General features: G+C 28.2%; 772 protein-coding genes, 2 tRNA genes, 2 rRNA genes, 1 other RNA gene, 5 pseudogenes, 9 riboswitches and 7 other annotated features (2 of these 798 cut by a window edge). Of the genes and pseudogenes, 639 read left to right on the top strand and 143 right to left on the bottom strand.

What is annotated here, in order from left to right; genetic code table 11:
- The 7 genes from ACTG46_RS15150 to ACTG46_RS15120 all read left to right on the top strand — a co-directional run.
- Window positions 1-385, top strand: partial view of a putative bifunctional diguanylate cyclase/phosphodiesterase gene (locus tag ACTG46_RS15150; protein WP_479923094.1) — the 3' end only. Its footprint begins 1,169 nt before the window's first position; the window shows 385 of its 1,554 coding nt (coding positions 1,170-1,554); the start codon falls outside the window, past its left edge; its stop codon occupies window positions 383-385.
- Window positions 382-780, top strand: a complete 399-nt coding sequence (locus ACTG46_RS15145) for an RrF2 family transcriptional regulator (RefSeq protein ID WP_054271333.1) — start codon at window positions 382-384, stop codon at window positions 778-780. The genes ACTG46_RS15150 and ACTG46_RS15145 overlap by 4 nt, the downstream gene beginning before the upstream one ends.
- A gap of 39 nt (window positions 781-819) precedes the next feature.
- Entirely contained in the window at window positions 820-2,553 is a 1,734-nt protein-coding gene (locus tag ACTG46_RS15140) for an Eco57I restriction-modification methylase domain-containing protein (RefSeq protein ID WP_479923093.1), read from the top strand.
- A gap of 231 nt (window positions 2,554-2,784) precedes the next feature.
- A complete protein-coding gene (locus ACTG46_RS15135) occupies window positions 2,785-3,996 on the top strand; it encodes a patatin-like phospholipase family protein (protein WP_479923092.1) in 1,212 nt (403 codons plus the stop codon).
- 191 nt (window positions 3,997-4,187) lie between these two features.
- Window positions 4,188-4,448 carry an HPr family phosphocarrier protein gene (locus ACTG46_RS15130; RefSeq protein ID WP_054271330.1) on the top strand — a complete coding sequence of 87 codons (261 nt, stop codon included), beginning with the start codon at window positions 4,188-4,190 and terminating at the stop codon, window positions 4,446-4,448.
- A 258-nt stretch (window positions 4,449-4,706) separates the two neighbouring features.
- Entirely contained in the window at window positions 4,707-6,419 is a 1,713-nt protein-coding gene (gene ptsP, locus ACTG46_RS15125; protein WP_479923091.1) for a phosphoenolpyruvate--protein phosphotransferase, read from the top strand.
- 198 nt (window positions 6,420-6,617) lie between these two features.
- Window positions 6,618-7,883: a DUF4830 domain-containing protein gene (locus ACTG46_RS15120; RefSeq protein ID WP_407814487.1), complete on the top strand. Its 1,266-nt coding sequence runs from the start codon at window positions 6,618-6,620 to the stop codon at window positions 7,881-7,883.
- 425 nt (window positions 7,884-8,308) lie between these two features.
- Here ACTG46_RS15120 and ACTG46_RS15115 read toward each other — a convergent pair whose 3' ends face one another.
- Window positions 8,309-8,974 carry a hypothetical protein gene (locus tag ACTG46_RS15115; RefSeq protein ID WP_054271327.1) on the bottom strand — a complete coding sequence of 222 codons (666 nt, stop codon included), beginning with the start codon at window positions 8,972-8,974 and terminating at the stop codon, window positions 8,309-8,311.
- Window positions 8,975-9,318: 344 nt separating this feature from the next.
- Between ACTG46_RS15115 and ACTG46_RS15110 the strand changes: the two genes are divergently transcribed.
- The 14 genes from ACTG46_RS15110 to aspS all read left to right on the top strand — a co-directional run bounded on the left by ACTG46_RS15110 (window position 9,319) and on the right by aspS (window position 27,042).
- On the top strand, window positions 9,319-10,749 hold the full coding sequence (locus ACTG46_RS15110; RefSeq protein ID WP_479923090.1) for a DUF4116 domain-containing protein: 1,431 nt from the start codon (window positions 9,319-9,321) through the stop codon (window positions 10,747-10,749).
- Window positions 10,750-10,992: 243 nt separating this feature from the next.
- Window positions 10,993-11,598 carry an accessory gene regulator ArgB-like protein gene (locus ACTG46_RS15105; RefSeq protein ID WP_054271325.1) on the top strand — a complete coding sequence of 202 codons (606 nt, stop codon included), beginning with the start codon at window positions 10,993-10,995 and terminating at the stop codon, window positions 11,596-11,598.
- 3 nt (window positions 11,599-11,601) lie between these two features.
- Window positions 11,602-11,748, top strand: a complete 147-nt coding sequence (locus tag ACTG46_RS15100) for a cyclic lactone autoinducer peptide (protein WP_054271324.1) — start codon at window positions 11,602-11,604, stop codon at window positions 11,746-11,748.
- A gap of 289 nt (window positions 11,749-12,037) precedes the next feature.
- Window positions 12,038-13,417, top strand: coding sequence for a thioether cross-link-forming SCIFF peptide maturase (scfB, locus tag ACTG46_RS15095; RefSeq protein ID WP_479923089.1), 1,380 nt, complete (start codon window positions 12,038-12,040; stop codon window positions 13,415-13,417).
- Window positions 13,418-13,445: 28 nt separating this feature from the next.
- Window positions 13,446-13,943, top strand: coding sequence for a gamma carbonic anhydrase family protein (locus ACTG46_RS15090; protein WP_054271322.1), 498 nt, complete (start codon window positions 13,446-13,448; stop codon window positions 13,941-13,943).
- 299 nt (window positions 13,944-14,242) lie between these two features.
- A complete protein-coding gene (locus ACTG46_RS15085; protein ID WP_479923088.1) occupies window positions 14,243-15,907 on the top strand; it encodes an ABC1 kinase family protein in 1,665 nt (554 codons plus the stop codon).
- A 12-nt stretch (window positions 15,908-15,919) separates the two neighbouring features.
- Window positions 15,920-18,370, top strand: coding sequence for a single-stranded-DNA-specific exonuclease RecJ (recJ, locus tag ACTG46_RS15080; RefSeq protein ID WP_479923087.1), 2,451 nt, complete (start codon window positions 15,920-15,922; stop codon window positions 18,368-18,370).
- Window positions 18,371-18,382: 12 nt separating this feature from the next.
- Window positions 18,383-18,895, top strand: coding sequence for an adenine phosphoribosyltransferase (locus tag ACTG46_RS15075; RefSeq protein WP_284182274.1), 513 nt, complete (start codon window positions 18,383-18,385; stop codon window positions 18,893-18,895).
- A gap of 73 nt (window positions 18,896-18,968) precedes the next feature.
- A complete protein-coding gene (locus ACTG46_RS15070) occupies window positions 18,969-21,176 on the top strand; it encodes a RelA/SpoT family protein (protein ID WP_054271318.1) in 2,208 nt (735 codons plus the stop codon).
- Window positions 21,177-21,200: 24 nt separating this feature from the next.
- Entirely contained in the window at window positions 21,201-21,650 is a 450-nt protein-coding gene (dtd, locus tag ACTG46_RS15065) for a D-aminoacyl-tRNA deacylase (RefSeq protein ID WP_021385652.1), read from the top strand.
- A gap of 14 nt (window positions 21,651-21,664) precedes the next feature.
- The gene (locus ACTG46_RS15060; RefSeq protein WP_054271316.1) at window positions 21,665-22,279 is read left to right on the top strand and encodes an MBL fold metallo-hydrolase; all 615 of its coding nucleotides are present in this window, start codon (window positions 21,665-21,667) and stop codon (window positions 22,277-22,279) included.
- A 90-nt stretch (window positions 22,280-22,369) separates the two neighbouring features.
- A complete protein-coding gene (locus tag ACTG46_RS15055; RefSeq protein WP_479923086.1) occupies window positions 22,370-23,929 on the top strand; it encodes a coproporphyrinogen III oxidase in 1,560 nt (519 codons plus the stop codon).
- A complete protein-coding gene (gene hisS / locus ACTG46_RS15050; protein WP_074178822.1) occupies window positions 23,919-25,181 on the top strand; it encodes a histidine--tRNA ligase in 1,263 nt (420 codons plus the stop codon). Before ACTG46_RS15055 ends, hisS begins: the two co-directional genes overlap by 11 nt.
- A 73-nt stretch (window positions 25,182-25,254) precedes the next feature.
- Window positions 25,255-27,042, top strand: a complete 1,788-nt coding sequence (aspS, locus tag ACTG46_RS15045) for an aspartate--tRNA ligase (protein WP_054271313.1) — start codon at window positions 25,255-25,257, stop codon at window positions 27,040-27,042.
- Window positions 27,043-27,234: 192 nt separating this feature from the next.
- On the opposite strand, the gene ACTG46_RS15040 is transcribed toward aspS, so the two are convergent.
- Window positions 27,235-28,104: a LysR family transcriptional regulator gene (locus ACTG46_RS15040; RefSeq protein WP_479923085.1), complete on the bottom strand. Its 870-nt coding sequence runs from the start codon at window positions 28,102-28,104 to the stop codon at window positions 27,235-27,237.
- Window positions 28,105-28,507: 403 nt separating this feature from the next.
- Between ACTG46_RS15040 and ACTG46_RS15035 the strand changes: the two genes are divergently transcribed.
- Entirely contained in the window at window positions 28,508-29,935 is a 1,428-nt protein-coding gene (locus ACTG46_RS15035) for a cell wall-binding protein Cwp14 (protein ID WP_074178824.1), read from the top strand.
- Between the two features lie 80 nt (window positions 29,936-30,015).
- On the opposite strand, the gene ACTG46_RS15030 is transcribed toward ACTG46_RS15035, so the two are convergent.
- The 4 genes from ACTG46_RS15030 to ACTG46_RS15015 form a co-directional block, all read right to left on the bottom strand.
- Window positions 30,016-30,285 (bottom strand): hypothetical protein, encoded by a 270-nt coding sequence (locus tag ACTG46_RS15030; RefSeq protein WP_479923084.1) that lies wholly within the window; start codon window positions 30,283-30,285, stop codon window positions 30,016-30,018.
- A 2-nt stretch (window positions 30,286-30,287) separates the two neighbouring features.
- Window positions 30,288-31,730 carry a Na+/H+ antiporter NhaC gene (nhaC, locus tag ACTG46_RS15025; protein WP_479923083.1) on the bottom strand — a complete coding sequence of 481 codons (1,443 nt, stop codon included), beginning with the start codon at window positions 31,728-31,730 and terminating at the stop codon, window positions 30,288-30,290.
- A 23-nt stretch (window positions 31,731-31,753) separates the two neighbouring features.
- Window positions 31,754-32,920: a MalY/PatB family protein gene (locus ACTG46_RS15020; protein ID WP_054271307.1), complete on the bottom strand. Its 1,167-nt coding sequence runs from the start codon at window positions 32,918-32,920 to the stop codon at window positions 31,754-31,756.
- 241 nt (window positions 32,921-33,161) lie between these two features.
- The gene (locus ACTG46_RS15015) at window positions 33,162-35,267 is read right to left on the bottom strand and encodes a sigma-54 interaction domain-containing protein (protein ID WP_223152571.1); all 2,106 of its coding nucleotides are present in this window, start codon (window positions 35,265-35,267) and stop codon (window positions 33,162-33,164) included.
- Window positions 35,268-35,502: 235 nt separating this feature from the next.
- Here ACTG46_RS15015 and ACTG46_RS15010 point away from each other — a divergent pair, with 235 nt between their 5' ends.
- From ACTG46_RS15010 to ACTG46_RS15000, 3 genes are read left to right on the top strand one after another with little or no spacing between them, the layout of a single operon-like run.
- Complete coding sequence (locus tag ACTG46_RS15010; RefSeq protein ID WP_054271306.1) at window positions 35,503-35,904, top strand: hypothetical protein; 402 nt, start codon at window positions 35,503-35,505, stop codon at window positions 35,902-35,904.
- A 42-nt stretch (window positions 35,905-35,946) separates the two neighbouring features.
- The gene (locus ACTG46_RS15005) at window positions 35,947-36,240 is read left to right on the top strand and encodes a metal-sensitive transcriptional regulator (protein WP_021385716.1); all 294 of its coding nucleotides are present in this window, start codon (window positions 35,947-35,949) and stop codon (window positions 36,238-36,240) included.
- Between the two features lie 14 nt (window positions 36,241-36,254).
- Window positions 36,255-36,695: a SoxR reducing system RseC family protein gene (locus tag ACTG46_RS15000; protein ID WP_054271305.1), complete on the top strand. Its 441-nt coding sequence runs from the start codon at window positions 36,255-36,257 to the stop codon at window positions 36,693-36,695.
- An 84-nt stretch (window positions 36,696-36,779) separates the two neighbouring features.
- Here ACTG46_RS15000 and ACTG46_RS14995 read toward each other — a convergent pair whose 3' ends face one another.
- Both ACTG46_RS14995 and ACTG46_RS14990 read right to left on the bottom strand, forming a co-directional pair.
- Entirely contained in the window at window positions 36,780-37,253 is a 474-nt protein-coding gene (locus ACTG46_RS14995) for a threonine/serine exporter family protein (protein WP_054271304.1), read from the bottom strand.
- Window positions 37,253-38,041, bottom strand: a complete 789-nt coding sequence (locus ACTG46_RS14990; protein WP_054271303.1) for a threonine/serine exporter family protein — start codon at window positions 38,039-38,041, stop codon at window positions 37,253-37,255. Before ACTG46_RS14990 ends, ACTG46_RS14995 begins: the two co-directional genes overlap by 1 nt.
- A gap of 327 nt (window positions 38,042-38,368) precedes the next feature.
- Here ACTG46_RS14990 and ACTG46_RS14985 point away from each other — a divergent pair, with 327 nt between their 5' ends.
- The 7 genes from ACTG46_RS14985 (at window position 38,369) to ACTG46_RS14955 (ending at window position 46,399) form a co-directional block, all read left to right on the top strand.
- Window positions 38,369-39,613 carry a serine hydroxymethyltransferase gene (locus ACTG46_RS14985; protein WP_054277337.1) on the top strand — a complete coding sequence of 415 codons (1,245 nt, stop codon included), beginning with the start codon at window positions 38,369-38,371 and terminating at the stop codon, window positions 39,611-39,613.
- A gap of 245 nt (window positions 39,614-39,858) precedes the next feature.
- Window positions 39,859-40,956: a monogalactosyldiacylglycerol synthase HexS gene (gene hexS / locus ACTG46_RS14980; protein WP_054277336.1), complete on the top strand. Its 1,098-nt coding sequence runs from the start codon at window positions 39,859-39,861 to the stop codon at window positions 40,954-40,956.
- Window positions 40,947-41,645, top strand: a complete 699-nt coding sequence (gene hexD / locus ACTG46_RS14975) for a polysaccharide deacetylase HexD (RefSeq protein ID WP_479923082.1) — start codon at window positions 40,947-40,949, stop codon at window positions 41,643-41,645. The genes hexS and hexD overlap by 10 nt, the downstream gene beginning before the upstream one ends.
- Before the next feature lie 2 nt (window positions 41,646-41,647).
- Complete coding sequence (gene hexF / locus ACTG46_RS14970; RefSeq protein ID WP_054277334.1) at window positions 41,648-42,712, top strand: aminohexosyl-hexosyldiradylglycerol biosynthesis protein HexF; 1,065 nt, start codon at window positions 41,648-41,650, stop codon at window positions 42,710-42,712.
- Between the two features lie 182 nt (window positions 42,713-42,894).
- The gene (gene hexR, locus ACTG46_RS14965) at window positions 42,895-43,599 is read left to right on the top strand and encodes a response regulator transcription factor HexR (protein ID WP_054271298.1); all 705 of its coding nucleotides are present in this window, start codon (window positions 42,895-42,897) and stop codon (window positions 43,597-43,599) included.
- Window positions 43,592-44,914, top strand: coding sequence for a sensor histidine kinase HexK (hexK, locus tag ACTG46_RS14960; protein ID WP_074178830.1), 1,323 nt, complete (start codon window positions 43,592-43,594; stop codon window positions 44,912-44,914). Before hexR ends, hexK begins: the two co-directional genes overlap by 8 nt.
- Window positions 44,915-45,025: 111 nt before the next feature.
- Window positions 45,026-46,399, top strand: a complete 1,374-nt coding sequence (locus tag ACTG46_RS14955) for a hypothetical protein (RefSeq protein ID WP_479923081.1) — start codon at window positions 45,026-45,028, stop codon at window positions 46,397-46,399.
- A 241-nt stretch (window positions 46,400-46,640) separates the two neighbouring features.
- Here the strand turns inward: ACTG46_RS14955 and pdaA are convergent, their stop codons facing one another.
- Complete coding sequence (gene pdaA / locus ACTG46_RS14950; RefSeq protein ID WP_479923080.1) at window positions 46,641-47,582, bottom strand: delta-lactam-biosynthetic de-N-acetylase; 942 nt, start codon at window positions 47,580-47,582, stop codon at window positions 46,641-46,643.
- Between the two features lie 343 nt (window positions 47,583-47,925).
- On the opposite strand from pdaA, the gene ACTG46_RS14945 reads away from it, so the two are divergent.
- From ACTG46_RS14945 to ACTG46_RS14935, 3 genes are all read left to right on the top strand, one after another.
- Window positions 47,926-49,428 (top strand): 16S ribosomal RNA (locus ACTG46_RS14945).
- A 282-nt stretch (window positions 49,429-49,710) separates the two neighbouring features.
- Window positions 49,711-52,607: ribosomal RNA gene (locus ACTG46_RS14940) — 23S ribosomal RNA — on the top strand.
- Together the 16S and 23S rRNA genes with 1 tRNA gene alongside form the textbook arrangement of a ribosomal RNA operon.
- Window positions 52,608-52,675: 68 nt before the next feature.
- Window positions 52,676-52,750: transfer RNA gene (locus ACTG46_RS14935), tRNA-Thr, on the top strand.
- A gap of 153 nt (window positions 52,751-52,903) precedes the next feature.
- On the opposite strand, the gene srtB is transcribed toward ACTG46_RS14935, so the two are convergent.
- The gene (srtB, locus tag ACTG46_RS14930; RefSeq protein ID WP_054271282.1) at window positions 52,904-53,587 is read right to left on the bottom strand and encodes a class B sortase; all 684 of its coding nucleotides are present in this window, start codon (window positions 53,585-53,587) and stop codon (window positions 52,904-52,906) included.
- A 130-nt stretch (window positions 53,588-53,717) separates the two neighbouring features.
- On the opposite strand from srtB, the gene rnpB reads away from it, so the two are divergent.
- The 8 genes from rnpB to ACTG46_RS14890 all read left to right on the top strand — a co-directional run bounded on the left by rnpB (window position 53,718) and on the right by ACTG46_RS14890 (window position 64,495).
- Window positions 53,718-54,054, top strand: an RNA gene (gene rnpB, locus ACTG46_RS14925) — RNase P RNA component class A.
- 276 nt (window positions 54,055-54,330) lie between these two features.
- Window positions 54,331-56,901: an SPOR domain-containing protein gene (locus ACTG46_RS14920; RefSeq protein WP_479923079.1), complete on the top strand. Its 2,571-nt coding sequence runs from the start codon at window positions 54,331-54,333 to the stop codon at window positions 56,899-56,901.
- A gap of 123 nt (window positions 56,902-57,024) precedes the next feature.
- Window positions 57,025-59,016, top strand: a complete 1,992-nt coding sequence (locus ACTG46_RS14915; protein WP_479923078.1) for a hypothetical protein — start codon at window positions 57,025-57,027, stop codon at window positions 59,014-59,016.
- Window positions 59,006-59,326 carry a hypothetical protein gene (locus tag ACTG46_RS14910; RefSeq protein WP_054271279.1) on the top strand — a complete coding sequence of 107 codons (321 nt, stop codon included), beginning with the start codon at window positions 59,006-59,008 and terminating at the stop codon, window positions 59,324-59,326. Before ACTG46_RS14915 ends, ACTG46_RS14910 begins: the two co-directional genes overlap by 11 nt.
- Before the next feature lie 192 nt (window positions 59,327-59,518).
- Window positions 59,519-60,394, top strand: a complete 876-nt coding sequence (galU, locus tag ACTG46_RS14905) for a UTP--glucose-1-phosphate uridylyltransferase GalU (RefSeq protein WP_479923077.1) — start codon at window positions 59,519-59,521, stop codon at window positions 60,392-60,394.
- Between the two features lie 23 nt (window positions 60,395-60,417).
- The gene (gene galE, locus ACTG46_RS14900) at window positions 60,418-61,431 is read left to right on the top strand and encodes a UDP-glucose 4-epimerase GalE (protein ID WP_054271277.1); all 1,014 of its coding nucleotides are present in this window, start codon (window positions 60,418-60,420) and stop codon (window positions 61,429-61,431) included.
- A 109-nt stretch (window positions 61,432-61,540) separates the two neighbouring features.
- Window positions 61,541-63,475: a cell wall-binding repeat-containing protein gene (locus ACTG46_RS14895; RefSeq protein WP_479923076.1), complete on the top strand. Its 1,935-nt coding sequence runs from the start codon at window positions 61,541-61,543 to the stop codon at window positions 63,473-63,475.
- A gap of 156 nt (window positions 63,476-63,631) precedes the next feature.
- Window positions 63,632-64,495 (top strand): DUF3800 domain-containing protein, encoded by an 864-nt coding sequence (locus ACTG46_RS14890; RefSeq protein WP_479923075.1) that lies wholly within the window; start codon window positions 63,632-63,634, stop codon window positions 64,493-64,495.
- A gap of 208 nt (window positions 64,496-64,703) precedes the next feature.
- Here the strand turns inward: ACTG46_RS14890 and ACTG46_RS14885 are convergent, their stop codons facing one another.
- Window positions 64,704-65,585: a LysR family transcriptional regulator gene (locus ACTG46_RS14885; protein ID WP_021385590.1), complete on the bottom strand. Its 882-nt coding sequence runs from the start codon at window positions 65,583-65,585 to the stop codon at window positions 64,704-64,706.
- A gap of 412 nt (window positions 65,586-65,997) precedes the next feature.
- Between ACTG46_RS14885 and ACTG46_RS14880 the strand changes: the two genes are divergently transcribed.
- From ACTG46_RS14880 to ACTG46_RS14850, 7 genes are all read left to right on the top strand, one after another.
- Complete coding sequence (locus ACTG46_RS14880) at window positions 65,998-66,846, top strand: sugar phosphate isomerase/epimerase family protein (RefSeq protein WP_054271275.1); 849 nt, start codon at window positions 65,998-66,000, stop codon at window positions 66,844-66,846.
- Window positions 66,847-66,922: 76 nt separating this feature from the next.
- Window positions 66,923-68,845 (top strand): oxidoreductase, encoded by a 1,923-nt coding sequence (locus ACTG46_RS14875; RefSeq protein WP_054277317.1) that lies wholly within the window; start codon window positions 66,923-66,925, stop codon window positions 68,843-68,845.
- Between the two features lie 81 nt (window positions 68,846-68,926).
- Entirely contained in the window at window positions 68,927-69,790 is an 864-nt protein-coding gene (gene aroE, locus ACTG46_RS14870; RefSeq protein ID WP_054271273.1) for a shikimate dehydrogenase, read from the top strand.
- 139 nt (window positions 69,791-69,929) lie between these two features.
- Window positions 69,930-71,147, top strand: a complete 1,218-nt coding sequence (locus ACTG46_RS14865; protein WP_074178539.1) for an MFS transporter — start codon at window positions 69,930-69,932, stop codon at window positions 71,145-71,147.
- 63 nt (window positions 71,148-71,210) lie between these two features.
- The gene (locus ACTG46_RS14860; protein WP_054277315.1) at window positions 71,211-71,993 is read left to right on the top strand and encodes a shikimate kinase; all 783 of its coding nucleotides are present in this window, start codon (window positions 71,211-71,213) and stop codon (window positions 71,991-71,993) included.
- A gap of 214 nt (window positions 71,994-72,207) precedes the next feature.
- Window positions 72,208-74,073 carry an HIRAN domain-containing protein gene (locus tag ACTG46_RS14855; RefSeq protein ID WP_479923074.1) on the top strand — a complete coding sequence of 622 codons (1,866 nt, stop codon included), beginning with the start codon at window positions 72,208-72,210 and terminating at the stop codon, window positions 74,071-74,073.
- A 236-nt stretch (window positions 74,074-74,309) separates the two neighbouring features.
- Window positions 74,310-77,654: a diguanylate cyclase domain-containing protein gene (locus ACTG46_RS14850; RefSeq protein WP_479923073.1), complete on the top strand. Its 3,345-nt coding sequence runs from the start codon at window positions 74,310-74,312 to the stop codon at window positions 77,652-77,654.
- Between the two features lie 139 nt (window positions 77,655-77,793).
- Here ACTG46_RS14850 and ACTG46_RS14845 read toward each other — a convergent pair whose 3' ends face one another.
- Both ACTG46_RS14845 and ACTG46_RS14840 read right to left on the bottom strand, forming a co-directional pair.
- Window positions 77,794-79,158: an amidohydrolase gene (locus ACTG46_RS14845; RefSeq protein WP_479923072.1), complete on the bottom strand. Its 1,365-nt coding sequence runs from the start codon at window positions 79,156-79,158 to the stop codon at window positions 77,794-77,796.
- Between the two features lie 156 nt (window positions 79,159-79,314).
- A complete protein-coding gene (locus ACTG46_RS14840; RefSeq protein WP_054277311.1) occupies window positions 79,315-80,658 on the bottom strand; it encodes an NCS2 family permease in 1,344 nt (447 codons plus the stop codon).
- Between the two features lie 72 nt (window positions 80,659-80,730).
- A riboswitch (purine riboswitch) is annotated at window positions 80,731-80,832 on the bottom strand.
- A gap of 328 nt (window positions 80,833-81,160) precedes the next feature.
- Between ACTG46_RS14840 and ACTG46_RS14835 the strand changes: the two genes are divergently transcribed.
- From ACTG46_RS14835 to ACTG46_RS14825, 3 genes are all read left to right on the top strand, one after another.
- Window positions 81,161-81,814 carry a pentapeptide repeat-containing protein gene (locus tag ACTG46_RS14835; RefSeq protein WP_054271266.1) on the top strand — a complete coding sequence of 218 codons (654 nt, stop codon included), beginning with the start codon at window positions 81,161-81,163 and terminating at the stop codon, window positions 81,812-81,814.
- 140 nt (window positions 81,815-81,954) lie between these two features.
- Window positions 81,955-83,226 carry a branched-chain amino acid transport system II carrier protein gene (gene brnQ / locus ACTG46_RS14830; protein ID WP_054277330.1) on the top strand — a complete coding sequence of 424 codons (1,272 nt, stop codon included), beginning with the start codon at window positions 81,955-81,957 and terminating at the stop codon, window positions 83,224-83,226.
- A gap of 202 nt (window positions 83,227-83,428) precedes the next feature.
- Window positions 83,429-84,616 carry a DUF3798 domain-containing protein gene (locus tag ACTG46_RS14825; protein WP_479923071.1) on the top strand — a complete coding sequence of 396 codons (1,188 nt, stop codon included), beginning with the start codon at window positions 83,429-83,431 and terminating at the stop codon, window positions 84,614-84,616.
- Window positions 84,617-84,767: 151 nt separating this feature from the next.
- Here the strand turns inward: ACTG46_RS14825 and ACTG46_RS14820 are convergent, their stop codons facing one another.
- The gene (locus tag ACTG46_RS14820) at window positions 84,768-86,792 is read right to left on the bottom strand and encodes a sigma-54 interaction domain-containing protein (RefSeq protein ID WP_074178534.1); all 2,025 of its coding nucleotides are present in this window, start codon (window positions 86,790-86,792) and stop codon (window positions 84,768-84,770) included.
- A 384-nt stretch (window positions 86,793-87,176) separates the two neighbouring features.
- Between ACTG46_RS14820 and ACTG46_RS14815 the strand changes: the two genes are divergently transcribed.
- The 7 genes from ACTG46_RS14815 (at window position 87,177) to ACTG46_RS14785 (ending at window position 94,291) form a co-directional block, all read left to right on the top strand.
- Window positions 87,177-87,845, top strand: a complete 669-nt coding sequence (locus tag ACTG46_RS14815) for a nucleoside recognition domain-containing protein (RefSeq protein ID WP_054271263.1) — start codon at window positions 87,177-87,179, stop codon at window positions 87,843-87,845.
- A gap of 1 nt (window position 87,846) precedes the next feature.
- On the top strand, window positions 87,847-88,332 hold the full coding sequence (locus tag ACTG46_RS14810) for a YjiG family protein (RefSeq protein WP_479923070.1): 486 nt from the start codon (window positions 87,847-87,849) through the stop codon (window positions 88,330-88,332).
- A gap of 62 nt (window positions 88,333-88,394) precedes the next feature.
- Window positions 88,395-89,522, top strand: coding sequence for a M20 peptidase aminoacylase family protein (locus ACTG46_RS14805; RefSeq protein WP_074178533.1), 1,128 nt, complete (start codon window positions 88,395-88,397; stop codon window positions 89,520-89,522).
- Window positions 89,523-89,791: 269 nt separating this feature from the next.
- On the top strand, window positions 89,792-90,982 hold the full coding sequence (locus tag ACTG46_RS14800; RefSeq protein WP_479923069.1) for a MalY/PatB family protein: 1,191 nt from the start codon (window positions 89,792-89,794) through the stop codon (window positions 90,980-90,982).
- 131 nt (window positions 90,983-91,113) lie between these two features.
- Window positions 91,114-91,369: a binding site (T-box leader), on the top strand.
- A 58-nt stretch (window positions 91,370-91,427) separates the two neighbouring features.
- A complete protein-coding gene (asnA, locus tag ACTG46_RS14795) occupies window positions 91,428-92,429 on the top strand; it encodes an aspartate--ammonia ligase (RefSeq protein ID WP_054271259.1) in 1,002 nt (333 codons plus the stop codon).
- A 103-nt stretch (window positions 92,430-92,532) separates the two neighbouring features.
- Complete coding sequence (locus ACTG46_RS14790) at window positions 92,533-92,922, top strand: YkvA family protein (RefSeq protein ID WP_479923068.1); 390 nt, start codon at window positions 92,533-92,535, stop codon at window positions 92,920-92,922.
- A gap of 160 nt (window positions 92,923-93,082) precedes the next feature.
- Window positions 93,083-94,291: a dicarboxylate/amino acid:cation symporter gene (locus ACTG46_RS14785; protein ID WP_054277304.1), complete on the top strand. Its 1,209-nt coding sequence runs from the start codon at window positions 93,083-93,085 to the stop codon at window positions 94,289-94,291.
- Window positions 94,292-94,375: 84 nt separating this feature from the next.
- Here ACTG46_RS14785 and ACTG46_RS14780 read toward each other — a convergent pair whose 3' ends face one another.
- Complete coding sequence (locus tag ACTG46_RS14780; RefSeq protein WP_479923067.1) at window positions 94,376-95,452, bottom strand: pyridoxal phosphate-dependent aminotransferase; 1,077 nt, start codon at window positions 95,450-95,452, stop codon at window positions 94,376-94,378.
- A 228-nt stretch (window positions 95,453-95,680) separates the two neighbouring features.
- On the opposite strand from ACTG46_RS14780, the gene hpt reads away from it, so the two are divergent.
- The 5 genes from hpt to ACTG46_RS14755 all read left to right on the top strand — a co-directional run bounded on the left by hpt (window position 95,681) and on the right by ACTG46_RS14755 (window position 99,181).
- The gene (gene hpt / locus ACTG46_RS14775) at window positions 95,681-96,208 is read left to right on the top strand and encodes a hypoxanthine phosphoribosyltransferase (RefSeq protein ID WP_044213776.1); all 528 of its coding nucleotides are present in this window, start codon (window positions 95,681-95,683) and stop codon (window positions 96,206-96,208) included.
- An 89-nt stretch (window positions 96,209-96,297) separates the two neighbouring features.
- Entirely contained in the window at window positions 96,298-97,230 is a 933-nt protein-coding gene (locus ACTG46_RS14770) for a phosphatase PAP2 family protein (RefSeq protein ID WP_479923066.1), read from the top strand.
- Window positions 97,231-97,289: 59 nt separating this feature from the next.
- Window positions 97,290-98,516, top strand: a complete 1,227-nt coding sequence (locus ACTG46_RS14765; protein WP_074178528.1) for a BaiN/RdsA family NAD(P)/FAD-dependent oxidoreductase — start codon at window positions 97,290-97,292, stop codon at window positions 98,514-98,516.
- 83 nt (window positions 98,517-98,599) lie between these two features.
- Window positions 98,600-98,821, top strand: coding sequence for an alpha/beta-type small acid-soluble spore protein (locus ACTG46_RS14760; protein ID WP_003416009.1), 222 nt, complete (start codon window positions 98,600-98,602; stop codon window positions 98,819-98,821).
- Between the two features lie 189 nt (window positions 98,822-99,010).
- Window positions 99,011-99,181: a hypothetical protein gene (locus ACTG46_RS14755; RefSeq protein ID WP_003416012.1), complete on the top strand. Its 171-nt coding sequence runs from the start codon at window positions 99,011-99,013 to the stop codon at window positions 99,179-99,181.
- A gap of 92 nt (window positions 99,182-99,273) precedes the next feature.
- Here the strand turns inward: ACTG46_RS14755 and ACTG46_RS14750 are convergent, their stop codons facing one another.
- Window positions 99,274-99,735 (bottom strand): hypothetical protein, encoded by a 462-nt coding sequence (locus tag ACTG46_RS14750; RefSeq protein ID WP_054271253.1) that lies wholly within the window; start codon window positions 99,733-99,735, stop codon window positions 99,274-99,276.
- Between the two features lie 191 nt (window positions 99,736-99,926).
- Here ACTG46_RS14750 and ACTG46_RS14745 point away from each other — a divergent pair, with 191 nt between their 5' ends.
- The 6 genes from ACTG46_RS14745 (at window position 99,927) to ACTG46_RS14720 (ending at window position 107,908) form a co-directional block, all read left to right on the top strand.
- Entirely contained in the window at window positions 99,927-100,388 is a 462-nt protein-coding gene (locus tag ACTG46_RS14745) for a hypothetical protein (RefSeq protein ID WP_054271252.1), read from the top strand.
- Between the two features lie 42 nt (window positions 100,389-100,430).
- A complete protein-coding gene (locus tag ACTG46_RS14740; RefSeq protein ID WP_479923065.1) occupies window positions 100,431-102,194 on the top strand; it encodes a GAF domain-containing SpoIIE family protein phosphatase in 1,764 nt (587 codons plus the stop codon).
- A 7-nt stretch (window positions 102,195-102,201) separates the two neighbouring features.
- On the top strand, window positions 102,202-102,810 hold the full coding sequence (locus ACTG46_RS14735; protein ID WP_176702460.1) for a flavodoxin family protein: 609 nt from the start codon (window positions 102,202-102,204) through the stop codon (window positions 102,808-102,810).
- 72 nt (window positions 102,811-102,882) lie between these two features.
- Window positions 102,883-103,452, top strand: coding sequence for a phosphate propanoyltransferase (gene pduL / locus ACTG46_RS14730; RefSeq protein ID WP_021385571.1), 570 nt, complete (start codon window positions 102,883-102,885; stop codon window positions 103,450-103,452).
- Window positions 103,453-103,969: 517 nt separating this feature from the next.
- Window positions 103,970-107,509, top strand: coding sequence for a pyruvate:ferredoxin (flavodoxin) oxidoreductase (gene nifJ, locus ACTG46_RS14725; RefSeq protein ID WP_479923064.1), 3,540 nt, complete (start codon window positions 103,970-103,972; stop codon window positions 107,507-107,509).
- Between the two features lie 300 nt (window positions 107,510-107,809).
- Window positions 107,810-107,908: a hypothetical protein gene (locus ACTG46_RS14720; RefSeq protein ID WP_479924074.1), complete on the top strand. Its 99-nt coding sequence runs from the start codon at window positions 107,810-107,812 to the stop codon at window positions 107,906-107,908.
- A 243-nt stretch (window positions 107,909-108,151) separates the two neighbouring features.
- Here the strand turns inward: ACTG46_RS14720 and ACTG46_RS14715 are convergent, their stop codons facing one another.
- From ACTG46_RS14715 to ACTG46_RS14690, 6 genes are all read right to left on the bottom strand, one after another.
- The gene (locus ACTG46_RS14715) at window positions 108,152-109,012 is read right to left on the bottom strand and encodes a CAP domain-containing protein (RefSeq protein WP_407964122.1); all 861 of its coding nucleotides are present in this window, start codon (window positions 109,010-109,012) and stop codon (window positions 108,152-108,154) included.
- Window positions 109,013-109,419: 407 nt separating this feature from the next.
- Window positions 109,420-110,754 carry a GntP family permease gene (locus ACTG46_RS14710; RefSeq protein ID WP_054271246.1) on the bottom strand — a complete coding sequence of 445 codons (1,335 nt, stop codon included), beginning with the start codon at window positions 110,752-110,754 and terminating at the stop codon, window positions 109,420-109,422.
- A gap of 63 nt (window positions 110,755-110,817) precedes the next feature.
- The gene (locus tag ACTG46_RS14705) at window positions 110,818-111,594 is read right to left on the bottom strand and encodes a 3-hydroxybutyrate dehydrogenase (protein WP_074178521.1); all 777 of its coding nucleotides are present in this window, start codon (window positions 111,592-111,594) and stop codon (window positions 110,818-110,820) included.
- Window positions 111,595-111,682: 88 nt separating this feature from the next.
- Window positions 111,683-112,348, bottom strand: coding sequence for a 3-oxoacid CoA-transferase subunit B (locus ACTG46_RS14700; RefSeq protein ID WP_054271244.1), 666 nt, complete (start codon window positions 112,346-112,348; stop codon window positions 111,683-111,685).
- Window positions 112,348-113,004, bottom strand: coding sequence for a CoA transferase subunit A (locus ACTG46_RS14695; protein WP_054271243.1), 657 nt, complete (start codon window positions 113,002-113,004; stop codon window positions 112,348-112,350). The genes ACTG46_RS14700 and ACTG46_RS14695 overlap by 1 nt, the downstream gene beginning before the upstream one ends.
- A gap of 8 nt (window positions 113,005-113,012) precedes the next feature.
- Entirely contained in the window at window positions 113,013-113,213 is a 201-nt protein-coding gene (locus ACTG46_RS14690; protein ID WP_479924073.1) for a hypothetical protein, read from the bottom strand.
- A gap of 335 nt (window positions 113,214-113,548) precedes the next feature.
- On the opposite strand from ACTG46_RS14690, the gene ACTG46_RS14685 reads away from it, so the two are divergent.
- Window positions 113,549-114,451, top strand: coding sequence for a LysR family transcriptional regulator (locus ACTG46_RS14685; RefSeq protein ID WP_054277291.1), 903 nt, complete (start codon window positions 113,549-113,551; stop codon window positions 114,449-114,451).
- Window positions 114,452-114,673: 222 nt separating this feature from the next.
- On the opposite strand, the gene ACTG46_RS14680 is transcribed toward ACTG46_RS14685, so the two are convergent.
- The 3 genes from ACTG46_RS14680 to ACTG46_RS14670 form a co-directional block, all read right to left on the bottom strand.
- Complete coding sequence (locus ACTG46_RS14680; protein WP_054277290.1) at window positions 114,674-115,486, bottom strand: ABC transporter permease; 813 nt, start codon at window positions 115,484-115,486, stop codon at window positions 114,674-114,676.
- A 2-nt stretch (window positions 115,487-115,488) separates the two neighbouring features.
- Complete coding sequence (locus tag ACTG46_RS14675) at window positions 115,489-116,448, bottom strand: ABC transporter permease (protein WP_054277289.1); 960 nt, start codon at window positions 116,446-116,448, stop codon at window positions 115,489-115,491.
- 134 nt (window positions 116,449-116,582) lie between these two features.
- Window positions 116,583-118,151: an ABC transporter substrate-binding protein gene (locus ACTG46_RS14670; RefSeq protein WP_074178518.1), complete on the bottom strand. Its 1,569-nt coding sequence runs from the start codon at window positions 118,149-118,151 to the stop codon at window positions 116,583-116,585.
- A gap of 218 nt (window positions 118,152-118,369) precedes the next feature.
- Between ACTG46_RS14670 and ACTG46_RS14665 the strand changes: the two genes are divergently transcribed.
- The 5 genes from ACTG46_RS14665 (at window position 118,370) to ptsG (ending at window position 125,976) form a co-directional block, all read left to right on the top strand.
- Entirely contained in the window at window positions 118,370-119,347 is a 978-nt protein-coding gene (locus ACTG46_RS14665; protein WP_479923063.1) for an ABC transporter ATP-binding protein, read from the top strand.
- Entirely contained in the window at window positions 119,348-120,319 is a 972-nt protein-coding gene (locus ACTG46_RS14660) for an ABC transporter ATP-binding protein (RefSeq protein ID WP_167639633.1), read from the top strand. It begins immediately after the preceding gene.
- Window positions 120,320-120,466: 147 nt separating this feature from the next.
- On the top strand, window positions 120,467-122,509 hold the full coding sequence (locus tag ACTG46_RS14655) for a cation:proton antiporter (RefSeq protein WP_479923062.1): 2,043 nt from the start codon (window positions 120,467-120,469) through the stop codon (window positions 122,507-122,509).
- A gap of 264 nt (window positions 122,510-122,773) precedes the next feature.
- Window positions 122,774-123,616 (top strand): BglG family transcription antiterminator LicT, encoded by an 843-nt coding sequence (licT, locus tag ACTG46_RS14650; protein WP_407964114.1) that lies wholly within the window; start codon window positions 122,774-122,776, stop codon window positions 123,614-123,616.
- 281 nt (window positions 123,617-123,897) lie between these two features.
- On the top strand, window positions 123,898-125,976 hold the full coding sequence (ptsG, locus tag ACTG46_RS14645) for a glucose-specific PTS transporter subunit IIBC (protein ID WP_479923061.1): 2,079 nt from the start codon (window positions 123,898-123,900) through the stop codon (window positions 125,974-125,976).
- Window positions 125,977-126,085: 109 nt separating this feature from the next.
- On the opposite strand, the gene ACTG46_RS14640 is transcribed toward ptsG, so the two are convergent.
- Window positions 126,086-127,024, bottom strand: coding sequence for an AraC family transcriptional regulator (locus ACTG46_RS14640; protein WP_479923060.1), 939 nt, complete (start codon window positions 127,022-127,024; stop codon window positions 126,086-126,088).
- A 94-nt stretch (window positions 127,025-127,118) separates the two neighbouring features.
- Between ACTG46_RS14640 and ACTG46_RS14635 the strand changes: the two genes are divergently transcribed.
- The 3 genes from ACTG46_RS14635 to ACTG46_RS14625 all read left to right on the top strand — a co-directional run bounded on the left by ACTG46_RS14635 (window position 127,119) and on the right by ACTG46_RS14625 (window position 132,389).
- A complete protein-coding gene (locus ACTG46_RS14635) occupies window positions 127,119-128,573 on the top strand; it encodes a UDP-N-acetylmuramoyl-L-alanyl-D-glutamate--2,6-diaminopimelate ligase (protein ID WP_054271233.1) in 1,455 nt (484 codons plus the stop codon).
- 274 nt (window positions 128,574-128,847) lie between these two features.
- Entirely contained in the window at window positions 128,848-131,127 is a 2,280-nt protein-coding gene (locus ACTG46_RS14630) for a bifunctional diguanylate cyclase/phosphodiesterase (RefSeq protein WP_054277283.1), read from the top strand.
- Between the two features lie 224 nt (window positions 131,128-131,351).
- The gene (locus ACTG46_RS14625) at window positions 131,352-132,389 is read left to right on the top strand and encodes an N-acetyltransferase family protein (protein ID WP_479923059.1); all 1,038 of its coding nucleotides are present in this window, start codon (window positions 131,352-131,354) and stop codon (window positions 132,387-132,389) included.
- 270 nt (window positions 132,390-132,659) lie between these two features.
- Here ACTG46_RS14625 and ychF read toward each other — a convergent pair whose 3' ends face one another.
- Entirely contained in the window at window positions 132,660-133,757 is a 1,098-nt protein-coding gene (gene ychF, locus ACTG46_RS14620) for a redox-regulated ATPase YchF (RefSeq protein WP_054271231.1), read from the bottom strand.
- A gap of 315 nt (window positions 133,758-134,072) precedes the next feature.
- Here ychF and yfmF point away from each other — a divergent pair, with 315 nt between their 5' ends.
- From yfmF to ACTG46_RS14430, 38 genes are all read left to right on the top strand, one after another.
- Window positions 134,073-135,338, top strand: a complete 1,266-nt coding sequence (gene yfmF, locus ACTG46_RS14615; protein ID WP_219673173.1) for an EF-P 5-aminopentanol modification-associated protein YfmF — start codon at window positions 134,073-134,075, stop codon at window positions 135,336-135,338.
- A gap of 14 nt (window positions 135,339-135,352) precedes the next feature.
- Window positions 135,353-136,639, top strand: a complete 1,287-nt coding sequence (gene yfmH, locus ACTG46_RS14610) for an EF-P 5-aminopentanol modification-associated protein YfmH (protein WP_054271229.1) — start codon at window positions 135,353-135,355, stop codon at window positions 136,637-136,639.
- 369 nt (window positions 136,640-137,008) lie between these two features.
- Complete coding sequence (gene lgt, locus ACTG46_RS14605) at window positions 137,009-137,752, top strand: prolipoprotein diacylglyceryl transferase (protein WP_054271228.1); 744 nt, start codon at window positions 137,009-137,011, stop codon at window positions 137,750-137,752.
- Window positions 137,753-137,784: 32 nt separating this feature from the next.
- Window positions 137,785-138,720 (top strand): 16S rRNA (cytosine(1402)-N(4))-methyltransferase RsmH, encoded by a 936-nt coding sequence (rsmH, locus tag ACTG46_RS14600; RefSeq protein WP_054271227.1) that lies wholly within the window; start codon window positions 137,785-137,787, stop codon window positions 138,718-138,720.
- 478 nt (window positions 138,721-139,198) lie between these two features.
- Entirely contained in the window at window positions 139,199-139,546 is a 348-nt protein-coding gene (locus ACTG46_RS14595; protein ID WP_479923058.1) for a hypothetical protein, read from the top strand.
- Between the two features lie 11 nt (window positions 139,547-139,557).
- Entirely contained in the window at window positions 139,558-141,537 is a 1,980-nt protein-coding gene (locus ACTG46_RS14590) for a stage V sporulation protein D (protein WP_054277280.1), read from the top strand.
- A 167-nt stretch (window positions 141,538-141,704) separates the two neighbouring features.
- The gene (locus ACTG46_RS14585; protein WP_054271224.1) at window positions 141,705-143,078 is read left to right on the top strand and encodes a UDP-N-acetylmuramoyl-tripeptide--D-alanyl-D-alanine ligase; all 1,374 of its coding nucleotides are present in this window, start codon (window positions 141,705-141,707) and stop codon (window positions 143,076-143,078) included.
- A gap of 43 nt (window positions 143,079-143,121) precedes the next feature.
- Window positions 143,122-144,087, top strand: a complete 966-nt coding sequence (mraY, locus tag ACTG46_RS14580) for a phospho-N-acetylmuramoyl-pentapeptide-transferase (RefSeq protein WP_021385460.1) — start codon at window positions 143,122-143,124, stop codon at window positions 144,085-144,087.
- A 20-nt stretch (window positions 144,088-144,107) separates the two neighbouring features.
- On the top strand, window positions 144,108-145,463 hold the full coding sequence (murD, locus tag ACTG46_RS14575) for a UDP-N-acetylmuramoyl-L-alanine--D-glutamate ligase (RefSeq protein ID WP_479923057.1): 1,356 nt from the start codon (window positions 144,108-144,110) through the stop codon (window positions 145,461-145,463).
- A 51-nt stretch (window positions 145,464-145,514) separates the two neighbouring features.
- Window positions 145,515-146,645, top strand: coding sequence for a stage V sporulation protein E (gene spoVE, locus ACTG46_RS14570; protein ID WP_021385452.1), 1,131 nt, complete (start codon window positions 145,515-145,517; stop codon window positions 146,643-146,645).
- Between the two features lie 17 nt (window positions 146,646-146,662).
- On the top strand, window positions 146,663-147,889 hold the full coding sequence (gene murG / locus ACTG46_RS14565) for an undecaprenyldiphospho-muramoylpentapeptide beta-N-acetylglucosaminyltransferase (RefSeq protein WP_479923056.1): 1,227 nt from the start codon (window positions 146,663-146,665) through the stop codon (window positions 147,887-147,889).
- A gap of 269 nt (window positions 147,890-148,158) precedes the next feature.
- A complete protein-coding gene (locus ACTG46_RS14560; RefSeq protein WP_054271221.1) occupies window positions 148,159-148,899 on the top strand; it encodes a cell division protein FtsQ/DivIB in 741 nt (246 codons plus the stop codon).
- 22 nt (window positions 148,900-148,921) lie between these two features.
- Window positions 148,922-149,620, top strand: coding sequence for a DUF881 domain-containing protein (locus tag ACTG46_RS14555; protein WP_054271220.1), 699 nt, complete (start codon window positions 148,922-148,924; stop codon window positions 149,618-149,620).
- 4 nt (window positions 149,621-149,624) lie between these two features.
- Window positions 149,625-150,299, top strand: coding sequence for a DUF881 domain-containing protein (locus ACTG46_RS14550; protein WP_054271219.1), 675 nt, complete (start codon window positions 149,625-149,627; stop codon window positions 150,297-150,299).
- A 98-nt stretch (window positions 150,300-150,397) separates the two neighbouring features.
- A complete protein-coding gene (locus tag ACTG46_RS14545) occupies window positions 150,398-150,751 on the top strand; it encodes a small basic family protein (RefSeq protein ID WP_054271218.1) in 354 nt (117 codons plus the stop codon).
- A 188-nt stretch (window positions 150,752-150,939) separates the two neighbouring features.
- Entirely contained in the window at window positions 150,940-152,097 is a 1,158-nt protein-coding gene (gene ftsZ, locus ACTG46_RS14540) for a cell division protein FtsZ (protein WP_054271217.1), read from the top strand.
- Between the two features lie 273 nt (window positions 152,098-152,370).
- Complete coding sequence (locus ACTG46_RS14535) at window positions 152,371-153,645, top strand: ABC transporter substrate-binding protein (protein WP_054271216.1); 1,275 nt, start codon at window positions 152,371-152,373, stop codon at window positions 153,643-153,645.
- A 318-nt stretch (window positions 153,646-153,963) separates the two neighbouring features.
- Window positions 153,964-154,809, top strand: coding sequence for a sigma-E processing peptidase SpoIIGA (locus ACTG46_RS14530; RefSeq protein ID WP_079740395.1), 846 nt, complete (start codon window positions 153,964-153,966; stop codon window positions 154,807-154,809).
- 24 nt (window positions 154,810-154,833) lie between these two features.
- Window positions 154,834-155,556, top strand: a complete 723-nt coding sequence (gene sigE, locus ACTG46_RS14525; protein ID WP_054271215.1) for an RNA polymerase sporulation sigma factor SigE — start codon at window positions 154,834-154,836, stop codon at window positions 155,554-155,556.
- 91 nt (window positions 155,557-155,647) lie between these two features.
- Window positions 155,648-156,421, top strand: a complete 774-nt coding sequence (gene sigG, locus ACTG46_RS14520) for an RNA polymerase sporulation sigma factor SigG (RefSeq protein WP_054271214.1) — start codon at window positions 155,648-155,650, stop codon at window positions 156,419-156,421.
- Window positions 156,422-156,525: 104 nt separating this feature from the next.
- Entirely contained in the window at window positions 156,526-156,789 is a 264-nt protein-coding gene (locus ACTG46_RS14515; protein WP_054271213.1) for a YlmC/YmxH family sporulation protein, read from the top strand.
- Window positions 156,790-156,814: 25 nt separating this feature from the next.
- Entirely contained in the window at window positions 156,815-157,276 is a 462-nt protein-coding gene (nrdR, locus tag ACTG46_RS14510; RefSeq protein WP_054271212.1) for a transcriptional regulator NrdR, read from the top strand.
- Window positions 157,273-158,034 carry a peptidoglycan editing factor PgeF gene (gene pgeF, locus ACTG46_RS14505; RefSeq protein WP_079739773.1) on the top strand — a complete coding sequence of 254 codons (762 nt, stop codon included), beginning with the start codon at window positions 157,273-157,275 and terminating at the stop codon, window positions 158,032-158,034. Before nrdR ends, pgeF begins: the two co-directional genes overlap by 4 nt.
- Window positions 158,035-158,048: 14 nt before the next feature.
- The gene (locus ACTG46_RS14500; protein ID WP_003416112.1) at window positions 158,049-158,741 is read left to right on the top strand and encodes a winged helix-turn-helix domain-containing protein; all 693 of its coding nucleotides are present in this window, start codon (window positions 158,049-158,051) and stop codon (window positions 158,739-158,741) included.
- A 28-nt stretch (window positions 158,742-158,769) separates the two neighbouring features.
- The gene (locus tag ACTG46_RS14495; RefSeq protein WP_054271210.1) at window positions 158,770-160,059 is read left to right on the top strand and encodes a HAMP domain-containing sensor histidine kinase; all 1,290 of its coding nucleotides are present in this window, start codon (window positions 158,770-158,772) and stop codon (window positions 160,057-160,059) included.
- A 54-nt stretch (window positions 160,060-160,113) separates the two neighbouring features.
- Window positions 160,114-161,046 (top strand): YIEGIA family protein, encoded by a 933-nt coding sequence (locus ACTG46_RS14490; protein ID WP_054271209.1) that lies wholly within the window; start codon window positions 160,114-160,116, stop codon window positions 161,044-161,046.
- A gap of 44 nt (window positions 161,047-161,090) precedes the next feature.
- Window positions 161,091-162,023 carry a YIEGIA family protein gene (locus tag ACTG46_RS14485; RefSeq protein WP_054271208.1) on the top strand — a complete coding sequence of 311 codons (933 nt, stop codon included), beginning with the start codon at window positions 161,091-161,093 and terminating at the stop codon, window positions 162,021-162,023.
- Window position 162,024: 1 nt separating this feature from the next.
- On the top strand, window positions 162,025-162,225 hold the full coding sequence (locus ACTG46_RS14480) for a capping complex subunit for YIEGIA (protein ID WP_021385530.1): 201 nt from the start codon (window positions 162,025-162,027) through the stop codon (window positions 162,223-162,225).
- A 237-nt stretch (window positions 162,226-162,462) separates the two neighbouring features.
- The gene (locus tag ACTG46_RS14475; RefSeq protein WP_479923055.1) at window positions 162,463-163,791 is read left to right on the top strand and encodes a DUF512 domain-containing protein; all 1,329 of its coding nucleotides are present in this window, start codon (window positions 162,463-162,465) and stop codon (window positions 163,789-163,791) included.
- A gap of 27 nt (window positions 163,792-163,818) precedes the next feature.
- Window positions 163,819-165,144, top strand: coding sequence for a ribosome biogenesis GTPase Der (der, locus tag ACTG46_RS14470; RefSeq protein WP_054271206.1), 1,326 nt, complete (start codon window positions 163,819-163,821; stop codon window positions 165,142-165,144).
- Between the two features lie 33 nt (window positions 165,145-165,177).
- Entirely contained in the window at window positions 165,178-165,792 is a 615-nt protein-coding gene (gene plsY, locus ACTG46_RS14465) for a glycerol-3-phosphate 1-O-acyltransferase PlsY (RefSeq protein WP_021385546.1), read from the top strand.
- A gap of 30 nt (window positions 165,793-165,822) precedes the next feature.
- Entirely contained in the window at window positions 165,823-166,842 is a 1,020-nt protein-coding gene (locus ACTG46_RS14460; RefSeq protein WP_054271205.1) for an NAD(P)H-dependent glycerol-3-phosphate dehydrogenase, read from the top strand.
- A 317-nt stretch (window positions 166,843-167,159) separates the two neighbouring features.
- Window positions 167,160-168,635: a stage IV sporulation protein A gene (gene spoIVA, locus ACTG46_RS14455; protein WP_054271204.1), complete on the top strand. Its 1,476-nt coding sequence runs from the start codon at window positions 167,160-167,162 to the stop codon at window positions 168,633-168,635.
- A 152-nt stretch (window positions 168,636-168,787) separates the two neighbouring features.
- Window positions 168,788-170,716, top strand: a complete 1,929-nt coding sequence (locus tag ACTG46_RS14450; protein ID WP_479923054.1) for a hypothetical protein — start codon at window positions 168,788-168,790, stop codon at window positions 170,714-170,716.
- Window positions 170,717-170,769: 53 nt separating this feature from the next.
- Window positions 170,770-172,725, top strand: a complete 1,956-nt coding sequence (locus ACTG46_RS14445; RefSeq protein WP_479923053.1) for a hypothetical protein — start codon at window positions 170,770-170,772, stop codon at window positions 172,723-172,725.
- A 55-nt stretch (window positions 172,726-172,780) separates the two neighbouring features.
- Entirely contained in the window at window positions 172,781-174,697 is a 1,917-nt protein-coding gene (locus ACTG46_RS14440; protein ID WP_479923052.1) for a hypothetical protein, read from the top strand.
- Between the two features lie 290 nt (window positions 174,698-174,987).
- Window positions 174,988-175,257 (top strand): ACT domain-containing protein, encoded by a 270-nt coding sequence (locus ACTG46_RS14435; RefSeq protein ID WP_054271200.1) that lies wholly within the window; start codon window positions 174,988-174,990, stop codon window positions 175,255-175,257.
- Between the two features lie 26 nt (window positions 175,258-175,283).
- Window positions 175,284-176,639, top strand: a complete 1,356-nt coding sequence (locus ACTG46_RS14430; protein WP_021385371.1) for a PFL family protein — start codon at window positions 175,284-175,286, stop codon at window positions 176,637-176,639.
- A 468-nt stretch (window positions 176,640-177,107) separates the two neighbouring features.
- Here ACTG46_RS14430 and ACTG46_RS14425 read toward each other — a convergent pair whose 3' ends face one another.
- Window positions 177,108-178,148, bottom strand: a complete 1,041-nt coding sequence (locus tag ACTG46_RS14425) for a PTS sugar transporter subunit IIC (RefSeq protein WP_054271198.1) — start codon at window positions 178,146-178,148, stop codon at window positions 177,108-177,110.
- A 380-nt stretch (window positions 178,149-178,528) separates the two neighbouring features.
- Between ACTG46_RS14425 and ACTG46_RS14420 the strand changes: the two genes are divergently transcribed.
- From ACTG46_RS14420 to ACTG46_RS14380, 9 genes are all read left to right on the top strand, one after another.
- Window positions 178,529-179,164, top strand: a complete 636-nt coding sequence (locus ACTG46_RS14420) for a biotin/lipoyl attachment domain-containing protein (protein WP_167640899.1) — start codon at window positions 178,529-178,531, stop codon at window positions 179,162-179,164.
- A gap of 9 nt (window positions 179,165-179,173) precedes the next feature.
- Entirely contained in the window at window positions 179,174-179,878 is a 705-nt protein-coding gene (locus tag ACTG46_RS14415; protein WP_054271196.1) for a YggS family pyridoxal phosphate-dependent enzyme, read from the top strand.
- Window positions 179,879-179,917: 39 nt separating this feature from the next.
- Complete coding sequence (locus ACTG46_RS14410) at window positions 179,918-180,376, top strand: cell division protein SepF (protein WP_021385412.1); 459 nt, start codon at window positions 179,918-179,920, stop codon at window positions 180,374-180,376.
- 18 nt (window positions 180,377-180,394) lie between these two features.
- Window positions 180,395-180,652, top strand: a complete 258-nt coding sequence (locus tag ACTG46_RS14405; RefSeq protein WP_021385428.1) for a YggT family protein — start codon at window positions 180,395-180,397, stop codon at window positions 180,650-180,652.
- Window positions 180,653-180,661: 9 nt separating this feature from the next.
- Entirely contained in the window at window positions 180,662-181,447 is a 786-nt protein-coding gene (locus ACTG46_RS14400) for a YlmH family RNA-binding protein (protein ID WP_054271195.1), read from the top strand.
- 34 nt (window positions 181,448-181,481) lie between these two features.
- Window positions 181,482-182,009, top strand: coding sequence for a DivIVA domain-containing protein (locus tag ACTG46_RS14395; protein WP_003426928.1), 528 nt, complete (start codon window positions 181,482-181,484; stop codon window positions 182,007-182,009).
- A 174-nt stretch (window positions 182,010-182,183) separates the two neighbouring features.
- Window positions 182,184-182,416: a binding site (T-box leader), on the top strand.
- Between the two features lie 90 nt (window positions 182,417-182,506).
- Window positions 182,507-185,614 carry an isoleucine--tRNA ligase gene (gene ileS / locus ACTG46_RS14390; protein ID WP_479923051.1) on the top strand — a complete coding sequence of 1,036 codons (3,108 nt, stop codon included), beginning with the start codon at window positions 182,507-182,509 and terminating at the stop codon, window positions 185,612-185,614.
- 297 nt (window positions 185,615-185,911) lie between these two features.
- Window positions 185,912-186,784, top strand: a complete 873-nt coding sequence (locus ACTG46_RS14385) for a YitT family protein (RefSeq protein ID WP_074178493.1) — start codon at window positions 185,912-185,914, stop codon at window positions 186,782-186,784.
- 111 nt (window positions 186,785-186,895) lie between these two features.
- Window positions 186,896-187,168, top strand: a complete 273-nt coding sequence (locus ACTG46_RS14380) for a hypothetical protein (RefSeq protein WP_479923050.1) — start codon at window positions 186,896-186,898, stop codon at window positions 187,166-187,168.
- Window positions 187,169-187,328: 160 nt separating this feature from the next.
- Here ACTG46_RS14380 and ACTG46_RS14375 read toward each other — a convergent pair whose 3' ends face one another.
- Window positions 187,329-187,901 (bottom strand): TetR/AcrR family transcriptional regulator, encoded by a 573-nt coding sequence (locus tag ACTG46_RS14375; RefSeq protein ID WP_479923049.1) that lies wholly within the window; start codon window positions 187,899-187,901, stop codon window positions 187,329-187,331.
- 184 nt (window positions 187,902-188,085) lie between these two features.
- Between ACTG46_RS14375 and ACTG46_RS14370 the strand changes: the two genes are divergently transcribed.
- Window positions 188,086-188,928 (top strand): DegV family protein, encoded by an 843-nt coding sequence (locus tag ACTG46_RS14370; RefSeq protein ID WP_054271190.1) that lies wholly within the window; start codon window positions 188,086-188,088, stop codon window positions 188,926-188,928.
- 87 nt (window positions 188,929-189,015) lie between these two features.
- Here the strand turns inward: ACTG46_RS14370 and ACTG46_RS14365 are convergent, their stop codons facing one another.
- Complete coding sequence (locus ACTG46_RS14365; protein WP_054271189.1) at window positions 189,016-190,092, bottom strand: M24 family metallopeptidase; 1,077 nt, start codon at window positions 190,090-190,092, stop codon at window positions 189,016-189,018.
- 494 nt (window positions 190,093-190,586) lie between these two features.
- Between ACTG46_RS14365 and ACTG46_RS14360 the strand changes: the two genes are divergently transcribed.
- From ACTG46_RS14360 to trpS, 3 genes are all read left to right on the top strand, one after another.
- Window positions 190,587-191,990 (top strand): APC family permease, encoded by a 1,404-nt coding sequence (locus ACTG46_RS14360; RefSeq protein WP_054271188.1) that lies wholly within the window; start codon window positions 190,587-190,589, stop codon window positions 191,988-191,990.
- 91 nt (window positions 191,991-192,081) lie between these two features.
- Window positions 192,082-192,322 (top strand) — a binding site (T-box leader).
- A gap of 42 nt (window positions 192,323-192,364) precedes the next feature.
- Window positions 192,365-193,063 carry a 5'-methylthioadenosine/adenosylhomocysteine nucleosidase gene (locus tag ACTG46_RS14355; protein ID WP_054277265.1) on the top strand — a complete coding sequence of 233 codons (699 nt, stop codon included), beginning with the start codon at window positions 192,365-192,367 and terminating at the stop codon, window positions 193,061-193,063.
- A 21-nt stretch (window positions 193,064-193,084) separates the two neighbouring features.
- Window positions 193,085-194,086, top strand: coding sequence for a tryptophan--tRNA ligase (gene trpS, locus ACTG46_RS14350; RefSeq protein WP_054271186.1), 1,002 nt, complete (start codon window positions 193,085-193,087; stop codon window positions 194,084-194,086).
- 160 nt (window positions 194,087-194,246) lie between these two features.
- On the opposite strand, the gene ACTG46_RS14345 is transcribed toward trpS, so the two are convergent.
- On the bottom strand, window positions 194,247-196,208 hold the full coding sequence (locus ACTG46_RS14345; RefSeq protein ID WP_479923048.1) for a sigma 54-interacting transcriptional regulator: 1,962 nt from the start codon (window positions 196,206-196,208) through the stop codon (window positions 194,247-194,249).
- 303 nt (window positions 196,209-196,511) lie between these two features.
- Between ACTG46_RS14345 and ACTG46_RS14340 the strand changes: the two genes are divergently transcribed.
- The 13 genes from ACTG46_RS14340 (at window position 196,512) to cplR (ending at window position 211,596) form a co-directional block, all read left to right on the top strand.
- The gene (locus ACTG46_RS14340; protein WP_054271184.1) at window positions 196,512-197,549 is read left to right on the top strand and encodes a threonine aldolase family protein; all 1,038 of its coding nucleotides are present in this window, start codon (window positions 196,512-196,514) and stop codon (window positions 197,547-197,549) included.
- A gap of 66 nt (window positions 197,550-197,615) precedes the next feature.
- Window positions 197,616-198,842, top strand: a complete 1,227-nt coding sequence (locus tag ACTG46_RS14335) for an MFS transporter (RefSeq protein ID WP_054271183.1) — start codon at window positions 197,616-197,618, stop codon at window positions 198,840-198,842.
- A 56-nt stretch (window positions 198,843-198,898) separates the two neighbouring features.
- On the top strand, window positions 198,899-200,209 hold the full coding sequence (locus tag ACTG46_RS14330; RefSeq protein WP_479923047.1) for an amidohydrolase: 1,311 nt from the start codon (window positions 198,899-198,901) through the stop codon (window positions 200,207-200,209).
- A gap of 508 nt (window positions 200,210-200,717) precedes the next feature.
- Window positions 200,718-201,920: a sensor histidine kinase gene (locus ACTG46_RS14325; protein ID WP_054277260.1), complete on the top strand. Its 1,203-nt coding sequence runs from the start codon at window positions 200,718-200,720 to the stop codon at window positions 201,918-201,920.
- Window positions 201,921-201,924: 4 nt separating this feature from the next.
- A complete protein-coding gene (locus ACTG46_RS14320; RefSeq protein WP_479923046.1) occupies window positions 201,925-202,695 on the top strand; it encodes a LytR/AlgR family response regulator transcription factor in 771 nt (256 codons plus the stop codon).
- Window positions 202,696-202,841: 146 nt separating this feature from the next.
- Entirely contained in the window at window positions 202,842-204,263 is a 1,422-nt protein-coding gene (locus ACTG46_RS14315; RefSeq protein WP_479923045.1) for a carbon starvation CstA family protein, read from the top strand.
- A gap of 177 nt (window positions 204,264-204,440) precedes the next feature.
- Window positions 204,441-204,923: a TraR/DksA C4-type zinc finger protein gene (locus ACTG46_RS14310; RefSeq protein WP_054271178.1), complete on the top strand. Its 483-nt coding sequence runs from the start codon at window positions 204,441-204,443 to the stop codon at window positions 204,921-204,923.
- 48 nt (window positions 204,924-204,971) lie between these two features.
- On the top strand, window positions 204,972-205,742 hold the full coding sequence (locus ACTG46_RS14305) for a polysaccharide deacetylase family protein (protein ID WP_054271177.1): 771 nt from the start codon (window positions 204,972-204,974) through the stop codon (window positions 205,740-205,742).
- A 158-nt stretch (window positions 205,743-205,900) separates the two neighbouring features.
- The gene (gene lspA / locus ACTG46_RS14300) at window positions 205,901-206,347 is read left to right on the top strand and encodes a signal peptidase II (RefSeq protein WP_054271176.1); all 447 of its coding nucleotides are present in this window, start codon (window positions 205,901-205,903) and stop codon (window positions 206,345-206,347) included.
- Complete coding sequence (locus ACTG46_RS14295) at window positions 206,316-207,263, top strand: RluA family pseudouridine synthase (RefSeq protein WP_479923044.1); 948 nt, start codon at window positions 206,316-206,318, stop codon at window positions 207,261-207,263. The genes lspA and ACTG46_RS14295 overlap by 32 nt, the downstream gene beginning before the upstream one ends.
- 356 nt (window positions 207,264-207,619) lie before the next feature.
- A complete protein-coding gene (gene pyrR / locus ACTG46_RS14290) occupies window positions 207,620-208,153 on the top strand; it encodes a bifunctional pyr operon transcriptional regulator/uracil phosphoribosyltransferase PyrR (RefSeq protein WP_054277257.1) in 534 nt (177 codons plus the stop codon).
- A gap of 282 nt (window positions 208,154-208,435) precedes the next feature.
- Complete coding sequence (locus tag ACTG46_RS14285) at window positions 208,436-209,644, top strand: uracil-xanthine permease family protein (protein ID WP_054271173.1); 1,209 nt, start codon at window positions 208,436-208,438, stop codon at window positions 209,642-209,644.
- A 290-nt stretch (window positions 209,645-209,934) separates the two neighbouring features.
- A complete protein-coding gene (gene cplR / locus ACTG46_RS14280; protein ID WP_479923043.1) occupies window positions 209,935-211,596 on the top strand; it encodes an ABC-F type ribosomal protection protein CplR in 1,662 nt (553 codons plus the stop codon).
- 118 nt (window positions 211,597-211,714) lie between these two features.
- Here the strand turns inward: cplR and ACTG46_RS14275 are convergent, their stop codons facing one another.
- The gene (locus ACTG46_RS14275; protein ID WP_479923042.1) at window positions 211,715-213,490 is read right to left on the bottom strand and encodes an Rqc2 family fibronectin-binding protein; all 1,776 of its coding nucleotides are present in this window, start codon (window positions 213,488-213,490) and stop codon (window positions 211,715-211,717) included.
- 292 nt (window positions 213,491-213,782) lie between these two features.
- Between ACTG46_RS14275 and ltaE the strand changes: the two genes are divergently transcribed.
- From ltaE to ACTG46_RS14160, 23 genes are all read left to right on the top strand, one after another.
- Window positions 213,783-214,817 (top strand): low-specificity L-threonine aldolase, encoded by a 1,035-nt coding sequence (ltaE, locus tag ACTG46_RS14270; RefSeq protein ID WP_054277255.1) that lies wholly within the window; start codon window positions 213,783-213,785, stop codon window positions 214,815-214,817.
- A 288-nt stretch (window positions 214,818-215,105) separates the two neighbouring features.
- A complete protein-coding gene (gene dapF / locus ACTG46_RS14265) occupies window positions 215,106-215,936 on the top strand; it encodes a diaminopimelate epimerase (protein ID WP_479923041.1) in 831 nt (276 codons plus the stop codon).
- 3 nt (window positions 215,937-215,939) lie between these two features.
- Window positions 215,940-216,821, top strand: coding sequence for a YicC/YloC family endoribonuclease (locus ACTG46_RS14260; RefSeq protein ID WP_054277253.1), 882 nt, complete (start codon window positions 215,940-215,942; stop codon window positions 216,819-216,821).
- A gap of 29 nt (window positions 216,822-216,850) precedes the next feature.
- The gene (gene gmk, locus ACTG46_RS14255) at window positions 216,851-217,468 is read left to right on the top strand and encodes a guanylate kinase (protein ID WP_479923040.1); all 618 of its coding nucleotides are present in this window, start codon (window positions 216,851-216,853) and stop codon (window positions 217,466-217,468) included.
- A gap of 2 nt (window positions 217,469-217,470) precedes the next feature.
- Window positions 217,471-217,737: a DNA-directed RNA polymerase subunit omega gene (rpoZ, locus tag ACTG46_RS14250; RefSeq protein WP_021385513.1), complete on the top strand. Its 267-nt coding sequence runs from the start codon at window positions 217,471-217,473 to the stop codon at window positions 217,735-217,737.
- A gap of 4 nt (window positions 217,738-217,741) precedes the next feature.
- On the top strand, window positions 217,742-218,941 hold the full coding sequence (gene coaBC / locus ACTG46_RS14245) for a bifunctional phosphopantothenoylcysteine decarboxylase/phosphopantothenate--cysteine ligase CoaBC (RefSeq protein ID WP_479923039.1): 1,200 nt from the start codon (window positions 217,742-217,744) through the stop codon (window positions 218,939-218,941).
- Between the two features lie 278 nt (window positions 218,942-219,219).
- Complete coding sequence (priA, locus tag ACTG46_RS14240) at window positions 219,220-221,709, top strand: primosomal protein N' (protein ID WP_479923038.1); 2,490 nt, start codon at window positions 219,220-219,222, stop codon at window positions 221,707-221,709.
- A gap of 17 nt (window positions 221,710-221,726) precedes the next feature.
- Entirely contained in the window at window positions 221,727-222,167 is a 441-nt protein-coding gene (gene def / locus ACTG46_RS14235; RefSeq protein ID WP_054271164.1) for a peptide deformylase, read from the top strand.
- 14 nt (window positions 222,168-222,181) lie between these two features.
- Window positions 222,182-223,111 carry a methionyl-tRNA formyltransferase gene (gene fmt / locus ACTG46_RS14230; RefSeq protein WP_167639611.1) on the top strand — a complete coding sequence of 310 codons (930 nt, stop codon included), beginning with the start codon at window positions 222,182-222,184 and terminating at the stop codon, window positions 223,109-223,111.
- 9 nt (window positions 223,112-223,120) lie between these two features.
- Window positions 223,121-223,855, top strand: a complete 735-nt coding sequence (locus ACTG46_RS14225; protein ID WP_054271162.1) for a DUF116 domain-containing protein — start codon at window positions 223,121-223,123, stop codon at window positions 223,853-223,855.
- An 81-nt stretch (window positions 223,856-223,936) separates the two neighbouring features.
- The gene (locus ACTG46_RS14220) at window positions 223,937-224,638 is read left to right on the top strand and encodes a zinc metallopeptidase (RefSeq protein ID WP_054271161.1); all 702 of its coding nucleotides are present in this window, start codon (window positions 223,937-223,939) and stop codon (window positions 224,636-224,638) included.
- A 61-nt stretch (window positions 224,639-224,699) separates the two neighbouring features.
- On the top strand, window positions 224,700-226,025 hold the full coding sequence (gene rsmB, locus ACTG46_RS14215) for a 16S rRNA (cytosine(967)-C(5))-methyltransferase RsmB (protein ID WP_167639610.1): 1,326 nt from the start codon (window positions 224,700-224,702) through the stop codon (window positions 226,023-226,025).
- Between the two features lie 8 nt (window positions 226,026-226,033).
- Window positions 226,034-227,065, top strand: a complete 1,032-nt coding sequence (rlmN, locus tag ACTG46_RS14210) for a dual-specificity RNA methyltransferase RlmN (protein ID WP_054271289.1) — start codon at window positions 226,034-226,036, stop codon at window positions 227,063-227,065.
- Between the two features lie 19 nt (window positions 227,066-227,084).
- Window positions 227,085-227,837, top strand: coding sequence for a Stp1/IreP family PP2C-type Ser/Thr phosphatase (locus ACTG46_RS14205; RefSeq protein WP_054271159.1), 753 nt, complete (start codon window positions 227,085-227,087; stop codon window positions 227,835-227,837).
- 16 nt (window positions 227,838-227,853) lie between these two features.
- Entirely contained in the window at window positions 227,854-229,872 is a 2,019-nt protein-coding gene (prkC, locus tag ACTG46_RS14200; RefSeq protein WP_054271158.1) for a PASTA domain-containing Ser/Thr kinase PrkC, read from the top strand.
- Window positions 229,873-229,979: 107 nt separating this feature from the next.
- Window positions 229,980-230,717 (top strand): elongation factor P 5-aminopentanone reductase, encoded by a 738-nt coding sequence (ymfI, locus tag ACTG46_RS14195; RefSeq protein ID WP_479923037.1) that lies wholly within the window; start codon window positions 229,980-229,982, stop codon window positions 230,715-230,717.
- 97 nt (window positions 230,718-230,814) lie between these two features.
- Entirely contained in the window at window positions 230,815-231,699 is an 885-nt protein-coding gene (rsgA, locus tag ACTG46_RS14190; protein WP_219673206.1) for a ribosome small subunit-dependent GTPase A, read from the top strand.
- A 4-nt stretch (window positions 231,700-231,703) separates the two neighbouring features.
- A complete protein-coding gene (gene rpe, locus ACTG46_RS14185) occupies window positions 231,704-232,375 on the top strand; it encodes a ribulose-phosphate 3-epimerase (protein ID WP_054271155.1) in 672 nt (223 codons plus the stop codon).
- Between the two features lie 8 nt (window positions 232,376-232,383).
- Window positions 232,384-233,025, top strand: a complete 642-nt coding sequence (locus ACTG46_RS14180; RefSeq protein WP_407814761.1) for a thiamine diphosphokinase — start codon at window positions 232,384-232,386, stop codon at window positions 233,023-233,025.
- A 131-nt stretch (window positions 233,026-233,156) separates the two neighbouring features.
- Window positions 233,157-233,786 (top strand): HAD family hydrolase, encoded by a 630-nt coding sequence (locus ACTG46_RS14175; RefSeq protein WP_074178477.1) that lies wholly within the window; start codon window positions 233,157-233,159, stop codon window positions 233,784-233,786.
- Window positions 233,787-233,840: 54 nt separating this feature from the next.
- Window positions 233,841-234,497 carry a nitroreductase family protein gene (locus tag ACTG46_RS14170; protein WP_054271153.1) on the top strand — a complete coding sequence of 219 codons (657 nt, stop codon included), beginning with the start codon at window positions 233,841-233,843 and terminating at the stop codon, window positions 234,495-234,497.
- Between the two features lie 394 nt (window positions 234,498-234,891).
- On the top strand, window positions 234,892-235,608 hold the full coding sequence (locus ACTG46_RS14165) for a response regulator transcription factor (RefSeq protein ID WP_054277247.1): 717 nt from the start codon (window positions 234,892-234,894) through the stop codon (window positions 235,606-235,608).
- Window positions 235,580-237,916, top strand: a complete 2,337-nt coding sequence (locus ACTG46_RS14160) for a sensor histidine kinase (RefSeq protein WP_479923036.1) — start codon at window positions 235,580-235,582, stop codon at window positions 237,914-237,916. The genes ACTG46_RS14165 and ACTG46_RS14160 overlap by 29 nt, the downstream gene beginning before the upstream one ends.
- 113 nt (window positions 237,917-238,029) lie before the next feature.
- On the opposite strand, the gene ACTG46_RS14155 is transcribed toward ACTG46_RS14160, so the two are convergent.
- Entirely contained in the window at window positions 238,030-238,791 is a 762-nt protein-coding gene (locus ACTG46_RS14155) for a MerR family transcriptional regulator (RefSeq protein WP_054271150.1), read from the bottom strand.
- Window positions 238,792-239,010: 219 nt separating this feature from the next.
- Between ACTG46_RS14155 and ACTG46_RS14150 the strand changes: the two genes are divergently transcribed.
- The 3 genes from ACTG46_RS14150 to ACTG46_RS14140 all read left to right on the top strand — a co-directional run bounded on the left by ACTG46_RS14150 (window position 239,011) and on the right by ACTG46_RS14140 (window position 239,737).
- The gene (locus ACTG46_RS14150; protein ID WP_479923035.1) at window positions 239,011-239,145 is read left to right on the top strand and encodes a hypothetical protein; all 135 of its coding nucleotides are present in this window, start codon (window positions 239,011-239,013) and stop codon (window positions 239,143-239,145) included.
- A 15-nt stretch (window positions 239,146-239,160) separates the two neighbouring features.
- On the top strand, window positions 239,161-239,487 hold the full coding sequence (locus ACTG46_RS14145) for an Rpn family recombination-promoting nuclease/putative transposase (RefSeq protein WP_479924072.1): 327 nt from the start codon (window positions 239,161-239,163) through the stop codon (window positions 239,485-239,487).
- Window positions 239,488-239,584: 97 nt separating this feature from the next.
- A complete protein-coding gene (locus tag ACTG46_RS14140; protein WP_009893656.1) occupies window positions 239,585-239,737 on the top strand; it encodes a hypothetical protein in 153 nt (50 codons plus the stop codon).
- Window positions 239,738-239,896: 159 nt separating this feature from the next.
- Here the strand turns inward: ACTG46_RS14140 and rpmB are convergent, their stop codons facing one another.
- The gene (gene rpmB, locus ACTG46_RS14135; protein WP_003416297.1) at window positions 239,897-240,085 is read right to left on the bottom strand and encodes a 50S ribosomal protein L28; all 189 of its coding nucleotides are present in this window, start codon (window positions 240,083-240,085) and stop codon (window positions 239,897-239,899) included.
- Window positions 240,086-240,445: 360 nt separating this feature from the next.
- On the opposite strand from rpmB, the gene ACTG46_RS14130 reads away from it, so the two are divergent.
- The 14 genes from ACTG46_RS14130 (at window position 240,446) to ACTG46_RS14065 (ending at window position 256,005) form a co-directional block, all read left to right on the top strand.
- Window positions 240,446-240,796 carry an Asp23/Gls24 family envelope stress response protein gene (locus ACTG46_RS14130; protein ID WP_021385398.1) on the top strand — a complete coding sequence of 117 codons (351 nt, stop codon included), beginning with the start codon at window positions 240,446-240,448 and terminating at the stop codon, window positions 240,794-240,796.
- Between the two features lie 18 nt (window positions 240,797-240,814).
- Window positions 240,815-242,458: a DAK2 domain-containing protein gene (locus ACTG46_RS14125; RefSeq protein ID WP_054271148.1), complete on the top strand. Its 1,644-nt coding sequence runs from the start codon at window positions 240,815-240,817 to the stop codon at window positions 242,456-242,458.
- Between the two features lie 80 nt (window positions 242,459-242,538).
- The gene (gene recG, locus ACTG46_RS14120) at window positions 242,539-244,596 is read left to right on the top strand and encodes an ATP-dependent DNA helicase RecG (RefSeq protein ID WP_161803442.1); all 2,058 of its coding nucleotides are present in this window, start codon (window positions 242,539-242,541) and stop codon (window positions 244,594-244,596) included.
- A 58-nt stretch (window positions 244,597-244,654) separates the two neighbouring features.
- Window positions 244,655-245,209, top strand: coding sequence for a 16S rRNA (guanine(966)-N(2))-methyltransferase RsmD (gene rsmD / locus ACTG46_RS14115; RefSeq protein WP_054271147.1), 555 nt, complete (start codon window positions 244,655-244,657; stop codon window positions 245,207-245,209).
- Window position 245,210: 1 nt separating this feature from the next.
- Entirely contained in the window at window positions 245,211-245,708 is a 498-nt protein-coding gene (coaD, locus tag ACTG46_RS14110; RefSeq protein ID WP_054271146.1) for a pantetheine-phosphate adenylyltransferase, read from the top strand.
- Between the two features lie 3 nt (window positions 245,709-245,711).
- Window positions 245,712-246,236 carry a hypothetical protein gene (locus ACTG46_RS14105; protein ID WP_054271145.1) on the top strand — a complete coding sequence of 175 codons (525 nt, stop codon included), beginning with the start codon at window positions 245,712-245,714 and terminating at the stop codon, window positions 246,234-246,236.
- A 181-nt stretch (window positions 246,237-246,417) separates the two neighbouring features.
- A complete protein-coding gene (locus ACTG46_RS14100) occupies window positions 246,418-248,337 on the top strand; it encodes a BglG family transcription antiterminator (protein ID WP_054271144.1) in 1,920 nt (639 codons plus the stop codon).
- Between the two features lie 12 nt (window positions 248,338-248,349).
- Window positions 248,350-248,628: a PTS sugar transporter subunit IIB gene (locus ACTG46_RS14095; RefSeq protein WP_054271143.1), complete on the top strand. Its 279-nt coding sequence runs from the start codon at window positions 248,350-248,352 to the stop codon at window positions 248,626-248,628.
- 133 nt (window positions 248,629-248,761) lie between these two features.
- Window positions 248,762-250,021: a PTS ascorbate transporter subunit IIC gene (locus ACTG46_RS14090; RefSeq protein WP_479923034.1), complete on the top strand. Its 1,260-nt coding sequence runs from the start codon at window positions 248,762-248,764 to the stop codon at window positions 250,019-250,021.
- Between the two features lie 2 nt (window positions 250,022-250,023).
- Window positions 250,024-250,764: an SIS domain-containing protein gene (locus ACTG46_RS14085; RefSeq protein WP_054277243.1), complete on the top strand. Its 741-nt coding sequence runs from the start codon at window positions 250,024-250,026 to the stop codon at window positions 250,762-250,764.
- Between the two features lie 306 nt (window positions 250,765-251,070).
- Window positions 251,071-252,363, top strand: coding sequence for an ABC transporter substrate-binding protein (locus ACTG46_RS14080; protein WP_161803382.1), 1,293 nt, complete (start codon window positions 251,071-251,073; stop codon window positions 252,361-252,363).
- A gap of 95 nt (window positions 252,364-252,458) precedes the next feature.
- Complete coding sequence (locus ACTG46_RS14075; RefSeq protein ID WP_054271140.1) at window positions 252,459-253,376, top strand: carbohydrate ABC transporter permease; 918 nt, start codon at window positions 252,459-252,461, stop codon at window positions 253,374-253,376.
- A 15-nt stretch (window positions 253,377-253,391) separates the two neighbouring features.
- Window positions 253,392-254,201 carry a carbohydrate ABC transporter permease gene (locus ACTG46_RS14070; protein ID WP_054271139.1) on the top strand — a complete coding sequence of 270 codons (810 nt, stop codon included), beginning with the start codon at window positions 253,392-253,394 and terminating at the stop codon, window positions 254,199-254,201.
- 55 nt (window positions 254,202-254,256) lie between these two features.
- Complete coding sequence (locus tag ACTG46_RS14065; protein ID WP_479923033.1) at window positions 254,257-256,005, top strand: DUF4091 domain-containing protein; 1,749 nt, start codon at window positions 254,257-254,259, stop codon at window positions 256,003-256,005.
- A 186-nt stretch (window positions 256,006-256,191) separates the two neighbouring features.
- Here the strand turns inward: ACTG46_RS14065 and ACTG46_RS14060 are convergent, their stop codons facing one another.
- Window positions 256,192-257,820 carry an IS1182 family transposase gene (locus ACTG46_RS14060; protein ID WP_167641160.1) on the bottom strand — a complete coding sequence of 543 codons (1,629 nt, stop codon included), beginning with the start codon at window positions 257,818-257,820 and terminating at the stop codon, window positions 256,192-256,194.
- A 405-nt stretch (window positions 257,821-258,225) separates the two neighbouring features.
- Here ACTG46_RS14060 and ACTG46_RS14055 point away from each other — a divergent pair, with 405 nt between their 5' ends.
- From ACTG46_RS14055 to ACTG46_RS14035, 5 genes are all read left to right on the top strand, one after another.
- The gene (locus tag ACTG46_RS14055; RefSeq protein WP_223152800.1) at window positions 258,226-259,071 is read left to right on the top strand and encodes a glycoside hydrolase family 5 protein; all 846 of its coding nucleotides are present in this window, start codon (window positions 258,226-258,228) and stop codon (window positions 259,069-259,071) included.
- 89 nt (window positions 259,072-259,160) lie between these two features.
- Window positions 259,161-261,383: a glycosyltransferase gene (locus ACTG46_RS14050; protein ID WP_479923032.1), complete on the top strand. Its 2,223-nt coding sequence runs from the start codon at window positions 259,161-259,163 to the stop codon at window positions 261,381-261,383.
- A gap of 10 nt (window positions 261,384-261,393) precedes the next feature.
- A complete protein-coding gene (locus ACTG46_RS14045; protein ID WP_236877168.1) occupies window positions 261,394-262,470 on the top strand; it encodes a hypothetical protein in 1,077 nt (358 codons plus the stop codon).
- 17 nt (window positions 262,471-262,487) lie between these two features.
- On the top strand, window positions 262,488-263,906 hold the full coding sequence (locus ACTG46_RS14040) for an MBOAT family O-acyltransferase (RefSeq protein ID WP_054277238.1): 1,419 nt from the start codon (window positions 262,488-262,490) through the stop codon (window positions 263,904-263,906).
- A gap of 15 nt (window positions 263,907-263,921) precedes the next feature.
- Window positions 263,922-265,130 (top strand): alginate O-acetyltransferase AlgX-related protein, encoded by a 1,209-nt coding sequence (locus ACTG46_RS14035; RefSeq protein WP_054271134.1) that lies wholly within the window; start codon window positions 263,922-263,924, stop codon window positions 265,128-265,130.
- A 160-nt stretch (window positions 265,131-265,290) separates the two neighbouring features.
- Here ACTG46_RS14035 and ACTG46_RS14030 read toward each other — a convergent pair whose 3' ends face one another.
- Window positions 265,291-266,679: a cation:dicarboxylate symporter family transporter gene (locus tag ACTG46_RS14030; protein ID WP_054271133.1), complete on the bottom strand. Its 1,389-nt coding sequence runs from the start codon at window positions 266,677-266,679 to the stop codon at window positions 265,291-265,293.
- Window positions 266,680-267,018: 339 nt separating this feature from the next.
- On the opposite strand from ACTG46_RS14030, the gene ACTG46_RS14025 reads away from it, so the two are divergent.
- Window positions 267,019-268,353, top strand: a complete 1,335-nt coding sequence (locus ACTG46_RS14025) for a CoA-disulfide reductase (protein WP_479923031.1) — start codon at window positions 267,019-267,021, stop codon at window positions 268,351-268,353.
- A 111-nt stretch (window positions 268,354-268,464) separates the two neighbouring features.
- Here the strand turns inward: ACTG46_RS14025 and ACTG46_RS14020 are convergent, their stop codons facing one another.
- A complete protein-coding gene (locus tag ACTG46_RS14020; RefSeq protein ID WP_479923030.1) occupies window positions 268,465-269,382 on the bottom strand; it encodes a ribonuclease Z in 918 nt (305 codons plus the stop codon).
- A 206-nt stretch (window positions 269,383-269,588) separates the two neighbouring features.
- Here ACTG46_RS14020 and ACTG46_RS14015 point away from each other — a divergent pair, with 206 nt between their 5' ends.
- The 10 genes from ACTG46_RS14015 (at window position 269,589) to ACTG46_RS13970 (ending at window position 281,213) form a co-directional block, all read left to right on the top strand.
- Entirely contained in the window at window positions 269,589-270,473 is an 885-nt protein-coding gene (locus tag ACTG46_RS14015; protein ID WP_054271130.1) for a DUF4846 domain-containing protein, read from the top strand.
- A gap of 234 nt (window positions 270,474-270,707) precedes the next feature.
- Window positions 270,708-272,528, top strand: coding sequence for a bifunctional metallophosphatase/5'-nucleotidase (locus ACTG46_RS14010; RefSeq protein WP_479923029.1), 1,821 nt, complete (start codon window positions 270,708-270,710; stop codon window positions 272,526-272,528).
- A 231-nt stretch (window positions 272,529-272,759) separates the two neighbouring features.
- Complete coding sequence (locus tag ACTG46_RS14005; protein WP_054271128.1) at window positions 272,760-273,467, top strand: response regulator transcription factor; 708 nt, start codon at window positions 272,760-272,762, stop codon at window positions 273,465-273,467.
- Window positions 273,461-274,771, top strand: coding sequence for a sensor histidine kinase (locus ACTG46_RS14000; RefSeq protein WP_176702456.1), 1,311 nt, complete (start codon window positions 273,461-273,463; stop codon window positions 274,769-274,771). The genes ACTG46_RS14005 and ACTG46_RS14000 overlap by 7 nt, the downstream gene beginning before the upstream one ends.
- Before the next feature lie 115 nt (window positions 274,772-274,886).
- Entirely contained in the window at window positions 274,887-275,570 is a 684-nt protein-coding gene (locus ACTG46_RS13995) for an ABC transporter ATP-binding protein (protein ID WP_054271126.1), read from the top strand.
- Complete coding sequence (locus ACTG46_RS13990) at window positions 275,563-277,950, top strand: ABC transporter permease (protein ID WP_479923028.1); 2,388 nt, start codon at window positions 275,563-275,565, stop codon at window positions 277,948-277,950. The genes ACTG46_RS13995 and ACTG46_RS13990 overlap by 8 nt, the downstream gene beginning before the upstream one ends.
- 260 nt (window positions 277,951-278,210) lie before the next feature.
- Window positions 278,211-279,353 (top strand): pyridoxal-phosphate-dependent aminotransferase family protein, encoded by a 1,143-nt coding sequence (locus ACTG46_RS13985; protein WP_407964067.1) that lies wholly within the window; start codon window positions 278,211-278,213, stop codon window positions 279,351-279,353.
- A gap of 23 nt (window positions 279,354-279,376) precedes the next feature.
- The gene (locus tag ACTG46_RS13980; protein WP_054271123.1) at window positions 279,377-279,901 is read left to right on the top strand and encodes an ECF transporter S component; all 525 of its coding nucleotides are present in this window, start codon (window positions 279,377-279,379) and stop codon (window positions 279,899-279,901) included.
- 103 nt (window positions 279,902-280,004) lie between these two features.
- Window positions 280,005-280,823 (top strand): helix-turn-helix domain-containing protein, encoded by an 819-nt coding sequence (locus ACTG46_RS13975; protein WP_054277228.1) that lies wholly within the window; start codon window positions 280,005-280,007, stop codon window positions 280,821-280,823.
- 78 nt (window positions 280,824-280,901) lie between these two features.
- Window positions 280,902-281,213, top strand: coding sequence for an antibiotic biosynthesis monooxygenase family protein (locus tag ACTG46_RS13970; RefSeq protein WP_219673232.1), 312 nt, complete (start codon window positions 280,902-280,904; stop codon window positions 281,211-281,213).
- Window positions 281,214-281,312: 99 nt separating this feature from the next.
- On the opposite strand, the gene ACTG46_RS13965 is transcribed toward ACTG46_RS13970, so the two are convergent.
- Window positions 281,313-283,316, bottom strand: coding sequence for an alpha-amylase family glycosyl hydrolase (locus tag ACTG46_RS13965; RefSeq protein ID WP_219673234.1), 2,004 nt, complete (start codon window positions 283,314-283,316; stop codon window positions 281,313-281,315).
- 152 nt (window positions 283,317-283,468) lie between these two features.
- Window positions 283,469-284,107, bottom strand: a complete 639-nt coding sequence (recX, locus tag ACTG46_RS13960) for a recombination regulator RecX (protein WP_167639594.1) — start codon at window positions 284,105-284,107, stop codon at window positions 283,469-283,471.
- Between the two features lie 275 nt (window positions 284,108-284,382).
- On the opposite strand from recX, the gene nadD reads away from it, so the two are divergent.
- The 4 genes from nadD (at window position 284,383) to leuS (ending at window position 288,882) form a co-directional block, all read left to right on the top strand.
- On the top strand, window positions 284,383-285,072 hold the full coding sequence (gene nadD / locus ACTG46_RS13955) for a nicotinate-nucleotide adenylyltransferase (protein WP_054271118.1): 690 nt from the start codon (window positions 284,383-284,385) through the stop codon (window positions 285,070-285,072).
- A complete protein-coding gene (gene yqeK, locus ACTG46_RS13950) occupies window positions 285,073-285,645 on the top strand; it encodes a bis(5'-nucleosyl)-tetraphosphatase (symmetrical) YqeK (RefSeq protein WP_054277225.1) in 573 nt (190 codons plus the stop codon).
- 115 nt (window positions 285,646-285,760) lie between these two features.
- Window positions 285,761-286,111: a ribosome silencing factor gene (gene rsfS / locus ACTG46_RS13945; RefSeq protein WP_054271116.1), complete on the top strand. Its 351-nt coding sequence runs from the start codon at window positions 285,761-285,763 to the stop codon at window positions 286,109-286,111.
- 52 nt (window positions 286,112-286,163) lie between these two features.
- Window positions 286,164-286,354: a binding site (T-box leader), on the top strand.
- A gap of 107 nt (window positions 286,355-286,461) precedes the next feature.
- Window positions 286,462-288,882 (top strand): leucine--tRNA ligase, encoded by a 2,421-nt coding sequence (gene leuS / locus ACTG46_RS13940; protein ID WP_054277224.1) that lies wholly within the window; start codon window positions 286,462-286,464, stop codon window positions 288,880-288,882.
- Between the two features lie 86 nt (window positions 288,883-288,968).
- Here the strand turns inward: leuS and ACTG46_RS13935 are convergent, their stop codons facing one another.
- Together ACTG46_RS13935 and aspD are read right to left on the bottom strand one after the other, a co-directional pair.
- Entirely contained in the window at window positions 288,969-289,964 is a 996-nt protein-coding gene (locus tag ACTG46_RS13935) for an asparaginase (protein ID WP_054271114.1), read from the bottom strand.
- A gap of 120 nt (window positions 289,965-290,084) precedes the next feature.
- Complete coding sequence (aspD, locus tag ACTG46_RS13930; protein WP_167639592.1) at window positions 290,085-291,713, bottom strand: aspartate 4-decarboxylase; 1,629 nt, start codon at window positions 291,711-291,713, stop codon at window positions 290,085-290,087.
- A 658-nt stretch (window positions 291,714-292,371) separates the two neighbouring features.
- Here aspD and ilvA point away from each other — a divergent pair.
- The 4 genes from ilvA (at window position 292,372) to ACTG46_RS13910 (ending at window position 295,757) form a co-directional block, all read left to right on the top strand.
- The gene (ilvA, locus tag ACTG46_RS13925; protein ID WP_054271112.1) at window positions 292,372-293,589 is read left to right on the top strand and encodes a threonine ammonia-lyase; all 1,218 of its coding nucleotides are present in this window, start codon (window positions 292,372-292,374) and stop codon (window positions 293,587-293,589) included.
- A 94-nt stretch (window positions 293,590-293,683) separates the two neighbouring features.
- A complete protein-coding gene (locus tag ACTG46_RS13920) occupies window positions 293,684-294,064 on the top strand; it encodes a RidA family protein (protein ID WP_003416451.1) in 381 nt (126 codons plus the stop codon).
- 168 nt (window positions 294,065-294,232) lie between these two features.
- The gene (locus tag ACTG46_RS13915; protein WP_479923027.1) at window positions 294,233-294,991 is read left to right on the top strand and encodes a helix-turn-helix transcriptional regulator; all 759 of its coding nucleotides are present in this window, start codon (window positions 294,233-294,235) and stop codon (window positions 294,989-294,991) included.
- A gap of 46 nt (window positions 294,992-295,037) precedes the next feature.
- Window positions 295,038-295,757, top strand: a complete 720-nt coding sequence (locus tag ACTG46_RS13910; RefSeq protein ID WP_074178457.1) for a transglutaminase-like domain-containing protein — start codon at window positions 295,038-295,040, stop codon at window positions 295,755-295,757.
- 137 nt (window positions 295,758-295,894) lie between these two features.
- On the opposite strand, the gene ACTG46_RS13905 is transcribed toward ACTG46_RS13910, so the two are convergent.
- Window positions 295,895-297,295, bottom strand: a complete 1,401-nt coding sequence (locus ACTG46_RS13905) for an MDR family MFS transporter (protein WP_054271109.1) — start codon at window positions 297,293-297,295, stop codon at window positions 295,895-295,897.
- A 3-nt stretch (window positions 297,296-297,298) separates the two neighbouring features.
- Window positions 297,299-298,189 (bottom strand): TetR/AcrR family transcriptional regulator, encoded by an 891-nt coding sequence (locus tag ACTG46_RS13900; protein ID WP_479923026.1) that lies wholly within the window; start codon window positions 298,187-298,189, stop codon window positions 297,299-297,301.
- A gap of 278 nt (window positions 298,190-298,467) precedes the next feature.
- Between ACTG46_RS13900 and ACTG46_RS13895 the strand changes: the two genes are divergently transcribed.
- Together ACTG46_RS13895 and ACTG46_RS13890 are read left to right on the top strand one after the other, a co-directional pair.
- Window positions 298,468-299,115, top strand: coding sequence for a M15 family metallopeptidase (locus tag ACTG46_RS13895; RefSeq protein ID WP_479923025.1), 648 nt, complete (start codon window positions 298,468-298,470; stop codon window positions 299,113-299,115).
- Window positions 299,116-299,439: 324 nt separating this feature from the next.
- The gene (locus ACTG46_RS13890) at window positions 299,440-302,079 is read left to right on the top strand and encodes a cation-translocating P-type ATPase (protein WP_407813789.1); all 2,640 of its coding nucleotides are present in this window, start codon (window positions 299,440-299,442) and stop codon (window positions 302,077-302,079) included.
- Between the two features lie 51 nt (window positions 302,080-302,130).
- Here the strand turns inward: ACTG46_RS13890 and ACTG46_RS13885 are convergent, their stop codons facing one another.
- Window positions 302,131-303,234, bottom strand: a complete 1,104-nt coding sequence (locus tag ACTG46_RS13885) for a pyridoxal phosphate-dependent aminotransferase (RefSeq protein ID WP_054277220.1) — start codon at window positions 303,232-303,234, stop codon at window positions 302,131-302,133.
- A 360-nt stretch (window positions 303,235-303,594) separates the two neighbouring features.
- Between ACTG46_RS13885 and ACTG46_RS13880 the strand changes: the two genes are divergently transcribed.
- The 3 genes from ACTG46_RS13880 (at window position 303,595) to ACTG46_RS13870 (ending at window position 306,700) form a co-directional block, all read left to right on the top strand.
- Window positions 303,595-304,416 (top strand): Cof-type HAD-IIB family hydrolase, encoded by an 822-nt coding sequence (locus tag ACTG46_RS13880; protein ID WP_054277219.1) that lies wholly within the window; start codon window positions 303,595-303,597, stop codon window positions 304,414-304,416.
- A 79-nt stretch (window positions 304,417-304,495) separates the two neighbouring features.
- Window positions 304,496-304,706, top strand: a binding site (T-box leader).
- 87 nt (window positions 304,707-304,793) lie between these two features.
- Window positions 304,794-306,110, top strand: coding sequence for an argininosuccinate lyase (gene argH / locus ACTG46_RS13875; RefSeq protein WP_054271103.1), 1,317 nt, complete (start codon window positions 304,794-304,796; stop codon window positions 306,108-306,110).
- A 251-nt stretch (window positions 306,111-306,361) separates the two neighbouring features.
- On the top strand, window positions 306,362-306,700 hold the full coding sequence (locus ACTG46_RS13870) for a DUF2325 domain-containing protein (protein WP_021385441.1): 339 nt from the start codon (window positions 306,362-306,364) through the stop codon (window positions 306,698-306,700).
- Window positions 306,701-306,835: 135 nt separating this feature from the next.
- On the opposite strand, the gene ACTG46_RS13865 is transcribed toward ACTG46_RS13870, so the two are convergent.
- Complete coding sequence (locus tag ACTG46_RS13865) at window positions 306,836-308,131, bottom strand: D-alanyl-D-alanine carboxypeptidase family protein (protein WP_054271102.1); 1,296 nt, start codon at window positions 308,129-308,131, stop codon at window positions 306,836-306,838.
- A 79-nt stretch (window positions 308,132-308,210) separates the two neighbouring features.
- Here ACTG46_RS13865 and ACTG46_RS13860 point away from each other — a divergent pair, with 79 nt between their 5' ends.
- The 5 genes from ACTG46_RS13860 to ACTG46_RS13840 all read left to right on the top strand — a co-directional run bounded on the left by ACTG46_RS13860 (window position 308,211) and on the right by ACTG46_RS13840 (window position 316,285).
- The gene (locus tag ACTG46_RS13860; protein ID WP_223195703.1) at window positions 308,211-308,915 is read left to right on the top strand and encodes a helix-hairpin-helix domain-containing protein; all 705 of its coding nucleotides are present in this window, start codon (window positions 308,211-308,213) and stop codon (window positions 308,913-308,915) included.
- 91 nt (window positions 308,916-309,006) lie between these two features.
- Entirely contained in the window at window positions 309,007-310,053 is a 1,047-nt protein-coding gene (gene selD, locus ACTG46_RS13855) for a selenide, water dikinase SelD (RefSeq protein ID WP_479923024.1), read from the top strand.
- 50 nt (window positions 310,054-310,103) lie between these two features.
- Window positions 310,104-311,483 carry an L-seryl-tRNA(Sec) selenium transferase gene (gene selA, locus ACTG46_RS13850; RefSeq protein WP_054271284.1) on the top strand — a complete coding sequence of 460 codons (1,380 nt, stop codon included), beginning with the start codon at window positions 310,104-310,106 and terminating at the stop codon, window positions 311,481-311,483.
- Window positions 311,484-311,557: 74 nt separating this feature from the next.
- Window positions 311,558-313,441, top strand: a complete 1,884-nt coding sequence (gene selB, locus ACTG46_RS13845) for a selenocysteine-specific translation elongation factor (protein ID WP_223195702.1) — start codon at window positions 311,558-311,560, stop codon at window positions 313,439-313,441.
- 105 nt (window positions 313,442-313,546) lie between these two features.
- Window positions 313,547-316,285, top strand: a complete 2,739-nt coding sequence (locus ACTG46_RS13840; RefSeq protein ID WP_479923023.1) for a sensor histidine kinase — start codon at window positions 313,547-313,549, stop codon at window positions 316,283-316,285.
- 118 nt (window positions 316,286-316,403) lie between these two features.
- On the opposite strand, the gene manA is transcribed toward ACTG46_RS13840, so the two are convergent.
- A complete protein-coding gene (manA, locus tag ACTG46_RS13835; protein ID WP_479923022.1) occupies window positions 316,404-317,348 on the bottom strand; it encodes a mannose-6-phosphate isomerase, class I in 945 nt (314 codons plus the stop codon).
- Between the two features lie 172 nt (window positions 317,349-317,520).
- On the opposite strand from manA, the gene ACTG46_RS13830 reads away from it, so the two are divergent.
- The 7 genes from ACTG46_RS13830 to ACTG46_RS13800 all read left to right on the top strand — a co-directional run bounded on the left by ACTG46_RS13830 (window position 317,521) and on the right by ACTG46_RS13800 (window position 325,396).
- On the top strand, window positions 317,521-318,882 hold the full coding sequence (locus tag ACTG46_RS13830) for a Sapep family Mn(2+)-dependent dipeptidase (RefSeq protein WP_479923021.1): 1,362 nt from the start codon (window positions 317,521-317,523) through the stop codon (window positions 318,880-318,882).
- An 87-nt stretch (window positions 318,883-318,969) separates the two neighbouring features.
- Window positions 318,970-320,859, top strand: coding sequence for a BglG family transcription antiterminator (locus tag ACTG46_RS13825; protein WP_054271095.1), 1,890 nt, complete (start codon window positions 318,970-318,972; stop codon window positions 320,857-320,859).
- A gap of 14 nt (window positions 320,860-320,873) precedes the next feature.
- Window positions 320,874-321,329, top strand: a complete 456-nt coding sequence (locus ACTG46_RS13820) for a PTS sugar transporter subunit IIA (RefSeq protein ID WP_479923020.1) — start codon at window positions 320,874-320,876, stop codon at window positions 321,327-321,329.
- Window positions 321,330-321,387: 58 nt separating this feature from the next.
- Complete coding sequence (locus ACTG46_RS13815; protein WP_003416512.1) at window positions 321,388-321,705, top strand: PTS fructose transporter subunit IIB; 318 nt, start codon at window positions 321,388-321,390, stop codon at window positions 321,703-321,705.
- A gap of 24 nt (window positions 321,706-321,729) precedes the next feature.
- Window positions 321,730-322,992, top strand: coding sequence for a PTS fructose transporter subunit IIC (locus ACTG46_RS13810; RefSeq protein ID WP_054271093.1), 1,263 nt, complete (start codon window positions 321,730-321,732; stop codon window positions 322,990-322,992).
- A gap of 98 nt (window positions 322,993-323,090) precedes the next feature.
- The gene (locus ACTG46_RS13805) at window positions 323,091-324,155 is read left to right on the top strand and encodes a M24 family metallopeptidase (RefSeq protein ID WP_284182144.1); all 1,065 of its coding nucleotides are present in this window, start codon (window positions 323,091-323,093) and stop codon (window positions 324,153-324,155) included.
- A gap of 62 nt (window positions 324,156-324,217) precedes the next feature.
- Window positions 324,218-325,396 (top strand): MalY/PatB family protein, encoded by a 1,179-nt coding sequence (locus tag ACTG46_RS13800; RefSeq protein WP_074178442.1) that lies wholly within the window; start codon window positions 324,218-324,220, stop codon window positions 325,394-325,396.
- Window positions 325,397-325,691: 295 nt separating this feature from the next.
- Here ACTG46_RS13800 and ACTG46_RS13795 read toward each other — a convergent pair whose 3' ends face one another.
- Window positions 325,692-326,747, bottom strand: coding sequence for an FAD:protein FMN transferase (locus tag ACTG46_RS13795; RefSeq protein ID WP_054277206.1), 1,056 nt, complete (start codon window positions 326,745-326,747; stop codon window positions 325,692-325,694).
- A gap of 66 nt (window positions 326,748-326,813) precedes the next feature.
- Between ACTG46_RS13795 and ACTG46_RS13790 the strand changes: the two genes are divergently transcribed.
- The 5 genes from ACTG46_RS13790 (at window position 326,814) to ACTG46_RS13770 (ending at window position 330,183) form a co-directional block, all read left to right on the top strand.
- Complete coding sequence (locus ACTG46_RS13790) at window positions 326,814-327,185, top strand: NusG domain II-containing protein (protein WP_054271089.1); 372 nt, start codon at window positions 326,814-326,816, stop codon at window positions 327,183-327,185.
- 36 nt (window positions 327,186-327,221) lie between these two features.
- Complete coding sequence (locus ACTG46_RS13785; protein ID WP_021385356.1) at window positions 327,222-327,896, top strand: uracil-DNA glycosylase; 675 nt, start codon at window positions 327,222-327,224, stop codon at window positions 327,894-327,896.
- Window positions 327,897-328,145: 249 nt separating this feature from the next.
- Window positions 328,146-328,985 (top strand): G5 domain-containing protein, encoded by an 840-nt coding sequence (locus ACTG46_RS13780; RefSeq protein WP_054277205.1) that lies wholly within the window; start codon window positions 328,146-328,148, stop codon window positions 328,983-328,985.
- Window positions 328,986-329,226: 241 nt separating this feature from the next.
- Window positions 329,227-329,323, top strand: a tRNA-Sec gene (locus ACTG46_RS13775).
- Window positions 329,324-329,475: 152 nt separating this feature from the next.
- Window positions 329,476-330,183, top strand: coding sequence for a tRNA threonylcarbamoyladenosine dehydratase (locus tag ACTG46_RS13770; protein ID WP_219673254.1), 708 nt, complete (start codon window positions 329,476-329,478; stop codon window positions 330,181-330,183).
- A gap of 122 nt (window positions 330,184-330,305) precedes the next feature.
- Here the strand turns inward: ACTG46_RS13770 and ACTG46_RS13765 are convergent, their stop codons facing one another.
- A complete protein-coding gene (locus ACTG46_RS13765) occupies window positions 330,306-331,142 on the bottom strand; it encodes a ComEC/Rec2 family competence protein (protein ID WP_479923019.1) in 837 nt (278 codons plus the stop codon).
- A 183-nt stretch (window positions 331,143-331,325) separates the two neighbouring features.
- On the opposite strand from ACTG46_RS13765, the gene ACTG46_RS13760 reads away from it, so the two are divergent.
- The 4 genes from ACTG46_RS13760 to holA all read left to right on the top strand — a co-directional run bounded on the left by ACTG46_RS13760 (window position 331,326) and on the right by holA (window position 335,834).
- Window positions 331,326-332,231, top strand: a complete 906-nt coding sequence (locus ACTG46_RS13760) for a DUF2156 domain-containing protein (protein ID WP_479923018.1) — start codon at window positions 331,326-331,328, stop codon at window positions 332,229-332,231.
- Window positions 332,232-332,239: 8 nt separating this feature from the next.
- Window positions 332,240-333,424: a GNAT family N-acetyltransferase gene (locus ACTG46_RS13755; protein WP_479923017.1), complete on the top strand. Its 1,185-nt coding sequence runs from the start codon at window positions 332,240-332,242 to the stop codon at window positions 333,422-333,424.
- Window positions 333,425-333,535: 111 nt separating this feature from the next.
- Window positions 333,536-334,831: a ComEC/Rec2 family competence protein gene (locus tag ACTG46_RS13750; RefSeq protein ID WP_479924071.1), complete on the top strand. Its 1,296-nt coding sequence runs from the start codon at window positions 333,536-333,538 to the stop codon at window positions 334,829-334,831.
- Window positions 334,791-335,834, top strand: a complete 1,044-nt coding sequence (holA, locus tag ACTG46_RS13745) for a DNA polymerase III subunit delta (protein WP_479923016.1) — start codon at window positions 334,791-334,793, stop codon at window positions 335,832-335,834. Before ACTG46_RS13750 ends, holA begins: the two co-directional genes overlap by 41 nt.
- Before the next feature lie 131 nt (window positions 335,835-335,965).
- On the opposite strand, the gene rpsT is transcribed toward holA, so the two are convergent.
- Window positions 335,966-336,232, bottom strand: coding sequence for a 30S ribosomal protein S20 (gene rpsT, locus ACTG46_RS13740; RefSeq protein WP_021385419.1), 267 nt, complete (start codon window positions 336,230-336,232; stop codon window positions 335,966-335,968).
- A gap of 624 nt (window positions 336,233-336,856) precedes the next feature.
- Between rpsT and ACTG46_RS13735 the strand changes: the two genes are divergently transcribed.
- The 19 genes from ACTG46_RS13735 (at window position 336,857) to ACTG46_RS13645 (ending at window position 361,231) form a co-directional block, all read left to right on the top strand.
- Window positions 336,857-337,477 (top strand): TetR family transcriptional regulator, encoded by a 621-nt coding sequence (locus ACTG46_RS13735; protein ID WP_284182137.1) that lies wholly within the window; start codon window positions 336,857-336,859, stop codon window positions 337,475-337,477.
- Window positions 337,478-337,481: 4 nt separating this feature from the next.
- Entirely contained in the window at window positions 337,482-338,180 is a 699-nt protein-coding gene (locus tag ACTG46_RS13730; protein WP_054271081.1) for an ABC transporter ATP-binding protein, read from the top strand.
- Window positions 338,180-340,414 (top strand): ABC transporter permease, encoded by a 2,235-nt coding sequence (locus ACTG46_RS13725; RefSeq protein ID WP_479923015.1) that lies wholly within the window; start codon window positions 338,180-338,182, stop codon window positions 340,412-340,414. The genes ACTG46_RS13730 and ACTG46_RS13725 overlap by 1 nt, the downstream gene beginning before the upstream one ends.
- 231 nt (window positions 340,415-340,645) lie before the next feature.
- Window positions 340,646-341,164, top strand: coding sequence for a helix-turn-helix domain-containing protein (locus ACTG46_RS13720; protein WP_479923014.1), 519 nt, complete (start codon window positions 340,646-340,648; stop codon window positions 341,162-341,164).
- Window positions 341,165-341,197: 33 nt separating this feature from the next.
- The gene (locus ACTG46_RS13715) at window positions 341,198-341,974 is read left to right on the top strand and encodes an alpha/beta fold hydrolase (RefSeq protein WP_167640912.1); all 777 of its coding nucleotides are present in this window, start codon (window positions 341,198-341,200) and stop codon (window positions 341,972-341,974) included.
- Window positions 341,975-342,258: 284 nt separating this feature from the next.
- A complete protein-coding gene (gene gpr / locus ACTG46_RS13710) occupies window positions 342,259-343,212 on the top strand; it encodes a GPR endopeptidase (protein WP_479923013.1) in 954 nt (317 codons plus the stop codon).
- A 17-nt stretch (window positions 343,213-343,229) separates the two neighbouring features.
- A complete protein-coding gene (gene spoIIP / locus ACTG46_RS13705; RefSeq protein WP_054271076.1) occupies window positions 343,230-344,237 on the top strand; it encodes a stage II sporulation protein P in 1,008 nt (335 codons plus the stop codon).
- 29 nt (window positions 344,238-344,266) lie between these two features.
- Window positions 344,267-344,518, top strand: a complete 252-nt coding sequence (locus ACTG46_RS13700) for a hypothetical protein (protein ID WP_054277194.1) — start codon at window positions 344,267-344,269, stop codon at window positions 344,516-344,518.
- 887 nt (window positions 344,519-345,405) lie between these two features.
- A complete protein-coding gene (gene tnpB, locus ACTG46_RS13695) occupies window positions 345,406-346,515 on the top strand; it encodes an IS200/IS605 family element RNA-guided endonuclease TnpB (protein WP_479923012.1) in 1,110 nt (369 codons plus the stop codon).
- Between the two features lie 193 nt (window positions 346,516-346,708).
- Window positions 346,709-348,514 carry a translation elongation factor 4 gene (lepA, locus tag ACTG46_RS13690; RefSeq protein WP_054271068.1) on the top strand — a complete coding sequence of 602 codons (1,806 nt, stop codon included), beginning with the start codon at window positions 346,709-346,711 and terminating at the stop codon, window positions 348,512-348,514.
- A 150-nt stretch (window positions 348,515-348,664) separates the two neighbouring features.
- Window positions 348,665-350,002 carry a CCA tRNA nucleotidyltransferase gene (locus tag ACTG46_RS13685; protein WP_161803379.1) on the top strand — a complete coding sequence of 446 codons (1,338 nt, stop codon included), beginning with the start codon at window positions 348,665-348,667 and terminating at the stop codon, window positions 350,000-350,002.
- Between the two features lie 236 nt (window positions 350,003-350,238).
- Complete coding sequence (locus ACTG46_RS13680; protein WP_054271067.1) at window positions 350,239-351,552, top strand: APC family permease; 1,314 nt, start codon at window positions 350,239-350,241, stop codon at window positions 351,550-351,552.
- A gap of 173 nt (window positions 351,553-351,725) precedes the next feature.
- Window positions 351,726-352,901, top strand: a complete 1,176-nt coding sequence (hemW, locus tag ACTG46_RS13675; protein WP_074178432.1) for a radical SAM family heme chaperone HemW — start codon at window positions 351,726-351,728, stop codon at window positions 352,899-352,901.
- 102 nt (window positions 352,902-353,003) lie between these two features.
- Entirely contained in the window at window positions 353,004-354,023 is a 1,020-nt protein-coding gene (gene hrcA, locus ACTG46_RS13670; RefSeq protein WP_004454754.1) for a heat-inducible transcriptional repressor HrcA, read from the top strand.
- 29 nt (window positions 354,024-354,052) lie between these two features.
- The gene (gene grpE, locus ACTG46_RS13665; protein WP_054277192.1) at window positions 354,053-354,673 is read left to right on the top strand and encodes a nucleotide exchange factor GrpE; all 621 of its coding nucleotides are present in this window, start codon (window positions 354,053-354,055) and stop codon (window positions 354,671-354,673) included.
- Between the two features lie 90 nt (window positions 354,674-354,763).
- Window positions 354,764-356,614 carry a molecular chaperone DnaK gene (dnaK, locus tag ACTG46_RS13660; RefSeq protein WP_054277191.1) on the top strand — a complete coding sequence of 617 codons (1,851 nt, stop codon included), beginning with the start codon at window positions 354,764-354,766 and terminating at the stop codon, window positions 356,612-356,614.
- A 210-nt stretch (window positions 356,615-356,824) separates the two neighbouring features.
- Entirely contained in the window at window positions 356,825-357,979 is a 1,155-nt protein-coding gene (gene dnaJ, locus ACTG46_RS13655) for a molecular chaperone DnaJ (protein WP_054271063.1), read from the top strand.
- Window positions 357,980-358,889: 910 nt separating this feature from the next.
- Window positions 358,890-359,825, top strand: a complete 936-nt coding sequence (locus tag ACTG46_RS13650) for an ROK family protein (RefSeq protein WP_479923011.1) — start codon at window positions 358,890-358,892, stop codon at window positions 359,823-359,825.
- Window positions 359,826-359,857: 32 nt separating this feature from the next.
- The gene (locus ACTG46_RS13645) at window positions 359,858-361,231 is read left to right on the top strand and encodes an MFS transporter (RefSeq protein WP_479923010.1); all 1,374 of its coding nucleotides are present in this window, start codon (window positions 359,858-359,860) and stop codon (window positions 361,229-361,231) included.
- Window positions 361,232-361,417: 186 nt separating this feature from the next.
- Here the strand turns inward: ACTG46_RS13645 and ACTG46_RS13640 are convergent, their stop codons facing one another.
- Together ACTG46_RS13640 and ACTG46_RS13635 are read right to left on the bottom strand one after the other, a co-directional pair.
- Window positions 361,418-362,185 (bottom strand): PucR family transcriptional regulator, encoded by a 768-nt coding sequence (locus ACTG46_RS13640; RefSeq protein WP_479923009.1) that lies wholly within the window; start codon window positions 362,183-362,185, stop codon window positions 361,418-361,420.
- A gap of 29 nt (window positions 362,186-362,214) precedes the next feature.
- Window positions 362,215-363,324, bottom strand: coding sequence for an ABC transporter ATP-binding protein (locus ACTG46_RS13635; RefSeq protein ID WP_479923008.1), 1,110 nt, complete (start codon window positions 363,322-363,324; stop codon window positions 362,215-362,217).
- Window positions 363,325-363,677: 353 nt separating this feature from the next.
- Between ACTG46_RS13635 and prmA the strand changes: the two genes are divergently transcribed.
- From prmA to glyS, 21 genes are all read left to right on the top strand, one after another.
- Complete coding sequence (prmA, locus tag ACTG46_RS13630) at window positions 363,678-364,625, top strand: 50S ribosomal protein L11 methyltransferase (RefSeq protein ID WP_054277181.1); 948 nt, start codon at window positions 363,678-363,680, stop codon at window positions 364,623-364,625.
- Between the two features lie 18 nt (window positions 364,626-364,643).
- The gene (locus ACTG46_RS13625; protein ID WP_479923007.1) at window positions 364,644-365,402 is read left to right on the top strand and encodes an RsmE family RNA methyltransferase; all 759 of its coding nucleotides are present in this window, start codon (window positions 364,644-364,646) and stop codon (window positions 365,400-365,402) included.
- Window position 365,403: 1 nt separating this feature from the next.
- Window positions 365,404-366,702 (top strand): tRNA (N(6)-L-threonylcarbamoyladenosine(37)-C(2))-methylthiotransferase MtaB, encoded by a 1,299-nt coding sequence (gene mtaB / locus ACTG46_RS13620; RefSeq protein ID WP_479923006.1) that lies wholly within the window; start codon window positions 365,404-365,406, stop codon window positions 366,700-366,702.
- A gap of 42 nt (window positions 366,703-366,744) precedes the next feature.
- Window positions 366,745-367,095 carry a histidine triad nucleotide-binding protein gene (locus ACTG46_RS13615; protein WP_054271054.1) on the top strand — a complete coding sequence of 117 codons (351 nt, stop codon included), beginning with the start codon at window positions 366,745-366,747 and terminating at the stop codon, window positions 367,093-367,095.
- Window positions 367,096-367,257: 162 nt separating this feature from the next.
- Window positions 367,258-367,437, top strand: coding sequence for a 30S ribosomal protein S21 (rpsU, locus tag ACTG46_RS13610; RefSeq protein ID WP_003416618.1), 180 nt, complete (start codon window positions 367,258-367,260; stop codon window positions 367,435-367,437).
- Window positions 367,438-367,466: 29 nt separating this feature from the next.
- A complete protein-coding gene (locus tag ACTG46_RS13605) occupies window positions 367,467-367,910 on the top strand; it encodes a GatB/YqeY domain-containing protein (RefSeq protein WP_054271053.1) in 444 nt (147 codons plus the stop codon).
- Window positions 367,911-368,020: 110 nt separating this feature from the next.
- Window positions 368,021-368,518, top strand: a complete 498-nt coding sequence (locus ACTG46_RS13600) for a TspO/MBR family protein (RefSeq protein WP_054271052.1) — start codon at window positions 368,021-368,023, stop codon at window positions 368,516-368,518.
- 192 nt (window positions 368,519-368,710) lie between these two features.
- Complete coding sequence (hpf, locus tag ACTG46_RS13595; RefSeq protein ID WP_054271051.1) at window positions 368,711-369,274, top strand: ribosome hibernation-promoting factor, HPF/YfiA family; 564 nt, start codon at window positions 368,711-368,713, stop codon at window positions 369,272-369,274.
- A 215-nt stretch (window positions 369,275-369,489) separates the two neighbouring features.
- On the top strand, window positions 369,490-369,726 hold the full coding sequence (locus ACTG46_RS13590) for a YabP/YqfC family sporulation protein (protein ID WP_021385288.1): 237 nt from the start codon (window positions 369,490-369,492) through the stop codon (window positions 369,724-369,726).
- Between the two features lie 12 nt (window positions 369,727-369,738).
- The gene (yqfD, locus tag ACTG46_RS13585; protein ID WP_054271050.1) at window positions 369,739-371,079 is read left to right on the top strand and encodes a sporulation protein YqfD; all 1,341 of its coding nucleotides are present in this window, start codon (window positions 369,739-369,741) and stop codon (window positions 371,077-371,079) included.
- A gap of 37 nt (window positions 371,080-371,116) precedes the next feature.
- Window positions 371,117-372,133: a PhoH family protein gene (locus ACTG46_RS13580; RefSeq protein WP_054271049.1), complete on the top strand. Its 1,017-nt coding sequence runs from the start codon at window positions 371,117-371,119 to the stop codon at window positions 372,131-372,133.
- Between the two features lie 56 nt (window positions 372,134-372,189).
- The gene (gene ybeY / locus ACTG46_RS13575) at window positions 372,190-372,651 is read left to right on the top strand and encodes an rRNA maturation RNase YbeY (RefSeq protein ID WP_479923005.1); all 462 of its coding nucleotides are present in this window, start codon (window positions 372,190-372,192) and stop codon (window positions 372,649-372,651) included.
- Between the two features lie 5 nt (window positions 372,652-372,656).
- Complete coding sequence (locus ACTG46_RS13570; RefSeq protein ID WP_021385290.1) at window positions 372,657-373,376, top strand: diacylglycerol kinase; 720 nt, start codon at window positions 372,657-372,659, stop codon at window positions 373,374-373,376.
- 118 nt (window positions 373,377-373,494) lie between these two features.
- Window positions 373,495-373,896 carry a cytidine deaminase gene (locus ACTG46_RS13565; RefSeq protein ID WP_054271048.1) on the top strand — a complete coding sequence of 134 codons (402 nt, stop codon included), beginning with the start codon at window positions 373,495-373,497 and terminating at the stop codon, window positions 373,894-373,896.
- A 56-nt stretch (window positions 373,897-373,952) separates the two neighbouring features.
- On the top strand, window positions 373,953-374,846 hold the full coding sequence (gene era, locus ACTG46_RS13560) for a GTPase Era (RefSeq protein ID WP_227832377.1): 894 nt from the start codon (window positions 373,953-373,955) through the stop codon (window positions 374,844-374,846).
- Window positions 374,847-374,857: 11 nt separating this feature from the next.
- Complete coding sequence (mgtE, locus tag ACTG46_RS13555) at window positions 374,858-376,237, top strand: magnesium transporter (protein WP_054271046.1); 1,380 nt, start codon at window positions 374,858-374,860, stop codon at window positions 376,235-376,237.
- A 72-nt stretch (window positions 376,238-376,309) separates the two neighbouring features.
- On the top strand, window positions 376,310-376,465 hold the full coding sequence (locus ACTG46_RS13550; protein ID WP_003416649.1) for a YqzL family protein: 156 nt from the start codon (window positions 376,310-376,312) through the stop codon (window positions 376,463-376,465).
- Entirely contained in the window at window positions 376,431-377,204 is a 774-nt protein-coding gene (gene recO / locus ACTG46_RS13545; protein WP_054271045.1) for a DNA repair protein RecO, read from the top strand. The genes ACTG46_RS13550 and recO overlap by 35 nt, the downstream gene beginning before the upstream one ends.
- Window positions 377,197-377,796: a DUF4342 domain-containing protein gene (locus ACTG46_RS13540; protein WP_021385335.1), complete on the top strand. Its 600-nt coding sequence runs from the start codon at window positions 377,197-377,199 to the stop codon at window positions 377,794-377,796. Before recO ends, ACTG46_RS13540 begins: the two co-directional genes overlap by 8 nt.
- 159 nt (window positions 377,797-377,955) lie before the next feature.
- Window positions 377,956-378,834 carry a glycine--tRNA ligase subunit alpha gene (glyQ, locus tag ACTG46_RS13535; protein ID WP_479923004.1) on the top strand — a complete coding sequence of 293 codons (879 nt, stop codon included), beginning with the start codon at window positions 377,956-377,958 and terminating at the stop codon, window positions 378,832-378,834.
- Complete coding sequence (gene glyS / locus ACTG46_RS13530) at window positions 378,834-380,900, top strand: glycine--tRNA ligase subunit beta (protein WP_479923003.1); 2,067 nt, start codon at window positions 378,834-378,836, stop codon at window positions 380,898-380,900. The genes glyQ and glyS overlap by 1 nt, the downstream gene beginning before the upstream one ends.
- A gap of 72 nt (window positions 380,901-380,972) precedes the next feature.
- On the opposite strand, the gene ACTG46_RS13525 is transcribed toward glyS, so the two are convergent.
- The gene (locus tag ACTG46_RS13525; RefSeq protein WP_479923002.1) at window positions 380,973-382,520 is read right to left on the bottom strand and encodes a nitrite/sulfite reductase; all 1,548 of its coding nucleotides are present in this window, start codon (window positions 382,518-382,520) and stop codon (window positions 380,973-380,975) included.
- A 282-nt stretch (window positions 382,521-382,802) separates the two neighbouring features.
- On the opposite strand from ACTG46_RS13525, the gene ACTG46_RS13520 reads away from it, so the two are divergent.
- From ACTG46_RS13520 to ACTG46_RS13385, 28 genes are all read left to right on the top strand, one after another.
- A complete protein-coding gene (locus ACTG46_RS13520; RefSeq protein WP_054271042.1) occupies window positions 382,803-383,570 on the top strand; it encodes an IclR family transcriptional regulator in 768 nt (255 codons plus the stop codon).
- A 286-nt stretch (window positions 383,571-383,856) separates the two neighbouring features.
- The gene (locus ACTG46_RS13515) at window positions 383,857-384,054 is read left to right on the top strand and encodes a 4Fe-4S binding protein (RefSeq protein WP_003416663.1); all 198 of its coding nucleotides are present in this window, start codon (window positions 383,857-383,859) and stop codon (window positions 384,052-384,054) included.
- A gap of 29 nt (window positions 384,055-384,083) precedes the next feature.
- The gene (vorB, locus tag ACTG46_RS13510; RefSeq protein WP_054271041.1) at window positions 384,084-385,160 is read left to right on the top strand and encodes a 3-methyl-2-oxobutanoate dehydrogenase subunit VorB; all 1,077 of its coding nucleotides are present in this window, start codon (window positions 384,084-384,086) and stop codon (window positions 385,158-385,160) included.
- A gap of 2 nt (window positions 385,161-385,162) precedes the next feature.
- On the top strand, window positions 385,163-385,882 hold the full coding sequence (locus tag ACTG46_RS13505; RefSeq protein ID WP_054271040.1) for a thiamine pyrophosphate-dependent enzyme: 720 nt from the start codon (window positions 385,163-385,165) through the stop codon (window positions 385,880-385,882).
- A gap of 12 nt (window positions 385,883-385,894) precedes the next feature.
- Window positions 385,895-386,434: a 2-oxoacid:acceptor oxidoreductase family protein gene (locus ACTG46_RS13500; RefSeq protein ID WP_054271039.1), complete on the top strand. Its 540-nt coding sequence runs from the start codon at window positions 385,895-385,897 to the stop codon at window positions 386,432-386,434.
- Between the two features lie 156 nt (window positions 386,435-386,590).
- Window positions 386,591-387,649: a butyrate kinase gene (buk, locus tag ACTG46_RS13495; RefSeq protein ID WP_054271038.1), complete on the top strand. Its 1,059-nt coding sequence runs from the start codon at window positions 386,591-386,593 to the stop codon at window positions 387,647-387,649.
- Between the two features lie 17 nt (window positions 387,650-387,666).
- Window positions 387,667-388,560 carry a bifunctional enoyl-CoA hydratase/phosphate acetyltransferase gene (locus ACTG46_RS13490; protein ID WP_054271037.1) on the top strand — a complete coding sequence of 298 codons (894 nt, stop codon included), beginning with the start codon at window positions 387,667-387,669 and terminating at the stop codon, window positions 388,558-388,560.
- Window positions 388,561-388,589: 29 nt separating this feature from the next.
- Entirely contained in the window at window positions 388,590-389,798 is a 1,209-nt protein-coding gene (locus tag ACTG46_RS13485) for an aminotransferase-like domain-containing protein (RefSeq protein ID WP_054277173.1), read from the top strand.
- Window positions 389,799-389,821: 23 nt separating this feature from the next.
- Window positions 389,822-391,084 carry an MFS transporter gene (locus tag ACTG46_RS13480; RefSeq protein ID WP_054271035.1) on the top strand — a complete coding sequence of 421 codons (1,263 nt, stop codon included), beginning with the start codon at window positions 389,822-389,824 and terminating at the stop codon, window positions 391,082-391,084.
- A gap of 575 nt (window positions 391,085-391,659) precedes the next feature.
- On the top strand, window positions 391,660-393,123 hold the full coding sequence (locus tag ACTG46_RS13475; protein ID WP_479923001.1) for an alanine/glycine:cation symporter family protein: 1,464 nt from the start codon (window positions 391,660-391,662) through the stop codon (window positions 393,121-393,123).
- Between the two features lie 401 nt (window positions 393,124-393,524).
- Window positions 393,525-394,664 (top strand): M20 family metallopeptidase, encoded by a 1,140-nt coding sequence (locus tag ACTG46_RS13470; protein WP_223152818.1) that lies wholly within the window; start codon window positions 393,525-393,527, stop codon window positions 394,662-394,664.
- A 24-nt stretch (window positions 394,665-394,688) separates the two neighbouring features.
- A complete protein-coding gene (locus ACTG46_RS13465) occupies window positions 394,689-396,107 on the top strand; it encodes a YfcC family protein (RefSeq protein ID WP_407811533.1) in 1,419 nt (472 codons plus the stop codon).
- Between the two features lie 245 nt (window positions 396,108-396,352).
- Window positions 396,353-396,760 (top strand): MerR family transcriptional regulator, encoded by a 408-nt coding sequence (locus tag ACTG46_RS13460; protein ID WP_054271031.1) that lies wholly within the window; start codon window positions 396,353-396,355, stop codon window positions 396,758-396,760.
- Between the two features lie 66 nt (window positions 396,761-396,826).
- On the top strand, window positions 396,827-397,378 hold the full coding sequence (locus tag ACTG46_RS13455) for a flavin reductase family protein (protein ID WP_223152819.1): 552 nt from the start codon (window positions 396,827-396,829) through the stop codon (window positions 397,376-397,378).
- Window positions 397,379-397,380: 2 nt separating this feature from the next.
- Window positions 397,381-397,872 carry a flavodoxin gene (locus ACTG46_RS13450; RefSeq protein WP_479923000.1) on the top strand — a complete coding sequence of 164 codons (492 nt, stop codon included), beginning with the start codon at window positions 397,381-397,383 and terminating at the stop codon, window positions 397,870-397,872.
- Window positions 397,873-398,043: 171 nt separating this feature from the next.
- Window positions 398,044-399,162 carry a C45 family autoproteolytic acyltransferase/hydolase gene (locus ACTG46_RS13445; RefSeq protein WP_479922999.1) on the top strand — a complete coding sequence of 373 codons (1,119 nt, stop codon included), beginning with the start codon at window positions 398,044-398,046 and terminating at the stop codon, window positions 399,160-399,162.
- A 37-nt stretch (window positions 399,163-399,199) separates the two neighbouring features.
- Window positions 399,200-400,051 (top strand): aldo/keto reductase, encoded by an 852-nt coding sequence (locus tag ACTG46_RS13440; protein ID WP_054271027.1) that lies wholly within the window; start codon window positions 399,200-399,202, stop codon window positions 400,049-400,051.
- 257 nt (window positions 400,052-400,308) lie between these two features.
- Window positions 400,309-401,178 (top strand): AraC family transcriptional regulator, encoded by an 870-nt coding sequence (locus ACTG46_RS13435; RefSeq protein WP_479922998.1) that lies wholly within the window; start codon window positions 400,309-400,311, stop codon window positions 401,176-401,178.
- A gap of 377 nt (window positions 401,179-401,555) precedes the next feature.
- On the top strand, window positions 401,556-402,101 hold the full coding sequence (srlA, locus tag ACTG46_RS13430; RefSeq protein ID WP_054271025.1) for a PTS glucitol/sorbitol transporter subunit IIC: 546 nt from the start codon (window positions 401,556-401,558) through the stop codon (window positions 402,099-402,101).
- A 12-nt stretch (window positions 402,102-402,113) separates the two neighbouring features.
- On the top strand, window positions 402,114-403,127 hold the full coding sequence (gene srlE, locus ACTG46_RS13425) for a PTS glucitol/sorbitol transporter subunit IIB (protein WP_054271024.1): 1,014 nt from the start codon (window positions 402,114-402,116) through the stop codon (window positions 403,125-403,127).
- Between the two features lie 220 nt (window positions 403,128-403,347).
- Entirely contained in the window at window positions 403,348-405,321 is a 1,974-nt protein-coding gene (locus ACTG46_RS13420; RefSeq protein WP_407814166.1) for a BglG family transcription antiterminator, read from the top strand.
- A gap of 48 nt (window positions 405,322-405,369) precedes the next feature.
- Window positions 405,370-405,729, top strand: a complete 360-nt coding sequence (locus ACTG46_RS13415) for a transcriptional regulator GutM (RefSeq protein ID WP_054277165.1) — start codon at window positions 405,370-405,372, stop codon at window positions 405,727-405,729.
- 34 nt (window positions 405,730-405,763) lie between these two features.
- Complete coding sequence (locus ACTG46_RS13410; protein WP_054271021.1) at window positions 405,764-406,120, top strand: PTS glucitol/sorbitol transporter subunit IIA; 357 nt, start codon at window positions 405,764-405,766, stop codon at window positions 406,118-406,120.
- Between the two features lie 37 nt (window positions 406,121-406,157).
- The gene (locus tag ACTG46_RS13405; RefSeq protein WP_054271020.1) at window positions 406,158-407,450 is read left to right on the top strand and encodes an NAD(P)H-dependent oxidoreductase; all 1,293 of its coding nucleotides are present in this window, start codon (window positions 406,158-406,160) and stop codon (window positions 407,448-407,450) included.
- A gap of 450 nt (window positions 407,451-407,900) precedes the next feature.
- On the top strand, window positions 407,901-408,539 hold the full coding sequence (gene ccpN / locus ACTG46_RS13400; RefSeq protein WP_054271019.1) for a transcriptional regulator CcpN: 639 nt from the start codon (window positions 407,901-407,903) through the stop codon (window positions 408,537-408,539).
- A 6-nt stretch (window positions 408,540-408,545) separates the two neighbouring features.
- The gene (locus tag ACTG46_RS13395; RefSeq protein WP_044213707.1) at window positions 408,546-409,388 is read left to right on the top strand and encodes a pyruvate, water dikinase regulatory protein; all 843 of its coding nucleotides are present in this window, start codon (window positions 408,546-408,548) and stop codon (window positions 409,386-409,388) included.
- 60 nt (window positions 409,389-409,448) lie between these two features.
- Window positions 409,449-412,076, top strand: coding sequence for a pyruvate, phosphate dikinase (gene ppdK / locus ACTG46_RS13390; RefSeq protein WP_479922997.1), 2,628 nt, complete (start codon window positions 409,449-409,451; stop codon window positions 412,074-412,076).
- A 216-nt stretch (window positions 412,077-412,292) separates the two neighbouring features.
- A complete protein-coding gene (locus ACTG46_RS13385; protein WP_054271017.1) occupies window positions 412,293-412,538 on the top strand; it encodes a hypothetical protein in 246 nt (81 codons plus the stop codon).
- 66 nt (window positions 412,539-412,604) lie between these two features.
- Here ACTG46_RS13385 and ACTG46_RS13380 read toward each other — a convergent pair whose 3' ends face one another.
- On the bottom strand, window positions 412,605-413,870 hold the full coding sequence (locus tag ACTG46_RS13380) for an ROK family protein (RefSeq protein WP_479922996.1): 1,266 nt from the start codon (window positions 413,868-413,870) through the stop codon (window positions 412,605-412,607).
- 167 nt (window positions 413,871-414,037) lie between these two features.
- Here ACTG46_RS13380 and ACTG46_RS13375 point away from each other — a divergent pair, with 167 nt between their 5' ends.
- Complete coding sequence (locus ACTG46_RS13375; protein WP_479922995.1) at window positions 414,038-415,069, top strand: proline racemase family protein; 1,032 nt, start codon at window positions 414,038-414,040, stop codon at window positions 415,067-415,069.
- A 315-nt stretch (window positions 415,070-415,384) separates the two neighbouring features.
- Here ACTG46_RS13375 and ACTG46_RS13370 read toward each other — a convergent pair whose 3' ends face one another.
- From ACTG46_RS13370 to ACTG46_RS13360, 3 genes are read right to left on the bottom strand one after another with little or no spacing between them, the layout of a single operon-like run.
- Window positions 415,385-416,728 carry a TolC family protein gene (locus ACTG46_RS13370; RefSeq protein ID WP_479922994.1) on the bottom strand — a complete coding sequence of 448 codons (1,344 nt, stop codon included), beginning with the start codon at window positions 416,726-416,728 and terminating at the stop codon, window positions 415,385-415,387.
- Window positions 416,729-416,749: 21 nt separating this feature from the next.
- Window positions 416,750-419,884 (bottom strand): efflux RND transporter permease subunit, encoded by a 3,135-nt coding sequence (locus ACTG46_RS13365; RefSeq protein ID WP_479922993.1) that lies wholly within the window; start codon window positions 419,882-419,884, stop codon window positions 416,750-416,752.
- Window positions 419,885-419,888: 4 nt separating this feature from the next.
- Complete coding sequence (locus ACTG46_RS13360; RefSeq protein ID WP_223152826.1) at window positions 419,889-421,112, bottom strand: efflux RND transporter periplasmic adaptor subunit; 1,224 nt, start codon at window positions 421,110-421,112, stop codon at window positions 419,889-419,891.
- A 249-nt stretch (window positions 421,113-421,361) separates the two neighbouring features.
- Between ACTG46_RS13360 and ACTG46_RS13355 the strand changes: the two genes are divergently transcribed.
- Window positions 421,362-421,847, top strand: a complete 486-nt coding sequence (locus ACTG46_RS13355) for a MarR family winged helix-turn-helix transcriptional regulator (protein WP_054271011.1) — start codon at window positions 421,362-421,364, stop codon at window positions 421,845-421,847.
- 111 nt (window positions 421,848-421,958) lie between these two features.
- Here the strand turns inward: ACTG46_RS13355 and ACTG46_RS13350 are convergent, their stop codons facing one another.
- Entirely contained in the window at window positions 421,959-424,187 is a 2,229-nt protein-coding gene (locus ACTG46_RS13350) for a type IA DNA topoisomerase (protein ID WP_167640564.1), read from the bottom strand.
- A 112-nt stretch (window positions 424,188-424,299) separates the two neighbouring features.
- Here ACTG46_RS13350 and dut point away from each other — a divergent pair, with 112 nt between their 5' ends.
- Both dut and ACTG46_RS13340 read left to right on the top strand, forming a co-directional pair.
- Window positions 424,300-424,731 (top strand): dUTP diphosphatase, encoded by a 432-nt coding sequence (dut, locus tag ACTG46_RS13345; protein ID WP_054271009.1) that lies wholly within the window; start codon window positions 424,300-424,302, stop codon window positions 424,729-424,731.
- 261 nt (window positions 424,732-424,992) lie between these two features.
- Window positions 424,993-426,183 carry a C40 family peptidase gene (locus ACTG46_RS13340; RefSeq protein WP_479922992.1) on the top strand — a complete coding sequence of 397 codons (1,191 nt, stop codon included), beginning with the start codon at window positions 424,993-424,995 and terminating at the stop codon, window positions 426,181-426,183.
- A 240-nt stretch (window positions 426,184-426,423) separates the two neighbouring features.
- Here the strand turns inward: ACTG46_RS13340 and ACTG46_RS13335 are convergent, their stop codons facing one another.
- The 3 genes from ACTG46_RS13335 to ACTG46_RS13325 are packed head-to-tail and all read right to left on the bottom strand — an operon-like array spanning window position 426,424 to window position 427,500.
- Window positions 426,424-426,996 (bottom strand): manganese catalase family protein, encoded by a 573-nt coding sequence (locus ACTG46_RS13335; RefSeq protein ID WP_054277158.1) that lies wholly within the window; start codon window positions 426,994-426,996, stop codon window positions 426,424-426,426.
- Window positions 426,997-427,024: 28 nt separating this feature from the next.
- Window positions 427,025-427,291 (bottom strand): spore coat protein CotJB, encoded by a 267-nt coding sequence (locus ACTG46_RS13330; protein ID WP_003416729.1) that lies wholly within the window; start codon window positions 427,289-427,291, stop codon window positions 427,025-427,027.
- Window positions 427,291-427,500 (bottom strand): spore coat associated protein CotJA, encoded by a 210-nt coding sequence (locus ACTG46_RS13325; RefSeq protein ID WP_054270993.1) that lies wholly within the window; start codon window positions 427,498-427,500, stop codon window positions 427,291-427,293. Before ACTG46_RS13325 ends, ACTG46_RS13330 begins: the two co-directional genes overlap by 1 nt.
- A gap of 268 nt (window positions 427,501-427,768) precedes the next feature.
- On the opposite strand from ACTG46_RS13325, the gene ACTG46_RS13320 reads away from it, so the two are divergent.
- The 8 genes from ACTG46_RS13320 (at window position 427,769) to ACTG46_RS13285 (ending at window position 435,075) form a co-directional block, all read left to right on the top strand.
- The gene (locus ACTG46_RS13320) at window positions 427,769-428,629 is read left to right on the top strand and encodes a tRNA 2-thiocytidine biosynthesis TtcA family protein (RefSeq protein WP_479922991.1); all 861 of its coding nucleotides are present in this window, start codon (window positions 427,769-427,771) and stop codon (window positions 428,627-428,629) included.
- A gap of 47 nt (window positions 428,630-428,676) precedes the next feature.
- Complete coding sequence (locus ACTG46_RS13315; RefSeq protein ID WP_479922990.1) at window positions 428,677-429,705, top strand: 3'-5' exonuclease; 1,029 nt, start codon at window positions 428,677-428,679, stop codon at window positions 429,703-429,705.
- A gap of 355 nt (window positions 429,706-430,060) precedes the next feature.
- Entirely contained in the window at window positions 430,061-430,567 is a 507-nt protein-coding gene (locus tag ACTG46_RS13310; protein WP_054277156.1) for a flavin reductase, read from the top strand.
- A 245-nt stretch (window positions 430,568-430,812) separates the two neighbouring features.
- Window positions 430,813-431,487 (top strand): MORN repeat-containing protein, encoded by a 675-nt coding sequence (locus ACTG46_RS13305; protein WP_479922989.1) that lies wholly within the window; start codon window positions 430,813-430,815, stop codon window positions 431,485-431,487.
- 157 nt (window positions 431,488-431,644) lie between these two features.
- Window positions 431,645-432,151, top strand: a complete 507-nt coding sequence (locus ACTG46_RS13300; RefSeq protein ID WP_074178409.1) for a 3'-5' exonuclease — start codon at window positions 431,645-431,647, stop codon at window positions 432,149-432,151.
- Between the two features lie 128 nt (window positions 432,152-432,279).
- Window positions 432,280-433,296 carry a transglycosylase domain-containing protein gene (locus ACTG46_RS13295; protein ID WP_479922988.1) on the top strand — a complete coding sequence of 339 codons (1,017 nt, stop codon included), beginning with the start codon at window positions 432,280-432,282 and terminating at the stop codon, window positions 433,294-433,296.
- A 191-nt stretch (window positions 433,297-433,487) separates the two neighbouring features.
- Window positions 433,488-433,582, top strand: a riboswitch (guanidine-I (ykkC/yxkD leader).
- Between the two features lie 62 nt (window positions 433,583-433,644).
- Window positions 433,645-434,349, top strand: coding sequence for a B3/B4 domain-containing protein (locus ACTG46_RS13290; RefSeq protein WP_479922987.1), 705 nt, complete (start codon window positions 433,645-433,647; stop codon window positions 434,347-434,349).
- Window positions 434,350-434,367: 18 nt separating this feature from the next.
- Window positions 434,368-435,075 (top strand): radical SAM protein, encoded by a 708-nt coding sequence (locus ACTG46_RS13285; protein WP_479922986.1) that lies wholly within the window; start codon window positions 434,368-434,370, stop codon window positions 435,073-435,075.
- Between the two features lie 306 nt (window positions 435,076-435,381).
- Here the strand turns inward: ACTG46_RS13285 and ACTG46_RS13280 are convergent, their stop codons facing one another.
- Window positions 435,382-435,681: a hypothetical protein gene (locus ACTG46_RS13280; RefSeq protein WP_479922985.1), complete on the bottom strand. Its 300-nt coding sequence runs from the start codon at window positions 435,679-435,681 to the stop codon at window positions 435,382-435,384.
- Window positions 435,682-436,209: 528 nt separating this feature from the next.
- On the opposite strand from ACTG46_RS13280, the gene ACTG46_RS13275 reads away from it, so the two are divergent.
- The 3 genes from ACTG46_RS13275 to ACTG46_RS13265 all read left to right on the top strand — a co-directional run bounded on the left by ACTG46_RS13275 (window position 436,210) and on the right by ACTG46_RS13265 (window position 438,262).
- On the top strand, window positions 436,210-436,584 hold the full coding sequence (locus ACTG46_RS13275) for a BlaI/MecI/CopY family transcriptional regulator (RefSeq protein ID WP_079770229.1): 375 nt from the start codon (window positions 436,210-436,212) through the stop codon (window positions 436,582-436,584).
- Window positions 436,577-437,599 (top strand): M56 family metallopeptidase, encoded by a 1,023-nt coding sequence (locus ACTG46_RS13270; RefSeq protein WP_479922984.1) that lies wholly within the window; start codon window positions 436,577-436,579, stop codon window positions 437,597-437,599. The genes ACTG46_RS13275 and ACTG46_RS13270 overlap by 8 nt, the downstream gene beginning before the upstream one ends.
- 63 nt (window positions 437,600-437,662) lie before the next feature.
- Window positions 437,663-438,262 carry a peptidoglycan-binding domain-containing protein gene (locus tag ACTG46_RS13265; RefSeq protein WP_479922983.1) on the top strand — a complete coding sequence of 200 codons (600 nt, stop codon included), beginning with the start codon at window positions 437,663-437,665 and terminating at the stop codon, window positions 438,260-438,262.
- A 175-nt stretch (window positions 438,263-438,437) separates the two neighbouring features.
- Here ACTG46_RS13265 and ACTG46_RS13260 read toward each other — a convergent pair whose 3' ends face one another.
- Both ACTG46_RS13260 and ACTG46_RS13255 read right to left on the bottom strand, forming a co-directional pair.
- Window positions 438,438-439,454, bottom strand: coding sequence for an alpha-hydroxy-acid oxidizing protein (locus ACTG46_RS13260; RefSeq protein WP_479922982.1), 1,017 nt, complete (start codon window positions 439,452-439,454; stop codon window positions 438,438-438,440).
- A 335-nt stretch (window positions 439,455-439,789) separates the two neighbouring features.
- A complete protein-coding gene (locus tag ACTG46_RS13255) occupies window positions 439,790-439,972 on the bottom strand; it encodes a hypothetical protein (RefSeq protein ID WP_021385205.1) in 183 nt (60 codons plus the stop codon).
- A gap of 318 nt (window positions 439,973-440,290) precedes the next feature.
- Here ACTG46_RS13255 and ACTG46_RS13250 point away from each other — a divergent pair, with 318 nt between their 5' ends.
- From ACTG46_RS13250 to ACTG46_RS13200, 11 genes are all read left to right on the top strand, one after another.
- Entirely contained in the window at window positions 440,291-440,710 is a 420-nt protein-coding gene (locus ACTG46_RS13250; RefSeq protein WP_167640591.1) for a DUF3785 domain-containing protein, read from the top strand.
- A gap of 193 nt (window positions 440,711-440,903) precedes the next feature.
- Window positions 440,904-442,682 carry a diguanylate cyclase gene (locus ACTG46_RS13245; RefSeq protein ID WP_479922981.1) on the top strand — a complete coding sequence of 593 codons (1,779 nt, stop codon included), beginning with the start codon at window positions 440,904-440,906 and terminating at the stop codon, window positions 442,680-442,682.
- An 83-nt stretch (window positions 442,683-442,765) separates the two neighbouring features.
- On the top strand, window positions 442,766-444,595 hold the full coding sequence (locus ACTG46_RS13240; protein ID WP_479924070.1) for a diguanylate cyclase: 1,830 nt from the start codon (window positions 442,766-442,768) through the stop codon (window positions 444,593-444,595).
- Window positions 444,596-444,602: 7 nt separating this feature from the next.
- The gene (locus ACTG46_RS13235) at window positions 444,603-446,603 is read left to right on the top strand and encodes a sigma 54-interacting transcriptional regulator (protein WP_187130395.1); all 2,001 of its coding nucleotides are present in this window, start codon (window positions 444,603-444,605) and stop codon (window positions 446,601-446,603) included.
- A gap of 262 nt (window positions 446,604-446,865) precedes the next feature.
- Window positions 446,866-448,125: a pyridoxal phosphate-dependent aminotransferase gene (locus tag ACTG46_RS13230; protein ID WP_479922980.1), complete on the top strand. Its 1,260-nt coding sequence runs from the start codon at window positions 446,866-446,868 to the stop codon at window positions 448,123-448,125.
- Window positions 448,126-448,184: 59 nt separating this feature from the next.
- Window positions 448,185-449,972 carry an indolepyruvate ferredoxin oxidoreductase subunit alpha gene (iorA, locus tag ACTG46_RS13225; protein ID WP_479922979.1) on the top strand — a complete coding sequence of 596 codons (1,788 nt, stop codon included), beginning with the start codon at window positions 448,185-448,187 and terminating at the stop codon, window positions 449,970-449,972.
- Window position 449,973: 1 nt separating this feature from the next.
- The gene (locus tag ACTG46_RS13220; protein ID WP_054270977.1) at window positions 449,974-450,549 is read left to right on the top strand and encodes an indolepyruvate oxidoreductase subunit beta; all 576 of its coding nucleotides are present in this window, start codon (window positions 449,974-449,976) and stop codon (window positions 450,547-450,549) included.
- A 52-nt stretch (window positions 450,550-450,601) separates the two neighbouring features.
- Window positions 450,602-451,672, top strand: coding sequence for a butyrate kinase (buk, locus tag ACTG46_RS13215; RefSeq protein WP_054270976.1), 1,071 nt, complete (start codon window positions 450,602-450,604; stop codon window positions 451,670-451,672).
- A gap of 217 nt (window positions 451,673-451,889) precedes the next feature.
- A complete protein-coding gene (locus ACTG46_RS13210) occupies window positions 451,890-452,591 on the top strand; it encodes a YczE/YyaS/YitT family protein (RefSeq protein WP_054277140.1) in 702 nt (233 codons plus the stop codon).
- Window positions 452,592-452,649: 58 nt separating this feature from the next.
- Entirely contained in the window at window positions 452,650-453,156 is a 507-nt protein-coding gene (locus ACTG46_RS13205) for an NUDIX hydrolase (RefSeq protein WP_479922978.1), read from the top strand.
- A 172-nt stretch (window positions 453,157-453,328) separates the two neighbouring features.
- Complete coding sequence (locus ACTG46_RS13200; RefSeq protein WP_074178397.1) at window positions 453,329-454,351, top strand: AI-2E family transporter; 1,023 nt, start codon at window positions 453,329-453,331, stop codon at window positions 454,349-454,351.
- A 147-nt stretch (window positions 454,352-454,498) separates the two neighbouring features.
- Here the strand turns inward: ACTG46_RS13200 and ACTG46_RS13195 are convergent, their stop codons facing one another.
- From ACTG46_RS13195 to ACTG46_RS13185, 3 genes are all read right to left on the bottom strand, one after another.
- Window positions 454,499-454,807, bottom strand: coding sequence for a DUF1540 domain-containing protein (locus ACTG46_RS13195; protein ID WP_021385244.1), 309 nt, complete (start codon window positions 454,805-454,807; stop codon window positions 454,499-454,501).
- A 60-nt stretch (window positions 454,808-454,867) separates the two neighbouring features.
- Window positions 454,868-455,296, bottom strand: a complete 429-nt coding sequence (locus ACTG46_RS13190) for a hypothetical protein (RefSeq protein ID WP_054270973.1) — start codon at window positions 455,294-455,296, stop codon at window positions 454,868-454,870.
- 220 nt (window positions 455,297-455,516) lie between these two features.
- Complete coding sequence (locus ACTG46_RS13185) at window positions 455,517-456,974, bottom strand: carbon starvation CstA family protein (protein WP_074178396.1); 1,458 nt, start codon at window positions 456,972-456,974, stop codon at window positions 455,517-455,519.
- Window positions 456,975-457,356: 382 nt separating this feature from the next.
- Here ACTG46_RS13185 and nadA point away from each other — a divergent pair, with 382 nt between their 5' ends.
- The 13 genes from nadA to saoL all read left to right on the top strand — a co-directional run bounded on the left by nadA (window position 457,357) and on the right by saoL (window position 468,916).
- Window positions 457,357-458,271 (top strand): quinolinate synthase NadA, encoded by a 915-nt coding sequence (gene nadA, locus ACTG46_RS13180; RefSeq protein WP_479922977.1) that lies wholly within the window; start codon window positions 457,357-457,359, stop codon window positions 458,269-458,271.
- A gap of 12 nt (window positions 458,272-458,283) precedes the next feature.
- The gene (locus ACTG46_RS13175) at window positions 458,284-459,582 is read left to right on the top strand and encodes an L-aspartate oxidase (protein WP_479922976.1); all 1,299 of its coding nucleotides are present in this window, start codon (window positions 458,284-458,286) and stop codon (window positions 459,580-459,582) included.
- A gap of 670 nt (window positions 459,583-460,252) precedes the next feature.
- On the top strand, window positions 460,253-461,362 hold the full coding sequence (tnpB, locus tag ACTG46_RS13170) for an IS200/IS605 family element RNA-guided endonuclease TnpB (protein ID WP_479922975.1): 1,110 nt from the start codon (window positions 460,253-460,255) through the stop codon (window positions 461,360-461,362).
- Between the two features lie 136 nt (window positions 461,363-461,498).
- Window positions 461,499-462,311, top strand: a complete 813-nt coding sequence (gene nadC, locus ACTG46_RS13165) for a carboxylating nicotinate-nucleotide diphosphorylase (protein WP_479924069.1) — start codon at window positions 461,499-461,501, stop codon at window positions 462,309-462,311.
- A 263-nt stretch (window positions 462,312-462,574) separates the two neighbouring features.
- The gene (saoD, locus tag ACTG46_RS13160; protein WP_054270968.1) at window positions 462,575-462,907 is read left to right on the top strand and encodes a DsrE-related protein SaoD; all 333 of its coding nucleotides are present in this window, start codon (window positions 462,575-462,577) and stop codon (window positions 462,905-462,907) included.
- Between the two features lie 88 nt (window positions 462,908-462,995).
- Window positions 462,996-463,253 carry a thioredoxin-like (seleno)protein SaoT gene (gene saoT / locus ACTG46_RS13155; protein ID WP_243192668.1) on the top strand — a complete coding sequence of 86 codons (258 nt, stop codon included), beginning with the start codon at window positions 462,996-462,998 and terminating at the stop codon, window positions 463,251-463,253.
- A gap of 25 nt (window positions 463,254-463,278) precedes the next feature.
- The gene (saoE, locus tag ACTG46_RS13150; RefSeq protein ID WP_054270967.1) at window positions 463,279-464,364 is read left to right on the top strand and encodes an efflux transporter SaoE; all 1,086 of its coding nucleotides are present in this window, start codon (window positions 463,279-463,281) and stop codon (window positions 464,362-464,364) included.
- A complete protein-coding gene (gene saoC, locus ACTG46_RS13145) occupies window positions 464,357-464,815 on the top strand; it encodes a Cys-Cys-COOH (seleno)protein SaoC (protein ID WP_284182112.1) in 459 nt (152 codons plus the stop codon). The genes saoE and saoC overlap by 8 nt, the downstream gene beginning before the upstream one ends.
- A gap of 34 nt (window positions 464,816-464,849) precedes the next feature.
- Window positions 464,850-465,941: an ABC transporter substrate-binding subunit SaoX gene (gene saoX, locus ACTG46_RS13140; protein ID WP_054277130.1), complete on the top strand. Its 1,092-nt coding sequence runs from the start codon at window positions 464,850-464,852 to the stop codon at window positions 465,939-465,941.
- A 13-nt stretch (window positions 465,942-465,954) separates the two neighbouring features.
- The gene (gene saoB, locus ACTG46_RS13135; RefSeq protein ID WP_243192749.1) at window positions 465,955-466,743 is read left to right on the top strand and encodes an ABC transporter substrate-binding (seleno)protein SaoB; all 789 of its coding nucleotides are present in this window, start codon (window positions 465,955-465,957) and stop codon (window positions 466,741-466,743) included.
- Window positions 466,704-467,510 (top strand): ABC transporter permease subunit SaoP, encoded by an 807-nt coding sequence (gene saoP / locus ACTG46_RS13130; protein ID WP_243192666.1) that lies wholly within the window; start codon window positions 466,704-466,706, stop codon window positions 467,508-467,510. The genes saoB and saoP overlap by 40 nt, the downstream gene beginning before the upstream one ends.
- Entirely contained in the window at window positions 467,510-468,262 is a 753-nt protein-coding gene (gene saoA / locus ACTG46_RS13125) for an ABC transporter ATP-binding protein SaoA (protein WP_054270961.1), read from the top strand. The genes saoP and saoA overlap by 1 nt, the downstream gene beginning before the upstream one ends.
- A 12-nt stretch (window positions 468,263-468,274) precedes the next feature.
- Window positions 468,275-468,916, top strand: a complete 642-nt coding sequence (gene saoL, locus ACTG46_RS13120) for a MerB-like organometallic lyase SaoL (RefSeq protein ID WP_479922974.1) — start codon at window positions 468,275-468,277, stop codon at window positions 468,914-468,916.
- A gap of 135 nt (window positions 468,917-469,051) precedes the next feature.
- On the opposite strand, the gene yidA is transcribed toward saoL, so the two are convergent.
- A complete protein-coding gene (gene yidA, locus ACTG46_RS13115; RefSeq protein ID WP_054270958.1) occupies window positions 469,052-469,873 on the bottom strand; it encodes a sugar-phosphatase in 822 nt (273 codons plus the stop codon).
- Between the two features lie 512 nt (window positions 469,874-470,385).
- On the opposite strand from yidA, the gene ACTG46_RS13110 reads away from it, so the two are divergent.
- The 16 genes from ACTG46_RS13110 to ACTG46_RS13035 all read left to right on the top strand — a co-directional run bounded on the left by ACTG46_RS13110 (window position 470,386) and on the right by ACTG46_RS13035 (window position 486,510).
- Window positions 470,386-472,080, top strand: coding sequence for a M3 family oligoendopeptidase (locus tag ACTG46_RS13110; protein ID WP_479922973.1), 1,695 nt, complete (start codon window positions 470,386-470,388; stop codon window positions 472,078-472,080).
- Window positions 472,081-472,409: 329 nt separating this feature from the next.
- Window positions 472,410-472,520, top strand: a riboswitch (glycine riboswitch).
- A 103-nt stretch (window positions 472,521-472,623) separates the two neighbouring features.
- Window positions 472,624-472,995 carry a GrdX family protein gene (locus tag ACTG46_RS13105; RefSeq protein WP_054270956.1) on the top strand — a complete coding sequence of 124 codons (372 nt, stop codon included), beginning with the start codon at window positions 472,624-472,626 and terminating at the stop codon, window positions 472,993-472,995.
- A gap of 95 nt (window positions 472,996-473,090) precedes the next feature.
- A complete protein-coding gene (gene trxB / locus ACTG46_RS13100) occupies window positions 473,091-474,038 on the top strand; it encodes a thioredoxin-disulfide reductase (protein WP_021385149.1) in 948 nt (315 codons plus the stop codon).
- Between the two features lie 68 nt (window positions 474,039-474,106).
- Window positions 474,107-474,424 (top strand): thioredoxin TrxA, encoded by a 318-nt coding sequence (gene trxA, locus ACTG46_RS13095; protein WP_021385220.1) that lies wholly within the window; start codon window positions 474,107-474,109, stop codon window positions 474,422-474,424.
- A gap of 268 nt (window positions 474,425-474,692) precedes the next feature.
- Window positions 474,693-475,979 (top strand): glycine/sarcosine/betaine reductase component B subunit, encoded by a 1,287-nt coding sequence (locus tag ACTG46_RS13090; protein ID WP_054270955.1) that lies wholly within the window; start codon window positions 474,693-474,695, stop codon window positions 475,977-475,979.
- Between the two features lie 112 nt (window positions 475,980-476,091).
- Window positions 476,092-476,565 (top strand): glycine/sarcosine/betaine reductase complex selenoprotein A, encoded by a 474-nt coding sequence (grdA, locus tag ACTG46_RS13085; protein WP_079739759.1) that lies wholly within the window; start codon window positions 476,092-476,094, stop codon window positions 476,563-476,565.
- A 31-nt stretch (window positions 476,566-476,596) separates the two neighbouring features.
- Window positions 476,597-477,907, top strand: a complete 1,311-nt coding sequence (gene grdB / locus ACTG46_RS13080; RefSeq protein ID WP_079739758.1) for a glycine reductase complex selenoprotein B — start codon at window positions 476,597-476,599, stop codon at window positions 477,905-477,907.
- Window positions 477,908-478,160: 253 nt separating this feature from the next.
- On the top strand, window positions 478,161-479,693 hold the full coding sequence (grdC, locus tag ACTG46_RS13075) for a glycine/sarcosine/betaine reductase complex component C subunit beta (RefSeq protein ID WP_054270953.1): 1,533 nt from the start codon (window positions 478,161-478,163) through the stop codon (window positions 479,691-479,693).
- Between the two features lie 10 nt (window positions 479,694-479,703).
- Window positions 479,704-480,849 carry a glycine/sarcosine/betaine reductase complex component C subunit alpha gene (grdD, locus tag ACTG46_RS13070; protein ID WP_167639962.1) on the top strand — a complete coding sequence of 382 codons (1,146 nt, stop codon included), beginning with the start codon at window positions 479,704-479,706 and terminating at the stop codon, window positions 480,847-480,849.
- 451 nt (window positions 480,850-481,300) lie between these two features.
- The gene (locus tag ACTG46_RS13065; RefSeq protein ID WP_407811546.1) at window positions 481,301-481,603 is read left to right on the top strand and encodes an ArsR/SmtB family transcription factor; all 303 of its coding nucleotides are present in this window, start codon (window positions 481,301-481,303) and stop codon (window positions 481,601-481,603) included.
- Window positions 481,604-481,681: 78 nt separating this feature from the next.
- On the top strand, window positions 481,682-482,698 hold the full coding sequence (locus tag ACTG46_RS13060) for a permease (RefSeq protein ID WP_479922972.1): 1,017 nt from the start codon (window positions 481,682-481,684) through the stop codon (window positions 482,696-482,698).
- 19 nt (window positions 482,699-482,717) lie between these two features.
- Entirely contained in the window at window positions 482,718-483,068 is a 351-nt protein-coding gene (locus ACTG46_RS13055) for a thioredoxin family protein (RefSeq protein ID WP_479922971.1), read from the top strand.
- Entirely contained in the window at window positions 483,055-483,471 is a 417-nt protein-coding gene (locus tag ACTG46_RS13050) for an arsenate reductase ArsC (protein WP_479922970.1), read from the top strand. The genes ACTG46_RS13055 and ACTG46_RS13050 overlap by 14 nt, the downstream gene beginning before the upstream one ends.
- Window positions 483,472-483,724: 253 nt before the next feature.
- Window positions 483,725-484,300, top strand: a complete 576-nt coding sequence (locus ACTG46_RS13045; protein WP_054270948.1) for a flavodoxin family protein — start codon at window positions 483,725-483,727, stop codon at window positions 484,298-484,300.
- Window positions 484,301-484,718: 418 nt separating this feature from the next.
- Entirely contained in the window at window positions 484,719-485,798 is a 1,080-nt protein-coding gene (locus ACTG46_RS13040; protein ID WP_054270947.1) for a M24 family metallopeptidase, read from the top strand.
- A gap of 112 nt (window positions 485,799-485,910) precedes the next feature.
- Window positions 485,911-486,510 carry a hypothetical protein gene (locus tag ACTG46_RS13035; RefSeq protein WP_479922969.1) on the top strand — a complete coding sequence of 200 codons (600 nt, stop codon included), beginning with the start codon at window positions 485,911-485,913 and terminating at the stop codon, window positions 486,508-486,510.
- 176 nt (window positions 486,511-486,686) lie between these two features.
- Here the strand turns inward: ACTG46_RS13035 and ACTG46_RS13030 are convergent, their stop codons facing one another.
- Window positions 486,687-487,559 (bottom strand): LysR family transcriptional regulator, encoded by an 873-nt coding sequence (locus tag ACTG46_RS13030; RefSeq protein ID WP_054270945.1) that lies wholly within the window; start codon window positions 487,557-487,559, stop codon window positions 486,687-486,689.
- Window positions 487,560-487,991: 432 nt separating this feature from the next.
- Here ACTG46_RS13030 and ACTG46_RS13025 point away from each other — a divergent pair, with 432 nt between their 5' ends.
- From ACTG46_RS13025 to ACTG46_RS12985, 9 genes are all read left to right on the top strand, one after another.
- Entirely contained in the window at window positions 487,992-489,377 is a 1,386-nt protein-coding gene (locus tag ACTG46_RS13025) for an aspartate-alanine antiporter-like transporter (protein WP_479922968.1), read from the top strand.
- A gap of 26 nt (window positions 489,378-489,403) precedes the next feature.
- Entirely contained in the window at window positions 489,404-490,948 is a 1,545-nt protein-coding gene (locus ACTG46_RS13020) for an acetyl-CoA hydrolase/transferase family protein (protein ID WP_054270943.1), read from the top strand.
- Between the two features lie 31 nt (window positions 490,949-490,979).
- Window positions 490,980-492,371 carry an aldehyde dehydrogenase family protein gene (locus ACTG46_RS13015; RefSeq protein WP_054277115.1) on the top strand — a complete coding sequence of 464 codons (1,392 nt, stop codon included), beginning with the start codon at window positions 490,980-490,982 and terminating at the stop codon, window positions 492,369-492,371.
- A 93-nt stretch (window positions 492,372-492,464) separates the two neighbouring features.
- Window positions 492,465-493,961 (top strand): 4-hydroxybutyryl-CoA dehydratase/vinylacetyl-CoA-Delta-isomerase, encoded by a 1,497-nt coding sequence (gene abfD, locus ACTG46_RS13010; RefSeq protein ID WP_479922967.1) that lies wholly within the window; start codon window positions 492,465-492,467, stop codon window positions 493,959-493,961.
- 135 nt (window positions 493,962-494,096) lie between these two features.
- Entirely contained in the window at window positions 494,097-494,372 is a 276-nt protein-coding gene (locus ACTG46_RS13005) for a hypothetical protein (RefSeq protein WP_054277114.1), read from the top strand.
- 25 nt (window positions 494,373-494,397) lie between these two features.
- A complete protein-coding gene (locus ACTG46_RS13000) occupies window positions 494,398-495,705 on the top strand; it encodes an acetyl-CoA hydrolase/transferase family protein (protein WP_479922966.1) in 1,308 nt (435 codons plus the stop codon).
- Between the two features lie 19 nt (window positions 495,706-495,724).
- The gene (locus ACTG46_RS12995) at window positions 495,725-496,843 is read left to right on the top strand and encodes a 4-hydroxybutyrate dehydrogenase (RefSeq protein ID WP_479922965.1); all 1,119 of its coding nucleotides are present in this window, start codon (window positions 495,725-495,727) and stop codon (window positions 496,841-496,843) included.
- A gap of 284 nt (window positions 496,844-497,127) precedes the next feature.
- The gene (locus tag ACTG46_RS12990; RefSeq protein ID WP_479922964.1) at window positions 497,128-498,048 is read left to right on the top strand and encodes a 5-bromo-4-chloroindolyl phosphate hydrolysis family protein; all 921 of its coding nucleotides are present in this window, start codon (window positions 497,128-497,130) and stop codon (window positions 498,046-498,048) included.
- Window positions 498,049-498,162: 114 nt separating this feature from the next.
- Window positions 498,163-499,320, top strand: coding sequence for a toxic anion resistance protein (locus ACTG46_RS12985; RefSeq protein ID WP_054270937.1), 1,158 nt, complete (start codon window positions 498,163-498,165; stop codon window positions 499,318-499,320).
- Between the two features lie 61 nt (window positions 499,321-499,381).
- On the opposite strand, the gene ACTG46_RS12980 is transcribed toward ACTG46_RS12985, so the two are convergent.
- Window positions 499,382-500,881 (bottom strand): IMP dehydrogenase, encoded by a 1,500-nt coding sequence (locus ACTG46_RS12980; protein WP_054270936.1) that lies wholly within the window; start codon window positions 500,879-500,881, stop codon window positions 499,382-499,384.
- 594 nt (window positions 500,882-501,475) lie between these two features.
- Between ACTG46_RS12980 and ACTG46_RS12975 the strand changes: the two genes are divergently transcribed.
- From ACTG46_RS12975 to ACTG46_RS12935, 9 genes are all read left to right on the top strand, one after another.
- Window positions 501,476-502,897 (top strand): PTS mannitol transporter subunit IIBC, encoded by a 1,422-nt coding sequence (locus ACTG46_RS12975; RefSeq protein WP_479922963.1) that lies wholly within the window; start codon window positions 501,476-501,478, stop codon window positions 502,895-502,897.
- Window positions 502,898-502,922: 25 nt separating this feature from the next.
- Window positions 502,923-505,061 carry a BglG family transcription antiterminator gene (locus ACTG46_RS12970; protein WP_479922962.1) on the top strand — a complete coding sequence of 713 codons (2,139 nt, stop codon included), beginning with the start codon at window positions 502,923-502,925 and terminating at the stop codon, window positions 505,059-505,061.
- Between the two features lie 30 nt (window positions 505,062-505,091).
- Window positions 505,092-505,514: a PTS mannitol transporter subunit IIA gene (locus tag ACTG46_RS12965; protein WP_021385085.1), complete on the top strand. Its 423-nt coding sequence runs from the start codon at window positions 505,092-505,094 to the stop codon at window positions 505,512-505,514.
- A gap of 18 nt (window positions 505,515-505,532) precedes the next feature.
- Complete coding sequence (locus ACTG46_RS12960; RefSeq protein ID WP_054277110.1) at window positions 505,533-506,681, top strand: mannitol-1-phosphate 5-dehydrogenase; 1,149 nt, start codon at window positions 505,533-505,535, stop codon at window positions 506,679-506,681.
- A 105-nt stretch (window positions 506,682-506,786) separates the two neighbouring features.
- A riboswitch (purine riboswitch) is annotated at window positions 506,787-506,888 on the top strand.
- Between the two features lie 185 nt (window positions 506,889-507,073).
- Window positions 507,074-507,646, top strand: a complete 573-nt coding sequence (locus ACTG46_RS12955) for a xanthine phosphoribosyltransferase (protein WP_054270932.1) — start codon at window positions 507,074-507,076, stop codon at window positions 507,644-507,646.
- A gap of 64 nt (window positions 507,647-507,710) precedes the next feature.
- Window positions 507,711-508,361 (top strand): fructose-6-phosphate aldolase, encoded by a 651-nt coding sequence (gene fsa, locus ACTG46_RS12950; protein ID WP_003423115.1) that lies wholly within the window; start codon window positions 507,711-507,713, stop codon window positions 508,359-508,361.
- A gap of 137 nt (window positions 508,362-508,498) precedes the next feature.
- Window positions 508,499-511,423, top strand: a complete 2,925-nt coding sequence (locus ACTG46_RS12945) for a sigma 54-interacting transcriptional regulator (RefSeq protein ID WP_054270931.1) — start codon at window positions 508,499-508,501, stop codon at window positions 511,421-511,423.
- Between the two features lie 710 nt (window positions 511,424-512,133).
- Window positions 512,134-514,419, top strand: a complete 2,286-nt coding sequence (locus ACTG46_RS12940) for a bifunctional diguanylate cyclase/phosphodiesterase (RefSeq protein ID WP_479922961.1) — start codon at window positions 512,134-512,136, stop codon at window positions 514,417-514,419.
- Window positions 514,420-514,425: 6 nt separating this feature from the next.
- Window positions 514,426-516,345 carry an extracellular solute-binding protein gene (locus tag ACTG46_RS12935; protein ID WP_479922960.1) on the top strand — a complete coding sequence of 640 codons (1,920 nt, stop codon included), beginning with the start codon at window positions 514,426-514,428 and terminating at the stop codon, window positions 516,343-516,345.
- A 296-nt stretch (window positions 516,346-516,641) separates the two neighbouring features.
- Here the strand turns inward: ACTG46_RS12935 and ACTG46_RS12930 are convergent, their stop codons facing one another.
- Window positions 516,642-518,120 (bottom strand): arylsulfotransferase family protein, encoded by a 1,479-nt coding sequence (locus ACTG46_RS12930; protein WP_479922959.1) that lies wholly within the window; start codon window positions 518,118-518,120, stop codon window positions 516,642-516,644.
- 493 nt (window positions 518,121-518,613) lie between these two features.
- On the opposite strand from ACTG46_RS12930, the gene ACTG46_RS12925 reads away from it, so the two are divergent.
- The 11 genes from ACTG46_RS12925 to ACTG46_RS12875 all read left to right on the top strand — a co-directional run bounded on the left by ACTG46_RS12925 (window position 518,614) and on the right by ACTG46_RS12875 (window position 529,026).
- Window positions 518,614-519,072, top strand: coding sequence for a PTS sugar transporter subunit IIA (locus tag ACTG46_RS12925; protein WP_021385161.1), 459 nt, complete (start codon window positions 518,614-518,616; stop codon window positions 519,070-519,072).
- Window positions 519,073-519,136: 64 nt separating this feature from the next.
- Window positions 519,137-519,412 carry a PTS sugar transporter subunit IIB gene (locus ACTG46_RS12920; protein ID WP_021385190.1) on the top strand — a complete coding sequence of 92 codons (276 nt, stop codon included), beginning with the start codon at window positions 519,137-519,139 and terminating at the stop codon, window positions 519,410-519,412.
- A 58-nt stretch (window positions 519,413-519,470) separates the two neighbouring features.
- Window positions 519,471-520,745, top strand: a complete 1,275-nt coding sequence (locus tag ACTG46_RS12915; RefSeq protein WP_054270927.1) for a PTS galactitol transporter subunit IIC — start codon at window positions 519,471-519,473, stop codon at window positions 520,743-520,745.
- A gap of 130 nt (window positions 520,746-520,875) precedes the next feature.
- The gene (locus ACTG46_RS12910) at window positions 520,876-521,928 is read left to right on the top strand and encodes a galactitol-1-phosphate 5-dehydrogenase (protein WP_054270926.1); all 1,053 of its coding nucleotides are present in this window, start codon (window positions 520,876-520,878) and stop codon (window positions 521,926-521,928) included.
- Window positions 521,928-522,959, top strand: a complete 1,032-nt coding sequence (locus tag ACTG46_RS12905) for a zinc-binding dehydrogenase (protein ID WP_054277103.1) — start codon at window positions 521,928-521,930, stop codon at window positions 522,957-522,959. The genes ACTG46_RS12910 and ACTG46_RS12905 overlap by 1 nt, the downstream gene beginning before the upstream one ends.
- 90 nt (window positions 522,960-523,049) lie before the next feature.
- Window positions 523,050-523,862: a transketolase gene (locus tag ACTG46_RS12900; RefSeq protein ID WP_054270924.1), complete on the top strand. Its 813-nt coding sequence runs from the start codon at window positions 523,050-523,052 to the stop codon at window positions 523,860-523,862.
- A gap of 2 nt (window positions 523,863-523,864) precedes the next feature.
- On the top strand, window positions 523,865-524,785 hold the full coding sequence (locus ACTG46_RS12895) for a transketolase family protein (RefSeq protein ID WP_479922958.1): 921 nt from the start codon (window positions 523,865-523,867) through the stop codon (window positions 524,783-524,785).
- Between the two features lie 150 nt (window positions 524,786-524,935).
- Window positions 524,936-525,382: a ribose 5-phosphate isomerase B gene (gene rpiB, locus ACTG46_RS12890; protein WP_054277101.1), complete on the top strand. Its 447-nt coding sequence runs from the start codon at window positions 524,936-524,938 to the stop codon at window positions 525,380-525,382.
- A gap of 31 nt (window positions 525,383-525,413) precedes the next feature.
- Window positions 525,414-526,079, top strand: a complete 666-nt coding sequence (locus tag ACTG46_RS12885) for a ribulose-phosphate 3-epimerase (protein WP_054277100.1) — start codon at window positions 525,414-525,416, stop codon at window positions 526,077-526,079.
- 107 nt (window positions 526,080-526,186) lie between these two features.
- Entirely contained in the window at window positions 526,187-527,689 is a 1,503-nt protein-coding gene (locus ACTG46_RS12880) for a phosphohexomutase domain-containing protein (RefSeq protein WP_479922957.1), read from the top strand.
- A 341-nt stretch (window positions 527,690-528,030) separates the two neighbouring features.
- Entirely contained in the window at window positions 528,031-529,026 is a 996-nt protein-coding gene (locus ACTG46_RS12875) for a GGDEF domain-containing protein (RefSeq protein WP_479922956.1), read from the top strand.
- Window positions 529,027-529,131: 105 nt separating this feature from the next.
- Here the strand turns inward: ACTG46_RS12875 and ACTG46_RS12870 are convergent, their stop codons facing one another.
- From ACTG46_RS12870 to modA, 7 genes are all read right to left on the bottom strand, one after another.
- Entirely contained in the window at window positions 529,132-530,724 is a 1,593-nt protein-coding gene (locus tag ACTG46_RS12870; protein WP_479922955.1) for a HAMP domain-containing sensor histidine kinase, read from the bottom strand.
- The gene (locus tag ACTG46_RS12865; RefSeq protein WP_074178379.1) at window positions 530,693-531,409 is read right to left on the bottom strand and encodes a response regulator transcription factor; all 717 of its coding nucleotides are present in this window, start codon (window positions 531,407-531,409) and stop codon (window positions 530,693-530,695) included. The genes ACTG46_RS12870 and ACTG46_RS12865 overlap by 32 nt, the downstream gene beginning before the upstream one ends.
- A gap of 548 nt (window positions 531,410-531,957) precedes the next feature.
- Complete coding sequence (locus tag ACTG46_RS12860) at window positions 531,958-532,758, bottom strand: PIG-L family deacetylase (RefSeq protein WP_479922954.1); 801 nt, start codon at window positions 532,756-532,758, stop codon at window positions 531,958-531,960.
- A 226-nt stretch (window positions 532,759-532,984) separates the two neighbouring features.
- Window positions 532,985-533,716, bottom strand: coding sequence for a Rossmann-like domain-containing protein (locus tag ACTG46_RS12855; protein ID WP_479922953.1), 732 nt, complete (start codon window positions 533,714-533,716; stop codon window positions 532,985-532,987).
- A complete protein-coding gene (locus ACTG46_RS12850; protein ID WP_167639970.1) occupies window positions 533,703-534,398 on the bottom strand; it encodes an ATP-binding cassette domain-containing protein in 696 nt (231 codons plus the stop codon). Before ACTG46_RS12850 ends, ACTG46_RS12855 begins: the two co-directional genes overlap by 14 nt.
- Window position 534,399: 1 nt before the next feature.
- Window positions 534,400-535,191, bottom strand: coding sequence for an ABC transporter permease (locus ACTG46_RS12845; protein ID WP_479922952.1), 792 nt, complete (start codon window positions 535,189-535,191; stop codon window positions 534,400-534,402).
- Between the two features lie 9 nt (window positions 535,192-535,200).
- Window positions 535,201-536,013, bottom strand: coding sequence for a molybdate ABC transporter substrate-binding protein (gene modA / locus ACTG46_RS12840; protein WP_479922951.1), 813 nt, complete (start codon window positions 536,011-536,013; stop codon window positions 535,201-535,203).
- Between the two features lie 401 nt (window positions 536,014-536,414).
- Between modA and ACTG46_RS12835 the strand changes: the two genes are divergently transcribed.
- Complete coding sequence (locus ACTG46_RS12835; protein ID WP_167649777.1) at window positions 536,415-537,482, top strand: GGDEF domain-containing protein; 1,068 nt, start codon at window positions 536,415-536,417, stop codon at window positions 537,480-537,482.
- An 857-nt stretch (window positions 537,483-538,339) separates the two neighbouring features.
- A riboswitch (cyclic di-GMP riboswitch) is annotated at window positions 538,340-538,435 on the bottom strand.
- Between the two features lie 417 nt (window positions 538,436-538,852).
- Here the strand turns inward: ACTG46_RS12835 and ACTG46_RS12830 are convergent.
- Together ACTG46_RS12830 and ACTG46_RS12825 are read right to left on the bottom strand one after the other, a co-directional pair.
- Window positions 538,853-539,053 carry a cold-shock protein gene (locus ACTG46_RS12830; RefSeq protein WP_021385087.1) on the bottom strand — a complete coding sequence of 67 codons (201 nt, stop codon included), beginning with the start codon at window positions 539,051-539,053 and terminating at the stop codon, window positions 538,853-538,855.
- A 224-nt stretch (window positions 539,054-539,277) separates the two neighbouring features.
- Complete coding sequence (locus tag ACTG46_RS12825) at window positions 539,278-539,454, bottom strand: hypothetical protein (protein ID WP_054270912.1); 177 nt, start codon at window positions 539,452-539,454, stop codon at window positions 539,278-539,280.
- 49 nt (window positions 539,455-539,503) lie between these two features.
- Window positions 539,504-539,599: riboswitch (cyclic di-GMP riboswitch) on the bottom strand.
- Between the two features lie 1,397 nt (window positions 539,600-540,996).
- Between ACTG46_RS12825 and ACTG46_RS12820 the strand changes: the two genes are divergently transcribed.
- Window positions 540,997-541,677, top strand: coding sequence for a response regulator transcription factor (locus ACTG46_RS12820; RefSeq protein ID WP_054277089.1), 681 nt, complete (start codon window positions 540,997-540,999; stop codon window positions 541,675-541,677).
- A 166-nt stretch (window positions 541,678-541,843) separates the two neighbouring features.
- Entirely contained in the window at window positions 541,844-542,131 is a 288-nt protein-coding gene (locus ACTG46_RS12815) for a hypothetical protein (RefSeq protein WP_054270910.1), read from the top strand.
- A gap of 390 nt (window positions 542,132-542,521) precedes the next feature.
- Here the strand turns inward: ACTG46_RS12815 and ACTG46_RS12810 are convergent, their stop codons facing one another.
- Window positions 542,522-543,334, bottom strand: a complete 813-nt coding sequence (locus tag ACTG46_RS12810; protein ID WP_479922950.1) for an SDR family NAD(P)-dependent oxidoreductase — start codon at window positions 543,332-543,334, stop codon at window positions 542,522-542,524.
- Between the two features lie 653 nt (window positions 543,335-543,987).
- On the opposite strand from ACTG46_RS12810, the pseudogene ACTG46_RS12805 reads away from it, so the two are divergent.
- Window positions 543,988-544,134 (top strand): annotated as a pseudogene (locus tag ACTG46_RS12805) (N-acetylmuramoyl-L-alanine amidase); the annotation flags it as partial.
- A gap of 964 nt (window positions 544,135-545,098) precedes the next feature.
- Window positions 545,099-546,715, top strand: a complete 1,617-nt coding sequence (locus ACTG46_RS12800; protein ID WP_479922949.1) for a DUF6765 family protein — start codon at window positions 545,099-545,101, stop codon at window positions 546,713-546,715.
- A gap of 664 nt (window positions 546,716-547,379) precedes the next feature.
- On the opposite strand, the gene ACTG46_RS12795 is transcribed toward ACTG46_RS12800, so the two are convergent.
- On the bottom strand, window positions 547,380-547,793 hold the full coding sequence (locus tag ACTG46_RS12795; RefSeq protein ID WP_235626772.1) for a hypothetical protein: 414 nt from the start codon (window positions 547,791-547,793) through the stop codon (window positions 547,380-547,382).
- Between the two features lie 604 nt (window positions 547,794-548,397).
- Window positions 548,398-548,598 carry a cold-shock protein gene (locus ACTG46_RS12790; protein ID WP_021384215.1) on the bottom strand — a complete coding sequence of 67 codons (201 nt, stop codon included), beginning with the start codon at window positions 548,596-548,598 and terminating at the stop codon, window positions 548,398-548,400.
- A gap of 677 nt (window positions 548,599-549,275) precedes the next feature.
- On the opposite strand from ACTG46_RS12790, the gene ACTG46_RS12785 reads away from it, so the two are divergent.
- From ACTG46_RS12785 to ACTG46_RS12770, 4 genes and pseudogenes are all read left to right on the top strand, one after another.
- Window positions 549,276-549,653 carry a BlaI/MecI/CopY family transcriptional regulator gene (locus ACTG46_RS12785; RefSeq protein WP_479922948.1) on the top strand — a complete coding sequence of 126 codons (378 nt, stop codon included), beginning with the start codon at window positions 549,276-549,278 and terminating at the stop codon, window positions 549,651-549,653.
- Window positions 549,654-549,756: 103 nt separating this feature from the next.
- Window positions 549,757-550,146, top strand: a pseudogene (locus tag ACTG46_RS12780) (BlaI/MecI/CopY family transcriptional regulator).
- 595 nt (window positions 550,147-550,741) lie between these two features.
- A complete protein-coding gene (locus ACTG46_RS12775) occupies window positions 550,742-551,434 on the top strand; it encodes a response regulator transcription factor (RefSeq protein WP_054270844.1) in 693 nt (230 codons plus the stop codon).
- A 195-nt stretch (window positions 551,435-551,629) separates the two neighbouring features.
- Entirely contained in the window at window positions 551,630-553,699 is a 2,070-nt protein-coding gene (locus ACTG46_RS12770; RefSeq protein ID WP_479922947.1) for a HAMP domain-containing sensor histidine kinase, read from the top strand.
- 187 nt (window positions 553,700-553,886) lie between these two features.
- Here ACTG46_RS12770 and ACTG46_RS12765 read toward each other — a convergent pair whose 3' ends face one another.
- The 4 genes from ACTG46_RS12765 to ACTG46_RS12750 form a co-directional block, all read right to left on the bottom strand.
- The gene (locus ACTG46_RS12765) at window positions 553,887-554,213 is read right to left on the bottom strand and encodes an AzlD domain-containing protein (RefSeq protein ID WP_054270841.1); all 327 of its coding nucleotides are present in this window, start codon (window positions 554,211-554,213) and stop codon (window positions 553,887-553,889) included.
- Window positions 554,206-554,907 carry an AzlC family ABC transporter permease gene (locus ACTG46_RS12760; protein WP_479922946.1) on the bottom strand — a complete coding sequence of 234 codons (702 nt, stop codon included), beginning with the start codon at window positions 554,905-554,907 and terminating at the stop codon, window positions 554,206-554,208. Before ACTG46_RS12760 ends, ACTG46_RS12765 begins: the two co-directional genes overlap by 8 nt.
- Window positions 554,908-555,172: 265 nt before the next feature.
- Window positions 555,173-556,558: an aminotransferase-like domain-containing protein gene (locus tag ACTG46_RS12755; RefSeq protein ID WP_479922945.1), complete on the bottom strand. Its 1,386-nt coding sequence runs from the start codon at window positions 556,556-556,558 to the stop codon at window positions 555,173-555,175.
- 63 nt (window positions 556,559-556,621) lie between these two features.
- Window positions 556,622-557,038 (bottom strand): DUF3284 domain-containing protein, encoded by a 417-nt coding sequence (locus tag ACTG46_RS12750; RefSeq protein ID WP_054270838.1) that lies wholly within the window; start codon window positions 557,036-557,038, stop codon window positions 556,622-556,624.
- Between the two features lie 477 nt (window positions 557,039-557,515).
- Here ACTG46_RS12750 and ACTG46_RS12745 point away from each other — a divergent pair, with 477 nt between their 5' ends.
- From ACTG46_RS12745 to ACTG46_RS12715, 7 genes are all read left to right on the top strand, one after another.
- Window positions 557,516-560,419: a sigma 54-interacting transcriptional regulator gene (locus ACTG46_RS12745; RefSeq protein ID WP_223153148.1), complete on the top strand. Its 2,904-nt coding sequence runs from the start codon at window positions 557,516-557,518 to the stop codon at window positions 560,417-560,419.
- A gap of 31 nt (window positions 560,420-560,450) precedes the next feature.
- Window positions 560,451-560,897 (top strand): PTS sugar transporter subunit IIA, encoded by a 447-nt coding sequence (locus ACTG46_RS12740; RefSeq protein ID WP_054270836.1) that lies wholly within the window; start codon window positions 560,451-560,453, stop codon window positions 560,895-560,897.
- Window positions 560,898-560,992: 95 nt separating this feature from the next.
- On the top strand, window positions 560,993-561,295 hold the full coding sequence (locus ACTG46_RS12735) for a PTS sugar transporter subunit IIB (RefSeq protein ID WP_479922944.1): 303 nt from the start codon (window positions 560,993-560,995) through the stop codon (window positions 561,293-561,295).
- A 95-nt stretch (window positions 561,296-561,390) separates the two neighbouring features.
- Window positions 561,391-562,797: a PTS galactitol transporter subunit IIC gene (locus ACTG46_RS12730; protein WP_054270834.1), complete on the top strand. Its 1,407-nt coding sequence runs from the start codon at window positions 561,391-561,393 to the stop codon at window positions 562,795-562,797.
- Between the two features lie 344 nt (window positions 562,798-563,141).
- On the top strand, window positions 563,142-564,200 hold the full coding sequence (locus ACTG46_RS12725; RefSeq protein WP_479922943.1) for a galactitol-1-phosphate 5-dehydrogenase: 1,059 nt from the start codon (window positions 563,142-563,144) through the stop codon (window positions 564,198-564,200).
- A gap of 74 nt (window positions 564,201-564,274) precedes the next feature.
- Window positions 564,275-564,961: an L-ribulose-5-phosphate 4-epimerase gene (gene araD, locus ACTG46_RS12720; RefSeq protein WP_054270832.1), complete on the top strand. Its 687-nt coding sequence runs from the start codon at window positions 564,275-564,277 to the stop codon at window positions 564,959-564,961.
- A gap of 17 nt (window positions 564,962-564,978) precedes the next feature.
- The gene (locus ACTG46_RS12715; RefSeq protein WP_054270831.1) at window positions 564,979-565,626 is read left to right on the top strand and encodes a class II aldolase/adducin family protein; all 648 of its coding nucleotides are present in this window, start codon (window positions 564,979-564,981) and stop codon (window positions 565,624-565,626) included.
- A 150-nt stretch (window positions 565,627-565,776) separates the two neighbouring features.
- On the opposite strand, the gene ACTG46_RS12710 is transcribed toward ACTG46_RS12715, so the two are convergent.
- Window positions 565,777-567,144, bottom strand: a complete 1,368-nt coding sequence (locus tag ACTG46_RS12710; RefSeq protein ID WP_054270830.1) for an alanine/glycine:cation symporter family protein — start codon at window positions 567,142-567,144, stop codon at window positions 565,777-565,779.
- Between the two features lie 189 nt (window positions 567,145-567,333).
- A riboswitch (glycine riboswitch) is annotated at window positions 567,334-567,422 on the bottom strand.
- Window positions 567,423-567,850: 428 nt separating this feature from the next.
- Here ACTG46_RS12710 and ACTG46_RS12705 point away from each other — a divergent pair.
- Together ACTG46_RS12705 and ACTG46_RS12700 are read left to right on the top strand one after the other, a co-directional pair.
- A complete protein-coding gene (locus ACTG46_RS12705; protein WP_479922942.1) occupies window positions 567,851-569,971 on the top strand; it encodes a DNA topoisomerase III in 2,121 nt (706 codons plus the stop codon).
- Window positions 569,972-570,074: 103 nt separating this feature from the next.
- A complete protein-coding gene (locus ACTG46_RS12700) occupies window positions 570,075-571,316 on the top strand; it encodes a flagellar protein FliS (RefSeq protein WP_479922941.1) in 1,242 nt (413 codons plus the stop codon).
- Window positions 571,317-571,380: 64 nt separating this feature from the next.
- Here ACTG46_RS12700 and ytvI read toward each other — a convergent pair whose 3' ends face one another.
- The gene (gene ytvI / locus ACTG46_RS12695; RefSeq protein ID WP_074178357.1) at window positions 571,381-572,442 is read right to left on the bottom strand and encodes a sporulation integral membrane protein YtvI; all 1,062 of its coding nucleotides are present in this window, start codon (window positions 572,440-572,442) and stop codon (window positions 571,381-571,383) included.
- 277 nt (window positions 572,443-572,719) lie between these two features.
- Here ytvI and ACTG46_RS12690 point away from each other — a divergent pair, with 277 nt between their 5' ends.
- The 56 genes from ACTG46_RS12690 (at window position 572,720) to ACTG46_RS12415 (ending at window position 646,851) form a co-directional block, all read left to right on the top strand.
- A complete protein-coding gene (locus ACTG46_RS12690) occupies window positions 572,720-573,460 on the top strand; it encodes a tyrosine-protein phosphatase (protein WP_479922940.1) in 741 nt (246 codons plus the stop codon).
- Window positions 573,461-573,471: 11 nt separating this feature from the next.
- Window positions 573,472-575,250 carry a BglG family transcription antiterminator gene (locus ACTG46_RS12685; RefSeq protein ID WP_479922939.1) on the top strand — a complete coding sequence of 593 codons (1,779 nt, stop codon included), beginning with the start codon at window positions 573,472-573,474 and terminating at the stop codon, window positions 575,248-575,250.
- 172 nt (window positions 575,251-575,422) lie between these two features.
- Entirely contained in the window at window positions 575,423-576,340 is a 918-nt protein-coding gene (pfkB, locus tag ACTG46_RS12680; protein ID WP_479922938.1) for a 1-phosphofructokinase, read from the top strand.
- Window positions 576,341-576,376: 36 nt separating this feature from the next.
- Window positions 576,377-578,296 carry a PTS fructose transporter subunit IIABC gene (locus ACTG46_RS12675; protein WP_479922937.1) on the top strand — a complete coding sequence of 640 codons (1,920 nt, stop codon included), beginning with the start codon at window positions 576,377-576,379 and terminating at the stop codon, window positions 578,294-578,296.
- 369 nt (window positions 578,297-578,665) lie between these two features.
- Window positions 578,666-579,487: a transporter substrate-binding domain-containing protein gene (locus ACTG46_RS12670; protein ID WP_479922936.1), complete on the top strand. Its 822-nt coding sequence runs from the start codon at window positions 578,666-578,668 to the stop codon at window positions 579,485-579,487.
- Between the two features lie 13 nt (window positions 579,488-579,500).
- Window positions 579,501-580,169 (top strand): amino acid ABC transporter permease, encoded by a 669-nt coding sequence (locus ACTG46_RS12665; RefSeq protein ID WP_167640607.1) that lies wholly within the window; start codon window positions 579,501-579,503, stop codon window positions 580,167-580,169.
- Window positions 580,170-580,499: 330 nt separating this feature from the next.
- Window positions 580,500-582,026 carry an FAD-dependent oxidoreductase gene (locus ACTG46_RS12660; protein ID WP_479922935.1) on the top strand — a complete coding sequence of 509 codons (1,527 nt, stop codon included), beginning with the start codon at window positions 580,500-580,502 and terminating at the stop codon, window positions 582,024-582,026.
- A 26-nt stretch (window positions 582,027-582,052) separates the two neighbouring features.
- Entirely contained in the window at window positions 582,053-582,610 is a 558-nt protein-coding gene (locus ACTG46_RS12655) for a DUF2238 domain-containing protein (RefSeq protein ID WP_054270820.1), read from the top strand.
- A gap of 474 nt (window positions 582,611-583,084) precedes the next feature.
- A complete protein-coding gene (locus ACTG46_RS12650; RefSeq protein ID WP_054270819.1) occupies window positions 583,085-583,354 on the top strand; it encodes a hypothetical protein in 270 nt (89 codons plus the stop codon).
- 201 nt (window positions 583,355-583,555) lie between these two features.
- On the top strand, window positions 583,556-584,542 hold the full coding sequence (locus ACTG46_RS12645; RefSeq protein WP_054277068.1) for a hypothetical protein: 987 nt from the start codon (window positions 583,556-583,558) through the stop codon (window positions 584,540-584,542).
- 66 nt (window positions 584,543-584,608) lie between these two features.
- On the top strand, window positions 584,609-584,815 hold the full coding sequence (locus tag ACTG46_RS12640) for a hypothetical protein (protein ID WP_054270817.1): 207 nt from the start codon (window positions 584,609-584,611) through the stop codon (window positions 584,813-584,815).
- Window positions 584,816-584,831: 16 nt separating this feature from the next.
- Window positions 584,832-585,044, top strand: a complete 213-nt coding sequence (locus ACTG46_RS12635) for a phage holin (protein WP_243192633.1) — start codon at window positions 584,832-584,834, stop codon at window positions 585,042-585,044.
- Window positions 585,045-585,127: 83 nt separating this feature from the next.
- Entirely contained in the window at window positions 585,128-586,126 is a 999-nt protein-coding gene (locus tag ACTG46_RS12630; protein WP_479922934.1) for an immunoglobulin-like domain-containing protein, read from the top strand.
- A 25-nt stretch (window positions 586,127-586,151) separates the two neighbouring features.
- Window positions 586,152-586,772 (top strand): glutamate-rich protein 5, encoded by a 621-nt coding sequence (locus tag ACTG46_RS12625; protein WP_223153159.1) that lies wholly within the window; start codon window positions 586,152-586,154, stop codon window positions 586,770-586,772.
- 21 nt (window positions 586,773-586,793) lie between these two features.
- On the top strand, window positions 586,794-589,385 hold the full coding sequence (locus ACTG46_RS12620; protein ID WP_479922933.1) for an Ig-like domain-containing protein: 2,592 nt from the start codon (window positions 586,794-586,796) through the stop codon (window positions 589,383-589,385).
- 32 nt (window positions 589,386-589,417) lie between these two features.
- Window positions 589,418-590,476 carry an immunoglobulin-like domain-containing protein gene (locus tag ACTG46_RS12615; protein WP_479922932.1) on the top strand — a complete coding sequence of 353 codons (1,059 nt, stop codon included), beginning with the start codon at window positions 589,418-589,420 and terminating at the stop codon, window positions 590,474-590,476.
- Window positions 590,477-593,371, top strand: coding sequence for a hypothetical protein (locus ACTG46_RS12610; protein WP_479922931.1), 2,895 nt, complete (start codon window positions 590,477-590,479; stop codon window positions 593,369-593,371).
- Between the two features lie 52 nt (window positions 593,372-593,423).
- On the top strand, window positions 593,424-593,639 hold the full coding sequence (locus ACTG46_RS12605) for a hypothetical protein (RefSeq protein ID WP_054270811.1): 216 nt from the start codon (window positions 593,424-593,426) through the stop codon (window positions 593,637-593,639).
- Window positions 593,629-594,708 carry a hypothetical protein gene (locus tag ACTG46_RS12600; RefSeq protein WP_479922930.1) on the top strand — a complete coding sequence of 360 codons (1,080 nt, stop codon included), beginning with the start codon at window positions 593,629-593,631 and terminating at the stop codon, window positions 594,706-594,708. Before ACTG46_RS12605 ends, ACTG46_RS12600 begins: the two co-directional genes overlap by 11 nt.
- Window positions 594,709-594,721: 13 nt before the next feature.
- A complete protein-coding gene (locus tag ACTG46_RS12595; protein WP_141668732.1) occupies window positions 594,722-595,243 on the top strand; it encodes a hypothetical protein in 522 nt (173 codons plus the stop codon).
- 14 nt (window positions 595,244-595,257) lie between these two features.
- Window positions 595,258-599,004: a LamG-like jellyroll fold domain-containing protein gene (locus ACTG46_RS12590; RefSeq protein ID WP_479922929.1), complete on the top strand. Its 3,747-nt coding sequence runs from the start codon at window positions 595,258-595,260 to the stop codon at window positions 599,002-599,004.
- Window positions 599,005-599,019: 15 nt separating this feature from the next.
- Complete coding sequence (locus tag ACTG46_RS12585; RefSeq protein ID WP_479922928.1) at window positions 599,020-601,257, top strand: LamG-like jellyroll fold domain-containing protein; 2,238 nt, start codon at window positions 599,020-599,022, stop codon at window positions 601,255-601,257.
- Window position 601,258: 1 nt separating this feature from the next.
- On the top strand, window positions 601,259-602,629 hold the full coding sequence (locus tag ACTG46_RS12580; RefSeq protein WP_479922927.1) for a hypothetical protein: 1,371 nt from the start codon (window positions 601,259-601,261) through the stop codon (window positions 602,627-602,629).
- 1 nt (window position 602,630) lies between these two features.
- Entirely contained in the window at window positions 602,631-604,643 is a 2,013-nt protein-coding gene (locus ACTG46_RS12575) for a discoidin domain-containing protein (RefSeq protein WP_479922926.1), read from the top strand.
- Complete coding sequence (locus ACTG46_RS12570) at window positions 604,643-606,136, top strand: hypothetical protein (protein WP_479922925.1); 1,494 nt, start codon at window positions 604,643-604,645, stop codon at window positions 606,134-606,136. Before ACTG46_RS12575 ends, ACTG46_RS12570 begins: the two co-directional genes overlap by 1 nt.
- Window positions 606,137-606,331: 195 nt before the next feature.
- Window positions 606,332-607,843: a hypothetical protein gene (locus ACTG46_RS12565; protein WP_284182079.1), complete on the top strand. Its 1,512-nt coding sequence runs from the start codon at window positions 606,332-606,334 to the stop codon at window positions 607,841-607,843.
- Between the two features lie 4 nt (window positions 607,844-607,847).
- On the top strand, window positions 607,848-608,453 hold the full coding sequence (locus ACTG46_RS12560) for a hypothetical protein (protein ID WP_479922924.1): 606 nt from the start codon (window positions 607,848-607,850) through the stop codon (window positions 608,451-608,453).
- A 71-nt stretch (window positions 608,454-608,524) separates the two neighbouring features.
- Window positions 608,525-610,831 carry a hypothetical protein gene (locus tag ACTG46_RS12555; protein WP_479922923.1) on the top strand — a complete coding sequence of 769 codons (2,307 nt, stop codon included), beginning with the start codon at window positions 608,525-608,527 and terminating at the stop codon, window positions 610,829-610,831.
- A 47-nt stretch (window positions 610,832-610,878) separates the two neighbouring features.
- Entirely contained in the window at window positions 610,879-611,559 is a 681-nt protein-coding gene (locus ACTG46_RS12550) for a hypothetical protein (RefSeq protein WP_054270800.1), read from the top strand.
- Between the two features lie 114 nt (window positions 611,560-611,673).
- Complete coding sequence (locus ACTG46_RS12545; RefSeq protein WP_054270799.1) at window positions 611,674-612,291, top strand: hypothetical protein; 618 nt, start codon at window positions 611,674-611,676, stop codon at window positions 612,289-612,291.
- Window positions 612,272-613,396 (top strand): hypothetical protein, encoded by a 1,125-nt coding sequence (locus ACTG46_RS12540; RefSeq protein WP_479922922.1) that lies wholly within the window; start codon window positions 612,272-612,274, stop codon window positions 613,394-613,396. The genes ACTG46_RS12545 and ACTG46_RS12540 overlap by 20 nt, the downstream gene beginning before the upstream one ends.
- A gap of 21 nt (window positions 613,397-613,417) precedes the next feature.
- The gene (locus ACTG46_RS12535; protein ID WP_169469963.1) at window positions 613,418-613,900 is read left to right on the top strand and encodes a hypothetical protein; all 483 of its coding nucleotides are present in this window, start codon (window positions 613,418-613,420) and stop codon (window positions 613,898-613,900) included.
- A gap of 1 nt (window position 613,901) precedes the next feature.
- Complete coding sequence (locus ACTG46_RS12530; protein ID WP_479922921.1) at window positions 613,902-614,969, top strand: hypothetical protein; 1,068 nt, start codon at window positions 613,902-613,904, stop codon at window positions 614,967-614,969.
- Window positions 614,962-615,327 (top strand): hypothetical protein, encoded by a 366-nt coding sequence (locus tag ACTG46_RS12525; RefSeq protein WP_054270795.1) that lies wholly within the window; start codon window positions 614,962-614,964, stop codon window positions 615,325-615,327. The genes ACTG46_RS12530 and ACTG46_RS12525 overlap by 8 nt, the downstream gene beginning before the upstream one ends.
- A 38-nt stretch (window positions 615,328-615,365) precedes the next feature.
- Window positions 615,366-619,007, top strand: coding sequence for a hypothetical protein (locus ACTG46_RS12520; protein ID WP_479922920.1), 3,642 nt, complete (start codon window positions 615,366-615,368; stop codon window positions 619,005-619,007).
- Window positions 619,008-619,045: 38 nt separating this feature from the next.
- A complete protein-coding gene (locus ACTG46_RS12515) occupies window positions 619,046-619,822 on the top strand; it encodes a hypothetical protein (protein WP_054277047.1) in 777 nt (258 codons plus the stop codon).
- The gene (locus ACTG46_RS12510; RefSeq protein WP_054270754.1) at window positions 619,815-620,228 is read left to right on the top strand and encodes a hypothetical protein; all 414 of its coding nucleotides are present in this window, start codon (window positions 619,815-619,817) and stop codon (window positions 620,226-620,228) included. The genes ACTG46_RS12515 and ACTG46_RS12510 overlap by 8 nt, the downstream gene beginning before the upstream one ends.
- Entirely contained in the window at window positions 620,209-621,024 is an 816-nt protein-coding gene (locus tag ACTG46_RS12505) for a baseplate J/gp47 family protein (protein ID WP_169469966.1), read from the top strand. Before ACTG46_RS12510 ends, ACTG46_RS12505 begins: the two co-directional genes overlap by 20 nt.
- Before the next feature lie 8 nt (window positions 621,025-621,032).
- Window positions 621,033-621,707 carry a hypothetical protein gene (locus ACTG46_RS12500; RefSeq protein ID WP_054277045.1) on the top strand — a complete coding sequence of 225 codons (675 nt, stop codon included), beginning with the start codon at window positions 621,033-621,035 and terminating at the stop codon, window positions 621,705-621,707.
- Window positions 621,708-622,826 carry a hypothetical protein gene (locus ACTG46_RS12495; RefSeq protein ID WP_479922919.1) on the top strand — a complete coding sequence of 373 codons (1,119 nt, stop codon included), beginning with the start codon at window positions 621,708-621,710 and terminating at the stop codon, window positions 622,824-622,826.
- A 15-nt stretch (window positions 622,827-622,841) separates the two neighbouring features.
- Window positions 622,842-626,213, top strand: coding sequence for an Ig-like domain-containing protein (locus ACTG46_RS12490; RefSeq protein WP_479922918.1), 3,372 nt, complete (start codon window positions 622,842-622,844; stop codon window positions 626,211-626,213).
- A 25-nt stretch (window positions 626,214-626,238) separates the two neighbouring features.
- On the top strand, window positions 626,239-629,916 hold the full coding sequence (locus ACTG46_RS12485) for a hypothetical protein (protein ID WP_479922917.1): 3,678 nt from the start codon (window positions 626,239-626,241) through the stop codon (window positions 629,914-629,916).
- Window positions 629,917-630,034: 118 nt separating this feature from the next.
- Window positions 630,035-632,266, top strand: a complete 2,232-nt coding sequence (locus ACTG46_RS12480; RefSeq protein WP_479922916.1) for a hypothetical protein — start codon at window positions 630,035-630,037, stop codon at window positions 632,264-632,266.
- A gap of 218 nt (window positions 632,267-632,484) precedes the next feature.
- Entirely contained in the window at window positions 632,485-633,852 is a 1,368-nt protein-coding gene (locus ACTG46_RS12475; RefSeq protein ID WP_479922915.1) for a hypothetical protein, read from the top strand.
- Between the two features lie 8 nt (window positions 633,853-633,860).
- Window positions 633,861-634,346: a hypothetical protein gene (locus ACTG46_RS12470; protein WP_054270746.1), complete on the top strand. Its 486-nt coding sequence runs from the start codon at window positions 633,861-633,863 to the stop codon at window positions 634,344-634,346.
- Between the two features lie 7 nt (window positions 634,347-634,353).
- Window positions 634,354-635,232, top strand: a complete 879-nt coding sequence (locus ACTG46_RS12465; RefSeq protein ID WP_054270745.1) for a hypothetical protein — start codon at window positions 634,354-634,356, stop codon at window positions 635,230-635,232.
- A gap of 35 nt (window positions 635,233-635,267) precedes the next feature.
- Window positions 635,268-635,558 carry a hypothetical protein gene (locus tag ACTG46_RS12460; RefSeq protein WP_479922914.1) on the top strand — a complete coding sequence of 97 codons (291 nt, stop codon included), beginning with the start codon at window positions 635,268-635,270 and terminating at the stop codon, window positions 635,556-635,558.
- A gap of 54 nt (window positions 635,559-635,612) precedes the next feature.
- Window positions 635,613-635,942: a hypothetical protein gene (locus ACTG46_RS12455; RefSeq protein ID WP_169469974.1), complete on the top strand. Its 330-nt coding sequence runs from the start codon at window positions 635,613-635,615 to the stop codon at window positions 635,940-635,942.
- A gap of 1 nt (window position 635,943) precedes the next feature.
- Window positions 635,944-638,124, top strand: coding sequence for a hypothetical protein (locus ACTG46_RS12450; protein WP_479922913.1), 2,181 nt, complete (start codon window positions 635,944-635,946; stop codon window positions 638,122-638,124).
- A gap of 10 nt (window positions 638,125-638,134) precedes the next feature.
- The gene (locus ACTG46_RS12445; RefSeq protein ID WP_223153180.1) at window positions 638,135-639,898 is read left to right on the top strand and encodes a virion structural protein; all 1,764 of its coding nucleotides are present in this window, start codon (window positions 638,135-638,137) and stop codon (window positions 639,896-639,898) included.
- A complete protein-coding gene (locus tag ACTG46_RS12440; protein WP_479922912.1) occupies window positions 639,895-642,021 on the top strand; it encodes a hypothetical protein in 2,127 nt (708 codons plus the stop codon). Before ACTG46_RS12445 ends, ACTG46_RS12440 begins: the two co-directional genes overlap by 4 nt.
- Complete coding sequence (locus tag ACTG46_RS12435; RefSeq protein WP_479922911.1) at window positions 642,021-643,730, top strand: hypothetical protein; 1,710 nt, start codon at window positions 642,021-642,023, stop codon at window positions 643,728-643,730. The genes ACTG46_RS12440 and ACTG46_RS12435 overlap by 1 nt, the downstream gene beginning before the upstream one ends.
- Complete coding sequence (locus tag ACTG46_RS12430) at window positions 643,731-644,969, top strand: hypothetical protein (protein ID WP_479922910.1); 1,239 nt, start codon at window positions 643,731-643,733, stop codon at window positions 644,967-644,969.
- A gap of 242 nt (window positions 644,970-645,211) precedes the next feature.
- The gene (locus tag ACTG46_RS12425) at window positions 645,212-645,574 is read left to right on the top strand and encodes a hypothetical protein (protein WP_479922909.1); all 363 of its coding nucleotides are present in this window, start codon (window positions 645,212-645,214) and stop codon (window positions 645,572-645,574) included.
- 26 nt (window positions 645,575-645,600) lie between these two features.
- The gene (locus tag ACTG46_RS12420; RefSeq protein WP_054270736.1) at window positions 645,601-645,861 is read left to right on the top strand and encodes a hypothetical protein; all 261 of its coding nucleotides are present in this window, start codon (window positions 645,601-645,603) and stop codon (window positions 645,859-645,861) included.
- 78 nt (window positions 645,862-645,939) lie between these two features.
- Complete coding sequence (locus ACTG46_RS12415) at window positions 645,940-646,851, top strand: sigma-70 RNA polymerase sigma factor region 4 domain-containing protein (RefSeq protein ID WP_054270735.1); 912 nt, start codon at window positions 645,940-645,942, stop codon at window positions 646,849-646,851.
- Between the two features lie 59 nt (window positions 646,852-646,910).
- On the opposite strand, the gene ACTG46_RS12410 is transcribed toward ACTG46_RS12415, so the two are convergent.
- Entirely contained in the window at window positions 646,911-647,288 is a 378-nt protein-coding gene (locus tag ACTG46_RS12410) for a PadR family transcriptional regulator (RefSeq protein ID WP_479922908.1), read from the bottom strand.
- A 265-nt stretch (window positions 647,289-647,553) separates the two neighbouring features.
- Between ACTG46_RS12410 and ACTG46_RS12405 the strand changes: the two genes are divergently transcribed.
- The 5 genes from ACTG46_RS12405 to ACTG46_RS12385 all read left to right on the top strand — a co-directional run bounded on the left by ACTG46_RS12405 (window position 647,554) and on the right by ACTG46_RS12385 (window position 654,307).
- Window positions 647,554-647,988 carry a hypothetical protein gene (locus ACTG46_RS12405; RefSeq protein ID WP_407811642.1) on the top strand — a complete coding sequence of 145 codons (435 nt, stop codon included), beginning with the start codon at window positions 647,554-647,556 and terminating at the stop codon, window positions 647,986-647,988.
- Window positions 647,989-648,070: 82 nt separating this feature from the next.
- Window positions 648,071-649,177, top strand: coding sequence for a hypothetical protein (locus ACTG46_RS12400; RefSeq protein ID WP_479922907.1), 1,107 nt, complete (start codon window positions 648,071-648,073; stop codon window positions 649,175-649,177).
- Between the two features lie 110 nt (window positions 649,178-649,287).
- Window positions 649,288-650,430 carry a peptidylprolyl isomerase gene (locus ACTG46_RS12395; RefSeq protein WP_479922906.1) on the top strand — a complete coding sequence of 381 codons (1,143 nt, stop codon included), beginning with the start codon at window positions 649,288-649,290 and terminating at the stop codon, window positions 650,428-650,430.
- A 456-nt stretch (window positions 650,431-650,886) separates the two neighbouring features.
- Entirely contained in the window at window positions 650,887-652,278 is a 1,392-nt protein-coding gene (locus tag ACTG46_RS12390; RefSeq protein ID WP_054270730.1) for a peptide MFS transporter, read from the top strand.
- A gap of 235 nt (window positions 652,279-652,513) precedes the next feature.
- Window positions 652,514-654,307 (top strand): aminopeptidase P family protein, encoded by a 1,794-nt coding sequence (locus ACTG46_RS12385; protein ID WP_054270729.1) that lies wholly within the window; start codon window positions 652,514-652,516, stop codon window positions 654,305-654,307.
- Window positions 654,308-654,390: 83 nt separating this feature from the next.
- Here the strand turns inward: ACTG46_RS12385 and ACTG46_RS12380 are convergent, their stop codons facing one another.
- Window positions 654,391-655,773: a peptide MFS transporter gene (locus tag ACTG46_RS12380; protein WP_479922905.1), complete on the bottom strand. Its 1,383-nt coding sequence runs from the start codon at window positions 655,771-655,773 to the stop codon at window positions 654,391-654,393.
- Window positions 655,774-656,028: 255 nt separating this feature from the next.
- Here ACTG46_RS12380 and ACTG46_RS12375 point away from each other — a divergent pair, with 255 nt between their 5' ends.
- Both ACTG46_RS12375 and ACTG46_RS12370 read left to right on the top strand, forming a co-directional pair.
- Window positions 656,029-656,376, top strand: a complete 348-nt coding sequence (locus tag ACTG46_RS12375) for a cupin domain-containing protein (RefSeq protein WP_054270727.1) — start codon at window positions 656,029-656,031, stop codon at window positions 656,374-656,376.
- A gap of 17 nt (window positions 656,377-656,393) precedes the next feature.
- Window positions 656,394-657,428: a DUF6398 domain-containing protein gene (locus tag ACTG46_RS12370; RefSeq protein ID WP_074179686.1), complete on the top strand. Its 1,035-nt coding sequence runs from the start codon at window positions 656,394-656,396 to the stop codon at window positions 657,426-657,428.
- 48 nt (window positions 657,429-657,476) lie between these two features.
- On the opposite strand, the gene ACTG46_RS12365 is transcribed toward ACTG46_RS12370, so the two are convergent.
- Window positions 657,477-658,526 (bottom strand): PTS sugar transporter subunit IIC, encoded by a 1,050-nt coding sequence (locus ACTG46_RS12365; protein ID WP_054270725.1) that lies wholly within the window; start codon window positions 658,524-658,526, stop codon window positions 657,477-657,479.
- A gap of 274 nt (window positions 658,527-658,800) precedes the next feature.
- Here ACTG46_RS12365 and ACTG46_RS12360 point away from each other — a divergent pair, with 274 nt between their 5' ends.
- Window positions 658,801-660,336, top strand: a complete 1,536-nt coding sequence (locus tag ACTG46_RS12360; RefSeq protein ID WP_479922904.1) for a hypothetical protein — start codon at window positions 658,801-658,803, stop codon at window positions 660,334-660,336.
- A gap of 320 nt (window positions 660,337-660,656) precedes the next feature.
- Here the strand turns inward: ACTG46_RS12360 and tnpB (ACTG46_RS12355) are convergent, their stop codons facing one another.
- The 3 genes from tnpB (ACTG46_RS12355) to ACTG46_RS12345 all read right to left on the bottom strand — a co-directional run bounded on the left by tnpB (ACTG46_RS12355) (window position 660,657) and on the right by ACTG46_RS12345 (window position 663,072).
- Window positions 660,657-661,766, bottom strand: a complete 1,110-nt coding sequence (gene tnpB / locus ACTG46_RS12355) for an IS200/IS605 family element RNA-guided endonuclease TnpB (protein ID WP_479922903.1) — start codon at window positions 661,764-661,766, stop codon at window positions 660,657-660,659.
- A 1-nt stretch (window position 661,767) separates the two neighbouring features.
- The gene (locus tag ACTG46_RS12350) at window positions 661,768-661,845 is read right to left on the bottom strand and encodes a transposase (RefSeq protein ID WP_141668768.1); all 78 of its coding nucleotides are present in this window, start codon (window positions 661,843-661,845) and stop codon (window positions 661,768-661,770) included.
- 582 nt (window positions 661,846-662,427) lie between these two features.
- The gene (locus ACTG46_RS12345) at window positions 662,428-663,072 is read right to left on the bottom strand and encodes an aspartate/glutamate racemase family protein (protein ID WP_479922902.1); all 645 of its coding nucleotides are present in this window, start codon (window positions 663,070-663,072) and stop codon (window positions 662,428-662,430) included.
- Window positions 663,073-663,197: 125 nt separating this feature from the next.
- Here ACTG46_RS12345 and ACTG46_RS12340 point away from each other — a divergent pair, with 125 nt between their 5' ends.
- Window positions 663,198-664,601, top strand: a complete 1,404-nt coding sequence (locus ACTG46_RS12340) for an aminotransferase-like domain-containing protein (RefSeq protein ID WP_479922901.1) — start codon at window positions 663,198-663,200, stop codon at window positions 664,599-664,601.
- Window positions 664,602-664,980: 379 nt separating this feature from the next.
- On the top strand, window positions 664,981-666,249 hold the full coding sequence (eam, locus tag ACTG46_RS12335) for a glutamate 2,3-aminomutase (protein ID WP_021385198.1): 1,269 nt from the start codon (window positions 664,981-664,983) through the stop codon (window positions 666,247-666,249).
- A gap of 92 nt (window positions 666,250-666,341) precedes the next feature.
- Here eam and ACTG46_RS12330 read toward each other — a convergent pair whose 3' ends face one another.
- Together ACTG46_RS12330 and ACTG46_RS12325 are read right to left on the bottom strand one after the other, a co-directional pair.
- Window positions 666,342-666,698, bottom strand: a complete 357-nt coding sequence (locus ACTG46_RS12330; protein ID WP_054270721.1) for a hypothetical protein — start codon at window positions 666,696-666,698, stop codon at window positions 666,342-666,344.
- A gap of 150 nt (window positions 666,699-666,848) precedes the next feature.
- Window positions 666,849-667,943: an AI-2E family transporter gene (locus ACTG46_RS12325; RefSeq protein ID WP_054270720.1), complete on the bottom strand. Its 1,095-nt coding sequence runs from the start codon at window positions 667,941-667,943 to the stop codon at window positions 666,849-666,851.
- Between the two features lie 469 nt (window positions 667,944-668,412).
- Between ACTG46_RS12325 and ACTG46_RS12320 the strand changes: the two genes are divergently transcribed.
- The 4 genes from ACTG46_RS12320 (at window position 668,413) to cspC (ending at window position 675,771) form a co-directional block, all read left to right on the top strand.
- Window positions 668,413-669,234, top strand: a complete 822-nt coding sequence (locus ACTG46_RS12320) for an AAA family ATPase (protein WP_407815009.1) — start codon at window positions 668,413-668,415, stop codon at window positions 669,232-669,234.
- A gap of 20 nt (window positions 669,235-669,254) precedes the next feature.
- Window positions 669,255-670,451 (top strand): vWA domain-containing protein, encoded by a 1,197-nt coding sequence (locus ACTG46_RS12315; RefSeq protein WP_054270718.1) that lies wholly within the window; start codon window positions 669,255-669,257, stop codon window positions 670,449-670,451.
- A gap of 241 nt (window positions 670,452-670,692) precedes the next feature.
- Window positions 670,693-674,088 carry a bifunctional germination protease/germinant receptor pseudoprotease CspBA gene (gene cspBA / locus ACTG46_RS12310; protein WP_479922900.1) on the top strand — a complete coding sequence of 1,132 codons (3,396 nt, stop codon included), beginning with the start codon at window positions 670,693-670,695 and terminating at the stop codon, window positions 674,086-674,088.
- A gap of 9 nt (window positions 674,089-674,097) precedes the next feature.
- Entirely contained in the window at window positions 674,098-675,771 is a 1,674-nt protein-coding gene (gene cspC / locus ACTG46_RS12305) for a bile acid germinant receptor pseudoprotease CspC (RefSeq protein ID WP_479922899.1), read from the top strand.
- 115 nt (window positions 675,772-675,886) lie between these two features.
- Here cspC and ACTG46_RS12300 read toward each other — a convergent pair.
- From ACTG46_RS12300 to ACTG46_RS12270, 7 genes and pseudogenes are all read right to left on the bottom strand, one after another.
- Window positions 675,887-676,126: pseudogene (locus tag ACTG46_RS12300) on the bottom strand (GNAT family N-acetyltransferase); the annotation flags it as partial.
- Window positions 676,127-676,138: 12 nt separating this feature from the next.
- Window positions 676,139-676,405, bottom strand: coding sequence for a hypothetical protein (locus ACTG46_RS12295; protein ID WP_479922898.1), 267 nt, complete (start codon window positions 676,403-676,405; stop codon window positions 676,139-676,141).
- A gap of 13 nt (window positions 676,406-676,418) precedes the next feature.
- On the bottom strand, window positions 676,419-677,345 hold the full coding sequence (locus ACTG46_RS12290) for a hypothetical protein (protein ID WP_054277017.1): 927 nt from the start codon (window positions 677,343-677,345) through the stop codon (window positions 676,419-676,421).
- A gap of 58 nt (window positions 677,346-677,403) precedes the next feature.
- Complete coding sequence (locus ACTG46_RS12285; protein WP_479922897.1) at window positions 677,404-678,186, bottom strand: aminoglycoside 6-adenylyltransferase; 783 nt, start codon at window positions 678,184-678,186, stop codon at window positions 677,404-677,406.
- 155 nt (window positions 678,187-678,341) lie between these two features.
- Window positions 678,342-678,962, bottom strand: a complete 621-nt coding sequence (locus ACTG46_RS12280) for a Crp/Fnr family transcriptional regulator (RefSeq protein WP_479922896.1) — start codon at window positions 678,960-678,962, stop codon at window positions 678,342-678,344.
- A gap of 87 nt (window positions 678,963-679,049) precedes the next feature.
- On the bottom strand, window positions 679,050-679,946 hold the full coding sequence (locus tag ACTG46_RS12275) for a conjugal transfer protein (RefSeq protein WP_479922895.1): 897 nt from the start codon (window positions 679,944-679,946) through the stop codon (window positions 679,050-679,052).
- Complete coding sequence (locus tag ACTG46_RS12270; protein ID WP_407963406.1) at window positions 679,943-680,113, bottom strand: prealbumin-like fold domain-containing protein; 171 nt, start codon at window positions 680,111-680,113, stop codon at window positions 679,943-679,945. The genes ACTG46_RS12275 and ACTG46_RS12270 overlap by 4 nt, the downstream gene beginning before the upstream one ends.
- On the opposite strand from ACTG46_RS12270, the pseudogene ACTG46_RS12265 reads away from it, so the two are divergent.
- The 5 genes and pseudogenes from ACTG46_RS12265 to ACTG46_RS12245 form a co-directional block, all read left to right on the top strand.
- Window positions 680,104-680,205 (top strand): annotated as a pseudogene (locus ACTG46_RS12265) (zinc ribbon domain-containing protein); the annotation flags it as partial. The gene ACTG46_RS12270 and the pseudogene ACTG46_RS12265 sit on opposite strands and share 10 nt — an antisense overlap.
- Before the next feature lie 502 nt (window positions 680,206-680,707).
- Complete coding sequence (locus ACTG46_RS12260) at window positions 680,708-680,902, top strand: CDIF630_02480 family spore surface protein (protein ID WP_021385202.1); 195 nt, start codon at window positions 680,708-680,710, stop codon at window positions 680,900-680,902.
- A 201-nt stretch (window positions 680,903-681,103) separates the two neighbouring features.
- Window positions 681,104-681,338: a binding site (T-box leader), on the top strand.
- A gap of 77 nt (window positions 681,339-681,415) precedes the next feature.
- Window positions 681,416-682,813: an asparagine--tRNA ligase gene (gene asnS, locus ACTG46_RS12255; protein ID WP_219673327.1), complete on the top strand. Its 1,398-nt coding sequence runs from the start codon at window positions 681,416-681,418 to the stop codon at window positions 682,811-682,813.
- A gap of 176 nt (window positions 682,814-682,989) precedes the next feature.
- Window positions 682,990-683,451 (top strand): hypothetical protein, encoded by a 462-nt coding sequence (locus ACTG46_RS12250; RefSeq protein ID WP_479922894.1) that lies wholly within the window; start codon window positions 682,990-682,992, stop codon window positions 683,449-683,451.
- A 199-nt stretch (window positions 683,452-683,650) separates the two neighbouring features.
- Window positions 683,651-685,573, top strand: a complete 1,923-nt coding sequence (locus ACTG46_RS12245) for a YARHG domain-containing protein (protein ID WP_479922893.1) — start codon at window positions 683,651-683,653, stop codon at window positions 685,571-685,573.
- A 223-nt stretch (window positions 685,574-685,796) separates the two neighbouring features.
- On the opposite strand, the gene ACTG46_RS12240 is transcribed toward ACTG46_RS12245, so the two are convergent.
- The 3 genes from ACTG46_RS12240 to ACTG46_RS12230 all read right to left on the bottom strand — a co-directional run bounded on the left by ACTG46_RS12240 (window position 685,797) and on the right by ACTG46_RS12230 (window position 688,289).
- Window positions 685,797-686,972, bottom strand: a complete 1,176-nt coding sequence (locus ACTG46_RS12240; protein WP_479922892.1) for a GGDEF domain-containing protein — start codon at window positions 686,970-686,972, stop codon at window positions 685,797-685,799.
- 392 nt (window positions 686,973-687,364) lie between these two features.
- Window positions 687,365-687,871, bottom strand: a complete 507-nt coding sequence (locus ACTG46_RS12235; RefSeq protein ID WP_054276988.1) for an ImmA/IrrE family metallo-endopeptidase — start codon at window positions 687,869-687,871, stop codon at window positions 687,365-687,367.
- Window positions 687,872-687,947: 76 nt separating this feature from the next.
- On the bottom strand, window positions 687,948-688,289 hold the full coding sequence (locus tag ACTG46_RS12230) for a helix-turn-helix domain-containing protein (RefSeq protein WP_054270708.1): 342 nt from the start codon (window positions 688,287-688,289) through the stop codon (window positions 687,948-687,950).
- Window positions 688,290-688,733: 444 nt separating this feature from the next.
- Between ACTG46_RS12230 and ACTG46_RS12225 the strand changes: the two genes are divergently transcribed.
- The 20 genes from ACTG46_RS12225 (at window position 688,734) to ACTG46_RS12130 (ending at window position 714,352) form a co-directional block, all read left to right on the top strand.
- On the top strand, window positions 688,734-690,098 hold the full coding sequence (locus ACTG46_RS12225) for a hypothetical protein (RefSeq protein WP_479922891.1): 1,365 nt from the start codon (window positions 688,734-688,736) through the stop codon (window positions 690,096-690,098).
- A gap of 21 nt (window positions 690,099-690,119) precedes the next feature.
- Entirely contained in the window at window positions 690,120-690,611 is a 492-nt protein-coding gene (locus ACTG46_RS12220; RefSeq protein WP_479922890.1) for a zinc ribbon domain-containing protein, read from the top strand.
- A 275-nt stretch (window positions 690,612-690,886) separates the two neighbouring features.
- On the top strand, window positions 690,887-691,558 hold the full coding sequence (locus ACTG46_RS12215) for an N-acetylmannosamine-6-phosphate 2-epimerase (protein ID WP_054270705.1): 672 nt from the start codon (window positions 690,887-690,889) through the stop codon (window positions 691,556-691,558).
- 69 nt (window positions 691,559-691,627) lie between these two features.
- Window positions 691,628-692,509, top strand: a complete 882-nt coding sequence (locus ACTG46_RS12210) for an N-acetylneuraminate lyase (RefSeq protein WP_054270704.1) — start codon at window positions 691,628-691,630, stop codon at window positions 692,507-692,509.
- A gap of 32 nt (window positions 692,510-692,541) precedes the next feature.
- Entirely contained in the window at window positions 692,542-694,044 is a 1,503-nt protein-coding gene (locus ACTG46_RS12205; protein ID WP_054270703.1) for a sodium:solute symporter family protein, read from the top strand.
- Window positions 694,045-694,179: 135 nt separating this feature from the next.
- Complete coding sequence (locus ACTG46_RS12200) at window positions 694,180-694,632, top strand: NanQ anomerase/TabA/YiaL family protein (protein ID WP_479922889.1); 453 nt, start codon at window positions 694,180-694,182, stop codon at window positions 694,630-694,632.
- Window positions 694,633-694,792: 160 nt separating this feature from the next.
- On the top strand, window positions 694,793-695,596 hold the full coding sequence (locus tag ACTG46_RS12195) for a sialate O-acetylesterase (RefSeq protein ID WP_054270701.1): 804 nt from the start codon (window positions 694,793-694,795) through the stop codon (window positions 695,594-695,596).
- 57 nt (window positions 695,597-695,653) lie between these two features.
- Window positions 695,654-696,541 carry an ROK family protein gene (locus ACTG46_RS12190; RefSeq protein WP_054270700.1) on the top strand — a complete coding sequence of 296 codons (888 nt, stop codon included), beginning with the start codon at window positions 695,654-695,656 and terminating at the stop codon, window positions 696,539-696,541.
- An 18-nt stretch (window positions 696,542-696,559) separates the two neighbouring features.
- Window positions 696,560-697,405 (top strand): MurR/RpiR family transcriptional regulator, encoded by an 846-nt coding sequence (locus ACTG46_RS12185; protein WP_054270699.1) that lies wholly within the window; start codon window positions 696,560-696,562, stop codon window positions 697,403-697,405.
- 66 nt (window positions 697,406-697,471) lie between these two features.
- Entirely contained in the window at window positions 697,472-698,161 is a 690-nt protein-coding gene (locus ACTG46_RS12180) for a Crp/Fnr family transcriptional regulator (protein WP_479922888.1), read from the top strand.
- Window positions 698,162-698,341: 180 nt separating this feature from the next.
- A complete protein-coding gene (locus tag ACTG46_RS12175; RefSeq protein ID WP_219673332.1) occupies window positions 698,342-700,981 on the top strand; it encodes a diguanylate cyclase domain-containing protein in 2,640 nt (879 codons plus the stop codon).
- A gap of 109 nt (window positions 700,982-701,090) precedes the next feature.
- Complete coding sequence (locus ACTG46_RS12170; RefSeq protein ID WP_054270696.1) at window positions 701,091-703,955, top strand: EAL domain-containing protein; 2,865 nt, start codon at window positions 701,091-701,093, stop codon at window positions 703,953-703,955.
- Between the two features lie 182 nt (window positions 703,956-704,137).
- The gene (asrA, locus tag ACTG46_RS12165; RefSeq protein WP_479922887.1) at window positions 704,138-705,145 is read left to right on the top strand and encodes an anaerobic sulfite reductase subunit AsrA; all 1,008 of its coding nucleotides are present in this window, start codon (window positions 704,138-704,140) and stop codon (window positions 705,143-705,145) included.
- Complete coding sequence (gene asrB, locus ACTG46_RS12160) at window positions 705,146-705,937, top strand: anaerobic sulfite reductase subunit AsrB (RefSeq protein WP_054270694.1); 792 nt, start codon at window positions 705,146-705,148, stop codon at window positions 705,935-705,937.
- 12 nt (window positions 705,938-705,949) lie between these two features.
- Window positions 705,950-706,918: a sulfite reductase subunit C gene (gene asrC / locus ACTG46_RS12155; RefSeq protein WP_479922886.1), complete on the top strand. Its 969-nt coding sequence runs from the start codon at window positions 705,950-705,952 to the stop codon at window positions 706,916-706,918.
- A 60-nt stretch (window positions 706,919-706,978) separates the two neighbouring features.
- Window positions 706,979-707,755, top strand: a complete 777-nt coding sequence (locus tag ACTG46_RS12150; RefSeq protein WP_054270692.1) for a formate/nitrite transporter family protein — start codon at window positions 706,979-706,981, stop codon at window positions 707,753-707,755.
- A gap of 272 nt (window positions 707,756-708,027) precedes the next feature.
- Window positions 708,028-710,046 carry an FUSC family protein gene (locus tag ACTG46_RS12145; protein ID WP_479922885.1) on the top strand — a complete coding sequence of 673 codons (2,019 nt, stop codon included), beginning with the start codon at window positions 708,028-708,030 and terminating at the stop codon, window positions 710,044-710,046.
- A 221-nt stretch (window positions 710,047-710,267) separates the two neighbouring features.
- Window positions 710,268-711,128: an alpha/beta hydrolase gene (locus ACTG46_RS12140; RefSeq protein ID WP_054270690.1), complete on the top strand. Its 861-nt coding sequence runs from the start codon at window positions 710,268-710,270 to the stop codon at window positions 711,126-711,128.
- Window positions 711,129-711,224: 96 nt separating this feature from the next.
- Complete coding sequence (locus tag ACTG46_RS12135) at window positions 711,225-712,094, top strand: radical SAM protein (RefSeq protein WP_479922884.1); 870 nt, start codon at window positions 711,225-711,227, stop codon at window positions 712,092-712,094.
- 257 nt (window positions 712,095-712,351) lie between these two features.
- A complete protein-coding gene (locus ACTG46_RS12130) occupies window positions 712,352-714,352 on the top strand; it encodes an oxidoreductase (protein WP_219673337.1) in 2,001 nt (666 codons plus the stop codon).
- A gap of 164 nt (window positions 714,353-714,516) precedes the next feature.
- Here ACTG46_RS12130 and ACTG46_RS12125 read toward each other — a convergent pair whose 3' ends face one another.
- Entirely contained in the window at window positions 714,517-715,149 is a 633-nt protein-coding gene (locus ACTG46_RS12125; protein WP_479922883.1) for a CatB-related O-acetyltransferase, read from the bottom strand.
- Between the two features lie 416 nt (window positions 715,150-715,565).
- Between ACTG46_RS12125 and ACTG46_RS12120 the strand changes: the two genes are divergently transcribed.
- A complete protein-coding gene (locus ACTG46_RS12120; protein ID WP_074179743.1) occupies window positions 715,566-716,777 on the top strand; it encodes a GNAT family N-acetyltransferase in 1,212 nt (403 codons plus the stop codon).
- Between the two features lie 66 nt (window positions 716,778-716,843).
- Here the strand turns inward: ACTG46_RS12120 and ACTG46_RS12115 are convergent, their stop codons facing one another.
- Window positions 716,844-717,749 (bottom strand): LysR family transcriptional regulator, encoded by a 906-nt coding sequence (locus ACTG46_RS12115; RefSeq protein ID WP_479922882.1) that lies wholly within the window; start codon window positions 717,747-717,749, stop codon window positions 716,844-716,846.
- Window positions 717,750-718,031: 282 nt separating this feature from the next.
- Between ACTG46_RS12115 and aroD the strand changes: the two genes are divergently transcribed.
- A complete protein-coding gene (gene aroD, locus ACTG46_RS12110; protein ID WP_074179745.1) occupies window positions 718,032-718,799 on the top strand; it encodes a type I 3-dehydroquinate dehydratase in 768 nt (255 codons plus the stop codon).
- A 67-nt stretch (window positions 718,800-718,866) separates the two neighbouring features.
- Here aroD and ACTG46_RS12105 read toward each other — a convergent pair whose 3' ends face one another.
- From ACTG46_RS12105 to ACTG46_RS12095, 3 genes are all read right to left on the bottom strand, one after another.
- Window positions 718,867-719,544, bottom strand: coding sequence for a hypothetical protein (locus ACTG46_RS12105; protein ID WP_054270683.1), 678 nt, complete (start codon window positions 719,542-719,544; stop codon window positions 718,867-718,869).
- 150 nt (window positions 719,545-719,694) lie between these two features.
- Complete coding sequence (locus tag ACTG46_RS12100) at window positions 719,695-720,021, bottom strand: helix-turn-helix domain-containing protein (RefSeq protein WP_223195593.1); 327 nt, start codon at window positions 720,019-720,021, stop codon at window positions 719,695-719,697.
- 12 nt (window positions 720,022-720,033) lie between these two features.
- Complete coding sequence (locus ACTG46_RS12095; RefSeq protein ID WP_054270682.1) at window positions 720,034-720,372, bottom strand: helix-turn-helix domain-containing protein; 339 nt, start codon at window positions 720,370-720,372, stop codon at window positions 720,034-720,036.
- Window positions 720,373-721,086: 714 nt separating this feature from the next.
- On the opposite strand from ACTG46_RS12095, the gene ACTG46_RS12090 reads away from it, so the two are divergent.
- The 10 genes from ACTG46_RS12090 (at window position 721,087) to ACTG46_RS12045 (ending at window position 734,093) form a co-directional block, all read left to right on the top strand.
- Window positions 721,087-721,653 carry a beta-class carbonic anhydrase gene (locus ACTG46_RS12090; RefSeq protein ID WP_054270681.1) on the top strand — a complete coding sequence of 189 codons (567 nt, stop codon included), beginning with the start codon at window positions 721,087-721,089 and terminating at the stop codon, window positions 721,651-721,653.
- Window positions 721,654-721,961: 308 nt separating this feature from the next.
- On the top strand, window positions 721,962-722,423 hold the full coding sequence (locus ACTG46_RS12085; protein WP_054270680.1) for a MarR family winged helix-turn-helix transcriptional regulator: 462 nt from the start codon (window positions 721,962-721,964) through the stop codon (window positions 722,421-722,423).
- Window positions 722,424-722,490: 67 nt separating this feature from the next.
- Entirely contained in the window at window positions 722,491-724,737 is a 2,247-nt protein-coding gene (locus ACTG46_RS12080) for an ABC transporter ATP-binding protein (RefSeq protein WP_074179746.1), read from the top strand.
- Window positions 724,730-726,562 carry an ABC transporter ATP-binding protein gene (locus tag ACTG46_RS12075; protein WP_479922881.1) on the top strand — a complete coding sequence of 611 codons (1,833 nt, stop codon included), beginning with the start codon at window positions 724,730-724,732 and terminating at the stop codon, window positions 726,560-726,562. Before ACTG46_RS12080 ends, ACTG46_RS12075 begins: the two co-directional genes overlap by 8 nt.
- Window positions 726,563-727,200: 638 nt before the next feature.
- Window positions 727,201-728,466, top strand: coding sequence for a GTPase HflX (hflX, locus tag ACTG46_RS12070; protein ID WP_054276967.1), 1,266 nt, complete (start codon window positions 727,201-727,203; stop codon window positions 728,464-728,466).
- 673 nt (window positions 728,467-729,139) lie between these two features.
- The gene (locus ACTG46_RS12065; protein WP_479922880.1) at window positions 729,140-729,631 is read left to right on the top strand and encodes a MarR family winged helix-turn-helix transcriptional regulator; all 492 of its coding nucleotides are present in this window, start codon (window positions 729,140-729,142) and stop codon (window positions 729,629-729,631) included.
- 50 nt (window positions 729,632-729,681) lie between these two features.
- On the top strand, window positions 729,682-730,221 hold the full coding sequence (locus tag ACTG46_RS12060) for a flavodoxin domain-containing protein (RefSeq protein WP_479922879.1): 540 nt from the start codon (window positions 729,682-729,684) through the stop codon (window positions 730,219-730,221).
- A 290-nt stretch (window positions 730,222-730,511) separates the two neighbouring features.
- Complete coding sequence (locus tag ACTG46_RS12055) at window positions 730,512-731,876, top strand: aldehyde dehydrogenase (RefSeq protein ID WP_479922878.1); 1,365 nt, start codon at window positions 730,512-730,514, stop codon at window positions 731,874-731,876.
- Between the two features lie 149 nt (window positions 731,877-732,025).
- On the top strand, window positions 732,026-733,192 hold the full coding sequence (locus tag ACTG46_RS12050) for an AI-2E family transporter (RefSeq protein ID WP_054270673.1): 1,167 nt from the start codon (window positions 732,026-732,028) through the stop codon (window positions 733,190-733,192).
- A 118-nt stretch (window positions 733,193-733,310) separates the two neighbouring features.
- A complete protein-coding gene (locus ACTG46_RS12045; protein WP_054270672.1) occupies window positions 733,311-734,093 on the top strand; it encodes an alpha/beta hydrolase in 783 nt (260 codons plus the stop codon).
- 118 nt (window positions 734,094-734,211) lie between these two features.
- On the opposite strand, the gene ACTG46_RS12040 is transcribed toward ACTG46_RS12045, so the two are convergent.
- Together ACTG46_RS12040 and ACTG46_RS12035 are read right to left on the bottom strand one after the other, a co-directional pair.
- On the bottom strand, window positions 734,212-734,865 hold the full coding sequence (locus tag ACTG46_RS12040; protein WP_054270671.1) for a TetR/AcrR family transcriptional regulator: 654 nt from the start codon (window positions 734,863-734,865) through the stop codon (window positions 734,212-734,214).
- A 23-nt stretch (window positions 734,866-734,888) separates the two neighbouring features.
- The gene (locus ACTG46_RS12035) at window positions 734,889-736,253 is read right to left on the bottom strand and encodes a sodium:solute symporter family protein (RefSeq protein WP_054276963.1); all 1,365 of its coding nucleotides are present in this window, start codon (window positions 736,251-736,253) and stop codon (window positions 734,889-734,891) included.
- Window positions 736,254-736,910: 657 nt separating this feature from the next.
- Here ACTG46_RS12035 and ACTG46_RS12030 point away from each other — a divergent pair.
- The 7 genes from ACTG46_RS12030 (at window position 736,911) to ACTG46_RS12000 (ending at window position 744,372) form a co-directional block, all read left to right on the top strand.
- Window positions 736,911-738,341 (top strand): MFS transporter, encoded by a 1,431-nt coding sequence (locus ACTG46_RS12030; protein WP_054270669.1) that lies wholly within the window; start codon window positions 736,911-736,913, stop codon window positions 738,339-738,341.
- A gap of 104 nt (window positions 738,342-738,445) precedes the next feature.
- Window positions 738,446-739,549 carry a histidinol-phosphate transaminase gene (hisC, locus tag ACTG46_RS12025; protein ID WP_479922877.1) on the top strand — a complete coding sequence of 368 codons (1,104 nt, stop codon included), beginning with the start codon at window positions 738,446-738,448 and terminating at the stop codon, window positions 739,547-739,549.
- A gap of 32 nt (window positions 739,550-739,581) precedes the next feature.
- Window positions 739,582-739,800: an indolepyruvate ferredoxin oxidoreductase subunit alpha gene (locus ACTG46_RS12020; protein WP_021385063.1), complete on the top strand. Its 219-nt coding sequence runs from the start codon at window positions 739,582-739,584 to the stop codon at window positions 739,798-739,800.
- Window positions 739,801-739,816: 16 nt separating this feature from the next.
- Window positions 739,817-740,866, top strand: coding sequence for a 3-methyl-2-oxobutanoate dehydrogenase subunit VorB (vorB, locus tag ACTG46_RS12015; RefSeq protein WP_021385064.1), 1,050 nt, complete (start codon window positions 739,817-739,819; stop codon window positions 740,864-740,866).
- A 1-nt stretch (window position 740,867) separates the two neighbouring features.
- Window positions 740,868-741,608, top strand: coding sequence for a thiamine pyrophosphate-dependent enzyme (locus tag ACTG46_RS12010; RefSeq protein ID WP_054270667.1), 741 nt, complete (start codon window positions 740,868-740,870; stop codon window positions 741,606-741,608).
- Window positions 741,609-741,610: 2 nt separating this feature from the next.
- Complete coding sequence (locus tag ACTG46_RS12005) at window positions 741,611-742,150, top strand: 2-oxoacid:acceptor oxidoreductase family protein (RefSeq protein WP_054270666.1); 540 nt, start codon at window positions 741,611-741,613, stop codon at window positions 742,148-742,150.
- A 122-nt stretch (window positions 742,151-742,272) separates the two neighbouring features.
- Window positions 742,273-744,372 (top strand): acetate--CoA ligase family protein, encoded by a 2,100-nt coding sequence (locus ACTG46_RS12000; RefSeq protein ID WP_074179606.1) that lies wholly within the window; start codon window positions 742,273-742,275, stop codon window positions 744,370-744,372.
- 262 nt (window positions 744,373-744,634) lie between these two features.
- Here the strand turns inward: ACTG46_RS12000 and ACTG46_RS11995 are convergent, their stop codons facing one another.
- Window positions 744,635-745,150: a ferritin gene (locus ACTG46_RS11995; RefSeq protein WP_021385062.1), complete on the bottom strand. Its 516-nt coding sequence runs from the start codon at window positions 745,148-745,150 to the stop codon at window positions 744,635-744,637.
- A 91-nt stretch (window positions 745,151-745,241) separates the two neighbouring features.
- The gene (locus ACTG46_RS11990; RefSeq protein ID WP_167639876.1) at window positions 745,242-746,453 is read right to left on the bottom strand and encodes an ROK family protein; all 1,212 of its coding nucleotides are present in this window, start codon (window positions 746,451-746,453) and stop codon (window positions 745,242-745,244) included.
- Window positions 746,454-747,059: 606 nt separating this feature from the next.
- Here ACTG46_RS11990 and ACTG46_RS11985 point away from each other — a divergent pair.
- The 9 genes from ACTG46_RS11985 to ACTG46_RS11945 all read left to right on the top strand — a co-directional run bounded on the left by ACTG46_RS11985 (window position 747,060) and on the right by ACTG46_RS11945 (window position 759,669).
- On the top strand, window positions 747,060-748,502 hold the full coding sequence (locus ACTG46_RS11985; protein ID WP_479922876.1) for a cell wall-binding repeat-containing protein: 1,443 nt from the start codon (window positions 747,060-747,062) through the stop codon (window positions 748,500-748,502).
- Between the two features lie 68 nt (window positions 748,503-748,570).
- Window positions 748,571-748,924 (top strand): hypothetical protein, encoded by a 354-nt coding sequence (locus ACTG46_RS11980; RefSeq protein ID WP_054270662.1) that lies wholly within the window; start codon window positions 748,571-748,573, stop codon window positions 748,922-748,924.
- A 175-nt stretch (window positions 748,925-749,099) separates the two neighbouring features.
- Entirely contained in the window at window positions 749,100-749,921 is an 822-nt protein-coding gene (locus tag ACTG46_RS11975) for a histidinol-phosphatase HisJ family protein (RefSeq protein WP_219673342.1), read from the top strand.
- Window positions 749,922-750,177: 256 nt separating this feature from the next.
- Window positions 750,178-752,061 (top strand): glycoside hydrolase family 13 protein, encoded by a 1,884-nt coding sequence (locus ACTG46_RS11970; protein WP_479922875.1) that lies wholly within the window; start codon window positions 750,178-750,180, stop codon window positions 752,059-752,061.
- Window positions 752,062-752,253: 192 nt separating this feature from the next.
- Window positions 752,254-753,138 carry a hypothetical protein gene (locus ACTG46_RS11965; protein WP_054270660.1) on the top strand — a complete coding sequence of 295 codons (885 nt, stop codon included), beginning with the start codon at window positions 752,254-752,256 and terminating at the stop codon, window positions 753,136-753,138.
- A gap of 94 nt (window positions 753,139-753,232) precedes the next feature.
- On the top strand, window positions 753,233-753,913 hold the full coding sequence (gene pgmB, locus ACTG46_RS11960; RefSeq protein ID WP_284182047.1) for a beta-phosphoglucomutase: 681 nt from the start codon (window positions 753,233-753,235) through the stop codon (window positions 753,911-753,913).
- On the top strand, window positions 753,910-756,207 hold the full coding sequence (locus ACTG46_RS11955; protein WP_479922874.1) for a glycoside hydrolase family 65 protein: 2,298 nt from the start codon (window positions 753,910-753,912) through the stop codon (window positions 756,205-756,207). The genes pgmB and ACTG46_RS11955 overlap by 4 nt, the downstream gene beginning before the upstream one ends.
- A 217-nt stretch (window positions 756,208-756,424) precedes the next feature.
- Window positions 756,425-757,318, top strand: a complete 894-nt coding sequence (locus ACTG46_RS11950; protein ID WP_054270657.1) for a glycoside hydrolase family 73 protein — start codon at window positions 756,425-756,427, stop codon at window positions 757,316-757,318.
- A 47-nt stretch (window positions 757,319-757,365) separates the two neighbouring features.
- Window positions 757,366-759,669: a glycoside hydrolase gene (locus ACTG46_RS11945; RefSeq protein ID WP_479922873.1), complete on the top strand. Its 2,304-nt coding sequence runs from the start codon at window positions 757,366-757,368 to the stop codon at window positions 759,667-759,669.
- Between the two features lie 127 nt (window positions 759,670-759,796).
- On the opposite strand, the gene ACTG46_RS11940 is transcribed toward ACTG46_RS11945, so the two are convergent.
- Window positions 759,797-761,050 (bottom strand): MFS transporter, encoded by a 1,254-nt coding sequence (locus ACTG46_RS11940; protein WP_407813876.1) that lies wholly within the window; start codon window positions 761,048-761,050, stop codon window positions 759,797-759,799.
- Between the two features lie 259 nt (window positions 761,051-761,309).
- Here ACTG46_RS11940 and ACTG46_RS11935 point away from each other — a divergent pair, with 259 nt between their 5' ends.
- The 5 genes from ACTG46_RS11935 (at window position 761,310) to ACTG46_RS11915 (ending at window position 766,383) form a co-directional block, all read left to right on the top strand.
- Window positions 761,310-761,804: a hypothetical protein gene (locus ACTG46_RS11935; RefSeq protein ID WP_054270654.1), complete on the top strand. Its 495-nt coding sequence runs from the start codon at window positions 761,310-761,312 to the stop codon at window positions 761,802-761,804.
- A 27-nt stretch (window positions 761,805-761,831) separates the two neighbouring features.
- Complete coding sequence (locus ACTG46_RS11930; protein ID WP_479922872.1) at window positions 761,832-762,779, top strand: DUF11 domain-containing protein; 948 nt, start codon at window positions 761,832-761,834, stop codon at window positions 762,777-762,779.
- Window positions 762,780-763,084: 305 nt separating this feature from the next.
- Entirely contained in the window at window positions 763,085-763,627 is a 543-nt protein-coding gene (locus tag ACTG46_RS11925) for an N-acetylmuramoyl-L-alanine amidase (RefSeq protein ID WP_479922871.1), read from the top strand.
- Window positions 763,628-763,951: 324 nt separating this feature from the next.
- Window positions 763,952-765,445: a DEAD/DEAH box helicase gene (locus ACTG46_RS11920; protein ID WP_479922870.1), complete on the top strand. Its 1,494-nt coding sequence runs from the start codon at window positions 763,952-763,954 to the stop codon at window positions 765,443-765,445.
- Between the two features lie 173 nt (window positions 765,446-765,618).
- Window positions 765,619-766,383, top strand: coding sequence for an alpha/beta fold hydrolase (locus ACTG46_RS11915; RefSeq protein WP_479922869.1), 765 nt, complete (start codon window positions 765,619-765,621; stop codon window positions 766,381-766,383).
- Window positions 766,384-766,487: 104 nt separating this feature from the next.
- Here the strand turns inward: ACTG46_RS11915 and ACTG46_RS11910 are convergent, their stop codons facing one another.
- A complete protein-coding gene (locus ACTG46_RS11910) occupies window positions 766,488-769,673 on the bottom strand; it encodes a DEAD/DEAH box helicase (RefSeq protein ID WP_176702524.1) in 3,186 nt (1,061 codons plus the stop codon).
- Between the two features lie 328 nt (window positions 769,674-770,001).
- On the opposite strand from ACTG46_RS11910, the gene ACTG46_RS11905 reads away from it, so the two are divergent.
- The 6 genes from ACTG46_RS11905 (at window position 770,002) to ACTG46_RS11880 (ending at window position 776,452) form a co-directional block, all read left to right on the top strand.
- Complete coding sequence (locus tag ACTG46_RS11905; RefSeq protein ID WP_479922868.1) at window positions 770,002-772,125, top strand: molybdopterin-containing oxidoreductase family protein; 2,124 nt, start codon at window positions 770,002-770,004, stop codon at window positions 772,123-772,125.
- Window positions 772,126-772,138: 13 nt separating this feature from the next.
- Window positions 772,139-772,561 (top strand): 4Fe-4S dicluster domain-containing protein, encoded by a 423-nt coding sequence (locus tag ACTG46_RS11900; protein ID WP_054270647.1) that lies wholly within the window; start codon window positions 772,139-772,141, stop codon window positions 772,559-772,561.
- Window positions 772,562-772,845: 284 nt separating this feature from the next.
- Window positions 772,846-773,508 (top strand): amino acid ABC transporter permease, encoded by a 663-nt coding sequence (locus tag ACTG46_RS11895; protein WP_479922867.1) that lies wholly within the window; start codon window positions 772,846-772,848, stop codon window positions 773,506-773,508.
- Between the two features lie 59 nt (window positions 773,509-773,567).
- A complete protein-coding gene (locus tag ACTG46_RS11890) occupies window positions 773,568-774,365 on the top strand; it encodes an amino acid ABC transporter substrate-binding protein (protein ID WP_479922866.1) in 798 nt (265 codons plus the stop codon).
- Window positions 774,366-774,497: 132 nt separating this feature from the next.
- Entirely contained in the window at window positions 774,498-775,673 is a 1,176-nt protein-coding gene (locus ACTG46_RS11885) for a M20 metallopeptidase family protein (RefSeq protein ID WP_479922865.1), read from the top strand.
- 29 nt (window positions 775,674-775,702) lie between these two features.
- Window positions 775,703-776,452, top strand: a complete 750-nt coding sequence (locus tag ACTG46_RS11880) for an amino acid ABC transporter ATP-binding protein (protein ID WP_054270629.1) — start codon at window positions 775,703-775,705, stop codon at window positions 776,450-776,452.
- A gap of 354 nt (window positions 776,453-776,806) precedes the next feature.
- On the opposite strand, the gene ACTG46_RS11875 is transcribed toward ACTG46_RS11880, so the two are convergent.
- The gene (locus tag ACTG46_RS11875; RefSeq protein ID WP_054276943.1) at window positions 776,807-777,511 is read right to left on the bottom strand and encodes a Crp/Fnr family transcriptional regulator; all 705 of its coding nucleotides are present in this window, start codon (window positions 777,509-777,511) and stop codon (window positions 776,807-776,809) included.
- Window positions 777,512-777,675: 164 nt separating this feature from the next.
- On the opposite strand from ACTG46_RS11875, the gene ACTG46_RS11870 reads away from it, so the two are divergent.
- The 5 genes from ACTG46_RS11870 (at window position 777,676) to ACTG46_RS11850 (ending at window position 783,656) form a co-directional block, all read left to right on the top strand.
- Window positions 777,676-778,404, top strand: coding sequence for a 4Fe-4S binding protein (locus tag ACTG46_RS11870; RefSeq protein WP_054270627.1), 729 nt, complete (start codon window positions 777,676-777,678; stop codon window positions 778,402-778,404).
- A gap of 57 nt (window positions 778,405-778,461) precedes the next feature.
- Window positions 778,462-780,054, top strand: coding sequence for a hydroxylamine reductase (gene hcp, locus ACTG46_RS11865; RefSeq protein ID WP_074179628.1), 1,593 nt, complete (start codon window positions 778,462-778,464; stop codon window positions 780,052-780,054).
- 333 nt (window positions 780,055-780,387) lie between these two features.
- A complete protein-coding gene (locus ACTG46_RS11860; protein WP_074179629.1) occupies window positions 780,388-781,293 on the top strand; it encodes a patatin-like phospholipase family protein in 906 nt (301 codons plus the stop codon).
- Window positions 781,294-781,417: 124 nt separating this feature from the next.
- Entirely contained in the window at window positions 781,418-782,371 is a 954-nt protein-coding gene (gene msrA, locus ACTG46_RS11855) for a peptide-methionine (S)-S-oxide reductase MsrA (RefSeq protein WP_479922864.1), read from the top strand.
- Between the two features lie 154 nt (window positions 782,372-782,525).
- Entirely contained in the window at window positions 782,526-783,656 is a 1,131-nt protein-coding gene (locus ACTG46_RS11850; RefSeq protein WP_479922863.1) for a helix-turn-helix domain-containing protein, read from the top strand.
- 127 nt (window positions 783,657-783,783) lie between these two features.
- On the opposite strand, the gene ACTG46_RS11845 is transcribed toward ACTG46_RS11850, so the two are convergent.
- Together ACTG46_RS11845 and ACTG46_RS11840 are read right to left on the bottom strand one after the other, a co-directional pair.
- The gene (locus tag ACTG46_RS11845; RefSeq protein WP_231300717.1) at window positions 783,784-783,939 is read right to left on the bottom strand and encodes a hypothetical protein; all 156 of its coding nucleotides are present in this window, start codon (window positions 783,937-783,939) and stop codon (window positions 783,784-783,786) included.
- Between the two features lie 68 nt (window positions 783,940-784,007).
- The gene (locus ACTG46_RS11840) at window positions 784,008-784,976 is read right to left on the bottom strand and encodes an L-lactate dehydrogenase (RefSeq protein ID WP_479922862.1); all 969 of its coding nucleotides are present in this window, start codon (window positions 784,974-784,976) and stop codon (window positions 784,008-784,010) included.
- A 348-nt stretch (window positions 784,977-785,324) separates the two neighbouring features.
- Between ACTG46_RS11840 and ACTG46_RS11835 the strand changes: the two genes are divergently transcribed.
- The 7 genes from ACTG46_RS11835 (at window position 785,325) to ACTG46_RS11805 (ending at window position 791,747) form a co-directional block, all read left to right on the top strand.
- Window positions 785,325-785,690, top strand: coding sequence for a hypothetical protein (locus tag ACTG46_RS11835; protein ID WP_284182032.1), 366 nt, complete (start codon window positions 785,325-785,327; stop codon window positions 785,688-785,690).
- Window positions 785,691-785,949: 259 nt separating this feature from the next.
- Window positions 785,950-787,149 (top strand): DHHA1 domain-containing protein, encoded by a 1,200-nt coding sequence (locus tag ACTG46_RS11830; protein WP_479922861.1) that lies wholly within the window; start codon window positions 785,950-785,952, stop codon window positions 787,147-787,149.
- A 52-nt stretch (window positions 787,150-787,201) separates the two neighbouring features.
- Window positions 787,202-787,702 carry a GNAT family N-acetyltransferase gene (locus ACTG46_RS11825; RefSeq protein WP_054270619.1) on the top strand — a complete coding sequence of 167 codons (501 nt, stop codon included), beginning with the start codon at window positions 787,202-787,204 and terminating at the stop codon, window positions 787,700-787,702.
- Between the two features lie 97 nt (window positions 787,703-787,799).
- Window positions 787,800-788,117: a hypothetical protein gene (locus ACTG46_RS11820; protein ID WP_054270618.1), complete on the top strand. Its 318-nt coding sequence runs from the start codon at window positions 787,800-787,802 to the stop codon at window positions 788,115-788,117.
- 154 nt (window positions 788,118-788,271) lie between these two features.
- Window positions 788,272-789,231, top strand: coding sequence for a VanZ family protein (locus ACTG46_RS11815; protein WP_243192575.1), 960 nt, complete (start codon window positions 788,272-788,274; stop codon window positions 789,229-789,231).
- Window positions 789,232-789,346: 115 nt separating this feature from the next.
- Entirely contained in the window at window positions 789,347-790,135 is a 789-nt protein-coding gene (locus tag ACTG46_RS11810) for a putative ABC transporter permease (protein WP_219673365.1), read from the top strand.
- Between the two features lie 292 nt (window positions 790,136-790,427).
- Window positions 790,428-791,747 (top strand): aminotransferase class III-fold pyridoxal phosphate-dependent enzyme, encoded by a 1,320-nt coding sequence (locus tag ACTG46_RS11805; RefSeq protein ID WP_054270615.1) that lies wholly within the window; start codon window positions 790,428-790,430, stop codon window positions 791,745-791,747.
- Window positions 791,748-791,820: 73 nt separating this feature from the next.
- Here the strand turns inward: ACTG46_RS11805 and ACTG46_RS11800 are convergent, their stop codons facing one another.
- The 6 genes from ACTG46_RS11800 to ACTG46_RS11775 all read right to left on the bottom strand — a co-directional run bounded on the left by ACTG46_RS11800 (window position 791,821) and on the right by ACTG46_RS11775 (window position 797,737).
- Window positions 791,821-792,255: a hypothetical protein gene (locus ACTG46_RS11800; RefSeq protein ID WP_479922860.1), complete on the bottom strand. Its 435-nt coding sequence runs from the start codon at window positions 792,253-792,255 to the stop codon at window positions 791,821-791,823.
- Window positions 792,256-792,345: 90 nt separating this feature from the next.
- Window positions 792,346-793,722, bottom strand: a complete 1,377-nt coding sequence (hydG, locus tag ACTG46_RS11795; RefSeq protein WP_054276932.1) for a [FeFe] hydrogenase H-cluster radical SAM maturase HydG — start codon at window positions 793,720-793,722, stop codon at window positions 792,346-792,348.
- Window positions 793,723-794,808 carry a [FeFe] hydrogenase H-cluster radical SAM maturase HydE gene (gene hydE / locus ACTG46_RS11790; RefSeq protein ID WP_231300711.1) on the bottom strand — a complete coding sequence of 362 codons (1,086 nt, stop codon included), beginning with the start codon at window positions 794,806-794,808 and terminating at the stop codon, window positions 793,723-793,725.
- Between the two features lie 35 nt (window positions 794,809-794,843).
- The gene (gene hydF, locus ACTG46_RS11785; RefSeq protein WP_479922859.1) at window positions 794,844-796,052 is read right to left on the bottom strand and encodes a [FeFe] hydrogenase H-cluster maturation GTPase HydF; all 1,209 of its coding nucleotides are present in this window, start codon (window positions 796,050-796,052) and stop codon (window positions 794,844-794,846) included.
- A 14-nt stretch (window positions 796,053-796,066) separates the two neighbouring features.
- Window positions 796,067-796,318, bottom strand: a complete 252-nt coding sequence (locus tag ACTG46_RS11780; protein ID WP_003430584.1) for a TM1266 family iron-only hydrogenase system putative regulator — start codon at window positions 796,316-796,318, stop codon at window positions 796,067-796,069.
- A 378-nt stretch (window positions 796,319-796,696) separates the two neighbouring features.
- Window positions 796,697-797,737, bottom strand: a complete 1,041-nt coding sequence (locus ACTG46_RS11775) for a M42 family metallopeptidase (protein ID WP_054270610.1) — start codon at window positions 797,735-797,737, stop codon at window positions 796,697-796,699.
- 475 nt (window positions 797,738-798,212) lie between these two features.
- On the opposite strand from ACTG46_RS11775, the gene ACTG46_RS11770 reads away from it, so the two are divergent.
- The 7 genes from ACTG46_RS11770 (at window position 798,213) to ACTG46_RS11740 (ending at window position 807,123) form a co-directional block, all read left to right on the top strand.
- On the top strand, window positions 798,213-799,373 hold the full coding sequence (locus ACTG46_RS11770) for a DUF819 family protein (protein WP_479922858.1): 1,161 nt from the start codon (window positions 798,213-798,215) through the stop codon (window positions 799,371-799,373).
- Window positions 799,374-799,713: 340 nt separating this feature from the next.
- A complete protein-coding gene (locus ACTG46_RS11765; RefSeq protein WP_003424559.1) occupies window positions 799,714-799,875 on the top strand; it encodes a hypothetical protein in 162 nt (53 codons plus the stop codon).
- A gap of 204 nt (window positions 799,876-800,079) precedes the next feature.
- Window positions 800,080-800,709, top strand: coding sequence for an endonuclease/exonuclease/phosphatase family protein (locus ACTG46_RS11760; protein WP_479922857.1), 630 nt, complete (start codon window positions 800,080-800,082; stop codon window positions 800,707-800,709).
- 239 nt (window positions 800,710-800,948) lie between these two features.
- Window positions 800,949-802,208 carry a VanW family protein gene (locus ACTG46_RS11755; RefSeq protein ID WP_054270607.1) on the top strand — a complete coding sequence of 420 codons (1,260 nt, stop codon included), beginning with the start codon at window positions 800,949-800,951 and terminating at the stop codon, window positions 802,206-802,208.
- A 181-nt stretch (window positions 802,209-802,389) separates the two neighbouring features.
- Window positions 802,390-803,370: a protein kinase domain-containing protein gene (locus ACTG46_RS11750; protein ID WP_223152915.1), complete on the top strand. Its 981-nt coding sequence runs from the start codon at window positions 802,390-802,392 to the stop codon at window positions 803,368-803,370.
- A 249-nt stretch (window positions 803,371-803,619) separates the two neighbouring features.
- Window positions 803,620-804,687, top strand: a complete 1,068-nt coding sequence (locus tag ACTG46_RS11745; RefSeq protein WP_074179641.1) for an RNA ligase RtcB family protein — start codon at window positions 803,620-803,622, stop codon at window positions 804,685-804,687.
- Between the two features lie 519 nt (window positions 804,688-805,206).
- Window positions 805,207-807,123 (top strand): endonuclease MutS2, encoded by a 1,917-nt coding sequence (locus tag ACTG46_RS11740; RefSeq protein WP_479922856.1) that lies wholly within the window; start codon window positions 805,207-805,209, stop codon window positions 807,121-807,123.
- Between the two features lie 54 nt (window positions 807,124-807,177).
- Here the strand turns inward: ACTG46_RS11740 and ytaF are convergent, their stop codons facing one another.
- A complete protein-coding gene (ytaF, locus tag ACTG46_RS11735; protein WP_074179643.1) occupies window positions 807,178-807,801 on the bottom strand; it encodes a sporulation membrane protein YtaF in 624 nt (207 codons plus the stop codon).
- A 183-nt stretch (window positions 807,802-807,984) separates the two neighbouring features.
- Between ytaF and ACTG46_RS11730 the strand changes: the two genes are divergently transcribed.
- The 12 genes from ACTG46_RS11730 to ACTG46_RS11675 all read left to right on the top strand — a co-directional run bounded on the left by ACTG46_RS11730 (window position 807,985) and on the right by ACTG46_RS11675 (window position 821,955).
- Window positions 807,985-808,629 carry a helix-turn-helix domain-containing protein gene (locus ACTG46_RS11730; protein ID WP_054270602.1) on the top strand — a complete coding sequence of 215 codons (645 nt, stop codon included), beginning with the start codon at window positions 807,985-807,987 and terminating at the stop codon, window positions 808,627-808,629.
- A gap of 192 nt (window positions 808,630-808,821) precedes the next feature.
- Complete coding sequence (locus ACTG46_RS11725) at window positions 808,822-809,880, top strand: potassium channel family protein (RefSeq protein WP_054270601.1); 1,059 nt, start codon at window positions 808,822-808,824, stop codon at window positions 809,878-809,880.
- Window positions 809,881-809,983: 103 nt separating this feature from the next.
- The gene (locus ACTG46_RS11720) at window positions 809,984-811,168 is read left to right on the top strand and encodes a D-alanyl-D-alanine carboxypeptidase family protein (protein WP_176702528.1); all 1,185 of its coding nucleotides are present in this window, start codon (window positions 809,984-809,986) and stop codon (window positions 811,166-811,168) included.
- 207 nt (window positions 811,169-811,375) lie between these two features.
- Window positions 811,376-812,089 (top strand): 30S ribosomal protein S2, encoded by a 714-nt coding sequence (rpsB, locus tag ACTG46_RS11715; RefSeq protein ID WP_003424537.1) that lies wholly within the window; start codon window positions 811,376-811,378, stop codon window positions 812,087-812,089.
- A 78-nt stretch (window positions 812,090-812,167) separates the two neighbouring features.
- Window positions 812,168-813,079 (top strand): translation elongation factor Ts, encoded by a 912-nt coding sequence (tsf, locus tag ACTG46_RS11710; protein ID WP_054276922.1) that lies wholly within the window; start codon window positions 812,168-812,170, stop codon window positions 813,077-813,079.
- An 84-nt stretch (window positions 813,080-813,163) separates the two neighbouring features.
- A complete protein-coding gene (gene pyrH, locus ACTG46_RS11705; protein WP_021384989.1) occupies window positions 813,164-813,868 on the top strand; it encodes a UMP kinase in 705 nt (234 codons plus the stop codon).
- A 25-nt stretch (window positions 813,869-813,893) separates the two neighbouring features.
- A complete protein-coding gene (gene frr, locus ACTG46_RS11700; RefSeq protein WP_021384992.1) occupies window positions 813,894-814,451 on the top strand; it encodes a ribosome recycling factor in 558 nt (185 codons plus the stop codon).
- A gap of 2 nt (window positions 814,452-814,453) precedes the next feature.
- Window positions 814,454-814,657 carry a hypothetical protein gene (locus ACTG46_RS11695; RefSeq protein ID WP_231300705.1) on the top strand — a complete coding sequence of 68 codons (204 nt, stop codon included), beginning with the start codon at window positions 814,454-814,456 and terminating at the stop codon, window positions 814,655-814,657.
- 28 nt (window positions 814,658-814,685) lie between these two features.
- Entirely contained in the window at window positions 814,686-815,420 is a 735-nt protein-coding gene (locus ACTG46_RS11690) for an isoprenyl transferase (protein WP_054270597.1), read from the top strand.
- 12 nt (window positions 815,421-815,432) lie between these two features.
- On the top strand, window positions 815,433-816,212 hold the full coding sequence (locus ACTG46_RS11685; protein ID WP_054270596.1) for a phosphatidate cytidylyltransferase: 780 nt from the start codon (window positions 815,433-815,435) through the stop codon (window positions 816,210-816,212).
- Between the two features lie 685 nt (window positions 816,213-816,897).
- Window positions 816,898-819,939, top strand: coding sequence for a diguanylate cyclase domain-containing protein (locus ACTG46_RS11680; protein ID WP_479922855.1), 3,042 nt, complete (start codon window positions 816,898-816,900; stop codon window positions 819,937-819,939).
- 198 nt (window positions 819,940-820,137) lie between these two features.
- Window positions 820,138-821,955 (top strand): putative bifunctional diguanylate cyclase/phosphodiesterase, encoded by a 1,818-nt coding sequence (locus ACTG46_RS11675; RefSeq protein WP_054276918.1) that lies wholly within the window; start codon window positions 820,138-820,140, stop codon window positions 821,953-821,955.
- Window positions 821,956-822,040: 85 nt separating this feature from the next.
- Here the strand turns inward: ACTG46_RS11675 and ACTG46_RS11670 are convergent, their stop codons facing one another.
- Both ACTG46_RS11670 and ACTG46_RS11665 read right to left on the bottom strand, forming a co-directional pair.
- Window positions 822,041-822,622: a hypothetical protein gene (locus tag ACTG46_RS11670; protein WP_479922854.1), complete on the bottom strand. Its 582-nt coding sequence runs from the start codon at window positions 822,620-822,622 to the stop codon at window positions 822,041-822,043.
- A 130-nt stretch (window positions 822,623-822,752) separates the two neighbouring features.
- On the bottom strand, window positions 822,753-823,478 hold the full coding sequence (locus ACTG46_RS11665) for a hypothetical protein (protein WP_407963548.1): 726 nt from the start codon (window positions 823,476-823,478) through the stop codon (window positions 822,753-822,755).
- Window positions 823,479-823,654: 176 nt separating this feature from the next.
- On the opposite strand from ACTG46_RS11665, the gene ACTG46_RS11660 reads away from it, so the two are divergent.
- From ACTG46_RS11660 to ispG, 4 genes are all read left to right on the top strand, one after another.
- Window positions 823,655-823,858 carry a helix-turn-helix domain-containing protein gene (locus ACTG46_RS11660; protein ID WP_021384994.1) on the top strand — a complete coding sequence of 68 codons (204 nt, stop codon included), beginning with the start codon at window positions 823,655-823,657 and terminating at the stop codon, window positions 823,856-823,858.
- Window positions 823,859-824,023: 165 nt separating this feature from the next.
- The gene (locus ACTG46_RS11655) at window positions 824,024-825,178 is read left to right on the top strand and encodes a 1-deoxy-D-xylulose-5-phosphate reductoisomerase (RefSeq protein WP_479922853.1); all 1,155 of its coding nucleotides are present in this window, start codon (window positions 824,024-824,026) and stop codon (window positions 825,176-825,178) included.
- A gap of 12 nt (window positions 825,179-825,190) precedes the next feature.
- Window positions 825,191-826,195: an RIP metalloprotease RseP gene (gene rseP / locus ACTG46_RS11650; RefSeq protein WP_074179647.1), complete on the top strand. Its 1,005-nt coding sequence runs from the start codon at window positions 825,191-825,193 to the stop codon at window positions 826,193-826,195.
- A gap of 186 nt (window positions 826,196-826,381) precedes the next feature.
- The gene (ispG, locus tag ACTG46_RS11645; protein ID WP_054270590.1) at window positions 826,382-827,437 is read left to right on the top strand and encodes a flavodoxin-dependent (E)-4-hydroxy-3-methylbut-2-enyl-diphosphate synthase; all 1,056 of its coding nucleotides are present in this window, start codon (window positions 826,382-826,384) and stop codon (window positions 827,435-827,437) included.
- A 196-nt stretch (window positions 827,438-827,633) separates the two neighbouring features.
- Here ispG and ACTG46_RS11640 read toward each other — a convergent pair whose 3' ends face one another.
- Window positions 827,634-828,758, bottom strand: a complete 1,125-nt coding sequence (locus ACTG46_RS11640; protein ID WP_054276913.1) for a DUF3810 domain-containing protein — start codon at window positions 828,756-828,758, stop codon at window positions 827,634-827,636.
- 195 nt (window positions 828,759-828,953) lie between these two features.
- Here ACTG46_RS11640 and ACTG46_RS11635 point away from each other — a divergent pair, with 195 nt between their 5' ends.
- Both ACTG46_RS11635 and ACTG46_RS11630 read left to right on the top strand, forming a co-directional pair.
- Complete coding sequence (locus ACTG46_RS11635) at window positions 828,954-829,178, top strand: hypothetical protein (protein WP_479922852.1); 225 nt, start codon at window positions 828,954-828,956, stop codon at window positions 829,176-829,178.
- Window positions 829,179-829,224: 46 nt separating this feature from the next.
- Window positions 829,225-829,749: a GNAT family N-acetyltransferase gene (locus ACTG46_RS11630; protein WP_054276912.1), complete on the top strand. Its 525-nt coding sequence runs from the start codon at window positions 829,225-829,227 to the stop codon at window positions 829,747-829,749.
- A gap of 109 nt (window positions 829,750-829,858) precedes the next feature.
- Here ACTG46_RS11630 and ACTG46_RS11625 read toward each other — a convergent pair whose 3' ends face one another.
- Both ACTG46_RS11625 and ACTG46_RS11620 read right to left on the bottom strand, forming a co-directional pair.
- Window positions 829,859-830,005, bottom strand: a complete 147-nt coding sequence (locus tag ACTG46_RS11625; protein WP_167640550.1) for a hypothetical protein — start codon at window positions 830,003-830,005, stop codon at window positions 829,859-829,861.
- A 138-nt stretch (window positions 830,006-830,143) separates the two neighbouring features.
- Window positions 830,144-831,070, bottom strand: coding sequence for an AEC family transporter (locus ACTG46_RS11620; RefSeq protein ID WP_479922851.1), 927 nt, complete (start codon window positions 831,068-831,070; stop codon window positions 830,144-830,146).
- Between the two features lie 191 nt (window positions 831,071-831,261).
- Here ACTG46_RS11620 and ACTG46_RS11615 point away from each other — a divergent pair, with 191 nt between their 5' ends.
- Window positions 831,262-833,133 carry a tetratricopeptide repeat protein gene (locus ACTG46_RS11615; RefSeq protein WP_479922850.1) on the top strand — a complete coding sequence of 624 codons (1,872 nt, stop codon included), beginning with the start codon at window positions 831,262-831,264 and terminating at the stop codon, window positions 833,131-833,133.
- A 91-nt stretch (window positions 833,134-833,224) separates the two neighbouring features.
- Here the strand turns inward: ACTG46_RS11615 and ACTG46_RS11610 are convergent, their stop codons facing one another.
- Window positions 833,225-834,160, bottom strand: coding sequence for a magnesium transporter CorA family protein (locus tag ACTG46_RS11610; RefSeq protein WP_021384983.1), 936 nt, complete (start codon window positions 834,158-834,160; stop codon window positions 833,225-833,227).
- A 519-nt stretch (window positions 834,161-834,679) separates the two neighbouring features.
- Between ACTG46_RS11610 and ACTG46_RS11605 the strand changes: the two genes are divergently transcribed.
- Window positions 834,680-835,192, top strand: coding sequence for a flavin reductase family protein (locus ACTG46_RS11605; protein ID WP_054270585.1), 513 nt, complete (start codon window positions 834,680-834,682; stop codon window positions 835,190-835,192).
- 165 nt (window positions 835,193-835,357) lie between these two features.
- Here the strand turns inward: ACTG46_RS11605 and ACTG46_RS11600 are convergent, their stop codons facing one another.
- The 3 genes from ACTG46_RS11600 to thrC all read right to left on the bottom strand — a co-directional run bounded on the left by ACTG46_RS11600 (window position 835,358) and on the right by thrC (window position 838,927).
- Complete coding sequence (locus ACTG46_RS11600; protein WP_079740360.1) at window positions 835,358-836,416, bottom strand: NAD(P)H-dependent flavin oxidoreductase; 1,059 nt, start codon at window positions 836,414-836,416, stop codon at window positions 835,358-835,360.
- 126 nt (window positions 836,417-836,542) lie between these two features.
- On the bottom strand, window positions 836,543-837,436 hold the full coding sequence (gene thrB / locus ACTG46_RS11595) for a homoserine kinase (RefSeq protein ID WP_054276908.1): 894 nt from the start codon (window positions 837,434-837,436) through the stop codon (window positions 836,543-836,545).
- A gap of 9 nt (window positions 837,437-837,445) precedes the next feature.
- A complete protein-coding gene (gene thrC, locus ACTG46_RS11590; protein WP_407815001.1) occupies window positions 837,446-838,927 on the bottom strand; it encodes a threonine synthase in 1,482 nt (493 codons plus the stop codon).
- Window positions 838,928-839,033: 106 nt separating this feature from the next.
- Window positions 839,034-839,265 (bottom strand) — a binding site (T-box leader).
- Window positions 839,266-840,121: 856 nt separating this feature from the next.
- On the opposite strand from thrC, the gene trxB (ACTG46_RS11585) reads away from it, so the two are divergent.
- Complete coding sequence (gene trxB, locus ACTG46_RS11585; protein WP_054276906.1) at window positions 840,122-841,030, top strand: thioredoxin-disulfide reductase; 909 nt, start codon at window positions 840,122-840,124, stop codon at window positions 841,028-841,030.
- A gap of 87 nt (window positions 841,031-841,117) precedes the next feature.
- On the opposite strand, the gene typA is transcribed toward trxB (ACTG46_RS11585), so the two are convergent.
- Complete coding sequence (gene typA / locus ACTG46_RS11580; protein WP_054270580.1) at window positions 841,118-842,941, bottom strand: translational GTPase TypA; 1,824 nt, start codon at window positions 842,939-842,941, stop codon at window positions 841,118-841,120.
- Between the two features lie 210 nt (window positions 842,942-843,151).
- Between typA and ACTG46_RS11575 the strand changes: the two genes are divergently transcribed.
- The 6 genes from ACTG46_RS11575 (at window position 843,152) to ACTG46_RS11550 (ending at window position 849,249) form a co-directional block, all read left to right on the top strand.
- Window positions 843,152-843,394, top strand: coding sequence for a hypothetical protein (locus ACTG46_RS11575; protein WP_479922849.1), 243 nt, complete (start codon window positions 843,152-843,154; stop codon window positions 843,392-843,394).
- Window positions 843,395-843,539: 145 nt separating this feature from the next.
- Window positions 843,540-843,731, top strand: coding sequence for a hypothetical protein (locus ACTG46_RS11570; RefSeq protein WP_003424459.1), 192 nt, complete (start codon window positions 843,540-843,542; stop codon window positions 843,729-843,731).
- Window positions 843,732-844,030: 299 nt separating this feature from the next.
- Window positions 844,031-846,529 carry a heavy metal translocating P-type ATPase gene (locus tag ACTG46_RS11565; RefSeq protein WP_223152924.1) on the top strand — a complete coding sequence of 833 codons (2,499 nt, stop codon included), beginning with the start codon at window positions 844,031-844,033 and terminating at the stop codon, window positions 846,527-846,529.
- A 159-nt stretch (window positions 846,530-846,688) separates the two neighbouring features.
- A complete protein-coding gene (locus ACTG46_RS11560) occupies window positions 846,689-847,357 on the top strand; it encodes a response regulator transcription factor (RefSeq protein WP_003424455.1) in 669 nt (222 codons plus the stop codon).
- Window positions 847,341-848,618: a sensor histidine kinase gene (locus ACTG46_RS11555; protein ID WP_054270578.1), complete on the top strand. Its 1,278-nt coding sequence runs from the start codon at window positions 847,341-847,343 to the stop codon at window positions 848,616-848,618. The genes ACTG46_RS11560 and ACTG46_RS11555 overlap by 17 nt, the downstream gene beginning before the upstream one ends.
- A gap of 409 nt (window positions 848,619-849,027) precedes the next feature.
- The gene (locus ACTG46_RS11550) at window positions 849,028-849,249 is read left to right on the top strand and encodes a hypothetical protein (RefSeq protein ID WP_054270577.1); all 222 of its coding nucleotides are present in this window, start codon (window positions 849,028-849,030) and stop codon (window positions 849,247-849,249) included.
- Between the two features lie 212 nt (window positions 849,250-849,461).
- Here ACTG46_RS11550 and ACTG46_RS11545 read toward each other — a convergent pair whose 3' ends face one another.
- Window positions 849,462-850,226, bottom strand: coding sequence for a DeoR/GlpR family DNA-binding transcription regulator (locus ACTG46_RS11545; protein WP_054270576.1), 765 nt, complete (start codon window positions 850,224-850,226; stop codon window positions 849,462-849,464).
- A gap of 272 nt (window positions 850,227-850,498) precedes the next feature.
- On the opposite strand from ACTG46_RS11545, the gene fsa (ACTG46_RS11540) reads away from it, so the two are divergent.
- Window positions 850,499-851,173 carry a fructose-6-phosphate aldolase gene (fsa, locus tag ACTG46_RS11540; RefSeq protein WP_054276903.1) on the top strand — a complete coding sequence of 225 codons (675 nt, stop codon included), beginning with the start codon at window positions 850,499-850,501 and terminating at the stop codon, window positions 851,171-851,173.
- Between the two features lie 123 nt (window positions 851,174-851,296).
- On the opposite strand, the gene ACTG46_RS11535 is transcribed toward fsa (ACTG46_RS11540), so the two are convergent.
- Entirely contained in the window at window positions 851,297-852,691 is a 1,395-nt protein-coding gene (locus ACTG46_RS11535; RefSeq protein ID WP_479922848.1) for an SLC13 family permease, read from the bottom strand.
- 387 nt (window positions 852,692-853,078) lie between these two features.
- Window positions 853,079-853,181, top strand: a riboswitch (purine riboswitch).
- Window positions 853,182-853,274: 93 nt separating this feature from the next.
- Here ACTG46_RS11535 and ACTG46_RS11530 point away from each other — a divergent pair.
- Window positions 853,275-854,651: an NCS2 family permease gene (locus tag ACTG46_RS11530; protein WP_054270573.1), complete on the top strand. Its 1,377-nt coding sequence runs from the start codon at window positions 853,275-853,277 to the stop codon at window positions 854,649-854,651.
- A 94-nt stretch (window positions 854,652-854,745) separates the two neighbouring features.
- Here ACTG46_RS11530 and ACTG46_RS11525 read toward each other — a convergent pair whose 3' ends face one another.
- Window positions 854,746-855,891 carry a DEAD/DEAH box helicase gene (locus tag ACTG46_RS11525; RefSeq protein WP_054270572.1) on the bottom strand — a complete coding sequence of 382 codons (1,146 nt, stop codon included), beginning with the start codon at window positions 855,889-855,891 and terminating at the stop codon, window positions 854,746-854,748.
- A 254-nt stretch (window positions 855,892-856,145) separates the two neighbouring features.
- Between ACTG46_RS11525 and ACTG46_RS11520 the strand changes: the two genes are divergently transcribed.
- The 43 genes and pseudogenes from ACTG46_RS11520 to ACTG46_RS11310 all read left to right on the top strand — a co-directional run bounded on the left by ACTG46_RS11520 (window position 856,146) and on the right by ACTG46_RS11310 (window position 908,888).
- Window positions 856,146-856,853, top strand: a complete 708-nt coding sequence (locus tag ACTG46_RS11520; protein ID WP_054270571.1) for an ABC transporter ATP-binding protein — start codon at window positions 856,146-856,148, stop codon at window positions 856,851-856,853.
- 46 nt (window positions 856,854-856,899) lie between these two features.
- Window positions 856,900-858,495 carry a putative ABC transporter permease subunit gene (locus ACTG46_RS11515; protein WP_479922847.1) on the top strand — a complete coding sequence of 532 codons (1,596 nt, stop codon included), beginning with the start codon at window positions 856,900-856,902 and terminating at the stop codon, window positions 858,493-858,495.
- Window positions 858,496-858,598: 103 nt separating this feature from the next.
- On the top strand, window positions 858,599-859,681 hold the full coding sequence (locus tag ACTG46_RS11510; protein ID WP_479922846.1) for a lysylphosphatidylglycerol synthase transmembrane domain-containing protein: 1,083 nt from the start codon (window positions 858,599-858,601) through the stop codon (window positions 859,679-859,681).
- 148 nt (window positions 859,682-859,829) lie between these two features.
- Window positions 859,830-859,991, top strand: coding sequence for a hypothetical protein (locus tag ACTG46_RS11505; protein WP_054270568.1), 162 nt, complete (start codon window positions 859,830-859,832; stop codon window positions 859,989-859,991).
- Between the two features lie 346 nt (window positions 859,992-860,337).
- Window positions 860,338-861,606 carry a cation:proton antiporter gene (locus tag ACTG46_RS11500; RefSeq protein WP_054270567.1) on the top strand — a complete coding sequence of 423 codons (1,269 nt, stop codon included), beginning with the start codon at window positions 860,338-860,340 and terminating at the stop codon, window positions 861,604-861,606.
- A 192-nt stretch (window positions 861,607-861,798) separates the two neighbouring features.
- Window positions 861,799-862,587 (top strand): FAD binding domain-containing protein, encoded by a 789-nt coding sequence (locus tag ACTG46_RS11495; RefSeq protein WP_223195792.1) that lies wholly within the window; start codon window positions 861,799-861,801, stop codon window positions 862,585-862,587.
- Window positions 862,587-863,036, top strand: coding sequence for a (2Fe-2S)-binding protein (locus ACTG46_RS11490; protein WP_054270565.1), 450 nt, complete (start codon window positions 862,587-862,589; stop codon window positions 863,034-863,036). The genes ACTG46_RS11495 and ACTG46_RS11490 overlap by 1 nt, the downstream gene beginning before the upstream one ends.
- 3 nt (window positions 863,037-863,039) lie before the next feature.
- Window positions 863,040-865,304, top strand: a complete 2,265-nt coding sequence (locus tag ACTG46_RS11485) for a xanthine dehydrogenase family protein molybdopterin-binding subunit (RefSeq protein ID WP_407815017.1) — start codon at window positions 863,040-863,042, stop codon at window positions 865,302-865,304.
- Between the two features lie 140 nt (window positions 865,305-865,444).
- Window positions 865,445-865,753, top strand: coding sequence for a hypothetical protein (locus ACTG46_RS11480; RefSeq protein WP_054270563.1), 309 nt, complete (start codon window positions 865,445-865,447; stop codon window positions 865,751-865,753).
- A 283-nt stretch (window positions 865,754-866,036) separates the two neighbouring features.
- Window positions 866,037-866,537 carry a QueT transporter family protein gene (locus ACTG46_RS11475; protein WP_054276895.1) on the top strand — a complete coding sequence of 167 codons (501 nt, stop codon included), beginning with the start codon at window positions 866,037-866,039 and terminating at the stop codon, window positions 866,535-866,537.
- 57 nt (window positions 866,538-866,594) lie between these two features.
- On the top strand, window positions 866,595-867,572 hold the full coding sequence (locus ACTG46_RS11470; RefSeq protein WP_284182024.1) for a helix-turn-helix transcriptional regulator: 978 nt from the start codon (window positions 866,595-866,597) through the stop codon (window positions 867,570-867,572).
- 49 nt (window positions 867,573-867,621) lie between these two features.
- Window positions 867,622-868,344 (top strand): FtsZ/tubulin family protein, encoded by a 723-nt coding sequence (locus tag ACTG46_RS11465; protein ID WP_407815018.1) that lies wholly within the window; start codon window positions 867,622-867,624, stop codon window positions 868,342-868,344.
- 27 nt (window positions 868,345-868,371) lie between these two features.
- Window positions 868,372-870,306 (top strand): McrB family protein, encoded by a 1,935-nt coding sequence (locus ACTG46_RS11460; RefSeq protein ID WP_479922845.1) that lies wholly within the window; start codon window positions 868,372-868,374, stop codon window positions 870,304-870,306.
- Window positions 870,299-871,303 carry a 5-methylcytosine restriction system specificity protein McrC gene (locus tag ACTG46_RS11455; RefSeq protein WP_479922844.1) on the top strand — a complete coding sequence of 335 codons (1,005 nt, stop codon included), beginning with the start codon at window positions 870,299-870,301 and terminating at the stop codon, window positions 871,301-871,303. The genes ACTG46_RS11460 and ACTG46_RS11455 overlap by 8 nt, the downstream gene beginning before the upstream one ends.
- Window positions 871,304-871,974: 671 nt before the next feature.
- Window positions 871,975-873,084: an IS200/IS605 family element RNA-guided endonuclease TnpB gene (tnpB, locus tag ACTG46_RS11450; protein WP_479922843.1), complete on the top strand. Its 1,110-nt coding sequence runs from the start codon at window positions 871,975-871,977 to the stop codon at window positions 873,082-873,084.
- Window positions 873,085-873,225: 141 nt separating this feature from the next.
- A pseudogene (locus tag ACTG46_RS11445) lies at window positions 873,226-873,270 on the top strand (hypothetical protein); the annotation flags it as partial.
- 3 nt (window positions 873,271-873,273) lie between these two features.
- Window positions 873,274-873,477, top strand: coding sequence for a hypothetical protein (locus ACTG46_RS11440; RefSeq protein WP_479922842.1), 204 nt, complete (start codon window positions 873,274-873,276; stop codon window positions 873,475-873,477).
- Between the two features lie 352 nt (window positions 873,478-873,829).
- Entirely contained in the window at window positions 873,830-874,870 is a 1,041-nt protein-coding gene (locus ACTG46_RS11435) for a sigma-54 interaction domain-containing protein (RefSeq protein ID WP_054276890.1), read from the top strand.
- A 355-nt stretch (window positions 874,871-875,225) separates the two neighbouring features.
- Complete coding sequence (locus ACTG46_RS11430) at window positions 875,226-876,548, top strand: uracil-xanthine permease family protein (protein ID WP_176702529.1); 1,323 nt, start codon at window positions 875,226-875,228, stop codon at window positions 876,546-876,548.
- A gap of 296 nt (window positions 876,549-876,844) precedes the next feature.
- Window positions 876,845-878,206: a uracil-xanthine permease family protein gene (locus ACTG46_RS11425; RefSeq protein ID WP_054276888.1), complete on the top strand. Its 1,362-nt coding sequence runs from the start codon at window positions 876,845-876,847 to the stop codon at window positions 878,204-878,206.
- A 73-nt stretch (window positions 878,207-878,279) separates the two neighbouring features.
- Window positions 878,280-879,674: an amidohydrolase family protein gene (locus ACTG46_RS11420; protein WP_054270554.1), complete on the top strand. Its 1,395-nt coding sequence runs from the start codon at window positions 878,280-878,282 to the stop codon at window positions 879,672-879,674.
- Between the two features lie 61 nt (window positions 879,675-879,735).
- Window positions 879,736-880,206 carry a (2Fe-2S)-binding protein gene (locus tag ACTG46_RS11415; protein ID WP_054270553.1) on the top strand — a complete coding sequence of 157 codons (471 nt, stop codon included), beginning with the start codon at window positions 879,736-879,738 and terminating at the stop codon, window positions 880,204-880,206.
- 2 nt (window positions 880,207-880,208) lie between these two features.
- Window positions 880,209-882,425, top strand: coding sequence for a xanthine dehydrogenase family protein molybdopterin-binding subunit (locus ACTG46_RS11410; protein WP_054270552.1), 2,217 nt, complete (start codon window positions 880,209-880,211; stop codon window positions 882,423-882,425).
- Window positions 882,426-882,507: 82 nt separating this feature from the next.
- Window positions 882,508-883,179, top strand: a complete 672-nt coding sequence (locus ACTG46_RS11405) for a flavodoxin family protein (protein WP_054270551.1) — start codon at window positions 882,508-882,510, stop codon at window positions 883,177-883,179.
- Window positions 883,180-883,537: 358 nt separating this feature from the next.
- The gene (dpaL, locus tag ACTG46_RS11400) at window positions 883,538-884,752 is read left to right on the top strand and encodes a diaminopropionate ammonia-lyase (protein WP_054270550.1); all 1,215 of its coding nucleotides are present in this window, start codon (window positions 883,538-883,540) and stop codon (window positions 884,750-884,752) included.
- A 123-nt stretch (window positions 884,753-884,875) separates the two neighbouring features.
- Window positions 884,876-886,063 (top strand): YgeY family selenium metabolism-linked hydrolase, encoded by a 1,188-nt coding sequence (locus ACTG46_RS11395; protein WP_284182022.1) that lies wholly within the window; start codon window positions 884,876-884,878, stop codon window positions 886,061-886,063.
- A gap of 96 nt (window positions 886,064-886,159) precedes the next feature.
- Window positions 886,160-887,530, top strand: coding sequence for a dihydropyrimidinase (gene hydA / locus ACTG46_RS11390; protein WP_074178240.1), 1,371 nt, complete (start codon window positions 886,160-886,162; stop codon window positions 887,528-887,530).
- 17 nt (window positions 887,531-887,547) lie between these two features.
- On the top strand, window positions 887,548-888,954 hold the full coding sequence (locus tag ACTG46_RS11385; RefSeq protein ID WP_054270537.1) for an amidohydrolase family protein: 1,407 nt from the start codon (window positions 887,548-887,550) through the stop codon (window positions 888,952-888,954).
- A gap of 73 nt (window positions 888,955-889,027) precedes the next feature.
- A complete protein-coding gene (locus tag ACTG46_RS11380) occupies window positions 889,028-889,474 on the top strand; it encodes a (2Fe-2S)-binding protein (protein WP_009890210.1) in 447 nt (148 codons plus the stop codon).
- 38 nt (window positions 889,475-889,512) lie between these two features.
- Window positions 889,513-890,307 carry an FAD binding domain-containing protein gene (locus ACTG46_RS11375; protein WP_054270535.1) on the top strand — a complete coding sequence of 265 codons (795 nt, stop codon included), beginning with the start codon at window positions 889,513-889,515 and terminating at the stop codon, window positions 890,305-890,307.
- Window positions 890,297-892,588: a xanthine dehydrogenase family protein molybdopterin-binding subunit gene (locus ACTG46_RS11370; protein ID WP_479922841.1), complete on the top strand. Its 2,292-nt coding sequence runs from the start codon at window positions 890,297-890,299 to the stop codon at window positions 892,586-892,588. The genes ACTG46_RS11375 and ACTG46_RS11370 overlap by 11 nt, the downstream gene beginning before the upstream one ends.
- The gene (locus ACTG46_RS11365; RefSeq protein WP_479922840.1) at window positions 892,589-893,902 is read left to right on the top strand and encodes an amidohydrolase family protein; all 1,314 of its coding nucleotides are present in this window, start codon (window positions 892,589-892,591) and stop codon (window positions 893,900-893,902) included.
- Between the two features lie 51 nt (window positions 893,903-893,953).
- Entirely contained in the window at window positions 893,954-895,039 is a 1,086-nt protein-coding gene (locus ACTG46_RS11360; protein WP_479922839.1) for a dihydroorotate dehydrogenase, read from the top strand.
- Between the two features lie 258 nt (window positions 895,040-895,297).
- Window positions 895,298-896,209 carry a coiled-coil domain-containing protein gene (locus tag ACTG46_RS11355; protein ID WP_479922838.1) on the top strand — a complete coding sequence of 304 codons (912 nt, stop codon included), beginning with the start codon at window positions 895,298-895,300 and terminating at the stop codon, window positions 896,207-896,209.
- 1,354 nt (window positions 896,210-897,563) lie between these two features.
- On the top strand, window positions 897,564-898,922 hold the full coding sequence (locus ACTG46_RS11350; protein WP_054270530.1) for a uracil-xanthine permease family protein: 1,359 nt from the start codon (window positions 897,564-897,566) through the stop codon (window positions 898,920-898,922).
- A gap of 108 nt (window positions 898,923-899,030) precedes the next feature.
- Window positions 899,031-899,816 (top strand): FAD binding domain-containing protein, encoded by a 786-nt coding sequence (locus tag ACTG46_RS11345; protein WP_167640948.1) that lies wholly within the window; start codon window positions 899,031-899,033, stop codon window positions 899,814-899,816.
- 2 nt (window positions 899,817-899,818) lie between these two features.
- Window positions 899,819-902,125, top strand: a complete 2,307-nt coding sequence (locus tag ACTG46_RS11340; protein ID WP_479922837.1) for a xanthine dehydrogenase family protein molybdopterin-binding subunit — start codon at window positions 899,819-899,821, stop codon at window positions 902,123-902,125.
- Between the two features lie 138 nt (window positions 902,126-902,263).
- On the top strand, window positions 902,264-903,541 hold the full coding sequence (locus ACTG46_RS11335) for an RNA-guided endonuclease InsQ/TnpB family protein (protein WP_054270527.1): 1,278 nt from the start codon (window positions 902,264-902,266) through the stop codon (window positions 903,539-903,541).
- A 183-nt stretch (window positions 903,542-903,724) separates the two neighbouring features.
- Window positions 903,725-904,447, top strand: coding sequence for a selenium cofactor biosynthesis protein YqeC (gene yqeC / locus ACTG46_RS11330; RefSeq protein WP_479922836.1), 723 nt, complete (start codon window positions 903,725-903,727; stop codon window positions 904,445-904,447).
- Window positions 904,448-904,552: 105 nt separating this feature from the next.
- Complete coding sequence (mocA, locus tag ACTG46_RS11325; protein WP_479922835.1) at window positions 904,553-905,122, top strand: molybdenum cofactor cytidylyltransferase; 570 nt, start codon at window positions 904,553-904,555, stop codon at window positions 905,120-905,122.
- On the top strand, window positions 905,119-906,138 hold the full coding sequence (locus ACTG46_RS11320; RefSeq protein ID WP_479922834.1) for a molybdopterin-binding protein: 1,020 nt from the start codon (window positions 905,119-905,121) through the stop codon (window positions 906,136-906,138). The genes mocA and ACTG46_RS11320 overlap by 4 nt, the downstream gene beginning before the upstream one ends.
- A 336-nt stretch (window positions 906,139-906,474) precedes the next feature.
- Window positions 906,475-908,100, top strand: coding sequence for an ABC-F family ATP-binding cassette domain-containing protein (locus ACTG46_RS11315; RefSeq protein ID WP_074178233.1), 1,626 nt, complete (start codon window positions 906,475-906,477; stop codon window positions 908,098-908,100).
- A 311-nt stretch (window positions 908,101-908,411) separates the two neighbouring features.
- Window positions 908,412-908,888 carry a hypothetical protein gene (locus tag ACTG46_RS11310; RefSeq protein WP_054270522.1) on the top strand — a complete coding sequence of 159 codons (477 nt, stop codon included), beginning with the start codon at window positions 908,412-908,414 and terminating at the stop codon, window positions 908,886-908,888.
- A gap of 241 nt (window positions 908,889-909,129) precedes the next feature.
- Here the strand turns inward: ACTG46_RS11310 and ACTG46_RS11305 are convergent, their stop codons facing one another.
- Window positions 909,130-910,242 (bottom strand): tyrosine-type recombinase/integrase, encoded by a 1,113-nt coding sequence (locus tag ACTG46_RS11305; protein ID WP_479922833.1) that lies wholly within the window; start codon window positions 910,240-910,242, stop codon window positions 909,130-909,132.
- 343 nt (window positions 910,243-910,585) lie between these two features.
- Between ACTG46_RS11305 and ACTG46_RS11300 the strand changes: the two genes are divergently transcribed.
- The gene (locus ACTG46_RS11300; protein ID WP_054270520.1) at window positions 910,586-910,963 is read left to right on the top strand and encodes a BlaI/MecI/CopY family transcriptional regulator; all 378 of its coding nucleotides are present in this window, start codon (window positions 910,586-910,588) and stop codon (window positions 910,961-910,963) included.
- A 593-nt stretch (window positions 910,964-911,556) separates the two neighbouring features.
- Here the strand turns inward: ACTG46_RS11300 and ACTG46_RS11295 are convergent.
- Window positions 911,557-911,820, bottom strand: coding sequence for a hypothetical protein (locus ACTG46_RS11295; RefSeq protein ID WP_054270519.1), 264 nt, complete (start codon window positions 911,818-911,820; stop codon window positions 911,557-911,559).
- A 317-nt stretch (window positions 911,821-912,137) separates the two neighbouring features.
- Between ACTG46_RS11295 and ACTG46_RS11290 the strand changes: the two genes are divergently transcribed.
- From ACTG46_RS11290 to ACTG46_RS11275, 4 genes are all read left to right on the top strand, one after another.
- Window positions 912,138-912,713, top strand: coding sequence for an RlpA-like double-psi beta-barrel domain-containing protein (locus ACTG46_RS11290; protein ID WP_054270518.1), 576 nt, complete (start codon window positions 912,138-912,140; stop codon window positions 912,711-912,713).
- A gap of 97 nt (window positions 912,714-912,810) precedes the next feature.
- The gene (locus tag ACTG46_RS11285) at window positions 912,811-913,809 is read left to right on the top strand and encodes a DUF4003 domain-containing protein (protein ID WP_479922832.1); all 999 of its coding nucleotides are present in this window, start codon (window positions 912,811-912,813) and stop codon (window positions 913,807-913,809) included.
- A 334-nt stretch (window positions 913,810-914,143) separates the two neighbouring features.
- Entirely contained in the window at window positions 914,144-914,782 is a 639-nt protein-coding gene (locus ACTG46_RS11280; RefSeq protein WP_054270516.1) for a lactate utilization protein, read from the top strand.
- A 26-nt stretch (window positions 914,783-914,808) separates the two neighbouring features.
- Window positions 914,809-915,708, top strand: coding sequence for a YegS/Rv2252/BmrU family lipid kinase (locus ACTG46_RS11275; RefSeq protein WP_054270515.1), 900 nt, complete (start codon window positions 914,809-914,811; stop codon window positions 915,706-915,708).
- A 106-nt stretch (window positions 915,709-915,814) separates the two neighbouring features.
- Here the strand turns inward: ACTG46_RS11275 and ACTG46_RS11270 are convergent, their stop codons facing one another.
- Entirely contained in the window at window positions 915,815-917,479 is a 1,665-nt protein-coding gene (locus tag ACTG46_RS11270) for a glutamine--tRNA ligase/YqeY domain fusion protein (RefSeq protein ID WP_479922831.1), read from the bottom strand.
- A gap of 291 nt (window positions 917,480-917,770) precedes the next feature.
- Between ACTG46_RS11270 and ACTG46_RS11265 the strand changes: the two genes are divergently transcribed.
- From ACTG46_RS11265 to ACTG46_RS11245, 5 genes are all read left to right on the top strand, one after another.
- Window positions 917,771-918,484: a DUF2140 domain-containing protein gene (locus ACTG46_RS11265; protein ID WP_074178230.1), complete on the top strand. Its 714-nt coding sequence runs from the start codon at window positions 917,771-917,773 to the stop codon at window positions 918,482-918,484.
- A 160-nt stretch (window positions 918,485-918,644) separates the two neighbouring features.
- Window positions 918,645-919,208 carry a hypothetical protein gene (locus tag ACTG46_RS11260; protein WP_219673928.1) on the top strand — a complete coding sequence of 188 codons (564 nt, stop codon included), beginning with the start codon at window positions 918,645-918,647 and terminating at the stop codon, window positions 919,206-919,208.
- A gap of 307 nt (window positions 919,209-919,515) precedes the next feature.
- Window positions 919,516-921,216 carry a hypothetical protein gene (locus tag ACTG46_RS11255; RefSeq protein ID WP_054270511.1) on the top strand — a complete coding sequence of 567 codons (1,701 nt, stop codon included), beginning with the start codon at window positions 919,516-919,518 and terminating at the stop codon, window positions 921,214-921,216.
- Between the two features lie 170 nt (window positions 921,217-921,386).
- A complete protein-coding gene (locus tag ACTG46_RS11250) occupies window positions 921,387-922,004 on the top strand; it encodes a hypothetical protein (protein WP_054270510.1) in 618 nt (205 codons plus the stop codon).
- 110 nt (window positions 922,005-922,114) lie between these two features.
- Window positions 922,115-922,283: riboswitch (Lysine riboswitch) on the top strand.
- Between the two features lie 81 nt (window positions 922,284-922,364).
- Window positions 922,365-922,746: the 5' end (the start) of an aspartate kinase gene (locus ACTG46_RS11245; protein WP_054270508.1), read on the top strand. The gene runs 812 nt beyond the window's last position; the window shows 382 of its 1,194 coding nt (coding positions 1-382); the start codon lies at window positions 922,365-922,367; its stop codon lies off the right edge, out of view.

The following is a 922,746-nucleotide window of genomic DNA, read 5'->3' as shown; positions in this document are numbered from 1 at the left end:
ATCTCTAGGTATAGATATATCATTAGATGATTTTGGAGTAGGCAACTCGAATTTTATTAATCTTAAGGGGATACCACTAGATGTTATAAAAATTGATAGGTCGCTTATAATGGATATAGTTACAAATACAAAGACAAAGTTTATGGTAAAAGCAATTGTTAATCTTTCACAAGATTTGAACTTAACTGTTATATGTGAAGGTGTAGAGGATATGGAGCAGGTTAAAGTTTTAAACGAAATGGGATGCAATTTAATACAAGGTTACATATATTTTAAACCTTTAGATGAGATTAGTTATAAAAGAATTCTTACTGACAGAAATTATGTAAATCTAGAAGATACTCATTTAGATAGATACATGGCAGTTGAGGAGGCGGAAGAATGATTTCAGAAGATGTAGATTATTCAATAAGAATTATAAGAGCTATATTTAATAATGGAGAAGATAATCCAATAGATGTTAAAACAATATTAAAAAGTGAAGATATACCAATACTAACACTGTATAAACTTCTTAGAAAACTTTGTGCAAATAATGTACTTACTCTTAATAAAGAAGATGGCAAGAAATACATGTTAAATGTATCATTGGATACAATAAGTTTAAGAACTATTGTAGAATTAATTGATGGAAAAATATATATAAATAAATGTACGAGATATGTATCCAATTGCAGTAATTGCTTAAAAGGTTGCAAAGTAAATCGCGAGTTACTAGAAATAGAAAAAGAAATCTATAAACTTTTATCAAGAAAATCTATAAGACAAATACTAGAATAATAAATTTTCAGCTATGATAATAATTGGAGGTTTTCAGCTATGGATGATATATCTCAAGATAATTTTCTACTGTCTAAAGAGTATGAGAATAGTTTAGATGTAGATACTAAAAAAGCAAGTGGAATATACTATACTCCTAAAATCATTGTCGATTATATTGTAAAAAAAACTTTAAAAAATCACGATATAATTAAAAATCCATACCCACGAATACTCGATATTTCTTGTGGGTGTGGAAATTTTCTTTTGGAAGTATACGATATTTTATATGACTTATTCGAGGAAAATATCTATGAATTAAAAGAGAAGTATGATGAGGCTTATTGGACTGTTGATAATATACACAGTCATATATTAAATTATTGTATATATGGTGCTGATATTGATGAGAAAGCTATAAATATATTAAAAGACAGCTTAATAAACAAAAAGGCAATAAATGACTTAGAGGAATCTAATATAAAGATTAATCTATTTTGTTGTGATAGCCTTAAAAAGAACTGGCGATATAAGTTTGATTATATAATTGGTAATCCGCCATATATTGGTCATAAAAAACTTGAAAAGAAATATAAAAAATTTCTCCTAGAAAAATACAGTGAAGTTTATAAAGATAAAGCTGATTTGTATTTTTGTTTCTATAAAAAGATTATAGACATTTTGAAACAAGGAGGAACTGGTAGTGTTATAACTCCAAGATATTTTTTAGAAAGTCTATCAGGTAAAGATTTAAGAGAATATATTAAATCAAATGTTAGAGTTAAAGAAGTAGTAGATTTTTTAGGTGCAAATATATTTAAAAATATAGGGGTATCTAGTTGTATACTTACTTTTGATAAGAAAAAATCAAAAGATAAATCAATAGATGTATTTAAAATAAAAAATGAGGATATATGTATAAATAAATTTGAAACACTAGAAGAACTTTTAAATAGTAGTAACTTTGATTATTTTAGTATAAATCAAAGTTTGTTGTCTGATGAATGGATACTTGTAAATAAAGCTGATGGAATTTTTTATAATAAGATACAAGAAAAATGCAACTATAGTTTGGAAGATATAGCAATAAGTTTTCAAGGAATAATCACAGGTTGTGATAAGGCATTTATTTTAAGTAAAAATGATGTAAAATTGAACCTTGTGGATGATAAATTTTTAAAGTGTTGGATAAAAAGTAAAAATATAAATAAATATATAGTAGATAAAAGTGAATATAGGTTAATATATTCAAATGATATAGAAGATGAAGAAAAAAATAAGAAAATACTTGATGAGATTATAGGAATATACAAGTCAAAGCTAGAAAACAGAAGAGAATGTAAAAATGGAATAAGGAAATGGTATGAACTTCAATGGGGAAGAGAAAAGCTTTTCTTCGAAAGAAAAAAAATAATGTATCCTTATAAATCAAAAGAAAATAGATTTGCTATAGATTATGATAATAACTTTTCAAGTGCAGATGTATATTCTTTTTTCATAAAAGAAGAATATTTAGATAAATTTTCATATGAATATCTAGTTGGAATCTTAAATTCTAGCATTTATGATAAATACTTTAAAATAACTGCTAAAAAGATGAGTAAAAACATATACGATTACTATCCTAATAAGGTTATGAAGATAAGAATTTTTAGAGATAATAATTATGAAGAGATAGAAAGTTTGTCAAAGGAAATAATATCAATTTTATTAAACAACTCTGTGGATAAAGAAAAGGTAGAAAGATTGCAGATAAAAATGGATAACTTAATAATGAATTCTTTGGGTATATAAGCATCTGTAGATATAAAGAAAATCACGGTATGTTAATTATTTATCTAAATTTTGAATAAAAAGTTAACCATATAAAAAACATTAAAGATATATACTTTTAAATGGTTTTTTGATAAAATAAAAATAAATTTGTACAATTTTATTTTTCTCCAATAACTAAAAATAGTTTTTTGAATTAATATTTGCTGAGAAATAGAAATCAGAAACGTTTTTAATATAGTAGGTGATAATATGAAAGGATTAGTTTTAGAAGGTGGAGGAACAAAAGGTGCCTATCAAATAGGGGCATATAAGGCTTTAAGAGAGCTTGGAATAGAATTCCAAGGAGTAACTGGGACATCAATTGGTGCTTTAAATGGAGCATATATAATTCAAAATGATATTGAAGTAATGGAAGATATTTGGTTAAACTACGATTATACTCACTTTATGAATATGGATAAAGATACTTATGAGAAATTTAAAAATGTAGATTTCACTACTAAAAATATCAATGCACTTATTGAACTTATAAATAAGGCTAGAAAAAATGAAGGCATAGATATAAGCCCTATGAGACAACTAATGGAAACTACGTTAAATGAAGATATAATACGAAAATCAAAAAAAGACTTTGGACTTGTTACAGTGTGGTGGGATAAAAAGATTAATCCACATCCAATGTATATAGAAGATATGCCACAAGGGAGATTGATTGATTATTTAATTGCTAGTTCTAGCTTGCCTATTTTTCAATCAAATATGATGGATGATAAATTATATCTTGATGGAATGTTTTGTGACAATATGCCAATAGGACTTTTAGAAGACAAAGGGTATGAAGATGTTGTTGTAATTAGGCTGATTGATGATTTTCTTGGAAAAATGAATTTAAATAAACATCAGAATATAAATATAAAAACTATAATACCATCAGAGTATTTGGGAGGTTCTCTAAATAAAGACAGAGACAATGTAGAAAAAAATATTCGATTGGGTTACTTAGATACTATGAAAGCGTATGAAAGATGTAATGGGATTAAATATTATTTTGATGTAGAATATAAATACAATGAAGAATATTGTTTTGATAAGTTTAGAAGTATGAGTAATGAAACTGTGCAATTTATTTGTAATTTATTAAATATAAAGAGAGATGTTTCTTTAAGAACTATTATGGAAAGTGTAATACCAAAACTTGGTGAAGTACTTGGCTTACCCAAAAATTTTTCATACAAAGATTTATTTTACTGTATATATGAAAAAAAACTTGAAGAAAATAGCATAAATAGAATAAAATTATATGATTTTAACAAAGTTATATATGTTGTAAATACAAATATTGATTCTAATAAAAATTTAGCTTCTAATTTTGAAATTAGACCTAAAATTAGTATTAAAAAGAACAAAAATATAAAATTATTGACAAATTGTATTATAAAAGACTTAAAAAATCAAAGTTAAATAAAAAACAAAAAAAAATTTGTAATTATACTCGAAAAAAGTGTATATTAGTAGTATAATATTTTTGTAGCACTAGTGGGAACAAAAAATGACCATAGGACAAAAAAGTACCACTAAGTACCATTAAAGTAAAAAATAGGAAAACAATTTTAAAAAATATAAAATGTAAAGTCTATAGGAGGATTTAAAAAATGGAAAAAGTAGTTAGTATCAAAAATGCAAGTGGATTACATGCTAGACCAGCAGGAATGTTTGTTAAGAAGGCTGCTGAGTTCAAATCAACAGTAGAGGTTGTAGCAAAAGACAAGACTGTAAATGCAAAATCAATAATGGGAATAATGAGTTTAGGTTTAGCTCAAGGAGAAGAATTAAAGTTAGTTGTAAATGGAGACGATGAAGAAGTAGCTTTAGCTGCAATGGTTGAATTAGTTGAAAGTGGATTTGGAGAGTAGATATAATAATTTTTTTAAGTTTGATATTTATAATCTAATCATTACTTAAAGTAAAAGTAACAGAGAAGCATTAAACATATACAGATTGACATTTGTAGATATTTAATTTCTTTGTTACTTTCATGTTTATTTAATCAGAAGATTAAGACTATTGTTAACTGGGTATGAAAATACAAATATTTTAGAATATGAAATAAGATATTTTTAATCATAAATTTAGTATGAAAATACAGAAGATATTTTTTAGGAGGTAGGGTTATGGCTTACAAAGGAATAGGTGCTTCTCCAGGTGTTGCTTTAGGGAAAGCGTTAGTAGTTGAGCATAGTGAATTAGTAATTGAAAAAAAATCTATAGATAATGTTGAAGCGGAAATTGCTAAATTAGAAAATGCAGTTGCAGTTTCTAAAGAAGAATTAATAAAGGTTAAGGAAAAGGCTTCTGAAGAATTAGGAGCAGAAGAGGCAGAAATATTTGAAGCACATTTATTAGTTTTAGAAGACCCAGAATTAATTGGTTCTGCAATAGACAAGATTAAAACTGAAAATGTAAATGCAGAGTATGCTTTAAATGAAATAAAAGAGATGTTTGTTAGTATGTTTGAGTCTATGGACAATGAATATATGAAAGAAAGAGCAGCAGATATAAAAGATGTTACAAATAGAATACTTAGACATATATTAGGAATTAAAGTTGTTGATTTATCTGCTTTAAGTGAAGAAGTAGTATTAATAGCACATGATTTAACTCCATCAGATACAGCAACTATGAATAAAAAAATGGTTTTAGGATTTTTAACTGATATAGGTGGAAGAACTTCTCATACAGCTATTATGTCTAGAACTTTAGAAATAGCTGCAATCGTTGGATTAAGTGATATAACTTCAAATGTTAAGGATGGAGATTTTGTAGTCTTCAATGGAGATACTGGTGAAGTAATCGTTAATCCAGATGAAGAGACTATAAATAAATATACTGAGTTAAAAGCTAAATATGAAGAAGAGAGAAAAGCATTACAGTTATTAAAAGGAAAAGCATCTGTGACTTTAGATGGAAAGCATGTAGAATTAGCTGGTAATATAGGAACTCCGAATGATATAGAAGGTCTAATAAAGAATGATGCAGAAGGTGTTGGTCTTTATAGAACAGAATTCTTATACATGGACAGAGATTCTTTCCCAACTGAAGAAATACAATATGAAGCTTACAAAGCTGTACTAGAAGGAATGGATGGAAAACCTATAGTTATAAGAACATTGGATATAGGTGGAGATAAAGAATTAAGTTATTTAAGCATGGAACCTGAAATGAATCCATTCTTAGGTTATAGAGCAATAAGACTTTGCTTAGACAGAAAAGATATATTTAAGACTCAATTAAGAGCTTTATACAGAGCAAGTGTTCATGGAAAACTAAGAATCATGTTCCCTATGATTTCCTCTTTAGAAGAATTATTACAAGCTAAAGAAGTTGTAAAAGAAGTTTTAGCAGAGCTTGATTCTGAAGGTATAACTTACGCTAAAGATGTAGAAATTGGTATGATGATAGAAGTGCCATCTGCTGCTGTAATATCTGATGTACTAGCTAAACATGTAGACTTCTTCTCTATAGGAACTAATGACTTAATTCAATATACTTGTGCAGTTGATAGAATGAATCAAAAAATAAGCTATCTTTATAATCAATTTAATCCAGCTGTTTTAAGACTTATAAAGACTGTTATAGACAATGCACATAAAGAAGGTAAATGGGCAGGTATGTGTGGAGAATCTGCTGGAGACCAAAAAATGATACCAATACTTTTAGGTATGGGATTAGATGAGTTCTCTATGTCTCCAATATCAATACTTCCTGCTAGAAAATTAATAACTTCAGTTAAAGAAGCCGATATGAAAAAATTAGCTGATGAGGTACTTAATATGGGTACTGCTGAAGAAATAAAGAAATATATTGAAACTAGTTTTAATATGTAATTATTAAATTATATCTATATAAATACTTATTTATGTAGATTATAGATAGTAAAAAATTATTTAATGAATAAGTAAAAGCCATAGTTTGTTCTATATACTATGGCTTTTTTATTGTATAATTTAAGATATTATAATATTTATGGTTTGGTATTAATAATATAGTCTGCATCTAATAAATATTTAATGGAGGTATACAATTTGAAAAGTAAAAACACAAAGGTATTTATCATAGCTATACTCATTTTGAGTTCTATAATATTATATTTAAATACACAAAACAACCTAATAAGTAACAAACATGATAAAAAAGTATATTTAGATTTAAAAGATACAAAAAAAATAGAAATTTACAATAAGATTAGCCAAGAAAAAGAGCATAAGCCAATTTTAATTTCAGATAAACATTTAATAAATGAAATATTAAACTATTTAAATAATGTAGAGTATTATGATGGTGAAGATAGGAATGAGATTATATTAAAAAGTCAGAGTATAAATTTTTATAATGGTGATGGAGAACAAAAAATTATAAATTACTCATATGATAGTATACATAATATTGGAAAGATTGAATATGATAATGAAAAATTTAATGTACCACATGATTTTTTTAGATTAATATCATCACTTGAAGAATTTAGACCTCAATATTCAAAAGTACCTAATGATGTAAATGAACTTTTTAAAAAGTATAACTGGACACCAAGTTTTCTAATATCATCTCAACAAAAAACAATTCCAAATAATTTTAAGTATTCATCAGAAGATACAGTAGAGATGATGTACTGGGCATATAATATAGAGCTATCTAAAGATATAGGGTTAGATTTTTCAAACTTAAAATCAAAAGAGATTACTGCTGAGATATATAATTTAAATGAACCGCTATCAGATGAACTTGAAGATACTCTATTAAGTACTAGAGGTATAATAATAAGGTATGAAGGAAAAATTGTAGGTGCGTATATTGATTCTGGAAGGCATGAAGGGAATGCTATTAGCTTAAAAAGACATAGTTTTAAGGAAGTGACAAAAGAAGACTTAAATACATGGGTAGATGATAATTGTATAGATAAGTCAAATTCTTTATATATAGAGGTATCAAAGTTAAGTAATGAGGATTTAATAAAAATGTATATAAAGGCTATAAAAGAAAATAATACAAAGGTTTTATTAACTACTATGGATGTAGAAAGTAAGATAAGTACTCTCTTCATTAATTTGGATAATCATAAGCTTTTTAATGATACTAAGTTTGGGATGAATTTACCAGATTATATTAATAATGATAAAATTGTATATATGGAAAAGATTGATTTAAAAGAAAATGATAAGAGATGTTATAATGTTATATTTGGGGGTAATGATATAATGAGTGACACTGGAAGAGGAACTTTCTCAGATATTAATATTGATATTGTAAATGAAAAGGGAGTGTGGAAAGTGTCTGGCTTTACAAAATAAATCTAAAATAAATATTGTTAAAAATTAATATTGTATTGAAAAATAATTAAAAGTATTTAATAATAGAATTAAGGGAAGACTAAGTTTATAAATAAAGGATAATTAAATAAAAGTTAATAAAATAAATGTGATATCCAAATAAATCCTGAATCTAATTTGAGTTTTAATATAGATAGTCTAAAGTTTGATTATTAAAGATTTAATTGTAAGTGGTTACAGTTGATGATATTGATATAGAGATTAAAGTTTAGAATAGAAAGTTACCTTAAATTTAAAAATGCAAGATAACACAATCTAAAAATTATAATCACTCAATGGGTTTATGGATTTATTTGTTTATTATAAATAAATGGGAGTAGAATTATCTACTCCCATTTTGTATACTATTATTAATTTAATTGGTAATATGAGCTAAACTTGTAATTCTAGTTAAGACTTGCTGCATTAGTAGTAAATAATTCTTTAATAGCATTATTTCTAGCAGTTAAATCATTATTAGAATTATTTGTTTTTTTCATAATTACTGAGTAACGCTTTTTATTTATAAAAAATATTAAAATCTTATCATCGTCAAAATTGTATTCTTTGTATCTATCAATAGACTCATAACCTAAGTTTAAAATGTTCTTATCCTTTATACTATCTACATCTAAAATATATGATGGGTCAGCCTTTAGTAATATATTGATTAAACATTTTTCTTCACCAGCACAGAATAACTCCATCTTATTTGATATGGATTTAGATTGTTCTGAAGTTATTTTTGCAGGAATAAGGTCATTATTATCATCTCTTAAAAGATAACCATGTGTGTCTTGTTGATAAACTAAATTAACCTTTTTCTTAGGGACATTGATTATTTTATCTAAATGCACATAATGATGATTTTCAACAAATCCTTCATTTAATATTTCAACAAAGTTGTCAATCTTACCTAGACAAAAAGATTCTATAGATTCTTTACAGAATTTATTTGTAAATGGGATTATGCTTACGTTTTCCTCGTCTGTATTCCATGCTATGGCATAATCTAACGAATATACTTCTTCCTCTATATCTGCAAAATTAAATTGTACTATGTTTCCTTTCAAAATTACTCGACCTCCATCTTTATAATATATTTAATATACTTTATAAAACTTATATTATATTTAAATAATATCATAAATTGGATAATTATGATATAGTAAATAATAAAAAATTTGAAAAAAATCACTATAAATGAGTAATAAATATAAATAGTGTATACTAATGGGATGGAAAATGTCCACTATTAACTTTATTACCCCACATATGTAAAATAAATTTATTAATGTAAAATATAATCTGTCGACAATGAATAGACTTTTAAAGGAACTTAATATAAAATTAATTAAATAAATACTTAAAAACGATTTACTTTAATGATAAAATCGTATTAAAGGAGGTTAATTTTATGGATATAAAAAATAAAATTAAATCTATATTTTTACCAGAAAAAGATGACTATTTAGATGATGAAGAATTTGAGGATGATATAGAGGATAATGAGGAGAGTTTAAAGCAAGACAATAAAGTACATTTAAATGACTTAAGCAGAGTAAAAAATGATTACAGAGAATTAAAAGACATAGAAAATCAGACAGTAGAAATGTGTTTACTAGCAGTAAAACAGGATGGGACTATAATTGAGTTTGTAAAAAATAAGACTTATAGGGTATGTATGGAAGCCGTTAAACAGACATACAAAGCTCTTAAGTATATAACAAATCAGTCTGAGGATATTTGTATAGAAGCCGTTAAACAGAACTACAGAGCTTTATATTACATAAATGATAAGACTGATAATGTACTAATTGAGGCTATAAAACATGCATCTACTCATGATGTTATGGAAGTTTTTAAATTTGTAGAAGAGCAGACTGAAGATGTATGTCTAGCATTTATAGAAATGGCATCAAAAAATGATGTTGCAGAAATACTTAAAGACATAAAAGAGCAAACTCCAACTATATGTTTGGAAGCAGTAAAAAAAGATGGAAAATCTTTAGCTTATGTTAAAGAACAAACTTCAACTATATGTTTAGAAGCAGTAAAAGAAAACTATAGTGCTCTACCTTGTGTGGAAGAACAAACCGAAGAAATATGTATAGAAGCAGTAAAACAGAATGATTTTGCATTGTATTATGTAAATGAACAGACAGAAAAAATATGTATAGAAGCAGTTAGAAGAAGTTATATGGCACTACAATATGTAAAAAAACAGACAGAAGATATATGTATGGAAGCAGTTAGAAATGATGGAAGAGCACTACAATATGTAAAAGAACAGACAGAAGATATATGTATAGAAGCAGTTAGACAAAATGGGAAAGTCTTGCAATATGTAAAAAAACAGACAGAAGATATATGTATAGAGGCAATAAAAGATTCATTTGAAGAACTTCAAATAAAAGAAATATTAAGCTATGTAAAAGTTCCAACAGAAAGAGTTTTTGTAGAAGCAGTAAAACAAAATGGAAAGGCTCTTAAATATATAGAAAATCAGACAGAATTAATGTGTATAGAGGCAGTAAGAGAAAATTATAATGCTTTACAGTATGTAAAGAAACAAACAGAAAAAGTTTGCTTAGAAGCAGTAAATCAAAGTTATGAAGCTCTTAAATATGTGAAAGAGCAGACAGAAGAAATTTGTTTAAAAGCAGTGAAGCAAGATTACAGAATGTTGAAATATGTAAAGAAACAAACAGAAGAAGTATGTTTAGAAGCAGTAAGACAAAACTATAGAGCTTTGGAATTTGTTGATAATCAAACAGAAAAAATTTGCTTGGAAGCAGTAAAACAGAATAGAAAAGCACTACAATATGTAAAACAAAAACAAAGTTGAAATATATAGAAAAATATATGTAAAGGCACCTAGCTTATAGTAATAAGTTAGGTGTTTTTATGTATATAAAAAATAGTAAAAGTATTTTATTATAATTATTTTGTTATATAAAGAATATCTAAAGACTTATATAGGTCTTTTTTTGACCAGTTTTACAATTTTAGCAACTAGTTTTGTAAAGTATATTGAATTTTCTCAAAAAAGAAGGTATTCTATGTATGTAAAATTTTTTTGGAGGTAAAAATGTTTAAGAAATCTGCTGATAAAATGACATCTGTTTTAATTTGTAATAATATGATAGATAATAATGAATCAAAAGTTTATTCTTATGGATTTGAAATATTGATAGCTTTTATAGTTAATGTAACGACCATGCTGCTCATAGGTTTTTTATTTGGCAAATTTACATATATATTGTTTTTTTTAATGTGTTACTGTCCAATAAGACAGTTTTCAGGTGGGTATCATGCAGACAATTATTTTAGGTGCCTATTGACTTTTGTTTTTATAATTTTGTCTACAATATTAATTATAGAAAATCTAAATTTATACTTATTTAAAAATATCATTATGGTTACTGCAAGCATTAGTTGGGTTGGGATTTGTATTCTCTGTCCAATAGAACATAGAAGTAATCCTATAAGTGATAGAGAAAAGTTAACTTACAAAAAAGTTGCTGTATTTGTATCTACAATAATATTATTAATGACAGTTTTAAGCTTTTTATTGAATGTATTTGTAGATTATTTCATATATAGCGCATTTGCTATGTTTTGGATTTTTATAATGTTGGTATTAGGGAAATTAAAAGCTAAGAATTTAAGTAAAATATGTGTGAGGGAGAATTAAGTTATGAAGAAGTTTTTTGTAAAATTTATGAAGTTTGCTAGTTCATTAGCACTTAGCACTGCCATCTTGTCAGCTAATAGTACTTGTCCATGGATTATACATCAACCTAAAGTTCCTAAAGAAATTAAGAATTTAAAGAAGATAAATTAAATAGAAGCAATTATATAAAATTATTATAAAAAGAAATTATTATATTTTAATAAGGTTAAAACTATATAAAGATTAGATATAAATTTTATTTTAAGGCATATAATATATATTTGATGGTGTATTATTGTGCCAATTTAGGGGGATGTAGTGTATCCAATGAAATGACTTACGAGTAGTAAGTCATTTTTGTATTGTATGTATTTTAGATAAACTTATGATATAATGAAGGGTAAAGTTTAATTAAAACAATAAAAAACTTTAGTATAGATAGTAATTTAGGAGGTAGGTTATGAGTATGATACATAAATTTTCTATGAATGGATATAATATCGTTTTAGATGTGAATGGTGGAGCTGTTCATGTATTAGATGATGTTGCATACGACTTATTAGACTTTTATAAAGAAAAAAGTAAAGAAGAAGTATTAGATATATTAAAATCTAAATATCAAGAAGAAAAAATAAATGAAGCATATGAAGAAATATCAAACTTAGAAAAAGAAGGTCTTTTATATACAGAAGATACATATCAATATCATCCAAGTTTTGTACATAGAGAACCTGTGGTAAAAGCTTTATGTTTGAATGTAGCCCATGATTGTAATTTAAAATGTAAATATTGTTTTGCAGCTCAAGGTGACTTTGGAGGAGAAAAAGAACTTATGAGCTTTGAGGTAGGTAAGGCAGCAATAGACTATTTGATTGCTAACTCAGGCACTAGAAAAAATTTAGAGATAGATTTCTTTGGTGGAGAGCCTTTGATGAATTTTGAAGTTGTAAAACAGTTAGTTGATTATGGTAGAAGTATTGAAAAAGATTATAATAAAAATATAAGATTTACAATAACTACAAATGGTGTACTATTAAATGATGAGATTATAGACTATATAAATGAAAATATGCACAATGTAGTTTTGAGTTTAGATGGAAGAAAAGAAATTAATGATAATATGAGACCAACTTTAAATGACAAAGGAAGTTATGATATTACATTGCCAAGATTTAAAAAACTTGTGGAAAAAAGAGCAAAAGATAAATATTACTATATAAGAGGAACATTTACAAGAGATAATCTGGATTTTGCTAAGGATGTTATGCATTTTGCAGATTTAGGATTTAAATTAACATCTGTAGAGCCAGTTGTTGGAGATGAAAGTAATCCATATGCACTTAGAGAAGAGGATTTATCTAAGATATTTGAAGAGTACGAAAAGTTTGCTGTAGAGTATGCAGATAGACAATTACAAGGCGATGGATTTAAGTTTTTCCATTTTATGATAGATTTAAATCAAGGACCATGTGTAATAAAAAGAATAACTGGATGTGGAGCTGGAAATGAATATCTTTCTGTAACTCCAAATGGAGATATATATCCATGTCATCAATTTGTTGGAAATGAAGAATTTAAAATGGCAAATATATTTGATAAAGAAATTGTACTTCCAGAAAGTTTAAAAAATATGTTTAGAGAAGCTCATGTATATACTAAAGAAGATTGTAAACAATGTTGGAATAAGTTTTACTGTTCAGGTGGATGTCATGCAAATGCAATAAACTTTAATAATGACATATCAAAGCCATATGAATTAGGATGTGAAATGCAAAGAAAACGTACAGAGTGCTCTATAATGATACAAGCAAAGTTAATGTTAGAAGGAGCAACTAACTAAATTTATATTTTAAAGGAGTTGTTTATATATGATTAGAGATTATTTGGAAGATAAACCTTTAATTGATGAAAGTGTATTTGTGGCAAAATCAGCAGACATAATTGGAAATGTCAAAATAGGTAAGGATTCAAGTGTATGGTATAATGCAGTAGTTAGAGGAGATGAAGGTCCAATAACTATTGGAGAAAATACTAATATACAAGACTGTTCTATAGTACATGGAGATGCAGATACTATAATTGGTAACAATGTAACAGTTGGACATAGGTCAATAGTTCATGGTTGTAAAATTAGTGACAATGTTTTGATTGGTATGGGTTCAATAATATTGGATAATGCTGAAATAGGAGAATATACTTTGATAGGAGCAGGTACATTAATTACATCTAATAAGAAGTTCCCACCAGGTGTTTTAATAATGGGCTCTCCTGGTAAGGTTGTTAGAGAACTTACAGAGGAAGATAAAAGATATATTGATGAATCATATAAATGGTATCTAGAAGCAGCACAAAATCAAAAATATTAAATTAAAGAGTGGTTGTTTCAAAACATACTTAAATCTGTTTTGAGGCAACCACTAATTTATTTTATTAAAGTTAGCTGATATTTTAGTTTTCAAAAAGTATTTGATTAAGATAGGTATAAAATGTCAAAAATAAAAATTAACTGAGTTAAATAATTTTAATAAAATTACTAGTATATGTGATAAAATTAAATATTAAAGAGGATATAAGACATTAGTATATAAATTGGTAAAATAATGTCTTATATAAGATAAATTAAGGTGTAAGTTTTCGGGTATACCTATTTTAGGAGTGAAAATATTTGAGAATAAGTTATAGAAACTTAAAAAGATATAGAGAAATTGGATATGTTTTAATAAAGTATGGTTTTAGTTTTATTGTAGAAAGATTAAATATAGAAGGAATAGCTTATAAAATACCACTGTTTGACCCTCCAGAAGAAATAAAAAATATGACAACTGGTGAGAGAATAAAAAGAGTTTTAGAAGAGCTAGGGCCTACATATATAAAAATAGGACAGATATTAAGTACAAGAAAAGATTTATTAGACCAAGATATAATTGATGAAATATCAAAACTTAGAGATGATGTAGAGAAATTTGATTCAAATATAGCTATTGAGATATTTAAAGAAGAAGTAGGATTAAGTATAGAAGAAATATTTTTAGAGTTTAAAGAAGAACCAATTGCAGCAGCTTCGATTGGCCAAGTTTATGAGGGTGTTCTTAGAACTGGAGAAGAAGTAATTGTAAAAATTCAAAGACCAAATATAGAGAAAATAATAAAATCTGATTTAGAAATTCTTAGAACGATTGCAAATACTCTAAAGGATTTAAAAAAGGATTTTAATTTAGACTTAGTACAAATGATTGAAGAATTTCAAACTCAATTAATGAGAGAGCTTGACTATACTTTTGAAGCTATAAATGCAACTAAATTCTCTAGAATATTTAAAAATAGTGATGAGGTATATATACCTAAAATATATCCAGAATATAATACTAAGAAAATTTTAGTAATGGAGAAGGTCAATGGTACAAAATTAAGTGATGTAGAAAAAATAAATAGGTTAGGTTATAATACAAAAACTATTGTTGAAATAGGAGTAAGGTCTTTTTTTACACAAGTATTGTCTCATGGATTTTTTCATGCAGACCCACATCCAGGTAATATATTTGTAGTTGCTAAAAACAAGATAGCATATATAGATTTTGGAATGATTGGAATTATTGACAATAAAACACTGAATCAATTAAATGAAATTGCATTAGCAGGAGTGGAAAAGAATGTCGACAAGATAATATACTTGTTAATAGAAATGGATGCGTTAAATGGAGAGGCAGATATTAAAGGTCTTAGACAGGATTTACTTTATCTAATACATTATTACTATGATATTTCTATAGAAAAAATAAATGTAACAGATATATTAAATGAACTGTTTAGATTTTTTAGGCAGTATAAGATAGTCATGCCTGCACAGTTTGTGACACTTGCTAAGACTGTTATAACATTAGAAGGAACAAGTAGAACTTTAAATTCAGAGTTTTCTTTTGGTTCTATGGGAAAAGAGTTTATGAAACATCATTATAAGAGTAAATTTAATCCTAAAAATGTCGTTTTAAGTTCAAGACAAAATGTAGAAGAAATATTACTCGATATAAAAACTATTCCAAAACAGCTAAAAGCAATCTTAAAGAATGTAGAAAGAAATAATATAAAAATGCAAATTGAAGACGTAAAAATGACAAAATTAGAAAATTGCATATTAGAGTTAACGTCTCAAATATCACTAAGTTTAGTGTTAGCATCAATTATAGTGGGTTCTTCCCTTATAATTGCATCTCCAAATATAGAAAATAATATTTGGATAAAGTTTACTGCTATAGGAGGTTTCTTTATATCTTTTATAATAGGACTTTGTCTAGTTATAAGGAGTGTTAGGTCAAAATATAAAAAGGATTAGGGGGAGTTGAATTTGAAAAAATGGATATTGAAATATAAAGGTAAGATAGAGGAAAGTGAATTTAGCAAAAAAATTAATATTTCCCCGGAAATCTGCCAAATTTTAAAAAATAGAGGAATATATACTGAAAAAGATTCAGAAATATTTATGAATCCATCTTTAGATTATTTAAGGGACCCTTTCTTAATGAAAGATATGCAGAAAGCTGTTGATAGGATAAAATCAGCTATTGAAAATAACGAAAAAATTTGGATTTATGGAGATTATGATGTTGATGGTGTGTCATCTACTTCTATTTTATGTATATATTTTAAAAGTATAGGGTATCATGTGGATTACTATATCCCAAATAGATTAGAAGAAGGATATGGTATAAATGAAGAAGCTATTAAGCTTATAAGCTCTAGAGGTTGTGACCTGATTATAAGTGTTGACTGTGGGATTACATCGGTATCTGAGGTTAATATAGCGAATGATTTGGGTATAGATGTTATAATAACAGACCATCATGAATGTCAAAACGAGATTCCACCAGCTTTTGCAGTAATAAATCCAAAACAAGAAGATTGTAATTATCCATTCGATTCATTATGTGGATGTGGTGTAGCATTTAAAATGATTCAAGCATTAACTCCAAAAGAAGAATTTAAAACTAGTATGTATGATTATTTAGAAATAGTAACATTGGCAACTATTTGTGATATTGTACCACTTATAGACGAAAATAGAATAATTGTAAAAAATGGTTTAAAATCAATGAAAGAAGGCAAAAATATTGGATTAAGAGAGCTTATAAAAGTTTGTGGTGTAGAAAGTGATAAAATAGGTTCTTCTCATATAGGTTTTGCAATAGGACCTAGAATAAATGCTTCAGGTAGATTAGGATATTCTTATTTAGGTGTTGAGTTGTTTACCACTCAATCTAAAGAAGAAGCTATAGAAATAGCCAATATATTAGAAGAGAAAAATAATGAAAGACAGATGATAGAGGCTAAGATGTATCATGAAGCTGAAGAAATGTTAAAGTCTAATAGCAGATATAATGATGATAAAGTTTTAGTTTTAGCTAAAGAAGGTTGGCAACATGGAATAATAGGAATTGTAGCATCTAAGCTAACTGAAAAATACTATAAACCTACAATTCTTTTAGGCATAGAAAATGGAGAAGCTACTGGTTCAGCAAGGTCTATAAAAGGATTTAATGTATTTGAAGCTCTTGTAAAGTGTAAGGACTTAATGACTAAGTTTGGTGGTCATGAGCAAGCAGCAGGGCTATCTTTAAATTCAGATAATGTGGAAGCTTTAGCAAATGAAATAAACAAATTTGCAAATTATAATTTAACTGAAGATGATATGATAGAGAATGTGAATGTTGAATTTGAACTACAAGAAAATGTAATAAATCTAAATCTTGTAGAAGAATTACATAAGTTAGAGCCTTTTGGATTAAATAATCCAAATCCTAGATTTATAGTTAGAAATTATATTTTAAAAGATTTAAAGGTTATAGGAAAAAACCAACAACATCTAAAATTAAGTATAGAAAAAGAAAAAAGCTATGAATGTATAGGATTTAACATGAGTCATTTAAATTCATTGTATAAAGTAGGAGATAAAGTAGATGTATTGTTTCAGTTAGATGAAAATAACTATATGGGAAATAGAAAAGTACAGTTTTTACTTAAAGATATAAGATTAGCTCGACCTAAAAGTGCAAGTAGTGACAAACTTTCACTGAAATTAATGTCAAAAATAATACCAAAAGATACACAAAGCTTGTATAATATATCTGTATCTGATTTTGATTTATTCGATGGAAATACTGATATAAATATATTTGATTATTTTGAAAAAGGTACATTAATAATATCGAATTCCATAAATGGATTTTATAGAGCAGTTTCGGATATATCACTTGTAGATTTAGATTTTAAGATAAATTACAATATTATTGAAGATATTAGCAAAAATACTGATAAATTAGAGCTTATATTTTCTCCTAATATTGATAAAATAGACTTAAAAAGATATAATAATATTATTCTTTATGATTATTTATACAATAAAGGCGAATATTCGTATATATATGAGAATAAAAGAGAAGAAAGTGAAATTATAAAATATTATAATAAAACAGACCTATTATATTTAAAGAATGTAGTTAGTAATATAGTTCCATCAAGAGATGAATTTATAACAATTTATAAGCAAGCACTCACAAAAAAAGAAATTGATTTGGATATGGTAAATATAAAGGGAACTTTTAATGTAATTCCATTAAAGTTTTTTACGATATTGAATGTGTTTAGAGAATTAAATTTACTTGACTTTAATTTAAATTATGAAAAAAATTCTGTACTCATAAGAATATTGCCAAAACCACAGAAAAAATTAGATTTAAATGAGAGTTTAATACTCAATAATCTAAAAAATTTAGAAAAACAATATAATAGCAGTTATTAGGAGGCGTTTCCCATGGATTTAAAAAACTTTATAAGGAATATTGATGATTTCCCAAAACCAGGTATAGATTTTAAAGATGTTACTACTCTATTTAAAGATGGAGAGGCATTTAGATATGCAGTAGACTCTATAGTTGAAGAACTAAAAAATAAAGGTGTAGATTTAGTAATAGGGCCAGAAGCAAGAGGTTTTTTGATGGGTACACCTGTAGCGTATGCTTTAGAAGTAGGATTTGTTCCAATTAGAAAACCTGGAAAGTTACCAGGAGAAGTTGAAAGTTATGAGTATGGCTTAGAGTATGGTACGGATACTTTAGAAATACATAAAGATGCAATTAAAAAAGGTCAAAAAGTAGCAATAGTAGACGATTTATTGGCTACTGGTGGAACTATGGAAGCTGCTGCTAAGCTTGTAGAAAAATTAGGTGGAGAAGTAGTTTCTATGCAATTTTTAATTGAGCTAGAATTCTTAAATGGGAGAGAAAAATTATCTAACTATAATGTTAATTCTCTTATAAAATACTAGTACTTTTACAATAGTTGGTATAGCACCAACTATTTTCATATATATTAAAATTTTATACAAAATAGGTGGTTATATGCATGATAAAGAATTACAAGAAATAATTGAAAAAATAAAAGTTTATGCACCTAATGCAAATTTTGAGATGGTTGAAAAAGCCTATAATCTTGCAAAAAAAGCGCATGAAGGACAATATAGAAAATCTGGGGAACCATACTTTATTCATCCATTAGCAGTAGCAAATATTTTGATAGAGATGGAATTAGATATTGAAACTATAACAGCTGGTTTACTTCATGATGTTGTAGAAGATACGGAATATACCTATGAAGACATAACAAAAGAATTTGGCAAAGAAGTAGCGGATTTAGTTGATGGAGTAACAAAACTTGGTCAAATAAAATATCGTTCAAAAGAAGAAACTCAATCTGAAAACCTAAGAAAAATGTTTTTGGCAATGGCGAAAGATATAAGGGTTATACTTATAAAACTTGCTGATAGATTGCACAATATGAGAACCTTAAAATATATGCCTCCAGAGAAAGCTAAATATAAGGCAAAAGAGACACTTGAAATTTATGGAGGGATAGCTCATAGATTAGGGATTTCTAAGATAAAGTGGGAATTAGAAGACAGAGCACTGAGATTTATGGACCCAGAAGGGTATTATGATTTAGTTGATAGAGTATCAATGAAGAGAAGTCAAAGAGAAGATTATATACATGGAATTGTTGAACTTCTTAAAGATAAGTTTAAAGATTTAAGTATACCATGTGATGTATATGGTAGACCGAAGCATTTTTATAGTATTTATAGAAAGATGCAAAAAAAACACAAGACTTTTGAAGAAATTTTTGATTTAACAGCTGTAAGAATACTAGTAGATAATGTAAAGGATTGTTATGCAGTTCTTGGTATAGTTCACACATTATGGAGACCTATTCCAGGCAGATTTAAGGACTATATAGCAATGCCAAAGCCAAATCTCTACCAATCGTTGCATACTACTGTTGTAGGTCCTGATGGAGAGCCTTTAGAGATACAGATAAGGACTCATGAAATGCATAACATAGCTGAAAATGGTATCGCGGCCCATTGGAAATACAAAGAAGGTATTTCTAGTAAAGAATCAAAAGTTGAAGAGAAACTTCAGTGGTTGAGACAAATGATGGAGTGGGAAAAAGACTTGAAAGACCCACAAGAGTTTATGGATGCACTTAAAGAAGATGTATTTAATAGTCAAGTTTACGTATTTACTCCAAAAGGAGATGTAATTGAATTACCAGCAGAATCAACACCTATAGATTTTGCATATAGAGTTCATACAAATGTAGGGAATAAGTGTGTAGGAGCTAAAATTGATGGAAGAATAGTTCCTATTGATTATAAGCTTCAAAATGGTAATATTGTAGAGGTACTTACATCATCTAATTCTAATGGGCCAAGTAGAGATTGGCTTAATATAGTAAAGACACCAAATGCTAAAAGTAGAATTAGACAATTTTTCAAGAAAGAAAGAAGAGAAGAAAATGTCGACCGTGGAAATACAATATTAGAAAGAGAATTTAAGAAGCATGATATACCACAGAAAGACCCTCTTGTTGAAAAATATATGGCATTAGTTGCTAAGAAATTTAATCAGCCAAGTGTTGAGGATTTAGTTGCTACTGTAGGTTATGGTGGTATAATGTCATCTCAAGTTGTATCTAAAGTAAAAGACTTATATTTAAAAGAAGTTAAAAAAGTTAAAAAAGAACAACAAATACAAGAAGAAGATTTAAATAAACACAATATAAGTGAAACAGAATACAGTAAAAAGAGAAAGAAAAACGCATCACAAGGAATTATAGTAAAAGGGCTTGATAATATCTTAGTAAGATTTGCTAAGTGTTGTAATCCTCTTCCAGGAGATGAAATTGTAGGATATATTACTAAGGGTAGGGGAGTAGCTATACACAGAGCTGATTGCCCAAATGCAAACAATAATGGGGATTTCTTCCAAAATAGATTGGTAGAAGTTTCATGGAGTTCAGCAGGCAAAGGTAAGTTTGAAGCAGAGATTCAAATAAAGGCTGTTGACAGAAGAGGAATTGTTAATGAAATAACTCATATTGTTGCAATGGATAAACTTAGTTTAAATGGAATAAATGCAAGAAAAGGTAAAGATAGCATTGTAAGTATAAACTTACTTGTAGAAGTTAATGACACAGAGGAATTAAAAATTCTAATGAAAAAATTAAAAGCAATTCCTGGTGTAGAAAGTATTTATAGAATGACAAATTAGAGTTAAAATAATAGGGAGGAAACTATGAGAGCAGTAGTACAAAGAGTATCTTCATCTAAAGTTACAGTAGATGAAAACACTATAGGTCAAATAAATAAAGGGTTACTAGTATTATTAGGAGTGACTCATGATGATAAATCAAGTGATGTAGATTATATGATTGACAAAATATTGAATCTGAGAATTTTTGAAGATGAAGATGATAAAATGAATTTATCTCTAATGGATATAGGTGGAGAGCTTTTAGTAGTATCTCAATTTACTTTATATGGAGATTGTAGAAAAGGAAGAAGACCTGGATTTAGTAATGCGGCCAAACCAGAACTTGCAAATAATCTGTATGAAGAGTTTATAAAAAAAGCAAAAGATAAAGGTGTAACAGTTGGTACAGGTCAATTTGCGGCTCATATGATGGTAGAATTAACTAATGATGGTCCAGTAACAATACTATTAGACTCAAGTAAATCTTTTTAAGGGGGAAAACTTTAATGGTTATAAAAAAATTTGTAGATAGTTATTTTGGAGTAAATACTTATGTATTAGGTGATGAAAAAACTAAAAAATGTGCAGTTATAGACCCAGGTGGAAGTTTAGTAGATACTCTAAGTTTTGTAAAAGAAAATGAATTAAATATCGAATATATAATTCTTACTCATGGACATGGAGACCATATAGGATATGTTAAAGATATTAAAGATAAAACTGGTGCTAAGGTAGTTGCACATATTGATGAAAAAGAATTATTAAATGATAAAAATAAAAATCTAAGTTATACAATGAGATGTGGAGCACAAGAGTTTGATGCAGATATATATGTAAATGATAAAGACAAGCTTGAACTTGGTGAATTAAAAATGACTTTCTTACACACTCCAGGACACACACAAGGGTGTATGTGTATAAGAGTTGAAGATGAATTGTTTACAGGAGATACTTTATTTGCTGGAAGTATTGGTAGAACTGATTTGTATAGTGGAGATTTTCATCAAATGGAAAAATCGCTTAAGAAATTATGTAAATATGAAGATGCTGTTAGAGTATATCCTGGTCATGGACCAGCTAGTACTCTAGGGGTTGAGAAGAAGACAAATCCTTATATGTAATTTTATATTAGTATTAAATAATGTATCAAATATTTAATAACTGTATTAGAGATGGGGTTCTTCTACTGTTAAATAGAAGGAGTTAAGTTGATGTTATATGTTTTTTTAAAAGGACATGATTATAAGTATGAAGTAGCAGAACTTATAAAATTGTTTACTAATGAATTTAAATTTAATGACTCTGATAAATGTGGTAATAACATGGAGTCAATGTATTTAATAAATAGGTTGATTTATGAAAATGGAGTCTTGTTTTCAAGTACTGAGTATTATGAAGATGAAAACTTGAAGTATGAATCAATACAAAATATAGAAAATATAAATCTTGAATTTTTAAATGGATTTGATAATAGCAAATCAATTGAAGAGTTTTTGAATAAGTTAGATAATGAAAGTAAGAGAAACTTTAAAAAACTATGTAAAGAAAGCATCAAAAAAAGCATGTTTATAGTGCTTAAGCAAATATTTAATTCTTATGTTCCATGGGGAATTTTGACTGGTATTAGACCAGTCAAAATTGTCCACAATCTAATGGATAAAAACCTAGATGGTAATAGCATAAGAACCATTCTAAAAGATAATTATTTTATAATAGATGAGAAAATAGATTTAGCTCTTGAAATAGCCAAAAGAGAGCGAGTATTTATGTATCCTATAGATAAAAATAAAATTTCTCTTTATGTAAGTATTCCATTTTGTCCAACTAGATGTGTATATTGTTCATTTCCTTCAAACTCATTAAAGCAATTTGGGCATTTGAAAAGAGAATATGTTTATAAATTGATTGAAGAAATCAAGGGATTTGCCAAGCTTATTAAGGATACTAATAAAGAAATTGAAACTTTATATATTGGTGGGGGAACTCCTACTACATTGGATGAGGAAGAGTTAGATTTGCTTATAAATTCATTGTTTAGTGAATTAGATTTAACTAAAATCAAGGAATTCACTGTAGAAGCGGGTAGACCAGATACCATTACAGAGCAAAAATTAAAAGTATTAAAAAAACACAATGTAAGTAGAATTAGCATAAATCCTCAGACTATGAATGATGAGACTTTAGTTAAAATTGGAAGAGAACACAAGGTTTCTGACTTAGTAGACTGCTTTAATATGGCTCGTAGAATGGGATTTGATAATATAAACATGGATATAATTTTAGGTCTTATAGATGAGGACTTAAATATGGTAAGGAATACATTGGAAGAAATAAAAAAACTTTCTCCTGAAAGTCTTACAGTTCACACATTAGCTATAAAGAGAGCATCTAACTTGAATATAAATATGGATATGTATAAAGAACACCTAACACAGTATGAAGAAATGGTAAAAATGATAGATTTATCAATGAAGTATGCAAAAGATATGGGATTAAACCCATATTATATGTACAGACAAAAACATATGTTAGGCAATTTAGAAAATATAGGTTATGCTAAAGAAGGATATGAGTGCATTTACAATATACAAATTATGGAGGAAAAGCAAAGTAACTATGCATTAGGTGCAGGTGCTATATCAAAATTTGTTTATGTAGATGAAGATAGAATTGAAAGAGTAGAAAATGTAAAAAACGTTGAACAATACATTGCAAGAGTAGATGAAATGATAAAAAGGAAGAAAGAAGAGGTATATAAAAATGTTGACTAAAGCTCCTAGAGGAACTAAAGACATAACTCCAAAAGAGGCTTATAAATGGAGTTATGTAGAAAATAAATTTAGAGAAATATGTGCTTTATATGGATATGAAGAAATGGTAACACCTATATTTGAACATACAGAACTTTTTAAAAGAAGTGTTGGAGATACTACAGATATAGTTCAAAAAGAAATGTATTCTTTTAAAGATAAAGGAGACAGAGAAATTACATTAAAGCCAGAGGGAACAGCAGGTGTAGTAAGGGCATTTATAGAAAATAAATTGTATGCAGATACTCAGCCAACTAAGTTATTTTATGTTACACCTTGTTTTAGATACGAAAGACCTCAAGCTGGAAGACAAAGACAATTTCATCAATTTGGTATAGAAGCACTTGGAAGTGACACTCCTTCAATGGATGCTGAAATAATAGCATTAGCTGTTCAATTTTTTAATGAAGTTGGGCTAAAGGATTTAATAGTAAGCATAAATTCAGTTGGTTGTCCAGTTTGTAGAAAAGAATACAATGCTTTATTAAAAGAATATCTTGATTCAAAAGCAGATGTATTATGCGAAACTTGTAATGAAAGAAGAGAAAAAAATCCAATGAGGGTTATAGATTGCAAAAATCCTACATGTAAGGAAAATATTAAGGATATACCATTTATTGCAGACCATTTATGTGATGATTGCAAGACTCACTTTGCGAAATTACAAGAATATTTAAATGAAATGGATATAAACTTTGTAGTTGATAAAACAATAGTTAGAGGACTAGACTATTACAGAAAAACTGCCTTTGAAATTATATCTAATGATATAGGAGCGCAAAGTACTGTATGTGGTGGAGGTAGATATGATGGTCTTGTTGAGCAACTAGGAGGACCAAAAGGTATAAGTGGGATTGGATTTGGATTAGGAATTGAAAGACTTTTACTTACACTTGAAAACAATGGTATTGAAATAGAAAATCCACAGTCTACAGACATATTTATAGTAACAATAGGAGAAGAAGCAAATACAAAAAGCTTTAACCTATTAAAAGAATTGAGAAAAAATCATATAAGTGCAGATAAAGACCATATAGAGAGAAGTGTCAAAGCACAATTTAAATATTCAGATAAGATAAATTCTAAATTTACAATAGTAATTGGCGATGATGAGCTTAAAAATGATACTGCAACATTAAAAAATATGAAAACATCAGAGCAAATTACTGTAAAATTAAGTACATTAGTTGAAGAATTAAAACAAAAGCTGTAAAATAAGAAAGTATGATGTTTTGCATATTAGATAATAATATAGCATTAAAATTAAATAAAATGGAGGTAGTATCTTGGAAACTTTAAAGGGTCTAAAGAGAACTCACTACTGTGGAGAGTTGAGAGAAAAGAACATAAATGAAGAAGTTGTACTTATGGGATGGGTACAGAAAAAAAGAAACTTAGGTGGTCTTGTATTTGTTGATTTAAGAGATACAAGTGGATTATGTCAAATAGTTTTTGATACAGATGTAGATAAAGAAGCTTTTGAAAAAGCTGAAAAATTAGGAGCTGAATTTGTAATAGCTGCAAAAGGAAAAGTATGCGAAAGACAATCTAAAAATCCTAATATGCCAACTGGAGATATAGAAATATTTGCCACTGAACTTAGAATCTTAAACAAGTCAGAAACTCCACCTATTTATATAAAAGATGATGATGATGTTTCAGAAGCATTAAGATTAAAATATAGATACTTAGATTTAAGAAAAGCATCTATGCAAAGAAACTTAAAATTAAGACATAAAGTAATGAATATTACAAGAAATTACTTATCGAATAATAGATTTTGCGAAATAGAAACACCATTTTTAATTGCACCAACTCCAGAAGGAGCAAGAGATTACCTTGTACCAAGTAGAGTTAATCCAGGTAAATTTTATGCATTACCACAATCACCACAATTATATAAACAGTTATTAATGGTAAGTGGTATGGATAGATATTTCCAAATAGTTAAATGTTTTAGAGATGAAGATTTAAGAGCAGATAGACAGCCAGAGTTTACACAAATAGACTGTGAAATGTCTTTTGTTGAGCAAGAAGATGTTATGAATATGATTGAAGGATTGCTTGAAGCTATATTTAAAGAAGTTTTAGATGTAGAATTAACACTTCCACTTCCTAAGATGACTTATGCAGAAGCTATGTCTAGATATGGTTCAGATAAGCCAGATACTAGATTTGGATATGAATTAACAGATATATCTGATGTTGTTTGTAACTGTGGGTTCAAAGTGTTTGCGGATGCTACACAGCCAGGAAAAAGTGTTAGAGGTATAAATGTAAAGGGTAAAGCTGATGATTTTACTAGAAAGCAAATATCATCATTAGAGGAACATGCTAAAACATATAGAGCAAAAGGTCTTGCTTGGATGAAAGTAGGACAAGAAGGAGTAACTTCTCCAATAGCAAAATTCTTTAATGAAGAAGAAATGAATGCTATACTTACAAGAATGAATGCTGAAGCAGGAGATTTGCTTTTATTTGTAGCTGATAAAAACTCAGTAGTATTTGATGCTTTAGGACAAGTTAGACTTGAAGTAGCTAATAGACTTAACATGTTAGATAAAAATGTATATAATCTATTATGGGTAACTGAATTCCCTGTTTTTGAAGAAGATGAAGAAACAGGAAAATTCTCAGCAATGCATCACCCATTTACATCACCTATGGATGAAGACTTAGACAAGTTAGAAGAAGGTGATAAAGCATCTTTAAGAGCTAAAGCTTATGACATCGTATTGAATGGTTATGAGATAGGTGGAGGAAGTGTTAGAATATCAAATTCTGATGTACAATCAAAAATGTTTAAAGCACTTGGTTTTACAGAAGAAAGAGCTAATGAGAAGTTTGGATACTTATTAGAAGCATTTAAATATGGAACTCCTCCTCATGCTGGTTTAGCTTTTGGTCTTGATAGACTTGTTATGTTACTTGCAGGAGCTGACAATATAAGAGAGGTTATTGCATTCCCTAAAAATCAAAATGCTGTTTGTCCTATGACAAATGCTCCAACATTAGCAGAAGATGAGCAATTAGAAGAATTAAGTATAAAAGTTGATATAAAAGACAACGAATAATATATAGTTATAAGAAATTAAAATGTAAAAAGTCTGGATATAAAGCATATTTATATTCAGACTTTTTTAGTTAATCTATTTTTTCTTTTTTATCTATTAAGGTTATCTTTATCTTTGGTCTTTTAGCCATATTTTTATACATCCCCCTTGTATTTTTATTTAATATAAAAAGACTATAATTATAGCTTTTATTTAAAGATTTTTAAAATAGTTAATAAGAAAGTCTTTAAATAATAACACAGCTTTAGATGTGTAATTTTCATTAAACCATGATAGATTTAAGTATCTTTTAAATTCAATATCTTTTATATGTAATAGTTTAATTTCTGGGTCTTTAGATAATCCCCATGATTTTCCACATATAAATCCAACACCTTGAAGTGATTTTATGAGTGCATAGATTGTATATGGTGAATCGCATTCAAAGGCTATTTTTGGTTTAAAATTAGCAGATTCACATAGTATATCTATTATTTCTCTATAGTTCTCACCCTTAGTTATAACTATGAAGTTTTCATCAGAAACTTCACTTAGGTAGACTTCATCTTTTAAAGATAAGTTGTGGTTAATTGAAATACCTAGTAATATCTCTTCACAAGTTAAGGTTATATTATTTTCTGAATTTATTTTTGTAAATGAAGAAGATATATACAAATCAAAATCACTTTTCTTGTAAGAAGATGGCAGAGTATGTGAGACATTAAAAGTAATGTTAGGATATAGTTTTCTAAAATTACTTAAAAGTGAAGGTAGTACATTAGCTGCTGCAGTAGCTAATATTTTTACTTCTCCTGAGTTCTCTAAAGAAGTATCTTGTAATTCCTTTTTTGACATTTCTACCAAATCTAAAATACTATCCACTCTTTTTAAAAATAATTTTCCATATTCATTTAATACAATATATCTTCCTTTTCTATCAAACAACTTGACTCCAAGTTCTCTTTCTAAAGAAGATATGGTCTTACTTAAAGCTGGTTGTGCTATATTTAGTTTTTGTGATGCTTTTGTTATGTGTTCCATTCTAGCAACTGTTTGAAAGTACTTAAGATGCAATAAATCCATAATATAAAATACACCTCTTTTAATATGACTTGAGTTATATCAATTTGATAATTAACTATATATTATACATTATAATATAAAGCTTGTATAATAAACTATAGTATATCAAAAAGTTAATCACATAGTTAATTATGTATTATACATAATCTAATTAAAAAAAATGAGTCCAATATATAATTAATTAAAGAAATAATGCTGAAAATTTTAATTATATAAAAATATATCTGAGAAATAAATTGTATATCAAGCAAGGTAAAAAATTATTATAGAAGTTAAGATATACTAAAAATAAAATTTTATTTATATTATTTAATATCTTAGAGTAATGATATTAGCTAAATTATTATGTTATACTATTTTAAATAGGAAAAATTTAGATACTATAATTTTAGGGGGAGTTAAGATGAAATTAACTAAATCAATATCATCCGTATTGTGTTTATCTCTAGTTTTAAGCTTATCACCAGTGTCACATGCAAATGAAATAAGTAGAACAACATTGGAAAATACTTTAGTAGGTCAGGATAGATACCAAACTGCTATTGAAGTAAGTAAAAAAGGATGGAGTAGTGCAAATGAGGCTGTAGTTGTAAATAGTGAATCTATTGTAGATGCATTGTCTGTAACACCATTTGCAAAATTAAAAAATGCTCCTATACTATTGACAGAAAAAAACAATCTAAATTCACAAACTGAGAAAGAATTAAAGAGATTAGGAGTTAAAAAAGTTTATATAATTGGACTATCTAGTTCTGTATCAAATGATGTACAAAAACAGTTAGAATCTAATAATCTAACTACTGATAGAGTTGGTGGTAGTGATAGATATCAAACAGCCTTGAGTATAGCTAAAAAGATAGAGGAATTAAAAGATATATCAGAAATAGCTATAGTAAATGGATATACAGGTCTTGCTGATGCAGTTAGTATAGCTTCTGTAGCTGCGACTAATGGAATGGTTATACTTCCAGTGTCTGATTCATCTGGAATATCTAGCTTTAAAGATTTTATAGAATCTAAGAATATAAGTAAATCATACATAATAGGCTCTACTAATGCTGTATCAGATAAAATAAAACAAAGCTTACCTAATTCTGAAAGAATAGGTGGAGCAGATAGAAATGAAACTAATGGTAAAGTAATAGAAAAGTTTTATACATCCAATAAATTAAATAATGTATTTGTAGCCAAAGATGGAATGAAAAAGCAAAATCAACTTATAGATGCTCTAGCAGTAGGAGTGCTGGCATCAAAAGAAGATTCTCCTGTACTTATAGTAGGGGAACAATTAAGTACAACACAAAAGAGTGTATTTTCAAATAAAAGTGCTACCTCTATAACTCAAGTTGGTAGTGGAGGGAATGAGAGTGCATTTAAAGAATTAAAAGAGTTACAAACAAATAGTACTAATAAGAAAGTAATGTATGTAACTAATACAGATAAGGTGAATATAAGAAGTGATGCTACAATAGAAGCTTCTGTTATAGGATATTTAAATAATGGTGATGAAGTAGAAGTTTTAGAAGTATTAAAAACAGGATGGGTAAAAATAAAATACAATGAAGATATTGGGTATGTTAGTGGGTCTTATCTGACAAATAATAAGCCTGATAGTAGTAATGAAAATGTAAAAATAAAGTATGTAAAAGAAAAAGACGGTCTTAATGTTAGAAAAGGACCAAGTACAGAAGATGAAAAAATAGGACATCTTTCATATGGAAGTAAAGTGGAAACAATAGAAATGTTTGCTACAGGATGGGTAAAAATAAAATATAGTGGTGGATATGGTTATGTAAGTAATGATTATTTATCTGATACACCAGTTATTTAATTATAAATAATAGTAAAAGAAACTGCTTTAATATATGAAGCAGTTTCTTTTTTATAAAATTTTAAGCTTTGTGGTTATTTCTATTTGGATACCTTAATTCTAGGATTAATTATTATGGATATTGCTATCATACAAATACTTAAAATCCAGTGAATAATTCCAAACTTAGATATCAATAAATTCAATCCTGCTATAGTAAATAAACAATATTTAATTAGAATTAAAAGCGAATTTATAGAAATACCTTTTATTGAAAGTATTCTAAATCCTAGGAAAGACATTCTAAGCCCTACAAATACCAATAATATACCTGTAATATCTTGAATTAAGTAATAGTATTCAAAGTTCATACTTAATCAACTCTTCTCTGGGCAATGTCAAATATCTCTAACTCTTCAATTTCATCATCTGTATATGTAAGCATAGTAAAGCCAGTTACACCATAAATAAATGAAATTATAGGAGTAATCCAACTTAAGAAACAGTATGGTATAAATTCTAGTGGACTTACACCAAGAGTTTGGGCACAGAAAACAGCATTTGAATTCCAAGGTATTAATGGTCCACCAAGTGTGGCTGTATCTTCTATAATTCTAGATAGATTCTGTGGTTTTAATCTAAACTCTTTGTATATTGGTGACATTAAAGTTCCAACAAATACTGAAGTAAACATCATTGATGAGCTAAATGCATTTGCAAAGTAACTTACTATAAAGGTAGACCCAACCAATTTAGTTCTAGATTTTCCTATTTTAGTTATCATAGGCTGAAGTAGTACCTCTAAGAAACCAGTTTTTTGGAGAATACCAGCAATAACAAAAACTACAAAGACTAGTAAAACGGTTTCAGCCATGCTCATGATTCCCCCACGATTTAATAGCTTGTCAGCATAGGCAAATCCAGTATCGATAGTAAAACCTGATAGCATATAATTTAAAATATCGCCTATTTTTTCTCCTTCTTGAAATACAGCTATGATAAGCCCCATTATAGCTGAACTTAATATAGATATAATAGGAGGTTTTTGTAACAATAGAAGTAATAATAAAAACATTATTGGAATCATTGCTACTAAACCAATATGAAAGTTTGAATTTAATACATCTTTAATTTGGTTTATTTGAATATAGTCAATAGTGTTATTTGAATATTTTAAGCCAATTACTGTATATAGAACTATACATATTACGTATGCAGGTCCTGTTGTGTAAACCATGTGTTTCATATGTGTAATCACATCTGTCTTACAAACTGCTGCAGCTAAGTTTGTAGAATCTGATAGGGGAGACATCTTATCTCCAAAGAAAGCGCCAGAAATGACTGCACCAGCTGTTAAACCAAGAGGAATACCCATGCTAGTACCAATACTCATCATTGCTATACCAGAAGTTCCAAGAGTTCCCCAAGATGTACCTGTAGCAACAGAAGTAAGTGAACAGACTATTAATGTTGTAAGTAAAAAATATTTGGGTGTTATTATTGTTAGACCGCTATACACTACTGTTGGTATCGTACCAGCAGCTATCCAAGCTGCTATTAGTACGCCAACAGAAAGTATAATTAAATTTGATTGAAAGGCATCCTTACCAACCTCAAATCCGAAAGCCTCTATTTCATCATTAGTGTAACCAAGCTTCATAGCAGCAGGAACTACTATAAGCCATGAAAGTAAAAACATTATAGTTATAGAGGCATTAAATACAACTATACCAATTGATGTTAAAGCTATTATTGCAAGCATTACTAACAAGGAATATCTAAATGAAGGTCTTTTTCTTTCTGTATCTATTTTCATAGTGCAAATTCTCCTTAAATATTTTAGTTGATTGCATTTTTTATTCTTATAAGAGCTTCTTCAAGCATACTTTTTGGACACGCTAAGTTTATCCTTTGATACCCTTTTCCTCCAATGCCAAAACTATTTCCTTGATTTAAGGCAATCTTACCTTTTTTAACAAGTATACTTTCTAGTTCATCATCACTCAATCCAAGTTCACTAAAGTCTACCCATAATAAATAAGTTCCCTCTGGTTTTCTAACTTTAAGTTTTGGCATATTTTCATTTATATATTTTATAGCAAAATCTATATTGGATTCTAAATATTCCAAGAATGATTCTAACCAAGGTTCACCATTATTATATGAGGCCTCTGTTGCAACTAAGCTGAAGCAGTTATTTCTTTTTATATCAATTCTAGTGAAGGCATTATCTAACAACTTATAGTCTTTTTCATCAGGTAGTATCACATAAGATGATTGAAGACCAGCTATATTAAAAGTTTTAGTTGGAGCCATACAAGTAATTGTATTTTTTTCATATTCTTTAGAAATAGATGCCATAGGGATATGTTTATGTTTTTTTAATATAATATCACTATGTATTTCATCAGATATTACTTTTACATTATGTTTAAGGCAAATGTCTCCTAGTTTTTTTAATTCTTCTTTTGTCCATACTCTACCAACTGGATTATGAGGATTGCAAAGTATAAACAATTTTACATCTTTAATCTTGCTTTCAATGTCTTCATAATTCATTACATAATTTCCATCTTCTAGTTTTTGTAATGGGCTTATAACCAGTTCTCTATTATTATTTTTCACAACGCTATTAAAAGGACTATAAACTGGTTCTTGTATCATTATTTTGTCGTTTTCTTTTGTAAGTTCGTTTATTAAAAGACTTATAGCTGGTATAACACCTGGGCTATAAACTAACCATTCACTTTTAATTTTCCAGTTATGTCTTCTATCTAGCCAATTTACTATCGATTCATTGTAAGAATCTGTTCTTGTTGTGTAACCATAAATCTCTTGCTCTAGTCGATTTTTTAAAGCATCAATTATACAAGGGGCAGCTTTAAAATCCATGTCAGCTACCCACATAGGAAGTAAATCATTGGTTCCATATTTTTTATCCATTTCTGACCATTTAGACGAAAAATTATTACTTCTATCAACAACTTCATTAAAATTATAATTCATTATAAAAACCTCCAGTAATTTTAAAATTTATGTTAATAATATTAAGCAAACAACATGCCAAGATGGATAATAAAAAGTAATTAACAATAAGTTAATATTTGATATTAAGTAATTTCAAAGTATAGAGCAATTAAAAATATTAATTATATTTAGAACTTTGTGGAAAAGCTTATTTCGAATAAAGTTTCATATGTATGAAAATATAAATAAATGGGGTTAAGCGGTTTAACAGTTTAACTTATTAGACCTGTTTATATTTTTTTATAAATTCAACCCCTTTTGATGTTATAACTGAACCACCACGACCAACAAGTATGTCTACAAGTCCAAAGTCTTGTAATTCTAGAAGTATATTTCTAATCTGTTGTTCTGTCAGAAATCTATTTTCATTTAAAGCTATTTTGTACAGACTTTTTCTGCCAATTCTTTCTTTTAAATCATAAGCCTTCTTTAAATTGTCCAATATGAATAGGTATTCCTCTAAAGGTCTTTTAAAGTTATAATCATGTTTTATTAAGTTTTTGTCTTTGTTAATGTTTAATTGATATTTTACTGTTTTATCTGTTACTTTGTTACAGACAGTCCTACTATAATTTGAATCTATAGTATCCAATATATATTCAGGTAAGTCACAAATTTCTATAACATCTTTTCCTAAGTAGCAGAAGTATTCTCCTAAATTTCTTAATTCCCTTACATTTCCTTCCCATTTATACACTTTAAAGATTTCTTTTACTTCTTCACTTAGAATAAAATTACATGGAATATCATACTTTAGAGAATTGAAAATCTCAAATATATCAGTAGGTCTTTCTCTAAGAGGGTGTATTTTAAGAGGAAGAACGTTTAATCTAAAGTATAAATCTCTTCTAAACATGTCTTTAGATACAAGTTCTTTTAAATTTCTATTAGTAGCTGCAATTATTCTTACATCAATATCAATGACATTGTTTGAACCAATACGCCTTACTTGTTTTTCTTGTATAACTCTAAGTAATTTAGATTGAGAATTTAAATCCATTTCTCCAATTTCATCCAAAAATATAGTTCCATTGTTAGCTAATTCAAATAAACCAATCTTTCCACCTTTTTTAGCACCAGTAAAAGCACCTTCATCATAGCCAAATAGTTCGCTTTGTAATAAATTTTCTTGAAAAGTACTACAATTTACTGCTACGAAAGGACCATCTTTTCTTCTAGAGGCGCTGTGAATAGATTGAGCAAATAATTCCTTGCCAGTACCACTTTCACCAATTATTAAAATAGAGGAGTTTGATTGAGCCATGCTATTGGCAATTTTTTTTGTATTAATGGTTTGTATACTAGAGCCTAATATATCATCAAATGTATATTTACTGACATTACCTGAATTGACTAATTGTGCTCTTAACTTGGCTTGCTTTTTTTCTAGCTGAGAGAATTTGGTCATTTTCAATATAAATCCATCAAATACATTTAATTGTATATGTTTAATCTCTAAATTTATATCTACATGATTTATTTTAATTAATTTTTCATAAAATGGAGCTTTATTGGTTAATATGTTTTGAAAATTTATTTCTCTTATACAATCACCAATAAATTCATAAATCATTTCATTTGCATTTATAGATAAAATTTTTCTAGCCATATGATTGTAAAATTGAATTATCCCATCATTATTGGTGCATATAATTCCATCATCAATTATAGATAATAATAAATCAAATTGCCTTTCAAATTTATTTGCATCTAATAGTAACTCACCTGTACTATAGCTTGTAGGTATTATTTTCTCTACATATTTTTTTATTAAGTCATCTTTTATTAGATGTTTTAGTTTAGTTTTTGTAGCAATTTCAACTATACAACTTAAATCTATTATTCTATATTTCAAGTCTATAACTTCACAATTTTTAACTTTAGGTAAGATTTTTTCGCCAGGAGTTAGTATTATAGCATCTGTAGGAGTAAATTCTATCTCTGGATAACAAGGTAGGATATTGATATTGTCTATTCCTAGTCTATGTATTAAAGATATTGTCTCTATTGCCATATCCTTACTTAGATTATATACATAAATAATTTTATCTTTTTCTAATCTTGATATCATATCTATACTGTTCTTTTCAAATGTTAACTTAGGTACAATAATTTGAGCATCATGATGGGATAATTTTGCTATTTCATCATATTTTAAATAAGCAGACAATAGTATCAGACTTTCTTTAAAAAATCTTAAATTTCCTTCTTCAAATGAGTATAAATTTATTTTTATATTGTTACCTAAAAATTGTCTTATTTGGTCTTCATAAATTTCTCCAGCATCTTTTTTTAAACTTACAATAGCTAATTCCATTTGTTTCATTTTAACCTCTCATACAAATTTGACTTATTTTAGATTATATAACAATTAAACTAGATATAAATAATTTTGTTTAATTGTTATTATAAATTTATTATAGATTATATATGGAAGTAAAAGAAATCGCTAAAATTATTCCTTTTATTTTTGTTTTTTGTATCTATTTGGTATAATAGTATTAAAGCGTATAATAATTTAGGCAAAATTTTTTAAGAGGAATATTAGAGGAGAATATAATATGAAAAAATGTCTTTACTGTAATAGGGATATAAAGTCACCAAATAATAAATTAGCTATACAATATGATGACAATACAAATATATATCCATGTCGTGCAGAATGTAAGGAAAAAATTGAAGAATATATAGCGAAAAAACCTACATATAAATTTATAAATATATTAGAGGTTCTTTTAGGTGTGGGTGGAATATTTTGTTTTTTGAGTAAATGGACTATTGCAGCCCAAGTTGTACTTGGAATTGATGCATTGGTTATATTTTTATTTCCATTAGCAGGATTTAAGATGAATGGAAAGTTAAGTATGGAACAAACTAAGAATCAAAGTAGGTCTATTGCAATATCAATTTTAGCATTTATAGTAGTAATAACTGTATTGTATTTTAAACAAATTGGTAAGTAGAGCATAATTGAATAAGACATCATTAGAGTATGAGGTGAGTTTATGGAAGAAAGAAAATTAGCGCCAAACAATGAGAGAGAAGCTCTTATAAAAAGATTAAAGAGAATAGAAGGTCAAGTAAAAGGGATACAAAAGATGGTAGAGCAAGAACGTTATTGTGTTGATATACTGGTTCAAATATCTGCTATAAGGTCTGCTATAAACAGAGTGGGCACGATTATACTGGAAAATCATATAAAAGGATGTGTAGCAGAAAGCATCAAACATGATGATGGTGAGCAAACTGAAGAGATGATAAAAGAACTTATGGATACTATAAATAAATTTACAAAATAAGGAGGCGGTTAGTTATGAATCAACAAGGATTTATTATGGAAATTGTTGATGATAGAACTGCAAAATTAAAAATGCAAAGACATTCAGCTTGTGCTGCTTGTGGAAAGTGTGCTACTACAGATTCGGCAGAGTCGAAGGAAATATTAGTAGAAGTAGATAACACAATTGGTGCAAAAGTTGGTGACCATGTAGAAGTAAGTATGGATAATATGAATGTATTAAAAGCAGCTGTAATGGCTTATATAATACCACTTATAGCACTTCTTGTGGGAACAATAGGGACTTACTATATATTAGGTGCAATAGGAGTAACATCTGGTGTTGAAGCCATAAGTGGATTGGTTGGAATCTGTCTTACAATACTTTGTTATCTGTACTTAAAGAAGAATGACAAAAAATTCAGAGATAGTAGAGAGTTTATACCAGTAATAACAAGAATATTAATTGACCTTTAAAATAATTAAAAAAAAGCAATGTACTTTTTGAATAAATACCCAGTGTGTATTTGCAAAACTTTAGTACATTGCTATTTTTGTGTTTTATTTCGATTTTCTGTATGGAATAAAGTTTTTTCTGATTTTTAAAAGATTCAATGTTCTTACAAAAGAAGTTACAACTAATACACCTAATGCTATTGCAGCACTTAAAAATAATGCATCTGTACCTTTTGACATGGCCAAAGAATAATTTTTTTGAATCAAAGATAACATTGTATTGTACAATCCAATACCTGGTATTAAAGGAAGTATACCTGGTATTACGAACACAATAGCTGGTTGCTTTAATTTTCTAGCTAAAGTCTCACTACATGCTGAAACTAAAGCAGCAGCTATAAATCCTGCAAAAACTGCATTTGTAGTAAAATTAAATAAATAAACATACACAATCCAGCCAATTCCACCAGTTATTCCAGCTGGAAGAAGTAGATAAAGTGGAGCATTAAAGAAAACAGCAAATCCAGCAGTTGCAATGCCTGAAAATAAAAAATGTAAAATCATTGACATATCAGTCATTAGAAAGGACCTCCTATTCTATACCATGTATCAAGAACAAAACCAACTCCAGAAGCAATTGCAATAATAATCATAGCTGCATCAAAAGCACGAGAAATTCCTGATATTAAATTACCTGATATTAAATCTCTAATAGCTTTTATAAAGGCAACTCCTGGGAGTAGTGGCATTATAGCACCAACTATAAGCATCTTAGGGTCATTTAAAATGCCTATTTCAACTAACAGAACTCCTGAAAGTGCAATTAAAAAAGAGGATACTAAACAGGAAAATGCAGATATTGCACTTATCTTCATAGTTTTATCATAAGTAATCGCGGCAAAGATTGCTATTATAAATGTAAGTATAAAATTTAATACATAATTCCCTCCAAGCAAACAAGCAAAACAAGCAGATGCAATTCCTGTACAAGAGTAAAATAACCACAAAGGATAAGGTTTTACATCTTGGATTTCATAAAGACGTGCAATGGCATTATCAATATCATATTCTTTGTCGCTTACAAATTCTCGAGAAAAACTATTTAATAAAGAAATCTTATTTAAGTTTATACCTCTTGATTGAATCGTTTTCATAAATGAAAAGCCATCAAATTTTTCATCAGAAATAATTATTACTGTAGGAGTTGTAAAAATATTTACATGATAAAATCCTCTTGACCTGCATATCCTAAGGACACTGTCTTCAACCCTAGATGTTTCAGCTCCATTTTTTATCATAAGTTCCCCTACAAATAGAGCTAATTTTAGAATATTTTTCTTATATTCAAGCTCCTCATTTTGATTCATAAATACACCTCCAAATTAAAAACCGTAATATTGAAATTATACCAAATTTCTAAGCAATATTCCTTAATATATATATAAATTATATTATCTTTTTTTATTTAAAAATAGTCACATTTAAATTATATCCAATTAAAAGAATTAGACAATATTATTTATTATATTTTAACTTAAAAATAAAGAAAGTAACTATGTTAAATATAGAAAAATAGCAAAACACTTGACTATTAATTTGTAAAGGACTATAATAATAAATTATCATATTGATAAAAACGAAAATTATGAAATGTCTGTAAAAATAAAAATTAAATAATAACTAGGAGGAGTAATATGTTTGAGAACTTGAAAAAAGCGGACCCTGAGATTTATGAAAGTATGAAAAGAGAGTTAAAAAGACAACAAAGAAATATTGAATTGATAGCATCTGAAAACATAGTATCAGTTCCAGTGATGGAGACTATGGGAAGCCATCTTACAAATAAGTATGCAGAAGGTTACTCAGGAAAAAGATATTATGGTGGATGTGAGTACATAGATGAAGTTGAAACTCTTGCAATAGATAGAATCAAAAAAATATTTGGAGCAGAGCATGCTAATGTTCAACCTCACTCTGGAGCAAATGCAAATATTGGTGTATATTTTGCTATGTTAAAACCAGGTGATGTTGTTATGGGAATGAATTTATCTCAAGGTGGACATTTAACTCATGGTGCTCCAGTTAATATTTCTGGTCAGTATTATAAATTTTATGAATATGGCATAGACAAAAATAGTGGACTTATAGATTTTGATGAAGTTAGAAAAATAGCGCATGAAGTAAAACCTAAAATGATAGTTGCAGGAGCAAGTGCATATCCTAGAGAAATAGATTTTAAAAAATTTAGAGAGATAGCTGATGAAGTTGGAGCATTGCTTATGGTAGATATGGCTCACATAGCAGGTCTTGTTGCAGCTGGTCTTCACCAAAATCCATGTGAAGTGGCTGATTTTGTTACAACAACAACTCACAAAACTTTAAGAGGGCCTCGTGGAGGAGTTATTCTTTGCAAAGAAAAGTATGCTAAAGCTATAGACAAAGCAATATTCCCTGGAATTCAAGGTGGGCCTCTTGAGCATATAATTGCATCTAAAGCAGTTTGTTTTAAAGAAGCTTTAAGTGATGAATTTAAAGAGTATCAAGTACAAGTTGCTAAAAATGCAAAAGCTCTAGCTGAAGAACTTATTAAAAGAGATTTTAAATTAATTTCTGGAGGTACAGATAATCATTTAATATTATTAGACTTAACTAATAAAAATATAACTGGTAAAGCTGCAGAAAAAAGATTGGATGATGCTTATATAACAGCTAATAAAAATACAATTCCATTTGACCCAAATGGTGCTCTTGTTACAAGTGGGATAAGACTTGGTACTCCAGCTGTAACTACTAGAGGTATGAAAGAAGAAGATATGGCGATAATTGCTGAGGCCATAGACCTATGTTTAACTTATGATGAAGAATCTAAGGCTAGAACATTAGTTGTTGGATTAACTGAAAAATATCCTTTATATGAAGAATATAATATTATGGATTAATTATAAAGAATAATTAAATAAAGTATGTTTAAATAATTATAATGATTGTGTATGTATTTGAATATATAGATATAAAACCCAATTGGTATAGGAGATAATCTTCTATATTAATTGGGTTTTATACTTTTTAATTAAAACTTTAAGATTTCTTAAGAATTATACTAGGTTTTTCTAAAGATTTAAAGTCTATACTTATAAATATAGTAATTAGAGGAAAAGAAAGACTTTAATGAGGAGGGAATCTTATGAAAGTATTAATTCTTACAGGAAAATTTGGTATGGGTCATTACTCAGCATCAAATTCTTTAAGTGAAGATATAAAAACAAAATTTAATAATTCAGAAATAATAATTAAAGATATATTTGAATATATTATGCCTAACTATTCTGATAAAATGTACAAGACTTTTTCTATTCTTGTAAATCGGGGAAGTAGTCTTTATAATTTATTTTATAAATGTACAGAAAATGGAAAGAAAGATATAAAATTTACTTTTTCAGATTATTTTTTAACTAAATTAGACAAGTTACTTAATGAAATACAACCAACAGTAGTTATTTCAACTTTTCCATTTTGTTCACAATTAGTATCAAGATATAAGGAAAAGTATAATTCAAATCTTCCTTTGATAACATGTATAACAGATATAAGTAGTCACTCAGAATGGATTAGTAAAAATACAGATTGTTACTTAGTAGCTAGTAAATCTACGAAGGAAGAACTTGTTTTTAAGGGAATAGATGAAGAAAAAGTTAAAGTTAATGGTATTCCAGTAAAAAAAGAATTTAAAAAAATAGAACATATAAATCACTCAAATAAAAAAAATATACTTATAATGGGTGGAGGTTTAGGGTTACTGCCTAAGTCAGAACAGTTTTACAGTGAATTAAATAGTTTAGAAGGAGTAAAAACCACTGTAATAACTGGTAATAATAAAAAAATGTACTATAAGTTATCTGATAGATATGAAAATATAGAGGTAGTAGGCTATACGAATGAAGTATATAAATATATGAAAAATGCTGACCTTATTATTTCTAAACCAGGTGGAATAACTCTATTTGAAACTATTTATTCAGAACTTCCAATATTAGCATTTAATCCATTTTTACAACAAGAGATAAATAATGCTGATTTTATATTGAATAATAAGATTGGAAGAATACTTGATAAAAATAAAAAATACTATGTAGATGAAATAAAAGATTTAATTTATGATGATGCCACTCTTCAAGAGATGAGTAGAAATATGAAAGAATTAAAAAAACAGTTTGATAACAATACATTAGAAAATATTTTATTTTCATTTGATGAACAAGGAGAGTGTATAGAATGTATGTAGTAGGTTTAATTATAGTTGTTGCATTGATTTTTTTGGTACATTCAATTATACCTACATATTATAACAAACTATTAAATAAAGATGTATTAAAAATTATGACTAGAGAAAATGAAATTGCACTAACATTCGATGATGGTCCAGATAAGAGATATACAGAAAAATTATTAGATGTTTTAAAAGAAAATGATATAAAAGCCATGTTTTTTGTAGTTGCAAAGAATGCTGAAAAAGAGTCTGAAATTATAAAAAGGATGTTAAGAGAAAATCACATAGTTGGTCTACATTCATTGGAACATAAGAATGCATGGCTTTACAGTTATAATTATGTTAAAAAAGATTTTATGGAAAGTGTAAATATAATGAAAAATTTAGGTGTAGATATAAACTATTATCGTCCACCATGGGGTCATACTAATATATTTTCAAATTCATTTGTTAAAAAATATAATCTAAAAATGACATTATGGGATGTAATGGCAGAAGATTGGAGCAAAGATAGTACTGTAGAGATTATTATAAACAAATTAATGAGTAGGACAAAAGAAAATTCTATAATTTGTTTGCATGATGCGGGTGAAAATTCAGGTGGTGCAGTAGGTGCACCTGAGCGTACTATTGAAGCTTTGAAGATAGCCATTCCAAAACTTAAAGATAGTGGTTTTAAATTTGTAGCACCAGAAAGGATGTAGCTATGATAAGTAAAACTGAAAAGAAAAATAAATGCCTAGGTAGTGTTGCTTTTTTAGTTTTACTAATGGGCATAACAGGATACTTTGTTTTTAGAGGGCAATCAATTGAATCATTAATAAAATCATTAAAAGGCGCAAGCCCTATGTTTATACTAATTGGATTTATGATGATGATTATATATGTTGCTTGTGAAGGTATAAACATATATTTAGGTGTAAAAGCCTTAAAACAAAAAACTACTCTTTTAAAATGTATGGGATATGCTTTTATTGGATTTTATTTTAGTTCAATTACACCTTCAGCCTCAGGTGGTCAACCAGCACAAGTTTATTATATGAAAAAAGATGATATAAATATATCTTACTCTTCACTTATATTATTAGTTATTGTTGTTATTCATCAAGTGGTTATATTAGCATATAGTGGAATAATGTTCATTATGGAACGTGAATTTATACTAAACAACGTAAGTGGTATGAATATTTTACTAATATATGGTGTAATAACAAATGTAGCTCTTGTAGTTGGAGTAATCGCAATTATATTTTCAAAGAGACTGGTAAATAATTTTATAATATCAATAACAAACTTATTAGGAAAGTTAAGAATAATAAAAGATGTTGAAGGTTCAAGAAAAGTTATAACTTCTCAAATTGAAGAATATGTTAAAGGTGCCCAATATATAAAACAGAATCCAAAGCTTGTAATACAAATTTTAGCTATAACGATTATACAAATAACAGCTATGTTTTTAGTACCATTCTTTGTATACAAAGCTTTTCATCTATCAACATATACTGTATTTGAGATATTGGCAATACAATCACTACTAAATATTGCTGTTTCATCATTGCCATTACCAGGAGCTGTTGGAGCTTCTGAAAACAGTTTTATGACATTGTTTAAAATATTTTTCCCAGGTCATTTACTAGTTCCAGCAATGTTACTTAGTAGAGGAATAAGTTTCTATGCATTTGTAGCTATAAGTGGTTTGATATGTATTATAGTACATGTAAAATCTTCTGAAAAAGTTAAATCAGTAAAAAAAGTCATTTATGCAAGATAATATTATATAGATTATTTTTATAAGTATGTCAATTTATGTATACATGTTAATTGAATAGTAAATGTATTTACAATAGTAGAAAGTATTAAAACGTGTGACATTGCTAAGCTTTTGCTAATAAAGTATAATATTTTATATAGTTTGAAATATTTAAGAAATATAGCAAAGAAAGGAGCTTAGTGATGAATAAAGAGATTCCAAAAAAAATTTTAGTAGCTGATGATAATCCTGAGATTAGAGAAATTGTAGAGATACTTTTAACTGGTGAAGGTTATGAAGTTGTTATGGCTACAAACGGGGAAGAAGCTGTAAACTTAGTAGATAGTACGATTGACTTGATTATTTTGGATGTTGTCATGCCTGTAAAGACTGGGTTTGTTGCATGTAATGAAATTAGAGAAAAAACAACAGCCCCAATCTTATTTTTGACTGCAAAAACTCAAGATTCTGATAAAGTTATTGGATTTTCAGCAGGAGGAGATGACTATTTGTCAAAGCCTTTTTCATATTCTGAATTAATTTCAAGAGTTAAGTCACTACTTAGACGTTATTATATATATCAGGGAAAGGAAAAGGAAAGAGAGCCAAACATATTACATACAAAAGAATTATATGTCAATTTAGATACTCAAGATGTTACATTGAATGGAGAACCTGTATTTTTAACAACCATAGAATATAGTATTTTAGTACTTATGTTAAAAAATAGAAAGAAGGTTTTTTCATCTGAAAATCTATATGAAACTATTTGGGATGAACAATATTTTTATACAGCAAATAATACCATAATGGTTCATATTAGAAATTTAAGAAAAAAATTAGAAAAAGACCAAAAAAATCCACAATACATAAAAACTGCATGGGGGAAGGGGTATTATATTGATTAGCAAAATTAAGCCATCAAAGTTGGGTGTTATACTATTGATATATGTAGTAATCTCAGCTGCAGTGGCTTTTATTTTAAATATACCACTTTACTATACTGTTGAATCTATAGTAAAAGACGTGTCAGAAGGAAAGGTATATTTTAAAAGAGAAGTAGACCAACTTATGGATGATTTTCAACTTTATGTTACTGAGAATAATGTAAGTTCAAATGATGGAGATAATATAGCAAAATGGAATGGTGATAACTGGTTTGTTTCTATGAAGATATACAAAGGAAATAAGGTTTTTTATGATACATTATACTATCCTAATGAAGTACCAGATAAAAGTGAGGAAAATGAATTTTATAGTAGTTCTATGGCTAGAAATTATGAAATACAATTTTCTAATGTTAAAGCTGATATAGTTGTAATAGCATTATTTAGATTCAGATTTCAAAATTTTATAGATGCAATCTCTATTACATTTATGGCACTTACATTTATTATAACATTCCTGCTATTATTAAGTAGAAAGATAAAATACCTAAGGAAAATAGAGATGGGTATAAAGATAGTGGAGAGTGGTAGTTTAAAGTATAGAATTCCAGTCAAAGGGAATGACGAATTATCATCACTTGCATCTAGTATTAATGAGATGAGTCAAACATTAGAGCATCAACTTATAAAAGAAAGAGAAATGAAGAATAAAAATAAAGATATAGTAACTTCAATATCACATGATGTTAGGACTCCATTAACATCAGTAATATGTTACTTAGATTTAATTAAAGACCATAAATATAATAGTCCTGAGCAACTAGAACAGTATATAAAAAATGTAAGGTCTAAAGCATATCAAATAAAAGATTTAACTGATGACCTTTTTACCCATTTTGTCAATTCAGGAGAGGAAGTTTCCAAAGAATATGAAAAGATAAATGCAAATGAATTTATTTTTCAATTGCTTTTAGATAGTTCATATACATTGGAGGAAAAAGGCTTTCATATAACCATAGAGAATGAACTTTATAATCAGTATCATATTTATGTAGATGTAACACAATTTAGGAGAATATTTGATAACTTATGTTCTAATATAATAAAATACGCTAGAAAAGATAAACCAGTAGTATTTTTAATTAAAGTTGAAGATTCTAAATTATTAATTATACAAAAAAATAGAGTGAGTAATTTTTCAAAAAATGTAGAAAGTTTTGGAATAGGTATAAAAAATTGCGAAAAAGTAGTTGCACATCATAATGGGAGTATAAATGTAAACTCAGATGATGAAGAGTTTTCTATTGAAATATCTATCCCAGTAAAGAAATTATAAAAATTTAAATTTTATATTGTACAGTTAATAATTGTGTATCTATGAGCAAGTAACAAGTTAACTTACAAGACCATATAATATTATTATCTTAAAAAAAGGGGACATAATAATATGGTTTTGACAGGAGCACATTATATTTACATTGTATTTATGGTAATTATATTAATTACTATGATTATGAAAAAGGATACAATAGTACCATGTATATTGGGTGTTTTTTTCATGGGATTATTCTTTGAGAAAAATATATTTGGGGCTATAACAGCAGTATTCAACTCATTTATTATATCTTTAAATGAGTTGGGACCAATTATTTTAATTATAGCTATTATGGTTGCTTTATCTAAAGCATTAGAAGCCAATAATGCTATACAGTATATGGTAAGGCCATTTTCAAAAGTTATAAAAAATTCTAATACTGCATTTTTTGTAACTGGATTTGTCATGTTAATTCTTTCATGGTTTTTCTGGCCAACTCCAGCTGTTGCTTTAGTTGGAGCTGTTTTTTTACCTGTTGCTATGAGAGCTGGATTACCAGCAATTGGTGTTGCAGTGGCATTAAATTTATTTGGTCATGGTCTTGCTTTATCTACAGACTTTGTCATTCAAGGGGCTCCAAGTATAACAGCTGGTGCAGCAGGAGTTGCAGTATCATATGTTATAAATGACGGTATGATTCTATTCTGGGTAATGGGAATTGTAACGATATCTATGGCACTTTATACATTGAAAAGAGACATTAATAAGGGAATGTTTAGAGAAGAACTCAAAGATTTTGAAAGTGAAGAAGTGGAAGAGTTTAATGGAAAATCTAAAATAGCAACTATTTTAGTAGCTTTAGGATTTCTTGCTGATATAATTGCAATGTATGCATTTGACCTAAAAGGAGGAGATGCTTCAGCACTTTTAGGTGGTACAGCAGTGTTTTTAATAATCATTATAAATACCATAAATTTTGGAAAAGATAGTCTTGAAAATGTCTGTGAGAATATAATTGATGGTTTTGTATTTGGTATAAAAATATTTGGAGCAATTATACCAATAGCAGCATTCTTCTATATGGGTGAAGTTGCACCTTTAACAGGCGTATTTGGAAAAGTATTAGCACCAGGCTCACAGGGCTTATTATCAGATATAGGCATAGCTCTTTCTCAAACAATACCGCTTAATAAGTTTGCTGTATCAGGTATAGAAACTATAGTAGGAGCAATAACTGGACTTGATGGTTCTGGTTTTTCTGGAATTTCATTAGTAGGCTCACTTGCTTCTGTGTTTGGAACAGCTATCAATGCAAGTGTTGGTGCATTAGCTGCATTAGGACAAATCAGTGGTATTTGGGTAGGGGGAGGCTGTTTAGTTCCTTGGGGACTTATCTCAGCAGCAGCAATTTGTGGAGTCAGCCCAATAGAGTTAGCAAAACGAAATTTTGTCCCAGTTATAACTGGGTTGATTGTAACAACTATAGTAGCAATGTTTATTATTTAGTTGAGTAAATAAGCATTAATTATATGCAAGTTTAAATAAACCTTGATTATATACAAATAAAAAATAGAGGTATAGCTGTAATTTATAGTAATGATTTTACTAACATTAAGCTATACATCTATTTTTTATTGATATTCTTCTATTAAATGATTTATATAGAAGATATTTTTATATTGTACTTTATAATGCTTAATAGACTATGTCAATTTGTAGATTTTAGATACAATTTAAAGTATTAATATTAATACTTTAAAAGTTCAAACTCATATCCTAGCTTTCTTGAATCTGATATAATATTATTTAAAATTTCTGTACTAGTTTTGGAAACTGCATGTAATAGCAAAATAGAGCCATCATGTAAATTATCCATTATTTTCTTATTTGCTTCTTCATGTGATGGTTGTTTTTCAGTATCCCAATCCCTGTATGCAAAACTCCAAAACACAGTCTTATATCCTAAGTTTTTAGTCATTGCTAAACTTTTCTCTGAGTACTTGCCCATAGGAGGTCTGAAAAATTTAACCATATCTTTTCCAGTTGCATCCTTATAGAGTTTTTCAACATCAGAGAATTCACCATTAAAGCTTTTTAAATTACTTGTTTTTGTTGGCATAGATGGATGAGATTTACTGTGATTTCCAACTATATGTCCTTCAGACACCATTCTTTTAACTAAGTCTTTATTTTCCTTTATGTATGGAGATGTAACAAAAAAAACTACTTTAACCTGATTTTGTTTTAAAATATCTAGTATCTTTGATGTATATCCATTTTCATAGCCCTCATCAAATGTAAGGTATAAAGTTTTCTGGCTATCTTTTTTAGGTCCATTATATATGGCATCATAGTCAGAAAATTTAAAATCAATGTCAGTATTTACCTCTGGGGTCTTATGTTTAGTGTTTGGTATGTAAAACCAATCAAGAGTGGTGTTATCTAAAGAGGATACATCTAGTTTGTCACTATCATTATTAATAGTATCTTGTTTTGATGGTTTATCTGTTCCATCTGAAACGACAACATTGGAAGTATCCTTATCGCTATCTAATTCTTTATTATCTTCTTGTGACTGTGTTTCTTTATTTTGGTTTGTATTTTGTTTGCTCTGTGAATTTGAACATCCAACAATAAAAAAAACAGATAGACAAATTAATGCTAAAAAATATAATATCTTTCTAAACATTTTGAAGCTCCTTTCTAAATTAATAACAATTGTACATAGTATCATTATAATTGTAAATTCTTACTAATAATAGTTACATCTTTGAAAATAAAGTCATGATAGTATTACAAATAGATGAATAATCGATAAATTTAAGAAAAAATGAAAAAAGTAGTTGACCATACTAGAATAAGATGTTATTATAATAAATGTGCTCAACAAGAAGTAAAAAAATAACAAGCACAAAGAAGCAAATTAAATGAAATGAACTTTGAAAATTAAACAGTAGGTTAATTTATAAAACAAGAAACAAACCATAAAGCCAGATATTTTGATAACAATAGTATCTGAGCCTGATAAACTTTTATTTGAGAGTTTGATCCTGGCTCAGGATGAACGCTGGCGGCGTGCCTAACACATGCAAGTTGAGCGATTTACTTCGGTAAAGAGCGGCGGACGGGTGAGTAACGCGTGGGTAACCTACCCTGTACACACGGATAACATACCGAAAGGTATGCTAATACGGGATAACATATTTGAGAGGCATCTCTTAAATATCAAAGGTGAGCCAGTACAGGATGGACCCGCGTCTGATTAGCTAGTTGGTAAGGTAACGGCTTACCAAGGCGACGATCAGTAGCCGACCTGAGAGGGTGATCGGCCACATTGGAACTGAGACACGGTCCAAACTCCTACGGGAGGCAGCAGTGGGGAATATTGCACAATGGGCGAAAGCCTGATGCAGCAACGCCGCGTGAGTGATGAAGGCCTTCGGGTCGTAAAACTCTGTCCTCAAGGAAGATAATGACGGTACTTGAGGAGGAAGCCCCGGCTAACTACGTGCCAGCAGCCGCGGTAATACGTAGGGGGCTAGCGTTATCCGGATTTACTGGGCGTAAAGGGTGCGTAGGCGGTCTTTCAAGTCAGGAGTGAAAGGCTACGGCTCAACCGTAGTAAGCTCTTGAAACTGGGAGACTTGAGTGCAGGAGAGGAGAGTGGAATTCCTAGTGTAGCGGTGAAATGCGTAGATATTAGGAGGAACACCAGTTGCGAAGGCGGCTCTCTGGACTGTAACTGACGCTGAGGCACGAAAGCGTGGGGAGCAAACAGGATTAGATACCCTGGTAGTCCACGCTGTAAACGATGAGTACTAGGTGTCGGGGGTTACCCCCCTCGGTGCCGCAGCTAACGCATTAAGTACTCCGCCTGGGAAGTACGCTCGCAAGAGTGAAACTCAAAGGAATTGACGGGGACCCGCACAAGTAGCGGAGCATGTGGTTTAATTCGAAGCAACGCGAAGAACCTTACCTAAGCTTGACATCCCAATGACATCTCCTTAATCGGAGAGTTCCCTTCGGGGACATTGGTGACAGGTGGTGCATGGTTGTCGTCAGCTCGTGTCGTGAGATGTTGGGTTAAGTCCCGCAACGAGCGCAACCCTTGTCTTTAGTTGCCATCATTAAGTTGGGCACTCTAGAGAGACTGCCAGGGATAACCTGGAGGAAGGTGGGGATGACGTCAAATCATCATGCCCCTTATGCTTAGGGCTACACACGTGCTACAATGGGTAGTACAGAGGGTTGCCAAGCCGTAAGGTGGAGCTAATCCCTTAAAGCTACTCTCAGTTCGGATTGTAGGCTGAAACTCGCCTACATGAAGCTGGAGTTACTAGTAATCGCAGATCAGAATGCTGCGGTGAATGCGTTCCCGGGTCTTGTACACACCGCCCGTCACACCACGGGAGTTGGAGACGCCCGAAGCCGATTATCTAACCTTTTGGAAGAAGTCGTCGAAGGTGGAATCAATAACTGGGGTGAAGTCGTAACAAGGTAGCCGTATCGGAAGGTGCGGCTGGATCACCTCCTTTCTAAGGAGAATTACCTACTGTTTAATTTTGAGGGTTCGTTTTTACGAATACTCAAAATTAGCACTTTAAGCAACATAATAAACTGAACGAATGTTAAGTTTGTTTGTTGGCACTGTGCATTAGCACTTTAAGCAACGGGATTTATCCGTTGGCGACGTGCGTTAGCACTTTGAAAACTGCATATATATTTAGTGATATGACATCTAATTTGTAATATATAAAGCTGATAACTTTTAAAAATTATCAAGTTGATAGACTTTAATCTATCAAACCTTTTTAACTGGTCAAGTTATTAAGGGTGCAGGGCGGATGCCTTGGCACTAGGAGCCGATGAAGGACGTGATAAGCTGCGATAAGCTTCGGGGAGTTGCACGTAAACTTTGATCCGAAGATTTCCGAATGAGGAAACTCACTTAGAGTAATGTCTAAGTATCATTAAGTGAATACATAGCTTAATGAGGGGAACTCAGGGAACTGAAACATCTAAGTACCTGAAGGAAGAGAAAGAAATTCGATTCCGTAAGTAGCGGCGAGCGAACGCGGAAGAGCCCAAACCATTAAAGTTTTCTTTATTGGGGTTGCGGACATATCATAACGAAGAGGTATCGTAATTGAAGAGGTTTGGAAAGACCCACCACAGAAGGTAATAGTCCTGTATGTTAAACGAGAAGACTTTAGATATGATCCAGAGTACCACGGGACACGTGAAACCCTGTGGGAAGCAGGAGGGACCACCCTCCAAGGCTAAATACTACCTAGTGACCGATAGCGTATAGTACCGTGAGGGAAAGGTGAAAAGAACCCCGGGAGGGGAGTGAAATAGAACCTGAAACCCTGCACTTACAAGCTGTGGAAGCACATTTCTTGTGTGACCGCGTACTTTTTGTAGAACGGGCCAACGAGTTACGTTAAGTAGCAAGGTTAAGCACTTAAGGTGTGGAGCCGTAGCGAAAGCGAGTTTTAACTGAGCGTTCAGTTACTTGACGTAGACCCGAAACCGGGCGACCTACCCATGAGCAGGATGAAGCGAAAGTAAAATTTCGTGGAGGTCCGAACCCACGAGCGTTGAAAAGCTCGGGGATGACTTGTGGGTAGCGGTGAAATTCCAATCGAGCCCGGAGATAGCTGGTTCTCCCCGAAATAGCTTTAGGGCTAGCCTCAAGGTGAGAGATACGGAGGTAGAGCACTGAATGTCCTAGGGGGTATTGCACCTACCGAAGACTATCAAACTCCGAATGCCGTCATCTTATACTTGGGAGTCAGACTGTGGGTGATAAGATTCATAGTCGAAAGGGCAACAGCCCAGATCGTCAGCTAAGGTCCCTAAATGTAAGTTAAGTGGTAAAGGATGTGGGATTGCACAGACAACCAGGATGTTGGCTTAGAAGCAGCCACTCATTCAAAGAGTGCGTAATAGCTCACTGGTCGAGTGATCCTGCGCCGAAGATTTCCGGGGCTAAAACTTACTACCGAAGCTACGGCATCATTATGATGGGTAGGGGAGCTTCCCATACGGGTTGAAGCATGACCGTAAGGACATGTGGACAGTATGGGAGTGAGAATGTTGGCATGAGTAGCGAGATGTGGGTGAGAATCCCACAGGCCGTAAACCCAAGGTTTCCAGGGGAAGGTTCGTCCGCCCTGGGTTAGTCGGGACCTAAGCTGAGGCCGAAAGGCGTAGGTGATGGACAACAGGTTGATATTCCTGTACTACCGATAACCGTTTGAGAGATGGGATGACACAGTAGGATAAGCTAAGCACACTGTTGGTTATGTGTGCCCAAGCATTGAGGCAGTCAGAGTAGGTAAATCCGCTTTGATAATGCTGGGATGTGATGGGGAGCGAAATTTAGTAGCGAAGTAGCTGATTTCACACTGTCAAGAAAAGTCTCTATCGAGGTTAAAGGTACCCGTACCGCAAACCGACACAGGTGGGTGAGGAGAGTATCCTAAGGCCCGCGAGAGAACTGTTGTTAAGGAACTCGGCAAAATGACCCCGTAACTTAGGGATAAGGGGTGCCACCATCCGGTGGCCGCAGAGAATAGGCCCAAGCGACTGTTTACCAAAAACATAGGTTTCTGCTAAGTCGCAAGACGATGTATAGGAGCTGACGCCTGCCCGGTGCTGGAAGGTTAAGGGGATCTGTTAGAGCAATCGAAGCAGTGAACTTAAGCCCCAGTAAACGGCGGCCGTAACTATAACGGTCCTAAGGTAGCGAAATTCCTTGTCGGGTAAGTTCCGACCCGCACGAAAGGCGTAACGATTTGGGCACTGTCTCAACAACAGACTCGGTGAAATTGTAATTCCGGTGAAGATGCCGGATACCTGCGACAGGACGGAAAGACCCCATGGAGCTTTACTGTAGCTTGACATTGGGTCTTGGTACTACATGTACAGGATAGGTGGGAGGCTTTGAAACCAGGACGCCAGTTTTGGCGGAGCCATCCTTGGGATACCACCCTTGTAGTACTGGGACTCTAACCATAGGCCATGAATCTGGTCTTGGGACACTGTCAGGTGGGCAGTTTGACTGGGGCGGTCGCCTCCCAAAAGGTAACGGAGGCGCTCAAAGGTTCTCTCAGTACGGTCGGAAATCGTACGTAGAGTGTAAAGGCAAAAGAGAGCTTGATTGCAAGACATACAGGTCGAGCAAGGATGAAAATCGGACTTAGTGATCCGGTGGTTCTGCGTGGAAGGGCCATCGCTCAACGGATAAAAGCTACCCTGGGGATAACAGGCTTATCTCCCCCAAGAGTCCACATCGACGGGGAGGTTTGGCACCTCGATGTCGGCTCATCACATCCTGGGGCTGTAGTAGGTCCCAAGGGTTGGGCTGTTCGCCCATTAAAGTGGTACGCGAGCTGGGTTCAGAACGTCGTGAGACAGTTCGGTCCCTATCCGTCGCAGGCGTAGGAAATTTGAGAAGACCTGTCCTTAGTACGAGAGGACCGGGATGGACGTACCTCTGGTGTACCAGTTGTTCTGCCAAGGGCATGGCTGGGTAGCTATGTACGGAATGGATAAGCGCTGAAAGCATCTAAGCGCGAAGCCAACTTCAAGATAAGATTTCCCACCGCAAGGGTAAGACCCCAGAAAGACTATCTGGTTGATAGGTCGAAGGTGTAAGTGCAGCAATGTATTTAGCTTATCGATACTAATAGGTCGAGGACTTGACCAAATTATTTGATGTTCATTCAGTAAAATATATGTGTAGTTTTTAGAGTGTTAATTTAAAAAAATAAGTTTGCTGGTGTGGCTCAACGGTAGAGCAGCTGACTTGTAATCAGCAGGTTGTAGGTTCGATTCCTATCACCAGCTCCAGTAAAGACTATGTTTTTGGCATAGTCTTTTTTTATTGTCTAATATATATTATTTTATAGTACATATTTTTAGTAATTTATGAGTTATTTACATAGAAAATAACACAGTCTAAAATACTTATTTTAGACTGTGTCTAGAAGTTTTGAAATATCTCTAATTTGAAACTAATTTACCATGAATCACCATTCTAGCATCGTCAAATTCGTAAGTACAAGTAGAAAGTGTGACTATTTTATCATTAACATTTACTTTAATAGGTGATTTATGCAATGATTTAGAAGTAATATCTTTTATGTAATTTTGGTAATCTGATTCACTGTTAAAACTTGTTTTTAAATAGTCATAATCTGATTCTACAATGTAAGCAGAAAAGACATCATATAAAAATTCTTTTCCATTAATGATAATTTTTATTTGATTATTTTCTTTAAAAAATGTTTCATCTTTAAAATTATTTAGATTGTTAAACATAGTTTTATTTTTCATATTATGTCCATATATTATGACATTTTGGTCCTCAAGAGATTTATTTCTATAATCCATAAATAATGTACCTGAAATAGAATCTTTTTTATAAAAATCTTTATCTAGATAATAAGAATTATCTTTAGATTGTACAACTGGATAATTTATATTTGTATTCTTAACAGAAAGCCAAAACTTAAAATCACTGTTTATTTTTGATAAATCCTCTTTTTTATCTTCTTTTTTTTGAAGTTCAGAGGATATTTTAGTGTCATGATTATATTTGGTAAGTTTTGAGTATATATTAAATCCGCTGTAAATTATTACTAATATTAGTATGATGTTAATTATTATTTTATATGATTTTTTCAATATTTCACCTCAAGTCAAAATAGTTTATATACTTATATTACACTATTTTTGAAGAAATTTAAATTTTTAGTATAATATGTCTTTGACATATTGAAAAATTTATGTTAACATAACTAAGTAAAATGAATATTAAGTAAGCCAGATAATCGCATGTAGTCTTACATGAGGAAAGTCGGAGCTCCATAGAGCAGGGTGCTAGGTAACGCCTAGTGGGAGCGATCCTAAGGATAGTGCAACAGAAATAAACCGCCACTTTTATGTGGTAAGGATGGAAAGGCGAGGTAAGAGCTCACCAGCAGCTAGGAGACTAGTTGGCTATGTAAACCCCACCTGGAGCAAGACCAAGATAGGAATGAAGAGTGCTGCTCGTACTCTCCGGTAGGTAGGTCGCTTGAGCTTATTGGTGACAATAAGCCTAGAAAGATGATTATCTAATACAGAACTCCGCTTATAGACTTGCTTAATTCTTTTGATAGTCAAAACATCAGTTTAAACTGATGTTTTTTTATTTGTAAATTTGTCTAATCTACTTTTAAAATTTTGAGGAATATTGTAATATAAGTTAGTACAGATATTAAAAATGGTATAATATAAGATAGATGTAAAAAGAAAAAGTAAAATGATGTAAATAATATGATATGATATAAGATGTAGCAAATTTAATAGATAATTATTTAAATATCATAATCAAATTAGCGATTTTGTACAATGTGAATATTACAATAAAATAATTGATTTAAGGAGTGAAGGTTTTGAGTGAAAATAATATAATAAGAAACACTGTTTTAAATGTCACAGCAAGTTTTTTAAAACAAGAGTCTAAGATAAATGAAAAATTAGATGGTGTTTTGGAAAAGAAATTTGAAAAAGTAGAATTTAATGAAGCAAAATATGCTGAACTTTTAAAATTTAATATATTGTTTTATAAGACATTAGCAAGAAATACAGAACCACTTATTGGAAAATGGATAGTAGATAAGTACATACCTGAGATAGATGAATTAGAAAAAGATTTAGAATTAACTACAGCTAAATGTAGAAAGTATGTAAATAAGGCGATGAAAGAAGGTTTAGACTCTCTAAAAGCCAATGATTTAAATAGTTTTTTAGCATATGATAAAATGGAACTATCAGAGAGAAGAAGACGTTTAGAAAAGGATTATAAGGTTTTAAACTTATATAAAGACCTTCTTAACATATCACTTAGGAAGATAAGTTTAGAAAAGAAAGAATGTGGAAGTTTATTTCTTAAAAATCAAGCTGATGCCAAAAGAGAATTAAAAAGAGAGATTATATTCTGTGTAAATAAGATATTAGCTAGTAATAAAGATGTAGTATCTAAGAATGAGCAAGAAAATAGTGGACAAGATAGAGTGGAAATAAAAGCAACAGAAATTGAAGATTTACAATTAGGTAAAGATAATTCAGAAAATGATACATTATTAAATGAAGTTAAAAAATCAAGTGTAGAACAGGAATCAAATACAAATGATATAAACTTAAAGTTTATGGATAAGTTAAATAGTTTAAATAATGAGAGTATATCTCAAACTATAAACAATGAATATAAGAAGTTGTGTGGTTTAGAAGAGCTTCATTCTGTTGAAGGATATGGCTTTGGTAAAGATACTATTAAAGATTTTGCTTGTGCAACAATTGCGTTAGAATTTTTAAAGAGAAGAAATAGAGACCTTATAGAAGGTGCAATGAGATTAACTATAATTGGAGAATTTGGTGCTGAGAATTTTAAGCAATTTGTAGACTATGTAATTAAAAATAAAACAGAAATTAGTGACGATGTATGGAATGAAGCCCATAATCTAATAAAAGACAGCTACAATGAATTAGAAAATCATGAGATTGCATCAAAAAGGACTAGAAAAAATAAAGATATCGACATTGAAGAATATATTTATATGATAAAAAATGCAGATAAAGATATTTGTTTTAGAAGTAGTATTTCTATAGAAGATGATGTTAAAGATGAGACTAAAGAAGAAGTAGATAATCGTGATGAAAATATAATTGATGTTGTAGAAGAAAAAGAAAATGCAGATAAAGAAGATAATATTGATAAAGAAGATAATATTGATAAAGAAGATATAACTGAATCAGCAAATAAAAAGAGCAAAAAGAAATCTAAATTATTTGGATTCATGAAAAAAGAAAATAAAGAAGAAAAAATTGAACAAGAAGTTGAGCAGGAAGAAAATAATTTAGATAACATTTCTTCTGATGTAATTTTAGATAAACCTATTGAAAATAATCAAGAAGAGTCAAAAGAAATGAAGCAAGAAGAATCAGAAGAAGTAAAACAAGAACTAGAAGAAGAACGTAGTGTAAAAATAGAAAAACCGATAGATAATGACTTAGATGAAAAAGTATCTTTAAATAGTGAATCTAAACTTGAAAAAGAAAGTAAAGACTCAGAAGAGAAAATAGTAAAAGAAGAAAAATTAGAAAATGAAAAGTCAGAGAGTGAAAAGTCAGTAATAATACCTATTAATAAGAAAGAAAGAGGTAATAAAAAATCAAAACATTCCTCTAATAATAAATCTAAAGATAATAAGGTAGAAATTAAAAATCATGAATCAAATAAAGATGATTTTGTAGATGAAGAAGAAGTAGGTTCTAAGAAGAGTAGAGTAAAAGAAACTATTATAGCAGTAGTTATAGTAGCGATTGTTGGTGTGGGTTACTTTATAACAGTAGGTAATAACAAGAAAAATGAGAAAGCTGTTACTCCAAAAACATCAACTCAGCAACAGGCTAACAACAAACTAACAGAGGAAGAGAAAAAAGCAAAAGCTGAGCAAGAGAAAAAGGAAGCAGAAGAGAAGGCAAAAGCTGAAAAAGAAGCAGAAGAGAAGGCAAAAGCTGAAAAGAAAGCAGCAGAAATGGAAGCATATAAAGATGGTAAAGGTGTGTATTATACTGTTTATGCTGGTTCACTTAAAGTTGAGAAAACAGCAAAAGAAACAGCAAAAGAATATGAAGCTAAAGGTATCTCTTCAACAATAATTCAAGAAAATGGATATTATAAAATAAAAATAGGTGATTATTCTCAATATGGAGAAGCACAAGAAAAATGTAATGAGTTAGCTAAGAAATCTATTGATACATATATAGCGATGTATGATAAGTATTATGATTATAAATTAGAAGATTTGAAAGAATCAGCTCCTTCATTGAGTGCTGAAGAACTTAGACAAAAATATGAAGATTTAAGAAGTGAGTTAAGAAATAAATCTGGATATCGTGAATATGTTAAACATTTAGATAAACTTTATGAAGAAATAGTTGAAGGTGCTTAGGATATTATAAAAAATAAGGAGAAATTATGTCTCAAAATAAAGAGTATTAAAGGATATTATTTATTTTGAGGCATTTTGTTCACCTTTAGAGAATACTTATAATTTTGTTTAGGTGGTGAAGGTATGTTGAAATTAGGAGAAAAAATCATATATGAGCTTTCAGATGGCTTTGAGCTTAATGGTATCAGTAGATACTCAAAAGAATATAAAAAACTTCATATAACAAATTTAGGTAATATAATAATTAGCAAAGCAGATGAAGTTAATGATGATACAGGAGTAAAATACATATATAGTTTTTCAGATAATAAAGAAAAATTAGAAGCAGTTTTAGAAGGTTCTAACATAATTGTTTATGGAAATAACTTACCTTTTTATATAAAAAGTGAAAATTCAAGTAAGAATGTTACAGCAAATCTGACTATGAAAATAACTGTGGATGAATACGATTTAATTTGTAAGAGTCAAAGAGAATTTATATTTTATCTAAAGGATAATATGACTATATTAAGTTTAGATGACAATAAGTTTTATATGGGTGGAATAAATAAGGATAATGAGAAGTTCATATTTATTAGTGGCAAAAATAGATTTGAAATAAACTTTGATGATATAGAAAGATATATTTTAGAAGATAAAAGGGTATCTTTAAAAGGCTATTTTCATATGGAAAGAGAAGGGCTTATAGTAAGGTCTGTATCTATATTCAATAACAATATAGAGAATATAGTTCCATCTGATTTAAATGAAAAGGTTAGAGATAATAAAAAAATAGGAAACCTACCTAAAGATTGTGATATAGTATTTTGTAAGATATCAGGAAATATAGATGGATTTGATTACAAAAACACAAATATGCTTTTAGTAAAATATCAAGAACAATTAATTTTTATAAATAAGAAGTCTAAAAAGACTATTGTAAAGTCAGCAAGAGATAACTGTTCAAAGTTGAATTTTGGAGAAGATATTATATTATACGACAATAAGAATGTCTTCAACTTACACATAAATGATAAAAATAAAGAACTCATGGAAATAGATGATTTAAATGATATAGAAAATGAAATAGTAGGATATACATTAAAACATGCTCCATTTTTTATTCAAGAAGATTTCGATAGTTTGACTATTCTAAAGTCTTTTCAAAAAGAAATTATATCTATAAAAAATAGTGATGTAAAAGATATTGTAATTAATAAAGAGCTTGAAAGTGAAAATTCTAATTTTGTAGAAACAGAAATAAAATTTAATAATCAAAAACTAACTTTGAATCTAAGTAAAAATATGGTTCAAAAACTTATGCAAGATGTATTTATATACGCAAAACAACCTCTACTTAAAGATACATCCATTGAAGTGTTATATAAAAACTGGTCTAAAGCTATGAATGATATGATAATATTTAATTTCTTTGGAAATATTTATTATATGAAGTATGAGTTTGATAAAGTTCTCAAAAAAGAATTAAATGATGAAATAAGAATAGATGTTATAAATGAACTTTATAAGCAAGTACAAGAACAAAGAAACAATTTAGACTTATTATCAGCTTATATGCCAAGGATTTTAGAAAATCAAGAAATAGAGTTATTTGAACAATATAATGTTAAGCTTGATATGCAGGTATTTAAGCAGATTAAAAATTTATTATTTGATTTATCATACAACATCAGTAGTTATTTAGATGAAGTTGAGAAAAGCTTAGACAACATTATATTTGTAATATCAGGAGAGGATAAGAAGAAATATAATTATAGAATGCTAAAGGAAAGTGAAAGTGCAAGTATTGATGTATTTTTAAAACAAGCTATATCTAGATTAAATCATTTGGTGGAAAATATGTATCCTTATTATGTGGATGAAACTAGTAGGGAAATGTTTAAGTTATTTGAAGTTTTATGGAAAAGCTACAAAAATATCAATGATGATAGTATAAAAGAAATATTATTCGAAAGAATAACAAATACATATGTATTTAGACAATTGACATTAAATAATGGAACAAATGAAAGAAGAAAAGACATAATTAAAAAAATATATAATTCTGTTGATTATGGAGCAAATAAACTAGATGAAAATATGTTTTTCACAGGAGGAATAAAGTATGTCAAGTAAATACAATGTTTGGAATTTTAACTATGAGTTTTTAGGATTAAACTCAGGAGATGAAAAAAATAATGAAGTTTATTATGAGATTGATTTAGACGAAATTTTAAATGAAAATTATATAGGTGAAGATATAGATGGAGATTTAGATACTGATGGAAATAGTATTTTAGGAGAATTGATATCTGAAATGGATATAGATGAAGATGTAAGTGTTGATATGACATATCAAGAACTAGAAGTTGATTTAGAAGATTTAGATTCTTATTTGGATGATGATATAGATAGTGATATTAAAGGTATCTTAGATGAAATTTAGTGCCTATATAAGTTTTTGATAAAAATATAAACAATAATATATTAACTCATAAAATTAAAGGTAGATGAAATTTCATCTACCTTATATGGTCTTAAGATATTAATTATTGGGATAATATAGAATTTGAAGAAAAAGTATAAATATGGTATATTAATTTGGTACAAGAGAAAATTTACAAAGAAGGGTGAAAAAATGAAGATGACAGTTAAAAAAGCGATAATACCAGCAGCAGGTTTAGGGACTAGGTTTTTACCAGCAACAAAATCACAGCCCAAAGAAATGCTTCCTATAGTAGATAAGCCAACTTTACAGTATATAATAGAAGAAGCTATAGAATCAGGGATTGAAGAAATTCTTATAATAACAGGTAGAAATAAAAAATCTATAGAAGACCATTTTGATAAATCAGTTGAATTAGAATTAGAATTAGAACAAAAAGGTAAGACTGAGATGTTAGAAATGGTAAGAGATATATCAAATATGGTAAATATTCATTATATAAGACAAAAAGAGCCAAAAGGTCTTGGGCATGCAATTCACTGTGCAAAAAGCTTTATAGGTGATGAACCATTTGCTGTATTATTAGGTGATGATATAGTAGACTCAAAAGTTCCTTGCCTAAAACAATTAATAGATACTTATAATGAGTATAAAACAACTGTTCTAGGTGTACAAAAGATATCTAAAGAAGATACTAATAAATATGGTATATTAGATGTGAAACATATAGAAGAGAGAGTATACAAAGTTAAGGATATGGTTGAAAAACCTGCAATTGAAGAAGCACCATCAGATATAGCTATACTTGGAAGATATATAATAACGCCTGCAATCTTTGATATATTAGAGAAGCAAGCACCTGGTAAGGGTGGAGAAATACAACTGACAGATGCGCTTCAGACTCTAGGGAAGCAAGAGGCTATTTACGCATATAACTTTGAAGGAAAAAGATATGATGTAGGAGATAAGATTGGTTTTTTAGAGGCGACAATAGACTTTGCATTAAAAAGAGAAAATCTAAAAGATGATTTAATGGATTATATGAGAAAAAAAGTAAGTGAAAAATAAATATTAGAAAAGAGGTAATTACTATGGCAGTTTTAGTAGCTGGGGGAGCAGGGTATATAGGAAGCCACACAGCAATAGAACTTTTAGAATCAGGTTATGAAGTTGTTATAGTTGATAACTTAAGCAATAGCAATTCAATAGTCGTTGATAGAATTAAAGAGTTATCTGGAAAACCAATAAAATTTTATAATATTGATATCAGAAATAAAAATGAAATGCATGTTGTATTTAAAGAAAATAATATTGAGTCAATTATACATTTTGCAGCTTTAAAGGCTGTTGGTGAATCAGTAGAAAAACCAATTGAATATTATAGCAATAATCTAATAAGTACTTTAAATTTATTTGAATTAATGAGAGAATATGATGTTAAAAAATTTGTATTTAGTTCTTCAGCCACTGTATATGGAGACCCACATACTTGTCCTATATTAGAGGATTTCCCACTTTCTGTAACTAATCCATATGGAAGAACTAAGCTTATGATAGAGCAGATGTTAGTAGATATATCGAAGGCAGACGATTCATTAGATATAGCACTTCTAAGATACTTTAATCCAGTAGGTGCTCATAAGAGTGGTAGAATAGGTGAAGAGCCAAATGGAGTTCCAAGTAATTTAATGCCTTATATAACAAAAATAGCAGTAGGTAAATTAAAAGAATTAAGTGTGTATGGGAATGATTATCCAACACATGATGGGACAGGGGTTAGAGATTATATACATGTATTAGACTTAGCTGCTGGTCATGTAAAAGCATTACAAAAATTAGAAGAAAATCCAGGTCTTGTTGTTTATAATTTAGGAACTGGGAAGGGCTATAGTGTTCTCGATTTAGTCAAAGCATTTTCTAAAGCAAGTGGAAAAGAAATACCATACAAGATTGTAGGAAGAAGAGCTGGAGATGTAGCTATGTGTTATGCAGATTCTTCTAAGGCAGAAAAAGAGCTTGGATGGAAAGCTAAATATGAACTTGAAGAAATGTGTCAAGATTCGTGGAGATGGCAAAGTATGAATCCAAATGGATATGAGGAATAGAATAGTATTAAATGTATAAATGTAACAAATTTGTAAATATAAGGGATTGGTAATTTTATGTTATAATTAGACACATGTAGTAATGTTTCTAAAAGAGGGGGAAGTTATAGTGAAAAAAAGTCTAAAAAAGTATTTAGTACTAGCACTGACTTTAGTTTTAGTATTTGCATGTGGTGTACCAGAATCAAGTGCAGCTAGTAAGCATGTAATTATAGTAAACTCAAGAAAAAATACTCTAGGATACTTTGTAAATAGTAAACTTGTAAAAGAGTTTAAAATTGCAACAGGGAAAAAAGGTTCAGAGACACCAACAGGGAAGACCAAAGTAGTTAATAAGATAAAAAATAGACCATATTATAAAGGTAATATACCTGGAGGAAGTCCAAGAAATCCATTAGGAGATAGATGGATGGGACTAGCGTTAAAAGGAACTTATGGAGATACATATGGAATACATGGAAATAATGATGAGAGTTCTATAGGAAAGCATATTTCTGGTGGATGTATAAGAATGCATAATAAAGAAGTTAGATGGTTATTTGACCAAGTTCCAGTGGGTTCAGATGTAATTATAGATTATAGTAATGATAGTTATATAAAAATAGCAGCAAAATATAAGATAAATTTAAACCAAACAGGATGGAAAACAGAGAATGGTAAGAAGTATTATGTAAAATCTGATGGAACATACCAAAAAAATAGTTGGTTAAAAATAAATGGAAAAATGTATTATTTTGATGCTTCAGGAGTAATGCAAACAGGATGGAAAACAATTAACAACAAAAAATATTACTTGGGAACTGATGGAGTAAGAGTATCTGGATGGAAAGTAATTGATGGAAAGACTTATTACTTTAATGCAGATGGGGTAATGCAAACAGGATGGCAAGAAAAAGATGGAAAGAAATACTATCTAGATGCTGATGGATTAGCAGTTATAGGATGGAAAGAAATAGATGGTAACAAATATTACTTTGACAAAACAGGAGTAATGCAGACAGGATGGCAACAAATAGAAGGAAAATCTTACTATTTAGATAAAGATGGTAAAATGCTAACTGGCACTCAACAAATAGAAGGAAAAGATTATACTTTCAATGAAGATGGAACTATAAATCCTACATGGGACACAGTTATAGGAGCAAATAGATTTGATACAGCTAAGAAGATAAGTTCAGTTGGAAATTGGAATGCTGAGAGTTCAGATACTGTTGTATTAGTAAATGGTAATGCAATAGCTGATGGTATAACAGCTACTCCTTTGGCAAGTAGTTATAACTCAACAATACTTCTTACTAATACAGATAAATTACCATCTGAGACTATTGAACAAATGAAGTTATTAGCACCTAAAACAGTAATATTGATAGGTGGAGAAAATGCAATAAGCTCTAAATTAGAACAAGAAATAAAAACTACTTTTAATACAGAAACAAAGAGAATAGCAGGTCAAGATAGATACCAGACTGCTACAAAAATAGCTACAGAACTTGGAAGTAGGGAAGAAATAAAAACAGCTTATATGGTTTCTGGAAGTGGAGAAGCAGACGCGCTATCTATAGCTTCTAAAGCTGGAGAAGAAAAGCAACCTATAATATTAGTTAAAAAAGATGGAATAACTGAAGAATCTTATGCATGGCTAACAGAAAGAAAATTAGAAAATGCATACTTTATAGGTGGACCAAGTGCAATTAATGATTCAACAATAGCAAAAATGAACGAGATAACTACTGAAGATGTTTCAGGAAATAGAATATATGGAAATAGCAGAGTAGATACTAATGCGAAAGTAATAGAGAAATTCTATGGAGATGTTGATTTACAGGCTATATTAGTTAGTAAATCAGATACTTTAGTTGATGCTTTATCAGCTGGACCATTAGCTGTAAAACTACATTCACCAATAGTTTTAATGGATAATTCAGGATTATCATCAGAACAACAAAGAGTATTTGCAAATAAAAAAGTTGAAACTCCTTATCAAATTGGAGGAGGAGTATCTTATATAGTAATGGATAAATTAATGGATATTATTGGAAAATAATAGAACTATACATTGAGAAATAACTATAATTGAGATGTGAAATCCAATCGCCAAAGGCGTTGATTGTTTTTACATCTCAATTTTTTAGTTTAAATTTAAATTTAAGTTATATAAAAATCTTGGAATATTTTTAAAACTCATATAAAATGGATATAGATGCTATCATCATATGTTAAGAGGGTGAGTGAGATTACAAAGAAAAAATATATAATGTTTATCGATGAAAGTGGAAGGGCAGATATAAATCATGAAGACCCATTTACATTAACAGGAGTAATTTTTGAATATAAATATGCAGTGAGTCAAGGAGATTATGTCTGTTCCTTAAGGAAGGAAATGGATGTATTTAAAGAACAGTGCTTTGGGACTAGTAATATAGGAATACATTTGACGGATATATCGAGAAAATCAAGAGCTTTTGAGAAGTTTGATGATTCACAGATTAAGTTTTTTTATGATGAGTTGCCCTTATTTCTATCTAGATTAGAGTGTATTATAATATCAGTAACAGTAGATAAAGCTAGATTAAAAAAATATTATGCGCCTTCAAAAGAACCTTATGTAGTGGCTTTTATACATGTACTTCAGAACTTTTATTCGTTTGTAAATAATGAAACTGTGGAATCTGCAAGAATAGTTATCGAATCAAGGGATGATGTATCAAATTTAAAAGTACAAAAGGCATTTTTCGATGTTTTTAATAATGGAACAATATATTTAGACATAGATGAAGAATTAAGAGATAAGGTTAAAGGGTTTATAATTGCTAAAAAGGAAGATGTAGATTATAGAGAAGGTTTGGAGATAGCAGATATTTTATGTAATCCTCTTAGTAGAGCAAGAAGAGGATTAATAGAAGCTAATCCAAAGTGTATGCAATATGGAGAAAAAAATAAAATATTTAAATCTATAAGAAATAAGATATATACTCCGACTAGTGTGAATGACATAAGAAATTGGGGATTCAAAGAGGTTCCTATTATAGAGCCTGTTGGACCATGGCTTGAAAAAATGAGATAAACAGTATTGACAAGTATTACAAAGTCTGTTATAATGTAAATAACTTAGTTATTCAGGAACTGGAACTCAGTTGCTGTTGTATAACGATAATTACTGAGACTCGGATGCCGACTGTCAGTTAGGAATCTATACTTTTAAAAGTATAGATTTTTTTATTTTATAAAAATAATAAAAGAGGATATTTGAAAATAACCCCTTTATCAATAAATTATAGCTGAGCGTTTTTAATGACAAAATTTTTAAAGTTTTTAATTGCAGGAGGTAAATATCTATCTTTTATAACCGCTAAATAGAAATTTCTTTCCCAACTTGGGTGAACAATCTGAATTACTTTCACTTTTGTAAAGCTGAGCATATTCATATTTGGGACTACTGCAATTCCAAAATTTTTTGCAACTAATCCAGCAATGACTTGGTCTTCTTCTACTTCATAGACTATGTTAGGTTGTTGATTTATTTTTTTAAACATATCATCAATTATATATCTAAGCCCACTTCTCTGATTAAATACTATTTGAGGATAAGGTATGGTTTCTTTTAAGTCTATAGTATCCTTTGCAGCTAATGGGTGGCTATATGGTACAATTAATACTAAATCTTGTTTAGCAACAGGTATAAATTCAATTCCCTTTTCTTTTTCAAGTTTAGAACAAAATGCAATATCATATTTTCTTTCTTTAAGACCTTGAATAATGTCTGTAGTTACACCAGTATGGAATTTAAAATCTATTGATTTATCAGGATTAGATTTTAAAAACTTATGTACTATATCAGGGATAAAGTCAGTACCAAGTGTTCTAAGGAAGGCTAAGTCGATTTGCCCTTCACCAGTGCCAGTTATTTTTAATGATTTTACACTTGAATCTAAAATTTCTAATGATTTTTCCACATCTTTTAAAAATATTTTTCCATATTTAGTAAGGACTATATTTCTACCTTCCTTTTCAAATAGAGCCACTCCAAGTTCACTTTCTAGCAAAGATATAGCATGACTTAAGCTTGGTTGTGTTATAGATAAATTTTCTGCTGCTTTTGTATAATGTTCTAAATGTGCCAGTGTAACAAAATAGCGTAGGTGGTATAAATTCAATTTTTGTTCATCCTTTCCTGAGTATTTTTATTTATATATTTGGAGAAGTTGACCTTTAAGATATTTTCACATTTTTATTATATATGATTATGTAGTAAGAATAAAAGCTTTTAAAGAAATTTATCGTTTTTTGTCTGAAATATATGATAAAGATATTTATATCATGCGCTAGAAAAGTAAAATAATTATCCTGTAAATAAAATCTATAAACAAAATCTATGAATTGATAGGAAATTATCAATTTGTTATTAATAAAGTCTCATGGTACAATAAATTTATAAAATCTAGATAAAGATAAATCAAAAAACACTTTTGTTTTTAAAGTTAAATAATACTACTAGTAGGATAATTAAAAATATAAAATCAAAAACACTATTGTTTTTAAAGAAAATAAAGGGGGCAAATTTAACTCATGAATAATCAAAAAAATCTTAATATTCCAATTACAATTAGTTCTTATACATTAGGTACAGAAGTTTCATTCCGTGATAGAGTACGTATTGCGAAAGAAGCTGGTTTTGATGGTATTGGATTACGAGCTGAAAATTATGTAGATGCAAAACATGCTGGCGTTACAGATGAAGAAATGCTTGCGATTCTTGATGAATATAATATGAAGGTTACAGAAGTAGAATATATAACTCAATGGGGAACAGAAGAAGATAGAACAGAGGCTCAAAGAGAAAAAGAACAAAATGTTTATCATATGGCTCGTTTATTTAATGTTAAACATATAAATTGTGGTTTATTAGAAATGATACCAGAAGAACAAATTATAAAAGCACTAGGAGAATTATGTGATAGAGCAGGAGAGCTTATTATAGGTCTTGAGTTTATGCCATATAGTGGTGTACCAGACTTAGCTACTGCATGGCGTGTTGTTAAGGGATGTAATCGTGAAAATGCAATGCTTATATTAGATACTTGGCACTGGGCTAGAGCAAAACAGACAGCAAAAGACCTTGCACCTGTTCCAGCAGACAAGATAGTATCAATTCAAGTATGTGATGTTTTAGAAACTCCTTATGAAAAACTTAGAGATGAATCACTACATGACCGTTTGGCTCCAGGTGAGGGATATGGAAACACAGAAGAATTTGTGAAAATAATAAAAGAACACAATATATCACCAAGAGTTATAGGGGCAGAAGTAATATCTGATTCTTTAATATCTAAGGGATTATCAACTGCTGCTGAAACTGTGTTTAATGCAACTAAGAACGTTTTAGATAAAGCATGGCCTGAAGTATCTCCAAAATAAATCTATACAATAGAAAAATATACAAGTATTATAATATGAAAATTTTAAATTGAAACTTGAAAGGAAGGAAAACCTTATGAAGATTAGTTCTATGTTTACACCTATAAAAATTGGTTCGATGACAGTTCCAAATCGTTTTGTAGTTCCTCCGATGGGAAATAATTTTGCAAATACAGATGGGACTTTAAGTGAAACCTCTAAGGCTTATTATCTTGAACGTGCTTTAGGTGGTTTTGGATTGATAACAATAGAATCCAGTGTTGTAGACAAAAAAGCAAAAGGAGGTCCCCGTAAACCTTGCTTATATGATGATAGTACAATAGATAGTTTTAAAAATGTAATAGATGCTTGCCATAATGCAGGTTCAAAGGTATCTATACAATTACAACATGCTGGTTCTGAGGGAAATGAAAAAATAGCAGGTCATCCATTAAAAGCTGCATCTGCAATACCTGCATCGAATGGTCGTAACACACCATTAGCAATAACGACTGAAGAAATATATGAGCTTATAGAATCTTATGGAAATGCTGCATTACGTGCACAAAAAGCTGGTGCAGATGCTGTTGAGGTTCACTGCGCTCATGGATATTTAGTTAGTAGTTTTATATCACCAAGAACAAATAAGCGTGTAGATGAGTTTGGGGGATGTTTTGAAAATAGAATGAGATTAGCTCGTCTTATTATTGAAAATATACGTAAAAAGGTAGGAGATTCTCTAGCAATATTATGCCGTATAAATAGTACAGATGATATCTTAGGTGGAATTGATGTACATGACAGTTCAGTAATAGCAGCATATCTAGAAGATTGTGGAGTAGATGGACTTCATGTATCTCGTAGTATACATATACATGATGAATATATGTGGGCTCCTACAGTTTTACATGCTGGATTCAGTGCAGAATTAGTCACAGAAATAAAAAAAGCTGTTAGTATACCTGTAATAACAGTTGGACGTTATACAGAACCACAATTTGCTGAATTAATGGTTAGACAAGGTAGATGTGATTTAGTAGCATTTGGTAGACAAAGTTTAGCTGACCCAGGAATGCCTAATAAGGCTAAAAATGGAAAGCTAGATGAAATGATACCATGTATAGCATGCTTGCAAGGATGTGTACCAAATATGTTCCAAGGGAAACCTATAGCCTGTCTTGCAAATCCTATATTAGGTCATGAAGCAGAACTTAAACCAGCTGAGATTAGTAAAGAAGTACTTGTTGTTGGTGGAGGCGTTGGAGGTATGCTTGCAGCATGGATATGTGCTAAAAGAGGACATAATGTAACTTTGGTTGAAAAATCTGAAATGCTTGGTGGTCAAATGCGTTTAGCTGCATATCCTCCAGGTAAGGGAGATATCACTAATTTAGTTAGAAGTTACATTTCAAAATGTAATCAATATGGTGTAAAAATATGTACTAACACAGAAGCTACAGTAGAACTTATAAAAGAAAAATCACCTGATGCAGTTATTATAGCTACTGGAGCAACTCCACTTGTACTTCCTATACCAGGAATTAATGACTCAGGATTAATACATGCTGTAGATCTTCTTGATGGTAAGAAAACTTGTGGTAAAAAAGTACTTGTTGTCGGTGGTGGAATGGTTGGTTGCGAAGTAGCAGCTTTCCTTGGAGAACAAGAGCATGAGGTTACTGTCATTGAGCTTAGAGAAGAAGTTGGTGCAGATGTAATTTCAGAGCACCGCAAGTTCCTTATGAATGATTTTGAAAATTATAATATACATACTGTTACTGGAGCAAAAGTCGCTAAATTCTATGATGATGGTGTTGATTATTTACTTGCAGATAGTACAGAACATGATTTAAAAGGATTTGACTCAGTAGTACTTGCTATGGGTTCTCGTAATTATGACCCATTAAGCGAGGTTGTAAAACAATTTGTAAAAGAAACTCATGTTGTTGGAGATGCAGTAAAAGCACGTAGAGCATTAGATGCAACAAAAGAAGCATTTGAGGTAGCATTAAATATATAAATAATAAATAAATTTTTCTTTGCAAATAGTTGAATAGATTATTTGCAAAGAAAATGATAATATTGGGAGGAAAAGATAGTTATGGAAATTTCAGGTAGAACAGGATTGTTTGCATTAATAGGTACACCAGTTGGTCATTCTAAATCACCAGTGATGTATAACTATAGTTTTGAAAAATTAGATTTAGATTATAGATATTTAGCTTTTGATATTACAGTAGATAAGGTAAAAGATGCACTTTCGGCAATAAAAACTTTTAATATAAAGGGTGCTAATGTAACTATGCCATGTAAATCTGCTGTTACAGAATATATGGACGAACTTTCTCCAGCAGCTCGTATAATTGGAGCATGTAATACAATTGTAAATGAAGATGGAAAGTTAGTTGGTCATATAACAGATGGGGTAGGTTATGTTCGTAATTTAAAAGAAAATGGAGTAGAAGTTAAAGATAAAAAGATTACAATTATGGGTGCTGGTGGTGCAGCAACTGCTATACAGGTACAATGTGCATTAGATGGTGCAAGAGAAATATCTATTTTCAATGCTAAGGATGATTTTTATAAAAGAGCAGAAAAAACAGTTGAGAATATAAAAAAAGAAGTACCAGAATGTGTTGTTAACCTATATGACTTGGATGATATAGAAAAGCTTTATGAAGAGATAGAATCAAGTGATATATTGACAAATGCAACTCTTATTGGTATGAAACCTTATGATAATGAAACTAATATAAAAGATGTTAGTGTTTTAAGAAAAGAATTGGTAGTAACAGATGTTGTTTATAATCCAAAGAAAACAAAAATGATTGAAGATGCAGAAGCTAATGGATGTAAAGCTATTGGCGGATTAGGAATGTTATTATATCAAGGAGCAGAAGCCTTTAATCTATACACTGGATTAGAAATGCCTGTAGAAGAGATTAAGGAATTGTGTTTTAAATAGTAATTTACAAATTGTCATAGTGGGTTATATATCACAGTCTAGTCAGGTTTAAAGGTTTGACTATACTTTAAACCCATTATGGTGATGAGTTTATTGTACACAAAAATGTTAATAAATTAACAAGAATAGGAGAAGAACTATGAACAATAAAAAGTATTATCCTACTGCCATAGCATTGTATTTTTCATATTTTTTACTTGGTATCGGAATTTCAATTTTAGGACAATATAAACCAGAATTTTCATCAATGTGGGGGGCTAAAACATTATCAGATGGTACATTAGATGTAAGTATTGTTTTAGCTGTTATTGCCGCATTAGGATTGGGTAGACTTATATCATATCCATTTGCAGGGCCTATTTCAGATAAGTATGGAAGAAAAGTAAGTGGACTTATAGGAAATTTTCTACATGCAATTTTCTTTGTTGGAATTGTATTTTCACCAAATTTTTATGTAGCATATGTATTTGCAATAATTGGGGGAGCAGCAAATTCATTTTTAGATACTTGTGTAACTCCTTCTTGTATGGAGATATTTGCTAGTTTGGGAACAATAGCTAATATGTTTACTAAATTTACAATAGCTTTAGCACAATTTTTACTTCCTTTTATAATTGGATTTGTCGCAGCAAATTCAATATCATTTAAAGTTATTTTTATAGTGACAGCGATTCTTATTGTTATAGATGCAATTTTGATAGCGATATTACCATTTCCACCAGCTAATAATGTTACTGATAATAAAGGAAAAACAGTTAAATCAGAAAAGATGAAATTTACACCAACAAGTATAGCTCTTGTTTGCATTGGTTTTACATGTACATCAACATTTGTACTATGGTTAAATTGCAATCAGGAATTGGGAAAATTATATGGCATGGCCGACCCTACAAAAATTCAGTCTTTCTACTCAATGGGAGTAATATGTGCAGTATTAATAACTTCTGTACTTATTAAAAAATATATTAAGCCAATAAGAATACTAGTTATATATCCTATAATAGCCTTATTTATGTTATTAATAGTATATTTTGTTCAAACACCAACTATTTGTATGCTAGGAGGATTTGTAATTGGTTATTCAGCAGCAGGTGGTGTTCTTCAATTAACCACATCAACAGCAAATGAAATGTTTCCAACTAATAAAGGAAAAATAACGTCTATAGTTATGATTGCATCGAGTATAGCAAACTATGTTATATTAAACATAGCAGGTATTATTACAAAATCAGGTGGAGTAAATGGACCAAAATATGTTGTATTATTTAATGTGGCTATAACTTTTGTTGGAATTTTACTTGCCTTATTTGTAAATATGAGATATGGAAAAGAAAAAGTGTATGATTATGATGTTTAATATTAGTATAATATAATTGTAAGGATTTTTAATTTTATCCAGTTTGAAAGCTGAGGTGTCACTATGGAAAATATAGAAAAGATAAGAGAAAAAATAGATTTATATGATGATGAGTTTATAAATTTGCTTGAGAAAAGAATGGAATGTATAAAGGATATTATAGATATTAAAAAAGAAAACGGTCTGCCTATTTTACAATCAGAGTATGAAAATAAAAAAGAAGTGGCATTAATTAATAAATTAAAGGGTAATAAATTTGAAAATGAAATTATAGATGTTTTTAGATATATGGTTAAAACAAGTAAGAGGATACAGGCTAAAAATTTATTTTCTTATAATATAATGCTTGTTGGATTTATGGGTGTAGGTAAGAGCACTATATCATCATACTTGAGTCATTTATTAGAGATGGAAAGAGTAGAAACCGATTTATATATAGTAGAGCAACAAGGTATGAGTATTTCTGAAATATTTGAGAAGCTAGGGGAGGAGTATTTTAGAAATCTTGAAAGCCAAACTCTAATAAATTTGCAACAAAAGAAAGGTCTTGTTGTTTCTTGTGGGGGAGGGATTGTACTCCGAGATAAAAATGTAGAATATATGAAAAAAAATGGAAGGGTTGTCTTATTGACAGCAAGCCCAGAAACTATTCTTCAACGTGTTAAACATAGTGATGAAAGACCGATACTTAATAATAATATGAATGTAGAATTTATATCTGACCTAATGAAAAAACGAGAATCAAAATATATGGCATCTGCAGATATTATTATCAATACAGATAATAAGACAATAAAAGAGATTTGTGAAGAGATGATTGTAAAGTTAACTGAATTTGATAGATAAATTTAACATTATAATAGTCTTATATTAAAAAAATTAGCATTTAAACAAATAAGGGTATTATTTACTGCTAGAATATAAGGTATTTACATAATAAATCTTACTAATATTACTAGAATTTCAAATTCTAGTAATATTTTTTTGTGTAGAAATGTAAACTTGTTGAAATAAGTAGTATAATCAATATAAATTACATCATGTAAAGGAGGATAATTTAATGGGCAGTATTTTTAAACAATTGCAAGAAGTTGAGGGTTATGATGGATACAAAGAATACTTTGAAATGAATTACTTATGTATATATGAAAATATACCTTTAAGAGAACAAGTAGAGCTTGCAAATAATCTAGTAGATGGAATTTTAAGTATGTATAAAAGTGAATCTAATGAAATCTATTTATTGGAGAATAATAATTTTAAACCTCTAATTTGCTATTTTGAAATTTTTATAAAAAAGATAAACACTTTGGTAAAAGAAATGATGATTGATAAGAAATGGTTATGTAAGCTAACTAAAGAATTAATATATAAAAGTGAAAAGGCTGAGTATGTAAAACTTGGATTAGTTTTAAGTGAGAAATATTTAGAAGTGGAAAATATAAGAGAAGTTGTAGATACATTTTCTAAATCTGGAGAATATGTATTTTATTTGAGTAATACTATTAAGAAACTAGAATTCTACAATACATATTTATTTAATTTATCTAAAAAAGCTACCGGCTCAATAAAAGTATTTGCTATTGTTAACATGGAGATTTTGGATTCTAAAATAAATTCCTATTTGATTGAGGAAGGTTACAAAGATACAAAATATGAACGATTATTGATTAATTATATTGTTTCTATTATTGATTTATATGAATATCTTGAAAGAAGAGATTTAGATAGAGAAAAAATAAATAACTTAGCACATCTGATATGTAACTATCTATTAAGTGTAGAGTTTAAATACATAGGAAATAAAGTTATATTAGTAAATCAATTTTTACCAATTGTAGTGACATATGGAACTACCTTTAAAAGTTTATATTCAATTTTTTTAATAGCTATAAATGTCTTGAAAGATGAAAATATAGAATGTGATAAAGTCGAATTCGAGAAAGAAATGAATGCTGTCTTACTTAGTGAAAAGTGGAAGGACATATATTTTGAAGCATTAAAAAATGCAAATGGAAAAACAGAAGACATGATAAAAATGTCAGAAATTTATGCTATAAATCTATCCTTTGATGATTTGTTGCCGTATTTGGATAGAGATATTAGAGATTTTGAAGTATATTGGTATATATCTAAAAAAGGAGAGACGAGTTCTAAATTAAAATTATTAAACTTTTTTGAAAAGAAATTTAACCTAGATGATTTAACTGGGAAAATGGAAGATATAGAAAAAGATAGATTAACACAAGAATATTATGATGATATGTTATTTTTTATTGTAATTAAAGGTAGTAATTCACTATATCCACAAGGGAAAAATATATCTTTAAAAGGTATATTTGGAAATATAAATGAAGTAAGAAAAGAATCTATAAATATTTTAAAAAGATACAGAGAAAAATTATCTCTTGAAGAGTTGAAAATAGTTAAAGAAGCTTACGAAAAAGAAAGAAATATAAGACTGAAGGATGAACTTAGAAGATTATTATATGAAAGCAATAATTTGAAGAAAGAATTTGTAAATATTGAAAAAATAAAAGTGGATGAACATGGTAAGGATATATACTTAACTTCAGTAGCCGTTGCTGGTTCAAGGTTTAGAAATAGAGAATGTCTTGAAAAAGAATTAGAAAAGAGTAAGATATATTATCTAAATAGAGAGAAAGATAATTTGTATGATGAAAATGCTATTAAAATAGTTGGGGAAACTGGGTATGTAATAGGCTATGTTCCAAGAAAAGATAATTATATTTTAAGTAACTTAATAGATGGAGGCAAGTTATTGTATTGTAGAGTAACTGAATACAATTTATATGAAGATTATATCTATGCAAATGTGTATTTAAGTTATAAGGATGTAATTGAAACAGTTGAAAATTCTCTGAAAATGGTATTAGATAAGAGAAAAGTAAAAGTTATAAACTAATAATCCTATATATTGCTTAAGAATTATATTATAAACAGTAACATTTGATATTATCTAGTTGAAATATAGAAAAATTTAAAATACAATGAATATATAAATAATTTTAATTTGCAATCTGTAAATATGGTTTTAATTTGGGGGAATAAATACATAAGTTTTATAAGTAAAATAAATGAATAGTAAATATTTAAAGAATTTTATATTTATATTGTTTATTAAAAATAGGGGGAGAACTTATGAAGATACAAAAAAAAATATTTATTATTCTTATATTGGTTTCAATAATTCCATCAATAATTATTGCTGGAATTTGTATACACAAGTTTACTAAAAATTCTAATGAATTGATGAAAAATAACATTAAAACAGCTACAATAATACAATCAAAACGTTTAAAGAGTTTTTTTAGTCAAAAAGGGATTACATTAAAAACGACTTCTCAAATTGCTGAAATTCAAGAGTATTTATCCAATGAAAATAAGAAAATTATAGTTGATGGAGTAAAACAAGAAAATATAAATAGTATACTAAAAGATATTAATAATAAAGAAAAATTTTTGCTTAGAATGTCACTTATTGATAAAAATGATGTAGTAGTAGCATCAAGTGATGAAAATATTATTAATAAAAAAGCACTAATGTCAGGTTCAGGATTTAAAGGCTTACCACAAGATAGTTTAAAGATTTCTAACATAAATAATAAGAAGAGTTTTTATATAAGTAAAAGAAACTTTGTAATAGGGTATCCAATTTGGATTAATAATGAATATCAAGGTTTTGTATCCTTTATTGTAGATACAGACTATATTAAAAATATAATAAATGATATACCTTCTTTTAATGCTGGTAAAATGATTGTAATCGACCCTATAGGAAATGTAGTAGCCAATGATGGTAAATATAAATATGAAAATATAATAGATGATGAAAGTTTTTTTAAAGAATGGGATTCTAAAAATTTTAAAAATAATCCAGATGGATTTATAAGTTACTCTGAAGACCATATCAAAAATATTGGATATTATTCTGAGGTATCAGATGGATGGTTTATATTAAGTACTGTAGAGGCATCAGAGATAATGAAGCCAATTGACAAGGCAATAATTGCTGTATTACTTTTTATGATTTTAATTATATTTTTTATATGTATAATTTCTGTATATGTAAAAAAACACTTTTTAAATCCTATGGGTAAATTACTTGAGGGGATAGAAAAAATAAAAGATGGAGATATGAGTATAAGATTTAATCTTGATACGAATAACGAGTATGCTAAAATTACTACTGCTTTCAATAGTCTGATTGATACTATGGTCAATAATTCTGAAGAACTAAAAAGAATAAATGATGATTTAAAGGTGCTTACTGCAAATATTCCTGGAGGAGTATATAAATACAGTTGTGATGGAAACTACATATTTAATTTTGTTAATGAAGGATATCAAAACCTATTGGGATATACAAAAGAAGAGCTTGAATTATTTTTTGATAACAAGTTGTTAAATGTAATATATGAAGATGACCGTGAAATAGTGAAAGATAAATTAGAAAGGCAACTAAAAAGTGGTAATATACTTGAAGTTGAGTATAGAGTAGTTCATTCAGATGGAGAGATACGCTGGTTATTAGATAAAGGACAAATAGTAAAAGATAAGCATGAACATTCGTGGGTATATTGTGTTGTGATTGATATTACATCAAGTAAGTCGGCACAAGAACGATTAGATGTAAGTGAAGAGTGTTATAGAATTGTTATGGACCAAGAGAATAACATTGTATTTGAGTGGAACTTAAATACAGATACAGTAAATATTTCTGATAAATGGGAAAAGAAATTTGGATACAAACCAGTAAGAAATAATCTAATTGAGAATATGCTAGAAAAGGAAATGATATACAAAGATGATATAGAAAAGTGTATAGAACTTTTTACTAGAGCTATGGATGGTGACAATTCATATAATGAAACAGAACTTAGGTTTAGAAAAGGAAAAAATGAATATATTTGGTGTAAAGTTAGATTATCTAGTATTATTGATAAGTATAATCAATGTACACGTGTTATAGGTGTTGTTGCAGATATAGATAAAGAAAAAAGGAAAAACGATGAATTTAAAAATAAAGCACAGAGAGATTTACTTACAGGATTATATAATAAAATTACAACAGAAGATTTAGTTAGAACTTATTTAGAAAATGAAGGTAAGGAATGTCGTAGTGCATTGTTTATAATAGACATTGATGACTTCAAGGGGATTAATGATAATCTAGGGCATTTATTTGGAGATGCAGTTTTAAATGATATAGCATCTAAATTTGTAAATATTTTTAGAGACAGTGATATTATCGGACGTATAGGAGGAGATGAGTTTTTAATTCTTCTAAAAAACTTGAATTCAGAAGAAATACTAAAGCAAAAAGCAGATGAATTAATGAGTTTATTTAGACGTTCATTTACAGGTAAAAATAAAGATTATAAAATTTCTGGAAGTATAGGGATTGCTATTTATCCTCAGCATGGTAAAAATTTTAATGAACTTTTTAGAAGTGCAGACAATTCATTATATGTAGCAAAAGACAAAGGTAAGGATTGCTATTGGATATGTGAAAGTAATAGTCAAACTATGGATAGTGAAATAATAAGAACCAAAAGCTTTACTTCTGTATTAGGTGGAGAAGAAGATATTGATGAGGCATATAAAACAAAATCTACATCTAAACAAAATCTTTCTGAGTATATATTTAGAATTTTATATGAATCCAAAGATGTTGATACTGCAGTAAATTTTATCTTGGAGCTGGTTGGTAGGTCATATAATGTAAGTCGTGCATATGTGTTTGAAAATTCGGATGACAATACTTATTGTAGCAATACATTTGAATGGTGTAATGATGGTATTGAACCAGAAATAGAGAATCTCAAAGAAGTGTCATATAGTCTAATTGGAGATTATAAGCAATATTTTAATGAGAGAGGAATTTTTTATTGTAAAGATATATCTACACTTAATGGTGGATTATATGAAATATTGGAAGCACAAGGGATTGTTTCTATGTTGCAGTGTGCAATCTTAGATGAAGGAGAATTCAGTGGATATGTAGGGTTTGATGACTGTAATGGAAATAGATTTTGGACAAAGGATGAAATAGAATCCTTGACCTTTATATCAGAAATATTAAGTGTATTTTTGATTAACAAACATAAACAAGATAAATTAATAAAATCTTATGAGACTACAAAGGTAATTATGGACAATTTGAATTCATGGACTTATGTAATAAATAAAAATACTTATGAACTATTATTCATAAATCAAAAGACATTGAGTATTGCCCCAAATGCAAAGATAAATCAATTGTGTTACAAGGCATTTTGGGGGAGAGATGAGCCTTGTGATATTTGTCCAATGAATGGACTTAATGAAGAAAAAAGGTCCTGTACAATTGAGATGTATAATGATAATCTTAATGTCTGGAGTAGTGCAAATGCTTCATATATAGAATGGAATGAAGAAAAAGGAGCTTGTCTAATGTGTTGTAATGATATAACTAAGTATAAAGTTAATGAATATAAAGTTTAATATATAACCTTTTCTTGTTGCTATGTAAGAAAAATATATAGCTAAATTATTTTTGAAGCAGATAAAAAACAATTGTTTTGTATATATGATGTATAATCAAAGTTATATATTCATATTTACAAAACAATTGAAATTTGTATTATTTTATAATTTTAAATTTAGAAGGAATTTTAACTTCTGCTTTTTCTTTTATTTTAGAAGCTTGTTCTTTAACCTTATTTAACAATTCAGACTCATTTACAACCAATACGTTTCTTTCTTTCATTAGCCATTTACCATCACAAATTGTAGAATCTACATTTTCACTAGTCATAGAATAAACTATATTTCCAATTGGATTATGCATTGGTAAGGAATGAATTGTATCTGGATTTAGAATAATCATATCTGCTTTTTTTCCTACTTCAAGGCTACCAATTTCTTTTTCCAATAGAGCACATTTTGCTCCATTTATAGTAGCCATTTCTAATACTTCTTCAGCAGGAATGACTGTTGGATTTAAAGTTCTACCTTTATGTATTAATGAAGTTAAATACATATCCCTCATAAGGTCCATTCTATTATTTGAAGGTGCTCCATCAGTACCAATTGAAACTGGTATTCCTTTTTCTAACATTTCAGGAATTGATGCAAATCCTAGAACTACTTTCATAGCTGCAGCTGGATTATGAGAAACTTTTACATCGTGTAATCTAAATAAATCAATTTCTTTATGAGTAAGCCAAACTGTGTGAGCAGCTAAAAGATTTGGACCTAATATACCTAATTTATCAAGATACTCAACTGTTCCAACTCCATTCTTCTGTTTTACAAATGAAATCTCATCAGCTATTTCAGCAATATGCATATGTATACCTGTATTGTACTTGTCAGCTAGTTGTTTAGTCTTAATAAGTAATTCGTCTGTTGTATTAAAAATAGTTCTTAATGCAAACCATATTTTGATTCTTTCATTAGATGTATTATTAAATTTATGGAATAGGTCTAATTGAGTATTGATTTCTTCATCTGTAGTTTTTTGCCATGCTTCGGGAAGTCCATCTCCTGTATCCATAACTGATTTAGCTAAACATGCTCTAAGTCCAGTTTTGTCAACAGCTTCAACCATAGCATCTACATATTGACCACCAGATTCCAAAAATGTAGTAACACCAGATTTTATCAACTCAATACAACATGCAGTGGATGAGATTAATGAATCTTCATAATTAAAGCTACTTTCAAATGGCCAGATTCTTTCTCTAAGCCAAGTTAAAAGTACAACATCGTCTGCAAGACCACGTTCTAATTGTTGAGATAAATGAACGTGTGTATTTACTAATCCTGGCATTAATATTTTTCCTTTAGCATCGTATATCTCAGCATCTTTATCAGCAATGTTGCTATCAAATTTGCCAACCTTTTTTATAATGTTGTTTTCAATAAGTATACTTCCATTCTCGTATACTTCTCTATCCGCATTCATAGTAATTAGATATGCATTTTTTATAAGTAATTGTGACATAAGTATCCTTCCTTTTTTATATATTTTTGTATCCACATATTATGATAATAAATTTTCTATACAAAGTTAATAGCAAAATCATTTTTATATGTAAAATTGATTTTGCTATTCATAAATTAAAAATAAATAAGATTTTATTTTATATATTTTAAAATATTAACTTAGAACTAAATTTACAACTGCAAGTAAACCTATAACCCAAAGTGTAATACTGATTTTATTAGTTTCTTTAGCTACAACATGCATTATTATGTATGAAATAAATCCAAAGCATAAACCAATACTTATACTATAAGTTAGAGGCATCAATAAAACTGTAACAAAAGCAGGTACTGCTATTTTGCTATCAGCAAAATCAATTTGCTTTATACTTTCGAACATGAACACACCAACCATAACAAGTGCAGGTGCTGCGGCGTAAGTAGGAACTATACCAAGCAATGGTGTAAATATAAGTGTGGCTAAGAATAAAGCTGCTGTTACTACAGAAGCAAGTCCAGTTCTTGCACCTGCTGCTATACCAGAAGCAGATTCTCCAAATGTTGTAACTGTACTAGTTCCTAAGAATGAACCTATTAAAGTAGAAGAAACATCTGCATATAACATTTTTCCTAAATCTTTTATTTCACCATTCTCATCTTCAAGACCCATTTGTTTACAACAAGTAATAAGAAATGCTAATGAATCAAACATATCTATAAACATGAAAGAGAATATAGGTCCAATTAATGAGAATTTCAATGCTCCTATAATATCTAATTTAAAAGCAATTGGTGCTATACTAGGTGGTTTTGAAATTATTGCTGTTGGTAATTCTACAAATCCAAATATAATAGATATTATTGTTGCAACAACTATACTTATTAATATCCCACCTTTAACCTTCTTATATTCTAATATTGCCATTAATATAAGAGCAAAAAGAGCTATTAAAACTGTTGGTGTAAAATCGGCAAGTGAAACTATAGTATCTGGGTTTGCTATTATAACACCCATGTTTTTTAAACCAACAAAAGCAAGGAAAAGACCTATACCTGCTGAAGAAGCTACTGCTAATTCTCTAGGAATAGCGTCTGCAATGGTCTTTCGAAGACCCGTTACTGCGAGTGTAAAGAATACACAGCCAGATAAAAAGACTACTCCAAGACCTGTTTGCCACGGGATTCCTGCTCCTATAACCAAAGAGTATGTGAAAAATGCATTTAATCCCATACCAGGTGCTAGAGCGAATGGAGCATTTCCTAAAAGTGCAAATATTAGTGTACCAATGGCTGTAGCTAATATAGTAACAGTTATAAGTGCGGCTTTATCCATACCAGCTTCAGATAATATTGCTGGATTTACAAAAACTATATATGCCATTGTTAAGAATGTAGTAACTCCACCTATCACTTCTGTTTTAAGGTTAGAGCCACGTTCGCTAAATTTAAACATTTTGTCTAAAAAGCTCAATGATGAATTATTTCCATCTGGTTGTACATTGTTAGTATTTGGTACCATTTTTACCTCCAAAAAACTTTAAGATATAAACAAAAAAATATATATTCATATAGATAGAATAGAATATATATTCAAAGTTGACATTCTATTCATAGAAAACTCATTTAAGGTGAGTTTGTAGAAACTATTAGACCATATTACTAATATTATATGAACATTTTCTATTTGTTTTTCTGTTGTATTATATCGTAATATTGTATTATTTACAATAAATTTAATAAAATTATTCGTTTTTTTGTCGATTTTATAAAAAATTAAGGTTATTTATTATTAGAAATTATTCTTTTTAATAATAAAATATGTATGGACATAATATGAGCCATGTTCATATGCCTTATACTATTAATGGAAGTTTATTATAGATAAGTTTGTGATATAATTATAAATGTACTGAATACAAGAATATTTCGTAAAAACTTTTTAATATATCAAATATATATATTAAGTTAATATATTAAATAAAATGGTGATAAAAAGAATATAATTTATAGTGGAGGGGAAAATGACTAAAGTTATTAAAGTACAAAAGCCTAAATTTACAGAGGAATTAGAATCTATTGAAAATCTTGAAAATATGCTTGATGATATACTTAATGATGAAAAAATATTTAATAAAATTATAGAAAATGAAATTATAAGTGATTTAGATGCTATAAGAGTTAGTTTTGAGTCTTGTATATTTAGAAATGTATCTTTTGAGAATTGTAATCTAAAAAAGATTGATTTGCTGGATGTAGTATTTGAAAACTGTAATTTATCAAATACATTTTTTGATGAAGGAAGTATATATAGAGTTGAATTTAAAGACAGCAAATTGATAGGAGTTAGATTTGATGATTGTATACTTAAAAACGTTCTTTTCAAAGATGTTTTAGGTAAGTATTCTAACTTTTCATTCTCTAAATTTAAGGTGGTTTCTATTTTGGATTCAAATTTTGAGAATTCTGTATTTCAAGAAGTAAAAAGTGATAATCTGGTATTCGAGTATACAAATCTTAAAAAAGCCAATTTTAATGGAAGTAAACTTTCTGGTGTAGATTTTACTACTAATAATATTGAAGGAATTGAGGTTGGAATAAACGATATTAGAGGAGCTATTTTTGATGTATCACAAGCAATTGATTTAACAAAATTGATGGGAATTATAATAAAATGAAAAAAATATTCATAAAATAAATTGGGAAAACGTTAACAATATGTGAATTTTTACCAGATTGACATTTTTCTGAAAATAAAGTAAGATTATCTTAATATTCAAAATATTTTCAAAGGGGGTAGTTTGGTGTGAGTAAGCAGATGAGAGATATTTTTGTGGTTGGTTTTGCTTTATTTTCTATGTTCTTTGGCGCAGGAAATCTTATGTTCCCTCCATTTTTAGGAATGGAATCCGGCAAAGACTGGTTAATTCCTCTTATTGGCTTTGTTGTTGCAGATGCTGGTATAGCAATGCTTGTTATTATAGCAACAGCAAGATGTAAGGGAAGCATGGATGATGTACTTAGGAGAGCTGGTAAAGGATTAGCAAGAGTAATGAGTGTAGCCGCTCTAGCATGTTTAGCACTTCTTGTTATACCAAGAACTTGTGCAACAACATATGAGATGGGTATTATACCTATATTTGGAGACCATGGACCAGCAGCTAAAGCGATATTTTCAGTGATTTTCTTTGGATTAACTTTAGCATTTACAATTAGGTCTTCTAAGGTTATAGACATAATAGGTAAGTATTTAACTCCAGCGTTATTATTAGTATTATTTGTTTTAATAGTAAAAGGTATAATTTCACCAGCAGGACCTATGAGTCCAGAACATATGATAGATAGAAATCTATTTGGTGAAGGTATATCACAAGGTTACCAGACAATGGATGCTCTAGGTGCAGCCTCTATGGCAACTATAATGTTAATGTCTATAGTGGGTAAAGGATATACATCAGATAAGGACCAAATTGGAATGACTATTAAAGCTGGTTTTGTAGCTTGTGTATTTTTAGCATTAGTATATGGTGGTCTTACTTATTTAGGTGCAACAGTTTCAACAATATATGATACTAGTGTACCTCAGGCATCTTTATTAGTTGAAATAACTAGTATACTACTGTATGGTCAGGTAGGAAAGATAATTTTAGGTATAATTGTAGCACTTGCCTGTCTTACTACTTCTACAGGTTTAACAGCATCAATATCAACTTATTTTGAAGGAATAAGTAAGGCAACTTACAAACAACTAGTTATAGGTATATGTGTGGCTAGTATGCTTATATCAAATTTAGGTGTTGACTCTATAATAGCTATATCAGTTCCAATCCTACAAACTATATATCCTGTTTTATTAGCAATAGTTATCATGGAGTTGGCTGGTAAAAATATAAAAAATGATAATGCATTTAAAGGTGCAGCATATGTTACGTTAGTGGTTAGTGTATTATCAGCTGTAAATGGAATGACAGGAGCTGTTCCATTTATACAAAGCTTACCACTTGCAGGTTTGGGCTTTAACTGGGTAATACCAGCTATATTGGGTGGAATAGTTGGTAACTTCATAAAAAGCAACAAACAAGTAGCATAATAATTTGTAATTAATTTAATTTTATAATATATAATTTTTTTAGTACTATGGGTAGGTTTAATCAAAACCTAATCTACCCATAGTACTTTTTAGATTGAAGTATAATAATATGTATATAATTTTTTATAATATAATTTTTCTTTGAAGTATGATAAAATTAGTAATAGTGATAAGAAAGTACAAATTTAGGAGGTTTTAACTAATGCTTAGAAAAATAACAGCATTTATGCTATCCATATGTTTAATTATTGGACTTACAGGCTGTAGTTTGATTGCAGGCAAGCAAGATAAAAAGGAAATTATAGATGACTTTAAAGTTGCAGTAGTAACTCAACCATTATCTGAGAACAAAGTACAGTATAATATAGTAGAAAGCTTGGCAAAAGAGTATGAAGAAGAGAATAAAATTGATAAAGACAAAGATGGTAAAGCTAAAGTTAAGCAAACTATAAAGCATGTTGTATTACCAGAAAACTTTACTTCTAATATAGATAACGCTATAAATCAAATAGTAAAATTGGCTGATGATAAAGAAATTCAGGCAATTGTAGTATCTACAAATCAAGCAGGTCTTTTACCAGCTTTACAAAAGGTAAAGGAAAAGCGTTCAGAAATAATAACTATTTCTGCACCTATGGGAGATGACAAGAATCAATTAAGCCAGTATGTTGATGTGAATTTAGGGGCTAATATAGAGGAAAGAGGAAAGTTATTAGCAGAACATTCAAAAGAAATGGGAGCAAAGGCTTTTATTCATTACGCTTCTAAAGATGATTTAAAAGATGCTAATATAACCAAAAGGCTAGAGAAGATTAAAGAGACTTGTAAAAATATAGGACTACAATTTGTACAAGTGGATACACCAAATATCAATAATGAAGAAGATAAAAATAAGGTTAAGCAGTTTTTAAATGAAGACATTGAAAAACAAGTTAAAAAATATGGAAAAGATATAAATGTATTTGGTGTAAATGAGATTATGGATGAAGTTATTTTAACTAAGGCTTTAGAGTTAAAGTATATAGTTGCAGAACAAAGTAATCCATCACCAACACAAACATATCCTGAGGTTATGGGACTAAAAATATCTAAAAAAGATGCTCAAAATTATAATAAAATAAATGATATGATAAGTGAAAAAGCTAAGGCTGCTGGTATGTCAAATAGGCTTGGAGGATATCCTATGCCAATGGATGCTTTTATACCAGCATTAGCAATCCATCTTGCTACTGAAATGGTAAAGGGAGACTTAACACAAGAAGATGTAAGTGCTCAAGATTATTTAGAGGGATTTGTAGAATTAAAATTTGGTATTGGTTCAGAATTTACACCTTTAACAGAGGTACTTTATAATTATCAATTAGTAGTCTTAAATCAATTAATCTATTAATATTAAAAGCTATGTTATTAGTAATAAAATACTAATTTCATAGCTTTTTCTGATAATAAATAAGTTTTATTATTTTATATAAAACTCTATATAAAAATAAAATCTTAGGATTATATAAAACATGATAAAGTAAATATGAATTACTATAGATTTAAATTATATTATTTTCTATTATTTTTGTGCCTTTCTCAGTTAAAGTGGAACCTTTTCTTCCTTTGCCAGAAAATAAGTATCCATTGAGTGTTAAATATTCTAGCATACTTCTTACTTCATATTCTGTGACATTATATTCCATAAATTTCATTAGTTTTGTTCTACCCATAGGTTTTATATATAATGACTTTAAAATAGAAATACATATGTTTTTGTCATATTGACTTAAATCATGAAATATAGAGACATTATTTGATACAGGATGATTATTTAATTTTGAAGATATATTTTGAGGTAAATCATTTATTGTAAGATAATTAGAACCCATGTAAGCCATATATTCAATACAATTTCTCAATTCTCTAATATTACCCATCCAAGTGTAGGAATTTAGAGTCTCTAAAAGATACTTATCCAGTTTAACATTTTTATAGGGAAGCTCTTTTAAAAATGACTCTAAAAGAAGTGGAATATCTTCTAATCTATTTCTAAGAGGAGGTAAGTCTAAAGTAAACATACTTATTCTATAAAATAAGTCCATCCTAAATTTATTTTCTATAATTAATTTTTCTAAGTCTTTATTTGTGGCAGCTAATATTCTTACATCAATTGGAATGATACTTGTACCACCAATTTTTCTAATTTCTTTTTCTTGTAAAACTCTTAGAAGTTTAACTTGTAAGTTGTGTGGCATATCTCCTATTTCATCTAAAAATATAGTTCCAGTATGAGCTAATTCAAATAATCCTTTTTTTCCGCCTTTTTTAGCACCAGTAAAAGAACCATCTTCATATCCAAATAGTTCACTTTCAAGTAGTTCACTTGGTAATGAAGCACAATTTATAGCTACAAAAGGTTTATTTTTTCTATTTGAATGATTGTGTATTGATTGAATGAAGGCCTCTTTACCTGTACCTGTCTCACCTGTTATTAATATAGGATTATCTGTAAGAGCCATTTTTTTTGCTTTTTCAATACAATCTTTTATAACAGAGCTATTTCCAATAATATTATTAAATTTATATTTAGCTACATAACCTCTTTTAACAGAATCACTTCTTATTTTTTGTTCTAATATCTCGATGTTATTTACATCTTTTAATGTAATTAAACAACCTTCTATATTTTTATAAAGATAAAATGGTTTTTTAGAAAGTATGAATTTTTTATCTATTTCATCGATGTATATAATCATATTGTCTATATTTAAATTTTTCGTAATTTTATGTAAAAAACTCTTTGGTAGATAATCCATTAAAGATGGAGATTTTATGAGTTTTTCATCTAGTTCAAGCATACTAAGTAAAGATTTATTTACAAAAGTAACTTTATTGAAAGTATTAAAAAATATTAAACCATCTCCTATTTCATCAATAGTCATGTAAAGTATTGTTTTTAGCTTAGATATATTATCCAATGATGTATTTAAAAAGTCATGACTGAGTGTTTCCTTAGATAATTTATATAATTTTTCTATAAATTTTTCATTTTTTAATTTTAATACCACTAGTAATGACATATATGTATCTAATGAAATTTTTCTCCATCCTAAGTCAACTATGTTTTTTATGTATTTTGGTATAAATCTAATTTGCCCTGGTGTTATAGCTGTATCCAAATCATATATTTCATCACAATCTGGATAGGTTGGTACAAAATCTATATGATTTATCCCGATTTTATATAGGTAGGTAGCCATTTCAAACGCTGATGTTTTATTAGTGGTCATAAGTAATGATTTTGTACCAGGAGGTAGTTGCATCATTTTTTCATAACCAAGCTTTGAAAGTGCTTTTGTTCCATGAATAATTTCAATATCTTCTTTAAAATGTTTTATTAAAAAATTACTAGTTAAAGGTGATAAAGAAAGTACAACATCTCCTTCTAAATTTTCTTTTATGCCATCGAGTATATTTTGTGTTTCTATGATTATCTCATCTCCAAAAAAGTTTATTAACTCTTCTTTGTAATGATTACTATTCAATTTATCGTATGTTATAAGGATTAATTTCTTTTTATCCATGCTATTTCTCCTAACAAAGTAATATTTATTTTATTTTTTTAAGTACAAGGTAAGTTATATTATACATCAAATAATATGATAAATTTAGAAATTCGATTTAAAAAAGGTTTTTATAGGTTTTTATCCTATAAAAACCTATTTATAAATATTTTTTGATAAATAACTAAGGCATATTTTTATATTAAGAAGTGTATTTTAATAAGTAATAAAAAAATAATGTATTTAAATACTTTAGAAGTTAGCAATTATAAGCAATTTATTATATGGGATAAATTTACAATAAAAAAATGGATATAAAACCCTTATCATTAAATTGTTGGCACAAATTTTGCTTATTAAAGAGATATACTAATAAATCTTAATTAAACAGGAGGGAGAATTTAAATGAGCAAATTGGAATCAGCAACAGAAAAAGTAGAAGTAAAATGGTATGGGTATGTAGCATTAATTTTGGGTGCATTATTCTTTTCAGGAATATTTAAGGATGCGTCAGGGCCATTAAAAGTATTGGATTTTAATAATGTACTGGGTTCTTTTGGAACATTAGGAACTGTTAATGATGGTGTGGGTACATTAGCTGCAAATTTTAGAGGTGATGGAGGTACTGGTCCTAGAGATGGATGGCTATATGCATTGACACTAATACCATCTGTTATGTTTGCACTTGGAATAGTTAGAGTTATAGACCATTTAGATGGGATGAAGGCAGCTCAGAAGCTTCTTAGTCCACTATTAAAACCGTTATTAGGATTACCTGGATTTGCAGGATTGACTTTGATAGCTAGTTTACAATCTACTGATGCAGCTGCATCTATGACTAAAGAACTTAAAGATGATGGATATATAGACGAGAAACAAAAGGCTGTATTTTGTGCATTTCAATTTTCAGGTGCATCTGCAATCACAAACTTCTTTGCTTCTGGAGCAGCATTGTTTCCATTTATCGGAGATGTTCCAATCTTTATACCACTTGCTTTAATATTAATTATGAAATTTGTTGGAGCAAACTTACTTAGACTATATTTAAATAAATTTGACAAGGGGGAAGCTTAATATGAGTGAAGTAGCAAAAAAAGAAGTAAGGGCTAAAAAAGGGAATGTGATAGACGCATTTATTGGAGGAGCTAGAAATGGATTTCAAATAAGCACAAATTCAATGGCTCCAAATGTTATCTTTGGTTTTGCTATAATTTCTATATTTAATTTAACAGGTCTTTTGGATGTGATAGGAACAATATTTACACCTGTAATGAGCATATTTGGACTTCCAGGTGTTGCAGCAACTGCAATAATGACAATATTTATATCAATGGGAGGAGCATCTGGAGTAATAGCAGGTCTATTTACAGCAGGTCAGATAAGCCAAGCACATGTTGCAATTCTTTTACCAATGTTATTGCTTTCAGGTGCTCAGATACAATTTATGAGTAGACTTTTAGGAACTGCTGAATTAAAGACAAAATATTATCCACATATGTTTGTGATAGCAACTTTAAATGGTTGTATTGCAATGCTTATAATGAATTATTTCGTAGTATAGGTAAGTATAATAAAAGTTTTATATAAATATAAGGTTTACATTTTAAGGAGGAGTTTTATACTATGGAAACTAATAAAGATTATATTGAGTACGTACATAGGGTGTATGATTATTTACATACTATACCAGAAAAAGGGTTTGAAGAATATAAGACATCTGAGTTTGTTTTAAAGGAACTTGAAAAAATGGGTTTTGAAGATATTAATAAAGGCATTGCAGGAACTGGTATTATAGTAACTATAGATTCTAAAAAAGAAGGACCAGTATTTGCTATAAGGGCAGACATGGATGCGTTGGAATTTATAATAGATGGAGAAAAGAAAATGATACATGCTTGTGGACATGATGGTCACACTTCCATGCTTTTAACAGCTGCAAAACTAATAAGAGAAAGAAATCTAGTAAAGAGAGGTACTTTAAAAATACTTTTTCAACCAGGAGAAGAAAAACTATATGGTGCATTAAGAGTAATCGATTCTGGCTTATTGGATGATGTGGAAGAAATGGTAGGTATGCATTTAAGACCTGGTCAAGATTGTAGACTTGGAAAGGCAATACCTGCAATGTATCATTGTGCTAGTTGCATAATGGAGTTTACGATTAAAGGTGTTACTTGTCATGGGTCTAAACCACACTTAGGAGTAAATGCAGTAGATGCTGTTTGTTTGGCAGTGAGTGCAATAAATGCAATAAGAGTAAATCCAGCTGTACCAAACTCCATAAAAGTGACAAATATATCAGTTAAAGGAGAAACATATAATAATATACCAGATGAAGCATTTATGGCTTTAGATATAAGAGCAGAAAGTAATGAGATAATAGAAGAATTAAAAGAAAAAGCAATACATGCTGTAAAAACTGCTGCAAATTCTATAAATGCAGAGGCTATGTTACTTTCAAAGGATGGAGTGCCAGCAGCAGAGTTTGATGAAGGGCTTGTGAAATTGGCTGAAGAAACTATAAAAGATATATTGGGAGAAGATGCGTCTATAGGTACATTTAAGAATTCTGGTGGAGAGGATTTTCACTACTACACACAAAAACTAAAATGTAAAACTACATATATTGGATTGGGAGCTGATGCTACACCAGGATTTCACAATCCAAATGTGACATTTGATACAAAGGCTTTGGAATATGGAGTTGATATATGGTGTAGATTAGTTGAAAAGAGATTGGGTAATATCTAAACTAATGATTCTACATTTACAAATTTAGAAGTTATAGAAAAGATTGCTTATGTCAGTTGAAATATAATTAATATAAGCAATCTTGTTTTGATATATTGAAACTATTTTTACAACATTGAAAAAAACTATAACCATAAAAACAAGTATATTTTAAATCTATTGGACAAAAAAGTGTTACTATTATAATATGTAGAATTGTAAAATAACACCAAATTACATCCAGTTATATACTAAATAATTATAAAATTTGTATTTTTAGGAGGGGTAAAATGAGTAAATATAATTTTGACCAAGTAATAGATAGAGTAGGGACAGATTGTGTAAAATGGGATTTTAGAACTAATTGTTCACCAAAAGCACAAAAAGATGGTTTACCTTTTTGGATTGCAGATATGGATTTTGAATGTGCAGAGCCAATAATAGAAGCATTACATAAAAAAGTTGACCATAAAATATTTGGATATAGTTCTAATGATAGTGAAGAATACTTTAATGCAGTTTGTAGCTGGTACAAAAGAAGATTTAACTGGGAAATAAATAGAGAAAATATTGTATTTAGTCCAGGAGTTGTACCAGCTGTTGCTATTTTAGTAAGAATATTAACTGATTCTAATGAAGGTGTAATAGTTCAAAAACCAGTGTATTACCCATTTGAAGCAAAGATAAAAAGTAATAATAGAGAAGTTGTAAACAATCCTCTGATATATGAGAATGGCACATATAGAATGGATTATGCTGATTTAGAAGAAAAGGCTAAGTGTAGCAATAATAAAGTACTTATACTTTGTAGCCCTCACAATCCAGTTGGTAGAGTATGGAGAGAAGATGAATTAAAAAAAGTTGTAGAAATATGTAAAAAATATGACTTATGGATAATAGCTGATGAAATACATTCTGATTTAATTAGAAAAGGATTTAAACATACTCCTTTACAATCATTATGCCCAGAGTACAAAGATAAAATAGTTACATGTATAGCACCAAGTAAAACGTTTAATCTAGCTGGAATGCAATTATCTAATATAATAGTGAATAACAATGATTTAAAAAAGAAATATCAAGAAGAGGTCACAGCTGTTGGAGTTGGAACTTCACCAAATCCTTTTGCTATTGTAGCTACTATAGCAGCATATAATGAAAGTGAAGATTGGGTTAATGAATTGAATGAATATTTAGATAATAATATAAGGTTTATTGATGAATACTTAAAAGAAAATTTACCAAAAGTAAAACTTGTTTATCCAGAAGGAACGTATTTAGCATGGTTAGATTTTACTGACTATGGATTAAATGAAATAGAACTTGAAGATTTAATGTTTAAGAAAGCTAATGTATTATTTGATGAAGGCTATATATTTGGAAAACAAGGAATAGGATTTGAAAGAATAAATGTAGCATGCCCACAGTCTTTATTAAAAGAATGTATGGATAGATTAAAGGCTACATTTGAAAATTTATAAGTATAGGTAAAAATTTATAGGATGCATAGAAATAAAAAATATTAAACTTGACAAATTTTAACTAATCACTTATCATACTATTATGAATAAATAGAAAACATAAGAGAGTTAAATTTTATTAGATTAAATTCTTAAAGACTTTGAAAGGAAGAGTAGTTATAGAATGTAGTTAAAGCGAGTTGGTGATGGTGTGAGACCAATATGAAGTCTATAATGAAGAACATCCTGGAGTTGCTAACCGAAATTTTAAAATAGTAGGCTTAGTCGGAACCAAACCGTTATCATATTGGGATGTATCGAGTAATATCTGTACATTATGAGCTGGGTTTAAATTTATTTTAAACTAATCAGGGTGGTACCGCGGAAAGACAACCTTTCGTCCCTTTTATATAGGGATGAAAGGTTTTTTTAATGGAAAAATATATAAATATAGGGAGTGAATAATATGAGTACAATAATACCAAAGGATTATAACAGTAGTTTGAATGTAATTGATACACAAGTAGCTATAAAAAAATTAAAAGATTTTTTTGAAATGAGATTGAGCAATGAACTAAATCTAATAAGAGTTTCTTCTCCATTATTTGTATTGCCTGAAACTGGTGCAAATGATAATTTAAATGGAGAAAAGGCTGTAAGTTTTGATATACCATTTATGAATAAAAATGCAGAAATTGTTCAATCACTTGCAAAATGGAAGAGATTAGCCCTTAAAAAATATGGTTTTGAAGTTGGCAGTGGTTTATATACAGATATGAATGCGATAAGAAAAAATGAAGAGTTAGATAACATACATTCTCTTTATGTAGACCAATGGGATTGGGAATTGGTAATAGATAAAAGTAGTAGAAATGAAAATACTTTAAAAGATGTTGTAAAAAGACTATATGGAGTATTTAAGGATACAGAGATATTTGTATGTAGCATGTATGAAGGAATAAAAGAAATCTTACCAGAAGAAATAACTTTTATAACATCACAAGAGTTAGAAGATATGTATCCAGAATTATCTCCAAAGGAAAGAGAAGATAAAATTGTAAAAGATAAGAAAGCTGTATTTATAACTCAAATAGGAAAGACACTAACATCAGGAGAAAAACATGATGGAAGAAGCCCTGATTATGATGATTGGGAATTAAATGGAGATATACTATTTTATAACCCTGTTTTAGATTCTGCATTAGAGCTATCTTCAATGGGAATTAGAGTTGATGAAGAATCTCTTGATAGACAACTTAAACTTGCTGGATGTGAAGATAGAAAAGAGTTTGATTATCATAAGATGCTTTTAAATGGTGAACTTCCATATACAATTGGTGGAGGTATTGGTCAGTCAAGAATATGTATGTATTTCTTACAAAAGGCTCATATAGGAGAAGTACAGGTTGGAGTATGGCCACAAGATATGATTAAAAATTGTAGTAGTGCAGGAATTGAATTGTTATAATTTGAATATATACTAGTTGATAAAATTTATATATAATATACTCATCAAATTAATTATATCGGTTATAATGTAGAATAACCTATAATTATAAGAGGTGATAAATATGGAATTTCTAAAAAGAATGGTTAATATAATTTTAGATTTTTTAAAAAAAATTTTAGTGAGATTTAAAAATGCTAAATTTGGTTTGCTTTTTATATTTGATTTACTTAAACTACCTGATTTTATGACGGATAAAAGAATCAATATAGTCTATAAAGTAAAAGTAGTTTCCGTTTTAATTTTTACTATATCTTACTTTGTATCTGGAGTTGATATAATTCCTGAGATGCTTACTGGAGCATTTGGATTTATAGATGATATTATAGTATTAATTTGGAGCATAGGTATTGTGAATGAAGAAATTAATAGATATAGAAATATAACAAAAAAAGATAAACATTCAAATATAATTGAAAATGTAGAATTTTCTATAAAAGATGAAGAAGAATAACAATTTATATATGTTATTCTTTTTTTTATTAACAAAAAATGGCTAAATTGTTGACGGAGAGGTAAAACTCTATTATCATAATAAGTGGATATCCAATATTTAACTAAGTATTCAATGTACAAGAATGCTTAATTTAAAAAATTATGGAGGGTAAAATATTATGAAGAAGAAAATAGGTTTAGTGCCCAAGCTAATCATCGGTATCATAGTCGGTATTTTAATCGGAAGTTATGCACCAGAAATAATAGTACAAATACTAGTAACAGTTAGTACATTATTCTCAGCATTCTTAAAGTTTGTAATACCATTTATAATTATAGGGTTTGTAACAGCAGGTATAGCAGATTTAGCAACAGGTGCAGGAAAATTATTAGGAATAACTACAGCAATAGCATATGGTTCTACTCTAATTGCAGGATTATTATCATTTGCAGTATCTATGCTAATTTTCCCAAATTTTATTGATGCAAGTGTAGCAGGACAAATTGGAGACCCAGAAGCAGGAATGTTAGCTCCAATCTTTACAATTCCATTAGAGCCTATGGTAGATGTAACAGCAGCAATTGTGTTTGCATTTGTAATGGGACTTGGAATATCAGCTTTAAGAAATCATGGAAAAGGAGAAGTCTTATTTAAATTCTTCCAAGAATTCCAAGAAATTGTAACGAAAACGTTGTCAACAGTAATTATACCTTTATTACCTTTATACATAGCAGGGACTTTCGCAAATATAACTATAGCAGGACAAGTATGGACAATATTAGGTGTATTCTGGAAAGTTTACTTAGTGGTAATACCTTTACATTTTGTATATATGGCATGTCAATTTACCGCAGCAGGAGCATTTTCAGGAAAAAATCCAGTAAGAATGTTAAAAAATCAAGTACCTGGATATTTAACAGCTATAGGTACTCAATCTTCAGCAGCAACTATACCAGTTAATGTTGGTTGTGCAGAAAAAAATGGAGTAAGTAAGCAAATCAGAGAATTTGTTGTGCCTCTTTGTGCAACAATACATTTATCAGGTAGTATGATATCAATAACAGGGTTTACAACAGCAGTTTTAATGATGAATGGTATGCCACATGGAATAGGTGTATTATTCCCTTATATTGCAATGTTAGGTATAGCAATGGTTGCAGCACCAGGGGCACCAGGTGGGGCTATAATGAGTGCACTTCCTTTCTTACCAATGGTTGGAATACCATCAGATGGAGGTCTTGCAAGTTTAATGATAGCTTTATACTTAACTCAAGACAGTTTTGGTACAGCATGTAATGTATCAGGAGATAATGCAATAGCAGCAGTTGTAGATAAAATAAATGATGGAATGAGTAAAAAAGGAAACAAAGAAGAACAAAGTGCTTAGTTTGTTAATAAACAAAAATGAGTTATCTCAAATAGAGATAACTCATTTTTTATACTTATAGAATTATATAATAAAGTAATTTTTTTATTTGAAAATTGATTTAAGAGATGATATTAATAATTTATTTTCATTAGGTTTTAATATACATACCCTGAAGAAATATTCATCTAGCCCATCAAATGAATAACAATCTCTTATTATTATTTTTTGTGGAATTAGTTTATCACGAAGAGCTTTAGCAGTAAATTCCTTTGTTTTAATTTTACATAATATAAAATTACCTTTAGTATCATATACGTTTAAATTTTTTATGCTTTTAAGTTCCTTAATTAAATAATCTCTTTCAGTATTCATTAAAGAAATCGTACTTGATATAAAATTCAAATCACTAAACATGATTTCTCCCATTTTTGAAGCGATTATATTTATATTCCATAAGTCTAGGTTTTTATTTATTTCATTTTTAACCTTAATGTCAGATATAAGACCATATCCAAGTCTTATACCAGGTGTCGAAAAAAACTTTGATGTACCCCTTATAACAAATAAATTAGAATAATCATCAACTAACTGAGTACAAGAATATATGTTTGTATCAGTAAATTCTACATAAGTCTCATCAATCATTAAAAAAGAGTCTGTGTTTTTTAAAATTTCTCTTACTTGTATTTTAGTAAATGCAAATCCAGTAGGATTACTAGGGTTGCAGATGATAACCAAATCATAATTTTTAGCGTTAATAGTTTCTATAAGATTTTCTAAATTTATGTTAAAATTATCTTCTTCTTTGGCGAAGTATTTATCTATAGAACAATTAACTTTAGATAGCTCTTTTTCATACTCTGAATATGCAGGGGAAAGTAAAAGAGCTTGTTTAGGGTTGATTGTATGTATGAATGATGAGATTAATTCTGTAGCTCCACTTCCAAGGACTATATTATCTATAGAACATTTGCAGTAACTTGATATAGAAGTTTTTAAGTCTATGTAATCAGGGTCAGGATACATAGATACCATATCTATATTGTTTACAATGTATTGTTTGGCTAAACTTGATGTACCAAAAGGATTTATATTTGAACTAAAATCCATAAATTCTTCTTTTGAAAAGCCATACTTACTAGATAAACTATATAAATTAGCTCCATGATTTGTGCTCATAAAAGTACCTCCAAAAATAAAATTATATAATTGATAAAAATAACTGATTAATACATGTACATATAGATTATAATACAAAGGAATGTTTATTCCAAATTTTTAAGATAAAAAGCAAAAAAGTATGGATAAGCTGTTACTTTACGTTTAAAAATGATGAAAAATATTTTAATTGATATTTTGGTATGCTATAATATATAGGTTAATAGATGGAAAGCGGGAGGGTATAAGATGTACAAAATTACAGGAAAAATGTTGACAGAAGAACAAATAAAAGAAAAAGTTTATGAATTAGGAAAAAAAATAGAAGAAGATTTTAAAGGTGAAGATTTACTAGTAGTAGGTATCCTTAAAGGAGCTAGTGTATTTGTTTCAGATTTAATAAGATGTATAGACTTAGATGTAAATATAGATTTTATGAGCGTTACAAGCTATGGCAGTTCAACAGAATCTTCTGGAACAGTTAAAATATTAAAAGATTTAGATGTAGACATTGAAGGAAAAAATGTATTAATTGTGGAGGATATAATAGACTCTGGATTGACATTAAGTAACCTAGTCGCAGCTTTGAAGACTAGAAGCCCAAAATGCCTAAAGCTATGTACTTTACTTGATAAACCTCAAAGAAGAAAAGCTAATATACCTGTAGACTATGTGGGATTTGTTATTGAAGATAAATTTATTGTTGGATATGGAATAGATTATGCTGAGAAGTATAGAAATTTACCTTATATAGGTATAGTTGAGGATGTAGAATAAGACTTAAATGTGAATTAAAAGCACTAATCTCTAAGGGATTTAGTGCTTTTTAATTAAGTATATAAAATATTAGTAAAGGAGACCTCTATATGGATATTCAATTAAGTATATTATTATTTTTCCAAAATTTAAGAAATCCAATTTTGAACTTTATATTTCTTGTATTCACAATAAGTACAGAAGCACCACTATTAATATTAATTACAACAATCATTTACTGGTGTATAAATAAAAAATGTGGGCAGAAAATATTGTTTGCTATAATTGGAAATTTTGTTGTGAATTTAGGAATCAAAGAATTTGTAAAAGCTCCTAGACCAATAGGAATAAAAGGTCTTGAGTCACTGAGAGTTTCTACTGCTGGTGGTTACTCTTTTCCAAGTGCTCATACTCAAACTGCAACTACATTTTGGGTTAGTATTATGACTATATTTAAAAAGAGATATATTCATTTAATAGGTGCATTAATGGTATTAGGTGTTGGTTTATCTAGACTATATTTGGCAGTTCATTGGCCTATAGATGTAATAGCTGGGTGGACCTTAGGTATATTTTTTACAGTTATATTTGTAAAAATATTTGACTATATTGACGATAGTAAAAATTATATTTTTCTTGTGGTTTTACTTATACCATTTGTTATAATAGCTATATTTTTAAATAGCCCTGACTATTTTGAAAAATTTGGTATCATAGTAGGGTTTATATTTGGATATATAGTTGAAGATAAATTTGTTAGATTTAATACAGACAATAATAACAAAAAAATTAATTTTAGTAGTAAAAATAAAAATAGTAAAAATATAATATTTTCAAGAATATGTAGGTTTTTGGTTGGGATAGTAACAATAGGCATGTTATATATGGGGATTAAAGTATTTATTTCAATGTTAATTGTTACTTTAAATCTAAGTGATTCTAATAGGAGTATAATTTTTATGAACTTTATTAAGAATACTGTAGTTGTTTTTTATGGTGTGGCAGGAGCTCCTGCATTATTTAAACTTTTGAAGCTAAATTAAGCTAAACTACTTTATTAATAGTTTAACTTAAAAAATTAAGGGAAGAAAAGAGTGATTATTTGAAGAAGGTAGTAGTAATAGGTGGCGGACCAGCAGGGATGATAGCAGCATCAACTGCATGTGAAAGAGGATTTGATGTAACATTGATTGAGAAAAATCATAAATTAGGTAAAAAACTTGCAATAACAGGAAAAGGTAGATGTAATATAACTAATGCTTGTGATATAGAAGAATTAATAGAAAATGTTCCTACAAATGGAAAATTTTTATATAGTGCTTTTTATACTTTTACAAATGATGATGTAATAAGCATGTTTAATAATCTTGGTGTAAAAACTAAAACAGAAAGAGGAAAAAGAGTATTCCCAGAAAGTGATAAAGCATTTGATGTTGTAAAGGCTCTTGAAAAACAACTCAAAAACAAAAAAGTAGATATATTATTAAATTCGAAAGTGGAAAAAATAATATCTAAAAATAATAAAATTGAAAAAGTAGTTTTATCCAATAAAAAAGAAATTAAGTGTGACTCGGTTATAGTAGCAACTGGAGGATTAAGTTATCCACTTACTGGTTCTACTGGTGATGGATATAAATTTGCTGCTTCACAAGGTCACACCATTGTAGATACAAAACCATCCTTAATTGGTATTGAAGTGCAAGAAGGCTTTATAAAAGATTTGGAAAAGTTATCATTAAGAAATGTTGAGATAAAAGTATTTAATAGCAAACAAAAGAAAGTTTACAGTGATTTTGGAGAACTTGAATTTACTAAGTTTGGCTTAGATGGACCTATAATTAAGTCTGCAAGTTGTAGAATGAAAGATACAACTAAAGAAAATTACACTATATTCTTAGATTTAAAACCAGCACTAGATGAAGAAAAGTTGGATAAAAGAGTTCAAAAAGATTTTGCAAAGTATACAAATAAAAAATTTGAAAAAGCATTGGATGATTTACTTCCAAAAAAACTTATACCTATAATAATAGATTTGAGTGAGATTAATCCAGATACAGTTGTTCACCAAATTTCTAGAGAACAGAGAAAACACTTAGTGCATTTACTAAAGAATTTAAAGTTTACTGTAAAAAGGTACAGACCTATTGATGAAGCTATAATAACTTCTGGTGGTGTAAAAGTAAATGAGATAAATGCGAGTACAATGGAGTCAAAGCTAATAGAAGGTCTATTTTTTGCTGGAGAGATAATAGATATAGATGCATATACAGGAGGATTCAATTTACAAATAGCTTTTTCTACTGGATATTTGGCAGGTTTTAATTGCTAAAAATTACCTGAATTAAAAATGTTTAAAATCACATAATATTATCAGCAACACAAAATAAATTAAACAGAAGGAAGGTAATCAACATGGCAAGTAACAATAACAACAACAGAACAGTAGTACCAGGAGCAAAAGAGGCTTTAAACCAAATGAAATTAGAAATAGCTAACGAACTTGGTATGAGTAATTATCAACAAGTTGATAAAGGAAACCTTACTGCAAGAGAAAATGGTTATGTAGGTGGATACATGACTAAAAAATTAGTTGAAATGGCTGAACAACAAATGGCTGGAAAAAGCAACAGATAGTTAATAAATAATTATTTATAACTATTAGGCTATTAGTTTAGCTAAAGCTATCTCAAATATAGAAAGTAATTTCTAAATTGAGATAGCTTTTTTTTATTAAATTTTACACAGGTGCATTTTTATGTAATAAATTTTAGTAATTTGGATAAAATAATACAAACGAATATGTTACATAAGGAGTGATGTAAAATGAGTAGTGTAAATTTTGAGGATTTAAAAAACAAATTTATTAATAGTGATTTAGATGAAAAAATAAGAATATACACAACAACAGAAGGTTTATCAGTAGAACAATTTAAAGAGCTATTAAAATATTATCCAATACAACATTTATCTAAATTAGAAAAAGCTCTTGGATAATAATCTTTAATTAAAAAATTAAAAAGGCAATTTATTTAATATTAAAATAATTCTTATTAAATAAATTGCCTTTTTATAATAGCTTTATATTATCATACTTTTGATATATAATTATAGATTCTCTCATTTCCAAGCTCAATAGACCCAGTATTAATTAGAGTAACGATTCCTTCTATATCCTTAGGAGTTAAGTATTTATATGGAATCAATAAATTATAACCTGTATCATTTAGTAAGTTTTTTAATTGGATTATTTGAGAGATATTGAAACACTTTACAGTCTTAGTAGATTTTTTTCTAGAGTTAGATAAATTTTCATTTTGTATTTTTATCAAAGTTTCTATATAGTCTATATAAGATAACTTAAAGTCGTATTCCTTAATTATTTTTTCATCAAGTATACTACTAATGAAACCTTGAGATAATATATTATCTGCAAATTTATCTGCCGTTAATTTACCAGATGTTATACCTTTTTGGTATTTTCTAAGTATTTTTTTAGTGTAGCAGTATATTTTATTTCTTGTTTCTAAATCAAGTTGTTCTATTTGCACACAACCACTTCCTTTTAATTGTAAAAATATTTATTTTTAGAAATCTATACTTAGTCTATAAAGTTTAACTAACTTATTTACAATAAATACTAAATTATAAAATATTTGTTATTTTTTATTATTACCAAGTATAAAAAATATTATAATTGTAAAACTTACAAATATATGTAAAATATTTAGGAGTGATGAAAATGTTAAATGGGATAATAAAGCTTTTTTATTCTGAAATTGTAAAAACAAAGATTAATAATTTAGATTCAAGTGGATATTCTTTAAGAGATGAATGTAAAGAAATCAGAAATATAACTTTAAAAATAGACAGTGTATTTTTTAAACTTTTAAAGTTAGTTTTTGGTTCAATATTACTTATGGTAGCTTTTAATTTAAACTTGATTTTGGGCATGGGTGTATTTTTAGTAGGTGTAGTTTATATTTTATATAAAAGAAATATGGAAGAACAAGTAAAAGAGCATATAAATAATGTAAAGAACAATATAGACATATCTAAAATTACTTTTATGGATGAAAAAGGAAGAACAGGTCTAAATGCATTAATTACATTGCTTCTTATAGGATTATTGACAGGATTTAACTGGATATTAGTTGCTAGTTTTGTCGTTGTTTTTGTTTTTACTATGAAGAATGTATGTTAAAATACTAATAAATAGTTTAATATATAGGGGGAGAAATTGAGTATGACTAATGGCAGTTATAAAATGAAGAATTTAGTGGAGATATCCGCTATGGTGACGGAATCTACGGATTTTTTTAATATAAAAGATGACATAATAGAAAAGATGTTAGAGGTTGTTCACCCTACAAAGGCATGTGTAAATCTATTCTATAAAAATGATTCTAAACATGCCTACTTAGTATGTTCACAAACCTTAGAATATGTACCTCAAATTTTTCCAATTAATAGTCTTAAAGGTGCAAAAATTGATTTTGACACATATCCAGAATATATACATGAAGCTGTAAATGAAAAGAAGATAATATATGTAAAAAATGTATTTGAAGATTCTAGAGCTGAAGGTGAACGAGATTTAGCAAAATCTGAAGGTTATATTGGGAGAATAGTTTTTCCTTTTATAATAAACAATTTAGTTGTTGGATTTATGACTTGTTTTTTAAAAGAGGAGGATTATTTAACAGAACAAGATATAGACTTTATATCTTCTGTTGCATCACTTCTGAGTTTATCAATAGAAATAACTAATAAAAATAATAATGTACAAATTTTAATTGACAAGTTAAGAGGTTCGATAAGTGCTATAAATGAAGCCACTAAAAAATTATACCTTAATAAGAGTATAGATGGATTTTTAGAAAATTTAAGTAAACAAGCTTGCAACATTACTAATAGTAAAGAAGCTTTAATAATTATAACTGGCCATGATAATAAGGATAAAATATTTAGCTGTTATAATACTGAGCAAAAAAAGAAAACTAATTTATACCCTATGCTTGACACATTTTTGAAGAAAGAGTCATTAGGAGGATATCTAAATAACTTAAAACCATGTTCAAAAAAAGGAATAAACTTGGAAAGTTATATATATTATAAACTTCAGGATAAGAATGAGACTATAGGATGTATAGTTTGTGCAAATAGCAAAAACTATACTAGTGATGATTTAAATATTCTTAGTATATTATCCAAACAAGTTTCTGTTGGGATGCAATTATATGAGCATAATGAAAAAGAAGTGAAACATAAGGTTCTTGAAAATGAGTTGAATATATTAAATAAACAGCAACAACTTATTATGGACAAAGGAAAAATGGATTGTAATGAAGATAAAGAACTGTATTTTTATCATAAACCAGCGAGAGTAGTAGGAGGAGATTTTTATTATGCCACAAAAGTAGATGATGAACATATAGTCTATATTGTTGCTGATGTAATGGGACATGGAATGGTATCAAATTATGTTGTTGCGATGATAAAAGGTGCTTTTAAAGTCTTATGTAATCAATATAATACACCAAAAGAAATAATGACACATTTAAATAGCATGTTATATGATGAGTTTGATAAAATGGGTGTATTTACAACGTGTTTGATAGGTATTATAGATACTAAAGAAAATATTATTACAATATCTAATGCTGGTCATTATAGCCCTGTATTCGTGAAGAAGAATGGGACAATAGAAAATAATTTGAATTGTAAAAAGGGGATACCTATTGGAATAATGGAAGATGCTACCTATGAAAATAATACTCTTTCAATGGAAAATTATGCAATGGTATGTATGTATACTGACGGAATTTTAGAGATAAAAAATACGTCAAAAGAAGAATATGGTATAAATAGATTAGAAAACTTTCTAAAAGAAAACTTTAGATTAAATCAGCAGTTAATAGTAGAAAATTTAAAATTAGATTTAAAGAATTTCTCATCAAAAGATAATTATGATGATGATATTTTAATAGTTATGTTAAAGGATAGGTAGATTGATTATGGATTTAAATGATAAAAAAGAACTTAAAAGTCCAGAGATTATTATAATAAATGGAAGCCCAAGAAATAATAAAAATTGCAGTTTTATAGCAAATGAAGTGAAGGTTAAGTTAGAAGAGAGTGGATTGAGTAGCAAAATATTTAATATATATGATATGGATATTGAATATTGTACAGCATGTGGATTTTGTGAGAAAACAGGTTTTTGTAAGTTTAATGATGACATGAAACCATTATATAAAATGTTTGATGAGTCAAAAGGAACTATAGTCATAAGCCCTGTGCATTTTGATTCAATCTCAGCTAAATTAAAAACTGTTGTTGATAGAACTCAAGCTATATATGCAAGTAAATATGTGTTAAAGAAGCCTTCAATTGATAGGAATAAGAAGCGTGTTGGTATGTATATTGCAATAGGAGGTAGTAAATCCTATGATTCACAATTTAAAGGTGGACAGATTGTCATGGATTTTTTCTTTAAGAGTATAAATACTAAACTTTTACACAATATATATTTAAATAATACAGACAATATACCCTATATGGATAATCAAGAATTTAAAGATATAATATATAAAAATTTAAAGATATATATTGATTTAATATAATTTGATTTTGTAGGTAATATTATGTATAATTGTATTGCAATAATTTAAAATAATTAAAAGGAGGGAATTTCAATGAAATTACCAATAGCATTATCTAATAAACATGTTCATTTAAGTCAAGCTGATATAGACGTATTATTTGGGGCAGGTCATGAATTAACTAAATTTAAACCATTATCTCAACCAGGACAATATGCCTGTGAAGAAAAAGTAGATTTAGTAGGCCCAAAAGGAACTTTAAAAGGAGTTAGAGTATTAGGACCAGCTAGAGCTCATACTCAAGTTGAAATATCTTTAGCAGATGGTTTCCCATTAGGAGTAAAAGCACCAATAAAAGAATCTGGTGATATAGCTGGAACTCCAGGTGTTAAATTAGTAGGACCTGCTGGAGAAGTAGAAATGAAAGAAGGAGTTATAGTTGCTTCTAGACATATACATATGAGCAATGAAGACGCTGCTAAATTTGGTGTAGCTGATAAGCAAATAGTAAAAGTTAAAACTTCTGGACCAAGAGCATTAGTATTTGAAAATGTATTAGTAAGAGCTAGTGATAGCTTCAATCTAGAAATGCATGTTGATATGGAAGAAGGAAATGCAGCTGGTGTTAAAAATGGAGAGTTAGTAGAATTAATAGTTGACTAATATTATAAATGAAGTTTATGCTAGTGGATGTTCTATTTGCTAGCATATTTTTTTAAATGTAATAAATTTCTATCTGATAAGTTTAATCTATTAGATTAATTTATAAAATAAAGGGGTATTATGAAAAATATAATAAAAACTTACAAAAATATGATGTAATATGGTAAAATTATATATATAAAAATTTACATATAATAAAGATAAATATTTTGACTTTGTACTAATATATACAAATAGATGAAAAAGTTTGAAAAATCTAACTTAATTTATTATATATTGTATACAAAATTATGAAAAAAACTTAACATATTTAATTTAAAAAAAAATCTACTTAAATATGTAATTAATTTACAATTTTCAAAGGAATTTTATCTAATCTGTAGTATTATATTAGAAGATAGAGTATTTGCGCGACTATATGTGTGTTTATATTTTTGTTGTGTAAATTATATGTAAATATAAAAAATAGACTTGTTATAAACAAGTACAATTGTAGCTATCAAGGAGGATACATATTATGGCTAAGTTTATGAAAACACTTGATGGAAATACAGCTGCAGCTCACGTTGCCTATGCGTTTACAGATGTAGCAGCTATATATCCAATCACACCATCTTCAACTATGGCTGAAGTAGTTGATGAGTGGGCATCACAAGGAAGAAAAAATGTATTTGGACAAGAAGTTAATGTTGTTGAAATGCAGTCAGAAGCAGGAGCAGCAGGAGCATTCCATGGTTCTTTACAAGGAGGAGCTTTAACTTCTACTTTTACAGCATCTCAAGGTTTATTATTAATGATACCAAACATGTATAAAGTTGCAGGTGAGTTATTACCAGGAGTATTCCATGTAAGTGCTCGTGCTTTAGCATCTCAAGCTTTATCAATATTTGGGGATCATCAAGACGTTATGGCTGCTAGACAAACTGGATGTGTATTATTAGCTTCTGGTTCAGTTCAAGAAGTAGCTGATATAGCACCAGTTGCACATTTAGCTGCAATAGAAGGTAGATTACCATTTATACATTTCTTTGATGGATTCAGAACTTCACATGAAATCCAAAAAGTTGAATTATTAGAAAACGAAGATTACGCAAGTTTATTAAATTTTGAAGCAGTTCAAGCATTTAGAGATAATGCATTATCTCCAAATCATCCAGTTACTCGCGGTACTGCTCAAAATCCAGATATATATTTCCAAACTAGAGAAGCTTCTAACAAATACTATCAAAATATAGTAGGTATAGTTGAAAAATACATGGAAAAAATGAGTAATTTAACAGGTAGAAAACATAGTTTATTTGATTATTATGGAGCAGAAGATGCTAAGTATGTATTAATAGCTATGGGTTCTGTAACAGAGACAATAGAAGAAACTATAGATTACTTAAATGCTAAAGGAGAAAAATACGGTTTAGTTAAAGTTCATTTATATAGACCATTCTCAATGAAACATTTCTTAGATGCTATGCCATCTACTGTTGAAAGAATATGTGTACTTGATAGAACTAAAGAGCCAGGTGCAACTGGTGAACCATTATACTTAGATGTACGTGATGTATTCTATGGAAAAGAAAATGCTCCTATGATAATAGGTGGAAGATATGGATTAGGTTCAAAAGACACTACTCCTTCAGATATAAAAACTGTTTTTGATAACTTAGTTTCAGAACAACCTAAGAATGGATTTACAGTAGGTATAGTTGATGATGTAACTAATACTTCTTTAGCTCCTGCTGAGCCAATTAAAATAGCTTCTAAAGGAACTATAAGATGTAAGTTCTGGGGATTAGGTTCTGATGGTACTGTTGGAGCTAATAAACAAGCTATAAAAATAATCGGTGACCACACTGAAAAATATGCTCAAGCTTACTTTGATTACGACTCTAAAAAATCTGGTGGTATAACTATGTCTCACTTAAGATTTGGTGATACTCCAATAAGAGCAACTTATTTAATAGATGAAGCTGACTATATTGCCTGTCATAAACAATCATATGTTTATCAATATGATTTATTAAAAGGTCTTAAAAAAGGTGGTACATTTGTACTTAACACTATATGGGACCAAGCTGGAATTGAAGAAAACTTACCAGCTCATATGAAACAATATATAGCTAAAAATGATATAAAATTCTATACAGTTAATGCTGTTAAACTAGGACAAGAAATAGGTCTTGGAAATAGAATAAACATGATAATGCAATCTGCATTCTTTAAATTAGCTGAAATAATACCAGAAGAAGATGCTGTTAAATACTTAAAAGATTCTATAGTTAAAGCTTATGGTAAAAAAGGTGAAAAAATAGTTAACATGAACTATGCTGCTGTTGATGCAGGAATAAATGCTTTAGTTAAAGTTGAAGTTCCAGCTGCTTGGACAAATGCTGTTGATGCAGATAAAGAAGAAGTAAAAGAGCCAGAATTTATAAGAAATATATTAAGACCAATGACTGCACAAGAAGGAAATAACTTACCAGTAAGTACATTCAATGGTATAGAAGATGGAACATTCCCTTGTGGTACTTCAGCTTACGAAAAACGTGGTATAGCTGTTGATGTTCCTGAATGGATAACAGATAACTGTATCCAATGTAACCAATGTTCTTTTATATGTCCTCATGCATGTATAAGACCAGTATTAGTTACTGAAGAAGAATTAGCTAATGCTCCAAAAGGATTTGAAACTAAAAAAGCATTAGGTAAAGGATTAGAAGGATTAAAATATAGAATTCAAGTTAGTCCACTTGACTGTACAGGATGTGGAAACTGTGCTGACATATGTCCAGCTAAAGAAAAAGCTTTAGTTATGAAGCCAATAGATACTCAACTTGATACAGAGTTAGATAATTGGGCATTTGCAGTAAATCCTGAAAAAGTTGCTCCAAAAGTAGATGTTATGCCTGCAAATACTGTTAAAGGAAGTCAATTTAGACAACCATTAATGGAATTCTCAGGAGCATGTGCTGGATGTGGAGAAACTGCATACATCAAGTTAGTTACACAATTATATGGAGATAGAATGATGATAGCTAATGCTACTGGATGTTCTTCTATATGGGGAGCTTCTGCACCATCAACTCCTTATACTTGTAACCATGAAGGTAAAGGTCCATCTTGGGCAAACTCTTTATTTGAAGACAATGCTGAATACGGATTTGGTATGTACACAGCTGTTAAACAAATAAGAGCAAAAATAGTAGATGCTATGACAGAATTAGTTTCTATGGATATCTGTGAAGATGCTAAAGCAGTATTTACAGAATGGTTAGATTCTAGAAATGATGGAGAAGCTTCTAAAGTAGCAAGTGCTAAAGTTGTTGAATTATTAGCAAAACCATCTTGTGATTGTACAGATGCAAAAGCTAAAGAATTAGTAAAAGCTATAGAAGATAGAAAAGATTATCTAGTTAAGAGATCTCAATGGATACTAGGTGGAGATGGTTGGGCATATGACATCGGTTACGGTGGATTAGACCATGTTCTTGCATCTGGTGAAAATGTAAATGTACTTGTATTTGATACAGAAGTATATTCAAATACAGGAGGTCAAGCTTCTAAAGCTACTCCAGCTGCTGCTATGGCTAAGTTTGCTGCAGCAGGTAAGCAATCTAGAAAGAAAGATTTAGGAATGATGGCTATGACTTACGGAAACGTATATGTAGCTCAGGTTGCTATGGGTGCTGATAAAAACCAATTTATCAAAGCTGTTCTAGAAGCTGAAAAACATGATGGACCATCTTTAATAATAGCTTATGCTCCATGTATAAACCACGGATTAAAAGAAGGTATGGGAAGAACTGTAGCTAATGAAGCACAAGCTGTTGCTTGCGGATACTGGCATTTATACAGATTCAATCCAGAAGTAAAAGCTGAAGGTAAAAACCCATTCACTTTAGACTCTAAAGAACCAACTGCAAGCTTCAGAGATTTCATACTTGCACAAGTAAGATACTCTGCTATAGCTAAGCAATTCCCAGAGCAAGCTGAAGGATTATTTACTAAAGCTGAAGCTGATGCTAAAGAAAGATATGAAGGATATAAAAAATTAGCTGAATAATATTAAAATGTTATAAGCTTATGTAAAATATAGATTTGATAAAAAGAGGCTGTCTTGAAATAGAGATAAGCCTCTTTTTTATTGTTGAAATGATAAAAATATATTTGATTTCATACAAAAAAGAGTGCCTCATGAACTAAAAAGTTAATTTGATACACCTCCTTTTCAATTCTCATATCTCCAATATTTTTCGACCGATGGTCAGATTTTCTTTATTGTATCATGTTTTCGACCAGTGGTCACTTTTTGAGCCTATGTTATAATACAATATGAAGGGAATGAGTATGTGGATAAGAAGGAATTGAAGAAGGTATATTCAAGTGTGAATATACTTTAGAAGTTTCAGAAATAGTTTTATCTATTTTCACGTTTTTACTTGACCCAGGTATTTTTACTTGAGATAAAGAAGAAAGAAATCGTAAATTAAAAGCATTAAGTTTAATTTTAGAAAGAATTTTAATGGCACCTAAAGGGAGTTTTGATTTTTTTACGAATGATTTTTGAAGTACATATTAGTAAATGATGTTTATACTGTATTTATTTGTATTTAATAGTTTTGAATATAGATACAAAAGAGTATCTCATTTGTGATTTTATTTAATCATTTAGAGATACTCTTTTGATATATGGGAAAAGAGCATTTTATCCTACAAAGATTTGTGTCCAATAAAGTGAACCACCACTTTTTTGAGCTACTCCAACACCTATTTTACTAAAATTTGGATTTAATATATTTTTTCTGTGACCTTCAGAATTCATCCACGCATTTACAACTTCTTTTGGAGTTTTTTGACCCATAGCTATATTTTCACCAGCTGTTTTATAGCTTATCCCAAACTTTTTCAACATATCGAATGGAGAACCATAAGTTGGAGAATTGTGTGAAAAATAATTGTTATCAATCATATCTTGAGACTTCTTAGTAGCAACATTTGATACAGAAGAATCAAGAGTAAGAGGATTTAATCCAGCTTTAGATCTTTCTATATTTACTAAATCAACGACTTCTTTTTGGTAAGCTGAAAAATTTCCATTTGTAGAACCTGAATTATTATTATCTTCAGGCTTATTAGATTCTGAGTTGTTGTTATCCTCAGGTTTATTAGTAGAGCCTGAATTATTATCTTCAGGTTTGTTAGATTCTGAGTTATTATTGTCTTCAGGTTTATCAGTAGAGCCTGAGTTATTATCATCTTCAGGTTTATTAGTAGAGCCTGAGTTATTATTGTCCTCAGGTTTATTAGTGTTATTGCAATTCTTGTCATTATGGTTCTTATCTTTACAAGAATTATCTTTATCAGGTTTAAGCTCTGGTTTTACAGAACAATTTGGTTTTGCTGAAAATTTGTATTTAGTATTACTGTATACTAAACTTTTGTTACTTAGATTTACATTGTTTTCAAGCGATGAAGCACTTGCAGTAACAGCACTAGATGCTGTAGCTAAGGTTAACACTCCCAATGCTAACATAGTTTTTAATTTTGTTGGTATATTTTTTTTCATTATAAACACCTCTCAATCTAAAAATTCTAAAAATGTTACTAATTTGTAACCTTTAGTGTAGGGGGTACCCGTGCATTTATACTAACATAAGAATAAGCATTTTTTCACTGTAAAGATATGTAAAAAGAGTATACATGGAATAAACAGGCATATTTAAGAAAGTTTAATAATTTGTCTCATAAAGCTACATAGTATGAAATCACTAGCTTTGAGAAAAATATATTTTTATAATGATTTTATGATGTAAATTTATGGTTACGAAAAAAAAATTATATAGCTATTGAAATTTATTTAATATACATTTTAATGCAAATAGTAAATTTTCATTATTGAAATCTTTGAAAAATAAGAAAGTCATCTGTTCCAATAGATGACTTTTTATATGGTAAATTATAATATACTTTAGTTTAATACATCAGTAATCCTAACGTAATTACGATAATTTCTGCTATTAATGAACCAACTGCAACTACAATGAAAGTTTCTTTAAATCCGGTTTTATGTGTTAACTTAGATAAACTTAAGAATGTAAGAAAAACACCACTTTGTGGAACTATAGTAAGTATATTTGAAGCTATTGTAGCAACACGATGAATTAATTCTGGATTCAGACCAGTGCTTAAATAATAATTTGCGAAGTTTGGCATTACTATTCCTAATGCACCAGAAGATGAACCTGTTATTGCTGACATTGTTGAAGTTAATACAGTAAGACTTATAAGTGGGCTACCTGGTATTGACATAATAAGTTTGCTGAATACATTAAAACCTGGTGCAGTCATTATTACTGCTCCAAATGCAACAGCAGAAGATGTTGCAAATATAGGTCCAATAGAACCACTAGCTCCTATACTCAATGTCTGTATTTTGGATGATAAAAATTTACGGAATAAAAATGCAGATAAAAGGATTGCAACTATTAAAGCTATGTAAATTACATTTTTTTTCAGAAATTCTGAGCCAAAAGTACTTCCTACTATTGCTATAATTACAAGTGCTAATAGAGGAAAGATGCTTGCAAAAAATCCTGGTAATTCTCTATCTAGAGATTCTTCTTCTGATTCTGAAGTATAAGTTGCATACGTTTCACCCTTTTTAATACTTTTATTCAGAGCGTATTTCATGTAGATAAGACCAAACACAGCACAACCTATACTGCCTGCAATACTTGGTATAATAGCTGCAGTAAGAGAAGTATTTAGATATTGAATAGGAATAACATTTTGAATGGCTGGTGTCCCAGGAATCATAGTCATTGTAATTGTAGCAATTCCAAGCCAAAGAGGAATTTGAATAAGATTCCAAGAAATATCAAGTTTTTTAAATAGAGTTCTTGCAAGTGGAATGACTGCAAACATAACTACAAACAGACTTATACCACCATATGTCAATATAAAGCTTACTATAAATATCGCAACTAAAACTCTATAAGGATGTTTAGAGCCAAACTTGTTTAAGATAAAATCTGCTATAGATACAGTGGCTCCACTTTCCTCCATAAATTTAGCAAGTATTGAGCCTAATAAAAATATTGCAAAATAGCTCATTATATAATTGCCAAGTGCTCCCATGTAATTATTTTTGCCAGCACCTAGCATTGATGTTACAACATCCATTTTATTTAAGAGAACAACTATTAAGGTTGCTATTGGAGCAGCTATAGTTATATGAATTTCTTTAACTGAAAAATATATAATAGCTATTATACCAATAATTATACCAATTGGTGCTATAATACTCATAAACATTCCTCCTTATTAGAGGGACTTGAAGAACAGTTTCTTCAAGCCCTAAATATAAAATAACTACTGTGCAGTATATCCTCCATCTAGTATGCACGCTTGTCCTGTAATTCCTTTAGCTTTATCACTTGCTAAGAACATAGCATAATCTGCAATTTCTTGAACATCTAATAGACGTTTTTGTGGCACAAGTGGATATAAAACTTCTTCTAATACATTTTCTAATGGGATGTTACGAGTTTTTGAAAGGTCATTAAACTGACCTCTAACAAGTGGAGTATCCACATATCCAGGGCATAAAGCATTAACTGTTATACCAGAATCAGCAGCTTCAAGGGCAGCAACCTTTGTTAATCCTATAAGTCCATGTTTTGCTGAGTTATAAGCAGCCTTACCAGCAAATCCTATTACACCATTGATTGAAGCCATATTTATTATACGACCAAATCCTTGTTTTTTCATTATAGGGAATACTTTTTTAGTAGCTATAAAAGGTGCTGTTAGCATTATTTTTATCATAAATTCAAATTTATCAGTTGGGAAATCTTCTATCATAGAAACATGTTGAAGTCCAGCATTGTTTATTAATATATCTAATTTACCGTACTTTTCAACAGTTTTGTCTATAGCATGGTTAATTTCTTCTTCTTTAGTTACATCACACTTTACATTCATGCAATCATAGCCTTCTTTTTTTAGCTCTGTTGTAACTTTGTCTAAAGCTTCTTGATTTATGTCAGAGAACATTACTTTAGCACCATTTTTTAAGAATGATTCAGCAATTTGTTTACCTATTCCACTTGCAGCTCCTGTTACGAATACAACTTTGTCTTTAACCATTTTCATTTCCTCCAATTTTATTTTATTTTTATATTAATATTTTGAATAATATAAATTTACATCTAATACATTTGTATTTTTAATCACTTTAAACAGCTGATATGCTTCCATTTAATGAGTCTGATAATATTAAAGGTGCTTCAGTAGCAGAAATAACATCATCCAAAGTGAAAGCAGGGTTTATTTCTTTAAGTAAAATTCCATCTGGTGTCACTTCCATAACGCCCATTTCGGTAACTATCAAATCTACAGCATTAGTTGCAGTAAGTGGAAGAGTACAATTATTTAATATTTTTGCAGAACCTTTTGAAGTATGTTCCATTGCTACAATGACTTTCTTAGCACCAGTTACTAAATCCATAGCTCCACCCATACCTGGAACCATCTTGCCTGGAATCATATAGTTTGCTATGTTGCCACATTTATCAACTTGAAGTGCACCAAGAACTGTTATATCTACATGACCACCTCTGATTATTCCAAAAGAGGTAGCGCTATCAAAGAAACACCCTCCAGGAAGTATCGTAACTGGTTGGCCTCCAGCATTTACAATGGTTTCATCACTTAGATTTCCATCTTCAGCTACTCCTAAACCTAGAAAACCATTCTCAGATTGCAAGATAACGTTTACATCATCTGGAATATAATTTGCTACTTTAGTTGGTAGGCCTATACCAAGGTTTACAACAGTTCCATCTTTTAATTCTTTAGAAACTCTATTTGCAATATATTCTTGCATTTCTAATTTATCCATTATAAATTACCTCCTTCAATGATGTAATTCACAAAAATACCTGGTGTAGTAACTTCATTTGGGTTAATATCACCAATTTCAACGATTTCATCTACTTCAACTATTGTAATCTTGGCAGCCGAAGCCATTAAATTATTAAAATTGTTCATAGAACCTTTATAAACTAGATTACCTGCTTTATCAGCCTTTGATGCAAAGAGAAGAGCAATATCTGCATGGATTGGTTTTTCAAGAAGGTATTCTTTATCATCTATGACAATTTTTTGTTTTCCTTCTTCAACAAGAGTACCAATCCCAGTAGGTGTTAATATACCTCCCAAACCATAACCAGCTGCACGTATTTGTTCAGCAAGAGTTCCTTGAGGAACCAATTCGACATCTGTTTCATTATTATTCATTTGTCTACCAGTTTCTTTATTTAATCCTATATGAGAAGCAATTATCTTTTTGAATTGCTTATTCACAACCATTTTTCCAACACCTTTGTCAATAAAGCCAGTATCATTACAAATTAGTGTTAAATCTTTTATATTTTTATTACACAAATAATCAATCAAATTTTCTGGTGAACCATTAGCCATGAATCCACCTACCATTATTGTATCTCCATCTTTTACATGAGATAGAGCTTCATTGATGTTAACTATTTTATTCATATTTCCTCCTATCGTAAAACTACCATTGATATTCCTTGGCCACCACTGATACAAAGTGTTGCAAGACTAGTCTCAGTTTTACGTTTTTGTATTTCATAAAGTAGCGTAACGAGTATTCTAGCGACATTTGACTCTATTGGATGTCCTAATGCTATTGCACCACTATTAACATTTAATTTTGATGAATCTATTTGAAGTTCATGTCGAATAGCTATCTTTCTTGAATGATAATTAAAAATTTTCTGAATAAAAAAATTATAATAAAGTACTTTTAATACAAGCTTGCTTTTAAGTATTTCAATTATTTTTATCCCTAATGCTTTATGTTTTCCTGTCTCTAATTATAGATTACGGCGAAAAAAGCATTTTGTCTAAGTCTAATTTTTTATATAGTGTATAAGAAAAATTTATAGGACAGAAATTTCTGCCATGTTTAGAAAAATATTTTGTTAAAATATTAATGAAATTATGTTGATTTTCCTATAGAATATTACTATAAGAAAAAATATAATCTAAACTATATTTTTAAGAAAGGGGGTTTAAAATGGATATAAAACAGTTAAAATATTTTGTTGAGATAGTAAAATCTGGTTTTAATCTATCAATAGCATCTAAGACACTTCACATATCTCAACCAGCGTTAAGTCAAATCATAAAAAATTTTGAAGAGAGTGAAGATGTATACTTATTTGAGAGGTACAAAGGCAGGTTAAATGGCTTAACACCAGCAGGAGAGAGATTTTATGTAAATGCAGAACATATTATAAATGAATACAAAAACATGATGGAAGATTTAAGGGAAGATTCAGTTCAATTTAAAGGTAAAGTTAGAATAGGAATACCGCCACTTATACTTGGAATAGCCTTTTCAGATGTAGTTGCACAGTTAGTTGCAAACAATCCAGATATAGAATTTGATATAGTAGAGAAGGGAGCATATGATTTAAGCAGAATGCTTATATTACAAGAATTAGATTATGCGGTATTATTACATCCACATAAAATCGATAAAAGTGTAGTGACTGAACATGTACTTCAAGAAGATGAGCTTACAGCTTTTTTAAATGTAAATCATCCACTTGCTAAAAAAAATAAGATAGACTGGAACGATTTGAATGAGCAGTTACTTGCAATATTTAATCCTGCTTTTATGATACATCATAAGCTAATGCAAAAATTTACTGATGAAAATGTTAAGTTAAAAAGATATATAATGTCTGGTTCATGGGATTTTCTATTGTTATCAACTACAAACTCTGATTTTATAACCATTCTACCATCACCAGTCCACAATTTCTTTGAGAATAGTAAAATTATAGAAAGACCATTTAATCATCCTATTACATGGAAAGTTGTATTATGCAGACCTAAGAAAGAACGTTATAGTCATGTAGATGAACATGTATTTAAATTTATTATAGATTTTTTTAGTAAAAAAAATTCGTGAGAGTGTTATTAAAATAACAATAAAAAGCAAACAAATTTTAAAAAATTACAATAAACTATTAGTTTTTTATTTATATATTTAATAGACAATAATAGGTTTTACATATCAGAATAAATTAGTATTGAAAATTATAATATACAAAATATATTTTCTAAAAATAAAAAATAAAAACAGTGAGTATCTGTAGATAGTCATTGTTTTTATTTTTCTATATAAAAGTTATTAAGTATTACTAGAAAACTTTTTACTTATTATAGTCAAGCTCATAACTGTTAAAAATATAAGTAGACCTGGAAATACAGCTAAATATAACTTATCAAAAATATGTCTTTGAGCATCTTGAAGCATATTACCCCATGATGCAAGAGGTAATTGTATTCCAAGACCTAAAAAACTAAGAGCGGATTCAGTTAAGATAGCATTAGCAATATTTAATGAGCCTGCAACTACAATAGTTTCTTTTAAGTTTAAAACTATGTGTCTTAATAGGATATTTCTAGTTTTAATACCTGTAGCTTTAGCAGCTATACAGTATTCATTTTCCTTTATTTTTAATGTTTCTCCACGGACGATTCTTGAGACTTCCATCCAACTTAAAAATCCAATAATTAGTATAATAGTGGAAACTTTAGGTGTCAAATAAGTATTTAACACAATCAAAACTAAGAAGCTAGGGATACTCATAAGCATATCTACTATTCTCATTAAGAATTGGTCCAACTTACCTCCAATATATCCACTAATAACACCTACAGCAGTACCAAATACTATAGAAATAACCATGGATAAAATACCAACACTAAGTGAAATTCTTCCACCATAAAGAGCTCTAGAGAAATAATCCCTCCCAAGTTCATCTGTACCAAAAATATGCTTTAAACTAGGTTCTTGAAGTTTGGAAGTAGTGTCAATTGCATTAGAGTCTATATTTAATATAAAAGAAGCTATGATTAATATGATTATTATACTAAGAGTAATGCATGCAAAAGCAAAGGATTTGTCTTTTTTTAATTCTTTTAGAATATTTGTAAACATAATCAGAAGCCTCCTTTACTAGATTTAATTTTAGGGTCAATTAATAGATATAATATATCAGCTACTAAATTTCCTAAAATTAAAAAGAGTGCTGATAACATAGTTATTGCCATAATTATGGTATAATCTCTTGAAAAAATTGAATCAATCATTAATCTACCCATACCTGGCCAAGAGAAAACTACTTCTGTAACAAATGCACCAGTAACTAATTTTTGTATACTCATACCAAGAATTGTAACTAATGATGTCAGTGAATTTTTCAAGACATGTTTGAAGAGTATGATTTTTTCTGATAATCCTTTTGCTCTTGCTGTAACAACATACTGTTTTTTTAATTGTTCACTTACACTAGCTTCTACATAATTTGTGAAAATAGCTGTATTATATAAACCTAAAGTTATTACAGGTAGAATTAAATGTTTTACTAAATCTCCAAAACTATCATTTCCAATAGTATGCATACCTCCTGATGGAAAAATATTAAACTTAACTGAAAAAATTGAGATGAGTATCATGCCTATCCAAAATGAAGGAATAGAAACACCTATATAATTAAAAATAGATGATATTTTACTAGTTATTGAATTTTTATTTACAGCTAAAAATATTCCGAGAGGTATAGCTACTAATATTGAAAATATTAAAGAAGTTCCCATAAGAATAAATGTATTTCCCATCTTTTCCATAATTTGTTCTGTAACAGGCATATGGTTTATATAAGAAATACCTAGATTTCCACTTAAAGTGTTTTTTAACCAACTTAAGTATCTTATGTATACTGGTTTATCAAGTCCCATGTTAACTCTTATATTTTCAATATCTTGTGCAGACATTAAAGGATTTATATAAGCATCTGCTGGGTCACCAGGAGCTAATTCTAAAAGCCCAAATGATAATATAGATATTAAGATTAACATAGGTATTAAAACTTTTACTCTATTTAATATTAATTTCAACATAAATGAATTCTCCTAATTAAAGGAGATGTCTCGTTTTAGAATAATAAAACAATGCAATGGACACTAAGTTCAAAGTTGCCATATTATTTTTAGACATCTCCCTTTTTAATTAATAATATAAAATTTTACATAAATTATTCTACATATAGTTTAGACCAGTCTTCAAATAATATTGCAGGAGATGGTTTAGCATCTTCTATTCCTTTTAAACTTTTTTGAGCTGCCATTAAATTCTGTTCATAATCTATAGTATAAATAGGTGCATCTTTAGATATATCCTGTTGTATTTGTTTGTATATTTCTTTACGTTTTTCTTTGTCTAATTCAGTAAATCCTTTTTCCCATAAAGCATCTATTTCAGTATTAGAATATTTAGTTTGGTTACAATATTGACCAGTTTCAAACATACCTCTATATGGATTTGGCTCTAATCCCCAAGCATATCCATTTACATACATATCACATTCAGTACCATTGCTAAATAATATATTGAAGAAAGCTTTACTTTCATAAGGAACTATTTCAGCTTCTATACCAATTTTTTTCAACTCTTGTTGAGCTACTAAAGCATAGTTTTTATGTCCAAATCTGCCTGTGTTATAACCTATTTTTAATTTATCAATTTTAACACCACTCTTAGCTAATAGGTCTTTAGCTTTATTTGTATCTTGCTTATATTCTTCAACACCTTCTTCAGTGTAGAAGTCTGCTTCTGGAACTAATATAGATTTAGCAGGTACAGAACCCTCTTTTCCATATGCTGATTCTATCATTTCATTTCTATTCAAAGCATATGATAATGCTTGTCTTACTTCTTTATTAGCCATATTTGCTATATTTTGGTTAAATACAATATAATTTAATCTTTCTTCACTGTAAGTGTAAGTCTGTAAGTTTGAATTTGATTTTGCTTTTTCATATCCTTCAGCAGATGTCTTCATAAGTGAAATTTCACCATTATTTAAAGCTGCTTCTTGAGATGCTTCATTAGGTATTATTTTTAATGCTATAGAGTCTGCTTTAGGTTCTCCACCGAAATAATCTGCATTTTTTTCAAATACTATGCTTTCACCTTTTTTCCATTCTTTAAACTTGAATGCCCCAGAACCAACTGGATTATTGTTTTTTTCTGACTTAGCTATATTTGATTCTCCTTCAAAGATGTGTTTAGGTATTGGAGCTATTTTAGATATACCATACAAGAAAGATTCACTTGCAGTTGGTAAGGTAATCTTAACAGTTAAATCATCAACTTTCTCTACTTTAACTGGTTTTTCGCCTATCAATAAGTATTGTCTTGATGGTGAATTTTGTTTTTCATCTAAAACTGTATTAAATGTGAATAAGACATCTTCAGCAGTTATTGGTTTCCCATCATGCCATTTTAAATCAGATTTTAATTTTATAGTTAATTCTTTACTATCTTTAAAATCTACTTTTTCTGCTAGATAATTTACTAAATTTCCTTTTTCATAAGTATAAAGAGGAGCATAAACTATATTTGACGCAAGAGAATCTTCTTTAACATTTGCAAAAGCTCCATTGATTATGTCAGGGTCACTTGCCATAGGGATTACAACAGTTCCACCAGATTTACTTTCTCCTCCTCCACTAGACTTGTCTTTATCATTAGAACTACAAGCTGTGAATGTAAACATTAATGCCGAAACTAAGATTAATGATGCCAATTTTTTAAATTTCATATTCTTATAAAACCTCCATAAAATAATATTTGACGCATATTTTTCATTTTATAATAAGAATCATTATTAAATCAACACATATAGAAATTAACTATCATACTGTTTTAATTGATAGAAAAAAAGAATAAAATGTAATAAAATGTTGTAATTTAAAATTTTATAAAATACAATCAAAAAGTGTATGTTATTTTAAGCAATTTCACTGAGAGGAGAAAATAATGAATAAAACACTAATTGAGGTTAGAGACTTAAAGGTCTATTTTCATACAGATAAAGGCATTGTAAAGAGTGTAAATGGAGTAAGTTTTAATATAAATGAAGGTGAAACTATTGGAATAGTTGGAGAATCAGGATGTGGTAAATCTGTAACAGCTATGTCTTTGATGAAGCTACTTCCAACATCAAAAATAGAAGGTGGAGAAATAATATTTCAAGGTAAAGACATTTTAAAGATGAATGAAAATGAACTTATGGGAATAAGAGGCAATGAGATATCGATGATTTTTCAAGAGCCAATGACATCTTTAAATCCAGCATTTACTGTGGGAAATCAAATTATTGAAGGAATTATGTTGCATCAAGATTTATCAAAAGAAGAGGCTAAAAAAAAGGTAATAGATATGATAAAGCTAGTAGAAATACCAAGAGCTGAAGAAATATATAATTCATATCCACACGAGTTATCTGGTGGTATGAGACAAAGAATAATGATAGCTATGGCTTTATCCTGTAATCCAAAATTACTTATAGCTGATGAACCAACAACAGCTTTAGATGTTACTATTCAAGCTCAAGTTCTAGATATAATGAAAAATATAAAAGAAAAATTAAACACATCTATAATGATGATTACCCATGATTTGGGGGTAGTTGCAGAAATGTGTGATAAAGTAATAGTAATGTATGCGGGCAAAGTTGTAGAAGTAGCAGATGTTGTTGAATTATTTAAAAATCCAAAACACCCTTACACTATTGGACTTTTAAAGTCAAAGCCTATTCTTGGAGAAAATAAAGAAAAAAGATTGTATTCAATTCCAGGACAAGTACCAAATCCAATTGGAATACCAGATTCATGTTACTTTAGTGATAGATGTGAAAAAGTATGTGATAAGTGTAGGACTCAGATACCTCCTTTAATAGAATTGAATAGTGGTCATAGTATTGCATGTTGGTTATATAAACAGGAGGAGATATAAATGAAAAAAGAAGAAAGTTTATTAAAAGTAGAAGGGCTTAAAAAGTACTTTGAAGTTAAATCTGGATTGTTTAATAAGGAAGTCAAATATGTAAAGGCAGTTGATGGAGTCTCTTTTGATTTGAAAAAGGGAGAAACTTTGGCTATAGTTGGAGAATCAGGATGTGGAAAATCAACTGCTGGAAGAACAATTCTTAGATTAATTGAAAAAACTGAAGGAAAAGTTGAATTTAATGGTATAGATATATATAAGTTAGAGAAGGAAGAACTTAGAAGATTAAGACCAAAAATGCAAATGATATTTCAAGACCCATATAGCTCATTAAACCCAAGATTAAATGTAGAGCAAATAATATCTGAGGCAGTTATAGAACATAATTTAGTACCAAAAAATGAAATAAAAGATAATATATTAAATGTTGTAGAAAATTGTGGTCTTTCTAAGTATCATTTAAACAGGAAACCAGGCGAGTTTTCTGGAGGTCAAAGACAGAGAATCGGTATAGCAAGGGCATTAGCATTAAATCCAGAATTTATAGTTTGTGATGAACCTGTTTCTGCATTAGATGTTTCTATTCAATCTCAAATTATAAATTTACTTATGGATTTACAAGATAAATATAAACTTTCATATTTGTTTATATCTCATGATTTAAGTGTAGTGAATCATATTGCACATAGAGTATGTGTCATGTATCTAGGTTCTATAATAGAGATTGCAACGAAAGAAGAACTTTACTTGCATTCTCAACATCCATACACAAAAGCACTTATGAGTGCAGTACCAATACAAGACCCTACAATTAAGAAAAATAGAATTATATTAAAAGGGGATATACCATCTCCAACAAACCCACCAAGTGGATGTAAGTTTCATACAAGATGCCCTTATTGTAAAGAAGTATGTAAAATAGAAGTTCCAGTTTTAAAAGAAATATCAAAGAATCATTTTGTCGCATGTCATCTAGTATAGATATTTTCAAAATTAAATCTGAGATATATAATAAGAAAAATAGGATAAATTGAAAATTTTTTGATGCTAAAATTATATGCTATTAATATTAAGTTAGTTGATATATAAGTTTAATCTATAATGTAATTATTGAAAAGAGGGGTAGACATGTCAATTTTAGTAACATTGTTAGGGTTATTGGTTTGCACAACAATTTCAACTGTACTTAGTAAAAAGTGGAACAGTATTCCTCTTGCAATATATCAAATTGTATTAGGAGTTATATTGTCTATTTTGCCATTTAAATTTTCATTTTCATTTAACCCAGAAATATTTGTAATATGTATAATAGCTCCATTATTATTTAGTGAAGGTCAAAATGTATCGAGAAAAGAGCTGTTAGAACTTAGAAAGCCTATTTTACTTCTTGCATTTGGTCTAGTTTTGACAACAGTATTTGCAGGTGGAATCTTTATACATTTTCTTATTCCTGAGATGCCTCTGTCAGTTTCATTTGCTCTAGCAGCAGTAATATCTCCAACTGATTTAGTGGCAGTAAAATCAATCACACAAGGATTAGATTTCCCTAAAAATATGATGAGTATACTTGAAGGTGAATCTCTATTAAATGATGCTGCTGGAGTAGTAGCATTTAAAGTTGCAGTGCTTGCAACAGTTACAGGAGCATTTTCAATAAAAGAAGCAGGGATTCAATTTATAATTACTGCTTTTGGAGGAATAATATTAGGATGCCTTTTAGGATATATAATTATAAAAATAAGACTTAGTTTACATAAGTGGAATCTGGAAGAAATTCCAATGGTAATAGTTATACAAATAATGACTCCACTTTTTGTGTATTTTGTGGCAGAAGAAGTAGGAGTATCTGGAATTCTAGCTGTTGTAATGGCAGGAATAGCCCATGGAATTGAAAAAGAGCATTTACAAAATACAACTACTAAACTAAGAATAATATCAGACAATACATGGTATGTTTTAGAGTATGTATTGAATGGATTTGTATTTACATTGCTTGGTTTTTTATTACCAAGCATATATATAGGTCTTAGCACTAAAAATGAAAATATGGCATTGAAATTGACTTTTATTGCTGTTTTAATTGTACTTATTTTATTTGTAATAAGATTTATATGTGTATATTTATGGCATGATTCTTTTATAAAAACTAAAAAGAATCCATTAAATAATTTCTTTATAGGATTTTTAGGTTTTAAGAATGAAGAAGTTGTAAAAGACAGTATTTCTAGATGTAAATACTCATTAATAGTTGCTACTTGTGGTGTTCATGGTACCTTTACACTAGCAACTGCATTATCCATACCATTTTATTTAGCTAATAAAGATATATTTCCGATGAGAGATACTGTTTTATTTATATCATCAGAAGTTATTCTTATAAGTTTAATATTGGCTACAATTTTATTGCCAAGATTATTAAAAAATAATATACAAGAATCAGAACATTTACTATCTGATAAAGAGGCATATCAATTAATTTTGAAAGAAGCTATTTTAAAACTTAGTAATGAAAAGGCACAAGAAGTACAACCAGTTATACATGATTTAAATGAACAGTTGGTAGACTCTGAAAAGGGAATATTAAATACTCCAGATAACAAACTTATAAGTATGATGATTGCACAAGCAGACCATCAAGGTTTGTTGGCTGTTCAAAAACTATTAGAAGTTGGAAAAATTTCTGATAGAGCTTTTAAATTGTATAGGTTTTATATTACAAAATCAAGAAAATCTATTCAGAAGTCTATATTTAAGATTGCAAGGCTAAAAATAAGTATGTGGATTATAGATAGAAAAGTAAAACTAGAAGTAAAAGAAAAAATTACAAAAATAATATCCGAAAATAAAGAAATAATTAAAGAATTTCACCATGCATATGCACTTTCTACTAAAACTGCTATATCTTTTATAAATGGAAATACTGATGAAAACAACAGACATGAGTCCATAATAGTAATCAGATTTTATAATCGTTACTTGAATTGGCTGACTAGAAAGATTCAAAATGATGATAAGTTTGAAGCAAAAGTAGAATACTACAGGCTAATGGCAATCCAAAGTGAAAGAGATAGTGTTCAACAATTAGTTGAAACTAAACAAATATCAAGAGAAGTCGCTAAGGAGTTATTGGAGAATATTCTTTATGATGAGATGATGATGATAGAATCATAAAAACAATGCGATATAGTGTGTGTTCTTTGATATTAAAATTAATGTTAAAAAATAGGAAATAGTTTTCAATAATTTGCTTGACAGATATATTTATTTATAATAGAATAAAACCATAAATTGAATACAATATTTATTAGCATTAACAAATTGGATTGTTACTGGAAAGCAGGCAATACCTAAGTTAAGATATACAGGTGAATTGTATCTTAATTTAGGTGTTTTTTTATGAATAAGTGAATTTGTATTTTGGGAGATATATTGATTATGATTATTCAACAAATTTATAATAATAATGTTGTATTGGTTCTAGATGAAAATATAAAAAAAGAATTGATATTAACAGGATGTGGGATTGGATTTCAGAAAAAGAAAGGTCAAGAAGTAGACAAAAGTAAAATTGAAAGAACCTTTGTTATACAGGATGAAAGTTTTGTAGATAAAATTGGAAAACTGGCAAGCCAGGTTGATGAAAAATTTTTTGAGATTAGCACAGATATAATTGCTTATGCAGAGGGAATCTTGAATACTGAACTTTATGAATATATTTATGTAGCGCTTACTGACCATATTGCATTTGCTATTAAAAGGTATAATGAAAATATAACTATAAAGAATGATTTACTACATGAAATAAAAAGAATACATAAAAAAGAATATGAGATTGGTAAATGGGCTGTAGATTATATAAATAAAGAATTTAATGTACAATTTCCACTTGATGAAGCTGGTTTTATAGCCATGCATATAGTAAATTCAAATTATAAAGGAAGTTCAAAGGAATCTCTATTAATTACTAAAATAGTAAAAGACATACTCAATATTATAAGATACTACTATAGAGTTGAATTTAGAGAAGATGATATAAATTATGATAGGCTTCTTACTCATTTGAAGTTCTTTGCAAATCGCTTGGTAAAAAGAGAAGAAATAAATGATGCAAATAATGAAATTATAGATATAATAAAAATAAAGTATGAAAAAGATTATAACTGTGCATATAAAATAAAAACTCATGTAGAAAAGAATTACGATTACTATGTAAGTCAAGATGAATTACTGTATTTAACATTACATATCAAAAGAGTTATATCTGTATTAAACTCATAATAAAAGGGAACTCGATACAAAATATATAGGTTAAATATATTATTTAAAAGTTAATACAAAATAATAATTTTAAAACATTAAGATTGTTACTGATGATGCAGGCAAGACTTAGGTTTATAAAAAAATTATAATAGTTTATTTTTAATTCTGAAATTAGGTTAATATAGATTTATTTATATTAGCATAAGTTGGATTTTGGAATTAGGTGTACTAATGTAATTTTTTATAAACTTAAGTCTTTTTTATTTAAAAAATATAAAATAATAAGGAGAGAAGAGTATATGAAAAAAATATTTGGTATTTTACAGAAAGTAGGGAAATCTTTGATGCTACCAGTTGCATTACTTCCAGCAGCAGGTATATTACTTGGTATAAGCAATGCTTTAGCAGGAGATGCATTATTAGCTCATTTTCCAGCTTTAGCTAATCCTACATTTCAACTTATAATAAGTATAATGGAAAGTTCAGGTCAAATTATATTTAATAACTTACCACTTATATTTGCAGTTGGTGTAGCTGTAGGTTTGACTGAAGGAGAAGGTGTTGCAGCATTGGCAGCCATAGTAGGTTTTTTAATTCTCAATACATCTATGGGGGTTATGACAGGTGTTACAGAAGGTATGATAGATAATTCTATGTATGCAAGTATTGTTGGAATACCAACGATTCAAACAGGTGTATTTGGTGGTATCATAATAGGGATAGTGGCTGCTTATCTTTATAAGAAGTTCTATAAAATTGAGTTACCTCAATATTTAGGTTTTTTTGCAGGTAAAAGATTTGTTCCAATTGTTACTTCATTAGCAGCCATAGCAATAGGAATCATATTGTCTTTTGTTTGGCCTCCAATACAAGAGGGATTGCTTAGTTTCTCAAAAAATGTCATAGAGACAAATCAAACACTAGCAGCGTTTATGGAAGGTTCTTTAGAAAGACTATTAATACCTTTTGGTTTACATCACGTTTTTCATAATCCATTTTGGTATCAATTTGGAGAATACATAAATAAAGCTGGTGAACTTGTAATGGGTGACCAAAAGATATTCTTTGCCCAACTTAAAGATGGAGTAACCTTCACATCAGGTACTTTTATGACAGGAGCATTTCCTTTTATGATGTTTGGTCTTCCAGCAGCAGCGCTTGCTATGGTACATGAAGCAAAGCCTGAAAAGAAAAAATTTGTAGCAGGTATAATGGCATCAGCAGCATTGACTTCTTTTTTAACAGGAATAACTGAACCAATAGAGTTTGCATTTTTATTTGTAGCACCAGCATTATTTGCAATACACTGTTTATTTTCAGGTTTATCATATGCAGTGATGCAATTATTGGGAGTTAAAATTGGTTTTACATTTTCAGGAGGACTAATAGATTTCTTGTTATTTGGTGTACTCCCTAATAGAACTCCATGGTATTTAGCTATTTTAGTAGGTCTTGGGTTTGCAGTATTATACTATAGTGTATTTAGATTTATGATAAGAAAGTTCAATTTAAAGACACCAGGAAGAGAAGATGAGTCAGAAACCAATGTAGGTACTGTTGAAATGTCTAAAAATGAATTAGCATCAGAGATTTTAGTTGCCCTAGGGAATAAAGAAAATCTAAAGAGTCTAGATGCTTGTATAACAAGACTTAGATTAGTTGTAAATGATATAGATAAAGTAGATAAAGAAAAGCTAAAATCACTTGGAGCAGCAGGTGTTATGGTTATTGGAAATAATGTTCAAGCTATATTTGGACCTAAATCAGATGTAATAAAGTCTGACATAAAGGATATAATAGAAGGAAAAATAAAAGTTGAAGACAAGAATATTAAAGATACATATAAAAATAAAGTGGGAAAAAACAATACAGAAATCGTCAACATGGGAGATTCTTTATTAGAAGAAGAGGTTTATGCCCTTACAAATGGAGAGTTACTAGACATAGAAGATGTGCCAGACTCTGTATTTTCAAGCAGATTGATGGGCGATGGATTTGCAATTAAATCTGATGATGGATTAATATATTCACCAGTTGATGGAACTATTGGAGTTGTATTTCCAACTAAGCATGCGATAATAATAAAATCTAAGAAAAGTGGAGTAGAAATACTTATACATTTAGGAATAGAAACTGTAAACTTAGAAGGTAATGGATTTGAAGTATTTGTGAATGTAGGAGATGAAGTCAAAGCAGGGGATAAGTTAGTGAAAATGGACTTAGAGTATATTGAGAAAAACGGTCTATCAGTAATAAGCCCTGTAGTATTTACTAATTTAGAGCAAAATCAGAAATTAAGCATTAAAAAAGGAAGAATCATAGCAAAAGAGAAGAATCGTGTAAGCATAGTAAGAGATAATGTTGAAAAGATTGGATAGATATATAATATTTTAATTTATTTTAAAATATTAGCAACCATGAGATATTAGTAAGATGAATAGACTAATATCTCATGTGTTTATTAAGACAACATTTATAACAAATAATTTACTCATCTAAAAGAGTAATATCTAAAGGGCTTTTATTGTTTATATAGTTTTTGGGAGATACCCCATAATACTTTTTAAATGCTCTTACAAAACTAGAATAATCGTTGAATCCACATTTACTACAAACTTCGCTCATAAGATTACCATTAATTATTAATGATTTTGCCAAAATTAATCTTTTCTGGACTATATAATTGTGTATGGATGTCCCAGTATAAGACTTAAACTTTCTCATAAGATAATATTTACTTATAAAAAATTCAGATGATATGCTATCTATGGAAAGCTTATTATCTATATTTGAATTTATATAGTTTAATATTTTTTTTATAGTTTCATCATAAAAAACATCTTCTGTTGATTCTGTATTTTCACTTTTTAAGAAAATTCTATTTAAGAATATCATAAGTTGTATAAACAATGTGTTTCTCAATAGTTCATTTCCAAATTCATTGTTAGATTCAGAAATATTTATTTGTTCAATAAAAGTCTTAATGGATTGAATATCATGTATATTTAAACGTAATCTATTACATTTATTTTCTGTGGCTATTTTAAAACATTTTTCTAAGTCACTAGTAATATTACTATTTTTTTTCATAAATTCTGGACTAATCCATATTGCAATTCTCTCATAAAATACATCTGAATCTATAACTGGTTTATGGATTTCATTATTACTGATAAAAAGTATATCCCAAGGTTTTAGTTTATAGGGAATTCCTTCAACAAAATAAGTGACATTTCCATCTATAAATATAATTATCTTATTAAAATCATGATTATGGTATTCAAATTTTATATCTTTTTTGTCTCTAATATTAAATATTTTAAAATTATCATTTAAGTACCCAATTTTTTTATCCATAGCTTTTATATGAGACCTTTCTTGAGTTATATTATAAAAAATTATAGAGCATTTTTTGCAATATTTCAAGCATTTTTAACCATTCACATAGTAAAAAATTCTTAATATAATATTATATGTAGTGTAATTTTAGCAGAAAGAGTTTAAAGGGAGGAAAGCATTTATGAAATTAAATGATATTATACAAGGTTTGGATATAGTCAATGTCAAAGGTGAATTAAATATAGATATTAATAATGTACAATATGATTCAAGAAAGGTTACAGAAGGTACATTATTTGTATGCATAAAAGGATTTGTGTCAGATGGTCATAAGTATATAAAAGATGCTATAGAAAAGGGAGCAAAAGCCTTTATTGTTGAAGAAGATGTAGAAATAAAAGGATATACATTTATAAAGGTAAAAGATACAAGAAAAGATATGGCAAAGATAGCTGACAATTTTTACAATCATCCATCTCAGAAATTTAATGTTATAGGAGTTACAGGTACTAATGGAAAAACTAGTATAACTACTATATTAAATGAGATATTAACTTTAAATAAAAATAAAGTTGGTCTTATAGGAACTATAAAAATTTTTGATGGTGAAAAAGACATTGTTTCTAGTTCAACGACTCCAGAAAGTATAGATTTACAATATCATTTTAATAATATGTTAGATAATGGATGTGATTACTGTGCGATGGAAGTTTCATCACACTCATTGGCATTAAATAGAGTTGATGAGACAGACTTCAAGGTGGGCATATTTACAAATTTAACACCAGACCATTTAGACTTTCATAAAGACTTAGAGGACTATAGAAAAGCCAAAGAAAAGTTGTTTTTTAAGACTACTATGGCAAATATAATAAATATAGATGATGAAGGTGGAAAAAAGATATATGAAAATATAAAAGATTTAAATGTACCTTGTTACACTTATGGTGTTGATACTAAAGCTGATTTTATGGCTAGAGATATAAAATCAGATTCGGATGGAGTATCTTATAGGTTGATAACACCTTCTTATGAAGAAGTTATATTTATACCTGTTCCAGGGATGTTTACAGTATATAATACATTGGCAGTTATAGCTGCTTGCTATGTACTTGGCATACCTAAGCCAGTGTATAAAGAAGGTCTTAGACTTTCTAATGGAGTATCAGGAAGGTTTGAAACAGTTCCGAATGATAAGGGAATCAGTGTAATTGTAGATTATGCTCATACTCCTGATGCACTTGAAAATGTATTGAAAACAACTCAACAATTTGCAGAAGGAAAAATAATTTCTGTGTTTGGATGTGGTGGAGATAGAGATACTGAAAAGAGACCTTTAATGGGAGCTATTGGACAAAAGTATTCTGATTTATGTATTATAACTTCTGATAATCCAAGAACTGAAGAACCAGAAGCAATAATAAAAGATATACTTGAAGGAATTGATAAGAAAAAAGAAAATTATCATGTTGTTTCGGATAGAAAACAAGCTATAGCAGAGGCTATAAGTATGGCAAAGAAAAATGATGTTGTTATCATAACAGGTAAGGGACATGAGACTTATCAAATTATAGGTAAAGTTAAGCATCATTTTGATGATAAAGAAGTTGCAAATGAATGTTTAAGTAAAATGTAATATGAGAATCTAATAAAACAAGACATCTAAAAATGTAATATCAAAATCTATTTTGATATTACATTTTTATTTTGTATATGGAAATTATTGTAAAATAAGTAATACAATAATAGGAGTTCTAATATCTACATTAATTAATTTATTATTGTAATAAAGTTTATAATTTTGTATAATTACAGTAAATATGGAAAAATAAGTATCATTATAAAATGCTTACAGTAATTGACATAAAATAATAATTATATGTAGAGATTCTAGAAAGGCAGGAAGCATAATGTTAAGTGATGCAAAAAATAATAGGCATGGTTTGTCCATAATTGCCGTAATAAGTATCTTAGTAATTACAATTTCCTGTTTGATTTATGGTTCAAGGTTGAATAAGACATTAGGTGAAGAAACGAATCAATATCTTTCAGAAATAGCAAATCAAAGCGTCAATGTGTTGAGAAAACAAATTAATGGAGATATAAAGTTATTACAATCAATTTCAATATTTGTTGAAGGAGAAGGGTCTTTTGAAGTAGATAATATCCTTTCTATACTTAAAAGAGAAGCTGTCAATAGCTCATTCAAAAGAATGGGGGTTATTTTACCAAATGGCACAGCATATACTACGGATGGTCATATAGAAGATTTCTCGAAAAGGGATTATTTCTTGAAATCAATGCAGGGAGAAGTGGCCATAACAGGTAAATTAAAAGATGTAATAAAAGATAATGAAAATGTTAATAGCGACATTAATGTATATTCTGTACCAATTTATAAAGGTAATGAGGTTAAAGGGGTCATATTTGCCACACATAACACCAAGTTGTATGAAAAGATTCTTTCTGTGCAAACCTTTAATGGAAGAGGATATTCTTATATAGCTAAGAGTAATGGAGATATTGTTTTAAATCCAAGTAGTAAAAATGCTAACACTAATAAGGAAAATTTATTTACTTATATTGGTAAAAGTGATGCCTTATCAAAGCCTACTCTTAATAACATGAAGTCAAACATAAAAAATTTTAAGTCTGGTTCATTGAGTTATAATATGTCTGGAAGAGGATATTATTTGAGTTATGCACCAATAGGAATCAATGATTGGTATCTTTTTTCTGAAGTACCTAAAACTGCTGTATCTGAGAAGTCATATGCTATTATAAAGCTTACATTATCAGCATGTGTAGTTTTGATTATAATATTTACTGCATTAACAATTTACATATTGTTTATACAAAAAAAGAGTAAGGAAAAATTAGAAGATTTTGCTTTTAAGGACAACGTTACAGGTATCGGAAATTCAAATAAATTTAATCTTGAGGGTGGCAAATTTTTATCATCTCATGAGAAGAAGAATCTAGTTTTAATTTATTTTGATGTGGATAAGTTTAAGCTAGTAAATGATAGGTTTGGATATGAAGAAGGAGATAGAGTATTAAAAGAAATAGCAGAGATAATTAAGAGTATGTTTAAAGAGCAATCTGTATTTTCAAGAATTTCAAATGATAATTTTGCAATAATATTTGAAAAGAAAAACAATAGAGAATCAGTTATTGGAATATGTGAACTTATACGTAAAAAAATGTCAATGATAAAAACTAGCCTAGGAGTAGAGCTAAATTTAATTCCATCGATAGGAGTATACTTTGTTGAAGAGGGAGAAACAAATATTTCTACCTGTCTTGATAAAGCTATGATTGCAAAAACTACAGTAAAAAGAAAATATTTAAAAGTTTATGAAATTTATGCTGAAAACTTAAAAGAGACTCTCATAGAAGAACGTGATATTGAACAAGAAATGCATGATGCTTTAAAAAATGAACAATTTAAAGTTTATTTACAACCTAAAATTGAATTATCAACTGCTAAAATTGTAGGTGCTGAAGCTCTTGTACGTTGGCAGCATCCTAAAAAAGGATTAATAAGTCCAGGTGTGTTTATTCCTATTTTTGAGAAGAATGGTTTCATAACAGAATTAGATATGTTTGTATTTACTCAAGTTTGTAAAAATTTTAAACGTTGGGAAAATGAAAGTTTTCCTACATTTCCTATATCAATAAATTTATCAAGGGTGCATCTTGAGAACCCAGATTTTATATTTGAGCTTGAAAATATAACAAAAGAATATGGGATTGAACCAGATTTAATTGAAATTGAGCTGACAGAAAGTGCAATTTTTGATAATACAAAAATATTGTTTAAAATAATGCAGGATTTAAAGTCTGTTGGATTCAAAATTTCTATGGATGATTTCGGTTCAGGTTATTCTTCCTTGAATATGCTTAAAGATATGCCAATTGATGTATTAAAATTAGATAGGGAATTTTTTATAACAGTAGGAGATATGAAAAAAAGTCAAATTGTAGTTTCAAGTATTGTTCAAATGGCAAAGCAGCTTGATATAAAAGTTGTTTCAGAAGGAGTCGAGACATTGGAGCAAGCTGAATTTTTAAGAGTTATAGGTTGTGATATGGCTCAAGGCTTTTTATTTGCTAGACCAATGCCAATCGAAAAATATGAAAAACTAATCTTAGATAGATATATTGTAAAAGGAAAAGAAACAAATTAAATAAATTATAAAACATAACATAAAAATTTATAAAAAGTGAACCTTGTTTAATCAATGCTCACTTTTTTTATATAAAAATACACTATTACAAGAATCTAAATTGTTATAGGAATTAAATGATATTTTAAAAGAAATATATGAAATATTCTGATATAAACAGTTTGATAGTATGGTTTATGCAGTTAAGTATATTAAACATTATTTGAAAAATTGGGAGGATAAATTTGGATAATATAATAATTAGAGAAATGGAAGCTGATGAAAGAAGGTTTGTGTGGGAACTTGGTAAATCAAGCTTTGGATTGGTTGAAGGCCTGGCATTCAAGAAACCAAAAGATGCTTTTCTTGCTATAGTGGATGGACATATTGTTGGGATGGCTTCTTATAGAATTTTTCATGCAAAAAATAGTCAAAAGATTGGTTACTTAGAAACAGCCTATGTAAAAAAAGGTTATGAGGGTAAAGGAATAGGAAGTAAGCTTTATAAAAAGGTAACTATGTTTTTAAAAGAGCAGGGTTGCAAAACAGTAACTGCCACTGTAAAAGATGATAATGTTGCGTCATGGAAGCTTTTTGAAAATAATGGATATAATATTATGAGTTTTACACAGATGTTACAAAATTATGGGCTAATTGGGACTGTACAATTATGGATACACAGCACGCTTTTTATTGCCTCTGGGTTTCATCTATGGAGTACTTCAGCACAAAAAAGCAATTCATCAATTCGACAATTAGGAACTTACATAATTTTGAACTTATTGATATTGTTTCCTATTTTATTGTTTGATAATAATTTAATTGATTGTAGCGTCATGGTAGGTGCATTTTTTTCTTTGTTGATTATTTCCTTAATTAGTGGAATGTTTGCAACCTTAATTTTACCCGAAAAATGGATATTTACTGTTACACGAGGTGGATTGTTTATATCATTATTGGTGACAGTATTAGGTGGTATATGGCCAATGATAGGTAGATTTTATCCAAAAGACTACAAATCAACTGCTAGCTTTAGACGCAACATGGCTATTGAAGGATTATTTGAATGGTTAGGATTATTGTGTTTTGTTTTATGGATAGCAGTTGTAGGAAAATCAGAATTTAGTGAATACATAGTTTCACTTGGAAAGACTTTGTTGATTTTACATAGTATACCTTTTTATCCATTTGAATGCTTTGGTGGAAGGCGTATTTGGGATTATAGTAAAATACTTTCAGTAGCAACAGTAGTAATTTCTATAGGTATATTAAATCTATTTTAGAAATATAATTTTATAACCAAGACTTGAGGCTAAAGTCTTATTAAAAAACAAAAAGTAACTTTTAAATTTAATTGTTATATGTAATAGATTAGATTTTATCATACAAAAAAGAGAGTTTTTCATTGTGATTATTAGAAATCATTTGGAATAACTCTCTTTTTTGCAAAGAATCTATATAATTATTGTAAGATAATAAAAAATTTCATTATTATAACTATAATATCCTAATCATAGTACTTACAATAGCCAAAGTCTACAAAGTTAATAATTTTAAACATTAAATCTAAATAATATAACATCTCCATCTTTAACTATGTATTCCTTACCTTCTAATTTAACTAATCCTTTTTCCTTAGCAGCAGCCATAGTACCATGCTCAACTAAATCATTAAAAGCTATTGTTTCAGCTCTTATAAATCCTCTTTCTATATCAGAATGTATTTTTCCTCCTGCTTGAGGTGCCTTACTTCCAACCTTTATAGTCCATGCTCTAACTTCTTTTGGACCAGCAGTTAAGAATGAAATTAAACCAAGTAAAGCATAAGAAGATTTTATAAGTTTGTCAAGTCCTGATTGTTCAAGACCTAATGTCTCTAAAAATTCTTTCTTTTCTTCAGGAGAATCAAGTTCAGAAATTTCTGCTTCTATTTGTGCACATACAACAACAACTTCAGCATCTTCTGTTTCGGCAAATGCTTTAACTTGTTGAACATACTTATTATTTTCCCCATTATCAGCCAAATCATCTTCTGATACATTTGAAGCGTATATTACAGGTTTAGATGTAAGTAAATCTAATGAATTTACGAATACCTGTTCATCTTCTGTAAATTGCATAGTTCTTACACACTTACTTTCCTCTAAAGTAGACATGATTGATTTTAGTAAATCAAGTTCAGAGCCTAAAGTCTTATCAGCTTTAGCAGCCTTTTGAGTTTTATGGATTCTTCTTTCAAGAATTTCTATATCAGAGAAAATTAATTCTAAGTTTATAGTCTCTATATCACGAAGTGGGTCTACAGAACCATCTACATGTATAACATTTTCATCTTCAAAGCATCTAACAACATGGACTATTGCATCAACTTCTCTTATATGTGATAAAAATTTATTTCCTAAACCTTCTCCCTTAGAAGCACCTCTAACTAAACCAGCTATATCACAAAATTCTATAGCAGTAGGGACTATTTTTTCAGAATTATATAATTCTTGTAGTTTGTTCAATCTTTCATCTGGAACAGATACAACTCCAACATTTGGGTCTATCGTACAAAAAGGGTAATTTGCAGATTCTGCACCTGCTTGAGTTATTGCGTTAAATAGTGTGCTTTTACCTACATTCGGTAAACCAACTATACCTAATTTCATATTAATCGTCCTCTCTCTTATTCTTTTTTATATTCTTTATATAACTTTAAACAATCAATCTATAGGATTGCAAAATTGTTTTAATTATAGACATACATATTGATTATACATCATATATATTAAGCTTGTAAACTAGACTTTAAAGCAGATTGATTTAAATAATATTTGAATTTAATTTAAATAAAAATATTGCTTTTAGAAAATAATAAAAAGGATATAATTAAATAGAAGGTTGTTATATGTTAGTATATATAATTAGAAAATAAATAAATTTCAATTTAAAAATTGATGTTTAAATAAAAATAGGAGGTACATATGGTTAATACTAAGAAAATAATAAATTTAGGTAATAATATTAATCTTACTTTGATAAAAACAGAGAAGTTTAAATCAAATCTTATAAGTTTGTATGTTCAAAGAATCCTTGATGAAAAAGAAACTACAAAAAATGCTCTAATTCCAGCAATAATAGCAAGTGGAAGTGAAAAATATCCTAGTGCAAGAGCAATATCTAATAAGCTAGATGATTTATATGGTTCATCTATGGGAGCTGATGCTGTAAAGCGTGGAGAGAGACAAGTATTGAGTTTCAAAATAATTAATATAAGTGAAAAATATTTAGATGAGAGTATATTTGAAGAAGTGGTGGAATTTTTTAATGAAGTGATAAATAACACTCTTGTTGTAGATGGTGGATTTAAAGAAGAATATTTAAATATTGAAAAAGAAAATTTAAGAGAAAAAATACAATCAGTAATAAATGATAAAAAAGAGTATGCACAAGATAAATGTATTGAATCTATGTGTAAAGGTGAAAGATACAGTATAAGTGAATTTGGTTATGAAGATGAAATAGATAGTATAACTTCAAAAGATTTATATGAACATTATAAAAATATACTTAAAACATCACCAATAGATATAGTTGTAGAAGGTGATTTTGATGAAGATAAGGTTGTAGATATAATAAGTAAGAATCTAAAATTTGAAAGAGAAGATATTATAGATATACCAAGAGCTGATTTTATAAAAAATGTAGATGAAGTAAAAATTGTAGATGAACAAATGGAAATAACTCAAGGTAAACTTGTTATGGGTTACAGAGCAAATGTTGATTATGCAGATACAGATAAATATTATGCTCTTGTTGTTGGAAGCAATGTATTAGGTGGCGGACCTCATTCTAAATTATTTGTGAATGTAAGAGAAAAAGAAAGCTTATGTTATTATGTATTTTCTTCGATAGAAAAGTATAAAAGTATTATGTTCATATCTTCTGGTATAGAAACTAAAGATTATGATAAAGCTGTGAAGTTGATAAAAGAACAAGTAGAAAGTATAAAAGCAGGAGATATATCTGATGAAGAATTAGAAAATAGCAAACTTGCTTTAGTTAACTCTATGAAATCTATAACAGATAATATAGGTGGGATGTCTGATTTTGCTTTTTCTCAGTCTATGTCAAAGACAAATTCTGAAGTAGAAGACATAATATCTAGTATAGAAAAAGTTACTAAAAAGGATATAGTCGAAGCTATAAAAGGTATAGAGCTTGATACTGTATACTTTTTAAGAAATTAATGGAGGAAATGTCTATGGAAAAAATAGTTAATGATATATTGAGAGAAGAAGTTTATTATGAAAAATTGCAAAATGGACTAGATGTATACTTTATGCCTAAAAGAGGCTTTACTAAAAAATATGCTATTTTGGCTACTAATTATGGTTCAAATGATTTGGAATTTATACCAATTGGAGAAGATAAAAAAATTAGAGTAAATGAAGGTATAGCACACTTTTTAGAGCATAAGATGTTTGAACAACCTGATGGAGGAGATGCATTTGATAAATTTTCTAAATTAGGAGTAAGTGCAAATGCATTTACTAATTTCACAATGACAGCATACTTATTTTCTGCTACTGAAAATTTTTATGAGAGTTTAGAACATTTAATTGACTATGTCCAAACACCTTATTTTACAGATGAAAATGTTGAAAAAGAAAAAGGTATAATAGCCCAAGAAATAAAAATGTACAATGATGACCCTGATTGGAATGTATACTTTAATTGCTTGAAGGCAATGTATGTAAATTATCCTGCTAGAATTGATATAGCAGGTACAGTAGATAGTATATATAAGATAACTAAAGAAGAACTGTATAAATGTTACAATACTTTCTATAATCCAGGAAATATGGCTTTATTCGTTGTTGGTGATTTGGATGTAGAAAAAGTTGTAGATGTAACTAAAAAAGCAAATAACTATGATGTAGATAAACTTTCTAAGAGTATAGAGAGATTTTATCCAGAAGAACCTAAAAGTGTAAAAGAAAAAGAAGTCATAGAAAAATTCCCTATATCTATGCCTATGTTTAATATAGGTTTTAAGGATAGTAATGTTGGTTTAAAAGGAAAAGAACTTCTACGTAAAGAGATTGTAACTGATATACTTGTAGGTATGTTATTTAAAAAAGGAAGTAAACTTTATGAAGATTTGTATATGCAAGGATTAATAAATGAAAATTTTGGAGCGGGATTTTCATCTCAAGTAGATTATGCTTTTAGTATAATAGCTGGAGATTCTAAGGAACCTAAAAAAGTAAAAGATATAATTATTGAGTATATAGAAAACTCAAAAAAAGAAGGTTTATCTAAAGAAGAATTTGAAAGAACTAAAAAGAAGAAGATTGGTTCATTTATTAAGTACTTTGATTCAATAAATTTTATAGCAAACAGTTTTATATCTTATGTATTTAAGGATATAAATATATTAGATTATTTAGATGTTGTTAAAGACATTACTTTTGATGAAGTAGAAGAAAGATTAAAAGAACACTTTAAAGAAGAGTATTGTGTTATTTCTATTGTAGAACCTAAATAAAGATTTACTTATAATAAGAATAACAAGATAAATATTAAATTGTTAGTTTGAATACTTATCTTGTTTAAATAAGAAATAAATTTATAAAATATATTTATGTAAATTAAGTTGAAAAATTTAAGAATAGTATATAAAAATGTATAAGAGGTTGGTGCATAAATGTGCCAATCTCTTTGATTTTAAAGAATTTTATAGTAATCATATTGGTATAATATATGTAATATATTATGAGTATTTGTAGAATTAGTTTTAATATTTTTTGTAGAATTAACATTAATATGTTATCATAATTTAGTATAATTACAATTAATTGTAAAGATAAGTATATTGCTTTGGAAATATTTTTAATTAATACGAAGAGGTGGAGTTATGGATAGAGTGGCATTTACACTATTTGGAATAGACATAATGTGGTATGGAATACTTATGGCATGTGGAATGATTCTAGGAACTTTAATTGCAATAAAAGAGTCAAAAAGAGTAGGAATTAAAGAAGATGATGTATTAAATATAGCTATAATAGCAATTCCAGCAGGACTAATCTGTGCAAGAATCTATTATGTAGTATTTAATTGGAGTTATTATGCTCAAAATATATCTCAAGTCTTTAATTTTAGAGGTGGTGGACTTGCTATACATGGAGGTTTAATTGGTGGAATATTAGCTGGGTATATATACACTAAAGTTAAAAACATTAACTTCTTAAAAATGGCTGATACAGTTATACTTGGAATGCCTTTAGCACAAGCTATAGGGAGATGGGGAAATTTTATTAATGGAGAAGCACATGGAGGTGTTACTAATTTACCTTGGGGAATAATGGTAGATGGAGTAAAGGTACATCCAACTTTTCTATATGAATCTATATGGGATTTTGGTATATTTATAGTTTTATTGCTGTTTAGAAAAAATAAAAAGTATGAAGGTCAAGTTATAGTTACTTATATAACTTTATATTCAATAGGAAGGTTTTTTATAGAGGGATTAAGAACTGATAGCTTAATGTTAGGACCACTTAGAATGGCACAAGTTATAAGCCTAGTTGGAGTGATTGGTGGTATAATTGCACATATTTATTTATCAAATAAAAATAAAAAAAATATTAGTGAATAATAGTTTAAATAGTGAATTTAAGGGAGGTAACTATGGAATTTCATCATGTATCAGTTCTTTTAAATGAGTGTATAGAAAATTTAAAGATAAAGCCAGATGGAGTGTATGTAGATTGTACTATGGGAGGAGCAGGTCATTCTAGAGAGATAGTAAAAAAACTATCAGATAAGGGATTATTTATAGGCTTTGACCAAGATAAAAATGCTATAAACACAGCAAGAGAGAGATTGAGCGAATATAAAGATAGAGTAAAGTTTGTTCATAGCAACTTTGAAAATATAAAAGAGGAATTAGAAAAAATAGGAGTTTACAAGATTGATGGCGTGTTGGCAGATTTAGGAGTATCATCTCATCAACTTGATGAAGCAGACAGAGGTTTTTCTTATATGCAAGATGCACCACTTGATATGAGGATGGATGTTAGATGTGAGTTTTCTGCATATGATGTTGTAAATACTTATACAGAAGATGAACTTGCTAAGATAATAAAAGATTATGGAGAAGACAACTGGGCTAAACGTATAGCTAAATTTATAGTTGAAGAAAGAGCAAATAAATCAATAGAAACTACAGGTGAATTGGTAGATGTAATTAAAAAAGCTATTCCTAAAAAAGCTAGAATAGATGGACCTCATCCAGCTAAAAGAACTTTTCAGGCTATACGAATAGAAGTAAATAATGAACTTGGAGTAATTACGAAGATGATAAATGATGCTTCTTCTATAATGAATGAAGGTGGAAGAATATGTATAATAACATTTCATTCATTAGAAGATAGAATAGTAAAGAATGCATTTAAATATCTAGCATCAGATTGTATATGTCCACAACATTTACCTATATGTCAGTGTGACAAAGAATCTGAGGTAAAAATAATAACTAGAAAACCAATATTACCTAGTGATGAAGAAATAGAAGTAAATCCACGTTCAAGAAGTGCTAAGTTAAGAGTAGCAGAAAAAATATAACTTATACAATTTAGGATTAAAAAGTAAGTTTATGTAAAGAAGAGCTATTATAAGCAATTAAAAAGTATGATAAATTGTGTAGTATTAGAAGGTAATTGTGAAACAATTGATATTATAAGGCATATTTCTGTTATTGATATAAGTGATTAAGATTGAGATATAAAAATATGGAGATATATAATATAATGAAGAGATTATTAATAAAAAATAGATAAACTAGTTACATATTGTACTTATGGAAAAGATTATCTGAATATAGTATAAGTAATAAAAATAAATAAAAATTAGTAAATAACCTATAGATTCAATATAAGAGTATAAGTGAATTTATAGGTTATTTTGTTGTGTATAGAAAAAAGTACAATTAGATTGTGTATTAGTGTATTAATTTAGCGATGGAATTTTAGAGGAAGAGATATGATTAATAACAAATATAGTATAGAGGAAAATTTAAAATCTATATTATCGGGGTGATAATTTGAAAAAAAATTATAAAATACATAATCTAAATGAATATAAAAATAAGAAAAAGAATAATTATAAAAAGAGAAATAATAAAAAAATAGGGGCTAAATATATTTTATTGATTGCAACCTTTACAGTAATAATATTGAATCTATGTGGTTATTCAAAAATCTCAGAAATGAAGTATGACATTTATTATTTACAAAAAGATTTAAGAAAAAAAGAGATAGTACTAGAAGAACTAAAGGCAAAAGAAACTGAAAAAACATCGATAAAAGAAATTGAGCTAAAGGCAAAAGAATTGCTCAATATGGACTATCCAAAAGATGGACAAATAAAGTATATAGATGTGGATAACTAGGGGGAATAGATTTGAGAAAAGTAAAGAGGATAAGTAAAAAAAGACTGGTACTCGTTCTTATTCTAGCATGTGCATTGTTTTTTTGCCTTGTTATTAGGACTGGATACCTACAACTTATGAAAGGTAACTGGTTAAGTACAAAAGCATTAGAACAACAAACAAGAGATATACCAATAGAACCTAAAAGAGGAACTATATATGATAGAAATATGAAAGAGTTAGCAGTAAGTGTAACTAAGTATACTGTCTGGTGCAAACCTGTAGAAGTAGAGGATAAAAAGGAAGCAGCACAAAAGGTAGCTGACATTTTAGATGAAGATTATAAAGACATTTACGCTTTAATAAGCAAAAAAAATATGGCTCTTGTAAAAGTCAAAAGATGGATAGATGATGATAAGGCAAGCCAAATAAGAGATGCTAAACTGGGTGGAATATGGGTAGCAGAAGATAATCAAAGATATTATCCATATGGAAACTTTGCACCATATGTACTAGGACATACTTCTTCAGATGCAACAGGTATATCTGGTATAGAGATGCAATATGATAAAAAATTAAAAGGAAAGCCTGGAAAATTGATAGTGAGTACTGATGCTTCAGGAAGAGAAATACCACAAGGAATGGAAAAGTATTATGAACCTGTTCAAGGGAATGGACTTGTTTTATCTATAGACGAGGTAATTCAACACTATACTGAAAAAGCAGTACAAAAAGCTTATGAGATAAATAATGCAAAAAAGGTTACTGCAATAGCTATGAATCCTAAAACTGGTGACATACTTGCTTTAGCATCAAAACCAGACTACGACCCTAATGATTCGAGAACACCAATATATCCATATTATCAAGAAGAACTTGAAAAATATAATGATAAAGAGAAAATAAAAGGTTATTATCAAATGTGGAGAAATCCAGCAGTAAGTGATACATATGAGCCAGGTTCTACATTTAAACTTATCACATCTTCTAGTGCACTTGAAGAAGGAGTGATTAAAGATGGTGAAAAATTCACATGTACAGGTAGTGTAACTGTTGGAGGAAGAAAGATTAAATGTTGGAGACACTATAGACCTCATGGAACACAGGAGTTTAAACAAGCAGTACAAAACTCTTGTAACCCTGTATTTGTTGAGTTAGGAAGTAGATTGGGTGTTGGAAAAATGTATGATTATATAGAATCTTTTGGTCTTATGGATAAGACTGGTATCGATTTACCAGGAGAAGCTAAAGGAATACTGTATAATGAGAAAAATGTAGGTCCAGTTGAATTGGCTACAATATCGTTTGGTCAATCTATATCAGTGACACCAATACAACTTATAACAGCTATATCATCAATAGCAAATGGCGGAGATTTAATGCAACCAAGAGTTGTAAAATCTTATACTGATAATAAAGGTAATATAACTGAAACAGTAAAGCCAAAAAAAGTAAGAAGTGTTATATCTAAAGAGACATCTAAGAAAATGTTAGAAATTGCAGAGTCAGTTGTAAGTGAAGGTGGAGGAAAGATAGCGTATATACCAGGATACAGACTTGGTGGAAAAACTGGTACAGCTCAAAAAGTTATAGATGGTAAGTATGCACAGGGAAAATATATATGTTCATTTGTTGGAATAGCACCTTGTGATGACCCACAAATTGTAGTTCTTGCTATTGTTGACGAGCCAACAGGAGTGAGTGCATTTGGTAGTACTACAGCAGGGCCAATAGTAAAAGAAATAATGAACGATTCCTTAAAATATTTAGGAGTTAAACCTGTATATAAAGAAGAAGAGAAAGCTGAATATGAAAAGAAACAGGTTCAAGTGCCAGATGTAAGAAACCTAAAAATTGGTGATGCTGTGAAGGCTTTAGAAGATGCTAAGTTAAAACCAGATTTAGATACAGATATAGAGCTTCCAGAGAATACAAAGGTAAAAGATATATTCCCAAAACCTGGAGTAAAAGTTAATGAGGATTCAAGTATAACACTATATTTTGAGAAGTAAAAAGTAACAGATAATTAACATATACCCATAAACATCTTCAAAAAAACAGAAATATAGTATATAATTATAAAGTTAAGAGTTATCGTAGGCAATGTATATATAACGGTATACATTGCCTTTTGTTGCTAAGACAATATAACTAAAGGTTTTAAAGGAGGAGTTTGATAATGGAGTGCTTAACAATAAAAGAGTTAGTACTTGCAACTAATGGGAAGTTAATATATGGAGATTATAATGACTGTGTAAGTGATATAGTTATAGATAGCAGGGAAGCAAATGCCCAAAATGCATTTGTAGCCATAGTTGGAGAAAATTTAGATGGGCATACATTTATGAAGTCTGCATATGATAGTGGATGCAAAACTTTTATAAAAAGTGAAAGTAATGGAATAAAATTAGAAAGTTCGGATATAAATTTAATAGAGGTAAAAGATACATCTTTAGCTCTAGGAGATATCTCAAGATATTATAAAGAAAAATTTAATATTCCATTTATAGGTGTTACAGGTAGTGTAGGAAAAACTACGACTAGAGATATGATATATTCTGCTATATCCGCAAAACTAAACATATTAAAAAATGAAAAGAACTTAAATAATCATTTTGGAGTTCCATTGACTTTATTTAATCTAAATAAAGAACATGAGTGTGCTGTAATAGAGATGGGAATGTCTGGATTTAATGAAATAAAATATTTAGTAGATATAGTAAATCCCAAAATTGCAGTAATATCAAACATAGGATTATCACATGTAGAAAAACTAGGTTCACAAGAAGGTATTTTAAAAGCAAAGATGGAAATCACTTCTAATTTTGATGAAACAAATACTTTAATTGTAAATGGAGATGATAAGTTTTTATCTACATTAAGAGAAAAAGAACATGTGTATAAACTAAAAACATTTGGATTCAACAAAAACAATGATATTTATTGTGAAAGTTATACTATGGAAGAAGATAGTCTTACATTTATATGCGTTATAGATGGAAAAAAAGAGGAAATATTTATACCAACAATAGGAGAACATAATATATATAATGCTATGTCTGCAATATTGGTTGGAATGTGTCTAAATATTTCTTTAGATTATATAAAAAAAGGTTTAAAAAATTTTAAAGGGACAAAAATGAGACTAGACATAATAAAGAATGAAAAATTAACAATAATTAATGATTCATATAATGCTAGTCCAGATTCTATGGATGCTGCTTTAAAGATACTTGGAAGATATAAAGGTAGAAGGGTAGCAATACTTGGAGATATATTAGAAATGGGTGAAATTTCAGAGTATGGTCATAGATTAGTAGGAAAATCATCTATGAATAATACTGATGTTATAATAACTATAGGTGAAAATTCAGTGTTTATTGGAGAAGAGGCAAAACAATTAGGATTTGATACAGCCAATATATATCACTTTGAGAATAGAGAAGAAGTACTTAACAAGTTAGATGAATTAGTAAAAACAGGAGACACTATTTTAGTAAAAGGCTCAAGAGGCATGAGATTAGAAAAAATAGTCGAATATCTAAATAAATAAGCTTAAACTAATGAGTTGATTGACAAGGGAGAGGAGTTTTACGATGTTAGGAATAACAGAGCTTACGTACACCGCATTGATTGCGTTTTTAATAGTAATTATAATAGGACCAATATTTATACCAATGCTTAGAAAATTTAAATTTGGTCAGACGGTTAGAGATGATGGACCTCAAACACATCTAGCAAAAAATGGAACACCTACTATGGGTGGAATTATAATGATAGTGGCAATTCTAATAACTGGACTTACAAGAGTAAAAGTTAGTCATGATATGGCAGTAGGTCTTATATGTATTGCAGGTTTTGGTTTTATTGGTTTTTTAGATGACTTTATAAAAATAAAGTTAAAAAGATCACTTGGATTAAAAGCATATCAAAAAATAATCCTTCAAGTTGCATTATCTTTTTATGTTGCTTTTTATCAGTATACATCATCATCAAGTGCTTCACAACTTATGATACCATTTACAGATTTTGTAATAAATGTTGGAATATTATATATACCAATAATGATGTTTATAATCGTAGCAATAGTAAATGCTGTGAATTTAACTGATGGATTAGATGGATTGGCATCAGGAGTAACTTTAATAGTTTCTGTATTTTTTATGCTATTTGCAAGTTCTATTGCTGGAAACACAGAAGTTGCAGTTTTAGCAGCAGCAACTGTTGGAGCATGTTTAGGCTTTTTAGGATTTAATTCATATCCAGCGAGGGTATTTATGGGAGATACGGGTTCAATGGCATTAGGTGGTGCAGTTGTAGCATTTTCAGTTCTAACTAATTCAGTGCTTATAATACCTATAATTGGAGGAATTTACTTTGCAGAAGCTCTATCAGTTTTGATTCAAGTTGGATATTTTAAAGCGACAAGAAAGAGATTCTTTAAGATGGCTCCAATACACCATCATTTTGAACAATGTGGTTGGCCAGAGACAAGGGTTGTATTCGTTTTTTGGATTATCACAGTTGTTTTAGCTTGGATAAGTATAATAGCAGTATTTTAGAGGTCTAGGGGGAATTAAAAATGAACTTAAAAGGAAAAAAAGTTTTATTAGTAGGACTTGCGAAAACTGGCATATCTACAATTAAACATTTAGATAAATTAGGTGCAAGTATAATAGTGAATGATATTAAAGATGAAAATAAATTGAAAAACATACTTGATGAATTGAAATCTATAAATGACATAGAATACATATTAGGACATCATCCAGAGGATGTAGATAACATAGATATGGTAGTAGTATCTCCAGGAGTACCACTAGACCTTCCATTTATCTTGAAATTAAAAAATTCAGGCAAGTATATAATTGGTGAAGTAGAATTAGCTTTTAAATTATCAAATAATCCAACTTTTATAGGGATTACAGGTACAAATGGTAAGACAACTACAACTAGCCTGGTAGGAGAAATTTTTTCGAGAGCAAAAAGAGATACATATGTAGTTGGTAATATAGGAAATCCTGTAATAGATACTATAGAAACTTCAAATGAAGAGTCTGTGCTTGTAACTGAACTAAGCAGTTTTCAACTTGAGAGCATAGATGAATTTAGACCTAAAGTAAGTGCTATATTAAATATTACAGAAGACCATTTAAACAGACATCACACTATGGAAAAATATATAGAAGCAAAAGCAAATATATTTATGAATCAAACTGCTGAGGATTTTTGCATATTAAATTATGATGATGAGATAGTAAAAGGTATGGCTGACAAATGTAATGCTAAAGTAATTTACTTTTCAAGAACTCAAAAAGTAAATGGAGGAGTATATTTAGAAAATAATGACATAATAATAGATATAGATGATAAAATCAAGTTTCTAAATAAAGATGATGTAAGTTTACCTGGAGGTCATAACTTAGAAAACTGTATGGCAGCTATAGCAATAGCGTATGTCTGTAATGTTGACTTAGAAGTCATAAAGGATGTATTGATGACATTTAAAGGAGTTGAACACAGACAGGAATTTGTAAGAAACTTAAACAATGTAATATATGTAAATGATTCAAAAGGAACTAATCCAGACTCTACTATAAAAGCTGTTCAGTCTTACAATAGACCTATAATACTTATAGCAGGAGGAATGGATAAAGGCAGTAATTTTGATGAACTTTTTGAAACTGCAAAGTCATATGTTAAATCAGTAGTCTTGTTAGGAGAAACTGCATCAAAGATAGAAAATTGTGCCAAAAATAAAGGATTTAATGACATACATATAGTAAAAGATATGGAAGAAGCAGTTAAGACTTCTCATGAGATTTCAAAAAGTGGAGATATAGTGCTTCTTTCACCAGCTTGTGCAAGTTGGGATATGTATGAAAGTTTTGAAGTAAGAGGAAAAGACTTCAAAGATAATGTAAACAATTTAAAATAATCTCTTACCTCTAAACTTACTTAAATGGAAGAATGGAGGTATATTAGTTGGATGCCTAAAGAAAATTTGAAAAAACAAATTGACATAAGGATGAAGACTGAATTTGATGGAGTAGTATTTTATACTACTATGCTTTTAGTATTTGTAGGAATAGTTATGGTGTTTAGTGCAAGTTTTATACAATCTTCATTTAAACACAATGATGCGTACTATTTTCTAAAAAAGAATGTAATATATGCTATACTTGGGTTTATAGTTATGATTATTACATCAAGGATAGATTATAGTTTTTGGAAGAAAAATGCTACAGCAATTGGAGCTATAGCAGTAGTATTATTATTGTTAGTTCTAACCCCTTTAGGGATAGAAGCAAACGGAGCAAAAAGATGGCTAGGAATAGGTGCTTTAACATTTCAGCCTGCAGAAATAGCTAAGTTTGCTACAATAATATTAACTGCAAAATTAATTGAGAAAAATTATGATAAGATAAAATCTTTGACAAAAGGTGTTGTACCACTTCTCGTAGTTCCAGGGATATTTTTTGCGTTGATAATACTTCAGCCAAATCTATCAACAGCAGGTACTGTAATTCTAGTTACATTTGTAATGATATTTGTTGCTGGGATGGATATGAAAATTGTATTTGCTATGATTGGAAGTGGGGCTGCTTTATTTGCTGCATTAGTAATTGCTGAACCTTATAGGCTTAGCCGTGTTACATCGTTTTTAGATCCTTTCCAAGACCCTCTTGGTAAGGGGTATCAGGTAATACAAGGTTTATATGCACTTGGTTCAGGTGGATTGTTTGGTCTAGGCTTAGGAAAGAGTAAACAAAAGTATTTTTATATACCAGAGCCACAAAATGACTTTATATTTGCTATAATAGGAGAAGAGTTAGGATTGATTGGTTGTATAATAGTTATTATGCTATTTGTAGCCTTAGTCTACAGATGTGTAAGAATAGCTTTGAAGACTTCTAATGTATTTGCTTGTATGGTTGTCATAGGTATAGGGGCACAAATTGGAATACAAGCAGCTTTAAATATAGCAGTTGCAACATCATCAATGCCAGCTACAGGTGTAGCACTACCATTTATAAGTTATGGGGGAACCTCGCTCACCATCTTTATGGGAGCTATAGGTATAGTGTTAAACATCTCAAAGCATGTCAAAATTAATTAACAGGAGATGATGATTTGATGAAAGTTTTATTATCAGGCGGTGGAACTGGAGGGCATGTGTATCCAGCTATAGCTATTGCTAACAAAATAAGAGATGAGCATCCAGACGCTGAGATAATTTTTGTTGGGACGGAAAAAGGAATAGAATCAGAAATAGTTCCTAAGTATGGATTTGAATTAAAGACTGTAACAGTACAAGGATTTAAGCGAAAAATAGACTTCGATAATGTAAAAAGAGTTTTTAAGCTTTTTAAAGGTTTAGAACAATCAAGAAAGATTGTTAAGAAATTTAAACCAGATGTAGTTATAGGAACTGGTGGATATGTTAGTGGACCTGTTTTATTTAATGCATCTATGGGGAAAATACCAGCCATAATACATGAGCAAAATTCTTTTCCTGGTGTAACTAATAAGATTCTATCTAAAACAGTTACAAAGGTACTTACAAGTTTTGAAGATTCACATAAAAGATTTCCAGAGACAGCAGAAGATAAATTAGTTTTTACAGGAAATCCAGTTAGAAAAGAAATTTTATTATCAAGAAAAAATATTGCAAGAAAGAATCTTGCAATAAGTGAAGAAAAAAGAATGGTTCTTTGCTATGGTGGTAGTGGAGGCTCAAGAAAAATAAATGATGCAATGAGACTTGTGATAAAGAACATGGTGAATGAAGATATAGCTTTTATATTTGCAACAGGGAAAAGCTATTATGATGAGTTTATGGAAAGTATCGGTGATGTAAATCTTAAGCCATACCAAAAGGTTGTACCTTACTTAGAAGATATGGCAAATGCACTTGCAGCAAGCGATTTAGTTATAGGTAGTGCAGGAGCAATTTCATTAGCTGAAATAACTGCTCTTGGAAAGCCATCTATAATAATACCTAAAGCATATACTGCTGAAAATCATCAAGAGTATAATGCTAAAAGTATAGAAAAGCAAGGTGCAGGAATTGCAATTTTAGAAAAAAATCTAACTCCAGAGAGCTTAAATACAGCAGTATTTAAACTTTTAGGAGATAGAGAACTTTTAGTTGATATGGCAAATGCAAGCAAAACTATAGGGAAACCAGAAGCCATAGACCTTATATACGATGAGATAATAAAAGTATATAATTCAACACAAAAGTCCTCATCTAAAAAAACAAAAAAAGAAAAAGTTGCTGAAGAAGTAAAAGAAATAAAAAAAGAAGCAACTCCAAGTATAGAAGGTCAGGCTAAAGTGATAGGAATAAAGAAAAGGTAAATCAATATTTACCCCTAATTTATAATATATTAGATTTTCTAAATTATTATAAATTAGGGGTTTATTTGTATGTACACAAATTTAAAGGTATGAAATGTATATAGTATTTTGTATTTATTTTGATGAAGTATTGATTTATTTATATTTATTTATATTTTATTTAGATGTTTTGTAATAAAATGAAAAAATTTGACTTTAAATATTATAATTTTCTTGTAGGGAAAATAAGCTCTAAAGGTGTATTTATTAACCAAAGGGGTTGATTATATTTGAAAAAGAAAAGGAAGTTAAATACGAATAATGTCATGATAGTTTTAGTATTTATACTTATGCTATCCTTTGGGATATGTATGATTGTAAAAAGTGATTTATTTGATGTAAAGAAAATAGATGTAATAGGAAATAAGAGAGTGACTAAATCAAATATAATGAAAGAACTAAATATAAATACACATGAAAACATCTTTGCATATAATTTTAAAGATATGAAAAATGAACTTATGAAAAATCCATATATAGAAAATGTAGAAATAAAAAGAAAATTTCCAAATAAAATAATTATAAGTTTAAAAGAAAAAGAAATATTTGCAGTATTAAAGAATGTAGACAATTATTGTTATATAGATAAGAAAGGTAACTTGTTAGAGGAACTTAGGGGTTCTAATGAAAGTAAAAAAGATTTAATAGTAGATGTTGATTATAGTGTTGATGATGATAAAACAATAAAATTTAAAAATTATAAAACTAAAGAGAACGTATTTAAAACTTTAAATTCTTTAAAAGAAGAAGGACTTTATAGAAAAATAAATTATGTAAACTTAAGAAAAGAAAGCAATGTAGATATGCTTACAAGAAGTAATATAAAAATCTTACTTTCTAATGATGATAACTTAGATTATAATATATCTAGGGTAAGTAAAATTCTGATTGACCTGCAAAATAAAAATACAAAAGGAGGGACTATAAATCTCAATTATGGAAAATTAGCTGTGTATAGTCCTGAAGGATAGACAATTGTAAGGAAGTGATATATTGAAAAGAAGATTTATAAATAAAAGCATAGTCATAGGAAGTATTGTATTGGGTGTTCTTGTTAGTTTACAACTTAAAATTATTAATATAGAAAATAGAGGGATGACAACTTTTAAAAGAGGAGAACAACTTACAGAAGAACTCAAATCTCTAAAAAAAGAAAAAGAGGATTTACAGTCAGAAATTAATAGTGTGAAGAAAGATATAGAGACTTATAGAGGTAAAAATGACGAAGGAGAGCAAGATATACTTAAGTCAGAAATAGAAAAATATGAGACCTTGGCTGGATATACAGATGTTGAAGGAAAAGGTATAAAAGTTGAGATAAATTCTGCAAAAGACTTGGGAAGTTCTGATAAAAACGATAGTATATTATATAATTATGATTTATTACTATCAATGATAAATAAATTAAATTCAGCACAAGCAAGTGCTATATCTATAAACGGACAGAGAATAGTTTCTAATACATACATGTATTTAAAAGAGGATAAGCTTTACATGAATGACACTGTCATAAAAGAACCAATTATAATAAAGGCAATTGGTGATTCTGATACATTAGCTTCTGCACTTAATATAAAATATGGTATTGTCTGGGAAATAGAAACGTATTATAATGCTAAGGTAAAAGTAAGTAAGGAAGAAAATGTAGAAATAGATGGCCATGGTGATATAAACAAAGTGGAGAGGAAATAATAGTATGAAAAAGAAAATGATTATATTAGGAGCGTTCATATTAGGCATTTTCATATCAACTTATATAAAGTCACTAGACCCAAATAAAGTGTATATAACATTGAGTCAGACTGAAAATATTGAAAGTGAGATAGAAAATACGAAGAAAGAAATAAAACATTTAAAAGAAGTACTTAAAAGTAACAAAAAAACTTTAAATGAATATAAGGAAGCAAAAGAGAATGGAAATGAATCTATCCAAACACTTATGAAAAAAGAGCTTGAGGAAGTTAAAGAATTAAGTGGTTATTCAACTGTTACAGGGCCAGGTATAACTGTCACTATGAAAGATAGTGATAGAGAGTTAAAAGATGGGCAGAATCCAAATGACTTGATTATACATGATATTGATATTTTAAGAGTTTTAAATGATTTAAAAAAAGCTGGTGCGAAAGCAATTTCTATAAATGGAGAAAGAGTACTATCAACTAGTAAGATAAAATGTTCAGGAGCCACTATTACAGTAAATGATACTACATATGGACAACCATTTATAATAAAAGCTATAGGAGATATAGATTTATTGAGTGCTGCTATAAATTCTCCAGAATCATATGCTAAATCTCTTAAAGAGATATATGGAATCAACATAAAAATACTGGAAAATAATGGTAATAAAGTGGATTTATTCGCAAAATAAAGCGAAAAATATAAAAAAATAAAGAAAAAATAAGAAAATTTAATAAAAAGGATTGTAATATACTTGCGTTTCAAAGTAAAATAAAGAGGTGAGGATTTATGATATGGGTTTTAGGAGGATTAGCATTTGGTGTAGTAGTAGGTTACTACATTCCATTTACATATTCTATGGATTATTCCATATATATGTCAGTAGCTATTCTTGCAATAATGGATTCTATTTTTGGAGCGATAAAATCCAGTTTTGAAGATAACTATGACAATGTAATTTTTGTTACTGGTTTCATAGGGAATGCTATATTAGCTATATTATTGACTTATATAGGAGAAAAATTAGGTGTTTCTCTTTATTATGTTGCTGTATTGGTTTTTGGTATGAGATTATTTAATAATTTATCCATAATTAGACGTTATGTTGTTAGCGATATTATGAATAAAAAACGTAGAAATTAAAGAGCATTTGATATATATGTAAATTATTTTATACTCAAGAGTAATATTTGACAATATAAGTAAGAAAATTAAAAAGGAAAATTTACGTTTTTGTGGAATATGTTACTTAAAGGTTAACAAAATAAAAGAAGAAAATGATATAATTAATACATACGATAACTTTGAATCATGAGAGAAGGGGGTTTATGATGCTAAACTTTGACGTAGAATTAGAAGAATGTGCACAAATTAAAGTAATAGGTGTAGGTGGCGGTGGAAACAATGCTGTCAATAGAATGGTAGAAGCGCAATTAAAAGGCGTTGAATTTATATCAGTAAATACAGATAAACAAGCTTTATATACATCAAAAGCTGAATATAAAGTTCAAATAGGAGAAAAATTAACTAGAGGACTTGGTGCAGGAGCAAATCCAGAAGTAGGAAAAAGGGCTGCTGAGGAGAGTAAAGACGAAATAGTAAAATTGCTTCAAGGAGCCGACATGGTCTTTGTTACAGCTGGAATGGGCGGTGGTACTGGTACAGGAGCTGCTCCAGTAGTTGCAGGCTTAGCAAAAGAAATGGGTATACTTACAGTAGGTGTAGTTACAAAACCTTTTGCATTTGAAGGTAAGATAAGAATGAAGAATGCTGAAGGTGGAATAGCAGAACTTAAGTCAAAAGTTGATACTCTTATAACAATACCAAATGATAGACTTTTACAGATAGTACAAAAAAATACTTCAATGCTAGATGCTTTTGCAGTTGCAGATGATGTATTAAAACAAGGTATACAATCAATTTCTGACCTTATAGCAGTTGAAGGTTTAATAAACTTAGACTTCGCAGACGTTACTACTATAATGAAAGATAAAGGTCTTGCTCATATGGGTATAGGTAGTGCTAGTGGTGAGACTAGAGCAATAGATGCTGCTAGACAAGCTATTCAATCTCCACTTCTAGAAACATCAATACAAGGAGCTAAGGGAGTTCTTCTTAATGTTACTGGTGGACCTAACTTAGGATTATTTGAAGTTAATGAAGCATCTACTTTAGTTATGGAATCCTGTGACCCAGAGGCGAATGTTATATTTGGTGCTTCTATAAAAGAAGATTTAGGTGATGAAATAATGATTACAGTAATTGCAACAGGATTTGAAGGATTACAAAGTGGTGTATTAGACTTAGACACTAAACCTAAGTCAAGCATACGTTCTTCATTGAACACAACAGTAAAACAAGCTGTAAAAGAAATTGAAGAAGAAGTAATTGTTGAAGAAAAAATAGAAGCTCCTAAAAAAGCAAGTATAATTGAAGAAGACGATGATGAGAGCATGGAGATACCTACATTCCTAAGAAGAAGAAGATAATATGGAAATTTATAAAGAAGTCAGTAGACTTCTTTTTATTTTGCCTAATTTAATCTCCTAAAGCATAAAAATACATTTCAATATTTTGAAATGTAAAAGAAGTTTTTTAATAAGTGAATAAAAACAACACATATAGAAAAAAATGATAGTTGTAAGAGTTAGTATAGTTTTTTATGATTAGACAAGGGTAGTCTTATTTGTTAATATTAAATCTGAATTAAATTGTAAATATTTGAGGAAAAAGACAAATTAAAGTCTGAAAGGGGATTAAGCATGATTAAGCTAAAAAAAATTCTTTCTTTAGTGATGGTAAGTGTTCTATCAGTATCAATTCTTGCTGGGTGTTCAAAAAAAGAAGATTCTAAGGGTAAAGATGGTAAAGAAAAATTAGTTGTGTGGTCTGCACCATTGACAGACCATGATGCAGATGCATGGAAACCAATATTAGAGAAATTTGAAAAGGAAAATAATTGTGAAATTGAATTCCAAATAGTTCCATGGGATAACTATGCAGAAAAATATGCAACTGCAATAAGTGCAGGTGAAGGACCAGACATAGGATACATGTATGCAGAGATGTTTCCTCAATTTATAGAAATGGGTGCAGTTGAAGATTTGACACCTTATCTAGAAAAATCAGGAACTTCAGATAATTACCTATACTTAGATAATGCAAAAATGATGGGTGGTATTTATGGATTACCTATAGAAGCTGCTAATCCAGGAGTACTATACTATAATAAAGATATACTAGAAAAATTAGGAGAGAAACCTCCAAAAACATGGGAAGATTTTAAAAGAATATGTGAAAAAGCAACAAAAGATACTGATGGAGATGGAAAAATCGACCAGTGGGGTCTTGCACAAGGTTGGGGTTCTAAAGTATTTGGAAGCTTAAACTGGAACTGGTATCCTTATTTATGGCAAGCTGGTGGAGATATATATAATGATGATTTAAAATCAGTTAAATTTAATAATGCAGAAGGTTTAAAAGCTGCAAACTTTATAAATGATATGAAAAAATATATACCAGACAATGCTTTATCAAAAGATAGTAATGAAATGGTTGAAAGTGTATTTGGACCAGGAAAAGCTGCATTTACTATAATGTTATCTTCTGCTGCTACAAGTACTTTTGATAAATCGTTTCCAGATTTAAACTGGGGATATGTAACTTCATTAGAAGACAAGACAGTTGGTAGTTTTGCTTCAGTGGATGATTTAACATTAATGTCAGCATGTAAAAATAAAGAACTTGGATTTAAACTTCTTGAGTATATGTTAAGCAAAGAATCAATGGAAGCTTTCCATAAAGAAATACCAAGAGCTCCAGTTGCAAAAGGTGAAAAATATCAAGGAGACCCAAGATTTGAAGAAATGGTAACAAAAGATAAAGATATGTATAGACCATTGACTGTTGGGCCTCATGGAGTAGAGATATATGAATACTTATGGAAACAACTTCAAATGATGATAGCTGGAGATATAACTCCAGAACAAGCACTAGATGATTCTGCAAAATATGCAAACGGATTATTAGCACAATAATATAAATTTGAATTTATAGACTATGTAATTTGATTTTATACAAGTAAAAAACTTACTTGATATATTATTAAATTACATAGTCTTTTTTTATAAAAATATACCCCAAAAAGAACTAATAACTTCTACCTAGATATATTAGATTCTACAAAAAAGCTTATTTGTTTGATACTAAAAAAATATCTTTTGGCGACATAAAGTATAAGACATATATCATTGTTACTTTTAAATAGAATTTGTTTTGGATTCGACCATCAAAAGTGACATAAAATTTTGTACATACTATCTTATAATATGTTTAAAGGTTTTAAGGGGGGATACATGGTGTATATTGAGTACTATGTTATAGAAAACCTAGTAATAAATTATATTATTATAAGTTGTACTTCTATTCTCACTAAAAAATACAATCCTAAAAAAAATAAGTTATTGGGGGCTAGTTTAGGAGGTGCCTATTCTGTTGCTTATTTGTATCCATCAATGAACATATTATTCACAGTACCATTCAAAATAATAATTATGAGTATAATAACTTTAATTTCATTTAGAAGTAAGAGTAAAAAAGATTATATTCATGTAGCATTAGTTTTTTATCTAGTAAACATTTTTATTTCTGGAAGCACTTATTTTATAATTTATTTTACAGGAATAAGTCATTTAAAAATATCTTTCTTAATTGCATGTACTTATGTAAGTTGTGAACTATTAAAGTATATTTATAAAGACTTGAAAATGCTTAAATACATCAAGGAACTTACAAAGACTATAAATATAAACTTGTTAGAAAAAAGTTTTTGTTGTAAAGCCTTAGTGGACAGTGGGAATTTATTAAAAGACCCAATAAGTCAAAGTGATGTAATAATAGTTAAGTCAAGTGTGTTAGAAGGGTTTATTCCAGAAAATCTATTAAATATTGACTATGAAGATATAGATATGAAGAAAGCACAAGAGATTATAGGGAGTCTAGATGATAAAACTTCAGGCAGGGTTAGGATAATACCTTATAAGCATGCTGGAAGTAATAAGACAAGCATCATAATAGGTTTAAAAGCTGATTATGTAGAAGTAGATGAGCAGAAGATAGGAAATATAATACTTGGTATCTCAAATTTTAATGATAGAGAATATGGAGCAATAATGAATCCAAATATATTGCCTGGATTTTAGGTGAAAATTTAAGGGGGACAAGGAATGTTACGATTGAAAGAAAGAATTATAAGCTTTATTACTATGTTAGGTATTAAATTAAAAATAATAAAGCCAAAAGGAATATATTATATGGGAGGAGCGAATATACTTCCTCCTCCATTAAAACCAGAAGAAGAAATGGAAGTTTTACAAAAACTAGAAACAGATGAAAGTGTAAAATCAATTTTGATAGAAAGAAATCTAAGATTAGTGGTCTACATATCAAGAAAATTTGAAAATACAGGTATAGATGTGGAAGACTTGATTTCTATAGGAACTATAGGTTTGATAAAAGCAGTGAATACTTTTAAACTAAACAAAAATATAAAATTGGCAACTTATGCTTCAAGATGTATAGAAAATGAAATATTAATGTACTTAAGAAAAAATAATAAAAAGAAAACAGAGGTGTCATTTGACGAACCTTTAAATATAGATTTGGATGGAAATGAACTCTTGTTATCTGATGTTTTGGGTACAGAAAATGATGAAATATACAAAATAATTGAAGAAGAAATAGATAGAGATTTATTAGTTATGGCACTTGACAGATTAAGTGACAGAGAAAAGCAAATTATGGAATTAAGATTTGGTCTTATAGATAAAGGTATCGAAAAAACACAAAAAGAAGTTGCTGGAATGCTTGGAATATCTCAGTCTTACATATCTAGACTTGAAAAGAAAATAATTTCAAGGTTACAGAAAGAAATGAAAAAATTTGTATAATGCTAAATTAATTCTTCTTAAAAAGTATAAAAAAATTGGAAATGTAAATAATTTCAATAGATGAATACTTTTGAGAGAGGACTGAAAATGTATGCAAATTAATAAGGTTGAAATATGTGGTGTTAATACATCGGAACTTCCAGTTCTTAAAAATAAGCAAATGAAGGAACTTTTATTAAAAATAAAAAGTGGCGACGAAGAAGCTAGACAACAATTTGTAAGAGGGAATTTAAGATTAGTCTTGAGTGTAATAAAAAAGTTTAACAACAGAGGAGAAAACATAGACGATTTATTTCAAATAGGTTGTATCGGTCTTATAAAAGCTATAGATAACTTTGATTTAAGTCAAAATGTAAGGTTTTCAACTTATGCTGTTCCTATGATTATAGGAGAAATTAGAAGGTATCTAAGAGACAATAACCCAATTAGAGTGAGTAGGTCATTAAAAGATATAGCATATAAGGCACTACAAGTTAGAGAAAGATTAATTAGAACAAATTCTAAAGAACCTACAGTATCAGAAATAGCAAAAGAATTAGAATTAGAAGTTGAGTCAGTTGTAATGGCACTAGATGCCATACAAGACCCTATATCTTTATTTGACCCAGTATATCAAGATAATGGAGATGCAATATTTGTTATGGACCAAGTTCAAGACAAAAAAGATACTGATGAAAATTGGTTGCAAGAAATATCACTTAAAGAAGCTATTAAAAAATTAAATAGTAGAGAGAAGTTGGTATTAGATTTAAGGTTTTATAAAGGAAGAACACAGATAGAAGTTGCTGATGAAATCGGTATATCTCAAGCACAAGTATCAAGAATTGAAAAAAATGCTTTAAAAAATATGAGAAAGTATGTATAAGTAATCCCTGGACTGTAAACATTATTTTAAATTTAAATGACCTATATAGGTCATTTTTTTTTACTCCAATACATATTTATTTTTAAAGAAAGGGTGAGTATAATATGATTAGAGTTTCTGATATAATGGAAAAAGAAATTATAAATGTAAAAAATGGAAAAAGGATGGGATTCATAATAGACATAGATATGGATATTCATGAGGGAAAGGTAGTCTCATTTACCATCTTTGGAGATGGAAGTAGAAATTTTTTTTCAAGAGGAGGGGATGAAGAAGTTATATTTTGGAATGATATACTTAAAATAGGTTGTGATACAATAATAGTAAATATAGGTTCAGAGTTAAGCTTAGATGAATTTGAGATATAGTAGTTAAAACAAAGGAGGAATATATATGCAATGTCCTTATTGTAATTATAAAGAATCAAAGGTAATAGATTCTAGACATACAGATTTAAAATCTATCAGAAGAAGACGTGAATGTGAATCGTGTAAAAAGAGATTCACTACTTATGAGAAAATAGAAACAACTCCTTTAATGGTTATTAAAAAGGATAATAGTAGAGAGTATTTTGATAGAGAAAAGATAAAGTACGGGTTATTAAAAGCATGTGAAAAAAGACCTGTATCAATAGAAGATATTGAGAGTGTAGTTGTACATATTGAAAATGAAATAAATAAATGTTTTATAGAAGAAATTGAAACCAAAAGAATTGGTGAGATGGTAATGGACAAATTGAAAGACTTAGATGAAGTAGCTTATGTAAGATTTGCTTCTGTTTATAGACAATTTAAAGATATAAATACTTTTGTAAATGAGCTTAAAAGTATACTAATAGAAAAAGGAGACAAATGATGAAAGATTATATAAATATAAAAAATGTACAAGATATTAAAGAGTATGTTGATTTAAATGGTAACTGTAAAGAACTTGACGAAAAGTTAAATTCTATAAATCTAGTTATAACATGTAAGAATATAGATGCAAAAAGTAAAGAAGATATGTTAAAAGTATGTAAAGAATGTGATTTAAAATTTGAAAACCTAACTAGTAATTCTCAAATACATTCAGATATAGTTAACATAGTAAATAAAGATACTATAGGAAAGAGAATAGATGGAGATGCACTTATAACAAACTTAGAGAGAGTACCTCTTTTATTATTTACAGCAGATTGTGTACCTATATCAATCATAGATGCTAAAAATAAAGCCATAGGACTGGCTCATGCAGGTTGGAGAGGTACTTTTAGTAATATAGGTCATAAAACAATTAAATTAATGTCTGAATGTTATAAAACCGTTCCTGAAGATTTAGTTTGTATAATTGGTCCATCAATTGGACCTTGTTGTTATGAAGTATCTGAGGATTTGGTAGAAAAATTTAACACAATTCTTACAAATAATGATGAAAAGTTCTATATAATAAAAGAAGGAAGTTACTATTTAGATTTATGGAAAATTAATGAATATATGCTGAGATGTAGTGGAGTGAAAAAGGAGAATATAATAAATTTAAATTTATGCACTAGTTGTAGAGCAGATGAATTCCACTCTTATAGAAAACATAATAAGGCATCAGAACGAATAGGAACGGTACTACAGATAAAATAGAGAGGAGCTTTTTAATGAATACTAAAGTGCTTGTTATAGACGATGAAATGCATATAGTTGAGCTATTAAAATTCAATTTGGAGGTGTCAAATTACGAGGTTAGTTATTCATATGATGGGTTTGATGGATTTATAAAAGCTAAGGAAATTAAACCAGATTTAATACTTTTAGATTGGATGCTACCAAATATAAGTGGAATAGAAGTTTTGAGAAAAATAAGAAGTGATAAAGATTTAAAAAATATTCCTGTTATAATGCTTACTGCTAAAAATATGGAAAATGACAAGGTCGAAGGACTTGAAATAGGTGCTGATGACTATATAACTAAGCCATTTAGTATAAAGGAGTTGTTAGCTAGAATTAGTTCTGTGTTAAGAAGGTATAACTTGACTAGCTTAGGTGAAGAAAATAATATACTTACTACAGGTAATTTAAAATTAGATTTATCAAAGCATGAGGTCACTAAAGGTTCTGAAAAGATAGAGTTAACACTTAAAGAATTTGAATTGTTAAAATTATTAATTCAAAATAAAGGTAAAGTACTTTCAAGAAATTATCTTTTAGATAAAATATGGGGGTATGAATACTATGGAGAAACTAGAACAGTAGATGTCCATATAAGATATTTAAGAAAAAAAATAGAAGATGAAGATAAGTCAGAAAAATATATAGAGACTATAAGAGGTGTTGGATATAAAATAGATTAAAAAGGTTATATTTTAGGAGTGTTATCTTGTGGAAGAATTAAATAGCATATATTTTTTTATTGTTATGTTATCAATAGCTATTGTGATATTATCTGTAAGATATACAATAACATTAAGAAAATATTTAAAAGAATTTATATATGTCTCAAAAAAAGTAAGTAATAATGAATACCATGCTAGACTTAACATATCAGCTAAAGGAGAGCTTGGAGAATTAGCTAGAAATTTTAATCATATGATAAAAAATATGGATAAAACATTAGAAGAAGTACAGTATAAACATCTACAGTTAAGGTCTATATTAAAGAGTATATCGCATGGAATTTTAGCTATAGATGTAAATGGAAATATACTTCTTATAAATGATGAAGCAAAAGAAATGATAAAAAGTGAACCAAATCAATTGGTAGAAGGACACAATATTAATGTTGTAATAAAAGAAGAAGAAATATTAAAGCAAATACTTAGATTTATTGGTTCTAAAGATAATGAAACTGCAAATATTACGACTAAAGACGATATAGTATATAAAATAAAAGTAGACCCAGTGTATCTTCAAAACACCAATAATGTAATAATAGGTTCTATAGTAAACATAGAAGATATTACTAAAAAAGTTAAGCTTGAAAATATGAGAAGTGATTTTGTCGCAAATGTAAGTCATGAACTTAAAACACCTCTAACATCTATAAGTGGGTTTGTTGAAACACTAAAGTCAAATGAAAACATAGATGTAAATACTAGAAATAGATTCTTGGAAATAATAGAAAGTGAATCAGATAGATTAAAAAGATTGATTGATGATATATTATTATTATCATTCGTAGAAAATAAAGATACCCTTCTTATGGAAAATGTTGTGGTATATGATGTATTTAAAGAAGTATATGAAATAACACAACATTCAGCTAGAGAAAAAAATATAGAAGTCCTATATAAATGTGATGACAAATCAATAAGCATATTATCTAATAGAGATTATATAAAACAAGTATTTTTAAACTTAGTTGACAATGCTATAAAATACACTCAGGATAATGGGATTGTACAAGTTGTAGTTTTAAAAGATGAAGAAAAAATAGTAATTAAGGTTATAGATAATGGTGTAGGTATACCAAAAGAAGATGTAGAACGTATCTTTGAGCGATTCTATAGAGTAGATAAAGCAAGAAGTAGGGATGTAGGAGGAACGGGTCTAGGATTGGCTATAACTAAGCATATAGTTAAATCGCTAAATGGATGTATAAAAGTAAAAAGTGAGCTTGGTATTGGTAGTGAATTTATTGTTACAATACTACAAAAAAATTTCCTTAAATAGAAGGAAATTTTTTTTGTTTTTTGCACAAACTATATAAGAGAAGGAGCTGAGAAAATGGAAGAAAGTTTATTGAATGCAAATTTATTTAGACACTCTTTTATAGTTGCATTAGTTGTAGGAGTATTATGTAGAGGATTAGTTTTAAGAGTTACAGACAAACAGTACCCATCAAGACCACAAGATTATTTAGAACAGATAATAATATCAGGGCTTTCAGCTTCATTAGGTGCGATAGCATTGCCTGCACTTATAGATAAAGAGTTTTCAGCATTGACTTTTTTTGCAGTAGCAATACAACAATTTCAAGGACTTGCAGAACAAGAAAGAATAACATTAAAGAATATTGATAATGAAGAATTAGTTCCAAAAGGAGATGCTTATGTTGAAGAAATAGCATCTACCTATGAATCTAGAAGTTATATAAGTCTCTTTTCTGCATTAGTATCTTCTATAGTTTACATTGTTTTTGCAAGAAAGTATGACCTTAGCTTTTTTTATTGTACAGTATTAGCTATTGTATCAGGAGCTCTTGTTGGTTTAATTTTTAGAAGGTTTTTAAGAAGGAATAGCATAGCAGACATAGCAGATATAGTTCCTGCAAAAATAAGCTTTGAAGGGCCTATTTTAACAGTAAATGGAGTAATAATAACTAATATAGGTCTAGAAAGTACAAGAGAAAAATATAAAAATGAATGCCTAGCTATAGAGGTTATACCAAGAGACTTAGGTGCATTTGGAATAGTAAATGATGTAGGGCAAAGACAAGCTATAATACATAATCTATTTATTCATATGGGTATAGATAAAGATGTAGATGAGGTTGATATTGTGGCTATATCTAAGACTAATCTAGAAAAAAGTACTGTGGTTATACCATATATGCCAATACTCAAAGATATAGATGTCATGATAGATGTAGTAAAGAGTACACCTATTATAGAAACATCAAAAGGGAAACAGAGTGATTTTTCTAGGAAGACTTTGTAGATTTACATGTAAAATTTTAGAATAAATATTTTAGGAGTGATTTAATGGATAGAGTATTTTTTGTTGCTGTTATTATTGGTATGACATCCAGAATTATAATGTTAAATTTAGACCAAAAACAGTACCCAACACAACCAAACGTTTTGCTATCTCAGCTTATATTAGCATTTGTCGCTTCTTCATTAGGAGCGTTATTAGTTCCAGCTCTTATAAATCGTTCTTATACATCTATAACATTTTTATCTCTAGCAGCAGAACAATTTAGACAAGTAAGAGCTAATAGAAGGAATACATTACAAAACTTAGAGGAAGTTCAACTTGTAAAGAGAGGCGCTGCATTTATAGAAGAGATAGCTAGAACTTATGAAGTAAGAAATTATATGTGTATAGTTACATCCTTTTTAACAATAGGATTGTATTATGTAATACTTGCAGAAACAAAGATAAGTGAAGGCGTAAGTTTGATAATAAGTTCGGTTTGTGGATTAGTATTAGCCTTTATACTAAAAAAACTCCTTACTAGAAAAAGTATTGGAGATATAGCTGATGTAATGCCTGCTGAGATTAGTTTTGTGAATGAGTCGATATTGAAGGTAGGAGATTTAAAAGGTATAACAAATATAGGTCTAAAAAGTGATAGAGAAGTATATATTAATAGAGGTGTAGGAATACAAATAATTCCTAAAAATAAAGATTATGCTAATGCTGGAATATTATTTGATTCAGGTCAAAGACAAGCAATAGTATACAATATATATTCAAGATTAGGTTTATATGGAGATTATGGAGAACCTTCATTTGTACCATTACCTAGAAGAAATAAGGATGATGAAAGTATAATGATTGCTTATTTACCAATAGATAAGAATGTAGAAAAAGTAATGGAAGCTGTAAAGTCATGTCCAATACTTTCAAGTTCTAAAGGTAAAAACTTATCCCTAAAAAATTATAAAATAGGAAAGAAAGGAAGTGCATAAGATGGGAATGGATATAGGTTTAAACGAATATACCCTAGCTATAGTTACTTTAGATAAGAATATGAAAAATGGTGGAGGTTGCCCAATATTTTATGCAAACGATGAGAAAGACTTACAAAATAAGGCAATGTTGATGTCTAAGTGTGTAGGTGGAATGGTTCATGATATGACAAATGGAACGTTAATCATAGTAAAACATTAAGGTTATAAAATATTTCTAACAACAAATAGTATTCAAATTTTTAAAATACTTAAATTTGAATATTATTTGTTTTAATCTTTTTTATAGCTAGTTACTTATATTGACTATTAGAATTAAAATGTGTTATTATGACATGAAATGCTTAAAAATGCTATTATAAAATATAATAAACTTACAAACCGTATATGAAAATATATTATAATAAGCTTTGATGAATACAAAAGAGTGGTGAAAAAATTGGAAGTAAATGTAAAAAAAATAAATAACATTATAAGTAAGGTTTACAAAGATAGTATTGCAGAAGAAATGGGTATAGAAATAGGAGATTTACTTATATCTGTGAATGAACAGCCAATACATGATATAATAGAGTATAGATTCTTACTAAGTGATGAATATCTAGAAGTAGAAATACAAAAAAAAGATGGCGAAGTCTACATATACGAGATAGAAAAAGACTATGACGAAGATTTGGGTGTTGAATTTACAAATCCAATAATTGACCAAGCTAAAAGTTGTAGAAATAAATGTATGTTTTGTTTTATAGACCAGTTGCCAGAAGGAATGAGAGAAACTCTTTATTTTAAAGATGATGATTCGAGACTATCTTTTTTGCAAGGGAATTTTGTTACACTTACAAATATGAGTGAAGAAGATATAAATAATATCATTAAATATAGAATAAGTCCTATAAATATATCTGTGCATACGACTAACCCAGAATTAAGACAAAAAATGATAAGTAATAAATTTGCAGGAAAATTATATGGTATAATGAAGAGATTGGCAGATGCTCATATAGAAATGAACTGTCAAATTGTTTTATGTCCAAGTATAAATGATGGAAAAGAATTAGAGAGAACAATAAGAGAATTAGCTCAACTTTATCCATACGTAAATAGTGTTGCTATAGTACCAGTTGGAATTACAAAACACAGAGAAAATTTAGCAAACCTAGACATATTTGATAGTGAAGGTGCAAGTAGGACGATAGAACAGATACACAATATGCAAAAAAAATATCTTAATGAAATAGGGACTCGATTTGCCTTTTTATCAGATGAATTTTATATATTATCTAATAGAGAGTTACCTACATATGAAGAATATGAAGGTTTTTTACAGTTTGAAGATGGTGTAGGAATGATACGTAAGTTAAAATCAGAAATCGAAGAATATTTAAATACATTACCAGAAAAAATTCTTAAAAAAGAGAAAAGAGTTTCAATAGCTACTGGTCATTCTGCATATGAATTCATACAGAGTATGGCAAATGCTATGATGGACAAGTTTAAAAATCTTCAGGTAGATGTGTATGAGATAAAAAATAAATTTTTTGGAGAGACAATAACTGTATCAGGTCTTTTAACAGCTAAAGATTTAAGAGAGCAACTTGAAAATAAAGAATTAGGAGAAGCTCTTTATATAACAAGAAGTATGCTAAAAGCAGATGAAGAAATTTTCTTAGATAATATTGAATTAAATCAATTAGAAGAACTTATGAAAATAAAAATTATCCCATGTTTGAATGAAGGAAAAGACTTTGTGGATAAAATTTTAAAATAGAAAACAAAAGATGGAAGGAGAAACAACATGAGTATAAGTAGGCCAGTTGTAGCTGTAGTTGGGAGACCAAACGTTGGTAAGTCTACAATATTTAATAAATTTGCAGGAAAAAGGATATCGATAGTTGAAAATACACCTGGAGTTACAAGGGATAGAATATTTGCTGAAGTAGAGTGGTTAGATAAGTATTTTACATTAGTAGATACAGGAGGAATTGAACCTGATAGCGAAGACATAATATTATCTCAAATGAGAAGTCAAGCTATGCTTGCAATGGACATGTCACATGTAATACTTTTTATAGTTGATGGTAAGGCTGGAATAACAGCAGCTGATAAGGAAATTGCACAGTTACTTAGAAAGACAAAAAAACCAGTAATATTAGTAGTTAATAAGATTGATAGTCAGAGTCAATTTGACAATATATACGATTTTTATGAATTAGGATTTGGAACTCCTTTTGCAGTTTCAGGAGCTAATAGTATGGGATTTGGAGATTTATTAGATGAGATAGTTGAAAATTTTCCAGCAGGATTAGATACAGAGTATGAAGAAGATATAATAAGAGTAGCCATAACAGGTAAACCAAATGCAGGTAAAAGTTCTATACTTAACAAAATACTTGGAGAAGAAAGAGTAATTGTAAGTCCGATTGCGGGTACTACTAGAGATGCAATTGATACTTATTTTGAGAAGAATGGACAGAAATTCCTTTTGATAGATACAGCAGGGCTTAGAAGAAAAAGTAAAATATATGAGACAATAGAAAAATACAGTGTAATAAGAGCCATGAGTGCTGTAGATAGAGCAGATGTAGTATTAATTGTAATAGATGCCTTAGAAGGTGTAACAGAACAAGATACAAAAGTTGCTGGTATAGCACATGATGAAGGTAAAGGATGTATATTTGTAATCAATAAATGGGATTTAATAGAGAAAGATAATAAGACTATGAGTAATTACACAAAAGATATAAAAGAAAAATTCCCATTTATGATGTATGCTCCAATTGTGTTTGTTTCTGCAAAGACTAATCAGAGAATGAATAAGATATTGGATACAGTTGAGTATGTATCAAATGAACATTCTAAGCGAATATCGACTTCAGCATTAAATGAGGTAATTGGAGAAGCAGTAATGTTAAATCAACCACCATCTGATAAAGGTAGAAGGTTAAAAATTTACTATGGAACTCAAACAGACATTAGACCTCCTAAGATTACATTGTTTATAAATGATAAGGACTTAACTCATTTTTCATATCAAAGGTATCTTGAAAATAAGATAAGAGAAAACTTTGGATTTGAAGGAACTTCCATAAAATTTGAGTATAGACAAAAAAATAAGAAATAAATATTTAAAATATAACTAAAAGGGGGAATTTCAGTGGAGATATTTAGTTATATAATTATCGCTGTTGTTGCATATCTTTTAGGCAATATATCGACTTCATACATAGTTGCAAAGCGAATTGCTGGAGTTGATATAAGGACTCAAGGTTCAGGTAATGCAGGTTCAACAAATGTACTTAGAACACTTGGAAAAAGAGCAGGAGCAATGACATTTTTAGGAGATGTTCTTAAAGGTGTAATGGCTGTGTTAATATCAGAGCTTGCAGCAAGATTAGTTGGTATAGATACTCTTTTAGCTGGATATCTGGCAGTTATATGTGTTGTAGCAGGTCATAATTGGCCAGCAGTTTTAGGGTTTAGAGGAGGTAAAGGTGTTGCAACTTCGTTAGGGGCAATGCTTGCTGTAAATCCAGTAATAACACTAATGTGTCTAGCAGTATTTATATTGGTGGTAGTTATAACAAAGTATGTTTCATTAGGTTCTGTCGTAGGAATCGGATGTTCACCAATATTTATGATTATAGTAAAAAATAAAGCTGGTTTAATAGTAGCTTTGTTTTTAACTGCATCAGTAATATACAATCATAGAGCAAATATAAAGCGATTATTAAATGGGACAGAGAGAAAGATTGGTCAAAAGAAAGAATAGTAAATATATTATACTCAGGTGGTGTTAAACATGGAGAAAGTATGTGTATTAGGTACTGGAAGTTGGGGAAGTGCATTAGCTTTAGGTCTTGCAAAAAAAGGTAACGATGTGAGTATGTGGACTCGAAAAGAGGAACAAGCTAAAAAAATAAATAGGACTAAAGAAAATACAGACTATTTACCAGGAGTATTATTTCCAAATAATATAACTATAAGTACTGACATAGACAAAACTATAAAAGATTGTAAAGTGATAATTTTAGCAGTTCCATCACAGGCTGTAAGGAGTACTTGCCAAAAAATAAAACCATTTATAAAAGAGGGACAAGTTATTGTTAATGTGGCAAAAGGTCTTGAAAAAGGTACTGGACTTAGATTATCTCAAGTCTGTGAAGAAGAATTACCACAAAATCCATACGTAATACTATCTGGGCCATCTCATGCTGAAGAAGTAGCAAGAGAAATCCCTACTACAGTAGTAGTAGCTTCTGAAGATTTAAAAATAGCACAGATGATACAAGACTTATTTATGAGTCCTAAACTTAGAGTTTATACGAATCCAGATATAGTTGGAGTAGAACTTGGAGGAGCATTAAAAAATATTATAGCCTTTGGAGCTGGAATATGTGATGGATTAGGATATGGTGATAATGCAAAAGCTGCTCTTATGACAAGAGGTATTAGTGAAATGAGTAGACTTGGAATTGCTATGGGAGCTAATGTGTCTACATTTGCAGGTCTTTCAGGTATAGGAGATTTAATTGTTACTTGTACAAGTATGCATAGTAGAAATAGAAGAGCTGGTATACTTATAGGTCAAGGTATGAGCCTAGAAAATACTTTAAAAGAAGTAAAGATGGTTGTAGAAGGTATAACTGCTACTGAAGTAGCACACGATGTAGCTGAAAAATTGAATATAGACATGCCAATAACTAATGCTATATATTCTGTAATAAACAAAGGTTCAGATCCTAAGGAAGTTGGAATAGAACTAATGATGAGAAGTAAAAAGCATGAAATGGAAGAAGTCGTTTTAGGTGATGAGATATAAGTCATTGTAATACAAAATAAAAAATAATAAATTTGTTTTAGCCCTCTTTAATATAAAGAGGGCTATTTTAATTTTATATAGCATAGTCTATGTATATACAGTATAATAAATTATTTTATATGCAATTTATAGTTATCATGATTGTCATTATATCTTTTTAATATAATGGATTTTAATAAATTTAATCCACCTTAAAGTTTACCAGTTTCTGTATGTAGGGGAAATTAATATTGCTAGTCTTTATTTTTCTATTTTAAGAATATTAACCCCTAACTCTAAATATAATTTAATAAGATTAGATGTATAGGAGGAATAATATGAATAATAACATATACGAAGATATATCCAAAAGGACTCAGGGGGATATATATATTGGAGTAGTGGGTCCTGTAAGAACAGGAAAATCAACTTTTATAAGAAAATTTATGGAAAAGTTGGTTATACCAAACATAGACAATGAGTTTAAGAAGGATAGAACAAGAGATGAGATACCTCAAAGTGGCTCAGGTAAAACTATAATGACAGTAGAACCAAAATTTGTACCAGCAGATGGCGTAGAAATTAAAATAAAAGACACAGTATCTCTGAAAGTAAGAATGGTAGATTGTGTTGGATACATAGTTGAAGGAGCTTTAGGGCATGAGGAAGGTGGAAAACAAAGATTGGTATCAACTCCTTGGTCACAAGAAGCTATGACATTTGAAAAAGCAGCAGAAATAGGAACTAAAAAAGTTATAAAAGACCATTCTACAATAGGGGTAGTTGTGTTGACAGATGGTTCAGTTACTGGTATTGACAGAAAAAGTTATGTAGAGCCAGAAGAAAGAGTTATACAAGAATTAAAAAGTCTTAAAAAACCATTTGCTGTTGTTTTAAATACACTAAGTCCAAAAAGTGAGGAAACAAGTATGCTTAGAAATGAATTGGAAGAAAAGTATGAAGTTCCAGTTCTTCCAATGAATGTAGTTGAAATGGAAGAAGATGATATAGAGGAAGTTATGGAAGCTGTATTGTATGATTTCCCACTTACAGAAATAAGAATTAATTTACCTAAATGGGTTGAAGGTCTAGAAAGAAATCACTGGATAAAAAGTAGCATAATAACAACATTAAAACAAAGTATCATAGATATAGGAAAAATAAGAGATATAGAAGGAATTATGCAAGGATTTTCTGAGTTAGAGTTTTTGGAGGATACAGGTGTTGATAATGTAGAGTTAGGAGAAGGCGTTATAAATATTGATTTACAGACAAAGCAAGATTTATTCTATAATGTCCTTGAAGAAAAGAGTGGATTTAAAATTGAGGGAGATTATCAATTGCTTAGTCTAATAACTAGATTATCTAAGGTTAAGAATGAGTATGATAAAATAGAAAGTGCTTTAGTAGATGCTAAGATAAAAGGATATGGAGTAGTAGCTCCTTCTCTAGAAGAACTTAGTTTAGAGGAACCAGAAATAATGAAACAAGGAAAACAATATGGTATCAAGCTAAGAGCTAATGCACCATCACTTCATATTATAAAGGCAGATATATCTACAGAAGTTTCTCCAATAGTTGGTAATCAGAATCAAGGTGAAGAGATGATAAAATATCTTATGGAGGTGTTTGAAGAGCAACCAGCAGATTTATGGGAATCAAATATGTTTGGTAAGTCACTTCATGATTTAGTGAAAGAACAATTACAGAGTAAATTGTATACTATGCCAGAAGAGATAAGAGTTAAGATGCAAAAGACTCTACAAAAAATTGTAAATGAAGGAAGCTCTAATATTATAACTATTTTATTATAAGAATATAAGCTACTTATTAAAGTTAAACGATTGTTTACTTTATTAAGTAGCTTTTTATTTATAAAAATTGACAACAAGTGCTAATTATGGAAAAATTATATATATAAGATACATTTTTCAACATTATTATATTAAAATATTAGGAGTAAAAGATGAAGAAGTCTGAAATATTTATTTTTGTAAGCATAATAATACTCTGTTTTGTAATTTATCCAAACAAGGTATTTGGACAAGAGGATAATTGTTTTGAAGATTTTGAAAGGTGGGTTCAAGAAAATAAAAATAACAAAGAAGAAATAGTTTATACTCTTCCTTGTGATATGGTAATAGATGAAGAGTTTAGATTTTATATTCCTTATGACAGTAATTTTACAATAGATACCAACAAATATAAAATACTGATAAAAAATCATGGAAGATTTATTATTGATGATAATGAACTAAATATAATAGGTGAAGGAGGAAAAGAAGGAGTAATACATGTAGAAACTGGTGGAAGTATAAGTATCGGTATAAATAACATAATTGCTACTGATGGGACAGCCTTATACGTTGAAGAAGGAGGAGACTTATATATTAAATCATCCTATGAATCTGTTGAAAAAATAAAGGCAAATGGAAAAGATGCAATAGGAATTTATACTGAAAATGATATTAGAATATTAAATAAGGATATTGAAGTGAATGGAGAGAGTGCTATAGGTGTTTATTCTAAAGGTGATGTTGAGATAGAAGAATCTTCAATAAAAGCTTATAGTAGTAGCAAAGAAAATGGATTATTAAGAGCTAATAATAAGGCTGTACAATCAATTGTATCAGAAAGCAAGAAAGTTTATATAATTGATAACTCTAATGAGCTTATGCCAGCTATATCTGAAGATTCTGGCTATAATATTATAACATGTTGCCATAGGGGAATTGATGTATTTAGTGAAGAAATAAAAGTAAGTAAAGATGATAAAATAGAAGATATAAAATTTCCGAAAGATATGGTATTAGAAACATCTAGTGGTAATCAACTTGATATAGATGTAGAATGGGATTTTACTGGTTATTATGAAAAGTTAAAAAAAGAAGAAACTTTTAGTATAACAGGAAAGTTTAAAATAGAAACATTAAATAGAGAAAAAATTGTAATAAATGATGATGTTGTTCCTATTTTGGACATATCTGTTGCAGAGAAAAAACCAATAGATAATTTGGAATTAGATTATCAAAACACAAGAGATGGATATGTAGCTGTTTTGTATTTTGATATGCCATACAATGCAAATAAAGTTTTTGTTGAATATTCAGCAGATGGAATCAATTGGACATCTGAGGAACAGGAAGATATTAGAGACCAAGCTATACTTTTTTTTGAAGATTTTAAGCTACGTTGTTTTAGAGTAAGAGTGGAAGGCGGATTAAAAGAAGGTTATTCAAATATGGTTTTTAAACCAGGATTTATAATGGGTGGTGGTGACAATCAAGAGACACCAGATGATGAAAAGGGAAATGATGATATTGATGGTGACCGTGGCGGTGGTGGTAGAGATGACCCAGATAGAGAAAATGATGAATTTGATTTAGATGATAATAAGGAAAATGATAATTCCACTGAAGAAATACCTGAAGATTCTAACAATATAACAAATTTCAATAATGAAGAAAAAGATAATATTCACCAAGAGGATGAAAAAAATGATAAGTCTAATGAAGATATTATAGAGAAAGATAAAGAAACTAATAAGACTAATATCAATAACAGAGATAATGATATTAAGAATGATGAATTAACTATTATAGACAAGTATGAGAATCGTTTAATTCAAATATTAAAAAGAGATTATGAAGAAAATCAGGAAAGTAAAAACACAACTGATAGTAAAAAAATATCAAATGAAAAAGAGACTTTTAAATTAGATAAATTTAATAATAGCTCAAACTCTACTTCTAATTCACATAGTAAAACTCAGAATTTTCAAGGTAGGAGTGTTATTTGGGGTGGAATTATAGTATCAGTTATGTCATTTTCAATAGTAGTAGTAAATCCTGGTATCATAAAATATGTAGATAAATTTATAAAACATAAAAAATAGACAGAATCGTTTAAAGCATTTTAAGCTTATTAAAAAATTAATAGGAGAACAATATGAATAAAATAAATAAAATTTTTCTTCTTATAAATTTATTAACTATAATTTTTATAATTTTACCAAGTAAGAGTTTCTCACAAGAAAATAATTGTTTAGAAGATTTTAAAAATTGGGTTGTAAAAAATGAAGATAATAAGAAAGAAATAGTTTATACTCTTCCTTGCGATATGATAGTAGATAATTATTTTGAATTTAGTATTCCATATGGAACTAATATTACAATAGATACAAATAAATATAAGATACTTATAAAAGATAAAGGACATTTTAATATTAATGGAAACAAGCTAAATATAATTGGAGAGGGTGGAAGTGAAGGAGTAATACATGTAGAAAAGGGAGGAAAATTAAATATAGGAATAGATAATATAGTTGCATTAAATGGAACTGCGTTATATGTTGAAAAAGATGCAAATTTGAGTATAGATAAATATTATGAGGAGATTGGAAATATAAAAGCAAATGGAGAAAATGCAATAGGAATTTATTCGGAAAATGATATTAGAGTAGATTCTAAAACAATTGAAGCTGATGGAGAAAATGCAATAGGAATTTATTGTAAAGGAGAAGTCGAAATAGAAGATACCTCAATAATTATACATAGTGGTAATAAGAAGCAAAATGTATTATTGGAAAATAAAAAAGTTAACTCGATTGTATCAGAAGCAAATAAGATTTATATTATTGGAGAACAGAATACAATTACTCCAGATATACCTCAGAATAAGAATTACGAGATAGTAAATTGTAACTATAGAGGGATTAGAGCTTTTGAAAAAGAAATGAACATATCAAAAGAGGATAAAGTAGAAGATATAATATTACCAGATAAAGTACGTTTAAGAACTTCTAGTATGAACTCTATAGATTTAGATGTTGAGTGGGATTTATCAAACTATTATAATGATTTAAATAATAATACAGAGTTTATTATAATAGGTAAATTTAAAGAAGAAGATTTAAATGAGAAGAACATAATTGTAAACAATGATGTTATTCCTGTTTTACATGTCTATATTGTTAATAAAAAACCTATAGATGATTTAGAAGTATCTTTCTTAAATTTTAAAAATGGTTATCTAGCTATACTAGATTATAGTATGCCATATAGTGCTAAAAAAGTATTTGTGGAATATTCAGAGGATGGTGTAAATTGGGTAAGTGAAGAATTAGAGAATATTAGTAATCAGGTTATGCTTGATTTTGAAGATTTCAAGTTACGATGTTTTAGGATAAAGGTAGAAGGTGGATTGAAAGAAGGTTATTCAAATGTGTTTTTAAAGCCTGGATTTGTAATGGGAGGAGGAGGTAATCAAATTACACCAGATGATGAACAAGAAGTCGATGATGATAGTGGAGACCGTGGAGGTGGAGGTAGAGATGACCCAGATAGAGAAGACCCAGATAGAGAAGACAATAAGATTAATTCAGGTGTAAATAATAAAAATAACAATAATACTGATGAGCAAAGACCATTAGATTCAAGTAATGTCACAGAAGATAATGGAGAAGAAAAAAATAATAATCTACAAGATGAAGAAAATAATAAGTCACATGAAAAACATACTGAAATAGATAAAGAAATACACAAAGAAAAGAGTGAAGAGAATATCAATAATAAAGTTAAAAATAATAATTTGATTGAAAAAAATAAAATTGAAAATAATTTAGAACAAGACCTAAAAGAAGGTTATAAGGAAAATAATGAATTTTCTAAAAATACACATAAAGATAAAGTAATTTTAAGTAAGACAGATGGTATTGAAGTAAATAATTCTAATGATAAACTAAAATCTATTTCAAAGCCATATGATAAGACTCAGAGTTCTAAAAGTGAGCTTATAATTAGAGTTAAAATCATAGTTTTAACCATGTTATTTTCAGTAGTAGTAATAAATAGGGATATTATAAAATATATAGATAAAATTATAAGATTAAGAATTAATAAATAAAATACATTAAAGAGACATAATTTTACTTGACAGAATAATCAAATAGGAGAAAAAAATGAATAAAAAAAATAAGATATTTCTTCTTATAACTTTATTAGTAAGTATTTTTATAATTTTACCAAAGAAGAGCTTTTCTCAAGAAGACAATTGTTTGGATGATTTTAAAAATTGGATTGTAAAAAATGAAGATAATGAGGGAGACATAGTTTATTCTCTTACATGTGATATGGTAATAGATAATTATTTTGGATTTAGTATTCCCTATGGGACTAATATCACAATAGATACAAACCAATATAAAATACTTATAAAAGATAAAGGTAATTTTAATATTAGTGGTAATAAGTTAAATATAATTGGAGAAGGAGGGAATGAAGGTGTAATACATGTAGAAAGGGGAGGCAAATTAAATATAGGAATAGATAATATAGTTGCACTGAATGGAACTGCTTTATATGTAGAGAAAGAAGCTAAATTAGTTCTAGCTACATATTATGGAAAAACTGGTAATATACGTGCAAGTGGAGATAACGCAATAGGAATTTATTCAGAAAATGATATTAAGGTAGAATCTAGAATAATTGAGGTTAATGGAAAAGATGCTGTAGGTATTTACTGTAATGGAGAAGTGGAAATAGAGAGTACATCAGTAATTGTTAATAAGAATAACCAACAAAACACAATCGCAAATAATACAAAAGGCGAATCAATTGTATCAAAAACTAAGATTGTTTATATCATCGGTGATGGGAATGTAATAATGCCAGACATACCACAAGATGAAGATTATAATATTATAAGATGTAATCTTAGAGGCATTAGTGTATTTGAAGAGGAATTGATATTAACAAAAGATGATAAAATTGAGGATGTAGAGCTCCCAAAAGAAGTAAGTCTAAAAACTTCAAGTGGAAAAATTGCAAATATAAATGTAGAGTGGGATTTATCAAATTACTATACTGATTTAAATAAAAATCTAGAGTTTATTATAAGAGGTAAATTTGATGAAAATATTCTAAATGAAAAAAATATAGTATTAAATCAAGATGTTTTTCCAGTTATAAATATCTCTATTAGAAATAAGGAGCCTATAAATAATTTAGTTGTGTATTTTAGAAACCGAGAATATGGTTATACAGCTGTCTTAGATTATGACATGCCATATAATGCAAAAAAGGTATTTGTGGAATATTCTGATGATGGTATAAGTTGGATAAGCAGTGAACTAGAGTATATTACAAATCAAGTCATAATTAATTTTAAAGATTTTAAGTTGAGATGTTTTAGAGTAAAAGTAGAAGGTGGATTAAGAGATGGGTATTCAAATATATTTTTAAAACCTGGATTTGTATTAGGAGGGGGGAATAATCAGATTACACCAGATGATGAACAAGAAAATGACGATGCTGGTGGTGACCGTGGAGGAGGAGGAAGAGATGACCCAGATAGAGAAGAAGATAATAATAGTAGTAATGATGAAAAAACTCCTAATACTCCAAATGACAACAATATAGAATCTGATTCTAGCAGTACTACAAGTAAGAATCCTCCAAAAGATAACGATGATAATAATATAACTAGTGATGAAGAAAAAGATGAGATTTTAAAAAATGAAGATGAGTTAAAAAATGAGGATAAATCTAATAAAAGTTTTATCTTAGAAAATGATAATAAAGGCCTAAAACAAAAAACTGTATTTAGCACTAATAATCAATCATATTTTTATAATGAAGATTTTTATAATGACAATTTAGATATGAATAATAATCAATCAAAAACAAATAATCAAGTAAATCACAATAATGAAAAAAAAGATGAAACTAATACTAAATTATCACCTAAAAAATATAGCATTGGAAAAGAGAGTTTCATTTTAATTGGAGTGTTAAGTTTAACTATGTTTTGCTCTATATTGATTGTAAATCCTGGCACAAGAAAAAATATAATTAGATTCATAAAAATAAAAAAATAATTTTTAGAAAGGTATTGCTTATCAAATTATGAGTTTGTTAAGTGATACCTTTCATTATTATGAAAACTATATATTGTTATCAATAAAATGTACAATACATATAATTTGACTAAATAGTATAAAAATAATAGAATATTGAAAAAAAATTGACAAATGAAGGTATAGGTATTAAAATATATTAAATATATACATAAAAAGTGATTTACTAACAAATAAATGAAATATATGCTAATAAAAAGTTCAATTTGTAAAAATGTAAGATTTATAAAAAAATAAGGGAGGATATTATCATGAGAGCAATTTTAACAGTAATTGGAAAGGACAAACCAGGTATAGTAGCAGGAATCAGTGATGAGTTATTCAAGCAAAATATTAATATAGTAGATATTTCACAAAAGATATTACAAGAGTATTTTACAATGATTATGATAGTTGATTTAGAGAAAGCATTAAATTCTTTTGAGCAAACGGTTGAAGACTTAATAAAAAGAGGAAAAGAATTATCAGTAGATGTAAAAATTCAAAGAGAAGAAATATTTAACTCAATGCATAATCTGTAAAAAACAGTAATAGGGAGGTGATAATAGTGAATGTAGGAAATATACTTGAGACAATCAAAATGATAGATGAAGAACAATTAGATATAAGAACTATAACTATGGGGATTTCTTTATTAGATTGTATAGACCCTGATGGAGATAAGGCTAGAGAGAAAATATATAACAAGATTATGAATTCTGCTAAAGACTTAGTAAAAGTTGGAAAAGAAATAGAGCGTGAATATGGTATTCCAATTGTAAATAAGAGAGTATCAGTAACTCCAATATCTATTATTGCAGGTGCAACAGATGAAAGTGACTATGTAAAGTTTGCACAGACATTAGATAAAGCTGCAGAGGATTTAGGTATAGATTTTATAGGTGGATTCTCAGCATTGGTTCAAAAAGGGTATACAAAGGGTGATAAGATATTAATTAAATCAATTCCAAAAGCCTTGGCAAGTACAAATAAGGTATGTGCTTCAGTAAATGTAGGTTCTACAAGATGTGGTATAAATATGGATGCAGTAAAAGAAATGGGAGAAATTATAAAAGAAACTGCAGAATTAACGAAAGATGCAAAGGGATTTGGTTGTGCAAAACTAGTAGTATTCTGTAACGCAGTTGAAGATAATCCATTTATGGCAGGAGCTTTCCATGGTGTTGGTGAAGCTGATAGGATAATAAATGTCGGTGTAAGTGGTCCTGGGGTTGTTAAAAGAGCCTTAGAAAAGGTAAAAGGAGAGCCATTTGATGTTGTAGCAGAGACAGTTAAGAAGACTGCCTTTAAAATTACAAGAGTTGGACAATTGGTAGCAAAAGAAGCTTCTAGTAGACTGGATGTACCATTTGGAATAATAGACCTATCATTAGCACCTACACCAGCTATTGGAGACTCAGTGGCAAATATATTAGAAGAAATGGGTCTTGAAGTTGTTGGTACTCATGGTACTACAGCAGCGTTGGCTCTTTTAAATGATGCTGTTAAAAAAGGTGGAGTTATGGCTTGCTCACATGTTGGAGGTCTAAGTGGTGCATTTATACCAGTATCAGAAGATGCGGGTATGATTGATGCTGTTATCAAAGGTGCTTTGAGTATAGATAAGCTTGAAGCAATGACTGCTATTTGTTCTGTAGGTCTTGATATGATAGCTGTTCCAGGAAGTACTACAGCAGGTACACTGGGAGCTATGATAGCTGATGAGGCAGCAATAGGTATGATTAATAATAAAACTACAGCAGTTAGAATTATACCAGCTCCAGGATGTGACGTAGGTGATATGGTGGAATTTGGAGGTCTTTTAGGGCGAGCACCAGTAATGCCTATAAATACAAATTCGTCTGAGTTATTTACTCAAAGAGGAGGAAGAATTCCAGCTCCTATACATTCATTTAAAAACTAAGTATGTTTACATATAGTAATATTTAAATAAATATTTATAAGATTGAATTAAAGATATTCATATATTATATTAAAAATTATAATTAAAACAATAATTCTAAAAATTATTTATTAAAATTATTTATTAAAATTATGATAATAATAAAGCGATATATAACCTAGTAAAATGGTCATATATCGCTTTATTTTAATACTATCTAATTAATATAAAATTTTTTATGTATTTTAAAAGTTATGCTATCTAATAGTAATTATACTAATTTTTGATGTTTGGTATATCAACTAAATAAAAAACTAAATTAAAAAATAAAAAAGTTAAAAAATAAAAATTTATCTAAATATTCAACACACATAATAATTATAAATATAAATAAAAAATAAAACGCTTGCAATAAATAAAATTGCTACAATATAAAACTCTACTATTTAAAATATTGACTTAAAATATAAATTTATAAATCTTATAAATTTAAGCAATTTCTTCTTCTACATCAGTACCACGTATTTTGTCAGCAGTAAGAACTTTAAAGGTACTGAATATTTTTGAGCCTACAAATCCTGCAATTACATTAAATAAAGCACATAGTCCAGCTGTTATAAGAACTTGATTAACTGGATTATAAGCAAACATTATAGCAAATCCAGCCACAGGTGTAGCTGTACCTGGTGTCATGTTTACAAGACCCATCAAAGCTACAATGATACCAGAAAAAGCTCCTCCAAAGAAATTAGTAGAATATATTGGTATTGGATTAGCTGAAATTATGTCTGATTGAGTCAGGGGTTCAATAGCAACAGATATAATATCTTTTTTAGAACCTAACTTTAATCTTGCGAATAGTGTTGAGTTCATAAAAGCTGAACCAAAAGCTCCTAATGCTCCTATTGCCATAGGAAGACCAGTAAGACCGATTATAGATGTAAGAGCCATTGAACTAAGTGGGGATGTTCCAACCACTGTTATCAGACCTCCTAATATAATTCCCATTATTATAGGGCTAATATTAGTAGCCTCTATTAGAACTTGTCCAATTTGTAATAGTGTACTATTAACTAATGGGTCTACATTTGATGCTATAAAACGAGATAGTGGAGCACATAAAAGTATTACAACTACTAAATCTACTCCAGGTGGTACTTTTTTCTCTATAAACTTAATTAAGAAAGAAACAAAGTATCCAGCAACGAATCCAGATAATATAGAGAAATCTAAACATGATAGTCCTATTAAAACTGCATAAACTGGGGATACTCCTAAAGCTAAAGGTACAAGTATAGCAGCAGCAACTCCACCAAGACTACCATTAGCAGCACCAACACTTCTAAAAAATTCCATACCTAGAACATCACCAAGTAAAGAAAGGTTGAATGCCTCTACTAAAAAAGTAGCACATGCAGCATTTGCTAAGGCTCCCATAGCTTTCATACCATATGGAGCTTTGTAACTAAAAATTGTGAAACAACATAGAACCAATAAAAGTAAACCTGTTCCTAATAAAATTTCTGACATAAGAAAATCCTCCTTGTATTTTTTTTAGGACATAAACCTTTGTTGTGATAACGTTATCCTAATGCATGAATGCCTAAATGAATTAATATCAACAAAACAAAAGTCATTTTAAATTTTAATTGGTTTTATATTGCATCTAAAAATAAAAATAACTATAAAAGAATATAAAGTAAGTTTGAGATGTAAAATGTAAATTAAACTTATACTTTATAATATAATTATATATAAATAATACAGTCTTGTATAGGAAGATTGATAAAAAATAAATTTAATATGAAAAAAACAATTATTAATACATAAAATATTAGTCTATAAAAAAGGAATAAACATTTTTTAGAAGAAGTACTTATAATGATAGAAATTTTATAGGGGGAGAGTTTTTGAAAAAGATTAAATATACCAGATTGATGATACTTGGTATTCTTATATATTTAGTATTTAATGTTTTAGTAATGATTATTAGCAAAAATGTAGATACATTGGTATTAAAAGTAGAAAAATTTGATGCAAAGATTCATGTAGAAGGAAATATAGAAAAAGATGCTAATGACCAAAGCAATTATCTATCAGCATACATAAGTAAAGAAGATTCTAAGAACTTTGAAAAAAATCAAAATGTAGCAATTGAATATCGTAAGAAAAAAATAGATGCAAAAGTTTACAAAATATATAAAAATAATAATAAAATAATGCTAAAATTAAAAATAAGTAACCAAATTGTTTCAAATCAGGATACAAGTGTCGAAGAATTTGATATAATATATAATCAGATGGAGTGTTTAAAAATACCTAAAACTTCTATAAAAACAAAAGACAATAAACGTGGTGTATATGTAATTGATGAACAATCACAAAGTGTAAAATTTGTCATATTAGAAGGAATAACTTATGAAAATGAATCTTCTGTATTTGTGGATTATTATAAAAATGACATAAATGGGGTGACAAGTGTTAATCTATATGACAAAATAATTTTAAGACCTAATTGTATAAACACAAATATAAGGATAAAGTAGGTGATAGTAATGGGTTCTATTAAAGATAATTTATCTGAGATAAGAAGTAAAATTGAAAAGGCTGCAAAAAAGGTAAATCGAGATAGCGAAGAAATAACCCTTTTAGCAGTCACAAAAACTGTGGATGTGGATTTAGTTAATGAGGCAATGAATGAAGGAATTACTTCTGTTGGTGAAAATAAACCACAAGAATTGGCTAGAAAGTATGATATTATAGGTGACAAATTAAACTGGCACTTGATAGGAACTTTGCAAACGAATAAAGTTAAGTACATAATAGATAAAGTTTGTATGATACATTCTTTAGATAGAATTGCATTATGTGAAGAGATTCAAAAACGTGCAGAGCAAATAAATAGAGAGATAGATTGCTTAATACAAGTGAATATATCTAAAGAAGAATCTAAGCATGGACTTGATAAAGATGAAGTTATAGATTTTGTCAAAGAAGTGTCAGAAAAATATAAAAATATAAAGATAAAAGGTCTAATGACAATGGCACCTTTTATAGAAGATGAAAATGAAATAAGAGGTGTATTCAAAGGTCTTAAAGATTTATCAACACAAATAAAAGAGCTAAATATACCTAATGTAGAAATGGATGCTTTGTCAATGGGAATGAGTCATGATTATGAGATTGCTATAGAGGAAGGGGCTACCATTGTTAGGGTTGGAACATCAATCTTTGGAGAAAGAAACTACAATAAAAAATAATTACTCAAATCTGAATAAATTCTAAGGAGGAAGTTAATAATGTCAAATGGAATAATATCTAAATTTAAGAACTGGATAGTTGATGAAGAAGAAGATTACATTGAAGAAGAATATGAAGGTGGTATGGACGATATAGTTCAAGAAGAAGAAATAAATAGTGGATTTAGTACTGCAAAAGCAAATAAAATTGTAAATTTACATACAACAAGTCAAATGAAAGTTGTAATAGTTGAACCTAAAGTTTATGATGAAGCTGCAACTATAGCAGACCATCTAAAACAAAGAAGGGCAGTTATAGTGAATTTGGAAGGGTTGACTAATTCTGAAGTTCGTAAATCTATATTTAACTTTATGAATGGAGCAGTTTATGTTTTAGATGGAAGTATACAAAAGGTTTCTAAATCAATATTTATACTAGCTCCTAACAATGTGGATATAGATGCAAATATGAAAAAAGAATTAGAAAGTAAAGCATTCTTCCCTTGGCAAAATAAATAGTAAAAAGGCGGTTAATATATGGGAACAATAAGAATTGCACTTTATTATCTTTTGGATATAATAGCATGGATGATAGTTATAAAAAGCTTGATGACTTGGTTTCCAAATGGAAGACAAAGCAAAATTTTCGAGATTTTAGAAAATCTTACAGAGCCAATAGAAGGACCAATAAGGTCAATAATGTACAGATACACAAACGGACCTATAGATTTTTCTCCTTTAATTGCAATAGTATTATTGATGTTCCTAAGACAATTAGTATTGGTTATATTCTAAGGTGATAGAATGGATAAATTAAAATTAACAAATCACATAAAGGATATAGACTTGAAAAATAAAATGTTTAAAGTAATAGACAAGGCTAATAGTTGTATAAAAAACTATGATGTTAAGTTTACTGAGTTTCTTAATCCATATGAAGTGAAAAATGCTGTAGCGATATTAAATTCTACAAATGAAATAAAATACAGTGTGGATGGAGGTTATGAACAAGCTGAAAGAAGCACTGTATTTATTTATCCATTTTACATGGAATATGAGGATATAGAAGATACTCTTAGATTTTTACAGATAGAAGGGAATTTCAAATTTAAAAATATATCTCATAAAGATTATTTAGGTGCAATTATGAGTCTAGGTATAAAAAGAGAAAAAATTGGAGATATAATTATACATGATAGCTTTTGTCAAGTAATTGTAAGTAGTGATATTTGCGATTTTATAATCGTGAATTTGGAGAAAGTTTCAAGAAATAATGTAATTGTAAAGGAAATTTCCAGAGAAAACATTGTTAATAGTTCTTCAAAATATAAGGAAGTATCATTTACAGTATCTTCAGATAGGTTAGATTGTGTCATAAGTGGTCTTTACAATATATCTAGACAAGATAGTGCAAAATACATAAATGGAGAAAAAGTCCATGTCAATTATGAAAAGATAACTTCAACCTCTAAAATAGTTAAAAATGATGATTTGATTTCTGTTAGAGGCAAAGGAAGAGCTAATGTAACACAAATAGGAGATATTACTAAAAAAGGTAAAATAAAAGTTCAAGCAAGATTAATTGTATAAGGACTAATTTAAATTATAGCTGGGAGGAAATGTAATGCTAACTCCAATTGAGATAGAAAATAAAGAGTTTAAAAAAGGTTTAAGAGGGTATAGAGATGAAGAGGTTGATGAATTTTTAGACATCATTAAAGAAGATTATGAATCTCTATGTAGAGAAAATACAGCTCTTAAAGAAAAATTAGGATTATATCAAGACCAAGTAAACAAGTATGAAAATATTGAAGAGACATTAAAAGCTACTCTAATAACTGCTCAAAGTGCAGCAGAAGACACTTGTAGCGCGGCTAATAAAAAAGCTAAAATAATTGTTGAAGAGGCAGACTTAAAAGCTAGACAAATTATAGAACAAGCCAATAATCGTGTTATAGAGATAAGAAAAGAGTATGATGCTTTAGTTAAAGAATTTAAGATATTTAGAAATAAATTTAAATCACTATTAGAAGATGAGATAAGAAGTGTTGATGAAATTTTTTATGATGTAGATGAAAAATGTGTAAATGCATTTGAAGGAACAACAGTGTATAATTATAGTAATGATGAAGCTGCTACAACTCTAGAATAAAGCTATGATTTATTGGATTTTTAGGTGAAATTATTGTAGAAGTTTGAGAAATCTATAACAAAAATTTAAAATAGGATAAAAATGTGAGAAAAATAGAAATTATTATATTTTTCAAAAATATATTGACTATTCAAATTATTTGTTATAGAATTTCATATAAACACAGATAAATTTTTAAAAGCGTTGATAGAGACAATTATCTTTAGATAATTTTACAGAGAATTGGGTATGCTGAGAACCAATGAATTTATAAAGGTAAAAATCACTCTTGAGCTGCAGGCTGAACGATTAAATTCTATTAAGCTGTGCCGGTTAGTACCGTTATACTATTAGAGTGTTATATGTGGATAGCATTAAGTTCACATATAGAATTAGGGTGGTAACGCGATTTATAACTCGTCCCTTTGTTTAAAGGGGGCGAGTTTTTTAGTATTTAAATTTATGTGAAAGAATAAAAAATTTTGGAATTATAATATTTATAGGAAAGGGTGATTTATATGGCGAAATTTAAGCCATTAGTGGACAGTTCAGTAAAACAAGCAGAAGCACAAGTTTTTGATTATTGGAAAGATATAAATATACTTGAAAAAACTTTAGAAAAAGGGGAAAATGACCCAAGTTTTGTATTCTATGAGGGACCTCCTACAGCCAATGGAAATCCTGGAGTACACCATGTTTTATCTAGAACACTTAAAGATTCAGTTTGTAGATATAAAACAATGTCTGGTTATCAAGTAAAGAGAAAAGCTGGTTGGGATACACACGGATTACCAGTTGAAATACAAGTAGAGAAAGAATTAGGTCTTACTAGTAAGCAACAAATAGAAGAGTATGGAATAGCTGAGTTCAACCAAAAATGTAGAGAATCAGTTTTCTCATTTGAAAAACAATGGAGAATAATGACTGAGAGAATGGCTTATGAAGTTGATTTAGATAATCCATATATAACTTTAGACAATAACTATATAGAGTCTGTATGGTGGATACTTAATAAATTCAACAAAGAAGGATATATCTATGAAGGGCATAAAATACTTCCTTATTGCCCAAGATGTGGAACTGGTCTTGCTAGTCATGAGGTTGCACAAGGATATAAAGAAGTAAAAACTAATACAGTTATAGCTAAATTTAAGAAAAAAGATGCTGAGGAATATTTCCTAGCATGGACAACAACTCCATGGACTTTACCATCAAATGTTTCATTAACAGTAAATGCTGATGTTGATTACTTAAAAGTTAAGAAAGGTGACGAGGTATATTATGTATCTAAACCTTTAGCTAATAAAGTACTAGGTGAAGATTATGAAGTTTTAGAAGAAATGAAGGGTAAAGACTTAGAAGGATTAGAATATGAACAATTAATGCCTTTTGTAGAAGTTGACAAAAAAGCATTTTTCATTACAGTAGGAGATTATGTAACTACTGAAGATGGTACTGGAATAGTTCATACAGCACCAGCATTTGGTGAAGATGACTATAATACAGGTAAGAGATATGATTTACCAGTTGTACAACCAGTAGATGAAACTGGTAAATTTACAGCTACTCCTTGGGAAGGTAAATTTGTAATGGAAGATGGGCTAGATGTTGAAATAATAAAATGGCTGGCTTCTGAAAATAAATTATTTAGTAAAGAAAAAGTAGTTCATAACTATCCACATTGTTGGAGATGTCAAACTCCACTAGTATACTATGCAAAACCAAGTTGGTATATAGAGATGACTAAACTTAAAGATAAATTAATAGAAAATAACAATGGTGTAAAATGGTTCCCAAGCTTTGTAGGTGAAAAGAGATTTGGAAACTGGTTAGAAAATCTAAATGACTGGGCAATATCAAGAACTAGATATTGGGGAACTCCACTTCCTATATGGAGATGTGAATGTGGTCATACAGATTCAGTAGGTTCAAGAGCTGAATTAGCTCAAAAAGCTATAGAAGATGTAAATCCAGAGACAGTTGAACTTCATAGACCATATGTAGATGATATACATTTAAAATGTGAAAAATGTGGAAAACCAATGACAAGAGTAACAGAAGTTATAGACTGTTGGTTTGATAGTGGGGCTATGCCATTTGCTCAACACCACTATCCATTTGAAAATAAAGAGAACTTTGACCAATTATTCCCAGCTGATTATATATCAGAAGGTATAGACCAGACTAGAGGTTGGTTCTACTCATTACTTGCAGTATCAACATTTGTATTAGGTAAAGCACCATATAAGAGTGTGTTAGTTCCAGACCTTGTACTTGATAAAGAAGGAAAGAAAATGAGTAAATCAAGAGGAAATACAGTAAACCCAATGGAGTTATTTGACCAATATGGAGCAGATGCATTAAGATGGTATCTACTATATGTTTCTCCACCATGGACTCCAACTAAATTTGATATGGATGGATTAAAAGAAATACAAAGTAAATTTATAGGAACTATGAAGAATGTATATAACTTCTTCACTTTATATGCAAATACAGATGATATAAATCCAACTGAATTCTTTGTAGAATATAAAGATAGACCAGAACTTGATAGATGGATACTATCTAAGTTTAATAAATTAATGAAAGATGTAGAAGAAAATTTAGCTATATTTGAATTAAATAAGACTTTAAGAATGATACAAGATTTCATAAATGATGATTTATCTAACTGGTATATCAGACGTTCAAGAAGAAGATTCTGGGCAACTGAGTTAACAGAAGATAAAAAGGCAGTATATAATACAACTTATGAATTATTACATGGTCTTTGCAGAGCTATAGCTCCATTTGCACCATATATGTCAGAAGAAATGTACAGAAATCTAACAGGAGAAGTATCTGTTCACTTAGCTGAATATCCTAAGCCTAATGAAGAATTAATGGATTCTAAATTAGAAGAAAAAATGGATTTAGCTAAAAATCTAGTTACTTTAGGTAGAGCTTCAAGAGAAGTTGAAAGAATAAAAGTTCGTCAACCATTACAAAAAGTATTAGTAGATGGTAAGTTTGAAGATACAATAAGTGATGTAGTTGATTTAATAAAAGAAGAACTTAATGTTAAAGAGGTAGTATTTGCTAAAGACTTAGATGAGTACATGAACTTTAGTCTAAAACCAAACTTTAAGGCAGCAGGACCATTACTAGGTGCTAAGATGAATTTATTTGTAGTAGCATTAAATAAATTAAATGCACATGAAGCTGTTAATAAACTTGAAAATGGTGAAAGTTTAACAGTTGATTTAGATGGTGAAGCTTTTGAGTTTAATAAGGATTTAGTGTTAATAGGTATAACTGCTAAAGAAGGATTTAATGTATCTGTTGAAAACAATCTTTTCGTTATACTAGATACTAAGTTAACTGAAGAATTGGTTGATGAAGGTTATGCTAGAGAATTTATATCTAAAGTACAGCAATTAAGAAAATCTAATAACTTTGAAGTATTAGATAATATAGTGATAGATTACTGTGGTGATGATGAAATTGCTAAGGCTGTTGACCATTTCGATGAATATATCAAGTCTGAGACTTTAGCTTTAGAAATAAACAGAGTGGATGATAAATCTTTAGAAGAACAAAACTTAAATGACCATATGACAGGTATAAAAGTTACAAAAAAATAAAAATAATAGTTAGTTAATTAAAATCCCTATAGAAATTAGTTTATAAATTTCTATAGGGATTTTTTAATACAGTATAATTATCTATTCAATAAAATGTTGAAATATTCCAAAATTTACAGTAAATAAATCTATATAAATCATATAAATTATTTATAGTATGTGATAGAATATTAGTGAATAAACGTTTAAGTGAGGATGAATAATATTTTAGAGTAAACTACTTCTGATAAATTTATTTATAAATTTATTGTGTATAATGCAGGGTGGTTTATTTATTATGCAAAGGGGTGCGTTTTGATGTATGGTGAAAGTAAAAAGCTAAGTATTGATAATAACATATTTTTACAATATGGTCTTATTATATTGGGTATGATTCTATCAACCATAGGAATAAATTTATATCTAGCACCAGCCAAGTTATTAAGTGGAGGAGTAGCTGGGATTTGTGTTATATTATATAAGTTATTTGGTATAAATCAAGGAATATCCAGTTTTTTGATGAATATACCAATATTTATTATAGCTAAAAAGTATTTTGATAATAAATTTTTGTTAATAAGCTTTGTTAATATGCTGTTATTTTCTGTTGCTCTTGGATTAACACAGGATATTGCTAAATATTTTCCAATAGATGACACTATGCTACAGTGTATTTATGGTGGTGCCTTAACTGGAATAGGTATGGGGTTGACTTTTAAAGCAAGAGCTACTGCTGGAGGTCTTGACATAATAGCAGCTATAATGAAAAGAAAGTACGATATACCTATGAAAAATACATTTTTATTTATAAATTTCTTTGTAGTATGTGCAGGTGCATTTTTATTTGGAGCTAAGTTGGTAATGTATACTTTAATTGCTATGTATATAATTTCTTTTACAATGGACATAGCAAAGGATTGTTTTGATAGAAAAAAATCTATACTTCTAATATCTAATAAATATGATGAAATATCCAAAGTAATAATGAATAAGATGGGAAGAGGAGTAACTTTTCTAGAGGCAGAAGGAGCATATACACAAAATAAGAAAAAAATGATTTATTGTATAATATCTGCAAATGAGATAGGTAAATTTAAAGATTTGATTTATGATATGGATAGTGAGGCCTTTATTTCTGTTAATAATGTGGAAGAAGTAAAAGGAGGAGGTTTTAAAGATAAGTTTCTTTAAAATGTCAATGTTAAAAAATACCATATGTATTGTGATTGCATCTAGTTAGATGTATACTATAATTAATGGGGTACATGAAGTACTCAATAATATACTAGGAGGTATAAGAATATGTTAAGAGAGAGATTTGTAGTAAGAAATCACCATAATCCACACACAAGTGGATGTTGTGGAACTGGGGGAGAAGGCTGTTGTGGAGGAGATAATCATGAGCATTCACATCAACATTCTCATAGTCATGGGCATGGACATGAACACGTAAATGGTGTAGGTCACGACCATAATCATGAGGATGGTTTCTCAGGGACTCATGAGCATAGTCATGAGCATGCGCATACACATGGGCATGAACACTCAGATGGACATATGCATGAACATAAATAGAGATATTTAAAATTTATAAAAGATTTTTATTTTGTGATTCCATGAAGGTTTAAATAAAAATTAAATGTTTTAAATAAAATTATTAATAATAAATAAGAAAGTGAACTGTTAAATTCAAAGAATTTAATAGTTCACTTTTATTACATATTAAGCATTAAATTTAAATCCAATGGTTAATTAAAAAAGAAGCTATATTTTCATAAGGTATTTTTTCTGTCCTTAATAAGCTTTGGACAACTAAACCATCTACTATAGACATAAGTAAGAAGGAAAATGATTCAGCATCTTGTTCATTTTCACTTCTACTGTATTTTTCTAAGGACTCAACAATTTCAGATTTAAGAGTAGTTCTCCATTCAATATATTTTAATCTCATTCTTTCTTTCAAATCATCATTTGAAGTAATTGCTTCACAAATAAGATACATATGTACTCTACCACGACTTTCTATAGTAGATATTTTCTCTAAGATTAAATTAACCATTTCTATTTGAGAATTTTTTGATTTGACGTTTTTTACACAGTTTAATATAGCACTGGTTATAACTTCTAAATGAGTGTCTGCAATATCATATATAATATCATTTTTAGATGCGTAGTGATAATACAAAGTACCTTTACTTATATTTACATCTTTTGCAATATCAGCAAGACTAGTATTTTGAACTCCATTTTTGGCTATTAAATTGGTTGCAGATGATAAAATAGCCTGTTTCATATTGTTTGTTTTCATAAAACCTACCTTTCTATGTATATTTATAACAAATTAATAACATTATAAGCTTATGGATATTTATTGTCAATAAAGCAAGAATCTATATCTATTGACTTTTTTTCGTTCAAAATATAAAATAGTAATTAAATCGGTCGTACGACCGACTGAATAAATAAAAACAATATCTTATAGTGAGGTTAATATGGATAAAATAAAATTGATAGTGGATAGTGCATGTGACTTACCTAATGATATAATAGAAAAATACAACATTGAAGTTGTTGGTTTAAATGTATCTTTTGGAGAAGAAAGTTATATATCTGGAAAGGAAATAGATAATGAAACTTTCTATAGAAAAATGAGTGAAAGCAAAGTACTACCAAAAACATCATGTCCTTCACCTGATAAATTTTTAGAAGCATATCATTGTCAGGAAGAAAGTATATTGGTGATTAATATAAGTTCAAGATTATCTGGTACTTATAATAGTGCACTTTTGGCAAAAGATATGTTTGAAAAGGAAGGGAACAATAAAAAAATTGAGGTTATAGACTCACTTAGTGGGTCAATTGGAATAGGACAACTTGTGTTAAAAGCAGCAATATTAATCAAAGAAGGAAAAGAAATCGAAGAAATTGTTTCAATAATAGATAAATACAAAGATAATCCACCATTTTTGGGGACTTTAGAGACATTAGAAAATGCTATCAAGGGTGGAAGAATAAACCCTATAGCAGGAAAAATTATAAATACATTGAATTTTAAGGCTATAATACAAGTTGCAGATGGCATTGTAACTCCAATAGATAAGGCAAGAGGTGAAGGGAATAGCTTGAAAAAGTTGATTAATTTGGTAGAATCCAAGATTAAAGACAGAGAAGAAAAGGTCTTATTTATAGGACATGCAAACTGTCCTGAGAAGGCTCAAAAAGTAAGGGAAGTTATGGAGAAAGATGTAAAATATAAAGATGTTGTAATCTGTGAAGTTGGCTCAGTTATGGGTACATATACTTCAAAAGGTGCAATTTTAATTACTGCTATATAAATCATGATGTGAAAAATTGAAGCCATATAAAAATGCTTAAAGCATTTTTATATGGCTTGTTTTAATTTTAGTAAGTTAATTTTATAATTAACCAACTACACATATTTCTTTATCATATTTATTTAATATCTCACAACCATCTTCAGTAACAAGTACTAAATCTTCTATTCTAACTCCAAATTCACCTGGTAAATATATACCTGGTTCTATAGAGAATATCATTCCTGGTTGTACAGTATCTGTATTTATAGAAGATACATCTCCCTTATCATGAACTTCAAGTCCTATAGAGTGACCTGTTCTATGAGTGAAGTATTGTCCATATCCTTTTTCAGTTATGTAATCACGAGCAGCAGCATCTATATCACAGAATCTAACTCCTGGTTTTACAATAGCTTCAGCTCTCTTATTAGCTTCAAGAACTATTTCAAATATCTCTCTACCTTTTTCAGGTATTTCTTTATAGAATACAGTTCTTGTCATATCAGCACAATAATTGTCTTTTATACAACCTATATCTAATATTATTGCATCCCCTGGTTTTACAAGTGCGTTTCCAGGCTCACCATGTGGGTTAGCTCCATTAGGTCCAAATCCTATAATAGGGTCAAATGAAAATCCATCAGCACCTAAATCTTCATATATTTTAGATAATTTACCAACAAGTTGTTTCTCTGTAAGTTCACCAGAAACAGTAGCTTTAAGTTGCTCCATACCCTTGTCATTTAATCTTGAAGCTATTCTCATTAATTCTTTTTCTTCTTCATCTTTACACATTCTTAAAGTATCTATTATATAAGATGAATTTACAAATTTGCTTCCTCCACCTAATTCCATTAAGCTTAATAAGAATCTAGCTGGCCAGTTTTTATCAACACCCATAGTAGCATTTTTGTCTATATGTTCAGTTATTATTTCTACTGGATTTTGAGTATCATTAAACCAAATCATTTCAACACCTAAATCTTCTGTAACAGGGAATAATTCATTTATAAATAATTTATTATTTCCATTTAAATTTAGGTATAATGCTAATAATCTTTCGCCTGGGTGGATTAGTGCTCCTGTTAGATAAAATATCGAAGTAGGGTCACTTACCAACATTTGAGAAATATCATCTTTTTTCATTTGTTCAAGTACAGCATTCAATCTTTGAGTCTTCATAATAATTTCCTCCTAATCAAAATTTAATACAAATCAATTTTAGCATTATTAAACAAAAAAGAGTATACTTTTCTTTTAGAAATATAAAAAATTTTTGTTATATATTTTTTATATTAAATTTAATCATCACTTTTACATTAAATATAGAGGTAAATTATTTTTTATTGTGAAAAATTTATAAAAATAATAAATAAAAGATATAAATTTGTGATTTTAAGTTTTTTATATCATCATGAAAAATAACAAATAAAATTTTATATTAAAATAATATTGAAACAATTTTAAAAATTTAGTATGATTAGAATTAAAGTGGCAGAGCTTTTGAGATTTACCACTTTTAATAAAATTTGATTTCAAAGTATTTAGATTTTTTTAATAAAAGACCTTAATAATTTAAAAACTCTGAATGCTATTGATTTAATGACAGTGAATCTGTTTTATCAATTTTGAAATCAACTTTTAACTAATTAATAGAGAGGAGAATTTAAATTAGGATGGAAAAGAAAAAAATAGGCCTGTGGAGTTTGGTATTTATGAATGTATCAGCTTTATATGGTATCAGATGGATAGCTAAATCTACAGCATCAAGCTTTGGTTTAGGATTAGGTGCAATACCTATGTGGTTATTATTCTCATTTATATATTTTGTACCAGGAGCTTTAATTTGTGCTGAATTAGCTTCTACATATCAAAAAGGCGATGGAGGTTTATATGATTGGGTTAAGGAAGCCTTTGGAGAAAAATATGGATTTTTAGTTTCTTGGCTAAATTGGACAGCTAAAATATTTTGGTATTCTTCATTCTTAACTTTTTTAGCAGTAAATGTTTCTTATACAATAGGAAATCCAGCACTTGCAGATAATAAGATGTTTGTACTTATATTATCTTTAGTAATATTCTGGGCATTATCTCTTATAGCAACTAAAGGAATAAGTTTTACAAAGATATTTACTAATACAGGTGCATTAGGTTCAACAATACCAAGTGCTATACTTATAATATTTTCATTTGTAGCAGTATTTGTATTGAAAAAACATGATATAGCTTCAACATATACAATAGCTTCAATGACTCCAAAGCTTAACATGGATGCATTTGTCGCTATATCAGCTATAATGTTTGGTTTAGCAGGAGCAGAAACTGCAGCTAACTTTATAACAGAGATAGATAAGCCTGAAAAGAACTTCCCTAAAGCTATATTAATATCAGCTGGGATAGTAGCTTCATTATATGTATTAGGTTCAATTGCAATAACAATGATAATACCACCAGACCAAATTACTGCTTCTAAAGGTGTATTGGATGCACTTGCAGCTGTTTGTCAATCTTTAGGAATAGGCTCTTGGTTGGTTCAATTAATAGCTTTTGGTATAGCTTTCTCAATACTAGGAGCAATAGTTCTTTACATAGCATCACCAATAAAAATGTTATTTGGTAGTGTCAAAAAAGGAGTATTCCCAGATAGCTTAGTAGAAGTAAATGAACATAAAATACCTTCTAAAGCTGTTATACTTCAAGCAATAATAGTTACTATAATATTATTAGTGACTACATTAATGCCTTCTGTTGATGCTATATATAATGTTCTTGTAACTATGACAGCATTAACTGCTTTATTCCCATATGTGTTATTATATGCTTCTTATATTAAATTAAGAAAAGAGAGACCAGATGAAATTAGACCTTATACTATGGCAAAATCAACAAGTACTTGTATAGGTTTAGCGAAAATGGTTCTAGTAGTAACTGTAGTTGGTATACTATTATCTGCAGCACCAGTTATGCCTACATTCGCTGAAAATATCATATATGAGATAGAGATGATTGGTGGAGGTCTTCTAGTTATACTATCTGGTATATGGTTGTGGAATAGATATGAAAAGAAAACAGCTAAATAAAAATGTATTTTAATAATTTCTTTTGGATATTATAATATATAGTTGACAATTTATAGTGTAAGGAATATTATAAAATAAAGAAATTAATAAATTTAATCCTGTGATAAGAAATAGTAAATAAATATACTTTTGTACAGAGAGTTAAGGGTGCTGAGAACTTAATAAAAAGTGTTTATTGAATGGGTCTTTAAGGAGTAAGGTGAAATGTAGTTTAAGGCTACAGAGTATCTGATATCGTGTGTGCACGTTACAGCATATATTGAGATATATATATTCAACTTTGAGTATATATAAATTTAGGTGGTACCACGGAAAATATATCCGTCCTATTGATTTAGGACGGATTTTTTAATATAGAAAATTTAGGAGGAAAAATGAACGTAATAGGAATTATAGGTGCAATGGATGAAGAAGTAAGTATTTTAGTTAATTTAATGGATATTAAAGAAACTGTAAAAAAAGCTAGTTTAGAGTTTCATCAAGGAACATTAGAAGGAAAAAATGTAGTATTAGTAAAATGTGGTATAGGTAAAGTTAATTCTGCTCTTTGTGCACAGATACTAATAAGTGAATTTAAAGTTGATGCTATTGTTAATACAGGTGTAGCAGGTGCTTTGAACGAAAATCTTGATGTTAATGACATAGTGATATCGACTGATGCTATACAATATGATATAGATACTACAGCATTTGGAGACCCTAAGGGAGTTATACCAAGAATGAAGACTTCTGTATTTAAAGCAGATGAAAGACTTATAGATGCTGCTTACAAATCTTCTGTAGAGGAAGTAAAGACTCACAAAGTACTGAAAGGAAGAGTCGTTACAGGAGATAAATTTATAAATTCTAAAGAATTAAAAGATGAATTAGTAAATGATTTTGGTGGGTATTGTGGAGAAATGGAAGGTGGAGCTATAGCTCATGTATGTTATCTAAATAATACTCCATTCGTAATAATAAGAGCAATGTCTGATAAGGCAGATGGAAGTGCTGATGTTACGTATGATGTATTTGTACACGATGCTGCCAACAATTCTAAGGATATAGTTTTAAATATGTTAAAATCAATATAAATATAAGGAGGTACAAGTAAAATGAGTGAAAAAAAAGTTATATTTAGTGGTGCACAACCATCAGGAAAAATGACTTTAGGAAATTATATAGGAGCTATAAAAAACTGGACTGAACTTCAAGATAATTATGATTGCTATTATAGTATAGTTGATTTACATGCAATAACAGTACCTCAAGACCCTAAAGTTTTGAGAGCTAATGCTATAGAATTGCTTGCTCAATATATAGCTTGTGGATTAGACCCAGAAAAAAATACTATATTTATTCAATCTCATGTTAAAGAGCATGTTGAACTTATGTGGGTATTAAGTACAATGACTTATATGGGAGAATTAAGCAGAATGACTCAGTTTAAGGATAAATCACAAAAAAGTGAAGCAAATCTAAATGCAGGTTTGTTTACTTATCCAGTCCTTATGGCTGCTGACATATTATTATATCAAACTGATTTGGTTCCAGTTGGAGATGACCAAAAACAACATTTAGAGTTATCTCGTGATTTAGCAAATAGATTTAATAATAGATTCTCACCTACATTTGTGGTTCCAGAAGGATACTATCCAAAAGGTGGAGCAAGAGTAATGAGTTTACAAGAGCCAACTAAGAAAATGAGTAAATCTGATTCAAATGAAAATGCCTTTATATTATTAGCAGATGATTCAGATACTATAAAGAGAAAGATAAAGAGAAGTGTTACTGATTCTTTAGGTGTTGTAAAATATACTGATGAGCAACCTGGTATTAAAAATCTACTTGATATATACTCTAATTTAAGCAAAAAGAGTGTGGAAGAGATTGTAAACATGTATGAAGGTAAAGGTTATGGAGTATTTAAAGAAGATGTGGCTGAAGTAGTAGCAGAAAGTTTAAGACCTATAAGAGAAAGATATGTGGACCTTCTTAATAATAAAGATTATTTAGAAAAAATATATAGTATGGGAGCAGAAAAGGCTGAAAAACAAGCTAGAAAGACTCTTAGAAAAGTTTATAAAAAAGTTGGTTTTATAGAAAGAAGATATTAATGGTTAACTATAGATAAACATTTATCTTTTTAGTTAAATAAATTATAATAATAAATTAAAAATAATATTTATTTATGAAAAGGTTGTAAGTAGATTTGTATAAAAATACATTTACATACAACCTTTTCTTATCAAATAAGTTTAATAATTATTAGAAGATTTACTTAGATTCTTTTAATTTTCTCCATAAAGTACTTCTGCATATCCCAAGCTTATCAGCCACTATTTGTTTATTCCATTTATATTCATTTAAATAAGATAAAATAATTTCTCTTTCCATTACTTCAAGGGTATCTCTGTGTATCTTAATAATCTCCTTACTTTCTTTTTTGTCTTCTATAACATTATTTTCCATAACATCAGTTGTATTTTCTAAACAATTATAAATCAAATTATTATTATTATTTTCTTTGCCATAAAGAAGTACAAATCTATGAATAGTATTCTCTAATTCTCTAACATTACCTGGCCAATTATAATTTGTTAATATATCCAACTCATGTTTTTCTAAATATGGAATGTTTAATTTGTATTTTTTTGAATAGTACTTTAAAAAATGAATGGATAAAATCTCAATATCTCTCTTTCTATCAGAGAGAGTAGGTAAGTTCAAATTTAATATATTTAAACGATAATACAAGTCAGTTCTGAATTTATTATTGCGAGTTAATTTATTCATATCTTGATTTGTAGCTGCTATTATTCTAACATCAACTGAAATTATAGAATCTGAACCTATTCTATTAAATTCTTTTTCTTGTATTACCCTTAACAATTTACTCTGGAGAGAAATTGGTAGAGAATTAATTTCATCTAAAAAAATTGTTCCTGTGTGAGCTAGTTCAAATAAGCCTTTTTTTCCATTTTTTTTTGCACCTGAGAATGCTCCTTCTTCATAACCAAAAAATTCACTTTCAAGAAGATTTTCAGGAATTGCTCCACAATTTATAGGTACAAAAGGTCCATTTTTTCTGTTACTTTCATTATGTATACTTTGTGCTAATAATTCTTTTCCAGTACCACTATTTCCAGATATTAGAATGCTTGCATCTGTTGAAGCATAGATGCGTGCAGAATTAATAACATTTTTAATAGCATTACTTTTTCCTATTATATCATCAAAATTATACTTTGCTACAAATCCTTTAGCATTCAATTTTGACCTAATTTTCTGTTCTTGCTCTTGAATTTTTTCAACGTTATGGAAACGTAATATCTTTTCTGCAAAACCACTTTCATTAAGATTGGATTTTTCTATCAGAAAATTTGACTTATCAATTTTGATTATTTCTTTGTCCTTACCTTCTTTATTTAAAAAATCAGCTATTGTGTTGTTTATGTCAACAATTTTTTTATTAAACACCTGAACATTTTTAATACCTAAGATATCTTCTAAGGTTGAGTTAATCAGTACCACTTTATCACCATTAATTGCCATGACACCTTCTGATATATAGTTTACAATTAATTTTAGACTTTCTAATTGTTTTCTTTCTTTTTTTCTTACTTTAATTATAGAGAGAGCTTGTTTTATAGCTTCAATTACAGAAGTTTTACTTGATTTAACAAATACTACAGGCATTTTATTTGATGTACCACTTTCTAATGCAGCTATTCCTCCGCCCACCATTGCATCCATACCATCGAATTTTCCACAAATTACTTGGTTATGAATGTCATCTATAGTTTCAAAAGCATATATTTTAAGTTTATGTAGATTAAGGATATTTTTAATTATGTCAACTTTGTCTGTTATCAATTCTATTGTTTCTGAATGCATTATAATGCCTATATTATCACCATATATCTTTGCAGAATTAACCGCATTTATAATATCAAAGTAATCAGGCTCCATTCTAATTATAACTGTATTTTTAAATATTTTACTTATGTGACTTGCCACACCACCTCTACTAATTATTACTTCAGGATATGAATACTCTGTAAAAAGATTGTTTAATTTACTTATTAAATAATCATTTATATTGTATCCCTCAATTACAGTTGGATATAAATTCATTTCATTAAGTATCTCAGATAGTTGGGATTCAAATCCCTCATAAGGAGATAAAATCACCAAATCTTTTTCTAAATTGTTTGTTTCTGAATTAGTTATTTTCAATTTAATCACCTTCAAATCGTAATAATATGTCTAAATCAAGCCTTTAAAGTGTATCTATTAACAATCATTATATATATGTTTGTTTAATTATTCAACAAAATGTTTTATAAGATTATATAAATAAACATTATTGATTTATAACTATAATAAATATTAAACATAGAATACCCATTTGAATCTATTTCAAAGAGCTGGAATAGCATTGATGAGCAAGAAAACGATTTTTTAAAAAAATATTTGGCATACTTGTTGCTTATTATACTGTTGAAAGACTTAATTACATTTAGATAGGAGAAATATAATATGATTGATTTAAGAAGTGATACACTTACACAACCATCAGAAGAAATGTTAAAAATGATTCTTTTAGCACAAACTGGAGATGCGGGTAGAGAAGATGAGTATGGTAGAGGAGAAGATAAAACAGTTAATGAATTAGAAGATTTTGCAGCACAATTAACTGGAAAAGAATCTGCTGCATTTTTTCCTTCAGGAACATTGGCAAATACTACAGCAATCCTTACATATTGTAAGCCTGGAGATAAGGTACTTGTAGATGAAAAACAACATATTTTACTTAGCGAAAAAGTGGTTTTTGATTCACGTTTTGGACAGTTGTTGCCAATTAAATTTAAATTAGCAGAAGATGGTATTCCTGATAAAAGTGATATCATTAGACTAATTAAAACAAATAATATCAAATTGATAAGTATTGAAAATACACACAATTTTGCAGGTGGTAAATGTATACCTTTGGAAGATTTAAAAGAATTAAGAAAAGTATCTATAAAACATAATATTCCTATTCATATGGATGGAGCTAGACTATTTAATGCATCTATTGCAACAGGGGTTGATGTAAAAGATATTTGTAAGAATGTGGATTCAGTTATGTTTTGTATTTCTAAAGGTTTAGGTGGACCTATAGGTTCAATTTTATCTGGGAGTAAAGATTTCATAGGTGAAGCTAGAAAACTTAGAAAGCTATTAGGTGGTAATATGAGACAAGCTGGCATAATAGCTGCTACTGGAATCTATGCTCTAAAGCATAATGTAGAAAGATTAGCTATTGACCATAAAAATGCAAAATATTTAGCCGATAATTTAAAAGATATTAAGGATATAAATATAGACCATAATGTTCAAAGTAATATTGTCATTATAAATATAGGCAAATCTAGAGTAGCTCAAGAGGAGTTTTGTAATAAATTATTACAGAATGGTTTGAAGGTCACAGTATTGCCATCTGGAGAGATTAGATTAGTATTTTATAAAGGAATTACTACTGAAAATGTAAAGCAAGCTGTGAAAATCATAAAACAAGTTTTAAATGAAATATAAAAAGTTATAAAAAAGATTAGTGTTTATAAAAGTTATTAAAAAACGTATAAAGGGGTGGCAAGTTTTATGGAAAAGGTAGATAATAATAAAAAATATATTATTTTAGGTATACTATTTATTGCTTGGTTTGTAGGGTATTGTGATAAGATGGCAATTAATGTTGCTGCAATACCAATAAGTAAAGAGTATGGTCTAAATCCAACACAAGTGGGTTTTTTAATTAGTTCATTTTCTTTTGGTATGGCCATTATGTCCCTTTTTGGAGGATACTTTGCTGATAAATATGAATCTAAAAAATTGATTATAGTAATAGTATCTATATGGGCTATATTTTCTACACTTACAGGTATGTCATGGTCATTTGTTTCTCTTATGGTGATAAGGTTTATGTATGGATGTGCAGAGGGAATATTTCCACCAGCAAGTTCAGTTACAATAGCAGAGAATTTTAAAAAAGAGCAATTTGGAAGAGCAAAGTCTTTTCTTATATCAGCAGGTCAGTTAGGGACTGCTTTTGCGGGTTTAATTATAGCGTATTTGGCATTTTCTTATGGATGGAGAAAAGCATTTTTCATTTTTGCCATAGCTGACTTAATAATTGCTTTGTCTTTGTACTTATTAAATAAAAATGAAAAAAATACAGGTAAGAGTACACAAAAAACAAAATCAAAGAAGGTTCCTCTTAAAGAAGCTTTTAAAAATCCTATTGTGTGGAAGACACCAATTATTCAATTTGGCGTAGGATTTTTAATGTGGGGATTAAACTCTTGGTTGCCACAATACTGGGTGAATGTCAAACATTTAGATATTAAAACTATGGCTACTTATTCAATGATACCAGCACTTGCATCATTTGTTTTTGTAAATATATCAGGATGGATTATTGACAAATATTTTGTTGGACGTGAGAAAATAGCTATTATTGCTTCTCTAATTATAATGTGCATTTCTGTTTTCTTAATGTATAATACTGGAAGTATTGTTTTAGGATTTATATATCAAACGATTGCTAATTTGGGAGTATGTTGTCTGAGCCCAGCATTTTATACATTAGTGTTAAAATATGTTCGAAAGGATTTAGTTGGTACAGCAACTGGATTTATAGCTTTTGGGTCATCTGTTGCTGGAATTATTGCACCATTAATAATGGGTCTTTCAATTACTCTTCTTAAAGGGTCTTATATAGCAGTTTTCGGAATGATTATAGTTATACTTATATTATGTATATTTCTTGCAGCTACAATTAATACACGTGAACAAGCTGAAAAAAACATGAATGAGCAGAATTTGTAGTGAATAAGGTTTTTTAATATTTGGAATGAATAATATTTATAAAGGGAGTGTGTATTATGTATTATAATTTTGAAAGAATTGATGAAGTAGAATTTAAGAAAGAGCTTATTAAGGTTCGCAGAGACTTACATAAATATCCAGAATCAGCATGGACTGAGTATCGTACTACTGTAAAAATAATTGAAATGTTTGAAGAATTAAAAATTCCTTATATGTATGGAACTGAAATTCATTCACCTGAACATATGCTTGGAAAGCCTGATATAGACATTCAAGAAGAGTGCATTAAACGTGCTATCAAAGAAACTGGAAGAGAAGATTTAATCAATAAAATTGCTGGAGGATTTACAGGAGTAGTTGGTATTATTGAAGGAAAACAAACTGGTCCTACTGTTGCAATTCGTTTTGATATTGATTGTAATGATTTGATAGAAAGTGACGAACCTGGACATGTTCCTGTAAAGGAAGGTTTCAATTCAGAGCATCATGGATGTATGCATGCCTGTGGTCATGATGCACATACTGCTATTGGATTTGGGACAGCAAAGATTTTATCAAAATACAAAGACAAGATTAAAGGAAAAGTTATGCTTATATTTCAACCTGCTGAAGAAGGTGGAAGAGGTGCAATTTCTTTAGTAGAAAAAGGAATTCTACATGAGGTTGATTACATATTTGGTGGTCATATTGCAAATGTAACAGGTAATTTAGGAGCAATAGCAGCTGGTAGTTATGGATATCTTGTTAGTAGTAAATTTGATGTCTGTTTTGAGGGAAAATCAGCTCATGCAGGTAATTGTCCAGAGGTTGGTCATAATGCCCTTGCTGCGGCAGCAACAGCAACACTAAATATGCTTGCTATACCTAGAACTGGAAAAGGTGCAAGTCGTATTAATATTGGAGTGTTGCAAGCAGGTACAGGGCGTAATGTTATCCCTGATAATGCTATTTTGAAAGCTGAAACAAGAGGTATTACAAATGAAATTAATGAATATATGCTTGAAAGTGCAATTAGAGTATGTGAATCTTCTGCATTAATGTATAAGTGCAAATATAGTCTAAATTTTAAAGGAAAATCTGCTGATTCTTATTGTGATAAAGATTTTGTAGAGTTTGTAGCAAAATCAGGTAAATGTATTGATGGGATTAAAGAAATAGTTGATTATGCTGATTTGGGTGCAGGAGAAGATTTTACATTTATGATGAATGATGTTCATAAGCATGGTGGAAAAGCGACATATCTTCTACTTGATGCTGAATTAACTGAAAAACATCATAATAGAAACTTTGATTATAATGAGGATATTATACCAATCTCTGCCATGTTATACTCTAAAGTTGTTTTAGATATCTCATCCAACTATTAAAGTTGTTATAAAAAATTAAGATAAATATAAAATGGGGGCATATCAAACAGAGAGTAGCCCCTATTTATATGTAAATGTTGATAAACTTAATTTTACATATATAGAAATATACATAAAAAAAGATGAGCTTCTGCTCATCTCAAAGGGGTTAGATTATTCTTACTTTGGGGAAAGTAGAATAAAGGTAAAAGTTAACTAACGTTAACTTTGTCTTTTTTGCATATCACTACTGAGCATAAAAAAATCAGAAAACCATAGCCTTCTGAACTAACTTTAAATATGTACTTTATACCCAATATGTAATTTATGAGTTAATTTTAACTCTTATAATAAAAATTGTCAATAATATATCAAAAAAACATTTTTTAAATTTATATAATTAAACAGATTTATGTTTCTATATAGATGATATGATACAATAACTATGGAATTTATTTTTATGTATTTAACTTACAGTAAAAATAATAAATTTAAAGTGTATGAATAGTTACTTTTTAAGAGGGAAAATATGAAAACATCAATTTTAATAGCATTAATAGAAAAAACAAGTCTTATTGTTGTATTATTTCTTCTGATAACAAAGTCAAAAACGTTTAAGCAAATATTTCAAAAAGAAGAATACAGTTTTAATGATTTGGTATGTATAGCATTAGTTTTTACCTTTTTGGCTATATTTGGTACTTACAATGGTATAAATTATATGGGTTCAATAGTAAATACCAGAATAATATCTATAGTATCAGGAGGTGTTTTATTTGGACCAATGGTAGGTATTACAGCAGGGGTTCTTTCTGGTATTCATAGATACTTTATGGATATTGGAGGTATAACATCTGTCCCATGTCTTTTATCAAGTATCCTAGCAGGTGTATTGTCTGGATTTCTATACAAGAGGATACCAAAACAACATAGAGTAATATATGGCATACTGGTAGGTATGGTTTCTGAAAGTTTTACTATACTACTTATATATTTAATATCGCATCCACATTCTTTAGCGATTCAAATAATTGGTGGAATATATTTGCCTTTAATTGTTGGACAGATTGGAATAGGATTTGTTATATCCATAGTTGAGGGGATTGAAAAAGATAAAAAGGATATAGAAGCAAGAAATAAAGCAGAAATAAAGGCACTTCAAAGACAGATTAATCCTCATTTTTTATTTAATTCCTTAAACACAATAGCTTCATTTATAAGATTCAGTCCAGATAAAGCCAGAGAACTAATAATAAATTTATCAACTTATTTAAGATATAATCTGGAATATAGTGATAATTTAATAGATATAAATAAAGAAGTTGAGCAGGTCAAATCTTTTGTAGAGATAGAAAAGGCTAGATTTGGAGAATTATTAACTGTATCTTATGATATAGATGATGTAAATATAAAGATTCCAAGTTTGATTATACAACCATTGGTGGAAAATGCAATAATACATGGGATTTTAGAAAGTGGTAGAGCTGGTACAGTAAAAATATCTATAAAAAAATTACAATATTCATTAGAAAATACTGTAAGAATATCAATTGAAGATGATGGTATAGGTATAAGTGAGGAAATCATAAATAATGTATATCAAGATAATATGCCTGAAAATAAGATTGGGCTTTATAATGTGCATTTAAGACTCAAATTAATGTATGGAAATGGGCTTAATATGAGAAGAACTGACAATGGGACTTTGATAGTATTTTATGTAAAGGAGTAGTAGGATGAGAGCTATAATAGTGGAAGATGAGTTTCCAGCAAGAAAGGAATTGAGATATTTTATTGAAAATAAAAGTAGCATTGAGGTAGTGAGTGAATTTACTAATGGTATAGAGGTGTTAGATTTTATTCAGGAAAATAAAATAGATGTAATTTTCTTGGATATAAATATACCTCATCTTGATGGTATATTGCTTGCAAAAACATTGAATCAATTTAAATCGAGACCTAAAATTATTTTTATAACAGCGTATGAAAATTATGCAGTTGATGCTTTTTCTTTGGGTGTATTTGATTATGTGCTTAAGCCATATTCTGAAGAGCGAATAATTTCTATGCTGAATAAGTTAGAAAAAAGTGAAATGAATAGTACTGAACTATCTAATGATAATAATAATTTATCCAATGACAGGAAAGATATAATAAATCAAAATATAGAAGAAATAACACATAAAATTAGTCTTTGGAAAGGTGACAAACTGGTTGTAATAGATATTGATGATATATATTATTGTGAAGCCAATGAAAGGCAGACATTCATATATACAGAGAAAGAAAAGTTTATATTAAAAGAAGGAATTTCAGAAGTAGAAACTATGGTAAATGATAAAGCTTTTTTTAGAACACATAGGTCTTATATCGTAAATTTAAGCAAAGTAAAAGAAATTATACCATGGTTTAATAATACATACATATTAAAATTAAAAAATAGTGATTATGAGGTAACTGTAAGTAGAAGTAAAGTAAAAGAATTTAGGTTATTGATGCATATATAAAGTCATTTCATGTACTTAAATATGCACTTAATGTAATTAACATTTATATTAGCATAAAAAAGTATTACTATTTGAACTGGAAATATTTTTCTTAAACTTATAAAAATTTATAAAGCAATTATACAAAAAACTAAGGGGATGAATTTATGGTAAGTTTTTTAGGTTCAATAGTAGTACTTATAGCAGGGTATTTTATCTATGGTACATTTGTAGAAAAGGTTTTTGGAATCAATGATAAAAATCAAACTCCAGCTATAGCTTGTAGAGATGGAGTAGATTATGTTCCAATGAAATGGAAGAGAATCTTTTTAATTCAATTTTTAAATATCGCAGGATTAGGACCTATATTTGGTGCTATACAAGGAGCATTATTTGGACCATCAGCATTTTTATGGATTGTATTTGGAACAATCTTTGCAGGTGGAGTACATGATTTTGCTTCTGGATATTTATCAATGAAGAATAAAGGTACATCTGCATCAGAGCTGGTAGGTCTTTATTTAGGTAATGGTGCAAAAATAGCAATGAGAATATTTAGTGTTATTCTTTTAGTACTGGTTGGAGTTGTGTTTGTAACAGGTCCAGCAGGATTATTAAAAACATTGACAGGTATAAATACGCAAATATGGGTTGGGGTGATAATTCTTTATTATATTATGGCTACTGTTTTACCAATAGACAAATTAATTGGTAAAATATATCCTGTATTTGGAGCTGCTTTGTTAATTATGGCAGTAGGTGTAGCAGGAGGATTAATAATAAAGGGATATAACATACCAAATATAAATTTACAAAATATGAATCCAAATGGAACACCTTTATTTCCATACTTATTTATAACAATAGCATGTGGAGCAATATCAGGTTTCCATGCAACACAATCACCACTTATGGCAAGATGTGTTGAAAAAGAGAGTGAAGCAAGACCTGTATTTTATGGGTCAATGGTTGCAGAAGGTATAATAGCTTTAGTTTGGGCAGCAGCAGCTATGTCATATTTCCATGGTATACCTCAACTTAATGTAATATTTAATGATGGTGGAGCAGCAACAGTTGTAAATACAGTGTCTGTTGGATTGATGGGTCCTATTGGAGGGGCTTTGGCTATACTTGGAGTTATAGCATGTCCTATAACTTCTGGAGATACAGCATTTAGAAGTGCTAGATTAACAATAGCAGATGCAATGAATTATAATCAAGATGCAGTTAAAAATAGATTTTTAATAGCTTTACCATTGTTTGCAGTTGGTGTTGCTCTTACATTTATAGATTTTAATATAATTTGGAGATATTTCTCTTGGGCAAATCAGACATTGGCTATGATAATGTTGTGGACTGGTTCTGCATATTTGGTTAAAGCAAATAAAAATCATTATATAACTACATTACCAGCACTTTTTATGACTGTAGTTACATTTAGTTACATAATGCAGGCAAAAGAAGGTTTTAGATTGCCAGTTAATATATCTAATGGAATAGGTATTGTTGTTGCAATAATCCTGGGACTTTTATTCTTTAAAAAGGCTAAAGATATCAAAGAACAAAATAGTCATAAATTGGCAAGTTAGAGAAATGTTTATTATAAAAAATTAAAAATTTATATTTAAATTATGTTCAAAAAATTGTAGGTAAATTTAAAATTTACCTACAATTTTTTTTATCAAATCTTATTTTTTACTGTATGTTTAATTTAGTTTTCCACATACTATTTTTATGATATAAATATGAAAATAGAGGTGTTGAAAATGGATACTAAAAAATATAAAGATAGATTATTAAAGGAAAAAGAAAAATTAACTAATTTAGTAGTAGATATGAAAGACAATACTTTATTTGGAGATACGACTAAACATACAAGCGAAAAGTATTCATCAGGAGAGCTATCTAGTTATGATAATCATATAGGAGATATGGGAACAGATGTATATATGCAAAATATGCAAAATAGCTTAATAAATCATGAAGAAGGAAGAATGTATCAAATAGATTTAGCCTTATCTAAAATAGAAGATGGAACGTATGGGATTTGTGACTTATGTCATAAAAAAATAGATTTAGAAAGATTGGATATATTACCAGATACAAATTTATGTAATAGTTGTGCTAATAAGAATGATGATTTATTAGGAGATGCAAGTGAAAATCCTGAAGTTGAAAATACTAATTTTTATTCTGAATACTTGACTGATTTGACTGATTTAAATAAAAATGAATTATTGAAAGACTAAAAACTGACATCACATATTATTCAAGTGAATTGGAAAAGAGGTAATGACATGAAAAAGGTAATATGGGGTATATGTATATGTTTATTATCACTAGTAGGTGTGTATACATATAATCATAATCAAGATAACTTAAAAGAAACTTATAGTTTGAGTGATAGTAAAATCAGTGATTATGAAGATGTGATAATAAAAAAAGGAAATGATGATGAAAAGGTTATAGCTTTGACCTTTGATGATGGTCCAGATGAGGTCTTTACACCACAAGTACTTGATATACTAAAGAAAAATGATGTGAAGGCAACTTTTTTTGTGGTTGGAGAAAAGGTAGAATATAATAAAGAATTATTAAAAAGACAGTATGATGAGGGACACGAGATAGGGAATCATACGTTCACACATATAAATGTTGCAAAAAATAGTTATGGTAAGGTAGAAAAAGAAATAACAGACACACAAAATGCTGTAAAAAATGTAATTGGAGTAGAACCCAAAATATTTAGACCTCCATATAGAGCCATGAGTAAGAGTGTTTGTGATATTATAGTTTCTAAGCGTATGAACATAATTCTATGGTCAAACTTAGACCCTAGAGATTGGTCTAATCCTGGGGTGGGAAGTATTATAAATACTATTCTTACAAAAGTTCAAAATGGTAATATAATACTTTTACATGATTATAATAATAAAAGAAATGATAAGTCACAAACTATACAAGCCTTAGAAGTAGTAATACCTAAATTAAAAGAAAAAGGATATAAATTTGTAACAATATCAGAACTTATAGCTCACTTAGATAAAAATGAACAAGTACAAAAATAAAAAATACTTATTAAAATATTAATGATGTTTGTATTGCAAATTTACAAGCATCATTAATATTTTAAGATAGTTGCTCTTTGGAGTATTTTTTTTGTATAATAGTAATAGCGTGTTTCAAATAAAATTGATTTTTAAATAATTTATAGGGGGAAAAATAATTGCTATATGTATTAATAATAATTCTACTTATAGGATTAGACCAACTGTCTAAAATATGGGTATTGAATAATTTGGTAGATGTATCAACAATACCAATAATAAATAATGTATTTCATTTAACTTATGTAGAAAATAGAGGTGCAGCATTTGGATTACTACAAAATAACCAATGGATATTTATAATAGTTGCATTACTTGCAACAGTATTTGGATTATATTATCTTAATACAAGAAAAGTACATATATTTGGTAAGCTGGGTATTATATTAATAATATCAGGAGCATTAGGAAATCTAGTTGATAGAGTTAGACTGGGTTTTGTAGTAGATTATTTCGACTTTAGGATTATATGGGAATATGTATTTAATATAGCAGATGTATTTGTAGTTGTAGGAACTGTATTTTTATGCATATATGTTTTATTTTTTGAAAGTAAAAGTAGGTGATTTAATGGATGAAGTAAAAGAGTTTTTGGTACTTGAAGAAGAAGAAGAGATTAGACTTGATGTTTATCTAGCAGAGCAACTAGGTGATATGTCACGAAGTTATATACAAAAAATTATAAAAGATGGTAAAGTAAAGGTTAATGATAAGGTAGAAAAGGCTAAGTATCTAGTTAAAGAAGACGATAATATTGTTATAGAGATACCAGAACCTAAAGTTTTAGAAGTTGTAGCTCAAGATATTCCAATAGATATTGTATATGAAGATGATGATGTTTTGATAATAAACAAACCTCAAGACATGGTTGTTCATCCGGCTCCTGGAAATTATGAAAATACATTGGTAAATGGGATTTTATACCATTGTAAAGATAAATTATCATCAATAAATGGTGTTGTTAGACCAGGTATAGTTCATAGGATAGACAAAGATACTTCTGGTCTTCTTATGATAGCTAAGAATAATTATGCACATAATTTTTTAGCAGAACAATTAAAGGAACATACTATAACTAGAGAGTATGAATTTATATGTTATGGTGTGGTTAAAGAAGATAAAATAACTGTAGACAAGCCTATAGGAAGAAACCCTAAAGATAGGCTAAAAATGGCTATAGTAAAAGATGGTAGAAATGCAACTACGCATTTTGAAGTAGTAGAAAGATTTGATAAATTTACTCATATGAGGGCTAGACTTGAAACTGGTAGAACTCATCAAATAAGAGTTCATGCTTTGTCTATAAATCACCCGCTTTTAGGTGATAGTGTATATGGTCCAAAAGAAAATAAATTTAAATTAAAAGGACAAACTTTACATGCTAAGAAGTTAGGATTTATACATCCTACTACAAAGGAGTATATTGAATTTAATTCAGAATTACCCGAGTATTTCAAGGAAGTTATTAGAAAAATTAAATAAGAGTTTGTGTGGTACTATAAATCATTTATTTGTTTTTGTATAAGTGATAAATTTAGTGAAATTTAACTAAAATATTTTATATTAAAGTATTTTGCTTAAAAAAGCTTGAAAAATTTGAAATATAAATATATAATTTGAGTTAATGGATTATAAAAATTATCTTTAAACGATACAGAGATATCGTAAGACAATTGCTAAATTAGACTGTATATTTTTATATAAGAGCTTCTTGTCTTGTGATGAGGAGTTTTTTGTTGTTTAAATTGAAATTTTAATTAAGAATAAAATTATAAAAATTAAAAGAAAGGAGTAGACTTGTCAAAAATATATATTATATATTTGACAATAATTATGATATGGTAGAAAAAGCTCAATTAATGGATGAAAAAGCAATAGTAAGAGCAATTACTAGGATAAGTCATGAAATAATTGAAAGAAATAAAGGTGTAGAAAATCTAGTTTTAGTTGGAATAAAAACCAGAGGTGTACCAATTGCAAATAGAATTTCTAAAAGAATAGAACAAATAGAAGGAACAAAAGTGGATACAGGAGATATTGATATAACCTTGTATAGAGATGATTTGGAAAAAATTGATGTGGAACCTGTAGTTAAGGGAACGTATTTAGATTTTAATGTAAATGATAAGACTGTGGTTCTAGTTGATGATGTTTTGTATACAGGAAGAACTGTGAGAGCAGCGCTGGATGCTATTATTGATATAGGAAGACCTAAGTCAATACAATTGGCAGTATTAGTGGATAGAGGACATAGAGAGTTGCCTATAAGAGCAGATTATGTAGGAAAAAATGTACCTACTTCTAGACATGAAATTATATCTGTTAGTTTACTAGAAATTGATGGAGAAGATTCAGTTACAATCAAAGAATAATAATTTTAATATATTGTATAAAAGCTTAGCATTGAATAGTCAGGGAGGAGGATAAAGCTTACATAGATTGCACAAAATAAATATTATAATTTTATGTATGTGTGTCTTAATGTAGTCTTTATTCTCCTTTATTTGAGTTTTTAATGTCGTAAAATGTAAAAAAAGATAAGTTTTATGATAAGTATATAGAGATTAAAAAATAGAATCTAGGGAATGATAATTAATTAAAAGATATTAATTAAACAGAGGATTTATTTATATATAATAATTTTGGAGGTTTTTATGAAAAAAACGATAATGTCTTTACAACATCTATTAGCCATGTTTGGAGCGACGGTATTAGTTCCCATTTTGACAGGCTTCAATCCGTCAGTTGCGATTTTCTGTGCTGGTGTTGGTACATTGATATTTCATTTTTGTACAGAAGGAAAAGTACCTGCCTTTTTAGGTTCAAGTTTTGCATTTATACCAGTTATACTGGCTGCTAAAGAGGCATATGGTGGAGACTTAGCATATGCTCAAGGTGGTATAATAGTAGCAGGATTAATTTATATTATAATGTCAATTATAGTAAAAGTAGTTGGAGTAAATAAAATTAAATTGTATTTTCCAGCACAAGTTACAGGAGCTATGATAGTAGTTATAGGATTAAATTTATTGCCAACAGCTTTTAGTATGGCTTCAGCAAATTTTGTAATAGCATTTATAACTTTAGCAATAGCAATTTTAACTAATAAATTTGGTAGAGGATTTATAAAGCAATTAGGAATATTAATAGCTGTTTTTTCTGGCTATATAATATGTTTAATATTAAATTTAGTAGATGTAACTACAATTACAGAAGCAAGTTTATTTGCAATACCTAATTTTACAATACCTAAGTTTAGCTTGGGAGCAATTGTAATTATATCTCCAGTTGTATTAGCTGTATTTATGGAACATATAGGAGATATGACTACTAATGGAGCTGTAGTTGGTAAAAACTTTATAGAAAATCCAGGTTTAAACAGAACTTTACTTGGAGATGGATTTGCAACTATAGTTGCAGGTTGTTTAGGTGGACCAGCTAATACAACCTATGGAGAAAATACAGCTGTACTTGCTATAACTAAAAACTATGACCCTTCAATACTTAGACGTACAGCAGTCTTTGCTATATTACTTGCTTGTGTAGGTAAGTTTGGAGGATTTCTTCAAAGTATACCAAGCTCAGTTATGGGTGGAATTAGTATAATGCTATTTTCAATGATAACTTATGTGGGATTAAAAACTATAAGAGATAGTTCTTGTGTAGAAAGTAAAATCAATTTGTTAATAATAGCAGTTATATTACTAATAGGTCTTGGAACAACATACCTGTCTAATAAAGGTATATCCATAGGGATACCAATAACAAGTACAGTAAAGATAACAGGTCTTAGCTTAGCTGCAATTGTTGGAATTGTATTAAATAGAATTTTAAATAATAAGGATTTTAAAGTTGAAGAATAGTAAATAATAACTTGTGTAATTTTAAATAATTAAATTTATATAGACATTTGTAATTAATGTTGATATAATGGTTAAAAATAAATGAAAGAAAGGGCAAGGTAACTGGGACAATGAGAATATAATCTATTTTTTATAATTTAAAGTATTGTAATTTTTGAAAAGCCTATTTTGGTGGCTTTATTTACGATGCTTAAATTAAGGAGAGTAGATTATAGTCTATACGTTTGTTTGTTATGCCTATTTATGTAAATCTCTCCTTATATTTAAGTGTGTTAAGGAGGGATTTTTTTATGTTGTTAGTAAAAGTAGAAAATTTAAAGAAATATTATTCTGATAGATTAATTTTAGATATAGATAAGTTTGAAGTGTCAGAAGGTGAGAAAATAGGTTTAGTTGGTTCAAATGGTCAAGGAAAAACAACTTTATTAAAGGCAATATTAGGTGAAATAGAAATAGATAAAGGTCATATTCATCTTACAGATAGCTATTCTTATATAAGCCAAAGTGAGAATAACATTGAAATGTGCAGTAATAGTAAAGAAAAGAGTATTTTAAATGCTCCAGATAGATTTGAAGAGTACTTATCAGGAGGTGAAAAAATTAAGCTAAAGATAGCAGATGCGCTAAGTGATAAGAAAAGTATATTAATAGCTGATGAACCAACTTCAAACTTAGATAAAAAAAGTATTGGTATTTTAGAAAATATGTTTAAAAGGTATGAAGGTGCATTATTATTAATATCTCATGACAGACGTTTCTTAGATGAGTTATGTACAACTATAGTGGAGTTAGAGGATGGAAAATTAAAAGCTTACAAAGGTAATTACACTGATTATTTAATGCAAAAAGATGAAGAAGTAAAAAGAGCTGATTTTGAGTATCAGGAATATGTTAAAGAGAAAAAAAGACTTGAAAAAGCTCTTTTATACAAAAAAGCTTTAAGTGATGGTGTAAGAAAAACTCCAAAACGAATGGGCAACTCAGAGGCCAGATTACACAAAATGGGTGGGCAAACTAATAAGAAAAAATTAGACTCAAATGTGAAGGCTATAAAAAGTAGAATTGATAATCTTGAGATAAAGAATAAACCTAAGGTCTCCACTGAAATGAAGATTAAGATTCAAGATGGTATGGAGATAATTAGCAAAAACTTAGTAGAGATAAAAGATATGACTTTAAATCTAGGAAATAAATGCCTACTAGAGAATGTTTCTTTTAAAATAAAAAGAGGCAAAAAAATAGCTTTATTAGGTGAGAATGGATGTGGAAAAAGTACTCTGATAAAAGAAATATTAAGTAATAAAAATGACTGTATAAAAATAAATAACAAGGTAAATATAGGTTATTTCGACCAACATCAAAATATCTTAGATGAAGAAAATAGTGTTTTATACAACGTTAAGGTTAATAGTTCATTTGATGAGTCTTTTATAAGAATAAATTTAAATTTATTTGGATTTAATGGTGATGATGTCTACAAAAAGGTAAAAGTACTAAGTGGTGGAGAAAAAGTAAAAGTAGCACTATGTAAAATAATATTGGAAGATAACAACTTTTTAGTGTTTGATGAACCAACGAACTACTTAGATATAAAATCTATGGAAGCACTAGAAAAGGCATTGATAAATACTGATAAAACTATGCTTATAGTATCTCATGATAGAATATTTACATCACATATTTGTAACTATATTATGGAAATAAAAAATAATAAAATAAGAGAGTTTGATTGTTCTTATGATGAATATATAATCAATAGAAATAAAAAAACTCCGAGTAGAGAAAGTAAAACTAAAAAAGAAAATCTTTTAGTATTAGAAAATAGACTTACAAATATTATCTCTATGTTGTCTATAGAAAAAGATAATATAAAGAAAGAACATTATGAATCAGAATATAATGAGCTGTTAAAGCAAATCAGTAAAATAAAAAATAGTTTGTTAGAAGATTAAATGTATCTTCATCATTTTAGCAATGAAAAAGAGGCTATCCCTATTTTGAGATAGCCTTTTTTCATTTGACAGACAATGTATAATTATTTGATATCAAATCTTGTATTTAATTTAAAATTTATTCTGATTTAACTTTAAGCTTGGCTACCATTTCTTCTTCAGGAGTAACATAAATAGTACTATTAGTCTCATAAATAACCATCCCTGGTTTAGAACCACTAGGTTTTTTTACATTTTTTCTTTTAGTATAGTCTATAGGTACCTGAGAAGAAAGCTTTGACTTACTAAAAAATGCTGCTAGCATTGCCCCTTCAAATATAGTGTTATCAGGAACTTCTTTACCAGCACATTTTATTATTACATGAGAGCCAGGAATATTCTTTGTGTGCATCCACAAGTCATCATTATCAGCAAGTCTTAGTGTAAGATAGTCATTCTGTTTATTATTTTTACCAACTAAAATCTTAAATCCATCAGAAGAAATAAACTCATGAGGTTTTGTAGAAGGAATAGTATCTTTTTTACTGTTCTTCTTTTGAGCCTTGATATAACCAACCTTAGCAAGCTCTTCTTTTATATCTTGTAATTCAGCTAAATTTTCGCAGTTTTCAATACTTAAAATTATATTTTCCAAGTAATCTATTTCTTCCTTATTTAATGAAATCTGATGAGATATTTCAACTTTAGCATGTTTCATTTTATTATACTTTTTAAAATATTTTTGAGCATTTTCAGATGGTGTCAGGTTTTTATTTAATTCTATAGTTACATTCTTACAATTTTCATCATAAAAATTAGCAACTTCAATACTCTCCATACCTTTTTCTACCATATAGATATATGAAGTAATCAACTCTCCTTTTACCTTGTAAATATCTGCATTTTCAGACTCTGATAATTCTTCCTCTTGTTTTTTTAGTTTATTATAAAGTCTATCGAGTTTAACTGATATACTCTTCTTTAAGTCAGATGAACGTTGATTAATTCTATCCTTAATATCTTTAGTTCTATAAAAATCTTCTAGAATACGAGACATACTATCTTTATTGATATATGATAAATCACTAAATAATGTAAGATTTACACAACTGAAATCTACTACTTTATCCACTTTTTTATCTATAACAATACAAGGTGAGTATTTGCTAGCATTTATAGCACTGAACAAACTACAAAATTCTTTGTATAAAGAATCAAACTGTTCACTAGTTACATCCTTTATAGAAGTACTTTGATTTATATTTGCTCGGCAACAGATTTCTTTTGCTATAGTAGGGCTTATGCCTAGAAATTTAGAATATATAGACTTAAAAATAGGTCCTTCAAATTCATTCAAGTTATTAATAAACAAATCTTTAGATATACTCTCAAGAGGGTTAAGTTTATCTTGTTTTGGTGGCAACGAATAGCTATGAGCAGGTAAAACCTGACGCACTCTACTTATGCTAAAAGGTACTCTTTTTATTGAATCTATAATTTTGTCATCTTCATCATGAGTTATTATTATGTTGCTGTGTCTTCCCATAATTTCAATCATAATATTTTTAGTTGTCTTTTCTTTTAGTTCATCCAAAGATTCAATACTTATCTTTATTATTCTTTCAAAACCTATTTGAGAAATTTCTACTATGTTACCACCTTGTATGTATTTTCTAAGTAACATACAAAACATAGGTGCTTTTAGAGGGTTTTCTTTTTGATAATTACTTGTAAGATAGACTCTAGGATTTGAAGCACTTGCACTTAAGACCAATCTAAAATTTTCTTTATTATTTCTTATATTAAAAATTACCTCATCGTCTTCAGGTTGATGTATTTTATCTATTTTACCACCTGTAAGTTTTGATGATAATTCATCTACTATTGAATGTATAACTAATCCATCTAATGCCATATATAGCACCCCTTTCTTTGACCAAAATAGTCAGTAAATTAATTATACACATAATATATGCTTTGTGACTAGGGGAAATTTAAACAAGATAGTAATATTTAAATTGAATAATTATTTATGCTTATTATGAAAGGAAATACTATATTTTAAAATTAATAATTTAAAGTTGATTAAATGTAAAATAAATATAGTATAATTATTGTGTAAAGTATAAGTTATTATATATAAGCTTTAAAAAATAAATCAATTTTAAAGTGTAATAGTATATAAATTATGAAAGAAGGTTGAAAAAATGAAATTTATTGATTTAAGAAGTGATACTGTTACTATGCCTACTGATGAAATGAGAGAAGCTATGGCAAAGGCTCCTGTTGGAGATTCAATCTTTAGGGATGACCCAACTGTAAATAAACTTGAAGAATTAGCAGCAGCTAAAGTTGGAAAAGAAGATGCTATTTTTCTTCCAAGTGGAACTTTTGGAAATCAACTAGCTTTATTTACTCACTGTCTAAGAGGACAAGAAATCATTATTGGTAAAGGTTATCATATTGTAACTCATGAAGTTGGAGCACCTGCTGTAATAGCTGGAGTTCAACTTAGAACTATAGATGAAGATGAAAATGGAGCTCTTAATCCTGAACTTGTTGAAAAGGCAATTAGAAGAGATGACATACATGAACCACAAACAGGTCTTATATGTGTAGAAAATGCGTATTCAGGCGGAACTGTTGTGAGCCTTGAAAATTTAAAAGAGATTAAAAAGATAGCTGAGAAACACAACTTACCAGTACATCTTGATGGAGCAAGATTATTTAATGCTGCCTTAACTTTAGGTATAGAAGCTAAAGAAATGGCAAAGTATTGTGATAGTGTTATGTTCTGTGTATCAAAAGGTTTAGCTGCACCAATGGGCTCTATACTTGCTGGAAGTAAAGAATTCATAGCAAAAGCTAGAAGAAAGCAAAAAGTTATGGGTGGGGGAATGAGACAAGTTGGTATAGTTGCAGCTGCTGGTATCATTGCCATTGAAAAAATGACATTAAGATTAAACGAAGACCACGAAAATGCAAAGTATTTAGCCTGTGAATTAAATAAAATAGATGGCATTGAAGTAAACAACATTAATCCAGATATAAGCATGGTATTCTTTAAAATGAGTGAAGATGTTATAAAAGAGGATGTTTTAATAAAAGAACTTTTTGACAGAAATATAAAAATTAATAAAATGGAAAATGGTGAGTATAGATTTGTAACTCATGTAGATATTACGAAAGAAGATTTAGACTATGTTTTAAAAACACTTAAAGAGTTAATAGGTGTATGTTAATATAAATCTACAAAAAGAGAATTATAGATAGTTATTAGACATTTAATTATAAAATTCATAGACAGTTTAAATAAAACATACATAAAATTCATATAGAAATATTATTATATAAACATAGAAAGAACTAGCTTAAAAACATAATATAATTACCCTAATTGTAATGGCAACTCTCCCTCACATCCTCAAATTATAGTTGTCATTACAAAACTTTTCCCATAAATTATAAGTTTATGGGAATTTTTTTATGTTATAATAGTTTAAGTGTTAATTTACAAAGGAGCGATACTTATGAAATTTTGGAAACTACATGGAATAGGTAATGATTTTATTGCAGTAGATGGAAGACTCGACAATATAGATTCATCAAATTATACTGCTTTAGCAAAAAAAGTATGCCATAGAAGATTTTCTGTAGGAGCGGATGGCTTATTAGTCGTAAAAGATTCAAAAGTTGCAGATGTAGAAATGGTATATTACAATTCTGATGGCTCAAGAGCAGCCATGTGTGGAAATGGTCTTAGATGTTTTTGTAAATTTGTTTATGATAATGGAATAGTAAAAAAAGAAAATTTTACAGTAGATACATTGGATGGCATTAAAGATATAAAAATAAATCTTACAAATGGTGAAATAAATTCCATAAGAGTTAATATGGGAAAAGGAAGTTTTATAGCTAAAGATGTTCCAGTATCTACAGATAGAGAACGTTTTGTACAAGAAAGTATAAAAGTTCTAGATAGGGATTTTATGCTTACTTCTATGTTGATGGGGGTTCCCCATACAGTAGTTATAGTAGATGAGCTAGATGTGGATGATGTTTGTAAATATGGAAAAGAGATTGAAAATAATAAAATATTTCCTGAAAAAACGAATGTAAATTTTGTAAAGGTAGAAGATAAGTATAATATACATGTTTACACTTGGGAGAGAGGTTGTGGATATACTTTAGGATGTGGGACTGGTATGACTGCATCAGCAATAGTATGCAATTTACTTAACATGGTAGAAAGTAGCGTAAATGTAACTTCTCAAGGAGGAACAGTTAAAATAGATGTAGGAGAGTTCTCTTATATGACAGGTCCAGCAGTAAAAATATGTGAAGGTGTTTTGGAGGATTAATTAATGGCTATAAGTATGACTGGTTTTGGAAGAGGGGAATACAAAGATGACAATTATTATTTTTTAGTGGAATGTAAAACAATAAATCATAAGTATTCAGATATAAATATACGTCTTCCAAGAAAAATTTCATTTTTAGAGGATAAAGTTAGAAATTTAGTAAAAAATTATGTAAAAAGAGGAAGAGTAGATTTATACATAAAATTTGACTTATTAGGCAAAGAAGATGTAAACTTAAACTTTGATGAAGGACTAGCTTCTCAATATATAGAGATACTAAAAGGAATAAAAAATAAATTCGATATTATAGATGATATTAGTGTTATGAATGTTGCAAGGTTTCCTGATATTGTAAAAATAGAAGAAAAAGAAGATGATGAAGATTTATTATGGTCAATGTTGAATCAAGCTGTTGAAGATGCATTAATAAAATTAAAAGAAATGAGAAGCGAAGAAGGTAAAAAATTAGCAGAAGATATTACTATGAGATGTGATTTATTAAAAACTCATATAGAAGAAATTGAAAAATATTCAAGTAGTGTTGTAGAAGATTATAGAGAAAAATTGAATTTGAGAATAAGTGAATTATTGGATGACCCAAGCATAATGGATGAGAATAGATTAGCACAAGAAGTTGCAATATATGCAGATAAAAGCAGTATAACAGAAGAAATAGTTAGATTTAAAAGTCATATAGGTCAACTTAAAAACACTATATTTAAAGATGATTCTATAGGTAGAAAAATAGATTTCTTAATACAAGAGATGAACAGAGAGACTAATACTATAGGCTCAAAGTCATCTGATATAAATATAACTAATTTAGTAGTGGAAGTAAAAAGTGAATTAGAAAAAATAAGAGAACAAATACAAAATATAGAGTAAGAATACAATATTAGAAGGGGAATGCTTAAATGTTTGCGAAAAAAGGATTATTGCTAGTTGTATCAGGACCATCAGGTGCAGGAAAAGGTACTATTTGCAAAGAACTACTTAAAGAAAATGATACAATAAAACTTTCTGTATCAGCTACTACAAGAAAACCAAGGACTGGAGAAGTTGATGGAGTAAATTATTTTTTCATAAGTAAGGAAAAATTTGAAGAAATGATAAAAAAAGGTGAGTTTTTGGAGTATGCTCAAATTTATGATAACTTTTATGGAACTCCAAAAGCAGCAATAATGGAATGTTTAGAAAAAGGGCAGGATGTGCTATTAGAGATTGAAATGCAAGGAGCAAAACAAATAAAAGAAGTTTGCCCAGAGGGAGTATTTATATTTGTACTACCACCATCACTTGAAGAACTAAAAAATAGAATTGTTGGAAGAGGTACAGAAACAGAATCTGAAATAGAAAAGAGATTTAGTTGTGCATATGAAGAGATTAAAATGATTAAGGATTATGATTATTTTATATTTAATGAAGATGTAAAAACATCTGCTAAAGAAATAGAAGGTATAATATCATCTGAAAAGAATAAAGTTAGCAGATATAAAAATATTATAATAGATAAATTCAAGGAGGAATTATAATTATGTTAAAACCATCTATCAATGAGGTACTAGAAAAAATAGACAACAGATACTATTTAGTAGGGACTGTTTCAAAGAGAGCAAGAAAATTAATTGATGGAGAAGAACCATACGTTTCAAATAAAGCTAAAGAGAAGCCTGTATGTGTAGCCACTAAGGAAGTTGCAAGTGGAAAAATAACATATAGATTGTTAACAGAAGAAGAAATCGAGATAGAAGAAGCTAGACACCATGCTGAGCAACACAAACAAATTTCAGAAGAGGAGTAAGGTCATGCTAAAAGATAAAACTGTTGTAATTGGCATAAGCGGCGGAATAGCTGCATATAAAGCTTGTGATGTTGTAAGTAAGTTAAAAAAACTAAATGCAAATATCCATGTTATAATGACAAAATCGGCAACAGAATTTGTTAAACCACTTACACTTCAATCGCTAAGTCAAAATTATGTAGTAGAAGATATGTTTGAAGAACCAAGGACTTGGGAAGTTGAGCATATATCATTAGCAAAAAAGGCAGATTTATTCTTAATAGTGCCAGCAAGTGCAAATATTATAGGAAAAATTGCAAATGGTATAGCTGATGATATGTTGACAACTACTGTTATGGCAACTAAAGCACAAGTTTTGATAGCACCAGCTATGAATACTAATATGTATGAAAATCCAATTGTCCAAAAAAATATTCAAACTTTAAAGGACTTTGGGTATAAATTTATTGAACCAGAAAGTGGAAGACTTGCATGTGGAGATATTGGAGCAGGTAAATTGGCTAATCCAGATGTAATAGTGGAAGAAGTCTTAGCTAATATGACTAAAGAACAAGATTTAAAAGGTCAAAGTATTATAGTTACAGCTGGTCCAACTGTAGAAAGTATAGACCCAGTAAGATATTTAACTAATAGGTCTTCTGGGAAAATGGGATATTCTATAGCAAGAGAAGCTATATATAGAGGCGCTGATGTAACATTAATATCAGGTCCTACAAATCTTTCTATCCCACAAAACCTTAAAAAATTTGTAAAAATAGAGTCAGCACAGGATTTGTATGAAGCAGTAGTATCAAATCTAAGTGAAAATAAAATAGTAATTCAAAGTGCAGCAGTTGCAGATTACAAACCAAAGACATATTCTGACAAAAAGATTAAAAAGAAGAATGATGATTTATCAATAGAACTAAGTAGGAATTATGATATTGCTTATGAAATAGGAAAAATAAAAGAAGACAGGATATTAGTAGGATTTGCAGCTGAAACTAACGACCTTATAGAACATGCCAAAGGAAAAATAAAAAAGAAAAATCTAGATTTTATTGTGGCAAATGATTTAACTAAAGAAGGTGCTGGTTTTAGAACTGACACTAATATTGTAAAAATAATAGATGTAGAAGGAAATATTACTGAGTATCCTAAAATGAAAAAAGAAGAAGTAGCTAATGTTATTTTAAATAAAATTAAAGCGTTACTTGAGAAATAAGAACTTTTTTAAATATGATATTTGTGTATTTTATCACAGCTAAAGTAGCTGAAAGCTGCAATTTAATTTTAGCGAGTAAAAACTCGCAAATGTCAGTTAAATTGTAGTTTTCAGCATTTATTTTGCCATAAAGTATAAAATATAATTAATAGTTAACTATTAAGATATAGTTAATATTATTAATGACTTGAAATTTTTTATAAATACTGAGATTTTTGATATTTTGTAAAATATATTAGAATATGAACAGTAGATTAAATTTAAGTAGAGGTTTTACAATGAAAAAATATGCAAAGGTAATAGTGAGAAGTAATACTATATACACAGATAATTTATTTACATATCAAATTCCTGTATTTTTATCGGAATCTATAAGAATTGGACATAGAATATTAGTGCCATTTGGAAGGGGTAATAAACCAACAGAAGCCTTTGTATTTCAATTTACAGATAATTTAGAAGAAAAAATAAAGACAAAAGAAATAATTGATGTATTAGATGAGAATCCAATATTTAGAGAAGAAGACTTGGAATTGGTTTATTGGATGAAAAATAGATATTTGTGCACTTATATAGAATGTATAAATTTAATATATCCAAAAGGATACAAATTAAATAATTATAAGGTAATATTATTAGGTGAAAATTTAATTGAGTTAAACGAAGCTCAATTAAAGGAAAAGATATTGACCTTAAGTGATAAAAATAGAGAAATAGTAGAAAAAGTAATTGATAGTAAAGGAAAAATTAAGGTTGATAAGTTAAAATATATACCAAATCTAAATAGTTCTTTGTACACGATGAATAAAAATGGAATTATAAAGTTATGTTGGGAATACAAAAATCACAAAAATGAAAAGAAAGTATGTTATATATCTTTGAGCTTGGAAAGTGATAAAATTGATGATTATATAGAACAAAATAAAATAAATGTGGGAAGCAAGCAAAAAGAGATATTAAGTTTTCTTAAAAATAATGAAAATGTAGAGATAAATGATTTATTAGACTTATTAAATGCTTCAAGACAAAGTATAACTTCTTTAAATAAAAAAAAGTTAATAACATTAGAGTTTAAGGATTATTATAGAGAACCAAAAAGTATTTACAAATCTGCATCAAAAAGTATAAAATTAAACAATGAGCAACAACAAGCGGTTGATGAGATAAAGTCGAATATGTTTGTGGATGATAAAAAACCATACTTAATTCATGGCGTAACAGGAAGTGGAAAAACTGAAGTTTATATGGAAATAATAGAATTTGCATTAAATCAAGGTTTAGATAGTATATTTTTAGTTCCTGAAATAGCATTAACTCCTCAAACAATAGATAGGTTGAAGAGTAGATTTGGTGATTTAGTAGGAGTGTTTCACAGTAAACTATCTGAAGGAGAAAAGCACGATGTCTATAAAGCTGTAAAAGCAGGTAGAATAAGAATTTTAATTGGAGCTAGGTCAGCTCTATTTGCACCTTTTAATTCTTTAGGACTTATAATAATTGATGAATTTCATGAGTCATCATATAAGTCTGAGAAGAATCCAAAATTTAATGCTATAGAGGTAGCTAGATTTATGGCATTAAAAAATAATTTAACTCTTATTTTAGGTTCAGCTACTCCTTCAATTGAAGAATATTATAAAGCAAAATCTGGAGAATACAAACTCATAAATATAAAAAATAGAGCAAATGATAAACCTCTTCCTAATATTGAAGTTGTAGACATGAAAGAAGAACTGAATAAGGGAAATAGGAGTATATTCAGTTTTAAACTACAAAAAGAAATAAGTCGTGCAATTGAAGAGCATAGTCAAGTCATACTATTCTTAAATAGAAGAGGTTATGCAAATTTTGTATCTTGTAGAAAGTGTGGGTATGTGTTCCAATGTGAAAATTGTGATATATCTTTAACTTATCATAAGAAAAGTAACACTGGAAGATGTCACTATTGTGGTTATGAGAAAGAAATCCCAAAGGAGTGTCCTGAGTGTAAAAGTCATTATGTTAAACCTTTTGGAGTTGGTACTCAAAAGATTGAGGAAGAATTAAAAAGCATTTTTCCAGATGTAAGAACATTACGAATGGATAAGGATACAACTTCAAAAAAAGGTGCTTTAGATGAAATACTAAATAAATTTAAAGATAAAGAAGCAGATGTACTTATTGGGACGCAGATGTTAAGTAAAGGGTTAGATTTTGATAATGTAACTTTAGTGGGTATTTTATCTGCAGATATGATATTAAATTTTCCAGACTTTAAAAGTTTTGAAACTACATTTCAGTTGATAACTCAAGTCTCTGGAAGAGCGGGGAGAGCTGATAAAGAGGGAAAAGTAGTACTTCAGACCTATGACACTGAACACTATGCTATTAAGCATGCTATTGAATATGATTATGAGGGTTTTTATGAAGATGAGATAAAAATAAGAAAAGCGTTTGGATATTCTCCTTTTAATAACATGTTGAGTGTAGTTGTTAGTGGGGAAGATGAAAGGTTAGTAATAAAAAATATAAAAAATATGCATGCATCATTGATTTATTTATTAGAAAAAAGGGGTATAAATGATTTAGGATTTATATTAGGTCCAAACCCATGTTCAATATCAAAAATAAATCAAAATTATCGATGGCAGATACTCTTTAAAGATGAAAATATTGAAATTAATCTGTTAAAGGGTATAATAAAATATATATGTATAACAAAACGAGATTTGATATTTGATAAAGATATCAATGTATCTATAGATATTAATCCAAACAGTGTATTATAAATTTAGGAGGAAATATAATGGCTTTAAGACAAATAGTTCAAATAGGAGAACCAGTATTAAGAAAGAAATCAAAAAAGGTTGAAAAAATTGATGAAAAAATAATACAATTATTAGATGATATGGCAGAAACTATGTATGATGCTGATGGTGTTGGATTAGCTGCACCTCAAGTTGGAATTTTAAAAAGAGTAGTAGTAATAGATATTGGAGAAGAACTTATAGAACTTATAAATCCTGAAATAATAGAAACATCTGGAGAGCAAATAGATGAGGAAGGATGTTTAAGTGTTGTTGGAGAAGCTGGAGATGTTCGAAGACCAAATTATGTAAAAGTTAGAGCTTTAAATAGAAATGGTGAAACTATAGAGCTAGAAGGGGAAGAACTTTTAGCTAGAGCATTTTGTCATGAGATAGACCATTTAGATGGAATTTTATTTGTTGACAGAATAGAAAAGTAGTAGGAGTTGATTTAATGAAAATAGTATTTATGGGGACACCTGATATAGCTGTTCCTTGTTTACAAAAAATAATAGATGAAAAGTATGATATATTAGGTGTTGTAACTCAGCCAGACAAACCAAAAGGAAGAGGTAAAAAACTGGGAATGAGTCCAGTAAAAGAGCTTGCAATTGAAAATAATATACCTGTATATCAACCAATCAAAGCTAGAGATGAAGAATTTATAGATACAATGAAATCTTTAAATCCAGATGTAGTAGTAGTTGTAGCTTTTGGACAGATACTTCCAAAAGAGATACTAGAAATTCCTAAACTTGGATGTATAAATGTTCATGTGTCTTTGCTTCCAAAATATAGAGGTGCGGCACCTATAAATTGGGTAATAATAAATGGTGAGGAAAAGACTGGTGTTACAACTATGTACATGGATGAAGGTTTAGATACTGGAGACATGATATTAAAAACAGAAGTAAATCTTGATGAAAATATAACAGCAGGAGAACTTCATGATAAAATGATGAATATAGGTGCAGAAACTTTAAAGGAAACATTAAAGTTAATTGAAGAAGGCACTGCACCAAGAGAGGTGCAAAACCATGAAGAATTTTCTTATGCCCCAATAATGAATAAATCATTAGGAAATATAGATTTTTCAAAAAATGCTATGGAAATACACAATTTAATTAGAGGTGTAAATCCATGGCCAAGTGCTTATACTACTTATAATGGTGTTACAATGAAAATTTGGAAAACTAAAGTATTAGATGAAAAAAGTACAAAAAATGCAGGTACAATAATTGATGTAAATAAAGATGGTATAAAAGTTAGTACTAAAGATAAGGTACTTTTAATTGAAGAAATTCAGATGCCAAATAAAAAGAGAATGTTGGTTGGTGAATATATAAAAGGGAATACTATAGAAACTGGTTTAGTATTGGGTTAGGTGAAAACTATGACAGATATAAGGAAGTATTTAACAAGTGTTGGGATTTTAATTTTAATATTAGGGATTTTAATAGGAGTTGTAAACTTTTTTATAATGAGTTTAACTCAAATATTTTCTTTAGCAATAAATATTATAATAATATCACTAATACTTATAATACTATGTTCAACAATAATTACTTATAGAGTAATTAAAGGTAAGAATGTTAACTCAAATATAATGAAAATAAACTTTAAGATTGCCAGTTGCTTATTTCCTATTGTATCTTTCATTGCATCATCATTTGGTATGTCAAAAAGTGAGATTAGAAGGATATATATAAAGTTAAATAATGAATATATATACAGTAATAAATATAATTTTAATCCAGAGGATATAATAATTTTAATACCTCATTGTATTCAAGAGAATAGTTGTAAATTAAAAGTTACTAATGATATAGATAATTGTAAAGAATGTGGAAGATGCAACATAGGAGAATTAACTAAGTTAAAGAAGAAAAGTAAAGTAAAAATTTTTGTAGCTACAGGTGGAACTTTAGCTAGAAAGATTATAATAGACAATAAACCTAAAGCTGTTATAGCTGTTGCATGTGAAAGAGATTTAACATCTGGAATACAAGATATAAAAAAAATTCCTGTTTTAGGTGTATTTAACAAAAGACCTAATGGACCTTGTGTAAATACTAATGTAGATATGATAGATATTGAAAAAGCTATAGATTTTTTAACAGGAAAATAAACTAACTTGTAATTAAACTGTTTTTAAGCTATATGAATATTAAGAGGATGTGTAAAAATATATTTTAGGAGAGTGTTATTTATGTACCCTGTATATGGCGGGTTTTGGGGATTTGACCCTACGATGATTATATTAATTCCAGCTATACTATTCACTGCATATGCGCAATTTAAAGTGAGTTCAACAACAAATAAGTATTTGAGAGTAAAAACACGTCGAGGATATACTGGAGAACAAACAGCAAGAAGAGTACTTGATTCAAATGGTCTATATGATGTAAGTATAGAAATGGTTAGAGGTCATTTAAGTGACCACTATGACCCAAGAAGAAAGGTAGTAAGGTTATCAGAAGATGTATATTATGGTTCTTCTATAACTTCTGTTGCAGTAGCTGCACATGAGTGTGGTCATGCAATGCAGCATGCTAAAGGTTATGCTCCTCTTCAAATAAGAAGTAGCTTAGTGCCAGTAGTAAATTTTGCATCAAGTATATCTTGGTTTCTAATATTTATAGGATTTATTATGGCTGGTCCGTTTTTAAAAATCGGGATACTATTGTTTTCAGCTTCAGTATTATTTCAGATAATAACATTACCTGTAGAATTTAATGCTTCAAGTAGAGCAATTGTTCAACTTGGAAATTTAGGGATTATAGATGAAAGTGAGTCAAGACAAAGTAGAAAAGTACTTTCAGCAGCTGCTTTAACATATGTTGCAGCAGCATTGGTTTCAATACTTCAATTACTTAGATTGTTACTAATAGCTCAAAGAAGAGATGACTAAAAGTAAAGTGGGTTGTTTAGAAACAACCCTTTTTTATGTTTAATAAAAGGGAGAAATTTATATGGACGCAAGAGAAATTGGATTTAAAGTATTATGCGATATAGAGAAAAACAATAACTATTCAAATATTGCAATAAACAAACATTTTAAAAACTTAGAAATAAGTGATATGGATAGAGGACTTGCAACAGAATTAATCTATGGAGTAATAGAAAATAAGTATTATTTAGATTACATAATCAATAAACTTTCAAAAATAAAAGTAAAAAAAATGTCAACTTATGTTAAAATCTTTTTAAGAATGGGAACATATCAAATTTTATTTTTAGATAGTATATCAGATTATGCAGCAGTTAATGAAACTGTAAAATTAGCTAAGAAATACGATAAAAAATCTTCTGGTTTCATAAATGCTATTCTTAGAAATGAAATAAGAAGTAAAGATACTATAATGGACATAACTGAGGAAGATAGTGTAAAATACCTATCTATAAAGTATTCTTATAATTCTTGGATTATAAAAAATTGGATGGATAATTTTGGACAAGAATTTACTGAAGATTTATTGGAAGCAAACAATGAAAAGCCGAGTATCTATATAAGAACAAATACACTTAAAACAAGTAGAGAAGAACTTATTGAAAAATTAAATGCAATGGGTATTGTATGTTTTAAAGTTCCTATGGTAGAAGAAGCTATTAAAGTCGAAAAAATGAAGAATATAGAAAAAAATGAATTATTTAAGGCTGGTTTATTTACAATTCAAGATATAAGTTCTATGATAGTAGGGAAAGTAATTAATCCAAAAGAAGATTCATCTGTTTTGGATGTATGTAGTGCTCCTGGTGGAAAATCTACCCACTTAGCTACTTTGATGAATAATACTGGTAAAGTAATAGCTAGAGATATTTTTGACCACAAATTAAAGCTTATAAAAGCTACTGTAAATAGGCTAGGTATTAAAAATGTATGTATAGAAAAGTTTGATGCTTCTGAAATTGATGAAAATAGTATAAGTAAATTCGATTATGTTTTGGCAGATGTTCCTTGTTCTGGCCTTGGCATAATAAGACGTAAGCCAGAAATTAAGTACAAGAAAGAAGAAGAATTAAAAGATATTACTTCTATACAAAAGCAAATTTTAGAAAATGCATCAAAGTATGTTAAAATTGGTGGAAATTTAGTATATAGTACATGTACAATTCAAGATGTGGAAAATATAAATATAATTACTTCTTTTATTGAAGACAATAATAATTTTGAATTAACTCCAATTGATACAATAAATGTAGACTTGGATAATCAAGATAAAGGATATTTAAAGATATATCCTAATATTCATGGAATAGATGGTTTTTTCATAGCAAAATTAAAGAGAATAAGGTAGTGAAGATAATGGAAAAGAAAAAGGTAGTATTAAAAAATTTTACTGAAGATGAACTTAAAGAATTTATGAAAACTATAGATGAAAAGCCTTTTAGAGGAAGTCAAATATTTGCCTGGATATATAAGGGTGCAAAAACTTTTGATGATATGAATAATATACCAAAAAGTTTGAGAAATAAATTAGAGGAAGTCTCATGTATAGGACATATAGATATAGAATTAAAATTAGAGTCTAAAGTAGATGGTACAAAAAAATATTTGTTTTTATTAGATGATGGAAATATAATAGAAACTGTGATGATGGATTATGATAGTAGGGTTACTGTCTGTGTTTCTAATCAAGTGGGTTGTAGAATGGGATGTAATTTCTGTGCATCTACAATGGATGGATTGATTAGAAATTTAGAACCTTGGGAGATTTTAGACCAAGTTATTAAAATTCAAGAAGATACTGGAAAGAGAGTATCAAATCTTGTATTGATGGGAAGTGGCGAGCCACTTGATAATTTTGAAAACACAAAACAATTTTTAAAGATAATTAATGAAAAAAATGGACTTAATATAGGGTATAGACACATAACTCTTTCAACTTGTGGGATAGTACCTAAAATGTATGAATTGGCAGACTTAAAAATAGCTATAAATTTAGCTTTATCACTTCATTCACCATATGACGAAGAAAGGCGAAAAATTATGCCTGTAGCCAATGCTTACTCCATTAAAGAAATATTGGATGCATGTAGATATTATATAAAAAAGACGAATAGAAGGGTCACATTTGAATATTCTCTTATAAAAGGAGTAAATGACTCAGAACAAGAAGCAAGGGCATTAGCTAAGCTCCTAAAAGGTATGCTTTGCCATGTGAATTTAATTCCAATAAATAAAGTTGAAGAAAGAGAATATGAAAAGCCTGATAAAGCATTTATTTATAAGTTTAGGGATAGTTTAGAGAAAAATAATATACCTGCCACAGTTAGAATGTCTATGGGTTCTGATATTAGTGGAGCTTGTGGGCAATTGAGAAGAAAATACAAGTAATTTGTAAGGAGGAAGTCGTATGGTTTATAGTTGTGCCTCCCATATAGGTAAAATAAGAAAAAACAATGAAGACTATTGTGAGGGAGAAGTTATAGATACAGAACATGGTCCAATAGGAATATTTGCCATAGCTGATGGAATGGGCGGACATAAAAAAGGTGAGGTCGCCAGTAAATTAGCAGTAGAAAATATAATTGATTTTCTAAAAGAAAACTTATTACAGCATGATAATGTAAAAATAGACTATATAGATGATATATTAAAACAGGCTTATAATAATGTAAACTCAATTGTGCACAAAAAATCTATGGAAGATATAGAATTTGAAGGAATGGGAACTACATTAGTTACAGCTATAGTGTATAATAATGTCTTATATGTGGCAAATGTTGGAGATAGCAGATGTTATTTGTTAACAGGTGAAAAATTTGATAAAATAACTATAGACCATTCCGTGGTTGAAGAACTTATGATGGCTCATGTTATTACAGAAGAGGAGGCAAGAAGACATCCACAAAGGAATAGAATAACTAGAGCAATTGGAACAGATGATATGGTTGTTGTAGATATTTTTAAGAAAGAAATTAAAAAAAGTGATATAATACTTCTTGCGACAGATGGATTAACTGGGTTTATTGACGATGAAGATATAAGAGATTTAATATTAGATTATGAATACGAGAGAATTAGTAATATAAGTGAAGAATTGATAAGTATGGCCAATGATGTTTCTGGTAAAGATAATGTTTCGGTTATAGTGATAAAAGTATAATTAGGACGGTGATATTGTGGGAGATACAATTTTAGGAAATCGATATGAAATCATCAGAAAGATTGGTGATGGAGGTATGGCCTTTGTATATGAGGCTAAAGACAGGTTATTAAATAGGACCGTTGCGCTCAAGGTACTTAGACCTGAATTTGTTGATGATGATGAATTTTTAACAAAATTTAAAAGAGAGGCAGAGGCAGTAGCGAGTCTTTCTCATCCAAATATAGTAAATGTTTATGATGTTGGTGAAGATGGAAAAGTTCACTACATTGTAATGGAGTTTGTAGATGGTAAGAACTTAAAAGAGATTATACAAGATGAAGGTACATTAGATGAATATACTGCATTAGATATAACAAAACAAATAGCTATGGCACTTAGTGCTGCGCATAAAAAGGGGATTATACATAGAGATATAAAACCTCATAATATTCTCATATCCAATGAAGGAAGAGTAGTAAAAGTAGCTGATTTTGGTATAGCTAAAGCTGTCTCAAACTCAACAATGACCAATATTGGGAGTATAATTGGTTCAGTACATTATTTTTCACCAGAACAAGCCAAAGGTAAATTTGTAACTAATAATGCTGACTTGTATTCTTTAGGTATAGTTTTATATGAAATGTTGATAGGAAAAGTTCCATTTAGAGGAGATAGTCCAATTTCTATAGCTCTTCAACATATTAATGATGATATAGATTTTACATCAGAAGAAAAGGTTAGGATTCCACAAAGTGTAAGAACTACAATAAAAAAGCTTACAGAAAAATCTAGTGCAGATAGATATCAATCTGCTGAGGAATTGATAGAAGACATTGAGTATATAGAAAAAAATATTGATTTAGATTTTATAAAAGAATATGATGATTTTGCAACTAAGAAAATTGATGAAAAGGAAATTAATAAAGTTGTAAATCCAATACTTGCAAAGCCAGCTCCCGAAAAAGTAGTCAAGCCTGTTGAAGTTGCTGATTTGGATGAAGATGATGATTACTACGATGATTTTTATGAAGACGATGATGATGAAGATGAAGATGAGGAAGAGATAATGAGAGCTAAGAAGAATCAGAAACCGAAGAATACTCCAAGTAAGAGGGCTAAGAAAAAGAAGAAAAAACAGGAAAGTCCAAAGTCTAGAAAAAGATTAAAAGTAATAGCTGCTATTTTAATAGTGATATTATGTGCTCAAGTATTCTTAGCATATAAATTTTTATTTGCAGGAGGATTTGGGAATAAGTCTTTAAGTGTTCCTAATCTTGTAAATATGACTTTAGAAGAAGCTCAAAGTACTGTTGAAAAAGAAGGATTATCCTTAAGTGTAAAAAGTGAAGAATATAGTAGTGAAGTAGATGAAAACTGTATAATATCACAGACACCTGAAGGAGGAAGTACAAATGTTAAGAAGGGTGATACCATAAATGTTGTTGTAAGTAAAGGTGCAAATCAAGCTTCTGTTCCTAATGTAGTAGGACTCACTTTGAGTAATGCAAAACAACTTATTGAAGAAAATAATTTAAAAGTGGGAACAGTTAAGTATGAGTATAGTTCAATATATAAAGAAGGTACAGTTTTAAATCAAAGTCCAGGAGCTAGTTCATCAAGAGCTCAAGAGGGTGATGAGATAAACCTATATGTGAGTAAAGGCTCAGAAAAATCAAATACACAGACACCAACAACACCAGACAAAACACCAACAACACCTGATGATGATACAAAAACACCTGGTTCAAACTCAGGAAATAATGGTAGTAACTCAGGAGGCTCAAACTCAGGAAACAGTGGAGGAAATTCAGGAAATAATGGTAGTAACTCAGGAGGCTCAAACTCAGGAAATAGTGGCGGAAACTCAGGAAATAATGGCAGTAACTCAGGAGATAATGGAGATAACTCAGGAGGTTCAAATTCGGGCGGAAATGGAGATAACTCAGGAGGCTCAAACTCAGGAAATAGTGGAGATAATTCAGGAGGTTCAAGTTCAGGAGGAAATGGAGAAACTCCATCTGGAACTGGCGGAAATATCGGTAAAACAGAATAAACATTAGCAAAATAAGAGCTGTCTTTTTATGGAAACTATTTTCTTTAAAGAGGCAGTTTGTTTTGTATAAAATATGAAATTGGTTATAATAAAGGAGAAAAGTATTTATGATAAATAAAACAGTTTTAATTACAGGAGGAGCTAGAGGTATTGGTAAAGCTATGTCTGAAGCTTTTGCAAAAGAAGGATATAATGTATTAATAAATTTTAATAAGTCAGAAGATGAAGCTAATGAGTTATATACTAAATTAAGTGAAAAAAATTCCTATGTAAAACTTTTTAAAGCAGATGTTTCAAATAGAGTAGAAGTAGAGAATATGATAGATTACTGTGTAAAAGAATTTGGTGGATTGGATGTACTTGTAAATAATGCTGGTATAAGTCAAGACAAGTTATTTACAGATATAACTGATGAAGACTGGGATAGGATGATGAATATTAACTTAAAAGGATGTTTTTATTGTTCACAAGTGGCTTTAAAATACATGATATCAGAAAAAAAAGGGAATATAATTAATATATCTTCGATTTGGGGAATATCAGGTGCTTCTTGTGAAGTGCATTATTCTATAACAAAAGCAGGTATAATAGGGATGACAAAGGCATTAGCTAAAGAAGTTGGACCATCAAATATTAGAATAAATAGTATAGCTCCAGGAGTCATTAATACTGACATGCTATTTGAATATAATAGTGAAGATATAAATGTTCTTGTAGAAGAAACTCCATTAATGAGGTTAGGTACTCCAGACGATATAGCAAATTGTGCTATTTTCTTAGCATCAGATAAATCAAATTTTATCACTGGTCAGGTAATTAGCCCAAATGGAGGATTTGTTATTTAAAAAAAATGTGGTATTATATAAAAATAGGAAATAATAACACGATATACTGCTAATGAACAGTATGTGTTTATATAAATTTTATAAAGGGAGGCATTTGATGCTAGAAGGAAAAATTATAAAGGGGATTAGTGGATTTTATTATGTAGATACAGATAATGGTATTTATGAATGCAAGGCTAGAGGAATCTTTAGAAAGAAGAAAATAACACCTTTAGTTGGTGATAGAGTAAAAATAAGTATTGTTGATGAAGAAGAAAAAAAAGGTATTTTAGAAGAAATAGATAGTAGAGATACAGAACTTATAAGACCTCCTATAGCAAACGTGGATAAGGCGTTAATAGTATTTGCAATAAAAAATCCTAAACCAAACTTGTCTCTTTTAGATAGATTTATAGTTTTGTCAGAAAAAGAAAATTTAGAAACTGTAATAATCCTTACAAAAGCAGATTTAGATGATAATGATACGTTAGAAACTGTTAAAAATATATATGAACTTAGTGGATATAAGGTTATTCCAGTAAGTAATATTACTAAGTTAAATATAGAGAAAGTAAAAGAAGAATTAAAGGAAAATGTTGTAGTATTTGCAGGCCCATCTGGAGTTGGAAAATCAAGCTTATTAAATGAAATAGATGCGAACTTTAAACTACAAACTGGAGTAGTAAGTGATAAAATAAAAAGAGGAAAGCATACTACTCGCCATGCAGAACTCTTAAAGTTGGAATTTGGTGGAATGGTTGCAGATACACCAGGTTTTAGTTCGCTTGCACTTGAAGACATAGAAGAAGTTGAGCTTAAAGATTATTTTATAGAATTTGATAAATTTAATGATTGTAAGTTTGGTTCAAAATGTATTCACGAAAATGAACCTAATTGTGCTATAAAAGAAGCTGTTGCAAATGGAGAAATATCTAAAGAAAGATATGATAGTTATATACAGCTACTAAATGAAATAAGACAAAATAACAGTAGGAGGTATTAGAAGTATGATTAAATTAGCACCATCAATATTATCAGCAGATTTTGCGAAATTATTGGAAGATGTAAGAAAGGTAGAGAGTGCAGGATGTGAGTATCTTCATATCGATGTAATGGATGGACACTTTGTACCAAACATTACATTAGGTCCACTTGTAGTTAAAAGCTTAAAAAAAGAAAATATAAATATGGTATTTGATGCTCATCTTATGATAGAAAATCCAGACCAATATATTGAAGAGTTTGTAAAAGCAGGATGTGACATAATAACTGTTCATCAGGAAGCTTGTGTGCATCTACATAGAACTATACAAAATATAAAATCACATGGAATAAAAGCTGGTGTTGTACTTAATCCAGCTACACCAATAGATACTATTAAGCATGTTCTACCTGATTTGGATATGGTATTATTAATGTCTGTTAATCCTGGATTTGGAGGTCAATCATTTATACCTTGTGTTCTAGATAAAATTAAGGAGTTAAAAGCTATTATAGATAATCAAGGCTTAAACATCGATATAGAAGTTGATGGTGGTATAAGCCCTAAAAATGTGGCTGAAGTTGTAAAAGCAGGGGCTAATGTAATAGTAGCAGGTTCTGCAATATTTGGAAGTGATGACATTCAAGAAACAGTTAATTTATTTAGAAAGAATGCTTCTCTTGAAGAATTGGTTTAAATTTAATAATGAAAATATGTATTATTTTAAATGGAGAAATTGAAGATTACGAAATTACAAGAGATATTATAACTAAAGAATGTTATGACTATATAATATGTGCAGATGGAGGGGCAAATCATGCCTACAAAATGGAAATCATGCCAGATTATATATTAGGCGATTTAGATTCAGTGGAAGAAGAAAAGGTAGATTTCTATAGAAACAAAGGTGTTAAGTTTGAAAAATTTCCATCTAAGAAAGATGAGACTGATACAGAGCTTTGTCTTTTTTTAGCTAAGACTCTTAAAGCAAATCATATTGATTTTTTTGGAGCTTTAGGTGGAAGGATTGACCATACAATTACCAATGTAAATCTATTATACTATCTAAAAGAAGATGGTATATATTCTAGAATACTATCAGATAAAGAAGAAATGTATATAGTTATGAATGAGGAAATTACCTTATATGGCAATGCAGGTGACACTATTTCTGTAATAGCTGTAAAAGGAGATGCTAAAGGGGTAACACTTACTGGTTTAGAATATCCTCTAGATAACTATTATATGAAATACTCTGTGCCTATTGGAATGTCAAATGTTATGCTAAGTGATTCTTGCAGAATTAAAGTAGAGCAAGGGTGTGCACTTGTAGTTAGAAATTTATAAAATCGATTTTGACAATTGATTTTATATTACAAAGCAGATACAATCAAGTAAAATATATTTATGATTGTATCTGTTTTTTAGTATATAATTATAAATATATGATAAATTTTGGACATAAGGGGGATTTTTTTGTGGTAGATAGTATTATTTTTGATTTAGATGGAACATTATGGGATTCAACTGAAGAAGTATGCAAGGTCTGGCAGGATGTTTTAAATAAACATGAAGATATAGACTTAAATGTCACAAGAGAGTTGTTTAGAAGTGTTATGGGTCTTTCTTTTGATGAAATAGCTAATCGTTTATTTCCAAATCTAAATGAAGAAGAAAGAAAGAATTTATTGAATGAATGTTCTTTAAAAGAATGTGACTATTTATCTGAAAATGGAGCTAAGTTATTTGACGATATAGAAGATACTCTGAAATTGTTATCCCAAAAATATAAATTATTCATAGTAAGTAATTGTCAGGCTGGATATATAGAATCTTTTTTAAAAGCACATAAATTAGAACAGTATTTTATAGATTTTGAATGTCCTGGAAATACTGGTTTGCATAAAGGTGAGAATAATAAGCTTATAATCGATAGAAATAAATTAAGTAATCCAATTTATATTGGAGACACTCAAGGTGATGCAAATAGTGCTAAGTTTGTGAATATACCTTTTATATATGCAAAATATGGATTTGGCAATGTGGATGGATATGAATATTCTATAGACTCATTTAAAGATTTATTAGAACATGATATATTAAAATAAGGTGAGTTTAAAGATTATATTAATATAATAAAAAAGTTATGGGGGGATTTAAAAATGGAATTACAAGATACTATTTTTAAAAGACAAAGTGTAAGAAAATTTAAAAATGAAGATGTTTCAGATGAAGATATTTTAAAAATGATAAAAGCAGCTGGAGCAGCTCCATCAGGGAAAAATATTCAAAACTGGCATTTTGTAGTTATAAAGAGACGTGATTTAATGGAAAAAATCGCAGATGTAATAACTAAAAAACAACAAGAAATACTTGTAGAAATGGATAAAGTATCAGTAGAAAAAGCTAATAGATTTAGAAAGTTTGTACCAAACTTTACATTATTCTACTTAAAAGCTCCAGTTTTAGTATTAGTTTTTACAAAAGTATATAATCCATCAGGATATTATGAATTAGAGCTTATAGATGCACCTAAAGAGACTATAGATAAGTTATTTATAAGAAATCCAGGTATGCAAAGTTTAGGTGCTGCAATTGAAAACTTTACATTATCAGCAATTGAATTAGGGTATGGCTCTTGTTGGTTGACAAGTCAAAACTATGCAGCAGATGAGATAGAAGCTATTTTAGAAGCAGAAACTGGATTTGAAAAGGGAGAGTATTTTTTAGGTGCAATGTTAGCTCTTGGAGTACCAGAAGACAACCTAAAGAGTCCATCTAAAAAGCCAGTAGAAGAAATATGTACATTTATAAAGTAAAAATAATGATTTTTATAAAAATAAATTAAAGTAAAAATAAGTATGTTAAAAGTTAAAAAGTAGATTTTATTGATATTATATTTCAAATCATTGATTTGATTAATACAATAAGAGCTACTTTTTTTGTGTATATTAATGCTGAACGTTTTAAATCTTTAGAAAATCTTTAGAAAAGTATGTATAATATCTTTAGTTTTTAACTTTAATATTAAGTATATAAACAAAATAAAACAATACTAAATTGTGCTAGAGGGAGGTTTTTAAAATGGGAATTAAGTTCAAATAACTGAAATCAAAAGATATAAATCTATAAAAAAATGGAAAAACTTCTATCATATTGTATAATCATAGATGTAAAGAAAACTTTCAAACTAATTAATAAAAGGAGATTAAAATGAATTCATATAATATTTTGGTGGTAGAAGATGAGAAGGAAATAGCAGATGCTATAGAAATATATCTATTAAATCAAGGATATAATGTTTTTAAGGGGTACAATGGAGTGGAAGGGCTTAAAGTTATAGAAGACCAAGAAATACATTTAGCTATAATTGATATAATGATGCCTAAAATGGATGGAATAACACTTACAATGAAACTTAGAGAAAATCATAACTTCCCAGTAATAATGTTATCTGCAAAATCAGAGGAAGTTGATAAAATAATGGGACTTAACATAGGAGCAGATGATTATGTGACAAAGCCTTTTAAACCATTAGAGTTATTGGCTAGAGTTAATTCACAACTTAGAAGATATACTAAGTATCTAAACATGATTGGAGATAAAGAGCAAAGTGTAGAAACTAGTGACAGTGTATTTGTAATAGGTGGATTAGAATTAAATGAAAACACAAAAGAAGTTAGTATTGATGGAAAATATATAAAAACAACTCCTATAGAATTTAAAATACTAAGTTTACTTATGAGAAATGCAGGAAGAGTTTTTTCTGCTGATGAAATATATGAAAGAGTTTGGAATGAGAATGCTGTAAATACAGATACAGTCATGGTGCATGTTAGGAATATAAGGGAAAAAATAGAGATAGACCCAAAAAATCCAAAATATTTGAAGGTGGTGTGGGGTGTTGGATACAAAATTGAAAAAATTTAAAGATAAATATATAGTTACTATTATAGTTTTTATACTCATGTTATCAGCATCATTAGGTATGATTAGTCAATATTCTACTATACAAGCAGGTGCTAAAGGTGGAGCTAAGAATCCATTTGAACAAGAAGGTTTTGTAGATGATATATATAAAGGTAGTTATGTTTTATATCATAATATGAAAGAAGATCAAGAAGGTAAAATGATACAACCATCAAAACTTTTTATAAATGAAGAGACTATAAACTATATAAAAAATGTAAGTAAAGAAAAAAACTTATATGATGGTTCAGAAAGCTATTATACAGATGAGAGTATTAATGCAGATTTTAATGAAAACTTTGAAAGTTGGGAGTCTTTTATTAATAATTCAGGAAAAAATTTAAAATATTATTTGATTGATAAAGAAAAAAATTTCGAACTTTTCAATGAAGATAAAGAATTAAGGGCTCTTGATACAACAAAGAATGATAGTTCAGGAGAAAATTCTGATGAAAGTCAGGCAAAAAATACAACAATGAGCAATGAAGAGAGACAAAATAAGCTTAAGGATATAAAGGATAATTATAGATTTTATGTTGCAATGAATTTTGATAAAGATGGAAAAGTAAATGTTGTCGATTCTTATGGAGTAAATCAAAAAGTTATTAACCAAATGTTGCTATCTAAAGCAAGAGAAGATTTAATGAATACCAATTTAGGTGGAAATTCAATTTCATATAAACTAACACCAATAAAAAATGTAACAGTAGTATATGCTGTGCCTAAAGTAATAAGCAAAGATGATAGTACAGAGTATGGTTATGGAAGTATTTATAACAGTGATAATATAAGTGCATATATAAACAATGTAGAAAATAATTCTTATTATAAAATTTCTGGAATGATTTTAAAAATTATATTAGCTATAGTCGTGATTGTAGCTTTGGCATTTCCATATAGAAAATCTAAGGAATTAATGGGATTTGATACATTATCAAAAATACCATTAGAGATACTTTTTATTGCTATTGTTATTGTACAGGGGATTGTAGACTTATATCCAACTGGAATAATAAGTGGTACCTTGAATGGAAATTATGTAGAGTATCTAATAAATAATGATATAAGTGCTAAAATGGCAAGTATATTGGTAAGCTTGATGAATCTAACTTATTGGTTTGTAATATTCTCAATAATATTTGTATTTATAACACTTTTAAAACATATTTTAAATGTTGGAATAAGAGAGTATTTTGTAAAGAGTACTATAACAGGAATGTTCCTTGTATGGTTTAAAAAAGTAGGAAAAAAAGCTATTAATCAAATTAGAACAATAGATTTGAAAGAAAAACCAAATAAAACTATAGTTATAATTCTTGGAGTAAACTTATTAATTATAGTTATAATGTGTAGTATGTGGTTCTTTGGGATAATACTAGCAATAATTTACTCAATAGTTTTATTTAAAGTACTATCTGATTATTCTAAAAAGACAGTATGTGAATATAATCAACTTTTAGATGTTACGAAGAAAATTTCAGATGGAAACTTAGAAGTAAATATGGAAAAAGATTTAGGATTTTTTAATCCTATAAAAGATGAACTAGGAAATATTCAAACTGGGTTTAAAAAAGCTGTTGATGAAGAAGTTAAGAGTCAAAAGATGAAAACAGAGCTTATATCAAATGTATCACATGACTTAAAAACACCTTTAACATCTATAATCACTTATATAGATTTATTAAAAGATGAAAATATAACAGAAGAAAATCGTAGATTGTACATTGATACATTGGATAGAAAATCACAAAGATTACAACATTTAATAGAAGATTTGTTTGAAGTAAGTAAGGTAAATAGTGGAGATGTACATTTGAATATAGTAAATGTGGATATTGTATCTCTAATGAAACAGACACTTTTAGAATTAGATGACAAAATTACAGATTCATCTCTAATATTAAAAAATAATTTTTCTAGTGAAAAGATAATATTACCACTGGATAGTCAGCGTACATTTAGAGTATTTGAAAATCTTATAATGAATATAAGTAAGTATGCAATGCCAAGCTCAAGAGTGTATATTGATATTTTAGAAACAGATAATAAAGTAACTGTTATGCTTAAGAATATGTCTGCAACTGAGATTGATTTTAGTGTAGATGATATAATGGAGAGATTTGTAAGAGGGGATAAGTCACGTAATACAGAAGGCTCTGGACTTGGTCTAGCAATAGCAAAAAGTTTTGTAGAGTTGCAGGGTGGAAAGATGAATATAAGTGTGGATGGTGATTTATTTAAAGTTACAATTACTTTTAATAAAAACTAAAGTAAATTTTTATAAGTACAATATTAAAATATAATTACAATTTGTTAAAATAAAAACGGTGAATCCTAATATATAGGATTCACCATTTTTGGTCTGTAGAATTGAGTAACTTACTAATTATCTCTTGTATATATTACTATAGCATCTCTCAAAAACTTTGCTAGCCCAGGCTGTTCTTTATCATAGTATGATGTAAAGCGTTCATCATATACATACATCTGCGCTAAAGAGGCATGAGCTTCCTTAGAATATGTATTCCAAGTGTAACTCAACCACTTATGATGTAATCTTGCAACTTCCTGAGAAAGTTCATTAGAAGCATCACCAGTTTTAAAAGCTTTCTTGAGTTTAGCAATTATTTCAATACTTAAGTTTTGCCAATCTTCATAATCTTGTTTAGACATATTTTTAAATTTTTTATTTGATGCATCTACTGCATCCTTACCATATTTTTCTCTAATTTCAGTTCCATAATTTTTTTCATTTTCATCAATCATTTTTTCTTTAAAACCTTCAAATTTTTCTATATCTGTCATATTGTATTTTCCCTCCCTTAAAGCTATAGTTTTATTTACATTTTCTATTAACAAGTCAATTTGTTTTCTTTTAGCTAGTAACTTGTTGTGATGTTCTTTTAATGCATTTAGACTGTCAAAAGTTGGTGAATTTATAATATTCTTTATATTTTCTAAGCTAATGCCTAACTCTCTATAAAAAAGTATTTGTTGTAGTTTATTAACTTCATTTTGACCATATATACGATAACCTGACGAATTTATTTTAAGTGGTTTAAGAAGTTCAATTTCATCATAGTATCTAAGTGTTCTAGTGCTTATACCAGCTATTTTGCTTAATTTTTGAACTGTATATTCCATGAGTAATACCTCCTATAAATTAAATATACACTTTTACGCAACGTCAATGTCAATATATTAAAATATAAAAATTCATATCTTTTAATAAAAATATAAAAAAATATCTTTACTGGATATTTTACACACAAGTGTCAATACTCACTAGTGAAAATTAAAAAAATAATATTTATAGATTTTCTTTATTGAAATATAGAGAGTCTGTAATCTAGGAGGAACTGTATGAATTTAAAAAGAAGCAACGAAAAACGAGAAGAATATATAAGAATGTATTCAGATAAAGAAAGTTTTTTAAGTTTGATTCAAAATTTTACAAGTGTCTCAATAGCAAAAGAATTAACTCTTAAAAATATATAGTTAGAAACATCTTTTATATGTGAATATAAAGGAAAGGAAGTTGATATAATATATAAGGTTTTTTCTAAAAATCATAAGGTATCACATTATATAGTACTGGAGTTTCAAACAGAAATGGATACTGATATTGTACCAAGATTAAAATCATATAGAGAGCAAATTTGGAAAAGCTTTATTATGAAAAAGAGTCTTGAAGAAATTGAAGACAAGAATTTTAAACTTCCCAAAGTTATACCAGTGGTTTTATATAGTGGACCTGAAAGATTAAGCAGAAAAAGAGGTATTTTAGATATGATAGAATCTATATCAGAGGAGAGTAATAATTCTAGTATAAAAAATTAAAATTACATATTATGTTTGTTGGTCTAAAATGGAAAACTATCGCATAAACTTGAATATGAAAATATTTATAGATACAAGTTCTATGTGGAGGTGTTCCATGAGAAATAACAAGTCTAAGGTATTGCTAGGAATACTATGTCTGGCAACAGGAATGGCTGTAATTTTGTCTATGTTGCTTCCTGGCTGGATTTGGTCAGCACTTACCGCATTAATACTTATTGGATGTGGAGCATTATTATTTTTTTGTTAAAATAATTTTAACTATAAAGTGTGGGGTGAGTATTGATGAAAGTAGTAACAATAAAGTTACCAAAATGGATTTCAAATATAGTCTTAAAATTCATGAGAAAGAGTAAAAATGATTAAATTAAAAAGCCTACTTACGGAAGTAGGCTTTTAAACGTGGTTACTAAGCTCTTTCAATCTTACCAGAACGTAAACATCTAGTACAAACTTTTACTCTCTTAGGAGCTCCATCTATAATCGCTCTTACGCTTCTTAAGTTAGCTGACCATGTTCTTTTATTATGTTTATTTGAGTGTGATACTTGGTTTCCAGAAACCTTACCTTTACCACATACGCTACATACTTTTGCCATCTACGCACACCTCCTTAAAATGATAACTATTTAAAGACTAAAAACATATTTATATTATCATAAATAACAAAAATTTGCAATAGAAATATATATTTGCCTTACACATATTGAAGAATTTCTTATTATCATATAAAATTATATATATAATTTTATATAAAGTAAATATATTTGGAAAATAATTATTATTTTTCTTTGAATATATATACTATAGAAGAAATTTTATCCAAAAACTTTTCTAGGTTTAAATTATACCATATTTATAGTATGATATGATTATAATTTTATATAATAAATAAGTAAAAATAGTAAAAAATAAATTAAGAAGTATTTTTAATAAAAATAAGCTTAAGGGGGTCAACCATGAGTGCAAAGGTAACGAATCAATATGGAAGTATAGAAATAGATAATCAAGTAATAGCTCAAGTCATATATAGAGCTGCAATGGAAAGTTATGGTTTAGTAGGTTTAGCGTATAAATCTAAAGGAATAGTAGAGTTATTAAAAGGCGAAAACGCTACTAAAGGTGTTAGAGTTGAAGAAGTTGAAGAAGATGCCATAGCAATAGAACTTTATGTTATAATACAATATGGCACAAATATATCTACTGTTGCCAATAATATAATAGATAGAGTAAAATATGTAGTTGAAAAAATGACTGGCGTAAGAGTCACTAGAATTGATATTAATGTACAAGGAATAAGAGTTAAGTAATTTCATAGGAGGAAACAAATGATTCAGTATATAGATGGTAAAAGGTTAAGAGAGATGTTTATTTCAGGTGCAAACAATCTCCAAAACAATAAAGATTTGGTTGACAAGTTAAATGTATTTCCTGTACCAGATGGAGATACAGGGACTAATATGTCATTAACTATATCTTATGCCTTAAAAGAATTAGCAAAAGTGGAAACTGATAACATATCGGACATAGGAAAGGCATTATCTAAAGGTTCTTTAATGGGAGCTAGAGGAAACTCAGGAGTTATACTTTCGCAAATAATAAGAGGTATAGCTAAGTCTATAGAAGGAAAAAGTAAATTATCAACAGATGATTTAGCAAAAGCTTTTAAAAATGGTTCAGATACAGCATATAAAGCTGTCATAAAACCAATTGAAGGAACTATACTTACTGTAGTTAGAGAAAGTGGCGAATTTGCAATAAAAGCTGCCAAAAAAGAAAAAGATATAGTAAAGTTTTTAAGTATGCTTGTAAAGGAATCTAATGCTTCATTAGAAAGAACTCCAGACCTTCTAAAAAATCTAAAAGATGCTGGTGTAGTTGACTCTGGTGGAAAAGGTCTTGTACTTATATACGAAGGAATGTTAGCTTCTATAAAGGGAAATGATATAGAAATAAAAAATGCTAACTTGGATGTTAATACTTCAGCAAGTATGGATTTTGCAAAGAGTACTACTAGTACAGATGATATAAAATATTGTTATTGTACAGAATTTATACTAGAAAGTTCTAAGGTAGAAGACACTAAAATAAGAGATATAATGATGGCTTATGGTGATAGCTTAGCAGTAGTTGGAGACGATGGAGTCATAAAGGTACATGTACACACTAATGACCCAGGAAATGTGCTTCAAGAAGCTCTAAAGTATGGTCAATTATTAACTATAAAAATAGAAAACATGAAGTTACAACATGAAAATACATTATTAGATGTAGAAGAGAAGAAAGAAAAAGAAGAGGAACCTTTAGAAGAAGAAAAAGAGTTTGGGTTTATAGCTACTTCTATGGGTGAAGGATTGGCAAATATATTTAAAGACTTTGGAGTTGACCATATAATAGAAGGTGGTCAAACTATGAATCCAAGCACAGAAGACTTTATGAATGCCATAAATAATATAAATGCTAAAAATATATTTATTTTCCCAAATAACAGCAATATAATAATGGCTGCTAATCAAGCTAAAGAATTGAGTGAGAAAAATATAATAGTTATACCTACAAAAAACACACCTCAAGGATTTGCTGCATTAGTAACATTTAATGGAGAGTTAAGTGAAGATGAGAATAAAGAAGCTATGATGGATGCTTTAAACTCAGTTAAATCAGGTCAAGTAACTTTTGCTGTTAGGGATACAGTAATGAATGAAATTGATGTTAAAGAAGGTAATATAATTGGAATTGCAGAAGGGAATTTATTATCAGCAGGAGATTATGTGGATGAAGTAACATCAAACCTTATTGAAAAGTTGGTTGATGAAGATACTGCTATAATAACATTATTCTTTGGTGAAGATGTTACAGAATCTCAAGCAAATGAACTACGTACTTCTTTAGAAGAAAAGTTTGAAGATGTAGATGTAGAATTATATTATGGAGGACAACCTCTTTATTATTACTTAATTTCAGTTGAATAATGATTATAAGAACCTGTATGACCAAGTAGCTTTTATAAAGTTGGTTGTACAGGATTTTTGTGTAGTAGGTGATATATTTGTTGGATTTATATAAAGATGTTCAATATGTTAAGGGGATAGGACCTAAAAAAGCTGATAAGCTGAACAAATTGGGAATATTTACTTTAAAAGACTTATTGTATTATTTTCCAAGACAGTTTGAAGATAGAAATAATCTAAAAAAAATAGCACAATTAGAGGATGATGAGAAAGTTACAATAAAAGCAGTCATATCAAGTATAAATACGTTTAGTCCAAAAGAAGGTATGACATTGACAAAAATTGATGTAAAAGATGAGACTGGTTCAGCTAAATTGGTGTTTTTTAACAAGAGTTATATAAAAAATACATTTCGTCCAGGTGATTCAATATTAGTTTTTGGTAAGGTTAAGAAAAAATTTAATAATTTAGAGCTTACATCATGTGAGTTAGAGTATCTTACTAATTCACCTAAGAATACGTGTAGATTTATGCCTGTGTACCAGCTTACATATGGTGTTACAAATAAAGAAATTATGAGTATAATTAGAACAGTACTTGAAGATAAAGAACTAATCATACAAGAATATATGCCAAAGAGAATTATAGAGAAGTATAGACTATGTAATATAGATTTTGCAGTTAGAAATATACATTCTCCAAGCAATAAAGAATCATTAAAAATAGCTTTATATAGAATTGTATTTGAAGAATTACTTATACTACAACTTGGATTATTTGTATTTAAAAGTGGAAGAAATAAAGAAGATGGAATAAAATTTGAAATAAGTAAAGATTTAAAAAACATAATAAGTTCTTTACCATTTAAATTGACTAAAGCTCAAAATCGAGCATTGGATGAAATTATACAAGATATGGATTCGGATAAAATAATGAATAGGTTAGTTCAAGGTGATGTAGGGAGTGGTAAGACAGTAGTAGCCCTTTTGGCACTTGCAAATTGCGTTTTAAATGGATATCAAGGCGCTTTGATGGCACCTACAGAGATATTAGCAGGACAACACTATATTTCTCTTACTGAATCTCTGAAAGATTTTGGAATAAATGTAGGCTTATTAATAGGTAGCCTTACAAAAAAACAAAAGGATACAGTATTAGAACAAATCAAAAATAATGAAATTGATATATTGATAGGAACACATGCACTAATAGAAGACAAGGTTGAATTTAACAATATTGGTTTAGTTATAACAGATGAGCAACATAGATTTGGTGTTATGCAAAGAAGTAAGCTTTCAATGAAAGGTGCAAATCCAGATATATTAGTAATGACAGCTACACCAATACCTCGAACTTTAGCACTTATACTTTATGGAGATTTAGATATTTCTATTATAGATGAACTTCCACCAGGGAGACAACCAATAGAAACACTTGCTATCGAAAAGAATAAAAGAGATAGAGCCTATAATAACCTTGTAAGAAGAGAGGTTGAAGCAGGCAGACAGGTATATATTGTATGTCCTTTGGTAGAAGAAAGTGAAGCCATAGAAGCTAAATCAGCTGTTGAACTTGTAGAGGAATTAAGAGCTGAATATTTCCAAGATTTAAGGCTTGGGTTGCTTCATGGTAAAATGAAGTCAAGTGAAAAAGACGAAGTAATGGGTCGTTTTAAAAATAAAGAAATAGATATTTTAGTATCAACAACAGTTATAGAAGTTGGTGTCAATGTGCCAAATGCAACACTAATGATAATAGAAAATGCAGAGAGATTTGGACTTGCACAATTACATCAGCTTAGAGGACGAGTTGGGAGAGGAAGTCATAAATCGTATTGTGTACTAATTTATGATTCTAAAACAGAGGTATGCAGACAACGAATGGCTATAATGGAAGAGACAAATGATGGTTTTAAGATTTCAGAGAAGGATTTAGAAATAAGAGGGCCTGGCGAGTTTTTTGGAACAAGGCAACATGGACTTCCAGAACTCAAAGTAGCAAACTTGTTTAAACATATAAAAATATTAAAGTTAGCTCAACAAGAAGCTAGATATATATTAGGTGAAGATAATAATCTACAATTGAAAGAAAATATGCCACTTAAAAAAGAAATTATAGATAAATTTAAAGATACATTGAAAGAAATTTCATTAAATTAATTTTAGATTATGTTAAAATATTATTAATGTAATAATGTGCTGAAGGGAGATTGTCATATTGAGAGTAATTTCAGGAAAAGCGAGAGGATTAAAACTAAATACTCCAAAAAATGAAGATGTAAGGCCAACTACAGATAGAGTAAAAGAATCTCTATTTAATATAATAAATTCATATATAATGGAAAGTGAAGTTCTGGATTTATTTGCTGGGACGGGTTCTTTAGGAATAGAGTGTTTATCTAGAGGAGCCAAGGCATGTACTTTTGTAGATATCAGTAAGGAAAGCATAGATATTGTTAAGTCTAATATAAAAAAGGCAAGAGTTGAAAATGAAAGCATTATTTTAAACCTAGATTTTAAAACTGCTGTAGACAAGCTTAAATCACAAAATAGTAAATTTGACATAATTTTTATGGACCCTCCATATTATAAAAATATGTTTATAGAAGCTATTGAAAAAATTGATAATTCTAATCTGTTGAATGAAGATGGAATAATAGTTGTAGAACATGATACTAATGATTTGTTTCCAGACAAAATATGTAAATTAGAAAAAACTAGAGATAAGAAATATGGAAATACTACATTAACTTTTTATAAGATGGAGGCATAATATGGAAAATAAACCTAGAAAAGCTATATTTGCAGGAAGCTTTGACCCAATTACTAATGGACATTTAGATATTATTTGCAGGGCTTCTAAGTTATTTGACGAATTACAAATAGGAGTATTAAATAATCCTAATAAAAAAGGTCTATTTAGCTTTGATGAGAGAGTAAAGCTTATAGAAAAAAGTACAAGCCATTTAAATAATATAAAAGTTGTAACTTTTGATGGTTTATTAATAAATTACTGTCAGGAAAATGGGATTGGAGCGCTAGTTAGAGGTGTGAGAAGTGGTGCTGATGTTGATTATGAACTTCAAATGGCTCATATGAATAGAGAACTTAATCCAAATATAGAGACTATAATTTTACCAAGCTGTACAAAATACTCATTTATAAGCTCATCTTTGATAAAAGAGGTTTTGCTCTTTGATGCTGATATAAAAAATTTGGTTCCAAAGATTGTTTTGGAAGAATTAAAGAAAAAAACTACTGGGGGTAATTGATATATGAAGATAGATTTAGAAATGATTGAACTATTTGATCAATTAGAGGAGATATTCAGAAGTGCCTCTACGATTCCTTTCTCACATAAATGTACGGTAGATAAAGACGAAGTTTTAGCCATAATTAACGACATAAGAACTTTGATACCAGAGGAAGTGACGCAAGCAGTATGGATTAATAGAGAAAGAAATAAAATAATAAGCCAAGCTAAGCAAGATGCTGCAAATATAGTTGAACAAGCAAAAAAAGAAGCTGAAAGAATACAACAAGAGTATCATGAGAATATAGAAGAGTTAAAGAAAAATTCTGAAGATGTGGTAAAAGCATATGTAGAATCAAGTGAACCTGTTGTTCAAGCAGACCAAAGAGCTAAGGAGATAGTTGAGAGAGCTGAAAGAATAGCAAATGAGATAAGAATTGGGTCAATTGAATATGCAGAAGATGTGCTTTCTAGTGTTGAGTATAATCTGAAAGAAATATTAGAAGAAGTAAAAAGAGATAAGAATGAACTTAGACCTAAAAAGTAAATTTTAAATGAATAAAGTGGGGCTATCATACAAATAATTTTAAATGATTTGTGATAGCTCTTTTTTATTATAGAAATTCTTTTAGATTAGAGTTAAAATGTGCAAAATTATAAAACCATGTGCAATTATTTGGTATGGAATTATATATAGAAAATATAGATAATAAAATTAAGGAGGTAGTATGAAAGAAAGGGCTAAAAAAATATTAGGTTTTATTATTAAAAATAATAATGTAACATCACAAGAATTACAAGAAAAGTTTAATGTATCAAAGAGAACTATTTATTATGATATCTTAGCTATAAATGAACAACTAGGAAAAAATGGTAATATAAAAAATGTAAAACACAAATTTACATTTGAAGGTAACTTAGTTAATGCAAGAAAAATAATTTCAACTGAAGAAGATAAGTTTTTGGATAGTGACTATAGAAGAACTTTTATATTAAACAAAATATTACTTGGTGAAAAGATATCTATAGAAAAACTAACAAATGAAATGTTACTTTCAAAAAATACAGTAGTGCAGACAATAACTGATGTAAAAAAATACCTTCAGACAATGGGATTGAAACTAGAATATAATGGAAAATACAAAATTATAGGTGATGAATATGCTATTAGAGAACTATTTTTATTACTTACACAAGAAAATGTACTAGAAATTAATTGTATAAGTGAGGAAGTCACTAAATTTGATACAAAAGGATGTATAAATCTTACAGATTATTCTTTATTAAATCTAACTAAGTTTACAGAATTTGTAAATAAAAGGATAAGAGATGGGAAAACATTATACTCATATAAATACCTAAATGAAGCTAAAAAAATTAGTTACTTTAATAATTGTAAAGACCTTCTATGTGAAGAAGCAAATGAAAATGAACAGGCTTATGTATGTACTTATGTAAGTTCACTACCTAGTTTAAATAGTGAAATTAAGGGAGATGTTGTTGAAGAATATGTAGATAAACTTATAGACAAGTTTGAAGTGAATACAGCAATAAAATTAGAAAGTAAGCATGAATTTAAGAAAAACATTTTAAGACATCTACATTCTTCTTACAACAGAATAAGATTTAAGTTCCCTATTAGCAACCCCATGCTAGATGAAACTAAGTATAAACATGAGTCACTTTATAAAATTATAAAATCAATTATAGAGAATGAAGAAGAGTTTCCTATATTTGAGGGCATAAGGGAAGAGGAAATAGGGTTTATAGCAGCATACTTTGGTGGATACCTAAGAGGGTCTAGAGATAATGGTCTAAGAAGAAATAAAGTCTTATTAGTTTGTCCTAATGGTCTTATGGTATCGAAAAGTTTGGAAATACAGCTATACAAATATATACCAACTATAGAAATAGTTGGGATAGTGTCTATTAAGCAACTGAAAGAAGTAAAAGTATACTACGATTACATAATTACGACTATCGATATACAAGATGTAAGTAATGTAATAGTTGTAAATCCTCTTTTAACAGCATCAGATATTCAATTACTTATGAATAAACTCATAAGTGTAAAGGAAAATGATAAATATTTCAATCTTGAACTAATAATGCAAGTTATAAGAAAAAATGGAGTTATTAATAATGAAGAAGCACTAAAGTCTGATTTATTAAACATAATACACAAGATAGATGAAGGAGAGATGTATCAACCAATGTTAAAGGAATTAATTAATGAAGAAAGAGTTAACATAGTAAGTAGTGTTAAAGATTGGAAAGAGGCAATAAAAATAGCCTCAGAACCCTTATTAGAAGATAATTCTATAGAAGAGTTATATGTAGAGAATATGATAAAATCAGTTGAAAAATATGGACCTTATATTGTTTTAGCTGACAGATTTGCTCTACCACATGCAAGTTCTAAAGAGGGAGTAAACAAGCTAGCGATGTCTTTACTTATAGTAGAAGAAGAAGTTGACTTATTAGGAAAGCCAGTAAACATATTCATGGTACTGGCTGCTATAGATAATACTACTCACATTAGAGCATTAGCATCACTATCAGAGATGATGTATGAAGAAGAAAATATAAAGTTAATAATTAATAGCAATAAAAGTTCAATACTAGAGCTTATAAATAAACAAAATTAGGAGGACTGAAAAATGAAGATATTAGCAGTATGCGGATTTGGTGTAGGTTCATCAATGGTGTTAAAAATGACAATACAAAAAGTTTTAAAGCAGTTAGATATAGAAGGTGAAGTAGAAAATACAGATATAAACTCAGCTAGAGGAACAGATTGTGACTGTATATTTACAAGTCAAGAATTATTAAATGAATTAAAAGGAACTTGCAATGTGCCAGTATATCCAGTTAAGAAGTATATGGATTTATCAGAAGTTAAAGAAGTTGTTCAAACTTTTTTAAATGATAAGAAATAGTATAAATTTTTAAAAATAAATTTAAGATAAGTAAAATAGAATAAAAGATTACTAAAACTGAAAATAGTAAGAGGGAGAGGAGGAATTTAGTGGTACAAAACTTAAACAGTTGACCTATCACTAAAAAAATATAATGCTTGATTTTATTTCAAATAATATTTTACGTAATCCATCTATGCTAATTGGATTAATAGCAGCATTTGGTCTTATATTGCAGAAAAAGAAAGCATCAGATGTCATAAAGGGGGCATTACTTGCAGCTTTCGGAATCATAATCATGGAGACTGGAACAGGCATGTTAGTCAGTTCAATAGCACCAATTAATGGAGCTTTCCAGAGTATAAGTGGTGGTGCAGTAACAAAAGGTTTAAGTGATGTCACTTTTACTGCAAGTTATGGGGGGATTATAGGTTTAGCCATGTTTGTAGGTCTGGCTCTTCACTTAATGATAGCGAGGTTTACACCTATTAAGACTATTTTTTTAACAGGTCACATGCTTTACTGGTTCCCATTTATATTTGTAGCATCAGGAGTTGAAGCGGGATTAAGTGGTGGAGTATTAATAGCCTTTGCAGCAGTATTATCAGCACTTTACTGGTCAATAATGCCTTGGTTATTAAGAAAGTATGTATTTGATGTTATTGGAGACGAGTCATTTACACTAGGACATCCATCAGGTTGTCTAGCGCTTATATCAGGATTTGTTGCTAAGTTAGTAGGAAATAAAGAAAAGTCTACAGAAGATATAAACATACCTCAAAGTATATCATTCTTTAGAGAAATATCTATAAGTGGAGGAATGGCAGTATTTCTAATGTTTATAGTTGTTGGAATAGTGATACCAGATGCGTTTAAAGATGCTAATGAATTTATTGGAACATATGCAATAAAACAAGGTCTTTCTTTTGGGGCAGGTCTTATAATAATGCTTCATGGTGTAAGAATGTTAATAAATCAAATAATGCCTGCATTCCAAGGTATATCAGAAAAAGTTGTGCCAAATGCGCTACCAGCTTTTGACTGTCCAATATTATTTAATTATAAGCCAAATGCTGTATTAATAGGATTTTTAGTTGCCATGTTAACATCTACAGCTATGATTTTAATATGTAACTACTTTAATGTATTTAATATGTTACTTATACCACTTGTTATAACTTCATTCTTTGAGTGTGGAGCAGCAGCTGTAATAGGAGAATCACAAGGAGGCATACGTGGAGCTATAATAGGTACAGCTGTAGCTGCAATATTTATGGTAGTTTTAGTAGGAGTATCTGCTGTAATTTACTCAGGTACTATTCAAAACTGGATACTAATATTTGGTGGTAATGACCTTTCTTTATTTGGCATAATCAGTAAATTTATGGGGTCATTATTTGGAGGAGTATTATAGACATGGAATTTAAATACATAAGTGAGATAAAGAGATTAATCGATATAATAGAAAATGAAGAAAAAGCCAATATGGAAAGAGCAGTGGAAATCCTTGTTAAAGCAATAGAAAACAAGAAAGCAATATTTTCTTTTGGAGCTTCACATGCAGGAATACTAACAGAAGAATTATTCTACAGAGCAGGTGGTTGTGTTCTTATAAATCCAGTATTTGCGAAATCTTTGATGTTAGATACAGCACCTATAACCCACACTAGCAAGATGGAAAGGTTAGAAGGATATGGTTCAGCCTTAGCTGATAAGACTCCAATTAAAGAAGGAGATGTAGTTATAATTCACTCAGTATCTGGTAGAAATCCAGTAAGTATAGAATTTGCTATAGAGGCTAAAAAAAGAAATGCAATAGTAATATGCATAACCAATTTAAGTTACTCAAAGAGTGTATCATCAAGACATTCTTTAGGGAAAAATCTTTATGAAGTATGTGATTTGGTAATAGATAATCATGGTCAAAAGGGAGATGCTTGTGTAGAAATAGATGGTCTAAATCAAAAAGTTAGCCCAACTTCTACTGTAATTGCAACTACTGTTATGAATTCTATTATAGCTCAAATTACTCAAGAACTAGTTAACAGAGGATTAAAGAATCCACCAATTTTTTATAGTGCAAATATAGATGGTGGAGATGAATTAAATAAGAAGATTTTTGAAGAGTATAAAAATGTAATTCACTACGAATATTAAGGTGAAGGATATGTTTTAATAAATTCTAAAGTATTATAACAATATAAATAAGTAGTATAAAATAAAGAGGATATCTCAAAATAGAGATAAGCCTCTTTTTAATTGTTGAAATGATGAAAATATATTTGATTTTGTACAAGAAAGAGTCCTCATGAACTAAAAAGCTCATTTTGGGAAACGTTGTCATAGAAAAAAACTATAATAAAAAAAAGTGCATAGAAAAAACTGATTAGACAATAAATACACGCTTTGATAATATTTTAAATGGAATAAAATATGTAGAATTATAATGAAAAATAAAATAAGATGGAGGGAATAAAATTGGGTATGTTGAAAAAATTATGTTCACTAGCTATGGTGGCAATTATGACTACAACTCTTATAACAGGGTGTTCAAGCGGGAATGGAAAAGATTCAAAAAAGGATGGAGAAAAAGAAAAGTTAGTTCTTTGGATGCCACCAGTAGAAGATAATATGAAGGAAGTTTGGGACCCTATTTTAGATAAATTTGAGGAAAAAAATAACTGCGAAGTAGATTTACAGATAATTCCTTGGGACAATTATTCTGAAAAATTTGCAACAGCTATAAGTGCTGATGAAGGTCCAGATGTGGGATATATGTATGCAGAAATGTATCCACAATTTATACAAAGTGGCGCAGTAGAAGATTTAACTAACTACGCAACTAAAGAAGACAAAGAACAATCTATTTATATAAAGACATCTGAAATGATGGGTGGAATGTATGGAATGCCATTCCAAGCAGCAAATCCAGGTGTACTGTACTATAACAAAGATATCTTAGAAAAAATAGGAGAAAAACCTCCTAAAACATGGGAAGATTTTAAAAGAATCTGTAAAAAAGCAACACAAGATACTGATGGTGATGGAAAGATAGACCAATGGGGATTGGCTCAAGGATGGGGAGCTAAAACTTTTGGTAATTTAAATTGGAACTGGTACCCTTACTTGTGGCAAGCTGGTGGGGATATATATAATGATGATTTAAAATCAGTTAAGTTTAATAATAAAAATGGTTTAGATGCAGCAAATTTCTTAAAAGAATTACAAGCATATGTACCTGAAGATTCTTTATCTAAAGATAGTAATGAAATAATAGAAAGTGTATTTGGTCCAGGAAAAGCAGCATTTACAGTAATGCTATCTTCTGCTGCAACAAGTGTATTTGATAAATCATTCCCAGACTTAAATTGGGGATTTGTAACTGGATTAGAAGATAAGAAAGCTGCGACTTTTGGAGCAGTAGACCATTTATCTCTAATGTCATCAGCAAAAAACAAAGAACTTGCATACAAACTAATACAACATATGTTAAGTGTTGAATCGATGACAGAATTCCATAAAGCAATACCAAGAGCACCAATAACAAAAGGTGAACCATATCAAGGTGATGAAAGATTTAAAGAAATGGTTGAAAATGACAAAGATATATATAGACCATTGGTTGTAGGTCCTCATGGTGTTGAAATATATGAATATTTATGGAAAGAACTTCAAACAATGATTTCAGGAGATAAAACTCCAAAACAAGCATTGGATGATGCTGCAAAATATTCAAATGATTTATTAGCACAATAAAAGTTTACAGCTGTAAGACGTTTTATAGTATCTTGCAGATTAAAATTAGCATTGTATCATAGTACAATGCTAATATTTATATTGGAGAGGATAAAATGGAAAACTTAGTTAGAGATTTTGAAGGAAATTCAAAAAAGAAAAGAATAAGATTGAATATTAAACCATATATCTATATATTGCCATTAGGTATAATTTTAGTGGCATTTTATGTGATACCAATAATAATGTCAATATATTTTAGCTTTACAAAGTATAACATTATTAGTCCAGCTACATTTATAGGTTTAGAAAACTATAAAAAGTTGTTTACAGATGAAACACTAAAAGTATCTATTATAAATACAATTAAATTTACTATTGTTGTAGTACCATGTCAGACTATTTTATCATTGGTTTTGGCGGTTTGGATTACTGGGAAGGGAAATAGTAAAATAGCTTCATTTGCTAAAGGTGCAATATTTATACCAGTATTATCATCTATGGTTTTGATAGGTATGGTATGGAGAGCTTTATTAAATGGTGAAGGTTCAATTGTATATCAAGTATTAGGTGTTTTTGGCATAGAGTCTTCCAAACTTTTAGGAGACAGTAAGACCGCACTACCTACACTTATGTTTATATCTATGTGGAAAAATATAGGGTATTTTATGGTGATTTACATTTCGGGAATAATGAATTTACCAAAACATTGTTATGAAGTGGCAAAGGTTGATGGAGCTACAAAACTTCAAGAATTTATGAAAATAACAGTTCCTTTATTGAAGCCAACGACAATAATGGTTGTGTTTTTAGGAACTATATGGTCACTACAGGTATTTGACTTAATCTATACTGTGACTGGTGGAGGACCAGGGATATCTACTATGAGTATAGTTATGCATGCTTTTAACTTGAACTTTAAAAATTTTAATTCTGGATATGCAATGACTGTAGCAAATGTATTATTCTTGTTGATAGCTGTAGTCTCAATTTTGCAGAATAAATTTGTAAGACGAGATAGTTCAGATATTTAGAAAGGTAGGTACAAAATGAAAGCAACAAGAAGATTATTGAGTGACGGTTTGTTATTATTTATAGCATGTGTAAGCTTGGTACCTTTTATATATATGTTGATAATATCTTTAAAGGTAACATATAATTCATATAATTTAGATATATCTTTTTCAACAGTGACACTACAAAATTATATAGATATATTTACTAAGAAAGGATTTACACAATACTTTTTAAATACAGCGATAGTATCTTTTTCAGGTGTAATATTAAACTTAGTATTTAGTACACTAGCAGGATATTCTTTTGCAAAGATGGATTTTAAAGGTAGTGATAAGTTATTTTTATTTATGATAATGACTTTAATTATACCATCTCAAGTTACAATGATACCACTTTATATAATAATGAAACATTTAGGCTGGATAAACAGTTACCTTGCACTTATTATGCCAATACCAACTGCATTTGGTGTATTTATAATGAGACAAGCTATTTTAGGAGTACCAAAAGAGCTATTAGAGTCAGCAAAAATAGATGGTTGTTCGGACCTTAGGATTTTAATACAAATAGTGCTTCCTCTAATTAAACCAGCATTAATTACATTAGCAATATTTACTTTTATGGGAGCATGGAATGAATTTATGTGGCCTCTTATAGCCACAACTAAAGATACAATGAGAACATTAACAGTTGGATTATCAACTCTTAAGACATTCCAGATAACAAACTATGGACAAATGATGGCAGGTGCAACAATAACATTTTTACCTCCATTTATTTTCTATTTGATTTTACAGAGTAAATTTGTAGAAGGTGTATCTCTGTCAGGAATAAAGGGTTAGATATTTTAATTTAAAATATAAAATAGAATTATGTAGATGTGGAGGAGTTTAAAATATGGAGATTTCATATGTATTGAAGGATTGTACATTTAAACACAATAAATATTCAGTTATAGAAGCTGATACTTGGGAACCTAAAGATTTAGATATTGTAGTAGCTAAGGGGGAGAAGTTTGCTTTTCAAATTATGCTAAAAGCGACAGAAGAATTTAATTGTACGATTGATGGAAGTAGTACTATATCATGGAAAGGTCTTGGAAATAGAGTAAGACTTAAGTTAAATGTACCTAATGAATTAGAAAATGATTTTAGTATCAATATAATGGGATATGTTCAAGATGATACAAAAGCATTTGTAAATGATGCTATTTTGAGAGATAAAGATGTATTAGTAGAACAACATTTACCTCAAATGTTTTGGATTGAAGGTCAAGTACCTGAGGACTTTACAGAAAATAACTTTAATATAGGTATTGATGTATTCAAAAGCTTTGGATATGAAGATGAAGAAAAAGTTTGTACTATTGATGTACCTGTAGAAGTAAAAAATGTTGTATTAAAATCTTTAGATGAAAGCAGATTCTTTTTGGATTTATGGCAACATCCAAGTTGTTTAGCCAGAATGTATAAGGTTGAATTATGGTCTGATGTCCATTTTGAAATAATTGATAACTATTTAAAAGAACTAGCTTCTTTAGGAGAAAAAGTTGCAACTGTGATAGTTTCTGATTATCCATGGGCAGGGCAAAGTTGTTATAAAGTTTATAAAAATCCATCAAACTTATATGAATACAATATGGTGAGTGTTTCAAAAGGTATAGATGGAAAGATTAAATGTAATTTTGAAAGTATGGACAGGTATATAAATATAGCTAATAAGCATAAAATGGCTCAGGAAATAGATTTATTTGGTTTGTTGGGCAATTGGTGTGCTGGTGAGTTTGGAAACCCTATAGAAGGCTATAAAGACCCAATAAGAGTAAGATATTATGATGAAAATGATAAGGTATTTAAGTTTATAAATAATACAGGAGATTTAAAAGAATATATAGGATTAGTTTTAAATCACTTAATAGAATGTGGGTTATGGGATAGAGTTAGAGTGATAGCTGATGAACCAAATAATCCAGAAGTAGTAAAAGAGTGTATCGAGTTTATAAACTCTACTGTAGATGAATATAAAGTTAAGTACAAATCAGCAACACATGACCAAAATTTCTTAGATAGAGCTAAAGATGAAGTTGATGATATGTCAATAAACTTAAAACTTACTATTCAAAATTACAAAGATATAGACAAGTTAAAGAAAAAGGTTAATGATAAGGGTGGAATATTAACTTGGTTTGTATGCTGTTTTCCAGAGAAGCCAAATAGTTTTATAAGTTCTCCTTTTGTGGAAAATAGAATAATAGGATGGTATACTTATTATTTTGGTCTTGATGGATTTTTAAGATGGGATTACAATTTATGGACGGAAGACCCTTGGAGGGATGCAAGTTACAAATTCCCTATTTGGAAGGCTGGAGATATGTTCTTTGTTTATCCTGGAAAAGATTTAAAGCCAGTTAGAAGTGTTAGAATGGAGAATTTAAGATTTGGAATACAAGATTTTGAATTATTTACTATGTTGGAAAAAGATAAGGGAAGAGAATATATAGAAGTTGAACTTATGCAAGAACTATTAAATAAAAAAGAAAATGCTGAGATTAAAGGTTTTGGAAACATAGAACTAGGATATTCACTTGATAATTTTGGATATGATAAAGTTAAAAAACAAGTGTTAGATTTATTAGATAAATTGTAAAAAAATAAAAGGGGCTGTCGCATGGGCAAATTAAATTTGTTCTGTGAGAGCTCTTTTTACTTATCTTAATAGGTATATTTTTAATTATTTTATATATAGTTTATTTTCTAAGTAAAATTATGCATGACAAATATAAGGTATAAAAATACCATTTTTTCAGATAATATTTGATTATAAATAATAAATTTAGAATGCTTTTTTTAAAGTATGAAGATATATTCCACATTTATTTTTTACTATTTTATTGTGTAGCCTAGAAATGTTATGAGCTATCGCTACAATAATACACTCTGATAGAACATTTTCTTTACCTCGGCTTAAAAATCTTCTAAATTTCATATTTTGTTTTACTTGAGCGAAAGCTCCTTCTGCTTGTATACTTCTATTCACTCTAAGTTCACACCCCTCCGGGCTCATAATTCTATTTAAGTTTTCTTTCCTTTTTTCATGAAACAACTTAGATACTTGTAAGTTTTTAGTCCTATTTTCAAGAGAAATCTTACTATTACTTCTCTTAATGCAACTACTTTTATATTGACAATCATGACATTCTTCACAAGTGTAACAAGTTATTTCGCTTTTATAACCTGTTTTTGACTTTCTATTTATTATTTTATTAGCAAGTAGTTTTTTATTGTTTTTACAAATATAATAATCATTTTTTTCATCATAATCCATGTTATCAATATGTCCAATATTATTTTTATATTTTCTAGTTTTACTAATTTCATAATTTGCAGGTTTTATGAAAGATAATTGATTATTACACTCTAAAAATGTATAGTTTTCCTCACTTTCATACCCAGAATCAGCAACTATTTTAGGATATTTGAATTTTGCATAGTCCTCAATCGATTTTAAAAACGGTATTAATGTTGTCGTATCAGTAGGTTGATGTCCTGAACTTACCCAAACTATATATTCTGAATCTACACCAAATTGTATATTATATGCTGGTTTCAATTGTCCATTTTTCATATGGTCTTCTTTCATTCTCATGAAAGTTGCGTCATTATCTGTTTTAGAATAACTATTCCGTTCACCCATTATATGAAGGTCTTTAGTATACTTTTTCAATCTATCAATATAATTATTTAATTGCTCTATAGATTTTTGAACCATAGATTTTTTCTTTCCTTTTCCATGAACAAATGTTATATTTAATTCTTTTGATATTTTTTTTAGTTTCTTTAAAAGTTTCTTCAAATGGTAGATTTTTATTTTATCTTTATAAATTACTTTAATACCAAAATCAGTTTCACATTTTAATATGAAGTCAGATATATTACTCATCATTTTAGCTATATTTTTATTTATAGCTTTTTTCCAAACAAAAGTATATCTATTTGCAGATGACTCTATTTTTGTGCCATCAATAAATAGAGTGTCCATTGAAATCTCCTTACTATCTCCAAGAAAGTTTGTAAACTGTGCAATCAAAGTTTTGCTTATTGGTGAAAAATGAATACTACGGAATCTTGCAATTGTTGAATGGTCTGGAGGTGAGGCTCCGCCTAGAAGATACATAAAGTTAATATCTCTTTTGCATGCTTTCTCTATTTCTCTTGAAGAATAAATACAGTTCATGTTTGCATATATTATAATTTTCAAAAGTTGTCTAGGGGTTACTTTATTTACTCTAACTCGAGAATAAGTCTTATATAATTTTTCTAAATTCATCTCCTCAATAATTTGACTTAATAACCTTACAGAATCATCTTTTGGAATCATGTAATCAATATTTAGTGGTAACTTAAATTGATAATTATCACCATAAGTAGTATAATCAGTTTGTATAGTATTTTGTTTTAGCATACAATTATTATACAGGAATCCCAAGCTCTTTTGAACTTGGGATTTATTTTTTTATACAAAAAAGGGCGTAGCACTATTTTATAGTGCGACAGCCCCTTTTTTTAGATGTATCAAGTATTTTTAAATTATAATCAATGTAAAGTTTATAAATGAGAATAATTATATATAACATGATGCAATTTAATTTGTTATAATAAAGATTGCATAATATTATGTAGAAAATAATATTGTTAGGGGGAGAGTAAGATAAAAAGAATAGGTGTTATTATAATATGTTTTTTAAGTATAGTGTTTGTTTGGTTTTATTTTATAATAAGAGGAAATAGTGATACAGTCACGATGCAACGAGGCATAAATATAGGTAATGCACTAGAATCACCCAAAGATTTTCCTTGGGATGTAAAAATGTCAAATAAATTTTTTGATGATATAAAAAATGCAGGTTTTGATACAGTACGTATACCTGTAAGATTTTCTGATTATACATCAACTTCTAAAGATTTTAAAATTGATGAGGAATTTTTTAAGAAAATTGATGGATATATAAACTATGCGTTGGATAAAGATTTAATAGTTGTGTTGGATTTGCATCATTTTGAGGAAATTATGAAAGAACCAGAAGTTAATAAAGATAAGTTTTTAAAAATATGGCAACAGATAGCTAATAGATACCAAAGATACGATAAAAGATTGGTATTTGAATTGTTAAATGAGCCTAAAGAAAACCTATCTTCGCAGTTATTAAATGAATACATTAAAGAAGCAGTAAATATAATTAGAAAAACTAACCCTAAAAGAACCATTATAGTTGGACCATACAATTTCTATCAAATTGATTATTTAAATGAATTAAATATTCCTAAAGATTCTAATATAGTAGTTTCTTTTCACTATTATGAGCCAAATGATTTTGCATTCCAAGGAAATATATACCACAAGGGCTTTGAACACTTGAGCAATATTACTTGGGAAGGAACCGATGAACAAATGGAGTATATAAGAAAAAGGTTTGATATTGTGGAAAATTGGGCAAATAAAAATAAAGTAAAGGTTTTTCTGGGTGAATTTGGAATAACAAAAGAAGCACCAGAAGCTTCAAGAAAAGCTTGGGTAAAAGCTGTAAGAAAAGAGGCTGAAAAAAGAAATTTTTCATGGGCTTATTGGGAGCTTGCTTCTGGATTTGGAATATATAATCAAACTGAAGGGACTTGGGATAAAGATATGTTAAATTCATTAATAGAAAAGAGATGATTTTTGTGAAAAAAAATTCAAAGAAAATACTTATAACTTTAACTATCATTACTAATATCATATATATTTTTTGGAGAATTTTTTATACAGTGCCTAAAGAAAAGGGGATGTTTGCATTAATATGCGCTATAATACTTCTTTTTGTAGAGATACTAGGAATGATGGAAATGTTTGTACATTATTATGGTATGTCAAATATTGAGTGTCCTGAAAAGCCAATTATAAGTGAAGAGCTTTATACACATGTGGATGTATTCGTTGCAACATATAACGAATCTGTTGATTTAGTGAGAAAAACTATAAATGGATGTATCCATATGCAATATCCAGATAAGAAAAAGGTACATATATACATATGTGATGATGGAAATCGTGAAGAAATGCGTATTCTAGCAGAAAAAATGGGGGTTAATTATATAACTAGAACGGAAAGAGAAGGAGCAAAAGCTGGGAATTTAAATAATGCAATGAAACATACAAACTCTCCTTTGATTGTTACATTTGATGCAGATATGATACCAATGCATGATTTCTTGATTGCTACAATACCATACTTTTTGAAAAATGAGCAAGCTAAAAAAGATGGAAAAGAAGAGGAGTATGAAAAAGTTGGTTTTGTGCAAACGCCACAAAGCTTTTATAATCCAGATTTATTTCAATTTAATCTGCACTCTGAAGGTAGAATTCCAAATGAGCAGGATTATTTTTATAGAGATATTCAGTTGGCTAGAAACAGAACAAATTCTGTAATTTATGGTGGTAGTAATACTGTTATTTCAAGAGAAGCTTTAGAAGAAGTTGATGGATTTTATACTAATTCCATTACAGAAGATTTTGCAACAGGTATATTAATTCAAAGCAAGGGGTATAGATGTTATGCTATTCCAGAAGTACATGCATCAGGTCTATCTCCTACTGACTTAAAAAGTCTTATTAAACAACGTGAAAGATGGGCACGTGGGTGTATACAAACTGGTAGACGACTAAATATTTTATTTAGGAGAGGTTTAGGTTTTTGGCAGAAAATAAGTTATATTTCTTCAATTACTTATTGGTATGCAAGTATAAAACGATTTGTATATATAATGGCACCTATATTATTTTCTGTATTTAATGTGATTGTAGTAAAATGTACACTACTTCAAGTATTGGTATTTTGGTTACCTATGTATATTCTAAGTAGTTTATCTCTTAAAATATTTTCTCAAAACATAAGAAATACTAGATGGACCAATATATATGAAACTATAATGTTTCAGTCTTTAATGCCATCAGTGATACTCGAAACGTTTGCAATATCCAAAAATAAATTTTCAGTCACAAATAAGAATAAGTTAGAAGAAAATAAAATGTATAAGTTTTTACAGGGTATCCCGTATTTTATTTATATAGTGTTATCTATAATAGGAATTTTAAAAATGTTTATATCAATATTTAAAATAGGTTCAATGACATATTCAGTCGTCTTGTTTTGGCTAATAGGAAATCTTTTCAATCTTGTTATGGCTACTTTATTTATATCAGGAAGACAACAATTAAGAAAGTCTGAGCGTTATGTTGCTGAAATTGAATTTAAGTTAAAGCAAAATTCTTATGTACTTTCTTCAAAGACAATCGATATATCAGAAAATGGATTTGCATTTTTGTTAGATAAGCCAGAATATATTTGTCCAGAAAAAGAGTTTGAAGTAGAGTTTAGAGAAAAATCAGGAAATGAGACGTATATAGCTAATATGAAAGCAAAGATTGTTAATGTTGTAGAAGTAAGTTCAAAATGGAAATATGCAGCCTATATTACACATATTGAAGATAATGAAGTAGATAACTGGATGTGTATTGTTCATGATAGAATACCTACTTTACCAATGACAATATCTAATCAACTAGGTTTCTTTGATGACTTGCAAATTAATGTAAAAAAACGTATTGAAAAAGCTAGAACATTATCACGAAGAAGTCCAAGAATCAATATGAATTTTCATATGGATGTGGAAAATATAGGCAAATTAAGAATGGTAAACTTTAATTATCAATATGTATTATTAAATTTTGAGAATAAAAATATTTATCCTAAAGAAGTAACATTGGAAATTAATGAAAATATTGTGTTAGAATGTGATTTATGTGAGGGCAAAACCGATGAAAGAGGTATTTTATATAAAGTAAATAACATTGACAGTATAATGCAAAATTTCTTTTTAAGAAATGAAATGATGGATTGGATATTACAAAATAAGACAGTTGTTGTTTCAGAACCTAGTAAAAAGAAAGAACAGAGTAATGATGAGTTTGAACCCATGGAATATATTTAGGAGAGATGAGATGAAGACTTTAAAAGTGTTTTTTTGTTCTGTGAAATATCTTATTTTGGTGTTTGTTTTTTTAATAAATGCTACTTTTATAAGTTCAGCAACGAGTGACAAAATATTAGATTTATCTTTTAAGAAGATAGATAATGACCTAAGTTCTAAGATTATACATGAAGATAGAAGTATAAAAATAGAAACAGATAGTTCTAAAAATGATAAGGAACATTATTTATATATTTATCAAAATATAAAAGAAAATTGGAGTATGTACCATAATTTTTATATTGAGATTCAAAATAAAAACAAAAGTTCTCAAAGAATAAATTTAAGTATACAAAGTAAGAATATGCTTGAGTTTAGGTTAAAAGAAGGAAGTGAAGTATTTTTTGAAGATAAAAATATAATATATTCAGATAGAATAAAAGATGGATGTATAGAAGTGCCAGGAGAGTTTGATGGTAAAATCTATGTGAATTTTAATAGTTTTATAAATGATAAGGATAATATATTACTGGATTCAAATATGCTATCAAATGTTGTCAGTTGGGGGATTACATTTATCCCATCTGATGAAGAACATAATGTTATTGCTATAAAAAAGTTATCTTTATTGGTTGAGGAGCAGTTAGAATCTTTGCATAACATTAAAATAATTGGTGATGAAGAAGTACAAATACCTGTATTGGGTCAAAGTATAAGTCAGTACGAGGTGCTAGGTCTTGAAAGTAATTCAAAAATTAAGTATTCTCTTACTGAAAAACAAGATAATGTAAATATATCTCAAACAGGTAAATTAACATTAAGTAATAAAGCTAAACCAGAACAAATTATTTTACAAGTTAATGTTGATGAGAAATTTAAAGTTGGAAAGAAAATAAAATTGACTCAGTCTTGGAGTATTAATCAAAAAGATAAAGATGGTGTTCCATATACATTAGTATCTCCTAAACAATCACCAACAGTACAAGATATGAAAAAGATAAACTTTATGAACAATATTATAATATTTATTCAAATTTTATTTATATCTTTAGTAATAATATGTTTTGGAATATATTTGTATTGGAAAAAACGCTCAAAAACTAAGTAGAGAGAGGAGGTTTGAGTGTGTTATTTTCAAGCTTAATTTTTTTATTTTATTTTCTGCCAATAACTTTAGTATTGTATTATATGTTTAGATTTAATCGAACTATACAAAATATGATATTGCTTGTTGTTAGTCTATTTTTTTATGCTTGGGGAGAACCGAAATTTGTTGTTATTATGGTAGCTTCTATAATAGTGAATTACATATTTGGTTTACTAGTAGATAGATATAGGGAAAGTAAAATAAAAGTAAAAGTTTTTTTAGTTTTAATGTGTGTATATAATATAGGTGTTTTATTTATATTTAAATACCTAGCTTTTGCACTAAGAAATATTAGTGAACTTATTAGTACTGAGTTGACTATACCTAGTATTGTTTTACCTATAGGAATTTCATTCTTCACATTTCAAGGGATGTCTTACGTTATAGATGTTTATCGTAGACATGGAGATGTTCAAAAGAATCCTTTTTATGTGGGGCTTTATATAGCTTTTTTTCCACAATTAATAGCAGGGCCTATAGTTAGATATGAAAGTGTAGCAGAACAAATTCATAATAGAAAAGAAACTTGGAACAAGTTTTCCATTGGGACTTGTAGGTTTATAACAGGTCTAGGTAAAAAAGTATTAATTTCAAATAATATGGCTATAGTAGCAGACTATATTTATACCATGAATAGTCAAGGAGAAATAGCTACATCACTTGCATGGCTTGGTTCCATAGCTTATACCCTGCAAATATTCTTTGACTTTTCTGCTTACTCAGATATGGCTATAGGTCTAGGTCTTATGTTTGGATTTAAATTTGAAGAAAACTTTAATTATCCATATATATCAAAATCAATTACTGAATTTTGGAGAAGGTGGCATATTTCTTTAGGAATGTGGTTTAAGAGTTATATCTATTTTCCGCTTGGAGGCTCTAGAGTGGCAAATAAAGATATTATGATTAGAAATATGTTTATAGTATGGTTATTTACTGGAATATGGCATGGAGCAGAATGGACATTTGTAATATGGGGAATTTTAAATTTTGTTTTCTTAATTATAGAGAGATTTATAATGCTTGAAAAAATTGAAAATCGTAATTTTATAAAGCATGTTTACACGTTATTAGTAGTTAATTTTGGGTGGGTATTATTTAGGTCACCTAATTTAAAAGAAGCATATAATTATTTTAAAGCTATGTTTGGAGGAAATGGAGCCATATGGAGTGATTATACATATATGTTTTTGAAAGAATACTGGATTTTCTTTATATTTGCATTTATTTTTAGCATGCCTATTGCGAAGAAAATCAATAAGTTTGTTGTTGAACAGGCTAAATACAGTATGCTATTTAATGTGTTTTATCCAATATCGGCAATTTTATTATTCTTTATTTCTGTGACATATTTAGTAACTGGAAGCTATAATCCATTTATTTATTTTAATTTTTAGTTAAGGGGGAAAAGTATGAATAGATTTTTTAAAGTAAGATTAATAACAGCAATCATATTCTTAATTGTTTTATTCGCTTTCTCTATCTTTAATATTTGTTATTCTGGAAAAGATATGATACAGGAAATAAAAAATTCAGTTGCTGAGAAAAGTAGTCTAAAAGATACAATATCATCTATTGATAATACCGTAAATGATAAAGTAATATATAAAAACACATTTATTGAAACTTATGGATATTTACAAAAACTAATGGGTAAAAATGAGTTTTCAAAGTTTAGTGTTGTGAAGGATACTTCTGGGAAGATGCATTATACATATTTTGCTAAAGCTCCAAATCAAGTTGGAGTACTAGCAGATAGGGTGAGAAAATTCTCTGAGGAGATGAACAAACAAAACACTAAATTAGTTTATTTAATGACTCCAGATAAATATATAAAAGGAGTGACAAAATTTCCAAAAGGGATACCTTATTCTTATAGCAATGAGACTGCAGATAATTTTTTAAATCAACTAAAAAAGTACAATGTCGACTATATTGATTTTAGGGAAAGTATTTTAAAAAGTGGCATTCCAAAAGATGATTTATTTTTTAAAACAGACCATCACTGGAAAGTAGAAACTTCTTTTTGGGCGTTTGGTGAACTAGTTGAACAACTTAATAAAAAATACAGTATGAATTTAGATGAAAATCATTATTATAGAGATAAGGATAATTATAATTCAATTGTATACCCTAAATCATTTCTTGGTTCTATGGGAAGAAAGACTGGTATTTTGTATGGTGGTATAGATGACTTTACATTGATTTATCCTAAATTTAAGACTGATTATACTTATTATACAGATTCTAAGTCACAGAAATTTGAATTAAAAGGAAGGTTTGAAGAGAGTCTGATATTGTCATATCCTTTTAATGCAGACCTTAATTTAATGGATGGTCAATCTGATAAGTATTTTACTTATTTATTGGGAAATAGACCATTAGTTAAAATAAAAAATATAGAAAATCCAGAAGGATTAAAAGTGCTATTTGTTAAAGACTCTTTAATTGTACCAACAGCCGCATTCTTTTCTTCTGTTTGTTCAACTATAGATATGATAGACCCTAGATATTATGATGGAGATATTTTGGAATATGCAAAGTCTCAAGACTATGATTTTGTTTTTATATCTGTATATCCTCAAAATCTTACAAAAGAATTCTTTCCATTTTGTGAGTAAATTTGTAAATAAAATAAAAAATAAATGGGAATGCCTCATGAACTTTTTAGTTCATGAGGCACTCTTTTTTAGATGAAATCAAATATATTTTTATTATTTCAACAATGAAAAAGAGGCTTATCTCTATTTTGAGACAGCCTCATTTATTTTCATGCTTATTTTAAGAAATATTTTTTTTACTAAATACTTCTTTATCGACTTTTCCAAGTGATTTTCCTACAGTAATTGATGATACCATAGCACCATTAACATTTATCATTGTACGTCCCATATCTAATATAGGGTCTATTGCAAGGATTCCACCAACTAATGGAAAATAAGAGCCAAGGCCAACTCCAGATATAACAACTGAAACTGCCATTGTAGCAGTTCCTGGAAGTCCTGCTATTCCAAAAGAACTAATTGTTATAACTATTAACAACATAACATAAAAGCTTATGTCCATGTTTACGCCAGCCATATTAGCAAGTGTAACAGCCATTAAAGCAGGATATATACCTGCACAACCATTCATACCCATATTTGCACCTAGACTTGCTGTAAAGCTTGATACACCCTCATCAACTCCATGATTTTGTACTAAGCTTTCTATCGTTACAGGCAATGTTCCTAAACTAGAACGCGAAGTAAATGCTAGAAGCAGAGCTTCTGTTGAATTTTTTATATAAGTAATGGGATTTAGTCCATTTAAAGTTATAAAAATTAAGTGTATAACAAATAATACCGCAACTGATATATAAAGTGCTAATATAAAATGTAAAACAGATACTATTGAGCTAATACCTTGTGAAGTTATTGTATTTGCAAGTAGGGCAACTACAGCATAAGGCATAAATTTGATAACAGTCATAGATACACTTACAATTATTTTGTAAGATGCTTCTATAAAATCTATAAATGGTTTTATCGTTTCAGAATGTTTTTTGTTTAATCTTTTTATTGATGTAGCTATAAATGTAGCAAATATTATTGTAGCTACGATATTTCCATTTGCCATAGCCATTACAGGATTTGATGGAAGTAATCCTCTTAAAGTATCCACAAGAGAATTTATTTCTTTAAGTTCTTGAGTTCCTCCTAAAGCAGGTAGATTAACTCCTACACCTAACTTCATTATATTTGCAACTACAATTCCAACAATAGCAGCTATAGCAGTAGTAGTAAGAAGCATACCTAAAGACCTAAAAGTAAGCGTCCCAAGATTATTATCTTTCATATTAATAATTACCTTTATAATTGATAAGAAAACTAAAGGTACTACTAACATTTTTAATAAGTCCATAAATCCAGAGCCAAATAGACTATACCATTTACTTACTTCTTGTAGCCAAGTAACTTGAGTTGTATCATTAGGAAAACCAGCAAAAGCTTGAATTATAATTCCTAATATAAGTCCGAGTATTGTAGCATATATTGTTCTCAATGAAAATTTGATTTTTTTCTTTTCAAATTGCCTAACAATAAAGAATGTACCTAAAAGCAAGATTATAAAAAAAATCGTTTTAAAATCTGTAATCATAAGAAATTGTGATAAGAATGAACTTTCCAATATTTTTTCTCCTTTATCTAAAAATAAATTTTTCTAAGTCTAAATAATATCAATATATTAAAAAAATGTCAATATTATATCATAATTTACTAAAATAGAATAAATTAATTTAATTTACGTAAATGTGATTAAATACAGAAAAATAGGGTATAATATGTGTTTAAAGAATTTGACTTTGGGTAAGAAAAGATAAAATAGCTTTTGTGAAATTTGATTTCAAACAAAATGATGTGAAAAAAATAACAGCAATTTATTATAAAGATGTGTACATAGAATATATATCAAATGAAAAGCTCAAAATAAGTAAAGAAATTAATTAGACATCAAAGGAGAGATAAAATGAGAGTAATAATAATTGGAGGTGTTGCAGCTGGGATGAGTGCTGCAGCTAAATTAAAAAGAATAAAACCTGAATATGAGGTTGTTGTTTACGAAAAAACAGAGATAGTATCTTTTGGTGCTTGTGGATTGCCATATTTTGTTGGTGGATATTTTGATGATGCTAATGACTTATTAGCAAGAACACCTGAAAAACTTAGAGAATCTGGAATTGATTTAAATATATTTAAAGAAGTTATTGAAGTTGATAGTGAATCTAAAAAAATAAAAGTAAAAAATATAAAAACAGGTGAAATACATGAAGATTACTATGATAAATTGATGATAGCAACTGGGGCAAGAAGTATTATGCCTCCTATAAAAAATGTAGAATTGAAGAATGTTTCTATGTTAAAAAGTTTAGATGATGGAGAATATTTAAAAAAGATTTTAAGTGACAAAGAAAATAAAAGAGTTACAATAATAGGTGCTGGATTTATAGGATTAGAAGCAGTTGAGGCATGTAAGAAGTTAGGCAAAGATGTACATGTAATTCAATTGGAAGATAGAATATTACCTCAAGTATTTGATAAGGAAATTACAGATGTTTTAGAGGAAGAAATAAGAAGACATGATGTTAAATTGCACTTGGATGAAATGGTTGTAGAGCTGTATGGAGAAGATAAAGTAGAAAAAGTTATAACAAATAAAGGAGAAATAGATACAGATGTAGTAATAATTGCTACTGGTGTTAGACCTAATACAAAGTTTTTGTCAAATACTAATATAGAAATGCTAAAAAATGGAGCTATAGTAGTTGATGAGTATGGAAGAACTTCTGTAAAAGATATATACTCTGCGGGTGACTGTTCAACCATAAAGAATATAGTAAGTAATGAAAATGTATATGTACCTTTAGCAACTGGAGCTAATAAATTAGGTAGGATAGTAGGAGAAAATCTAGGAGGAAGAGAAGTTTCTTATCAAGGTTCACTATCTTCAAGTTGTATAAAAATTATGGATATGGAAGCAGCTTCAACTGGAATTACAGAAAGACAAGCTAAAGCTTTAGGTATAAATGTTAAATCTAAATTTATTTCTGATTATAATCAAACTCATTATTATCCAGGAAGAAATAAGATATATGTAAAACTTGTTTATGATGCAGATACAAAAGTTATTTTAGGAGGACAAGTGGCTGGGTTTAAGGATGCTGTACAAAGAGCAAATGTATTGGCAGCTGCTATTTTTGGAAAAATGACCACAAATCAGCTTGGAATGTTAGACTTGTGTTATGCTCCTCCATTTGCAAGAACCTGGGATGTGTTAAATGTGGCTGGAAATGTATCTAAATAATATTATTTAGATTATAGCCAACAAGTAATTGAAGGAATGAATTTACACGAAAATATTTCTATAAATGTAAAATTCATTCCTAAGTTTTTGTTAATAAATATAAATAGATATTTATTCATCAAAATTTAAGTGTAGGCTTAGCCTATCTTCTCCAAGAATTGTATTTTCAAAAACATTAGTGGCATTTTCTAAGTACATATTAGGCATATCTAATGATGGACTAAAATGTGTTAATAAGAGTTGTTTAACATTTCCTAGTTTTGCAAGATTTGCAGCTTCTCTAAAAGTCATATGTTTGTTTTTAACAGCTTTTGATATATCTAAATCATCGCCATACATAGCTTCACATATGAATAAATCGCTATCTTTTATAAAGCTTGGTATTGATTCTATAGGTCTTGTATCAGTCGTAAGACTTATTTTAACGCCCTTTCTTGATTCTCCTAAGACCATATCTGGAGTGTATTTTTTTGAATTTAAAACTACACTTTGACCTTCTTGGAGTTTTTTCCACAATATTTTAGGAACTTCATTTCTAGTTGCCTTATCTATATCAAATTTAGGATTTCTTCTAAAATTAAAACTATACCCTAAACACTCTATGGAGTGTTCTAAATCAATTGTTGAAATTTCTACATTTCTTAAAAACTCATTATCTAAAGTAAAATTACCTTGAGGATTTTCTATGATTTTTAAAGTATATGGTATATATTCTACTAAATTTCTCATAGAACGAATACAATCAACTATTCCAACTGGGCCAATTATAGTTAAATCACTTGTACGACCACTATTTCCAATCGTTGATAAAAGTCCTAAAAGTCCAAATATATGGTCACCATGTAAATGGGTTATACAAATCAAGTCTATATCTTTAAAGCCACATTTTTTTAGCTTCATGGATACCTGAGTGCCCTCACCACAATCAATTAGTATTTTTCTACCTTTATAGTTTATGAACACAGAAGATAGAAATCTGTTTGGCATAGGGACATTTCCACCACATCCAAGTAAAGTTAAATCTATCATTTTTTCCCCTTTCTAAAATTAACACAAATCTGTTGTTTGTTTTTATTATAATATCCTATTATAATTATTTTAACATTAAATATATCAATAAATGTATATTTGAGTCAAGAAATATTGTCAAATAGTTTTTTGTATTGAAATATATAAAAACTTTACGAGAAGAAATTGAATTTTATTTTTAGAAACATTTAAAGGAGGATAAATTAATGAAAATATTAAAGAAAATAACTATTTTGTCATTGATTACATTAACTTTGGTTGGATGTAGTAATGGAGAAAGTAAAAAAACTATTGAAGGTTCTAAGAAAACTCAAAGCTCTAAAGAAGATGAACAAGCAATAATAGTACATAAAGATGCAAATATATTGAAAGATAGGTATGAGCCACCAAAAGGTTTTAAAAGAGTGGATGTAGAAAAAGGTAGTTTTGAATCATTTCTTAGAAATACTAAGTTGAAAAATTATGGAGAAAAGGTAAAGTATTATGATGGCAGAACTAAGGAATCAAAAGGCATTTATGATAGTGTATTCGATGTTGATATTGGTAATAGAGATTTACATCAATGTGCAGATGCAATTATGCTTATGAGAGCTGAATACTTATATCAGAATAAAAGGTATGACGAAATAAGTTTTGATTTTGTCGATGGTTTTAAGGCTAAGTATTCAAAGTGGGTAGAAGGATATAGAATTTCAGTAAAAGATAGTGGTTCAAGTTGGTATAAATCAACTGAATATTCAACATCTTATGAGAGCTTTAGAAAGTTTATGGATATAGTATTTGCTTATTCAGGAACTTTATCTCTTGAAAAAGAATTGAAACCTGTAGAAGTTGATGATATGAAGATAGGAGATGTTTTTATAATTGGTGGAAGCCCAGGACATGCAAGTATAATTATGGATATGGCAGAAAATGAAAAGACTGGAGAAAAAGTATTTATGATAGCTCAAAGCTATATGCCTGCACAACAAACTCAGCTTCTTATTAATCGCAAAAACGCAAACCTAAGTCCTTGGTATAGTTTAGACTTTAAAGGTGATTTAACAATACCTCAATGGACTTTTAAAAGAGACCAATTGAAAAGATTTTAAAATAATTTTATATAAAATAAAAGAAAAATACATATGAGAAAAAATGTAATTAGATTAAAACTAATTGGATATGGACAAAATTAAATTGATAGATAGATATTAAAGGTTATGTTAATTAATCTTATGTATATTTAATATTTATCTAAAAGGTTTTATGTAAAATATAAATTTTATCTAAAGCTAAAACTAATTTGAGGAGGATAATTTATATTGAAAATTAGGAGATATTTAATTTTGGTAATTATAATTCTAATTACAACAAGTCAGAGTGTTATTTCTTATGGGCTAGAGCAAATTGAAGAAATAACTATTTTTCACACTAATGACATACATGGAAGATATGCTGAAGGTAATGAACATATACAAATAGGTAATCTAGCTACATTGAAAAAAGACACTCCAAACTCAATTTTAGTAGATGCAGGAGATTGTTTACATGGACTTCCAATAGTAAATATGGACAAAGGGAAAGAAGCAATCGAATTGATTAAGTGTGCTGGGTATGACTACATTACTCCTGGTAATCATGACTTTAATTATGGAAAAGATAGATTGTTTGAATTATCTCAAATGGCTAGTTCAGGAGAGAACAATTTAAAATTTTTATCATCAAATATCCTCAAAAATGGTGAAAAAGTATTTGATAGTAATGATATAAAAGAAATAGATGGTATAAAGATAGGATTTTTTGGACTTACAACTCAAGAAACAAAGAGCAAAACAGGATTTAAAAATGTGGAAGGATTGGAGTTTACAAATCCTATAGAGAATGCAACAGAGCAAGTAAATGAGTTGAAAGGAAAAGGTGCAGATGTAATAGTTGCAATATGCCATATTGGTACTAATAATTTAAGTAAGCCAAATAGTATAGATATAGCAAATGAAGTCCAAGGTATCGATTTAATTATTGATGGGCATAGTCATACTAAGTTTGAAAATGGCAAGCAAGTTGGTGACACATTGATTGTAAGTACAGGACAATATCTAGAACATATTGGCGAAGTAAAACTAACACTTAATACTAGTGATATAGAAAATATAAAAATAGAAAATAAATCAGCTAGATTGATAGATAAGGAAGAAGCATTAAAATATGAATTGGATGATAGTATAAGTAAAAAGATTGATGAAATAAAAGAACATCAAGAAAAAATATTAGATAAAGTTATAGGCGTAACAAAAAATACTCTAGATGGCTCATATGAAAATGTAAGGACAAAAGAAACTAATTTAGGTAATTTAATAAGTGATATTTTACTTGATAAGACTAAGGCTGATATTTCTCTATTTAATGGAGGAAATATCAGAGATACAATAGAAAAAGGGAACATAACAAGAAGAGATATTGTAGATGTATTTCCTTTTAATAATACGATAGTTACCAAAGAACTTACAGGAGCACAAATTAAAGATGCATTAGAGCAAGGAGTAAAACTCTATCCAGAAAAGAATTCAGCCTTTTTACAAGTAGGAGGAATGTCATATTATTTTGACCCAAAACAAAAAGAAGGAGAAAAAATAACGGATATTTTAAAAGATGGAAAAACATTAAATTTGGATAAAAAGTATGTGGTTGCAACTAATGATTATATAGCATCAGGTGGAGATGACTTTAGTTGCTTTTCAAAAGAGCCAGTATTAAAGGATTTCGGAAATTTAGAGAGTATGGTAATTGAATATATAGAGTACAAAAAAGAAATATCACAAAATATAGATGGAAGAATTAGTATCAAATCTAAAAAAGAGATAGCAAGTAATAATCAAGAGAGTGAATTGATAGTAGGAGAAAATAAAGAAAATATTAGTGATAATGAAGGTAGTACATCTAATAATGATATAAAAAATTCTGATAGTTATAAAAGTAAAAAAACAGATAAAATAAAACCTATAGAGAGTTCTAATACAGGAGTATATAAAAGAGAAGCTAAAGAGAAATCTCCTAAAACAGGAGACTTAGGTTTTTCAAATAGTATGATTGTATTTATAGTATCAAGTACATTACTATACTTATTAAACTTTAATCAAATAGGTTTAAAAAACAAAAAGTCAAAATAAAAATTAATAAGTAAGAGTTAGCAAATAAAAATTTAATCTTAGACACTAATAAAAGTGCAAAGGTAATTAGTTGTATAAATACTAATTACCTTTGTTTTTTTGTGTTTAAGTATATTTATATCTAAGTGAAATCCAATTAATAATCTATAAATATTTATAAATTAATAAATAAAATGATTTTACTAGTATGATATAATTTAGCTAGTATGTATGATAATGGAGGATAGAAGGATGAATAATATATTACTTTTGGAAGATGATAAATCTTTAAATAGGGGAATTAGTTTTAAACTAAAAAAAGAAGGATACAATGTTTTTAATGCATTTAGCATAGAAGAAGCAAAAAATATTTTCGTAAAAGAAGAGATAAATTTAATTATTTCTGATATAGGTCTTCCTGATGGAAGTGGTTTTGATTTTTGCGAGGAGATTAGAAATAAAAGTGATGTTTACATAATAATGCTAACAGCCCTTGATGAAGAAGTAGATATTGTCACAGGATATGATTTAGGTGCAGATGATTATATCACAAAGCCATTTAGTTTGATGGTATTGATATCCAAAGTGAATGCACTTATGAAAAGGGTAAATACAGTAAAAAATTATACTTTATTAGTTTGTGATGATTTATTTTTTTATTATATAGAAAATAAGTTGATTATAAAAACAGATAATAAAGAAGAAGAGATAATTTTGAGTAAAACAGAAACTAAACTCTTAAGATATCTTATGGAAAATTCAATGCAGACGTTGACGAAAGAACAACTATTAGAATCTCTATGGGATAATAGTGGAAATTTTGTAGATGATAATACTATTGCAGTAAATATAAGAAGACTTAGACAGAAAGTAGAAAAAAATCCATCTGAACCTAAGTATATAAAGACAGTAAGAGGGGTTGGATATATGTGGGGGGAAAGGAGTATAAAAAAATGTTAAAAAGTATGAATCTCAAAGATAACTTCAGTATGAGAGATGATTATATAATGAGAAGAGTTATTGGATGTTCTGTTTTATCTGTGCTAATAATAACACTTATGTTTATACTCTTTGAATACAATAGATTACATAAATTATATGAATATCAAATAAAAAACACCCAAAGTATTGTAGGGGTATTGATTGATAAATATCCCAATGATGAAATAGATATAGTAAAATCTATTTACAATTCTGACTATAGTAAGGTAGATATTGGAGAAAAAGCATTTAAAAAATTTGGATATGGATTAGAAAATAAAATGTCAAATGATAAAAATTTTGGACTGTACTTAAAATCTTTTTTTAGAGAATCAGTTCTTGTTTTTTTAGTAATGTTTATAGTTGTTACAAGCATAATCTATTATTTTATAAGATACATAAATAAAAGATTGAGTAAAATTTACTTTATAGTAGATAAGATGTCACAAGAAAATTACTTGAAAGACACTACTGACCTAGAAGATACTGGTTATCTAGTAGAGTATAATGAGTATTTTAAAGAAGGTACATTTAGCAAAATAAATAACTGCCTATATGAGCTGAATAGAAGCTTAAAGATAAAATTTATTAAATTGGAGAAAGAAAAAGAGAGTGTGAAATCATTAGTAACAGATATCTCTCATCAACTAAAAACTCCTTTAGCATCATTAAAATTGTATAATACATTGCTTATAGAAGAAGAATTAGATGAAGACGAAGCTCAAGAATTTCTATTAACTAACAAAAATTCTATAAATAAATTAGAAAACTTGATAAACTCTTTGGTTAACATATCAAGACTAGAGATTAGTATGATAAACATAAAAAAAGAAGATAATGATATAAAAAATACCATTTTAAATGCTATAAAAAGTGTAGTGCCTAAAGCTAAGATTAAAAACATAACATTAAATATAAATGAATTCGATAGTAGAATTATACCTCATGATAAAAAATGGACTGAAGAGAGTATTTTCAATGTATTAGATAATGCTGTAAAATATACACAAATAAATGGAGAAATAAACATCTCTGTAGAAGAAACTGTTAATTATTTTAAAATTATAATAGAAGATAATGGTAGTGGGATTAAAAAGAGTGAGTTCAATAACATATTTAAACGTTTTTATAGAGGTATATCTGAGGAAGTTGAATCTATAGAAGGTAGTGGAGTAGGATTGTATCTAAGTAGAAAAATATTAGAAGAACAGGGTGGAAATATTATAGTTTCTTCTAAAGTAGGGGTAGGAAGCAAGTTTTCTCTGTTTCTTACAACTATGTAATATTAAATGAAAGGAAAATGTAAGCCTCTACATTTATTATATAAGTATAAACAGCTCCAAAAATAAAACGTAATAAAAAATGGAGTAATATAACTTAGAATGAGAGGATAATTTTATGAAAATACTATATACTGAAAACTTATCAAAACATTATGGAACAGGAGAGAGCTTAGTAAGAGCTTTAGATAATGTCAACTTAGAAATAAATGAAGGTGAATTTGTTGCAATAATAGGAAAATCAGGTTCTGGAAAAAGCACTCTTTTACATATGATTGGAGGTCTTGATATACCTACATCTGGGAATGTATATATAGATAATAAAAACATATTTACATTAAAAGAAGAAGAACTTGCTGTATTCAGAAGAAGAAAAATAGGATTTATATTTCAAAGTTATAACTTGATACCATCTCTTAATGTGTGGGAAAATGTAGTGTTACCAATTGGTCTAGATAGTAGAGAAGTAGATGAACAATTTATAAAAGAGCTTTTAAAATCATTGGGACTTGAAAATAAACACGATGTTTTGCCAAATACATTATCAGGTGGTCAACAACAAAGGGTGGCAATAGCAAGGGCATTAGCTACAAGACCAGCTATAATACTTGCAGATGAACCAACTGGAAACCTAGATTCTAAAACATCTGATGAAGTTATGAGTATTCTAAAGTCTATGTCTAAGAAATACAGTCAAACTTTAGTTATGATAACTCACGATGATAGTATAGCTCAAATGGCTGATAGAGTTATATTTATAGAAGATGGTAGGGTATCAAAGGTTGGTGATAAAAATGATTAATACTACTAAAATAGCAAAAAGTAATCTAAAGCAAAATAAATCAAAAAGTATTCTAATAATAATTACTATAATACTTTCAACTTTAATGCTTTCATCTATTGGAATTTATATTGTTGATGCAGGAACCTATCAGAAAGAAAATACTATAAAGTATTCAGGTAATTATCAAGGTATATTAGCTAATGCGGATGAAAAACAAGCTAATATATTGAGTAATCATGCAGATGTAGAGTTAACTGGTAAAATGAATGGAGTAGGTTTTGAGAGGTTAGAAGATGATTCAAATATTTCTCTAGCATACATGAATGAAGATGCTTTAAAATTAAATAATTTTGAGTTTGTCAAAGGGAAGTTACCAACAAAAGAAAATGAAATTGTGTTAGATAGAGGAGCTTTAAAAGCACTTGGTTATAGTAACAAAAACTTAGGTGAAAAGATAAAAATATCTTATAATGATTATAAAAGCGATAAAAGAATTGAAAAAGAATTCATTATAACTGGAATTTTAAAAACTAGTGAAATATCTGAAGCAGGTAAATTTTATTCAGCTATTATATCAGAAACATATATGAAAAATACTAGAGATATGTCACAAGAAGATTTTAATATATATGTGAAATTAAATGATAAAAGTAATTTATCGATAGAACAAGCAAAATCAAAATTAAATAAGGTTGCTAATGATATAGGATTGGATACTGTTAATGTAGCTGTAAATGAAAATTATATAAATGCTTTAAAACCTGATATGGAAACAATTATGGGTGGAGTATTTGTAGGGCTAGTAATTGTATTGTCTAGTATTTTAGTAATATACAATATATTCTACATTTCAATTGTTACGAAGGTTCAAGAATTTGGAAAGCTTAGAGCAATTGGTGCGACTAAAAAACAAGTAAAAAATATAGTATTTAAGGAAGGTTTTATCTTAGCAGGGATAGCAATACCAATAGGAACAATCTTAGGATATGCACTTTCAAATATTATAATAAAATCAGTTATGGATATAGATATAAAATCATCACAATTACCAGTTATATTATTGGTTATAATAATAAGCTTTATGTCTGTTGTGTTATCACTTTTAAAGCCAATGAAAGTAGCATCAAAAGTATCTATAGTTGATGCAGTAAGATATACTGGAAATAAAATAAGTAATAAAAATAAGAGAAAAGGTTATAAAAATATAAATTTAAAGAGATTATCACAAGCTAATTTAGAAAGAAATAAAAAACGTACTTACATGACATTGGTATCTCTTATATTGAGTGGAACTATATTTATAACAGTATCAACTGCTTTAGAAAGTTTTGATGCTGAAAAGATGGCAAGAGCAAATTTTCCTTATGACATAGAGGTTAGACTTGCTGGTTATGAAATGGATAGTGATAAAAATCCTAAAAATAATTTGAATATTTTGCAAATGAATAATCCTTTAAGTAAAGACTTTTTAAATCAAATAAAAGATATAGAGGGAATTAAAAAGATAGAGTCTGCAAGAAGTGTAAAGGTTGGAATGGATGATTATGATGTTGAATTTAAACATGACCTTTTACAGAGTATAGATGAAAATGATGTCAAAGCATTAAATAATAATTTAGTAGATGGAAAAATAAATTTTGAAAGACTGCAGACAGGAGATGAAATAGTAATTACTCATGTTGATACAGCAAAAGAAATGGGAGTAAAGGCAGGAGATAAAATAAAATTAACTCTATATGATGGAGATAAAATAATAAAAAAAGAATTTAAAGTTCAAGCAATAGCTATGGGGTCTCCAAGCTTTGGCATAGGAAAAGATTTTATAGATAGAACTTTGAAACATGATTCAACAAGTAGTTTAGGAATATATACAGAAGAAGGAAAGTATCAAGAAATAAAAGATAGTATAAAGAAAATCGCTAAATCTAATGGTTTTTTAGAGACAGATTTTTTAGATAGTAGAGTAGAATCAAATAAGGCTGTTATTTCATTTATAAAGATAATGGGATACACTTTAACAGGTATAATAGGTGTGATTGGATTTATGAATCTTGTAAATACAATGATAACTAGTATAGTTACTAGAAAGAAAGAACTTGGTATGCTTCAAGCTATTGGTCTTACTAATAAACAATTAGTAAAAATGCTTAACTCAGAAGCTATATATTATACTTCTAGAATGATGATAGGAAGTATTTTATCTGGAGGAATATTAGGATACATTGCTGTTATATTTCTAAAAAAGACTGGATTATCTTATGCAACATATGCTTTACCAATAGTACCAATCATATTGATGGCTGTATGTATTCTTATAGCTCAATTTATAACAACATATTTAATAGGAAAAAGTTTCAATAAAGAATCACTTATTGATAGAGTAAGATATAGTGAATAAAATATGGATATTTAATGGGTAGTTTTTAAGTAATAAAAAGAAGAATATAAAAAGTTAAGTAAATAGATTAAAATATATAGATACAGAGTAGATATTCTAAAATGATATTTGCTCTGTATTTTATTGTGCAATGTCTAATAGAGGAGATTGTTTATAGGGGAAATGTATTGGTACAATTTTAAAAAAACATAAAATTGTACCATATAAAATGAAAATTTTGTATAATAATCGTATAGAAAATAAAAAGGAGCTGAATATATATGAACAATAAAATTAATTATGCACCAGGACCAACAGAAACTAGGGAAAATGTAAGATTAGCAAGAGCAGAGAAGACAACAAACCCAGATATAGATGTTGATTTTGTTGAATTTTATAAAAAGACATGTGAAAAGTTTGGTAATATAGTTGGTACAAAAAATGATGTTTACATATTGAGTGGAGAAGGTATATTAGGGCTTGAAGCTGCCTGTGCATCACTTACAGAAAAGGGAGACAGAGTCCTTGTAATTGATAATGGGATATATGGAGAAGGTTTTAAAGATTTTGTAACAATGTATGGTGGAGAGTATGTGCTTTTTTCAAGTAAATATACTAAAAGTATAGATGTTGATGAATTAAAGGCATTTTTAGATAAAGATAGTAACTTTAAGTATGCAACAGTTGTACACTGTGATACTCCAACTGGTGTATTAAACGATGTAAGTAAAATATGCCCATTACTTAAGGCATATGGAATATTAACTGTAGTTGATTCTGTAGCAGGTATGGTTGGAGAGAGATTAAATGTAGATGAATCTAAAATAGACATAATATTAGGTGGTTCGCAAAAAGCTATCTCTGCACCAGCAGGTCTTACTATAGTTGGGATAAGTAAAGATGCAAAAAATTGTATAAAGAATAGAAAAACGAATGTAACAGGTTTTTATTGCAATTTAAATATATGGGAAGGTTATTATGAAAAAAAATACTTTCCTTATACAATGCCAATAAGCGACATAATAGGTCTTGATAAAGCTCTTGATAATATATTAGAAGAGGGAATAGAAAAAGTATTAGATAGACATGAAAAAATAGCTTATAGTGTCAGAAAATCTATTGAGGAATATGGTCTAGAATTATTTTTAGAAGAAGGGTATTCTAATACAGTCACAGCTATAAAAATTCCTGAAAGTATAGGAGCTTTAAAACTTACCAAATACATGCTTAAAAATTATAATACGCTTGTTGCAACATCATTAAATCAATACATGGACACTATTTTAAGAATAGGTCATATGGGAGAAAATGCTAATCTAAACAAAATAGAACATATACTAAATATTTTGGATAAAAGTTTAAATACATTAGGATTTAAAGGAAATGGAAGTTTATTAGATTTATTTAATAAGTATTATTTTTAATAGTTAGACAAGGGGGATGAAGCATGGAAATTATAGCTAAGCAAAAATTTACGACGAAAGACATGGTAGAAACTTCACTATTAATAGCTTTAGTGTTTATTGCAACCAAATTTATAAATATAAGATTGCCAATATCTATAAATGGTGGGCTTGTTCATTTAGGAACAGCAATGTTATTCATATCAGCGATAGTATTTGGAAGTAAGAAAGGTGCTTTATCAGGTGCTATTGGTATGTCACTTTTTGATTTAATATCTGGATGGACTCTATGGGCTCCATTTACTTTTATAGTTAGAGGTATCATGGGTTATTTACTTGGAAAGATTGTATGGGCAAATGGCAAGAATGGAAACAATTTTTTAATAAATGTAATAGGAATAGTTGTTTCATCAATTTGGATGTTGTTTGGATATTATGTAACAGAGGTTATACTTTATGGAAATTTTGTAGTACCTCTTACATCAATACCAGGTAATTTAATGCAAGTATTAATAGGTCTTATAATAGCACTTCCTATTTCTAAAATTTTGAAAAAATGCATGAAATGATAATAAAGTATACTAAAATTTTCTGATAGCATAAATTATATTGTATAATATTAAGGTGAAGTACATAATAATAAAAATATTTTAGGATAGGGGCTAACTCAATATGTTATCAGTTACAAGATATTCAGTTAGAAGTGCTCGTTTAAAGCCATGGGTAAAGTTTATTTGGTATCTTAAGACAGATGAAAATATATTGTTAAACAATAAGTTATTACCAACAGATAGTATAGATATTATTCTTAATCTTTCCGATATTATAAAATATAAAATTGGAAACCAAAACTATACAACTAGTAATATACATTTTAATGGAATAAGAGACAAGTATGGATTTATCATTCAACGTGGAAATATACGTGTTATGGGAATTTCTTTTTATCCATTTGGTCTTTATCCATTTTTAAAGGTACCAATTTCAGAATTTAATGGTCAAATTGTCAATCTAGAACAAGTATCAGATATCTTTGCAAAAAAGTTGGAAGACTCTTTAAATAAAACATCATCAGTAGAAAAGTATGTTTTATATTTAGAAGAAGTGTTATTATCTATACTAGAAGAAGGTTTGATTGAAAATAAATCTGTAAAAATTTTGGATTCATTTATATATGACAATAGGTATAGTAATATAAAATCTTTTTGTGATGATATGAATATAAATATTAAAACTTTGGAAAGAATCTGCTTAAAATATACAGGATATACACCTAAAATTTTAAAGAGAATATGTAGATTTAAAATGGCAAGTAATCAGCTTATTCGTACCTATAAAAATAATGAACTTTTTGATTTTATCTATGAAAATGAGTACTATGACCAAGCACACTTTATAAAAGAATTTAAAGAATTTTCAGGGACATCACCAATTAAATTTATTAGTGAGAATAAGACTATTAAAGAAAATATAAGGTATAGTTACTTGTAATTACACTGTCGATTTTTTACAATACCTCTAATTTAGTTTTTGATATGATATAAGAAAAATAAATTGGAGGTTTTGTATATGAAAATTATTACAGAGATAGTGGAGTTTAGTGTGGAAGAAAACTTGTCAAAAGGGGAGTTTATAGAGATTGTAAATGATTTAGAAATGAAATTTCATTCTATACAACCTGGTTTTATTGATACTGAGCTTTTACATGATGAAAAAAGCCAAAAATGGATTATGATACAACATTGGGATTCTATGGAAGACCTTAAGAATTCTTCTAGTAAGATGTTTAAGGAGTCTTCAACTGAGAAATTTAGAAAAGCTTTAAAAAGTCAAACTGTTAAAATGAACATAATACCACAAATTAAAAGCTGGAAATTATAGTTTTAAATCTAAAAAGTAATTAAACCACAAAAAAATAAATTAGCCAAATAACATTTTGTATTAAAATTGTTATTTGGCTTTTAGTATCTATTTTAATATTTAAATATTGTTATCTAAAAGAACTATTGCTGTACGAGAGGCAATAGGTAGTTTTGAAGATGGTGGGGCTGAGCTAAAATAGACATTATAGTCTAGTAAGTTTTCTTTTTTTGTGTTTCCTCCAAATTCTATCATATCAGTGCTTAGTACTGTCTTGTAGTTTGTATTTTGAAATTTTGAAATATCAACTGACTGTATTAGATTAGGGTGGAAATTAAATATAAATAAATATTTGCCTTTACTGTATACTAAAAGTTTTTTATCATTATCCATATGTATAAGTTCGTAGCCATTTTGGATAAAAACATCACTGTATTTTGTAAGTTCAAGCATAGCTTTATCAAAGTTTAATAATTGTTTATATTTTAAAGTATCATTTTCTGAAAGGCTCCATTGCCTTCTAGCATACTTATAACTCCAATTGTTTCCTTCTCGTGGAAAATCAATCCATTCAGGATGTCCAAATTCATTTCCCATAAAATTTAGATATCCTTCACCAGCTAGAGAAAAAGTTATTAATTTGATTAGCTTAATTAGAGAGATAGCTCTATTTATAATATGATTATTTGAGTTTATTTCCATGTTCCAGTACATTTCCTTATCAGCTAGCCAAAAAATAATTGTTTTGTCACCAACTAATGCTTGGTCATGAGATTCACAATAACCTATATTTTTTTCACCAGGGCGTCTAGTTGTAAGTTCATACCACATTTTACCCAAATCCCAATTTTCATCAGATAAGTTAGAAATAGTTTTTATCCAAAAATCTGGGACACCCATTGCAAGTCTATAGTCAAATCCAATTCCACCATCTTTTATAGGTATACACATACCAGGCATTCCACTCATATCTTCTGCAATACTTATTGAGCTAGGTTTAATCTCTTTTATCAATTCATTTGCAAATTGGAGATATGTTATAGCCTCAATATCTGTATTCATACTAAAATATTTTTTATAACTATCAAATGAAACTCCAAGACCATGGTTATGATATAACATTGAGGTTACACCATCAAATCTAAAACCATCAAAATGATACTCATCTAACCAAAATTTTATATTTGAAAGTAAGAAATGGATTACTTCAGGTTTACCATAGTTAAAGAGTTTTGTACCCCAAGCAGGATGATTTCCTTTTGGACCTGAGTGGAAGAATTGATGTTCACTTCCATCAAACTCATTTATTCCCTCTAGAGTATTTTTTACAGCATGAGAATGAACTAAATCTAATAAAACAGCAATTCCCATGGAATGAGCAGTATTTATAAGATTTTTTAAGTCTTCAGGAGTACCAAACCTAGAAGAGATTGCATAAAAATTTGAAACTTGATACCCAAAAGATGCGTAATATGGGTGTTCCATAATAGCCATAAGCTGAATAGTGTTATATCCAGATTTTTTTATTTTAGGAAGTATATTTTCAGTAAACTCACTATAAGTCCCAATAGATTCATTTTCAGTAGCCATACCTATATGACATTCATAGATTAGTGGAGAAGTTATGCTTTTTAAGTCAAACTCATTGTCAGTCCAAATAAATGGAGTCTCTGGCTGCCATACTTGTCCATTAAATCCACCAAAATCTTTTTGAATTACTCTTTTTATATATAGTGGTATACGGTCAAATGTTTTTCCATTTGCAATGACTTGTACTTTTACCTCTGACTTATGAGGTAAACTATCTTTGTTGGGAATAAATATTTCCCAATTACCAGAACCAATTTTTTTTAGAGGATGAGATTTTCTATTCCAATTATTAAAGTCACCAATTAATGATAAACTGTCTGCATTTGGAGCCCATTCCCTGTAAAACCATCCATCATTTGTCTGATGAAAGCCATAGTAAAGATGAGCATTTGCAAAAGAACTAAAATCTTTATAATTGGTTAATAATTTTGCTTTAACATCTTCATAATGTTTCATTCGCTTTTTTATATCAGATTCAAATGGCTGTAGGTATACATCAATATCTAAAATTTTAAATCTTTTTTGACTTTTCATTTTGTTTCTCCTCCATAATAAATATTACATCTAAAAAATAATATTTATCTCATACTATCTTCTCTATATAATTGATATATATTATATAATCCTAATAAAAAGCTTAAGCCACCAATGATTAATTTCATAATTTACCTCCTTAGTATTTACACTTATATATCATATTCATCAAAATTTAAAAGTTTGTTTAAAACTCTTTTAATAATATCATAATCAAAGCCTTTATAGGAAAGATGTTGAGAAATTTTTTGATATATTTTCTTTTTATCTTCCTTCTTTACCCTCTCAAACCTTTTCTTTGCTAGATACATAGCATTTTCAAATTCAGTATCCTTATCCAATTCAGACACAGCTTCATCAATTGTACTTCTATTGATACCTTTATTGTATAGATTTTGCTTAATTCTGTTTTTGCCACATCTATTTAAATTAACATTTGTATTAACTATTTTTTGAGCCAATACACTATCATTTACGAGATTATAATTTTTAAGAAAATCTATAACTCTATCAATTATGTTTTCATCAAATTCTGCTGATAACTTTTCTTTTATTTTTTTTTCGGACTGGTCAGCATGAGATAAAATATTTAGTGCTTTATTTTTAGCTTTTATATACATTTCATCATCCAAAATAGGTTTTAACTCCTCTTCATTTATTTCATTCCCTTTTTTTAAGTTGAATGTATAAACAAGTTCTTTAAATATAGCAATAAAAAATTTATCATCTACATAAATATTAACTCTATCATCATTTCTTTTTTGTTGTTCTATCTTAGTAATTATACCCATAAATCCTCCCTTTTTGTATGTAATTATATTAACAAAAGCAACTAATAAAATTTAATAAAAAACTTACATTTATATGTTATATTTTATCAAAATTAAGACAAAATAGTAAAAAGTTATTTTTATTAAAAAGTAAAGTAAAAACATGTTAAATAATTATTTTTTAAAGCATTTTTTATCATATAAATATAATTATATACCAAAAAAAATAAATTATAAGCTTTAAGAAATAAAAAATAATGGTACAATAGTATTATAACATTAAAAGGAGACAAAATATGAAAAGCGAAAATCTAGTTAAGAAGGCGGAGTTGAAAAATACTGAAAAACTAGAGAAATTTAATCGCCATAAAGGCAAAATCAAAATAGGTATATTGGGAGGTACTTTTGACCCTATACATTATGCTCATTTAGCAACAGCAGAGTTTATTAGAGACAAGTATGACATTGACAAAATTATCTTTATACCATCAGGAAATCCACCACATAAGTTATGTATCACTACAGACAAGTATGATAGATATAATATGACACTTCTAGCAACTGAAAGCAATGAAGATTTTTTAGTTTCAAAAGTAGAAATCGAAAGAAAAAAAAGGACTTATACAATAGATACATTAAAATACTTGAAGAAAAAATACAAAAATGCAGATATTTATTTTATAACAGGGGCAGATGCTATTTGTAGTGTTGAAGAGTGGAAAGATGTAAAGAAAAACTTTGAGTTAGCTACCTTTATAGCTGCAACTAGACCAGGAATTAGTTTATTAAGGTCACAAGAGACTATAGAAAAACTAACTAAAAAGTACGATGCTGACATTATAACAGTTTATGTTCCATCACTGGATATATCATCCACATATATAAGGGAACAGCTAAATGAAGGCAAGTCAATACGTTACTTAGTACCCGAAAATGTAGAAAATTATTTATATGAAAATAAACTATATCAATATGGAGATGATTAAATGAACTTAGAGAATATTAACCAGAGACTAAATCAAATGTTACCAGTGGGGAGGCTTAGCCACTCAAAAAATGTTGCAAAATGTGCTGAAAAATTATGTGAGATTTATGGGTGTGACAAAGAAAAAGCTTGTTTAGCAGGAATGATTCATGATTGTGCAAAGTATTTAAGTGATAAAGAAATAGAAGATTATGTAAATAAGTATGAAATATACTTAGACCCAATAGAGGATGGAAATCGCTCTCTATCTCATAGTGTAATTGGGTCATACATATGTCAGTATGAGTTTGGAATAGAAGATGAAGATATTATAAATGCAATCAAATATCATACAACAGGAAGAGAAGATATGTCTCTTTTAGAAAAAATAATTTACATAGCTGATTTAATTGAAGAAGGTAGAAAATTCCCAGTTGTAGATACATTAAGAGAGTTGGCATATGGAGGAAAGCTTGATGAAGCACTTTTAACTTCTTTTAATAATACCTTAATGTTTGTTATTAATAAAAAAGAAGAGATACATCCAAGAACAGTTATGGCAAGAAACTATCTAATTAAACAAAAGTTATTATAAAAAACATACATAAAGGCAAATATATTAATAAATTTAAAATTGACTATGTTACAAAGTCGTATTAATATGTTACAATAACTAAGTGTATTTTAATTAGGAAAGTGAGGAATTTTATATGACAGTGGAACAAATGACAAAAATAGCATATGATGCCATAGAAGATAAACTGGGTCAAGATACAGTTATAATAAATATAGGAAAAGTTTCTAGTTTGTGCGATTACTTTATTATCACTACAGCATCTTCTCAGAGACAGGTAAAAGCTATTGCTGATAATGTAGAAGATGAATTAGCAAAACTAGGACTAGAGCCAAGAGGAAAAGAAGGACAAAGCACTCAAACTTGGGTACTTCTTGATTATGGAGATGTAATGGTTCATGTATTTAATGAGGAAAACAGAGGATTTTATAATTTAGAAAAATTATGGAAAGATGCGCCTTATATAGATATTGACACATTAGCATAAACATGATAATATATGTTATTATAGTTAGAAAATTTCAAAAATTATATTAAATTGAATAGACTAGAGCAGTAAAAGATTATATTTTTTCAGAGAGTTAGTGGAAGGTGAGAACTAATATTATATAACTTTGAACTTACTAGATTGAAATCTATTCTCCATAGCTGGATTAAAAGCTATCTAAGAGAGTCTATATAATGTAGACTAATTAGGGTGGTACCGCGAAGATTTATCCTCGTCCCTAAACGTAAGTTTAGTGATGGGGATTTTTTATTTTCAAGGCATTATTTGGAAATTATAAGTAAATAATATTAAATAAGGTAGTTGAACACAACTAAAATAGGAGGCAAAATATGAGCGTATATAATTTTAAAGAAGTAGAATCGAAATGGCAAAAAATCTGGAAAGACAATAAGCAGTATAAAATGGATACAGCACAAACTGAAAAACCTAATTATTACACATTAGAAATGTTCCCTTATCCATCTGGAAAGATACACATGGGTCATGTTAGAAACTATTCTATAGGTGATGTTGTCGCAAGATTCAAAAAAATGGAAGGGTATAATGTACTTCATCCAATGGGATGGGATTCTTTTGGTTTGCCAGCTGAAAATGCTGCTATAAAACATGGTATACATCCACACAAATGGACAATGGAAAATATAGAAGAAATGAAAGAACAATTAAATTTATTAGGTCTTAGCTATGATTGGGATAAGGAAGTAGCAACTTCAACTCCAGAATACTATAGATTTACTCAAGAGATATTTTTGAAGTTTTTAGAACATGGGCTTGCATATAAGAAAAAATCTTATGTTAACTGGTGTCCTTCTTGTGAGACTGTTCTTGCAAATGAGCAAGTTGTTCAAGGAGCATGTGAGAGATGTAAAGCAACAGTATTAAAGAAAGATTTGGAGCAATGGTATTTTAAGACTACTGAATTTGCAGAAGAATTACTTAATGATTTAGATACATTAGATGGATGGCCAGAAAAGGTTAAAATAATGCAAAAAAACTGGATAGGTAAGAGTACAGGAGCAGACTTAGTTTTTGATATAGATGGAACTGATAAGTCTATGACAGTGTTTACAACTAGACCAGATACAACTTATGGAGTTACTTATATGGTACTTGCTCCAGAACATGAGTTAGTTAAAGAATTGGTTGCTGGTACTGAATATGAAGCAGAAGTTGAAGCTTTCGTTCAAAAAATGCATACAATGACAGAAATAGAAAGAACAGCTGCTGATGTAGAAAAAGAAGGAATGTTTATAGGTAGATATGTTATAAACCCTTTAAATGGTAAGAAGGTTCCTTTATGGATAGCTAATTATGTATTAGTTGAATATGGAACTGGAGCTATAATGGCAGTTCCTGCACATGATGAAAGAGATAGAGATTTTGCTGAGAAATATAATTTAGATATAATAGATGTAATAACAGAAGATAACAAAATAATAAATTCAGAAGAGTTTAATGGATTAGATGCTTCAGAAGGATTTGAAGGAATAATAGATAAATTAGAAAAAGAAGGTAGAGGAAAGAGAACTATTAACTATAGATTAAGAGACTGGTTAGTTTCAAGACAAAGATACTGGGGTTGTCCTATACCTGTAGTTTATTGTGATGAGTGTGGAATAGTTCCAGTTAAAAAAGAAGATTTACCAGTTCTTTTACCAACAGATGTTGAGTTTACTGGAAAAGGTGAATCTCCACTTACTACTTCAAAGCAATTTATGTCAACAACTTGTCCTCACTGTGGAAAACCAGCTAGAAGAGAAGTTGATACTATGGATACATTTGTAGATTCTTCTTGGTATTTCTTAAGATATGTGGATAGTAATAATGAAAGTGAGCCATTTAGTAAAGAGTTAGTTAATAGATGGCATCCAGTAGACCAATATATAGGTGGAGTGGAACATGCTATAATGCACTTATTATATGCAAGATGGTTTGTAAAAGCATTTAAGAGCATGGGTATGGTAGATTTCGATGAGCCATTTAAAAACTTACTTACTCAAGGAATGGTTCTTATGGATGGTTCTAAAATGAGTAAATCTAAAGGCAATACAGTATCACCTATGGATATAATTGATGAGTATGGAGCAGATACTGCAAGACTTTTCGTATTATTTGCAGCACCACCAGAAAGAGATTTAGACTGGTCAGAGCAAGGTGTTGATGGATGTTTTAGATTCTTAAATAGAGTTTATAGATTGGTTGATGAGTTAGCAGATGTAGTTAAAAAGGATGTAGAGTTTGGAGAATTAAATTCTCAAGATAAAGATATGAGATATACTATACATTCTACACTTAAAAAAGTTACTGCTGATTTAAGTGAAAAATTTGGATTTAATACTGCTATATCAGCTCTTATGGAATTAATAAATGATATGTATAAATATAAAGAATTAGATAATATAAATGAAGCAGTTATAAAAGAAGGTGTACAAACTATAGTAACTATAATAGCACCATTTGCACCTCATTTAGGTGAAGAATTATGGACTATGATAGGTAAAGATGGAAGTGTATTTGATATAGACTGGCCTAAGTATGATGAAAAAGCTTTGGTAAAAGATGAAATAGAAGTTGTTGTACAAGTTAATGGAAAAGTTAGAGGAAAATTAACTGTTAACTCAAATATATCTAAAGAAGAAATGGAAAAAGTAGCTTTAGAAGATGAAAAAATAAAAGGATTAGTTGAAGGTAAAACTATAGTTAAAGTTGTTGCTGTACCTAAGAAGTTAGTCAATGTAGTTGTGAAATAAATTAAAACTATAAGATAAAATAAGACCCCTATTACAAATTAATTAAAAATTGTAATAGGGGTTTATTATTTTAAGATTTATTATAATTAACAGTAGATTCCTTTTTCAAAGAAGTCTTTGATTTCATCAAGATTATCAGTTTTCCCAAGTGCTAATATAAGTTTTATTCTAGCTTTTTGACCTGGAAGGTCTCCACCAAATATACATCCAAGATTTTTTAAATCTCTACCAGAACCATAATAACCATAGCTATCAAACACTCTACCTGAGTGGCATCTAGAAACTATAACAACAGGAAGTCCTTTTTCTCTAGCATATTCAACTCCAGAAAGCATATGAGGAGGAATATTACCTCTACCCATTGCCTCAATAACTATACCTTTATATCCACTATCAACAGCAAATCTTATAAAATCTGCATTCTCTCCTACATATGCTTTAAATAAAGCAACTTTAGATTCTACCTTATCAGTATCTATAATTGTTCTATTTACAATATCTCTTGTAAGAACAAGTTCATTGCAGTCAATTATTCCTAATGGACCACTAGTTAAAGATTTAAATGTATTTAAAGAAAGAGTATTTGTCTTAGTAGCCTCAGAAGCTAATAATACTTCGTTATTTAGGACTACAAGAACACCTTTGCCCATAGCATCTTTAGATACAGCAGTACAAACTGAAGCAGATAAATTACTTGAACCATCATATCCAAGCTCAGAGCTACTTCTCATAGCACCTGTGACTATTACGGGTTTAATGTTATCAATTGTAAGGTCTAGAAAATAAGCTGTTTCTTCTAAACTATCTGTACCATGTGTTATTACAACTCCTGTAATATCTTTTCTTGCTAATAAATCATTTACATAATTTTTTAATTCCATCATTCTATAAGGCGTTATATGAGGTCCTGGAATTTCATCAAAGTTAAAGACCTCCACATCTGCGACTTTATCAATATTGGTAACCATTGATAATATTTGTTCCCCCGATAAAGTTGGTATAGCAGCTCCTACTTTATCATCCACTGTCATAGATATAGTTCCACCAGTAAAAACTATGGCAACTTTTTTCTTAATACTCATACTATTCTCTGCCTTTCATAAATAAAATTTATAATTCCGATAGGATTATATCAAAAAAAGTAGCTAAGGTCTACATAAATTCTTTTATTCATATAATTTAGATATTTCAGTGTAATATAACTATTTCTTAGTTTTTTGCCATTCAGTAATGTAACCATTTAGTATTTCTCTGATAGCTTTTCCTATCTTAGTGTAAGCCTCATCATATAAATTTGCTAGAGATATTCTGATTGACCATTCAGGACCATAAAATCCATTTCCACTAAGTAAGACTACAGAATAGTCATTAGCTAATTTATAAAGAACATCCACTGGAGCAGAAATTTTACTTATAAATTTAAATAAATCTTCTCCATAGTTTAATTTAGCCCATTCTTCAATATCAAATTGAGTATAATATGCAGCATTATTTTTACTTTCATTGATTGGAAGCTCTAAAGCTTCAAACAATAGTTTTTGACGTCTATGACAGATACTCATATTAAGTTTTTTGTAGGCATCAACTTTGTCAATTAAGGCAAATGCAGAGAAAAATGCCATTTGTACTTGCTGAGGAGTAGAAAGACCAGCAGTATGATTAAGAGCAACAAGTCTACTATCAGCAACAACTCTTTCCATAAATGAAAGGCTAGAAGGATTAAGACTCATATCACTGTAACGCTTATCTACTGATTTTTTTAATTCTCCAGTTAAATCATTTATTTTCTTATCAAAAACATTTTTTTTATGAAGTGCAAATGTACCAAGTCTCCATCCTGTAACTCCAAAATATTTTGAATAAGAATAAACCCCAACAGTGTTGTAAGGAAGTTTTGACATCAATGATGAAAAGTCTTCTACAAAAGTTCCATACACATCATCTGATATTATCATTAAATCTTTGTTATAATTCTCAATCACATCTATTAGGTTATTACAAGATGTGTCATCCATAGCTATAGATGCAGGATTATTAGGATTAACAACAAATAAAGCTTTAATAGACTTGTCACGAAGTTTTTCTAATTCTTTTTTAGTGTATTGCCATGTATGAGCACCTTTTTCATCAACTGCATTAGCATTTATATTTACAACTTTAAAATCATAACGAGGAAGATTAGGTATTTCAAGATAAGGTGTAAATATTGGAGTCATCAAAGCTATAGTATCACCTTTTTTTAGTAGTTCATTAGCCATTAATGAATCAAAAATATAACACATGGCAGCTGTAGCACCTTCAACAGCAAAAATCTCTACATCACCATATTTACCTGATATATCATATTTCATTTCTTGAACCAAGTAATCATGCACTATTTTTTCCATATGAGGTAACATTCTATCTGGAAGTGGATAGTTATCACCAATAATTCCATCAGCTAGTTCATGAACAAATTCATCTCCATCAAATCCAAGTTCATTTATACCAAAGTTTATAATATCTCTAGCTAAGTATGCTCCAGGCATATCTATATTTTCATTTATAAATTTAAAAAATCTTTCTTTTATACCTTTCTTTTGAGGCATTCCAGCCAAATGACCTAAATCCCAATTAGAACGAGTTTCAGTAATAGCAAAATGACCAAAAGTAAAAAAGGCTTCTCTAGCAGTTGAACAAATCCAATTTGGATTACCACGACCTGCATCAAGTAACTCTCTGTTATTTTCTTTTGCAGTGTATTTTGCAATATCTATTAATTTGTCCTTAAATTCAAAAGGGCTTATTTTTCCATATATGTTTTTGATTTCTTTATAAGTATTATTTTTCATGTTAAATTCCTCCTTATGTAATAAGTTTCACATTTTTATAATAAAATAAACAAGTTAGCAAAATGATTATACTTTAATTATAATAGGTTTATAGAAAAAGTAAAGTATAAAATTAAAATGATTATTCTATTTAACCTTATTAAATATATATTAAAATAAAAAACACCTTTTAATAAAAAATGATTGTTATATAAAAGAAATCTTCAATTTTATTGGTATTTTAGTTTTTTTATTATATTTTATTATTAATGTATAGTTTTCTAATTTTGAATAAAAATAAAGTAAAACTTTCTTTTAAATTGAAGTTGTTTAGTAATATATGTTTATTATTATTTTGTTAACTTTAATAAGATTAAAAAAAGCCAAAAAAATAGTTTGTAAGTAAATAAAATAATATAAAATACAAATTTTAATAAAAAAAATAAAGAATACATTGTTATTTTGATAAAATTGTAAAATATATTTTTAAATTATCATTTAATGTAATTTAAACGAATTGAAGATATGTGTTTATTGTATTCAATTGTTGTATTTTTAGTTTTTTTGTGATTAATTAAAAAATTATAAAAATCGTTTACATGTTGATTTTTAAAAAAAAAAGATATAGAATTATATAGAAAGTAATAAACAAAAATTGGATTTACGGGAGTGGAATAAAATGATAAACGTTACCTTAACAGATGTGAAAGAAGCTAGAGAGACCATCAAAAACATAGTAAAAAGAACTGACTTACTTGAAAGTGTTAAACTTAGCGAAAAAACAGGAGCAAATGTGTTCTATAAATGTGAGAATCTTCAAAAAACAGGTTCTTTTAAATTAAGAGGAGCTTGTAACAAAATAGCAAGTTTAACAGATGAAGAAAAAGCAAATGGAGTTATAGCTTCAAGTGCAGGAAATCATGCTCAAGGTGTTGCATTAGGGGCAAAAATGACTGGTATAAAATCTACAATAGTAATGCCAGCAACTGCACCTTTAGCAAAAGTTAGTGCAACTAAAGGTTATGGAGCAGAAGTAGTTTTAAATGGTGCAGTTTATGATGACGCGTATGCAAAAGCTGTTGAAATACAAAAAGAAACAGGAGCAACTTTCTTACATCCATTCAATGATAAATATGTTATAGCAGGACAAGGAACTATATCTCTTGAGATTTTCGAACAATTAGACAATAAAGTTGATACTATATTATGCCCAGTTGGTGGAGGTGGAATCATCTCTGGTGTAGCTGTAGCTGCAAAAGCATTAAATCCTAATGTGAAAATAGTTGGGGTTCAAACTGCAAATATACCTTCAATGAAAGAATCAGTTAAAAATGGAAAAGTAACAACAGCATTTAATGATACTACAATAGCTGATGGTATAGCTGTTAAAACTCCAGGAGATTTAACTTTTGAAATAATAAACGAATTAGTTGATGAAATAGTTGTGGTTGAAGAAACAGAAATTGCAGAATCAATATTATTTATGATGGAAAGTCAAAAAATAGTTTCAGAAGGTGCTGGAGCTGTATGTACAGCTGCTATATTAAGTGGTAAGTATGTACCAGCAAAAGATGAAAATGTAGTTTGTATAATATCTGGTGGTAACATAGACATAAATACATTATATAGAATAATAGGTGTTGCTTTAGCTAAAGAAGGAAGAAGATATTCATTTAGTACAATTATGGAAGACAAGCCAGGAAACTTTGCTGAATTAACTAGAATAATAAGTGAGAATGGTGGAAACATTTTAAGTGCTAATCAAGGTAAATTATCAGCAGGAGAAGCTCTAGGAAAACAAAGTGCGGAATTTATACTAGAGACAATAGATTATGACCATATAGCTAAAATAAAGAAAGCTATAGAAGACAAAGGTTTTAAAATTATAGAATTATAGTAAAAAGTGTATATAATATACAAGAAAAATAGTATAATAGTGTATGAAGATACATTTTATATGTATCAGATTAACGAATTAGGAGGATTTTAAAATGAAACATGAAGTAATACATACTAATGATGCACCAGCAGCTTTAGGACCATATTCTCAAGCTATAAAAGCTGGAAACTTATTATTTGTATCTGGACAAGTTCCTCTTGTACCAGAGACTATGGAAGTAGTTGAAGGAGATGTACAAGCTCAAACTGCTCAATCTTTAAAAAATCTTAAAGCTATATTAGCTGAAAGTGGAGCTGATTTTTCAAATGTAGTTAAAACTACAGTATTTATAAAAGATATGAATGAATTTGGAGCTATAAACGAAGTTTATGCTGAATATTTTGGAGAAAATAAACCAGCAAGAGCTTGTGTAGAAGTTGCTAGATTACCAAAAGACGTTAAAGTTGAAATAGAAGTAATAGCTGTATTATAAGAATATATAATTTGGAACATGTAGCTATTAGATTAGGCATGAATTCTTGGGTATTTTTATCCTAAGGATTCATGCTTTTTTTGCAGGTCTTTTATCAAAATGTATTCACAAATATAGGACAATCTATTAAAATAAAGAGTGATATTTTTAGAAGAAGGAAGTGATACAATGAACATTATAAATAAAATTTTTTGGCAAGAAGATAGAATTAGTATGATTACAAATCATTTAGAGGCGGATAAACATAGCCATTGGATGTTACAACTATTTATAGGAATAGAAGATAGCATTGAAATAACAGTCAATGAAAAATTAGTTAAATGTAATTGTATCGTAGTAGATAAAAATATCTCTCACTCATTTTCAACAAGAAAAAAAGTTTATTATTCTGCTCTTATTGAACCTACATCTATATTTGCAGAACAGCTTACCTCAAAAATGAATGATTTTGGATATTGGATATGTGAAAAAGATGGATTAGATGAATTACGTCAACAAGGAACTTTTTTGACATATCAATCCAGTAAAGAACAGTATTTAAAGTTTATGAAAATGCTTAACAACTATTTGAATTTCCCTGCAACTATCAAATACTATGATGATAGAATTACAGAATTGCTTCAATTATTACATACTTGTAATTGTGATAATCATACGATTTCAAACTTTGCAGATAAAGTGGCACTATCAGCAAGTAGATTATCACATTTGTTTAAAGAGCAAATTGGGATACCTTTAAAAAGCTATATTTTACTTCATCAAATGGAGTGTGCTTTTGGAGAATTGCTTTCTGGGAAAAATGTTACTGAAGCTTCTATGATTGCTGGATTCGACACTCCATCACACTTTGCAGGAACAGTTAAGCGTATGATGGGAATGCCCGTTTCTTTATCTTTAAAAGATAGCGAGTTTTTGAAAGTATATTAAATATTCTCGTTATATAATGAAGTTGTATTAAGAAAGGGGATTTATTATGAATAAAGAATATTTAGAAGAAACCAAAATGCTAAACTATAGTGACCCACAACTTAAGTTTTTGGTATCACTTAAGAAGTGGTTAGATTTAGATGATTTTCATAAAATAAAATCTATTTATGAGTTTGTCCAAAATGATATTTTATTTGGCTATAATGCTTCTGATATGTTGAAGGCAACACAGGTACTAAATGAAGGTATGGGACAATGTAATACAAAAGCTACTCTTTTAATGGCATTATTGCGTTCAGTGAATATCCCTTGTAGGCTTCATGCTTTTAATGTAACAAAAGACTTTCAACGAGGTGCTACATCTAAATTGATTTCATTATTAGCACCAAAATATATTCTTCATACTTGGGTAGAGGTATTTTATCAAGATAAATGGATTGCTCTAGAGGGAGTAATAACTGATAAAAAATATTTAGAAGCAATTCAGAAGAAATTTATTAACCAGAATGGAACATTCAAAAAGTATGCAATAGCCACAAATGATTTGAAAAACACATCTATTGATTGGGATGGTAAAGATACTTTTATTCAAAAAGAAGCTATAGCATATGATTATGGTGTTTTTTCTTCACCAGATGTATTTTTCTCTACTCATTCACAACATCTATCAAAATTAAAAAACTTCATCTATGTGCATCTTATTAGAAAAATAATGACAAAAAATGTATGTAAGATTAGAAACAATTATTTTGGCAAAAATAACTGAGTGTTCAATGTATAGAGCCTATATAGGAAAATATAGCATAATTAAAAATATGATGATTAAAATAAATAAAAAGGAGTTATCACATAGCAAACTTAAACTGTTCATGTGACAACTCCTTTTTTATTAACTTCTTTTTGTTAGCCTCTAATAATTTGACGTTCTTTTATAAAACATATAGAAATAACTAAACCAATAAATGCAAGAGTAGCAGCTGTTGAAAATGCAACATCCATTCCATGTATGTTAGACAGAATAGCTGAACTCATATGAGCTTTTTTTGTAGCAGATGTCATTATAGTAATAAGTACAGCAGAGCCTATAGCACCAGATATTTGTCTAAGTGTACTATTTATTGCTGTAGCATGAGATATAAGTTCCCTATCCAGAGTTTTAAGTCCCCAAGTAGTTAATGGCATTAGAACTAGTGAAATACCAATCATACGTATACAATACATTAATGATACATGAATTAAAGAGGTATCTTTACCTAAAAAAGCAAAAGACAAAGTTCCTAAAAATAAACAGCCAGTTCCTAATATTGATAAAGCTTGAGGTCCATATTTATCTAAATGGCGACCTGCAATTGGATTTAATGCAACCATCAGTATAGCACCTGGCATCATTAAAGAACCTGAAACTAGTGCAGAAAAACCTCTTACAGATTGTATATATAGAGGAATCATTAATGTAGCAGACATCATTGAAGCATACACAATCATAATCAATACTGTAGAAATTAGGAATGGTTTGTTTTTGAAAACTCTTAACTCTAAAAATGGTTCTTTAGATTTTAATTGGCGTAATGTAAATAATATTAATGATATAATTCCTATAATTATTGGTAAATATGTGGCAATATTAGTCCAGCCATAATTACCTTGATTAGTAAATCCAATCAATAAACCACCAAATCCTAGAGAAGATAGTATTATTGAAGGTATATCCAATTTTAGTTTTTGAGCTTCTCCAACATTTTTCAATAGAATAAATGAAAGTATAACATCTAATATAGCTATAGGTGAAAGAAGTAAAAATAAACTATGCCAACCAAATGAATCTACCAACCATCCAGATAAAGTTGGTCCTATAGCTGGAGCAAATCCTACTGTGATACCAACTAAACTCATAGCTGTACCACGTTTTTCAACAGGACATAAATAGAGTATAATGACCTGTAGTAGTGGCATTAAAGAACCAGAACCAACTGCTTGTAATACACGAGCAACTAGCATAGTTGAAAAGCTATTAGAAAAAAGTGCAATGACACATCCTAGGGAAAATATAGTCATTGATGTAATGAATAATTTTCTAGTACTAAACCTATTTATCAAGTAAGCTGTTGTAGGTACAATAATACCTGCAATAAGTAGATAAATTGTTGTTAACCACTGACCAACATCAGCAGTAATTTTAAAATCTGACATTATATTAGGTAATGCAGTTGATAATAATGTCTGGCTAAGAGAGCTTATAAAAGCACCAGTCATTACGATTGCTATTATTAAATTTCCTTTTTTGTTATTACTTTGGGTTTCCATGATTTATAACGTCTCCTTTTTTAATTGATTTTTAATACTGTTCAACAAAAGTACTTTTGGTCTCAAAATGTCTTCTTTTTCTAAGTATGTAATCATTGCATCCATGATTAAAGAATCATATTGTTGATTTTTTTCCTCAATATATAATTTTTTTGTTGCCTCTAGTAGCTTGGGGTTTTCAAGGAGTGAAGTATCCGTTTTTATTAGTTCCTCTATATCTTGTATCGTTTTAAAAAATAGCGATTTATTATGAATGGAAAAGTAGGCTTCATCTTCTTGTTCATATAAAAACATTGATTTTTCAATTAAAGGATTTAGATTATTAATATTTTCTACAACTAAATCTAAAATTTGTATAGTGAATTCAGCAATAAAGTATACATTCACTTCTCTTTTTTGTATGTGAATAATATACGTAAACTGATGAATTAGTGCATCCAATAAGAAAACTAAATCGAATATATTGTTTTCTATTTTATCCCCATAGTTATCGAATAAACTGAGTTTGTATTCATTCAATAAGTTAGCTCGAGTTTTTTTTTGTAATTTACTCGTAGTATTACGTTGCGCCTCAGAAAAGTTTTCTCTTATATAGGTGTTTATAGTAGTTCTAGAAAAAATATTTTCCCATACAGCAATTATCTTTCTTCTTAACTTCTCAGATGATGGAATATCCTTATTTTCATTAATGGAATGTATAATTTCCAAGAATTTTTCATCATAATAATTGATTATTTCGCAGATAAAGATTTCTTTAGTTTCAAAATTTTTATAAAAAGTAGCTTTAGACATTTTACATTCTTTTACAATATCTAATATCGAAGTATTTTGAAAACCTTTTTGGTCAAAAATTCTTTGTGCAATAGTTATAATGAGCCTTTGTTTATCTGTCACTTTACTATCTCCTTTCATATAAAAACATAAAGTACTAAAGAGTACTTGTGAGTTTCTATAGATATATTATACACTATTTGGAAAAAAAATCAATATATGTACCATTAACCTGAGAATTTTGAAAAATTTGTTGTTGTTTTTAGTCATATAGAGAAGAAATTAAGAATTTCGTAAGAATACTTTAAATATATTGCAATAAATTAGTGGTATGATTATACTAAGAAAGAAAATGTCTTGAAATTTTTCTGTATCAAATACTAATTATGGAGGTGTAGTATATGAAAAAGAAAACTTATATAGCCATAGTTTTTGCTCTATTTATAGTTTTTATAGGAATGTTTATTGATAGTTCTAGTGCAGGAAAGAAAATCATAACATCTGAATTAAGTAAATACAGGAAGGGCGTAAATGTATTATCAATAAATAATATTATAGTAGCAAATAAGGAGTATAGCTTACCTAAAGAATATTCTCCACAAGAAAGTAGTGAAGCAAAAGATGCTTTTTATAAAATGAATAAAGACGCTCAAAAGTCAGGTTTAAATTTAAAAGCTTTTAGTACATATAGAAGTTATGAATATCAAGATAAACTATTTAAGTCGTATGCGAAAGAACATGGTGAAAAAGAGGCAAATAGATTTTCAGCTAAGCCTGGAGAAAGTGAACATCAAACTGGACTTGCTTTTGATATTGGAGGAAATGACCAATCTAGTTGGGCAAATCAGAAGTTTAATAATACAAAAGAAGCTAAGTGGTTGTATGAAAATGCATATAAGTATGGTTTTATACTTAGATATCCAAAAGGCAAAGAGAATATAACTGGATATATGTATGAATCTTGGCATTATAGATATGTTGGAACTGAACATAGCAAAAACTTTGCAATGAATGATTTGACTTTAGAAGAATACTTACATTTAAATTAAGTTATAGTTTGTTAAATTTAGGTTAAAATAAAAAATAAGCTAGACTATTAATTACATAAGGTGATATAATGTAAATACAATTTAAGATAACTACTCGAAGGGGAGTAGCTTACACGAAAGTGGTAATTAATCGTCAAGACAGTAGAAATACTCGGTTAATTAGCAAGGAATTCCTTGATAGCAAGACCTTCAAAATAAGCATTAAGTATGTTTGTTTTGGGGTCTTTTTTTATTCAAGGAATTTTTATTTAAAAAAATTTAAATTTCAAGTATACATAAGAGCCCCCAAACATAAAATAAATTTATTAAAGAGGAGGGCAACAAATGTCTTACAAAAGTACTTATCAAGAAGTAATTAAAAATTTAGACTCAAGCTTATCTGGTTTGAGCAAAGAAAAAGCAGAAGAGCTGTTAGAAAAAAATGGAGCTAATGAATTAAAAGAAGCAGATAAAGTTCCTACGTATAAGCTTTTCTTAGAAAGTTTTAAAGACCCACTAGTAATAATTCTATTAATAGCTGCTTTAGTACAAATATTTTTAGGTGAAACTGTAGAGTCTATAATAATTTTTGCAGTTATTATCATAAACTCAGTTTTAGGTGTCGTACAAACGAAAAAAGCAGAAAGTTCATTAGAAAGTTTAAAAAATTTATCTGCACCAAATGCAAAAGTAATAAGAGACAATAAAAAAATGACAATTCCAGCAAAAGATTTAGTAGTTGGAGATATTGTATTCTTAGAAGCTGGCGATTACATACCAGCAGATGGAAGACTTATGGAAGCACAATCTCTAAAGGTGGTAGAAGGTATGTTAACTGGAGAATCAGAGCCAGTTTTAAAGCATACAGAGCAAATAAGTGAAGATGTAAGCTTAGGCGACCAGAAAAATATGGTATTTAGTGGTGCTGTAGTTGTTTATGGTAGAGGTTCTTTTGTAGTAACTGGAACAGGTATGAATACTGAAATGGGTAAAATAGCTGGCCTTTTGGAAAGTGCTGAAAATAAACTTACACCATTACAACAAAAAATAGAAGACTTTAGTAAAAAACTTGGTGTAGGTATTGTAATACTTGCTCTTTTAATATTTATAATTCAAGTGGCAAGAAATTACTTTATGGCTGGAAATGGTGAAATGACACAGATAATTCTCGATTCATTCATGTTCTCTGTAGCCGTGGCAGTAGCAGCTATACCAGAAGCTTTATCATCGATAGTAACTATCGTATTAGCTGTTGGAACAAACAGCATGGCAAAAAAACAAGCTATAATAAGAAAATTACCAGCAGTAGAAACTTTAGGTTCAACAAGTGTTATATGTACTGATAAAACAGGTACTCTTACGCAAAATAAAATGACAGTTGTTGATTATTACATGTATGGAACTAATAATGATGAGTTAAATAAAGAAAAGGTAAACTATTCTTATCATGCTAAATTATTGACTATGGTTTCCACACTTTGTAATGATTCTCATATAACTAGTGATGGTAAAGAAGTTGGTGACCCAACAGAAGTAGCATTGATAAATTATTCAAGTAAAAATGATTTAGATTATGATAAATTAAGAAGTAAGTATGTTAGAATCAATGAAATTCCATTTGACTCAGATAGAAAGCTTATGTCTACTGTAAATAGCATATATGGAGATTATATAATGTTTACAAAGGGTGCACCAGATATTGTATTTAGTAGATGTAAATATGCTTTAAAAAATGGTTCAAAAGTAGATATAACAGATGAGATAATAGAAGAATATAAGCATAAAAATGAAGAATTTTCAAATAGAGCACTTAGAGTATTAGCTTTCGCAATAAAAGATGTTCCAGAAGAAGGCTTTACACCTTCAATTGATGATGAACATGATATGACATTGGTTGGAATAATGGCAATGATAGACCCACCAAGAGAAGAAGTGATGGATGCTGTAAAAGAAGCAAAGAGTGCTGGGATAAAAACTGTTATGATAACTGGTGACCATAAAACAACAGCAGCAGCAATTGCAAAAGAAATTGGTATAATGGAAGATGGGGATTTAGCTCTTACTGGAAAAGAACTTGATGCTTTGAGTGAAGAAGAATTATATGAAAAATTGGAAAATATAAGTGTGTATGCCAGAGTATCACCAGAAAATAAAATTCGTATAGTAAAAGCGTGGCAACATAAAAACAATATAACTGCTATGACTGGTGATGGTGTAAATGATGCACCAGCATTGAAACAAGCAGATATAGGTATAGGTATGGGAAGTGGTACTGATGTAGCAAAAGATGCCTCTGCCATGGTACTAGTTGATGATAACTTTGCAAGTATAGTAAATGCTGTTGAGGTTGGTAGAACAGTATACAGCAATATAATAAAAGCAATTACTTATTTATTTGCAGGAAACTTAGGAGCTATAGTAGCTATATTGTTTGCAGTATTTGCAGGTTGGTCGAATCCATTTACAGCTTTACAACTTTTATTTATAAACTTAGTAAATGACTCTTTACCAGCAATTGCGTTGGGGTTTGAAAGGTCAGAAAAAAATATAATGGATAAACCTCCTAGACATCCAGATGAAAGTATACTAGCAGGAGGGACATTGAAGGCAGTAGCTATAAGAGGTTGTATAATAGGTGTAGTTACAATTATTGCACAGTATATAGGATTACAAGTATCTCCAGAACTTGGAGTAGCTATGGCATTCTCAACATTGATATTAGCTAGAATAATGCAGACATTACCTGCACGTTCTAATAATCAAACCGTAATAAAATTAGGTTTTTTTAGTAATAAGTATGTTATAGGAGCAGTTGTAATTTGTTTTGGGCTTTACTCTTTAACGCTAATACCAGTATTAAGAGGCATATTCTCTATACCAGAAGTGTTTGGACTATATCAATTAGGAATTTGTCTAGGTCTAGCATTGATTTCATCAATACTAATGGAGCTTAATAAGTTAATTAACAGAAATACAGTAAAATAATTTAAAAATTAAAGGGGCATATTGATTTTAACAATATGCCCCTTATATAATTTACTCTATATTATCGATTATTTGGAATGCTTTTATAACTTCAGGAAGTTCCTTTTCTTCTGGCATTCTAAATCTTATAAAATTTTTATCAAGTCCAGTGAAGTCACTACCAGATATAACTCTTATTTTTAACTTTGCAAATTCTTGTTGTAAATCTATGTCTTTGTTTTTATGTTCAACTGTCATTATTGATACAGTATCATTAGTTTCAGCTATATTAAGGTTTTTCCAAGGAATTAATAATTGATTTTTTATAGCTTGTGTTTTTTCCTTTAATTCTTCTATAAATTGAACATCATCTAGTAAATTGGCTGCAATACTACGAGATATTTCAGATACTTCGTAAGGAGTAGAAATCTTTTTAATAGGGTCAACAAGTTCTTTTGGAAGAACTGCATATCCTGCTCTTAATCCTGCTAAACCAAAACCTTTTGAAAATGTTTTTAAGACAATTACATTATCATAATTATTTAGAAGTTTTACAGCTGAATTTTCTTTTGGCATGTATTCACCATAAGCTTCATCTACCATAACTGCGATATTATATTTAGATGCTTCTTTTACTATATTTTCAATTGATGATAAAGGTATAATTTGTCCTGTAGGATTATTTGGATTGTCTATGTAAATTACTTTATATTCTGGATTTATTTTTTCAATAAATTCTTTTTCATTAAATTTGAAATTATCCTCTTTCTTTAAAAGAACATAATCATAAGTAGCACCATGCATTTTTATATCTGTTTCATATTCAGAGAACTGAGGAGAATATCCTAAAACCTTATCTCCTTTTTCAATAAATAGTCTATTTAAAAGGTAAATAACATGTATAGAACCATCTGCCAAACAGATTCTATCAATATCTAATGTTATAAAGTCTTTCCAATAATCAACTATATTGTCTTTTAAGGCAATTGAATGAGGGTATCCTCTTATCATATCAAATTCTAAAGCATTAAAAGCTTCTACAGCTTTATTTGAGTAAGAAACTGTATTTATACCTTCACCACAGTCTATCTCAAATACATCTTCTGAATGTCCAGATTCTATTGCATAACTTTTTTTCAACTGCATTTCAATAGCTTTGTTAATTTTTAATTTCATAGTTCATCACTCCTTATTTAGTCAATAATAAATGTTATAAAAGTCGCTAGATTTAAAATATTTTGAAAATATATAATAGTAAAAAATGAATATAAATATTATAATAGCTCACTTTATTTAATATGATTATATATCATATATTGTAAAATTTCTAGCATTATAAGACTATAAATTGAAAATATTCAGAAAAATACTACAAGAAACGATTTATTTTTCTCTTAAAAGGGGTTAAATGAATGTTATTAATTTTGTAAATTGAAATAGTTTAAGTAGAAAGTTATGATATAATTTAATAAGGGTAATTCTTTAGATTATATTAAGGAAATAGAGGTATACAATAAAAAGTTATGGAGTTGGATTATGGGATATAAATTAATTGTAACAGATATGGATGGAACTTTATTAGGAAATAATCATAAAGTTACAGATGAAAATAAAACTGCACTACAAGAAGTTATAGAGAGTGGTATTAATGTAACTTTAGCAACAGGAAGAGCCTTCGATTCAGCTAAATGCAATGTAGATTTTCTTAAAGAAGATATGCCAATAATAGCTTGTAATGGTTCATTGATAAGAGAGCAAAATGGAAATATAATATATTCAAATAAAATTGACACAAAAACGTGTTTAAATATATTAGATGTATTGGACAAATACGATATTTACTATCAGTGTAATAGTATAGATTCCATGCTTTCAAGAAAAATAGAGGGACGTGAGGACAAGTTAAGTATATTTTTAGGTAATGAGACAAAAGTAATTGTAAAAGACGATTTAAGAGAAGAAATCTTAAAAAATGATATACTAAAATTTGTAATCATAGAAGAAAAAAATCCGTCTATTTTAGATGATATAAGAAAAGAATTGATAAAGGTTCAAGGCATAAAGATAACTTCTTCGTGGCCAAACAATATTGAAGTTATGAATGAAGGTGTTGATAAAGGCAATGCAGTTAAATTTTTAGCTGAAAAGATGAACATAGATAGAGAAGATATAATTGCATTTGGAGATAATTATAATGATATAGAGATGATAAAATTTGCTGGTCTTGGAATAGCTATGGGAAATGCAGAAGAATTAATTAAACAAGAAGCTGATTATGTTACAGATACCAATCAAGATAGTGGAGTTGCAAAGGCAATTTATAAATTCTTAGAGTTAAAAAAAACACTTAACTCTTAAAAAATGTATATACAGGAAAAAAGAGGTTGACTATTTTATTGATAGTAATTATAATACAAATAGATAAAACATAAAAAACTTAGATTCAGTGAAGAAGAGAGTAGGTATAAAGAAAATCTCAGCGAGTTAGGAATGGTGTGAGCCTAATGATAACACTTTATATTGAAAAGAGCTTTGGAGAATACTACTTGAAATTTAGTATGGTAGTAGGTAATCTCGCCTTAAGAGAATAGAGTGGGTAAACTTTGTTTATCAACTAGAGTGGTAACACGGAATATTTCGTCTCTTGGTCTTTTTGACCAAGAGATTTTTTAATTTTAACTTAGATGTAAATATTATAATTAAAATAAAAAAATTTAAAATATGAGGTGAAAGGTATGAAATTATGGGGTGGACGCTTTAGAAAAGCGGAAAATCAACTTATGGAAGAATTTAATAAATCTTTTGGTTATGATTGTGTACTGTATAAAAAGGATATTGAAGGAAGTATAGCACATGTTCATATGCAAGTAAAATGTGGTCTTTTAACAGAGGAAGAAGGAAAGACTATAACAGAAGGCTTAAAAGGAATCTTTGAAGATATAGAAAATGGAAAGTTAGCATTAGATGGAGAATATGAAGATATACATAGTTTTACTGAGATAAATTTAATTCAAAGAATTGGCGATGTTGGTAAGAAACTTCATACAGCACGTAGTAGAAATGACCAAGTTGCAGTTGATATGAGATTGTATGCTAAAGAAAAGGCAAATGATTTGGTAGATTTAATATCTGAATTTAAAGCAACTATAAAAGATGTTGCTGATAAAAATCCAGTGATAATGCCAGGTTATACTCATCTTCAAAGAGCACAAGTAGTAACATTTAAACATCATTTGATGGCGTATTATAGTATGTTTGATAGAGATGAGAAAAGAATAAAAAATGCTATAGAAATATTAGATGAATCACCTTTAGGTTGTGGAGCTTTGGCAGGAACTACACATGATATAGATAGAAATATAACTTGTGAACAATTAGGATTTAAAAAAGTAGTAGATAATTTTATGGATGGAGTAAGTGATAGAGATTATTTATTAGAGTTAATGAGTGATTTTTCAATTATAATGATGCACTTAAGTAGATTAAGTGAAGAGTTGATACTTTGGAGTTCTCAAGAATTTGGATTTGTTGAGATAGATGATTTATATACTACAGGAAGTAGTATAATGCCTCAAAAGAAAAATCCTGATGGAGCGGAACTTATAAGAGGAAAGACTGGAAGAGTATATGGAAATCTGTTTGGTCTTTTTACAGTAATGAAGGGTATACCATTAGCATATAATAAAGATATGCAAGAAGATAAAGAAGGTTTTTTTGATAGTGTACATACTATTGAAATGTGCATACAGATAATGGATAGAATGATAGCTACATTAAAAGTAAATGAAGACAAAATGAAACAAGCAGTAAAGAATGGATTTTTAAATGCAACAGAAGTTGCTGACTACTTGGTTAAAAATAATGTTGCTTTTAGAGATGCACATGGAATAGTAGGAAGTATCGTTATATATTGTGAAGACAATAAAAAGGCAATAGAAGATTTAACATTAGAAGAATTACATAAGTTTTCAGATGCATTTAAGGAAGACATTTATGACTTTATCGACTATGAGAGTATATTAAATAAAGGAATAAAAAAGAATTTAAAATAATATATTAAATTTCAAAAAGCTGTAAATTTGGGTGATGACATTCAAATCTACAGCTTTTTTTATTTAAAAATTTATTGTATATAAAAGTAGTAAGTTTAAAAAGAGTAAGATTGGAAATAAATATAAGCAAAAAAATTATTATTGAAATGATAATTAATATCAATAAGTATTGACAAATTTATTTCAAGATACTATTATATATAATATAAATAATAATGAAAATCAATATCAAATAAATAGGAGGAAATCTAATGAACTTATTAGTGATTGGTGGTCATGAAAGAATGGAAAAAGATTATATGGTTATGGCCAAGAAAAAAGGTTATAAGACAAAGGTATATACGACTATGTCTTCTAAATTAAATAATTCTATAGGAAAACCAGATGCAGTTGTTATACTCACATCAACAGTTTCACATAAGATGTCTAGAACGGTTGAGTCTCAAGCTAAAAAACAAGATATATTAATTGTAAGACATAAGAATAGTAGTAAGGTAGCATTTAATGAATGTCTAGATATGGTCGATGAATGTCTTGGAAATTGTTCAAAATGTAAACTTAATGATAAACAAAAACAGAAAAATACATAAATTTAAATTAAAGGTACTGTCATAGTATTTTATATTTAATAATCTTGAGAGCTTGTCTAAATAAATTAAATACATATTACTATAACAGTACCTATTTTATAAGAAGAAACAGATTTAATTTTTTTCTTATAATTACTATTTTTTCATATTTCTTTTGGATTTTTTTCTGTTATTTTTTTTATTTTTCTTCTTGATGATTGAAGCTATTATAAATAAAATTAAAAGTACTAAAATTCCTGCAACAATCTTAATTAAAGTCATTAAAGTATCATTACTAGTTATAAATGGAATACTACTGTCAAGGTTGTTTTTTGCAACTAGGTCTATACTATTTTCTAGCTTATTACCATTGTATATATTTAAAGTACCAACCTTAGCTCCTTTTTTTATAGGTAAATCAATTTTGTTTAGTTCTGTTTTAACATCATAGTTACTTTGAGATTCATTTTTTCCTAAAAATATCTTATAACTATTTTTTGGTTCATAAACTAATTCATGCTGTTTTGTAAATAATACTTTTTTAGTATCAGCATATTTTTCCTTATCAACAATAGTGGCACACTTAAAATTATCAAATCCATAATCAATCAAGATTCGTGAGTCTAAATATAAATCGGCATTAGTTGAGTTAAATACAGCAGAGATAACTCTTCTTTCATCTTTTACAGCACTAGATAAAAGACATTTACCAGCAGCATCAGTAAATCCAGTTTTTATACCATCAACTATATCATATTTTATATCTATAGGTTGACCTTTATATGTAATCTTAGCATGTGATGTCAAAAACTTATTAGTGTTTACAAAATATCTTTCATAAGGGTATGCTTTTGTAGCCTCAAATTTAAGTGATTTAGTCTTTACAATTTGTCTAAAAATATCATTATGCATGGCTTCTCTAGCTATAAGAGCCATATCATGAGCTGTAGTGTAGTGATTAGGGTCAGGCAATCCATGAGGATTATTAAAGTGAGTATTATTAGCTCCAATTTTTTTTGCCTCAGAATTCATAAGGTCAACGAATTTTTGTACATCTCCACCACCCACATATCTAGCTAATACAAAAGCGGCATCATTAGCAGAATGAACTAAAAGAGCGTTTAGTAACTCTCTTACAGTAAAGGATTCTCCTTCTTTTAGATACATACTAGAACCATCTATTTGAGGTAGATTTTTAATCTCTATTACTTGATTTAAATCTTTAACCTTTTTTAGAACTATGCAAGCTGTCCATGCTTTAGTTGTTGAAGCTGGATAAAGTTTGGAATCTCCATCTTTATTGTATAATATTTTTCCAGTTTCATAGTCCATTAAAACTGCATGTTTGGCAACTATAGCTGGTTCATCATCTGCAAAAGAGATATTAGAACTTCCTAAAAATGAAGTGAATATCAATAAACAGATTAATAAAAGTGATAAATTTCTTTTCATTGTGAACCTCCAAATTTTAAATTCATCTTTTAGTATAGCATATATTTGTCAATAATTAAAAGAAAGGAGTGGTTAATATATGAAAAAAAAGGTAAAGTTTATTTCATTTTTTGTTTTCTGTTTTTTAATATTATCTTCAGTAATCGTTTATAAATCGAATATTTTTAACGATGATATTTATGTTGTAAGTAAAAAAAATTCACTTAATGAAAAAAAACATAATGTAGACAACTCAATTAAAACTGAAGAGGATGGTCACAATAAAGTAGTCAAAGACATAGATAAAAGTGTTCAAAATAAAAAAATAACTATATACATAAGTGGAGCAGTAAATAGACCAGGTATTGTAACCATAGAAACAGATAAGAGACTTTATGATGCTGTAGAATTATTAGGAGGAACAACGAGTGAAGCCGATTTGAATGGAGTTAATTTATCTATAAAGCTAGAAGATGAGCAACATTACATAATACCTAAAATAGGGGAGATGGTATCTGTGACAAGTAATAATGATTCCAATGAACCAAATCAAAACGACGAATTAAAAAAAGAATCTAAAACCAAAAATAATAAAAATGCATCTAAAGAAGAAAAAACAAATATAAATGTAGCAACAATAGAAGAACTAGATTCTCTTCCTGGAGTTGGAGAAGCTACTGCTAATAAAATTTTACAGTATAGAGAAGAAAATGGACAATTTAATTCAATCGAGGACATAAAAAATGTAAATGGTATTGGAGATAAAAAATATGAAAATATAAAAGATTTAATTTGTGTAGACTAAAATATAATACAAAACTTACTTATAGATATGGTATTATAAATATGTATGTATATGTGTGTATATGTGGAAATTTAGTAAAGGAGGCACTTTTATGAAAAAAGAACAAAAAAAACTTACAGAGATGACAACAGCAGGTGGTTGAGCCGCTAAAATAGGGCCAGAGGTTCTGGCATCAGTTTTATCTCAATTACCTAAAAATGATAATATAGAAAACCTATTAGTAGGATTAGATACAGCGGATGATGCTGCTGTTTATAAATTAAATGATGATATGGCACTTATTCAGACCTTGGATTTCTTTACACCAATGGTGGATGACCCGTATGTATTTGGACAAATTGCCGCATCAAATTCTCTATCAGATGTATATGCTATGGGAGGCAAACCTTTGGTTGCAATGAATATTGTTTGTTTCCCATCATGCCATGATATGGATGTGCTTGCAGAAATATTAAAAGGTGGATTTGATAAAGTAAAAGAAAGTGGAGCACTTTTAGTTGGAGGACATACTGTAGATGACAAGGAGCCTAAGTATGGTCTTTCAGTTTCTGGAATTGTAAATCCAGATAAAGTTTTATCAAATGCTACTGCAAAGCCTGGCGATAAGTTAATTATAACGAAACCAATTGGAGTAGGTGTATTAAATACTGCTATGAAAGAAGGTATGGTAGAACAACACATAGCAGATAAAGTAGTAGAAATAATGATACATTTAAATAAATACGCAGCAATGAGTTTTGATAAATTTGATGTAAATTCAGTTACAGATATAACAGGGTTTGGTTTACTTGGTCATACCTTAGAAATGGCTAAAGCTTCTGAAGTAAGTATTGAAATTGAATCAAACCATGTACCAATTATTGAAGGTGCAATAGAAATGGCACAAATGGGAATTATACCTGCTGGCATGTACAAAAACATGCATTATGTATCTAAAGATGTAGAAGTTGTAGGTGATGTGGAAGTAGCAGTTCAAGATATTTTATACGACCCACAAACATCAGGAGGACTATTAATTTCTGTAAAAGAAGAATTTGCAGAGGAACTTGTGAAAGATATGAAATTAAATGGAGCGATAGAAGCAAAAATTATAGGTTCTGTAGTTCCAAAAGGGGAAAAATATATTACCGTTTTATAAAATATTATAGAGAAAGAGTGATTGTTTTGAGCAAAAGAGAATTATTTGCAATGTTACCTTCAGTTGATGAAGTATTAAGTGATAATAGAATTGTAGAAATAATAAATGAATATCCAAGAAGCTTAGTTTTAGAATCTGTTAGAGAAGTAATCGATTTTAAAAGACAGTTTATATTAAGATTGAAAGAAGATGCGTCAAATTCTGTAACAATAGAGTTTGATGAAATAATAGAATCTGCGATAGACAGAGTTAAATTAAATTATTCACTATCATTAAAAAAGGTTATAAATGCAACTGGTACAGTTGTTCACACAAATTTAGGGAGGTCTTTACTTAGTGAAGATATAAAAGATGAATTATGGTGTGCCGCTTCAAGATATTCAAACTTAGAATATGATTTAGACAATGGAGAAAGAGGTTCAAGATATTCTCATTTAACTAGCACAATAAAAAGACTTACAGGTGCAGAAGATGTACTAGTTGTAAATAATAATGCAGCAGCAGTACTTCTTGTACTTAGCACAATGGCTAAAGGAGGAGAAGCAATCGTATCTCGTGGAGAATTAGTTGAGGTAGGTGGCTCATTTAGAATTCCAAGTATAATGGCTCTTAGTGGTGCAGAACTTGTTGAAGTTGGTTCAACTAATAAAACTCATTTAAAAGATTATAAAGAGGCAATTACAGAAGATACAAACGTATTAATGAAAGTTCATACAAGTAACTATAGGATTATGGGATTCACAGAGAGTGTTTCTATAGAAGAGTTAGTTAATTTAGGTAAAAAATATAAATTACCTGTAATAGAAGACTTAGGAAGTGGAGTATTTATAGACTTATCAAAATATGGGTTATCTTATGAACCAACTGTATTAGATTCTATACGACAAGGTGCAGATGTAGTAACATTTAGTGGAGATAAGATGCTTGGAGGTCCACAAGCAGGGATTATAGTTGGCAAAAAAGAATATATAGAAAAAATGAAGAAAAATCAGCTTACTAGAGCTCTTAGGGTTGATAAACTTACAATATGTGCTCTTGAAGCAACATTGAGAATGTATTTAGATGAAACAAAGGCAATAGAAAGTATACCAACTTTAAAAATGTTAACATATAAAATAGAAGAATTAGAAGCAAAAGCAAATAGGCTATTTGAAAAAATAACTGCATTAAATTTGAATGCAATTATAAATATAGAAGATGGATTTTCACAAGTGGGAGGAGGGTCTATGCCTCTTGAAACTATAAGTACAAAGGTAGTAACAATAACTCCTGAACATATGAATGTGTCAGCTTTAGAAAAGAAGTTAAGACTTAGTGAAGCTCATATAATAGCTAGAGTATATGATAATAAATATGTATTAGATGTAAGAACTATATTTGATGATGAGTTTGATGTAATAGTTGAAGAATTAAGAAAAGCCTTTAATTAAATAAATTTGAGGTAATATTGATATTAAATTTAATTTGTAATTAGAAGTATTGAAGTTTTGATAGGGGGCAAAAAATGAAAAATGTAGTAATTGGAACAGCAGGTCATATTGACCACGGAAAAACAACTCTTATAAAAGCATTGACTGGAAGAGAAACTGATACATTAGATGAAGAAAAAAAGAGAGGTATTTCAATAAATTTAGGATTTACTTATTTTGATTTACCAAATAAGAAAAGAGCTGGTATTGTAGATGTACCAGGACATGAGAAGTTTATAAAAAACATGTTGGCTGGAGCATCTGGTCTTGATATTGTATTACTTGTTGTAGCAGCAGACGAAGGAGTTATGCCACAAACAGTTGAGCATTTAGATATTTTAAGTTTTTTAAATATAAAAAATGGAATAGTGGTTCTAACTAAGTCTGATACTGTAGACGAAGAATTTAGAGAATTGGTAAAAGAAGACATTTGTGAGAAAATAAAAGGAACTTTTCTTGAAAACGCAGAAATAATTGAAGTTGATTCTGTATCTAAAAAAGGTATAGATACCCTTATTGAAAAAATAGATAAAATGAGTGATGATATAGAGGATAAAAACGAAAATTCTCCATCGAGACTTAATATAGACAGAGTATTTTCAATAAAAGGATTTGGTACTGTAATAACAGGAACTTTAATAGAAGGAAAGATAAGTATAGAAGATGATTTGGTTATATATCCACAAGTATTAAAAACAAAGATAAGAAGTATACAAGTTCATGGAGAAAATAAAGATACAGCTTATGCAGGGCAAAGAACAGCAATCAATATATCAAATGTAAAAGTTGAAGATATAAATAGAGGAGATGTTTTGGCTGCACCAAATTCATTAGAAGAATCAATGATGCTAGATGTGAAATTATCACTGGTAAATCATTTAGACAAAGGGTTAAAACATTGGGATAGATTAAGACTGTATCATGGCACTAGAGAAATACTTTGTAGAGCAGTTCCATTAGATAAAGAGTTAATCGAAAGTGGAGAGAGTGGTTATGTTCAGTTAAGACTTGAAGAAAGTATAGTGTCCAAAAAAGGTGACACCTTTGTAGTTAGACGATATTCTCCAATGGAAACTATTGGTGGAGGTGTAATAATCGACCCATCTCCTAAAAAACATAAGAGATTTGATGAAAAGGTTATAGAAGCATTAAAAATAAAAGAAAAAGGCGAACTTAAAGATATAATAGAAGAATATCTAAAAAGAAACCTAAAAAATTATCCAAATATAAAAGAAATAATGAGTTATAGTGGTGCCCATGAAGAGCATGTAAAAAAAGCTCTTGAAACACTTATATCAGAAAGTAAAGTATTTATTATAGGTAATATGTATATGCATATAAATCAATATAATAAATTAAAAGAAAATATAGTAAATCTTTTAAATGAATACCATAAGAAATATAGATTGAGAAAAGGAATATTAAAAGAAGAAGTAAGGTCTAAAATAGAAAGTAATTTTAAGACTAGAGAAATGGATATTTTGTTAGAAAGATTATCTACAGAAAATATCATAAAAATAGAAAATAATATAGTATCCCTATTTGATTTTGAGGTTGTTTTAAATGACAAACAAAAAGAAATAGCAAAAAAGATAGAAAAAAGATTAAAATCATGTGGAGTTTCTTCGATATTGACAATAGATGAAGTTTCTGAAGGAAATAATAACTATGCTGAAGTATTAGAGTCAATGATAGGTAATAAGGTAGAGAAATTAGATGATTTGTATATAATGGATAAAGGTATTTATGAAAATGCAAAGGATACCTTAATAAATTATATAAAAGAGAATAAAGAAATAACACTAGGAGAATACAGAGATTTGATTGATTCTAGTAGAAAAAATTGTATGATTATACTGGAAAATTTCGATAGAAACAAGATAACTAAGAGAGTAGAAAACAAAAGAATTTTGTTTTAGCGGAAAATGTCTGTTTTTGCTTTGAGGTATAAAGAAGGAATTATAATGTCGAGTATCGTATAAATTAATTAGTATAAAATATTAATTAAGAGGAAGTGTAAAGTATTGAAGAATATAATACCTGATGTAAATCCAGATATAAAAGAAAGAGAAGACATGAGCCTTTTATTTATAATAATGGGCTCAGTACTTTTATTATTTATTATAAAAGATATAGATAAATATGAAACTTTATTACATGCAATATATGCTACATTTTTAATAGCTACAGGAATGGTTATATTTAATACAACTAAGTTTAAAGTAGATTCATTTTCTACATTTTTAGGATTAATTTTTATAGCTACTGGGGCATTAGAATGTGTATATTTATTTAATTGCTTGGGAATTAGAACAGAGTCTGTGATTGAGACTAATATCACAATATCAGCAATAACCGACTTATTTCCTATACTTGGTGTATACTTAAGTTTTAAATTTGTTAGGGATAATAAACAAATCAACTCTAGTGTAGTTTTATTCATAGCAAGTGTTACTTTAACTGTAGCATCTTTATTCATAATATCTAGAATGTTTAATTATCTAGAAAATGATGCATTACAATATGCTTTAGGAGTTATAACATCTGTATTCATGATAATTACTGCTATTGTAAGTGGCATTGAATTAAACTCAAGTTCAAATGAAAGCAAATGGGAATACAATGAAAAAAAGTTTTTTAATAGAATAATAATAATAATAATCTTATCAAGGGCTCCAAATTTATTACATATGGTGATTGCTGATAGGCATATAGAGGAGATATTATCTCAGATAATAATAAATGTAGCCTTATATTATTTATATAATTACATAGTATCTAAGAATATTAAGAAAACAGCATTAGAATTGCATGATACAAATGAAGAGTTAACAATAAAAACGGAGAGCTTAAAAGAAAAAAACAAAAAACTAATTTATGAAACAGAAAAGATAGAGGAGCTTAAAGGGATACTTATAAAAAGAGAATCTAGACTCCAATCTACCTTGGATGTTGCAGTAAATAGCATAGTTGTGTTTAGTAAAGATGGAGTAATTACATATGCAAACAAGAGTTTTAGAAATATTTTTGGAGATTATAAAGAACAGGATAAATTAGGCGATAAAATAAAAAATTTCCACGATTTAATAGATAGTATTCATTCTGTATTTGACAATGAAAAGAATGTGGAAAAGTTTATTAATACTAGTGATAATAAGGTTTATCAAGCTATATTTGCTCCTTTAATTATTACTTCACAAATAGAAGGGGTATTATGTGTATTAAAAGATAAGACTAAGAAAAAGGAATATGAACGTAAACTTATTGAAGCCAATAAGAGAAGTAGAGATTTTTTAGAAAGTGTTGGAGATGGGATAGTAGTACTTGAAGGTAGCAATAAAATATATGTGAATAATGCATGTAGAGAAATTTTTAAAAATAATTTGGAAAGTATTGATTTTTCTTCAATATGTAAAGGCAAAGAAAGTGCAGAAAAAAGGTATTTAATAAATGGTGAGGTAAAGTATGTTGAAATGAGTTTTTCTCAGTATACTAATGCAGGTACAGATAAAACTATTATTGTGATACGTGATACTACTTCTCGAAAAATATCTCAAATAAAACTTGAAGAAAGTCAATCATCTTATTCAAGGTTTATAGATATATTACCTGATGGGATATGTTTACTAAAAGATGACTTGAGTGTAAACTATGCAAATAAGTCATTTTTAGATATGCTAGCTTTTACAAATATAGATGATATAAAAGATTCTAACATTAAGCTATTAATGAATGCAAATACTGAAGAAAAAATGAAATTTACTGATAATATGTCTAAGGTTTTAAATGAGAATAGGAGTATATCTTTACTAGAGTATGAGTTGATAAATAGTTATGATGATATAGTAGAAGTAGAATTAAGTGCATTACCTTTTGCTATATATAATACTAGATACATAATGCTTATTATAAAAGACTTGGCACATAAAAAATATTCAGAACAAGCAGAAAAAGAACTTCTTGAAAGATTTAAAACAGATAAAATAAAAACTGAGTTTTTTGCAAATATGTCTCATGAGTTAAAAACTCCACTAAATGTTATATCAAGTTCAAATCAATTAGTAGACTCTTTCTATAGAAGTGAAAAGATAAAAGATTACAATAATAATATTAAATCTCATGTAGATTTAGTGAGACAAAGCTCTTATAGGCTTCAAAGACTAATAAATAATATTATAGATTTAACAAAGATGGAGTCTGGATTCTATACATTAAAACTTGCAAAATACAATATTGTATCTGTAATAGAAGACCTATTTATGAATATAGAAGAGTATACAAGTAGAAAAGATATAAAGATTCTGTTTGATACAGAACTTGAAGAAATTAATGTCTATATAGACAAGGTTGAAATTGAGAGAATTATATTGAATCTATTGTCAAACTGCATTAAGTTTACTGACAATGGAGGATGGATATATGTAAATATTTATTATAAAATAGATAAAGTAATCATAAGTGTAAAGGATACAGGAGTTGGAATCCCTCAAGATAAACTAGAATTGATTTTTGAAGAATTTTCACAAGTTGATAAGACTTTATCTAGAAATACTGAAGGAAGTGGAATAGGGCTTGCTATAGTTAAGAATCTAGTAAGTCTTCATGGTGGAGATATAGAAGTAATAAGTGAAGTAAACAAAGGAACAGAATTCTTGATTTCACTTCCAATGAAGAGTTTTAATAGTGAACATTATACAGAAGACAAGAGAATCTATAATATTGAAGAAAAAATAAAAATAGAATTTTCTGATATATATTATTAAAGACTCTTATAAGCAAATCCTAAATCAAAATACTATATGTTTTAGTAAGTATTTTATAAAAAATAGGCTATCATAAATTAAGCTATTATGATAGCCTATTTTTAGTTATATTTTTTATCTAAATATGAGAGCATATAATCTCCAAATTACCTTCAAAGCTAAAATCTCCAAAGTTATTTGGTAATATAAAATGCATACCCTTTTTTAAATCATATTCTACCGAATTGTGTATTAGTTTTCCATTACCTTCCAATACGCTATATAAGGAAAAAGGTGTATCGTGTGTAAAATTACATTTTCCAAAGATATCTAATTTATAAACGCTAAAAAATTCATTTGATACAAATGTTGTACATTTAAAGTCTGATGTTGATACAGTTTTATAATCAGTATCAAGATTTATATGAGGAACATTCGTAACATCTATGGATTTTTGAACATGAAGTTCACGTTTGTTGCCTGAATTATCAGTTCTATCATAATCATATACTCTATAAGTAGTGTCTGAATTTTGTTGAGTTTCTAAAATTAATGTACCTTTGCATATGGCATGTATAGTACCACTAGGAACGTAGAAAAAATCTCCTTTTTTTATATTAACTTTTCTAAGCAGTTTGTCCCATTCATTATTCTTTATCATATCTACAAATTCTTTATGAGATTTTGCATTATGACCTATTATAATTTCTGCATCATCAGAACAATCTATTACATACCAACACTCTGTTTTTCCTAATTCTCCACCTTCATTTTTCTTTGCATATTCATCATTTGGATGAACTTGAACGGATAAATTATCATTTGCATCTAATATTTTTGTAAGCAAAGGAAATTTATCTCCAGGTATATTTCCAAATAATTCTCTGTTTTTGTCCCACAATTCAGATAGACTTTTGCCTTTGTATTCTCCATTTTCTATTAAGCAATCTCCATTTTTATGAGAACTTATAGCCCAACATTCACCAGTTGTTGGCGAAGTTATTTCATAATTAAATTTATCTTTAAGTGCAGTACCACCCCATATTCTATCCATAAAAATAGGTTTTAAAAATAATGGTTCCATAATTTTGTTCCTCCTATGATATTAAATTTATCCTACAAATAATTATATATAAATAGATTATAAAATCAATAGTAAAAAAGTTTTGTCCCTTGAAATGACATAAAGTATAAGGAGTTATCAAATAAGATAAACTATGATATATAATATAAAGTTCTAAATTGGAGTGATAATTATGGAATTATTTAAAGAAGAAAGTAAAAAGTATGAAAAAGAATTTTTAAAACTGTTGAAAGAATGGGTGAGCATACCGTCATTTTATGATGACAAAACTGTATCTGAAGATATGCCTTTTGGAAAAGGAGTCTATGATGCATTAAATTGGTTTGAAAATCTAGGTAGAGAAAACAATTTCAAGGTCAAAAATATAGATAATCATGCTGTTCAAATTGAATATGGAGATGGAAAAGAATTTGTAGATATATTTGGACACTGTGATGTTGTAAATCCAGGAGAAGGATGGGATAGTGAGCCATTTAAATTAAATATTATAGGAGATAAATTGGTTGCTAGAGGGGTATCAGATAATAAAGGCCCTATGATAGTAAATTTTTTAGCATTAAAAATGATAAAAAATCTAAATATTGATTTAAAAAGAAAGGTTAGATTAATTGCTGGGGGAAATGAAGAAAGTGGATTTAGATGTATAAAGCATTATTATAGCAAAGAGCCTTATGGTATATGTGGATTTACTCCAGATGCTAAGTTTCCTGTACTAAATGGAGAAAAAGGTGGGGCAACAATAAAGTTAATTTCAGAGATAGAGGATAAGTCTTTATACATAAGTGGCGGAATAGAGTTTAACACAATACCAGATAAAGTATATATAAAAAATATGAAAAATTTGGATAAAGATAATATATGCTGTGATTTTAATAATACTTCAATAAGTTATAATAATGGAGATTATGTTATACATGGCAAAGGTGGACATTCATCTAAGCCTGAGAAAGCAATCAATCCTATACTAGGTGCAATTAAATTTTTATCAGAAAATATTGATGAAGATTGGACAAAAAGTTTGGATAAGTTAATAAATCAAGATAATACAGATGGAAGATTATTTGGTTTAGATATTGAAGGAAAATGTGGAGTTTTATCGATGGTTCCAACAATAATAAACATAATAGATGGAAAATTAGAATTAATTTTAAGTGTCAGATATCCAGAAGTATTAACAGTTGAGGAAATAATAAAAAAATTTAATTTGTATATGAAGACAAATAATATTAATAAATTCGAGATTATTGGGGAAAATTTAAAGCAAGCAAATTATATAGATAGAAATTCAAAGATTGTAAAAACTTTGCATGATATATATATAAAGTACTCTGGAGATTTAAAAAATGATGTTAGGGTAACTAGTGCAGGAAGTTATGCTTCTGAAATGAATAATTCAGTAATATTTGGTTGTGAATTTCCTGATGGTAGTTTTGGAAATGTCCATAGTGCAAATGAATTTGCTAGCTTAGATAGATTTATAACTTCAATAGCCATATATGCAGAGGCGATAGTTGAATTATGCAATAATATATAAATACAAAATGTCCCTTATATAGACATATTATATATACAATTAAAATTTTACTTGATATATAATTGAAATCAAAGAGAAGGTGATACAATGATAACTAAGAAACATGCAGTAATAGTAAAAAGTTTAAGCAATAAAGACGGATATATGACATCAAATGAATTAGCTATCAAATTGGATGTGTCTACAAAAACTATTAAAAGATATATAGCAGATTTAAATAGTATTTTAAGCAAGTATGATTTGGTAATAGATTCTTCTAGAGGTATAGGATATAAGCTAAGTGGCTCTAAAAGCAATATAGCAAGAGCTGTTAAAGAAGCAAATAAATATATTGATGGTTTTTTAGATGACTCTGAAGAATCAAGAATGTCAAATATAATATGTATGCTTATTAATAGAAATTATATGAGTATAGAAGCAATGGCAGAAGAATTAAATCTAAGTATAGCTGCTATAAACAAATTGTCCAGTAAGCTTAAAAGAAAACTTGAAAAGTATGACTTAGTTATAAAATCTAAACCTTACTATGGAAGCTATATACATGGTGAAGAAATTAATATAAGACAATTGATTACTGACTATGCAATAAAACTGGATGAAAAAAGTAAAATCAAGGTGCTTTTAGATGACATTAGTGAAAACGATATACACTGTATAGAAAGTATTTTAGAAAAACATTTAAGAGAGAAAGATACAATAATTTCAGATAAAGATTTTAATCTTCTGCTTTCAAAGATAATTGTTTCTGTGTTTAGAAGTAAGAGAGGACATAGTAACAATATAAATCTAATAGATACAAGTTATAGATTTCATAATTACTCTTTTATAGAAAGCTTAATGAAAGAAATATCTGATAAGGTTGGATTTAAACTTATTGAAGATGAAGTGATTTATATTTCAAATTACTCTGGTGTAATCGCATATAAAGGTACACAAGGAAGAAAAAATACAAGTGAAATTGAGGAACGAATAAATAATGTTATAAATAGTGCACTTCAAGATATATTACTTATTTCTGGAAGTGATTATACGAAAGATGAAGAGTTTATGGTTTCAATATCTGACCATATAAAGAGATTTTTAAATAGGGCTAAAGCTAATATAAAATCTAATAATCCTCTGCTTCATCAGATAAAAGAAAAGTTCCCAATAGCTTTTAATCTAGCTGTGTTTTTATCAAACAAACTAGAAACTGAGTTTAATTTAAAACTTGATGAAGATGAACTTGGATATATAGCTATTCATTTTGCTGCTTCAAATGAAAGAATGAAAAAAAATACTAGTAAGAAGATTTGTATAGTCTGCCATTATGGGATAGGAACAGGTCAACTTATTTCTGAAAAATTAAAGCAAAATATAAGTGACTTAAACGTTGTAGGTGTTTATCCAGTTAGATATCTTGATATGGCTATAAGCCAAGATGTTGATTTAATAGTGTCTACTGTTGAATTAAAAGGTTATGAAAAACCTGTCTTGTATATCGAAAATATATTTGATGATAGCTTAATTGAAAACGTAAACAAAGCATTTTACGAAAAAGAGGAAAGAAGAAAGATAATAAGTAATATGTTTGATGAAAAAGCTTTTTTTAGTATAAAGGCTAGTACGAAAGAAGAAGTTATACTTTCTCTTTCAAACAAACTAAAAGAAAGAGATTTTATAGAAGAAAGCTCAATAGAAAGCATAATAGACAGAGAAAATATCTCATCAACTGAGATAGGAAATCTAGTAGCAATACCTCACACAATTGTGAAGGGAGATAAAAAATCTATAATAGGAGTTGGTATACTTGAAAATCCAATAGTTTGGGATAAACAAGAAGTTCAACTAGTATTTATGGTATTTTTTAACACTAAAGAAAAACATAATTTTTCAATATTTAAATACCTTTATAATTTTATAAAAGATGAAGGTGGAGTAAGAGGAATTATTAAAATATGTGACTTTAATAAATTAATGGCACTGATAGGTAATTAAGGAGGAAATTAATAATGGAAACAAACATATTTAACACAGAATATGTATTTTTAAATGTTGATACTAAGTCTAAAGTTGAGGTTTTAAAATTTATAGCAAAAAAAGCTAAAGAATTAAACTTAACAAATGACAAAAATTTAGTATATGAAGGGTTAATGGCTAGGGAAGAACAATTTACTACAAATTTAGGTGAATCTATCGCAATACCTCATACTAAAAATGATGCAATTGAAAATCCAGCAGTAGTAGTATTGAAATTTACTGATGATGTTGTTTGGAATGAAGATGAAGATAAGGTTAAATTGGCAATAAGCTTACTTATGCCAGGAAAAAGTAAAGAGAATATTCATCTTAAATTATTATCATCTCTTTCAAGAAAATTAATAAATAAAGACTTTAAAGATTCTCTTTTAAAGAGTGATAATGTTGAAGAAATATCTAAATTAATAAATGAAGCTTTGGGTTTATAATTAAACGCTAAGGCTAAAATAAAACAAATAATTAATTGAAAAGTAGGAGGAATTTAAAATGAATAAAAAATTAGTAGCATTATGTGCTTGTCCAATGGGACTAGCTCACACTTTCATGGCAGCAGAGGCAATAGAACAAGCTGCAAAGGCACTAGGTTATGAAGCTAAAGTTGAAACTCAAGGTGCAGATGGTGTACAAAATGAATTAACAAGAGATGATATATTAGGTGCAACTATGATAATACATGCAGTAGCAATAACTCCAGAAGGCATGGAAAGATTTGATGGTTGTGAAGTATATGAAGTTGAGTTACAAGAAGCTATAAAAAATGCAGAAGGTGTTATAAAAGAAATCGAAGAAGATTTAGGAATATAATAAATTTATTGTGGAGGAAATAGAATGGCAATTAAGAAAAAAGTTATAAACAGTTCAGGTGCTTCTACAACAGGAGGAAACAATGTAGGAAAACCTACTCCATCTAATCCAACTCAATCAAAGGGAAATGGAAAATGGAAGGAAATAAGTAAACATATAATGACAGGTATATCATATATGATACCAGTTTTAGTAATGGGTGGACTTATAGGAGCCTTATCTCAATTAATACCATATGCCATATTAGGACTTGACCCATCTGTAGGTATAGTTGATGCTATGAATTCAGGTGATTTTACAGGGTTTAAACTTACTCTTTTAAATATGGCACAATTAATGTCAAATTTCGGATTTACTTTGTTTGGATTTGCAATACCACTATTTGCAGCATTTTGTGCAAATTCTATAGGTGGAAAAACAGCTTTAATTGCAGGTTTTATAGGTGGATATATAGCTAATAAACCTGTAGGTGTGCCACAATTTGTGGATGGTCAATGGACTGAAGTTGTTCCAGTTGCATCAGGATTTTTAGGTGCGATATTAATAGCATTCATAATAGGATACTTTGTAAAATGGTTAAATAAATCTATAAAAGTTTCTCATAACTGGTTAGCTTTTAAGACAACATTTTTAATACCACTAATAGCATCATTAACTTGTATGATATTGATGATATTTATAATAACTCCAATTGGTGGTTTAATTAATGAAAGTATGAAAAACTTCTTAACAGCAGCAGGAGCAGCTGGAGAGTATGTATATGCAACAGCTTTAGCAGCAGCTACAGCATTTGACTTAGGTGGACCAATAAATAAAGCAGCAGGATTCGTTGCACTTGGTTTAACTACAGAGAATGTACTACCAATAACAGCAAGAACAATAGCTATAGTTGTTCCTCCAATTGGATTAGGATTAACAACTTTATTAGATAAAAGATTAGTAGGAAGAAGAGTATATGATAGACAATTCTATCAAGCAGGAAAGACTTCTATATTCCTATCATTTATGGGTATATCTGAGGGAGCAATACCATTTGCACTTGAAAGACCAGGTTTTGTTATACCTTTAAACATAGTGGGAAGTGTAATAGGAGCTATTACAGGTATAGTTCTAGGTGCAATTCAATGGTTCCCAGAGTCAGCTATATGGGCATGGCCTCTAGTTGATAACTTGTTTGGGTATATCATAGGTATAGCAGTTGGTGCTATATTCATAGCTGTAGGAAATATATTCTATAGAAATAAATTAATAAAAGATGGTAAACTTGTTGTGGATTATATAGACTAACATTTAAGTTTATTTATGATAACTTTGGCTGGTAATATTGTTTTAATTAATATTACCAGCCTTACCTATATATTAATTAAAGGTGGTAGATAAAAAATATGAGTAAAATAGAAAAAATAAGAAAGTATTTAGAAGAATATGATATAGAAGGTATTCTTATTAATAGTTCTACCAATAAATTTTACATTGGGAATCTATTTAGTTCATCAGGTTATGTTTTTATAACTAAAAGGAAACAATATATAATAGTAGATTTTAGATACTTTGAAGAAATCAAAAGAAAATCAAATTTATTTGATGTCATCTTAATGGATAAAAACAGAACCTACTTTGATATAGTCAATGAAATTTGCGAAAATCAAAATATAAAAGAAATTGGATTTGAAGGAAGTGAAGTATCTTTTGATTCATATAAGAATATGAGTCAAAGGTTAAGTGTAACTTTAAAATCGGTTGATTTATCTACTTTAAGAAAAGAAAAAGACGATGATGAAATAAAATATATAAAAAAAGCTTGTGAAATAGTCGATGCTACATTTTATCATATAATTGATTTTATAAAAGTTGGTATGACTGAAAAACAAGTGGAAAATGAAATTGTTAGATTTATAAAAGAGTTGGGTGGTCAAAAAGAGTCTTTTGATACTATAGTAGCATCTGGATTGAGAGGAGCATTGCCTCATGGAAAAGCCAGTGAAAAAATTATAGAGTATGGAGATTTTGTTACTTTTGATTTTGGTGCTAAATACAATAATTATTGTTCTGATATTACTAGAACTATATGTATGGGTACTGTAAATAAAGAGTTACAAGAAATATATAATATAGTAAAAGAAGCTAATGAAGAGTGTATAAAGGTTTTAAAACCAGGTATGACTACTGGTGAAATAGATAAAGTTGCAAGAGATATAATTGGTTCATATGGATATGCTGATAATTTTGGTCATAATTTAGGTCATGGTGTAGGTATTATGGTTCATGAATATCCTGCGTTAGCTCCTGAATCAAAAGAAGTATTAAAGGAAGGTATGATTATAACTATAGAGCCAGGCATATATATACCAAATCTTGGGGGAGTAAGAATAGAAGATGATGTACTTATAACACAAGATGGATGTATGAGGTTGACTACATCCACGAAAGATTTAATAGTTGTAAATTAAAAGTGAATTAGACAAATATTTTATAATAAGTAAGATAATTAGAAAAGAAGAGGTAAATTTAAATGTATAATTTTGATGATAGACCAGATAGAGTAAGTGAAAAGTGTAGAAAATGGGATTTAAATATTATAAGAGATAAGTTTGGAGATATTAGAGAAGATTTTGTACCAATGTGGATTGCTGATATGGATTTTAAAATACCAACAGAAATAGAAAATAAATTTATTGAAGCTGTAAAAAGAGGTGTGTTTGGATATACATACTGTTATGATGAATTTTATGATTCAGTTATCAGATGGCAAAATGATATGCATAAGGTAAAGGTAGAAAGAGAATGGATTACATTGACTTATGGAACTGTATCAACACTTCACTATGTAGTACAAGCTTTTTGTCAAAAGGGGGATAGTATAATATTAAATACACCAGTTTATGACCCTTTTGAATCATCAGCCAAAAAGCAAGGTGTAAATATAGTTTGTAATACATTAGATATTATAAATGATAGATATTATATAAACTTTGATAAATTAGAGGCTCAAATTAAAGAAAATAAACCTAAGTTAATGATGTTTTGTACACCACATAATCCATCTGGAAGAATATGGTCGATTGAGGAGATGGAAAAAGTAGCAACCATATGTAAAGAAAACAATGTTATTTTGGTTGCAGATGAAGTACATGCAGAACATATTCATTATGGTGAATTTAATTCAATACTTAAAATTGAAAAAGAGCTTTTAGAAAATGTTATTCTATTGACATCACCAAATAAAGGGTTTAATCTTGGAGGATTAAAGACTTCTTACTCAATCGTTATAAATAAGGATATAAGAGAGATATTCAGAGATAAACTAAAACAAAACTCTATAACTTCTCCAAATGTGTTTGGAATTATAGGATTGATAAGTGCTTATAATGAATGTCGTGAGTGGTTGAGTGGTGTAAACAAATATATAAAATCAAATTATGAACTTTTAGAAGCTTGGGTAGAAAAATATGATAATATAAAATTGATGAAGATGGAGTCGTCTTATTTGGCGTGGATGGATATAAGTGGGCTAGGAATAAGCGCGAGTGAATTTACTGATAAACTGGCTATTGATACAGGAGTATTATTGGAGGATGGAAGTCATTTTGTAAAAGATGGAGAGAATTATGTTAGAATAAACTTAGGAACTCAAAAAGAAAATGTGGTTGAAGCTTTAAATAGGATGGATTTATTTTTAAAGTCTTTATAAAATAATTCTAAAAAACAAGATAAGTAAGTTTTGTTTCAATAATTATAATATTGTTTGAGCGATTATGTATTAAAAAATATGATGAAGAAAATTTTATAGAGTAAAATATAAATTGTTTGTAATAATTACTAGAATGTTATGAAAAGCACCTTTAATATAATAAGGTGCTTTTTTATTGTTGTTAAAGTCTTAAGTTTATCTTTGCCAGTATAATTTATTTCTTATAACATGGTTTATGTAGATTTGTTTTAGATAAGTATATATACCGATGGTAAGAATTTAGAGTATGAGTTTACTACTTATTTAGTTTTTCAATAGAAAAAGCTTTGTCAGTAAGTTTGAAGTTATCTTTTATACCATCAGTTAAGTATACTTTTTTATCCTTAGTTATAAATATAGCATCTACATTATCAATACTATTAATTAAATTCATACCTTTTTCAAGTCCAAGTCCAAATGTAGAAGTAGATAAAGCATCACAATTAATAGATTTATCAGATATTATTGTTACACTACTTAAGCTATTTTCAAAAGGATAACCTGTAGATGGATTTAGCATGTGATGATATATTTTGCCATCCTTTTCTATAAATCTTTCATAAATTCCAGATGTAACAACAGATTTGTTTGTGGTTTCTATATTTCCTATAGATTCTCCATTTTTACTAGTTGGGTCTTGAATGCCGATTTTAAAAGGCTTATCATTTTTACCATTTTCTAAAGTAAATATATTGCCTCCTAAATTAACTAAACCTTTTTGTACACCTTCTGATTTTAAATGGGACACAATTTTATCAGCAGCATATCCTTTAGCTATTGCGCCTAAATCAATTTTCATGTTTTCTTTGGTCAATTTTATAGATTTATTTTTTTCATCTAATACAATGTTTTTATAATCAATTAGAGGCAAAAGCTCTTTTATTTCAGAATCACTTGGAACTTTAGCTTTATCTGTTCCAATTGCCCATAAGTTTGATACTGGACCAACTGTTATGTCAAAATATCCACTTGATAGTTTGGAATATTGTATTGCCTCTTTTACAACGAAAAACGTATCATCTGAAACTTTGACAAAATTCTTTCCAGCATTATCATTTATTTTAGAAACATCACTGCCTGGTATATGAGTGCTCATTTTATTATCAATATATCTTAAAATTGAATCACATTCATTTAAGATTTTATCACTTTTGGATTCTTTTATATTAAATACAGTAACTTCATTTACTGTACCAAGGTAATAGCTAGTTTTACTATATTTAGTATTCTGGCTTGAACTCCTAAAAAATGAAAATAAAATTAATGCTAAAATCAATATCACAAAAATAAATGTGATTTTTTTCTTATTCATGGTATATTCCTCCTATGAAATTGTGTTATTATTTTATTATAACATAATTTCATAGGAGGACAAAAAATGAAGAAAAAAGACATTCTTCTTATTTTAGGCATTTTAGTTGTTATTACAGCATGTTATGGAATAATAAATGTTATAAATTCTAAAAATGCTGGAAATATTGAGATTTATGTAGATAATAAATTGTATAAAACTGTTCCAATAGATGCCAAAGAAGAATTTAAAATAGAGAATAGAGGGGGGTATAATATAGTAAAGATTCATGATAAAGGGGTAGAAATAGTAGATGCTTCATGTCCTGACAAGGTTTGTGTACATACTGGTTTTATAAATAAACCAAGTCAAAGCATAGTTTGTATACCTAATAGAGTTAGCATAAAAATAAATACAAATGAAAAGGATGATAATCAAGAAGATATAATTTCTAAATAAAATAATAAAAATAATTGAAAGGAATTGGTGATAAATATGGTTAACTTAGAAAATGATTGGAATGAATTATTGAAAGAAGAATTTGAAAAAGATTACTACTTAAATTTAAGAAAATTTCTTATAGAAGAGTATAAAACACGTCAAATATTCCCGAATATGCATAATATATATGAAGCTTTGAAACATACTTCATATAAAGATACAAAAGTTTTGATACTGGGACAAGACCCCTATCATGGAGATAATCAAGCTCATGGTTTAGCTTTTTCAGTTCAACCACAAGTGAAAACTCCACCATCGTTATTAAATATGTATAAAGAATTAAAAGAAGATTTAGGGTGTTTTATACCTAACAATGGATATTTGATGCCTTGGGCAGACCAAGGAGTATTACTTTTAAATACTGCTCTTACTGTTAGAGCACATGAAGCTAATTCTCATAAAAATAAAGGATGGGAAATTTTCACAGATAGAGTAATCTCTATTTTAAGCGAACGTGAAGACCCAGTTATTTTCGTATTATGGGGAAGTAATGCACGTAAAAAAGTAGAATTGATTGATACAAGTAAGCATTATATTTTAGAAGCACCTCATCCAAGTCCATTATCAGCAAGTAAAGGTTTTTTTGGATGTAAACACTTCTCTAAGATAAATGAAATTCTTGAAAAGTTAGGAAAAGAACCTATCAATTGGCAAATAGAAAATATATAAAATTAAAAGGTAACAAAATGATAACAAAACAACAACAAACAATGACATTGTTGTAACTTATAGAAATATGTTTGAATAGTTGAAAATACTATGCATACATATTTCTATTTTTTTGTCAAGTTGACAACTCTTGAAAAAATAGTTACAATTTAGTTACACAAAAAACACAAACAAAAAAAGAAATCTACAAAGCAGAATTTTATGAAGCAAAATATATAGTGTAAAAAAATTTGAGGGAGGAAAGTTTATATGAATTTTAAAAAATTGAGTAATGCTAAAGTCTCGGTAATGGCGGTTGTTTTATCAGTTGGGATATTATCAGGGTACTCTGCACTTAATAAACAAGTAACATTAGTAGTAAAGGGAGAAGAAAGAACTATATCAACATTTAGTTCTAATGTAGGAGACCTTTTAGAATCTCAAAACATTAGCTATGATGCAAATGATATAGTTACTTTAGATGAAAACTCAAAGTTATCTAATGGAGATAAAATAGAAGTAATTGATGTAAAAGAAAAAACAGTTGTAGAAACTAAAGATATTCCATTTGAAGTTACAGTTGTTGAAGATGGTTCTTTATCAAAGGGAGACTCTGAAGTTAAAGAAGAAGGAAAATCTGGGAAAAGTGAATTAATATATAAAGAAACTTATCACAATGGAAAGAAAGTAGAAAAGGAATTTGTGAAAAAGGTTGTTAAAGCTGAGCCTGTAAACAAAGTTGTAAGCAAAGGAACAAAAGTAGAGATGCAAGTAGCTTCATCAAGGGGAGAAAACTCAAGAAGAATGGCTTCATCATCATCTAGTAATAGTAGTAGTAACAATGGTAAAAATATGAGAGTAGTAGCAACTGCATATACTGGTCATAGTATAACTGCTACAGGAACAAAGCCTAAGTGGGGAACGATAGCTGTAGACCCTAAGGTTATACCATATGGAACTAAGGTTTATATACCTCAATTTGACATGGTATTTACTGCAGAAGACTGTGGTGGAGCAATAAAAGGAAATAAAATTGATATATTTATGAATGACTCAAAGACAGTTTATAACTGGGGAAGAAAAACTATAGATATACGTATATTAAAATAATTAGATAATTTATATTTATACTGGAAATTATATTTTAATTAATATAGAGAGGAACTCTTTATATATACATAAAATATAATTTCCAGTTTTTAATTTTAAGCACATAATAAAAAGTAAATTTTAACCATGTATAGATAAAAGCTATTTAAATTATAACTTACTATCAAATAAATCTATAAAAATTGTTGCAAAGAGTCAAAATATATGATATTATAGATTTCGTTGAGAAGCATTTCACTATGGGAGTGGATGGGTGCCGGTGTGCCCTCTAGTCTTCAAAACTAGTATGAGGGGTTAAGAGCCTCTTAGGTGGGTTCGATTCCCACGCATTCCCGCCAGTATGTAAAAGGTATCTTTTAATATTAAAAGATACCTTTTTAAATTTATTTTAAGATAATTTATTTTTAATGATATATAATATCTGAGTATTATATAATGTATATTTTATAATACTATTATTGTTTAGATAAAAATCTAGGAGAGTGAAAAAATGGAAAATAATTTTACAACGAGAACTAGTTTTCTAGTTGGAGATGATGGAATAGAAAAACTTAAGAGTTCAAATGTAATAGTATTTGGAGTCGGAGGAGTTGGTAGTTTTACTGTTGAGGCTCTAGCGAGGGCTGGAGTTGGTAATCTTACTATTGTGGATTTTGATGATGTAGATATAACTAATATAAATAGACAAATACCAGCTTTACATTCAACTGTAGGAAAGTATAAAGTAGATGTAATGGAAGATAGAATCTTGGATATAAATCCTAATATCAATATAAAAAAAATAAGAAGCCTTTACAATAAAGATACTAGTGATGAAATATTGACTGAAAGATATGATTATGTTGTGGATGCAATAGATATGGTAAGCTCTAAAATACATCTAATTGAAACATGTGAAAAAAAAGGCTTAAAAATAATAAGCTCTATGGGTATGGGAAATAAATTAGACCCAACTAAAATAGTCGTTACTGATATACACAAAACAAGTACTTGTCCTTTAGCCAAAGTTATGAGGAAAGAACTTAGAGATAGAGGCATTAAAAAATTAAAAGTAGTATATTCAACTGAACAACCAATAGAACTTAAAAAGAAAGTAATGAATGGGAGAAAAGTAACACCAGGTAGTGTATCATTCGTACCATCTGTAGGAGGGCTAATAATTGCATCTGTAATAGTGAATGAATTATTAGAACAATAAGTTTAAATATTTTAATTTATAAGGTTTAAATACGTATTTTGAAGGCTAAAAGTATCAATGTAAAACTATTTTATATTGATACTTTTAGCCTAATTATATTATGCAGTTATAGTTTTATTTTTTTATGTATCTATCTCATATTTATGTTTTGTAAATATAATTTCTCCATCACTATAAAAAACAATATCACCTATTTTATCTGTTCTATAAATCGATACATGGTTTTGTTTCAAATTGTTGAGAACTTCTTTATGAGGATGACCATATTGATTTTTATATCCACATGATATAGCAGCTATATCTGGATTAATTCTTTTTATAAATTCTAAAGATGATGATGAATTACTTCCATGGTGACCTATTTTTATAAAATTAATATTGTCCAGTTCAAAAGAATGTAAGATTTCTTTTTCAATTGATTCTTCTGCATCACCCATAAATAAAAATGAGTTATTATTAAAAGTTAGTTCAAAAACTATTGAATTTAAATTTGATTCTTCTTGTATATATGATGGACTTAATACATATATATTTATATTGTTATCGATATTTAAAATATCATCCTTATAGAGATATTTAATAGAGAGGTTTTTGTCAGTACAAGAATTTATTAGATTTTGATAAGATTCACTACTTGTTGATTGTTCAGTCATATATATAGAACTTACATTAAATTTTTTTATGACATTATCAAGACTTCCTATATGGTCTGAATCTGGATGTGTCGCTATTATTATATCAATAGTTTTTATTTTTTTATGTTTCAAATAACTAGTAACTATATTTCCGCTATCTTCATCACCTCCATCAATTAATATATTTTTATTTGTGGGTGTTTGTACTAAAATACTATCACCTTGTCCCACATCTATCATATGTATAGATAGTAGAGATTTTTTGTCACAACCGCTTAAAAGTGATATTATAATAAGTATTAATAAAAAAATTTTATTTCTCAATAAAAAAATCACTCCAGTCATTACATGTTTATATAAATTTATGATGGGTAATATAAGATATATATGACTTATTATATTTTATATTTTAAACAATATAAATGAAATTAATACCAAAATAAAATTGGAGTTTTTATAGATATAAAATTTAAAAAAATTAAGCAATAAAAAAGGTAGGAGGATTTTATGTTTTTCAGAGATATTGAACTAAATTCAAAAAAGGAGCTAGACCCATATTTTGATTTAGTAGATTATGAAGCTTGTGAGTACTGTTTTAGTACTTTATATATGTGGCAACATGTTTATAAGACAGGATATTATATAGGAGAAGATTTTGCTGTTTTAGTTGGTGAATACGAAGGGGATAGTTTCTCAATATTACCACTAGCTAAAAGAGAAAAACTTCCAGAAGTTGTAGATTTTGTACTTGAATATTTTTCTAAAAATAATAAAAAGATATACTTAAGAGGTATTACTACTGAAGTAGTAGAATTTTTAAAAGAAAAGTATCCAAATAGATTTGAGTATATAGAAGAAAGAGATTTATTTGACTATATCTATGATGCAGAAAGTTTAAGAACTCTAGCTGGTAAGAAGAACCAGAAGAAGAGAAATCATATAAATTATTTCTTAAAAGAATATGCAGGTAGATATGAAGTTAAATTATTAGATAAAGAAAACTTCAATGAATGTTTAGTATTAATGAAAGAATGGGAAAGTAATAAGGAAGAAAATGATGAATTTGATGAAAGTATGGATGATGAATTGATAGGTATCAAAAAGATATTTAACTATTATGACGTACTAAAAGATAGAGTAAAAGTGTTTGGTGTTTATGTGGATGGAAAATTAGAAGCATTCAGTATAGGAGAGCTTTTAAACAAAAATATGGCACTTATTCATATAGAAAAAGCTAATCCTGATATAAGAGGTCTATATCCATTTATAAACCAACAATTTTTAGTAAATGAATTTAAAGATGTTGAATTTGTAAATAGAGAAGAAGATTTAGGTATTGAAGGTCTAAGAAAGGCTAAACTTTCTTATCATCCTTGTAGATTTGTTGAAAAGTACAGTGTTAGGGAGGCTTAGTAGGCTATATGGAGATTAGGTATGCTAAAGAGGAAGAAATAGAAAGTATAAAAGAAATTTGGAGTTATTGTTTTAATGATAGTGATAGTTTTATGAAGTTCTATTTTGAGGATAAGTATAAATATGAAAATACTGTAGTAGCTTTAGATGAAGGAAAAGTTGTTTCCTCTCTTCAGCTAAATCAGTATAAGTTAATACTAAACAATAAGGTATACAATACATCGTATGTAGTAGGGGTTTCCACACTTCCAGAAGGAAGAGGAGCTGGATATATGAGTAAAGTTATTAAATTTACTTTAAATGAATTGTATAAAAAAGGACAATTAGTTTCTATATTAATGCCAATCGATTATAGACTTTATAGAAGATTTGGGTATGAACACTGTTATGACCAGATTGAATATACACTTAATACAGATGACTTAAAAAATTTTAAGTCAAGTGGAAAGATGATAAAAGCTGATGTATCACAAATTGATGATTTAATACAAATAGATAGAGCTTTTTTAAATGAGGTTAATGGTAATGTGTTAAAAGATGAACATTATTATGAAAACTTATTTAAAGAAATTCAAAGTGAAGATGGGCTTTTATACATTCATAAAGGTAATGAAAAAGATGGATATATAGTTTATTTTCTTCAAGGAGACAAAATGTTTGTTAGAGAATTATTTTATAAGAATATAGATGCTCTTAAATCAATGCTTAAATTTATATATAATCACAATACTCAATGTAAGATAGCTACTATATCTGCTCCTATAATAGACAAAATAAGATTTATATTAGACAACCCTAAAGATTGTGAGATAAAAATAAAACCTTTTATGATGGGAAGAGTTATAAATGTAAACAAATTTATAGAGGATATAGTTGTAGATAAGGATATTAATGGTTCGATTAATTTATTAATAGAAGACAAGTTTATAGATGAAAATAATGGTTTATTTAAAGTTTCTATAAAGAATCATAAGGTATCTATAGAAAAATTAGATAAAAAAGCCATAGAAGAGTCTCAAGAAGGCTTTGATATTAAATTAGATATAAATGCCTTAACACAGCTAGCATTTTCGTATATAGATGTAGAGGAAGCTATTTTCTTAAATAATCTGGAAGGTGTTTCAAAAGAAACAATAGAAATACTTAAGTGTATTTTTTCTAAAAAAAATAACTATATAAATGAATATATATAAAAAGAATACGCCAAAAGATTTTCAAAGTCTTTTGGCGTATTCTTTTTATATAATAATTTATATTGTTTAAAAATTTACTATTTGAAAATAATCTAGATAATATGTTTTTATATAGGAGTGATTATAATTCAAATAAGAAGACCTTTATTAATTATATTAATATTTGTAATAGTTATAGCATTTATGACCACAAATAGCAAAAAGAAAGATGAAGAACTTAATGATAAGATAATAACTATACAGGGAGCTGTTAAAGGTAAAAGTGAAAAGAAAAAATACAATCAATATAAGGTAGGTGTTTTTTTAATAAATGATTATTCAAGAAATAAAAATTTGAAAATTGGACAAGAAGTTAGTATTACAGGAAAATTTAAGAGTTTAGACAAGATGAAGTATGATGATTTTGATTATGGAAGATATATAAAAAGCACTGGATATAGAGGTATAATATATATAAATAACTATAAAGTTATTGGTAAAAATAAAATATATTCTTTAGTTGGAAAAATAAAGCTTTATGTAAGTAAGATTTACAGATATTTATATAAGAAAAATTCTGATTTCATAAATTCTATATTATTAGCTGAAGTTGAAAATCTGACTGATGAACAAAAAGAAATGTTCACTAGAACAGGAACTAGTCATGTAATATCTATATCTGGTCTTCATACAGGTATACTTTGTGTAATTATATCTTTTTTATTAAGAGGTATAAATAAATTGTATAAATTATTAATATTGTCGATTTTTATAACTTTATATTGTATAATGGTAGGTGCGTCTCCATCCATAATTAGGTCTATAACATTTGTTGTAGTGTTCTATTTGTCAATATTTATTGATAGAAAAAAGGATGGTATATCAACATTGTCTCTAATAGGGATAGTTTTAATTATGAATAACCCCTATGTTATATATAATGTAAGCTTTCAATTGTCTTTTTTAGCTACACTTTCTATATTAATATTCTATAATAGAATAAATAGTATTGTAAAATTAAGTATGGTATCATTGACAATATCATCAAATATATTAACTCTACCTATAATTTATTATACATTTAAGGGCATACCATTACTTTCAATTATAGGAAATTTGATTATAGTACCATTTGTAGGTGTAATAATGTATTTGAGTATTGCAAGCTTAATAGTATTTAAAGTAAGTGTAGTTATAGCTAAAATTATATCCTTTTTTAATAGTTCGTTGATAGAAAGTATATTTTTTTTACTAGATAAGCTCAGCAACTTAAATTTTGCATATATTAATATAGAAAATCCTAAATTTTATATTGTAGTGATTTATTACATAGGAGTGTTTTTTTACATATTTTACATAGAAGGAAAAGAGATAAAGGAGCAAGAAAATGGATTACAAGGATATTATAAGGAATGTAAAAGAGAATAATTTTGAAAAAATGTATCTTTTTTATGGAAGAGAGTATTATTTAATCGAAAATGCAATAAAGGCATTTAAAGAGAGTTTAAACGAGGGAATGCTTGATTTTAATTTAGATATAATAGATGGAAAGGAAATAGTCTTAAATCAGCTTATAAGCTCTATAGAAACACTTCCATTTATGGATGATAGAAAAATAGTAATAATAAAAGATTTTGAATTACTAAAAGGAAAGAAAAAGAATTTTACTGATAGTGATGAGAAATACTTAATAGAGCATTTAGACAATACTCCAGATACTACCACTATAGTTTTTGTTGTGTATGGAGATGTTGACAAAAGAAAATCTTTAGTTAAGAAAATTGGAAGTAATGGAATTGTTTTTGATTGTGATAAACTTTCTGATATGGATTTATTTAAGTGGATAAAAAAATCTTTTGCTCTAAATGAAGTTATAATAGAAAATTCTCAAATAATGTATTTCATCGAGCAAGAAGGATACAGAGACAAGAGTAGTGAAAAGACTTTATCTGATTTGGAAAACGAGATAAATAAAATAAGTTCATTTGTTGGTAAGGGTAATAATGTAACTAACGAAGTAATTGATAAATTATCTCAAAAAAAAGTTGAGAATGATATATTTAAATTAATTGATTATATTGGAGAACAAAATGCTTCTAATGCAATGAAAATATTGAATGATATGATACAAGAAGGCGAGTCTGTTTTAGGGATATTTTCTATGATAGCAAGACAATTTAAAATAGTGATGCAAGTAAGACAATTACAACTTGATGGATATTCAACAAAACTCATAGCTGACAAACTAAAAATGCATCAATTTGTTGTAGGAAAAGCATTAAAGCAAACTAAGAATTTTTCTGATGATATAATTGTAGAAATCTTAAATTATATATTAGAAAGTGATTATAAAATAAAAACAGGTCTTATAAGAGATACTTTAGCAATAGAAATGTTGGTCAGTAGATATTGTAAAAGAAAAATTATATAAATTAATAATATATAGAAAATAAATAGTAGAGTTATTCTAACTATTTATTTTTTTATTTTTTATTGTATAAATTTACAAAATAAAAAACCCCTACATAGGGGTTATTATATATAAGAAATATAAACTGGTAATTAAGCGTTCATACCGTTTAATTTTTGAGCTAATTTAGCTACTTTTCTAGCTGCAGCATTCTTATGTATAGTTCCTTTAGAAGCTACTTGGTATATTCTTTTTTGAGCGTATTGGAACTTAGCAACAGCATCTTCTCTGTTTCCAGCTGCAACAGCATCTTCGAATCTTCTTATTGCAGTTTTTATTTGAGATTTTCTAACTCTATTTAAAGCAGTTTTCTTTTCGATAACACCTATTCTTTTCTTAGCTGATTTTATATTTGCCACCGTGTTCACCTCCCTGTATTTTTTTATCATATTCATCGTCAACATATTAGATTTTAACAGAAATAAATCTAAAAATCAAGGATTATTATTTATATATTTTAATAATGTTTTTTATTTTGATTTTTTAGATTGTAGATTGTGTATAAATAATTTGCAATATCTTGTTTTTAGATTGGGTTATGTTGTGTTTTAAATATTTTAATGTATATAAATTAATACTTCATTTTTGCAACAAATATTTTGAGATAACACAAACTATTAACATACATTTTGATAGTATTTCCAATTATTATAAGATAATACAAGAAATTGCTCATTTTTATAGATTTAGTAAAAAAATTTATAAAAATATAAAGTTATATGGTCTATTATGATAAATTTTCCATTGATTAAGATGATTTTTTATTTTATAGTCCATTATTTAAAAAGAGAAATAATATATAAGAAAGATTTATATTATTAAAATATAAAAAGAATTATTAACTGTGGAAATTTCGTTATCACTAGTATTTTCTATTTTTTCAATAATATCAAGTGTATCCATATTATTGACTAATTCAGTCATAAACAATATAATTATAATATGACTAATATAGTCATATTATTGGGTAAGGAGGTATCTAATTGAATAAGACGTTTGAAAATCTCAACAAGGAAAAAAAACTACGAATAGTAAATTCTGCAATAGAAGAATTTGCAAGCAAAGGATATAAAAATGCAACGATAGATAATATAGTATCAAAAGCAGGTATATCAAAAGGCTCTATATTTCAATATTTTAAAAATAAAGAAAGTCTATACATATACCTTTGTAATTATCAAATAAACATCATCAAAGACGAGATATTGAATCAAAAAGAAATTAATGAAACTGATTTTTTTGAACTGTACAGACATGCAGTGCATACTAAGTTTAAAATACTTAAGAAAAATCCATATGTTTTTAAATTCTTTAAAACCTTATACTTAGATGATTCAAAAATAGCAAAAAAATGGTTAAATGATATATCTATGAACAAAAATCAATTAGTATTAAGTTTTATGGGGGATTATGATAAGACAAAATTTAGAGATGATATAGATATTGATATGGCAATAAAAGCGATTGAACTTACATTTGATGGATTATCAATGAAATGGATAGAAAAACTATCATATGAGAATTATGAAAAAGATTTGAAAAGTTTATTTGATGAAGTTGAAGATTATATAAATTTTTATAAAAAATTATACTATAAGGAGTAAAATAATGTTTATTGAAATCAATAACTTATGTAAATCATATAAGAGTGAGGATATAGAAACCATAGCATTAAAAAATGCGAATATTTCGTTAAATAAAGGGGAGATAGGTGTAATATTAGGACCTTCAGGAAGTGGTAAATCTACCTTGATGAATATTCTTGGAGGATTAGACAGTGCTGATAGCGGTGAAGTGATTGTAGATGGTATTGATATTGTTAAATTATCAGATGATGAATTAGTTGAATACAGACGAGAAAAGACAGGTTTTATATTTCAGTCATACAATCTTATTCCACATTTAACAGTACTAGAAAATATAGAAATAATACAAAATATTAGTAAATCACCACTTGATATTAATGAAGTATTAGAATCAGTAGGATTAATAGATAAGAAAAATAGATTTCCAAGAGAATTATCTGGTGGACAACAACAACGTGTAGCAGTAGCAAGAGCTATAATAAAAAATCCAGCAATATTACTTTGTGACGAATTGACAGGAGCACTAGATTATGAGTCTGCTATTGATGTACTTTCTCTTGTACAAGAAATAAATAGAAAGTTTAATACTACGATTTTAATAATTACACATAATGCAGCAATAGGTGAAATGGCAAATAGAATATACAAATTTAGAAGTGGAGAAGTTAAAGACTATATTATTAATAATGACCCTATTGATGCAAAGGGAGTGGAGTGGTAATGAAGCTAAATAAAAGTATATTACGTGTAATGAAAGAAAATAGAGGGCAATACATAGGTATGTTATATATGTTGATATTATCAGTATTTCTATTTGTTGCTTTAACTATTACAGCTCAAAACTTAAAGCATAATAAGGACATGTATGTAAAAAATAATGTTCAAGAAGATTTGGAATTTTATACTAGTAACAAAATTGATAATATAAGAGAAATAGAAGATAAGTTTGATTTAAAGTTTCAAGAGACGCTTGTAAAAGAATATAAATATGGTGATAAAACATTAAGATTATTTACACCAAATAAAAAAGTGAATATTACAGCAGTATTAGAAGGTGCTATGCCAAGAGCTGGAGAAATAGCACTAGACCCTCAATTTGCTAAATCTAATAAATTAAATATTGGGGATGAATATCATATTGGAAATTCTTCTTATAGAATATCAGGATATATTGGTATACCAAATTATGCTTATATACTTGAAAAAGATGGAGATGTGATTAATAATCCAAAGAATTTTGGTATAGGTATTTTAAATAAAGAAGATATGGTAAGTGGAGATTATTTATATTCAGTAAAATATAATAAAAATAGAGAGATATATACACAGTCAAAAAATCTTAAAAACTACCTGAACATTAATGAAGTAAATATAATTGATTGGACTTATGCTAAGAATAATATGAAAATATCAATGTTAGATATCGAAGTAACAGCAATAAGTGTTTATTCAGTTATTTTACCTACAGTCATATTACTAATAACAGTTGTATTAATAAGTATTGTTTTAGGTAGAATGATGAAAAATGAGATGGCAAACATAGGTACTTTATATGCTTTAGGTTATAGAAAAAAAGAAATAATGATTCATTACATGAACTATCCTATAATACTCTCAAGCATCTCAGGAGTAATTGGTGGGATAATTGGTATTATAGTACAGAAGTATCTATTTGATTTATTCCTTACGTTTTTCCCAATACCAATAGAAAAAATATCATATAGTCCTATTTATTTTATACTGGGTATAGTTTTATGTATGGTGTTTTCAATTATTGGAAGTTATTTATCAATTAATAAAGTATTAAAATTGTCACCAGTGTTGTTAATGAAAAATGAAAATAAGAGACAAAAGGTAAATATAATTGAAAGAAAGTTGACTTTAAATAATTTAAAATTTAAAAATAAATTTGCTATAAGAGAACAATTAAGGTCAATATCTCGTTTAGCATTTTTGGTAATTGGAGTTTCTATAGCTACAGTATTTTTAATGTATGGGTTTATTGCTAAATGTTCTATGGATTATATGATAAATCAAGAAAGAAATGATGTAATTAGTTATAAGTATGAGTATATATTAAAGCAATTAAGTACAGATAAACCACCTATAGGTGGAGAAGGAGTATCAGGAGTTAAGTTCGTACTTGATAGTGAAATGAATAATGACTTTGAGTTAATAGGTGGAAATAAAAATTCACAGATGATTAGTTTAAAGGATAAAAAGGGAAATGAAATAAGTATAGATGATAACAAGTTTATTATTACATCTATAATGGCAAAAAAATATAACCTTAGTATTGGTGATAAGTTATCTTTTATTAATATAGTTGATGATAAGGAGTATTCTATAAAAATCACTGATATCGCTCAGACCAATTCGGGAGATTATGTATTTACTTCATTAAATAGCTTTAATCAGATGATGGGGTTGGAAAAAGGTTCATATAATGCGATTATGTCAAAAACACCAATTGAAATTAACAAAGATATGGTATATATGATAAATACACCAAACAATATAACTAATATGTTAGAAGACTATATGCAATTAATGTCAGCCTTTATATATGGAATAGCATTTGTAGCATTTATTATAGGTGTAATTATCATATATGTAGTTGCATCTATAAGTATAGATGAAAATAAAAATCATATAGCCCTTATGAAGGTGTTTGGATATAAAAAGAAAGAAATAAACTCAATGATGCTTAATGGCTCAAGAATATATGTAGTCCTTGGATATATTATAGGTGTTCCTATAGGTTACTCTATAATAAAAGTAATATTTAAGATATTTGAATCATTAGATATAGCTTTAGAAGCAAGACTCAATTTATCTTATGTGATAATTGGTTTTGTTATAATAATTCTTACATTTGAAGTATCCAAATTTATGTGTGCTAGAAAAATTGATAAAATATCTCTAAGTGAAGCTCTTAAAACTCAAAAAGAATAGTAGAATAAATTATTTAAATCCACAAAGGGTTGTTGCACTAAAAATTACTTTTTTTAGTGTGACAACTCTTTTCTATACTCCTATATAAATAGATTATTTGATATTTTTATATTTATAAAATGGATTGATAAAAATACAATTTAAGTTATAATTACTATTTATATCATATACTTGAATAATCTAAAAAATTAGACTATAATATTTTTATAGACTAAGGGAAGGGATGAGAAGATGGACATAGCAAAATTGATTTTAAATCCTGTTAGACTTCGTATTTTACAGTATATTAGACTTCATGGTAGTGTTCGAACATCTGACACTGTAAAATATCTAAATGATATACCTCGTGCAACAGTTTATCATCATGTAAAAATTTTAGAAGAGAACAACATGATTGAAGTGGTAAAAGAAAATCGTGTGCGTGGCACTATTGAAAAAGTTTATGCACTAAAAGAATATACAGCAGATATGGAAGGAGAAACATTTGTTGCACTTTCCACAGCATTTCATGTAGGATTGATGCAGGAAATGAATGAGTATTTTAGTAGAAAAGAGCAAGAACATAAAAAAGATAATGTATTTTTTACTTCAGCATTACTATATATGAGTGATGATGAATATGAAAATCTTCTTAAAAGTATGGCTGATTTATTGAAGCCATATGTAGAGCAGAAGCCTAAGTCAAATCTAAAACTTAGAAAACTTTCAATTATATCTTCTCCACCAGTTGATAATGATAAGACAAAATAGCATATATCTCATCTTTATAGAAGGAGGTTACGTATGAAATTTCATGAATTTGGAAATAAAAACAAACCACATATTATGTTGATTCATGGAGGAGGGAATGCTTGGTGGAACTATTTACGACAAGCAGAAGTTTTGTCCAAGAATTATTATGTGATACTTCCTACATTGAATGGTCATGGAGAAGAATATGAAACAACATACATTTCCACTGAGGATACAGCAGACAAGTTGATGGTATATATAGATGAAAAGTGTGATGGACACCTTTTTGCCCTGTGTGGGGTATCACTGGGTGGTCAAATTGTAATGGAGCTTTTATCTAGAAAATCTGATATTGCTAAAAAAGCAATTATTGATGGAAGTATCTGCTACCCAAGACCTACTATGGCACGATTTTGTATTGTTGGTATTCGATTTTTTGGAGGACTTTTATTCAGTGAGAAAGCTTGTCGTTTTCAAATTGCTATGATGCCAAAATTGTTACCTAAAAATATGCAGTATCCAGAGAAAATTAAAAAATATTATATGCAAGATATGCCACATGTCAGAAAAGAAACATTTTACAATATATATCGTACTTATATGATGAAATATACGCTTAAAGAGAGTATAAAAACAACCAAAGCAGAAGTAATGTACTGGTATGGAGAAAAAGAAATGAAATGTGTTAAAAACTCTGCAAAGATGTTTAAGTCTTTTGTTAGTACTTGCCAAATTTATGAAGCTAAGGATTATAATCATGGATATTTATCTCTTTATCTTCCAAATGAATGGTTGGAAATTGCTGAACCATTTTTTCAACAAGAATAAAGGAGTAAGGTGGTTACAGGGTAATCTATATAACGAATGAAAACTTAACAGGAAAATGATAAATAGATGAAAAGGTAGCACCTATATAAATAGTTGCTACCTTTTTACATTTGTAAATAAATGATAGATAAGAAAGTTTACTGACAAATTACTGACCAAACTCAATTTTCTTACATTGAAAGCCTTAATTTTACTTGTTTTAAATAAATTTATAGTTTTTTGTTATAAAATACTAAATTTTGTTAACAATTATAATTAGCATTTAATTTATACTGGAGGTTTATATGATTAGCGTAAGAACAGATTTAGCTTTAGAAGCTAGTGAAATGTGTGAAAAGTCTCAAGAAGGAAGTAGTATTCCTGGTGTAAAAATAGAAACGAAAGAATTAGAAAATTGTATTGTAACAAAAGTTGAAGTAATAGACAGGCAAGGCGCAGAGATAATGAATAAAGATATAGGAAAGTATATAACTCTGGAAAGTAATCTTATGAAGTTTGATGATGATGAGTCAAGAGAAGAAATGATAAATTATTTAAAAGAAGAGTTAGTAGATATATTTGGACAAGACAAAAATAAAAAAACATTGGTAATTGGTCTTGGGAATAGAAATATTACTTCTGATGCGTTAGGACCAAAGAGTGTATCAAAAACACTTGTAACTAGACATCTTTTTAAAAATTATAATAAAGACTATGATGATGATTTCACTGAGGTATCAGCTTTAAGCCCAGGAGTTATGGGTGTTACTGGAATAGAGACTAGTGAAGTAGTAAAGTCATTGGTTGAGAAGGTTAAGCCAGATAGAGTAGTAGCAATAGATGCATTGGCTTCAAGAAAAATGGAAAGAGTAAATTCTACTGTACAAATATCAACAGCAGGAATATCACCTGGTGGAGGTGTTGGAAATACTAGAAAATCTTTAACTAAGGAAACTTTAGGAGTAGAAGTTATTGCAATAGGTGTACCAACTGTGGTTGATGCAGCAACTCTTACTATAGATGTTTTAGATATGGCAATAGACAATTTAATAGCTCAATCAGAAGAAACAGAAAGTTTTTATGAAATGTTAAAAAAACTTAAAGAAGAAGAAAAATATCATCTAATAAAAGATTCATTAGACCCATATGACAAAAATTTAATAGTAACACCAAAGGATATAGATGATACAATCGAAAATCTATCTATAATAATAAGCGAAGGCTTAAATAGGTCTTTACATCCAGGTAGATTAGTATAAAATAAGGAGGAACAATTATGTTTAAAAAATGCATTAAAGTAGTAACCTTGACTTTTATATTAGCATGCATTTTACCAGGAAAATCATTGGCTTTGAATCAAGATGATTTTTTAAAGTTTCTAGTAAATTCATCTTATCCAGAAGCTAAAGTCGAAGGAAATAATACAGAAGATAAAAAGAATAATAAAAATAAAGAAGTAAATAAAGAAAGCAAAAACGAAAATGAAAAATCTGAAGATGTAAGTAAAGTTGATAATAAAAAAGAAAGTGAAAAAGAATATATAAAACTTTATGTTGGTAAAGAGAATGTACCAGATATTGAATCAAAAAATTCTGATACAACTGAAACTAACACTACATCTAGTTCAGAATACAAGGATGATTTAAGAGTAACTAAAGAAAATCCAAGGATTTTAATATATCATACTCATGGATGTGAAACTTATTCAAATTCACCTGATGGAAATTATCATTCAAGAGATAAGAAAAATTCAGTAATGGAAGTAGGAAGTGCATTGACTAGTGCTTTAGATAGTAAGGGATGGGGTGTAGTGCATACAACTAAGTACCATGACTATCCATCTTATAATAATTCTTATGCAAGTAGCTTAAAAACAATAAAAAGTATACTCCCTAAATATAATTCAGTGGACATAGCAATAGATTTACATAGAGATGCTAGGGATTTAACTAATCCAGCCACTAAAGAAAAAGACCATTTAAAATATACAACTATGATAAATGGAGAGAGAGTAGCAAAGTTTTTCTTTGTTGTAGGAGGTAAGAATACAAATAGAGCACAACTTAGAGCTTTAGCAGATGATATAACTGCTTTTGCTGAAAAGAAATACCCTGGTTTGGTGTCTCCAATAGTAGAAAAAGACTATGCTAGATTTAATCAATTTGCAGTTAAGAATCATATGCTAGTAGAAATAGGAAATAATGCAACAAGTATAGAAGAATCGAAAGCTACTACAAAGTATCTAGCTGAGATTTTAGATGAATATTTTAAACAAAAAAATTAGATTGTCAGGTATAATTAGGAGCATGTTAAATGAGCCGATTAGAAAAAAATATAGAAAGTAAAAGTAAATTAAGAAAATATAAGTATATTATGAAAATTGTGTTTTTGATTACTATGATTATAGGGACATCAGTTTGTGTCTTTATAGTAGATAGTAATGCAAAAAGTATGTTAGGTATGAAACAATATGATTTTCCAAGTATTAATTTTGATATAACAAATTTGAATTTTGATATAACAAACTTTGATATAGATGGAATCCTCAAAAAATTTAATAAGTAGTAATAAGTGAATAAGGTTTATTGATTAAAATAAGCCTTATTTTAGTTATATGTTCCTAGTGTAGAAAATAAAAATACATTAACTGTGTCTTATAGGATTTACTTTAAGTTTATGATATTATATAATATTTAGTGTTAGACTTGATAATCCACATATAATGTGGATAATTTTGTTTAATGCCAATTAGTTTATATTCAAAAATTTTAAATTTGATTAAAAAATAGCTACGCATACTCGTGACTTTAGTCGTTAGTTAGTAGCTAAAGTAGTCAGCATATAGGGAAACTTATATGTAGAGATAGGATAGAACCTATCCAATACTACTTGAATTGCTGGAAACCCCTAAAGCTAACCAAACTAAAACATAAGGATGAAATAAACCTAAGTGTGAAAGTTACGAAAGTAGAAAAAATTGGTTAGATGGTATAAGGTTAAACCCTAAGTACTTTAAAATGGGCAATCAGCAGGTAAGCTCCTAAGTAGGAGAAACTTCAACGACTATTCCTCTTGAGGGAAGTACACTACAAGCTATTGGTAGTGGGTGGGTAGACCTTAACGGATAACTCCGAAGGATAAGATATAGTCTGTGCTTACATGAAAGTGTAAGAAGTTCATAAGAGAACTGCATAGGTAGTAGCGAATTTATGTGAACGACAACCTCAAAAATGATAAAAGTTAGGACTTATGGTTCTTACATATGTTATTTAAAAATAAATATAAAAACCTTTAAAAAACTTGTTTTAAAAAATTGTACTTGTTAATATTAGAGTGGATAATGAAAAATGGAAGTGACTTGGATATGTATATTTAGTAAAATACCATATAGTATGGTGTGTAAAATATGGATATCTAGTATTAACATAAGCATAAAAAACAAGTAAAGTGAGGTGATAGTAGTGGAAAAAGCATATAAGTTTAGAATGTATCCAAATAAAAAACAGCAAGAGTTAATTAACAAAATTTTTGGATGTTGTAGATTTGTATATAATAAATATCTTGCTAAAAAAATAGAAGTTTATGAAAACAATAAAGAAACTTTTACTTATAAACAGTGTAGTTCTGATTTGACCAACTTAAAAAAAGAATTAGAGTGGCTTAAAGAACCTGACAAATTTTCACTACAAAACACCTTAAAAGATTTAGAAAACGCATATAAAAAATTCTTTAAAGAAAATGCAGGGTTTCCTAAATTTAAATCAAAGAAAACTAATAGATTTTCATATAGAACTAACTTTACAAATGGAAATATTATGTACTGTAGTCAATATATAAAATTACCTAAACTTGGTATGGTTAAAGTAAGGGATAAACAAGTACCTCAAGGAAGAATACTTAATGCTACTATATCCAAAGAACCAAGTGGTAAATATTATGTATCATTATGTTGTACTGATATAGATATTAAAGCATTTGAAAATACTAATAATCAGATAGGCTTAGATTTAGGAATTAAAGAATTTTGTATCTCAAGTTGTGGAGACTTTATAGAAAATCCTAAGTATCTTAAGAAGTCATTAAACAAACTTGCTAAATTACAAAGAGAACTATCGAGAAAAACAATTGGTAGTTTAAATAGAAATAAAGCAAGATTAAAAGTTGCAAAACTTCAAGAACATATAGCTAATTGTCGAGAGGATTTTCTACAAAAACTATCTACTAAATTAATACGAGAGAATGATATTATTTGCATAGAAGATTTACAAGTAAAGAATATGACTAGAAATCGCAAACTATCTCGCTTAATTTCTGATGTGTCATGGTCAGAATTTGTTCGTCAATTAGAATACAAGGCTAATTGGTATGGTAGACAAGTTGTAAAGGTAGGTAAATTCTTTGCAAGTTCACAAATATGCAATAAATGTGGGTACAAAAACAAGGAAGTGAAGAATTTAAGTATAAGAGAATGGATTTGTCCTTGTTGTAATGAAACTCATGATAGAGATATAAATGCAAGTATAAATATACTAAAAGAAGGATTAAGACTAATAAGAGTTTAAAATAGATAACTTATGTAAGAACCGTAGGAACTACGGGGATAGCCTGTGGAGAGTTTGTAAGACATATTTTAGTATGCAAAATTCTATGAAACAGGAACCATGTGACTTTAGTCATGTGAGGTTCAGATATAAAGAGTTTTTATATAATGTAAAATAATAACTATAAGAATAATTAAGAGGAGGGAATTTTAAGGTGGACAATAAACAAAGTAGAACTAGAAATTTTAGTATAATTGCACATATAGACCATGGAAAGTCTACCTTAGCTGATAGATTAATACAACAAACGGGGCTTGTTAGTGAAAGGGACATGAAAAGTCAATTGCTTGACAATATGGACCTTGAAAGAGAAAGAGGAATTACTATAAAGCTTCAAAACATAAGATTAATGTATAAAGCGAAGGATGGAAATGAATATTATTTAAATCTTATAGATACTCCTGGACATGTAGACTTTAACTATGAGGTATCAAGAAGTTTGGCTGCATGCGAAGGGGCATTACTGGTAGTTGATGCAGCTCAAGGTGTTGAGGCACAAACCTTAGCTAATGTTTATCTTGCTATAGACCAAGATTTAGAAATATTACCAATAATAAATAAAATAGATTTACCAAGTGCAAGACCAGAGGAAGTAAAACATGAAATAGAAGATTTAATAGGACTTGACTCAAGTGAAGCACCTCTTATTTCTGCTAAGACTGGTTTAAACATAGAAGATGTCTTAGAAGATATTGTAAAAAATGTTCCGCCACCTAAAGGAGATAATGAAGCACCATTAAAGGCATTGATATTCGATTCTTACTATGATGCTTATAAAGGTGTTGTAGCTTATGTTAGGGTATTTGAAGGAACTGCAAAAAAAGGCATGACAATAAAAATGATGAACACTAATAAAAAGTTTGAAGTAACTGAAGTTGGTGTTATGGCTCCAGGTCAAACTGAGCTTAGTGAATTATCAGCAGGTGATGTTGGTTATATTGCAGCCAGTATAAAAGATATAAGAAGTTGTCGTGTGGGAGATACAATAACAGATTCAAACAATCCTACAGATGAACCTTTACCAGGATATAAAAAAGCTACTCCAATGGTATACTGTGGTATATATCCAGGAGAAGGAGAAAAATATGAAAATGTAAGAGATGCTCTTGAAAAGCTTCAAGTAAATGATGCTGCACTTGAGTATGAAGCTGAGACTTCAGCAGCATTAGGATTTGGTTTTAGATGTGGTTTCTTAGGTCTTTTACATATGGAGATAATGCAAGAAAGACTTGAGAGAGAATTTAATCTTGATATAATTACGACAGCACCATCAGTTATATACAGAGTTACAAAAATTGATGGAGAAGTTGTAATGATACAAAATCCTGCAAACCTTCCAGAGCCATCTGAGATAAAGATGATAGAAGAACCTATAGTAAAAGGAGATATAATAGTTCCTAAAGACTATGTAGGTGTAGTTATGGAACTTTGTCAAGAGAGACGTGGAAACATGTTAAATATGGAATATATAGATGAGAGAAGAGTAATGCTTCACTATGACCTTCCTCTTAATGAGGTTGTTTACGATTTCTTTGATGCTTTGAAATCAAGAACTAGAGGTTATGGTTCTCTTGATTATGAAGTTAAAGGTTATGTGGCATCTACACTTGTAAAACTTGATGTATTAATTAATAAAGAGCAAGTTGACGCACTTAGTTTTATTGTTCATGAAACTCGAGCATTCCCTAGAGGAAAGGCAATGTGTGAGAAACTAAAAGGTGAAATTCCAAGACATCAATTTGCTATACCTATACAAGCTGCTGTTGGTAATAAGGTTATAGCAAGAGAGACAATAAGTGCGTTAAGAAAAGATGTACTTGCTAAATGTTATGGTGGGGATATATCTCGTAAGAAGAAACTTCTTGAAAAACAAAAAGAAGGTAAGAAGCGTATGAGACAAATTGGTTCTGTTGAAGTTCCTCAAAAAGCATTTATGTCTGTACTTAAATTAGATGAGTAAATTTTTATAAATTTAGATAAGGATATTTAAAAGCTAGAGTGATTTTAGAATTATTTCTAAATTAATCTAGCTTTTTTGTGGTATATTTTAAGTAAACTCATAGAAAATATAAACAAGAGTATATTAAAGAAAAATAAAAAGGTGATATTTATGATTAATATAGAAATTCCTAAAAAAGTAGATTGTATAATTAAAGAATTAGAAAAACATGGTCATGAAGCATATGTAGTTGGAGGATGTGTCAGAGATTGTTTGTTAGAAAGGATTCCAAATGACTGGGACATAACAACTAGTGCTAGACCAGAAGAAGTAGTAGAGCTATTTAAAAAAACAATTCCAACTGGTATACAACATGGCACTGTAACAGTTATGATTGAGCATGAACCATTTGAAGTGACAACTTACAGAATAGATGGAAATTATAGTGATGGTAGACATCCAGATTCAATAGAATTTACAAATAACATAATTAAGGACCTATCGAGAAGGGATTTTACTATCAATGCAATTGCATACAATGCAAAGAATGGATTGGTTGACCCATTTAATGGGTATGAAGATATACGAAATAAGTATATACGTTGTGTTGGAAATCCAGTAGATAGATTTGAAGAAGATGCACTTAGAATGCTTAGAGCAGTTAGGTTTTCAGCACAACTAAGTTTTAAAATAGCTGAGGGGACTAAGCAAAGTATCTACAAAAAATCAGACTTGATTAAAAATGTTTCTATAGAAAGAATCCAAACAGAATTAAACAAAATACTAGTATCTGATTCATCTAAATTAGAATTATTAAATTCAACAGGTTTGTTGAAATTTATAATCCCTGAAATATGTGAACTAGAAGAGGTTACACAACATAATCCATATCATATTTATGATGTACAAAAACATACTTTAATGGCCACAGAAGTAATTGAGGATGAATTATATTTAAAACTTACAATGTTGTTTCATGATTTAGGAAAAAAAGTAACTAAAACGACTGATAAAAATGGAATTGACCATTTTTATAATCATAGTAGAGAATCTGTGAAGATTGCAAAGAGGATTTTAAAGAGACTCAAGTACGATAATTATACTATTAATAAAGTTTTGTTATTAATACAATATCATGATTATAGAATAGAGCCAAAACGGAAAATAATTAAAAAGTTATTAAATAAACTTGAAGATGTTGAACTATTTGAAGATTTAATAAAGGTTAATTGGGCAGATACACTTGCTAAAAATCCAAAATATGCAAAAAGAAAGATATTAAACCTTATTGAGTGTGAAAAAGAATTTAGACATATAATAAATCAAAATGAATGCTTCAATATTAAGGATTTAGCTATTAATGGAAGAGATTTGATATCTATAGGTGTAAAACCAGGTAAAGATATGGGACATATATTAAATAAGATGCTTGAAATAGTTATAAATAATCCAGAACTAAATGAAAAAGAAATACTGAAAGAAGAAGTATTAAATATATATACATTTTAGAATAGAGTATAAAAATTTTAGTTTAATTAATTTAAAAAGCTGAAAATATGGGACTTTTTTAGAAAAATAAATGATTTTTAGAGATTGTTTTAAACATTGAGATTGTATCTTTTTTAAATGTATAGAAACTTAATCTAAAATTAGCAGATTAATATAAAAAAAAACTTTGGGAATACTAAAACCATAATTTATAAAATTAATATTTTATGCACTATAAAACAGTGAGGAGGGACAGTATGCGTACTCAACTACAAAAGACTATTGGTCTTTCAGCAGCTCTTTCTACTGTTGTAGGTATGGTTATAGGTTCGGGAGTTTTTTTTAAGCCACAAGCAATATACACTACAACTAATGGAGCTCCAGGTCTAGGTATTATAGCATGGCTTTTAGGTGGCTTTATAACAATAACTGCAGGTCTTACAGCTACAGAAATCTCAGCTGCTATACCAAAAACTGGTGGTATGATGATTTATATTGAAGAGATATATGGAGAAAAGTTAGGTTTTTTAACTGGATGGATGCAAACTGTATTATTTTTCCCAGGAACATCAGCGGCGCTAGGAGTAATCTTTGCTCAACAAGCATCTGAACTTTTGGGCATGAGTCCAAATAATATGGCTAATGTACTTCCTATAGCAATTGGAGTTATACTATTTTTAGCAGTACTAAATATAATAGGCTCATCCTTAGGAGGGAAAGTTCAGACAGTAGCAACTGTTGGAAAAATGATACCTTTAATTTTAATAATAATTTTTGGATTTATTAAAGGTCAAAGTAGTGAAGTGTTAAGTCCATTTGTAGGTGATGGTGTTAGTGTATCAAACGCACTTGGACAAGTCTTAATAGCAACGTTATTTGCATATGATGGATGGATAAATGTTGGGGCTATATCAGGAGAAATGAAGTCTCCAGAGAAAGATTTGCCAAGAGCAATAGTTGGTGGCTTATCGTTAGTTATGGCAGTTTATATTATAATAAATATAGCTTACCTTTGGGTAGTGCCAGCAAGTGAATTAGCAACAGTTACTTCCCCAGCTACATTAGTAGCAACAAGATTATTTGGAAACTTAGGTGGAAAAGTAATAACTGTTGGTATATTAATATCAGTATTTGGTACATTGAATGGGTACTTATTGACAGGTTCAAGAATACCATATACATTAGCTGAAATGGGAACTTTACCAGCATCTAAAGCTCTTTTAAAAGTAAATTCTGGAGGTTCTCCTGTAAATTCAATATTACTTATAACTGTATTAGCCTGTGTATATGCCTTATCTGGCCAATTTAATCTTCTTACAGATTTAACTATATTTTCAATATGGGTATTTTATGTACTGACTTTTATAGGAGTTATGAGGCTTAGAAGAGAAAAACCTGATTTACACAGACCATATAGAGTTCCTTTATATCCAATAATACCAATCATAGCTATACTGGGAGGTATGTTTGTAATAATAAATCAATTGTTGACTTCAACAGTAATATCTTTAGGTGGAATATTTATAACACTATTAGGTTTGCCAGTTTATTATTATATGAAGAAAAGATAAGTACTTAATTTAAGTTAGATGAATTTGGATAAGAGTAAAAATTAACTTTTATCCAAATTTTTTATAATATTACATAGTATAAGTATTTTATATGTTACTTGATGTGCTATCTTGTTTGATTTATAATTTAGTAATTGATGTTTTAAGATAATTAAAGAAACGAGGAATAAAAAATGTTGGGACTTTATATACATATTCCATTTTGTGTAAAAAAATGTAAGTATTGTGATTTTAACTCTTACAAAATGGACATAGATGCAAAAAAAAGATATATAGAAGATTTAAAAATTGAAATGGAATTGTACAGTAATAAATTATATAAGGATAACAAATACAAGAAGAAAGAAGATTACCATCTAAATAGTGACGATACAATAACGAGTATATTTGTAGGAGGAGGTACACCTAGTATATTGACATCTGATGAAATAAGAGAAATATTTACAAGTGTAAGAGCAATGTTTAATATAGATAAGAATGCAGAAATAACTATAGAGTGTAATCCTGGTACACTGACACTAGAAAAATTAAAAACTATGAAAGATATTGGTATAAATAGACTTAGTATTGGTTTACAAGCTGTTCAAGAACAACATTTGAACTTTATAGGAAGAATACATACTTATGAAGAATTTGAGAAAAACTATAAAGATGCATTAAGTGTAGGCTTTAAAAATATTAATATAGATTTAATGTACAGTCTTCCAAATCAAACGCTATGTGATTGGAAGGAAACCCTTCAAAAAGTTTCAGACCTAAATCCAACACATATATCAGCCTATTCTCTTATATTAGAAGAAGGAACAGAGTTATATAATATGTATGAGAATAATAAGTTTGAGCTCATAGATGAAAATATGGATATAGAAATGTATGAGTATACAATAAACTATCTAAAATCAAAAGGGTATAATCAATACGAAATATCAAATTACTCAAAAGATGGTTATAATTGTGAACATAATATCTTATATTGGGAATGTGAACATTACATAGGTCTAGGAGCAGGAGCTTCTGGTTATATTAATAAGAATAGATATAATAATTTAGAATCTTTAGATGACTATCATTTGAGTTTAACAAAAAGAGAGAAACCAATACAAGAAAATGAGATTCTTTCTGAAAAAGATATGATAGAAGAGAAGATATTTATGGGGCTTAGAATGAATAAAGGTATAGAATTTGAAGATTTTAAAAAAAATTTTGGGCTAGATTTTAGAGAAAAATATAATAAGCAAATAGAAATGCTATTAGATAGAAAGCTTATAAATCAGAGCTTTGAGGGAATACAACTAACTCAAAAAGGAAGAGAAATATCTAATAGTATCTTTATAGAATTTATGGAATAATTTTTAAGGTGTTGACAAAATAAATTTATAATGGTATATAATATATATAATCTTTTTAGCACTCGAACTTGGTGAGTGCTAACAGCTAGGAGGCATAATAAGATGGAATTAAATGAAAGAAAATTAAATATCCTCAAAGCTATAGTTAAAGATTATATAGAAACAGCTGAAGCTATAGGTTCTAGAACAATATCTAAAAGACATGATTTAGGTGTTAGTGCTGCTACCATAAGAAATGAAATGGCTGACCTTGAAGAATTAGGGTACTTGATTCAGCCTCATACTTCTGCGGGTAGAGTTCCGTCTGAAAAAGGCTATAAGTTATATGTAAACTCTCTTATGAGTAAAAGCGAATTGGATGATAATGATAAAATTCTTATTGAACAATGTATGAATCATAATATAAATCATATAAAAGAATTGATTCATGAAACTTCAAAGCTATTATCTCAACTAACAAACTATACAACTGTAGCAGTTACTAAGAGTTTAATAAATCAAAGTGTTATAAAGCACATACAATTGGTTGCTATGAATGACAATAATATTTTACTTATAGTTGTAACAGATAAAGGAGATTTAAAAAAAGCTAACCTTACAACTAATGTATATTTAGATCAATCTAAGTTAAACTTGATTTCTGATAATCTTACAAGGAAGCTCTTAGGTAAAAGTATAACAGATTTGGATGATAATCTAATTGCTTTTATTAAATACGAAATAAGTGAGTATTCTGGGCTTATAGATGAGCTTTTAAATGCTTTGAATTCAAATATGAAAGAAGAAGATTTTTCTCTATCATTAAATGGAGCTACTAACATATTTAGCTATCCAGAATTTAATGATGTATTAAAAGCAAAGTCATTTTTAAATATGTTGGAGAAAAAAGAGACAATAGCTGACATAATTAAATCAAAGGGAATACAAAAAGACAATCTAAATATAATAATTGGTAGTGATAATGATTGTGAATTGGCACAGGATTGTAGTATAGTTACAGCAACTTATAATGTAGATAGAGACTTGGTTGGGCGAATAAGTTTTATAGGCCCTACAAGAATGGATTATGCTAGAATTTACTCTATAATAAATTATATGAGTTTATTAATTAATAGAAAGTAAAGAAATTTTAAATTGAGAGGTGTAAAGTCTTGGATAAAAAAAATGAGCAACAGGAAGTAAAAGAAGAAAATGATACTTCTATTAACCAAGAATCTGAAACTCAAGTAGAGTTAGAAGAGGAAATTGTTAATGAAGAATGTAAGGAATCAAGTGAAACAAGTGATGAAAAAGAAGTTGATGATGAAAATGTAACAGATATAAATTCTAAATTAGCAGAAAAAAAATTGCAAGACGAATTAGATGAATCAAATGATAAATATCAAAGACTTCAAGCCGAATATGCAAACTACAGAAGAAGAACTCAACAAGAAAAAGAGACGATAGGTGTGTTTGCAAATGAAAAGATAATAACTGAGTTGATACCAGTTATAGATAGTATGGAAAGAGCCTTAGATGCATGTGAAGATAAGGAAGATACTATGTATAAGGGTATAAGCCTTGTACATAAACAGTTAATGGACACTCTAGTAAAATTTGGAGTAGAAGAAATAGAAGCAGAATCTAAGGAATTTGACCCTAATTTACACCTAGCAGTTATGCAAGAAAGTGTAGATGGAGTTGAAGCAAATCAAATAGTAATGGTACTTCAAAAAGGATATAAGCTAGGAACTAAAGTTATAAGACCTTCAATGGTTAAAGTTTCTTGCTAAGTATAAATTAAAGGTTGATTATTTAACCTAATATAAAATATTCAAATAAGTAAAACTTAATTATATAATTACTCGAGGAGGATTTTAGTCATGGGAAAAATAATAGGAATAGATTTAGGAACAACAAATTCATGTGTTGCAGTATTAGAAGGTGGAGAAGCACAAATAATAGCAAATAGTGAAGGTATGAGAACTACTCCATCAGTAGTAGCATTTACAAAAGATGGTGAAAGAATAGTTGGAGAGCCTGCAAAAAGACAAGCAGTTACAAATGCAGATAAAACAATAACTTCTATAAAAACTCATATGGGAACTGATTACAAAGTAAATATAGATGGAAAATCATATACTCCACAAGAAATATCAGCAATAATATTACAAAAATTAAAATCAGATGCAGAAAGTTACTTAGGACAAACAGTAACAGAGGCAGTTATAACAGTACCAGCTTACTTTACAGATGCTCAAAGACAAGCTACTAAAGATGCTGGTAGAATAGCAGGACTTGATGTTAAGAGAATAATAAACGAACCAACAGCAGCTGCTCTTGCTTATGGTATGGATAAATTAGACCAAGAAAAGAAAATATTAGTATTTGACTTAGGTGGAGGAACTTTTGACGTATCTATACTTGAAATAGGAGATGGAACTTTCGAAGTTTTAGCTACAGCTGGTAACAATAGATTAGGTGGAGATGATTTTGACCAAATAGTAATAGACTATTTAGCGGATGAATTCAAAAAAGCTGAAGGTGTAGACTTAAGAAATGATAATATGGCTCTTCAAAGATTAAAAGAAGCAGCAGAAAAGGCTAAGAAAGAATTATCATCAACAATGAATTCAAACATAAACTTACCTTTCATAACTGCTACAGCAGAAGGACCAAAACACTTAAATATAGACTTATCAAGAGCTAAATTTGAAGAATTAACTAGAGGTTTAGTTGAAAAAACTATGGAACCAACTAAGAGAGCTTTACAAGATGCTGGACTTTCTACAGGTGATATAGATGATGTATTATTAGTAGGTGGTTCTACAAGAATACCAGCAGTACAAGAAGCTGTTAAGAAATTTATAGGAAAAGACCCTCATAAAGGTATAAACCCAGATGAGTGTGTTGCAGCAGGAGCTTCTATACAAGCAGGAGTTTTAGCAGGAGATGTTAAAGATTTATTATTACTAGACGTTACTCCATTATCTCTTGGTATAGAAACTATGGGTAATGTAATGACTAAGATAATAGAAAGAAACACTACAATACCAACTAAGAAATCTCAAGTATTCTCAACTGCTGCTGATAATCAAACAGCTGTTGATATACATGTTCTTCAAGGTGAAAGAAGTATGGCTTATGACAATACAACTTTAGGAAGATTCCAATTAACAGATATACCACCAGCACAAAGAGGAATACCTCAAATAGAAGTTACATTTGATATAGATGCAAATGGTATAGTTAATGTTTCAGCTAAAGACTTAGGTACAGGAAAAGAACAAAAAATAACTATAACATCAAACACTAATCTATCAGAATCAGAGATAGAGCAAAAGATAAAAGAAGCAGAAATGAATGCAGAAGCAGACAAACAAAAGAAAGAAAAAATAGAAGCATTTAACCAAGCTGAATCTACTATATATCAAACTGAAAAGACTTTAAATGAACTTGGAGATAAAATAAGCTCAAGTGATAAAGAAGATATAGAAAAAGCTATAGAAAACTTAAAATCTGTAAAAGACAAACAAGATGCTACAGCAGAAGAACTTAAAAAAGCTACAGATGAAGTAATGACTAAGTTCCAAAAAGTATCTCAAGAAATGTACCAACAAGCAGCTCAAGAGCAACAAGCAGCACAAGGAGCAGAACAACAAGCTCAAGACAATGGACCTAAAGATGACAATGTAGTAGATGCTGACTTTAAAGAGGTAGATGAAGACAAATAAGATATATAATATGTAACACTAAATGATAGATGGATAATATATGATTTATGAAAATCATATAGATGTTAAAGATATATGGACAATATACATCATAAAGAATATAATATATCATAGATTATATAACTTAAAGTAGAATATAAGAATTAATGATAGCTTGTAGTTTATTATTCTACAAGCTATCGTTTTGTAAAATGAAGGTGGTGTCAATTTTTGAGTACAAAAAGGGATTATTATGAAGTCTTAGGCATCAGTAAAGGTGCAGAAGCTCAAGAGATAAAAAAAGCTTATAGAAAATTAGCAATGAAGTACCATCCAGATAGAAATCCTGGCGATAAAGAAGCAGAAGAAAAGTTTAAAGAGATAAATGAAGCTTATGAAGTACTATCAGATGATACAAAGAGAAAAACTTACGACCAGTTTGGGCATGATGGGCTAAATGGTCAAGGAGGTTTTGGTGGCCAAGGAGGATTTGGCGGTCAAGGCTTTGGTGGTTTTGAAGATATGTTTGGAGACATATTTGGAGACATGTTTGGAGGAGGCTTCGGAGGTGGAAGACAGAGAAGAAGAGGTCCTCAACGTGGTGCGGATATAAGACAAAGTGTCACTATATCTTTTGAAGAAGCTGCATTTGGTAAAAAGATGTCTATAAAAGTAAACAGAAGTGAAGAGTGTGAAGAATGTAGTGGAACTGGAGCAAAACCAGGTACATCAAAGAAAACTTGTTCAACTTGTAATGGAACTGGTCAAGTTAGAACTGTTCAAAGAACTCCATTTGGTAATATAGCAAGTTCAAGACCTTGTAGTGCTTGTAATGGAACTGGAGAAGTTATTGAATCTCCATGTAGTAAATGTCATGGAACTGGAAATACAAGAAAAGTTAAGACTATAGAAGTAGACATACCTGCAGGTATAGATGATGGTCAAATGATAAAACTTTCTGGTCAAGGTGAAGTAGGAGAAAAAGGTGCTCCAAGAGGAGACTTATATATCGTAGTTAATGTTAAGTCACATCCACTATTTACTAGGGATGGAAATGATATTTACTTTGAGATGCCAATTACATTTGTTCAAGCAACTTTAGGTGATGAGATAGAAGTACCTACTTTGGATGGAAAAGTTAAATATAGCGTGCCAGAAGGAACACAAACTGGAACTGTATTTAGACTTAAAGAAAAAGGAATCCCTAGAATTAGAGGTAATTCAAGAGGAGACCAGTATGTTAAAGTTGTAGTTGAAATTCCTAAAAAATTAAATGACAAGCAAAAAGACCTGTTAAAGGAATTTGCGAAGGAGTGTGGGTCGAACGTCCACGAAAAGAAAAAAACATTCGGACAGAAAATAGAAGATATGTTTAAGAAAAAGTAATTAAAATGGCCAATATATAATCGTATTTCTGAAATCTTATCTATTTAAGAGATTTTCAATGGATATAGTATGATTTTTATATTGGCTATTTTTATGGAAAAAATAAAAACTGAATATAAATAATTTTCTGAAAAATACTTGTCCCCAAATATATAATATGCTATAATATAATCAAACAACAGAAAGGGGTGATTCCAGTGGGAACGAATGTGGCACTGCCAAATGATGAAGAAAACTCAATTATAATATGTAAGATAAAATTAGATACTTTTAGTGCTATATTAAGTACTGGAAAAACTCACGAGCTGGGATAATTATTGTAATTACCTAGACTTAAACCTTTAATAGTAAAATAGTAATATTCTATAGACAAGGTATCTAATTTTTAAATCTTTTGTATAGTATAAATTAATATTTTTACAAAAGATTTATCTGATTATAATTCAGTTATGAAAAGCTAGTTGTAAATTGATTTTAATATGTATATGTGTAAAGAAATATGTATGTATTATTATTTATTGTACTAGATATGTATGTAAAGAAATATGTATCTAGCTAGATATATGTAAAGAAGTATGCATATGTTGTGTAGAAAGTCAAATTCTATCTACTAAAAGGCATACTTAAGATTTGTTTGATATTTAGTTATAAATAATGTTGTAGATAAAAAATAAGTAGATATAAAGACTTAAAATACTTGTTTTAGATATAGTTTGTTTTGAACGCTTAACAAATTAAAATAATTAATAAAATAGGCATCTTCTCATAGTAAAAATATACTGTGGGAAGATGTTTTTACTTTGTGTATAAGTTGTTATGAAAAATTTGCATAGTGTCACATTTTAATATACTATATATATAATAAAATATAGAGCAAAATTAAATGATTCAAAAGAGAAAGGTGAAAAGGATGTATTATATAGGTGTAGATATAGGTGGAACAGGTATACAAGCAGGTGTAGTTGATAATAATGGAAAGATACTTTTTAGGTCAGAATGTAAAACTGTTATTGAAAAAGGTTTTGAAGGAATACTTAATGACATAAAAGTAATGATTGATAAGTTGCTAGAAGAGAATGAGCTTACTATTAGCAATATAAAATCTATTGGATTTGGAGTACCTGGCTTTATAAATAAAGATGGTTTAGTAACATGTGTAAATTTAAAATGGGATGGAAAAGATTTTAATAATGAACTAAAAAGAATCTTTCCAGAGGTTGAAATTCATGGAGAAAATGATGCAACAGTAGCAGCACTTGGAGAAGCGAAATTTGGAAGTATGAAGGGTGCTAATGTTGGTGTTTTATATACTTTAGGAACTGGTGTAGGTGGAGGAATAGTAATTAATCAAAAAGTTTTTTCTGGAGCACATGGATTAGGCTCAGAAATAGGTCATCAAATTATAGGAGAAAACTATTTTGATTGTAATTGTGGAAATAATGGTTGTGTAGAAACTTTTTGTTCCGCAACTGCAATTATAAAGTATTCTCAGAAGTTGATACAAGAAGGACGAGAAAGTATGATTTTAAATTTAGCAGAAGGAAATTTAGAAAATATAAATGCAAAGATGGTGTTTGATTCATATAGGGAAAATGATGAAGTTGCAATTGAAGTAATAAATCGATTTAAGGAGTATTTAGCTAAAACTTTTGCAAATACAATAAATTCTTTAGACCCAGAAATTATATCTATCGGTGGAGGTATTTCTAAAGCTAGTGATATAATACTCGATGGAATAGAGGACTTAGTAAGAAAATTTGTATTGTACAAAAAAGAAGATATAGCTACAATTACATGTGCAACTTTAGGCTCAGACGCAGGAATTATAGGAGCTGCTTTTTTATAAGGTAAAGGAGTTGCTTACTGGAGGCATGATATATGAGTAAGATAAATGCTAGAAGAACACTTTTTTTGATAGCAATAGGTTCAGGAACTATGCTTAATCCTCTTAATTCGTCTATGATTTCACTTGCTTTACATAGTATACAAAATGATTTTCATATTAGTTTTACAACTGTATCGTGGATTGTCTCAGCGTTTTATTTGGCTAGTGCCATTGCACAACCAGTTTCAGGGAAGATAGGAGATTTAATAGGTAGGAAAGTCTTGTTTTTGAGTGGTTTGATACTTGTGATTTTGTCAGCATCTATAGTACCATTTGTTCAATCATTCTTTATATTGATTTTTATAAGAGTAATTCAGGCTATTGGAACAAGTACCCTATATCCATCTGGGGTTGCTCTTATACAAAATAACATAAAGGAAAGACAATCTTCTGCATTAGCCGTTTTAACTATCTTTGCTTCAACTACAGCAGGGTTAGGGCCAACATTAGGAGGTTTATTATTGGATTTAGGTGGATGGCATGCTATATTTCTTGTCAACATACCTATTGTTATGGTTTCTATATGTCTAGGATATTTTTTATTTCCAAAAGAAACAAAAGAGAAGAACTGTATAAAAGAGACTTTAAAAAATGTATTATCAAGATTAGATATTATTGGTATACTTATATTTTCAATTGCAATGATTTTTCTATTACTATTCTTGTTATCTATGAAGGAGTCTCTTAATTTAGAACAACTTGTATTGGGTGTAATATTGATGTGTATTTTTATTTGGCATGAGCTTAGAACAAAATTACCATTTATAGATATTAGGTTATTTGTAAATAATCCTAAGCTATCAAAGGTCTATTTACAGTTTATTATATTAAATTTCTTTAATTATATTTTGTTTTTTGGTCTTCCTAGTTACTTTCAAGATGCACTACATTATAGTGCAAAATCGACTGGGTTATTTATGTTATTTATGTCTGGTATAGGTATATTTATATCTCCATTAACTGGGAGATGGATAGACAAATCTGGTACTAGATTACCTCTGATGATGTCATCAATTTTTATGTTGATTAGTGCAGTACTTCTTTCAATAGTTTTTGTTCATATACCAGTAATAGGAAAGGGCATTATTTTATCATTGGCAGGTATTAGCTATGGAGTTGGGAATGTGGCATTACAATCCTCTATGTTTAAAGAAAGCCCTTCTGACAGTATAGGGACAGCTTCAGGTCTATTTCAAACTAGTCGTTATTTAGGTTCTATTTTAGCAACAGTTTTACTTGGAATGGTATTTGAAGCAAGTATAACATCAGCTCAATTTCAAATATTAGGTTATGTTATGGTGGTTTTAGGTACAATAAGTTTTTTATTGAATTTTGTTTTAAAGAAAGAATTAAGAACAGTAAAATAGTAGATTTATGGATTTAATAAGTCTAGTGTTTTACACACTTGAAAATATTGTTTGTAAAACATGAGTGATTGATATTTATAAACTTCAAGCTTTTAAATAAAGAATACTTAATAAGTATACAATATTATAAATTAAAATTAAGCAGAACTTTGAACTAATGTTTTGGAGTTCTGCTTAATTTAGTACTTAAATTTTTTTATATAGAAAATAAGATTTGACACTCAGATAAAAAATCATTGCATTTTCAAAATTTTTCAAATCAAATCCAAGTATCTCATTGATTTTTTCCAACCTATATACCAGTGTGTTTCTATGTAAAAACATACTAGTAGATGTCTTAGAGATATTTAAATCATTACTTATAAACTTTATTCCTGTATATAGAAGTTCTTCATCAATAGATTTAATCTTATTAAAGTCTATTAATTTATTGAGTATATTATCTTTATTAATCAAATCAAAAGTTTTATATCTAATGAGGTCAAATAAATTTAAAAATTTATTTTCAGCGTTATCTTTTACAATATAAGGCAGTAAGTCAGAACATAATTGTAATCTAAAATTAAAATCGGATTTATTATCTAACTCACCAAGATAAAAAATATAGGTACTTTGATAAGTTTCAGTTTCAATTATATTTTGTGTAGTTATATTAATATCTAAGTTGTATTTAGAATTTATAATAAAAAAACCATTGTGTTGTATTATATTTATATTATCATATAAGTTATAAAAAATATTTTTTAGATATTCAAAATCTATATGAGACTGATAAATTAAATAAAAGTTACCTTTTAGATTGTCGAGATTATTTTCAACTAGAAAATCAACAACATAAATAGTATTGTTGAAAGTAATTAAATTGCTATTAGAACTTAAACTTTGATTTTCATACGGATAGATATTTATTTTTTTATTAAGTTGTCTTTCTAAAAAACTTTTTAAATCTTCCATAAAGTCTCCTTAAAAATAAGATTATATTCTTATCTTATAGCTAAAGTAGTTTCTTTGTCAAATATGTGTATTCTACTGCTATCAACTGAAAGTGTTAAGTCATCACCAACATTAATTCTGTTTTTACTATCAAATCTAATTGTTATCGCATTTTCACCTAATTTTAAGTGAGCATAAGTTTCTGCTCCCATAAGTTCTTTTATTTCAATCTTTGATTTAAAACAAGTATCTGGGTTGGATTTAATAAAAGTATCTTCTACATGAATGTCTTCTGGTCTGATACCTATAACGACTTCATTATTAATATAATTGTCTTTTATTAAATTGTAGTGTTTTTCCTTATTCAATTTAAGTTTAATATTTTCATTTTGTGCATAGATTTCATTGTTCTCCTCTATTAATATTACATCAATAAAATTCATCTGTGGTGCTCCAATAAATCCTGCAACAAATATATTAGCTGGATAATCATATACATCTTGTGGAGTTGCAATTTGTTGAACTACTCCATCTTTCATTACAACGATTCTATCGGCCATAGTCATAGCCTCAACTTGGTCATGTGTTACATAGATAAATGTAGTTCCAAGCTGTTGGTGAAGTTTAGTTATCTCTGTTCTCATGGCAGTTCTAAGTTTTGCATCTAAGTTGGATAGGGGTTCATCCATTAAGAATACCTTAGGATTTCTAACTATTGCACGCCCTAATGCAACCCTTTGTCTCTGTCCTCCAGATAATGTTTTAGGTTTTTTATTTAAAAGAGGCGTTAAATCTAATATTTTAGCAGCTTCTTTAACTTTTTTGTCTATCTCATCTTTTGATAATTTTCTAAGTTTAAGTGCAAATGCCATATTTTCATAAACTGATAAGTGAGGATATAAAGCATAGTTTTGAAAAACCATAGCTATATCTCTATCTTTTGGTTCTATATCATTGACTAGTTTATCTCCAATGTATAATTCTCCTTCAGAGATTTCTTCAAGACCAGCAATCATTCTAAGTGTGGTTGATTTACCACAACCAGATGGACCTACTAAAACGATAAATTCTTTATCATTGATATCTATATTTATATTTTTTACTGCATTAAATCCATTAGAGTAAAGTTTTGATATATTTTTTAAGATTACTTCAGACATTGTGTTCTCCTTAATATTTAAATTTTAATTATATAGTATCAAATTTTTTTATTCTATTAAATGTGTAAAATAGCCAAACTTTTTTGTTTAATAGTTTAATTACTATTATTTTTACATATAATGTAGATTATTATGTAATCTGTAAAAGAGATTAAAAGTGATATTTATTATTTTTTTAATAAAATTTAATAATATATGGTTTCTAAATTACTGTTTATATACTTAGCTTGGTAAAAATTGAAAAGTATATGTAATTAAGATATTACTATTAAAAATTTATAAAACAAAAAAGTATGATATAATAAAAGTTATGGAAAAACAGGAAGATTACTATAAAGAAGAGAGGTAAACTTATGAATAATTGGATAGAAGTAACTATAAAAACAACAACAGAAGCAGTTGAACCTATAACAAATATACTATATGAACAAGGAGCTGGTGGGGCTGTAATAGAAGACCCAAAAGACTTTCTATTTCAGAAGAAAAATGAATTAGATTGGGACTATGTTGAAGAAGAAGTATTTAAAAAGAATGAAGAAGATGATGTACTTATAAAAACTTACGTTTCAGAAGAAAAAAATGTGATGGAATTTGTCGAAATAATAAAGCAAAAAGTTTTAGGTCTAAAAGATTTTGGTATAGATATAGGTGAAGGAAGTGTATCATTAGACCAAGTAAATGAAGCTGATTGGGCAAATGCATGGAAGGCATATTACAAACCAACAAAAGTAGGACAAAGAGTAGTAGTAAAACCTACATGGGAAGATTATACTGTGCAAGAAGGGGACTTAATAATAGAGCTTGACCCTGGTATGGCATTTGGTACAGGTACACATGAGACTACTAGTATGTGTATAAGAGAATTAGAAAAATATGTGAACAAAGATTCTAAAGTATTTGATATTGGTTGTGGTAGTGGAATACTTGCAATAGCAGCAGCCAAATTAGGGGCAAAAGAAGTTATAGCTGTAGATTTAGATGAAGTGGCAGTAAAAGTTGCAAAAGAAAATGTGATTGAAAATAAGGTAGAGGAAAATGTATCTGTAATGCATGGTAATTTAACAGATGTAATAAAAGATAAAGCTGATGTAATAGTTGCAAATATAATAGCTGATATAATAAAAATACTTGCAAAAGATGTTCAAAACTTTATGAAAGAAGATGCTATATTCATATCTTCAGGTATAATTCTGGATAAAGTAGAAGAAGTTAAAGAAAGTTTAATTGAAAATGGATTTGAAATAGTTGAAGTTCAAAAACTAGGTGAATGGTCAGCAATAGTTTCTAAGCTTAAAAAATAGAGGGTATGGTGGAGTATAATGGACAGATTTTTTGTTGAAAAAAATAATATAAATCTACAAGATAAAACTTGCACTATAGAAGGTGAAGATGTAAAACATATTTCAAAAGTTTTAAGATGTAAGTTAGGCGAGAAGCTTGAGGTATGTGACAAGAATAATAATGAGTATATTTGTGAGATAACGAATATAGATAAAAGTGTGGTTAATTTAAATATTTTAGAAAAAGTTGATATAAATAGAGAATCAGTACTTAAAATAAGATTATATCAAGGGCTTCCTAAAGCCCCAAAAATGGAGATGATACTTCAAAAGTTAACTGAAGTAGGTGTAGAAGAAATAATATTAGTTCAAACTAAGAGAAGTGTTACTAAAATTGATGACAAAAAAGAAGACAAAAAATTTGAACGTTGGGAAAGAATAATTTATGAAGCAGCAAAGCAAAGTAAAAGAGGTAAAATACCAAAACTAAGAGGTATTTTAAGTTTTAGAGAAGCTTTAGAAGATATGAAGAAAAATAATATAAATATTTGCCCTTATGAAAATGAAAGAACAGTTTCAATAAAAGATGCACTTAAAAAGTGTGATTCTAATATAGAGAGTGTTGGAATTTTTGTAGGTCCTGAAGGTGGATTTTCTGAAGAAGAGATAGAGCAAGTACAACAAGATAATTGTAGTGTTGTATCATTAGGGCCTAGAATATTGAGAACTGAGACAGCTTCTGTTGTAGCATCAACAATAACTTTGTATGAGCTAAGTGATTTAGGAGGAGAAAAATAAATTGAAAAAAGTAGCTTTTTATACACTTGGGTGTAAAGTCAATCAATATGAAACTGAGGCTATGTTAGAGCTATTTGAAAAAGATGGTTATGAACAAGTTAATAGTGAAGAATATGCTGATGTTTATGTTATAAATACATGTACAGTTACTCATATGAGTGATAGAAAATCTCGCCAATATATAAGACGAGTTAAAAAGAAGAATCCAGATGCAATAATAGCCGTGGTGGGATGCTATTCTCAGGTATCTCCAGAGGAAATTTTGGATATAGAAGAAGTAAATTTAGTTATGGGTACAAATGACAGAAGAAAGATTGTTGAAGAAATTAAAAAGATAGATGCAAGTAAGAAAGTTAGTACAGTTGATGATATAATGAAGGTTAAAGCATTTGAAGAAATAGAAATCAGTCAAGCTAACGGAAAGACTAGAGCATTTATGAAAATACAAGATGGATGTGACAGATTTTGTACCTACTGTATAATTCCTTATGCACGAGGACGCGTTAGAAGTAGAGATATTGATAGTATAGTCGATGAAGTGAAAAAATTGGCTAATAATGGCTATAAAGAGGTCGTATTAACAGGAATACATGTTGCCTCTTATGGAAAAGATTTAAAAGATAAGGATATTAAACTTCTTGATGTAATAAAACAAATAAATGAAATAGATAAAATAGAGAGAATTAGACTTAGTTCTGTTGAACCAATCTTATTTACAGATGAATTTGTGAATGAAGTTTTAAAGATGGATAAAGTTTGTCCTCATTACCATTTATCACTTCAAAGTGGATGTGATGAAACTTTAAAAAGAATGAATAGAAGATACACAACTTCAGAGTACAAAACTATTGTAGATAGATTGAGAAGTAAAATGCCAAATGTCGCAATAACTACAGATGTGATAGTAGGATTTCCAGGAGAGACAAACGATGAGTTTAAAGAAACATATGAGTTTTTAAAAGAAATAGAGCTTTCACAAATGCATATTTTTAAATACTCACCAAGAAAAGGGACTCCAGCTGCGACTATGGAAAATCAGGTTGACCCTCAAATGAAACATTTTAGAAGTGAGCAACTTTTAAATTTAAGCAAAGTAAATTTTAATAAATTTGCAAATAAATTTATTGGAAGTGAGTTAGATGTTTTATTTGAACAAAATATAGAAGGCAATAAATTTGAGGGGCTAACATCAAATTATATAAGAGTTGTTGTTGAAAGTGACAAAAATATACAAGGTCAGATATTAAAAGTGAAAATAAATGACGTAAAAGATGAATATGTAGAAGGAATTTTGATATAACATGTAGAAATTATAATATTTATAAGATAGGAGGTGGAAAAAATGGATTGTATTTTTTGTAAAATAGCGAACGGAGAAATACCTTCAACTAAAGTTTATGAAGATGATAGAGTCTTAGCATTTAACGACTTAAACCCAGTTGCTCCATACCATATATTGGTAGTACCTAAAAAACATTACGATAGTGTAATTGATATTCCTGATAAAGAGATGGATATTGTGTCACATATTCATGTTGTTATTAATAAAATAGCTAAGGAGAAAGGTTTTGACCAAACTGGATTCAGAATCATAAATAATTGTGGAAGTGATGGAGGGCAAGAAGTTAAACATTTGCACTATCATATTTTAGCTGGTAAAAAGCTTCCTAATTACGAAGCGGGACAAAACTAAACTAAATTATTGAAAAATTGAGTTCCTTCTTGATAAAAATACTTGATAAAAGTAAAAATTTAGTTTATAATAAACAAAGTGTTAGGTTGTAATGCATATTATGCAAAAAGAACATAGTTACAGTCCCAGCATAATTGCGCTATTGGAGGGAGGGAAAAAGAAATGTCAGAAGTAAGAGTTAGAGAGAATGAAACATTAGACAGCGCTTTAAGAAGATTCAAGCGTCAATGTGCAATGTCTGGCATCATGTCAGAAGTGAGAAAAAGAGAGCACTATGATAAGCCAAGCGTTAAGCGTAAGAAAAAAGCTGAAGCAGCAAGAAGAAAAAACGCTAAGAAATAGTAGTAAATAAGAATAAAGAGGTGAAGGGGATGTCCCTTAAGCAAAAGTTACAAGAGGATTTGAAATCTTCTATGAAAAACAAAGATACAGTGAGAAAATCTGTAGTAACTTTAATAAGAGCTTCCATTAAACAGTATGAGGTTGATAATAGAGTCGAACTTGATGAAGATGGAATTATCGATGTAATAGCAAAGCAATTAAAGCAACGTAGAGATGCATTAGTTGAATTTGAAAAAGCTGGAAGAGAAGACTTAATAAAAGAAACAGAAGCTGAAATTGAAGTTTTAAAAGAGTACCTACCTCAACAATTAAGCGAAGAAGAGTTAGAAGAAATTGTAAAATCTACTATATCTGAAGTAGGAGCAACTTCTATGAAGGATATGGGAAAAATAATGTCAGTTATCCAACCAAAGGTTAAAGGAAGAGCTGATGGAAAACTTATAAATAAGTTGGTAAAACAAAACTTACAATAGATTGATATAGCCTAGAGAGAAATCTCTAGGCTTTTTATATTTTTTGAGAATAACAAGTCATATTTGAGCATATCTATAATCAAAGAAAATTTTGAAAGAAGGGGAAGAATTTGATTATATCAGTAAAGGAAATTAGAAATTTTTTGATAAACATATTGATACCATTAATAATAGGTTATTTAAGTAGTGTTTTAACAATGATTATTAGTGGGACAGATATCTCAACCTACTATTTACAGCTCACAAAGCCAAGCTTTGCACCACCAGCATTTATCTTTCCGATAGTTTGGACTATATTGTACATATTGATGGGTATATCTTCATACTTAATATTAAGAAAGGGTTACAATTTACCTAAAGTAAGAGATGCAATCTTTTATTATGGGTTACAACTTGCATTAAATTTTGTTTGGACTATATTATTTTTTGGATTTGGACTTAGATTTACAGCTTTAGTAGACATAATAATAATGATTTTGGTTTCTGTAATAATGATTTCAAAGTTTTCTAAAATAGATAAGAGAGCTGGATACATAAATTTGGTTTATTTGATGTGGCTTGTTTATGCTGGATTCTTGAATTATTTTATATGGTTTATTAATAAATAGAATGTAAAGATTCTGTAAATTACCCTGTACTTTTAATAATATCATATCAAATAAAAAATGAATAGACTATTAAAAAGAATCATTTTCATATACAATAATATTAATTTAAATATAATAAATTTATCAAAATTGTATTTAAAGATTAACATATTAAAGTATTAGAATTGGAAAGGCTTGAAGGGAGAGGTTTTTATGCAAATAATAGTATCTGGGAGACAAATGAAATTAACTGACGGAATAAAAGGATACGTAGATGGAAAATTAAGTAGGTTAGAAAAATACCTTGATCCTGAATCAGAAGTGAAAGTAACAGTAAGTGCGAAAAAGGATAGACAAAAAGTTGAGGTCACAATAATTCCTATTAGTGGGCAAATAATAAGAGCAGAAGATGTAGAAGATGATTTATATGCAGCAATTGACATTGTTTGTGACAAATTAAGTAGACAAGTTGTCAAGTATAAAACTAAAGTTAAAGACAAAGGTCAAAATAATAAGAGCATAAGATTTGAAAATGTTGACTTTATAGATAACAGCAGTGAATTTAATGATTATGATTATGATGATGAAGAAGATGAAAATATAGTTATAGAAAGAAGAAAGAAATTTAATGTAAAACCTATGAGTTCAGAAGAGGCAATACTTCAAATGGAATTGGTAGGACACAATTTCTATATGTTTAGAAATCAAGATAATTTTGAAATAAACATAGTGTATAAGCGTAAAGCTGGTGGATATGGTTTAATAGAACAAGACTAATAAAAAAATTGTATACATTGTAGATTCTATATAAGAAAAATAAAAAGGTAATCATGTTGATTTTTTATCAATATGATTACCTTTTTATTGTTTAAATAATATATTAATTATTAGGGTATTTATTGTATAAAAATTTTAGAACTAATCTGTTATAACATCAATAAAGTGCATAAATACCTATTTCAAGCATAAAATTAATTAAGGGGGTAATGCTTATGTTAGAAATATCCACTGATTTACAGGTAAATCAACCAGTTGTTACTGTTACAGGTAATACGTTTATTAGTATAGAAAATTATCTATCAATACTTGAGTATGAAGTTGACTTAATAAGAATAAAGACCAAAGTTAAAACGATTAAAATATCTGGTGATAAACTTTCGCTTAAGTATATTACTGATAGTGAGATAGGTATAAAAGGAATTATCTACAATATGGAGTATGTTGATTAGGAGGAGATACACTTGATAAGCTTTATAAGGGGATACTATGTTATAGTTGTGGAAGGAGTAGGACTTGAACAATTTTTAAATCATCTTATAAGAAATGGGATAAGTGTTTACAATGTAACTAGAATAAAAAATACTAAAATTGAGTTTCATATAGATAGACAAGATATAAAAGAATTTAAGAATATTTATAGAGGCAGTAAGTTTGAGATAAAGGTAAAACAAAAAACAGGGGTTCCTTTTATTATTAAAAGAATTTATAAGCACAAAGGTATGTGGATTTGTGCTATTCTCTCTTTATTTTTATTGATGTCTACATCGCAGTTTGTGACAGATGTATATATACAATCTCCTGAAGGTATAAAAAAAGAAGCTCTCAGAAGTGAACTTTACAAGGTTGGAGTAAGGCCAGGAGTTTATAAGAAGAGTATTGATAGAAAAGAAGTTAGAGACCATATGATGTCGAAATTTAATGATGTGGCGTATTTATCTATTAATGTAAAAGGAACAAATATATTTGTTACTGTTACGAAAAAAGCAGAATCCCTAAAATCTACAGACCAATCAAATTATTGTAATGTAATTGCTTTAAAAAATGGTATAATAGAAAAGGTAATCCCTAGAAGTGGTAAATCCGTTATTAAATCTGGAGATATAGTACAAAAGGGAGATGTATTGCTAAATGGAGCTAATACAAAATCAATACCAGAAGTATGGGCAAGTACTTTTTATGAATCTGCCAAGAAGGCAAGTTATGTGGACACTGTAAATAAAAAGACAGGAGAAAAGAAAAACATATACACAATAAGCTTTTATGATAAAGAATTTACAATGAGGAAAAATATAAAATATAAAAATTATGTTGTTGAAAATAAAGAAAAAAAATTAGCAATAGGAGATTATACTTTTCCAATAAAGATAAAGACGAGTACCTTCTATGAAACAAAAAAAGTTGAGGTAAAAAGAAATAAAGAAGAGTTGAAAAAAGAATTATCTGAAAAAGCTTTAAAAGAGTTAGAATACATAATCCCAGCTTCGGCTAGAATAATAGATGTAAAACATAACTTTAAGGTTAATAAAAACATGTTAGAATATTTAATAACAGTTCAAACTAGTGAAAATATTGCTAAAATTTATCCTCTTAGTAAATCAGAAGCAGAAAGATTTATAAAGGAAGAAAGTAAACCAAAAGAAGGAGAAGAGGAAGTTCCTTCTAATCCAGAAAAAAGACCATTAAATGATATAAGAAATGACTTTGATGAAGATACTAAAGATAATAATAAAAATAACTCTAATGAAAATAATAGTAATCAAAATAGTAACAACAGTCAAAATAATAATAGTAACAATAACTAATAAAATTAAACTTAAAACTTGAGGAGGAACAATTCAATTGATAATACAAAAAAAATTTACAATAGCAGATGGGAATTTTGAAAGAGAATTATTTGGAAATTTTGATGAAAATGTAAAATTAATAGAGAAAACTTTAAATATAGATGTGATACTTAGAGAAGGCAATATAATTTTAATTGGAGAAGAAAAAAATGTAGATTCTGCACTAAAGCTTATGAATGAATTGCATCAAACTGTATCAAATGGTAAACATTTAGATAAACAGAGTATTTCTTATTCGTTATCCCTTTTACTTGAAGGTAGTGAACAAAAAATAAAAGAACTTGAGGGAACCATTGTTATAACACAAAGAGGGAAAGCTGTTCAACCTAAAACACTAGGTCAAAAAGAATATATAAAGCTTATAGAAAATAATGATATAACTTTTGGCGTTGGACCTGCTGGAACAGGAAAGACTTACCTTGCAGTAGCTATGGCAGTAAAAGCCTTTAAAAGAGATGAGGTTAGTAGAATTATACTTACAAGACCAGCTGTGGAAGCTGGGGAGAGTCTAGGTTTTTTACCAGGGGATTTAAAGGATAAAGTTGACCCATATTTAAGACCATTATATGATGCATTATTTGAAATGTTAGGTGCTGATAAATTTAATAAATATTTGGAAAGAGGCACTATTGAAGTTGCACCACTTGCTTTTATGAGAGGTAGAACACTTGATAATTCTTTTATAATATTGGATGAAGCTCAAAATACCACTTCAGAGCAAATGAAAATGTTTTTAACTAGATTAGGATTTGGCTCTAAGGCTGTAGTTACAGGTGATATAACACAAACAGATTTACCACAAAATAAGAAAAGTGGTCTAATACAAGCTACAGAGATTCTTAAAGGAGTTCCAGGGATTGGGTCTATAATGTTAACAGATAGAGATGTTGTAAGACATGAGTTAGTACAGAGGATAATAAGAGCTTATGAGAAACATGATAAAAGAGAAGAATTTAAAAAAGAAGAACGCAAAAAAATGAAAATACAGGAAAAGACTTTCAAAAGAAAGTAAAAGTGTAGTAATATAGATGTATAGCATTATTAATGAATAAAAAGTAGGTGTAATTAATGGATTTGATATTAGATGATAGACAAGATAAATTAGAAGTAAATGAAGAGCTAATTGAAAAGATAAAGGATATAATCATAGAATGTTTGGATTATGAAGGATATGATGATAATTATGAGGTGAGTCTTTCTTTTGTAGATAATAAAGAGATTCATGAGTTAAATAGAGAATATAGAGGTGTTGATAGAGCAACTGATGTTTTATCATTTCCTCTTTTAAGTGATGATTTTGAGGATGTTGAGTTAGAAGAAGAATCTCTAGGTGATATAGTAGTGTCTCTTGAAAGAGCTTTAGAACAGAGTATAGAGTATAACCATAGTTTTGAAAGAGAAGTGTGTTTTTTAATATGTCATAGTATGTTTCATCTTTTAGGTTATGACCATGATACAAATGAGAATACAAAGGAAATGAGAGAAAAAGAAGAACATATATTGAATAAGTTAAACATAACAAGGGAGTAGTTTTTATGAAACCAGGAAAAACTCGTCAAGGTATAATTAAAGCTTTTAATGCAGCTATAGAAGGGATATTGTATACATTTAAATTTGAAAGAAATATGAAAATACACTATTTAGGCTCAGTTGCTGTGCTTATAATAAGTTTGTTTTTTAATTTCTCAAAATTAGAAATGATAATGTTATTAATGTCTATATGTTTAGTTGTAGTTGCTGAGATGTTTAATACAGCTATAGAAAAGGCTGTTGATTTAGTGACTGATGAATACCATGTACTTGCTAAGATAGCAAAAGATGTTGCAGCAGGTGGTGTTCTAGTGGCAGCACTAAACTCAGTAGTGGTTGGATATATTTTATTTTATGATAAATTGACAGATATATCTGGGATATTAATTTATAAGATAAGAGAATCAGAATTACATATAACCTTGATATGTATATTATTGGTTCTTATAGCTGTAGTGGTCGTAAAAGCATTGACTTCTACAGGAACACCTCTAAAAGGAGGTATGCCAAGTGGTCATGCTGCATTAGCATTTGCTATAGCAACTGCAATTACACTTATGACTGAAAGAGTAGTTGCGTCTACTCTTGCATATATAATGGCTGTATTAGTTGCCCAAAGTAGGATTGAAGGAAAAATACATACATTTTGGGAAACTATAGCTGGAGCTTTGTTAGGTGTATTAATAGCTATACTAGTGTTTCAGCTTGGAATGTTCTACAATTAAAATAAATGTACATAAAATGTTTAAAATAAAACAAATCTGTGCTAATTAAATTTTTATGATATAATGTAGAGTATTAAATAAAAATAACTTTTAATTATTGTATACAGGAGGAGATGTTGTGGATAACATAGAATTGTTAAAGTTGGCAGAAAATGCCAGGCAACATTCTTATGCTCCTTACTCTGGTTTTAGAGTAGGTGCAGCTCTTTTAACTAAGAGTGGTAAAGTTTATACTGGGTGTAATATTGAATGTGCATCATTAGGTGGAACAAATTGCGCAGAAAGAACAGCTATTTTTAAAGCAATATCAGAAGGAGACAAAGATATATATAAAATAGCTATAGCAAGTGACAACTCAGAAAATAATGAGCAAACATATCCTTGTGGAATATGCAGACAGGTAATTATAGAGTTTGGTTCTGATATAAAAATAATAACAGGATATACTAAAGGAGAGGTTTTTGAGCAGGATATAAAGGATTTGTTGCCAAACTATTTCTCTGGAAATGATTTAAAATAGATTTAAAAAATATAAATAATTAAAACAAGAAGATAAATAAAGTTAGGAGACAGTTAATGTTCAAATCAGGTTTTGTCAGTATAGTAGGGAGACCAAATGTAGGGAAATCTACTTTAATGAATAATGTAGTTGGAGAAAAAATAGCTATAATGAGTGATAAGCCTCAAACTACAAGAAATACAATACAAGCAGTATATACAGATGAAGAGATGCAGATAGTATTTTTAGATACACCAGGCATTCACAAACCAAAAAATAAGTTAGGTGAATTTATGGTGAAGGCAGCAACAGATGCCTTCAAAAATGTAGATTTAATATTATTTGTAGTTGATGATTCTAAAAAAATAGGTCCTGGAGATAGAAAGATAATGGAGGACTTAAGAAGTGTTAAAACACCAATAATTCTAGTTGTAAATAAAATAGATCAACTAGACCAAAAAGATGAGTTATTTGATATAATCAAAATGTATGATAATGAAGGTATTTTTAAAGAAATAGTACCAATATCAGCATTAAAAGGAAAAAACACGAATACCTTAATAAAAGTTATACAAAATTATTTAGAAGAAGGTCCAAAGTATTTTCCAGATTATATGATTACAGACCAACCAGAGAGAGTATTAATAGCAGAACTTATAAGAGAAAAAGTTCTTCACTATCTTAATGATGAAATACCTCATGGTGTAGCTGTTGAAATTGAAAAAATGAAAGCAAGAAATGATAAAGAAATAGTGGATGTATCTGCTGTGATATATTGTGAAAGAGATTCACATAAAGGAATAATAATAGGAAAGAATGGTAGGAAACTAAAAGGAATAGGAAAATCAGCAAGACAAGATATAGAATTACTTTTAGGGTCACAAATAAATCTTCAATTATGGGTTAAGGTTAAAGAAAATTGGAGAAATTTACAAAATTATATAAATAATTTTGGATATAATGATAAATAAAGGTGGGTTATATGGATAGGAAACTGGATGCTTCCCAAGATTTATTATATGAAGTAAAATCATTAATTGCTAATAATAAAGTATTGGAGTTAAGAGAATTAATAGAGGAATATCATATAATTGATATATTCGATATAATGGAAAATTTAGAGGAAGACATGAAAATTCAATTATTTGAAGTACTTCCTTTAGATATGGCATCTTCTATATTAGAAGAAGGTAGTGTAGAGTTTTTTGTTAGTATTTTATCTAAGCTTGATGTAGAACACTCAAAAAATATACTTGAACTTATGTCTCTTGGAGATATGGCAGATAAATTAAGTGAGCTTGAAGAAGAAGAGAGAGAACATATAATAAATCTTTTGAATCAAGAAAATGCTGAGTATGTAAAAGAACTGTTATTCTATGATGAAGATTCTGCTGGTGGAACAATGACGACTGGATATATATCTATAAATAAAGACATGACAGCTCTTGAAGCTATAGACCATATGAGGGAAGAAGCTGAAGAAGCTGAAACTATTTATTATATATATGTGGTTGATGATGAAGAAAAACTAGTTGGAGTATTATCATTAAGAGAATTAATAATAGCAAGAGATGCAAATATAGTAGAAGAATTAATGAGTGAAAATATAATCTCTGTTTATGTAGATGAAGATAGAGAAGAAGCAGTAAGATTAGTATCTAAATACAACTTAATAGCAATTCCAGTAGTTGATAGACAAGAAAAATTAAAAGGAATAATAACAGTAGATGATATAATCGATGTAATGGAAGAAGAAGCAACAGAAGATATGTATAAATTTGCAGGAAGTTCAGAACATGAAAGAGAAGTTGCTGAAAAAGAAAATCCTACATTGAAAGAGCAAACAATATCAGCACTTAGAGGAAGATTACCTTGGTTAATTATTACATTAATAGGAGGATTATTAGCTTCCTTAATACTTTCTAACTTAGATTATATAATGAATCCTGTATATGCTCCATTAGTGTTTTTTATACCTGTAGTAATAGGTATGGGTGGAAATATTGGAACTCAATCATCATCTGTTACAGTAATAACACTATCTAATAAAGATTTAAATTTTAGTAATGTGGTAAGAGAAGGTATTGTAGGAATTATTACAGGTCTTTTATGTAGTATAATAACTGGTATTGTGATTTACTTTGTTATGAGAAAATTAGACATTGTACTAATTGTTTCAATATCATTATTTATAAATATGGTTTTAGGTGCAACAATAGGTGCATTTATGCCTGTTCTATTAAAAAAAATGGATGCAGACCCATCTACAGTTTCATCACCAATTATATCTACAGCTCTTGATATAACTGGTATAGCAGTTTACTTTATAATAACAACGGCATTATTGTCAAAAATTGTTTAATAACTTTATGTATGATTTATCCTCTTCTTACTAAAAATATAAGTATAAATGTAAGAAGGGGGTTTTTTAAAAATGAACAATATAAGTTGGGAAGTTTTTAAAAAAACAGGTAGTATAGATGCATATCTATATTTCTGTGATTGCAAAAACATACATGAAGAAATTGAAGAAGTAAGGGAGAAAAAAGAAGACGATGATAATCCTGAACACCCAGGGGATAGTACTTAAAGCTATAAGGTACAAGGAAAGTGACGTAATACTTACACTATTTACAAGAAAGCTTGGAAAAGTATCTGCAATAGCAAAAGGAGCTAAAAAAAATAAGAGCTCTTTACTTTCATCATCACAGTTATTTTCTTATAGCAATTTTACCTTAAAAAAACAAGGTAATATGTACAAGGTTACTCAAAGTGAAATAATAAAGAGTTTTTATAATATATCCTATGATATAGAAGCATTTTCTTATGCTACATATATTACAAAATTAGTTGAGAATTCTATACTTGAAAATCAGACTAATAATAGGCTATTTATATTACTTGCACAGACATTGTACTTGTATACACAGGAGAATACAGATAATAGGTTTATAACAGCAGCATTCGAGTTGAAATTTTTAGACTATATAGGATTTAAACCTATAGTAAATAAATGCATTAATTGTGAATGTAAAATTTTACAAAATTCTGTGTTTAATATCTATGAAGGTGGTATACTATGTAGTAAGTGTAGTAAACTTTTTGATAATAACATAAAATTAGACTTAACAACTATAAGTCTTATGGAATATGTATTAAAGAATGATATTTTAACATGTAGTAAAGCTAAAGTATCAAAATATATAACACATGAGCTTGAAAATATTCTAGACAAGTATTTGAAAGTTTATGTTGATAATATTAATTTTAAATCATTACACGTATTACAAAGTGTAAAAAACAATAAGGGAGTGGATAATGATGAGTAGTAATATAACTATTGAAATGGTTGATTCAGTCTTTGAAAGAGTTCCAGGAGCAACTTATGCAGAAGCAAAAGAAGCATTAGTAGTATGCAATGGAGACGTAATTGAGGCAGTAATATATTTAGAAAATAAAAAAAATACTTGTAATTGTAAAGCAAAATCTGCTAAAGAAACTATGGAAGAAGTGTTTGGTAAAGATGGAGAAAATATAAAACTTCAACTAAAAGAGCTTCTTAGAAAAAGTAGTGTAGTAAGAGTAATAGTTGAGAAAGATGGAAAAACTATGATGAACATTCCTTTAACAGTTGGAGTTGTTGGATTAGCTTTTGTTCCATTAGCTACTTTAGTAGGCTTATCAGCTGCTGTTATAAGTAAATATCGTATAAAAGTTCAAAATGAAGAAGATGGAGAAATCGTAGACTTAGGTGAGTTGAATGAAGAAAAACTTCATGTTTTGAAGAATATGATAACTAATGCTGCTAAAGATGTTAAGGATGTAGTGGTTGACAAAAAAGAAGATGATAAAGATGTAACTGCTGACCTTATGAAAGAAGAATTTGAAAAGAATAAAGAAGACGAAGACGAAAATAAATAGATATAAAGTGACTTTTAAAAAATGAAGAGAAGATAATTATAAGAATTATCACTAACATTGACAAATTTTATAGAATTTGATATTCTAAAAGTTGTAGAAGAACTATTAAAATAGCCTTTCGTGTAGACGAGAGGCTTTATTGTTATAGGAGGGATTTTTATGAATTTTCAAGAGATGATACTAGCGTTGCAAAAATACTGGTCAAAGCAAGGTTGTATCATGATGCAACCTTATGATATTGAAAAAGGTGCAGGAACTATGAATCCAAATACTTTTTTAAGATCACTAGGACCTGAGCCTTGGCAAGTATGTTATGTAGAACCTTCAAGAAGACCAGCAGATGGAAGATATGGTGAAAACCCAAACAGACTATATCAACATCATCAGTTCCAAGTTATATTAAAGCCATCTCCAGAGAATATACAAGAGTTGTATTTGGAAAGTTTAAAAGAAATTGGAATTGACCCAAGTGAGCATGATATAAGATTTGTTGAAGACAACTGGGAAGCTGCTACAGTTGGTGCATGGGGACTTGGATGGGAAGTTTGGCTAGATGGTATGGAAATAACACAATTTACGTATTTCCAACAAGTAGGTAATATTGAATGTGAGCTTGAGACAGGAGAAATTACATATGGATTAGAAAGATTAGCTATGTACATTCAAGAAGTTGATAGTGTTTATGATTTAAAATGGAATGATAAAATAACTTATGGTGAAGTATTTAATAAAGCTGAGTATGAAAACTCAATGTATGCGTTTGAATTATGTGATGCAGATATGCTTTTTAATCTGTTTGATATATATGAAAAAGAAGCATTAAGACTTATGGAAAAAGGACTTGTAATACCTTCATATGACTATGTATTAAAATGCTCTCATGCATTTAATACATTGGATGCAAGAGGCGCAATAGGTGTTAGTCAAAGAGCATCATTTATAGGTAGAGTTAGAAATATGGCAAAGACTGTTGCAGAAACTTTTGTAAAACAAAGAGAAGAAATGGGATTCCCTCTTTTAAAGGACGGTGACAAATAATGAAAAATTATCTTTTATTTGAAATCGGTGTTGAAGAAATGCCATCTAGATTTGTAGGCAGTACACTAGAACAATTAAAAAACAATCTTAACAAATTATTTGATGAAAATAGAATATCTTTTGACAAAATAAGTGCATATGGTACACCAAGAAGACTGACTTTGGTAGTTGAAGGATTGAGTGATAAACAGAGTGACTTAGAAGAAGAAATAAAAGGTCCTGCTAAAAAAATTGCTGTTGATGCGGAAAATAATTTAACAAAGCCAGCATTAGGATTTATAAAAAGCAAAGGATTAAGTGAGTCTGATATATACTTTAAACAAGTTGGTAAAGATGAATATATATTTGCAACTATAAAACAAGATGGAAAAGAGACTTCAGAAGTATTAAAAGATATATTACCAGAGACTATAAAATCTGTAGTATTCCCAAAAGCTATGCGTTGGGGAGGTAAAAATCTTAAATTTGCAAGACCTATAAGATGGATAGTTACATTGTTGAATGACAAGGTATTAGAGTTTGACTTAGAAGGAATAATATCTTCTAATATAACAAAAGGTCATAGATTCTTAGGAGAAAGTACAATAGAAGTAAATTCTATAGAAGACTATCTTGAAAAATTAGAAAAGAATTATATAGTTTTAGACCAAAATAAGAGAAAAGAAATTATAAGAAAACAATGTATAGAAGTTGCAAATTCTTTAGGTGGAGAAGTTGAATTTGATGAAGATTTACTTGAAGAAGTAACTTACTTAGTTGAGTATCCAACTGCTTTTTATGGAGAATTTGATACAGATTATATAAAATTACCAAAAGAAGTTGTTATAACTCCTATGAAACAACATCAAAGATATTTCCCAGTGCTTAAAGATGGAAAACTGCTACCTAACTTTATAGCTGTTAGAAATGGTGATTCTTACAGAATAGATAATGTTAAAGCTGGAAACGAAAAGGTTTTAGAAGCAAGACTTGCAGATGCTTTATTTTTCTATAGAGAAGATACTAAGAGAAACTTAGAAAGCTACATAGAAAAATTAAAAACTGTTGTATTCCAAGTAAAACTAGGAACTATTTATGATAAAACTTTAAGACTTGAAAAATTAAGTGCTGATATACTTGATAGTTTAGGTTTAGTAGATGAAAAGACAGACGCTATAAGAGCTGCTAAGTTATGTAAGGCAGATTTAGTTACTGGAATGGTAGGAGAATTTGACGAATTACAAGGTTTTATGGGAAAAGAATATGCAAAAGTTGGAGGAGAGAATGATGTTGTAAGCGAAGCTATTTTTGAACATTATCTTCCAAGATTTGCAGGAGATATACTTCCTAAAACTAATGCTGGGGTTGCATTATCAATAGCTGATAAGTTGGATTCAATAGCAGGTTTCTTTGCTATAGGGATACAACCGACAGGTTCTCAAGACCCATATGCTTTAAGAAGACAAGCTTTAGGTATACTTAGTATACTAATGGATAGAAAAGTTGCTGTAGATATAAAAGTGCTTATTGAACATGCTTTAGATAATTATTCTGACTTAGATTTTAATAAAGAAGAAGTTGTTGAACAAATAATGAATTTCTTCAATGAGAGAGTGAAAAATCTGTTTAAAGATTTAGGTATAAGATATGATGTTGTTGATGCTGTATTAAGTTCTGATATAAATGATGTTTCTGATATGCATATGAGAGCTTTAGAGCTTAATAATTGGTTAGAAAAAGATGAGTTAGTGGAAATGCTTACTGCATTTAATAGAGTTTCTACTTTAGCTCAAAAAGCAGATTGTGATAAAATTGACGAAATGTTATTAAAAGAAGATGCAGAAATCAAACTTTACAATGAGTTTAAACAAGTAAAAGTAAAAGTTAAGGAATTATTGAAAGATAAGAAATATGGTGTTGCTTTGGATGAATTTGCATCTTTAAGACCAGTAGTTGATAACTTATTTGATTCAGTTATGGTTATGGATAATGATGAAGCTATTAAGAATAATAGACTTGGTTTACTTAAACAAATATATGATACTATGTTAGAGATTTGTGATTTATCTAAAATAGTTTATAAATAAGAAAACTTAAATTACTTATAAAAAATGAGATAGCTTATAGCTATCTCATTTTTTATAAGCAAACATAATAAATTATATCTTATACTTATCAGTTATTTTATTTAAAATATCACTATTAGAATTTATCCACTCATAAAAATCTCCTGAAGAAACTTCAGATATTTTATAAAGTATTTCAGGAATATCACTAGCTTTAAAATCACCTATAGATTTTCCTAATTTAGTTTTGCCTATCTCAAAACTGCCTCCAACAAACAATTCAAATGCATCTGTAGATACACCATCAACACTCTTCTTTTTACCACATAAACCGATACTACCAACTTGATGAACACCACATGAATTTAAGCATCCTGATATATATAATTTAGGAGCTTTATTTAAAATTTCTTCATTATTTTGCAATCTAAAGTAATCTATGATTTCATGTAACATTTTCTGACTGTTTTGTATACCCATTTGACATATTGGAACACCTATACAGGAGATACTTTGTTCTAGTTGAGAATTACAACTAATAGTCTTACTTATTTCCAATATTTTTTTTGCTTCATTTCCATTTAAATTTAAGATGTATAATCCCTCTGTCATTCCTAGTCTAATCATAGGAGATTCAATAATGTCTAATTCTTGAAGTAAAATACTTAAATCCTTTGTCGATAAGATACCTCCAACAGGATGTATATATACAGTGTATAAACCATCTTGTTTTTGAGGTATCAATCTAGAATCCTGAATATCTATTTTAACACCAGGCTTTGAGTAATCTATTTCTTCAACATTGAGTTCAAGGTTACCTTTTTCTTTTTCTGCTTTATAATATTCTTTAAACTTCTCTAAAAATAACTTCTCACCAAGTGTTTCGACCATATATCTAACCCTAGCTTTATTTTTATTTTCATAATTACCATAAGCCATAAAAAACTTAATCATACCTTCAACACAGTATAGTGCATCTGTAGGTTTTATAAGTTCACCAAGCTCTAAAGCGACCTTAGGTTGTTTACCTAAACCTCCACCTAAGAAAACTCTAAAATATGGTTTACCATCTTTTAAAGTAGCCACAAATCCTAAATCTTGTATGCTACAATGAGCAGCATCTGTATAGCAACTAGAATAAGAAACCTTTAATTTTCTAGGTAAATTATATGTAGTAGCATTTTTGATAAAATATTTATCAGTAGCAACTGCATATGGAGTAACATCAAAGGCTTCATCAGGGTCAACTCCCGATAGTGGAGATAATCCTACATTTCTAGGATAATTACCACCACCACCTCTAGTAAAGATGTCGTTTTTTATTCCTTCTTCCATAACATCAACAATGGAGTCTATAGACAAATCATGTAGTTGTATAGCTTGTCTAGTTGTTAAGTGTATTTTATTTAAATCATTCTTAACAGCCATTTCGTAAATTTTATTAAGTTGATGTTTGGATAAAACTCCAGCAGATACTCTAAGCCTTATCATAAAAGACTTTTTGTCCCTTTGAGCATAAACTCCATATCCACCAGAAAAGCCTTTGTATTGCATTTTATTTATCTCTTCATTTAAGAACTTCAAAGAATATTCTTTAAAGTTGGGTAGTTCATTTAACAATCTTTTCTTAAAATTATCCATTGTCACACCTCGTTATTAGTCTTGTATAAAACTGAATCTATTGTATAATAGAGATATATATTATTATTATCTAGATAGGATGAAAATATAACAGTACAATATCATTAAGAGAAAAAATAAGGAAGACATAGCAAGTATTTTGTTTTTATTTTATAAAATAAGTATAATATTTTTGTTTTATAAAATATAATTAAGATAAATAGATAATTTTGTAATTTTAATATATAATATTTAGTAGAGTGTTGAAGTAGCACTTAATATTCGCAGGAGGAGTATTTGTATATGGGAGAAATAATAAATGCATTAGATAGAGCCCTAGACATAATTTTGCTATTGTATCATGAAAAGAGAGAAATGGGAATAACTGAAATAAGTAAAGCTATGGGAGTATATAAAAGTACTGTACATAGAACTTTAGTCACTCTTGAAAACAAGGGTTTTGTTATACAAAACACAGAAAATGGTAAGTATTGGCTAGGAATAAATTTATATGCAATAGGTATGGTTGTGGGAGAAAAAATGTCATTGAATGAAATAGTAAAACCATATACGAAAAAATTAAATCAAGAATTTAACGAAGTGGTTAATGTATCTATATTAGAAGAAAGAGCTCAAGATTCTCCAAGAAGTATAATAATACATAAAGAATATGGCTCAAATCAACTACTCTCAGTAAATCCATCAGTTGGCTCCAGTAGCGAATGTTATTGTTCAGCAGTTGGAAAATGTCTTATGGCATTTAATGATTCTATAGACTTTGAAAAATATAGAAAGACACCAATACACAAATACACAGAGCATACAATTGATAATTGGGATGATATGATGCTTTTTTTAGCAAAAATAAAAGAACAAGGATATGCCATAGATGATGAAGAATTAGAACATGGGCTAACTTGTATTGGAGCACCTATTTTAGATAAAGATAATAAAGCTATTGCAGCAATAAGTTTATCTGGTCCAACTATAAGAATGAGAGAAGGAGATTTTGAGTATAAAATTAAAAGAGTTATGGAAACTGCAAAAAGTATATCTGAGCTTTTTAGATAATTTTTTAATCGAAACAATAAAAAGAGGTTATATTTAAATTGTTATTTGTGAATATCAGTTTAAATGTGACCTCTTTTTATTTAATCAAAAATTAAATATTCTTAAAATTTAAAATGTTGTTGAAATATATAAGCGAATGTGTTATCTTTTAATTAAGCAATACAAAATAGAACGATGTTCTAAAGTATGGAACAATGCTGAAGCATATATAATGTCTATATAAAATATAAATATTATATATTTAAAATTAAGTAAAAAAATATTACATAAAGGGGAGATTTAAGAAATGGAAAAAGTCAAGTTGAGTGTTGAAAGATGTAAGGGGTGTTATCTTTGTATTGAAGCTTGTAAAAAAGATGCAATAAGTCTTTCTGATTACACAAATAAAAAAGGCTTTGTAACTATCAAAGTTGATGAAGAAAAATGCATTCAATGTGGCGCTTGTTATACAATGTGTCCTGATTTAGTATTTGAGATATTATAAACTATATTTTATTGGAGGGGAGAAAACGTATGCAGAGTTTATTAATTAAGGGAAATGAAGCTTTAGCAGAAGGTGCTATACGTGGTGGCTGTAGATTTTATGCAGGTTATCCAATAACACCACAATCAGAAATATTAGAAATGATGGCATGGAGACAAAAAGAAGTAGGAGGAGTATTTATTCAAGGTGAATCAGAAATAGCCAGTGTAAATATGGTTATGGGAGCAAGTGCACTTGGAGCAAGAGCTATGACTTCTTCATCTGGGCCAGGATTTTCATTAAAACAAGAAGGCATCGCATACTGGGTATCAGCTGGTTTGCCAGCAGTTGTAGCATGTGTACAAAGATATGGTATAGGTGATGGATTTATAGGAGCAGGTCAAGATAACTATTGGCAAGCTGTAAAAGGTGGAGGAAATGGAGATTATCATTTAATTGTATTGGCACCTAATAGTGTTCAAGAAAATATGGATATGGCATATGAGTCTTTTGAATTAGCTGAGAAATATATGCATCCAGTGCTTATACTTTCTGATGCTACAATAGGTCAAATGGTAGAGCCTTGTATAGCCCCACCAATGAAAGAGTATGATAAGGATAAAGCTCCATGGGCAGCAAAAGGAACTCCTGTAGGAGAAAAAAATAAAGTTATAACTGATATAACATATTTTGAAGACCAAGATACATGGCAAAAAGGTTATATAGAAAAAATGAGAAAAGTTCAAGAAAATGAACAAAGATGGGAAGAAATAGAGATAGAAGATGCTGATGTAGTATTTGTAGCATATGGGATTTCATCAAGAATAGCAGAAGGTGCAGTTAGAGATGCTAGAGCAAAAGGAATAAAATTAGGATTAATAAGACCAAAAACATTGTGGCCTTACCCAAGAAAAGCATTTAAAAAATTGAATGATTCACTAAAAGGTCTTGTAACAGTTGAAATGAACATGATGGCACAAATGAAGGAAGATGTAATTATAGCATGTGATAATAGATTCCCAGTATATTCAGTAGCAACAGCTCAATATATGGCAGAAGTAAATCAATTGATAGATTTTGCTCAACAGATTATAGATGGAAAAGCTAAGCAAGAGGAGGTATTTTAATTATGGCTAAGAAAGCACCAGCAATAATGATGTGTGAAAATATGTTCTGTGGAGGCTGTGGACACTCTATAGTCGATAGAATTATTGGAGAAGTATTAACAGAAATGGATATATGTCAAGATACAATTATATGTTCAGATATAGGTTGTAATCATATGTTTCAATTTAGTATGAATGTAGATGTTGTCGTTCCACCACATGGTAAAATGGGCGCAGCAATGGCAGCTATGAAAAGAGTTAGACCAGATAAATATATATTTACAATAGCTGGAGATGGTGGAGCTTATGCGATAGGGCTTGGGGAAACTATGTCAGCTGCTACTAGAAATGATAATGTTATATTCCTTGTTATGAACAATAATATGTTTGCAATGACAGGTGGTCAAATGGCTCCAACTACTATAGAAGGTCAATATACAGCTTCTACTCCAAATGGTAGAAATTACGCAGATCATGGTTCAACATTTGATGTTGTAAAAGTTATGGGTAATTTGGATATAGCGTATCTAGCAAGAGGAACAATAACTAACCCTAAAGAAATAAATACAACAAAAAGATACATCAAAAAAGCACTAGAAAAACAAAAAGAAAATAAAGGTTTTTGTTTAATAGAAGTACTTGTACCATGCCCAACAAACTGGGGGTTAAAGCCAGTAGATGCTATGAAGAGAATCGAAAATGAACTTGTTCCAAAGTATCCACTTGGAGAATTTATTGATTAGGGAGGAAATGATATGTTAAATGAAATCATATGTGCTGGTTTTGGAGGACAGGGAGTTCTTACAGCAGGAAAAATTATAATGTATGTTGCATATAAAGCAGATAAGAAAATTACATGGTTCCCATCTTACGGAAATGAGATGAGGGGAGGAAGTGCAAATTGTAATGTTGTTGTAAGCGACGAGAAAATTGCAAATCCTTGTGTAAAAAATCCAGATATATTATTAGGAATGAATAGTGTATCAGTAGATAAGTATGAAAGTTTAATGAAAGAAAATGGTTATATGTTTGTCAATGAATCACTAGTAAGTAAGGATAGAAAATATAGAGAAGATATAAATGTTATAAAAGCACCTGTTACTGAAATTGCACAAAATTTAGGTAATGAAAAAGCCGCTAATATTTGTATGTTAGGTGTTATGGTAAAAAATTTAGATTTATTTACAAAGGAAGAATTTGAAAAGGGTATGTGTGAATACTTTGAAAATCAAGGAAAAGGTAAGTTTAATGCCAAAAACATAGAAGCATTTGAAGCGGGGTATGATTATAAGTGAATATTTTAAATATTTAAAATAATTATTGAAATACTTATTTTTATATGTTAGTATTTAATTAATAAAATATAGAACGTCGTTCTGAGTAGTAGGACGTAACTTTTTAAAACGAAATATCAGAACGATGTTCTACATAGTGAAACTGGGGGTGTTAAATTGAAAGTTTTAGTAATAAATCCTGGTGGTACATCTACAAAGATTTCTGTTTTCCAAGATGAAAATGAAGTTTTGAAAAAAAATATAACTCATACAAGAGAGGATTTAAAAAAATTTTCTAAAGTATTTGATGAATATGACTATAGAAAACAATTAATAGTGGATATCTTAAGTAGTGAGAATCATAGTATAAATTCTTTTGATGCAGTAGTTGGACGTGGTGGACTTATGAAAGCTATAAAAGGCGGCACTTATACTGTTAGTGAAGAAATGATTGAGGATATGAGAAATGAGATAAATGGAGAACATGCCTCTAATCTAGGTGCATTATTGGCTAAGACTATAGCAGATGAAATAGGAGTACAATCATTTGTAGTAGATCCAGTTTCTGTAGATGAGTTTGATGATGTATCAAGGATTACAGGAATTTCAGACATAGAAAAAGCTAGTTGGTTACATGCATTAAACCATAAAGCTGTTTCAAGAAAAATTGCACAAAAACTAGGTGGAAAATACGAGGATTATAACTTTATTGTAGCCCATCTAGGTTCAGGGATATCAATTGTAGCACATAAACGAGGGAAAATGATTGATGGAAGTGGTGGAAGGTCTGATGGTCCATTTTCTCCAGAAAGAAGTGGTGGATTACTTGCATATCCTCTTGTAGAATTGTGTTACTCTGGAAAATATACTCATGATGAAATGGTCGCAAAAGTAAGTTCAATTGGAGGAATGTACGATTACTTAGGAACTAAGGATATGATAGAAATTGAGAATAGAATTAATGATGGTGATAAAAAGGCAAAACTTATAATGGATGCATTTATTTATCAAATAGCAAAAGAAATATCTATGTATGGAGCTTCACTTTCAGGGAATGTAGATAGAATTATTTTAACTGGGGGGATATCACATTCGGAAATGGTAGTTAAAGGAGTAATAGAAAAAGTTTCATATTTGGCACCAGTAGAAACAGTTCCAGGAGAAATGGAAATGGAAGCACTTGCTCTTGGAGCACTTAGAGTACTTAAAGGAGAAGAAATAGCAAAAACTTATTAATATTTAGGAGAGAGAGTATGTTAAAAGATTTTAATAATTTATTAGAAGAGGCTAAAAAGCTTGAACCTGTTATTGTAAGTGTTGCTGTTGCAGAAGATAAAGAAGTATTAAAGGCTGTAAAATCAGCAACAGATTTAAATATTATAAAGCCAATTCTTGTAGGAGACAAGGATAAAATAGAAAATATATCAAAAGAAATTGGATTAAAAGGTCACGAAATAATAGGATGTCAAAATCCTGATGAATCAGTTAAAAAAGCTGTAGAGATAGTTAAGAATAAAGAGGCTAAAGTTCTTATGAAGGGATTAGTTAATACGAGTGTCTATATGAGAGCTATATTAAATAAAGAAACAGGTCTTAGAACAGGGAGATTATTGAGTTTACTTGCAGTATATGAATTACCTCAATATCACAAACTTCTTTATTGCACTGATAGTGGTATAAATGTATCACCAAATTTAAATCAAAAAAAAGATATAATGATAAATGCACTTCTTACTATGAAGAGTATAGGCATGGAAAATCCTAAAACTGCTATACTTACTGCAAATGAAATGGTAGATCATAAAATACAATCTACAGTAGATGCAAACCTACTTGTAGAAATGGAAAAATCAGGAGAAATACCAAAGTGTATAGCAGAAGGTCCGATAGCATTTGATGTGGCATTTGATGCACATGCAGCAGAACATAAAGGTATTAAAAGTAATATAGCTGGTGATGTTGATTTGCTAGTATTTCCAAATATAGAAGCAGGGAATATATTAGGAAAATCATGGCTTAGATTTAATCAAGCCAAGTGGGCTGGTATAGTTTTAGGAGCAACAAATCCAATAATTTTAGGTTCACGTTCTGATACAGCTGAAATTAAAATAAATTCAATAGCATTAGCATGCTTAGCGTCACAATAAGAAATTATTATTAAGGAGGAGAAAGTATTATGAAATATGCAAAAAGAATGGATATGGTAAAAGCTTCAGCTATAAGAGCTTCTCAAAAGAAAATAGCTCAGAAGGTGGCAAGTGGTGGTACTGTTATATCTTTTGCTGCAGGACTTCCTGACCCAAACTTATTTCCAATAGAAGAGATAAGTGAAGTAACTCAAAAAGTACTTAGTGAAAGAGGCAAATTTGCTTTAGCATATGGACCTACTAAAGGTGAAGATGAGTTATTGGAGTTATTAGTAAAAAGAATGAAGGAAGAAGAAAATATTGATACAAAAGCAGAAAATATCATAATAACTACTGGCTCACAACAAGGTATATCTCTTAGTGCTATGATTTTATTAGAAAAAGGAGACATAGTAGTTACAGAAAATCCAAGTTACTTAGGTGCAATAAATGCATTTAGACCTTATGAATGTGATTTTTTAGGAGTAGATACTGATGATGAAGGAATGGTAACAGATGATTTGGATAAATTATTATCTGAAAATTCTAACATAAAGGTAATCTATGTAATACCAACATTTCAAAATCCTACAGGAAAAACATGGTCTTTACAAAGAAGAAAAGATTTTATGGAAGTCGTGAATAAATATGATGTCATAGTAATAGAAGATAATCCTTATGGAGAAATAAGATTTACACCAGAGCCTCTACCTACACTTAAATCTCTTGATACTAAAGATAAAGTATTATACTTAGGTTCATTTTCAAAAGTATTATGTCCAGGGTTTAGAGTTGCTTGGATGTGTGGTAATGTAGACATCATAGATAAAGCAGAACTTTTAAAACAAGGTATAGATTTACAATCAAATCAATTTTCTCAAGTACAAGTAATAGAATTCTTAAAGAAATATAATTTAAATGAACATATAGAAAAAATAAGAGCTGAGTACAAAAAAAGATGTTTATTGATGTTAGATGCTATGAAAAAACATTTTCCAGAAGAAGCTAAATATACAGAGCCAGATGGAGGAATGTTTATATGGGTTGAGCTTCCTGAAAACATAAATGTAGATGATTTATTAGACAAAGCTATTGATGCTGGAGTTGCATACGTTTCTGGAGAGTCATTCTTTGCAAATAATGGACCAAAGAACACTATGAGACTTAACTATACAACTATGTCAGAAGAACAAATAGTTAATGGAATTCAAATACTTGCAGAAGTTATAAAAAAAGAACTCAATTATGCTTGTGAATAAATATAAAAAGTGAGGGCTTAAATATGGGAGAAAAAGGGAACGGTATAAAGTTTGGAAAGTTAATGTTTCAACTTGTTATTATAGCAATATCTTGGGAATTAGTTTATATTATACCATTTATCCAATATACATTATATGATCCAATCTTAAAAGCATTAGAGTGTACAAATACTCAACTAGGTTTTCTACTTACGATTTATGGATTAGGGAATATATTTGGAGCTCCTATAGGGGGTTGGTTAGCAGATAGATTTGATTATAGAAAGATAATTTTAGGTTCTATATTTCTTAATGGATTAGTATCATTTGCATTTGCATTTAACATGAACTATCCGTTTGCAGTTGCAACTTGGGTAGGTTGTGCAATCACATCATTAGTTATGAACTATCCTTCTATGGTAAAAATACTTAGAGTTATAGGAAAAGATAATCAAGGTAAAGTTTATGGATTCAATGAAGCTATGGTTGGAGTTTCTGGCGTAGTAATGGGAGCAATATTCTTATATATTTATACATGCTTTTCAACTCCTGTATTGGGTATGAGATGGGTAATGATATCTTTAGGAATATTATCAATAGTAATGTGTCCAGTATTATGGTTTGTAATTAAAGATGTAGATATCAGAGAAGACAAAGAAGAAGAAGCAAGTGAAAAAATGTCTGCTGGTGATTTTATGACAGTACTAAAATCACCAAACACTTGGCTAGTAGGAATAAGCATATTCTGTGTATATTCATTCACAGTTACAATGTCTTATTTTACACCATATATAACATCAGTACTTGGAGGTTCTGTGGCATTGTCTGGGGCATTAGCAATAATAAGACAACATGGTCTAAAATTGTTTGGAGCACCATTTGGAGGATATTGTGCAGATAAAGTAAAATCACCTACAAAAGTACTACTACCAATATATGTATTTGGTATAGCAGTAATAGTTTTATTCCTAGTATTACCTGCATCTACTCCAATGACTATATTTATAGCTTTGACATTTGTAGTAGGCATATTAGGTTACATGGGAAAAGGTATATACTATGCAGTTCAAGATGAAGTAAAAGTTCCAGTTAAATATTCAGCAACTACTATAGGTATAGCTGCAGCTTTAGGATTTTCACCAGATGTATTCCAATTTGCATTAATAGGACACTGGATAGATACTTATGGTAATAAAGGTTACACATATACATTTATATTCCAGATAGCAATTCTAATAATTGGTATACTATCTTGTTTATATATATTAAAAGTTAAGAAGAAAAGAGAAAGTAAGTTAGAAGCATAAATATTGTAAAAATACCAAATTATTAAGTTTTATAGCAATACTTAAAATTTAAAGTGCAACACACCAAAATGTTATCAAGTTTTCTAGGTTTTAGTATAAAGTTACCCCTAAAGGTCTGGAATTGAGTAGCAATTATCATCTATTTATATATTTACATAAACCTATTTAATTTAAATTAAAAGAATTTCAAAAATAGGTGGTAATTGTACTCAATTTTACACCTCATAATAAATACGAAAATTTAAAATCTAACTATATACTATTCAATTATATATTAATAATTGTATATGGTACTATTTATATAGTAACAGTTTCAGGCTTTTCATTACATGTATTCCAATTTATATTGTTTGATTATTTGTCAAATACATATCGTTAAAAAGTTTATAAATTTACGTTTATATATCGATTAATATTCTTTGTTTTAGAAATAGATACTTATAGTTTTTGGATTAAAAATAATATAAATAGAAGATAGATTTTTTAGATATATTTAGTTGAAGATTATATAGAATGTTGAAACATAGCTATTTAAATTATTGTCTATAAATATAAAATGAATGGTGGTGAGTTAAGTGACCGATTTAGTTAACACCATTAATGGAATTGTTTGGTCACCTGTATTAGTTGCAATGTGTTTGTGTATAGGATTATATTTTTCAATGAAATTAAGATTTTTTCAAATAAAAGATGTAAAAGAAATGTTTACTCTTTTGCTTGAAGGAGATAGTTCTCATGTTGGAATATCTTCTTTCCAAGGTTTTGCTACATCTATGGCAGGAAGGATAGGAACTGGAAATATAGCTGGTGTAGCTGTAGCGATAGCAATGGGAGGACCAGGAGCATTAGTGTGGATGTGCATAATGGCTACATTAGGGTCGGCAACTGCATTTGTAGAATCTACTTTAGCTCAGATATATAAAGATGAGCATGATGGACAGTACAGAGGAGGTCCTCCATATTACTTTGAAAAAGGTCTTGGTTGGAAAAAATGTTCAATTTTATTTTCAGTGGTTGCAATCATAAGTTATACATTTTTTATGCCTGGCACACAATCAAATACTCTATATCTAGCAATGAATCAAGCATTTGGATTTTCAAAAATGACAATAGCAGTTACATCTTCTATTGCACTAGGTATAATAATTTTTGGAGGAATTAAAAGAATTGGTTTATTTGCTGAGAAAGTAGTACCTATAATGGGTGGAGCATATCTTATTATGACATTGGTAATAATCATAGCAAATATAAATCTAGTTCCAGGAGCTATTATTACAATGTTTAAATCTGCATTTGGATTTGGTTCGGTTTTTGGAGGGATGTTAGGTTCAGCAATATCTTGGGGAGTAAAAAGAGGTATATACTCAAATGAAGCGGGAGAAGGTTCTGGAACTTATGGTGCAGCAGCAGCAGAAGTGAGTCATCCAGCCAAACAAGGATTAGTCCAAGCTTTTTCTGTTTATGTAGACACACTATTAATATGTATGGCTACAGGTATTATGATTATAATAACAGGAATGTATAATGTTACAGATGTTTACACAACATTACCAGGTGTAGAACCAGGTCCACAATATGTACAGAGTGCAATAAATACATTACATCCTCAATTAGGTGATATTTTTATAGCAATAGTTTTACTACTATTTACATTTACAACATTATTAGCCTTCTCATACATGATGGAGACCAACGTATCTTACTTAGTGACTAGAATTAAGGCAGAAAAACATGAAAAGCACATAATTAATGTCTGTAGATTTATGCTTATAATATGTGCAGCAATGTGTTGCTTTATAGAACCACTTACAAGTTGGGCACTTGGTGATATATGTATAGGTGTATTAACATATATAAACTTAGTTGGTATATTTACACTAAAAAAACCAGCTATAAAAGCATATTACGATTATCAAAGGCAGAAAAAGATGGGAGTAAAAAGGAGCGATAGAACTTTTAATCCTATAGAATTAGATATAAAAAATGCTGAATTTTGGGAAAGTAAATACATAAAAGAAAATAAACATGAGTTAAATTAAAGATATTTTACAGAGTCCTATACATGTTTTATTTAATTATTTATAATAAAAATTAAATATGAACTTAATATTATGCATGCGAGAAAAACTGAAATTTAAAGTAAATCTATTTAAACTTTTAAATTATTGAAGATTACTTTATGAATTTGAAATATAGAGTATTTATATTTAAAACTGTTATTTTGGATAGTAGTATATAGTAAGATTATTTATTTTAATAGATAGAAAGATATTTGGATATTCATTGTGTGATTAGATTTTACAGTAGTATTATCATTAAATTTTATAAGAAATCTAATAATATTGTTACTGCAGATAGATTATAAGTTCAATATAGTAAATCAAAGTTTATAATAGGATACAAGAATTAATAAATAAATTTAGTGGGAGGTAAGATTGATATGAAAGAAAAAATAACACAAGTGGCGGATTTAAAGAAAGAAAAAATTTTAGGTCTATGTCAATCTTTATATGATGAGCCAGAGATTGCCTTACAAGAATACAAGTCTGCTAAAAAAATAGCAGAATTTCTAAGAGAAGAAGGTTTTGAGGTTGAGGAAAACTTGGCAGGTATGGCAACAGCTTTCAAAGCAACTAAGAAAAATGGCGATGGTCCAAGAATAGCATTTATAGCAGAATACGATGCTCTTCCAGGCAATGGTCATGCATGTGGCCATCATTTGATAGCTTCCATGGGAGTTGGAGCTGGAATAGCTCTTGCAAGTATACTAGATACTTACAAAGGAGAGGTAAGTATAATTGGGACACCAGCTGAAGAAACTGGAGATGGAAAACCTTACTTAATAGAACATGGAGTATTTGATGGATATGATGCAGCAATGATGATACATCCAAATTCAAAAACATGTGTAACGCCAGAAATTATAGCAATAGGGGGATTAGATTTCATATTTACTGGAAAAGCATCTCATGCAGGAGCTAAGCCATATAATGGAATAAATGCTTTGGATGCAGTAGTATTATTATATAATAATGTGAATGCATTGAGACAACAATTGGTAGATGGAACTAGAATACATGGTATCATACTAGAAGCAGGAACTGCTGCAAATGTAATACCTGACATGGGAAAAGTAAGACTAGAAATACGAGCAAAAGAGCAAGACTACTTTGATGAGGTAGTTGAAAAAGTAAAAAATTGTGCTAGAGGAGCTGCAATAGCTACTGGCTGTGAACTTGAGTTTTACCATTTTGAGCCAACTTGCCAAGGTTTAAATGCGAACAAGGTTTTGACAGGTATCTTTACAAATATTATGGAGGAATTTGGTATATATAATGACGATGAGCAAGTATTATTAGGTTCAACAGATATGGGAAATCTAAGTCAAATGATACCATGTATACACCCTTTAATGAAATTCTCAGAAAATTGCGAAGAGCTACATACAAAGGAATTTTTGAAAGCTTCTATGAATCCATATGCAAAAAACAGAGTGATTGATGGTATAAAGATATTAGCTTTAACAGGCTTTAGTTTATTTGAAAACCCAGACTTAATTAAAAAGATGAAAGAAGAGTAGACTTTAGATAAAGGGGATTTTGCTATGACTAATAAAACTGAAGGCAAAAAGAGAAAATTATCATTCCCAGATGCATATGTTTTGATGATAGGTCTCATAATATTTGCAGCTATAATGACCTATATTGTTCCTTCTGGAACATATAATAGAGTTGAAGATTTAACTACTGGAAATATGCTTGTGCAAGCAGGAAGTTTTAAATATGGAGAACAACATCCAGTCAGTATAATGGATGTATTTAGAGCTATACCAAGTGGGCTTGGGAAAAATTCTGTAACAGTTTTCTTTGTACTTATTATTGGAGGTGCATTTGGTATAGTAAATTCTACTGGCTCACTAGATGCTTTGATTGGAAGAGTTATTTCTAAAAGTCAGGGAAGCAAAAAAGGCGAGATTATAATTACATGTTTAGTATTGACTTTTGGCTTAGCTGGTGGAGTGGTAGGTATGTATGAAGAATGTATTGCATTCTTGCCTATATTAATGACTCTGTGTATTGCTTTAGGGTATGATGCTTTAGTTGCTGCAGGTATTTTACTTCTAGGGCTTGCATCGGGTTATGGTTCGGCTACTATTAATCCTTTTACTGTAGGATTGGCGCAAGGTATTTCTGGATTGCCACTTTTTTCAGGAATGTGGTTTAGATGGATATTTTGGATTTGCACCATGATTTTACTTTCAACATACATAATTTTTTATTGTAAAAAAATAAAAAAAGACCCAAGCAAAAGTTTAGTAGCAGATATTGATTATAGTCATTGGCAATTAGATAAGTCTTCCATTAAAGAAAAATTGTCTGCTGGAAATATAAGAGTATTAGTTACATTCTTTGGTGGTATACTTGCTTTGATGATATTGATTGTAAAATTTTCTTTGAGTATGTCAGACTTATCAGCTTATTTCTTTGCTTTAGGAATCTTATGTGGAGTAGTCTATGGAATTAGCCCAAATAAAATTGCTTCTGGATTCGTGAAAGGTATGCAAGAAATGGTCTATCCAGCTATTTTGATAGGATTTGCATCTAGTATAGTAGTTATATTAGAACAGGGAGTAATTTTAGATTCAATAGTTCATGGATTGTCATTGGTGTTGAATTATGTTCCTAGAATTTTTAGCGGTGGAGTAATGATGATTATGCAGTCTGTAATTAATTTCTTTATACCTTCAGGCACTGGTCAAGCTATGGTAACAATGCCCCTTATGGCTCCACTTGCAGATGTTATAGGTATACCTAGACAGGTTGCAGTGTTAGCTTACCAAATGGGTGATGGATTTGCAAATGGAATAGTTCCAACACTTGGAGTTCTTATGGCTGGAATATCTATTGCTCATGTACCTTATACAAGATGGTTTAAATTTGCATCAAAGATAATACTTATGGAGTTAGCTTTAGGGTTTATATTTTTGATGATTGCAGTGCAGATTAATTTAGGTCCTTTTTAAAAAGTTAAAAATATATTTATATAGTTTTAAACTAATATATATTATGATTAAACATATTAAATTAAATTATTTATAATATAGCAAATTACATTTAAATATAGTTTCTAAAACAAAAGGTGAACTCTGTGTAGTTCACCTTTTTAATTTAATTTTCTAATTTGTAAAAAAGTTTTAAAAAAGGCTTGACTTGAAGTTAACTTAAGGTTGTATATTAAAAAAAGATACTTATAAGGAGTGTGATGCTTATGACAATTAAAGAAGCTTCAAAACGTACTGGAATATCAGTAGATAATTTACGTTATTATGAAAGGATAGGATTAATACCACCTATTCCTAAAAATAAGTCTGGAATTCGTGATTATGATGAACGTGCTATTCACTGGATTGAGTTTGTTATGAAGTTTAAGAAAGCAGGAGCTTCTTTAGAAGCTATTATTGAATATGTACGACTTGCATGTTCTGATGATGATACAAAAGAAGTACGTAGAGAAATATTGGTAGAAGTAAAGGAAGATTTGACTACACAGATTAATAAACTTCGAGAATGTTTAGATGTTGTTGAGTATAAAATTGAAAATTACTATAACCTATGTGACCCTGTAACACAAAAAATGGTTAGGGAATGGAAAGAAAAGCACGAATATAAAAAATAATATTTGACCTTAAGTTTGCTTAAGGGAATACAATATAAGAAAATAAAAGAAAAGAGGTAATTATATATGAAAAAGGATTTAGGTTCTATAATAGGATTATATCCTACACCATTGGTAGTTGTTGGAGTAGTAATTGATGAAAGCCCTAACTGGATGTTAGTAGGACATTTAGGTATTATTGGGCATGACCATATTATGATAAGTTTAGCAAAATCACATTATACAAATAAAGGAATTAGAGAAAGTAAAGTACTCTCTGTAAATGTTGTAGATGAGTCTATGTTGTCAAAAGCAGATTATGTTGGTTGTGTAAGTGGAAGTAAAATTGATAAATCAAAAGTATTTGAATACGAAATAGGTGATGAAGGAGCTCCACTAATAAAAGAATCAAAACTAAACATGGAATGTTATGTGGATGATATTTATGAAACAAAGGGATTTGAAAGTTTTATATTAAAAATAAGCCATACATATGCAGATGAAGAAATTTTAAATGAAGAAAACAAAATTGATTATGAAAAACTAAAACCAATTTTATTTGAAATGCCTGGTTATACATATTTAAAAACAGGAAATACAGTTGCTAAATGTATGACATTGAAAAATAAGGGGGAATAGATATGAGTAAAAAAAATATTGTATTATACTTTTCAAGTTCGTCAAACACTAAAAGAATTGCAGAAATTATTCAAAAGTATACATTTGCTGATATACAAGAGATATTTACAGAAACACCATACACAAAGGATTATAATGCACTAGTGAAACAAGCTCAACAAGAGATACAGAAGGGGATTATGCCTAGTATTAAAAAAATATCATATGATTTAAGTGATTATGATACTATTTTTTTAGGGACACCTAATTGGTGGAGTACAATTGCACCACCTATAGCAACTTTACTTAACCAGAATAATTTAAGTGGAAAAAATATTATACCTTTTATTACTCATGGAGGTGGTGGAAAAGGTCATGCTGATAAAGACATAAAAAAATTATGTCCTAATTCAAAAGTTTTAGATATATTTGATATTTATGGAAATGGAGGAAATGGCGCAGAAGAAAAAATTATTTCATGGCTTAAAAGAATAAATATGCATGAACAAAAGTAATATTTTAAGTTTGGACACTTAATTTATATAATAGGCACTTAAATAATCCTATATAAATCTAGTACATATTAGATTTTTTAGATTTACAAACTTATTATAGCAAAAAATATCATGAAAGGTTGTAGCCCTAATGATAAAATCAAGTACAAGAGATATATAGGAGGAAATAATATGGAGACTTTAAAAGTAAGAACTCACGAATTATGTGGCACAAACTATGAAATAGGATATGAGTTAGGAAAATCAATTGTAAATATACCAGAGTTGATATGTGAACAAACTAATAAATCTAATGTTGTAACTAAAGAAGAAGAAAACTATATGGTAGAGTTATTTGACAAATATTGCCCAGGACTTAATGAAGAATTACAAGGTTTTGCTGATGCCATTCAAGTAGATAGTAGTCAACTTTTATACTATACTATGACCTATCTTAGACCAGGTTGCAGTCAAGTTGCTTTAACACCAGAATTAACTGAAAATGGGCATGTTCTCTTTGCTCGTAATTTTGATTTCTCACACCATATGGAAGATTTTGCTTTATGTAAAACTAAGGTGGTTGGTAAATATGTACACATTGGAACTACAGTAATGCAGTTTGGAAGAACTGAAGGTATGAATGAATGTGGTTTGGGTGTAAGTCAAACATCTTGTGGTTATCCAGTAGGAGCTCAAGAGGGTATGAGAAAACCTAAAATTGTAGGTTTACAGTTTTGGGCCGTTATTAGATATTTATTAGAAAATTGCAAAGATGTAGAGGAGGCATTAGGATATATAGAAGATATGCCTATTGCATATAACATTAATCTATTACTTGCAGATAAGTCTGGAAATATGGTACTTGTAGAAACTCTAGATGGAAAAAAAGAGATAAAGAAAATAAATGAATTTGGAAATAAGAGAGAATATTTTCTTCACTCTACAAATCATATTCATATTAATAAACTTCATAAATTAGAACCACAGTCTATGAATAATTCTATTCATAGATATAATTTAATTAAAGAATACATAGATAATTCTAAAAAAATTAGTGAGAAGGATTTAATGAATTTCTTATCCTTAAAATATCCATATGGATTATCTTGTAATTATTACAACGATTTTTTTGGAACTTTAAAAAGTATAGTTATGGACTTAAATACAGGAACGTTTAACATATTATGGGGTGGATTAGAAAGTAATATATGGAATAAATACTATCTGAATGACAATATTAAATCTACAACACAGTTAATAAATATAGATATTGAAAAAGCACCTTCTGGTTTTTTTGAATTGATTGAGTAAAAAATACCTTTAATATACCAAAGAGAGGGCAAATAATATGAAGAAAATTAAATTGAATAATAATTTAGAAATACCATTGTTAGGTTTTGGTGTATTTCAGATAACTGATTATGAAGAATGTAAAGAAAGTGTTTTAAATGCGTTGCGTACAGGGTATCGCCTAATTGATACAGCAGCTTGTTATGGAAATGAGAAAGCAGTGGGTGATGCAATTCGTGAAAGTGGTATTCCAAGAGAAGAGGTGTTTATTTGTTCTAAAGTATGGATTCAGGATGCTGGTTATGAAACAACTAGAATATCTTTTGAAAAGACACTATCTAATTTACAAATAGATTATTTAGATTTATATCTTATTCATATGCCTTATGGGGATTACCATGGAAGCTGGAAGGCAATGGAGGAACTTTACCATATGGGAAAAATCAAATCAATAGGTGTATGCAATTTCCGATCTGATCGTTTGGTAGATTTGATTTTAAGTCATGATGTTATTCCATCAGTCAATCAGATTGAATTGCATCCATTCTGTCAGCAGAAAAAATTACGCAATATTATGGAAAATTATGATATTAAGCCTATGGCATGGGCACCATTTGCAGAAGGACAAAAAAATATTTTTCAAAATAGTATGTTGACAGAGATTGGGGTATCTTATAGCAAGACACCTGCTCAAGTTATTTTAAAATGGCTTAATCAGAGTAGTATCATAGCAATTCCAAAATCTGTTCATTTAGAAAGGATACAGGAAAATTATAATATTGATGACTTTTACCTTTCTAATGTAGATATGAAGAAAATTTCTAATATGGATTTGGAAGATAGACTTATTCTTGATATTTCTGATTTAAATGAAGTCTATCGTTTGCATGGAATACGATTTGAACAATAATATTTTCGTGAGAGAAAAAGATATTTTGTATGAGTAAGTATTATGCTATCCTATAGATACTTTATTTTAAGTAATAATCAAATGTTTAGTTCCTTTTTATTTAACTTTATAAACAATTTAAAAATTGTAAAATAAATAAAGAGTATATAGAAATGTATTGAATTGTTTATTATATTTTAGTATATTAACAAAGTAGTATTAATATATATATGTATATTTACAATTTATAAGAATATCTGATTTGAGGAGGTGTCATATTGGACTACTTAAAGTATTTTGAAAAAGCTGTAGTATATATTGAGAATAATCTAAAAGAAAATATAACTGTAAATGATGTGGCAAAAGAATCAGGATATTCTTATTATCATTTGACACGCCTATTCAAGTCTATGTTTGGTGAAAGTGTAGGAAGCTACATAAAAAAAAGACGTTTGGTCAATAGCACAAAAGAACTTTTATACAGTGAAAAAAAGATAATAGATATAGCTATTGATAGTGGTTTTGAATCCTCAGAAGCATTTAGCAGAGCATTTAAGTCTATATATAAAGTTAGCCCTATGGAATATAGAAAAAATAGAATAGATGTATTTGTTGGTAAAAAGAAAAAATTAGAATTAGATTTTATGAAGCATCTTATGGAGAATATAACGATTAAACCAGTTATAAAAGAAATAGATGAAATAATGGTAATTGGTATAAGAGATAATGTGATACTAGAAGATAACTCATTACCTAATTTGTGGGAAAAGTTTAAGAAAGTGCATCATATTGTTCCAAATACTTTACCATCAAGGAGAGCTTTTGGAATTTGTGATGCAACATCTAAAATACATCTAGTTAGTGAGAATATGGAATTTAATGAGATAATAGGGTTTGAAGTTAGCAGTTATGAGTATATTCCAAATTCATTTGTTGCAAAAACTATTACAGGAGGAAAGTATGCGGTATTTACTCATATTGGTAGCTTGGAAAGTTTAGATAAAACTTATGAATATATATGGGGCACTTGGTTTTTGAGTTCAAAAGACGAAATTGATATAAGAGAGGATTTTGAAGTATATGATGAACGATTTTTAGGTCCTGATAATATGGATTCACAAATTGATATTTATATACCTATAAAATAATCTATAAAAAAACTAAAAAATAATTTAATTAAAGGATAGATGCTTATCATAAAGCATCTATTTTTTTATTTCTATAAGATTTAGATAGTATTAATAATAAAATAAATGAAAATAAGTTCTTAAATTTTTAAGAAGAATTTAAAATATAGTCGAAATAAGATTTGTATATTTCTGAAAATTCTAATTAGTACAATTTTTTCCTTCATAAAATTGAAAAAAGATGTATTTATTTATCAAAAGTATTATATTAAAATGATATTAATATAAAAAACATTTATAATAATAGCATATAGTACAGAAAAAAGAAGTAATTTGTAAAATTAATAGCGAGTAATAAAATTAAAAATTTAAAGATATTATAGGGAGGTTATAATTTTATGGAAAACGTTATTACAGGTCTAAGTAAAGGTGCAGAGTGGTTTATTGGTTTGTTTCAGAAGGGAGGAGAACAATTTGTAGGTCTTGTTTCAGGAACTCTTCCAACGCTAATCGTGTTAATGGTAGCTATTAACTCTTTGATTAAAATAATTGGTGAGGAAAGAGTTAATAATTGGGCTTCTAAGCTTGGAAGGAATTCTTTTACAAGATATATTTTACTTCCATTAGTATCAGTGTTTTTCTTAGGAAATCCTATGTGTTATACATTTGGTAGATTTTTAAAAGAAGAACATAAAGCAGGATTTTATGATGCAGCAGTTTCATTTGTACATCCAATTACAGGTCTTTTTCCACATGCAAATGCAGGAGAACTTTTTGTATGGTTAGGAATATCAGCTGGTTTGACTACTTTAGGTAAAGAAACTACTACATTAGCATTATGGTATTTTATAGTTGGTTTAATCGTGATTTTTATAAGAGGTATAATAACAGAAAAAATGTATGCTTTTTTAACAAGAAAAAATAAAGTAGCAAATAAAGCTTAGGAGGTAGTTAAAATGGATGAAAACAAGATATTAAAAATAGAAAAAGGAAGTTCAGGTTGGGGAGGCCCTTTATATATAAAAAAAGAAGGCAATAGAAATAAAATCTTATCAATGACTGCTGGTGGTATCCATGAAGTAACATTAAAAATAAAAGAACTACTGGGTTGTGAGATTGTAGATGGATTTAAAACTGGTGTTTCTGATGAAGAAGTGGCAGTAGTTATTATTGATTGTGGTGGAACTGCTAGATGTGGAGTATATCCAAAGAAAAAAATACCTACAATTAATGTAAATCCAGTTGGAAAAACAGGTCCTCTAGCAAAATTTATAACAGAGGAATATTATGTATCAGATGTTAACCCTAATTGTATAAGTGTTGTAGATGGAGAAGATATGCCACAAAAAGCTCAAGAAAATAAAAGTGAAAATAAGAGTTCCATCAGAAAGCCTGATAATTATGATGAAGTAAAATCAAAAGCACAAGGTGAATATGCTAAAAAGAACATAATACTTTCTATTGGCCAAGGCGCAGGAAAAGTAGTTTCAAAGTTTTATGATGCTGGTAGAGATACTATCCAAATGATAATGAATAATGTAATACCATTTATGGCATTCGTAAGTATGCTTATGGGAATTATTTTAGCATCTGGTTTGGGAGATTGGATTGCAAAGGTAATATCTCCACTTGCTGGTAATATTGGTGGGTTATTGATTATATCAATAATTTGTACACTTCCATTCTTATCACCAATATTAGGGCCTGGTGCAGTTATAGCACAAGTAGTAGGAACTCTTGTAGGTACTCAAATTGGTCTTGGAGCAATACCAGCATACTTAGCACTTCCTGCTTTATTTGCAATAAATGGACAAGCTGGATGCGATTTTGTCCCAGTAGGATTGAGTTTGGGAGAAGCAGAACCAGAAACCGTGGAATATGGTGTTCCAGCTCTATTTTATTCTCGTTTAATAACTGGTCCAATATCTGTTATTATTGCATATGGAGTTGCGGTATTTGCTTTAAGATAATATTTAATGTCAGTATTAGGTTTAAATTTGATTAATAAAATTTAAAATATAAATTTAAGCTAGTCAAGAGTTTTGTTAATGAAAGACTAGCTTTTATACTATTAATCAACTGTAATTATCGATTTAGATTAATACTAAATTTTCCTCTATTAAAGTGAAATTTTATGTATTAATTTGGTTTCAAGTTTGTACTAGAATGAAATCAAGGAGGAGATACAAAATGAATGTAACTGAGAAAATTCCTTCTATTGACCGCAAGATATTTAAAATATTGATTATATGTAGTAAAAAAGAGTTTGTAAGTATCAATTCAATAGCAAATGAACTAAATGTTACAACTAGAAGTGTAAGAACATATATAAAACAATTGAATAAAGATTTAGGGAGTGATATAGCAGTAATTAAATATGTAAAAGGTCAAGGATATAAACTGGAAATAAAAGATGAAAAAGTACTTAATAAGATTATTGATATGAATAGAAAAAATATATTCTCATTAAACTCAAAGGAAGATAGAGTAGAGTTTATACTAAATTATTTGATAGAGCTAGATGGATTTATTACACTTGATAGTTTGGCAGATGAGATGTGTGTAGGAAGAACTACTCTAGTAAATGATTTCCAGTATGTAGAAAAAGTTCTAGCTTCATATAATTTAAACTTAATAAAAAAACAGAATACAGGGATGAAATTACATGGAAATGAACTTGATATTAGATTACTTATATTAAATCAGTTGTATAAGAACTCAAGAAAGGATTTAAATAATTCAAAATATTTTAAAGATATTAAAAAAGAAGAACTCACAAGTTTGGAAGAGGAATTATTGACTTTGTTCAAAAATAATAATTTTTATGTTACAGATGAAATGCTAAGAGAAGTTCTTAACTATATTGTAGTTTTAATTTATAGAGTAAAAGAAAAAAATAGAGTAAAAGAGTATAATGCAAAGTTTGATTTACTCAAATCATATGATGAATACCTTATTGCTAGGGAAATAAAACAAATATTATCAAAAAGATTTGAATGTGTTTTAAATGATGAGGAAATTATTTATTTGACTATACCATTAGTAAGTGGAAATGCACCAGCATCAGAATGTGCTTTAAATAGTAGTAGAATTAATAAAAATATTGATGAGTTGATGGAAAATATATTTAACCAAATATATATTGATATGGGTATTTTTATAAATGAGGATGAATTAAGGATAGGACTAGGATATCATCTTAGTTTTACTCTAAATAGGCTATTATTTAATATAAAATTAAAGAATATATTGCTAGAAGAGATTAAACAGAACTATATACTTCCTTTTAAATTAGCTCAAATAGCAGGAAGAGTAATAGAGCAGAAATATAATTTAGAAGTTTCAGAAGATGAGATTGGATATATAGCAATTCATTTTAGTGGATATTTAGAAAGAAATAGTAGTAGATTTTATTCAATAAAGAAAATAGCAATTATATGTGGTACTGGTCTAGGGACAGCAAAGCTATTAAAAATAAGAGTTGAAAAATTAATAGGTAATAATCCACAAATTGATACTCTTTCAAGTTTTAATTTGAGAAATATTAACTTAGATGAATACGATATAGTTTTTACAACTATTGATTTAGACACATCAAATATAGGAACAATAGTGTTGAAAATAAATACAATATTTGATGAAAATAAACTAAGAGAACAATTAAAAACAGTATTGTGTTTAAGAGAAGGAAATATTGATACCACTAATTCTACAAATTTATTAATAAATAATTTGTTGGATGAAGATAAATTTATGATATTGAATGAAAAGACGATAATTGGGTCTTTGGAAAAAATGATGGACAATCTTATGGATTTAGGATGTATTGATGATAAGTTTAGAGAAAACATAATTAATAGAGAAGAAAAATCTCCTACAGTTTTTGATAAAGGTCTATTATTTCCCCATTCTGTAAATGAAAAGTCAGATAAATTTCTAATGGCAATTGGGATTTTAGAAGAACCAATACAATATGCAAATAGAAGTATAAAAATAATACTTATGACCATGTTTCCATGTGAGAATCAAATGGATTCAGACTTGTTGGTAAAAATTTATGAAGAAGTTTTAAAGATAGGACAAGATGTAAAGTTAACAAATAAGATAAGTAAATGTAGAAGTTTTTTAGAATTTAAAAAAGTGTTACTCAAAAATCTTATGTAGAATCGTACAGAATTAAAAAATAATGTGATTTGTGGAAGGTGTATAAATATGAAACTACTTGTAATTTTATTTGTTGTTTATGTTCTAAATACTATATTTATAATGAAACAGAATAAATTATATTTTAAAACTTTAAATAGAGCTAAAACAAAAGGGGAGATAGTATCTACAGGAAAAAAGAAAAGTTATTTTTCTAAAGGAAGTATAGCTATTATATCTTCAGATTCAGATGGTTTTATAAGGTTTGGAGAAATTTTGAAAGGACGCACAGTAATGGCTAAGTTTAAAGAGATTGAAGAAATAGAAGGATTAGACATATATAGTGCAGAGCAAAGATTTAAAGATGAAGAAAGTATTGTACAAGCTATAAAATTTATAAAAGAAAAAATAAATGTTTCTTTTAATTAACTTAATATAAATATAAATTATCAGGAGGAATGTCATGAAATATGAAGTTAAGATAAGTGGGATAGGCAGTTTAGTTAAAGAGTTAATGGATGAAAGCAATTGTCTTATCATATATGATGAAACCATCAATGATGAAGACTTAAAGGATATATCTGTAATTCATTCAATATCAACATTAAAAAGTGATGTTGAAATAGGAGACACACTTACAATAGGAAATAGAGATTATTGTATAGTTTCAGTTGGAGACATTGCTCAAAAGACTCTTAGAGAAATTGGTCATTGTACAATCAAATTTGATGGGGAATGTGAAGTAAATTTACCAGGAGAAATACATGTAGAAATAGGAAATCCAAATGTAACTATTGGAGATTTAATAACTATTTCTTAATTTGAAAAATAAAATTATTATAACAGGAGGAATGGATATGTTAGATTTAAACAGAAAACTTGCAAAGTTAGAAGAAGAAGGTAAGAAAATAAAAGTAGCTCTTATAGGTGCTGGTCATATGGGAAATGGAATGGTAAGCCAAATGGCAAATATGAAAGGTATTGAGGCTTCTATTGTTGTAGATATAAATTTAGAATTAGCTCATAAGGCATTTACTGATGCAGGAATAGATGAAGCAGTTATAGATAATGTAACAAATGAAAATGATGCAGAACTAAAACTACAAGAAGGAAAAGTATTGACTTGTAATGATTTTCTTGTAGCTTGTAAGACTAAGTCAATAGATGTAGTTATAGATGCAACTGGTGGTATTGCAATTGGTGCAGAAATAGCACTAAATGCTATCTTAAATAAAAAACACATAGTAATGTTAAATGCTGAGACTGATTGTGTTGTTGGACCAATACTTAAAAAATTAGCAGATGATGCTGGAGTAATCTTTACAGGTTCTGCAGGGGATGAGCCAGGAGCTGTAATGGAATTATTCGATTTTGCAGATGCAATGGGATTTGAAGTTAGAGTTATAGGAAAAGGTAAAAATAATAAATTAGATTTAGATTGTAATCCTGATACTGTTAGAGAAGAAGCAGAAAGAAAAGGAGCTTCACCTCATATGATAGCTTCTTTTAAAGAAGGAACTAAAACAATGGTAGAAATGGCCTTAATGTGTAATGCAACTGGATTTGTACCTGATGTAAGAGGTGGTCATGGTATTGAAGCTACAGTGAATGAAGTACCTAAAAAATATGCATTAAAAAGTGAAGGTGGAGTATTAGATAATTATGGTGTAGTTGATTTTGTAAATGGCATAGCACCTGGAGTATTCGTAGTGGTTGCTCATAAATTAAAAGCTGTTAATGATGAATTAAAATATTTAAGTATGGGTGATGGACCTAATTACATATTATATAGACCATATCATTTGTGTAGCTTAGAGACTCCTTTATCAGCAGCTATGGCCGTTTTAGAACATAAGGCTACAATAGTACCTAAAAATGGACTAGTTGCAGAAGTTATGACTATAGCTAAGAAAGATTTGAAAAAAGGTGAGTATATGGATGGATATGGTGCATATACATGCTATGGTACTATAGAAAAGTACGATGTTGCAAAAGCTATGAATGCTGTTCCTATTGGTCTAGTTAGCAAAAAGACTAAAGTAGTTAAAGATATTAAAAAAGGTGAAGTTATAACTTATGATATGGTTGAGATAGAAAAAGATACTACTTTATATCATTTAAGACAATTACAAGAAAAAATATTTGGGTAAGATTTGGTTATAATATAATATAGATACTATTCAAAAGGGGTGATGGTTATTTTTAAATCAGCCCTTTTAAATTTATGTATATTTTTGGTAGGATATTTTGTATGTAAATATATTATAGGTCATTTATAATTGAAAATCTCAATAGTATATTTAATTCAAATTAATTTTGCAACTTTATATTCATATTTTAAATAATATAATTAAAAATTTTAATATAAAATGAATTAAAATGACCAATTATGTATTATAATATTAACTGTAATACTAATATAGTTCTATTAATTAAAGAAATATTCCCCATTAATATATAATAAATATCTTTAAGCAAGAGGACTTAGTAAAAAAATATATCGTATTCAATAAAAAATCTGTTTACAGAATGGTATATATAGTTATATAATATACTATATAAGATGCGAAAAGATAAAAAGTATAGCACAATGAAAGAAGGTGATTATTATTCAGCTTAATGAAAGACAACTAAAAATTATAGATATAGTTAAGGAAAATGAACCAATAACGAGTGAAAGTATTGCCTCCAGCTTGAATGTGACTCGTGCTACACTTAGATCTGATTTAGCTATATTGACAATGACAGGAATACTAGACGCAAGACCAAAAGTTGGATATTTTTATTCAGGAGTTAGTGAAATTAATTTAATTGGTAAAAGCATAAAAGAAAAATCAGTAGAAGATATAATGAGCATGCCTGTACTAGCTAAGAAGGACGAAAGTATATATGATGTAATAGTCACTATGTTTTTATCTGATGTAGGGAGTATAGTTATTATAGATGAAAATGAAGAGTTATGTGGAGTTGTCTCCAGAAAAGACTTGCTAAAAGCAACAATAGGAGGTTCTGATATAAATAAGATGCCAATAGGCATGATAATGACAAGAACTCCAAATGTAGTTACTTTAACTAAAGGAGCAAGCGTTTTATTAGCTTCAAGAAAAATAATAGAACATGAAGTAGATTCGATTCCAATTGTTGAATATAAGGGAGAAGACAAAAATCATATGAGAGTTGTTGGGAGAATATCAAAAACCAACATAACTAAGCTATTCTTAGAAATAGTTGACAATTAAGGAGGTATGCTGGTGAAAAACCTAATTATATATGCAGTATCAGATTCAGTAGGGGAGACTGCACAACAAGTTGCAAAAGCATGTATGTCTCAGTTTTATGTAAATGAAACTTATGAAATAAAAAGATTCCCATACATGATTAATAAAGGAGTACTACTTGAAACATTGGAGAATGCAAAAGCTGAAAACGCTTTGATTGTATATACATTAGTTGATGAAGAGTTATGCAGTATTGTTGAAAGATATTGTGAGAGAGAAGGTCTTAGTTGTATAGACCTTATGACAGATATCTTAAGAGAAATAAGCAAGAGAACAGGAAGAAAACCTAAAAGAGAAGCTGGTATAATTAGAAAATTAGATGAATCTTATTTTAAGAGAGTTGAAGCTATAGAGTTTGCAGTAAAATATGATGATGGAAAAGACCCTAGAGGTGTTCTTCAAGCAGATATAATTTTAGTGGGAATCTCAAGAACATCTAAAACTCCTTTGAGTATGTATTTGGCTAATAAAAATATAAAAGTAGCTAATGTTCCATTAGTTCCAGAAATACCAATTCCTAAAGAGGTATTTGAGATAAATACTAAGAAGATAATAGGTCTTACTAATTCACCTGAAAAGCTTAATGAAATAAGAACTCAAAGATTAAAAGCTTTAGGTCTATCTAGTAAAGCCAACTATGCTAATCTAGAAAGAATACTTCAGGAATTAGATTATTCAGAAGAAATAATGAAAAAAATAGGATGCCCAGTAATAAATGTTTCAAATAAGGCAATAGAAGAAACAGCAGGTATAATCTTAGACATAATGAAAGAAAATGGTCTAAAGATATACAAAGAAATAGAAATTTAATAATGTCTATTAATAAAAATGATATAAATTAAAATAAAAAGATTAATGGGGGATTTAACAATGGAAACTAAGTATGTTTATAGTTTTGGTGAAGGAAGCAAAGACATGAAATCTTTACTAGGAGGTAAAGGTGCCAATTTAGCAGAAATGACTAAGATAGGCTTACCTGTCCCTCCTGGATTCACTATAACAACAGAAGCATGTAATGACTATTATGTTAACAATGAAAGTATAAGAGCAGAGATAATAAAAGAAATAGAAAATCATTTAGCTACTTTAGAAAAAGACTTAAATAAAACATTAGGATGCAATAAGAATCCATTATTAGTATCAGTTCGTTCTGGTGCAGTATTCTCTATGCCAGGAATGATGGATACAATTCTTAATCTAGGTCTTAATGATAATAGTGTTGTTGGTCTAGCAGAAGCTACACAAAATGAAAGATTTGCATATGATAGTTACAGAAGATTCATACAAATGTTTTCTGATGTTGCTATGGAAGTTCCAAAATATAAATTTGAGAATGTATTAGATAGAGTAAAAGAAGCAAAAGGATATACAGTTGACACAGAGCTTACAACTGATGATTTAAAAGAAATAGTAAAAGAGTTTAAAGCAATATATAAAAAAGAAATTAAAAGTGATTTCCCACAAGAACCAAAAGAGCAATTAATGCTTGCTATAGAGGCTGTATTTAGATCATGGAATAACCCTCGTGCAATCGTATACCGTAAATTGAATGATATAGCTCATAACTTAGGAACAGCAGTAAACATCCAATCAATGGTATTTGGTAACATGGGAGAAACTAGTGGTACAGGTGTTGCATTTACTAGAAATCCAGCTACAGGAGAAAATAAATTATTTGGTGAATTCCTAATGAATGCACAAGGTGAAGACGTTGTTGCAGGTATAAGAACTCCTCAAAATATATCAACTCTTGCTGATGTAATGCCAGCTGTATTTGATGAATTCGTAAAAATTACTCATATACTTGAAGGTCACTATAAAGATATGCAAGATATAGAGTTTACTATAGAAAATGAAAGATTATATATATTACAAACTAGAAATGGTAAGAGAACAGCAGCAGCAGCAATAGCTGTAGCAGTTGATTTAGTTGAAGATGGAATAATAGACGAAAAAGAAGCTATAATGAGAATTGAGCCTAATCAATTAGACCAATTATTACATCCAAAATTTGAAGATAAGGCATTAAAAGAAGCTAAAGTTATAGCAAAAGGTTTACCAGCATCACCAGGTGCAGCAAGTGGTAAAGTTTATTTCAATGCTGATGATGTAGTAAAAGCAAGTGAAAAAGGAGAAAAAGTAGTTTTAGTTAGACTAGAGACATCTCCAGAAGATATAGAAGGTATGGTTAAGGCTGAAGGAATCCTTACAGCTAGAGGTGGAATGACATCACATGCAGCAGTTGTTGCTAGAGGTATGGGTAAATGTTGTGTTGCTGGATGTGGAGAAATAAAAGTTGATGAATTTAACAAAGAAATAAGAGCACTTGATGATGTAGTTATAAAAGAAGGAGAATATATTTCTATAGATGGTTCTACAGGAAATGTTTACTTAGGAGATGTTAAGAAAACAGAAGTAGCTTTAACTGGTAACTTTGAGAAATTAATGAAGTGGGTAGACAAACACAAGTGTATGATGGTTAGAACTAATGCAGATAATCCTAGAGATGCTCGTGCAGCTATAGAGTTTGGTGCTGAAGGTATAGGTCTATGTAGAACTGAGCATATGTTCTTTGATGAAGATAGATTACCAGCAGTTAGAGAAATGATATTATCTAATACAGTAGAGCAAAGAGAAAAAGCACTTGAAAAAATATTACCAATGCAAAGAGAAGATTTTGTAGAGTTATTTAAAGTTATGGATGGAAAACCAGTTAATATAAGATTACTAGACCCACCACTACATGAATTCTTACCTCATGATGATGAGACTATAGAAGAGCTTGCAAAATCTATGGGTATAAAAGTAAGTGATATTAAGAAGAGAATAGTTGATTTAGATGAATTTAACCCAATGCTTGGACACAGAGGTTGTAGACTTGCAATAACTTATCCTGAAATATGTGTAATGCAATCTAAAGCTATAATACAAGGAGCTATAGAGGCAATAAGAGCAGGTGTTAAAGTTTCTCCAGAGATAATGGTTCCATTAATTGGAGAAGTAAATGAGTTAAAGATAATAAGAAAAATGATAGTAGATACTGTTGATGCTATAATAAAAGAAGAAGGTGTAGAAGTTCCTTATACTGTAGGTACTATGATAGAAATACCTAGAGCTTGTTTAACTGCTGATGAAATAGCACAAGAGGCAGACTTCTTCAGCTTTGGTACTAATGACTTAACTCAAATGGCATTTGGATATTCAAGAGATGATGCTGGTAAATTCTTAGGTCAATATGTAGATGAAGAAATATTAGAAAAAGACCCATTCCAAGTATTAGACCAAAATGGTGTTGGTAAATTAGTTAAGATGGGAGCTAAGTTAGGTAGAGAAGTTAAACCAGAATTAAAACTAGGAATATGTGGAGAGCATGGTGGAGAACCATCTTCAGTAGAGTTCTGTTATAATGTAGGACTTAACTATGTATCTTGTTCACCATTTAGAGTGCCAATTGCTAGACTTGCAGCAGCTCAGGCATCTATAAAAAATCCTAGATAGTTAATATACTGTAAAATTATATAATTAAAGTAATATCCCCTATATATTTAATGTATCAAATAAATTATTTGTAAGTTAAGTATAGGGGATTTTTATTTTATTATAAAAAGATAACTTATATAACTTAAGGTGAAACGTATTTAATTGTATTGCATATATTATTGTAGAGAGAAATTTTAACTAATAATTAAATTGAGTTTACTGGAGGGGATAAAGTTGACAAAGTGTCCTAAATGTGGAAAGGAAGTATCATCACGTCCAGGTAGTATATGCCCACGATGTGGATTTAAAGTAGCAGAGGAAAGTCTAAAAATGAGATGCCCAGAGCCTAGTTGTAGGGCTTTGGTATCTAGGAGACTAGATTATTGTCCTAAATGTGGATGCAAACTGAAAGGATATAATATTTCTGAATTTGTTAACATGGTAAGATGTAAAATAGATGAGACATTTGATAAAAGATAATTAAATTCAGAGTTAAACTTTTGAGCCATCCATTTTGGATGGCTCTATAAAATCATAAGCTTTTGATTAATCTTCATTTTCTTTAATATTACCTTCATAAAATATGGGATTTTCAAAGAATTTTTGTGTTAAGACCTGATATCCACCAGCTTTTTGGAGTTCTCTTAATGGTCGTATATCATAATATATTACAGATGCAGTTTCTTCTGGGAAGAATCGAGCTTTTTTTCGCTCTTCTTTCAATTTAATCTTAAAATAGTCTCCTGCATAAGCATATTGTCCAAGGAGGACTACAATCTCTGGGTCAAAATTGATTGCTACATTTTTCAACATTAATGAGAACATTTCTGCCAGATAACCAACCTCTATCATTGACAGTTCATCTCCATTGTCTGCCTCTTCAAACACATGTCGAATTAAATCTTTAGATTCTATCCATTGATTTATAGAAGACTTTAAAAGTTTCATTGAATTTTTCTTTAACCTATGGCGAATTCTTTCAGCACTAACCATACGTTCAAAGCATCCCTTACTTCCACAGGAACAAATCTCTTCATCACTGTAATCAACAGTCATATGTCCGATTTCTCCAATAAGAGCATTTCTACCAGTAAGTACAACATTATCAATGTAGCATGAAGAAATTCCTGCCTCTGCATACATGACAACTGTCCTTTTATTACGAAATTCTTCCTCAAGAAGAAGCGCATTTCCAGCCATTCTAACTAGGTTTTCTACTATAATCTCCTGTTTTGGATACAATTTCTCAAGCCATTCTTTTATATTGATATTTCTTCCCCAATGTGGAGCCATCATAAAAAATCTGACAATACCATATTTTTGGTCTACGAATCCAGCGATTGCAAAGCTTATGCCATATAATTCATCATGAGAGATTTCTGCATTTACTAGAATATCTTCAATATGAATTGCTAATTCTTTCTGAAATGTGTCTAATGTATTGTTGTAAGTAGCAGGAATTTCTATTTCTAAGATACATTCATTTTTCATAGTCAAAACTGCAAAATGAATATAGCTCTCTTCAAGAGAGATACACAATATCCTTTTATTACAAGAAAACGAATATAATTCTGGGCGTTTTCCACCAATATTTGTAGAACTGCCTTTACCTGCTGAGACCAAAAGCCCTATTTCTTCAAAACTCTGAATAGCTTTTTTCACTGTAGGACGACTGATTTTGGTCGCTTCACTAATATCATTGACTGATACTTCTGTTGTATTTCTGATGATATCAAGTATTCGTTTCCGATTTAAATATTTTAAGTCTGATGGCATTGAAGCATTTTTCAACTGTTTCTCTCTATTTCCCATAGATTACATTTCCTTTCTTGTTATATTCCATTAGTCGTTACTTTTGTTTAAATATACGATATCATATTTTCTTAATCTTTTCCAGTTCTCTGAGTTGACAATTTAAAAATAAATTTATAAAATAAAGTTACATAACTATATTACATAATATTAAGGGGGTTTCCAAAATGGAACTAAAACCAAATGTAAATCTTAGTATTTACGAAAAATGTTTTACTGCTGTTGATACACATACAGTTGGAGAATTTACACGTGTTGTATTATCTGGATTTCCAAAATTGCCAGGAAATACAATGATTGAAAAGAAAAAATATTTGGAAGAGAATTGTGACCAGTATCGTAAGGCATTAATGTTTGAACCTCGTGGACATCATGATATGTTTGGCTCTATTGTTACTGAGCCAATCCATTCAGAAGCAGATTATGGAGTTATATATATGGATACTGGTGGATATTTGAATATGTGTGGGCATGGAACTATTGGAACAGTTACTGCGATTATAGAAGCTAGACTTGTAGAAGCAAAAGAGCCATATACAGAAGTTGTTTTAGATGCACCTGCTGGTCTAATACGTACAAAAGCAGAAGTAAAAGATGGTAAAGTTGTAAATGTAACACTAACAAATGTACCTGCATTTTTGTATAAGGAAAACTTAACAACTAATATTGATGGAAAAGAGATTACATATGATATTTCATTTGGAGGAAGTTTCTTCGCATTGTGTGATGTTACACAATTTGGTATGGATGTAACACCTGAAAATATTCCATTTCTAACTGATTTTGGTATGAAATTAATTGAACATGCTAACCAAGAAAACGAAATACAACATCCTGAATGTGATATTACTTCTGTTGACCTTGCTGAATTGTATTGTCCTACTTCAACACCTGGATGTGACATGAGAAATGTTGTAATATTTGGTGATTATATGGCAGACCGTTCTCCATGTGGAACTGGTACTAGCGCTAAACTTGCGACTCTTTATAAAAGAGGTAAAATTGGTATTGGAGAGTCTTTTGTATATGAAAGCTTTATTGGTACTACATTTACGGGTGTAATTAAGGAAGAAGCAAAGGCTGGAGATTATTCTGCAGTAATACCTAAAATTACAGGAAGTGCTTATATAACAGGAGTATCTACTTATATTATTGACAATGATGACCCTTTAAAATATGGATTCCAGGTTTCAAAATAGTTTTATTTTTTTAACTGTCAATTATTTTATTATAATAAAGACTTACATAGGTATAAGCTCTAGGTAAAAGGACTATGTCATATGGAACTTAGAAAAGTTATAATGATTTAAAATGAAAATTATTTGATATGAAATTGAAATATTGAATATAGGGAATTAAGTAGATTTATATAAAATAAATTTATAAATTGTATACTAAGAAGACTGTAGATATATTTGTTTCTATATAAATATATCTACAGTCTTTTATTTAATAATAAATCAATTTTCTATATATTTTTATTAAACAACTTTGTGAAAGTTATTTAATACTTTCTATTTACCAGTATTATTTCCAGTACTAAGTATCCAAGGCTTTTCTATACCATTTTTTAGTGAGTTATAGTTTACAATAAGCGTGTCATAGCTATTTTTAGCATCTTCATTACTTACTACTTGTTTTTTATAATCAGTTAGAGTAATTAATCCTAAATCATATCTTAATTTAGTATTTTTTACTTGTTTTTCTGATAATTCAAGTTGTTTTTTAGTAATTTCAATTGTATCTTCTAAAGCAAGTAATTGAGCATAACTGTCAATCAAGCCTTTTTTTAGAGCTTTTTTACTGTCTTCTAATGTTACTAGACCATTTTCAGTATTGTATTTTTGTTGAAGATAATTTGCATATGTAGTAAGCCCTGTCGCATAATTAGTCTTTTCAGCATTATATTGATTAAGAGCATTAATTGCATTTTCATATTCATCAAGTTTTTTATTATACTCATCAAGTGCTTTTATATATGCCTCTTGAGTAGAAAATTTATCTAAAGATGGTTTAATTGGTTTAGGAGGTACAGTAGGTTTTTTTAGTTCAGGTCTATCTGGTAAATCTGCTTTATTCTCATCCTTATCATTAAAACTTTCTTCAGTACGTTCTAAAATCAATTGGTCATACTTTAAGTATTCATTAACCTTACCTTCCATATATGAATCAACTGAGCCACCAACTCTAAAAGATTCAAATCTATATTCTTTATCCAATTGATAATTATTTAAATCTATATTAGTCAATAACTTAAAATAATCTTGATTATTTTTTAATTCTTGAAGCTTTGCTTTTTGAGTATTTTGTAATGTCTGAAGTTCAAGTTCAGCTGACTTAGTTTCTAATGATGTTACTAAACCTAATTCTTTTTTTAATTTCATATCTTTAATTTCTTTAGTTTTTATCTCAAGATTATTTTTCATTTTATCCAACTCATTTTCTCTTGAGACTAAATCATTGTATTTATTAGTAATATCATTGGCTATTTGGTCTTCCATAAATTCTTTAGCCTGTTCACTTTGATTTTTAAGTAACCCCATTTGTTCATATGGAAATGAATTATCACTTTTAGTAAAACTATCAAGCTCATCCTGGACTTCTAGTTTTTCTTTTAACATTTTTATTTCTTCTGATTTCATCTTTAATTTATCACTATTTTTAAGTGCTGCACTGACAGCTTCTCTAGCAGTCAAAATTTCCTTTTCAGATGTTCTTTTAGTTGAGTCATTCACGATAGAGTTATCAACCTTATTTATAGAAGAAGTATTATCATTTGCATAAACTGGCATTAGATTAGCTGTTATTATACCAACACCACATCCGATTGCAACTATTTTACTAACTTTCTTATTCAATACAATCACCCTCCATTCTATTTAAACTTTAGCTTTCAATTTTGGTTTCTTTATTATTTTTCTTTTTATATCACCTATTTTATCTGTTATTTTACCAAATATTTTAGGCATTTTGTCTGAAAACTTATCTTCCCATCTATCAAATATCAAGTATATGGTAGGTATAAGTACCAAAGTTATAAGTGTAGATACAGTCAGACCTCCCATTATAACTATTGCTAGTGGTTGCATTGTTTCTCCACCTTCACCAAGAGATAGTGCTGTTGGTAACATACCTAAAATTGTTGTTGCTGTTGTCATTAGAACTGGTCTTAATCTTGCTGCACAACCAATAGAAACCAATCCAATTAAATCATTGCTACGATTTGTTTTTCTAAGTTGTTCTATGTAGTCAATAAGAACTATACCATTGTTAACAACTATACCTATAAGTAAGATTATACCTAACATACCTACAGTACTCAAACTTTGCCCACTGACTAGGAGAGAAAGTACAACTCCAACAAATGCAAATGGAACACAGAACATGATTATAAATGGTTTACTAAATGATTCAAACTGAGCTACCATTACCATATAAACTAATGCTATGGCTATAACCATTGAGAATCCAAGACTTGCCATAGATTCATTCATCATCTCTGTTTCTCCACCAACACCAATAGAGTAATCTTTAGGAATTACCATCTTGTTGGTTTTTTCTAGTGCTAGTTTAGTAGCAGTACCAGCATCTACATTATCAAGTGTAGCAGTTATATTTACAGAGAAATCTCCATCAGTCCTAGATATAGATTGTAGACCATCTGCCATTTTTATATCTGAAAAAGCACCAAGAGGAACTTCTTTTCCAGTTGCAGAGTTTACTTTTAATTGTTTTATATCTTCCAGATTGTCAATACTGTCTGCTTTAAATTTTAAATTTACATCCACTTTATAGTCATCAATAGTAGCAGTAGTGACTGAATCACCATTTATTGCTGTACGTAGTAATCCTGCAATTTCGGCAGTATTTACACCATACTCTTGAGCTTTATGTTTGTCTATGGTAAATTGAGCTTCTTGTGTTGTATCTGTAAGAGAAGTCTTAACATTTCTAAATCCTTTTATGGAGCTGAATTGTTTTTCGGCTTCTTTTCCTAATATTTTTAATACATCTAAATCAGGGCCTTTCATTTCTAATGTAAAGTCTGCCCCTGTACTTCCACCCATGACACTACTATTTTGACTTACATTTATTTTACAGTCTGGGACAGTGGCAACTCTATCAATTATTTCTTTTTCTATCTCATCGGTAGTTCTTTTTCTATTTTTTTGAGATTCTAATTCAATTGCTATATTTGCTGTATTATTATTTGAATCTGATGTTAAAGTTGTTATTAAAGTTTTAACTTCTGGGATATCTGAAACTTTTTTCTCAGTCATAGATACATAGTAATCATTAGATTCTAGACTAAGACCCTTTGGAAGTTCTATAGAAATTGCCAATGCCCCTTTGTCTGCAGCAGGCATAAAGTCCATACCTATAAAGCTCATTCCAAATAGAGAAGCTATAAAAATAAGTAAACTTGCTATTACTACTAAGCGTTGGTGTCTTAAGCATACACTTAGTAATTTTTTATACCCTTCACTTACTTTATCAAATATAGGGCTATCTTTTTCTTTCATTTTTTCGCTATTTTTACCTCTACTTAATTTTGCAAATACACTAGGAACAAGAGTAATTGCGCCTATGAAAGAGAAGGCTAGAGAAGCTATAAGTGTTTTACCTAATGCTCCAAAGGTTATTTTAGCTATACCTTCTGTAAACATAATAGGTAAAAATATTGCTATAGTAGTCAATGTTGATGCAAGTATGGCATTGGTTACAGTTCTTGTACCCTCAATAGCACAATCATCAATACCCATGCGACCACTTTTCCTATATTTAAATATATTTTCAATTACAACTGTAGCATTATCGACAACCATACCAACTGAAATTACCAAGGAACTTGCAGTGATAAGGTTTAAACTTTCTCCTGTAAAGTATAGAACTGCTATAGCTCCTATTATAGAAATTGGGATTGCTATGGCAACAACTAGTGAAGCTCTTACACTTTTTAAGAAAGCAAAGATTACCACAAAGGCAATAACAGCACTTATAAGCAAGTTGCTCATTACACTATTTATTGATTCACTTATGTACTCACTTGTATCGTTAGCAATTTTAATTTTAAATTGAGGATTTTCTTTATTTAATTCATCTACATATTTATATGCATTTTGCATAACTTTTACAGTATTGGCATCCTGTTGTTTAGAAATATCTATTACCAAACTGTCTTTTCCATTATATCTATAAATACTGTCTTTGTCTGCATATCCATAATCTACACTACAAAGGTTATCTAATCTAACTGTATTTCCACCTTTTACAGGAATTTGAAGCTGTTTTATATCATCTAAAGATTCAAGTTTATCAATTGCTCTTAAAACTATTTTATCTTCACCTTGAGTAATTGACCCATAAGGATATGTTTTATTACTAGATGATAAGATACCCTTTATAGTTGATAAACTAACTCCATAATTTGAAAGAACAGCTGGGTCAGCTATTACATTGACTTGTGCTTTTTCTCCACCTTTAAGGTCTGCTGAAGTTACACCATCTATAGACTCTATTTTAGGTTGAATCACATCCTCAGCATATTTTCTCAATGCCTGTGAACTATTTTCATTTCCTCCAGATATAACAAGCTGACCTATGGCTTGTGCATTCATATCTAATTTTAGAACTGTTGGTTTAGCTGCATCCTCTGGAAGACTAGTCTGTAATGCATCAACTTTAGACCTAACATCGTTCATTATTTCATCTAAATTAGTCCCAAACTCAAATTGAGCAACTACCATAGAAACACTTTCTTGTGAACTTGATATGGTAGTATTTACGTTTGAAACAGCTGATAAACTTTCATCAACTTTTTGACTAACTTGTTCATCAACATCTTGAGGACCAGCACCTGTCCAAGTAGTCATAACCATTACAACAGGTATTTCTATATCAGGCATCAGATTTATTGACATTTTCTTATATCCAATACCACCAAAAACTATTAATACTAAGAAGACCATTATGATTGTGAGAGGACGCTTAACAGAAGTTTGTATAAAATTCATAGTACTATTTCTCCTTTTCTACAGGAAATATCTTAGTTCCATCAGAAATAAGACTTATACCCCCAATAACCACTGTATCTTTTTCGCTTACACCACTTTTGATTTCTATTTTATCCTCTGTTACAATTCCAGTTTGAACTAATTTTTTCTTTGCTATATTATCCTTCTTTGCTATGTATACATATTTCTTTCCTTTTTCTTCGAATATTGCCTTTTTAGGTACTGTAACAGCACCATTTTCTTTTTCAACACTTAAATTTACTTGAGCAGACATTCCTGCTTTAAATTTATTGTTTGTATTATTAACAAGCACTTTAACAGGATATAAAGATGTCTGTGGGTCAACTACTGAAGGTACATAATCTACTTTTCCTAAAATTCTCTGGTCTTCAATTATAACTTCTACGTTTCCATCCTTCTTAAATTTACCTATGTCTGATTCGGCTACATTTAAGTCAACTTCTAATATGTTAGGGTTGGAAATAGTAAAAGCTGGCTGTGATTGTGTTATCATTTCTTTTGCATCAAAGTTTTTAGCCGTTATTGTACCATCTACTGGAGCTGTTAATGTTAATTTATCTAAGTTACTCATTGCCAAATTATATGATACTTGAGCTTGGTCAAGTTGTTTTTTAGCAAGAGCTTTAGCTTGAGGTATACTCTTTGAAGTTGCTGTATCGTATGATTTTTGAGCAGAATCTAGTTGTTGTTTTGATTGTTCTAAAGCAAATTCTATTTTTTTAAATTGGTCTAAACTAATTACTTCCTGCTCATAAAGAACCTTATTATTGTCATAATTTCTTTGAGATTCATCATATTGAATTTTTGCATTATCAAGAGCTGTCTTTGCTTGATTTACTTGTGATTCTAATGAACCACCAGTTGCACTTGAATAACTTGCTTTAGCCAAATCTAATGCTGCTTTACTTTGTTTTACACTATTTTCTAGATCTGGACTGCTTATACTCAATAATTCATCTCCTTTTCTTACATTTTGCCCAAGTTTTACATAAACTTCTTGAACTGTGCCAACAGTCTGTGCAGTAACAGCTGTTTCATCTTTAACCTTTGTAGTTCCTGAAAAAGCATTTGTGTTTTCAATTTCTCCTCCTACTGCTTTTTGAACAGAAACTGCTATTGGTTTCTCAGGTTCAGGTTCTTCTGTTTTTCCACATCCAACTAAAAACAGTGAACTACACATTAAGAAAACTATTAAATATCTTTTCATATCTCCTCCTATTATATATTGCACACTAGCTTGTTGTAGAATTTAAAGTGTCTTATTTTAAGTTTAGTTTTAGGCTAATAAAAAAACTTCCCTTTATTGGCAATTTATAATTCTCTAATTTGATTATAAATTTATAATTATTATGAGTCAATAACTTTTTCTTGTTTTAAATTTATTAATAGTTTATAATTTATACTATATAAATAACGAATGTTTTATTACATTATTTGTTGAAGGGATGTTACAAAGATGGATAACAATAATATACTTAAAATAGCAGACTCTTTCTTAGATTTCTTATTTGTACTTGAAAATAATATATTTAAAGAAAGTGATTTGTTAAAAAAATTTCAAAATAACTCGGATATAATGAAAGCGTATTTTGAAGAATGTCCAATGGCTCCATCGCATGCGAAGGTAATTCTTTATCTTATGACATCGAACTCATCATCAATTTCTCAAATAGCTTCTAATTTAGGAATATTAAAATCAAATATGACACCAATTATTGATAGATTGGTAGAACATGATTTAGTGAATAAATTTCCTGACCCAAAAGATAGAAGAATTCTTAGGGTGGAATTAACGGATAAGGCATTTAAATTGTTTGATGCAGTAAAAGCTATACTTAAAGAGTCTTTAGTAAAGAAACTATCAAATCTTTCTGAAGAAGAGTTAGCTTTATTGGATGAACACACACTTAAGCTATCAGAAATAGTAAAAAAATTAGGTTAGATGTAGTTGTGAAAGTCATAATTAAAAAAGAAAAATTTTTTAAAACAATAAATGTCAGTAGCATAATATTATATATTATACTACTGACATTTATTGTTTTATGAGTATTATTTAATTATCAAACTCTATTTTCCAACTAAAATAACCATTATCTGGATTCTTATTGTATTTTAATGTGGCATCAAACTTATTCCCATTTTTAGAAGTTAAAGACTTTACCTTGGTTTCACCTTTTTTTAAAATGTTTTTGACCATTGTTTTATTAACTTTCTTTTTATAAAGACTTAAGTACTTATCATTTTTCCAAATAACAAATTTACATTCTTTATGATTTTTACAAGCAAACCCTTTATCGAATTCAAGCACATCACCCTGACAAACAGGACATTTACCAAGAGATGGATTATCATCATTATTTTTACTTTCATTTTTGTCATCAGAATCTTTTGACACAGCAATTTCCTTTGTGGAATTAGCTATACCTTTTTTCTGCTTTTTTTCTTTTGTTTTAGTAAATTTTTTAGTTTTTGAATCAAAAATATATGCTTCTGTGTTTATGTTTTTTGAAGTATCGTGTTTTATAATATTGACATTTTGATATATAAAATTAATGATATTAGTAAGATATTCTTTTCTAGTGTATTTTCCTTTTTGAATATCACTCAAACTTTTTTCAAGTTTTCCAGTATAGTCTACATCAAATAAGTCTTTAACAGGGAAAATTTCAACTAAGTTTTTTCCAAGGTCTGTTATAGAGTAAGATTTTCCTTTTTTATTTACATATCCAACTTGGCTTATTTTCTTCAATACATCAGCACGTGTGGCTGATGTCCCTATAGAATATCCTGATAACACTGTTGTATCTTCTTCAGGCACGTTTTTACCACAATTTTTCATGGCTTTTAGAAGAGTGTCTTCAGTATATGGTTTAGGAGGAGTAGTCTGTTTAGTTAATGGTTTTACTTCTAAGACATCTACACTATCATCTTTATTTACAAGTGGAAGTAAATCGTTTTTTTCTTCCTTATTATATACTTCAAGATATCCTTTTGATTTAAGTACTTTACCTTTTGTTAGGAAAGTACAATTATCTACTTCTGTCTTAATTTCTGTATTCTCATATTCAGCAGGAGGCATAAAGTTTGCTATAAACCTATCTTTTATAGCATCATAAACTAGTTGTTCATCTTTAGATAAGCTTTTTGGAATTATATAAGTAGGGATTATAGCACTATGTGAATCTACTTTAGAAGAATCAAAGACTCTTTTAGTCTTGGAAAATTTAATTTTATTTTCATATTCAAGACCAACCTTTAATTTGTCTAAGGTTTGAGATACCTTTGAAGTTAAGCTTTCTTCTAAAAAAATAGAATCAGTTCTAGGATAAGTTATATATCCACCCTTACCATTACCTTCATAAAGAGATTGACAGACATTTAAAACCTTGTCAGATGTAAAATTAGAATACTTAGAAGTTATATATCCTTGAAGTGATGTCAAACTAAAAAGTTTGGGTGCATATTCTTTTGACATAGTAACTTTTTTATCTAGTATTTTACCTGTTTCAGATGTAATTGAAGCTATAATTTTATTTGCATCTTCAAGTGTATCAAATTTACTTTCTTTGCCCTTAACATACTTACCTTTATACTCACCAGCTTCAGCTTTAAAATGACCTTCGATTTCGTAATAAGTTTTAGGAACAAAATTTAGTATTTCCATATCTCTATCATAGACTAATTTAACTGTTGGAAGAATTACTCTACCTATATTTAATAATTTTCCATTTCCATATTTCAATGTAGCAACAGAAGTGAAATTTATTCCAATCAACCAATCAGTGATAAGTCTTGTATATCCAGCTGCTTGAAGATTTCTCATTTCATCTTCATCTTTTAAGTTTTTTATACCTCTTGTAATGTCTTCTGGTGTCCATTCATTTACTAAGATTCTTTTTACTGGTTTTTTATTGTTTGCAAGTAAAAATATTAGAAATGCTATGAGTTCTCCTTCTCGGTCATTATCAGTAGCATTTATTACGTATTCTACATCTTTTCTATTCAAGAGCTTTTTTACAGTATTAAATTGTTTGGTTTTAGAACTATCAATCTTAAATTTAAACTTATCTTCAGGAACAAATGGAAAATTATTCATTTTCCAAGAACCAGAATATTTATCTTTATCATAATCCTTCATATCATATAATGATACTAAGTGCCCAACTGCATAAGTAATTATATAATCATTTCCTTCAAAGTAACCATCTTGTCTAGTCTTTGCACCTAGAAAGGATGCTATAGTTTTTGCAACAGATGGTTTCTCAGCAAGTACAAGTTTCATAAAAAATCCTCCTTTAAAACACTAATAATTATATTACCACAAAAAAATAAAAAACTTCAAGAGGTCGAAATTTAAGTTATAATATTTATAGAAAGTTGAAAGGAGATATAAAATGTATAATTTGAAAGTAAAAAAATTAAATGATGATGCTATAATACCTAATTTTGCTCACAAGGGTGATGCTGGTATGGATTTGTATTCTATAGAAGAGGTTGTAATACCTTCTGGAGAGACTAAACTTATTAAAACTGGTATATGTATAGAGCTTCCTGCTATGACAGAAGCACAGGTAAGACCTAGAAGTGGACTTGCTTTAAAGCATTCTATTACTGTGTTAAACACACCAGGAACTATTGATGAAGGATATAGAGGAGAGCTTAAAATTATATTAATAAATCATGGGAAAAATGATTTTAAAGTTGAGAAACATATGAAAATTGCTCAAATGATAGTGAAACCTATCTATGATATTAACATAGAAGAAGTGAAAGAATTAAGTGATTCTGAAAGAGGAAAAGGTGGATTTGGTTCAACAGGTTTTTAAAAAGTTACAAAAAAGTTAAAAAATATAGCCATCTTTTAAAAAGGTAAAAGATGGCTATATTGCTGAATTACAGGCTGTTAATAATTAAAATTAATTTATGGTAATTTGTGGTAAATAAATATTGCTATAGACAAATAGTTACAAATTTGTAATAATATTAATATAAAAGAAATAATTGATATTTTAATAGAGTGTCAATTATTTCTTTTATATTTAAAAATTAAATAAAGTTACTAGAAAAGAGGAGATGAGTGGAAAGTTATGAATTTTAATCAAAAGAGAATAGCAGCCAGTATAATGGCAACTGCGATAATAATGCCTACAATGGGGAACTTAGCATATGCCGATGAATCTGGAGTAGAGAGTGTAAGTATAGAAAGTAGAACAATAACAGGGAATGCAGTAAATTTTAGAAAAGGACCAAGTACAAACCATGAATCAATGGGAAAACTTTACAAAGGTGATAAAGTTGAGTATGTAGGAAAAGATGGTTCTTGGGCAAAAGTTAAATATAATGGAAACACAGGTTATGTACATGCAAATTATGTAGGAATAAATAACCTTGGGAATAGTAATGAAAGTAGTGATGCTTCAGTTAAGTCAACAAAAGTTGTTACAGCCAAAGGATTAAATTTTAGAACAGGACCAAGTACAAGTAGTTCTAAAATATCTACGTTAGGATACGGAACTGAAGTTGGATACATATCTGAGTCAAATGGATGGTCAAAAATAAGTTCTAATGGTAGAGTGGGTTATGTTTCAAGCAAATATTTAGGAACTAGTGTAAATGAATCTACGAATGGAAATTCTGGAAGTAGTTCAAATGACCTTGTAAAGGACACAAAGGTTGTAACAGCAAAATCATTAAACCTTAGAACGGGGCCAGGTACAGGTCATTCTAAAGTAGCAACATTAAGCTATGGAACTGAAGTTGGAAGTATTTCTGAAGATGGAGGATGGACAAAGGTAAATCATGACAATCAAACAGGATATGTATCAAGTCAATATCTTGCTGAAAAAGGTTCTATTGATACTTCAACTCCATCTGATTCAACTAACACTCCAAGTCAGGGAGCTGATAGTGTAATAAGTTTTGCAAAGACACTACTTGGAAAACCATATGTATGGGGAGCGGAAGGTCCAAATAGTTTTGACTGTTCAGGATTCACACAATACGTTATGAAAAAATCAGCAGGTGTTAGCATACCAAGAGTATCTAGAGACCAAAGTAAGTATGGAACATATGTAAACAGAGGAGACCTTAGAAGTGGAGACTTAATATTCTTTGATACACAAGGGTCAAATAATGGTTCTGTAAGTCACGTTGGAATATACATGGGAAATGGAGATATGATACATGCATCTTCAGGTTCATCGAAAAAGGTAACAATATCTAATATAAATAGTAGTTACTATTCAAGTAGATATGTAAACGCAAGAAGAGTTTTATAATAATTTTTTATTATAGAACTTAATCAATAGATTTTTCTTTATTGCTTATAATAAAAAAGCAGGTACAATATTAATAGTGTTATAGATTACATTCTATATTACTATTTAATTAGTACCTGCTTTTTTCTTTACCTTCTTCAATTTATAGAAAATAAACTGGATTTATGTTATTTTGTAAATTTTAATAACAACAGTAAATTATAAATTATCAAATAATATTAGTTTATATAAATAAAAATTTTAGAACATTTTTTGGTTTTCTTCTAAGTCGTAAGCATCCATTAAAGCTTCACCAAATCTTTGATAGTGAATTATTTCTCTTTGACCTAAGAATTTTAGTACATCTATAACATCAACATCATCTGTTAGATTTATAAGTTGATAATAAGTCGCAAGTGCTTTTTGTTCAGCAGCCATATTTTCATGTAAATCAGTTACAGGATTTGACATAACGGCTATAGGTCTTACATCAAATGGAACACCATTTGAATCTGTTGGATAAATTCCATATCCATTTTGTGCATAGTTTGAACCAAGACCTGCAGCTTTTAATTCTTCTGGACTTGCATCAGAAGTCAACTGATAAACCATAGTACATATAAGCTCAACGTGAGCTAATTCTTCTGTACCAATGTCTGTTAAAAGTGCACGCATATTGCCAGTAGGCATTGTATATCTTTGGCTTAAATATCTTAAAGATGCAGCAAGTTCTCCATTTGGTCCCCCAAATTGAGTTATAAGAAATTTAGCCATTCTAGGGTCGCAAGTTTTTATATTAACTGGGTGTTGTATAGTTTTCTGATATATCCACATGAATTTTCAATCCTCCAATACTTGATGTCTAATAATTAAATTCTCTGTCCCAAGGCCAAGGTTGGTCAGCCCATTGCCAAGGGCATCTACTTGGAGCGTACCCAAAGTTAGTTAAAGGACCGTATTTATTTTCGTAAGCATATCTAGCTTGCGCAAATTGGTTACATAATGAATTATAAGTGTTGATAGCATTTTTATCATCGGGATGATTGTCTAAATATAAGTTCATATCAACACATGCAAAAGATGTCTCCTGAATTTTTCTCATAAGTTCAGCTCTAGATGAATCTTTCATTATCTTCTACCTCCTCTAAATTTTTTTGGCTTAGCATATAATTCTTTGTTGTACATTTCAGATTCTAATAAGTTTAGTTCTGGGAATATAGTTCCAAATTTTAATGCATCAGAAAGGCAGTACATTTCTGTGAAAATTTGATTATTAATGTATGGTCTAGCCAAAGATGGACCACAATTTTTTTTGATATCTCTAGTCTTATTTTCCAAGTTGAAAACCTCCTTGTTGTGAATAGATAGGTAAGTCTATCTAGTGTATAATATTCAGTCATTTAAAAATCGTTACTCATAATAAAATATTAAATGAGAAAAATAAAAAAGATAATAAAAGAAAGAGGTTATTTATGTTATTATAAGTTTATGTGTTATTGAAAATTATAAATTATTTGCTGAAATTAAAGTGAAAATTATAGTATTTTATAGATGAAGGTAGACTTTTTTGTAAAATATTATTAACATAAATATATGAGGTGATTAAATGAGTGAGCTATCAGGAAAAGGCTGTGAAATTATAGTTCCTTTTGAGGAAAGACTTCCAGTAAGAGATATAGAAAAAAGTATAATAAAAAAATATAGAAAAAATTTATGGTCAAAGTTTATGAAAGCAATAAGAGATTATAAATTAGTTGAAGAAGGGGATAAGATAGCTGTAGCAATTTCTGGTGGAAAAGACAGTATCCTTATGGCTAAAATGTTTCAGGAGTTAAAAAGACATGGACAAGTTAATTTCGATGTTGAGTTTATTGCTATGGACCCTGGATATCATGCAAATATAAGACAATTACTTATAGATAATTGTGAGTACCTAAATATACCAATACATTTATTTGATTCAAGAATATTTGAAATAGCAGATGAAATAGCAAAAGATTATCCATGTTATATGTGTGCAAGAATGAGAAGAGGAGCATTATATTCAAAGGCAGAAGAGTTAGGATGTAATAAGCTTGCATTAGGTCATCATTATGATGATGTAATAGAGACAACAATGCTTAACTTATTGTGTGCTGGTAACTTTAAAACAATGCTTCCTAAACTTAATTCTACTAATTTTGAAGGTATAAAAATCATAAGACCACTTTATTATGTAAGAGAAGAGCATATTATAAGATTTATTCAAAATAGTGGTATATGGCCACTAAATTGTGCATGTATGGTTGCAGCTAAAAAAACAGGAAACAAGAGATATGAAATAAAAGACTTAATAAAAAGTTTAGAGCCAAATTTTAAAAATGTAGAGAAATCTATATTTAAGGCAGCAGAAAATGTAAATCTTGATTCAATACTTGGTTGGCAACAAAATGGGGAGAAACATTCTTTCTTAGAAGATTTTGAATAAAAATAATTAAAAAGAATCACTATAAACAATTGGAAAGGGTGTTTATATTGAAAAGAGTATATGTAGACTTTGAAATGAATATGCCAAATTCTAAATCAAAGAGGGCAGTATTAAATTCTGATATAATTGCAATTGGAGCAGTTATGTATGATGAAAAGACAAAAAATATTGATAAATTTAAATCTTTAATAAAGCCAGTAAGTAATGAAGAATTGTATCCTCATATACAGGAATTAACACATATATCTTCAGAAGAATTGAAGAATGCACCAAATTATGAAGAGGTCATGAGAAAGTTTAAAAAATGGTTAGGCATATTTTCTGAAATTGAAGGAATATATACTTTTGGCAATTTAGATTTGACATGTTTTAATAATACTGATATGAGAAGTTCTAAGAAGAATAATCATCCAAGATTTGTAAATAATATTAGGGATTTATTTATAGATATAAAAGAAAAATATATAAATTGTGGTATGAGATGTATGAACTATATATCATTAAAAAACTTACTTGAATTTGCAAATTTAGAATTTAGTGGAGATGCTCATGACCCATTAAATGACGCATATAATTTATTTGTTTTGGATGAAGCAATAACAAATAATATTGATATACAAAATCTTTTGATAATACGAGATATAATAAGACCACCATTTAACGACATAAATTGTGACTTAGATACTTGTTTTAATAAATTTAAGGAGTCTCTGTATAATAAAGAAGGAAATTATAATATTGTAGATTTTTCTATCGAAATAATAAAAACTGTGAGAATGTACTTATTAACAATCATAAATATAAATATACAAAATTTAGAGGTTATGAAAGATATAAGCAAGAAATTGGATACTATAGATAAACTGAAAGATATAGAAGAAGGTTATTTTTACTTATTAGAAGATGTATATTTTGATATGAAAGATTTGCTAGAAGATTTAATGCTTTATAGAGTGCATGAAGATGAGTATAAGTATGAAGTAGAAAATATAATAAAAATGTTTGATGAAGATTTATATAATGAAAAAATATATATCAATAAAGATAATAATTTAGATGCTGTTAACAAGGTATAGGAAATTATAAATAATATAATAAAATTTGATGACTATGATAATTTTTTATAAGATTAAAGTTAGATAGAACTAAATTGATATAAAAATATATAAAATAATAAAAAATGTGGAAAGGATGTATACTTTCTACATTTTTTTAGTTTAAGAAATATAGTATCTGTTTTATAATTAATATATTTTAGTGATATTTTACTGTTATAAAATATAGAAACTATTTCTTGCGAAAGTAATTGATTTGTTGTATTATAATTTACATGAATATGTAAGACAATTAAAAAAAGTATTATAAGAGTAGATATATTCAAAAATTTAACTATTAGTTTATATATTAAAAGATGAAGGGTAGGATGAAGTCATGAGCTTTAAAGAAGTGAAAATTGAGGAATTACAGTTTAATCCATTTACTAAGATTGGTAAAGAATGGTTGCTAATAACGGCTGGTGATTCAGAAAAATTTAACACAATGACTGCTAGCTGGGGTGGTGTCGGAGTATACTGGAGTAAAAACGTTGTTACAACTTACATAAGACCACAGAGATATACAAAGGAATTTGTAGATAATAATGATACATTTACAATTGCATTTTTTGATGAAACTTATAGAGAGGCTTTAAATATCTGTGGAACTATTTCTGGTAGAGATATAAATAAAGTAGAAAAAGCAGGACTTACACCATATTTTGTAGATGATACTGTAGCTTTTGAAGAAGCTAATATGATTATGGTATGTAAGAAATTGTATCATGATACTATGCCACCAGAAAATTTCGATGCTAAAGAAAATGATAAAAAGTGGTATCCAAATAAGGATTATCACACTATGTATATTTCAGAAATTATAAAAGTTCTTGTAAAAGAATAAATATAGTAAAAAATATGAACTCTATTTGATAGGGTTCATTTTTTTATTTGCTCATAGAAAATCAGTTATCTAGATAAAAAAGTTTATTTGAAATAGTTAAATATGCTTTATAAATAGTTTTATGTTAATTAGAAGCTCAATTTATTAATTTTATTCAATATATTATTATAAAAGTATAAATATCACTTAATAAAAATATATATTGTATTAGGTATTTTAAATAAATTTTTAAAGGGTGATTTATTATGGAAAGTATAACTAGCTATTTTAGAACGATACTATGTGTATTTATATGTTTATCGTCTGCATTTATATTTATTCAACTGGCAAGAGTATTTATTAATAAGAAAAAAGTTAATCAGAAAAATAAATTGAAAAAAGGATTTAGGTATGATAGAGATTTGATTGAAACGAGAAGAGAAGATGTACATATAAAAATTAATAATATCAACAAAACTAAGAGCAACAATAGTAATAAAAAATTAAAAGAAGAAAAAGTATTCAAATATGACAATGGAGACCTGTATAAAGGTGAGTTTGTTGATGGAAAGAAAAATGGATTTGGAATATATATTTTTTCAAGTAATGAAAGATATGAAGGGTTATGGAAAGATGATAAGATGCATGGAATAGGAAAGTATACTTATAGAGATGGCTCAATATATACAGGAGAATTTAAATATGGATTAAAAAATGGTTTGGGAAAATTGACATATCCAAATAATGATATTTATAAGGGATATTTTTTAGATAATAAGAAAAATGGTAAAGGTATATTATATAAAAATGATGGAAATAAACAGGCAGGAATATGGGAAGATGATGAACAATGTAAAAATTTAGACCTTAAAGATTTAAACAATAAGGAGATAAATAATATTTATCGAAATAGATTAAATAATAATAAAGTGAAAATCTAGCGATTATAAAAAAATAATCTTTATTTATAATGGAAAAATAATATATATATGTTGTAATTTGTAAAATCTTTCTATATGGTATAAAATTAAGTATTGATTAGTCTATTACATAAATATAGAATATAAATATATCCATTTGATAATAAGGAGAAGAGATATGAATGAATATGTAGTTGTGGATTTAGAAACTACAGGCTTAGATCCATATAAAGGTTGTGAAATAATAGAAATAGGAATAACAGAAATAAAAAATGACGAAATTGTAAAAAACTACTCAAGATTGATAAAACCTAAAGGTATAATTTCTTCATTTATAACAGAATTGACACATATAAGTAATGAAATGGTAGAAAATGAAGAGCCTCTAGAATTGGTTTTACCTAGATTTAGAAAATACATAGGAAATAGAACTATAATTGCACACAATGCGAAGTTTGATTTAAAGTTTTTAAATTACTATCTTAGAATATTAGATTTAGAACCAATAAACAATTATATATGTACACTAGAATTATTAAAAAAATGTAAAAGTTATAAAGGAAAAAATAAGAAGCTTGAAACAGCTTGTGCTTATTACAATATAGAGAATATAAATGCTCATAGAGCTGACAGTGACACTTTAGCAACTGCAAAACTATTTTTGAAAATAAAAGATGAATATTAATCTTAAATATAGAGAAAATTAGTGAAAATATCCTTTATAAAATTGACCCTTAAACTTACAATTTTGTTCTTTGATTTATTTTGTAGAACAATATATAATGTACCTTAGTATAAAGAAGGGAGACTAAAATGGGTTATTATGATGATGATGATAATAATAAAATAAGACGTAAAAAAGTAAATAATAGTAAAGATAGTAATAAAAAATCTAAACATTCTTATACTTCAACAAATAAAAAAAATAAAACTTCTAAGACAAGCTCTAGTAAAAGAATGAGTGAAAAAGTAGATTCACAGAATCTTATAAAAAGAGAAAGAGATAGTTTTACAAGAGATAATGTAAGACCTTTAAATACAGATTACAATCAAAGAGAAAGAAGAAGAGTTGATTATAAGCAAAGAGAGAAAAAGCTAAAAAGTAAAAAAAGAAAAAAACAAAAAAGGATTAAGATAGCTAGAGCATTGTTATCTATTATGCTAGTTGCTCTGATTATACTTTCAGTAGCAGGTGCAATATTTACAGTTTCGGCTATAAAAGGGTCACCTGAAGTCACTAAAAAATTAATTAGGTCTAAATATATAAGTAGTGAAGTTGTAAGCATAAAGCAAATGCCAAATGACTTAAAGCATGCTATAGTTTCTATAGAAGATGAGAGATTTTACAAGCATAAAGGAGTAGATGTTATTTCTTTAACTAGGTCAGTACTCAATAATGTATTTACAGATACAACACAAGGTGGAAGTACTATAGATATGCAAGTTTCAAAAAATCTGCTTACTAGTGATGATAAAACTATGAAACGAAAAATAAGGGATATGTATAATGCTAAGCAGATGAATAAGATTATGAGTAAGGATGAAATTCTTGAAGCTTATTTAAATAATATGTATTTAGGTAAAAATGCATATGGAGCTGCAAAGGGAGCTGAAGTGTATTTTGGTAAAAAAGTTAATGAGTTAAATTTATCTGAATGTGCTATGTTGGCTGGTATGACAAATAATCCTGCGAGGTATATTGACCATGGAGAGGCTAAAAAGAGACAATTAATTGTATTGTATAAGATGCATGAGCTTGGTTATATAACTGATAAGGAATATAGAATAGCTAAAGCTGATGACACTCCTTTTAAGTCGGAAATTGATTAAGAAAATATAAAATCTAGTGATTTTAGTGTTTTCAGTCTAGTGATATATAATAAAAAACTGTTTTGCCACCATATTGCCACCAAAGTTGTAATTTGGTGGCAATTGTTTTATTGTATAAAATGTAGAATGTAGTATTGTTTTAAATATTATATTATGCTAAAATTTACTTGTATTTTATAAAACAAAAAAATATTTTAGTTTTCTAGGGTTCCGCATTTTATAATGGTCAGGTCCAAGAGAAAACGCACGATTATTGTGTACACGGAAGGATAAAAGCCTGGGAGATATTTAATAATATTTCTCTAGGCTTTTTTGTTTTATATATTTTAAATTTTAGGAGGTATTCTAGTGAAGAGATTTATTATTGAGGATGAGTTCTGGAATCTATTTCCCAGTGCTAAGATTGGAGTTGTTATTTGTAATAATATAGACAACTATATAAGAAATAAAGAATATAAAAAAATGATTTTGAAGGGAGAAGAAGAGGTATTAAAATACTTAAAAGATTCAGAGTTTAGTAATAATCAAGTAATTAAAGTATGGAGAGACGCATTTAAAAAATTTAAAACGAAAAAAGGAGCAAGGTCATCTATTGAGGCACTATTAAAAAGAGTATATAATGGAAATAACATAGGAACTATCAACCCTTTAGTGGATATTTATAATTCTATCTCACTAAAATATGCGCTACCTTGTGGAGGAGAAGATATAGACAAATTTATAGGGGATATTAGGTTAACTAAAGCAGTTGGAAATGAGGAATTTATTCCATTGGGAGCAGATGAAAATACACCTCCATATGAAGGTGAAGTAGTCTATAAAGATGATGAAGGAGCAATTTGTAGGTGTTGGAATTGGCGTGAAGCAATAAGAACAATGCTTACTGAAAGTACAAACAATGCCTTTTTATGTATTGAATTGGTGGATGAAAGTAGATTTGAAGAGTTTGAAAATGCTTTAAGTGACTTAGCTAAAACGGTTCAAGAAAATTTAGGTGGTACATGTAAAATTTCAATTTTAGATACTAATAATAAAGAAGTATTAATAAATTAATTTGGAGATGATATAGTGATGAGTAGTTTTAGCTATAAAGACATCTATATTGAGGATGGTAGAAAAATATTAGAAGTCAATATACTTCCTGAAAAGTACTGTAATTTTGATTGTATATTTTGTCCTATTGGAAGGTCATATAATAAAGTAGATACACCACAATCTTTTGAAAATATGAATGACTCATTGAAAGAATTAGAAAGTATGATAGAAAAGAATGGAGTAGAATTGGTTTTTATTAATTCAAAAGGAGAGGCTCTATTGAATGATAAAATTTACGATATTATTGAATTAATAAAGAGAAAAAAAGTGTCTGTACGATTACTTTCTAATGGGTATTTATTTGGTAAAGCTGAATATATAAAAATAGCTAATACGTGTGATGAAGTTGTTGGAGAGATAAAAACAATATCAGAAGAAGATTTTCAGAAAATTCAAAGACCAATTGTAGGATATATTCTAGATGAATATATTTCAAATATGATTTTATTTAATAGACAGTATAGAGGAACATTTATTTTAGATGTAACAGTTATCAAGGGATATAATGATGATGATAAGTCTATTGATAAGATAAAGAGTATTATTCAGGAATTATCTCCAGATAAAGTAATTGTTGAAAGAATGAATGATGAAAAGTTTAAGAAAAAGCTTGGCATATCTGATGAAAGATTTGAAGAAATTTCAAAGGAATTGTGTAATATTAAAAGTGTTAAAAAGCAATAGATAAATTAAGTATTAATATGGATAATTATGAAGCTAGGGGACATTTATGTTTATATTATGAGATAGCAAAGAAAAGTTATAAATTTAAAACACTTTATAAATAATTAGATTTTATAGATAGAAAATAAAAATTTATAATATAATAAAAGCCCTTAAAATAATAAATCAAAGTATTTTAAGGGTTTTTTACTATATCTTTTTAAATTTTACATCTTTAAAAAGATATAACTCTAAATAAATTTACTCAATGAGGTATGTAATTAATTTAAGTAGATATGTTTGAAAATCTAAATCATATATTATATTCTATAACTTTATCATTAAATCATAATCTAGACTTTTGTTAGAGAAACTTTCAATTAACCTTGACTTACACTTAGCATTTTTTAGAATATAATTATTTAGCCAATAAACAATTGCATTTCCTCTATAATTTAATCCAATTCTAAGTCCATTTTCATATTCCAAGAAAGGATGTTCTTCTTCTGTATTATCAATCCAATTATGGAATTTATCTCTAATTTCGTATTTTTTCAAATTAATGTCATTAGGTACTTTTATGTAACCAGGATTGTAATCTCCACCAAAGCTCACTTTTATAATCACTATTAACCTCCAGTTTTGTTTATTTAAAATTATATCATATTTTACAAAAGCTAAATTTTTTAATAGTATTATACTTTCAATTATTAAGGTTCATAAATAAATTGATATTGAAAAATAGTAATTATTATAAGAATTTTAAAATATAGATATCTTTTTTATTGAAAAATAATCAATATAAAACAGATATATGTATGTAATAAAGGCACAGTAAAGATATCATTAGAATTTATTCATTGATTAGTCTAGTTTATTTTTAAAAAAAGTATTATAATATCCTTTGTGTGCAAATATAGACATTCTTATGAAAAAAATTTAGTATAAAAAAATTACTATACATTATTGTAATTAAACATATAAAAAGTAAAATATTTAGAAAAGTATATTTCTAAATCTAACTTTTAATATGGTATAAAAATTAGAAAATTAACAAAAAATACAAAAATTCACATTTTTTTCATAAATTGTTTGACTAAAAAATTCACGTGTTGTAGAATTATGTTAGCGGGAGTTTTGGGGGAGGTGTAAATAATGATAAAAAAAATACCACAAGCAGAACTAAAAGTAATGAAATTTATTTGGAGAGTAGATGCTACAGTGACATCAAAAGATGTTATTGAAGCAATGGAACAAGAATATGGCTGGAAACAAACCACAACACTGACACTTTTATCAAGGCTAGTAAAAAGAGGATTCTTAGATGCTCAAAAAATAGACAGATATACACATTACACAATAGTGGTAAAACATAAAGAATATTTAAGCTTTGAGACAAAGGATTTCCTAAGCAATATACATGATGATTCTTTTACAAGTTTAATTTCAGCATTACATGAGGATGAAAATTTAGGCAGAGATAAGCTGGATTTTTTAGAAAGTTATTTTGATAATTTAAAGGATGAATAATTATATGTTGTATATCTTTGACAATCTTATACAGACAACTATTATATGTAGTCTTGGTATTTGTCTATTATTATTTTTGAAAAGATATGTGTTTAAGAAGTTTAGTAAGAGATTCAATTATTATATTTGGTTGATAATAGTTTTTAGAATGCTACTTTTTCTATTTAATTATACAATAATGTATGAAGTAAAAGAGCCTAAGAGAAATGTAATAGGTAATGGAGTTACTGACATTTCTATGGGCAATAATATTATGCTGTATTTATCTTATTTATGGATACTTGTAACCGTAGTCATTGCAGTTTATACCTTTGTAAAGTATACAAAATTTAAAAATCTTGTTGTTGATGTATCTTATGATATTGAAGATAATGATGTAAACTGTATCTATAAAAATTTGTTGAAAGAATTAAATATAAAAAAGAAAATTGAGTTAAGAGGTTCTGATGAATTGGTAAGTCCAGCAGGTATAGGACTATTTAAGTCATATATATTCTTGCCAGATTATCCTTATAGTAAGGATGAGTTGACTTGGATTTTAAAACATGAATTAATGCATTTTAAGAACAAGGATATTTTGATAAAGTTTGCAGTGTTGTCTGTCAAAATAATATATTGGTTTAATCCACTTGTTTATATAATTAGCAATAAAGTAAATCTAGATTGTGAATTATGTTGTGATGAAAGTGTTTTGAAAGATTGTTCTTTAAAAGATAAGAAAGAATATGCATTAGCACTTATAAAGTCAATTAAATTGAGTAAGAATTACCATAGTGGAGTTTTAACCACTGAATTTAATAAAACAAACTTAGAAAAGAGACTTGATAGTATTATAAATAGTAATTTAAAAAATGGTATTTTTATAGCATTAATTTTATGTTTATCATCATTAATTACATATTTAGAATTTGAACCAATTAGTTTTGTGACACCAATAAATTATATACGTAAGGAAGCACCAATTGAAAATAAATCTAATTCAGAAGCTCAATTTCATGTAAATGTTGAAATATAACTTAGTTGAAAAAATTCCTATTAAGGGATTTATATAAATGCTAAAATTATCAAGGAGGGTTTTATGTTTAAAAAAGCAAGAAAAATATTAATAATTGCATTGTGTTTGATTATGATAGGCAGTGTATCAATATTTGCGGATACAACAACTGAAAATTTACCAGAAAATAAGGCAACAGAAGAACCTATTTTTACTGTTACTGTTGAAGGTTACACATTTACATATGAAAGTGCTCCACAAGCAGTTAAGGATTCATATGAGAAGACTTGTGCAGAGCTGGGTGTAGAGCCAAAAGCAAGTGATGAAATATTTATTCCAATAGAAGGAATGTCAAAATATAATATGTATAAAGCTGAGGCTAGAAAAGATAGTTTTACAATTAGTTTTTACAATACTTTTTTTGATGTAAGTGGAGCAAAGAATTATCAAGTATATGTAACAACTTATGTTGGATATGGTCATACAACAAGCGGAAACCCAGTACACTTAGTTCAACTTATGATAAATCGTACTGGTGTATATTTAGATGTTGATAGTATTTTTGGGAATAACACATACAATAAAGTTAAATCTTTCCAAAGTAAATATGGATTAAGTTCAGATGGTGTAGTAGGGTTAGGAACATGGAAAAAATTTGCAGATGTTCTAAAATTATATGCATAGATTAAAGCGTCGTTATAAATATATAGTATAATAAAAACACGATAAGATATAATCTTATCGTGTTTTTATTATGAAGAATAATAGTAACAATTTATACTAGACATCAATTTACTTGAAGTAGTTAAAATTGTATTTTAGTTCTAAATTCAATGTTAATTTATATAATATTTTACAATCACTTCCATATAACCCTGCCATCAATATCCTTAATCTCTTGACAGCCAGTCAAAATCATAGTCTCACATAACTCATTTCTAACCTTATCTATAAAAAACTCAACACCATCAATACCACCACCAAAAGAAGCAGTAACAAAAGGTCTTCCCATCAAAACAGCATCAGCACCCAAACCAAGCATCTTAACTACATCAACACCAGTCCTAACACCACCATCAGCAAGTATTGTTATCTTTCCTTTTACAGCCTTAGCTATATCTGGAAGTACCTCACAAGTACCAGGAGTATAATCAAGTACTCTTCCTCCATGGTTTGAAACAATAATAGCACTAGCTCCGGACTCTACAGCCATCAAAGCATCATCCACAGTCATAATTCCTTTTATAATAAAAGGTAATCTAGTAGATTCAACCAATTCTCTAATCTCACTAATCGTCTTAGGAGAAAAAGGATTCTCTTGAAGTTGATTATTAATCAATCCACAAGCATCAAGGTCTACACCAACCGCAAAAGCACCTGCTTCTTCAGATAATCTAATTTTTTCTATTATCTTTGAATTTTTCCAAGGCTTTATAAATACAATTCCATTTCCATCATTATCTTTTAATACATCTAAATTATTCAATAAAAAAGTATCCACATTGGTATCACCAACCATCGCATAAATTCCAGAGTTGGAACAGCCTCTAACGACAGGTTCTATGTATTCTTTTTCAGAAACTTTACCACCCATATTTAATATAGTACCTGATACAGGTGCAGCAAATATAGGAGAACTCATTTTTCTACCAAATAATTCTATAGAAGTATCTGGGTTTGAAACATTATGTATTACTCTCATATTTATCTTTATTTTTTCTAGACTCTTTCTATTTTCAATAAAAGATGAACCACTTCCTTTGCCTCCCATGCCAGGAACATTTCCAGCACAAGCTAATCCATTACAAATTTTACAGACTTTACATGTTCCATTAAAGTTCTCTCTAGCTGATTTTAATAATTCACTATAATTCATATAAAAACTCTCCTTTTCATAATATTAAAATTGAGTAGTACTATATTGAAAATATCTTAATTGTAAGTGTAGAAATGATATTATGATGAGTTAAACTAGATAATACATATTAGATATTTTTTATTGTTGTAGATACTTAAAGTATAGCATATGAGCTAAGTTAATTATAGAAAAATAAATATCACTTGTTCAAGTATACATTTTGATAAACTTTAAAAGGGCTATAGATAGATTTTTTTGAAAATCTATCTATAGTCCTTAAATTTATGTCAATCCTTTTTTTATTAATGAATATATAATATAGAATACAATATACAAAAAAGTTTCTCAAAATGCTACGCTAATCCCCATTTACAGAGCAACATCATTATACTGTGTAAATTTGAATCAACAATATTTTCTCCATATCTAACCATAAAATCATCTAACTGTGTGTCAATAAAAGAATAATATCCACTTATACTATCAATGTAGGCAGTCATTAAGTGTATACATTCATCACTTTTATCTTTATACATATATATCTCCCCCTATATACAATATATAAATTTTAGATACTAAATCGTATCATATAAAATATTTGAGCGTGTCACATCTATGCAGTTCTATATTTATATCCTTATATTAATAGCTAAAGTAAGTTTTGACAATAGGTTTTGAAAAACTGGATATTTAAAGCGTAAACTTGGATTTTGAGACAATTGATTAATGTAAATGTATGACGATATATGTATACAAGATTTAATTAATTGGAGATATTATAAACAATTACTTTTATTAAGGTTATTTAAGTGGTAGAATAACTTGGAGATTAATAATTATAAGGAGGATATAATATGAGTTTATATAAGTTTATATATGATGATAAGGAATATTTGTTAAAAGAAGAGAATTGTAGTGCTTTAATAAATGATGAAGAAAATCCAATTCAGGGAATAACTGTTTCAAAAATAATTGATATACTTAATGAAACAGAAGAAGTTGATTTTGACATAGAATATTATCAAGAAGCATGTCCATTATGTTTGGAAGGTGTTAAAGAAAAGAAAAAGTTCTTTCCTTTCTTAGAATATCATTTTTATATTTTCAGTAAAGATGGAAAATATGTAATAAGTAACATATCTAGTGACTATAAGGGGTTATCTTTTAATAAATTATCAAGAGCAAATAAAGTTGATAATAGTTATATTGTGAGTGTGATAATTTGCGAAAATTGTCAGGATTATATAGTTCAGGTAGAAAATTGTATAGTTTAATGTAAAGTATGTCTTAATTTAGGAGAAATTTCTAAATTGAGACACTGACTTTTTTATCAAATAGTATGGAAAATTACTAATTTTATGAGATAATGTAAGTCGGAGGTGAGTTACAATATATATTAAATGTTTGGAAGAGATAGATGATACAATTTTAGATTTAATGTTTAGGTTAACCTTGAATGAAAGATTATTGAATAATAATGATTTTATTGAAAATAACATTGATGTAGTAAAGAATTCAATCGATTGCTATAAAACTGAACAAAATAGTTTGATGTTATTAAAATCAAATTTTTTGCTGGCTTTATTATATGGTGTTCAAGGGATTAGTGAAAAAATGAAAGAGTATATTTTGATTTCCTATAAATATATTGATAAATACTTACCTAAAGATTATAAATTTCTAGCGAGGTTTTATTCACAAATAGCTATTTTAAGTTTAAAAAATGAAAATATAAATAAGGCAAATTTACATATAGATAAATTTAATGTTATTTGTAACGATAATAATTGTTCGGTTGAAGAGATTATTTTCAAATCACAACTGCTTTATATTAAGGCAAGTAAGTGCATAGAATCTTCTATAATAATTAAAGAAATAGAAGATTTATATATAAAGGTAAAAGAAATTAACGATTTTAATTGTAAAAAAATATATTTTTTTATTGTTGGTAAAATATATTTTTTGTTTTTAGATGATGCTATAGTTGCTAAAGTAAATTTTTTACAGGCAAGAAAATATGCAGATTTATTAAAGGATATGGACGTATCTTCATTATGTAATATAAAAATAGGTGAATGTGAGTGTTCATTTGAAAATCATGGAGGCTCGATAGACTATTTTAATGAAGTAATAAGTAATAAAAAATATATAAATGTAGATACAATACAAAAATATAGAGCGTCAAATAATATAACTAAGATATTAATAAAAACTAAAAACTATCCTGAAGCGATAAATAATTTAGCAAAATCTGAAGTGTACTTAGAAAAAATTAAAAATAATAATTTAAAAGAAACTGAGAAGTTTGGATTATTTATAAATTTAGCTATGTATTATGCAAAAAGTAATGAAAATTCATTTGAACAGTCAATCTGTTATTTAGATAGAGCTAAAGATATCTTAAGTATTATAAAAAGTGAAGAAGAATATATACTGTATGATTTGGAAGTAGTTTATCATCAAGTAAAGATATATTATTGTTTTGGAGATTATAATAGTGCATTAGATACAAGTAAAAAACTACTTGAGAAATCTAAAAATGCTAAAAATTATAATTATGTAAGACTAGCATATAAGAATATATATATGTGTTTTGAAATGATTCAAGATTATGAAATGAGTATGAAATACTTTAAAATGTATTATGAGTTAAAAATGATGTATGTAAAAGCTAGAAATAGAAATTATATAGATTCTTTAAATTATAGGTACGAATATGTTGAAAAAGAAATAAATAACATGAGAAAAGTAAAGAATGATTTAGATAAGAAAAAATATATTGACCATTTGACAAGTGCATATAATAGAGTTTTTCTAAATAATTTTTTAGGAGGACAAGAAGTCAGCGAATATAGTACGGCATTCATGATAGATGTAGACTACTTTAAAAACTATAATGATACCTATGGACATTATAATGGAGATATTGCTCTTAAAAACATAACAACAATAATAAAAAAATATCTAAAAAAAGACATGCTTATAATAAGGTATGGTGGAGAAGAATTTTTAATACTATCTATATGTAAAGATTATAAAAAAAGTAAAATCTTTGGAAGAAAGTTATGTAGAAGTGTAAAAAAGATTTTAAACAATAATTTGACAATTAGTATTGGTATTGATACATGTAAAAATAGTAGTATAGATATAAGTGAGATAATAGGAAATGCGGATAAAGCCTTGTATAAGGCCAAACAAAGTGGCAGAAATCGATGTTTGCATTATCATGATTTTAAAAATTTTTAACTATTTAAATAGGATTGGTGATTCATTTGAAAGGGTGTTTAATAGAAGATTTAAAGAGAAATATAAAAAAGATAGAATATGATATGTTGACTAAATTCTATCTGAATTTGACAGATTTAAACTACATCTTGGATTATCACAAAGAACTTTTAAATACAAAAATAGAAGTTAAGAATAGAGTTTATGTTTTATATTTAATTAGTCTCATAAACTATATAAAAAAAGATAGAGAAGCATCATACAAATATCTGCTGGATTCATTAAAAGACATTAAAAAATTGCCATCAAAAGAGAATGCTGAGATAATATCTAAGATTTATATTTATCTTACACTATCAGCTATTTCTATAAGAAAATATGATAAGGCAAATAACTTTTATTTTTTAGCAAAAAAAAGCATAAAACAAAACCACTTAAACGAGCTATTAGTCTTGTTTAATATGAGTTTATGTGTAGAAATAAGTGCATTATATAAGACTAAAACGGATGTAATATCTTTAGTAGAGGAAGTATCTTTTTTTAAAAATTTAAAAAATAAAGTCCTTGTAAGTAGAGCAAATTATATATTTGGAAGAGTTTATCTTTATTTATTTAATAACTTTATAAAGAGCATGGAGTATCTAATTGAATGCCTAAGGTTGGCTCAAGAAAATAACTTGTATTCTATAGAAGCTTTTTGTAAATGTATAATAAGCTTGTGTTATTTAGAAAGTGGAAATAATATAGAAGCCATAAAATACATAAAAAATGTACTAGATGTTGCACACAATAATAATTCAATATCACTAACTGAAAGAGTAGCCATAAAAATAGACCTTATATGGGCCTATTTAAAGGAAGATATGAATAAAGAAGCAGAAGATATTCTAGTAAAAGCTATAAAGTTGATGAAAGCTGTTGAAGGTGTGTATAAGGATTATTTATACTCATTTATATTTTTATATTCAGCTGAAATCGAGTTAAAGAAAAGTGATTGTAATTTTGAAAAAGTAAACGCCTATTTGATTTTATCAAAAAATATATATAAAAGTTTTGGAGATGTTTTTATATATAATTCCAAACTAGATTATATATATAAATTGTATGGAGATTTATATATAAAATTTGGTAATATAGATGAAGGTATAAGCTGTTATCTAAAAGGCTTAAACTTGGTTAAAAAAAGCTCATTAAATCCTAAGAAAATGTCTATATTTTATGGTCTAATAGCAAATGGATATGAACTAAAAAAAGATTTTAAACTAGCGATAGAATACTATAAAAGTATGGATTGGTATTCTGACAAATGGGAAAAAAATAATTCCTATAAAACATCTCAAGGAATTCATAAACAATATGAACTTAGGCAAAAACAAGAAAGTTTAAGAGCACTTGTAGATAATAATAAAAAATTAGAAAATGATATATTAAAAGATGGACTTACTCAACTATATAATAGAAGATATTTAGAAGAACAATTAGATTCATTTAATGGAACTAGAGAAAAAAATATGGTCGCGATATTGGTAGATATAGATTATTTTAAGAGTTATAATGATAACTATGGTCATTTAGCAGGAGATAAAGTTATAACAAAGGTAACTGATATTATAAGAAATGTATTTATAGACATTACTGAACACATAATTAGATACGGAGGCGAAGAAATTTTAATATTAGTAGATTCTATAAAATCAGTAGATATTGAAGAAATTGATAATATAGAATTATATATTAAAAGAGTTTTTAAACTTCTAGAATTTGAAGGTATTGAACATATGTATTCTAAAGTAAAAAACTATATAACTATAAGTGCTGGAGTAAGTATAAAAAGGTGTCGTAGCAGAAAAGATGCTGAAGTATTAATTGAAGATGCAGATAAGAACCTATATAAGTCAAAAAAAGCAGGTAGAAATCAATACATTATAATTTAAAATTGAGGTGATTTTGTTGCGAAAAAAAATAGGAATTATAGCCTCTGATATTGAATTAAAAGAAAGAATAGAAGAATTATATAAAGAAGATGTAGAAAATGGAACTATAATAATTGACATACTCAATTTAGACTTAATGGAAAATCAAGGACGTATACTTGTTGAAAAAGGTGCTCAAGCTATAATTGGTAGAGGTGGAGGTTATAGTTTAGTAATAGATACAGTAAGTGTACCTGTTATACCTATGAATATGAAATCGACTGACCTCTTAAGAGCAATAGAAATAGCAAAGAGATATTCTAAAAAAGTGGTATTGATTCTTGGAGATAATGAAGTTTCTTTTGATTATGTTGGCTGGAGAAATGTAATAAGTACTGAGATAACTGAGGAATGGTTTGAATCTAAATATGAGATAAGAAGTAAAGTCGTAAAATATATAGACCAAAAAGACGAAGTTGTAATAGTAGGTGGAGGTCTAGCTTGTTCTTTTGCAAGACAATATGGCATTGATAGTGTATTTGCAACTGCTAGTGATGAATCTATAAGAGAAGCTGTTGAGTATTGTAAGAAATTATTAGATACATTAGGTGAAGAAAAATTTAATAATGAAGTTTTAAGAAATATACTTGATGGTATAAAAGATGGAGTAATCGCGATAGATAGTAATGGTAGTATAATTTTGTACAATGAAAGTGCAAAAAACATGCTTAAAGTAGAAAGAAGATGTGCACTCAATAAATATATATTAGATGTATTCCCAAAAATGGAGTGGATGTTAGACTGTTTACATGAAAAAAATGATGTAGAAGATAGAAAGATAAGGAATATAAATAATTTAATTGTTAATACTAGAACTACATTAATAAAAGTAGATAATAGCACTTATGGAGTTTTGGGAATAATACAAGATATAACTAAACTACAAAACTTAGAAAGAAAAATAAGATTTGATTTAAATCAAAAAGGTCTTTATGCTAGATATACTTTTGATGATTTTTTATTTAAAGATAAATTAACTAAAGAATTTATTGAAGAAGCTAAAAAAATTGGAAAAAGTGATTATACAACTCTACTATATGGAGAAAGTGGGTCTGGTAAAGAAATTATAGCTCATAGTATACATAATATAAGTAGAAGGAAAGACAGACCTTTCGTTGCAATAAACTGTGCTACTATAGCAGAGAATTTGCTTGAAAGTGAACTTTTTGGATATGAAGAAGGTGCATTTACTGGTGCCAGAAAAGGTGGAAAAAGAGGTCTATTTGAGCTTGCACATGGAGGAACACTTTTTTTAGATGAAATAAATAGTTTATCTTTTAATATTCAGACAAAACTATTAAGAGTAATAGAAGAACGCCAAATAATGAGGATTGGTTCTGACTATATAATACCTTTAGATATAAGAATCATAGCAGCAACAAATGAATCATTAACTGAAAAAATAGTTATGGGAACATTTAGAGCTGACTTGTTTTATAGATTAAGTAGTTTGGAGATAAATATTCCTCCTCTAAGAGATAGAAGAGAGGATATAATACCACTATTTAATAACTTTGTAAATGAAGTATTAAAGGACGATGGTCTTAATGGAATAAATAGCATAGATGAAAATTTTGTTTTAACTAAAGATGAAATTGATAAACTGTATAATTACAGTTGGCCTGGAAATGTTAGAGAATTAAAAACAATAGCCCAGAAATATGTTGTAACAGGAAAAATTAAATTGAGAAAAGAACGAGATTTTAAAACTCAAAAGGTAGCACCTAGTTCTGAAATAGACAAATTTAATTCTGAAACGACAGCCAGTGTAGAAGTTCAAGATGAAGTTGTAGATATAAGTAAGATAAACGATGGTAAGGTGTGTATAGACATAAAAGAGGTAAATAAGTATGTTGAAGAAAAAATAATAAACATGCTTTTTGCTCAAGGACTCTCTAAAAATGAAGTGGCACAAGTTCTTGGAATAAGTCGTACATCTTTATGGAAAAAGTATAACAAAAATATATAAATACAAATACATATAAAATATTTTGAAAGTAATGTTAATTTTTTAAAACAAGTGTTAAAAAAAATTAACATTACTTTTTTGTAATTTTTTGTTTTTTTAGACAAGTATATATATTTCTAAGAAAAATAACTAAAATACTTAATTTAATAATGAAAAAAATCAGAATTCTAAACAAAAGTAGTTTTACATAAAGTAAAATTTGTTGGCATGCTAATTGCTTAATATATAAAGTGAGAGTAAATACAATTTTAGGGGTGATGGTATGAGTCAAAGTATGGTTGGTAAGCATGCGATGTGGCCAAAAGAAAATGATGTTATATTTAGCATATCTGGTAGAGCTCAAGCAGCAGAGAAGGCTTTAGGCATGGATAATGTAATAAATGCAACAATAGGCGCTCTAATGGATGATTCAGGAAAATTAATAACAATGAAAACTGTATATGAAGAATATAAGGCATTAGATAACTGTGAAATAGGTGCATATGCGGCTCTTGAAGGTCAGCCAGATTACTTAGAAGCAGTTAAAAAAGTATTTTTCAGAGATTACTTACCAGAAGGACATATAAGAGTATTAGCTTCACCAGGAGGAAGTGGTGCAATAAAATTGGCTGTATGGAATTATACTAATGAAGGTGATGAGGTTTTAACATCTGATTGGTTTTGGAGTCCATATGTAAGTATAGCTGAGGAAGCCAATAGAAAAGTAGTAAACTACCAATTGTTTGATGAAAATAGAAGATTTAATTTTGAGTCATTCAAAGAAAAGTTTGTAAATATAGCACAAAAACAAGATAGAGTTTTTACAATTATAAATACGCCAGCTCACAATCCAACTGGATATAGTGTTGCAGATGATGAATGGGATAAAATATTAGATTTATCAAAAGAAATTGCAGAAGATAAAGATAAAAAGATAATATTTTTCGTAGATTCAGCATATATTGACTTTGCAGGTGATGATGATGTATGTAGAAAGTTTTTTAAGAAATTTTCAAATCTACCTGAAAACGTTCTCGTATTAGTTGGATTCAGTATGTCAAAAGGATTTACAGCTTATGGTATGAGAATGGGAGCTATAATTTGTATATCTTCAAGTGAAGATGTAGCTGAAGAGTTCCATTATTCATGTGTTCATTCATGTAGAGCAAACTGGTCAAATTGTAATAGAAGCGCTATGGCAGTATTATCTAACATTGTAAATGACCCTAAAAAATTTAAAGAATATGAAGATGAAAAAGACATATACAAAAAAATGCTAACTAGAAGAGCAGATGTATTTGTAAAAGAAGCTGAAAGAGTAGGCTTAGAAATTCTTCCATATATAGCAGGATTCTTTGTAAGTATACCATGTGATAATCCAAAAGAAGTATGTGAAGAATTGACTAAACATAATCTATTTGCAGTTCCATTAAAAATGGGATTAAGATTTGCAGTTTGTGCAGTTTCAGAAGAAAAATGTAAGAAAGCACCAAGTATTATAAAAGAAGCACTTGAAAGTTTAGAAGTAAAAATAAATAATTAATTTCATTGACAAATTGGGTGGACTATGAATTTAATAATTGTAGATGGAGGGAATTTTATATGAAACAATTGATGACAGGTAATGAAGCAATTGCACGTGGAGCCTATGAGGCTGGTGTTAAATATGCATCCGCATATCCAGGTACTCCAAGTACAGAAATATTAGAAAATATAGCAACATATAAAGATGCAATAGTTGCAGAATGGGCTCCAAACGAAAAGGTAGCACTTGAGGCTGCTATAGGGGGTTCAATTGCAGGAGCAAGAACTATGGCTTCTATGAAACATGTTGGTGTGAATGTTGCAGCTGACCCAATATTTACTTATGCATATACAGGCGTAAATGGTGGTATGGTACTTATTACAGCAGATGAACCGGGAATGCATTCATCTCAAAATGAGCAAGACAATAGGATGTATGCAAAATTTGCAAAGATACCTTTATTTGAACCATCAACTAGCCAAGAAGCTAAAGATATGATAAAAGAAGCGTTTGAAGTTAGTGAAAAATACGATACACCAGTTTTATATAGAGTTACAACAAGACTCTGTCATTCAAAAGGTTTAGTGGAATGTTATGATAGAGAAGAAGTTGAAATTAAAGAATACACTAAAAATGCTAAAAAAATGGTAACAGTTCCAGCAAACGCTCAAATAAGAAGGGGTGTTGTTGAGGAAAGAATGGAAATTCTTAAAAAATTCTCAAATGAAACTGACTTGAACTATTATGAAATAAATGATACAAAAATAGGTGTTATAGCTTCAGGTATGTGTTGCAATTTTGCTAAAGAAGTATTTGGAGAAAATGCATCATATATGAAGTTAGGATTTACAAATCCATTACCTTATGAAAAAATAAAAGAATTTGCAGATAAAGTTGACAAAATATATGTAATAGAAGAAAATGACCCATTTATAGAAGAACAAATAAAAGCATATGGAATAGACTGTATTGGAAAAGATGTAATGCCTCCATATGGTGAAATGACACCAGATGTTTTAAGAAAAGCTATATTTGGGAAAACAAATGATACTATAGAATACAAATCTGAATTAGTAACACCAAGACCACCAAGTTTCTGTGCAGGATGTCCACATAGAGGATTCTTCTATGAACTTGGAAAGAGAAAAAATTTAATAGTTGGTGGAGATATAGGATGTTATACTCTTGGATTTGCTCCTCCATATAATGGAATAGATTATGTTGTTTGTATGGGTTCTGCTTTTGGAACTGCACATGGAGCTCAAAAAGTTCTTAATATGAAAGAAGGAAATGAAAAAAGATTAGTAGGTGTACTTGGAGACTCAACTTTCTTCCATACAGGAATAAATGGTCTTTTAGACGTAGTTTACAATAGAGGAAATTCTATATCAGTTATATTAGACAATAGAATAACTGGAATGACAGGTCACCAAGAAAACCCAGGTTCAGGATATACTTTACAAGGTGCTAAAACTAAAGATGTTGATATAGAAGGATTAGTTAAAGCTTGTGGAATAGAACATGTAAGAGTTATAGACCCTAACAATCTAAAAGAAGTAAATGAAGCATTAGATTGGGCTTTAGCTATAGAAGATGAACCATCAGTAATAATTACAAGATGGCCATGTGTACTTAAAAAATTCTCTAAAGAAGATATAGAAGAATTTAATAACCCATTTAAGACTAAGTGTAAAGTGGACCATGATAAGTGTATTGGATGTAAATTATGTTTGAGAACTGGATGTCCAGCCCTATCATTTGATAAAGAAAATAAATTATCAAATATAGATAGAAATCAGTGTGTAGGATGTGGAGTATGTTCACAAGTTTGTCCAAAACAAGCAATAGTTAAGGAGGAAAAATAATATGACTAAGAGTATACTTTTGGTAGGTGTAGGAGGTCAAGGAACTATACTTGCTAGTAAATTATTAACTATGGGATTGATGGAAGCTGGATATGATGTAAAAATGAGTGAAATACATGGGATGAGTCAAAGAGGAGGTTCTGTTTCCTCACAAGTTAGATATGGAGATTGTGTGCATTCTCCAGTTATAGAAATTGGTGGAGCAGACATATTAGTATCTTTTGAAAAAATGGAAGCTTTAAGATGGTTTAATTATTTAAAACCAGAAGGAAAAGCTTTAGTAAACAATTATAGAATAGATTCTATGACTGTCTTAATCGGAGGAGCTGAATATCTAGAAGGTGATATAGATGAGGAACTAAATAGATTAAATGCAAAAGTTATAAACGCTGCTGATAAAGCTGAAGAACTAGGAAATTCAAAAATAATGAATGTTATTTTATTAGGTTGTCTAGTTAAATCTATGGAATTAGAGTCTATCGATTGGGAAAAAATTATAAGTGAAAATGTTAAACCAAAATTTGTTGAATTAAATATAAAAGCTTTCCATGAAGGTATGGAAATGGTTAACAAATAGTTTATAATATATATAAATAAACTATAGAAATTAAGGTGAAAGGAAGAAAATTATGACTTACAGAATATTAGCCATAAATCCAGGTTCTACTTCTACAAAAATAGCAGTATATGATGGAGAAGAACAAATTCTTGTGAAGACAATAGACCATCCAGCTCAAGAGATTGCAAAATATAATACAATACAAGACCAATTTGAAATGCGTAAAGAAGCTGTTTTGAATATTCTTGAAGAAAATAATATAGATTTGAAATCTCTTAGTGCAATAGTAGGAAGAGGTGGGGTTTTACCACCAGTAAAATCAGGAGCATATTTAGTAAATGAAGAAATGATTGATGTACTTAGACATAGACCAGTGCTTGAACATGCTTCAAATTTAGGAGCTGTTGTGGCACACGCAATATCAGAGCCACTTGGAATAAACTCATATATTTATGATTCTGTTGCAGTAGATGAGCTTATAGATGTAGCCAGAGTATCTGGACTTTGTGGAATGGATAGAGCAAGTACAGGGCATGCATTAAATACTAGAGCTATGGCTTTAAAATATGCTAAAGATAATGGGAAAGATTATAAGAGTTTAAATCTAATAGTAGCTCATATTGGTGGAGGAGTAAGTATTTATCTTCATGAAAATGGAAGAATGGTTGATATGTTATCTGATGATGAAGGGCCATTTTCTCCAGAAAGGTCAGGAAGAGTACCTGCTACAAAATTAGTGGCAGCTTGTTATTCAGGAAAGTACTCAGAAAGAGAAATGACTAAAAAGATAAGAGGTAAAGGTGGTATCGTTTCATATCTAAACACTGTAGATGCTAGAGAAGTTGAGAAGATGATAGCAGAAGGAAATAAAGAAGCAAAAATTATTTATGAAGCAATGGCTTATCAATTGGCAAAAGGTATTGGAGAATTAGCAACTGTAGTGGATGGAAAAGTAGATGCTATAATTATAACAGGTGGAATTGCATATTCTGAAATGTTTACGTCAATGGTTAAAAAGAAAGTGGAATTTATTGCACCAGTAGAAATTATGGCAGGAGAAAATGAGTTAGAATCACTTGCTTTTGGAACTTTAAGAGTACTAAATGGAGAAGAAGAAGCTAGAATTTATAGTGAAAATTAATAAGAACAACTAAAAATGTTTATATATTAAAAAGTGGTATATCCATTTTTATACACGAAAGCTTAGAATATAAGTGAAAGTGTATAAAATATGAATTGCCACTTTTTTTATAATTGAAATTTTATATTAAATTAATGAAGAGTTATGTAAAATTTTGTATTTATATATATATTTTATTGGTATTTATTGTTATTATTATTATGAGGAGTGATTTTTGATGGGAAAAATAAATTTAAAAAGTATGATAAGATTGTTTTCAGGTTTCTTTATATTTGCAATTTCTTCTGTATTGATGATTAATGCGCATGTTGGGCTTATGCCTTGGGATGTGCTTCATCAAGGTTTATCTATAAAATTAGGTATAACTATAGGTCAGGCATCTATAATGGTAGGGGTTATAATCGTTATATTGGATGCAGTTTTTGGTGAAAACATAGGATGGGGAACACTACTTAACATGACATTCATAGGAATATTTATTGATTTAGTAATATTCTCTGAAGTAATACCTCATGCAAGTAACACTTATGTAGGTGTATTTATGGTGGTTATAGGAATTATTTTAGCAGCTATAGCAAGTTTTCTATATTTAGGTGTTTGTCTAGGCAGTGGACCAAGAGATGGTCTTATGATTGCTCTTCAAAAGAGAACTAATAAATCAGTACGCCTTGTTAGGACTGTTCTTGAAATACTAGCTCTAGTTGTTGGTTGGTTATTAGGAGGTTCTGTAGGTATTGGTACACTTGTAAGTGCATTAGGACTAGGATATGTATTACAAATAGTGTTTAGGATGTTTAATTTTGACACAAAGTCGCTTAAACATAGATTTATTATAGATGATATAAAAGAATGGAAAGAAAAGAAAAGAGATGAACATAAGTGTAAATCAAGTATTGCAATAAAAAATGAGCAAAATTAAGTATACCAAAATAGATTTGTGTTTTGTTTAATTTATGTAAAGGTAAGGAGATTTGGAAATGGAATTATGGGATTTATATAATACTGATGGAATTAAAACAGGAAAAGTTATAGAAAGAGGTAATTCTATTGAAGAAGGTTATTACCATTTAGCAGTTGAAGTATGGATTGTAAATAGTGACTCTCAGATTTTAATTCAGAAAAGGTCTAAAAGTAAAAAGACATTACCAAATATGTGGGGAATGACAACTGGATGTATTGTTTCTGGAGAAGATAGTTTGGAAGGTGCAATTCGTGAAGCAAAGGAAGAAATAGGGATAGATATATCTAAATATGAAATGAAAGTTTTTAGAAGTATGATTCATGGTGATACTCTTTGGGATGTATACTTTGTTAAGAAGGAGTATGATATATCAAAAGCTATTTTGCAAGAAGAAGAAGTAAGTGATATAAAGTGGGTAAGTACAGACAGAATAAGACAATTGATAAAGGATGGTTTATTTTTTGAATATCCAGAAATATATGAATTACTATATGATATAGATAATAATAATTTAAACTTATAATATGGAGCAGATTTTAGTATAAACATAATTGTATAGAATTATCTTCTCTAAATTTTAATATTGTTTTATGAAGAATTAATAAGTTGTTTTGAAAGCTTTTTGATTATTTTTAGAATTAGAATAAAAAAGAGTGACACTGTAAAGTCATAAAAATTTGGGGAGGGTTTAAACTGTGAAAGATAACAAAGAATTGACACATGATGGCTCAAAATATAAAATTGTTTCTATATCTGTTGTAGTAATTATTTTAATTACGTTCTGGTACATGTTAAATATGGTGCTTTTAACATTTATAATGACTTTTATTTTCTATAACTTACTTGTAGCCATAAGAAAACGAATTAATAAAATTTCCTCTAGAATTATTCCAGATTCGTTGATAATTGTGGTGTTATACTTACTATTTGCTATATTACTGGTATTGATTAGTTATGCAGTTGTACCAATAATTATAGTCCAACTTACGGAGTTGAGCAGGATTTTTAGTGATTTTGATGTAAATCAATTTGCTCAATCTCTAGGTCCAAAACTTTATCCTGTTGTTTCAAAGTTAGATTTTAATAAATATATTTCACAGGCAGGGCTACTTATAGCATCAACAGCAACAAAGGTTGGAAGCTTTGGAGTAAATATATTGTTAGGCTTCTTACTGAGTTTGCTTCTTTTACTTGAAAAAAATGATATCAAGAAATTTGGAAATAAACTTGCAGATAGTAAGATTTCTTTCATTTATAATTCCCTTGTATTTTTCGGAAAGAGTTTTGTGAAAAATTTTGGTGAAGTAATGAAAGTACAAGTAATGATTGCATTTATAAACTCTGTTGTTTCCATGATTTTTTTAGGTTTTATGGGATTCCCTCAAATATGGGCTTTAGGATTTATGATTTTCGTGTTAGGTCTTATTCCAGTGGCAGGAGTTATAGTATCATTAATTCCACTAACTGTAATAGCCTTTAATATAGGTGGGATAACAAAAGTACTTGGAGTTTTGGCAATGATTTGTATAGTACATGCAGTAGAAACATACATATTGAATCCTAAACTGATGTCAAATAGAACAAAACTTCCAGTTTGCTTTGTGTTTATTATTTTACTTGTAGGAGAGCATTATTTGGGTGTATGGGGATTATTAATTGGAGTTCCAATATTCATGTTCCTTATGGATATTTTAGGTGTTAAATTTACTTCTAGATAATATATTACAATAATAATTTATTTTATGAATGCGACTCATAATTTAATTTAAAAAAGAACCTATAAATGGACATCATTAATAAAAGAAGTCTGTTTTATAGGTTCCATTTTGATTTTTATAAATACTATAGAATTAATAACAAGAAATTTATTTCATTTCAAAAGTTTCACAACTTGCATTTCCTGAATTTATATGAACTTTTTCAGCTTTACAAAGTTCATTTTTATTGTATTTACATTTTACAGCTTCACAATGGATATTGTCTGTATCAACTTGATTAGTATCATTAGAACGACTAGTTATTCCAGAAGTATATTTGTCTTCAAAAGAAGCACAATAAGTGTTTCCTGTAGTAGTTGCTTGCATTCCATCTACTTTTATGCTCCCAGCATAACAGTATCCACTAGTATTATAAGCACAATTAGTAGCATCGCAATTTAAATTATTATTTTTCATAAAATAACCTCCTAAGTTTTATTTAAACTTATTATGTGAAGTTATTTAAATTTTATACACCTATTTACAATTACATTTATCACATTTAACAATTACATCTTTTGAAGTTTCTCTTCCTAAATTTCTATTGACATGATATACATCTGTATTTTCAGTTGAACCACATATAGAACATTTGAAATTGTTTTCTAGTAAAGTCCTTTCTCTAAATAACTTCCAGTACATAGAATTGATGTAATCATTGTAGTTCACCTTGAGGCATGTTTCAAGAAAGTTTATGTATAGATTATCTAAATCTCCTGTATCTAATTCTGTATATTCTGGTTCAAAATATTCACAACATCCTCTAAAGTCAGGCTTAGTATCTGAAATAACACATCTAATATCATATCTATAGTCTAGGCTGGGCCCCTTGAATGAAAGATGTGTACAAAAAGAACAAGATGTCTCTGGTAGATTTTTTTCAAGTTCATGTAATTTATTATTCATAAGTATTCCTCCAAAAAAATTTATTTTAAGTATATAAATGTGTAGATTGTTTTAAAACTTTTATTTATTTATATTAGAAATTCAGGATAAATATTCCAATAAAGAGTAAATACCTAGTTATTTATGTGTTAAATAAAAAAGAGACAATCTCTAATTTGAGATAGTCTCTTTTTATGATTTTTATATTAAAAGTTTAATTTAAGTGTAACTCTGGTTAATTTTAGTCAGCTAGTTTCACATCTGCTTTGTTTTTTAACTTTCTACCATAGTATACAGTTAAAACAGCGTATAATACAGTAAATATAGCAGCTAAAATATAGGATATGTTTATACTTAGATTAAATCCAATTTGAGCATTGAATATATAACTAAATATGATAAAAGAATAAAACATACCTGGAATTAAGCTTATAATATAATTTTTTTCTTTTATTATAAGATAGACTGTAATCATCGCAAATGCAAATATAGCGATGGTTTGATTACTCCATGAGAAATATCTCCATAATATATTAAATCCAGAAGCACTGAGTTTTGCAAATATAAGGATGGCTATGACAGGGATAAATATACAGATTGATAGTATAACACGATGTTTCTTTTCCTTTTGGTCATAATGAAAATAATCAGCAAGCATTAATCTTAGAGATCTTAAAGCTGTATCTCCAGAAGTTATTGGTAAAATGATAACACCTATTATAGCTATGATTCCACCAATAGAACCAAGTAAATCTCTTGCAACTAAGCCTATTACATCAGGAGAGCCTATCAATTCCTTAGGTATACCTTTATTGTAAATACCCATAGCAGCTGCAGCCCAAATCATTGCAATTAAACCTTCTAAAATCATCATATTATAAAAAGTAGTTTTTCCTTCTTTTTCATTTGAAACTGATCTTGCTATAAGAGTGGCTTGAGTTGAGTGAAACCCAGAAACTATACCACAAGCAACTGTAACGAAGAATGTAGGGATAAGAGGAATTCCATCAGGATGAATACCTTTCCAATTTGCAAGACTTAGATTAGCTAAGTCATAACCTTGTGTAAATATTCCGATTCCAACACCAGCAGCAGATAAAAGTAGTATTGCCCCAAATATTGGATATATTTTTCCTATAATCTTATCAATTGGGAAGAGTGTTGCACATAAATAATATACAAAAATAATTCCATAAACTATCCATACAACTGGATTATTTATAGTTGACTTCATATTTAAGATTTGTGTAACAACCAAATCTCCAGGTGTGTAAATAAAAACTGCACCAACTAAAAGCATTAATAGACAAAGGAATATATTATAGACTTGAAATACTTTATTACCTAAAAATCTACTGATAAGAGAAGGCATCTGTGCTCCTTTTTCTCTTATACTAATCATTCCACTCATATAATCATGTAAAGCTCCTCCAAATACACAACCAATAGGGATTAGTATAAATGCTATTGGGCCAAACAATATACCTTGGATAGGTCCTAGAATTGGTCCTGTACCAGCTATATTAAGCAATTCAATGAGACTATTCTTCCATTTTTTCATTGGAACATAGTCTACACCATCACTCTGAGCAAGAGCAGGTGTTTTTCTGTCATCTGGGCTAAATACTTTTTCACAATAAGCACCATATAAAGCACCTCCTATTAGTAATATAGCCAATCCAATTAAGAACGTTGTCATAATATCACCCCATTTATAAAATTTTTGGATTCTGTATACGTATTGAAATAACCTACAAATTCTATAAAATACTAAAAGTAATATAATTTCAGAAATTAATACATACACATAATCATGTACTTAGTATACATGTGTTTGGTAAAATTTTCAATATTATAGCAATAAAGAATATAAACAAAATTCTGATAATATTTTACAAAAAAATTAAAAAACATAAAAAATAGTTTAAATATATAAGTAAAAAAGATAAATCAATTGATAATGTAAATGTCTATATCTTAACAATATTAAGAGGTCTAAAATTCTTGAAGAAAGAATAGTCAAGTGATATAATGAGTTTACAGGTGTATATACACTAGTACATATAGAAAGCGGTGCAATTATGGATAAAGATTTAACATATCAAATCAAAGAGCTAAAGAAAGAAAAAAATGCAATAATACTTGCCCATTTTTATCAACCACCAGAAATACAAGAATTAGCAGACGCAGTTGGAGACTCATATTACTTAAGTGAAATTGCTAGAGATTGTAACGAAGATGTGGTTGTATTTTGTGGAGTAAGATTTATGGGAGAAAGTGCTAAGATATTATCACCTGAGAAAACTGTATTAATGCCAGTAAGTAACGCTGGATGCGCTATGGCAGATATGGTAGATGAAGAAGGCGTGATAAAACTAAAACAACAGTATCCAAATGCTTTGGTTGTATGTTATATAAACTCTACAGCTAAAGTCAAGGCACATTGTGATGTTTCCGTTACATCGTCCAGTGCAATTAAAATATTAGAAAACATAGATAATAAAGAAATTATATTTCTTCCAGATAAAAACTTAGGAGGATATATTGCAGAGAAATTTCCAGATAAAGACTTTATATTTTGGGATGGATATTGCAAATACCACAATAATATAAAGACTGAAGAAATAATTGAATTAAAAGATAAGTATAAAGATGCAGAAGTGTTGGTACATCCAGAATGTAAAAAAGAAATAAGAGATTTAGGAGATTATGTAGGCAGTACATCAGGAATAATAAAATATGCTACTAATAGTGAAAATAAAGATTTTATAATAGCAACTGAAGAAGGAATATTACATGAATTAAAGAAAAAGAATCCTAATAAAAACTTTTATATCCCTGGAGGAAGAATATTATGTACTGATATGAAAAAGACAACATTAGAAAATTTATACAGTACACTTAAAAATATGGAAAATGAAGTTACTGTAGAAGATGAAATCATGGAAAAGGCTTTAAATTCACTGCTTAATATGCACAGATTAGCAGAAGGATAGAGGGATAGACTTATGAATTTAGAACAAGATGTTTTAATAGTTGGAAGTGGTATTTCAGGGTTATATTGTGCATTAAATTTAGATAAAAATTTAAATGTATTAGTAGTATCAAAATCTACAATTGAAAACAATAATACATATCTTGCACAAGGTGGAATTTCAACTGCTAGAAATATTGATGATATAGAGTCTTTTGTGGAAGATACAATGAAGGCTGGTCAGTATAAAAATAGAGTTGAAGCAGTCCAAGTTCTTGCAGATGAATCTATTGAAAATGTAGGACAAATAGTAGATTATGGTATGCCTTTAGATAGAGAAAATGGAGAAATAGATTACACTAGAGAAGGTGCTCATAGTGTAAATAGAATAGTTCATAGTAAAGATAATACTGGAGAGGTTGTTTTTAAGACTTTATTAAAAGAAGCTAAAACTAGAGAAAATATAACTCTTATAGAAGATGCGTATCTTTTAGATATATTAAAAGATGGTAATAAGTGTATAGGAGCTAGAATTTTTAAATCTCAAAGAGAAATTCATGTTTTTTCAAAAGTGGTAGTTTTGGCTACAGGTGGAATAGGTGGACTTTTCAAAAACTCTACCAACCAAAGACACCTTACAGGTGATGGAATTGCTATAGCTTTAAAAAATGATATAAAAATAGAGAACTTAGAGTATATTCAAATACATCCAACAGCTTTCTATGAAGAGAATAGTGAAGGCAGGAGAATGCTTATATCTGAATCACTAAGAGGAGAGGGAGCTAAACTTTTAAATAAAAATAAAGAAAGATTTGTCGATGAACTTCTTCCTAGGGATGTAGTTTCAAAAGCTATTTTTGAGCAAATGGAAAAAGATAATTCACCTTATGTATATCTAGATGCAACACATTTAGGTAGTGAATACTTAATTAATAGATTTTCTTTCATTTACAATGAATGTCTAGCTAGAGGAACAGATATAACTAAAGAATACATAAAAGTATCACCTGCACAACATTACTTTATGGGTGGAATACATGTGGATTTGGACTCAAAAACATCTATGGAAAATTTATATGCAGTTGGAGAGATTAGTTGCACAGGTGTTCATGGAGCAAATAGACTGGCAAGTAATTCTTTACTTGAAGGGCTTGTATTTTCAAAGAGAGCTGCCAAAAGTATAAACTCAGTCATGGATGAGATAAAAGTTGAATTTATAGATATACCAGATATGGACATAGATATAGAAAAGATAAAAAAAGAGAATAAAATATTAGTCATAAAAGAAATTGAAAGAACAAGTGAGGATTTTGGCGATGAATTATTTGATTAAAAAATAGCTACGCACACTTGTGACTTTAGTCATGAGTTAGTAGCTAAAATAGTCAGCATATAGGGAAACTTATATGTAGAGATAGGATAGAACCTATCCAATACTACCTGAATTGCTGGAAACCCCTAAAGCTAACCAAACTAAAACATAAGGCTGAAATAAACCTAAGTGTGAAAGTTACGAAAGTAGAAAAAATTGGTTAGATGGTATAAGGTTAAACCCTAAGTACTTTAAAATGGGCAATCAGCAGGTAAGCTCCGAATAGGAGAAACTTCAACGACTATTCCTCCTGAGGGAAGTACACTACAAGTTATTGGTAGTGGAAGTGGGTAGACCTTAACGGATAATGCCGAAGGATAAGATATAGTCTGTGCTTACATGAAAGTGTAAGAAGTTCATAAGAGAACTGCATAGGTAGTAGCGAACTTATGTGAACGACAACCTCAAAAATGATAAAAGTTAGAACTTACGGTTCTTACATATGTTATTTAAAAATAAATATAAAACCTTCAAAAAACTTGTTTTAAAAAATTGTACTTGTTAATATTAGAGTGGATAATGAAAAATGGAAGTTACTTGGATATGTATATTTAGTAAAATACCATATAGTATGGTGTGTAAAATATGGACATCTAGTATTAACATAATCATAAAAAACAAGTAAAGTGAGGTGATAGTAGTGGAAAAAGCTTATAAGTTTAGAATGTATCCAAATAAAAAGCAACAAGAGTTAATTAACAAAACTTTTGGATGTTGTAGATTTGTATATAATAAATATCTTGTTAAAAAAATAGAAGTTTATGAAAGCGATAAAGAAACTTTTACTTATAAACAGTGCAGTTCTGATTTGACCAATTTAAAAAGAGAATTAGAGTGGCTTAAAGAACCTGACAAATTTTCACTACAAAACACCTTAAAAGATTTAGAAAACGCATATAAAAAATTCTTTAAAGAAAATGCAGGATTTCCTAAATTTAAATCAAAGAAAACTAATAGATTTTCATATAGAACTAACTTTACAAATGGAAATATTATGTACTGTAGTCAATATATAAAATTACCTAAACTTGGAATGGTTAAAGTAAGGGATAAACAAGTACCTCAAGGTAGAATACTTAATGCTACTATATCCAAAGAACCAAGTGGTAAATATTATGTATCATTATGTTGTACTGATATAGATATTGAAGCATTTGAAAATACTAATAATCAGATAGGTTTAGATTTAGGAGTTAAAGAATTTTGTATCTCAAGTTGTGGAGACTTTATAGAAAATCCTAAGTATCTTAAGAAGTCATTAAATAGACTTGCTAAATTACAAAGAGAACTATCGAGAAAAACAATTGGTAGTTTAAATAGAAATAAAGCAAGATTAAAAGTTGCAAGACTTCAAGAACATATAGCTAATCAAAGGAAGGATTTTCTACAAAAACTATCTACTAAATTAATACAAGAGAATGATATTATTTGCATAGAGGATTTACAAGTAAAGAATATGACTAGAAATAGTAAACTATCTCGCTTAATTTCTGATGTGTCATGGTCAGAATTTGTTCGTCAATTAGAATATAAGGCTAATTGGTATGGTAGACAAATTGTAAGGGTAGGTAAATTCTTTGCAAGTTCACAAATATGCAATAAATGTGGATACAAAAACGAGGAAATGAAGAATTTAAGTATAAGAGAATGGATTTGTCCTTGTTGTAATGTAACTCACGATAGAGACACAAATGCGAGTATAAATATACTAAAAGAAGGACTAAGACTAATAACAGTTTAAAATAAATAACTTATGTAAGAACCGTAGGAACTACGGGGATAGCCTGTGGAGAATTGGTAAGACATATTTTAGTATGCGAAATTCTGTGAAACAGGAACCCTGTGACTTTAGTCATGGGAGGTTCAGTATTGATAGAATGATACAGGATGCTTTAATAGAAGATGTTCCAAGTGAAGATATAACAACTAATTCTATTGTGGATGAAAATTCTAAGTCTACTGTAGATTTAATTTGTAAGCAAGATGGTATAATAGCTGGATTAGGTGTATTTAAGAGGGTTTTTGAGATACTTGGAAATGTAGATGTAGAGTTATATAAAAATGATGGTGATAAAGTAGAAAATCGTGAAAAGATAGCTGTATTAACTGGAAATACTAGAAATTTACTTGTAGGAGAACGTGTGGCATTAAATTATTTACAAAGAATGAGTGGTATAGCCACTACTACTAGTAAATATGTTGAAAAGCTTGAAGGTACAAATACAAAGTTGTTAGATAGTAGAAAAACAATACCTAATCTTAGAATATTAGATAAATATTCTGTAAAAGTAGGTGGAGGATGTAATCATAGATTTAATTTATCTGATGGAATTTTGCTTAAAGACAATCACATTGGAGCCGCTGGTGGTGTCAAAAACGCAGTTGAACTAGCTAGAAAAAACACTTCTTTTGTTAGAAAAATAGAAGTAGAAGTGGAAACCTTAGATATGGTAAAAGAAGCTTTAGAAGCAAAAGCAGATATAATAATGTTGGATAATATGAGCTTAGAAATGGCAAAACAAGCCATAGATATTATAAATGGAAGAGCAATTGTAGAATTTTCTGGGAATGTGAATTTAGATACTATAGAATCTATAGGAAATATTGGAGTGGATGTTGTTTCTGTAGGAGCACTTACACACTCTGTCAAAGCTCTCGATATAAGTATGAAAAATCTGAGAAATATATAAATTTGATATTGATATAAATTTAATTAAGATAGACTCCATAAATTTACATAGTAAATTTATGGAGTCTATCTTTTATTTATTAAAATTAATAAAAATATAGAAAAGTTTAATTAATAATTTAATTTATATAGAAAAATACTATATACACTTTTGATGATATAGTTATTATCTATTTTACAGATAAATACAAAAGAACTTATAATATAATTGTATATGTAAAAATTTGTATAAAATTTAGGAAAGAATTGGATGGAGGAATAAAAATGAAAGTAGCATATATCTTCAATAGTACTAATGTACATAAAATTTTAGATAAAATGATAATACCACAATTAGAACAAGGAACTCATGGAGTAGATGTTCTAGGGATGTTTTTCTTTATGGATAATACATTATTCTTATCTAAAGGGAATCCAATAGGAGAAAAACTAAGTGAATTACATAAAAAAACGGATATGATAATAATGGCTTGTGACCAATGTGCTATAGAGAGAGGGATAGAGAATAACTTGGTTGATGGGGCTACGATTGGATGTTTTCCAAACTTATATGCTTGTTTAGGTAGTGCAGGTATAGACCAAGTCATAACATTATAAAACAGTGCGGTATACAATCCATGGGAAAACTTATTTTCTGTGGATTATTTTAAGTCAAGGATAAATTGTTTGAGTAGGGGATGAACAAATGTCTAAAGTTTTAGTTGAATTTATAAATACTTGACCATCTTGTGATGAGCATGGAGTGTTTATAAAAAAAATGTCAGAAAAGTATACTGATAAATTGGAAGTGAAACTGTATCAGGCAGGTAAAGATTTTTCATATGTAAAAAAATATGGAATTATAACAAAAGGAACTTTAATAATAAATCAGAAAAAAAAATATGACAGATTAAATAAAGATACAATTGAAAAGGCGATAGTAGAAGCTATAAATAATAGTTAAAAGTTTAAAATTAGGAGTATCAAAAATGAATATATTAGAAATTGTTTTAAATGGGATTAAAGAGACTATAGTAGCTTCTATAGTTACATTGAATGGAGCATCAGGATGGCTTATGATAAGTTTTATATTAGCAGGTGTACTTCACAATGTTTTAACTCCAAAAAGGTTTCAAAAACAACTTGGAAATAAGAAATTTTCTTCTTTGATTAAAAGTACTATCTCAGGAATGTTTTTACCAATATGTAGCTGTGGAGTAATCCCACTTGGTATAAGTATGTATTATTCCGGAGCATACCTAGGACCAGTGCTTGCTTTTATGACATCAACTCCAATAATAAATCCAATAGCTGTAGTTCTTTGTCTAGGTCTTTTGGGGCCTAAAGTTACAATTATTTATCTAATAGCTGGTTTTTTAGTGCCATTTTTAGTAGGATTTTTAGGAAATTGTTTTGGAAAAGAAGAATTATCTTTGCATAATGATTCAGATGAAGATGTAATAGAATTAGAAGAAGAAAAGAGAAGTTTTATAGAAAATCTGATTGATGGTCTTAAATGGTCTTTTGGAGAGTTAGCTCTTACTATTAGTAAATATGTAGTAATGGGAATGCTTTTTGCAGGTTTTATAACAACAATTTTTCCAAATAGCATAATTCAAAAATATCTAGGTAATCCAGGATTGATATCTCTTGGAAGTATAGCAATACTTGCATGTGTCATGTATGTGTGTGCAGTAGGACATATTCCATTTATAGCGGCTCTTGTTGCAAGTGGAGCTTCTCCTGGGATAGCGATAACGTTTTTAATAGCTGGAGCAGCTACAAACTTACCAGAACTTATAAGTATGTTTAAACTTATTGGGAAAAGAACTGTTATTATATATTCAGTAACTTTGACACTATCCTCAATAATAATTGGATACATAACAAATTTACTTTTAGTAAATGACAATTCAGTAAATTTAGATACAACAAATTCTTCAATACAGTTGGCAAATAAACTAATGTTAAATATACCAGATAGTTTTGAATATGTGTGTACGATTGTAATTATTTTATTTGCATTTAAATCAATAATACCAAAAATGAAAGAGGTCATAGGAAATCATGCTTAAAAAGATAGTTATAATATCCTGTATAGTAGTAGCATTAATAGTTTTATCAAAGATAGTGGATGATAACCTTGAAGAAGATGCCTCTATTCCAAATGTGAATAAAGAAACATTGGAATATTTTAGAAAAAATCATAAAGAAAATATAATAACTTGTGATGAAGAAGATTTAAATAATGATGGGAAAAAAGATTTAGTAGTTATATATAAAAAAGGTAATAATTCAAATGAAATGGTAGTGGTAGTTTCTGACAAAAACAGTCATTACATAACAAAACCAATACCAGCACCTATAGAGAATCAAACTATAAATTTTAAAAATATTGATGATGAACCACCAATAGAAGTAATTGTGTCAGGTTCTAAGAATGGTAATGTAGGGTATGCAATTTATAGGGTAGAAGGCAACAAGTTTGTTGATTTATTTGGAGAAGATATGGACAAATGTTGCTAAAAATAAAAATAATACACAAAGGTGGGAAATTTAGATGAGAGTATCTAAGAAGATTCAAGCATTAATCTTAGTTAGTGTAATGGGGGCATCTATACTAACAGGCTGTAGTAGTAAACCAAAAGAGAAAGAAGAAGCAAAAGCTGGGAAGGATGATTATACAATAACAGTAGGGTATTATAACTGCGACCATATGACTGCTGGACCAGTAGCAGAAGCAGCTGGAATATATAAAGATTTAGGTCTTAATGTAAAAACTGTTGGAAATGGTAAAGTTCCTGAAGCTATGGCAGCAGGGAAAATGGATGCCGGTTATATAGGAACAAAAGGTCTTGTGGGGGCTATACCTAAAGGTTCACCAATAACAATAGCAGCTAATAATCATACTGGCGGTTCTGAATATTTAATAGTTTCAAAAGATATAAAAGAACCTAAAGATTTACTAGGTAAAAAAATTGCAACAGATATGAGTGATTTCTTATGGACAAGTGATTATGGACCAGAAACAGGTCTACCAACTGACCCATCAAAATATGAAATTGTAAATATGGATTCAGATAAAGATAAATACTTAGCTCTTAAGACTGGAAAAATACAAGCATTTACATCTTGTGACCCTTGGGGTTCTGTAGCTGAAAATGATGGTGCAGGAAAAATAATAGCATCTACTCAATATAAAGAAAAAGCTAATGGTAAAGAATATAACTGTTGTTCATTCTCATTAAACAAAAACTTTATAAAAGAACATCCAGATTTAGCAAAAAAATTGGTTCTAGCCCATACAAAAGCAATAGAATACATATATACAAATCCAGCTGAAGCTGCTAAGATATTTGCAAAATATTATAATGTAGAAGAAGAAGTTGCACTTAGAACTATTTATAAAAAGACAGTTGGAGAAGGTAGAACACTTACTTGGAAAGTTACAGGAGAAGAATATAAAAACAATTTACAAATGTATAAAGATTTAAAAGCACTAGATGATATACCTAAATATGAAGATACAATTGATACAAGTTTATTGGATTCTTGTGGAGCAGATGATTTTGATAAATTTATAAAAGAAAAAGTTAATCCAGAGTTTCCTGAAGGTATGAGTTATGAAGATTGGAAAGCAAAGGTATTATAAATAAATGGAGAATATAAAAAATATAATAATACTTTTTATTATTGTTTTGGGAAGTATATTTATAATATTTTTTAATTTTGAAGATAAAGAAGAAATAGAAGGAAAACTAAGAATAGGGGTATCTGATGATACCTCTGGTTTTGTAATAAATTATATGGTAAATAGAGACTACTTTGAAAATATAAAAGTAAGTGATGTAATGGATACTTTTACAATTAATGATTGCTGAGCAAGTACAATGCAATGGGCTCTGAGTTCAGAGGAAATAGATATAGCAATTATATGTAAAGATGCCGCAAAACAGTATGTAAATGCAACTAGTGGATTTGAAATTGTTGGCACAGTAGTTCAAAATTCAGATGTATTCTTATTAAGTAATAGCAATCCTAAAAAAATTGGAATCATTCAAAACAGAAATTATCAGTCAGAATTAGTGAAGAAATATTATGAAAATGTAGAAATATCTCCTTTATTAGGGACTGCATTAGCATATGGATTAGAAAGCAATCTAGTAGATGGTGTTGTAATAGACTGTATAAAATCAATCGGATTAGAAGGTACAAGAAAATCTACAACTGAATTGGGAGATTATGATACTTATGTTTTAGTTGTAAGCAAAAAATTTAAAAAAAGTAAAGCATATAGTGATTTTATAAAACTTTACAATAAAAGTGTTGATGCTTTAAATAATGAATCTACATTTAAGAATACACTGAAAGAGTACAAGAATATAAGAAATATAGATATGGAGGAAATAAGAAATTGGAAATTAAAGTTTCTAAAGATAAAAGAGATAGATTAACTAAGAAAAAATCTGATAGTAGTATGGATATTCTATACAAGATAATACTCTTAGTCATTATATTTTCAGTTTGGCATTTTGCGGCAAAAGATATAGGAAGCTCTTTATTACTTCCAATGCCAGTAGATGTAATAAAAGGTTTCTTTTATTGTGTAACAGATGTAGAGACAGTTACTAATCTTTTTATAACATTACAGAGAGTACTCAAAGGGTTTATGTATGCGCTATTATTTGGGCTTCCAATAGGGTTTATCATGGGATTTTCTAAAACTTTTGAAAAAGTTTTATCTCCAGTCGTAGATTCTGTAAGACAGGTTCCTATAATGGCATGGGTGCCTCTTACTATAGTATGGTTTGGTATAGGAGATGGCCCAACAATATTTTTAATAGCTTTTTCAGGAGTTTTTCCTATAATCTTAAATACTATTCAAGGTGTAAGAGCAATATCAAAAGATTATTATAATGCAGCTAGAAGTATGGGGGCATCGCCATTTGTAATATTTACAAATGTAATAGTGCCAGCGTCTCTTCCTGATATACTAACTGGTTCAAGAATAGCTATAAGTACAGGATGGATGTCTGTTATCTGAGCGGAGTTTATAGCTACGAGTGCCGGTCTCGGTTACTCAATGGTACAAGCTCAAACATTAATGCATACAGATGTATTAATTGGGCTTATGATATTTGCAGCTTTAATAGGATTTATAATAGATAGAGTATTAAAGTTTATAAATAAAATCCTTTGTAGATGGAGGTTTGCAGATTAATGAAGTTAAGTGTAAGAGATATAAATAAAACATTTGTAAATAATAAAGTACATACAAAGGTTTTAGAAGATATAAGTATGGATATAGAAAATGGTCAATTTGTTTGTCTTTTAGGGCCATCAGGGTGTGGAAAAACGACTCTACTTACTATAATAGGTGGATTTCAAAAATCAGAAAGTGGAGATGTTTTTATAAATGATAAAAAAGTTAAAAAACCAGGTATAGATAGAGCTTTCATATTTCAAAATTATGCTTTATTTCCTTGGAAAACTATAAGAGGAAATGTTCTATTTCCTATGAAACAACAGAAAATACCAAAGGAAAAAAGAGAAGAAATGTTAGAAGAACTTTTAGTTATGTCAGATTTAAAAGGGAAAGAAAAATTGTTTCCTCATCAATTATCTGGAGGGATGAAACAAAGGGTTGCTATGATAAGAGCCTTGGCATGCAATCCAGAAGTATTATTAATGGATGAACCATTGGGAGCAGTTGACTTTCAAATGAGACAAAACTTACAAGAAGAGCTAGAAAGAATATGGACAAAAAAGAAAATAACTGCATTAATGGTAACTCATGATGTTGACGAAGCTGTATATATGAGTGATAGAGTTATTGTAATGTCAAGAGATAAAGGAAGAGTTATTGACGATATAAACATAGATATTCCAAGACCTAGAGTTAGAGGAAGTAAAAAATATGAAGAATATAAGAATAGATTAACTGATACTTTATCGAAGTGTTATGAAGTTTAAAGAGGAGTAGATATGAGTCAAATAGAAAAATACAATAGTTTGGATAACGTACAACAAAAAATAAGACTATCTATTATGGATGTAATAATAGATAAAGGTTCTAGTGTTACACTTCAGGAAGTGATTGAATATATAAGTAAAAATTTGAAGTTAGAAAAGGAATATATAGAAAATACATTACAATATTTTATTGATAAAAATATAATGGTTGTTGATGAAGATAGTATAAATTTTATATATCCTGTATCAGCATTACCAACTAATCATAAAGTAACTTTGAGCGATGGGCGAAGTTTTAGTGCAATGTGTGCTATAGATGCTATAGGAACTTCTTGCACATTTAATCAAGATGTAAGAATAAATTCTATGTGTAGTGTTACAGGGAAAGAAATAGAAATCTTTATAAAAAACGAAAAAATTGAATACGTCAATAACCCACATTTAAGAGTGCTTCATATAAATCTTGATAAATATTCAAACTGGGCAGCAAGTTGCTGAAATATAATGAATTTCTTCTGGACGAAGAATGATTTTGATGCTTGGATAAAAGAATATGGTTTATCAGATGACGATGATGTATATTGTTTAGATATTAATGAAGCAATAGTAGAATCATATAAAATATTTAAATTGAAACAAAAAGTATTATCCTAGATATACATATATGAAAAACTAAAACAACCTTTAGCTAAAAATATTAGATAATATTTAATCTATATACTTTTATTATCAAGTATATAGATTAAATAGAATTTAAAGCTAAAGATGTATTTTTAGTTTTTTATATGTTTAAATAGCTCTATTAAGTATATATTTATTTATAACCTTTGCAACTCCATTTTCGTTATTGGTATCTGTAACATAATCAGCAATTTCTTTTATACTATCACGTGCATTTCCCATAGCTACACCAAGACCTGCATACTTTATCATATGTTGGTCATTTTCTTCATCACCAACAGCAATAGCTTCTTCTATAGGAATATCTAAATTAGTACACAATGTCTTAAGTGCAGTTCCTTTATTAGTAGTTTTACCTAAAAACTCTAGATAAAAAGGAGCAGACCTTACTATAGTATATTTATTGAATAAATTTTTAGGTAGCTGTTGTATAATTTCTTCTAATCTTTCTGGTTCATCAACTATCATAATTTTACAGATTTTAATAGATTCATCAATTTTATCTTTTTGTATATATTTAACATCTATATCATTTAATTTAGCTTCATGAAGAGTATACTTACCAGGAATTTCGTTTGGTGTAATTAAATTGGTCATTGTATTTATGTGTATTTTGGTATTATATTTTTTACAAACGTTATTATATATAAAATCAAAGTCATCTAAAGTCATTTCCACATCATGTATAATTTCTTCACTCTTGACTTCTTGAATAACGGCTCCATTAAAACATATAACATAATCACCTTCATCTGTTAAGTTTAATTGATTTAGAAGTGCTTTTACACCAGGAAGAGGTCTGCCTGTTGTTATAACAACTTTGGCACCAGCCTTTTTTGCTTCTTGAATAGAATCAAAGACCTCAGGAGTAATCCTTTTTTGTGTGTTTAATATTGTTCCATCAATATCTAATGCGATTAATTTGTACATATCAACCTCCAGTAAATTATATACTCAATTTTCCTGTGAAAACGTTGACACAACTAGTGTTGAACAAAATTTCAGTGGAAAATATGATTAGTTTTGTATACTATTATACCAAGAGATAAGCAATTTAGAAAGTTTAATAGTATTAATTTTTTGATAAAAATATTATCTATATAATATGTATATTTAAAAAGTAGATTTTTAATTGTTTTGTAAGTATCAATTATAAAAATGCTATCGTTTGCATTATTATATAAATAGAAGTATTTGTTATAAAAGCTACGGTTTTTATATGAATGTTTTTCTAATAATATACATGGTAGTTGATTTTATATCACAAAATATTGTAATTATATCAATCATATGTTATTATTCAACATGATTACAATGTAAAGAATATTTAATATATATAATAATTTATAAATTAGACTTAGGCAGTATATAAAACTATGTATATCGAAGATATAAAAGTATGATATAAAGATATAAAATAAAGTTGCAAAGGAGCGTTTTAAATGAAGTTTTCACAATTTAAGTATGAAAGACCCAATTATGATAGTATAAAAAAAGAATTTTTGAAGTGTGTAGAAGGTATAAAAAAATCCTGTACCTATGAAGAACAACAAGAAAATATACATAAGATTAATTTATTGAGAAATAAAATAGAAACGTTGTCAAATATAGCATCAATAAGATACAGTATAGATACACTTAATAAATTCTATCAAGAGGAAAAAAATTACTGGGATGAATATTTGCCTTTGTATGAAGAGTTAAATTCTTATTTTTATGATGTTGTAATAAATTCAAAGTTTAAATGTGATTTAATAAAAAAATTTGGGAAACAATTTTTCACAATAATAGACTATTCTCTGAAAAGTTTTTCTAAAGATATAATAAGTGAATTGCAAGAAGAAAATAAATTGTGTTCAGAGTATACTAAACTTTTAGCATCAGCACAAATAATGTTCGATGGAGAAGAAAGAAATTTATCTAGCATGGGAAAGTTTATGTACTCTAATTGTAGGAAGACAAGAGAATTGGCCAACAAAGCATATTATAATTTTTTTGAAGAAAATGAATCAAAATTTGATGACATATTTGATAAATTAGTTAAACTTAGAGATAAGATATCTAAAAAATTAGGCTTTGAAGATTTTGTAGAGCTTGGATATATCAGAATGATGAGAAGTGACTATAGAGAAGATATGGTAGAAAATATTAGAAAGCAAGTATTAAAATATGTTGTTCCAATGGCCAATGAGCTTTATAAAAAACAAGCTAAAAGACTTGGTCTAGAAAACTTAAGTTACATAGATGAAGACGTGGAATTTTTAACAGGAAATGCAAGATTAAAAGGTGATTCAAAGTACATAATTCAGAATGGGCAAAGGATGTATAGTGAACTTTCAAAAGAAACAGAGGAATTTTTTAATTTTATGCTAGAAAATGAACTTATGGATTTAGAAACAAAGAAAGGAAAAGGAGCTGGAGGTTATTGTACCTACATACCAGACTACAAGTCACCATTCATTTTTTCTAACTTCAATCAAACTTATGATGACATAGATGTATTAACACATGAAGCAGGACATGCGTTCCAGTTATACATGTCTAGATGGATTGATATGCCAGAGATTAATTTTCCAACACTTGACAGTTGTGAAATTCATTCAATGAGTATGGAATTTATAACATGGCCATGGATGAATCTGTTTTTTAAAGAAGATACAGATAAATATAAATTTACTCACTTGTCGACAGCCGTCAAATTTATACCTTATGGAATAATTGTTGATGAATTTCAGCATTATGTTTATAAAAATCCTAATGAGGATAAAGCAAAAAGAAAAGAAAAATGGAGATATTTAGAGAAAAAATACTTACCTCATAGGAACTATGACAATAATTCTTTTTTAGATAGAGGGTGTTGGTGGTTTAAGCAAGGTCATATATTTAAAAATCCATTTTATTATATAGACTATGTACTAGCTCAACTTTGTGCATTACAATTTTGGAAAAAAATGATTCAAGATAGAGATGCAGGATGGCAAGATTATATAAATATTTGTAGAGTTGGAGGAACAAAATCATTTTTAGATATTGTAAGTGTGGGAAATCTACATTCACCATTTGATAATGACTGTGTTAAGTCTATCATAGGGGAGGTTAAATCTTGGTTTGATGAAGTAAATGATAGCAAATTATAAAAAATTATGAGAATTTTACCATATAAAAAAGAAAAATTAAAGAATATGTAAAAATCAAAGGGATGATACACAAATAGTTATATTTTTAATCAGTTTGAGAAAGTAAACCAAAAAAGGTTTGTACTTAAAAAAAAAAGAAAATACAGGAAATATGCAATATCAACACTTGGAAAAAAAGTAAAAATGTATACAAAATACATATAAAAAAACTATTGCAAATTTTATAGAATGTTTATATACTTAAGTCAACAGAGATAGAAAAAAGCTATTTATAGAAAACAAAGGATAAATTGCTTAATTTTCAATTTTCTGATAACTTAATAATCCGGATGAAGAGTATGGGAGACTGCTTTATAAAAAGCGACCGAAGGGACAAATTTAATCCTATTTACCCAAAAGATTAGATGAAATTCTCAGGTAAAAATGACTGTACTTGGACGGGGCTCTGAAAATGATTTTAACAGGGAAGACAAATTGGGAGATTTGTTTTTCCTGTTTTTTATTTATCAAGTAATAAATAAAAGATTGAAAGAGAGTAAAAAAATGATAATAATTACAAATAATCCAAAAGTAAGAGAAGAAGTTCAAGAAAGAGAAGTTTTGTTTAAAGACACAACTTATATTGGTATCTTAGAAGCAAGTAGAGATTTGATACATGAAGGATATGAACTTTTATCTCATCCACTCTATGGGAGTGTAAAACCAAATGAAACACCTTATAGAACTATTATACTAAAAAGAGGAAATCGTTTGGATATAAACTCTTTAACCTTAATTGAAGAAGCAATCATCACTGCAAGTAAATTTCAGAATAATAAAAAGACTCCAAAATGGACAGAAAGTGTTCAAGACGACTTTAGAGTAATTGATTATGATATATTTTATAATACAATACAAAGAATGCAGTATGAATAAAAAAAATTGTTAAAAAGTTATTAAAGCAGCCTAAATATTAAATCTAATTTAATATTAAATAAAATGAGAAATCTAATTGGGGAGGATAAGTCAAAATGGAAAATGTATATGACTTAGTAATAATTGGTTCAGGACCAGCAGGGCTTGCAGCAGGGCTTTATGGGGCAAGAGCAAAGTTGAATACTCTAATCCTAGAAAAAGACAAAACTGGTGGGCAAATTGTAATAACACATGAAATTGCAAATTATCCAGGGTCAGTTCCAAATGCAACAGGACCAAGTTTAATAGCTAGAATGGTTGAACAATGCAAAGAGTTTGGAGCAGAAATTCTAAGAGATAACATTGTAGATACTGAGCTAGATGGAGATATAAAAGTTTTAAAAGGCCAAAAAGCAGAGTATAGAGCTAAAGCAGTAATAATAGGAACAGGAGCAACTCCAAGAAAAATTGGTTGCCCAGGGGAAAAAGAACTTACTGGTAAAGGTGTTTCATATTGTGCAACTTGCGATGCAGATTTCTTTGAAGACTTTGAAGTGTTTGTTGTAGGTGGAGGAGATAGTGCATTAGAAGAAGCAATGTATTTAACTAAATTTGCTAGAAAAGTAACAATTGTACATAGAAGACAAGGATTTAGATGTGCTAAGAGTGTTGAAGAAAAAGCAAAAGCTAATCCAAAGATAGAATTCTTATTAGATACAGTAATAGAAGAAATCAAAGGTGATGGAATATTAGAGTCAGTAGTATTTAAAAACAAGATTACTGGAGAAACTCATGAATATTTTGCAGATGAAGAAGATGGAACAATGGGAGTATTTGTTTTCGTTGGATTAGATGCTCAAACTGATTTATTCAAAGGTAAAGTTGATATGGACGAAAAAGGTTATATAATAACTGATGAAGACATGAAAACTAACATACCAGGTGTATTTGCAGCAGGAGATTGTAGATCTAAAACTCTAAGACAGGTTGTAACGGCAACTAATGATGGAGCAATTGCATCTATAGTAGCTGAGAAATACATTGATGAAAAGTTTGGAAATTAAAAGTCTGTAAATTAAATTTAATAAATAATATTTAAAATAAAATAAAAATTTCAAGGGGGAAAAATAAAATGTTAGATTTAGATAAAGCTACATTTGAAGAAGAAGTTTTAAACGCAGAAGGTTTTGTATTTGTTGATTTCTGGAGTGAAGGTTGTGAGCCTTGTAAAGCTTTAATGCCAGATGTTCATAAATTAGCTGAGACTTATGGGGACAAAATAAAATTCTGTAAGATGGATACAACAAAAGCTAGAAGATTAGCTATAAAACAAAAAGTATTAGGTCTTCCAACTATGGCTATATACAAAGATGGGGAAAAAGTAGACGAAGTTACTAAAGATGATGCTACAGTTCCTAATATAGAAGACATGATTAAAAAATATCTTTAAGATATTGGAGAAATATTAACAATAAAGTAAAAATATGTTTTAGTCTGAAGATAATAAGATAAAAGAGGTTTTTATATCCAAGTTTGTTAAAAAAATAATTTTAAATAAAATAATTTTTTTACAGTAAATATTTTTTAATAATATAACAAATATTTAAGACATAAAAATACTATATTATAAAATTATCTTTAATAAAAGTTATAAAATGATATAATTTTGAGAAAAACTCAAATGCATATACACAAATTAAATAACAGGAGGTGCAAGTATGCGTCTTGAATTAGGGAAAATCTTTATAAAAGATATTCAATTTGGTGATGTAACAGAAGTAAAAGATGGAGTATTATTCATCAATAAGCAAGAGATGCTACAAGAGATTGGTGGAGATGAGCATATAAAATCTATAGATATAGAATTAGCTCGTCCAGGTGAAAGCGTAAGAATAACACCTGTAAAAGATGTTATCGAGCCAAGAGTAAAAGTTGAAGGTAATGGGGGAATATTCCCAGGTATAATGTCTAAAGTTGACACTGTAGGAGAAGGAAAAACTCATGCTTTAAAAGGTGTAGCTGTTGTAACTACTGGAAAAATAGTAGGTTTCCAAGAAGGTATAGTAGACATGACTGGAGAAGGAGCTAAATACACTCCATTTTCTAAATTAAATAATGTTGTAGTAATAGCTGAACCTATTGATGGTTTAAAACAATATGCTCATGAAAAAGCTGTTAGAATGATAGGATTTAAAGCAGCAATGTATTTAGGAGAAGCAGCAAGAAATCTTACTCCAGATGAAGTTTCAGTATATGAAACTAAGCCTCTTCTTGAGTCAATAAAAGAATATCCAGAACTTCCAAAAGTAGGATATGTTTACATGCTTCAAACTCAAGGATTATTACATGATACTTATGTATATGGAGTGGATGCAAAACAAATAGTACCAACTTTATTATATCCAACAGAATTAATGGACGGAGCAATTGTAAGTGGTAACTGTGTTTCTGCGTGTGACAAAAACCCAAGTTATGTTCATATAAACAATGGAGTTGTTGAAGACTTATATGCAAGACATGGTAAAGATATAAACTTTGTAGGTGTAATTATAACTAATGAAAATGTTTACCTAGCAGACAAAGAAAGATCTTCAAACTGGACTTCTAAATTATGTAAATACTTAGGATTAGATGCAGTTATAGTTTCACAAGAAGGTTTTGGAAATCCAGATACTGACCTTATAATGAACTGTAAGAAGATAGAAATGCAAGGTGTAAAAACTGTTATAGTTACAGATGAATATGCTGGACGTGATGGAGGTTCTCAATCACTTGCAGATGCAGATGTAAGAGCTGATGCTGTTGTAACAGGTGGAAATGCTAACCAAGTTGTAGTACTTCCTAAATTAGATAAAGTAATTGGTCATTTAGAAGTAGTAGATGTAATAGCTGGTGGTTCTGATGGAAGCTTAAAGGCTGATGGAACTATTGAAGTTGAAATACAAGCTATAACAGGTGCAACTAATGAAACAGGATTTGGTCATTTAACTGCTAAAGGATATTAAGAAGTATTTTATTAAACGATTGAGTAATGTTAATTAAACATATTATAGATAAATTATAATAAATGTTATAGATATAAAAAAATATATTAGAAATATAATAAGGAGGATTATTATGAGTTTACTTAGTAATAAAAAGGTTCTTATAATAGGTGACCGTGATGGTATACCAGGACCTGCGATAGAAGAATGTGTAAAAACAGTAGAAGGAGCAGAGGTTGTTTTCTCATCTACAGAATGCTTTGTCTGAACTGCTGCTGGGGCTATGGACTTAGAAAATCAAAACAGAGTTAAAGAAGCTGCTGATAAATTCGGAGCTGAAAATGTTGTGATTTTACTAGGTGCTGCTGAAGCCGAAGCTGCAGGTCTTGCAGCCGAAACAGTAACTGCTGGGGATCCAACTTTCGCTGGACCACTTGCTGGAGTTGCTTTAGGATTAAGTGTTTACCATGTTGTAGAAGAACCAATGAAAGCTTTATTTGATGAAACTGTATATGAAGATCAAATAAGTATGATGGAAATGGTTTTAGAAGTTGAAGAAATAGAAGAAGAAATGTCTGGTATAAGAGAAGAATTTTGTAAATTTTAATGCCTAAAAGCAAAAGGGGTGAAACTAAGAGATGGGAAAACTAAAAGCGGTACATTATATTAATCAGTTCTTTGCTGGTATAGGTGGAGAAGAAAAAGCTGATACTAAGCCACATGTGGCAGAAACTTTACCTCCAATAAGTTTACAACTTGATAAATTATTAGGTGAAGATATTGAAATAGTTGGAACAGTAGTATGTGGAGATAGCTACTTCAATGAAAATATAGACAGTGCAAGTGAAGAAGTTTTAGGAATGATAAAAGGTTTTGAACCACAACTTTTCATAGCTGGTCCTGCATTTAATGCTGGTAGATATGGAGTTGCTGCTGGAACAATAACTAAAGTTGTAAAAGATGCTTTAAATATACCAGCCCTAACAGGTATGTATATTGAAAATCCAGGTGCAGATATGTTCAAAAAAGAAGTTTATGTAGTAGAAACTTCTGATTCTGCAGCAGGTATGAGAAAAGCACTTCCTAAAATAGCAAAGCTTGCAGTAAAACTTGCTAATGGAGAAGAAATTGGAACTCCTAAAGATGAAGGATACATAGCTAGAGGAATAAGAGTTAATTATTTCCATGAAGACAGAGGTTCTAAGAGAGCTGTTGACATGTTAGTTAAGAAAATAAAAGGTGAACCATTTGAAACTGAATACCCAATGCCAAACTTTGATAGAGTTGACCCAAGTAACGCTGTAAAAGATTTATCAAAATGCAAAATAGCTTTAGTTACTTCAGGTGGTATAGTTCCAAAAGGAAACCCTGATAGAATAGAGTCTTCTTCAGCTTCTAAATATGGAACTTATTCTATAGCAGGAGTTATGGATTTAACAGAAGAGACTTATGAAACTGCACATGGTGGATATGACCCAGTGTATGCAAATTTAGATGCAGATAGAGTATTACCTGTTGATGTTCTTAGAGATTTAGAAAAAGAAGGTGTGATTGGAAAATTACATGAAACTTTCTACACAACTGTAGGTAATGGTACATCTGTTGCAAACTCTAAAAAATATGCTTCTGAAATTGGAGCGGCATTAGTGGCTGATGGTGTAGATGCAGTAATATTAACTTCTACATGAGGTACTTGTACTCGTTGCGGTGCAACGATGGTAAAAGAAATAGAAAAAACTGGACTTCCAGTAGTTCATATGTGTACAGTAGTACCTATTTCATTAACAGTAGGGGCTAATAGAATAGTTCCAACTATAGCAATACCTCATCCACTTGGAAATCCAGCGCTTGACCCTACAGAAGAAAAAGCCTTAAGAAGAGGCCTTGTAGAAAAAGCATTAAACGCTTTAACTACAGAAGTAGATGGTCAAACAGTATTTGAAAAATAAAAATAACACACACATATATTATATAGATAAAAATATAAACACACACTAAAAATAAAAAATAACTATACACAAAAAAATAATATAGATTTCATGAATGGGTAAATTGGAGTTATTCATTCATGAAATCTTAAAAAATGCCAAAATACATAAACAATAATAGAATCAAATATACAACAAAACAAAAATAACAACAATTAGAGTCTTTAATTAAATTAAAAAATAAGTGTTCATAAAATTTATGGAGGTGCACAAAATGACTTATCCAGTTTTAAAAGGGGCAGGCTATGTACTTATTCATACTCCAGATATGATAGTGCAAAATGGAAGTACTTGTACAGTTGAAAGAGCAACAAATCCAGATTCAGAATTTTTAAAGGAAGTAAGCAATCATATAAGAAGTTACGAAGATGTAGTTAACTACATGCCAAATCAAGTTTATATAGGAAATAGAAGACCAGAGGAATTAAGAGATTTACCAATGCCATGGTGTGAACAAAAGATTGAGGGAAATAGAAATGGTAAATTTGGAGAAATAATGCCTCAAGATGAGTTCATAGCTTTAATGCAAATAAGTGATGCATTTGATTTAGTAAAATTATCACAAGAATTTATTGATGAAGTAAAACCAAAAATCGAAAACAACTACCCTGAAATTGCTCCATTTGTAAGTAAATTAAAGGGTGATGATATAGAAGAAGGTAAAGAATTAGTAGCAACACACATAGCAGAAGGATTATACCATAATGGAAAATTCATTGGTTATGTAAAAAGAGCACATGATGTAGATGTTAACCTAAATGCTCATACAATGTTTGAAAATTTAGTAGTAAAAGCATCTGGAGTTTTATCTGCTATTCAAATGCTAAGACATAGCAAAATAGACCCTGCTGAAATAGATTATGTTATTGAGTGTTCAGAAGAAGCTTGTGGAGATATAAACCAAAGAGGTGGAGGAAACTTTGCTAAATCAATAGCTGAGATAGCAGGACTTCAAAATGCAACTGGTTCTGACACAAGAGGATTCTGTGCAGCACCAACACATGCATTAATTCAAGCTGCAGCCCTAGTAAAAGCTGGAATACACAAGAATGTAATGGTAGTAGCAGGTGGAGCAAGTGCTAAACTTGGAATGAATGCTAAAGACCATGTTAAAAAAGGACTTCCTGTACTTGAAGATGTTGTTGGAGGATTTGCAGTACTTGTATCTGAAAATGATGGAATAAATCCAGTTATAAGAACTGATTTAACAGGCAAACATACTGTTGGAACTGGTTCTTCACCTCAAGCAGTTATGACAGCACTTATAACTTCAGGTCTTGATAGAGCTAATTTAAAAATAACAGATGTCGATGTATACTCTGTTGAAATGCAAAACCCAGATATAACTAAGCCAGCAGGAGCAGGAGATGTTCCAGAAGCAAACTATAAAATGATAGGAGCACTTGCTGTTAAGCGTGGAGACTTAGAAAAGAAAGAGTTAAAAGACTTTGTTTCTAATAAAGGATTACCAGGATGGGCACCAACTCAAGGACATATACCATCAGGAGCTCCTTATATAGGATTTTTAATAGATGATTTAACTACAGGTGAGAGAAATAGAGCTATGATAGTTGGAAAAGGTAGTTTATTCTTAGGAAGAATGACTAACTTATTTGATGGAGTATCTTTTATAGCTGAAAGAAATACAGGTATTACTGAAGAGACTTCAGGAATATCTAAGGATGAAATTAAGAAGATAATAGCTGAATCTATGAAAAAACTAGCACTAGACATGTTAGAAGAATAGGGGTGAGGATATGTCAAAAAAAGTAATCGCAGATGTATTCTTAGAAGTAGCTAATGCAATAGAAAGCGGCGAATTTGGCAAAAAAGTAAAAATTGGTGTGACTACACTTGGAAGTGAGCATGGTGTAGAGAACATGGTTAATGGTGCACAATTAGCAAAATCTAATTTATTTGATATAGTACTTATTGGACCAAAAGTAGAAACTGACCTTGAAGTAGTTGAAGTTAATGATGAAAAAGAAATGCATTCAAAAATGGAAGAATTATTAGATTCAGGATACATTGATGCTTGTGTTACTATGCACTATAATTTTCCAATAGGTGTATCTACAGTAGGTAGAGTGATAACTCCAGCCAAAGGAAAAGAAATGATACTTGCAACTACAACAGGAACAAGTGCTACTAATAGAATAGAAGCAATGGTGAGAAATGCCATTTATGGTATTGCTACAGCTAAATCAATTGGGAATAAATGCCCAAAGGTTGGAATACTTAATGTAGATGGAGCAAGACAAGTTGAGAAATGTTTAAAAGAATTAAAAGATAATGGATATGACATGGAGTTTGCTGATTCAATTAGAGCAGATGGTGGCTGTGTAATGAGAGGTAATGATTTACTTGTAGGTGCACCTGATGTTATGGTTACTGATACATTATCTGGAAATATATTTATGAAAGTATTTTCTTCATATACTACAGGTGGAGATTATGAGGCTCAAGGCTTTGGATATGGTCCAGGGGTTGGAGAAGACTATGATAGAAGAGTTCTTATAGTATCAAGAGCATCAGGTTCTCCAGTAGTAGCAAATGCACTAAAATACGCCTATGATGTTGTAAAGGGCGATATAAGTAATGTTGCAAGAAGTGAATTTGAAAAAGTTAAAAAAGCAAAATTTGATGATATTATATCTTCTCTTACTAAAAAAGAAGTTAAAGCTGAAAAAGTAGAAGTTAAAATGCCAGATAAAGAGGTTGTTACTCGTCAAATAGCTGGTGTTGATATAATGGATTTAGAAGATGCAGTATCTGAGTTATGGAAAAATGGAATCTATGCTGAAAGTGGTATGGGTTGTACAGGTCCAATAGTTTTAGTAAATGAAGCTAAAGGTGATTTAGCAGTTGAAACTTTAACTAAAGCTGGATATACTGCAAAATAGGTAGGAGTATATTAAAAGATGTGATTTTCTAATTGATAAGTTGGGAAATGTTTATGTGTACTCTTTAAATATAAATTTATTTTTTAAGTGATAATTAAGTATTTATAAGGTTATGGTTTTAAAAATCATAACCTTATTTTTGTATTTTTTCTAAGAAATATATATCTATTCTTAAATTATTTTTACAAAGCCCTAATATGTCCTTTTCTGATAAATTGTTTAATTTAAACAGTTCTGTAAAAAGTAATTAGAAGTTAGACTATAAAAAGATATCTTGTTGTGGAGGATATTAATTAAGTTTTATGTATAAAGAAAAATTATTTAAGTATAGAGCATTTAGTCAAAAAAGAATCAATAAATCATATCAAATAAAATTGATGTGACTGTTGACAAAGCAATATTAATATAGTACGATAGACACATCAAAATATTTTGATATGAGAGGTGAAAAATGATGATTAACTATAAAGATGATGCAAAAATATTTAAAGCTCTTTGTGATGAAAAAAGACTTTTAATTCTCGAACTTTTAAGGAGTGGAGAAAAATGTGCTTGTGTTTTAATTGATAAAATGAATATTGGTCAATCTGCACTATCTTATCACATGAAAATATTGTGTGAATCAGGAATAGTATCACCAAGACAAGATGGAAAATGGACACATTATAGCCTTAGTAAAAAGGGCAGTGAATATGCTAGTAAGCGTTTATTAGAAATCACAACACCTAATACAGATACAGAATCTTGCAAATAAAAGTCATCTACAGATGGCTTTTATTAAAAAAAACATATCAAATAAAATTGATATGAAAAATAGAATGGAGGAATTGTTTTGGAAATATTACAAATAGCCATACTGTTTTTTCAAGACCAAATTCTTGGCATGAAATGGCTAAATAGTCTTATTGGCAACACATTATCATTTTTAGGATTAGATAATACTACACGACTAGGTGGTAGTGTTCAATTCTTTTTTTATGATGTTATAAAAATCACTATACTTTTATGTATTTTGATTTTTATTATATCTTATATACAAAGTTATTTTCCACCAGAAAGAAGTAAGAAGATTTTGGGTCGCTTTCATGGTATTGGAGCAAATATTGTTTCTGCTCTATTAGGGACAGTAACTCCATTTTGTTCATGTTCTTCTATACCACTTTTTATAGGTTTTACAAGTGCAGGGCTTCCTTTAGGAGTTACTTTTTCTTTCTTGATTTCATCCCCTATGGTAGATTTAGGTAGCCTTGTACTTCTTATGAGTATATTTGGTGCAAAAGTTGCAATTGCCTATGTGATAGTTGGACTATTAATTGCAGTTATTGGTGGTACTATTATCAAAAAATTGCACATGGAAAAATATGTTGAAGATTTTATACAAAATGCAAGTCATGTAGATATTGACTCACCATCTTTGACACGAAAAGATAGAGTTCAATATGCAAAAGAACAAGTTAGTGAAACATTTAAAAAAGTATTCCCTTATATTTTAGTAGGTGTAGGAATTGGTGCTATAATTCACAACTGGATTCCAGAAACTTGGATAGAAACAATTCTAGGTAGTGACAATCCGTTTGGTGTTATTTTAGCAACATTAGTTGGTGTTCCTATGTATGCAGATATTTTTGGAACAATACCTGTTGCAGAAGCATTGTTAATTAAGGGTGCACAATTAGGAACTGTACTTGCATTTATGATGGCTGTAACAACATTAAGTTTACCATCTATGATTATGCTTAAAAAAGCTGTAAAACCAAAATTACTGGCTTTATTTATAGCTATCTGTACAATTGGTATTATCGTGGTTGGTTATTTGTTCAATGTTTTGCATACATTTTTAATATTATAAAAACTAGGAGGAAATTAAGATGAAATTATTTGGTAAAAAAGAAGAAAAAAAATCATGTTGCTGTAGTGGAGATTGTACATCAGAAACTATGGAACATGCAGAAATGACAAAGAAAGAAGATGGAATCAAGGTTCTAGGCTCTGGTTGTGCAAAATGTATAGCTTTAGAAAATGCAACATGTACAGCAATTTCAGAAATGAATTTAGATTTAAATATTGAGCACATAACTGATTTTACTCAAATTGCTAGCTATGGAGTAATGAGCACTCCTGCACTTGTTATGAATGGCAAGGTTGTATCATATGGTAAGGTATTAACAATTGATGAAGTGAAATCAATTATAGAAAGGGAAAAACATGGTAGCCTATAAACCTAAAGTAGCTTTTATCTGTGTTCATAACTCTTGTCGAAGCCAAATAGCAGAAGCATTAGGAAAGAAACTAGGTTTAGATGTTTTTGAAAGTTATTCAGCAGGTACTGAGGTGAAATCACAAATAAATCAAGATGCTGTACGTTTAATGAAAAAAATTTATAATATAGATATGGAAAAAGAGCAATATTCAAAGTTATTAAAAGACATACCCGAAGTTGATATTGTTATTACAATGGGGTGTAATGTAGAATGTCCATATATTCCATGTATATATAGAGAAGATTGGGGAATAAATGACCCCACAGGGAAAAGTGATGAAGAATTTATCTTTGTGATAAATGAAATATTAGATAAAATATTGTTACTTTCCAAAAGAATCAAAATGAATAGTACTAATTAAAATATCAACTTCTCTTTTTTATACAATTATTAATCTTGCTTATAAGCAGTAAATTAGTAATATAATATTGAACTAGATTCGTATCAAACACTAAAAAATTAGATAATGTTATTAAAATACCTGAAAATACAATAAATAAAATAGATACGATATTTTATAATAATTTTCAAATTGAAGATATGAAGAAAAAGAAAAATATTTGGAGCAAATATTTCTTAATATAGCAAATATATATTAAATAGGAGAGTTGAAAATGTCTAAAATAGTAGCATTTGTAGGAAGCCCAAGGAAAAATGGTAATGTAGATACAATAATTAATGAAATAATTAAAGGAGCAAACAAAAATAATGTTGATGTAAAAAAGTATTACTTAAATGATATGAATATAAAAGGTTGCCAAGGATGTTTATATTGTAGAAAAAATTATTCATGTTCACTTAAAGATGATATGATTCAAGTATATGAAGATATAAAAAAAGCTGAGTATGTAATTATAGGTTCGCCAGTTTATATATGTCAGGTATCAGCTCAAACCAAGTTATTATTAGATAGACTTTATCCACTTACAACAATAGATAAAGGTAAACATATACCTAGATTTGGAAATAAAAAAATAATCATGGTTTATACTCAAGCAGCACCTTTATCAATATTTTTTAAAAGATATTTTAGATATACAAGTAAGCATCTTAAAGGAATGGGTTTAAATCATTATAAAACTATAATTGCTACTAAAGCATTTGAAAAAAATTCAATTGAAAATAATCCTAAAGTATTAAAAAAAGCTTATAACATTGGATTTAAAATATCAAAGGATATTAATATATAAAATCTACTTCAGATATTAATTGAAAAACGGTAAATATTGTAATAATTCCTTATCTTTCTTATAATTATATTTGTAACTATTTTACTTAAAATTTTCATATAAAAATTTGAATTATCAACATAAACACTCTATTTATGAGCGATTTCATAACCAAAAAACATTCATTTTCAATATAGTCATAAGGAACGAGGTTTTTGTAAGTACTAAATTTTGGTTAATCCACATATATAATGAAAAAAATTCCTCATAAGTATTGACAAAACTTATGAATATATCTTAGATAAAACTAATGAAATCTTAAAATAAAGTTAGAAAGATATGAAAAAATTTTAGAAATAAAGTATCTATTAGATAAAAAAGAACACTAATTAATGATATAATATAACTGAGGTAAAATTTATTATTTGGAGGCAAAATCATGAGCAAAGTAAAAAAAGTAGTTGAATTATTGGAATCCAAAGGTCTTGATGCACTATATTTAACAAAGAAGACTAATGTAAATTATATAAGTGGTTTTCCTGATGAGGAAGCATATGCAGTGATTTGTAAAGATGGTAATTTCTTAGTTACTGATAGTAGATATATGGAACTTGCAGAAAATGTTTGCGAAGGTTTTGAAATTATAAATTGGCATAACTTTGACAGAAGTGTGGCAAAAGCAGTAAAAAGCGTGTGTGACAAAGTAGGTATAAAGAAACTTGGATTTGAAAGAACTAATATAGTGTTTGATAAATACGAGGAACTTAAAAATCTGATTGAGAAAGATAATGGAGAATTAATACCTACAGAAAATATTGTAGAGACATTAAGATATGTAAAAGATGAAGAAGAAATCAAGAATACAAGAAAAGCATGTGAGATAGCAGATAAGGCGTTAGAAGAATTGATTCCACATATAAAAGCTGGAGTTAGTGAAATTGAATTGGCTACAAAATTGGAGTATTTTATGAAGATGAATGGAGCACAAAATATAGGTTTTGAGACTATATTGATATCAGGTGCAAAGACTTCATTACTTCATGGTAAACCTAGTGATAAGGTCATAGAAAAAGGAGATTTTGTACTTATAGACTATGGAGCTATGTATAATGGTTATATATCTGATACAACTAGAACTTTTATAGTTGGAGAAGCTTCTGAAAAGCAATTAGAGGTATATAATTTGGTTAAAGAAGCACAACATGTAGGTGTTGAAAACATGAAAGTTGGTGTACATGCTACAATTCCAGATGCTGAAATAAGAAAAGTTGTTAAAAAATATGAAGATTATTATTATCAAGGTATAGGGCATGGAGTTGGTAGAGATGTTCATGAAGAGCCTTTCATTGGTAATTATGGTGATAAAACTATAGAAGAAGGATGTATAATAACAATGGAACCAGGTATTTATTTCCCTGGATGGGGTGGAGTTAGAATAGAAGATACTGTTCTGATTACCAAAAACGGACCAGAAAGACTTACTAAATTCCCTAAAGATTTGATGATTTTAGACAAATAATTTGTTTTTTATATATATTTTTACATAAAATATAACATAATCTCACCATTAAGCTCTCTTTACATATTATAGTAAAGAGGGCTTAATTTTATTGTGAGAGGTGATAATATCCATGTATAAAAAACGTAAATTTATAAAAAATATAAAAAAAGCCTGGTATAAAATCAAACTAATTGACAGATGTCTAATAATTGTAATGGCAATACTCATGTTTCAATCTATATACACTTTATTTGTCAATGAAGTAAATTCACAAGATACTACAACCATTGATGTAGTAGTAAGAACAACTTCAGCAGCTATATTTGGATACTTTTTAAGTGCTAATTTTATAAAGAGACCTTCAAGAAAATATATAAATACTGATGTATCTTCAAATCTTTTTATAGATGATAATTCAGCTAATAAAGGTCAAGAATCAAATCAAAATAATGTGATGAATGTCAAAAATACCATTGGATTTACTTCAGAGACAGATAATTATGAAAATAAAGTATCTGCTAATAAAATTGAAGGTATTGAAGAAGGAGAAACCAGTGAATTACAAATTATTATAGCTACTGTAATTTGTGTTGTAGCATTAATAGTACTTTTTATCGTGAGGAATTTTACAACTATAGCTCCAGCTTCTTTAGGTACTATTTCACAGATGAGAGATTTTGTATCAGGATGCGTGGGTTTTTTGTTAGGTTGTCCAAGTAGACCTGATTAAAAACATGATTAACAATTAAAAAATATTGTTAGAAGTATCAGTATAATAATATTTAGATGTAAATGTATACAATTATAATTTTCTGAGATTATATATTTTATTTTTATGCTGATACTCTACAATATTTATGGTGTATTATTTAAATTAAATATTGTATTTATATAACATAAATGAAACTAATTTATATGAATAGATGCCATATATTCAATAAAAAGTCTCATACTATGAGATATGTACTGATTTCTTCTCCAAAGAACACCAATATTTGCAGTAATTGCACGCTCTAATGGAATTGAACAGAGATTTTCTGTATTTTGAAATATTTCTTTATACAATATTGTTGAAGCTAAGTTATTTTCTAATAAATAACGTATAGTAGAAAGTTGATTTGAATGCAAAATTATATTTGGTTTAGCTTTTTCAAGCCTTTTTGTTATAATTTTATAATGATAAGAACCTTCAGATAGTATGACAAAAGGTACATTTTTTAACATATAATTTGAAATAATAGGTTGTTTTGCCAATTCATTTTTTGGATTTGTAACTAAATACAATTCTGTTTTGTAGATTGTTTTTGAATCTATATCATCATAAATATCACTATCGATTATGCCAATACAAAAATCGAGTGAAGATTCTTCAATCATTTTAGCTCCAACAAATGTTGGAACTTCAAAGATTTTAAGTTCTATGTCTGGATAAATTACATTAAATCTAGGAAGTATTTTTGAAAGTAAAAAAGTACCTAAGACTGTAGGAATGCCTATTTTAAGAGAGGCCTTTCTCTTTTTTCCTAAGTCTAGTGCATCACTTTGAAAATCTTCAAATTGTCTTGTAAAGTTTTTTGATTTGTCTAAGAAAATATTTCCTTCAGGAGTTAATTCTATTTTGTTTCCTATTCTGTAAAAAAGCTCAAAACCAAGTTCTTTTTCCAATTCTTTAATAGCTAATGTTATGGATGGCTGGGAAATATGAATACTTTCAGCAGCTTTGGTCATGTTTTTATATTTACAAACTGTTTGAAAATAATATAAATAATTTATATTCATTGGATATTAATTCCTTTCATTTATGTATTAGTGACAAGTATATAATTAACGACAATATAAGTTTTGTATATTGTTGTAAAAAAATAGGATAGTTTTAAACTATCATATCATAAGTTTTTGATATTTTCAATCTATTAAGAATAGTGCTATTATTAAATTAACAAAAGAAAATAGCTGATATACTTTGATGACAATCAATTTGTAATCGAGTTATAGCAACGAATATTAAAAATTTAACTATTTAAAAATAAACAATTATTTTCGAGACTAGATTGTTAATTAAATCCTAAAGAAAAAGATTGATATTAATAAGGGAAAATTTTTTTAATTAGTAATGTTAATTTAATAACAAAATAAAGTTTTAGGGAGAAAGGAGAAATATATTTTTTAGTAATAATTGTTAATTTAATAACGATGAAAGGGAGTGATTTAGTGAAGTTTGAGTTAATGGATTTTTTAATGAATCCTTTTGTCCTTATGTTTGCTGCTGTAATTACAGGAATTTTATTTGGAAAGATTAAATTTGGGAAGTTTAATTTTGGGGTATCAGGAGCATTATTTACAGGATTATTTATTGGGTGGCTTGCATATAGCTTGGGGAATTCAGTAATAGCAAAAGGAGAAACGGCAGCAGGGTATAAGGCAGCAACTGTCATGATGGGAAATGGAATTATTTCTCCTGACTTCTTTGATTTCTTTTTGATAATATTTGTTGCAGCAGTTGGTTTATTAGCTGCAAAAGATATGAAAGCTGTATTAAAGAAGTATGGAGCACGATTTGTAGTTTTAGGAGTTCTTATAACTTTTATAGGAGGTTCTATGACTTATGCAATGACTTTACTATCAAGTAACAAAGGAAGCAGTGCTTATGAAGTTTCTGGTGTTTATACAGGGGCATTAACAAGTTCACCTGGATTAGCTGCTGCTCTAGAAACAGCTGGTAAACATGCAGAAGATGTATCAAAGGAGTTTGAAAAAGCTTCAATAGAAGATAAGAAAGAAATTTTAAAAGTTGTTGACCCAGAAGGAAAATTAGATGTAAATACAACTACATCACTAACTCAAGAGCAAATAGATAAATATATTGCGTATGCTGAAGCAGGTGTTGGTATAGGGCATGCAGTTGCATATCCTTTTGGAGTTTTAATAGTAATATTAGGTGTAAATTTCCTTCCAAAAATATTTAGGATGGACCTTAAAGAAGAAAGAAGAAAATATGAAAAAGAAATGAAAGAAGCAAGAGAGAGCGTTGCAGGTAAAACAATACCAGAAGTTCCATTTAATATAATAACATTTTTCTTAACATGTTTGGCTGGATATTTAGTAGGAGGAATACATGTATTTATGGGACCATTAGGATACTTCACATTAGGAGCTACAGGTGGTTCACTAATTGTATCTCTAGTACTTGGATATGTAGGTAAGATAGGGGCAGTAAATTTTAGAATGGAAGAAAAGGTTTTAAACATTTTAAAGCAGATAGGTCTAGTGTTTTTCTTAGCAATAGTTGGATTAAGATATGGTGGTAAAGTAGTTGATTCAATTATGACATCTGGTATGCATCTGGCTTTTGTAGCAATAGTAGTGGGTGTTACAGCTATGATGATAGGATTCTTAGTTGGTAAATATATATTTAAATTAAACTGGATTTTACTATCTGGAGCTGTCTGTGGTGGTATGACATCAACTCCAGGTCTTGGAGCAGCTGTTGATGCTCTTGACAGTGATGACCCAGCAGCAGGTTATGGAGCCACGTATCCATTTGCATTGTTAACTAAAGTTATATTGGTTATAGTTTTACACAAACTTCCAATGTAAATAAGACTTTATATGGGGGGATATTTATGAATAATGAAGGCGTATTTGAAGAATTAAGAGAAAGATTAAGAAATGAAAAGTTATGTGATTTAATTATGAATGCAGATGAAGCTGCTAAAATTGTAAATGATGGAATGGTTGTTGGACTTAGTGGATTTACACCTTCAGGTTATCCAAAAGCAGTGCCATTAGCAGTTGCAGAAAGGGCTAAAAGAGGAGAAAAGATAAAGTTAACTGTGTATTCAGGTGCATCTTTAGGCCCAGAGGTAGATGGGGCATGGTCAGAAGCAGGTATAATTGAAAGAAGGCTTCCTTATCAGACTAATTCTACACTTAGAAATAACATTAATAAAGGTGTTGTTAATTATATAGATATGCATCTAAGTCATTCTACTCAATTTTTAAACTATGGAACTATACCTAAAGTAGATGTAGCTATAGTAGAAGCACTTGCAATAACCGAAAATGGAGATATTATACCTACCAGTGGTATTGGTAATTCACCTTCTTTTATAAAAAGTGCAGATAAAGTAATAGTTGAAATAAATCTTTCAAAACCAATGGAAATGGAAGGAATGGCAGACATATATATTACAGAAAATCCTCCACATAGAAAGCCAATAGAAATAAATCATCCTAAAGATAGAATTGGAACAACATATATACCTTGTGGCTTAGATAAAATTGCAGGAATCGTAATCACTAATATGCAAGATAAGACACGTCCATTAGGTATTGTAGATGAAGCTTCAAAAAAAATATCAAATAATATTATCGCTTTTCTGAAAGAAGAAGTAAAGTCAGGTAGATTGTCAAAAAATCTACTTCCACTTCAATCTGGTGTAGGAAGTGTAGCCAATGCTGTTTTATATGGATTATGTGAATCTGAATTTGAAAATTTAACTTGCTATACAGAGGTTGTGCAGGATTCTATGTTAGATTTAATAAGAATGGGTAAGGTTACAATGGCGTCTACTACGTCTGTAAGTCCATCACCAGAAGGGTTAATAAAATTTGAAGAAGATATTGATTTATTTAAGGATAAGATTATATTGAGACCTCAAGAGATTAGTAATAATCCAGAAATAGCTAGAAGAATTGGAGTAATTGCAATGAACACTGCAATTGAAGTTGATATTTATGGAAATGTAAATTCTACTCATATTATGGGTTCAAAAATGATGAATGGAATTGGCGGTTCTGGTGATTTTGCTAGAAATGGAGCAATAACTATATTTAGTACTGAGTCAATTGCAAAAAATGGTGATATATCATCAATAGTACCTATGGTATCTCATGTAGACCACACTGAACACGATGTAATGGTAATTGTAACAGAACAGGGATATGCTGATTTAAGAGGTCTTGCGCCTAGAGAAAGAGCTATAAAAATAATAGAAAATTGTGCTCATCCAGATTATAAAGAACAACTTAGAGATTATTTAAATAGAGCCTGTCAAAATGGAGCAAAACAAACTCCTCACATATTGGATGAAGCTTTATCATGGCATAGTAAATTTATGAATACAGGTACAATGAAAAAGTCTGAAACTTTTAAAAGTGCATTATAAAAATATTTAATAAATGGGAGGCAGATTTAAAATGGAAAAAGCAATAGAAAACTTTGAAGATTTAAGTAAAGAATATATTAATGGTTATATTGAGAGAGCTAGAAAAGCTCAAAGAGAGTTTGAATGTTATACTCAAGAGCAAGTAGATAAAATAGTAAAGATAGTTGGGAAAGTAGTGTATTATAATGCTGAATACTTAGCTAAACTTGCTGTAGAAGAAACTGGAATGGGAGTATATGAAGACAAGGTAGCTAAAAATAAAAGTAAAGCAAAGGTTATATATAACAATCTAAAAGATAAAAAATCAGTTGGTATAATTGATATAGATAGAGAAACTGGAATAACAAAGGTAGCTAAACCAATTGGAGTAGTAGCGGCAATAACTCCTTGTACAAATCCAATCGTTACACCTATGAGTAATGCAATGTTTGCCCTTAAAGGAAGAAATGCAATCATTATCACACCACACCATAAAGCAATTGGATGCAGTACTAAAACTGTAGATATGATTAATGAAGAATTAGAAAAAATAGGAGCGCCAGCAAATCTAATACAAATACTTGACCAACAATCAAGAGAAAATACAAGAAATTTAATTTCATCAGCAGATGTAGTAATTGCTACTGGTGGAATGGGAATGGTGAAAGCCGCATACTCAAGTGGAAAACCAGCACTTGGAGTAGGTGCAGGAAATGTTCAATGTATTATAGATAGAGATGTAGATATTAAAGAAGCAGTACCTAAAATTATAGCAGGAAGAATATTTGACAATGGTATAATTTGTTCAGGAGAGCAATCAGTGATAGTAGCAGAAGAAATGTTTGATAAAGTAATGGATGAATTTAAAAATAATAAAGGTTTTATAGTTAGAGATAATGCACAGAAAGAAGCTTTTAGAAATGCTATGTTTATAAATAAAGCTATGAATAAAGATGCAGTAGGTCAATCTGTTCATGCAATTGCAAAAATTGCAGGTGTTGAAATTCCAGAAGATACAAAAATAATAGTAATAGAAGCTGATGGTCCAGGAGAAGAGGATATACTTGCAAAAGAAAAGATGTGTCCAGTTATATCTGCATATAAGTATAAAGATTTTGAAGAAGGTGTAGCTATTGCAAAAGCAAATCTAAATGTAGAGGGAAAAGGGCATAGTGTATCTATCCATTCAAATACAGTTAAAAATATAGAATATGCAGGAGAAAATATAGAGGTATCAAGATTCGTTATTAATCAATGTTGTGCTACTAGTGCTGGAGGAAGTTTCTTTAATGGTCTTGCACCTACTAATACTCTAGGTTGTGGCTCTTGGGGAAATAACAGTATTTCTGAAAATCTTGATTATAAGCATTTAATTAATATTTCTAGAATTGCTTATTATATGCCAGAAAATGAAGTTCCTACAGATGAAGAACTTTGGGGATAGGATTTAGAAAAAAATATTAAGAAACAGACATAAGAAGGAAGTATTATAATTAACATAAATAAAAAATTTTATAAAAAAAGGAGTGGTTTTATTATGGCATTAATGACAGGAGCTCAATATATTGAAAGTTTGAGAAAATTAAACACTAAGGTTTATATGTTTGGTGAAGAGGTTAAAAATTGGGTTGACCATCCTATGATTAGACCATCTATAAATTGTGTAGCAGCAACTTATGATTTAGCTCATGACCCAGAATATGCAGACTTAATGACAGTTACTTCAAATATTACAGGCGAAAAAATAAATAGATTTGGGCATCTTCATCAAAGTACTGATGATTTAGTGAAAAAAGTGAAAATGCAAAGACTATGTGGTCAAAAAACAGCTTCTTGTTTCCAAAGATGTGTTGGTATGGACGCATTTAATGCAGTGTATTCAACAACATTTGAATGTGATAAAGCTCATGGAACTAAGTATCATGATAATTTTGTAAAATACTTAACTTATATACAAGAAAACGATTTAGTAGTTGATGGTGCTATGACTGACCCTAAAGGAGATAGAGGATTGTCACCTAGTGCTCAACCTGACCCAGATATGTTTCTTCATATAGTAGAAAGAAGAGAAGATGGTATAGTTGTAAGAGGAGCAAAGGCACACCAAACTGGTTCAATAAATTCACATGAGCATCTTATAATGCCTACTATAAGTATGACAGAAACAGATAAAGACTATGCTGTATCATTTGCAGTTCCTTCAGATGCTGAGGGTGTGTTCATGATTTATGGAAGACAATCTTGTGATACTAGAAAATTAGAAGAAGGCGCAGATGTTGATTTAGGAAATAAAGAATTTGGTGGTCAGGAAGCTTTAGTAGTATTTGATAATGTATTTGTTCCAAATGATAGAATTTTCTTATGTGGAGAGTGGGATTTCTCTGGTATGTTAGTTGAGAGATTTGCTGGATACCACAGACAAAGTTATGGTGGTTGTAAAGTAGGTGTAGGTGATGTAATAATAGGAGCAGCAGCTTTAGTAGCTGATTATAATGGAGCAAATAAAGCTTCACATATAAAAGATAAATTAATAGAAATGACTCATCTTAATGAAAGCTTATATTGTTGTGGTATAGCATGTTCATCAGAAGGGCATAAGACAGAAGCTGGAAACTATCAAATAGATTTACTTCTTGCAAATGTATGTAAACAGAATGTAACTAGATTCCCTTATGAAATAGTAAGACTTGCAGAAGATATAGCTGGTGGTCTTATGGTTACTATGCCTTCAGAAAAAGACTTTAAATCAGACCTTAAAGTTGGAACAAGTGGAATGACTATTGGCGAAGTATGTAATAAGTACTTTAAAGCTTCTTCAGTAGCTTCAACAGAAGAAAGAATGAGAATATTAAGATTCTTAGAAAATATATGTCTTGGTTCATCTGCTGTTGGTTATAGAACTGAATCAATGCATGGAGCAGGTTCACCACAAGCCCAAAGAATAATGATTTCAAGACAAGGAAATATAGGTCAGAAAAAAGAGTTAGCTAAGACAATTGCAGGGATAAAAAAAGAGAAAGCTCTAAATTTATAGGAAATTTACAAGTTGATATATAAAAGGGAAAAGTATATCGATTTTAATTAATGAAAAAATACATGGGATAAGAAATAATTATAAAATAGTAGTGGATTGTTAGATAAAGATATTTTTAGAAGGAGAATTTACACGATGACCTGTGGAGTTAGATTTTGTGGGGGCTGTAACCCTAGATACGAAAGAGGGAAGGCTCTTACAATAATCAAAGAGCACTTCGATGGTAGAGTAGATTTTAGTATAGCACAAGAAAATGTGGAATATGATTTGTTACTTATAATTGGAGGATGCGCAACTTTATGCGCATCCTATCAACAATATAAAGTAAAAAATGAGTGTATTAAGATATGGGATTTTAGCCATATAGAAAGAGCTATAAATATAATTGAATCAGCAATTTGTGAAACTTAAAAAAGAGCTAAATGGGGGGATTTCATTGAATTGGCAAGAATTGTATCAAAGTAAATTATGTAGTGCTACAGAGGCCGTAAAGCAGATTAAAAATGGGGATACTGTAGTATTTGCACATTGTGTAGGTGAGCCTCCTGCACTAGTAGAAGCTATGATTGAAAATGCTGAGCAATATAAAGATGTTGAGATTAAACACATGGTAAGCTTAGGTAGTGGTGGATATACTTCTAAGGGGATGGAAGCTCATTTTAGAGTAAATCCAATGTTTGTAAGTGGAAATGTAAGAAAAGCAATTGAGAACGGAGATGGCGACTTTACACCTGCATTCTTCCATGAAGTACCAAAGTTAATTAGGGAAAAAAGATTAAAATGTGATGTTGTGTTAGCACAGGTAACTCCACCAGATGAACATGGATATTGTAGTTTAGGTACATCAGTTGATTATACTTATGAAGCTATTAAAACTGCTAGAACAGTAATTGTTCAAGTGAATGACCAGTTTCCTAGAACTTATGGTGAAGTAATTCATGTATCAGAGTTTGATTATATAGTGGAAAAATCACAACCTTTATATGAATTACAACCCGCAAAGATTGGAGAAGTAGAAGAAGCAATAGGTAAAAATTGTGCTTCATTAATTGAAGATGGTTCTACTTTACAACTTGGAATTGGTGGAATCCCAGATGCAGTTATGCTATTTTTAACGGATAAAAAAGATTTAGGTATTCATTCAGAAATGATTTCAGATGGAACTTTAGCTCTTTATGAAAAAGGTGTTATAAATGGCAAATATAAAAATTTTGATAAAGAGAAAATGACAGTTACATTCTTAATGGGTACTAAAAAATTATATGACTTTGCACATAATAATCCAGCAGTTGAAGTTAAACCTGTAGACTATGTCAATCATCCAGCAGTTATAATGAAACAGCATAAAATGGTTTCTATAAACTCTGCTATACAAGTTGACCTGATGGGACAAGTGGTTGCAGAAGCAATGGGACTTAGACAATTTAGTGGTGTTGGAGGTCAAGTTGATTTTATACGTGGAGTCTCTATGGGAGAAAATGGAAAAGCAATTATAGCTATGCCTTCAATAACTACAAAAAAGGATGGTACAGTGATTTCAAAAATCGTCTCTATTGTGGATGAAGGTGCACCTATAACAACATCAAGAAATGATGTTGATTACATTGTAACAGAATATGGTATAGCAGAGCTAAAAGGAAAATCTCTTAGAGAAAGAGCAAGAAATTTAATTAATATAGCTCATCCAAGTGTAAGAGAAAGTCTGGCGTTAGAATTTGAAAAAAGATTTAATGAGAAATATTAATAATAGAGGGGTGTTAATAATGGAAGCACTTAGAGTAGTTCCAAAAATATTTTATTTTGATACATTTAAAGAATTCAACGAAGAATTTAAAATAGGAAAAAATGATTTAGTAATTACTAATGAATTTATATATGAGCCATATATGAAGCCTCTTGGAATAGATACAAATCTAATTTTCCAAGAAAAGTTTGGAACAGGTGAACCATCTGATGAAATGATAGATTCTATGACAAAAGAAATGAAAAAGTATAATTTTGATAGAATTATCGCTTTTGGAGGAGGAACAATAGTTGATATATGCAAGATATTAGCACTTGATGTTCCAGAAAAGTCTATTGATTTATTTGAAGGAGACGTAGCACCTAAAAAAATAAAAGAGTTAGTAGTAGTTCCTACAACATGTGGTACAGGTAGTGAAGTAACAAATGTAGCCATTGCAGAATTAAAATCCAAGCATACTAAAAAAGGGCTTGCAGTAGAAGAAACTTATGCAGACTATGCAGTCTTAATTCCAGAGACAGTAAAGGGATTACCTTATAAATTCTTTGTTACAAGTTCAGTAGATGCTCTTATACATGCAATTGAGTCTTATCTTTCTCCAAAAGCAAGTCCATTTACAGAAATGTATTCTTTACAAGCAATAAAAATGATTATGGATGGGTATAAACAAATAGTTGAAAAAGGTGATGAGGAGAGATTTAATCATCTTAAGGATTTTGTTCTTGCATCAAATTATGCAGGAATCGCTTTTGGAAATGCTGGTTGTGCAGCAGTTCATGCTCTATCTTATTCAATTGGAGCAGCTTTCCATGTTGCTCATGGTGAAGCAAATTATCAGTTCTTTACTGAAGTATTTAAGATGTATTCTAGAAAAAATCCTGATGGAAAAATTACGAAATGTACAAAAATTTTAGCAGATGCTCTTGAATGTGACCCTAATTGTGATGTTTATGGAGAATTAGAAAAGTTTTTAAATAAATTAATAGCTAAAAAAGCCTTAAGAGAATATGGAATGGTAGAAAGTCAAATAGATGAATTTACAGATAGTACAATAGCTAATCAACAAAGATTACTTGCTAATAATTATGTAGAGCTTAGCAGAGAAGAAATAAGAGAGATATTTGCAAATCTTTATTAATATAAATTTTCATCAATATGTATAGCAAAGATAAACAATGCTAATTATATTTATATAAAAATAAAAATGAGGGAACTTAAATTTAATTAAAGTTAAGTTCTCTTATTTTTATATGGAGTTAAATATAAGTATATTTTTAATTTAAAATATACCTATATTTAAGTCTATTACTTTATTTGAAATAATTTGTAGAAATTCAAATTCCTTGACAGTAATAAGTAAGTAATTGTATAATCAAACTGCAATATATTAATAATATTAATGAAAATGAAAGGATATAAACTATGTATAAATCAGAAAATTTTTCCAAAAAATCTGTGTTGATAAATTCATTTTTAAGTAAATTTTTAAAAATAGTTGGATGGGGTTTAGTAGGTTTATTTACATTATCTGCCTTAGTACTTTCAACTATTTCTATTATAATTGGGTGGGCTGTAATACTTCCTATTCAAGTATGTGCAGTGTTTTTAATCATAGGTGGTGTTTGTATTTTTAAAGGAAAGAGATTAGGAGACCAAATTTCTCGTTATAAAAAATATTGTACAATCATAAGTAATAGGAATATTATTCCAGTAGAACTTATTGCAGAAAGTACATCTAAGTCATTAAATTTTATAATAAAAGATGTACAAAAGATGATAGACAAAAACTACTTTATAAATACTTATATTGATAAAAGAAGTAATCAAATTGTGTTGACAAATGAAGATTTTACTCCGCCAAAATATGAAGATGTAGCATATGAAGTTAAAGAAGAAGAAAAAAACGATGAAGTTAATGAAGTTGATAAAATTATAAATACTGGAATGAATTATTTAACACAAATAAAAGAAGCTAATAAAAATATTAAATCAGAATCAATGTGCAATAAAATTGTACAAGTAGAAGATGTTACAAGTAAAATATTTGATGTTGTAAAACATGACCCATCAAAACTTACTCAAATACAAAAATTTATGGACTATTATCTTCCAACTACTTTGAAGTTATTGAATTCATATCATACATTGGAAGAACAAGGTATAGATAGAGAAAATATAACAACAACTATGGAAAGTATTGAAAATACAATGAGTACAATTGTAATAGCTTTTGAAAATCAATTAGATTATCTATTTGAAGATGAAGCAATCGATATATCTACAGATATTACTGTTTTAGAAAACATGTTAGTTCAAGAAGGATTAACAAGTGGTAAATTTTAACTTCAATATAAAAAATATTCTGTTATTTTTGAACAATTAAGTAGTTATAGAGTATGGAATATGCAGTATATAAGTTAATAAGTACTTTATAAAGGAAGAGGAGAGAAAGATATAATGAATAATTTAGATGATATACCAGTTATGCCAACTTTAACACTTGACCCATTTGCAGAGGAATCAAATACAAGTGATATAAATAATTCTGACCTATTAATGAAAAAGGATGAAAAAGACCCAGAAGAAGAAAAGCTATCTGAATCTGAACGTAAGATGGTGAAGGAATTTGCAGAAAAAATAGATATTACAAATACAAATATGATTTTACAATATGGAGCTGGTGCTCAAAAAAAGGTAGCAGGGTTTTCTGAAACAGCTCTAAAGAGTGTTAAGACTAGAGATTTAGGGGAAGTTGGAGATATGCTTACAAATCTAGTTACTGATTTAAAAGCATTTTCAGCAGATGAAAAAGAACAAGGTGGTTTTTTAGGAATCTTTAAAAAGGCAAATAATAAAATCTCAAATCTAAAAACTAAGTATGATAGTGCAGAGGTAAATGTAGACAAAGTAAGTAAAGAACTTCAAAAACATCAGGTTAAAATCTTAAAAGATATAGCTATGCTTGATAAGATGTATGAGCTGAACTTAGCTTACTCAAAAGAACTTACTATGTATATTATAGCAGGAAAACAAAAGCTAAAAGATATGAAAGAATATGAAATGCCAAAATTAAGAGAAAAGGCTAGTTTATCTGGTTCAACAGAAGATGCTCAATCTGTGAATGATATGGTTTCGCTTTGTGACAGATTTGAAAAGAAGATTCACGACTTAGAATTAACTAGAATGGTATCTCTTCAAATGGCTCCACAGATAAGACTAGTTCAAAATAGTAATAATTTAATGGCAGAGAAGATTCAATCAACTATAGTAAATACAATTCCATTATGGAAAAATCAAATAGTACTTGCCCTTGGGATTTCTCACTTAAATCAAGCCATGAAAGCTCAACGTGAAGTTAGCAATATGACAAATGAGCTTTTATTAAAAAATGCAGAAACTCTAAAGATGGGTACAATAGAAACAGCAAAAGAATCAGAAAGAGGAATTGTAGATATAGATACAATTAAGAAAACTAATCAATCTTTAATATCAACTATTGATGAAGTAGTTAAGATACAACATGATGGTAGAATAAAGAGACAAGAAGCAGAAGTTGAACTATCAAAAATAGAAAATGAACTTAAAAGTAAGCTTCTTGAATTTACAGTTAAATAAAAGCTTATATTAAAATAAAAAAGTGTAGCTGATTTTATAATCAACTACACTTTTGTTTATATTATAAATTTCTATTATCTTTTAACATAACATCATGAGCTCCACCTTCAACTATACTAGTAGAAGATACAAGTGTAAGTTTAGCATTCTTTTGAAGCTCAGGTATGCTAAGAGCTCCACAGTTACACATAGTAGAACGAACTTTACTTAAAGAAAGAGTTACATTGTCCTTTAAAGAACCAGCATAAGGTACATAAGAGTCAACACCTTCTTCAAAAGAAAGTTTCTTATCTCCACCAAGGTCATATCTTTGCCAGTTTCTAGCACGTGCAGAACCTTCTCCCCAGTATTCTTTCATGTAACTACCATTTATGTTAACTTTGTTAGTTGGACTCTCATCAAAACGAGAGAAGTATCTACCAAGCATTATGAAATCTGCACCCATAGCTAAAGCTAAAGTTATATGATGGTCATAAACGATACCACCATCAGAGCAAATTGGAATATAAATACCTGTTTTTTCAAAGTACTCATCTCTAGCTTGTGCAACTTCAATTATAGAAGTGGCTTGTCCACGTCCTATACCTTTTTGCTCACGAGTAATACATATAGAACCACCACCAATACCAACTTTAACAAAGTCAGCACCAGCTTCAGCTAAGTAAAGGAATCCTTCACGGTCAACTACATTTCCAGCTCCAACCTTAACTGTATCACCATATTTTTCACGAATAAAATCAAGAGTTATTTTCTGCCATTCAGAAAAACCTTCTGAAGAATCTATACATAAAACATCAGCACCAGCTTCAACTAAAGCAGGAACACGTTCAGCAAAGTCTCTAGTATTGATACCAGCCCCAACTACATATCTTTTAGAAGAATCTAAAAGTTCAAGTGGGTTTTCTTTATGAGAAGAGTAATCTTTACGGAATACCATATAAACAAGATTACCATTGTCATCAAGTACAGGAAGAGAATTAAGTTTGTGGTCCCATATAATGTTGTTTGCTTCTTTTAAAGTAACATCTTTGTTAGCATAAACAATGGATGACATAGGAGTCATAAATTCACTAACTTTAGTATCTAAATCCATACGACTTATACGATAATCACGACTTGCGACAATACCTAATAATTTACCAGTTGAAGTTCCGTCTTCAGTAACAGCAACTGTAGAATGTCCAGTTTTTTCTTTTAATTCAAGTATGTCTTTTAGTGTATTCTCAGGTTTAATATTTGAATCACTTACAACAAAACCAGCTTTGTGAGACTTAACACGTGCTACCATAGCAGCTTCACTTTCAATACTTTGAGAACCGTATATAAATGAAATACCACCTTCTTTAGCAAGTGCAATAGCCATCTTGTCATCAGAAACAGATTGCATAATAGCAGAAGTCAAAGGGATATTCATATAAATATCTGCTTCCTCGCCTTTTTTAAATTTAGTAACAGGTGTTTTTAAACTTACATTAGCAGGTATACAATCAGTAGAAGAGAAACCTGGAACAAGAAGGTATTCACTGAAAGTATGTGATGGTGTATCAAAATAAAACGCCATTTTTTAATCACTCCTTATATTTTTATACTTTTTATAATTGATAGTATTAATTATAACTTATTCTTTAATTTTATTAAAGTATTTTGTCAAATATTGAGATTTTTGAAAAATTTAAACTATTTTAATTGAATTTGTTTAATATATATTGCTTTATAGGGTAAAATTGTATATTAAATAATGTTTAATGTTGTATGGTAGCTAATTAGAAATTAATATCTAATTAGCTATACATTGTACTTATACACTTTATGTTGACAATATTTATATAGAGCGTACAAATTTCAAAAGCACAGGTCAAATAAGTCTATATTAGTATATCCAAAAGTACCTCTAATAAAATTATTTAATTGAATTATTATTGGTTTTTATATTAAATTTAAATATTTTATAAAAATAGTATTATTTGCAACACTAGATACTCTAAAATACTACATAAATAAAGTTAAACAAAAACTAAAATGACAAATGTCATTATCTTAAGTGACATAGAAACGATTTCTTAAAGTTGTTACTAGAAAATATAAACTCTATAATAAAAGTATAACAAAAGGGAATCATATCGATATAGAATATAATTCAAATGGAGGTAAAATTATGAGCAGTTCTAATCAATCGACAATAAAGACATCTATACAGAGAATAGGAAAATTTTTAAGTGGTATGGTAATGCCAAATATAGGAGCTTTTATAGCATGGGGTCTTATAACAGCATTATTTATACCAACAGGGTGGATGCCTAATGAGAAATTAAGTACTATAGGTGATCCAATGATAAAATACCTTTTACCGCTATTGATAGCTTATACTGGTGGTAAGGCAATAGCTGGACAAAGAGGCGGAGTAATAGGTGCAGCAGCAACGATGGGTGTAATAGTTGGAGCTGATATACCAATGTTTATCGGAGCTATGATAATGGGACCATTTGCAGGATGGGTAATCAAGAAATTTGATAAATTTGTAGATGGTAAAATACCAACAGGATTTGAAATGTTAGTAAATAACTTTTCAATAGGTATAATAGGTATGCTTCTTGCAATATTAGGATTCTATGCAATAGGGCCAGCAATAGTAGCAGGTACAGCTCTTATAGAATCTGGAGTTCAATTTATAGTTAGCAAAAGTTTATTACCTTTAGTTTCAGCATTTATAGAACCTGGAAAAGTATTGTTCTTAAACAATGCAATAAATCATGGTATATTAGGACCTATAGGTATAGCTGAAGCAAAAGAAGCAGGTAAATCTATAATGTTCTTATTAGAAAGTAATCCTGGGCCAGGTCTAGGAGTTCTATTAGCATACTGGATGTTTAGTAGAGGAAGTGTAAAACAGTCAGCGCCAGGAGCTGTAATAATACATTTCTTTGGTGGTATACATGAAATCTACTTCCCATATATATTAATGAATCCAGTTCTAATATTAGCTACAATGGCAGGTGGAGCAGCAGGAATATTAACTTTCTCAATATTAGGAGCTGGGCTTGTAGCAGCACCATCACCAGGAAGTATATTTGCACTTATGGCACTAGCACCAAAGGGAGGATTACTTCCAGTATTAGCAGGGGTTGCAGTGGCAACAGCTGTATCATTCTTAGTAGCAGCACCATTTGTTAAGAAAGCTTCAGCAAATCAAAGTGAAGAAGATGGTACTTTAGAAGAAGCTAAAGCAAAAATGAGTGACATGAAATCAGCAAGTAAAAATTCTGATAAAAACATTGATGAAAAACAACTTGAAGTGAATGAAATTAAGAAGATTGTATTTGCATGTGATGCAGGGATGGGTTCTAGTGCAATGGGAGCTTCTAGATTTAAAAATAGAATAAAAAACTTAGATTTAAGTATAGAAATTACAAACTCATCTGTTGATAACCTTCCAGATGATACACAGATAGTAGTAACTCATAATACACTAGTTGAAAGAGTGGCTAAGAATAATTCAAGTGTTGAGATAGTTTCAATAAACAACTTTTTAAATGACCCAAATTTAGATGCATTATTTAAAAGATTAGAGTCTAAATAAAAATAAAAAGTACCACTGATTAGGAGTGGATAATTTGAAAAAAAAGAAGATTACATCTAGACAAAAAAAGATAATACTAATGATAGTAGAAAATTCAAAAAAAAATATTCCAATAACTATCTCTGAGATTGCAGGTGAGTTAGATTTAAGTTCAAGAACTGTGCTTAGAGATATGTCTGGAATTGAAAAATGGTTTGATGAAAATGATTTTAATTTTGTAAAAAAACCAGGAGTTGGGTTAATATTAGAAGAAAATATAGAAAATCAAAACTTTATAATTGAGTTATTAGAAGAAGAAAAAATAGAAAAAGAATATAGTAAGGAAGAAAGAAATTTAATTATATTATCAAAGCTACTGATTTCTAACGAGCCAGTAAAATCTTATTATTTTGCAAAAATATTAAAAGTATCAGAAGGGGTACTTAATAATGATTTTGCTTCAGCAAGCAAATGGCTGGAAAGATTTGATATTGAGCTTGTTAGAAAACCAGGGCTTGGTGTGTACTTAAAAGGTCAAGAAAAAAGCTTTAGAGAAGCATATGTAAATCTTATATATGATTCATTCAATGAAAAAGAAATATTAGATATGGTTAGAAATATAAGTGAGAACATACAGACGGATAAAGCAATAGAAATTTTAAGTGAAAATAGACTTTTAAACTTAATGGACAGGTGCATAATAAGAAAAGTTGAAAGTACATTAACAAAGAAGCTTTCAGATTTAGATGTAAATTTAGCTGATAGTGCATATATAGGTCTTGTAGTTCATATCTCATTGGCTTTACAGAGAATAAAAAATGGTGAAAATGTAACTATGGACCAAGAGTTTCTAAAAGAATTATCTATGACAGAAGAATTTAGATTAGCTCAAGAAATTGTAAAGGGTATGGAAATAGACTTTAATATGGACATACCATTAGATGAGGTTGGATATATAACTATGCATATCAGAGGTGCAAAGCAAAGGTCATCCTCAAATCATAAAGCTTTAAACTTAGATGATATAGAAGTAATGGATATTACAAACAAGATGATAGATTTAGCTGAAGATGAATTTAAAATAAGTCTTAAAAATGATGAAAGATTGTTTAAAGACTTGGCTAATCACTTAGGTCCTTCTATAAATAGATTAAATATGGGCTTAGAAATAAGAAATCCTCTTTTAGAAGAAATAAAAACTAAGTATTCATATGCCTATAATGGTGTTGAAAAAATTTCTAAAATTATAAAAGACAAGCTAAATGTAAATTCAATACCTGAATCTGAAATAGGATATATTGCAATGCATTTTGCATCAGCCATAGAAAAAAACCTAATGATGTATACCAATATAAATATTGTTGTAGCATGTCCAACTGGAATAGGTACTTCAAGGTTCTTATCAACTAAGATTGAAAATAAGTTTCCTAACTTAAACATACTTGAAACCATCTCAGCTATAAACATAGATGAAGAGTATTTAAGGGAAAAAGATGTAGACTTAATTGTGTCCACAGTTGAGTTAAATACAAACTTAGATTATATATGTGTAGGTACATTTATGAGTTTAGAGGATGAACAGATAATCAAGGAAAAAATAAAATCTATAGCTCAAAATAAACTAATTAATTTAAATGTAAAAACCGATACTAAAAATAAGAATAAAGTTTATGAGCAGATAACAGAAAGTATGAATATAGGAAAAGATATTCTTCAATTTTTAGAGGAAGTTCAATTTGAAAAATTTAAAAGTAAAGATTTAAGTGAGCTTATTGTAGATTCATCAAAGATATTTGCAAAGTCTAGTGAAGATATAATATCTATAAAAGAAGCATTAGAAGAAAGATTAAAAATCTCAATTCCATATATAGAAGAATCAAAAATTTTATTGTTGCATTGTATGAGTGAAAGAATAGATATTATGAAGTTAGCAATAATAAAGTTAGAAAACAAAATCATGCTAGATTCAAATGAAGAAATAGATAATGTAGTCTTTATGTTGCTTCCTAAAAATTCACCTAGCTATCAAAGACAAATAATGAGTGAAATAAGTGGTTCACTAATCGACAATATAGTTTTTACTAATAAAATAAATAAATTTTCTATAGAAGAAATGATATTAGAAGTAAAAGATATAGTTTTTAATTTTTATACAAACAGATTAAAAACATTTATAGATAAATAAAATTAATATTAAAAAAGGAAGGTTGATATTATGAGTAAAGTATTAAATGAGAATAATATATTTTTAGGATTAGATAGTGTTTCAAAGGAAGAAGCTATAACTTTAGCAGGAAGAAAATTAGTTGAAAATGGATATGTAAAAGAAGAATATATACCAGCTATGTTAGAAAGAGAAAAAGTAATGACTACATATATGGGAATGGGTGTTGCTATTCCACATGGTGTAAATGAAGCTAAAAAAGAAATTTTATCTTCAGGAATAGTCATATTACAATTTCCTAATGGCATAGATTTTGATGGAGAAAAAGCTTACTTATTAATAGGAATAGCTGGTGTTGGAGATGAACATTTAGAGATATTATCTAATATAGCAATCGTTTTGGATGATGATTTAACAGAAAGACTAAAAAATTCAAATGACAAACAAGCTTTTATGGAAGCTTTTGCCAACTAATCTTAGGAGGAACTTAAAATGAAAAAGGCAATTCAGTTTGGAGCAGGAAACATTGGAAGAGGATTTATTGGAGGTTTATTAGTTAAATCAGGTTATCATGTAGTATTTGCTGATGTAAATGAAGAAATATTAAATTCGATAAATAAAGATAAAAAATATACTATACACATAAGAGATGTGGAATGTATAGATGAAGTAATTGATAATATAAGTGCAGTTTCATCTATAAAAGAAGAAATAATAGATGAAATTGTAGAAGCTGAAATAATAACTACAGCAGTCGGACCTTTAGTTTTAACTAAAATAGCTTCTACAATTGCAAAAGGTATAAAAACTAGAAAAGAAAAAGGCTTAACAAGTAAATTAAATATAATAGCTTGTGAAAATGCAATATATGCAAGTTCTTCACTAAAAGAGGAAGTTCTTAAGTATTTAAATAAGGAAGAAGTAGACTATTTAGAAATGTATGTTGGTTTTCCAAATTGTTCAGTTGATAGAATAGTTCCTCCAGGCAAAAATGAAAATCCTCTTGATGTAACAGTTGAGAATTTCTATGAATGGAATGTTGAAAAACAAGGATTTAAAGGAGATATACCAAATATAGTTGGAATGAATTTAGCTGAGAATCTTATGGCTTATATAGAACGTAAGTTGTTTACACTAAATACAGGACATGCTATAACAGCTTATATAGGATATTTAAAAGGATATAAGACTATAGAAGAAAGTATAAAAGATGAATACATTTGTAATATAGTTAAAAACGCTATGGTAGAAAGTGGAGAAGGTTTAATTAAAAAATATAACTTTGATTCCAAAGCACACTATAAGTATATTGAAAAGATTCTAAATAGATTCAAAAATCCATATCTTAATGATGATGTAGTTAGAGTTGGAAGAGAGCCACTTAGAAAATTAAGTGACAAAGATAGATTGATTAAACCTTTAATGACAGCAAAGTCATATGGATTATCAGTTGACAATCTGATTCTTGGAATAGGTGCAGCACTTCATTATAATAATAGTGAAGATGCTCAAAGTGTTGAATTACAAGAATTGATAAAGTCTGATGGAGTAAAAAAAGCCATTGCTAAAATAGCTAATATAAATGATGATGAACTTTTAGATAATATTGAAAAAAGCTATGTATCTATGGAAAATTTGTAAATTTGCTTGAAAAAATTGAATTCTTATAAATTATTTATAGGATATTATTCTACACAGTTTGAATTATTTGTTGAATAATAGAGAATTATAATATATAATTAAAAAGAATAAATTAATATATTTACCTGTATATTTTTGATAATATGGTTCAAATGTTTCTACTAAGCTACCATTAATAGCTTGACTACAGGAGTGAAGAAGATATAGTTTATACTTATTTTAAATTATATATTAAGTTAATTACTTTGAATTTTAAGCTCCTGTCTATGATATAGACAGGAGCTTTTTTAGTATTTTAATATAAGATACTGATAATACATAGCAAAATTAAAGCAAATATAATTTTTTGTTAATATAATTTTTAATTTTAGAAAGGGTTAGGTGGGAGTCCAATGAAGGCTTTACAAGAGAAGATATTGAGAGAAGGCAGTGTTTCAGGAAATGATATACTAAAGGTTGATAGCTTTTTAAATCATCAAATTGATGTAGCTTTTTTAAATGAAATAGGAAGAGAGTTCAAAGAGAGATTTAAAGGAGAAAAGGTAGATAAAATATTTACAATAGAGGCTTCAGGAATAGCTATAGCATCAATTGTTTCACAGTATTTTGACAATGCACCTGTAGTATTTGCAAAAAAATCAGAATCTAAAAACTTGGATAAAGATGTATATGAAACTAATGTATATTCATTTACTAAGGCAAAGGAATACTCAGTTAAAGTTTCTAAAAAGTATATAAATAAAGGTGAGAAGATACTAATAGTAGATGATTTCCTTGCAAATGGAAGAGCTGCTCTTGGACTTAAAGATTTAATTGAGCAGGCAGAGGCAAGCCTAGTTGGAGTAGGAATAGTTATTGAAAAAGGCTTCCAAGCTGGAGGGGCGCTTTTAAAGGCCAATAATGTAAGACTGGAGTCTTTGGCAGTAGTTGAATCTATAGATAATGGAACTGTAAAATTTAGGTAATTTATGATATTATATACTTGTGTTTAGCACGTATTTTAATTATGTAATTATGGAGGATTTTTTAATGAGATTTTTTATAGACACAGCCAATATTGAAGAGATAAAAGAAGCAAATGATTTAGGTGTGATATGTGGAGTGACTACTAATCCATCACTAATAGCTAAAGAAGGTAGAGATTTTATAGAGGTAGTTAAAGAAATAAGCGAAATAGTAGATGGACCAATAAGTGCAGAAGTAATAAGTTTAGAGCATAAAGGAATGATAGAAGAAGCAGAAAAGTTATCTAAGATACATAAAAATATAGTTATAAAAATACCTATGACAGCAGAAGGTTTAAAAGCAGTAAAAGTACTATCAAGCAAAGGTATAAAGACTAATGTTACACTTATTTTTTCTGCTGGACAAGCTCTTTTAGCTGCTAGAGCTGGTGCTACATATGTAAGTCCTTTTGTTGGAAGATTAGATGATATATCACAAAATGGTCTTGATTTAATTGAAGAAATCGTTGATATATTTAGTGTAAATAGTATTGAGGCTCAAATAATAGTTGCTAGTGTTAGAAATCCAATACATGTTTTACAAGCTGCTAGAATGGGAGCAGATATAGCAACAGTTCCTCTTAAAGTTATAAACCAAATGATTAAGCATCCTTTGACAGACAAAGGAATAGATAGCTTTATGAAGGATTGGGAAGGTGCGTCTTTAAAATTATAATTACAAAGTGTGATTATGAGTATATTAAAGAGGTTATTATGGAAATTCTAAGTAATAAGGCTAGGCTATTTTGCCTAGTCTTATTTTGGTGTATAATATATTGAAATAGATTAATTTTTTAAGTGAGGAGGCGAAAGATGGATAAAATATTAAGAGAAATAGAAAGAGAAGACAAAAAAAATCCATATACTGACCAAGAACTTGCTGAAATGTTAGATGTAGCTAGGTCTGAAGTTATAGCAGTAAGAAAAAAAAATAATATTTTAGATTCAAGAGAAAGAAGAAAAAAAATCTTAATAAAAGATATATCAAAAATTGTAAGTGAAAACCCTCAGATGTCTGAAAGAAAAATAACCGAGATATTAATAGATAATGGATATAACATATCAAGAAGTGCAGTGTCAAAATTATTAAAAGAAGAAAATTTAAATCAGTCAAAGGGTGGTATTAAAGACAAAGACTTAGCGTCATCGGGAAAGTATGTAAAGGTAAGCAAAGTTGTAGAAGAAGATGGATTTGAAGACTTGATAGGTATAAAGGGAAGCCTAAAAGAAAAGGTAAACTTAGCTAAGTCAGCAATAATGTATCCTCCTAATGGTCTTCACACTATAATATATGGAGAAACAGGTGTAGGAAAAAGTGAACTAGCCACATGTATGTATAAATATGCTGTGAAAAATAATATCAAAGAAGAAAATAGCCCATTTATAGTATTTAACTGTGCAGATTATGCAGAAAATCCTAATTTACTGATAGCTCAACTTTTTGGAGTAGTAAAAGGTGCATATACAGGAGCAGATGCAAATAGAGAAGGTCTTGTAGAAAAGGCCGATAATGGAATTTTATTTTTAGATGAAATTCATAGATTGCCTGCTGCTGGGCAAGAGATACTATTTTCATTAATAGATAGAGGTGAATTTAGAAGATTAGGAGAAAGTAGTTCTACTAGAAAGGCAAATGTTCTCATAATAAGTGCTACAACAGAAAATCCAAATTCTAATTTACTTCAGACTTTTAGAAGACGTATACCAATGGTAATAAATTTACCTAATATGAGTGAAAGACCAAAGTCTGAAAGATATGAGATAATAATAAAGTTTTTTGAAAGAGAAGCAAAGAGAGTAAACAAGAATTTTATAATAACTAAAGAAGTTATGTGCGCACTAATGAATTATAAGTGTACTGGAAATATAGGTCAGTTAAAGAGTGATATACAAGTAACCTGTGCTAGGGCTTTTAGTAAGTCAATATTTTCTAGTGATAAGGTAATTATAGATTTAGATAGTTTAAGGGATTATATAAAAAGTGGGTATTATGATTGTAATTGTGAAAATGAAAAGTATTCTGAGTTCTCAGTTGAAGATATATATATAGATATTAGTGAATTGGTTAGTGGAAAAAATAGAATTTTATCAGATAATGAAATAAGTGAGATATACAATTATGCAGAAAAAGAACTTAAGGTTCTGGAGAGTAAATGTTTTTCTGAAGAAGAATTAAAAAATGCATTTATAGAAAAGTTGGATAAAAAGTTTAATGCTATTAAAAATAATAAAAACTTGTCTGACAGAAGAAGCAGAATAGACTGGGGTGGACAATTAAAAGAGTCTACACTTGAGATAATGGATAAGGTAATAATATTTATTAAAGAGCAGTTTAAACATGTAAATCAGGGACTATATTTAGCTCTAGCAATTCATATCGAACATGCTATAGGAAGGATAAAAGATGGAAAAACTATAATAAATCCAAGTCTAGATAAAATAAAAGCATCAATGCCAATGGAATATGAGTTATCTAGATATATAATGGGTATAGTAGAAGACTTAACACAAGTAACATTTCCAGAAGATGAACTTGGATATTTAGCTTATTATATAAATAAATTTTGTTATAATGATGAAAGTATAAAAGATAAAGTAAAAGTAGTAATAGTTACACATGGTAAAGTTGGTATTGAAATGTCTAATGTCGTAAATCATATTCTTGGTATAGAATGTACATTAGGTATAGAAATAGCACTTACAGATTCACCATCAGAAGGTATAGAACATGTATTAGAAGAACTTCAAAAGATAGAAGCTAGGAAAGGGATTCTAGTTCTAATTGATATGGGTTCTTTAGTAATTCTTGGTGATGAGGTTGAAAAAAGACTTGGAATTAGATGTAAAACTGTAAATAGAGTAGATACATTATTGGCAATGGAGGCAGGAAAACTTGCAACTATTGAAGGGAAAAGTTTAGATGGTATAATAGCAGATTTAAAGAAAAATAAAAATTATGCCATGATAAATACAAATAAGTTTAGTTATAGAAAAAATGAATATGGAAAGAAGAATGTAATTATTACATTGTGTTTGAGTGGTGTGGGTACCGCTTTAAACTTAAAGGAGCATATAGAAAAACAAATTAAGGAATATGATACTTCAATTGAAGTGAAGCCAATTGCTTTTTTAAATAATAATTTAGAAGAAGAGTTAAATGATATTGAAGCTGAATACAATATCATTGCTATCTGTGGAACTATTGATATAGATTACAAAAATGTACCTTTTATTTCTTATAATGAAGTACTTGGTAAAAATGGTATTAATAAAGTCTTAGAACACTTAAATAATAAACCGCCAGCTTTAAATAGTGACAATCAATTGAATAACTTAATACATGAAGATTTGATTTTATACAATTTTGAAGGAATTTCAAAGGAGTATATAATTGATACACTTGTTTCAAAGCTTGAAGAAGGTGGCTATGTAGACTCAAAGTATATCTTAAGTGTATATAAAAGAGAGGCTATGGGAAGTGTTGTGATGGGTTCAAAAGTAGCTGTACCACATGGACTTCCAGAAAACGTTATAAAACCTGCAATAGCCATAGCACGGTTAAATAAACCTATTGTATGGGATAATAAATTTATGGTAGATTTAGTAGTATTATTAGCCCTTAAAGAAAATAACAAAAAAGAGATACGAAGCTTGTTTTCAAAAATTAATGACCAGCATACTTTAGAAGTTCTATTAAATACTGAAGATAAAAATGAGATAAAAAAGATATTAAGTTAGCTCTTAATATAAAAATACAAAATAAAAATAATTAATTTTAGTAGGAGTTTGAAAAGAGATTATTCTATTTAATTAATTGTTCAACCTTAAAGTTAATACTATAAAATCAATTTATTTGATTTTATAGTATTAACCTTTTTTTATTTATGGATAACTTCTTATAAAATAATGTTTATTAATAGTGTTGTTATTTTATTTTTATAGTATTGTTATTATCTATTAAAAAATAAATATATTAATAAAATATAGGTAAGTTATAAGTTTTTTGGGTATGTTTAGAAATATATGGTACATAGATTTCTAAAAAAATCAAGATATTATTATATATAAATATAAAAAATATCTAAACTATTCCAAAATTAAAATATAGAAGCTATAATAAGGATAGGTTACTATATTAAGAAATTAATTTCTAATTATTTTTAATCATTAATAGAATATTAAACAATCTTTTATAAATTATAAATTAATAAAAATAGCTATTAAGCTTTTATTTTCAACAAATGATTATTATGAGATTAGTAATGAATATATTAAATTCTTGTTTTCTTAAGTAGTATAGTAGAAGATAACGGTTTTTGTATAAATGAAGGTATTTAATTATTAATCTAAACTTGTATTATACAATAAATTATTTACTAAGTTTAAGTTAAATTCGGAAGTCTTTAATTATTAATACATATTTAGATTTATTATTCAAGGGGTATTATATGAGTGTAAAAAGAAAAACGTTAAACAGCACACAAATGGTTAGGACAATAGCGATAGTATTCATAGTTGTATGTTTTTTTATGGGTGTAATATGTTTTAAATACTATTGTAAATTGAGAAACACTGTGCAAGAAGAAAGTAGCAACTATCTTCAAGAAATATCTAATAGAATAGGTAGTAATGTGAGTAAGATTATTGATGACAGCTACTCTATATTAGATACAATAGCATTAATGATAAAAAATACAAATATAGATTCTTTTCAGAAAGCGAAACCTATAATGGATTCTCAAAAAAAATATTGGAATTGCCAAGATATTATGATGATTGATGAAAATGGAGTTGCATATAATTCTGATGGCGAATCAGTTTCTCTTAGCAGTGATGCATACCTTCAAGATGCTGTCATAAATAAGAAAGAATCTATGTCTGTGTCACAAATGATAGATAATAAAGAATGTATAGTTTTTGCTGTCCCACTAGATAATGTGTCGATTGATAATAAAAATATAGTTGCGCTTGCGATAAGTTATTCTCCTGAAGCCTTTGATAAAGTGCTATCTATGACTTCATTTAACAATCAAGCATATTCACATATTATCAATAAAGATGGTACAGTGGTAGTTCGTTCATCATCTCCTATTGCTGAAAAAACAGGGTATAATATACTGAACACTATAAGCCAATCTCAGTTAGATTCTAATAGTGACTTCAGCAAGATGAAAAATGATATAAACAATAATCTTAGTGGGCAAATCGGGTTTAAATTAAATGGTTCACACGAATATATGGTATATATTCCCATTGGACAGGAAAATTGGTATTTGTTAACTTTTGTGCCAGTATCTGTAGTAAATGCAAAATCTAACTTATTGTTAAAGATTACATTATTATTATGTGGTTTTATAACATTAGCATTTGCAATTCTTACAATAGCTTTGATAATATCTTTTTATCAACATAAGAAGAACTTAGAACAGATTGCCTATGTAGATACTGTGACTAAAGGAAATACAATACAGAAATTTTATAATATCTCAGATGACTTATTAAATCAATCTTCTGAACAATATGCACTTGTATATATGAATATTGAAAAGTTTAAAATGCTAAATGACCAGTTTGGAAGAAAAGCAGGAGATTCTATATTACGAGGAGTGTATGATGGTATAACCTCTCTTTTAGCTCCTAATGAATGTATGGGAAGATTGTTTGCAGATAACTTCTGTATACTCATATCATATAGTGAGGACTCTTCTCTTACTAGAAGATTTGAAGATTGGTATGATGCTATTATGAAAAATTCTGGAAAATATGGGTTTGAGTGGGCTTCTCTTTCCATACAATTTGGTGTTTTTATAATTACAGATACTTCTATGGAATTTCCGTACATGGCTGACCGCGCAAAACTTGCACTACGTGATTCTACAAAAGATTTTAAAAATAATAAGATAAAGTATTCTATTTATAATGAAAAGGTTCGTCAACAATTAGTACGTGAAAAACAGTTAGAGGATATGATGGAAAGTGCCTTAGAAGAAGGAGAATTCCAAGTATATCTACAACCTAAATATATGACTGAAAATGAGAAAATAGGGGGAGCAGAGGCATTAGTTCGTTGGATTAGTAAATCAGAAGGTATGATTTATCCAGACGCATTTATCCCATTGTTTGAGAAAAATGGATTTATTGTAAATGTAGATTTATGGGTATTTGAAAATGTTTGTATGACTTTGCAAAGATGGCTAAATGAAGGTAAAGATTTAGTAAAAATATCTGTAAACTGTTCAAGGATTCAATTAAAAGATGAAAAGTTTTTAGATAAGTATTATGAAATTTTTTCACGTTATAGTGTGCCTTCACAGTATATTGAGATTGAGCTGACAGAAAATATGGTATATGAAGATACTGAACGTTTATCTGCCATTATTGATGAAATTCATTCAATGGGATTTGGATGTTCTATGGATGATTTTGGAAGTGGATATTCTTCACTAAATCTTATACAGGATATACCTGTAGATACATTAAAATTAGATAAGATATTTTTTAGAAATACTAAAAACAACTATGGTCGTACTAAGTCTGTAGTAAGCAGTATCATTGTTATGGCAAAATCACTTTCTATGACTACTGTGGCAGAAGGTGTTGAAGAGTATAATCAAGTAAAAATGCTAAAAGAAATAGGTTGTGACTATATTCAAGGATATGTATTTGCAAAACCAATGCCAATTTCAAATTTTGAAGAACTTTTATTTGGGTTACCAAAAAATGATGAGGAGTGATACTATATGTTACGATGTTTGAAGCTTAAATATTTAAGGCACTTTTATAAAATCAAACTATCTTTGGTATTAATTTTACTTAGTATTTTTGTAACTTTTATAATTTGTGGGTGTACAAAAAATGAAACAGAAGATATTCTAACACAAAAAGTAACCCAAGATAATCGAACTCCTATTACTATTTTGGTTAAGTATGCTTTTTCAATTAATAACTTTGAAAAAGCTGTTGAAAAAAAATTTCCTAATATTGATATTGTTCAAGTTGGGAACTACACAGCCAATACTACTTTAGCAGAGGAATATAAAGCACGTTTAGAGCATGATGATTTAACTGATATAGTTATGACTTGGCCACTAGATGTAGGAGAGGAATACTGGGATGACCGACTTATTGATTTATCTGGTATGACGTTTACCAGTAAGTATAATACATCCATGCTTAAGCCTATTACTAGAGATGGAAAGCTTTATTATTTACCAGGACCTGCAACTATACGTGCTATTGTCTATAATAAAACGTTATTTGAAGAAAATGGTTGGGATGTGCCTAAAAATTATAATGAATTCATTGAATTATGTCAAAAAATTGAGAAGACAGGTATGCGTTCCTTACAACTTAGTCTTGGAAATAAAGAAGTCTTAGATACACCATTTATTGGTTTTAACTATGCAAATAGCTTTAGTAAACCAGAAGATGCTAAATGGCTTGATAATTATAATAATGGAAGTGGAAGTTTTGGTGATCATTTCAAACCTTCTTTGGATGTTTTTCAAGAACTTATCCAAAAAGGGGTACTGAAGAAGAATGACTTAAATCTACACTATCAAGATAGCCAAAATATGTTATTTACTCGTCAATGTGCCATGACAGAAGACTCTAATTTACTGGCACGTTCAGCTTTTGAACAAACTGGGTCTACTGATGAATTTGCACTTATGCCATTTTTTAGTCCTGGTGAAGATGGAGATTGGGCTAGATTATATATGGTTTGTTACATTGGTCTTAATAAGCATTTAACTGAATCAGAAAATAAAGAAAAATATGACTTAGTAATGCAGTTGATGAATTATATTAGTACTCCTGAAGGGCAAGAAGCATTATCTAGTGATGCTGGTGGCATGTTTTCAAGTTTAAAAGGGATGCCATTACCAAGTGAACCTGAAATAGAACCATTATTACCAGCTTTAAAACATGGACGATATGCTGTTTTTCCTACTTTTAAAAATATACAAGACTCATTGCGTGAAGGTCTTGCTGGAATGATAGATGGGACATTAGATAAAAATGATGTTATAAAAATGGTTGATAAACAGAACACATCTTCTTCAAAAGCTATAAGTCCTAAAGTAATTGGAAATGCTAAAAAAGATTTTTCTATGATTGAAACAGGAAACCTTATAACAGATGCTATGTGTGCGAAAAGTGGATGTGAAATTGCATTGTTTTTAGATAATGGTAAAGATGGACGCTATAATGGTAAGGGAGTTAGCGCTAAGCTTTATAAAGGTGATGTTACAACAACAGATATACAACGAATATTTCCTGATTTAAAGCATGGAGAGACTGGAACACTATGGAAGATAAGTATGACTGGTAAAGACCTCCTTAACACTTTAGAACACTCTATAACTGTGGATAACAACAATAGTGGATGGTTTTATTATTTTTCTGGGCTTAAAATGGAGTATTCTCCAACAGATAAACCAGGTAAAAGAATTAAAAAGATTACAACAGCAGAAGGAGATTCTATAGATTTAAACAAATCATATTCAATTGCTGTTATGGATTATAGCGTTCCAGACAAATATATTAAGACGTGTGATAAGACAAATATTAAAATTACGGATATAATAACAGAATATATAGAAAAACAAAAAGGTGTTTCTCCTAGTGAAGACCAAAGATTTGTGATAGCAAATCCTTAACAACTTAACTTAATACATACGATAAATAATAATTTTTTATATTAATTTATAATATTTTAGAATTATATAGATACATATAATTATGGGTTAATAAAGGACAGTACTAGAAGAGAAAATATGTATTATAATAGTTTATGCATAGACCAAATAAATAGGATTATCTAGTGAATATAAGAAATTAAAAACTGTAGACAGGAAAATACCAATAATATGGTATTATAGTGATTTTCTAATATTTAAGCAGGTGTTACAACAACATAAGAGTTGGCACCTGCTTTTTATATTAGATAAATTTGTTATTGAATTTTATAGCATCTATACATACTTTCACCACTTTTAAAGGAGAATTTAAAATAAATTTTGTCATTAGAAAAGTCTTTTTCCATAGCTACTAAATCCTGGCTTTCTCCAGCTTTTCCTCCAGTACCAATCAAAAACACATTTTTATCACTATCTATTTCTTGAACTGACCCCATATATTTATAGTAGTCATCTATACTATATGAATTATATTCGGTAACTTTTTTATTTTCTTCATCCAATTTTATTTTAACAACTCTTGTAGCTTGATTTTTTACGCCATTATCATATAGAGTTATGTATCCATCTTCTGTAATTCTAGCATTATGTTGTCTTGAGAATTTTTGATTATCTGTTAAGTTAAACTCATCTCCCAATCCTCCTAATGTCCAAAGAATCTCTCCTGTTTTTCTATCTAATTTTATAACTTCATCTAGATTTCTAAATGAACAAATTAAGTTTCCATCATTTGGGTCAATAGCCATAGAATTAAAATGTACATAATCTAAAGCTGAGTCACTTTTTTGGCTAAAAGTATTGTTTTCAACGCTTTCTGAATATAGTTTTTGATTGTCAGTACTTTCCCACTGCCATACAACCTTTCCATCTTTTATCTCTTGTAATACACTATTTACTACATAAGGTGAATTTCCTTTACTTAAACTTGATGGAATATTTGTTGCTTTAACTTTTTGATAACTAGAAACAATATAGTGATTGTCATTTATATATATAAAATCATGATTTTCTAATTCAGTACCAGCATCTATATTTTTACTTTTTTCCATAGTAATTTTATTTATTTCATTATAGTTCTCATCTAAGATTACAAGATAAGTTGGTGAATATCCAACAGCATTTATTCTTTTTGTTGAATCTTTATCTTGTAGTAAGTACCCATATCTAATTTTACCATCCTCTGTAGTTATTTTTTTAAAGTCAAAAGGATTTGATTCAACCTCTTTATAAAAAATTATATTTCCATCATTGTTTAATTTAAATACAAAATTATGTTCTTCGTTGTGCGTAGTAAGATAATAATCACCATCATAAGGGCTATTTGCAGTAACATTATACTTTGGAAAGTTTTTTGAAAGAGAATTTATATAATAATTTCTGTATGAACTTTCATTTTTATACATAACAGATATTTTTATTTTTGAGGAACTATTTATTTCTTTCAATTCAAAAGTAGAGTTTTTAGATATATCGATTTCTTTGTCGTTTATTTTTACAATGCTTGCTTTATCATTGTTTTTTACTGCTATGCTATTTTGGGTAGTAGAATTAAGCTGCTTTACATTTTGACTATTAAAAATACCTTCTTTAGAAAGTGTTATATCATAACCATTTATAGAGATATCTAGTGTTGGTTTTGATTTGTCTTGATTTGCAAAGACTCGATTTACAAAAATTCCGAAAACGAATAATACACTGCATAAAAATACAATCTTAAATAAATTTTTTCTTTTCATAGTTTACCACCTTTTCATATTAAGTTTTCATGTTGACATCTTGATTTTATTACATTAATAAAGAAAATAGATGAATTTATTTATGCTAAAAATGAATTTTATTGGACAATTATATGAAAATTCATTCATCTAAAAATAGAATAGATGAAGAAAATATGAAAAAATAAACTATTTTTAGAATAAATAATTACATAAAAAGATTATTAAACATAAAAAACCATTAATAAAAAACAAAAAAATCATTTCTGTAACAAAAAAAACCACAAAAAATATAAAAAAGTATGGTTAGTTAAGTGATTAACAAGTAAAAATTAAAATAAAAATTAAAAAAAATTTATCAATGAAAGTTGGGTAAAATCCTATAATAGAGTAGCATTTTAGGGAAAACATTTTCTTTCATTTCACAAAAAAAGCCACTTTTTGGCACGCGGCATGCTTTATATAAAGGCAAGAAAAACAAGATATAAGACAAGTGCAATTAGGAGGTGTAAATATGGAGTTTATAAATTTTGTAAGTGATAAAGTTATAAACCTTAAAATGGAGTGTAAAACAAAAGAAGATTTCTTTAAAGAAATACATAATAAAGTTTTTGAACTAGGCTTTGTAAAAGAAGAATTTGGAGAAAAAATATTAGGAAGAGAGAATGTATTTCCAACAGGTTTAAATTTAGGTGACTATGGAGTAGCCATACCACATACAGATGCAGAATATATAAAAGAGCAATTTATAGCAGTCTGTACTTTTAATGAACCAGTAGTATTTAGTTCTATGGAAGACCAAGATGAAAAAGTGCCTGTAAATTTAGCTTTTGTATTAGGTCTTAATCAACCACATAGTCAATTATCTGTATTAACAGAGTTGATGGGAATTATGCAAAATAAAGAGTTAGTTGACAAGTTAATAAATTCTACTGACAAAGAAGAAGTTTTAAAGACAATAAAGTCTTTATAAAAATAAAAAAGAAAAGTACTAAAAATAAAAAATAGAAAAATAAAATCATTGGGAGGAAATAAAAATGAAAAAAATATTAGTAGCATGTGGAGCAGGAATAGCAACATCAACAGTAGTTTGTGACAAGGTAGAGAGATTAGTTAAGGAAAACAATATACAAGCAGAAGTTATACAATGCAAAATAGCTGAATGTGCAACAAAGCAAGATGGAGCAGACTTAATAGTGTCAACAACTATATTACCAACAACTTATAATATACCAGCAATAAAAGCAACAGCTTATATAACTGGAGTAAATACAGCAGCATTAGATAAGAAAATATTAGATGCTTTAAAATAATCCTATCATAAATACATTGAAATCATATTTTATAAAACAGAAAAAGGAGGATTTATAAATGGATAAATTATTAGCAGTAGTACAATACATTTTAAACATGGGACCAACAGTAATACTACCAATAACAATTGTAGTCTTAGGAATGATATTTAGAATTAAGTTTACAAAAGCTTTAAAGTCAGGTCTTACAATTGGTATAGGATTTGTGGGTATAAACTTAGTTGTAAACCTATTAACTTCAACACTAGGGCCAGCAGCTCAAGGAATGGTTGAAAGATTTGGACTTAACTTAACAGTAATAGATGTTGGTTGGCCAACAACAGCATCAGCAACATGGGCTTCACCAGTTGCACCAATATTAATACCAGTTTGTTTATTAGTAAACTTACTATTATTATACTTCAATAAAACAAAGATATTAAATGTTGATATATGGAACTATTGGCACTTTATAGTAGCAGGTGCAGTTGGATATATAGTAACAGGAAGTTACCTTTGGGCTATATTCTGTGCGATATTAATGGAATTATTAGTACTATTTATTGCAGAAAAAACAGCCAAAAACGTCCAGGAGTTTTATGATTTAGAAGGTATAGCACTACCAACTGGTTCAACAGCTTCATTTGCTCCACTTGGATATTTAGTAGGAAAATTTGTTGAAAAAATACCAGGAATAAATAAGATACAAGCAGACCCAGATTCTATACAGAAAAAGTTTGGTATCTTTGGAGAACCAATGATGATGGGTATTATATTAGGTATAATACTTGGAGCACTTGCTGGATATGATGTAGCAGGAATATTCAATGTAGGTATATCAATGGGTGCAGTAATGTTACTTATGCCTAGAATGGTTAGAATATTAATGGAAGGTCTAATTCCAATTTCAGAATCAATAAGAGATTTCTTACAAGCAAAATATGGAGACAGAGAACTTTATATAGGACTAGATGCAGCAGTAGCAACTGGGCATCCAGCAGTTATATCAACAGCTCTTATACTTGTTCCTATAACTCTATTCTTAGCAGTTATATTACCAGGAAATAAAGTTCTACCATTTGGAGACTTAGCGACAATACCATTCTATATGGCATTTATAGTATGCTTTAGAAAAGGTAATATAGTTCAGTCAGTTATAACAGGAACTATAGTAATAGCTATATCACTTTATATGGCTACAAACTTTGCAGATGTTCATACACAATTATTACAACAAGCAAACATGATGCCAGAAGGAACAACAATGGTTACAAGTATAGATACAGGTGGTAACTTGCTAAAATGGGGAATATTGAAATTATCTCAATTAGTTTCTTCATTTGGAATATTCTAATATGTAGTTAATAGAGATTACTCTTTTTTAGTAAAGTATGCGAAAATTTAACATTTAGCAGCTACTAGAAAAGAGTAATATTTTTTATAAAATTTTAAAAAATACAAAATACAAGAGGAGGAGATTTATCGTGAAAGCAGCAGTATTACATGGCACAAATGATATGAGATTTGAAGATATAGAAATAAAACCATGTGAAAGTGATGAAGTAAAAATAAAAGTTATGGCAGCAGGAATATGTGGGTCAGATCCTCCAAGAGTATTAAAACATTGGAAATATCCAGTTCCAGCTATACCAGGACATGAATTTTCTGGAGTAATTGCTGAAGTTGGTAAGGATGTAAAGAATGTAAAAGTTGGAGATAGAGTAGTTGCAATTCCTTTTATACCTTGTAATGAATGTGAATATTGCAAAAGAGGATTATTTTCACTATGTGATGACCATGGAATGTTAGGAGCTAAGACTTTTGGAGCTTTTGCAGAGTATGCAAATATAAAAGCTACAAATGTATTACCAATAGGAGACATGGATTTTGAAGATGCAGCTATGATAGAACCATTAGCAGTTGCTATGCATGGAGTACTTAATATAGGTGTTCAAGTTGGAGACACTGTAGCTGTAATGGGTAGTGGAACAATGGGACAATTAGTAATACAAGGACTTAAAATAGCAGGAGCAGGAAAAATTATAGCAGTTGACATATCTGAGAATAAATTAAGAGAATCAAAGGAATTAGGGGCTGATATAATAATCAATGCTAAAGATGTTAACCCAGTAGAAAAAATAAAAGAACTTACTGATGGAAAAGGTGTTGACATAGCTCTTGAATGTGCAGGTTCAAAAATAACTCAAGAACAGTGTTTACTTATAACTAAAAAGAAAAGTAAAATAGGATTTTTAGGAATAGCATACTCAGATATAACTTTATCAGAAGAAGCATTTGAAAATATATTTAGAAAAGAACTAGAATTAAAAGGTTTCTGGAACTCTTATTCTGCACCATTCCCAGGGCAAGAATGGACTAAAGGAATCAACCTAGTTAATGAAGGAAAAATAAAATTAAAAGAAATGGTATCTCATAGATTTTCACTTGAAGACACTTACAAAGCTTTTGAGATGATAAGAGATAGAAAAGAAGAATTTAATAAGATATTAATTTTACCACAAGGGGTTGAAAAATAATGAAGGCAGTAGTTAAAACTAAACCAGGCTATGATAATGTAGAAGTCTTAGATGTAGAAGAGCCAAAAGCTACAGGAGACAAGGTTAAAATAAAAGTAGAATATAGTGGTATATGTGGTTCAGATATACATTCATTTAAAGGAGAATATGCAAATATAAAAGCTCCAGTAACATTAGGGCATGAATTTTCTGGAATTGTTGTAGAAATAGGAGAAGATGTTAAAAATATAAAAGTAGGAGATAGAGTTACATCAGAAACTACTTTTGCAACTTGTGAGAGCTGTATATACTGTGCAACTAAAGATTATAACTTATGCTCAACTAGAAAAGGTATTGGGACTCAAGTAAATGGAAGTTTTGCTGAGTATGTATTATCAAGAGAGGAAAGTATACATGTTCTTCCTGAAAATGTATCTTTATTATCAGCAGCTCTTACAGAGCCACTAGCTTGTTGTGTTCATGCAGCTCTTGAAAAGACTACCATAGAAAGTAATGATACAGTTTTAATAATAGGACCAGGACCAATCGGCTTATTATTAGCTCAAGTTGTTAAATCTCAAGGTGCTACAGTTATAATGTCTGGAGTTACAAAAGATAAAGAAAGATTAGAAATAGCTAAAAATCTTGGTGTAGATAGAACAGTAAATGTAATGGAAGAAAATTTAGCAGATGTAGTAAATGAAATGACTGATGGAAATGGAGTAAGTAAAGCCTTTGATTGTTCTGGATTTATGCCAGCAGTTAATGAAGCTTTAAGATTACTTAGAAAAAAAGGTACTTTTGTTCAAGTTGGAATATTTGCTAAGAAACTAAATGAAATGGACCAAGATGCAATAGTTCAAAGAGAATTACAATATATAGGAAGTAGATCACAAAAGCCTAGTTCTTGGATTATAGCATTGGATTTAATGAATAGTGGAAAAGTAAATACAGAAGCTTTAGTTACGAGAACTGTTAGTTTAGACGAATTTAAAGAGGGTATTACAGCTTTAATGAACGGAGAAGAAATAAAAGTAGCAGTAAAATCTTAAAAAAACATTTGTATTATTTTAAAAAAAATTGTAAAATCTACTGTAGGATAAGAAATGTAAGGTCTTAAAAAATAACAGGAGGAAGAAAGTATGAGCACTCTTAGAGATCATTCTAATAACATTAGAAAAAACATAATAAAAATGGTTGCAGAAGCTAAAAGCGGACATCCAGGTGGTTCATTATCAATCGCTGACATATTGACAGTGTTGTATTTTGAGAAAATGAATGTATGTGTAGAAAATCCAAAAATGGATGATAGAGATAGATTTGTTCTATCAAAAGGTCATGCAGCACCAGCTTTATATGCCACATTAGCAGAAAAAGGATTTTTCCCAAAAGAAGAACTAATAACATTAAGAAAATTTGGTTCTAAATTACAAGGTCACCCAGACATGAAAAAAGTAGCAGGAATAGATATGTCTACTGGTTCTCTTGGTCAAGGTCTATCTGCAGCAAATGGTATGGCACTTGCAGGAAAATTAGATAACAAAGACTATACAGTGTATACTATATTAGGTGATGGCGAAATCCAAGAAGGTCAAGTATGGGAAGCTGCAATGACAGCATCACATTACAAATTAGATAATTTAATTGCATTTGTTGATTTAAATGGATTACAAATAGATGGTTCTAATGAAGAAGTAATGAATGTAAATCCAGTAGATGACAAATTCAAATCTTTTGGATGGAATGTAATGGTAGTAAATGGACATTCTTTTGAAGAAATAGGAAATGCAGTTGATGAGGCTAAAAAAGTTACAGGAAAACCAACTGTAATAATAGCTAAGACAGTAAAAGGTAAAGGTGTTTCATTTATGGAAAATAATGCTGCATGGCATGGAACAGCTCCAAATGCAGAACAAGCAGAACAAGCATTGAAAGATTTAGAAGGAGGTCTATAAGAATGGGAATAGCAACTAGAGAAGCTTACGGACAAGTGTTAAAAGAACTTGCAGAAAATAAAGATATAGTAGTATTAGATGCAGATTTAGGAAAAGCTACAAAAAGTATAACATTTAAAGAAGTTGCTCCAGATAGATTTTTTGATATGGGGATAGCAGAAGGTGACATGATTGGTACAGCAGCAGGTCTTGCTACTTGTGGTAAAATACCTTTTGCAAGTACTTTTGCAATATTTGCAGCAGGGAGAGGTTATGAACAAATAAGAAACTCTGTAGCATATCCAAATTTAAATGTTAAAATAGCAGCTACTCATGCAGGAGTAACAGTAGGAGAAGATGGTGGTAGCCATCAAGCTATAGAAGATATATCTCTAATGAGAGGTATACCAAATATGGTTGTATTAAATCCAGCAGATGCTTTAGAAGCAAGACAAACTATACTTGCATCTATTGATTATAATGGACCTGTGTATATAAGATTAGGTAGAGCTGCAACTCCTGATATAAACAGTGAAAATTACAAATTTGAAATAGGAAAAGGAACTGTTTTAAGAGCAGGTTCTGATATAACAGTAATAGCTACAGGAATAATGGTAGCAAAAGCTTTAGAAGCAGCAGAAGAACTTGCTAAAGAAGGTGTAAATGTAGAAGTTATCAATATGTCTACAATAAAACCATTAGATGAAGCATTGATAAAAGAAACTGCTAAAAAAACTGGAAAAGTAATTACAGCAGAGGAGCATAGCATAATAGGTGGTTTAGGTTCAGCTGTATGTGAAGCTTTAGCAGAAACTAAAGATGTAGTAATTAGAAGAATTGGTGTTAAAGATGTATTTGGTCAATCAGGTACACCAGCTGATTTATTAAAGCATTATGGATTAACTACAGAAGATATAGTAAAAAATATAAAAGAATTATTATAGATATAAATATATCTAATAATAAATTGATTTAATATAAATCAATTAAAGCTGTCTTAAAAATAGAAAGAAATTTCTACAATGGGACAGCTTTATTTTTACGATAATTGTATTAAAAATGGAAATGAAAAATCATGAAAGAGGTGCTGTTTAATGAAGATATCTATTGGATGCGACCATGGTGGTTATGAATTAAAAGAATTTATAAAAGAAAACTTATTAAATAAAGGTATAGAAGTTGAAGATGTAGGTACAAATTCAAAGGAAAGTGTAGATTTTCCAATATATGCAAAGAAAGTAAGTCAAAATGTTCAAAGTAAAAAATCAGATTTAGGTATACTTTGTTGTGGAACAGGTATTGGTATGTCTATTGCAGCAAATAAGTTTAAAGGAATTAGAGCTGCTGTTGTTTCAGATTGTTTCTCAGCTCAAGCCACTAGAGAGCATAACAATACAAATGTACTTTGTTTAGGTGAAAGAGTTGTTGGAAAAGGATTGGCAATGAGAATTGTTGAAGAATGGTTAAATTCAAGTTATAATGGAGAAAGACATGCAAGAAGATTACAAATGATTGATGACATAGAAAAAGAAAACTTATAAGTATCTAAAATTTATAACAAGGAGGAAAGTTATGTCTATTATTTGTGCTTCAATAATGTGTGCAGACCAAATGAATTTAAAAAAGGAATTAGAAGCTCTTGAAGAAGCAGATGTGAAATTACTTCATTGTGATGTTATGGATGGAATATTCGTTAAAAACTTGGCTATGGGTCCAGAACTATTAAAGTCAATAAGTGAAAATACAACAATACCTTTAGACATTCATTTAGCTACAGAAACTCCAGACAAGTATATCGATATGATGTCTTATATAAAGCCAAAATATATTTCTTTTCATGTAGAATCAAGTACAGATGTAAAAGCAGATATACAAAAGTTAAGAGATTATGGTATAGGGCCAGTCTTAGCAATAAGTCCTCAAACAAGTGTGGACAAAATAGAAGAATATATAGATTTAGTTGAGGGTATCTTAGTAATGACAGTAAATCCAGGATTTGCAGGTCAAAAGTTTAATCTTTCTGTATTGGATAAGTTGGATAAACTTACAGATATACTAAAAGATTATGATAATCCTCCATTTATAGAGGTTGATGGAAATATAAATAAGGATACTATCAAACTTATGAATGGTAAAAAAGTAGATATATACGTTGTTGGTACTTCAGCTTTATTTAATGACAAACCTCCAACTTCATATAAAGACAAAATAAAAGAGCTAAAGGAAAGTATAAAGTAACGATATAAATTTATAAGATGTTTCTGTTTCATAATGAAGGGCTTGAATAGAAACGATAAATTTTACAATATTTAATAAAAATTTTAGTTAAGTAAGGAGAATTTTTTATGGGAGACCTATATAAACTGCAAAATGGTACTGATATTAGAGGAATAGCATATGAAAATGATTCTAAGGAAGTTAATCTAACTGTAGAAGAAGTAAGAAAAATAGCTAAAGCGTTTCATATTTGGTTAAAAGAAAAGACTAAGAAAGAGAAAGTAACCGTTGCTATAGGAACTGATTCTAGGATAACAGGAAGTCAATTTAGAAGTACTGTTATTGAAACTTTGACTAATGACAATTGTAATGTAATTGATTGTAATATTGCTACAACTCCTGCAATGTTTATGACAACTATTATGGATGGATATAATTCTGATGGATCGATTATGATTACAGCTAGTCACTTACCATATTACTATAATGGTTTAAAGTTTTTTACAGAAAATGGAGGACTAGAAAAAACTGATATAAAAGAAATGTTGGATATAGCTATTAAGAATGTTAGTGTAGATTGTAAAGAAGTTGATAAAAAAGGTGAAGTTATAGTAAAAAATTTAATAGAAGACTATTCTAATTTATTAATAGATAAAATTAGAATAGGTGTAAATTCAAGTAAAAATTATGAAAAGCCTTTTTCTGGACTAAAGATATTAGTTGATGCAGGAAATGGAGCTGGTGGATTCTTTGCTGAAAAAGTTTTACACATACTGGGAGCAGATACAACAGGTAGTCAGTTTTTGAACCCAGATGGTATGTTCCCAAACCATATACCAAACCCTGAAAATAAAGAAGCAATGGAAAGCATATGTAAAGCTGTACTGGATAATAAGAGTGATTTAGGAATAATATTTGATACAGACGTAGATAGAGCTGCTATTGTAGGTAAAAATGGAAAACCAATAAATAAAAATGCTCTTATAGCTGTTATATCATCAATAATATTAGAAGAACATCCAAAGACAGCTATAGTAACTGATTCTATTACTTCTGAAGGTCTTGCTAAGTTCATAAATGAATTAGGAGGAAGACATCATAGATTTAAAAGAGGGTATAAAAATGTAATAAATGAAGCCATAAGATTAAATAGTGAAGGCGAAGAATGCCATTTGGCTATAGAGACATCTGGACATGCAGCATTAAAAGAAAATTATTTCTTAGATGATGGAGCATACTTAATAGCTAAAATTTTAATAAAAGTAGCAAAATTATCCTTAGAAGGAAAGACTATAGAAGAATTGATAGAAAATCTTGAAGAAGCAAAAGATGAAAAAGAAGTTAGAATAGGTATTAATAAAGAAGATTTTAGACCATATGCAGAAGATATATTAAAAGATTTAGATTCTCATGTTAAAAGTATTGATGGATGGTCTGTAGCACCAAATAATTTCGAGGGTATAAGAGTTAATTGTAATGAATCAAATGGTGATGGATGGTTTTTACTTAGAATATCACTACATGAACCATTACTGGCTTTAAATATTGAATCAAATAAGATTGGCGGAGCAGAACAAATTTATTCTAAGCTAAAAATTTTCTTAGAAAAATATGATTTAAAAGGTCTTTAGGATTAATAAAAAGCATATATTTATATTGAAGAATGGATGTAAATTTATACCTTAGATTACAAATATTACAAAATTGTAATCTAAGGTAACAGAGATGTAACTGATTATGGAAACTCTATGTGATATTATAAATACAGAGAGATGAAATACATGATGAATTATAGAGAAATATAATTTAAAATGTATTAATATCAAACCAAAAAGGTATAATCAAAAAATATGTAAATATAAACCCCAACATTTAGAAAAAGACCTCCAAGGAGGTTTTTTTCTTTTTTAAAACAAACATCAGATGTCATGATATAATAACCTTAGTAGAATGATAAGGGGATAATGATACTATGGGTAAAAGTGAATATATTAAGCGAGTTGAAGAATTTATAAATTCATATTTTGTAGAAAGAAATGTAAAAAAATGCATGTCTTTTTTTCATAAAAACATCTGTTGGTTTGGCACAGGGAAGTTTGAAGTAGGTAATAGTATAGAAGAGGTAGAACGTTTATTAGAGGCATATGTAAGACAGTCTCCAGAAGGTTTTAGCATAGAAAAATTATGGCTGGACAGTAGAGAATATTCAAAAAATTTACATATGGTATTTGGTGAATATTTGGTTGGTAAAAAAACTAAGAAAGGCTATAATTTTCAAGTAGAAATAAGAGTAACTTATTTATGTGTTGAATGTGAAGGAGAGATATTAATAAGTAGTGTTCATACTTCTGTTGCAAATGACTTACAGAAGGTAGGCGAATATTTTCCAATAAGTCTGATGGAAGCAGAAAATAATAGATTAGAAGCAATTGTTCATGAAAAAACTAAGGAAATAGAAGAACAGAAAGTTATGTTAATAGAAGCAAATAAAAAACTTCAGCAATTAGCCATCACTGATGAATTGACAGGTTTATTAAACCAGAGAGCAATTATAGGAAATATAAGAAAAATTATTAAAGAAAATTTAAAGAAATATGCAATAATGATAATAGATATAGATAATTTTAAAAGTGTAAATGATACTTATGGACATTTAGTAGGTAATGAAGTTATAAGAACAGTAGGCCACATGGTTAAATCATTTGAATCTCATTATTTATTTTCTGGAAGGTATGGTGGAGATGAGTTTATTATCTTAACAGAGAACATAGAGAAAGCATTGTATATAGAATCTAAAGTCCATAGCAATTTATTTGAATATAACTTTGAAGGTATTGGACATAAAATAACTGTAAGTATTGGAATTTCTGAATGGGAAAATTTTAACTCATTTGAAGTATTTTTAAGTGAAGCAGATAAGAAATTATATAAAGCTAAAAAATTAGGAAGAAATAGGACTATATATTAAAAATATGTGTATTGAGAGTGTTTTATAAGGTTGTAATTGGCAAGATAACTATCATCTAATGTGATATGATACTAGTCTGCAATTACAACCTTATATAGCCTTATATCAATTAACTTTTTTGAAAATAAGTACCACCTTAAACAAATCAGCATCAATAACTATTTGCATGTTTGCATTTTCTAATTCAATTATGTTTTGAGCTATTGACAAACCAAGGCCAGAGCCATCTGTTTTTCTAGCTATATCACCTCTTCTAAATCTTTCTAGTAGTTCTTCTGGTTTTAGATTTAGTTTATCATTTGAAATATTTTTAAATGTTAATATTATATTTTCTTTTTCTGTAAACATGTCTATATAAACTCTAGTGTTTGGCATAGAGTATTTTAATATATTATTAATTAGATTTTCAAAAACTCTCCAAGTTTTTTTCCCATCTATCATAGTAAATACAGAATGTTCTGGTGTTTTTATTATAAAATCTAAATTACTACTTTGAATTTTATCTTCAAACTCTACTGTACTTTGAATTAAAAGTTCTTTTATATCAGTTTTTGTTATATTAAATTCCACATCACCACTGCTGAGTTTAGAAGCTTCAAATATATCTTCTATCAATAACTTTAATCTTTGTGCTTTTTTATCTAAAATATTTATATAGTCGTTTGTAGTTTCTTTATCAAATTCATTATTTTTTAACATATCTACATAATTTAATATAGATGTAAGTGGAGTTTTTAAGTCATGAGATACATTTGTGATAAGTTCTGTCTTCATCCTTTCACTTTTTATATTAGCATCTACAGCAGCTTCAAGACCATCTGTTATAGTATTTATACTTTTGGCTAAAGTAGATATTTCATCATCTCCTATTACTTCTAGCTTGTATTTTAGATTTCCATTCTCAATATTTTTTACATTCTTTGATATATTATTTATGTAATTAAACTTAGCAGATAAAAAGTTGTATATATAAAAATGAAAAACTGTGTTTACAAGTGTAAATAAAATTACTATAGCTATTGCCTCAGCATAATATATATACATAAAGAATATCAAAACCAGATATTGAATAATAGCTTGTATAACTATAGATATTAAAAATACTATAGCTAATTTTTTGTTTATAGTCTTTCTATTATACATACTAAGTAAGTTTGAAAAGAATACATATGTTATAGACATATCTTTTAGATTATAGTTATTATATTTAATATTTTCATATATTATGTAGACTATAGATATAATGATAAAATTGTAGATTATTAAATTAGTGTTGTAAAATATTTTATTACTTGAAAATGCATGAAACCTTAAGGCTAATAGTATCAAAATTAATATAAGTATAAGTTCTATTTTTACCTTAGAAAAAAGACTTATGACATTTTCTAAGAATTTGACTTTAGTCTGTTTATTTTTTTTATATAATGCAAAACATAATATAGTCAATAAAAAACTTGATAATATAACACCTATACAGACAAACTCTAATTCTATTTTTGACAAATGCAAAGGCGCTCCGAAAAAATAAAAATAAGGTAGAGCAAACTCTCTATAATAATAATCAATATTATAAGTAAAATTATTATTCAAATCATAAACTGCTTCAAATAATATAGAACTTAATAGAAATAGAAATAATAATAAAATGAATTTTGCTTTAGAATCATTAATAATTAAGTTTTTCAATTTTGTAACCAATACCCCACACCACCTTTAAATATTTTGGTTCTTTTGGATTAATTTCAATTTTTTCTCTAATTCTTCTAATATGAACAGCAACTGTTCTTTCACAACTGTAAGCATCTTCATTCCAAACATTTTCATAAATCTCACGAGAAGAAAAAATTTTACCTTTTCTTGATAGAAGAAGTGTAAGTATTTTATATTCAATAGGAGTCATCTTAACTTCCTCGCCATCTAAAGAAACTATTTTTGTATCTGTATTTAACTCCAGACCACCACTTTTTAGAATATAATTAGTATCCTTTGAATTGTTTAAATTGCTAAAATCTCCTAGATTTATGTATCTTCTAAGTTGAGATTTTACTCGAGCAGTAAGTTCTAGTGGATTAAATGGCTTAGTTATATAGTCATCAGCACCCATATTAAGACCTATAATTTTGTCCATATCTTCTGATTTTGCAGACAAAAGGATTATAGGTATATTCTTCTTTTCCCTTATTTTAAGTGTAGTTTTAAGACCATCTAAATTTGGCATCATTACATCCATTATTATTAATTTAATATCATTTTCAATTAACATATCTAATGCTTCCAATCCATCGTATGCTTTTAAAATATTAAAGTTATCAGGTCTTAGATAGAATTCTATAGCATCAACTATTTCCTTATCATCATCCACGACCAATATGTTTTGAGTCAATTTATTAATCCCCCTTGAAATTTTATTTTAACCAATTTTTATTTTATACTAAAAATAGGTATTAGAAAACAGTGAGTATATTCATTATGAAATAAAACTAGTATTTTTATATTGTTAATGAATATAGTAAATATTGAAGTATAGATGTCTATGTTAATAATAACTTAAAAATTTATGAAAGTGTCTAGTATAATTTATCACGCTCCTTACCTTGTTTTAGATTTATTAACTTCTTGGGTATAAAAATATATTAACAAATATAAATAACAAATGAGTTTCATAATTATTAAGAATTTATAACAAATAATTATTTTGATTTAGTTTGTTATAAAAATATATAAAAGACTTAAGAATAAAACTCATAGATTTTAAGGCGAATAGGGTTATACATTTTAACAGAAATGACTTTGGATGTGTTTATATAGCAGAAGCTATAGAATCGAATACAATAAAAGAAGTAAGCGAGAGAAAGTAGTATAGCACAAGAAAGTGCTATATTACAAAATCTCGAATGAATATATTTGTTATGGATTAAGTTAAACTAAATATTATAAATTAGGTGTATGAAGTATAGCAGGAACGCTTTTATCACTAAGTAATTTATCAAACGATTTATGGTCGGATTTATAACCAATACCTTCTCTACATTCTAACTCATCAACAAGCTTATATTGTTCACAAGCCTTTTTTACTTTTTCGTAATCTTCAGAGGAATGAGCTTTGTAAATTATCTTATTATTGAAACTTATTTTATCAGCAAACTTAGGTTTTACAAAATATTTAACATCTTTTATTTGACCAGCATTATACAAATTTTGGATAACAGAACCATTTTTTAAATGTTGCAAATGGTCATCTAACTTATAAGTATGTGCTATATGAGTTACACTTTTAAAATTTTCTTCAAAAGCAAGAGCAATTTTCTCCATATAATTGAAGTCAGTATTACCATTTGTATTTTTTTCTGGTAATAATATTATATTTTCTCTTTTTACCCCAAGATTATTAAGTGAAGCTAAAAACTCTCTATTTCTGTACTCTGATTTTTGTATGTCTGTAAGGTTTTCATATTTTTTATATTTATCAAAAACAGATATACCACATCCAGTAGATACCAAAACCACAAATACATGATTTTTTCCTCTTTCTTTTATAGCATTTACAATAGCACTGCCAGCCCACAACACTTCATCATCTTGATGTTGAACATAAAAGACAACATAATCTTTAAATTTTCTATTATCATAATTCACATAACTATTGAAACCTGTTAAAATCAAGCATAAAACTAAAATGATAGATAAAATTCCATACTTATTTATAGTAAATTTTTTATTTTTGAGTGTCATTTAATCATCTCCTGAAAAGCTGTCTTAATTATATTATCAAACAAAATCCTAAAAAATATTTCTTAAATCTTAAAAAATATAGAGTGGATTAATGGAATAAAATTTTTTTATTAGTTTAAAATCAAAAAAATAGTTATATGTAAAACTAGTAAAAATAATAGGAAATTTAGGTATAAATATAAAAAGTGCACATTGATACTTGTGCACTTCTTATTAATATAATTGGTTATTTACTACAAAAACAGAGCCTTTTGAGACCTAAAATGTTTGATGCACCAGCTATCGTAGTTCCATAATAGTAAACTGGTTTATTTAATGACATAAAATTTACAATTGAGTTATTACATAATGTGCTTCCTGTACAAATAATTATATCAGACCAAGATATTACATCCTCATAATCTCTTATACCATCTTCAATCTTGACATTATACTGAATAGTGTCTATAAATTCAGGGTTTAAATCTAATACTCTAGTTTCAAAAAAATCTTTAACATTATCGATTATAGCTGGTTGATATCCTATAATTGCTACTTTGGGATTGTTAAATTTACTTTTTATAACTTTAGGAAAGTTCTTTGCACATATTTCTGGCTCATTGTTTTTACAGTGAATGGTTCTATTTGTCATACCTAAGTGCCTCATAACTGCATTTAATGATGCTATAAAAAGACTTCTATCATGAGAGCTACCATGTAAATCTAATGAGAGTATTTCTTTCAAAGAACCTTCAAATATAGCTGGAGTAGAAGTAAATGCTTGCCCTTTAGCTCCTTTAAAATCGGCTTCAAGCATTATTTCTTTACCTACTATAATTGGAAAATCTTTGCGTTTAGTATTTCCAATTGCTTCTCTAGCAGATAGAGATTTAGATACAATACTTATCATATCCATATCTAAATTATATTTGTCAACTTGTTCTAATAAGTAATCTTTTAAGGTATCAAATATATTCATAGAAAAAAGATTCTCCTTTCTGTCTTACTTGTTCATTTAATTCAAAAATATGATTTATTTTTCCATCGTTCATTATTCCTATTTTATGAGCAAAGAACATTGCTTCAGAAATATCATGAGTAACATGAATAACTGTTGGCTTGTATTTTAGATAAACTTCCTTTAGTATTTTGCTTATGTGTTTTTTTGTAATATAATCTAATGAGCTCATAGGTTCATCTAGTAGTAATATATCAGGTTCAGCTATTAATGCACGTGCAAATGCAACTCTCTGTTTTTCTCCTCCACTTAGATTTTTAGGATACCTTTTTTTTATGTTTTCTATCTGCATTAATTTGGATAAATGATTAACTTTAAACATTTGTTCATCTTTATGTATTTTTCTCAATTTAAGTGGGAACCTTATATTATCTTCAACATTCATATTTGGAAATAGTTCAAAATTTTGATATACAAACCCTATATTTCTGCTTTCTGGAGGTAAACTTGATATTAGATTTTCTTTGTATGTTACATCTCCTTTAGCAAATGAGTATCTTCCTGCTAATGTTTCTAGAAATAGAGTTTTACCTGAACCACTAGAACCTAATAAAACGAAGTATTCATGATTATTAATTTTTAAACTATTTTTTTTTAACTTAAAATTAGGCAAATCAAGCGATAAATTTTTAATTTCTAACATATTAGTTTTTATCAACCTCTCTATTAAAAAATATTTCAAAAAACATCAAGCATGCAAGTGATATAAATATCAAAATTACAGCTATACCTACTGCAATATCTATATCACCAGTAGACATATTTAAATATATCGAAGTGGGTATAATTTCAGTTTTCATACGTGTAGAGCCTGCTATCATAGCCACTGCACCAAATTCACCAAGTGCTCTTGACCAAGTCATTACAATTGCAGATATTATTCCAATTTTTAGATTTGGAAGAATTATAAATTTAAATGCTTCCCAACGGTTACATCCAAGAGTGCGTGCAACAAATACCATCTTTTCATTACCATTATTTAATGAAGTGAGGAGTATTTTAATTGTGAGTGGTAGATTTACGAATACCTGAGCCAAAACTATTCCTTGTCTTGTAAATACAAAATCAAGTTTAAGAATTTTATAAAGGGAATCTCCAATACCCATTCTACCAAACAAAAGTAAAAGAGCAATTCCTGACACTAGATGAGGAAGAGACATAGGAAGATTTATTATTTGTATAAGTAGTTTTTTAAATGGTAATTTAGTAATATGCAAAAAGTAAGCTGCTGGAATAGCTAATAAAAGACATACTATGGTAGATATTAAAGATGTCTTGATGCTAAGTACTATTGCAAATTGTACTTCCACTGAATTTAAGCATATAGGAACATAACTCAGCCCCTTAATGATTAGCATAAAAAGTGGAGATACGATAAATAAAAAGACTATAGCAAAGAATCCAGTAAGTAGCATAATAAAGATTTTATTTTTCAAATTAAACCACTACTTAACTGGTTCAAAACCATATTTTTTAAATACTTGTTTAGCTTCATCAGATGCTACATAATTTATAAATTTATTGGCTAAATCCTTTTTATCACTATAGTTCACAGTTCCTGCTAATATGATTTGGTCTATGTTTTTATCTGGAGCAATCTCTATAACTTCTACATCATTATTGCCAAAAACAGAGTCTTTTGTAGCTATTGTAGCATCTGCTTTACTTGATGTTAACTGTACAATCATTTCGTTTACAGTTGCAGCTGTAGAAACAACATTATTATTTATAGATTTCAAATTATTTTTTTCAAGTATTTTTTGAGTAGTCTTACCGATAGCATTAGACTCTTTATCTCCAAAAATAAGTTTAATACCTTCTTTATTTAGGTCTTCTAGGTTTTGAATATTAGCAGGATTTCCTTTAGGTACAACTATTGCAGGTGTATGATGTGCTACCGTTTTATGTTCACTTACAAGTTCTTTTTCAAATGCTTTTGAGTAGATTGGCTCAGAACCAACAATAAATGCATCGCCTTTGTGACTTGTCTCAATTTGAGCTATTAGTTGTGCAGAACCTGCATAACTATATTCAATTTTGACATTATTTTCTTTCTCAAATTTCTGAGCTATTTCATCCATTGGCTTTTTTAAACCTGCCCCTGAATAGACAAAAAGAGTTTCTTTTTCTTTTGAATCATTAGTTGTTGTCACTTTAGTATTAGCTTCATTATTAACTTTTTTGTCTTTAGAATTACATGCAGTAATACTTAACGAAATAATCATAGCTAAAGCCAATACCGAAAATTTTTTTAACACAATATATTCCCCCTTAGTAAATTAATGTAAATTCTTTTTCAGTATATCATACTAAGAAAACGATGTCTAAGTTTTTGTTATGTTTTGTTATGTTTTATAATGTTTTGTTATGTTTTATTATGTTAAAAAGATTTATCTGAGAGAATAGATATAATATTTTTATTATATAAATGGGATTAGAGTTTTAATATTCTATTTAATTGATATAAAATTTATCTTTATTTCTTAAAAAATTTCTTAAAAAAAAATTATGGAAGATATTTGCATATTATAATATAATAAGTCATTTTTCTAGTGTATAATATATGATATGGAATAGGTGTTATAAAGTGGCAATGATAGAAAAACTTAAGTATAGAAGTATATTTTAATTGATAATGTATATAGGAGGAGGACAAAATTTGAGTACCATTATTTATGCCTATTTGATACCATTTATAGGATTAATTTTTTTGATATTTCTTATTAAAATGAATCATTTATTTAATAAAGAGCAGAGTAGATTGTTTATAATATCAATAGTAATTAACTTAATACTTATTATAGCCACATCTACTGATTACATAATATCAAGACAGACAAATTCATCACTATGGATGATTCGTAGGATTACATCTTTTTTAAATTTTGCAATAAGTCCATTGATTCCTATTTTACTTATAAAGATATTTAAACAAAAAAAGGATACAATTATATTTTATTTGCCATTTTTGATAAATTTTATTATTTGTTTTTTTAGTATGTTTATTAAAATTATATTTTTTATAGATATAAATAATTATTATGAAAGAGGATGTCTATTTTTTATACCTTCTTTTACAGTATTATTATATATTTTAATATTTATAATCAATCCAGTTACTTCTCATGTACAAGAAAAGAAAATGGAACGTATTATTGTTACATCCATTGCTGTTACAATAATAGCAGGATTACTTTTAGAAATTTTTTATTACTATCATTTTCTAAGTTACGGATTCTCAGCATTAGGGCTTATTATTTATTATATACTACAAAATATTAATTTCTTTTCAAAAGATTCTTTGACAGGAGCATATAATCGCCAAATGTATAATTATATGCTGGATAAAATTAATAATTCTTTAAATTGTGTTATTGCTCTTTTAGATATTAACAATTTCAAATATATAAATGATAATTATGGACATGATGAAGGCGATAAAGTATTAATTTTATTTGTTAATATTATTAATAAGAATATTAAAGATATTGCATCTTTTTATCGTACAGGTGGAGATGAATTCATGTTGATATCAACTAAAGTAACTGAAGACGTACTCTTAAATGCTCTTAATAAATCTAAGATAGAGTTAGAAAAATATGACCTAAGTTTTGCGTGTGGAGTAAGTGAATATAATAAAGAAGATAATCTTGAGGAAATACTACATATGGTTGATAAAAAAATGTATATAAATAAAAATCAAATTAAAAATCAAGAAAAAGAATAATTCCAAGTAAGAAATTATTTGAAATTCTAATAATAATTAAGTGAAATATATTTTAAATAAAAGCATGTATTTTTTAGTATGATTTTTAGTTTTTATATCATTGAGTAGTGGAAGAAAAAAATATTTTATAAAAAAGTTTCAAGTATTTAATGTATTAATAGGAAGTCCAAAAAAAATTACATAAGATAAAAATGATAAAAATACTATAAAGTATATGAAAAAATAAAATAATTTTTTTTAGATGCAGATAAATCAAATTTTTTTCTTGGTTTATCACATAAATAGGATATCAGATAATAGTCTTTAATTTAATCTCCTCATAGAATCAGTATGAGTTTAGAATACTATGAGGAGGTAATTATATTAATTTAATTTGTAGTATTTTAAATAAATAGATATAAAAAAATATCACATTAGATAAGAAAAATTCATTTTTACATATCTTAAGAAATCGACTTAAGTTAAATCCAGACGATTCTAATAAATAAATTAGTAATCTAAATTATTTTAGATTTGTTATATTTTGTTAAAAAATGAAAATCTGAATAATAAGAATATATATCAATTAATTTTCATTAAGTATTTTTAAAAAGTAGAAAAAACTAAAAAGGGTTTTCTAGAAAATAAAATCTATCTAATTATGTTTACTAATAGCATAACTTGATGTAAATAATTTTCAACTATTTTTATCCGCTCTATAGTATAAAATCATTTAATTGTGTATCTATAAAATCGTAATAATCATATGCACTACCAATATAGGTAGATAATATATGAGTGTATCTATCTATATTATTTGTAAATATACTATCATATCCCCCTAAAAAACTTTCATAAAAACAAAAAGAAAACATCTTTTTGGCAACTGGCTAACATAACTTATAAAAATTTTATAAGCCTTAGTCCCTATAGCTTTGCGTCACTAAATTTCTCTAGTTTTGCCGATTTAGTTTTACTCTACAATTATATAATACAACAGAATAGAGTATTATTCAATAGATTTATTTGAAAATTGAAAAATTTATAAAAATGAAAAAAATATTTTCTAAATAAAAATCGACGATTAATTAATTTTGATATAGTATTGTAAGGTATAATTTATTGTGAGATATCGATGTATATAAATACAGTTTATGAGCAATTAAAGAATGGTGAAAAATAATGATAGATATAATAGAAATGTTAACAAATAAAAAGTGTTATTGAAATAAGAACAACCTGAAATTAATAGCATTTCATTTTTTGTATGAAATTTAAATGACAAATGGTAATTAAAAAGATAAAAGTGATAATATTAGGATGAAAAATTATATTCAAATAATCAAATAAAAAAAGACCCTTAAAAGAGTCTTTCCCGAAAAATCTATATATTATAATATAGTTATATTTTCTGCTTGAGGACCTCTAGCGCCTTTAACTATATCAAAGCTTACTTTTTGACCTTCTTCTAATGATTTAAATCCTGAAGTTTGTATAGCTGAGAAATGAGCAAATACATCATCTCCATTTTCTACTGATATAAATCCAAATCCTTTTTCGTTGTTAAACCATTTCACTATTCCATTATTCATTAAAAATACTCCTATTAACCTATATCAAGATATACTTGATTTAATTGTGTATCAACACAAATATTATTATATCATAATTTAATAGAGATGTCTACCTAATTATGATTTATAGTTAATATTTTATATTAAAAGGTTCTCAATGTTTATTTTTTAGATGTAATTATTTCTCTAGTTTATTAAATGTAGAAAAAACTAAAAAGGGTTCTCTAGAAAACAAAATCTATCTAATTATACCTACTTACCAATACCATCACCTGATGTAGACAAGATTCTACTACATTTTCTCCATACTCTAGTATAAAATCATCTAGCTGTGTATCTATAAAATTACAGTAATCATATGAACTGCCAATATAAGCAGTTAATATATGTGTACACATATCTATTTTTTCCATAAACATTTTACATCCCCCTAAAAAACTTTCATAAAAAACAAAAAGAAAATATCTTTTTGGCAACTGGCTGACATAACTTACAAGGGTTCTATAAGCCTTAGTCCCTATAGCTTTGCGTCACTAAATTTCTCTAGTTTTGCCGATTTAGTTTTATTCTACAATTAAATAATACAACAGAGTTGCTTATTATTCAATATATTTATTTGAAAATTGGATTAATTTATAGATATGAATGTTATTTTACATTAAAAAAATAGATTGAAGATGCAAAATATATGTTAAAACTTACTTGTAATTTTTGCGTTAAAAAACTTTTACTATTTATTTAAATAAATTCAATTTCAGTATAAATATTAAGAGATATTTAAATAATTTATTAACATATTAAAGAATTAAGTTACTTTTAATTTGATTTTTTTATTTTAAAAGCTATGAGGTTTCATGAATGATATATAAGAGTTGTATTATAAGATAACAGAATAAAGTTATTTAGTAATAGATAAAAAAGATTATTAACTAACAGGAAGTCTGTATGTAATCGGTGGAGTAACTTGTAATGAAATTAAAGAATTAAATAAGACTAGAGGAAAAAAATTCACTCAAATATATAGGTGAGAATATATGAACAACAAGGAATAAGGCTAAAAAGTTTATAAAATAAAAGTTATAAAAGTATTTAGACAAAGAATATTAATTTTTTTAAGTAGCCATTTTTAGGGAAAGGGAAACTTTTTTTGAAATATAATATAATTATAATAATAAAATAATGCTTTTATAAATATCAAGACACAGAATATAAAAATTTTATAATAATATATTTACCAAAATTATACAACATATCTTATATTATAACTATATAAATCATATAAATCAATACTTAGACAGGCTGATAGAGTAGTTTTTAAAAACAATAGAGTTATAATACAAAAACTATCTTAATATCCCTTTCCCTAAAATAGGAGATTTTTATTATTATTTAATAATGATTTTTAATATTAAATTTAATATTCAAGTATTATTTAAAAATATTTAAGATTTAAATCCTGATTTATAATAATATTATAAAAAGTAAATTGGTATGTACTGTAATAATTAAAACTTTAGACTTTAATTAAAATACTTTTTAGTCAAGTAGTCTAATGTATATTCATATAAAATTGTTAAAGATGTAATTATGATAGTAAAAATATAGAGTTAGATTGTGTAATTTTAGATATTTATCTTTATACAGTAAATTAAAAATCAAATGAAATACAAAATAAAATACATAGTCTAAAATAATTTATATCAAAATATAAAAATCTTGGTTTTAGTTAGTAAGTGATTTTAAATAATTTTATCAAATATATATGTGAAAATAATTTACTAGGTACATACATATCTTGTGTGAAATTTAAAGTATGCAGAAAATATATGAAAAGAATAAAGACTATGGATTTATAGTTGTTAAAGTTTCTTATAATGGTAAAGAAATACTATTGGAAAATATACTAAAGATATTTACTTAGTTATTTATAGAAAAAATAATGATATTTAGGAGTGACTATAATGCAAACTAATGTATTGATAATTGATGGAGATAAGAATAATTGCCAAGAATTGAAACAGTTTCTAGAAGAAAAAGGCATAAATGTCTATTTAGCATATAATTGTAAAGAAGCTATTGGAAAAATATTTAGTAATAAATTTGATTTGATATTTCTAGAAATAATTTTAACTGATGGTGATGGTTGGGATTTTTGTAAAAAAATTAGAAATATAACTACTTGCCCAATTATTCATATAACTTACATAAATGAAGAACAAAGTATTTTAAATGCTTTAAATTCTGGTGGAGATGACTATTTAATAAAGCCTTTAAATTTAGAAATATTATATGCGAAAGTTAAAGCTATTTTAAGAAGATTGAATTCATATACAAATAATAAGGAAAATAACATAAAATTAGAAGAATATAATAGAGCCAGTGGAGTCATAAAATTAGAAAATAAAATGATAAAATTAACTCCAACAGAAAATAGGTTATTAAATTACTTTATGGATAATGCGGAAAAGACTCTAACAATTAAAGAAATATATGAACATGTATGGATGAATGAATATTTAGAGGATAATTATAGTGTTGTAGTTGCAGTGAATGGTTTAAGAAAGAAAATAGAGAAAGATTATAAAAATCCTCAGAAGATTATAACAATAAGAGAAGTTGGATATTATTTTAATAATATATAAAGTTTTACAAATGGAATGATAAGAGGTTCTACCCAAACATAGATTTTATTAATAGATATAGTTGATACTTTATATAAAATAATTATGAAAATATGGAAAAATATGTTTAATATGATTATGATTAAGGTATAAAATTTAATAAATAGAGTGATAAGGGGTGGATAAGATGTTAATACATGATAAGTGTTTTTATCCAAATAATATTTATCCAGCGATAGACTTTCTTAAGATAAAAAAGCAATTAAAATCAATATACAAGAATGATTTATCAGATTGTGGAAATATATGTATAATAGAAAGAAAAGAATATTCTATAAGTATAAATAGTATAGGTGAGATAAATATATATTATGATTTAGAATATGAAAATAAGATACAGAGTATAGTTGATGAGATTGAACAGTTATTCAAAACTCAAGTTAAAAATTTTAGTGTATCAAAATTTAAGCATTGATGATTAAAAGGTAGCAACTATCTTCAGTTGCTACCTTTTAAAGTGTAGGTATATAAGAAACTAAGTATAGCCATTTATCAAATAGTAATGATAGTATAAAGCCTGAAAGAAATATACCTAATATGTACCATAAGAAAGTATTTAGATTTTTTTTCATAGATAATCACCAATTCATATTATATTTAATCTTCTTAATTAAAGTATAGCAATAATAAGTATAAAGAGTATATAAAATATTACAAATATTAACAGGATACATGAAACTATAGTAAAAGTTGTAATAATAAAACGAACGAAAATTATCATACTAAAAGCACTCCAATAATTTTAGGAGTGCTTTTATGATAATTTATTAAAATATAAATCATTAATAGCATTGTTTAAAAATATTTAAAATGCTGTAAAACCTCCATCAACAGGCATAAATATACCAGTTACATTGCTTGCTTCATCTGATGCTAAAAATAAAGTAACATCTCCAACTTCTTCTGCAGAAGCTACTCTATTCTGTGGAGATACTGTTTTTCCTGATACTATTCCATTCTCAGTATTTTTATTTCCTGTTTCTTTCCTTTTGTTGTTTAAAAATTCTAATGCTTCATGGTACATAGGAGTATCTGTAGTACCTGGATTAATTGCATTTACTCTTATGCCATTTTTTGCATAATCTAAGGCCATATTTTTTGTTAATCCATTTAAAGCATGTTTTGAAGTAACATATGCACTATGCCCAGGGAATCCAGTTAAGCCAGCAACTGAAGATACATTTATTACTACTCCTCCGTTGCCCAATTTTATCATTTCATTTATGCTAAAGTGTGAACAATGAAATGCTGACATAACATTACAATCAAAGACATGTCTAAACATTTCTTCTGACATTTCATGAACAGGGGCAGGTGTTCCAGTGATTCCAGCATTATTTATTAGTATATCTAATCTTCCAAATTTACTAATTGCTGTGTCGATAACTTTTTTACAATTCTGTGAAGTTTTCAAGTCCAGTATTAAGAATTCTACATTTGGAGTTATCTCTTTTATTTCCATCAAAGTTTTTTTACCCATTTCTTCTTTTTTATCTGCTAATACTAATTTTGCTCCTTCTTTGGCAGCTCTTAATGCTATTGCCTTACCTATTCCTCCTGATGCTCCTGTTACAATCATAACTTTATCCTTAAATCTATCTTTAATTATAGCTGACATAATAAATAACTCCTTTTATTATTTTAGTATTAAAATAACCTTTTTATATGAAATCTATTCTACTTGTGATTTTATTTTAGAAAGATACTTTTTTTAAAAACATACATATTATTACCCGAGTAAAAAAATTTCATAAAAACAAAAATAGTATATGTTTTTTATAAGTTGATGATATAAATGATAATTTATTTTACAAATCTTAGTTCATATATATTTATGTCACTAGAGTTCTCTAATTTTAGTGATTTAATTTCATTCTACAGTTAGAAGAGTGCAATAGAACTAGTTATTATTTAACATATATGTTTAAAAATTTGATAAATTTATAGATATGAATAATAATTTTAATATATAAAAACAAATTAAATAAGCGGGTCAAATGGTAAAGTCTACCTATAGTTTTTATGTTAAAAAGCTCCTATTATTAGTTTAAGTTATACTGAATGAGGGAGCGACATAAGATGGAAGAAGAAATAATAATAGAAAAATTATTAAGAGCAGAACTGATAATAGTGTAAAGTATATTAAAAAATATGTATCTGTGTGGATTACCAGTTCCCAAAAAACTAAAAGAGAAAATAGGAAATTTACTAGATACAATGACAGACGAATTGAATATTAAAGAAGGCAAATAAGCAATGAAAATAGCAATAGTGCCAGGTCAGACAGAAAATTTATACGTTATAGGAGGAGGAGCATGCAATAAAATAGATTCTATAACTAAAGAGAGATACACTATGATAAAAGGTAATGATAGGTTTGATACACTTTACAAATCGTTAGATTTTATTAATAGATAGATTGAAGGTAGCAACTGGAGATAGTTGCTACTTTCTTTTTTTATACTTTCTTTCTTTAAGTTTTTTATTTTCCATATTATCTAATACTTGCAGCGAACTCATATAGAATTTTTGGCGACTATCCCATTTTTGCTGAGCTTCACATATTAGATATAAATAAGCACTAAAAAAACTCCTATTACAGCACCAGCAATATAAAAATCTTTTATAATATTGTTGGCAAATAGACTAAAGAAAATTGATATAAATGCAGCAATAAGAGCAATTACAAATGGATTTGATGGATTATTTTTAGAATTTAAGATGGTTTTGATGCGTGTTTTTTATATTTTCTAGTGAAACTATCTCCTTAAGAGAATTATAAAATCTATAATTGCATTTATAATATTCTTCAGCTTCTTTTATGTCTGGCTTTTCTTCTTCTTGAATAATATTCAACTGCTCTATAGGGCTTTTTTTGTTAAATTTAATAATATCAAATATATCATTTAGAAATATATTTTATACCTCCATAAATTAATGTCTATTATACTTTAATTTATTAGCATATTTAAGAACTTATATCAGCAATTTGTCAAACTATTTTTAGAAGAAAATAGAGCAAGGACACAGGAGAAAAATTTACAGAGATTTATTCTTATGATGTGTGGTTAACAATGGATAAGGCTAGAGAATTTGTAAAAGAAAAATTATAAGTTTTAAAGTTTTATTTAAACAAGTATATAGATAAGAAAAATTTATATCAAAGTTTTTCTTATCTATTTTTTCTTATAAATATATTTATTAAATTTATAAAAAGATATATTTCTAGAAAAAATATGTTTTTTGACTATTTATGCGTTTTTGATGGCTAGTTAGACAGTAAGTGTTGAATATTTTGAATATTTAATTTATTATTTTAATAAATAATTATATATAAGTACACATATAATTATTTATTAAAATAAAATTAAGAGGTGATTTTATGAATTTAGATTTTCACTATTATGGTACATATCTTGCAGCTAAAATAGCTGGTTATAATGATTCTGATGCAAATACAATAGCTTATGCTGCTCAATATGTGGATGAATCAACTAAGAGTATGATTCTTGAAGATGTAAATTTTACACTACCTACAGTACAGACAACTTTAGAATTTGAAAAATATTATGCAGATTTTACTTCATGGGGTTATAAATGGAATCTTGATAGTTTAAATGAAATAAGAAAAGTATGGATACCATTTCATTTTTTACCTGGAAATTTGAACAACCAATATGAGTATAATGGAGTTAAAGAAAGCACAGGACTTACAACAAACTGGAAATTTAAAGATGGAGATGAGAGAAGATTTAGATTAATGTGTTTACCAAATAGTGAAACTGTTTCTTCTATTATAAATGACCTTATCTATTTTCATAGTACTGAGGAATATAAATTACAATTTATTGGAATGAGAATGCATGTACTTGCAGATACATGGGCACACATGTATTTTATTGGAAGACCTGAATGGTATATTAATGATGTTAAAGAATTTATAGCAGAAGAAAGTAAATACATAGAAGAAACTAAATGGACTAAAGCAGAAGAATATCGTAACGGTAGCTGGCATGCTATTAATGTTTCTGGTACTCCTGAGGTTGGTGGATATGAAGGAATTGCATATCTTGGACATGGAAGAATGGGTCATATACCAGACTATGGATATCTCAATTACAGATATGTTCCAAATTGGAGTTGTACTGATGATAAAGTGAAGATACAAAAAAATAATCAAGACAATTTCTTTAAAGCATTTTGTCAAATGGTATATGCACTAAAGTGTATTAAGAATGGTACTGATTTTAGCCTAAATCAATATGAGAGTTTAACAGAAAATCAAAAAATAGAAGTTATAAAAGTAATAACAACTAGAAAAGATGACCAGTCAGATGCATGGAAAAAAGCAATAAAAGCTTTAGGATATAGTTCTTTAGATAACTTTGATAAAAACAAATGGAAAAATGAATTTGAAAAATCTTCTAATAAGCAAAAAACAAACTATTATTATTTTAATCTAGTAGCCAAGAAACATATAGATTATGTAAATAATTTCTTAGAAGAAAATAAATTGAAATTAGATGAAATGTGTAGTGAATATTGTGAATTCAAGACTTTTGATGATAGCCAATTTGCTAAAAATAGAAATAGAGTAACAAAAATTATACTTAGAGGAGCTTTTATAGTTGATGCTATACAGTTTGTATATGATGGAAAATATAAAACTCAACTACATGGAGAACCTTTTGGAGGTAGCATAGTATCTATGGATTTAGATGTGGATGATTATATAATTAAAATAAGTGGTTCTATAGGATGGTTTACTGGTTTACCTATACCAGCTAGAACAATAGGTAACATAACTTTTTTAACTAAAAAAGGAAAAACTATAACAGCAGGAGAAGAAAAAGCCTTTAAGAAATATGGAAACTTTACTTTGGAACCAGAATCTGGTAAACAAATATTTGCCCTTCAGGGTTCATACTCAGTATATAAATTTAGTTCAGAGTATAGCAAAAGATATTTAGATTGTCTAGGGATTGCTTGTATGAAATAATTACATGAAAGAATGTTTAAAAGCCAAATTAGAAATTTTTATTTAATAGATAGATTAGAAGGTAGCAACTAGAGTTAGTTGTTACCTTCTTTTACTATTAATCCTATTATATTTTATATAACTATATATCTTTTCCTAATTATATAATAGGATATTATTGTTATAATAGATACTAATATTACTGATATTATCGCAGTATCAAGTCTTCTTATTAATAACCCTATTATTATGTATTCGAAGCCTATTAAATATTGAAAAAATATTTCTAGTTTAGTAGCTTTTTTTCTATCTATATTCCCATATTTTAATTCTAATTTATTTAAATACTTTTTCTTACAATAATTAGTTTTACCCACTAATAAATGATGATACAAAAGTCAGTATAAAAAATGAAACAAACAATATAATGAACTTGTGCAATTTGCTTAGTTGAAATACTTTATTAGCAAAAAATAAAATTAATACTGAGAGCAATGCAAAAAGTAAATCTTTTATAATAATCATTTTATATCCTATTGATTTCTTACAGATTGTAAGTAATATTTAGTTACATAAGCCCCGCCTTTATTATAACGTATTTTTTTAAATTTAAAGATTTTCCCAGATGTTATATTTGACCCAAGATGCATTATAATTGCTCCAACTATAGCAGCAAGATACTGACCTACACCAGGAATGGCACCGCCAAAAGACCTGCAACTCCTGTACCAGCACCAGCTAAAGTTAATGCAACTCCTTTAGAAAGATATAAATCAAAGCCTGTCTTAGTCCAAACTATTTTATTTGTCCCAGCTTTTCTATAATATAATTCATTTTCAACAAGAGTAGTGTTAACATCGTTTTCCTTAAGGTTTTTAATTAGTTTATTCATATCTATGTATGTAACTGTACCTGGTTTAGGTAATTGAGAGTCGTTGATTTTCAAGTCTTCTATTGAAGCTGGATTATTTTCCATATAATTTGGGATGTCATTTGAAAGCCCCATTGCATTGGCTGTTTGTCCAATAGGTATACCTACAAGAGCTGCTAATAATGCTACTGATAACAATTTCTTAATCCTTGGGTTTCTTAGTTTCATAAAATACATCCATTTTAAATTAGTTATATATAAAAGATATATATTATTGTTGTAGAATGTAATTCTTAAGAATTAACTATATTAAATATTAATAAAACATATAGTAAAACTTAAGAATGCATACAATAAAATTGAATATAAATTAAGTATATGAGATAAATTTCATGTAATATAAGCTTATATATTATAATTATATATAAACTTATAATATATATTGTAACAATAAAACGAACTAAAATTATCATACTAAAACATAAGACATATTAAATTGTATTAGATATATAAATTAACATACACCAAAGCACTCCTATAAAAAGAGTGCTTATTTTTTTGGAACACATTAAAGAAAAAACTATCAAGAATATTACTCAACATACCTTATAAACGATTTAAATAGGTCTTTTTAACAGCCTAGAACATATGATATAATAAAAAAATAGAAGTGTATTTGCAGTACACTTCTATATCTGTAACTAAGCATTCTCATGTCAGGGAATGATTTTTTCATTTCTCCAAACAACCTTGTTTTTTCATCAACAATTATCTTACATATACTAGCAATAAAAAAAGACCCTAAGAGAGTCTTTCCCGAAAAATCTATATATTATAATATAGTTATATTTTCTGCTTGAGGACCTCTAGCACCTTTAACTATATCAAAGCTTACTTGTTGACCTTCTTCTAATGATTTAAATCCTGAAGTTTGTATAGCTGAGAAATGAGCAAATACATCATCTCCACCTTCTATTGATATAAAACCAAATCCTTTTTCATTATTAAACCATTTCACTATTCCATTATTCATTAAAAATACTCCTATTAACCTATATCAAGATATACTTGATTTAATTGTGTATTACCACAAATACTATTATATCATAGATTAATAGAAACGTCTACTTAATTATATTTTTTAGTTAACATTTCTACTTATTCTTAATATTGAAAATACATTTAAGACCTTTGTATTACTATAAATTGGTACGAATGTAGATAAAGCTAAAAAAAATTCTCTAGAAAATAAAATCTATATAACTGTGTATCTATAAATTTATAATAACCATATGAACTATAAGTATAAGTAATCAATATATGTGTACATCCATACAATTTATTTTTAAGTATAGATATTATTACCCACCTAAAAAACTTTCACAAAACCAAAAGAGTATATGTTTTTGATAACTTACCAATATAACTTATAACTCATCTTACAAGTCTTATTTAATAAATATTTATACCACTAAATTCCTCTAGTTTTACCAATTTAGTTTTATTCGACAATTAAAACAATACAATATAACTAGTTATTACTCAACAGATATGTTTGAAAATTGAATAAATTTACAGATATGAATAATATTTTTTATATATAAAAACAAACTAAAACAGTAGAATATATGGAAAATTTTACCTGTAGTTTTTGTATTAAAAAGCTCCTATTATTAGTTTAAGTTAGACTGAATGAGGGAGCGACATAAGATGAAAGAAGAAATGTTAGTAGAAAAATTATTAAGAGCAGAATTAATAGTGATGGAATATTTATGGAAAAAAGATTCTAAAATGTCTAAAAAAGAAATTGTAAAAGATATAACACAGATGTATGGATGGCATAAAAGTACAATAAAAACACTATTAAAGGGGCTACTTGACAAAGGTTATTTGGCTAGGGATATTATAAAGTTTCAATCTCATTATAAAATAATAATAGATACTGAAGAATATTACGCTTTTAAGAAAAAGGTACTAAAATCTAGTAAGAGTAGAAAAATAATGCGCTCTCTTACTACCATGCATAAAAATGTAAGTAAAGAAAAGTTAGATTCATTAGAAGAGTATTACAGAAACTTAAAAGAGTAATATGGTAAAAATCAGATGTATATATTTGGCTAAATTCTTTTGTCTGAGGAGTTTTATTGATGTAGAATTTACATATGCATAAATCGGCAAAAGGGTGTAAACTATGAAAATTATTAAATTACCAGAAGCAGAATTAAAAGTTATGAGATATATTTGGGAAGCTAACAAAGTATTAACTTCTAGAGATTTGGTTAATGCAATGGAAGAACAAAATGGATGGAATGAATCAACTACATTTACAGTTTTAAAAAGATTAGAGCGAAGGGAATTTTTAGGTACAGAGAAAACAGGTAAACTTACACACTATAATGCAATAGTAAAAGAGGAAAAATATCTAAGGTTTGAAACAAAATAATTTTTGAAGAATATACATAAAAATTCAATTTCAAGTTTAATATCAGCATTGCATAGTAAAGATGATGAAGTGGATGAAGATAAATTAATTGAACTCGAAGAACATTTTAAGCGTTTGAAAGAAAAAAATGACAAATAGATACATAATAAATAAAATGAAGGTAGAAAAAGTTATAATTTCATACCTTTATTTTATTTAATATTCTGAACATATTAAAAAATGAAATAGGTTTGTCTTATATTTATATAAATTTTAACAGAATATGTATGGTATATAATAGATAGTATGTATAAAAATAGAATTTAAATAAGTAGCTATTATTGCAGTTAAATAAATGCTTCTAAGCCTATTTGGGTGGAAAAATGGTGGAAGAAAACTAGTAAAATATGATTATTCCAACATTCTTCCGCCTTAAAAATAAAAACTGCTCAATAAGAATTAATATACATTAATTCAGCTGAATCCAATCAAAATACTTAAATAAAAGTAATCTGAAAACAACATAATTCAAATCAATTAATTCAAATAAACCTCAATTTATCTTAAATCTTAAGAAATATTTAAGATTTAGGATAATATTTTCTTAAGATTTATATTCTATTATATATTTATAAGGTAAAGTTACAAAAATGTAAGCCAAATTAATATAACAATTTAGTCATTGTTGAGAAAGGGAGTGAAAGATATTGTATAATAGAGATGAGTATTATTATACAATAGAGGAAGTGAAAACATGTACAACATATTAGTAGTAGATGATGATAAAGAAATCGTTGATTCAATAGAAATATATCTTAAATCAGAAGGATTTAAAATATATAAAGCATATGATGGAATGAAAGCTTTGGAAGTAATAACAGAGAATGACATTCATCTAATATTAATGGATATAATGATGCCTAAATTGGATGGAATCAAGGCAACTGTGAAAATAAGAGAAGAAAGAAACATACCAATAATTTTAATTTCAGCAAAAAGTGAAGATACAGATAAAATAATGGGATTAAATATTGGAGCTGACGATTATATAACAAAGCCATTTAACTTATTAGAGCTTATAGCTAGAGTTAAATCAAACTTAAGACGTTATGTAACTTTAGGTAATTATGAAGATGCAAGTCAAGAAGTTTTAAAAAGTGGAGCTTTGGAGTTAAATACACTAACAAAAGAAGTGAAAATTGATGGTGAAAATATAAAAATGACTCCAATTGAGTACAAAATCATTAAACTTCTTTTAGAAAATAAAGGACGAGTTTTCTCAATAGATGAGATATACGAAAAAGTATGGAATGAAGAAAGTTTTAATTCAGAAAATACAGTAGCAGTACATATTAGGCGAATAAGAGAAAAGATTGAAATAAATCCAAAAGAACCAAGATTTTTAAAGGTGGTGTGGGGAGTTGGTTATAAGATTGAAAAATTTTAGTGGAAAACTTATAAAAGAAAAAAGTTTAATATTTAATTGCGTTTTGATTTTGGTCATTTTTACATTTACACAAATGTTAGGAATTCTTATATGTTTTAACTTTTTCTCTAGTAGTTTAATTTATTCTATGGGAATTATGCTTGTATTAAATTTTATATTATATAAAATACTGACAATGTAGATGAGGTGGACAAGTTGGAAAAATATAGAGCATTGAAGTTAGTCTCATTAATCATAATATCTATCTCATTTCCATTAACTATATTGTTGGTAACAATAGGACTTGCTGAACCTAAATACAATATACAAAAAACTTCTACAAATAATGGAATTTTTAATATATCTGATGATTTTTATGACAGTAATTTGTTTGATGATGAGACAATGTTGAATTTATTATACAATTTTAAGCTATCTATAGGTATTGGGTTAAGTAGTGAAGAAAAAATAAATTATGAAGATTTTTACACAAGAGGTAAGAGTCTAGATTCAAGTAGTAGCATTTCTGATTATAATAAAATCATGAAGAAGGTAGGAGCTTCTTCTGAATATTTAAATTCTCTAAAAAATATAAAAATGTATATTGTAAAGATAAATTCAGGCGAATTTTATACAAATACAGAATATAGTTCGTTAGAGGGTTTTAAGCAAAACATTAAAGGCTATTGTGACATAGAAATAGTAAATGATGGAGAAAGAAGCTCATATACTAAAAAAATAAATGGAGAAAAATTTGAATTAAATAATGTTAGTATGGAACTAAATGGAGAAGAAGACGCTTTTGAGGTCTATGCATCTTTTCCCAAAGAACCCACTGTAGATGATGGAATAGTATATACTAACTTTCAAGTATTTAAACAAGCTACAGAAAAAGTAAGATTATTTTTTGTAGCTAGTTTAAGTTTAGCAATTATATGTTTATTATCTATAATTTTATATAGTAGAATAAAATGTGAAGCTTTAAAAAGAAATAACATACTTTTACTAATATACAATAAGATACCTATGGAATTTAATGTAATATTGGTATCTATTTCAACCGTGTTTTTGATTATGTATATTTTTGATGTATCTTATGATATTTATGTCATGATGTTAGTTTCTGTATCCTTATTGGTAGTATCAAATAATATATTTTTTATACATGTTCAATTGAGTTATTTAGAAAATAAAATATGTATATTTAAGTCAAGTATTATAGTAAGAGTGATTTTATGGCTAATAAAGACTGTAAAGGAGGTCATTAACGCTATAAAAAAAGTATCTTTAGCAAGAAAAGTTATTATGATAGTGATAGCATCTTTAGTTTTAATCATGGCGATTAGCACTCAAAGTACAAGTTTTGGATTATTAGTTTCTATATGGATATTTTTAGGATTTGCAATATATATAACTAAAAGACTTTCCTATCTTAGCTATGTAATAGAAGGTACAGAAAAGATAAAACAGGGAGAGTTAGATTATAAGATAAAAATTGCAGGAAATGATAATTTTACATCTTTAGCTGAAAATATAAATAATATTGGAGAAGGTCTTGATAAAGCAATAGAAGAGCAAGTAAAGAGTGAAAGAATGAAGTCTGACCTTATAACAAATGTATCTCATGATTTGAAAACTCCACTTACTTCTATAATAAATTATGTAGACTTGATTAAAAAAGAAGAATCTATACAACCAGACTATATAAATGACTATATAAATGTGCTTGAATCAAAGTCAAAAAGATTAAAATTATTAATAGAAGATTTATTTGAAGCTAGTAAAGTAAGTAGTGGTAATATAGAATTACAGATTAGTAAAATTGATTTAGCGCAACTATTAAGACAAAGTATAGGTGAACTTGAAGAGAAGTTGTCTAAAAGTAATTTAGATATAAAATTAAACGTCCCAAATAATAAGGTATATATATGGGCAGATGGAAGAAGAATGTATAGAGTATTTGAAAATCTTTTGTCTAATATAGCTAAATATTCTTTAGAGGGAACTAGAGTATATATTGATGTATACGATTGTGATAAAAATCTAAAAGTAACTATGAAAAATATATCTTCTTATGAATTAAACTTTGACCCAAGTGAGATTATGGAAAGATTTAAAAGGGCAGACGAATCAAGAAATACTGAAGGTAGTGGATTAGGACTTGCTATTGCAAGAGATTTAGTGAACTTACAAGGTGGAAAGTTCTATATAGAAATAGATGGAGATTTATTTAAAGCAAATTTAGAGTTTCAAAAATATGAAGAAGAAGTAACAAGTGTAGATTGAGATAATATTTAAATACACACATACTTTTATAAAGAATAATAAATTTTATCATAATAAATTAAAATCTTGTTAGTAACGATTGAAATGTAAAAAACAGAGTGGTTTAAAACTACTCTGTTTTTTATTTAAAATCAAGATGATAATAAATTAAAATTGTACATATAATTTAGAAACTATTATCTAAAGATTATAGGATAATTCCAAATAAATATATAGATATCACACCTGTAACAATAGAAATCCCAATAGATTTAAACCTATAAGCTACAAGAAGTACAACTAGAAAAGATATAATTTTAGGATTAGTCATAGATAAATATAAATTATCATCATTAAAGAATACATCTTTAGCAGTTAAAGAAGTAAGTATTGCTACAGGTATAAATTTCATGATTTTTTTCAAAGGTTCAGGCATTTCTTTTTTTGAGAAAATCAACATAGGAAGAACTCTTGGAAGATATGTAACAATATACATTCCAATTATAATACAAAGTATGTAATAATTATTATTCATAAGACTCCTCCTTTTTATAGTAAGATTCCTCTATGAAGAAACCAATCAAAGATGCTAAAATTGAAGTAACTATTATCACCAAATTATTTCTAAATAATGCATATAATACAACTGAAATAATAATTGATGATATAAATACCACAATATAAATTTTATTTTTTATCTGAGAAACTATTAGAGCTATAAACATAGAGGTCAATATAAAACCAGAAATAGAACTATCTATAGATATACTTTCTCCTAAAAATGCTCCAATAAAATTAGCTAAAACTGATGAAATTAGACAGAAGAAGTTTAGATAAAGTGCATTTTTATCAGACCAATTTCCAGTAGTAAATTTTTCGTAATTAACTGCAAAAGTTTCATCTGTTATAGTATGACAAAATGGTAATATAAATTTTGGACTTTTATTTTTTATACACATATTTAAATTAGAGCTCATTAGAAAATGTCTTAAATTAACAATGAATGTAGTCAAAACAATAGATGTTATACTTGCCCCAGTAGAAATCATTGAAGCTGCAATAAATTGAGAACTTCCTCCAAATACTAGTGTTACCATTAGTGCTATTTGAAAAGGTGAAAGACCAGATTTTTGTAATAGTATTCCTCCTACTATACCTATAGGTATATAACCTAGAAATATTGGGATTGAAGCAATAAAACTTTCTCTTATTTCTTGAGATTTTCCCATAATAAAATCACTCCTTTTGTTTTAATGTATTAAAGATTAGTAAAACAGTAAAATAGATTAGTGGTATAATTGCAATCATACTTAAAAATGAATTTGGATTAATATGTAAACTACCATATAAAATCAAGATAGTTTAAAAATACTATCAAAATCAATATACTGGTAATAATCTATATTAATCTCTATAAATTAATTACTATCTGTTGTAATTTTATTGTAACAACAAAAAAAAATACACACAATTAAAAAATTGTGTGCAATACAATTATCTTTTCTCATCCAATAATCTTTTCAGTACAGTAAGACCTGATTTAAGTTCTTCTGTACTTTCTGTAGCACATACGGCTATTCTTATTGCAGAAATAGGTTTTTCCTTTCCAACAGCAAAACGCTCAGATGCATAAACCTGTACACCTTTTTTAAGTGCTTCCATTTCAAATTCTTCTGCCATTATATCATCAGGCAGAATCAACCACCTAAAGATACATTCGTCACGTCCTAAAAGATTGTATTCAGATAAATACTGATTAATAATCTTGTTTCTTCTCCTTGCAGATTTGCGACGAGCATTGATTAATTTATCAGCTTCTCCTGAACTAATCATACGATAAGCAATTTCTGTTAAAAAATAGGATTGAGATAAATTAATATTGTATAAAGCACTTGATAATGCTTCTCTATACTGTTTAGGTGTAGAGATATAGGCCAAACGTAAGCTAGGTGCAATAATTTTTGATAAACTCGTAATATAGATTGTCTGATTTGGTATATAAGAAGCCACTGGATTTAAATGTTCTTCATTAAGTAAGCTATGAATAGCATCTTCAATAACAATTAGATTGTATTTAGATGCAATATTTGCAATCATCTTTCGCCCATTTTGTGACATTATATGTGTAGTTGGATTTTGATAATCTGGTATTATGTATAGACCTTTAATATTTTCATTTTTACAAGCATATAATAGACCTTCTTCACTAATTTCCATATTTTCTTGTTTAATTGGAACTAGTTGTATTCCAAGCATTTTAGCTGCAGTCTTTATTCCAGGGTAAGTTAATGGGTCTACACCTATTTTATCTCCATGTTGAAATAAACCTGCTAAAATGGCTACAATTGCATTTTGTCCACCACTTGCAGGAAGTAGACTATCTGCTGTAGTTTCAAGTCCAGCTCTATAAATTAATTTAACAATAGCTTCTTTTTGCCACTTGGCACCATCTCTTTGGCCATACTGAAATATAGTTTTAAAATCGATTTCTTTAATTATATGCTTAAACAAGGTATTCATTTCTTCTAATGTGAAATCTGGATTCATTGTACCCATTTCAATAAATGTAATTTTATTATCACTCGACATTAAGAATAAATTTGAGCGTGTATCATAAGATACAAAAGTCCCACTTCCAGTAACTCCACTTACCAATCCTTTTTTTTCACAAATTTTAAAAGCTCTAGAGATGGTACTGACATTAACATCTAAAAAATCTGCCAATTCACGTTGTGGTGGTAATTTAGTACCTGGCAACAACAATCCATTATTGATGTCTATTTCTAACTGTTCTGCAAGAGCTTTATATAATATTTGTCCTTTTGAAGGTCGCTTTGGTTTCCAGCTCATATGATAATTTTCAAAAGAATTAATTGGCATAAATTTTCACCTCTCATTATTAGTTTAATTGCTATCTTTATCTAAAACAATGAAGCCATATTTTTAATTATTCTTATTTTCTAACTCTATTTCCAAGTTCTTTATAAATTTATTAAATTCTTCTGGATGTCTTTTTCCAAATAATATTCGTACAAGGACTGAATTAATTTTTCCAAATACATTTCTCTCACTTTCACTTTCAGTGAAAATAAGTTTTGTATTTTTTAAATCAATATGTATAAGTTCATACCTAGTGATAATACTTTCTCTGTTATTGCTTGTTTTTATCTCATATATTTTATTTTTTTCAAAATTAGTTATTTCAACCTTAAATCTTTTGTTATTTTTCTGTTGTACAAATGTCCCCACTGCTTTTTTTTCATTAAAATTAGGAAAATTTAATCTTGCAGATTTTGTAAATATATTAAATATATCTTTTGCAGAATGTTTTAATAAGATTTCAGCTTTAAATGTATTCATATCGTTTTCCTCTCTGTATGTAAATTTAATACTCGTAAATTAATTTTTAAGTTAAAATAGTATAATATGCCATATAAAAGCATGTAAAAGTCATTTGTATATCCAAAACCATATGGTATAAGTATTTATACTATTATATAAAAGTAAAATTTTAAAACAGAAAGTGTTAAAAGCATAATTTATAATAGTTTTTATTGTTGAGTAGATATGTATTATTATATCTAATTAAACAAGTTTTTCAATTATAAATTTATAAATATTATTATATTATAATTCAAATAAAGGATTAAATTATTTAAATTTATAAATAGTAAATACATTTAGTAAATTACTAAATATACAAAATGTAAATGATTATCAAATTGTATAAGTACCAATAACACCCAGTTACCTATAGGGTTTGAATAGCAAAAAATATTAAATTAAGTATGGCATGATAGTTGCTTATATAATTTATCAAGAAAGGAGTTATTAAGCATGGAGTTGAGAGATAAACTTGTAAACATCATAAATACAGAAAATAAAAAAGAACCATTAACAGATGTTCAGATAGCAAAGTTTTTAAGTACAACTAGAGAGAATATAACTAATTTAAGAAAAGAGCTTAATATAAGTAATTCAAGGCAAAGAAGATATCCTTATCTAAAGTCAGCAATTTCATCTATATTACAAAAGAATAAAAATATTTCTATATCAGAAATCACAAGAGAATTGATGGCAGAAGGTTTTAATATATCAAGAAGAGTTGTAGAGGAACTTTTGCCTAATGAAAGTTTGGAAATGAATGTAGTAGAGATACCTAAAGAAGAAGCAGAAGATTCATTTGAAACTCTAATAGGAAATAAGGGAAGTCTTAAAAATGCAGTGGAACAGGCTAAGTCAGCTATATTATACCCTCCAAAAGGATTGCCCACGTTGATTGTAGGAGAAAGTGGAGTTGGTAAAAGTTTATTTTCTAAGCATATGTATGAGTTTGCAAAGAAGAAAAAAGTAATAAAAGAAAGTTCAAATTTTGTTGTATTTAATTGTGCTGATTATAGTGACAATCCACAATTATTGTTATCTTTGTTATTTGGATATAAAAAAGGTGCATTTACAGGTGCTGAATACGATACACCAGGTCTTGTAGAGGAAGCTGATGAAGGAGTTTTATTTTTAGATGAAATACACAGATTGCCTCCAAAAGGTCAAGAAATACTATTTTCTATATTAGACAGAGGAAAGTTTAGAAGATTAGGTGAAACTAATGCTGAAAGGAAAGTAAGTATTATGTTAATTGGAGCTACTACTGAAAATGTGGAAACTAATTTATTATTGACATTTAGAAGAAGAATACCAATGCTAATAACTTTACCACCATTACATGAGAGACTACTAAAAGAGAAAATAGACCTTATATACAATATCTTTCAACAAGAGTGTAATAGAATAAATGCAAAAATATTTGTAGATAAAAATGTAATTGAAATACTTGCACTAAAAAAATTTAGTGGAAATATAGGGCAATTACAAAATATGATTCAGGTTCTTTGTGCAAGAGCTTTTATGAAGTTTATAAATTCCAAAGGTGAAGATAAAGAGTCAATAGTAGTAGTAGATATAAATGAAGTTCTAAAGCTTAAAGATTCTTTTAAAGATGCAGCTTTTCAAGAGGTTGAATACACAGAAATAAGAAAATATTTAAAAAATGCTATATTTATGCCATTTAATTCAGATGAATCATCAGTAAAAGGAAATTTTTTGAGTGACGAGTATATGTTACCAGAAGATATATACAAAACAATTGAAAAAAAATATTATGATTTAAAATCCCTTGATATTGAAGATATAGATATAGAGAATATTTTATGGACTTTTATTTTAAATAGATTTGCTGATTTAAAGTTCAATCTTAATAGTGATGAAGAGCTTTTTTCAATGAGTGATTTAAATAGTTTTGTAAGTGATGATTTAGTCAAGTTAGTAAAAGAACTTATGAATGATATAGTTGAAAAAAATATTAGCTTAGAAGTAAATAAAAACATGTTCAAATATCTGGCAATACACTTAGAAGAAGCTATAAAAAGAATTAAATTAAATCAAAAAATAATAAACGTAAATTTAGAAAAAATAAGAAGTGATTTTTCAAAAGAATATGAAATTGGTAAAAATTTTGCAATAAAAATAGAAGAATTAATTGGCATTAAGATTCCAGATGATGAGATTGGATTTATAACACTATATATAAAATCAGCTCTAAAAAATGAAGTAAAAAAAGATAAAGTAGGATTAATAATAATTTCTCATGGACGTATAGCTACTGAGACTGTAAATGTGGTTAAAGAACTTTTAGGAGTAAAGTTTCCTGTAGCTATAGACATGCCTTTAGATGAAAAACCAATAAATATATACAATAAGGCAGTAGAATTATCAAAAATAATAGACCAAGGAAAAGGAGTTTTGTTTTTGGTAGATATTGGTTCACTTACGAACATAGGTCAGATAGTAAATAAGCGAACTAATATAAATACTAAAACTATTGATAGAGTGGATTTATTAATGGCATTAGAGGCAGCTAGGAAAGTTTCTATGGGAGATGAAGAATTAGATGAAATATTTTTTTCTTTGTTAAAAGATAGGATGGGATATAATTATGAATTGGAAAAACATATGGATAAATCAAATGCAATTGTAACTTTGTGTCTTACTGGAGAAGGAACTGCCAAATACATAAGTGAAACATTGGAAGAAAAGTATAATAATACTAAATGTTATCAAATGAGTGCGTTAGATGAAAATTTATTTTGTAAAATTGAAAATTTGAAGGAGACAAACAATATATTGGCTATTGTTGGGACAATAAATCCTAAGATACCAGGTATAAATTTTATCCCATATAATAAAGAACTTTTCAAAAACCTGGATATATACTTATCAAACTCAAGAAAACAAGAAGACAAACAAATTAAAGTGTATGAAAGAATGCTTGATGAAGATTTATTTATTTTCGAACCAAATATATACTTTAAAAAGGATTTATTAGAGTATATATGTTCAATTCTTATAAATAAAGGATATGTGGAAAAAGATTACTTAGATTCTGTTTTACATAGAGAAGAAATGCTTCCAACATATTCTAAAGGAGCCATAGGTGTTCCACATGGAGATTCATCTACTGTAAATAGTACAAGGTTTGTTTTTGTTAAACTAAAGAATCCTATTGACTGGAATGTAGGTAATGTAAATTTTATATTTATGCCAGTTTTTAAGACTAATGATAAAGATATTGTTAAAAATGTTCTTGAAATATTAAAAGATGAAGAATTTATGAATAATGCTAAGCAGTGTTTTAATAAAAATGATTTCAAAAATATTATATTAGATAAATTTAAACATCTGTAGCCATAACAAAAAATTGAGAGGAGTCAAAGTAATGAATGTAGATTTAATATCATTAGGCTTAGAATCTAATGATTATGAAAGTGTTATTAAAGAATTAGGAAATAAAATGTATGAAAAAGAATATGTAAAAAACACATACATAAGTGCTGTATTAGAAAGAGAAAAGACACTACCAACAGGTCTTGATATTGGTGAAATGTGTGTTGCTATTCCGCATACAGATTCAAAACATATAAATGAATCTAATGTAGCTGTGGGTATATTGAAAAATCCTGTAAAGTTTAATTCAATGATAGACCCAACAGATAGATTGGATGTAGAACTTGTATTCTTATTAGCAGTAAAGAATCCAGATTCACAAGTAAAATTATTAAAAGATTTAATGTCAGTTTTTCAAAATATAAAATTATTAAAAAATATAAAAAATGCGTCAACAAAAGAAGAAGTAGCTCAATTATTGGATTTTATAGAGTTATAGTGAAAATCCAAACAATCAAGAGTAAGTGTTGTTTTTAAATGAATTTAATTTATATAAAATAAAAACTTAAAGTATAAAATTAGGAGGAAATTATTATGAAACAATTCAATGTATTATCAGTTTGTGGTTCAGGGACAGTTACATCATCAATGGTGGCAGGTAAATTAAAAGAAGTATTAGGAGATAAGGGAATTTCTATTACAACAACAGAAGCTAGACCAACAGAAGCACTAAATTTGGCACAATCAGGAAGGTTTGATTTTATAACATTTACTAGTCCACTTCAAACAGGTGATTATGGAATACCTACCATAAATGCATTTGCTTGTTTAACTGGAATAGGTGAAGAGGCATTTTTTGAAGAAGTATTAACTGTTATTGAGAGAATAAATAAGTAATATCTAGGTGTAAATTATAGTATTTAAATCTGTGATTTAGATACTATAATTAGTCTGAAAATTCAATTAAATATTTATAAATAGGAGGATAAAAGATGTTAGAATTTATGAAATCTATAATCGATACATTTGGTTCTGCAATTATAGTTCCAATTATAATATTCATAATAGCAAAAATATTTAAAGTGACTACAAAGAAATCATTTCTTTCTGCTGTTTATGCAGGAGTTGCTTTACAAGGTTTTACACTTATATTAAATTCTTTTACACCAATAATAACACCAGTTATTAATAGAATGGTTGAAAGTACAGGGGTAAATCTACCAGTTTTTGATGTTGGTTGGCAAGCTACATCATTGGTCGCATTTTCAACAAGTGCAGGAATGATATATTTAGGCCTTGGAATTTTATTACAAACAATTTTATTTTTAGTAAAATGGACAGACGTATTTCAACCTTCAGATTTGTGGAATAATTATTCGTATATGGTATGGGGAGCTATGGTCATAGGAGTAACAGGAAATTTCCCTTTAGGTATAGGATGTATGGTTTTATTAAACTTATATAGTTTATTAATATCAGAATTAGTTGCAAAGAGATGGTCCAGTTACTATAGATATCCTAATTGTACAATAATAGCTATGCATAACGTTGAGGCCTCTGTATTTGCAGTGTTTGCAGACCCTATATACAATAAACTTGGATTAAACAAAATTAAGTTAAATCCTAAAGAACTAGAGAAAAAACTAGGTTTCTTAGGTGAACCAATTACTTTAGGTCTTTTTCTAGGTATGTTTATTGGGATATTAGGTAATATGACAAGAATAAATACTATGGAAGCTTGGGGAGAAATAATGAAGGTAGGAATATCTACGAGTGCTGTTATGGCAATTTTCCCTAAAGTAGCAAGTATGTTTGCTCAAGCATTTGCACCTATAACAGAAGCTGCTAGGAAGATTATGCAAAAAGCTGGAAATCGTGAGTGGTATATAGCAGTAAATGATGCTGTTGGATATGGTGAACCTGCAACACTAATATCAGGTCTTATTTTAATTCCAATAATGCTTGTAGTAGCCATGATACTTCCTGGTAATAAGGTATTACCAGTTGTAGATTTATTGGCAATTCCATACATGGTGCAAGGTTTAGTTGCTATACATAATGGTAATATTCCAAAAGTATTAGTTTCAGGTATAATTTGGTTTGGACTAGGATTATATATTTGTACATCTACAGCACCATTATTTACAGATATGGCTACAGGAATAGGAGTTGCTATACCAGCAGGAGCAATGCTAATAACAAGTTTCAATATATTAGGAAAACCTTTGATGGGATTAGTTTTCTTTGCGTTTTTAAGTGCAAATCCGATTTATATAGGTCTTTCGATTGTAATTTACTTCATCTTATGGGCGTTATTTAGAAAAAATAAAGCAAGTATACTTGATTATTTAGAAAAGCAAGCACTTAAAAATGTAGCAGAGGAGTCTGTAGCAGTTTAAAGTTATAAGTGATAAAAAGAGTAATTAAAGGAGTTTATAGTTGATTTTATATAAATATCAGAGATTATTTGATAAGATTTGATAAGTATTTAAATGAAATATAGACTCCTTTTTATAATGTATATATTTATAATTTATTGTATTGTATAGTCAGTTTTTTAGGTGTCTTGTTATACAAACATACTCTTTTATGTTTATACAATAATGTAGTCTAATTTTATAAAATGTAACTCATATTGGCAAAATACCTTGTATATAACGTATTTGCATGAATAAACTATTTATCTTTTGTATGGCATAGATATTGCTATATACAAGTATATAGCATGAAAGGAGATATTTATATGTCAGATAAAATGAGAGCATCAGTATTATACAATATAGGTGATGTTAGATATGAAATGGTAGATATACCAGAAATAAAAGAGAAAGAAGTACTTGTAAATGTAAAATATGTTGGAATATGTGGTTCAGATTTACCTAGGTCTATGGTAAGTGGTTTGAGTGGAAATACAGCATATCCATTAATTTTAGGACATGAATTTTCTGGGGAAGTTGTTAAAGTTGGAGAAAAAGTAAAAAATATTAATGTAGGAGATAGAGTGACAGTTGCTCCATTAGTACCTTGTAGAGAATGTAACCATTGTAAAAAGGGTAATTTTGGTTTGTGTGATGATTACAATATAATTGGAACAAGAGTAAATGGAGCATTGGCAGAATATGTAAGAGTTCCTGAAGAACATATTTTAAAACTTCCAGATACATTGGACTATGAAACTGCTGCTGGAATTGAACCAGCAACTATAGCTTATCATGGTATTTCAAATTCAGGTATTAAAGTAGGAGATAGTGTAGTTGTATTAGGTTGTGGTCCAATAGGCCAATTTACTATACAATGGGCAAGGGTTTTTGGAGCGTCTAAAATTATAGCTATCGATATTTTTAATGAAAAATTAGAAATTTCTAAATCTCTAGGAGCAAATTATACCTTGAATTCAAAAGAAGTAAATGTAATTGAAGAAATAAGAAAAATAACCAATGGTGGTTCTGATATTGTTATAGAAACTGCTGGTAGTAGGTTTACACAAGAACAATCTTTACTAATAGCGAAAAAAAGAGGGCAGATAGTATTTGTAGGAATATCACATGCAGAACTACCGCTTAGTGTAGAAGCTACTGAGTGTATATTGCGTGGAGAACTCACTTTAAAAGGTTCTTGGAATTCATATACAAGTCCTTATCCTGGAAGAGCATGGACTGCAACTTTGGATTTTATGGAAAAAGGTGATATTGTTTTTACACCAATGATTTCACACAAAATAGGGCTTAATGAGGTAGGAGATTTTTTAAGTAAAATGAGCAAGAAAGAGATTAAATTTAATAAAATCCTAGTAGAAATATAATAATTAAATTATAAAATTTGGATATTAAACAAAATAAGAGTAATTTTTCTAAATAAAATGTAGGGGGGAGAAAGATGTTAGAAAGTTTAAAGGAAGAGGTACTAAAAGCGAATTTAGAATTACCTGCAAGAGGGCTAATTACTTATACTTGGGGAAATGTGAGTGGTATAGACAGAGAAAAAGGATTGGTAGTTATAAAACCAAGTGGTGTAGAGTATAGTAGTATGAGTGTAGAAGACATGGTAGTAGTTGATTTAGAAGGCAATGTAATTGATGGTAAATTGAAGCCATCTTCAGATACTCCAACGCATCTAGTTTTATATAAAGAGTTTGAAGAATTAGGAGGAATAGTGCATACACATTCAAGTTGGGCAACTATTTGGGCTCAAATAGGAAAATCTATACCAGCATGTGGTACTACTCATGCAGATTATTTTTACGGAAGTATACCATGCACTAGAAAAATGGTTCGAGAAGAAATTTGTAATGATTATGAAAAGGAGACTGGAAATGTGATTGTTGAAGAGTTTATGGGAAAAAATCCAATTCATTGTCCAGGAATAATTGTGAATGACCATGGACCTTTTACATGGGGCAAAAATGCGAAAGAAGCTGTACATAATGCAGTAGTTTTGGAAGAAGTCGCAAAAATGGCTTATTATACAGAATTAATGAGCCCTGAGAACATTATGGATAAAGTGCTTATGAATAAACATTTTTCGAGAAAACATGGAAAAGATGCATACTATGGTCAAAAATGATTATTTGGAGGTAAATTATGTTGGAGTCTTTGAAGGTTAAAATTGTGGAGATAGCAATTAAAGCAGAACATTATGGCTTATGTAAAGAAAAGGCTGGTAATTTTAGTATTAGAGATAAAGAGACTGGATATGTTCTCATAACACCCTCTGGTATAGGAAGAGGAGAATTAAAAACAGAACATATTTGTGTGTTAGATTTAGATGGAAATGTAATAGAAGTTAAGAAGGGAATTAAGCCTAGTAGTGAGATATTGATGCATATTGAAATATATAAAACAAGGGAAAATGTGAATGCTATATCACACACTCACTCTATATATGCAACATCTTTTTCGGTAGCAAAGAAACCCATTATACCAATTGTATATGAGTCTGTTAATTATGGCGGTTATGTGGATATTGCTCCATATGCAAGGCCAGGAACTTTAAAACTTGCTAAAAATGTTTCAAAATTATTGTTATATACAGATGCTTGTTTGTTAGAAAGACATGGATTAACAACTGTGGGTAATGATTTAGAAGAGGCATTATTAAAATCAAGGTATGTAGAAGAAGTAGCAGAAATATACTATAGGTCTTTAGTGTTAAATCAATTTAAGGAACCTGAAGCAGTAGATGTTGATGAATTTAAATCATGGAAATATCCAGAAGAAATAAAATTTTAATCTATACAAATTACATTAAGATATTAATTAAAATATAGATATACTATTTATGTGAATTATTATTTTTGTAAATGTATTTAGTATACTTTTTTAAACGAATATAGAATTCCAGAGTCGTATGAATTTGACTTGGAATTCTATATTTTTTATTTATGCATTATTTTTCAACTGATTTTCTGGAGAATTTATATATTCAAAGTATTTTTTAGTTTCAGATACTATTATAGGAGATAATGCAAGTAAAGCTATTAGGTTAGGTATTGCCATAAGTCCATTTACAATATCAGCAATTATCCAAACAACTTCTAATTTTAAGAATGCACCTAATAGTACCATGGCAACAAATACAGTTCTATATCCATTCATGCCTTTTACACCAAATAGGAACTCAAAACATCTTTCTCCATAATAACTCCAACCTAAAATTGTAGTAAATGCAAATAATGTCAAACTAATTGTAAGTAATATTGGTCCAAATGTAGGAATTGCTCCATTAAAAGCTGCCTGTGTCATAACAGCTCCATTAAGGTCTGAACACCATACTCCTGAAATAACAAGAGAGAATCCAGTAAGTGTACAGATTATAATAGTATCTATAAAAGTACCTGTCATAGATATAAGACCCTGTTCCGCTGGCCATTCAGTTTTAGCCGCAGCTGCAGCTATTGGAGCACTACCTAGACCAGATTCATTTGAAAATACACCACGAGCTATACCATTTCTAATAGCTAGTGAGATAGTTGCTCCTAGGAAACCACCAGTTGCAGCAGTAGTCGTAAAAGCACTTTTAATTATTAGCATAAAAGTTTCTGGTATCTTGTTCCAGAAAGATATTAAAATAATACCACAGATTACAATGTATATAACAGCCATAAAAGGTACTATTTTAGTAGCTACATTAGAGATACTTTTGAGACCTCCAAACACAACTAAGGCTACAAATACTGCTAATATGACACCTGTAATTCTAGGGTCTACACCAAAACTACTATTTATTGCATCTGTTATTGAATTTACTTGAGTGAAAGTACCTATTCCTAAAAGTGCAACTAATATACCACTTATAGCAAAAAATATTGCAAGAGGTCTCCATTTTTCACCCATACCATTTACTATGTAATACATAGGTCCACCAGACACTTGACCATTTTTGTCTTTAGTTCTATATTTTATTGCAAGAACACCTTCTGAATACTTAGTAGCCATTCCAAAGAATGCTGCTATCCACATCCAAAAAAGGGCACCAGGTCCACCAGCCTTAATAGCTGTAGCAACACCTACAATATTACCAGTACCAACTGTAGCAGCTAGTGCAGTACATAAAGCTGCAAAACTTGAAACATCACCACTACCTTTGTTTTCAGCAGAGAAGATTAATTTAAGAGCTCTTGGAAGTTTAGTTATTTGTATAACTCCAAGTTTAACAGTAAGTAATATACCAGTACCAACAAGTAGTACTAGTAAGGGTGGTCCCCAAATAAAAGCATCAACTTTGTTCAAAATATCAATTAGATTCATAAAAACACTCCCTCATTTTTTTTTGCTTTGCATAATCAATAGAATTTTTAATGAAGTAATTGACAGGAAATAAGTATAATTTATTAATAATTTCTAGTGTAATAAAAAAAGCTAAATCTAAAAAAGATTCAGCTCTGGATATACACTAATTAGCAACCAAAATAAAAGTATTAATAATACTGATTTTGGTAGATAATCCCTGTCCTTTTGCCTGAGAGATTGAGCATAAAAGCCTTGCCCCTTCGGCGCCCATAATGGGTCTCTCCAGAGTTCCGTAAATTTTACAGTCCTACTTTTAAAAAGTACCTGAGAGTGTTACTCCTTCGGTGTGCTAGATAGCAACTCTTCTATAAAATCTTAACCGGATATTGATTTGTCATAGCTTATTGTATTAATAATATTAATATAAGTTTTTATGTTTTGTCAACTAAAAAATTAAAAAACAGTAAGAAAATATAAAAATGTAAGTCTAATTACGAATGATAAACTTAAAAATATAAGTAATATACGTGAAATTTGATGCTATAATAAGTATACAAATTAGGTATAAAATAAGTTTTAGATAAAAAAATAAGAAAATCTTAAATAATTAATTAGATACCATTAAATTATGGTAATATTATAGTTACGATATTAAGAAAAGTTCTATTTATTTAGATTTTAAGTGCAATATGAGATTGAACATAGAGAAAGGAAGTATTTTTAGATGGGAAAAATATTAGTACTAGCAGAAAAACCTTCTGTTGGAAGAGATATAGCAAAAGTTTTGGGGTTGAAAAATGAAAAAAATGGATATATAGAGGGGCCAAAGTATGTAGTTACTTGGGCATTAGGTCATTTAGTTACACTTGCAGACCCTGAAAGTTATGGAGAAAGATATAAATCATGGAACTTAGAAGACTTACCAATTCTTCCTAAGTATCTAAAGACTGTTGTAATAAAAAAGAGTGGAAAGCAATTTAATACAGTCAAGGCTCAAATGAATAGGAATGATATAGATGAAATAGTTATAGCAACAGATGCAGGTCGTGAAGGAGAACTTGTGGCAAGATGGATAATAGAAAAATCACAAGTAAAAAAGCCTTTAAAACGTCTTTGGATTTCTTCAAGTACAGATAAAGCAATAAAAGAAGGTTTTGCAAAATTAAAAAGTGGAAAAGAATATGAAAATTTATATTATTCAGCAATAGCACGAGCAGAAGCTGATTGGATTATTGGAATAAATGCTACTAGAGCTTTGACAACAAAGTATAATGCGCAACTTTCTTGTGGAAGAGTTCAAACACCTACTCTTGCCATGTTACTAAAGAGAGAGGAAGAAATAAGAGATTTTAAACCTAAAGAGTACTATGGATTGGAGTTAATTGCTACAAAGGGAAGTTCAGACATAAAATTTATTTGGAGTGATAAGAACAACAATTCTTCAACATTCAGTAAAGAAAAGATAGATTCTACATTAAAAAAGGTGAAAAATTTAGATATAAAAATATCTGAGGTAAGTAAATCATATAAGAAAAAATATTCTCCTGCACTATATGATTTAACAGAGTTGCAAAGAGATGCAAATAAAATGTTTGGATTTTCAGCAAAAGAAACATTATCTATAATGCAAAAGTTATATGAGCATCATAAAGTGCTTACTTATCCTAGAACCGATTCTAGATATTTAACATCAGATATTGTTGGGACATTAAAAGACAGGATAAAAGCTGTAAATGTTAGTGATTATTCAAAGATTTGCAACAAATTATTAAAAAGCAATATTATAGCTAATAAATCTTTTGTTGATAATTCAAAGGTGACAGACCATCATGCAATAATACCAACAGAGCAGAAGGTATTTATGAGTGATTTTAGTGATAAAGAGCGAAAAATATATAATCTTGTAGTAAAAAGATTTTTAGCAGTATTATCTCCTCCATTTGAATATGAGCAGACAACTATAAATGCAAGTATAGAGGGAGAAACATTCAAAGCAAAGGGAAATAAAGTAATAAATTTAGGATGGAAGGAAAGCTATAAAGATATTGATGATGAAGATGAATATGAAAGTATACCAAATGTTTTAGAAAAAGACATACTTAAAGTTAAGGAATTAAAGGTAACTTCAGGTAAAACAAATCCACCACCATATTTAAATGAGGGCACATTATTAACAGCTATGGAAAAAAATGGTCTTGGAACAGTTGCTACAAGAGCAGATATAATAGAAAAATTGTTCAATTCATTTTTGATGGAAAAGAAAAATAAAGATATATATATAACATCAAAAGGGAGACAATTATTGGATTTAGTTCCAGTAGATTTGAAAACACCAGAACTTACAGCTTCATGGGAAAAAAAATTATTGGAGATTTCAAAGGGAAAACTTAATAAAAACACATTTATAAATGATATGAAAGCTTATTCAAAAGACATTGTCTTAGAAGTGAAAAATAGTGATAATAAATTTAAACATGATAATTTAACTAAAAATAGATGTCCAGAGTGTGGTAAATTCATGCTGGAGGTAAATGGTAAAAAAGGTAAAATGCTGATTTGTGAAGATAGAGAGTGTAATACTAGAAAAACTATATCACAAGTAACTAATTCAAGATGCCCTAATTGTCATAAGAAATTAGAACTTCGTGGAGAAGGTGAAGGAAGAATTTTCACTTGTAGCTGTGGATATAGAGAGAAATTGTCATCTTTCAATAAAAGAAAGCAAGAGGAAAAAAAGAAGGCATCAAAAAAAGATGTTAATCAATACTTAAAAAATCAAAACAAAACTCAAGAAACATTTAATAATCCATTTGCAGAAGCACTAGCTAAATTGAAAAATAAATAGTTTTTAAATTATTATTATACACAATTAGAAGTTTAACTATATATTAGTTATATGTACTGATATAATATAGTGTATAATTTAGGCATGAAAGTAGGGCTGTTAAATGGATTTAAATATTATATTTGAATATTATTGTAAAAAATGTGAGGATACATGGAATAATTCAAGTGTTGAATTATCTGAGAATATAGAAACATATAGTAAAAATTCACAAAAAAAGAGTGAAAAAGAATTGGATAAATTGATAGATACATTATCAACTCACTTAAAAAAATATCCAAGTGATTTTGTATTGAGAAGAATGTGGGTAAAAAAAGGTGAGGTATTTTTACAAAACACATTAGAAAAAGACAATATTTTCAAGTTAGAAAAAATGGATGTTGAAGATAGAAAAAAGTTTTTAGGTATAACAAAACAGTTTATTAGAGATGCCAGAAAATTTGATGATGATTTGCCTATAAGTGATATTATGCAGGCTATGAGGAATGTGTGGATTTCAAATGCATTACAATTATTATTTGATAAAGAAGTTTATTATTCAAAAGCAAACTTTGCATATAGCATGTTATATCCATATACAGACAACTATTTAGACAATACAAATATAAATGAAATTGATAAAGTCTTATTTAATAGCTGGTTAGAAAAAAGGCTCTTGGGAGAACAAATTAAACCTAATAACTACCATGAAAGTAAAGTATCCCAAATGATTGATTATATTGAAAGTATTTATCCTAGAGAAAAATTTAAAGAAGTCTATGAGTCACTATTATTGATATTTAAAAGTCAAGTAAAGAGCTTAAAGCAACAAGATAGAAAAAGTAATTTGTGTGAAGAAGAATTATTATCTATTTCTATTGAAAAAGGTGGTTCATCTGTTTTAGTAGATGGATACTTAATAAGTGGTTTGATGACAAAGGAAGAAATAGAGTTTTGCATTGGTTATGGATTTTTATTGCAAGTATCTGACGATTTGCAGGATATAAAAGAAGATTTAAAATTCAATCATGAAACTGTTATGACAGAAACGATAAAAAATGGAACTTTAGATAAAATCACAAATAAATTAATAAATTTTACTATTGAATTGATAGATGGTTTTAAAATTAATAATAAAAACGAATCTGTAATAACTATGATAAAGAATGATTGCTTGATGTTAATCTTATTTTCTGTAGTGTATAATGCTGAATTTTTTTCTAAGGAATATATAAAAGAAATAGAAAAATTTATTCCATATACAATATCTTACTCATTAGAAATTAAAGAAAAATTTAAAAATGTAGATGTTTTAAATAATGAAGACGAATATAAAGAAATGATTGATATTATTTGTAAAGAGTAGCAAAAATAGTGAGATGTACAATACATCTCACTATTTTAAGTTTAAATAAAATGTAAAAGCTAATCTATTTAAATGCAGTGATAATACCATTATCGTGTAGATTTTTTATGATTGTAGCTGCGATGGGAAATCCAAATAATCCAGCTATTCCAAATAGTTGAGCTCCAACAAACATACACATTAGAGTTATTAAAGGGTATAGACCAATTTGGTGTCCTACTACCTTTGGTTCTAGTATCTGTCTAACTACAGTTATAATGATATATAGTATTAGAAGCCCTATTGCTAAGTTGATATTGCCATTAATTAATGAAATAATCATCCAAGGTGTCAAAATACTTCCTGTACCTAAGACTGGTAAAATATCAACAAGTGCTATTATGACAGATATAGCAAATGCATTTTCAACTCTTAGGATATTAAGTCCAATAAGTAGCTCTATAAATGTCACTGATAGTAGTATTGCATATGCTTTTAGCAGTTTTAAAAGAGCATTAATACTACTATTTTTTATATTTATTATCATAAGCTGACTTTTTTCTGGAAATTGTTTTAAGATAAAGTTTACTATTTTTTGATAGTCAAAAGTAAAGAAAAAAGAAGCAATCAAGGTAATAATAAGTTTTAGCATAAATGCAGGCGTTTTACTTGCAATACTTGCAATAGCATTAAGTGCATTTGTTGAAACAGAGGCGACTAAAGACATCATCGATTGACTTATATTATCCCAACCAAGTATCAATGCTAGGTTAACATTAGGTGTACTAGCATCTATTTTAGAAAACAGAGTATTTAGTGTTGGTTGTATATTTGATTTATATATTTCAGGAAGTCTAAAAAATATGTCACTTACACTCGTAAATATTTTTGCACCAAAACTAATTAATAAAAATATGCATAATCCATAAAAGGCTAAAAGTACTGTTACAGAAATAAATGTACGATTTAAATTCGTATTATTTGTAATAAGTCTTATAATAGGTCTTAAGATGGATGCAATTATAAAACTGATGACAAAAGGCATCAACAATGGTAATAAGAATTTTAACGCAATATATACAATACTTCCTATTAAGACAACATATGTAAACTTAATTATAAAATTCTTTTGCTTTTGAATGTCCATAATATAAAACCTCCAATGTATTTGATATTATTGTAAATATGGTCTTTTTTACATAAAATATACTACTGTATATTGATTATAAACTATAAAGCTTCTACAAAGTAAATAAATTATGTAAAATTTAGGTTAATTTTGTATAAAGATATACTTTTATATTTTACAATTGCTAACTAAATACTAAAAAATATTTTAAATAAACAATATGAAATTGTGATAAAATTAATTTATAAATATTATTAAATATAAGTACAATAGATAGCTTTTAAGAGGTGGTAAGATGAAAAATTTTAGAGATTTAGGTGGTAATAAAACTGAAGATGGTAGGACTGTAAAGTATGGTTTATTTTATAGGTCTGCAAAATTATCAAATCTAAGTAAAAATGATATAAAAATTTTAAAAGAATTAAATATTAAATATATATTTGATTATAGAAGTGACGAAGAAGCTCGTAAACATCCATCAACAATAATATCAAATATAAAAAACATAAGAATTCCAGCTATGAGAGAGTTAGAAGAATCAGAAGGGAATTTTGGTTCTATTGAAGATATGATTGATGGTTTGTTTGAAAAAGATGGTGCATTTAATATGTTAAACAATAGTTATTATAATTTACCAATAAGAAATCCATCTTATAAAAAATTGGTAGAGCTTGTAAAGGATTATTCTAATTTACCAATATTAAATCATTGTACAGCAGGGAAAGATAGAACTGGTGTAGGGAGTGCTATAATTCTTATGATTTTAGGTGTATCAAGAGAGAACATAATGAAAGATTATTTGAAAAGCAATGAATTTGCAGATAGAGAAATAGAAAGGTTTATTGAATATAAGCCTAGATTTAAAGGAATTCCAAAAGAAAAATTAAATTATATATTTGGTGTGAATGAAGAATATATGAAGACTGCTTTTAGAAGAATTGATGAAGAATACAGTAGTGTGGAAAAATATCTATATGGAGAATTTAGTTTAGATAAAGAAGAAATAAAAAAATTGAGAAATCAATATTTAGAGTAAAAGGTGATTTTATGAGTTTAAATATAACAGCAAGACAGATAAGTATAATAAAAATCCTGTTAAATTCTGAAGATACAATTAGTGGTCTTGCCTTGAGTCAAGAAATAGGATGCTCTTCAAAAACTATACAAAATGAAATAAAAGATATTAATAAACAACTTAAAAAAAGCAAAATTCTATCAATACGAGGAGTTGGTTATAAACTAGAGGGAAGCTTTGATGAGGTGAATTTAAATAGTAATCTGTACGATGATGTAGATAGAGTAGAGTATATAATCAGAAAAGTGTTAACCTTGAGTAATGAAGAAAAAAATACCATAAGGCTTGAAGATTTAGCAGATTCCATGTATGTGAGTGTTTCAACAGTAAAAAATGACTTAAAAGAAGTAAAAAGAATATTAGAAAAGTATTCCATTTCGATTAAGTCCAAGCATAAGCAAGGTATCTGTATTTCTGAAAGTGAAGATAGAATAGTAAATTGTATAATTGATTTGAGTAATAAGAGAGATAATCAATTGACTCTAAATGATTTTTTAAATGATGATATAAGAGAAAAAAAATTAATAATAAAAAAAATCTTATTAGATGTATTAAATGAAAATGGTTTGGTATTAACTGACATAGAATTTAAAAATGTGTTGAATAATATACTAGTTATGTTAAGTCGACACAAGTGCGATGAAAAAGAATTTATAGAAAGTTTTGTAGAAAATTATAGCAATAAAAGAAGTTCGATTTTGGAAAATGAACAAAATAAAGAAATTATAATAAGCTCAATAAAAACCTTTTGTAAAAATTTAAAATTAGCTACCTCAATAGATATAAGTCATGATGAGATATTTGAAGAATTTTTATATAAGCATATTAGTAGTCTGTGTAAAAAAATAAAGCTAGGTATAAATCAATCACCTATAATAGCTCAAGACATTAAAATAAAATATCCATTTGCTTTTGAGCTAGCTAGTATAGCTAAAAAAACAATAGAAAAAGACTTAAACATAGAAATCAATGAGGATGAGGTTGCAAACATAGCTCTACATATAGGCGGAGCTGTTGAAAGGGCTTCTTATAATAATAAAGATAAGGTTTTCAAGACTATAATAGTTTGCACATCAGGTATAGGGACATCAATGTTAATAAAGGCTAAATTGGAAAATGTATTTAAAGAAAAACTAGAAATATTAAAAGTTATTCCTTCATACTTAGTTGAATATATAAAAGTTATAGATGTTGATTTTGTAATATCTACTGTTCCTATTGAAATAGCAGATATACCAGTAATAAATATATCTCCTATTTTAAGTGAAAAAGAAATCAAATTAATTGAAAAATATATAGAAACAGGAAATATATATTTAGATTTAGATATAAAAAATCTTCTTGATAATGAATTATTTTTTACTGATTTAGATTTTAAAAGGAAAGAAGATGTTATAAATTTTATGGCAAGTAAACTTGTGCAAAAAGGTTACATAGATGATGATATGAAAAAATCTTACTTTGAGAGAGAAAAAATAGCTACAACTGAAATAGGAAATATGGTAACCATACCACATGGAGCAATTGGAAAAGTTTTTGAAAACAAAATAGCAATTGGAATATTGAAGACTCCTATTGCTTGGGAAATATCAGATGTTCGTTTGATAATAATGTTAGCTCTTGATAAGGATAAAATATTGGATTATGAAGTTATATTTTCAAATATATATAAAAGAGTAGATTCTATAGCAAAAGTTATAAGTATATGTGAAAATAGCAATTTTGAAAAGTTTGTAAACTTATTTAAGTAGAGAGATATCATATAGTATTGCATATACACTTGTAAGTTTGGATAATATAAAACTAAATAAAATAAAAACGATAAATTTCTCTTTTAATTAAGAGAAATTTTTTGACTTTCAGAGATATTAATATGAAGTTAAGATATAAACATAAAGTAAATAAATAAAAAGAGGTGGCAAGATGATTTATACAGTGACATTAAATCCATCAATAGATTATATAGTTAAACTAGATAAATTAAAGACTGGAAATACAAATCGTGTAAATGAAGAATACGTTTATCCAGGAGGAAAAGGTATAAATGTGTCTCGTATACTAAAAGAACTTGGAAATGATAATACATCTTTAGGTTTTATAAGTGGCTTTACTGGAGAATATATAATAAAAACATTAGAAGAAAAGAATTTGAAGACAGATTTTATAAGGTTAAAAAGTGGTTTTACAAGAATAAATGTGAAAATAAAAGAATTTGAAGAAACTGAGATTAATGGGCAAGGACCAAATATAGCTGATGAATATATTGACTTGTTGTATAAAAAACTTGATAAATTAAATCAAGACGATATTTTAATATTGGCAGGAAGTATACCTTCTACTTTAGACGAAAAACTATATGAGAATATAATGTCTAGACTAGAAGAAAAAAATATAAGAGTTGTAGTAGATGCAACTAAAAATCTTCTTCTTAATGTTTTAAAATACAAGCCTTTTCTAATTAAACCTAATAGTGATGAATTAGAAGAATTGTTTAATGTTAAATTAAACTCAAATGAAGATATAGTAAAATATGCTAAGAAATTAAAGCAACTAGGGGCTAAAAATGTTTTAGTCTCAATGGGTAAAGATGGAGCACTGCTAGTTACAGAAGAAGATGAGGTACTTATAAGTAATGTACCTAAAGGGAAAGTTAAGAATTCTGTAGGAGCAGGTGATTCAATGGTGGCTGGATTTATATCTGGATATTTGAATACTGGCAAATATGATTATGCTCTTAAATTAGGAGCAGCATCAGGTAGTGCAACTGCTTTTTCATATGACTTAGCTAAAAGAGAATACATTGATGAGTTGGTAAATGAAATATCTGTAAATAGATTCTAAAATATCTAAAAATATATAGAAAGGAAGTTAGGAATTATGAAAATTATAGATTTACTAGATGAAAAATCAATTAAGTTGAATTTAAAGTCAAAAAACAAATCAGAAGCAATAGAAGAATTAGTTGAATTAGTTGCAAACAGTGGTAATTTAAAGGACAAAGAAACTTATAAAAAAGCTATTTTAGATCGTGAGGAAATGAGTACAACAGGAATTGGAGAAGGTGTAGCTATTCCTCATGCTAAGAACACATCAGTTACTAAAGCTTGTATAGCAGCAGCAATATCAAAAGAAGGTATAGATTATGAATCATTTGATGGAAGCTTATCAAATCTATTTTTTATGATAGCTGCACCAGAAGGAGCTAATAATACACATCTGGAAGTGCTATCAAGATTATCTACAATACTTATGGATGAAGATTTTAGAAATAAACTTATAAATTCAACTTCTGAGAAAGAATTTAAGGAAATAATAGATAAAAAAGAAAGAGAAAAGTTCAGTGAGGAATATCAAGATGAAATAATTAAAAAAGAAAATATAGTAGATACTAAGGATAAAGATATTAATAAATATCCTCAAATTTTGGCAGTAACAGCATGCCCAACTGGAATAGCGCATACATTTATGGCAGCTGAAAGTTTAAACAAAATGGCTGAAAGCAAAGGAATATCAATAAAAGTGGAAACTAATGGTTCAGCAGGCATCAAAAATAGACTTACAAAAGAAGAAATAGAAAATGCAACATGTATAATAGTGGCAGCAGATAAGAATGTTGAGATGGCTAGATTCAATGAGAAGAAAGTCATAAAGACTAAAGTTGCTGATGGTATACACAAAGCAGAGGAACTTATAGATAAAGCTGTAAATGGTGATGCTCCAGTTTATCATGGAGGAGAGGCAAATCACAACGAATCAAATGAAGAAAATGAAAGTGGATTTAGAAAAGTGTATAAACATTTAATGAATGGTGTATCTAATATGTTACCATTTGTTATTGGTGGAGGAATACTTATAGCAATAGCATTTTTACTTGATGATTATTCTATTAATCCTTCAAATTTTGGTTCAAATACTCCAACAGCAGCATTTTTTAAGGGAATAGGAGATAAAGCTTTTGGATTTATGCTACCTGTACTTGCAGGATATATAGCATACTCTATATCTGATAGACCAGCATTTGTTGTAGGTTTTGTAGGAGGAGCTCTTGCAGGTGATGGTGGTTCAGGGTTTTTAGGTGCATTACTTGCAGGTTTTATAGCAGGTTATTTAGTAGAAGGACTTAAGAAGGTATTTAGTGTATTACCAACTTCATTGGAAGGAATAAAACCCGTATTATTATATCCTTTATTTGGAACGCTTTTGATGGGGATTATAATGACATTTTTAGTAATACCTCCAGTTACAGCAATTAATAATGCAATGGTTGGATTTTTAAATGGATTAGGAGGAACTTCAAAAATAGTTTTAGGATTGGTTTTAGGTGGAATGATGGCTGTAGATATGGGTGGACCTGTAAATAAAGCAGCATATGTATTTGGGGTTGCATCACTTGAATCAGGGCAATTTGAAATAATGGCAGCGGTAATGGCTGGAGGTATGGTTCCACCTCTTGCGATAGCTCTTGCAACTACATTCTTTAAAAATAGATTTACAAAAGAAGAAAGAGATTCTGGTAAAGTTAACTATGTAATGGGATTATCTTTTGTAACTGAAGGAGCTATACCTTTTGCAGCTGGAGACCCACTTCATGTTATACCAGCATGTATAGGAGGTTCAGCAGTAGCAGGAGCACTTAGTATGTTGTTCAATGCAGCTCTTCGTGCACCTCATGGAGGAGTATTTGTTATACCAGTAGTTACTCATCCACTTGGATATATATTAGCTATAGCTATAGGTGCTGTGGTTGGAATGATGCTTTTAGCATTACTTAAAAAACCACTAAATCAAGAAGCATAGTAAATAAAGATTATTTAATAATTAAAAATACTTTATTTTATAAAAATTAATATATTACTGAATTATCCTAGGACAAGGAATTCAAAAAAGTGAACTTTGATATACAAAGTTCACTTTTTTTGTAAAGTTATTTTAAGAGCTTATAATTTTTAACATGTAAATTAAATTTTATAACTAAATTGTTAATTATTGATAGAAAATAAATATAAATTTAACAAAATAGTATTAATTTCAAAAATAAATTACAAAGAAAGTATAGAAAAAAAGAATATTAGTGTCGAATTATATAGAGAAAAGCAATAAAAAACCTTTTCAAATTATGATATTATGTTTGAGTACACAAATATATAGAAAGAGGGAGTGTTATTTTTGAAATTAAAAAGTAAAAAAGTATTATCATTATTATTGACATTAGTTTTAGGGACAACAATGTTAGTTGGCTGTTCAAGTAAAGATGGTGAAGCTACAACACAAGATGATTCTCAAAAAGATAAAGGAATTTTAAATGTAGGAGTATCGGTAGAATATGCACCATGGTGTTATAAAGAAAATGATGAAAATAAAGGTTTTGAAATTGATGTATGGAAAGAAATATCAAAAAGAACAGGTTATAAAATAGAGTTTAAAACTGCTAAATTTAGTGGACTTATGGGTATGTTAGATGCTGGTAAAGTTGATACAGTAGCACACCAAATGTCAACTACTCCTGAAAGAGTAGAAAAATATGATTTTTCGGATACTTATGCATATAGTAAATATAAATTTATAGTGCCAGAGGATAGCACTATAAGTAAGACAGAAGACATAAAAGGTAAAAAGGTAGGTTGTGTTTTAGGTGGTAATGGAGAAAAAACTATAAGAGATTTAAATGAAAAACATAACTTAGGAATTGATATAGTTACATATGATGGAGTACCTATGGAAAAAGATGTAGAGAATGGAAGAATTGATGTTGCATGGCTTTCAGAGGTTAAAGCTAAAACAACTATAGAACAAGGTAAACTTAAATTAAAAGTTGCAGATATAGATACTGGTGTATATGAAGTAAATCAATATCCATTTAGAAAAGAAGAAAAAAGTAAAGCTATAATAGAGGATGTAAATAAAGCTATAAAAGCAATGCATGAAGATGGAACATTTACAAAATTATCTGAAAAATGGTTTGGCTTAGATACAACTAAGGAAAATTAATTGGAGGTTAATGATGCAAGTATTTGATTTTGGATTTGCAGCAGGTATATTTCCGTTAATATTAAAATATTTGACAGTAACATTTAAAATGTCTCTGTTATCTTTGGTATTGGGAATTATTGTAGCTTTAATCATAGCATTAATTGTAGATGCTAAAGTTCCTATTTTAAAAACAGTATCAAGAATATACATCTCATTTTTTAGAGGTACTCCTCTTGCTGCTCAACTTTTTTTCATATACTTTGGTCTAATACAATTAGTACCAGAACTTAAAACATTGGAAGCATTTTCAGCAGCAGTAATAGTAATTGGTTTAAATTCTTCTGCCTATTTTGCAGAAAGTTTAAGAGGTGCTATAACATCTGTAGATAAAGGTCAAATAGAAGCAAGTTTGGCATTTGGAATGACGTATGTACAAACAATGAAAAGAGTTGTCTTGCCACAAGCTATAAGAGTTGCAATTCCTCCTTTTACGAATACTTTTGCAGATATTATAAAAGGAACTTCTCTTGCTTTTACTATTGGGGTTACAGAAATTATGGCAGTTGCTCAATCAGAAGCAGCAGCAAGTTATAAATATTTGGAAGCTTTTACTTGTGTAATAGCAGTATATTGGATTGTAAATCTTATATTAGGCTTTGTTCAGACTAAGCTAGAAGAAAGGCTTAGTGAGGTATATTAATTTTATAGAAAGACTTATAAATTTGTATAGATATGTTTTGTTATTAAATATTACTGGAAAATTTGATTTCTAGTAATATTTTTTTGTAACTATAAAATGCTAATCAGAGATGTATTAGTTTTTATTTTGTAAAATTTGTAGATTCTATACACTAAATTTTGGTATGTGTTATTAATTGCGTTGACTTAATTATATAGTTATTTCTATTTATACTAAGTAATATAACAGAGTATTCATTACAAAGAGATATTTATTTTTTATGCTATTTATAATAAATAAACTTGATGATGGGAAAACTACTATTATTTAATATGTAAAGGAGTATTTTATATGAACGAGTCGTATTGGTTTTCAAATTCAAATCCAAAGGAATATAAAAAATTAGGCGAAAATATAAAAGTGGAGTGTCTTATAGTAGGTGGAGGTATAACTGGATTAACAACTGCATATTTATTAGCAAAAGATGGTAAAAAAGTAGCACTTGTTGAAGCTGATAAAATAGGATATGGAACTTCAGGAAGAAATACTGGTAAAGTAACTTGTCAGCATGACATATTTTATTCTAAGATAGAGAAAAAATATGGATTAGAGAAAGCAAAATCATATTATAATGCAAATAATGAAGCTCTAAACTTAATTGAACAAATAATAACAGATAATAATATCAAATGTGATTTTAAAAGAGAACCATCTTTTGTGTTTACAGAAAAAGAAGATACTATAAAGGATATAAAGGATGAATATCGTACATGTAAAAAAATAGGAATAGAGTGTGAATATCATGAAACTATAGAAGATATTCCATTAGATATAAAGGGAGCTATTAGTTTTACAAATCAAGGTCAATTTAACCCAAAAAAATATATTGATGGATTAGCAGAAATAGCAGTACACTTAGGTCTAAAAATATATGAAGATACACCAATAGTGGATTTAGAAAAAGGGAAAATATGTAGAGTTAAGACAAGAGAAGATAATATAATAGAAGCTGAGAATGTTATAATTTCATCCCATAGTCCATGGTATGATGGATTGAATTTTTATTTTGCAAAAGAATACGCAGAACGTGCTTATTTAATGGCAGCAGTTTTAGAAAATAAATTGCCAGAAGGTATGTTTATAAGTATAGATGACCCATCCATAACTTTTAGACAATATAATGATGGAAATGAGAACTTACTAATCTTTGGAGGAGGAGACCATAAAGTTGGTCAAGGAGGAACTGAGAAAGAAATATTTAATGACTTAGAGCATTATGGAAAAAAGGTCTTTAAGGTAAAAGATTTTAAGTGTAAATGGTCAGCTCAAGATAATATGAGTTTTGATAATGTTCCTTATATAGGTTACATTAATAAAAGAGAAAACAATATTTATGTAGCTACAGGTTTCTCTAAATGGGGGATTACTAATGGTACTGTTGCAGGAATAATAATAAAGGATTTGATAGTAAATAATAATTCAGCTTATAAAGATACTTTTAATCCATCAAGATTAGGCAGTTATTTCTCAAAGGATTTTATAAAGGAAAATGCAAATGTAGCAATGAATTATGTAAGTGGAAAATTAAAAATAGGTAGTGGAGATATGCCTAAAAATAATGGAGAAGGAAAGATTGTTAATATCGATGGGAAAAGATATGGTGTGTATAAGGATGATATGGGGGAATTTTATATTGTAGATACTACATGTACTCATTTAGGATGTGAACTGAATTTTAATAGTGAAGAAAAAACATGGGACTGTCCATGTCATGGTTCTAGATTTGACTACAAGGGAAATATACTTGAAGGACCAGCTCTTAAACCACTAAATCTTTATGGTTATGGCGATAATGATGTTAATCCTAAGCTATTGTAGACTTGTTTTAGAAAGGTAAAGTGTGTATGAATAAACTTTTAAAACCAATAACTATACTATTATATATAGTTTATATTTTTTCTGCTATATTTTTTGCAATCAACAAAGAATTAGGTAACATAGGATTAGTAGCAATAAGTTTAGTTGGTACTTTTATACTGAGTTTTATAAATAAGCAAAATCAAAGGTTGTTAAGTAAAGAGCTATATATAGTTCTTGCTTTATTTATAATGTTTTCAGCATTGTTAGGTACTTGTTTTAATTTTTATGATATAAATTATTATGATGATTTTTTACATTTATGGTCAGGAATAATATCTGCTATTGTGGCATTTTCCATAATCAAATATTTCTATACACAAAGAGATATAAGCAAAATGAGTAAAATATTTTTAATCATATTTGTATTTATGTTTAGTATGGGAGTAGCTAGTTTGTGGGAGATAGGTGAATTTTTAATGGATACTTTTATTGGTACTACTACACAAGCTGGTGGACTAGAAGATACTATGATTGATATGGTAGATGCTTTAATAGGTACAATTGTAACAATTCCTTTTATAATAAAAAAATCAAATGCATAGTTTCACAATTGATGATAATGGATTTAATTTTATTCATATTAGTTTTTAAGAAATTATATGATAAATTAAATCCATTTTTTGTTAGATATATTAGTATAAGAGATTGTATAATTTCTTATATTATGAAAATTAATTTGAAATATTTAAACAAGTATATAATTATAAAGACAATATTTTGCTCTAAATACATATATTCTACAAAAAGCATAATATAAATTTTGTTTTTTTGTTACAAAATGCAGAACTGTATAGGTATATATATAGATGATAAATATTCTTTGACATTTGACGAAAATTAAGCTCTTTTACTATTGTAATGTAAAAATTATATTTAATAATGTAAATTTTAATAAATTAAATAGTATGGTAGGTAGAATATTTTTTATATAATATTAATTTTGATGATACGAAAATTAATCATTGTATACATGTATATAAATAAATATAAAAAGTTAAACATAATAGGGGGAGAAAATGTTAAAAAAAATCAATTTAGAGAGTTGTTTTAAGCATGCCATAGAAAAAGGATATAACTATTTAGGTGTAGTTGTAAAAGTAGATGAAAATCACAGGGAGTTAATAATAAATACAAATAACAACTTTCAGAGTAAGCTTAAGTATTATAAGTTAGCTTATGATGAAAATTTGAATCATAATGTAGCAAATAATATGAGCATAACTGATTTTACATATGGAAATACTTTGGCAGATATTGAAAGTAAATTAAAAAAAAATTTTATATAAAAGAAAAAATATACTTTTTAATTTAACAAAGCATATTTTATATAGGGTATATTACCAAGTGAATAGAAAATATGTCCACTCAAAAAGCCACGCAATACCAACAAGTCTAATAACCTCAAATAAGCTTGTTAGCATTATTTAAATGCTAACAAGCTTAAGTATGCAAATCTAAGATATTTAAACAAGGAAGGTTTAAGGAATATGAATAAAAGTATAAATGAAGAAGATGTATTGAGCTATAGACCTAATTTAAAAGTAGGTAGATTTGATGATTTTGAATATAAATCAACAAAGTGTACAAGTGAATCTATTACAGCTGAGAATTATAAAACTAATATTTTAAAATCATTTGAAATGTATCATCCATCAAGTGTAGTATCAAAATTAAATAAACTTATATCATTATCAAAATCATATTTGAGTTTGATAGAGAATGATACATACCAAGGTAAAATCATGAAAAATTATTGTTTTTCCATTACAGAAAATGAACAAGACATACTAAAAGACGAAAATTTTAATAATTTATATGGTGACTCTAAGTTTGAAAGTTACTTAGAAATTTTAAATATAAAAGATGAACTATTGAATATAAGAAAAGTCTTTATAAATGGAATTTATACAACTAAAAAGAATGATTATTTATTTGATGATGTAGATTATTCATTTATTGATAAATTGAATCAATATGAATATGAAGATATTAATCATAATATAAATTATTTTTCTTTATTTTATGATGTCCAAAGTGCATTTATTTTATTAGAATACTGTAATGATATAGAAAAAATAGTTAAAGAGTTATATTTGATTGAAAATAATAAAAAAAGGCAACCAATAAATTCAGAAACTTATACTATTCTAAGCAAAAAGTTTAATCTTATAAATAAAACTATGAAAAATGATTTATTTAATGACAAAAGTGTTTATGGGAATATAGAGACTTCTTTACATAATTTGTTTTTAGCTAAACATGATGTAAATACATTTATAAATGGTTTTATGAATTTAGATGTTTTGAAAGATGATTCCAATTTAGTTAATGAAATAAAGGAAGATAATTTAAACGATATAGAAATTAGAATTGACGAACTGATAAGCGCTTGTATGTTATCTGTAATTTATAAAAGAGATATTTACAATTCATTATGGAATAAATCAAAAATAAGAGAATTTTTTACTAAATAACTTACAATAGAGAAAGATAGTTGGTATATTCAGAAAATGAAAAGTATTAATAAGGAAGGTGAATATGTGGCTGTTAAACAAAAAAATATTAAAAAGAAAGATAAAGAAGAACTTTATTCAAAAGCAGTAAGAATAAAATGTTGTTATTGTATTAAAAAAGAAGGCTGTTTGTATCAAGCAAGAAAGGAGTCTAGTGAAAGTTCAGGTTATATAACTTATTGTACATTAACCCCAAACATTCCTAGAAAACAACGTAAAAAAATAAAACGCTAGTCAAAGGAGAGAATATATGAAGAACTATTTAAAAAAGAGATTAAGAAACAAAGGGTTTTGGGTTTCTCTATCGGCGATGTTAGTACTTACAATTCAATCTTTTGGATATGTCGATATACTACCAAAAAATTATTCTGATACAGTAAATTGTTTTTTAGCTTTACTCACAGCACTTGGAATATTGAATGATAATTCTACAGAGAATAAGTGGTATTTAGATGACAAGTAATAGATTTTCTTAAATAGCTAATATATTTATATTCTAAAAAACTTTTCAAAAATATTTATAATAAAAATAAAGGAGAAAATATTATGATTTTTAATGATTTGAAGATACCAAGAGGTAGTTCTTTTGACCCAATGCAAGGAGTTAGATCTATAGACAATATAGATGGAGATGTTACAGAACTTGTCACAGTTGAAGGAGAAGTCAATGTCAATGTAATAGGGCAATATACTTTGAAGTATTCAGCCCCAGATAAATCTGGAAATGTAACAACAATAAATAGAACAATAACAGTTGTAGATACAGGTGCTCCTATAATAAGTGGTGCTGATGATAAGACTATAAATTTATTGGAAGAACTAGATTTAAGAGCTGGAGTTACAGCAATGGATGATATAGATGGGGATTTAACTGATTCTATAGTTATAGATGGAACAGTAGATAATGCTATACCTGGAGAGAATAATATTGTCTATACTGTAGAAGATAAATCTAAAAATAAAAGTGTAGTAAATAGAATAATAACAGTTGTTGATAATATAGCTCCTATATTATTTGGTGTTGAAGATTGTACTGTAGAATATGGCTCAACATTTGATTCAAAGGCTGGAGTTACTGCTAATGATAATATAGATGGAGATTTAACTTCAAAGATAGTAATAGAAGGAGTAATTAATACTTCTATTTTAGGAGAACAAATATTAACATACAAAGTTACAGATGTAGCAAATAATGAAGCAAGTGATATAAGAAAAGTTACTGTTGTTGATACTGTTAAGCCAGTGTTTTCAGGTATAGATGACTTAACATTAAATTTAAATGAGAACTTTGATGCTTTAGAAGGGGTAACAGCTGTAGATGAAGTTGATGGAGATTTAACAGATTTAATAACTGTTGAAGGTGGAGATTTAGTTGATACATCTGTTGTAAAAGAATATCAAGTTACTTATAAAGTATCTGATAAATCATCAAATGAAACTATAGCAGTTAGGCTGGTATCTGTAATAGATAATATACCTCCAGTATTAACTGGTGTTGAGGACAAGACTATAGAAGTAGAACCAGTGCCTAAAGAAGAAGTTTAATAAATAGTATGATAGAGGTGAAATTATGAGTAACTTTAATGTCACTTATAGTGCTGGTGGGAATTTAGATAAAATAAAAAAAGTTGGAAATATAGAAGAAATAAATAACATAGAAAGTATAGATAAAATAGATAGCCTATCTGAAATAGAAAAAATAGAGACTCTTAAAAATATTGAAAACTTGGAGCAAGTTAAAAGCGTAGAAAAACTTGAATCTGTTTCTAATATAGATAACCTCAATGAAGTTAATGTAGTAAAAGAAATAAAAGCGATAGGGAGTATACGAGGATTTGCATCAAAAACACAACCATATAATTATATGAGGCTAATAGAAGTTCCAGCACTTAGAGGAGTATTTGAAGAAGAGATAGTTTTATCTCCATCTGAGGTTGAGATTCTTGCTATATCTGTTACATGTAGTGGATATGGAGAAAATGACCACTATAATTTATATTTTAATGGACAATTATGGTTTAAAGATTGGTATTTAGGAGAAGTAAAAGAAGGTCTTTTCTTAGGTTCATCTACATATGTATATCTAGCACCTCCAGATTCAAGAGTAGTTTTAAAATTTCATAATGATAGTGGAACTTCTAAGAAATTATGGTTTGGGATAAGAATGTTAAAAGACCCAGAACCAATTTAGGGATAGAAAGGAAAATTAAATATGTTAAGTAATGAAATAAAAGACTTTGTATTCCATGAGTTTAAAACAGATGCAGATAGTTTTGTAAAAGATTTAGCAAATGTTTTAGCCTTAGGAAATTATACTAAAGAAGTAAAAGATGTATCTGGAAATTTAATGAGAAAGTCATTGCCTTCAAAAGAAGATTGTTGGAATATAGTATATCCAAATCCAAACTTTAAACTTATAAAAGATAGAGAAGTCTCTTCTTTTGATGAGGTAAATGCAAGAGAATATGAGATAATAACTAAAGATCAAATTTCTAAAATAACTGATTCTGTTGTTGTAAGAGCTGTTACAAGACCAGTTGATAGAATTACTCAGCAAACAATAAAAGTTGGTTCTGATGAAGTTTCAAAATATGGACTTTTGGATGAAGCTATAGAAGAAAATGCAGTTATGTATATGGAAGTGTACTTTCCAAAGTATTTATGTGATACAGAATTGGATGACCCTACTCAACAACGAGATGGAAAAACTGTACCAAAAGTTGTAAATCTAAAAACTGGTGAGAAAGATGCACAAGCTAGAAACTATCATAACTGTTATATGAGAATTTTTGATAACCCAAATAAGGATTATTCTGGTCCAGCAGAAAATGTTATAGATATGGTAACTGGAGATATAGCTGAATTTAACTCTGCTTCATCTGAATGGTGTAAACTATCTTGGTTTACAGACTTTGATGAAAAATTTAAATCTGAGCTTGGTATAACTGGATCAGATGCTCTTTTAAGAATTCCTATTACATCTTCTTTAAACAATAAGACTAAGATAAGAGTACTTGCTAATATACATCCAAATAGAGTACTTATAAATGTTACAGGTAATCCAAATGTAGATTATGAGGATAATAGATATTTAGTTGGTCAAGCATATATAGGCTCTATTGACAGTTTTGATTTTGCTAAAAAGGATATAGCTGGAAATTTTGGTATATTTGCAACTTCTTCATCTGTACCTTCTATACCAAAGTTTAATATTAAGTACAGTGAGCCTTTCAATGGAGTTAATACACTTGGCACTGATGGTGGCAAAACATCAGGAAAGGCTGTTATATCAAATGCAGGTGCTAAGTCAGCGTGGGTAAATATAGGTACATTTCCTTGGTTAAATAATTCACTACTTAGTAATAGACCAGCAGATACTGTAATAAAATATACCTATAATAGAAGGGATATACCAAGAGATTTTGGATCAAACATTGCAGGTGGGAAAACGACTATATATGAACCTAGTTTACAAGTTACAATAGGTGCATCTGTAAACAATGAATTTGCATCTGAGTTTGGATTAATGAATCCAAACGTAAAATATAGTGGCGGATATGGAATATCTTATATTACACCTAATGCAAGAACATCCATATCAAGAGAAAAAATTACTTTTCCATCTGAATTGCCAATAACTATAAATAAACCAATAGTAAAGGATATGACAGTGGAAGTTCAGGTAACTTATAATGAACAAGACTTATACAACTATATAAGAAAATATGTAGCACAAAATGATGGAAAAGCTCTCTTAAATGACTTAAGTTATTATATCTATGGTTCACAAGATGGAATGGTTGAAAAACCAATTTATTTTTATCTAGGTTTTGATGAGGTAGAAGAAAGAACTACTCAAGAAGGTGGTTCAAATAGAGATAAGTATGGGAATCTTGTAGATATAAAATACCATCAGACTTATGGTGTACATACAGCAAATGGAACAACAGATTTTGCAATGTATAAGACAGATTCTGCTGACTATTTCCAAAGTCACTATTTTATGTTCTCATCAACAGAGCAATTCATGAAAAAACATATGTATGGCAAATCAGTTTATACAAACGAATACTTCGCAGATAGAATAAAAATTGTCCATAGTGCAGAAGGTGTTCGTGGAGCTTTATCAGGTATGATAGTGATAGATGCTGAATCACTCTTCCCATTTGATGAATTAATAGTAAACAAATCTTTTGAGAAATACGAAGATAAACCAGAAGAAACATATATATACCTTCCATTAACTACTCCTTATACTCCTTTTGCAAATTCTCCAAATGAAAGATACGGTGTTGGAATATTAAAAGAACTTAAATATAATGAAAGTAATGATGATTCTAAGTGCGAAGCTGCATTAAGAGAAATACAAGATATGTATAAAGATATCTATTCTTGTACAAACAATACAGAATCAGTTTATTTTGCTGATAAAACAAATAATGGATTAGAAATAATCTGGGATTCTTCTGACATGAATATAGTAAGTTTTTCTAAAGGAGCAGATGTTGAAGAACCTACATTAGAATTAAAAATATCTCCTGAAAACCCAACTATAACAGTTGGAGCAAAAAAAGCTCTTTCCCTACTTGAAGGAGAAGAAGTAGTAGTGGATGATAAAGTAATTTGGATTTCATCAAATGAAAGTATAGTTACTGTTTCTCAAAGTGGAGAATTGGCTGGAATAAAAATAGGTGGAGCCGTTATAACTGCTAGATATAAAAGCAGAAAAGTCCAAACTGAAGTAAATGTAAATTCTACAAATGAGGTGGATGAATCAGATTTACAAGAGGAACCTGTTATATAAAATATGATTAGAAATAGAAAGGATGAATATTAATGTTAGGTATAATTAATAGACCAGATTTCTATGAAGGAGATAAGGAAATATATTTATCTGCTAACGTGAAATCTGGAGAAGTCTCTAAAACTAAAAAATTTAAGGTGCTTGTAAAAGCATCAAAGCGAACTGATTTGCAAAGTATCCTAGAGGATATAGGAAACATATCTATACCAAGTATAGTTACAGAAAATCTAACATTTATACAAAAAGGTAGTTGTGGTTCAACTATAGTATGGTCATCTTCTAGTCCGAATATAATAGGACAATCAGGAAGAGTAACAAGACCTGTATTTGGAGAAGCAGATGCAAAAGTTACTATAAATGTTATTGTATCAAAGGGAAGTGTAAGTAGAAGTAAAGAATTTAAAGTTACAGTACCAGCATGGACTCAAGAAGGTGAAGTTGAATCTGCAGCTAATGCAATAACTTGGGAACTTATTAGAAATAAAAATTCTGATATAAATAAGGTTACAACTGATTTAATACTTCCAACTACTATAGGAAATGAAATAGCAATAACATGGACTACAAGTAATTCTGCTTTTCTAAGTGATAAAGGGGTAGTCACTAGACCTGCATATAAAGATGGCGATAGTATTGTATCTGTTACAGCAACTCTTACTAAGGGTGAACTTACATCTATTAAGACCATAACTAATATTAGAATACTTAAACAAGACCCTACTAATCAAGAAAAGGTTGATGATTTTGTAAAAACTTTTGATTTTGCTTCATATATTGCACCAAATAAATCATTAACAGAACTTAGCAATAATTTTACATTACCTGCTAAAGTTGAAAATATGTCATTAACTTTTTCAGCACTTGATAATGAAGGTGAAGATTTAACATCAGCAAATATAAAATTAGAACTTGATAGTCAGTCTCTTTCTTATAAAGCTATAATAGTAAGACCTAGTTCTAGCACTGGTGACTTTAGCTTTAATTTAAAAATAGAAGCTAAAATCACTGTCTTATCAGGAGAAGAAACTTCAGAAGAAATTAAGGCCTCTAAGATATATTCAGCTAAGATATTAGCTATGATTGAAGAATAGATGATTGCAACTTTTAAGTTTAGCACTGGCGTTTTCGTCAGTGCTAATTTTAAATATAATCTTTCTGGAGATGAAAACTCTATAAGTTTATTTTATAAGATAGAGTGTGAACACGCAGAAAGCAATATAGGCAATACTTTGTTGAGGTTAAAAAATGATATAAAGTCAATGAATATTAGTAAAAAGCAGAAAATTTTTATAAAAAGTAAGAAGTCTTTACAACCAATATCAGTTAAGAATATCTGTATAAATAAAATATATAAAAAGCTATATGATAAAAATAGTGATGAATGTATAAGTTTTTATAAAGGTCTTAAGGAATTTAGAAATTTTAATGATGCATTAAAGTATTTAATTAGAGAAGAGCAATATTTAGATAAATCAATTATAGAATATCTACTATTTGTAGAATATAAAGATACTAGAAATAAAATTCAAATAAATAATGATTATAATACATTTCGGACTAATCAAAACACATTATCTTTCCAAGACAATATAACAAAAGTAAGTAATATTGATAAGTATCTAAAAAATTATGATTATGAGGATATGATAGGCACACCAAGTAAACAAATTTTTGGAGACAATATAGATGTAAATATAAGTGAAACAGAAAATGATACATACATACTTGATTTTGGAAAAAATATTAGAGACTTAGACAAAAAAATAAATATAAATGATTATATAAATCTTAAAAGTTCAATAAATAATAAAATCTTTATGGAAAAACCAAAGTTGGTTGAAGGTTATACTGAAAATCTATCTATAGATTTACAAAAACTTATAAAAGATGGAGATTTGAGGAATGTTTTTATTGAAGAAAATAAAACATCTACATCAAATTCTTCATCTAATATATATGTTAATTTGCCCTATTTTATTGATATGCCAAACATGTCAGAGATTTTAATAAATGAGAATATAAAACTGAGAAATAATTTTAATAAACAAATACTTATAGAAGATAAAAAGTATTTATCAAAGGGATATTCAAGTAAAATACAAACATTTTTAGAATCTAAATATAAATTATATAAAGGTGAAGATTATATAGAGTTATATAATTTACTAGACAATATTGAAAAAAACATAGATGGTAGTCTTCATGTTGTAGATAATATTAAAATTTTTACACATGCAGGTTCAAATATTCAAATATATGAGATACTCGATAGTTATGATTTTATAAAAGGAAAGCCTACATTTAATTTATATAACCTAGGTATGAATACAAGAAAGGCTGACAATCGAAAAATTTATATTTCTAGTACAGATTTATTTTCCAAATACTACAATCCAAAGTTTGATTTTAAAAATGATGAATATAACTTATTAATATCAAAATCTAACAATAAGGAAACATCAATAACTGAGCATGAGTTGTTTGGAAAATATCAAGAGGGTAATTTGTATCTTATTGACTCAATTATATCACCAGAATATCTTTCAAAATCTTCATTGTATGTATTTGAAAACTATATATATAAGCTATTAGAAAGTAGCAAATATACACTTCTAATAAATAAAGAATTTGAAAAAGGAACAATACAAAAAAATGACTTTAAGATATTTTATGATTCAAATCTGACGAATTTTTATAAAGAGGGTAATTTATTAAGTATTCCAAGTTGTATAGACGAATTATATAAATGTAATACTAATCTCTATAATATGTATCAAATTCAATTTGGAATAATAAAAAAAATTAAAGGTGTATCATCTAATGAATCGCCAATTGAATTAAAATTTTCAAAGTTACCTACATATAAAAATAATGATGGCTTCTTTGGAGTTGCAACAGAATATTTTCCTGAATTTGTGGTTATTGATGGAAGTCAAGATGAATTGATTCTTCCTAAAAACGGTTTTGATTATAATATATATAAAGATAAGATATTTGGTGATAACCTCATAATATTAGATAAGGACAAGTATGTAAAAAAATATACACAAGCAGGAAACCAAGTAATTGAATTGCCTATAGAAAATCCAGTAGATTATTTTGCAAATATAGCAATAGATGTTATAAATATTGATGTTTCTGTTATGAAGTATGTTCTTGACACACTATACAATCAATGGAGGCATAATATTTATAGATATGCTGGTATAGAACCTGAAAAAGCTATAAAAGATTTAATAGATTCAACCATGAAATATATAGGTGAAAAATACTATTGGGATAGATGCAAAATACCACATCTTGAAAGAACATTGAAACTTTTCTTGTGGTATGCAGAAATGAGTATATTATGTAATTCAGAGTATGAAGTTGTGTATATAAGAGAAGATTGTGAGATTGATTATTCTAAAAAAACGCTGGGAAATTTAGAAAAAAATATACTATATATTGATAACTTAGTATTGACCGATGATTTTGTTTTATCAAGTCAAGAAAAAGGCGTAAACTCTGGGTTAAAATTTAAAGTTAATCAAGAATTTGATTTACAATTAAAATTTAAAGCTTATATGGAAAATAGTGGCGTGTTAGAAATACATATAGGAGAAGCAATTTATACATTTTTAGGAGATGAAAAGCCCTCTTATAATATAGATTTGACAATTCCAAAAGAAATTAAAGAAGTAGAAATTTTGTTTTTTTATGATAATGAGGAATCTTTCATAGATATAGCAGTTTTTAAAATAAAAGATATGTTCAATAAATCTGTTAATATAAAGTATCTTGGAAAGCTTGGAAAAACGAATAAAACTGTTGAATATTTGATAGATATGTTAACTATTGCAGGTGAATCTATAGAGGATACACAAGTTAAATTGGCAATTCAAAAATCAGTACAAGTTGCATATGCACTTGATACATTTAAAGATTACATGTTTAAACATCATGATAATAAAGAAAAAGGTAGACGAAGAGTAATCAGGAAATAACAAGTATAAATTACTAAGTAATTATCAAAAATGTTAGAAGGGAAGAGATATTATGGTAAATTATCAAATTCAATACAAAGAGAAAGTAAATCAAAATGTATTATCTGGACCACCAAATGAAGCAAATGAATTTTGGAGAGTAGTATGTGACATGCCAACTTTACAATCAGCAATAGCAACTACTAAATCACTAGTGAAAAAATATGGGTATGAAAATTTTCAGATATGTAAAGTAACTAGTATAAGGGTTGAAGTTCATGCAGAGTAAAAAAAAATTGAATAAAATATCTACAGGACATATATTTAGTGAGGAATTCAATGATGCAATGAATCCTCTATGGGATATATTTCCAAGTGATAATAATAGAATCACCTTTACAGGTGATTCTATTAAAATACTTGAAAATGCTGACAAAACAGAATTATTGATACCATGTCCAAAAGAGTCTGGATATGTATTTCAAACACATATAAGATATGAACCAAAAGAATCTAATAATGGTGGATGTATAGTAAAGTCTATTACAGAAAATTACATAGAATGTGAACTATCAGCAGAAATGGAATTAATATATTATTCATATTTAAAAGTAATATATTCTGAGAACTTTGTATTAAATCTTAGAGCATCAAAAGATGGATTAAATTGGGAAGATTTTGGAAGTACAAAATTACTTGATTCTAATTCTATAGGATATTATCTAAATGACAATAAAAATTCATTAGAAATATTTAATTGTGAAATGTATAAGAGTAATTTTATAACACTTATAGGAATTGATAAAACACAAAATATTAAAATATATGATGAAAATAATGAAGAAATAGTTACAAAGATAGATATGAAATATACTAAAGATTCTGTTGTAGTTGATTTATCATCAAAACTTTTTCCAATAAACAATGTAAGGATAGAAGTTGAAAGTGAAGGTAGATTATTTGACAGTGTGACTATAGATAAGTTGTATGGTGGAGATGTGTATTCATTTGAACCAGAAATTAAATTTATTGTTGATGAAGCTAATATAAATAATGGTGATTTTGATTTAGGATTAGTACAAGGTAAAGATAGAGTTTATGAGTTGAAAGTAGTAAATGAAGGAAATCTTACTAAAACTGGAATTTTAAAAATAGTAGGAGTTTCTAGTTATGATAAAGGTAATAGCATGGCTTATTTGATGCCATATGGGGATTCAAGTGGAAATTCTGATTTATTTAAAGAACTAGAGGTTAGTTTGTTGCCTGGAACTACAACTAAGTTTTTGATTAAAATAATAAAGGACTCTAGTTGCATAACAATTGATGATAAATATAGTTTTAATATTATATTCATGTAAGGTGGTAGGTGAGATGGGTGTAAAAATAAAAAGATATGGAAAAACAGAATATTTAAATGACCATAATCAATTAAAAAATACGGATATAGAAGATCAACATCCAATAAAAGCTATTACTGGATTGAATAAAAAATTAGATGATATAGACAACAATATAAATATTAATGTAAATAATATAAGAAGTAACAGAGAAGATATAGATATTATTAATAGAATGATAGAAAATGGGGAGATTGGTGGAGGTTCTGGTGGTGTAGCTGATATAACTCCCCTTATTGAAAGAGTAAAAGTGTTAGAACAAAATGTAGTTATACTAAATGGTAATAATTTGGAACTAAAAGAGTTTGTAGTTAATGTATTGGGCGAAGTGAATCGTTTAGAAGATGAACTTGCAAAAACAAAACTTATTGTAGATGAGTATCATAAAAACACCAATTTGAATAAAAATAGTTTTACTGATACTTTGATAAATGATGACTATATACAAAATCTAATTGATTGTAAGATTGATATAAATAATGACAATGTGACATAGAGTGAGGTGATAAGATGCAAGGAATTGATTTAGGATATAAGAATGTAGAAGGAAATGGAATATCTTTTCCAAATATAACCATAAATGCCAATAAGACTGGAAAGGTAAGTTCTGTTATAGAAATAAATAATGGATTTAAAAATGAATTTGAAATTGAATATGTTTCAGGTAATAAAAAAATAAATAAAAAACTTACAAATAATACTTATATGATAACAGAAGAAGATGTAACTAAGTTACAGAATGTTTTAAGAACCTTAAAAATAAAAGCAACTAATGATTTCAATGCTTCTATTTACCTATCACTTATACCAGAAGGAACAACTGCTAAAGCCGAACAGGAGAGTTATGGAAAAAATGTTGCTGGTAATGTTTTAGATAGTAACGAAGATACTTATTGGCAAGCTACATCTAACAATCAGGGTGTTGATGTGATTTTTAGAGAAAATAAACTTATAGAGTCTGTTACAGTATGTCTACAAGATGAGTTTTTAGAGGTATGGGGAGAAGATGAAACTGGAACACTTGTTAAATTAGTTGAAACAGATGGTAGTGACAGTAGTGTAAATAAAAGTATTATTGTACCTATTCCTAAAAATGAATATAAACATTTGTTTTTTAAAACAATTACATTTCCTGGAGGCTGGTCTGATATTAGAGATGTATATATAAATGAAGCAAGGGTAGATTTTAGTTTCAAATATAAAAAAGAAGAAATTAGTCTAGGTGATAAAAAGGTAGAAGAAGATAAAATTATATTTCCGAATGCATTTGCAAAATTTAATGGTAAATGTGGATTAAAAATAGAACATTTAGGTATAAATTATGATGTAATGACAGAATATGAGATAAGCAATAACAAAGTAAGTAGCAAAGATAAGGTTGTTTATATAGAAGAACATAATGAAAATGAAATAAATGAAATATTAAAAACTATAAAAATAAAAGTATATAAAAAATTTAATGTGAAGATAACACTAATTAAGAATAATGATGGTTATATACCTTCAGGAATTATGGCTACAGCTAATAGTGTTTATAGTGATAATACTCCAGATAAAGCAATAGATGGAAATATAAATACACGATGGATGTCTTCAACTTTTGAAGCAATTTTCAAACTAGAATTTAAAGAAGCTACAAATATAAATAAAGTACAAATGAAAGTAAGTGCATCTCCAGAATCACAAAATAATTATGTAATTAAGTCTGGTACAAAAATAATAGGTCAAAAAACGTTAGTAGTACCAAATAATTTAACTACTGTTGACATTGATGTCACGACTGCTAATTATAATAATATAAGTATAGAATGTAGCAGTACTAGTAGTTGGATTAACGTATTTGAAATCCTTTTAAGTGGATATACTGAAAACTTAGATTCTGATATTTGTATAATAAATGATATACAAGAAGTATATAATATACAAGGAATAGATGAACATACTTTATTATATCTAAAAGGTGATTCTTTTAATGATTTAAGTTTAAATCCAAAAACAGTAACTGCTATAGATGTATTGATTGTTGAAGATGATTTATTTGGAAAATCATTCAAATCGAATACTGGATTAATTCAAATTCCATCTGAAGAGATAGCTTTGAATGGAAGTACCAGTTTTACAATAGAATGGTTTGAGAATTTAATCTCAGTTTATGATGCAGCTATATTTAGTACTAATGAAAGACTAAAACATGGCCTACTTTTAGGATATTATGAGGGAGATGTTTCAAATCTTTATTGTAGTAGTAATGGAAGTTCTTGGGATATAATTCGTAAAGAAACTTGTGGAGGTAAAACCTTTAATAAATGGATACATAAAGCTTTTTGTTATTCAAAAGAAAATCTTACTTTATATTGTTTTGAGAATGGCATAAAAACATATGAAAAGAAATTACAACAAGAATTATCTATTTACTGTGGCAATGAACTTTTATTTTTCGACGCTTGGACAAACAAAGTTAATGCAAATATATCTAATATTAGAATTTCTGATGTGGCAAGATGGACAGAAGATTTTGAACTACCAATAGAGCAATATGATTATTCTCCTAATATTGAGATACTAGAGCAAACAGAACATCATATAATCTTTAACATTTTAGCAAATACAACTACTGTAAATAAGGTTAAAGTATATATAAACAATAAAATAGAACAAGAATACATTGATATTTTTGAAAATTTGATATTTGATATTATATATGATGAAAAATATATAATTGGGAAAAATGAAATAAAATTTATTATTGAATACAATGATGCTAAAAGTGTAGAAGAAAAGATGTATCATTATAGACAAAGACTTGATGAAAACACTGTTTTTTTTCTAAACGGCACTGATGTAGTGGATAGCAGTTATAATCCAAAAGTTATAAATAATAATGGAGTAACAATGTCTGATGGCGGTAAATTTGATAAGTTTTATAATATGAGTTATGGGTATTTGCAAATACAAAATTTTAATCCTCACTTTAGAAACTTTTCAATAGAGTTTTATTTGAAGTTTAATGATAATAGTACACAAGATATATTATTTGATACTAGAGTTTCTTCTTATAACAAAGGATATTTAATTTATACAGAATCTAAAAAATTAACATTCTACCTTAGTTCCTCTTCATATTCTTCTATAGATTATTCAAACTTCGATAAAAGTGTTTACCATCATTTCGCTTTTGAAATTAAAGACTACAAATATATAAAGATTTATCATAATGGTATACTTAAAAAAACAGATACTTTATCTGAAATACCACAAGAACATGCAAGCAATAACATATATATGTCAAAAAGATGTGATGGAGGTAATTATCGTTTTACTAATGAATTAAGCATGTTTAGAATTTCTAATGTGAATATATACAATGAAAATTTTACACCAACAAATACTCTCTATTGTTATGAACCTATATTGAAGGCAAACCAAGCATCTGAAAATCAATTAATATTATCAATAAATGATAAATCGAATGTAATGAATAAGCTCGAAATTTTTATAAATGATTCATTAAAAGAAACTATATTAGATAATTTCAATAATATTTCTTTCAATTTATTGTTAGATAATTATAATGATGGCTTTAATGAATTTGAATTATTAATGACATTTAACAATGTTAGGCGTATTATAAAAAGATTTAAAATTTATAAAGCTGATCAAAGGTTAATACTTGCAAGTAAATGTTTTGAGGTAAATAATATTTTATTTGATAAAATATATACTCATTTTAAACCTTTCTTTTTGGGTCATGGTAGTATTAATATTTTATACTCAACAGATGATAATGAATTTACCTACTGCGATATTAATACTTTTACACAAATAAATTCAAATAATATAAAATTAATGTTCTTGATGGATTCAGATGCTATAATTGATGCCTATAAAATTTATGTGAAAGATTGTATTGATACAAGTATCATTAACTTTGATGAAGTTTTACCTCCACCAAACAACATAGATAAATTCCCAATAGCTGGTGGTGGAGGACTTAGTGAAGAACTATTTGATGCAATAAAAAGTAATTTTGATATTTTAAACAATAAAATAATAGAAGAACAAAAATATATAAAAGATATAAACGATAGAATTATCTCAGTAGAAGATAAAGTATATGATATTGAATTTGATGTAGACGAATATCATAAGAATTCTGGTTTAAAATATAATCGACTAACTGATACTCTTATTGATGATAGATATATAAAACAATTAATAGATTGTGAATTAGATATTACTAATGACAGTGTTACATAGAAAGAAGGTGAATAAATGGCTACAGTTGGTGAACAATTACTGCAACCAGAAGAGGGCTGGAAAAGAATTGATAATATTAACAATAGTTTTAAATATATAGGGTTATGGAAAAAAGACACAAGTATAGGTCTTTATAATAACACAGGAATGTTCATACCAGAAAATGCTACTGTAGAAGAAGTAAATTCAAGCTATATCAAATTTGCTTTTTATGGCTCAAAAATAAGAATTTTTCATTCTAGATATCCCAGCCATTCCTCTAATATAAAATGCACTATAGATGATATTGAATATGAACTTTATTCTATTCATGGAGAAACTATAAGGCAATATCTTGCTTTTGAAAAAATGAACTTAGAAAAGAAAACTCATATAGTAAGGATTGAAAGCAATGATAGTGTTAGGTTTGATTTTGATTGTATAGATATAGATACTGATGGACACATTTCAGAGTTAATTGAAGCTAAATTAACGAAAAAATCTACATTAGAATCTATGGAAATAGGAGATATAATTCCTTGTAAATATACAGCCCCCATTTCTGGGAAAGTAGGATATTTTTCAGAACTTGGAACTTGCAATTGTGAAGGAATAGATGCAGATACTTCATCAGATACACCAGATGGAAAGTTTTATTTTATAAAAGTTGACAATAATAAATTTATTGCTGATAGAAATATTCAATCATCTATTTCATGGAATGAATTAAATAAAAGTAAATTAACTTGTAAAATGTTTTCTCCAAATGTGTTAGTATTTGATGGTAAATCATCATATGTAAGTATCCCTATAGAAAAAATTAAGACTACTAAAGAGATAACAATAAAAATAAGAGTATATTTAGAAGACTGGACAGTTGGAGAAGAACATAGGTTTTTTAGTTGTACACAACTTGGAGGTTATGCATGTTGTTATGTTCCAAAAGATAGATATCTTAGAATAGAGATTGCGACAGATCATCCTAATTCTCCAACTTTATATTTTATTTCTGGATTTAATATTGATTCATCTAACAATGGATGGAAGACTTTTTATATACTATATAATGGAGAATCAGTTAAAGTATATGACGAAATAACTTTAAAATTGGATGAAAAACGAAATGGTACTATCATATATGGAAGTACAAATCATTTGGTATTAGGTGCAGAACCGGGAAGAGGTTTTTCTATAGAATCAGGTACTCGTTTGATTGGAAAAATATCAGAGTTTGCAATATGGGATAAAGCAATAGACCCAGCAACTATAGAATATAATCTGACTGGTAGTGAAGAAAATCTAATTTGTCTACTAAAATCTACTAATGCAATTGGAGACAATCTTTATGATTTATCACCAACTAAAAATACTGCAACTATTAGTAATTGTGTAAAAGAATATGGATATATTAATGACTATTATTATACTATTCCAAATGGAGGAATAGCATATAATGACGATATAACAACATCTTTTCCTAAGAAAGCTTTAAAGTCAAATGAAGGTGATGACTACATTATAAAAGAAAGTGGAGTATTACAAGGGATATATTTTGGATATTTAGCATTTAATAAAACAACTGTAAACGCAGAGGATTGTTGGCATAGTCCTATGGATAATAATCCATATATTATGATATCATCAAAAAAAGATAAAATAATTTCAAGTGGTTTTAGATTAACGAATAGAAATTGTCCTTCATCTATTATGCCTCCAGCCTCTTGTATTGTGTATGGAAGCAATGACAATGAAGAATTTGAAAAAGTATATGAATCATCAGACTTTCCAACAACGAATAGAGCAACTTCTTATCATTATTTTGATTCACAAGTCGAATATTTATGTTATAAATTTAGCTTTATTGGTGTAGGAACTTCGGTAGCTATAGGTGAATTAGAACTTTTCAAAGAATATGAATATAAAAATACATCTTCAAGTCTAATTAATAAAAACCAAGGCGGTTGGCCAATAGAAAATGATTGGGACAAATACATAAGAAATAGTGATTTAAAAGAAAAGATAATAGCAGGTGATAATGACATATGGAACTATCACAATATAGTTTCTTTATGTAAAGAGAAAGTTATTACAGGATTAAAAGACATTAATAATGAAAACTTAGGAGTTCCAAGTGGAAATATATTGATACCAATTCGTGGGAGAACTGAAGATATTGATGATTTGTCATCAAAAAGATTTAATATATATTTATCTTCATCTGTTGCTAAAAATATAGGTTTCAGACCTATGTTAATTACAGAGGGAGGGGAATAGTATGGATAGTGTAGGAAATACTTCGCTACAATTAGAACAAAACAACTCAATCGAAAATATTCAAATTGGAGAGTATATATCTTGTGATTACACTTATGAGGATGGTTTTTCAAACTTTGGAACAGGAGAAACATTAAATTTTATTTGTGTTGAACACAGTTTAAAACAAAATATATTAATATCAGATACAATAATTCCGAATTTAAGCTTTGACGAAATAAATGATAAAGGATTTATTTATGGTAATATATTAGAAAATCAATCCTCTAAAACTTATGTCTGTATTATAAAGTCAATTACAGATAGCCCACATAGTGACAGTTACTTACATTCAGAATACGATAAATATATTTTAAATAGCACTTTAAATGACTTAATTATTGCTGGAGACAAAGATATATGGCATCATAATTTAGCATCCATAACTGACACTTTTTCTGATTCAGATAATACTAAAGTGACAATTAGAGGTGGTACAAGCTCAAATTCATATAATGTAGTAAGTACATCTACTAAAAATAATACAAGTGGGTTTAGACCAGTTTTAATTGTCAATAGCATATACTTATATCCAGAGTTTGATATTGATTATACTTTTGGAGAATGGAATGGAATTATAAGTCTAACAAATATATTACTAGATAAAACAATAGAAACACCAAAAGTGAAGATGAAAATAACAAATAAAAATAATATAGAAATATTACAGACAGATTCATTAGATGTAAATGAAGGTAATTTAAATTTAGATATAAGCAATGTTGACTTGTTAAATGGACTGAATTTACTAGAAATTATTATAGAAGATGAAAATAATTATGTCTCAAATCCTAAAACTATAAAAGTATTTAAACACAATAAAGGCATGATTCAATGTTATAAAATAATTTTAACTGATAATATATCATTTGATAAAGAATATAAAGATATGAAAGTTAAATTAAAATCTACAGGTTTAATTATTGGAATTTATACTATAGATAATATTAATTACAATGTTTTTGACATAAATTCTATTTTTAACATAAATTCAAATAACGTTAATCTACTATTATTAATGGATAAAGATACTGTTTTAAATGCATATAAATTAATCTGTGATGATATTGAACCAATTAATTTTGATAATACTGAATTAAATCCACTTCCTCCATATGGCGAAGGAGGCTCAGAGTCTGTAAACAAAGAAGAGATAGTGAAAATAGTAAATGAAATTGTAAATCCGAAAATTGATTTAATAAATAAAAATCTAAATATATCTGATTTAAAAATTCAATTAAAATATGATAAAGAATTAAATCTTTCAGCTAATTATACATCTAACTATTATATAGACACTAAGCTTGATACATTAGAAAGAGAAGGTGAATAATATGACTAGCACTCGAAATATACCTGTTCAAACAAAAACTGGTTGGAAAAGATATGACGATAATCATATAAATATATTGTATTCTAAACATTACAAGAGAACATCTTTAGGTACATGTTATGGTGGTTCATGTTCATATGTTATTGATGCACCTCATGATGAAACTAATATTAATTTTACATTTATTGGGACAGGGATAAGATTGTTTTGTGTTAAGTTTAATGATAGGTCTGATGTAGTTGATATCGATATTGATGGTGCAATTGAACAATTCAGTACAAAAGACAATAGTGGCAATATTTCTACAGTGGTATATGAAAAGTTAGGATTAGAAAATAAAATACATAATGTTAAAATTTCTATAAATAAAAAAAGTCAATCTGTTCATTTTTTATTTGATTGTGTAGATATAGACGAAGATGGATATATCTTATCACCAATAGAAGGTAGATTAACTCAACGAACTTCAATAGAAGATATGGAAATAGGAGATATAATATCTTGTAGATATACTGCTTCTACTGCTGGAAAAATAGGAGATTTTTCAGAATTAGGAAATTGTAACTGTGAGGAAATTACAAGAGATGTATCAAGTTCAACACCAGATGGAAAATTCTTTTTTGTTAAAGTAGATGACAATAAATTAATAGCAGATAGGAATATACAAAACAATATATCTTGGAATCAGATTAATGGTAATTTAGACATATTTTATAAAGAAAAAATATTTCCTCTGAATATTTGTGAAAGTGATGAAACAGATGAATATGTTTTAAAAGCTAGTAGTGTGTATAATGAGAGATATGCATACAAAGCTTTTGGGAGTAAACTAGGATGGCATAGTAAAGGTGCTGGCTACCCACACACTTTACAAGTTACTTTCAAAACTCAACCTCAAAGAATAAATTTTTATAAATTTCATTTTGGAAATAGTGAACAATACCCACAATCTGCAACTGAATGGACTATAGAAGCTAGTAATGATGAATTAAATTGGGTTGTTTTACATACAGTTAAAGAAAATCCAGCTCCAAAACATGATCAAATTAAAAATTATATATTTAAAAATGAAAATTTTTATAAACATTATCGAATAAAAATAACAAATTCAAATTCAGTTGATAAAAGTGTAGCCATAAAATGTTTAGATTTCTTTTATAAAGAATTTTCTATGTGTTTACCAGATGGAGGAGTAGCATATAATAACGATATAACAGTATCTTTCCCTAAAAAAGCTTTAAATGCAAATGAGACTGATGAATATATACTTTATGCAAGTGGGTCTCTTAGTGATGCACTTCTTACGTATAAAGCATTTAATAAAACAAACATTGACTCTAATGATTGTTGGCATAGTCCTAATGAAGCAAATCCATATATAAAAATATTTTCAAAAAAAGAAAAGATAATTTCAAATGGATTTATGTTCACTAATAGAAATAGTGATTTATTCCCTCAAGCTCCTAATTTATGTATCGTATATGGTAGCAATGATAACGAAAAGTTTGAAAAGATATATGAGTCATCAAGCTTTCCTCAAAATGCTAGAGCGGTATCTTATCATTATTTCAATTCTCAGGTAGAATATTTATATTATCAATTTAATTTTAGTGGAGCAACAGGTTATGTAGCTATAGGAGAATTAGAAATGCTTAAAGAGTACGAGTACAAAAACTCTTCTTCAAGTTTAGTTAATAAAAATCAAGGAGGTTGGCCAACTATTAATGATTGGGATACATATATATGGAAAAATAACTTAAATGGAAAGATAGATGCAGGCGATAATGACATATGGAATTATAAACATATTGCATCTTTAACAGATAACATTGCGATTTTATCAGTTGTAGGCACAAATGGACTAAGACCTTCTGGAACTGGGATTGTGGCTAGAGGGTATAAAGATGAATATATAGATGATTATAGCCCTAAAAGATTCGACATAGTTCCGCATAGCCACACATCTTCTATTTTAGGATTTAGACCAATGGTAATAATAGGTGGTGAAGAATAATGGCTATTGTAGGTGAACAATTACTTCAACCAGAAGCAGGTTGGAAAAGATATGATGAATCAGAAATACGATCTATAAACAAAAACTGTAGTTCAGAGTCTAATAGTACTTATTATGGAGGTTCAAGCACTTTACTTAAAAGTACTGATAGCAGTTATAAATTCAAATTTTATGGAAATAAGTTAAGGCTTATATCAGATAAAAATTCAAATAGGCCAAAAGACAATACCAAGATAACTATTGATGGAATTGAGTATATAGCTAATTCATATAACAGTCAACCTATTTCACAAGTGCTTGCAATTAGTTTAGAAAATCTAGAAAATTCTATACATGAAGTTGTAATATCCCCTGTTAAAGAAGGATTTGTGGTTGTTGATTGTATAGATATAAATGAAGATGGATATATTATTGATTTACCTTTAGAAAAAAATAGAATTATTAATAAAATAAACGTTGGAGAATACATTTCATGTAATTACACTTATAATAATGGTTTCACAGATTTTTATAGTGGGACAGACATGAATTTTATTTGTGTAAATCATACAGATAGAGAATCAATATTAATATCTGATAAAGTCTTTCCTAATTTGTCTTTTGATGAAATAAATCAAAAAGGATTTATATATGGTAATGAATTAGATAATCAGCCTTACAAACATAATTTATTAATAGTGCGTTCATTAACTGGTGGTTCTAACAATAATGCTTTATCTGAATATGATAAGTATATTGTAAATTTAGATTTAAATGGACTAATAACTCCAGGAGATAAAACTATTTGGAATTGGGACATTTGTAGTATAACAAGTTCTATATCAGCATCTGATAATTCTAAAATAATAACTAGAGGGTATTCTAGTTTAACAAACTATTCAACAAATAATACTTTTAATAACAAGGGACCAACATTTGGGTTTAGACCAGTATTAATTATTAAACATTCATATATATTTCCAATATTTGATATAAATTATTTTGGATATATTAATAATTGTTTTAATATAACTAATATAATTTTAGATGTCTCAATAAAAAAACCTAAAGCAATAATAGAGATAATAAATATAAATAATTCTTATACTTTAGTATCTACTGATTTAATAGATATTGTAAATGGTTCTTTAAATGTAGGCTATGTGTTTAATAAAAATGATTTTATATTAAATGAGAAAAATGAACTAAAGATTACTTTAATTGATGAAAATAATTTTAGTTCATTTATAAGAATAAATACATTCCCTACTGAAGATAAACTTTTTATATTTAATCACTCAATAACTTCTACTATTATTGAAAATAAATATAGCAAAGATAGAATGATTATTTGTGCAAATATAAAAGACAATTACAATGTTTTATATTTAAATAATGATAAATACATATCAGTAGATCTTGAAGAATTTATTGATGTAAGCAAAAGTACAAAGTTAAAATTCTTATTAGATAAAAATTCTAACTTAATTTCTTATGGAGTAGCATTTGTATAATAAGAAATGAACATTATAATGAATTAAGATTTAAATAAGAAAATAATTATTAATAGATAGTAAATAAAATTTAATCTAAAACTTACAAAATGGATATAAGTAAGAGTATATTAAATAATGTCAAGATACATAGTGTATTCAACTAATCTTAAAGAATCATAACAAATAAAGATGCTTAAAAGGAATTAAATAAATATGGACACATCAAAAAAGCTATTTAATGAACATGAATTTTATGGTAAAAATATTTATCTATTAGGAACTTCAGAATTTGGACCAGTAAACACTCCAATAAAAATAAACTCAATTTCTCATATGAATTCAAAATTTGGAAAAACAGGCTCTTTAGTTAAAGCATATAAAATTATAAAAGAATCTAAATTAGACTGTAAAGTTTATCTATGCAAAGTTACAGGAGCACATGCAGAAGTTTTTTTAGATGTAAAATGTACTAATGGTGAAGTAATAAAAAACTGTATACATATTAAATCAAAGTATGCGAATGAAATATATAATGATATAGAAATAATAGTAAATCAGGATGATTTGCAGGTAATCTATCCAAAAAGTTTAGGGGATTATGTATTAAAATATCCATATAAAAATTATCCTACACTATATGACCTATCAGAAGCTATAAATAAAGATTCTCAAAAACTAAAAGGGATGATAATTTGTAGTATTTATTGTGATTCTTATATAGAAACAAAGGAATCTATAAGTGAAGTAAATCAAAGTATATACAAACTTAGTGGAGGATATAGTGGATTAGATTGCAATAAAAATACAATGTACAATAATTTAGATAGCACATACACTATTTTGGAAGGGCTTGACATAGATATTATTATGCCTTTAGGAGTATACTATGATGATACATTTACAGATGATATAGAAAAAATAGATAAATATTATGACCTAACTAGAGAATATCTAACTCTGAAAAATGGAGAAAGATACGTAACTTTTTATGAACAATTACTTAATTTCTGCATAGTACAAATGAAAACAGGTATTATAACTCATGGTGTAATTGGTCTTAATCCAACTAATGAGATTTGGATAGATGAGAAAGAATATATTGGTAGATTAGAATATTTTAAAAAAATAAATGAAGTGTCAAAGTTTGATAAAAATTATGAACAATTGATAAGTGTAGTAGCTGGTGACATATATACCACATATGGTACTAATATTGTAAATGCAAGTATTGTATATGCTCCTCTTATAGCCAGTTTAAATATAATAGAAAATACTACAAATAAAGAAATTCCAGAGTCATTTTCATTATTTAATACTTTTGATATTTTAACAATAGAAAAAATGAATGAGCTTGGATATGTATCATTTAGATTCAGTCAGTTACTTAGAAGAGTAGTTGTATCAAACGGAATTACAATGAGTGAACATACAGAATATAAGTATCTATGTAATGTAAGAATGATTCAATTGACTATGTGCTATATAAAAAAAATGATGTATTCATACATAGGTGAAAATATGGATGCTTTGCTATCATCTGGATATTTAAAAGAAAACTTAACACAATTGTTAGATGAATTAATAGATAAAGAAATTATAAGTGAATATATAATAAATGAATTGTTTAAACATAAGTCAGGAGAATTATTTTTAGATTTAAGTTTAAAGACAGTATATATGTTAGAGTATGTTAAAACCTATAGTGGATTGAGTATAGGTAGGTGAAAAAATGGATATGGAATTTATGCAAAATAATAAAAATATACTTACAACTGAAGAATATATTGATAATTTTGAAAAAATGGAAGAAATATTAGAAGACATTTTAACTGTAGAATTAGAGGATACTTGGGGAGCAATTTCCTTTGACACAATAAAAAAAGATGAAGCAAATAAAATTATACTTCCACAAATAAATTATATTGTAAAATTAAGAGAAACATCTAAAGGAAAAAGTCATAAACCAATGTTGACTGATGTAATAGATGAATCAAATGAAAATAAAGAAAAAACAGGTAAGGTCATTAAAGTATATAGACAAAGTTTTGATTGTATATTAGAATTTAGATTTCTAACTAAAACACAAAGAGAATGTAGAAAACTCATGGAAGATTTCGAAGATATAATAGTGTCTTATACAGGATTTCTAAAGAAAAAAGGTCTTGGAGAGATTTTCTTTTTAAAGGAGATGTCGACTGAAGATAACATAGGTTTTGATAAAAATATTTCAGTCAAAATATCTGAATATTTTATACGATTAGAGAAAGTAAAGACTTTAAACGTTAATAAACTAAAAAGTATAGAAATGAAATTTTCTATACAGGATAGAATTTAACCAAGAATAATGTGAATTTTACTTGGTATAAAATCTGTAAAATCTACAAGATTTAGAGGAGGAAAACCTTTATGGCAAATTTAGGAAATTTGTATCCTAATCTTCCAGGAATGTTAGTTGAATTTAAAGATGGTGGTTCTGCACTTAGATTTAGCTCAGATGAATACAATACTGATAGCATGTTGTTACTTGGTACAGCAGTTGATGGACCAGTAATGGAGCCAGTAGCTATAGATGATTCTTCTATAGAATTACTATTTGGCTCAGATATTAATTTAAATGGAATTCCAAATGGTGCAACATTAGTTCACTCATATAAGCAAGCTAGAGAGGCTGGATGTCAAGATATAAGAGTGATGAGAATATCTGGTACATGTTCAACATCAAATATAAGTGCACCATCACAAGTGGTTGAAAGAAATAAAAAAATAGATGAGGATTTATCCATTATTCAAGGTTGTGAGAAAACTGATATAAAACTAAGTGGAAAAGGAATTGTTCCAAGTTCGATTAGAGTGTATGTAAAAGGAATTGAGCTATTATCTGGATTTACATATAATGAATCTACAAAAAGTATATTAATAGAAAAAAATGCTTGTGATGCAGGAGTACCTGTTTCAGTATCTTATAGTTATAGATATTGGGTTGAGCAGAAACCAGAATATTTAACTTTAAATAAAGATAAAAAAATTTTTCTATCCAATATACCAAATGGAGCTGCTATAGTAGCTACTTATGATGGTAAACCTATAGAGGATGACATTGAAATGAATGATAATGTTATAACAATGCCATCTTTAAGTGAAGGAGAAAAAGTAGCTGTTGGTTATAGGGTAGAAGTTGTTGGAGAAGATATAGAAACTCAATTAGATGGAAATATTTTTATGACAGCTACAACAACTCAAAAACTACTTTTAAGCAATACTCCAGTAGATGGAACACTTATATTATATGTTGGTGGAAGTAAAGTACTCGATTTGAACTCTTTTTCAATAGATAAAAAATCAAAGACTATAACTCTTAAAAAAGAATGTTTTGAAATGGGACAAGTAGTATCAGTAAGTTATTATATGCCATTTAAAGAAAATATAGAAAGAAAAATAAGATTAAAATCTAGGTTTGCTGGAGATATATATAATTTAGGTCAAGTGAAAGTAGAAGATTTGAGAGATACTTTTGGCAATTATATAGGAAAATATGTAAAAATAATTAAGCCAGAATCTAAAATGAGTATTGGTGAAGAACCATTGATATTGTCAACTCTTGACTACATAACCTTTGGAGAGTTAGTAGATGCAATAAATACTTTACAAACAACATATTTTGCAGAAACAGATACACCAGAAGTACTAACAAAAGACTTGATAAAATCAGCTACATATTTTATAGGAGGCTCTAATGGTTTAGACATGAATAAAGAAGATATGTTTAAGGCATTATCAGGAGAAAGGGATAGAAATGGATATATAGTAAAACAAGGTGCTTATCAGTTGCTTGAAAATTATAATGTAGATTGGATAGTACCCTTAGGTGTTTATGCTGATGATAAACTATTTGATAGACATCAAAATTTTGCATATGAACTTGCTTTATTTTGTGCAGTCTTATCTTATAGAAATAAATCTACATATGGCGTGATATCAATGAATCCATTAAAAGACACCTCTTTGTCAGGTGTTCAATTACACTCTAAATATTTAACACAATATAATAATGAGTTTTTAATGAAAGATGATAAAGGCTCTATAATTACTGATGGACAGGGAAATTGTATAGACCTTGGAAAGTTTATATCAGTGGTTGCAGGGCCTACACCTATAGTTGAACATAAGGTAAGTTCACTTAGAGAAGGAAATGCGGCAGTGCTTTATGCTGCTTTAAATACGAATATCTTACCATATTCATCTCCAACAAATAAGATATTAAGTGGTGTAAAATCATTAAAGTACTCTTTTTCAAATGCACAATTAAATGATATAACAGGGAATAAATTTGTTTCATTCAATTCTAAAAAATTAAATAGCAGAACTTGTTTAAATAAGGTTTTTGTAGTGGATGCTCCAACATCCGCAAAGAAAGATAGTGTATACTCAAAATTATCTACATTAAAGGTTATGAGAGCAGTAACTGATAATATAAGAGAAGTAGCAGACCCATTTATAGGGGAAGCAAATACAATAGAGCAGAGAAATGCATTAAGTGCAACAATTGCAAAGAGATTAGATACATTACTATTACAAGGAGCTATACTAGATTATAGTTTTAACCTAATAGCAACGCAACAAGATTTAATATTAGGACAGGCTAAGCTAGAAGTTGGTATAGTAGCACCACAAGAACTTAGAAAAATAACCACTATAGTAGGTTTAAAAAAATAAAATGGAAGAAAATATCCATTTAGATTTAATGGTTAGGAGATATCACTATGGCAAGCACGAATATAAACACACTAACAGCATTTTCTGGAGCTGATTTAATTGTAAGCTTTGCAAATCAAGTTATTGGAGAATTACAAAAAATATCATGGAGTATAGAACGTGAAAAAAAGCCAGTATATACATTAGGAAGTCCAGATGCACGAAGTTTTTCAAGTGGAAAAAGAGAGATTAAAGGGTCATTAGTATTTGCTATGTTTGACCAAGATTCTCTAATTAAATCTATGAAAAGCATTTTAAAATCATCAGAATCTACAGTATTTACAACTTCAGGAACTTTAGCTATAACTGAAGAGGAAAATTTTATAAATGCAGTAGAAATGTTGAAGTGGAATGTTACAGCACAAGATGCTATGAATATGAATAGTAAGTCTAAGTATAATGAAAATAATTCTAGAGTAAGTGATGAAAACTTTAAAGTACCTAATGGATTTAGTCCGATAAGAGATAATAGAATAGTTTATTTAGATTCTTTGCCACCATTTGATATAACAATGACATTTGGAAATGAACAAGGTCAATGTGCATTTCAAAAAATATATGATGTTGACATAGTAGATGAATCTAGTGAGGTATCTATTGATACAATCGTCTTAGAGAAAAAGTTAAATTATAGAGCTAGAAAAATATCACCACTTATACAAGGTGTATACTCAAAAGATGAAAAATAAAAATAAATCATAAAATTAAAAAACCCATGTAGTTAAATCTTTGTAAGTATATTTTGTGTATTTAAAAACTATATGGGTTTTTTCTAAATATAAATAAAAAGAGAGGTAAATAAAATGGATTTAGATAATACTTTTTACAAAGCATTCTCAAGTACAGATTCTCTCGCATTTATTTTATTTCCAGAATCTAAGCCAATTCTTTTAGGTAGCTTGACAAGTATATCCTACTCAATTCAAAGAAATAAAAAGCCAGTAGCATCAATAGGAAGTACACATGTATCTGGATATACTCGAGGACCTAAGATGATTTCTGGGAAAATGGATTTTACTTTAATAAATCAGAATCTAATAAGTGATTTGACAAATAAAGTTTCAATTTTATCTAATAAAAAAAAGATTAGTTCAGATGAATTGCCCTTATTTGATGTGATGATAGTATCTTTAAATGAATACAAATATGCCACACAAATGATGATATATGGAATAGATATTACCAATGATAGTCAAATTATTTCTATTGAGGATGTTTTTATAAAAAATATAATTCACTTTGTAGCAATGGATTTGAAGGATTTTGCAAATTTAGAAACTCATAAAACAGTATCAAATAATATAAGTAATTCAAATATATACTCAAATTCAGTATTCTATTATGATTTTACGATTGAAGGATATGAATATTCTAAAAAAAGCAATTTGAAAGGCGTTAAATATGACAAATTTAAACTTTGATGATGTAAATAAAAAAAGGAGAGATTATAGTACATATAAAGAAGAGTTTTATGGTAGTTCGGATGTATTGATTTATATAAATGGAAAACATAATAAACAAATATCTGCAATAAAATTTTATGTCAAAGAACAAAGTAAACCTATTTATGGATATACATCTAATACATTTGATAATATAGCTATTGGAAATAGGATAGTATTAGGTTATATAAAAATCCCTGTCAGCAATGCTTTAAAAAATTTCTCTAATTCTTTAGAACAAAATATAAATACTTATGATGAGTCTATTTCAAATAAAGAAGAAAAAATATCTATACCAGATTGGATATATGGATATGATTTAAGAAATCTAAATGATAAATGTATATATGGAGAATATGACAATGTCTTATATAAAAATCAATGTAATGTATATGACAATGATGTCTCATTTCTTTATGATAAATCTCTGTTCTATGTTAATTTTGGTAGCAAATATGATATTAGAATACATTCTGTTCAAACAGCTTTAGTATATATGGGATATATGTATGAGGAACGAAGCTTTAGTGAATTAAAATATGGTTATTATTGTGTGTGTACATATGATATGATTAAGGTTTTTCAAAAAGAACATAAGATAATACCAACTGGAAGATTGTGTAAGAAGACCTGGAGTTTGATATTTAGAAAATTATATTCCAATTATAATATAATTATTTTGAAGAATAGTGAAAAAGAAATCTGTATTAAAGATAAACAAGAAGAGAATCAATATAAATCGCCTTGTAATCTAAAAGCTATAAATTCTTTTATATATGATGAAGTAGAATGTGATTATAATTTGATTGATGGTTTAATAGATGATTGTTATTATGGAGAGAACAAGCAAAAGTTTGACTTAGAAGATTCAGACTATCAACTTTCTTTTAATCCAAATAATATAAATACACTTAAAAAGAGTAAGTTTTCTATAAGTCTTATATATGGAGACAAAAAAGAAAAATATCGAAAAATTATTGGAGTATCACCTATATCAGTAAGTCAAGAAATAGATACAACAGGAAATCCTGTATACGATGTTTATGAATTTATAGCAAAAGATGTAATTGAAATTAACAATTAAATAGTGTTTGGAGGAGATTAAATGAATTATGATGAAAAAAAAATAGATTTATTGGCAAAACAGGCTAAGTTGGATTTAGAATCTCAATATGGAAAAAATATAGATGAAATTGATTTATATGCAGATGTTTTTAATGATGGCAGTAAAAATGAAAAACTGAAAGATTTAGCGTTAGAAGATACACCATTATTTAAAGATGGACCAGGGACAATTCAATTACAAACATGGAAAAAGAAATGGTCTGATTATGATATATATATGATTGATATTTTAAAAAAAAGGTTTATATTTAGAACGATTAATAGATTTGAATATAAGCAGTTATTGTCTCTTCAAAATATTGATACTTTAGAACGTGAAGAAATTATATGCCAAACTGTGACATTATGGCCAGAAAACTATGATTGGAAAGATAATTCTAAGGCAGGATTAGCAACTTCATATTCTGAAGTTATTATGGAGAAGTCAGGTTTTACAAAAGATTTTGTAATAGAGGTAATATAGAATGCTTTCAATACAAGATATTATAAATATAAAAGAAAAAATGGGTTATAAAAAATTAATTCATATCAAATTTGGCACACATGAATATATATTTAAATTGATTAATCTAAATATATATATGAAAGCTAGTATTATTTCTAATACATACGAAGAGTTTAATGATTTTATATGTCAATCTGCATTAATATATCCTGAGGAATTTATTTTTTCAAAAAGTTCAGTGGCAGGATTAACAGATGAAATTTCTAAAAAACTAATTTATGAATCTCATATTTTAGATGAAAGTTCAATAGTAAATTGTTTTGAGGAAAGTAGAGGAAAACTTAATACTTTTTTAGAACAAAGTAAGCTATTTGTAAAAGCAGCATTTCCAGATATTTCCTTTAAAGAAATATGTGATTGGGATTATGAGAAGCTTATGGATATGACAGCTAAGTCTGAATATATTCTTAAACTAAGAGGTGTAGATGTAAATCTTGAATATGACAAAGACTATTTAAATAATAAATCTAATAAAGAATATATGAATAGTCAAAATAAGATAAAAAGTTTAAACAAGAAAAACCTCAAAATTAATTATATAAAACCTAAATACTATCATCTAGATTCTAATAAATTTATAAATACAAAATGGGACACTCCAGATAAACTAAAAGTGATAGAGAATAAAAATATACAAAAACTAAATATAGAAACTAAATATATAGACTCAAATGTTTTGAACATAGGGAATAAAAATAATAAAGATAATATTACTTATTCAATATGTAAAAAAGATAATAATAAAGACTCTACTGAAAATGAAGATGACTTTAAAAATGGTAATTATAGAATTAATTCTAAAATAAATGATTTTTATATCGACGAAAGTTTAAAAGATTATAACAACATATCAAAGATTCATTTAGAAATAAGAGATATTTTAAATAGAGCAGGATATAAAAATATTGATATAAATTATATTTTAGGTGGAAAAGATTCAAATATAGATTTAGATTTTTATGAAAACAGACTTGAAAAACTTAAAATAAAGATGTTAAAAATGATTGGAGATATTATACATGAATAGTATAAATAATATTGAAGAAAAATTTTATGAAGAATATGAAAACTTTTTATTAGGAAGAGGAATAAAAGCTAAGGTAGTTTTTAATAATATTAAATCTAAATTAAATGACGAATATTATAATTCAGAAAGTAAAGATAACATAATAGAAGATGATATTTTGATAAACAATGATAAAGCATTAAATATGAAAATATCTGCTCAATCCCCTTTAGATGCTAATATAGATTATGGTGAAAAGATTATAAAAAAATTATTTAAAAATATAAAAAATTTAAATATAAGAACTACAATACAAGATGATAGAAAAGATATAACAAGCGATGAAATTGAAAGCATAATATCTAAAATCATTTTATGAATTTATAAAAGTACTTATGAGCTAAAGAGGGTGAATTTATGGGTAATGAGTCTAATAAAAGTTCAAATCAATCATATTATGGAGCTATTGCTCAGGAAATAACAGATAGAGATAGTCAAGAAATAGTTAATATGCTATATAAAGAAGCAACACTTAGAAACTTAAGTAATAAATATAAACCTTTAAGTTATTATGAATATATTCAGTATGAACATAGACTCAAATATAAAGACAATGTTGATAATATTTTTAGAATAGGAGATTGCTGTTTTGAAATACCTCCAGAATATATAAGTGTAACTTCTACGAATGATGGTGAAAGTTTTAATGAAAATAGGTTTGCAAATATAGGACAATCTAAAAAACAGAATATAAGAAGAGAAATATTTGTAAACTTAATGACAAATGGTATAAATCAAGTTAATGGATATAAGGTGGAATCACCATTTGATTTCAAATATTATGTAGATGGATTAAGAAATTTAATTTGTCAATTTAAATATACTCCATTTGTTCCAATTGAATGTAAAGTTGTGAATAATGCAAATGGTATAAATAATGTGGTCTTAAAAAGTATGTCAGTTGAAACTGTAGAAGGTTTTTCTGAGAGTCTAAGAATTAAAATAATTATGGAAGAGCTTAATGTAAATCCTTATTTTAATAAAGATTATGTCTCATTAGATAACCATATAGATTGGGATTTGTATAGATTTTATACTCAAAAAAATCTTGAAAATTCTAATTTATCGAGGATTAATAAGATAAAGTCAGTAAACTTTACTGGTAAATTTACATTTAAAAAATTACACTCAAAAAATATAGATTCCAATAAAATAAAGAGCAAAACCACAACAACAAATAAAATTTATTTTGATGAAATATTAAGTGATAAAGAAAATGTGTATCTTACATATATCAATTTTAATTTAAATAATATATTTTCTAACATAAAACTAAATAATGGTGAAATACCAACAAAACAATACATGGGATTTGATAAAATTGACTTTGTGTTTGTATTTAAAACTAGTGATGAGAGTATAATAAAAAAATTCAACAAATTAAATAATAAAAATAGAAATTTTGAAAATGAAAATATAGATATTATAAAAGTGGAAAATGAACTTGTTAATTTGACTGGCACAGAATACATAATGATAAAAGATGTTCAAGTAGATACTGTTTTAGGATTTTCTGGACTATACAATATAACTATTAAATGTAGAAGTTATGATATAGATAAAATCCAAAAGACTAAACCAATAGGATTTAGACCATTCGATGAAGTTAAGGAAACAAATGGATATGAATATAATGAAATTCCTGAGGGTAGATTAGGTACAAAAGAGGATTTTATAGATTGTACATCTAGAGGTATAGATAGGAAAACTATGCAAGATATTTGTGTTAACAAGAAAATTATGTATTTAGAAATGTATCCAACTCTAAATTTACCAAAATATTACGAAATAGACAATGCTATACAAAATATAAGAGATTTTAGATTTAAAAATGGAGTTAAACAAACATCTCTTATAAAATATCCTAGAACAGATATTGTTATGAATAAAATAGAAGAAAATGAAAAATATAATGGTTTTGTAGAACCAGATTTTTATATTATATATCCTGATAAATTTGAATTTAATAAAGTTAATGTACAACTAGAAAATATTAAATCAGATACAGTTATAGAACCAGAATATAAATATGGATATGAACCTCAAGATATAAATAAATTGGAGAACGAATTTAGAAAAGAGCTACATTCTGATGAGAATTTAATATTTAAGAATGAAAATTTTAATAAAATACATGGTAATGAGATTGGAAAATTTAATATTGAACAAGTAAAACCAAAGCAATCCTTTAAAAAACTTCCTGAGAATAATCCAAGTACAGTTGTAGAAAATATGTTAGTGGATGAATTTTTATATTCACAAAAAGGTACATTTACTAGAGCATTTCCAAACTTTATATTTATGTTATGTGATGAAGATGTAGACTTTTTAGAGGTGAAAAAAAGTTGGACAAACTACTATATATACAAATCTGTTGTAGATATAAAAATATCTCAAAATGTTGATTCTCCCATATCAAGTGCAAAAGTAATCATTTCTAATGATTTTAATAATAAGAAAAATTTAGATGATAATAATTATATAAAAAATGATGTTTTAAATATATTTAATAAAAATCAACCTATATCATCAAAATGTTCAGAGGAATATAAAATAGATTCAAAATCTGAAATTGATTTAGATATAGTAGAAAAGAGAAATAAATTAGACAGTCAAGAAGTTTTAAAAGAAGGAACCAGAGTACATATTCGTATGGGGTATGGTTCAAATCCTTCAAAATATCCAGTTGTATTTAATGGAATTATAGTTGGAATAAATATCTCAAAAGATAATATATCAATAGAAGCAAAATCAGATGGTATAGAGCTTACAGATAAATATCTAGATGAAAAAATGAATTTTTCAGATGACAATATAGATTTAAAAAAAGATGCAAGTAATATAATATTAGATTTAATAAGTAAGAGAAATTTAAAAATAGAATACCAAAACGTTGAATGTAATGAAAAAAATCTTAAGAGTAAATACGGTGTAGAGCATTTTGGTATGTACGATTCTAATTCTATAGGAACTTACAGATCAATTCAAAATGACATATCTAAAAATATATATTTAAGTAATTATAAAGGAATATACTTCAATGATATTCAGAATATTGATTATATAGGAGAATCGATTTATGAGTTTTTACCAATAGGTAAAAAGATATGGGATATATGTAAAATGAGTGAAAAATCTATGCCTGAATTTATAGTATATCCAAGACCGTTTTTATTTGAACATAGATTGTTTTTTGGTTTACCTATTTGGATGTATAAATTTAATATAAACAATATAAAAAATGATATATATGAGTACTCTAAGGCTTTTTCACAAATGCATATAGTAGATTTTTATGACTCAATTATAGATAATAATATAATTATAGATAATAATAATTTAATAACAAATGTAAGAGGAATCTATAATGTATTAGGTAATTTAGAATCTACACCTTTTATAATAAGTGATAGCAATATAAAATGGTCAAACCAAAAGCTTAAAGTATTAGACAATTCAAGAATACAAAATTTTAATGTATTTTCTAACTTAGAGGATAAAACTTTAAAATACAGAGAATTATATGCAAATAATAGACATATGGCCATAAGAAATTGTATATCAGAAATTCAAAACTCATGGAAAGAAGCTTACGATGGCGAGTTGATTATTACAGGAAAACCGCAAATAAATGTATATGATTTAATAGCAATTAATGATTTGTTTGGAGGAACAGTAGGTGTATGTTTAGCAAAGAAAGTAACACATTCACTAAGTATGAAAACTGGATTTACAACATCAATTACTCCAGGTTTGTTAACTACAAATTCATTAAAATATAGCGGTATGAGTAATGTACTAAAATCATGTAATAAAGTATTATTTTATGTATCAAATATATTAAATAATGAAAGATTAGCAAATCTAAACGATACAACTGATAAATTTAAACGGACAAGATTATATAATTATGAAAATCTAAATAATATGCTTACTACACAATATGAAATGTTTAATTATAAAAACACTATAATTACATATCCATTATATAAAGTCTAATTCATATATGAAGTTTAATCTAAAGTAGGGGGGATTATGTGAAGCTCAAAGATAAATTAATAGATAACATCATAGATCCATATTCAAATACAATATTTACAACTTCTATAGGAAAAGTCATAGATTTTAATATGCATAAAAATACAGCAGATATATATGTAGAGAATGTAAAAGGTAATAGTGCAGTTTTTTCAAACGTACCTTTTCAAAATATAGGAGAAGGAGTTCATCTATTACCATTAGAAAAAGATGATAAAGTCTATATACAATTTAATAATGGTTCTGTATTTCAGCCTAAGATAACAGGAATAGCAAATGAATCTCACCAATATCTATCAAGAAAAAGAAAAACTCACATTAGAGATGGATGTCTGTTATCAAATATAAAGAGAGACTCAAGAGAAATAACTAAGAAAATGAGTGAGACTTGGTTAGATTATGATAATAAAGATAAATCAAAATATAAAGACTTTATGGATAAAAATCCTATTGATAGTGTTTTAGAAAAAATAGAAGGAAAAGGAAGTTTTGCAGGTAATGAAGTTGGTATATATCATCCTAAGAAATCTTCAATTGTAAAATTAAGAGATGATAGCAGTATAGACATATTTACAGCAACTAATGTTGGATTAAGGATAAATGCTGAAAATAAAACTATAGAAGTTTTTGGAGATTTTTCTACTAAATCAGAAAACTGGTCAATAATCTCAAATAATATAAATATATGTGCTGAAGATAAAATTATTTTATCTGGAAGTGAGATAGTTATTGATACAAAAAAGATAGAAATAAATGGAGTAGATAAAAATGTTTGATTTTTGCATAACAGATAGTGGAGAACTTATATATGATAATAATTCCAATAATTTGCTATATTTAAATTCAGATGATTTACTTAGACAAAAATGTATTTGTAGAATAAAATCTGTAACAAAAGATTGGTTTAATGTGGACTATATAGGTTCAGATATAGAAAAATTTTTAGGAAAACTAAATAATAAAGATACGCTAGATTCAATTATAGCATCTATTGAAAATGCATTATTTTATGACAGGTTGGTTGGAGAAAATAATTTGTTTTTTATACCTAAAATACACAGAAATAAGATAGAATTATTAATTTTCATAAAAGAAAGAAGAAATAACAATCCGATTGTTATTAACATGGAAATTGACATAGTTAGTGGGGTGAAAATCAAGTATGATATTAATACACAATAAAAATTTTGAATCTCTGGTTAAAGAAACAGAAGTTGAGTTAAATAAAATTGGGTTTGACACAAGCCCTGGTTCTATAGCTAAACTTTTTTCTGACATAATAAATAAAAATATATCAGAATTTTATGATGTACTTACAATGAGCCATCTTCAAGCTTTTGTAACTACAGCTACAGGCAAATTTTTAAACGCTATAGGTTTATTAGTGGGATGCAAAAGATTATTTGAAGAATCAGATGAAGATTACCGAAAAAGAATTACTCATCAAACATTAACTTTGGCTAAGGCAAATGAAACTTCAATAAGATTAGCCGTTTTAAGTATAGAAGGTGTAAAAGATGTAATATTAAAAAGATACTCTCATGGTCCAGGCAGTATGACTATTGTGCCAATAGCTGAAAATATAGGTGATGAAGAATTGCTTTCAAGTGTAAAAAAAGCATTATTAGATATAACATCATTTGGAGAAAAGGTTGTAGTAAAGTTACCTAATTTTAAATATCTAAAGTTAAATATAGATTTAGTTTTTTCTTCATATGTGGATGAAATAGAGAAACAGTCTATAAGAGTGTCTGTAAGAGAAAAAATTATAAGCTATATAAATTCAATAAATATAGGAGAATCACTATTTATAAATGAACTGACTCAAAGAATAATGCAAGTTAGTGATTCTATACTAACTTATTCTTGTAACAGTATTAAGATAAACAATAAAAATTGTTTGTTAATTAATCATGATTGCAGATGGGATGAGAAATTTATTGTTTCTCCAGATGAGGATTCTGTAGTAATTATATAGGGGACATAATGACTGAAAACGTATATTTGGAATTAATAAAGAGTTTTGTAGCAATTATAACTGCAATTATCACTGTAGTTGGAGCTTACTTAGGTAGAAAAAAATATAAGATAAAGAATAAAGAACAGTATAGAGCCAAAAATAATCAGTTAATGTTGTATTCGCATCCAATATTTAAAAAAATAGAGCTAAATAAAAATATTATAAAAATACATTTTACACTTGAAAATAAGGGAAAAGAGGCTGTTTTTAGAGAAATATTAATTAATCATATGAATATATTTAAAATTCATGCTTTAAAACTATGTAAAAAAGTGGATTCTGGAAAGATTGTGGATACAGATGAATTATATACAGAGAGTGTTTATACATTAAATAATATTATTGCTGATTTGAAAAGTTTTTATAAAGATAGCAATTGCTATTCACAAGAAGAAGTAAATGTACTTGATATAGTAATGGATAAGTATAATCATTGGAATTCAGATAGGCAACAGGAAATAGTTGCTAGGATTCAAGAAATTTGTGTATCTGCTTTTTATACAGATATATACAATAAGTCTATAACAGTATTTGACACACTTCTATTTGTAATGAATGATATTATGTTTGATGCAAATAAAACATTAAATAATTTAAATGGAGATTTAGTAGGGCTTAAGTTTAGAGGAGTGATTATCTAAATGAAAGAAAGTGATTTTGCAAGATATACAGAAAAAATAAGATCAATGCTTCCCTTTTGGTTTGAAATGAAGAAAAACCCTAACAAATCTATTGGGATTGAGTTTTTAAATATCTTTGGCATGGAGTTAGATGAAATAGAAGAAATGTTGCTTTATGCTTCAAAGCAAATCTATATTGAGTCAGCAGATGAGGATTTTGTCGATTTGGTATATAAAGTTTTATTACCAAGTAACTTTAATGTAAATAATATTTCTATGGTGTATACAAATCAACTTATACTTGAAAGAAGTTGGGATTTGTATACTTTTTTTGGAATAAAGAAAAATGAAAAAAATTTAGAAAACAACATAAGTCAGCCAGATTATTATTTTATTGATAAAAAGAAAAAAGTAATTTATGTTAGAGAATCATATGATAAAGAAGAAGATTTGCCTTTTGGGAAAATAAAAGTAAAGTGCAATAATAAAGAATTTTTATTTGAGTTAAATTTACATCATGTATGGAATTTTTTTGATGAGTTTGGTTTTTTAGTAGGATGTTCTAGGCTTAAAGGAGAAAAGAACCATGAATATAAGCTTAGAATTCTTGATGTTTTTAAAAATCCAGCTAATTCCACAAAACGAGGTCTTGCCAATGGAATTTCAAGAGAGCTTGGAATTAGAGAAGTAAAAGAATGGAAAGATATGAGTAAAGATTTTGTTATATCTGAAAAGATGGTTTTGGTAAATACTATATTAGTAGATAACAACTTAATAACTTTAGATGATGTTTACATCACTTCTACAGGAGAAATTCTATTAAAAGGAAATCCTGATAAAAAAAATCAATCATCAGTTGTTTCTTTTATAAAGAGTCTTGAAATGTATGAATTAGTAGATATAAATAATAAAAAATTAAGTATAGAATTATATAATTCAGATGCAACCCCAACCAAGTTATTAATTGATTATGTAACAAAGATAAAAGAAGATACTTCAATTTTTTGGAATGATTTTAAGTATGATGAAGATATATGGGTAAGAGAAGATGAAGATTATGACAATAGTTTTTCGTTTTTACCAACATTTCTTGACTCAAGTATAAAAGGTTTTTCAAAATATGGATATTATAAAAAGTAGACTGGAGGTGAAAAGATGGAAGAAGAAAAGAGTACAATTATGAAAGAAAATGAAATACCAAATCATACTAAATTTGAATTGCCAGAAAGAGTGGAAATGGTTCCACATATAAATACTAATATAGCAAGTAGAATGAAAGCTTTTCAATCTGGAATAGGAGATTATAATGATTGTAAGTTATATAAATCAGAAGATACTACATATAAAAAGACATTTAAACTGTTAAATAAAATATATGGAATAAGAGCAAGTAACAAAGTGAAATACAACACTATAAAATTTTATTATAGATATAAGATGGAAGCAAAAACTAATTATATAACTTATGATTCTAAAGTAAGAGTGAAAGTAAGCGCAAGAGAAGTATCTTCAATTGGGGAAAAAATTGAAGGAGAACCATTTGGACCAACTTACACATCTGAACTAACTTTAGATTATATATTTGATGAATATACTCAAGTAGCAGATATTTATTTATATAGTTTGATGCCAGAATTAAAAAATAAGGATTATTCAAAGCGATATAAATTTGATATAGAAGTTTATGATATAAAAGGACCAGTAAGAATATATTCATATACGCATGGATATAGGGATTTTTTAGAAGATAATGAAACTGATAATAGGGTTGAATTTAGTGAATATGGTTATTTTGACCATAAGGTGTGTATAAAAGCGATAGAAGTTACAAGACAAAAAGAGTATATAGAGATATTTCCACCATTAGAATATGATTCGCTTGTTGGAGTTATAAATGGAGATTTTCAGGTATCAGAAAATGGTAAAAAAGATATGATTGATACAGCTCCACCCTTTGAAGCTTCTATTGATGTTTATGATAGAAAATATTATTGTATCATAGAAAAATTTAGCCCAGAAGAAGCTTATGTTTTATATGAATTTGAAAATCAAGTAGACGAAGATAATTATACTCTAATCAATGGAGATAAAATAAAATTTTATTCAGATTCTATAATTGCAGATTCAACTGAATATAAGGAGTTTTTAGGCCAAGTTGATAGAGGGGAATTCATAATTGATGATAATAGAAAACACACTTATATATATGGTCTTACCGAATTTAATTTAAATTCAACTGAGTATAAGAGGTTTGAGCTTGTAGTGGAAGCTAGTATAAGTGATGTGGTGATTTTAGATTATCCCAAAGTGCTTACTATAAGATATGGTCATATTGATGATATTATAATTGTGTCTTTAAGGACATTACAAAATGCTTTAGCACGTTGGTGTCCAAGTATACATAATGGATATTATTATTATAATCAAGATGAGTATTATTTATATAATAAATGCAATATGAATGGTCAAGAAAAAGTATTACAGGATGCTTTTAATAAATTTAGAGTATTAATAAAAGTTACATTGAATGTATCAGAGTCAGAAGGAAAATTTGAAAGATACGATATTAGAAAAACTAATAAAAAAGACTTATTACTTGACAGTTCAAAATTTTTCTACAAAGATAATATGCTGTGGCCAAAACCAACAAAATGTTATAACGATTATTATTATGACTTTCTTGATGAATATATTTATGAAACAACACCATTTGTATTCAACAAAAAACCTACATCCATTCAAGAAATATCATGGATACAAAAATCTAGTCTATTCAGTACTGTAGATGTATATTATGTAGGGCATAATGATATTTATGGAGAATGGATGCAACCAGTTAAATTGATTTATGGACAACCCATTCCTCAAAATTTAATACTATGCAAAGTATTTAAATTAAGGTTTGTACTCAAACCGTCTAAAATGCCTAAACTACAACATCGAGAATTAATTTATGAATGTGAGTCTGATTGGAGAAATTTTATTGACTCTTTCTTGAGTTTCAATTTTTATTATAGAGAAGAAGTATTGATGCCATTATCAGATAATTCTATTTCAGTATCTATAACTAATATAATTGATTTAGGAGATACAGTAGAAGAATCAGCAGATTTAAGATATATAATGCCAGCAATGAAGTTTGATGGAAAAGTAGAATTTTATATACAGGATGATAATGTGTTGATTAATCTAGAAGGAAAACTAAACTCAGATAAATGGATTCAAGTAGAAAATAATACAAAGATTGAAACTAAGAGATTTGTGAGATTTAAAATTGTTTTGAAAGAGGGAGCAAAATTATATAGTTTAAATCTAAAAGTTGGAAGATATGAGTATACAGGAATGAATTTAGAAACATTTGTACCTGCGATAGGAAATATACAAGTTAAAGCCACTTATAATCCTACAGAACACTCATCTAAATATGAAAATATAACATCATATAATCTACCATATGATACCCAACAATATACAATTATAAAAAATATTGAGGAATATGCAGAGGCAGTCGCAAAAGCAAATGATTTCAAAGTAGAAAATATTCAAAGTATAAAATTTACCAAAGTAGATGTATATTCTGAAGAATATAATCTTTTATATGATGGTGAAGGTAAAATAACTAAAAAACCATTAAAAGCACAATCATTATATGTATCTCAAAATGATTTTATAGCAGAATTAGACCAAGATGGAATAATATTTAAGGTTCCATATACTAAAACTATAAGAATGTCTCCTATACCACAACAATATTCACCTATTATTATATATGAAATTGGAATAGAGGAACCATATACTCAAGTATTTTTTATAAGTAAAACAGGAGAATATTCACTTGAAAATGAAGAAAAATTTGAATCTCTAGGATTTAAAACTTTATACTTACAAAATATAGGTATAGATGAGACAACCATAGAGATTACAATAAATGATATATCAATGAATAACTATAATATTGAAAATAATGTTGTAGTTTTTGAAAAGGAAATTCCTAAAGGAAGTACAATAAATGTTAGATACAAAATTAAGAACTCTTTTATAGCTTTATATGACTATGAAAAAGATGAAGTTGAAATAAAATTGCATAAATTTGAAGAAAAATACCCAACTAAGGTGAAGGTATATTTTGAAACTCATAAAACATCTTCACTAAAAGAATTAAAGCATATATCATTAAATCCAATCTACAATACCCTATACAATGGATATATATACATATCAGACTATACTTTAGAACCTTACTTTTTAAAGATTTACTCAGAAAACAACTTTATATTTGCAAATGGAAAAGATGATATAAGCATCTTAATATCAGTAACAGATAAATATAATAATCCAATTGAAGGTGCATCTGTAAACGTAGAAGCTGCTCTTGGAACAATAGAAAAATTAAATGATAGAACTGATATTAATGGAATAATTGCATGTATTTATACAAGTTGGACAGGCAATTGTATAGATGTTATAAAAGCAATTGCCAATGAAAATGCTAAAGATGAAATTAATATAGTAAATAGAAAAATATAGATAAGTTACAAAAGGGGAATGTTTTATGGATATTAGTAAACTGAAAACATTAAATTATAAGATTACAAATGGGTCTAACCTTCAAGGAGCTATTCTGATAAATGATGGTCAAATAAATTCTTTAGGAGATGCATATAAAAAAGGCTCTATTGAAGAAGAGACTTTTTTAAAATTAGCTGGAGATGTTACTTTTAATATTTCAAACAATATAATTTATTTTAATTATTATGCAAATGATTTATACATAGGAGAAGACTCTTTTGATTTTGTTGTGAAATTAGAAAATGGTATGACATATATTCAAACAATCGATATTTTAATTGAGCAAAAAATAGTACCTATAAATTCAAAAGAAAGATTTATAGAAATATATTTTGATGATGAACAAGAAGATAGAGTAAATGTGAATATATCAAGCAATGTTGACCAATCTATAGAGTTACCAACCACAGTAGTTTATAGTTCAACAGATAAAGAATTTAATATTGATAAATGTGTTGAAACTAATGATGCTATAAATAACTTTAGTGTAATACCATACCCTTTATATGATTGTAAGGTTGAGATAGTGACTAAAGTTAAGAATGATATAGTAAATAATGGAGCAAGTATAAAAGTAATTAACAGTGCCAATATATCCTTTATAAAAAATAAGAAGTTTTTAGGGGATGAATATGGAAAAATTATATTTAAAAACTTTGTAAATAAAGAATACAATATTGATTCACCTACAAGAGAAATAGTTTATATAGTCTGGCATGCAAGAACAATTGCAACCGAATATAATCCTAAAGATGATATTGTAGTAAATCAAAGACCTGATATAAGTACGCCTGATTTCAAAATACCTACTATAGATTATCCGCAAGCACCAAAATATGAATCTATTTTGGAAAAAGAAGAATGTATATCGGGAGATTTATTTTCCAATACAAAAGTGCATAAGGAAATCGATAATAAAGGTAATAAATCTATTAAACTTGGAAGAAATATTCCAAGTGGAGCAGTAAATTTAGCCTATTATTATAATACAATAGCATCTCTAGATGATACTGTTTCTGTAATAGAAACCAATACCAATAATGTAACATTGCATTTTGTTGATGATTGGATTCATAAAAGAAACTTAGCTACAAAAAATGAAGATTATTTTCCAGAGACTATTGAGTTTGATGGTGAAAAAGGTACAGAATTAGAAGGATATTGGGGAATTTTATACAGAGACTTTGTTATGTGGGATGAATCTACTATCACTGATTTCAAGCCAGAACATAAAGTTCAACATGAGGAATTTCAAGGTCTATTAGCAAAAAGAGTGCCTATAGATAAGATATACAATGATGGTGATAGATATGGTGTTTTAAATCTGACAAATTCGATATTCGAAGCTATAAATTTTGTTGAAACTGATAATGAATTGATTGACTATAATCCCAAAACTTATAATGCATATACGCGATATGAAGGTTTAGTTAGGAAATTAAAAGTATTATATAATGGGTCAGCTAAGTACAGTGGTGTTGTAAATAAAAAAGATGAGATATCAAATCTATATCCAGAACAGTCAAAGGAAATAATAATGTATCCAGATGAAAGTGGTCTTTTACATAAGATTAATGGAGAATATTTGGTAGATGATGATTTATTTTATATAACAAATAAATTTAAGGACAATGTTCCATTGTATTACAAATATAAGTTAAAGTACAAAATTTATGATAATGTTGGATTAGATATAAATGGTCTGTATAATTCAGAAAACATAAGTCTTGTTTCAGGAAATAATTATCCAATAGATGAAAATAAATTTAAGTATAAGGTCTTTGTAGAAAAAACTAAATATGAAAATGTATATGATGCATATATATATACATCATTTATTCCAACTATAGAAAATCCTATATATGTTATGTATGATGGTTTGTCAGAAGAAGCTTATAGAAAAGACAGTGTAAATCCTTTAGAAATCAAAGTAGGAATACTTGAAAAAATAAATCCAGTTCAATGTTGTGACTTAGAGTCGTATAAAGTGAATAGGCTTCAAGGCATAACAAATAAGTCTTCTATAGAAGTGTTCGAATATGAAATATTAGAGGATAAAAGAGCCAAAATACAAATTGAATATATTATAGTGGCTGATGATTTGGAAATAGCACCTATTACAAAGGAAATAATAAATAAAAAATATGCATTATATTCAGAACTCGATAGTTTTAAGAATGAAGATATGATTATATCTGAAAAGGATACAAACGGATATATGACAGCAAGAGATATATTTATGAAGTATTCATCTGATGAAGATAGAGACAAAATAAATGAAAATTCAACTTTTAGAGTTAAATATAATATTCAAAATTTAAATACCATGTATTCAAAGGATAAAACTTTGATATATACAGCATCAGATGGAAATGGATTTATATATGGGAGAACATATGAAGATACTGGATTTCCAGAACAAAATTCAAGTATTATTGGAAATAATAAAAACACTAGAACCTTAGATAAAGATTCTATATATAAGTCAGCTAATGGAAAAGTTTATAAAGGATATTCAGTATTATGTAGAAACATAAATCAAATTATTGTGGGAACACCTCTAGAAAAAGAACCTTTAAAAGGATGGTTCCCAACCATTAAATATGCTTATTTCAGTAAAAAATACGAAAGAATTGATAAAACAATAGAACTTATATATTCTATACCAGAATACGACTTACAAATATTTGGAAAATATGGGAAGCCATACATTGATATATCTGAAGAAAAGGGAAGTTTTGTTGGAAATAATACTATTAAAGTAAAGAATACTCCAATGTATATAAAAGTAGATAATAGTTGGAAACCAACTAATTTAAGAGTTTATAAAATATTAAGTGATAAAAATAAAAAAGAACTTGAAATAAAAGGATTTAATTTCAAGTATGGATTTATAGAAATTAATGATTCAATAAGTGACAATGATAAAATACTAGTAGATTATAGCTATGAAGAAAAAAACCTTCATTATAGAGGCTATTATAAAAATCAAGATAAAAATAGTAAAATTATAGATTTAAATTTAAATCCAAATATGTATAGTTTTTATACAGACACTTCAAATGAGATAAATGAAATGAGAAATTCATATGATTTATTTAATCGAACAATCCATTTCTTTTTAAAGCCGATGAGAATAATAGATAGAGGGACAGGTGATATTCTAAAAGACAACTATTTTTGTGTATATCATAAATTTGATAATCAAGAAGCCTTAGAACCATTCGATTTACATATAGGTAGAATTTTTGTAAGACATCATACCTCGCTAAAGTCTACAAATCTAATAGATACTAGATTAAGAGGTGGAGGTATTATCAAAGAAATGGAAGATAGACTTCGTCGAGATTTAGAGCCTGAAAGCGACTATTATTTAGATATTGGTACACTTGATGGTAAACCATATCAAGAAAACTCTGTAATTATAATAAGAATAGATAGTAAGTTACTTTATAAAAATGGTGGAAGGTTTTCTGAAGAAGATATTAAAAAAGCTGTTCAAAAATGGGCTGCCTATGGTAGTTATCCTATTATTGAATTTGTAGATGTAATAGGAGATGAGGAATTGCCTCAAACTAGCATAGAAGTCCATAAAAATATAGACAATCAAAAACATATCAGACCAAGTATATGGATAGAAAATGTGAACTATAATGTATAACATAATTTGAGATTCATAAAAAATATATTTAAATGAAACTCGTTAAAAAACAAATAAATTAGATGATTAGTAAATATAACTTTAAAAATGTATTACTAGATTAAATGAGGTGATTTTATTGGGTGTTTTACCTTCAGCAACATTACTTACAAATGAATTGAAGTTGCATGATTTCAAAGGTGTTAAGTTATCAGTTACATTTGGAGATGCTGACTTAAATGATGGATATTCGTATGCAAAAATGAATTTTAGAGTAAGTGATATTAAATTCGATTGGTGGATAGATAAACCAAGATTAAATATTATAACAAGTGAATTAACTTTAAATGATAAAAAAGTCTGGAGCGAGTTAAATCAAGGACCTAATAGTGGATTAAATGCAGATTGTCTAGATGGATATCATGCTGTTGATTTTAAAGATAGATTAGGATACAACCATTTTAAACATGCCGCAATGGTGTCTAATAAAAGGTATATCAAAATAGCTACATTTACTCCGAGAAGAGTTGGAAATGCTCCTGATTTTTCTACAGATGGTAAACTTCCATATCAAGGTATCTTTGCAAATAACATAGTTGCTAAAATGAAGAATGAAGATTATATTGATGAATTTGTTAAATCTACATCTGATTACATAGACTACACAAAGCCTAATATAGGGAAGTTTGACCATACTGATATGATGACAGAAGGAATTTACAACTCACTATTTAGAGGTTCCATAACTCTTCTTAAAGGAAACAATCCAACTACTATGGATATTCATATTGGTTTGTTTGAAGACCCTACAAACAAAAATAAGGATGGATGGACTTGTACAAATAAGTTTTTTTATGTGTCATTACATGATGAAAAATTACCATTTATAAACGAAGATTTATCTTCTGAAGAAACTTTAACAAAAGAAGATAGAATAACAACACACAGAAATAATGATGTAAAGAATCATTTAAATAACAATATAGAAGATAAAGAAAAAGAAACTATAGAAAAGTTAAATATAGAGGAAAGTGTTTCAACATATTCAAGTATGACACCACCAAGTGAAAATCATGCACATGAAAGACCTCTTGATTTAAGTGGTTATAAGACTCCTCCAGACCCTAGTAAAAATGACTATAAAGCGGAAAAATTTCCACCATATAAACATGAAGGGGATAGTTATCAAAGAGATATAGATGTATTAAGATTGTATCATGTGAAGTCAGACTCTACTACAGTTGATGGTGTAGAAATAATTACTCATAAGTTTGAATTATATTTAGCTATAGATGAAAAAACAGAAGTACATATACAACCATATATGTCTAGTTCTTGTATAGTTCATCAATATCAAAGTCCAATTACAATATCTGGACTTCCTGAGACAAATCATTTTATAAAACCAAAATCGATTTATGATAATAGATATTCTCATATTAGACATAGACATTATGATTATGAGTCTAGATTGGATAAGATTGATAATGAAGTAGAAGAAATTTGGGATACTTTTGATTATTATGTTGTAATAGCTCAAGGAAGTGATAATGCTAAAAAAATTCTTATGACAGATGATAATGGAAATGTTTTTTGTTCAAATGATAATATGGAAAGACATACAGATTATAGAAGAAATGGCTCAAGAGTTTTAGTTAGTGATACTAATAAGTGTATTAGTGAAAGTTCAGTTACAACTAGAGAACTTGCTCAACTTAAAGAGGTAAGAACTAATGTTCAAGAGCAGTTAGATGAACTAAGGGATGATATTGATGATATAAAAAGAGACATAATCAATATAGAAAATGAAATTAAAAATATCAAAAAAGATTATGTCAAAAGACGAGGGGATTCTATGTATGGGGATTTAACCATGATTCAGAATTCTAAGATAGTTATAACTGATGAAGGAGATAGAAAAATATCATTACGTGGAGACATTAAGGATACTCAACATCCTGATAGTGATGGAGAGGTTGACCATTTTTGTTTATATGATGAAGCTATTGAGTATAAAGATAATACTGGTACTAAGAGGAAAGGCAGACGAATATTATCATATAGACCTCAAGATGGAAATGGTGGATGTGTGTGGTTTTTCAATAACGCTATTCGTTTTGGAGATGGAGAGGGTATGCCAGGTCCTAGACTTATACTATCTTTTTGTCCCCCTGGAGATTATAAACCATTTAAAAAACCTAAAGTAGGTGATATATGGATAAAACATATATTGGATACAAAAACAGAAGATAAAGATGCGGAGAATGCTAAATACCCCATAGGTCTTTATGTTTGTACTAAAAGTGATGGTAATACAACTATTGGTGAAAAATATCTAGCAGAATGGACTCCAATAGCACAAAAAAAATAGTAAGTATACTAAGGTAAAGGGATTGTTTTAATTAAAATTGAAACAATCCCTTTTATAGTAATCGTATATATTATTTGTGGCAAACTTAAATTGCAAAATTTATTTGTATAAAAAATTGATAATATAATAAAAAATGTTGAACAAATTTGAGTATAAGCAAGGTATATTAAGAGTGAAAGTGGTTTTACAATAATAAAATAGAAAAGAGGTGAGCTTATTTGGAACATCCCAAAATAAATATATGTAAATCTACAGAAGGAAATTTACTGCACTATATTTATAGATTCAAAAATATTTCATCAGAAACAGAAATAGAAGAGTACATAAATAATCAAGACCCAATTATAGAAATATTAGAAGAAAATGCTGACATAGAATCGACTAACATCAAAGATTTTTTACTTAGTAGAAATGATTTTCCAAAAGGATATAATGGATATACTGAATTTACGCTACCATTTGAAATAGTAATTCCTTTTAAAAAATTAATTGTAAATTTAAAAAATGATTTATCCTCAGTTCCTCAAGAAAAAATAGAAATACAATTAAGTTCATACCAAACTATATCAAGAATTTTATTTAAGAAAAAAACTGATTATAATGGATATGAGACATATAGAACTATAACAGAACAATATGAAATTGACGACATAATAAAGATTAGAAATAATCATGGATTTCTAATAAAAAAATCCAATGCTGAATACAATAAAGTTACCTTAGATTTTTCTATAGATATAGTTACATATATAGATATACATGCACATGGAGTATTTGACCCAGTAGTATCTACAATAGAAGGTAAAAACTACATCTTATTTTACCAGAAAAAAGAAGAACAAAAGAATAAATATGAGTATAGAGTAATAAGTAAATGTCAAGATGGATCTATCTCAGAACTATCAAATGTAGGAGTTTGTGAATTATATGAAAATCCAGATGAAATAATTCAAGTATTAGAAGTAAAAGAGGATGACATTAAAATAACCAAATGGCAAGAGATAAAGAGAGAAAAAGTTTCAAAAGATATAAATATCAATAAGGATGACTTATATAGTAAAGTAATAAAGACTATAACTAGTCAAGAGATACATTCAGATGATTCCACTTTAATAACTGATGGAATAAGATATGTGAAATTACCAAATATATGGCATAAGAATAAAAGAAAATTATTTTATAGAAAATCTAGAGCTTTTAGGATGAAAAACATATACAAAAACATATCAACAGACTATTGTAAACCAATAATATTTCAAGATAAATTTGAAATATTAATTGATAAAATGCTCATTTACAGAAAAGATGTAACAAATTTAAGTATAGATGAGCAGAAAAAACCAGTTGACATGAAAGATGAAAATGCCACGATATTTAAAATATACATAAGGCAAGGTGGCAAATACTATAATGATTATATAAATAATATAGAAGATAATGATACAATTGAGATGGTCGTATTAAATTCTAGATATCCACTTTTGTCAATAAAGGATTACTGCTTTTATTCAAATAAGTACAACTACACTATATATTTATATGATGAGAAAGGAAATATATCAGACCCCGTAGTGGCTGTATTGTAGGTATACATATGTATGAAAATATCAATAATCTTACAAAGATATATACGGAAAATACAATAACTTTTTCAAGGATAAAAAATTTAAAATGTACAAGTTATAAATTATATGTAAATGAAAAAATAGGCGAAAAGTGGAAAAAATATTTATTAACAGAAATACCGAATCCAAAGGTTGAAGTTTTGTTAAATGAAAGTAAAATGCTAGAGTATAATTCAAATCAAAAGTGGTATGTATCCAAGCAGATAAGTGGAGTAGTAAGTAAATATATAAGAGTTAGTGTAAATAATATAGAGTTAGATAGAAATAGTTATACATTTAATTCTAAATTTAAAATTTTATATATTCATATGGAACTTTCTCCTACAGACTTTATTGAGATACAATATCAAGTTGATAAAATAAAATACGTGCATAAAACTTTAAATAAATGTGAGTATAGTGTAATACCTGTTTTTAATAAAGAATATTTGACAGGGCAACACTCTATATTATAGGTGAACTATGAGTGAAAAATTTACTAAGGTTTCAAGCAAAAATATAATAGATAAGTTATGTACTGATAAAGAAATAGTTAAAAATTCATCTAAAAATGATATATCTTACTATTCAGATAATTTGTTTTTTGATAGAATTTTATTTAATTTTGATAATAATAGATATGCAAATTCCTTATTTATAAATGAATTTAAAAATAAGGAATTTTCTGATGTACTAAATAGCATAAATATAAAATTTGATTTTGATAAAACGTGTATATCTTTAAATGAAGGTAGCAGTTTTGGAGAATATAATTCAGTTGATATTTATACTCATGAACATAAAAGTTCGTCATTAAATAATTTTTTTCTACTGGTGGACCAAGATATACCAGAAGGGTCAGAAGTAATATATTATCTAATAACAGATAAAAAAGAAGTATTTCAGATAAGAGCAAATAATACTGTACCATATACTATACAAAAAGAGGAAGATATACCTAAAACTGTAAAAATAAGAGCTAAGATATGGTCAAATTTGGCAGGAGAATCCCCTGAAATTAATGCAATAGCACTTTTATATAATGATGATTTTACAGAAGCTCAAATGGGTTTAATTAATCCTGATTTAGGAAGACTTCCAAATACTGAATATCCAGATTTAAATGATGTAACAACTATATTAAGAGATTCTAAAAATGATGATAAGTTAATAAAAGTAAGCAGTGCTAATGAAGATGTACTGCTTAATTATAGTGAAGAAGGAAATTTAGATACAATAAATATTTATGAAACAGTATCAGGAGATAAAAAAGAGGATATTTATCTTATATATGATGATTATGAAAATAGTGATAAAGAAGTCGAAAAAGTATTAATGCAAGTTATAAGTAAGAAAAAATAGTAACACATATAGACAATATAGTGAGTTGGTGAAATATGAGAATACAACAGAAAAAAGATAACATTTATGTAAAAGGGCTAGATAAAGTTGATGCATATCTAATAAATGTAATTCAAAGATATTTTGAATATGATGGTAAAAAAATTCTGGGTTCTAAAGAGCAAATTATAGATGAGGTCATACAAAGAGTTAAAGAAGAATTTATATTACCTCAAACTCAAGATTTATTGGAAGCATTTTTACTAAAAAAGGGAATATCATTTGAGGAAAATAAAGTTATAATAACTAATAAAGATTTAATAGTTATAAATGGAAAAATAAAATAAGATAAAAACACTGAATGAACATAAAGCAACAAAATAGATAAAGGAGGAAATTTTGTGCAAGATTTTGAAGAAGATAGATATTTCATTTCAAAAGAAAGTTTGGAAGGGTATATTATGGAAAGCGGTGTTATCATAGGAAAAAAGTTAACTAGAGAACTAGAACTAATGGATGAAAATATGTATGAAGTTCATAAATTATCTTTGTGGATTAAGTTGATAAAGGAAGGTATTAGACCAACTAATTGGAAAAAATCAGAATGGGATGGTACCAGAGTAGAATTTGAAATAATGAAAACTAAGGAAGATGTACAAACAGCTATAAATGAATTAATTGATATACTTGATAAATGTTGCGAAAAGTATAAATTAAAGGTTGGAATATAATATGCTAGGTACTAACTTGAATATAAATAAAATAAAAGATGAGATTATAGAAGAAATTGTAAGTCAAATAGCTTCAAATTGTTCAACTGATGAAGAAAGAAAGATTTTAGAAAATGAATTTAAGACGAAAATTAAAAATAATACACTAATATCAAGTCTAAATGAGCATGAGATAAATATTAAATCTCAATCAATCAATAAGACTATGAATGAACTATATATAGATTTATTAACCAGTTTTGGTGTAGTTAACTCAATGAGTGAATTGATATCAAAGTATGATGGTATCAGTACATCATACATAAATAGCATAACAACTAAGATAAATCAAATAAAAGATAAATTAGAGAGTTGTAGATATTCTACTTCATTTAAACATATGTCTAAATTTATAATAGAGAGGTTTAGAAATTCAAATAACTTTGATAAAAGTAGAAATATTCAAAAAGATAGAGCTGGGCAATGGATACTAGAGAAGTGTTATGCTAATTTTGATGAAAATGAAAACGTGTTAACATTGCCATTTTTAAAACGGGATAATATGTTGAGGTATGATAATAAAGTATATACAGCATGTTTAAATTATAGCTTTCAGCTAGGGGAAGGATTTATACAATCTTGCAATAACGAAACATCTCTTGAAAATGCTATAGATGGAAATCCAAACTCATTTTGGAGTGATACAATACTATCTGATGCTCCATTAAATGTTTCATTTGAAAATAGTAAACCACAAGCTATATATGTAAGAGATAATTATTTTTATGGAATAGACTCTGGTGCAGTTTGTGATCTTGAACTTAATTTTGAATCTATCAATAAAATAAATGAGATAAATCTTACCCCATTTACAAAATATCCTATTGATATAGTAGCTATAAGATATAAAATGACAGATGATGAAGATGAAGCATTGATAGAACTAGTAACACCAGATAATAAGGATAAAACATTAAAAAGTGTTTTTACAAAAGATAAGGTTACATTTAGGTTTCCAGATATAGTATGTAAGAGAATATACATATTATTTACACAGAAACATTATATAAGAGAAACATATGTATATAATCCAACTGAAATAAATAAAAGTTTACTTTGGTTTAATAATAAAAATGATAGAAAAGAAGAAGTAACTAAAGCTGTATTTAAACCAGTATATTATGATAGGAAGATGGTTAATTCTTTATGGCGAAAAATGAATGATAGAGTCCTGTCTTATTCTTATGATGAGTTACTGTCTAAAATAGTCGGAAATGACAAGTTAAATCATATGGTCTTAAAGTATGAATACAACTATGGTTTATATAATATAGGATGCTATAATAATCATTTTGATAGGACAGGTATTTATACAAGTAAGTCTATAAATTTAAATTCCAATATAAAAAATGTACAGATAGTAACTGATGAATTACATCCCAGAAATTCATTTGGAAAAACCGTTACTGATATAGAATATTATATTACTGCATCTGATAATCCAGAAACTAAAGACTGGATTCCTATATTACCAACTAATAAGGATATTATAGAATCTGAACTTTTATTTATAACAGGGAGTACTAGAGCTTATTTTAGATTTGAGGCAGAAATTATTTATAAAGTAATGAAAGATGGAGAAGAGATACCTTTAAATAGTGATGAGTTTTATATACATAAAAATCAAAAAACTGGATTTTTTTACTGTATTCAAATATTTAACTATGATTATAATGCAGTATATAGTATAAGTTATAAACCTGTTGCTGGTAGTGATTCTGTGGATTTATCATCAAAGTTAGAAACAACTATAGAATCTTTTAATGGAAAAAATAAATCAAATTTTGAACTTAAATATAGGCCATTTACAGAATATGATGCTGATTATTGTGATGTAAAAGTTACAGATACATTAACTAGTAATATTAACTATGAAATAGAAACTGTAAATGTAACAGATATATCAGAAAATGGTAGTAGTTATAAGAATTTTAATAATTTAGATGATAAATTTCAATTTTATATATTTGAGAATTCAATCTATTTTAATAAAGAGATAGAAAGTAAATATATGATAGATATATCATATAAGCATTTAGTATCAAAAATAAAACTAAAAGCATTATTTAGAAGAAATACAGTTAAAGATGGCTGGCTGACACCTGTTTTAAAAGAAATAAAATATATGATAGATACATTTTAAAGGTGATAATATGAATAATTATAAATATAAAAGGCCAAGTATATTGTTTGAAGAAAGAATTAAAATTTTAATAGAGGATTTAAATAAGGATTTTGATTCTGGGAAAATCAAAACAAAAACAGAGTATTTTTATGAATTTAAAAATATGATTATCGATTTTTATAATAAACTTGGAAAACCATTATTTGAATTCCATGAGGCAGTAGATATACCATCCTTTTCAAGCTATAGTGATATGTTGAAAAAAGCCAAATGTGATATGCATATTTTAATATGCAGTTATAAGGAAATCGGAAATAACTTACAAATATATTTTAAAGATGTTAAAGAAGAGAATGAACTATTAATTAACAAATTAAATTGTATAGAAATAGAGATAAATGAACTAGATAAAAAAGTAGACTCCTTGAAAACTGTCAGCAATATGATTTATTCAGATGATTTTACAAAAATTAGTAATATAAACAACTTAAATAATGTTTCTTGTAGTGTATTAAATAGAGCATTAACATTAGCAACAATATCGAGTAAATGTGTAAATGATAATATAAATATACAAATTCTAGATGTATCAAATGGCTTTCCTGGGAATACACATGAAATATATTCATCTTACAATAAAATAAAATATATTGGAGAAGATGATCCTCATATATATTTATCAGACATATTAGATGGAAATGATGATACTTGGTTTGAGTTTGAAATGTATAATTTAGAAGATGATATAAAAATAAAAACTGCAATGGTTGGATTTAAGTATAAAGAAGGTATAAGTTGGATAAGTGATGATAAGATTTTAAAATTACATTTTAAGATTGTTTTAGATATTCCTGTTAATATAAATTGGTTTAAAATTTCTGGAATACCAAATCAAAATGTAAATCTACATAACCCTATAATAAAAAGGATAGTTGTAAGAGATAAATATGAGAATGTTCAAATATTACAACTAAACGAATCTTTAAAGGAAGAAAATATAATAACCTTTAAATCAAGTATAGTTAAAGAAATTGTAGTTGAATTAGAGCAAGAAGATAGCAATTTTACTAAAGTATGTAGAGAGTATTTTTTAAATATAGATCCAACTAAAATTCCATATTTTTTTTATGACAATAATAAAGATTATATACAATTTGATAAACCTCAAAAAAGTATAGAGATTATAGGTCTTAAGTATAACCATGATAATAAAAATATAATTTATCCATCTACAAAGTCAACAAATAAATTTTCAACAAGAGAGTATGTGAAATCTCAATTATTTTATAAAAAGATAAGTGAAGATAGTTATAAGTTTCAATATGAAGAAGTAAATGCAAAGAGATATGTTATAGGTATAAAAAATATTGAACTTAAATACAAGGTTTATGATAAGTATGGAGTATATTTATCAGAGAAATTTTTATCAACTGAAAGTATAAGGTCAATTACTTTGAATTCTAAAGATTACATACCAAGAAGATTTATGGAATATTTAGATGAAAATAAAAAAATTGATGACTATATTAAATACTATATAAGTTTTGATGATGGTTCAGTATGGACTAGAATAAGACCAAGACATAGAGCTGAATATGGCTCTTGTGCAATAGTTATAAATAGTAATATATCAACTATAAATAGAAACAAAAATATTACATATGTTGACATGCTTAATGATGTGAATGAATTTAGGTTGAAAATAGAGTTAGATAGACCAGATGAAATAATTGATGAGTCACCTATAGTATATAATTATAGGATAGATGTAGGTTCGGAGGAAATTATATGATGAACATTCAAGAGTATCAATTAAAAATTAAAGAAGAAGAGATAATAAAAAGACTTCTGAATAATGGTTATTTAGTAACTTTTTACGAAGTAAACAAGTTTATAAGTGAGTTTTTTGAGAAAAAAATAATTGGGTTACCATATTTTAAGCCATTTACATTATTACCATATCAAAATTCAGATAAAGAACAATTTAATACTATGTTTAAAAATATAGAATATGATTTGAAATCTATTTATGAAGTACATAATAATCAAGTAGAATCTTCTATAGAGACTATAAATAAATATGACTTAGAAATGATAAACATATATAACGAAGCAAATAAGATTATTGCTTATTCAGAAATAGCAAATGAATTTTCAAGCAAAAAAAAATCGTATTATCCTTATGTTATAACTTTTAATACACTTGAAGATACGAACACCATTAATTTAGTAAAAAATAACATACCTAAGTCAACCTGTGAAATAGATTACAATACATCTACACTTAGAAATGAACTTCATTCAATCCCAAGTGATAAAATAGATTTGAGTAAGTCAAATTTGAAAGTATTGTTAAATGGGCAAGAGATAGATTCAAATACAAATATAAATTTGGTATTAAATGAGGCTCTTAATGAAAATATATCATTAGACATAACACCAGTTAAAAGTGAAACTCAAATAATCACTATAGATTTAGAGTTAGATACTATTAAAACAGTATCTAGAATTGAACTTAGTGGTTATTCACTACAGGATACCACTATAACATTATTAATTTCTTCTGACAATAAGAACTTTAAAGAAAAGTTTAAATATAAAGGAGAAAAAAATAATATATGGAGATTTAACAAAGAAGATATATTAGTAATTAAATTTATAATAGAAAAATATGAGATTGGTCAAGAAGAACTAGATAACTTAGGTTCATTATTTGTATTAAATAATATTTCACTTTATAATGATAAATACTCTAAAACCAGTGTGTACACAAGTAATAGAATTAATGTTGATGAACCTATATCAAAAATAACTTTAAATCCTCAAAATAAAGTGCCACCTATGACAAATATATCGTATTTCATAGGTATAGAAGACAAAAATAATAGTGTAGAATGGAAGAACATAAAGCCAAATATTGCTTTAGATTTAAATCTCTTATACGAAGAAGAAAAAATACTTAATTACTATACATCTGATTTATTTGGAAGACGCGATTTTGATATACAATTAAAAAACTTTTTATTTTATGTGCAACAACTTCCAAAGTATGTAAATTTAAATTCTATTGAAATGAGAACAGGACATTCTCAATGGCTTATTGAGAGGTTAGATGTAAGTGATAAATATAATCAAGAATATCCAAGTTCATTGAGAGTATCTATAAATGATTATGCAAAGCATAGAGTCACTGGAATAGCTCCAATGGATGCAAATACAATGGAGATAATGTGTAAAAGTAAATGGAATTATATAGTGATGAGTCAGTATGTTAATTGTCTTGAAGAAACTATAATAGAAGATAAATACTTTAGTTTTGAGAAAGATAAAGAAGTATTTGATGTAGTTGTACTTGTAAATGGAAGACAAGTATTTAAAAAAGATAATAAATATGCATTTAAGTTAAAAAAGGGAGAAAATAAACTTCAAATAATGTTTTTACTTGGTGAATTAGATTTACCAAAATCAGTAAAAACCATTAAGCATAATTTTAATTTAATGTCTCATAGTGATTCTATATTTGCTGGTTCAAAGATGGAAAGAATAACCTATAATTCTTTAGTGAAAAATATAAGTAATAATTCTCTTAAGTATTATGCAATAAAATCTATAGATAATGTGGATAGTATAGTTATAAAGTTTGACCCTAATTATGTAATTACTCCAAACGACCCTATAAGTATTGAATTAAAAGAAAAAAAGATTCCACAATATCAAAGACCAGATATAAAAATTAATACAGCTGAATACTTTAGAATATTTGTAAAATATAAACATATGTTACCCTCAACAATTGAAAAGTTAAAATCTCTGGATGGTAATAGTTTAATAAGATGTAGAGTAATGGCAAAATTATCTACATCAGATATATCTGTTACTCCTGTAATCAATAATATAAAGGTGGTGGCTGAATAATGTCAATAACATTATATACGAAATCATCTGATAGAGAAAATAAAGTTAGTTTAAAATGGGAGAATACATCAAGTTCGCCACATTTGTATAGAGTATTTAGAAAAAAAATAGGAGATGATTTTGGGAATTCTGTTGACGAAGTATTTCAACCTATTTCTGTATGTGAACTAGAAAGATTAGAAAGTGACATAAAGGTATTAAATATACATCCAAATATAGGAGAAGAGATTAGTTTTAAATGTTATAGAGGTATTACATGGACCATTAAGAAATCTGCTTCTTTAAAAAAATGGATGGAAGAGCCTTGTAAAGAAGATGCAAGAGGGTATGGTTTAGCTAAGATAAATGTAACTCCTGTATCAAATAGAGAATTTTGTGAAAATCCAGATGATTTTTTAAAAGATAGCAGAGGGATGTATATTTATGATGTAATAGTTATCGGATTTTCTAGTGGTGAAGATTATATTGTTGAAAATAAATTAAACAAAAGAGCACTAGATGCTATATTTGAGTTTATGAAAACAAATAGAAGTGTTATTGCGAGTCATGATTTAATTTCATCTATATTTAGAGAAGATGAAAGTTTGAATAAATTAAGAGAGTTTTTTAATATAAAAGTTGGAAAGTGGAATGACAATAATATATTTTTTGATGAAGGTCATGGATTCACAAGTTCTGTATGGGGAAATGAAGTAGTTGTAAATAAATCAGATTCAGTTACATTATATCCTTGGAATATGGTGAATAATGAAGAAAAAATAAAAATATCATATACTAATACTACATCAAATTTTGCTTATGGAGATATATGGTTTAATATAGTACCACAAAAAATAGAAGGAAATTCAAATTGGTCTGCTTCACAAGAGAAAGCATCTTCCTATTATCTTACAACATGGAATAATACAGCTATGATTCAAATAGGACACAATATAGATGATATTGAAGATATAGCGGAATATGAAAAGAAGATATTGGCAAATACTATTTTTAGAATGAAACAATTGACTGAAAATATGTCTGTTGAAGACAAGCCAGGAGATACATCTATTCCAATTAAACCAAGTATAACAAATCAGTATACTACTGAGGATAGAAAGGTCATTTTGGAGTATACTTCTACAGATACAGGAAGTATATATCAATATTATGTAGAAGGAGTAGATTTAAACTCAAAGGTAGTAACAGAATCAAATGTAGCTACAACAATAGTTACAACAGGTATTAAAGAGTATAATTGGTGTTTACATACTGTAGAAAGTGATATTAATCCAATCACCTTAGATAATTCACCAATTATATATAATAAGACTCAAAGAGAGACCATTATGACACAACCCCTTCAAAAAGGATATTATATGTTTAGAGTTTATACAACTGATTATTCAGGTAATAAATCTAATGTAGAAAGTAAGATTTTTCATGTAGATGGTAAAGTATATGACACTTCAAATAGAGTATTAGATGAAGTTCCAAATGCTGTAAGGTTTAATAATAGGTATAGAGGAGCACAAGAAAGTTATAAGATAAGTTCAATGTACCATCAAGCAGAGCATAATATAAGAAAATTAAGTGATAAGATAGATAGGTTAGATGTAATGAAAGAAGACGTGTCTATAGACTCTAATTGCAGTTATGGAAGTTTTGCAGATATAATTGGAAATATACAAGAAGAAATAGACACATTCTATGATGTAAGGGGGGATTAGGTGAATAAAGTAGTTATTAATAATTTACCAGTATCAAATAGAAAAGATTTTGGATATAAAGCTATAAATACAAGTTCAATGCATAATGATAATCAAAATAACATGCTAAATGATATATTAGATTTGTTTAATAAAACTAATGAGATAGAACGTATGTTAAATGATAATATAAATTTAATAAAACTTGAAAAGGCTCAACTAGAAGCTGTAAACTCAAACTTGATACAAAAATATAATCAGTTATTAAATAAGTATATTGATATACAAAAGTCTAATAAATTGAGAAGAAAAATAATCTTACCACAAGATTGTAAGTCTGATGAGAGTACTTTTGGAGCCATAATAAACAATATAACATCAGATATAACTATAAGACCTTCAAAAAAAATTTCAAAATTAGCTGTTTTCGATGATGTATCAAATTCCATGTTTATTCCAAAAAGTCTATCAGTTAAAACGAAAATTACTAGTTTTGGTGTTATATCAGAAAAGGACAACGATGTGTATGCTCCTTTTTCTAAAGATAATAATCTATATTGGATAAAAAGAGTAGTTACAGGTAATTCTGTAGATTTTTTGGACACAGAATATGAGATTACTCTTCCAGAAGATATTATGACTACATTAGAAATGAATGAAATATATATACATCCGTTTTTATGTAGTGTAAAAAATGTATATATAAGGTTTGGAGATTCTAGTTATTGGGAAGAAGTAGAGGGAATTGGATATCATTCAGCAATAACACAAAATAATTCAACAAATGAATTTTCAAATTCAGTTAGAGCATTTAGAATAAATTTTCCTAATAAAAAAGTTAATCAAATAAAGATAGTTTTAAGAAGTTATAATTATGAAGAATGTGAGACAAATCTAAGAACTTTCGTTTATGGTATAAAATCATTAGGAGCATATATAAATTATTATAATAATTATGAATCTTCTACATTTAGTTTTAAATGTAATATTGATGAAAAGAGAGATGTAATGATTACAGGTATAACACCCCATTTTAATAATAGCAGTGATGGTGGAAAGTATTCTAAAGATTTTATATTTGATATATATTATGAAGATAAAGGTGAATATTATCATAAAATAGTTGATGCTTTTCCATTTAGACCTCCTAGTCAAAACTTAATGTTCAAATGTAGAATAGGAGAAACTTATAGTGAAATGAATATAAAGAGTATTGATATAAATTATACCTACTCTGGAGAGGATTCAGAGCATTTTTAGATGTGAATAACTGTATTTAATATTTTGCATGTGATATAATTAGTAGTACAAATTTGGAGGTGGTACTTTTGATAGTGTTTGTGTAGGTTTATAATAAAGCTTTTTTTAACTTTGTCTTTTATAGAAGACTTTTTTTTTGTTTATTAGTTGTCGATTGTGACAAGTGACCTATATACTCTTATACTTAGATTTATTATTAAAATAGTAGGCAGAGTGAGATTGAAAATTAGGAGGTGAAAACTATGCATTTATTATATGAAAATAAAAGTGAAATAAAAACAGTAACTAAAATAGTTAATCTTATCTTTAAAATCATTGATGAGTTAAAGTTATTTATTAATAATATATTGATATGTAATATAAGTAAAGAAGATTTAAACTATTATTTCTTGAAGTTTGATTTACAAAATAAAAACTTGTTATTTAATATAAAGCTCTACAATTCAATTACAAAGACAGTTGTTATAAAGAGTTATGTATTAACAGATTTAATAAGAGATTGTGAAACTAAAAAAATAGAATTGAAATTGAACTATGATATTAAAACTATGATATTAAAATCAAAAGAGAATGTACATAAAGATGTTACAGAAGTTTATATATGATTTTATCAAACTTATGGAGGGGAAATATGAATTTTACTATTGATAAAAATATAGAAAATTATATTACAAAAAGAAGTAAAGTACCAGAGCCACCAAGAAAAGGAGAGATAATGATATGCCAAATATGTAATAAGCCAATACTACCAGAACAATTTTCTATAGATGAATATAAAAGAAAGAGAGAATTTAAGTGGCATATACATCCAAAATGCTTTGAATACATAGAGAAACTGGCAGACAAGTCAGTTCCTGGTTTACTTAATGAAAGAAAATATTTATTTGATTAGATATTTTTAGTATAAATGTATAGTTTTATAATCTTAATAGATAAGAAGTAATAATATAATGCTAAGAAGGTATATAATATGAAAAAAAAAATAACTTATAAAAATAATTTGCAAAAATATGGAATGAATGAGTATCAAAAAATACATGATTTGGTATATGAATTACAAGCTGGATCAAAAGATGCAGCACAAGAACTAATTAATTCGTTTAGAGCAATGTTAAATAAGTATATTTCTTTAATAGTATATGGACAATATTCTATAGAAGATTACTCAATAAGAAGTTTTATTAAATTATTTGTAGAAGAAGAACATGAACGATTGAAAATAAATTCGTATTTTGTTAATGGTCATGGTCAAATGATTGCAGATAAGACAGTTGCAAAAATAGTTGGTATATTCTCAAATAATGATAAAGAAGATATACAACAGGAGATATGTGCTATTTTTTTATCTATGTGTCATAAATATAAAGATACAAAACCGTCTTTTCACAATTATGTAAAGCGAAATTTTCATTATTATGTTTTTAGACATTTAGAAAAATTATCTAAAGACCCTATAGCAAGGGGCCTATACTATCAGAAAAAGATATTTAATATATATGATTCTGATCAACAATTACCGATAGAAGAAACTATTTGTGATAAAAATGCACAAAAAGAAATAGATGAAGTGCTCGATTATGTCGAGCTTTTTTATAATCTACAATTGTCGATTGCGATAATTGAAAAGGATATGACTATAAATATATATGATGAAGAATTTTTAAATAACAATTGGATTGATGGAATTACATGCTCTAATATATTTAAAGATCTTACAACATTTGAAAGACGAATACTAGTGATGTGGTATATGAAGGATAATACTGATTCAGAAATAGCAGAGATGTTTGGACTTTGCAGAGGAACAATAAATAAAAAAAGAGCTTGTGCAAAATCTAAATTGAAAAAGGCTGTTAGATTAATTAATTACTTAAGTGAATGAGAAGCATTACTGATATGAAATTTAGACCACTCTAACTTGAAGAGTGGTCTTCTTTGGAATTATTCTAATTCACTTGCAATGGTATTATAAAAGTTTGCCGATTCTATTAGCATTTGTTTAAACTCAGCAGCCCTATCATTGTAGTAGATTCTTCCTTTTTCAGTTATCTTATAGAGTTTTTTACGTTCTTTTTTTGTTGCAACTTCAATAAGACCTTTTGTGAGCATTTTTTCTATTATTGGATACATGGTTCCGTTACTAGGTTTCCAAGACAAATTAAAACTACCTATGTAATCTGTAACTTCTTTCCCATAAACACAATCGTCTTTTTTTATCATTAAATTTAACGTGTACAGCTCTAAAAATATGCCACTAGAAAATTTATTGTCATTTTCTTTTGTATTTACTGCTTTCATACCCATTGTTGAATATTTCATATACTTTCTCCTTTTAAATATTATTTTTATAAATTCTGATAGAGTATTAATAGACAATTTACATGATAAATAATTTACATTATGTATTTGAATAATATAATTGAATCTACACTATGAATTTTAATTTATATATTTTATATAACTTTTATATACGCTTGATTATTATTATATAACATCAAACAGTCGCAAACAACAATTAATAGGTTATAAAATGTTTAGTTTTATGCTATAAGCAAAATTTTAAATAAAGGAATGGTGAATAAATATGTGTAATAAAAATATACAAGAAGAAACTATTTTAGAACAAATCAAAAAGATAAATGAAGAAGATAACAAGATAGTTACTAATATAGTAGATAATATTATAAATAAGATTTATGGTGAAATCAATAATAATGAAAACTTTAGTCTAAAACATGGTTTTTTAACTGTGGGAAGATTACTAGTTATTTTAGCACAATCATTATGTGATAATGAAGAACATTTTTCGAAAGAGTGTGATTTAGCAAAAGACATGGTTTTAAATAAGATTATGGAAGCTATTATGCCAAAAAGTGATTATGAAAAAGTCACAGAAGATGATTTTGATATAGAGAATTTATCAATAAGAAGGATAATGCTTGCACTTGGAATAGCTGTAGATTATATTATATGGAAAACTGATTTAGCAAGAAATTATCAAGAAAATAGTAATAAGTAGTTATATACTAAATAAGAGTTTTGACAAAGTAATATTTTATATGGCAATATAAGGGTATAGAAAGTATTAGGAGGAACCTTGAGTGTTAAAAAAGTTGTTTGGTATTATGAAAAAAAGACAAAAATTTGATAAAGCAGAAGAAGAAGGTGAAATAGTATTAAAAAATGAAGAGGGATTATATAAAGAAGAGTTAATCGAAAAGGAACAAGTATTAACTGATAAAAAAGAAATTGAAAATAAAGAAGTTAAAGTTTTAGAACAAGAAATATTTTTGTCTAATGAAGATGATAAAATTTTAGATAAGGAAGATATAGTATGTAGTAATGAAAACGAAGTACCATGTATAAAAAAAACAAATGTTAATAATGATAATAAAATATTGAATAAAGTGGAAACAGTAATTATTGATAAATATATAAGTGATGGAGATAAGGAAACATTAATTAAAAATAAAAAAGATGATTCAAAAAAAGTTGAAGAACTTGACCAAGGAGAAAGTTGTGTTTTATTAAAAAGTCGTATTGAAGAAAAACAAATACGTGAAACAAGTGAATACTTAACAGAAGAAGATTTAGAATACATAAAAGAAATAAAAATAAAAAGGGGAAAAAGTATAAAAGCAATAAACTTGTATACTAAAGAAGAAAATATTTTTGATACACATATACAATGTAGCAAAGCCCTTAAAGTACCATTAGGATATATAAGAGAAAATTTAAAATATGGATATATGGATTATTTTGGAGATGCTATAAAGTATTTAAGTAAAGTGTTAAATATAGAAGAGTATTGTAAAAATGAATGGAGCTATTTAGAAAATAGTAAATCTCCATCTGAGATATTTAATATTCTAAATGATAAGATATTTAGTACAAGACTTTCTGATAAAAAGAGAAATGAAATTTTAACCAATGATAAAATTGAGGCATTAAAAATGAATTATAAATTTGAATGTATCGATGAGGAGTATGATGAATATTTTAAAAAATATAAGTCTATAATCAAAAGAGGTGGAAAGAAAAAGATTGAATTAGTAAATAAAAAAGGCGAAGTATTAGAGATATTTAAGTCTTTAGAAGAATGTTCTATTTATTTGCAAAAAGAAAAAAATGAAGTTATACAGATGTTAAAGTATGGAGATACAAAAGTAGGAAGAAATTTTATAAGATATAGTTTGAGAAATATTTAATTTCATTTTAAATTCATGAGAGTTTCATTTCTGATTCACACATTTAATATTATTTTAATGTAAAATAATAAAAGTGAAGTATTGTACAAACAAAATTAAGGAGGATATTAATGTCTGAAGAAAAAAATCCAAAAGAAAATTCATTAGATGAAATTAAAAAGTCAGATAATGTAAGTTCTAAAAAAGATGATGTGTCAGATGAAAAAAACACTGACAACAAAGTCAAGAAAAGAGAAATAAAACTAAGTAACAAAACAATTAAAGCAGTTGTAGCAATTGTTGCAGTAGGAGCTATATGCTTAGGTGGAGGTTATGTTTTTGGCAAAGAAGCTGGGAGAAAGTTACCAGCCACTTCAAAGCATTATAGTAGCAATGAAGCAGTGGCTACTATTGGGGATAAAAAAATAACAGGTGAGATGTTGAGAAAAAGAATGGAGCCATTATTTTATTTAAATGCAAAAACTACTATGAGTGATGATGAAATACGTTTATATGAATCAAATATGATTGAGACTATGATTACGTCTGACATATTATCTACTGAAGCAACTAAAGAAAAAGTAAGTATAACTAATGATGAACTAGATGTTCAATATAATAATTTAATGACTAACATAGAATCTGCAATGGGCATGACTAAAGAAGAATTTTTAAAACAGTTTGACTTGACTGAAAAATATATAAAAGCTGATATGAAAAAAGAACTAGTAGCATCAAAATACTTAAGTGAAAAAGCAAAAGTGACTGATAAAGAAGCTGAGAATTATTACAATAAAAACAAGAGCAATTATTTACAGGTTAGAGCTTCACATATTTTAATAAAAACTGTTGATGATAAAGGTAAACAAGTTAGTGATAGTAAAAAAGCTGAACTTAAAAAAGAAGCTGAAGAGATACTTAAAAAAGCACAAGCTGGAGAAGACTTTGCTACTCTAGCCAAAAAGTATTCTGAAGATAGTAGTGCAGAGTCAGGTGGAGATTTAGGATTCTTTGGTAAAGGTCAGATGGTTGAGTCTTTTGAAAAGGCTGCATTTGCATTGAAAAAAGGTGAAATATCTAGTAAACTTGTAGAAAGTGATTATGGATATCATATAATTAAGAAGACAGATGAAAAATATCAACCATTCGAAGAAATAAAATCAGATTTAGTAAGTAGTCTAACATCAGAAAAACAAAATTTACTTATAACAAATTTAAAAGAAAAATATAAAGTTAAAATTACAGATAAATACCAAATGAAAGCTAAACAATAATTTAAGTCAATTTATTAAAAAAAGAAAATTTTGATATATAGATAAAAGCTATTTTTATTCTCAAATAGAGAATTTAAAATAGCTTTTGTTATTTCATAATAAAAACAATTTACACACATGAATTGATAAAAAAATAACTTGCAAAAAAAGGTTAATAAAAAATATTTCAGAATTGAATTATTTAAATAAAAATAAATGAAAATCAAAAAAATAAATACAAAAAAAATTAAATATTAAAGATATTATTTAAATATATATATATATTAATATTTTTAGTTTAAAATACTGGAAAAATAATATTTTTCATAATTTTAAAAATAATAATAAAAAAATGAAAATACTGATGGTAATCTATTGAGTAAACATAAAAAAGATGATATTATAAGTATGTACTAAAATGATTAATGTAATCTTAGTACTAAATTTAACTATAAAAACAATGAGGGGGCGTTTTTTATGTCAAATACAGAAAGCGTATCTAAAAAAGTTGGTCATCCGAAGAGTTTTTGGCTTATTTGCATGACAATTTTATGGGAGAGATTTAGTTATTATGGTTTAACAGCTTTATTGGTATTATTTTTTACAGCAAGTATAGCTCAAGGCGGTTTAGGCCTTTCTACACAAGAAGCAACATCTATGTTTGGATTATTTACAGGTCTTATATATCTTACGCCATTAGTTGGTGGCTGGTTAGCAGATAAAGTTTTAGGTCAACAAAAATGTATTTCTATAGGTGCACTTTTAATAGCAATAGGCGATTTTGTACTATTTGCTTCATCAACATCTATTGCAATGGTTTGGGTAGGCCTATCAATAATCATTTTAGGAAATGGTTTTTTTAAATCAAGTTGTTCAAATATAGTTGGGGATATATATCCTAAAACTGATGTATCGAGAAAAGATGCAGCATACAGTTTATTCTATATGGCAGTAAATGTAGGAGCATTTATAGCTCCAATAATATGTGGCTTGCTTTCTGATAATGTCTTTGCAGTAAGAGGAGCAAGTGGTGATATAGTATCTTATGGATACAAGATGGCGTTTTTAATTTGTGGTATAGGTATGATGTTAGGTATGATTATATTTACACTTCTTGCGCCAAAATTACTAAATGAAATTGGAAAACATCCTGTTACTAAAGGAAATAAAGGTGAAAAAATTGAGTATGGACCACTTACTAAGTTAGAGAAAAATAGAATAATAGCAATGGTTGTTTTATTTTTATTTGTGGTCTTATTCTGGACAGCATACTATCAAACACAAAGTTCATTTATGATTTATGTAAGGGATAATGTAAATAGAACTGTATTTGGATTTGAAATGCCAGTAGCATGGCTTACATCACTAAATGCTATATTATGTGTAGCTTTATGCCCAGTATTAGCTGCTTTATGGGTTAAATTATCTAATACTAAAAGAGGTGACTTTTCTATTCCAGTTAAAATGGGTTTAGGAATGATAATAATGGGTGTTGGTTTTATAGTGATGGTATTTTCTACATTAGCTAACGGTCCAAATGGAATGGTAAAGGCTAGCATGTTGTTTATAGTAGTAACTTATATATTTACAACAGTAGGTGAATTATTTTTGTCTCCTATAGGACTTGCGATGTTTAATAAATTAGCTCCAGCTAAGTATGCTACATTATCTATGGGAGCATGGTATTTAACAAGTTTCTTTGCGAGTTTATTATCAGGAAAAATTGCTGGTTTTACAGCTACACTTGGTTTTTTACAGATATTTGGAGGAATAGCATCAGTATTAATAATATTTGGTTTAATATTATTAGGAATAAGAAATATATTAACAAAATTAATGGCTATGGATTTATTAACAAAAGAAGAATAATTCATACTAAATTAGTGAAAATAAAGGAAATTACATTTAAATATAAAATAAAAATGTAATTTCCTCTTTAATTATGAAAAAAAGCTTTACACAGATACATAATATAATTAAAATTATAATTGTGATAATTAGAGTGTATAAGATTTATATAAATTATAAGAAAAATATTTATGTAATAAACTTTACATACTTATATATTTAGTTATTAAAACTATTATTTTGAGGAGGTCTTGTTGTGAATATAAAAGACAGATTAAGTGAATTAAGAAGACTTATGGAAGAAAAAAATATAGATGCCTATATGATTCCATCTTCTGATAATCATCAAAGTGAATATGTAGGAGATTACTTTAAATCAAGAGAATTTATATCAGGATTTAATGGTTCAGCTGGTACAGTTATTGTTACTAAAGATGAAGCTGGATTATGGACAGATGGAAGATATTTCATACAGGCAGAGTCTCAATTAGAAGGAAGTACTATAAAATTATTTAAAATGGGACAAGAAGGTTGCCCAACTACAGATGAATATTTATATACAAATATTCCTGAAGGTGGAACTTTAGGGTTTGATGGTAGAGTTATATGTGCTAGAGAAGGAGCTACATTAGCTGAAAAATTATCTAAAAAAGGAATAAAGGTAGAATACCAATATGATTTAATAGATAGTGTATGGAAAGATAGACCTGCTTTATCAGATAGTAAAGCATTCTTATTAGATGTTAAATATTGTGGAGAAAGTTTTAGTTCAAAATTAAGTAGATTAAGAGAAAAAATGAGTGAAAAGGGTACTTCTACTCATGTAATAACTACTCTTGATGATATAGCATGGTTGTTTAACATAAGAGGTGGAGATGTTAAATACAATCCAGTTGTACTTTCTTATGCAGTAATAACTTTAAAAGAAGTTTACCTATTTGTTGATGAAAGCAAATTAAATGAAGAAATATTAAATGAACTAGCTAAAGAGAATGTTCAAATAAAGCCATATAATGATGTATATGAGTTTGTAAAATCTATAGACAAGGCTGAAAAAGTTTTAGTAGATGGAACTAAGCTTAACTATGCGATTTACAATAACATACCTTGTGAAGTTGAGAAGGTTGATGAATTTAATCCAGTAATGTTCTTTAAAGCACAAAAAAATGAAATAGAATTAGAAAATATAAGAAACTCACACATTAAAGATGGTGTAGCTTTCACTAAATTCATGTACTGGTTAAAGACAAATGTCGGTAAAATTGAAATAACTGAAATAAGTGCTACTGAAAAATTAGAAAACTTAAGAAGAGAACAAGAAGGTTTCTTTGAGCCAAGTTTCAATACAATTGCTGCATATAAAGAGCATGCAGCTATGATGCACTATAGTGCTACTCCAGAATCAAACTATAAGTTAGAAGCTGAAGGGTTATTCTTAGTAGATTCAGGTGGACAATATTATGATGGAACTACTGATATAACTAGAACTACAGTATTAGGACCTATAAGTGATGAGTTAAAACTACACTTTACTTCTGTGGCAAGAGGTATGATAAATCTTTCTAAAGTCAAGTTTTTACATGGTTGTAGAGGATATAATTTAGATATATTATCTAGAAGTTGTATGTGGAATATGGGAATAGATTATCAGTGTGGAACTGGACATGGTATAGGATTTGTGCTAAATGTTCATGAAGCACCAAATGGATTTAGATGGAGAGTAGTACCTGAAAGATTTGATAGTGCAGTTCTTGAAGAAGGAATGGTAACTACTAATGAACCAGGTATATATATAGAAGGTTCTCATGGTATAAGAACAGAGAATGAAATAGTAGTTAGAAAAGCTGAAAAGAACTTCTATGGTCAATTTATGGAGTTTGAAGTTGTTACATTAGCTCCTATTGACTTAGATGGTATAGTTCCAGAGTTAATGAATCAAGATGAAAAAGATTATTTAAACTGGTATCATAAACTAGTTTATGATAAAATATCTTCTTTCTTAACTGATGAAGAAAGAGAATGGTTAAAAGTATATACTAGAGCTATATAGTTTGTAACTAAATATAATAAAAAATCGAGGTATTATGTACCTCGATTTTTTATTATATTTTTTACTCTATTTAGAAAAAGTTTTTAATTTGATAATTCTACTAATTTTTTGTTCATTATAAGCAATATAATTCCAAATAGTAATAAGAATGATGGTATTACTATGAATACTTGTAACATACCAAGCTGGTCTATAATAGCTTGTGTATAACCAGATAATTTATTTGCTGCAAATTTACCTAAAAACCAAACACCCATTAGAAATGAAATATATTTTTCAGGTGAAAGTTTATTTACCATACCATATCCAACTGGAGAAAAACAAATTTCTCCTATACTTTGGAATGTTAAAAATCCAACTACCCAAAATACACTTGCCTTATGAATAGAATTAGGGTCTGTTCCTGTTTGCATAACTGCTACTATCATGAATAAAAATGCAATAGCTAATAGTATAAATCCTAGACTCATCTTCTTGGGTACACTTAAATCACCTTTTTTAGTTTGAGATAGCTTTACCCATACTAGAGCAGATATAGGTCCAAGGATGACACAAAGAAGACCATTATATGAGTCTATCCATGAAGTTGGGATTTGAAAATTACCAACAGCAAGATTTATGTGTTCCTTTGTATATAAGGCAATAGACATAGAGGCTTGATTGTATGCTATCCAAAAAAATACTGTAAAGAAAGCTAAGACTAATATTACCACTATTCTTTTTTTCTCAACTAAAGTTAATGGTTTGGAAGCTAACATCTTCTTATATTCAAGTGATTTCTTTATAGATTCTCTTCCATTACTAAATTTATTATTTGAAGATCTATAAAATTTTTTGTTGCCAAGGATAAAAAATAATAAACCTATTAGAACAGTAATTGATGAAAATAAGAACACATATCTATAACCATACATGTTTATAGAGGCACCACTTTTCATAGCAAACCATTCATTAGCAACTAAACCACATACTAAAGGTCCAAATAATGTTCCTAAATTGGTAGCCATGTATGTAATAGAGAAAGCTCCATCTTTTCGTGGGTCATCATTAGTATATAGATTTCCTACCAAAGTGTGTAGGTTGCCTTTATAAAAACCTATTCCTAATCCAGATAAGAATATCATGATATTTATATCCATTTTACTATCTGCTAAATATCCTAAAAAATAACCAATTGATACCATTATCATTCCAAGTATAATACAGTTTTTGGGACCTAAAAATCTATCACTTACCCATCCACCAATAACTGGAGAAAAATAAGTCCATGCCAAAAAAGATGCAAGCATTGATGCTGATTCTGCTGGTGTTAATCCTAAACCACCTTTGGATACTTGTTCAGCTAAAAATAATAATAATACCAACTTCATACCATAGTATGCAAGTCCTACGAAGGTAAATATTGAACAGCAGAAATATAAATCCTTAGGTTGTTTAAGTTTTTCTTGAGTTTTTGAAACTGACATATGTATAGAACCTCCAGATAAAAAATTTAACAAAAATTTCCCATACTATATGAGTATATGTTTTTTTGTTAGAGACGTCAACTTATGGGACAATTTAATTAAATTGCAATATATGTAAAAATAGTGTCATTTTTATATATTCAGTAATATTTTTTTATGAGAATATATGTTATTATTATATTAAAATACAACATATTATGGAAAGGATATGCCAATTTAGTAGTTAGATTGATTGTTTGGCAGGTGGGATGAGCTATGATAAGAAAGAAATCTGAATTACAAGTAGAATTAAAAGAAAATTTGAATGGTGGTATTGGAAAAGTTAGGCTTGAAAACATAATACAAAATGAAGAGCTTAAAGGGAAAGGAAGACTATTTAAAAGAATAGCTTTACCAGCAGGAAGTTCAATTGGTGTGCATGACCATACAACAGATTTTGAAGTATACTATATATTAAAAGGAAAAGGTAAAGTATTTGATAATGGGGAGTTTATAGAAGTTAATGAGGGTGATGTAGTGTATACAGCTGATGGTGCAAAACATTCTATAGAAAATATAGGAGAAGAAGAACTTGAATTTGTAGCACTAGTTTTATATATGTAAAATATGGAGGAGAAGTCATGACAAGCAAGATAGAAGAAATTAAAGACAAGATAAATAGATTTTGCAACTCCAATTTGAATCAAGAATATAAAGATATAAGTTTTAAAATTTTGCAAAACCTTTTGGATAATAACAAAGAAACAATTCATTCTTCTAGAGCTGATATATGGTCTTCAGCTATACTAAATATAGTTTTGGAGCAAAATCTTTTATATAATAAGAAGCATCCATTACATATAACAAAAAAAGAATTTTCAAAACAAATAGGTGTTTCTTTAAACACTATAAATAATAAATCATCTTTGATAAAAGAAGTTTGCAGTATTGACTTTTTAAATCAAGATACTATAGCTATCTCTAATGTAGAATTTTGGGTTAAAGAGACAAATTCTAAATCCAATTCTATAGACTTAGATTTAGAAAAGAAGAAAATATTGTATAAAAGATACATTAAGCTATCACAAGATGCTAATAGCAATATTGAATCAATTAGATATATGGAAGAAGCTGTAAATATAGGGAAAAGTATGATTACAAAAGAAGATAAAGAGCTTGGATTTTGGAAAGGTCTATCTACTAGAGCTTATATGATAGCGCTTGAATCTCTTGCTAGGAAGCTAGAAAGTATTGACAACTTAAATGAGTCCAAAAAAGTATTAGAGTATTTAATAGCAATTAATCCTAGTGATGAACAAGGAATAAGATATAAGTTGTTAAATATATTGATTAGATTAAATGATAGAACTTCAATAAATAAATTATTTGAGCTTTATAAAGAAGAAAAGTCTGCTACATGGATGTACAGTAAAGCTCTTTATTACTTTAAAAATAACAGTATGTTTTTAGCAAATGACTCTATTAAGGTTGCTAAAAGTAAAAATAAATATATTGGATTATATTTATTAGACTGGAGAAATGCTTTTGGTAGAGAATTTGTTACAGAAGAAGAAAAGGCTGAAGCTGTATATTACTATGATGAAAATATAGTTCTTTGGAATGAAGTAAAAGGTTCAATAGACTGGTTATTAAAAAAGATGTTGGAATTTTCATAAAAAAAACTACTCCTTACTTTTATACAAGTAAAAGGAGTAGTTTTTAATTTATACATCTAGTTTTAAATCTCCTGGTTTTATTAAACCTTTTTTTCTCATAAATTCTGAAATTAGCAAAGTTACAATAGCAGGAAGTATAAAGTTAAGTAAAAGTATACCAACCCACATAGTTATACCTCCTTTTCCAGCACTCTGCATAGCAGTTACTGTCCCAAATTGGCCAACCAATCCACAAGTACCCATACCAGAACCAATAGGGATATTCTCCATTTTAAATATTGTTGTAGATAATGGTCCAAGTAATATTGAAGCAACAGTAGGTGGAATCCAAATTTTCCAATTTTTTATTATGTTGGGAACCTGAAGCATAGATGTACCAAGTCCTTGTGCAACTAGACCACCTACCCCATTTTCTCTAAAGCTCATAACAGCGAAACCTACCATTTGGCAACAACAACCAACAGTTGCTGCTCCACCAGCAAGACCTCCTAAACTAAGCATCATACAAATAGCTGCACTACTTATAGGTAATGTAAGAGCTATTCCAACCAGTGCAGAGACTAGAGCCCCCATTATGATGGGTTGCATAGTTGTAGCTTGCATTATTATGTTTCCAAATGAAGTCATAAATGCAGAAACAGCTGGACCAATAAGTTGAGCTACAAGTACTCCAATTAGTATTGTTACAGCAGGTGTAACTAATATATCTACTTTTGTTTCTTTTGAAACTAATTTACCAATCTCTACAGCAAAAAGTGTAGCGACAAATGCCCCAACAGGACCCCCTAATTCATTACCACAAGCTCCAACAAGTGCACAAGAAAATAGCACAAGTGGAGGTGCTTGAAGTCCATACGCAATAGCCACTGCTATAGCTGGACCTGTAACTTGTTTAGCAAGAGGGCTTATAACTTCAGTAAAAAGAGAAATATTGAAGTTGTCTCCTAATGTGTTAAAAATTGTTCCAATTAAAAGGGAAGAAAAAAGACCGAGTGCCATGTAACTTAACGCATCAATAAGATACCTTTGAACAGAAATTTCAATGTTTTTTCTTTTAGCAAATGATTTGAAATCTTTTTTTTTGTAATTGATTTCCAATTTAAAGTCCTCCTCATATAATACAAGTATAAATTTCTTTTGAATTAATTATATAACTTTTTAGCTGACAAGACAAATGTTATTTCACTAAAATTAGACTATTGTAATAGTAAGAAATTAACACTAATTTTAGTTTTAAATTTTAAATTTATGGTTTATAATTAGTATAGGGATATTCTGAAATATAATACTTTTCCAGTTTATCCCAATATTTAACTTAGGTAGATTGCTTACAAAACAAATGATTATATATTAGGCTAAAGGAAGTGGATAGATGAGATTTGTAGAAAATAAGAAATACAGAAAAATTGCCATAATTATATCTATTCCTATATTGCTTGTTGCGCAGTACTACCTTTTTAAATTTGGAATACTTAGACCAATGGTAAAGGGAGTAGAAATCGAAATTGTAGATGGGGAATATGTTAAAGATTTAGATAAATATGTAGTAAAACTAAATGAAACAGTTACTTTATCTACTGGCGAATATATCAAGGTTCCTTCATATGCTAAAGACCCAAATATTTGGTTTAATGTGTTGGATAATTCAGGGACTTTAAAAATAGATGGAAATAAGATGACAGCATTAAAGGTTGGGTATTCTTCTGTGGGTATTATGAAGAATTCAAGAGTGTTGAAAAAGGCTACTATAAAGGTAGTAGACCCAGAAGTAGAATCACTAGATATGGAGATTAATGGGGATTTAAAACATGTTGGTGATAGTGCTACTATAGAAAGTACAATAGAGGTTGATTATGACAAATTTAAAAAGTCATATAAACCTATTTATAAGAGTAGTAATGATGATGTGCTAAAAATTAAAGGAAATACAGTAAGTGCAGTTGGAGTTGGAAAAGCCACAATATATGCTAAGTGTGGAAATAAAGAAGTAGAGAGAAGCTTTAGAATTCAAGCTAAAGTTGCTGAAATAAATATGAATGATGTAAAAATAGAAGTTGACCAAAATGAAAAATTAAAACCAGATATAATAACTTCTCCACCTGGTTTAGAGCCACCAAAAATATATTATGAGTTAGCGGATTCAAAGTTACCTGTAGAAAGAGCAATAAGTCTAAGTAGTGATGGAAATATCGTAGGGCTTAGAGAAGGTAAGGAAAGAGTAAGGATAACTTGTGGAGATAAATCTAAAATAATAACTATAACAGTAGTTAAAGAAACTATAACGAATGACTATATACAAAATTTAGTAGGGTCACATAAAATAGTAAATAATAAAGTTATTATTAAGCTTGAATGGGATTATATGAAAGATGTCTTTGATTATGATATATATCTTAAAGACAAGTTGTCAGGAGAATCATTTAAGAAAATAAAATCTATAACTGTAAATGAAAGTGATTTAGGAAAATCACAAAAAGTATATGCTACTATAGAAGTAGATATAAAAGATAATCAAAATTTAGATTTTGATATTTATGTTGTAGGTAAGAAAGATTCAGATACAACTAAGCCAAGTAATATCATAAATATTACTAATGGAAATTCAAATTCAAATGATGATAATAATATTCAAGATATGAAGGTTGAAAACATATCAGCTAATGTTGACAGAGAAAACAATGTTATTAGGGTTAATTGGAGTAGTGTATCTCATAAGGGTTGTACCTATAGTATATATGTAAAAAACAATACTAATGGAGAGGGAGATTTTACATTGTATCAAAGTGATATACAAGGTAATGAGCATACTATAAGTATTCCTGAAGGAGACTTAAATATGAATATCTATGTTGTTGCAAATTACGATGGGAAAAACTCTCAAAATAGTGATGTTATAAACGTAAGATAGATTTGTATACAGATTAAGAGTACTAAGTTTGTGATTTATTGAAAAATTAAATTAAAAAAGGATAGTATAAGTAGAATTATACTATCCTTTTTTATATAAGGGTTTCAAGTTTTTAGTTTAAGAAATATTTTTTATTAATTTAAATAATCTGAAATTGACTTTAATGCAGCTTCTATTGCATGTATTAGTGTTGTCTGAACCTCCCATGACTAAAGTCACAGGGTTCCTGTTTCATAGAATTTCGCATACTAAAATATGTCTTACTAATTCTCCACAGGCTATCCCCGTAGTTCCTACGGTTCTTACATACATTATCTATTTTAAACTGTTATTAGTCTTAATCCTTCTTTTAGTATATTTATACTCGCATTTATGTCTCTATCGTGAGTTACATTACAACAAGGACAAATCCATTCTCTTATATTTAAATTCTTAACTTCCTCGTTTTTGTACCCACATTTATTGCATATTTGTGAACTTGCAAAGAATCTACCTACCTTTACAATTTGTCTACCATACCAATTAGCCTTGTATTCTAATTGACGAATAAATTCTGACCATGACACATCAGAAATTAAGCGAGATAGTTTACTATTTCTAGTCATATTCTTTACTTGTAAATCCTCTAAGCAAATAATATCATTCTCTCGTATTAATTTAGTAGATAGTTTTTGTAGAAAATCCTTCCTTTGATTAGCTATATGCTCTTGAAGTCTTGCAACTTTTAATCTTGCTTTATTTCTATTTAAACTACCAATTGTTTTTCTCGATAGTTCTCTTTGTAATTTAGCAAGTTTGTTTAATGACTTCTGAAGATACTTAGGATTTTCTATAAAGTCTCCACAACTTGAGATACAAAATTCTTTAATTCCTAAATCTAAACCTATCTGACTATTAGTATTTTCAAATGCTTTAATATCTATATCAGTACAACATAATGATACATAATATTTTCCACTTGGTTCTTTGGATATAGTAGCATTAAGTATTCTTCCTTGAGGTATTTGTTTATCCCTTACTTTAACCATACCAAGTTTAGGTAATTTTATATATTGACTAAGGTACAGAATATTTCCATTTGTAAAGTTTGTTCTATATGAAAATCTATTAGTTTTCTTTGATTTAAATTTAGGAAATCCTGTATTTTCTTTAAAGAATTTTTTATATGCATTTTCTAAATCTTTTAAGGTATTTTGTAGTGAAAATTTGTCAGGTTCTTTAAGCCACTCTAATTCTCTTTTTAAATTGGTCAAATCAGAACTGCACTGTTTATAAGTAAAAGTTTCTTTATCATTTTCATAAACTTCTATTTTTTTAGCAAGATATTTATTATATACAAATCTACAACATCCAAAAGTTTTGTTAATTAACTCTTGCTGTTTTTTATTTGGATACATTCTAAACTTATATGCTTTTTCCACTACTATCACCTCACTTTACTTGTTTTTTATGATTATGTAGTACTGGATGTCTATATTTTACACACCATACTATATGGTATTTATACATATCTGAGCTACTTCAATTTTTCCTTACCCATCCTAATATTAACAAGGTAAATTTTTTTAAACAAGTATTTTAAAGGTTTTTATATTTATTTTTAAATAACATATGTAAGAACCATAAGTCCTAACTTTTATCATTTTTGAGGTTGTCGTTCACATAAGTTCGCTACTACCTATGCAGTTCTCTTATGAACTTCTTACACTTTCATGTAAGCACAGACTATATCTTATCCTTCGGTATTATCCGTTAAGGTCTACCCACTTCCACTACCGATAACTTGTAGTGTACTTCCCTCAAGAGGAATAGTCGTTGAAGTTTCTCCTATTCGGAGTTTACCTGCTGATTGCCCATTTTAAAGTACTTAGGGTTTAACCTTATACCATCTAACCAATTTTTTCTACTTTCGTGACTTTCACACTTAGGTTTATTTCATCCTTATGTTTTAGTTTGGTTAGCTTTAGGGGTTTCCAGCAATTCAAGTAGTATTGGATAGGTTCTATCCTATCTCTACATATAAGTTTCCCTATATGCTGACTATTTTAGCTACTAACTCACGACTAAAGTCACGAGTGTGCGTAGCTATTTTTAATCAAATAGTGGAATAGAAGTATCATTTTGTTTAATTAGAAGACCTATTTCTGTACATCCTAATATAATACCATCTACACCTTGTTCACCAAGCGTATCTATAATAGATAAGAAAGCTTTCTTTGAAGATTCAGATACAATTCCTACACAAAGTTCGTTAAATATTGTATTGTTTATTATTACACGTTCTTCTTCAGTTGGAACTAAAACCTCAATTCCATTATTAATAATTATATCTTTATAAAAATCTTGCTCCATTGTATATTTAGTACCCAATAAAGCTACTTTTTTTATTTCTTTTTCTTTCAATACTTCAGCAGTTACATTTGCTATGTTTAGTAGTGGGATGTGTATCTTTTCTTGTATTTTATCTGCTACTTTATGCATAGTATTAGTGCATATAACAATAAAATCTGCCCCTGCATTTTGTAATTTAATTGCAGCATCAGATAGAATTTTAGCACTTTTTTCCCAATTTCCACTAGACTGGCATTCTTCAATTTCTTGAAAATCTACACTGTAAAGTATACATTTAGAAGAATGTAGCCCACCTAATCTTTCTTTTATTACTGTATTAATAACTTGGTAATATGTAATGGTACTTTCCCAACTCATTCCTCCAATTAAGCCTATAGTCTTCATATTGATACCTCTCTTGTTCTCTGTATTTGGAAATAGCTATTTACAAATACAAGTATAGCATCTAGAATAAAAGCATACAATAATAAAATTGTATGGAGGACAATTATATTAAAAGGAGTAATTATATGCCAATAAATTCATTTGAAAACTATCCTATGACATGGAAGCCAAAATTAAATAGTCGAAAGCCACCAATATATAAAACTTTGGCGATGTTATTAGAAGAAGATATTAAAAGAGGAAATTTAAATCCTGGAGATAAATTACCTCCACAACGAGAATTAGCAGATTTTCTCGATTTAAATTTGAGTACAATAACACGAGCATTTAAACTTTGTGAAGAGAAGGGGTTGATATGTGCAAAAGTGGGAAAAGGAACTTTTATTTCATCTGATGTAAATGTGAGCAATACATTGTTATATCAAACAGAATCAAAAGATATAATTGAACTAGGAACAGTGCATCCTCCCTATGAGCAAAATACATATATTGTTGATTTTATTAAAAATGTGTTAAAACAACCAGAAATGGATAGGTTTTTGCAATACATGTCTCCGTCTGGTACATATATGCAAAAAAAATCAATTGCAAAATGGTTAGAAAGAAATAATTTATATACTAATGAAGAAAATATACTACTATCTACAGGTGCTCAGAATGCTATATGTGCAACTTTACTAGGGTTGTTTAAAACTGGTGATAGGATTGCTACAGATTCTTTGAGTTTTTCTGGAATTAAATCAATAGCTAAAATGATAGGTATTCAATTGATTCCAATTCCTCAAGAAAATAATGAAATGTCAGCAGAATCTCTTGAAAGTTACTGTAAAAATGAAAATATAAAAGGCATATATCTTATACCAGACTATCATAATCCAACAACACATTCTATGTCTAACTTGTCTCGTCAAAAAATAGCAGATATAGCAAAAAAGTATAATATAATAATCATTGAAGATGCAATAAATAGTATTCTTAGACCTAATATACAAACGCCTATATTTTCTTTGGCTAGTAACAATACTGTATATATTTTTAGCACGTCTAAATTTTTATGTGCAGGTCTTAGAATAGCATTTGTAGTTGCTCCAAAAGGCTATATGGAAAATCTAGAAAAAGCACTATATAACATGAATTTAATGGTATCTCCATTTATGGCAGAAATAGTACACCGTTTACTATATTCTCCTATTATAGATAAGATTATAGAAGAGAAAAAAGATGAGATTGTAAAAAGAAATGAAGTTGCTGATAAAATTTTATCAGATTACAGTTTAATTGGTGATAAAAATTGTAGTTTTCGTTGGTTGCTTCTTCCTGACGAATTGGATGGAAAGTCATTTGAAATATGTGCAAAAAATCTAGGAGTTCAAGTGTATTGTGCTGAACGTTTTTCTGTTGGCAATTCTACAGTACCAAAAGCAATTCGTATTTGTGTAACAGCTCCAAAGAATGTAGAAGAATTGGAAAAAGGTCTGAATATAATAAAGTCGCTTCTTAAGAATCAGAGCTATTTTACTATGATTTAATTAAATAAATAAAAAAGCGGAGAAATTTATTATAATAAGCCTCCGCTTTTATTATTTAATGAAATACTTTATTTTCTATTAAAATTTTAACTTTAATAATCTTGAAAATATAATCGTTTTATGGTAAAATAATTCTTAAAAATAGAAAAAATTAATCATTTGTTAAAAAAAATGCATAATATATTGTAATTTATTGACGAAAGTGGAAAAATATTCACAAATGTGTAAAATAACAGAAAAAATGCAAAAATAAGTTCAATTTCATTTGTTATAAAATCTATATGGCAAAGTTAAATCTGCCTATCAGAATGATATAAACACATCAGAAAGGAGGATGCTATCAAATAATATGAGTAGTTAATTTTGATAGCGAAGAATTATGAATGAACAAACTAGAATATCCTTAGAGAGAGCTGCTGAACTAAAATCAAAAATTGATGATTATATTCAGGCTAGAAAAACGATTAACAGAGGGCTTGAAAAAGAAGAAGAGATAAATAAACGAAAACAGAAAATATTAAATTTATTAAATGGAACAGAAGAAGATTGGAATAACTACAAATGGCAATTATCAAATAGAATAACAGACGTAGATACTTTATCAAAAATTATAACTCTAACTAAAAAAGAAAAAGAATATATAAAAGAGGTTGGTACTCAGTTTAGATGGGCGATATCCCCGTATTATTTGAGTCTGATAGACCCAGAAGATATATGTGACCCAATAAAATTACTGTCCATACCAACACATATAGAATTGGAAGATGAACAAGAAGATTTAGACCCAATGGGAGAAGAGTACACAAATCCAGCAGGATGTATAACAAGAAGATATCCAGATAGACTGATAATAAATGTAACAAATGAGTGTGCTATGTATTGTAGACACTGTCAAAGAAGAAGAAATATTGGTCAACAAGATTCTCACAAGTCAAAAGCTATTATACAAGAGTCTATAGACTATATTAGAGAAAATGAAGAAATAAGAGATGTGTTGGTGACTGGAGGAGATGCTCTTACATTAAAAGATGATTATTTAGAATGGATTCTTAGTCAACTTAAAGAAATACCACATGTTGATTATGTCAGATTAGGAACTAGAACTCTTGTTACAATGCCACAAAGAATTACAGATGAATTTTGTAATATGCTAAAAAAATATCATCCTATATATATAAATACACATTTCAATCATCCAATGGAAATAACTAAAGAATCTAAAGAAGCTTGTGAAAAGCTAGCAAATGCAGGAGTTCCATTAGGAAATCAAGCAGTGTTATTGAATGGTATAAATAATGATAAATTTGTAATGAGATGTTTAAATCAAGAATTATTAAAAATAAGAGTAAAACCGTATTATATATTCCAAAGCAAGCATGTAAAGGGAACAAAACATTTTAACACATCAGTGGATGATGGTCTTGAAATAATGGAGTATCTAAGAGGATATACATCAGGAATGGCTATACCAACATATATAGTTAACGCTCCAAAAGGAGGAGGAAAAACTCCATTACTTCCACAATACCTTGTATCAAAAGGAACAGATTATGTTATGCTTAGAACATGGGAAGGTAAAGTTGTAAAAATGGAAGATGAACCTGCTGTAGATATAAAGAAACTTATAAAAGAGCAAGCTCAAGATTAATAAATATTTAAATTGCAAAAAAAAGAAACAACTTTAAAATAAAAATAAAATGGATGCTAAATTTATATCAATTTGCATCCATTTTTTATTAGTTATTTATTATTTTGTTGTTGATTAACTAATTCAAGATATCCACTTGGGTGGAAGTAATATATCTCAGAAGTATTTTCATTTACAAAGTAACCGATGTCACCATCTGCATCTGGTAAAAATACATAACCGTTAAGATTTTTAGCTTTTAGTGCTTCGAAATCGCTAGCATTTCCTTGATATATGTAATCAACTTCATTGTTGTATTTTATTAAAAGTTCTTTAGCTTGTTCTTGAGTCAATTTAGTATTTTGGCTTACAGGAACATTCTTTTGTGAATCAGCATAAGAAGATTCATTTACTGGTGCAGTTAATAACAAACAAGATAAAACTAATAAAGATATAAGTGCTTTTTTCATACTAAAACCCTCTTTCGTGTTTAATTATATAAGATTCATTACTTAATAATATTGTATGTTTCCTATAATTAAATATTACCATTAAAGAGAATAATATTACAGTTACACAGCTGTAACCTTTGATTACAAAATCGTAATTAAATTGTATTTTTATTCCATCTGTATTTTATCATGTCTACGATTTACAAATTCACAGAAATATATCTTTATAACACCCATCACAGGGGCTGATAGAATCATGCCTGGTATACCAAAAAATCCTCCTCCAACAGTAACTGCTAGTATTGTAAAAAATGGACTAAGACCTAGTTGTCCACCTACAATTTTTGGTTCTATAAATGTAACTTCAACTTGCTGAATTATTATTAAATAAATTAAAGAAGTTAGTGCAGTTGTCGGATTAGAGAATAAATTAATTATTACAACTGGTGCCATACCTATTACTGGACCAAAATATGGAACCATATTCATAACACCCATAAGCGTACCAAATAACAGTGCATATTCAGATTTTAAAAAGTAAAGACCAATTCCAGAAAGTACTCCAACTATAAAAGAGTCTAGAATCTTTCCTGTAAAGTATTTACCAATATTCATGTTTAAGCTCTGACATAATTCTATTATAAAATCTCCATACTTTTTACCCAAAGAAATATAAACTATCTTCTTCGTAAATAATAAGAATTTTTCTTTTTCTAATAATATATAGAAACAAATTATAAAACCTAAAAGAAATTGTACTATAAATTTTCCAACAGAGAATGTAGTACTAAATATTCCTCCAAGTGAGCCAATAAGCAAGTTACTAAACTTAGGCATTACACTCATAATTTTGTCACCGTATTCTTTTAGTGTGTTAGGGTCTACTGATTGTAAACTTTTACCTAAATCAAATAAAAACTGCTCTGTTTTATCTATATATGTAGGAACTTGAGATACCAAATCAGCTAAACTATTTACTATGGATGGAACTGTAAATAGTATAAAGGCAATTAGTATAACTATGAGTACACCATAAGTAAGAAGTAATGAGTATATTCTCTTAAAATTTAGTTTGCTTTCCAAAAACTTTACTAATGGATTGAATATATATGCTAATATAAATGCTATTATAAATGGTGTCAATAGTGACATTAATAGACTTACCATTCCAAAAAAGTATTTATAATTATCAATAACTTTAATTAAGATATATGAAACAACCACCGTAAGTACAATATTTAAATAAATTTTTTTATCTTGCAAAACAACACAACCTTTCTTATATTTGTTAAATTTTAAAATATCTAAATTTAAGTTCAAGTTAATATTTATAGCTTATTATACAATAAAAAGCAGTATTAATATAGTATGATTAATATGAAATTATAAATACATTAAAATTTTATATTTATGATTAAAAATGATGAAAATTAATTAAGTTATGTTTATATATAACTTAATTCTAAAAAAAGTGATATTCTCGGTTAAAGTAAGTTTATTATAATTTAAATTTTGTATAAGATACTCTCTTTTCATGCTTTTTTAAATATATATTTCATTTAATTATGACAAATAAAGATAAAATTTAAATATTTTAGAGGTAATTTTACTTGGATATAGAATTTTAGAATAATACTATACAAATGTATTGTCTTATTATTTTTTATATTAAAAATAGTAATAAAGTCTCTATATACATTTAGAAAATTATTGTTTAAAAGGAGTAGAACTTATGATAAAAAAAGAAATAGGTAATTTTAAAGGTACTAGTGATTATGTGGTATCACCAGAATTAATGGCATCAGTTAATGTTGCTATTGCTCTTGAAAAACCACTTTTGATTAAAGGTGAACCTGGAACAGGTAAGACCATGCTTGCACAAGCGATTTCAAATGAACTAAAAAAAGATTTAGTAATTTGGAATATAAAGTCAACTACAAAAGCTCAAGAGGGTCTTTATGTATATGATACTGTTCAAAGACTCTATGACAGTCAATTTGGAGGAGAAGGAGTAGACGATATTAGTAAGTACATAAAATATGGTAAATTAGGAGAAGCATTTAGTTCAAAGCAACAAGTAATTCTTTTAATAGATGAAATAGATAAAGCAGACCTAGAATTTCCAAATGACCTGCTTTGGGAATTAGATAAAATGGAGTTTTACATAAATGAAACAAAAGAAACTGTAAAGGCTAAACAAAGACCTATAGTTATTATAACTTCAAATGCAGAAAAAGAACTTCCAGATGCATTTTTGAGAAGATGTATATTCCATTATATAGAATTTCCTGATAAAGAGATGATGGAAGAAATAGTCAAAGTACATTTTGATAAGGTAGAAGAACATCTATTAGAACAAGTAATGACTACTTTTTATTGGATTAGAGGGCTAAAAGAAATACAAAAGAAACCTAGTACATCAGAATTAATAGACTGGATACAAGCATTAACTTTGAGTGGAATTCCTATCGAAAAAATAGAGAAAGAAGTTCCTTTTGCAGGAATACTACTTAAAAATAACGAGGATATTGAATCTATGCAAAGACGTTTATAGTTAATAGGAGCTGGATAATTATGTTTATTAAATTTTTTTATTTATTGAGGGCAAGAGGATTAGATATATCTTTAAATGAGTGGATGACTCTAATCGAAGCATTGGACAAAGGTCTTTGTTATTCAAATTTTTCAAATTTCTACTACCTTTGTAGGATGATTTTAATAAAAAGTGAAAGTAATTTTGATAAGTTTGATGCAGTATTTTTAGAGTATTTTAAAGGAATAGAACATCAAGAAGAAATTCCAGAAGAAATTATGAATTGGCTTAATAAAACAGATATAAATTTAGAAGAATTTGAAAGACTAGAACAAAATCCCAATATAAATCTTGATGAATTAAGAGCTAAGTTAGAAGAACGTATAAAAGAACAAGATTCTCCACATAATGGAGGTAATTATTGGATAGGAACAGGAGGTACTTCTGAATTAGGGCATTCAGGAAAGGGACAAACTGGTATACGTATAGGTGGAAATTCAACCTATGGGAGAGCTGTTTTGGAAGTTGCAGGAGAAAGAAAATATAGAGATTTTAGAGATGATGAAGTTCTAAATATGCGTCAGTTTCAAGTAGCACTAAAAAGGCTTCGTCAATTTTCTACTAGAATAGATACTCCAAAAACAGAGCTTGACTTGGATAAGACTATTGAAGAGACTTGTAATAATGCAGGGTATTTAAAGTTGTTTTTTGAGAAGCCAAGAAAAAATACAGTGAAGCTTTTATTACTTATGGACTCAGGTGGCTCAATGAGAGGATATAGCACTCTATGTAATACACTATTCCAGTCTGTAAGCAAATCAAACCATTTTAAAGATGTAAAAGTATATTATTTTCATAACTGTATTTATGATAGATTATTTACAACACCTGAATGTTGGTTAAGTAAATCCATTGATACTGAATGGATATTACAAAATATAGATAAAAACTATAAAGTTATAATTGTGGGAGATGCTTCCATGTCACCTACTGAGTTACTTAATATTGGTGGTAATTACCGTGGACCATACAATTATACTCCTGGAATAGAATGGCTAAAAATATTTAAAAGAAAGTATAGTAAAATAGTATGGTTGAATCCAGAATTGAGAGATGGGTGGGATTCAATTAGTTATTGGTATCAGACTCAAAGATTAATACAAGGTGAATTTAATATGTTTCCATTAACTGTAAAAGGTTTGGAGAAAGCACTAAAAAATTTAATGGTGTCAAGGTAAAATAAATAATAATGAGGCTGTCTCAAAATAGAGATAAGCCTCTTTTTAATTGTTGAAATAATAAAAATATATCTGATTTCATACAAAAAAGGGTGTAATGAACTAAAAAACTAAAGTATTTCTAAATAGTATATACTATTTAGAAGATATGTTTGCATAAATGAAATTTAAAAATTATATACTCTGATACATTTTAGAACTACAGAAAACATATACATTAATAATAATTTTAGAAATCGAGGTGATTATAATAAATTATGAATTAATTGTAAAATACAATGGAGATATATTGAAATTAGAACAAGAATTAGGAGTTTCAGTAGAGATACTTAATTCATCATATGCGATAATAACATCAAATAATGAAGAAGATGTAAACACACTTTTGACTTATCCAGAAATTGAATTTATAGAAAAACCTTTCATATTACAGACTCAGGATGTTCAAAGTTTTTCAAGCACAGGAATAACAGGGTTTAAGAATAGAACTGGATTAACTGGAAAAGGAACTATAATTGGTATAATCGATTCGGGAATAGATTATACTCTACCTGTATTTAGAGATAGTGATGGAAGGTCTAAAATATTATATTATTGGGACCAATCTATTCAGGGAAATCCACCAGAGGGTTTTAGAGAGGGGACATTATATACTAATGAAGATATAAATAATGCAATAGATGGAAATATGTATATACCTATTTCAACAACCAGTTTACATGGGACACATGTTGGAGGTATCTGTGCAACCATTGCAAGTGATGCTAGGATAATAGTGGTGAGAGTAGGAAATATACAGACAGATGTTTTTTCAAGAAGTACAGAGTTCATGAGGGCAATTAAATTTATTTTAGATAGGGCATTAGAATTAAGAATGCCTGTTACGCTAAACATAAGTTATGGAAGTAATGAAGGCTCACATAGGGGAACATCCTTATTTGAACAATATATAGATGATATGTGTTTATTTTGGAAAAATAATATAGTTGTAGCAGCTGGAAATAATGCAGATAAAGGTGGTCATAAAAGGATTAGACTGCGAAATAATATTACAGAAGAAGTTGAGTTTGTAGTTGGAGAAGGAGAACGTATATTAAATATAAATATATGGCCAGATTTTGTTGATGACTTTAGTGTACATTTGGTAAGTCCATCAAATACTCAAACACAATCAATTTCTCTGACTTCAGGCGAAATAAGAAATACTTTGGGAGAAACTAGAGTAACTGGTTATTTTTATCCTATAGCACCATATTCTCTCACAAGGAGAGTGACCTTGCAATTAAGTTCAAATACACAAATAAATCCAGGCTTATGGAGAATTATATTTGAACCAATAGACATTGTAACTGGTAATGTAAACATATATTTGCCAACTTCTGAAGGATTAAATAGAAATACTAGATTTCTGATTCCTACTCAAGAACTTACTGTAACAGTTCCTGGGACAGCAAGTAGAGTTATAACAGTAGGTAGTTTTAATTCAAGAACAGATATAGTATCCATTTTTTCTGGGGAAGGAGATACACAATTAGGTGTATTTAAGCCAGATTTATTGGCTCCAGGAGAAGATATAATATCTTTTTTACCAGGAGGTACAAGTGGAGCATTAAGTGGAACTAGTATGGCTACTCCTCATGTTACAGGTGTCTGTTCATTATTTATGGAGTGGGGAATTGTAAATGGAAATGATTTATTTTTATACTCTCAGAAATTAAGGGCATTACTTTTAAAAGGGGCAAGAAGATTAACTAATCAATCTTACCCAAACAATTCATCAGGCTTTGGGTTTTTAAGTTTAGCAGATATAGATTTATACACCTTATCTAATATAAATCAAGACTTGGAGACTGATGGTATTGTATATAGAAGTGTTAACAAATCATTTAAAGATGAAGAAAATAATTATAAACTTATAGATGGTTATAATAATATAAAAAATGATATTAGCTTAGATAGTTTTTGTAATGAGGATATGAATAGACAAACTGGGGTTCTGGCAGGAATAAATATAATTCATACTCCTGAATTTGAAAGTGAATTAAATGCTTTAGGTATGGGCTCTAATTTTATTAAATTAAGCGATTCATTAGGCATATTACCTATAGATGCTTCTGATTATAACAGTATACAAAGGATATTGGAACTTCCATCAATTATAAGGTCAGAATCAACTATAAAGATGTCATTACTTGGAACTATTAACCAAGGGACTTTTGGTGGTATAGTTGCAACAGAAGAGATAGGTGTAAATTTCTTTAAAAACAATCCAAATATTACAATAACAGGAAGAGGCACTCTTATAGCAATTGCAGATACAGGAATAGACTATCTACATAAAGATTTTATTTATCCAGATGGAACTTCAAAGATAGTATATTTATGGGATCAAACCAAAGAAGGAAGTCCACCTGAAGGTTTTTATATTGGAACAGAATATACACGAGAAGATATAAATCGAGCTATTGCAAATAATGACCCTAGTCTATCTCAAGATGAGGTTGGTCAAGGAACAATGCTTAGTGGGATATGTGCAGGATTGGGAAATGTAAACAGTGAATATGCAGGGATAGCAGAAGATTCAGAATTAATAATAATAAAACTTGGTAAGATAGATGGTTTTTATAATAGTGCGATGCTATTTGCTGCGTCTCAGTATGCATATAAAAAAGCTTTTGAACTTGGAAGACCAGTAGTTATAAATGTATCTTTAGGTAGCAGTAGTCTAGCTGGCTTAACTAATAGGAGTAATAGTGAAAAAGCTTTCTTTACAAGAGGTCTATGTATAACAGCGGGGGCAGGAAATGAGGGTAATACACAAACACATACATCTGGAAGGATACTACATGCAGGTGGATCTGTTGATATTGAGCTAGAGTTAAGTGAAGATGAAGAAGAATTATCATTAGAACTTTGGTTAAACAAACCAGATAAGGCAGATGTAGTAATAGTATCACCTTCAGGTGAAGAAAGTAAAAGTGTAGGCGTATCAAGTTACAATAGAGTCACTGGTCTATTTGATTTAGAAGGAACTGATTATTTTATAACATATGTATATCCAACTACTTTTTCAGGTCAGCAGTTCACTAATATTACCTTGAAAAATGCTAAAAGAGGCCTTTGGAAAATCAGATTAATTGGGGTTTATATTATAAATGGTATATATAACTTGTATTTACCAAATAGAGTGCTTCTAAAAAGTGGAACTAGATTTAGACAAGTTGACCCTTTTTTTACTATAAATTATCCAGCTATTCAAGATGATTTAATAACTGTAGGAGCATATAACACTATCAACAATAGTTTATGGCAAAGCTCATCAAGAGGGCCAACCATTGAAAATAGATTGAAGCCAGATTTAGTGGCACCAGGAGTAAATATAATAGCAGCTTATCCTGGAAATAAATATGCAACTATAACTGGCACAGCAGCAGCAAGTGCACATGTTGCAGGAGCTGCTGCAATGTATTTTCAATATACTTTTGCTGATGGTAGATATCCAAATCAAGCATATGTTCAAAAAGTAAAAACATTTATGCAAGCTGGGGCTAAGAAAAATTTAAATACAGTATATCCAAATACAAGTGCCGGATATGGTTCTTTAGATGTTAGGGGTATGTTTGATGTGTTAAGGTAGGAGGGAGTTATGGAAAAATCTTATTGTATAATTTATCAAGGCGATATAGAAACTGCACTCCAAGAAAATGGTATAAATAGGTATATGGTTTTGAATAGCCAGCTTGCAGTAATATATGTACCTATGGATTTTGATGAAACTATTTTAAATAACATATTGCAAGTAGCATGGTGGGAAGAGTCAGCTCCTATGAGTAGTCTGATTGATATAACTAACAATGTAAATAATGGAGAAACTATTACTACAGCTGCCGAAACTGAATATATCTATGAAAATCCATACAATGATATAACAGGAAGAGGAATCTTATTGGCAGTTATAGATTCAGGAATAGATTACTTACATCCTGACTTTATAAATGCGGATGGAAGTAGTAAAGTTTTAAAACTATGGGACCAAGAAGCAAATACAAATCCACCTCCAGAAGGTTTTATTTTTGGAAGTGAATTTACAAGAAGTGAGTTAAATATAGCTATAAGTAGAAATGATGGGAGTTTAAGTCAAGATAATATAGGTACTGGAACTTTGGCTTCTGGTATATTGGTTGGGAATGGAAGGGTAAATTCACAGTATAGAGGTATTACTACAGAATCAGACTTAATAGTGGTTAAATTAAAATCATATGTGGATACTTATTATGCTGGAAGGATAAATTACAGTGTTTCAGATTTTCTAGCTGCGATAACATATGTTACTAATATAGCAAGAACAGAAAATAAACCTATAATAATAAATTTAACTATTGGTGTTAAATCAGGTGCTGTAGCAACTACTTCAATATTAGATACTTTTAGTCTGTTGAGTAGTGCTGGTGTGGTAGTAGTCAGTGGTGCAGGTAATCAAGGCAATACAGACATTCATTATTCTGGCAGATTTAGTAGTGTAGGTGAAGTACAAGATGTAATAATACAAGATGGGGATGATTATGCACTTGATATAACACTAAATACGAATGGTCCAGATAAAATAGGAGCACAGATAATATCTCCTTCAGGTGAAGTTAGTCATGATATAAGATATTCTCCAGACTTTTATGTATATAGAGGAAAATTCAACTTAGAAAATACTACTTATGCAATGCGATTTATTTATCCATATATCACTTCTGGAAAAGAAAACTTGGAGATAAAGTTAAGAGATATAAAACCTGGAGTATGGACTTTAAGATTGACTTCAGAACTTGTAATAGGAGGAGAATATGATATATATTTACCGAATAAAAACCTGATAGCTCCAGATACAAGATTTTTGGACCCTGATTCAATTGCGACAATAACGATGTATGCGGCTAGTGACGATGTAATCACAGTGGGTACATTTAACAATAAAACAGATAGTATGTGGATTGGTTCTTCAAAAGGTCCAATTAGAGGAAGAGGAATTAAACCAGATATAGTAGCTCCAGGTGTAGACATAATATCTACATACAAAAACGGAACATATAATACAGGAACAGGAACAGGTATTAGTAGTTCTATAGTTACTGGTGTCTTAGCTTTATTAATGGAATATCTAGAAAAACAAGATAATATACCAAGGTTATCATTATTTACACAAGTTTTAAAAACATATTTAATATTGGGAGCAACAAAACTTGATATATATACATATCCTAATGTATCACAAGGATATGGGATTTTAGATTTGAAAAATACAATTCAACAGATAGCAAATACTTTGTAAATAAAAAAGCATCTTTAATTAGTAGTTTAATTTTATTGTATAGTTGTCATAAAAAAAACTTATATTAAATTTGATTATCTTTTCATAAGTTGGTAAATGTCGATATATCCTGTATCTACAAGGAGTATCGACATTTTCTTTTTGGAAGATACTTTGCATAAGTTGGCATTTTTCTATTCTTTATTATGGAATTGTGACAGTATTCTTCAATCTTAAAACCACATTTTTCCAATACTTTACTTGACCCTCTATTGTAGGAATATACATTAGCATGAATTTTGTTAAGGTTGTATTTTTCAAAGGCAATTTTGCATATTTTTTTTACTGCATTTGTTGCTATCCCTTTGCCCAAATAGTTCCTAGCAAGCTAGTAACCTAATTCAGCATTTTTATTAATAGAGGTATCTTCTTCAAATGTTAGGATGATACTTCCAATAGCCCTTTCTTGATAAAAAATAACATAGCTAAGTTGTTTAACATCTGGAGTTGCCAAACAAAAACTAATAAAATCTCTAGCTTTTTGCTCCCTATAAGGGTGGGGGAAGTTGTCACGAAGATTATTTGCAATTTCTTTATCATTCGCAAACTCAACTAAATCGGTAATATAAGCATAATTCCACTCTAGAAGTTCCATTTTTCTTCTCCTTTTATGAAACAGCTACAAGAAATCTTTCTAAGCCAATACCACTTATCAAACAGCGTTCTTTTTTATTTCCAAGCATTTGATAAGTCCAGTCAACAAATCCACCATCAACTATTTCAATGGTTTCATTTCCTTGTTTGACCGATAATTTGAAATTGATACCTTTATAATAATTATTATCAACATCATCATTATGAATTGATAACTCTATATTAGGAAAAATAAGTTTGATAGTTTCAACCATTCTGTCGAAAAATCCGTCATTATCTTTGTATCCGTTTCTTTTGCGTAGAATAATAGAGAAACGAACATTTTCTATTTCACTTAATATATCTTTATAATAGTTTAAGTGCTTTTCTAACAACATTTTTTCACAAGTGTAAGACCCTGTATCTATACCAGATGAAACCATACAATATAAGCCAAAATGTGAATATAAACCTTTACCTACAAAATTTTGTGCTCTTATTGCCCTAGCAGTAGTAGCCATGTGGATAGGTATGGTATTATTTTCTTCTTTTCTTTTTAATTTGTCAGCAATAATTATTGCCAACATATTTGAGGGGTCTGCAAGTGTTTCTGTCCCTCGTAGAGCACTTACTACGTTATATTGATCTACGGAGCCAAAAACGCTACAGCTACCTAATGGAGCAGAGGGAGAAAGCATAATCGTCTTGATATCCATATTGAATGCTTTTCTCAATAATTTTGATTCCAAAGCATGAATTTCTTCTGGATCTATACCACTAGGGATAGTAAATCTATTTAGTTGGTATGACTTTAGAATATCAGTTGCAGTTAAAGTATTTGCTTGTCTATCAAACACTTCTAATAGAAGTGAGTTCAAATCTGATTTTGATAGAGCTGATAACTTATCAACTATATTCTTATCTCCAATTTTATTTGTAATTCTACTTAAAATATCACTCATAGTTATCCTCCATACTGTTACTTTCAAATTTACTATTCAATGTTTTTTTACTTTGGGTTTATTTGATTAAATCTTGAAAATACTGTAATGCAACCCTTTCAGCTTCAACCTTTCGGACAATAGGACTTTGTGATAATTCCTCTCTTAACTCAAGATACAGGTTGATAGTAGCCTGCAATGCATTAACACAGCTTTCATATTCATGGGTAGCAACCGTCTTTTCTAATGCTTCAATATATTGGGGTGCATCCAATTCAATTTTTCTAACTCCACGAGGTAATTTACCTAAGAGAAGCTGTATTAATGGGGCAAGTACTGATTGTCTTAAAAAAGATAAAAAATCAATTGTTTCAAATAGTTCTCTACGTCCAATCTTAGTACAAGCGTAATGAACCCAAATCCAAAATCTATCTTCAATCCACTGTAAGTCTGGAGTTGGGAAGTATGCTTCTTTTTTAGAATAAATTTCTGTTATGCAGTTGTTTTCTTCATAGAGAATAGCTGAATCTTCAACCCTATCTAGTAAACCATCTAAGGTTGTAAACTTAAAATCAACATGAAGAACAGGGGAATCATAGAGGGAAATTATCAATCGAGGTTCTCCAACGTGTTCGCCAGTAAAAGCAGAAACTAATGTTCCAAACTGTTCCGCAATAAGTAATCTCTCTTCGATAACTTCTTCATAGGATTTATCATCTGCTACAATCAGAAAATCCAAATCAGAATATTCATCTAACGATTTTGTGATATAAGAACCGCTAATTGCAAGTCCTATTATCCTACTATCTCTTTTTGAAAATTCTAATACGTTTTGTATCATTTCCTGTTGTGTTTTAGTCATAATATAACACCTCTCACTTTCTTTTATTAGCTATCAATCCAACATAATTATGCATAGGAGTATTATATAATGAAGAAATAAAAAAAAATAGGTCACTTGACCCGAAATAAAAAAGTATTGAATAATTATTATCCAATACTTTTTTGAAATTATACTTATGTTGTAGGAAGATTCTTTAATACCTCTCGCTGATTAATTACACTAAATCTTTTGTTTTCATAAGCAATTAGATGTTCTTGTACACATTCATTTATAGCACGATTAATGCTTCTAATTGGAGCGTTTACTTCGCTAGCAAGCTGTTTTTTGGTAAGCAGATTTAATTCACTTCTATAATAGTGTAAGGATATACACCTCAGAAGTCGTTCTTTAACACTTAAAGATGATAATTCTTCAATTAATTCAGCATTTACAACTAATTTACTAGATATTTCTCGAATCAGAAATTTTGTAGCTTCAAAATCTCCCCTTAACCAGTTTAAAAAATCATCTCTATGAAGTTTATATACATTACAATCTGTGAAAGCGACAATTTCAACGGGTTTTTTCCCATCATTAAATTGTTCCATTTCTCCAAAAAAACTACCACTTCTATAAAGATGAATAGTTGAGATGTTTCCTTTCACATTTAAGATGAATGCTTCTGCAATACCGTCAATCATAAGAATTACATATTCATTTTCTTGCCCAGCAAAAAGAATAGTCTCTTTCTTTTTATACGTTTTTTTAACAAGCTTCTTTTTAATATCTTCATTCATAAAATCAATTAAATGCATATTCATCCCTCCTTACCAAATCTTTGATTAAATTATATCATCTTTCAATTAGTTAGGTAAGATAGTAAAAATATATTTACATAGAAACTATTCCATTATTATTTTCCAGTTGTCATTTTTCTGCAAAGTAAGCTCAAACTGGGAAAACTGTGTAACTTTGGTTTCCTTATCAAGGTATTTCACTGTTACAATAGCAGTCACTTGATTGTTAACTTGTGTATAAACAGGATTCACAAGTTCCACAAATACATAATCTTTATTAATTACATCAAGTGCTTGATTACTTACATAGTAAGATAGCTCTTTTTCTGTTGCAGTAGGATAGAGCTTGAAGAATGTGTCTAGGAAACTATTAATTTCCTCTGTTGTATTTGCGTCCACCGTTCCATTACTATCAGAAAGTACAGGCTCATAGCTTGCCTTTTGTGGCTTGCTGTCAATGGTAGGGTTCTTAATAATTACCATATTGACTACTTCATCTACATAGACAGTAACAGTATAGGTGGAAGCGATATTCTTTTTGTTCTCGCCCTCTGAAATCTGTTGTCCTACTGAAAAGAGTACATCATAGGCATTTTCATTGTTCTGTGTCACACTCCATACTTGAAAGCTGTTGACAATAGAACTAGTAGGAATATCCGAGCGAACCATTTCAGTATTCAACTGTTGTAGGTTTTCAGTCAGATAATTCTTCAAACGTTCAATTCGTTTGTCCTGTGAATCTTGCGACTGTTGCCATGAAAAATATTCCTTGCTAAAGGATTCTACAAAACTCTCAATGCTATTCGTATCAACAACCTGTTTCTCAATGATTTCTTTTGGATTTAAGATACTAGCTAATGTTGTTTGCCAGTCATAGTTTCCAAATTTCACAAGGTCAAAGCCACCAGTGATAACGACTTCTTTTACAGTAGTAGATTGAACCGCAGTATCTACGGTTTGACCTGCATATTTTAACTCAAATGGAATCTTGTTTTGATTCAATACATAACCTGCTGGAGCTGTTTTTCAAGAGCATAGTATTTTCCTAGCTTAATATTTGAAGAAATAGCTTTTCCGTATTCGTCTGTTGTGATGGTGGTAACTTTCGTACCATCTTCTTTATAGATTCCATAGACTGCACCTTTTAAGGAGTAGTATTGTAAGAGAATGGATTTGTCCTTGTTGTAATGTAACTCATGATAGAGATATAAATGCAAGTATAAATATATTAAAAGAAGGACTAAGACTAATAACAGTTTAAAATAAATAACTTATGTAAGAACCGTAGGAACTACGGGGATAGCCTGTGGAGAATTGGTAAGACATATTTCAGTATGCAAGATTCTATGAAACAGGAACCCTGTGACTTTAGTCATGGGAGGTTCAGACAATACTGATGTGTTAATACCATATCTTTGCATTTCTAGGACTTATCAACGTATCAAGGCTCATTCGGTAGTAGTAAATTAGTAGTAAAATGGCTTTGTTAGTCCTGTATATATGCGGATAGGTACTGTGTTCTAGGGGATAATCAGATTTTTAGTATGTTTTTTATATTAAAAAATAGTACCAAAAATTAATATTAAAATAAAAAGATAGTCGTATATTTTGTAATATGAAATAAAAATTTTGGATAAAAATAGGATTGAATTAGGTATTAAAAATGTATATTATTTATTTAAAAATCATTATAATCTCAACTTATGAATTTAATTTGAAAAATTGCTAAAACTATTACAAAATAAATAATAGAGGTGATAGTTTTGGAAAATAAGAAAGCAAGAGCATTAAAAGGCAAAGATAATAAAAGACTTAGAAGTCCACTTTTAGTTGGAAATGAGTCAACAGCAGCATGGGCTGATGTTGAAAAATTAAAACCTCATAGTAAAGTTTCAATACCTTCACTTAATAGTGTTGAGGAAGCAAAAGATTGGGTTGACAATGGAAGTAAGTTATAAAAATTGTAAGATTCAATGATAAAAATAAGTATTTATTGTAATTTTGTAGAGTAGTATTGGCTTGTAGACTTATATCTAGTTTGATGAACAATGTGCTACTCTACTTTTTTTATAAATAGCAATCAGTATCAATTTCATAAATTTATTGACTAAAAATTTATAAATTGGTATAATTTTGTTAATTAGCGGAAATAATAAAAGATAAATACTGTGAAGAGAAGAGTAGATATAAAATGTAGTTTTAGCGAGTTGAGGACGGTGAGAGCTCAATACGAGGTTTATATTGAAGAACATCTTGGAGTTTCTAATCGAAAGCTTGTTTAGCAAGTAGACTTAGACGGAAGGCACCGTTATAGGCTTTAAGCATTGCTTAACTAAGAGGTCATTTATGACAATTAGGGTGGTACCGCGAGAGTAATAGTCTTTCGTCCCTTTATATAGGGATGAAGGGCTTTTTTTTATTGAAATTATATTTATAAGAAATTAATAATAATTATACTAGGAGGATTTAAAATGCAAAAGGAATTTATAACAGTAAAAGAATTGTACAGAGACAAAGAGCAGTACATAGGAAAAACTGTAAAAGTAGCTGGATGGATAAGAACATCTAGAGTATCTAAGAACTTTGGATTTATAGAGTTAAATGATGGAAGCTTTTTTAAGAATATGCAAATAGTATTTGATGAGAAAGTAGAAAATTTTAAAGAAATAGGAAAATTAGCAATAAGCTCATCTATATTTGTGGAAGGTGAATTGGTATCTACAGAAGGAGCTAAACAACCTGTAGAGATACATGCAAAAAGTATAGTTGTAGAAGGGGAATCAGATAGTTCATATCCGCTACAAAAGAAAAGACATACACTTGAATACTTAAGAACAATAGCACATTTAAGACCAAGAAGTAATACTTTCTCAGCTGTATTTAGAGTAAGATCAATAGCTGCATATGCTATACACAAGTTTTTCCAAGAAAGAAACTTTGTATATGCACATTCTCCAATCATAACAGGTAGTGACTGTGAAGGTGCAGGAGAAATGTTTAGAATAACAACTATGGATTTAAATGATATTCCAAAAACTGAAGATGGAAAAATAGACTATACTCAAGATTTCTTTGGAAAAGAAGCAAATTTAACAGTTAGTGGACAATTAAATGCTGAAATAATGGCACTTTCTTTTAGAAATGTTTATACTTTTGGACCTACATTTAGAGCTGAAAACTCTTACACAGGAAGACATGCTTCAGAGTTCTGGATGATAGAACCAGAAATAGTTTTTGCAGACCTTGAAGATAACATGGAACTTGCAGAAGATATGATAAAATATGTTATAAGTTATGTTTTAGAAAATGCTCCTGAAGAAATGGAATTCTTTAATAGTTTTATAGATAAAGGATTATTAGAAAGATTAAATAAGATAGTAAACTCTGAATTTGTTAGAATAACATACACTAAAGCAGTAGAGTTATTAATTGAATCAGGTCATGAATTTGAGTATCCAGTTGAATGGGGATGTGACCTTCAAACTGAGCATGAAAGATATATAACAGAGCAAATATACAACTGTCCAGTATTTGTAACTGATTATCCAAAAGATATAAAAGCATTCTATATGAGAATGAATGAAGATGGTAAAACTGTTAGAGCAATGGATTTATTAGTTCCTGGTGTTGGAGAAATAGTTGGGGGTTCTCAAAGAGAAGAAAGAGAAGACGTTTTATTAGATAGAATTCATGAAATGGGATTAAGAGAAGAAGATTACTGGTGGTATTTAGAGCTTAGAAAATTTGGTACTGCTACTCACTCTGGATTTGGTCTTGGATTTGAAAGAATAATTATGTATATGACAGGTATGTCTAATATAAGAGACGTTATACCTTTCCCAAGAACTCCTAAGAATTCTGAATTCTAATAATTATAAATTATAGTAAAATTATATAATTTTAAGCATAAAAATAGTAAATAACTTGTATATTATCTAGTTTGGATATATGCAAGTTATTTTTATTGTACTTGTAAACATATGATTTAATTAATTTTATTTTGCAATACAATATAAGTATAAAGTATTCAAGTTAGGAGGGGAATATGATGTGTGAATTTTGTTTTATTGAATTTAATGTTGATAATATTGAAGTATTTAAGAGGATTGAGAATTTATTTTCATATATAGCAAGTATAAAAAATGATTGTGTACAAGTTAATGATTTGGAATATTATATTTTAGAAAGAGTGGAAGATTTTTATTATAGAGAAGAATTAGATTATTTTTGGTGGCCAACAGAAGAAGAAAATAAAATGTTTTGGGAGAAATATAAACAGTTAGATGAAGAAAAAATACAAGAGTATTTGAAATCTGTTCCGTGGGATTTTGAAACTGTATTTTCTGAAATTGGTATAGGTGATTATACAATAGAAGGTTGTAAAATGATTGAAGAAAAAACTTCAAAACTTTATTTTAATCCCATAGGATATCCTTATGGAGGAAATGAAGTACTTCAAGAAGCATTAAAGGCTTTTGGAGTAGTTATAGTTAATGTGATAGGATAACGTTTGTTGTGATATACTATAAACTATAAAGTGATTTTAGATAATTATGGAAAAAATATAAATGAATTTGTAGGCTAGCTTTATATTACAAATATATAAGGCTATAGTATGAAAATGTGTAAAATGTTAAATATAAAAAATATTTATTACATTATCTATTATATGAGGGGGAGTAAGAATATCTAAGAAATGGTTATTTATGGTTTTAAGTTTGGTACTTATATGCACAGGTTGTACAAAAAATAATTCTAAAAATAGTCAGGATAAAAGAGATAATTCTCTTATACTATTAAAAAGAGATGAGGATAATTCTGATGGTATGACAGATGTATATATAAAGACACAAGGTAAGGATGAAGAAAAAATAGCATCAGATATACCTATAGATACAAAGAGAGATTATATAAATGGGGAGCAATCTATATTAATTCAGGATAAAGAGAATAATTTGTATAAATACAATTTAAAAAAAGAAAAGGAAAAATTAGCATCAGACTTAATTTCTAGTGAACTTAACTCATATGAATTTATTCCTTCTTCAAAGACTATGGCATATATATCATCAGAAAATTCTTTGTATGTAAAGTATGATGGGAAAGACAAAGAAAAAATAGCCAATGATGTTGTATTATATAAGATATCTCAAGATGGAAAGTATATATATTATGTTAATACAGATGAAGAGTTATATCTATATAAAGAAAATGGAGATAAAGAAAAAATATCAACAGATATAAAAAATTTTGATATTATAAACAATAAAGGCGATGTGATATTTATAAATAATGATGATAATTTATACTTAAAAAGCTTAGATAAAAATGATAAAGTTAAGATTAGTTCGGATGTATCGAATTTATGGGGAGTAAAATCTGATGATGAAGATATTATGTATATAAGTGAGTATAATTATAAAGACTTAAAAGGAGAATTGTATTTATATAAAAATGGAAAAAGTGAAAAAATAGCATCAGATGTTAGGTCTTATAGATATAGAAATAATAAATTTTACTTTATAAATAGTGATGATGAATTATATGAAAAAGAAGTAGGAAAAGACGAATCTAAGAAAATAAAATCTGATATTGATTATATAAGTTTAATTAATGATGGTATTGTATTTATAAATTCTGATAGTGACATATATATCAAGAAAGATAATAAAGAAGAAGAAAAAATAGGAAATGACATGAAAGAAAATTCTAATCTATCTATTATTAATAATGATAAATTACTTTATGTTAAATCAAGTGGTGAGTTATTTTTAGATAAAGAGAAGATAGCAAGTGATGTGATTGGTTATTCCTTTAATTCAGAGAACATAGTATATTCTAGCAAGAATAAGGAAGTACATTTTTATAATATGAAGACTAAGAAAGATAAAGTTGAAATGAGTAATATACAAAAGTACTCAGAGATTTATTTAGAAAATGAATTGATTTATTCTAAAAATCTAGAGCCAAAAGATTTAAGTGGTTTTTGGAAGGCTGATGAGTATAATATATTTGAGTTTGAAGAACCTGATAAAATAAAACTTTATACTAAAAACCAAGAAGAAGGTAATTATACGATTAAATATGAAGTAGAAAGTTCAGATAGCAATAGTATGGTATTAAAAAGTAAGGATAGTTCATCAAATAAAAAACTGTCTGTAACTAGATATAATAGTAATGAAATTTCATTAGAAGCTGACAAAGTAAGTGGTACACTTAACAAAATTTCCAAAGAAGAAGCTGATAAATTTATCAAAAGCATAAATAATAAAACAAGTGATGAGAGTGATAAAGAAAAAAATAATAACAAGAACAGTAAAAGTGATTCAAATTCAGATTCTAACTCAAAAAGTAAAGAAGTAAGTTATGATGATGATTATATTATATATGATAGTGATTCAAGAGTTTTGACTAGAGAAGAACTCGAGGGTTATAGCAAAGGAGAGTTAGCCTATATAAGAAATGAAATATTTGCAAGATATGGGTATGTGTTTAAAGAAGAGCCATATAAGAGTTATTTTAGTAATAAATCATGGTATCAGCCAGATTATGATATAGGAGCTGATACAGATGTGTTAAATTCTATAGAAAAGCAAAATGTTTCGTTGATTAAAGAAATGGAAAATTAGATAATAATATATTTGAAAATATAACTTAGATTTAATGGTATAGCTTATAAATATTAAAATTCAAAATAATTAATATTCAGAAAATAATAAACCTATAAGTGAGACTTAAGTTTAAAAGTCTAATTTATAGGTTTATTTAATAGTGTTTACTTACTGTAAATATAAAAAAATTTTTCCTGAAAAATTTAAGCATGAAGGATTAATACTTTTATTTATATATTTTTTAATAAAATTCCACACAATTACGTCCTTCTTCTTTTGCAGTATATAGAGCTTTATCACAGTAACTTATAAATTCTTCTAATGTTATTTTTTCTTCAATTTTCTTTGTATAAACTCCAATACTAACAGTTACACATTTTGAAGGTACATCATCACGTTCAAAATGGCAATTTTCTATAATTTTTCGTAAACATTCTGATTTAAGTTTAGCATCTTCTTCATCACAGTTGAAAATACATATAAAAAATTCCTCGCCACCATATCGTATAGCATGTGCATTTTCAGAATTTGTAAAATCTAAAATTACTTTAGCGATACTTTGCAAGCAATAATCTCCTTTTTGATGTCCATAGGTATCATTAAATTGCTTGAAGTAATCGATATCTAGCATCATTCCAGTTATAGGTACTTGATTTGCATAGCTGATTAATTTTTTTTGTAGAATATCTTCAAGGTATCTACGATTATTCATTTTAGTTAGTTCATCTATCATGACTTTATGATTAAGTAAATTATTTATATGATATATTTCCTCATATTGTTGGCGAATTAGAAGTTTGTCATAATAAGTAAATACACGACTTCTATATAGCATTGTAGAAACAAAAATAGCAAGTGATGTTATAAAAAAAGTATTAACGATATTACTAAATTCATTACCTGGTATAGTTTGAATTCCAGGTAAGAAAAAGTTAAGAAATAAAAAGCATCCACCAAAAACTATTATTGATTCTCCGAATTTTAATACTGAAAAAGCCGCAGCTGCTAACATAATGTAACTAAATACACTTAAGTCATTTCCACCTAATTGGTCGAGTAGAGTAATTACACATCCCCATAGGCAGAAAAAAGATACATAAATTACCCATAAGTTTATATAAAAAGTGCAATACTCCTTTTTTTTATTCCAAAGATAAGAAAATACAAACATAAAGATTGAAGATACAGAGAACAGTGTTATGTACATACAAAAATACCATTGACGTCTTGGAGTGGCAAAAGGGCCACCTTCTCTAGCTGATATTGATATAATCATAATTATTTGGGATATTATTATTATTATACAAATGATTTTCCCTGTATGATAAAGATAATTGCAAAGCTCTTTTTCAACGTTTTCTTTATGTTCTTTGTCTAGAGGAAATCCAAAAATTTTTTTTAAATTTTCTAAGTTCATATAGGCCTCCATTAAAAATAAAACATAAAAATAAGTATCCCTTTTCTTTTCTTAGATACTTGGAATACTTTATTAATAACTTAATTATATCAAAATATATTATGTGTAACAATCTAAAATTATGTTAGATTGTATTTATTAATTAATATTAAATGAATTTTTCAATTAGTATTTTATTATAATTAAGTTTTATATTTATATAAAAGAGCAGATTAACTGCTCTTTATATATTTTTTTTATGTACAATATTATATGAATCTTTTTTATTCAGTTTATACTATGATATTATATTGATATTCTTACAATTACCTAGTTTTTATATACATTTTATTATAATTATATTTAAATATGTATTTGTTAAATAATAAACTATAAAAGTAGAATAAAAGAGTTTAAAAAATATCCTCATATATGTAGAAATTTGGTAAGCTAGTTAATACTAGGAATCTATTATTTCCCAAGTCTAACATGTTTTTCTTTCTTGATAGAAATTCTAATCTTTTTAATAAAAATTTTACACTAACTTGTAATTCTTCAGCTATTTCATAGACATTTGTGGCATATGAATTAATAACATGTATTATCTCTTCTTCTGCTATAAGAAATTCACCTGCCCATCTTAGAGCTTTTTCTTCAGTTTTATCTATCAATATTTTATTTTTGTAGCTGTTTTCTGAAGATACATAATCTCCTACACTGGTAAAATGATGTCCTAATTCTTCTGCTAAAATTTCTATTAGTTTAGTCTTATTTTGTTTTAATGAATTAAGTAATGATATAATTTTTAGCCCTTGTTTGTTTATATACAATCCTTTTATGTCATCTGTTATTTTGTCAGTGTAGTAAATTTCTATTTCTTCATTTTTTGCTAAATCTAAAAGTGCGTCTAGTTTATTCATGGAAATCCCCCTATAAAAAGAATGTATTTTTGAGTTTTGTTATATATAAAGAGCAGGTGTGAACTGCTCTAAATATTTATTTTTTATATTTGCTTATTAAAAATTCTATATAATCATTAAGTTGCTCTTGAGCTTCTTCTGGTAAAACTTTGTTAGGATTAGATTTATGCGTTGCTACGGTATCTATGTGATTTCTAACAAGAGTTCTCCCTAAAAGATAATCAATAGATACATTAAAAAAATCTGCCCAATTTTCTAAAACGTTTATTTCTGGTTTTCTTTTGTTATTTTCATACTGTGATATTGTTGATTTATTAAAACTCGTAAGATAAACTTTATTAAATTTTTCAACAAGTTCCTCTTGAGTTAGATTCATTTCTGTTCTTAAAAGTTTAAACCTCTCACCAAAAGTTGACATAAATAAAACCCCCTTTATAAAAAGTATAGCATAAGTTTATGATAATGTTAACTTATTTCAGAAAAGTTAACAGAAAAGTGCATTTAAATATTGATAAGCTTTGTTTGTATTAAAACATAAACTATGTACTAAATTTATATAGTTATAAGTAACATAATAATAACTATTTATAACTTAATTTTGGAATCAAAAATAAATGGTGGCAAAACCTAACTTGCCACCATCTTGCCACTGAAAATAAAGAATAGAATAAATTTAAATTAAGCATAATAAAACATAAACAACAAAACTGACATTAATAAATTATTGAAATACCAATACTTGTTAAAAAATAACAACAATAAACAAATAAAATAGATAAATATATCCAATTAAGGTATAATTAAGTTTTATATGATATAGTTATATTTGATAATTTACAACAGTAAAACTTGGAGGGAAAAAATGGATGAAAAAAAAATAAATAATATGAATTATTCACATAATAACTATTCCAAAACAACAGGCGAACTAACTAGAAAAATAAAAAATAAAAACTTCACACTTAAAAGAAAAGAAGAAAAAATTTGTCCTAGTTGTAGCAAAGAAAATAATTCTAAAGATAATTACTGTAAATTTTGTGGAAATGAGCTTTATGAAGTAGCATCCTTAAAACCATTTGAAACAAAATTAGACTTAAAATCTAAAATAAAAGAGCTTTCACATCATGCAAATACAAGAGGAATATTTTTAACAACCTTTACAAATGTATTTATATTATTTATTATTGCATTGATATTTAAAGCTGTAATAACTATTCAATTTAATGATATTAGTTATTTAATAAATCCAGCACATATAATTCTAGCTCTTAACTTGGGTCAGATTAGTGTATCTATGTCTACTATGATGGGTTCTGGATTTATAAATGCTAATATAGGATTGTTAATATTACTTATAATCCCTATTCTAGGATTAATAATATCAAATTTAATTTTTATGAGAAAAAGATGTAAAGACTCAAAATCTACATTAGCAAATTCATTAGGAGTTGGGATTCTTTATGGATTAATTTTAGCTGTTCTATCTGTTTTTACTAATGTAAAGACTGGTTCACATAGTATGTTAGAGTATGGCTATGCACTAGAATATAGTTATCAGTTTTTTAGTGTTCTTTTAAATGGATTTGTATTAGGATTTATATGTACATATATAACTAATTACAAAAAGAGTTATGAAAAAGAAAATATGTATATGTCTCTTTTTTCAAATTCTATAAAGATATTTATATTAGGATATGTTTTAGTATTGGCAATCCTATTTGTACTAACTGTATCCGATAGTAGCTACTTAAACGAATTAGATATGAGTAGTTACTCAAATGGAGCAAATTTATTTGCTATACTGCCACAAATAGCTAGTTATATGTGGGCTTTTGCAAATGGAATTTCAGTTACTATAATAAATTCAACAGTATCAATATTTAGTTTGGGCTCATCATCTCTATTTGGAGATACTAAATTAATGTTTTATGCAATGGGAGCTTTATCTGCATTAATACTATTATTAAATGGATATAAATTGAGATTTAAGTATGACACAGATAATATCAAGCCTGTAATAGTGTTTAGTGTGTATTATGCATTTTTAATGGGTATGCTGGCTTTATTTAGCACATTTATACTTGATAGTAATATTAATTTCTTTAATACAACTAGTTATGGTGCAACTTTAATAATGCAATTTAAAGTATTCCAAACTATTATAATTTCATTTATATATAGTTTTGTGATATCTTTAATAGGGTATAAGCTAAACTCAGCTGATTAAATATGATTGGAGGAAATTTCTATGGAAGAAAATACTAAGAATACAGTAGACGATAAGTTTTCTAAAGTTAAGAAAAAGTTTGGTAATGGAAAATTTAAAGTTGAATTATATAAAGAAAAATCAAAGATAAATAGAGAGATTGAGGATATTCAAGAAAAGAAAGCAAAGATATTCTTAGAAATGGGAATACTAACATATCAAAAAATTAGAGAAGATTATTTTGATGATGAAAGTTTTGATAAGTTTTGTGATGAATTACTAGAACTCGACAAGATAATCTATGAAAAAAATATGGAAATTAACGAAATGGAAATCGCAGAAAGTAATGTAACTTGTGAATGTGGTTATGTTGGAAGTGTAAATGATAAATATTGTGCGGAATGTGGTAAAAAATTTGAGTTAGAAAATGAATCTGGTGATTTTATAGTTTGTGGTTACTGTGAAAGTGAAATAGATTCAGAGTCTGAATTTTGTCCATGTTGTGGTAGAAAAATTATAATGGATTTAGAGTAATATTGGGAAACCTATGTATAGTGTACATAGGTTTTTTTATTGAAATAATTTAACAGGAGTATTTATGAGAGTACTTATATAAAATGAAAATAAACACCAAAAAAATGAAATAAAATTTCTTTTAAATAAGAAAAACAAGCTAACTCATGGAATAAACTGGTAAAAATATAGAAATAAGAAAAAAATATGAAAAAATATTGCAAAGAAAAAGTTTTCATGTTATTATTAATACATAAATCAAGAAAATAAATTTCAGAAATGAGGTAATTGAAAAAATGCTAGATAAGGTAAAGGGTAAATTAATAGTATCATGCCAAGCTTTGGAAAATGAACCTCTTCATAGTCCTTTTATAATGGGTAGAATGGCTAAGGCTGCTATGGAAGGTGGAGCTGTTGGAATTAGGGCTCAAGGGGTTGATGATATTATTGAAATAAAAAAAGTTACTGGACTTCCTGTTATAGGTATTATAAAGAGAAATTATGAAGATTCAGATATATATATAACACCAACTAAAAAGGAGGTTGATGAGCTTCTGACAACAGGGTGTGAGATGATAGCTTTAGATGCCACTAATAGAGTTAGACCAAATAATGAAGATTTAAAGGAAATTATAAAGTATATAAAAGAAAATGGGGTTTTAGTAATGGCAGATGTTTCAAACTATGATGAGGCTGTTAAAGCTCAAGAGTATGGTGTGGACTGTGTTTCAACTACACTATCTGGGTATACTCCATATACAGAAGTTTTAGAAGGTCCAGACTTTGCACTAATGGAAAGATTAGTTAAAGATTTAGAAATACCTGTAATAGCTGAAGGAAAGGTAAATACTCCTCAAGATTTAAAAAAGGTATTTGAGTTAGGTGTTCATTCATCAGTAGTAGGCTCAGCAATAACAAGACCACAACTAATAACAGAAAAGTTTGTTAAAGCAATTGAAATTAATTAAAAATTAATTTATAAATTAAAAAATTATTATATTTAACTATATTTAAAAACTAAAATTGGAGGTAAGGATATGAGAACAACAGATATGAAGGGAATTTATTCAGCATTATTAGTTTCATTTGATAAGGAAGGAAATATAAATGAAAAAGGGTTAAGACAAATAATTAGACATAACATAGATGTTTGTAAAATAGATGGTCTTTATGTAGGGGGAAGTACAGGAGAAAATTTCATGCTTTCAACTGATGAGAAGAAAAGAATATTTGAAATAGCTAAAGATGAAGTAAAAGAAGAAATAAAATTAATAGCTCAGGTTGGTTCAGTTAATTTAAAAGAAGCTGTGGAACTTGCTAAATTTACAACTGATTTAGGATATGATGCTATAAGTGCTGTTACACCTTTTTATTATAAATTTGATTTTGAAGAAATAAAACACTATTACAATACAATAATAAATTCTGTAGATAATAGATTAATAATATATTCTATACCATTTTTAACTGGTGTTGATATGAGTTTAGAGCAATTTGGAGAATTATTTGAAAATGAAAAAATAATAGGTGTTAAATTTACAGCAGCAGATTTCTACTTATTAGAAAGAATGAGAAAAACTTTCCCAAATAAATTAATATTTGCAGGATTTGATGAAATGATGTTGCCAGCTACAGTTTTAGGAGTAGATGGAGCAATTGGTTCTACATTTAATGTAAACGGTATCAGAGCCAGACAAATATTTGAATTAACTAAAAATGAAAAAATATCAGAAGCACTTGAAGTACAACATGTGACTAATGATTTAATAACAGATATATTAGGAAATGGTCTATATCAAACAATTAAATTACTACTTGAAGAGCAAGGTGTTGAAGCTGGATATTGTAGACAACCTATGAAAGAAGCAACTGATGAAATGAAATCAAGAGCAAAAGAAATATACAGAAAGTATTTTTAATAAAATACTTTTAGTATGGGAGGATTAGTAAAATGGTAGGATTTACTTGGATAGATTTTGCAATACTGGTAGTTTACTTATTGGCAGTTTTATTTGCAGGGTTGTTATTTTCAAAAAAGGAAATGAAAGGAAAAGAGTTCTTCAAAGGTGATGGGACTATTCCTTGGTGGGTTACATCAGTATCAATATTTGCCACATTATTAAGTCCAATATCGTTTTTATCATTAGCAGGAAATTCTTATGGTGGAACTTGGATTTTATGGTTTGCACAATTAGGTATGTTTATAGCAATACCTTTGACAATAAAATTTTTCTTGCCTTTGTACAGTAGGCTAGAAATAGATACAGCATATGAATACTTAGAAATGAGATACGAAAGTAAAGGTCTTAGAGTAATTGGAGCTTTAATGTTTATAATATATCAAATAGGACGTATGTCTATCATAATGTATCTTCCATCAGTGGTTCTAGCTGGTCTTACAGGAATACCTGTAAATGTATTGATAGTAGTTATGGGCGTAATAGCAATAATTTATTCATATACAGGTGGATTAAAGGCTGTTTTATGGACCGATTTTATACAAGGGATGGTACTAATAGTAGGTGTTACAGGGACATTGTTCTATTTAATAGCAAGTATAAATGGTGGTTTTGGAACAGTGATGGATACACTTACAAGTGGACATAAATTCTTAGCAACTAATGAAGTTATGTTTGATAAAAATATACTATCTACAAGTGCATTTATAATATTTGTTGGAGCTGGTCTTAATACTTTTTCATCATATGTATCAAGTCAAGATATAGTTCAAAGATTTACTACAACAACTGATATAAAGCAACTTAACAAAATGACATATGGAAATGGTGTTTTATCAATGGGACTTGCAACTGTGTTTTATCTAATTGGAACTTGTTTATTTATATACTATACTCAAAATCCAGATTTAGCTCAAACAGTTCAGCAAGACCAAGTATTTGCATCGTATATAGCTTATGAATTACCAGTAGGTATAACAGGAATACTACTTGCAGCAATATATGCAGCATCTCAATCAACTTTATCAACAGGACTTAACTCAGTTGCTACAAGTTGGACTTTAGATATACAAACTATAATAACAAAAGATATAAGTATGGAAAGACAAACTAAGATAGCACAATATATATCATTAGGTGTAGGTATACTTTCTATAGTCGTTGCAATAATCTTAGCAAATGGAGAAATAAAGTCAGCATATGAATGGTTCAATAGTTTCATGGGACTAGTTTTAGGAGTTCTGGCAGGAGTATTTGTGCTTGGAGCATTTTGTAAAAAGGCAACTAAAATGGGAGCTTATGTTGGATTTATAATATCAGCAATTTTGGTTGTTTATCTAAAATATCGTATGCCAGAAGTAACTTCTTGGGCATATTCTTTAATAACAATAACTACTTCTGTTGTAGTAGGTACAATAGTTAGTGCAATAGAAGCTAAGGTTAAAGCAAAAGTATCTTTACCAAGAGCTGAAACTACTGTTTATTATGAAAAATAATATGATGTTTAAATGATAAATTGTCTTATAGAGTGATTAGATAAATAATTTAGTTACTCTATAGGACTGTAGAATACAATTTATATGTAAAAGTATAAAAAAATGTATTTAAAATTATATAGGGAGACAATGCTTATGATATTTGGAAATATAAATCATAGTAAGACATATTCAACATTACATGAAGATTTACTTAGATGTTTCGAATATGCTAAAGAGAATTCATTAATAGATTATGAAAAAGGTACTTATACAATAGATGGTGATGATAGTTTTGTGAATATTGTAGAGTATAAAACTTGCGAAAAAGAAGAAAGATTCTGGGAAGCTCATAAGAAGTATATAGATGTACACTTAATGCTTGATGGATGTGAAAGAATAGACTTAAATTTTATAGAAAATTTAGAGCAAAAACCATATGAAGAAGAGGGAGATTTTTTACCCCTTGATGGTAAAAACAATGGATATGTAGAACTTAGAAAAAATGATTTCTTAGTGTGTTATCCAGAAGATGCCCATATGACAGCAATAAAAGTTTTAGAAAAAGAAAATATCAAAAAAGCTATTTTTAAGGTTTTGGTTAGATAATGAGGATTTATACAACCACTAAGGCTGAAAATAGTGATTTAACTTTCAGCGATTAGTGATATTTCGTAAATTTTAGTTAGATTACTATTTTCAGCCTTAGTTTTTTATAATGAAAATTGGATGTAATCAAAAAGTTAAAATTTTATAGAGGAGTTAAATCATGGAAAATATAGATGTATTTTTATTAATAGGACAAAGTAATGCCAGAGGATTAGGAAATCAAAAAGAGAGTGTTATTCCTAATGAAAATTGTTTTGAATATTTGAGTACTGATGAAATTATAAATATGAGGTGTGAGCTAGAGACTTCAGAAGGTGATGGTACTATAGCACCTGCATTTTCAAATGAATGGAATAAGTTCACTGGAAATAAAGTTTGTTTTATTCATAATGCAAAAGATGGGTCAAGAATAAAAAATTGGAATCATGATAATAACTGGTTTCTAAATGATACTATAGAAAAATTTAATGCAGGATGTAGTACTTTAAGTAAACATTATAATATACAAAGTAAGTATGTTATTTGGATTCAAGGTGAAAGTGATGCAAAATATGGTAGCGATGCCTTATACTATAAAGAAAGTTTAAAAAAGATTGCGTATAGACTTAAAAAAGAATGTATGATTGATAAAATGTTTGTAAGCTTAACTGGTTATTGGCTTGGAGAAGATGAATATTTTATTAGAACTAGACGAATTGCAGCAGCTCAAGAATCTGCTTGTAATGAATGTGATATACTGTGTGTGGGAAGTAAAATTGCTATGCAATTTCATGATAAAGGCTTAACTATTGACGATGTTCATTATACTCAAGAAGGTCTTAATATGCTAGGAGAGGACTTATGTAAAAATATTTATAAGTATCATATAACTAAGGAAAAAAGTGTATTAAGTGATACAATAGATTTATCAGAAGCAAGGAAATATATTTGTGAATTGGAAAAGATAAGTAAAAAATTTGTGTAATATAAGATTTTAAATAGAGTTGTTAATTTATAAAAATAATTTGTATGGAGATATGTTATGAAAAATTACGTTTGTATAGATGTTGGAGGTACTTCAATAAAATATGGATTTATTAGGGAAGATGGATTTATAATTGATAAATCAAGTATGGATACTGAAGCAAAGGAAAAAGGTGGAGAAGGAATATTATCTAAAATAAAACAGATAGTGAAAAAATATATAGAAGAAAATGACATAAGTGGTATATGTATATCTACTGCAGGTATGGTTGACCCAATTGAGGGGAAGATATTATTTGCATTAGAAGAGCTAATTCCAAACTATAAAGGTATGGAATTAAAAAAAGAGATAGAAAAAGAATTTAATGTAAAATGTGAAGTTGAAAATGATGTTAATTGTGCTGGACTTGGTGAGATGTGGATTGGAGCAGGAAAGGGTGCAACATCTTCTGTATGCCTGACAATAGGTACTGGAATTGGTGGTTGTGTTATAATAAACAATAAACTAATAAATGGATTTAGTAATAGTGCTGGTGAAGTAGGATATATGAATATAAATGGAAGTTCTTTTCAAGAGTTAGCATCTACTAGTAGTCTAGTTAAAAAAGTAGCAAAAATAAAGAGTTTAAATGAAAATGACTTAAATGGAAAAATAATTTTTGATTTAGCAAAGAATAATGACGAAGATTGTTTAAAAGAGCTCAATAATATGATAAAATCATTAGCAGTTGGAATCGCAAATATATGTTATGTAATAAATCCAGAAGTAGTAATTTTAGGTGGTGGAATTATGGCACAGGAGGAATTTCTAAAACCTAAAATAGACAAAGCATTAAAGGAGGTTCTTATAGATAGAGTTTACAAAAATACTAATGTAGAATTTGCAAATAGACAAAATGATGCAGGAATGCTTGGGGCATTATATAATTTTTTAAATAAAATATAAAGAATAGAAGGGTTTTTAATGAGTATTTTAGAACAATTGGAATCACCAACGTTTAAAGTCACAAAGTCAGATAAATTATTGATAACTTATATAAAAGAGAATATAGAGGATGTATTTTATAAGCCAATATCACAAATAGCGAAAGAAAGTAATATTGGTGAAGCAACTATAACTAGATTTGTAAAAAAGATGAACTTTAGTGGGTTACAAGATTTCAAGGTAACTTTAGCACAAGAGATATCAACCATGAACAAAAAAAATATTATAAATAAAAATATACAAAATGATGAACCAGCTTTGGATACAGCAAAGAAACTTTTAAATTCAAATGTAACTACTTTAGAGAATACTGTAGAGATAATTAATAGTACTGATGTTCACAATTGTGCAAGACTTATAATAAATGCAAAGAAAATTTATTTTATAGGTATTGGATATTCTGGTATAATAGCACAGGATTCAAACTATAAATTTATGAGAATAGGACTTAATTGTGTGAGCTTTGATAGTAGCCATACAATGATAATGATGTCTTCCATAATGGAAGAAGGCGATTTAATTGTAGCGATTTCACATTCTGGTGAAACTGAGGAAATCATAAAAACTGTAAAACTTGCAAGAGATAATAATGCTAAAATTATATCAATTACTGAAAATAAAAACTCTGAATTAAAGGATATTTCAGATGTACACTTATCTTATGTATCAGGAGAAACTGTATTGGAAACTGGTTCAATATCTTCCAAATTAGCACAATTTTTCATTATTGATTTAGTATATACACAGGTAGTAAAAGAACTTTCTAATGAAGCTATTGAAAGAAAAATTAAAACAACAAATGCTATAAAATTGTTTAAAGAATGAATAAAATAAGAAATTTGTAATGTTTTATAGAGCTTTCTTATAAATTTAGGAATGGAGAGATATTACATGTCTAAATTAAAAGATTATAATATTGATAAAGTAATGATTTTTAATAATTTATGTGATAAAACAAAGAATCAACTTAAGGAAAAAGCTAAACTAAAAAGATTACAAAAAAAAGAAATTCTATTTTATGAAAAAGATAGCTTAGACAGTGTTTATGTACTTTTAGATGGAAAAATGTCTATTTTTAAGATAAGTGAAAATGGTGAGAGAAAAGTAATTTTCATATTAAATAGTGGTGAAATTATAAATGATATTACCTTTGATTCTAGTAAAAATTCTACTGTAGGATGTGAGGCATTTGAAAACTCAATTGTAGCTTATTACAGTATAGAAGAATTTTTAGAAATTATGCAAAATGATTTTCAACTTACAAAAGATATTATCTCTTATATGGAAAGAAGAATAAGACGTCTATACAGACAGTTAAAAAATTCTATATCTATAAAAGTAGATAAAAAGCTTGCAGCAAAACTATATAGATTAAGTAAAGAATTTGGAGTTTGTTGTGGTGAATGGACTTTACTAAATGTAAACATTACAGTTACATATTTAGCTGACATGCTTGGATGTAAAAGAGAAACTGTTTCTAGAATGGTAAAAGTATTGCAAAAGGAAAAACTTATAAAGATTGATAGTAAAGGCTTTTATGTTAAAGAAATTGAACTATCAAAATACTTTAAAAGCAATTAATTGTAACTAAATAAAGACATTATTAAGAGAATCTATTTATAGATTCTTTTTTATTGTGTAATTCGCCAATATTTGTATTAAGTTTGTTGAAACAGCTGAACTCTGATAGTATAATTAGTTTAACAATAAAAAGTGGATATACATATGTTAACACAGCTTCTAAGAAAAGGATGTATTAAAATGAAAAATAAAAAGTTCATAGGCTATGCTCTAGGTTTTATTTTTATATGTATGTTTGTGATGATTTCGCTTTGGGATTTCACTTGTAATGTTAATTCATTAGTAGAAAAAAATAAAAAAATGCATTTAGAAGAACTAGCATTACAAAGTTCAAACGCTATAAACATCAAACTTAATTCGTTAATCCGATTTATAAATAGTATTTCTAAAACTATTTCAGATTCAGATAGCATGAGGAGAGAAGAATTAATAAAAATATTAAATGATGTATCAAAAGAATCTAATTTTGAAAAAATTTATATTGCATATCCAGATGGTACTGTTTATAAAGATAATAAAAAAGTAGATAATATATCACAACAGAGTTATTTTAAGAAAGCAATGAAAGGTGAGAGTAATATTTCTGAAATTATAAGTTCACCTGCAAGTAATGAAAGTAGTTTTATGGTAGCATCTCCAATATATAAAAATGATGAAGTAATAGGGGTATTGTATGGGTCTTATTATACAAGCAGATTAAGTGAATTTATAGATGGAAATAGTTTTAATGGAGAAGGACATACTTATGTTTTTGAAAAGTCAGGAAAACTTATCTTAAAGTCTACTCAAAGAAAAACTAATGATGACATAGATAATATTAGTGATTTTTTCAATTCAATTTCTTTTGGAGAAGATTATAATTATAAGAAATTTAGCAGAGATATATCAAACAAGAAAAGTGGATTCATAGAATATAAGTTTAATGGAAAAGATAGATATGCTATATATGCTCAAGTTGGCATAAATGATTGGTATACTTTATCTTTTATTCCAAAATCTTTAGTACTGAAAGATATTTCAGAAATAAACAAACTTGCAATTATATTAACACTTAAAAATTTCATATCACTTTTAGTTTTAATTTTAATTGTATTTTATAAGGAAAAAAAGTCAAAAGATAGAATTGTGAAGGCTAATTTAGAAATATCTTCACTTACTAATAATATACCTGGAGGAGTCTTTAAGTGTACAATAGGAGAAAAATATGAATTTGTATTTTTAAGTGATGGTTTTATAGACCTTTTTGAGTACACTAAAGAAGAGATAAAATCCATATTTGACAATAATTTTTATGATGTAATTTACAAAGGTGATATAGATAGAGTAAAGAAAGAGTTTGAATTTCAACTGTTGAAGTCAAAAGTAGTTGAAGTAGAATATAGGATGATTACTAAAAATGGAAATTTTGTATGGGTTGTAAATAAGTGTGAACTTATAAAAGATTCTGATGGAAAAGAGTATTTTTATTGTGTATTAGTTGATATAACAGATTTAAAAAGAACAGAAGAAGATTTGAAAATTAATGAAGAAAGGCTTAGGATTGCTTTATTTAAGACTTCTAATATAGTGTTCGACTATGATGTTAAAACGAAGTCTATACACAATTTTAGTGATGTTTCTTCAATATATGGATTAACGAAAAATGTCAAAAACTCAATAGAATATTTTGTTAATTCAAAAATAATACATAATGACTTTATTGATATTTTTGAGGAATCTTTTAATAAAATCGAAAAAGGTGAAGAAAGTGTAGTGTCTGTGATAAAAATAAAACAAGTTAGTGGCGAATACATATGGAATAGGATGACTTTAACTAATATATTTAGTGAAACAGATATGTCAATTAAAGCAATAGGATTGTTGGAAGATATAAATGAGCAGAAAAAAATTGAAATGCAATATAATCAAGAAGAACAGTATCGAAAAGCTATGTTATCTGAAGCAATTGCAATATATGAAGTTAATTTTTCTCAAGATAAACTTATATCAAATAATATAGATTCTAATAATAATTTAAATTTAAGGATTGATGGCAATTACTCTGATGTAATGAAGAATATTGCTGATGATATAATATTTATTTCAGATAAGGAAAATTTTAAAAATATGTTTCATCTTGAAAATGTTTTGGATTCATATAGCAGAGGCGTAAATGAGTTAAAACTGGAATATCGTAGATATGACAATAATGGAGAGCTTTTGTGGGAGCTATGCACAATGCATTTATTTAAAGAACTTCAATCCAATCAGATTAAAGGGTTTGCATATATTAAAGATATAGACAAGCAGAAAAAAGACGAGATGGAGCTTAAATTTAAAGCTGAACGTGACATCTTAACAGGAATTTATAATAAAGGAACAACAGAAATTTTAATAAAGAGATTTATTAGCTTAGAAAGTACAAAAGACAGTGTACATGCATTTTTTATTATTGATTTAGATGATTTTAAATCTATCAATGACAGTCTAGGTCATATTTTTGGTGATAAAGTTTTGGTTGAAGTTTCAACAAAATTAAATTCTATTTTTAGAGAAGATGATATAATTGGACGTATTGGTGGAGATGAGTTTGTAGTTTTTATGAAAAATATAAAAGATACAAAACACATTGAAAATAAAGCAATTGAGTTATGTAATGCATTTAGAAATTATTATACTGGAGAAAATAAGTCGTATAAAGTTTCTTGTAGTATAGGCATATCTGTTATGCCAAATCATGGAATAACCTTTATTGAGTTGTATAAAAAAGCAGATAAGGCACTTTATTATTCAAAACATCGAGGAAAGGACAGATTTATTATATTTAATGATTCTATTTAAGTTTTCAAATATAAACGATTGTTTATGCACTTTAATTAGATATTACATAAAATTAAATAAAAATAAATTAACTGTCTTCATATGATTTAGTCATAAAAGGAGTGGGACTATGAAGAAAAAATATAGATTTATTATTACTTTGGTTGTTTTTTTACTTTTGTTAAATCCATGCTTGATTTTAGCAGATTCTAATAAAGAAAAAGTGAGAGTGGGATATTGGCCTAGTTATGGAATCTCTGTTACAAAGGATGGTAATTTGTATGGATATACCTATGATTATCTTAATGCAATAGCTAAGATAAATAACTGGGAATTAGAATATATATCTTGTGGATGGAGACAAGGATTAGAAATGCTCAGAGAAGGAAAAATTGATATATTTGGAGCATTGCAAAAAAGTGAAGAGCGTGAAAAATATTATGATTATACAGATTTAAACTTTGGATATGAATATGGAGCATTATATGTAAATGAGAGGAACAATAGCATATCATATAATAATCTAAAGGAAATTGATGGAAAAGTGGTAGGGACTGTATCAGATAATCATTTTAAGAGTGTATTTGATGAATACTGTAAAAAAAATAAAATATCTGTAAAATATAAATATATTGAAAGTTCAAAAGAACTTCAAAAAGAACTTGAAAAAGGAACTATTGATATGTTACTTACAGGTAGTATTAGAGATATGCCAAATACAAAGGTAGCTCTACGCTTTTCATCAGAACCTATATATTATGCAACGACTAAAGGTAATAAGAAGATACTAGATGGTTTAAATTATGCATTAAAAGAGATAAAGCGAGAAGATATATATTATGATGGTAATTTGTTTAATAAACATTATAAAGATACTTCAATAGCTTCAGAAGGATTTTCTTTAGAAGAGAAAGAGTATATAAAGAAACATCCTACAGTAAAAGTCGTATCTGGTACAGATACATCACCATTATCTTTTTATGATAAAAATACAAATTCTTATAAAGGAATATCAATAGATATATTAAAATCAATTTCTAAAAACTCAGGTTTAAAATTTGAATATATAAAAGTAGAAAACTTTTCAGAAGGTTTAAAAATGGTTGAAAATGGTGAGGCAGACATATGTGCAAACATGTTTATGTCGCGGAGCACTGAGTTAGAACACAACATTATGTTTACTGATGGATATCTTGAAACTACTATGTTAGGCATAGCAAAAAGAACTATTAGAATGGATGAAAAAACTAAGGTTGCAATGATAAAATGGACAGGAATAGAGTCATTCGTAAAAGAATATTATCCGAACCAAAATGTTATTTTTTATCCAAATGCTAACAAATGTATAGAAGCCATAAAAAAAGGGGAATGTGATATATTTATTGGAAGTAATTATATATTAAATAATATAATTAATACTGACGAATTTGATGGTCTTATGTTTATGCCCATTGAAAATCAAGTTGTAGATATTGGTATAGGTGTTTCTGGAAAAACAAATTCAACATTATTGTCAATACTTAATAAATCTATTAGTAGAGTTACAGAAGAAGAAGTGGCAATTGCAGTTACAGGAAGTACAAAATATTTAGAACATGAAGTTACAATGTTAGATTTTATACAACATAATATGGTGGTATTTATTTTAATGGTAGCATTTATTGTATTCATAATTTCTGCAATATTTATTTTTAATTATAAAAGACAGGTAGAAAAATTAGAAAATGTAGCTTATGTCGACGAAGTAACAGGCATAAGAAGTTTATTGAAGTTTAAAATCGATGCTAATAAGCTTTTTGAGAAATATGGAGTAGATAAATTTGTTATATATTATATTAATATAGATAAGTTTAAGTATATAAATGATATGTTTGGTTTTGAGTTTGGGGATAATATTCTAAAGTACATAGCAAAGCAAATAGGAAAGAGCCTTTTTAAGGACGAGATATATGCAAGACTATCAGATGATAGATTTATTGTAATGACAAAGAAAAATACCATAGAAAATTTAAGAAAAAGAGCAATAGATTTTTTTGAAACAGTTAGTAAAAATAAAGAAAGAACATTCAAAATAGATATAATACTTAAATGTGGTGTATACTTAATTGATAAAGATGATGTCAATATTGATGTAATGATTGACAGGGCTAAGATAGCCTGCCAAACAATAGAAACTAATTATAAAAGTAAGGTAGCTTTTTATGATGATAAAATAAGGCTTTCTATATTGCGTGAGAAAGAGATTGAAAATAATATGGACAATGCACTCTTGAATGAAGAATTTGTAATTTACTTACAACCTAAATTTAATCTAAAAACAGGTGAAATTATAGGCTCAGAAGCTCTTGTTCGTTGGATGCATCCAACTAAAGGGATTATTCCTCCTAGTGATTTTATTCCTTTATTTGAAAAAAATGGTTTTATAGAAAAACTTGACCTATATGTTTGGGATAAGGTATTTAATGTAATGGCAAGATGGTTAGAAAATGGATTAGAAGTGTTACCAATTTCTATGAACGTTTCAAGAATCCATCTAAGTAATAGAAATATAGTAGCCAGTCTGACGTCTTTAATAAAAAAGTATAATGTACCTACATATCTCATTGAACTTGAGTTGACTGAAAGCTTATTTTTATCTAATATAAGTGTTCTCTTAGATATATTAAATGATTTACATGATATTGGATTTATTGTATCTATGGATGATTTTGGAAGTGGATATTCTTCTCTTAGTCTTTTAAAAAAATTATCAATAGATGTATTGAAGATTGATAGAGAATTTTTAAATGAGACGATTACATCTATACGTGGAGAAAAAATTATAAAGAATACAATTAAATTAGGTAAGGATTTAGATATGATAATTGTCGCTGAAGGAATAGAAACTGAAAGTCAACTGAATTTATTAAAAAATGCAGGTTGTGATATTGGACAAGGATATTACTTTGCAAAACCCATGGATATAGAATCTTTTGAAAAACTTGTATTTAAATGATTAGATTTTTAATTAAAGAATATAAATAATAAAAAAATATTAATAGAGTTTACTAAACTCTATTAATATTTTTTTTTATTTTTGAAACTGTGACAATTATCACAGAAGTATAGAAAATAAAGTGTTAAGATTTAAACAAGATAACAAGTAAGTAAAATTAAAATATAAGAAAGGTGATAAAAATGAAATTAAAATTAGATTCATCTAAATTCAATGAAGGTCTGAAGCATCTAAAAAAAGACTACAAAATATTTGCACCAGTTTTAATACCATTTAAAGGTACTTTTTCAGATACTGACATAATAAGATACCAAGAGGTAAACGATTTCGAAGAAATGGAGTTTGCTCAAAAGGCAAATTTCTCACCAAAAGAAGTGATACTCCCTATAAATCAAGTCTTATTTTATTTTACTGAAAAAGAGTTTAAGGAAAGCGATTTAGACGATAAGAAAATTTTGATTTTCTTAAGAGCTTGTGACATAAATGGAATAAAGAGACTTGATGAAATATATCTAAATAATGGAGAAGAAAAAGACTATTTTTATAAAAACATTAGGGATAAAGTAAAGTTTGTACTTGTAGGATGCAAAGAAAGCTTTAGAAATTGTTTTTGTGTAAGTATGGATTCTAATAAAACTGATAATTATTCAATTGGACTAAATATAGAAGGAAATACTCTATATTTAGATATAAAAGATAGTGAATTTGAAGTATTTAATGGAGAACCAGCTGAATTTAATGTTAATTATGTAACTGAGAATCTAATTTCTGTAGATGTACCAGAGAATATTGATTCAAATGAAATGATAGGAAATTCAATATGGGATGAGTATGATACAAGATGTATTGGATGTGGTAGATGTAATTTTGTATGCCCAACATGTTCATGCTTTACAATGCAGGATATTTTTTATAAGGAAAATGAAAACGTAGGTGAAAGAAGAAGAGTTTGGGTTTCATGCCAAGTAGATGGATATACAGATATAGCAGGTGGAAATTCTTTTAGAAAAAAACAAGGTGAAAGAATGAGATTTAAAGCTATGCATAAAATCAATGATTTCAAAAAAAGATTTGGATATCATATGTGTGTTGGATGTGGAAGATGTGATGATGCCTGTCCACAATACATATCATTTTCAAAATGTATAGAAAAAATAAATGATTTAGTGACTAGTAAGGAGGAAATATAAATGAATTCATATATACCAGTAAGTGCAAAAATAATAGATATAACTAAACACACTGATAAAGAATGGACTTTTAGAGTAAATTGCGATACAAAAGGTGTATTACCTGGAAAATTCTATGAGATATCTATACCTAAATATGGTGAAAGTCCAATATCAGTATCAGGGTATGGAGAAGACTATATTGACTTTACAATAAGAAATGTAGGGAAAGTTACTAGTGAGTTGTTTAATTATAAAGAAGGAGATTCTTTTTTTATAAGAGGACCTTATGGAAATGGATTTGATGTATCTCTTTATGAAGGAAGAGAAATTGTAGTAGTGGCAGGAGGAAGTGCTTTAGCTCCTGTAAGAGGAATAGTTGAACATTTTTATAACAATAAAGAAAAATGTGAAAAATTTAAACTAATAGTAGGATTTAAATCACCAAAAGATGTTTTATTTGCAGAAGATTTAAAAAGATGGAGTGAAAAACTTGATATCTTAGTTACTGTAGATGGAGCGGATGAAGGATATAATGGAAACGTAGGATTAGTAACAAAATACATACCAGAATTGGATATAAAAGATATAAATAATACTTCTGCAATTGTAGTTGGACCTCCAATGATGATGAAATTTACAGTAGGAGAATTTTTAAAAAGAGATTTAGATGAAAAGAATATTTGGGTTTCTTATGAAAGAAAAATGTGTTGTGGAATAGGTAAATGTGGACACTGTAAGATGGATGATACTTATATATGTTTAGATGGACCAGTATTTGATTATTCATATGCTAAAAATCTTATTGATTAGGGGGCGGAATTTGTGATAAGAGATTTAAATACTAAAAAAGTAATGAAAAATGCTTATAGAATTACAAAAACAAAATATAAAACTTCTTTAAGAGTTAGAGTACCAGGTGGTCTTATTGACCCTGAAAGTTTAACTATAGTTTCTAAAATTGCAAGTGAATATGGTAATGGTCAGATACACATAACTACAAGACAGGGCTTTGAAATATTAGGGATAGATATGGAAGATATGGAAGAAATAAATAAAATTATACAGCCTGTCATTGAAAAAATGAATATAAATCAAAATGAGAAAAATGCAGGGTATCCAGCAGCAGGAACAAGAAATATAGCCGCATGTATAGGAAACAAGGTCTGTCCAAAAGCGCAATATAATACAACTGAATTTGCTAAAAGAATAGAAAAAGCAATATTCCCAAATGATTTACATTTTAAAGTGGCTTTAACTGGATGTCCAAATGATTGTATAAAAGCTAGAATGAATGACTTTGGAATTATTGGTATGGCTTTACCAATATATGAAAAAGATAGATGCGTAAATTGTGGAGCATGTGTAAAAAAATGTTCTAAAATATCTGTTGGAGCATTAAAAACAGAAAATAATAAGGTCGTAAGAGATGGAGATAAGTGTATAGGATGTGGAGAATGTGTGCTTAATTGTCCAACAAATGCATGGACTAGAGATGAGAAAAAGTACTATAGGTTAGCCATAATGGGCAGAACAGGAAAGAAAAATCCTAGGTTAGCAGAAGATTTTCTTTTATGGGCAGATGAGGATAGCATAATAAAGATAATACTTAATACTTATAAATATGTAGAAAAGTATATAGATAAAGATGCTCCAGAGGGAAAAGAGCATATAGGATATATAATTGATAGAACAGGATTTATGGAATTTAAAAAGTGGGCACTTGAAGGAGTTCAACTTCCAGATATAACTAAGATGTATGAAAATATATACTGGAGTGGTGTTAAATATTAATAAATTAATTAAAATACATGTTTGAGTAAATTAAAAATTAAATAGAAGGAAGAGGGAATTATGCATAAAGAAACTTTGGATAAATTAACTAACGCAGCTATAAATAAAGTAAATTTATTAAATATGAGTAAAGTAAAATATTTAGTATCTTCTGCATTTGCGGGCCTTTATGTAGGAATAGGTATACTTTTAATATTTACTATTGGAGGACTTTTAACTGATGCAGGTTCACCTATGACTAAGATAGTAATGGGATTATCATTTGCAATAGCACTTAGTTTGGTTGTAATGACAGGGACTGAACTATTTACTGGTAATAATATGGTTATGTCTGCTGGTATGTTAAATAAAGGTGTAAGTATAAAAGATACTTCAAAGATATGGATATATAGTTGGGTAGGAAATTTAATTGGAGCTTTGATTTTAGGTCTTATATTTGTAGGAACTGGTCTAGTAGACAAAGGACCTGTAGCTGAATTTTTTGCGAATACGGCAGCAAGTAAAGCTTCCATGCCATTTATGGCTCTTTTCTTTAGAGGAATTTTATGTAATATTCTAGTATGTGTATCAGTATTATGTTCATTTAGAACTAATAGTGATAGTGCAAAAATAATTATGATATTCTTATGTTTATTTGCTTTTATAACATCAGGTTTTGAACACAGTGTAGCAAATATGACAGTTTATAGTGTTTCATTATTTTCATCAGCAATAAAAACAGTTAGTATTGGAGGAGCTATTTATAATTTAGTAGCTGTGACACTTGGAAATATTGTTGGAGGAGCTTTATTTATGGGGTTGGGCACTTATATATTAGGTAAAGAAAAACTTAAATAAATTTATTGTATAAACAAAATAACTCTCTTAATAAATATAACTTCAGTATTATTAAGAGAGTTATTTTTATTTTTTGAAAAAATATTTGAAAGAAAAATCATATGGGAGCATATGAATTTATATGTATATATACATAATAAAGTGTGTGATATTATGAATTATATATATATTATGAATTATAAAAGTTAGAATCCTTCCGTAAAAAAGACGATTTTGAATAAGGCAACAAATGTGATAAAATAGGTCTTGTTGAAATTTTTAGGGGGGATATGATGACAAAAAAACTGGTAATATCAAAAACAAAAATGTTTATTTTTATAATAGCATTTATTTCTGTATTTATATATTTATTTGGAAGTAAGAATACACTAATAGGTGTAGGTATAGTAACGGCTATGTTGACACTATTAGAAAGAGATTTAACCATTTCTCCAATTAAAAATTTACTAAAATATTTAGCAATAAATATAATTTTAGGAGTATTATCATTTTTTGCAGTACAAAATATGTATTTAGGAATTTTATTAAATTTTATAGCATTATTTATAATAGGATATGTGTTTAGTTATGACCTAAAAAGAGCAGTATATGTACCTTTTGGTCTAATGTATATATTTATGGTAAGTATACCTGTAGGAATAAGTGAACTTCCTATGAGATTGTCAGCTTTAGCTATTGGCGCAGTTACAATAATGATTGCCCAGTTTGTTATGAACAGAAATAGAATGAAAAATGTTGGTGATAAGGAACTAATATCTATATGTGATGAACTGTTAGAAAAAATTAGTCTTTTAAAAAATATTATTAATGATGATAATTCTATAAATAAATCTCATATTAGAAAAATGGATAGTTGTAATTATAGAATAAACTCTATATCCAAAAGTCTTAAAATGGTTATTTTTGATAACAGAAAAGATGACTTTTATATAAGTATTAAAGGAATAGACATAATAAATATTTTATTTTCATTAGAAAGAATAAATTTAATACTGGACAGATATAAGACAGATAGTAAAGAATTTGAGGATGAAGATATAAAAAATATTATAGAAGAAAGTAACACCAATAGTAAAGCAGACGTATTAACTGTAGGGTTTAAAGAAGTAAACTATATTAAAATGTGCTTAGAAAATAAAGATACAATAAGTGATAAAGAAATATTAGGATTTAGAGATTATGTTATTGCTCAAGATACTAAAAATATAAATTTAAAAGAAATTTATAATGTGTTAGAAAATTTATATGAATTTTTATTAGATTATAAAAAAGTAAAAACAAGAGATGAAAAAAAGGCTGAAAGAAAATCAAAGATACCAAAGGAATTTAAAAGACTATCAATATACAAGAAAAACTTCAATTTAAACTCTATAAGATTTTCTTATGCAGTAAAGATTGCTTTAGCTACATCTATAGCTGGATTTATTATGGACTATTTCCATTTAAGAGATGGGAGATGGATAATGTTAACTGTGTTCTCATTAACACAACCTTATGCAGAAAATTGCATTCAAAGGTCTAGAAAAAGAATAGAAGGTACACTTGTGGGAGCTATAATATTTATTGTTTCATTTTCAATAATAAAAGATAGTACATTAAGGTCATTAATAGTTCTCTTAGCAGGATATATAAACTCTTATGTAGTTGATTACAGGAAATTAATGATGTGTGTAACTGTTTCAGCTCTTGGCTCAGCAGTAGTTATGGGAGACCCTAATGTTTTAACCATAAGTAGGATTTCATATGTGGCATTAGGAGCCATTATTGCATTAATAGTAAATAAGTTTATATTACCATATGATGCTAAAACTGGTTATCAACATGTCATAGACATGTATAAAGGAATAGTTAAAAATATAATTGATGAAGTCAATAATTCTATAGAAAATGTGACTAATACTTATTACATAAAGAATTTATTATTGGTACCATCACTTATTGAAGATAGAATTATGTTGATAAATGCTATATATAAAGATAAATATCAAGAAGATTTTTTAGAAAATCAGAGATTACTAATAAGTAATATGTATAATCTATATATAAATATTAATAAGAATAAAATTAAAGATGAAGATATAGAAAAAATATTGAGAGATACTAATTATATTTCAAATTACAGTGTAGATAAGTATGATGAAGGAAGAATGATAATTTTAGAAAGTATTAAAAATTCTAAGAATATAGGTGACAAAATAATTTGTCTAAATTTGCTACAGACTTTAAATGGTGTCAACGAAATGTATAGAATAAGTGATATCACTAGAGTTTCAATAGAAGAAACAGCATAGATATTGATTTAATTAAACCATGAAATAGTCATATATTTAGAATAAAGTATATGACTATTTATTTTATATAAGATTAAAAAAATAGTATATAAAAAGCAAAAAACATATATTTATGAATTTTGTATGAAAATAGTTAAAATATTGATTTTTTTCATTGGTTGAAAAAACAATTTACTTAGGATAAACTATAATAGTATTCAAATATTATGGGGGTTAGATTTATGAGTAAAGATGTAAAGGTAAAGCGTAATAAGAAATATGATACATTTAGTATAACTATGGAACTTGAGAGACCTTTACTTTATGATGAGGTTGAAAACAAAGATGATAAAAATAATAATAATAAAAAACTTAATATAAAGAATAAAATATTCAAGGGAATAGGTATACTATTTGTATTGATTTTACTTGGTTTTTTCATATGGATAAATAAAACATATGAACCTCAAAAACTAGCAAAAGAAGCTTTGGTTAGTAATAGTAAAGTAGAGGTAACTGTAAATGGAAACATTTCATTTACACCAAAAGGAAGAAAAGTTTCAAAAGGTTTAATTTTCTATCCAGGGGCTAAAGTAGAAATAGAATCTTATGCACCACTTGCTAGAAAAATAGCAGAAAGTGGATATGAGGTAGTAATTGTAAAGATGCCACTTAATATAGCCTTACTTGGAACCAACAAAGCTCAGAAAGTTATGGATTCTTACAACAATATAGAGCATTGGGTAATAGGAGGTCATTCGTTAGGAGGAGTTGCAGCAGCAAATTTTGCACGTGATAATAAATTAATCGATGGAGTTGTATTTTTATCTTCTTATCCAATGGGTGATGAGTTGAAACAGCTAGGCAAAAAAGTTATATCTATATGGGGAAGTAAAGATGGTGTAGTCAATTTTAAAAGTCTTGTAGAATCAAAACAAAAACTTCCTGATGATACAACTTATGTTGAAATTGAAGGTGGAAATCATGCACAATTTGGAGATTATGGAAAACAAAAAGGAGATAACGATGCTATTATAAGTCAAGAAAAGCAACTTAATATTACTGCTAATAGTATTATTAAATTTTTAAAGAATATATCTTAAATTAAAATTTAAAGTCTATAATTATATAAAGTATTATTTTAATTAAATATTAATAATATAATAGAATGAAGATTCGATTACAAGGGGGATTTTAATATGGAATATGATATGCCACTGTATAGACCACCAAGTGAGGCTTATAGTCTTATAATACAAGTCACACTAGGATGTTCTCACAACAAATGTACATTTTGTAGCATGTACAAGTCAAAAAAATTTAAAATAAAGCCATTAGAAGTAATAAAAAATGAAATTGATATATTTAGAAGACATTATAGACATGTAGAAAGAATATTTTTAGCAGATGGAGATGCATTGATAATACCAATGGAGAAATTAAGAGATATAATCTTATATGTAAAAGAAGTTTTTCCAGAATGTGAAAGAATTACTTTATATGGCTCACCTAAATCTATAGAGAAAAAATCTGATGCTGAACTTAAAGAGTTAAGAGAACTTGGTGTTAAGATGATTTATTTAGGACTTGAAAGTGGAAATGATGATGTATTAGAAGATATTAAAAAAGGATTTAATAGTGAACAATTAATAAAAGTTGGTAAAAAAGTTAAAAAAAGTGGTATCAAATTATCATCTACAGTAATAGCAGGTATTGGAGGAACTAAAAAAACACATCAGCATGCAGTTGACACTGGAAAAATGTTAGGAGCAATTTCTCCAGACTATGTTGGTGTACTTAGTTTAATGGTAGAACCTAATACTGAACTTTATGATTTACTTCAGGCAGGAGAGTTTACAATATTGGAAGATAAAGCTGTATTACAAGAAATTAAAGAGATGATAAAAAATATAGATGCCAATGAAAAAATTGTATTTAGAAGTAATCATGCATCTAACTATGTTAACTTAAAAGGTATATTACCTGATGATAAGCAGCGTTTAATTGATGAGATTGATTACTATCTAAGTAATCAAAAATTAAAAAGAGAAGAATATAGAAGGTTGTAGCTTTTACCTATCAATACATATTGATTGATAAGTAAAATGCTAAAATTGTCTAAATTGAAAAAATCATGCTACATTAATAGCCATTTACTATTAATGTAGCATGATTTTTTTGTAAGAAGATATAAAGATAATTCATAGAAAATATCTATTAATAATGATTAAAACATGCACTGGTTTAATATATTTCTTAGCATTATAATAAATACATAAATTTAATTTATAAAAATTACAAATATAAAATGTGTGGAGGAATAGAAATGAAAAAATATCAAAATATCTTTGAGTCATTAACTATAAAAAGGATGAATGTAAAAAATAGAATAGTTATGCCACCAATGGGGACAAATTTTGGTGGTGAAAGTGGAGAGTTTAAAGATGAACATATCAAATATTATGAACAAAGAGCAAAAGGGGGAACAGGGCTTATAATAGTAGAAAATGCTTGTGTGGATTTCCCTTTAGGTTCTAATGGAACAACACAGATAAGAATAGACCATGATAGATATATACCTGCTTTATATAAATTAACAGAGACCCTACATAAGTATAACACATGTGTAGCAATACAAATTAATCATTCAGGAGCTTCTGCTATGCCAGATAGGATAGATGGTTTAGTTCCTGTATCTTCTTCAAATGTACCTTCAAAAAAAGGAGGAGCAATTCCTAGAGAACTAGATATAGAAGAAATTTTAAATATCGCAAAAAAATATGGAGAGGCAGCTAAGAGGGCTCAAATAGCAGGTTTTGATGCAGTTGAGATACATGCAGGTCATTCATACTTAATAAGTCAATTTTTATCTCCAATTTATAATAAGCGTACTGATGACTTTGGTGGAAATATTGAAAATAGAAGTAGATTTGCAAAACTAGTGATTGATAAAGTTAGAGAAGAGGTAGGTCCATTATTTCCAATATCTTTAAGAATAAGTGCTGATGAATTTATGGAAGAAGGAAATACTCTGGCTGATACTCTAAAAGTTCTAGAATATTTAGATGAAGAAGTGGATATATACAATGTATCAGTAGCATTAAATGATTCTATACAATTTCAAATAGATAAGATGACACTGGAAGATGGATGGCGTTCATACATATCTAAAGCAGTTAAAGAAAAATTTGGTAGACCAACTATAGTAACGGGAAATATACGAAATCCAGAAATAGCATCAAAAATACTTGAAAATGGTGAAGCAGATTTTATAGGTATTGGTAGAGGTCTCATAGCTGATTCTAATTGGGTTGAAAAAGTACAAAATGGAAAAGAAGATTCAATAAGAAAGTGTATTTCATGTAATATAGGATGTGCAGGTAATAGGATTGGCTCAAATAGACCTATTAGATGTACAGTAAATCCCGATTTAATAAATGGAGAAGAATATACACAAAGGAAGGTAAACAAAAAAACAAATGTAGTTATTATAGGAGGAGGAACTGCTGGTCTTGAAGCAGCAGCCACAGCAGCAGAAGTGGGATGTAATGTATTTCTAGTAGAAGAAAAAGAAGAGATAGGAGGACTTGCTAAAGTAATATCGACTTTTCCAGATAAAATGAGAATACACGATTTTCCAAAGTACTTGACACAAAGAGTTAATAAATTAAAAAATTTAATTATATTTAGAAATACAAAAGCTGATATTAAGTTTTTGGAAAATTTAAAGCCTGACATAATTGTAAATGCTACAGGCTCAAGACCATTGATTCCTCCAATAACTGGCTTATTGGATAGAATAGATAGAGAAGGAGAAAATGTAAGTTCCATATTCAAACTATTTGATGATATAGAATCTTTCAAAACGGAAGATTTGAGAGCTAAGAAAGTAGTTGTTATAGGAGGAGGAGCTGTTGGATTAGATGTTGTAGAATTCTTTTCAGAAAATAAGGCTAAAACTTGTATAGTTGAGATGTTGCCAGTAGTAGGAAAAGATTTAGACCCTATAACAAAGGTGACAATGGATAAAATGCTAAAAGATTACAATGTTGATGTATATACAAATACACGATTATTAGAAGTTGGGAAAAATACTTTTAAAGTAAAGAAAGATGAAGAAGAATTTTTGCTAGATTTTGATTACGGATTTATATGCTTAGGTATGAGTTCTAATAATCCAATTTTAAGTGATTTAAAGGAGTATTTTGAACCAAGAAATGTGGAAATTTTAAACATAGGAGATAGCAAAGTTGCTAGAAGAATAATAGATGGGGTTAGGGAAGGAAGAAATATAATAACAACATTAGAAAAATTAAATCTTTTATAGGTAATAAAAAGTAAAGTAACCTTGTATAAAGTTACTTTACTTTTTGATTATGAATTTTAATACTATTTTATTTTTTTATGTATTAAAGGCAATACAATAGCTCTAAATAATCTCTTATAAAGATAATAACTAAAATTAAGTTTAATATAAATAGTCATCAAATATTAAACTAATTTATCAATATCTCCTGATTGGATATAATCAATATTTGATTGAATTTTTTTGTATGGCCAATTCCACCATTTAATTTCTAATAACTTTGAAATTGTATCATCACTAAATCTTTTTTTTATGACTTTTGCAGGTATGCCTCCAACAATAGAATATGGTGGAACATCATTAGTAACTACTGCTCTTGTTCCAATAATTGCACCATCACCAATATGTACTCCTGACATAATTATGGAATCATATCCTATCCATACATCATTTCCAATTACAATATCGCCTTTATTGTCCCATGCATCTTTTATATGGCAGACATCTAAGCCACATTCTTCATAAAAGATAGGAAAGGTATAAGTAGACTGTGATTTCATTGTATGATTTCCACTAGTCATTAAAAATTTTGAATTACATGCTATTGAGCAAAACTTACCAATTATTAATTTATCGTTATTTATTGGGTAATGATATAATACATTGTTTTTCTCAAAATCTCTTGGGTCATTATAAAAGTCATTATATATTGTATAATCTCCAACTTCTATATTTTCTTTTGTGATTATATTTTTAAGGTATACAGTTTGATAATCATTACTTCTTGGGTATATTTTATTTGAATTTGGAATAGTCATGTTTAAATCTCTCCTTTATAATATGTTATGTTTGACTATTCCGTTATTGCAATACATCTCTTCACAGAATCACTCCTTAAATAGCATTTATATTTAAATTTAAATCCATATATTTGATATTTAAAAACAGACTTTTGACTATATAACATTTTATAACAATTGTATATTTAATTGATTATATATCAAGACCATAAAACTTGCAACCACTTAGTATAGATTAAATAAAAAATAATTTTTAATTTGAATTGTACGAGTATCTTATAGATACTTAATTTTTAATAGTAATTTGACTATAATATCTTGTGTATGGTAGAATTATGATTATATAAATATTAACTTAGTATTTGGATAAACTTATTATCTATGTTAAGTAAATAGATAGTATTTATATGTACTTATTTTTAGGAGGTTTTATTATGAGTCGACTAGAGAGACTCGAAATGAAGAATGTAGAAACTAAGCATTTACAAGAATTCAATCAATTGTTACGTTATGTATTTCAAGTGACAAACCATGATTTACAACAAGTTGGTTGGGAAGAAAGAGAAATAACACTTGCTAAATTACCTGTATTAAGACAAGCCGATGTGCTTGGTTGGTTTGATGAAGATAAACTAGTATCTCAAATAGCCGTTTATCCATTTAAAATCAACATATTTGGTAAAGAATATGATATGGGTGGTCTCACTGGTGTTGGAACATATCCAGAATATTCTAATCTAGGTCTTATGGATAAATTAATGAGACAAGCATTAGCAGATATGCGAGAAAGAAAACAATCTATATCTTACTTATTTCCATATTCAATTCCATACTATCGTCGTAAGGGATGGGAAATAATATCCGATAAAATATCTTTTGAAATTAAGGATACTCAATTACCAAAAACAAAAGTTGTTTCAGGAGAAGTTAAACGTGCAAGCATAGAACATAAAGATATACGAAGTGTCTATGAACGTTTTTCTAAAATGAACCATGCGTGCATGATTAGAAGTGAACTAGCATGGGAAGAATACTGGCGTTGGGATTTAGAAGAACTGACTTGTGCTATTTATTATGATAAAAATCATAACGCACAAGGTTATGTATTGTATTGGATTTCTGAAGAAATATTCTATATTAAAGAGATGGTATTTGTAGAAGAAGAAGCACGTACAGGATTATGGAATTTTATAAGTGCTCACTTTTCAATGATAAATAAAGTAGTTGGCAATACATATACAGATGAACCATTGGCATTTTTACTTGAAGATGGAGATATTGAAGAAAATATAAAACCATATTTTATGGGAAGAATTGTTGACATAGAACAATTTATAAGTCAATACCCATTTAAGAGACAAGAAAGTGATGTAAAATTAGTTTTTCAGTTGAAAGACCCTTTACTAGATTGGAATACAGGAGTATTTACACTAAATGTTTCTAAAGATGGGAAAGGTATCTTAACTGTTGGTGGTAATAAGGTTGATTTAATGCTTGATATACAAACACTTACAACTATGTTACTTGGCTATAAAAGACCAACGTATCTTCATAAAATAAAACGGATTATTTGTGATAAAGATATAGTCTGTTTATTAGAAAATCTTATTGAACGTGAAAATCCATACTTCTCAGACTATTTTTAATAAATTTTAAAATTTACCTGGGATTGTGTCATAGTATATGATACAATCCCTTTTCTAGTTCGTTTCTTAGTTTATATCTATTAAATTATTGGTTTTGCTATAATCAATAACAAAATTCTTAAATTCACTAACAGCAGGCGTTAAATATTTATTCTTTATTGTAGCTAAATATATGTATCTTTCATGGATAGGGTTTGCTATGGATAAAATTTTTACATTAAAGTATTTAAGTGCAAAGATATTTGGAACGACAGCTATTCCATAATTAATGGAGACTAGTCCTGCAACGGCAGTATCTTCTTCTGTCTCACAGATAATTTGAGGTTTTACATTGACCTTTTCAAATAGATTATCAATGATTGGTCTAATCCCACTATCTTCGCTGAAGAATATAAACGGATAATTTTCTGTATCCTTTAAATCTACACTATCATTTGATGCTAAAGGATGGCTATATGGTACTATTACAACCAATTCTTCTTGAAGTATAGCTGTAAAATCTATATTGGATTCATTTGGAACAAAAGAACAAAATGCCAAATCAAATTTCTCATCCTTTAGACCTTGTATAATCTTCTTTGTAGTACCTTGACCAAATGAAAAGGAGATATTTTTATTTGACTCTTTTTCTAAAAAAGTGCCAATTATATTTGGAATGAAGTGAGCACCTAATGTGTAAATAAATCCTAGGTCTACAACACCTTTTGATATACTAGTATATTCTCTAAGTTTTTTTTCTCCTCTTTCCAATTCACCTAATGCTTTATCAACATAGGTTAGAAAAAATTTACCATATTTAGTAAGACGAACATTTCTGCCTTGCTTTTCAAATAAAAAAGTACCCAATTCTTTTTCAAGAGCTGATATAGCATGACTTAAGCTTGGTTGAGTTATAGATAATTGAGTAGCTGCTTTTGTATAATGCTCAACTTTAGCTAAAACTCTGAAGTAATGCAAATGATTTAGGTTCATTGATATTCAATCCCTTCATAAGTAATGAAATTCGAGTTATTTCTACATAATTATACCATAATTTGTAGATTAATTCTATCAACATCGAGAATAATATATATTATATAAAATACAATTTAAAGAATATTATGAATATTATAAAGTATCACAGTAAATTTAACTTTAAATATACTTAATATATGAGATTTATTATATATAATGTATATCATTTTTACTGTATAATAAAGTTGTGGAAAAAAGAGAATCTAAAATCCTATAGGATTTTTATGCATGGAGGAGAGTATGAATAAGATAGTTCAAGTAAAAAATATTAATATAGGAGAAGGCATACCTAAGATTTGTGTACCAGTTATAGGGAAAAACAAAGAAGATATTATAAAAGAGGTTAAATTATTAAAAGAAACTTGTTTGGATATTATAGAATGGCGTGTTGATTTTTTTGAGAATGTGGAAAATATTCAGGAAGTTAAGGATATACTTTATGAATTAAAAAGTTACATATCTGATATACCTTTATTATTTACATTTAGAAATGTAGAGGAAGGGGGAGAAAAATCAATATCAAAAGATTATTATATTACATTGAATAAAGAGATTTCTAATACTGGTTTGGTAGATTTAATAGATGTAGAGTTATTTATAGGAGATGAAATTGTAGATGAAATGGTTGGTTTTGCTCATAAAAATGGAGTGAAAGTAATCATCTCTAATCATGACTTTTATAAAACACCAAAAAAAGAAGAAATTATATCTCGTTTATGTAGAATGCAAGAGCTAGGAGCAGATCTGCCTAAAATAGCTGTTATGCCACAAAATAAAAACGATGTGCTAGTTTTACTTGAAGCTACAAATGAAATGGCTAGAGTTTATGCAGATAGACCAATCATAACAATGTCTATGTCAGGAATTGGAGTTATAAGTCGATTATGTGGGGAAATATTCGGTTCTGCATTGACTTTTGGAGCTTCTAAGAATAGTTCAGCGCCAGGGCAAATATCATTTAAAGAGTTGAATTCAGTACTTAGTTTATTACATAATAGTATTAAATGATTTAAAAACGTGAAAAGTAATATCTTATAAATCAACTATGGCATATTTGAAATATGCCATTAAAACACTATAAATTATATATGTAATACAAGAGTATTACTCTGTTTTTTGAGTATTGTACATTACAACATTTGTATCTATCATCATCTATTACACTAGAATGTACAGGATACTTATTTTCATTTAACCAATATTTTTGCATATTCTTAGTCCAAGATTTTGGGAATTTAAATACTTTTTTGTTTATTATAATATCTTCATCTTCAAAAATATTAACTTCTTTTTCAATTTTTATTTTTCTACTATATATTTTATTGATGGATTCTTTATCTAGTTTTACATCTCTATACATATCAGGACAGTAACAACAAACATAATTTCTGTTTTTTCGACGTTTAAATTTTACAACTTTTTCTATGCTAATTTCTAATTTTTCTATATCGTCTTTTATGAATTTAATATCTTCTATATTGTCACTTGAAAAAAGTTCTGTCAATCTTAGAGTATCTACAGTTTCTCTAATTATCTGTTTTTTATAAGAGCAAAGCTCATTTCCCAAAATAAGGTTTAACTTATTAAGTATGTAGTCATTTTTATATTTAAACATCTTGATTTTTTCTAATTCAGTGTTATCTTTAAATTTCAACTTTTCATACCTAAAATTGATTTTGCTAAAAAGAGTATATTCTACATCAATATATTCTTTTGCAATCTTAAATTTATCGCTACCTTCAATCACAATCATAGCCTATCTCCAATCGTTTTATATTAAAATAAGGCCATAGAACATGGTCTAATAGTGCTAATTAGCACTATAAGACAATGTTAACACAAAAAGACAAAAAAAGGTTATTTATTTCAAATAACCTTTTTGTTTATATAAAATATAAAGAATCTATATTCTATTCTTTTTTACTATATCTATAATCTGCAATATCAGATTTAGCTCTCTCGAATTTAAGTCTTTTAACGCTTCATTTATATCATTTTCTAAATATGTCTTTCCAATGGGAGTAATATCTTTTATAAGAGTATCTGCAGAGATATTTAATACACTTACAAATTTTATGAATGTTTTAAGACTTGGATTCTTCTTACCACTTTCTATTTGATTTATATACCAAGGTGATACTCCAACCATATTTGCAAACTCTTTTGAAGTTAAATTCGCTTTTTTACGTTCTTCTTTAAGTCTTTTACCTATACAATTCATTACTGTCATTACTTTCCTCACTTATATTTCTTTGTATTTAATAATGCATTTTATTAACTCTAACATTGCGGCTTGTTCCTTTTCAGTTAATTTATTAATCATTTCATAACATTCCAAAGGTATAGAGTTATCAATGCCTTCTGCTGTAATAATATTTGCAAATAACAATTCAAGTGGTATATTCAAAGCAGTAGCGATTTTCATTATAATATTGATGGATGTATTTGTTTCAGCTCTCTCAATCTGACCAATATATGTTGTATGTAAACCTGCTTTTTCTGCTAGAAATTCTTGACTATATCCCATTTTTGTTCTATAGACTTTTATTCTATCTCCTATTATTTTTCCTATATTTGCCAATTATTATCCCTCCACCTTAGATTATATTCATAGTTTAAGTTGTTTTATATAGACTATTTATACTTTTTTAGTCTGAATATAGACTATATATGTTTTTAAACTGAAATATATGCTATTTATTTTGCATAGTCTGTATCTACAATAAACAAATATGGATAAATTACATTTTTAATTAGACAAATATTTTTCATAATTTCATACCCGTACTACAATAATAAAACGAATTAATAATATGTTAATTATAGCATTTTTTATTATAATTACATATTATATATGTAGAATATATTTTGAAAATTTGAATAATTTTGTATTTGACAATGTTAGATGATTGAAATATGTAAAAATTTTTTGATAAGTATTTGAAATATGACTATTATGTTAGTAGATTTGGTATTTTTAAATATAATAAATAGATATAAAATAGAAAAGTGATTATAATAGATGAGAATGTATACAATAAGATTTAATAAAAATATATAATTAAATGGATAATAAAAATATATAATTAAATAAATAATGGAAATATATGGTGTTAGTTTTAATAATAAAAAGATAAGTATACAATTCTTTAGAAATATAAGTTATATGTAATCTTATCTAAGAGTGATAATTTTATAAAAATATTTAATACCCTATAAATTACATTATATGTATATATATTGTAGTTCAATAATGATATAATAATAAAAAAATTTAAAGAGAGTGAGAGTACATATGAGAAAATTAGAAGAAATATTAGACTATAATAAATCATTTGTAGAGAACAAAGAATACGAAAAGTATGCTACATCAAAACATCCAAATAAAAAAATAGTAGTTTTATCTTGTATGGACACAAGATTAACTGAACTTTTGCCTAAAGCTATGAATTTAAAAAATGGAGATGTAAAACTAATAAAAAATGCAGGAGCTACTATAATGCATCCGTTTGGCAGTATTATGAGAAGTATTTTAGTTGCAATTTATGAGTTTGATGTAGATGAGGTTATAGTTGTAGGGCATCATGGATGTGGTATGTGTAATGTTGACACAGATAAACTACTTAGCAAAATTTTAGATAGAGGGATATCTAAAGATGTAATACTTACACTTCGTAGTGCTGGAATTGATACCAAGCAATGGTTACATGGATTTGATTCTGCGGAAGAATCTGTAAAAGATAGTATTAATTTAATAAAAGGACACCCTTTGATTCCTGAAGGAATTATTGTACATGGTCTAATAATATCACCAGAAACCGGAAAATTAGATACTGTTGTAAATGGGTATGAAGACAAATAAAATATTATAGTAGTATATAAGCAATAATACAGTGTTAAATAAAATGTTGTTTCAAGTTTATTTTGGAACAACTTTTTTATTTGAAAATATATGAAAAGGTTTATTTTAAGCTTTCTAATAAAAAAAATTATAAGTAGCTAGCTAATTAAAAAACTTACTATTAATTATTAAAATTATAACTAAACTATACGAAAACATTTAATAAATGAAATTTATATGAATTTTTTATAAATATATTGAAAAAAAGTATATGATATAGTAGAATAACACTTAGCCGACTAAGTAATATAAAAATAAGGAGGGGAAGTATGAATAATAATTCTGAAGAAAAATTGAATGATGTTTTCTTGCAATTAATGCGAATATATTTTATAAGAACTCATTTTTATTTTGATAAATTAGGCTTATATCATGGTCAGCCACAAATACTTTTTTCACTAAAGATGAAGAATGGGCAAAGTCAAAAAGAATTAGCAGATAAAAGAAAAGTAAAAGCATCCACTACTACAGTTATGATAAAAAGAATGGAAAAAGCTGGACTCGTAGAAAGAAAACAAGATGAGAAGGACCAAAGAGTGTCTAGAATTTTTTTGACAGATAAAGGTTTAGAAACATGTAATAAAGTTGAAGAATTTAATCAGGAATTAGAAAGAGAATTCTTTTTAGGATTTAGTGAGGAAGAAAAGATAGTACTTAGAAGACTCCTAATGCAAGTAAGAGATAATTTAAAAGCAGGATGTCATAAACATGAGGATGAAAAATATTTTTAAATTTTAAAATAATATTTTTCAATTTAATGTCATTAGACTAATTAATATTACAGAAGGGAAGAAATGTATGTTTAAATTAATTAAATATTTAAAGAAGTCAGCATTATCAATAGTGGTAATAGTATGTCTATTGGTAGTTCAAGCAGTATGTGACCTTTCTTTACCAGAATACACATCCAATATAGTAAATATAGGTATACAACAAGGTGGAGTAGAAAACTCTGTTCCATCTGTGATTAGAAAGGGAGAGTTAGATAAAATTACTTTATTCATGGATAAAAGTAGTAAGGATAAAGTATTAGATAACTATACTTTATTGAATAAAGAAGATTATAGTAAGTATAAAGATAAGTATCCAGGTCTAAAAGATGAATCTCTTTATGAGTTAAATACTAAAGATGAAGATACTATAGATGATTTAAATTCTATCTTTGGTAAAGCCATTTTAATAGTAGCAGGACTTGAAGGTGATAGTAAAGAAGTAAAAGCAATGAAAGCTCAACTAATGAGCCAACTTCCACCACAAGCTACTCAAGGTGGAGATATTGATATGTTTAAGTTGTTATCTGCAATGCCAAAAGAGCAATTAGAAACATTAACTAAAGAGATGAGTAAAGGTTTTGAAGGTATGCCAGAAAGTATGATAACACAAAGTTCGGTATCATATGTAAAGGCAGAGTATGAGAAAATAGGTATTGATACAGAAAAAACTCAAAATAATTATATATTACTTACTGGTGCTAAAATGCTTGGTATAGCTATGGTTAGTATGGTAGCTACAATAACAGTAGGATTCTTAGCAGCAAGAGTAGCAGCAAGTGTTGGTAGAAATCTAAGAAGTGGAGTTTTTAGAAAAGTTATGTCATTCTCAAATACTGAGATGAATGAATTTTCTACAGCTTCATTAATTACTCGTAGTACAAATGATATTCAACAAATTCAAATGTTGATGGTTATGTTACTTAGAATAGTATTCTATGCACCTATAATGGCTATAGGTGGAATAATAAAAGTTCTAAATACAAATACTTCAATGGCATGGATTATAGCAGTAGCAGTAGTTGCTATTTTATCATTAATAGTAGTATTATTCTCAGTGGTTATGCCTAAGTTTAAACTAGTTCAAAAGCTTGTTGATAAGTTAAACTTAGTCAGCCGTGAAATAATAACTGGTATACCAGTCATTAGAGCTTTTAGTACTGAAAAACATGAAGAAGAAAGATTTGATGAAGCAAATACAAATTTAACTAAAACAAATCTTTTTGTAAATAGAGTTATGACATGTATGATGCCTGCTATGATGCTTATAATGAACCTTATCACAGTTCTTATAGTTTGGAGAGGTGCATATAGTGTTGATTCTGGGGCAATGCAAGTTGGAGATATGATGGCATTTATACAATATACAATGCAGATAATAATGTCATTCTTGATGATATCAATGGTATCTATTATGCTTCCAAGAGCATCTGTTTCAGCTACACGTATAGATGAAGTAATAGTATCAGATATAAGTATTAAAGACCCTCAAAAAACAGAAGTGCAAGAATTTAAAGAAGATAAAAAAGGTCTTGTTGAATTTAAAAATGTTTCATTTATGTATCCAGATGCAGAAGAACCTATATTGACAGATATATCTTTTACAGCAAAACCAGGAGAAACAACTGCATTTATAGGAAGTACTGGTAGTGGTAAGTCGACTCTTATAAACTTAATTCCTCGTTTCTTTGATGTTACAGAAGGAGAAATATTATTTGATGGAGTTAATATAAAAAATGTTTCTCAACATGACTTAAGAGAGAAAATTGGGTATGTACCTCAAAAAGGAATATTATTCTCTGGTACTATAGAGTCCAACTTAAAATATGGTAGAAAAGACGCAACAGATGAAGAAATGAGAACTGCAGCTGAAATAGCTCAAGCTACAGAATTTATTGATTCTAAACCAGAAGCTTTCAAAACTGAAATTTCTCAAGGTGGAACAAACGTATCTGGAGGTCAAAAACAAAGACTTTCTATAGCAAGAGCAATAGCAAAAAATCCAGAAGTGTATATATTTGATGATAGTTTTTCAGCTCTTGACTTAAAGACTGATGCAGCTCTTCGTAAGGCTTTAAAATCGCAAACTGCTGAAAGTACAGTACTAATAGTTGCACAAAGAATTAGCACAATCCTACATGCAGAACAAATAGTTGTTCTAAATGAAGGAAAAATAGTTGGAATAGGAACACATAAAGAGCTTCTAAAAAATTGCGAAGTTTATGAGCAAATAGCTTTATCACAACTTTCAAAGGAGGAGCTAGATAATGAGTAGAATGGGAAGAGGCCCTATGGGAAAATCTATGGGAGCAGGTCAAAAAGCAAATGATTTTAAAGGAACTATGCGAAAACTAATTGCTTATTTATCTAAATTTAAAATATCAATAATTTTGGTAATTGTATTTGCTATTGGAAGTGCATCATTTTCCATAGTAGGTCCAAAAATCTTAGGTAAGGCAACTACAAAGATATTTGAAGGATTAGTGAGCAAAGTTTCTGGAGGTAATGTAGGTATAGATTTTAATGCAATTGGAAAAATCTTAGTATTTTTACTTTGCCTTTACTTGATAAGTGCATTATTCTCTTTTGTACAAGGATTTATAATGAGTGGAATTTCTCAAAAAGTATCCTATAATTTAAGAAAAGAGATTTCAGTAAAATTGGATAGATTGCCAATGAAATATTTTGATACTAAGACACATGGTGAAATATTATCAAGAATTACAAATGATATAGATACTTTAAGCCAAAGTTTAAATCAAAGTATGACACAACTTATAACATCAGTGACAACTATGATAGGTGTTTTGATAATGATGTTATCCATAAGTGGTATTATGACATTGGTAGCAATTTTAATATTGCCAATATCAATGTTTGTAATTTCGAGAATAGTAAAGAAATCACAAAAATACTTTAGGTCTCAACAAGAATATTTAGGAAATGTAAATGGTCAGGTTGAGGAGACTTACAGTGGTCAAACAATAGTAAAAGCATTTAACCGTGAAGAAGAAGTAATAGAAGAGTTTGATAAATTAAATGATAATTTGTATAATTCAGCATGGAAATCTCAATTCTTATCAGGGATAATGCAACCACTTATGATGTTTATTGGAAACTTAGGATATGTAATGGTTTCAATCTTAGGAGGTTGGCTTGCGATTAAGAAAACAATTGAAGTTGGGGACATACAATCATTTATACAATATGTAAGAAACTTTACACAACCTATGACTCAGATTGCACAGGTTGCTAACTTGCTACAATCAACAGCAGCAGCTTCTGAAAGAGTATTTGAGTTTTTAGAAGAGGAAGAAGAAGACCAAATTGTTGAAAATGCAGTTTCAATAGATGGTTTAGAAGGCAAAATTGATTTTGAAAATGTCAACTTTGGATATAATTTAAACAAGACTATAATAAATGATTTTTCTGTAAATGTTAAACCAGGCCAAAAAGTTGCCATTGTTGGGCCTACAGGAGCAGGTAAAACTACAATAGTTAAGCTCTTAATGAGGTTCTATGATGTTAATAGTGGTGCAATACTGATTGATGGTCATAATATTAAAGATTTCAATCGTAGTGAACTCAGAGAAATGTTTGGTATGGTTCTTCAAGATACATGGTTATTTAGTGGTTCCATTATGGAGAATATAAGATATGGTAAATTAAATGCTACAGATGAAGAAGTTATAGAGGCAGCTAAATCTGCACATGTTCATAGATTTATCAAGACATTGCCAGATGGATATAAGATGAAACTAAATGAAGAAGCAAGTAACGTTTCTCAAGGTCAAAAACAATTATTGACTATAGCTCGTGCCATTTTAGCTGACCCTAAAATATTAATATTAGATGAAGCTACAAGTTCTGTTGATACTAGAACAGAAGTATTGATTCAAAAAGCTATGGATAATCTTATGGAAGGTAGAACAAGTTTTGTTATAGCTCATAGATTATCAACTATACGTGATGCTGATATGATTCTTGTTATGAATGAAGGAGATATAGTTGAACAAGGAAATCATGAGGAACTTCTAAAGAAAGGCGGATTCTATGCCAATCTTTATAATTCTCAATTTGAAGAAGATGAAGCAATGTAACAAAAAATTGTTTTAGAACAGATATGTAATTTATTAAGATAAGCTAAATAGATAAGATTATATTTTATAAGTATAGTCTTATCTATTATTTTATGTCTTTACAAAGTATGTATTTTATTATACTATGTAATAAGGAAAATGTTGGAGGTGGTTATCAAAATGTATATTTAATCGTATTCTTTAAATTTTATTATAAATAAAATTTAATTTTAATAGTTGTTGATTGTATAAAAGTGTATATTTCTATTACTTTTATTAATCATGTAAAAACTACTTAAATTTAAGAATTGGGTTAAATATAATATGATAATTACATGTTAGTCAATTAAATTGGCATATTTTTAATATATATTTAGAATTTTAATCCTTCTTATGATATAAGTAGCTTGTTTGTATTACTTAGATTTGTAAGGAGTTTTTTTATTGAAAAAACTACATAATATAATTGAGAGGGGGTGTATGAAAGTGATTTTTTCTATAAGATTGAGAAAATAATGCACGATTATGGTTATTATAATGTTAAATTAGAAGTGTCATTTAAGGATAAAATAAAGGTATAATTCTTAATGAATTTAATTATAGAGCCATAATCTCGTGCTATATATTAAATAAAAATAGCAGATAAGGAGAATATGGATATGGCGAAAAAAGGAATAATAGTAGGACTAAACATAAATAATAAATCTGAGGATTTTAATGAACTGATGATTGAACTTAAAAACTTGTGTTCAGCATGTGATATTGATGTTGTGGGAAGTATAATTCAAAATGCAAAGCAAGTCAATAGAGCATATTACATTGGTACAGGTAAAGTCGATGAGTTATTAGACTTAATAAAGAAAGAAAATACAGATATAGTAGTATTTTACAATGAACTTTCTACATCACAACTCAAAAACCTTGAAGAAAAACTTAATTGCGAAATTATAGATAGGACAGCATTAATACTTGATATATTTGCACAGAGGGCAAAAACTAGAGAAGCTAAACTTCAAGTAGAAGTTGCTAGTTTAAAATATATGTTACCAAGGCTTATAGGTTCAAATGAAAATTTAGGACGTCAAAGTGGTGGTGTTGGTACTAAAAATAGGGGTTCTGGTGAGAAAAAGTTAGAACTTGACCGTAGAAGAATAGAAGAAAAGATAACTTTTCTAAATAAAGAACTTGATGATTTAAAATTTCAAAGAGAAACCCAAAGAAGTATGAGGAGAAAATCAAATCTCCCAAATGTTGCTTTAGTTGGGTACACAAATGCTGGGAAATCTTCAATCATGAATAAATTAGTGGATACATTTAAAAATTCTGAAGAAAAGAAAGTTTTTGAGAAAGATATGCTATTTGCTACATTAGAGACTTCTGTTAGGAATATAGTTCTTTCAAATAACAAAGAGTTTTTATTATCTGATACTGTTGGGTTTGTAAGCAATCTTCCACATGACCTAGTAAAGGCATTTAGGTCAACTTTAGAAGAAGCATGTGAAGCAGATATATTATTACATGTTGTTGATATTTCAAATCCAAGCTACAAAAATCATATTAAAGTAACTGAAGATACTTTAAAACAGATAGGTGCTGATTGTATACCTATGATAAATGTATATAATAAAGTTGATTTAATAGGTGAAGAAGTTTTAAATAATATTGTAGACGATATAGATGGAATCTTTGTTTCAGTAAAAAAAGATATAAATATGGACAAAATGATAAAATGTATTTGTGATAGTATATTTAAGGATTATATAAGATGTAAGATTTTAATCCCATACAGTGAGGGTTATATAGCATCTTATTTTAATGATAATGCAAGCATAATAAGTACAGAATATACCGAAGAAGGAACTGTTTTAGATGTTGAATGTAGTGATATAGAGTTTAATAAGTACAGAAAATATGTTTTAGAGTAGATTTTAAAAAATTAATATAACTTAAAATGTATTTAATGCAAATAGTTTAAATATGAGTTAAATTATACTCATAAAATATAAATATATAAAAAGGGTTCTTAAGGACCCTTTTTATATATGATAATTGTTCTATGAAAAATCAAAACTTACATTATGATTATAGAAAATACATGTGTATTTTACTATTCATATATAACATACATATTTTTTTGAATGATTCATATGCAATATAACTATTAAATTAGTATATTTGTCATAAATATGAGAAAGTGATAGTAATTAATATATATTATAATATGTATATTCAATACATTTTTTGGAAATTATATTTATGATGTACTGTGGAAAATATTAAAGAAAAGAATATAATAACATATTATTTGATTAAACAAAGTATTGAGAAAAAGGCAATCTAGAACCTAAATAATAATAACAATATTACTGTGTTTACGCAAAAAAATTGTACAACATTTTAGATTGTAAAGTAAAGGATTAAAATAACTAATTACAATAGCAAGTTGTAATTAAAAGTCCGTGATATAATGAATAAAGAAGCAACAAATATAAAATTATTGACATAATAGTAATTAGTTACTATAATAAAAAGTAACTAATTACTATTTGTAAATAGTGATGGAAAGTTTGAGGATTAGCATATAGAGAGGGACAAAAAATGGATATAGAAACTTTAATGAAAAAAATTGTGGTGGATGATGATAGTAGGAAACAAGCTATATTTGCAAATTTGTTTGTAATGCAAAATAAACTTCAAACTGCATGTGACAAGTTAGACCCAGAACTTACAATGAAACAATGGTTACTTTTAGCACTTGCAGAATCTATAGATGAGACTGTGACATTGACTAAGCTTGGAGAGCTTATGGGATGCTCACGACAAAATGTAAAGAAATTAGCTGTTGCTTTAGAAAAAAAGGGGTTTGTACAAATTGAAAAAAATGAAAAAGATTCAAGAGCTACTTGCCTTTTAACAAAGGATAGAGTAGAAGAGTATTCAGAAAGAGTAAGAGATATGCAAATTAAAGTATTAGAGCTTTTATTTAAAGATTTTGCAGAAAAAGAGGTAGAACAATTATTTTCTGGGATTATGAAATTAAGCAGAGGAATTGAGTATGTAAGAGATTATGTAGAAGACAATAATTTATAAGATAGAAAAGTAAAAAATCAACTTGGTATGGCATCAAAAGGAGATAATTTATGAAAAATACAGTAGTGATTTACAAAAGTAAATATGGAGCAACAAAAAAATATGCTAAATGGCTTTCAGAATTATTGATTTGTGATAGTTTTGAGATTAAAGATATAAACATAGAAAAAATTATGAAATACGATACTATTATCTTAGGAGGAGGTCTTTATGCTTGTAATATAGCAGGGATTTCTTTTCTAAAGAAGCATTATGAAGAATTAAAAGGAAAAAATCTAATAGTTTTTGGTGTAGGAGCATCACCATATAGTGATGAAGTATTAAAAAAATTAAGAGAAGCTAACTTTAAAGATGAATTAGATGAAATTCCTTGTTTTTATTGCCGTGGAGAATGGAATGAAACAAAAATGTCATGGTTAGATAGTGTACTTTGTGGTTTTTTAAAAAAAGCTATAGCCAAACAAGAGCGTAAAGGACTTAAACCAGTAGAAGCACCATTGTTGTCAGGAGAAAATTTTGAATGGTGTGATAAAGAATACTTAAAGCCAATACTTGAATATTTAGACAATATTAAAAGTATAAATTTATAAGTATCTTTAAATATGAGATGTTATAAAAATACATTATAGAATATTTACAAAATAATTTTATGAATGATAACCTATAATTTGATTGTTCATTATAGTGTTATAATTTAAAAATCATTCAATTTTAAAATATGATTACTAGCCTACTTATTTAATTAAAGGGGCTTTTTTTATTGATAAATTTATGTTATATTTATGTGAATTTCTTAGAATATAAATTGGTAAAATAAAAGTATATAGAATTTTATCTACAATATAAAATAGAAAAATTCTTCAAGAGGGGATTTTAAATAATGGATATAAATAAGTTAGTGATGCTTCAAAGGCAATATTATAATACAGGAAAAACAAGAGATATATCATTTCGCCTAGAAAAGTTAAAAAGATTGAAGTCAGTTGTATTAGAAAATGAAGAAAAAATACTTTTGGCATTAAAGAAAGATTTAAATAAGTCAAACTTTGAAGGTTTTATGACAGAAGTAGGTATGTTTTATAGTGAACTTGATTTTGCTATAAAAAATATAAGAAAATGGGGTAAGACAAAAAGAGTTAAATCAAGTATGGTTAACTTTCCATCTGTATCTAAGATTATTCCACAACCTTATGGTGTTACACTTATAATGTCACCTTGGAATTATCCGTTCCAATTAGCACTTATACCATTAGTATGGTCAGTGGCAGCAGGTAATTGTGTTATATTAAAGACATCTGAATATTCTGTGTCAACATCTGGTATAGTTAAAGAGATAATTGAAAAGATTTTTTCAAAAGAGTATGTTGCAGTTGTTCAAGGTGGTCAAGAAGAAAGTGAAAAATTATTATTAGAAAGGTTTGATTATATATTTTTTACAGGAAGCACTAATGTTGGCAAAATAGTAATGAAATCAGCATCAGAGTATTTGACTCCTACAACTTTAGAACTTGGAGGAAAAAGCCCTTGTATTATTTTAAAAGATGCAGATATAGACCTTACTGCAAAAAGGCTTACATGGGGAAAACTAATAAATGCAGGGCAAACTTGTGTAGCGCCAGATTATGTATTAGTACATGAAGATAGGAAAGATGAATTAATAGAAAAAATAAAATATTATATTATTAAGTATTTTGGAGATAATCCATGTAATAATGAACACTTTCCTAAAATTATAAATGAAAGACATTTTAATCGTATAGTATCTCTTATCGATATAGATAAAGTAGTATATGGTGGAGATTATAATAATGAGAAATTAAAAATAGAGCCAACTATAGTAAATGATGTTACTTGGGATGACAATATAATGAAGGAAGAAATATTTGGACCTATATTTCCTATTTTAACTTATAAAGACTTAGATGAAGTTGTACAAGAAATTATACAAAGACCAAATCCATTGGCACTTTATATTTTTACAAAAAATAAGAAGCTAGAAAATAAAATTTTAGAAATGATTCCAGCAGGTGGATGTTGTATCAATGATACAATTACACATATAGCTACAAATTACTTGCCATTTGGTGGAGTTGGTGAGAGCGGAATGGGTTCATATCATGGAAAAGCTGGGTTTGATACATTTACTCACTATAAGAGTGTCTTAAAGAAATTAAACTTAGATATGCCTATCAGATATGCACCATATAATGATAAATTAATTAAGATTCTAAAAAAAATAATGTAGATTATATTGTAGAAAGATGAATATAAATAAAATTGAGAACTTGTATTCTAATTATACTTTATAGAATTTAAAATTTTAATTTGGTATATTTGTTATAAAAGTAGTGATTTTGTGATAAAATTTAGTTATATAGAAATAAGGAGGAAAAAATGAAAATTAATTGGAATACAAAGTACACAACAATAGCAATTTATACATTTATAATAGCTGCTTGTAGTATTATATTTTATCTAGTATCATCACAAATAGATGTGTTTTCTAATAATTTAGATGCTATATTTACAACTTTACAGCCTTTTATAATAGGATTTGCTATTGCATATCTTCTTAATTTTATTTTAAAATTTTATGAAGATAGAGTTTTTATAAAAAGTGAGAAATTAAAAAACCTAAAACAAAAATCAAAAAGAGGATTGGGTCTTTTATTAACATATGCAACAGCCGCATTGATACTTTACTTATTTATGTATTTCGTGTTGCCTCAAGTAATTGAGAGTATTGTTGGACTAGCAAATGATATACCTATGTATGTAAATAATGCAACTAAGCTTATTGATAAATTAATGACTGATTTAAATCTTGATGAACAATATTTTAATTTAGCAGTAGATAAATGGAATGAATTTGTTGCATATATTATAAAATTTGTAACTGATTTAATACCGATATTAGGAAATATGTTAAAGAATGTAGCTTCTAGTATATGGAATATTGTTTTAGGATTAATTGTTTCAGTGTATTTACTAATCGATAAAGAAAAATTCTATGGATTAAGTAAAAAAATAACTTATGCAGTATTTACAGAAACACAAGCTGCAAGAATTTTAGAATTGACTCATAGAAGTAATTATACATTTGGAAGATTTCTAGGTGGGAAGATATTAGACTCATTTATTATAGGTATTCTAACATTTGTAATACTTACAATAGTTAAAATGCCATATACATTATTAATATCAGTTATAATTGGTATTACAAATATAATACCTTTCTTTGGACCTTTATTTGGAGCTATACCATCAACACTAATAGTATTGTTTGTATCTCCTATAAAAGCTTTATGGTTATTGTTAATTATATTAATAATACAACAAATAGATGGAAATATTATAGGGCCTAAAATACTTGGAGATTCAATTGGTATATCTGCATTTTGGATTTTATTCTCATTGTTGGTTGCAGGAAAATTATTAGGATTTGTTGGAATGGTTATAGGAGTTCCAATGTTTGCTGTAATTTATTCTATAATTAAAGATGTTGTTGAAGGTAAATTGGATAAAAAGGGATTACCAACAGATACCTCCGATTATATGTAGCCAAAACAGATATTATGTGTAATTAAAAATATATAAATTAAGAAATCTTTAAAGCACTGAGAAGCTTAAACTCTTGGTGCTTTTTAGATATAAAATCATTATAGAAGAGGTGTTTTTTGTGGCGTTTATAGAATGTAAATTTAAATCTAAATATACAGGAGGAGAAACTGATGTAATTGTAGTTTTACCTGTAGCAAATGGAAAAGAACTTTTTAGTGGTAAAGAGATATATGATTTTGAGGGTAAGTTTAAAACATTATACTTATTTCATGGTTTAGAAGATGACCAAAGTTCATGGATTAGATATACTAATGTGGAACATTATGCTAAAAATAAAAATATAGCTCTTGTAATACCAAGAGTAGAAACTAGTTTTTATACAGATATGGTGTATGGGCACAAGTATTTTACTTTTGTAAGTGAGGAATTACCTAAGTTTGTTAGAGCTATATTTCCTTTATCAGACAAGAGAGAAGATAATTTTGTAGCTGGCATGTCTATGGGTGGATATGGTGCGTTAAAGTTAGCACTTTCAAAACCAAAAGAATTTTCAGCAGTTGCAAGTTTTTCTGGTTCACCTGACATGATTCATGAGTTAGAAAATCAACAAATAGAAACTAATGCAGATATTCTATTTCATGATTTTGGAAGACCAGAGGATGCTAGAAATAGTGATAACGATTTACTTTACATACTTAAGAAACTTAAAGAAAGAAATGAAGATATTCCTAAAATTTATCAATTCTGTGGTGATAGGGATTTTTTATATGAAAATAATCAGACATTTAAGAAATATGCAGAGTCTTTAAATGTAGATGTTATATATGAAGAGTGTGTTGGAGGTCATGAGTGGCGTCTCTGGAATTTATGGATAAAGAAGTTTATAGATATGATTGTGTAGGTACTTATGGTATTAAGAAAAAATATTAAAAAATATCTTTAAATATAATAAAGACTGAAATCCTAAAATCTAATTATGATTCTAATATTTCAGTCTCTAAAAGTTCAATAAAGTTTTATTAAGTTCTTATACGAGTTATTATTGGTGTGAAGTTATCAACTATATCTATATAGTATTTACTCAGTTCTTCTAAAATATCTTCACATAAATCAGTGCTATGACCAAGGTTAATGAGGAATTGTTTTGTAAAATATCTTATTACAGCTTGAGAAGATATATCATACTTGTGTGAAATATAAACTCTAATTATCTCAGGTTTCATGGCAAGTATACCAATACAAGAAAGTATTAACTCGTCATGTTCTATAGATTCTTTATCATTAACATATCTCTTCATTACCATTTCAGTTACACTTCGTTGATAGCTTAAAATAGCTTCTTCATAAGCTATATCTAAATAAAAATTCCTATACGCTTCATTTTTTAGAAGAAAACAAAGGTCAGCATTCATGGCAAGAAAGAACATCATCATAGTACCTTCTTCATGATAATTATAGATTAAAGACTGCATTTCGTCTCTTATATCTTCATATATTATAGCCCCTATTTCGCTTTTACTTGAGAAGTAATAACTTATTAGACCTAAATTTATATTAGCTCTTTCTGCAATTTGCCTAGTTGTCGTTTTATGATAACCTTGTTCAAAAAATAATTCTCTAGCAGCACTTACAATACTAGCTTTTGTCTCTTTTCCTTTTTCTGATTTTGACATATTTACTGTATATACCTCTCTTTTCAATCTTTTTTTGAAAATTTGCTAACTATAAATATTGTAATAGAACCACCTATTATAGGAATTAAAATTCTGTCAAAGACAGTAAGAATGCCAACCATATTTAATAATGCCAATATCATACTTACTATAACAGCATAGATAGCACCTTTTTTTGTAGCACCTTTCCAGCAAAGGCCAATTACAAATGGTGCAAATATTACACCTGTACATAATGGTGCTGGCCAAAATAATAATTCTAATAAACTATCAAATTTAAGTGCTATAATTGCACCTGCTACAGCTGTTAAAGCTGAAGCAATTTGAGAATATTTTAAAGTATTTTTCAAATCATTAAATTCTATATCAGGATGTAATAATTTGTTGTAAATATCTCTTGATATGATAGCACTCATTGAAGTCATTAATGAATCTGCAGTAGACATTATGGCAGCTAATATAGCAGCTAAGAATAATACAGAAATTAAAGGTGGTAAAGTTGTTGATATCATTTGAGGTAAAACCTGGACAGATGATATGTTTGGAAATAAACTACCACCAATAGCTCCAATTATTCCTATAGGAAAAGCAAGAAACAATAGTATAAATCCTGCAATTATACTACTTTTAACTGCATTTTTAGCATTATCAGCACATTGATATCTTAAAAAACTTTCATAAGAAAATATTGAGCCTAAAACTAATGGTAAAACTGTATACATAAAATCACTAATCGATTTATTTCCTGGAAAGAATGGTTCTTTTACCATTGATTGTAACATAAGTAAAGGGTTGTCGCCAACTAATTTTAAGCTTATATAAGCCACTATTGGTAAAAATACTACACAAATAGCAAGTTGAATAAAAGCTGATACTGCAACTCCCCACATTCCTGATGTATAAGTATATATAATGATTACTATGACTCCTATAATTACTGCTACATCATAAGGGATGCCAAATGCAGTAGATACAGAACCAAAAGATATTAATTGACTGCCCATGATGGCTAATATTGATATTGGTGTCACAAGACTTTGATAAGTTCTTAAAAATACACTATGACCATATCTAGTTTCAATATAGTCTGCAGGTGTTATATCACAAGATAAACTCCTTAACTTTCCTGCAAAAAATGCGTTTATAAAACAAGCCAAAGCCGCACCTATAGTAGAGTACATACCAACCCATAACCCTCTTTCAGCTCCCCATTGAACTCCACCTACTAAGCATCCTCCTCCAAAAGATGTAGCAGCGATAGTTGCGGCGAGTATGGGTAAAGGAAGATTTCTACCTGCAATTAGGAAATCAGATGCCGTTTTAACTTTTTTAGAAAAATAAAAACCAATCCATATGTACACTGCACACGTAGCAATTAAAAGTAACATAGTTTCTTCTCCTTTATAAAATATTTTAATAAAATTTATAAAATATATTTTAAATATATTTTATGTAAAAGTAGCACAATATTTATTTTTATTAGTTTTGGATTAGTATAGTTATAATAACTTATAGTACTATGTAGAATTACATAAAAAGAAAAAATTGAAAATTCTGAAATTGATATTTATAATGATGTTTGTCTGATAGATTCTTTTTGTAATTGTAACATGCTTTTATTTTTAAATCAATAGTACATGTATAAAAATAAAAGAAATTTAAAGGAGAAAAAAATATTTTTAATATCTAGATGTAGTATAAAAAAATCTTGAATAAATTATTCTTGAATAAATTTATTGAAATTTAAAATTATCAAAAATTTGATAAAATAATTTGAAATATATGTTTTTATGATGTTTTAAAACGGCAAAACAATAAAAAACAAATTTAAATTAAGTTAAATCAGCTTTTTAGTTAATTTTAAAGGCGAAAAATAAAAATAAAAAAGTGTTTGACAATTATGAATTTTGAGAATATAATTAAATTAAAATTATACACATATAAAAAAATAAACTGAATCAAAAAGAAAAAGGAAAAGATTCAGAATATAAAATATTATACGTGAATAATAAAAAGTGATTAAATTTTATAAGGGAGGGGTAGATGTGAGTAGTCAAGAAAGCAAACCAAAAGGAAACCTTATATCAAATTTTAGAGATGATATGAGAGACCCTAAGAAAAGAGCAATATACACATATTCAAGTTCTATAAACCTAGCATACAATTTTATAGGTTATTTTGTATCAACAGTAACAAATATCTTTTTAACTGATGTAGCAAAGCTTGGTGTAATTATGGCAGGTGGTATGCAAATTGTACAATCTTTCATAAAAATTGCTGTAGCTCCTATAACAGGTACAGTATTTGACAAGCAACCATTTAAAAAAGGAAAATATTACCCATGGCTTAGATATACACCCGCAGCATTGGCATTGACATATGGGATATTTTTCATAGTTCCATTGATGAAAATAAGTCCAGCATTACTTTTACCTTTAATGACCGCTTTATTATTAATAGCATCTTGTGCTCAACAAGTAGTTTTTACTATAATTTATGCTATTTACCCTGTAGTAGCTAAAACACCTAAAGATAGAGTTATAGGTTCAACTACTACAAACATATTTAAAGAAGTTGGTAAATTTTTAGTAGGTTTTTCATATCCGTTATTATTAGTTTTATTTGCAGATGTATTAGGTGGAGAAGGAATGGGTTATCTAGGTACCTATTTATTCTTTGCAGCAGGATGTCTTTTAGTATTTTGGTTTTCTTCAACAGAGATAATAAAATCTGGCGCAGAAGATGAGGTTCTTCAAAAAGAAGAAAAACCAAAGATTAAAGCAAGTGAGATGGCAAAAGCTCTATTTACTAATGTTCCACTTATGATGGCATTTTGTCTAGAATTTCTTATATGTATAAGATCTATAGGTCTAGGGCCTTTAGCTCCATATTATTTTAAATATGTAATAGAAGATGAACGTGGGTTAGCCGTATTTTTATCAATAATGCCTTTAGTAAGTGTAGCGTTCATGTTCTTCGCACCAATATTTATAAAAATATGTAGAGAACAAAAACTAGCTTCAATAATTTCTTTTTCTATATGTGCAATATGTCACTTATTAGTTGCATGGACTCCTTGGGGAAAAACTACTTTAGGTGTAACTATGTTACTGGCAATTGGTGGTGGTTTTGCAAATGTAGTATCAATAATAAACCTTAACTTCTTTGCTGGTTCTTGTGACTATGGACATTGGAAATCAGGAAAAGATTTACCTGGTTTAAGTATGTCATTATATCCAGTTGCAATACAAGTGGGCGTGTTACTTGCAACTACTATAAGAACAGTTTTGATGAATTCAATGGGATATCAAGCTGATATGGTAGTTACAGAAGCAGTTAAAAGTGGCTTCATAAACATGATTTCTTATTCTATGGCAATACCTTTAATAATAGCTGTTGTTATAGCCATCTTATATCCAGTAAGTGATAAGAAACTAAATCAAATAAGAGAAGAATTAAATCAAAGAAATGCTTAGTTAAAAGAGATTTAAATAGATAATTAATTTTAAAATATTAAAGTAAGTAGACGCGATGGCGTTTATATAAATGAAAATACATATACAGAGGGGGCTTTTAAAAAATGATAGAAAAATTATTGAGAAATACAGTAAAAGAGTTACATCAATACGTTCCAGGTGAACCAATAGAAAAAGTTAAAGAGAAATATGGTGTAAAAGAAATAATAAAACTAGCTTCAAATGAAAATCCTCTAGGTCCATCACCAAAAGCAATGGAAGCTATGATTGAAATGTTAAAACAAGGTCAACTTTATCCAGAACCAGAAGCTAATGAACTTAGAAGAAAATTAGCTGACAAGCTAGATTTAAAACCAGAAAACTTTATTGTTGCTAATGGTGCGGATAACGTTATCACATTAATAGGTGAAGCTTTTATAAATAGAGGAGATGAGGTTATATACTGTGACCCAACATTCCCATCATATAGAACTGCAACTGTAAAAAATGAAGGAATACCAGTAGAAGTACCTTTAACAAAAGATTATAAGTATGATTTACAAGGTATATTAGATAAAATTACAGATAAAACAAAATTAATATGTGTATGTAATCCTAATAATCCAACAGGAACAATTGTGGATGATAAAGAGTTGGAAGCATTTTTAAAGAAAGTCCCTGAAAACATTATAACTATATTAGATGAAGCATATATAGAATTTTTAACAGTACCTAATTATGTAGATGGACTTAAGTATGTAAGAGAAAATTACAATGTTATAGTAACAAGGACTTTCTCTAAAATATACGGTCTTGCAGGTCTTAGAGTAGGGTATGGTATTGCTAAAGATGAGATAATAAGAACTTTATTTACAGTAAAAGAGCCTTTCTCTGCAAATCGTGTTGCCATAAGTGGAGCAACAGCAGCACTTGATGATGATGAATTTATAAAAGAAACATATGACTTGAATAGAGTAGGAATGGCTTATTTTAAAGAAGAGTTTACAAAAATGGGATTTGATGTTGTTGATTCACAATCAAACTTCCTTTATGTAGACATGAAGACAGATGTACCAAAGCTATTTGAAGATTTGAAAAAAAGAGGGTTTGTAATAAGACCAAGTGCTACACATGCACGTGTAAGTATTGGAACTATGGAAGAAAACCAAAAATTTGTAGCAGTTTTGAAGGAAATATTAAATTTTAAAGAAGAACCAAGCATTGGATAATAGGTAGAAATATTACGAAATGGGGTGTAGATATGAGCTTAAAAATAAACGCAGAGAGATGTAAAAGTTGTGAATACTGCGTTATATCTTGTAAAAAAGGAGCATTAAAAATATCAGATAACATAAATAAAGAAGGATATGCTCATGTAGAAGTTGATGAAAGTAAATGCATACTTTGTGGAATTTGCTATCAAGTGTGTCCAGATAATGTTTTTGAAATAATTAAAGAAGAAGCATGTCAAGAGGCTTAGAAGGAGTTGGAATAATATGAAGAAGATGTGGAAGGGGAACCACGCCATTGCAGAAGCAGCTCTAAGAGGTGGTTGTGAGTTTTATGCAGGATATCCAATTACACCACAAACAGAGGTAATGGAATTTTTATCACATAGAATGTCTGAACTTGGAAGAACTTTTATACAATCTGAAAATGAAATGGCTGCTATATATATGGTATATGGAGCATATGCAAGTGGAATGAGGTCTATGACAAGTTCCTCAGGACCAGGAATATCTCTAAAACAAGAAGGAATTTCATATTTATGTGCAAATCACTATCCTTGTGTAATCGTAAATGTACAAAGATGGGGACCTGGACTTGGTTCACTGGATTCAGCACAGACAGACTACTTAAGAGATACTAGAGGGGGAGGAAATGGAGATTACCATTTAATCGTTTATGCACCAAACAGTATCCAAGAAACTGTGGATTTAATGTACAATTCGTTTGATGTAGCAGAGAAATACAGAGTACCTGTTGAAATTTTGACAGAAGCAGCTTTAGGTCAAATGATGGAACCAGTAGAATTTCCAGAGTTCAAGAAGAGAGAAGAAGATTTAGGTTGGACTTATGATGGAAGTAATAGAGACCATGCAAAAGTTGCAGATAACCAAAAACCAGCTTTTTGTATGGAAAAACGTATGAGAATAACTGAAAATGAACAGCAATGGGAAGATTATCAAGTCGAAGATGCGGAATATGTGTTTGTAGCGTTTGGTATACCATCAAGAACAACTATGAATGCTGTTAGAAGACTTAGAGAACAAGGTGAAAAAGTTGGAATAATAAGACCAATAACAGTGTGGCCTTTCCCATATAAGGCATTTGAAAAGGTAAATAAGAATGTAAAAGGATTTATATCAGTAGAGTCAACAGATACAGGTCAGTTAGTAGAAGATGTTGCTTTAGCATCAAAAAAAGTATGTAAAGAAAATGTACCTGTTTATGGACTATTCAGTGGAAATCATATACCAAAAACATTGCAAGTAATGGACACTTATAGCAAAATAAAATCTGGCGAAATCAAGGAGGTGTTCTAATATGGCTACAGAAAAATTAACACCTAGCGTTGTTTCAATACCAAACAAATTTTGCCCAGGTTGTGGTCATGGAATAGTAAACCGTATAATAGCAGAAGTAATAGAAGAACATGGATATGAAAAAAATCATGTATTAACTTTGGGAGTTGGTTGTGTTTGTAATATGAATTTTAGCTGGAATGGAGATAAGATGCAAACTGCACATGGTAGAGCTTCATCCACAGCTATAGGAATTAAAGTAGCACTTCCAGAAACATTAGTAATGACTTATCAAGGTGATGGAGATGCTTATGTTATAGGTCTTTCTGAAACTTTAAATACCGCATATAGAAATCATAATGTTACTGTATTTGTAATAAATAACAATAACTTTGCGATGACTGGTGGGCAAATGTCATGGACTACTATGCCAGGTCAAGTTACAACAACAAGTGTAAATGGAAGAGATATAAACACTACTGGTAGTCCATTAAAAGTTCCTGAAATGATGGCAGACTTCTTTGATGTAGCATATGTAGCAAGAGGTTCAGTTCATAGTCCAAAGGAAATAATTAATCTAAAAAAATATATAAAAAATGCAATAGAAGCTCAATTGAATGGAGAGGGGTATTCATTAGTTGAAATATTAGCACCTTGTCCAACTAACTGGGGTGTATCATTAGAGAAATCTATCAAGTGGATGGAAGAAGAAATAGTGCCATATTACACTCTTGGCGAATTTAAGCAAAGGGATGGTGAATAATTATGGAAAAAGAGTTAGTATTTGCAGGGTTTGGTGGTCAAGGAGTTTTAACTCTTGGTCTAATTGTAGCTGAGTCAGCACTTGAATTAGGAAAACAGGTAACTTGGATGCCTGCATATGGTCCAACTATGAGAGGTGGAAAAGCATATAGTGTAGTAAAGTTTTCTGATGAGAGTATAGGTGGACCTGATATGGAAGAAATAGATGTTTTAGTAGCAATGAATAAGCCATCTTTAGATTATATAAACTTAGTCAAGGAAGGTGGAACAGTAGTTATTAATACATCTGTAATAGATGATAATATAGCATTAAGAGAAGATATAAATGTAGTTAAAATAAATTGTCAAGAATTAGCTCAAAAAGTAAACAATCCCAAGGCGGCAAATATAGTAGTACTTGGAGCATTAATTGCTAAAACTGGATTACTTGAAAAAGAATTAGCTTTAAAAACTATGTGTGATTTCTTTGAAGAGAAAGGAAAAGGTAAATTCAATATTCAAAATAAAGCAGCATTCATGGAAGGCTATAATAACGCCATTTAATAAATTACCCTTATCTTAAATGATTTATCTCAAGATTTAATAATCTTTAGTGCCAAGATAAGTTTCATCTTGAGATAAAATTCATTTAAAATCACAACTATAAAATATAGGAGAGTGAATTTATGAGCTTGGAAAAACTTATTAGACCAAAGAGCATTGCTATAGTAGGAGTTACTGATAAGCTTGGCTTTGGTAGAAGTGCAGCACTTAGTATAGTAAAAAGTAAAGATACAGATAGAGTATATTATGTAAATCCTAAAAGAGATGAATTGTTTGGAAGAAAGTGCTATAAAACGATACAAGAAGTACCAGAAGTGGTAGATTGTGTAGTAGTATGTACACCTAGAAATATAGTTCCATCTGTATTAAAAGATTCTGGAGAATTGGGAACAAAAGCAGCTGTAGTATATGCTAGTGGATTTGCAGAAGAAGGAACAGAAGAAGGAATAGATTTAGAAAATCAACTTATAGAAATATCAAATACATATGATATGAAAATATTAGGTCCAAATTGTATGGGATTATTAAATTGTATAGATAAAGTTAATCTATGGGCAGGTGGTTCTAAATGGGATTTAGATACTAAAAAACCTGGGATAGGAATTGTAGGTCAAAGTGGATTTATAACTGCAGAGATTGTTTCAAGTGATTATTTTAATATATCTTATGGTTTCTCAACGGGAAATGGAAATATAGTTACATTAGAAGATGCTGTTGACTTCCTTGTAGATGATAATTACGCATCAGTAATAGCTATCTATCTTGAAGGTTTAAAAAATCCTCAAAAATTTATAGACTCTCTAAAAAGAGCTGCACAAAAGAGAAAACCAGTAATAATATTAAAATCAGGAAGGTCAGAAAAAGGAGCTATTTCTGCTGCTTCTCATACAGGAAACTTAGCTGGCTCGAGTAAGGCTTTTGAAAGTATTTTTGAAAAATATGGAGTGATTTCGGTAGAGAATTTGGAACAATTTATGTGTTTAGCACAGGCTTTTAGTGTTCTAGATGGTAACTTGCCTACAAATTCTAATTTCGCAGCAATAAACTTCTCAGGAGGAGAAAATACTATTTGTGCAGATTTAGCAGAAGAAAATGGTGTAGACCTTGCAGAAATATCTTCTGAAACGAAAGAAGAAATGAAAAATTATCTTCCAGGATTTGCGACACCTAAAAATCCATTAGATGCTACAACTGCGTTATTCCATGAAAAGGATATGATAGTAGGTCTATTACATACATTTGAAAAAGATGATAGTGTTGGATTTACTATGGTAGGTGCAAATATAAGAGATGAAGAAAATGAAATGCATGAGACACTTTGTCAAGCTGTAAGTGAAGCAAGAGAACAAGGGTTAAGGAAGCCTGTGTTTGCAGTTCCAACGCTTGAAGGAAATAGATATCTAAATTATAGAACTAGATTAGAAGATAATCAAGTACCTATAATGTCATCAGTTGGAACTACATTTACTTGTTTTAATAAAATGGCTAAATTTGTAGATTATGATTATTCAAAGAGAACTTTAGAGTTTGAGGCTGTTAAGAAAAGAGAATCAAATAATGTAGTAGCTCTATCAGAGTTAGATAGTAAGATTGAGATGAAGAAATATGGAGTACCAGTGCCAGGGCAAGGTAATGCAAAAAGTATTGATGAATTAGATGAAATTTTGAAATATATTAACTATCCTGTTGTTTTAAAAATAAATTCTTCCGAAATATTGCATAAATCTGATGTTGGAGGAGTTAAAGTAGGAATTAAAAATAGAGATGAGGCAATAAATGCATATAATGAGATTTTAGCCAATGTAAAAAAAGAAAAACCAAATGCTAAAATTGATGGTATATTAGTTCAAGAAATGGTGGAAAGTGGTATAGAAATTATTATCGGTATTACTAATGATGACCAATTTGGTCCAATGTTACTAGTTGGTTTAGGAGGAGTATTTGTAGAAGTATTTAAGGATACTACTTTATATCCATTACCTATAAATCATGATGAAGCTATGATGATGCTTAGAAAATTGAAGTCATTTAAGCTTTTAGATGGATATAGAGGAAGCGAACCTTGTGATGTTGAAGCCCTTGCAGATATGATGGTTAAGTTAGGAAAATATGCCTATGAAAATAAAGATGAGGTTAAGGAAATAGATTTAAATCCAGTGTTTGTATATCCTAAAGGAAAAGGTGTATGTGCAGTAGATGCTTTAATAGTTAAATATAAATAGCTCATAAGTTTTGGTATTCAACCATAATTAAAGTACTGGCTGAAAATCACATTTATAAATTGAGTAGTGTGATTTTCAGTCACCCCAAATTTAAAAATTAAGTATCTTAAAGTGAAAATAGATTTTTAAAAATTATAAAATAGAACTGTATAAACAATAAAATACTACATATAAAACGAATAATAAAAGGTGTCTTAATGCAAATAATCAATGTTGATTTTCATTAAGACACCTACTTTATTATATTAAAAGGTTTTTAATACTATATTGTTACAGGTGGATTTGTTGGGGCTGCATATGTACGATTAGCAAATTCCTGGTCAACAAAGAATAGACCACCTTCTCCAGCAAGTTTAACACGCTTTATATTGTCTTCACAATTTGTTTCTTCCTCTGCTTGTTCAGATATAAACCAAAGTAAGAACTGAGAAGTTCTAAAGTCTGCCTCAGAGTTTGCTACAGCTGCTAAATTGTTTATTAAAGATGTAACCTTTTTTTCATGAGCTAATGTACGCTCAAGAATATCCATTGCAGAAGTAAAGTCTGAATCTGGCATTGGGATAGCATCAAGTTGAACTTTTCCTCCTACATTATGTAAATATTTGTAGAAAAACATAGCATGGTCTGTCTCTTCTTTATATTGAACATAAAACCAATTAGAAAATCCTTTAAGTCCTTCTGCTTCAAGGTAAGAAGACATAGAAAGATAAAGATATGCAGAATATAATTCATGGTTAATCTGCTCATTAAGTAATTTTTCCATTTTAGCTGAAATCATTTTCATACCTCCAAATTTTAAACGCTCTTATAAAATATAATAATATTAAATGGAAAAATATTCAATAAAAGTGTTTAAATATTTTACATATTTAATAAAAATTTATACTTCCATTAAAAAATTTGTAGCTGACAATGGCTATAGAGCCGATTAATGGTGCATTTGCTCCAAAATTTGAATGTTTTACACTTATTTTTTTATATTTAGAAAAACTTGCCGAAGCAGTTAGTTTTTTTAATAATGTATTTTCTATGAATGTGCCTGGTATATTAAAATCGTAGCCTATTATTATAGAACTACAGTCAATCAATGTAAGTGTATTTACTAATGCGTATGATATATATGTACAAAATTCATCAAGTAAAAACATAGCAAGAGTATCCTTATTATTTGCCTCATCTATTAACTTAACTAGAGAAAAGTCTTTACAGTTAATTAATGGAGAGTCAGGATAAATATGGCTCAATGATTCAATTCTTTTAATTAAATTACTAACACTTGTGTAATAATCTAAGCATCCATTATTACCACAACTACATAATGGTCCACTAAAATTAATAGATGTATGTCCTATTTCTCCACTCTGACCCAGATTACCAGTATGAAGCCTATTTTCCAGTACTAGACCAGCTCCAATACCATTCATTATGTGCAAGTATATATAATTTGATATATCTTTACCTAAACCATACATTTTTTCAGCTAAAGCACCTGAATTAGCATCATTTATCAAAAATATTGGCAAATCAGACATTTCTTCTATAAAATTAACTATATTTAGATTTGATACATTTCCAAAGTCTGGAGGATTCAATATAATACCATTTATATTATCTACTGGACCTATTGAAGAAATACCAATTCCAATTATATCTCTTTTATTATTCTTCATTATCTTAGTAAACATTCTTTTTATTATATCTTTTAAGACCTCATTTGATAGATACTTAGGGTAAGTTTCAGAAAGTTGTTTTACAATATTACCTTTCAAGTCTGAAATAATTACCTTACATATATTTCTTCTTATTAGAATTCCACAGATACAAGGTGATATATTAGAAATATCTAATAAAATAGGTTTACGACCTGATGAATGTGCATTTAAAGTTGATGACTCTATTTCTCTAATCATATTTTCATTAATAAGTTCTGTAACTAGATTTGATAAAGTCATTTTGGTAAGTCCTGTAGACTTTGCTAAATCAACCCTAGACATAGGTGTATTTGTAGAAAGTAATTTCAATATTATTAACTTATTTTTAATTTTTACATCTTTTATGTTAGAACCTTGTTTGTTGCTCATCGTAAATCTCCTTAAATAAAGTTAAGTGTTTTATTTATTTTCAAGCACAATGTCACTTTATAAAACAGTAACATTTTTTAATTTGAAAATACCATTAATTAGAATATATCACATTATATATCATAAGACACATAAAAATATGTTAGAATTAAATTAAAATTGAAAAATATGTTTACATATTATATAGTAAAAATAGTATGTACTTAATAAAAAAATTGACACATAATAAATTTGTTAGAAGGTGTATTTTTAATAATATTGATAAAGAATTTACTTAATAATGAATAAATTCTGTAAAAATACAATCTGTTTGTTGTATACAATAAATTTTCATTTTGTAAAAAAATATAATAAATATGAGATATAAATGTCGATTTTTATTACAAATTGTTACTAAATATATGTACATATGAACTGAAACCTTAGAAATTGTAACTAAAATGTAAATTTTTCCTCTAATCTATCTAATATTATGGAAACTTTTTGTAATTTATGATATAATAACAAATATATAATTATTAAATTATAATAAATGACTATAGCATAGATGTAGTACTATGCTATAGTCATTTTTGAATTAAACTTGATATATCAAGGGGGAAGAATATGAGAACAATTAAGAGAGTTTTAGCATTAGGTCTAACATTAGCTATATTTCTAATAAATGTGCCTAATGTAAATGCATTAACATCAGATACTATTAAAGGTAACAATATATATGAGACGGCTGGATTAATAGCAGACAAAAAGAGTTATGATACAGCGATTATGGTAAATATGGATAGTTCGATAGCAGATGGTCTTTCAGCAAGTGGTCTTGCTGGTGCTGTTGATGCTCCAATTTTACTTGCACAAAAAAATAACATACCAAATGAAACGAAACAAAGATTAAAAAATGTCAAAAAAATATACATAATAGGTAAAGAATTATCAATAAGCAAATCAGTAGAAACTGAACTTAAAAACACAGGAGCACAAGTAACTAGATTAGGCGGAGATGACAGAATAAAGACTAGTTATAGTGTTGCTAAAGAGGTAAGTAGTATTAAAAAAGTTGATGAAGTGATATTAACTAATGCATATAAAGGAGAAGCTGATACTATAAGTGCAGCACCTGTGTCAGTAAGAGATGTAGCTCCTATAGTGCTTACAGATGGAAAGAGTGTTCCTTTTTCAACAAGTGATGTAAAATCATATGCAGTAGGTGGAAGTATATCTATGAGTACTAGCTTAGTTAATAAGACTAACTCTAAAAGACTTGGTGGCTCAGATAGATATGATACAAATAAGAAAGTTATAAAAGAATTTTATCCAGATGTATCAGAATTTTATTTAAGTGATGGATATGATTTAGTAAATGCACTTACAGGTTCTACAATCGCTAAAGAAAATCCAATTGTGTTGGTGTCAGAAAGTAGTGATAAATCTATATTAGCAGGAGCAGACAAAATTACTAGATTAGGTACAATAAGTGATAGCATATATAATAAATGTGTTTCTGCTGCACAGAATAATGGTGACTCATCTACAAAAGGTGATTCTCCTATGAAAAATGAGACAAGCATATTAGGTGAACCAACAGCTAGTTTAGAGGCTTGTTTAAAATGGGCTAAATCTAAAAGAGCTAATGATTTATTTATAGAATTAATACCAATATTGTATGATACTGCTGTTCAAGAAGGTGTAAATCCTGTATTAGCAGTAGCTCAATCTGCAAAAGAAACTGGTTTCTGTAATTTTGGTGGGGTATTAGATGCATCATTCAAGAATCCTTGTGGACTTAAGACTTCTTCAGGAGGTTCTGATACTGATAAGAATGCCCACTCAAGATTTGGTACGTGGGAAGAAGGAATCTTAGCTCAGATTCAGCATTTATGCTTATATGCAGGACAAGATGGTTATCCACTTTCAAATCCAGTAGACCCTAGACATGAAAAATCTTTATTTGGGAAAGCTAAAACAGTTGAAGGTCTTTCTAATAATTGGGCTGGAGGTCAATATGGACAAGATTTAGTTAGAATGATGGGGGAAATTGAGGCTACAAAGTAATTAAAGCATTAATTTAAGATATGCTTATTAAAGATTATCAAATAGCTGACAAATAAGGAATGATTATTGTGAAAAAGAGTAATATTTTTAGTATCATATTTCCCACAATTATAATGATATTAATGTTTTTAACCTTTGCTACAGATATATTTAATATACCAAATGTTCAAGCTAAAGGGATTTTTGTAATAGGAATGGTATTGATTTTTCCAGTTGCCTTTTTAATGCAGGGGATAGTTTGTGTATTAAATAAAACTAATTGGATTTTATCACTTGTAGTGTCTTTAGTAACTTATATAATATTAATGTATATATTTTTAAATGATTCAGCATATGTATATGTTTTACTTTATGCAGCTTTCTATATGATTGGGCATATAACTGCTAAACTCTATTACAAAATTAAGACTTTTAAAAGTTAAATAAAAAAGTGTATGAAAGATAAGCATCTTTAATGATTTTCTAAAATCAAAATAGATGCTTCTTTTTTATGAAAAATTATGTAAATAAAATTTAACTCTTATAATATTCTTTTAACACTTGTATACAATGAACTCGTAGTATAATTGAGATAGATAAAATAAAGGGAGGGATAATATGAATTTAATAGATAATCATATTCATACTAATTTTTCAAGTGATGGAAAGGATTCGATGGAAGATACAATAAAAAAAGCTATAAGTATTGGTGTTAGATATTTAACTTTTACAGACCATTTAGAGCATGATGAAGGTAGAGGTTTTTGCATTAATTATAATGACTATGTTCCAGTGTTTAATAAGTTCAAAGAAAAATATAAAAAGGACATAGAGTTATTATTAGGGGTTGAAGTTGGTTATAGAAAACATCTAAAAAATGAAATAGATGAAATAATAAACTCTAATCCTTTTGATTTCATATTGTGTTCAACTCATACAATTGATAATATACCTGTTCCATCAAAGGAGTATTTTAAAGGGCTTAGCAAAGAAGATGCATATTATAAATATTTTAATAGTATACTTGAAACTAATCGTGAATTTAGAGACTATAACATATATGGGCATTTAGATTATATATCTAGATATGGAATATATTCAGATAATAGAGTTATATACAATGATTTTAAAGATGTTATTGATGAAGTTTTAAAATCAATAATCGATAATGGAAGTGGTATAGAGTTAAATACTTCTGGTTATAGATATGGATTAAATGCTATACATCCAAATGAAGATATATTAAAAAGATATAAAGAGCTTGGCGGATTTATAGTTACTGTAGGTTCTGATTCTCACAGAGTAGAAGATATATGTAGAGATTTTGATGTGGCTTATGATATGCTTAAGTATCTTGATTTTAAATATGTATCTTTATTTAAAGAAAGAGAAACTTATTTTATAAATATAGAAAAAGTTAAATCTAACAATATAGCTTAGAGTATGTTTTGAAATGAATTAACAGATAGTAAAAAAGTTAATAGTATAATATTGTATCCTCTAGAAAAATACTAGAGGTTTTTATTTTGCAAAAATAACTGGATAAAATTAAATTTAATAAGATAATTTATTTTAACTTGAATAGCATATTGTTAATATATTTTACTATTATATATTTTTATTGTGATATAATAATAAAATATATTAACCTATCTTTAAATTATGTAAATTATGATAAAGGAGGGAGAAATTTAAATTGTCTAATAAAAATAAAAAGAATATAAATTTAAGCAATAAAATTAAAGAAACTACTAAAAAAAATTTAACAAAAGAAGCCATATTACATATACCAATGAGTAACTATGCCTATGGTTATGGTAGAGAAACATTACATATAAGACTTAGAACTAAAAAAAATGAAGCAAAAAAAGTGATTTTGAGAATAGGAGACCAATATGTATGGGACAAAGGTGGTGCAGGAGGAGGAAATTTAAATGCATCTGGGATTGGTTGGTCTGGTGGTTCAAATATAATAATGGATAAAGAAGTAGAAACTGAATTATTTGATTATTGGATAGCTAAGTGCAAACCATTAAACAAACGTTCAAGATATGGGTTTATAATAGAAGGCCAAGAGGAAAAGATTCTATTCACAGAAAAAAGGATAATAGAGCTGGGCAATGAAAATGACAAAAAAGAATTGTGTGAGATAAGTAATTTTTTTGGATACCCATATTTAAATTATATAGATGTACCTAAAGTACCAGATTGGGTTAAAGAGACTATTTGGTACCAGATATTTCCAGATAGGTTTGCAAATGGTGACCCATCTATAAATCCAGTAGGAGTGGAGGAATGGGGAGCTATTCCAACAAGAGATAATTTTACAGGTGGAGATTTGCAAGGTGTGATAGAACACTTAGATTATTTGAGTGATTTAGGAATAAATGGAATTTATTTTTGCCCTATTACAGTTGGAAATACAAATCATAGATACGATACAATTGATTATATGAAGATAGACCCTTCATTAGGAGATAAAGAGACTTTAAAAAGGCTAATAAAAGAAGCTCATAAGAGAAATATAAAAATAATGCTGGATGCTGTTTTTAATCATATAGGATACTATTCTAAACAGTGGCAAGATGTAATTAAAAATAAGGAAAATTCTAGGTATAAAGAGTGGTTCTATATAAAAGATATGAGCAAAGTTGATACTCCAATAGAACAAATAGATGAAAAAAATATACCTTATGAAACTTTTGGCTGTGAAAAGTATATGCCTAAACTTAACACAGAAAATTTAGAAGTAATAGAATATTTATTAGGTGTAGGAAAGTACTGGATACAGGAGTTTGATATAGATGCATGGAGATTGGATGTCTCAAATGAAGTAGACCACGTTTTTTGGAGAAAGTTTAGAGAAGAACTTAAAAAAATAAAACCAGATATATATATACTGGGCGAAATTTGGCATGGTAGTTTACCATGGTTGATGGGGGACCAATTTGATTCAGTTATGAACTATTTGATGTCAGAAGCTATGAAAAAATTCTTTTGTACAGATGAGATAAATGCTGAAGAGTTTAAATACATGATAAATGATATAATGGTAAGTTATCCAATGCAAGTTAGTGAAGTTATTTTTAATTTACTTGGAAGTCATGATACCACAAGGATACTGAATTATGCTAGAGGAAATGTTGATAGAGTTAAACTTGCATATTTGTTTATGTTTATACAATCAGGCAGTCCTTGTATATACTATGGTGACGAAATTGGAATGGACGGAGAACTGAGTTCAATATCTGAAGGACAAAGAAAATGTATGGAATGGAATGAAGAAAAATGGAATAAGGATATATTTGATTTTATGAAGAAGATTATTAGGCTTCGTAAAGAAAATAAAGAACTTAGGTCTATGTCAAATGAATGGATATTAGCAGATAAGGAAAATGGAACTATTCTACTAAAAAAAGAATCCATTTCCATAATAATAAATAATTCATCTAAAGATATAACTTTAAAATTACCAGATTATTTGTCTAATAGAAAAGTAAAAGATTTGTATGAAGAAAAAATAGTAGACTTAAAAGAAGAAATAAGAGTAGAAAAATACAAGTTCATCATTTTAAAATAATATAAAATGTATTTATAGAAGATAGATGAAATACGCTATCATAGACGTAAGTGCTAGTTCAAATAGAAACTATTTTCAGTAAAATAGATTCAGTATGCTTTTTATTTGAATAAAAACAAATATTAACACTTCTAATCATTCTGTAATTCAATAAGAAAAGTAATTACTGAATAGGTAGGGGGAAGGAGCGATATGAATGACTATAAAGAACATATAGTTATAGTAAAATCAGGAACTGTAAATTTAATCTTAGGTGTTATATTTTTATTAATTGGAATCGTTATAAATGTATTACTTCTATATGTTAAACAGTATTATATAGCAGTAATCACTTTTATATTTACAATGTATGGATTATTTTCAATTTTTGATTATACAAGAAAATATATTATTTTTGATTTACATAATATTAAAGTTCGTAAATGTATAGGAAGTGAAAAAGAGTATTCATATCATGATATCACTAGGATTTCAATAAATAATAAAAAACAAGGGTGTCCAGTTAAAATATATGTAGATAAAAGTAAAATTGTAACTTTTTTTATATCTGATAAAAATTACATGTCTGCTATAGCTGAGATGAAGCGAAGAGAGTTACCTTTTGATAATAAAGCCATAGACTATATATCAGATACTTCATTATGGGTTCCAATTCGAGATAATGAAATTAAAGAATTCTGTAATGAAGCATCACTAAAACTTGAAAATCAGATTCGGGAAAATCTGCATAAAATAGAAAAAGAGTTGGGAACAGATATATCTTTTTCTTTTGGTATGGATGTTGAAGAAAATCCATTTGTATGTGTATTTTTAGTGTGTATTATGAAGAATGAAAACTATACAAAATTTGTAAAAAAATACAGGGGAAAAGAAGCATGGGCTATATTTCCAGTATATATAGTTGGACCACAATTATATAATAAAGAAATTGAAAAAGGAAAGTTTATTTGCAATATAAACTATTTAAATGCTTTTTCTGGAAGAATGTGGTCAAATTTTTGTAGAGCAATAAAAAAACAAGGTGTAAAAGAAAGTGAAATGGAAATAGATTTTGAGTTAAAGACTGAATTAGAATAGAAAATTCTATAAATAATACCTTAAATGTAAGAGAGAAGGTATAAAATAAATTGATTATTAGTCTAAAAATTTCTTGTAGAAAGAGGAAATAAGAATGATTGAAGCATTTATATTTGATTTGGATGGTGTAATTACAGATACTGCATATTATCATTATATGGCTTGGAGAAAACTAGCTCATAAGGTTGGGATAGATATAGATACAAAATTTAATGAATCTTTAAAAGGCATAAGTAGAATGGAGTCATTGGACAGGATATTAGAATTTGGAAATAAGAAATATTTATTTTCAGAAGAAGAAAAAGTGAGAATGGCCGAAGAAAAAAATAATTATTATGTATCACTGATAGATGAGATAACTTCAAATGATATTTTGCCTGGAATAGAAAATTTATTAGGTGATATAAAATCTAATAACATAAAAATAGGTTTATCATCTGCAAGTAAGAATGCAACAAATGTGCTAAATAATTTGGGTATGAGTGATAAATTTGATTTTATAGCTGATGCAGGAAAATGTAAAAATAGCAAACCTCATCCAGATATATTTCTTATGTCAGCAGAAGGGCTTAATGTAAATCCTCAAAACTGTATAGGAATAGAAGATGCAAGTGCAGGGATAGATGCTATAAATTCTTCTAATATGTTTTCTGTTGGTGTTGGAAACTATGAGAATTTAAAAAAAGCAAATTTAGTTGTAGATTCAACAAGTCAATTAAATTTTGAATATATACAAGAAAAGTATAATGAGTATATGGTTAGGAGAGTTATATGAAATGTTTATTTAATAATATAGATGAATGGAAGATTATACAAGATAAGATTGAAATCAAAGAAAATAGATTAGCAGAATCTATAATGAGTATAGGTAATGGCTATATGGGTATGAGGGGAAACTATGAGGAAAACTATAGTGGAGATACTCATAAGGGGTCTTATATAGCTGGAGTATGGTTTCCAGATAAAACTCGTGTAGGATGGTGGAAAAATGGATACCCAGAATACTTTGGTAAAATCCCTAATTCAATTAACTATATAGGAATAAGAATTTTTATAGATGACATAGAATTAGACTTAGCAAAATGTAAGGTTGAAGATTTTTATAGAGAATTAGATATGAAAAATGGTATTTTAAATCGTAGGTTTATTGTACACATAAGTGATAAAAAATTTGAAGTTAACATTATTAGATTTTTAAGCATATCAGTTAAGGAGTTAGCAGTAATTAAATACAGTATAAAAGCATTAAATTCTGATGCTAAAATAAAATTCATACCATATTTAGATTCAAACATAAAAAATGAAGATTCAAATTATGAGGAAGAGTTTTGGAATGGAGTTTCTTCAAATTCTTCAGAATATCGAGGAAGCATACTTTCTAGAACAAAGGAAAATGCATTTAATACACCAGTATTTACTGTGGGTGCAATGATGTATATTAAGGCAAGAGGTAAGATAAAAGACCTATCTCATACAAATGAATATAATTACTGTGAGAATTCAATAACAATGGATATTCTAAAAGATGAGGTTGCTAGTATAGAAAAATATGTATCTATAACTTCAACTAGAGACTATAAGGAAAGTGAGCTATTAGGAAAATGTGAAGATATTTTAAATAGAGAAATATCTAAAGATTATGATGATATATTAAATGAACATACAGAGTTATGGAATAAAAGATGGAAAAGTGCAGATGTAAAAATAAATGGAGATAAAAGTAGTCAACAAGGCATACGATACAATTTATTTCAACTATTTTCAACATATTATGGAGAAGATTCAAGATTGAATATAGGTCCTAAAGGCTTTACTGGAGAAAAGTATGGAGGGGCTACTTATTGGGACACAGAAGCATTTTGCGTTCCAGTATATCTAGGGGTAACAGATAAGAAGGTAACTAGAAACCTTTTGGAATATAGATATAATCAATTGGAACAGGCAAAAGATAATGCAAAAAAACTAGGGCTTAAAGGTGCTTTATATCCAATGGTTACATTTGATGGAGTAGAATGCCATAATGAGTGGGAGATAACATTTGAAGAAATACACCGAAATGGAAGTATAGTATATGCAATATATAATTATACAAATTATACAGGTGACTTTGAATACATAAAAGAAAAAGGAATCGATGTAATAATAGAAATAGCTAGATTTTGGGCTAGTAGAGTTCACTTATCTATAAAAAAAGATTTGTATATGATACATGGTGTAACCGGCCCAAATGAATATGAGAACAATATCAACAATAATTGGTATACTAATTATATAGCTAAATGGTGCTTAGAATATGCTGTAGAAAATGTATTAAAATTAGAAATAGAATATAGTGAATGTATTGATAGAAATAATGTAACTAAAGAAGAAGTTGAGTTATGGCAAATGATATCAAAAAAAATCTATCTGCCATATGATGATGAGTTAAAAATAATAGTTCAAAATGATAATTTTTTAGATAAAGAATTTATAGAAGTAAAGGATTTACCAAAAGAAAATCTTCCTCTTAATCAAAATTGGTCTTGGGATAGGATTCTTAGGTCGTGTTTTATAAAACAAGCAGATGTATTACAGGGAATTTACTATTTTGGAAATAGATTTACTAAAGAAGAAAAGAAGAGAAACTTTGATTTCTACGAAAAATATACTGTACATGAATCTTCTTTATCTTCTAGTATTTATTCCATTATTGCTTCTGAAATAGATGATTTGGACAAAGCTTATGAATTATACTCAAGAACTGCTAGGCTTGATTTAGACAATTATAATAATGATACCAATGATGGGCTGCATATAACTTCTATGTCTGGTTCATGGCTTTCTATTGTGCATGGGTTTGCAGGTATGAGGACATGGGATGAAACATTATCTTTTGACCCTAAGTTACCGAAAGAATGGAGAGGTTATTCTTTCAACATAAGCTATAGAGATAACATTATTAATGTAGATGTATGTAGTGATTTAATTAAAATAGAAAATTTAAAAGGTAAGCCAATAAAAATTATTGTATATGGTAAAAAATATATATTAGAAAAATATATAAAAATTGATAGAAATAAATTTAAATAATATTTTTATTATGTAAATAGTTAAAATAAGTTTATCTAATTATGAATTTATTTTAACTATTTTTATTTAATAGAAAACTATATATTATAACAATAATTGCGCTTTTAGTTAAATATATTTCATAAATCTTCATAAAATCTTCAAAATTTCGTAAAGAAAATGTAACAAAAATAAGATATATTGTATTCAGCAGATAATATAAGGGAGGACAATAATTATGAAGAATAAAAAATTCATTGTTATAATACTGATAATATCAGTTTTAATAGGTGTAGGAGTAAAAGAGTATTTCACCAGAGATATAAACAAGGAAGATATAGAGGTTAGTAAGTATATAAAATATTCTGATTTAGCAAGTAAAAATAATGTACAAGTTAACTGGAAGTATGTAGCTTCTATTGTTGCTGTATTGAATAAAAACAACTTAAAAGAAGTTAAAGATTCACAAATAAAAGAAGTATCAGATTTATTTGTTAAAAATTTTTCTGAAAATAATAAAATAAATAAATTAAGTAATGTCTTGGATGAATTAGAATTTAGTAATAAACAAAAAAGATTGGTTGATAATTATATTGACGAACTTAAGGATTATGGCATAAAGCCAGAAAGATTGAAGTCTGATACACAGTATATGAAGTTTATAAATGAAATTAAAGAAGAAGCTATACAAAATTACGAAGATTATAAAATACTTCCATCTATAACTATTGCACAAGCTATAATCGAATCTAGCTGGGGCAAATCAACTTTAGCAAAACAACACAATAATCTATTTGGCATAAAGGCAGATGCCTCTTGGAAAGGTAAATCAGTGACTTTAGAGACAAAAGAACATTTAGATACAATTATAGATGATAAATTTAGAATATATGATGATAAAAATGAATCTATAAAAGACCATGCAAAGTTTTTGGCTACGAATAAAAGATACAAAGCCAATGGTGTATTTGATGCAAAAACGTATATATATCAAGCTAAAGCATTGGAAAAAGCAGGTTATAGTACAGCAAAAGATGAAAATGGAAAGAGCATCTATGCAGACCGTTTAATAGAAATAATTCAACAATACAATCTTCAATTAATAGATAGTGAAATTCAAAGCAACATGTAACTTTGATGTAACATAAGGATGATATATTTATCGAGGAGGTGGCTTTTATGAAAAAAATAGTCTCGATATTTATAAGTTGCATGGTTGTTATAACTACTATTACTGGTTGCAGTAGTGGGGAGGTGGCTAATAGCAAATCATCCATGTACAATGTTAAAAATTTGGATTTTAGTTTTGAAGTGAAACCTGAAACCTTTGAGGTATCAGTTGAATCTAATGGTTCAAGAGAAAAGATATCCGAGCCATTAAAAGAAAGGAAGGTATCAAATTTCAAAAAGACAAAAACAGAAGCATCATGGACATATCCTGATGAAAACATAGACATAAATATAAAAAAAGAGAACAATTATTTAGATGTAAACATTAAATCTAATTCAGAACAAGAAGCTAGTTTTAATTGGCCTAAAGTTGAAGGTGAAAGTTATGTACTACCACTTTATGAAGGTAAGTTTATACCAAGTAATGATAAGTATTGGAAAGAACATTTAAATGAGTCTACTTATAATGTTATAGAATCTTTTTCAATGCAATTCTTTGCAGTAAATAAAGCAAAATATTCTGTGTTATATATTATTGAAAATGAATTCAACAATGAAATTGAATTTAGTTCTAAAGATAAGATTAATTTTACATTTAAACATGAGTATCCAAGTATCAATAAAAATAAAGAGTATGGGTTTAAAGTGTACTTGACCAATAAGAATATTACAGATGTAGCGAAAACTTATAAAAATTATATAGTTGATAAAGACGAATTTAAAACATTAGAAGAAAAATCTAAGGAAAATAAAAATATTGAAAAACTCTATGGAGCACCACAAATTTATTTTGGAGATAAATCTATAATCACAATAAATGATATTAAATGGAATAAATTAAAAGAAAACTTATCAGATGATTTAATTAATTGGATGAAAGAACTTTTAAGTATGAAGTCTGATGATAGTGAATTTATAGAAGTGACTAATCAAATAAAAACTCAAGATTATATAGATAAATATCAAAAAAATCAAATAGTTCAAGCATTTAATGAGGTTATGCAAATGAATACTTTTTATAATGACAAAGTTTTTAATAGTAAGGATAGAGATATAAAAAGAGTATTAGACAAAGGTATATCTAAATTAAATAGAGTAGAACTTATAGAATTTAACAAGAGATTATTAAAATCAAAACTAGGAGATAGTGTGAATGATGTTGCTACATGGACAAGATATAATACAATTGATGTGATTAATGACATCAATAAATCTGGTATTAAAAATGCCTGGATAGGTTTTGATGATATGAAAGAAGGTTATGTATCTCCAGAGATGGTTAAGAGAGTTAATGATTTAGGGTATCTAGTAGGGCCATATGATTCATATCATTCTATACACAAGCCAGGAGAAGAAAAATGGAGTACAGCATCATTTAAGGATAAATCTCTATATGAAAATGCTACTATAGAAAACAAAAAAGGTGAAAAAGAAACTGGATTTCAAGGAGAAGGAAGAAAATTAAATCCTACATTGTCTTTACCAAGTGTGAAAGAGAGAGTACAAAGTATATTGGATGAAGGATATAAATTTAATTCTTGGTTTATAGATTGTGATGCTACAGGTGAAATCTATGATGATTATTCTCAAAGTCACATAACAACTCAAGCACAAGATTTAAAGGCTAGACTTGAAAGGATGTCATATATAAGAGATAATGCAAATATGGTTATAGGTTCAGAAGGTGGAAATGATTTTTCAAGTAGTACCATAGCATTTGCACATGGTCTTGAGACACCAGCATTTGCTTGGGTTGATAAAGACATGAGCAAGAATAAAGATAGTGAATACTATGTCGGTAGATACTATTCTCCAACAGGAGGAGTACCAGAAGTATTTTCAAAACAGATACCTGTAAAAGAAAAATATAAAAAAATATTTATAGACCCAACTTACTCTCTTCCTTTATTTAGATTAGTTTATAATGATTCTGTTGTATCTTCTCATCAGTGGTTATGGGGAACTTTCAAAATTAAAGATGAAGTTGGAAGCAGAATGATGAGAGAAGTATTGTATAATACGCCACCTATGTATTATATAGATAGAACTGAATGGGAAAAACACAAAGATGAAATAGTTTCACACAATAAAGTATGGTCAGAATTTAATAAAAAGGCTATAAAAAGAGAAATGACAGATTTTAAATTTATTTCTGAGGATAGGTTAGTTCAAATGACTGAGTATGGAGAAGATTTAAAAGTAGTAGCTAATTTCTCTCAAAAGGATGTTAAGTATGGGGCTGAAGTTATAAAAGCAAAATCTTTGGTAATATATGATGATGATAATAAAGTTGTATATAAACCAGAACAATAAATTTAATAAAAACAAATAAACATTATGTCAAATGGTCATTCTGAAATAAGAATCAGTCTAGCCATTTGACATTAAAAAGTATCTTTGAGGAAATGAAATGTATATTTTTAGCTGTAATATGATTTTATTATGATATCTCATTCTTATATAGATATTTAGCAAGAACTGAAATTAATAGCATAATTATAAACATACATATTATAGGTATATAAACTTTAAGGCTAAAAACTTCAAATAATTTACCATGCATAATTTGACCTACTGGAGCAACACATTGTGATATAGCTGTAATAGTGGCCATTACCTTTCCCAATAATTCATTAGGTGTTTGTTTTTGAACAATAGTTAGGACAAATACAGTGATAATTGTCATAGACATAGCAATAGGTATAATGCAAATAAATAATAATATAAAAGATGGATAATATCCTAGTCTGAGCATTGAAGGAGAAATTGAAATAGCCATTGGAATCATTAAAATACTAATTAGCATTAACCAGCGATATAATGTATTCATCTTCATTTTTTTTGCAAATAAACCTATTGAAAGTGCACCTAAAACACTACTAAATTCTATAATCCCTATTCCTATGCCATACATATTATTGCTACTGTGCATAGTTACACGCAAAATATATTGTATTCCGACAAGTAAAAATGGAGTTAAAAATAAATTTAAAGAAGCTGCCAGAATCATAGCTTTACTAATATAAGGCTGTTTTACAACATAAGAAAATCCTTTTTTCATGTCATTAACTATAGTCATTACTATGTCACCATTAAAGTCTCTTTTATTAAAAGGGATATAAATAAACATCTCCATTACTGCTGATAGAAAAAATGCAACGCAACTTATAATAAGAAGCATCTTAAGTCCAATAAGACCATATAAAAGACCTCCAAGTACAGGAGCAAACATACTTGAAAGCGCACCTATTCCATTTACAATTCCATTTGCTTGTTCTAAATCTTTTTCATTTACTATTAAAGGTATGCTTGCCTGTACAGTAGGCTGATACATACAACTAATAATAGATAGGAGTATCATAATAATTCCAATTAATACAATAGAATCATTTAGAGTAGAAAAAAGACAGATAAAAATGAGGATAATTATAGAACTCATAAAATCAAATATAACCATTAGATTTCTACGATTGAATCTATCAGCTATTGCACCACCAATTGGGGACAATAGAAGTGGAATATTTGATATTGCATATAAAGTTGCAAATATATCTGCACGACCTGTTATATCTAAAATATAAGTAGAAAGACCAAATCTTAATAATGATGAACCCAGTATAGATATAATTTGACCGAGTACTACAAGGTTAAAGTTTTTGTTAAAAGAATTATTTGTTTTATCTAAATTTTGCATATATAGGACACCTCTCTTTTTCTTGACCGACTGTCGGTCTATTAAAATTATAATAAACTATATTCCAAAAGTCAATAGTATATATTCAATGAAAAATTTTAAGATAAGTTTTTACTGTTAATATAGAAATCAATATGTATGAAAGATTATTATGTCTTAAAAAGGATAAGAGCTATATGGTGAATAATCAAAAATGGGTAATTTAGAAGAGTTTTTATGAATAGTATTAATATATAGATATAGGGAGATTGATGTGATTATGTATGAAAATAATAAGGTAATATATAATTTTGAAAGATGTGAAAGACTAGAAAATACTTTTTATTTATCTCAATTTAATACATATAAAAATTTTAAGTTAGCTTCTAAAAAATCCATAGTAAATTCATTGGAGACATCTGTTTGTAATATGAATATTCATAATATAAGTCTTGTTGATACGATGGAATGTGTATCATTAGAAGATGAGCAAATGACGGGTAAGAAATTAATTTTAGTTGGTGATATAGATACTGATGTGATACTAGATTATGTGGGGAATAAGAGAAATAGAAGCTCTAATAAGAGAAATATACTTAAATTAAAAATACCTTTCAGTACATTTATACAAATGCCTAGGAGAATAGAAAATAAAGAGAAAATTAATTTAAAGTATCTTATACAAGATATGGCATCGTCTATTTTAGATGATAATAATTTATTTATTAGTGTGACTGCAATTATAAGTTATGAAAATAGTTCTAAAATGGAGTAATCTTTAGATTATAGAAAGGTGGATGCAATGAGAATAACTAAAACTACTTTTAATGATGTCTTTTCAAATGATATAAGTGGAAGTATTTTAAAAGTAGAAAAATATGTTGATAAAAAATGTGCATCTGTATTCGACATTTTGACTTACACTATTATTGTTACAAATACGAGTAAACATAAAACAGGAAATATATTTTTTAAAGATTATATTTCTAAATATATAGAATTTATAAATAATACTGTAAAAGTTAATAGTATTACAAAATGTGGATTAGACCCACAACAAGGTTTTTACATAGGAAAAATAGATGCTAATTGTAAAAAAATAATATCTTTTAAGAGTGTAGTTTTGCCAAATTCAGCATATAGAGTTATAAAGAATAATGCTAATATATACTATTATTATAAGTGTACCCTAGATAAATTTCCAACAAGAATATCAGTGGAAAGTAATAGTGTTTATACCAACATAAACAAAACTGTATTTAAGCAGTTGAATATAAGCAATACTTTAAAGATGCCTAAAAACCTAAAAGATATATTAAAAGTAAACATAAATAGTAAGATACTTTATGTTAAACCTATAAAAAATCCTACAAACAAAGGAAAAGATTTAAATCTGTGCAATTTAATAGTTTTTGGAAGTATAGAATTTGAAATGGACTATAGTTGTAGAAATCATAGTAAGTTTAAAGTAGTGAACAAGTCTGATAATATTCAGAAAGAAATGGGTTATGATAATGATTTACAAAATAATAATAAGAATATAAGTGACTGTAAGAAGCAAACAAATTTTAATGAGAATAAAGTAAAAAAGATAACAAAAACTTTTGGATTTTCTTGTTTTATTTGTTCACCAGTTGGAATTGTTTATGAGGATATGAAAAATATAAATATAAAAATTGAACATACATCAGTAAATGAGCTAAATGCAGATGAATTATTTATAGATACATCGCTTTTATTGTATTATTAACTCTTCAAAGTTAAAAATTAAATTTATTAAGCTAACATTTTATTAGATAGAAAAACATAGATATTGATATATATTGTATATATAAATAATTAATAGAAATTCTTAATTTTAAATAATTCTAAATAATAAGTATAATATAATATTTTAAAAGTATAGATTTATGATAAAATAAGACAAATATGTTAAAAAAATGATAATCACAGAGAACTTTTGCCTTCTTCAATTAATATATTATTATTAGTAATAACTTTAAAATCATATTACTATTATATAAAAATTGGCTTAAAAGAAGGTGAAAAAGGTAAATGAAAATATGCATAACAGTAGGTCATAGTATACTAAAGGGTGGTAAAAGTACAGGTGTAAGTGGCATAGTTGATGAATACAATTATAACAAAAAATTAGCTCCTATGTTAGCTGAGATGCTTATAAGTCAAGGTAATACAGTAGATGTAATAGTTTGTCCAGAAAGGCATTTTATGTCAGAAAGAGAAGAATTTTTCTATAGAGTTCCAAAAGTAAATAGTGGCAAATATGATTTACTAGTAGAGCTACATTTAAATAAAGGTGATGGAACGAAATTTGGTGCAGAAGTGCTTTATTATGGTAATGAAGGATTAGAATATGCTAAAAGAGTATCTAATAAACTTGGAGAATTATTTGAAAATAGAGGAGCTAAAAAAAGAGAAAATTTATATATATTGAGAAACACAAATCCAGTTGCAATACAGATTGAAAGTTTTTTCTGTGATAATGTGGATGATTGTAATAAAGCCAATGAAGCAGGTTATGATTATATAGCACGATTAATTGCAGAAGGTATATTAAACAAAGATATAAGTATGTGAGATTATGGTGACTTAGGTGTTGATTAATACCTTTTAATTTTAGATACAAACTAAAACACAAGATATTGGTATAATTTAAACCTGTAAAAGATACATTAGTTTAGTTATCCACAAGAAATACCCCTTGAAAGTATTGATTTATCAATATATTCAAGGGGTATTTAAATATAAATCTATAATTTATTTAGAACTAAACTATAACTTTATATAATATAGATATTATTTAAGTATAATAAATAATATAAAAATGTTACAACCTTGTATTATAATAAGATAATGTAGAAAAATATAAGAGATAAGATAAATATAATAAGGTGGTAATATATGAAATATACATTCGAAAAATTTAAATTAAACGAAAAGATACTTAAGTCATTGAAAAATTTAGAATATAATATACCTTCTAGAGTACAAATAGAGGTTATTCCAAAACTGTTAAATGGTCAAAACATAGCAGTGAAATCAAAAACAGGAAGTGGAAAAACAGCAAGTTTTGCGATACCTGTATGTGAGAATATAGATGTAGAGTACAATAATATTCAAGCACTTATAGTTGTTCCAACAAGAGAATTAGCTTTACAGGTGAAAGAGGAGATATCAGGAATAGGGAGATTAAAGAAAGTTAGATGTAGTGCTATCTTTGGTAAGCAATCTATAAAAGAACAAATAGCAGAATTAAAGCAAAGAGTTCATATTGTTGTAGCTACTCCAGGCAGAATAATTGACCATATAAATAAAGGTACTATTAAGTTGGAAAATATAAAGTATTTAGTAATAGATGAAGCTGATAAAATGTTTAATAAAGGTTTTGTTGAGCAAATGGAAAAAATATTATCAAGTTTACCTAAAGAGAAAACAATAGGACTATTTTCAGCTACAATGAGTGAAGAAATAAAATATATATGTGAAAAATATATGCCAAACTATGGCATTATAAATGTAGGTGAAAATGAAGATAAGAATAATGAGAAAGTAAAACAAATAGATGATAGAATAATAAAAGTAAATGAACAAGACAAGTATATAATTTTAAAAAATTTAATATACAGTGAAAATCCGAAGAGTATAATAATTTTTTGTAATACTAGAGAAAAAGTATCTAGACTATATAATAAGATGAGTAAAGATGGTTTTTTGGTAAGGCAGTTACACGCTGATTTATCACAAGAAAAAAGAATATTTGTAATTAAAGATTTTAAAGACCTAAAGTTCAATGTGTTAGTTAGTAGTGATGTAGCATCTAGAGGAATACATATCGATGATATTTCTTTAGTTGTAAACTATGATGTACCTTATGATAAGGAAAACTACATACACAGAATAGGAAGAACTGGAAGAAAAGGAAGTAGTGGAAAAGCTATTACTATAGTGGATACGTGGGATGAAAAATATATAGAAGGCATAGAAGAATATATAGGATATAAAATATATGAAATACCTGAAATAGAGAAAAGTAAAGTTATATCAGGGAAAAGATTGTTTGATGAATATTCAAAAGAACTTTTAAAAGAAGTATTAAAAAGAAAAAAAGTCAGTAAAAGTTATCAAAAGAGCAAAGATACAAAACTAAATTCAGAAGATGAAGTGGTAAGATTATATTTAAATGCTGGTAAAAAAAAGAAAATAAGAGTTTTAGATATAGTTGGGGCGTTCAGTAACCTAAAAGAAATTGCTAATGATGATATAGGTGTAATAGAAGTTCAAGATTTGTGTTCATATGTAGATATATTGAATTATAAAGGAGACTTAATATCAAAAAAATATAAGGAAATACCTATAAAGAAAAAGATGGTTAAGGTAAAGAGAGATATGAGATAGTTGAAGTTAAGAGTGTGAATTAAGTTTAATAAAATAATTTTATATTTTCAAAAAATTATTGAGTTACGAAACTTTAAAAAGTAAGTTATAATGGTCTTAAGTGTTTATAATAATAGTCACTATGGATATAAGTTATAAACATATATTTATAAAGATATTAGAGGAGGGAATGTATGGCATATTTCACTTATAATGACAAGAAATGTTACTATAACGAGATAGGAGAGGGTATACCATTACTTTTTTTACATGGTAATACTGCTTCTTCTAAGATGTTTAATGAAGTAGTTGATTTTTACAAAGATGAATATAAGGTAATATTAATAGATTTTGTAGGTCATGGTGAATCTGAAATGGTGGATAAATTCTCTGTAGATTTATGGTTTGATGAGGCTATGCAGGTTATATGCTTTTTAGAAAAAATGAATTATAAAAAGGTAAATATAATTGGAAGTAGTGGAGGGGCTCTTGTAGCATTAAATGTTGCCCTTGAAAGACCTGACTTAGTTAATAAAGTAATAGCAGACAGTTTTGAGGGAGAAGTTCCTTTAGAGTCATTTGTAAAAAATGTGAAGATAGAGCGTGAAGAATCAAAAAAGGATGCTGGGGCAAAAGCTTTTTATATTTATAATCAAGGAGACAACTGGGAAAAAGTTGTAGATAATGATACAGAAGCTATTTTTGAACACTATAAAACTATAGGTAAATTTTTTCATAAACCTCTAGAAACTATGCAAACAGATGTACTTTTAACAGGAAGTAAAGAAGATGAGTTTGTATCTTTAGTATCTCCTGATTTTTTTGAAAATACTTTTTCAGCACTTATTGAAAAAATTAATAATTGTAAAATGTACTTGTTTGATGAAGGTGGTCATCCAGCCATTTTATCAAATGGATTGAATTTTTCAAATGTAGCAAAGGAATTTTTAAAAGAATAATTTAGTAATACGATTATTTAAAGTTTTAGTATTTACATAAAATGTAGCTTAACTATATAAATTTTAGAATAAATTTATATAGTTAAGCTGTAAGGTTAAATACTTTAATTAAATAAATCTATTATCTCATCATCAGACAAGCTTTTCAAGACACCTTCATTGGATAATTCTCCATTTATAAATTGGTTTATAAGTTCTTTTTTACTTTCTTGTAATTTTATTATTTTTTCTTCTATAGTTCCTTTAGCAATCAATTTTATAACTTGTACTGAATTTTTCTGACCAAATCTATGAGCCCTATCACTAGCCTGATTTTCCACTGATGGATTCCACCATGGGTCGAAGTGAATTACCATATCAGCAGATGTAAGGTTAAGACCAGTTCCACCTGCTTTTAGAGATATCAAAAAAACTTTTTTATCCATACTATTATTAAACTCATCTACAAGCTCAAGTCTTTCTTTAGCATTAGTTTTACCATCTATATAATGGTATTCAATTTTGTACTTATCAAGTTCTTTACTTATGTTTTTAAGTACAGAGGTAAATTGTGAAAATAGTAATATCTTGTGGTTTTCATTTATACTGTCCCTAAGTATTTCTAAACATGTTTCAATCTTTGAACTTTTTTTACCATAATCTTTTACTACTATACTTGGGTCTAAACAAAGTTGTCTTAACTTTGTTAAGTAAGAAAAAATAACTATTTTATCTTTCTTTAGATTTTTATCTTTTATTTTGTCTTGTATATCTTTTGCATATACACTATATATCTTTTTCTGTTCCTTATTTAACTCGACAAAAAAGTTTTTCTCAATTTTATCTGGAAGCTCTTTCATAACTTGTTTTTTACTTCTTCTAAGAATAAAAGGTTTTATAAGTTTTTTTAAATTTTTAACATTATCTTCTTTATTTATGAACAACTCTTGGAATTTTGTTTTACTATATAAATAACCAGGCATTATAAAGTCAAATATAGACCACAATTCTAGAAGATTATTTTCCATAGGAGTACCAGTAAGTGCAAATTTATTTTCTGCATTTATATTTTTTACAGATTCAGTCACCAAAGCTACAGGATTTTTGATATTTTGAGCCTCATCTATGATACAATAATCAAATTTTATTTCACTATATTTTTCTAAATCATTTCTAAGGGTTCCATACGTTGTAAGTATTATGTCAAAATTTTGTAACTCCATAAAACATTTTTCTCTATCTCTCTTACTTCCATGTATCAATAAAACTTTTATATCTGGAGCAAATTTTTCAAATTCATTTTTCCAATTATAAATAAGCGATGTGGGTGTAACGATAAGACTTTTTTTATTAGATAATGATAATAAAAATGCAATAGTCTGTATTGTTTTACCAAGACCCATTTCATCAGCTAATATACCACCAAATTTATAATAATCTAAAACTTTAAACCAATTAAAACCATTTACTTGGTAGTCGCGAAGATTTGCTTTTAAGTTGTTTGGAATTTCTAAATTTATACTATCAAAGTTTTTGAATTTTTCACAAATACTATCCAATTCTTTTTTGCCATCTATAAACTTTAAGTTTTTACCTTTTATCATGTCATTTATATATAGAGCTTTATTATTATGAATTTTGTTGTTTTTTGATTTATCTATTATATCTAGATTTTCAACTAATTCAAAAAAGTCTTGTGTTTCTCTTTCTGATAAATCTATAAAGTTTCCATCTTTAAGCTTATAAAAAGTACGTTTTTCTTGAAAAGCTTTCAGAATAGATTTGTACTCTTTTGGATTTATATCAGATATATTAAAATTAAATTCTAGATAATTTTGATTAGTTTGATTGATTGAAGCTTGAATTGATGAAGAATTGTATATCTTTTTCAATTTAAACTTCTCAGAATAATATATATCTCCAAATTCTTTTAAAGATTCTAATTGTGAATCTAAAAATGTAAATAGGTCATAATCGCTTCCTTTAAATACATAACTGTTATTTTCCTTTATAAATTGTGAAGAAGTTATTTTATTCTCAATTTTAGCTTCTTTTTGTGTATTAGGAAGTATAAATTTTTTCTCTTCATTGTCATATATATACTTTATATCACAACATATGTTTCCATCAATCATATCAAAGTAGAATTCAGCTCTAAAATCTTTTGTTATATTATTTGTTATATTGTCATCTAAATAAACTTCTTGAGATATAGCCCTTAATCTAGGTACCAATAATCCTAAAACATCTTTAGAATCTTCCTTGTCAAATTTAAGTTCTTTAGATTTTGATAATACTTGATAGATTTTTGAATAATCATGAGCTTTTTTATGTGATAACAAGTATAGATTACCATCATATAAAAGGACATCATTTTTTTTTGTAAGTGGAACAGGTAGCGAATCTTGAGAAGATAAGACTATTTTATCTTCTATATTTTTAAAATTAAACTTTAGTGGCAAAGTATCATTTAATATTTTTGGGTGGTATTCTTTTTTAGAAAAAATAAGTGTAAAATCTTTGTATTTAATAGCATTTAAAAACTGTTTTAAAGAGCTTGCATTTATCTCCATAAACTTCTTTGAATATGATGAAGAAAAATTGTATGAAAGATTTGTGCCATATTCTTCTATAATGTCTACTAATTTCTCATCTTCATCAGCAAAATAATGAATGCTAGGATTATAAGTAAATTTTTTTCCAAAATCTAATTCATATCCATTAAGTTTTGAATATGCAAATTCAGTAATATTTTTTAGAATATACATCTTGTCAATTCCAATTTTAAATTCGGCAATTGCTTTATTTGAATCTATATTTATTAATACATCTAAATTAACTCTTTCTCTTTTAGTATTATCTAAAAAAGAAAGCAGTTGCTTACTTAAGTCTAAGTTAGTTTTAGAATTAGTATTAGAACTTTTATCCTTATCATTACCTAATATGTCTATTAAAATAGGAGGAACATCTTTTTTACTTTTTATTTGTCTTAAACTTTTTATAACAATAGCAACTATATGTTTACATATGAAAATTCTTTGATTTACACCCTTTGATTGACAATCAGCACAACCACAATCATTTTCAATTATCTTAAAATGTCTTATATCTATAGTTATTGAGCTAAAATAAAAGCTATAATTATCTTCAGAATTGACTCCACCACGAAATGTCAGCAGATTATTCTGTAGGTCATCAATATCTATGTCTATATAATCAACCAACTGATTAGTGTAGTATTTTACACCTCTTGACCACCTTGATGGCTCTGTATTTCTTTTTATTAATTTATATATCATATCTATTTTCATTTTATTCACCTTACCTCACTGTATATATTATAATCTAAATGCATTTAATTTACACTCTAAATCTATAGCTAAAATTAAAGTATATAAATAGCTTTTATCTATCATAAGATATATGCAAATAACAATTTACTATTAGATTTTTGTCGTATTATCTTATAAACTATGAATGAAAAATAATTATCTAAATAAATATTAGAAATATAAAGCTTTATTATTAAAATATTCTTAAATATTATAATATATAGGATTTAAAATATGATATTTGAATGAAAAGAATGTATAATAAGTTTAATAATTATATTTATTATTAGGAAAGGAGAGTGTCAATATGAATAGTTGTAATTTGCTTAAAGCTAAAATACCATGTGAAGAAACTGGCATAGAAATAAAGAGAACTTTGTGCGATATTTGTTCTCCAGGGATACATTGTGGAATTGATGTATATGTTAAAGATGGTAAAATTATAAAAATAGAAGGTACAAAAGAACATCCAATGAACAAGGGATTGCTATGTACAAAAGGTCTTTGTAATAGAGAGTATATCTATAGAGAAGATAGAATAAAGACACCATTAAAGAGAATTGGTAAAAGAGGTGAAGGTAAGTTTAAGCCAATATCATGGGAAGAGGCTTATAGTGAAATAGGAGAGAAATTAAATAAAATAAAAAGTGAATATGGAGCAAAGCATGTAGCATTTTTTACAGGTTATGGAAAGTGGTATAGACCGTTTTTACAAAGGTTTGCATCTTCCTTTGGTTCTCCTAATTATGGCACAGAATCTAGCTCATGCTCAACATCAGCACAGATGGCTGGAAATGTTGCGACTGGGAGAAACTTTACAATGCAAGATATGGAAAATACAAAGACTTACTTAGGGTGGGGATTTAATCCATACTACTCTAAATTTTTAAATAGTGTAAATCTAACAAAATTAAAAGAAAAAGGAATAAAGTTTATAATTGTAGACCCTAGAATAACACCAACAACTCAAAAAATATCAGACCTTCATTTGAGAGTTAAACCTGGGACTGATGGAGCCTTGGCTCTTGGTATGGCAAATCTATTTATACAAAGAGATTTAATAGATAAAGAATACATAGAAAAACATGTATATGGATTTAACGAATATAAAGAATATGTTAAATCATTTGATTTAGATACTGTAAGTAAGATTACAGGTATTTCTAAGGATGATATAATAAAAGCAGTAGATATACTGTCTCAAGGTCCGTTTTGTATAAATGAAAGTGCAGCTCCAATAGTTCATCATCAAAATGGATTTCAAAACTATAGAGCAATGATGTCTTTATCAGCTATAACAGGTAATTATGACAGAGTAGGTGGTAATATACCAAAACAAGATTACTTTGCTGGTAAGTTAGGTGGATTTCAAGCACTAGAGAAAGATTTTGTAAAAGAGGTTCTACCTAAAAATATAAATGAAAGAATTGGTGGAGAAAGGTTTCCTCTATGGAATGAGATGGTGACTCAATTTCAGGCTATGGATTTAACAAGGCAGATAGAAGAAAAAACACCATATGAAATAAAAGCTTTGTTTTGCCATGGGATAAATGCTAGAATGTTTCCTAATTCTGGTAGACTTTTCAAAGCATTAGATACTGTAGATTTTTTTGTAAATATAGACTTATTTATGACAGATGCATCAAAATATGCAGATATACTTTTACCTGCATGTACATCTTTTGAAAGAGAAGAATGTAAGAGTTATCCAGGTGGATATATTACATATACTAAAAAGGTTATTGATACATTATATGATTCAAAATCAGATGTAGAAATACTTTCAGATTTAGCAAATGTTATGGATGTAGATGATGACTTATTAAAGGCAGGTTATGAAGCAAGTATAAGACATATGTTCAAAGATACATGTGTGGATGTAGATAAACTTAAAGAAAGTGATTTGCCATTAAAATGTAAAGACTTTAAACCATACATAGTAGGTTCATACACAAGAGATGGATATGATACTAGCACATCTAAGTTTGAATTAAAATCTGTAATTATTGAAAAATATAAAGATTTTGGGTTAGATGCACTACCAACATATAGAGGATTTAATGATGATATAGATAGTGAGTATACTCATCTATTGACATCAGGAGCAAGAATTCCAAATGCGCTACATTCAAGACTTCATGATATAAAGCTTTCAAGGCTATTAAAAAATGAAGCTAGTTGTGATATTTCTAGTTTAGATGCAAAAGAATTGGATGTTATTAATGGAGATTATATAAAAATAACTACTAAGATAGGAAGTTTAAATGTGAAAGTTAATGTTACGGACAGAGTTTTATACAGAAATATACATATGTATCATGGATACAGAGAAGCTGATGTAAATAGCATCATTTGTGATAATTTTGACCCTTATAGTGGATTCCCTGCATATAGAAGTTGTAAGTGTAAGATTGAAAAGATGAATAGATAGATGGAGGGATAAAATGAAAAGTTTATTTAAATTTAATAAAGAATTATGTACAGCATGTGGAGCATGTTTACTTGCTTGTGTAGACCAAAATGATAATAATATAGATAATGGCGAATTTTTTAGACGTGTATTTACAATGGAAGATGGTGAAAATATAGAATATTTTTCGTTAGCATGTATCCATTGTGATGAGCCAAAATGTTTGGATATATGCCCTAAAGGCTGTTTTAAAAAAGATGATGGGTTTGTTTTATTGGATAATCAAAATTGTATAGGATGTAAACTTTGTGAGAAAGCTTGTGAATATGGAGCTTTGAATTATAGCAAGGATGGCAAGGCAAATAAGTGTAATGGGTGTGTTGAAAGATATGAATGTGGTATGGATTCACCTTGTGTAATGGTATGTCCTACAGGAGCATTAGAATTTAATAAATAAATCAAAAAATAGTGACTTACACTTAGTTGTAAGATGTTTTTTGTGAAAGACTACATTGAGTTTGTATTATAACAAACTTAATGTAGTTTTTTTTATGGATATAGTTGGATACTATAATATGGCTATGGGGGATAGTTTTTTGCTATTGGACAAAGAATGGAAAAAATATTAAACTTATGTTGTTCAAAGTCGAAGTATAATACAATAAATAGAAAATTGCATTATAATTTAACACATGACAAAAGCTTGCAAAAAACAATATTAAGTGAGGGGGGACTTATTTTATGATTTTTAATATGAAATATTTTTTAGAATTATTTCCAATAATAATGAAATCATTCAATATAACTGTTATTTTGGCAATAAGTTCATTAGTATTTTCATTAATTATAGGTACAATAGTAGCGTTATCATCTTATTACAAAGTGAAAGTATTGAATCAAATATGTAAAGTGTATGTATCTATCTTTAGAGGTACACCTCTTATGCCACAGTTATTCTTTCTATATTTTGGACTGGCATATATGAGTGATTTTGTTAAAAACATGGACCCAGTATTTGCAACCTCTATAGTACTTAGTTTAAATATGGGAGCTTATATGTCTGAAACTATAAGAGCATCCATACTTTCAATTGATAAAGGGCAGGTAGAAGCATCATATGCAATGGGATTAACAAATTTACAAACCATGAAAAGAATAGTGATACCACAGGCTATAAGAGTTGCCTTGCCATCATTATTCAATAATTTCATAGATTTAATTAAAGGGTCTTCTGTAGCTTTTGTTGTTGGAGTAAATGATATAATGGGTGCTGCTAAGTCACAAGGAGCATTGAGTTTTAAGTTCTTTGAAGTGTATGGAGCAGTTATGGTAATTTATTGGTGTATAATAACTCCTTTAGGATGGGGACAAAAAAAGTTAGAAAAGAAGATAAGTGATTATTAGAATATTAAAAAAATACATATAAAGTATTTTTACATAAAAATGGTGTGAGGAGAAGAGATATGATAAAAAGAAACATTATAAAATGTTTAGTAGCAGTTTTAGCATTAGCAGTTGTAACTACTGGTTGTTCAAAAAAAGAGGAAGCAAAGGATGAAAAGGTTATAAATGTAGCTTCATCTAATTCAGCCGACCCATATTCTTATGTTGACAATGGTGAGCATAAAGGTTTTGAAGTTGACATGTGGAAAGAGATTGGTAAAAGAAGTGGATATGAAATAAAAATGGAGCCAACAGGTTTTAGTTCTATATTTGGTATGTTAGATTCTGGTAAAGTTGATGTAGCAGCCAACTTCTTTGGAATGTCTAAAGAAAGATTAGAAAAATATGATGCTTCTATACCTTATGGTTCTGATGCTGTATGTATCGCTGTAAAAGATGGAAATAATGAAATTAATAAACTTGAAGATTTAAAAGGAAAAGTTGTAGCAGTATCAGAAGGTTCTCAAGGTCAACAAGTTGCAGCTAGTGTTAATAAAGATAATTTATTTGAAGAAAAGGTTTATGGTGATGGAACTAATGGTATTCAAGATTTAGACTTAGGAAGAGTTAGTGCCTGGATTGATGCGGAACTTACTGTTGTAGGTGATGCTAAAAAAGCTAACATGAAGATAAGAGTATTAGATGATAAATTATCAGTTACTAACATAGCATATTTCTTTAAGAAAAATGATGAAAAATCTAAGACTATAAAAGAAGATGTAAACAAAGCAATAGAGGAAATGCTTGCAGATGGAACAGTGAAAAAAATATCTGAAAAATGGTTTGGAATGGATGTAAGTGCTGATATACAAAAATAAGTACTCCAAAACTAAAATATAAAGTTTTGATAACTATAGATAAGTATACTAAATTTATCTATAGTTATCTGTGTATTACAATGTATTTATAGTAGTCTTTATAAATAAAAATAAGTTATGGAGGTATTGTAAATGATTGAAACTAAAATAAAATCTATTGCACTAAAAAATAGGGAAAAAATCATAAAAATAAGGCGACAGATACACCATAATCCAGAGTTGGCATTTAAAGAATTTAAAACATCCAAACTTATAAAGGAAGAACTAGATAAACTTAATATAGAATATATAGATGTTGCTGGCACAGGAGTATTAGCTACTATAGAAGGAAAAAATATTAGTGGTAAAACCATACTACTTAGAGCAGATATGGATGCTCTTCCAATAAAAGAGGAAAATGATTTAGAATTTAAATCAATAAATGATAATATGCATGCTTGTGGGCATGATGCACATGTTTCATGGTTGTTAGGAACAGCAATGATTTTAAATGATATAAAAGAAGAACTAAATGGAAATGTAAAGTTACTATTTCAACCTGGTGAAGAAAAAGGTGGTTCTGATATTGTAATTAAAGAAAATGTACTTGAAGGTGTAGATGTATTAGCAGCTGGTCATTGTTGGCCAACCATTGAATCAGGAAAAATTGGAATAGCTAGAAATTGTGCAATGGCAGCAACTAATACTTTCGAAATAACAATAATCGGAAAGGGTGGACATGGAGCAGAGCCTCACAATTGTATAGACCCAATTGCAGTTGGAAATGCAGTGTATTCGTCTATTCAACAGATAGTATCAAGAAACATTGATCCAGTTGTACCAGTGGTAGTATCTGTTTGCTCTTTTAATTCTGGTGTTTCCAAAAATATAATACCAGATATATGTACACTTCAAGGAACTATTAGAGCAGTAAGTCAGGAAAAAGTGATTGAAGTAAGTAAAATTCTAGAGAACATAGTAAGAAGTGTATGTAAAGCACATGGAGCAGACTGCAAGTTTGAAAAGAGTGCAGGAGGAGATGCTATTATAAATGATAAAAATATGATAGAACTGGGGAGAAAAAGTGCTTGCAAAATACTTGGAGATGAAAATGTTGAAATGATTGATTTTCCAGCAATGACAGGTGAAGATTTTGCTATTTATATGAAAGAAAAACCTGGTTTATTTATGTATATAGGTATAGGTAATAAAGAAAAAAATATAAACTATAAATTGCACAACAGTAAGTTTGATATAGATGAAAAATGTTTGAGCATAGCATCTTCCTTATTATCTCAACTTGCAGTAGATTATTTATGTCAATTTTAGAGTATATTTATTAAAAAAGGTGGAGAACTATGATAAAAGTAGAAAATTTACATAAAAGTTTTAAAGGGACAGAAGTTCTTAAAGGTATAAATCTAGAGATAAATCAAAGTGAAGTAGTAGCTATACTTGGACCATCTGGAACAGGCAAATCAACACTCCTTAGATGTTTAAATTATCTAGTTGAGCCTACAAAAGGGAAGATAATGATTGGAGATGTAAAGGTAGATGTAGAAAAAGCGACAAAAAAAGATATAGCAAATTTAAGAAAACATACATCTATGGTATTTCAGAATTATAACCTATTTAAAAATAAAACTGCACTAGAAAATGTAATGGAGGCATTAATAGTAGTACATAAAAAAAGTAAACAAGAAGCTAAAGAGATATCTTTAAAATTAATAGACAAAGTAGGTATGTTGGATAGAAAAGATTTTTATCCATCAAAATTATCTGGAGGTCAACAACAAAGAATAGGTATAGCTAGAGCTATGGCAGTAAATCCAAATGTAATATTATTTGATGAGCCAACATCGGCACTTGACCCAGAACTTGTTGGAGAAGTGTTAAGTGTTATAAAATCACTTGCAAAAGAAGGAATAACAATGCTTATTGTAACTCATGAAATAAATTTTGCAAAAGAAGTTGCTGATAAAATCATATTTATGGATAATGGTGTAATAGCTGAAGAAGGAACTCCTAATGAGATATTTAATAATCCTAAAAATGAAAGAACTGCAAAATTTTTAAATATCATTAGGAAAGAAGAAGTATTTAATTAAATTTAGACAACTTTGAAAGAATACTATAAAACTAATAGTAGCAACAATAGCTACTATAACTGATATTCCTAATACTATATTAAATACAACTGGTAATACAGTAACATCAATGTTAGTTGCACGATTAGTGGAAGGAAAAGACTGGCTTATAGATAAAACATCAATTACTACAAAAAAAATAAGCTAATTATAAATCCAATTAATATATAAAGTTAATAGATGTCTAATTTTGGATAAATTAGACATCTATTAACTTTTTGAGTAAAAATATAAATTTAAGATTCAAGTACAATACTTATAATTTTAATAAATTAACATAATTTATATTGAGGTAGACAAGTTTAAATGTCTAGTCTACTTTTGAAAACAGAATATTTCAAACTTGTTTTTATTAAAAGATAACAAACCTTCATCTCTCATCTTACCAAGCTCTCTTGACATAGAACTCCTATCAACACACAAAAAATCAGCCATTTCATTTCTTGAGAAAGGAACTGTAAATTTGTGACTACCTGTTTGTTCTATTTGTTTTGAAAAATACATAAGTAATTTTTCACGAGTTGTTTTACGAGAAAGTAATTCTATTTTATTGTGAAGTAAAATATTTTTTTCAGCTATTAATTGTAACATGTTTTCAATTAATCTATTATGAAATACACATGTTGATGAACAAATACCAGTTACACTTTTAAACTTTATAAATAAAATTTCACAAGAAGATGTTGTAGTCACTGTGACATTGCTTTTATGTAGTCTAGTACATGCAAATACTTCTCCAAATAAATCTCCAGGTAATAGTTCAGCTACAATATTTCGATTACCTTCAATATCTTCCTTTATTATATGTGCACTTCCTTTAAGCATAATTCCAATAGAAGTGACCTCACTTCCAACTGAGAATATTATGCTATCCTTTGGATAAATCTTATCAACAACACCTAAACATTCTAACATTGCTTCAAGTTCGTCATTTTTAATTCCTTCAAAGAGAGGAATTTTTTTTAGCAGACTTATATGTTTTTCTAAAATTTTTTTCAAACAATCACTTCCTTGTTGCATATGCAACCGATAATTTGTTTTTATTGTACTATACTAAATTTATAAAAGCAAGAAGATATAAAAATCTTATTACAAAAAATTTGAAAGAAAAAGATGTAAGTCTTGAAAATAAATATATAAAAAATCAATATTTTAAATTAAAAAAATTTTATGAGGTGATATAAATGATGAGAAAAATAATTAAAATCGATGAGAAAAAATGTAATGGTTGTGGATTATGTGTTGAAGCTTGCCATGAAGAAGCTATAGGAATGGTAAATGGAAAAGCAAAACTTTTAAGAGATGATTATTGTGATGGTCTAGGAGATTGTCTACCAACTTGTCCAACAAATGCTATTTCATTTGAATATAGAGAAGCAGCAGAGTATGATGAAGTAGCAGTAAAAGCAAACATGGAAGCAAAGAAAGCACAAAATACAAATCTAGCATGTGGATGTCCAGGCTCTCAGTCTAAATCTATAAATAGAGACGTGTCAGATAATGAACAGGTAAATAATAATATAGCAGCTGAAACACAAGGGTCTCAGCTTAATCAGTGGCCAGTACAAATAAAACTAGTACCAGCTAATGCATCATATTTAAAAAATGCAAGTCTTTTAATAGCAGCTGACTGTACAGCATATGCATATGGAAATTTCCATAATAAATTTATGAAAAACAAGGTTACATTAATTGGTTGCCCTAAACTTGATGAAGTAGATTATGCTGAAAAACTTACAGAGATTTTAAAAACGAATGATATTAAAAATATAGTAGTAACACGTATGGAAGTTCCTTGTTGTGGTGGTATAGTAAATGCTGTTAAGACAGCTCTACAAAATAGTGGAAAGATGATACCATGGCAAATAGTTACTATATCTGTAGATGGAAAAATTGTGGATGGAGAAATTTAATTAAGCTAATAACAAAAAATGTAATAAATTTTAATAAATAAAAAGGGAGGAATAAAAATGGAGAATATGTTTTGTTTTCAATGTGAACAAACAGCAGGGGGTAAAGGATGTACTATAAACGGAGTTTGTGGCAAAAAGGGGGGTACAGCCAACTTACAAGATGAGCTTACAGGAGTATTAATTGGTCTTTCAAGAGCAACTATTGGAAATAAAAATAGACCAACAAGTGAAACAGATAAAGTTATGATAGAGGGATTATTCACTACTATAACAAATGTAAGTTTTGATGATGAAGCTATAAAAAGACAAATTGAAAAAACTGAGATAGAAAAAAGTAAACTTGTACCTAGATGTTTAGATTGTGAAACAAAATGTAGTAGAAATGATAACTATGATATGAAAAACTTGTGGAATGACAATGAAGATGTACGTTCATTAAAATCATTAATTCTATTTGGACTAAGAGGTATGGCTGCTTATGCATATCATGCAATGGTACTTGGTTATACAGACAAAGAAGTAAATGAATTTTTCTATGAAGGATTAATAGCAGTTGGAGGGGACTTAGCGATTGATGAACTTTTAGGATTGGTTATGAAAACTGGAGAAATAAACTTAAAATGCATGGAATTACTTGATAGAGCAAATACTGAAACTTATGGAATACCAGAGCCAACTCAAGTACCTATGAAAATTGAGAAAGGGCCATTCATAGTAGTTACAGGACATGACCTTTATGATTTACACAAATTATTAGAACAAACAAAAGATAAGGGAATAAATATATATACTCATGGAGAGTTATTACCAGCACATGCATATCCAAAATTAAAAGAATATAAGCACTTAAAAGGAAATTTTGGTACAGCATGGCAAAATCAACAAAAAGAGTTTGATAATATTCCTGCTCCAATACTGTTTACAACAAACTGTTTAATGCCTGTTAAAGACAGTTATAGAGATAGAGTATTTACTACAGAAGTAGTTGCTTATCCAGGAATGATTCATATTGATGAAGATAAAGATTTTTCTAGTGTAATAGAGAAATCTCTTGAACTTGGAGGCTATAAAGAAGATGTTCATATGACTGGCATTAATGGAGGAGATACATTAACTACTGGTTTTGCAAGAGGTACAGTTTCATCTGTACAGGATAAAGTAGTAGATGCTGTTAAAAGTGGAGATATAAGACACTTTTTATTAGTTGGAGGTTGTGATGGTGCAAAACCTGGAAGAAACTATTATACTGAATTTGTAAAACAAGCCCCTAAAGATACTGTCATATTGACACTTGCATGCGGAAAATATAGATTTAATGATTTAGACCTTGGAGAAATTGGAGGTTTGCCTCGTTTAATGGATATGGGGCAATGTAATGATGCTTATAGTGCGATACAAGTAGCAGTCTCATTGGCGAATGCTTTTGAATGTGGAGTAAATGAATTACCTCTTAGTATGGTATTATCATGGTATGAGCAAAAGGCCGTTTGTATACTTCTTACATTACTTCATTTAGGTATCAAAAATATTTATATAGGACCTTCTTTACCAGCATTCTTATCTCAAAATGTATTGAATATATTGGTTGATAAATTTGCATTAACACCTATATCTACTCCAGAAGAAGATATGAAGAAAATACTAGGATAAAGAAAATAAGTATATTCAAGAAGGGAAGTATTTGTAATTAAAATAAATAAGGAAGTGTCTCAAATTAACTTTTTAGTTCATGAGGCACTCTTTTTTTTATGAAATCAAATATATTTTTATCATTTCAATAATAAAAAAGAGGCTTATCTCTATTTTGGGACAGCCTCTTATTTATTTTAGATATTATAAGGTATGTACAGTACAAAGTACTTTAAATACCGAAATAGTAACATTGTTATATAGAACTTGCATAAAATATATATACTACTATAATGAAATTATTTTGACTGAAATTTAAAATCGATAAGGTATTTTGTATGGGGGTATATGTATATGAAAAATTCTAATTTTAATATATTGACTTTTGATGGTGGAGGATTAAGAGGAGCATTGAGTATAGCCATACTTGAGAGAATGGTAAATCAGTATCCAAATTTGTTAGATAATATAAATATGTTTGGAGGTACATCTACAGGAAGTTTAATCGCATTAGGTCTTGCGTATGGTGTAAGTCCAAAAGATATAAAAGAACTCTATTCAATAGAAAATTCAAAGCATATTTTCAGTAAAAGTTATGCAGAAATGTTAAGACCTAAGTATGAAAATAAAAATTTAAAAGAAGTTTTACTAAGTATATTTCCAGAAGAATTAGAATTAAAAGACTTGAAAAAATTAGTAATGATACCAAGCTTTTATATAGGAAATGAAGAAAACTCATGGAAACCAGTGTTTTATAATAATATGCCAAGTTCTCTTACAAAGACTAGTAAGGTTATAGATGTAGCAATGGCAAGTAGTGCTGCTCCTGTGTTTTTTCCAACGTATAATCGACATATCGATGGAGGAATAATAGCAACTGACCCAAGTTTAGCATGTATAATTCATGCCATTGATAGTGGGTTTAAACTTAAAAATACAAGACTTTTTTCAATAGGAACTGGATATGTGTATAATAGTATAAAGGCAGATACTACTGAATGGGGAGCTATTGATTGGATAATTAATAAAGAACCCGATTTACCAATTATATCTATAACATTAGAAGGAAATTCTCAAATGAGCCAGTTATTTTCTCAAAAACTTCTTGGAGATAATTACTATAGACTAAATCCAAAAATGGAAAAGAATGTAGCTATGGATGATTATGATGAGTTGGAATATCTGTTATCTTTGGGCGAAAATTGTGATATAAAGGATGCTTTTGGATGGATAAGTAAAAAGAGTTTTTATAGAAAATAGATTTAATTTATAATTACATTTACAAACATTATTTTACTAATTAGATAAAAACAAGAAAATACAAGATTATTAAGCTACTTCTTAGGGAATAAATAAAATATAATTTTTTTAAGGAGTGATGAAAATGATAAAACTTGCTACTTTTGCAGGTGGATGTTTTTGGTGTATGGTGAAGCCTTTTGATAAATATGATGGAGTTATAAAGGTAGTTTCTGGATATATAGGTGGTCATGTTGAAAATCCCACATATCAAGAAGTATGTTCAGGAACAACTGGTCATGTAGAAGCTATTCAAATAACTTATGATGATGATATAATAAGCTATGATGAGTTACTAAATATATTTTGGAAACAGATTAATCCTACAGATGATGGTGGACAATTTGGTGATAGAGGGACTCAATATAAGACTGCTATATTTTATCATGATGAAGAACAAAAAAATATAGCTTTAAAGTCAAAAGAAGACTTAGAAAATAGTAAAATATTTGATAGCGAAATAGTAACAGTTATAATTCCAGCAACTAAATTTTATGATGCAGAAGAAAATCATCAAGATTATTATAAAAAAAGACCATTAAACTATAATATGTATTATAAAGGTTCAGGTAGGTATAACTTTGTAAAAAGTCACTGGGATGGAAATAATATAAATAGAGAAGAGTTAAAAAAGACTTTAACTCCTATACAATTTGAAGTTACTCAAAATGATATGACAGAAGTACCTTTTGAAAATGAATACTATGATAATGATAAAGAAGGGGTTTATGTTGATGTTGTGAGTGGAGAAGTTTTATTTTCATCAAAAGATAAATTTGATTCAGGATGTGGATGGCCAAGTTTTTCAAAGCCAGTAATAGATAAATCTATAGTTGAGAGAAGCGATTTCTCACAAGGTATGTATAGAGTTGAAGTAAGAAGTGCTAAAGGAAACTCTCATTTAGGTCATGTATTTGATGATGGGCCAAAAGAACTTGGAGGCTTAAGATACTGCATAAATTCTGCCTCTCTTAAATTTATACCTAAAGAAGAGATGGAAGGTTTAGGATATGGAGAATATCTAAAACTTTTTAAATAATTAAAATTAGCTATTATAGACTTAGATAAAAGGTGAAAATAAAAGATATATTTTCATCTTTTGTTTTTTTGTCAATAATATGATAAATTATTAATTGTAATCTTATAATTTATATTGATAGATTAAGAATTTAATTTTGAAAGAGAGAAAACAAATGAATTTAAAAGACTTTAATGGAAAGAGATTAAAATCAGCTAGAGTTTTTAGAGCAAAGACTATAGAACAGTTAGCTAAGGAAACGAAAATAAATAAGAAAGATTTGAAGGCTTTTGAAGAAAATAAATATATTCCTAATATGGAAAATACATTAAAATTATCAAATATATTAAATTTTCCAAAAGAGTATTTTTATAAACATGAAAATATGAATGTTATTGTTGAGGATGGTCATTTTAATCCTCAATCTAAACTACCTAGAGTAGAAGAAATTTCTTATAGAGAAAAAATGATAATTATTCATAAAATATACTCATTTATGGAGAGTTATATTAAGTTTCCAAAAGAAAATTTACCAAGTAAAAGAATAATGTCAGATACTAACATAAATGATATAGAAAGTCTTGCATATAAAACAAGAGCATTTTGGGATTTAAATAACAGCCCAATAGTAAATATGGTAAACTTACTAGAATCTAATGGAATTATAATATCTGGTATGAATGTAGATAAAAAAGGGGCAACAATCTTTACCCAAAAACAGAGAATTGGAAAAGAAGTTAAATATTTAATATCTCTGGGTAATGATAAAAAATCAGCATCAATTAGAAACTATGATTTAGCATATGAACTTGGTTATATAGTGTCAAGTGAATTGAGAATACCAAATAAGCAATTTTCAGCAGATGAGTATGCATGTGCATTTTTATTACCAAAAGAGAGTTTTTTAGAAGACTTGATTCATCCAGAAGACATAGATTATTATGTAGAGTTAAAGAAGAAGTGGATTGTACCTATGTCTGCTATGCTTTTTAGAGCATATAATCTAGGTAAGATAAATTATAAAAAATATAATTATCTTATGAATGAGATGGAGAAAAAAGGGTGGTTAAGAGAAGAACCTCTAGATAAAATGAAAGGTTCAAGTCCAATGTATTTAAAAAGAGCAGTCGAATTATTGATAGAAAATAAAATAATGAGTACAAATAGTATAGTATCTAGTTTAGAAGAATTTGGAATAAATCTTTATCCAGAAGATTTAGAATTGTTAATGGGACTAAAAAAGGGATTATTATCTCAAAATATAAATAAAAAAAGCAAAGTTATAAAATTTGATGGAAATAAGTAGGTTGATATTTTAGTATTGAAATTAAAAGCAGGTATAGATGATTTTAACATTAACTTAGTTAAAAGATTTTTGTTATGAGTAATTTACCTGCTTTTAATATAAAGTTTTAAAATTTAAAAAAAGTATCTTAGTCGACCATTAGTAGCTCATAACAAACACCTTGAGCTACCAAGTTAAATCCAAAATGTGAACCAACATGACCAATTCCGATTATTGATATTTTTCTAGGTTTTATTGTAAAACTTAGCATCTCATCACATTTTGTTTTATGTATACATATCATGATACTCTACAATAATCATAGAGTTATTTAAATGAGTTAGATAAGACTCTCTTAAAATAATTTTGAATCTAAAGTGTTTTTGAAAGTGCAATATGTTCTCTTAAAACAGAGCAAGATTTACTAAATTCATTTTGCTCATCTTCAGTCAGATTGATTTCAATAATTTCTTCTATGCCATCTTTTCCTATAACACAAGGAACACCTGCAAATACATTTGTCTCATTGTATTGACCTTCTAACAGTGTAGAGACAGGTAGAATTTTTTTCTCATTATGTAATATAGCTTTTACAATTTCTACTAAAGCAGTGCCTATTCCAAATTCTGTACAATCTTTACCATTTATTATACTTATACCTGTTTTCTTATTTTTTTCAACTATTGATGGCAAATCTAGTTCTCCATAAGTAGTTGGATTATCCTTTATCATGTCTAATAAAGGCTTACCACCAATTGAAACATGAGACCAAGGAATCATTTGAGAGTCTCCATGTTCACCCATAGAATAAGCTTGTATTGACTGTTGAGCTATTCCAGTTTCTTCAGATAGAAGTCTTCTAAGTCTTGTTGAATCTAAAGCTGTGCCAGTTCCAATAACTTTATTTTTAGGAAAACCAGATTTTTCCCAAATATAATTTGTGACTACATCAACAGGATTAGATATAACTATAAATATACCATCAAAACCAGAATTAATTATAGGTTCTACTATAGACTTTATCATTCCAATGGTTGGTCTTAGTAGGTCTAATCTAGTTGTGTTTTGTCTACGTAAAGGTCCTTCTGAAGAGTCAGCAACGCTTATTACTACTATATCAGAATCTTGGCAATCATCAAAAGTTCCCTTGTCTATAGATACTTTATGTGGTAAATAAGAAACTGCATCAGCTAAGTCTAAAGCTTGAGCTTTTGCTTTATCCTCATCTATATCAATCATAAAGAGTTCATCACAAACCCCTTGAGTTATCAAACTAAATCCACAATGAGACCCAACATGCCCTGAACCCACAATCGATATTTTTCTTGGTTTTATTGCCATTTTATATCACTCCCCCTAAAACAACGACACATTTATAAGAAAATTATAGATGTTATTAAAAGCTGTTTTTGTATATTTTAATATTCTATTATTTCAGAAAATTTATTTAATATGATTTTATACTAAAATTTTTAAAAAATCAATGTTAATATACTCTATATTAATGAATGTTAAAGTATTATATGTATATTTAAAATTATTAATAATTATTAAAATATGTAATGTCACGGATATTCAAAACATTTAAGAGTAGAATATGTTCATAAATAATAATGATGTCGGTTGATAATGATATTAAATTGAGGTATACTGTTTTTTCAAATTAAAAAATAAAGGAGTAAATGTGTTATGAATTATTACACAAAGGAAGAATTGATGGAAGCACTGAGAGTAGTTTCTTCAAGTATTATTAATTGTGAAAAAATGCAACCAAAATTTTCAGAGGGGACTTCTCAGCATTCCCTTCTTAGAAATAGGATAAAAGCCTTGTATATTTCTAAGGCATTGATAGAATCTGAGGATATTATGGATAAATATACAAAAGAAGAGTTAATAGAAGCTTTACCACCTATAACTTCGATTATTAGCAAATGTGAAAAAGGACAGATGAAATTTTCAGAGGGGACTTCTCATCATACACGTTTTAAGAATATTATAGAAGCAATGTATATTTCAAAATCATTAATAATGGATGAAATTAGTAAAAGAGATTAAAGCTTATTTTACAATTTAACATGTTTTAATATACTTTTCATTATATAAGAAAATAAGTAAGCATACATGTTATAAAATATTGGAATAATATACAATTATAAATTTGTTAACACTAATATCTATATGTTAAAATATAGTAGATGATGTTAGTAAATAATAGGATGAGTTCTATTTTAATACAATTAAATTAAGCTTAGGTTGAAATTTGTATTTAAAAAGTAAAGTAGTCTAGAATTAAGAAAATGGAGATAGAATTATAATGGAAAAGTTATATTATACAAACCAATATGTAAGAGATTTTACAGCAGAAATAATTGAAATAAAAGAAATAGAAAATAAGTATCATGTTTTATTAGATAAGACAGCGTTTTTTCCTGGTGGAGGAGGTCAGTTTGGAGACCTAGGAAAAATAGAGAATTATGATGTAATAAGTGTGTATGAAGATGGAAAAAATATATACCATGTATTAGATAAAAAACCTATAAAGATACATAAGGTAAAGTGTAGTATTGATTGGGAGAGAAGAGAGGATGGAATGCATCAACATTTTGGACAACATGTATTATCTGGATGTTTTTTTAAAACTTTTAATGCAAATACGACAGGTTTTCATCTAGGAAATGAGTATAGTACAGTAGATATAGAAGGTAATTTAGAAGAGGATAAAATTAGAGAGATAGAGTTGATTGCTAATGAAATTATTCGTCAAAATATACAAGTAGAAACCTTACTTCCAACAAAAAAAGAACTAAAAAAGATTTGGTTAAGACGTGACTTGCCAAATACTAATGAAGAGATAAGAGTAATAAAAATAGGTGATTTAGATACAAATGCGTGTTGTGGAGTGCATCCAAAATCAACTGGTGAATTAAGAATGATAAAAATAAAGAAATGGGAAAAACATAAGTCAAGTACAAGAATAGAGTTTCTAGCAGGTAAAAGGGCAGTGGATGAAGTATTAAAGAGGGATATATATCTGACTAAAATATGTAGATATTTGAGTTGCAGTGAAGAGGATGCTATAAATGGTATTGTAAATTTAAATAATAAGGTGGAAGAAGCTCTAAGTAAAAAAAGAAAGATTGAAGAAGTAGTAGCTAATTATCAAGTTAAAGAAATGATTGAAAATGCAAATAAAATTAATACTATTTCAGTTATTAAAAAGGTCTATGATAATGAAGATTTAAAATATGTAAACAAAATAGCAAACAAAATTACAGAAGATGAAAATAATATTGCATTATTTGCTGTTAAATTTGAAGATAAAATAAATCTAATTTTTGCATGTTCTAAAAACTTGAAAAATATTAATATGGGAAATTTATTAAAAGATGCAATAAGTCTTATAGATGGTAAAGGTGGAGGAAGCCAAGTACTAGCTCAAGGTGGAGGAAAAAATAATGGTAATTTAGAAGCTACACTTGATTATGCATTTATGAAGCTAGAAAAAACTCTATAAATATATTTAAGCAAAAACATCAATGTAATAAAATAGATATGGGGGAATAAACATGGAACAACAAAAGGATTATATAGAGTTATATGAAAATGAAGAATTAATAGAGATAAGGGAAGCTCGTATAGATGATTTGGATGTAATAGCAAAATTTAATTATAATTTAGCTAAGGAAACTGAAGGAAAAGAGCTTGATATGGATGTTCTGACTAAAGGTGTAAAAGCATTATTATTGGATGAAAGAAAAGGTAAATATCATGTCTATACAGTATTTGATAAAGTTGTTGCACAGATTATGTATACGTATGAGTGGAGTGATTGGAGAAATGGGAATTTTCTTTGGATTCAGAGTGTATATGTAGAGAAAGAATATAGAAGAAAAGGTATTTTTAATTATTTATTTAATTATATAAAAAATATGTGTGATAGAGATGAAACTATTGTTGGAATGAGATTATATGTAGAAAAAGAAAACATAAATGCAAAAGCAACATATGAGTCTTTAAATATGTATGAGTGTGATTATAATATGTATGAATATGAAGTAATACACTAGTAATATAAACCTATGATATTATAGAGATTATTGAGTATATTGATAACTATGTGAAATAAACTGGATATTATAATTAGAATTTTTAGGGGGTATAAAAATGGACGTTTTCAAAGGAATGTTTTATGTATTTTTATTTTTAGATTTAGTATCAATATTTTGCTTCTTTTTTAACAAAGGAAAAATAGCATCTAATAAATTTGTATTTAATGCAATAGGGGTACTTACATTTGTGCTTTGTTTTATGCTTTTTAGTTATTATCCAAATAGCAATATTCTTGGCAAGTTTATTGCATCTATATTTTTTATATTTGGAATAGTAGGAGTTATGTTAAAAGAGAAAAACTTTTTATATGCTAGGCTTCTTTTAACATTAGTTATTGTTTTTTCAACAATTATATTGTTCGTTATTCATTAGAAGATATTTGTTTAAGGATTTGTTAAGGTCTACACTTTTTAGTGTAGGCTTTTTTTGTTTTTAATAAATATTTAAGGAAATTTTAAGAAAATTTTAAAATCGTCTTAAATGTTTATTGCTACCATTGAAATATTAAGAGAGAAGGTGATTATTAGTGGAAGAAAATAAAAAATTAGAAAAATTTTTACTATCAATTGTGTACATAATATTTTTTGTATATGTTTTATTGACTATAAGAATAATTTTATTTAAAGATGTACCAATTTACGCTATTTTTAAAGGAATGTTCAGGTCTGTAAATTTAATACCATTTTATACAATATGGCAATTTATCATAGATAATAATATTAGTTTTATGAGAGCTACTGTAAATATTATAGGAAATATAGGCATATTTATTCCAATGGGGATTTTCTTCCCTATAGTATTTAAAGAATTAAATAAAAAAACTATGATTACAGCAATTATATTTATTAGTTTAGGATTTGAAACAATACAATATATTCTTGCTCTTGGAAGTAGTGATATAGATGATATTATTTTAAATTCATTGGGTGGTATAATTGGTATTGCTATTTACATAAATATGACTAAATTATTTCCTAATAATATAATAAAGTTCAAGGCTATAATAGGAACTAGCTTGGTTTTAGGAGTTATAGGGCTAGGAATTATTTCTATAAATTATCAAGATTTGCTAAACTTTAAATTTAAATCAAATAAAGAAATATCAAAAATATTAATTGAGGAAAATAAGGAAATAATCAAGGATATAAATAAAGATGAGGTAGACATAATTGGTACATTTGAGAGATTTGAAAAAGGCACAATAACCATTAAAGCTGGTTCTAATAATAAAGTAAAGAGACCAGAAAATATAATTGATAGTGATGGAAATATAAGAATTTATTTAAGTGAAAATACAAGATTAGTATCTTATGTGATTACTGAAGAATCAAAAAGTGATGTAGTTAAATATCAAGAATTTGATGTTAAAAATTTACCATTATTAAGGAAATACGATACATTTTATGTTTGGCTTGATAAAGAAAACCAATCAAAAGATAAACATGGGATTGTAGCTAGCAAATTGTTAATTGGATTAAATGAATAGGACATTAATTTAATATAAAAGAATAACAAACATAAAAAACGAAAAAACTATTTCTATAACTATTTTTACATTATGCATAAAATAAGACAACTTAGTGAAGGAGTAGAGATAAATTATGGAAATAATAAGGTATGTTTTGTACTTTTTTATATATTCTTTTTTAGGATGGACAGTAGAAAGTATAGGTTGTTCTATAGCGAGCAAAAGAATAATTAATAGAGGCTTTTTAAATGGTCCAATATGTCCTGTTTATGGTTTTGGAGCAGTGATTATAATATCATTATTGGAAAGGTTTGATAATATAGTTATAATATTTCTATTAGGCATGATTTTAACAACAATATTAGAGTATTTTACAGGATTTATTTTAGAGACCTTATTTCATGCAAAATGGTGGGATTATTCTGACAGAAAATTCAATATAAAGGGTAGAGTATGTTTAAAAAATGCAATATACTTTGGTGTAATGTCTGTTATAATAGTAAAGTTGATACATCCATTTATAAAGTATTTTGTAGGAACAATTCCATATAGAATATTAATATCAATGGCTATAATTACAACACTTTGGACTATAATTGATTTGATTGTTACTATTATAACACTCAAAAAATTGGATATAAAGTTAAACTTGTTAGATGAGATAATTGCAGACCTTAGTGAGATAAATGTGAAACTTGATAAATTTGATAGAGGCGAGATACAAGCTTTATTTAAAACAGTAAATAAAGATGAATTGGAAACTAGAGAAAAAATAAACAAAATAAACAGTAAATTAGACCGTATAGAGTCCAATATTATCCTACAAAAAAGAGTTATCAAAGCTTTTCCATATATAAAACATAAAAAACAACAAGAGCAATTAGAGTATTTCAAAGGTATTATTAGAGAAAATAAAAGATAATTATATAATTTAATAGAAAATAAACAGAATAATGGTATTTATAAGTTAATTTTCAAAGGACTCTATAAAAATAGAATAGAGTCCTTTATTTTTTGTGGAATAATGTTTATTTGATAAGAATAAAATATATTGTTCCTGAATAACAAATATTTTGAAAATTGTAAAAACATATATTGACAATTTGTGTCAAAGATAATAACATTAAGTATATAAAGAATTTTATATAGGAATATCTTTATAAATCGCAATAATTTTAAAACATAAATCTATTTAAAGAGGGGATGATTTGCCAATGAGCGAGATAACTAGTCAAATGATAAGTACAGAAGAAAAAAAATATGTTGCTAAAACACAAAAAATACCTTACTATCCAGTAGCATTTAAATCAGGTGATGGTGCAATGTTATATGATTATGAAGGTAATGAGTATGTTGATTTTTTAGCAAGTGCAGGCTCTGCGAATGTAGGTCATGGAAATAAGGAAATCTCACAAGCAGTTAAAGAACAAATGGATGATATTACACAATATACACTTGCGTATTTCCATAGTGATCCTCCTGTAAAATTAGCTGAGAAGCTTGTGGAAATAGCCCCTGGAGATAATGATAAAAAAGTATTATACAGTGCAACAGGTTCTGCTTGTATAGATGCTGCTATAAAACTAGCAAGAGGGTATACTGGAAGAACAAAAATAATATCTATGTATGAATCTTATCATGGAAGTACTTATGGAGCTATATCTATATCTGCATTAAGTACAAATATGAGAAGAAAAATGGGTCCATTGTTACCAGAAGTTTATCACTTCCATTACCCTGATAAAAATAGAACAGCTAAAGAATGTTTAGATGAGATAGAATATGCTTTTGCGCACTATTTACCAGCAGAAGAAGTAGCTGCAATATTTATAGAACCAATTGCAGGAGATGCAGGAATAATAGTACCTCCAGTAGAGTGGGTACAAGGTTTAAGTAAAATATGTAAAGAAAATGGAATACTACTTATAAGTGATGAAATACAACAAGGTATGGGAAGAACAGGTAAGTGGTTTGGTATAGAAAATTTCGGAGTTGAAGCAGACCTTATAGTTCTTGGAAAATCTGTTGGAGGTGGATTACCTTTAGGAGCAGTTGTTGGAAGAACTGAGATAATGCAAAGCCTTGATGCTCCAGCACATCTATTTACTTTAGCTGGAAATACAACAGTATGTGTAGCTGCTTTAAAATCTATAGAAATAATTGAAAGAGAAAACTTACTTCAAAAGAGTATAGAAATGGGAGATTATATTAAAGCAGGATTTGAGAAGTTAAGAGAAAAATACGATATAATTGGAGAAATAAGAGCTTTAGGATTATCTATAGGAGTTGATATAGTTAAAGGAAATGGCTCTAATGAAAAAAATCCAGATGCTACAGCTAAGATATGTTATAGATGTATACAAACTGGTTTAATAATGATATTCTTAGGTCAATCTACTTTAAGAGTACAACCTCCTCTAGTAATAACTAAGGAACAAGTAGATAAAGCAATGAGTATCATAGATTCTGCAATAGATGATTATTTAAATGGTAGAATTGGTGATGAAGTATATGAAGTAACTCAAGGTTGGTAAAATACATATAAATAAAAATAAGAGTTATCTCAGTTTTAGAAAGTAATTTCTGAAATGAGATAACTCTTTTAAATTACCCACAAGTAAGAAGATTAGTTGATTCATTAAGGGTCATGTTTTGGATGTCATTCTTGTGAGCATCAGAAACAGTATTATGAGAGTAGTTACCTTTACTTGTATTATCTGTTAATTTAGTTATAATTAATATTGCTAAAAGAATAAAAATTACTGTGTATAAGGCAATAACATAAGGTTTTCTTTTATATTTGTATTTGTTGTTAAAAAAAGAATGACCATAATTATTTTTATTGACTTTAGATTTATTGGTATTTATATTCTTTTTCTTGTTACTTTTCTTTTTATCATCCTTTTTTCTATTTTTAGGGTAAGGAATGACTTTGTGTGTATTATCAAGTTTGATATTTTTATTTTTTTGAATATTGCTTTCTAGGCTAGCTTTTTTTTCTCCAAATTGAATAGTTTTATTGGTATTGTTGTTATCTTTCAATGTTAATCTCCCTCCCTTAAACTTTCCCTTTAGATAATATTACTACTAACCCATAGAATATACAATAAATAATATATAAGTAAGAAAATTTTATAAGTATAAGTCTCTTTCTCCACGTTCTAAGGCAGTCATATTGTTAGATACTATGTTTCTTATATCTTCTCTTTCTATCTTAGCTATTTCTTCTGTGATAAGTTTTTTGCCCATAGCTTTAAGTTCCTCATCACCATAATCAATTAGAAATTCGTTTAATGTAGTAAGAGCATTTGGTGTACAGACATTGTGGATTTGGCGACTTTTAGCTAAACTCATAAATCTATCTCCAGTTCTACCTTTGCGATAACAAGCTGTACAATAACTAGGGATATATCCATCAGTTATTAGTTCTTTAAGCACTTCTACAGGGCTTCTATGGTCTCCAACTTCAAATTGTTCTGTATTGTCACCATCTTCATATGCTTTATATCCTCCAACACCTGTCAGAGAACCTGCACTGACTTGTGATACACCATATTTTAGCAATTCATTTCTCATATCAGCAGTTTCTCTAGTGGACATTATAATTCCAGTAAAAGGAACGGCTAATCTAGTTATAGCTACTATTTTTTTGAACATATCATCAGAAACTAAGTGAGGAAAATCTTCTAAACTCATTCCTTCAGCTTTTTTTAATCTAGGGAAAGATATAGTGTGGAATCCTACTCCAAATTTTTCCTCTAAGTGTTCATTATGCATCATAAGTCCTAGAACTTCAAATTTTGGGTCAGATAAGCCAAATAAGACTCCAGCACCAACATCATCAACACCAGCTTCCATAGCTCTATCAAAAGCTGTTAAATGGTAATAGTAGTCATTTTTTATAGAATGACCATGCATCTTTATAAATGTTGGTTTATGATAAGTTTCTTGGAATAATATATAAGTTCCTATTCCCTTTTCCTTTAGTAACTTGTATTCATCTACACTTGTAGCAGCTATGTTAACGTTTACCCTTCTTATATTTCCATTTTCGTTATATGTTGAGTAAATTGCATCTAAGCAATCTAAAATATAATTTATATCACAGTTTTTAGGGTCTTCACCAGCTTCTAGAGCAAGTCTTTTATGACCCATTTTTTCTAGTATTTTAACCTCTTCTTTTACTTCATCCATAGTAAGTTTTTTTCTTTTAAATTTGTTGCATGTACTGAAACCACAGTAAACACATTCATTTACACAGTAGTTTGATACATAGAGAGGGGCAAATAAAACCACTCTATTACCATATATTTCGTTTTTTATTTGCCCAGCTATACTAAATAATCTATCTAGTTGTTTTTTATCTTCCACTTCAAGAAGAGTAGCTATATCTTTATAAGTAAGTTTTTCCCTTCTATCAGCCTTATCAAGTACCTTTTCAATATCATCATAAGTTGAATTTTTTGCATCCTCTAATAAAGAATTAATTAGTTCATGTTTTATGAACATTTACAAACGCCTCCATTCAATATTATCACCACGAGAATAGTCGACTTTAAGTCCTAATGACTTGATGTTTTCTTCTAAACTTTGGTGATACTCACAAGCTTCTTGACCAGTAAAGGCTTTGTTATCGTAAAGAGAATATTGTTTTCTAAATTCTTGAGGAGAAAGGTTTGGCATAATTACATTACAGCCAGCTAAAAGACCTGCATTTCTTCCACTAGGGTTTATAGATGCAAGGGCCGTTGTAGCAGGTAATAAAACTTTTGGAAGTAGAAGTCTTGTAATTGAAAGCATAAGTAGTGTCTTTTCTAAATCTCCATGTTTATAATCTTTAAATATTGTATCATGATGTGGAATAAAAGGTCCTATTCCAACCATATGAGGATTTAATTCTTTTAGATACAATAAATCACGAACAAGGTCCTCATTGGTTTGAAATGGTGACTCAACCATAAATCCAGCACCTACTTGATAACCAATTTCCTTAAGGTTTTTTAGGCATTCCTTTCTAGTTTTAAGTTCAATGTTTGGTGGATGTAATTTTTTATAATGACTGTCTGTAGCAGTTTCATGTCTTAAAAGATACCTGTCTGCACCACTTAAAAAGTATTTTTTATATGAGTCATAACTCTTTTCTCCCAGTGATAGTGTTATGGCACAATCCTCATATTTATTTTTTATATTTGAAACAATTTCACATATTTTATCATCATTAAAATATGTATCTTCACCACCCTGCAAAACAAAAGTCCTGTATCCTATTTTATATCCTATATCACAACATTCAAGTATTTCATCAAGTGAAAGTCTGTATCTTATAATATTTTTATTAGAAGATTGTATTCCACAGTAGTAGCAATTATTTTTACAATAGTTTGTAAGTTCTATAAGTCCTCTCAAATAGATTCTGTTTCCATAATGCTTGTTTCTCATGTCGCTAGCTTGCTTATAAAGATAGTTTCTTAAATTTTGTTCAAAGTTATATTCTTCATTGTCGATATTTTCTATTAAATATAGTAGTTCATCAAAGCTTAATGAATTTATGCTGTAAAGTTTATCTATAAAGTATTTAATCTTATTTTTAGTCATATCTAAATATGTAATTATTAAATATGGTTAAATTTTTAATAATTGAAAAGTTCAAGTGATCTTTCTAAAATACCTTTTACATATGCTATTAAAATACCATAGTTTACTATAGGTACATTGAAAGATTTTGCCTTTTCTATTCTAGATAACATTCCAGCTCTATTCATCATACAAGCTCCACAATGAACTACAAGTGCATATTTATTTATATCTTCAGTGAAGGATACTCCAGAACTAAATTCAAAAGTAATATTTTTGCCAGTTTTCTTTCTAATCATGTTAGGAATCTTTACTGTTCCAATATCATCAGTCTGTCTGTGATGGGTACATCCCTCAGCCATCAAGACTTTATCACCATCTTTTAAATTTTCTAAAGCATAAGCGCCATTAATTAATTCTTTAAGGTCTCCCTTTTGTCTAGCAAATAATATAGAAAAAGATGTAAGAGGAATATCTTTTGGAGTATCTTTATCTACTTGTGGAAATACTTGAGAGTCAGTAATAACAAGTTTTGGTTTTTTACCTAGACTAGATAGAGTTTCTTTTAAACTATCTTCCTTTGTAACTATAGAAATTGCTCCAGTATCTAAAATATCCCTTATAACTTGCTGTTGAGGAAGTATAAGTCTTCCCTTTGGGGCGGCTTTATCTATTGGAACTACCAAAACAACTAAATCATTTGGTTCAATTAAATCTGATACCAATTTAAATTCAGTGCTGTCTTTAGGTAAGACTCTTATTATTTCATTCTTTAAATCTTCAATTCCAATTTTATCTGTTGATGAGACAGAAACAACTGGACATTTAACTTTATTTTTAGTTAAGTCTAAAATTTCAGAGTGATTCTTAATTGTATCAATCTTGTTAAGAACTAAAATATGAGGTATATTCTTATCATTAAACTTTTCAATTAGCGTTAAATCTTCTTTTGATATACCAATTTGGCAATCAACTACTAGTAAAGCTATATCTGTTTTTTCCAAAACATCTAATGATTTACTTATTCTAAGTTCACCAAGTTCACCAACATCATCAAGACCGGCAGTATCTATAAGAACACAAGGTCCTATAGGAAGGATTTCCATTGGTCTAAATACTGGGTCTGTAGTAGTTCCAGCAATATCTGATACTATCGCAACACTTTGATTCGTTATAGCATTTATTATGCTAGATTTACCTGCATTTCTTTTACCAAAGAGACCTATATGTACTCTTATTGATTGTGGAGTAGAATTTAGACTCATTTGTACTCACCACCTTAAATTTCTTTTTTTGATATACTAGTTTTTACAGATACATGAGGTATGTTTCCCAATTTACCAGTCAAACTATTAATAGTATCCATTTCGCCAACAACTGCTATACATACAATCGATACTCCTTCTTCTTCACAAGGAATTCCCATTCTGCCTTTAATAATACCTTTAAAACCTGATACAACCTCATTAAATTTAAGCTGACATTCTTTTGGCTCTTCTAAAATAGCACTTATGACCGCAACCTTTTTCATAAATATCCTCCTAACTCAGAAAATATGTCTTAAACAAATCCAAAATCAAAAAACTTTTCTTTTAAAGAAAAGTTTCTACAAAAGAAAAGTTATTAATTACACAAGTATAATGTGCCATATTAAACTATTTCCTTACAGATTAGATAACTCTTTTCTGGTAGGGTTAGCTTGTAAAAATTTAATTTAACAACAATTAACTAAAGAAAATTTTCACATAATTTATATAAATTATATAAAAATTAATTAAAGAAAATTGAAGCTACTTATATAATAGTAGTAAATTGAAATTAAGTCTATAGGAAAACCAATTTTTGTATAAAAATTAAAATTAAAATTGGTTATTTGTTAAGAAATGACTTTAGTAAAATGTGTATTTAACTATTTTTTAAGCATATAGTTTATAAGTAGTTTTAGAGTGTTTTCGATAGCTTCTATATGTGTTCTTTCATAGTGATGACTATTGTTTGTTCCAGGACCAACACATGCTATTTGAACATCTTCTCCCCAACGAATGGCCTCTGAAGCGTCTGAACCATAGAAAGTAAATACATCGACAGCATAATCTAAATTATTGTCTTCTGCAACATCGACAAGTTTGTTTCTTAAATTAAAATCATATAATGATAAATTATCTTTTGCAACTATAGTTACACCATGTTCACTAGATGTTTGACTTGGACCAGTTGGTGCTATATCTATTGCTACAAATTCTTTTGTTTTTTCAGGTAAAGCTTTAGAAACACCATGTCCAATTTCTTCATAATTACTTATATAAAAGTTAGTAGTATGTTTAGGAGTTAAATTATTTTCCTTAAAATATCTACATATTTCAAGAACCATTGCTACAGCAGCTTTATTATCTATATATCTAGATTTTATAAAACCAGATTCTGTAGCTTCAAAGCGATGGTCTAGACACACAAAATCTCCAACACTTATTCCTAAATCTAATACATCTTGTTTTGTAAATACTTTTTCATCAAGTCTGATAATCATTGTTTCTTCATTTCTCTCAGTAGCAGCCTTTGTCTGACCATATATATGTGTAGAAGCATATTTAAATACAATACTTCCTCTGATTTTTTTACCCTTTCTAGTTATAACAGTACAGTTTTCTCCTTCTATAGCTGCCCAACAACCACCACCAACTTTATGGTATTTAAGAGTACCATCAGATGATATTTCTTTTACCATAGCTCCAAGTGTATCCATATGTGCAGATATTGTTATTTGATTTGAATCATCTTCACCAGGAAGAGTAGCTATAAGTGCACCTTTTTTTGTAAGAATAGTATTAAGACCTAATGCTTCAAAGTCTTTTTTACTTTCTAAAACTGCATTTTCAGTATATCCAGCTGGACTTGGGATATCTAAATATTTTTTCATTAAATTTATAGTATTAGTTAAATTTAAATTCATATTGTTTCCTCCTAAAAAATATATATTCATACAAATTATAACATAAATACGAATGTTCTGAAAACTAAAAATAAAAGAAAAAATTCTAAATATACTTAAAAAAAAAGTATATAAAATAAATTTAATTTATATTATATAGATTTAAAGTAAAAATAGTTTTATCACATAATTAATAAAAATAAATACAAAACAAAATGAATGAATAAATAAAATATTTAGTTTAATTATCTTTACAAATAAAAATTTTAGTAATAAAATAATTGTTGGAAAAGATTTTAAATTCAGATTATTCATTTTTTAAAGTAATTAATCTGCAAACCTTTATTAATATATGTAAATAGTTAAGTATATATGTATTTAATTAGCATAATATAGATAAAAATATTTATTTTAATTGTTTATTTTCTGAAGAAAAGGTCTTTATTAGTAATCATAAAAAATAAAATTAATTAAGAAAAGAGAGGATGTGTATATTGTGATTGAGAATGGATTTGTATATTGTAGTTTCTTAGTTGTATTTGTAGGTGTAATTTTTTTTATGGTAGATAAATTGAAATGGAAAATATTTGATGTAATTAATCCAATGCTTTTAATATACTTAGGAGCAGCTATACTAGCATCATTTGGTTTATTTGCACAAAATGATGATGTTGGAATATATCAAAATATAATAACAGTAAATTTTTTACCATTAATGTTAGTTTTCTTGTTAATTCAGTGTGATTTAAGAAAAATATTAAAAATGGGTCCTAAAATGTTATTATCATTTTTCTGTGCTACATTTACATTTATGCTTGGATTTGTTATAGCATTTATAATTTTTAAAGGTTCAATGGGTGCAGACTCATGGAAAATTCTTGGAGCAGCATCTGGTTCATGGATAGGTGGTTCATCAAATATGATTGCTGCAGCAAATGCTTTAGGAGTTGCAGAAGAAGGTCTTAGCTATGCAATACTTATGGGTTCTATAGGATATACAGTATGGATGTCTGTTTGTTTAATGTCTGTAAAATTTGGACCTAAATTTAATAAATGGACAAAATGTGATACAAGTTTTATAGATGAAGTTACATCAAAACTTGAGAAAGAAAATAAAGATAATACAGCACCCACATTTGTAGAACTTATGACTTTACTTTCTGTTGGGTTTGGAGTAGCAGCTTTTGCACAAATTGTATCTAAGATACTTCCAACTTCGGGAATACTTAATGAAACTATGTGGGTAGTACTCGTTGCATCTACAGTATCAATACTATTAGGTATGACTAAAATATCAAAACTTAAGGGAAGTACATTAGTAGGGAATGTGTTTATGTATTTACTTCTTGCAGCTACAGGAAGTAAAGCAAATTTCTTTGGATTGTCAGAATCACCTGTTTACATAATGTTTGGGTTAGTAGTAGTACTTGTACATGCTATTTCATTTATAGGACTTGCAAAATTGTTTAAACTAGATTTATTTACTTGTGAGGTAGGAAGTATAGCTAATATAGGGGGAGTAACCACAGCACCTATGATTGCTGGAGTTCATAACCCAGTATTAATACCAGTAGGAGTGCTTATGGGACTTTTAGGAAATGTCATAGGTACATATTGTGCTCTTATGGTAACTCAAATATTACATATGTTAGCTTAATAAAAAACAATATTAAATTAATACTTTTATATAAGAAAAGTCATCTCAATTTAAGTGTAAGCTTTTATTGAGATGATTTTTTGTTTGACAATATAATTTATATAAAAAAGATATTTTGACATATTTAGTGCATAACATTGTAAAACTTACTAGAATCGAGATATATTTAATTTTTGTATTGAATCGAACGTCTGTATGATGTATAATAAATATATAGAACGAATGTTTGCAGAACGGATGTTTTTTGAATTTATTTTAATAATTTATGAATATATACCATAATACATAAATATATTTAAATATAAAGATTAAAAAGAATTTAAAGGAGTGTTGATAACTTATGATAATTCCATCAAGAAGAATACAAGATATAACATTAACAAATTTAAAAAATGGTGAAGTAACTTTAATTGAATTGGATGAAATATATAAGAAGATGGGATTTTTATTTGTTGTTAGTGAAGGCAAATTGAAAAAGATAAAAAAGGAGAATCATCATTAGAAATGAATGAAATAATAAATATTATAATAGTTTATAAAACCTAACTTATATAGTATATAAATACTTAAGTTAGGTTTTTTTGTGATAAAGTTTATAAGTAATTAAATAAGTAATTGATTTTATAAGCTAAGTAATGTTATTAAGTGAAAAATAAATAAGTTTAAACTTTAATAAGTATTATATTACATAAGAGGTGATATTATTATGAAAATAGTAACCTACAATATTCATAAAGGTATGGATTCAAATAATAGATTAACTCTAACTAAAATGGGAACATATTTAAAACAGTTGGAGTGTGATGTAATTTGTTTGCAAGAAGTATTATATCCTCAATTTTTAGCTTTAAAAACTGTTTTAAATATGGATGGTGTATTTGCTACAAACGTAAAAAAAGTAAGTATGATATATGGTATTTGCACGTTTACAAAATTTAAAATATTAAACAGTAATCATTTTTTCCTAAATAGCAAAAAAGAACAACGAGGAGCACTTTGTATGACTATAGATGAATATGGAAGAATAGTAAATATAATAAATACTCACTTGGGTCTTGATAGACAAGAAAGAGCAAAACAATTAGATGAAATAATAGACTATAGAAACAGATTAGTGGGGATAGTTGTTTTGTGTGGTGACTTTAATGAGGAAAATGTCTTTTTAAGCATGTTTAATGATATTGCCATTTCACTAGCTAAGTCTCATCTATCTACATTTGAAAAATCAAAATCTAGGATAGATTACATTTTTGTTAATAAAAATGTTGAGTTAAAGGGATATGAAGTAGAAAAAATTTACTTGTCAGACCATTATCCAGTGATAGGTTATATTTAAATTTTAATATAATTTAAACTAATTATTATAAAATCCTTGATTTTTTTATTAAGAAATAATAAAAAAATATAATAAAAAAATATCAAAAATAAAACTAATTATAAGACATAAATTTACAATAAAGTTACATTTGATTAAATTCCTTGTTTAAAAAAAGCTATTCAAATATAATCTAAAGTAGTTTTGAAATGGAAACTCTATTAGGCAAAATTAAGTTAGTGTTAAAATGAGGTGAAGTTATGGGCAGAAGTGCAACAAGGGTTTCAAGATTAGGAAAAGAAAGAAAGAGAAATCTTATAATAGTATTAGCAATTTTAGTTGTAGCTATAGGAGGATTTACTTATTTTTTTAATAACAAATTTCTGTATAATGGGAAAATCGCTAAAAATGTGTATATAGAAGGAATAAATGTATCTGATATGACTAAAGAAGAAGCATTAAAAGCTATAACAGGTAAGTATATTCCAGAAGATTTAAATCTTAGTTATGATGGGAAAAAATATACAATATCTCCAAAAGATATTGACTTAAGATATAATACAGAAGAAGTTGTAAAAAATGCATATGAGACTACAAAAAAAGGCTCTTACTTTCAAAACTTAAAAAAATATATTGATATAAGAATAAATAAGCTAGCTCTAAAAATAGAATCCAGTTATGATGAGGCAAAGCTTAGTTCAAAAGTATCATCTATAGCAGATAGTATCAATGTCAAAATGAAAAATGCTTCTATTAGTGTTGGAAGTGGAGGATTGAATTATACAGATTCTGTTGTAGGAAGAGAGTTTGATTTAGCAGCAAACAAAGAATCTATATATAATATGATAAAGAATAAAGAGCATAAGTCTTTAGAACTTAAAGTAAATCTTCAAAAACCAGACATAACAACTGAGCAAGTAAAAACTGTGAATTCTGTTATAGGTCAATATTCAACCACTTATTCTCAGGCTGTAGAAGGTAGGTCATATAATGTAGGTCTATCAGCAAGAAAAACTAGTGATGTATTATTAATGCCAGGTGAAGAGTTTTCATATAATAAGCTTACAGGACCTAGCAATAAGGCTAATGGTTATAAGGATGCACCAGTTATAGTTTATGGGAAATTAGAACAATCAGCAGGTGGAGGTGTTTGCCAGACATCTTCAACAATTTATAACGCTGCTCTTATCTCAGGAATGGAGATAACTCAAGTCACAAATCATTCGTCTGCATCAACGTATGTGCCAAAAGGAAGAGATGCTACTGTAAGTGATGGAGGATTAAACTTAAAGTTTAAAAATTCATATGACCATCCTGTATATATTAAAAACTATGCAGGTGGAGGAAGTGTATCATCAGTAATATATGGTAACTCTAGTGACAAACCTAATATATCAATAGAAGTAAAACAGACTGGTCAAAATAAGTATTCTACATATAGAATATTTAAAGATTCAAATGGAAATGTAATAAAAAAAGAACATATATCAAATAGTTCCTATAAAGAACTAAAAAAATAAATCATTTTTTAAAGTGATATTTATACAAAAAAACAAGGAAGCCTCTGACTTTCTTGTTTTTTTTGTATAAAAGTAACATTATTGACTCTTGTTTTGATATTAGAGTCATTAATATATAGAAAATATTCCTATATATTGGTATAATTGTAAATAGATTTAGTTATATAAAATGTATGAGGAGGTGACATGGTTGAATTTTATAGGCAATAGATATGAGGTAGTAAATTCTGATGACGTTTTAGAAATTAACAAAATCTATAAAGCTAGAGATGTTTTTTACAGAAAAAATGTGCTAATAAAAGTCATAAAGCACAATAATTATATCTGTGGGGATTTTGTTTCAAATTTAATTGATGAAAGTACTGCTTTAGATGAAATAAACTCTCCTTATATACTAAAAATAATAGATGTTGGAATTCATTGTACAGAAGAAACAACACTGTATTATGTTGTAAGTGAAGACTTTAATGGTATCGGATTAGATGAATTAATTCTAGGGAATTATCTTCATTTAGAAGCAATTGTAAATATAATGATACAAGTTTTAAAAGCTTTAGAAATGATACATAGAAATCATTCATATCATGGTAGTTTAAAATCAAGTAGTATAATAGTAGATACAGAATATAATATCAAGGTTTGTGATTTTGGAATTACAAAAGCAAATAATGGGGTTAATACAAGAAGTTATGGAAATAGAAGGTATTTATGCCCACATCAACTATGTATAAATTATACCGATAAAGAAAGTGATTTTTTTGCGACAGGGCTTATTTTATTTGAGTCAATATTTAAAAAATTACCTTTTGGAGAATCGAATTCAGAAGAAAAAATATTACAGTCTATTGATAAAGGATTAGATTGGAATAGTATAAAAGCAATTAATGGGAATACAGAACTTATAAACGTTATAAAGAGGCTTCTTGGTAGAAATAACAAGTATACCAGAGCCAATGATATTATTGTTGATTTAAGTAAAGTAATGTATGAAAAAGCTTATATAGAAGTTGAAGATGAGAAAAAAGAAGAGAAACAAGAAAAAGTCGTACAGATAAAAAAAGAAGAAAAAATTAAAGTGAGAAAAAAATTACATAAAAAACTTGTTGTTGCTGGTCTAGCAATAGTTATGATTTCAATGATTATTATCAGCTCTATAATATAAAAACTATATATTACATATTTAAAAGCAATATCTATGAACAATATACATATAGATAGAAAATCTAGTTTAGTCATAAATTATGAGAGGAAGTGGTTATTATGTTAGAAAAAAATAATGAGGTATCAAACATCTAAGAATATTTTAACAAATAGCCACCTGCTTTTGTAATTTAGAATAAAAAGCTGTGGCTAAAAGTCACAGCTTTTTGCTACTTTTTAAAGGCAGGAACATATTAAAAAGGAGCAAAGTATGAGTGAAATAAAAATAATAGCAAGCAATAAGTGTTGGATTGAAGATATAGCAAAGAAACAGCTTGAAGATATTTCAAACTTAAATGGAGTTTTAAAAATAGTAGGACTACCTGATTTACATGCAGGTAAAATACCTGTTGGTCTAGCTGTTGAAACTAGTGACTTTATTTATCCACATATAATTGGAAATGATATAGGATGTGGAATGACCTTATTTAAAATTGGGATTTCAAAAAAGAAATTTAAAAAAGAAAGATGGATTAAATCTCTTGATAAGATTAAAGACTTATCAGATATAGAAATAGCAGATATATATGAAGAAGAATGTCCAATTTTAAATTTGGGAACTATTGGAAGTGGAAATCATTTTGTAGAGTTTCAATGTGTAAATGAAGTTTATAATAAAGAAGAATTTGAACAATTAAGATTATCAACTGATGATATAATGATGTTGGTCCACTGTGGCTCAAGAAATTATGGAGAAACTATTTTGAATAAATTTTATAATAAAAATGGTATTGAGGTTGAAAGTGATAAAGCAAGAGCGTATATGGAAAGTCATGATAAGGCTTTAATTTGGGCAGAACGTAATCGTGAAGCTGTCAGTAAAAAAATTATGCAATCAATAGGTACATCTGGAAATATTGAAAAGATATTATCTATAAATCATAATTTTATAGAGAAAAGACAAGATAAATTTATACATAGGAAAGGCGCTGTTTCAAGTGAAAGTGGAGCTGTAATTATACCAGGTTCGAGAGGGAGTTTATCATATATAGTTATGCCTACTGAAAATACAGAGATATCTTTATATTCTCTGTCACATGGAGCTGGTAGAAAATGGTCTCGTTCAATTTGTAAATCTCGTCTTAAAAACAAGTATAATAAAGACAACATAAAACAAACTAAATTTAAAAGCCATATTATATGTAATGATATAAATTTATTATTTCAAGAGGCTCCAGAAGCTTATAAAAATATAGAACAAATTATTGAAAGTTTGATAGAGTATAAGCTTATTCAAGTAGTGGCAACTATGAAGCCACTGATTACTTATAAAGGTTAATTTTCAAAGTTAAGAAAAACTAAAATTATATTAGGTTATAAATAGCTGATTTTGTTAGAACATGTAAAATTGTTTTACTATTATCAGCTATTTTTTTTGTTCTCATAAAAGAATATAAAATGCAAATGAAGAGATTATGTTAATAAAATAAATAGAAAGTTTAAAAAGTGTGTTGAAAAATAAGGATATAATGAGTATAAGTATTTATGGATTCTTGATGAAGTACAATTTTTATTATGCAAAAATATCAATGAAATTATTTTTATTGACATGAAGATGGAATCTATGAAATAATATTAGGAGCACCAAGATAAATGATTAAGTAAAAATAGAAAAGGAGCAGTTTTTTATGAAGAAAAATACTAATAGTAATGAGTCCGGGGTTAAGCTTCTTAATAAATAAGGAGTTTGATACAGAATAACTCCTTATTTATTAAGTCGTTCACAAAATAACTATTATCAGAGTAAATGGTATGGGGATTTAAAAGCCTATGACTTATAAATAAAGGAGAAAAAATAATGAATAGTAATACATTTGAAAGATTACAACTAAACGAAGTTAAAGAGTTAATAAAAGCATATTGTGTAAGCTCACTTGGAAAAAATCTGATAGATAAATTAACTCCTAGTGGTAATATTGGAGTAGTAAGAAGAAAGTTAGCAGAAAATAAAGAAGCTAGAAAGATAATTGAAAATAGCAATCATATACCACTTGAAGGATTGTTTAATGCAGGTTCTACAATAGACAAAATTGAAAAAGGAATGATAATAGAACCAATTGAACTTGTAAATATTGAAGATTTTTTAAGAGGATGTAGGAAGATTAAAGCTTTTATGCTAGAAAAAGAATTTTATTCACCTACATTAAGTTCCTATGCTTTAAATATAACAGAATGTAAAAATATAGAAGATGAAATAAATTACTGTATAAAATCGAATAAAGTCGATTCTAATGCTAGTAAAGAATTAAAAAAAGTAAGAAGAAATATAGAAATTACAGAAGGAAAGATAAAAGATAGACTAAATAAATTTATAACATCAACTATAAATAAAAAATATATACAAGAGTTTATAATAAGTAAAAGAAATGATAGATATGTAATACCAATTAAAACTTCCTACAAAAATGAAGTTGATGGTACTATATTAGACACCTCATCAAAGGGAAATACTGTATTTATTGAACCTATAAGTGTTTCAAATCTAAGTACAGAGTTGACTATGTTAAAAGCTGATGAGACCATTGAAGAATATAAAATCTTATCTTATTTAACAGAACTTATATTTGATAAGATAAATCAGATAAAATTGAATATAGAAATACTTTCTGAATATGATATGGTATTTGCAAAAGCTAAGTATAGTCAAAAAATAAAAGGTATTACTCCGAAAATAAATAATAATGGCTATATAAAAATAATTAAAGGTAAACATCCTCTTCTAACAGGAGATGTTGTACCTTTAGATTTTGAAATAGGAAAAGACTATAGAAGTCTTGTGATAACAGGACCTAATGCAGGAGGGAAAACTGTAACTCTTAAGACCGTTGGATTATTAACTTTAATGGTTCAATGTGGATTTGATATTTCTGCAAAAGAAGGCAGTGAATTTAGTGTATTTGAAAAAGTTTTTGTGGATATAGGAGATAATCAAAGTATTGAAAATGCATTAAGTACTTTTTCATCACACATAAAAAATATCGCAGAGATTATGAGTTCATCAAATAATTCTACTCTTGTTCTATTTGATGAGATAGGAAGTGGAACTGAACCTAATGAAGGTTCAGGATTAGCAATATCATTATTAGAAGAGTTTTACAGAATGGGATGTATAACAATAGCATCAACTCATTATGGAGAGATAAAGAAATTTGCTAATTTACATCCAGAGTTCGAAAATGCTGGTATGATGTTTGATAAAGAAACTTTAGAACCAATGTATAAGTTGACTATAGGAAAATCTGAGGATAGTAATGCTCTTTTTATTTCAAAAAAAATGGGAATAAAAAATAGAGTACTAGAGAGAGCTAAAGAATATATAATTGATAGAAACTATAATTTAGACTTAATTAAAAGAAGTAAATTACAATCGAATGTTGAAGAAAATAAAAACTCTGAAATTATTTCAAACTATACAGATTATAATGTAGGAGATAAGGTAAAATTATTAGATGAAAATGATTTTGGGGTTGTATATAAACCAACAGATAAGTTTAATAATGTAGAAGTATTATTTAAAGATGATTTTATTTCAGTAAACATAAAAAGATTGGAACTTAGTATAAAAGCGTCAGAATTATATCCAGAAGGATATGATTTGGATACCTTGTTTACTAGTTTTGAAGATAGAAAATTAGAAAAAGACATTCAGAGAGGTTCAAAGAAAGCTCTTAAAAAGATTCAGAAAGAAATTAGAGAAAATAGAAAACAAATATAAAAACACAAAAGAAGCTATCTAAAGATAAAATTTTATTTTTAGATAGCTTCTTTATTAACATATCTTCATAAATCCAATGACCAACAGTATTAAACCACTTAACCAAGATAAGTTTAGATTTATTTTTTTAACAAATACATTTCCTAGTAAGCAACCAAGTAGAACTGCAATTATATTTGAGAGTAAAGAAAATAGAATAACTTGTATATAATTTACTCCTACAAGACCACTACCAAATCCAATTGCTAATCCATCTAGACTTAGAGCAATAGCAAGTGTAAATGCTTCAGCAGACTTAAGTATTTTAGATTTACTTGTATCTAAAGTATCAGGTTCAATGCTTACATTAAAATTTAGTTTAAGGTCTAACATATTAAGATTATAATCTTTTGAATGTATGGATTTTTTCTTAAAATAAGATTTAAAAAAGCTTTCAATTAGTCGAGCACTTCCTAATAAAAATAAGATAAAGAAACATATTAACATTGTTATATTTTGAGGTAAAAAATCTCTAACGATTGTACCTGCAAAAAGTGATATTGCTAAAATAGCTGAACAGACTACACTAATAATTATATTTGAATATAAAGGAACTTTAACTTTATTTACGCCATATCCAAAGCTTGTTACAAAGGCATCTATACAAAGAGAAGTCACTAATAAAATTGATTCAATCACAGCAGATTAACATCCTTTCTCTTAAATTTTGTACTTATATTAGTTATAGTATTGTAAAAATGGATAAATTGTTACAGATAAACCAATAAATTGTTGATAAAATTTCAACATCATACAACACCTAAGTAACAGAACAATCATATTAATAATATAAAACCAATCATAATAAAGCAGGTGAAAAGGATGGAACAAAATAGTGCGGTTGGGAATTTCGGTGACTTATTTAAGATTTTGCTAGAAGAAAAAGATATATCAATGGGAGAATTGAGCAAAAAAAGTGGAATTGACAAAGCTACTATATCTCGTATAGCTAATAATAAGCAAAAACCCAATATAAATCACTTGGAAAAGATAGCAATACATTTAAATATTAATTTAGAAGAGTTATTAAAAGCTTCAGGACATGAATTTAAAAGCAATAATAATCAAATATTTAATACAGAGAGTGATTTTAGTAATTTTGATGATATTCTTGGATTTGCAAATTTAATCAATGATAAGAATTTTAATGGAAACATTGAAAAAGAATTGAGTAAGTGCAAATTATATGTACAGACAGATGAAGGGAAAAAACTACTTTTTGATAATTTTAGTAAAAAAGTAGATTCTATTGAAAAGCAAGGTCAATTTACAGATAGACTAAGAAAAATGTATGCTGACTTTTGTACAGGAGGACTTACAATAAAGAAATATTTATTGATTGGAAGTATGTTACTTTATTTTGTAATATCAACAGATGTTATTCCAGATTTTGTATTTCCAATAGGATTTATGGATGACTTAGTAGCACTAAATATAGTTACAAAATTACTCAAGGATGATAAGTAATTTTAAAGTTGTATTTATTACTTAAAGAAATAAAAGTATAGATAAAATTTATTCTCTTATTTGTAAGTAAGATATTAAAAATTTTAAAATGAACAAGTTAATATATATTTTATAAGTATTTAAGTATATAAAATAAAATAATATCCAAACTAATACAAAATAGTAATAATTGTTTTGTACTGGAGGATATTTATGAACTGTAAATGGATATCTAAAATAGATGGACAAAAAAAATGCCCTAGAGAAGCGGATTCTTCTGGATATTGTATCTTTCATAAAGAACATAAGTCTGATAAAGATATACAACTAATGATGGATACTATTTATAAAGAAGAAATTAGTGAATTTGATGGGTTTATATTTGAAAATGAATTTAATGCAGAAGAAATATTAACTTATGATTACAAAAGATTGAATTTTTCTGAAGTAATATTTAAAGAGAAAGTAAATTTTAAAAAATACATTTTTAAAAAGAATATTATTTTTAACTATACAGAATTTAGAAAAAGTGTGTTTTTTAATGGTGGTGTATTTCTAGAAAACTGTGATTTTAATAAAACAAGATTCAGTAAAGCCTATATAAATGACCGTATATTTGAAAAAGTAAAATTTAAAGGACCTGACTTAGTAGTTAATAGAGCAGAAAATTTTCCACGAATGGATGGAATTATTTTTAGTATGTGTACAAAGTTTGTACTAAAAAATGTAGAGTATGATAAAAGTGAGTATAAGCATGGAAAGATAAATTATAGAATAGCTAGAAATCAAGCAACAAAAATTGGAGAATACGAAATGATAGGGTTTTATTATTATAAGGAAAGAATTTATAGTAGTAAAATAATGAAACGCTCTGATTATCCTACTTTCAGTGACTATTTAGTTGAGAAATTTTTTGACCAAGTAGCACGTTATACTACAGGTTATGGAGAAAAGCCATGGAATATATTGTTAGTAATTATAGTGATAATAAGTGTTTTTGCCTTATTATACTTGTTTGTAGGCATACAAAGTTCAAATAGTACACTTGTAGCTTTAAATATAAATAATATAGGTGATTATTCATTAAGTGAGATTTTTAGAATGTATATAGACTTATGGTATTTTAGTATGGCTACATTTAGTACAGTAGGCTATGGAGATATGGTTGCTACAAGTTTAATTGGAAAGGCTTTAGCAGGAATAGAAGTATTTTTTGGAGTTACAATAGGAGCAATTTGGGCATCTGTGATTATTAAAAGGATGATAAGATAATATCTGTGTAAATATGGATAGGTATTAATTACTAGATATAAATTGGACTAAATAGGGAAAATTTAAATATAAATATACTTAATAATCCAAGAAGGTGAAAAAATTGAAAAATGCAATAAGAAAAATTATAGCATTAGCCATGATACTAGTTTTTATAATACCAACTTATTCATTTGCAGATGAAAAATCTGTAGACAAATACTCAAAAACATCTATACTTATAGACCAAGAGACAGGTAGAGTTTTATATAGTAAAGAACCTGATATGAAGGTACCATTAGCTAGTTTAAGTAAGATGATGACTTTTTTACTTGCAATAGAAGCTATTGAAAATAAAGAAGTAAAAGAAACTGATGTAGTAAAAATAGACAAGTCTATTGCATCTGTAAAAGGTTCAAGTTATAAACTTAAAAATGGTGAAGAAGTACCACTTATAGAGCTTATGAGAGGTCTTATGATTGTATCAGGAAATGATGCGGCAATTGCTATAGCAAAACATATTTGTAAAACTAAGGAAGCGTTTGTGGATAGAATGAATAAAAAAGCAAAAGAAATAGGAATGACAAATACACATTTTCTAAATCCAAATGGTCTTCCAATATACGATTTAAATAATCCAAAACAACCAGCAAAAGAAAATAAATCTACTGCAAGGGATATAGCTATTCTTGGTAAATACATGTTTGACCATTATGAAAAACAAGTAACAGCTATAACTGATATGGAGACATATACAAATTCAGATAGAAGTTTTGAAAAAAGCAATACAAATGCATTATTAAGAATTATACCAGAAGTAGATGGTATAAAAACTGGATATACTGGTAATGCCGGATATTGCTTATCATTTTCTATGATTGTAAACAAAAATGAAAAAAATGAGAAAAAACGTAGAGTAATAGGTGTAGTATTGGGTACTAATCATAAAAATAAAAGAACATCTGCTTCTTTAGCACTACTTAAATATGGAAAAGAAAATTTTAATATGAAAAAATTAATTGATAAAGATAGTTTTATTGGTAAGAAATATATTAAAGGCATGAAAGAATTAGAAGTTACTTTAAAAGCTAAGGATGAACTTTACACAGTATTAAAAGATGATGAAAGTATAAAATCAGAAGTAAAGATTAAAGATATAGAATATCCTGTTAAAAAAGGTGATACTATGGGTACTATAAAATACTATACTAATTCAGGTGACTTACTTGGAAGTGTAGATATAGTAAGTAGTAATAATGTAGACAATATATCATTAAAAACAAAATTAAAAATGAAATTTGCAAATTAAATTCAAAAAAATGGTATAAAATACACAAAAAAATATAAAAATAGAAAATATGGAAAAAATATTGTTATTTTTTCACCTCTATGATATAATACTAGAGGTGAAAAAATAAAATAAATCACACACAGCATTGGGATCCTTAAAAGGTGCCTATTACATGGTTTTTTAGGGAGAAGATCAAGCTGGAGGTATAAAACCAGGAGGTAAAATATGTCAGTAATATCAATGAAACAATTATTAGAAGCAGGTGTTCACTTTGGTCATCAAACAAGAAGATGGAACCCTAAAATGGCTAAGTATATATTCACAGAAAGAAATGGAATATATATAATAGACTTACAAAAAACAGTTAAAAAAGTTGAAGAAGCTTACAAGTTCACTAAAGAAGTAGCTGAAACAGGAAAGCCAATCTTATTCGTAGGAACTAAAAAACAAGCTCAAGATGCGATAAAAGATGAAGCTGAAAGATGTGGAATGTACTTTGTTAATGAGAGATGGTTAGGTGGAATGTTAACAAACCACAAAACTATAAAAACTAGAATAAATAAATTAAGAGAATTAGAAAAAATGGAAGAAGAAGGTGTATTTAATGTTCTTCCTAAAAAAGAAGTTATAAAATTAAGAGCTGAAAAAGAAAAACTAGAAAAATACTTAGGTGGAATAAAAGACATGCCTGAGTTACCAGGTGCAATGTTCGTAGTTGACCCAAGAAAAGAAAACATAGCTATACAAGAGGCTCATAGATTAGGTATACCAGTAGTTGGTATAGTTGATACTAACTGTGACCCAGAGCAATTAGACTTTGCTATACCAGGAAATGATGATGCTATAAGAGCCGTAAAATTAATAACTGGTGCTATGGCAACAGCTGTAATCGAAGGTAGACAAGGTGCTGAAGAAGAAGTAGCTGAAGACCAAGAATAATAATTTGACAATTAAATGGTAAGGGTCGCCCTTACCATTTATAATATGGAATAGAATAAGTAGGAGGAAACTTAAAAAATGGCTAATATAACTGCTCAAATGGTAAAAGAGTTAAGAGAAAGTACAGGCGCAGGAATGATGGACTGCAAGAAAGCTTTACAAGAAGCTGAAGGAAATATGGAAAAAGCAGTAGATTTATTAAGAGAAAAAGGATTATCAAAAGCTGCTAAAAAAGCTGGTAGAGTTGCTGCTGAAGGTCTAGTTGCGATAGAAATGAATGATGATAATACAGTTGCTTCTATGGTAGAAGTTAACTCAGAAACAGATTTCGTTGCTAAAAATGAAGACTTCAAAGTATTCGTTAAAGATGCTGCTTGTATGGCATTAGCTACTGATAAAGAAGATGTAGCTTCTTTATTAGGTGAGACTCATAGAGAAGGAATAACTTTACAAGAAGTTTTAAATAATAGAGTTGCAAAAATCGGTGAAAAATTAGACTTTAGAAGATTTGCTAAAGTTGTAACTAATGGACAAGTTGCTGGATACATTCATGGTGGTGGAAAAATAGGTGTTCTTGTTGAAATGGAAACAGAAGCTAGAGATGCTAAAGTTTTAGAATTAGGTAAAGATGTAGCTATGCAAGTTGCTGCTATGAATCCTAAGTACGTTTCAAGAGATGAAGTAGATGCTGAATACATAGCACATGAAACAGAAGTATTAACTCAACAAGCTTTAAATGAAGGAAAGCCAGCTAATATAGTTGAAAAAATGGTTAAAGGAAGATTAGAAAAAGAATTAAAAGAGGTTTGTTTATTAGAGCAAACTTTCGTTAAAAATCCAGATATAACTGTTAAACAATTAGTTGCTGATGTTGCTAAAGCAGTAGGTTCTGATATAAAAGTTGTTAAAGTTGTGAGATTCGAAGTTGGTGAAGGTATACAAAAGAGAGAAGAAAACTTTGCAGAAGAAGTTGCGAAGCAACTTAAGTAATAACCAAAGAGAGAACACGCAGGTGTTCTCTTTTTTAAAAAATAGAAAAAAATGGATATGAAGGATTGAAATAGGAGGTTTCTGATGGATAAACCAATGTACAAAAGGGTATTGTTAAAATTAAGTGGAGAAGCATTAGCTGGAGAAAGAGGTTTTGGTATAAACAATGATGTAGTTAATGATATTGCTATTGCTATTAAAAAAATACAAGAAATAGGTGTTGAAGTAGCTGTAGTAGTAGGTGGAGGAAACTTCTGGAGAGGTAGAACTAGCGAAGGAATGGACAGAACTACTGCTGATTATATAGGAATGTTAGCTACAGTTATGAATGCGATGGCATTACAAGATGCACTAGAAAATATAGAGGTTGCTACAAGAGTTCAAACTGCTATAGATATGAGACAAATTGCAGAGCCATATATAAGAAGAAGAGCAGTTAGACATTTAGAAAAGGAAAGAGTTGTTATATTTGGTGCAGGAACAGGAAACCCTTACTTTACAACAGATACAACTGCTGCTTTACGTGCTGCTGAAATGGAAGCAGAAGTTATCCTGTTAGCTAAAAATGTTGATGCAGTATATGACAAGGATCCAAAAGTACATGCAGATGCTAAGAAATTTACAGAATTAAGTTATATGGAAGTTATACAAAAAGAATTAAAAGTAATGGACTCTACAGCTACATCTTTATGTATGGATAATAAGATTCCAATAAAGGTATTTGAGCTTACAACAGAGAATATAATAAGAGCAGTAAAAGGTGAAAATATAGGAACTACTGTAAAATAATGAAGAATGAAGGAGGAGTAAAATTATGAAACTAGAAATACATAAGCAGTTAGAAGAGAAAATGAATGGGACAATTGATGCTCTGAAATTTGAATTTGGGACTATAAGAGCAGGAAGAGCTAATGCACAAATGTTAGACAAGATAAGAGTTGATTATTATGGAACTCCAACTCCGATAAATCAAATTGGTGCTATATCTGTACCAGAACCAAGAGTATTGATGATATCTCCTTGGGATAAATCTGCTATGCATGAAATAGAAAAAGCTATATCTAATTCAGATTTAGGATTAAATCCATCAAATGATGGCGAAGTTATAAGACTTTCTGTACCTGCTTTAACAGAAGAAAGAAGAAAAGAACTAGCTAAAAAAGCTAGTAAAGCTGCAGAAGAATTTAAAGTTAGAATAAGAAATGAAAGAAGAGACGCCAATGAAAAGATTAAAAAGATGGAAAAAGGCGGAGAATTAACTGAAGACGAGTCAAAGAAAGCACAAGATGAAGTTCAAAAAATGACTGATAAATTTATAAAAGAAATAGATGCATTATTATCTAAAAAAGAAAAGGATATAATGGAGGTATAATATTGAAAAAATATTATAACCTTTTAGGTCTTCATGTAGATGAGGTAAAAAAATATTTTGATGAACAAAATGTAACTTATACTATAAAATCGATTGAAGGCAAAAAGGATAAAGATAAACTTGTAGTTCCTAGAGTTATAAAAATATCTGAGATAGGTGATAATGTAGAACTAATAATCACATACTTTTCTGACTCCTTAGTTTAAGGAGTCAGAACAATATTGGAGGCAAAATATGAATAACAACATTATGTATGACATAGACTTAAATAACATACCTACTCATATTGCTATTATAATGGATGGGAATGGAAGATGGGCAAAATCTAGATTTCTTCCAAGAACTGCAGGACATAAGGCTGGAGTAGAAACTATAAGAGATATAGTAAAAGAATGCTCAAATTTAGGAGTTAAGCACTTGACATTATATGCATTTTCAACAGAAAATTGGAAGAGACCAAAAATTGAAGTTGATACACTTATGAACTTATTATCTACATACTTAAGAAATGAAATAGCTGAGCTTCATCAAAATAATGTAAAAGTAACAGCTATAGGAGATATAAGTGCTTTACCAAAGACTTGTATAAGAGAATTAAACTCAGCTAAGGAAATGACAAAAGACAATACAGGAGTTAACTTAAATTTAGCATTAAACTATGGAAGTAGGGCAGATATAAAAAATGCTCTTATAGATATAGTAAAAAATTGTGAAAGTGGTAAAATAGATATAAACAATATTGATGAAGATATTATAAAAAACTATTTAAGCACAAAGTCTATACCAGATCCAGACTTGGTAATAAGAACAAGCGGTGAACAAAGATTGAGTAACTTTTTACTTTGGGAAGTTGCTTATTCTGAGTTTTACTTCACTGATATACATTGGCCTGATTTTAATAAAGAAGAATTACAAAAGGCTATTTATGTATATCAAAAAAGAGATAGAAGATTTGGAGGACTTAAGTAAGGAGATTATTTTATGCTTACAAGAATTATTGCTTCACTAGCTCTGGTTCCATTATTTCTATTTGTTGTATATGGAGGGATTCCTTTATATATAGCTGAGATGGCAATAGTTTATATTGCATTACATGAGTTTTATAAGGCGTTTAAAATAAAAGATATAAATCCAATCTTCATTATTGGATATATATTTTCTATTTATTTAGCTATAAAAAATATTTTTAACTTACCATTAGAGTATACTTATGCAATGATTTTCATTTTATTTTTAGCAAGTATAATTTATATGTTGATGGGCAAAAACAATGTTATAGATGTTTCGATTACGTTTTTAGGGATTTTTTATATAGGAGTGTTTTTAGATTTTATAGTTATAACTATAAATGGTTTTGAAAAAGGTAATATCTATGTATGGCTTATATTTGTTATATCTTTTATGACAGATATATTTGCATATTTTAGTGGCTATTTACTTGGAAAACATAAGTTAATTCCTAAAGTGAGTCCTAAAAAGACTGTAGAAGGAGCTATTGGAGGAATAATAGGAAGTACACTTTGTTGTATTATATTTGGATATTTATTTGGTATTAATTTGCTTCAATTAGCAATAATAGGAAGCATAGGAAGTATAATAGCTCAATTAGGAGATTTATTTGCATCTTCTATAAAGAGATATGTAGGGATAAAGGATTATGGAAAGATAATACCTGGTCACGGGGGTATATTAGATAGATTCGATAGCGTTATATTAGTTGCACCTTTTGTGTATAGTGCTATTAAATTTTTTATTAGATAAAGATTGGTTTTAAAAGAGCAGTCTATAATTGCTAGTAATGAAAATAGCTATGTAACTTCTAAAAGCAGAAGATTCTGCGATTGTTTAGTTACATGGCTATTTTCATTGTTTAATGATTTAGAATATATTAAGTGGATTATATAAAATAGGTATTGCTTTACAAATGTATACTATATTTGTAGTATGAATTTGTTTTGTATACGAGAATTGTCATTAAAAAGTATTTTTTTGTTTAATAATATCGATATTCTTAATTTTATTATCTTTTTATAATATATATATCTAAATGTAATTAGTTTATTATATATTTATAAATTTTATTTTTAAACATAATTAATAATAGATAAGTAGATTGTTGCTTTTATTGTACAAGTATATGTATAATTTAAGTAATATCTCAAAAAAAAGGAATATATTTCCATAATGTGATAAAATAAATTCAAAGAGTTAAATTCTAGGTAAATGGTACTTTAATTGTTTATTAAAATAAATTAGATATTCCATCTTCAATGTCATTTACTTGATGATTAAATTTAAAGTAGACTAATATTTAAAATAGCTTTTGAATTAGGTAATGATTTATTATACACATAAAAACTTTCAGAGATATAAAATGTTAGTAAAATAAAAAAATAATAGATAAATGTTTATTTCAAAAAGTTTGAAATTTGAGGGGGATGGATTAATGGAGACATTAACTAATAATATTATAGATAAATTAACGAATTTAAATGGGAATTATAATTTTAGGATGATGCTTTCAAGCTTAGAAAATCAGAAGAATCCATATGGAATTATGTTTATTGGAATAGATGATTTTGAGCAAATTAATAATTTATATTCTTACTCATTTGGAGATAAGGTTTTAAAAAAATTTTCTAGAGCTATTTTACCCTTTTTACCTGAAGATGTAAGTTTATATAGATTGGATGGAAATGGCTTTGGAGTTTTGTATCCAGATGGAGATTGTTATGAATTAATAAAACTATTTAATAGGTTTCAGGATGTAGCACAATGTATAAAACAGATTAATGGACATGCTATTTCATTTACTATATCAGGAAGTATTTGTTTTTACCCTAAGGATGGTATAGATTGTGATTCATTGTACCAAAATGCACGTGTTACTTTTGAGAGGGCAAAGAAACAAGGAAAAAAGACTCTCCTTGTCTACTCAAAGGATAAGTTAACTTTTTCTCAGTATTCTATAAAATTGATAGAGTATCTAAGAGAAAGTGTGTTAAATGATTTTAAAGGATTTTATTTAAATTATCAACCACTCATTTTTGCTGATAATAAGAAACTATATGGATGTGAAGTATTACTTCGTTGGAAGAATCCTAATTTTGAAATGAAACTTGGCCCAACTGAGTTTATACCTTTTTTAGAATCTTCTGGACTTATGGATAAAGTTAGTCAATGGATAATTAGAACTGCTTTAAAACAACTGAATATATGGATAAAATATATGCCAAATTTCAAGATGAACATAAATGTATCATATCAACAACTTGAAAACCCTAGCTTCAAGTTCTTTATTTTAGATACTATAAGAAAAGAAGGTGTGCCACCATCTCTAATAACATTGGAATTGACAGAAGATAATACTATAAAAAAAATAGAAGAAATAAGACGTTCTTTTGATTTTCTTCGAAGTCAAGGCATTAAGATTACCTTTGATAGTTTTGGAGCGAAACATTCATCCTTAGAAATTTTTCGTGAATTAAGTGCAGATTCTTTAAAAATTAATCATACTCTTTTAAATCGTATTACGTATGATGTAACAGACCAAAAAATTGTTTCACAAATTATTAACTTGTGTCACAGTATGAATATGACAGTCTATGTTGAAGGAATTGAAGATAAGGAAACTTTAAAAATTATTGAACAGATGAGACCAGAAATACTGCAAGGGTTTTATTATAAAGAGCCTATAAATGCAGATAAGTTTCATGAATATTATTTTGAAAAATATGTTGATTCATTTAACTATCAGGAAGATATTATATCAAAAGACACTTCTTTAGAAAAGGAAAAGAGCATGGTATATTCTGCACTCACTCCAACGCATTCAATGAATATAAAAGAACTGATAGATAATGCATATGCAGGTATATTTCAAGTTGGAATGGACCATGAATTTACTTTCCTTACATGTAATGAAGGGTATCGTAGAATGCTTGGTTATACAATTAAAGAGATGGAAGAAAAATTTAAGAATCAAGCATTAGGATTTGTTCATCAAGATGATATAGAATATGTAAATTATGAAATTAGGAGACAACTTGGAATTAGTGATATAGTAACTATTGAATTTAGAGTAGTAAAATCTGATGGAACACCTATATGGATACTCGGAACAGGTAATGTCGTAAGAGGAAAAGAAGGATTTAAGAGTTTAATTGTAGTTATTGTAGAAAATGATAGACTTAAGAAAAGGTCTTTAGAGATGGAAGAATCATATTGGAAATACAGGAAAGTACTGGATAATATTCCGGCTTGTGTAAAATGTATTCGTTTTGATGAAGATTTCACTTTAGATTATATTTCTCCTAGTTTTATATCATTAATAGGTTATACAGAAAAAGAAATAAAAAACAAGTTTGATGGAAAGTATATTGATTTAATCTTTGAAAAAGATAGAAAAAATGTAATCAGCGATATAATAAGCCAAATTAATTCTAAAGATATAATTACACTCAACTATCGCATCAGATGCAAAGACAATCGTTTAATTTCTTTAGAAACAATTTCTAGGTTATGTGAAAATGATAAGGATGGGAAACAGTATTTTTATTCAAGTATAGTAGATGTAACAGATGAAACTTATGAAGAAAAAGATAGAACATCTAATAACTTAGCTAATCGATACCAAAAAGCATTAAAGCAATGGGGGGACATTTTATTTGAATATAATTTTAAGGATGATACAATAATATTTTCTGATAATTATTACAATATTTTTCAAGTAGAACCAAAATCAACAATTACTGAACAGTTATTAAATATTTATGAAGATGATTGTAAGACCTTACTGGATGCTTTAGAAGAGGCACAGAGAGGTAACAAGCCAGAAACAATAGAAATACGTATACTCTCTAAAAATAATGTGCATTTATGGTGTTCTATAGAGTTTAATGAACCAGATAAGATTGGAGATACTGCTATATCCATACTAGGAAAAATAAGAAATATAGATGAAGAAAAGAAAGAGTATAATAAATTAATTGAACAATCTCAAAATGATTTAATGACAGGATTGCTAAATAAGAGCACTACTGAGGAAAAGATTAGAAACATATTGCTATCGAGTGATAGAAGTAGAAGTTATGCTCTGTTTATGATTGATGTAGATAATTTTAAATATGTCAATGATACTATGGGACATGTATTTGGAGATAAGATATTAGTTGACTTAGCTGAATGTTTAAAAAGAAATTTTAGAAAAGCAGATATAGTTGGTCGTGTGGGAGGTGATGAGTTTATAGCTTTTATGGAGTACAATGGAGAAAAAGAAAGTATACAAAATAAAGGTCTTGATATATTAAAAATACTAGATAGTACATTTAAGTATGATGATTTATATTTTGAAATAAGTGTAAGTATAGGTATTTCTGTATATCCAGAAGATGGAGAACAATTTTATGAGTTATATCATCATGCAGATAGTGCTCTATATAGAGCAAAAGAAGAAGGAAAAAACACATATTGTATGTTTTCTATCTAAAAAAATCTATATTATCAGAGATTGGTCTATCTTAGATATATAGAAGATAGAGCTATTTGAGGTAAATACATACTACTGCAAAGTGTTGATTATGCAAAATTCTATGAAACAGGAACCCTGTGACTTTAGTTATGGGAGATTCAGAAGTGATTAGTCATTTGCAAATTATATAGATATATTATAATTGAGGTAACAATAATGAAGAAAAAATATGATTTTTTAATTTATGCTACTATTTGGTTAGTTGCTATTATAATTTTTATATTTTCCCTATACAATAGTATAGAACATATTAAAATTATAAATTATACTAGTACCATTGGCAGTGAAACTCAAAAAGTTGTTAAACAAGAGTTGAATAATAAAAGAAATGATAACTTGATAAAACAACTAGATAGCATTTTAATAGAGCTAAGAACAGGTAAAGGGGAAAATGGATTACAAAGGTGTGATAATAAAGAATTTCAAGAAAAATTAATTCAAATGGATTCTATGTGGAAATCTATGAAAAAAGAAATTATAAAAGTTAGAAATGGTGGTTCAGGTGATGAATTATACAGATTGAGCGAAACATATTCTTCACTATCTAGAGATGTTATTTTTATATCTGAAAAACATTCTGACATAAAATTGCATACCTTTGCTACTGCATTACTTATCTATCTTATAGTCTCAACAATAAGCCTATTGATTTGGGAATGTTATAATAAAAGAAAATTTGATAAAATATTTTATACTGACAATTTGACAAAAATAAAAAATCAAGTTGCATTTGAAAACAGAGCTATTGAAATTTTACATCATGCATATAAGGGAGAATATGTGTTATTAAATATTGATATTGACAATTTTAAATATATTAATGATACACATGGATATGAATATGGTGATAAAGTTTTAATAATAGTTGCAACCGCACTTTCCAAGACATTTAATACTAAAGAAATTTGTGCAAGAGTTGGTTCAGATAATTTTGTGATACTTGCAAAATATAGAGAGACTCTATTAGATGAAATTAGTAAAATTCTGACTGATTCCATAATATCTGAATTAAATATGAATGTAACTCAAACTATATCTTATTGTATAGGTGCATATTTAGTTGAAGATGAGAAATTAGATTATAAATCTATTAACTCTATAATGGATAAGGCAAATATTGCACATAAGGTAAGTAAAAAGAGAGGGATTTCATCTACTGTATGGTATAATGAAAATCTGTTAAAGCAACTACAAATGGAAAATAGTATTTATAATTATATGCACAAGGCACTAGAAAATGAGGAATTTCATATGTATTTGCAACCAAAATTTCAGATATCTTCTTTAAACGTTGTGAGTGCAGAAGCTCTTGTACGATGGTTTTCTCCAGAACTTGGATTTTTGTCACCAGATCAATTTATTCCATTATTTGAGAAAAGTGGATTTATTATTGAATTAGATTTTTATATGTTAAAGAAAGCATGTTCATTTATAAAAAAGACATTTATGAAAAAAAATCAATACACTTATCCTATAGCAGTTAATTTTTCAAGAGTTACTATTTATCAAAATGACTTCTACCAAAGATTTTTGGATATTGTTAGAGAATATGAAATTCCTTTTAAATATATAGAAATAGAGGTAACTGAAAGTGCTTTTAATAAAATATCTGAGCCAGTTATTTCGATTTTAGATAATCTTAAAAAGTTAGGATTTTTAATTTCTATGGATGATTTTGGTTCAGGATATTCTTCTCTAAGTCTTTTATGCTCTTTATCGATTAACGGGTTAAAGTTGGATAAAAGTCTACTTAAAGAAACTTTTAATAGAGAAAAAGTGTATAGTATTATTCAGTGTATTATCGAAATGTCACATCGTATAGATATGTCTGTTGTATGTGAAGGTATTGAAACTAAAAAAGACCTAGATTTTTTAAAGACGATTAAATGTGATGTGGGACAGGGTTTCTATTTTTCTAAACCGATAGAAGAAAAAGAATTTTTTAATAAATATGTAACTGGAAAAATAGTATAATGTTTTTTTATTGATTTATGGATTGAGCTATTTAATGAAATATGAAATAGCTCAATCCATAGTTATGTACATCAAAAAATATAAATCATTCAAACTGTTTTTTATATTTATATAAAAATTCTTCTATATTTTTTGCTTGTTCCCATATTTCAACTGCCTCTACATCTAGTAAATAAAGTATAGAATCATTTACAAGTTCAACATATTCCCCGTCTTCTGAGCCAAGTGCATGCCTTTCAATTTTTAATCCTTTTTCCTCATAATATATTTTTGTTTCTCTATATAATGATTCTCGTTTTTGTATATAGTCTTTTACTTCATTGTTTGGAAAATTATATGAATCTACCAATGTTTCACCATTTATAAAGGTTTTTTCATTAGCAATTTTTTCATCCCAACAATGGGTTTCGTTCCAGCTAAAAAATATCTCACCATCATCTGGTATGAATGAAAATCTAGTAATAATATATAAATAATTGTTGAAATTTACTTCATAATATTCAGGGATATCTTTAAATTCAATATAGTAATTTATATAATTAAAATTACTACTGTCTCTTTTTACAAATGGTATTTTTTCAATAAATTTATATATCGATTGTTCATTTTTAAAAATTCCTATATCGTAGCTTCTTTCAAATTGATTAATTTTTAATAAATATGGCATATTTTCTCCTTTTTTCTAAAATATAAATTTTAAAATTTTTTAATTAAATATTTGTATATGATTTATATAATATTATAATAATGAGTTTTAAATCAATACAATAGTATGTATTTTTTGGATAGCTATTTTTCTAGTTTTGTAATGCCCAGTATTCATAACCAAATATACTTTTTCTTTTACAAAGTTTAACTAATTTATTTCTATTTATTGACTTGTACATTTTATTGGAAACTTTCATTCTTTTTATTTTATTATCTGCCTCTATTTTAAAATAATGTTCCTTTCCAGAACGAGAAGAAATACTTACTTTATCAATCACTTTTACAAATTCAATTTCAGGTTTATCCAATGTGGCAACATAATTTAAAGCTGGTGTTGTAGAAAAACTAAGAATGAACGCAGAAAAGAGAACTAATAAGATGATAAATTTTGTCTCTCTTATTTTTTTTGAAATTAACATTAAAATATATGGTATAAATAATATTATCATATAAATGAAAACAAAAGTGAATCTCTCTTTTGTGGATGTATATAATAAATTTGTAGATAGAAGAAGAATCATTATTGACAATACACATGCAGTGAAAGGAAATGGTATATAATATTTTTTTAAGTCACTTTTTTTAGGCATTTCCATTGGCATTTTAGGATATAGTAATAAATACATTATCCAACAAAATAATGAGATAAATATGTATATAGAGAACTTAAGCTTAGTGGGAAGAAAAAAAGCAACAATAGCAAGTGTTGTTAGAAAGTAACGAATAATGCGAACAACATTTCTTTCTTTTTCTATGACAGTTAAATCCCAGTGATTTTTTATAAATTTGTGTTTTCTTTTTTGAGCCTGATTCATTTAATCATCTCCTGTTAGTAGTATAATTTTAAATCTATTACTTTGATTTATTTTAACATATTTATTTCTACTAAACTATAATTTATATCTATTTATAAAAGAATTATTTATCTAAATAGGTGAAAATTTTCCAAAATAGATAAAATGTGATAGAATATATTTTGCGAGGTGATAATATGATTTCATACGCTCCATTATGGAAATTATTAATTGACAGAAAAATAAAGAAAATGGAATTTGTAAATATATCAGGTATAAGTATTTCTGTTTTAGGGAGACTAGGAAATGATAAATCTGTTTCTATGGATACAATGGAGAAGATATGTCTGGCACTAGACTGTAAAATAGAGGATGTTGTTGAAATAAAAAGAGACATTTAATAATACTAAAATATTTTATAATACTTTATAAAATACAGAAATAATGGATTGATTTTGGTTTGTAGAATATACTACATGAAATTTCTATGAAGAGTAAAAATAATTGTTTTAGTAGTGTTATAATGTTTTGATAGGGTATATTTATTATTAGAAAGGATTAATTATATGAAAAGGATATCAATTTTAGGCTCTACAGGCTCTATAGGTAAACAAACTTTAGATGTAGTCAGAGAAAATAGAGACAAGTTTGAGATAGTTGCAATATCAGCTAATAGTAATATTGAGTTATTACTAGAACAAATAGTAGAATTTAAACCTAAATACGTAACAGTTTTTGAGGAAGATAAAGCATTAAAATTAAAAGAAATGTTATCAAAAGATATAAAAATAGAAGTTTTAGCAGGGATGGAAGGACTAAAAATAATATCATCACTTGATGAAGTTGATGTACTTCTAACTGCTGTTGTAGGAATGATAGGCTTGGTTCCAACTCTTTGTGCTATAAAGAAGGGAATAGACATAGCATTAGCGAATAAAGAAACGTTAGTAACTGCTGGCGAACTTGTAATGAGAGAGGCAGAAAAATATAATGTAAATATTCTTCCTGTTGATAGTGAACATAGTGCTATATTTCAATGTTTAAATGGAGAAAATAAAAAAAACATAGAAAAGATAATACTTACAGCATCTGGAGGTCCATTTAGAGGAAAGAAAAAAGATGAACTTGTAAATATAACTAAAAATGAAGCTCTTAAGCATCCAAACTGGAGTATGGGTAGAAAGATAAGTATTGATTCTTCAACACTTATGAATAAAGGTCTTGAAGTTATAGAAGCTAAATGGCTATTTGGGGTAGAACGAGAAAATATAGATGTAGTAGTTCATCCACAAAGTATAATCCATTCAATGGTACAATATACAGATAGCTCAATAATAGCACAATTAGGATGTCCAGATATGAGACTACCAATACAATATGCTCTTACATATCCAGATAGAATGGAAAGTAGCTTTGAAAGAATGAATTTTTCAAAATTTAGCACTTTAACTTTTGAAGAGCCAGATTTAGAGACTTTTCCATGTTTAAAATTGGCTTATGAATGTTTAAAAATGGGAGGAACTTATTCTTCTGTTCTAAATTCAGCAAATGAAGTTTTGGTAAGTGAATTTTTAGAGGATAAAATTGGTTTCTATGACATACCATATTACATAGAGAAGACTTTAGAAGTTCATAGTAGCATAAGTAAACCAACATTGGAGGAAATATTAGAAACAGATAGATGGAGTAGAGCTTATGTTGCAAATCTGATAAAAAAATAGGAAGGTGAATTTATGACTATAATAGCTGCATTAATACTATTTAGTATAATTGTATTAATACATGAGTTAGGACATTTTATATTTGCAAAAAGAAGTGGTATCAAAGTAAATGAGTTTTCTATAGGTATGGGACCTAAGATATATAGTGTAAAAAAAGATACAGAGTATTCTATAAGAGCACTTCCAATTGGTGGATATGTGAGTATGGAAGGTGAAGATGAAGAACAAGTAAGTCCAAATTCTTTTGGAAATAAATCTATATTACAAAGATTTAGTACTATTGTAGCAGGACCAATATTTAATATAATATTAGCAGCAATACTTTTGGTACCAGTATTTTTATATATAGGTTCTCCAACAACTAAATTAGGGAAGATAATGCCAGATACTCCTGCACAGGCTGTAGGGCTTCAAGTAGGAGATAAAATAAACAAAATTAATGGTAATTCTGTTAAGTCTTGGGATGAAGTCGCAAATATAATAAATACTTCTTCTGGTGGAGAATTGAAGCTTAGTATAACTAGAGATGGAAGTGATAAGGTTATAAATGTAACACCTAAAAACAATAATGGAAAGTATGAAATAGGGATTCAACCACAAAGAGAGAAGGATTTTTTTGGTTCAATTGTAAATGCATGTAAAACTACTGTGGATATGACGAAGCAAATGTTGACATTCTTAGGTCAAATGGTTACAGGACGTGTCCCAGGAGGAATTGGTAATGCTGTTGCAGGTCCAGTAGGTGTTATTGGTATGGTATCAGATGCAGCTCGTACAGGTATTATAAATGTAGTGTATTTAGCTGCTATAATAAGTTTAAATCTAGGTATAGTAAATCTATTACCAATACCAGCCCTTGATGGATGGAGAATACTTATGTTATTACTAGAAGCAGTTAGAGGTGGTAAAAAACTTGACCCAAATAAAGAAGGTATGATAAATGTGGTTGGTTTTGGAGCTTTGATGTTATTTATGCTTTTTATCACATATAAAGATATATTAAGGTTATTTCAATAATTTAGTTTTTTATAGATATTAAGAAAAGGGCTATGTAGTTTTAAATGAGAATAAATAAATTTCAATATACGATATTTATTCTTATTTCTTTAACTATATAGCTTTTTAATTTATAATATATATGTAGATTAGAGTATTTTTAATAGTTAAATAGAATTAATATAAAATAATATATAGAGGTGGAATATGAGTTACGAGAGAAGAAAGACTAGAGAAGTAAGTGTAGGAAATATAAAAATAGGAGGAGAAAACCCTATAAGTATTCAATCTATGACAAACACTGATACAAGAGATGCAGATGCTACAATAGCTCAAATAAAGAGACTAGAGGAAGCTGGTTGTGATATAGTTAGAGTAGCAGTTCCTGATATTAAAGCAGCTAAAAATATAGGTAAGATAAAGTCTAGTGTAAATATACCTATTATTGCTGATATACATTTTGATTATAAATTAGCTCTTGAAGCTATAGAACAAGGTGTGGATGGAATTAGAATAAATCCTGGTAACATTGGTAATATAGAAAGAGTTAAAGCTGTAGTTGAGAAATGTAAGGAAAAAAATCTGAAAATTAGAATTGGAGTTAATGGAGGTTCTTTAGAAAAAGAACTTTTAAAAAAGTATGGTTCTGCAACAGCAGAAGCATTAGTTGAAAGTGCAATGGGTCATATTAAGATTCTTGAAGATTTAGATTTTCATAATATAGTTATATCTCTAAAATCATCTGATATTTATAAAACTGTCGATGCATATGAATTAATATCAAAAAAAGTTGATTATCCTCTTCATATTGGAATTACAGAATCTGGAAGTATCCATAAAGGAACAATAAAATCTTCTATAGGTGTAGGAGCACTACTTCTTAAAGGAATTGGAGATACTGTTAGAATATCTTTGACAGGAGACCCAGTTGAAGAGGTTGTTGTTGGTAAACAAATCTTAAGAAGTCTGGGACTTTTGAATGATAAAATTAAGGTTATATCATGTCCTACATGTGGTAGATGTAATATAGATTTAATTAGTGTTGTAAACGAGGTTGAGGAAAAGATTGGAAATATGGAAAAAGATATTACTGTTGCAATTATGGGATGTGCTGTAAATGGACCTGGTGAAGCTAGAGAAGCGGATATAGGTATTGCTGGAGGTAAAGGTGAAGGTCTTTTATTTAAAAAGGGAGAAATAGTAAGAATGATTGATGGTAATAAGTTAGTTGATGAGTTACTAGAAGAGATTGATAAGTTATAGTATAAAATAAATAGATTTTAATTGGCTAGATTTTTAAATACTTTTAGACTAGATTTTATCTAGAGTATTTTAATCATCTAGCCACTTTTACTTTGAGAAACTTTAATAGATATAAAGAAATATATATTCTGATTTAAATGAAAAACAGCTAATTTAACAACTGTTATCTTGTTAAGAGCGTTTTTAATTGTCTTGTTTAATTGTATGAATATAATTCATAATAAGTTAGCAATAAATCGACCATTTTACCATAGCTCTGAGTACCTTCAGCAACACCATTAGCTTTTAAATAAGAATTGTTGAACTCATTAGAAATTTCATCAATTTTACCTTCATATTTTTGCCAAAACTCACTTTCATTTTTTAAATCTCTAAGGACTGAGTCTGAAATACCTTTAGATATGTCAACATAGGCATTATAATCAATCCTACTTAAGGCAGAAGCAGTATAATTTAAAGCTAAAATATAACCAGAATAGTTAAAATCAATATTAGGATGTTTTATACATGTAAGATATGCTATAAAATTAGCCTCATCTTCACTAGCAAATCCTCTTTGATGTGCCATTTCATGTTCGACTGTACAAGGAATATACAAGTCAGGTATTGCTACATTTACATTTGCCTCACCTGTAAATGGAAAATATATACCTGTTATTCCTGTATAGCACATAATATTCGATGAAATAACATACTTAGCTTTAGAATAACTTCCACTAACACTAGGTAATATATCTAGAACATTATCATATCCTAGTTGAGCTCTATTTATCACACCTTTATAATCTGTATTAGATTTTATAACGCCATTCTTATCTTGTAATGTGAGTTTTCTAGTTTCATTTGACTTAGTTACAAGAAATTTATATAATTTAGTAAGTTCTTTAGCACTATGTTGCTTTGGTTGAATAGAGCTCTTATTTTCTAAATTATATTGATTTATAAGGGTAGTTTCAAGTGGAATCCTATTATAGTTTATCCCCCAAAGCACTATAAAAAGAAAGTATACTATTGATACAATAGATAATATATTTAAAATAGCATTCTTTAAAAATATTTTAAAATTTTTTTTCTTATTGAAAATCGTAAATATAGTAGAGCATAAAAATAAAACGATAGATATAACGATTATGTACATTGTTATTTCATATAGAGAAAATGGGAAAATTCCTGAAATCTTACTCAATATTTGTACAATTGTTTTATCTATTGCTTGAGAGTAATATTTTTCAACAATGTGTGGGATTTTACTTGCTATAAAATTTAAAAGTAAAGCAATAGGAAAAAGAATTAAAGAAAAATATTTTGCTTTTTTGTTCATATTTCACCTCACAGACTCTAGTTTATATAAACATATTATATATCAATTGGAGATATGTTGTAAAATAAGTATATATATGTATTTATAACTTTATACTAAATTAATGATAAGTTATAATATATTAATATGAATAAACAATATGTATACAACTAATAATAATAAAAAATATTAACTATATAAGGAGTAGATAAAAATATGGTAATAAAACTTACTAAAGATAACTTTAATTTTAGATTCAAGCAATATGAAGGCATGTTTTTTCATGCAGAATTAATTGAAGGAAAAGAGTCAATTAGATATAAAATAACTAAAGATAAAGAAGGTGTAGAGTTAAAAGAATTTGGAAGTACACATACAAAAGATAATATGATATATGTGCCTCAAATAGAAGCATACATAGATTTAAATAGTATAAAATAAGGATTATAAAATTTAAATAAAATTTTTTTAGTAGGGGGAATTTAATATGAGTAATCCTATAGATATAATAATAAGACCTATAAGGAGTGAAGATGCACAAGCTGTTAATGAAATGAGAAGGACATATGGTGTTATGAGAAATACTTTGGCTTTAATGAGTGATAGAGTAGATAAAACTATAACTATGTTGAATTCTTTAGGAGAAAATGATTACATGTTTGTTGCTGAGATTGATAACAATGGGGAAAAAACTGTAATAGGTTTTGCTGGTTTACATGTAAATTCCTCTCCAAGATTAAGACATAGTGCAGAATTAGGAATAACTGTGGATGAGAATTATCATAGAAGAGGAGTAGGAAAAAAACTAATAGAGCAGCTTTTAGATATAGCAGATAATTGGATTATGTTAGCTAGAGTAGGATTAGAAGTAATTGTGGACAATGAAAAGGGTTTAAATTTATATAAAAAGTTAGGTTTTGAAGTAGAGGGTATTAAAAGATATGCTGTAATTAGAGATGGAAAATTTGAAGATACCTATGTTATGGGAAGATATAATAAAAATTTGATTTAAAGAGTCTGATAGGAATAGAGAAGTAGAATAAATTGTCTTTAATATAAATTTTCATTAAAGATAATTTATTCTACTTCTCTATTATATTAAAAAACTTATTTTTAAATGTTTATAAAAACATTCTATATACAAATAAAATTATTAGCAATATCAAAGCTATTTTAAAAGCTAGACTAGCAACAGTCTTTATAATTTTTACAGAAACACCTATAGCAACTATAGCAAATACTATTTTAAAGAGTAAATCTAAATCCATATTTAAGCCTCCTATTCTATAATACATATAGATATTATTGACAAATATCTAGGAAAAAATTCCATCAATATGCTACAATAAAATGTTTATATTTGTAATTTATTGAATATGTTATTATATAATACATAAAAGAATAAATCAAGATAACAATAAAATACTTATAAAAGGTATAGATATAACTGAAAATAGTGTTGTAAAAAACACACATTGTGAAGCTAATGTTATATTGGAATCATATTGATTAGCCATTATAGCAGTATTTGCAGCGGCAGGCATTGAAGAAATTACTACTGGTATAGCTAAAATCATCTTATCATCTATCCATCCCTTTAGAATAAAATATACAATCACAGGAAGTACTAATAATCTTATAAAAGTGACTAGATATAATTTTTTATTGATAAAACAATCTAGAGCTGAAGAATTAGCAAGTAAACTTCCAATGATAATCATTGATATTGGTGTAGTGATGTTTCCTAACATCTTAAGCGGGTCATTTATAAATTGAGGTAATCTAAGTCCTGTCATAAATAGAAAAAGTCCAATAACCACAGCTATTGTAGCAGGGCTTATAAGTGATTTCATTGAAAAACTTTTGTTTGTACTACCTTTAGATAGAAGGTAAATTCCTAAAGTAAAAGAAAACAAGTTAAATGGTAGATTGAATATAGCAGTATAGAATATCGCTTCATGGCCTAGAACAGCTTCAATTACAGGATAGCCCATAAAAGCAACATTTGAAAAAACAACTATATACTGATATATCCCCAAATCTTTTTTATTGTCGCATTTCAAAATGTATTTTAATAAAAATGCAATTATAATTGAGACCATATACATAATCAGAGATGTAAATAATAACAATAGTATTTTTTGTATCATTTTATTATCAAAGTTAATTTGCATGGAGCTAATTATCATTGATGGCAAAAAAACCGTCATTGTCAAGTTTGAAAGTTTAGATGTGCAGTGGTCATCTAATAAGTTGAATTTTCTGACAAAATATCCAACTAAAATAATTATAAATAAAACTGCCACTTGAATAAAAATATTGCTGAAGTTCATAAAATGTACCCTCCCTATATATACATTATATACCAATTATATAATAAAATCTAATGATTATAAAATTTAAAATCTAATGTTACAATATAGTGACAAAAGGTAAAAATTCAATATTATAGCATTAATTATGGATTATAATGTATAATAATGTTTGAGAGATTATATTTTATAAAATGGGTAGGTAGCTAATAATGAAAAATACAAAATTTTCTATAAAAAAAATAAAAAATATATCTAGTGACCCGAAAGTGATACATACTAAAGGGGCTCTTCTTGAAAAGATGGGTAAGACAGAAAGTGCAATAGAATTATATAAGAGTGCAGCATTAGATAATTATGTAAAGTCTCAATATACTTTGGGAAATATATATGAAAGTAAAAAACAATTTAAAGAAGCCGAAAAATGGTACTCAATGGCATATAAAAATGGAAGTGAGGATGCCGCTTTTGATTTAGGTAATATGTATTATAGATTGGATGGTTATGAGTATGCCATATATTGGTATGAAAAGATAGCAACTTTAGGGTATTTACCAGCACAAAATAATTTGGGTGTATGCCATTTTAAAATGAAGGATTTTATAAGAAGTGAAAAATGGTTAAAAGTAGCAGCAGACAATAACTTAGGGAAAGCTTGTTTTAATCTAGGAGTATTATATACTTTTTTGGAGAAGGATGATGAAGCATATGAGTATTATAAAAAAGGCTCTGTACTTTTAGATGATGATGCAAAATATAATTTAGCAATATTAAATGGAAAAAAGAAAGATAACAAATCGACAGTGAGTCTATATAAACAATTGTATAAATCAGGTCATATGAAAGGTTGTTTTAACTTAGGTATGATTATGGAAATAAATGATAATTTAGAAGAAGCAGAAAGGTACTATAAAAAAAGTGCAGATAGAGAAGATGTAAAATCTGAATACAGACTTGCATATGTATACGATAGAAAAGAAGAACTAGGAGATGCAATTTATTATTATGAGAAAGCAATAGAAAAAAATCATACACTTTCTAAATATAGACTTGCTAATTTATATAATAGGGAAAATGATATAGAAAAAGCAAAGATTTATTACAAAATGGCTGCAGAAGATGATATAACAGAGGCAAAAAATAATCTAGCAGGTATATATTTTGAAGAAAAAGATTATGAAAATGCTATTAAATATTATGAAGATGCTATAGCTGTTGGATGTAAAAGCTCACTTGAGAATCTTGGAGATTTATATTATCAAAATCAAGATATAGAAAAAGCAATTTCGTACTATTCAAGGATTCCTAATAATGCATCTTGTCAAATCAAATTAGGAAATATCTATGAGGATTTAAATAATATCGAAGAAGCTATAATTTGGTATAAGAAAGCATCTGAAAATGGAGATACTAGGTCTAGTTATAGATTGGGATGTATATATGAAAATCTAGGAAATACAAAAAATGCTAGAAAATATTTTGAGATGGCAAGTAGTAAAAGTCATATGAATGCTCGTATACACTTAGGTAGAATTTACTTTAGAGAAGGAAAATTAGAAGAAGCTAAGATGATGTTTGATACACCTGCTAATGAAAATAATGTGTATGCTCAACATATGGTAGGATTAATTTATGATATGTTCTATAAAGACTATGTAAATTCTAAGTTTTGGTATGAAAAGTCTAGAGCACAAGGTTGTGTTGAATCAATCTATAATTTAGGACAAATTTATTTGAAATTAAATGATGATGTAGAAGCTGAGAAATATTATAAAGAAGGTATTAAATATGGAAGTAAGAAGTGTGAGTATATGCTTGCAGGCCTTTATTATAAAAAAAGTTTAGATATGTATACTTCTTTAGCTAATGAAGGATATGATAATTGTGAAGAGATAGTAGAAAATTTCCCTAATTTAAATATAAACTTTGATGAAGTATTAATTCCTCCATTTAAACTACAAGAGGAAGTAATTGACGAAGAAGAGTATGTGCCAATTTATATATTAAATATAAAAGAGAGTTTAGATTCTATGTTAGAAGGTCTTGAAACTGAAATGATTATAGATGAAGAACACGATAACTAAAAAACGTTATAAGAGTCTATAAATTTAAATATATAAAAGCCATTAGAATAAATGAAATCAATTAATTCTAATGGCTTTTTTAATAAATATTTTATAATAGCTTATTTCTTGACATGAAAAATGTAATCACTATACATATTATAGAGGTAATAAGCAGAATTATCCAAAATCCATTTGGATTATTGGAAAATGGCATATTGATAACATTCATACCAAAGAATCCTGATATTATTGTAGGTATTGAGAAAATTAGTGTAACTACTGTTAAAATTTGCATAACATTATTTTGATTATTACTTATAATTGCACTGAAAGCATCCATAATTCTACTCAATATATCTCCATATATTTTAGCCATATCAAGAGCCTGTCTATTTTCGACTATAACATCTTCTAATAGGTCTTCATCGTCTGGGTATTTCTTTATACCAGCAGTTCTAACCATTTTGTTTAAAACCAGTTCATTAGATTTTAATGAAGTAGAGAAGTATACCAAAGACTTTTCTAATTCCAATAATTGAACTAATTCTCTATTTTTCATTGATTTGTAAATTTCTCGCTCTATTATGATTGTCATCTTATTTATTTTTCTTAAGTAGTGCAAATAATAAGCTGCATTTTTATGAAGAATTTGAAGTAAAAAGCGAGTTTTTTTAAATGTAAAAAAATCTTTAATATGACCAACTATAAAGTCGTTTAAAATCTTAGTCTGTGCATTACAAACGGTTATAATAGCTTCTTTAGTTATTATAATACCTAGGGGTATTGTAGTATAATGAGAAGAATTAGAGTCACTTTCGTCTACTGGTATATCTATAAGTATAAGAGTATGATTGTCTTCAACATCTATTCTTGAGCGTTCTTCTTCATCTAGTGCAGATTCTATGTTTTCTACATCTATATTCAATAAATTAGAAATTTCGTTGATTTCGCTATGATTAGGTTCAACAAGATTTATCCAACAGCCATCTTCAAAAAAACTAAGTTTCTCTAATTTTGAATCTATAGTTTTGTAATATCTTATCATGGCAACACATCCTTTATTCAGTTTTATATAAATCTCATCATTTAATAGTATCTATTAATTAGCTAATTTATATAACTGAATATATGTATTAGTTTTGATTTTAGATATTATTAAGTGATGAGATTGTAAAAAATTCTCTCCGCAACGGACTAGTATCCATTGCCCATCACTCTCCTTATTTATTATTTTATATACCTATATACTAAATTCGTATTTTAAGCACTCTTTAATATAATACCTTTTCCAGGTATATAAATCAAGTTTTGATTTGATTAAATAATATTTTTACCACAATTTACATGTTAAATACAACAGTTATATTTAACTTAAATAAAGAATATATATATTCTGAGTGAAAATATTAAATATATTAAAAAAATAAGTGTGTGTTTATATATTTACTTATTTACAATAATATATTTAAAATAAGGTATTTTATTTTCAAAAGTAAATTTTATTTATAATTTGTAACGAAAATAAGAGTACCATAAATATAAGAGAATGAGAGGTTATTGAGATATGAGTGAATTTAAAGAAATTGTAGCAGAAGATATTAAAAATAATCCATTTGGATTGATAGGGAAAGACTGGACACTTATAACAGCAGAAAAAGAAGGCAAAGTAAATACCATGACTGCTAGTTGGGGAGGTCTTGGAGTTATGTGGGGAAAAGATGTTGCCTTTGTAGTAATAAGACCACAACGTTATACTAAGGAGTTTATAGATAATACAGATAAATTTTCTCTTACTTTTTTTGATGAAGATTTCCGTAAAGAGCTTTCATATTGTGGTAAAGTATCTGGTAGAGAAGAGGATAAGATATCACAAATTGGATTTAATATAGAACACTTAAATGAGACACCTTATTTTAAAGAAGCAAAGATGGCTATTATATGTAAAAAGATGTATAGTCAGAAAATAGAGCCTCAATGTTTTATTGCTGAAGGTATAGATGGAAGATGGTATCCACAAAAGGATTACCACACTTTATATATAGCTGAAATAACTAATGTTCTTGTAAAAGAAGATTAAATATAAGACTACTATTACATTGAGTTGAATAGGAGATTTACAAAAAATATATTGATATATAAAAACATATAAAAAAGCTAAGGAAGTAAATATGTTAACAAAGATTAATCGATAACATATATAAACTCCTTAGCTTTATAAAATTTCAAATTATAACTCTTTAAATTACAACTCAGAAATCAATTCATTGATAACATCTTCAACACTACTTAACTTGTCAATCTTATATGCATCATTTCCACAAAATAAAAGTGAATTTTCAACATCTCCTTTAACTGCATTGATTAAAGCTTGAGAAATACAGTAAGGAGTTTCTTTTGGATTGCAAGGAATCAAGCAATTGTAACATTTTGTTATTTCTGGACGAGTTATTTTAACTTCTTCTATAAATTTATTTCTTATAGCACGTCCAGGAAGACCTACAGGGCTTTTAACTATATGAACATCGTCTTCACTAGCATTTATGTATGCCATTTTAAAGTTCTCATGTGCATCACATTCATAAGTAGCAACAAATCTTGTACCAACTTGTACACCACTTGCTCCCATGTCTATATATTTTTTAACATCGCTACTTGATGTTATACCACCAGCAGCAACAACTGGAATGTTTCTGCCAAATTTTTCTCCATAAGTATTTGCAACCTTTAAGATTTCAACAAATTCCTTATCATAGTCTATAGAATCTATGTTATCAAGTTCCTCATTAGAGTATCCAAGGTGACCACCAGCTTTTGGACCTTCAACAACTATTAAGTCAGCCGTAGTTTTTTCTTTTCTATCCCACATCTTCAAAATTACATTAGCAGCTTTTGCAGTTGAAACGATAGGAGCTATTTTTACATTACTTCCTTTTACCAATGATGGTAACTTATTAGGTAATCCAGCTCCAGATATTATAAGGTCTACACCAGCTTTAACAGCTTCCTTTACATATGTTTCATATTCTTTCATAGCTACCATGAAATTAATACCAATAATACCGCCATTTGAAATTTCTTTAGCTCTAGAAATATGTTTTTTTATAGCTCTTAAATTTGCATTTATAGTGTTAGTTTCAAAATCTTCCTCATCATATCCAATTTGAACCCCAGAAATTACACCAACACCACCAAGCTTAGCAACTGCACCAGCCAATGATGATCTAGATATACCAACGCCCATTCCACCTTGAATTATAGGAACTTTTGCAACTAAATCTCTAATTATTAACTCTTTTATGATAATCCCTCCTCAATGTAAACATGTTTAAAGAACTAGATTATAATACTTAATATTATTACCTAGTCCTAATTATTATACTACAAATTATAATAAAAGAGTAGTTATATTTTATAGATGAGATGATAATTATATAATATTTAAAACAGCTCCATTAGAATCACAACATAACTCTTTTATTTGCCAATCAGATTTTAATTTTGATAGGTAGTCTTTCATATTATCTACAAAATTATCATCATTTTCTTTTATTAAAGACATTATAGTAGGCCCAGCTCCACTTAAAAAGACTCCAATACTATTTAATTGCTCAGATTTTTCAACAATATCACTGTAGTTTTCAATTAGAGTTCCTCTATAATCTTGATGTAATTTATCCTGACAAGCCACTTTAAGAAGGTCAAAGTTTTTGTTTAGTAGAGCTGATACAAGTAATGCAACCCTACTGACATTAAATACACCATCAGAATAAGGTATTTCTTTTGGTAAAACACCTCTAGCTTTTTCAGTTGATAACTTAAAATTAGGTATCATTGCACAAAATTTAAGTTCGTTAGGAATTTCTATAATATCGTAGTGTATGTTATCATTATCAGTCACAGAGACAATCATATTTCCTAAAATAGCAGGGGCAACATTATCTGGATGCCCTTCTATTTCTGATGCTATATTTAACAACTGGCATTTATCCAAATTAGCATTTGATAGAGCATTTGCAGCTATAACACCAGCTACTATGCAAGATGCACTACTACCAAGACCTCTACATATAGGGACTTCACTTTGAATTTTTATTTTGATGCCAGTAGGTATTTTGTCTGGCTTAACTCTATCAAAAAAGTACTTCATAGATGTATAAACCAAATTATTTTCGTTTTTATAGGCATCTTCACAGCCTTCTATTTCAAGACCATTTTCAATTTCTTCAATATAAAATTTATTATATATATTTAATGCAATCCCAAGACAATCAAACCCTGGACCTATATTAGCACTTGTTGCAGGTACTATAATCTCTAACATAACAATCACCTATACTTTCAAAAATTTTTTTATAGCTAGTTTTAATTCATCTTTTTCACAAATATCTTTATGTAGTATTTCTGCATCCTTAAGATTTTTAATAGGTTTTGGTATATCTATTTTAGAAATACTTGATAATCTATCAATTATAGCGAAGTCATCAAGGTTCTCAAAATCACAATCTATAGATTTTAGAACATCCTCAGAAAACTTGAATGGACTTGCAGTACTTACAATAACAGTTTTTGTGTTATCAGAAGTTTCTTTTTTGTACTTTTCATAACAATTGTATGCAACAGCAGTATGAGTATCTATCAAATAGTTATAATTTTTAAATACATTATTTATTGTTTCTTTAACTTCTTTTTCATTTGAATATTCTCCATAAAATGAAGATAAATTTTTTTCCATATCTTCATTTATTTTGTAGACTCCATTATCATTAAGGTCAGATAATAGTTTATTCACGATAGCAGTGTTTCTATTTGATATCTCAAACAACAATCTTTCTAAGTTACTAGATATTAATATATCCATAGAAGGAGAAGACGTTAATTTTAATGTTCTATTTTTATCATAAATACCAGTTTTAAAGAAATCATAAAGAACATTATTATCGTTTGATGCACATATCAATTTGTTTATTGGAAGTCCCATTTGTTTAGCATAATATCCAGCTAAAATATTACCAAAATTACCAGTTGGTACAACAAAATTTATTTTATCATTTAACTTTATCTCACCCTTATCAACTAATTTCATATAGGAATAAAAATAATATGCAACTTGTGGAAGAAGTCTTCCTATATTAATTGAATTAGCAGAAGACAGTATATAATTATTATCTAATAATTTTTGATTAAATTCTTTATCAGAGAAAATTTTCTTTACACCAGATTGTGCATCGTCAAAATTTCCTTTTATACCAACTACATACGTATTTTTTCCTGTCTGAGTCTTCATTTGAAGCTTTTGTACTGCACTTACACCATCTTCTGGGAAGAATACAATTATCTTTATTTTATCAATATCTTTAAATCCCTCAAGAGCAGCCTTTCCTGTATCTCCAGATGTAGCAGTAAGAATCACGACATCTTTCTCTAAATTATCTTTCTTAATAGATGTTTTAAGAAGATGAGGCATTATAGTAAGTGCCATATCTTTAAATGCTAAAGTTGGTCCATGATATAATTCCAAGAAATAAGTATCATTTATTTTATTTAATGGAGCTATACTAGTGCAATCAAACTTTTCGTCATATGCATTTTCTATACAGTCTTTAATCTCATCTTCAGTAAAATCACATAAAAATTTACTAAGCACAAAGAATGCTATCTGAGAATACGTTAAATTCATTAAATCTATAAGTTCATTTTCGACATTTGGAAATTTACTTGGGACATAAAGACCACCATCATTTGATATTCCCTTTATTATTGCTTGTGATGCAGTTACTTTTTCTTCGGTGCCTCTTGTACTTGAATAATACATTTCTATAATCCTCCATATATTTTAGATTTTTAATTAGCTAATTAAGTTAAGTACAGAATATTTTAAAAACTGAATTTAGATAATAAAAAAAGACCCTCATCCCTAAAGAAGGGACGAGAATCTGTTTCCCGCGGTTCCACCCAAATTGATTTAAAAAAATCCACTTGATACTTTAACGTAAGTAATAAAAACGTCTATTCCTACTAAAATCATTAAGATAACTTCAGATAGAAGCTCATAGGTAGTTTTCAATCTTTCTAATTAGGGAAACATTTCAGCTAATAGTTTCCTTCTCTGGTAACCGATTCAGATTTACTCTTCCTAATCAAAGCCTTTCAATATTCTTAATATTATTAATTATTCTAGATTATAAAACAGACAAAGTCAAGTATTAATATAAAAATTTGGGAAAAATATTTTTTAAATTGTAAAAAAATTGTAATCAAATTGGGTCATAGAAAAATATTTTTTTAACTGTTTTTAAACTCTTAGGATTTTGTGTTTTCATAGGAATGAAGCTGTTTTTAATATAACTAATCAAGAGGGAACAGTTACATCTCTGTAATATTACAGTTTTATACTACACTATATTACAAAAAAAGTTTACAAAACTTTAATTTGAAAAATGTAATTATATGGTATATGATATAAATATAAGTAAATAATGTTAATATTTAAACTATTAATAACAATTGACTTAATAAAAGTATATAATTAGGAATATTTAATTTGAAGAAATTGTTAATATAAAATTACAGCTATATTCAAATTAAATTCACAAGTATTTCACATAATAATAGTATACTGTAAACAAAAGGAGGTATTAAATATGGGAATAGTACTTATAACAGCAGCATTAGTTTTGGTTATGTATGGACTTTCAATTCTATCATATATATCAGAAAACAATATATTAGAAGACACTGTAAATGATAACCAATAAGGTTTTAAATTATATAAATGAGTAGGAACTGTAAATAAAAGTAACTTTTATTTGCAGTTTTTTTACATATATGTAAAATAAAGTTAACTAATAAAAAACAATCCTTATATCAAAATAAAGGTTAATTAAACTTTTTATACATTAATAAAAAATAATGTTTTGTTTATAGTATATATGGATAATAATAGTAAAGTATAAGAATAATGAGAATAATATATAAGAAATAATAATATAAAGAGAGGTAAAATGTTATGGTAGATATTATTGTAATTGGTGCTGGACCAGCAGGTTTAACTTCAGCAATTTATGCTATGAGAGCAGGATTAAGTGTCACAGTATTTGAAAAAAGTATTTATGGAGGTCAAGTTGCAAGTACATCTGAAGTAGAAAATTATCCAGCAGTTCAAAAGATTTCTGGGGTAGAATTTTCTAATAATATATATAATCAAGCTATCGCTCAAGGTGTTGATATTCAGTTTGATGAGGTTGAAGAGATAAATCTTGAAGGAAAGATAAAGGTTGTAAAGACATCTTCAGGTGAGCATAAAGCAAAGGCTATTATTCTTGCAAATGGAGTTGAAAGACGTAAATTAGGTTGTGAGGGAGAAGAAAAATTTACAGGTAGAGGAGTATCTTATTGTGCTACGTGCGATGGAGCATTTTTTAAAGATAAAGAAGTAGCCATAGTAGGTGGAGGAAATACTGCTTTAGAAGATGCTTTATTTTTGGCTAACAACTGTACAAAGGTGTACTTAATTCATAGAAGAGACAGTTTTAGAGGTGAAGAAGTATTAGAAAAATCTGTAAAGGCAAGAAAGAATATTGAGATACTTTATAATCATGGTGTAGAAAAAATAGAAGGTGAAAAGACTGTATCAAAGATAGAAGTAAAGAATTTAAAGACTGAAGAGAAAAGAACAATAGATGTTAGTGGTATTTTTATTGCTATAGGTCTTAAACCTAATAATAAAATGTTTGAAAATGTTCTTGACTTGGATGAAGGCGGATATATAATTTCAGATGAATCTTGTACAACATCAGTAGAAGGTGTATATGTAGCAGGAGATAGTAGAACTAAATTTTTACGCCAGATAATAACAGCAGCGTCAGATGGAGCAATTGCGGCCGTTCAAGCTGCTAATTATATAAATATTGAATAATATAAATTTTAAATAAAAATAGCCATATATACTGAAAGATATCTTTTAGTATGTATGGCTATTTTATTAACTAGAGATAAATATATATTATTTACCTTGTCTAGATTTATTATATCTTAATCTATCATGTTCATTTAAGAATCTTTTTCTAAGTCTTATAGAATCAGGTGTGATTTCAACTAATTCGTCATCTTCTATAAATTCTAGAGCTTCTTCAAGAGTAAATATTCTAGGTGGAGATAGTTTTATAGCATCATCTGAACCAGAAGCACGTACGTTACTCATTTTTTTATTTTTACAAGGATTGACTACCATGTCGTCTTTTCTAGAATTCATACCGATTATCATACCTTCATAAACTTCTACACCAGGGTCTACGAACATTACAGCTCTATCACTTAAAGCATTAAGAGAATAACCCATAGTAACACCAGGTCCTTGTGCTATTAAAACACCATTTCCTCTTGAAGGTATCTCTCCTTTGAATTCTTCAAACTTTTCAAATGAACGAACTAGAGTACCTTCTCCACGAGTAGCATTTATAAATTCACTTCTATATCCTAAAAGACCACGAGTAGGTGCTAAGAATTCTATTTTTACATAGTCTCCTTCTATTGACATAGATTCCATCATACCTTTTCTTAAGTTCAATTCGTTTATAATAGTACCAGAATAAACTTCAGGACAGTTTACAACAACTCTTTCTACTGGTTCCATTAATTTTCCATCTTCTTTATGCATTAAAACTTCAGGTTTAGAAACACCAATTTCATAACCTTCACGTCTCATATTTTCAAGTAGTATAGATAAGTGAAGTTCTCCACGTCCAGAAACTTTATATCCATCAGTAGTTTCAAGAGGTTCAACTTTAAGCCCAACATTCACTTCAAGTTCTTTTTCAAGTCTATCTTTTAAATGTCTAGTTGTAACAAACTTTCCACTTTTTCCAACAAATGGAGAGTCGTTTACTAAGAAGTTCATTGAAAGAGTAGGTTCTTCTATTCTTATCATTTCCATAGGTAGTGGATTATCTAAATCACATAGAGTTTCTCCTATAGATATATCTGGTATACCAGCTATAACAACTATTTCTCCACTAGTAGCTTCATCAACTTCAACTTGTTTTAAACCTTCATACACAGAAAGTTTTGATACTTTTCCTTTAGATACAACAGAATCTTCTCTACATATAGCAACTTGTGTATTGCTTTTAAGAGTACCTTTGTAAATTCTACCTATACCAAGTCTACCTACATAATCATCATATGCAAGGGCTGATATTTGGAACTGTAAAGGTTCATTGTCATAATCAGGATAAGCTTCAACATGATTTACAATAGTTTTAAATAGAGGAGAAAGGTCTTCACTATCATCATCCATTTCAAGTTTAGCTATACCTTGCTTAGCTATACCATATATTATAGGGAATTCACATTGTTCATCTGTTGCATTTAAGTCTACAAATAAATCGAAAACTTCATTAACTACTTCTTCCGCTCTTTGGTCTTTTTTATCAATCTTGTTTATAAATAATATTGGTTTTAAACCGAACTCTAAAGATTTTTGTAAAACGAATCTAGTTTGAGGCATTGGGCCTTCACTAGCATCAACTAATAAAATAACTGTGTCAACAGTTTTCATAACACGCTCAACTTCAGAAGAAAAGTCGCTATGTCCTGGAGTATCAACTATATTTATTTTATAATCTTCATAGTTTATTGCACAGTTTTTTGAATATATAGTTATGCCTCTTTCTTTTTCAAGGTCGTTACTGTCCATAACGCAGTCTTTGACTACTTCGTTCTTTCTAAAAACACCACCTTGAGAAAGGAACGCATCAACCAATGTTGACTTTCCAGCATCAACGTGGGCTATAACTGCGATATTTATAATTTTATGTTTTTGTGACATCTTTGTTGCTCCCTTCGATTAAAATAACTTACTAATTATATCACAATATATTATTAGGTACAAGGAGAAATAGATTAAAATGTATTAATATAGCTCAAATTGAACAAAAATGCTAGTTTTGTATATAAAAATTTATTTTGTTTAAAAAATTTTTATATACAAATAATAGATTTATAAATGAAAATATTAATAAAAAGCAAAGGATGATATATGTTGGAAGTAACAAAAATAATAATTAAGTATTTTGTTAGCGAAAGTGATACTTTCTTAAAAGAAGAGATTTGTAATTTTGATGAGCTATTAGAATGGTCTCATAAATTTATTGAAGGTAAAAAGACAGAAGATGTTCTATATATAAAGTCTAAAGAAAACTACAAAGTAAATGTAATTAAATCTTTGGAAATTAAAGAATTGGAAATAATAAGAAAACAACAGATACCACCATACATGTAATAATAATATATAAAATGTCTATATAATGTTGATAATATGATAAAAATGGAATTTATGGAAATAATTTATAACAAAAAAGATTTTTATAAAATTTATATTTGGGTATAAAACTATTAATTAGACATTAATTAGGAGGAACTTAAATATGATAAGAGTATGTCCAAACTGTTCAAATGTGGATGTAAATAAGTTAAAAACTTTAGTTGGAGAAGAAAATGTGAAGACTGGTTGTATAGGTCAATGTAGAGCATTTAAAAAAGAAGCTGTCGGGATAATAGACAATGAGCTTGAAATAAAAGAAACAGAAGCAGAATTTTTCGAAGCATGTAAGGAATAAACTATAAATAGAATATAAATTATAAGAAATAGAGTATATAAATTGTACAAACATTAAACAATTTATATACTCTATTTTTATTTATATATTCAATTAGGAGTATACTTTTCTAGTAAATACAAATAAATATAACTAATAAATTTATTTATAAAAAATTATAAAAAAATATTGATTAAGCATACCTATAGGGGGTATAATAAAAATATAGATTTCTAAATAAATAATTTATCAAGATTACATATCAAAGTGCAAAATTATAAATTGATTGAAAACATGTTAAAAGAAAGGACGGATTTATTATGAGTTCAAATAAAGTAGTAGAAAGTTATAAAATCACAGGTATGACATGTGCAGCCTGTGCAAAGGCAGTAGAAAGAGTAACCAAGAAAATGGATGGAGTATATGACCAGAGTGTAAATATAGCTACTGAAAAACTTAAAATAGAATATGATAATTCTAAAGTTAGTTTTGATGATATAAAACAGGTTGTAGAAAAAGCTGGATATGGAATTGTAAAGGAAGAAAGTAATAAAAAAATTGATATGAAAATTGATGGAATGACATGTGCAGCTTGTGCAAAAGCAGTAGAGAGAGTAGTAAAGAAATTGGATGGAGTAGAGAACATTAGTGTAAATATAGCAACAGATAAAGCTAATATAGATTATAATCCATCAAAGGTAAAATTATCTCAAATAAAAGCAGCTATTGAAAAAGCTGGATATAAGCCAATAGAAGAGGTAAGAGATAAGGTTGATGTAGATGAAGATAAATTAAGAAAAGAAAAAGAAATGAAGTCTTTATTTGTTAAATTTATAGTTGCAATAGTATTTGCAGTTCCATTGTTTTATATAGCAATGGGACCTATGATAATAAAGCCTATAGGGCCATGGCCTTTGCCAGAGATTATAAACCCTATGACGAATACTTTGAATTATGCATTAATTCAGCTGATTTTAGTAATACCAGTAATGATAGCTGGATATAAATTTTATATAAATGGATTTAAAGCACTTTTTTCTTTAAGCCCTAATATGGATTCTTTAGTTGCAATTGGTACATTAGCAGCATTTTTGTATAGTTTATATACAACAATACAAATAGCAAATGGACAAATTCAAGGTATGCACCATCATCAGTTATATTATGAAAGTGCAGGAATAATAATAGCACTTATTTTACTTGGCAAATATTTAGAATCAAAATCAAAAGGAAAAACATCAGAAGCAATTAAAAAACTTATGGGATTACAACCAAAAACTGCAATAGTATTAGTGGATGGTAAAGAAGTAGAGACTCCTATAGAAGAAGTAGGAATTGGAGATATAATATTAGTAAAGCCAGGTACTAAGATACCAGTAGATGGTGTCGTAATAGAGGGATATACATCAGTTGATGAATCTATGCTTACAGGAGAAAGTATACCAGTAGAAAAGAATGTTGGAAGTAAAGTTACAGGAGCTAGTATAAATAAAAATGGAGTTATTAAGTTTAAGGCTGAAAAAATCGGTGGAGACACAGCTCTTGCTCAAATAATAAAATTAGTTGAAGATGCTCAAGGTACAAAGGCACCTATTGCCAAACTTGCAGATACTGTGTCTGGATATTTTGTACCAATAGTAATTGCAATAGCAGTAGTGGCATCATTATTGTGGTTTTTAGTAGGTGGAAAAGATATAGTCTTTGTACTTACTATCTTTATATCAGTGCTTGTAATTGCTTGTCCTTGTGCACTAGGATTAGCAACACCAACTGCTATAATGGTTGGGACTGGAAAAGGTGCAGAAAATGGTATATTGATAAAAGGTGGAGAAGCATTAGAATCTGCACATAAAGTAAATACAGTAATATTTGATAAAACAGGAACAATAACAGAAGGAAAACCAAAGGTAACAGATATTGTATTAAATAATGTAGAAGAAGAATATCTTATTAAGATTGCTTCAAGTGCAGAAAAAGGTTCAGAACATCCTCTTGGTGAAGCAATAGTAAGATATGGTGAAGAAGAGAATATAAAATTGGAAAAAGTTGACGATTTTAAAGCTATACCAGGTGCTGGTATACAAGTTATTATCAATAAAGAAAATATATTACTTGGAAATAAAAAACTTATGAATGATAATAATATTCTTCTTGAAGATTTAGAAGAAAAATCTAATGAGTTGGCAAGCCAAGGTAAAACGCCTATGTATATAGCTGTAGATGGAAAGTTGGCAGGAATAATTGCAGTAGCAGATGTGGTTAAAGAAAGTAGTAAAAAAGCAATAGAAATCCTTCATGATATGGGAATAAAAGTTGCAATGGTAACTGGAGATAATGTAAAAACTGCAAATGCTATAGCAAGTCAAGTAGGTATAGATATGGTGTTAGCAGAAGTATTACCAGAAGATAAGTCTAAAGAAGTTGAAAAATTGCAAAACCAAGGCAACTTTGTTGCAATGGTAGGAGATGGAATAAATGATGCTCCAGCCCTTGCAAAAGCAAATATAGGTATAGCAATAGGAAGTGGAACTGATGTAGCAATTGAGTCTGCAGATATAGTACTTATGAAGAGTGACTTGATGGATGTTCCAACAGCAATTAAACTTAGTCATGAGACTATAAAAAACATAAAACAAAACCTATTTTGGGCATTTGGATACAATACGATTGGTATACCTGTAGCAGCAGGATTATTGTATATATTTGGAGGACCTTTGTTAAATCCCATGATTGCAGCAGCAGCTATGAGTTTAAGTTCAGTTTCAGTTGTTTCAAATGCACTTAGACTTAAAAATTTCAAACCATATAAAAGAGATTAGATTAAAAAGTTAAATAAAATGTATAAAAAAGAGCTATCTTTAAATTAAAAGAATTAATTTACAAATTAAGATAGCTCTTTTTTCATGTAAAATTCACAACAATGATATAAAATATAAGTAATGTAGGAAATTTCAAATAAAATAGAAAGGATTGATAGAATGAACTCGTCAATACTTGTAATTGAAGATGATTCAAATATACAAGAATTAATATCAGAATTTTTAAGTGCAGAAGGTTATCAAGTTGATACAGCCAATGATGGGTTGGAAGGTATACAAAAGTTTAAACAAGGAAGTTATGATTTAGTTATATTAGATATAATGATGCCAAATCTAGATGGTTATGGGGTTTGTAAAATGATAAGAAAATCATCAAGTGTTCCAATTATATTTTTGACTGCTTTGAATGATGAAGGGGACCAACTTAAAGGCTTTGACCTAGAATGTGATGATTATATAACAAAGCCATTTTCATTTAATCTTCTTATAAAAAGAGTAGAAGCTATTTTGAGAAGAAGTAACAAAACTATAAATGATAAATTTATAGTATTTGAAAAATTAAAGCTAGATTTAAACACATATATAGCTGAGATAGATGGAGAACCTATAGAGCTTACACTAAAAGAGTTTAATATATTGAAAGCTCTAATAGAAAAATATCCACAGGTTATAACTAGAGAAGGTCTTTTAGATAGTATATGGGGTTATGACTATTATGGAGATACTAGGATTGTAGATGCACATATAAAAAATATAAGAAAAAAAATATCATTACCATATATTAAAACTGTAAAAGGGATAGGATATACACTTGAGAAGGATATTTGATAAGTGGGAAAAGTTAAGCATAAAGTATAAGTTATTTTCTATAACGACATCATTATTAATAGCATTAGCTTTAATAATATATCTAATTTTATATTTTTTATTGCCATCATATTATCATGAGTATAAAATTGAGTCTCTTCAAGAAAGTTTAAAGTCTTTAGTAGATAGTTCAATTCATTTTGATACGTATACTCTAGAAGAAAGACTTTATTATATGGCTAAAGACCAAAATCTTGCTATTTTATTAAAAGATAGTCAAGGAAAAATCGTATATGGTAAAAATGAAGTAGTTATTTTAAGATACAGTAAGTACATGATTAATAGCATTGAGGATGAATATAGAACATCTATACCTATATATACTAAAGATGCAAAAGATGGGCCATATACTTTGGAACTCGTTATGCCATTACAGCCAATTGATGAAGCAAACGAAGTTATAAGAAAGTTAATGCCATACATCATATCAATAGCGATATTAATAGCAATTATTGGAGCCTATATATATTCGATTGTAATAACAAAACCTCTGATAAATATAATAGAGAGTGAGAGAGAACAAGAATATAGGAGAAAGGATTTTGTCGCCACAATATCACATGAACTAAAAACTCCAATAACCATAATAAGTGGTCAAATTGAAGGGATGATTTATAGTGTAGGTAAGTATAAAGATAGGGATACTTATCTGAAAAAATCATATGAATGTACACAAGAATTAAAAGATTTAGTAAATGAAATGATAGAAGTTTCAAAATCAGAGATACTTGAAAAAGATTTGAAGCTTGTATCAATAAATATAAGCGAACTTTTAAATAGATTGGTAAAAAGACAAGTATTTTTAATAGAAGAAAAACATATGAAAACTATTTTAAAAATAGAGGAAAATCTAGAAGTAAAAGCAGACCAAGAAAGAATAACTAAGGCAATTAATAATATAATAAATAATGCCATAAAATATTCTCCTGAAGGTTCAGAGCTTATAATTAGACTTTATGATAAAAATAAACGTATAAATAAAAAGACTTCTAATCAAAGGGTAATTTTAGAAATTGAAAATACTGGTGTAACTATAGAGAAACGTTATTTAGAAGAAATATTTAATCCGTTTTATAGAATAGAAAAATCTCGTTCACGAAAAACTGGAGGAAGTGGACTTGGACTTTATATAGTCAGTCAAATTTTTAAAAGTCATGGATTTGATTATAGTATAAAAAATAAAGAAAACTCTGTAGTATTTACAGTCGAATTTAAAAATTGATTTGTTTGAATAAATAATATAGAAGTTTCAATAATAGTTCATTCTAAAATCATAAAAAATTCATACTAAAAATGTATTATATAAATATAAATAAAAAAAGTTTTAAACCATAAAATACACCAAACTATAATGATGAGATTTTATTACATCCTCCATATAAGTCATCATTATAGTAATCCCAACAATTAAGTTATTGTGAATTTAGAAAATAACATCGAGCATATAGTTTATGTTTGATGTTATTTTTATTTTGAAACAAGAAATATTTAATCTATCGAAATTTATATATTTAAGCACTATTAAATTACATTTAATGACTTAAAAATTATAAGTGATATTGCAAATAAATATATGTACTTTGGGAAAAATAAATATAGAAAATATTATATTTACAGAGGAGGTAGTTTTGATGGATAGATTAAAAAGAGACATGAAAAACATGAAAGAAGATATAAAAGACGGTGTTAAAAAGACAGCTTATGTAATGAAGAATACTGCTGAGGATTTAAAAGATGATGCACAAGGTGCTATGGTAAACTTAGAAATGAAAAAAGACGAAATGATGGAAAGATACGAGCAAAAAAAATTTGCTAAAGAAATAGAAAAGCAAATGAAAGATGAAATGAAATAAGATTTATATATAGTGTATAATAGTATTAAATTGTTTGTTAAAGAAATAGACTTTCTAAAAATAACTGTATTAGATTTAGAAAGTCTATTTCAAATTAGTTTTAACCACTAAATTCAATTGTAAAATAATTATTAGAAAATTAGGTTTTTTAAGCTTCTTTATAAAATAATAATTTATATTTATAAGTAAATCTATAAAGTGTGTAATTGAGTTTATAAAACATTTACATTAAATTCGGATAAAGTGTTTACTATATCAGGAGTAGGAGATTTTTCTGTAATTATAGAACTAATATCTTCTAAGTGAGCAAATTTAAAGTTTCCATCAAATTTAAATTTTTTATCTTCCATAACTATAAATACTTTCTTACTTGAATTTATTATAGCTTTTTTTGTAAGCCCATCTTCAATTTCAAAAGTTGTAAGTGAAGAGTTAAATACATCCACACCACAACTACCCATAAAGGTCTTGTCAAATTTATATTTTGATATAAAGTCTATAGTTGGAGTGCCAACAAATCCATCAAGACTAAGATTTAATAAACCTCCAGTAGAGATTATATTTAAATTATTTGGTCTTGAAGTAACTACATTTAGTATGTCCAACATATTTGTCACTAGTGTCACCTTTTTATTACTTTCAGCTAGAAGTTTTGCCAGTAAAATATTAATTGTAGAGATGTCTAAAAATATAGTTTCTCTATCTGTAATTAGATTAAATGCTTTCTCTGCTATTATTTTCTTTGTTGGAATGTTGATTTCTTTTCTATCTTTTGTATCTTGGTTTTCTAAGGTTTCTCTGGCTAATACAGCTCCACCATAAATTCTTCGTATTGAAGAGATTTTTTCTATATTTTTTAAGTCTTTTCTTATACAATCTTCTGTAACGTTAAATTTAGAACTGAGTTCTTTTACAGTAACTCTACCTTCTTTTTTTAGGATATTTAATATAGCTTGAATCCTTTCTTCTGCAAACATTTTTTACCTCTTTTCCTAATGTAGTATTATAGTAAATATTATAAGATAAAATACCATATATCAACTATTTTAACATGGAATACAAAATTAATTTAATATAAAAAGTATATTTTTGATAATTATATATTTAGAATTTAATAAATAAAGAGATTATAAAATTAAAAAGAAAAGTAAAACAATAATAAAAAAGAAAAAACAATAACAAAATTATTGAAAATAATACCAAATCAATATATAATAAGAATAAATAAAAACTAAAGGGGGATATTTTAATGCAACTAATCTTAGATACAGGTAATGTAGAGGAGATTAAGGAATTATGTACTTGTTTACCAATAGATGGTGTAACTACAAATCCAAGTATTGTCTCAAAAGAAAAAAAGAATTTTAAGCAACTCATAAATGAGATTGGTGAAATTATAGGTGAGGATATGCCTATACATGCTCAAGTGTTAAGTAAAAAGTATGAAGAAATATTAGAAGAGGCATTATATATAAGTAGTTTGAGAAAAAACATATATGTAAAAATACCTGTAACACAAGATGGTTTAAGAGCTATAAAAGACCTTCATAAAAAAGGGATAAAAATAACTGCTACTGCAATATTTACAGCACATCAAGGTTTTTTGGCTGCAAAAGCTGGAGCAAACTATATCGCGCCTTATGTAAATAGACTTGATAATATATCTGGCGATGGAGTATCTATGGTTTCAGAGCTTATAAAAATAATAGATACATATAAAATGGACACAAAAGTACTTGCTGCAAGTTTTAAAAATGCACAACAAGTTATAGAATTAATGCAAAATGGAGTACATAGTGTTACAGTACCATACGATATTTGTAAGGCTATGATGAATCATCCATTGACAGACTGGAGTGTAGATAAGTTTATAGAAGATTGGGAGAATACTTTTGGAAAAGGTAGTAAAACAAATAATATCTAGCATTATAATTAAAAAGTGGTTTTATGCCTAATTATGCAAGTAGACTTGTATTAAAAGATGAAAATATGAATTATTTTTAATAATTTAAGCTATTATTTTAAGTTAATTCATATTTTCATCTTTTTAGATTTCTAAACCTATGAATCTCCACCAGGGGAATGTCACACATATTATTATAAAATAAGTTAAAGGAATTAAAGTTAAACCATACTTAAAAATAACCTTGCTATTATACAGATTTTCACCGTGTCCAACCATTATTGTTGCATGATGGAATGGTAGTATGTATTGTATACTTACTATGATATAGACAAATAGGCATAATGTAATGCTATTTTCTTTTAGTATGTGCAAACTTCCAAGCAATGGTATTACCACAGATGATGTAGTAACAGCGCTTCCAAGACATATATTCAATACTATTGTTAGAGTTATTAAAAATAAGATTGAAATAATTTCTGAAGAGTGTGGTATAAACTTTATCAAATAATTTCCCATTATATCTACAACTCCAGAGTACTTTAATACTCCTCCAATTGAAAATGCCGCTACGAAAAAAATAAGGACTTTCCAGTTTATTTCTTTTAAAGTATTGAATCCAATTATTTTTCTTAATAATAAAAGAAGTACACAAATTGACATTATGATTAGAGTGTTTATGTTATGTATAAACTGGGTCAAAAACATAAAAAACATTATTCCTAGGCATAAAAAAGTGTATTTTTGTTCCTTATTCAATAAATTAAACTCCATTTTAAAATTAGAATATGAAAATTGAAATTTATTAGAATCAAGATTTTTGTTAGAAACAAATTCTATTGAAGATAATTCTTTTTTAAAAATAAAAATAAATAAAAAATAAGTTACAAGACAAGTAATTATAGTTGGAACAGACATATAAAAAGCCCATTGACCCCAATTTATATTACAGTTTCCAAGTTCTAATACAACGTAGTTTAAAAGGGTATCTCCATTTATAAAAAACATAGATGTAAAGGTAGATGCTATAAATATGCTAAATAAAAGTATAGATTTTGAATCTTCAGTTATTTTTTGTTCTTTTAAAAACTCTTTGTAAAAAGCTGATACCAAAATGACCCTTGGGAATGGTTGTGGAATAAAAAATATTAACAAGATACCTAAAATATATGATAAAAGAATCATTTTTTTAGGAGTGTTAACAATATTTAAAATTAATTTTTCAGAAATAATCCTTGCAACACCTGTCTTTGTAACTGCATTAGTAATTATGTAGGCAAGGACTATTATATAAAAATTTTCTGTAAATAAAAATTGTAAAATTACATTTAAGGGTGCAATGTTAAAAATAAATGCTAGAATTACGAAAAATAATGCAACTACAGTTTTTTCAACAGAGTCTATAGCCCAAATTAAGATGGTTAAAAAAGATAAGCATATAGAAAATTTTATATTAAAACTGTAATTAAGAGAAAAGTACAGAATTATTGTAGCTATAATAGTCATATAAAATTTTTTTGGCTTAAGAATAATACCCATTTTTATATTCACCTCCATAATTTATTATATCATAATGGAGGTAAATACATTTTATCAAAAGATTATTCATTGATTATATGATTTACAATAACTTTAATTTTTTAATACCCTTTATGGCATATAGTTAAATTCTTCACTTTGTTTTTTAAAAATAAAAAATTTATCAATTCATTATAATATAATCTTAGAGTAAGCTTTATATTTCAACTATAAATAAATTGTATTAAAATATCATATATTTTTCGAAAATGTAAAGAATATAATTATAATCGGGATAAGAGAAATTAATACTTAATATAATCGAATATTAATACAAAATCAGTATAATATATACGTATATATTGACAAAATTAATTATATAAATTAAAATAATATTCGTAAAGAAAAAATAATGTTTTGGATTGTATAACATATAATTTTGACAATATGGGTCATAAGTTTCTACCGGAATACCGTAAATATTCTGACTATGTATACTATTATTTAGTTAATTAAATATTTAATTAACTGAATTATGAAGGATACGGCTCAGCTTATCAATTACTGTGTCGTTTTTTTGTAAAATTTAATAGGAGGTGTTGTTATGCAAACAACAAACAGTAGTACCATGCAGAAACTTTTTCCAATTTTGACTAATAAAAATGTTGATATGAAAAAAGAAGTCATTGCAGGAGTAACTACTTTTTTAACTATGGCTTATATAATAGCTGTAAATCCAAATATTTTATCTGAGACAGGTATGCCAGCTGGTGCACTTGTTACAGGGACATGTTTAGCAGCAGCATTTGGATGTATTTTAATGGGTGTAGTTGCAAATCTTCCTTTTGCTTTGGCATCAGGTATGGGTCTTAATGCATTTTTTGCATACACAGTAGTTTTACAAATGGGTGTTCCTTGGGAAGTGGCTCTTACAGCAGTGTTTGTAGAAGGTATTATTTTTATAGTTTTATCAGTAAGTGGAGTTCGTGAGGCTGTTGTAAATGCAATACCAAAAAATATGAAATTAGCTGTTACAGGTGGTATTGGTATATTTATTGCACTTATAGGTTTAGTAAATAGCGGAATTGTTATTGGAGATCAAGCTACTCTTATCAAAATGGGTAGATTTACACCAGCAGTAATAATAACTTGTATAGGATTAATAATTATTGCTGTATTAGATAAAAAAAGAGTTAAAGGTTCTATACTTTTTGGAATAGTAGTAAGTTCATTACTTGCTTGGGGATTTGCTTTTATGAATCCAGAGTATGCACAAAAACTAGGGATATATTTACCTGGTGGAGTATTTAAATTTGAAAGTTTAGCACCAATAGCAGGTAAAATAGATTTAGGATATGTATTACATCCAACGAATATAGGTGGATTTTTAGTAGTAGTTTGCACATTTTTATTTGTTGATTTCTTTGATACAGTTGGTACATTAGTAGGTGTTTGTTCTAAAGCAAACATGCTAGATGAAAAAGGAAATGTTCCTAATGTAGGAAGAGCTTTACTTACAGACGCAGTTGCAACTACAGTAGGTGCAGGACTTGGAGTGTCTACAGTTACAACTTATGTTGAAAGTTCAACAGGAGTTATTGCAGGTGGAAGAACTGGATGGACAGCAGTTACAGTTGGGATTTTATTCTTAGCTGCAATGTTTTTCTCTCCTGTATTTATAGCAATTCCATCATGTGCTACAGCACCAGCTTTAATATATGTTGGATATTTAATGCTTGGTACAGTTAAGGATATAGAGTTTGACAATATAACTGAAGGTGTTCCAGCATTTGTTACTATTGCTTGTATGGCATTAACTTATAGTATAGGTGATGGTTTAACTTTAGGTATATTAACTTATGTTTTCGTAAATGTATTTTACAATATATTTGGAACTAAAAAAGCAGAAGATAAGAAGCATGTTTCTATAGTAATGATTGTCTTGGCTATATTATTTATAATAAAACTTTGGCTTTTATAATGAATATTATTTAAAAAATTAATTTAATAAAATAAAGAGCTGTAATTTCTAACATGTTTTAATGAGAAATTACAGCTCTTTTGTATTTGTTAAATTATTTAACTGTATCTATTAGCTTTCCATTTTGTAAAATTTTAGGCACAATTGTTATATTAAATTCTTTTTGTAAATCCTTTATCACATCTAATTCTTGTTTTGTTATTATTGAGATTGTGTTACCATCTCGATTCCCTCTAGCAGTTCGGCCGCATCTATGCAAGTATTCATTTTTACTTTTTGGAAAATCTAAATTAAAAACATGACTTACATCTACTATATCTAGTCCACGAGCAGATAAATCAGTTGTAATTAAAATTTTTGCTTTTCCAAGTTTAAATTTATTTATTGCATTTTTTCTATCTTCTTTTGCCATGTTTCCAAAGATTCCAATTGCCTTATAATTATGATAATTTAGTTTTGATACTAGGACTTCTATATTTTTTTCGTTGTTTACAAATACAATTGCTCTTTTTGGATTTGTGGCAGCTAATGTTTTTCTAAGAAAATTAAATTTATCCCTTATTTCACCTAATAAATATGAGTGATTTATATTAGGATTTATTTGTGACTTTTCTTTCGTTTTTATTATTTCAAATTCTTTCATAATTTTATCACAAATTTTTATAGTATTATCAGTAAGGCTTGCAGAACATCCTATAATCTGTCTATCCCTTAATGTAGTTCTTATTATATCTTCTATACAAGTTATATTTTTTCCATTCAATAGATTGTCTACTTCATCTAAGACGATAGTTTTTATATTATGTGATTTTAATTTCTTTTGTTTTATTAAGTCTAAAACTCTTCCACAAGAACCAATTACTATATGTGGTTTTATTGTTTTTATGTTTTTTATTTGCTTTTGTATATTTACTTCCCCAATTAAAGCTAAAGAAGTTAAAGGAATTTCTGAGTTTTTAGCTAATAATTCAACTTGGTTTGTAATCTGCATTACTAGTTCATGTGTAGGTGCAAGTATAAGTGCTTGTGTCTCTCTTTTTGATGTATCAATTTTTTCACATATAGGTAGAAGATATGCCAGTGTTTTTCCTGTTCCAGTCTGAGAATTAATCAATAAATCTTTATTTTGTATTATATTTTCTATAGCAAGTGACTGAACTTCTGTTGGAGAAGTTATGTCTTGTTTTTTAAGCCCATCTATCAAAGTAGAACTTATTTTTAATTGTTCAAATGTATTCATGTTTTGCTCCTTCTATTTAATCATTAATATTATTATAGTCAACTATTTTTTATTATACATTGTTTAAGCAAATCGAACTATATATTCTTTTATAATTATGTGTAATTTAGAAGTAAATATAATTTATATTTCCATATTTCTAATGGTTTTGTATTTTCTAAACTTTAAAAATAAACAAATAAAAGTTGTAATTATTTGATAGTTGTTATATATTATATATAACAACTATCAAAACTATAATATGGAGGGAAATTATGTTAAAGGTAATCAATGTATCTAAATCATATAAAAATAAGAAAGTAGTAAATAATATTTCATTTGATGTAAATGATGGAGAGCTTTTTGGGTTTATAGGTCATAATGGTGCAGGTAAAACTACTACCATTAAGGCAATTGTTGGGATACACGATTTTGAAGAGGGAGAGGTGCTTGTAAATTCTAAGTCGATAAAAAAACAACCTGTTGAATGTAAAAAAGAAATGGCATATATACCTGATAATCCGGATTTATATGAATCATTAACTGGTGTACAATATCTTAATTTTATAGCAGACATATTTGAAGTTGATAAAAATAAAAGAGAAGAGTTAATAAAATATTATTCAAATAAGTTTGAACTTAATAAAGCATTAGGAGATTTAATATCTTCATATTCACATGGTATGAAACAAAAATTAGCCATAATTTCAGCTTTAATACATAATCCAAAAATTTTAATTCTTGATGAACCTTTTGTAGGTCTTGACCCAAAGGCATCGTTTATATTGAAAGAGATTATGAAAGAATTCTGTGCAAAAGGTGGTTGTATATTTTTCTCAACACATGTTTTAGAAGTTGCCGAAAAAATTTGTGATAAGATTGCCATAATAAAGGATGGAAATATAATTGCTTATGGAAGCACAGAAGAAGTTAAAGGAAGTAATTCACTTGAAAGTATTTTTTTGGAGTTAATAGAAAAATAAATTGTTTTTTATACAATATAGTGTCTAAAGTGAGGAATGATAAAACATGAACAATCTAAGTATATTAATAAAAACTAATATAATAAATGAATTTAAATTGAATACTTTAAAAAAAGCAGATGGAAGAGAAAAACAAAAAATAATGGGAATGGTATTTTCAATTGTTATTATAGCAGGGTTGCTAATTTTTTATGTAACTAGCTTAAGTCTTTCTCTAGTTGATATTTTGAAACAGATAAATCAAATGGAAATGTTACTAATATTTGGGTTTGGACTGTCAACATTAACAACCATCGTTACATCATTATACAAAACTTCATCATATCTATTTCAAGCAAAAGATTTAGATCTCTTGACTAGTTTACCTATAAAAGAATCTACTATACTAGCAAGTAAAATATTGATGTTGATTGGAGCAAACTATTTATTTTCTTCAGTATGTATGATTATACCAGCAGTAGTTTATTTTTTTAATTCTGATGTAAGTATAACTTATTTTCCTTATTTAATATTATTATTTTTAGCTTTGCCTCTATTACCAATAGTTGCATCATCAATAATTTTTTTATTTATAGGGCAGATATCATCAAAAATAAAATATAAAAATTTAGTATTAATCATAGGTAGTGTAATATTGCTTTTACTTTATACTCTATTTATGTCAAGACTGAATTCTATATCAGCTGAAATGTTAAAGAATAGTGTATCTATTTCAGAAACTATTAGAAAAATATATCCACCTACATATTATTTTGTTGATGCTCTTAAAACAGGAAGTATAATTTCTTTTTTAGCATTTATATCGATATCAATAATACCATTTTTTATGTTTATAACTTTATTTGCTAAAAGATTTAAAAATATAAATTCTAAAATGCGTGAAAGTTATAAGTCAAAAAGTTATGAGTTTAAGAGTCAAAAAATTTCAAGACCATCAAAAGCTCTATTAAAAAAGGAGTTTAAAAGATATTCTTCTTCATTCATTTACTTTTTAAATTCATCTGTTGGTCTGTTATTTCTAATAGTAGGTACAATTTTAATATTACTATTTGGGGCAGATAAAATGGCTGAATTGCTAAAAATGAATATTGATTTTAGTCTCATAAAAATACAGTTATTAGGAGTGTTCTTCTTTATAATGGTAATGAATTGTACAACATATTGTTCGATTTCTTTTGAAGGAAAAAATTTATGGATATTAAAATCTTCTCCAATAGATGAGAAAGAAATATTCTGGTCAAAAATATTGATGAATTTTTTATTGAATGCACCATTATCTATTTTGTGTTTGATATTAGTGTCTATAAAATTAGATTTTGAAGTCCAATTTATTATTGTATCAATTTGTTTACTTACAACTTTTTCAATGTTTGTAGCTTTGATGGGGTTATTAACAAATCTATTATATCCAAATCTTGATTGGAAAAATGAAGTTGCAGTTGTAAAGAGAAGTGCAAGTATGATAGTTACAATGTTAGCATCATTAATATATATAGTTGTACTTGGAGGTATATATATATTAATGGGAATTTCATTTTTAAATATGTATATTGTTTTAGCAAGTGTGCTTACATTAATACTAGATTTTATGATATGGAGAATTATTTCTACTAAAGGAGTAAAAATTTTTAAAAGTTTATAGATGTATTTGTGTCAAATAGAGACTTATTTTTTTTAGTATTGCAAAGAATATGTTAAGTAGTATACTATGATATAGTGATATGAAAAAATTTAGGAGAAAATAAATGAGAAAACTATCCAAAAAAGAAAAAGATTTTATTCAATATGGATTTTTGCTATTTTTGATATGTATTACTACTTATTTAGTGTTAACCACTTTAGATATAAAAATGATACCTAAAATTATAAGAATGGTAAATAAGGCTTATATATTCTTTGGAATATTAATAATACTAGTATATATGCTAATTGAAGCTATTGTAACTCATTTGATAATAAATGCAGTTCAGAAAACAAAAGTAAAATTTATTGGTATAAAAATGGCTACAATGGGATTTTACTATAACTTAGTTACTCCATTTGCATCTGGGAGTCAACCAATGCAAATATATGCACTTACAAAATATGATGTGAGCCTTAGCAAATCAGTAGCTATAGTTACTAACAAGACAGTGGTGTTTCAAAGTACAGTTACCATGTTTTGTGGAATTTTAATTTTACTAAATAAGCCGTTATTAATGCAACAAATACATTCTGTTAGAGTTTTGATAACGGTCGGGATGATTATGAATGTAAGTATGTTGTTAGGTGGACTACTAATAGTATTTAGTCCAAAACAAGTAAAAATGGTAGCAGAAATTTTGATTAATTTTTTATCTAAATTTAAGACATTTAAATTCTTAGATTCAAAACGTGATAGAGTAAATCATTATATTGATGATTATAATTACTCTATAAAAATATTTATTAAAAATGTGAGAGTTTTAATTTTAAGTATATTACTTACTGTGTTGCAACTAATAGCGTATTTTAGTATAGTCTATTGTGTGTATAAAGCTTCAAATCTAAAAGGAGTATCATACATACATATAATGACACTACAAGTGTTTTTGTATATGGCAATATCGCCAGTACCAACACCAGGAAATGTTGGAGCGAATGAAGTTACATTCTTTACTATGTTTTCAAAAATAATTCCCAAGGAATTATTGGGGTATTCAGTACTATTATATAGTGGATTTGTATACTATTTTATATTAATAGTCTCGGGGATATTTACGTTTAGGACACATTATACCTTAAATAATTGGAAAAAAGAAGAAGAAGTAAGTTCTAATTTAGAGGAAGTTATTGAAAAATTTAATTAGTAAAATAATTAGGGAAATTCTAGATACGAATATAGTGTTAAATAAGCTATATTATATTGAGAAATTTCCCTTTTTTGATTAAAACTATAGAAATTTGAAATAATAAGTAATAAATAGAAAAATTTATATTGTTTTGAAAGGATAAAATATGAAAAAAGATAAAAAAGATAAAAATAGAAGTAATATTTTTAGTACGAAAAAAAATCTTCATAACAAGCTTGAAATTGCTGAAGAATTACATCCAAGTAAAAATATAGGAAGTATGCTTGGATATAGGATAGATAAGAAAAAAATGAATAAACCAAGTTAATGAAAATGTTGAAAATAGTACGTTTTAAAAAAAATATATAATGAAATGTTTTATTGTTAAATTTAAAGTTATTTTAATAAGAAAAAAAGTCGAAAAATATCTAAAAAAGATATATGTATAGATAGTATTAATATATATATATTATAAACTTGACAAAATCAACCTTTTAATAACTGGTAAAAAATATTAAAATTATAGAAGCGTTATTTAATTATCAAAAATGAAGGTTAAGTTGCAGGAAGGAAAAAATATGATTGATAACATTTATTTGTGTGCTATAATTATATAGTAAAACGAATAAATGAGTATGTCATATAATGCATGCATATTGGGAGGAGAGACTGACATGGAATCATCTATACACACAATTGCCAGTAATAATTTATTGGTGATTTTTGCTGTTGTAAGTATAACTGGAATAATTTGTAGCAAGCTTAGCGAAATATTGAAAGTTCCTGATGTTGTACTATTTTTACTTGTAGGAATTCTAATAGGACCATCATTTTTAAAATTTATAGATATTCGCGGATTTCAAATAGAAAATCAATTAATACTTACATTTGGTTCTGCATTTATCTTATACTTAGGTGGAAAAGAAATAAGTTTAAAAGTGTTGAGAAATGTAAAGATATCTGTATTCTTACTAGCTACTTTAGGAGTTGTGATATCTGCTTTTATAATGCAACAAGTAATAAGCTTTGCTTTTGGAATAAGTGCGATGACTGCTTTACTAGCAGGAACTATAATAGCATCAACAGACCCAGCTACTCTTGTACCTATATTTAATCAAGTAAAAATAAAGGATAGAGTAAAACAAACTGTAATAAGTGAATCAGCTTTTAATGATGCAACAGGAGCTATATTAACATCAGCAGTGTTAGCTGTAATTTTATCAAATAAATTTTCATTAAGTGAAAATATTTATGAATTAGGGACAATGGTTATTGTCGGAGTTGTGATTGGTTTAATTACAGGAATACTGCTTTTGAAATTGGTTAATGATAAACCATATGGAATATTCAAAGATTTTGCACCAATAATATCTGTTATTTCAGTTGTTGTTGCATATGAATTATCTACAAAGTTAGGTGGAAGTGGATACATGTCTTGCTTTATTGTAGGTATAATAACTGGTAATAAGAAAAACTTTAGAATTTGGTTAAGTCAAAAATCTTATGATGCAGATTTCTATGTTGCTGAAACTTTAGGTACTATTTGTCGTATGGCAATATTTATAATATTAGGTAGCCAAGTTAATTTAGCTCAATTAGGCCAATATTTTGTACCATCTGTAATTACAGTACTAGTATTAATGTTTATAGCAAGACCACTTTGTGTTTTAGTTTGTACACTTGTGGATAGAGAAGCAAAATGGAGTAAAAATGAAATGTTATTTATGATGTGGGTAAGGGAAACTGGAGTAATACCAGCTGCACTTTGTGGTATCATTTCAGCAATGAAAGTTCCTGGATACGAAGTAATTTCATCAGTAGTATTTATGACTATACTAATCACGTTAGTAATACAAGGAAGTACTACAAAATTGGTAGCTAAAAAACTTGGATTATTAGAAGAAGAAGTGATAAATATAAGTGAAAAAGTATCAACTTTTTAAAATTTCACTTTAAATAATACATAATAATGGCTATTTTAAAATTATCTAATGATAATTGTTGAAATAGTCATTTTTTATGTAGAAGTAATTTACAGAATTTACATATTGGATATATTTATTATCAAAATTTGTTGAAGCTATGATATAATTAGTTGTATTTAAAATAAGAATAGCAAATAAGGGAGGAAATTTATGTTTACGGTTATGGATATTGTACAGCCAGATACAGTAGAAGAAGCGTACTCAATTTTAAATAAAAGAAAAACTAATCAAGTGATTGGTGGAAGTGCTTTTTTAAGAATGGGGAAAAAAAGAATAGGTACAGGGATAGAATTATCTAATTTAAACTTAGACTATATAAAAGAAGATGAAGATTATATAGAGATTGGCTCTATGACTACTTTTAGAACCTTAGAGACAAGTCAAATAGTCAAAAAAAATTTTGGAGATATAATAGAAGATTCAGTTAAAGATATAATAGGAATTCAGTTTAGAAATGTAGTAACGGTTGGAGCTACAGTATTCTCTAAATATGGTTTTTCTGACTTGATAGTAGCATTGCTTTCATTAGACACAGAAGTAGAATTATATAAAGCTGGAAGGATTAGTCTGGAAGAGTTTCTTAATAGAGAGTATGAGAAAGATTTACTAATTAAGGTATATATAAAGAAAACAAATAAAAATGCTTCTTATAAATCACTAAGAAATGCAAAGAGTGATTATCCTCTCCTAAATGTATCTGTATCAAAACACATGGGAAAATTTAAATTATGTGTAGGTGCAAGACCTCAAAAAGCTACGATTGCGAAACAAGCTAGTGAATTCCTATCTAATAATGAAGTTAATGAAGTTAATATAGATAAAGCAATAGAAATTGCGTCAGAAGAATTAACTTTTGGTTCTAATATGAGAGCATCTAGGGATTATAGAAAAGCTATGAGTAAAGTACTTTTAAAAAGAGCTATAATGGAGGTTATTTAATGTTAGTGAAACTTAATATAAATGGAAAGAAAAAAAGTGTAGATATAGAGCCAGAAGAATATTTAGTTGACACTTTAAGGAAAGTTGGTAATTTAAGTGTAAAAAGAGGTTGTGACACAGGATGTTGTGGTCTCTGTACAGTTTTAATTGATAAGAAACCTACATTATCTTGTGCAACATTGACATTGAGAGCTTTAAATAAAGAAATAACTACAATTGAAGGTTTAGAAGATGAAGTTAGAGAGTTTAGCGAAGTTTTGGTAAAAGAAGGTGCTGAGCAGTGCGGATTCTGTTCTCCTGGTTTTATACTTACTGTACTTGCAATGAAAGATGAGCTTGAAAATCCTACAGATGAAGAAATAAAACATTATCTGACAGGAAATCTATGCAGATGTACAGGATATATGGGACAGTTAAGAGCTATCAAAACTTATCTGGAGGTAAAGTAGAACATGAATATAGTTGGAAAAGGAATCAAAAAAATAGATGGAATGAGTATTACAACAGGTAAACCTGTGTATACAGATGATTTATCAGCAAAAGATGCTTTGGTGGTAAAGATACTTAGAAGTCCTCATGCTTATGCAAAAATAAAAGATATAGATACATCAAAGGCAGAAATGGTTGATGGTGTTGAATGTGTTTTAACATATAAAGATGTACCAAAATCTAGATTTACACTTGCTGGTCAAACATATCCAGAACCATCTCCATATGATAGATTAATTCTTGAAGATGTTGTTAGGTATGTAGGTGATGAAGTAGCTATAGTTGCTGCTGTGGATGAAAAAACAGCAATTAAGGCAATGAATCTTATCAAGGTAAAGTATGAAGTACTTACTCCTGTTTTGGATTTTGAAAAAGCAATAGGGAATAAAGTTGTAGTTCATGATGAGGATAGACATTGTAACTTTGACATAGGTATGCAGAGAGAAAATAATATAGTATCACATCATGATTATACTAAAGGTGATATGGACAAAGTACTAAGTAATTGTGATATAGTAATTGAAGAAACTTATTATACTCAAGCACAAGCGCACGCAATGATGGAGACATATAGAGCATACAATTATTTAGACCACACTGGTAGATTGGTTGTAGTAAGTTCAACTCAAATACCATTTCACGTTAAAAGACATTTGTCTCGTGCATTAGAGCTACCAGCTAGTAAAATTAGAGTGATAAAACCTAGAATTGGTGGTGGATTTGGCGGAAAACAAACTGCATGTGTGGAGATTTTCTCGGCAATTGTAACTTTAAAAACAGGTAAACCAGCTAAAATAATTTATGATAGAAAAGAAACTTTTAATTGTTCAACAAGTAGACATGCGATGAGATTGAAGGTTAGACTAGGTGCTACTAATGATGGAATAATAAAAGCTATAGATATAAATGCGCTTTCTGATACAGGTGCATATGGAGAGCATGCCTCTACAACTATTGGTTTGGTTGGAGAAAAAACTTTACCAATGTATAATAAAGTTGAAGCAACAAGATTCATTGCAGATGTAGTATATACTAATAAAATGCCAGCAGGAGCACTTAGAGGTTATGGAGCTTCTCAAGGATGCTTTGCTGTTGAATCAACTATAAATATGCTTGCTGATAAATTAAAAATGGACCCAACAGATTTAAGGTTAAAAAACGTAGTAACACAAGGTGAGACTACATTTGCATATGGAAAAACTTTAAATAGTGTGGATTTAGTAAAATGTATAAATAAGGGTAAAGAGCTTATTGGATGGGATGAAAAATATCCTTGTAAACATCTTGAGAATGGAAAGATTAGAAGTGTTGGTATGGGAATTACTATGCAAGGTTCTGGTATACAAGGTCTTGACAAGTCTTCAGCTGAAATTAAATTGAATGACTGTGGAGATTATACACTTATGATAGGTTCTACTGATATGGGTACAGGAAGTGACACAATCCTAGCCCAAATGGCTGCTGAAGTACTTGAAACGAGTATCGAAAATATAACAGTCATATCGGCTGATACTGACTTAGTTCCATATGACCCAGGTTCATATGCTTCAAGTACTACTTATGTAACAGGTATGGCAGTAGTTAAAGCTGCTCAAGACTTAAGAGCAAAAATAATTTCTGCTGGAGCTACTAAACTAGGTGTTGATATAGATGAAGTAGAATTTGATGGTGTAAACTTAACTAGTAAAAAAGGTAGCACATTATTATTTGATATAGCAGTGGATTCTACAATTGGGCCTGACACTAATCAATTGATAGGTCTTGCTTCTCATGGTAGTCCAGTATCACCACCACCTTTTATAGCTGGTTTTGCAGAAACTGAAATAGATAAAGAAACTGGGAAGGTTGATTTAGTAAATTATGTGGCTATAGTAGACTGTGGAACAGTTATAAATAAAAATCTAGCTAAGATACAAGTTGAAGGTGGAATTGTTCAAGGGATTGGAATGGCCTTATTTGAAGAAGTTAGATACACAGAAAAAGGTAGTATGGATACGAATACATTTATGCAATATAAGATTCCGGCTAGATGTGATATTGGAAATGTAGAAGTAGATTTTGTTGAAACTTATGAACCAACAGGGCCATTTGGTGCTAAGTCAGTTGGAGAAGTTGTTATAAATACACCTTTGCCAGCTGTACAAGAAGCTGTATTTAATGGGGTTGGTGTGAGAATAAATACACTTCCTATTACGCCTGAAAAAGTATTCATGGCAATGAATAAATAATTATTTATGAAGATTTTAGACTAGTTTTACATGTTAAACAACCAGTTATGTCATACCTGTTGAAAGATATTTAATAAGTAGTTATTATAATATTATGAATTTTACTTATAAAATATAAAATTAACTAAGGGGATGATGTTTTGGCTGGAAATCTAAATAACATAAGAGCAGTAAATAATTTTAGAGGAGATAAAAACATTTTAGAATGTTTAGTCAGCTTTGAGGGTCGTTCGATAAGTCAGAGAAAAGTAAGAGTGTTCTTTAAAGAAAAACAAAATCAAATAGAAATTGACTTTGCAGAAGAGGAAATTTCTAAACTTGTTGAAAATGTAGTTTTAAATACATCATATCAAGAAATGTTGTATGATGAGATAGAAAAACAACTAGAAATTGATTGCATAGGTACTTGGATGATATTATCTAAATTAAAAGATAGCAGAGTTCATTGATTTTGACATAAATTATTAGAGCCTAATTTTAAGGCTCTTTTTTAATGTTTTTATAGAATAATAGAAAATTAAATTTGAATTTGTATACGATAATTATAACATATATTTAAAATATAGATATTTGAGTTTATATGTATCATATTGTATAATATAAATTGAATTAATAAAATAGTTCGTTAAAATAATTTGTTTATATAAAATAACTGTTTAAGTTTATAGAATTTGTATAAAATAAAGTTATATTATTAATTTTTAGCAATAAAATTTTTACTAGGAGACAGATATGAGAAGAAAGAGTATTAATATAGCATTAACAGCGGTTGTTACAGCAATTTATGCTGTTTTAACTCTGTCATTGGGATTTATAAGTTATGGACCAATACAATTTAGAATAGCAGAGATTATGATGCTCTTAGCATTTTTAGATAAAGGATACATAGTAGGTCTTACATTAGGATGCTTTTTAGCAAATGTTATAGGACCATATGGTGTACCTGATATAGTATTTGGGACATTAGCTACATTTATAAGTGGGAGTTTGATTTATTTTACTAGAAAGATAGGTGGACAAAGTAAAGGCACACTGATTATAGCTTCTATATGGCCAACTATCGTAAATGCAGTTGTAGTTGGATTGATGTTAAACATATTTTTTGGACTTCCTTTGATTTTATCTATGATACAGGTAGGTTTTGGAGAATTTGTGGTTGTGACAGTAGTTGGAGTACCATTTTTCAGTTTCTTAATGAAAAAATACAAGAATGTCATCGATATTAAATTTTAAAAAATAAATTATCATTTCATAGATTAAGATTAGTATTAATAATAAGGGGGATTTTATTTGTCAAAGATAAAAAGATTAACTGATGTTTGGACATATATTAATGATAAACAGAAGTTTACAATTAAAGAGTTGTCAGAAGAGTTTAATCTTTCGACTAAAACTATTCAACGATACTTGACAGAATTAAATGAAATGGGACTTCCAATTCAGACAGAGAAGGGTAGGAATGGAGGATATAGGGTTTTAAATAATAGTTATATACCTCCTGTTGTATTTACAGAAATAGAAGTCATGTCCATCTTCTTTGCTCTTAAGTCACTTCAAATTTATAGGTCGATGTTAATAGATAAAGAAATTGATTCTATAATAAGAAAAATAAGTTATGAGCGTAAAAGCAGTATAAAAGAAGGAATAGATAATATAAAAAGTTATATTGAGTTTATACCTAATGAAGGAATGTATAAAAGTAGTGATATAGTTGAAATTTTTAGAGCTTCATCAGAGTCTTGTATTTTAAATATTAAATATAAGTCTGGAAATCAATTACATGAAAAAAATGTATGTCCTATAGGTATATTTTTAAAGAAGTGTGTGTGGTTTACACCTGTGTATGATTATGAGAGTGATAAGATTATATTAATTTGTATGGAAAATGTAATTGAATTTAAAAGGATAGGAAATAGCAAAAAGAAAAATATAAGTTTGAAAGAGTGGATAGACACAGTATATATGGAAGCATATGAAAATATGCAATTTGCTAAAGAATTTGATGAAAATACTAAACTATGTGTACTATTGACTGAAGAAGGTGTATTGAAACTAAAGAATGATTCTTATGATTTAGATATAAAGATGAATGAAGATGGAAGTGGTATAATTGATACATTTATAAAGCATGATGAAATAGATTGGTATGTATCTACTTTATTTTCAATAGGACAAGAGGCAAGGGTGGTAGAGCCGAAATTTATAAATAAGTTGCTTTATGACAAGGCTAAGGAGTTAAAATATTTTTTTGAAGAAAATATGTTATAATATTTAAAAATGTTAAAACTAAATAATCATTAAGGAGAAATGTATTATAATGGAAGATTTTAATAAGAATGCTAAGATAATTGGTATTGGGACTGAAGGTATCAATATAATAAATGAAATAGAAGAAAAAATAAAAGAAAATGTAGACATAGAAAGAATCAATATAAATCAAGAAGTTGAGAAAGAATATGTAAGAAGTCTTTTAGACGGAGTAGACATATTATTTTTAGCCTATTCAACTGAAGATAAACAAAGTAGAGAAATTATAAAAGCTATTTCATATATGTCAAATGAAAGAAGAATTTTATCTATAGGAATGAATTGTTCTGATAAGGAAAATAAAGAAGATTTGGAACTTGGAAGAGAATTTAAAATCAATAGAGAGAGTATTTTTAAATTTGTTGATTTGATGAATATTATGATAGAGTCTATTTCAGATTCTTGTATGATAAATATAGATATAACTGACTTAAAAGAAGCGATTATAGGAGATAAAGGAATTAAGTATTCTTTTGAAGAATTTGAAGATACAAAAGAATATAGTAAAATGGCTAACACTTTATTTGAGAGAATGGAATATCTTGGTGAAGAATTTGTAAATAAAAAAGGCATTGTATTTGTTGAAGGAAATATGGATTTTTCTCTAGTAGAATTGAATGATTTAATAAATAATATTCAAAGTAAGATAGAAGAAAAATATGAAGTGATATTCTCTTTATACTTAAAAGAAAATTTAGGTGGAAAGATTAAAGTTGCTTTATTGTATAATTAGCATATTTTAGATATTAAGGAGAAAGATATGTCTGAAAATATAAGGATTGCAGAGTATTGGTTAATGGAAGAATTTTTTTATCAAGAAACAGATACACCACAAGTTTTTAGAGAAGAAAGTATAATTGCACTTGGTTTTGATATAAAAATAAATCTAAAAAAAGTATTCAATATGGGAAAAAAGTCAGAAAAATATATCAATGAGAACTGTAATGACAAAGATTTTATAAAAAAGTTTATGTCAATTAAAAAAGGAGATTATTTTTTATATAAGGCATATCAAAATATAGAAGAAAAAATTAAATGTAGTGTATCTATTGGTATAGTTGATGAAAGTTTTGAAGATGGTTATGAATTAAGTCATATTTTGGGGCATACATTGCCAGTGAAATGGATGCACAACTTTGATGCAGTTTCAAGTTGCAAAGTATATACAAGTGAGTTTTATAAATTAAGTAATAATGATATTAGTTCATATTTAGAAATCATTAAGTTACAAGATAAGAAATCATTGAGAAAAATGATAGAAGAAAGTGACAATAATAAATGGTATCTAAAAAACTATTATTATAAAAATGTAGATGAATGTATAGACAATGAAGAATTATTTATTCAACCGACTAACCTAGAGCAATTAGAATATCTTAAAAACATAAATACAGATGATTATATTTTGTTATATAATAGTGAGAAAGTAATCTGTGAAAATGACCATACAATGAAGAGTGTATTTGGTGTATGTCAAGTTATGGAAGGCTTCGATATAGAAAAAATAAGTATCTTAGAGGGAGGATATTTTTTACCTGTTAAGTGGATAGAGTATGAAAAAGAGAATATAGATGGAAATGCTTGGGTCGTATTTGAAAATAATAGTCTAGTTGAGAAGTATATAAAAAGGTTTACTAATAAAATGCCTTTAAATACTATACTTTATGGTCCACCAGGAACTGGTAAAACATATAATGCAAAACAAGAAGTTTGTAATTTGATAAATGGAACTAGTTTAAAAGATAGAGATTACATAAGTAATACAAATTATAAAAATAATGTAGAATTTTGTACATTTCATCAATCATATGGATATGAGGAATTTATAGAAGGACTAAAGTCTGATGGTGAAGGTAATTTTAAACCAGAGGATGGAATATTAAAAGATATATCTATAGAAGCATGTTATGATGCATTGAAGTTTGAAAAAAAGTTGAATCTTGAGTTGGAAAAAGAGTATTTGACTTTAGAAGAGATAAAAACTAGAAAAAAGAAGTTGATATTAGAAAATATAGAATCTAGTGACAGTTTTAATTTTGAAGAATCAGAAAACTATGTTTTAATAATAGATGAAATCAATAGAGGAAATATATCTAAAATATTTGGTGAGTTAATAACATTACTTGAAGAAGATAAAAGACTCACTAAATCAAATCAAACTATTGTAAAATTACCATACTCAAAAGAAAAATTTTCTTTACCTCCCAATTTGTATATAGTTGGAACTATGAATACGTCAGATAAATCAATAGCACTCTTAGATATAGCTTTGAGAAGAAGATTTAATTTTGAAGAAATTATGCCAGATTATGATTTATTGCCTATTGTAGATGGTATAGATATTAAAAATATGCTATATACAATTAATAAAAGGATAGAGTTTTTATATGATAGAGACCATGTAATTGGACAAGCTTACTTACTTGATGTAGATAATATTGATGATATAGTGTCAGTATTTAGAAGTAAAATAATACCACTTCTTCAAGAGTATTTTTATTATGATTCAGAAAAAGTAGGTCTTATTTTAGGTGGTATAGGAAAAGATGAAAAAGATAAATATATTGTTTATAAAGAAGAACTTATAGCTTCTGAATTATTTAAAAAAAATAATACCTCTGTGATTGAAAATAAAGTTAACTATTGTATAAAGCGAAACATATCTAGTGAGGAGTTAAAAAATATATATGAGTAAAAATATATATGTTAAAGAAACTTACGAATGGATAAGGGTTGGTAATGGTGAAAATGAGCTTACAGAAATTGAATATGAAAAATTGCTTAAATATATAGATAATAATAATGATGTATTAAAGAGCAATATAATAGATATTAAGTATAAAAAACTTAGATTCATAAACTATGTAGGTGTTATATGTTTTGAAAATGTAATACTTGAAGTGCTTCCAAAACTGTCATTAAGTGATAATCTTGCAAAAGATAGAGAAATGTTATTACAGATGCTTTCTATATGTAATAAAATTCCAATTATAATGAATGAAAGCATAAGATTAAGTTTGAAAAATTATAACCTTTTAAATTTCTTTGTCATGTATTTTATTGAAAATATGCAAACACAAATTAAAAGAGGCATTCACTTTGAATATATAAATAAAATAGAAAATTCAAATGTTATAAGAGGTAAAATATTGTTGAGTACATATGCAAGAGAAAGAGGAATTTCTCCAGTGAAAATAAAATGTGAGTATGATGAATATAGTGAAAATAATTTCTTGAATCAAGTTCTTAAAAAAGCATGTATATCTATTTTATATAGAATAAATGATAATTTAATTCAAAGTAAGATTAAAAAAATTTTAAGCTATTTTCAAAATGTAGACTTAATTTATGTAGACAAAGAAAAACTATTAGATTATAAATTTTATAAAAACAATGATAGATTTAAAGACTGTTACTTACTAGCTAGACTCATACTTTTAAATTTATCGATGGATAATAGTCAAAACAATCAAGAAGCATTTTCTATATTATTTGAAATAAATACTTTATATGAAGAATATATAGGTGTCTTAATAAAAAATATATGGGACAATTCATCTAGAGAAACTTATATACAAGATAAGAGTAAATTTCTCTTAAAAAATGAACAAACAGGAAAGAAAAATTTTAATTTAAGACCAGATATAGTATTATACGATTTAAAAAACGAATATGAAATTATAATTGATTAAAAAATAGCTACGCACACTCGTGACTTTAGTCGTGAGTTAGTAGCTAAAATAGTCAGCATATAGGGAAACTTATATGTAGAGATAGGATAGAACCTATCCAATACTACCTGAATTGCTGGAAACCCCTAAAGCTAACCAAACTAAAACATAAGGCTGAAATAAACCTAAGTGTGAGAGTTACGAAAGTAGAAAAAATTGGTTAGATGGTATAAGGTTAAACCCTAAGTACTTTAAAATGGGCAATCAGCAGGTAAGCTCCTAAGTAGGAGAAACTTCAACGACTATTCCTCTTGAGGGAAGTACACTACAAGCTATTGGTAGTGGAAGTGGGTAGACCTTAACGGATAATGCCGAAGGATAAGATATAGTCTGTGCTTGCATGAAAGTGTAAGAAGTTCATAAGAGAACTGCATAGGTAGTAGCGAACCTATGTGAACGACAACCTCAAAAATGATAAAAGTTAGAACTTACGGTTCTTACATATGTTATTTAAAAATAAATATAAAACCTTCAAAAAACTTGTTTTAAAAAATTGTACTTGTTAATATTAGAGTGGATAATGAAAAATGGAAGTGACTTGGATATGTATATTTAGTAAAATACCATATAGTATGGTGTGTAAAATATGGACATCTAGTATTAACATAATCATAAAAAACAAGTAAAGTGAGGTGATAGTAGTGGAAAAAGCTTATAAATTTAGAATGTATCCAAATAAAAAACAGCAAGAGTTAATTAACAAAACTTTTGGATGTTGTAGATTTGTATATAATAAGTATCTTGCTAAAAAAATAGAAGTTTATGAAAATAATAAAGAAACTTTTACTTATAAACAGTGCAGTTCTGATTTGACCAATTTAAAAAAAGAATTAGAGTGGCTTAAAGAACCTGATAAATTTTCACTACAAAACACCTTAAAAGATTTAGAAAACGCATATAAAAAATTCTTTAAAGAAAATGCAGGATTTCCTAAATTTAAATCAAAGAAAACTAATAGATTTTCATATAGAACTAACTTTACAAATGGAAATATTATGTACTATAGTCAATATATAAAATTACCTAAACTTGGTATGGTTAAAGTAAGGGATAAACAAGTACCTCAAGGGAGAATACTTAATGCTACTATATCCAAAGAACCAAGTGGTAAATATTATGTATCATTATGTTGTACTGATATAGATATTGAAGCATTTGAAAATACTAATAATCAGATAGGCTTAGATTTAGGAATTAAAGAATTTTGTATCTCAAGTTGTGGACAATTTATAGAAAATCCTAAGTATCTTCTAAAGTCATTAAACAAACTTGCCAAATTACAAAGAGAACTATCGAGAAAAACAATTGGTAGTTTAAATAGAAATAAAGCAAGATTAAAAGTTGCAAGACTTCAAGAACATATAGCTAATCAAAGGAAGGATTTTCTACAAAAACTATCTACTAAATTAATACGAGAGAATGATATTATTTGCATAGAGGATTTACAAGTAAAGAATATGGCTAGAAATAGTAAACTATCTCGATTAATTTCTGATGTGTCATGGTCAGAATTTATTCGTCAATTAGAATATAAGGCTAATTGGTATGGTAGACAAATTGTAAAGGTAGGTAGATTCTTTGCAAGTTCACAAATATGCAATAAATGTGGGTACAAAAACGAGGAAGTGAAGAATTTAAGTATAAGAGAATGGATTTGTCCTTGTTGTAATGTAACTCACGATAGAGACATAAATGCGAGTATAAATATACTAAAAGAAGGATTAAGACTAATAACAGTTTAAAATAGATAACTTATGTAAGAACCGTAGGAACTACGGGGATAGCCTGTGGAGAATTTGTAAGACATATTTTAGTATGCAAAATTCTATGAAACAGGAACCCTGTGACTTTAGTCATGGGAGGTTCAGACAAAATGGAAAGCTATTGAAGTAGATTCAAATGTTTTTTATAGGTCAAGTGATATATATCAGATGTATGCATACATAACAACCTATGAAAATGCAAAAAGATGCATATTGTTATATCCTTGTATTCAAAAGGATAAAAATTATAGTTCTTGGAAATTATCAGAATCATTTAAAGGTAAATTTATAGAAGCAAAAACTGTGAGATTAGATGATGTGAAAAACACAAAAGATGATTTGAAAAAAATAATTTTTAATTATAAATTTTAGAAATAAGAATTATAAAAATAATAAAAATACTTTAAAAAAGGGTAAATATAACTCTATATGTATAGAAAAATTTCTGATGTATAGAAAAAAATTTATAAAAATCTTAAATTTAAAATTTTGAAAAGCATTTATATGTAAAGTGTGGCATCGCAATTGCTTGTTTAATATAAGATGCGTGTAAGATTAAGAAAGTATATCTACTAATTTGAGATTTGGTAGATATACTTTTTATTAATCTTAACTTGAAAAATAAAATATTATTAAATTATAACTAAACTTTTCTGTTATGATATAATTAAATAGATAATTTGAAGGATTATTATATAGAATACTTATTTGGAGTTGATATTTTATGGACAAACACAGTGATTCAGTAATGTATGGTGGAATGGAAGTATACAATATTTGGGGGACAACAACAGTAGACTCTATAATTGGAGATTCTGATGTAATGTGTGCTCTAAAAAATAGAATTCGCAAAATTGGAAATAGCGATTCTACTGTAGCTATAACTGGAGAAAGTGGTACTGGAAAAGAGTTAATAGCAAGGGCCATTCATCTCGCAGGAAATAGAGGGAATAAAACATTCGTTGCTATAAACTGTGCTGCTATACCAGAACCTCTACTGGAAAGTGAACTTTTTGGATATACAAAAGGAGCTTTTAGTGGAGCAGATTCAAAAGGTAAGATTGGTAAATTTGAATTGGCCAATGGAGGAGTCGTATTTTTAGATGAGATAGGAGACATGCCAATTCAACTACAATCGAAGTTATTGAGAGTATTACAGGAAAAGAAGTTTACGAGAATAGGCTCAAACGAACTGATTGATATAGATGTTAGAATCATATCGGCTACTAATAGAGACTTATTTGAATTGGTTAAAGAAAATAAATTTAGAGAAGACTTATACTATAGATTAAATGTAATACCTTTAGAAGTACCTCCACTTAGAGAAAGAGGAGATGATATACAAATATTAATAAACAATTTTATAGATAAATATTCCAGAAAGATGAAGAAAAATGTATACCATATAGAACCAGATGTAGAGCAAATGTTGCTTAAATATCCTTGGCCAGGGAATATTAGAGAGTTGGAAAACACTATAGAATTAGCCTTAAATCTCCTTGAAGAAGATGGCATAATACACAAAGGTATAATAAATAGAAAGATAATTGAATATTTTAAGCGAAACAATATAAATATAAAACTACTTGAGGAAAATGACTATGAGATAAGTATGGAACAAGAGATACTTACGCTTGAAGAGTTTGAAAGAGCATATATAAAGAAAGTGTTGAAGTTTTATGGTAATGATACTAAGTCTAAAAAGTTAGCTGCTAAAAAACTTGGAATATCATTAGCTACTTTATACAGAAAAATAGATGTATAATAATTAACTTTTTAATTCTCAATTCTAAAAATTGAAATTATAAAATTGATAAAAAACACTTGGAAAATAATTTTCCAAGTGTTTTTTTGTGTAATAGTATTTTATTATCCAAAAATAAAAAAAATTTAAAAGAATTAAAAAAAATAAATGCTTTATCAAATTATCAAATACTAACAAATATAATAAAATTTATATGTGTAAAACAATTCTGTTAAAAAATTGGCATTATAATTGCTTCATAGTAAATTGAGATGACAAAATAAAAAAAGAAAGGATGTTGTATGAGATAATAATAACTGTCATTAAAAAATAGTTGGGAGTGATAACCTTGAGTAAATATCAAAAGAGTGTCTCTATGTTTGATATTGATGGAAGGCCACCAATTTTAAAGTGTCTGCCACTATCAATGCAACATATATTAGCAATGATAGTTGGAACTGTTACAGTACCTATAGTCGTAGGAGGAGCTGTGGGTGTTAGCCCTACACAAATAACGCTTTTAGTCCAATATGCATTAATAATAGCTGGCATATCGACACTTATACAACTATATCCAATAGGAAATATTGGTTCAAGATTGCCTATAATTTTTGGAGTTGGATTTACTTACGTACCAACACTTGTAGCAGTTGGAGGAAATTACGGATTAGCAAGCATTTTGGGGGCACAACTAATAGGGGGAGTTGCTACAGTATTAATAGGATTATTTATAAAAAAGATAAGAAGATTTTTTCCTAATATAGTTGCAGGAACAGTAGTGTTTACAATTGGATTATCTTTATATCCTATAGCAATAAATTATATGGCAGGTGGTGTAAATAGCCCTACTTATGGCTCTATGCAAAATTGGGCAGTAGCAGCTATAACACTAGTGGTAGTTATAGGTCTTAGTCAATTTGCAAAAGGGTATGCAAAATTGGCAGCAATATTTTTGGGAATTATAGTTGGATATTGTGTATCTTTAGTTTTGGGCATAATAAATTTTGACCCTATTAGAGAAGCAGCTTGGTTTGCAGTACCTAAACCACTTGAGTTTGGATTGGAATTTGATATACCTGTAGTAATATCAGTAGTAATTGTAAGTATAATCAATGCTGTTCAAGCAATTGGAGATTTATCAGCTACTACAATGGGAGGTATGGACAGGGATATTACAGATAAAGAATTATCAAGTGGAGTAGTAGGAAGTGGAATTTGTACTATGATAGGAGCTTTGTTTGGAGGTTTGCCACCATCATCATACAGCCAAAACGTGGGGATGGTAGCTATGAACAAAGTAATAAGTAGATTTGTGCTTGGAATAGCTGGTATATTTATGTTATTGTCGGGGTTTGTACCTAAATTTGGTGCATTAATGACTACTATACCATATTCAGTTTTGGGAGGAGCTACAATATCTATATTTAGTATGATAACAATGACAGGTATAAAGTTAATTATTACAGAAGAGTTGTCATCAAGAAATATTACCATTGTTGGTTTGGCAATTGCTTTAGGCATGGGAATAACATCAGTCCCAGCAGCCCAAGAGGCATTTCCTTCATTTGTAAAATTAGTATTTGGAGAATCTCCAATAGTAATCGCAACATTGGTTGCATTCATTTTAAATCTAATAATACCAAATAAAAGTCTAGAGGATGAGGCTAAAGAAAGAGCTGTTATGGAAGAAGCCAATTAAGATATAATAATTTGAAAGGGTTGTTTAAATTATTTATTATGAGGTTGTTAGATTATTTTTGATAGCTATTCATTTTAATAAAAAATTTATCAAAGAAATGTATATCAGACAATTAATATTTATTCAAAAAGAAAATCGGGGAGGGTATATTAGAAAATTTGTTAATTTTTTATAAAAATAGCTCAGTTTAGCTGTGTTTATCGGTTGAGCAATAAATTCATGGTCATAAAAATATTTATAGAAAATAATTATAAAAATATTTAGTCAAGATATTTATGTATGGGAGGATTTATTTTATGAAAACACGTAATACTTCAAAATATGATGTCGATGGGATACCACCACTAAAGGAATCAATACCTTTAGCTTTACAACATCTGTTAGCAATGATAGTAGGAAATATGGTACCAGCGATATTAATAGCAAACGTGGTAGGACTTAACCAGGGGCAAGCGACAATGCTGATTCAAGGCTCTATGTTAGCGGCAGGTTTGGCAACGTTTTTACAATTATATCCAATACCTTTATTTAAAGGATTTAAGTTAGGTTCAAGATTACCTGTAATGATGGGAATGAGTTATGTATTTTTAGGAGCATGTCTTTCAGTAGCAGCTAAGGATGGTTTAGCAGCTCTATTTGGAGCACAGATTGCTGCTGGGGTAATCGTATTCTTTGTAGGATTTGGAGTTAAGAAAATTAGACATATATTCACTTCAATAGTTTCTGGAACTATAATAGCATGTATGGGACTTGGATTATTTGCAACAGCTATAAAGAATTTAGCAGGTGGAGAAGGGGCAGAAACATTTGGAAGCCCAATAAACTTTATAGTGGGAGTTATAGTTGCTTTTGTAATAATAATGATAAATAAATATGGTAAGGGTCTAGTAAAAAATTCTTCAATATTGATAGGAATATTAGTAGGTTATGCTATATCTTTAGTTTTAGGATTAGTTGATTTTTCAGCAGTTCAAGGAGCAGCCATAGTATCTTTACCAACACCAGCAGCTTTTGGATTAGAGTTTAGACCAGAGTTAATAGTAATGTTTACTATTATTTACATAATAGGTATAGCTGATATGATGGGTGCATGTACAATAGCTACAATAGGTGCAATGGATAGAGAGGTAACTGACGAAGAGTTATCATCAGTTGTTTTAGGAAATTCTATAACTTCTATAATTTCATCATTATTTGCAGCTCTTCCAACTGGAGTATTCAGCCAAAACACAGTAATCGTATCTATGAATAAAGTTACAAGTAGATTTGTAATAGCACTTGGTGCACTTGTATTATTACTAGCAGGAATATCTCCAGCATTAGGTGCAATAATGACAACTATACCATCTTGTGTTGTTGGTGGAGCAACTTTAGTAGTATTCTCATCAATAGCAATGTCTGGTTTCTCTATTATGAGTATGGATGGATTTACTGAAGAAAACAATCTTATAGCAGGAGTATCTATAGCAACAAGTATGGGTCTTACAACTGCACCACAAGTTTTAGACCAATTCCCAGCAACAATTGGAACTGTCCTTGGAGGGTCAAGTATAGTTTCTGGAGCAATAATAGCTATATTACTTCAGACATTATTTAAATTAAAATCAAATAAAAAGTCTGAAAACGTTACTTCAAACCTTGAGGAAAATATTGGATAAATGTATTAGATATGATATGAGAAAGCCATATGATAAAATGTTGTAATAAAAGTATTAATAAGGGGGATTTAAGATGATTGATATACTAATAAAAAATGCAATAGTTGTTACAGTTAATAAAGATAGAGAAGTCATATTTGATGGAGCAATAGCTATTCAAGGTGATAGAATTTTAGATATGGGAAACACAGCTGATATTGAGCCTAAGTATCTGGATGCTAAAAAGGTTATAGATGCTAATGGAAAAGTTATATTCCCTGGCTTTATAAATACTCATAATCATTTATTCCAAGTATTATTAAAAGGTCTAGGTGATGATATGGCACTTCATGAGTGGCTAAATACAATGATGTTTCCGTCAGCAAAATTCTTAACAGAGCAAGATACTTATGATGCTGCAATGCTTGGATGTATGGAAGGTTTAAAAAGTGGTATAACTACAATGGTTGATTACATGCATACACACAATAGACCTGGACTTACAGATGGAATAGTAAAAGCGTATAAAGATTTAGGAATAAGAGGCGTTGTAGGTAGAGGCTGTATAGACTTAGGTATTCATAAAGAGCTTATAGAAGATGTGGAAACGGTTGAAAAGGATTTAAGAAGGGTATTTGAAAAATATCATAACTCAGAAAATGGAAGAATAAAAATTTGTGTAGCACCTTCTTCAATGTGGGCTATATCTGAAGAAATGGGTAAAATGCTTTGGAATATAGTTAAAGAATATGACTCATATTTTACAGTTCATATATCTGAAACAGAATTTGCAAGAACAGCAACAAAAGATATACATGGAGAAATAGATATAAAATTACTTGAAAAATGGGGTATAGTAGGTCCAGAAGTTGTAGCAGTACATTGTGTATGCATAACTGATGAAGACATGGAAATGCTTAAAAAGTATGATATAAAAGTTTCTCATAATGTTGCAAGTAATATGTATCTTGCCTCTGGAGTTGCACCTGTTCCAGAAATGTTAAAACAAGGAATAAATGTAAGTTTAGGTCTTGATGGTGCAGCAAGTAATAATGCACAAGATATGGTAGAGCTTATGAAACTAACAGCTTTACAACACAAAGTGAATAATTGTGACCCTCTTGCAATTTCTGCAGAAAAAGTTCTTGAAATGGCTACAATAGAGGGAGCAAGAACTCTTAGAATGGAAGATGAAATAGGTTCTTTGGAGATTGGAAAAAAAGCTGACTTAGTAATATTTAACTCAATGCTTTCTCCAAAATCAATACCTCTTCACAATCCTGTATCAACTTTGGTATACTCAGCTAGCATGCATAATGTAGAAAGTGTTCTAGTTGATGGAAATGTAATACTTGAAAATGGAAAAGTAACTACAATCGAAAGTGAAGAACAAGTATTATTGAATGCACAACATGCAGCAGAAGAATTATGTAAGAGAGCTAATGTAACTAATAGAATGGAAGGGCATAAGTGGAATAGCTTATACTAATATTAAAATAAGATTGTAATAATATTCTATTACAACATTAGTTTATCTGTAGGAGGAGAAAATGGAAAAAATAAAATTAAATATTAATGATTACATGTATGAAATAGAAATTGAAAATAATGAAACTCTTTTGCATGTACTTCGTGAAAAATTAAATCTAACTGGAGCGAAACAAGGTTGTAATAGTGGCAGTTGTGGAGCATGTAAAGTTTTGATAGATGGAGTTGACGTAAAATCTTGTAAACTTCTTGCAAGAAACTGCGAAGGTAAAGTTATATACACTATAGAAAGTTTTGCTAATGGGGAAAATCTTCATCCAATACAAGAAGCTTTTATAGAGGTTGGAGCTGTACAATGTGGGTATTGTACTCCTGGTATGATTATAACTACACAAGCTCTTTTAAATAGAAATACATCTCCTAATGAAGATGAGATTAGAGAGGCTTTTAAAGAAAATCTCTGTAGATGTACAGGATATGTGAAAATTATAGAAGCTGTAAAATTATCTGCAGCTAGATTAGGGGGTAGATAGTTATGGAAAAGGTAATAGGAAAATCATACCCTCTAAAAGATGCAGCTTTAAAAGTTACTGGTCAAATGAAATATGTGGCTGATATGAAACCACAGAATGTGCTTCATGCTAAAATGCTTTTAAGTCCTGTAGCACATGCAAAGATAAAAAGTATAGATATAAGTGAAGCAGAGAAAGTAGTGGGTGTTAGAGCTATAGCTACTCATCTTAACACATCACAAAGAAAATACAATGGTTCTTTGAGATTCTATGAACATAATATACCTGAAAACGAAGTTATATTTTCAGATACAGTTAGATTTGTTGGTGACCGTGTTGCAGCAGTAGCAGCAGAAACACCAGAAATAGCAGAAAAAGCTGTAAAGCTTATAAAAGTAGAATATGAAGAATTACCAGCTGTATTTACTATACAGGATGCAATAAAAGAAAATGCTATATGTATACATGGGGATTCAAATATAGTTTCCCAAAACAACATAAATGGAGGAGATGTAGAAAAAGGATTCAAAGAATGTGATTATATATTTGAAGATGAATACTCTACTCCAGCAATACATCATAGTGCAATAGAGACTCACAGTGTAATTGCACACTATGATTATAATGATAAGTTAACTGTACATACACCTTGCCAAAATACATTTGGATTTAGAATAATACTATCTCAAATTTTTGGGATGTCACTAAATAAAATAAGAGTTATAAGACCTGCTATTGGAGGTTCATTTGGTGGAAAATTAGAACTTACAATTGAACCAGTAGCAGCAGCATTATCAAAAATGACTAGAAGACCAGTTAAAATGGTTCTTACAAGAAAAGAATCTATGATATCAACAAGAACTCGTCATGGGTCTTTTGTAAAATTAAAAACTGGTGTAAATAAAGATGGAGAAGTAATAGCACAAGATATAAAAATATATACAAATACAGGAGCATATGCATCAAGTGCTTTAAATGTTATAGGTGCACTTAGCCATAAAGTATTTAAAGTTTATAAAATACCAAATATAAAATTTACTGGAATGCCTGTATATACAAATACACCAATAGCTGGAGCTATGAGAGGTTATGGTTCACCTCAGATATTCATGGCTCAACAGGCTCAATTTGCTAAAATAGCTAAGGAAATAGGAATGGATTTAGTTGATTTTCAAAATAAAAACGCAGTAGAACCAGATGATGTTGATATAATTTTCCATGGTTCTCTTGGAAATCCTAGAGTATTGGATTGTATAGAACAAGGCAAAAAAATGTTTAAGTGGGACGAAAAGAAGAATCTTCCAAAAGAAGAAGGAAAATATTTAAGAGGTATAGGTATGGCAATAGGTGCACATGGTAATGGAGTTTTTGGTGCACATAGGGATGTTGTTACATTGACTCTTAAATTAAATGAAGATGGTACATTGACACTACTTACAGGAGCACATGATATGGGTAATGGTGTTGTAACTATGCAAACAATGATGGTAGCTGAAGTTTTAGGAATAACACCTGATAAAGTTGAAACATTTGAAACTGATACTGATGCATGTACATTCAATCTTGGAGATTATGCAAGTAGAGGTGTATTTGTAGAAGGTGGAGGAGCTAAAAAAACAGCAGAGAAATTAAAAACACTTATATTAGAAGAAGCAGAAAAATTACTTGAAACATCAAAAGAGGAATTATATCTAGATGGTGGATATGTAATTAGTAAACTTGATGAAAATATCAAAGCATCATTATCTGATGTTGCAGTATATAGTCAAAGTAAGTCTTTAAGAGAATTAACTGTTGTTGAAGACTATTCTTCTCCTGCAGGACTTACTTCATATGGTGTACATTTTGCTGAAGTTTTAGTAGACAAAGAAACTAAAGATATCAAAGTGGTTGATTTTGTAGCTGTGCATGATGTTGGTAGAGTTATAAATCCTCTAAACTTAGAAGGTCAATTAGAAGGTGGAATTCACATGGGTCTAGGTTACGCATTGAGTGAAGAGTTAGCATTTGATGAGCAAGGTAGACCTAAAGCTACTGATTTTAAAACATATAAATTATTTAGAACTGTAGATATGCCAAAGTGTCAAGTTGCATTTGTAAATGGTTATGAAAAAGCTGGACCTTTTGGTGGTAAAAGTATTGGAGAATGTGCTGTTGTACCAGTTGCACCAGCTGTTGCAAATGCAGTATACAATGCAACTAATGTAGAAATACATTCATTACCAATAAAATTAAAGTAACAGAAGTTAAGGTAGAAATGACAATTTATTATATTTGTAAATGGATAATAAAAATAGATTTATTTGATGAGGAGATATTGTTATGGCAAAGATATTAGGTATCTGTGGAAGTCCACGTAAAGGAGCAACAGAATATGCAGTATTAGAAGCTTTGAAAGAAGCTGAAACTATACCTGGTATAGAAACTGAGTATTGGTCAGTTAGAGGGAAAAAAATAAGTCCTTGTGTACATTGTGATGCATGTATAAGAAAAGAGACTATGTGTATTATAAAAGATGATATACAAGAATTAGAGCAAAAAATATTAGAAGCAGATGGAATTATAGTTGGTTCTCCAGTATATGATATGAATATAACTGCTCAACTTACAGCAGTATTTAACAGACTTCGTCCTATGTATTTAGTTCATCCAGGAAAGCTTCAAAATAAAGTTGGAGCAGCTATAACTACTGGTGGAACTAGATATGGTGGTCAAGAGCTTACAAAACTTCCTATAATAAATTTCTTCCTAATGCATGAAATGTTAGTATCTGGAGGTTTAGGTGGTTGTTATATAGGTGGGACAATATGGAGTAAAGATGGAAAAGCAAAAGGTGCACAAGAAGACGAAACAGGTATGGATACTATAAAAAGACTTGGAAAAGGAGCAGCAGAAGCTGTTATGGTTTCTAAGTTTGGTCTTGAAAAATGGAATGTTGTAAAAGAGGAATTAGATGTTAAGAAAGATGAAAAATCACCTCTTAGAGACCATTAAAAACTTATTAGATTATGAATATGTAAATAGTGATGTAATAGATTATTACATCACTATTTATGTTTTAATTTAGATTTTATAAGTTAGGTATTAAAAAATATACAAACAGAGGATTTTAAGATTTATTTTTAAATTTTAAAAATGAGAATTAAAAAGTGAGAAGATAGAAAAGGTTTTTCATTTATTAAATTCTACACACATTGTATGAATTAAAGGTAGATAAGAAAAAACAATAAAAGCATTGCAATTTCTATATTAAGCAGTCATAGAAAAATATCCAACATATATTTAGTATTGGCATGTTAATTGCTTATATATTAAAGTATAAAAATTTAACAATAATTTGGAGGTATTTTAGATGTTAAAAGAGATTAAATGGAAAGTAAATAATTTGCCAAAAGGTGACAAGGAAAATTGTATTAAATTCTTAAATGAAGAAGAAATAACTAAGGTTAGAAATTTTCATAAAAGCTTTCCTCAATATAAAGAAACTCCATTAGCAAACCTAGAAGGTTTAGCAAAAAAATTAGGAGTTGCAGGAGTATATGTTAAAGATGAATCTTATAGATTTGGATTAAACGCATTTAAAGTTTTAGGTGGCTCTTACTCTATGGGTAAATATTTAGCTCAAAGATTAGATACAGATATATCTGAATTAGGATATGACAAATTAACTTCAGATGAAATAAAAGAAAAATTAGGAGAAATAACTTTCTTTACAGCTACAGATGGAAATCATGGTAGAGGAGTTGCTTGGACTGCTAATAAATTAGGTCAAAAATCTGTTGTATTAATGCCAAAAGGTTCTTCTGAGTTTAGATTAAATAAAATTAAAGGAGAAGGAGCAGATGCTAGTATAACAGACTTAAACTATGATGATGCAGTAAGATTAGCTAATGATTATGCAGAAGCTGATGACCACGGAGTAATGGTTCAAGATACAGCATGGGATGGATATGAAGAAATTCCAGCATGGATAATGCAAGGATATGGAACTATGGCTCAAGAAGCGATAGAGCAATTAAAAGAATATGGAGTAGATAGACCAACACATGTATTTGTGCAAGCAGGGGTTGGTTCACTTGCTGGAGCAGTTCAAGGATATGTTGCTTCAATATACGATGAATGCCCAATAACAGTAGTAGTAGAAGCTGATGAAGCTGATTGTTACTATAAATCAGCAGAAGCAGGAGATGGAAAACCAAGATTTGTTGGAGGAGATATGCCAACTATAATGGCTGGTCTTGCTTGTGGAGAACCAAATACTATAGGATTTGAAGTATTAAAAAATCATGCTGCAGCATTTGTTTCAGCACCAGACTGGGTTTCTGCTAAAGGTATGAGAACATTAGGTAATCCTTTAAATGGAGATGCAAAGGTAATCTCTGGAGAATCTGGAGCAGTTACAACTGGTCTTTTAATAGCAGCTATGGAAAGAGAAGATTTAGCAGACTTAAGAAAAGATTTAAAATTAGATGAAAATTCAAGAATACTTTTAATAAGTACAGAAGGAGACACTGACCCTGATAAATACAGAAGTATAGTTTGGGATGGAGAATATCCAAGTATATAAATAATGATTAAAATATCATTATTAAGTAGCAATTTACATATTTAGAAAATATATAAATTCTAAAATTTAGAAAGTATATAACATATAATACATACATTATAAAAAATCTAGGGGGATAATGAAATGTTAAATGAACAAAGAAAACAAGAAGTAACTGAAATATGTCAAAAATTAATTCAAAATCCTAGTTCTTCTGGAAATGAAGAAGGCGTTGTAAAAGCAATAGAAGAATCTTTTGCAAAATTAGGTTTTGACAGTTGGTCAAGAGATAGATATGGAAATATAGTAGGATGCATAAAAGGAAACAAGCCAGGTAAGAAAATATTATTTGATGGTCATATAGACACAGTTCCAGTTCCAGATGAAAGTAAATGGAGCGTTCCTCCTTTTGAAGGAAAAATAGTAGACGGGAAAATATATGGTAGAGGAACTTCTGACATGAAAGGTCAATATACAGCCATGATGTCAGCAGTTGCATACTTTGCAAAAGATACTAACAAAGATTTTGAAGGTGAATTATACGTAGCAGGAGTTGTTCATGAAGAAATATTTGAAGGAGTTTCAGCTAGAGAAATAAGTAAAGCTGTTGAGCCTGATTATGTTGTAATAGGTGAATCTTCAGAATTAAACTTAAAGATTGGTCAAAGAGGTAGAGGAGAAATAGTAGTAGAAACTTTTGGTAAACCAGCTCACTCTGCTAATCCAGAAAAAGGTGTAAATGCAGTTTATAAAATGGCTAATGTAATCCAAAAGATACAACAATTAGTACCTCCAACTCATCCAGTTTTAGGTGATGGAATACTAGTTTTAACAGATATAAAATCTTCTCCATATCCAGGAGCTTCAGTAGTGCCAGATTACTGTAAAGCAACTTTTGACAGAAGATTATTAGTTGGTGAAACAAGAGAAGGAGTATTAGCTCCAATACAAGCATTATTAGATGAAATGATGAAAGAAGACCCAGAGTTAAATGCAAAAGTTTCTTATGCAGTTGAAAAAGCTGATTGTTATACAGGAAATACTATAGAAAGTGAAAGATTCTTCCCAGGTTGGTTATATGATGAAGAGGATGAATTTGTTCAAGCAGCATATAAAGGATTAAAAGAAGCTGGAATAGATTCAGAAATAACTCAATACTCATTCTGTACAAATGGAAGCCACTATGCAGGTGAAGCTGGAATAAAGACAATAGGATTTGGTCCTTCTAAAGAAAATCTTGCTCATACAATAGATGAATATATTGAGCAAGAACAATTATTTATAGGAACAGAAGGCTACTATGGAATATTAAAATCTGTATATGGAAAATAATATTTAGTTCACAATAAATTATTTAAATATAGTCTAGAGGTGCTTAATATAGCACCTTTAGATAATACTTTAAAGCTTAAAAGTTAGGAGGTATATATGGGAACAATACTAAGAGGTGGAACTATAATTACCTCTGATAAAACTTATATAAGTGATTTAAGGATAGAAGATGAGAAAATAGTTGAAATAGGAAATAATCTAGAAATAAATGATGATAAGGTTATTGATGCTACAGGGAGAATTGTAATTCCTGGAGGGATAGATACACATACTCATTTTGATATGAATGCAGGTTCTATTATTACTGCTGACAATTTTGAAACAGGAACAAGAGCAGCTATAGCTGGAGGAACTACCACTATACTAGATTTTGCAGAAGCTAGTGAAGGCGAAAATCTGTTGCAAGGGGTAGAAACATATCATAAAAAAGCAAGTGGAAATTGTTATTGTGATTATGGATTTCATATGACAATTACATGTCTGGATAAAGATACATTTGCTCATATGGAAAAGCTTATTTCAGATGGAATAGTATCTTTTAAGATGTATATGGCATATGATGGCATGAAAGTAGACGATGGAACTATATACAAAGTTTTAAAGAAAGCTAAAGACTTAGGTTGTATAGTTGAATTTCATTGTGAAAATGGTGATTTACTAGATGTATTGATAGAAGAAAACATACAAAATGGTAATTTAGAACCCAAATATCATCCGCTTACTAGACCTAATATAGTTGAAAAAGAATCTGTTTCAAGACTTGCTGATATAACTAAATTATCAAATTCAAAATCCTATGTAGTTCATTTAAGTTGTAAAGAGTCACTTGAGACTGTGAAAATTGCTAGAGAAAAAAATATAGATATGATAGTAGAAACATGTCCACAGTATCTACTATTAGAAGATGATTTATATGATAAGGCTGAATTTGAGGGTGCTAAATATGTAATGTCTCCTCCTTTAAGAAAAAAAGAAGATATAAGTTACCTTTGGGAAGGTTTAGCTAATGGAGACATACAAACAGTTGGTACCGACCATTGTTCGTTTAATTTTAAGGGTCAAAAAGATTTGGGAATTAATGATTTTAGTAAGATACCAAATGGGGCTCCTGGTGTTGAACATAGGTTATCTCTTTTATATACATATGGAGTTTTAGAAAATAAGATAAGTGCAAATAAATTTGTAGAAGTCACTTCAACAAATGCTGCAAAAATATTTGGGATGTATCCTAAAAAAGGCGAAATAGCTGTAGGAAGTGATGCAGATATAGTTATTTTGAATACTGATAAAGAAGAAACAATTAGCTATCAAACTCAAAAACAAAATGTAGATTATACTCCATATGAGGGGTTTAATATCAAATGTAAAGTAGAAGATGTGTTTTTGAGAGGAAACCATGTAGTACAAAGTTGTAATATTAAAGAACAAGCAATGGGTCAATACATTAAAAGAAAAATTACTAAATAATGCGGGGGGAAATAAGAATGATGGATATACTTATTAAGAATGCCATAATAGTAACTGTAAATAAAGAGAGAGAAGTTATTTTTGATGGGGCGTTAGTAGTAAAGGATAACAAGATTGCTGATATTGGGAATTCTAAGGAAATAGAAAGTAAATATACAGATGTTAAAAAGGTAATAGATGCTAAGGGTAAAGTTCTATTCCCAGGTTTTATAAATACACATAATCACTTATTCCAGACTTTATTAAAAGGATTGGGAGATGATATGGTACTTAAAGACTGGTTAGAAACTATGACTTTTCCAGCAGCTAACTATTTAGAACCAAAAGATACTTATGATGCTGCAATGCTTGGATGTATTGAAGGACTTAGAAGTGGTATAACAACTATGGTTGACTATATGTATCCTCACAGTAAACCAGGTCTTTGCGATGGAATAATAGATGCTTATAAAGAATTAGGAATAAGAGGAATACTTGGAAGAGGATGTATGAATACAGGTGCTCAATTTGGAGTTCATCCTGGAATAATGCAAGATGTAGAAACGGTTGAAAAAGATGTAAGAAGATTATTTGAAAAACACCATAATACAGAAAATGGAAGAATCAAAATAGGAGTAGCTCCCGCAGCAATATGGTCAAATTCTCAAGAAATGCTTGAGATGCTATGGAGAGTAGTAAAAGAATATGATGATGCTTTATTTACAGTACACATATCAGAAACTCCTTTTGATAGAGAAGCTGCAAAAGAATTGCATGGGCAATATGACATAGATGTTTTAGAAAAATTAGGAATACTTGGACCAAATGTACTTATGGTACATTGTGTGTATTTAACTGAAAAAGATATGGAACTTACTAAAAAATATGACATGAAAGTATCTCATAATACAGCAAGTAATATGTACTTATCTTCAGGTGTTGCACCAGTACCAGAAATGCTTAAAAAAGGAATAACAGTTAGTTTAGGAGTAGATGGAGCTGCTAGTAATAACTCTCAAGATATGCTTGAACTTATGAAATTAACAGCACTTCAACATAAAGTTAATAAGTGTGATCCATTGGCAATGTCAGCAGAAAAAGTTCTTGAGTTAGCAACTATAGATGGGGCAAGAGCTATTGGAATGGAAGATGAGATAGGGTCATTAGAAATAGGTAAGAAAGCAGATTTACTAATATTTAATCCAATGCTTTCACCAAAAGCGATACCTATGCATAATCCAGTATCTACATTAGTATATTCTTCTAGTATGAAAAATATAGAGGGAGTTATAGTAGATGGAAATATAATAATGGAAGATTCAAAAATATTAACAGCTAATGAAGAGAAAGCATTAAAAGATGCTCAAGATACAGCTGAGAGACTTTGTGTAAGAGGAACTATAAAGAATAGAATGGAAGGTCATAAATGGAATAGCCTTTATTAATAAATTTGATTTTATTCATAAAGAAGTATAATAAAAACTTTGGCTTAAAAATATGAGTTTTGAGGTGATTTATTTGATTATCAAATGTACCATAAATAATAAAGAAAAAGAATTAAGTATAAGACCAGATGATTTTTTAGCAGATACACTAAGAGAAAATGGGTATGTAAGTGTTAAAAAAGGATGCGATACAGGTTCATGTGGACTATGTACAGTAATGGTAAATGACAAGGCAGTACTTTCTTGCAACTATCTTACTGCAAGAGTAGATGGTCAACATATAACAACGCTTGAAGGTGTTTTGGATGAAGCAAAGAAATTTGGGGATTTTCTTGCAGATGAAGGAGCTGACCAATGTGGATTTTGTGCTCCTGGATTTATAATGATGGTTTTGGCTATGAAAAGAGAACTTCAAAATCCAACTGAAGAAGAAGTTATAGATTATGTAAATGGCAACCTTTGTAGATGCACAGGATATAAAGGTCAATTAAGAGCAATACATAAATATTTGAACACTTAAGTTTTTAAGTGAAAATTAAATTGATATGGGGAGAGAATATGATAACTATAAAGGAATATGTAGTTCCAAAAAGTTTAGATGAAGCTTATGAACTGCTAATATCAAGAAAAAATAACATAATACTTGGAGGCTGCGGATTTTTAAAGTTAGGTAATAAAAATATTGGTTCAGCAATAGATTTAAAAGACTTGGCTTTGGATTATATAAATGAAACTGATGATAGCATATTAATTGGAGCAGATACAAGTTTAAGAACTTTAGAATTAAATAAGGTTATTAAAAATTACTGTAATGGAGTAATTTCAAATGCTGTTTCTAATATAGTAGGAGTTCAATTTAGAAGTGGAGCTAGAGTAGGAGCTAGCGTATTTGCTAAGTATGGATTTTCAGATTTAATACCTTCATTACTAGTAGTAGATGCAAAGGTTAGGTTATATAAAAAAGGGGTTATGAACTTAGCTGATTTTTTAGAAAGTGAGCTTGAAAAAGATATATTAATAGAAATTATATTACCTAAAAAAGATGCTATAGGTGTATTTGATTCTATAAGAAAATGTACAGGTGATTTTGCAGTATTAAATGGAGCAATGTTAAAAGAAGGAAGTACTTATAAAATTGCAATAGGAGCTAGACCAAGAAGAGCAAAAATTGCCTATAAAGCAAGTGAAATATTAAGCTTAGAAAATGATATAGAAAAAGCTGGAGAAGTATCAAGTGAAGAACTTTCATTTGGAAGCAATATAAGAGGAAGTAAAGAGTATAGAAAAGACATGGCAAAAGCTTTAGTAGTAAGAATGTATAATAGTATTGGAGGTGAGTGTGATGGTAAATAAAGAAGTAAGAAAAATAGATAGTGAAGCCATTATTACTGGAAAACCAATATATACAGAAGATTTAATCTTTCATAAAGATGTTTTGACTATTAAACTTCTTAGAAGTCCACATGCTTTTGCAAAGATAAAAAACATCGATATAAAAAATGCATTAAAAGTAAAAGGTGTAGTAGATATATTCACTTACAAAGATGTGCCAAATTATAGATATTCAATGGTTGGTGAATCATATCCAGAAGCCTCACCTCATGACCAATTAATACTTGAAGATATAGTTAGATATGTAGGAGATGAGGTTGCTATAATAGCTGCTGAAGATGAAAGGTCTGCTATTAAAGCTATGAAACTTATAAAAGTAGAATATGAAGTAATGACTCCTATATTGGATGCAAGAGAATCAGAAGGAAATAAAACCTTAATCCATGAAGAAGAAGATTTGTTTTGTCCATTTGATTTTGGATTAGATGCTACAAAAAACATTGTATCAAGAGAAAAAATGGGTAAAGGGGATGTAGAAAAAGAGTTTAAAGAAAGTGATGTAATAGTAGAACATTCTTATATGACTCAATCACAAGCCCATTGTATGATGGAAACTCATAGAGCTTATACGTATATAGATACAAATGGTAGATTAGTAGTAACTTCTGCAAATCAATCAGCTTATCATATGAGAAGACAGGTTTCTAGAGCATTGGGAATACCTCTTTCAAAAGTGAGAGTAATAAAACCAAGAATAGGTGGAGGTTTTGGTGGAAAAAATATAGCTGTAACGGAGATATATGCATCATTTGTGACTTGGATGACAAAAAGACCAGCAAAGCTTATTTATACTAGAGAAGAAACTTTTGCAATGACTAATACTAGACATCAGATGTTTTTTGATATAAAGATTGGGTCAGATAAAGAAGGAAATATAAAAGCTATAGATATGAAAGCCTTGAACAATACAGGTGCTTATGGAGATAATGGACCTTCAGTTTGTTCTGAATCAGGGCATAATGTACTTCCAACATATAACAATGTACCTGCAATAAAATTTGATGGAAGAACTGTGTATACTAATTTAGTTCCAGGGGGAGCATTAAGAGGATACGGAGCAACACAAGGTACATTCGCACTTGATTGTGCAATCGATGAATTAGCACATAAACTTAATATGGACCCAACAGAAATAAAATTGAAAAATATTATAAAAAAGCAAACTGAAGGCGGAATAATGAATTTTCCAATCAGAAGTTGTGCACTTGATGAATGTATAATTAGAGGAAAGAAACTTATTGGATGGGATGAAAAATATCCTGTCAGAGAGATTGGAAACAATAAAGTAAGAGCTGTTGGAATGTCTGTGGGAACTCATGGTTCTGGTATAGCTAACATAGATATGGCAATAGTAAATATGAGAATGGATGAAGATGGAACTTATAAGTTGTTTTCTGGGTCTTCAGACTTAGGAACTGGTTCTGATACAATACTTGCTCAAATAGCTGCAAAAGCATTGAATACATCTATTGATAGAATTTCTGTTTATACAGGAGATACAGATATGTGTCCATATGATACTGGTGCATATGCTTCTTGTACTACTTATGTAACTGGAAATGCTACAATAAAATCTGCTGAAAGTTTAAAACAAAAGATATTAAAAGTAGCACAGAAGAAACTAGATTTACCAATAGATGATTTAATACTATATGAGGATAGAGTTTGCTATAGTGAAGATGTAGATAAGTTTGTATTGTTAAGTGAATTAGGAAGAGAATCTGTTGGTGGTGGAAATCAAGAGGTTTTATATTCATCTGAATCATATGGAATACAAGAGAGTGCGAAACCATTCTTAGCAGGATTTGCTGAAATTGAGTTAGACAAAACGACAGGTGAGTTTAAAGTAATAAATTATGCCTGTTCTACTGATTGTGGTACAGTTATGAATCCTGCACTTGCTAGAATACAAGTTGAAGGTGGTGTAACTCAAGGTATAGGGCTTGCAATGTATGAAGACCCTAGACATGGTTCTGATGGAAAGCTTCAGACTTCTAATTTATTACAATACAAAGTTCCAACAAAAAAAGATATAGGAAATATATTTGTTGATTTTGTAGATAGTTATGATCCAACAGGTCCATATGGAGCTAAATCTTTAGGGGAAATAGTTATTCATACACCAGCACCAGCAATAGCAAATGCAATATATAATGCTACTGGAGTTCGTGTAAGAGAACTTCCTATAACTTCTGAGAAAGTTTATATGGCTATGAAAAAATTAAATCAGGGGGGAAAATAAATGATTGCTATAAAAAGTAAATACTTAATATCTTCTGCTGATGAAATATATACAAATTATGCTGTTGTAGTAGAAAATGACATTATAAAAGATATATTACCAAATGAAGAAGTTGAAATAAAGTACAAAAATATTGAACGAATAATAGATAAATCGGATGCTATAGTAATGCCAGGATTCATTAATGGTCATATGCACCAATATGGAGTGCTTTCTAGAGGAATACCTGCAAACGTACATTTTACTGATTTTGAAGGTTTTTTAAATGATTATTGGTGGCCATTTATAGAAAACAGAATAGGATTAAAAGAAGTAAAGTCAACAACTAAAGCATCAGCAATAGAGCTTATAGAATCTGGTGTAGTAGCTTTTTGTGATACTCTAGAGGCTCCAAATACAGAGGTAGGAACTTTAATTGAGCAAGGTAAAATATTAGAAGAGATAGGGATGAAAGCGGTTTTATCCCTAGAAAGTTGCGAGAGAATAAGTTATGAAAACGGGCTTAGATGTTTAGATGAAAATTCTAATTTGATAAAGTGGAGTAGAGAAAATAGTAAATTAATAAATGGAATAATGTGTACTCATACAAGTTTTACATGTTCAGATAAATTTATTAAGCAAGCTAAAGAAGATGCAAAGAAATTAGATGCGCCAATGCAATTCCATTTATGTGAGAGTATATATGAACCAAACTATGCTGAAAAACATTTTGGTAAAAAAGCTGTTGAATACTATAATGATTTAGAGATATTGGATGAAACTGTATTAGCTTCTCAGTGTGTAAAGGTAAATGATGAAGAGATAGAGATATTAAAAGAAAACGGCGTAAAAGTGGTTCATATGCCTCTTAGCAACTGCGAAGTAGGTGGAGGTTTTTCTCCAGTACCAAAAATGATTAAAAAAGGTATAAAAGTAGCACTTGGTACAGATGGATATATAAATGATTTTTTTGAAGTTATGAGAGGTGCATTCTTAATGCACAAATCAGTCGAAGAAGATGCATCTGTAATGCCAGCAAATATGGTCTTTAAAATGGCAACAGAGTATGGTGCTCATGCACTAGGTCTTCAAAAATCTGGTAAAATAGTAGCTGGCAATAAGGCTGATATAATAGTTATGGAAGATGAATTCAAAACTCCTGTAACTCTTGATAACATATTTGACCAGATAGTAGTACAAGGTAAAAAAGAATTTATATCAAATGTATACATAGATGGTAGACATATTTTAAAAGAAAAACAATTAGTTGATTTAGATAAAAAAGCTATTGTTAAAGAGATGAAAGAAGTTGCTTGTGAATTTTGGAAATTTTAATGAATGTAAATATAAATAAATGTAAATATAAATGAAAAGGGGAAGCAGATAATGTACAATTTTTTAGGTAAAGAATTAAAATCATCACTTATAATAGGTTCAGGACCATTAACATATAGTGCAGCTGGATGTAAAATATTAAGTGATGCAGGAGCAGGGGCAGTTGTTACTAAGACTATAAGAAAAGAAAGAGCTATAAATCCAGCACCACATATGGTTAGAAATACAACTAATGCTCTTTTAAATAATGAGAAATGGACAGATTTTGAACCAGAACAATGGATAGATTTTGAAATACCACAAATGAAAAAAGATGGGACTGTCTGTATAGCTTCAATAGGTCATACAATCGAAGAAAGCAGTGAATTAGTAGAGAAAGTTGCAAATGCAGGAGCTGACTTTATTGAATTAGTATCTTATGACTATAGAGATTTGATACCAATGCTTAAAGATGCTAAAGAAAGAGTAAATATACCAGTAATAGTTAAACTTCCTCCTATGATAGATGAAATAGGAGCTTTTGCTAAAAAATTAGAAGAAGCAGGAGCAGATGCAATAACTGCTTGTGATTCTGTAGGACCAGCATTTAGAATAGATATAGAAACTGGTCAACCTTTATTAGGTGGAAACGGAATAGGATATCTAAGTGGAGAAACTATTAAGCCAATAACTTTACAAAGAATCTATGAAATAAAAAAAGAAGTCAATATACCAATAATTGGTTTAGGTGGATGTGTTAGTGGAGATGATGCATTAGAAATGATTATGGCAGGTGCTGACTTTGTTGGTATATGTTCAGTGGTAATTTTAAAAGGTTCACAAGTAATATCTAAAATACATGATGACTTAAAATCTAATCTTAATAGACTAGGGTATAATACTATAGAAAATGCTTGTGGTATAGTACATAAGCATATGGGCGACGTAAATGAAAGACTTAGCTTTGAATTTACTTATGATGAAGAAAAATGTACTAAATGTAAGATGTGTGAGAGAGTATGTGCATATCAAGCAAGAAAATTAAATGATAAGATGGAGTTAAATGAAGAAGAGTGTAGATACTGTGGTCTTTGCATATCAGTTTGTAAACCAAAAGCACTTGGAAGAAAAATTTCATGTTCAGAATTGAATGCATAGGTTATTTTGTAAAGAATAATTAAAAAATAAAACTTTATATAGAAATAAAAGGGTGTGTCTCAAGATGAACTTTTTAGTTCATGAGGCACCCTTTTTGTATGAAATTAAGTATATTTTCATCATTTCAACAATGAAAAATAGGTTTATTTGAAATTATTTTATATTTTGATTAATTATTAATAACTGTTTTATAGATATGTTAACATTGTATAGCATTTGTATAAAATGTTATAATAATTAATAGGGATGGTGATGTAAGTGCAAGATAAGATTTTAGAATTATTACATATTATAAATAAAGATGTAGTTAGTATAAAAGAAGATATGTCTGAAGTAAAACAAGAAATAACTGCATTAAAGAGCGATATGTCTGAAGTAAAACAAGAAATAACTGTGGTAAAAGAAGATATGTCTGAAATGAAACAAGAGATAACAATGTTAAAGGACGACATGTCTGAAATGAAACAAGAGATAACTGTATTAAAGAGCGATATGTCTGAAGTAAAACAAGAGATAACTGTTCTAAAAGAAGATATGTCTGAAGTGAAGCAAGAGATAACTGTTCTAAAAGAAGATATGTCCAAAGTAAAGCAAGAAATAAGTGTATTAAAAGAAGGCATGTCTGAAGTAAAACAAGAGATGAATATGTTAAAAGAAGATATATCTGAAGTAAAGCAAGAAGTAAATTTAATGAAAAAAGAAATAACTGGATTAAAACAGGAGACAAGTATGGTAAAAGAAGATATGTCTGATGTAAAACAAGATATGATTGGGATGAAAGAAGATATATCTGGAGTTAAATCAGAGATAAACTCTATGCAAAGCAAAATAAATAATATTAGTGAAGATATGAGTGGAATTAAGGACGAAATATCTACAGCAAATGAGAAATTATATGGAATTGAAGTAAAGATTGATGTTCTAGAACGTGAAGAAAAATCAATGAAAGAGATACAGGAAGAGCAGAGCAATATTTTAGGAAGCTTATTACATAATTCTGAAATAAATAAAGCTACTCATGATAGTATGGAGCATAATATAGCATATATAAAAGGTGATACAAATGCTATAAAAGAAGATGTTTCTGAAATAAGAAGAGATTTAAATTTAGTAGAGTTAGCTACTAGTAAAAATTGGAGTGATATTGTTAAACTAAAATCAGTTAGATAATATCTTAATTCACTAATTTATCATCCACAAAATAAAAAATATTATATAAAAAAGGCTTATAATGTTACTGTTATTTATTATAAATTTTAGAAATGAAAATAAAAATTTGAGAAAAGACCGTTAAAATTTTATTTTAAGGTCTTTTTTTTATGTAGATATATTGAAATTATAAAAATAAAACTTAAAAGTTAAATGCGAAAATTTGATAGAACGGTTGAAATAAGTAAAATTTTATCAATAAAATTACAAAAATTTTATAACAAATAAATATACGTAAATATTGGCATTAAAATTGCTCTATAAAAACTATAAATAGTAATGTAAATAAAGCTCTTATTACACAAACAATATTACTATTTTAATTATAGATATTAATATATATCTATAAAATAGATAGAAACTTGTATGTTTTATGTTGCAGGTATAAATATAGTAAAGGAGAGTACATTGATACAACTGAGATACATAGCTTATTAAGTTTTTCTGTCTTATGAGAATTATATTATAAAATATTCATAAATATTTTGAGTTTAAATTAAAAAATTATTTTATGCTTAGATTAATTATCATTTAATTAATTTAATAACAAAAACAGTGAAAGAGTAAATAATATTATTTACAGGGGGTAAAGCAAAGTATATTAAATGAGTTGTACTTTTGGCCCCGTACATGGAGAAATCTATGTAGGACACAACTTTAAAACCAGTAAATCCTAAAGCCTTGCAACTACAATAAAAGATAGAAAGAAACTTTTATGAATGTGGTGAAAACCAGAAACAATAGTAAGGATGGTATATGGTGAGAGCCTAAGTACTTAATAATGGACATTTGGTCGCCAAGCCTAGAAATAGGAAGGTCAAACGACTATCTCGAGAGAGAGTACACTATAAGCTATTGATAGTGGAAACGGGTTGCTCTTAACAGGTAATGCTGAAGATGAAGAAATAGTCTACGCTCATATGAAAGTATGAGGTCACTGGATTTAAAGTGGCATCTATAAAGTAGCGTTTATAGGTAAATGTTTAAAACTTACAAAATATAAATACTTATGAAAACTTATAACTTATAATTATTAAGATTGAAAGATTTAACTTGGATTAAATTTATTGTAAAAAATTAAAAATTCATAGCTATAATATTCTTATGTTTGTAAGCTACTGTATAATAACATATACAAAATGATAGAATAAGTTTATTTGTTAATAATTAAATTTATTGTACGTATTCTTTAAGAGTAGAGACTTAAATGTATAAGTAAGTGTAATCAAAATTTATAAACGTCATTTAATTTAATATATTAGATTTTTAAGTATTTATATAATTCAATAAGTTTTATGTAACGGGAGTTTTTATTATGAAAGCAAAAAGTACATCAAAATTTGAATTAGACGGAATACCACCACTAAAGGAAGCCGTACCTTTAGGGTTACAACACTTAATGGCGATGGTAATAGGAAGTTGTTTACCAGCTATATTGGTTGCAAATGCAGCTGGGCTTGATCATAAAATGTCAACACTCTTGATTCAAGCAGCACTAGTTTTTGCAGGAATATCAACTTTATTACAATTATATCCAATACCTCTATTTAAAGGATTTAAATTAGGGGGAGGGATACCAGTTATAATGGGAGCTACAGCTATGTTTATAGGAGCTGGAGTCTCTGTTGCAGGAAAGTATGGGTTGCCAGTCTTATTTGGTTCTCAAATAATAGCTGGAATAGTAATAATTATAATTGGTTTTGGTCTTAAAAAAATACGATTTATATTTACTCCAGTTGTATCTGGAACAATAGTCGCATGTATGGGTCTTGGACTTTTTCCAATAGCTATAAAAAACTTAGCTGGAGGTATGGGAAATGAAACTTTTGGACAGCCAATTAATTTTATAGTTGGAATCTCTGTATCTCTTATGATATTAGGATTAAACAAGTATGGAAGAGGATTGTTTAAAGATGCATCAATATTAGTTAGTATAATTTTTGGATACATTTTATCACTAATTTTGGGTATTGTAAATTTTTCTTCAATTCAAGAGTTTACTTTGGTAGCGCTTCCAAAACCACTTATTTTTGGTCTAGATATAAGAATCGAAGTTGTAGTGATGTTTTCAATAATATATTTGGTTGAAATAGCAGATATTATGGGTGCATGTACGCTTTCTGCAGTAGGGGGACTCAATAGACAAGTAACAGATGAAGAACTTTCTTCTGCTGTTTTAGGAAATGGAGTACTATCTACGATAGGTGCATTATTTTCTGCAACTCCAATGGGGATGTTTGGTCAAAATTCTGCAATCGTTTCCAACACGAAAATTGTAAGTAAATTTGTATTGGCTATTGGGGGAATTGGGCTATTTTTGGCAGGCATATCACCTTTGCTAGCTAATTTGATAAGAACCATTCCTCCTTGTGTGGTTGGGGGAGCAACACTTGTTATATTTTCAACCCTTACAACATCTGGTTTAAGACTTGTTAGTATGGATGGGTTCAATCAAGAAAATAGCATGATATTAGGTCTTTCTATGGCTTCTGGCATAGGATTTATGGTGGCTCCTCAAGTTCTTGAAAAGTTTCCAAAGTTTATAGAAACCTTATTTGCAGATTCAAGTGTAGTTTCAGGAGCAATGGTAGCCATAATAGTTCAAGCTTTGTATATGGTAAAATTTCCTAAAAGTAGGAATAACAAAGTTGAAGATAAAAAGGAAAATTTATAATGTAAAGAGTTAATAAATGTGAATCAGACATATCACATTTATTGATATAAATTAAAAGATAGATTTAAAAATTTCAATTTTTAATAAGTATAATGACAGGGGGATAAGATGGTTACTATAAAAGAATATACAGTTCCAGAAAGCTTAGAAGAAGCATATAAAATTTTAACTTCTAAAAAGAATAATGTTATTCTAGGTGGGTGCGGATTTATAAAATTAAGTAATAAGAATATAGGAACAGCCATAGATTTAAAGGCGATAAATCTAAATTATATAAGGGAAGATGAGAAAAATATTCTTATAGGTGCAGATACATCTCTTAGAAGTTTAGAAATTGATAAAACTATTAAAAATTACTGTAGTGGAATAGTTTCAAGTGCTGTTTCTAATATAGTAGGAGTTCAATTTAGACAAGGTGCTAGAATTGGTGCTAGTGTATTTTCAAAGTACGGTTTTTCTGATTTAATACCAGCACTTTTAGTTGTTGGAGCAAAGGTAAGATTATACAAAGAAGGAGTCTTAGAATTAAATGAGTTTTTAGATAATAAGTTAAGTAAAGACATATTAGTTGAGGTAATACTTCCAAAAAGAGATGCAATAGCTGTTTTTGATTCAATAAGAAAATGTACAGGAGATTTTCCTGTACTAAACTCAGCCATGTTGAAAGAAAATAATACTTACAAAATAGCAATTGGAGCGAGACCTCAAAGGGCAAAAATAGCTCTTGGAGCAAGTACTATATTAAGTGAAGAAAAAGATATAGATAAGGCATCTATTATTGCAAGTGAGGAATTAACTTATGGAAGTAATATGAGAGCTAGTAAAGATTATAGAATAGACATGGCAAGTGCACTAGTTAAAAGGATGTATAATGTTATTGAGGGAGGAAACTAATAATGATTACTAAGGGGATAAGAAAGATAGATAGTACAGCCATTGTTACAGGGAAGCCTCTATATACTGAAGACCTCATCATGCATAAAGATGTTTTGACATTAAAATTACTTAGAAGTCCACATGCACATGCAAAAATAAAGAATATAGATACATCAAAAGCTGAAAAAATTCCAGGTGTTGTGGGCATTTATACTTATAAAGATGTACCACAAGTTAGATATTGTGTTCCAGGTCAAACAGAGCCAGAAGCATCTCCTTATGACAGAGTTTTGCTTGAAGATACAGTTAGATTTGTTGGTGATGAAGTAGCATTAGTGGCAGCAGAAGATGAAAAAACAGCACTTAAAGCGTTGAAGATGATAAAGGTAGATTATGAAATTTTAAAACCTGTGTTTAATGCAAAGGAAGCAGAAGGAAATGAGGTTGTTATACATCCAGAAGACGATATAGTAGAGCCATACCCTTTTGGATTGGATGCAAAAAATAATATAGTATCTAAAGAGTTTTTTGAATTTGGAGATGTTGAAGCAAAACTTGAAGAAAGTGACTTTGTGGTTGAAGCTTCATATAAAACTCAAAGTCAATCGCATTGTATGATGGAAACTCATAGGTCTTATTCATACAAGGATATAAATGATAGGATTGTTGTAGTTTCATCATTACAATCACCACATAATGTAAAGAGAATACTTAGAAAAGTACTTGGCATACCATCTTCAAAAATAAGGGTGATAAAGCCTAGAATAGGTGGCGGCTTTGGAGGAAAGAATATAGCGGCTACAGATATATTCACTGCATTCGTTACTATGAAAACTGGTAGACCGGCAAAATTCGTTTTTACAAGAGGTGAAACTTTTGTAGGGTCTAATAGTAGACATGAAATGTTTTTTGACGTTAGAGTGGGTGCAGATAAAGAAGGAAATTTAAAGGCAATAGAATTAAAATCATTAAATAATACGGGTGCTTATGGTGGTAATGGTGTTTCTGTTTCTTCCGAATCTGGACATAATACATTACCAATATACAATGATATTGATGCTGTTAGATTTGATGCTAGAACAGTTTATACTAATAGGTTACCAGCAGGAGCTCTTAGAGGATATGGTGCTACACAAGGAATATTTGCAATAGATAGTGCTATTGATGAATTAGCCAATAAGATTGGAATGGACCCGCTTGAATTTAGAGTTAAAAATATAATAGATAGATACACTACTGGAAAAGCAGCTGAAGAAGAAATATTAAGTTGTGAGTTAAAACAATGTATAGAAAAAGGTAAAAAATTAATAAATTGGGATGCTAAGTATCCATGTAAAGATATAGGAAATAACAAGGTAAGAGCAGTAGGTATGGCAGTTGCAAATCATGGTTCTGGTATACCACGTGTAGATATGGCAACAGTGACTATACGCATGGATGAAGATGGAACATACAAGTTGTTATCTGGTCTTGCTGATTTAGGTCAAGGAGCTGATACAATTCAAGCGCAAATTGCTGCTGAAACTTTGAATACTACTGTAGATAGAATATCTGTTTATACAGGGGATTCAGACTTATGTCCATACGATACAGGAGCATTTGCTTCTTGTACCACAACAGTTACAGGAAATGCAACTATAAAGACAGCAAATAAATTAAAAGAAATATTACTTTCAGTGGCAGAATCAAAGCTAGGATTTAAAAAAGAAGATTTAGAGTTGGGAAAAGATAGAGTTTTTGTTAAAAATGATAATAGTAAATTTGTGTTATTGGAAGAATTAGGTAGGGAATCAGTAGGAGGCATAGGTTTTGCTAGTGATGATGTGCCAGTAGTCTTGGAAGCGACAGAGTCTTTTGGTATGTTAAAAAGAATAAAACCATTTATAGCAGGATTTGCAGAGATAGAATTAGATAAAAATACAGGTGAATATAAGGTAATAAATTTTGCATGTGTACCTGATTGTGGAACTGTTATAAATCCAACTTTAGCTAGAATACAAGTAGAAGGTGGAGTAATGATGGGTATAGGGTTTGCAATGTATGAAGACCCTAGATTTGATAAAGATGGAAGATTATTAACAGATAGTTTTTTACAATACAAAGTTCCTACAAAAAAAGAAGTAGGAAATATATTGGTAGATTTTGCTGATAATTTCGACCCAGGAGGCCCTTATGGTGCTAAATCATTAGGAGAGATAGTAATACACACACCAGCTCCAGCAATAGCAAATGCAATATTCAATGCTACTGGAGTTCGTATGAGAGAGCTTCCTATGACATTTGAAAAAGTTTATATGGGAATGAAAAACAATAACAAACCATTATAATATGTAATATAATATATAAAAATATGTAAATTTAAATTATTTTGTAAAATAAAGTAACTAAATAGACATTATATATGGCGTTTTGTAAAAATACCATATATAATGTCTAGTAGAGTATATTCTAAAGGAGGTGAGTTTATGCCAAGTAGAATAAAAAATATACACTATGGAACTCAAAGACAACAATTAAAAAACTTAACTAAAAAAGAATATCAAGCTCTACGAGAGATGTGCTTCTTAGCAAAAAACTTATATAATGTTGGGACATACAATGTTAGACAACACTATTTTAATCAAGGAGAACATCTTAACTATGAAGCCAACTATCATGTATGTAAAGAAAATGAAAATTATAAGCTTCTCAATAGTAATATAGCTCAACAGATATTAAAAGAAGTTGATAGTTCGTTTAGGTCTTTTTTTGGATTAATTAAATTAGCTAAAGAAGGTAAGTATGATTTTAGAGGAATAAAATCACCTAAATACCTTGATAAGGAAGGATTCTTTAGTATAATAATAGGTCAAATAAGAATTAAAGAAGATGGCATTCTAAATATACCCATGTCTCCAGCATTTAAAAAATTATATGGGAAAGTAAGTATAAAAGTTCCTCAAAATATATTAGAAAAAAAGATTAAAGAAATAAGAATAATACCTAAACATAAGGCTAGGTTCTTTGAAATTCAGTATTGTTATGAGATACCGAAATCAGAGGAAGTTTCAAATCAAAAAAATGCACTAGCTATAGATTTAGGTTTAGAAAACTTATGTACATGTGTTACAAATCTAGGTGATAGTTTTATCATAGATGGGAAAAGGCTTAAATCTGTGAATCAATGGGCAAATAAGCAGAATGATAAAATAGAAGCTTTAAAATTGAAAAAGAATGTAACAGCAATTACAAGAAAGCAATTTAAAGTCTGGAATAAAAGGAATAATCAAGTTAAGGATTATGTAAATAAAACTTGTTTTTACATAATTGATTACTGTATAAAAAATAATATTGGAAACTTAATAGTAGGATATAATGCTAAATTAGAGAAAAGTGATAATGTGGAGAGGAAAATATATAGAAATTTTATAAGAATTCCTTTTGGAGAGATAAAAGGAAAGTTAGAATATCTATGCAAAATAAAAAATATTAATTTTATTAGACAAGAAGAAAGTTATACTAGTAAATCTGACTTTTTTGCTGATGATTTTCTGCCTGATATCAATTTGGATAATGCACAAAAATATGATTTTAAGGGAGAAAGAATAACTCGAGGTCAATATAAATCCAGTGTTGGTATGATTATAAATGCAGATGTAAATGCTAGTCTTAATATATTAAAAAAATCACAAATAGTTGACTTATCCAAGTTGAAGGATAATCCTCAAATATTAAAACAACCACAAAGAATAAGAATATCTTAATTATATTTAAAAGATAAACTGATAGCGTAGGCTTACAGCTTAGCGGCGAATTGGATCCGCCTTGTTGTTTACAACAGAATCTATTTACTTTCGAGTTTATGGAATTTCAAAAATCACTTTTACTAAAAAAGTTTAATTATAAAAAATTAAGAGATTAAAAAATTAGTTACAAGAGGTGAAAGTGTGGAATTATCAAATATAATAGGAAAGAACGAAATAATAACTGTAGTTGGAGCAGGAGGTAAAACTTCATTTATAAACTATTTTGCAGATTTTTATAGATGTAAATTAAGAGTTCTTCTTACAACAACAACTAAAATATATGTACCAGATAATTATGAAAATATAATTATGACAATAGATGGAACTGTTATTCCATCTATTTGTCATGGAGTAACAGTATGTGGAAGCTATATAAATAATGAAAATAAAATAGTAGGTATTGATTCATCTATTTTGGATGAAATTGTAGATAAATTTGATATAGTCTTAATAGAGGGAGATGGTTCAAAGAAAAAAAGACTTAAAGGTTGGGATGATAATGAACCAGTAGTATATCACAAAACTACAAAAACTGTAGGAATATTAGATATAACCTCATTTGGAATGAATATTAACGAAGAAAACATACACAGATTAGACCTATTTAAAAAAATAGTAAATTTAGATACATATAATACTAACAATGATTCTACAGTAAATCTCGAAAATTTAAAAAATATAGTATTAAATCCAAATGGTTTATTTAAAAACTATTGTGGAGAAAAAATATTATTCATCAATAAAGTTGAAGATGAAAAATATAAAAAATTAGCTATAGAATTAATAAAAAGTATTAAAGAAGATGAAAGTAAAATGGAGATATTTTATGGAAGTATAAAACAAAAGTTTTGTACAAGATATTGAAGTATTAAAATAGTTTATATGATATTATATATATAGATAATATCAATAGCGATATTATAAAATCATAGAACTATCAATACATTATAAATACCAAGGATGATATATATGATAAATGCAGTAATAATGGCATCGGGCTTTGCCAGAAGAATGGGAACGAATAAACTTTTATTAGATTATAAAGGATGTTCTATAATAGAACATGTATTAAAAGCAGTTAGTAAAATTAATTTTCATCAAGTTGTAGTTGTAAGTCAATACAAGGAAGTTTCATTGTTGTGTAATAAATATGGTTTTAAATATGTGGATAATAAAAATGCAAATATAGGTCAGAGCGAATCCATAAAGTTAGGTATTTTAAACAGTTCAAAATGTGATGGCTACATGTTTTTTGTAGGAGACCAGCCATTTATTGATAGTTTATATATATATAAAATTATAAATACTTTTAAATTAGATAGAGATTTTATAGTAATTCCACGATATAAAGATGTATGTGGAAATCCAGTTATATTCCCATACAGCAAAAAAGAAGAATTATTGGCACTTAAAGAAGATGAAAAAGGTAAAACCGTTTTAAAAAATGCATCAAAAATAAAGTATGTAGAAGTTCCTAGAGAAATATTATTAGATATTGATACAAAAACGGACTATGAAAGAATTGGGGGTAAATTATGAAGTTAATAAAAACTATAGATGCTATTGGACAAGTTTTATGTCATGACATAACTCAAATAATACCTGGAGAATTTAAAGGAAGAAAGTTTAAAAAAGGTCATGTAGTAAAAGAAGAAGATATTCCAGTTTTATTATCTCTTGGTAAAGATAATTTGTATGTATGGGAAAAATCAGAAGGCATGATTCATGAAAATGAAGGTGCACTATTTTTAAAAGAATTAACTGCTGGAGAAAATTTAAATTTTAGTGAAATAAAAGAAGGAAAGATAGATTTTATAACTGCCTGTGATGGGCTTTTAAAGATAGATGTTGATGCACTTTTTGATTTGAATTGTGTCGGTGAAATAATGATGGCTACTCTTCATAATAATTTTATAGTAAATAAAGGTCTGAAAGTAGCTGGAACAAGAGTTATACCTCTAGTCATAGATGAGAAAAAATTAGAAGAGGCAAGAAAAGTAGTTGGAAATAGAAAAATAGTAAATGTAGTGCCTTTTAAACCTAAGAAAGTAGGGATTGTTACTACTGGAAATGAAGTATTCTATAGCCGAATTGTTGACAAATTTGGACCAGTGATAGAAGAAAAAGTAAAGGGATTTGGATGTGAGGTTATAGGACAAACTATATGTCCAGATGATAAAGAAATTATAAAAAATGCAATAAAAGAATTTATAAGTCAGGGGGCAGAACTTATCTGCTGTACTGGTGGTATGAGTGTAGACCCAGATGATGTCACACCAACAGCAATAAAAGAAACTGGAGCTGATTTGGTAACATATGGGTCACCAATATTGCCAGGAGCAATGTTTTTACTTGCTTACTATGGGGAAGTTCCAATTATGGGTATACCAGGGTGCGCAATGTATCATAAAACTACAGTATTTGACATAGTTCTATCTAGAGTCTTGATTGATGAAAAACTTGATAAGTATGATATAGCTAGATATGGTCATGGAGGACTTTGTATGAACTGTGATGTATGTACTTACCCTGCATGTAATTTTGCTAAAATATAAAGATATTAGAAAAGAGTATTTACAAATTAAGTACTCTTTTTAAATATGAAACAAAACAAACTAAAATACTTTATAAAAAGTATAATTGGTTTATAAGCTATAATAAAGTAATTACAGTATGTAAAAGAATGAATAAAGTTGCAATTTAATTTCTTTATAAGTATAATATAATAGATTGTTAATTTTTATAAATTTACAACTTGTAGTATACCTTAAATAAATATTTCACTAACTTAGTATAAAAAATATACTGTTTAAGTGATAATAGATAATAAAAGTGTTATCAAAATTTTATGATAAAATAAATTATGAGCAAAAAGAAAGGAAAATATATTAATGTTACAAGTTACAGGTGTTGGACTTAGATTTGGTGATAAGGAATTATTTAAAGATGTTAACTTAAAATTCACTAAAGGGAATTGTTACGGAATAATAGGAGCCAATGGTGCGGGAAAATCTACTTTTTTAAAAATATTATCAGGAGAGATAGAGCCAAATACAGGTAGTATATCTATAACTGATAAAGAAAGAATGTCAGTTTTAAAACAGGACCACTTCGAATATGAAGAAGAAACTGTGTTAAATGTTGTCATAAGAGGGCATGAGAGACTTTGGAACATAATGAAAGAAAAAGATGCCTTATATATGAAGGAAGATTTCAATGAAGAAGATGGAATCAAAGCTGCTGAACTTGAGGGAGAGTTTGCGGAACTTGATGGATGGGATGCAGAAACTAATGCTGAGAAAATACTTATGGGTCTTGGTATAACTAAAGATATGCATTACAAGCAAATGAAAGAATTAGTTGGTGGGGAAAAGGTTAAGGTATTGTTAGCACAATCACTTTTTGGTAAGCCTGAAATACTATTAATGGACGAGCCTACTAACCACTTAGATTTTAAATCAATAAACTGGTTAAATAATTTTATTATGGATTTAGAAGAGTCTATAGTTATAATAGTATCGCATGATAGACATTTCTTAAATCAAATATGTACTAATATAGTTGATGTAGATTTTGGTAAAATACAAATGTATGTTGGAAACTATGACTTCTGGTATGAATCAAGTCAATTAGCTTTACAACTTGCTAAGGACCAAAATAAAAAGACTGAAGAAAAGATAGCTCAATTAAAGGAATTCATAGCTAGATTTAGCTCTAATGCTTCAAAGGCTAAGCAAGCTACATCAAGAAAGAAACAGTTGGATAAATTAGAAGTTGAAGATATACAACCATCAAGAAGAAGATATCCATATGTAGGGTTTACACCTGCTAGAGAAATTGGTAATGAAGTTTTAGAAGTACACAATTTGACTAAAACTATAGATGGAGTAAAAGTTCTTGATGATGTATCATTTAGATTGGATAGAGATGACAAAGTAGTATTTATGGGTGATGAAATAGCTACTACTGCTCTTTTAAATATAGTTATGGGAGAACTTGAACCAGATAGTGGAGAGTATAAGTGGGGAGTAACTACTTCTCAAGATTATCTTCCAAAGAATCATAATAAGTTTTTTGATGGAGTAGAATATTCTTTAGTTGACTGGCTTAGACAATTCTCTGAAGAAAAAAGTGAGAGCTTTATAAGAGGATTTTTAGGTAGAATGTTATTCTCTGGAGAAGAAGCTTTAAAAGAAGCTCAAGTTATATCTGGAGGAGAAAAAGTTAGATGCATGCTTAGTAAGCTAATGCTTTCAAATGCAAACGTACTTGTTCTAGATGACCCTACTAACCACTTAGACCTAGAAAGTATAACTTCTGTTAACAAAGGACTTGAGAAGTTCCCTGGAGTGCTTTTATTTACTTCTCATGACCATGAGTTTATATCTACTATAGCAAATAGAATTATAGAGATAACTCCAAATGGAATAATGGATAGAAAGATGGACTTTGATGAGTATTTAGAAAGTAAAGAAATACAAGAACAATTAGCTAAAATGTATGGAAAAAGTAAATAAATTATTAATGTAAATATTATCATTTTACAAATTTAATTGTTAGTATAAAACCTTTTAATATTTGAGAACATGCTATGTACAAGTGTGTAAGTTTTTAATCAAATATTAGGAGGTTTTTTATGTTATTAAAATATATGAAACAATAAAAGTATAATGTCAGAAAGAGAAGTATGAACTCAATTAAATATATCTAAATGGATTATAAATTGTGTTTGTTATTAGAATAATGTATTTCTTTGTATCTTAAGAGTTTAAATATACTATAGTAGATGCTATAATAAAAATAAAAAATGTTTTAGGGGGGATATATTATGTTTAAGAAAAAATTAGTAACTATAGTAATGAGTTTAGCCATGATTAGTGTAGGTAATTTTTCATATGCTCACTCAGGAGGACATAGTTCATCAGGAAATCATCATAACAAAAATAAAGCTGAATTAAGACATTATTATTGCGGAGGACATTCAGCACACCTACATAATAATGGAGCATGTCCTTATGCCAGTATAGAAGGAAATTATGAAGCAACAACATCTTCAGTACATAATGGAAAAAATCATAAAAATTATGTTGCAGAAAAAGGGTATAATAAAGGTTATAAAGATGGGTGCAAGGGAAATTATAATTTAGGTCTTACAGGATTCAAACCTGATAATACATATGAAAAAGAGATTTTAAAAAATGCTTATGAAAAAGGATATTTAACTGGACATAATGAATACAAAGCGAAAAAGGTAGATGATGTAATGAAGAAGATGCTAGATATTCCAATGTTAACTAGCATATAATAAAATAGTATTTTAAAAGACATCTTTTATAAGAAAGTATATTTTTTGTTACAAAAATATAAACTTTTATAGAAAAAGTATTATTGATAATTTTAATAAAGTGAAACAAAAAAATTATTTAGATGTTGTCAATTAGAGATAGATACATTTAATATTATAAAAATGAAGACAATAAAACTTGTATTAGTTCATCAATTGATATTTTAATGAATCTATCTCAATAGACTAAGCTAATTTAATCTTAATTAGCATTAAATAAACTTTCAGAAATTTTATCAGAAGCTTCTTTATCCATTTCTTTAAGGACGTGAGAATAAACACTTAAGGTAGTATTTATGTTTGAATGTCCAACTCTTTCAGATATAACTTTTATAGGTACCTTAGAATTTATAAGTAAAGTAACATGTGAATGTCTTAAATCATGGAATCTAATATGAGGTAAATCATTTTTTTCTAAAAATCTTTTAAATCTTTTACTCATAACATCTTCAGCAATAGGTTCACACTTCTTATTAAAAAATAACAAATTACTACTATTTCTAGTAGAAGATTTTAATAAATTTTTATTTTGCTTTATTTTATGCTCTCTTAACAAATATATTAATTCTTTTGGAGCTGATATTTTTCTAACAGAGTTTTCTGTCTTTGGTTCTTTAAGAATTACAGAACCATTAATTCGAGATGTTATCTTGTTTACTGTTATTGTATTTTCTTCAAAATCAATATTGTCCCAAGTCAGACCTAAAACCTCTGAAATTCTCAGACCCAATCCAATTGCCAAATTAATAGGTAACTCCATATCTGTATCTTTTGCTAAATCTAATAATTTTATCATTTGCTCTCTATCATAAATTTCACTTTTAAATTTTTTATATCTTGGAGTCTCTATATTATCCATAATATTTTCTTTTATCAATTTGAGTCTATAAGCTCTCCTTATTGCAAGTTTCAATATATTTATATGAATCTTAATTGATTGAGGATTTAATTTATAAGATAGATTATCTATGTAATTTTGTATGTGAATAGGATGTAAGTCTTGTATTTTATATTTACCAATAGATGGATTAATGTAATTTTTACAAATACCAACGTAATTATTGTATGTAGCTAATGAAATATTTTCGTTGTATTTATTTAGAAAATCTAACATAAATTCTGAAACGGTAATCTCATTTGGAACTAAGAAACCATCTTTATATAAGCTTTCCTTTACCTCATTTAGTCTTTTACTTGCTTCTCTTTTTTTATCAAAGGTACCCATATTTTTTTGCTTCCTTTTGCCAGTATCTTCATCTGCAAATTCAAGATAAACAATATAGTTCTTATTTCTTTTTCTAATAAATGCATTCATATATAACCCACCAATCAAAATTTTATACATTTATTATAACATATATATACTCAAAAATAGTTTCTGAAATAAAGTTACATTTATTATAAAATATCATGTATATTTATTATAAAATGTATATATTATGTCAAATATTAGAATTTTAATTTAATAATCTGTTATACTTATAGAGAAAAGATATTTAATTTTTATATTAATAGATTATATGTTTGATTTATACTGAAAATATAAATTTTTTATATTAATAAAATTGGATTGAATATTTTAAATAAAACCTTTGACTCTAAAAGTCTATTAATATAGTATTTAATTATATATAAGTTTGAGAGGAGTGTAAAATCATATGACTATTACTAAGATACCACCAGCAGAATTAAAAGTCATGAAATTTATTTGGAGTTCAGATTTTACAGTAACATCAAAAGATGTCATTGAAGCTATGGAAAAACTATATGATTGGAAACAAACTACAACATTAACACTTTTATCAAGATTAGTAAATAAGAAATTCTTAAGTGCAAGAAAAATTGATAGACATACACACTATACAGTTCTTATTGGTGAAGAAGAGTATTTGCATTTTGAAACAAAAACTTTTCTAGATAATATGCATGGTAGTTCTATTGAGAGCTTTATGAAATCATTGTTCAAAAAGGGGGTAAATGAGGATGAATTAAATTCTGTTGAAGAATGGGTTAAAAATATTAAAAAAGATGAATAATTTAATGTAGTCAATTATAATAATTTTGGGTATATATTTTTATTAAAAATAAGATTACATAATTTTAAGTAAATTACATATTTTATATATTTGAATATATAAAAATAAATGGGTTGATAATGTCATGACAGAATTTATATGTTTTGTCTGCTTTTGATATGAATTTAATTGTCATAAAATAAATAGTTTTTATAATAATCAGTTAAATGAATATAATGTAAAGTGTTATGTGAAAAGTATAATTTTTTAGAAGCATTTTTATTTTGTTATTACAATGTTAATTTGATAAGTTTGGTGTAAAATCAAACCTATTAGAACTTAATTTTATACTAGACTTATAGTTAATATTAGCATAACCTGATACTAAGTATTAATTTATAAGTCAGAAGTTTTGTTCATTAATTGTGTAAATTAATTGTTTTAGATATATAAAAGGTATAATTTTATTTTTATTTTAATTACTTGTAGAGCTTAAAGTATATGTTGGGTTATATTAAATATATTTATATTTATAAATTTGAGATAAATATTTAGATACATATTAGAAATTGTTAAAATAAAAAGTTCCTAGTTTTAGGAACTTTTTTATTTACTTAATATAAAGTGTGAGTTTTTGCTTCAGCAATAGCTCTTGCTGTACTCTTTTGTTTTTCAGTATTTTCTTTTTTATAAAAGTTAATCACTTCTTCTAAATCTTTATTTTCAATGTTATCTTTCTTATTTTCAAGAATATAGTTTACAATTGATTCATTTATCAAATCTGTCAAAATCTTATTTTCATCATTAGTTATCTTAGATATTTCTTGTACTAGAATTTCATTAACTTCTACTGTAATTTGTTTTGTATTTTTTATCATATTATTCACCTCTTAAAAAAATTATATCATCTCAAAAAAATAAAATCAATATGTTTTAAAATTATAGAATTTTAATTCTTAAATTCTAAAAAATAGAATCATTAAATAAAACTGATTTTAGGTATTAAAAGATTAATAAAATATATTTAGGCATAAAAGCTCTATTCTATATAATCCTAAGATAGAGGATTTATAAGGAGTTAAGGTGAATTAAATATAAGACAACTTCTTAAAGCAAATGGGTGTGGTATTTAAATCTAAATGTAGACATATAATATTAAATATGCTAATATATCAAAATAATAAGGGGGGAATTTATGAAGCTTAAAGAAGCATTGATTACATGTGTTGTATGTAGTGTATGTTTAAGTCCATTATTGGTAAATGGAGAAACGAAAATAGATGCAGATCATTGTAAAGAATCTATAGTAAATATTGATACTATAGTAAAGTCTGGTAAAAGCTTTAATTCCAAATATAATCAAGGTATGAAAGACTATAAAAATAGTGATGAGTATAAGTTAAAAGTACAAAAAGAGAAGCTACAGAATCAGTTAGGAATTAAAATAAAAAAGTTAGTACCCATAACTTTTGAAGTAAGTTATTATACAAGTCTTAACCAAGAAAATGGATATGGAGCTATAACAGCTACAGGAGATGATTTAGAAGATGGTTTTGTGGCAAATAATCACTTGAGTTTTGGAACTAAGATTATTGTAGATGGGAAATTAAAAACTGTTATGGATAGGGGGTCTAGTAAGTATTTTAGTAATTCTAATGCAATAGATGTATTTGTGCCCAAATGGAGTAATGAAAGTGAATCAGAGTACTATGATAGAGTTAATAATATGGGAAGACATTACAAAAAAGGCTACATTATTGTTGAAGAATGATGCTTCTTAAAGTAATATGTGTTGATTGTATCGCTTAATAAATATATAATGAATATAAAACTATTAATACAATGAAATATATTACTGGGAGGACAATATGGAAGAATCTTTTATAAATGGAAAAGCAAACTTATTAGTAGAAAATTATAAGGCATTAAATGAGGTTAAAGGTTCTTGGCAAATGGGGTTAATCCAACATAGTTGTGCACTTGCATTTACCCTTAAGAATAAAAGAATAAGCCCTAGAGTAGTAGAAGAGAGAATAGAGCTTATTAAAAAGAATACTGGATTATTCTCTAATTTTAGAGGATATAATATATTTTATATGGCAACACTACTTTCGTTTGAATCAAATCCAGAAAGTAGTTTTAAGATGATTTTGGAAATATATAAGGAACTTAAAAATGAAAAGTTTTGGGGCGATACATATTTACCACTTACAGCATCAATAGTCTACGAGAATAGAGAAAAAATGGATTATGTTACATGTATATCAAAGATGAAAACAATATATGAATATATGAGAAAAAAACATCCATTTTTAACGTCTAGTGATGACTATTGTAATATAGCACTTATTGCAATTCATTCAAAAAATTTAGAAGAAGATTTAGAGTATATAGAACAATGTTACGAATTTCTAAATAAAAATGGTTTTTATAAAGGAAATGATTTACAAGCATTATCTCAAATTCTTTTATTTAGTGATGATAGAAGTATGGTTAAATGTAAAAAAACTATTGAACTTAAAAAAGCATTTAAAGAAAATGATTGTAAAATGAATTATTATGGATATCCAATAATAGGAGCAATTTCATTATTAGATTATAGAGAAGATGAAATAATAGAAAAGATAAAAAATGTATCAAATAAACTTAAAGAAGAAAAAGGTTTTGGAAATTGGTCTTTAGGAAAAAGTAATAGAGTGATGATTAGTTCTGCTATTGTAGCTTCTATTTATGCAGATTCTATACAAACTGAGAACAACATAGACTCTATAACTAATAATATATTTTTAAATATTGTTGTTGCTATACAAATTGCATGTGTAATGGCAGCAACAAGTGCAGCTATAGCATCTTCTTCATCAAATTAATAAAATATTATTGGAGTTGAAGATTGTAAATTTAATAATACAATTTATATGTTTAAAAAAGAATATAATATTACTTTTAAACTAATTGTGATATTTGATGATATGAAACATATAATTAATATATAGATTTTAATAAATATATAATACTACATACAATATAGGGAAAGTGGAAGAAATGTATCTGCTTTCCTTTTTTGATTATAAATTTGAATAAATTTATGTAAAACTTATTCAAGTTTATATTGTATTTTTTTTTAGATGTACTAAAATAAACTTATAAAGAAAATAAAATTTATAACTAATTGATACTATTACAAACAAGGGGGAAGTTAAAATGGATCAAAATCTAAATTGGCTTAATGAAAAAAGAATAGAAAAAACGATAAAATCTCTAGAAAATAATAATATGAGAGGGCATTTAGTAAATAATAAAGAAGAGCTTCTAAAAAAAATTGAAGAAATAGTTAAAGCAGGTTCTCTAGTAGGATGTGGAGGATCTATGACCTTATTTGAAACAGGGGTAATTGATTTTATAAGAGAAAAGTATGATTTTCTTGATAGATATGCAAAAGACATTAAACCAGAAGAAATGAAGGAAATATATAGAAAATCTTTTTCTGCAGATGCTTATTTTACAAGTACTAATGCAATAACAGAGAATGGAGAGCTTTACAATGTAGATGGAAATGGAAATAGAGTAGCTGCTATGATATATGGACCTGACAAAGTAATAGTTATAGCAGGAGTAAATAAAATAGTTAAGGATGTAGATGAAGCTATAAAAAGAACAAAAACGATAGCTGCTCCAGCTAATTGCAAAAGATTAAATACAAATACTGGATGTAAGACTACTGGCATATGTATAGATTGTTCAAGCCCAGGAAGAATATGTTGTAATTATACACTTATAAAGAGACAATTAGCACCAGAAAGAATACATGTAATTTTCTTAAACGAAGATTTTGGATATTAAAAGAATAAAATAAGTAGGGAGAAATAATGAAAAAAGTAAAACTTATATACAATCCTAATTCAGGTGAAAAAAAGATATTATCAAATTTGGACACAATTATAGAATTATATCAGGAGAGAAATTATTTATTGATACCCTATAGATTGAATATTAAAGAACCTGTAAAGAATGCATTTAAGGAAGTGGATAGTTCTTATGACCATATACTGATAGCAGGCGGTGATGGTACCATAGATTTAGTGGTAAATGCAATGAAAGAATTAGACATAAGAATCCCAGTTGGAATTTTACCTACAGGAACTGCAAATGATTTTTCAAATGCTCTTCAAATTTCATTCGATATAAAAGAAGCTATAAAGAAAATCATAAATTTAAAGCCGAGAAAAATAGACATAGGGAAAGTTAATAATAAGTACTTTATAAATGTGGCAAGTGCTGGTATGTTTACAGATGTATCACAAAGGATAAACACAGACTTAAAAAATTCATTTGGAAGAATTTCTTATTATATAAAGGGAATAGAAGAAGCATTGTATATGAGGAAGTTTAAGATAAAAGTATCTTCTAAAGAAATGTATTATGATGGAGATATGTATCTTATGTTGATTTTTAATGGCAAAACAGCAGGAAATATAAATCTAGCATACAAAGCTGAAATAGATGATGGTTATTTGGATGTAATTATTTTTAAAGGAATGCCAATTCCAAAATCAATACCAGTTTTGATAAGTGTGCTTAGAGGTGATTACTTAGATCAGTATAATGGAAATGAAATACTGTACTTTAAAACCAAAAAAGTATATATAGAATGTGAAGATTCCCTTATAACGGATATTGATGGAGAAAAGGGTCCAGATTTTCCTCTTAGCATAGAATGTATAAAAGATGGTATAGAGGTGATGGGAATTAGTAGTGAAAAAAGTTAATAATCTAGAGTAAATTGTGAAGACTCAAATAAAAAATTACTTCTAACTAAAGTTATATATAGTAGAAGTAATTTATATTTTAAGTCTTCATTTTTTTATTGTAGGATTATTTAGCTGGTTTAAAAGAACTTTTTAGAGGAACTATTCTATTAAATACAAGTTTTTCATCAGTTGTATACTTGTTATCTATACTAAAGAATCCATTTCTAACAAATTGGAATTTATCAAAAGGTTTAGCATTTTTTACTTGTGTAGGTTCAACAAAACCTTGTAATATTTCTAATGAATTAGGGTTTATTTGTTCTAGGAAATGTTTGCCTTCATTTTCAGGAACATCATCAAGAATTAATGGCTCAAATAATCTAAATTCACATGGTATAGCAGATTTAGCATCCACCCAATGTATTGTAGATTTTACCTTACGACCTGTAAATCCAGAACCACTCTTAGTTTCAGGGTCATAAGTTCCATGTATTTCAATAACATTTCCATTTTCATCCTTAATTACATCAGTGCATTTTACGAAATAAGCACCTTTTAAACGAACTTCATTTCCTGGGAAAAATCTGAAATATTTCTTAACAGGTTCTTCCATAAAATCATCCTGCTCTATATATAGCTCTCTAGAAAAAGGAACTAATCTCTTTCCTTGAGATTCATCTTTAGCATTATTTTCTATTTCAAGCATTTCAATTTTATCTTCTGGGTAATTAGTTATAATTAGTTTTAAAGGTCTTAAAATTCCCATAGCAAGAGGTGCTTTTGGTTGTAGATTTTCTCTTAGGAAATAATCAAGCATTTGGCTATCTACTGTAGAGTTAACTTTTGATACCCCTATTTCACTACAGAAATTGCGTAATGCTTCTGCAGTATATCCCTTACGCCTGATACCAGATATTGTAGGAACACGAGGGTCATCCCAACCATCAACAACACCTTCATCTACAAGTTGTTTTAATTTTCTTTTACTCATAACAGTATTGTTTATATTAAGCCTAGCAAATTCTATTTGTCTAGGTACATTTTCCATTTCACACTCTTTGACAAACCAATCATAAAGCGGTCTTTGGTCCTCAAATTCTAGAGTACATATAGAGTGAGTTATCCCTTCAATTGCATCTTCAATTGGATGAGCAAAAGCATACATAGGATATATGCACCATTTATCTCCTGTGTTGTGATGTGTTGAATGAGATATTCTATATATAATTGGGTCTCTAAGGTTTATATTTGGAGAAGACATATCTATTTTAGCTCTTAATGTTTTTTCACCATCTTTAAATTCACCATTTTTCATTCTTTCAAATAAATCAAGGTTTTCTTCAATAGACCTATTTCTATAAGGACTTTCTTTTCCAGGCTCAGTTAAAGTACCACGATATTCTCTCATTTCTTCTTGTGTCAAGTCACATACATAAGCCTTACCTTTTTTTATTAATATTAAAGCTCTCTTGTACATTTCATCAAAGTAGTTAGATGCAAAATTTAACTCGTTCCAATCAAACCCTAACCACTTAACATCTTCTTTTATAGATTCTACATATTCAACATCTTCTTTTAATGGATTTGTATCATCAAATCTTAAATTAGCTTTTCCGTTAAACTCCTTAGCTAGTCCAAAGTTAAGACATATACTTTTTGCATGACCAATATGTAAATATCCGTTTGGCTCAGGTGGAAAACGAGTTATTATACTGTCGTGTTTTCCTGTTTCTAGGTCATTTATAATAATATTTTTTATAAAGTTAGATGAGTTCGTTTCATTTGACATATTTTATACCTCCTATTTAATTTGCTTATAATACAGGACACTACACTGTATTGCATAATATTAATTTTAATCCAAGATTAGAAAAAAATAAAGGTGTAATTAAGAGTATTATGCAAAATATTAACTTTTATACTAAAAACATGTTTTTACAGTTTATTTACAAAAAATGAGATTTGTTGAATTAATCCTTAAAAGGCTGTATTATAATATGTATATTGTTAAGAATATTATGTGAAGTTAGTTATCTAAATTTATTTTAAATCTGTTGACAGATTTGTAAAGGAGACGATTATGGGAAAGGTTGCAAAAATTTTATTGAGTTTAATTGTTATTGTTCTAGTGTTTACAGGAATTGTTGTATACACTTTAACACCAAAAGAAAGATATGATGTCAGTTCACAAAATAATGAAATTATAGATGAAGAATACTTATCAAAAGGTTCATATATAAATTCCATGGAAGTAGTAAAAAATCCACTTAGAATGGTTGGGAAAGTGTCTGTTTCAGAGGATGAGTTTAGAAATTTAATATATACATTAATGCATAAGCATGGGATTAAAGAGCTTGAAAATAATTTTGTTGAAATGAAAGATGGAAAAATAAAAGTGGCAGGGCCATATAAGGTATTTGGATTAATAAATAGCCAATATGAACTTGAGTTGAGACCTACTTTAAAAGGAGAGAATCTAATTGTAAGCCTTGAAAATGTAAAACTTGGTAAATTCAAGATAAGTGATAAGATGTTAGAGAAAATACTAAGTAACTATAATAAAAAAGTTCCATTTGAAGTTAATGGAAATAAGGTTACTTTAGAGAAAAGTTATCTTTATCCAGTAACTCTTAAAAATATATCTATAAAAAAAGGAAATATTGATTTGGATATGGAAGTAGAAATAGATTTGAAGTCACAAATAAATGGGGCATTAGGATATTTGAAGGATTCTGGAAAGGCTCAGGATATACTAAATCATTTGATTAATTTAAAGAAAACAGCTGTTGGTTAAAAATATAGAAAACTTATATTTATATTTTTATTATATTTCATACAATATTGGAGTACTTTAAAATCAAAATTTGTAAAATAACATTTATTGTGTTAGAATGTTTTATGATATTAAGTTGTAAATACGTAATATTATTTAGTTACTAGATTGGGGGGAAATGATGAATAAAGTCTATATTGTAACAACATATACAGGAACTTTATTATCTTACTTAATAAGGAATATAAGTAAAAAACTGTATACACATGTGTCAATATCACTAAATGAAAATTTAAAGCCAATGTATTCTTTTGGGAGATTAAATCCGAGAAATCCGTTTATTGGGGGATTTGTTGAAGAAAATATAAATCAAGGATTATATGCTATAAGAAAAAATACTGTGTGTAGAGTATATTCATTAGAAGTAGATAATTTACAATATGAAAATCTATTTAAAAATATAAAATTAATTAGTGATTATAGAGAAGATTACTATTATGATATAATGGCATTAATATATTTGCCAATGAATATTCATAGACAATCTGAATATAAATATGTATGTTCAAACTTTGTTGCTGATATGTTAGAAAAAAGTGAAATAGACATTTTAAATAAACAATCATTTGAAGTAACACCAAATGATTTTTATAATTTATCTGGTTTAACTTTAGAATATGAAGGTTTATTATCAGAATATAATTCTAGACAACATTCTTATGTATCAAAAATCGCAAACATCTAAAAATTTATTTTAGAGTTTATCATATAAAAACTATTGCTAGATAATTAGGCTGAAGATAGTAGTTTAACTTCGAGAGGATTAAGAATTCGTAAATCTTAGTTAGAACACTTTCTTCAGTTTTTAAATTTTAGTGATTATTTGTATTTTTACAGTATTTTTGGGGTATATAGATAAGATATAATTGAATAAAATATTTATATAAATGTATAAAGATATCTTAACACATAAATAAATATGATAAATATTTATTTTTTGTAAATATATGGATATAATAGTAATAATAACATTTTGTAGAGAGGAGTATTAAATGAAACGATATCTTAAAACATATGGAGTTGCAATAATAATTGTAGCAATTTATGCATTTATTAAATTACCTGTACTTAGATTAGATTTCACATCTTTATTTTCAGTAGGAATAATTTTCTTTGTTGTGGCAGGAATACTAGATATGATGTTAGATAGAAATGAAAGAACATCTAAACTTGCTAAATATAATTTTTCAATAGCAATAGCTTTACTTGTGTATATTGTAGTTGTACCTTTTATAGCTTCTACACCTGTATTTCATGCAAAGGCATATAAAGAATTATTAGGAAAAGTAACTGAAAGTAAATTTACTGACGACATTAGTCCTGTCAGTGTAAATGACATTCGTCTTGTAGATGAAGATATGGCTATGAAATTGGGAGATAAAAAGCTTGGAGAAGTTCCAGCTATAGGCAGTGTGTCAAAATTAGGAAAATTCCATATACAAAATGTGGATGGAGAATTGTACTGGGTAGCACCTCTTGTTCATAGAGACATAATTAAGTGGGTAACATCTTTAAGTGGTTCAAGTGGTTATGTAAAAGTATCTGCAAGTAACCCTCAAGATGTTCAATTAGTTCAAGAAATAGATGGAAAACCAATAAAGATAGTATATCAACCAGAAGCTTACTTGCATCAAGATTTACAGAGACATTTATACATACATGGTGTGGTAAATGTTGGTATGACAGATTTTACCCTTGAAATAAATGATGAAGGGAAACCTTATTGGGTTGTAAGTTTATATGAGCATAAAATTGGTTATGGAGGAGCAAATGCTACAGGAATAGCTACTGTTGATGCAGAAACTGGAAAAATAAATGTTTACAATGTTAAAAATACACCTAAATGGGTGGATAGAATCCAGCCACAAGAATTTATAACAGACCAGATTAAAGACTGGGGAGTTTATGTTAATGGATTTTTAAATTCTGTTATATCAGAAAAAGGAGTACTAGTGCCAACAGAAGGAACATCATTAGTTTATGGAAATGATAATAGGTCTTATTGGTATACAGGTATAACATCTTCAGGAGGAGATGAATCTACAATTGGATTTATGTTAGTTGATTCTAGAACAAAAGAAGCTAAATTATATAAGCAACCAGGAGCCACTGAGACAGCTGCAATGAAATCAGCTGAAGGTAATGTTCAAGAAAAGAATTATGAAGCAACATTCCCTGTAATGTATAATATATTAGGTCAACCAACATATGTATCATCGTTAAAAGATAAGGCTGGTCTTGTAAAGAGAGTTGCATTTGTATCTGTTGAAGATTATAATGTGCTTGGTTTAGGTGAAGATAAAAACGAAGCATTGAGAAACTATAAAGATTCATTAGAATCTAAGGGTAATGATTTAAAACTGGATAATGATTTAAAAGATGAAGTCATAGAAGGTACAGTGACAAGAATAAGTCCAGATGTACGAGGTGGAAATACTAATTATTATGTGACTTTAGATTCAAATAAAGAGATAATATTCAAAGCTACTTCAAAAGTATCTAGTGAATTGCCATTGACTCAAGTTGGAGATAAAGTCAAAATATCATATTCAAAAGAATTATCTGGTGTAATTGAAATGTCAGAATTTGATAACCTAAATATTGCAAACTTTGAAGATAAAAAAGCAAAAGAGGGAACAGGAACTGACGAAAATACAAACTCTCAAGGTTCTGAGAATCAAGATAATGTATAGTTTAACTTAAAAAAATCGAAAATAGTATTTAATATATTAATAGCTAGTTTTTATAAAATTTATTTTTATAAAAACTAGCTATTTTATTTTAATTCTTTGTAAATTTAATGTCATAAAATTAATATAATATTAGTACAACTTTGCAAATAATACTTCAAGGAGAATGTACTATGACTAATATGGAAAAAGAGATATTGCTTTTAATTAGCAGGGTTAGATGTGTTACAGAAGCTCAATTTAGAAAAATTTATGGAGACCAAAAGAGATATAATAAAAAAAACTTTAAAAAAACCTTGAGAAAAATGTGTAGTGAGTATACACTTAAAAAATATCCTTGTGATGTGGATTATTATAATTACAAAGACCTCTCATATGTATACTATTTGAATGGTAGTAAACTTTTTAAGGGAGATGATTTAATAAAGGCTCTAGTAGGGTCAGAATTAGTTGTTAGAATCAATACTGCAGGTTGTGATGTAAAAAGATTCTACCGAAATGTTAGTGTGGATGATATGAAATATGATTTATTTATTGAATATACAGACCAATTTGGTAATATAAAACAGGTTCTAGTAGATGTTGATTTAAATAATGAAATAGATATTTCTAAATATGAAAATCTTTCTAGAAAGATAGATAAATCTACAATTCCATTTTTTAAAGTGCCAAACGTTTTGGTAGTTACACCAGATAATCTATCTGAATTAAATGATTTAGAGAGATATGATAGTGAGTATAGTATAAATTTTATAGATTTAGGATTAAATAAACTATTTAATTGTATATAACCTAATTTTAAAAAAGAGAATTATAGATTTGCCACATTTTGTAAAATAATTGTTGCAATATTATATAGAATGTGATAAAACTATATTAATAAATTAATTAAAAATAATGAGCCTAGGGTAGAGGTAGCTATATTCAATAGTATTCAATAGGAGCTGGTAAGTGTTGATGATTGATGAAAGGGTCTATAGCCGAAGAAAATTTGTTGACGGATGGATTTTCTGGACTTATGCAGAATATGTATAAGGCTGTCACTTTTAAAGTGATGAGCTACAAGGTTACTTGGTCTATGAGATTTACACGTCCAAAGTATACCTTTGGGCGTTTTTATTTATCAAAATTTAACTTGAGGGGGAAAAAGCATGAGTATAATTGTTCAAAAATATGGTGGAAGTTCGGTGGCAGATACTGATAAAATAAAATCAATTGCAGAAAACATAATAGAACGAAGAAAAGAAAATCCACAAATGGTAATAGTTGTGTCTGCCATGGGTAAATCCACTGATGAATATATAAAGTTGGCTAAAGAATTGAGTAATGAACCTAGTAAAAGAGAATTGGATGCTTTGATGTCTACTGGAGAAATGATTTCAGCTTCTTTATTATCAATAGCATTAAATGCACTTGGATGTAAGGCTGTAAGTTATAATGCTTATCAGCTAAATATAAAAACAAGTGGTCTTCATGGGAAGTCTCAAATTGATGATATAAATGTAAATAGAATTAAAAATAGTTTAGATGAAG

This window comes from Clostridioides sp. LIBA-7678, from assembly GCF_056716065.1.
The sequence above is the reverse complement of the archived record's forward strand: the minus strand, read 5'-3'. Positions and strand labels throughout refer to the sequence as shown.

Excerpts from the sequence above, each read along its gene's own strand:
- ACTG46_RS14320 (WP_479923046.1), top strand. The coding sequence starts at position 201,925 with ATGAGAGCTATAATAGTGGAAGATGAGTTTCCAGCAAGAAAGGAATTG.
- hisS (WP_074178822.1), top strand. The coding sequence starts at position 23,919 with ATGTTGACTAAAGCTCCTAGAGGAACTAAAGACATAACTCCAAAAGAG.
- ACTG46_RS13030 (WP_054270945.1), bottom strand. The coding sequence starts at position 487,559 with ATGAATATAAATTATTTATATTATTTTCAAACAGTTTGTAAATATAAA.
- ACTG46_RS12520 (WP_479922920.1), top strand. The coding sequence starts at position 615,366 with ATGGGTAATGAGTCTAATAAAAGTTCAAATCAATCATATTATGGAGCT.
- ACTG46_RS12000 (WP_074179606.1), top strand. The coding sequence starts at position 742,273 with ATGAGCTTGGAAAAACTTATTAGACCAAAGAGCATTGCTATAGTAGGA.
- ACTG46_RS12330 (WP_054270721.1), bottom strand. The coding sequence starts at position 666,698 with ATGAAAAAAGCACTTATATCTTTATTAGTTTTATCTTGTTTGTTATTA.
- ACTG46_RS15130 (WP_054271330.1), top strand. The coding sequence starts at position 4,188 with ATGGAAAAAGTAGTTAGTATCAAAAATGCAAGTGGATTACATGCTAGA.
- ACTG46_RS13590 (WP_021385288.1), top strand. The coding sequence starts at position 369,490 with ATGTTAGAAATATCCACTGATTTACAGGTAAATCAACCAGTTGTTACT.
- ACTG46_RS13340 (WP_479922992.1), top strand. The coding sequence starts at position 424,993 with ATGAATTTTAATCAAAAGAGAATAGCAGCCAGTATAATGGCAACTGCG.
- ACTG46_RS14085 (WP_054277243.1), top strand. The coding sequence starts at position 250,024 with ATGGAATTTAAATACATAAGTGAGATAAAGAGATTAATCGATATAATA.
- ACTG46_RS12775 (WP_054270844.1), top strand. The coding sequence starts at position 550,742 with ATGTACAACATATTAGTAGTAGATGATGATAAAGAAATCGTTGATTCA.
- ACTG46_RS12560 (WP_479922924.1), top strand. The coding sequence starts at position 607,848 with ATGGATATGGAATTTATGCAAAATAATAAAAATATACTTACAACTGAA.
- ACTG46_RS11995 (WP_021385062.1), bottom strand. The coding sequence starts at position 745,150 with ATGATTTCAGCTAAAATGGAAAAATTACTTAATGAGCAGATTAACCAT.
- ACTG46_RS11475 (WP_054276895.1), top strand. The coding sequence starts at position 866,037 with ATGAGAAGAAAGAGTATTAATATAGCATTAACAGCGGTTGTTACAGCA.
- ACTG46_RS13110 (WP_479922973.1), top strand. The coding sequence starts at position 470,386 with ATGAAGTTTTCACAATTTAAGTATGAAAGACCCAATTATGATAGTATA.
- ACTG46_RS13470 (WP_223152818.1), top strand. The coding sequence starts at position 393,525 with ATGAAAGAAAAAATAACACAAGTGGCGGATTTAAAGAAAGAAAAAATT.
- ACTG46_RS15010 (WP_054271306.1), top strand. The coding sequence starts at position 35,503 with ATGAAAAAATGTCTTTACTGTAATAGGGATATAAAGTCACCAAATAAT.
- ACTG46_RS13615 (WP_054271054.1), top strand. The coding sequence starts at position 366,745 with ATGGATTGTATTTTTTGTAAAATAGCGAACGGAGAAATACCTTCAACT.
- ACTG46_RS13915 (WP_479923027.1), top strand. The coding sequence starts at position 294,233 with ATGAACATTATAAATAAAATTTTTTGGCAAGAAGATAGAATTAGTATG.
- ACTG46_RS11250 (WP_054270510.1), top strand. The coding sequence starts at position 921,387 with ATGACTAATATGGAAAAAGAGATATTGCTTTTAATTAGCAGGGTTAGA.
- ACTG46_RS12060 (WP_479922879.1), top strand. The coding sequence starts at position 729,682 with ATGAAAAATACAGTAGTGATTTACAAAAGTAAATATGGAGCAACAAAA.
- hcp (WP_074179628.1), top strand. The coding sequence starts at position 778,462 with ATGGAGAATATGTTTTGTTTTCAATGTGAACAAACAGCAGGGGGTAAA.
- ptsP (WP_479923091.1), top strand. The coding sequence starts at position 4,707 with ATGGCTTACAAAGGAATAGGTGCTTCTCCAGGTGTTGCTTTAGGGAAA.
- ACTG46_RS12505 (WP_169469966.1), top strand. The coding sequence starts at position 620,209 with ATGATATTAATACACAATAAAAATTTTGAATCTCTGGTTAAAGAAACA.
- ACTG46_RS15040 (WP_479923085.1), bottom strand. The coding sequence starts at position 28,104 with ATGGATTTATTGCATCTTAAGTACTTTCAAACAGTTGCTAGAATGGAA.
- murG (WP_479923056.1), top strand. The coding sequence starts at position 146,663 with ATGAAAGTTTTATTATCAGGCGGTGGAACTGGAGGGCATGTGTATCCA.
- ACTG46_RS13830 (WP_479923021.1), top strand. The coding sequence starts at position 317,521 with ATGGAATTATTTAAAGAAGAAAGTAAAAAGTATGAAAAAGAATTTTTA.
- ACTG46_RS11780 (WP_003430584.1), bottom strand. The coding sequence starts at position 796,318 with ATGAAAAAGGTTGCGGTCATAAGTGCTATTTTAGAAGAGCCAAAAGAA.
- ACTG46_RS13050 (WP_479922970.1), top strand. The coding sequence starts at position 483,055 with ATGGTAGCCTATAAACCTAAAGTAGCTTTTATCTGTGTTCATAACTCT.
- ACTG46_RS12620 (WP_479922933.1), top strand. The coding sequence starts at position 586,794 with ATGTTAAGTAATGAAATAAAAGACTTTGTATTCCATGAGTTTAAAACA.
- ACTG46_RS12635 (WP_243192633.1), top strand. The coding sequence starts at position 584,832 with ATGAAGAACTATTTAAAAAAGAGATTAAGAAACAAAGGGTTTTGGGTT.
- ACTG46_RS12660 (WP_479922935.1), top strand. The coding sequence starts at position 580,500 with ATGAACGAGTCGTATTGGTTTTCAAATTCAAATCCAAAGGAATATAAA.
- pyrH (WP_021384989.1), top strand. The coding sequence starts at position 813,164 with ATGGATAAACCAATGTACAAAAGGGTATTGTTAAAATTAAGTGGAGAA.
- ACTG46_RS13335 (WP_054277158.1), bottom strand. The coding sequence starts at position 426,996 with ATGTGGATATATCAGAAAACTATACAACACCCAGTTAATATAAAAACT.
- ACTG46_RS12700 (WP_479922941.1), top strand. The coding sequence starts at position 570,075 with ATGGATTTAAATATTATATTTGAATATTATTGTAAAAAATGTGAGGAT.
- aspD (WP_167639592.1), bottom strand. The coding sequence starts at position 291,713 with ATGAAAAATAATACTTATAAAGAAATCAAAAACATATATGGAAAAATA.
- nadC (WP_479924069.1), top strand. The coding sequence starts at position 461,499 with ATGATACAGGATGCTTTAATAGAAGATGTTCCAAGTGAAGATATAACA.
- ACTG46_RS13865 (WP_054271102.1), bottom strand. The coding sequence starts at position 308,131 with ATGAAAAGAAATTTATCACTTTTATTAATCTGTTTATTGATATTCACT.
- ACTG46_RS12965 (WP_021385085.1), top strand. The coding sequence starts at position 505,092 with ATGAGTAAAGTATTAAATGAGAATAATATATTTTTAGGATTAGATAGT.
- ACTG46_RS12690 (WP_479922940.1), top strand. The coding sequence starts at position 572,720 with ATGAAAAATTTTAGAGATTTAGGTGGTAATAAAACTGAAGATGGTAGG.
- ftsZ (WP_054271217.1), top strand. The coding sequence starts at position 150,940 with ATGCTAAACTTTGACGTAGAATTAGAAGAATGTGCACAAATTAAAGTA.
- ACTG46_RS14125 (WP_054271148.1), top strand. The coding sequence starts at position 240,815 with ATGATTCAGTATATAGATGGTAAAAGGTTAAGAGAGATGTTTATTTCA.
- ACTG46_RS13935 (WP_054271114.1), bottom strand. The coding sequence starts at position 289,964 with ATGAGTATTAAGAAAAAAGTTGCCATAGTTTTTACTGGTGGAACTATA.
- ACTG46_RS13260 (WP_479922982.1), bottom strand. The coding sequence starts at position 439,454 with ATGAATTATAGTGAATTATTAAAATCAGCTAGAGAGAACTTTAATGGA.
- ACTG46_RS12650 (WP_054270819.1), top strand. The coding sequence starts at position 583,085 with ATGTTAAAAAAAATCAATTTAGAGAGTTGTTTTAAGCATGCCATAGAA.
- ppdK (WP_479922997.1), top strand. The coding sequence starts at position 409,449 with ATGGAAACTAAGTATGTTTATAGTTTTGGTGAAGGAAGCAAAGACATG.
- ACTG46_RS11385 (WP_054270537.1), top strand. The coding sequence starts at position 887,548 with ATGATGGATATACTTATTAAGAATGCCATAATAGTAACTGTAAATAAA.
- ACTG46_RS11955 (WP_479922874.1), top strand. The coding sequence starts at position 753,910 with ATGAAATGTTTATTTAATAATATAGATGAATGGAAGATTATACAAGAT.
- ACTG46_RS12065 (WP_479922880.1), top strand. The coding sequence starts at position 729,140 with ATGGATATAGAAACTTTAATGAAAAAAATTGTGGTGGATGATGATAGT.
- ACTG46_RS12195 (WP_054270701.1), top strand. The coding sequence starts at position 694,793 with ATGGAAAATATAGATGTATTTTTATTAATAGGACAAAGTAATGCCAGA.
- ACTG46_RS14025 (WP_479923031.1), top strand. The coding sequence starts at position 267,019 with ATGAGAGTAATAATAATTGGAGGTGTTGCAGCTGGGATGAGTGCTGCA.
- ACTG46_RS15075 (WP_284182274.1), top strand. The coding sequence starts at position 18,383 with ATGGATTTAAAAAACTTTATAAGGAATATTGATGATTTCCCAAAACCA.
- ACTG46_RS12980 (WP_054270936.1), bottom strand. The coding sequence starts at position 500,881 with ATGGCGTTTTATTTTGATACACCATCACATACTTTCAGTGAATACCTT.
- ACTG46_RS11685 (WP_054270596.1), top strand. The coding sequence starts at position 815,433 with ATGCTTACAAGAATTATTGCTTCACTAGCTCTGGTTCCATTATTTCTA.
- ACTG46_RS12665 (WP_167640607.1), top strand. The coding sequence starts at position 579,501 with ATGCAAGTATTTGATTTTGGATTTGCAGCAGGTATATTTCCGTTAATA.
- sigG (WP_054271214.1), top strand. The coding sequence starts at position 155,648 with ATGCAAATTAATAAGGTTGAAATATGTGGTGTTAATACATCGGAACTT.
- ACTG46_RS12200 (WP_479922889.1), top strand. The coding sequence starts at position 694,180 with ATGATATTTGGAAATATAAATCATAGTAAGACATATTCAACATTACAT.
- ACTG46_RS14715 (WP_407964122.1), bottom strand. The coding sequence starts at position 109,012 with ATGAAAAAAAATATACCAACAAAATTAAAAACTATGTTAGCATTGGGA.
- ACTG46_RS15135 (WP_479923092.1), top strand. The coding sequence starts at position 2,785 with ATGAAAGGATTAGTTTTAGAAGGTGGAGGAACAAAAGGTGCCTATCAA.
- ACTG46_RS12380 (WP_479922905.1), bottom strand. The coding sequence starts at position 655,773 with ATGTCAGTTTCAAAAACTCAAGAAAAACTTAAACAACCTAAGGATTTA.
- ACTG46_RS12405 (WP_407811642.1), top strand. The coding sequence starts at position 647,554 with ATGTGTAATAAAAATATACAAGAAGAAACTATTTTAGAACAAATCAAA.
- ychF (WP_054271231.1), bottom strand. The coding sequence starts at position 133,757 with ATGAAATTAGGTATAGTTGGTTTACCGAATGTAGGTAAAAGCACACTA.
- ACTG46_RS13520 (WP_054271042.1), top strand. The coding sequence starts at position 382,803 with ATGGGAGAAATAATAAATGCATTAGATAGAGCCCTAGACATAATTTTG.
- ACTG46_RS15145 (WP_054271333.1), top strand. The coding sequence starts at position 382 with ATGATTTCAGAAGATGTAGATTATTCAATAAGAATTATAAGAGCTATA.
- ACTG46_RS12510 (WP_054270754.1), top strand. The coding sequence starts at position 619,815 with ATGTTTGATTTTTGCATAACAGATAGTGGAGAACTTATATATGATAAT.
- ACTG46_RS14165 (WP_054277247.1), top strand. The coding sequence starts at position 234,892 with ATGAATTCATATAATATTTTGGTGGTAGAAGATGAGAAGGAAATAGCA.
- ACTG46_RS11415 (WP_054270553.1), top strand. The coding sequence starts at position 879,736 with ATGGAAAAAATAAAATTAAATATTAATGATTACATGTATGAAATAGAA.
- mgtE (WP_054271046.1), top strand. The coding sequence starts at position 374,858 with ATGGATAGGAAACTGGATGCTTCCCAAGATTTATTATATGAAGTAAAA.
- ACTG46_RS11560 (WP_003424455.1), top strand. The coding sequence starts at position 846,689 with ATGAACTCGTCAATACTTGTAATTGAAGATGATTCAAATATACAAGAA.
- rpmB (WP_003416297.1), bottom strand. The coding sequence starts at position 240,085 with ATGGCAAAAGTATGTAGCGTATGTGGTAAAGGTAAGGTTTCTGGAAAC.
- ACTG46_RS11690 (WP_054270597.1), top strand. The coding sequence starts at position 814,686 with ATGAATAACAACATTATGTATGACATAGACTTAAATAACATACCTACT.
- ACTG46_RS13990 (WP_479923028.1), top strand. The coding sequence starts at position 275,563 with ATGATTAATACTACTAAAATAGCAAAAAGTAATCTAAAGCAAAATAAA.
- ACTG46_RS13035 (WP_479922969.1), top strand. The coding sequence starts at position 485,911 with ATGTATAAAAAACGTAAATTTATAAAAAATATAAAAAAAGCCTGGTAT.
- ACTG46_RS12145 (WP_479922885.1), top strand. The coding sequence starts at position 708,028 with ATGACAAAAAAACTGGTAATATCAAAAACAAAAATGTTTATTTTTATA.
- ACTG46_RS11775 (WP_054270610.1), bottom strand. The coding sequence starts at position 797,737 with ATGAATTTAAATTTAACTAATACTATAAATTTAATGAAAAAATATTTA.
- ACTG46_RS14860 (WP_054277315.1), top strand. The coding sequence starts at position 71,211 with ATGGAAAATATAGAAAAGATAAGAGAAAAAATAGATTTATATGATGAT.
- mraY (WP_021385460.1), top strand. The coding sequence starts at position 143,122 with ATGTTAGGAATAACAGAGCTTACGTACACCGCATTGATTGCGTTTTTA.
- ACTG46_RS11455 (WP_479922844.1), top strand. The coding sequence starts at position 870,299 with ATGAGTAAAAATATATATGTTAAAGAAACTTACGAATGGATAAGGGTT.
- manA (WP_479923022.1), bottom strand. The coding sequence starts at position 317,348 with ATGGAACCATTATTTTTAAAACCTATTTTTATGGATAGAATATGGGGT.
- ACTG46_RS12815 (WP_054270910.1), top strand. The coding sequence starts at position 541,844 with ATGTTAATACATGATAAGTGTTTTTATCCAAATAATATTTATCCAGCG.
- ACTG46_RS12855 (WP_479922953.1), bottom strand. The coding sequence starts at position 533,716 with ATGAATATATTTGATACCTTAAAAGATTACTTATTAGAACAAGTTGAC.
- ACTG46_RS12730 (WP_054270834.1), top strand. The coding sequence starts at position 561,391 with ATGTTAGAATTTATGAAATCTATAATCGATACATTTGGTTCTGCAATT.
- ACTG46_RS13880 (WP_054277219.1), top strand. The coding sequence starts at position 303,595 with ATGGGATATAAATTAATTGTAACAGATATGGATGGAACTTTATTAGGA.
- ACTG46_RS14745 (WP_054271252.1), top strand. The coding sequence starts at position 99,927 with ATGTTAAATGGGATAATAAAGCTTTTTTATTCTGAAATTGTAAAAACA.
- ACTG46_RS14480 (WP_021385530.1), top strand. The coding sequence starts at position 162,025 with ATGGGAATGGATATAGGTTTAAACGAATATACCCTAGCTATAGTTACT.
- ACTG46_RS11420 (WP_054270554.1), top strand. The coding sequence starts at position 878,280 with ATGATTGATATACTAATAAAAAATGCAATAGTTGTTACAGTTAATAAA.
- ACTG46_RS13065 (WP_407811546.1), top strand. The coding sequence starts at position 481,301 with ATGATGATTAACTATAAAGATGATGCAAAAATATTTAAAGCTCTTTGT.
- der (WP_054271206.1), top strand. The coding sequence starts at position 163,819 with ATGAGTATAAGTAGGCCAGTTGTAGCTGTAGTTGGGAGACCAAACGTT.
- nhaC (WP_479923083.1), bottom strand. The coding sequence starts at position 31,730 with ATGAAAATAGATACAGAAAGAAAAAGACCTTCATTTAGATATTCCTTG.
- ACTG46_RS14490 (WP_054271209.1), top strand. The coding sequence starts at position 160,114 with ATGGAAGAAAGTTTATTGAATGCAAATTTATTTAGACACTCTTTTATA.
- ACTG46_RS14400 (WP_054271195.1), top strand. The coding sequence starts at position 180,662 with ATGGATAAATTAAAATTAACAAATCACATAAAGGATATAGACTTGAAA.
- ACTG46_RS12340 (WP_479922901.1), top strand. The coding sequence starts at position 663,198 with ATGCCAATAAATTCATTTGAAAACTATCCTATGACATGGAAGCCAAAA.
- ACTG46_RS12055 (WP_479922878.1), top strand. The coding sequence starts at position 730,512 with ATGGATATAAATAAGTTAGTGATGCTTCAAAGGCAATATTATAATACA.
- ACTG46_RS12900 (WP_054270924.1), top strand. The coding sequence starts at position 523,050 with ATGAGCACTCTTAGAGATCATTCTAATAACATTAGAAAAAACATAATA.
- ACTG46_RS12240 (WP_479922892.1), bottom strand. The coding sequence starts at position 686,972 with ATGAACTTAGAAAATTTAAAAAAAATTTTTGGATTTCCTCTAGACAAA.
- ACTG46_RS12085 (WP_054270680.1), top strand. The coding sequence starts at position 721,962 with ATGAATAATAATTCTGAAGAAAAATTGAATGATGTTTTCTTGCAATTA.
- ACTG46_RS11850 (WP_479922863.1), top strand. The coding sequence starts at position 782,526 with ATGAATTTAAAAGACTTTAATGGAAAGAGATTAAAATCAGCTAGAGTT.
- ACTG46_RS12880 (WP_479922957.1), top strand. The coding sequence starts at position 526,187 with ATGGGAGACCTATATAAACTGCAAAATGGTACTGATATTAGAGGAATA.
- ACTG46_RS12955 (WP_054270932.1), top strand. The coding sequence starts at position 507,074 with ATGAAGGCTTTACAAGAGAAGATATTGAGAGAAGGCAGTGTTTCAGGA.
- ACTG46_RS15110 (WP_479923090.1), top strand. The coding sequence starts at position 9,319 with ATGGATATAAAAAATAAAATTAAATCTATATTTTTACCAGAAAAAGAT.
- ACTG46_RS14865 (WP_074178539.1), top strand. The coding sequence starts at position 69,930 with ATGAACAATAAAAAGTATTATCCTACTGCCATAGCATTGTATTTTTCA.
- dapF (WP_479923041.1), top strand. The coding sequence starts at position 215,106 with ATGAAATTTTGGAAACTACATGGAATAGGTAATGATTTTATTGCAGTA.
- ACTG46_RS12190 (WP_054270700.1), top strand. The coding sequence starts at position 695,654 with ATGAAAAATTACGTTTGTATAGATGTTGGAGGTACTTCAATAAAATAT.
- ACTG46_RS14995 (WP_054271304.1), bottom strand. The coding sequence starts at position 37,253 with ATGACTGATATGTCAATGATTTTACATTTTTTATTTTCAGGCATTGCA.
- ACTG46_RS12345 (WP_479922902.1), bottom strand. The coding sequence starts at position 663,072 with ATGAAGACTATAGGCTTAATTGGAGGAATGAGTTGGGAAAGTACCATT.
- prmA (WP_054277181.1), top strand. The coding sequence starts at position 363,678 with ATGAATAATTGGATAGAAGTAACTATAAAAACAACAACAGAAGCAGTT.
- ACTG46_RS12830 (WP_021385087.1), bottom strand. The coding sequence starts at position 539,053 with ATGAATAATGGAATAGTGAAATGGTTTAACAACGAAAAAGGATTTGGA.
- ACTG46_RS12800 (WP_479922949.1), top strand. The coding sequence starts at position 545,099 with ATGAATTTAGATTTTCACTATTATGGTACATATCTTGCAGCTAAAATA.
- ACTG46_RS13895 (WP_479923025.1), top strand. The coding sequence starts at position 298,468 with ATGAAAAAGAAAACTTATATAGCCATAGTTTTTGCTCTATTTATAGTT.
- ilvA (WP_054271112.1), top strand. The coding sequence starts at position 292,372 with ATGATAAACGTTACCTTAACAGATGTGAAAGAAGCTAGAGAGACCATC.
- ileS (WP_479923051.1), top strand. The coding sequence starts at position 182,507 with ATGGCGAAATTTAAGCCATTAGTGGACAGTTCAGTAAAACAAGCAGAA.
- ACTG46_RS11925 (WP_479922871.1), top strand. The coding sequence starts at position 763,085 with ATGAAAATATGCATAACAGTAGGTCATAGTATACTAAAGGGTGGTAAA.
- ACTG46_RS11740 (WP_479922856.1), top strand. The coding sequence starts at position 805,207 with ATGAATAGTAATACATTTGAAAGATTACAACTAAACGAAGTTAAAGAG.
- ACTG46_RS13045 (WP_054270948.1), top strand. The coding sequence starts at position 483,725 with ATGTCTAAAATAGTAGCATTTGTAGGAAGCCCAAGGAAAAATGGTAAT.
- ACTG46_RS12850 (WP_167639970.1), bottom strand. The coding sequence starts at position 534,398 with ATGTTAGAAATTAAAAATTTATCGCTTGATTTGCCTAATTTTAAGTTA.
- ACTG46_RS14985 (WP_054277337.1), top strand. The coding sequence starts at position 38,369 with ATGTTTGAGAACTTGAAAAAAGCGGACCCTGAGATTTATGAAAGTATG.
- ACTG46_RS14060 (WP_167641160.1), bottom strand. The coding sequence starts at position 257,820 with ATGCTAAAACAAAATACTATACAAACTGATTATACTACTTATGGTGAT.
- ACTG46_RS12615 (WP_479922932.1), top strand. The coding sequence starts at position 589,418 with ATGTTAGGTATAATTAATAGACCAGATTTCTATGAAGGAGATAAGGAA.
- hexD (WP_479923082.1), top strand. The coding sequence starts at position 40,947 with ATGTATGTAGTAGGTTTAATTATAGTTGTTGCATTGATTTTTTTGGTA.
- nrdR (WP_054271212.1), top strand. The coding sequence starts at position 156,815 with ATGCAATGTCCTTATTGTAATTATAAAGAATCAAAGGTAATAGATTCT.
- hrcA (WP_004454754.1), top strand. The coding sequence starts at position 353,004 with ATGGAATTAAATGAAAGAAAATTAAATATCCTCAAAGCTATAGTTAAA.
- ACTG46_RS11805 (WP_054270615.1), top strand. The coding sequence starts at position 790,428 with ATGAGCGAGATAACTAGTCAAATGATAAGTACAGAAGAAAAAAAATAT.
- ACTG46_RS12555 (WP_479922923.1), top strand. The coding sequence starts at position 608,525 with ATGGCAAATTTAGGAAATTTGTATCCTAATCTTCCAGGAATGTTAGTT.
- ACTG46_RS14105 (WP_054271145.1), top strand. The coding sequence starts at position 245,712 with ATGAAGATAGATTTAGAAATGATTGAACTATTTGATCAATTAGAGGAG.
- aroE (WP_054271273.1), top strand. The coding sequence starts at position 68,927 with ATGGAAATTTCAGGTAGAACAGGATTGTTTGCATTAATAGGTACACCA.
- ACTG46_RS11730 (WP_054270602.1), top strand. The coding sequence starts at position 807,985 with ATGGAACAAAATAGTGCGGTTGGGAATTTCGGTGACTTATTTAAGATT.
- ACTG46_RS13305 (WP_479922989.1), top strand. The coding sequence starts at position 430,813 with ATGGAAAGTATAACTAGCTATTTTAGAACGATACTATGTGTATTTATA.
- ACTG46_RS11890 (WP_479922866.1), top strand. The coding sequence starts at position 773,568 with ATGATAAAAAGAAACATTATAAAATGTTTAGTAGCAGTTTTAGCATTA.
- ACTG46_RS14100 (WP_054271144.1), top strand. The coding sequence starts at position 246,418 with ATGAAAGAAAGGGCTAAAAAAATATTAGGTTTTATTATTAAAAATAAT.
- ACTG46_RS14275 (WP_479923042.1), bottom strand. The coding sequence starts at position 213,490 with ATGGCATTAGATGGATTAGTTATACATTCAATAGTAGATGAATTATCA.
- grdC (WP_054270953.1), top strand. The coding sequence starts at position 478,161 with ATGACTTATCCAGTTTTAAAAGGGGCAGGCTATGTACTTATTCATACT.
- ACTG46_RS13410 (WP_054271021.1), top strand. The coding sequence starts at position 405,764 with ATGAAATATGAAGTTAAGATAAGTGGGATAGGCAGTTTAGTTAAAGAG.
- murD (WP_479923057.1), top strand. The coding sequence starts at position 144,108 with ATGAACTTAAAAGGAAAAAAAGTTTTATTAGTAGGACTTGCGAAAACT.
- ACTG46_RS15055 (WP_479923086.1), top strand. The coding sequence starts at position 22,370 with ATGTTATATGTTTTTTTAAAAGGACATGATTATAAGTATGAAGTAGCA.
- ACTG46_RS12250 (WP_479922894.1), top strand. The coding sequence starts at position 682,990 with ATGATGTGTGAATTTTGTTTTATTGAATTTAATGTTGATAATATTGAA.
- ACTG46_RS11920 (WP_479922870.1), top strand. The coding sequence starts at position 763,952 with ATGAAATATACATTCGAAAAATTTAAATTAAACGAAAAGATACTTAAG.
- ACTG46_RS14440 (WP_479923052.1), top strand. The coding sequence starts at position 172,781 with ATGAATAAAAAAAATAAGATATTTCTTCTTATAACTTTATTAGTAAGT.
- ACTG46_RS12920 (WP_021385190.1), top strand. The coding sequence starts at position 519,137 with ATGAAAAAAATATTAGTAGCATGTGGAGCAGGAATAGCAACATCAACA.
- ACTG46_RS14660 (WP_167639633.1), top strand. The coding sequence starts at position 119,348 with ATGAAAAAAGAAGAAAGTTTATTAAAAGTAGAAGGGCTTAAAAAGTAC.
- ACTG46_RS12230 (WP_054270708.1), bottom strand. The coding sequence starts at position 688,289 with ATGTCAACTTTTGGTGAGAGGTTTAAACTTTTAAGAACAGAAATGAAT.
- ACTG46_RS12020 (WP_021385063.1), top strand. The coding sequence starts at position 739,582 with ATGAGCTTAAAAATAAACGCAGAGAGATGTAAAAGTTGTGAATACTGC.
- ACTG46_RS11670 (WP_479922854.1), bottom strand. The coding sequence starts at position 822,622 with ATGCCATATTTATTAAAAATTAATCAATTTGAAAGAAGCTACGATATA.
- ACTG46_RS14790 (WP_479923068.1), top strand. The coding sequence starts at position 92,533 with ATGGAATTTCTAAAAAGAATGGTTAATATAATTTTAGATTTTTTAAAA.
- ACTG46_RS11515 (WP_479922847.1), top strand. The coding sequence starts at position 856,900 with ATGAACAATCTAAGTATATTAATAAAAACTAATATAATAAATGAATTT.
- ACTG46_RS11285 (WP_479922832.1), top strand. The coding sequence starts at position 912,811 with ATGGAAGAATCTTTTATAAATGGAAAAGCAAACTTATTAGTAGAAAAT.
- ACTG46_RS11530 (WP_054270573.1), top strand. The coding sequence starts at position 853,275 with ATGCAAACAACAAACAGTAGTACCATGCAGAAACTTTTTCCAATTTTG.
- ACTG46_RS14890 (WP_479923075.1), top strand. The coding sequence starts at position 63,632 with ATGCTATCATCATATGTTAAGAGGGTGAGTGAGATTACAAAGAAAAAA.
- ACTG46_RS11760 (WP_479922857.1), top strand. The coding sequence starts at position 800,080 with ATGAAAATAGTAACCTACAATATTCATAAAGGTATGGATTCAAATAAT.
- ACTG46_RS14880 (WP_054271275.1), top strand. The coding sequence starts at position 65,998 with ATGAATAATCAAAAAAATCTTAATATTCCAATTACAATTAGTTCTTAT.
- ACTG46_RS11830 (WP_479922861.1), top strand. The coding sequence starts at position 785,950 with ATGGAAAAGTTATATTATACAAACCAATATGTAAGAGATTTTACAGCA.
- ACTG46_RS13625 (WP_479923007.1), top strand. The coding sequence starts at position 364,644 with ATGGACAGATTTTTTGTTGAAAAAAATAATATAAATCTACAAGATAAA.
- ACTG46_RS12410 (WP_479922908.1), bottom strand. The coding sequence starts at position 647,288 with ATGAAATATTCAACAATGGGTATGAAAGCAGTAAATACAAAAGAAAAT.
- ptsG (WP_479923061.1), top strand. The coding sequence starts at position 123,898 with ATGAAAAAAATATTTGGTATTTTACAGAAAGTAGGGAAATCTTTGATG.
- ybeY (WP_479923005.1), top strand. The coding sequence starts at position 372,190 with ATGGATTTGATATTAGATGATAGACAAGATAAATTAGAAGTAAATGAA.
- ACTG46_RS13195 (WP_021385244.1), bottom strand. The coding sequence starts at position 454,807 with ATGAAAAATAATAATTTAAATTGCGATGCTACTAATTGTGCTTATAAT.
- ytvI (WP_074178357.1), bottom strand. The coding sequence starts at position 572,442 with ATGGACATTCAAAAGCAAAAGAATTTTATAATTAAGTTTACATATGTT.
- ACTG46_RS13205 (WP_479922978.1), top strand. The coding sequence starts at position 452,650 with ATGGAATTATGGGATTTATATAATACTGATGGAATTAAAACAGGAAAA.
- ACTG46_RS14585 (WP_054271224.1), top strand. The coding sequence starts at position 141,705 with ATGGAGTGCTTAACAATAAAAGAGTTAGTACTTGCAACTAATGGGAAG.
- pyrR (WP_054277257.1), top strand. The coding sequence starts at position 207,620 with ATGGTAGAAAAAGCTCAATTAATGGATGAAAAAGCAATAGTAAGAGCA.
- ACTG46_RS13015 (WP_054277115.1), top strand. The coding sequence starts at position 490,980 with ATGGAAAAAGCAATAGAAAACTTTGAAGATTTAAGTAAAGAATATATT.
- ACTG46_RS11500 (WP_054270567.1), top strand. The coding sequence starts at position 860,338 with ATGGAATCATCTATACACACAATTGCCAGTAATAATTTATTGGTGATT.
- holA (WP_479923016.1), top strand. The coding sequence starts at position 334,791 with ATGGATTACAAGGATATTATAAGGAATGTAAAAGAGAATAATTTTGAA.
- cplR (WP_479923043.1), top strand. The coding sequence starts at position 209,935 with ATGTTGTTAGTAAAAGTAGAAAATTTAAAGAAATATTATTCTGATAGA.
- ACTG46_RS13805 (WP_284182144.1), top strand. The coding sequence starts at position 323,091 with ATGAGTAAAATAGAAAAAATAAGAAAGTATTTAGAAGAATATGATATA.
- ACTG46_RS12050 (WP_054270673.1), top strand. The coding sequence starts at position 732,026 with ATGAAAATTAATTGGAATACAAAGTACACAACAATAGCAATTTATACA.
- ACTG46_RS13910 (WP_074178457.1), top strand. The coding sequence starts at position 295,038 with ATGAATAAAGAATATTTAGAAGAAACCAAAATGCTAAACTATAGTGAC.
- ACTG46_RS14310 (WP_054271178.1), top strand. The coding sequence starts at position 204,441 with ATGGATACTAAAAAATATAAAGATAGATTATTAAAGGAAAAAGAAAAA.
- ACTG46_RS13375 (WP_479922995.1), top strand. The coding sequence starts at position 414,038 with ATGGAACTAAAACCAAATGTAAATCTTAGTATTTACGAAAAATGTTTT.
- ACTG46_RS12825 (WP_054270912.1), bottom strand. The coding sequence starts at position 539,454 with ATGTTTATGGAAAAAATAGATATGTGTACACATATATTAACTGCTTAT.
- buk (WP_054270976.1), top strand. The coding sequence starts at position 450,602 with ATGACTTACAGAATATTAGCCATAAATCCAGGTTCTACTTCTACAAAA.
- ACTG46_RS13395 (WP_044213707.1), top strand. The coding sequence starts at position 408,546 with ATGCTGGTGAAAAACCTAATTATATATGCAGTATCAGATTCAGTAGGG.
- ACTG46_RS11565 (WP_223152924.1), top strand. The coding sequence starts at position 844,031 with ATGAGTTCAAATAAAGTAGTAGAAAGTTATAAAATCACAGGTATGACA.
- ACTG46_RS14695 (WP_054271243.1), bottom strand. The coding sequence starts at position 113,004 with ATGAATAAAATAGTTAACATCAATGAAGCTCTATCTCATGTAAAAGAT.
- ACTG46_RS12185 (WP_054270699.1), top strand. The coding sequence starts at position 696,560 with ATGAGTATTTTAGAACAATTGGAATCACCAACGTTTAAAGTCACAAAG.
- yfmF (WP_219673173.1), top strand. The coding sequence starts at position 134,073 with ATGGTTAATACTAAGAAAATAATAAATTTAGGTAATAATATTAATCTT.
- ACTG46_RS11625 (WP_167640550.1), bottom strand. The coding sequence starts at position 830,005 with ATGGATTTAGATTTACTCTTTAAAATAGTATTTGCTATAGTTGCTATA.
- ACTG46_RS13185 (WP_074178396.1), bottom strand. The coding sequence starts at position 456,974 with ATGACAACGTTCTTAATTGGATTGGCTATATTACTAATAGGAGGTGCT.
- ACTG46_RS14820 (WP_074178534.1), bottom strand. The coding sequence starts at position 86,792 with ATGGATAAAAAGAAATTAATCCTTATAACATACGATAAATTGAATAGT.
- ACTG46_RS13715 (WP_167640912.1), top strand. The coding sequence starts at position 341,198 with ATGAAATTTCATGAATTTGGAAATAAAAACAAACCACATATTATGTTG.
- ACTG46_RS14005 (WP_054271128.1), top strand. The coding sequence starts at position 272,760 with ATGAATAATATATTACTTTTGGAAGATGATAAATCTTTAAATAGGGGA.
- ACTG46_RS12220 (WP_479922890.1), top strand. The coding sequence starts at position 690,120 with ATGGAAGAAAATACTAAGAATACAGTAGACGATAAGTTTTCTAAAGTT.
- ACTG46_RS12495 (WP_479922919.1), top strand. The coding sequence starts at position 621,708 with ATGAAAGAAAGTGATTTTGCAAGATATACAGAAAAAATAAGATCAATG.
- ACTG46_RS12370 (WP_074179686.1), top strand. The coding sequence starts at position 656,394 with ATGACAAGCAAGATAGAAGAAATTAAAGACAAGATAAATAGATTTTGC.
- ACTG46_RS11340 (WP_479922837.1), top strand. The coding sequence starts at position 899,819 with ATGATTACTAAGGGGATAAGAAAGATAGATAGTACAGCCATTGTTACA.
- rsgA (WP_219673206.1), top strand. The coding sequence starts at position 230,815 with ATGCTAGAAGGAAAAATTATAAAGGGGATTAGTGGATTTTATTATGTA.
- recX (WP_167639594.1), bottom strand. The coding sequence starts at position 284,107 with ATGGGTATAATTACTAAGATAGAACAACAAAAAAGAAATGATGATAGA.
- ACTG46_RS12740 (WP_054270836.1), top strand. The coding sequence starts at position 560,451 with ATGAATGTAGATTTAATATCATTAGGCTTAGAATCTAATGATTATGAA.
- ACTG46_RS11490 (WP_054270565.1), top strand. The coding sequence starts at position 862,587 with ATGTTAGTGAAACTTAATATAAATGGAAAGAAAAAAAGTGTAGATATA.
- ACTG46_RS14550 (WP_054271219.1), top strand. The coding sequence starts at position 149,625 with ATGAAAAAGAAAATGATTATATTAGGAGCGTTCATATTAGGCATTTTC.
- ACTG46_RS11370 (WP_479922841.1), top strand. The coding sequence starts at position 890,297 with ATGGTAAATAAAGAAGTAAGAAAAATAGATAGTGAAGCCATTATTACT.
- selB (WP_223195702.1), top strand. The coding sequence starts at position 311,558 with ATGAAAAATGTAGTAATTGGAACAGCAGGTCATATTGACCACGGAAAA.
- ACTG46_RS12225 (WP_479922891.1), top strand. The coding sequence starts at position 688,734 with ATGGATGAAAAAAAAATAAATAATATGAATTATTCACATAATAACTAT.
- ACTG46_RS11495 (WP_223195792.1), top strand. The coding sequence starts at position 861,799 with ATGTTTACGGTTATGGATATTGTACAGCCAGATACAGTAGAAGAAGCG.
- vorB (WP_021385064.1), top strand. The coding sequence starts at position 739,817 with ATGAAGAAGATGTGGAAGGGGAACCACGCCATTGCAGAAGCAGCTCTA.
- hydF (WP_479922859.1), bottom strand. The coding sequence starts at position 796,052 with ATGAGTCTAAATTCTACTCCACAATCAATAAGAGTACATATAGGTCTC.
- ACTG46_RS11570 (WP_003424459.1), top strand. The coding sequence starts at position 843,540 with ATGATAAGAGTATGTCCAAACTGTTCAAATGTGGATGTAAATAAGTTA.
- ACTG46_RS11365 (WP_479922840.1), top strand. The coding sequence starts at position 892,589 with ATGATTGCTATAAAAAGTAAATACTTAATATCTTCTGCTGATGAAATA.
- ymfI (WP_479923037.1), top strand. The coding sequence starts at position 229,980 with ATGATAAATAAAACAGTTTTAATTACAGGAGGAGCTAGAGGTATTGGT.
- ACTG46_RS13285 (WP_479922986.1), top strand. The coding sequence starts at position 434,368 with ATGAGTAGTTTTAGCTATAAAGACATCTATATTGAGGATGGTAGAAAA.
- ACTG46_RS12100 (WP_223195593.1), bottom strand. The coding sequence starts at position 720,021 with ATGACAGTAATGAATTGTATAGGTAAAAGACTTAAAGAAGAACGTAAA.
- fsa (WP_003423115.1), top strand. The coding sequence starts at position 507,711 with ATGAGATTTTTTATAGACACAGCCAATATTGAAGAGATAAAAGAAGCA.
- pdaA (WP_479923080.1), bottom strand. The coding sequence starts at position 47,582 with ATGTTTAGAAAGATATTATATTTTTTAGCATTAATTTGTCTATCTGTT.
- thrC (WP_407815001.1), bottom strand. The coding sequence starts at position 838,927 with ATGTATTATTCAAGTACAAGAGGCACCGAAGAAAAAGTAACTGCATCA.
- ACTG46_RS12530 (WP_479922921.1), top strand. The coding sequence starts at position 613,902 with ATGCTTTCAATACAAGATATTATAAATATAAAAGAAAAAATGGGTTAT.
- ACTG46_RS12500 (WP_054277045.1), top strand. The coding sequence starts at position 621,033 with ATGACTGAAAACGTATATTTGGAATTAATAAAGAGTTTTGTAGCAATT.
- leuS (WP_054277224.1), top strand. The coding sequence starts at position 286,462 with ATGAGCGTATATAATTTTAAAGAAGTAGAATCGAAATGGCAAAAAATC.
- ACTG46_RS11610 (WP_021384983.1), bottom strand. The coding sequence starts at position 834,160 with ATGATAAGATATTACAAAACTATAGATTCAAAATTAGAGAAACTTAGT.
- ACTG46_RS11975 (WP_219673342.1), top strand. The coding sequence starts at position 749,100 with ATGAATTTAATAGATAATCATATTCATACTAATTTTTCAAGTGATGGA.
- ACTG46_RS15105 (WP_054271325.1), top strand. The coding sequence starts at position 10,993 with ATGTTTAAGAAATCTGCTGATAAAATGACATCTGTTTTAATTTGTAAT.
- ACTG46_RS15100 (WP_054271324.1), top strand. The coding sequence starts at position 11,602 with ATGAAGAAGTTTTTTGTAAAATTTATGAAGTTTGCTAGTTCATTAGCA.
- ACTG46_RS14090 (WP_479923034.1), top strand. The coding sequence starts at position 248,762 with ATGCTTGATTTTATTTCAAATAATATTTTACGTAATCCATCTATGCTA.
- glyQ (WP_479923004.1), top strand. The coding sequence starts at position 377,956 with ATGAATTTTCAAGAGATGATACTAGCGTTGCAAAAATACTGGTCAAAG.
- ACTG46_RS13760 (WP_479923018.1), top strand. The coding sequence starts at position 331,326 with ATGTTTTTCAGAGATATTGAACTAAATTCAAAAAAGGAGCTAGACCCA.
- saoC (WP_284182112.1), top strand. The coding sequence starts at position 464,357 with ATGCTTAAAAAGATAGTTATAATATCCTGTATAGTAGTAGCATTAATA.
- ACTG46_RS11430 (WP_176702529.1), top strand. The coding sequence starts at position 875,226 with ATGTTTGATATTGATGGAAGGCCACCAATTTTAAAGTGTCTGCCACTA.
- ACTG46_RS14315 (WP_479923045.1), top strand. The coding sequence starts at position 202,842 with ATGGTAAGTTTTTTAGGTTCAATAGTAGTACTTATAGCAGGGTATTTT.
- ACTG46_RS13505 (WP_054271040.1), top strand. The coding sequence starts at position 385,163 with ATGGCTAAGAAAGCACCAGCAATAATGATGTGTGAAAATATGTTCTGT.
- ACTG46_RS12460 (WP_479922914.1), top strand. The coding sequence starts at position 635,268 with ATGAGAATACAACAGAAAAAAGATAACATTTATGTAAAAGGGCTAGAT.
- ACTG46_RS14800 (WP_479923069.1), top strand. The coding sequence starts at position 89,792 with ATGAGTAAATATAATTTTGACCAAGTAATAGATAGAGTAGGGACAGAT.
- ACTG46_RS12790 (WP_021384215.1), bottom strand. The coding sequence starts at position 548,598 with ATGAATAATGGAATAGTGAAATGGTTTAATAATGAAAAAGGATTTGGT.
- ACTG46_RS14155 (WP_054271150.1), bottom strand. The coding sequence starts at position 238,791 with ATGGAATATACAGTTCAAAAATTAAGCAAAATAGCTGGTATAAGCACT.
- pgeF (WP_079739773.1), top strand. The coding sequence starts at position 157,273 with ATGATGAAAGATTATATAAATATAAAAAATGTACAAGATATTAAAGAG.
- rseP (WP_074179647.1), top strand. The coding sequence starts at position 825,191 with ATGACTATAATAGCTGCATTAATACTATTTAGTATAATTGTATTAATA.
- ACTG46_RS12535 (WP_169469963.1), top strand. The coding sequence starts at position 613,418 with ATGAATTATGATGAAAAAAAAATAGATTTATTGGCAAAACAGGCTAAG.
- ACTG46_RS12960 (WP_054277110.1), top strand. The coding sequence starts at position 505,533 with ATGAAAAAGGCAATTCAGTTTGGAGCAGGAAACATTGGAAGAGGATTT.
- ACTG46_RS11520 (WP_054270571.1), top strand. The coding sequence starts at position 856,146 with ATGTTAAAGGTAATCAATGTATCTAAATCATATAAAAATAAGAAAGTA.
- ACTG46_RS11485 (WP_407815017.1), top strand. The coding sequence starts at position 863,040 with ATGAATATAGTTGGAAAAGGAATCAAAAAAATAGATGGAATGAGTATT.
- ACTG46_RS13355 (WP_054271011.1), top strand. The coding sequence starts at position 421,362 with ATGGATAACAATAATATACTTAAAATAGCAGACTCTTTCTTAGATTTC.
- ACTG46_RS14460 (WP_054271205.1), top strand. The coding sequence starts at position 165,823 with ATGGAGAAAGTATGTGTATTAGGTACTGGAAGTTGGGGAAGTGCATTA.
- hexF (WP_054277334.1), top strand. The coding sequence starts at position 41,648 with ATGATAAGTAAAACTGAAAAGAAAAATAAATGCCTAGGTAGTGTTGCT.
- ACTG46_RS13360 (WP_223152826.1), bottom strand. The coding sequence starts at position 421,112 with ATGAAAAGATATTTAATAGTTTTCTTAATGTGTAGTTCACTGTTTTTA.
- ACTG46_RS14285 (WP_054271173.1), top strand. The coding sequence starts at position 208,436 with ATGAAAAAAACGATAATGTCTTTACAACATCTATTAGCCATGTTTGGA.
- fsa (WP_054276903.1), top strand. The coding sequence starts at position 850,499 with ATGCAACTAATCTTAGATACAGGTAATGTAGAGGAGATTAAGGAATTA.
- ACTG46_RS12750 (WP_054270838.1), bottom strand. The coding sequence starts at position 557,038 with ATGAATACATTTAAAGCTGAAATCTTATTAAAACATTCTGCAAAAGAT.
- ACTG46_RS14295 (WP_479923044.1), top strand. The coding sequence starts at position 206,316 with ATGTTTTATTTTTTGAAAGTAAAAGTAGGTGATTTAATGGATGAAGTA.
- ACTG46_RS13040 (WP_054270947.1), top strand. The coding sequence starts at position 484,719 with ATGAGCAAAGTAAAAAAAGTAGTTGAATTATTGGAATCCAAAGGTCTT.
- ACTG46_RS14340 (WP_054271184.1), top strand. The coding sequence starts at position 196,512 with ATGATTGATTTAAGAAGTGATACACTTACACAACCATCAGAAGAAATG.
- ACTG46_RS11895 (WP_479922867.1), top strand. The coding sequence starts at position 772,846 with ATGATTTTTAATATGAAATATTTTTTAGAATTATTTCCAATAATAATG.
- ACTG46_RS14225 (WP_054271162.1), top strand. The coding sequence starts at position 223,121 with ATGACAGATATAAGGAAGTATTTAACAAGTGTTGGGATTTTAATTTTA.
- ACTG46_RS13455 (WP_223152819.1), top strand. The coding sequence starts at position 396,827 with ATGAAAAAGGATTTAGGTTCTATAATAGGATTATATCCTACACCATTG.
- ACTG46_RS13720 (WP_479923014.1), top strand. The coding sequence starts at position 340,646 with ATGGACATAGCAAAATTGATTTTAAATCCTGTTAGACTTCGTATTTTA.
- ACTG46_RS13350 (WP_167640564.1), bottom strand. The coding sequence starts at position 424,187 with ATGAAACTTGTACTTGCTGAGAAACCATCTGTTGCAAAAACTATAGCA.
- ACTG46_RS14170 (WP_054271153.1), top strand. The coding sequence starts at position 233,841 with ATGGAATTACAAGATACTATTTTTAAAAGACAAAGTGTAAGAAAATTT.
- ACTG46_RS13515 (WP_003416663.1), top strand. The coding sequence starts at position 383,857 with ATGGAAAAAGTCAAGTTGAGTGTTGAAAGATGTAAGGGGTGTTATCTT.
- ACTG46_RS14760 (WP_003416009.1), top strand. The coding sequence starts at position 98,600 with ATGGCAAGTAACAATAACAACAACAGAACAGTAGTACCAGGAGCAAAA.
- ACTG46_RS11575 (WP_479922849.1), top strand. The coding sequence starts at position 843,152 with ATGTTGGAAGTAACAAAAATAATAATTAAGTATTTTGTTAGCGAAAGT.
- ACTG46_RS11835 (WP_284182032.1), top strand. The coding sequence starts at position 785,325 with ATGAATTATTACACAAAGGAAGAATTGATGGAAGCACTGAGAGTAGTT.
- rsfS (WP_054271116.1), top strand. The coding sequence starts at position 285,761 with ATGACAGTGGAACAAATGACAAAAATAGCATATGATGCCATAGAAGAT.
- yidA (WP_054270958.1), bottom strand. The coding sequence starts at position 469,873 with ATGTACAAATTAATCGCATTAGATATTGATGGAACAATATTAAACACA.
- ACTG46_RS12860 (WP_479922954.1), bottom strand. The coding sequence starts at position 532,758 with ATGACACTCAAAAATAAAAAATTTACTATAAATAAGTATGGAATTTTA.
- ACTG46_RS14545 (WP_054271218.1), top strand. The coding sequence starts at position 150,398 with ATGATATGGGTTTTAGGAGGATTAGCATTTGGTGTAGTAGTAGGTTAC.
- srlE (WP_054271024.1), top strand. The coding sequence starts at position 402,114 with ATGGATGAAAACAAGATATTAAAAATAGAAAAAGGAAGTTCAGGTTGG.
- ACTG46_RS13020 (WP_054270943.1), top strand. The coding sequence starts at position 489,404 with ATGAATAATGAAGGCGTATTTGAAGAATTAAGAGAAAGATTAAGAAAT.
- ACTG46_RS13970 (WP_219673232.1), top strand. The coding sequence starts at position 280,902 with ATGAAAATTATTACAGAGATAGTGGAGTTTAGTGTGGAAGAAAACTTG.
- coaD (WP_054271146.1), top strand. The coding sequence starts at position 245,211 with ATGGAAAATAAACCTAGAAAAGCTATATTTGCAGGAAGCTTTGACCCA.
- trxB (WP_021385149.1), top strand. The coding sequence starts at position 473,091 with ATGGAAAATGTATATGACTTAGTAATAATTGGTTCAGGACCAGCAGGG.
- ACTG46_RS13980 (WP_054271123.1), top strand. The coding sequence starts at position 279,377 with ATGGAAATTATAGCTAAGCAAAAATTTACGACGAAAGACATGGTAGAA.
- ACTG46_RS13310 (WP_054277156.1), top strand. The coding sequence starts at position 430,061 with ATGAGCTTTAAAGAAGTGAAAATTGAGGAATTACAGTTTAATCCATTT.
- rlmN (WP_054271289.1), top strand. The coding sequence starts at position 226,034 with ATGGAAAAGAAAAAGGTAGTATTAAAAAATTTTACTGAAGATGAACTT.
- ACTG46_RS11260 (WP_219673928.1), top strand. The coding sequence starts at position 918,645 with ATGAATAAAGTCTATATTGTAACAACATATACAGGAACTTTATTATCT.
- ACTG46_RS13975 (WP_054277228.1), top strand. The coding sequence starts at position 280,005 with ATGTTATCAGTTACAAGATATTCAGTTAGAAGTGCTCGTTTAAAGCCA.
- ACTG46_RS12235 (WP_054276988.1), bottom strand. The coding sequence starts at position 687,871 with ATGAATAAACTAGACGCACTTTTAGATTTAGCAAAAAATGAAGAAATA.
- ACTG46_RS13860 (WP_223195703.1), top strand. The coding sequence starts at position 308,211 with ATGAAAAAAAAGGTAAAGTTTATTTCATTTTTTGTTTTCTGTTTTTTA.
- ACTG46_RS12445 (WP_223153180.1), top strand. The coding sequence starts at position 638,135 with ATGAATAATTATAAATATAAAAGGCCAAGTATATTGTTTGAAGAAAGA.
- ACTG46_RS12945 (WP_054270931.1), top strand. The coding sequence starts at position 508,499 with ATGGATAAAATATTAAGAGAAATAGAAAGAGAAGACAAAAAAAATCCA.
- ACTG46_RS13090 (WP_054270955.1), top strand. The coding sequence starts at position 474,693 with ATGCGTCTTGAATTAGGGAAAATCTTTATAAAAGATATTCAATTTGGT.
- ACTG46_RS13570 (WP_021385290.1), top strand. The coding sequence starts at position 372,657 with ATGAAACCAGGAAAAACTCGTCAAGGTATAATTAAAGCTTTTAATGCA.
- ACTG46_RS13405 (WP_054271020.1), top strand. The coding sequence starts at position 406,158 with ATGTTAGATTTAAACAGAAAACTTGCAAAGTTAGAAGAAGAAGGTAAG.
- ACTG46_RS12765 (WP_054270841.1), bottom strand. The coding sequence starts at position 554,213 with ATGAATAATAATTATTACATACTTTGTATTATAATTGGAATGTATATT.
- ACTG46_RS12875 (WP_479922956.1), top strand. The coding sequence starts at position 528,031 with ATGGGTAAAAGTGAATATATTAAGCGAGTTGAAGAATTTATAAATTCA.
- araD (WP_054270832.1), top strand. The coding sequence starts at position 564,275 with ATGTTAGAAAGTTTAAAGGAAGAGGTACTAAAAGCGAATTTAGAATTA.
- ACTG46_RS11310 (WP_054270522.1), top strand. The coding sequence starts at position 908,412 with ATGTTTAAGAAAAAATTAGTAACTATAGTAATGAGTTTAGCCATGATT.
- ACTG46_RS15140 (WP_479923093.1), top strand. The coding sequence starts at position 820 with ATGGATGATATATCTCAAGATAATTTTCTACTGTCTAAAGAGTATGAG.
- ACTG46_RS12575 (WP_479922926.1), top strand. The coding sequence starts at position 602,631 with ATGACTAGCACTCGAAATATACCTGTTCAAACAAAAACTGGTTGGAAA.
- ACTG46_RS14875 (WP_054277317.1), top strand. The coding sequence starts at position 66,923 with ATGAAGATTAGTTCTATGTTTACACCTATAAAAATTGGTTCGATGACA.
- ACTG46_RS11275 (WP_054270515.1), top strand. The coding sequence starts at position 914,809 with ATGAAAAAAGTAAAACTTATATACAATCCTAATTCAGGTGAAAAAAAG.
- asnA (WP_054271259.1), top strand. The coding sequence starts at position 91,428 with ATGAGTACAATAATACCAAAGGATTATAACAGTAGTTTGAATGTAATT.
- ACTG46_RS14000 (WP_176702456.1), top strand. The coding sequence starts at position 273,461 with ATGTTAAAAAGTATGAATCTCAAAGATAACTTCAGTATGAGAGATGAT.
- ACTG46_RS13770 (WP_219673254.1), top strand. The coding sequence starts at position 329,476 with ATGGAAAATAATTTTACAACGAGAACTAGTTTTCTAGTTGGAGATGAT.
- ACTG46_RS13320 (WP_479922991.1), top strand. The coding sequence starts at position 427,769 with ATGAGTGAGCTATCAGGAAAAGGCTGTGAAATTATAGTTCCTTTTGAG.
- ACTG46_RS11295 (WP_054270519.1), bottom strand. The coding sequence starts at position 911,820 with ATGATAAAAAATACAAAACAAATTACAGTAGAAGTTAATGAAATTCTA.
- hexR (WP_054271298.1), top strand. The coding sequence starts at position 42,895 with ATGAATAAAGAGATTCCAAAAAAAATTTTAGTAGCTGATGATAATCCT.
- ACTG46_RS12130 (WP_219673337.1), top strand. The coding sequence starts at position 712,352 with ATGAAAAAATATCAAAATATCTTTGAGTCATTAACTATAAAAAGGATG.
- ACTG46_RS14380 (WP_479923050.1), top strand. The coding sequence starts at position 186,896 with ATGTTAAGAGAGAGATTTGTAGTAAGAAATCACCATAATCCACACACA.
- ACTG46_RS11550 (WP_054270577.1), top strand. The coding sequence starts at position 849,028 with ATGGATAGATTAAAAAGAGACATGAAAAACATGAAAGAAGATATAAAA.
- ACTG46_RS12180 (WP_479922888.1), top strand. The coding sequence starts at position 697,472 with ATGTCTAAATTAAAAGATTATAATATTGATAAAGTAATGATTTTTAAT.
- asrA (WP_479922887.1), top strand. The coding sequence starts at position 704,138 with ATGAAATTAAAATTAGATTCATCTAAATTCAATGAAGGTCTGAAGCAT.
- ACTG46_RS12705 (WP_479922942.1), top strand. The coding sequence starts at position 567,851 with ATGGGAAAAATATTAGTACTAGCAGAAAAACCTTCTGTTGGAAGAGAT.
- ACTG46_RS11290 (WP_054270518.1), top strand. The coding sequence starts at position 912,138 with ATGAAGCTTAAAGAAGCATTGATTACATGTGTTGTATGTAGTGTATGT.
- ACTG46_RS12995 (WP_479922965.1), top strand. The coding sequence starts at position 495,725 with ATGGAAGCACTTAGAGTAGTTCCAAAAATATTTTATTTTGATACATTT.
- ACTG46_RS11460 (WP_479922845.1), top strand. The coding sequence starts at position 868,372 with ATGTCTGAAAATATAAGGATTGCAGAGTATTGGTTAATGGAAGAATTT.
- saoA (WP_054270961.1), top strand. The coding sequence starts at position 467,510 with ATGAAGTTAAGTGTAAGAGATATAAATAAAACATTTGTAAATAATAAA.
- ACTG46_RS14080 (WP_161803382.1), top strand. The coding sequence starts at position 251,071 with ATGGAGGGAATAAAATTGGGTATGTTGAAAAAATTATGTTCACTAGCT.
- saoE (WP_054270967.1), top strand. The coding sequence starts at position 463,279 with ATGAATATATTAGAAATTGTTTTAAATGGGATTAAAGAGACTATAGTA.
- ACTG46_RS12440 (WP_479922912.1), top strand. The coding sequence starts at position 639,895 with ATGATGAACATTCAAGAGTATCAATTAAAAATTAAAGAAGAAGAGATA.
- recO (WP_054271045.1), top strand. The coding sequence starts at position 376,431 with ATGATAATCCTGAACACCCAGGGGATAGTACTTAAAGCTATAAGGTAC.
- ACTG46_RS14330 (WP_479923047.1), top strand. The coding sequence starts at position 198,899 with ATGTATTATAATTTTGAAAGAATTGATGAAGTAGAATTTAAGAAAGAG.
- ACTG46_RS14425 (WP_054271198.1), bottom strand. The coding sequence starts at position 178,148 with ATGTCAGAAATTTTATTAGGAACAGGTTTACTTTTATTGGTTCTATGT.
- ACTG46_RS14700 (WP_054271244.1), bottom strand. The coding sequence starts at position 112,348 with ATGGATAAATTAGAAATGCAAGAATATATTGCAAATAGAGTTTCTAAA.
- ACTG46_RS15030 (WP_479923084.1), bottom strand. The coding sequence starts at position 30,285 with ATGAACTTTGAATACTATTACTTAATTCAAGATATTACAGGTATATTA.
- ACTG46_RS11305 (WP_479922833.1), bottom strand. The coding sequence starts at position 910,242 with ATGAATGCATTTATTAGAAAAAGAAATAAGAACTATATTGTTTATCTT.
- ACTG46_RS14530 (WP_079740395.1), top strand. The coding sequence starts at position 153,964 with ATGGTGTATATTGAGTACTATGTTATAGAAAACCTAGTAATAAATTAT.
- ACTG46_RS13210 (WP_054277140.1), top strand. The coding sequence starts at position 451,890 with ATGGGAAAAATAAATTTAAAAAGTATGATAAGATTGTTTTCAGGTTTC.
- rsmH (WP_054271227.1), top strand. The coding sequence starts at position 137,785 with ATGGAATTTCATCATGTATCAGTTCTTTTAAATGAGTGTATAGAAAAT.
- ACTG46_RS14355 (WP_054277265.1), top strand. The coding sequence starts at position 192,365 with ATGAACGTAATAGGAATTATAGGTGCAATGGATGAAGAAGTAAGTATT.
- ACTG46_RS11725 (WP_054270601.1), top strand. The coding sequence starts at position 808,822 with ATGAACTGTAAATGGATATCTAAAATAGATGGACAAAAAAAATGCCCT.
- ACTG46_RS14220 (WP_054271161.1), top strand. The coding sequence starts at position 223,937 with ATGTACCCTGTATATGGCGGGTTTTGGGGATTTGACCCTACGATGATT.
- ispG (WP_054270590.1), top strand. The coding sequence starts at position 826,382 with ATGAGTTACGAGAGAAGAAAGACTAGAGAAGTAAGTGTAGGAAATATA.
- ACTG46_RS11280 (WP_054270516.1), top strand. The coding sequence starts at position 914,144 with ATGGATCAAAATCTAAATTGGCTTAATGAAAAAAGAATAGAAAAAACG.
- ACTG46_RS13265 (WP_479922983.1), top strand. The coding sequence starts at position 437,663 with ATGTTTAAAAAAGCAAGAAAAATATTAATAATTGCATTGTGTTTGATT.
- ACTG46_RS13725 (WP_479923015.1), top strand. The coding sequence starts at position 338,180 with ATGAAGCTAAATAAAAGTATATTACGTGTAATGAAAGAAAATAGAGGG.
- ACTG46_RS11840 (WP_479922862.1), bottom strand. The coding sequence starts at position 784,976 with ATGGCAATAAAACCAAGAAAAATATCGATTGTGGGTTCAGGGCATGTT.
- ACTG46_RS13650 (WP_479923011.1), top strand. The coding sequence starts at position 358,890 with ATGTATTATATAGGTGTAGATATAGGTGGAACAGGTATACAAGCAGGT.
- trxA (WP_021385220.1), top strand. The coding sequence starts at position 474,107 with ATGTTAGATTTAGATAAAGCTACATTTGAAGAAGAAGTTTTAAACGCA.
- ACTG46_RS11655 (WP_479922853.1), top strand. The coding sequence starts at position 824,024 with ATGAAAAGGATATCAATTTTAGGCTCTACAGGCTCTATAGGTAAACAA.
- ACTG46_RS11510 (WP_479922846.1), top strand. The coding sequence starts at position 858,599 with ATGAGAAAACTATCCAAAAAAGAAAAAGATTTTATTCAATATGGATTT.
- trpS (WP_054271186.1), top strand. The coding sequence starts at position 193,085 with ATGAGTGAAAAAAAAGTTATATTTAGTGGTGCACAACCATCAGGAAAA.
- ACTG46_RS11605 (WP_054270585.1), top strand. The coding sequence starts at position 834,680 with ATGAGTGAATTTAAAGAAATTGTAGCAGAAGATATTAAAAATAATCCA.
- ACTG46_RS12540 (WP_479922922.1), top strand. The coding sequence starts at position 612,272 with ATGACAAATTTAAACTTTGATGATGTAAATAAAAAAAGGAGAGATTAT.
- ACTG46_RS12395 (WP_479922906.1), top strand. The coding sequence starts at position 649,288 with ATGTCTGAAGAAAAAAATCCAAAAGAAAATTCATTAGATGAAATTAAA.
- aroD (WP_074179745.1), top strand. The coding sequence starts at position 718,032 with ATGAATAAGATAGTTCAAGTAAAAAATATTAATATAGGAGAAGGCATA.
- ACTG46_RS11615 (WP_479922850.1), top strand. The coding sequence starts at position 831,262 with ATGAAAAATACAAAATTTTCTATAAAAAAAATAAAAAATATATCTAGT.
- frr (WP_021384992.1), top strand. The coding sequence starts at position 813,894 with ATGAAACTAGAAATACATAAGCAGTTAGAAGAGAAAATGAATGGGACA.
- ACTG46_RS14485 (WP_054271208.1), top strand. The coding sequence starts at position 161,091 with ATGGATAGAGTATTTTTTGTTGCTGTTATTATTGGTATGACATCCAGA.
- ACTG46_RS14685 (WP_054277291.1), top strand. The coding sequence starts at position 113,549 with ATGGATATAAAACAGTTAAAATATTTTGTTGAGATAGTAAAATCTGGT.
- gmk (WP_479923040.1), top strand. The coding sequence starts at position 216,851 with ATGTTTGCGAAAAAAGGATTATTGCTAGTTGTATCAGGACCATCAGGT.
- spoIIP (WP_054271076.1), top strand. The coding sequence starts at position 343,230 with ATGTTTAAAAAATGCATTAAAGTAGTAACCTTGACTTTTATATTAGCA.
- ACTG46_RS11675 (WP_054276918.1), top strand. The coding sequence starts at position 820,138 with ATGAAGAAAAAATATGATTTTTTAATTTATGCTACTATTTGGTTAGTT.
- ACTG46_RS13785 (WP_021385356.1), top strand. The coding sequence starts at position 327,222 with ATGGTTAACTTAGAAAATGATTGGAATGAATTATTGAAAGAAGAATTT.
- ACTG46_RS13810 (WP_054271093.1), top strand. The coding sequence starts at position 321,730 with ATGGCAATTAAGAAAAAAGTTATAAACAGTTCAGGTGCTTCTACAACA.
- ACTG46_RS14305 (WP_054271177.1), top strand. The coding sequence starts at position 204,972 with ATGAAAAAGGTAATATGGGGTATATGTATATGTTTATTATCACTAGTA.
- ACTG46_RS12465 (WP_054270745.1), top strand. The coding sequence starts at position 634,354 with ATGAGTGAAAAATTTACTAAGGTTTCAAGCAAAAATATAATAGATAAG.
- pfkB (WP_479922938.1), top strand. The coding sequence starts at position 575,423 with ATGATTTATACAGTGACATTAAATCCATCAATAGATTATATAGTTAAA.
- ACTG46_RS12040 (WP_054270671.1), bottom strand. The coding sequence starts at position 734,865 with ATGTCAAAATCAGAAAAAGGAAAAGAGACAAAAGCTAGTATTGTAAGT.
- dtd (WP_021385652.1), top strand. The coding sequence starts at position 21,201 with ATGAGAGCAGTAGTACAAAGAGTATCTTCATCTAAAGTTACAGTAGAT.
- ACTG46_RS12035 (WP_054276963.1), bottom strand. The coding sequence starts at position 736,253 with ATGTTACTTTTAATTGCTACGTGTGCAGTGTACATATGGATTGGTTTT.
- ACTG46_RS12710 (WP_054270830.1), bottom strand. The coding sequence starts at position 567,144 with ATGAATCTAATTGATATTTTGAACAAAGTTGATGCTTTTATTTGGGGA.
- ACTG46_RS14680 (WP_054277290.1), bottom strand. The coding sequence starts at position 115,486 with ATGTTTACAAATATTCTAAAAGAATTAAAAAAAGACAAATCCTTTGCT.
- ACTG46_RS12075 (WP_479922881.1), top strand. The coding sequence starts at position 724,730 with ATGAGTAGAATGGGAAGAGGCCCTATGGGAAAATCTATGGGAGCAGGT.
- ACTG46_RS14395 (WP_003426928.1), top strand. The coding sequence starts at position 181,482 with ATGCTAACTCCAATTGAGATAGAAAATAAAGAGTTTAAAAAAGGTTTA.
- ACTG46_RS12105 (WP_054270683.1), bottom strand. The coding sequence starts at position 719,544 with ATGATTGTGATTGAAGGTAGCGATAAATTTAAGATTGCAAAAGAATAT.
- saoX (WP_054277130.1), top strand. The coding sequence starts at position 464,850 with ATGAGAGTATCTAAGAAGATTCAAGCATTAATCTTAGTTAGTGTAATG.
- ACTG46_RS12595 (WP_141668732.1), top strand. The coding sequence starts at position 594,722 with ATGGGTGTAAAAATAAAAAGATATGGAAAAACAGAATATTTAAATGAC.
- ACTG46_RS12115 (WP_479922882.1), bottom strand. The coding sequence starts at position 717,749 with ATGAACCTAAATCATTTGCATTACTTCAGAGTTTTAGCTAAAGTTGAG.
- ACTG46_RS13680 (WP_054271067.1), top strand. The coding sequence starts at position 350,239 with ATGCGTACTCAACTACAAAAGACTATTGGTCTTTCAGCAGCTCTTTCT.
- ACTG46_RS12425 (WP_479922909.1), top strand. The coding sequence starts at position 645,212 with ATGCATTTATTATATGAAAATAAAAGTGAAATAAAAACAGTAACTAAA.
- ACTG46_RS11315 (WP_074178233.1), top strand. The coding sequence starts at position 906,475 with ATGTTACAAGTTACAGGTGTTGGACTTAGATTTGGTGATAAGGAATTA.
- ACTG46_RS11820 (WP_054270618.1), top strand. The coding sequence starts at position 787,800 with ATGGACGTTTTCAAAGGAATGTTTTATGTATTTTTATTTTTAGATTTA.
- ACTG46_RS11745 (WP_074179641.1), top strand. The coding sequence starts at position 803,620 with ATGAGTGAAATAAAAATAATAGCAAGCAATAAGTGTTGGATTGAAGAT.
- ACTG46_RS14845 (WP_479923072.1), bottom strand. The coding sequence starts at position 79,158 with ATGTCACAATTACTTATAAAAAATGCATATCTAATTACTATGAATGCG.
- ACTG46_RS12215 (WP_054270705.1), top strand. The coding sequence starts at position 690,887 with ATGCTAGATAAGGTAAAGGGTAAATTAATAGTATCATGCCAAGCTTTG.
- hexS (WP_054277336.1), top strand. The coding sequence starts at position 39,859 with ATGAAAGTATTAATTCTTACAGGAAAATTTGGTATGGGTCATTACTCA.
- ACTG46_RS14840 (WP_054277311.1), bottom strand. The coding sequence starts at position 80,658 with ATGGTACCAAATACTAACAATGTACAACCAGATGGAAATAATTCATCA.
- ACTG46_RS15020 (WP_054271307.1), bottom strand. The coding sequence starts at position 32,920 with ATGAATTATAATTTTAATGAAGTTGTTGATAGAAGTAATAATTTTTCG.
- ACTG46_RS14045 (WP_236877168.1), top strand. The coding sequence starts at position 261,394 with ATGAAGACTTTAAAAGTGTTTTTTTGTTCTGTGAAATATCTTATTTTG.
- ACTG46_RS12350 (WP_141668768.1), bottom strand. The coding sequence starts at position 661,845 with ATGTATAAATACCATATAGTATGGTGTGTAAAATATAGACATCCAGTA.
- ACTG46_RS13890 (WP_407813789.1), top strand. The coding sequence starts at position 299,440 with ATGTCTTACAAAAGTACTTATCAAGAAGTAATTAAAAATTTAGACTCA.
- vorB (WP_054271041.1), top strand. The coding sequence starts at position 384,084 with ATGCAGAGTTTATTAATTAAGGGAAATGAAGCTTTAGCAGAAGGTGCT.
- ACTG46_RS12940 (WP_479922961.1), top strand. The coding sequence starts at position 512,134 with ATGAGTGTAAAAAGAAAAACGTTAAACAGCACACAAATGGTTAGGACA.
- ACTG46_RS12745 (WP_223153148.1), top strand. The coding sequence starts at position 557,516 with ATGGAGTTGAGAGATAAACTTGTAAACATCATAAATACAGAAAATAAA.
- ACTG46_RS12315 (WP_054270718.1), top strand. The coding sequence starts at position 669,255 with ATGTTTATTAAATTTTTTTATTTATTGAGGGCAAGAGGATTAGATATA.
- priA (WP_479923038.1), top strand. The coding sequence starts at position 219,220 with ATGAAAAAATATGCAAAGGTAATAGTGAGAAGTAATACTATATACACA.
- galU (WP_479923077.1), top strand. The coding sequence starts at position 59,519 with ATGAAGATGACAGTTAAAAAAGCGATAATACCAGCAGCAGGTTTAGGG.
- hydG (WP_054276932.1), bottom strand. The coding sequence starts at position 793,722 with ATGTTCATAAAACATGAACTAATTAATTCTTTATTAGAGGATGCAAAA.
- ACTG46_RS11350 (WP_054270530.1), top strand. The coding sequence starts at position 897,564 with ATGAAAGCAAAAAGTACATCAAAATTTGAATTAGACGGAATACCACCA.
- ACTG46_RS12280 (WP_479922896.1), bottom strand. The coding sequence starts at position 678,962 with ATGCATTTAATTGATTTTATGAATGAAGATATTAAAAAGAAGCTTGTT.
- ACTG46_RS13190 (WP_054270973.1), bottom strand. The coding sequence starts at position 455,296 with ATGAATAATAAATTACATGAACTTGAAAAAAATCTACCAGAGACATCT.
- fmt (WP_167639611.1), top strand. The coding sequence starts at position 222,182 with ATGAAAATAGTATTTATGGGGACACCTGATATAGCTGTTCCTTGTTTA.
- ACTG46_RS12090 (WP_054270681.1), top strand. The coding sequence starts at position 721,087 with ATGAGAAAATTAGAAGAAATATTAGACTATAATAAATCATTTGTAGAG.
- ACTG46_RS13230 (WP_479922980.1), top strand. The coding sequence starts at position 446,866 with ATGAGTCAAAGTATGGTTGGTAAGCATGCGATGTGGCCAAAAGAAAAT.
- yfmH (WP_054271229.1), top strand. The coding sequence starts at position 135,353 with ATGGAAAAAATAGTTAATGATATATTGAGAGAAGAAGTTTATTATGAA.
- ACTG46_RS13800 (WP_074178442.1), top strand. The coding sequence starts at position 324,218 with ATGTATAATTTTGATGATAGACCAGATAGAGTAAGTGAAAAGTGTAGA.
- ACTG46_RS13700 (WP_054277194.1), top strand. The coding sequence starts at position 344,267 with ATGAGCCGATTAGAAAAAAATATAGAAAGTAAAAGTAAATTAAGAAAA.
- ACTG46_RS12490 (WP_479922918.1), top strand. The coding sequence starts at position 622,842 with ATGGAAGAAGAAAAGAGTACAATTATGAAAGAAAATGAAATACCAAAT.
- abfD (WP_479922967.1), top strand. The coding sequence starts at position 492,465 with ATGGCATTAATGACAGGAGCTCAATATATTGAAAGTTTGAGAAAATTA.
- sigE (WP_054271215.1), top strand. The coding sequence starts at position 154,834 with ATGTTACGATTGAAAGAAAGAATTATAAGCTTTATTACTATGTTAGGT.
- ACTG46_RS12590 (WP_479922929.1), top strand. The coding sequence starts at position 595,258 with ATGCAAGGAATTGATTTAGGATATAAGAATGTAGAAGGAAATGGAATA.
- ACTG46_RS11825 (WP_054270619.1), top strand. The coding sequence starts at position 787,202 with ATGGAACAACAAAAGGATTATATAGAGTTATATGAAAATGAAGAATTA.
- ACTG46_RS11360 (WP_479922839.1), top strand. The coding sequence starts at position 893,954 with ATGTACAATTTTTTAGGTAAAGAATTAAAATCATCACTTATAATAGGT.
- ACTG46_RS14955 (WP_479923081.1), top strand. The coding sequence starts at position 45,026 with ATGGTTTTGACAGGAGCACATTATATTTACATTGTATTTATGGTAATT.
- hpf (WP_054271051.1), top strand. The coding sequence starts at position 368,711 with ATGCAAATAATAGTATCTGGGAGACAAATGAAATTAACTGACGGAATA.
- ACTG46_RS13685 (WP_161803379.1), top strand. The coding sequence starts at position 348,665 with ATGATTAATATAGAAATTCCTAAAAAAGTAGATTGTATAATTAAAGAA.
- ACTG46_RS14130 (WP_021385398.1), top strand. The coding sequence starts at position 240,446 with ATGAGTGCAAAGGTAACGAATCAATATGGAAGTATAGAAATAGATAAT.
- ACTG46_RS12320 (WP_407815009.1), top strand. The coding sequence starts at position 668,413 with ATGATAAAAAAAGAAATAGGTAATTTTAAAGGTACTAGTGATTATGTG.
- ACTG46_RS13645 (WP_479923010.1), top strand. The coding sequence starts at position 359,858 with ATGAGTAAGATAAATGCTAGAAGAACACTTTTTTTGATAGCAATAGGT.
- ACTG46_RS13795 (WP_054277206.1), bottom strand. The coding sequence starts at position 326,747 with ATGAATAAGAAAAAAATCACATTTATTTTTGTGATATTGATTTTAGCA.
- ACTG46_RS14095 (WP_054271143.1), top strand. The coding sequence starts at position 248,350 with ATGAAGATATTAGCAGTATGCGGATTTGGTGTAGGTTCATCAATGGTG.
- ACTG46_RS11665 (WP_407963548.1), bottom strand. The coding sequence starts at position 823,478 with ATGAATCAGGCTCAAAAAAGAAAACACAAATTTATAAAAAATCACTGG.
- ACTG46_RS11880 (WP_054270629.1), top strand. The coding sequence starts at position 775,703 with ATGATAAAAGTAGAAAATTTACATAAAAGTTTTAAAGGGACAGAAGTT.
- ACTG46_RS14780 (WP_479923067.1), bottom strand. The coding sequence starts at position 95,452 with ATGAGCACAAATCATGGAGCTAATTTATATAGTTTATCTAGTAAGTAT.
- ACTG46_RS14740 (WP_479923065.1), top strand. The coding sequence starts at position 100,431 with ATGACTAATGGCAGTTATAAAATGAAGAATTTAGTGGAGATATCCGCT.
- msrA (WP_479922864.1), top strand. The coding sequence starts at position 781,418 with ATGATAAAACTTGCTACTTTTGCAGGTGGATGTTTTTGGTGTATGGTG.
- hisC (WP_479922877.1), top strand. The coding sequence starts at position 738,446 with ATGATAGAAAAATTATTGAGAAATACAGTAAAAGAGTTACATCAATAC.
- ACTG46_RS13605 (WP_054271053.1), top strand. The coding sequence starts at position 367,467 with ATGTCCCTTAAGCAAAAGTTACAAGAGGATTTGAAATCTTCTATGAAA.
- ACTG46_RS12895 (WP_479922958.1), top strand. The coding sequence starts at position 523,865 with ATGGGAATAGCAACTAGAGAAGCTTACGGACAAGTGTTAAAAGAACTT.
- ACTG46_RS14150 (WP_479923035.1), top strand. The coding sequence starts at position 239,011 with ATGAATTTAAAAAGAAGCAACGAAAAACGAGAAGAATATATAAGAATG.
- ACTG46_RS13550 (WP_003416649.1), top strand. The coding sequence starts at position 376,310 with ATGAACAATATAAGTTGGGAAGTTTTTAAAAAAACAGGTAGTATAGAT.
- ACTG46_RS11905 (WP_479922868.1), top strand. The coding sequence starts at position 770,002 with ATGAATAGTTGTAATTTGCTTAAAGCTAAAATACCATGTGAAGAAACT.
- ACTG46_RS12625 (WP_223153159.1), top strand. The coding sequence starts at position 586,152 with ATGAGTAACTTTAATGTCACTTATAGTGCTGGTGGGAATTTAGATAAA.
- ACTG46_RS13885 (WP_054277220.1), bottom strand. The coding sequence starts at position 303,234 with ATGAAATTAAAAATTAACAAAGCTATTGAAATGCAGTTGAAAAAAAGT.
- ACTG46_RS12725 (WP_479922943.1), top strand. The coding sequence starts at position 563,142 with ATGTCAGATAAAATGAGAGCATCAGTATTATACAATATAGGTGATGTT.
- coaBC (WP_479923039.1), top strand. The coding sequence starts at position 217,742 with ATGCTAAAAGATAAAACTGTTGTAATTGGCATAAGCGGCGGAATAGCT.
- ACTG46_RS13105 (WP_054270956.1), top strand. The coding sequence starts at position 472,624 with ATGATAATAATTACAAATAATCCAAAAGTAAGAGAAGAAGTTCAAGAA.
- iorA (WP_479922979.1), top strand. The coding sequence starts at position 448,185 with ATGAAACAATTGATGACAGGTAATGAAGCAATTGCACGTGGAGCCTAT.
- argH (WP_054271103.1), top strand. The coding sequence starts at position 304,794 with ATGAAATTATGGGGTGGACGCTTTAGAAAAGCGGAAAATCAACTTATG.
- ACTG46_RS12375 (WP_054270727.1), top strand. The coding sequence starts at position 656,029 with ATGATAAGAAAGAAATCTGAATTACAAGTAGAATTAAAAGAAAATTTG.
- ACTG46_RS11620 (WP_479922851.1), bottom strand. The coding sequence starts at position 831,070 with ATGAACTTCAGCAATATTTTTATTCAAGTGGCAGTTTTATTTATAATT.
- ACTG46_RS11270 (WP_479922831.1), bottom strand. The coding sequence starts at position 917,479 with ATGTCAAATGAAACGAACTCATCTAACTTTATAAAAAATATTATTATA.
- def (WP_054271164.1), top strand. The coding sequence starts at position 221,727 with ATGGCTTTAAGACAAATAGTTCAAATAGGAGAACCAGTATTAAGAAAG.
- rpe (WP_054271155.1), top strand. The coding sequence starts at position 231,704 with ATGATTAAATTAGCACCATCAATATTATCAGCAGATTTTGCGAAATTA.
- ACTG46_RS11985 (WP_479922876.1), top strand. The coding sequence starts at position 747,060 with ATGAGAACAATTAAGAGAGTTTTAGCATTAGGTCTAACATTAGCTATA.
- ACTG46_RS14835 (WP_054271266.1), top strand. The coding sequence starts at position 81,161 with ATGACTAAAGTTATTAAAGTACAAAAGCCTAAATTTACAGAGGAATTA.
- asrB (WP_054270694.1), top strand. The coding sequence starts at position 705,146 with ATGAATTCATATATACCAGTAAGTGCAAAAATAATAGATATAACTAAA.
- scfB (WP_479923089.1), top strand. The coding sequence starts at position 12,038 with ATGAGTATGATACATAAATTTTCTATGAATGGATATAATATCGTTTTA.
- ACTG46_RS14140 (WP_009893656.1), top strand. The coding sequence starts at position 239,585 with ATGAGAAATAACAAGTCTAAGGTATTGCTAGGAATACTATGTCTGGCA.
- ACTG46_RS11335 (WP_054270527.1), top strand. The coding sequence starts at position 902,264 with ATGCCAAGTAGAATAAAAAATATACACTATGGAACTCAAAGACAACAA.
- trxB (WP_054276906.1), top strand. The coding sequence starts at position 840,122 with ATGGTAGATATTATTGTAATTGGTGCTGGACCAGCAGGTTTAACTTCA.
- ACTG46_RS12415 (WP_054270735.1), top strand. The coding sequence starts at position 645,940 with ATGAAAAAAAAAATAACTTATAAAAATAATTTGCAAAAATATGGAATG.
- ACTG46_RS13415 (WP_054277165.1), top strand. The coding sequence starts at position 405,370 with ATGAAACTACTTGTAATTTTATTTGTTGTTTATGTTCTAAATACTATA.
- ACTG46_RS12810 (WP_479922950.1), bottom strand. The coding sequence starts at position 543,334 with ATGTCAGCTATAATTAAAGATAGATTTAAGGATAAAGTTATGATTGTA.
- ACTG46_RS14020 (WP_479923030.1), bottom strand. The coding sequence starts at position 269,382 with ATGATAGATTTAACTTTACTTGGATGTGGTGGAAATGTCCCTATGCCA.
- ACTG46_RS12760 (WP_479922946.1), bottom strand. The coding sequence starts at position 554,907 with ATGGGAAAATCTCAAGAAATAAGAGAAAGTTTTATTGCTTCAATCCCA.
- ACTG46_RS13920 (WP_003416451.1), top strand. The coding sequence starts at position 293,684 with ATGAAACATGAAGTAATACATACTAATGATGCACCAGCAGCTTTAGGA.
- ACTG46_RS12585 (WP_479922928.1), top strand. The coding sequence starts at position 599,020 with ATGGCTACAGTTGGTGAACAATTACTGCAACCAGAAGAGGGCTGGAAA.
- eam (WP_021385198.1), top strand. The coding sequence starts at position 664,981 with ATGAATGAACAAACTAGAATATCCTTAGAGAGAGCTGCTGAACTAAAA.
- ACTG46_RS13420 (WP_407814166.1), top strand. The coding sequence starts at position 403,348 with ATGAATGTAACTGAGAAAATTCCTTCTATTGACCGCAAGATATTTAAA.
- ACTG46_RS11375 (WP_054270535.1), top strand. The coding sequence starts at position 889,513 with ATGATAACTATAAAGGAATATGTAGTTCCAAAAAGTTTAGATGAAGCT.
- ACTG46_RS15015 (WP_223152571.1), bottom strand. The coding sequence starts at position 35,267 with ATGAAACAAATGGAATTAGCTATTGTAAGTTTAAAAAAAGATGCTGGA.
- ACTG46_RS12295 (WP_479922898.1), bottom strand. The coding sequence starts at position 676,405 with ATGGAACTTCTAGAGTGGAATTATGCTTATATTACCGATTTAGTTGAG.
- ACTG46_RS14915 (WP_479923078.1), top strand. The coding sequence starts at position 57,025 with ATGTTGAAATTAGGAGAAAAAATCATATATGAGCTTTCAGATGGCTTT.
- ACTG46_RS14535 (WP_054271216.1), top strand. The coding sequence starts at position 152,371 with ATGATTAAGCTAAAAAAAATTCTTTCTTTAGTGATGGTAAGTGTTCTA.
- ACTG46_RS13755 (WP_479923017.1), top strand. The coding sequence starts at position 332,240 with ATGGAGATTAGGTATGCTAAAGAGGAAGAAATAGAAAGTATAAAAGAA.
- pgmB (WP_284182047.1), top strand. The coding sequence starts at position 753,233 with ATGATTGAAGCATTTATATTTGATTTGGATGGTGTAATTACAGATACT.
- ACTG46_RS12905 (WP_054277103.1), top strand. The coding sequence starts at position 521,928 with ATGAAGGCAGTAGTTAAAACTAAACCAGGCTATGATAATGTAGAAGTC.
- era (WP_227832377.1), top strand. The coding sequence starts at position 373,953 with ATGTTCAAATCAGGTTTTGTCAGTATAGTAGGGAGACCAAATGTAGGG.
- ACTG46_RS12170 (WP_054270696.1), top strand. The coding sequence starts at position 701,091 with ATGAAGAAAAAATATAGATTTATTATTACTTTGGTTGTTTTTTTACTT.
- ACTG46_RS13300 (WP_074178409.1), top strand. The coding sequence starts at position 431,645 with ATGAATGAATATGTAGTTGTGGATTTAGAAACTACAGGCTTAGATCCA.
- ACTG46_RS12645 (WP_054277068.1), top strand. The coding sequence starts at position 583,556 with ATGAATAAAAGTATAAATGAAGAAGATGTATTGAGCTATAGACCTAAT.
- ACTG46_RS12600 (WP_479922930.1), top strand. The coding sequence starts at position 593,629 with ATGCAGAGTAAAAAAAAATTGAATAAAATATCTACAGGACATATATTT.
- ACTG46_RS11950 (WP_054270657.1), top strand. The coding sequence starts at position 756,425 with ATGAAGAATAAAAAATTCATTGTTATAATACTGATAATATCAGTTTTA.
- ACTG46_RS11545 (WP_054270576.1), bottom strand. The coding sequence starts at position 850,226 with ATGTTTGCAGAAGAAAGGATTCAAGCTATATTAAATATCCTAAAAAAA.
- ACTG46_RS14810 (WP_479923070.1), top strand. The coding sequence starts at position 87,847 with ATGAGTGAAGTAGCAAAAAAAGAAGTAAGGGCTAAAAAAGGGAATGTG.
- ACTG46_RS14735 (WP_176702460.1), top strand. The coding sequence starts at position 102,202 with ATGGATTTAAATGATAAAAAAGAACTTAAAAGTCCAGAGATTATTATA.
- dut (WP_054271009.1), top strand. The coding sequence starts at position 424,300 with ATGTATAATTTGAAAGTAAAAAAATTAAATGATGATGCTATAATACCT.
- ACTG46_RS11885 (WP_479922865.1), top strand. The coding sequence starts at position 774,498 with ATGATTGAAACTAAAATAAAATCTATTGCACTAAAAAATAGGGAAAAA.
- ACTG46_RS14500 (WP_003416112.1), top strand. The coding sequence starts at position 158,049 with ATGAATACTAAAGTGCTTGTTATAGACGATGAAATGCATATAGTTGAG.
- ACTG46_RS11320 (WP_479922834.1), top strand. The coding sequence starts at position 905,119 with ATGAAGTTAATAAAAACTATAGATGCTATTGGACAAGTTTTATGTCAT.
- ACTG46_RS15005 (WP_021385716.1), top strand. The coding sequence starts at position 35,947 with ATGGAAGAAAGAAAATTAGCGCCAAACAATGAGAGAGAAGCTCTTATA.
- ACTG46_RS13440 (WP_054271027.1), top strand. The coding sequence starts at position 399,200 with ATGAAGAAAATTAAATTGAATAATAATTTAGAAATACCATTGTTAGGT.
- ACTG46_RS13635 (WP_479923008.1), bottom strand. The coding sequence starts at position 363,324 with ATGTCTGAAGTAATCTTAAAAAATATATCAAAACTTTACTCTAATGGA.
- ACTG46_RS14260 (WP_054277253.1), top strand. The coding sequence starts at position 215,940 with ATGGCTATAAGTATGACTGGTTTTGGAAGAGGGGAATACAAAGATGAC.
- ACTG46_RS12175 (WP_219673332.1), top strand. The coding sequence starts at position 698,342 with ATGAAAAATAAAAAGTTCATAGGCTATGCTCTAGGTTTTATTTTTATA.
- ACTG46_RS13460 (WP_054271031.1), top strand. The coding sequence starts at position 396,353 with ATGACAATTAAAGAAGCTTCAAAACGTACTGGAATATCAGTAGATAAT.
- grdD (WP_167639962.1), top strand. The coding sequence starts at position 479,704 with ATGTCAAAAAAAGTAATCGCAGATGTATTCTTAGAAGTAGCTAATGCA.
- ACTG46_RS12935 (WP_479922960.1), top strand. The coding sequence starts at position 514,426 with ATGTTACGATGTTTGAAGCTTAAATATTTAAGGCACTTTTATAAAATC.
- dpaL (WP_054270550.1), top strand. The coding sequence starts at position 883,538 with ATGTTAAAAGAGATTAAATGGAAAGTAAATAATTTGCCAAAAGGTGAC.
- ACTG46_RS12360 (WP_479922904.1), top strand. The coding sequence starts at position 658,801 with ATGAGATTTGTAGAAAATAAGAAATACAGAAAAATTGCCATAATTATA.
- ACTG46_RS12685 (WP_479922939.1), top strand. The coding sequence starts at position 573,472 with ATGAGTTTAAATATAACAGCAAGACAGATAAGTATAATAAAAATCCTG.
- ACTG46_RS12150 (WP_054270692.1), top strand. The coding sequence starts at position 706,979 with ATGCATAAAGAAACTTTGGATAAATTAACTAACGCAGCTATAAATAAA.
- ACTG46_RS14405 (WP_021385428.1), top strand. The coding sequence starts at position 180,395 with ATGGGAACAATAAGAATTGCACTTTATTATCTTTTGGATATAATAGCA.
- ACTG46_RS13995 (WP_054271126.1), top strand. The coding sequence starts at position 274,887 with ATGAAAATACTATATACTGAAAACTTATCAAAACATTATGGAACAGGA.
- ACTG46_RS14065 (WP_479923033.1), top strand. The coding sequence starts at position 254,257 with ATGGAGATTTCATATGTATTGAAGGATTGTACATTTAAACACAATAAA.
- ACTG46_RS14335 (WP_054271183.1), top strand. The coding sequence starts at position 197,616 with ATGGAAAAGGTAGATAATAATAAAAAATATATTATTTTAGGTATACTA.
- ACTG46_RS11300 (WP_054270520.1), top strand. The coding sequence starts at position 910,586 with ATGACTATTACTAAGATACCACCAGCAGAATTAAAAGTCATGAAATTT.
- ACTG46_RS13005 (WP_054277114.1), top strand. The coding sequence starts at position 494,097 with ATGACCTGTGGAGTTAGATTTTGTGGGGGCTGTAACCCTAGATACGAA.
- brnQ (WP_054277330.1), top strand. The coding sequence starts at position 81,955 with ATGAGAGATATTTTTGTGGTTGGTTTTGCTTTATTTTCTATGTTCTTT.
- ACTG46_RS14385 (WP_074178493.1), top strand. The coding sequence starts at position 185,912 with ATGTATGGTGAAAGTAAAAAGCTAAGTATTGATAATAACATATTTTTA.
- ACTG46_RS12135 (WP_479922884.1), top strand. The coding sequence starts at position 711,225 with ATGGAATATGATATGCCACTGTATAGACCACCAAGTGAGGCTTATAGT.
- ACTG46_RS14055 (WP_223152800.1), top strand. The coding sequence starts at position 258,226 with ATGTCAAATAAATTTTTTGATGATATAAAAAATGCAGGTTTTGATACA.
- ACTG46_RS12485 (WP_479922917.1), top strand. The coding sequence starts at position 626,239 with ATGGATATTAGTAAACTGAAAACATTAAATTATAAGATTACAAATGGG.
- ACTG46_RS11900 (WP_054270647.1), top strand. The coding sequence starts at position 772,139 with ATGAAAAGTTTATTTAAATTTAATAAAGAATTATGTACAGCATGTGGA.
- ACTG46_RS12435 (WP_479922911.1), top strand. The coding sequence starts at position 642,021 with ATGTCAATAACATTATATACGAAATCATCTGATAGAGAAAATAAAGTT.
- ACTG46_RS14630 (WP_054277283.1), top strand. The coding sequence starts at position 128,848 with ATGTTAAGTGATGCAAAAAATAATAGGCATGGTTTGTCCATAATTGCC.
- ACTG46_RS13815 (WP_003416512.1), top strand. The coding sequence starts at position 321,388 with ATGAATAAAAAATTAGTAGCATTATGTGCTTGTCCAATGGGACTAGCT.
- galE (WP_054271277.1), top strand. The coding sequence starts at position 60,418 with ATGGCAGTTTTAGTAGCTGGGGGAGCAGGGTATATAGGAAGCCACACA.
- ACTG46_RS15070 (WP_054271318.1), top strand. The coding sequence starts at position 18,969 with ATGCATGATAAAGAATTACAAGAAATAATTGAAAAAATAAAAGTTTAT.
- ACTG46_RS13525 (WP_479923002.1), bottom strand. The coding sequence starts at position 382,520 with ATGGATAATTTTAAGAAAAGATTGTTAAATGAACTACCCAACTTTAAA.
- rpsU (WP_003416618.1), top strand. The coding sequence starts at position 367,258 with ATGTCAGAAGTAAGAGTTAGAGAGAATGAAACATTAGACAGCGCTTTA.
- glyS (WP_479923003.1), top strand. The coding sequence starts at position 378,834 with ATGAAAAATTATCTTTTATTTGAAATCGGTGTTGAAGAAATGCCATCT.
- ACTG46_RS12545 (WP_054270799.1), top strand. The coding sequence starts at position 611,674 with ATGGATTTAGATAATACTTTTTACAAAGCATTCTCAAGTACAGATTCT.
- ACTG46_RS14675 (WP_054277289.1), bottom strand. The coding sequence starts at position 116,448 with ATGTTGAAATTAATATTAAATAGAGTAAAAGTTTTAATACCTATGTTA.
- ACTG46_RS11660 (WP_021384994.1), top strand. The coding sequence starts at position 823,655 with ATGATTTCATACGCTCCATTATGGAAATTATTAATTGACAGAAAAATA.
- ACTG46_RS13270 (WP_479922984.1), top strand. The coding sequence starts at position 436,577 with ATGAATAATTATATGTTGTATATCTTTGACAATCTTATACAGACAACT.
- ACTG46_RS12785 (WP_479922948.1), top strand. The coding sequence starts at position 549,276 with ATGAAAGAAGAAATGTTAGTAGAAAAATTATTAAGAGCAGAATTAATA.
- ACTG46_RS13295 (WP_479922988.1), top strand. The coding sequence starts at position 432,280 with ATGGGTTATTATGATGATGATGATAATAATAAAATAAGACGTAAAAAA.
- asnS (WP_219673327.1), top strand. The coding sequence starts at position 681,416 with ATGCAAAAGGAATTTATAACAGTAAAAGAATTGTACAGAGACAAAGAG.
- ACTG46_RS14325 (WP_054277260.1), top strand. The coding sequence starts at position 200,718 with ATGAAAACATCAATTTTAATAGCATTAATAGAAAAAACAAGTCTTATT.
- ACTG46_RS14910 (WP_054271279.1), top strand. The coding sequence starts at position 59,006 with ATGTCAAGTAAATACAATGTTTGGAATTTTAACTATGAGTTTTTAGGA.
- ACTG46_RS14710 (WP_054271246.1), bottom strand. The coding sequence starts at position 110,754 with ATGAGTATTATAGCACCAATTGGTATAATTATTGGTATAATAGCTATT.
- ACTG46_RS13485 (WP_054277173.1), top strand. The coding sequence starts at position 388,590 with ATGAAATATGCAAAAAGAATGGATATGGTAAAAGCTTCAGCTATAAGA.
- ACTG46_RS14180 (WP_407814761.1), top strand. The coding sequence starts at position 232,384 with ATGAAAATATGTATTATTTTAAATGGAGAAATTGAAGATTACGAAATT.
- ACTG46_RS14415 (WP_054271196.1), top strand. The coding sequence starts at position 179,174 with ATGGGTTCTATTAAAGATAATTTATCTGAGATAAGAAGTAAAATTGAA.
- nadA (WP_479922977.1), top strand. The coding sequence starts at position 457,357 with ATGGATAAAGATTTAACATATCAAATCAAAGAGCTAAAGAAAGAAAAA.
- nifJ (WP_479923064.1), top strand. The coding sequence starts at position 103,970 with ATGGCTAAGTTTATGAAAACACTTGATGGAAATACAGCTGCAGCTCAC.
- ACTG46_RS13490 (WP_054271037.1), top strand. The coding sequence starts at position 387,667 with ATGTTAAAAGATTTTAATAATTTATTAGAAGAGGCTAAAAAGCTTGAA.
- ACTG46_RS13905 (WP_054271109.1), bottom strand. The coding sequence starts at position 297,295 with ATGGAAACCCAAAGTAATAACAAAAAAGGAAATTTAATAATAGCAATC.
- ACTG46_RS14410 (WP_021385412.1), top strand. The coding sequence starts at position 179,918 with ATGTCAAATGGAATAATATCTAAATTTAAGAACTGGATAGTTGATGAA.
- ACTG46_RS13175 (WP_479922976.1), top strand. The coding sequence starts at position 458,284 with ATGAATTTAGAACAAGATGTTTTAATAGTTGGAAGTGGTATTTCAGGG.
- pduL (WP_021385571.1), top strand. The coding sequence starts at position 102,883 with ATGAAATTACCAATAGCATTATCTAATAAACATGTTCATTTAAGTCAA.
- ACTG46_RS14755 (WP_003416012.1), top strand. The coding sequence starts at position 99,011 with ATGAGTAGTGTAAATTTTGAGGATTTAAAAAACAAATTTATTAATAGT.
- ACTG46_RS13240 (WP_479924070.1), top strand. The coding sequence starts at position 442,766 with ATGTTGACTAAATTCTATCTGAATTTGACAGATTTAAACTACATCTTG.
- ACTG46_RS14370 (WP_054271190.1), top strand. The coding sequence starts at position 188,086 with ATGGATAAAATAAAATTGATAGTGGATAGTGCATGTGACTTACCTAAT.
- ACTG46_RS11255 (WP_054270511.1), top strand. The coding sequence starts at position 919,516 with ATGAAACGATATCTTAAAACATATGGAGTTGCAATAATAATTGTAGCA.
- ACTG46_RS13480 (WP_054271035.1), top strand. The coding sequence starts at position 389,822 with ATGGGAGAAAAAGGGAACGGTATAAAGTTTGGAAAGTTAATGTTTCAA.
- ACTG46_RS11435 (WP_054276890.1), top strand. The coding sequence starts at position 873,830 with ATGGACAAACACAGTGATTCAGTAATGTATGGTGGAATGGAAGTATAC.
- ACTG46_RS13055 (WP_479922971.1), top strand. The coding sequence starts at position 482,718 with ATGAAATTATTTGGTAAAAAAGAAGAAAAAAAATCATGTTGCTGTAGT.
- ACTG46_RS13965 (WP_219673234.1), bottom strand. The coding sequence starts at position 283,316 with ATGAAAAGTCAAAAAAGATTTAAAATTTTAGATATTGATGTATACCTA.
- ACTG46_RS13250 (WP_167640591.1), top strand. The coding sequence starts at position 440,291 with ATGAGTTTATATAAGTTTATATATGATGATAAGGAATATTTGTTAAAA.
- ACTG46_RS11910 (WP_176702524.1), bottom strand. The coding sequence starts at position 769,673 with ATGAAAATAGATATGATATATAAATTAATAAAAAGAAATACAGAGCCA.
- ACTG46_RS14655 (WP_479923062.1), top strand. The coding sequence starts at position 120,467 with ATGTCAATTTTAGTAACATTGTTAGGGTTATTGGTTTGCACAACAATT.
- ACTG46_RS13330 (WP_003416729.1), bottom strand. The coding sequence starts at position 427,291 with ATGAAAGATTCATCTAGAGCTGAACTTATGAGAAAAATTCAGGAGACA.
- ACTG46_RS15035 (WP_074178824.1), top strand. The coding sequence starts at position 28,508 with ATGAAATTAACTAAATCAATATCATCCGTATTGTGTTTATCTCTAGTT.
- selA (WP_054271284.1), top strand. The coding sequence starts at position 310,104 with ATGTTACCTTCAGTTGATGAAGTATTAAGTGATAATAGAATTGTAGAA.
- ACTG46_RS12820 (WP_054277089.1), top strand. The coding sequence starts at position 540,997 with ATGCAAACTAATGTATTGATAATTGATGGAGATAAGAATAATTGCCAA.
- ACTG46_RS13640 (WP_479923009.1), bottom strand. The coding sequence starts at position 362,185 with ATGGAAGATTTAAAAAGTTTTTTAGAAAGACAACTTAATAAAAAAATA.
- ACTG46_RS11990 (WP_167639876.1), bottom strand. The coding sequence starts at position 746,453 with ATGAGCAACAAACAAGGTTCTAACATAAAAGATGTAAAAATTAAAAAT.
- ACTG46_RS12655 (WP_054270820.1), top strand. The coding sequence starts at position 582,053 with ATGAATAAACTTTTAAAACCAATAACTATACTATTATATATAGTTTAT.
- ACTG46_RS11845 (WP_231300717.1), bottom strand. The coding sequence starts at position 783,939 with ATGATATGTATACATAAAACAAAATGTGATGAGATGCTAAGTTTTACA.
- ACTG46_RS11410 (WP_054270552.1), top strand. The coding sequence starts at position 880,209 with ATGGAAAAGGTAATAGGAAAATCATACCCTCTAAAAGATGCAGCTTTA.
- ACTG46_RS11965 (WP_054270660.1), top strand. The coding sequence starts at position 752,254 with ATGAATGACTATAAAGAACATATAGTTATAGTAAAATCAGGAACTGTA.
- ACTG46_RS14670 (WP_074178518.1), bottom strand. The coding sequence starts at position 118,151 with ATGAAATTTAAAAAATTGGCATCATTAATCTTAGTTTCGGCATTAATG.
- cspC (WP_479922899.1), top strand. The coding sequence starts at position 674,098 with ATGGAAAAATCTTATTGTATAATTTATCAAGGCGATATAGAAACTGCA.
- ACTG46_RS14805 (WP_074178533.1), top strand. The coding sequence starts at position 88,395 with ATGGAAACTAATAAAGATTATATTGAGTACGTACATAGGGTGTATGAT.
- ACTG46_RS11440 (WP_479922842.1), top strand. The coding sequence starts at position 873,274 with ATGTATGCATACATAACAACCTATGAAAATGCAAAAAGATGCATATTG.
- ACTG46_RS12990 (WP_479922964.1), top strand. The coding sequence starts at position 497,128 with ATGTATAAATCAGAAAATTTTTCCAAAAAATCTGTGTTGATAAATTCA.
- typA (WP_054270580.1), bottom strand. The coding sequence starts at position 842,941 with ATGTCACAAAAACATAAAATTATAAATATCGCAGTTATAGCCCACGTT.
- ACTG46_RS13255 (WP_021385205.1), bottom strand. The coding sequence starts at position 439,972 with ATGTATAAAGATAAAAGTGATGAATGTATACACTTAATGACTGCCTAC.
- ACTG46_RS14825 (WP_479923071.1), top strand. The coding sequence starts at position 83,429 with ATGCTTAGAAAAATAACAGCATTTATGCTATCCATATGTTTAATTATT.
- tsf (WP_054276922.1), top strand. The coding sequence starts at position 812,168 with ATGGCTAATATAACTGCTCAAATGGTAAAAGAGTTAAGAGAAAGTACA.
- ACTG46_RS14515 (WP_054271213.1), top strand. The coding sequence starts at position 156,526 with ATGATTAGAGTTTCTGATATAATGGAAAAAGAAATTATAAATGTAAAA.
- ACTG46_RS11930 (WP_479922872.1), top strand. The coding sequence starts at position 761,832 with ATGAGAATAACTAAAACTACTTTTAATGATGTCTTTTCAAATGATATA.
- ACTG46_RS11915 (WP_479922869.1), top strand. The coding sequence starts at position 765,619 with ATGGCATATTTCACTTATAATGACAAGAAATGTTACTATAACGAGATA.
- ACTG46_RS12205 (WP_054270703.1), top strand. The coding sequence starts at position 692,542 with ATGGTAGGATTTACTTGGATAGATTTTGCAATACTGGTAGTTTACTTA.
- ACTG46_RS12915 (WP_054270927.1), top strand. The coding sequence starts at position 519,471 with ATGGATAAATTATTAGCAGTAGTACAATACATTTTAAACATGGGACCA.
- hydE (WP_231300711.1), bottom strand. The coding sequence starts at position 794,808 with ATGACTAAAAATAAGATTAAATACTTTATAGATAAACTTTACAGCATA.
- ACTG46_RS12550 (WP_054270800.1), top strand. The coding sequence starts at position 610,879 with ATGGCAAGCACGAATATAAACACACTAACAGCATTTTCTGGAGCTGAT.
- ACTG46_RS12285 (WP_479922897.1), bottom strand. The coding sequence starts at position 678,186 with ATGACTAAAACACAACAGGAAATGATACAAAACGTATTAGAATTTTCA.
- ACTG46_RS13450 (WP_479923000.1), top strand. The coding sequence starts at position 397,381 with ATGAGTAAAAAAAATATTGTATTATACTTTTCAAGTTCGTCAAACACT.
- ACTG46_RS12985 (WP_054270937.1), top strand. The coding sequence starts at position 498,163 with ATGAATAATTTAGATGATATACCAGTTATGCCAACTTTAACACTTGAC.
- ACTG46_RS12975 (WP_479922963.1), top strand. The coding sequence starts at position 501,476 with ATGAGCAGTTCTAATCAATCGACAATAAAGACATCTATACAGAGAATA.
- ACTG46_RS13790 (WP_054271089.1), top strand. The coding sequence starts at position 326,814 with ATGAAGAAAAAAGACATTCTTCTTATTTTAGGCATTTTAGTTGTTATT.
- hemW (WP_074178432.1), top strand. The coding sequence starts at position 351,726 with ATGTTGGGACTTTATATACATATTCCATTTTGTGTAAAAAAATGTAAG.
- ACTG46_RS11935 (WP_054270654.1), top strand. The coding sequence starts at position 761,310 with ATGTATGAAAATAATAAGGTAATATATAATTTTGAAAGATGTGAAAGA.
- rpsB (WP_003424537.1), top strand. The coding sequence starts at position 811,376 with ATGTCAGTAATATCAATGAAACAATTATTAGAAGCAGGTGTTCACTTT.
- ACTG46_RS13780 (WP_054277205.1), top strand. The coding sequence starts at position 328,146 with ATGAATTTTAAAAAATTGAGTAATGCTAAAGTCTCGGTAATGGCGGTT.
- ACTG46_RS14635 (WP_054271233.1), top strand. The coding sequence starts at position 127,119 with ATGAAATTAAATGATATTATACAAGGTTTGGATATAGTCAATGTCAAA.
- ltaE (WP_054277255.1), top strand. The coding sequence starts at position 213,783 with ATGAAATTTATTGATTTAAGAAGTGATACTGTTACTATGCCTACTGAT.
- ACTG46_RS12470 (WP_054270746.1), top strand. The coding sequence starts at position 633,861 with ATGTATGAAAATATCAATAATCTTACAAAGATATATACGGAAAATACA.
- ACTG46_RS14665 (WP_479923063.1), top strand. The coding sequence starts at position 118,370 with ATGAATAAAACACTAATTGAGGTTAGAGACTTAAAGGTCTATTTTCAT.
- ACTG46_RS14770 (WP_479923066.1), top strand. The coding sequence starts at position 96,298 with ATGGATATTCAATTAAGTATATTATTATTTTTCCAAAATTTAAGAAAT.
- ACTG46_RS14450 (WP_479923054.1), top strand. The coding sequence starts at position 168,788 with ATGAAGAAGTCTGAAATATTTATTTTTGTAAGCATAATAATACTCTGT.
- ACTG46_RS11860 (WP_074179629.1), top strand. The coding sequence starts at position 780,388 with ATGAAAAATTCTAATTTTAATATATTGACTTTTGATGGTGGAGGATTA.
- ACTG46_RS11875 (WP_054276943.1), bottom strand. The coding sequence starts at position 777,511 with ATGCAACAAGGAAGTGATTGTTTGAAAAAAATTTTAGAAAAACATATA.
- ACTG46_RS14205 (WP_054271159.1), top strand. The coding sequence starts at position 227,085 with ATGGTTTATAGTTGTGCCTCCCATATAGGTAAAATAAGAAAAAACAAT.
- ACTG46_RS12925 (WP_021385161.1), top strand. The coding sequence starts at position 518,614 with ATGGAGTTTATAAATTTTGTAAGTGATAAAGTTATAAACCTTAAAATG.
- ACTG46_RS12580 (WP_479922927.1), top strand. The coding sequence starts at position 601,259 with ATGGATAGTGTAGGAAATACTTCGCTACAATTAGAACAAAACAACTCA.
- ACTG46_RS11680 (WP_479922855.1), top strand. The coding sequence starts at position 816,898 with ATGGAGACATTAACTAATAATATTATAGATAAATTAACGAATTTAAAT.
- ACTG46_RS11265 (WP_074178230.1), top strand. The coding sequence starts at position 917,771 with ATGGGAAAGGTTGCAAAAATTTTATTGAGTTTAATTGTTATTGTTCTA.
- ACTG46_RS12290 (WP_054277017.1), bottom strand. The coding sequence starts at position 677,345 with ATGAGTGATATTTTAAGTAGAATTACAAATAAAATTGGAGATAAGAAT.
- ACTG46_RS13730 (WP_054271081.1), top strand. The coding sequence starts at position 337,482 with ATGTTTATTGAAATCAATAACTTATGTAAATCATATAAGAGTGAGGAT.
- ACTG46_RS14365 (WP_054271189.1), bottom strand. The coding sequence starts at position 190,092 with ATGAAGACTCAAAGATTGAATGCTGTACTTGAACAAATGAAAAAAGAT.
- ACTG46_RS13275 (WP_079770229.1), top strand. The coding sequence starts at position 436,210 with ATGATAAAAAAAATACCACAAGCAGAACTAAAAGTAATGAAATTTATT.
- ACTG46_RS12010 (WP_054270667.1), top strand. The coding sequence starts at position 740,868 with ATGGCTACAGAAAAATTAACACCTAGCGTTGTTTCAATACCAAACAAA.
- ACTG46_RS11465 (WP_407815018.1), top strand. The coding sequence starts at position 867,622 with ATGGAAGATTTTAATAAGAATGCTAAGATAATTGGTATTGGGACTGAA.
- ACTG46_RS12420 (WP_054270736.1), top strand. The coding sequence starts at position 645,601 with ATGAATTTTACTATTGATAAAAATATAGAAAATTATATTACAAAAAGA.
- ACTG46_RS11525 (WP_054270572.1), bottom strand. The coding sequence starts at position 855,891 with ATGAATACATTTGAACAATTAAAAATAAGTTCTACTTTGATAGATGGG.
- ACTG46_RS11345 (WP_167640948.1), top strand. The coding sequence starts at position 899,031 with ATGGTTACTATAAAAGAATATACAGTTCCAGAAAGCTTAGAAGAAGCA.
- ACTG46_RS15000 (WP_054271305.1), top strand. The coding sequence starts at position 36,255 with ATGAATCAACAAGGATTTATTATGGAAATTGTTGATGATAGAACTGCA.
- ACTG46_RS12570 (WP_479922925.1), top strand. The coding sequence starts at position 604,643 with ATGGCTATTGTAGGTGAACAATTACTTCAACCAGAAGCAGGTTGGAAA.
- gpr (WP_479923013.1), top strand. The coding sequence starts at position 342,259 with ATGATTAGCGTAAGAACAGATTTAGCTTTAGAAGCTAGTGAAATGTGT.
- ACTG46_RS12930 (WP_479922959.1), bottom strand. The coding sequence starts at position 518,120 with ATGAAAAGAAAAAATTTATTTAAGATTGTATTTTTATGCAGTGTATTA.
- ACTG46_RS14075 (WP_054271140.1), top strand. The coding sequence starts at position 252,459 with ATGGAAAACTTAGTTAGAGATTTTGAAGGAAATTCAAAAAAGAAAAGA.
- ACTG46_RS12005 (WP_054270666.1), top strand. The coding sequence starts at position 741,611 with ATGGAAAAAGAGTTAGTATTTGCAGGGTTTGGTGGTCAAGGAGTTTTA.
- ACTG46_RS12120 (WP_074179743.1), top strand. The coding sequence starts at position 715,566 with ATGAGTCGACTAGAGAGACTCGAAATGAAGAATGTAGAAACTAAGCAT.
- ACTG46_RS12565 (WP_284182079.1), top strand. The coding sequence starts at position 606,332 with ATGGACACATCAAAAAAGCTATTTAATGAACATGAATTTTATGGTAAA.
- ACTG46_RS12735 (WP_479922944.1), top strand. The coding sequence starts at position 560,993 with ATGAAACAATTCAATGTATTATCAGTTTGTGGTTCAGGGACAGTTACA.
- thrB (WP_054276908.1), bottom strand. The coding sequence starts at position 837,436 with ATGTTAGAGATTATAGTACCTGCAACAAGTGCTAATATAGGTCCAGGG.
- spoIVA (WP_054271204.1), top strand. The coding sequence starts at position 167,160 with ATGAATAATAACATATACGAAGATATATCCAAAAGGACTCAGGGGGAT.
- ACTG46_RS13380 (WP_479922996.1), bottom strand. The coding sequence starts at position 413,870 with ATGGGAAATAGAGAGAAACAGTTGAAAAATGCTTCAATGCCATCAGAC.
- ACTG46_RS14035 (WP_054271134.1), top strand. The coding sequence starts at position 263,922 with ATGAATAGATTTTTTAAAGTAAGATTAATAACAGCAATCATATTCTTA.
- ACTG46_RS13985 (WP_407964067.1), top strand. The coding sequence starts at position 278,211 with ATGAACAATAAAATTAATTATGCACCAGGACCAACAGAAACTAGGGAA.
- ACTG46_RS14070 (WP_054271139.1), top strand. The coding sequence starts at position 253,392 with ATGAAAGCAACAAGAAGATTATTGAGTGACGGTTTGTTATTATTTATA.
- ACTG46_RS14785 (WP_054277304.1), top strand. The coding sequence starts at position 93,083 with ATGAAGAAGAAAATAGGTTTAGTGCCCAAGCTAATCATCGGTATCATA.
- ACTG46_RS12605 (WP_054270811.1), top strand. The coding sequence starts at position 593,424 with ATGGTAAATTATCAAATTCAATACAAAGAGAAAGTAAATCAAAATGTA.
- ACTG46_RS14705 (WP_074178521.1), bottom strand. The coding sequence starts at position 111,594 with ATGGTTAAAGACAAAGTTGTATTCGTAACAGGAGCTGCAAGTGGAATA.
- ACTG46_RS13825 (WP_054271095.1), top strand. The coding sequence starts at position 318,970 with ATGATAACTAAGAAACATGCAGTAATAGTAAAAAGTTTAAGCAATAAA.
- spoVE (WP_021385452.1), top strand. The coding sequence starts at position 145,515 with ATGCCTAAAGAAAATTTGAAAAAACAAATTGACATAAGGATGAAGACT.
- ACTG46_RS12125 (WP_479922883.1), bottom strand. The coding sequence starts at position 715,149 with ATGACTATTCCAAATTCAAATAAAATATACCCAAGAAGTAATGATTAT.
- ACTG46_RS12210 (WP_054270704.1), top strand. The coding sequence starts at position 691,628 with ATGAGAACAACAGATATGAAGGGAATTTATTCAGCATTATTAGTTTCA.
- ACTG46_RS13445 (WP_479922999.1), top strand. The coding sequence starts at position 398,044 with ATGGAGACTTTAAAAGTAAGAACTCACGAATTATGTGGCACAAACTAT.
- ACTG46_RS12080 (WP_074179746.1), top strand. The coding sequence starts at position 722,491 with ATGTTTAAATTAATTAAATATTTAAAGAAGTCAGCATTATCAATAGTG.
- hflX (WP_054276967.1), top strand. The coding sequence starts at position 727,201 with ATGGCGAAAAAAGGAATAATAGTAGGACTAAACATAAATAATAAATCT.
- ACTG46_RS14990 (WP_054271303.1), bottom strand. The coding sequence starts at position 38,041 with ATGAATCAAAATGAGGAGCTTGAATATAAGAAAAATATTCTAAAATTA.
- ACTG46_RS13870 (WP_021385441.1), top strand. The coding sequence starts at position 306,362 with ATGAACTTATTAGTGATTGGTGGTCATGAAAGAATGGAAAAAGATTAT.
- ACTG46_RS12715 (WP_054270831.1), top strand. The coding sequence starts at position 564,979 with ATGTTGGAGTCTTTGAAGGTTAAAATTGTGGAGATAGCAATTAAAGCA.
- ACTG46_RS14435 (WP_054271200.1), top strand. The coding sequence starts at position 174,988 with ATGAGAGCAATTTTAACAGTAATTGGAAAGGACAAACCAGGTATAGTA.
- ACTG46_RS14360 (WP_054271188.1), top strand. The coding sequence starts at position 190,587 with ATGGAAAAGAAAAAAATAGGCCTGTGGAGTTTGGTATTTATGAATGTA.
- rpiB (WP_054277101.1), top strand. The coding sequence starts at position 524,936 with ATGAAGATATCTATTGGATGCGACCATGGTGGTTATGAATTAAAAGAA.
- ACTG46_RS11765 (WP_003424559.1), top strand. The coding sequence starts at position 799,714 with ATGATAATTCCATCAAGAAGAATACAAGATATAACATTAACAAATTTA.
- ACTG46_RS11945 (WP_479922873.1), top strand. The coding sequence starts at position 757,366 with ATGAAAAAAATAGTCTCGATATTTATAAGTTGCATGGTTGTTATAACT.
- hydA (WP_074178240.1), top strand. The coding sequence starts at position 886,160 with ATGGGAACAATACTAAGAGGTGGAACTATAATTACCTCTGATAAAACT.
- hpt (WP_044213776.1), top strand. The coding sequence starts at position 95,681 with ATGTACAAAATTACAGGAAAAATGTTGACAGAAGAACAAATAAAAGAA.
- ACTG46_RS12390 (WP_054270730.1), top strand. The coding sequence starts at position 650,887 with ATGTCAAATACAGAAAGCGTATCTAAAAAAGTTGGTCATCCGAAGAGT.
- nadD (WP_054271118.1), top strand. The coding sequence starts at position 284,383 with ATGAAAAGCGAAAATCTAGTTAAGAAGGCGGAGTTGAAAAATACTGAA.
- ACTG46_RS12140 (WP_054270690.1), top strand. The coding sequence starts at position 710,268 with ATGAGTAAAGATGTAAAGGTAAAGCGTAATAAGAAATATGATACATTT.
- ACTG46_RS14375 (WP_479923049.1), bottom strand. The coding sequence starts at position 187,901 with ATGAAAACAAACAATATGAAACAGGCTATTTTATCATCTGCAACCAAT.
- ACTG46_RS12795 (WP_235626772.1), bottom strand. The coding sequence starts at position 547,793 with ATGAAACTAAGAAACCCAAGGATTAAGAAATTGTTATCAGTAGCATTA.
- ACTG46_RS11405 (WP_054270551.1), top strand. The coding sequence starts at position 882,508 with ATGGCAAAGATATTAGGTATCTGTGGAAGTCCACGTAAAGGAGCAACA.
- licT (WP_407964114.1), top strand. The coding sequence starts at position 122,774 with ATGATTATTCAACAAATTTATAATAATAATGTTGTATTGGTTCTAGAT.
- yqeK (WP_054277225.1), top strand. The coding sequence starts at position 285,073 with ATGAACTTAGAGAATATTAACCAGAGACTAAATCAAATGTTACCAGTG.
- ACTG46_RS11755 (WP_054270607.1), top strand. The coding sequence starts at position 800,949 with ATGGGCAGAAGTGCAACAAGGGTTTCAAGATTAGGAAAAGAAAGAAAG.
- dnaK (WP_054277191.1), top strand. The coding sequence starts at position 354,764 with ATGGGAAAAATAATAGGAATAGATTTAGGAACAACAAATTCATGTGTT.
- ACTG46_RS13220 (WP_054270977.1), top strand. The coding sequence starts at position 449,974 with ATGACTAAGAGTATACTTTTGGTAGGTGTAGGAGGTCAAGGAACTATA.
- ACTG46_RS12885 (WP_054277100.1), top strand. The coding sequence starts at position 525,414 with ATGTCTATTATTTGTGCTTCAATAATGTGTGCAGACCAAATGAATTTA.
- ACTG46_RS11505 (WP_054270568.1), top strand. The coding sequence starts at position 859,830 with ATGAAAAAAGATAAAAAAGATAAAAATAGAAGTAATATTTTTAGTACG.
- rsmB (WP_167639610.1), top strand. The coding sequence starts at position 224,700 with ATGGACGCAAGAGAAATTGGATTTAAAGTATTATGCGATATAGAGAAA.
- ACTG46_RS11870 (WP_054270627.1), top strand. The coding sequence starts at position 777,676 with ATGATGAGAAAAATAATTAAAATCGATGAGAAAAAATGTAATGGTTGT.
- ACTG46_RS12755 (WP_479922945.1), bottom strand. The coding sequence starts at position 556,558 with ATGCCAATTAATTCTTTTGAAAATTATCATATGAGCTGGAAACCAAAG.
- ACTG46_RS13820 (WP_479923020.1), top strand. The coding sequence starts at position 320,874 with ATGGAAACAAACATATTTAACACAGAATATGTATTTTTAAATGTTGAT.
- ACTG46_RS11810 (WP_219673365.1), top strand. The coding sequence starts at position 789,347 with ATGGAAATAATAAGGTATGTTTTGTACTTTTTTATATATTCTTTTTTA.
- ACTG46_RS15090 (WP_054271322.1), top strand. The coding sequence starts at position 13,446 with ATGATTAGAGATTATTTGGAAGATAAACCTTTAATTGATGAAAGTGTA.
- ACTG46_RS14855 (WP_479923074.1), top strand. The coding sequence starts at position 72,208 with ATGGGCAGTATTTTTAAACAATTGCAAGAAGTTGAGGGTTATGATGGA.
- ACTG46_RS11535 (WP_479922848.1), bottom strand. The coding sequence starts at position 852,691 with ATGGGTATTATTCTTAAGCCAAAAAAATTTTATATGACTATTATAGCT.
- ACTG46_RS15060 (WP_054271316.1), top strand. The coding sequence starts at position 21,665 with ATGGTTATAAAAAAATTTGTAGATAGTTATTTTGGAGTAAATACTTAT.
- saoD (WP_054270968.1), top strand. The coding sequence starts at position 462,575 with ATGAAAGTAGCATATATCTTCAATAGTACTAATGTACATAAAATTTTA.
- ACTG46_RS14850 (WP_479923073.1), top strand. The coding sequence starts at position 74,310 with ATGAAGATACAAAAAAAAATATTTATTATTCTTATATTGGTTTCAATA.
- ACTG46_RS12245 (WP_479922893.1), top strand. The coding sequence starts at position 683,651 with ATGGTTTTAAGTTTGGTACTTATATGCACAGGTTGTACAAAAAATAAT.
- srlA (WP_054271025.1), top strand. The coding sequence starts at position 401,556 with ATGGAAAACGTTATTACAGGTCTAAGTAAAGGTGCAGAGTGGTTTATT.
- ACTG46_RS12450 (WP_479922913.1), top strand. The coding sequence starts at position 635,944 with ATGCTAGGTACTAACTTGAATATAAATAAAATAAAAGATGAGATTATA.
- ACTG46_RS13500 (WP_054271039.1), top strand. The coding sequence starts at position 385,895 with ATGTTAAATGAAATCATATGTGCTGGTTTTGGAGGACAGGGAGTTCTT.
- ACTG46_RS11630 (WP_054276912.1), top strand. The coding sequence starts at position 829,225 with ATGAGTAATCCTATAGATATAATAATAAGACCTATAAGGAGTGAAGAT.
- ACTG46_RS12610 (WP_479922931.1), top strand. The coding sequence starts at position 590,477 with ATGATTGCAACTTTTAAGTTTAGCACTGGCGTTTTCGTCAGTGCTAAT.
- ACTG46_RS14015 (WP_054271130.1), top strand. The coding sequence starts at position 269,589 with ATGAAAATATTAAAGAAAATAACTATTTTGTCATTGATTACATTAACT.
- ACTG46_RS13540 (WP_021385335.1), top strand. The coding sequence starts at position 377,197 with ATGAGTAGTAATATAACTATTGAAATGGTTGATTCAGTCTTTGAAAGA.
- ACTG46_RS11635 (WP_479922852.1), top strand. The coding sequence starts at position 828,954 with ATGGTAATAAAACTTACTAAAGATAACTTTAATTTTAGATTCAAGCAA.
- ACTG46_RS14815 (WP_054271263.1), top strand. The coding sequence starts at position 87,177 with ATGAGCAAATTGGAATCAGCAACAGAAAAAGTAGAAGTAAAATGGTAT.
- ACTG46_RS11640 (WP_054276913.1), bottom strand. The coding sequence starts at position 828,758 with ATGAACAAAAAAGCAAAATATTTTTCTTTAATTCTTTTTCCTATTGCT.
- ACTG46_RS12675 (WP_479922937.1), top strand. The coding sequence starts at position 576,377 with ATGAAAATTATAGATTTACTAGATGAAAAATCAATTAAGTTGAATTTA.
- ACTG46_RS12525 (WP_054270795.1), top strand. The coding sequence starts at position 614,962 with ATGAATAGTATAAATAATATTGAAGAAAAATTTTATGAAGAATATGAA.
- lgt (WP_054271228.1), top strand. The coding sequence starts at position 137,009 with ATGGATAGAGTGGCATTTACACTATTTGGAATAGACATAATGTGGTAT.
- ACTG46_RS11425 (WP_054276888.1), top strand. The coding sequence starts at position 876,845 with ATGAAAACACGTAATACTTCAAAATATGATGTCGATGGGATACCACCA.
- rpoZ (WP_021385513.1), top strand. The coding sequence starts at position 217,471 with ATGTTAAAACCATCTATCAATGAGGTACTAGAAAAAATAGACAACAGA.
- ACTG46_RS11395 (WP_284182022.1), top strand. The coding sequence starts at position 884,876 with ATGTTAAATGAACAAAGAAAACAAGAAGTAACTGAAATATGTCAAAAA.
- ACTG46_RS11940 (WP_407813876.1), bottom strand. The coding sequence starts at position 761,050 with ATGCAAAATTTAGATAAAACAAATAATTCTTTTAACAAAAACTTTAAC.
- ACTG46_RS13465 (WP_407811533.1), top strand. The coding sequence starts at position 394,689 with ATGACTAATAAAACTGAAGGCAAAAAGAGAAAATTATCATTCCCAGAT.
- ACTG46_RS12630 (WP_479922934.1), top strand. The coding sequence starts at position 585,128 with ATGATTTTTAATGATTTGAAGATACCAAGAGGTAGTTCTTTTGACCCA.
- ACTG46_RS14445 (WP_479923053.1), top strand. The coding sequence starts at position 170,770 with ATGAATAAAATAAATAAAATTTTTCTTCTTATAAATTTATTAACTATA.
- mocA (WP_479922835.1), top strand. The coding sequence starts at position 904,553 with ATGATAAATGCAGTAATAATGGCATCGGGCTTTGCCAGAAGAATGGGA.
- ACTG46_RS13365 (WP_479922993.1), bottom strand. The coding sequence starts at position 419,884 with ATGAATTTTATACAAACTTCTGTTAAGCGTCCTCTCACAATCATAATG.